Source organism: Parendozoicomonas sp. 2304DJ65-17, assembly GCF_058148445.1.
The window spans coordinates 1-922,746 of sequence record NZ_JBYVJV010000002.1; the positions used below are offsets into that span (position 1 = coordinate 1).

816 protein-coding genes, 16 tRNA genes, 2 rRNA genes, 3 other RNA genes and 1 riboswitch (1 of these 838 only partly in view) are annotated in these 922,746 nt (G+C 47.9%); of the genes, 487 read left to right on the forward strand and 350 right to left on the reverse strand.

The features are described from left to right. A 5S ribosomal RNA gene (gene rrf, locus ACY2RR_RS04980) occupies positions 1–72 on the forward strand; the annotation flags it as partial. A 47-nt stretch (positions 73–119) separates the two neighbouring features. Then, a 5S ribosomal RNA gene (gene rrf, locus ACY2RR_RS04985) occupies positions 120–235 on the forward strand. 80 nt (positions 236–315) lie between these two features. On the opposite strand, the gene ACY2RR_RS04990 is transcribed toward rrf (ACY2RR_RS04985), so the two are convergent. Then, positions 316–1,086 carry a DUF924 family protein gene (locus ACY2RR_RS04990; protein WP_490107054.1) on the reverse strand — a complete coding sequence of 257 codons (771 nt, stop codon included), beginning with the start codon at positions 1,084–1,086 and terminating at the stop codon, positions 316–318. A 62-nt stretch (positions 1,087–1,148) separates the two neighbouring features. Here ACY2RR_RS04990 and birA point away from each other — a divergent pair, with 62 nt between their 5' ends. The 16 genes from birA (at position 1,149) to rpoC (ending at position 18,128) form a co-directional block, all read left to right on the forward strand. Next, the gene (birA, locus tag ACY2RR_RS04995) at positions 1,149–2,105 is read left to right on the forward strand and encodes a bifunctional biotin--[acetyl-CoA-carboxylase] ligase/biotin operon repressor BirA (protein WP_490107055.1); all 957 of its coding nucleotides are present in this window, start codon (positions 1,149–1,151) and stop codon (positions 2,103–2,105) included. Then, a complete protein-coding gene (locus ACY2RR_RS05000) occupies positions 2,102–2,845 on the forward strand; it encodes a type III pantothenate kinase (protein ID WP_490107056.1) in 744 nt (247 codons plus the stop codon). Before birA ends, ACY2RR_RS05000 begins: the two co-directional genes overlap by 4 nt. 5 nt (positions 2,846–2,850) lie before the next feature. Beyond that, the gene (locus tag ACY2RR_RS05005) at positions 2,851–3,573 is read left to right on the forward strand and encodes an SPOR domain-containing protein (protein WP_490107057.1); all 723 of its coding nucleotides are present in this window, start codon (positions 2,851–2,853) and stop codon (positions 3,571–3,573) included. A gap of 161 nt (positions 3,574–3,734) precedes the next feature. Next, positions 3,735–3,818, forward strand: a tRNA-Tyr gene (locus ACY2RR_RS05010). 85 nt (positions 3,819–3,903) lie between these two features. Then, positions 3,904–3,977 (forward strand) — tRNA-Gly (locus ACY2RR_RS05015). A gap of 14 nt (positions 3,978–3,991) precedes the next feature. Next, positions 3,992–4,067: transfer RNA gene (locus tag ACY2RR_RS05020), tRNA-Thr, on the forward strand. Positions 4,068–4,157: 90 nt separating this feature from the next. After that, the gene (gene tuf / locus ACY2RR_RS05025; RefSeq protein ID WP_490107058.1) at positions 4,158–5,381 is read left to right on the forward strand and encodes an elongation factor Tu; all 1,224 of its coding nucleotides are present in this window, start codon (positions 4,158–4,160) and stop codon (positions 5,379–5,381) included. A 152-nt stretch (positions 5,382–5,533) separates the two neighbouring features. After that, positions 5,534–5,609: transfer RNA gene (locus tag ACY2RR_RS05030), tRNA-Trp, on the forward strand. A gap of 42 nt (positions 5,610–5,651) precedes the next feature. Continuing rightward, a complete protein-coding gene (secE, locus tag ACY2RR_RS05035) occupies positions 5,652–6,023 on the forward strand; it encodes a preprotein translocase subunit SecE (RefSeq protein ID WP_490107059.1) in 372 nt (123 codons plus the stop codon). 9 nt (positions 6,024–6,032) lie between these two features. After that, positions 6,033–6,566, forward strand: a complete 534-nt coding sequence (nusG, locus tag ACY2RR_RS05040; RefSeq protein WP_490107060.1) for a transcription termination/antitermination protein NusG — start codon at positions 6,033–6,035, stop codon at positions 6,564–6,566. A 171-nt stretch (positions 6,567–6,737) separates the two neighbouring features. Beyond that, complete coding sequence (rplK, locus tag ACY2RR_RS05045) at positions 6,738–7,169, forward strand: 50S ribosomal protein L11 (protein WP_490107061.1); 432 nt, start codon at positions 6,738–6,740, stop codon at positions 7,167–7,169. Position 7,170: 1 nt separating this feature from the next. Then, entirely contained in the window at positions 7,171–7,866 is a 696-nt protein-coding gene (gene rplA / locus ACY2RR_RS05050) for a 50S ribosomal protein L1 (RefSeq protein ID WP_490107062.1), read from the forward strand. Positions 7,867–8,158: 292 nt separating this feature from the next. Then, positions 8,159–8,689 (forward strand): 50S ribosomal protein L10, encoded by a 531-nt coding sequence (rplJ, locus tag ACY2RR_RS05055; protein WP_281648550.1) that lies wholly within the window; start codon positions 8,159–8,161, stop codon positions 8,687–8,689. 94 nt (positions 8,690–8,783) lie between these two features. Then, the gene (rplL, locus tag ACY2RR_RS05060) at positions 8,784–9,158 is read left to right on the forward strand and encodes a 50S ribosomal protein L7/L12 (protein WP_490107063.1); all 375 of its coding nucleotides are present in this window, start codon (positions 8,784–8,786) and stop codon (positions 9,156–9,158) included. Positions 9,159–9,769: 611 nt separating this feature from the next. Beyond that, the gene (gene rpoB / locus ACY2RR_RS05065; RefSeq protein ID WP_490107064.1) at positions 9,770–13,861 is read left to right on the forward strand and encodes a DNA-directed RNA polymerase subunit beta; all 4,092 of its coding nucleotides are present in this window, start codon (positions 9,770–9,772) and stop codon (positions 13,859–13,861) included. Positions 13,862–13,931: 70 nt separating this feature from the next. After that, on the forward strand, positions 13,932–18,128 hold the full coding sequence (gene rpoC / locus ACY2RR_RS05070; protein ID WP_490107065.1) for a DNA-directed RNA polymerase subunit beta': 4,197 nt from the start codon (positions 13,932–13,934) through the stop codon (positions 18,126–18,128). A gap of 76 nt (positions 18,129–18,204) precedes the next feature. Here the strand turns inward: rpoC and ACY2RR_RS05075 are convergent, their stop codons facing one another. Beyond that, entirely contained in the window at positions 18,205–18,912 is a 708-nt protein-coding gene (locus ACY2RR_RS05075) for an HAD family hydrolase (protein WP_490107876.1), read from the reverse strand. A 123-nt stretch (positions 18,913–19,035) separates the two neighbouring features. Here ACY2RR_RS05075 and ACY2RR_RS05080 point away from each other — a divergent pair, with 123 nt between their 5' ends. Next, complete coding sequence (locus tag ACY2RR_RS05080) at positions 19,036–20,307, forward strand: DUF945 family protein (RefSeq protein ID WP_490107066.1); 1,272 nt, start codon at positions 19,036–19,038, stop codon at positions 20,305–20,307. Positions 20,308–20,448: 141 nt separating this feature from the next. Here ACY2RR_RS05080 and ACY2RR_RS05085 read toward each other — a convergent pair whose 3' ends face one another. After that, positions 20,449–20,658 (reverse strand): hypothetical protein, encoded by a 210-nt coding sequence (locus ACY2RR_RS05085; RefSeq protein WP_490107067.1) that lies wholly within the window; start codon positions 20,656–20,658, stop codon positions 20,449–20,451. Positions 20,659–21,128: 470 nt separating this feature from the next. On the opposite strand from ACY2RR_RS05085, the gene rpsL reads away from it, so the two are divergent. The 35 genes from rpsL (at position 21,129) to ACY2RR_RS05260 (ending at position 44,276) form a co-directional block, all read left to right on the forward strand. Then, positions 21,129–21,503, forward strand: coding sequence for a 30S ribosomal protein S12 (gene rpsL / locus ACY2RR_RS05090; protein ID WP_281648556.1), 375 nt, complete (start codon positions 21,129–21,131; stop codon positions 21,501–21,503). 117 nt (positions 21,504–21,620) lie between these two features. Beyond that, positions 21,621–22,091 (forward strand): 30S ribosomal protein S7, encoded by a 471-nt coding sequence (rpsG, locus tag ACY2RR_RS05095; protein ID WP_490107068.1) that lies wholly within the window; start codon positions 21,621–21,623, stop codon positions 22,089–22,091. 24 nt (positions 22,092–22,115) lie between these two features. Next, positions 22,116–24,230: an elongation factor G gene (gene fusA / locus ACY2RR_RS05100; protein WP_490107069.1), complete on the forward strand. Its 2,115-nt coding sequence runs from the start codon at positions 22,116–22,118 to the stop codon at positions 24,228–24,230. A gap of 33 nt (positions 24,231–24,263) precedes the next feature. Further along, positions 24,264–25,487 carry an elongation factor Tu gene (tuf, locus tag ACY2RR_RS05105; RefSeq protein ID WP_490107058.1) on the forward strand — a complete coding sequence of 408 codons (1,224 nt, stop codon included), beginning with the start codon at positions 24,264–24,266 and terminating at the stop codon, positions 25,485–25,487. Between the two features lie 234 nt (positions 25,488–25,721). Then, positions 25,722–26,045 (forward strand): 30S ribosomal protein S10, encoded by a 324-nt coding sequence (gene rpsJ, locus ACY2RR_RS05110; protein ID WP_281647850.1) that lies wholly within the window; start codon positions 25,722–25,724, stop codon positions 26,043–26,045. 119 nt (positions 26,046–26,164) lie between these two features. Further along, positions 26,165–26,833, forward strand: coding sequence for a 50S ribosomal protein L3 (gene rplC, locus ACY2RR_RS05115; protein WP_490107070.1), 669 nt, complete (start codon positions 26,165–26,167; stop codon positions 26,831–26,833). Positions 26,834–26,847: 14 nt separating this feature from the next. Next, positions 26,848–27,450, forward strand: a complete 603-nt coding sequence (gene rplD / locus ACY2RR_RS05120) for a 50S ribosomal protein L4 (RefSeq protein ID WP_490107071.1) — start codon at positions 26,848–26,850, stop codon at positions 27,448–27,450. Further along, positions 27,447–27,743 (forward strand): 50S ribosomal protein L23, encoded by a 297-nt coding sequence (rplW, locus tag ACY2RR_RS05125; RefSeq protein WP_490107072.1) that lies wholly within the window; start codon positions 27,447–27,449, stop codon positions 27,741–27,743. Before rplD ends, rplW begins: the two co-directional genes overlap by 4 nt. Before the next feature lie 11 nt (positions 27,744–27,754). Next, positions 27,755–28,579, forward strand: coding sequence for a 50S ribosomal protein L2 (gene rplB, locus ACY2RR_RS05130; protein ID WP_281647854.1), 825 nt, complete (start codon positions 27,755–27,757; stop codon positions 28,577–28,579). An 18-nt stretch (positions 28,580–28,597) separates the two neighbouring features. Next, positions 28,598–28,876 (forward strand): 30S ribosomal protein S19, encoded by a 279-nt coding sequence (gene rpsS / locus ACY2RR_RS05135; RefSeq protein WP_281647855.1) that lies wholly within the window; start codon positions 28,598–28,600, stop codon positions 28,874–28,876. A gap of 11 nt (positions 28,877–28,887) precedes the next feature. Further along, positions 28,888–29,223, forward strand: coding sequence for a 50S ribosomal protein L22 (gene rplV / locus ACY2RR_RS05140; protein WP_281647856.1), 336 nt, complete (start codon positions 28,888–28,890; stop codon positions 29,221–29,223). A gap of 11 nt (positions 29,224–29,234) precedes the next feature. Continuing rightward, a complete protein-coding gene (gene rpsC, locus ACY2RR_RS05145) occupies positions 29,235–29,936 on the forward strand; it encodes a 30S ribosomal protein S3 (RefSeq protein ID WP_281647857.1) in 702 nt (233 codons plus the stop codon). Between the two features lie 12 nt (positions 29,937–29,948). Then, complete coding sequence (rplP, locus tag ACY2RR_RS05150) at positions 29,949–30,362, forward strand: 50S ribosomal protein L16 (protein ID WP_490107073.1); 414 nt, start codon at positions 29,949–29,951, stop codon at positions 30,360–30,362. Beyond that, on the forward strand, positions 30,362–30,553 hold the full coding sequence (gene rpmC, locus ACY2RR_RS05155) for a 50S ribosomal protein L29 (protein WP_490107074.1): 192 nt from the start codon (positions 30,362–30,364) through the stop codon (positions 30,551–30,553). The genes rplP and rpmC overlap by 1 nt, the downstream gene beginning before the upstream one ends. Before the next feature lie 2 nt (positions 30,554–30,555). Next, entirely contained in the window at positions 30,556–30,819 is a 264-nt protein-coding gene (rpsQ, locus tag ACY2RR_RS05160) for a 30S ribosomal protein S17 (RefSeq protein WP_155162186.1), read from the forward strand. 57 nt (positions 30,820–30,876) lie between these two features. Then, on the forward strand, positions 30,877–31,245 hold the full coding sequence (gene rplN, locus ACY2RR_RS05165; protein WP_155162185.1) for a 50S ribosomal protein L14: 369 nt from the start codon (positions 30,877–30,879) through the stop codon (positions 31,243–31,245). Between the two features lie 9 nt (positions 31,246–31,254). Further along, entirely contained in the window at positions 31,255–31,569 is a 315-nt protein-coding gene (rplX, locus tag ACY2RR_RS05170) for a 50S ribosomal protein L24 (protein WP_490107075.1), read from the forward strand. Positions 31,570–31,580: 11 nt separating this feature from the next. Continuing rightward, positions 31,581–32,120, forward strand: a complete 540-nt coding sequence (rplE, locus tag ACY2RR_RS05175; protein WP_490107076.1) for a 50S ribosomal protein L5 — start codon at positions 31,581–31,583, stop codon at positions 32,118–32,120. A 13-nt stretch (positions 32,121–32,133) separates the two neighbouring features. Beyond that, entirely contained in the window at positions 32,134–32,439 is a 306-nt protein-coding gene (gene rpsN / locus ACY2RR_RS05180; RefSeq protein WP_490107077.1) for a 30S ribosomal protein S14, read from the forward strand. 25 nt (positions 32,440–32,464) lie between these two features. Beyond that, the gene (rpsH, locus tag ACY2RR_RS05185; protein WP_490107078.1) at positions 32,465–32,857 is read left to right on the forward strand and encodes a 30S ribosomal protein S8; all 393 of its coding nucleotides are present in this window, start codon (positions 32,465–32,467) and stop codon (positions 32,855–32,857) included. 12 nt (positions 32,858–32,869) lie between these two features. Further along, the gene (rplF, locus tag ACY2RR_RS05190; protein WP_490107079.1) at positions 32,870–33,403 is read left to right on the forward strand and encodes a 50S ribosomal protein L6; all 534 of its coding nucleotides are present in this window, start codon (positions 32,870–32,872) and stop codon (positions 33,401–33,403) included. A 25-nt stretch (positions 33,404–33,428) separates the two neighbouring features. Next, positions 33,429–33,779: a 50S ribosomal protein L18 gene (gene rplR, locus ACY2RR_RS05195; protein ID WP_490107080.1), complete on the forward strand. Its 351-nt coding sequence runs from the start codon at positions 33,429–33,431 to the stop codon at positions 33,777–33,779. Positions 33,780–33,788: 9 nt separating this feature from the next. Further along, on the forward strand, positions 33,789–34,298 hold the full coding sequence (gene rpsE / locus ACY2RR_RS05200; RefSeq protein WP_490107081.1) for a 30S ribosomal protein S5: 510 nt from the start codon (positions 33,789–33,791) through the stop codon (positions 34,296–34,298). A gap of 7 nt (positions 34,299–34,305) precedes the next feature. Beyond that, complete coding sequence (gene rpmD, locus ACY2RR_RS05205; RefSeq protein WP_155162178.1) at positions 34,306–34,491, forward strand: 50S ribosomal protein L30; 186 nt, start codon at positions 34,306–34,308, stop codon at positions 34,489–34,491. 1 nt (position 34,492) lies between these two features. Continuing rightward, complete coding sequence (rplO, locus tag ACY2RR_RS05210) at positions 34,493–34,927, forward strand: 50S ribosomal protein L15 (RefSeq protein ID WP_281647869.1); 435 nt, start codon at positions 34,493–34,495, stop codon at positions 34,925–34,927. Next, complete coding sequence (gene secY, locus ACY2RR_RS05215; RefSeq protein WP_490107082.1) at positions 34,928–36,253, forward strand: preprotein translocase subunit SecY; 1,326 nt, start codon at positions 34,928–34,930, stop codon at positions 36,251–36,253. A gap of 45 nt (positions 36,254–36,298) precedes the next feature. Next, a complete protein-coding gene (gene rpmJ / locus ACY2RR_RS05220; RefSeq protein WP_155162175.1) occupies positions 36,299–36,415 on the forward strand; it encodes a 50S ribosomal protein L36 in 117 nt (38 codons plus the stop codon). A gap of 164 nt (positions 36,416–36,579) precedes the next feature. Then, positions 36,580–36,936, forward strand: a complete 357-nt coding sequence (gene rpsM, locus ACY2RR_RS05225; RefSeq protein ID WP_281647871.1) for a 30S ribosomal protein S13 — start codon at positions 36,580–36,582, stop codon at positions 36,934–36,936. A gap of 44 nt (positions 36,937–36,980) precedes the next feature. Next, a complete protein-coding gene (gene rpsK, locus ACY2RR_RS05230) occupies positions 36,981–37,370 on the forward strand; it encodes a 30S ribosomal protein S11 (RefSeq protein WP_087112141.1) in 390 nt (129 codons plus the stop codon). A gap of 18 nt (positions 37,371–37,388) precedes the next feature. Next, complete coding sequence (gene rpsD / locus ACY2RR_RS05235) at positions 37,389–38,009, forward strand: 30S ribosomal protein S4 (protein WP_490107083.1); 621 nt, start codon at positions 37,389–37,391, stop codon at positions 38,007–38,009. A 30-nt stretch (positions 38,010–38,039) separates the two neighbouring features. Continuing rightward, entirely contained in the window at positions 38,040–39,041 is a 1,002-nt protein-coding gene (locus ACY2RR_RS05240; RefSeq protein ID WP_490107084.1) for a DNA-directed RNA polymerase subunit alpha, read from the forward strand. 33 nt (positions 39,042–39,074) lie between these two features. Further along, complete coding sequence (rplQ, locus tag ACY2RR_RS05245; RefSeq protein WP_155162171.1) at positions 39,075–39,461, forward strand: 50S ribosomal protein L17; 387 nt, start codon at positions 39,075–39,077, stop codon at positions 39,459–39,461. Positions 39,462–39,614: 153 nt separating this feature from the next. Then, positions 39,615–40,898 (forward strand): amino acid permease, encoded by a 1,284-nt coding sequence (locus ACY2RR_RS05250; RefSeq protein WP_490107085.1) that lies wholly within the window; start codon positions 39,615–39,617, stop codon positions 40,896–40,898. Positions 40,899–40,981: 83 nt separating this feature from the next. Continuing rightward, complete coding sequence (locus ACY2RR_RS05255; protein WP_490107086.1) at positions 40,982–42,139, forward strand: pyridoxal-phosphate-dependent aminotransferase family protein; 1,158 nt, start codon at positions 40,982–40,984, stop codon at positions 42,137–42,139. Between the two features lie 301 nt (positions 42,140–42,440). After that, positions 42,441–44,276: an ankyrin repeat domain-containing protein gene (locus ACY2RR_RS05260; protein ID WP_490107087.1), complete on the forward strand. Its 1,836-nt coding sequence runs from the start codon at positions 42,441–42,443 to the stop codon at positions 44,274–44,276. Positions 44,277–44,428: 152 nt separating this feature from the next. On the opposite strand, the gene ACY2RR_RS05265 is transcribed toward ACY2RR_RS05260, so the two are convergent. From ACY2RR_RS05265 to ACY2RR_RS05275, 3 genes are all read right to left on the reverse strand, one after another. Beyond that, entirely contained in the window at positions 44,429–45,790 is a 1,362-nt protein-coding gene (locus tag ACY2RR_RS05265) for a DUF1329 domain-containing protein (RefSeq protein ID WP_490107088.1), read from the reverse strand. Between the two features lie 21 nt (positions 45,791–45,811). Then, entirely contained in the window at positions 45,812–47,659 is a 1,848-nt protein-coding gene (locus ACY2RR_RS05270; RefSeq protein WP_490107089.1) for a DUF1302 domain-containing protein, read from the reverse strand. Between the two features lie 109 nt (positions 47,660–47,768). Further along, complete coding sequence (locus tag ACY2RR_RS05275) at positions 47,769–48,929, reverse strand: alpha/beta fold hydrolase (protein ID WP_490107090.1); 1,161 nt, start codon at positions 48,927–48,929, stop codon at positions 47,769–47,771. A gap of 134 nt (positions 48,930–49,063) precedes the next feature. Here ACY2RR_RS05275 and ACY2RR_RS05280 point away from each other — a divergent pair, with 134 nt between their 5' ends. Then, complete coding sequence (locus tag ACY2RR_RS05280) at positions 49,064–50,068, forward strand: AraC family transcriptional regulator (protein ID WP_490107091.1); 1,005 nt, start codon at positions 49,064–49,066, stop codon at positions 50,066–50,068. Positions 50,069–50,121: 53 nt separating this feature from the next. Here ACY2RR_RS05280 and ACY2RR_RS05285 read toward each other — a convergent pair whose 3' ends face one another. From ACY2RR_RS05285 to ACY2RR_RS05305, 5 genes are all read right to left on the reverse strand, one after another. Continuing rightward, the gene (locus ACY2RR_RS05285) at positions 50,122–51,495 is read right to left on the reverse strand and encodes a KamA family radical SAM protein (protein ID WP_490107092.1); all 1,374 of its coding nucleotides are present in this window, start codon (positions 51,493–51,495) and stop codon (positions 50,122–50,124) included. 213 nt (positions 51,496–51,708) lie between these two features. Continuing rightward, a complete protein-coding gene (locus tag ACY2RR_RS05290) occupies positions 51,709–52,857 on the reverse strand; it encodes a class I SAM-dependent methyltransferase (protein WP_490107093.1) in 1,149 nt (382 codons plus the stop codon). 164 nt (positions 52,858–53,021) lie between these two features. Then, entirely contained in the window at positions 53,022–55,844 is a 2,823-nt protein-coding gene (uvrA, locus tag ACY2RR_RS05295; protein WP_490107094.1) for an excinuclease ABC subunit UvrA, read from the reverse strand. An 86-nt stretch (positions 55,845–55,930) separates the two neighbouring features. Further along, complete coding sequence (locus tag ACY2RR_RS05300; RefSeq protein WP_490107095.1) at positions 55,931–56,791, reverse strand: phytanoyl-CoA dioxygenase family protein; 861 nt, start codon at positions 56,789–56,791, stop codon at positions 55,931–55,933. Positions 56,792–56,895: 104 nt separating this feature from the next. Further along, positions 56,896–57,915 (reverse strand): AraC family transcriptional regulator, encoded by a 1,020-nt coding sequence (locus tag ACY2RR_RS05305; RefSeq protein WP_490107096.1) that lies wholly within the window; start codon positions 57,913–57,915, stop codon positions 56,896–56,898. 179 nt (positions 57,916–58,094) lie between these two features. Between ACY2RR_RS05305 and ACY2RR_RS05310 the strand changes: the two genes are divergently transcribed. The 4 genes from ACY2RR_RS05310 (at position 58,095) to ssb (ending at position 64,305) form a co-directional block, all read left to right on the forward strand. Continuing rightward, complete coding sequence (locus tag ACY2RR_RS05310; protein ID WP_490107097.1) at positions 58,095–60,749, forward strand: hypothetical protein; 2,655 nt, start codon at positions 58,095–58,097, stop codon at positions 60,747–60,749. Between the two features lie 86 nt (positions 60,750–60,835). Next, positions 60,836–62,023, forward strand: coding sequence for a PQQ-dependent sugar dehydrogenase (locus ACY2RR_RS05315; protein WP_490107098.1), 1,188 nt, complete (start codon positions 60,836–60,838; stop codon positions 62,021–62,023). A gap of 67 nt (positions 62,024–62,090) precedes the next feature. After that, positions 62,091–63,443, forward strand: coding sequence for an MFS transporter (locus ACY2RR_RS05320; protein WP_490107099.1), 1,353 nt, complete (start codon positions 62,091–62,093; stop codon positions 63,441–63,443). Between the two features lie 187 nt (positions 63,444–63,630). Then, the gene (gene ssb / locus ACY2RR_RS05325) at positions 63,631–64,305 is read left to right on the forward strand and encodes a single-stranded DNA-binding protein (RefSeq protein ID WP_490107100.1); all 675 of its coding nucleotides are present in this window, start codon (positions 63,631–63,633) and stop codon (positions 64,303–64,305) included. Positions 64,306–64,381: 76 nt separating this feature from the next. Here the strand turns inward: ssb and ACY2RR_RS05330 are convergent, their stop codons facing one another. After that, the gene (locus tag ACY2RR_RS05330) at positions 64,382–64,945 is read right to left on the reverse strand and encodes a rhodanese-like domain-containing protein (protein WP_490107101.1); all 564 of its coding nucleotides are present in this window, start codon (positions 64,943–64,945) and stop codon (positions 64,382–64,384) included. Between the two features lie 202 nt (positions 64,946–65,147). Here ACY2RR_RS05330 and ACY2RR_RS05335 point away from each other — a divergent pair, with 202 nt between their 5' ends. After that, complete coding sequence (locus ACY2RR_RS05335) at positions 65,148–68,411, forward strand: PAS domain S-box protein (RefSeq protein WP_490107102.1); 3,264 nt, start codon at positions 65,148–65,150, stop codon at positions 68,409–68,411. On the opposite strand, the gene ACY2RR_RS05340 is transcribed toward ACY2RR_RS05335, so the two are convergent. After that, positions 68,359–69,795 carry a hypothetical protein gene (locus ACY2RR_RS05340; protein ID WP_490107103.1) on the reverse strand — a complete coding sequence of 479 codons (1,437 nt, stop codon included), beginning with the start codon at positions 69,793–69,795 and terminating at the stop codon, positions 68,359–68,361. The two genes, ACY2RR_RS05335 and ACY2RR_RS05340, sit on opposite strands and share 53 nt — an antisense overlap. 210 nt (positions 69,796–70,005) lie before the next feature. Here ACY2RR_RS05340 and ACY2RR_RS05345 point away from each other — a divergent pair, with 210 nt between their 5' ends. The 7 genes from ACY2RR_RS05345 to ilvM all read left to right on the forward strand — a co-directional run bounded on the left by ACY2RR_RS05345 (position 70,006) and on the right by ilvM (position 80,796). Next, on the forward strand, positions 70,006–74,001 hold the full coding sequence (locus ACY2RR_RS05345) for a hypothetical protein (protein ID WP_490107104.1): 3,996 nt from the start codon (positions 70,006–70,008) through the stop codon (positions 73,999–74,001). A 47-nt stretch (positions 74,002–74,048) separates the two neighbouring features. Further along, the gene (locus tag ACY2RR_RS05350) at positions 74,049–74,492 is read left to right on the forward strand and encodes a cobalamin biosynthesis protein (protein ID WP_490107105.1); all 444 of its coding nucleotides are present in this window, start codon (positions 74,049–74,051) and stop codon (positions 74,490–74,492) included. Between the two features lie 241 nt (positions 74,493–74,733). Then, entirely contained in the window at positions 74,734–76,347 is a 1,614-nt protein-coding gene (gene pckA, locus ACY2RR_RS05355; protein ID WP_490107106.1) for a phosphoenolpyruvate carboxykinase (ATP), read from the forward strand. 166 nt (positions 76,348–76,513) lie between these two features. Beyond that, the gene (locus ACY2RR_RS05360) at positions 76,514–77,176 is read left to right on the forward strand and encodes a class I SAM-dependent methyltransferase (protein ID WP_490107877.1); all 663 of its coding nucleotides are present in this window, start codon (positions 76,514–76,516) and stop codon (positions 77,174–77,176) included. Between the two features lie 78 nt (positions 77,177–77,254). Next, positions 77,255–78,559: a branched-chain amino acid transport system II carrier protein gene (brnQ, locus tag ACY2RR_RS05365; RefSeq protein WP_490107107.1), complete on the forward strand. Its 1,305-nt coding sequence runs from the start codon at positions 77,255–77,257 to the stop codon at positions 78,557–78,559. Positions 78,560–78,814: 255 nt separating this feature from the next. Next, on the forward strand, positions 78,815–80,524 hold the full coding sequence (ilvG, locus tag ACY2RR_RS05370; protein WP_490107108.1) for an acetolactate synthase 2 catalytic subunit: 1,710 nt from the start codon (positions 78,815–78,817) through the stop codon (positions 80,522–80,524). Continuing rightward, the gene (gene ilvM / locus ACY2RR_RS05375; RefSeq protein WP_490107109.1) at positions 80,521–80,796 is read left to right on the forward strand and encodes an acetolactate synthase 2 small subunit; all 276 of its coding nucleotides are present in this window, start codon (positions 80,521–80,523) and stop codon (positions 80,794–80,796) included. The genes ilvG and ilvM overlap by 4 nt, the downstream gene beginning before the upstream one ends. A gap of 21 nt (positions 80,797–80,817) precedes the next feature. On the opposite strand, the gene ACY2RR_RS05380 is transcribed toward ilvM, so the two are convergent. The 11 genes from ACY2RR_RS05380 to ACY2RR_RS05430 form a co-directional block, all read right to left on the reverse strand. Further along, a complete protein-coding gene (locus ACY2RR_RS05380) occupies positions 80,818–81,606 on the reverse strand; it encodes an OmpA family protein (protein WP_490107110.1) in 789 nt (262 codons plus the stop codon). Then, positions 81,603–82,460, reverse strand: coding sequence for a flagellar motor stator protein MotA (motA, locus tag ACY2RR_RS05385; protein WP_490107111.1), 858 nt, complete (start codon positions 82,458–82,460; stop codon positions 81,603–81,605). The genes ACY2RR_RS05380 and motA overlap by 4 nt, the downstream gene beginning before the upstream one ends. 190 nt (positions 82,461–82,650) lie before the next feature. After that, positions 82,651–83,406 (reverse strand): sigma-70 family RNA polymerase sigma factor, encoded by a 756-nt coding sequence (locus tag ACY2RR_RS05390; RefSeq protein ID WP_490107112.1) that lies wholly within the window; start codon positions 83,404–83,406, stop codon positions 82,651–82,653. 23 nt (positions 83,407–83,429) lie between these two features. Further along, complete coding sequence (locus ACY2RR_RS05395) at positions 83,430–83,873, reverse strand: flagellar basal body-associated FliL family protein (RefSeq protein ID WP_490107113.1); 444 nt, start codon at positions 83,871–83,873, stop codon at positions 83,430–83,432. 9 nt (positions 83,874–83,882) lie between these two features. After that, the gene (locus tag ACY2RR_RS05400) at positions 83,883–85,157 is read right to left on the reverse strand and encodes a flagellar hook-length control protein FliK (RefSeq protein ID WP_490107114.1); all 1,275 of its coding nucleotides are present in this window, start codon (positions 85,155–85,157) and stop codon (positions 83,883–83,885) included. Between the two features lie 6 nt (positions 85,158–85,163). Next, positions 85,164–85,457, reverse strand: a complete 294-nt coding sequence (locus tag ACY2RR_RS05405; RefSeq protein WP_490107115.1) for a flagellar protein FliT — start codon at positions 85,455–85,457, stop codon at positions 85,164–85,166. Next, positions 85,450–85,851, reverse strand: coding sequence for a flagellar export chaperone FliS (gene fliS / locus ACY2RR_RS05410; protein WP_490107116.1), 402 nt, complete (start codon positions 85,849–85,851; stop codon positions 85,450–85,452). Before fliS ends, ACY2RR_RS05405 begins: the two co-directional genes overlap by 8 nt. Positions 85,852–85,863: 12 nt before the next feature. After that, complete coding sequence (gene fliD, locus ACY2RR_RS05415; protein ID WP_490107117.1) at positions 85,864–87,330, reverse strand: flagellar filament capping protein FliD; 1,467 nt, start codon at positions 87,328–87,330, stop codon at positions 85,864–85,866. Between the two features lie 85 nt (positions 87,331–87,415). Further along, positions 87,416–87,766 carry a hypothetical protein gene (locus ACY2RR_RS05420; RefSeq protein ID WP_490107118.1) on the reverse strand — a complete coding sequence of 117 codons (351 nt, stop codon included), beginning with the start codon at positions 87,764–87,766 and terminating at the stop codon, positions 87,416–87,418. A gap of 334 nt (positions 87,767–88,100) precedes the next feature. Then, positions 88,101–89,273, reverse strand: coding sequence for a flagellin N-terminal helical domain-containing protein (locus ACY2RR_RS05425; RefSeq protein WP_490107119.1), 1,173 nt, complete (start codon positions 89,271–89,273; stop codon positions 88,101–88,103). 72 nt (positions 89,274–89,345) lie between these two features. Beyond that, entirely contained in the window at positions 89,346–90,512 is a 1,167-nt protein-coding gene (locus ACY2RR_RS05430; protein WP_490107120.1) for a flagellin N-terminal helical domain-containing protein, read from the reverse strand. Between the two features lie 162 nt (positions 90,513–90,674). Here ACY2RR_RS05430 and ACY2RR_RS05435 point away from each other — a divergent pair, with 162 nt between their 5' ends. Next, complete coding sequence (locus tag ACY2RR_RS05435; RefSeq protein ID WP_490107121.1) at positions 90,675–91,301, forward strand: YgjV family protein; 627 nt, start codon at positions 90,675–90,677, stop codon at positions 91,299–91,301. 72 nt (positions 91,302–91,373) lie between these two features. After that, the gene (locus tag ACY2RR_RS05440) at positions 91,374–92,021 is read left to right on the forward strand and encodes a hypothetical protein (protein WP_490107122.1); all 648 of its coding nucleotides are present in this window, start codon (positions 91,374–91,376) and stop codon (positions 92,019–92,021) included. 21 nt (positions 92,022–92,042) lie between these two features. Here the strand turns inward: ACY2RR_RS05440 and flgL are convergent, their stop codons facing one another. From flgL to flgB, 12 genes are all read right to left on the reverse strand, one after another. Next, positions 92,043–93,008 (reverse strand): flagellar hook-associated protein FlgL, encoded by a 966-nt coding sequence (gene flgL / locus ACY2RR_RS05445; RefSeq protein WP_490107123.1) that lies wholly within the window; start codon positions 93,006–93,008, stop codon positions 92,043–92,045. Between the two features lie 23 nt (positions 93,009–93,031). Continuing rightward, on the reverse strand, positions 93,032–94,651 hold the full coding sequence (flgK, locus tag ACY2RR_RS05450) for a flagellar hook-associated protein FlgK (protein ID WP_490107124.1): 1,620 nt from the start codon (positions 94,649–94,651) through the stop codon (positions 93,032–93,034). 214 nt (positions 94,652–94,865) lie between these two features. Further along, positions 94,866–96,206 carry a hypothetical protein gene (locus tag ACY2RR_RS05455; RefSeq protein WP_490107125.1) on the reverse strand — a complete coding sequence of 447 codons (1,341 nt, stop codon included), beginning with the start codon at positions 96,204–96,206 and terminating at the stop codon, positions 94,866–94,868. Positions 96,207–96,274: 68 nt separating this feature from the next. Next, positions 96,275–96,604: a rod-binding protein gene (locus ACY2RR_RS05460; protein ID WP_490107126.1), complete on the reverse strand. Its 330-nt coding sequence runs from the start codon at positions 96,602–96,604 to the stop codon at positions 96,275–96,277. 14 nt (positions 96,605–96,618) lie between these two features. Beyond that, positions 96,619–97,716, reverse strand: coding sequence for a flagellar basal body P-ring protein FlgI (locus ACY2RR_RS05465; RefSeq protein ID WP_490107127.1), 1,098 nt, complete (start codon positions 97,714–97,716; stop codon positions 96,619–96,621). Positions 97,717–97,724: 8 nt separating this feature from the next. Next, positions 97,725–98,405 carry a flagellar basal body L-ring protein FlgH gene (gene flgH / locus ACY2RR_RS05470; protein ID WP_490107128.1) on the reverse strand — a complete coding sequence of 227 codons (681 nt, stop codon included), beginning with the start codon at positions 98,403–98,405 and terminating at the stop codon, positions 97,725–97,727. Further along, entirely contained in the window at positions 98,405–99,190 is a 786-nt protein-coding gene (gene flgG / locus ACY2RR_RS05475; protein ID WP_490107129.1) for a flagellar basal-body rod protein FlgG, read from the reverse strand. Before flgG ends, flgH begins: the two co-directional genes overlap by 1 nt. Before the next feature lie 3 nt (positions 99,191–99,193). Beyond that, positions 99,194–99,934 (reverse strand): flagellar basal body rod protein FlgF, encoded by a 741-nt coding sequence (locus ACY2RR_RS05480; RefSeq protein WP_490107130.1) that lies wholly within the window; start codon positions 99,932–99,934, stop codon positions 99,194–99,196. A gap of 13 nt (positions 99,935–99,947) precedes the next feature. Beyond that, positions 99,948–101,138 (reverse strand): flagellar hook protein FlgE, encoded by a 1,191-nt coding sequence (gene flgE, locus ACY2RR_RS05485; protein WP_490107131.1) that lies wholly within the window; start codon positions 101,136–101,138, stop codon positions 99,948–99,950. A 20-nt stretch (positions 101,139–101,158) separates the two neighbouring features. Next, entirely contained in the window at positions 101,159–102,031 is an 873-nt protein-coding gene (locus tag ACY2RR_RS05490) for a flagellar hook assembly protein FlgD (RefSeq protein WP_490107132.1), read from the reverse strand. A gap of 15 nt (positions 102,032–102,046) precedes the next feature. After that, entirely contained in the window at positions 102,047–102,481 is a 435-nt protein-coding gene (gene flgC / locus ACY2RR_RS05495) for a flagellar basal body rod protein FlgC (protein ID WP_490107133.1), read from the reverse strand. Positions 102,482–102,505: 24 nt separating this feature from the next. Next, positions 102,506–102,886, reverse strand: a complete 381-nt coding sequence (flgB, locus tag ACY2RR_RS05500; RefSeq protein ID WP_490107134.1) for a flagellar basal body rod protein FlgB — start codon at positions 102,884–102,886, stop codon at positions 102,506–102,508. 217 nt (positions 102,887–103,103) lie between these two features. Here flgB and flgA point away from each other — a divergent pair, with 217 nt between their 5' ends. The 4 genes from flgA (at position 103,104) to ACY2RR_RS05520 (ending at position 105,399) form a co-directional block, all read left to right on the forward strand. Then, positions 103,104–103,850 carry a flagellar basal body P-ring formation chaperone FlgA gene (gene flgA / locus ACY2RR_RS05505; RefSeq protein ID WP_490107135.1) on the forward strand — a complete coding sequence of 249 codons (747 nt, stop codon included), beginning with the start codon at positions 103,104–103,106 and terminating at the stop codon, positions 103,848–103,850. Between the two features lie 60 nt (positions 103,851–103,910). After that, a complete protein-coding gene (gene flgM, locus ACY2RR_RS05510; RefSeq protein ID WP_490107136.1) occupies positions 103,911–104,207 on the forward strand; it encodes a flagellar biosynthesis anti-sigma factor FlgM in 297 nt (98 codons plus the stop codon). An 11-nt stretch (positions 104,208–104,218) separates the two neighbouring features. Continuing rightward, complete coding sequence (locus ACY2RR_RS05515; RefSeq protein WP_490107137.1) at positions 104,219–104,680, forward strand: flagella synthesis protein FlgN; 462 nt, start codon at positions 104,219–104,221, stop codon at positions 104,678–104,680. 98 nt (positions 104,681–104,778) lie between these two features. After that, the gene (locus ACY2RR_RS05520; protein ID WP_490107138.1) at positions 104,779–105,399 is read left to right on the forward strand and encodes a YceH family protein; all 621 of its coding nucleotides are present in this window, start codon (positions 104,779–104,781) and stop codon (positions 105,397–105,399) included. Here the strand turns inward: ACY2RR_RS05520 and ACY2RR_RS05525 are convergent. The 5 genes from ACY2RR_RS05525 to ACY2RR_RS05545 form a co-directional block, all read right to left on the reverse strand. Further along, positions 105,396–105,587 carry a hypothetical protein gene (locus ACY2RR_RS05525; RefSeq protein WP_490107139.1) on the reverse strand — a complete coding sequence of 64 codons (192 nt, stop codon included), beginning with the start codon at positions 105,585–105,587 and terminating at the stop codon, positions 105,396–105,398. The genes ACY2RR_RS05520 and ACY2RR_RS05525 overlap by 4 nt on opposite strands. A gap of 20 nt (positions 105,588–105,607) precedes the next feature. Continuing rightward, positions 105,608–105,949: a HopJ type III effector protein gene (locus ACY2RR_RS05530; protein WP_490107140.1), complete on the reverse strand. Its 342-nt coding sequence runs from the start codon at positions 105,947–105,949 to the stop codon at positions 105,608–105,610. 158 nt (positions 105,950–106,107) lie between these two features. Beyond that, complete coding sequence (locus ACY2RR_RS05535) at positions 106,108–106,944, reverse strand: M48 family metallopeptidase (protein ID WP_490107141.1); 837 nt, start codon at positions 106,942–106,944, stop codon at positions 106,108–106,110. Positions 106,945–106,946: 2 nt separating this feature from the next. Then, positions 106,947–107,396 carry a YbjQ family protein gene (locus ACY2RR_RS05540; protein ID WP_490107142.1) on the reverse strand — a complete coding sequence of 150 codons (450 nt, stop codon included), beginning with the start codon at positions 107,394–107,396 and terminating at the stop codon, positions 106,947–106,949. 3 nt (positions 107,397–107,399) lie between these two features. Then, the gene (locus tag ACY2RR_RS05545) at positions 107,400–107,714 is read right to left on the reverse strand and encodes a YbjQ family protein (RefSeq protein WP_490107143.1); all 315 of its coding nucleotides are present in this window, start codon (positions 107,712–107,714) and stop codon (positions 107,400–107,402) included. A 149-nt stretch (positions 107,715–107,863) separates the two neighbouring features. On the opposite strand from ACY2RR_RS05545, the gene purT reads away from it, so the two are divergent. Beyond that, a complete protein-coding gene (purT, locus tag ACY2RR_RS05550) occupies positions 107,864–109,039 on the forward strand; it encodes a formate-dependent phosphoribosylglycinamide formyltransferase (RefSeq protein WP_490107144.1) in 1,176 nt (391 codons plus the stop codon). On the opposite strand, the gene ACY2RR_RS05555 is transcribed toward purT, so the two are convergent. Next, entirely contained in the window at positions 109,029–110,141 is a 1,113-nt protein-coding gene (locus tag ACY2RR_RS05555; RefSeq protein WP_490107145.1) for an SMP-30/gluconolactonase/LRE family protein, read from the reverse strand. The genes purT and ACY2RR_RS05555 overlap by 11 nt on opposite strands. A gap of 74 nt (positions 110,142–110,215) precedes the next feature. Between ACY2RR_RS05555 and ACY2RR_RS05560 the strand changes: the two genes are divergently transcribed. Beyond that, complete coding sequence (locus tag ACY2RR_RS05560) at positions 110,216–111,109, forward strand: pseudouridine synthase (RefSeq protein WP_490107146.1); 894 nt, start codon at positions 110,216–110,218, stop codon at positions 111,107–111,109. 4 nt (positions 111,110–111,113) lie between these two features. Here the strand turns inward: ACY2RR_RS05560 and ACY2RR_RS05565 are convergent, their stop codons facing one another. Next, positions 111,114–111,770, reverse strand: coding sequence for a transglutaminase-like domain-containing protein (locus ACY2RR_RS05565; protein WP_490107147.1), 657 nt, complete (start codon positions 111,768–111,770; stop codon positions 111,114–111,116). Between the two features lie 122 nt (positions 111,771–111,892). Here ACY2RR_RS05565 and ACY2RR_RS05570 point away from each other — a divergent pair, with 122 nt between their 5' ends. Beyond that, a complete protein-coding gene (locus ACY2RR_RS05570; protein WP_490107148.1) occupies positions 111,893–112,270 on the forward strand; it encodes a YacL family protein in 378 nt (125 codons plus the stop codon). Between the two features lie 24 nt (positions 112,271–112,294). Next, positions 112,295–112,753, forward strand: coding sequence for a DUF2062 domain-containing protein (locus ACY2RR_RS05575; protein ID WP_490107149.1), 459 nt, complete (start codon positions 112,295–112,297; stop codon positions 112,751–112,753). Here the strand turns inward: ACY2RR_RS05575 and ACY2RR_RS05580 are convergent. The 9 genes from ACY2RR_RS05580 to ACY2RR_RS05620 all read right to left on the reverse strand — a co-directional run bounded on the left by ACY2RR_RS05580 (position 112,728) and on the right by ACY2RR_RS05620 (position 121,555). Beyond that, positions 112,728–113,159 carry a flagellar export protein FliJ gene (locus tag ACY2RR_RS05580; RefSeq protein ID WP_490107150.1) on the reverse strand — a complete coding sequence of 144 codons (432 nt, stop codon included), beginning with the start codon at positions 113,157–113,159 and terminating at the stop codon, positions 112,728–112,730. The genes ACY2RR_RS05575 and ACY2RR_RS05580 overlap by 26 nt on opposite strands. Beyond that, positions 113,156–114,523, reverse strand: coding sequence for a flagellar protein export ATPase FliI (gene fliI / locus ACY2RR_RS05585; protein WP_490107151.1), 1,368 nt, complete (start codon positions 114,521–114,523; stop codon positions 113,156–113,158). Before fliI ends, ACY2RR_RS05580 begins: the two co-directional genes overlap by 4 nt. Further along, positions 114,513–115,286 (reverse strand): FliH/SctL family protein, encoded by a 774-nt coding sequence (locus ACY2RR_RS05590; RefSeq protein WP_490107152.1) that lies wholly within the window; start codon positions 115,284–115,286, stop codon positions 114,513–114,515. The genes fliI and ACY2RR_RS05590 overlap by 11 nt, the downstream gene beginning before the upstream one ends. Further along, positions 115,286–116,317: a flagellar motor switch protein FliG gene (locus ACY2RR_RS05595; protein WP_490107153.1), complete on the reverse strand. Its 1,032-nt coding sequence runs from the start codon at positions 116,315–116,317 to the stop codon at positions 115,286–115,288. The genes ACY2RR_RS05590 and ACY2RR_RS05595 overlap by 1 nt, the downstream gene beginning before the upstream one ends. Positions 116,318–116,322: 5 nt before the next feature. Continuing rightward, positions 116,323–117,900, reverse strand: coding sequence for a flagellar basal-body MS-ring/collar protein FliF (gene fliF / locus ACY2RR_RS05600; protein ID WP_490107154.1), 1,578 nt, complete (start codon positions 117,898–117,900; stop codon positions 116,323–116,325). Between the two features lie 15 nt (positions 117,901–117,915). Continuing rightward, positions 117,916–118,227: a flagellar hook-basal body complex protein FliE gene (gene fliE / locus ACY2RR_RS05605; RefSeq protein WP_490107155.1), complete on the reverse strand. Its 312-nt coding sequence runs from the start codon at positions 118,225–118,227 to the stop codon at positions 117,916–117,918. An 80-nt stretch (positions 118,228–118,307) separates the two neighbouring features. Continuing rightward, a complete protein-coding gene (locus tag ACY2RR_RS05610; RefSeq protein WP_490107156.1) occupies positions 118,308–119,642 on the reverse strand; it encodes a sigma-54-dependent transcriptional regulator in 1,335 nt (444 codons plus the stop codon). After that, positions 119,639–120,667 (reverse strand): sensor histidine kinase, encoded by a 1,029-nt coding sequence (locus ACY2RR_RS05615; RefSeq protein WP_490107157.1) that lies wholly within the window; start codon positions 120,665–120,667, stop codon positions 119,639–119,641. Before ACY2RR_RS05615 ends, ACY2RR_RS05610 begins: the two co-directional genes overlap by 4 nt. A 3-nt stretch (positions 120,668–120,670) precedes the next feature. Continuing rightward, complete coding sequence (locus tag ACY2RR_RS05620) at positions 120,671–121,555, reverse strand: OmpA family protein (protein WP_490107158.1); 885 nt, start codon at positions 121,553–121,555, stop codon at positions 120,671–120,673. Positions 121,556–121,867: 312 nt separating this feature from the next. Here ACY2RR_RS05620 and ACY2RR_RS05625 point away from each other — a divergent pair, with 312 nt between their 5' ends. From ACY2RR_RS05625 to ACY2RR_RS05675, 11 genes are read left to right on the forward strand one after another with little or no spacing between them, the layout of a single operon-like run. Beyond that, positions 121,868–122,692, forward strand: coding sequence for a FliM/FliN family flagellar motor switch protein (locus ACY2RR_RS05625; protein WP_490107159.1), 825 nt, complete (start codon positions 121,868–121,870; stop codon positions 122,690–122,692). Continuing rightward, on the forward strand, positions 122,689–123,063 hold the full coding sequence (gene fliN / locus ACY2RR_RS05630; RefSeq protein ID WP_490107160.1) for a flagellar motor switch protein FliN: 375 nt from the start codon (positions 122,689–122,691) through the stop codon (positions 123,061–123,063). The genes ACY2RR_RS05625 and fliN overlap by 4 nt, the downstream gene beginning before the upstream one ends. Beyond that, the gene (gene fliO, locus ACY2RR_RS05635; RefSeq protein ID WP_490107161.1) at positions 123,063–123,446 is read left to right on the forward strand and encodes a flagellar biosynthetic protein FliO; all 384 of its coding nucleotides are present in this window, start codon (positions 123,063–123,065) and stop codon (positions 123,444–123,446) included. The genes fliN and fliO overlap by 1 nt, the downstream gene beginning before the upstream one ends. Continuing rightward, complete coding sequence (fliP, locus tag ACY2RR_RS05640; protein WP_490107162.1) at positions 123,443–124,210, forward strand: flagellar type III secretion system pore protein FliP; 768 nt, start codon at positions 123,443–123,445, stop codon at positions 124,208–124,210. Before fliO ends, fliP begins: the two co-directional genes overlap by 4 nt. Before the next feature lie 20 nt (positions 124,211–124,230). After that, the gene (fliQ, locus tag ACY2RR_RS05645; protein ID WP_490107163.1) at positions 124,231–124,500 is read left to right on the forward strand and encodes a flagellar biosynthesis protein FliQ; all 270 of its coding nucleotides are present in this window, start codon (positions 124,231–124,233) and stop codon (positions 124,498–124,500) included. A 4-nt stretch (positions 124,501–124,504) separates the two neighbouring features. Continuing rightward, positions 124,505–125,290, forward strand: coding sequence for a flagellar biosynthetic protein FliR (fliR, locus tag ACY2RR_RS05650; RefSeq protein WP_490107164.1), 786 nt, complete (start codon positions 124,505–124,507; stop codon positions 125,288–125,290). 9 nt (positions 125,291–125,299) lie between these two features. Further along, positions 125,300–126,499: a flagellar biosynthesis protein FlhB gene (gene flhB, locus ACY2RR_RS05655; RefSeq protein WP_490107165.1), complete on the forward strand. Its 1,200-nt coding sequence runs from the start codon at positions 125,300–125,302 to the stop codon at positions 126,497–126,499. Between the two features lie 37 nt (positions 126,500–126,536). Beyond that, complete coding sequence (flhA, locus tag ACY2RR_RS05660) at positions 126,537–128,615, forward strand: flagellar biosynthesis protein FlhA (RefSeq protein ID WP_490107878.1); 2,079 nt, start codon at positions 126,537–126,539, stop codon at positions 128,613–128,615. Between the two features lie 8 nt (positions 128,616–128,623). After that, entirely contained in the window at positions 128,624–129,751 is a 1,128-nt protein-coding gene (locus ACY2RR_RS05665; RefSeq protein ID WP_490107166.1) for a paraquat-inducible protein A, read from the forward strand. Further along, positions 129,748–131,379, forward strand: a complete 1,632-nt coding sequence (gene pqiB / locus ACY2RR_RS05670; RefSeq protein WP_490107167.1) for an intermembrane transport protein PqiB — start codon at positions 129,748–129,750, stop codon at positions 131,377–131,379. The genes ACY2RR_RS05665 and pqiB overlap by 4 nt, the downstream gene beginning before the upstream one ends. Positions 131,380–131,383: 4 nt before the next feature. Next, positions 131,384–131,902: a PqiC family protein gene (locus ACY2RR_RS05675; RefSeq protein WP_490107168.1), complete on the forward strand. Its 519-nt coding sequence runs from the start codon at positions 131,384–131,386 to the stop codon at positions 131,900–131,902. Positions 131,903–131,961: 59 nt separating this feature from the next. Here the strand turns inward: ACY2RR_RS05675 and ACY2RR_RS05680 are convergent, their stop codons facing one another. Next, positions 131,962–132,405, reverse strand: coding sequence for a pilin (locus tag ACY2RR_RS05680; protein ID WP_490107169.1), 444 nt, complete (start codon positions 132,403–132,405; stop codon positions 131,962–131,964). 98 nt (positions 132,406–132,503) lie between these two features. Next, entirely contained in the window at positions 132,504–134,087 is a 1,584-nt protein-coding gene (locus ACY2RR_RS05685; RefSeq protein ID WP_490107170.1) for an aspartyl/asparaginyl beta-hydroxylase domain-containing protein, read from the reverse strand. Between the two features lie 242 nt (positions 134,088–134,329). Between ACY2RR_RS05685 and ACY2RR_RS05690 the strand changes: the two genes are divergently transcribed. Then, a complete protein-coding gene (locus tag ACY2RR_RS05690) occupies positions 134,330–134,635 on the forward strand; it encodes a DUF6916 family protein (protein WP_490107171.1) in 306 nt (101 codons plus the stop codon). A gap of 16 nt (positions 134,636–134,651) precedes the next feature. Here ACY2RR_RS05690 and ACY2RR_RS05695 read toward each other — a convergent pair whose 3' ends face one another. Next, positions 134,652–135,140 carry a GNAT family N-acetyltransferase gene (locus ACY2RR_RS05695; protein WP_490107172.1) on the reverse strand — a complete coding sequence of 163 codons (489 nt, stop codon included), beginning with the start codon at positions 135,138–135,140 and terminating at the stop codon, positions 134,652–134,654. Positions 135,141–135,237: 97 nt separating this feature from the next. On the opposite strand from ACY2RR_RS05695, the gene ACY2RR_RS05700 reads away from it, so the two are divergent. The 25 genes from ACY2RR_RS05700 to ACY2RR_RS05820 all read left to right on the forward strand — a co-directional run bounded on the left by ACY2RR_RS05700 (position 135,238) and on the right by ACY2RR_RS05820 (position 178,616). Further along, positions 135,238–135,783 (forward strand): phage tail protein, encoded by a 546-nt coding sequence (locus tag ACY2RR_RS05700; protein ID WP_490107173.1) that lies wholly within the window; start codon positions 135,238–135,240, stop codon positions 135,781–135,783. A gap of 17 nt (positions 135,784–135,800) precedes the next feature. Next, positions 135,801–136,325, forward strand: a complete 525-nt coding sequence (locus ACY2RR_RS05705) for a phage tail protein (protein WP_490107174.1) — start codon at positions 135,801–135,803, stop codon at positions 136,323–136,325. A 14-nt stretch (positions 136,326–136,339) separates the two neighbouring features. After that, positions 136,340–136,885: a phage tail protein gene (locus ACY2RR_RS05710; protein ID WP_490107175.1), complete on the forward strand. Its 546-nt coding sequence runs from the start codon at positions 136,340–136,342 to the stop codon at positions 136,883–136,885. A 302-nt stretch (positions 136,886–137,187) separates the two neighbouring features. Continuing rightward, complete coding sequence (locus ACY2RR_RS05715) at positions 137,188–142,677, forward strand: DUF4347 domain-containing protein (protein WP_490107176.1); 5,490 nt, start codon at positions 137,188–137,190, stop codon at positions 142,675–142,677. Between the two features lie 40 nt (positions 142,678–142,717). After that, complete coding sequence (locus ACY2RR_RS05720) at positions 142,718–144,205, forward strand: TolC family protein (RefSeq protein ID WP_490107177.1); 1,488 nt, start codon at positions 142,718–142,720, stop codon at positions 144,203–144,205. 3 nt (positions 144,206–144,208) lie between these two features. Further along, positions 144,209–144,961, forward strand: coding sequence for an efflux RND transporter periplasmic adaptor subunit (locus ACY2RR_RS05725; RefSeq protein WP_490107178.1), 753 nt, complete (start codon positions 144,209–144,211; stop codon positions 144,959–144,961). Continuing rightward, positions 144,906–146,333: an efflux RND transporter periplasmic adaptor subunit gene (locus ACY2RR_RS05730; protein WP_490107179.1), complete on the forward strand. Its 1,428-nt coding sequence runs from the start codon at positions 144,906–144,908 to the stop codon at positions 146,331–146,333. Before ACY2RR_RS05725 ends, ACY2RR_RS05730 begins: the two co-directional genes overlap by 56 nt. Next, complete coding sequence (locus tag ACY2RR_RS05735) at positions 146,334–148,457, forward strand: site-2 protease family protein (protein WP_490107180.1); 2,124 nt, start codon at positions 146,334–146,336, stop codon at positions 148,455–148,457. Between the two features lie 167 nt (positions 148,458–148,624). After that, positions 148,625–149,137: a sigma-70 family RNA polymerase sigma factor gene (locus ACY2RR_RS05740; RefSeq protein WP_490107181.1), complete on the forward strand. Its 513-nt coding sequence runs from the start codon at positions 148,625–148,627 to the stop codon at positions 149,135–149,137. Then, positions 149,137–150,078, forward strand: a complete 942-nt coding sequence (locus ACY2RR_RS05745) for a FecR domain-containing protein (RefSeq protein WP_490107182.1) — start codon at positions 149,137–149,139, stop codon at positions 150,076–150,078. Before ACY2RR_RS05740 ends, ACY2RR_RS05745 begins: the two co-directional genes overlap by 1 nt. Positions 150,079–150,252: 174 nt before the next feature. Then, entirely contained in the window at positions 150,253–153,465 is a 3,213-nt protein-coding gene (locus ACY2RR_RS05750; RefSeq protein ID WP_490107183.1) for a TonB-dependent receptor, read from the forward strand. 137 nt (positions 153,466–153,602) lie between these two features. Beyond that, positions 153,603–154,376: a Slam-dependent surface lipoprotein gene (locus ACY2RR_RS05755; protein ID WP_490107184.1), complete on the forward strand. Its 774-nt coding sequence runs from the start codon at positions 153,603–153,605 to the stop codon at positions 154,374–154,376. A gap of 122 nt (positions 154,377–154,498) precedes the next feature. Then, a complete protein-coding gene (locus ACY2RR_RS05760) occupies positions 154,499–156,004 on the forward strand; it encodes a surface lipoprotein assembly modifier (protein WP_490107185.1) in 1,506 nt (501 codons plus the stop codon). A gap of 419 nt (positions 156,005–156,423) precedes the next feature. Then, entirely contained in the window at positions 156,424–157,308 is an 885-nt protein-coding gene (locus tag ACY2RR_RS05765; protein ID WP_490107186.1) for an RnfABCDGE type electron transport complex subunit B, read from the forward strand. Positions 157,309–157,486: 178 nt separating this feature from the next. Continuing rightward, a complete protein-coding gene (locus ACY2RR_RS05770; RefSeq protein ID WP_490107187.1) occupies positions 157,487–162,469 on the forward strand; it encodes a 2-oxoacid:acceptor oxidoreductase family protein in 4,983 nt (1,660 codons plus the stop codon). Between the two features lie 224 nt (positions 162,470–162,693). Continuing rightward, positions 162,694–164,076: an electron transport complex subunit RsxC gene (gene rsxC, locus ACY2RR_RS05775; protein ID WP_490107188.1), complete on the forward strand. Its 1,383-nt coding sequence runs from the start codon at positions 162,694–162,696 to the stop codon at positions 164,074–164,076. A 17-nt stretch (positions 164,077–164,093) separates the two neighbouring features. Beyond that, a complete protein-coding gene (locus ACY2RR_RS05780; RefSeq protein WP_490107189.1) occupies positions 164,094–165,170 on the forward strand; it encodes an RnfABCDGE type electron transport complex subunit D in 1,077 nt (358 codons plus the stop codon). Then, positions 165,167–165,871 (forward strand): RnfABCDGE type electron transport complex subunit G, encoded by a 705-nt coding sequence (locus ACY2RR_RS05785; RefSeq protein ID WP_490107190.1) that lies wholly within the window; start codon positions 165,167–165,169, stop codon positions 165,869–165,871. The genes ACY2RR_RS05780 and ACY2RR_RS05785 overlap by 4 nt, the downstream gene beginning before the upstream one ends. Continuing rightward, the gene (gene rsxE / locus ACY2RR_RS05790; RefSeq protein WP_490107191.1) at positions 165,868–166,527 is read left to right on the forward strand and encodes an electron transport complex subunit RsxE; all 660 of its coding nucleotides are present in this window, start codon (positions 165,868–165,870) and stop codon (positions 166,525–166,527) included. The genes ACY2RR_RS05785 and rsxE overlap by 4 nt, the downstream gene beginning before the upstream one ends. Next, positions 166,527–167,102 carry an electron transport complex protein RnfA gene (locus tag ACY2RR_RS05795; RefSeq protein WP_490107192.1) on the forward strand — a complete coding sequence of 192 codons (576 nt, stop codon included), beginning with the start codon at positions 166,527–166,529 and terminating at the stop codon, positions 167,100–167,102. The genes rsxE and ACY2RR_RS05795 overlap by 1 nt, the downstream gene beginning before the upstream one ends. A gap of 346 nt (positions 167,103–167,448) precedes the next feature. Continuing rightward, positions 167,449–170,802, forward strand: coding sequence for a SidE phosphodiesterase domain-containing protein (locus tag ACY2RR_RS05800; protein WP_490107193.1), 3,354 nt, complete (start codon positions 167,449–167,451; stop codon positions 170,800–170,802). Between the two features lie 194 nt (positions 170,803–170,996). Next, positions 170,997–172,031 carry a TAXI family TRAP transporter solute-binding subunit gene (locus tag ACY2RR_RS05805; RefSeq protein ID WP_490107194.1) on the forward strand — a complete coding sequence of 345 codons (1,035 nt, stop codon included), beginning with the start codon at positions 170,997–170,999 and terminating at the stop codon, positions 172,029–172,031. Positions 172,032–172,126: 95 nt separating this feature from the next. After that, on the forward strand, positions 172,127–174,271 hold the full coding sequence (locus tag ACY2RR_RS05810; protein WP_490107195.1) for a TRAP transporter permease: 2,145 nt from the start codon (positions 172,127–172,129) through the stop codon (positions 174,269–174,271). Between the two features lie 131 nt (positions 174,272–174,402). Further along, positions 174,403–177,387, forward strand: coding sequence for a hypothetical protein (locus ACY2RR_RS05815; protein WP_490107196.1), 2,985 nt, complete (start codon positions 174,403–174,405; stop codon positions 177,385–177,387). 242 nt (positions 177,388–177,629) lie between these two features. After that, positions 177,630–178,616 (forward strand): TDT family transporter, encoded by a 987-nt coding sequence (locus ACY2RR_RS05820; RefSeq protein ID WP_490107197.1) that lies wholly within the window; start codon positions 177,630–177,632, stop codon positions 178,614–178,616. Positions 178,617–178,658: 42 nt separating this feature from the next. On the opposite strand, the gene ACY2RR_RS05825 is transcribed toward ACY2RR_RS05820, so the two are convergent. Together ACY2RR_RS05825 and ACY2RR_RS05830 are read right to left on the reverse strand one after the other, a co-directional pair. Further along, complete coding sequence (locus ACY2RR_RS05825) at positions 178,659–179,573, reverse strand: LysR substrate-binding domain-containing protein (protein ID WP_490107198.1); 915 nt, start codon at positions 179,571–179,573, stop codon at positions 178,659–178,661. A gap of 128 nt (positions 179,574–179,701) precedes the next feature. Next, positions 179,702–180,367, reverse strand: a complete 666-nt coding sequence (locus ACY2RR_RS05830) for a hypothetical protein (protein ID WP_490107199.1) — start codon at positions 180,365–180,367, stop codon at positions 179,702–179,704. Positions 180,368–180,616: 249 nt separating this feature from the next. On the opposite strand from ACY2RR_RS05830, the gene ACY2RR_RS05835 reads away from it, so the two are divergent. The 3 genes from ACY2RR_RS05835 (at position 180,617) to ACY2RR_RS05845 (ending at position 181,693) form a co-directional block, all read left to right on the forward strand. Continuing rightward, positions 180,617–180,907 (forward strand): YfcZ/YiiS family protein, encoded by a 291-nt coding sequence (locus ACY2RR_RS05835; protein WP_490107200.1) that lies wholly within the window; start codon positions 180,617–180,619, stop codon positions 180,905–180,907. A 78-nt stretch (positions 180,908–180,985) separates the two neighbouring features. Next, a complete protein-coding gene (locus tag ACY2RR_RS05840; protein ID WP_490107201.1) occupies positions 180,986–181,285 on the forward strand; it encodes a YciI family protein in 300 nt (99 codons plus the stop codon). Between the two features lie 96 nt (positions 181,286–181,381). Further along, positions 181,382–181,693 (forward strand): Dabb family protein, encoded by a 312-nt coding sequence (locus ACY2RR_RS05845; RefSeq protein WP_490107202.1) that lies wholly within the window; start codon positions 181,382–181,384, stop codon positions 181,691–181,693. Between the two features lie 14 nt (positions 181,694–181,707). Here ACY2RR_RS05845 and ACY2RR_RS05850 read toward each other — a convergent pair whose 3' ends face one another. Further along, entirely contained in the window at positions 181,708–182,268 is a 561-nt protein-coding gene (locus ACY2RR_RS05850) for a hypothetical protein (protein WP_490107203.1), read from the reverse strand. 54 nt (positions 182,269–182,322) lie between these two features. Between ACY2RR_RS05850 and ACY2RR_RS05855 the strand changes: the two genes are divergently transcribed. Further along, entirely contained in the window at positions 182,323–183,615 is a 1,293-nt protein-coding gene (locus ACY2RR_RS05855) for an MFS transporter (protein WP_490107204.1), read from the forward strand. On the opposite strand, the gene ACY2RR_RS05860 is transcribed toward ACY2RR_RS05855, so the two are convergent. From ACY2RR_RS05860 to ACY2RR_RS05875, 4 genes are all read right to left on the reverse strand, one after another. Further along, a complete protein-coding gene (locus ACY2RR_RS05860; protein WP_490107205.1) occupies positions 183,599–184,423 on the reverse strand; it encodes a formyltransferase family protein in 825 nt (274 codons plus the stop codon). The genes ACY2RR_RS05855 and ACY2RR_RS05860 overlap by 17 nt on opposite strands. A gap of 5 nt (positions 184,424–184,428) precedes the next feature. Further along, complete coding sequence (locus tag ACY2RR_RS05865) at positions 184,429–185,376, reverse strand: hypothetical protein (protein ID WP_490107206.1); 948 nt, start codon at positions 185,374–185,376, stop codon at positions 184,429–184,431. Positions 185,377–185,388: 12 nt separating this feature from the next. Next, complete coding sequence (locus ACY2RR_RS05870) at positions 185,389–185,589, reverse strand: DUF397 domain-containing protein (RefSeq protein ID WP_490107207.1); 201 nt, start codon at positions 185,587–185,589, stop codon at positions 185,389–185,391. A 232-nt stretch (positions 185,590–185,821) separates the two neighbouring features. Next, the gene (locus tag ACY2RR_RS05875) at positions 185,822–186,628 is read right to left on the reverse strand and encodes a hypothetical protein (protein WP_490107208.1); all 807 of its coding nucleotides are present in this window, start codon (positions 186,626–186,628) and stop codon (positions 185,822–185,824) included. A gap of 81 nt (positions 186,629–186,709) precedes the next feature. Here ACY2RR_RS05875 and ACY2RR_RS05880 point away from each other — a divergent pair, with 81 nt between their 5' ends. After that, complete coding sequence (locus tag ACY2RR_RS05880; protein ID WP_490107209.1) at positions 186,710–187,888, forward strand: dipeptidase; 1,179 nt, start codon at positions 186,710–186,712, stop codon at positions 187,886–187,888. Here ACY2RR_RS05880 and ACY2RR_RS05885 read toward each other — a convergent pair. From ACY2RR_RS05885 to uxaC, 5 genes are read right to left on the reverse strand one after another with little or no spacing between them, the layout of a single operon-like run. Further along, complete coding sequence (locus ACY2RR_RS05885; protein WP_490107210.1) at positions 187,881–189,182, reverse strand: TRAP transporter large permease; 1,302 nt, start codon at positions 189,180–189,182, stop codon at positions 187,881–187,883. The genes ACY2RR_RS05880 and ACY2RR_RS05885 overlap by 8 nt on opposite strands. Next, positions 189,182–189,673 (reverse strand): TRAP transporter small permease, encoded by a 492-nt coding sequence (locus ACY2RR_RS05890; RefSeq protein ID WP_490107211.1) that lies wholly within the window; start codon positions 189,671–189,673, stop codon positions 189,182–189,184. The genes ACY2RR_RS05885 and ACY2RR_RS05890 overlap by 1 nt, the downstream gene beginning before the upstream one ends. Then, a complete protein-coding gene (locus ACY2RR_RS05895) occupies positions 189,673–190,683 on the reverse strand; it encodes a TRAP transporter substrate-binding protein (protein ID WP_490107212.1) in 1,011 nt (336 codons plus the stop codon). Before ACY2RR_RS05895 ends, ACY2RR_RS05890 begins: the two co-directional genes overlap by 1 nt. A 60-nt stretch (positions 190,684–190,743) precedes the next feature. Continuing rightward, a complete protein-coding gene (locus ACY2RR_RS05900) occupies positions 190,744–192,252 on the reverse strand; it encodes a mannitol dehydrogenase family protein (protein ID WP_490107213.1) in 1,509 nt (502 codons plus the stop codon). Further along, on the reverse strand, positions 192,249–193,661 hold the full coding sequence (gene uxaC, locus ACY2RR_RS05905) for a glucuronate isomerase (RefSeq protein WP_490107214.1): 1,413 nt from the start codon (positions 193,659–193,661) through the stop codon (positions 192,249–192,251). Before uxaC ends, ACY2RR_RS05900 begins: the two co-directional genes overlap by 4 nt. A gap of 227 nt (positions 193,662–193,888) precedes the next feature. Between uxaC and ACY2RR_RS05910 the strand changes: the two genes are divergently transcribed. From ACY2RR_RS05910 to ACY2RR_RS05920, 3 genes are all read left to right on the forward strand, one after another. Beyond that, a complete protein-coding gene (locus ACY2RR_RS05910) occupies positions 193,889–194,269 on the forward strand; it encodes a group I truncated hemoglobin (protein WP_490107215.1) in 381 nt (126 codons plus the stop codon). 263 nt (positions 194,270–194,532) lie between these two features. Continuing rightward, entirely contained in the window at positions 194,533–195,726 is a 1,194-nt protein-coding gene (locus ACY2RR_RS05915) for a glycosyltransferase (RefSeq protein ID WP_490107216.1), read from the forward strand. A gap of 82 nt (positions 195,727–195,808) precedes the next feature. Next, positions 195,809–196,720 (forward strand): manganese-dependent inorganic pyrophosphatase, encoded by a 912-nt coding sequence (locus ACY2RR_RS05920; RefSeq protein ID WP_490107217.1) that lies wholly within the window; start codon positions 195,809–195,811, stop codon positions 196,718–196,720. A gap of 114 nt (positions 196,721–196,834) precedes the next feature. Here ACY2RR_RS05920 and ACY2RR_RS05925 read toward each other — a convergent pair whose 3' ends face one another. The 5 genes from ACY2RR_RS05925 to ACY2RR_RS05945 form a co-directional block, all read right to left on the reverse strand. Beyond that, positions 196,835–200,899, reverse strand: a complete 4,065-nt coding sequence (locus tag ACY2RR_RS05925; RefSeq protein WP_490107218.1) for an autotransporter domain-containing protein — start codon at positions 200,897–200,899, stop codon at positions 196,835–196,837. Between the two features lie 121 nt (positions 200,900–201,020). Further along, positions 201,021–202,244: an organoarsenical effux MFS transporter ArsJ gene (gene arsJ, locus ACY2RR_RS05930; protein WP_490107879.1), complete on the reverse strand. Its 1,224-nt coding sequence runs from the start codon at positions 202,242–202,244 to the stop codon at positions 201,021–201,023. A gap of 89 nt (positions 202,245–202,333) precedes the next feature. Next, positions 202,334–203,338, reverse strand: a complete 1,005-nt coding sequence (locus tag ACY2RR_RS05935; RefSeq protein WP_490107219.1) for an ArsJ-associated glyceraldehyde-3-phosphate dehydrogenase — start codon at positions 203,336–203,338, stop codon at positions 202,334–202,336. A 24-nt stretch (positions 203,339–203,362) separates the two neighbouring features. Beyond that, positions 203,363–203,695: a metalloregulator ArsR/SmtB family transcription factor gene (locus ACY2RR_RS05940; protein WP_490107220.1), complete on the reverse strand. Its 333-nt coding sequence runs from the start codon at positions 203,693–203,695 to the stop codon at positions 203,363–203,365. 156 nt (positions 203,696–203,851) lie between these two features. Further along, positions 203,852–203,992, reverse strand: coding sequence for a hypothetical protein (locus ACY2RR_RS05945; RefSeq protein ID WP_490107221.1), 141 nt, complete (start codon positions 203,990–203,992; stop codon positions 203,852–203,854). A 155-nt stretch (positions 203,993–204,147) separates the two neighbouring features. On the opposite strand from ACY2RR_RS05945, the gene ACY2RR_RS05950 reads away from it, so the two are divergent. Next, positions 204,148–205,269, forward strand: a complete 1,122-nt coding sequence (locus ACY2RR_RS05950) for a hypothetical protein (RefSeq protein ID WP_490107222.1) — start codon at positions 204,148–204,150, stop codon at positions 205,267–205,269. A 50-nt stretch (positions 205,270–205,319) separates the two neighbouring features. Here the strand turns inward: ACY2RR_RS05950 and ACY2RR_RS05955 are convergent, their stop codons facing one another. Then, entirely contained in the window at positions 205,320–206,234 is a 915-nt protein-coding gene (locus ACY2RR_RS05955; protein ID WP_490107223.1) for a LysR family transcriptional regulator, read from the reverse strand. A gap of 126 nt (positions 206,235–206,360) precedes the next feature. On the opposite strand from ACY2RR_RS05955, the gene ACY2RR_RS05960 reads away from it, so the two are divergent. After that, complete coding sequence (locus ACY2RR_RS05960; protein WP_490107224.1) at positions 206,361–207,569, forward strand: multidrug effflux MFS transporter; 1,209 nt, start codon at positions 206,361–206,363, stop codon at positions 207,567–207,569. A 21-nt stretch (positions 207,570–207,590) separates the two neighbouring features. Here the strand turns inward: ACY2RR_RS05960 and ACY2RR_RS05965 are convergent, their stop codons facing one another. After that, positions 207,591–208,397 carry a DUF6160 family protein gene (locus ACY2RR_RS05965; protein ID WP_490107225.1) on the reverse strand — a complete coding sequence of 269 codons (807 nt, stop codon included), beginning with the start codon at positions 208,395–208,397 and terminating at the stop codon, positions 207,591–207,593. Positions 208,398–208,400: 3 nt separating this feature from the next. Continuing rightward, positions 208,401–210,059, reverse strand: a complete 1,659-nt coding sequence (locus ACY2RR_RS05970) for a hypothetical protein (protein WP_490107226.1) — start codon at positions 210,057–210,059, stop codon at positions 208,401–208,403. 215 nt (positions 210,060–210,274) lie between these two features. Between ACY2RR_RS05970 and ACY2RR_RS05975 the strand changes: the two genes are divergently transcribed. Both ACY2RR_RS05975 and ACY2RR_RS05980 read left to right on the forward strand, forming a co-directional pair. Then, positions 210,275–210,895, forward strand: a complete 621-nt coding sequence (locus ACY2RR_RS05975) for a LysE family translocator (protein ID WP_490107227.1) — start codon at positions 210,275–210,277, stop codon at positions 210,893–210,895. Positions 210,896–210,982: 87 nt separating this feature from the next. Continuing rightward, positions 210,983–211,450, forward strand: coding sequence for a NifB/NifX family molybdenum-iron cluster-binding protein (locus tag ACY2RR_RS05980; RefSeq protein ID WP_490107228.1), 468 nt, complete (start codon positions 210,983–210,985; stop codon positions 211,448–211,450). On the opposite strand, the gene ACY2RR_RS05985 is transcribed toward ACY2RR_RS05980, so the two are convergent. Beyond that, positions 211,433–211,621: a topoisomerase DNA-binding C4 zinc finger domain-containing protein gene (locus ACY2RR_RS05985; RefSeq protein ID WP_490107229.1), complete on the reverse strand. Its 189-nt coding sequence runs from the start codon at positions 211,619–211,621 to the stop codon at positions 211,433–211,435. The genes ACY2RR_RS05980 and ACY2RR_RS05985 overlap by 18 nt on opposite strands. Before the next feature lie 22 nt (positions 211,622–211,643). On the opposite strand from ACY2RR_RS05985, the gene ACY2RR_RS05990 reads away from it, so the two are divergent. Together ACY2RR_RS05990 and ACY2RR_RS05995 are read left to right on the forward strand one after the other, a co-directional pair. After that, the gene (locus tag ACY2RR_RS05990; protein WP_490107230.1) at positions 211,644–212,057 is read left to right on the forward strand and encodes a nucleotide triphosphate diphosphatase NUDT15; all 414 of its coding nucleotides are present in this window, start codon (positions 211,644–211,646) and stop codon (positions 212,055–212,057) included. A gap of 75 nt (positions 212,058–212,132) precedes the next feature. After that, positions 212,133–212,909, forward strand: coding sequence for a class I SAM-dependent methyltransferase (locus ACY2RR_RS05995; RefSeq protein WP_490107231.1), 777 nt, complete (start codon positions 212,133–212,135; stop codon positions 212,907–212,909). On the opposite strand, the gene ACY2RR_RS06000 is transcribed toward ACY2RR_RS05995, so the two are convergent. The 3 genes from ACY2RR_RS06000 to ACY2RR_RS06010 all read right to left on the reverse strand — a co-directional run bounded on the left by ACY2RR_RS06000 (position 212,906) and on the right by ACY2RR_RS06010 (position 214,795). Further along, entirely contained in the window at positions 212,906–213,430 is a 525-nt protein-coding gene (locus tag ACY2RR_RS06000; RefSeq protein ID WP_490107232.1) for a DUF2878 domain-containing protein, read from the reverse strand. The two genes, ACY2RR_RS05995 and ACY2RR_RS06000, sit on opposite strands and share 4 nt — an antisense overlap. A gap of 71 nt (positions 213,431–213,501) precedes the next feature. Further along, positions 213,502–214,431, reverse strand: a complete 930-nt coding sequence (gene ylqF, locus ACY2RR_RS06005) for a ribosome biogenesis GTPase YlqF (protein WP_490107233.1) — start codon at positions 214,429–214,431, stop codon at positions 213,502–213,504. Positions 214,432–214,537: 106 nt separating this feature from the next. Further along, the gene (locus ACY2RR_RS06010) at positions 214,538–214,795 is read right to left on the reverse strand and encodes a hypothetical protein (RefSeq protein ID WP_490107234.1); all 258 of its coding nucleotides are present in this window, start codon (positions 214,793–214,795) and stop codon (positions 214,538–214,540) included. 264 nt (positions 214,796–215,059) lie between these two features. On the opposite strand from ACY2RR_RS06010, the gene ACY2RR_RS06015 reads away from it, so the two are divergent. Beyond that, a complete protein-coding gene (locus tag ACY2RR_RS06015; RefSeq protein WP_490107235.1) occupies positions 215,060–215,557 on the forward strand; it encodes a TDE2712 family protein in 498 nt (165 codons plus the stop codon). Positions 215,558–215,816: 259 nt separating this feature from the next. Here ACY2RR_RS06015 and ACY2RR_RS06020 read toward each other — a convergent pair whose 3' ends face one another. Beyond that, positions 215,817–217,082 (reverse strand): MFS transporter, encoded by a 1,266-nt coding sequence (locus tag ACY2RR_RS06020; protein WP_490107236.1) that lies wholly within the window; start codon positions 217,080–217,082, stop codon positions 215,817–215,819. Positions 217,083–217,379: 297 nt separating this feature from the next. Between ACY2RR_RS06020 and ACY2RR_RS06025 the strand changes: the two genes are divergently transcribed. The 4 genes from ACY2RR_RS06025 (at position 217,380) to ACY2RR_RS06040 (ending at position 223,094) form a co-directional block, all read left to right on the forward strand. Beyond that, positions 217,380–218,297, forward strand: coding sequence for a TraB/GumN family protein (locus ACY2RR_RS06025; protein ID WP_490107237.1), 918 nt, complete (start codon positions 217,380–217,382; stop codon positions 218,295–218,297). A 137-nt stretch (positions 218,298–218,434) separates the two neighbouring features. Further along, positions 218,435–220,222 (forward strand): hypothetical protein, encoded by a 1,788-nt coding sequence (locus ACY2RR_RS06030; RefSeq protein ID WP_490107238.1) that lies wholly within the window; start codon positions 218,435–218,437, stop codon positions 220,220–220,222. 60 nt (positions 220,223–220,282) lie between these two features. Then, positions 220,283–222,292, forward strand: a complete 2,010-nt coding sequence (locus tag ACY2RR_RS06035; protein ID WP_490107239.1) for a hypothetical protein — start codon at positions 220,283–220,285, stop codon at positions 222,290–222,292. Between the two features lie 253 nt (positions 222,293–222,545). Further along, positions 222,546–223,094 carry a hypothetical protein gene (locus ACY2RR_RS06040; RefSeq protein ID WP_490107240.1) on the forward strand — a complete coding sequence of 183 codons (549 nt, stop codon included), beginning with the start codon at positions 222,546–222,548 and terminating at the stop codon, positions 223,092–223,094. Between the two features lie 70 nt (positions 223,095–223,164). Here ACY2RR_RS06040 and leuS read toward each other — a convergent pair whose 3' ends face one another. Then, positions 223,165–225,732 (reverse strand): leucine--tRNA ligase, encoded by a 2,568-nt coding sequence (gene leuS, locus ACY2RR_RS06045; protein ID WP_490107880.1) that lies wholly within the window; start codon positions 225,730–225,732, stop codon positions 223,165–223,167. A 127-nt stretch (positions 225,733–225,859) separates the two neighbouring features. Then, a complete protein-coding gene (locus ACY2RR_RS06050; RefSeq protein ID WP_490107241.1) occupies positions 225,860–227,782 on the reverse strand; it encodes a PDDEXK family nuclease in 1,923 nt (640 codons plus the stop codon). A gap of 348 nt (positions 227,783–228,130) precedes the next feature. Between ACY2RR_RS06050 and ACY2RR_RS06055 the strand changes: the two genes are divergently transcribed. Beyond that, positions 228,131–229,237 carry an acyl-CoA desaturase gene (locus ACY2RR_RS06055; protein ID WP_490107242.1) on the forward strand — a complete coding sequence of 369 codons (1,107 nt, stop codon included), beginning with the start codon at positions 228,131–228,133 and terminating at the stop codon, positions 229,235–229,237. A 113-nt stretch (positions 229,238–229,350) separates the two neighbouring features. On the opposite strand, the gene ACY2RR_RS06060 is transcribed toward ACY2RR_RS06055, so the two are convergent. After that, complete coding sequence (locus ACY2RR_RS06060; RefSeq protein WP_490107243.1) at positions 229,351–230,145, reverse strand: TatD family hydrolase; 795 nt, start codon at positions 230,143–230,145, stop codon at positions 229,351–229,353. Positions 230,146–230,288: 143 nt separating this feature from the next. Beyond that, entirely contained in the window at positions 230,289–230,831 is a 543-nt protein-coding gene (msrB, locus tag ACY2RR_RS06065) for a peptide-methionine (R)-S-oxide reductase MsrB (protein WP_490107244.1), read from the reverse strand. A gap of 157 nt (positions 230,832–230,988) precedes the next feature. Here msrB and ACY2RR_RS06070 point away from each other — a divergent pair, with 157 nt between their 5' ends. The 6 genes from ACY2RR_RS06070 (at position 230,989) to ACY2RR_RS06095 (ending at position 235,687) form a co-directional block, all read left to right on the forward strand. Next, complete coding sequence (locus tag ACY2RR_RS06070) at positions 230,989–231,405, forward strand: MarR family winged helix-turn-helix transcriptional regulator (protein WP_490107245.1); 417 nt, start codon at positions 230,989–230,991, stop codon at positions 231,403–231,405. Between the two features lie 115 nt (positions 231,406–231,520). Further along, positions 231,521–232,009 carry a hotdog fold domain-containing protein gene (locus tag ACY2RR_RS06075; protein WP_490107246.1) on the forward strand — a complete coding sequence of 163 codons (489 nt, stop codon included), beginning with the start codon at positions 231,521–231,523 and terminating at the stop codon, positions 232,007–232,009. A 50-nt stretch (positions 232,010–232,059) separates the two neighbouring features. Then, positions 232,060–232,983 carry an HAD-IIA family hydrolase gene (locus tag ACY2RR_RS06080; protein ID WP_490107247.1) on the forward strand — a complete coding sequence of 308 codons (924 nt, stop codon included), beginning with the start codon at positions 232,060–232,062 and terminating at the stop codon, positions 232,981–232,983. A 105-nt stretch (positions 232,984–233,088) separates the two neighbouring features. After that, positions 233,089–234,096: a 2-hydroxyacid dehydrogenase gene (locus ACY2RR_RS06085; protein ID WP_490107248.1), complete on the forward strand. Its 1,008-nt coding sequence runs from the start codon at positions 233,089–233,091 to the stop codon at positions 234,094–234,096. 6 nt (positions 234,097–234,102) lie between these two features. Beyond that, the gene (locus ACY2RR_RS06090) at positions 234,103–234,834 is read left to right on the forward strand and encodes a YdcF family protein (protein WP_490107249.1); all 732 of its coding nucleotides are present in this window, start codon (positions 234,103–234,105) and stop codon (positions 234,832–234,834) included. 73 nt (positions 234,835–234,907) lie between these two features. Beyond that, complete coding sequence (locus ACY2RR_RS06095; RefSeq protein ID WP_490107250.1) at positions 234,908–235,687, forward strand: hypothetical protein; 780 nt, start codon at positions 234,908–234,910, stop codon at positions 235,685–235,687. Between the two features lie 51 nt (positions 235,688–235,738). Here the strand turns inward: ACY2RR_RS06095 and ACY2RR_RS06100 are convergent, their stop codons facing one another. The 7 genes from ACY2RR_RS06100 to ACY2RR_RS06130 all read right to left on the reverse strand — a co-directional run bounded on the left by ACY2RR_RS06100 (position 235,739) and on the right by ACY2RR_RS06130 (position 243,495). Then, positions 235,739–237,220 (reverse strand): OprD family outer membrane porin, encoded by a 1,482-nt coding sequence (locus tag ACY2RR_RS06100; protein WP_490107251.1) that lies wholly within the window; start codon positions 237,218–237,220, stop codon positions 235,739–235,741. A 224-nt stretch (positions 237,221–237,444) separates the two neighbouring features. Next, positions 237,445–238,443, reverse strand: a complete 999-nt coding sequence (locus tag ACY2RR_RS06105; protein WP_490107252.1) for a type II asparaginase — start codon at positions 238,441–238,443, stop codon at positions 237,445–237,447. Between the two features lie 180 nt (positions 238,444–238,623). Continuing rightward, the gene (locus tag ACY2RR_RS06110) at positions 238,624–239,547 is read right to left on the reverse strand and encodes a hypothetical protein (protein ID WP_490107253.1); all 924 of its coding nucleotides are present in this window, start codon (positions 239,545–239,547) and stop codon (positions 238,624–238,626) included. Between the two features lie 115 nt (positions 239,548–239,662). After that, the gene (gene lnt / locus ACY2RR_RS06115) at positions 239,663–241,168 is read right to left on the reverse strand and encodes an apolipoprotein N-acyltransferase (RefSeq protein WP_490107254.1); all 1,506 of its coding nucleotides are present in this window, start codon (positions 241,166–241,168) and stop codon (positions 239,663–239,665) included. Between the two features lie 23 nt (positions 241,169–241,191). Then, the gene (locus ACY2RR_RS06120; RefSeq protein ID WP_490107255.1) at positions 241,192–242,046 is read right to left on the reverse strand and encodes a CorC family transporter; all 855 of its coding nucleotides are present in this window, start codon (positions 242,044–242,046) and stop codon (positions 241,192–241,194) included. Next, positions 242,039–242,509 (reverse strand): rRNA maturation RNase YbeY, encoded by a 471-nt coding sequence (ybeY, locus tag ACY2RR_RS06125; RefSeq protein ID WP_490107256.1) that lies wholly within the window; start codon positions 242,507–242,509, stop codon positions 242,039–242,041. The genes ACY2RR_RS06120 and ybeY overlap by 8 nt, the downstream gene beginning before the upstream one ends. Further along, positions 242,509–243,495: a PhoH family protein gene (locus ACY2RR_RS06130; RefSeq protein WP_490107257.1), complete on the reverse strand. Its 987-nt coding sequence runs from the start codon at positions 243,493–243,495 to the stop codon at positions 242,509–242,511. The genes ybeY and ACY2RR_RS06130 overlap by 1 nt, the downstream gene beginning before the upstream one ends. A 428-nt stretch (positions 243,496–243,923) precedes the next feature. Between ACY2RR_RS06130 and ACY2RR_RS06135 the strand changes: the two genes are divergently transcribed. Beyond that, on the forward strand, positions 243,924–245,909 hold the full coding sequence (locus tag ACY2RR_RS06135; RefSeq protein ID WP_490107258.1) for an SDR family oxidoreductase: 1,986 nt from the start codon (positions 243,924–243,926) through the stop codon (positions 245,907–245,909). 56 nt (positions 245,910–245,965) lie between these two features. On the opposite strand, the gene ACY2RR_RS06140 is transcribed toward ACY2RR_RS06135, so the two are convergent. Further along, positions 245,966–246,604, reverse strand: a complete 639-nt coding sequence (locus ACY2RR_RS06140) for a TetR/AcrR family transcriptional regulator (protein ID WP_490107259.1) — start codon at positions 246,602–246,604, stop codon at positions 245,966–245,968. Positions 246,605–246,752: 148 nt separating this feature from the next. Here ACY2RR_RS06140 and ACY2RR_RS06145 point away from each other — a divergent pair, with 148 nt between their 5' ends. Genes ACY2RR_RS06145 through ACY2RR_RS06155 form a run of 3 tightly spaced genes read left to right on the forward strand, consistent with a single transcriptional unit; the run spans position 246,753 to position 251,721 of the window. Further along, positions 246,753–247,841, forward strand: coding sequence for an efflux RND transporter periplasmic adaptor subunit (locus ACY2RR_RS06145; RefSeq protein WP_490107260.1), 1,089 nt, complete (start codon positions 246,753–246,755; stop codon positions 247,839–247,841). Between the two features lie 5 nt (positions 247,842–247,846). After that, a complete protein-coding gene (locus ACY2RR_RS06150; protein ID WP_490107261.1) occupies positions 247,847–250,888 on the forward strand; it encodes an efflux RND transporter permease subunit in 3,042 nt (1,013 codons plus the stop codon). A 5-nt stretch (positions 250,889–250,893) separates the two neighbouring features. Continuing rightward, entirely contained in the window at positions 250,894–251,721 is an 828-nt protein-coding gene (locus ACY2RR_RS06155; protein WP_490107262.1) for an acyl-CoA thioesterase, read from the forward strand. Between the two features lie 26 nt (positions 251,722–251,747). Here the strand turns inward: ACY2RR_RS06155 and ACY2RR_RS06160 are convergent, their stop codons facing one another. Next, positions 251,748–252,470, reverse strand: coding sequence for a class I SAM-dependent methyltransferase (locus ACY2RR_RS06160; protein ID WP_490107263.1), 723 nt, complete (start codon positions 252,468–252,470; stop codon positions 251,748–251,750). Positions 252,471–252,659: 189 nt separating this feature from the next. Between ACY2RR_RS06160 and ACY2RR_RS06165 the strand changes: the two genes are divergently transcribed. Further along, entirely contained in the window at positions 252,660–254,321 is a 1,662-nt protein-coding gene (locus ACY2RR_RS06165; protein WP_490107264.1) for a putative bifunctional diguanylate cyclase/phosphodiesterase, read from the forward strand. Between the two features lie 80 nt (positions 254,322–254,401). On the opposite strand, the gene miaB is transcribed toward ACY2RR_RS06165, so the two are convergent. From miaB to ACY2RR_RS06185, 4 genes are all read right to left on the reverse strand, one after another. Next, on the reverse strand, positions 254,402–255,766 hold the full coding sequence (miaB, locus tag ACY2RR_RS06170; RefSeq protein ID WP_490107265.1) for a tRNA (N6-isopentenyl adenosine(37)-C2)-methylthiotransferase MiaB: 1,365 nt from the start codon (positions 255,764–255,766) through the stop codon (positions 254,402–254,404). Positions 255,767–256,010: 244 nt separating this feature from the next. Further along, the gene (locus ACY2RR_RS06175) at positions 256,011–256,361 is read right to left on the reverse strand and encodes a RidA family protein (RefSeq protein WP_490107266.1); all 351 of its coding nucleotides are present in this window, start codon (positions 256,359–256,361) and stop codon (positions 256,011–256,013) included. A gap of 106 nt (positions 256,362–256,467) precedes the next feature. Next, positions 256,468–256,950: a hypothetical protein gene (locus tag ACY2RR_RS06180; protein WP_490107267.1), complete on the reverse strand. Its 483-nt coding sequence runs from the start codon at positions 256,948–256,950 to the stop codon at positions 256,468–256,470. A gap of 327 nt (positions 256,951–257,277) precedes the next feature. Continuing rightward, a complete protein-coding gene (locus ACY2RR_RS06185) occupies positions 257,278–258,360 on the reverse strand; it encodes an IBR domain-containing protein (RefSeq protein ID WP_490107268.1) in 1,083 nt (360 codons plus the stop codon). 594 nt (positions 258,361–258,954) lie between these two features. Between ACY2RR_RS06185 and ACY2RR_RS06190 the strand changes: the two genes are divergently transcribed. From ACY2RR_RS06190 to ACY2RR_RS06215, 6 genes are all read left to right on the forward strand, one after another. Continuing rightward, positions 258,955–259,401, forward strand: coding sequence for a PaaI family thioesterase (locus ACY2RR_RS06190; RefSeq protein WP_490107269.1), 447 nt, complete (start codon positions 258,955–258,957; stop codon positions 259,399–259,401). Between the two features lie 304 nt (positions 259,402–259,705). Next, positions 259,706–261,325, forward strand: coding sequence for an FAD-binding oxidoreductase (locus ACY2RR_RS06195; RefSeq protein ID WP_490107270.1), 1,620 nt, complete (start codon positions 259,706–259,708; stop codon positions 261,323–261,325). Continuing rightward, complete coding sequence (locus tag ACY2RR_RS06200; RefSeq protein ID WP_490107271.1) at positions 261,318–262,916, forward strand: glycerol-3-phosphate dehydrogenase/oxidase; 1,599 nt, start codon at positions 261,318–261,320, stop codon at positions 262,914–262,916. Before ACY2RR_RS06195 ends, ACY2RR_RS06200 begins: the two co-directional genes overlap by 8 nt. 25 nt (positions 262,917–262,941) lie before the next feature. Beyond that, on the forward strand, positions 262,942–264,525 hold the full coding sequence (locus ACY2RR_RS06205; protein WP_490107272.1) for an FGGY-family carbohydrate kinase: 1,584 nt from the start codon (positions 262,942–262,944) through the stop codon (positions 264,523–264,525). A 3-nt stretch (positions 264,526–264,528) separates the two neighbouring features. Continuing rightward, a complete protein-coding gene (locus ACY2RR_RS06210) occupies positions 264,529–264,936 on the forward strand; it encodes a DUF1820 family protein (RefSeq protein WP_490107273.1) in 408 nt (135 codons plus the stop codon). A 92-nt stretch (positions 264,937–265,028) separates the two neighbouring features. Then, positions 265,029–265,997: a CAP domain-containing protein gene (locus tag ACY2RR_RS06215; protein ID WP_490107274.1), complete on the forward strand. Its 969-nt coding sequence runs from the start codon at positions 265,029–265,031 to the stop codon at positions 265,995–265,997. A gap of 64 nt (positions 265,998–266,061) precedes the next feature. Here the strand turns inward: ACY2RR_RS06215 and ACY2RR_RS06220 are convergent, their stop codons facing one another. Genes ACY2RR_RS06220 through thiE form a run of 3 tightly spaced genes read right to left on the reverse strand, consistent with a single transcriptional unit; the run spans position 266,062 to position 268,658 of the window. Beyond that, entirely contained in the window at positions 266,062–266,694 is a 633-nt protein-coding gene (locus ACY2RR_RS06220; RefSeq protein ID WP_490107275.1) for a DUF6962 family protein, read from the reverse strand. Then, a complete protein-coding gene (gene hemL, locus ACY2RR_RS06225) occupies positions 266,694–267,977 on the reverse strand; it encodes a glutamate-1-semialdehyde 2,1-aminomutase (RefSeq protein WP_490107276.1) in 1,284 nt (427 codons plus the stop codon). The genes ACY2RR_RS06220 and hemL overlap by 1 nt, the downstream gene beginning before the upstream one ends. 36 nt (positions 267,978–268,013) lie before the next feature. Then, the gene (gene thiE / locus ACY2RR_RS06230; RefSeq protein ID WP_490107277.1) at positions 268,014–268,658 is read right to left on the reverse strand and encodes a thiamine phosphate synthase; all 645 of its coding nucleotides are present in this window, start codon (positions 268,656–268,658) and stop codon (positions 268,014–268,016) included. A gap of 141 nt (positions 268,659–268,799) precedes the next feature. Here thiE and ACY2RR_RS06235 point away from each other — a divergent pair, with 141 nt between their 5' ends. Continuing rightward, the gene (locus tag ACY2RR_RS06235; RefSeq protein WP_490107278.1) at positions 268,800–270,869 is read left to right on the forward strand and encodes a protein kinase domain-containing protein; all 2,070 of its coding nucleotides are present in this window, start codon (positions 268,800–268,802) and stop codon (positions 270,867–270,869) included. Here the strand turns inward: ACY2RR_RS06235 and radA are convergent. Then, a complete protein-coding gene (radA, locus tag ACY2RR_RS06240) occupies positions 270,866–272,242 on the reverse strand; it encodes a DNA repair protein RadA (protein WP_490107279.1) in 1,377 nt (458 codons plus the stop codon). The genes ACY2RR_RS06235 and radA overlap by 4 nt on opposite strands. Positions 272,243–272,370: 128 nt before the next feature. On the opposite strand from radA, the gene ACY2RR_RS06245 reads away from it, so the two are divergent. Beyond that, complete coding sequence (locus ACY2RR_RS06245) at positions 272,371–273,552, forward strand: dicarboxylate/amino acid:cation symporter (RefSeq protein ID WP_490107280.1); 1,182 nt, start codon at positions 272,371–272,373, stop codon at positions 273,550–273,552. On the opposite strand, the gene ACY2RR_RS06250 is transcribed toward ACY2RR_RS06245, so the two are convergent. After that, positions 273,549–274,025 carry an Mpo1 family 2-hydroxy fatty acid dioxygenase gene (locus ACY2RR_RS06250; RefSeq protein WP_490107281.1) on the reverse strand — a complete coding sequence of 159 codons (477 nt, stop codon included), beginning with the start codon at positions 274,023–274,025 and terminating at the stop codon, positions 273,549–273,551. The genes ACY2RR_RS06245 and ACY2RR_RS06250 overlap by 4 nt on opposite strands. A 162-nt stretch (positions 274,026–274,187) precedes the next feature. On the opposite strand from ACY2RR_RS06250, the gene ACY2RR_RS06255 reads away from it, so the two are divergent. Further along, positions 274,188–274,844 (forward strand): dioxygenase family protein, encoded by a 657-nt coding sequence (locus ACY2RR_RS06255; RefSeq protein ID WP_490107282.1) that lies wholly within the window; start codon positions 274,188–274,190, stop codon positions 274,842–274,844. A gap of 64 nt (positions 274,845–274,908) precedes the next feature. On the opposite strand, the gene ACY2RR_RS06260 is transcribed toward ACY2RR_RS06255, so the two are convergent. Further along, complete coding sequence (locus tag ACY2RR_RS06260) at positions 274,909–275,970, reverse strand: hypothetical protein (RefSeq protein WP_490107283.1); 1,062 nt, start codon at positions 275,968–275,970, stop codon at positions 274,909–274,911. A gap of 568 nt (positions 275,971–276,538) precedes the next feature. Here ACY2RR_RS06260 and ACY2RR_RS06265 point away from each other — a divergent pair. Then, positions 276,539–277,162 carry a hypothetical protein gene (locus ACY2RR_RS06265; RefSeq protein ID WP_490107284.1) on the forward strand — a complete coding sequence of 208 codons (624 nt, stop codon included), beginning with the start codon at positions 276,539–276,541 and terminating at the stop codon, positions 277,160–277,162. A gap of 47 nt (positions 277,163–277,209) precedes the next feature. Here the strand turns inward: ACY2RR_RS06265 and ettA are convergent, their stop codons facing one another. Then, a complete protein-coding gene (ettA, locus tag ACY2RR_RS06270; RefSeq protein ID WP_490107285.1) occupies positions 277,210–278,877 on the reverse strand; it encodes an energy-dependent translational throttle protein EttA in 1,668 nt (555 codons plus the stop codon). Positions 278,878–279,291: 414 nt separating this feature from the next. Here ettA and glyA point away from each other — a divergent pair, with 414 nt between their 5' ends. From glyA to ACY2RR_RS06320, 10 genes are all read left to right on the forward strand, one after another. Further along, complete coding sequence (glyA, locus tag ACY2RR_RS06275) at positions 279,292–280,557, forward strand: serine hydroxymethyltransferase (RefSeq protein ID WP_490107286.1); 1,266 nt, start codon at positions 279,292–279,294, stop codon at positions 280,555–280,557. A 215-nt stretch (positions 280,558–280,772) separates the two neighbouring features. Next, entirely contained in the window at positions 280,773–281,252 is a 480-nt protein-coding gene (gene nrdR, locus ACY2RR_RS06280; protein WP_490107287.1) for a transcriptional regulator NrdR, read from the forward strand. Positions 281,253–281,255: 3 nt separating this feature from the next. Next, the gene (gene ribD / locus ACY2RR_RS06285; protein ID WP_490107288.1) at positions 281,256–282,404 is read left to right on the forward strand and encodes a bifunctional diaminohydroxyphosphoribosylaminopyrimidine deaminase/5-amino-6-(5-phosphoribosylamino)uracil reductase RibD; all 1,149 of its coding nucleotides are present in this window, start codon (positions 281,256–281,258) and stop codon (positions 282,402–282,404) included. 18 nt (positions 282,405–282,422) lie between these two features. Then, entirely contained in the window at positions 282,423–283,100 is a 678-nt protein-coding gene (locus ACY2RR_RS06290; RefSeq protein ID WP_490107289.1) for a riboflavin synthase, read from the forward strand. A gap of 56 nt (positions 283,101–283,156) precedes the next feature. Continuing rightward, entirely contained in the window at positions 283,157–284,266 is a 1,110-nt protein-coding gene (ribBA, locus tag ACY2RR_RS06295) for a bifunctional 3,4-dihydroxy-2-butanone-4-phosphate synthase/GTP cyclohydrolase II (RefSeq protein ID WP_490107290.1), read from the forward strand. 167 nt (positions 284,267–284,433) lie between these two features. Beyond that, positions 284,434–284,910 carry a 6,7-dimethyl-8-ribityllumazine synthase gene (ribH, locus tag ACY2RR_RS06300; RefSeq protein ID WP_281648778.1) on the forward strand — a complete coding sequence of 159 codons (477 nt, stop codon included), beginning with the start codon at positions 284,434–284,436 and terminating at the stop codon, positions 284,908–284,910. A gap of 1 nt (position 284,911) precedes the next feature. Next, complete coding sequence (gene nusB, locus ACY2RR_RS06305; RefSeq protein ID WP_490107291.1) at positions 284,912–285,418, forward strand: transcription antitermination factor NusB; 507 nt, start codon at positions 284,912–284,914, stop codon at positions 285,416–285,418. A gap of 30 nt (positions 285,419–285,448) precedes the next feature. Then, positions 285,449–286,387 (forward strand): thiamine-phosphate kinase, encoded by a 939-nt coding sequence (thiL, locus tag ACY2RR_RS06310; RefSeq protein WP_490107292.1) that lies wholly within the window; start codon positions 285,449–285,451, stop codon positions 286,385–286,387. Positions 286,388–286,443: 56 nt separating this feature from the next. Next, entirely contained in the window at positions 286,444–286,920 is a 477-nt protein-coding gene (locus tag ACY2RR_RS06315) for a phosphatidylglycerophosphatase A family protein (protein WP_490107293.1), read from the forward strand. A gap of 44 nt (positions 286,921–286,964) precedes the next feature. Then, entirely contained in the window at positions 286,965–287,597 is a 633-nt protein-coding gene (locus ACY2RR_RS06320; RefSeq protein ID WP_490107294.1) for a retropepsin-like aspartic protease family protein, read from the forward strand. A gap of 34 nt (positions 287,598–287,631) precedes the next feature. Here the strand turns inward: ACY2RR_RS06320 and ACY2RR_RS06325 are convergent, their stop codons facing one another. Together ACY2RR_RS06325 and ACY2RR_RS06330 are read right to left on the reverse strand one after the other, a co-directional pair. Then, on the reverse strand, positions 287,632–288,321 hold the full coding sequence (locus tag ACY2RR_RS06325) for a fimbrial biogenesis chaperone (RefSeq protein WP_490107295.1): 690 nt from the start codon (positions 288,319–288,321) through the stop codon (positions 287,632–287,634). Positions 288,322–288,497: 176 nt separating this feature from the next. After that, on the reverse strand, positions 288,498–288,872 hold the full coding sequence (locus ACY2RR_RS06330) for a hypothetical protein (RefSeq protein ID WP_490107296.1): 375 nt from the start codon (positions 288,870–288,872) through the stop codon (positions 288,498–288,500). A gap of 302 nt (positions 288,873–289,174) precedes the next feature. On the opposite strand from ACY2RR_RS06330, the gene ACY2RR_RS06335 reads away from it, so the two are divergent. From ACY2RR_RS06335 to ribA, 5 genes are all read left to right on the forward strand, one after another. Next, positions 289,175–289,720: a hypothetical protein gene (locus tag ACY2RR_RS06335; RefSeq protein ID WP_490107297.1), complete on the forward strand. Its 546-nt coding sequence runs from the start codon at positions 289,175–289,177 to the stop codon at positions 289,718–289,720. A gap of 52 nt (positions 289,721–289,772) precedes the next feature. After that, on the forward strand, positions 289,773–290,339 hold the full coding sequence (locus ACY2RR_RS06340; protein WP_490107298.1) for a hypothetical protein: 567 nt from the start codon (positions 289,773–289,775) through the stop codon (positions 290,337–290,339). Positions 290,340–290,441: 102 nt separating this feature from the next. After that, entirely contained in the window at positions 290,442–291,416 is a 975-nt protein-coding gene (locus tag ACY2RR_RS06345) for a hypothetical protein (protein WP_490107299.1), read from the forward strand. Continuing rightward, positions 291,413–293,863: a TcfC E-set like domain-containing protein gene (locus tag ACY2RR_RS06350; protein ID WP_490107300.1), complete on the forward strand. Its 2,451-nt coding sequence runs from the start codon at positions 291,413–291,415 to the stop codon at positions 293,861–293,863. The genes ACY2RR_RS06345 and ACY2RR_RS06350 overlap by 4 nt, the downstream gene beginning before the upstream one ends. Positions 293,864–294,320: 457 nt before the next feature. Beyond that, a complete protein-coding gene (gene ribA / locus ACY2RR_RS06355; RefSeq protein ID WP_490107301.1) occupies positions 294,321–294,914 on the forward strand; it encodes a GTP cyclohydrolase II in 594 nt (197 codons plus the stop codon). 64 nt (positions 294,915–294,978) lie between these two features. Here the strand turns inward: ribA and ACY2RR_RS06360 are convergent, their stop codons facing one another. Genes ACY2RR_RS06360 through ACY2RR_RS06370 form a run of 3 tightly spaced genes read right to left on the reverse strand, consistent with a single transcriptional unit; the run spans position 294,979 to position 297,878 of the window. Beyond that, positions 294,979–296,721, reverse strand: a complete 1,743-nt coding sequence (locus ACY2RR_RS06360) for a 1-deoxy-D-xylulose-5-phosphate synthase (protein WP_490107302.1) — start codon at positions 296,719–296,721, stop codon at positions 294,979–294,981. 6 nt (positions 296,722–296,727) lie between these two features. Next, positions 296,728–297,621, reverse strand: coding sequence for a polyprenyl synthetase family protein (locus ACY2RR_RS06365; protein WP_490107303.1), 894 nt, complete (start codon positions 297,619–297,621; stop codon positions 296,728–296,730). Continuing rightward, on the reverse strand, positions 297,621–297,878 hold the full coding sequence (locus ACY2RR_RS06370) for an exodeoxyribonuclease VII small subunit (RefSeq protein ID WP_281648229.1): 258 nt from the start codon (positions 297,876–297,878) through the stop codon (positions 297,621–297,623). The genes ACY2RR_RS06365 and ACY2RR_RS06370 overlap by 1 nt, the downstream gene beginning before the upstream one ends. 228 nt (positions 297,879–298,106) lie before the next feature. Between ACY2RR_RS06370 and ACY2RR_RS06375 the strand changes: the two genes are divergently transcribed. Beyond that, positions 298,107–298,616: a hypothetical protein gene (locus ACY2RR_RS06375; RefSeq protein WP_490107304.1), complete on the forward strand. Its 510-nt coding sequence runs from the start codon at positions 298,107–298,109 to the stop codon at positions 298,614–298,616. A gap of 96 nt (positions 298,617–298,712) precedes the next feature. Here ACY2RR_RS06375 and ACY2RR_RS06380 read toward each other — a convergent pair whose 3' ends face one another. Next, on the reverse strand, positions 298,713–300,215 hold the full coding sequence (locus tag ACY2RR_RS06380; RefSeq protein WP_490107305.1) for an alanine/glycine:cation symporter family protein: 1,503 nt from the start codon (positions 300,213–300,215) through the stop codon (positions 298,713–298,715). Between the two features lie 232 nt (positions 300,216–300,447). Then, positions 300,448–301,914, reverse strand: a complete 1,467-nt coding sequence (locus ACY2RR_RS06385; RefSeq protein WP_490107306.1) for an alanine/glycine:cation symporter family protein — start codon at positions 301,912–301,914, stop codon at positions 300,448–300,450. Between the two features lie 110 nt (positions 301,915–302,024). Between ACY2RR_RS06385 and ACY2RR_RS06390 the strand changes: the two genes are divergently transcribed. From ACY2RR_RS06390 to ACY2RR_RS06425, 8 genes are all read left to right on the forward strand, one after another. After that, complete coding sequence (locus ACY2RR_RS06390) at positions 302,025–303,008, forward strand: DUF4062 domain-containing protein (protein WP_490107307.1); 984 nt, start codon at positions 302,025–302,027, stop codon at positions 303,006–303,008. Between the two features lie 71 nt (positions 303,009–303,079). Continuing rightward, positions 303,080–303,589 carry an FKBP-type peptidyl-prolyl cis-trans isomerase gene (locus ACY2RR_RS06395; protein ID WP_490107308.1) on the forward strand — a complete coding sequence of 170 codons (510 nt, stop codon included), beginning with the start codon at positions 303,080–303,082 and terminating at the stop codon, positions 303,587–303,589. A gap of 298 nt (positions 303,590–303,887) precedes the next feature. Further along, positions 303,888–304,169, forward strand: coding sequence for a hypothetical protein (locus tag ACY2RR_RS06400; RefSeq protein ID WP_490107309.1), 282 nt, complete (start codon positions 303,888–303,890; stop codon positions 304,167–304,169). A 267-nt stretch (positions 304,170–304,436) separates the two neighbouring features. Then, positions 304,437–305,837, forward strand: a complete 1,401-nt coding sequence (locus ACY2RR_RS06405) for a YfcC family protein (RefSeq protein ID WP_490107310.1) — start codon at positions 304,437–304,439, stop codon at positions 305,835–305,837. Positions 305,838–306,142: 305 nt separating this feature from the next. After that, the gene (locus ACY2RR_RS06410) at positions 306,143–306,364 is read left to right on the forward strand and encodes a hypothetical protein (protein WP_490107311.1); all 222 of its coding nucleotides are present in this window, start codon (positions 306,143–306,145) and stop codon (positions 306,362–306,364) included. 141 nt (positions 306,365–306,505) lie between these two features. Next, entirely contained in the window at positions 306,506–307,645 is a 1,140-nt protein-coding gene (locus ACY2RR_RS06415) for an acyl-CoA dehydrogenase family protein (RefSeq protein ID WP_490107312.1), read from the forward strand. Between the two features lie 95 nt (positions 307,646–307,740). Next, positions 307,741–308,802 carry a hypothetical protein gene (locus ACY2RR_RS06420; RefSeq protein WP_490107313.1) on the forward strand — a complete coding sequence of 354 codons (1,062 nt, stop codon included), beginning with the start codon at positions 307,741–307,743 and terminating at the stop codon, positions 308,800–308,802. Between the two features lie 128 nt (positions 308,803–308,930). Beyond that, a complete protein-coding gene (locus ACY2RR_RS06425; RefSeq protein WP_490107314.1) occupies positions 308,931–311,495 on the forward strand; it encodes a prefoldin domain-containing protein in 2,565 nt (854 codons plus the stop codon). A 77-nt stretch (positions 311,496–311,572) separates the two neighbouring features. Here the strand turns inward: ACY2RR_RS06425 and ACY2RR_RS06430 are convergent, their stop codons facing one another. Then, positions 311,573–312,055, reverse strand: a complete 483-nt coding sequence (locus ACY2RR_RS06430) for a pilin (RefSeq protein ID WP_490107315.1) — start codon at positions 312,053–312,055, stop codon at positions 311,573–311,575. A gap of 64 nt (positions 312,056–312,119) precedes the next feature. Beyond that, entirely contained in the window at positions 312,120–314,321 is a 2,202-nt protein-coding gene (locus tag ACY2RR_RS06435) for a DUF748 domain-containing protein (protein WP_490107316.1), read from the reverse strand. A gap of 384 nt (positions 314,322–314,705) precedes the next feature. Between ACY2RR_RS06435 and ACY2RR_RS06440 the strand changes: the two genes are divergently transcribed. Together ACY2RR_RS06440 and ACY2RR_RS06445 are read left to right on the forward strand one after the other, a co-directional pair. Continuing rightward, positions 314,706–316,142 (forward strand): uracil-xanthine permease family protein, encoded by a 1,437-nt coding sequence (locus tag ACY2RR_RS06440; protein WP_490107317.1) that lies wholly within the window; start codon positions 314,706–314,708, stop codon positions 316,140–316,142. Positions 316,143–316,285: 143 nt separating this feature from the next. Then, a complete protein-coding gene (locus tag ACY2RR_RS06445) occupies positions 316,286–317,341 on the forward strand; it encodes a hypothetical protein (protein WP_490107318.1) in 1,056 nt (351 codons plus the stop codon). A gap of 17 nt (positions 317,342–317,358) precedes the next feature. Here the strand turns inward: ACY2RR_RS06445 and ACY2RR_RS06450 are convergent, their stop codons facing one another. The 11 genes from ACY2RR_RS06450 to ACY2RR_RS06500 form a co-directional block, all read right to left on the reverse strand. Continuing rightward, positions 317,359–317,844 carry a (2Fe-2S)-binding protein gene (locus ACY2RR_RS06450; RefSeq protein WP_490107319.1) on the reverse strand — a complete coding sequence of 162 codons (486 nt, stop codon included), beginning with the start codon at positions 317,842–317,844 and terminating at the stop codon, positions 317,359–317,361. Further along, positions 317,841–318,722 carry a xanthine dehydrogenase subunit XdhB gene (xdhB, locus tag ACY2RR_RS06455; protein ID WP_490107320.1) on the reverse strand — a complete coding sequence of 294 codons (882 nt, stop codon included), beginning with the start codon at positions 318,720–318,722 and terminating at the stop codon, positions 317,841–317,843. Before xdhB ends, ACY2RR_RS06450 begins: the two co-directional genes overlap by 4 nt. Positions 318,723–318,732: 10 nt before the next feature. Next, positions 318,733–321,093, reverse strand: a complete 2,361-nt coding sequence (gene xdhA / locus ACY2RR_RS06460; RefSeq protein ID WP_490107321.1) for a xanthine dehydrogenase subunit XdhA — start codon at positions 321,091–321,093, stop codon at positions 318,733–318,735. Positions 321,094–321,097: 4 nt separating this feature from the next. Beyond that, the gene (guaD, locus tag ACY2RR_RS06465) at positions 321,098–322,420 is read right to left on the reverse strand and encodes a guanine deaminase (protein WP_490107322.1); all 1,323 of its coding nucleotides are present in this window, start codon (positions 322,418–322,420) and stop codon (positions 321,098–321,100) included. A 193-nt stretch (positions 322,421–322,613) separates the two neighbouring features. Then, positions 322,614–325,514 carry a molybdopterin-dependent oxidoreductase Mo/Fe-S-binding subunit gene (locus tag ACY2RR_RS06470; protein WP_490107323.1) on the reverse strand — a complete coding sequence of 967 codons (2,901 nt, stop codon included), beginning with the start codon at positions 325,512–325,514 and terminating at the stop codon, positions 322,614–322,616. A 3-nt stretch (positions 325,515–325,517) separates the two neighbouring features. Further along, positions 325,518–326,297: an FAD binding domain-containing protein gene (locus tag ACY2RR_RS06475; RefSeq protein WP_490107324.1), complete on the reverse strand. Its 780-nt coding sequence runs from the start codon at positions 326,295–326,297 to the stop codon at positions 325,518–325,520. A gap of 29 nt (positions 326,298–326,326) precedes the next feature. Next, complete coding sequence (locus ACY2RR_RS06480) at positions 326,327–327,661, reverse strand: NCS2 family permease (protein WP_490107881.1); 1,335 nt, start codon at positions 327,659–327,661, stop codon at positions 326,327–326,329. 119 nt (positions 327,662–327,780) lie between these two features. Then, positions 327,781–329,106 (reverse strand): putative aminohydrolase SsnA, encoded by a 1,326-nt coding sequence (gene ssnA / locus ACY2RR_RS06485; RefSeq protein ID WP_490107325.1) that lies wholly within the window; start codon positions 329,104–329,106, stop codon positions 327,781–327,783. 87 nt (positions 329,107–329,193) lie between these two features. After that, positions 329,194–332,295, reverse strand: a complete 3,102-nt coding sequence (gene ygfK / locus ACY2RR_RS06490) for a putative selenate reductase subunit YgfK (protein ID WP_490107326.1) — start codon at positions 332,293–332,295, stop codon at positions 329,194–329,196. A gap of 448 nt (positions 332,296–332,743) precedes the next feature. Continuing rightward, positions 332,744–334,651: a sigma-54 interaction domain-containing protein gene (locus ACY2RR_RS06495; RefSeq protein WP_490107327.1), complete on the reverse strand. Its 1,908-nt coding sequence runs from the start codon at positions 334,649–334,651 to the stop codon at positions 332,744–332,746. Between the two features lie 377 nt (positions 334,652–335,028). Continuing rightward, on the reverse strand, positions 335,029–335,757 hold the full coding sequence (locus ACY2RR_RS06500; RefSeq protein WP_490107328.1) for an NTP transferase domain-containing protein: 729 nt from the start codon (positions 335,755–335,757) through the stop codon (positions 335,029–335,031). On the opposite strand from ACY2RR_RS06500, the gene yqeC reads away from it, so the two are divergent. From yqeC to ACY2RR_RS06525, 5 genes are all read left to right on the forward strand, one after another. Next, positions 335,746–336,597 (forward strand): selenium cofactor biosynthesis protein YqeC, encoded by an 852-nt coding sequence (gene yqeC, locus ACY2RR_RS06505; protein ID WP_490107329.1) that lies wholly within the window; start codon positions 335,746–335,748, stop codon positions 336,595–336,597. The genes ACY2RR_RS06500 and yqeC overlap by 12 nt on opposite strands. Positions 336,598–336,633: 36 nt before the next feature. Then, positions 336,634–338,226: a selenium-dependent molybdenum cofactor biosynthesis protein YqeB gene (yqeB, locus tag ACY2RR_RS06510; RefSeq protein WP_490107330.1), complete on the forward strand. Its 1,593-nt coding sequence runs from the start codon at positions 336,634–336,636 to the stop codon at positions 338,224–338,226. Between the two features lie 231 nt (positions 338,227–338,457). Beyond that, complete coding sequence (locus ACY2RR_RS06515; protein WP_490107331.1) at positions 338,458–339,684, forward strand: L-lactate MFS transporter; 1,227 nt, start codon at positions 338,458–338,460, stop codon at positions 339,682–339,684. Between the two features lie 212 nt (positions 339,685–339,896). Further along, positions 339,897–341,270, forward strand: coding sequence for a DEAD/DEAH box helicase (locus ACY2RR_RS06520; RefSeq protein WP_490107332.1), 1,374 nt, complete (start codon positions 339,897–339,899; stop codon positions 341,268–341,270). A gap of 311 nt (positions 341,271–341,581) precedes the next feature. Next, positions 341,582–344,002 (forward strand): hypothetical protein, encoded by a 2,421-nt coding sequence (locus ACY2RR_RS06525; RefSeq protein ID WP_490107333.1) that lies wholly within the window; start codon positions 341,582–341,584, stop codon positions 344,000–344,002. A 6-nt stretch (positions 344,003–344,008) separates the two neighbouring features. On the opposite strand, the gene ACY2RR_RS06530 is transcribed toward ACY2RR_RS06525, so the two are convergent. Then, positions 344,009–345,016 carry a hypothetical protein gene (locus ACY2RR_RS06530; RefSeq protein WP_490107334.1) on the reverse strand — a complete coding sequence of 336 codons (1,008 nt, stop codon included), beginning with the start codon at positions 345,014–345,016 and terminating at the stop codon, positions 344,009–344,011. Between the two features lie 386 nt (positions 345,017–345,402). Between ACY2RR_RS06530 and ygeW the strand changes: the two genes are divergently transcribed. The 3 genes from ygeW (at position 345,403) to hydA (ending at position 349,562) form a co-directional block, all read left to right on the forward strand. Beyond that, complete coding sequence (gene ygeW / locus ACY2RR_RS06535; RefSeq protein WP_490107335.1) at positions 345,403–346,596, forward strand: knotted carbamoyltransferase YgeW; 1,194 nt, start codon at positions 345,403–345,405, stop codon at positions 346,594–346,596. 74 nt (positions 346,597–346,670) lie between these two features. Continuing rightward, a complete protein-coding gene (locus ACY2RR_RS06540) occupies positions 346,671–347,918 on the forward strand; it encodes a YgeY family selenium metabolism-linked hydrolase (protein ID WP_490107336.1) in 1,248 nt (415 codons plus the stop codon). A 216-nt stretch (positions 347,919–348,134) separates the two neighbouring features. Beyond that, the gene (gene hydA, locus ACY2RR_RS06545) at positions 348,135–349,562 is read left to right on the forward strand and encodes a dihydropyrimidinase (protein ID WP_490107337.1); all 1,428 of its coding nucleotides are present in this window, start codon (positions 348,135–348,137) and stop codon (positions 349,560–349,562) included. Positions 349,563–349,624: 62 nt separating this feature from the next. On the opposite strand, the gene ACY2RR_RS06550 is transcribed toward hydA, so the two are convergent. Further along, positions 349,625–350,257, reverse strand: coding sequence for a hypothetical protein (locus ACY2RR_RS06550; protein WP_490107338.1), 633 nt, complete (start codon positions 350,255–350,257; stop codon positions 349,625–349,627). A 530-nt stretch (positions 350,258–350,787) separates the two neighbouring features. Between ACY2RR_RS06550 and ACY2RR_RS06555 the strand changes: the two genes are divergently transcribed. The 3 genes from ACY2RR_RS06555 to ACY2RR_RS06565 all read left to right on the forward strand — a co-directional run bounded on the left by ACY2RR_RS06555 (position 350,788) and on the right by ACY2RR_RS06565 (position 354,892). Beyond that, the gene (locus ACY2RR_RS06555; RefSeq protein WP_490107339.1) at positions 350,788–352,005 is read left to right on the forward strand and encodes a DUF819 family protein; all 1,218 of its coding nucleotides are present in this window, start codon (positions 350,788–350,790) and stop codon (positions 352,003–352,005) included. Positions 352,006–352,122: 117 nt separating this feature from the next. Then, positions 352,123–353,679, forward strand: a complete 1,557-nt coding sequence (locus ACY2RR_RS06560; RefSeq protein ID WP_490107340.1) for an AbgT family transporter — start codon at positions 352,123–352,125, stop codon at positions 353,677–353,679. Between the two features lie 25 nt (positions 353,680–353,704). Beyond that, positions 353,705–354,892, forward strand: coding sequence for a hypothetical protein (locus ACY2RR_RS06565; RefSeq protein WP_490107341.1), 1,188 nt, complete (start codon positions 353,705–353,707; stop codon positions 354,890–354,892). Between the two features lie 31 nt (positions 354,893–354,923). Here the strand turns inward: ACY2RR_RS06565 and ACY2RR_RS06570 are convergent, their stop codons facing one another. Further along, positions 354,924–355,733 (reverse strand): GntR family transcriptional regulator, encoded by an 810-nt coding sequence (locus ACY2RR_RS06570; RefSeq protein WP_490107342.1) that lies wholly within the window; start codon positions 355,731–355,733, stop codon positions 354,924–354,926. A gap of 339 nt (positions 355,734–356,072) precedes the next feature. Here ACY2RR_RS06570 and eno point away from each other — a divergent pair, with 339 nt between their 5' ends. The 20 genes from eno to ACY2RR_RS06670 all read left to right on the forward strand — a co-directional run bounded on the left by eno (position 356,073) and on the right by ACY2RR_RS06670 (position 381,661). Continuing rightward, the gene (eno, locus tag ACY2RR_RS06575; RefSeq protein WP_490107343.1) at positions 356,073–357,359 is read left to right on the forward strand and encodes a phosphopyruvate hydratase; all 1,287 of its coding nucleotides are present in this window, start codon (positions 356,073–356,075) and stop codon (positions 357,357–357,359) included. A 514-nt stretch (positions 357,360–357,873) separates the two neighbouring features. After that, positions 357,874–358,884: a type I glyceraldehyde-3-phosphate dehydrogenase gene (gap, locus tag ACY2RR_RS06580; protein ID WP_490107344.1), complete on the forward strand. Its 1,011-nt coding sequence runs from the start codon at positions 357,874–357,876 to the stop codon at positions 358,882–358,884. Between the two features lie 173 nt (positions 358,885–359,057). Further along, on the forward strand, positions 359,058–360,479 hold the full coding sequence (gene pyk / locus ACY2RR_RS06585) for a pyruvate kinase (RefSeq protein ID WP_490107345.1): 1,422 nt from the start codon (positions 359,058–359,060) through the stop codon (positions 360,477–360,479). Positions 360,480–360,962: 483 nt separating this feature from the next. Further along, a complete protein-coding gene (gene wecB / locus ACY2RR_RS06590; RefSeq protein ID WP_490107346.1) occupies positions 360,963–362,078 on the forward strand; it encodes a non-hydrolyzing UDP-N-acetylglucosamine 2-epimerase in 1,116 nt (371 codons plus the stop codon). A gap of 24 nt (positions 362,079–362,102) precedes the next feature. Further along, entirely contained in the window at positions 362,103–363,281 is a 1,179-nt protein-coding gene (locus ACY2RR_RS06595; protein WP_490107347.1) for an MATE family efflux transporter, read from the forward strand. After that, a complete protein-coding gene (locus ACY2RR_RS06600; RefSeq protein ID WP_490107348.1) occupies positions 363,253–364,476 on the forward strand; it encodes a glycosyltransferase family protein in 1,224 nt (407 codons plus the stop codon). The genes ACY2RR_RS06595 and ACY2RR_RS06600 overlap by 29 nt, the downstream gene beginning before the upstream one ends. After that, positions 364,463–365,464 carry a hypothetical protein gene (locus tag ACY2RR_RS06605; protein ID WP_490107349.1) on the forward strand — a complete coding sequence of 334 codons (1,002 nt, stop codon included), beginning with the start codon at positions 364,463–364,465 and terminating at the stop codon, positions 365,462–365,464. Before ACY2RR_RS06600 ends, ACY2RR_RS06605 begins: the two co-directional genes overlap by 14 nt. A 199-nt stretch (positions 365,465–365,663) precedes the next feature. Next, positions 365,664–366,770, forward strand: a complete 1,107-nt coding sequence (locus ACY2RR_RS06610) for a glycosyltransferase family protein (RefSeq protein WP_490107350.1) — start codon at positions 365,664–365,666, stop codon at positions 366,768–366,770. Positions 366,771–366,779: 9 nt separating this feature from the next. Next, entirely contained in the window at positions 366,780–368,072 is a 1,293-nt protein-coding gene (locus ACY2RR_RS06615; protein WP_490107351.1) for an O-antigen polymerase, read from the forward strand. 4 nt (positions 368,073–368,076) lie between these two features. Next, positions 368,077–369,219, forward strand: coding sequence for a hypothetical protein (locus ACY2RR_RS06620; RefSeq protein WP_490107352.1), 1,143 nt, complete (start codon positions 368,077–368,079; stop codon positions 369,217–369,219). 28 nt (positions 369,220–369,247) lie between these two features. Continuing rightward, positions 369,248–370,450 (forward strand): glycosyltransferase family 4 protein, encoded by a 1,203-nt coding sequence (locus ACY2RR_RS06625; RefSeq protein ID WP_490107353.1) that lies wholly within the window; start codon positions 369,248–369,250, stop codon positions 370,448–370,450. 119 nt (positions 370,451–370,569) lie between these two features. Further along, positions 370,570–371,181 (forward strand): GNAT family N-acetyltransferase, encoded by a 612-nt coding sequence (locus tag ACY2RR_RS06630; RefSeq protein ID WP_490107354.1) that lies wholly within the window; start codon positions 370,570–370,572, stop codon positions 371,179–371,181. 4 nt (positions 371,182–371,185) lie between these two features. Next, on the forward strand, positions 371,186–372,352 hold the full coding sequence (locus tag ACY2RR_RS06635) for a DegT/DnrJ/EryC1/StrS family aminotransferase (RefSeq protein ID WP_490107355.1): 1,167 nt from the start codon (positions 371,186–371,188) through the stop codon (positions 372,350–372,352). Beyond that, entirely contained in the window at positions 372,345–372,941 is a 597-nt protein-coding gene (locus ACY2RR_RS06640) for a sugar transferase (RefSeq protein WP_490107356.1), read from the forward strand. Before ACY2RR_RS06635 ends, ACY2RR_RS06640 begins: the two co-directional genes overlap by 8 nt. Positions 372,942–373,385: 444 nt before the next feature. Then, a complete protein-coding gene (locus ACY2RR_RS06645) occupies positions 373,386–374,063 on the forward strand; it encodes a class I SAM-dependent methyltransferase (protein WP_490107357.1) in 678 nt (225 codons plus the stop codon). Between the two features lie 102 nt (positions 374,064–374,165). Further along, positions 374,166–375,287 (forward strand): GDP-mannose 4,6-dehydratase, encoded by a 1,122-nt coding sequence (gene gmd, locus ACY2RR_RS06650; protein ID WP_490107358.1) that lies wholly within the window; start codon positions 374,166–374,168, stop codon positions 375,285–375,287. An 89-nt stretch (positions 375,288–375,376) separates the two neighbouring features. After that, the gene (gene fcl / locus ACY2RR_RS06655; protein ID WP_490107359.1) at positions 375,377–376,351 is read left to right on the forward strand and encodes a GDP-L-fucose synthase; all 975 of its coding nucleotides are present in this window, start codon (positions 375,377–375,379) and stop codon (positions 376,349–376,351) included. Positions 376,352–376,359: 8 nt separating this feature from the next. After that, positions 376,360–377,787, forward strand: coding sequence for a mannose-1-phosphate guanylyltransferase/mannose-6-phosphate isomerase (locus ACY2RR_RS06660; protein WP_490107360.1), 1,428 nt, complete (start codon positions 376,360–376,362; stop codon positions 377,785–377,787). A 1-nt stretch (position 377,788) separates the two neighbouring features. After that, on the forward strand, positions 377,789–379,180 hold the full coding sequence (locus ACY2RR_RS06665) for a phosphohexomutase domain-containing protein (protein WP_490107361.1): 1,392 nt from the start codon (positions 377,789–377,791) through the stop codon (positions 379,178–379,180). A gap of 384 nt (positions 379,181–379,564) precedes the next feature. After that, on the forward strand, positions 379,565–381,661 hold the full coding sequence (locus tag ACY2RR_RS06670) for a polysaccharide biosynthesis protein (RefSeq protein ID WP_490107362.1): 2,097 nt from the start codon (positions 379,565–379,567) through the stop codon (positions 381,659–381,661). Positions 381,662–382,035: 374 nt separating this feature from the next. On the opposite strand, the gene ACY2RR_RS06675 is transcribed toward ACY2RR_RS06670, so the two are convergent. Further along, positions 382,036–383,316: an O-antigen ligase family protein gene (locus ACY2RR_RS06675; RefSeq protein WP_490107363.1), complete on the reverse strand. Its 1,281-nt coding sequence runs from the start codon at positions 383,314–383,316 to the stop codon at positions 382,036–382,038. A gap of 134 nt (positions 383,317–383,450) precedes the next feature. Here ACY2RR_RS06675 and ACY2RR_RS06680 point away from each other — a divergent pair, with 134 nt between their 5' ends. Continuing rightward, positions 383,451–384,593, forward strand: coding sequence for a glycosyltransferase (locus ACY2RR_RS06680; protein ID WP_490107364.1), 1,143 nt, complete (start codon positions 383,451–383,453; stop codon positions 384,591–384,593). A 9-nt stretch (positions 384,594–384,602) separates the two neighbouring features. Next, positions 384,603–385,718, forward strand: coding sequence for a glycosyltransferase (locus ACY2RR_RS06685; protein ID WP_490107365.1), 1,116 nt, complete (start codon positions 384,603–384,605; stop codon positions 385,716–385,718). A gap of 43 nt (positions 385,719–385,761) precedes the next feature. On the opposite strand, the gene ACY2RR_RS06690 is transcribed toward ACY2RR_RS06685, so the two are convergent. Continuing rightward, on the reverse strand, positions 385,762–386,667 hold the full coding sequence (locus tag ACY2RR_RS06690) for a DUF6625 family protein (protein ID WP_490107366.1): 906 nt from the start codon (positions 386,665–386,667) through the stop codon (positions 385,762–385,764). Between the two features lie 35 nt (positions 386,668–386,702). Between ACY2RR_RS06690 and ACY2RR_RS06695 the strand changes: the two genes are divergently transcribed. Both ACY2RR_RS06695 and ACY2RR_RS06700 read left to right on the forward strand, forming a co-directional pair. Then, positions 386,703–387,572 (forward strand): glycosyltransferase family 2 protein, encoded by an 870-nt coding sequence (locus ACY2RR_RS06695; RefSeq protein WP_490107367.1) that lies wholly within the window; start codon positions 386,703–386,705, stop codon positions 387,570–387,572. Between the two features lie 15 nt (positions 387,573–387,587). Beyond that, positions 387,588–388,667 (forward strand): glycosyltransferase, encoded by a 1,080-nt coding sequence (locus tag ACY2RR_RS06700; protein ID WP_490107368.1) that lies wholly within the window; start codon positions 387,588–387,590, stop codon positions 388,665–388,667. Between the two features lie 2 nt (positions 388,668–388,669). Here the strand turns inward: ACY2RR_RS06700 and ssrA are convergent. After that, positions 388,670–389,036: a transfer-messenger RNA gene (gene ssrA / locus ACY2RR_RS06705) on the reverse strand. Between the two features lie 168 nt (positions 389,037–389,204). Then, positions 389,205–389,678 (reverse strand): SsrA-binding protein SmpB, encoded by a 474-nt coding sequence (gene smpB, locus ACY2RR_RS06710; RefSeq protein WP_490107369.1) that lies wholly within the window; start codon positions 389,676–389,678, stop codon positions 389,205–389,207. A 226-nt stretch (positions 389,679–389,904) separates the two neighbouring features. Between smpB and ACY2RR_RS06715 the strand changes: the two genes are divergently transcribed. Genes ACY2RR_RS06715 through ACY2RR_RS06725 form a run of 3 tightly spaced genes read left to right on the forward strand, consistent with a single transcriptional unit; the run spans position 389,905 to position 392,085 of the window. After that, positions 389,905–391,308, forward strand: a complete 1,404-nt coding sequence (locus ACY2RR_RS06715; RefSeq protein ID WP_490107370.1) for a sodium-dependent transporter — start codon at positions 389,905–389,907, stop codon at positions 391,306–391,308. A 29-nt stretch (positions 391,309–391,337) separates the two neighbouring features. After that, a complete protein-coding gene (locus ACY2RR_RS06720) occupies positions 391,338–391,769 on the forward strand; it encodes a type II toxin-antitoxin system RatA family toxin (RefSeq protein WP_490107371.1) in 432 nt (143 codons plus the stop codon). 4 nt (positions 391,770–391,773) lie between these two features. After that, on the forward strand, positions 391,774–392,085 hold the full coding sequence (locus tag ACY2RR_RS06725; RefSeq protein ID WP_490107372.1) for an RnfH family protein: 312 nt from the start codon (positions 391,774–391,776) through the stop codon (positions 392,083–392,085). 58 nt (positions 392,086–392,143) lie between these two features. Here the strand turns inward: ACY2RR_RS06725 and ACY2RR_RS06730 are convergent, their stop codons facing one another. Beyond that, positions 392,144–392,626: an outer membrane protein assembly factor BamE gene (locus tag ACY2RR_RS06730; protein ID WP_490107373.1), complete on the reverse strand. Its 483-nt coding sequence runs from the start codon at positions 392,624–392,626 to the stop codon at positions 392,144–392,146. An 85-nt stretch (positions 392,627–392,711) separates the two neighbouring features. Here ACY2RR_RS06730 and fur point away from each other — a divergent pair, with 85 nt between their 5' ends. Beyond that, positions 392,712–393,116 carry a ferric iron uptake transcriptional regulator gene (gene fur / locus ACY2RR_RS06735; RefSeq protein ID WP_490107374.1) on the forward strand — a complete coding sequence of 135 codons (405 nt, stop codon included), beginning with the start codon at positions 392,712–392,714 and terminating at the stop codon, positions 393,114–393,116. A gap of 75 nt (positions 393,117–393,191) precedes the next feature. Here the strand turns inward: fur and ACY2RR_RS06740 are convergent, their stop codons facing one another. The 3 genes from ACY2RR_RS06740 to recN all read right to left on the reverse strand — a co-directional run bounded on the left by ACY2RR_RS06740 (position 393,192) and on the right by recN (position 397,458). Beyond that, the gene (locus ACY2RR_RS06740) at positions 393,192–394,271 is read right to left on the reverse strand and encodes a hypothetical protein (protein ID WP_490107375.1); all 1,080 of its coding nucleotides are present in this window, start codon (positions 394,269–394,271) and stop codon (positions 393,192–393,194) included. 51 nt (positions 394,272–394,322) lie between these two features. After that, positions 394,323–395,690, reverse strand: coding sequence for a hypothetical protein (locus ACY2RR_RS06745; RefSeq protein ID WP_490107376.1), 1,368 nt, complete (start codon positions 395,688–395,690; stop codon positions 394,323–394,325). Positions 395,691–395,772: 82 nt separating this feature from the next. Continuing rightward, on the reverse strand, positions 395,773–397,458 hold the full coding sequence (gene recN / locus ACY2RR_RS06750) for a DNA repair protein RecN (protein ID WP_490107377.1): 1,686 nt from the start codon (positions 397,456–397,458) through the stop codon (positions 395,773–395,775). Between the two features lie 203 nt (positions 397,459–397,661). Here recN and grpE point away from each other — a divergent pair, with 203 nt between their 5' ends. Beyond that, entirely contained in the window at positions 397,662–398,267 is a 606-nt protein-coding gene (gene grpE / locus ACY2RR_RS06755) for a nucleotide exchange factor GrpE (RefSeq protein ID WP_490107378.1), read from the forward strand. 54 nt (positions 398,268–398,321) lie between these two features. Here the strand turns inward: grpE and ACY2RR_RS06760 are convergent, their stop codons facing one another. Then, entirely contained in the window at positions 398,322–399,467 is a 1,146-nt protein-coding gene (locus ACY2RR_RS06760; protein WP_490107379.1) for a hypothetical protein, read from the reverse strand. A gap of 2 nt (positions 399,468–399,469) precedes the next feature. Next, positions 399,470–399,970, reverse strand: a complete 501-nt coding sequence (locus tag ACY2RR_RS06765; RefSeq protein WP_490107380.1) for a tetratricopeptide repeat protein — start codon at positions 399,968–399,970, stop codon at positions 399,470–399,472. Positions 399,971–400,393: 423 nt separating this feature from the next. On the opposite strand from ACY2RR_RS06765, the gene dnaK reads away from it, so the two are divergent. Both dnaK and dnaJ read left to right on the forward strand, forming a co-directional pair. After that, positions 400,394–402,319: a molecular chaperone DnaK gene (gene dnaK, locus ACY2RR_RS06770; protein WP_490107381.1), complete on the forward strand. Its 1,926-nt coding sequence runs from the start codon at positions 400,394–400,396 to the stop codon at positions 402,317–402,319. 139 nt (positions 402,320–402,458) lie between these two features. Beyond that, the gene (gene dnaJ, locus ACY2RR_RS06775) at positions 402,459–403,613 is read left to right on the forward strand and encodes a molecular chaperone DnaJ (protein WP_490107382.1); all 1,155 of its coding nucleotides are present in this window, start codon (positions 402,459–402,461) and stop codon (positions 403,611–403,613) included. A gap of 22 nt (positions 403,614–403,635) precedes the next feature. Here the strand turns inward: dnaJ and ACY2RR_RS06780 are convergent, their stop codons facing one another. The 3 genes from ACY2RR_RS06780 to pdxY form a co-directional block, all read right to left on the reverse strand. Next, a complete protein-coding gene (locus tag ACY2RR_RS06780; protein ID WP_490107383.1) occupies positions 403,636–404,922 on the reverse strand; it encodes an oxygenase MpaB family protein in 1,287 nt (428 codons plus the stop codon). A 71-nt stretch (positions 404,923–404,993) separates the two neighbouring features. Then, entirely contained in the window at positions 404,994–406,013 is a 1,020-nt protein-coding gene (locus ACY2RR_RS06785; RefSeq protein WP_490107384.1) for an AraC family transcriptional regulator ligand-binding domain-containing protein, read from the reverse strand. A gap of 293 nt (positions 406,014–406,306) precedes the next feature. Continuing rightward, on the reverse strand, positions 406,307–407,170 hold the full coding sequence (pdxY, locus tag ACY2RR_RS06790; RefSeq protein ID WP_490107385.1) for a pyridoxal kinase PdxY: 864 nt from the start codon (positions 407,168–407,170) through the stop codon (positions 406,307–406,309). A gap of 195 nt (positions 407,171–407,365) precedes the next feature. On the opposite strand from pdxY, the gene dapB reads away from it, so the two are divergent. The 4 genes from dapB (at position 407,366) to greA (ending at position 413,369) form a co-directional block, all read left to right on the forward strand. After that, on the forward strand, positions 407,366–408,169 hold the full coding sequence (gene dapB / locus ACY2RR_RS06795; RefSeq protein ID WP_490107386.1) for a 4-hydroxy-tetrahydrodipicolinate reductase: 804 nt from the start codon (positions 407,366–407,368) through the stop codon (positions 408,167–408,169). A 243-nt stretch (positions 408,170–408,412) separates the two neighbouring features. Further along, complete coding sequence (carA, locus tag ACY2RR_RS06800) at positions 408,413–409,546, forward strand: glutamine-hydrolyzing carbamoyl-phosphate synthase small subunit (protein ID WP_490107387.1); 1,134 nt, start codon at positions 408,413–408,415, stop codon at positions 409,544–409,546. Positions 409,547–409,675: 129 nt separating this feature from the next. Continuing rightward, complete coding sequence (carB, locus tag ACY2RR_RS06805; protein ID WP_490107388.1) at positions 409,676–412,888, forward strand: carbamoyl-phosphate synthase large subunit; 3,213 nt, start codon at positions 409,676–409,678, stop codon at positions 412,886–412,888. Positions 412,889–412,892: 4 nt separating this feature from the next. Next, the gene (gene greA, locus ACY2RR_RS06810) at positions 412,893–413,369 is read left to right on the forward strand and encodes a transcription elongation factor GreA (RefSeq protein WP_490107389.1); all 477 of its coding nucleotides are present in this window, start codon (positions 412,893–412,895) and stop codon (positions 413,367–413,369) included. Positions 413,370–413,448: 79 nt separating this feature from the next. On the opposite strand, the gene ACY2RR_RS06815 is transcribed toward greA, so the two are convergent. The 3 genes from ACY2RR_RS06815 to ACY2RR_RS06825 all read right to left on the reverse strand — a co-directional run bounded on the left by ACY2RR_RS06815 (position 413,449) and on the right by ACY2RR_RS06825 (position 415,345). Beyond that, positions 413,449–414,171, reverse strand: a complete 723-nt coding sequence (locus ACY2RR_RS06815) for a glutathione S-transferase family protein (protein ID WP_490107390.1) — start codon at positions 414,169–414,171, stop codon at positions 413,449–413,451. A 19-nt stretch (positions 414,172–414,190) separates the two neighbouring features. Then, the gene (locus ACY2RR_RS06820) at positions 414,191–414,892 is read right to left on the reverse strand and encodes a 2-hydroxychromene-2-carboxylate isomerase (RefSeq protein WP_490107391.1); all 702 of its coding nucleotides are present in this window, start codon (positions 414,890–414,892) and stop codon (positions 414,191–414,193) included. A 144-nt stretch (positions 414,893–415,036) separates the two neighbouring features. Then, on the reverse strand, positions 415,037–415,345 hold the full coding sequence (locus ACY2RR_RS06825) for a YhbY family RNA-binding protein (RefSeq protein ID WP_490107392.1): 309 nt from the start codon (positions 415,343–415,345) through the stop codon (positions 415,037–415,039). Positions 415,346–415,504: 159 nt separating this feature from the next. Here ACY2RR_RS06825 and rlmE point away from each other — a divergent pair, with 159 nt between their 5' ends. The 15 genes from rlmE to pnp all read left to right on the forward strand — a co-directional run bounded on the left by rlmE (position 415,505) and on the right by pnp (position 431,957). Further along, positions 415,505–416,125: a 23S rRNA (uridine(2552)-2'-O)-methyltransferase RlmE gene (rlmE, locus tag ACY2RR_RS06830; RefSeq protein WP_490107393.1), complete on the forward strand. Its 621-nt coding sequence runs from the start codon at positions 415,505–415,507 to the stop codon at positions 416,123–416,125. A 337-nt stretch (positions 416,126–416,462) separates the two neighbouring features. After that, positions 416,463–418,436 carry an ATP-dependent zinc metalloprotease FtsH gene (gene ftsH / locus ACY2RR_RS06835; protein ID WP_490107882.1) on the forward strand — a complete coding sequence of 658 codons (1,974 nt, stop codon included), beginning with the start codon at positions 416,463–416,465 and terminating at the stop codon, positions 418,434–418,436. A 166-nt stretch (positions 418,437–418,602) separates the two neighbouring features. Then, entirely contained in the window at positions 418,603–419,445 is an 843-nt protein-coding gene (gene folP, locus ACY2RR_RS06840) for a dihydropteroate synthase (protein WP_490107394.1), read from the forward strand. A 58-nt stretch (positions 419,446–419,503) separates the two neighbouring features. Then, a complete protein-coding gene (glmM, locus tag ACY2RR_RS06845; protein ID WP_490107395.1) occupies positions 419,504–420,841 on the forward strand; it encodes a phosphoglucosamine mutase in 1,338 nt (445 codons plus the stop codon). A gap of 128 nt (positions 420,842–420,969) precedes the next feature. Continuing rightward, on the forward strand, positions 420,970–421,740 hold the full coding sequence (gene tpiA / locus ACY2RR_RS06850) for a triose-phosphate isomerase (protein ID WP_490107396.1): 771 nt from the start codon (positions 420,970–420,972) through the stop codon (positions 421,738–421,740). A 3-nt stretch (positions 421,741–421,743) separates the two neighbouring features. Beyond that, on the forward strand, positions 421,744–422,166 hold the full coding sequence (gene secG, locus ACY2RR_RS06855; RefSeq protein WP_490107397.1) for a preprotein translocase subunit SecG: 423 nt from the start codon (positions 421,744–421,746) through the stop codon (positions 422,164–422,166). A gap of 92 nt (positions 422,167–422,258) precedes the next feature. After that, positions 422,259–422,344, forward strand: a tRNA-Leu gene (locus tag ACY2RR_RS06860). A 96-nt stretch (positions 422,345–422,440) separates the two neighbouring features. Next, a tRNA-Met gene (locus ACY2RR_RS06865) sits at positions 422,441–422,517 on the forward strand. Between the two features lie 179 nt (positions 422,518–422,696). Beyond that, positions 422,697–423,311 (forward strand): ribosome maturation factor RimP, encoded by a 615-nt coding sequence (gene rimP / locus ACY2RR_RS06870; RefSeq protein ID WP_490107398.1) that lies wholly within the window; start codon positions 422,697–422,699, stop codon positions 423,309–423,311. Positions 423,312–423,387: 76 nt separating this feature from the next. Further along, a complete protein-coding gene (nusA, locus tag ACY2RR_RS06875; protein ID WP_490107399.1) occupies positions 423,388–424,881 on the forward strand; it encodes a transcription termination factor NusA in 1,494 nt (497 codons plus the stop codon). Positions 424,882–424,906: 25 nt separating this feature from the next. Then, a complete protein-coding gene (infB, locus tag ACY2RR_RS06880) occupies positions 424,907–427,474 on the forward strand; it encodes a translation initiation factor IF-2 (protein ID WP_490107400.1) in 2,568 nt (855 codons plus the stop codon). 150 nt (positions 427,475–427,624) lie between these two features. Beyond that, complete coding sequence (gene rbfA / locus ACY2RR_RS06885) at positions 427,625–428,017, forward strand: 30S ribosome-binding factor RbfA (RefSeq protein WP_490107401.1); 393 nt, start codon at positions 427,625–427,627, stop codon at positions 428,015–428,017. After that, positions 428,017–428,955, forward strand: a complete 939-nt coding sequence (truB, locus tag ACY2RR_RS06890; protein WP_490107402.1) for a tRNA pseudouridine(55) synthase TruB — start codon at positions 428,017–428,019, stop codon at positions 428,953–428,955. The genes rbfA and truB overlap by 1 nt, the downstream gene beginning before the upstream one ends. A gap of 146 nt (positions 428,956–429,101) precedes the next feature. Then, positions 429,102–429,371 (forward strand): 30S ribosomal protein S15, encoded by a 270-nt coding sequence (rpsO, locus tag ACY2RR_RS06895; protein WP_490107403.1) that lies wholly within the window; start codon positions 429,102–429,104, stop codon positions 429,369–429,371. A 483-nt stretch (positions 429,372–429,854) separates the two neighbouring features. Then, complete coding sequence (gene pnp / locus ACY2RR_RS06900) at positions 429,855–431,957, forward strand: polyribonucleotide nucleotidyltransferase (RefSeq protein WP_490107404.1); 2,103 nt, start codon at positions 429,855–429,857, stop codon at positions 431,955–431,957. Positions 431,958–432,226: 269 nt separating this feature from the next. Here pnp and rpoD read toward each other — a convergent pair whose 3' ends face one another. The 3 genes from rpoD to rpsU form a co-directional block, all read right to left on the reverse strand. Beyond that, positions 432,227–434,050 carry an RNA polymerase sigma factor RpoD gene (gene rpoD / locus ACY2RR_RS06905; protein ID WP_490107405.1) on the reverse strand — a complete coding sequence of 608 codons (1,824 nt, stop codon included), beginning with the start codon at positions 434,048–434,050 and terminating at the stop codon, positions 432,227–432,229. Positions 434,051–434,325: 275 nt separating this feature from the next. Continuing rightward, positions 434,326–436,284: a DNA primase gene (gene dnaG / locus ACY2RR_RS06910; RefSeq protein ID WP_490107406.1), complete on the reverse strand. Its 1,959-nt coding sequence runs from the start codon at positions 436,282–436,284 to the stop codon at positions 434,326–434,328. A gap of 284 nt (positions 436,285–436,568) precedes the next feature. After that, positions 436,569–436,784 carry a 30S ribosomal protein S21 gene (rpsU, locus tag ACY2RR_RS06915; protein ID WP_087105766.1) on the reverse strand — a complete coding sequence of 72 codons (216 nt, stop codon included), beginning with the start codon at positions 436,782–436,784 and terminating at the stop codon, positions 436,569–436,571. 329 nt (positions 436,785–437,113) lie between these two features. On the opposite strand from rpsU, the gene tsaD reads away from it, so the two are divergent. Genes tsaD through ACY2RR_RS06930 form a run of 3 tightly spaced genes read left to right on the forward strand, consistent with a single transcriptional unit; the run spans position 437,114 to position 439,096 of the window. Further along, entirely contained in the window at positions 437,114–438,154 is a 1,041-nt protein-coding gene (gene tsaD, locus ACY2RR_RS06920; RefSeq protein ID WP_490107407.1) for a tRNA (adenosine(37)-N6)-threonylcarbamoyltransferase complex transferase subunit TsaD, read from the forward strand. 21 nt (positions 438,155–438,175) lie between these two features. Further along, complete coding sequence (folB, locus tag ACY2RR_RS06925; RefSeq protein ID WP_490107408.1) at positions 438,176–438,550, forward strand: dihydroneopterin aldolase; 375 nt, start codon at positions 438,176–438,178, stop codon at positions 438,548–438,550. Between the two features lie 24 nt (positions 438,551–438,574). After that, entirely contained in the window at positions 438,575–439,096 is a 522-nt protein-coding gene (locus ACY2RR_RS06930; protein WP_490107409.1) for a 2-amino-4-hydroxy-6-hydroxymethyldihydropteridine diphosphokinase, read from the forward strand. Here the strand turns inward: ACY2RR_RS06930 and ACY2RR_RS06935 are convergent. From ACY2RR_RS06935 to ACY2RR_RS06945, 3 genes are all read right to left on the reverse strand, one after another. Then, positions 439,093–440,211, reverse strand: coding sequence for a multifunctional CCA addition/repair protein (locus ACY2RR_RS06935; protein WP_490107410.1), 1,119 nt, complete (start codon positions 440,209–440,211; stop codon positions 439,093–439,095). The genes ACY2RR_RS06930 and ACY2RR_RS06935 overlap by 4 nt on opposite strands. Positions 440,212–440,301: 90 nt before the next feature. Beyond that, the gene (gene pilB / locus ACY2RR_RS06940; protein ID WP_490107411.1) at positions 440,302–442,008 is read right to left on the reverse strand and encodes a type IV-A pilus assembly ATPase PilB; all 1,707 of its coding nucleotides are present in this window, start codon (positions 442,006–442,008) and stop codon (positions 440,302–440,304) included. 79 nt (positions 442,009–442,087) lie between these two features. Beyond that, complete coding sequence (locus ACY2RR_RS06945) at positions 442,088–442,522, reverse strand: hypothetical protein (RefSeq protein ID WP_490107412.1); 435 nt, start codon at positions 442,520–442,522, stop codon at positions 442,088–442,090. Between the two features lie 249 nt (positions 442,523–442,771). Here ACY2RR_RS06945 and ACY2RR_RS06950 point away from each other — a divergent pair, with 249 nt between their 5' ends. Beyond that, positions 442,772–443,191 (forward strand): pilin, encoded by a 420-nt coding sequence (locus tag ACY2RR_RS06950; RefSeq protein WP_490107413.1) that lies wholly within the window; start codon positions 442,772–442,774, stop codon positions 443,189–443,191. A 65-nt stretch (positions 443,192–443,256) separates the two neighbouring features. Here ACY2RR_RS06950 and ACY2RR_RS06955 read toward each other — a convergent pair whose 3' ends face one another. The 5 genes from ACY2RR_RS06955 to ACY2RR_RS06975 all read right to left on the reverse strand — a co-directional run bounded on the left by ACY2RR_RS06955 (position 443,257) and on the right by ACY2RR_RS06975 (position 449,963). Beyond that, the gene (locus ACY2RR_RS06955) at positions 443,257–444,927 is read right to left on the reverse strand and encodes a hypothetical protein (RefSeq protein ID WP_490107414.1); all 1,671 of its coding nucleotides are present in this window, start codon (positions 444,925–444,927) and stop codon (positions 443,257–443,259) included. Between the two features lie 77 nt (positions 444,928–445,004). Continuing rightward, entirely contained in the window at positions 445,005–446,024 is a 1,020-nt protein-coding gene (gene galE, locus ACY2RR_RS06960) for a UDP-glucose 4-epimerase GalE (RefSeq protein ID WP_490107415.1), read from the reverse strand. A 25-nt stretch (positions 446,025–446,049) separates the two neighbouring features. After that, complete coding sequence (nadC, locus tag ACY2RR_RS06965) at positions 446,050–446,904, reverse strand: carboxylating nicotinate-nucleotide diphosphorylase (RefSeq protein WP_490107416.1); 855 nt, start codon at positions 446,902–446,904, stop codon at positions 446,050–446,052. 41 nt (positions 446,905–446,945) lie between these two features. Further along, positions 446,946–448,973, reverse strand: a complete 2,028-nt coding sequence (locus ACY2RR_RS06970; protein WP_490107417.1) for an ATP-binding protein — start codon at positions 448,971–448,973, stop codon at positions 446,946–446,948. A 63-nt stretch (positions 448,974–449,036) separates the two neighbouring features. Continuing rightward, entirely contained in the window at positions 449,037–449,963 is a 927-nt protein-coding gene (locus tag ACY2RR_RS06975) for a ketopantoate reductase family protein (protein ID WP_490107418.1), read from the reverse strand. 143 nt (positions 449,964–450,106) lie between these two features. On the opposite strand from ACY2RR_RS06975, the gene ACY2RR_RS06980 reads away from it, so the two are divergent. From ACY2RR_RS06980 to ACY2RR_RS06990, 3 genes are all read left to right on the forward strand, one after another. Next, the gene (locus ACY2RR_RS06980) at positions 450,107–450,316 is read left to right on the forward strand and encodes a dodecin (protein ID WP_490107419.1); all 210 of its coding nucleotides are present in this window, start codon (positions 450,107–450,109) and stop codon (positions 450,314–450,316) included. Between the two features lie 82 nt (positions 450,317–450,398). Then, entirely contained in the window at positions 450,399–450,881 is a 483-nt protein-coding gene (locus tag ACY2RR_RS06985; RefSeq protein WP_490107420.1) for a YajQ family cyclic di-GMP-binding protein, read from the forward strand. Positions 450,882–450,966: 85 nt separating this feature from the next. Beyond that, on the forward strand, positions 450,967–452,541 hold the full coding sequence (locus ACY2RR_RS06990; RefSeq protein ID WP_490107421.1) for an AmpG family muropeptide MFS transporter: 1,575 nt from the start codon (positions 450,967–450,969) through the stop codon (positions 452,539–452,541). On the opposite strand, the gene ACY2RR_RS06995 is transcribed toward ACY2RR_RS06990, so the two are convergent. Further along, on the reverse strand, positions 452,520–452,834 hold the full coding sequence (locus tag ACY2RR_RS06995; RefSeq protein ID WP_490107422.1) for an MGMT family protein: 315 nt from the start codon (positions 452,832–452,834) through the stop codon (positions 452,520–452,522). The genes ACY2RR_RS06990 and ACY2RR_RS06995 overlap by 22 nt on opposite strands. 159 nt (positions 452,835–452,993) lie before the next feature. Here ACY2RR_RS06995 and ACY2RR_RS07000 point away from each other — a divergent pair, with 159 nt between their 5' ends. Continuing rightward, on the forward strand, positions 452,994–454,019 hold the full coding sequence (locus tag ACY2RR_RS07000) for a DUF481 domain-containing protein (RefSeq protein ID WP_490107423.1): 1,026 nt from the start codon (positions 452,994–452,996) through the stop codon (positions 454,017–454,019). A gap of 2 nt (positions 454,020–454,021) precedes the next feature. On the opposite strand, the gene ACY2RR_RS07005 is transcribed toward ACY2RR_RS07000, so the two are convergent. Next, positions 454,022–454,939 (reverse strand): Dyp-type peroxidase, encoded by a 918-nt coding sequence (locus ACY2RR_RS07005; RefSeq protein WP_490107424.1) that lies wholly within the window; start codon positions 454,937–454,939, stop codon positions 454,022–454,024. A gap of 186 nt (positions 454,940–455,125) precedes the next feature. On the opposite strand from ACY2RR_RS07005, the gene ACY2RR_RS07010 reads away from it, so the two are divergent. Together ACY2RR_RS07010 and ACY2RR_RS07015 are read left to right on the forward strand one after the other, a co-directional pair. Next, a complete protein-coding gene (locus ACY2RR_RS07010; RefSeq protein WP_490107425.1) occupies positions 455,126–455,704 on the forward strand; it encodes a hypothetical protein in 579 nt (192 codons plus the stop codon). Between the two features lie 86 nt (positions 455,705–455,790). Continuing rightward, positions 455,791–456,933, forward strand: coding sequence for an acyl-CoA dehydrogenase family protein (locus tag ACY2RR_RS07015; RefSeq protein ID WP_490107426.1), 1,143 nt, complete (start codon positions 455,791–455,793; stop codon positions 456,931–456,933). A 19-nt stretch (positions 456,934–456,952) separates the two neighbouring features. Here the strand turns inward: ACY2RR_RS07015 and ACY2RR_RS07020 are convergent, their stop codons facing one another. After that, complete coding sequence (locus ACY2RR_RS07020) at positions 456,953–457,966, reverse strand: AraC family transcriptional regulator (protein WP_490107427.1); 1,014 nt, start codon at positions 457,964–457,966, stop codon at positions 456,953–456,955. Positions 457,967–458,307: 341 nt separating this feature from the next. On the opposite strand from ACY2RR_RS07020, the gene ACY2RR_RS07025 reads away from it, so the two are divergent. Continuing rightward, the gene (locus ACY2RR_RS07025) at positions 458,308–458,619 is read left to right on the forward strand and encodes a hypothetical protein (protein ID WP_281646156.1); all 312 of its coding nucleotides are present in this window, start codon (positions 458,308–458,310) and stop codon (positions 458,617–458,619) included. 181 nt (positions 458,620–458,800) lie between these two features. On the opposite strand, the gene ACY2RR_RS07030 is transcribed toward ACY2RR_RS07025, so the two are convergent. Next, positions 458,801–459,994: a class I SAM-dependent rRNA methyltransferase gene (locus ACY2RR_RS07030; RefSeq protein WP_490107428.1), complete on the reverse strand. Its 1,194-nt coding sequence runs from the start codon at positions 459,992–459,994 to the stop codon at positions 458,801–458,803. Between the two features lie 304 nt (positions 459,995–460,298). Between ACY2RR_RS07030 and ACY2RR_RS07035 the strand changes: the two genes are divergently transcribed. Beyond that, positions 460,299–460,916 carry a hypothetical protein gene (locus ACY2RR_RS07035; protein ID WP_490107429.1) on the forward strand — a complete coding sequence of 206 codons (618 nt, stop codon included), beginning with the start codon at positions 460,299–460,301 and terminating at the stop codon, positions 460,914–460,916. Positions 460,917–461,056: 140 nt separating this feature from the next. Beyond that, the gene (locus ACY2RR_RS07040) at positions 461,057–461,572 is read left to right on the forward strand and encodes a glycine cleavage system transcriptional repressor (RefSeq protein ID WP_490107430.1); all 516 of its coding nucleotides are present in this window, start codon (positions 461,057–461,059) and stop codon (positions 461,570–461,572) included. A gap of 1 nt (position 461,573) precedes the next feature. Here ACY2RR_RS07040 and ACY2RR_RS07045 read toward each other — a convergent pair whose 3' ends face one another. Then, positions 461,574–461,900 carry a hypothetical protein gene (locus ACY2RR_RS07045; protein WP_490107431.1) on the reverse strand — a complete coding sequence of 109 codons (327 nt, stop codon included), beginning with the start codon at positions 461,898–461,900 and terminating at the stop codon, positions 461,574–461,576. Positions 461,901–462,066: 166 nt separating this feature from the next. On the opposite strand from ACY2RR_RS07045, the gene ACY2RR_RS07050 reads away from it, so the two are divergent. Then, entirely contained in the window at positions 462,067–463,773 is a 1,707-nt protein-coding gene (locus ACY2RR_RS07050; protein WP_490107432.1) for an AMP-binding protein, read from the forward strand. A 65-nt stretch (positions 463,774–463,838) separates the two neighbouring features. Here ACY2RR_RS07050 and hldE read toward each other — a convergent pair whose 3' ends face one another. Both hldE and msbA read right to left on the reverse strand, forming a co-directional pair. Further along, the gene (hldE, locus tag ACY2RR_RS07055; RefSeq protein WP_490107433.1) at positions 463,839–465,278 is read right to left on the reverse strand and encodes a bifunctional D-glycero-beta-D-manno-heptose-7-phosphate kinase/D-glycero-beta-D-manno-heptose 1-phosphate adenylyltransferase HldE; all 1,440 of its coding nucleotides are present in this window, start codon (positions 465,276–465,278) and stop codon (positions 463,839–463,841) included. After that, positions 465,275–467,113, reverse strand: a complete 1,839-nt coding sequence (gene msbA / locus ACY2RR_RS07060) for a lipid A export permease/ATP-binding protein MsbA (protein ID WP_490107434.1) — start codon at positions 467,111–467,113, stop codon at positions 465,275–465,277. The genes hldE and msbA overlap by 4 nt, the downstream gene beginning before the upstream one ends. Positions 467,114–467,338: 225 nt before the next feature. Here msbA and ACY2RR_RS07065 point away from each other — a divergent pair, with 225 nt between their 5' ends. The 4 genes from ACY2RR_RS07065 (at position 467,339) to ACY2RR_RS07080 (ending at position 471,427) form a co-directional block, all read left to right on the forward strand. Continuing rightward, a complete protein-coding gene (locus ACY2RR_RS07065; protein WP_490107435.1) occupies positions 467,339–467,992 on the forward strand; it encodes a lipopolysaccharide kinase InaA family protein in 654 nt (217 codons plus the stop codon). A 30-nt stretch (positions 467,993–468,022) separates the two neighbouring features. Continuing rightward, positions 468,023–469,837 carry a translational GTPase TypA gene (typA, locus tag ACY2RR_RS07070; protein ID WP_490107436.1) on the forward strand — a complete coding sequence of 605 codons (1,815 nt, stop codon included), beginning with the start codon at positions 468,023–468,025 and terminating at the stop codon, positions 469,835–469,837. A gap of 166 nt (positions 469,838–470,003) precedes the next feature. Beyond that, positions 470,004–470,609 (forward strand): YceI family protein, encoded by a 606-nt coding sequence (locus ACY2RR_RS07075; RefSeq protein WP_490107437.1) that lies wholly within the window; start codon positions 470,004–470,006, stop codon positions 470,607–470,609. 83 nt (positions 470,610–470,692) lie between these two features. Then, on the forward strand, positions 470,693–471,427 hold the full coding sequence (locus tag ACY2RR_RS07080; RefSeq protein ID WP_490107438.1) for a hypothetical protein: 735 nt from the start codon (positions 470,693–470,695) through the stop codon (positions 471,425–471,427). Here ACY2RR_RS07080 and ACY2RR_RS07085 read toward each other — a convergent pair. Continuing rightward, positions 471,424–471,840 (reverse strand): hypothetical protein, encoded by a 417-nt coding sequence (locus tag ACY2RR_RS07085; RefSeq protein WP_490107439.1) that lies wholly within the window; start codon positions 471,838–471,840, stop codon positions 471,424–471,426. The two genes, ACY2RR_RS07080 and ACY2RR_RS07085, sit on opposite strands and share 4 nt — an antisense overlap. A gap of 161 nt (positions 471,841–472,001) precedes the next feature. Between ACY2RR_RS07085 and pip the strand changes: the two genes are divergently transcribed. Continuing rightward, positions 472,002–472,982, forward strand: a complete 981-nt coding sequence (gene pip, locus ACY2RR_RS07090; RefSeq protein WP_490107440.1) for a prolyl aminopeptidase — start codon at positions 472,002–472,004, stop codon at positions 472,980–472,982. A gap of 29 nt (positions 472,983–473,011) precedes the next feature. On the opposite strand, the gene ACY2RR_RS07095 is transcribed toward pip, so the two are convergent. Continuing rightward, a complete protein-coding gene (locus tag ACY2RR_RS07095; RefSeq protein WP_490107441.1) occupies positions 473,012–473,386 on the reverse strand; it encodes a Cif family virulence factor in 375 nt (124 codons plus the stop codon). Between the two features lie 75 nt (positions 473,387–473,461). On the opposite strand from ACY2RR_RS07095, the gene ACY2RR_RS07100 reads away from it, so the two are divergent. From ACY2RR_RS07100 to ACY2RR_RS07120, 5 genes are all read left to right on the forward strand, one after another. Next, positions 473,462–474,139 carry an SDR family NAD(P)-dependent oxidoreductase gene (locus tag ACY2RR_RS07100; protein ID WP_490107442.1) on the forward strand — a complete coding sequence of 226 codons (678 nt, stop codon included), beginning with the start codon at positions 473,462–473,464 and terminating at the stop codon, positions 474,137–474,139. Between the two features lie 18 nt (positions 474,140–474,157). Beyond that, the gene (gene dtd, locus ACY2RR_RS07105; protein WP_490107443.1) at positions 474,158–474,595 is read left to right on the forward strand and encodes a D-aminoacyl-tRNA deacylase; all 438 of its coding nucleotides are present in this window, start codon (positions 474,158–474,160) and stop codon (positions 474,593–474,595) included. Between the two features lie 213 nt (positions 474,596–474,808). Continuing rightward, complete coding sequence (locus tag ACY2RR_RS07110) at positions 474,809–476,800, forward strand: transglycosylase SLT domain-containing protein (protein WP_490107444.1); 1,992 nt, start codon at positions 474,809–474,811, stop codon at positions 476,798–476,800. A gap of 142 nt (positions 476,801–476,942) precedes the next feature. Then, positions 476,943–477,311 (forward strand): rhodanese-like domain-containing protein, encoded by a 369-nt coding sequence (locus ACY2RR_RS07115; protein WP_490107445.1) that lies wholly within the window; start codon positions 476,943–476,945, stop codon positions 477,309–477,311. Positions 477,312–477,496: 185 nt separating this feature from the next. Then, positions 477,497–477,712, forward strand: coding sequence for a hypothetical protein (locus ACY2RR_RS07120; RefSeq protein WP_490107446.1), 216 nt, complete (start codon positions 477,497–477,499; stop codon positions 477,710–477,712). A gap of 59 nt (positions 477,713–477,771) precedes the next feature. On the opposite strand, the gene ACY2RR_RS07125 is transcribed toward ACY2RR_RS07120, so the two are convergent. Next, positions 477,772–478,986 carry a hypothetical protein gene (locus tag ACY2RR_RS07125; protein ID WP_490107447.1) on the reverse strand — a complete coding sequence of 405 codons (1,215 nt, stop codon included), beginning with the start codon at positions 478,984–478,986 and terminating at the stop codon, positions 477,772–477,774. A 164-nt stretch (positions 478,987–479,150) separates the two neighbouring features. Beyond that, positions 479,151–480,893, reverse strand: coding sequence for an arginine--tRNA ligase (gene argS, locus ACY2RR_RS07130; RefSeq protein ID WP_490107448.1), 1,743 nt, complete (start codon positions 480,891–480,893; stop codon positions 479,151–479,153). A gap of 59 nt (positions 480,894–480,952) precedes the next feature. Here argS and ACY2RR_RS07135 point away from each other — a divergent pair, with 59 nt between their 5' ends. Both ACY2RR_RS07135 and ACY2RR_RS07140 read left to right on the forward strand, forming a co-directional pair. After that, positions 480,953–481,303: a hypothetical protein gene (locus tag ACY2RR_RS07135; RefSeq protein WP_490107449.1), complete on the forward strand. Its 351-nt coding sequence runs from the start codon at positions 480,953–480,955 to the stop codon at positions 481,301–481,303. Positions 481,304–481,360: 57 nt separating this feature from the next. Beyond that, the gene (locus ACY2RR_RS07140; RefSeq protein ID WP_490107450.1) at positions 481,361–481,984 is read left to right on the forward strand and encodes an SPOR domain-containing protein; all 624 of its coding nucleotides are present in this window, start codon (positions 481,361–481,363) and stop codon (positions 481,982–481,984) included. A 10-nt stretch (positions 481,985–481,994) separates the two neighbouring features. On the opposite strand, the gene ACY2RR_RS07145 is transcribed toward ACY2RR_RS07140, so the two are convergent. Next, positions 481,995–483,728 carry a hypothetical protein gene (locus tag ACY2RR_RS07145; protein ID WP_490107451.1) on the reverse strand — a complete coding sequence of 578 codons (1,734 nt, stop codon included), beginning with the start codon at positions 483,726–483,728 and terminating at the stop codon, positions 481,995–481,997. Positions 483,729–483,975: 247 nt separating this feature from the next. On the opposite strand from ACY2RR_RS07145, the gene def reads away from it, so the two are divergent. Next, a complete protein-coding gene (gene def / locus ACY2RR_RS07150) occupies positions 483,976–484,482 on the forward strand; it encodes a peptide deformylase (RefSeq protein ID WP_490107452.1) in 507 nt (168 codons plus the stop codon). A gap of 4 nt (positions 484,483–484,486) precedes the next feature. Here the strand turns inward: def and ACY2RR_RS07155 are convergent, their stop codons facing one another. Together ACY2RR_RS07155 and ACY2RR_RS07160 are read right to left on the reverse strand one after the other, a co-directional pair. Further along, a complete protein-coding gene (locus ACY2RR_RS07155; protein WP_490107453.1) occupies positions 484,487–486,544 on the reverse strand; it encodes a prolyl oligopeptidase family serine peptidase in 2,058 nt (685 codons plus the stop codon). Positions 486,545–486,743: 199 nt separating this feature from the next. Further along, positions 486,744–487,529 carry a TatD family hydrolase gene (locus ACY2RR_RS07160; RefSeq protein WP_490107454.1) on the reverse strand — a complete coding sequence of 262 codons (786 nt, stop codon included), beginning with the start codon at positions 487,527–487,529 and terminating at the stop codon, positions 486,744–486,746. Positions 487,530–487,640: 111 nt separating this feature from the next. Here ACY2RR_RS07160 and ACY2RR_RS07165 point away from each other — a divergent pair, with 111 nt between their 5' ends. Next, positions 487,641–488,123, forward strand: coding sequence for a copper chaperone PCu(A)C (locus ACY2RR_RS07165; protein ID WP_490107455.1), 483 nt, complete (start codon positions 487,641–487,643; stop codon positions 488,121–488,123). Positions 488,124–488,169: 46 nt separating this feature from the next. Here the strand turns inward: ACY2RR_RS07165 and ACY2RR_RS07170 are convergent, their stop codons facing one another. Then, positions 488,170–489,264 (reverse strand): CAP domain-containing protein, encoded by a 1,095-nt coding sequence (locus ACY2RR_RS07170; protein WP_490107456.1) that lies wholly within the window; start codon positions 489,262–489,264, stop codon positions 488,170–488,172. 187 nt (positions 489,265–489,451) lie between these two features. Here ACY2RR_RS07170 and ACY2RR_RS07175 point away from each other — a divergent pair, with 187 nt between their 5' ends. Both ACY2RR_RS07175 and ACY2RR_RS07180 read left to right on the forward strand, forming a co-directional pair. Continuing rightward, a complete protein-coding gene (locus tag ACY2RR_RS07175) occupies positions 489,452–489,991 on the forward strand; it encodes a GNAT family N-acetyltransferase (protein WP_490107457.1) in 540 nt (179 codons plus the stop codon). A gap of 86 nt (positions 489,992–490,077) precedes the next feature. Next, positions 490,078–491,532, forward strand: coding sequence for an RING finger protein (locus ACY2RR_RS07180; RefSeq protein WP_490107458.1), 1,455 nt, complete (start codon positions 490,078–490,080; stop codon positions 491,530–491,532). 23 nt (positions 491,533–491,555) lie between these two features. Here the strand turns inward: ACY2RR_RS07180 and ACY2RR_RS07185 are convergent, their stop codons facing one another. The 3 genes from ACY2RR_RS07185 to ACY2RR_RS07195 all read right to left on the reverse strand — a co-directional run bounded on the left by ACY2RR_RS07185 (position 491,556) and on the right by ACY2RR_RS07195 (position 495,005). Continuing rightward, positions 491,556–493,136, reverse strand: coding sequence for a peptide chain release factor 3 (locus ACY2RR_RS07185; RefSeq protein WP_490107459.1), 1,581 nt, complete (start codon positions 493,134–493,136; stop codon positions 491,556–491,558). 113 nt (positions 493,137–493,249) lie between these two features. Further along, complete coding sequence (locus tag ACY2RR_RS07190; protein WP_490107460.1) at positions 493,250–494,842, reverse strand: anthrax toxin-like adenylyl cyclase domain-containing protein; 1,593 nt, start codon at positions 494,840–494,842, stop codon at positions 493,250–493,252. After that, positions 494,832–495,005: a hypothetical protein gene (locus ACY2RR_RS07195; RefSeq protein ID WP_490107461.1), complete on the reverse strand. Its 174-nt coding sequence runs from the start codon at positions 495,003–495,005 to the stop codon at positions 494,832–494,834. The genes ACY2RR_RS07190 and ACY2RR_RS07195 overlap by 11 nt, the downstream gene beginning before the upstream one ends. Between ACY2RR_RS07195 and ACY2RR_RS07200 the strand changes: the two genes are divergently transcribed. The 9 genes from ACY2RR_RS07200 (at position 495,004) to ACY2RR_RS07240 (ending at position 503,991) form a co-directional block, all read left to right on the forward strand. Continuing rightward, positions 495,004–495,672, forward strand: coding sequence for a DUF47 domain-containing protein (locus ACY2RR_RS07200; RefSeq protein WP_490107462.1), 669 nt, complete (start codon positions 495,004–495,006; stop codon positions 495,670–495,672). The genes ACY2RR_RS07195 and ACY2RR_RS07200 overlap by 2 nt on opposite strands. Next, positions 495,672–497,144 carry an inorganic phosphate transporter gene (locus ACY2RR_RS07205; RefSeq protein WP_490107463.1) on the forward strand — a complete coding sequence of 491 codons (1,473 nt, stop codon included), beginning with the start codon at positions 495,672–495,674 and terminating at the stop codon, positions 497,142–497,144. Before ACY2RR_RS07200 ends, ACY2RR_RS07205 begins: the two co-directional genes overlap by 1 nt. Before the next feature lie 202 nt (positions 497,145–497,346). Continuing rightward, a complete protein-coding gene (locus tag ACY2RR_RS07210; RefSeq protein ID WP_490107464.1) occupies positions 497,347–498,435 on the forward strand; it encodes a TRAP transporter substrate-binding protein in 1,089 nt (362 codons plus the stop codon). A 74-nt stretch (positions 498,436–498,509) separates the two neighbouring features. Continuing rightward, entirely contained in the window at positions 498,510–499,046 is a 537-nt protein-coding gene (locus tag ACY2RR_RS07215; RefSeq protein ID WP_490107465.1) for a TRAP transporter small permease subunit, read from the forward strand. An 18-nt stretch (positions 499,047–499,064) separates the two neighbouring features. After that, complete coding sequence (locus ACY2RR_RS07220) at positions 499,065–500,354, forward strand: TRAP transporter large permease (protein ID WP_490107466.1); 1,290 nt, start codon at positions 499,065–499,067, stop codon at positions 500,352–500,354. A 64-nt stretch (positions 500,355–500,418) separates the two neighbouring features. Continuing rightward, positions 500,419–501,351: a DMT family transporter gene (locus ACY2RR_RS07225; RefSeq protein WP_490107467.1), complete on the forward strand. Its 933-nt coding sequence runs from the start codon at positions 500,419–500,421 to the stop codon at positions 501,349–501,351. After that, entirely contained in the window at positions 501,345–501,866 is a 522-nt protein-coding gene (locus ACY2RR_RS07230) for a MerR family DNA-binding transcriptional regulator (protein ID WP_490107468.1), read from the forward strand. Before ACY2RR_RS07225 ends, ACY2RR_RS07230 begins: the two co-directional genes overlap by 7 nt. A gap of 84 nt (positions 501,867–501,950) precedes the next feature. Beyond that, on the forward strand, positions 501,951–503,360 hold the full coding sequence (locus ACY2RR_RS07235) for a cache domain-containing protein (RefSeq protein ID WP_490107469.1): 1,410 nt from the start codon (positions 501,951–501,953) through the stop codon (positions 503,358–503,360). Then, on the forward strand, positions 503,350–503,991 hold the full coding sequence (locus tag ACY2RR_RS07240) for a response regulator transcription factor (protein ID WP_490107470.1): 642 nt from the start codon (positions 503,350–503,352) through the stop codon (positions 503,989–503,991). The genes ACY2RR_RS07235 and ACY2RR_RS07240 overlap by 11 nt, the downstream gene beginning before the upstream one ends. Here the strand turns inward: ACY2RR_RS07240 and ACY2RR_RS07245 are convergent. Next, a complete protein-coding gene (locus ACY2RR_RS07245; protein WP_490107471.1) occupies positions 503,988–504,650 on the reverse strand; it encodes a nitroreductase in 663 nt (220 codons plus the stop codon). The genes ACY2RR_RS07240 and ACY2RR_RS07245 overlap by 4 nt on opposite strands. A 189-nt stretch (positions 504,651–504,839) precedes the next feature. On the opposite strand from ACY2RR_RS07245, the gene ACY2RR_RS07250 reads away from it, so the two are divergent. Next, on the forward strand, positions 504,840–506,018 hold the full coding sequence (locus ACY2RR_RS07250) for an MFS transporter (protein WP_490107472.1): 1,179 nt from the start codon (positions 504,840–504,842) through the stop codon (positions 506,016–506,018). Positions 506,019–506,057: 39 nt separating this feature from the next. Here the strand turns inward: ACY2RR_RS07250 and ACY2RR_RS07255 are convergent, their stop codons facing one another. From ACY2RR_RS07255 to ACY2RR_RS07320, 14 genes are all read right to left on the reverse strand, one after another. Continuing rightward, positions 506,058–507,242 (reverse strand): vWA domain-containing protein, encoded by a 1,185-nt coding sequence (locus tag ACY2RR_RS07255; protein ID WP_490107473.1) that lies wholly within the window; start codon positions 507,240–507,242, stop codon positions 506,058–506,060. Positions 507,243–507,244: 2 nt separating this feature from the next. Beyond that, positions 507,245–507,787, reverse strand: a complete 543-nt coding sequence (gene tadF / locus ACY2RR_RS07260; protein ID WP_490107474.1) for a tight adherence pilus pseudopilin TadF — start codon at positions 507,785–507,787, stop codon at positions 507,245–507,247. After that, on the reverse strand, positions 507,780–508,283 hold the full coding sequence (locus ACY2RR_RS07265; RefSeq protein WP_490107475.1) for a TadE/TadG family type IV pilus assembly protein: 504 nt from the start codon (positions 508,281–508,283) through the stop codon (positions 507,780–507,782). The genes tadF and ACY2RR_RS07265 overlap by 8 nt, the downstream gene beginning before the upstream one ends. Continuing rightward, on the reverse strand, positions 508,283–509,065 hold the full coding sequence (locus tag ACY2RR_RS07270) for a tetratricopeptide repeat protein (RefSeq protein ID WP_490107476.1): 783 nt from the start codon (positions 509,063–509,065) through the stop codon (positions 508,283–508,285). The genes ACY2RR_RS07265 and ACY2RR_RS07270 overlap by 1 nt, the downstream gene beginning before the upstream one ends. Further along, positions 509,055–509,915: a type II secretion system F family protein gene (locus ACY2RR_RS07275; RefSeq protein ID WP_490107477.1), complete on the reverse strand. Its 861-nt coding sequence runs from the start codon at positions 509,913–509,915 to the stop codon at positions 509,055–509,057. The genes ACY2RR_RS07270 and ACY2RR_RS07275 overlap by 11 nt, the downstream gene beginning before the upstream one ends. 6 nt (positions 509,916–509,921) lie before the next feature. After that, positions 509,922–510,833, reverse strand: coding sequence for a type II secretion system F family protein (locus ACY2RR_RS07280; protein ID WP_490107478.1), 912 nt, complete (start codon positions 510,831–510,833; stop codon positions 509,922–509,924). Further along, positions 510,830–512,128, reverse strand: coding sequence for a TadA family conjugal transfer-associated ATPase (locus ACY2RR_RS07285; protein WP_490107479.1), 1,299 nt, complete (start codon positions 512,126–512,128; stop codon positions 510,830–510,832). Before ACY2RR_RS07285 ends, ACY2RR_RS07280 begins: the two co-directional genes overlap by 4 nt. Further along, on the reverse strand, positions 512,125–513,351 hold the full coding sequence (locus ACY2RR_RS07290) for a CpaE/TadZ family protein (RefSeq protein WP_490107480.1): 1,227 nt from the start codon (positions 513,349–513,351) through the stop codon (positions 512,125–512,127). The genes ACY2RR_RS07285 and ACY2RR_RS07290 overlap by 4 nt, the downstream gene beginning before the upstream one ends. 3 nt (positions 513,352–513,354) lie before the next feature. Beyond that, the gene (locus ACY2RR_RS07295) at positions 513,355–513,630 is read right to left on the reverse strand and encodes a hypothetical protein (RefSeq protein ID WP_490107481.1); all 276 of its coding nucleotides are present in this window, start codon (positions 513,628–513,630) and stop codon (positions 513,355–513,357) included. Then, positions 513,627–514,997 carry a type II and III secretion system protein family protein gene (locus tag ACY2RR_RS07300; protein ID WP_490107482.1) on the reverse strand — a complete coding sequence of 457 codons (1,371 nt, stop codon included), beginning with the start codon at positions 514,995–514,997 and terminating at the stop codon, positions 513,627–513,629. Before ACY2RR_RS07300 ends, ACY2RR_RS07295 begins: the two co-directional genes overlap by 4 nt. Positions 514,998–515,016: 19 nt before the next feature. Next, positions 515,017–515,814, reverse strand: a complete 798-nt coding sequence (locus ACY2RR_RS07305) for an RcpC/CpaB family pilus assembly protein (RefSeq protein WP_490107483.1) — start codon at positions 515,812–515,814, stop codon at positions 515,017–515,019. A 4-nt stretch (positions 515,815–515,818) separates the two neighbouring features. Further along, positions 515,819–516,265, reverse strand: a complete 447-nt coding sequence (locus ACY2RR_RS07310; RefSeq protein ID WP_490107484.1) for a prepilin peptidase — start codon at positions 516,263–516,265, stop codon at positions 515,819–515,821. A gap of 14 nt (positions 516,266–516,279) precedes the next feature. Beyond that, the gene (locus tag ACY2RR_RS07315; protein ID WP_490107485.1) at positions 516,280–516,501 is read right to left on the reverse strand and encodes a Flp family type IVb pilin; all 222 of its coding nucleotides are present in this window, start codon (positions 516,499–516,501) and stop codon (positions 516,280–516,282) included. A 160-nt stretch (positions 516,502–516,661) separates the two neighbouring features. After that, on the reverse strand, positions 516,662–517,432 hold the full coding sequence (locus ACY2RR_RS07320; RefSeq protein ID WP_490107486.1) for a hypothetical protein: 771 nt from the start codon (positions 517,430–517,432) through the stop codon (positions 516,662–516,664). A 160-nt stretch (positions 517,433–517,592) separates the two neighbouring features. Here ACY2RR_RS07320 and ACY2RR_RS07325 point away from each other — a divergent pair, with 160 nt between their 5' ends. Beyond that, positions 517,593–520,022 (forward strand): inositol phosphate phosphatase SopB, encoded by a 2,430-nt coding sequence (locus ACY2RR_RS07325; RefSeq protein WP_490107487.1) that lies wholly within the window; start codon positions 517,593–517,595, stop codon positions 520,020–520,022. Positions 520,023–520,045: 23 nt separating this feature from the next. Beyond that, the gene (locus ACY2RR_RS07330; RefSeq protein ID WP_490107488.1) at positions 520,046–520,189 is read left to right on the forward strand and encodes a hypothetical protein; all 144 of its coding nucleotides are present in this window, start codon (positions 520,046–520,048) and stop codon (positions 520,187–520,189) included. Here ACY2RR_RS07330 and ACY2RR_RS07335 read toward each other — a convergent pair. Then, a complete protein-coding gene (locus ACY2RR_RS07335; RefSeq protein ID WP_490107489.1) occupies positions 520,178–521,074 on the reverse strand; it encodes a LysR family transcriptional regulator ArgP in 897 nt (298 codons plus the stop codon). The genes ACY2RR_RS07330 and ACY2RR_RS07335 overlap by 12 nt on opposite strands. 138 nt (positions 521,075–521,212) lie before the next feature. Here ACY2RR_RS07335 and ACY2RR_RS07340 point away from each other — a divergent pair, with 138 nt between their 5' ends. From ACY2RR_RS07340 to ACY2RR_RS07365, 6 genes are all read left to right on the forward strand, one after another. Further along, a complete protein-coding gene (locus ACY2RR_RS07340; RefSeq protein WP_490107490.1) occupies positions 521,213–521,827 on the forward strand; it encodes a LysE/ArgO family amino acid transporter in 615 nt (204 codons plus the stop codon). A gap of 31 nt (positions 521,828–521,858) precedes the next feature. Further along, entirely contained in the window at positions 521,859–522,926 is a 1,068-nt protein-coding gene (locus ACY2RR_RS07345) for an NAD(P)-dependent oxidoreductase (RefSeq protein WP_490107491.1), read from the forward strand. A gap of 286 nt (positions 522,927–523,212) precedes the next feature. Next, on the forward strand, positions 523,213–524,700 hold the full coding sequence (locus tag ACY2RR_RS07350) for a mannitol dehydrogenase family protein (RefSeq protein WP_490107492.1): 1,488 nt from the start codon (positions 523,213–523,215) through the stop codon (positions 524,698–524,700). A gap of 75 nt (positions 524,701–524,775) precedes the next feature. Then, complete coding sequence (gene uxuA, locus ACY2RR_RS07355; protein ID WP_490107883.1) at positions 524,776–526,014, forward strand: mannonate dehydratase; 1,239 nt, start codon at positions 524,776–524,778, stop codon at positions 526,012–526,014. Beyond that, the gene (locus tag ACY2RR_RS07360; RefSeq protein ID WP_490107493.1) at positions 526,014–526,943 is read left to right on the forward strand and encodes a sugar kinase; all 930 of its coding nucleotides are present in this window, start codon (positions 526,014–526,016) and stop codon (positions 526,941–526,943) included. The genes uxuA and ACY2RR_RS07360 overlap by 1 nt, the downstream gene beginning before the upstream one ends. A gap of 25 nt (positions 526,944–526,968) precedes the next feature. Beyond that, positions 526,969–527,604 (forward strand): bifunctional 4-hydroxy-2-oxoglutarate aldolase/2-dehydro-3-deoxy-phosphogluconate aldolase, encoded by a 636-nt coding sequence (locus ACY2RR_RS07365; RefSeq protein WP_490107494.1) that lies wholly within the window; start codon positions 526,969–526,971, stop codon positions 527,602–527,604. A 50-nt stretch (positions 527,605–527,654) separates the two neighbouring features. On the opposite strand, the gene ACY2RR_RS07370 is transcribed toward ACY2RR_RS07365, so the two are convergent. The 3 genes from ACY2RR_RS07370 to ACY2RR_RS07380 form a co-directional block, all read right to left on the reverse strand. Further along, positions 527,655–528,149, reverse strand: coding sequence for a DUF2947 domain-containing protein (locus ACY2RR_RS07370; protein ID WP_490107495.1), 495 nt, complete (start codon positions 528,147–528,149; stop codon positions 527,655–527,657). 158 nt (positions 528,150–528,307) lie between these two features. After that, positions 528,308–528,910 (reverse strand): carbonic anhydrase, encoded by a 603-nt coding sequence (locus ACY2RR_RS07375; protein WP_490107496.1) that lies wholly within the window; start codon positions 528,908–528,910, stop codon positions 528,308–528,310. Then, complete coding sequence (locus ACY2RR_RS07380; RefSeq protein WP_490107497.1) at positions 528,903–530,807, reverse strand: bifunctional metallophosphatase/5'-nucleotidase; 1,905 nt, start codon at positions 530,805–530,807, stop codon at positions 528,903–528,905. The genes ACY2RR_RS07375 and ACY2RR_RS07380 overlap by 8 nt, the downstream gene beginning before the upstream one ends. A 140-nt stretch (positions 530,808–530,947) precedes the next feature. Between ACY2RR_RS07380 and ACY2RR_RS07385 the strand changes: the two genes are divergently transcribed. Next, the gene (locus ACY2RR_RS07385) at positions 530,948–532,339 is read left to right on the forward strand and encodes a hypothetical protein (protein ID WP_490107498.1); all 1,392 of its coding nucleotides are present in this window, start codon (positions 530,948–530,950) and stop codon (positions 532,337–532,339) included. Between the two features lie 56 nt (positions 532,340–532,395). On the opposite strand, the gene rimI is transcribed toward ACY2RR_RS07385, so the two are convergent. From rimI to ACY2RR_RS07400, 3 genes are all read right to left on the reverse strand, one after another. Next, positions 532,396–532,875: a ribosomal protein S18-alanine N-acetyltransferase gene (gene rimI, locus ACY2RR_RS07390; protein WP_490107499.1), complete on the reverse strand. Its 480-nt coding sequence runs from the start codon at positions 532,873–532,875 to the stop codon at positions 532,396–532,398. Between the two features lie 61 nt (positions 532,876–532,936). Further along, the gene (locus ACY2RR_RS07395) at positions 532,937–533,803 is read right to left on the reverse strand and encodes a hypothetical protein (protein WP_490107500.1); all 867 of its coding nucleotides are present in this window, start codon (positions 533,801–533,803) and stop codon (positions 532,937–532,939) included. A gap of 64 nt (positions 533,804–533,867) precedes the next feature. After that, a complete protein-coding gene (locus ACY2RR_RS07400) occupies positions 533,868–535,406 on the reverse strand; it encodes a 2-isopropylmalate synthase (RefSeq protein WP_490107501.1) in 1,539 nt (512 codons plus the stop codon). A 205-nt stretch (positions 535,407–535,611) separates the two neighbouring features. On the opposite strand from ACY2RR_RS07400, the gene ACY2RR_RS07405 reads away from it, so the two are divergent. Next, on the forward strand, positions 535,612–536,232 hold the full coding sequence (locus ACY2RR_RS07405) for a YajG family lipoprotein (RefSeq protein ID WP_490107502.1): 621 nt from the start codon (positions 535,612–535,614) through the stop codon (positions 536,230–536,232). A gap of 28 nt (positions 536,233–536,260) precedes the next feature. Here the strand turns inward: ACY2RR_RS07405 and hemH are convergent, their stop codons facing one another. The 10 genes from hemH to hemA form a co-directional block, all read right to left on the reverse strand. Continuing rightward, positions 536,261–537,280 carry a ferrochelatase gene (hemH, locus tag ACY2RR_RS07410; RefSeq protein ID WP_490107503.1) on the reverse strand — a complete coding sequence of 340 codons (1,020 nt, stop codon included), beginning with the start codon at positions 537,278–537,280 and terminating at the stop codon, positions 536,261–536,263. A 20-nt stretch (positions 537,281–537,300) separates the two neighbouring features. Beyond that, entirely contained in the window at positions 537,301–538,491 is a 1,191-nt protein-coding gene (gene nhaA / locus ACY2RR_RS07415; protein ID WP_490107504.1) for a Na+/H+ antiporter NhaA, read from the reverse strand. A gap of 133 nt (positions 538,492–538,624) precedes the next feature. Then, complete coding sequence (locus ACY2RR_RS07420) at positions 538,625–539,500, reverse strand: GNAT family N-acetyltransferase (protein ID WP_490107505.1); 876 nt, start codon at positions 539,498–539,500, stop codon at positions 538,625–538,627. Positions 539,501–539,511: 11 nt separating this feature from the next. After that, on the reverse strand, positions 539,512–540,417 hold the full coding sequence (locus ACY2RR_RS07425) for a polysaccharide deacetylase family protein (RefSeq protein ID WP_490107506.1): 906 nt from the start codon (positions 540,415–540,417) through the stop codon (positions 539,512–539,514). 117 nt (positions 540,418–540,534) lie between these two features. Beyond that, positions 540,535–543,168: an ammonium transporter gene (amt, locus tag ACY2RR_RS07430; protein ID WP_490107507.1), complete on the reverse strand. Its 2,634-nt coding sequence runs from the start codon at positions 543,166–543,168 to the stop codon at positions 540,535–540,537. Between the two features lie 196 nt (positions 543,169–543,364). Then, positions 543,365–544,174, reverse strand: coding sequence for a HesA/MoeB/ThiF family protein (locus ACY2RR_RS07435; RefSeq protein WP_490107508.1), 810 nt, complete (start codon positions 544,172–544,174; stop codon positions 543,365–543,367). After that, positions 544,119–544,973: a peptide chain release factor N(5)-glutamine methyltransferase gene (gene prmC / locus ACY2RR_RS07440; RefSeq protein WP_490107509.1), complete on the reverse strand. Its 855-nt coding sequence runs from the start codon at positions 544,971–544,973 to the stop codon at positions 544,119–544,121. Before prmC ends, ACY2RR_RS07435 begins: the two co-directional genes overlap by 56 nt. Then, positions 544,973–546,061 (reverse strand): peptide chain release factor 1, encoded by a 1,089-nt coding sequence (prfA, locus tag ACY2RR_RS07445; protein ID WP_490107510.1) that lies wholly within the window; start codon positions 546,059–546,061, stop codon positions 544,973–544,975. The genes prmC and prfA overlap by 1 nt, the downstream gene beginning before the upstream one ends. Before the next feature lie 213 nt (positions 546,062–546,274). Next, complete coding sequence (locus tag ACY2RR_RS07450) at positions 546,275–547,990, reverse strand: F-box protein (RefSeq protein WP_490107511.1); 1,716 nt, start codon at positions 547,988–547,990, stop codon at positions 546,275–546,277. A 114-nt stretch (positions 547,991–548,104) separates the two neighbouring features. Further along, a complete protein-coding gene (gene hemA, locus ACY2RR_RS07455; protein WP_490107512.1) occupies positions 548,105–549,358 on the reverse strand; it encodes a glutamyl-tRNA reductase in 1,254 nt (417 codons plus the stop codon). A gap of 348 nt (positions 549,359–549,706) precedes the next feature. On the opposite strand from hemA, the gene ACY2RR_RS07460 reads away from it, so the two are divergent. From ACY2RR_RS07460 to pth, 7 genes are all read left to right on the forward strand, one after another. Next, positions 549,707–551,467 (forward strand): tetratricopeptide repeat protein, encoded by a 1,761-nt coding sequence (locus tag ACY2RR_RS07460; RefSeq protein WP_490107513.1) that lies wholly within the window; start codon positions 549,707–549,709, stop codon positions 551,465–551,467. Between the two features lie 25 nt (positions 551,468–551,492). Next, positions 551,493–552,158, forward strand: coding sequence for a lipoprotein insertase outer membrane protein LolB (lolB, locus tag ACY2RR_RS07465; RefSeq protein WP_490107514.1), 666 nt, complete (start codon positions 551,493–551,495; stop codon positions 552,156–552,158). Between the two features lie 253 nt (positions 552,159–552,411). Further along, positions 552,412–552,486 (forward strand) — tRNA-Gln (locus tag ACY2RR_RS07470). Positions 552,487–552,570: 84 nt separating this feature from the next. Then, entirely contained in the window at positions 552,571–553,512 is a 942-nt protein-coding gene (locus ACY2RR_RS07475) for a ribose-phosphate pyrophosphokinase (protein ID WP_490107515.1), read from the forward strand. A gap of 161 nt (positions 553,513–553,673) precedes the next feature. Continuing rightward, complete coding sequence (locus tag ACY2RR_RS07480) at positions 553,674–554,108, forward strand: acyl-CoA thioesterase (RefSeq protein WP_490107516.1); 435 nt, start codon at positions 553,674–553,676, stop codon at positions 554,106–554,108. Between the two features lie 181 nt (positions 554,109–554,289). Beyond that, positions 554,290–554,910 carry a 50S ribosomal protein L25/general stress protein Ctc gene (locus ACY2RR_RS07485; RefSeq protein WP_490107517.1) on the forward strand — a complete coding sequence of 207 codons (621 nt, stop codon included), beginning with the start codon at positions 554,290–554,292 and terminating at the stop codon, positions 554,908–554,910. A 31-nt stretch (positions 554,911–554,941) separates the two neighbouring features. Further along, on the forward strand, positions 554,942–555,541 hold the full coding sequence (pth, locus tag ACY2RR_RS07490) for an aminoacyl-tRNA hydrolase (protein ID WP_490107518.1): 600 nt from the start codon (positions 554,942–554,944) through the stop codon (positions 555,539–555,541). Positions 555,542–555,558: 17 nt separating this feature from the next. Here pth and ACY2RR_RS07495 read toward each other — a convergent pair whose 3' ends face one another. From ACY2RR_RS07495 to ACY2RR_RS07525, 7 genes are all read right to left on the reverse strand, one after another. Then, entirely contained in the window at positions 555,559–558,516 is a 2,958-nt protein-coding gene (locus tag ACY2RR_RS07495; RefSeq protein ID WP_490107519.1) for an FAD-dependent oxidoreductase, read from the reverse strand. Positions 558,517–558,633: 117 nt separating this feature from the next. After that, positions 558,634–559,863 carry a hypothetical protein gene (locus ACY2RR_RS07500; RefSeq protein WP_490107520.1) on the reverse strand — a complete coding sequence of 410 codons (1,230 nt, stop codon included), beginning with the start codon at positions 559,861–559,863 and terminating at the stop codon, positions 558,634–558,636. A gap of 112 nt (positions 559,864–559,975) precedes the next feature. Beyond that, positions 559,976–560,833 carry a formate transporter FocA gene (focA, locus tag ACY2RR_RS07505; protein WP_490107521.1) on the reverse strand — a complete coding sequence of 286 codons (858 nt, stop codon included), beginning with the start codon at positions 560,831–560,833 and terminating at the stop codon, positions 559,976–559,978. Between the two features lie 128 nt (positions 560,834–560,961). Beyond that, a complete protein-coding gene (locus ACY2RR_RS07510) occupies positions 560,962–561,582 on the reverse strand; it encodes a class GN sortase (RefSeq protein ID WP_490107522.1) in 621 nt (206 codons plus the stop codon). Further along, the gene (locus ACY2RR_RS07515; RefSeq protein WP_490107523.1) at positions 561,582–563,747 is read right to left on the reverse strand and encodes a marine proteobacterial sortase target protein; all 2,166 of its coding nucleotides are present in this window, start codon (positions 563,745–563,747) and stop codon (positions 561,582–561,584) included. The genes ACY2RR_RS07510 and ACY2RR_RS07515 overlap by 1 nt, the downstream gene beginning before the upstream one ends. A 202-nt stretch (positions 563,748–563,949) precedes the next feature. After that, positions 563,950–566,250: a hypothetical protein gene (locus ACY2RR_RS07520; protein WP_490107524.1), complete on the reverse strand. Its 2,301-nt coding sequence runs from the start codon at positions 566,248–566,250 to the stop codon at positions 563,950–563,952. A 149-nt stretch (positions 566,251–566,399) separates the two neighbouring features. Beyond that, positions 566,400–568,130 (reverse strand): hypothetical protein, encoded by a 1,731-nt coding sequence (locus ACY2RR_RS07525; RefSeq protein WP_490107525.1) that lies wholly within the window; start codon positions 568,128–568,130, stop codon positions 566,400–566,402. A 244-nt stretch (positions 568,131–568,374) separates the two neighbouring features. Here ACY2RR_RS07525 and ACY2RR_RS07530 point away from each other — a divergent pair, with 244 nt between their 5' ends. Together ACY2RR_RS07530 and ACY2RR_RS07535 are read left to right on the forward strand one after the other, a co-directional pair. Further along, positions 568,375–569,862 (forward strand): sodium-dependent transporter, encoded by a 1,488-nt coding sequence (locus ACY2RR_RS07530; RefSeq protein WP_490107526.1) that lies wholly within the window; start codon positions 568,375–568,377, stop codon positions 569,860–569,862. Continuing rightward, positions 569,862–569,954 carry a MetS family NSS transporter small subunit gene (locus tag ACY2RR_RS07535; protein ID WP_490107527.1) on the forward strand — a complete coding sequence of 31 codons (93 nt, stop codon included), beginning with the start codon at positions 569,862–569,864 and terminating at the stop codon, positions 569,952–569,954. The genes ACY2RR_RS07530 and ACY2RR_RS07535 overlap by 1 nt, the downstream gene beginning before the upstream one ends. A 51-nt stretch (positions 569,955–570,005) precedes the next feature. Here the strand turns inward: ACY2RR_RS07535 and ACY2RR_RS07540 are convergent, their stop codons facing one another. The 3 genes from ACY2RR_RS07540 to ACY2RR_RS07550 all read right to left on the reverse strand — a co-directional run bounded on the left by ACY2RR_RS07540 (position 570,006) and on the right by ACY2RR_RS07550 (position 573,078). Beyond that, on the reverse strand, positions 570,006–570,920 hold the full coding sequence (locus ACY2RR_RS07540; protein WP_490107528.1) for a hypothetical protein: 915 nt from the start codon (positions 570,918–570,920) through the stop codon (positions 570,006–570,008). Positions 570,921–571,040: 120 nt separating this feature from the next. Further along, positions 571,041–572,312 (reverse strand): inorganic phosphate transporter, encoded by a 1,272-nt coding sequence (locus ACY2RR_RS07545; protein WP_490107529.1) that lies wholly within the window; start codon positions 572,310–572,312, stop codon positions 571,041–571,043. 85 nt (positions 572,313–572,397) lie between these two features. Continuing rightward, on the reverse strand, positions 572,398–573,078 hold the full coding sequence (locus ACY2RR_RS07550) for a TIGR00153 family protein (protein WP_490107530.1): 681 nt from the start codon (positions 573,076–573,078) through the stop codon (positions 572,398–572,400). A gap of 180 nt (positions 573,079–573,258) precedes the next feature. Between ACY2RR_RS07550 and ACY2RR_RS07555 the strand changes: the two genes are divergently transcribed. Then, positions 573,259–573,861 carry a CYTH domain-containing protein gene (locus tag ACY2RR_RS07555; RefSeq protein WP_490107531.1) on the forward strand — a complete coding sequence of 201 codons (603 nt, stop codon included), beginning with the start codon at positions 573,259–573,261 and terminating at the stop codon, positions 573,859–573,861. A gap of 131 nt (positions 573,862–573,992) precedes the next feature. After that, positions 573,993–575,789: a type IV pilus assembly ATPase TfpB gene (gene tfpB / locus ACY2RR_RS07560; RefSeq protein WP_490107884.1), complete on the forward strand. Its 1,797-nt coding sequence runs from the start codon at positions 573,993–573,995 to the stop codon at positions 575,787–575,789. Positions 575,790–576,193: 404 nt separating this feature from the next. Here the strand turns inward: tfpB and ACY2RR_RS07565 are convergent, their stop codons facing one another. From ACY2RR_RS07565 to ACY2RR_RS07595, 7 genes are all read right to left on the reverse strand, one after another. Then, positions 576,194–576,895, reverse strand: a complete 702-nt coding sequence (locus ACY2RR_RS07565) for an ABC transporter ATP-binding protein (RefSeq protein WP_490107532.1) — start codon at positions 576,893–576,895, stop codon at positions 576,194–576,196. Beyond that, positions 576,895–577,680 carry a high-affinity branched-chain amino acid ABC transporter ATP-binding protein LivG gene (gene livG, locus ACY2RR_RS07570; RefSeq protein ID WP_490107533.1) on the reverse strand — a complete coding sequence of 262 codons (786 nt, stop codon included), beginning with the start codon at positions 577,678–577,680 and terminating at the stop codon, positions 576,895–576,897. The genes ACY2RR_RS07565 and livG overlap by 1 nt, the downstream gene beginning before the upstream one ends. Before the next feature lie 42 nt (positions 577,681–577,722). Beyond that, entirely contained in the window at positions 577,723–579,069 is a 1,347-nt protein-coding gene (locus ACY2RR_RS07575; RefSeq protein ID WP_490107534.1) for a high-affinity branched-chain amino acid ABC transporter permease LivM, read from the reverse strand. Then, the gene (gene livH / locus ACY2RR_RS07580) at positions 579,066–579,992 is read right to left on the reverse strand and encodes a high-affinity branched-chain amino acid ABC transporter permease LivH (RefSeq protein WP_490107535.1); all 927 of its coding nucleotides are present in this window, start codon (positions 579,990–579,992) and stop codon (positions 579,066–579,068) included. The genes ACY2RR_RS07575 and livH overlap by 4 nt, the downstream gene beginning before the upstream one ends. 132 nt (positions 579,993–580,124) lie before the next feature. After that, on the reverse strand, positions 580,125–581,240 hold the full coding sequence (locus tag ACY2RR_RS07585) for a branched-chain amino acid ABC transporter substrate-binding protein (protein WP_490107536.1): 1,116 nt from the start codon (positions 581,238–581,240) through the stop codon (positions 580,125–580,127). Between the two features lie 312 nt (positions 581,241–581,552). After that, a complete protein-coding gene (rpiA, locus tag ACY2RR_RS07590) occupies positions 581,553–582,224 on the reverse strand; it encodes a ribose-5-phosphate isomerase RpiA (protein WP_490107537.1) in 672 nt (223 codons plus the stop codon). A gap of 125 nt (positions 582,225–582,349) precedes the next feature. Then, on the reverse strand, positions 582,350–583,231 hold the full coding sequence (locus tag ACY2RR_RS07595; RefSeq protein ID WP_490107538.1) for a hypothetical protein: 882 nt from the start codon (positions 583,229–583,231) through the stop codon (positions 582,350–582,352). A 234-nt stretch (positions 583,232–583,465) separates the two neighbouring features. Between ACY2RR_RS07595 and ovoA the strand changes: the two genes are divergently transcribed. Beyond that, a complete protein-coding gene (ovoA, locus tag ACY2RR_RS07600; protein ID WP_490107539.1) occupies positions 583,466–585,607 on the forward strand; it encodes a 5-histidylcysteine sulfoxide synthase in 2,142 nt (713 codons plus the stop codon). A gap of 440 nt (positions 585,608–586,047) precedes the next feature. Beyond that, the gene (gene ilvA / locus ACY2RR_RS07605) at positions 586,048–587,562 is read left to right on the forward strand and encodes a threonine ammonia-lyase, biosynthetic (protein ID WP_490107540.1); all 1,515 of its coding nucleotides are present in this window, start codon (positions 586,048–586,050) and stop codon (positions 587,560–587,562) included. 404 nt (positions 587,563–587,966) lie between these two features. Here the strand turns inward: ilvA and ACY2RR_RS07610 are convergent, their stop codons facing one another. Then, the gene (locus ACY2RR_RS07610; protein WP_490107541.1) at positions 587,967–588,593 is read right to left on the reverse strand and encodes a 5-formyltetrahydrofolate cyclo-ligase; all 627 of its coding nucleotides are present in this window, start codon (positions 588,591–588,593) and stop codon (positions 587,967–587,969) included. A gap of 291 nt (positions 588,594–588,884) precedes the next feature. Between ACY2RR_RS07610 and ACY2RR_RS07615 the strand changes: the two genes are divergently transcribed. After that, a complete protein-coding gene (locus ACY2RR_RS07615) occupies positions 588,885–589,391 on the forward strand; it encodes a DoxX family protein (RefSeq protein ID WP_490107542.1) in 507 nt (168 codons plus the stop codon). A gap of 28 nt (positions 589,392–589,419) precedes the next feature. Then, the gene (locus ACY2RR_RS07620; protein WP_490107543.1) at positions 589,420–589,941 is read left to right on the forward strand and encodes a rhodanese-like domain-containing protein; all 522 of its coding nucleotides are present in this window, start codon (positions 589,420–589,422) and stop codon (positions 589,939–589,941) included. Between the two features lie 28 nt (positions 589,942–589,969). Here the strand turns inward: ACY2RR_RS07620 and ACY2RR_RS07625 are convergent, their stop codons facing one another. From ACY2RR_RS07625 to ACY2RR_RS07640, 4 genes are all read right to left on the reverse strand, one after another. After that, positions 589,970–591,286, reverse strand: coding sequence for a protein kinase domain-containing protein (locus ACY2RR_RS07625; RefSeq protein ID WP_490107544.1), 1,317 nt, complete (start codon positions 591,284–591,286; stop codon positions 589,970–589,972). A 113-nt stretch (positions 591,287–591,399) separates the two neighbouring features. Further along, positions 591,400–591,584, reverse strand: a non-coding RNA gene (gene ssrS, locus ACY2RR_RS07630) — 6S RNA. 103 nt (positions 591,585–591,687) lie between these two features. Next, entirely contained in the window at positions 591,688–592,002 is a 315-nt protein-coding gene (locus ACY2RR_RS07635; protein ID WP_490107545.1) for a cell division protein ZapA, read from the reverse strand. Next, positions 591,999–592,223, reverse strand: coding sequence for a TIGR02449 family protein (locus ACY2RR_RS07640; RefSeq protein ID WP_490107546.1), 225 nt, complete (start codon positions 592,221–592,223; stop codon positions 591,999–592,001). Before ACY2RR_RS07640 ends, ACY2RR_RS07635 begins: the two co-directional genes overlap by 4 nt. Before the next feature lie 162 nt (positions 592,224–592,385). Here ACY2RR_RS07640 and ACY2RR_RS07645 point away from each other — a divergent pair, with 162 nt between their 5' ends. Then, the gene (locus tag ACY2RR_RS07645; protein WP_490107547.1) at positions 592,386–592,982 is read left to right on the forward strand and encodes a UPF0149 family protein; all 597 of its coding nucleotides are present in this window, start codon (positions 592,386–592,388) and stop codon (positions 592,980–592,982) included. After that, positions 592,982–594,292, forward strand: coding sequence for a Xaa-Pro aminopeptidase (gene pepP / locus ACY2RR_RS07650; protein ID WP_490107548.1), 1,311 nt, complete (start codon positions 592,982–592,984; stop codon positions 594,290–594,292). The genes ACY2RR_RS07645 and pepP overlap by 1 nt, the downstream gene beginning before the upstream one ends. Positions 594,293–594,345: 53 nt before the next feature. On the opposite strand, the gene ACY2RR_RS07655 is transcribed toward pepP, so the two are convergent. Both ACY2RR_RS07655 and ACY2RR_RS07660 read right to left on the reverse strand, forming a co-directional pair. Further along, positions 594,346–595,062 (reverse strand): class I SAM-dependent methyltransferase, encoded by a 717-nt coding sequence (locus ACY2RR_RS07655; RefSeq protein WP_490107549.1) that lies wholly within the window; start codon positions 595,060–595,062, stop codon positions 594,346–594,348. 78 nt (positions 595,063–595,140) lie between these two features. Next, entirely contained in the window at positions 595,141–596,334 is a 1,194-nt protein-coding gene (locus ACY2RR_RS07660; protein WP_490107550.1) for a hypothetical protein, read from the reverse strand. Between the two features lie 143 nt (positions 596,335–596,477). On the opposite strand from ACY2RR_RS07660, the gene ubiH reads away from it, so the two are divergent. The 9 genes from ubiH (at position 596,478) to ACY2RR_RS07705 (ending at position 608,461) form a co-directional block, all read left to right on the forward strand. Then, on the forward strand, positions 596,478–597,686 hold the full coding sequence (gene ubiH, locus ACY2RR_RS07665) for a 2-octaprenyl-6-methoxyphenyl hydroxylase (protein ID WP_490107551.1): 1,209 nt from the start codon (positions 596,478–596,480) through the stop codon (positions 597,684–597,686). A gap of 80 nt (positions 597,687–597,766) precedes the next feature. Further along, positions 597,767–599,005, forward strand: a complete 1,239-nt coding sequence (locus ACY2RR_RS07670) for an FAD-dependent monooxygenase (protein WP_490107552.1) — start codon at positions 597,767–597,769, stop codon at positions 599,003–599,005. A gap of 139 nt (positions 599,006–599,144) precedes the next feature. Next, on the forward strand, positions 599,145–600,089 hold the full coding sequence (locus tag ACY2RR_RS07675) for a hypothetical protein (protein WP_490107553.1): 945 nt from the start codon (positions 599,145–599,147) through the stop codon (positions 600,087–600,089). Positions 600,090–600,246: 157 nt separating this feature from the next. Next, positions 600,247–601,284, forward strand: coding sequence for an extracellular solute-binding protein (locus ACY2RR_RS07680; RefSeq protein ID WP_490107554.1), 1,038 nt, complete (start codon positions 600,247–600,249; stop codon positions 601,282–601,284). Between the two features lie 31 nt (positions 601,285–601,315). Then, positions 601,316–603,013 carry an ABC transporter permease gene (locus ACY2RR_RS07685; RefSeq protein ID WP_490107555.1) on the forward strand — a complete coding sequence of 566 codons (1,698 nt, stop codon included), beginning with the start codon at positions 601,316–601,318 and terminating at the stop codon, positions 603,011–603,013. Between the two features lie 260 nt (positions 603,014–603,273). Next, positions 603,274–604,359 carry a glycine cleavage system aminomethyltransferase GcvT gene (gcvT, locus tag ACY2RR_RS07690; RefSeq protein ID WP_490107556.1) on the forward strand — a complete coding sequence of 362 codons (1,086 nt, stop codon included), beginning with the start codon at positions 603,274–603,276 and terminating at the stop codon, positions 604,357–604,359. Positions 604,360–604,548: 189 nt separating this feature from the next. Then, complete coding sequence (gene gcvH / locus ACY2RR_RS07695) at positions 604,549–604,938, forward strand: glycine cleavage system protein GcvH (protein WP_490107557.1); 390 nt, start codon at positions 604,549–604,551, stop codon at positions 604,936–604,938. A 91-nt stretch (positions 604,939–605,029) separates the two neighbouring features. Next, positions 605,030–607,915 (forward strand): aminomethyl-transferring glycine dehydrogenase, encoded by a 2,886-nt coding sequence (gene gcvP, locus ACY2RR_RS07700; protein WP_490107558.1) that lies wholly within the window; start codon positions 605,030–605,032, stop codon positions 607,913–607,915. Between the two features lie 180 nt (positions 607,916–608,095). After that, positions 608,096–608,461, forward strand: a complete 366-nt coding sequence (locus ACY2RR_RS07705; RefSeq protein WP_490107559.1) for a hypothetical protein — start codon at positions 608,096–608,098, stop codon at positions 608,459–608,461. A gap of 59 nt (positions 608,462–608,520) precedes the next feature. Here the strand turns inward: ACY2RR_RS07705 and ACY2RR_RS07710 are convergent, their stop codons facing one another. After that, entirely contained in the window at positions 608,521–609,495 is a 975-nt protein-coding gene (locus ACY2RR_RS07710; protein ID WP_490107560.1) for an NAD-dependent epimerase/dehydratase family protein, read from the reverse strand. A gap of 174 nt (positions 609,496–609,669) precedes the next feature. Here ACY2RR_RS07710 and ACY2RR_RS07715 point away from each other — a divergent pair, with 174 nt between their 5' ends. Beyond that, positions 609,670–611,754 carry a hypothetical protein gene (locus tag ACY2RR_RS07715; protein ID WP_490107561.1) on the forward strand — a complete coding sequence of 695 codons (2,085 nt, stop codon included), beginning with the start codon at positions 609,670–609,672 and terminating at the stop codon, positions 611,752–611,754. A gap of 93 nt (positions 611,755–611,847) precedes the next feature. Next, positions 611,848–612,333 carry a c-type cytochrome gene (locus tag ACY2RR_RS07720; RefSeq protein WP_490107562.1) on the forward strand — a complete coding sequence of 162 codons (486 nt, stop codon included), beginning with the start codon at positions 611,848–611,850 and terminating at the stop codon, positions 612,331–612,333. Positions 612,334–612,353: 20 nt separating this feature from the next. Here the strand turns inward: ACY2RR_RS07720 and ACY2RR_RS07725 are convergent, their stop codons facing one another. The 5 genes from ACY2RR_RS07725 to ACY2RR_RS07745 all read right to left on the reverse strand — a co-directional run bounded on the left by ACY2RR_RS07725 (position 612,354) and on the right by ACY2RR_RS07745 (position 617,245). Continuing rightward, on the reverse strand, positions 612,354–612,665 hold the full coding sequence (locus ACY2RR_RS07725; RefSeq protein WP_490107563.1) for a hypothetical protein: 312 nt from the start codon (positions 612,663–612,665) through the stop codon (positions 612,354–612,356). A gap of 89 nt (positions 612,666–612,754) precedes the next feature. Further along, complete coding sequence (locus ACY2RR_RS07730; protein ID WP_490107564.1) at positions 612,755–614,791, reverse strand: hypothetical protein; 2,037 nt, start codon at positions 614,789–614,791, stop codon at positions 612,755–612,757. A 99-nt stretch (positions 614,792–614,890) separates the two neighbouring features. After that, entirely contained in the window at positions 614,891–615,541 is a 651-nt protein-coding gene (locus ACY2RR_RS07735; protein WP_490107565.1) for a cytochrome b/b6 domain-containing protein, read from the reverse strand. Between the two features lie 46 nt (positions 615,542–615,587). After that, positions 615,588–616,580, reverse strand: coding sequence for a nucleoid-associated protein (locus ACY2RR_RS07740; protein ID WP_490107566.1), 993 nt, complete (start codon positions 616,578–616,580; stop codon positions 615,588–615,590). An 83-nt stretch (positions 616,581–616,663) separates the two neighbouring features. Next, positions 616,664–617,245: a TetR/AcrR family transcriptional regulator gene (locus ACY2RR_RS07745; RefSeq protein ID WP_490107567.1), complete on the reverse strand. Its 582-nt coding sequence runs from the start codon at positions 617,243–617,245 to the stop codon at positions 616,664–616,666. A 103-nt stretch (positions 617,246–617,348) separates the two neighbouring features. Between ACY2RR_RS07745 and ACY2RR_RS07750 the strand changes: the two genes are divergently transcribed. Beyond that, positions 617,349–617,564, forward strand: coding sequence for a hypothetical protein (locus ACY2RR_RS07750; protein ID WP_490107568.1), 216 nt, complete (start codon positions 617,349–617,351; stop codon positions 617,562–617,564). Here ACY2RR_RS07750 and ACY2RR_RS07755 read toward each other — a convergent pair. Further along, positions 617,561–618,049, reverse strand: coding sequence for a hypothetical protein (locus ACY2RR_RS07755; protein ID WP_490107569.1), 489 nt, complete (start codon positions 618,047–618,049; stop codon positions 617,561–617,563). The genes ACY2RR_RS07750 and ACY2RR_RS07755 overlap by 4 nt on opposite strands. 246 nt (positions 618,050–618,295) lie before the next feature. Between ACY2RR_RS07755 and ACY2RR_RS07760 the strand changes: the two genes are divergently transcribed. Continuing rightward, a complete protein-coding gene (locus tag ACY2RR_RS07760) occupies positions 618,296–618,940 on the forward strand; it encodes a DUF2846 domain-containing protein (protein ID WP_490107570.1) in 645 nt (214 codons plus the stop codon). A gap of 69 nt (positions 618,941–619,009) precedes the next feature. Here ACY2RR_RS07760 and ACY2RR_RS07765 read toward each other — a convergent pair whose 3' ends face one another. Then, entirely contained in the window at positions 619,010–619,774 is a 765-nt protein-coding gene (locus ACY2RR_RS07765) for an enoyl-CoA hydratase (protein WP_490107571.1), read from the reverse strand. A 92-nt stretch (positions 619,775–619,866) separates the two neighbouring features. On the opposite strand from ACY2RR_RS07765, the gene ACY2RR_RS07770 reads away from it, so the two are divergent. Further along, a complete protein-coding gene (locus ACY2RR_RS07770; RefSeq protein ID WP_490107572.1) occupies positions 619,867–621,312 on the forward strand; it encodes a PhoPQ-activated protein PqaA family protein in 1,446 nt (481 codons plus the stop codon). 9 nt (positions 621,313–621,321) lie between these two features. Here the strand turns inward: ACY2RR_RS07770 and ACY2RR_RS07775 are convergent, their stop codons facing one another. The 3 genes from ACY2RR_RS07775 to ACY2RR_RS07785 form a co-directional block, all read right to left on the reverse strand. Next, positions 621,322–622,248, reverse strand: coding sequence for a 2Fe-2S iron-sulfur cluster-binding protein (locus ACY2RR_RS07775; protein WP_490107573.1), 927 nt, complete (start codon positions 622,246–622,248; stop codon positions 621,322–621,324). A gap of 87 nt (positions 622,249–622,335) precedes the next feature. Beyond that, positions 622,336–623,352, reverse strand: coding sequence for a glycine betaine ABC transporter substrate-binding protein (locus tag ACY2RR_RS07780; protein ID WP_490107574.1), 1,017 nt, complete (start codon positions 623,350–623,352; stop codon positions 622,336–622,338). A gap of 85 nt (positions 623,353–623,437) precedes the next feature. Beyond that, positions 623,438–624,772: a substrate-binding domain-containing protein gene (locus ACY2RR_RS07785; protein WP_490107575.1), complete on the reverse strand. Its 1,335-nt coding sequence runs from the start codon at positions 624,770–624,772 to the stop codon at positions 623,438–623,440. Positions 624,773–625,041: 269 nt separating this feature from the next. Between ACY2RR_RS07785 and ACY2RR_RS07790 the strand changes: the two genes are divergently transcribed. Further along, on the forward strand, positions 625,042–626,568 hold the full coding sequence (locus ACY2RR_RS07790) for a fumarate hydratase (protein ID WP_490107576.1): 1,527 nt from the start codon (positions 625,042–625,044) through the stop codon (positions 626,566–626,568). A 71-nt stretch (positions 626,569–626,639) separates the two neighbouring features. Here ACY2RR_RS07790 and ACY2RR_RS07795 read toward each other — a convergent pair whose 3' ends face one another. Together ACY2RR_RS07795 and ACY2RR_RS07800 are read right to left on the reverse strand one after the other, a co-directional pair. Then, positions 626,640–627,584: a lysophospholipid acyltransferase family protein gene (locus ACY2RR_RS07795; protein WP_490107577.1), complete on the reverse strand. Its 945-nt coding sequence runs from the start codon at positions 627,582–627,584 to the stop codon at positions 626,640–626,642. A gap of 16 nt (positions 627,585–627,600) precedes the next feature. Continuing rightward, on the reverse strand, positions 627,601–628,365 hold the full coding sequence (locus ACY2RR_RS07800) for a GNAT family N-acetyltransferase (protein ID WP_490107578.1): 765 nt from the start codon (positions 628,363–628,365) through the stop codon (positions 627,601–627,603). A 181-nt stretch (positions 628,366–628,546) separates the two neighbouring features. Between ACY2RR_RS07800 and ACY2RR_RS07805 the strand changes: the two genes are divergently transcribed. From ACY2RR_RS07805 to ACY2RR_RS07815, 3 genes are all read left to right on the forward strand, one after another. Next, positions 628,547–629,467, forward strand: a complete 921-nt coding sequence (locus ACY2RR_RS07805; RefSeq protein ID WP_490107579.1) for an acyl-CoA dehydrogenase family protein — start codon at positions 628,547–628,549, stop codon at positions 629,465–629,467. A 96-nt stretch (positions 629,468–629,563) separates the two neighbouring features. Next, entirely contained in the window at positions 629,564–630,736 is a 1,173-nt protein-coding gene (locus ACY2RR_RS07810) for a hypothetical protein (RefSeq protein WP_490107580.1), read from the forward strand. Positions 630,737–630,822: 86 nt separating this feature from the next. Further along, the gene (locus ACY2RR_RS07815) at positions 630,823–631,491 is read left to right on the forward strand and encodes a hypothetical protein (RefSeq protein WP_490107581.1); all 669 of its coding nucleotides are present in this window, start codon (positions 630,823–630,825) and stop codon (positions 631,489–631,491) included. A gap of 3 nt (positions 631,492–631,494) precedes the next feature. On the opposite strand, the gene ACY2RR_RS07820 is transcribed toward ACY2RR_RS07815, so the two are convergent. Beyond that, positions 631,495–632,337 carry a 23S rRNA (adenine(2030)-N(6))-methyltransferase RlmJ gene (locus ACY2RR_RS07820; protein ID WP_490107582.1) on the reverse strand — a complete coding sequence of 281 codons (843 nt, stop codon included), beginning with the start codon at positions 632,335–632,337 and terminating at the stop codon, positions 631,495–631,497. A 164-nt stretch (positions 632,338–632,501) separates the two neighbouring features. On the opposite strand from ACY2RR_RS07820, the gene ACY2RR_RS07825 reads away from it, so the two are divergent. Beyond that, a complete protein-coding gene (locus ACY2RR_RS07825) occupies positions 632,502–633,596 on the forward strand; it encodes a glutathione S-transferase family protein (protein ID WP_490107583.1) in 1,095 nt (364 codons plus the stop codon). A gap of 59 nt (positions 633,597–633,655) precedes the next feature. Here ACY2RR_RS07825 and ACY2RR_RS07830 read toward each other — a convergent pair whose 3' ends face one another. Further along, on the reverse strand, positions 633,656–634,222 hold the full coding sequence (locus ACY2RR_RS07830) for a chalcone isomerase family protein (protein WP_490107584.1): 567 nt from the start codon (positions 634,220–634,222) through the stop codon (positions 633,656–633,658). Positions 634,223–634,398: 176 nt separating this feature from the next. Between ACY2RR_RS07830 and ACY2RR_RS07835 the strand changes: the two genes are divergently transcribed. From ACY2RR_RS07835 to ACY2RR_RS07855, 5 genes are all read left to right on the forward strand, one after another. Beyond that, on the forward strand, positions 634,399–636,183 hold the full coding sequence (locus ACY2RR_RS07835; protein ID WP_490107585.1) for a hypothetical protein: 1,785 nt from the start codon (positions 634,399–634,401) through the stop codon (positions 636,181–636,183). A 68-nt stretch (positions 636,184–636,251) separates the two neighbouring features. Continuing rightward, entirely contained in the window at positions 636,252–637,451 is a 1,200-nt protein-coding gene (locus ACY2RR_RS07840) for an L-type lectin family protein (protein ID WP_490107586.1), read from the forward strand. A gap of 112 nt (positions 637,452–637,563) precedes the next feature. Beyond that, positions 637,564–638,091, forward strand: coding sequence for a hypothetical protein (locus ACY2RR_RS07845; RefSeq protein ID WP_490107587.1), 528 nt, complete (start codon positions 637,564–637,566; stop codon positions 638,089–638,091). Positions 638,092–638,097: 6 nt separating this feature from the next. Next, positions 638,098–639,069 carry a dienelactone hydrolase family protein gene (locus ACY2RR_RS07850; protein WP_490107588.1) on the forward strand — a complete coding sequence of 324 codons (972 nt, stop codon included), beginning with the start codon at positions 638,098–638,100 and terminating at the stop codon, positions 639,067–639,069. A 73-nt stretch (positions 639,070–639,142) separates the two neighbouring features. Next, positions 639,143–639,643: an SRPBCC family protein gene (locus ACY2RR_RS07855; protein WP_490107589.1), complete on the forward strand. Its 501-nt coding sequence runs from the start codon at positions 639,143–639,145 to the stop codon at positions 639,641–639,643. A gap of 61 nt (positions 639,644–639,704) precedes the next feature. Here the strand turns inward: ACY2RR_RS07855 and ACY2RR_RS07860 are convergent, their stop codons facing one another. From ACY2RR_RS07860 to ACY2RR_RS07875, 4 genes are all read right to left on the reverse strand, one after another. Then, positions 639,705–642,611, reverse strand: a complete 2,907-nt coding sequence (locus tag ACY2RR_RS07860) for a valine--tRNA ligase (RefSeq protein WP_490107590.1) — start codon at positions 642,609–642,611, stop codon at positions 639,705–639,707. A gap of 114 nt (positions 642,612–642,725) precedes the next feature. Further along, on the reverse strand, positions 642,726–643,274 hold the full coding sequence (locus tag ACY2RR_RS07865) for a pilin (protein WP_490107591.1): 549 nt from the start codon (positions 643,272–643,274) through the stop codon (positions 642,726–642,728). 17 nt (positions 643,275–643,291) lie between these two features. Continuing rightward, the gene (locus tag ACY2RR_RS07870; RefSeq protein WP_490107592.1) at positions 643,292–643,831 is read right to left on the reverse strand and encodes a prepilin-type N-terminal cleavage/methylation domain-containing protein; all 540 of its coding nucleotides are present in this window, start codon (positions 643,829–643,831) and stop codon (positions 643,292–643,294) included. A gap of 93 nt (positions 643,832–643,924) precedes the next feature. After that, positions 643,925–644,473 (reverse strand): prepilin-type N-terminal cleavage/methylation domain-containing protein, encoded by a 549-nt coding sequence (locus tag ACY2RR_RS07875; RefSeq protein ID WP_490107593.1) that lies wholly within the window; start codon positions 644,471–644,473, stop codon positions 643,925–643,927. Positions 644,474–644,616: 143 nt separating this feature from the next. Between ACY2RR_RS07875 and ACY2RR_RS07880 the strand changes: the two genes are divergently transcribed. The 7 genes from ACY2RR_RS07880 to ACY2RR_RS07910 all read left to right on the forward strand — a co-directional run bounded on the left by ACY2RR_RS07880 (position 644,617) and on the right by ACY2RR_RS07910 (position 650,255). Beyond that, complete coding sequence (locus ACY2RR_RS07880; protein ID WP_490107594.1) at positions 644,617–645,420, forward strand: enoyl-CoA hydratase-related protein; 804 nt, start codon at positions 644,617–644,619, stop codon at positions 645,418–645,420. 3 nt (positions 645,421–645,423) lie between these two features. Beyond that, a complete protein-coding gene (locus ACY2RR_RS07885) occupies positions 645,424–646,347 on the forward strand; it encodes a LysR family transcriptional regulator (RefSeq protein WP_490107595.1) in 924 nt (307 codons plus the stop codon). Positions 646,348–646,355: 8 nt separating this feature from the next. Beyond that, complete coding sequence (locus tag ACY2RR_RS07890; RefSeq protein WP_490107596.1) at positions 646,356–647,201, forward strand: helix-turn-helix domain-containing protein; 846 nt, start codon at positions 646,356–646,358, stop codon at positions 647,199–647,201. Between the two features lie 12 nt (positions 647,202–647,213). Next, entirely contained in the window at positions 647,214–647,660 is a 447-nt protein-coding gene (locus ACY2RR_RS07895) for a PaaI family thioesterase (protein WP_490107597.1), read from the forward strand. A 3-nt stretch (positions 647,661–647,663) separates the two neighbouring features. Continuing rightward, complete coding sequence (locus ACY2RR_RS07900; protein ID WP_490107598.1) at positions 647,664–648,077, forward strand: nuclear transport factor 2 family protein; 414 nt, start codon at positions 647,664–647,666, stop codon at positions 648,075–648,077. 87 nt (positions 648,078–648,164) lie between these two features. Next, positions 648,165–649,046, forward strand: a complete 882-nt coding sequence (locus ACY2RR_RS07905) for a DMT family transporter (RefSeq protein ID WP_490107599.1) — start codon at positions 648,165–648,167, stop codon at positions 649,044–649,046. Between the two features lie 99 nt (positions 649,047–649,145). Continuing rightward, the gene (locus ACY2RR_RS07910) at positions 649,146–650,255 is read left to right on the forward strand and encodes a 4Fe-4S dicluster domain-containing protein (RefSeq protein ID WP_490107600.1); all 1,110 of its coding nucleotides are present in this window, start codon (positions 649,146–649,148) and stop codon (positions 650,253–650,255) included. Here ACY2RR_RS07910 and ACY2RR_RS07915 read toward each other — a convergent pair. Then, complete coding sequence (locus tag ACY2RR_RS07915; protein ID WP_490107601.1) at positions 650,230–650,883, reverse strand: hypothetical protein; 654 nt, start codon at positions 650,881–650,883, stop codon at positions 650,230–650,232. The genes ACY2RR_RS07910 and ACY2RR_RS07915 overlap by 26 nt on opposite strands. 75 nt (positions 650,884–650,958) lie before the next feature. Further along, entirely contained in the window at positions 650,959–651,873 is a 915-nt protein-coding gene (locus ACY2RR_RS07920; protein WP_490107602.1) for a cation diffusion facilitator family transporter, read from the reverse strand. A gap of 117 nt (positions 651,874–651,990) precedes the next feature. Here ACY2RR_RS07920 and ACY2RR_RS07925 point away from each other — a divergent pair, with 117 nt between their 5' ends. Further along, the gene (locus ACY2RR_RS07925; protein WP_490107603.1) at positions 651,991–652,185 is read left to right on the forward strand and encodes a CPXCG motif-containing cysteine-rich protein; all 195 of its coding nucleotides are present in this window, start codon (positions 651,991–651,993) and stop codon (positions 652,183–652,185) included. 12 nt (positions 652,186–652,197) lie between these two features. Here the strand turns inward: ACY2RR_RS07925 and ACY2RR_RS07930 are convergent, their stop codons facing one another. From ACY2RR_RS07930 to ACY2RR_RS07955, 6 genes are all read right to left on the reverse strand, one after another. Further along, positions 652,198–652,524, reverse strand: coding sequence for a hypothetical protein (locus ACY2RR_RS07930; protein ID WP_490107604.1), 327 nt, complete (start codon positions 652,522–652,524; stop codon positions 652,198–652,200). Then, positions 652,521–652,982: a DNA polymerase III subunit chi gene (locus ACY2RR_RS07935; RefSeq protein WP_490107605.1), complete on the reverse strand. Its 462-nt coding sequence runs from the start codon at positions 652,980–652,982 to the stop codon at positions 652,521–652,523. The genes ACY2RR_RS07930 and ACY2RR_RS07935 overlap by 4 nt, the downstream gene beginning before the upstream one ends. An 87-nt stretch (positions 652,983–653,069) precedes the next feature. Next, positions 653,070–653,303, reverse strand: coding sequence for a DUF2789 family protein (locus ACY2RR_RS07940; protein WP_490107606.1), 234 nt, complete (start codon positions 653,301–653,303; stop codon positions 653,070–653,072). Between the two features lie 97 nt (positions 653,304–653,400). Next, a complete protein-coding gene (locus ACY2RR_RS07945) occupies positions 653,401–654,093 on the reverse strand; it encodes an aspartate/glutamate racemase family protein (protein ID WP_490107607.1) in 693 nt (230 codons plus the stop codon). 62 nt (positions 654,094–654,155) lie between these two features. After that, positions 654,156–655,307, reverse strand: coding sequence for a hypothetical protein (locus ACY2RR_RS07950; protein WP_490107608.1), 1,152 nt, complete (start codon positions 655,305–655,307; stop codon positions 654,156–654,158). 195 nt (positions 655,308–655,502) lie between these two features. Next, positions 655,503–656,990 (reverse strand): leucyl aminopeptidase, encoded by a 1,488-nt coding sequence (locus ACY2RR_RS07955; protein ID WP_490107609.1) that lies wholly within the window; start codon positions 656,988–656,990, stop codon positions 655,503–655,505. A gap of 320 nt (positions 656,991–657,310) precedes the next feature. Here ACY2RR_RS07955 and lptF point away from each other — a divergent pair, with 320 nt between their 5' ends. Next, positions 657,311–658,438, forward strand: coding sequence for an LPS export ABC transporter permease LptF (gene lptF / locus ACY2RR_RS07960; RefSeq protein ID WP_490107610.1), 1,128 nt, complete (start codon positions 657,311–657,313; stop codon positions 658,436–658,438). Continuing rightward, the gene (lptG, locus tag ACY2RR_RS07965; protein ID WP_490107611.1) at positions 658,435–659,493 is read left to right on the forward strand and encodes an LPS export ABC transporter permease LptG; all 1,059 of its coding nucleotides are present in this window, start codon (positions 658,435–658,437) and stop codon (positions 659,491–659,493) included. Before lptF ends, lptG begins: the two co-directional genes overlap by 4 nt. An 18-nt stretch (positions 659,494–659,511) precedes the next feature. Here the strand turns inward: lptG and ACY2RR_RS07970 are convergent, their stop codons facing one another. Further along, positions 659,512–660,351, reverse strand: a complete 840-nt coding sequence (locus ACY2RR_RS07970) for a hypothetical protein (RefSeq protein ID WP_490107612.1) — start codon at positions 660,349–660,351, stop codon at positions 659,512–659,514. Positions 660,352–660,744: 393 nt separating this feature from the next. Here ACY2RR_RS07970 and ACY2RR_RS07975 point away from each other — a divergent pair, with 393 nt between their 5' ends. Beyond that, positions 660,745–661,146: a hypothetical protein gene (locus tag ACY2RR_RS07975; protein ID WP_490107613.1), complete on the forward strand. Its 402-nt coding sequence runs from the start codon at positions 660,745–660,747 to the stop codon at positions 661,144–661,146. 38 nt (positions 661,147–661,184) lie between these two features. Next, positions 661,185–661,493: a hypothetical protein gene (locus tag ACY2RR_RS07980; protein WP_490107614.1), complete on the forward strand. Its 309-nt coding sequence runs from the start codon at positions 661,185–661,187 to the stop codon at positions 661,491–661,493. 85 nt (positions 661,494–661,578) lie between these two features. Here ACY2RR_RS07980 and trpB read toward each other — a convergent pair whose 3' ends face one another. Beyond that, on the reverse strand, positions 661,579–662,790 hold the full coding sequence (trpB, locus tag ACY2RR_RS07985) for a tryptophan synthase subunit beta (RefSeq protein WP_490107615.1): 1,212 nt from the start codon (positions 662,788–662,790) through the stop codon (positions 661,579–661,581). A gap of 295 nt (positions 662,791–663,085) precedes the next feature. Between trpB and ACY2RR_RS07990 the strand changes: the two genes are divergently transcribed. The 3 genes from ACY2RR_RS07990 (at position 663,086) to ACY2RR_RS08000 (ending at position 665,685) form a co-directional block, all read left to right on the forward strand. Continuing rightward, positions 663,086–663,871, forward strand: a complete 786-nt coding sequence (locus ACY2RR_RS07990; RefSeq protein WP_490107616.1) for a transporter substrate-binding domain-containing protein — start codon at positions 663,086–663,088, stop codon at positions 663,869–663,871. A gap of 82 nt (positions 663,872–663,953) precedes the next feature. Beyond that, the gene (locus ACY2RR_RS07995; RefSeq protein WP_490107617.1) at positions 663,954–664,934 is read left to right on the forward strand and encodes an amino acid ABC transporter permease; all 981 of its coding nucleotides are present in this window, start codon (positions 663,954–663,956) and stop codon (positions 664,932–664,934) included. After that, a complete protein-coding gene (locus ACY2RR_RS08000; RefSeq protein WP_490107885.1) occupies positions 664,924–665,685 on the forward strand; it encodes an amino acid ABC transporter ATP-binding protein in 762 nt (253 codons plus the stop codon). Before ACY2RR_RS07995 ends, ACY2RR_RS08000 begins: the two co-directional genes overlap by 11 nt. Positions 665,686–665,713: 28 nt before the next feature. On the opposite strand, the gene ACY2RR_RS08005 is transcribed toward ACY2RR_RS08000, so the two are convergent. Both ACY2RR_RS08005 and ACY2RR_RS08010 read right to left on the reverse strand, forming a co-directional pair. Continuing rightward, on the reverse strand, positions 665,714–666,649 hold the full coding sequence (locus ACY2RR_RS08005) for an MBL fold metallo-hydrolase (protein WP_490107618.1): 936 nt from the start codon (positions 666,647–666,649) through the stop codon (positions 665,714–665,716). A gap of 81 nt (positions 666,650–666,730) precedes the next feature. Beyond that, positions 666,731–667,180 carry an RDD family protein gene (locus ACY2RR_RS08010; RefSeq protein ID WP_490107619.1) on the reverse strand — a complete coding sequence of 150 codons (450 nt, stop codon included), beginning with the start codon at positions 667,178–667,180 and terminating at the stop codon, positions 666,731–666,733. A 180-nt stretch (positions 667,181–667,360) separates the two neighbouring features. On the opposite strand from ACY2RR_RS08010, the gene ACY2RR_RS08015 reads away from it, so the two are divergent. The 3 genes from ACY2RR_RS08015 to ACY2RR_RS08025 are packed head-to-tail and all read left to right on the forward strand — an operon-like array spanning position 667,361 to position 669,714. After that, positions 667,361–668,290, forward strand: a complete 930-nt coding sequence (locus ACY2RR_RS08015; RefSeq protein ID WP_490107620.1) for an alpha/beta fold hydrolase — start codon at positions 667,361–667,363, stop codon at positions 668,288–668,290. Between the two features lie 60 nt (positions 668,291–668,350). Further along, positions 668,351–668,518, forward strand: coding sequence for a rubredoxin (gene rd, locus ACY2RR_RS08020; RefSeq protein WP_490107621.1), 168 nt, complete (start codon positions 668,351–668,353; stop codon positions 668,516–668,518). A gap of 53 nt (positions 668,519–668,571) precedes the next feature. Further along, positions 668,572–669,714 carry an NAD(P)/FAD-dependent oxidoreductase gene (locus tag ACY2RR_RS08025; RefSeq protein ID WP_490107622.1) on the forward strand — a complete coding sequence of 381 codons (1,143 nt, stop codon included), beginning with the start codon at positions 668,572–668,574 and terminating at the stop codon, positions 669,712–669,714. Positions 669,715–669,775: 61 nt separating this feature from the next. Here the strand turns inward: ACY2RR_RS08025 and ACY2RR_RS08030 are convergent, their stop codons facing one another. Further along, positions 669,776–669,943 (reverse strand): hypothetical protein, encoded by a 168-nt coding sequence (locus tag ACY2RR_RS08030; protein ID WP_490107623.1) that lies wholly within the window; start codon positions 669,941–669,943, stop codon positions 669,776–669,778. A gap of 391 nt (positions 669,944–670,334) precedes the next feature. Here ACY2RR_RS08030 and ACY2RR_RS08035 point away from each other — a divergent pair, with 391 nt between their 5' ends. The 4 genes from ACY2RR_RS08035 (at position 670,335) to ACY2RR_RS08050 (ending at position 679,521) form a co-directional block, all read left to right on the forward strand. Beyond that, positions 670,335–671,564 (forward strand): OprO/OprP family phosphate-selective porin, encoded by a 1,230-nt coding sequence (locus tag ACY2RR_RS08035; protein ID WP_490107624.1) that lies wholly within the window; start codon positions 670,335–670,337, stop codon positions 671,562–671,564. 268 nt (positions 671,565–671,832) lie between these two features. After that, the gene (gene pssA / locus ACY2RR_RS08040; RefSeq protein WP_490107625.1) at positions 671,833–673,179 is read left to right on the forward strand and encodes a CDP-diacylglycerol--serine O-phosphatidyltransferase; all 1,347 of its coding nucleotides are present in this window, start codon (positions 671,833–671,835) and stop codon (positions 673,177–673,179) included. A 171-nt stretch (positions 673,180–673,350) separates the two neighbouring features. Continuing rightward, the gene (locus ACY2RR_RS08045) at positions 673,351–676,092 is read left to right on the forward strand and encodes a hypothetical protein (RefSeq protein ID WP_490107626.1); all 2,742 of its coding nucleotides are present in this window, start codon (positions 673,351–673,353) and stop codon (positions 676,090–676,092) included. A gap of 129 nt (positions 676,093–676,221) precedes the next feature. Continuing rightward, the gene (locus ACY2RR_RS08050; protein WP_490107627.1) at positions 676,222–679,521 is read left to right on the forward strand and encodes a mechanosensitive ion channel domain-containing protein; all 3,300 of its coding nucleotides are present in this window, start codon (positions 676,222–676,224) and stop codon (positions 679,519–679,521) included. Here the strand turns inward: ACY2RR_RS08050 and ACY2RR_RS08055 are convergent. Further along, on the reverse strand, positions 679,508–680,896 hold the full coding sequence (locus ACY2RR_RS08055) for a class II fumarate hydratase (RefSeq protein WP_490107628.1): 1,389 nt from the start codon (positions 680,894–680,896) through the stop codon (positions 679,508–679,510). The genes ACY2RR_RS08050 and ACY2RR_RS08055 overlap by 14 nt on opposite strands. Before the next feature lie 3 nt (positions 680,897–680,899). After that, positions 680,900–681,799, reverse strand: a complete 900-nt coding sequence (locus tag ACY2RR_RS08060; protein ID WP_490107629.1) for a LysR substrate-binding domain-containing protein — start codon at positions 681,797–681,799, stop codon at positions 680,900–680,902. A gap of 129 nt (positions 681,800–681,928) precedes the next feature. Between ACY2RR_RS08060 and ACY2RR_RS08065 the strand changes: the two genes are divergently transcribed. The 3 genes from ACY2RR_RS08065 (at position 681,929) to ACY2RR_RS08075 (ending at position 685,109) form a co-directional block, all read left to right on the forward strand. Next, positions 681,929–682,702 (forward strand): ferredoxin--NADP reductase, encoded by a 774-nt coding sequence (locus tag ACY2RR_RS08065; RefSeq protein ID WP_490107630.1) that lies wholly within the window; start codon positions 681,929–681,931, stop codon positions 682,700–682,702. Positions 682,703–682,793: 91 nt separating this feature from the next. After that, positions 682,794–683,630: a helix-turn-helix domain-containing protein gene (locus ACY2RR_RS08070; protein WP_490107631.1), complete on the forward strand. Its 837-nt coding sequence runs from the start codon at positions 682,794–682,796 to the stop codon at positions 683,628–683,630. Between the two features lie 120 nt (positions 683,631–683,750). Further along, a complete protein-coding gene (locus ACY2RR_RS08075) occupies positions 683,751–685,109 on the forward strand; it encodes an MATE family efflux transporter (protein ID WP_490107632.1) in 1,359 nt (452 codons plus the stop codon). Between the two features lie 35 nt (positions 685,110–685,144). On the opposite strand, the gene ACY2RR_RS08080 is transcribed toward ACY2RR_RS08075, so the two are convergent. After that, positions 685,145–686,038, reverse strand: coding sequence for a metal-dependent hydrolase (locus ACY2RR_RS08080; RefSeq protein ID WP_490107633.1), 894 nt, complete (start codon positions 686,036–686,038; stop codon positions 685,145–685,147). 148 nt (positions 686,039–686,186) lie between these two features. On the opposite strand from ACY2RR_RS08080, the gene ACY2RR_RS08085 reads away from it, so the two are divergent. Next, positions 686,187–687,257, forward strand: a complete 1,071-nt coding sequence (locus ACY2RR_RS08085) for an AraC family transcriptional regulator (protein WP_490107634.1) — start codon at positions 686,187–686,189, stop codon at positions 687,255–687,257. On the opposite strand, the gene ACY2RR_RS08090 is transcribed toward ACY2RR_RS08085, so the two are convergent. The 6 genes from ACY2RR_RS08090 to ACY2RR_RS08115 all read right to left on the reverse strand — a co-directional run bounded on the left by ACY2RR_RS08090 (position 687,254) and on the right by ACY2RR_RS08115 (position 694,730). Continuing rightward, entirely contained in the window at positions 687,254–687,961 is a 708-nt protein-coding gene (locus ACY2RR_RS08090) for a glutamine amidotransferase-related protein (protein WP_490107635.1), read from the reverse strand. The two genes, ACY2RR_RS08085 and ACY2RR_RS08090, sit on opposite strands and share 4 nt — an antisense overlap. A 59-nt stretch (positions 687,962–688,020) precedes the next feature. Beyond that, the gene (locus tag ACY2RR_RS08095; RefSeq protein ID WP_490107636.1) at positions 688,021–689,190 is read right to left on the reverse strand and encodes an iron-containing alcohol dehydrogenase; all 1,170 of its coding nucleotides are present in this window, start codon (positions 689,188–689,190) and stop codon (positions 688,021–688,023) included. 32 nt (positions 689,191–689,222) lie between these two features. After that, the gene (locus ACY2RR_RS08100) at positions 689,223–690,611 is read right to left on the reverse strand and encodes an aldehyde dehydrogenase family protein (RefSeq protein WP_490107637.1); all 1,389 of its coding nucleotides are present in this window, start codon (positions 690,609–690,611) and stop codon (positions 689,223–689,225) included. Between the two features lie 20 nt (positions 690,612–690,631). Beyond that, complete coding sequence (locus tag ACY2RR_RS08105; RefSeq protein ID WP_490107638.1) at positions 690,632–692,005, reverse strand: glutamine synthetase family protein; 1,374 nt, start codon at positions 692,003–692,005, stop codon at positions 690,632–690,634. A 118-nt stretch (positions 692,006–692,123) separates the two neighbouring features. Beyond that, positions 692,124–693,563 carry an ethanolamine permease gene (gene eat / locus ACY2RR_RS08110; RefSeq protein WP_490107639.1) on the reverse strand — a complete coding sequence of 480 codons (1,440 nt, stop codon included), beginning with the start codon at positions 693,561–693,563 and terminating at the stop codon, positions 692,124–692,126. Positions 693,564–693,752: 189 nt separating this feature from the next. Next, positions 693,753–694,730 carry a LysR family transcriptional regulator gene (locus ACY2RR_RS08115; protein WP_490107640.1) on the reverse strand — a complete coding sequence of 326 codons (978 nt, stop codon included), beginning with the start codon at positions 694,728–694,730 and terminating at the stop codon, positions 693,753–693,755. A gap of 184 nt (positions 694,731–694,914) precedes the next feature. Here ACY2RR_RS08115 and ACY2RR_RS08120 point away from each other — a divergent pair, with 184 nt between their 5' ends. The 3 genes from ACY2RR_RS08120 (at position 694,915) to ACY2RR_RS08130 (ending at position 698,033) form a co-directional block, all read left to right on the forward strand. Continuing rightward, the gene (locus ACY2RR_RS08120) at positions 694,915–695,790 is read left to right on the forward strand and encodes an SDR family NAD(P)-dependent oxidoreductase (protein ID WP_490107641.1); all 876 of its coding nucleotides are present in this window, start codon (positions 694,915–694,917) and stop codon (positions 695,788–695,790) included. A 46-nt stretch (positions 695,791–695,836) separates the two neighbouring features. Beyond that, a complete protein-coding gene (locus ACY2RR_RS08125; protein ID WP_490107642.1) occupies positions 695,837–697,336 on the forward strand; it encodes a flavin-containing monooxygenase in 1,500 nt (499 codons plus the stop codon). 235 nt (positions 697,337–697,571) lie between these two features. Continuing rightward, on the forward strand, positions 697,572–698,033 hold the full coding sequence (locus ACY2RR_RS08130; protein ID WP_490107643.1) for a pilin: 462 nt from the start codon (positions 697,572–697,574) through the stop codon (positions 698,031–698,033). Positions 698,034–698,095: 62 nt separating this feature from the next. On the opposite strand, the gene ACY2RR_RS08135 is transcribed toward ACY2RR_RS08130, so the two are convergent. The 4 genes from ACY2RR_RS08135 to ACY2RR_RS08150 form a co-directional block, all read right to left on the reverse strand. Further along, a complete protein-coding gene (locus ACY2RR_RS08135; protein ID WP_490107644.1) occupies positions 698,096–698,494 on the reverse strand; it encodes a hypothetical protein in 399 nt (132 codons plus the stop codon). 332 nt (positions 698,495–698,826) lie between these two features. Continuing rightward, a complete protein-coding gene (locus ACY2RR_RS08140; protein ID WP_490107645.1) occupies positions 698,827–700,629 on the reverse strand; it encodes a DUF2357 domain-containing protein in 1,803 nt (600 codons plus the stop codon). A gap of 14 nt (positions 700,630–700,643) precedes the next feature. Continuing rightward, entirely contained in the window at positions 700,644–703,139 is a 2,496-nt protein-coding gene (locus tag ACY2RR_RS08145; RefSeq protein WP_490107646.1) for a DUF8727 domain-containing protein, read from the reverse strand. 1,041 nt (positions 703,140–704,180) lie between these two features. Further along, positions 704,181–704,267: transfer RNA gene (locus ACY2RR_RS08150), tRNA-Leu, on the reverse strand. A gap of 102 nt (positions 704,268–704,369) precedes the next feature. On the opposite strand from ACY2RR_RS08150, the gene ACY2RR_RS08155 reads away from it, so the two are divergent. The 7 genes from ACY2RR_RS08155 to ACY2RR_RS08185 all read left to right on the forward strand — a co-directional run bounded on the left by ACY2RR_RS08155 (position 704,370) and on the right by ACY2RR_RS08185 (position 712,388). Beyond that, positions 704,370–705,905 carry a hypothetical protein gene (locus ACY2RR_RS08155; protein ID WP_490107647.1) on the forward strand — a complete coding sequence of 512 codons (1,536 nt, stop codon included), beginning with the start codon at positions 704,370–704,372 and terminating at the stop codon, positions 705,903–705,905. Positions 705,906–706,019: 114 nt separating this feature from the next. Further along, on the forward strand, positions 706,020–707,051 hold the full coding sequence (queA, locus tag ACY2RR_RS08160; RefSeq protein WP_490107648.1) for a tRNA preQ1(34) S-adenosylmethionine ribosyltransferase-isomerase QueA: 1,032 nt from the start codon (positions 706,020–706,022) through the stop codon (positions 707,049–707,051). Positions 707,052–707,154: 103 nt separating this feature from the next. Further along, positions 707,155–708,273: a tRNA guanosine(34) transglycosylase Tgt gene (gene tgt / locus ACY2RR_RS08165; RefSeq protein ID WP_490107649.1), complete on the forward strand. Its 1,119-nt coding sequence runs from the start codon at positions 707,155–707,157 to the stop codon at positions 708,271–708,273. Positions 708,274–708,364: 91 nt separating this feature from the next. After that, the gene (gene yajC / locus ACY2RR_RS08170) at positions 708,365–708,700 is read left to right on the forward strand and encodes a preprotein translocase subunit YajC (RefSeq protein ID WP_490107650.1); all 336 of its coding nucleotides are present in this window, start codon (positions 708,365–708,367) and stop codon (positions 708,698–708,700) included. Between the two features lie 69 nt (positions 708,701–708,769). Next, a complete protein-coding gene (gene secD / locus ACY2RR_RS08175; RefSeq protein ID WP_490107651.1) occupies positions 708,770–710,647 on the forward strand; it encodes a protein translocase subunit SecD in 1,878 nt (625 codons plus the stop codon). Positions 710,648–710,665: 18 nt separating this feature from the next. Continuing rightward, positions 710,666–711,649 (forward strand): protein translocase subunit SecF, encoded by a 984-nt coding sequence (gene secF / locus ACY2RR_RS08180; protein WP_490107652.1) that lies wholly within the window; start codon positions 710,666–710,668, stop codon positions 711,647–711,649. Positions 711,650–711,794: 145 nt separating this feature from the next. Continuing rightward, complete coding sequence (locus ACY2RR_RS08185; RefSeq protein WP_490107653.1) at positions 711,795–712,388, forward strand: hypothetical protein; 594 nt, start codon at positions 711,795–711,797, stop codon at positions 712,386–712,388. Positions 712,389–712,436: 48 nt separating this feature from the next. Here the strand turns inward: ACY2RR_RS08185 and ACY2RR_RS08190 are convergent, their stop codons facing one another. Further along, entirely contained in the window at positions 712,437–712,928 is a 492-nt protein-coding gene (locus ACY2RR_RS08190) for a bacteriohemerythrin (RefSeq protein ID WP_490107654.1), read from the reverse strand. Positions 712,929–713,086: 158 nt separating this feature from the next. Beyond that, positions 713,087–713,899, reverse strand: coding sequence for an inositol monophosphatase family protein (locus ACY2RR_RS08195; RefSeq protein ID WP_490107655.1), 813 nt, complete (start codon positions 713,897–713,899; stop codon positions 713,087–713,089). 258 nt (positions 713,900–714,157) lie between these two features. On the opposite strand from ACY2RR_RS08195, the gene ACY2RR_RS08200 reads away from it, so the two are divergent. The 20 genes from ACY2RR_RS08200 (at position 714,158) to der (ending at position 732,435) form a co-directional block, all read left to right on the forward strand. Continuing rightward, positions 714,158–714,916, forward strand: coding sequence for an RNA methyltransferase (locus tag ACY2RR_RS08200; RefSeq protein WP_490107656.1), 759 nt, complete (start codon positions 714,158–714,160; stop codon positions 714,914–714,916). A gap of 111 nt (positions 714,917–715,027) precedes the next feature. Beyond that, positions 715,028–715,822: a serine O-acetyltransferase gene (gene cysE / locus ACY2RR_RS08205; protein WP_490107657.1), complete on the forward strand. Its 795-nt coding sequence runs from the start codon at positions 715,028–715,030 to the stop codon at positions 715,820–715,822. Between the two features lie 273 nt (positions 715,823–716,095). Next, positions 716,096–716,596 carry a Fe-S cluster assembly transcriptional regulator IscR gene (gene iscR / locus ACY2RR_RS08210; RefSeq protein ID WP_490107658.1) on the forward strand — a complete coding sequence of 167 codons (501 nt, stop codon included), beginning with the start codon at positions 716,096–716,098 and terminating at the stop codon, positions 716,594–716,596. Between the two features lie 86 nt (positions 716,597–716,682). After that, positions 716,683–717,897 (forward strand): IscS subfamily cysteine desulfurase, encoded by a 1,215-nt coding sequence (locus ACY2RR_RS08215; protein ID WP_490107659.1) that lies wholly within the window; start codon positions 716,683–716,685, stop codon positions 717,895–717,897. A 101-nt stretch (positions 717,898–717,998) separates the two neighbouring features. Further along, the gene (iscU, locus tag ACY2RR_RS08220; RefSeq protein ID WP_490107660.1) at positions 717,999–718,391 is read left to right on the forward strand and encodes a Fe-S cluster assembly scaffold IscU; all 393 of its coding nucleotides are present in this window, start codon (positions 717,999–718,001) and stop codon (positions 718,389–718,391) included. Between the two features lie 92 nt (positions 718,392–718,483). Beyond that, positions 718,484–718,807, forward strand: coding sequence for an iron-sulfur cluster assembly protein IscA (gene iscA / locus ACY2RR_RS08225; RefSeq protein WP_281646256.1), 324 nt, complete (start codon positions 718,484–718,486; stop codon positions 718,805–718,807). After that, on the forward strand, positions 718,800–719,378 hold the full coding sequence (gene hscB, locus ACY2RR_RS08230; protein WP_490107661.1) for a Fe-S protein assembly co-chaperone HscB: 579 nt from the start codon (positions 718,800–718,802) through the stop codon (positions 719,376–719,378). Before iscA ends, hscB begins: the two co-directional genes overlap by 8 nt. A 121-nt stretch (positions 719,379–719,499) precedes the next feature. Further along, positions 719,500–721,389, forward strand: coding sequence for a Fe-S protein assembly chaperone HscA (hscA, locus tag ACY2RR_RS08235; protein WP_490107662.1), 1,890 nt, complete (start codon positions 719,500–719,502; stop codon positions 721,387–721,389). Between the two features lie 2 nt (positions 721,390–721,391). Next, complete coding sequence (gene fdx, locus ACY2RR_RS08240) at positions 721,392–721,739, forward strand: ISC system 2Fe-2S type ferredoxin (protein WP_490107663.1); 348 nt, start codon at positions 721,392–721,394, stop codon at positions 721,737–721,739. Next, the gene (gene iscX / locus ACY2RR_RS08245; protein WP_490107664.1) at positions 721,739–721,933 is read left to right on the forward strand and encodes a Fe-S cluster assembly protein IscX; all 195 of its coding nucleotides are present in this window, start codon (positions 721,739–721,741) and stop codon (positions 721,931–721,933) included. The genes fdx and iscX overlap by 1 nt, the downstream gene beginning before the upstream one ends. Positions 721,934–722,148: 215 nt before the next feature. After that, a complete protein-coding gene (locus ACY2RR_RS08250) occupies positions 722,149–723,450 on the forward strand; it encodes an inosine/guanosine kinase (RefSeq protein ID WP_490107665.1) in 1,302 nt (433 codons plus the stop codon). Positions 723,451–723,584: 134 nt separating this feature from the next. Then, positions 723,585–724,028: a xanthine phosphoribosyltransferase gene (gene gpt, locus ACY2RR_RS08255; RefSeq protein ID WP_490107666.1), complete on the forward strand. Its 444-nt coding sequence runs from the start codon at positions 723,585–723,587 to the stop codon at positions 724,026–724,028. Between the two features lie 155 nt (positions 724,029–724,183). After that, positions 724,184–724,615, forward strand: coding sequence for a nucleoside-diphosphate kinase (gene ndk / locus ACY2RR_RS08260; RefSeq protein WP_490107667.1), 432 nt, complete (start codon positions 724,184–724,186; stop codon positions 724,613–724,615). Positions 724,616–724,669: 54 nt separating this feature from the next. Continuing rightward, complete coding sequence (gene rlmN / locus ACY2RR_RS08265) at positions 724,670–725,818, forward strand: dual-specificity RNA methyltransferase RlmN (RefSeq protein ID WP_490107668.1); 1,149 nt, start codon at positions 724,670–724,672, stop codon at positions 725,816–725,818. A gap of 7 nt (positions 725,819–725,825) precedes the next feature. Next, positions 725,826–726,608 carry a type IV pilus biogenesis/stability protein PilW gene (pilW, locus tag ACY2RR_RS08270; protein WP_490107669.1) on the forward strand — a complete coding sequence of 261 codons (783 nt, stop codon included), beginning with the start codon at positions 725,826–725,828 and terminating at the stop codon, positions 726,606–726,608. Beyond that, the gene (locus ACY2RR_RS08275; protein ID WP_490107670.1) at positions 726,601–727,560 is read left to right on the forward strand and encodes a RodZ domain-containing protein; all 960 of its coding nucleotides are present in this window, start codon (positions 726,601–726,603) and stop codon (positions 727,558–727,560) included. The genes pilW and ACY2RR_RS08275 overlap by 8 nt, the downstream gene beginning before the upstream one ends. A 47-nt stretch (positions 727,561–727,607) precedes the next feature. After that, the gene (gene hisS / locus ACY2RR_RS08280; protein WP_490107671.1) at positions 727,608–728,882 is read left to right on the forward strand and encodes a histidine--tRNA ligase; all 1,275 of its coding nucleotides are present in this window, start codon (positions 727,608–727,610) and stop codon (positions 728,880–728,882) included. Positions 728,883–728,949: 67 nt separating this feature from the next. Beyond that, positions 728,950–729,636 (forward strand): YfgM family protein, encoded by a 687-nt coding sequence (locus ACY2RR_RS08285; protein ID WP_490107672.1) that lies wholly within the window; start codon positions 728,950–728,952, stop codon positions 729,634–729,636. A gap of 6 nt (positions 729,637–729,642) precedes the next feature. Then, positions 729,643–730,809: an outer membrane protein assembly factor BamB gene (gene bamB / locus ACY2RR_RS08290; RefSeq protein ID WP_490107673.1), complete on the forward strand. Its 1,167-nt coding sequence runs from the start codon at positions 729,643–729,645 to the stop codon at positions 730,807–730,809. Between the two features lie 135 nt (positions 730,810–730,944). Continuing rightward, positions 730,945–732,435, forward strand: a complete 1,491-nt coding sequence (der, locus tag ACY2RR_RS08295) for a ribosome biogenesis GTPase Der (protein ID WP_490107674.1) — start codon at positions 730,945–730,947, stop codon at positions 732,433–732,435. 13 nt (positions 732,436–732,448) lie between these two features. Here der and ACY2RR_RS08300 read toward each other — a convergent pair whose 3' ends face one another. Continuing rightward, positions 732,449–733,321 carry a hypothetical protein gene (locus ACY2RR_RS08300; protein WP_490107675.1) on the reverse strand — a complete coding sequence of 291 codons (873 nt, stop codon included), beginning with the start codon at positions 733,319–733,321 and terminating at the stop codon, positions 732,449–732,451. A gap of 79 nt (positions 733,322–733,400) precedes the next feature. Then, complete coding sequence (xseA, locus tag ACY2RR_RS08305; RefSeq protein ID WP_490107676.1) at positions 733,401–734,777, reverse strand: exodeoxyribonuclease VII large subunit; 1,377 nt, start codon at positions 734,775–734,777, stop codon at positions 733,401–733,403. A gap of 319 nt (positions 734,778–735,096) precedes the next feature. On the opposite strand from xseA, the gene guaB reads away from it, so the two are divergent. From guaB to ACY2RR_RS08330, 5 genes are all read left to right on the forward strand, one after another. Then, the gene (gene guaB, locus ACY2RR_RS08310; RefSeq protein WP_490107677.1) at positions 735,097–736,566 is read left to right on the forward strand and encodes an IMP dehydrogenase; all 1,470 of its coding nucleotides are present in this window, start codon (positions 735,097–735,099) and stop codon (positions 736,564–736,566) included. A gap of 92 nt (positions 736,567–736,658) precedes the next feature. Beyond that, positions 736,659–738,236: a glutamine-hydrolyzing GMP synthase gene (gene guaA, locus ACY2RR_RS08315; protein ID WP_490107678.1), complete on the forward strand. Its 1,578-nt coding sequence runs from the start codon at positions 736,659–736,661 to the stop codon at positions 738,234–738,236. Positions 738,237–738,471: 235 nt separating this feature from the next. Beyond that, a riboswitch (Lysine riboswitch) is annotated at positions 738,472–738,738 on the forward strand. 145 nt (positions 738,739–738,883) lie between these two features. Further along, positions 738,884–740,467, forward strand: a complete 1,584-nt coding sequence (locus ACY2RR_RS08320; protein ID WP_490107679.1) for a Na+/H+ antiporter NhaC family protein — start codon at positions 738,884–738,886, stop codon at positions 740,465–740,467. A 109-nt stretch (positions 740,468–740,576) separates the two neighbouring features. Next, the gene (locus ACY2RR_RS08325) at positions 740,577–741,008 is read left to right on the forward strand and encodes a hypothetical protein (protein ID WP_490107680.1); all 432 of its coding nucleotides are present in this window, start codon (positions 740,577–740,579) and stop codon (positions 741,006–741,008) included. Further along, complete coding sequence (locus tag ACY2RR_RS08330) at positions 741,008–743,758, forward strand: glycosyltransferase family 4 protein (RefSeq protein ID WP_490107681.1); 2,751 nt, start codon at positions 741,008–741,010, stop codon at positions 743,756–743,758. The genes ACY2RR_RS08325 and ACY2RR_RS08330 overlap by 1 nt, the downstream gene beginning before the upstream one ends. Positions 743,759–743,761: 3 nt before the next feature. Here the strand turns inward: ACY2RR_RS08330 and ACY2RR_RS08335 are convergent, their stop codons facing one another. The 7 genes from ACY2RR_RS08335 to ACY2RR_RS08365 form a co-directional block, all read right to left on the reverse strand. Then, positions 743,762–744,169 carry a tetratricopeptide repeat protein gene (locus tag ACY2RR_RS08335; protein WP_281646234.1) on the reverse strand — a complete coding sequence of 136 codons (408 nt, stop codon included), beginning with the start codon at positions 744,167–744,169 and terminating at the stop codon, positions 743,762–743,764. A gap of 32 nt (positions 744,170–744,201) precedes the next feature. Beyond that, positions 744,202–744,459: an EscF/YscF/HrpA family type III secretion system needle major subunit gene (locus ACY2RR_RS08340; RefSeq protein ID WP_490107682.1), complete on the reverse strand. Its 258-nt coding sequence runs from the start codon at positions 744,457–744,459 to the stop codon at positions 744,202–744,204. A gap of 56 nt (positions 744,460–744,515) precedes the next feature. After that, positions 744,516–744,767 carry an EscE/YscE/SsaE family type III secretion system needle protein co-chaperone gene (locus tag ACY2RR_RS08345; RefSeq protein WP_490107683.1) on the reverse strand — a complete coding sequence of 84 codons (252 nt, stop codon included), beginning with the start codon at positions 744,765–744,767 and terminating at the stop codon, positions 744,516–744,518. Next, a complete protein-coding gene (gene sctD / locus ACY2RR_RS08350; protein WP_490107684.1) occupies positions 744,754–746,268 on the reverse strand; it encodes a type III secretion system inner membrane ring subunit SctD in 1,515 nt (504 codons plus the stop codon). Before sctD ends, ACY2RR_RS08345 begins: the two co-directional genes overlap by 14 nt. A gap of 186 nt (positions 746,269–746,454) precedes the next feature. Then, the gene (locus tag ACY2RR_RS08355) at positions 746,455–748,302 is read right to left on the reverse strand and encodes a long-chain-acyl-CoA synthetase (RefSeq protein ID WP_490107685.1); all 1,848 of its coding nucleotides are present in this window, start codon (positions 748,300–748,302) and stop codon (positions 746,455–746,457) included. A gap of 40 nt (positions 748,303–748,342) precedes the next feature. Continuing rightward, complete coding sequence (locus tag ACY2RR_RS08360; RefSeq protein ID WP_490107686.1) at positions 748,343–749,536, reverse strand: acyl-CoA dehydrogenase family protein; 1,194 nt, start codon at positions 749,534–749,536, stop codon at positions 748,343–748,345. Positions 749,537–749,561: 25 nt separating this feature from the next. Continuing rightward, entirely contained in the window at positions 749,562–750,866 is a 1,305-nt protein-coding gene (locus ACY2RR_RS08365) for an acyl-CoA dehydrogenase family protein (RefSeq protein ID WP_490107687.1), read from the reverse strand. 271 nt (positions 750,867–751,137) lie between these two features. On the opposite strand from ACY2RR_RS08365, the gene ACY2RR_RS08370 reads away from it, so the two are divergent. The 3 genes from ACY2RR_RS08370 to ACY2RR_RS08380 all read left to right on the forward strand — a co-directional run bounded on the left by ACY2RR_RS08370 (position 751,138) and on the right by ACY2RR_RS08380 (position 755,365). Further along, complete coding sequence (locus tag ACY2RR_RS08370) at positions 751,138–752,847, forward strand: AMP-binding protein (protein WP_490107886.1); 1,710 nt, start codon at positions 751,138–751,140, stop codon at positions 752,845–752,847. Between the two features lie 166 nt (positions 752,848–753,013). Beyond that, complete coding sequence (locus tag ACY2RR_RS08375) at positions 753,014–754,828, forward strand: acyl-CoA dehydrogenase C-terminal domain-containing protein (protein ID WP_490107688.1); 1,815 nt, start codon at positions 753,014–753,016, stop codon at positions 754,826–754,828. A gap of 117 nt (positions 754,829–754,945) precedes the next feature. Then, a complete protein-coding gene (locus ACY2RR_RS08380) occupies positions 754,946–755,365 on the forward strand; it encodes a hypothetical protein (RefSeq protein WP_490107689.1) in 420 nt (139 codons plus the stop codon). A gap of 50 nt (positions 755,366–755,415) precedes the next feature. On the opposite strand, the gene ACY2RR_RS08385 is transcribed toward ACY2RR_RS08380, so the two are convergent. The 4 genes from ACY2RR_RS08385 to ACY2RR_RS08400 all read right to left on the reverse strand — a co-directional run bounded on the left by ACY2RR_RS08385 (position 755,416) and on the right by ACY2RR_RS08400 (position 760,033). Next, on the reverse strand, positions 755,416–755,835 hold the full coding sequence (locus ACY2RR_RS08385) for a hypothetical protein (protein WP_490107690.1): 420 nt from the start codon (positions 755,833–755,835) through the stop codon (positions 755,416–755,418). 222 nt (positions 755,836–756,057) lie between these two features. After that, the gene (gene glpT / locus ACY2RR_RS08390; protein WP_490107691.1) at positions 756,058–757,422 is read right to left on the reverse strand and encodes a glycerol-3-phosphate transporter; all 1,365 of its coding nucleotides are present in this window, start codon (positions 757,420–757,422) and stop codon (positions 756,058–756,060) included. An 89-nt stretch (positions 757,423–757,511) separates the two neighbouring features. Continuing rightward, the gene (gene glpT / locus ACY2RR_RS08395) at positions 757,512–758,882 is read right to left on the reverse strand and encodes a glycerol-3-phosphate transporter (protein WP_490107692.1); all 1,371 of its coding nucleotides are present in this window, start codon (positions 758,880–758,882) and stop codon (positions 757,512–757,514) included. 119 nt (positions 758,883–759,001) lie between these two features. Continuing rightward, positions 759,002–760,033: an NADP(H)-dependent aldo-keto reductase gene (locus ACY2RR_RS08400; RefSeq protein ID WP_490107693.1), complete on the reverse strand. Its 1,032-nt coding sequence runs from the start codon at positions 760,031–760,033 to the stop codon at positions 759,002–759,004. 267 nt (positions 760,034–760,300) lie between these two features. Between ACY2RR_RS08400 and rplM the strand changes: the two genes are divergently transcribed. The 7 genes from rplM to ACY2RR_RS08435 all read left to right on the forward strand — a co-directional run bounded on the left by rplM (position 760,301) and on the right by ACY2RR_RS08435 (position 765,307). Beyond that, positions 760,301–760,729, forward strand: coding sequence for a 50S ribosomal protein L13 (gene rplM / locus ACY2RR_RS08405; protein WP_490107694.1), 429 nt, complete (start codon positions 760,301–760,303; stop codon positions 760,727–760,729). A gap of 11 nt (positions 760,730–760,740) precedes the next feature. Next, positions 760,741–761,133: a 30S ribosomal protein S9 gene (rpsI, locus tag ACY2RR_RS08410; protein ID WP_490107695.1), complete on the forward strand. Its 393-nt coding sequence runs from the start codon at positions 760,741–760,743 to the stop codon at positions 761,131–761,133. A 292-nt stretch (positions 761,134–761,425) separates the two neighbouring features. Then, on the forward strand, positions 761,426–762,019 hold the full coding sequence (gene petA, locus ACY2RR_RS08415; protein WP_490107696.1) for a ubiquinol-cytochrome c reductase iron-sulfur subunit: 594 nt from the start codon (positions 761,426–761,428) through the stop codon (positions 762,017–762,019). Further along, positions 762,019–763,254 carry a cytochrome b gene (locus ACY2RR_RS08420; protein ID WP_490107697.1) on the forward strand — a complete coding sequence of 412 codons (1,236 nt, stop codon included), beginning with the start codon at positions 762,019–762,021 and terminating at the stop codon, positions 763,252–763,254. Before petA ends, ACY2RR_RS08420 begins: the two co-directional genes overlap by 1 nt. Further along, positions 763,254–764,018, forward strand: a complete 765-nt coding sequence (locus ACY2RR_RS08425; protein WP_490107698.1) for a cytochrome c1 — start codon at positions 763,254–763,256, stop codon at positions 764,016–764,018. The genes ACY2RR_RS08420 and ACY2RR_RS08425 overlap by 1 nt, the downstream gene beginning before the upstream one ends. Before the next feature lie 97 nt (positions 764,019–764,115). After that, positions 764,116–764,745 carry a glutathione S-transferase N-terminal domain-containing protein gene (locus tag ACY2RR_RS08430; RefSeq protein ID WP_490107699.1) on the forward strand — a complete coding sequence of 210 codons (630 nt, stop codon included), beginning with the start codon at positions 764,116–764,118 and terminating at the stop codon, positions 764,743–764,745. Positions 764,746–764,818: 73 nt separating this feature from the next. Further along, positions 764,819–765,307, forward strand: coding sequence for a ClpXP protease specificity-enhancing factor (locus ACY2RR_RS08435; RefSeq protein WP_490107700.1), 489 nt, complete (start codon positions 764,819–764,821; stop codon positions 765,305–765,307). A gap of 84 nt (positions 765,308–765,391) precedes the next feature. Here the strand turns inward: ACY2RR_RS08435 and ACY2RR_RS08440 are convergent, their stop codons facing one another. The 4 genes from ACY2RR_RS08440 to ACY2RR_RS08455 all read right to left on the reverse strand — a co-directional run bounded on the left by ACY2RR_RS08440 (position 765,392) and on the right by ACY2RR_RS08455 (position 769,018). After that, positions 765,392–765,961, reverse strand: coding sequence for a BON domain-containing protein (locus tag ACY2RR_RS08440; RefSeq protein WP_490107701.1), 570 nt, complete (start codon positions 765,959–765,961; stop codon positions 765,392–765,394). An 84-nt stretch (positions 765,962–766,045) separates the two neighbouring features. After that, positions 766,046–766,633, reverse strand: a complete 588-nt coding sequence (locus tag ACY2RR_RS08445; protein ID WP_490107702.1) for a phosphoheptose isomerase — start codon at positions 766,631–766,633, stop codon at positions 766,046–766,048. Between the two features lie 131 nt (positions 766,634–766,764). Further along, on the reverse strand, positions 766,765–767,148 hold the full coding sequence (locus ACY2RR_RS08450; RefSeq protein ID WP_490107703.1) for a YraN family protein: 384 nt from the start codon (positions 767,146–767,148) through the stop codon (positions 766,765–766,767). Next, positions 767,126–769,018 (reverse strand): penicillin-binding protein activator, encoded by a 1,893-nt coding sequence (locus ACY2RR_RS08455; RefSeq protein ID WP_490107704.1) that lies wholly within the window; start codon positions 769,016–769,018, stop codon positions 767,126–767,128. The genes ACY2RR_RS08450 and ACY2RR_RS08455 overlap by 23 nt, the downstream gene beginning before the upstream one ends. A gap of 122 nt (positions 769,019–769,140) precedes the next feature. Here ACY2RR_RS08455 and rsmI point away from each other — a divergent pair, with 122 nt between their 5' ends. Continuing rightward, the gene (gene rsmI / locus ACY2RR_RS08460) at positions 769,141–770,001 is read left to right on the forward strand and encodes a 16S rRNA (cytidine(1402)-2'-O)-methyltransferase (protein WP_490107705.1); all 861 of its coding nucleotides are present in this window, start codon (positions 769,141–769,143) and stop codon (positions 769,999–770,001) included. Positions 770,002–770,004: 3 nt separating this feature from the next. Here rsmI and ACY2RR_RS08465 read toward each other — a convergent pair whose 3' ends face one another. Next, complete coding sequence (locus tag ACY2RR_RS08465; RefSeq protein WP_490107706.1) at positions 770,005–770,631, reverse strand: MarC family protein; 627 nt, start codon at positions 770,629–770,631, stop codon at positions 770,005–770,007. A gap of 89 nt (positions 770,632–770,720) precedes the next feature. Here ACY2RR_RS08465 and rnpB point away from each other — a divergent pair. The 21 genes from rnpB (at position 770,721) to ACY2RR_RS08570 (ending at position 795,966) form a co-directional block, all read left to right on the forward strand. Then, an RNA gene (gene rnpB, locus ACY2RR_RS08470) (RNase P RNA component class A) lies at positions 770,721–771,120 on the forward strand. A 365-nt stretch (positions 771,121–771,485) separates the two neighbouring features. Next, the gene (gene mraZ / locus ACY2RR_RS08475) at positions 771,486–771,941 is read left to right on the forward strand and encodes a division/cell wall cluster transcriptional repressor MraZ (protein WP_490107887.1); all 456 of its coding nucleotides are present in this window, start codon (positions 771,486–771,488) and stop codon (positions 771,939–771,941) included. 32 nt (positions 771,942–771,973) lie between these two features. Further along, on the forward strand, positions 771,974–772,897 hold the full coding sequence (gene rsmH, locus ACY2RR_RS08480; RefSeq protein ID WP_490107707.1) for a 16S rRNA (cytosine(1402)-N(4))-methyltransferase RsmH: 924 nt from the start codon (positions 771,974–771,976) through the stop codon (positions 772,895–772,897). Then, positions 772,894–773,208: a cell division protein FtsL gene (gene ftsL / locus ACY2RR_RS08485; RefSeq protein WP_490107708.1), complete on the forward strand. Its 315-nt coding sequence runs from the start codon at positions 772,894–772,896 to the stop codon at positions 773,206–773,208. Before rsmH ends, ftsL begins: the two co-directional genes overlap by 4 nt. Next, entirely contained in the window at positions 773,205–774,932 is a 1,728-nt protein-coding gene (locus ACY2RR_RS08490) for a peptidoglycan D,D-transpeptidase FtsI family protein (protein ID WP_490107709.1), read from the forward strand. The genes ftsL and ACY2RR_RS08490 overlap by 4 nt, the downstream gene beginning before the upstream one ends. Continuing rightward, positions 774,932–776,425 (forward strand): UDP-N-acetylmuramoyl-L-alanyl-D-glutamate--2,6-diaminopimelate ligase, encoded by a 1,494-nt coding sequence (locus tag ACY2RR_RS08495; protein ID WP_490107710.1) that lies wholly within the window; start codon positions 774,932–774,934, stop codon positions 776,423–776,425. Before ACY2RR_RS08490 ends, ACY2RR_RS08495 begins: the two co-directional genes overlap by 1 nt. Beyond that, positions 776,422–777,831: a UDP-N-acetylmuramoyl-tripeptide--D-alanyl-D-alanine ligase gene (locus tag ACY2RR_RS08500; protein ID WP_490107711.1), complete on the forward strand. Its 1,410-nt coding sequence runs from the start codon at positions 776,422–776,424 to the stop codon at positions 777,829–777,831. The genes ACY2RR_RS08495 and ACY2RR_RS08500 overlap by 4 nt, the downstream gene beginning before the upstream one ends. After that, a complete protein-coding gene (gene mraY / locus ACY2RR_RS08505) occupies positions 777,831–778,913 on the forward strand; it encodes a phospho-N-acetylmuramoyl-pentapeptide-transferase (RefSeq protein ID WP_490107712.1) in 1,083 nt (360 codons plus the stop codon). The genes ACY2RR_RS08500 and mraY overlap by 1 nt, the downstream gene beginning before the upstream one ends. Positions 778,914–778,941: 28 nt before the next feature. Then, positions 778,942–780,318, forward strand: coding sequence for a UDP-N-acetylmuramoyl-L-alanine--D-glutamate ligase (gene murD / locus ACY2RR_RS08510; RefSeq protein ID WP_490107713.1), 1,377 nt, complete (start codon positions 778,942–778,944; stop codon positions 780,316–780,318). Next, entirely contained in the window at positions 780,311–781,501 is a 1,191-nt protein-coding gene (gene ftsW, locus ACY2RR_RS08515; protein ID WP_490107714.1) for a putative lipid II flippase FtsW, read from the forward strand. Before murD ends, ftsW begins: the two co-directional genes overlap by 8 nt. Continuing rightward, a complete protein-coding gene (gene murG / locus ACY2RR_RS08520; RefSeq protein WP_490107715.1) occupies positions 781,494–782,564 on the forward strand; it encodes an undecaprenyldiphospho-muramoylpentapeptide beta-N-acetylglucosaminyltransferase in 1,071 nt (356 codons plus the stop codon). The genes ftsW and murG overlap by 8 nt, the downstream gene beginning before the upstream one ends. A 1-nt stretch (position 782,565) precedes the next feature. Beyond that, positions 782,566–784,026 (forward strand): UDP-N-acetylmuramate--L-alanine ligase, encoded by a 1,461-nt coding sequence (gene murC / locus ACY2RR_RS08525; protein WP_490107888.1) that lies wholly within the window; start codon positions 782,566–782,568, stop codon positions 784,024–784,026. 13 nt (positions 784,027–784,039) lie between these two features. Beyond that, the gene (locus tag ACY2RR_RS08530) at positions 784,040–785,062 is read left to right on the forward strand and encodes a D-alanine--D-alanine ligase (RefSeq protein ID WP_490107716.1); all 1,023 of its coding nucleotides are present in this window, start codon (positions 784,040–784,042) and stop codon (positions 785,060–785,062) included. After that, positions 785,017–785,883 carry a cell division protein FtsQ/DivIB gene (locus ACY2RR_RS08535; protein WP_490107717.1) on the forward strand — a complete coding sequence of 289 codons (867 nt, stop codon included), beginning with the start codon at positions 785,017–785,019 and terminating at the stop codon, positions 785,881–785,883. The genes ACY2RR_RS08530 and ACY2RR_RS08535 overlap by 46 nt, the downstream gene beginning before the upstream one ends. A gap of 105 nt (positions 785,884–785,988) precedes the next feature. Next, positions 785,989–787,236 carry a cell division protein FtsA gene (ftsA, locus tag ACY2RR_RS08540; protein WP_490107718.1) on the forward strand — a complete coding sequence of 416 codons (1,248 nt, stop codon included), beginning with the start codon at positions 785,989–785,991 and terminating at the stop codon, positions 787,234–787,236. A 54-nt stretch (positions 787,237–787,290) separates the two neighbouring features. After that, positions 787,291–788,460: a cell division protein FtsZ gene (gene ftsZ / locus ACY2RR_RS08545; RefSeq protein ID WP_490107719.1), complete on the forward strand. Its 1,170-nt coding sequence runs from the start codon at positions 787,291–787,293 to the stop codon at positions 788,458–788,460. Positions 788,461–788,646: 186 nt separating this feature from the next. After that, positions 788,647–789,561 carry a UDP-3-O-acyl-N-acetylglucosamine deacetylase gene (gene lpxC / locus ACY2RR_RS08550; RefSeq protein WP_490107720.1) on the forward strand — a complete coding sequence of 305 codons (915 nt, stop codon included), beginning with the start codon at positions 788,647–788,649 and terminating at the stop codon, positions 789,559–789,561. A 304-nt stretch (positions 789,562–789,865) separates the two neighbouring features. Further along, positions 789,866–790,804: a M23 family metallopeptidase gene (locus ACY2RR_RS08555; RefSeq protein ID WP_490107721.1), complete on the forward strand. Its 939-nt coding sequence runs from the start codon at positions 789,866–789,868 to the stop codon at positions 790,802–790,804. Between the two features lie 40 nt (positions 790,805–790,844). After that, positions 790,845–793,574 (forward strand): preprotein translocase subunit SecA, encoded by a 2,730-nt coding sequence (secA, locus tag ACY2RR_RS08560; RefSeq protein WP_490107722.1) that lies wholly within the window; start codon positions 790,845–790,847, stop codon positions 793,572–793,574. 208 nt (positions 793,575–793,782) lie between these two features. Beyond that, complete coding sequence (gene argJ, locus ACY2RR_RS08565; protein WP_490107723.1) at positions 793,783–795,000, forward strand: bifunctional glutamate N-acetyltransferase/amino-acid acetyltransferase ArgJ; 1,218 nt, start codon at positions 793,783–793,785, stop codon at positions 794,998–795,000. A 27-nt stretch (positions 795,001–795,027) separates the two neighbouring features. After that, on the forward strand, positions 795,028–795,966 hold the full coding sequence (locus ACY2RR_RS08570) for a Nudix family hydrolase (protein WP_490107724.1): 939 nt from the start codon (positions 795,028–795,030) through the stop codon (positions 795,964–795,966). 13 nt (positions 795,967–795,979) lie between these two features. Here ACY2RR_RS08570 and ACY2RR_RS08575 read toward each other — a convergent pair whose 3' ends face one another. From ACY2RR_RS08575 to ACY2RR_RS08585, 3 genes are all read right to left on the reverse strand, one after another. After that, on the reverse strand, positions 795,980–797,257 hold the full coding sequence (locus tag ACY2RR_RS08575; protein WP_490107725.1) for an MFS transporter: 1,278 nt from the start codon (positions 797,255–797,257) through the stop codon (positions 795,980–795,982). Between the two features lie 114 nt (positions 797,258–797,371). Next, on the reverse strand, positions 797,372–797,566 hold the full coding sequence (yacG, locus tag ACY2RR_RS08580) for a DNA gyrase inhibitor YacG (protein ID WP_490107726.1): 195 nt from the start codon (positions 797,564–797,566) through the stop codon (positions 797,372–797,374). Positions 797,567–797,628: 62 nt separating this feature from the next. Then, positions 797,629–798,594: an outer membrane protein assembly factor BamD gene (locus tag ACY2RR_RS08585; protein WP_490107727.1), complete on the reverse strand. Its 966-nt coding sequence runs from the start codon at positions 798,592–798,594 to the stop codon at positions 797,629–797,631. A 351-nt stretch (positions 798,595–798,945) separates the two neighbouring features. Between ACY2RR_RS08585 and rluD the strand changes: the two genes are divergently transcribed. The 4 genes from rluD (at position 798,946) to clpB (ending at position 804,565) form a co-directional block, all read left to right on the forward strand. Beyond that, positions 798,946–799,911: a 23S rRNA pseudouridine(1911/1915/1917) synthase RluD gene (rluD, locus tag ACY2RR_RS08590; RefSeq protein ID WP_490107728.1), complete on the forward strand. Its 966-nt coding sequence runs from the start codon at positions 798,946–798,948 to the stop codon at positions 799,909–799,911. Beyond that, positions 799,908–800,666: a peptidoglycan editing factor PgeF gene (pgeF, locus tag ACY2RR_RS08595; RefSeq protein WP_490107729.1), complete on the forward strand. Its 759-nt coding sequence runs from the start codon at positions 799,908–799,910 to the stop codon at positions 800,664–800,666. The genes rluD and pgeF overlap by 4 nt, the downstream gene beginning before the upstream one ends. Before the next feature lie 100 nt (positions 800,667–800,766). Then, complete coding sequence (locus tag ACY2RR_RS08600) at positions 800,767–801,912, forward strand: SPFH domain-containing protein (protein WP_490107730.1); 1,146 nt, start codon at positions 800,767–800,769, stop codon at positions 801,910–801,912. 82 nt (positions 801,913–801,994) lie between these two features. Beyond that, a complete protein-coding gene (gene clpB, locus ACY2RR_RS08605; RefSeq protein ID WP_490107731.1) occupies positions 801,995–804,565 on the forward strand; it encodes an ATP-dependent chaperone ClpB in 2,571 nt (856 codons plus the stop codon). Here clpB and ACY2RR_RS08610 read toward each other — a convergent pair. From ACY2RR_RS08610 to ACY2RR_RS08620, 3 genes are read right to left on the reverse strand one after another with little or no spacing between them, the layout of a single operon-like run. After that, positions 804,555–809,816, reverse strand: coding sequence for a hypothetical protein (locus tag ACY2RR_RS08610; protein WP_490107732.1), 5,262 nt, complete (start codon positions 809,814–809,816; stop codon positions 804,555–804,557). The two genes, clpB and ACY2RR_RS08610, sit on opposite strands and share 11 nt — an antisense overlap. Positions 809,817–809,870: 54 nt before the next feature. Then, positions 809,871–810,230 carry a PilZ domain-containing protein gene (locus ACY2RR_RS08615; protein WP_490107733.1) on the reverse strand — a complete coding sequence of 120 codons (360 nt, stop codon included), beginning with the start codon at positions 810,228–810,230 and terminating at the stop codon, positions 809,871–809,873. Between the two features lie 10 nt (positions 810,231–810,240). Then, complete coding sequence (locus tag ACY2RR_RS08620; RefSeq protein WP_490107734.1) at positions 810,241–812,346, reverse strand: DUF1631 family protein; 2,106 nt, start codon at positions 812,344–812,346, stop codon at positions 810,241–810,243. A 183-nt stretch (positions 812,347–812,529) separates the two neighbouring features. Between ACY2RR_RS08620 and ACY2RR_RS08625 the strand changes: the two genes are divergently transcribed. The 4 genes from ACY2RR_RS08625 to ACY2RR_RS08640 all read left to right on the forward strand — a co-directional run bounded on the left by ACY2RR_RS08625 (position 812,530) and on the right by ACY2RR_RS08640 (position 812,909). Further along, positions 812,530–812,605, forward strand: a tRNA-Asn gene (locus tag ACY2RR_RS08625). A gap of 35 nt (positions 812,606–812,640) precedes the next feature. Beyond that, positions 812,641–812,716: transfer RNA gene (locus ACY2RR_RS08630), tRNA-Lys, on the forward strand. A gap of 6 nt (positions 812,717–812,722) precedes the next feature. Continuing rightward, positions 812,723–812,798 (forward strand) — tRNA-Asn (locus ACY2RR_RS08635). Positions 812,799–812,833: 35 nt separating this feature from the next. Continuing rightward, positions 812,834–812,909, forward strand: a tRNA-Lys gene (locus ACY2RR_RS08640). 60 nt (positions 812,910–812,969) lie between these two features. Here the strand turns inward: ACY2RR_RS08640 and ACY2RR_RS08645 are convergent. Further along, entirely contained in the window at positions 812,970–814,283 is a 1,314-nt protein-coding gene (locus tag ACY2RR_RS08645) for an NAD(P)/FAD-dependent oxidoreductase (RefSeq protein WP_490107735.1), read from the reverse strand. 100 nt (positions 814,284–814,383) lie between these two features. Next, positions 814,384–814,602: a DUF3094 family protein gene (locus ACY2RR_RS08650; RefSeq protein WP_490107736.1), complete on the reverse strand. Its 219-nt coding sequence runs from the start codon at positions 814,600–814,602 to the stop codon at positions 814,384–814,386. A gap of 150 nt (positions 814,603–814,752) precedes the next feature. Here ACY2RR_RS08650 and ACY2RR_RS08655 point away from each other — a divergent pair, with 150 nt between their 5' ends. Further along, on the forward strand, positions 814,753–815,535 hold the full coding sequence (locus tag ACY2RR_RS08655) for an SAM-dependent methyltransferase (RefSeq protein WP_490107737.1): 783 nt from the start codon (positions 814,753–814,755) through the stop codon (positions 815,533–815,535). Here the strand turns inward: ACY2RR_RS08655 and ACY2RR_RS08660 are convergent. Then, complete coding sequence (locus tag ACY2RR_RS08660; RefSeq protein WP_490107738.1) at positions 815,485–816,666, reverse strand: acetyl-CoA C-acyltransferase; 1,182 nt, start codon at positions 816,664–816,666, stop codon at positions 815,485–815,487. The genes ACY2RR_RS08655 and ACY2RR_RS08660 overlap by 51 nt on opposite strands. 247 nt (positions 816,667–816,913) lie before the next feature. On the opposite strand from ACY2RR_RS08660, the gene ACY2RR_RS08665 reads away from it, so the two are divergent. From ACY2RR_RS08665 to ACY2RR_RS08690, 6 genes are all read left to right on the forward strand, one after another. Beyond that, positions 816,914–816,990, forward strand: a tRNA-Met gene (locus ACY2RR_RS08665). 16 nt (positions 816,991–817,006) lie between these two features. Next, positions 817,007–817,081 (forward strand) — tRNA-Gln (locus ACY2RR_RS08670). Between the two features lie 47 nt (positions 817,082–817,128). After that, positions 817,129–817,205 (forward strand) — tRNA-Met (locus ACY2RR_RS08675). A gap of 25 nt (positions 817,206–817,230) precedes the next feature. Beyond that, a tRNA-Gln gene (locus ACY2RR_RS08680) sits at positions 817,231–817,305 on the forward strand. Positions 817,306–817,606: 301 nt separating this feature from the next. Beyond that, complete coding sequence (locus ACY2RR_RS08685; RefSeq protein WP_490107739.1) at positions 817,607–818,944, forward strand: FAD-dependent oxidoreductase; 1,338 nt, start codon at positions 817,607–817,609, stop codon at positions 818,942–818,944. A gap of 126 nt (positions 818,945–819,070) precedes the next feature. Continuing rightward, positions 819,071–820,849, forward strand: coding sequence for an SH2 domain-containing protein (locus ACY2RR_RS08690; RefSeq protein ID WP_490107740.1), 1,779 nt, complete (start codon positions 819,071–819,073; stop codon positions 820,847–820,849). 54 nt (positions 820,850–820,903) lie between these two features. Here ACY2RR_RS08690 and ACY2RR_RS08695 read toward each other — a convergent pair whose 3' ends face one another. Next, complete coding sequence (locus ACY2RR_RS08695) at positions 820,904–821,179, reverse strand: PA4642 family protein (protein WP_490107741.1); 276 nt, start codon at positions 821,177–821,179, stop codon at positions 820,904–820,906. A 180-nt stretch (positions 821,180–821,359) separates the two neighbouring features. Here ACY2RR_RS08695 and ACY2RR_RS08700 point away from each other — a divergent pair, with 180 nt between their 5' ends. Then, positions 821,360–823,084 carry a hypothetical protein gene (locus ACY2RR_RS08700; protein ID WP_490107742.1) on the forward strand — a complete coding sequence of 575 codons (1,725 nt, stop codon included), beginning with the start codon at positions 821,360–821,362 and terminating at the stop codon, positions 823,082–823,084. A 48-nt stretch (positions 823,085–823,132) separates the two neighbouring features. Here the strand turns inward: ACY2RR_RS08700 and ACY2RR_RS08705 are convergent, their stop codons facing one another. Further along, a complete protein-coding gene (locus ACY2RR_RS08705) occupies positions 823,133–823,690 on the reverse strand; it encodes a hypoxanthine-guanine phosphoribosyltransferase (protein ID WP_490107743.1) in 558 nt (185 codons plus the stop codon). Positions 823,691–823,934: 244 nt separating this feature from the next. On the opposite strand from ACY2RR_RS08705, the gene upp reads away from it, so the two are divergent. Together upp and ACY2RR_RS08715 are read left to right on the forward strand one after the other, a co-directional pair. Further along, positions 823,935–824,561 (forward strand): uracil phosphoribosyltransferase, encoded by a 627-nt coding sequence (upp, locus tag ACY2RR_RS08710; protein ID WP_490107744.1) that lies wholly within the window; start codon positions 823,935–823,937, stop codon positions 824,559–824,561. 98 nt (positions 824,562–824,659) lie between these two features. Further along, positions 824,660–825,940 (forward strand): uracil-xanthine permease family protein, encoded by a 1,281-nt coding sequence (locus ACY2RR_RS08715; RefSeq protein ID WP_490107745.1) that lies wholly within the window; start codon positions 824,660–824,662, stop codon positions 825,938–825,940. 36 nt (positions 825,941–825,976) lie between these two features. Here ACY2RR_RS08715 and ACY2RR_RS08720 read toward each other — a convergent pair whose 3' ends face one another. The 3 genes from ACY2RR_RS08720 to ACY2RR_RS08730 form a co-directional block, all read right to left on the reverse strand. Next, positions 825,977–826,825: a hypothetical protein gene (locus tag ACY2RR_RS08720; protein ID WP_490107746.1), complete on the reverse strand. Its 849-nt coding sequence runs from the start codon at positions 826,823–826,825 to the stop codon at positions 825,977–825,979. Positions 826,826–826,850: 25 nt separating this feature from the next. After that, entirely contained in the window at positions 826,851–827,192 is a 342-nt protein-coding gene (locus tag ACY2RR_RS08725) for an STAS domain-containing protein (protein WP_490107747.1), read from the reverse strand. A 197-nt stretch (positions 827,193–827,389) separates the two neighbouring features. Continuing rightward, positions 827,390–829,144: a formate--tetrahydrofolate ligase gene (locus ACY2RR_RS08730; protein ID WP_490107748.1), complete on the reverse strand. Its 1,755-nt coding sequence runs from the start codon at positions 829,142–829,144 to the stop codon at positions 827,390–827,392. Positions 829,145–829,531: 387 nt separating this feature from the next. Between ACY2RR_RS08730 and ACY2RR_RS08735 the strand changes: the two genes are divergently transcribed. Then, positions 829,532–829,834 carry an antibiotic biosynthesis monooxygenase family protein gene (locus ACY2RR_RS08735; protein WP_490107749.1) on the forward strand — a complete coding sequence of 101 codons (303 nt, stop codon included), beginning with the start codon at positions 829,532–829,534 and terminating at the stop codon, positions 829,832–829,834. Between the two features lie 13 nt (positions 829,835–829,847). Here ACY2RR_RS08735 and ACY2RR_RS08740 read toward each other — a convergent pair whose 3' ends face one another. The 4 genes from ACY2RR_RS08740 to ACY2RR_RS08755 all read right to left on the reverse strand — a co-directional run bounded on the left by ACY2RR_RS08740 (position 829,848) and on the right by ACY2RR_RS08755 (position 836,140). Next, positions 829,848–830,513 (reverse strand): LysE family translocator, encoded by a 666-nt coding sequence (locus ACY2RR_RS08740; protein WP_490107750.1) that lies wholly within the window; start codon positions 830,511–830,513, stop codon positions 829,848–829,850. Positions 830,514–830,600: 87 nt separating this feature from the next. Next, positions 830,601–831,416 (reverse strand): AraC family transcriptional regulator, encoded by an 816-nt coding sequence (locus tag ACY2RR_RS08745; RefSeq protein ID WP_490107751.1) that lies wholly within the window; start codon positions 831,414–831,416, stop codon positions 830,601–830,603. 126 nt (positions 831,417–831,542) lie between these two features. Then, on the reverse strand, positions 831,543–832,601 hold the full coding sequence (gene rsgA, locus ACY2RR_RS08750; RefSeq protein ID WP_490107752.1) for a ribosome small subunit-dependent GTPase A: 1,059 nt from the start codon (positions 832,599–832,601) through the stop codon (positions 831,543–831,545). Positions 832,602–832,864: 263 nt separating this feature from the next. After that, positions 832,865–836,140, reverse strand: a complete 3,276-nt coding sequence (locus tag ACY2RR_RS08755; RefSeq protein WP_490107753.1) for a thioredoxin domain-containing protein — start codon at positions 836,138–836,140, stop codon at positions 832,865–832,867. 934 nt (positions 836,141–837,074) lie between these two features. On the opposite strand from ACY2RR_RS08755, the gene ACY2RR_RS08760 reads away from it, so the two are divergent. Next, positions 837,075–838,013, forward strand: coding sequence for a hypothetical protein (locus tag ACY2RR_RS08760; RefSeq protein ID WP_490107754.1), 939 nt, complete (start codon positions 837,075–837,077; stop codon positions 838,011–838,013). Here ACY2RR_RS08760 and ACY2RR_RS08765 read toward each other — a convergent pair. Continuing rightward, positions 837,985–838,890 (reverse strand): proline iminopeptidase-family hydrolase, encoded by a 906-nt coding sequence (locus ACY2RR_RS08765; RefSeq protein WP_490107755.1) that lies wholly within the window; start codon positions 838,888–838,890, stop codon positions 837,985–837,987. The two genes, ACY2RR_RS08760 and ACY2RR_RS08765, sit on opposite strands and share 29 nt — an antisense overlap. 147 nt (positions 838,891–839,037) lie before the next feature. Between ACY2RR_RS08765 and ACY2RR_RS08770 the strand changes: the two genes are divergently transcribed. From ACY2RR_RS08770 to ACY2RR_RS08780, 3 genes are all read left to right on the forward strand, one after another. Continuing rightward, entirely contained in the window at positions 839,038–839,601 is a 564-nt protein-coding gene (locus ACY2RR_RS08770; protein ID WP_490107756.1) for a TetR/AcrR family transcriptional regulator, read from the forward strand. A gap of 95 nt (positions 839,602–839,696) precedes the next feature. Then, on the forward strand, positions 839,697–840,761 hold the full coding sequence (locus ACY2RR_RS08775) for an MBL fold metallo-hydrolase (protein WP_490107757.1): 1,065 nt from the start codon (positions 839,697–839,699) through the stop codon (positions 840,759–840,761). 41 nt (positions 840,762–840,802) lie between these two features. Beyond that, the gene (locus ACY2RR_RS08780) at positions 840,803–841,717 is read left to right on the forward strand and encodes an oxidoreductase (RefSeq protein WP_490107758.1); all 915 of its coding nucleotides are present in this window, start codon (positions 840,803–840,805) and stop codon (positions 841,715–841,717) included. Positions 841,718–841,787: 70 nt separating this feature from the next. Here ACY2RR_RS08780 and gatB read toward each other — a convergent pair whose 3' ends face one another. From gatB to gatC, 3 genes are all read right to left on the reverse strand, one after another. Then, the gene (gene gatB, locus ACY2RR_RS08785; RefSeq protein ID WP_490107759.1) at positions 841,788–843,233 is read right to left on the reverse strand and encodes an Asp-tRNA(Asn)/Glu-tRNA(Gln) amidotransferase subunit GatB; all 1,446 of its coding nucleotides are present in this window, start codon (positions 843,231–843,233) and stop codon (positions 841,788–841,790) included. Between the two features lie 13 nt (positions 843,234–843,246). Next, a complete protein-coding gene (gatA, locus tag ACY2RR_RS08790; RefSeq protein WP_490107760.1) occupies positions 843,247–844,713 on the reverse strand; it encodes an Asp-tRNA(Asn)/Glu-tRNA(Gln) amidotransferase subunit GatA in 1,467 nt (488 codons plus the stop codon). A gap of 63 nt (positions 844,714–844,776) precedes the next feature. Beyond that, entirely contained in the window at positions 844,777–845,064 is a 288-nt protein-coding gene (gatC, locus tag ACY2RR_RS08795; RefSeq protein WP_490107761.1) for an Asp-tRNA(Asn)/Glu-tRNA(Gln) amidotransferase subunit GatC, read from the reverse strand. A 505-nt stretch (positions 845,065–845,569) separates the two neighbouring features. Between gatC and ACY2RR_RS08800 the strand changes: the two genes are divergently transcribed. After that, complete coding sequence (locus tag ACY2RR_RS08800) at positions 845,570–846,607, forward strand: rod shape-determining protein (RefSeq protein ID WP_281646799.1); 1,038 nt, start codon at positions 845,570–845,572, stop codon at positions 846,605–846,607. A gap of 62 nt (positions 846,608–846,669) precedes the next feature. On the opposite strand, the gene ACY2RR_RS08805 is transcribed toward ACY2RR_RS08800, so the two are convergent. Next, positions 846,670–847,665, reverse strand: a complete 996-nt coding sequence (locus ACY2RR_RS08805) for a hypothetical protein (RefSeq protein WP_490107762.1) — start codon at positions 847,663–847,665, stop codon at positions 846,670–846,672. Positions 847,666–847,932: 267 nt separating this feature from the next. Here ACY2RR_RS08805 and ACY2RR_RS08810 point away from each other — a divergent pair, with 267 nt between their 5' ends. Further along, positions 847,933–848,097, forward strand: a complete 165-nt coding sequence (locus ACY2RR_RS08810; protein WP_490107763.1) for a hypothetical protein — start codon at positions 847,933–847,935, stop codon at positions 848,095–848,097. 60 nt (positions 848,098–848,157) lie between these two features. On the opposite strand, the gene ACY2RR_RS08815 is transcribed toward ACY2RR_RS08810, so the two are convergent. The 7 genes from ACY2RR_RS08815 to ACY2RR_RS08845 are packed head-to-tail and all read right to left on the reverse strand — an operon-like array spanning position 848,158 to position 854,496. After that, positions 848,158–848,301 carry a TIGR02808 family protein gene (locus ACY2RR_RS08815; protein ID WP_490107764.1) on the reverse strand — a complete coding sequence of 48 codons (144 nt, stop codon included), beginning with the start codon at positions 848,299–848,301 and terminating at the stop codon, positions 848,158–848,160. Further along, positions 848,298–848,927, reverse strand: a complete 630-nt coding sequence (locus ACY2RR_RS08820; protein ID WP_490107765.1) for a NapC/NirT family cytochrome c — start codon at positions 848,925–848,927, stop codon at positions 848,298–848,300. Before ACY2RR_RS08820 ends, ACY2RR_RS08815 begins: the two co-directional genes overlap by 4 nt. Beyond that, entirely contained in the window at positions 848,924–849,394 is a 471-nt protein-coding gene (locus tag ACY2RR_RS08825) for a nitrate reductase cytochrome c-type subunit (RefSeq protein WP_490107766.1), read from the reverse strand. The genes ACY2RR_RS08820 and ACY2RR_RS08825 overlap by 4 nt, the downstream gene beginning before the upstream one ends. 2 nt (positions 849,395–849,396) lie before the next feature. Then, on the reverse strand, positions 849,397–851,973 hold the full coding sequence (napA, locus tag ACY2RR_RS08830; RefSeq protein WP_490107767.1) for a periplasmic nitrate reductase subunit alpha: 2,577 nt from the start codon (positions 851,971–851,973) through the stop codon (positions 849,397–849,399). Beyond that, complete coding sequence (locus ACY2RR_RS08835) at positions 851,942–852,199, reverse strand: chaperone NapD (RefSeq protein ID WP_490107768.1); 258 nt, start codon at positions 852,197–852,199, stop codon at positions 851,942–851,944. The genes napA (ACY2RR_RS08830) and ACY2RR_RS08835 overlap by 32 nt, the downstream gene beginning before the upstream one ends. Positions 852,200–852,207: 8 nt before the next feature. After that, positions 852,208–852,729, reverse strand: a complete 522-nt coding sequence (napF, locus tag ACY2RR_RS08840; RefSeq protein WP_490107769.1) for a ferredoxin-type protein NapF — start codon at positions 852,727–852,729, stop codon at positions 852,208–852,210. Positions 852,730–852,735: 6 nt separating this feature from the next. Further along, positions 852,736–854,496, reverse strand: a complete 1,761-nt coding sequence (locus ACY2RR_RS08845; protein ID WP_490107770.1) for an SGNH/GDSL hydrolase family protein — start codon at positions 854,494–854,496, stop codon at positions 852,736–852,738. A gap of 182 nt (positions 854,497–854,678) precedes the next feature. On the opposite strand from ACY2RR_RS08845, the gene ACY2RR_RS08850 reads away from it, so the two are divergent. From ACY2RR_RS08850 to ACY2RR_RS08860, 3 genes are all read left to right on the forward strand, one after another. Continuing rightward, on the forward strand, positions 854,679–857,354 hold the full coding sequence (locus ACY2RR_RS08850) for a hypothetical protein (RefSeq protein ID WP_490107771.1): 2,676 nt from the start codon (positions 854,679–854,681) through the stop codon (positions 857,352–857,354). Between the two features lie 96 nt (positions 857,355–857,450). Then, complete coding sequence (locus ACY2RR_RS08855) at positions 857,451–858,299, forward strand: hypothetical protein (protein WP_490107772.1); 849 nt, start codon at positions 857,451–857,453, stop codon at positions 858,297–858,299. Positions 858,300–859,000: 701 nt separating this feature from the next. Continuing rightward, positions 859,001–860,308 carry a BRcat and Rcat domain-containing protein gene (locus ACY2RR_RS08860; RefSeq protein ID WP_490107773.1) on the forward strand — a complete coding sequence of 436 codons (1,308 nt, stop codon included), beginning with the start codon at positions 859,001–859,003 and terminating at the stop codon, positions 860,306–860,308. A gap of 48 nt (positions 860,309–860,356) precedes the next feature. Here the strand turns inward: ACY2RR_RS08860 and ACY2RR_RS08865 are convergent, their stop codons facing one another. From ACY2RR_RS08865 to napF (ACY2RR_RS08905), 9 genes are all read right to left on the reverse strand, one after another. Then, positions 860,357–861,160, reverse strand: coding sequence for a type IV pili methyl-accepting chemotaxis transducer N-terminal domain-containing protein (locus tag ACY2RR_RS08865; RefSeq protein WP_490107774.1), 804 nt, complete (start codon positions 861,158–861,160; stop codon positions 860,357–860,359). A gap of 141 nt (positions 861,161–861,301) precedes the next feature. Continuing rightward, positions 861,302–861,433, reverse strand: a complete 132-nt coding sequence (locus ACY2RR_RS08870; protein ID WP_490107775.1) for a TIGR02808 family protein — start codon at positions 861,431–861,433, stop codon at positions 861,302–861,304. After that, the gene (locus tag ACY2RR_RS08875; RefSeq protein WP_490107776.1) at positions 861,433–862,059 is read right to left on the reverse strand and encodes a cytochrome c3 family protein; all 627 of its coding nucleotides are present in this window, start codon (positions 862,057–862,059) and stop codon (positions 861,433–861,435) included. The genes ACY2RR_RS08870 and ACY2RR_RS08875 overlap by 1 nt, the downstream gene beginning before the upstream one ends. Before the next feature lie 16 nt (positions 862,060–862,075). Further along, positions 862,076–862,537, reverse strand: a complete 462-nt coding sequence (locus tag ACY2RR_RS08880) for a nitrate reductase cytochrome c-type subunit (protein ID WP_490107777.1) — start codon at positions 862,535–862,537, stop codon at positions 862,076–862,078. Positions 862,538–862,548: 11 nt separating this feature from the next. Then, positions 862,549–863,454 (reverse strand): quinol dehydrogenase ferredoxin subunit NapH, encoded by a 906-nt coding sequence (gene napH / locus ACY2RR_RS08885; RefSeq protein WP_490107778.1) that lies wholly within the window; start codon positions 863,452–863,454, stop codon positions 862,549–862,551. Beyond that, positions 863,451–864,212: a ferredoxin-type protein NapG gene (gene napG / locus ACY2RR_RS08890; RefSeq protein WP_490107779.1), complete on the reverse strand. Its 762-nt coding sequence runs from the start codon at positions 864,210–864,212 to the stop codon at positions 863,451–863,453. The genes napH and napG overlap by 4 nt, the downstream gene beginning before the upstream one ends. A gap of 53 nt (positions 864,213–864,265) precedes the next feature. Continuing rightward, positions 864,266–866,767 carry a nitrate reductase catalytic subunit NapA gene (gene napA, locus ACY2RR_RS08895; RefSeq protein WP_490107780.1) on the reverse strand — a complete coding sequence of 834 codons (2,502 nt, stop codon included), beginning with the start codon at positions 866,765–866,767 and terminating at the stop codon, positions 864,266–864,268. Next, positions 866,764–867,024 (reverse strand): chaperone NapD, encoded by a 261-nt coding sequence (locus ACY2RR_RS08900; protein WP_490107781.1) that lies wholly within the window; start codon positions 867,022–867,024, stop codon positions 866,764–866,766. The genes napA (ACY2RR_RS08895) and ACY2RR_RS08900 overlap by 4 nt, the downstream gene beginning before the upstream one ends. Positions 867,025–867,041: 17 nt before the next feature. Further along, positions 867,042–867,545, reverse strand: coding sequence for a ferredoxin-type protein NapF (napF, locus tag ACY2RR_RS08905; RefSeq protein ID WP_490107782.1), 504 nt, complete (start codon positions 867,543–867,545; stop codon positions 867,042–867,044). Between the two features lie 385 nt (positions 867,546–867,930). Between napF (ACY2RR_RS08905) and ACY2RR_RS08910 the strand changes: the two genes are divergently transcribed. The 10 genes from ACY2RR_RS08910 (at position 867,931) to ACY2RR_RS08955 (ending at position 881,381) form a co-directional block, all read left to right on the forward strand. Then, the gene (locus tag ACY2RR_RS08910) at positions 867,931–869,676 is read left to right on the forward strand and encodes an ATP-binding protein (RefSeq protein ID WP_490107783.1); all 1,746 of its coding nucleotides are present in this window, start codon (positions 867,931–867,933) and stop codon (positions 869,674–869,676) included. Further along, positions 869,673–870,308: a two-component system response regulator NarL gene (gene narL / locus ACY2RR_RS08915; RefSeq protein WP_490107784.1), complete on the forward strand. Its 636-nt coding sequence runs from the start codon at positions 869,673–869,675 to the stop codon at positions 870,306–870,308. Before ACY2RR_RS08910 ends, narL begins: the two co-directional genes overlap by 4 nt. A gap of 154 nt (positions 870,309–870,462) precedes the next feature. After that, positions 870,463–871,155 (forward strand): hypothetical protein, encoded by a 693-nt coding sequence (locus ACY2RR_RS08920; protein ID WP_490107785.1) that lies wholly within the window; start codon positions 870,463–870,465, stop codon positions 871,153–871,155. Between the two features lie 317 nt (positions 871,156–871,472). After that, positions 871,473–872,669 carry a CD0519/CD1768 family membrane protein gene (locus ACY2RR_RS08925; RefSeq protein ID WP_490107786.1) on the forward strand — a complete coding sequence of 399 codons (1,197 nt, stop codon included), beginning with the start codon at positions 871,473–871,475 and terminating at the stop codon, positions 872,667–872,669. 208 nt (positions 872,670–872,877) lie between these two features. After that, on the forward strand, positions 872,878–873,768 hold the full coding sequence (gene mreC / locus ACY2RR_RS08930; RefSeq protein ID WP_490107889.1) for a rod shape-determining protein MreC: 891 nt from the start codon (positions 872,878–872,880) through the stop codon (positions 873,766–873,768). After that, positions 873,765–874,247, forward strand: a complete 483-nt coding sequence (gene mreD, locus ACY2RR_RS08935) for a rod shape-determining protein MreD (protein WP_490107787.1) — start codon at positions 873,765–873,767, stop codon at positions 874,245–874,247. Before mreC ends, mreD begins: the two co-directional genes overlap by 4 nt. Positions 874,248–874,301: 54 nt before the next feature. Continuing rightward, complete coding sequence (locus ACY2RR_RS08940) at positions 874,302–874,934, forward strand: Maf family protein (RefSeq protein ID WP_490107788.1); 633 nt, start codon at positions 874,302–874,304, stop codon at positions 874,932–874,934. 62 nt (positions 874,935–874,996) lie between these two features. Next, positions 874,997–876,463: a ribonuclease G gene (gene rng, locus ACY2RR_RS08945; protein WP_490107789.1), complete on the forward strand. Its 1,467-nt coding sequence runs from the start codon at positions 874,997–874,999 to the stop codon at positions 876,461–876,463. Positions 876,464–876,585: 122 nt separating this feature from the next. After that, positions 876,586–880,533, forward strand: coding sequence for a YhdP family protein (locus ACY2RR_RS08950; RefSeq protein ID WP_490107790.1), 3,948 nt, complete (start codon positions 876,586–876,588; stop codon positions 880,531–880,533). A gap of 2 nt (positions 880,534–880,535) precedes the next feature. After that, positions 880,536–881,381, forward strand: coding sequence for a carbon-nitrogen hydrolase family protein (locus tag ACY2RR_RS08955; protein WP_490107791.1), 846 nt, complete (start codon positions 880,536–880,538; stop codon positions 881,379–881,381). Here the strand turns inward: ACY2RR_RS08955 and ACY2RR_RS08960 are convergent. Further along, positions 881,376–881,984, reverse strand: coding sequence for a 2-hydroxychromene-2-carboxylate isomerase (locus ACY2RR_RS08960; protein WP_490107792.1), 609 nt, complete (start codon positions 881,982–881,984; stop codon positions 881,376–881,378). The genes ACY2RR_RS08955 and ACY2RR_RS08960 overlap by 6 nt on opposite strands. A gap of 36 nt (positions 881,985–882,020) precedes the next feature. Further along, positions 882,021–882,770 carry an SDR family oxidoreductase gene (locus tag ACY2RR_RS08965; protein ID WP_490107793.1) on the reverse strand — a complete coding sequence of 250 codons (750 nt, stop codon included), beginning with the start codon at positions 882,768–882,770 and terminating at the stop codon, positions 882,021–882,023. A 105-nt stretch (positions 882,771–882,875) separates the two neighbouring features. Here ACY2RR_RS08965 and ACY2RR_RS08970 point away from each other — a divergent pair, with 105 nt between their 5' ends. Both ACY2RR_RS08970 and tldD read left to right on the forward strand, forming a co-directional pair. Next, entirely contained in the window at positions 882,876–883,427 is a 552-nt protein-coding gene (locus ACY2RR_RS08970; protein WP_490107794.1) for a winged helix-turn-helix transcriptional regulator, read from the forward strand. A 79-nt stretch (positions 883,428–883,506) separates the two neighbouring features. After that, positions 883,507–884,949, forward strand: coding sequence for a metalloprotease TldD (tldD, locus tag ACY2RR_RS08975; RefSeq protein ID WP_490107795.1), 1,443 nt, complete (start codon positions 883,507–883,509; stop codon positions 884,947–884,949). A 64-nt stretch (positions 884,950–885,013) separates the two neighbouring features. Here the strand turns inward: tldD and yjgA are convergent, their stop codons facing one another. Then, entirely contained in the window at positions 885,014–885,541 is a 528-nt protein-coding gene (gene yjgA, locus ACY2RR_RS08980) for a ribosome biogenesis factor YjgA (RefSeq protein ID WP_490107796.1), read from the reverse strand. Between the two features lie 104 nt (positions 885,542–885,645). Here yjgA and pmbA point away from each other — a divergent pair, with 104 nt between their 5' ends. After that, positions 885,646–887,001 carry a metalloprotease PmbA gene (gene pmbA, locus ACY2RR_RS08985; protein WP_490107797.1) on the forward strand — a complete coding sequence of 452 codons (1,356 nt, stop codon included), beginning with the start codon at positions 885,646–885,648 and terminating at the stop codon, positions 886,999–887,001. 68 nt (positions 887,002–887,069) lie between these two features. Continuing rightward, positions 887,070–888,641 (forward strand): peptide ABC transporter substrate-binding protein, encoded by a 1,572-nt coding sequence (locus ACY2RR_RS08990; RefSeq protein WP_490107798.1) that lies wholly within the window; start codon positions 887,070–887,072, stop codon positions 888,639–888,641. Here the strand turns inward: ACY2RR_RS08990 and mgtE are convergent. From mgtE to ACY2RR_RS09045, 11 genes are all read right to left on the reverse strand, one after another. Next, positions 888,624–889,985, reverse strand: a complete 1,362-nt coding sequence (gene mgtE, locus ACY2RR_RS08995; RefSeq protein WP_490107799.1) for a magnesium transporter — start codon at positions 889,983–889,985, stop codon at positions 888,624–888,626. The two genes, ACY2RR_RS08990 and mgtE, sit on opposite strands and share 18 nt — an antisense overlap. 47 nt (positions 889,986–890,032) lie before the next feature. Continuing rightward, a complete protein-coding gene (locus ACY2RR_RS09000) occupies positions 890,033–890,308 on the reverse strand; it encodes an HPr family phosphocarrier protein (protein WP_490107800.1) in 276 nt (91 codons plus the stop codon). Positions 890,309–890,314: 6 nt separating this feature from the next. Continuing rightward, positions 890,315–891,223, reverse strand: coding sequence for an RNase adapter RapZ (gene rapZ, locus ACY2RR_RS09005; protein ID WP_490107801.1), 909 nt, complete (start codon positions 891,221–891,223; stop codon positions 890,315–890,317). Between the two features lie 127 nt (positions 891,224–891,350). Further along, positions 891,351–891,809: a PTS IIA-like nitrogen regulatory protein PtsN gene (gene ptsN, locus ACY2RR_RS09010; protein WP_490107802.1), complete on the reverse strand. Its 459-nt coding sequence runs from the start codon at positions 891,807–891,809 to the stop codon at positions 891,351–891,353. A gap of 18 nt (positions 891,810–891,827) precedes the next feature. After that, on the reverse strand, positions 891,828–892,133 hold the full coding sequence (gene hpf, locus ACY2RR_RS09015; protein ID WP_490107803.1) for a ribosome hibernation-promoting factor, HPF/YfiA family: 306 nt from the start codon (positions 892,131–892,133) through the stop codon (positions 891,828–891,830). A gap of 184 nt (positions 892,134–892,317) precedes the next feature. Further along, positions 892,318–893,805 carry an RNA polymerase factor sigma-54 gene (locus tag ACY2RR_RS09020; protein ID WP_490107804.1) on the reverse strand — a complete coding sequence of 496 codons (1,488 nt, stop codon included), beginning with the start codon at positions 893,803–893,805 and terminating at the stop codon, positions 892,318–892,320. 196 nt (positions 893,806–894,001) lie between these two features. Next, the gene (gene lptB / locus ACY2RR_RS09025; RefSeq protein WP_490107805.1) at positions 894,002–894,727 is read right to left on the reverse strand and encodes an LPS export ABC transporter ATP-binding protein; all 726 of its coding nucleotides are present in this window, start codon (positions 894,725–894,727) and stop codon (positions 894,002–894,004) included. Positions 894,728–894,750: 23 nt separating this feature from the next. Beyond that, positions 894,751–895,284 (reverse strand): lipopolysaccharide transport periplasmic protein LptA, encoded by a 534-nt coding sequence (gene lptA, locus ACY2RR_RS09030; RefSeq protein WP_490107806.1) that lies wholly within the window; start codon positions 895,282–895,284, stop codon positions 894,751–894,753. Continuing rightward, complete coding sequence (gene lptC / locus ACY2RR_RS09035) at positions 895,271–895,858, reverse strand: LPS export ABC transporter periplasmic protein LptC (RefSeq protein ID WP_490107807.1); 588 nt, start codon at positions 895,856–895,858, stop codon at positions 895,271–895,273. The genes lptA and lptC overlap by 14 nt, the downstream gene beginning before the upstream one ends. An 82-nt stretch (positions 895,859–895,940) precedes the next feature. Next, entirely contained in the window at positions 895,941–896,927 is a 987-nt protein-coding gene (locus tag ACY2RR_RS09040; RefSeq protein ID WP_490107808.1) for a KpsF/GutQ family sugar-phosphate isomerase, read from the reverse strand. 64 nt (positions 896,928–896,991) lie between these two features. Beyond that, complete coding sequence (locus tag ACY2RR_RS09045; protein WP_490107809.1) at positions 896,992–897,963, reverse strand: calcium/sodium antiporter; 972 nt, start codon at positions 897,961–897,963, stop codon at positions 896,992–896,994. A 160-nt stretch (positions 897,964–898,123) separates the two neighbouring features. Between ACY2RR_RS09045 and ACY2RR_RS09050 the strand changes: the two genes are divergently transcribed. The 10 genes from ACY2RR_RS09050 to hisD all read left to right on the forward strand — a co-directional run bounded on the left by ACY2RR_RS09050 (position 898,124) and on the right by hisD (position 906,935). Beyond that, positions 898,124–899,812, forward strand: coding sequence for a hypothetical protein (locus ACY2RR_RS09050; RefSeq protein WP_490107810.1), 1,689 nt, complete (start codon positions 898,124–898,126; stop codon positions 899,810–899,812). 170 nt (positions 899,813–899,982) lie between these two features. Beyond that, positions 899,983–900,795 (forward strand): ATP-binding cassette domain-containing protein, encoded by an 813-nt coding sequence (locus ACY2RR_RS09055; protein ID WP_490107811.1) that lies wholly within the window; start codon positions 899,983–899,985, stop codon positions 900,793–900,795. After that, entirely contained in the window at positions 900,792–901,586 is a 795-nt protein-coding gene (gene mlaE / locus ACY2RR_RS09060) for a lipid asymmetry maintenance ABC transporter permease subunit MlaE (RefSeq protein WP_490107812.1), read from the forward strand. Before ACY2RR_RS09055 ends, mlaE begins: the two co-directional genes overlap by 4 nt. Positions 901,587–901,594: 8 nt before the next feature. Further along, positions 901,595–902,074: an outer membrane lipid asymmetry maintenance protein MlaD gene (mlaD, locus tag ACY2RR_RS09065; RefSeq protein ID WP_490107813.1), complete on the forward strand. Its 480-nt coding sequence runs from the start codon at positions 901,595–901,597 to the stop codon at positions 902,072–902,074. After that, entirely contained in the window at positions 902,061–902,801 is a 741-nt protein-coding gene (locus tag ACY2RR_RS09070; RefSeq protein WP_490107814.1) for an MlaC/ttg2D family ABC transporter substrate-binding protein, read from the forward strand. The genes mlaD and ACY2RR_RS09070 overlap by 14 nt, the downstream gene beginning before the upstream one ends. Next, entirely contained in the window at positions 902,798–903,106 is a 309-nt protein-coding gene (locus ACY2RR_RS09075) for an STAS domain-containing protein (protein WP_490107815.1), read from the forward strand. Before ACY2RR_RS09070 ends, ACY2RR_RS09075 begins: the two co-directional genes overlap by 4 nt. Positions 903,107–903,200: 94 nt before the next feature. Then, positions 903,201–903,443, forward strand: a complete 243-nt coding sequence (locus ACY2RR_RS09080; protein WP_490107816.1) for a BolA family protein — start codon at positions 903,201–903,203, stop codon at positions 903,441–903,443. A 132-nt stretch (positions 903,444–903,575) separates the two neighbouring features. Continuing rightward, on the forward strand, positions 903,576–904,835 hold the full coding sequence (gene murA / locus ACY2RR_RS09085; protein WP_490107817.1) for a UDP-N-acetylglucosamine 1-carboxyvinyltransferase: 1,260 nt from the start codon (positions 903,576–903,578) through the stop codon (positions 904,833–904,835). Positions 904,836–904,917: 82 nt separating this feature from the next. Further along, on the forward strand, positions 904,918–905,559 hold the full coding sequence (gene hisG, locus ACY2RR_RS09090; RefSeq protein WP_490107890.1) for an ATP phosphoribosyltransferase: 642 nt from the start codon (positions 904,918–904,920) through the stop codon (positions 905,557–905,559). 62 nt (positions 905,560–905,621) lie between these two features. Further along, on the forward strand, positions 905,622–906,935 hold the full coding sequence (gene hisD / locus ACY2RR_RS09095) for a histidinol dehydrogenase (protein ID WP_490107818.1): 1,314 nt from the start codon (positions 905,622–905,624) through the stop codon (positions 906,933–906,935). A 48-nt stretch (positions 906,936–906,983) separates the two neighbouring features. Here the strand turns inward: hisD and ACY2RR_RS09100 are convergent, their stop codons facing one another. Then, positions 906,984–908,129 (reverse strand): S1C family serine protease, encoded by a 1,146-nt coding sequence (locus ACY2RR_RS09100; RefSeq protein ID WP_490107819.1) that lies wholly within the window; start codon positions 908,127–908,129, stop codon positions 906,984–906,986. A 172-nt stretch (positions 908,130–908,301) separates the two neighbouring features. Here ACY2RR_RS09100 and ACY2RR_RS09105 point away from each other — a divergent pair, with 172 nt between their 5' ends. The 7 genes from ACY2RR_RS09105 (at position 908,302) to ACY2RR_RS09135 (ending at position 918,607) form a co-directional block, all read left to right on the forward strand. Beyond that, positions 908,302–909,057: a Nif3-like dinuclear metal center hexameric protein gene (locus ACY2RR_RS09105; RefSeq protein WP_490107820.1), complete on the forward strand. Its 756-nt coding sequence runs from the start codon at positions 908,302–908,304 to the stop codon at positions 909,055–909,057. A gap of 97 nt (positions 909,058–909,154) precedes the next feature. Then, positions 909,155–910,279 (forward strand): NADAR domain-containing protein, encoded by a 1,125-nt coding sequence (locus ACY2RR_RS09110; RefSeq protein WP_490107821.1) that lies wholly within the window; start codon positions 909,155–909,157, stop codon positions 910,277–910,279. Positions 910,280–910,435: 156 nt separating this feature from the next. Continuing rightward, positions 910,436–911,347, forward strand: coding sequence for a sulfate adenylyltransferase subunit CysD (gene cysD, locus ACY2RR_RS09115; RefSeq protein ID WP_490107822.1), 912 nt, complete (start codon positions 910,436–910,438; stop codon positions 911,345–911,347). Beyond that, complete coding sequence (gene cysN / locus ACY2RR_RS09120) at positions 911,347–912,960, forward strand: sulfate adenylyltransferase subunit CysN (RefSeq protein ID WP_490107823.1); 1,614 nt, start codon at positions 911,347–911,349, stop codon at positions 912,958–912,960. The genes cysD and cysN overlap by 1 nt, the downstream gene beginning before the upstream one ends. Before the next feature lie 402 nt (positions 912,961–913,362). Beyond that, positions 913,363–914,559 carry a glycine C-acetyltransferase gene (locus ACY2RR_RS09125; RefSeq protein WP_490107824.1) on the forward strand — a complete coding sequence of 399 codons (1,197 nt, stop codon included), beginning with the start codon at positions 913,363–913,365 and terminating at the stop codon, positions 914,557–914,559. 129 nt (positions 914,560–914,688) lie between these two features. Then, positions 914,689–915,717, forward strand: a complete 1,029-nt coding sequence (gene tdh / locus ACY2RR_RS09130; RefSeq protein WP_490107891.1) for an L-threonine 3-dehydrogenase — start codon at positions 914,689–914,691, stop codon at positions 915,715–915,717. Between the two features lie 679 nt (positions 915,718–916,396). Continuing rightward, entirely contained in the window at positions 916,397–918,607 is a 2,211-nt protein-coding gene (locus tag ACY2RR_RS09135; RefSeq protein WP_490107825.1) for a hypothetical protein, read from the forward strand. Positions 918,608–918,635: 28 nt separating this feature from the next. Here ACY2RR_RS09135 and folE read toward each other — a convergent pair whose 3' ends face one another. The 3 genes from folE to ACY2RR_RS09150 form a co-directional block, all read right to left on the reverse strand. Next, positions 918,636–919,190, reverse strand: a complete 555-nt coding sequence (folE, locus tag ACY2RR_RS09140; RefSeq protein ID WP_490107826.1) for a GTP cyclohydrolase I FolE — start codon at positions 919,188–919,190, stop codon at positions 918,636–918,638. Positions 919,191–919,206: 16 nt separating this feature from the next. After that, positions 919,207–919,923 (reverse strand): dihydromonapterin reductase, encoded by a 717-nt coding sequence (gene folM / locus ACY2RR_RS09145; RefSeq protein ID WP_490107827.1) that lies wholly within the window; start codon positions 919,921–919,923, stop codon positions 919,207–919,209. Positions 919,924–920,070: 147 nt separating this feature from the next. After that, positions 920,071–921,234 carry a cation:proton antiporter gene (locus tag ACY2RR_RS09150; RefSeq protein ID WP_490107828.1) on the reverse strand — a complete coding sequence of 388 codons (1,164 nt, stop codon included), beginning with the start codon at positions 921,232–921,234 and terminating at the stop codon, positions 920,071–920,073. Positions 921,235–921,765: 531 nt separating this feature from the next. Between ACY2RR_RS09150 and ACY2RR_RS09155 the strand changes: the two genes are divergently transcribed. Together ACY2RR_RS09155 and ACY2RR_RS09160 are read left to right on the forward strand one after the other, a co-directional pair. Further along, positions 921,766–922,371: a trimeric intracellular cation channel family protein gene (locus ACY2RR_RS09155; protein ID WP_490107829.1), complete on the forward strand. Its 606-nt coding sequence runs from the start codon at positions 921,766–921,768 to the stop codon at positions 922,369–922,371. A gap of 139 nt (positions 922,372–922,510) precedes the next feature. Then, positions 922,511–922,746, forward strand: partial view of an OmpP1/FadL family transporter gene (locus ACY2RR_RS09160; RefSeq protein ID WP_490107830.1) — the 5' end (the start) only. 1,078 nt of this gene lie beyond the right edge of the window; 236 of the gene's 1,314 nt are visible here — the first part of the coding sequence; the start codon lies at positions 922,511–922,513; its stop codon lies beyond the right edge, outside the window.

A 922,746-nucleotide genomic window follows, 5' to 3' on the forward strand; every position in this document is an offset into this window, starting at 1 on the left:
CTCAGTAGTGAAACGAAGTATCGCCGATGGTAGTGTGGGGTTTCCCCATGTGAGAGTAGGTCATCGCCAGGCTTTAAATTTAGAATGTAAGACTGATTGTCTTGTATTCAACAGTTTTGCTTGACGGCAAAAGAGCTTTGGAACCACCTGATTCCATCCCGAACTCAGCAGTGAAACGAAGTATCGCCGATGGTAGTGTGGGGTTTCCCCATGTGAGAGTAGGTCACCGTCAAGCTTTAAATTAAAAAGCCCTGATTGCATAGCATTCAGGGCTTTTTTCATTGCCTAGTATTCTTTGCTCGATCGTATTCTGTTTTATTGGCCGTAAGAGTTGGCGCCCTCTTCAAGGTAGGCTTGCTCTTCTGGTGTGCTTTCTCTGCCAAGTGCCTTATTGCGGTGGGGGAAGCGACTGAAGCGAGTAATCAACTCTTTGTGGTCCTTGGCAAACCAGATAGATCGACCAGCTTCTTCTTTTCTGCTATCGGGTACTTCGCTTTGGAGTATTGTGAGCATTTCAATACACAAGTCCTGGTCTTCCAGGTTTTCAGAGTGCATGAGTGGCATATAAAGGAAGGGGCGCTCTGAAAAACTGAGCTGTTTATCCCAGCCTTTTTTAATGCTCTCATGGGTTAGCTGTAAGGCGTAGCTGTCGCCTGAAAAAGCTTGGGGCGTTTTTCTGTAAATGCTCCGGGTCATTTGATCCAAAAGAATAATAAGTGCTAGCTGTCCACGGGCTGTTTGCTCCCAGTTTGTGAGTTCTTGATTGAGGGCTTGCTCTACAAGATGGCCAAACTGCTTTTGAATTTGAGTGTCTGTTTCTCTGCCTCCCTGGAACCAGAGTGCACCTTTATCCTCTATTGGGTAACCTTCTACCTGTTCTCCAAACCAAAAAAACAAAACACCTTCGTAGGATTTAGTTGTCATGGCTGTGATATCTCCATTTGGCAGGATCAATAACAGATAGCCCATCAAATAAAGCAGGGCTTTGGAATGCTTTGTTCTGAAATTAGTTACTGCTACATCTGCCTTTATTCGATTTGGCTGGTTTTTTCTTGTTGTTTCAGAAGCCTGGCAATTCTCATTCATTGCTGTTTTCTCTGAAGTTGTCACTATATTATCTGGCATTCAATAGGTGTAGATGCCGCTGTATGGAAAATCTAATCAGACTGCTTGGGGATGGACGCTTTCACTCTGGGGAAGAGCTTGGCTCTGTGTTGGGGGTAAGTCGTGCCGCTGTATGGAAAAAACTGAAGGCTCTCTCTGATTTGGGGCTGGAGTTGGATGCGGTCAGAGGGAAGGGGTACCGTCTCCCCAGCGGTGTTGAGCTTCTTGATCGCTCAAAAATCGATAAAGAAATACCAGACAAAATTAAAGATGATGTCGCCATAGAGCTTCGCATGCTGACATCTTCAACAAATGATGATGTTCGTACTGTTGAAAGTGATGCTCGCTGGCGCGTATGTATGGCCGAGTATCAGAGTGGCGGTCGTGGCCGCAGGGGGCGTGTCTGGCAGAGCCCATTTGGAGCCTCTCTGTATTTTTCCATGTTGTGGAATGTTGAGAGTGGTCTCGCAGCAATGGAAGGGCTAAGCCTCGCGGTTGGTTTGACGGTGCTGAAAACTCTGGAGTCTTCCGGGGTCCCTGGGCTAACGCTAAAGTGGCCAAATGATGTTTTAATGAATGGACGTAAACTGGCAGGAGTGTTGCTGGAAATTAGTGGCGACCCTACCGGCTCCTGTGAGGTGGTGATAGGGGTTGGTATCAATCTGGCTCTTGGGCCGGAACAGAAGAAGAAAATAGATCAGCCTGTTACTGATGTGAAAACAGCGGCAGGAATGAATATTAGTAAAAATAAGATTGCCGGGCGCCTGATTGCCAATCTCTCCAGCATGCTTTCTACATTTCAGGGGTATGGGTTTGCGCCATATAGAGAGCAGTGGTCTCAGTATGATGCTTTTGCCGGGCAGCCCGTGGCGTTATATGTTGGGGCGAATACGATTACTGGTATAGCGGCGGGTGTTAATGACTCTGGTGCGGTTTTAATAAAAAATGATGCTGGCACTTCATCTTACGCCGGAGGAGAGATTTCTCTTCGAAAGTTATGAATGTTCTTGATATCGATGCGGGTAATACAAGGCTTAAGTGGCGCTGGCAGATGAATGCTCAGGAACCCATATATGGCGCTGTAATTAATCAGTCTGCAGAAGTTATGGTGGAGGAGCTTCAAAAGCAGATTGGTGGCAGTGCTGTCGATGTCTGTCGTTTGTCGTCTGTTCGTTCTCGGGAAGTGATTGATGAGGTTTGCCAGAAAGTATTCGAGATCTTGTCTATTCAGCCTCAACTGCCAAAACCTGCCTCTGGAGTAGGCGGGTTAACTGTTGGCGGAGTTGACCCTTTACGCTTAGGCCGTGATCGTTGGTTGGCTATGTTGGGTGCAAAGGGGTTGTATCCGAGCCGGGCTGTAATGATTGTTGATGCGGGTACAGCGTTGACGCTGGATATTGTGGATGCAGAAGGTGTTTTTCAGGGAGGTTTTATCTGCCCAGGTTTAAACACAATGCTAAGGGCTATGACGGATTCGACAGATTTGCTGGTTATGCCAGAGGTTCCGGAGTTTCGTCGTATATCTGCCTTCCCAAGTATCCAGGCAATACAGAATGGAGCCTTAAGCATGGCTGCAGCATTCATCGAAAAGGAATATGAGCGCTTTGATGGCGATATTCGTGTGATTTTATGTGGTGGTGATGCTGCCTTGCTGGCTGAAAATCTGACGATTTCGGTAGATTATCGTCCGGAACTTGTATTTGATGGGTTGGCGATTGCCTTACCCGCTAAGGACTTATAAATAGAATGAAGAAGCGTTGGTTGTTCGCTGTGCTGGTTGTATTGAATGTTGGCTACTTTGCTTACAGGCTGGTTTTTAGTGGTGATCAACCTGCACCTGCTGTTCCTGAAGGTGTAGTGGGACAGACATCTTTTGATGATGCAGAGTCAATACAGTTGCTCTCGGAAGCCATAGCAGAAGGGAGTGCAAAACGAGTTGTGCGAATGGTGGGAGGTGATGATGGTTCATCCCTCAGGGTTCAGACATCGCTTTGTACTCAGATCGGCGCATTTCGGGCTCGGGATACTGCTGGGCAAGTCCAGCAACGATTGATGGCCGCATCAATTGGTAGTGAGATTCGGCAGGTGAAAGTCCCCACTGCTCCTGATTACTGGGTTTACATTCCACCACTTCCAAATCGTAGTGCTGCCATTCGCAAATTAAAAGAATTGCAGGCTGGCAAGATTGATAGCTTCATTATTACAGAGGGTGAATTAACTAACGGAATCTCCCTTGGTTTGTTCACGCGAGAAAAATTGGCCGTTCAATTGCGTGATCGTCAGCTTGCCAATGGTTATAACGTTGAAATGAAAGAATTGGCTCGCTATCGTTTTGAATACTGGGTGGAAATAAGAAAGGCTGATCGGGAGTTGCTCAGCAACGCGCTATGGAGTTCTATTCAGGAAAGGTACGGGTTTGCCGAGAAACACGACAATTTGTGTGACACCGGTGTTGCAACCCCTGAATAGTTTCAATAGAATGCGCCTCGCGCTGATGAGGCGGTGTCGCAAACGACAGATGATTAACGAAGCTTTTAATAAAAGCGAACAAGTTGTCTAAGCGTTTGAAAAGAGAAGAAAATCTTCACTTGACATCGAAAAGCCTCAAGATAAAATGGCAGCGCAAATCAGGTGGGGTTCCCGAGCGGCCAAAGGGATCAGACTGTAAATCTGACGCGAAAGCTTCGCTGGTTCGAATCCAGCCCCCACCACCATCTTTACAAGGCTCAAATGCTGTAGTCTTGAAGAGCGGCCCAGTTTGAGCTTGCTTGTTTTCTGCTCAATTTAAAGGGTTTGTAAGCGGGTATAGTTCAACGGTAGAACCTCAGCCTTCCAAGCTGATGATGCGGGTTCGATTCCCGCTACCCGCTCCAATCGCTTAAATGCGGCTCTTATAGCTCAGTTGGTAGAGCGCATCCTTGGTAAGGATGAGGTCACCGGTTCAAATCCGGTTAAGAGCTCCATAATTTTACGGGGTAGACGTTTTGCGTCTGCCCTGTTTGCGTATGTGCGCGTGTTGCGCAGATCTTGAAAGCCTTAAAGCGGAGAGCGTAATGGCTAAGGAAAAGTTTGAACGTACGAAGCCGCACGTAAACGTCGGCACCATCGGTCACGTTGACCACGGTAAAACTACTCTGACTGCAGCCCTGACTCGCGTATGTGCCGAAGTATTCGGTGGCGAAATGAAGGCTTTCGATCAGATCGATAACGCTCCTGAAGAGCGTGAGCGTGGTATCACCATCTCTACTGCGCACGTAGAGTACGATTCCAACGATCGTCACTACGCACACGTAGACTGCCCAGGACACGCTGACTACGTTAAGAACATGATCACCGGTGCTGCTCAGATGGACGGCGCTATCCTGGTTTGTGGCGCGACTGACGGCCCTATGCCTCAGACTCGTGAGCACATCCTGCTGTCTCGTCAGGTTGGTGTACCTAAGATCGTTGTCTTCCTGAACAAGGCAGACCTGCTGGCTGAAGACTGTGGCGGCGTTGATTCTGAAGAATACGCTGAGATGCTGGAGCTGGTTGAAATGGAACTGCGTGAGCTGCTGGACACTTACGAGTTCCCAGGCGACGACACTCCAATCATCGCTGGTTCCGCTCTGATGGCCCTGAACGGCGAAGACGACAACGAACTGGGTACTTCCGCTGTTAAGAAGCTGGTTGAAACTCTGGATACTTACATCCCAGAGCCAGAGCGTGCTATCGATCAGCCATTCCTGCTGCCAATCGAAGACGTATTCTCCATCGCTGGTCGTGGTACCGTTGTTACCGGTCGTGTAGAGCGCGGTATCATCAAGGTTGGTGAAGAAGTTGAAATCATCGGCATCAAGGACACCACCAAGACTACCGTAACTGGTGTTGAAATGTTCCGTAAGCTGCTCGACGAAGGTCGTGCAGGTGAGAACGTTGGTGCCCTGCTGCGTGGTGTTAAGCGTGAAGAGATCGAGCGTGGCCAGTGTCTGGTTAAGCCTGGTTCCGTAACTCCTCACACTACCTTCGAATCCGAAGTGTACGTTCTGTCCAAGGATGAGGGTGGTCGTCACACTCCATTCTTCAAGGGCTACCGTCCTCAGTTCTACTTCCGTACTACCGACGTAACCGGTAACGTAGAGCTGCCAGAAGGCGTTGAGATGGTAATGCCGGGCGATAACATCCAGATGGTTGTTACCCTGATTGCACCAATCGCAATGGAAGACGGTCTGCGCTTCGCTATCCGTGAAGGTGGCCGTACTGTTGGCGCCGGCGTTGTGGCCAAGATCATCGCTTAATCTGACGCTTTGGTTGGCTTGCTCAAAGCCTATTTGATTGATTTGGATAGGCTTTGGGTGGTTGAATTAGCTCCGGGATCGTGTATAGTACGCCACCCGGAGCTGGCTAGAATCTGTGAAGATTATTAAGCTATAAGGCTTCTTTAAGCAGTAGGCCATTAGCTCAATTGGTAGAGCACCGGTCTCCAAAACCGGGGGTTGGGAGTTCGATTCTCTCATGGCCTGCCAGATTCCTTCCCGGATAAATTCCTGATCTGCTGAGAATTCTGGATGAGTGGTAAAACGGACGTTGAAAGCGTCAGTCGCTTTGATGGTTTTAAGTGGCTGGTAGTGGCACTTCTCGTACTTGCTGGAGCAGGCGGGAATGTATATTTTGGCGGTGAGTCTGTTCTTTACCGCGCAATAGGGCTGGTTGTTCTTGCTGTTTTAGCGATAGCTGTTGCTATGCAGACAGAGAAAGGGCAGTCGTTCTGGGGATTGCTTCGCGATGCCAAAGCTGAGGTGCGTAAGGTTGTATGGCCTACACGTCAGGAAACAGTGCAAACTACTGTTATTGTAGTTCTCGTAGTGCTGTTTATGAGTTTGGTTTTGTGGGGGCTGGATAGTCTGCTAGGCTGGATCGTTAGCAGCCTGATTAGATAAGGACAGAAGATGGCTAAACGTTGGTACGTCGTCCACGCCTATTCCGGATATGAGAAGCAGGTGATGCGCAGTTTGATTGAGCGCGTCAAGCTGTATGGCATGGAAGATAAGTTTGGCGAGATTCTTGTACCTACAGAAGAAATTGTAGAAATCAAGAACGGCCAGAAGCGTCGTAGCGAGCGCAAATTCTTTCCAGGGTACGTTCTGGTTCAGATGGAAATGGAAGAAGATTCCTGGCATCTGATTAAGGATACGCCACGTGTTCTTGGTTTTATTGGTGGTACGGCAGATAAACCAATGCCAATCACTCAAAAAGAAGCTGATGTTATTCTTCAGCGCGTTCAGGATGGTGGCGATAAGCCTCGTCCGAAGACGTTGTTCGAGCCAGGTGAAATGGTTCGTGTAATTGATGGGCCGTTTGCGGACTTCAACGGTACTGTTGAAGAAGTCAATTACGAGAAAAGCCGCCTGAAAGTTGCGGTAATGATTTTTGGTCGCTCTACCCCTGTCGAGCTTGAGTTTGGTCAGGTAGAGAAAGGCTGATCTTAAACCGATAAGGTTTAGATAAGGAATTTCGAACCTCGTCCTATTGTATTGCTGCGTTAAGTGGTGGTGCATTGTGCGAGGTTTTTGGTATCCGGGGTTCGCCCTGGTCGTGGGGAGCGGAGTCTGGCCTTGTCGGACAAAGCGTTAGAACCCTTTATGAGGTAAATCATGGCTAAAAAAGTACAGGCTTATATCAAGCTGCAGGTTGCTGCTGGTAAAGCAAACCCTTCTCCACCTGTTGGTCCAGCTCTGGGCCAGCATGGTGTTAACATTATGGAATTCTGTAAAGCTTTCAATGCTAAGACTCAAAGCATGGAAGCTGGTATGCCAATTCCAGTTATCATCACTGTTTACAGTGATCGTAGCTTCACTTTCGAAACCAAGACTCCGCCAGCATCCGTGCTGCTGAAGAAGGTTTGCAAGCTGAAGAAGGGTTCTGGCCGTCCTAACACTGAAAAGGTTGGTACTGTTACTCGTGAACAGCTGCTGGAAGTAGCCAAGATCAAAGAACCTGATCTGACTGCAGCTGACGAAGATGCTGCTATTCGCACCATCGCCGGTTCTGCCCGGTCCATGGGTCTGAACGTGGAGGGCATCTAAGATGGCAAAACTGACTAATCGTGCAAAGATGATTGCTGAGAAGGTTGAAGCTGGTAAGGCTTACTCCTTCGAAGAAGCTGCCAAGCTGCTGTCCGAGCTGTCCACCGTTAAGTTCAAGGAATCTATTGAGGTTGCCGTGAACTTGGGTGTTGATCCTCGTAAATCCGACCAGGTAGTTCGTGGCTCCGCCATCATGCCTAGCGGTACTGGTAAAGACGTTCGTGTTGCTGTATTTACTCAGGGCGCAAACGCTGAAGCTGCTAAAGAAGCTGGTGCAGACATCGTTGGTATGGATGATCTGGCTGCTCAGGTTAAAGCTGGCGAAATGAACTTCGACGTTGTTATTGCTTCTCCTGATGCAATGCGTGTTGTTGGTCAGCTGGGTCAGATTCTGGGTCCACGTGGCCTGATGCCTAACCCTAAGGTTGGCACTGTGACTCCTAACGTTGCTGCTGCTGTTAAGAATGCCAAGTCCGGTCAGGTGCGTTTCCGTACTGACAAGAACGGCATCATCCACGCAAGCGTTGGTAAGGTTGATTTCGAAGCCTCCGCTCTGCAGGCAAACGTTGAAGCTCTGATTGCTGAGCTGAAGAAGCTGAAGCCAGCTTCTGCCAAGGGCGTATACCTGAAGAAGATCTCTCTGTCTTCTACCATGGGTCCTGGCCTGACTATCGATCACGCTACTCTGAACATCTAATTTCGTTCAAGTGTGATTGAAAGAACTCGTGATTGCGCATAACTCATTTGGGTTTGCGTAATCACAAACCATCTTTGGGGTCCTCGCATTCGAGGACTGTCAAAGATCGTAGGTGCAAGACAGTCTTTTCGGTGTAAATCGATGTTGTAGGGCTGAACTGCTTAATTTCCTGCGTAGACGGTGAATCGATTGTCTGACAATTGGCCCTTCACCGTATTAAGTGTCCATTTGGATTTGCGTAGAATGCGCATCCAGGTGAACTAAGCACTTTACCAAACTGGAGTAAAGCCCCATGGCGTTAGGTCTCGAAGACAAAAAAGCGATTGTCGCTGGTGTCAATGAGGCTGCCCAAAGCGCTCTGTCGGCTGTAATCGCGGACTACCGCGGCCTGACTGTTGACCAGATGACCGCCCTGCGTAGCGAAGCTCGCAAAAATGGCGTTTACCTGAAGGTCGTACGTAACACTCTGGCCCGTAAAGCTGTTGAAGGTACTGAATATGAGTGCATTCAAGAAGCTTTGGTAGGTCCTACTATCCTGGCTTTCTCTCAGGAAGATCCGGGCGCTGCTGCCCGTGTCCTGAAAGATTTCGCTAAGGAAAATGACGCACTGGAAGTGAAAGCTCTTTCCATTGGCGGCAAACTGCTCGGCGCTGAGCAGATTGACGTCCTGGCTAAGATGCCAACACTGGATCAGTCGCGTGCGATGCTGATGAGCGTAATGATTGCACCTGTGACCAAGCTGGTACGTACTCTGAACGAGTTCCCAAGCAAGATCACCCGTGCAGTGGCAGCTGTTGCCGACGAGAAGAAGAAAGCCGCTTAATTTTTATTAGCTGCTTTTATCTAATCGTTTTTAAATTATTTTTGCCTGGAAACAGGCAACAGGTTTTACCCTGAAGAATTCTGGAGAAAGAGAAATGGCTCTGTCCAAAGAAGATATCCTGAACGCTATCGCTGAAATGAGCGTAATGGAAGTTGTTGAACTGGTTGAAGCAATGGAAGAGAAGTTCGGTGTTTCCGCTGCTGCTGCTGTTGCTGCTGCTCCTGCTGCTGCTGGCGAAGCTGCTGCTGCCGCTGAACAGACTGAGTTCGACGTAATCCTGACTGGCGCTGGCGACAAGAAAGTTAACGTAATCAAGGTAGTACGTGCTGCTACTGGCCTGGGTCTGAAAGAAGCCAAGGCTGTTGTAGACGGTGCTCCTGCTCCAGTTAAAGAAGGCGCGTCCAAGGACGAAGCTGAAGAGCTGAAGAAGCAGCTGGAAGAAGCTGGTGCTACTGTAGAAGTTAAGTAATTTCTACGTTGCATTACCTCAGACTTATTGAATAATGAGTCGAATGGCTGGTGCCTTTTGGCACCGGCCTTTTTCCGTTATAAGGATTGCAGTGTTTTGTTTTTGTAAAATGCGTGCAGTTCTGGATAGTCTTGTTAAAATGTGTTGTTTACCGCAATTTAATAAGATGTAATAGCGGAAAAGTTCCTGGTAACGGGAGCAGCCAATGAAAAATTGGTTTGAAAGTATTTGTGCTCTGGTCAACTTGGTTTGACGGTTCAGAATCCGGGGAAACGGATTACAGGGGTAGGCACTCGACTTGCTGCAATCACTACGAGTGGTTTTATGACAGAAAAAGATGACTTCATGTTCAACGGGGTACCGGTGGGCAAGAGGTCTTTTCTGCGTAATAAAAAAGTCATTGATGTGTTGTCTACATACTGTGTTTTCCCAGGTTTCGCCTGAGAGCCGGGCAAACCAAGTTTACCGGAGCACCGCTCGTGAGCATGAGAGATTTCAGGTCTTTTGTGGCTCAGGAAAATGAATGAGAGGCTACCCGCCCTCGAGACAAAGGTCGTGGCCTATGCAGGCACGCACGACAGATCCGCAGGTGACCTAGCTGGGGAACGCTGATGGCTTACTCGTATACAGAGAAAAAACGTATCCGTAAGGATTTCGGCAAATTGCCGCAAGTCATGGATGTGCCCTATTTGCTGGCAATCCAGCTGGATTCCTATCGGAAGCTCTTGCAAACCGATACGGGCCCAGAGGGACGTAACGATATAGGATTACACGCGGCTTTCAAGTCCGTGTTCCCAATTGTCAGCTATTCCGGCAATGCCGCACTGGAATACGTCGGATACCGTTTGGGTACTCCGGCTTTTGACGTAAAGGAATGCCAGCTCCGTGGGGTAACCTACGCTGTGCCTCTGCGCGTCAAAGTGCGTCTGATTATCTATGACAGAGAAAGCGCCAACAAGGCGATTAAAGATATCAAAGAGCAAGAAGTCTATATGGGTGAAATTCCACTCATGACAGACAACGGCACCTTTGTGATTAACGGTACCGAACGGGTGATTGTATCCCAGCTGCACCGTTCTCCAGGTGTGTTCTTTGATAATGACCGTGGTAAAACCCACTCTTCCGGCAAGCTGCTTTATTCCGCGCGGGTTATTCCTTACCGTGGTTCCTGGCTGGACTTTGAGTTTGATCCCAAAGATCTTCTCTTTGTGCGTATCGACCGCCGCCGTAAGCTGCCGGCAACTATCCTGCTGCGTGCCTTGGGCTACAGCAGTGAACAGATTCTTGATCTGTTCTTTGAAAGCAACGAATACAAGATTGGCAGTAACGGTGTTACTTTCGATCTGGTACCTGAGCGTCTGCGTGGTGAAGCGTCCAGCTTCGACATCCGCGACAACGATGGCAATGTCATTGTAGAACAAGGCCGTCGTGTAACTGCACGTCACATTCGTCAGCTGCAGAAAGCTAATATCAGCACTCTGGAAGCACCACCAGAATATGTTCTGGGTAAAGTGCTGGCCAAGCCGGTTATCCACTCCGCTACAGGTGAAATCCTGGTTGAGTGTAACACCGAGCTGACCATGGAAATCTATGAGAAGCTGCTGGCTGCTGGCATTAAGTCCATTGGTGTTATTTACACCAATGAACTGGACTGCGGTTCTTATGTTTCCGATACCCTGCGTTCAGATACCACCACCAACGCAATGGAAGCTCTGGTAGAAATCTACCGTATGATGCGTCCTGGCGAGCCACCTACTAAGGATGCTGCAGAACAGCTGTTCCAGAACCTGTTCTTCACTGCCGAGCGTTACGACCTGTCTGCCGTTGGTCGCATGAAGTTCAACCGTCGTCTGGGTCGTGAAAGCGATACTGGCTCCGGCATCATGGACAACCAAGACATCATCGATGTCATGAGAACTCTGGTTGATATACGCAACGGTAAAGGTGTTTGTGACGATATCGATCACCTGGGTAACCGTCGTGTTCGTTCTGTTGGTGAAATGGCAGAAAACCAGTTCCGTGTAGGTCTGGTTCGTGTAGAGCGTGCTGTTAAAGAACGTCTGTCTATGGCAGAGTCCGAAGGCCTGATGCCTCAGGATCTGATCAATGCCAAGCCTGTTGCAGCTGCTGTTAAGGAATTCTTTGGTTCCAGTCAGCTGTCCCAGTTTATGGATCAGAACAACCCGCTGTCTGAGGTTACACACAAGCGTCGTGTATCTGCCTTAGGCCCTGGTGGTCTGACCCGTGAGCGTGCCGGCTTTGAGGTTCGAGACGTACACCCGACCCACTATGGTCGCGTATGTCCTATCGAAACTCCTGAAGGTCCAAACATCGGTCTGATCAACTCTCTGGCAACTTATGCCCGCACTAACCCATATGGTTTCCTCGAGTCTCCATATCGTAAGGTTATTGACGGCAAGGTTACTGACGAGATCGATTACCTGTCTGCGATTGAAGAGGGCGAGTTCGTAATCGCTCAGGCTTCCGCGACAATGAACGAAAAGCGTGAGTTGACCGAAGAACTGGTTAACGTACGTCACCGTAACGAAGTAACCCTGACTCCTCCGGAAAATGTTCAGTACATGGACGTTTCTCCCCGTCAGGTTGTATCTGTTGCAGCATCCCTAATTCCATTCCTGGAACACGATGACGCGAACCGCGCATTGATGGGATCCAACATGCAACGTCAGGCTGTACCTACCCTGCGTGCTGACAAGCCACTGGTTGGTACCGGTATGGAGCGTAACGTAGCTCGTGACTCCGGCGTATGTGTGGTTGCACGTCGTGGCGGTATCATCGAGTCCGTAGACGCTGGCCGTATCGTTATCCGTGTACATGATGCTGAAGTTCAGCCAGGCGAAGCCGGTGTTGACCTGTACAGCATGACTAAGTACACCCGTTCTAACCAGAACACCTGCATTAACCAGCGTCCTCTGGTTAAGGCTGGCGAAGTTGTCCAGCGTGGCGACATTCTGGCTGACGGTCCTTCCGTTGATATGGGTGAACTGGCTCTGGGTCAGAATATGCGCATCGCGTTTATGCCCTGGAACGGTTACAACTTTGAGGACTCCATGCTCGTATCTGAGCGTGTGGTTCAGGAAGATCGCTTCACCACCATCCACATTCAGGAACTGACCTGTGTGGCTCGTGACACCAAACTGGGCTCTGAGGAAGTTACTTCCGATATTCCTAACGTTGGTGAATCCGCCCTGAACAAACTGGATGAAGCCGGTATTGTTTACGTGGGTGCTGAAGTAGAGGCAGGCGACATTCTGGTTGGTAAGGTAACGCCTAAGGGTGAAACCCAGCTGACTCCAGAGGAAAAGCTGCTGCGTGCGATCTTTGGTGAAAAAGCCTCTGACGTTAAAGACACCTCCCTGCGTGTACCGACTTCCGTTAAGGGTACGGTTATCGATGTTCAGGTGTTCACTCGTGACGGCGTAGAGAAAGATACTCGCGCACTGTCTATCGAGAAGAGCCAGCTGGACGAGATCCGTAAAGACCTGAACGAAGAGTTCCGTATCGTAGAAGGCGATACCTTTGCCCGTCTGATGTCTTCTATTGAAGGCCAGAAGGTTGATCGTGGTCCAGGTCTCCAGAAGGGTGACACCCTGACTGCAGATTACCTCAACAGTCTGGAACACGATCAGTGGTTCCGTCTGGTAATGTCTGAGGAAGAGCTGAACAGCCAGCTGGAAGCGGCACAGAAGCAGTTGACTGAGCTGCGTGCACAGCTGGACGAGCGCTTCGAAGACAAGAAGAAGAAACTGCAGACTGGCGATGACATGGCGCCTGGCGTACTGAAGATCGTCAAGGTTTACCTGGCTATCAAGCGTCGCATTCAGCCTGGTGACAAGATGGCGGGTCGTCACGGTAACAAGGGTGTTATCTCCATCATCATGCCGGTAGAAGATATGCCGCACGATGAGTTTGGTAATCCTGTGGATATCGTACTGAACCCTCTGGGTGTACCGTCCCGTATGAACGTTGGACAGGTTCTGGAAACTCACCTGGGTGCTGCGGCACGCGGTCTGGGCCATAAGATCAATGAAATGGTTCGGTCCCAGCAGGCGATTGCGAAGATTCGCAAGTTCCTGAACGAAATCTACAACGTTGTAGGTGCAGGTAAGAACAAAGAAGACATCGATTCCTTCTCTGATCAGGAAGTGATGGATCTTGCTCGCAACCTGTGCAAGGGCGTGCCCATGGCTACCGCCGTATTCGACGGTGCCAAAGAGGCTGAAATCAAGGCTCTGCTGCGTCTGGCAGATCTGGATGACAGTGGTCAAGTTTCTCTGTACGACGGCCGTACCGGTGATCGCTTCGAGCGTCCGGTAACTGTTGGCTACATGTACATGCTGAAGCTGAACCACCTGGTAGACGACAAGATGCACGCGCGTTCTACTGGTTCCTATTCCCTGGTAACCCAGCAGCCTCTGGGCGGTAAAGCTCAGTTTGGTGGCCAGAGATTTGGTGAGATGGAAGTGTGGGCACTGGAAGCATACGGTGCCGCTTACACACTGCAGGAAATGCTCACGGTTAAGTCCGATGACGTTGCCGGTCGTACCAAGATGTATAAGAACATCGTCGACGGTGACCATCGTATGGAACCTGGCATGCCCGAGTCCTTCAACGTATTGGTGAAGGAAATCCGTTCTCTGGGTATTGATCTTGAACTGGAATCCGAAAGTACGGGTTTCTAACGAGATTAATGGCTATAGGGTTAAATTCGGCGGGTAGTTTTCTACCCGCCGGCTTCTGCGAGGAGAAGCGATGAAAGACTTACTCAATCTGCTTAAATCCCAGGGACAGACGGAAGAATTCGATTCCATTCGCATCTCCCTGGCGAGCCCCGAGATGGTGCGCTCCTGGTCTTATGGTGAAGTTAGAAAACCAGAGACCATTAACTACCGTACGTTCAAGCCTGAGCGTGACGGTCTGTTCTGTGCCAAGATTTTTGGCCCGGTAAAAGATTACGAGTGCCTGTGCGGAAAGTACAAGCGTCTCAAGCATCGTGGTGTTATTTGTGAAAAGTGTGGCGTTGAAGTCGCACTGGCTAAAGTTCGTCGTGAGCGTATGGGGCACATCGAACTGGCAGCACCTGTTGCCCACATCTGGTTCCTGAAATCTCTGCCGTCCCGTATCGGCCTGCTGCTTGATATGACTCTGCGTGATATCGAGCGTGTTCTGTACTTCGAATCCTATGTAGTTATCGATCCAGGTATGACTACTCTGGATCGCAGTCAGCTGCTGAACGACGAAGAATACTACGAAGCTCTGGAAGAATTCGGTGATGACTTTGACGCCCGCATGGGTGCCGAAGCTGTTCAGCATCTGCTGGGCGATATCGAACTTAAAGAAGAGATCGATCAGCTGCGTGAAGAAATTCCGCAGACTAATTCCGAAACCAAGATCAAGAAGCTGACCAAGCGCCTGAAGCTGCTTGAAGCTTTCTTCCATTCCGGCAACAAGCCTGAGTGGATGATCATGACCGTTCTGCCGGTTCTGCCGCCAGATCTGCGTCCTCTGGTACCTCTGGATGGCGGCCGTTTTGCAACGTCCGACCTGAACGATCTGTACCGTCGGGTTATCAACCGTAACAACCGTCTGAAGCGTCTGCTCGAGCTGAACGCTCCTGACATCATCGTCCGCAACGAAAAGCGTATGCTGCAGGAGTCTGTTGACGCCCTGCTGGATAACGGTCGTCGTGGTCGAGCGATCACTGGTTCCAACAAGCGTCCTCTGAAGTCCCTGGCCGATATGATCAAGGGTAAGCAGGGTCGTTTCCGTCAGAACCTTCTGGGTAAGCGTGTTGACTACTCCGGTCGTTCCGTAATTACCGTAGGCCCAACCTTGCGCCTGCATCAGTGTGGTCTTCCTAAGAAGATGGCACTGGAACTGTTCAAGCCTTTCATCTTCGGCAAGCTGGAAACCCGTGGTCAGGCGACCACTATTAAAGCTGCCAAGAAGATGGTTGAGCGTGAAGAGCCAATCGTATGGGATATCCTCGACGAGGTTATCCGCGAACACCCGGTTATGCTGAACCGTGCACCTACTCTGCACCGTCTCGGTATCCAGGCGTTCGAACCAGTACTGATCGAAGGTAAAGCCATCCAACTGCACCCTCTGGTGTGTGCGGCTTACAACGCTGACTTCGACGGTGACCAGATGGCGGTACACGTACCCCTGACTCTGGAAGCCCAGCTCGAAGCCCGTGCCCTGATGATGTCTACCAACAACATCCTGGCACCTGCGAACGGCGAACCTATCATCGTTCCTTCTCAGGACGTTGTACTGGGTCTGTACTACATCACCCGTGATCGCATCAATGCAAAGGGTGAGGGGCTGGCATTCAAGGACATCAGTGAAGCCCTGCGTGCTTACCGCACCGGCGCTGCCGATCTGCATGCCCGCGTTAAGGTTCGTATCTCTGAAACCGTTAAGGATGAAGAGGGTGAGCTGCACACTCGCAAGTTCCTGGCTGAAACAACTGTAGGCCGTGTACTGCTGTGGGAAATCGTACCTGACGGCCTTCCATTTGATCTGGTTAACCAGGCAATGAAGAAGAAGGCGATCTCTCGCCTGCTGAACGCCTGTTACCGTAACGTTGGTCTGAAAGAAACTGTTATCTTCGCTGACCAAATGATGTACATGGGCTTCAGCTACGCCACCATCTCCGGTGCGTCTATCGGTGTTAACGACTTCGTTATCCCGGCTGAAAAAGGCCAGATCATCGATGAGGCTTACAACGAAGTACGCGAAATCGAAAACCAGTTTGCTTCCGGTCTGGTAACCCAGGGCGAAAAGTACAACAAGGTTATCGATATATGGTCTCGTGCCAACGAAGTGTTGGCTAAGCGCATGATGGACAACCTGAAAACTGATCTCGTTATCAACCGTGATGGCGAAGAGGAAGAGCAGGAATCCTTCAATAGCGTTTACATGATGGCCGACTCCGGTGCGCGGGGTTCCGCAGCACAGATTCGTCAGCTGGCTGGTATGCGTGGTCTGATGGCCAAGCCAGACGGCTCCATCATCGAGACGCCAATCACTGCGAACTTCCGTGAAGGTCTGAGCGTACTGCAGTACTTTAACTCGACTCACGGAGCTCGTAAGGGTCTGGCGGATACCGCACTTAAGACTGCAAACTCCGGTTACCTGACTCGTCGTCTGGTAGATGTGGCACAGGATCTGGTTGTAACCGAGCATGACTGTGGCACCACTAAGGGTCTGCTGCTGACTCCGGTTATCGAAGGTGGTGAGGTTGTACAGGATCTGGGTGAACGTATTCTGGGCCGTGTGGTTGCAGAGGATGTTTATGTACCTGGTACCGACAACATTGCTGTCAATGCAGGCACTCTGATTGACGAGAAGTGGGTTAAGCGTCTTGAAGAGCTGAACGTAGATGAAATGCTAGTTCGCTCCTCTATCTCCTGTGAAACCCGTCATGGTGTATGTGCCAGCTGTTACGGTCGTGACCTGGGTCGCGGACACATCGTTAACCCTGGTGAAGCTGTTGGTGTTATCGCTGCTCAGTCTATCGGTGAGCCTGGTACCCAGCTGACGATGCGTACCTTCCACATCGGTGGTGCTGCATCCCGTGCGGCTGCACAGGATAACATCACTGTGAAGGCCAAGGGTTCTATCCGTCTGACTAACATCAAGACTGTTGAGCGTAAGGATGGCAACCTGGTTGCTGTATCCCGTTCCGGTCAGCTGGCTCTGGCAGATGAATTCGGTCGCGAGCGTGAGCGCTACAAGCTGCCATACGGTACTGTTCTGTCTGTTAAGGATGGCGATGCTGTTCAGGCGGGTGCGATTGTTGCGAAGTGGGATCCACATACTCACCCAATCGTGACTGAAATCGCTGGTAAGGTACGCTTCATCGGAATGGAAGAAGGTATCACCATCAAGACTCAGACCGATGAGATCACTGGTCTGTCCAGCATTGAGGTGATTAACCCGACTGACCGCCCTGCGGCTGGTAAGGATATCCGTCCTGCCATCGAACTGCTGGATGAAAGCGGTAACGAGCTGATGCTGCCTAACACCAGCACACCTGCTCAGTACTTCCTGCCTGCGAACGCTCTGGTGAGCCTGAAAGACGGCGAGAATGTTGAGATCGGTGCGATTGTTGCCCGTATGCCTCAGCAGTCTTCCGGTAACAAGGATATCACCGGTGGTCTGCCACGAGTGGCCGACCTGTTTGAAGCCCGTAAGCCAAAAGAGCCTGCGATTCTTGCGGAAACCTCCGGTATCGTTTCCTTCGGTAAGGAAACCAAGGGTAAGAAGCGTCTGGTGATTACACCTACCGACGGTTCCGATCCTTATGAGGAGCTGATTCCTAAGTGGCGCCAGCTGAACGTGTTCGAAGGTGAGAACGTTGTTAAGGGTGAAGTAATCTCTGACGGTCCGTTCAACCCTCACGACATTCTGCGTCTGCTGGGTGTAACTGCACTGGCCGAGTACATCGTTAAAGAGATTCAGGAAGTTTACTTGCTGCAGGGCGTTAAGATTAACGACAAGCACATTGAAACTATCCTGCGTCAGATGCTGCGTAAGGTAGAAGTGACCGATGCCGGTGACTCCGACCTGATCCGTGGTGAGCAAATCGAGTACGTGAAAGTGCTCGAGGTTAACGATGAGATGGACGCAACCGATCGCTTCCCTGCGAAGTACGAGCGCATCCTGCTGGGTATCACCAAGGCATCTCTGGCAACAGAATCCTTCATCTCCGCGGCTTCCTTCCAGGAAACTACCCGCGTACTGACCGAAGCGGCGGTAACCGGCAAGTCCGACCACCTGCGCGGCCTGAAGGAAAACGTTGTTGTGGGTCGTCTAATTCCGGCTGGTACCGGTTTGTCCTACCACGAAGAGCGTCGCAAGCGCGATCAGGAACAGACGATGACTATCTCTGCTTCCGATGTTGAAGCGGCTCTGTCTGAAGCTCTGAGTCAGGGCGACGCGTAAGCGTTCCCTGTTATAGGCTGATAAAAAGCCGGTCAGTTATCTGACCGGCTTTTTTATTGCCTGTAGAAAAAGCAGATCAACCGATGTGCTTTTTAATAAGGGCTGGTAACTCTTTGATGCTTTGCAGTTCGTGGTAATGATGTTCTGCCGCATGATCATCGGTTACGGTTTCGTGCAGCCAGGTGGACTCAAAAGGAATGTGAACACCTGTGCCGCCAATGCGGTCGATGGGAAGTACATCAGACTTCAGGGAGTTGCCAATCATCCAGAAGTTTTCTGGTTTGATGTTGTAGCGATCTAGAAGGCGCTGGTAAGTTTCATCATTCTTTTCAGAAACAATTTCAACAGCTTGAAAGTAATCTCCCAAACCAGAGCGGGCAATCTTGCTCTCCTGATCAAACAGGTCGCCTTTGGTGATCAGCATTAGCGGGTAATCTTTTAGCTCATCAAGGGTTTCTCGCACGCCTTCAATCAGATCGATGGGGTAAGTCATTATGGATTTGCCCAGATCAATAATCTTCTGTATCTCAGCTCCGGTTACCTTACCTTCAGAGAGCTCTATAACGCTCTCAATCATGGATAGAGAAAAACCTTTGGCGCCGTAACCAAAGATATGAAGGTTCTTTATCTCCTGCTGATACAGGTGTTCGAGCAGGTTGTCTCCACGGTAGTAACGCTCAAGGAGTTTAATGATTTCTTTTTCTGCGTCGCGGAAGTAAGGCTCATTTGGCCAGAGTGTGTCGTCAGCGTCGAAAGCGATGACGGCGGGAAGGGTATTAATCATCAAGGTAAGTACAACAGGTGGAATAAAAATATCAGTATATCATCGTGGAAGATCACGTTGTTCCGCTCTGGCATCGTAGGGTAGTGTGCTCGTTTCTTCTGCCGTCATCTTTGGAGTCTAGGGATGAGTTTGAAAGCCAGGGTCGGAGCCGCTGTCGGAGCGGGTTGTTTCGGTTTGCTGCTTGCGTGGCCAGGAATTTCTGGCGTGATTGCAGAGAGTGCAATTACTGAGCGGATACACGAGCTTGCAGAACAGAATAATTACGATGTTGATGAATTTAACTATGAGCGTGGTTTCGGTGAAAGTGAACTGAGTGTTCAACTTGTTGGTCGTGGTTTGCGTGCTCTGAATAACGAATCTGTAAAAATCTTTGGAGTTATTGATCACGGCTCAATCCTGACATTGCCGGAATTGATTGGTGTTGATGGCTCTGTGCGGTTCGCACAGGGAGAGGGTGATCTGGCAATTACTTATGCCGGGGATGTCAAAGGCGTGATGGCTCTGGGTGGAGAAGTATCTGGAAGCGTTGAAATGGCTCCAGTAGTTCTTCCAGTAGATGGAGAGACCGGACTTATTGCAGCCCTTGATGGTTACACAGTCACCTACAACGGTGAGAGTTCTGAAGATGGTTTTCAATCGTTCCATCTGTCTCCTCTGGTTGTACAGGTAGAAGAAACAGGCGGTCAGTCTTTTCAGGCTGAATTTTCTCCTTCTCTTATGTTGTGGCGCCCGAGCGATAACAGCTGGAAGATTTCCGTTCCAGAGTTAAGCTTGCTGGTTGATGAGCAAGAGCTGCCGGTAGCAACGATTTCAGAACTTGAACTGAGTGGGCAAGATTCAGAAGAAGAAGGTGTTGTAGCGAGTGCCATAAACTTATCAACAGGTGAAATCAGTGTTGAGGGGCGTGAGCTTCCAGTGCTCAAGGCTGTGAGGGTGAGTTCCACCATAGAAAACATAGACATTAAAGGTGTTGGTGATCTCGTAGAGGCGATGCGGGAAGGTGATCAGGGTAGTGACGATGCGAGAGGGGCGATGTATACGCTGCTGAACGCTCAGCCAAGTTACAGTCTTAATGAGTTTTATCTTGATACTGGCAATGGTGTGATGTCGGCAAATTTCTCACTTTCTGCGAAAGATGAGGCGGGGAAGGCGTTGCGTGAAGTAGAAGAGCGGCCTGGAGATAGTCTGCTGGCGGATCAGTTGAAGCTGTTAAGCAGCTTTGAAATTGAAACCGGCTTTCAGATGGATGATGAGCTGGTGTCCTGGGGATGTCGGGAGACGGCAGCTATGCAGGTAAGTAATCCGCTTCAGGCGGATGTGGTTGCTGGTGTTTGTGGTGAGCTGATCAAGAAAGGGCACTTCATCGGAGTGGGCTGTCAGAATGCGAGTTGTTAGCTGAAAATGGCCGAGGTGCAGAAAGAATGGCAGAAGGATCTTTCTCTGAACGCTCGTTTTGATGGGCAAAACGTTACATTAAATAACGTAGAGTTCGGCCTTCTGGAATTTATACAGCTTTTGTAACGGGCTGTTAAAGAGCTATGGCCCCAGTGGCCATAGCTTTATAGGAAGTTTGTAACGGTCAATGGTTTTTTGTGCTGCATCCAGATGTGGGGCATCACTATGACTTTTTAGAATAAGAACTATGCCTGCATCCAATCCGGTCAGGGATGAGTAGTAAAGGGATTGACCTATGGCTTCGGTCCATTTATTTGCAAAGTCCATCTCAATGGCATGGGTCTTTGTCATGCAGTCCACCCTTGGCCCCTCAGGGAGTTTTACCTCCATTTCCCCTCCTACGCCATCACACCAGACTTTTTGATACCAGACCTCTTTTGTGCCTTTTGCGAGGGTTTGTGCTGAAATTGTTGCGAGTGATAGCCACAAAAACGCTGTAAAGAGGGGTGCTTGTCTCATATGTGTATATACTCTTCCGAGGCTATCTGTTGTAAGAATCCCCAGTGAAATTGACCTGAGTCCGGTTAATAACGAGCACTCTTAGAAGAGGACTCCTTGACGGGGAAATTCACACTATTTAAAATCCGGTGCCTTTTAGTGTGCCCGGCTTTCGTTCATTGTCAAAAATGGGCGGCAAAAATCGGGTTCGCTAATGGATTCGGTGTGTCATTGAATCCCCGTGGCTCTGGTACTTATTCCTCTGAGTGTCAGGGTCATCGCGTATATAGAAGCAGTAGTTTAATAATTGGAGAGTATGCCTAATGGCAACTATCAACCAGCTTGTTCGCAAGCCGCGTAAGCGTAAGGTCAAGAAGACCGACGTTCCCGCGCTGCAAGCCTGCCCACAAAAGCGTGGCGTTTGCACTCGCGTATACACTACTACCCCTAAGAAGCCGAACTCCGCACTGCGTAAAGTATGTCGTGTTCGTCTGACCAACGGGTTCGAAGTGACTTCCTACATCGGTGGTGAAGGTCACAACCTGCAAGAACACTCCGTGGTTCTGATCCGTGGCGGCCGTGTAAAGGATTTGCCAGGTGTTCGTTACCACACAGTCCGCGGTACTCTGGATACTCAGGGTGTTAACGACCGTCGTCAGGGCCGTTCCAAGTACGGTACCAAGAAGCCTAAGTCCTAATCTGGCCTTAGCTTTTAAATAATCCAGTTTTAAAACATAAAGTTTTGCATCTGGTTGAAGAGTAAGGCCGAGTCGAAGCCTGATCTCGGACTAACCTGAAAATCGAGGACATTTGTCATGCCAAGAAGAAGAGTCGTCGCCAAACGCGAAGTACTGCCAGATCCTAAGTTTCATAACAAGGTTCTGGCCAAGTTCATCAACCACGTAATGGTTCACGGTAAGAAGTCCGTAGCCGAGCGTATCGTATACGGTGCCATGGATAAGATTCAGGAGCGTTCCGGTAAGGATCCTCTGGAAGTTTTCGATCTGGCCCTCGAAACTATCTCTCCTGTGGTTGAGGTTAAGAGCCGTCGTGTTGGTGGTGCTACTTACCAGGTGCCTGTAGAAGTTCGCCCTTCCCGTCGTATGGCTCTGGCTATGCGTTGGTTGGTTGATGCTGCACGTAAGCGTGGCGAGAAGTCTATGGACCTCCGTCTTGCTGGCGAAATGCTTGACGCTGCCGAGAAGAAAGGCGCAGCTGTTAAGAAGCGCGAAGATGTGCATCGTATGGCAGAAGCTAACAAAGCATTCTCCCACTACCGTTTCTAATACGTTCTTTCAGAGGATTGAGTCGTGGCCCGTAAAACCCCGATACGCCGTTACCGCAACATCGGTATCTGTGCCCACGTCGACGCGGGTAAGACCACTACCACCGAGCGCATCCTGTTCTACACCGGTCTGTCCCACAAGATCGGTGAAGTACACGATGGCGCCGCTACCATGGACTGGATGGAGCAGGAACAGGAGCGTGGTATCACTATCACCTCCGCTGCTACCACCTGTTTCTGGCGTGGTATGGATGCCCAGTTCGACGAGCATCGAGTAAACATCATCGATACTCCCGGACACGTTGACTTTACTATCGAAGTAGAACGCTCCCTGCGTGTTCTCGATGGTGCTGTAGTTGTTCTGTGTGGTTCTTCAGGCGTACAGCCTCAGACTGAAACCGTGTGGCGTCAGGCTGACAAGTACGAAGTGCCTCGCATGGTATTCGTAAACAAGATGGACCGTACTGGTGCTGACTACATGATGGTAGTTAACCAGCTGAAGGATCGTCTGGGTGCGAACGCTGTGCCTCTGCAGATGACTATCGGTTCTGAAGACGAATTCAAAGGTGTTGTTGACCTGATCAAGATGAAGGCCATTCTGTGGAATGAGGCTGATCAGGGTATGACCTTCGAGTACGCAGATATTCCTGCTGATATCGCCGATGAGTGTGCAGAAATGCACGAGTATCTGGTTGAGTCTGCAGCTGAAGCTACTGAAGAGCTGATGGAAAAGTACCTTGAAGAAGGTGAGCTTTCCGAGGAAGAAATCAAGGCTGGTATCCGTCAGCGGACCCTGGCTAACGAAATTATTCCTGTCTTCGGTGGTTCTGCATTTAAGAACAAGGGCGTACAAGCCGTTCTGGATGCTGTAATCGAATTTATGCCTTCCCCTCTCGAGGTTAAGGCGATTGAAGGTATCGTAGACGAAGATGCTGAAGGCAACCCTGTTATGGAAGCTCGTGAAGCTGACGATAACGCGCCTTTCGCTGCTCTGGCCTTCAAGATTGCTACCGACCCGTTTGTTGGTACTCTGACGTTTGCACGTGTGTACTCCGGTATCGCAACTTCCGGCTCCACAGTAATTAACTCTGTGAAGTCCAAGAAAGAGCGTATCGGTCGTATGGTGCAGATGCACTCCAACAACCGTGAAGAGATCAAAGAAGCCCTGGCGGGTGACATTGTTGCTCTGATTGGTATGAAGGATGTAACTACAGGTGAAACCCTGTGTGATCCTGCTAAGCCAATCGTTCTGGAGCGTATGGAATTCCCAGAGCCAGTAATCTCTGTAGCTGTTGAGCCTAAGTCCAAAGCGGACCAGGAAAAGATGGGTATCGCACTGGGCAAGCTGGCTCAGGAAGATCCTTCTTTCCGTGTGAAGACTGACGAGGAAACTGGTCAGACTATCATCTCCGGTATGGGCGAGCTTCACCTGGACGTACTCGTTGACCGTATGCGTCGTGAGTTCAAGGTTGAAGCTAACATTGGTAAGCCTCAGGTTGCTTACCGTGAAAAGATCAAGCAGAGCGTTGAAGCTAACCACAAGTTTGCTAAGCAATCTGGTGGTCGTGGTCAGTACGGTCACGTTGTGGTTGAGTTCTCTCCGGCTGACGACGGTGAAGAAGGTCTGGTATTCATCAACGAAATCGTTGGTGGTGCAATCCCTAAGGAATACATTCCTGCCGTTCAGAAGGGTATCGAAGAACAGATGCAGAACGGTGTTATCGCCGGTTATCCTCTGCTGGGCCTGAAAGCCCGTCTGTTTGATGGTTCCTTCCACGAGGTTGACTCCAACGAGATGGCGTTTAAAATCGCCGCATCTCAGGCTCTGAAGAAGTACGCTCCACAGGCTAAGCCTGTGCTGATGGAACCCATGATGCAGGTTGAGGTGGTAACACCTGAAGACTACATGGGTGATGTTATGGGTGACCTGAACCGTCGCCGTGGTCTTGTTCAGGGTATGGAAGATACTCCAACTGGTAAGACTATTAACGCTCAGGTTCCTCTGGGTGAAATGTTCGGTTATGCCACCGATCTGCGCTCTGCAACTCAGGGCCGTGCTACATACACTATGGAGTTTGCAGAGTATGCAGAAGCTCCTAGCAGCATCGCTGAAGCGGTGATCAAGGCAAACCAGGGTTAATTATTTTCAGACTCGCTAGAAGGTAAGTGAAAAATGGCTAAGGAAAAGTTTGAACGTACGAAGCCGCACGTAAACGTCGGCACCATCGGTCACGTTGACCACGGTAAAACTACTCTGACTGCAGCCCTGACTCGCGTATGTGCCGAAGTATTCGGTGGCGAAATGAAGGCTTTCGATCAGATCGATAACGCTCCTGAAGAGCGTGAGCGTGGTATCACCATCTCTACTGCGCACGTAGAGTACGATTCCAACGATCGTCACTACGCACACGTAGACTGCCCAGGACACGCTGACTACGTTAAGAACATGATCACCGGTGCTGCTCAGATGGACGGCGCTATCCTGGTTTGTGGCGCGACTGACGGCCCTATGCCTCAGACTCGTGAGCACATCCTGCTGTCTCGTCAGGTTGGTGTACCTAAGATCGTTGTCTTCCTGAACAAGGCAGACCTGCTGGCTGAAGACTGTGGCGGCGTTGATTCTGAAGAATACGCTGAGATGCTGGAGCTGGTTGAAATGGAACTGCGTGAGCTGCTGGACACTTACGAGTTCCCAGGCGACGACACTCCAATCATCGCTGGTTCCGCTCTGATGGCCCTGAACGGCGAAGACGACAACGAACTGGGTACTTCCGCTGTTAAGAAGCTGGTTGAAACTCTGGATACTTACATCCCAGAGCCAGAGCGTGCTATCGATCAGCCATTCCTGCTGCCAATCGAAGACGTATTCTCCATCGCTGGTCGTGGTACCGTTGTTACCGGTCGTGTAGAGCGCGGTATCATCAAGGTTGGTGAAGAAGTTGAAATCATCGGCATCAAGGACACCACCAAGACTACCGTAACTGGTGTTGAAATGTTCCGTAAGCTGCTCGACGAAGGTCGTGCAGGTGAGAACGTTGGTGCCCTGCTGCGTGGTGTTAAGCGTGAAGAGATCGAGCGTGGCCAGTGTCTGGTTAAGCCTGGTTCCGTAACTCCTCACACTACCTTCGAATCCGAAGTGTACGTTCTGTCCAAGGATGAGGGTGGTCGTCACACTCCATTCTTCAAGGGCTACCGTCCTCAGTTCTACTTCCGTACTACCGACGTAACCGGTAACGTAGAGCTGCCAGAAGGCGTTGAGATGGTAATGCCGGGCGATAACATCCAGATGGTTGTTACCCTGATTGCACCAATCGCAATGGAAGACGGTCTGCGCTTCGCTATCCGTGAAGGTGGCCGTACTGTTGGCGCCGGCGTTGTGGCCAAGATCATCGCTTAATAATAATTTGTTCGGAAGTGGCTATTGATTTGGTCGCTAACGAGTAAAATTATCGAGTGATATCGAAACCCCCGGCCTAGGTCGGGGGTTTTTACGAGGAAGAAGAGGGTAAATGCTTTTTTCGATATTGTTGACACAAGTGTTGACGAATCTTAAAATGCCGCTCTCTTTTCTATCCGCCCACCAATTGAGTGGGCGGATTTACGTTCTTTAAACACCTACTGGGTTACTAAGATGAGTCAGCAGCCTAAAGCTCAACAAATCCGAATCCGACTCAAGGCTTTTGATCATCGCCTGATCGATCAGTCCACGCAGGAAATCGTTGATACTGCAAAGCGTACTGGTGCGCAGGTTCGTGGTCCTATCCCTCTGCCTACTCGCAAGGAAAAATTCACCGTACTGACTTCTCCGCACGTCAACAAAGACGCGCGTGACCAGTACGAGATCCGTACTCACAAGCGCCTGCTCGATATCGTCGAGCCCACCGAAAAGACAGTTGATGCTCTGATGAAGCTCGACCTGGCTGCGGGTGTGGAAGTTCAGATTAGCCTTGGCTAAAGAATTCAGGCTTGAATTGCCAATTCTCCTAAAAAAGAGTGCGGCGGTTCTTGCTTGTGTAACGCTCTGGAATGGGCGGCCATAGCGGGTAAAAGCCCCGTACACGAAAGAGGTAGACTATGTCTAGTCAAAAAAATGGCAAGCGGGCTTTGGGCCTAATCGGTAAAAAGTGTGGCATGACCCGCATCTTTACCGAAGACGGTGCATCCCTGCCTGTTACTGTTGTAGAAGTAGAGCCTAACGTCGTTACTCAGATCCGTTCTGAAGAAACTGATGGTTACTCTGCTATTCAGGTTACTACTGGTTCCAAAAAGGCCTCTCGGGTTTCTAAGCCTGAAGCTGGTCATTTCGCTAAGGCGGAAGTTGAAGCTGGTCGTGGTCTGTGGGAGTTCCGTCTGGACTCCGCCGCCGAGCTGAAAGCTGGCGACAAACTGACTGTAGAGATGTTCTCTGCTGGTCAGAAGATCGATGTTACCGGTCGTTCCAAGGGTAAGGGTTTCCAGGGTGGCGTTAAGCGCTGGAATTTCCGTATGCAGGACGCGACTCACGGTAACTCCCTGTCTCATCGTGCTCCTGGTTCTATTGGTCAGTGTCAGACTCCTGGTCGTGTCTTCAAAGGCAAGAAAATGGCCGGTCACATGGGTGACGCACAGGTGACTGTACAGTCCCTGGAAGTTGTTCGTGTAGACGCTGAGCGTAATCTGCTCCTCATTAAGGGTGCGGTACCGGGTGCTACTGGCGCTGATGTTGTTATCAAACCTGCCGTTAAGGCCGGTGCGGCAGCCTGATAGGGGGTTTGAACATGGATCTGAACGTAATTGGTGCAGACGCCCTTAAGGTTTCCGACGTAACCTTCGGCGTTGAATTCAACGAAGCCCTGGTTCACCAGGCCGTTGTTAGCTTCCTTGCTGGTGCTCGTCAGGGTACTAAAGCACAGAAGACTCGCAGCGATGTACGTGGCGGTGGTCGTAAGCCTTTCCGTCAGAAAGGTACTGGCCGTGCTCGTGCTGGTACTATCCGTAGCCCACTGTGGCGCGGGGGCGGTACTACTTTTGCCGCTCGTCCTCAGGATCACAGCAAAAAGCTCAACAAAAAGATGTACCGCGGCGCGCTGCGTTCCATCCTGTCTGAGCTGGTTCGCCAGGAGCGTCTGGTAATCGTTTCTGAATTCAAGGCAGAAACTCCTAAGACCAAAGCTATGGTTGCCAAGCTGACTGAGCTTGAAGCAACTAACGCTCTGATCGTTTCCGACGTTGTAGACGAAAATGTTTACCTGTCTGCCCGTAACATTCCTCACGTTGACGTGCGTGATGTTCAGGGTATTGATCCGGTCAGCCTGGTTGCTCACGACAAAGTCATCATGACTGTTGACGCGATCAAGAAGTTTGAGGAGATGCTGGGATGAATCAGGAACGACTGCTGAAAGTCCTCATTGGTCCCCACATTTCCGAGAAGTCTTCGGTTGTGGCTGAGGCGCATAACCAGTATGTGTTCAAAATCGCTACCGATGCGAACAAGCTGGAAGTGAAAAAGGCTGTCGAACAACTGTTCGAAGTTAAAGTGAAGGCAGTAACTACTGTCAACGTGAAGGGCAAGACCAAGCGCACTATGCGTGGTCTGGGCAAGCGTAACGACTGGAAAAAGGCGTACGTAACCCTGGATGCTGGTCAGGAAATTGACTTCGCGGACGCTGAATAAGGAGACAGACAATGGCTGTTGTTAAGTGTAAACCCACTTCTCCGGGGCGCCGCTTTGTAGTCAAGGTCGTTAACCCTGACCTGCACAAGGGCAAGCCCCACGCTCCTCTTCTGGAAAAGAAGAGCAAGAGCGGTGGTCGTAACAATGCTGGCCGTATCACTACCCGTCACGTTGGTGGTGGTCACAAGCAGCATTACCGTATCGTTGACTTCCGTCGCAACAAGGACGGCATTCCTGCCATCGTTGAGCGTCTGGAATACGATCCGAACCGTACTGCGCACATCGCACTGTTGAAGTACATTGATGGTGAGCGTCGTTACATTATTGCACCTAAAGGTGTAAAGGCTGGAGATGAGCTGGTATCTGGCGTTCACGCGCCAATCAAAGCTGGTAACACTCTGCCTCTGCGCAACATTCCTCAGGGTTCCGTTATCCACTGTGTGGAGCTGAAGCCTGGCAAGGGTGCGCAAATGATTCGTTCCGCTGGTACTTCTGCCCAGCTGGTTGCACGTGAAGGTGCCTATGTAACTCTGCGTCTGCGCTCCGGCGAAATGCGTAAAGTTCTGGCTGACTGTCGCGCAACTCTGGGTGAAGTTTCCAACGGTGAGCACGGCCTGCGCTCTTTGGGTAAGGCTGGTGCCAAACGCTGGCGTGGTGTTCGTCCTACCGTTCGCGGTGTGGCTATGAACCCGGTAGACCACCCACATGGTGGTGGTGAAGGCCGGACTTCCGGTGGCCGTCATCCTGTTACTCCGTGGGGCGTACCTACGAAGGGCAAGAAGACTCGCTCCAACAAGCGCACCGACAAGTTTATTGTCCGTCGCCGCACCAAGTAAGTTTGAGAGGATAACACTGTGCCACGTTCACTTAAGAAAGGTCCTTTTATCGACCTGCACCTGTTAAAAAAGGTGGAGGACGCGGTAGGGGCTGGTAACAAGCGCCCGATCAAAACCTGGTCTCGCCGTTCCATGATCATCCCGCAGATGGTTGGTTTAACTATCGCGGTTCACAATGGTCGTCAGCACGTACCTGTATTCGTCTCTGAAGAGATGGTAGGTCACAAGCTGGGCGAGTTTGCAGCCACCCGCACCTATCGCGGCCACGCTGCAGACAAGAAGGCCAAGAAGCGCTAAGGGGTATTGAGATGAAAGAAGTAGCTGCTACACACAACGGCGCTCGCATTTCTGCCCAGAAGGCTCGCTTGGTTGTCGACCTGATTCGCGGAAAGAATGTTGCAGAAGCTCTGGAAACCTTGACTTTCAGCACTAAAAAAGCTGCTGAGCTGGTTAAGAAAACCCTGGAGTCTGCTGTAGCTAATGCTGAGCACAACGAAGGTATGGATATTGATGAACTGAAGGTGTCTTCTGCTTTCGTTAACGAAGGTATGACACTGAAGCGCATCAAGCCTCGTGCCAAAGGCCGTGCTGATCGCATCCTGAAGCGGTCTTGCCACATTACCGTTAAGGTTGCAGAGGTTTAAGGAGCGATCAGATGGGTCAAAAAGTACATCCTACAGGCATTCGCCTGGGTATCGTTAAAGAGCATACCTCTGTTTGGTATGCCGAAGGTGCCGAATACGCTGACAAACTGAATGCGGATCTGAAAGTTCGTTCCTTTCTGGAAGAGAAACTGAAGAACGCTTCTGTTAGCCGTATTGATATTCAGCGTCCTGCGCAAAGCGCTCGCGTTACCATCCACACTGCCCGTCCCGGTATCGTGATTGGTAAGAAGGGTGAAGACGTTGAGAAGCTGCGTCAGGCTCTGAACAAGATGATGGGCGTGCCTGTTCACGTCAACATCGAAGAAGTGCGCAAGCCTGAGACAGACGCGAAACTGGTTGCCCAGAGCATTGCTGGTCAGCTGGAGCGTCGCGTAATGTTCCGTCGCGCCATGAAGCGTTCCGTACAGAACGCAATGCGCCTCGGCGCTAAAGGTATCAAGATTCAGCTGTCCGGCCGTTTGGGCGGTGCTGAAATCGCACGTACCGAATGGTACCGCGAAGGTCGTGTGCCTCTGCACACCCTGCGTGCTGATATCGATTACGCCACCTACGAAGCCCATACCACCTACGGTGTTATTGGCGTCAAGGTGTGGATCTTCAAGGGCGAAGTTATCGGCGGTGTTCGTGAGGAAGAGAAGGAGCAGAAGAAACCTGCTCGTCGTCCTCGCAAGAAGCCGGCCGCTAAGAAGTAAGGAGTTACCAAGATGCTCCAACCTAAGCGTACTAAATTCCGCAAGCAGATGAAGGGCCGTAACCGCGGTCTGGCTCAGCGCGGTTCCAAGGTCAGCTTCGGCGAATACGCCTTGAAAGCTGTTGGTCGTGGCCGTATAACTGCACGCCAAATCGAAGCTGCTCGTCGGGCAATGACTCGTCACGTAAAACGTGGCGGTAAGATCTGGATTCGGATCTTTCCTGACAAGCCTATTACCAAGAAGCCTCTCGAGGTTCGTCAAGGTAAAGGTAAAGGTAGCGTTGAGTACTGGGTAGCGCAGATCCAGCCGGGTCGCGTCCTGTACGAAATGGAAGGCGTTTCTGAAGAGCTGGCTCGTGAAGCCTTCTCTCTCGCTGCTGCCAAGCTGCCTATCAAGACAGTTTTCGTTAAGCGGGGTGTGATGTAATGAATGCGGCAGAGCTGCGTGAAAAGTCTGTCGATGAGCTGAACACTCAGCTGATCGACCTGCTGCGGGATCAGTTTAACTTCCGCATGCAAATGACTACTGGTCAGCTGAAGCAGACTCATCTGCTGAAGCAGACCCGTCGGGATATTGCCCGAGTGAAGTCGGTGCTGACTGAGAAGGCAGGTAAATAAAGATGGCAGAGACCAAGAAAGTCCGTACACTGACCGGCAAGGTCGTGAGCGACAAGATGGACAAAACCATTACTGTCCTCGTTGAGCGCCGCGTAACGCATCCGCTTTACGGCAAGATCGTAAAGCGTTCTACGAAATTGCACGCTCATGATGAGAAGAACGAGTGCAAAATGGGTGACACTGTAGTTATCCGTGAGACTCGTCCTCTTTCCAAGAACAAGTCTTTTGAACTTGTTTCCATTGAAGAGCGTGCGACTCAAATATAAGGCTATCAACCGGCCGTTAAGGCCGGCTTGAGTCTGCAGTTTGAGGAGAACTGAAAAATGATTCAGACCGAGACACAACTCGAAGTAGCAGATAACAGCGGTGCCCGCCGCGTTCAGTGCATCAAAGTACTGGGCGGCTCCCATCGCCGTTATGCTGGTATCGGTGACATCATCAAAGTCACCGTAAAGGAAGCGATTCCTCGCGGTAAAGTGAAGAAGGGCCAGGTAATGAATGCCGTGGTCGTTCGCACTCGTAAGGGTGTTCGTCGTCCTGATGGATCTCTGATCCGTTTCGATGGCAACGCAGCTGTTCTGCTGAATGCGCAGAACCAGCCTATCGGCACCCGTATCTTTGGCCCGGTGACTCGTGAACTGCGCGGTGAGCAGTTTATGAAGATCATCTCTCTTGCACCTGAAGTGCTGTAAGGAGTTACCGTGAAAAAGATTCGTCGTGACGATGAAATCGTAGTCATTGCTGGCAAAGACAAAGGCAAGCGTGGAAAGGTTCTGAGTGTAAACACCGATGGTCGTGTCCTGGTACAGGGCGTGAACATGGTGAAGAAGCACCAGAAGCCTAACCCGATGCTGGGCCAGCCTGGCGGTATCGTTGAGAAAGAAGCTCCTATTCAAGCTTCCAACGTTGCCATCTGGAACCCGGAAGCTAGTAAGGCTGACCGTGTTGGTTTCTCCATCGAAGATGGTAAGAAGCAGCGCGTGTTCAAGTCCACTGGCAAACCGGTTGACGCGTAAGGGGCTGGCAAATGGCTGAATTTAAAAGAAAGTTTCGTGAGGAACTTGTACCTGCTCTCCAAAAGGAGCTGGGTCTCAAGAACGTTAACGAAGTTCCTCGTATCACCAAGATCACCCTTAACATGGGTGTTGGTGAAGCGATTGGCGACAAAAAGGTTATCGAACACGCTCTGGGCGATCTGCAGAAGATCGCTGGTCAGAAGCCTGTTGTAACCAAAGCTCGCAAATCTGTTGCCGGCTTTAAAGTCCGTGAAGGTTGGCCAATCGGCGTTAAGGTAACTCTGCGTGATGAGCGTATGTATGAGTTCCTGGAGCGTCTGGTTGATATCGCGCTGCCACGTGTACGTGACTTCCGCGGTGTAAGTGCTAAGTCCTTTGACGGTCGCGGCAACTACAGCATGGGTGTTAAAGAACAGATCATGTTCCCAGAGATCGATTACGATAAGATCGATACTCTGCGCGGTCTGGACATCACCTTTACTACGACCGCCAAGTCTGATGACGAAGGTCGTGCGCTTCTGAAAGCGTTTAACTTCCCTTTCCGTAACTGAGGTAACGAAGTATATGGCTAAGGAATCCATGAAGCAGCGCGAACTGAAGCGACAGAAAACTGTTGCTAAGTACGCCCAGAAGCGCGCTGAACTGAAAGCTATTATCAGCAACCCTGCCAGCTCCGAAGAAGAGCAGTGGGACGCAACCGTTGCGCTGCAGAAGCAGCCACGTGATGCTTCCAAAGCTCGTCTGCGTAACCGCTGTCGTATCACTGGTCGTCCTCACGCATACCTGCGTAAGTTCGGTCTGAGCCGCATCAAGCTGCGTGAAGCTGCGATGCGCGGTGATGTTCCAGGCCTGACTAAGGCTAGCTGGTAAGGTCGTTGACTAGGAGAGTGCAACTATGAGTATGCAGGACCCGTTAGCAGATATGCTAACTCGCATCCGTAATGCCCAGATGGCAGAACATGCTTCTGTCGCTATGCCTGCTTCAAAAATTAAGGCTGCAGTTGCCGAAGTTCTGAAGAGTGAAGGCTACATCACTGACTACAAGGTAGACAGTGAAGTTAAAGCTCAGATGACTATCGAGCTGAAGTACTTTGAAGGCAAGCCTGTAATTGAAGAGATCAAGCGCGTAAGCCGTCCTGGTCTTCGTAACTACTCTGCTGCTGCTGACCTGCCTAAGGTTAACGGTGGTCTGGGTGTTGCTATTGTCTCCACCAACAAGGGCGTGATGACTGATCGCGCCGCCCGTTCTCAGGGTGTTGGTGGTGAAGTTATCTGCACTGTATTCTAAGGGAGGATCGGAATGTCTCGTATTGCGAAGACCCCGGTTGAGCTTCCTTCCGGTGTAGAAATCAAACTGTCTTCTGATCACATTGCTGTTAAAGGCAGCAAGGGTCAGCTGCAGATGGATATCCATCAGGCTGTAGAAATCAAGCAGGAAGAAAACGTCCTGACTTTCGAAGCTCGTGATGGAAGTAAAACTTCTCGTGCCATGTCTGGTACGACTCGTGCTCTGGTCAGCAACATGGTTACCGGCGTCCACGCTGGCTTCGAAAAGAAGCTTCAGCTGGTTGGTGTTGGTTATCGTGCACAGCTCAAGGGTAAGGTTCTGAACCTGTCCCTGGGTTACTCCAATCCGGTTGAGTACGCTCTTCCAGAAGGTGTGACTGCCGAAACCCCAAGTCAGACTGAAGTTCTGATCAAAGGTATCGACAAGCAATTGGTTGGCCAGGTCGCTGCCGAAATCCGCGACTTCCGTCGTCCGGAGCCTTACAAAGGTAAGGGTGTCCGTTACGCTGATGAAATGGTTCGCCGCAAGGAAGCCAAGAAGAAGTAACGGTTAGGTAAATAAGGGTAAGATTATGAGCGAAAAGAAAGTAGCCCGTCTGCGCCGTGCAAAGCGCTCACGGATGAAAATGCGTGAACTTCGCGTTGCCCGCCTGACCGTGCACCGCACTCCGCGTCACATCTATGCACAGGTGATCGACGCAGAGGGCGGCAAGGTTCTGGCAGCAGCTTCTACTGTAGAGAAGGAACTGCGCAGCGAAGCCACAGGTAACGTTGATGCGGCCACAAAGGTTGGAGCTCTGGTAGCAGAGCGCGCCAAGGCGGCAGGTATCGCCAAGGTTGCCTTTGACCGCTCCGGATTTAAGTATCACGGTCGTGTGAAGGCTCTCGCCGATGCAGCCCGTGAAAACGGACTGGAATTCTAAGGGGTCGTCATGGCTAAAGAAGATCGCAAAGATAAGGCTAACGATGAAGGCCTCATCGAGAAGCTGGTACAAGTAAACCGTGTTGCCAAGGTAGTTAAAGGTGGTCGTATTTTCGGCTTTACCGCTCTGACTGTCGTTGGTGATGGCAAAGGTAAAGTAGGCTTCGGTCGTGGTAAGGCGCGTGAAGTGCCAGTTGCCATCCAGAAGGCTATGGAATCCGCTCGTCGCAACATGATCCAGGTTGATCTGAATGGCACTACCATTCAGTACCCTGTGAAAGCTGCTCACGGCGCTTCCAAGATTTACATGCAGCCTGCATCTGAAGGTACCGGTGTTATCGCCGGCGGCGCAATGCGTGCCGTACTGGAAGTCGCTGGTGTACAGAACGTACTGGCCAAGTGCTACGGTTCTACCAATCCGGTTAACGTTGTTCGCGCTACATTCAACGGTCTGAAGGGCGTTCGCGCTCCTGAAGAAGTTGCAGCCAAGCGCGGCAAGACTGTCGAAGAGATCCTGTGAGGTTCACATGGCAGATAAGAAGATCAAAGTAACACTCGTAAAGAGTGCTAACGGTCGACTGAAAAGCCACAAGGCCTGCGTTCAGGGTCTCGGCCTCCGTCGAATCGGTCACACTGTTGAAGTGGAAGATACCCCTTCCGTTCGCGGTATGGTGAACAAGGTTAACTACCTCGTTCGCGTCGAAGGAGAGTAATATGAAACTGAATACTCTGTCTCCGGCCGAAGGTAGCCACAAAAGTGGTAAGCGCGTCGGTCGTGGTATCGGTAGCGGTATTGGTAAGACTGGTGGCCGCGGTCACAAAGGTCAGAAGTCCCGTTCCGGTGGTGGCGTTAAGCCAGGTTTTGAAGGCGGTCAGCAGCCACTGCAGCGTCGTCTTCCAAAATATGGTTTCACGTCTCGTCTGGCTCGTGTAACTGCAGAAATTCGCCTGGCTGAACTGGCTCAGGTTGAAGCTGAAGTTATCGATCTGGAAGCTCTGCGCGCAGCAGACCTGATCAACAACAGCATTAAGCGTGCGAAAGTTGTTCTGTCTGGTGAGCTGAGCAAAGCTGTCACCATCAAAGGACTGGCGGTCACTAAAGGTGCCCGCGCCGCTATCGAAGCTGCTGGTGGTAAGATCGAGGACTAAATGGCTAAGACATTACCTGTGGGAAATCAGAACGGACTGAGCGAGCTCTGGTCTCGCGTACGGTTTGTCTTTCTAGCCATCCTGGTATACCGGATCGGGGCGCATATCCCCGTTCCCGGTATCAACCCGGATAGATTGGCACAGCTGTTCAGTCAGAACGAAGGAACTATTTTAGGTCTCTTCAACATGTTCTCTGGTGGTGCACTGGAGCGTATGTCTGTATTGGCTTTGGGAATCATGCCCTACATCTCTGCATCTATTATTATGCAGCTGATGACAGTGGTAAGCCCGCAGCTTGAGCAGCTGAAGAAAGAAGGCGAAAGTGGTCGGCGCAAGATCAGCCAATACACTCGCTATGGCACAGTGATCCTGGCCCTGATTCAGGGAACCGGTATGACTGTAGGCCTGGCAAATCAGGGTGTGGCGTTTAGCACTGACTTCAGTTTTTACTTCGTGGCTGTCGCAACATTTGTGACTGGTGCCGTGTTCATGATGTGGCTCGGCGAACAAGTTACGGAGCGAGGTATCGGTAACGGTATTTCGGTTCTGATTTTCGCAGGTATTGTCGCAGGTTTGCCAGGCGCAATTGTTCAGTCTTTCGAGTCCGCTCGTCAGGGTGACGTGAATATCCTTGCTTTGCTGGTGGTAGCCGTACTGGCTGTCGCTGTCATCGCTGGTGTAGTATTTGTGGAACGCGGTCAACGTCGTATCACGGTTAACTACGCTAAGCGTCAGCAGGGTCGTAAGGTATTCGCGGCTCAAAGCAGTCATCTGCCGCTTAAGGTGAATATGGCCGGGGTTATCCCAGCGATCTTCGCCTCCAGTATTCTTTTGTTCCCAGCCTCCATTGCACAATGGTTTGGTCAGGGTGAAGGACTGGGTTGGTTGCAGGACATTGCTTTGGCTCTTGGGCCAGGCCAACCGTTGAACATTATATTGTTCACATTTGGTATTGTATTTTTCTGCTTCTTCTACACTGCTCTGGTCTTCAATCCGAAGGACGTAGCAGATAACCTGAAGAAGTCAGGAGCTTTTATTCCTGGTATCCGTCCAGGTGAGCACACAGCACGTTACATTGATAGCGTACTGACAAAGCTCACTATGGTTGGCGCTGTTTACATGACTGCAGTTTGCCTTCTGCCCCAGTTTCTGGTGGTATGGGCTAACGTACCGTTCTACTTGGGTGGTACATCACTGCTGATCGTTGTAGTGGTTGTCATGGATACCATGGCGCAGATTCAGTCTCATCTGATGTCAAATCAGTATGAGTCCCTGATGAAAAAAGCTAATCTTAAGGGTTATGGTTCCGGCGGCTTGATCCGTTGATTCCATGCTGTTGAAAACATAGCTCTGCCGATAGTGGAGAGAATCATGAAAGTTCGTGCTTCTGTAAAGAAGATCTGCCGCGATTGCAAGATCATCAAGCGTAAGGGTGCTGTTCGCGTAATCTGCAGCAAAGAACCCCGACATAAGCAACGTCAGGGCTAATCGCTCAGGTTTGACCCCGCTTCGATTGACCGCCTGGCTTGAGCCATAAGGCTCAGGTATTCAGGCGGTTGCTTTGTGGTGGAATAGCATGTACTATGCGCCACCTTTCGATTTGGGTTTAGACCTTCGCGTTGCAATTAGGCGAAACTCACGGAGACGATTGAATGGCCCGTATTGCTGGCGTCAATATTCCGGATAACAAACATACTGTTATCTCTCTGACTTACATTTTTGGTGTTGGTCAGCACACAGCTCAGAAAATTTGTGCAGCTACTGGCGTAAGCCCTTCTGCAAAGATCTCTGATCTGAATGATGATGATATCGAGAAGCTGCGTACCGCGGTTGGTGAATTCACCACCGAAGGTGACCTGCGTCGCGAAATCAGCATGAACATTAAGCGTCTGATGGACCTGGGCTGCTACCGCGGTCTGCGTCATCGTCGCAATCTTCCGGTTCGTGGACAGCGCACTAAAACTAATGCGCGCACCCGTAAGGGCCCACGTAAACCGATTCGTAAGTAAACAACTGGTTCTTCCAGTCGTCTGAATACAGGAACAATTCTGATATGGCAAAGCCAGGTATTCGTTCACGTAAAAAGGTGAAGAAGACAGTTGTGGACGGTGTTGCACACATCCACGCTTCCTTCAATAACACCATCGTGACAATTACCGACCGCCAGGGCAACACGCTTTCCTGGGCCACCGCTGGTGGTTCTGGTTTCCGTGGCTCCCGTAAGAGCACTCCATTTGCTGCCCAGGTAGCAGCGGAGCGCGCGGGAAATGCAGCCGCTGAGTACGGTCTGAAGAATCTTGACGTTTGTGTAAAAGGCCCCGGCCCCGGCCGTGAGTCTGCTGTTCGCGCACTGAACGCCTGCGGATACAAGATCACTAACATCACTGATGTTACCCCGATCCCGCATAACGGCTGTCGTCCGCCTAAAAAGCGTCGCGTGTAAACAGGAGATACGGTCAAAATGGCAAGATATATCGGTCCCAAGTGCAAACTGTCTCGTCGTGAAGGCACCGACCTCTTCCTGAAGAGTGGTGTACGTCCACACGAGTCCAAGTGCCGCGCTGAGGTAATCCCAGGACAACACGGTCAGCGTCGTGGACGTCTGTCCGACTACGGTGTCCAGCTTCGTGAGAAGCAGAAAGTACGTCGTCTGTACGGTGTACTGGAAAAGCAATTCCGTAATTACTACAAAGAAGCTGATCGTCTGAAAGGCGCAACCGGTGTAAACCTGCTGCAACTGTTGGAAGGTCGTCTGGATAATGTAGTATATCGTATGGGTTTTGGTTCCACTCGTGCTGAAGCACGTCAGCTGGTAAGCCACAAAGCCATCATTGTTAATGGTAAGACAGTCAACATCCCGTCCTACCAGGTTAAGCCTGGTGATGTTGTCGCTGTCCGCGAGAAGGCTCAGAACCAAATGCGTATTAACGCAGCTCTGGAACTGGCCGCCCAACGCGGTTTCTCCGTGTGGGTAGAGGTTGATGCCAAGAAGAAAGAAGGTACTTTCAAGGCACAGCCTGAGCGGAGTGATCTGTCAGCCGACATCAACGAAAATCTGATCGTCGAGCTGTACTCCAAGTAAGGGATAGATAACTAGGTGGGGTGTTCATCCATGCAGAACTCGGCTACAGAATTTTTGACTCCGCGTCACATCGACGTTGAGGAACACAGCGCAACACGTGCCAAGATTACACTCGAGCCTCTCGAGCGTGGTTTTGGTCACACGTTGGGTAATGCACTGCGGCGTATTCTGCTGTCCTCAATGCCAGGATGTGCTGTTGTCGAAGCCGAGATCGACGGGGTGCAGCATGAGTACAGCACAGTAGAAGGTGTTCAGGAAGATGTCATCGACATCCTTCTGAACCTGAAAGGTCTTGCGCTTCGCATGACTGGTCGTGATGAAGCGACCCTGACCCTGACCCATAAAGGGGCTGGTGTTGTTACTGCAGGTGATATTCAGCTGGATCACGATGTTGAGATCCTGAACCCTGATCATGTGATTGCTCACGTGAGCGAGAAGGGTGATCTGAACATGAAGCTTCTGGTTCGTCGTGGTCGCGGTTATGAAACTGCTGATCAGCGTCGTACTGACGAAGAAGAGAGCCGTTCTATCGGTCGTCTCCAGCTTGATGCCACCTACAGCCCTGTGCACAGAGTCTCCTATGTTGTTGAGCGTGCACGTGTAGAACAGCGTACTGACCTCGACAAACTGGTCCTGGATCTGGAAACCAATGGTACTCTTGATCCTGATGAAGCCATCCGTCGCGCTGCAACTATTCTGCAGCAGCAACTGGCTGTTTTCGTTGACCTGGAAGGTGATGCAGAGCCCGAACCGGAGCAGAAGGAAGACGAAGTCGATCCTATCCTGCTGCGTCCTGTAGATGATCTGGAGCTGACTGTTCGTAGCGCCAACTGTCTGAAGGCAGAGAACATCTACTACATCGGTGATCTGATTCAGCGCACAGAGGTTGAGCTGCTGAAAACCCCGAACCTGGGCAAAAAGTCCCTTACCGAGATCAAAGACGTTCTCGCTTCCCGTGGTCTGAGTCTTGGCATGCGCCTCGACAACTGGCCGCCGGCTAGCCTGAAGTCCGACGACAAGGTTTCAGCTTAAACCACCAGTCTTATCTGGTAAGGATGAAGAATCATGCGTCATCGTAAGAGTGGACGTAAGCTTAACCGGAACAGTTCACATCGCCAGGCGATGTTCAAGAACATGACTGCTTCCCTGGTTGAGCACGAAGTGATCAAGACCACTCTGCCTAAGGCCAAAGAATTGCGCCGTGTAGCAGAGCCTCTGATCACTCTGGCTAAGGAAGATTCCGTAGCCAACCGCCGTCTGGCATTTGACCGTCTGCGTAACAAAGCTACCGTTGGTAAGCTGTTCACAGATCTGGGCCCTCGCTACAAAGAGCGTCCAGGCGGTTACATCCGTATCCTGAAGTGTGGCTTCCGTCAAGGCGATGCTGCTCCTATGGCATACGTAGAACTGGTTGATCGTCCTGTTGCAGTTGAAGCTGCTGACGAAGAGTAAGATCACCAGATCTAAGAAAAACCGGGCTTTGCCCGGTTTTTTTATGCCTGTAAGAAACCTTTTTGCATATAACGCTGTTGTTATCCCGACCTAGCAATTTTTCCTGTGATTCCGAATCTATACTGGTACGGATATTTCCACGGGAGTTTAGGTTTGGGAAAAAAAGCTACCGTTTATTCCTCTACTGGCAAGAAAGCCCTGATTTCAAGGTATGAACTTGCTTGGGTTATGGCTCTCGCTGGAACAGGTCTTGGCGCTGGCGTCCTTTACCTTCCTTTTGCTATCGGTACAGGTGGGATCCTTCCCATACTGGTGCTTACAATTTTTTGTGTTCCTCTTGTTTTATTTAGCCACCGTAATCTTTCCCGTGTGTGTTTGAGCCCGGAAATGCCCGGGGCAGATATGCACAGTGTTATCCGGCATACATTTCCTAAACGCTATTCAGCACTTTTTATTCTGGTTTGTTTCCTATCTGTATTTCCAACGCTACTCATTTACGCGATAGGCATTACAAACATCACTGCCAGTTTCATTGGGCATCAACTGCAGCAAGTTGTTCCTGACAGTAAATACATCTCTGCCATTCTGATTATTCTTTTGGTGACTGTTTTAGCAGGCGGAGAAAAATGGTTATTAAGAGTTGCCAGTGCCATGGTTACGCCGCTGACGTTAATTATGTTGAGTATGGCTGTTTATCTCATACCTTACTGGCAATTAGATTTTCTATTTTATAAACCCGAAAGTAATGATTTCTGGAAAGTGATTCTTCTGGGGCTTCCGGTCATGACGTTCTCTTTTTATCACGCTCCTATGTGCGCAGTTATGGCGCGTGGTTACAGAGAACATAAGGGCACTTCAAAAGAACACTATCATTCAGCTGATACGGTACACCTTATCAGCACTGTTTTGCTGTTCATTGTTATCCTGTTTTTTGTCGTCTCTTGTCTGCTTTGCTTAACACCTCATCAGTTGCTGGAATCGCAGCATGGAAATCTTCCAATTCTGTCTGTGCTGGCAAACGGTTCAGGCAATCCTTGGTTCTCATTTATTGCACCAATTATTGCCTTTCTCTCTATCGCCACATCATTCTTTGGTTTTTTTCTTGGAACTGTTGAGTTGATTAATGGCATTCTGTCCCACGCTGTTAATCATATAACCAGGCGTAATACCGCAACTCCTTCATCAGTACACCGTATAAGCATTATTCTGGCCGCAGTTGGCTGTTGGGTAGCTGCAATCAGCAACTGGGATATTCTTGAAGTGATTGCTGGCCTTGTGGCACCAATGATGGCCATTGTCGTGTTTTTTATTCCTTTGTTTGCGATTTATAAATTCCCGGCGTTAGGTGAAATGAGAAGTAAGCCTCAGGATATTTATGTATTTGTGGGAGGGGCAATAGTTGTTACCGGGTTTGTTGTTTCTCTTATTGCTGGATAGCCCTGTAAGTGATTCCTGCAGAGCGTAGTGGCTGTGTTATGATTTGGCCGCTTCAAAAAAACAGAATCAAGAGCAGGGCACCGATGACTATCCAATCTTTTCACCCACCCAAGCGTACATTAATGGGACCAGGGCCTTCTGATGTTTATCCTCGCGTAACAGAAGCTCTCTCACGTCCAACTATTGGCCACCTTGATCCTGAATTCGTACGAATGATGGATGAGGTTAAAGAGCTGCTGCAATACGCCTTTCGTACTGAGAATGCGCTGACCTTGCCAGTTTCTGCTCCCGGCTCTGCGGGAATGGAAACCTGTTTCGCCAACCTCGTTGAACCAGGCGACAAAGTTATTGTCTGCATTAATGGCGTGTTTGGTATGCGGATGAAAGAGAATGTGGAGCGTTGTGGTGGTGAAGCCATTATCGTTCAGGGTGAATGGGGTCGTGCCGTTGATCCGGCTGCTGTGGAAGAAACCTTGAAGGCGAATCCAGATGCTGCAATTCTGTCTTTTGTTCATGCAGAAACTTCCACAGGTGCCCGCAGTGATGCAGAAAAGCTTTGCGCGCTTGCCCGCGAACACAACTGTCTGACGATTGTTGATGCTGTAACGTCTCTCGGTGGCAGCCAGCTGGAAGTGGATGCCTGGAGTATTGATGCTATCTACTCCGGCACGCAGAAGTGTCTCTCCTGCGTACCAGGCCTTTCCCCAGTAAGTTTTAGCCAGAAGGCTGTGGATAAGATTCAGAGTCGTAAAACCAAGGTTCAAAGCTGGTTCCTCGATCTGAATCTGGTGATGGGCTATTGGGGTAAAGGTGCCAAGCGTGCTTACCACCATACTGCGCCTGTGAATGACCTTTACGCTTTGCATGAGTCTCTGGTCATTCTTCAGGAAGAAGGCATTGAGAATGCCTGGGCGCGCCATCAGCAGCATCATAATGCGTTGGTTGCAGGTCTTGAAGCCATGGGAATGTCGATGGTTGTTCCAGCAGATGAACGCCTAGCACAGTTGAATCTGGTAACTATCCCTGAAGGTGTTGATGACGCAGCTGTTCGTTCTCAGTTGCTGAGTGATTACAATCTGGAAATCGGCGCCGGCCTCGGTGATTTTGCTGGTAAGGTTTGGCGTATTGGTTTGATGGGTTGTGCGGCTACAAAGACGAATGTCTTGTTCTGCCTGGGGGCATTGGAAGCTGTACTGGGTAAGTCTGGTGCAACCAAAGCTGCTATGCGTGTATATGGCTAGCACCTGTGGTTAGGAATACATAACCTTTTCAAAAACCAGATGCTTCTTGGCATCTGGTTTTTGATTGTCATTATTTTCATATTTACATCGATCTGCGTGAGGTATTAGCGTTTTTGTACAAGTTTGTGAAACTCGATTAATTGGAATAACAAGGCCAACTTACCCACAGACCCTCTAGGTTTTAAAAACAAAGGAATAACGACACCAAAAGCGTTTTAAGCTAGCTTTTTTCTTGGTGATTCCTGATAGATATATTATTAATTCCTATTCATAAAGTTTTCGTCCTTTAGGCCGATATTACTTGGCACTACTTCTTTCACTTGTGATAGCAATGCTAGTAAAAAGAGGCTACACCGCTCTTCTGGGTACACCCGAGCAGCGATTAAAAGAAAAATTAGAAATACTAAGAAAGGCATCTTCTCAAGGAGTTTATAAAAGTAAACCTGTTTCGAAAGTAAACCCAGAGTTTGCTCTTTCCTCTCTATCCAAGCAAAGCCACTCTGTAGAGGGGAAGCCTACAAAAGGTTGGACAGAAACAGTGCTCAGGGGGATTACAGGCTGGGTTCTTGAGAGCCGCTTTTGTCCTCAAAGTCCTTACGTTGATCAAAAACGGTCTGAGTATTATGTAACTTCTGAGCTGGATAATTATCATGCCGATGAGGCTACCGGACTGATAAAGGGATATAAGGAAAACCTGCTCAGAAATTTAGATGAATTCAAAGATGCATTTTTTCCTCATTACGATAAATCCTTTAAGGATTCTGGTGGCGTCTGCTACGGACTTGGAGCCAGCTATCTCCAAGCTGCCCTATGCGATGATTCTCAGGGTGAGCTTAAAATCTTAGCTGAACGTTTAGAGATCATGACACGGTCCCCCGAACAGGGTTGGATTTTTTTTGGTCGACAATACTATGATCTACCATCAGCTATTCAAGAGGCGAAAGAGCAATATAACGAGTTTTGCTTGCAGTGTGATCCTGCCAGAAACGGAACAAACTATGAGCAATTTATTCAGGAAAACCCTGAGGCTATGCAATTACTTGAGCTGCAACCATGGGTAGAACTTGTCGTTTTCAATCAAGAGCCTTGGACTACTTCTATTGGGAAAGATGGGCAGCAGCAGGCTGCTGCCACAAATGCGCTATTAATGCATAACCAGAAGCTAGAGAGTGTTTCCTCGGGAAAAGGCACTAGCCCCATTTGTGCTTCAAAGATGATTCCTTTCAGTACAGATAGAAAAGGGGCCCTGAAGCTATTATTGGAGCTTCCTTATGGGCATTACATGGTTAGTACCGGGAAACATGTGATGAATGTTTCTATCAGTAGATCAGAAATACAGATCTTTGACCAAGAGCAACCCCAGCTCTTTATTCGCTGTGATAGAGAAAAAGCTGAAGGTATCGTCGATGATTTTTGTAAATCAGTTTATACAGATGACGATCAAGGCGGGGTAGCATTTTCTATCCAGTTATTTGAGAAGAATACAAGGAAAGGGCAAGCGCGTTGTCAATTGGTAAGAGGTCAGCTTTCAAAACTAGCCCATGATGTTAGAGCATTTGATGCTATGGGCAGTCTGACTAGGAACAAAGATGGGTTTGATGAAATACTAATTGCAATCTCTGAAGACAACTTAGAACGGTTAGAAGAACTGCTTGAGCACTTCCACCATACAGAAACCACGCCGCCTCTCGCTGAGTATATTAATGTCTTGCTTTGGCAAAAAGGGACAGAAAATTCGATCAAGCTCTTAATAAAATATGCTATTGCCAGCGGGCAAAAATCACTCTTAGGGGAGCTGATAGTCCATGCCGCAGAAGTTCAGAATATCGCTCTACTTCAATTATTAATCAGCCAAGGCGTAACTTTTAATTATGAGCTTGATTCGGATCAGGTTCAGAATCCTATTTCCTTACTTAGAGAGCGAGGAGTAGAGGTAGAAGGAGATGAGGAAGAATACGTAGTAAACAGTCCTCTATTGCTGGCCGTTTCTGAGGGCAATCTGGAGATGTTTAAATTACTGTTGAACAGAGGCGTTGACCTTAGAGGCGCAGAAGTTAAGGAAGCAGCTGTATTGGCCATAGAAAGTGAAGAGGATGAGATGTTGGACATTCTTCTTCAAAAAGGCTGGCGACCTTAGCACATTGAAGGATAGGAATCTGAGACCTGATCTGACGATATGCGACCAAGTGCCGGTAAATGTCGGATCAGTTCCCAATATCTATAGTTATAGTGCTGAGGGCCCCGGAAACCATACCTTCTAGATTATGTAGCTTCTGGAATTAGTGAGCCCTACCGTCGTCCGAGTCGCCTGAGATTAGCAGGAGTGAAGTACCGACTGTCTAGCTCCACTGAATAGTCTCTTGCCGTATTTCCCTTCCCTGGAACGCCATCAATAAAGTACTCTCCGCTTAGAAGGTCATGATAAGTCATTGTGCCGTACAGTGTTGCCATAATGTCATAAGAAAACTTGAGATAAGTGGTATTACTTCTCCACAGCTGATTTCTACTGTCATAGATATCAGCCAGTGAAATGGTCCAGCTGTCTTCATCTACGTAGAAGATTCGGCTTTTGTAGATATGGCGGTTATTATCCTTAAGAGTGGCTTTGACTTTCCAGATCCTGTGGAGCTCCCAGCGCACTGCCTGTGGATTCGGGTGGTTTGGGGTAAGCAGCTCTTTAGCTTTGAAAGTTTCTATTTTGTAGTTGTTGTAGGGAATATATTTTTCTTCAATTCCCAGAAGCTCCCAGTTGTAACGGTCTGGTGCGCCATTGAACATGTCAATCTCATCTGTGGTCACACCGCCAGTATTTGGTGTGTCGTAGGCAATGCTTGGCCCGCGCTTTACTCTGCGTTGTCCGGGAAGGTAAACCCAGGCTTTACGCGGAGACTTTTTCGCATCAATGGATGTGTGAACCATAGTTATTTCCCCAGCCTCCCTTGCCGGCTGGGTTGTAGTGAACATGGCGTAGGACAGCTTATTATCTACGTCTTCCGGGCTTAGTTCTGGCAGATAATAATTAAACAACAGATCAACTTTTTCCTGGCCTAAAAAATATTCTCCGCTGGGGTATACGGTCGCATTGCTGGTAAACAGAGACGCTCTTAACCCTTGCCAGCGGGCGATATGGTTCAGAATAACTTCCTGACCTGTTGCTGGAATTGGAAAAGGAATACCTGCTACCGCACCGGTAAAGCCATTGCCGTCTGCACTCAATTCAGCGCGGGTTGCATTAGCGATAGTATTTTTCTGGATACGTTCGGGGGCAGTATGGGTTCTCCGGCTGGTGTAAACGTTCAGATAATAGGTGTCAGGATATTTCCGGAGTAGTGCGCTCTGCCCATCAGAAATTTTGTCTGCATATTGATCCATATTCTTGGCTGTGATGGTGAGCAGTACTTTATCATCGCTGAACGGGTCTGGTTGAGGAGAGCCTGTTCCCCGATAGTTTGAGGGAATTTGGCTCAGTTTGAGACCGCCGGTCCATGCCGGAATTGTACCCTCTTCATTGCCTTCACGGATGGCACCGAATGGAGTCAGCTCCCCCAAAAGGCGCTTATCTTGCTCTGCTGGAAGTTTTGCCTGAGTAGTATTGGCAGATGTAAGCAACATAAAGCTGCTCAGCACGACAGCTGATAAATGCAGTTTCATTGGAAATACCTGTTGTTATTTTTAGAATGAGTACGAAAGGGTCAGAGCAACGTTGTCGCGATCTTTCATAAGATTGTTTTTGCCGCCAAAGAATCGGTTGTAACCAAGATTGCCAGTCAAACCGTTTCCATATTGGGCCTCGAGACTTACATTCAGGGTTTTGCGATTTTCTATAAAGGTAATACCGTTACCTTTTACATCGTGGGCGAGAGAGAGGGTGGGTTTGAGATCCAGCCCTGGCAGAACACCTGTTTTCAGTCCGGAAATCACCAGATCGTAGCCCCAGCCCGATTGGTGAAATGCAGTAAAACCGGTTTCTTCAGTAAGATTGCCGGGCAGGTAATGGCCTGTGCCCTCAATCAGAAGGGTGAAGTCATCCAGCCCAAAACGGGGGCCAAGCGCAAAGTTGGCATTCAGAGATGAAGTGATGAACTCAGTTCTTTTATAGAGATCAACCCTCGCTGAACCTGTTCCTAATACTCCGATACCAACATTGGTGGGTACACCTGATCCACCACCACTCTGGAGAGCACTATTAGCTAATGCAGCGGGTTCTTCCAGAGTGGTTGCAACAGGCATATTTGGGCGATACGTTCCCTCAAAGGCAAGGCCAATACCGCCAATATTGCCAGTGGCGGTGATCCCAAATACCCGAATGTTTTCTGGATAAACCATATTGAGTCGAGTGGTATCCAGATAGTGCAAGCCATCTGCCAGTGGAGCCATGCTTGGATCAAGCAGGGCTAGCGTGTTACATAACTCCTGAAACTTCCCGGCATTGCCTGAGGCGCCACCTGAGGCTATGTATGTGGAACAGCCTGCATTATTACCATCCTGGAGCTGAAATAGAGGTGAGCGGCTGTGATAGTTAATAAAGAACAGGCCAAACTCGCTATAGTTCAGCTGCTCCGCTACATAGCGCAGGGATACACCAAACTGGCCACTGTCTTTCGTCTTACGACGGGTATCATGAGTTTGGTTAATTCTGACAATACCATCAACACCACTCACGCCTGGAACCTGAGGTAACAGTGCTGGGTTTGGCACCAATGCACGGATATCTGCAATCATGCCCTGGCCGCCTTCGATAACATCAACTTCGCTGAGAAAAGCATCAGAAGGCTGTAGCTTATGAGCTTCAAATTCGAACTGGTAGAAAGCCTCCAGGCTCAACTGATCCGTTAGTTCGGACTGAACCAGTAAAGAGTTAACGGGGCGGATAACCTCTTTCACCTGCGTGCCAGGTAAGCTGAGTTTCTCTACATCCAACGGGCTGATGACATTCAGTCCGTCTGGGCGGAATAACCCTTCACCCCAGTTAATTGCTTGTCTGCCGAAACGAATGGTGAGAGGGCGACTGGTAATTTCAAACTGACCGCTGAGATAAGCATCAAGAACTTCTGTGCCGGAAGCGCTGTCGATCAGTTTGCTGCTGAACTTTCGGGTATGCCCGGTATTCGAAAAAATATTTCTGTTATCGGGTTTATTATTTTTGATCGCTGAGTCATACCAGGCTGAACCACGTACAAACAGATCAAAATTGTTATAAGACAAAGCCAGGTCTGTTGAAAGTTTGTAGATACTGGAAACCAGACCCTTACCGTAAGCAAGAGAACCATCATTGGTATTATGGTTGCTACTATTCGTCAGTTTATGAGTGTCGACTTCTTTTAAGCGCCACATGGAGGTGTACGACAGAGTAGTATCCAGTGATCCGGAAACCTGATCATCTAAGGCATTGAAAGTGATACCTTGAGCCATACCTGTCATACACAAGCTGGCGATAGCGAGCGTGAGAGGTTGTAAAGGTTTTTTTCTGAAGCGATAAGCAAGCCGCTTTGACTGATCTTTTGTTGTTTTGATTTGCATTTTTTTACCACGTAACAGTCCTTACCCGCTAATAAGGCAGGTGGTTACTGTTAATGAGTTGTTATTGTTTTTATTTTTCAGGCTGTTCCAGGTAATTGGAGGCCTGTTATTAAAAAGCTGCTTTTAATAGCTGGTCACGTTTGTCCAATCCCTCCATCCATAACAGTATTTCGTTGATAGCCAGGTCAGGGTTACCAATCTGGCAGTGTTCTGCACCACACTCTTTATGAGTTGTCAGGCGGGTTGTGACAGATCTGGCACTGCTCATGGCTACGGCCTGTTTCTGCAATTGATTTCTGGGAACAAGATGGTCAGCCTCACCAGTAATAAGCAATACATCTTGCTGAATCTCGATTGCTCTTCGTTTCAAACTGAAGTCCATAGACCACTTCACAAACCCATAGGGGTCGTCTTGTCCGCTGGTGTGTATACCGTGACGGATACCCCATTGAGCTTTTGGGTCGATGGCCATCTTTTTATCCATCAGTTTGTTGATTAACCTGTGACAGCCTGCCTTCACCAGACCAAAAACCAGACTTCCTTTTACACCGCCGAGATTGTCCTTAAGACAATCGGAAAAGTCGTACATAGCTCCCCAGCACACAACACGACGAACGCGCGGTTCGCGTGCGGCAGCATAGGGTGCAAGCAATCCGCCGAGGGATATACCCATCAGGGTACAGCTGGTGACTTTGAAGTGATCGAGAACAGCCTTCACAGGAGCCTCCCAGTTAGCCGTCATAGGGAGATGGGAGTGGCGCAGGGCAGAGCCCTGCCCTTGGCCTTCGAACAGAATGACACGGTAACCAGTTTCGGAGAGGGAAAGTGAAACGGTATACAGTTCTTCAATCAGGCCATCGAATCCACTGCAAAACAGCAGAACATCTTTTTCTTCACCCTTTGCGGGAATATCAATGATACCCAGCTTACCATTGCGGAAACTGATAGAGCTGTGCTGTTCGGCAGCTTTGGGAGTGCTCTGGTAAAAATACTTGATGAATTTATTGTAGGCCTGCAGTTTTTCCGGGTGTTCCGGCTCCATGAAAAACTCAGCAGCACGATAAAAAAAGCCAGCGTCTTTAAACTGTTGCTTACTTTCAGAAGCTTCAGCTTCCTGGAGCATTACTGAGACAAAGCTTTTAATATCTGGAGTTTGTTTGCCTATGTCCTGCAACTTTCGATGATCTATTTCCCAGGCCAGTCGATTGAACATAAAGTTCAGAGTTTCGTCGGCAGTGTACTGGTGATACCCAGCTTTTTTTATATTCATCCTGCGTCTTTCCTGATTGTACGTGGCTTATTTCACCGTCACTTTACAAGCATGAACTGGAAGATTAGGATCATTTGGCGCTGAATTTTTACCTTTTCGCGTCGTGTTTCTGGTGGTCAGGAAGGAAAATAAAAATGCAGGCTGGATTTGTTCGTGCGCAGCTTCTCAGAGGTTTTGAACAGGTAGTCAGCGAACTTGGCTGTAACCCGAAAGACTTGTTCAAGGTTTATGGCATTGACCTCTTGAACTGTCAGGATGACAGGCTTATTCCCTATTCTCATGTTGAGCGGCTTATTACCGGGGCTGCTCAGTTAACAGGGTGTGAATACTTTGGCCTTCTGTGTGCGAAAGATCTGCAACTTAAGGACTATGGTGCTATCGGGCAATTGTTGAGAGTTGCGCCGACATTTGGAACTGCAATTCGGGATTCAATTCGTCATCTGAAAGTTAATGTATCATGTGTTGAGCGAACACTTCATACTGAAGGTAACATAGCCTGGATATCTCATCATAGTGCCCTTGGTATAACTGCTCCACCACCACTGATTCAGCTTTCTGTTGCTGTTAATTGGCGCTTCTATCATTTGCTCACTCGTGGACAATGGAGCCCTCGCAGCGTCTCTTTTACTTTTGATTTTCCAGATGATGCGGATTTTTTCAGCCGATTCTTTTCTCTGCCTGTGACCTTCAATGGCGACTTTGATGGGGTGACGTTTGATGTGGATGATCTGAATCTGTTACTTCCGGAGAGTGATCCTCCTATTTATAAAGCACTGGGCCAGCTGGCTTTGACTATGGAGCGGGAGCTTCCGGATAATTTTCTGGACTCGGTTAAATCCCTGATAAGTCGGGCTCTTCAGGAAGGCCATTGTTCTGTGGCTGCAGTGTCAGCTTATTTACCCTATGAAAAGCGTGCCCTGCAACGACGGTTGAAAAATCTTGGAACCAGTTATCAAGAAATTTTGGATGACGTACGTTATGACAAGGCTGTTGTCTATTTAAAGACCACGGATTTTACCGTGTCTCGTATTTCCGAATCGCTCTGCTTTAAAAACAGTAGTGCATTTACCCGATGGTTTAGAAAGCGGTTTGGTATGTCTCCAAAACAGTGGCAATCGAAACACGTCAAAATGACATAAAAAAATCCCCGTGCTCTTGCGAGTAAGGGGATTTTTTTGAATAACATCAGCTATCAGGCAGCGTCGGTATCAGCCGCTTTAAACATGTCTGCATACTCATCTTCAAAGAAGAACTTCTCTTCTCCGAAAGCCGGTTCCAGCTGATCCAGCCAGGTAGCCTTCTCGTCGTACTTAGCGAAGAACGGACGGTAGCACCACTCAGGGTTACGGCCCTGCAGGAAGCGCAGAACAAAGACTTTCTCGCCGTTAACTTCAGCAACTCCAGTCACTTCAATCTTACCTGGGCCTGCACTCATGGAAGGCCCACGAACTGTACGACCAAGGCCGGACATACGGTTAATTGCCGTACGGTAGATTTCGTAAGCTTCAGCCAGAGGAATCTCGAAGTAGTGCTTGGCACCAGTGTCGCGGGCTACGAAGAAGTAGTAAGGAACAATGCCCAGAGACAGCTGAGTCTGCCAGTTCTTCACCCAAACATCAGGATCATTGTTGATGTGACGGGTCAGAGGAGCCTGTGCGCGGATCATAGTGCCGGTGGCACGGATGCGCTTGATAGCTTCTTTGCAGACGTCAGTCTTCAGTTCCTGATAATGGTCGAAGTGAGCCATGAATGCCAGTTGCTTGCCAGATGCAGTGATTTTGCTGAACAGTTCCAGCAGTTCGGCAGCATCATCGTCGGAAACAAAACGGTATGGCCAGAAGGTCAGAGTCTTGGAACCGATACGAATGTTCTTGATGTGATCGAATTCAGGCTCCAGAAGAGGTAGCAGGTATTCTTTCAGGAGACGGGTCTTCATAACCAGTGGATCACCACCGGTGAACAGCAGGTCAGTGATTTCCGGGTGCTGCTTCAGGTATTTGTGCATGGTGGACGCTTCGGTAGCGGCCATCTTCAGCTCGTCTTCACCAATGAACTGGCTCCAGCGGAAGCAGAAAGTGCAGTAGCTGTGGCAGGTCTGACCCTGGCTTGGGAAGTACAGTGCAGTTTCACGGTACTTGTGCTGCATACCGGTTACAACTTTGCCATCTACCATTGGGCGGTTCATGGTCAGCTGGCCAGCTGGGTGTGGATTCATGGAGTACTGAATCTTACGGGCGGCTTCTTTAATGTCTTCAGCAGAAGCGCCGTTGCGGTGCAGGTCAGCCATCAGTTCGAACTGCTCAGGCTTGAGCATGCCTTTCAGAGGGAACATCAGACGGAATACGGGATCGTTCGGTACACAGCTCCAATCGATCAGTTCGTTAACCACATACTCGTTTACACGGAAAGGAAGAACGCTGGCAACAACACGTACTTCAAACTGCATTTCTTCAGGCAGAGCCATGAACTGTTCAATGCTGTTGAGGTTACGTTCGGTGTAAACCTTGTAAGGGCGGCGTTCTTCGCTGGAAGCGATCAAATGAACTGCGTCGTTGCTGTTAGGCATCGAAGCTCCTCGTAAAATTGGAATAGGCTGAACCTCGTCAATCAACGTCTGTTGTCTGAGGCATGTAGGCTGGGTGTATAAATTTTGGCGGTATTTTACGAATGCTGGTACTTGCTCACAATCAGGTACTGCCGTATGAGTGGTGGGTGGGTTTACGTGTTGTTATATCGTCTCATACATGTTTGGTTTTTCTTGTTGGTTGGTTGAAGGTGCTTATATTCCGCTGTGTGTAGGCTTTTCAGCAATCACTGCAATGTTTTCTTTTCCTACCCGTAAATGAGCTTCGCTGGCGACTCCCGCACTCTTGGTTGTGCCGATAAAACTGCTGATTTTTACTGAATAACCTGAGGTTTTGAGGTGCTGTGTAAAAGCGTTTTTATCCAGAAAGGTAAGATGAGCTGGAAGGTTATAGTCCTGCGTTGGAACTGCATCAGCAGAGCTGACCTGAATAACCCCATGAGTTGGCTGGGGAACTGATGAACCGTTCATTTTCTGAAAGCTGGGATGTTCTGTGGATAGCGACACTACATAAAGCCTGCCACCCGGTTTTAGAACTTGATGGGCTTCTCTTAAAAAGTTCAGAACAGTGCCTGATGTCATGACTGTAAATACCCGGTGAACAATAATTGCGTCCAGTGAATTTGGGGCAAAATCTCCAAAGCCTGATGGAAACAGGTCGTTATTCAGGAGCAGGCCGGATGTGTCGTGTAAACCATGCACAGCCTGGTCAAAAATAGACAGCAGTTGTGTAGTTTCCGGCTCGTTGCAAATTAGAGTGTTGCCCTTGCCGAGAAGCCGAAGGCAGGTTTCCCCAAGCCCTGCGCCAACATCCAGAATGGTTTTGTCATGAAGTGAGAAAAGCTCCTGATAAAAAGGGTGCTTTAGGTTTTCGTCTTTAATGGCAACGGTAAAACCCATTTTCCCCAGTGTCGCATGAACATGGCTTTTTCGGGTTTTTGAGTAGAGTTGGTCTACCAGATTTGGTGCTTTGGCTTCATCAACATAATCGCTGGCAGAAGAGCCATCCCGCATTTCATGGGCAAAGTTCACTGCAAGAGTTCGCACTATAAGATTTATGGTTGGAGCATGCTGTTTGAGCGCGGCAATAGCCTGAGGTTCTTCTGCAGATACGCAACAACTGCCAGTTCCTGTTTTGGGAAGTGTTTCAAACGCAGTAGCTACCTGAGCCTTTAAGGTTTGAATATCAAAGCTTGCGAGGGAGCGGTCGGTTAAAGCAGGCGACTGATGACCTGCAGGAAAATGAGGTGATTGGTTGTGTTCTCTCTCAGCGTCAGTAGTCGCTCCAAGCCTGGAATAACTACTTCCGGCTGCTGTTGTAACTGGCTGGGTCCGTAATTCCATAATCCCTTCTTTCCCATAAGAGCAACCAGATAGGTTCAGGATTATAAGGAGAAGCAGGAATTTTACCCTGACAAGGGAGTTAGCAACGCTGTAGAAACAGATTTGGGTTTTCATTATTTATTCTTGCAGGGATCATCCATTTATCCCTGCAAGAATAGACGGGATCAGGCCAGCATGGGTTTCAGGAACTGGCCAGTATGGGATATCTTCATCTCGGCGACTTCTTCTGGTGTACCGGTAGCAATAATCTGGCCGCCACCATTACCACCTTCAGGCCCCAGATCCACAATCCAGTCAGCAGTTTTGATCACATCCAGATTGTGTTCAATAACAAGCACAGTATTGCCATGATCACGCAGACGGTGCAGAACCTTGAGCAGTAACTGAATATCTTCAAAGTGAAGACCGGTGGTTGGCTCATCAAGAATGTAGAAAGTCTTGCCGGTATCCCGCTTGGAAAGTTCCTTGGCGAGTTTTACACGCTGGGCTTCACCACCAGACAAGGTTGTCGCGTTCTGACCAAGGTGAATGTAAGACAGACCAACATCCATCAGGGTTTCCAGCTTACGCCTTAGGGCAGGAATGGCATCGAAGAAAGGCAGGGCTTCTTCAACCGTCATTTCCAGCACTTCATCAATGCTTTTGCCCTTGTACTTCACTTCCAGAGTTTCACGGTTGTAACGCTTGCCTTTGCAAACATCGCAGGGCACGTAAATATCCGGCAGGAAATGCATCTCAACCTTGATAACACCATCACCCTGGCAAGCTTCACAGCGACCGCCCTTCACGTTAAAGCTGAATCGACCGGGTTTATAACCGCGGGAGCGGGCCTCTTGTGTACCGGCAAACAGTTCACGAATAGGAGTGAAAATACCGGTGTAGGTGGCAGGGTTGGAACGTGGAGTACGGCCAATAGGGCTCTGGTCAATATCGATACACTTATCAATATGTTCAAGGCCTTCAAGGTTTTTCCAGGGTGCTGATTTCAGTGTGGTGGCACCATTCAGCTTTTCTCCCAAAATGGGGTAGAGAGTGCCATTCACCAGCGTAGATTTACCGGAACCAGATACACCAGTAACACAAGTCAGCAGACCAAGAGGTACCTTAAGTGTGACATTCTTCAGGTTATTGCCAGTACAACCGGATAGTGTGAGCTGCCATTTTCTATCCACAGGGATGCGCTGTTCGGGAATTTCTATACGACGAGCGCCAGACAAGTACTGACCGGTAATGGAATCTTCATTAGCCATCACCTCTGCAGGTGTACCGCTGGCAATAATCTGCCCGCCGTGAACCCCGGCACCGGGGCCAATATCCAGAACATAATCGGCAGTGCGAATGGCATCTTCATCATGTTCCACGACGATGACTGTATTTCCCAAATCCCGTAAGCGGGTGAGAGTTTTTAGCAGGCGATCATTGTCCCGTTGGTGCAGGCCGATGGAAGGCTCATCAAGGATGTACATAACCCCGACAAGGCCAGCACCAATTTGGCTGGCCAGACGAATACGCTGGGCTTCACCACCAGAGAGAGTGTCGGCACTGCGGTCGAGAGTCAGATAGTTCAAGCCCACATTGTTGAGGAAGCTCAAACGATCCTGAATTTCTTTCAGAATCTTGGAAGCAATCTCACCTTTCTGGCCGGTCAGGTGCAGCTCTTCAAAATGTTTAAGTGCGCCTTCAACTGGTAGGCAGGTGACTTCTGGCAGTGCGGTTTCTTCAATAAAGACATTGCGAGCTTCTTCCCGCAGCCGTGTGCCCTTACATTTGGGGCAGGGCTGGGTAGCAACGTATTTGCTCAACTCTTCCCGTACAGACTGGGATTCTGTGTCTTTATAGCGGCGCTCGAAGTTAGGAATAATGCCTTCAAAGCGATGGCGCTTTTTATAAATATCCCCACGGTCATTGATGTAACTGAAATCGATCAGCTCATCGCCAGAACCATGAAGAATCATCTGCTGATGTTCGCCGGAAAGTTCTTCAAACGGAGTGTCGATAGAAAAGCCACAATGCTGTGCCAACGACTTGAGCATGTGGAAGTAATAAACACTGCGACGATCCCAACCCCGAATCGCACCTTCTGCCAGGGTGAGCTCCGGGTTGTGGATAATTCTGTCTGGATCAAAGAACTGTTTTACCCCCAAACCATCACAGCTTGGGCAGGCACCTGCTGGGTTGTTAAATGAAAACAGGCGAGGCTCAAGTTCATTGATGCTGTAACCACATTCCGGGCAGGCAAAACGAGCGGAGAAAACAATATCTTCAGCATCGTCATCCATAAAACTGACAACGGCAAGACCGTCGGCCAGTCCAAGAGCTGTTTCAAAAGACTCTGCCAAGCGAAGTTGTAAATCATCACGAACCTTTACGCGGTCCACAATCACTTCAATAGTGTGTTTCTTGTTCTTTTCCAGAGCCGGGACGCTGTCGAGATCGGTCACAATGCCGTTAATGCGAGCACGGATAAAACCCTGGCTTTTCAGTTCGCTGAACACATGAACATGCTCCCCTTTACGAGCACGTACAACGGGTGCCATCACCATCAGTTTTGAGCCTTCTGGCAGTGCGAGCACCTGATCAACCATTTGGCTGATAGTCTGCGCTTCCAGGGTATGGCTGTGTTTAGGGCAGCATGGAGTACCTACCCGGGCAAACAAAAGACGCAGGTAGTCGTAAATTTCGGTAATGGTGCCAACAGTGGAACGAGGGTTATGGCTGGTGGACTTCTGCTCTATAGATATAGCCGGAGAAAGTCCTTCAATATGATCAACATCCGGCTTTTCCATCATCGAAAGGAACTGCCGGGCGTAGGCCGACAGGGATTCTACATAACGGCGCTGACCTTCGGCATACAGCGTATCGAATGCCAGAGATGACTTACCGGAACCGGACAAACCAGTGATAACAATCAGTTTGTCGCGAGGCAGGTCAATATCAATATTCTTGAGATTATGAGTGCGCGCGCCACGTACGGTTATGGAATCCACAAAATAACTCCCACTGAGAACCGGACGATTATAAAGCAGGCGCGCCTGTGAAGCATTCGGTAAGTATTTATCTGATGTTATTTCTCTTAGTCTTCTTCGGTTTCCAGCAGCCGTTTTGGATGCATACCGTTAACCATTCCCATAAATGGCCCGAAAATGCTGTAACCCAGCATGCGGCGAATGTTTTCACTGCAATCTCGAACTCGCTCTTTGGGAATAGATAGAGAGAAGTTTTCCTGCTGCCGACACCAGGGTTCACAATACTGAGCTGTTACGGCAAGTCGCGGATTTGCTGATTTGTTTTCACCGCCGCCATGCCAGAGAGTTCCCAGAAAGAATACGACAGAGCCAGCAGGCATAACGACGGGTATCTGTTGCTTCTGTTCTTCTGCATTTGGTGTTTTGTTTCCCCATTTGTGGCTGCCGGGAATCACCATGGTAGAGCCATTCTCTTCAGTAAAATCGTCGATAGCCCAGATCGTGGCAGCGCCCAGCGCTTTTCTTGGTCGCGGTACCTGATAGAAACCATCATCGGCATGCAAAGCCTGTTGGTTTTCACCGGACAGAATGTTGATGGCCTGTAGCTGTGAAAGAAGGTAATTGGGGAGAAACAATCGGTCGAGTAGTTCTAGAATGATTGGGTGTTCAACCAGTGGGTCGCAGCAATGGGTTTTATTCAGTACGGAATACAGCCTTTGGGTTTTTAGCCCTTCAAACGGGTTGCGCCCGCAATGATCACTGAATAACTCAAGGAGTTCTGAACGAATGCGGCTGACTGTTTCTTCAGGCAGTACATTTTTAAGAATGATATAGCCGTTTTGGTCCAGCTCTTCGAGGAGAGGTCGAATGACTTCTGGATCCATCTTGTCATGTTTACCAGCAGTAGATTGGTATTTGCTGGCCCACTCTTTTGAGGTGTAGTCGGTGATATTGGAAATAGCGCTCATATTATTATTTCGCTTGCTTGAAGAACGTATTCACAATAAATGAGAAACGGGAATGATGGCGCTAAAACTCTCGGGTTTTGACCTCTGTTTGTTGGTAGATGACCTCAGGCAATTGAGCGATTGCGATATTCAGAGGGTGAGAAACCTGTCCATTGTTTGAACGCTTTGCTGAATGATCCTGTATCCATAAACCCGGTTTGGAAGGCGATAGCTTTGATTGGATCGCTGCTGTTTAACAGAAGATGGCAGGCCTGACGCCGCCGGAAATTGTTCTTTAACTCCTGATAAGTTAAACCCAAAGCCTGTAAGCGCCGGGACAGAGTTTGGGGTGACAGAGATAGCTGTTTGGCAACAATATCAAAACCAGGAAGGTTTTCTGATTGTTCTAAGAGCGAAAAAATCCTGCCCTCCAAAGAGTTGCGATGCATTCTTACCAACATCCACTCTAAAGAAGCCTTGGTATAGCTTGAGGAAATATCATCGGTATTGGTTAATGGTTTACTCAACTCACTGGCAGGAAATTCCAGCACACTGTCTTCAGACTTGGAAATATGCTCACAATCAAAAAGGTAGGACATCTCTTTTCTGAAAGCGTCTTCAGAAAAATTGAGACTGACTTTTGATAAAGCAATTGGCTGGCCACGTAACCAGCACAGAATCTTGTAAAAACCTAACAGCATCGCCTGATTGAAAAAGGGTGAACTGGCTTGCATCGAGTTTTGGTACTGCAGATGCAATCGACACTTGCCTTCAGATTCTTCCAGTTCAAAGACTGGGCTGTTATGGAAAAGAGAAAAGAACCGATTTGCGGCTTCTATCGCTGCTCGCAGGTTGGAGCACTGCTGCATAAACCAGGTTAATTGCTGCAAGCCATTGATAGGAATTGGAGTGCTGAAAAAGCCCAGCGTTTCATCTTGAAGATGAGCACGAAGAGCGAGAAGAAGGGCTGAGTACTCAGTAATACTGACCTTGTCGGGTATGGAGTTGTTTCGCCAGGATGAAAAACCGGACTGCTTCAGGAAGAACTGTAAGTCGTCACTCTTATGGTGCAGGCCTGCCATTGCTTCCTGAACAAATTGTCGAGGAATGGTTGGAAGATTTAGAAATTCCCGGGATATCTCCATAGACCTGTCACAGCTTTTTTGTCACAGCTTAACGTTATTGTGATTTTGCCACTATAGCTCTGTTTCCATGCAGCTTTAACAACATAGTCAGATGTTGTAAGCATTTCGTGTGTTTTGTGAACTGACAGAATAACAACCTCTCTAACATCGACTGTTTTTGAATGTATATGGGGTGAGGTATGGAAGTTGGACTTGGGGAGCCACGATATAACCTTCGGAGAAAGAGAGTAAGAGAACCACAAGACGATGGTAGCCAGTCGGCTTCACTCAACGGAAAAGGGGTAAAAAAAGCAAAGGTTGAAACAACAACTCTTCCTGCAAGTGAAGCCCCCATAACTATGTTCGATTTGATGGGGAGGGCTATAGCCAAACTAGGCTGGAAGGACTTGGAAAGTCCTCCCCCTGTCACCCGAAATCAAAAAAAGCCCGTATACAAGGAGTTCGAAGAATTCTGGCAGTCAAGAGATGGGTCGCCTGAGTGGGAGGTGGCTCTGGGGATGTTTCTGGGACGTTACCCGTGGTTGCTTATACTGCACCCTGAGTACCTTACTCAGCATTCAGACACTGATGAAAGCACCCTTATGCATGTCTTGTGCACCATTCCTAATCTGGCCGGGGTGTTAAGTTTGGCTGTGCAAACCCCTGAGGGACAAAAAGCCCTCACTATGAAAAATAAGAAAGGCTATACGCCTCTTCAAGTGATGGCATTTACTCAGAGGAAACAGTTGCTCGATATTGTGCGTAACAGGTCTGAGCGCAAAGAGCTTTTTATGACAACAATCGAGGGATCAGTTCCTCTTCATGCCGAGAGCATGGATGCCAACTTTGTAGTTTGTAAAAAACTGATGAAGCTGTCACCAGAAAGTATTTTTGTGAAAAACTGGCGTGGCGATACTCCCTTTGATCTTATGATGGTGAACGACAGGTTCACAGAAGAACAAAAACTGGAGTTATTAGAGCTGGCATCGGGTATTGATGGGTTTAAAAAAGCATTAGCCAGTATTAATCGATGTGCTTACTCGGTTTTGGAAGTTGAAGAAAGAATCCAGGAACTAACAAAAGATTTTGCTCCTCCATTTAAACCTGTAACGATGACTTTTGAAGCTAATCAAGAAGAAGATAGTGAGTGTGATAGGAGCTTTTCTGGGCTGGATTTAGCCCTGCCTTTGCCTCCAGCCTTGTCGCCTCCTTTTCTTGTAGAAATGACTGAACAGCATGATTTGTCATCAACTCTGGGGCATGGAAATCAACAGATTGAAAACCATGCTCGTTACCTGCTTCAGGGGATTGGAGTTGTAGGGGTTTATGGTCGGTTTACATGCTTTCCGGGAGAAACACCCACGCACTTATATTCTCTAGGGGACGAAAATGCCAGCATTCAGCTGGTAAGAAAACTTGCAGATGCTGGTGCGAAACAGATCCAGTTAAGACTTTCCCCTCCCGATGAAGTTCATGCTTCCAGAAACCGGTCAATAACAGATAAGCCTCCTGAGCTTCTGACTCAGGAAGAGAAGGAAGCACTGAGAAAAATGAGGGAAGTTGCTTTAGCTAAGATGGCTTTGCTGCTATCTGATACAAACTATTCCCCGGAAAAAGGACTTCCTCAAACAGTGCAATTAGGGGATTGTCAGTTACAGATCATTCCCTACGACCAGTTTCAGGAGAGTGAACCCCAACTGGAATTAAGTTTCCTGGATGTTTCTCATCGCCGGTTTGATTCTGCGGGAAGCTATCCGGATAACTATGTCACGGTCACCCCTTTCCGCTATGTAAACCATGTCCAAATGGCTTTTACTGATATTCATGATCAGTGCTTCAATAAGCAAGATTTAGGTTTACCACCAAACTGCATTCTCTCAGAAGGGCGTAGCGAGTGTAATTCGTTGCCAGGGGCAAGTGAGGCTTTGTGTTTAAAGCATCTGGATCAACTCATAACCCTGTGTAAATCAGGAAAGCTTCATGCAGGAGTGATCTACGGGGTTCATCACCCTGGGCTGCAAGGAGCGGAAGGTACGCTAGTTAGCAACTGGATAAGAGGGTTGCAAAGAATGGATAAACCAGTGGTTCTCTTCGTCCACTCCTCAAGATTGTCTGAGTCTGCGAGATCAGAGCTTGAAGCAGGGGGAACTTCCTTCATTAGTCTGGAGAATGCAAAAGAAAGCCTGATAGACAATCTTTCAGATTGTAAGGGGGTTGTCATTTGTACAATACCAGAACTGCCTAAACCCGCTTTCCAGTATGTGTTGGATAACTCTGATCTCCCGGCCTTAGTGGAAGGGGCTAATACAACGTCAGCAATGTTAGAAACCGGGCATACTTATATTTCTCTTTATCCCGAGGGAAAAACGCCGGTTCCCTTCGAAATGGGATATCCCTTGGAAGCGCTTAAGGCGGAAGCTTTTGCTTATAAGTTAGCGCTAATGCCTAAGGGGATCGAAATGATGCAGGAACTCAAAGAGCTGGTAGAAAAAGATCAGTATGACTTATGCCTTGCCAAGTTGAAAACTTGGAAGCGAGGCATAGATGGTCTCAAATTCCTTTTCAAATCGCCAGACTGTTCTGATGCGACAGGGCAGGATGTTGTTACTGTTCAGGGATTACTGAAAAAGGGTATGGATGGTAATTTGGGAGAACTTGGGAAACAGGCTCTTATTGCTGCTTTGGATCCGTCAGCTGAAGGCATGGAACGATATATTCGAGAATGTTTGGATGAGACATCTTTCACCAGAGATCATTTCCGAATGATGATGGAGCACGTGAAGCAACCATTTAACGACTCGGTAATGATGACATTGAAACGATTTGCCCAATTGAAACGCGTAGAGGTTGGTTGAACCATGTACGGCTATGTAAGGCAGCCTACTTTAGCTAGCGAGTTGTGATAACCTCAACGACATTCGTCAGATAATTACAGATAAAAATGACCAGAATAAAAATACTGACAAAATGGATCGCCGCAGTTGTAACAGCTTTTCTGGTAATACTGCTGACCGCTGCTTTTTTCCTTCCTGCACCTTACGCGGTGAATATTTCTTTGGGAGATATTTTTGGCGGCAAAACGCCAACCTCTCAGGTTGTGGATTCTCGATTTACTGTTCCAGAAGGTTTTTATATTCAGGTCTTTGCTGATGAACTGGAGAACCCTCGCGTTTTACGAAGCCTCCCCTCTGGAGATTTTCTGTTAAGTCAGCCTCGTAAAGGGGAAGTCACTCTGTTACTCGGCGATAAGGATGGCGATGGCAAAAGTGATGGCCAGCAGGCTTTGTTAACTGGCCTGGATAGCCCCCACGGTTTAGCTCTGTATAAAAACTGGTTGTATGTTGCGGAAACCGGAGCAGTTAGCCGTATTAGTTTTGATCGTGAAACTGGGCAAACCCAAGGAGAACTTGAACCAATCATTACCGACATTCCAAGAAATGGAAATCACTGGACCCGCACTATTCGTTTCGGGGCGGATGAGAGGTTATATCTGTCGGTAGGTTCAAGCTGCAATGTCTGCGAAGAAGAGCACAGACTGCGGGCAACGATTTCCCGTTATCAACCCGATGGCAGCAATCAGGAGATTATTGCCACCGGTTTACGCAACTCTGTAGATTTTGACTGGGATAAGCAGGGGCGACTCTTTGCTACTGAAAATGGCCGGGATCTTTTGGGAGATAACTTTCCACCCGATGAGCTGAATGAAATTAAGGTGGGAGAGTTTTATGGCTGGCCTTTTGCGCATGGCGACAAAGTGCCAGACCCGGAATATGGACAAGGGCGTGAGATGGATGTTGCAAAAAGCCTGAAGCCCGCCCATAAGTTTGCAGCCCATAATGCGCCACTGGGCATGATTTTTTATCAAGGCGGTCGAGCATCATCTCTGGAAGATTCAGCGATAGTTGCGCTTCATGGTTCCTGGAATCGTTCTGAGAAAGATGGTTATAAAGTCGTGTCTCTTCGCTGGAAGGGCGAAGCTATTGAAGAGACTGAACTGATCACTGGATTTGAAAAATATGGTGATGTGATCGGGCGCCCGGCATTTGTAGAGCAAGGTCTGGCCGGGGATATTTTCATTACCGATGACTTTAGTGACGTGATTTACCGGTTGAGTCCACCCTCTGAATAAACCATCAACATCCCTGATATGCTGATATAGTTGCGCCCTCGGCTTAATAAGAACGTTGTTGGTCATAATGAATTCACTGGAAGTAAGAGCAGCCTCTTCTCTCGCATTTGTTTTTGCTTTGCGAATGATGGGGCTGTTTATTCTGCTACCTGTGCTGGCTGTTTATTCAGATCAGATTTCAGGCAGCACCCCCGTGCTGATTGGTTTAGCTATAGGTGCCTATGGGCTGAGTCAATCGTTATTACAGATTCCTGCAGGTCTGCTTTCTGATCGTATTGGCCGTAAGCCGGTTATTATTGGCGGCCTGCTTGTTTTTGTTGCCGGTAGCATTCTGGCTGGTGCCAGTGACTCCATTTGGGGAGTTATTGCCGGACGCTTTCTTCAGGGAGCCGGCGCTATTGCCGCAGCCATTACCGCGCTGCTTGCTGATTTAACCAGAGAAGAAAACCGTACCCGTGCGATGGCAATGGTAGGAATGAGTATTGGGCTTTCATTCTGCATCGCCATGGTTCTTGGGCCTTTGCTGGCAGAAAGTGTGGGTATATCTGGATTATTTTATGTTTCTGCGGTTATGGCTCTGCTGGCTGTTGGGTTGGTGATCTTTGGGGTGCCTACACCAGTACGACAAAAGGCGAATCGTGAAACTGTTACGGCGGTCTCCCAAATCGCTGTTGTACTCAGGCATAAACAGTTATTGAGATTAAACGCAGGGGTTTTTGTACTTCACTTTGTGCTGATGGCGCTGTTTGTTCATTTGCCAGTGGCCTTGCAAAATCTGGCCGGCTTGCCTCGAGATGAGCACTGGTGGGTTTATCTGGTCTCTATGATACTTTCGTTTATCGCTATGGTGCCGTTCATTATCCTTGGCGAGAAAAAACGGTTAATTCGCCCTATTATGATTGGTGCTGTTGCCCTGTTATTTATTGCACAAATGGGCATCTGGCTGGGTAACGCGAATTTAATGGCTCTGGTCGCTGGTGTGCTGCTGTTTTTTGTCGCCTTTAATTATCTGGAAGCAACATTGCCTTCCCTTGTCAGCCGTATTGCACCTGCAGGTGCCCGCGGTACAGCTATGGGAGCATTTTCAACCAGCCAGTTTCTTGGGGCAGGTTTTGGAGGTGCTGTTTCCGGCTTGGTCTACCAACATGCTGGTGAGACGGGTATCTTTGTTCTGGTGGCAATTGCGACTGCCCTATGGTGGTTATTGTCTGTTACCATGAAGAATCCCCCTTATGTCAGCAGTATCGTACTGGACCTTTATCCGGTAGAGCCGGAAGAATCCGGACGGATGAGTGATCGTCTAGCTACGGTGGCAGGCGTCAAGGAAGTTTCCTTGATCGTTGAAGAGCAAACGGCTTATCTGAAAGTAGATAAGAACCTGCTCAACGAACAGCATTTGCGCCAGTACGGGGACTGGTAAAAACCGGCTGCAGGCAGTTGGTTCATACTTTTTATTGATAGAAGCAATACAAGCACTATTTATAAGAGTATGTTTTTAATATGAGTATATTTATTGGCACAACCAGCGGGTTGTGCGAAGCAATGTTTTGAAGAAAAGCTTTTGAAAAATAAGGCTTTCGATAAAAGTTATTGAATGGGAGATAGCAATGGCTCGCGGTGGTGTTAACAAAGTCATACTGGTGGGTAATCTCGGAGGGGATCCGGAAGTTCGTTTTACCCCAAATGGCAGTGCGGTAACCAATCTGAGCATTGCGACGAGTGAATCATGGCGTGATAAGCAAACCGGTCAGCAGCAAGAGCGTACCGAATGGCACCGTGTGGTGATTTTCGGCAAGCTGGCTGAAATTGCAGGCCAGTACCTGCGCAAGGGTTCCAAAGTGTACCTCGAAGGCAAGCTGCAAACCCGTAAGTGGCAGGATCAGCAGGGCCAGGATCGTTACTCTACAGAAGTTGTGATCGACATTAACGGCCAGATGCAGATGCTGGATGGTCGTCAGGAAGGCGGTAACATGAATGCTGGTGGTAATTCCGGTTACGGACAGCCTGCACAGCAAGCTCCGCAACAGCAGGCTCCGCAGCAGCGTCCACAGGCGCAGTCTCAGCCTGCAGGTAATGCCGGTTATGGTCAGCCTCAGCAACAGCCTGCTCAGAACCAAGGCTATGGTAACTATTCCCAGTCTCAGCAGGGCGCTCAAAAAGCACCTCAGGGTAACCAGGGTTATGGTCAGCCACAACGCCAGCAGGCACCTGCACAACAGCCTGCACCTGCCGCAGCACCAGCTGGTGGCTTTGATGATTTTGACGATGACATCCCGTTCTAATTAGAACGGAATATCGTCATCTAAATTGAAAACGCCCTGCAAGTTTGCGGGGCGTTTTGTTATCTGTCGTGATGAATTACAGGCACGGAGCTTTGCAGGTTTGTGCAGATTGTTTTCCGTCCCAGGGTTTATCCAGCCACGCATTAATTCCTCCGGCATAGCGGTACACTTCCTTGTAACCCAGCTTAATTGCCCAGGCTGCGGCACTATGGCTTCGATCGCAAATCGTGCGGCCGCAGTAAAATACTAACGGTCTTTCCAGGTTTTTTCCTAGCTGTGATTGAAACTCTTCCTGTGTTTGCCCTTCCATAATTTCAACATCCCAACTTTTTATTAGTACAGGATCCCGTGGAAACCAAAAGTGTTTTGCTCCGGGAATGTGATGCTTCTGATATCTGGTAAATGGCAGTGTGTCCATTATTAAGGGATTACGATCAGACTCTATAAGGCTTTTCAAGGATCCAGTTGTCATAAGGTGATAGCCACCAGATTCTGCCAGTTGATGGTTTCTTACGATCAGATCATTAATTTCCCGCTCAGTGGGTGGTGGTTCATTTGGTATTGGTTTTAAACAACAGCCGCCCAGAAAAGCCGTCAGTAAGACGGGCAAAAATAGGTGTGCTTGCTTTTTGTTATACATCCCAGCTCCTGATGTGTCATTGCACGGATTGTGTCCAGAGGTGCAGGCTGGGAAGGATAGACCAGTTATAAGGCTGATCTTTGCGGGTTGCTTGTCTGTCTACTAGGCTGATGCGGTTAAAAGAAAACAGTTATCGGGCGAAAGGGATTGCTGATACCGGACTTCACGGACGACAGACTTAATATTTTTCAGGTGGGGTTTCATGTGGTCGTCGATCCGCAACAAGGTCGTTCTGTTTGCCATCGTTCCGATAACCCTGCTCTATAGCGTTATTTTTATTCTCCATATTCTTGAAAATCTGCGTGTTTCACGAGTCGGTGTTGAACAGTTCATGGAGCAGCAGGCAGGGCATTTTGCCGGTTTGCTCAATAACAAGCTCAGCCATATTGAGTATCTTGGTGAAACGCTGTCGCATAATATTAATGACACGCCTACCAGTCTTGATAAATACCGTGAACTGCTTGCCAGCACGCTTCGGGATGACAGTCTTCTGCAAAGTGTCATGTTTGGCAGGCCGGGAGATGGCAGTATTTTCTATCTCTCTGATAAAGGCCTGCAGGAAAAAGAGTGGGTCGATCCTATTCCCGCTCTGGCAGAAGAAAACCAATGGGGTTGGAGTCTGCCATTTGATAGTCCTGTGACAGGTGCAAAGATTGTTACATTCCATTCCCCCAAGCTTGATAACCTTTATTTCACTGTTCGGGTCGACCGGTTTCTTCAGTTACTGCAGGAAGATAATCCACGGAATCTAAGGTTTGTCATTGTTGACCGCAACAGTCGCTTTATTCATTCAGATATGCGTTCCACTCGCCCCGATAGTTCTTTGTTGGAAACAGCTCATCGGTTGCAGTCAGACTCATTAAAACGGTTGGTGGAAGGTCCGGTTCGTAATGGTACCCGAGGTCTGGAGACTGTCTATTTCCGGGACTGGCCCACATGGTATTTTGCCAGTCCTGTCCCTGAAGCAGGTTGGGTTCTGTTAACCCATACACGGGAAACTTATGCACTGGGTGCTGCCCGTCAGTCAGCCCTCTACAGTGCTGGATTGTTATTGCTGGCACTTCTGATTGTCAGTGCCTGTGTTCTGAAAGTTTCGGGCTTCATTACCCGTCCATTGGTTCGTCTGGCTCATGCTGTGGATAACCTTGGTGATGGTCACTGGCACCTGCCTTTCAAACATAATTCCAATGATGAAACCGGACGGTTAGCCCGCAGTATTTCAGCAATGGCGCAACGTTTGTCTGAGAGGGATGAAGCTCTGCGGGATCTTCGAGCAACGAATATCAGCCATATTGCGGAAAGGCTTCGGGGGCGTTACTTCTATTACATGCTCAATGAGCGTGGGCGGGTCACTTATGTGAGTGCATCTGTCAGTGATATTTTGGGTTACGACTCTAATGAACTGATCAACGCGGTGGCTCCGGCTTTCACTGGTTCCCAGGGGCACAAGTCTTTCTGGCGGGTTATTCAGGGAGTGTTGCAGGGACAACAGCAGAATGATGCCGTTCAGATTGAACTCCCCCATAAAAACGGCGGTACTCGCACGATAGAGGTGATTAATGTCCCTGTAATTGAGCCCGGAGGCAGGGTCAGTGGTGTTGAAGGAATGGGACATGATGTTACGGAGCTGGTGGGTGATACCAGAAAGTTCCGTGGGCTTTTGGAAGCAGCTCCCGATGCCATAGTGATAACGGATACTGAAGAAATTATCACTATGGTCAACGCCCGGGTTGAGGACATGTTCGGATATAAGCGACAGGAGCTGGTCGGAAAATCGTTATCAATGTTAAGCCGCAAACGAACTGGCTATCTCCTTCCGCGGCAAAAAAATGAATATTTTGAAGACCCACTACAGCAGGGTTTTGAAACAATCTGCCGTCGCCGAAATGGCAGCAGCTTTTCTTCGGAAGTGACATCCAATCCGCTGGAAACTTCATCGGGTACCCTGATAACAATTGTTATCAGGGATATTTCCGAGCGAAAAAATACAGAACGAGATCTACGGTTGGCTCGCGACAAAGCAAGAGCAGCTGACCATGCAAAAAGTCAGTTCTTGTCCAATATGAGTCATGAGTTGAGAACACCGTTAAACGGAATACTCGGTCATGTTCAGCTGCTGCTTCGAACAGAAAAGCTGGAGTCCCGCCAGCGGGAAAGCCTGGAAACTGTAGAAGATTGTGGTCAGCATCTTCTGTTGCTGATTAATGATGTTTTGGATCTCACCAAAATAGAAACCACAGGAACTCAGGTACAGTTCCAGCCTGTGCGCCTGCGGCCAGTATTGGAAAAAGTTTGCCGGATTCTCCGCCCTCGAGCAGATCGTAAGAACCTGCAGCTGGTTCTGAGTGTGGATGAACATCTGCCTTCCGTGATTCTTATTGATGCAACAAAGCTGCGTCAGGTTCTGATTAACCTTCTGGGTAATGCCATCAAATTTACCGAACAGGGGCAGGTCCAGCTGCGGGTTGTGCAGGATGGAGAACGCATTGTTTATATTGTTAGCGACACTGGTATAGGCATTGAGGCTGAACAGCAGGAGAAAATTTTCGCGCCCTTCCATCAGGTCGATTTCCAGGATCACCCGGGAGGGACAGGGCTTGGTCTGGCTATCAGTCAGAAACTTGTTTCCGCTCAGGGGGGCGCACTGAAAGTTGCCAGCTCAATTGGGTGTGGTAGTCGATTTTATTTCTCGCTGCCATTGCGGCGCGCAGTGTTAAATGAAGACGTGGAAGCTAGTGCTGCAAGTCTCGATGCCTGCAGCCTTCATTTGCCAGAGGGTGAGACTGCCAAAGTGCTGGTGGTTGATGACAGTCGAATCAACCGAGAAATGCTGGTGCGGTTACTCGACGATGCTGGCTTTGAAACAATGGAAGCTGTTAATGGACTAGATGCCCTGAACAGTATTCAGGCAAACCAGCCTGAGCTGGTATTGATGGATATCAGAATGCCGGTCATGAGTGGTTCTGATGCTGTCAGACAATTACGTCGCAACGGTAACCCTGTGCCGGTTATTGCTGTAACAGCCAGTGTTGACCCAGTACAGCAGCAGCGATTTGAAAGCACTGGCTTTAATGGTTATGTGGGCAAACCATTCCGTATTGATGACCTGTTCCTGCAGATAGAACGGGTTATCAATATCAAATTTATCCGCAAGGATATTGAAGGGAATATTTCTGAGCCATCTCCAGACCCGCTTTCTGCGCCAGCATTAAAGCCTTTGATGAAAACAATTCTGGAAGCGGCAGAGACAGGGGATGTAGACAGAATTCGGCAGCTCACCCAGGAATTGCAGAGTGATCCAGAGTGCGTGGCATTTGCCCGTAAAGTTGATGATCTCTGCAATGCTTTTGCTTTTGAGCGGCTGGAAAATATCTGCCGGGAAATTGATTTACCTCCCGAAGAAAAAGATCACTTCACAGAGTCTGAAACAGACGACGATAAAAGAAAACCACCAAAACCAGAATAATAAAACTGAGTGGTGCGTAAGGGCCAAGGTGCATATAAGGTGTTTTGCCACTCATAGGTTGAATACTGCCTGTTACCAAATCCTGTTCTGGTAAAAAACGTGATTGGATCTGGCCAAGATGATCAATTTCTGCCGATATGCCGATGTTACTGTAGCGGAGTAAAGGTCTACCTGTTTCAAGCGCTCTGGCCCGATCAGCCCTGATCATCCACTCACGAAACACCTGCCCTTCTGCAGTGCTGTCAAAGGCAACAAGGAGTTCGGAACCTGTGGCTTCACTCGCTGCAAGAAAAGGCCGGCTATCTGACAGAGGGCTGAGAACTGTGATGCGGTAAGCATCTGCTGCCGGGTGTCTTGTAGCCGACTGGCGGGAGATTGGGAGCAAGCTGAGGTCGCAGGAACTTTTGTCGACATAGGAAGAGGCTTTCTTCGCCATCTCTGCAATACAACCTTCACCTTCACCAAAGCTGCAGAAGAAATCCGGGCAGTTAATGCCTCCGGTACTGAACTGTGCCAGATAGGCAGTTTGGCTTGTCTGGTTCAGTTTGGGGATCTGGAGAAAAAGCTCGGGCCTTTCTGTATTGCCCCTCACACCTCCGACAATAGCAAGGCGTGGCGGCGGAAGTGTCACCATTTCCAGAAGGTCCAGGGTTACATCCGCTCCTGTTCTAACCTGCATCACATAGTTAAAGGGACGCAGATCATAGGGCCAGGTCCATTCAATCCGGGAAACAACGGGTGGGATGACAAGGGTAATGCATAGAGCTGGCAATAAATAAGGAAAAGTTTCTTTTGTACGTTTATGCCATATTTTGCTGAAAATAGAAGCCAGAAGACTTGCTGTTACAGCCAGGAATAAGCTGCTGCCGAAAATTCCCATTACCGGGATCATACTGTCAGAAGGCAATCCCAGCAAAGCATATCCACTAATCAGTAAAGGTGTTGTGTGACAGAGGGAGCAATAAATAATTTCAAACAGAATCCAACAGGAACTGAACAGTAAACAGCTGGACACGGAATAGGGGGAGATATTTAGCACTCGACGTAAAACAGGATAGAGAGACAATATTGCGAGCAGTATTACGAAGGGAATAATAAAGGTTGTTACAGCGGCGGAGAGTTTGTCCACAGTAGATGTGTCTGTTAATACAACTTGGCTGCAAAAACTCCATAACTGCCCGGATACAATGTAACCAACAGAGAACCCTATGGCTCCGGTAAACTGGTACCTTCCTGGGTGCTTCTGATTATGGGAAAACAGAATTGCAAGCCCTGCCAGAGAAAGAATCCACAAACCAAGAGGAGGGAGCCCAAGAGGTATAAGTATGCCCGCAGTGAGCCCAATCGCGAGGTCAACGGTCAGGGTGTTTTGATTATTTCTCATTTATGTACAGATATTAATTAACGTGAAAGTGCCTACGAATTTTCATGCTTTAGGGTAAGCACTTAATGGTTATGGTCATTAGGAGGCAGAAAATATAGGTCTAACTTTCAGTTCTGTACAAAGTTGGAGAATCTCCTACCCTGAGAGCCCGTATTCACAGGGATGAGTCAGAGAGCGGTTTGAATTTCAACTTTATAAGCAGACGCTAGGGTGCTGAAAACTGATACGCCAGCAGTTACAAAAAAGAAGGTATTTGCTTGCTGGTTTCTCTTATCATGTTGTTTGTTTCATCAGGAGAGTCGAGCTGATGACCTCGGCGTGACTCAATGTGTAACAATCCTGGCCAGACAGAGCGACACTCTTATTTCCAAAGCTGCAGAGCGCTTTAATCGTGCAGGAGATGACTATTCTCTGGAAGAGTGGCTGCGGTTTCGTGTTTATCCATCCCGGAATGCCGATGTCATAAAAGTCGTTGATTACGATGCATCAAACCGTGTATTGGATCCTTTGGACGAGTACGAGTTTGTTCCGGATCCAGCTTACTCTATGAGCCCGGTTCCAACACCAGCCGCTCATACCCCATTACCAACTCCCAGTGCTGCTTCACCTCGCCCTCTGGGAGCACATTTAATTCCTCCATCCCCTTATTCCGCGGCTACCTCTCCCTATCCGGCTGTATCTTCGCCCTATGCTGCATACTCTCCCAAGAGAGGAACTGCTTCAGGGAGAGGGTCCCCTATAACTGTTAGGAAAAGGCGCATTAGTAGTGATGATCACAGTAGCTCTTCAAGCCCTCACTTTGGTCGACAATCATCAATAGAGTCAGCAGTTTTCAGCCCAGCCAGTAGAGCCAGGAGATTAAGACATAATGAGATTGGGGCGATTTATGTACGGGCTGTTGAACCCAGTCGAGTGCTTGATCCGTTTAAAACAATCGACAGAAGCGACCAAACTATTCTCGCTACTCTCTGCAATTTTTATCGTATAGATGGTCCGGGAGGAGAGCCTTACTATTTTCAGATTTGTTGCGGTTTTGAAGAAGTCAGTAAGGTGCCCGAATTCTCAGAAATGTTATCAGAAAGAGGGGATTGTGAAGGCTGCGACTATGATGAAAATCCCAGAGAAGCAAATGAAAAAACTGTTCAATTTTTAAAAGGTATTGAGTCGCGCGGCAAAAGGCCTAAAAAAGCCAACGAACCATTCACTTCAGATACTCAGTCTCATAAAGGTCAGATTCCTACATATAAAGTTGGCAGCACTATTGATTCCTTTAAATTTAAAAACCCATTAACAGGGGAAACGCATCCTGTTAATGCCAAAGTTATAGGTATTGGAACCAGTACGGTTGTTTTTCAGTTTAAAGAGTTTGATAACCCCACTGGGGACCCTGTTCTTGTAACTTTAAATAGAGTTCTTCCAAAATTTGCATTCAGAAGAATCTATTTTACCTCTGAGAATGACGCCATACAGTTCTTCCATCATCAAACTGCCCAGGTGAAATTTCTTAAAGAGCACGATGTTGATATTTTGCCCGTGCAATTTTGGCGCTCTGGACATAAAACTGTCTGGATAGCGCAACCTCTGCTGGAACCAGAAGAACTACTGGAAACGCATTTTGAAAAAATTGCAGACCTCTCTCCCCAGGATACTATTCCTGTTCTTGAGGAAGACATGACTGTTGAAGACTTTCTGGGGCAGGTTACGAATGAAATTGTTAAAGGTGTCAAAGCGCTCGATGATCTGAATAAAGGCTTTGAGTCCCCCGATAAGACAGTCGGATATGAAAGAATTATTGAGGGCTTTCTGGATGCAAAGTATCCGAATTACGCTCTTGAGCGAGATAAAGATGGGGACCTGGTCCTAAAATATTTTGACCTGTTCCCAGCGCATTTGCTGATGTTCGGACGTCATCCGACAGACAGTAACGGCCATACCCAGTATGAAATTTTTGATCGGTATTGCCATCGACCGGAAGGTATTGATGATCTGGTGCGAAAAGGAATGGTGGGCGGCTATAAGGAGAAGTATGCAGGATATTCACAACCTGCAACGATGCTACAGAAACTGTCTGCCAGTGCTCTTGACCTTCTCTTCCAGAAAATTCCCTTCACTGTTGCGTGCGGTATGATTGATCGCAAAGAAGGCAATCGGTACAGACTGCTTGAAACCGTGGTTGAGAAGATCAACGCCTCGGCGGCTCATAATGGTTTTCGTGGCAAAGTTTCTATAGATGAGGCGATTAGATACTGGCAGAGCAGGGTAAGAAAGAACATGCTCCTGCGCCTTGCTCTCGATTTTCTTTCCATAGCAGGAATTCTGACGCAGAAAGAAGACCAGGAAACAGAGCTGGTTATGTCGGCTACACCCGATGAAGATGAGCTGGTGGCATGGGCCAGAAGTCTCTATAAAGGGGAGCTTGAATACCTTATTACTGAGGCTCAGGATGGTTATTTAACACCCGATGAGCTTATGTCCTATCTCCGTGGAATGGTTGAACGATATGTTAATGGAGATCACGGGTCAGGAGAGCCTGTGCAACCCAGGTACCAGTTCTCTGCGAATGCTCCTCTCTTTTCCTTATCGAGACCTTTGACCAGGCCTGATATGACTCGGTCTGAGGTGGATTCACCTCTAAGATTTTCCGGGGTTGAAGTGGATAATATTCTTCAAGCTGTTGCGGGAAAGCAGAAAACAATAGATCAGGGGCTAGGAGAGTTTTACTCATTGACTCGTGGAGCCGCCAAATTTTTTGATGTTGGTTTGAGTTCACATGTTTCGCAGTCGAGCCCTCCACCAGCAGAGCAACAGCAACAAAAAGCTGAGGTGACAGTCTTAGTTGATTCTACGACTGAGCATCTTTCTGCTCCACCGGTTTCACCGGTTGTACCACCTCCACAGCAAACAAGGAGAGTGACTACCCCTTCGTCCCTGTATGTTACTGCAAAAGCAACTAAGAAGGAGGGGAGAGAGAATGAACCCAATAGAAAAAGACAGGGGGCTTCTATTGAGCCAGAGCTGCCACCCCTGAAAAAACCTGAGATTGGCCAGCCGCCACAAAGACCTGTTACAGATGTCTGTACGGATCAACCTCTGAAAAAGTTGCAGAATGAAATTTACAGGGTTCGTAATGATAGTGCCTTTCAAGGTAACCCTCAGGGTGCACTTTTGACCTTGCGGTTAACAGACGCCGGGAAGGTTTGGGTGCGACCTCCAGTGCCGGAAGGCCGTGTAAAGACAGTATCTGATTCGTTGGCTGGAAGTGTGTATTTTGAGCTCGGAGCGTCTCTTCCAAATGATAGAGAATGGTACTCGGGATCATTACGGAGAGCCTTGCAGCGTGTTGTACCTGCATTAATTAAAAAAGCAGATTTTTCCTCACAAGTTAAAGAATTAATCAAAGAAAAGGGTAGAACCGAGCCCTTAATGTGGCAAAAGAAAGCTCCTTGGATCAACTATTCGACTGATAAGCGTAAGTCGAAGACAGAACTACGTAAAACGTGCAGGTGTATGCCCAATGCTGATTCTTATACTCAAGGCAATTGGCATTCCTGGAAACTACTACAAGCTTTACAGGAAACTTTCGAGAGCCTGCCAGTAGAAGGGGATGGAATGAATCTTCTGCAGGAGGATCAATTATTACAAGCATTAGTATTGGCATTTGATTTAGATATTTATATAGAGGAGCCAGATAGTAAAGAAATCTATCTACTCCAGGCTTACAGAATGTGGGATGGTTATTGGGGGGCGTTCTATCACAAGACCTCTTTAAAAGCGGCAATAGAACAAAGAGAGGAAACAAGAGCTGACTGGTTGTGCCTGAAGCGACCAGGCACAGAAAGGGATAGCTGGGAACTGAAGGAAGCATCCTCTACTCTGTTACCCGCACAGTTACTTCAACAAGCATCAGCTCCAATGCCATCCGTCAGTACTAAAATGCGAAGTCACTCTGCAACTTCACAAACATCTGTCGATCAACAGTCGTATAATTTTTTTAGGCTACCTGGGATTCAACAGCAAATGTCTGTTGCATCCAGAAAGAGAAGTATGCCCTCTATATATACAACGGCTGACTACACAACAGTTTCGGAGTCTGTAGTTCCAGTAATGTCCACTCCTGCTACTCATCCTGGTACATATTCTCATTCTTCTCTGATAAATCTGCCTTTTCCGTTACCTAACCCTGATAGCGGCTCCAAACCTTATTAGTGTCAACTATCCTTGCCGTCATTCGTCAAACAAAAGTGAACAACTCGATGAATGTCCACGGTCGTACAAATGGTTCGGCGTTACAGCAGCACCGGGTGGTAAACAAAGCCTGTTATGTTGTTGGTCTTGGTAGTGAAAGAGGAACACCTCTGGAGGTGATTGGACAAGGAGTTATGCAGTATCTGGATACCCTGAAAATAGATGTTAAAGATGTCATGGTAGCCAGTATTGCTCTTAAACAGCATGACCCGGCCTACGATGGTTTTGCCCGGGTTCATGGAGTGCCTTTTATTACATGTGATGCGATCACGCTGCATTCTGTGGCAGTCAGTACAGATCCGGGAATTCCGCTGCTTGCCCCAGAGTCGGTTAGTGAGAGGTCCGCCTTGTTTTTCAGTGGTGCCAACCATTTGCTGGCTCCTTCGTTCCGGTTCCGGCTCTGTTTTAATGAGCGGGGGGTAGTGGTTTCCGTGTGCAGGGCACACTTGTGAAAGGGTAAATACGTATGGTGTATCTGGATTTTTGGGAGCTGATAAGGTACAAACGCACCCGGGTAAACAGAAACACACAAACAAACTGTTGCCCACCATTTTCAGGACAGGGGCTATCGTAAAAGCGTTTCTCTGGAGAACCGCAGTTTTTCAGGTAGCTTCTTAAGAAATATACGATCTGCAAAGGATTGTGGTATCGGATTCGCCCGACAATAAAACCATCCAGAGCGGGAGAACTTTAATGAGTACACCCAAGACCATGCTTGACCTGTCACCCCACGGGGTCACTAATGCAACTGAAGTCGTTCGCAATCCGTCGTATAGCCTGCTGTTTGAGGAAGAAACCAAGCCAGAGCTTGAGGGTTATGAACAGGGCAGGGTTACAGATCTTGGTGCCGTTGCAGTAAATACCGGGATTTTTACCGGTCGTTCTCCTAAAGATAAGTACATCGTTAAAGACCAGACTACAGCGGATACTATCTGGTGGTCTGATCAGGGGAAAAATGATAACAAGCCTCTTTCCGAAGAGCATTGGGCTCACCTCAAGGGGTTGGTTACAAGTCAACTTTCCGGAAAGCGCCTGTTTGTTGTTGACGCTTTTTGTGGCGCAAACCCAGACTCTCGTTTGTCAGTTCGTTTTATTACTGAAGTTGCCTGGCAGGCGCACTTTGTTACCAATATGTTTATTCGTCCTTCAGAAGAAGAGCTGGAGAGCTTTGATCCAGACTTCGTGGTGATGAACGGGGCGAAGTGTGTAAACCCTCAGTGGCAGGAAATGGGGCTGAATTCAGAGAACTTTGTTGCCTTTAACCTGACCGAGAAAGTGCAGCTGATTGGTGGCACATGGTACGGCGGTGAGATGAAGAAAGGTTTGTTCTCCGTAATGAACTACCTGCTTCCCCTTAAAGGCATGGCCTCCATGCACTGTTCCGCCAACGTTGGCAAAGACGGTGATGTGGCTATCTTCTTCGGTCTCTCCGGTACTGGTAAAACCACTCTCTCTACTGACCCCAAGCGTGAGCTGATCGGTGATGATGAGCATGGCTGGGATGATGATGGTGTGTTCAACTTTGAAGGTGGTTGCTATGCCAAGACCATCAAACTGAGCAAAGAAGCTGAGCCAGATATCTATAATGCTATTTGTCGGGATGCACTGCTGGAAAACGTGGTTGTTCGTGACGATAACAGCGTAGACTTTGATGATAACAGCTTGACCGAAAACACCCGGGTTTCCTACCCGATTCACCATATTGAAAATATTGTGAAGCCGGTTTCCAAGGCTGGCCATGCCAACCGGGTTATTTTCCTGGCGGCTGATGCCTTTGGTGTATTGCCTCCAGTTTCCAAGCTGACTCCTGAGCAAACCCAGTACCACTTCCTGTCTGGTTACACCTCAAAGCTGGCTGGTACTGAACGTGGTATTACTGAGCCAACTCCAACCTTCTCAGCAGCCTTTGGAGCAGCATTCTTGAGTCTTCACCCAACCCAGTACTCTGAGATTCTGGTGAAGCGTATGCAGGCTTCTGGTGCTACGGCTTACCTGGTGAATACCGGTTGGAATGGAACAGGCAAGCGTATTTCCATTAAAGCGACTCGTGCCATTATTGATGCCATTCTGGATGGTTCTATCGATAAGGCTGACACTATTAATCTGCCGCACTTCAATCTGGCTGTTCCTGCCAGCGTTCCTGGTGTTGAAGATACAGATCTTCTCGACCCTCGGAAGACCTGGAACTCTGAAGCCGATTGGGAAGCTCGTGCACGGGATCTGGCAGGTCGGTTTATTGTTAACTTTGAGCAATATACTGACAACGATGCTGGTAAAGCTCTGGTTGCCGCTGGCCCACAGCTGTAATTCCCAATCTTTGCGTTTAAGAAACGGCCCATTATGGGCCGTTTCTGTTTCTGGAAATGCTTTACAATCAGGCTGATTGAGAAGCTAACCTCTCGGTCATACATTCCCGTGGGCGAAGCCCTTAACCTGAGTTCCCAGTGAATATTGGCCTGGGAGCCGTAGTGTGATGATGTCTTGTAAAACTGTTATGCCAGATCTTGTCTGCCCGCTGTGTGGCGGAACCCACAATGTCCCGTTCTGGAAAGATAAATACCGTGAGTATCTGCGTTGTCAGGAATGCCAACTGGTATTTGTTCCAAAAGCCTGGCATCTCTCACCGGCCGATGAAAAAGCCTGCTATGACCTCCATGAAAATGCAGATGGCGACCCAGGTTACCGACGCTTCCTGTTCCGCATGTTTTCACCAATCACTGAGCTGGTAATGCCACCGGCAAAAGGTTTGGATTTTGGCTGTGGCCCAGGACCAGTACTGGCTGAGATGTTTGCGGAAGCAGGCTACTCCATGAATGTGTATGACCTGTATTACGCAGATAATCCCGATGTGTTGGATCGCACCTATGATTTTGTAACCAGTACCGAAGTTGTAGAGCATTTGGGCAACCCCAAAGATGTTCTGGCCAGATTGCTGGATATGGTGAAGCCCGGCGGTTTTCTGGGGTTGATGACTAAGCTGGTGAAAGATCAGGAAGCATTTCAGAACTGGCATTATATTCGGGATAAAACCCACATCAGCTTTTTCAGCCGGGAAACATTTCAGTGGTTTGCCAATCAAACAGGTTGTGAGCTGGAGTTTGTGGGCAATGATGTGATTCTTCTAAAAAAGCCATAGAACATGCCAGAAGAGAATTAACGCCTATAGTTATTCCTCAATAGAAACAGAGCAGAAACTGTCAGGAGCCGTGAGTTTATGAGAAAAAACGATATTCTCGGATTGGGACTGATGGTTTTTGCGTTTTTTCTTGGGGCGGGAAATCTGATCTTTCCTCCCTGGGCAGGGCAACTCTCCGGTGAAAATCTCTGGCTCTCGCTCACAGGCTTTTTGGCGACAGATGTTGGACTCTCCCTTCTGGCGATTATCGCCATTGCCATGGCCGGCAGTGCGGAAAACCTGACCCGTGATATTCCCGGTGTTCTGGCTCTGGTTTTCTGGATGGCGGCTTACATTATTATCGGTCCTGCTTTTGCTGTTCCCCGAACATCTGTTGTGGCTTATGAGGTTGGTATTCTTCCGTGGCTAGGTGGGGAATCGCCGCTCTATCTTGCACTTTATTCCATTGTTTTCTTTTCAATAGTGGCCTGGCTGTGTGTATTTCCAGGAAAGTTAATAACCATTGTTGGAAAAATATTAACTCCCGTTCTGGCAACAGTTCTGGGAGCGATCTGCATCGCCATGATGCTTGAACCGGAAATTACGCTTGGTCCCGGGCAAGGCGCATGGGCTGAGCATGCCATGCTTGAAGGCGCTGTACAGGGTTATCTCACTATGGATACTTTGGGAGCTCTGGCTTTTGGTATTGTAATTGCCGCATCAGTTCGACGGTTTGGGGTGACGGATCGAGGTGCCATTATCAAATACACAATCATGGCCTCCCTTATTGCCGGAATAGGGTTATCGCTGGTTTATCTGGGATTGTTCTATCTCGGAGGCATCAGCCGGGAAATAGTGCCGGAAGCCAGAAATGGCGGGCATATTTTATCGGTAATGGTGACTCACCTTTTGGGTGGTGCCGGGCAAATTGCGCTTTCCCTTGTAATCACTTTGGCTTGTTTAACCACCGCTGTTGGAGTGACAACATCTTTTGGTGATCACTTCCATCATCGCTGGCCCAAAGTTGGTTACCGGTTCTGGGTGTTGCTGGTGTCATTTCTTTCCATGATTGTGGCGAATGCTGGTTTGAACACTTTGCTGAAAGTTTCCATACCGGTGGTGGTGGCGATTTATCCTGTGGCGATCATGATTATTTTTGCTGAAATTCTCAGGCAGAAAATTGTGATAACCAGCCGTTGTATGCAGGTGGCGTTGGCTGTGGTTTTTGGGTTCAGCTGTCTGGATGGTTTAAATGCAGCAGGGTTAATGGGCGCAGAATCCTTTGTCCACGCTATTCCCTTGTTTGATAACGGTCTTGGCTGGTTGATGCCGGGGTTGGTAGTTATCCTTGTAGGGTGGTTAGTTCGGTTGCCAGAATTGTTCTCTCGCAAGAGAAGTGCGTGATTCGGCTTGCGGGTGACCGCACCCTGTGTTATTTCTTAAACAAAACATATTGCGCTTAAAGATTACAAAATGAACCTTATGTCTTCCAACAACCTGCTTCTAGTCATCGTGGTGATTATTAACTCACTGCGGGGGCTGATTATGGGCTGAAGAAAGACACAGACCAGAATTCCAGAAAACCCCCGCTCCGAAAGGACCGGGGGTTTTCTTTTGGGCGGAAATAAAAACAGCGGTAACTAGCAGAGGGGTAGGCCAATGACAACAGCAGCAGATGATTCCGGTGAGTCAAAACCCGGACAAGAGCCACACGGATGTACAAGTGGTGCAGAGTATATTGTTCAGGCACTGCTTGAACATGGGGTTTCCACAGTGTTTGGTTACCCCGGTGGTGCAATCATGCCGCTTTATGATGCGCTGTATGAAAGTTCGGTAGAACACATACTCTGCCGACATGAGCAGGGCGCAGCTATGTCAGCTATTGGTTTTGCCAGAGCAAGTGGAAAGGCAGGAGTCTGTATTGCTACTTCAGGGCCGGGAGCTACGAATATAGTCACCGGTTTGGCTGAAGCTATGCTGGATTCTGTTCCTCTTGTTGCATTAACCGGGCAGGTACCTACTTCCGCACTGGGGACAGATGCCTTTCAGGAAGTGGACATGCTTGGCCTCAGCCTTGCTGTTACCAAACATAGTTTTCTTGTGTCGTCTGTTGAAGAGCTTCCGGAAGTGATTGAACAGGCTTTTCGCATTGCCCAATCCGGCCGTCCAGGACCTGTTCTTATCGATCTGCCCAAAGACATTCTGCAGGCTGTGCCCTCTACAGTTCTTCATAGTGTCAGGGAAGAATGTTCTCTTTCTATGCCGGAACCTGATGACCTTGAGCAGGCCCGAACTCTTATAAGCAATGCCAAAAAACCAATGCTCTATGCCGGTGGTGGCGTTGGTATGGCTGGGGCTGTTGAAGGGCTGCGAAAGTTTCAGGCTGTGACGGGAATGCCCTCCGTAGCCACTCTTAAAGGTCTTGGCTCCATTGATCCCCATGCTGATGGTTACCTGGGAATGTTGGGGATGCATGGCACTCAGGCTGGCAACCTTGCAGTACAGGAGTGTGATCTTCTTGTTTGTGTAGGCGCACGGTTTGATGACCGTGTGACCGGTCGATTGGATGGTTTTGCTCCCGATGCCAAAGTTATTCATCTGGATATCGATAAAGCCGAATTTGGAAAACGTCGCCAGCCGGATGTTGCACTGAAAGGTGATCTTTGCCGAATTCTTCCAGCAATCGCTGTTCCTTCAGACTGCGAGGAGTGGCGTAAACATTGTCAGGCAATGGCTCACGAGTATCGCTGGCAATATAACGCTCCTGGGGAAACTGTTTACGCCCCTGCTTTGTTAAATGAATTGAGCAAACAGCTTCCTAAAGACACTGTTGTTACCTGTGACGTAGGGCAACATCAGATGTGGGTTGCCCAGCATATGAGTTTTTCTCGCCCGGAAAATCATTTGAGCAGTGGTGGGTTGGGAACAATGGGGTTTGGATTGCCAGCCGCCATAGGAGCTGCGTTGTCGCGCCCTGATGATACAGTTGTCTGCGTAAGTGGTGATGGTTCCATCATGATGAATATTCAGGAACTGGCAACACTGCGCCGCCTGAACCTTCCGGTAAAAATCGTACTTTTGGATAACGAAAGACTGGGCATGGTTCGCCAGTGGCAAACCCTTTTCTTTGATGGTCGCCACAGTGAAACCAACCTTTCTGATAACCCGGACTTTATCAGTTTGGCTAAAGCCTTTGGGCTTGCCGGAAAAACAATCTGGCAACGGGAACAGGTTACGGAAGCCTTAGAGGAAATGCTTGCCAGTGATGGCCCTTATTTCCTGCATGTAGCCATTAACACAGAAGAGAATGTATGGCCACTGGTTCCACCCGGTGCGGCTAATCATCAAATGCTGGAGAGTACCCAATGAACACATTATCAGATAGCAATAATAATATTCATAGTCTGTCTATTCGCACTGCAAATCAGCCTGCGATATTGGAGCGTGTTCTGAGGGTTGTACGTCACCGGGGTTATAAACTGTGCAGCTTGAATATGCCGGTGTCAGACAGCGGCGATGTAAGCATTTATATGCAGGTTCATGGCCTCAACCCCGAGCTGCTTCTGCGGCAGCTTGAGAAGCTGGTGGATATCCAGAATGTTGTTCTGTTGAATGAAGAGCAGGAAGTGCTGAGAGCATAGTCAGTGATTGGACTTCACTAACTATGCCTCACTCATATCGATAAGAATTTCTACCCGACGGTTGCTGGCACCACGAGGGTTGTCGGAGTCACGCAATCTTCTGTCTGCCATTCCCGCAACCTGAACGATACGCTCACTGGGAAACCCGCCCTGAATAAGAACTCGCCGGGCTTCCTGGGCTCGTGCTGTGGACAGATCCCAGTTATCTCGGCCGGAACCGGCAGAGAATGATGTCGCATCTGTGTGCCCAAGAATAGTCAGGCTCTGGCCTGTTGCATCAAGGCTTGAAGCCAGGGAAACAATCATTTTCTTATAAACAGGCATCAGCTTGGCGCTGCCCCGGTGAAACATCGGCTGCCCTTCCTGCTCCAGAATTTCCAGGCGGAGGCCATTAGGGGTTTTAGAAATCTCCAGAGCGTCGGCATACTCGTCAGGCAGAGCAGCTATCTGCTGGTCAATCTTCTCTTCCAGAGATTTGTAATAATGATCACGCTCCAGTTGCAGGCGTGAGGCTTTTTCCACTGCATCAAGAAGTTCATCTGAAATATCAGAAGCTTTCTCGTTTTCTTTGGCAATACGCGCAGCCTCAACGCTGGTTTTTACCTGTTCCAGATCATCAGGGTTTTTGAAGTAGCTGGAAACTGCAGCTTTCTGTTCTTCGGTGGAGTTTCCTGTCATCCAGACAAGAAGAAATAAGGCCAGCGCCAGCATAAAGAAATCCGCCAGGATATTCTTCCACTGGCTTTTTTGTTTCTTACGATGTCGGGGCGGGTGCTTTCGAATAATAACCGTTGAACCACTATCCTTCATTCATGGCTCTCCGCCAACCAGACTTCCAGTTGATTGAAGCTTGGACGAATCTCAGAATAAAGAACACGGCGACCAGCATCAGCGGCAATTGCAGATGGACGCCCGCTGACCTGAGCAAGAATGGCAGCCTTAACGCATTCAAACAACTGGATTTCATCCCCTACGGAATAGGTGACTGATTTAGCCAGTGGGCTGATCAAGCCATAGCAAAGCAGAATGCCGAGGAAGCTGCCAACCAGAGCTGCGGCAACATTCATACCCAGAAGATAAGCGGGGCCATCCATAGATTGCATAGTCAGTACAATCCCGAGAACTGCAGCCACAATACCAAACCCGGGAAGGCTGTCAGCAATATGCTGCATGGCATCGGCTGGTCGCTGAAGGTCTTCACGCATGCTGTTTAATTCATGGTCAAGCAAACCTTCCAGCTCATGGGGTAATACTTTGCCTAATGTGACCAGGCGCAGATTGTCGCAGATAAAGCTGGTCAGGCGATTGTTTTCAAGTATTCCTGCTTCTTTAAAAAGAACGCTTTCTTCAGGGAAATCAATATGAGTTTCAAGAGCGGCTACTCCAGCCGTTCTTCGAGTTTCAAACAGGCGGAACAGGAGCGTCAGAAGATTCTGATAATACTCAGCCGGGTAATGATTGCTGCCACGAATCGCTTTGCTCATGTGCTTCATGGTCATAGTAATAATATGCCATGGGTTAGCGATCAGAAATGCACCAACAGCACCACCGGAAATAATCAAAATTTGAGCGGGTTGCCACAGTGAAAGTAATTGGCCATCGGCCAGCACAAACCCTCCGAGCACACTTAAAATCAGTATGATTAACCCGGTGATTTTTAACATGATTTAGGGGATCTCTTAACTGCGTGAACCCTGAAGAGGTTTAAAGCCTACTAAGGGTAAAACTTGGAGGTATTGCTACAGGGCAAAGAAAAAGGATTACGACACAATATTTTACATTGTTGAGCAGTGAGTTGATGGCGTAATAACCACAATTTCAAATGACTGTCGCTTACCTCCCCCAAGCACTTAATTAGCTTTCCTGGCTGATATTTTTTTGCAGGGTCTGTAATGATTTCTTTCGTAGTTGGCAGATTCTTGCCTCGGTTAAATCGAGAACCTTTGCAATTTCTTTCAGGTTCATCTCTTTTTCATAGTAGAGGTGAAGAATCATTTGTTCCCGTTCTGGCAAGCGTTGTAAAGCCATACTTAGTTCTTTGCTGTCGGCGTTTTTTAATAGAGGAGCGAGTGGTGAAACACTTTCTGTTCCCAGCGTATCCCAGTTATCACCACGATCTTCAGTGAGAGTATCCAGACTCAGGCTGTTTGCTGCCTCAAGGCGCGCTTCGGCCTGTTGAATATTCTCAACGGGGAGATCAAGAAAGTCTGCAATTTCCCTGGGGCGAACAGTTCTGCCAAGCTTTTGCTCAAGAGTTATTCTGGACTGACGAATCTGCTTTCCCTGCTGGCGTAATGTTCTTGGACACCAGTCGTTTTTTCTCAGCTCATCCACCATCGCGCCACGAACACGGGTGAGAGCAAATGCGTCGAAAGGAACTCCTGTAGTTGGGTCGTAACGGTTGGCTGCTTCTAAAAGTCCAATAAAACCAGATTGAATCAAATCATCCACATCCACCATGCGATCCAGCCGATCGGCAAGATGCAGGGCTATACGGCGTACCATGGGAGCCTGAGCATTAACGAGATTTCGAACAGGGTCATCAGTTTCAGAAACCGTTCCTGTTCCCGTTAGGTATGCGTCAATTGCCGTTTTGGTCGTAAAACTCATAACAGACCTGCACGTTCAAAAAATTATTGAATAACAAACTCTGTAAACAGAAGATCATCGACAGACTGAATACCTGTCTTGGCCTGAAGAAGAGTTCTGATTCCCCGCAGAGATTCCTGTCGCAAACGTTCGTAACTGCCTTTTTCTGCCAGCGTATCAATTGTTTCACTGCGGAAATTAGCAATCAGGAAGTCACGAATGGCGGGTTTATAGAGTTTGAGCTTTTCATTGAGCTCTTTGTGGCGGGTGACAACAACGGGTCTGATTTTTAAATAGTTTCTGGGTGTTCGGCTTTCGATATTGACGATGATGGGCTTCATTTCAAAATAGAAAGGTTCCATAGCTAGAGGGCTGGTTGTACGAGCCTGGGTATACCAGACAGCAACACCGGCAAAAACAACGAACAGCACGAGCAATGGTTTGACGATATTTGATTTGCCCGCTTTTTTCTTTTCTTCAGACTTCATTTATTTCCCTCAGGCATAGGCACTCAACAGAGTTCGCCCTGCAAAGTATTCCGATGTTTGCTGGCTTTGTTCCATTGTGCTGGTACTGTCGGTTAATCCGCTCTGACCTTCATCAATGCCGCCAATTATTGTTTCTTGTCTGGAATCATGGAATTGCTGGCCGTGCTCGCCGGAAGACACATCCACATCCACAAGGTTCATCTCAGAACCATCCAGGCTGGCTCTTAAACGATCCATATGGTTCATGATCATTTCCCGGACCTGTGGAGATGTGGACTGGAACTGCACACTGAGTTTGTTGTCATCCAGGCGCAATTGAATATCCAGAGTTCCCAATGAAGGTGGATCAAGGCGCAGGCGGGCTTCACGAATACCTGTCTCGTCACTGCTCATGCGGTAAAGCCGCTGACCCAGGTCTTCCGCCCAGTCCGGATCTGTAAACATCGAGAGCGGGGTGTCCGGCGTTGTCGGTAAAGGCTGGTTTGTTTGTCCTTCTGTACGACTAGCGGCAACTGCTGAAGTTTGAACCGGTGCGTAGGTGGCGGTGTTTTGAACCGGTTGCTCGGAAGACGCGGAGACCTGTGAACTTTCCAGCCTTGCCACAAGACTTTGCAGCTGCAGAGAGTTTTGTGTTGTTTCCGCTTCAGGCTTTTGCGAGGTTTCTAACTGAGTAACTGTTTGGGTTACTGATAATGACAGTTCTTCAGTCGTGTCGGTTAGAGCGAGAGATTGCTCCGTTGCAGAAGCTGATAAGTTAGTTGTCTGTGAGTCCTTTGTTTGAGCCAGCAACTGTTCAGGTAATAATGGTTGAGCAACGGTTTGCTGAAGACTGGCTTCAGGTTTTGGTGTCTCGGCATTTGCATTGTTGAGTTTTGCCAGAGTTTCTTGCGCAGATTTAAGAGCCTCGCCCGCTGCTAAGGCAGGTATTACTTCTGTCTGCTGTATCTGTGATGACGGAAGTTGTTCAGAAGCTTCTGGCTGCCAGCTGGCCTGCTCCAAAATCTGGGCAATCAGCGTTTCCTGATCTTGAGGGGGCTCCAGTAGAGGATCACCCTGTAGTTCTTCACGAGCTTCTTCCAGCTGTGCGGCCAAAGCTTCAAGAGTATCCCGCTCTTCTGGTGAGAGCTCTTCACCACCTTTCAGCTTTTCCAACAGAGCATCAAAATCCATTCCTTCTTCAGCTGGCTGGCCGGGATCAATGGATGAAGAGTTTGAAGGCACTTGAGAAGAAAGTGCTTCAGAAGCGCTTCCCGTCAGCATTTGTAATACGGCATTCCCTGGCATGGTCGTTTACTGGCTCCCTGATACCAGACAATCTTTGTACGCCCCAAGAGCATTTCGTTCCTGGCGCATTTCATTCAACTTTTCGCTTAATTCACTGCGGCGGCTCTGGCAGTGTTCTCGCATTTTCAGGTACAGCTCTTTCAGGCGTTTCACCTGTTCTGCAGAAACCGGTTCTTTGCGCTGTTGAATGTCCCGAATCTCTTGCTGCAGAGAAGCATCAAGAGTCATTACTCGTTCAAAGTCTTTGTCCCGAAAGGCTTCTTTCAGAGCATCTTCCAGAGAGGCGAGCCGATCAGACATGGCTGACACCATCGGCATGTTCCAGCTGATCCCAGGCAGATTTGATTTCCCGAATCACCATCACTGCATGGTCAATTTTCTCTTGATCGTTATGACGGTTGGCCTGCATCAGGCAATCACTGCAGAACATATAAAGGTTGGAAAGATTTACGGCGACTTCACCGCCAACCTCCAGATCAAGAGCTCCACGCAATGCTCCAAGCAGTTCAATACATTTGCTGATGTTCTGGCCTTTGGTGGCAATGTCTTTACGCTCCATGGCACCAGAGGCAATCGCCATATGATCCATCAGCTTTTCAAACATCATCTGGACGAGGCGATAAGGGCTGGCAACAGCAACACGGTTTTCTGTCTGGTTCTGGGTGTAGGCGTTCAGGGCCTGTTCATAACTCATAGTTTGCCAGCCTTAAATTGTTGTAGTGTTCATGGAGTTCAGCACGCTCATGGAGTTGTTCATTTCCTTGACAGCAAGATCCATAGCAATCAGTTCGTTGAGATAGCGGTTGTAAATATCGTCGTAACGGTCTTCCAGCGAATCCCACTCTGCCTGGAGATCGTTCAGGTCATCATCCAACCCATCCAGACGTTCGCCAATCAAACCGCCGGTTTCACTATCGTCAGAGTCGCTTTCAGAGTCATCCTCTGAGCCATCGTCTGAAGAAGAATCTGTTTCCCCAATAAACACTTCAACGACTTCCTGAAAGCCATTGATAATGCCTTCATCACCGGTAAATAGTTTGATGATGGCGTCTGGATCGTCTTCCAGAACCTGGTCCAGTTTGTCATCATCAACTTCCAGCTTGCCGTTGGAGTCGGTGACAATGCCGATACTGGCGAGAGAACTGTAAGAGTTGTCAGCCATTGGTGTAGTAATGGCCGAGCGAAGCTGGTTTTCCAGAGAGCTGATAAGAGTATCGCCAGCCAGTGGTGGGCGTGTGGCAGTTTCGCCAGGAGCACCAGGAACTGTTGTGGTCAGGTCATCAATAACACCCATCAGGGTGTTGTAGCTGTCTACCAAATTATTGATAGACTCTTTCATGGTGTCGGTATCGGCCGAGAGGTCTACGGTGTAGGGCTCATCAGCTTTATCTGCCGGCATAGCCTTGGTCAGGTCAATGGTGACGCCGGGGATGGCTTCATCAATGGAATTATCCTGAGAGATGATTTTAATGCCATCAACAGTGATCTCGGCATTCTGAGCCGGGTTGATATTCTTGGGTGTACCAACCGCATCACCGTTAGAATCGGTGAAAGAAATACCCTGAATGGCGGCTTCTGTTCCTGTTTCCCGGCTGGTTAGTGTGAGGTAAGCCAGATCATCGCCAGATTCTGTCTGAGTATTAACGACAGTGGCGTCTATACCGGGATTATCTTCAGACTCATTGATGGCATCCATAATCCCTTGCAGAGTATTGTTGGTTTCATCAACGGTTACCGTAAACACTTCACCATCCGCCATAGTGATATTCACTTCACCGGTTGGCAGAGGTGTTTTGGCCGCGGGAATATCAGGATCACTGCTGGTAATGGAAGCCATTTCCCATTTGTCTTTAGTAGCCAGCTGCTTCACATAAATGTCGTAGCTATTGGCAATGGCATCTTCATCAGCGGATACAGAGAAGAACTCTTCGGAATCTTCCGGTGCGGTGACTTTCAGGTTGCCGAAAGTCTGTGGGTCAGAAAGATCAGAAAGCGTAGAGTTAAAAGTGCTGAGAGCACTTTCTAATTGCTCAAGAGCGGCAATTTCAGCATTGATTTCACTTTCCTGCTTGGTTAGCTGATTCCCCTTCGGGGCAATATCAGACTGAGCCATAGTCTTAGCCATGGTTTGCAGATCAAGGCCGGTTCCCATACCGGGCATGCTTATAGACATCTGTTCTTCCTGAATAGGCCGAAAGGTATCGGCTTTCTAACCGCAATATCAGCATGTCATCGCAAGTTACATGCCATGAAAGTGATCAACACTGTTCGTTAATCAATACACCAGAGCCAACAGGTTGTTTTTCCACAATGGAGTTCGCCTGAGCAGGAGTCAGCACCATAACTATATGCTGGTCGCCATCTACCAGTAAGAATCGTGCCTGCCCGGCAATACGTACCAGCTTGGCTTCCAACCCCTGAGTAGCAAAAGCTGAATTCAGTGCTGCAAGTTGTTTTCGCAGATGTTTGCGGAAGGATATTTCCGGCCAGATTTCCGCCACGGTTTCCTGATCCCTGCGCTGGCTTTTGCGAGCTGGCGCAACAGCAAGCGTTTTCTCTACACCTTGCGGGAGGGAAGGAGGAACAGTTGGCAAAGGTTCATCTGACATAGTGGAAACCTGCACTCTGGTTGTATGTCAGAAGTCGTCTTTTGGAAGGGAGTTCTTAAATGAAGGTAATCGGAGAAATACTCGCAATTCGTAGGTTGGGTTAGCCACAAAGCGGCGTAACCCAACAAGCGTCCGATCAGACAACCACCCAAGCAACATATAAAAACCGGCCATTATCAGGCAAAGCTGTTAATGGCCGGTTGTAGGGTTTTACATTGTGTTTGAAGGAGGTTGCCTATTGTTGGGTTACGCTGCGCTCATTTGTGCCCGAAGGGTGAACCCAACCTACAAATAAGCCAAAATCCAACAGTCAATCACAACATTCAGGGCATTATTAGCCCATCAGCATGGTAGCGTACTGAGGCATAGTCTTAGCCTGAGACAGTACAGTAGAGCCAGCTTGCATCATCATCTGGTTGCTGGTCATTTCAGTGGTGGCCTTGGCGAAGTCCACATCCTTGATACGGCTCTGGGAAGACGTCATGTTTTCTTCCATAGTTGCCAGATTGTCGATGGTGGAGTCCAGACGGTTTTGAACAGCACCGAGATTTGCGCGCTGGTCATCAACAGCAGCCAAAGCGTCATCCAGTACACCAATGGCCTGTTGGGCACCTTCAGCTGTACTGATATTAATATCAGAAATGCTCATGGTAGCGCCTTTAGCGACGCCAGCTGTACCAGTCTGTTCGGCAATATTTACTGCGCCGGTTGCAGTGTCATCTTTGACTTCAATTGCTGTAGCAGAAGTTGTGGAAAGTGTGATCTCACCATTGTCTTCTAAAGTTGCAGAAACGCCTGTGGTGCCAGTTTGACCATTAATGTCATCAACTAAATCTTGGGATGTAGCAGCGGCATCTTCAGTCATGGTGATAACTGTGCCATTTACATCAATAGATCCAGGAGTATCTGCGGCAGTATTTTTTGCACCTGCAACAATCGCATCAACATCTGTTTTAGAAAGTGTCACATCACCGCCAGTGGTTGTTTCTGATGCGGTACCCTTCAAATCTTCAGCTTTTGTGCTGTCGATACTGAACTCAATAGTCTGGCCTGCATCAGCACCAATCTGGAAGGTCATATTCTGCGCAGAGCCATCCAGCAGATTGATGCCTGCAAAAGTGGTGTCTTCAGCGATACGGGTCATTTCTTCCTGCAGCTGCTCAACTTCTTTCTGCATAGCAGCACGATCTTCAGCGGTGTTGGTATCGTTAGCAGACTGCAGAGCCAGATCACGCATGCGGTTCAGCATATCAGTGGTTTCAGACATTGCACCTTCAGCGGTCTGAGCCATGGAGATAGCATCGTTGGCGTTACGCTGGGCAACACCCAGACCGTTGATCTGGGTTTCCATACGGTTGGAAATCTGCATACCAGCAGCGTCGTCGGAAGCAGAGTTAATGCGCAGGCCGGTAGACAGCTGCAGCATATTGTCGTTCAGGTTGGCTTGAGTGTTGGCCAGGTTGTTCTGCGCGAACATCGCAGAAGTATTGGTGTTAATTGTGATCATGTCGTTTTCCTGTGTTTGACATCAGGCTCCTGCGAGCCACTGATTCAGGAATCGGAAGCTGATTTCAGATAATTAAATTGTTTTTGTGGTTTCTTCCAGAACATCCGCAAATTTATGCATGCCCTTAGCCTGGGATATCACCGTATCAGTAACCCTCTTTTGCATCTGTCCAGTAGTTCTCTGGGTTGTACTGTGTATCTGGGCGGAGTCGCCTATTGGCGCGTAACTCTTTGATGATATGACTGTTTTTAGTTTTCTATCCAGCTGATGCTGGGTATTTTTAAGTTGCTTCTGGTCTTGAGTGATTTCGTTAAGAGCTGAGTCCAGAACAATGACAGCTTTGCGAGCGGATGACGATGTGGTGATATCTATATCGGAAATGCTCATAGCCTTGCTGGGTTTATTCGGGCCGGTTACTTCTGGCTTCAAGCCGCTTTTAATGCTCTTGAGATGACCATCTTCATCTTTGGAAAAGTAATCCGTTGAGCCGCCAGCTATGCCAATACGCTCCAGCACTTTCTTTTGAGCTACAAGTTCCAGAGTTCGGGTTTCGCCATCGTAAACGGGGGTGGCTTTTATACGTAGTCCGAAAAATTCTTTCCTGAGCTGGATAACCGCTTCGTCTCCTGATGATCCTGCTTTTATTGGGAAGTAATAGGTACCGTGTTTATCCAGTATTGCCATCATCAGGTCGTTCAGCATGGTGTCGTTTACTCGAAATAGTGCACCTGTGTCTGCTGTTTCAATATCGTTGCCCAGGCTGCTGGCAAATAGTGAGCGGATTTTTACGGTGATAGTCTGGTCTTCATCATCACCAGCCCACACTGTCATGGCGGTGTTGGAACCATCCAGCAGCCGTTTATTGCCGAAGCGGGTTTCCCGGGCGAGATCATCCATCTCGTTGATCATTCCCTTAATCTGCTTCTGCATAGCTTTGCGTTCGTTATAGGAATAACTGCCGCTCAGGGATTTCTGGGTCAGGTTTAGCATTCGCCCAATCAGGCTGGCTCCTCTTTTCAGGGCATTCTCAGCGGTTTGGACAATGGCTATGGCATTGCTCAGGTTACGCATGGGGATATTGGGGTTTGTTGTGCTGCACTGTTCTGAAAGGTTTACGGAGTCTCCATCTTTTTTGGGCTTGACCGAACTTCTTCTTACAGAACTTTTTTTACCTACATCGGTAACGTAGGTGGCTACCGGTGTTTGTAGAGAAGACGTTTGGGTCTGTATCGCGGCCAACGTTCGTATCCTTGCTTTTGTATGCGCGCACTAACTGCAATGGGGGAAATCGGAGGAAGTTATGTAAATTTAAATATGCTTTGGCATAGATCAAAAAATAAACAGCGATTTCGGATGCGGTATATATTAGAATCCGCACCTTTTTTTCGGGAGGTTATTACCATGTCAGAGATCGACTGGCTGGAAATGCTCGGCTACTTTGCCACCTTGCTTACTGCTGTCAGCCTGAGCATGAGTTCTCTGGTACGCCTGCGCTGGTTCAATATGTTTGGCAGTTTCTGCTTTGGTACTTATGGCCTGCTGCTCGGTGCTCTGCCGGTGGTACTGCTGAACTATTACCTTGTAGCCATGAACATTTTCTACCTCTGGAAAATGTATAACGAGAAGAGCCATTTCCGTGTACTGCCAGCCTCTGTTTCTGACCAGTACCTGAATGAGTTTATTAATCTGCATAAGGCTGAAATTAAAGAATTCTTCCCTCCGTTCAGTCTGCGTGATGACCGTGAATACACTGCACTGATGATTCACCGCGATCTGTCTCTGGCGGGTGTGTTTATCTGTCATCGCAATGAAGACGGCACTATGGAAGTGGATCTGGATTTTGTTCTGCCTCCTTACCGTGACCTGAAGCCTGGTCAGTTTGTGTTCTGCGAAAACAGCAACTTCTTTACTGAGCAGGGTGTTTCCAAGATCGTTTCTGCTGAAGGTTCTGAAGCCCACGCTACTTATCTTTCCAAGATTGGTTTTACTCGCACCAATGGTCGTTTGGAAATGGCTCTTAAGGGCTGATTCCGCTTAGGAACATCCCCTCAGAACTCTGTGCACCTGCCGATAACTTATACAGTTATCGGAGTGCACTTGATGAAAGTTTTCAGCTTTATCCTTGTTTCCTGCCTTGTAGCGACGTTCGGACTCCAGATTTACAAGCTGGAGGAAGTCAATCGTCTACTCAACCTGCCTGCTACAGCGGCTGGGCAAACTGCTGAGTCTTCTTCCGATGCTGTACGCGAACCCCCATTCGATGTTGTAGCGACGCCAGAAATGGATGCGGCAGCTATTGCTGTACTGGAATCCCTGCCTTTAAACCGTACCCGTAGCATGGAAAATGTTGGTTTTCTAACTGTGAATGAAGAAACAGGAGAGGTGACAGCTTCCCAGCCAGAAGAAATGAAAACTCTGTTCCATCGTAATATTGCCCGCGCCAGCTTTTCTGTGCCGAGTGAAGGTGTAGTGGCTATTTACCATGATCACTTTCGGGGAACATTGCCGGGGCCGGGAACTGGAGATGCCGGGCCGGTTTTCAAAGGCTGGGTGAGTTATATCAAGGATGAGCGGGGCAATATCTTCAAAATTGAGTTTTCTGAGCAGTGGAAAACTCCCAGTAACCCCAGGAACGGCTGGCGTTTAAGCAGTCTGAAAGGGCGTAGCCTGCCGGGGCAGAGCATGTGGTATCCGGGCGTAACCTTTACTCGTTACGCCCGTGGTTCTTCAAAAACCTATGTGCGATAAGCGCAATTAAATCGCTTCTAATTAGATGTAGTTAAACAGGCTCATCTGGCTGACATTGGCATAGCCTTTTTGAGTTGCAGACAGAATAGTCTGCTCCACACTTAACCGGGTTACTGCCTCGGTGTAATCCAGATCTTCCAAAGAACTCTGCATAGATTTGTTGGTCAGCTGACGGTCAGCATTGGTATCTGCGGCAGCTTCTAGAGTGTTTATCTCAGCACCAATCGTTGTGAGACTTTTGTTGGCAGCATCCAGAGTGCTATCCACAACATTCAGGGTATCTTCAACAGCCTGAGTCAATGCGTCCTGATCATCTGGCATGTTTACAGTGCGAAGGGTTTCAATGAAATCATCCATCGCTGTGAAAAAGTCTGGATCATTACCAAAGAACAGATTATCGCCCGTGACACCCATAGAGGCAGTTTGGGAATCACTGATTTGCAGCTCCCGGGAATCCTCTGATCCTTCATAAGACCATTCCATAACCGGGTTGCCATCGGCGTCCAACACTGGGTCACCAGTTACTGGGTTAAGAACCGGAACTTCCTGCACTGGAGGCTTGTCACCAGCTGTACCACCAAAGATATATTCGCCGCTGGAAGACTTGGTGTTAGCGAGGCTGGCGATTGTTTCGACGGTCTGTTCCAGCTCAGTTGCCAGAGCATCCAGATCTTCATTGGTCATACTGCCATTACCGGCAGAAAGTACCAGATCCCGGGTTCGGTTCAGGTTATTCACCATATCCGAAATCACGGTTTCCTGGTTGGAAAGGGAGGTTGTGGCGGTATCGATATTACCTGCCCAGATTTCCAGCTTGTTCAGTTCATCATCCATGCCCATCAGCTGCATAGCGGCGAAAGGATCATCAGATGGTTTGAGAATACGTTTGCCGGTACTCATTTCAATAAGCGTGCGGTTAACGTCACTGGTCGCCTGCTGCATGGAGCCGGACATAGTGTTATGCATCTGCATAGTGCTTACGCGCATGGTGATTACTCCTTTAATCCGGCTTAAGCCATATTCAGTACGGCGTTAAACATTTCATCGGCCGCGGCAATCACTTTTGCGTTGGCAGAGTAAAGTTGCTGGAACATCAGCATATTGGCGGCTTCTTCATCAAGGTTTACACCGCTGTTGCTGAGAACCTTGTTGGACGCTTCCTGATACAGCATGGCGCTGGCGCTGTAATCGTTGGTGGCACGAGCGCTGGCGCTGGCAACATCGCTGACAATGCTGTTCCAGGCGCCGTTGATAGTCATGCCATCAACTAACTGTTCTTCCTGAAGGCCAATAATTTCCTGCAGGTTTTCATTGTTGCCCGGCTCATCGGGGTTGGAAGAGAAAGCCAGTTTCTCCGGATCATCCATAATCACTTCGATACCGGCACTGGCACCATTACCTGGCTCAATCAGGAAGGTATCGCCAGGTTGCATAGCTGTGAAAGAGTTGCCGCTGTCGTCTGAAATGGTGATGCCATCGAAAGAAATGGAACCATCAGAGTTGGTGGTATAACTCACCTGCTCACTGCCGGGCTGACGATAGATTTCCAGATCACCACCATCACTCATGGTGAAGGTGTAATCATCAGCAGTCAGTTCTGCGGAATCGGAAATCTCAACATTCAGGGTCACGCTGTTTGTGCCGCCAATATGAGTGGAGCGGCTCTTCATGGTTTCCGGAGCGTTAATATCATTAAATAGCGGGGAACCAGCATCGCCGTTCAGGTCGTAGCCTTTATCAAGCTGTTCATTAACGGTGTCAGCAACAACTAGGGCCAGGCGATCCAGCTCTCGCATAGCGGGATCAAGAGTTTCCTCCCGGAAATCAATTAAACCGCCAATAGCGCCGCCGGGTTCATCAACCTTTTTCACAGCATTGCCGGTATCAACGGCCAGTACAGACTGGGATTCATCCGGATATCCGGGAGTCAGTACCAGTTCATTGGTTTCTGCGCGAGTAACCAATGGTTCGCCAGAAGGCAGAGTAATTGTGGCTGTATGATCATCTTCAATCAGAACATCAATCTCTACAATTTCGGAGAGTTGCTGAATGGCCTGATCACGTTCGTCCAGAAGCTGGTTAGGAACATCGCCAGTGGCGCTGGCTTCAACAATGGCTTCGTTGACTTTGGCGATTTCATCAATTGCACCATTGGCTTCATCAACCAGAGCCTGCATCTGTTGCTCAACATCTGTCGCCTGTTGAGTCAGGGATTTAGACAGGCTGTTAAAACGTGCAGTCAGGTCTTTGGAGCTTGCCAGCACTTCCTGGCGGTAAGCAATATCCATTGGATCAGCACTGGCGGAGCTCAGAGTGCCGAAGAAATCATTCAATGCTGGAGAAAGACTGGTGTTCTGGCCGGAAACTGTAGTTTCCAACTGACCAGTGTGGCTGGCATTAGTGGTTGCATAGCCGTATTGAGAAGCGTTGTACCAGAGTTGCTGCACAGCGTATTCATCACTGACACGCTCAACATCAGAAACATAAACGCCAGATACTTCGGAAGTACTGAAATGAGTCACCTGGCGTGAGTATCCGGTGACACCAGCATTGGCAATGTTGGTACTGGTAACGTTCAGTGCTGACTGGGCAGCGGTCAGGCCTGTTGTACCGTTGTAGATCATGCTCATGGCAGTATCTGAAAGTCTCTTCAAAAGTGGCTGGCCGACCGCAAGCATCCGGGGCCATTGAATGAATCAGTAGTCGTCTTTTGCAGAGGAATCTTAAGAAACGTAAGTGGTTACGAACTTTGGGCTGAAAGCCCTGAATACTTCCCGGCGCCAACTGACATTTTTAAAATGAGATGAGCAAAAAAGGGGCCAACGTTGTCGGCCCTGGATGGGTTTATCTTTGAAGTAGTTTTTCGACCTGGGCTTCAACCATCTGCCGGTATTCCTGTTCCTCCGGGCTGGTATAAACATTAAGCCTTTGTTCTTCCTGTTGTAGAACTCCCAACAGGCGACCGCCAGCATCGGCATTTCCGGGATTTATTTCCATTAGATCAGAGAGATAATTGATTTGTTCTTCAGGTGTCAGCCTGGGAGCCAGTGAATCGTAGTTGTACCAGGTATCCTTGCTGTCGGGGGCAAACTGGATCTGATGATCAACCCAGTGTTTCATAAACAGATCGTTTTCCGGGGTATCAAAGTGCAGTGAGCGAAGACACTCTTCGGTCATCTTATAGGCTGCTTCAGAAGGATATTCTTCCTGAATGGCTTCTCTCAGCTCAGTGAAACTCTCCCATAACTCTGGATTGTCTGGATCACTGGTAAGCAGACCTTTGATTTCATTGAGCTCGTCAGGCCATTGGGATTCATCTATTGGTCCAAGCTCTCTGGAAGGTGCTGCAGATACTTTCAGTGCCCCTTTGCCGTGAGTACCGGGATGTTCTTCTTTCTCTTTTGTTGCCTGATTTTCTTTCTGTAATGCTTTTAGAAGGGAGCTGAAGGGGTGTTTGGTTGAAGGGGATAGAACCATGGCGTTATCCATGAGGGAAAGCGCTTTCTCCATCATTTTACAGTGATCGTCTTCCAACTTTACATTGCTGAAAACAGTGGATAGCTGTGATGAGAGTTCGTGAATGGCGGCTCCAGGCATAGTGTGGCGACTTTCATAAGGGAATCGCTCAAGCTTGGCAGCCATATTGCTGAGTTCTGCCAGATTCCCCAGAATCTCATCTGTTTTGGTTCTTTCTGATCCATTCTGAAGCTCAGTTGTCAATTCTCCCCGCCGGCCAGTGAGCTGCGTTTGGGATGTTAGAGATTCTGCCAACTGGCCAAACGCATGAATCTGCCAGCCTTCTACCTCATTTTTAACTTGTGGGCTGGTGTAGTTGGCTTTGAGCTTTTCTCCCTCGTTAAATGCCATGCGCCAGTGATTGTCTTTGGTACACAGAGCTGTCAGCTCTTTCATATATTTAACCGGATTGTGTAAACGCATCTTATCGAGGCGGCCCAGCTTTAAATCTATGGTGGCTTTTGGGTGTTTCAGGAAGGTTTTGAAAAGTGTAAGCCCCTTAAGCTGGAGCCTTTCCCCGAGATATTTGTCGGCAACAAGAGGCTTAGCTTCTGGTAAGGCTGTGATTTTGCCCAGAGTAGGGTGATAAACACTTTCGGTTTTTGTTGTTTCTACGGAGCCACCGGGAGGGGGGGTGACCGCCCCCGGACTTTTCAGGGGATCCATCATGGGTAAAGCATCCTTGCCAAGGTTGTCTATTAATCCTAGACAAGGATGGAAAAACAGGGGAATTAGCTTTACAGATCATCCATGGTTAACCCCTGCTGTTGCAGGGCTTGTGCCATCAACTGTTCGGCTATTCCCAATGTGCCTGTGCTGGCCAGATCAAAAGCCAGCTGGCTGTCATACATACCTTGATAGAAGCGTTCCTGGTCACGGTTGATCAGGCTATCTTCAGCCATCACATCTGTGGCATTGCGCATGCTTTTCAACACTTCTTCAATCAGCATGGATTCAAACTGTGTAGCCGCAGCCTGCAAAGCTTCCGGAGAGTTTTTATCGGACTGAAACTGCTCCATGGCTTTTGGATCAGCAGCAAGAGTAGGGGCGGAAGTGTTAATGTTCATATATTGGCTGCCGGTTAAATCACTACAAGTTCAGCTTTCAGGGAGCCGGATTCTTTCAGTGCTTGCAGCACTGCCATCAGGTCTGAAGGTGTGACTCCCACACTGTTCAGGGCGTTCACAACTTCCTGCAGAGAGGTGCTTTCAGGGAGAGTGAACAGGCGACCTTCGCCCATTTCAACCTGAATATCACTCTGTGGAGTGATAGCGGTGTCGCCCTGAGAAAATTCTCCGGGCTGGCTGACATTGGAAGATTCCTGAATAGAAACAATCAGGTTGCCGTGACTCACGGCAGCGGCAGACACTTCCACATCTTCATTCATGACCACAGTGCCGGTGCGGCTGTTGATAACAACCCTGGCTGGTGGGCGACCAGTTTCAATGTCCATATTTTCCAACATGGCCATATAAGCAACTCGCTGGTTTTCATCTGCCGGAGACGCAAGAGTGATGGAAACGCCATCATTAGCCTGTGCTGTACCGGGGCCTAGAAGTTCATTAATAGCACGGCTGATATTGCGGGAGTTGGTAAAACTGGGTTCACGCAGGTGAAGAACGACCTGACGATTATGACCAAAAGATGTGGGAACGCTCTGTTCAATAACCCCGCCGGATGGAATACGACCGACAGTGGGAACATTAATCGTAACTTTGGAACCACTCTTTCCATCAGCGGAAATGCCAGAAACAATCAGGCTGCCCTGGGCTAATGCATAGACATTGCCGTCTACACCTTTCAGTGGTGTCAGCAACAGCGTGCCGCCATTAAGACTCTTTGCATCACCAATAGATGACACTGTTACATCAATAGACTGACCAGGGCGGGAAAAGGGGGGTAGTGTTGCGGTCACAGAAACTGCGGCCACGTTTTTCAGGTTTGGATCAGCATTGTCTGGTAACTGAATACCCAACTGGCGCAGCATATTAGTGAGAGACTGGCCGGTAAATTCGGTTTGGCGGGTTTTATCACCACTGCCGTCTAAGCCAACCACAAGGCCATAACCAATCAGCTGGTTGGTTCGTACCCCCTGAATATCCACCAGATCCAACAGGCGTTCCGCTTTTACTGCTGAGCACAGTGCTAACAAAATTAGTGGCAGTAGTCGTTTAATCACGGAATGCCTTACATCGGAAAGATAGGGTTATTGAATGCACGGGTCAGCCAGCCAGGGCTGTTGGCATCATTCATGGGGCCAGCACCGGAATACATAATGCGGGCATTTGCCAGACGTTTTGAGAGAACGACGTTATCCGGGCTGATATCTTCCGGGCGCAACATGCCTTCGATACGAATGTATTCATCGCCTTGATTTAACCGCAACCATTTTTCCCCCACGACTCGCAGAGAACCATTGCTGTAAACCTCGGCAACGGTCACGGTGATATCACCAGTCAGCTGGTTGGCCTGGGTGCTGTCTGATTTGCCTTTGAAGGAACGATCAATGCCAGCGTCGGTGTTGATATCCTGAGGGTTACCAAAGAACAGAGGAATATCGACTCCCATCGAACTGCCTTTGCCAATGTTGGTTCCGGAGCTTTTTTTCGAACTGGTTTTCTCGTCGAGGCGGACGGTGAGAATATCGCCAATCCGGAAGGCCATACGGTCTTCAAATAAATTGTTGGCGTAGGCAGGGTTAAACAGGCTGCCGTTAGTGGCAGTAATGGCGCGAGGTGCGGGAACAATAGGTGCCCACTCTTCGGTGTCCGGCTTTTCATCTTTTTCCGGGATAATGCTGCAACCGGTAAGAAAACCGGTTGCAGTGATTCCCAGAGTAATCAGAGATATCTGGAAAAACTTATGCATCAGAGCACCTGGTTGGCGTACTGGAGCATCTCGTCAGCCGCGGCGAGCACCTTGGTGTTCATTTCGTAGGCACGCTGGGCCGTGACCATATTCACCATCTCTTCCACCATGTTGACGTTGGAAGATTCCAGTGAGTACTGACGGATTTCACCGACACCATCTTCACCTGCCACAGACTCCAAAGGCACGCCGCTGGCTGCGGTTTCTGCAAACAGGTTCATGCCGAGAGCATTCAGGCCGGCTGGATTTACAAAGTTGGAGAGAGTGATTTGGCCAAGGTTTTCAGGTTCAGCCTGACCGGCAATTGTTGCGGAGACAGTACCGTCCTGACCAATCGAGATGCTGGTGGCTTCCGCAGGAACTTCAATGCCTGGCTCTAGAACCATGCCCTGCATAGTGACCATTTCACCATCGGAGTTAAGCTGGAATTCACCGTTCCGGGTGTAGGCATTGGTGCCATCTGGCATTTGCACCTGGAAGAAACCCTGACCGGCAATGGACATATCCAGTTGGCCAGTTGTGGTCTGAAACGCACCCTGGGTGAAATCTTTGCTGGTTCCGGCAACGCGAACACCGGTACCCAGCTGCAGGCCGGTAGGAGTCTGGTTATCCTGAGTGTTATCGCTGCCTGGCTGTTTCTGCACCTGATAAAACAGGTCTTCAAAAACGACATTGTCAGACTTAAAACCAACAGTGTTAATGTTTGCCAGATTGTTGGAAATGGCAGACAGCTCCGCATTCTGAGCTGTAATACCTGTCTGGCTGATCCATAGTGAAGCGTGCATTTATCAGGAACCTCGAATTAAACGGTCACCGGCTTCGGCCATCTGGCGGGCGGTTTCAATTGTTTTCAGCTGCATCTCGAACTGACGGCTCAGGGACATAAACGCCATCATCTCTTCCACGGAATTCACATTGCTGCTTTCCAGTGTTCCGGAGCTCACTTCAACAGCAGGGTCAGCGGCAAGAGGTTCATTGTTGGCTGTGCGGAACAGGCCATCCGGGCCTTTCAATAAAGGCTCTTCACCATTAGCCAACTTTAATTGTCCAACAGTGATTGGCTGGGTTTTCGGGTCACCGGAACCCAGAACGCTGACTGTGCCATCGGGGCCAATTTGGATCTGTTCGTACTGGGGAACGGTCAGAGGGCCACCGCCAATAGTTGCAACAGGTTGTCCCTGACGTGTAGTGAGAATGCCGTCCTGGTTCACTTCCAGAGCACCCGCACGGGTGTAAGCCTCTTCACCATTGCCATCAAGAACTGACAACCAGCCTTCTCCCTGAATGGCAACATCCAGTTCATTACCAGTGCTGACCATATTGCCGGCACCGGTGTTAGACCATGTGCCGGTGGTTTCGGTGAACACTCGTGTTGGCAAGCCTTCGCCTTCCACGTTCTTCGCAATGATCTGGGCAAAGTCCGCCTTGAAACCATCGGTGTTTACGTTCGCCAGATTGGATGCATGCTGGCGCTGTTGAAACATCGCCCGGCTTGCACCACTCATAGCTGTGTATATGGCTTTATCCATTCGTGTTCAGCACCTAGATGGAGTTCATCAGAACTTGGGTCATCTCGCTGCTGGCGCTGATGCTCTTGGCGTTGGCCTGGTAATTACTCTGGGCAACCACCATGTTTACCAGTTCAGCGGTCTGGTCCACGTTGGACATTTCCAGAGCGCCGGACATGATAGAACCAGTGCCGCCAGAACCTGGTTCGCCAATAATGGCATCGCCACTTTCTGGAGAAGACGTCCAGCTGGTGTTGCCGGCATCAACCAATCCGTTTTCGTTGGGGAAAGTTGCCAGCGCTACAACGCCCTGAAGCTTGGTTTCACCATTGGAATATGTGGCATAAATGCTGCCATCGTCGGCTACCTGAATACCGTTGAAGCTGCCTGGTGGGTAACCGTTCTGGCTGGTAGAAGAAACACTGGAATCTGTGCCGTATTGGGAGATGCCAGATACATCCATTGTGAAGGTTATATCGCCAGCACCGCCTGCGGGGACTGTGATATCGAAGCTGGCCGGATTAGCTGGAGTAATCAGTTCACCGCTTTCGTTGAAGACCAACTGTTCCTTTTGAGAAACACCATTGGATTCGTAGGTAACGTCCCAAGTGTTATCAGCCGTTTTTACATAGTATGCGGAAACGGTTTGTGGCGTTCCCTGTGCATCATAAACAACCGTGCTGGTGGTGTAGTTGTAAGTGTCGGGATCGTCAGAGTCGAACTTGGTTGGATCTTTGATTTCTTCCCGGGAATCCAGGTTAGCATCAAGGCTGGCTTCACTGGTTTCTTTGGCGGCCTGGTCGCTCTTGTCGATTTGCAGGTCGGTCAGAGTGCCGTTAATAACATTACCTTTGTCATCAACTGCATAACCCTGCAGGTTTTGACCTTTAGGTGTAACGATATAGCCGTCTTTATCAACTTCGTAGTCACCAGCGCGGGTGTAGTACTGGTTGCCGTTGGCATCTTCGGTAATAAAGAAACCATCACCGTTGATAGCCATATCCAGACCACTGGTGGTGTACTGAATAGCGCCCTGGGCATAGTCGGTGGACACATCGGAAACGTAAACACCTCCGCCGGTTCCGGCTGCTGAATACACATCAGCAAACTGCACATCTTTGGACTTGTAACCCACAGTGCTGGAGTTGGCGATATTGTTACTGATAACGTCCAGATCACTGGAGGCAGCGTTCAGGCCGCTGATGCCGTTACTTAATGCTGACATGATGAATCCTTAAATAAGCCTTAACTGTTTCTGGCAACGGCAAGAGAAGCTGGCCCCAGAGGCATAGCCGGAATGGTGTCTGGCTGTGCACTGTTATCCACAAGCCCTGATTCTTTCAGGCCAGGGTATTTTTCCAGCAGCTCGCGGTTGAAATAGGAGTTGGGTGTCATTTGTTCGTCAGTCGACTGAACGCCCATATCTCCTTCACCGCTCTCAGATTCCGGAGCAGAAGTTCCTTCCAGTTTGGTGATGTACGACAGTGGAACCAGACCAACATTTTCCACTTCCACCAGAACTTCCTGACCGGGACCGGGAATAACAACGCTGGTCACAGTTGTGGATTGGGTAATGGCAACTTCGATATCGTTTCCATCCACTGTTGCGATAGCTTCCAGGATGTAGTCACCGGCTGGCAGTTCTTCATCCAGGTCTGCCAGGTCGAAATCAATCTTCCCACTTTCGGTCTGTTCGCCAAGAGGAAGAGTGGCGACAAGGTTTTCGCTGGAGTCGTAGATGTTGATGTTCAGGTCGTCGGCCGGTGTTGGCAGCAGAACCTTACCTTCTACAGTGCCGCCATCCTCAATATTCATCACATTGGCGAGAACCATTACGTCCTGCCCAACCAGTGTTGAGGCGTACAGAGCCTGAGAGGAATACAGCTGAGTGCTGAGATCTTCTACGGAACCCTGAAGCTCCGTCATGGCTGTTACGCTGGTCAGGTCAGCCATCTGGGAAACAATTTCACTGCTGTCCATTGGCGCAGTGGGATCCTGATACTGGAGCTGAACCAGTAACAGCTCCATAAAATCATCAGAACTCAGCGACTGATTGTTGGTAGTTGTCGTCTGGTTTTGTACGTTGGCATCATTACCGGTGGCGTTAACAGAAGTCATCAGGCAGTCCTTCCGTTATTGACCAAGAGTAAGCAGACGTTGCTGCATGGCACTGACACTGCTGAGCAGTTCGACACTGGTCTGGTAGCTGCGGGATGCTGATGTCATGTCAGTCATTTCTTCCACAACATTCACGTTCGGGTAGTACACGTAACCGTCGTCACCTGCCATTGGATGATCTGGCTGATATCGGGTTTCCAGTGATGCGTCGCTTTCCACAACGTCCTGAACCTCTACGCCAAAAGCTGTTTCCACTGCGGTAGAAGACAGCAGGTCGTCTTGGGTTTGTTCCAGTACTGCGGCAAAGATGGGTTTGCGAGCGTGATAAGTTGTTTCCGGAGAGCTTCCCGGTGTTTCGGCATTCGCCAGGTTGCTGGCAACGGTGTTCAGGCGCTGGCTCTGTGCGGCCATGGAAGAGCCGGCAATGTCGTAAATAGTGTTCAGTGACATAGCGTGTTAGATCGTCCGTAATAACTAACCGTTGATGGCCTGTTCCAGGCTTTTGAATTTCATGTTGAGGAAGGTAAAACTCGCCTCCCAGTCAGCACGGTTTTCCGCCCACGCGGCTTGTTCTTTGCCGAGTTCAACGGTGTTGCCGTCGGACGATGGCTGGGTTTGTTCCCGCTCAACCAGCTGTGCGTTTGCCTGATTTGCTGATGGTGTGTCTAAACTGCCATTCCCCAGAGACAGGGTTTCTCGTGCTTGTTGGAGTGCAGTGGTGAAATCAAGATCTACGGCTTTGTATCCCGGGGTATCCACATTGGCGAGATTGCCAGAAATAGCACCGGCCCGTTGCTCACGAAAGGCCAGAGCTTGCTGGTGAAGACCCAGGTGGTTGTCGAAACTGATTGCCATGCATTTTCCATCGGCGGGTTAAAGAACACCTACCTATGAGCAATCTATGTGCCATATGTCGTTTATTGTCTGTTGGGCACGGATATGCGATTTGTATCAGTATTTGGAGGGGGAGAACGTTGTTAAACTTTTCCCAGTGAGGAAACTGTTGTCCAACCTCGCGGAATTAAATTTCCGCTGACAGGTTCCAGCGGAACAGGTTTGTCGGAAAATTTGAATGTTGTTCAGCGAGGTTTCATTGAAATCAGTAACCAGAAAGTTATCAGTCTTTATTGTTATGCTGCTTGTTTCGGTGATGGCTCTTGCTGAAGGTAGTGGCGTACCCAGTCCATCATCTGAGATAGAACGGGTAACCATTAATTTGTTAGAAGCTCAGGCCAAAAGTCAGGCTGCCACCATTCCCAACAGTCGCTGGAGAGTTGATGTTTCCCTGCCTGCCAGTGTGAGTAAGCTCGCTCCTTGCACCGTTCCCCTTACAGTTGATGGCAGTCGAGTCTCTGGTGTCGGACGCCAGAGGGTTAAAGTGTCCTGTGAGGGTTTTCGTCCCTGGTCTTTATATGTGAACGGAGAAATCTTGATACAGGCTCCAGTGTTGGTGGTAAAACATGCGGCTGCATCGGGAACTGTTCTTGCTTCTTCAAATGTGTCGCTGGAAATGCGGAATCTGGCAAAACTCAGGCGCGGTTACTTAACAGATATTGGATACCTTGAAGGAAAAACACTGCGCCGGAGAGTAAAATCCGGTGATGTTCTGAATGACTCTTTGTTTGAGCGGACATTTGCTGTGCGCAAAGGTGACCGGGTACAGATTCGCTCCGGTACTGGCGGATTGTCTGTGACGGCCTCTGGCATGGTTATGGATGACGGCGCTATCGGAGATAGTGTGAGAGTTCGCAATAATTCCAGCGGCAAGGTACTTTATGGGAAAGTTCTGCAAAAAAGTGTGGTGGCTGTAGGGCTTTAAGTTTAATTTCCAGTGTTTTATGACGACTCCTGAAGTAAACAGAGAGTCCGGAATTTCAGTATGACTACAACTCGTATTTCCGCCTCGGTTGCAGATTTTTCTGTGGAAAAATCACGCCGTTCGGATAACCGGAAAAATAATATAAAAGCAGAAGACTCCAGCCAGGATTCTATTTCTATCAGTGCTGATGCTGCCCTTCTGCAGGAAGCTGAAGCTCTGGCTAAGTCTGCGCCGGATGTGGATATGGATAAAGTCGAAGAAGTTCGTCAGGCCATTGTTCGTGGTGAGCTGAAAATCGATTATGAGAAGCTGGCACAGAAGATGCTCGACTTTGAGGCATCACTGGAACCGAAGTAGACAAGCTTTCCATGCCCGCACGAATCTTTGCCACTCTTTCTTCCGATATAGAAAAAATGCAGTGTATGAAAACACTGCTCCAGAAACAGGCCGAGCGTCTGCGACAGCGGAATATGGATGAACTTCCGCTTTTGAACGATGAAATATCAGAACTGTCTTCTGCACTGCAAAACAGTGCTGCTGAAAGAGAGATTCTTTTAGCTGCCCTTGGGTTCCAGAGTTCCCGGCAGGGCATGCAGAAGTTTTTAACGGCCCATGCATCTGCAGAAAAGATGGAACTGTGGCTGGAGTTTTCCCGCCTTGGCCGGGAATGCCAGACAGCCAACAACCTTTCTGGCCAGCTGTTAAACATGCAGCAAGAAATCACTACAACCATGCTTGAGCGGCTTGGCCGCGGGCAGAGCCATGTAGGCTATGGGGAAGATGGTTCCGATGGCCGTTACGGGGAATCAGTCTCGCTAGGATATGCCTGAAAGCTGATATCTTATGTCAACAGAACCTAGTGAATGCGCCGCGATATTGGCGTATAAAGACTTTCATTCTGACTGCGCTTTTCAAGGGAGCAAAACGGATGGATGTCCACCTGACACTGAACGAAGCTCGCGTTATCGGTTGTTTGCTGGAGAAAGAAAGCACCACTCCTGATCAGTATCCTCTGACTCTGAATGCGCTGGTGAATGCCTGCAATCAGAAAAGCAGCCGTGACCCTGTGTTATCTCTTACCAGTGCGGAAGTGATGCAGGCGCTGAACAATCTGATAGATCAGCGTCTGGTCAGTGAAGAGAGTGGTTCCAGAGCCAGCCGCTACAAACATCGTTTTTGCAATACAGCTTTCAGCCATCTTCAGCTGTCTGATCAGGAAAGAGCCATTGTCTGCCTGATGTTGCTCCGTGGAGCACAGACTCCGGGAGAGTTGCGCAGCCGTTCCGGACGCATGGCCACATTTGGAGATGTTTCCGATGTGGAATCTGCGTTGCAGGAGATGGTTTCCAAAGAGTTAGTTGTGCAGTTGCCCAGAGAGCCAGGCCGCAGAGAGTCCCGGTTTGCCCATCTGTTTTCTGGTGAAGTGGATGTGCCACCTGCAATTAAAGCTGCACAGAGCGACAGGGAACGTATTCGCGAGCTAGAGCAGGAAGTGGAGGAGCTGAAAGCAGAGGTAGAGCGACTGCGTTATCAGCTCAAGGCAAATTAATAAGCAGGGGGACTGGTTGTTTCTCTTAAAGACAGAACACTGAGTTTGTCCTGACCTTTGCCGCTGTACAGATAATGCCTTTTACCCCAGTCAGCGGCTTTCGCCTGTTCACTGGTAAAGGCATTATCCTTGTGTAGCTGGTTATAGAGGACAGTCAGCAGTATGAGCACAACAGCTATACGTTGCATAAGAACGTTTCCCCTGAAGTTTATTTTTCCCTGAGTGGCTCCCCATCAATATAGATGCCCGCCCAACCATGTCTCATAAACTGTCGGATATTCTGGTGATCATCACCATCAGGGTTGCCTAAAACATGATCCCGGTAAAAATGACCAAAGCACGCTAGAGCCTGATCTTCAGGAAGGTTGTGCATCTGTGAGAACGCGAAAATCTTGCATGAGCCTGAGTTTTGGCCGGAGGCGTTTTTGACATCGCCGTTGCTGAAATCAGTGGGAGTGAAATCATAGTGCTGATCAATCTCTGACATGGTGTCAGCGAACTCAATGGTATGAGGTTCTTTAGCAAGACGATTCAGGAAATGACTGAGCATTATCGTTCCTGTGGCTATTTATAATTCTGGGATGAAGCTTTTTATATTAATTCAGTAGAGTTTGCACGCCATCATAATATGCCTTTTGACTTACGTGCACCTTGTATTCTTTGTGGAAAATATGCCTTGAAGGAGTGGCATTTGTTAATGCCACTCCGTTATTGAGTAGCCAGCCATTCGGGAAGTGGTGTGAGTTCGTCGCCTGTTTTATTAAGATGTTGTTTCTGGAAACTCTTAACAGCAAAAATTCGATCTTCACTTTGCGGATGAGTGCTTAAAAACTCTGGCACATCCAATCCACTTTGTTCAGCAATAAAAATATTGAAAATATCTTCTGCTGCCTTAGTGTGGCCGTAATGATTTTTCAGAGTAAACAGCGCCTCTTCATCAGCTTCCTGTTCCATATCCCGGTTAAAGCCAAGAGTTGTCAGTAAGCTGATTTGCCCGACGACTTGTTGTGCAACTGTGCTGTCTCCCGCGCCTACAAGGCTGAGCATGGCAAGGCTTACAGTTATTCCACGCCCCATAGCAACTATTGGATCCCGATGCTTTATATGGGCAATTTCATGGGCAAGCACCATCGAGAGGGCATTTTCACTCTTTATCTTTTCCAGCAAACCTTTGTAGATAAAAACGTGGCCGCCAAGCGTTGCGAAAGCGTTCACTTCATCACCATCCATATAATGCACAGTGATTGTCATACCCTCAGGCAGCTTCTGGGCTACAGATAATCGGTCAGCCAGTTCCTGCAGATACTGCTGATGTTTGCTGGTTTCTGTTGAAGCCTCAACCAGCTCAGCTTGAAAGTGATTAGCGAGTTTTTGTTCAACACTGAAAGGAATAAACCGTACTAGGTATTCCGCAGTGATTGCCAGTACCGTAATAATGGCAATCACCGTGAGCCCTATGCCGAGCAGCATATAGAAAAAATCTTTCAGAGGGTGTTCATCGGTAACATTGATGCCCTCTGGAATTTTCGGGTTGCTGTAACTCATGGTTAGGGGGCCTGAATCAGTGCTGTGCCGTAGGCGTACACTTCAACACATCCCGTCTGGTCTTTGGAACCTTTGGTGATAGATGCGGTTTCCAGCTTTACGTTAATAATCTGGCTGGCTCCCTTGTTTCGGGCATCTTCTTTCATACGAAGAATGGCTTCCCGACGGGCGCGTTCAATCAGAGTTTCATAGGCTGTTACACGACCGCCAATAATGCTGCGTAATCCTGCGGCGATACGTTTGAAGTAGTCGATAGAAATAACCACATTGCCACTAACCAACTCGCTATGTGCGGAAGAGAATCCAGGTGCAGGCAGACGCTCGCTGAACGCAAGAATATTCCGAAGTTGCTCTTCTCTCTCAATGATAGATTTAAAGTGTCGTTTTTCGGCTATGCGGCCGAATACATACCCCAGCGTCAGCAGGGTAAGAAATATAATAAGGTCATACATGGCTTACTCCAGAATCACAGCTGTTCCGTAAGCAAAAAGCTCAGCCGCTCCGGCAGTAATAGATGACGTTGAAAACCGCACATTGATAACAGCATTGGCACCGATAGATTCAGCCTGCTTTACCATACGCTCAGTAGCTTCTTCCCGGGCTTCGGTAAGCAGTTCGGTATAGCCTTTGAGCTCACCACCAACGATATTTTTCAAGCCCGCAAGAATATCTTTTCCTGCATGTTTGGCACGTACTGTGTTGCCCTGCACCATGCCGAGATGTTGGGTAATTCTTTTGCCAGGTACCACTTCGATATTAGTTATCAGCACCTTTGACTCCTGTTCTTATTGTCTCTGTTTTTACTGTTTATGATGATTTGGGCAAAAGTGTATATCCTTAGTCATCCTCAGAACATAACCAACAACACAAAATAACCATGTTCTGATCAATAAACCTTCAACTAGATGGTGGGGGAGATATGCTGGGTACTGCATTAAGCAAGAATGCAACGCGGGCGATGCTTCTGGGATCAGGAGAGCTGGGCAAAGAAGTGGCTATTGAGCTGCAGCGCTTAGGAGTCGAGGTGATTGCTGTTGATCGTTACGCCAATGCGCCAGCCATGCATATTGCTCACCGTGCTCATGTGGTGGATATGCTTGATGGTTCAGCCTTAAGAGCTGTGATTGAGCAGGAGAAACCAGATTACATCATTCCTGAAATTGAAGCCCTTGCGACCAGTGAACTAGTAAAGCTGGAGTCCGAAGGTTTTCATGTTGTTCCTACCGCCCGTGCTGCTCAGCTGACCATGGATAGAGAAGGTATTCGCCGCCTTGCATCCGAAGAGCTTGAACTGCCAACTTCCCCTTATCGTTTTGCCGACAGCGAACAGGAATATAAGGAAGCTGTTGCAGCTGTAGGTATGCCCTGCGTAGTAAAACCGGTTATGAGTTCTTCCGGCAAAGGGCAGAGTGTTGTTCGCACTGAAGCCGATATCGACAATTCCTGGCAATACGCACAGGAAGGTGGTCGTACTGGTCGTGGTCGGGTAATCGTTGAAGGTTTTATCGATTTTGATTACGAAATCACTTTGCTCACCATTAACGCTATTGATGGTATTCATTTCTGTGCTCCTATTGGACACCACCAAGAAGAGGGGGATTATCGGGAATCCTGGCAGCCACAGGTTATGACCGATGCTGCTCTGGCAGAAGCCCAGCGTGTTGCCAGAACTGTTGTGGAAAACCTGAAAGGGTTTGGGTTGTACGGTGTGGAGTTGTTTGTGAAAGGCGATAAAGTCTGGTTTTCAGAGGTTTCTCCTCGTCCACATGATACGGGAATGGTCACTCTAGCATCACAGGATCTTTCTGAATTTGCGCTGCATGTGCGTGCTTTTCTGGGATTGCCTGTTGCAGGTATTCGCCAGTACGGGCCGACCGCTTCCGCAGTTATTCTTCCCGAAGGTAACAGTGAAAATATTGGTTTTGATGAACTGGATGCGGCGCTTGTTGCTCCGGGTACAAGCCTGAGACTGTTTGCTAAACCGGCTATCAGCGGTCGGCGTCGTTTAGGTGTGGCTTTGGCAACCGGTGAAACAACAGAAGATGCTGTTTCACGGGCCAAGACAGTTGCTGCGTCTGTAGACGTTAGTTTTTAAATGTTGGTATGGGCATCCTGCCAATAAAGCGATTGGTCAGGGTGCCCAGCAACAGTTCATCTCCAACCTGTTGCACAGATGTTATTACGGAAACTGTATCTCCACTTGGATCATGCAGGCTGCCTGCAATCTCTCCTTGCTCATTCAGCGCAACTACCAATCCATAATGAGTTGGCCCAGGCCACATAAATCGTGGCAGGCTGGCAATCAGGTTTTTAAACCAAGGGTGTTCATGCCCCCAATCGATCACCTTTTTTCTTGGCGTTGCCATCGCCACCCAAAAGGTTCCGTCGCGACTTGAAGAAATACCATCGGGCAGGCCGGGAAGGTTGTCGATAAAGATATCCGAGGTGCCAGCCTTTTCGCCATTCGGGCCATCTTTCAGCCAGTAACGTGTTACCTGGTAGCGATAGGTTTCGTTCACCAATACAAAATCTTCGTTCTGTGACAGTGCTATACCATTGGCGAAGTAGAGATCTTTCAGCAGAACCTTTGTTTCACCAGTTGTTGGCGAATAGGACAGAAGTCGTCCGTAGGGACGACCTTCCAGCAGATCGAGAGCGTAATCTGGCTGGTTGTATTTGCTGCTGGCATCGGAGAAATAGATAGTTCCGTCGGAGGCAATATCCAGATCATCGGTAAAAGCGAAAGGAACACCTTCTGCTTCAGTTGTTAAAACCTTGATCTGGCCTTCTGGATTGATGGAGAGAAGCCCTTTCCATGAGTCTGCAACGATCAGGTTATCCTGCGCATCAAAGTGCAGCCCTAGCGGGCGACCTCCGGTATCGGCAAAAACTTCTCTAGTGCCATCTTTCAGAAAGCGGACAATTCTTCCATCGTCACACCCTCCATAAATACGGCCCTGACTGTCTTTATCTACATCCTCTGGGCCCACGCAATCTGTTGTATCAATGGTTGTGATACCCGACAACGTAGTGTTCGGTGATAGTTTGCCAACCATCTCCGGAGTTTTGGGAGGTGCCCAGTGAACGGAATCCAGCGCAAAAGATTTGACTGGTAAGGATAACAGTGTGGTTGCACACACTGTTGACAGTACTCGGCGGAGCTGCAAAGGGGACAGCTTCAAGAAGGGTAGCTTCATGGTTTGTACCTGATGGTTTTTATTTTTCTCCCAGTATAATCACACCTTGCCTAAGAATTGTACTGAGATCCTGAATGGGAATATCCCTCCACCCCTGTAAAGTCAACATGCCACCGGAAAGAACCGACTGTGCAACAGTTCTGGAGTTTCTTATATCCCGGTTCTCAAAAGTAGACGAGAACATCTGGCGGCAACGTATCGCGGAGGGAAAGATTCACTGGGAAGATAAAACCCCGGTAACAGAAGCTGATGCTTACGCGCCCTATAAACGCGTGTTTTATTACCGGGAAGTGGAACAGGAACCTGAGATTCCATTTCAGGAAACCATTATTTTTCAGGACAATGAAATACTTGTAGCCTGCAAGCCACACTTCCTGCCAGTAACCCCTAAGGGAATTTATGTTCAGGAATGCCTGCTGAACAGGCTGCGCAACAGTACTGAGATTGAAACCCTTGCGCCTATGCACCGGATAGACAGGGAAACTGCTGGTCTTGTTTTGTTTTCAGTTAATCCGAAAACTCGCCATCGTTATCACAAGCTGTTTTCTGGCGACAAACTGATTCATAAAACCTACCAGGCATTAGGGCGAGTTTCTGCCGGGAATAAGCCTTACATTGATCAAGAGTGGAAGATTGAAAACCGTATGATTGTTGGTGAACCCTGGTTCAGGATGACAACGGAACCTGGAGACGTTAACGCTCGTTCAATGATTAAGTGTTTGGATGTCAGTGATTATCAGGCGCTGTTTGAACTTTCCCCTCTCACAGGGAAAACCCATCAACTGCGTCTGCATATGAGCGATCTGGGTTATCCATTGGTCAATGATCGGCTTTATCCAGAGCTTCAACCGAAAGCTCCGGATAATTTTGATAAGCCATTACAGCTACTGGCTCACAAGCTGGAATTTATTGATCCCGTCACCCGCGAAAAGAGATTTTTCGAGAGTGACAGAACATTGATGATATGAAGATTCAGGCAATATCTTCTTCCAGAGAATGTCCCTTCATCTTTTCGAGATAAGCATTCACCAGATGGGGGTAAGCCTTGGCAATAGAAGACACAATAAAATCCATGGGTACATCGGCAAAGGTGCCGTGATCGGCCAGATACTCCATATGGCGTGAACCGTCGGTGCCATATTCGTGGAAAATAGAGTCTTCACGGCCATTAAATTCCAGCGGTGCTACGCCCATCTTCTCGCAAAGGTCAGCATTAAATGCTGGTGTGGCTTTTACCCATTTGCCATCAAGATACAGCTCAATAAAACCGTGCATCACAAAAACATCGCTGCGCAGATGATCAATTAGTTGTTGGCTGGAAATATGGTTTTTTACATCGGCCAACCCCAATCTTGCAGGGATACCGATAGAGCGGCAGGCTGCGCCAAGTAATATTGCTTTAGGGATGCAGTAGGATTCTCCGGATTCCAGACAGTAACTGGCACTCAGGGTTGCCGGATCAGGGCGGAAAACGTAAGGGTTATAGCGGATACCGTCCCGAGTGGCCTTGTATAATCTGATCGCCTGTTGAACAGGGTCTCGTTCCTGACCAATTGCACCGTGAGCCCATGCCTGTACGGCCGGGTGTTCGTAATCAAAGAACGCTGTTGGCGCCAGATACTCCTGCATGGGGATAATCCTTGGGGTTATTATTTTTTCCAAATGCGAGTATATCAGGCGTAAACCCGCGTTCATTGGCGCGAATACCGTACCAGGGTTGATCTTTTATTCCATCAGATAGGCGTAAGTTTTTGGAATTTGAATTCAGAAGAGACGTAACAGGCGAGCTGGCCGCCAGTTTTTCCATGGGCCATGAGGCAATAGCGGGCTGGCTGTTGGAGGAAGTGGGAAGTCGTAAAACTGTACTGCCTGATCTCTATAAAGCCATCAGCCAATTACAAAATGGTGAGCGGTGGGAATATTTGCGGGATGGTCAGGAGTATAATCTCCGCCTGACCCGCTCAGAGGCTGAAATCTGTAATGCACAGATTGATTTTGAGGCCGATGATACTGATGCAGACCAGTGTGAAGGTCTGGATTTTTATGATGACGAGGCTCGCTCCAGCTGCGGGCTGGATGATTTTCTTAATATGTTGCAGGAATGGGAGCGCTTTGTTGGCTCTCGATAGACAATAAATAGAGTGCGGAAACGTTTGAAAACACTGATTTCCAGACGGGTTGTAGAACCTCTTCAGGCATTAATGAAACAGGGGCTGAGTCGCCAGTCTCTGGCTATGACTCTGGCTATAGGCTTTGTTGTTGCCACCTTTCCCGTTTTTGGGGTGACTATGGTGTTGTGCGCCGTGATTGCCGCAAGAATGGATCTAAACCAGGTTGCTATTCAGATCGCCAACTATGCAGGTTATCCACTGCAATTCTTGTTATTTGTTCCGCTGATTCGATTAGGTGAGTCGGTTCTTGGGCTGGATCCGGTTTCCATTGACCCGTCCACAATTGGATCGATGATCTGGCAGCACCCGCTGGTTTTTCTGGAAACCTATGGTCTGGCTGTTGGCGGAGCCTGTGTGGTCTGGTTAATGCTGGCAGTTCCGGTTATCTGGGTGTTACAGAAACTGATATTGGCGTTTATCCCTGAAGGCGACGAAGCATAATCCAAGCCATTTCATCCTGCCTGCGCTGTTCGCGGCGGCCTTCCGCGAGCAGCTCTTCCTGTTGATAACGTTCAATAAGCAACTCGGTTTTTCGCACTTCAAGATTGTTATCCCGGAGTTGCTGGTTTTTGCGGCGCTGCTGGGATTGTTGAATCGCCACCTGTTGGCTTTGCAGCTCAATCATTTTGTCCACCTGCTCGTGGAACTGCTGGGTGCTGTTCAGCATTAATCCATTGCTGACTGCACCTTGCCGGAGGCTATGATTGCGGCGGAAGTTTTCAAGAGTATCCAGTTGCTGTTCGGCATCTGCCAGCTTTCTGGCACCGGTGCGAAACTGGTTTTCAACTTCTTCCTGTTTTTGTTCCTGAATCTTTAACCACTGGGAGAGAGGGCGGGTACGACTCATGGTTTACTCCGGCCAGGTTTCTTTCTTGGTGTGGCGGATTTCCATAATCCTGAAAGCTGGGTTTCACAGGCCTTCCACAAAGCTTTTTCAGTAATACCCTGCTGCAGAAGTGCTTCCATTGCTGGTTGGCTCTGGATGGCTTCATCCAGAGTTGGATTGCTGCCTTTCCGATAAGCGCCAAGAGTCAGCAAATCTTTGTTCTGCCGGAACTGAGACCAGAGCTTACGGAACTTATTAGCCTGCTGCTGGTGGGCTGGCGTTGTAATCTGCGGCATCACCCGGCTGATGGATGCTTCAATATCTATCGCTGGATAGTGGCCGGATTCGGCAAGGTTTCGTGACAGAACAATATGACCATCAAGGATTGCCCGTGAAGCATCGGCAATTGGATCCTGTTGATCGTCACCTTCAGATAATACGGTGTAAAAAGCAGTGATTGATCCGCCACCGTTTTCACCATTACCTGCACGTTCAACCAGTTGAGGAATCAGGCTGAATACTGATGGTGGATAACCTTTGGTTGCTGGTGGTTCGCCGATAGCCAGGGCAATTTCCCGCTGGGCCTGTGCATAACGGGTGAGGGAATCCATAAGCAGAAGAACATTCTTTCCCTGATCCCGGAAACCTTCTGCTACCCGGTGACATAGCAGGGAAGCGCGTAAACGAAGTACAGGAGACTCATCGGCAGGAGCGGCAATAACAACCGACCGTGCCATACCTTCTGCGCCAAGGGTATGTTCAATAAATTCCCGAACTTCCCGGCCACGCTCACCAATCAACCCGACGACAACAATGTCTGCTGTCGTGAATTTGGTCATCATTCCCAGAAGTACACTTTTACCCACGCCACTGCCAGCAAACAAACCTAAACGCTGCCCCTTACCAACACTGAGCAGACTGTTAATGGCGCGAATACCAACATCAAGAGGTTCAGAAACCGGGCGACGTTTGAGCGGGTTAATCACATCGCCGTGAAGAGGAATGGTTTGCTCAAAGTTCAGGGCTCCCTGCCCATCCAAAGGTTCACCGGCTCCGTTGATAACTCTGCCGAGAAGGCTTGTACCAACAGGAACCTGGCTGTCTTCTTCTATAGGAATAACAGGATCACCAGGACTCAAACCACGAACTCTGTTCAGAGGCATCAGGAATAGTTTGTCATGGTCAAAGCCAACAACTTCAGCTTCAACAGGTTCACCTTGTTGGGGATGAATAGCACAACGTTGCCCGGTTTGCAGACGACAACCGACAGCTTCCAGAGTCAGGCCAGTCGCTCTTAATAGACGACCGCCCAGTTGTACCGGCGCAATAGCCGGAGCCTGTTGAGCAACTTTGCTATAGAGCGAAGAAAGAGTGTCAGGATTCATCCCCGAACACCTCTCGAACAACTTTCATTGCTCCTGCAAGTCTGCGATCCAGTGTGGAATCTACATCCGACTGGTGGTTAGCAACATGACAGCCTCCAGGAGTGATGCTGTCATCTTCTACAAATATCCAGTCTGCATCGAGTTTATGCCGGAACTGTTCTGCAGTGTTTTTGTCGTTGGGGTTCAGGGTAACAGTCAGTGGTTCACTGTTTTCTGGCAGGGTATTTAAGGCTGCTTGAATGGCGCGATGGATGGTGTCTGGCTGTATTCTGACTTCTGCCATTACCACTTCTTTAGTCAGGGCACAGAGCATCTCTTTCAGCTCAACCAGTTGTTGATGATCCCGTGCACACTGCCATGCATCCAGCTGACTGGAGATGTCTTTGAGTAGCGCCAGTTGCTGCTCAATATGAGGTTTTGCTTGCTCAAGCCCCGCTTCATATCCAGCCTGTTGGCCAGCTTCAAAACCTTCCTTACTGCTGGCTTCATAAAGAGAGTCATGTATCTCTTTATGAAGTTGTTCCCGCAGTTTGCTCTGTCCCTCTATAAGCCCTTCGGCATGCCCTTGGAGCTTTGCAGCATCCAGAGCAAGCTGTCGCTGTTCAGGTGTTTCGTGAATCAAACCATCATCTTTGGCTGATGGTTCTTTTTGCCAGATTGTTGGCTCTACGTGGGAAGGTTGCTCTTCCTGCGTGAGCCATGATGGCAAATCCTGTTCCTGAGCAGGGGGCATAGTTGGGAAAACAGAGCTGTGGTTTGTCATTACATTACTAGCTCATCGTTGGCATGAAGCTCAACCTGCTCATCAGCTTCAAGGCGACGGGCAAGCTCGATAATTTCATGGCGGGCATTGCGCACTAGGCTGATCCGAACGGATCCAAGGTTTTCAATCTCTTCACGCAGGTATTTGGCCGCACGTTTACTCATGCAGTTAAGAATGCGTTCAAGGCGAACTTCCGGAATACCTTTGAGTGCTAATGCCAGAACATCCTGGGCACTGTTTTCAACAATAACAGACAGGTTGGCAATATCGAGATTGAGCAGGTGGTCGAAGTTGAGGCGCAGCTCGTTAACTTCGTTACCCAGTTCTTCATCGGTATCGCGGATATTATTGAGCAGGTTACTGCTCTCAATCTCATCCATGTGGTTGAGCATTTCTGCCAGATGGCCTGCACCGTGAACAAGCTGGGAATCACCAGAACCTTGTTCGAAGCTGGAAATCAGGTCGGCTACGGTATCCAGAGAAGTCAGCGGAATATCTTTCAGGCGTGCCAATCTGTTAGCCAGGTCAATGCGGGCAGGTTCTGGCAGCTGAGACAAAACAGCAGAACCTTTGTCTGGAGCCAGGCAGGCCAAAACAACAGCTTGCAGCTGAGGCTTTTCATTACGGATCATGGCTAGAATATCTGATGTGTCCAGCCAGAGTAGCCGCTCAAGAACAGGGTTAGTTTCGATGGAGTGGGAGAACTTCATCAAACTGCGGGCACGCTCCTGTCCCAGTGCCTGCTGCAGGGTTCGACTGATGTAGTCCGTACCGGTAAGAACATCGTTCTCATCACAGGAGTCCAGAAGTTTTTCTGAAACCCTGGCAAGATCATCCCGGCGAACGACAGAGATATTCTCCATCGCTCGACTAAGGGTCATGATCTTATCGGCAGACATCACCCGAATAACTTCGCCAGCAGCTTCTTCCCCAAGACCCAGCATTAAAATAGCTGCCTCTTCTATTGGAGAGCGAGATGGCAGCATGTCATCGGGCAGTGGCTCACCAAAGGTGGTCATTTCTTCACTCATGAGCGTCAGTGTCCTTCAAGCCATCTTTCAAGCATCAGAGCAACCTGTTCAGGTCTGCGCAGACTGAGCTGGCGAGCTCTTTCTATAACCTTGTCATCTGGGTGAACCGCGATAGTCAGGCCGGCTTCTGCCGCATTCTTGCTTTCCTGGTTACTCAGGGTCTTCACCTTCAGAGCCTGTTCACGTTGCTTGCGAACCTGCTTGCGATAGAAGTAGATACGCAAAATCAGGCCAATAAACAGCAGCAGAATGACCGCCATAGCCGTGATCAGGTACTGGCCGTATTCACCTTCCAGAAGGCTATACCAGGGAGCAGTCTCTTCCTCTACAGGCAGAGAGTTGAAAGGCAGGCTGTATAGGCTCAGGGTATCGCCACGTTCAGGAACCAGGCCAACAGCAGTAGCGACCAGTTGATCCATGGTTTGCAGGGCTTCGGGAGACCAGCCGTCTGCACCTTCCGCTGCCAGAGTATTAACAACAATACCTATGCTCACCTTTTGCAATGTGCCGGGAGCTTTGCGGTTAATAGTGACTGTACGATCCAGTTCATAACTTCTTTGTGTGCGGGAGCTGGAACGTTCAACGCTGTTCTTATCGGAAGAGGATGCTGTACGGTTACTTTCAACGCCGGGAATACCTTTAGCGACAGCTGTAGTCTGGTCGTCGCTGGCTAGATTTTCAGAGCGAACAGCGCTGGTCTCCGGGTTGTAGCTTTCTTTAGAGACTTCCTGAGCGTTGTAATCGATATCGGCTGTTACCTGAACACGAAGATTGCCAGCCCCCACAACGGGTTCAAGTAGGCTGGTTACTCGCTGTGCCAGAGCAGACTCACGTTTCTGGGTGTGCTCAAGTTGCCAGTCGGGAACACCATCAATCATAGTGGTTGAGAGCATATTTCCGTTCTGGTCGAGAACATTAATATCTTCGGGAGCAAGATCAGGAACACTGCCGGAAACAAGGTTCACTATCGCCTGAATCTGCGGATTTTTCAGACGGGCACCCGGGTAGAGATCCACAAAAACCGAAGCGGTAGGTTTAGGAATATCCCGGACAAAAGAAGATCTTTTGGGAATGGCAAGGTGAACACGGGCATTGCGAACAGCGCGTAAGCTGATAATTGTTTTGGCCAGTTCACCCTGCAGACCTTCTGTGTAGCGAGCCTGTTCCACAAACTGGCTACGACCAAGTTCACCTTCTGTGCTAAGCAGCTCCATACCAGCAGGTACATCGGGAGTGATACCACTGGCAGCTAGAGTCATGCGGGCTTGTGAGAGAATAGTTTGATCAACCAGAATCTGGCCACTATCTGGATGCAGGCTGTAAGGAATACGACTGGTGTCCAGCACTTCCAGAATGCTAGCTGTGTCGTATCGTTCCTGCCGCCCAAACAGAGGGCGCAGGTCTGTTTCATTGGTCCAGAAGGAAAGCGTAAGCACAACAGCGATAAGAGCCGCAGCGCCTGCCATCAGCAACCAGCGTTTTTGTTTTATTGCTGGTAAAAGCTTTTCCTGAAAGTTATTGCGCAGCGAAGCCATTCGATCCTGCAGAACCGGGGCAACAGCTGAAGCAGAGAGAGTCGGCATAGAGGGCTCTGGCTATCAAACGGGCATGTTAAAGACGGTTTCGTAAGCGGAAACCACTTTGTTTCGAACCTGAATCAGGCCCTGAAATGCAATACTGGATTTCTGGCTGGCGATCATCACACTAGCCAGGTCATCGGTTACACCAGTTTCATAATCTGCACGCATCTGGTCAGCGTTAAACTGCAGTTCGTTGACATTATCCAAAGCTTCTTTCAGATAAGTGCCAAACTCTTTTCCATTGTTTTTGCGCTGTTCAACGACTGTCGATTGCAGTGGCTGAATGTCTGTGAGCGACGGCGCTGTCAGATTAATGCTGTTCTGTATCACTTTTCACGATCCCGCTTCGAGAAAAACGTTTTTCTGCGAGTTCCCTGTATTCGGAGGGTGCAAAAAAAAATTAAATAAAATTAAAGTGTTATGCCAAGTTCTCGTAAGCGAACCAGCTTGTATCTCAGCATTCGGGTGGTAATGCCAAGCTCTTCTGCTGTTTCACCCCGGTGTCCATTGTGTTTTTTCAGCGTGTCGATAATGACGCTGAACTCCGCCTTCTGGCGGCTGTTAAGCTTTGAATCTTCTAAAAGAGTGCAGTGGTCTTCTGCAGCATCAGGTTTAATGGGTTCTGGTGTTCCCATAAGCAGTAAATCTGCGGCCTGAATCTGCTTTTGTATGCACACCACGCAGCTGCGCTGGATGGTGTTGTCGAGTTCGCGAATATTGCCAGGCCAGCTGTAAGCCGTAAGGTCAGCAAGAGCTGCTTCGCTGAAACTGTCAGGAAGGTTTGGATGCTCTTTTGTGTGTCGCTGAAGTAAGTGCACAGAGAGGGGGCGGATATCCTCCCTTCTCTCTCTTAACGGTGGAATATGGAGAGGAAAAACATTGAGCCGGTAAAACAGGTCCTGCCGGAAGCGACCACACTTTACTTCTTCTTCCAGGTTCCTGTTGGTTGCGGTAATCACGCGAATGTCGACAGGTATGGAGGTGTTCCCTCCCAGTCGTTCGACTTCCCGCTCCTGAAGAACCCTCAGCAGTTTTGCCTGTTGAGGCAAAGGCATTTCTGCTACTTCATCCAGAAACAGGGTTCCACCATTGGCCTGCTCAAACTTACCGGCATGCTTCTGGCTGGCACCAGTAAATGCTCCTTTTTCATGGCCAAACAGAATGGATTCCAGCATGGTGTCCGGCAGGGCCGCGCAGTTCACAGCAACAAATGGTTTGTTGCTTCGACTGGAGCAATCGTGAATAAAACGTGAGAGAACTTCTTTTCCGGTTCCGGATTCACCAGTGATCATCACGGTTGCCTCGCTGGCGGCAACACGTCTGGCCATGGTTTTAATAATGCGGCTGGAAGGAGCTTCGGCAATCCAGTCAGTGCCGCTACAGGCTGGAGTAATATTATCCAGCTGGCGCAGCAGGCGTGCTGGCGAGAAAGGCTTCACCAGATAATCTCTGGCTCCAGCCTTCATGGCATCTACAGCTTTTTGCGTATCTGCATAACCAGTCATCAAAATCACAGGCAGGTCAGGCTGTTCTGTGTGAACCCGTGACATCAGGGCGTGGCCGTCCATCCCTGGCAGGTTGATATCACTGACCATGGCGTGAAAGTTATGGCGACCGCAGATGGTTATGGCTTTCTCAGCGCTTTCTGCAACACAGGTTTTATAGCCTGCGAGATGTAGGGTGTCGGAAAGAGCTGAGCGCAGAGAGTGGTCATCTTCTACAACCAGAATATGTTGATGGCTCATGCGGCTTGTTCCTCATGATTATTGAAGGCGTGTGGTGCCGCTTGCAGAGGGAGGGTAATGTACACTTGGAGCCCTTTGTCCGGTTGTGATTTCAGCATCAGCTTTCCCCCATGGGTTTCGACAATCATCCGAACCACCGGAAGACCAAGACCTGTACCCGTTGTCTTGGTGGTATAGAAAGGATTCTGAACTTTCTGAAGTTCACCGTTATCCATTCCTTTACCGTTGTCGTGCAGTACTATTAAAAGAGCTTTATTCGATGTGCTGTAGTTGATTGTTATTTGAGATGCTCCTGCTTCCTGAGCGTTGCTTAGTAAGTTGCCAAGGGCGGAAAGCAGGGTACTACGATTGCACCGCAGGCTTTGGTTGTCTGTATCCTTTGTGTTTCCAAACCATTGAACTTTAAGGCTCTCCCAAAGAATTCCTTTGCTGTGTGTCTGCATGTCGTCAATCAGCTCATTGACTGATATCAAATCATGTAAAACGCGACCGCCCCGGGCGAACAGCAACAGATCACTGAGTTTGCGATCGATAGAATTTAATTCTTGCTGCAGAGCCAGAAGTGCTCGCGTACCGGTATCGCAGAGAGAATCCTGTAGAAGAAATTCAAGATTGCCTGCCTGCAACATTGAGGTTGTTAAAGGCGTGCGCAATTGATGAGCCAGAGCTGCAATCAAATGTCCCATGCTGTCTAATCGCTTCTGGCGACTGAGTACATCTTTCATCTCATGGGAGGCTGTTAGATCCTGAAGGATAATCAGCTGGCCTGTTTTGTCTGGCAATGGACAGGTGCTGACATGAATGCGACGGCCGTCTTTCATGGAAACTTCATGGCCATCATTATCTCTGTGTTGGAAAATCTCTCTGGCCGCCTTGCCCCAGAGCATTCCTTCAGGCAGAGCCCCTGTAATACTCTCTGCAGCAGGGTTTAACCTGGAAATCAGTCCTCTGCGATCGACCATAACCAGACCCAGAGGGAGACTCTCGAATAATTGGGGATGTATTCCTGCGGCAAGAAGATCCATAACTTAACTCCAGTTCAGCTCAGGGATGGCTGGTGGCGGAGGAATGCGCAGGAGTTCAATTTCTACCCGCCTGTTCTTTCTTCTTTGGGCGTCGGTCTTGCCCTGATTTAGCGGATAGCGGCTGCCATGCCAGCGGATTGTTTCCAGCATGGGCTTTTCAATACCAATGCTGAGAAAGTAAGCCTTAACCTGTTCCGCGCGCTGGCGTGAAATTTTCAGGTTGATAAGACTGTTTCCGGTTCTGTCACTGTGACCATCAATATTTATTAAAGTGACGGAAGGATCGTAGGTTAAATATTCAGCAATAAGATCGAGTGTGCGTTTTTCATTCTCACTAAGAGCGATGCGATTGTGCCCAAAGAAAACCTTTGATTGATTTATATCGGCAAAGCGAACTGGCGGTAGACTGTTACGACAGTTATTAAACTCTTCGAGTGGAGCTCTAAAGCCAATGGAAGAAATCTGTTCTTCCCATACATCGTTGTCATCATTGGTGAGGGTGATTTGTGCCCATTGCCCCTTGCTCATCTGATCAAGAAGCCTTTGTATTTTTTCAGGGAAAACCAACTCTTTTGATGGTGCTTTGCGTGAGCGACTAATTAAGACCGGCTGATTGCTTTTCCATGGTGGGGCAATAGCGTTGACTTCTGCCTTAATAGTTGTCCGGTTTCGAAAAGGAATCGTTAATACCATCAGGGGCTTTCGCCCTGCAGTGGCAATAAAGCTCACTGAGGATTTTTCAGACAAATCCGCACTGAGTTTGCATTCTTCTTTTACAGCGAATGCCTTCCATTCAAGTGGTTCTTTTAAAGGTTGAGACTGGCTGGGCAGAGTAAAAACAAACGCGCCAAGCAGGATAAGTACCCTTGGGAAAAATAAAAGGCGCATAAGCTCCAGACTAAAGACAGATATAAAACAGATGTCGTTAGTTATAAATGTCAGTAGCCTCGGTAATAATCCGTAGTTGTACGGATGTTTAGTGAGTCGGTAGATAATATCATCCTGTCGTATGATTTTTGTGCAGAATTGTGCGTGCTGAACCATCTAATTGTTTATGAGTTGCATGCGGGTTTTGCTTTTATACAACGGCATAACAGACCACTAACTTAAGTTTTGGTTTTTCGTTTTCGTTTTCGTTGTTTAATTATTCCCCTGACTGGCCGACTTCTCATGTTGATTCCACATGATGACAAGAGGGTTATGAGTATTAAACCCTGCAACTTATTTGAAGTCGGCGGTCGTGTTGCATCCGTCAGGCAACGAGCTGCTGAACTGGCAAAGCTCTGTGCACGATCTGTGACAGAAAGCCTGGTTAATATGACCGGTGAAGGTGTCAGAGCATTTGCAGATATTGAATACCCGGCAGCAACTCCCCGTTTTAAAGGACGACAAGTCACGGCATACAGCGTTCAGATTGAAGGTGCAGAGTCTCGGGGGATTATTCACTTAGACAATGCATTGTGCTGTGCATTACTTGAGCGGGCATGTGGTGGACAGGGCGTTATTGAAGATGATGTCGAGCTGCTGACTCTGGCTGAAAGTCGCTTTGCTGAGCGTCTGGTTAATCTGTCTTTGGATCTGATCTCCCGTTCCGTTGATGAAAACAAACCCATGCAGCTGTCGAAAGAGAAAGACTACGACAGCCCTGTATCGGGTACCAAAAGTATGTTTTTGATGAAAATCAAAATCAGCACAGATAATTTCCAAGGCAATCTTTCCGTTTGGCTTCCTGGAGAAGTAATGACTCCCATGCTGGATCATGTACCTCTGAATCGTGATGCGCTGATGGGAGCAATGGTGGATGTGCCGGTACCAATTACTGCGACTTTGAGTCGTCAGAAAACATCTCTTGGAAAAGTACTTTCCCTGAAACCAGGAGATTTTCTCCCCTTGGGCTTACCAGGTACTGCGGAAGTCAGAACGGGGAATAGAGTGCTTTTTCAGGCTCGGGTTGTTGCTCGAAATGGCCAGTTGGCGCTGGAGCTGCAGGATGCCATTAACGGAGAGAAGGAAGTACAACAGTGAAAGATGAAAGTATGACTGAGGCTTCCGCTGCTGAAGCTGTATTTGGTACCGAAACCCCTGATCTAAGTGAAAATGTTTCAGGGGATGTGGTTGCTGTTGAAGATTCTTTACAGCCAGACCTGAGTGTCATTCTCGATATTCCGGTGGTGATGTCCCTTGAAGTTGGCAGCACTGAACTGACAGTGAATGAGTTGTTGTCTATGGGCAGTGGCGCAGTGGTTGAGTTGAACCGTCATACTGGTGATCCGTTGGATGTAAAAGTTAACGGCAAGCTTATTGGCCGTGGCGAAGTTGTGGAAACCAATGGTCGTTATGGTATTCGCCTGACTGAAGTCGTTAGCCAGAATGAACGGTTGGGCCGCCTGGCCTGATGTTGCGCTGCTTCGCTCTTCTTTCCCTGCTTTTTTCTGGTTTTGCCTGCGCTGAAACAACTGGGTCTGCTGCCCAGTTGTTAAATATCGCGGGCATGCTGGCAGTTGTGCTGCTGGTTATTGTCGGCATGGCCTTGGTCGCGCGTCGTGTATTGCCTGGTGCTGTTCGTCCCGGAAGGCATATTCGTATTCTGGAAGTGATGCCTGTTGGCCGAAACGAGAAAATCTGCCTCGTTAAAGTAGGTGAGCAGACACTGCTGCTTGGTGTCAGTGCCGGCGGTATCCAGCGGCTGGAAAGTTGGGATAACTGGCCGGAAACCGAAGAGCTGCAATCGTCAGGTGAATTTCAGAAAGTACTGACAAGGCTGATGAAAACAAAATGAAGGTTACAGGGAAAGTTTCTGGCTGGATCAGACTGAGTAGATGCGCTCTGCTAAGTTTGTCGAGCATTCTCTTTTCGGTAACAGCGCAGGCTCAGGACATCCCTCTGCTCAATGTTGTGACCGATGGTGCAGGCCAGGCCTACAGTGTTCCTTTGCAGATAATGGTTCTGCTGTCGGTACTATCTTTCCTGCCCACCATGTTGATGGTGCTGACATCCTTCACCCGTATCATCGTTGTTCTTTCTTTGCTGCGGCAGGCGATGGGCTTGCAGCAGACTCCTCCCAATCAGGTTTTAATTGGCCTGGCATTGTTTCTCACAATGTTTGTGATGATGCCGGTGTACGACCAGATTAATGAACGGGCTATTCAGCCGTGGGCGAATAATGAACTGAACTTTCAGCAGGCCACTCTGGAAGCCAGTATACCGCTCAAAGAATTTATGCTGCGTCAGACCCGCGAGCAGGATATCAAGCGCATGGTTGATATCTCCGGGATTGATCTTTCTACTGTTGATTCTGAAATGCCCTTCCGGGTGCTGGCTCCCGCCTTCATTATCAGTGAACTGAAAACCGCGTTTCAGATCGGTTTTATGCTGTTTATCCCCTTTCTTGTTATCGATCTGGTTGTGGCCAGTGTTTTGATGGCGATGGGTATGATGATGCTGTCGCCACTGGTTATTTCTTTGCCATTCAAGCTGATGCTGTTTGTGCTGGTAGACGGCTGGAGCATGATAACGGGCACTCTGGCTGCCAGTTTCTGGTAGCGGACTAAAGGACGGGAAATATGACACCGGAAACAGTTGTCGACATATTTCGTGAAGCTCAGGGCCTGATTGTTCTTATGGTTCTGGTATTAATCGGCCCCGGTCTTCTTGTGGGTTTGGTTGTGGCCATCTTTCAGGCTGCGACACAGATCAATGAACAAACCATGAGTTTTCTGCCACGCCTGCTGGTGACTCTTGCCACTATGTCTTTAGCCGGCCACTGGTTACTTCAGCAGATAATGGATTTAACCCAGAATCTGTTTCTGCGTATACCGCAGTTAATAGGCTGAAGCCGTGCTTGCTCTGCCAATCAGTCTTGATAGCCATGTTATTACTGCATGGCTTGGGCAGTGGATGTGGCCGATGTTTCGGATTGCGGCTGCTGTATGGATTATGCCGATCTTTGGCGGAACAAGTATTCCGGTGAAAACGCGGCTGGCTCTGGTATTGGTTCTGACTTTTCTTGTTGCGCCCAATATCAGTTATGTACCGCAGGTCGATCCTTTCTCTCCTCAAGCCATGATCATTACCTTTCAGCAGATTGGTATTGGCCTTGCCTTTGGTTTTATTTTCAAGCTTTGGTTGGCCATTTTCACTATGGCTGGGCAAATCATGTCTATGCAGATGGGCCTGGCCATGGCGGTGATGAATGATCCGGTGAATGGTCCCGGAACAGCTTTACTGGGTAAGTGGTTTCAGACCATTGCCATGCTGGCTTTTCTGGCAATGGATGGTCATCTGGTGGTGTTCACTGTTCTTCTGGAAAGCTTTCAGATGTTACCCATCGGAACCGGGCTGAATGTCAATGTCTGGCAGGATGTTGCCCAGCTTGGCAGCTGGTTATTTGCCGGTAGTCTTCTGGTTGCCCTGCCTATGGTGATCAGCATGCTGATGGTGAACATGGCTTTCGGCGTGATGAACAGGGCGGCTCCTCAGCTGAACATTATTGCTCTTGGTTTTCCCATGACCATGATGTTTGGTATGGCCACGGTGTTTCTTGCCATGAGTTCCTTGCCCGGGATTCTGGTCAATCTGACCACGGAAATGCTCGATTATCTCCAACTGTTTATTGGTGGGTGATAAGAACAGATGGCAGATACCTCCCAGGAACGCACAGAAGAACCCACGGCGCGAAAACTTCGAAAAAGCCGTGAGCAGGGTCAGATACCTCGATCCAGAGAAGTTTTGTCTGCGGTATTGATTGTCGGTTCAGGTTCTCTGTTGCAAATGCTGGGGCCGGAGATAGGCGACACCCTGATGGGAATTCTTCGCCATAACCTTGCTCTGGAACGGGGTGAGATTTACGACCTGGCGTTTATGGGGCAGCACCTTCGGGATTCCGGTTTGGCTGCAGCTCTTGTTGTTCTCCCTATTCCAGCTTTGCTTTTGCTGGCAATTATCGGCAGTTCCGGACTGACAGGTGGTTTTCTGTTTCAGTTGGACCTTCTGCAGCCCAAGTTCAGCAGAATGAATCCGGCACAGTGGATTTCCCGGGTGTTTTCTATTCGGGGGCTGGTAGAGATTGGGAAGTCTCTGTTGAAGGTGACACTGGTTATTGGTTGTCTGCTGCTTGTGCTCTGGCAGCGTTATCCCCTTTCCCTTTCGTTAGGGCGTATGCCGATTGCTTCTGCCATTGCAGAAGGAACAGGAATACTAGGTTGGGCATTGATGGCTTTTGGTAGTGCATTGTTTTTGATTGCAGCTATCGATGCTCCTTACCAGATCTGGGACAACCGCCAGAAGCTGATGATGACCAAACAGGAAGTGCGGGACGAACATAAGGATATTGATGGTAAGCCGGAAGTAAAAAGCCGGATTCGCCAGCTTCAGCGTGAAATGGCCAATCGCCGAATGATGCAAAAAGTGCCTGAAGCCGACGTTATTATCACCAACCCAACCCATTATTCGGTGGCGCTGAAATACGATACAGGTAGAGCATCTGCTCCGTTTGTTATTGCAAAAGGTGTCGATCAGGTTGCCCTGAAAATTCGGGAAATTGCCCGGGACTCCTCCCGTCCGATTGTTGAAGCACCGGCATTAACCCGAGCCATTTATCACTCCACCAAGGTTGATCAGGAAATACCGGCTGATCTCTATCTTGCCGTGGCTCAGGTGCTGGCTTACATCCAGCAGCTGACCATGTATCGCAAAGGGCATGGAGGTGATGTTCCTCCGGTCTTGCCGGGTTTTGAAATTCCAGAAAATTACGATGCAGAAGGCAAGCGTGTTGTGGAACCGCAGGCCGGATCACAAGTCACAGCAGAGACAGACAATACCACCAATGAGTAGTACCTCTTCAACGCAAACAAATGCTGGCTGGGCACTGATGGCCAGAAAATACGCCGGTACGCCCCTGTTGCTCCTGGCCATGCTGGGAATGGTGACATTGCAGCTGCCGCCGTTCCTGCTGGATATGCTGTTCACCTTTAACATTGCTTTGTCTCTGATTGTTTTGCTGGTAGCGGTGTACACCCTGCGGCCGCTGGAGTTCCGGGTTTTTCCTACCATTCTGTTGATAGCAACGTTGATGCGTCTGGCCTTGAACGTGGCTTCTACCCGTGTGGTTTTGCTTTACGGCCATCAGGGTGGTGATGCTGCCGGTAAGGTGATTGAAGCGTTTGGTAATGTGGTTATCGGCGGTAACTATGTTGTTGGTATTGTTGTGTTTGCCATTCTGGTGATTATCAACTTTGTGGTTGTAACCAAGGGCGGTGGTCGTATATCGGAAGTAACAGCACGATTTACTCTGGATGCCATGCCCGGTAAACAGATGGCTATTGATGCGGATTTGAATGCCGGATTGATTGATCAGGACACAGCCCGCAAGCGCCGGGAAGAAGTTCGTCAGGAAGCTGACTTTTACGGTGCGATGGATGGTGCCAGTAAGTTTGTGCGAGGTGATGCTGTTGCCGGTTTGATGATTCTGGCGATCAACATTATCGGTGGTGTGATGATTGGCACCATGCAACATGGCTTGAAGTTTGGCGAAGCCTTCGAAGTTTATTCTCTGCTGACTATTGGTGATGGTCTGGTAGCTCAGATTCCTTCCCTGCTGCTCTCAACTACCGCAGCAATTATGGTTACCCGTGTTTCTGATGCTGAAGATATGGGTGCCCAGATTCACGGTCAGATGTTTGCTTCCCCCAAAGCCCTGACTGTTACTGCTGCGGTACTGATTATCATGGGTATTGTGCCCGGTATGCCCCACATGGCATTTCTGGGGTTAGGCAGTGTTGCCGGTGGTGTTGCCTGGTTGATGCATAAAGCGTCTACAGAAAAGAAAGAGAAGGAAACCCGAAAGAAGGATATGACCGAAGCTCTTCCCGGAGCGCCCAAAGAAGAACGAAAAGATCTGTCCTGGGAAGATGTTCCGGTTATTGATGTTCTTGGTTTGGAGCTGGGTTATCGGTTGATCAGTCAGGTAGATCGTAAGCGTGGTGGCGAACTGTTGGATCGGATCAAAGGTATTCGGAAGAGTCTGTCTACCAAACTCGGTTTTCTGGTGCCAACTGTTCATATTCGGGACAACCTTAAATTGTCGTCTACTGGTTACCGTATATCTCTGTTAGGTGTTGCTGTCAGTGAGGGAACAGTCTTCCCTGACAAACTTATGGCGTTAAATCCCGGTCGTGTATTTGGTGAACCTAAGGGAACCAAGGCCACTGATCCTGCTTATGGGTTGCCTGCTATCTGGATTGATAAAACCGATCGGGACAATGCTGTGGCTCTGGGTTGGACTGTTGTTGATCCGGCAACTGTTATGGCAACTCATATCAGTAAGGTGATGGACGACAATGCCCATGAGCTTCTGGGTTTTGATGAAACCCAGAAACTTGTGGATAAGTTGGCATCTCTGGCTCCCAAGCTGGCTGAAGAATTGATTCCCGGGAAAATGAACCTCACCACTTTGCGTAAGGTTCTCCAGCAGTTGTTGCTGGATGATGTACCCCTCACTGATATTCGAACTATCAGTGGTGCATTGCTGGAAGCTGCCGGAAAACAGACCCAGCCAGTTCTGTTGGCGCAGGAAGTTCGGGTGGCTCTTCGCAGAACCATTATTGATGGCATTGTGGGCATGGAAGCCATGATCCCGGTGATTACTCTGGCTCAAGGGTTGGAGCAACTACTACTTCAGGCTCACCAGAAAACATTGCAGGCCGGTGGGCAGTTTGCGCCTGATGCTATTCCTCTTGAGCCCAATATTACCCAGCAACTGCAACAGCACATGCCGGATGTGACTCGTAAGATGCAGGATCGGGGCAAGGCTCCTATTCTTCTGGTGGCTCCGCAGCTACGACCACTTATGGCTCGCTTTGCCCGGCTGTGCGCACCCGGTTTGAAAGTGCTGTCTTACAGTGAAATACCTGATGATCGTCAGGTCGATGTGGCATTGAATCTGGGGTAATTCAGGTTATGCATTTAAAGACCTGCCATGAATGCGGGCTTGAGCAGCAGGTTAACCCTGTTGCTGGCCGGTATCGCGCACTCTGTTCCCGTTGCGATGGAGTTCTTGTCAGTTATCGCCCCGGTTTCTCTGATCGAGGGCTTGGTTGTGCTCTTGCGGGACTGGTGATGCTGATACTCTCAGCAGCATTCCCTTTTCTTTCTCTGGAAATTGCCGGGCGTATTCAGAATATGTCGTTGCTTTCCGGCATGGAAACTGTCTGGGAGCAGGGCTATGAGTTTCTGGCTTTGGTTATAGGGCTGATGGTTCTGGTTTTGCCTGCCGTACTTCTGCTTCTCATTGTTTATTTTCTGCTGCTGTTTCGATGGACACATAAAGCTCCAGCTCACAGCGCGTGGGTTGGCCATGTATTGGAGTGGTTTATCAACTGGAATATGGCGGATGTGTTTCTGATCGGTGTGCTTGTGTCACTGGTGAAGCTTTCTTCTATGGCCAGTGTTTACCCGGGATTGTCGTTTATTGCTTACAGTGGTTTTTGTATCTGTCTGGTTGGTGCGCTATCCAGTCTTGATCATCATCAGTTGGAAGAGTGGCTGGATCAGGAATCGGAATATCACAGCGAACCTCTCAGTGATCCAAAAGCCATGTTGCAACGTTGCTGGGCTTTGTTATTCACAGCGGCCATCTGTTTTATTCCTGCCAACGTTCTCCCAATCACCATTACAACAAGTGTTGGGCAGACTTATCCCAGCACGATTCTGGATGGTGTGATTGTACTGTGGGGTATGGGGTCTTATCCGGTCGCCAGCGTTATTTTTATTGCCAGTATTTTTGTTCCTGTCGCCAAAATACTTGCCCTTACTTATCTGTTTTTCAGTGTGCAGTTCGGGATGGAAGGGCGACAACGGGAACGAACAACTATTTATCGTTTAACCGAGTTCTTCGGGCGCTGGTCAATGATTGATGTTTTTGTGGTTGCCATGCTGGTGTCGCTCGTTCAGTTCAACAACATTGTTGCGTTTTACGTAGGCCCAGCCGTGTACGCATTCCTTGCGGTTGTTGTGCTAACCATGTTGGCGGCTGAGTGTTTTGATCCACGTCTTATCTGGGCTGACAACCAAAGGAAAACAGTTTGAAGCAAAATGTAGGTGCTGCATCCCCTGATAATGAAACAGGTGTTGCAGAGGCAAGGATAGAGACCGGGCGCAGAGTTTCTGTATTGTGGGTTCTGCCGTTGATTGCGTTATTGATTGGAGGCTGGATGTTATGGAGTTACTACTCCAGCCTTGGGCCACAGGTCACTATTAGTTTTGAAACCGCTGATGGTATTGAAGCTGGCAAGACACAAGTGAAATACCGCAGTGTTGTTGTCGGGCAGGTGACGTCTGTTCGGCTCAATAAAGAGCTGAATGGTGTAAAAGCCACTGTGCAGATGACAGCTGAGAGTAAAGGTCTGGTGCATGATGACAGCCGGTTCTGGATTGTTCGGCCAAGAGTTTCTGCTGGTGGTGTTTCAGGGTTAAGTACACTGTTGTCTGGTACTTATATCGAAATGAGTCCGGGGAAGGAGAAACTGACCAAAGAGATATTTACGGGTGATGAAGCCCCTCCGGTTTCAGACCTTAATGCCGCCGGCCTGAGAGTCTCACTTTACAGTAAGGAAGCGGGTTCCCTGAGTGTTGGAGACCCTGTGCTTTACAGTGGCTTTCGGGTCGGGCAGTTAGAAGACATCGGCTTTGACCTGAAAACCCGACAGATTCGATACCAGCTTTTTATTAACGCTCCCTATAGTGATCTGGTTACTGACCAGACCCGTTTTTGGAACACAAGTGGTTTTGATCTAAAGGCGGGGGCTAGTGGTATTCAATTAAGAACCGGAAGTATTGAATCTCTTATCAGTGGGGGTATTGCTTTTACCACGCCAGCGGGCACACCTCCCGGCAAGGCTGTTCAGAACAACCATCTCTATCGGTTATATGCAGATTATTCCAGTATTAATGAACGAGAGTACATCGGTGGGGTTGATTTCGTTCTTCTCTTCGATGAGCCGGTAAGAGGTTTGCTGCCAGGTGCTGCCGTTGATTACCGAGGGATTCAGATTGGAGTTGTTGAGCGTATAGCTTATGACCTGATGGATGATGTCATTGGTGATGAAAACTGGGCCATTCCTGTTGTTATTACTATTCAGCCTGAACGTTTTAACAGCACCCGTCAGAAAATATCAAAAGAGGAGCTGATTGCAGATATGCAGCTCACTGCTGATAAAGGTTTACGTGCCTCTTTGGAATCCGGCAACCTGCTAACAGGTAGTCTGTATGTTGATATGGATTTTCGGGCTGATACATCCAAATCACCTGTGAAAATGAAGGAGTATCAGGGATACCCCGTAATCCCAACAGAGAAGGCTGGTTTGTCTCAGATTAGTGATCAGGTCAGTAGCCTGCTAGTCAAGCTCAACGCCTTGCCGCTGGAGAAAACCCTGAATGAACTGCAAAACACTCTGGCACGGGCAGAGGAGCTTCTTGGCTCCAGCAGCACCAAACAAGTGCCAGAAAATATAAACGACACTATGGACGCAGCCCGAAAAATGCTGGAGGGATATTCTGAAGATGGTGAAGTTTATGGAGAGCTGAGAGATACACTGGACCAGTTGAAAACACTGATCTGGCAGTTACAGCCCCTAGTGAAACAGGTAAACCAGCAACCCAATACACTGATTTTTGGCAGGACTCCAGGGCAGGACCCTGAGCCGGTTCGGGAGTAATACGATGTTGAATAAATCATGGGTGATCGCCTTATTGATTCTGGCTGGCTGTGCCTCCAAGACTCAGGCTCCTGTTTATCTGTTACTGGATCAACCTACTCATTCTGTTCATCAGGAGCAGGGTTATTTAGGAAAGCTTGATGTCAAAGTCTCTTCCTATCTGCAGCAGCCGCAGCTTGCTATTTCAACCGGAGACAACAGAGTTCAGTTCAGTGATAACTATCTCTGGGCCGAGCCACTCGACACAGCCCTGACCGCCGCATTGAGACAAGAGTTGGGGCAAGTATTGCCTGCAAGTGAAGGAAAGAGTGCAGATGTGAATGTGCTTATTCGTCGCCTGAACTTTAAGCCAGATGGGCAGGTCCAGATGGCCGGCGAATTCACGGCTGATCTATCGGGGCAGAAGAAACGGTATCCCTTTAACTTCGTGAAGAGTACTGGCACGTCAAACTATGCAGATATGGTTGGGAGTGTGTCGAATCTTGTGAAGCAGCTAGCTGAGAATATTGCAGAAAAACTGTAGATGCTTTTCCAGCAAGAAATCGAAGGCTGTTTTGATTTCTTGCTGGCTTGATTCTGCGTTTAACGGCAGTTGGCAGGAAGGTATTTCTTGTTTGTATCGAAATTTCTGTGGCCGGTGCATGTCCAGCTGATTTCTCCACCAGTATCCGAAGGAGTGAAGTGAACCTGGGCGTCCACCCCCATAGTTGAATCCTGATAGTCGATAACTACCACACCATTGTTTTGTACTTCTATATAGGCCACGGCAACACTAGCTGCTCCAAAGTCATCCCTTGGAGCTAATCCTGCCATTGCGTTAGAGCTGGGCCATGCACCTTGAGATGCATAGTATTCAACAACAGATGCCTTCGCTCCTGAGGCAAGGTTAATTCCCTCAGCTACGTAAGCTCGTTTGGTGTAATCCTGGTAGGCGGGTATGGCTACGGCCGCCAGAATACCGATGATGGCAACCACAATCATCAGCTCGATAAGTGTGAAGCCCGATGAGCGCCTTGTTGATACCATATTGTGCTGTCCTATTGGAAATCCATTTCTCTATTCCAGTTAAGGATAGGCCAGCATCTCAGGGTTTCAATTTGGCTGTTTTTGCCCTTAGCTCTTGATTAGTTGATGTTAACTATTTGAAATCCAGGGATTTTTCCAAACTGATATCTCAATTCTATTGCTTTAGCTGGCTTGGAGGAGCCGTTCTCGACTGTGACTGGAAGGTTGAGGCTGCATTGGTTTTTGGTTAGCTCTATGTCGTCATAAACCTTTATGTGAGTTTCAATAACAACAGCGTCAATAGCGTTAGTCGAGTCAAGTTCAAATGTCTGGTTAAGAGCTTCAAGGTTCCCCTCGCTGAGCTCTCTCACGCTATTGTATGAAAGATTGCATAGCTGTCCGAGCTTTCTGGGAGCAAAGGAGTTGATTGTGGCATAAGCATCTAATGACACAGATTCTGGAATCATTACCCCTTCTTTATTCAGGGAAGTGAACAGGTTTTTAAAAATACTAACCTGGCATTCCTCGGCAAGAGCCGCTTTCATGGTTTCAGAAATGATAATGTCGAAGGTTTCTTCTGGTTGCCACAGGCTGGCGTCAGCGCAAACCAGTTTGTAGTCAATGTTGTTTAAATTAAATAGAGCCAGCAGTTGCTGTAGGTTATCCAGTGACTGCTGATGGATATCCAGAAAAGTAATGGTTATCTGTTCCTGTTGGAGTAAAGGTAGCAGGGGCAGTAATAGAGTGGCGAAGGGACCTGTGCCAGCATACAGAATGGAGACACTGCTCTGATTGTTGAGTTTGTCTTTGATAGCGTTATGGATCCCAAGAATAAAGCGCGCTGTCCGCAAATACTCTTCTGCACATTTAGCTGCACTCAGAATGGAAATGGCCTTGCCAGTTTCCGTCAGACTGAAACCATCATCAATATGAACGCAAGGTTGGAGATCAATCTCCAGATATTCCGCCAACCCATGGGCCAATGCCTGTGCTGCTCTACGAATATCTCCATGAGGGAGGTATGGGTGTGCCAGCATGGTTTTGGCAATACCTTTCAACCAGAGTTGTCGTTGAGCATCGTCAAGATGAGCCAGGCTGATTGAATTGGGAAGTCCAATAAGGTTTTGCAACCAGTCATTGCTCAGGCAATCAATAACCAGATGAGTACGGCTGCTATCTCCATCATTAACTACAGCGTGTAGTTTATCGGCATTGATATACCAGAACTCACCTTCACTTATAGAAAGGGTTTCACCTCCTACGGTGAATAGCGTTTTTTCATTGCTTGTCAGGCAAAGATGCAGTCGTACCTGCCCTTTAGAAAAACACAAACCATGGTCGCAATGCTCTCCAATGGATGCCCCGGGCTCCAGAGTCATCAAACGGGCTGATAGCACACCGCAGCGTAGTTCTTCCAAAAAGGAAGCTAAAGCAGGGGTATGCTCCATAACCTTGAAATTAATGTATTGCTCTGGGTTTTCTGATGAGATTTGCATCGCCTGTAAAATAGGGTGTTCATCAGAATTACTTGCTAACCCTCTAAGCGGAAGAATCCGCCATTTCCCCAGATAGTTATTATTGTTGGCGTGATCTACCCAGTTTGCGTGTTCTTCAAGGCTGATCAGCTCCTTTTGCATGGTTACAAAATCAGTGATGGCGATATGTAGTTTTTTGAAGAGAGTATCTGGAATAAATGTATCCATGAATAGTAACTCGTCAGTTGGCATGCCCTGGTCTCGTATTTTTCGGAGTGATCGTTTTGCATTATTGCTAAGTCATCAAAAGCTGATGAATACGAGAGATAAAATATACATTTATGAACGTGCAATTTAATGCGTGTTTCGCTTTTAGTGTAACGAAATTGTTTTTTATCTATTGTAAGCTTGGCTAGTGATTATATTTAAATTACAGTTTTATACACGTCAGACGTCAGGTTTTAGCTTTTATGGAAAAATATAACTACAGCAACCTGCTAGAAATTGTCGGTGACAATATTAAAGTTTCTGATGACTCTGGTGCCCAGAGAAGTTTAACAGTTGAAAGTGTTTCCACTTCCTCTATGCATGGCAGCGAGTGGGAAGCCTTTTCAACCATCCTTCGTGGTGATAACTCTTTTCATATGCCACAGGGAACTTACCATTTTGACCACTACTCTCTTGGTAAGGCTTCATTATTTGCATCACCGAAAAGCGAAACAGAATACGAAGTAATTATTAATAGAAAAATTCATCCTGATAAGGATATTGCCTGATTTGGTGGCTTATCCCTCAGGGAGTCCACTGCATTAACAAGTAAACGTCGTCGGTCTTGTTTTTATATTCAAATCCGAGGCGTTCGTAAAGGTGGCGTGCCGGGTTCTGGAACTCGACATGAATAGTAACGGGCTTGTTGTATTGAGAAGCAGTTTTGAAGACTTCTTTTATTAAATAGCTGCCAAGGCCGTGTTTTTGAAAACTGGGCAGGATAGCGATATCCACTATCCGTATTTCGTTTTCCCAGTAATCAATAAATAGCCGACCAGCAGGCTCACCATCAACATCAACAATATTAAAGTGGTCTGTGCAGTAGTTTTCAGTGTAGTGCCTGGTTTGTGCACAAAATTGTTGGCTGATAAAAGCTGACTTTTCTGCTGGAGTAAAGTTTGTTTGGGAGAGTTCGTATTCTCTAGAGGCACCATAAAGCCGTTCCATAAATTGCAGGTCTTTATCGGTGTATTGTCTTTGAGAAACGCGATGATTCCATTCTGTCGAATGCATACTGCAGACTCACTTGATACTGAAGAAGTTGGGCGATCTTAAAATAAAGATCACATGATAATTTACACATGTCAAAATCACTGGAAGGGAACCTGTTATGGCCGAACCTTTTCTTGGCGAAATCAAAATGTTCAGTTTCAAATTTGCGCCGGTCAACTGGGCGTTTTGTGATGGAACACTTTTGCCAATCAATCAAAACCAATCCATGTACAGCCTGTTAGGTACCACTTTTGGTGGCGATGGTCGTACATCATTTGCATTACCTGATCTTCGCAGTCGAACGCCTGTGCATCCAGGTTCTGAATTCTATGGACCTAGTACCCAATCCACCATCAATCAAGGGCAAATCGGTGGCCTTGAAAGCGTGAAGCTCACTGACACCACGATGCCTATGCACAGGCACTTTATCAAAGGCACAACCGATCTTGCTGACCGGTCAAACGCTGAGGCCAACGTATTTGCAACCTCAACGTCAGGAGGGGCTGTTGGAGGCGATGTTTATACCGCGGGTGAAAACCTGCAGGCGCTTAATGATGCATCGGTATCTAATGTCGGTAGCAGTGTTGGCCATGAAAATATGCAGCCTTCTCTTGTCGTGAGCTTCTGTATCGCGATGAAAGGCCTATTTCCAACGCGTAACTAATCTCAGGGAGAGACATTATGAGTGATCAGTTTGTTGGTGAGATCCGCATGTTTGCGGGTAACTTTCCACCTAGGGGTTGGGCAATGTGTAGTGGGCAGCTTATGGCTATCAGCTCCAATGATGCCTTGTATTCTTTAATCGGAACCACCTATGGCGGCGATGGCCGTACCAGCTTTGCGTTGCCAGATATGCGTGGCCGTCTGCCGTTGCATCAAGGCCAAAGCCCGGGCAACAGCAAGCGAGTTATTGGCCAGCGTATTGGGGTCGAGAGAGTCAATCTTCAAACCCAACACATGCCATCCCATAACCACACGCTCAGTGCCAGTGTGAATCAAGGCAATGCTAATGAAAACAATGGCATGGTGATGGGGGCTCAAATCGATTCTGACAAGCTTTATGCACCACCAGGTAATGAAATGGTCTCGATCAAACATGGCAGTGTTACCTCGATCGGGCAGGGCATTTCTCACACTAATATCATGCCGTACCAATGCTTGAGCTTTATCATCGCATTGTTTGGCGTATACCCAAGCAGAAATTAAAAGGAGCTTAAAAAATGGCTGACGCATTTACTGGTGAAGTTCGTATCCTGCCTTACACTTTTGCTCCGCTTTTCTGGGCAGCCTGTGATGGGCAGACTGTTCCTATTGCGCAGAATACCACGCTGTTTTCGATTATTGGTGCAACTTACGGTGGTGATGGTCGATCAACCATGGGCCTGCCAAATCTACAGACACGTGCCCCAATGCACTGGGGGAATGCACCTGGTTATACCCCGAGAATGTATGGGGAGTTCGGTGGTGTACCTGACGTGACCTTGGTTGAAGCTCATCTGCCGCCGCACACTCACGACATCAATACAGTTGATGGATTTGGTGATGATCTGTCGCCTGCTGAAAACCTGATGATTGCTAAGGACGCCAAATCTGGCGGCAAAACTTTCTTTATGAAAGACGGCGACACTGTTTCAAGCATGGGTACGTATTTAAAAGATGGTGCGTTGAGTGCCGAGGGGCAAAGCGCTCCACACGAAAACAGACAACCATTCCAAAGTGTTCGTTTTTGTATCTGTATGGAAGGTTTGTACCCTTCGCGTAATTAACTTGTTTTTATTGTGCCCCCCTATGTGGTGAACTTTTTGATTTTTGAGAAAAATCTTGGCCGCTAAGTGACATCTTGCAGTTGGTGATATTGACTTTCTGGCCAAGGTATATGGCTTTAAACACAATTAGGATATGCTATCTAGTAGTTCTTGGTCTGATTACACATCTGTCGTGTAATTAAATCGCAGCCTCATAGAAATAGAGGCACATCTTGGCGTTGTATTACAGAACAGCGAGATGGCGATTGGCAGGAAGTAAAGCTTTTCAAATGACAAAATAGAATTATAAATTGGATAGCAGCATGGATGCCTCACTGGTTCATCGGTTAATTCGAGCTTTCAAAAAAACTGACAAAAATAGTCAGCTTTCATCATCATCTTCTTCGGCAGTCACACCGCCTCCAGGGTTTGCTCTTGAACCCCGTATAATGCTGGATGCGGCGATTGTCAGTACGGGGGAAGAGGTACTGACAGAATTAACAACTCAAGAGTTATCAAGCAATAATAACGATCTAGCTCAGGCCGAAAGCAATCAACTTGCTGAAGCGCTTGAAGCTGCATCTTTAAATACCAGTGAAACGACAGAGGTTGTTTTAATTGACCCTTCCGTTCCTGAATATGAAACTCTGATGTCAGGTGTTTCAGACCAGGCTCAGGTTTATATTCTCTCCTCTTCTGCTTCTTTATCAGAAATTGCAGATGTGCTCTCTGGTTATCAAAACCTTGATGCGGTACATATTATTTCCCACGGCAGTGCCGGCTCTTTGTCATTAAGTGGTGAAACTGTTAATGCTGATTCTCTGGATTCACAGCAGGATGTTCTTAAAACCATTGGGCAGTCATTAAATGAGGAGGGAGATATTCTTCTCTATGGCTGCGATGTGGGCAGTGATAGTGAGGGCCAGGTATTTATTGATCGAATGGCTGAACTGACTGGTGCTGATATCGCGGCTTCAGATGATATTACTGGTGCAGGCGGAGACTGGGAGCTGGAAACTGCTGCAGGAACAGTATCTGATGAATCCGCCTTGGCATTTAATGCTCCTGAGAATTATGCGTTTTCTCTCACTGATTCCGTTTTTGGTTTTGATGGCGTGGCTGAAAACCAATCAGGGGGGCAAGCACAAGTTACAGAAACGGTAGATGGGGTCACTGTTACAGTTACCAGTAACACTAGTGATATGTATCCCGTCAGTTTGGGGTATTTCGGTACAGATCCAAATAATGCTGGGTTAAGTGGGATTGTAGTAACTTCCTATGAAGCAAACACATTGACCGTCACTTTTAGTCAGGCTGTAAATGTCGTAAGCGTTGTAGTAGCTAATGCAGATGAGAGAAGCACTTCCACTCAATTAACCCTCTCGCCCTTCCTTGCCGCAGGCGGTACAGGAAGTAATTACACCACAGCAACATTGAATGCAGATGGAAGTAGTGAGAATTATGATGGGGAGCTTGCTGTACTGAATTGGACTTCTGTCAACTCGTTTACAATCACTACCAGTAACGGTGCAGAATCACCGGCGTTGGATAAGATCACTTTCAATACTGGCCCTGCTAATACTGCGCCCACTGCAAGTGGGGTTCCCTCAGATGTCACTGTGATGGAAGACACCGCCAGTAATCTGGATTTGTCGGCTGTTACCTTTGTAGATGGTGATGGAGATGCGCTTACAGTTACGTTAAGCGTGAATGCGGGAACCTTTAATGCTCCTGCCGATGGTGCCGGTGTAGGAGCCGGGGTTGTAGAAAATCTGGTAAACAGCACAACCATTACTCTGCAGGGCAGTGCGGCAGACATTAACACTTACCTGGATACGGCTTCCAATATTCAATACACCGGTGCTGCTAATGCCAGTGGAGGTGATGCCGCAACGTTAACTATCCATGCCAATGATGGCACTGAAAATCCTCAGCTGGGCACGGTTAATATTGATATCACACCTGTGAACGACAACCCTTCAGGCACAGGTGTTCCTGTTGATGTAGTGGTGACCGAGGACACTCTTAGTAATCTGGATTTGTCCGCCGTCACTCTAAGTGATGTGGATGGGGATAATATCACCCTTACACTCACTGCCAGTGCCGGAACTTTCAGTATGCCTGCTGACGGTGTTGGTGTGGGAGGTGGCGTAATAGGAACCCTGGTGAGCGCAACAACGATCACTCTGGTCGGTGCTGCTGCGGATATCAATACTTATCTGGATACGGCCTCCAATATTCGATACACCGGCGCGGCCAATGTCAGCGGTGGTGACGCTGCAACTCTGACCCTTACTGCTAACGATGGTAATGGTTCAGGAAATGTGGTTCTGGGAACGGTGAATATTGATATTACATCGGTGAATGATGACCCTGCAGTGACGGGTATTCCCACAGATGTAACCGTGACAGAAGATACGGCCAGCAATATTGATCTGTCGTCGATTGTTCTCTCCGATGTAGATAGCGCTAATCTCACCATTACGCTCACTGCCAGTGCAGGAACCTTTAGCGCACCTGCCGATGGAGCGGGTGTAGGGGGCGGAGTAACAGAAACTCTGGTGAATCCAACAACAATCACTCTGGTCGGCGCTGCTGCAGATATCAATACTTATCTGGATACAGCCTCCAATATTCGATACACCGGTGCTGCCAATGTCAGTGGTGATAACGCTGCGACTCTAACCATTACCGCTAATGATGGTGATGGCTCAGGGAATGTGACTCTGGGTACAGTGAATACTGATATAACCGGTGAAAACGATAACCCCTCAGCATCTGGTATTCCCACAGATGTGACTGTGACAGAAGATACGGTCAGTAATTTAGATTTGTCGGCTGTTTCGCTCGCTGACGTGGATGGCGATAACCTCACCGTTACACTCACTGCCAGTGCAGGAACCTTCAGCCTGCCTGCCGATGGTGCTGGTGTGGGAGGTGGCGTAACAGAAACCCTGGTGAACGCAACAACGATCACTCTGGTCGGCGCTGCTGCGGATATCAATACTTATCTGGATACAGCCTCCAATATTCGATACACCGGCGCGACCAATGTCAGCGGTGGTGACGCTGCAACTCTGACCCTTACTGCTAACGATGGTAATGGTTCAGGAAATGTGGCCCTGGGAACGGTGAATATTGATATTACATCGGTGAACGATAACCCCACCGTGACGGGTATCCCCACTGATATTACTGTGACTGAGGATACGGCCAGCAATATTGATCTGTCGTCTGTTACTTTAGCTGATGTTGATAGCAGTGCCATTACCGTAACGCTCAGTGTTACTGCGGGAAGTTTCAGCACGCCAGCTGACGGTGCTGGTGTTGGAGGAGGGGTAACAGAAACTCTGGTGAACAGCACGACTATGACTTTGGTTGGTGCTGCCGCAGATATCAATACTTACCTGGATACGGCCTCCAATATCCAATACACCGGTGTTGCCAACGTTAGTGGTGATAACGCCGTGACTCTAACCATTACCGCTAATGATGGTGATGGCTCTGGGGATATGACTCTGGGTACAGCAAACATTGATATTGCAGCTGTGAATGATGTGCCTGTTCTTAACAATGACCCGGATAACAGCTCTCTAGGTGCTTCAGGATTCCATAACCGTTTTACTGCGGGGGATGCTGGTGCCAGTGTTGTGGATTCTGATTTCACTATTACCGATGTTGACGACACACATATTGAAAGTGCCACTATTAATCTGGCAGGTGTTCTGGACGGCGCCAGTGAGAGCCTGACAATTAGTGGTACCCCCGCTGTTGTTAGCGGAATCACGATTACTTATACATCTGCCACAGAAATCAATTTGTCAGGCTCTGCGACAAAAGCGGATTACCAAAACCTGATTCAACAGATTATTTATCAGAACAGTGCGGCAACAGTGACTGCAGGAGAGCGGACAGTCACTGTTTCTGTGAATGATGGTGATGCGTCTTCAGCAGGTGAAGCCAGTAAAGTAACTGTCACTAATGCACCTCAGGTTCTGGCACAGTGGAATTTTGATAACCAGAACCTGACGCCTTCAATTAACCTGCTGGACAGCGCCAGTTTGTCTGAAGGTTCAAATCTTGGTGCAGGATCATTTGTTGCTGGTGACACTCTTGGAGATTACGGCTGGAATCACAGCAGCTGGGCATTAGGTAATTCTCCGGCAACAGGAGATCATGTTGATCTCAATGTAGATTTAACTGACTACAGTGCCTTTTCACTCAGTCTGGATGTCAAACGATCTGCAACCGGCTCCCAGAATATCCAGCTTGCCTACAGTATAAATGGCACAGACTTCACCAATCTGCCTACCACTGAAACCACAGTGACTGATTCTTTCTCAACAGTTACGTTAGATCTGGTAGGGCTGGCAGCTATTAATGACCAATCGACCGTAACACTGAGAATATTCGGTTATGACGCTTCGAGTGGGGCTGGAACGCTCAGGGTTGATAATATTGAGCTATCTGGCGTTCCTGCCAATACTGCACCTGTAGCCTTGAACGACACTGGTACTGTTGCAGAAGAGAGCACCCTTACTGTTAGTCAGACCAATGGTGTTATCAATAGCAATGATACCGACGGTGATAATAACACTCTTACAGTTACCGGAATTCGTACAGGAACCGAGATGGGCACAGGTGTGTCCGGAACTGTCGGCACCAGTCTGACTGGTGAGTATGGAGTTCTTACGCTCAATGCTGATGGTAGCTATTCCTATGCAACAAACCAGTCTTTGACAAATGCTCTGCCGGGCTCTGGTTCTGGCAGCACGGTCACGGACACTTTCACTTACACCATCAGTGATAGCAATGGTGGAACAGATACAGCAGAACTGCAGATAACAATTACAGGTCGTGATGATGCCTCTGTTATTAGTGGTACTTTATCTGGATCAGTCGAAGAGGGTGATGTTGGCGATGATCCGGTGATGGCGACAGGAACCTTGTTGATTAATGATGTTGATACAGGTGAAAGCCCATTCTTTGCTGATCAGACTGCCACTCAGGGTGATAGTGGTTACGGGTTTTTCACTCTGACTTCGGGTACCTGGCAATATGTTCTGGATCAATCTGCCGTACAACAATTAACTGCTGGGGAAACCCTGACGGATCAAATAGTCTTTACTGCCAGTGATGGCAGTACGGCGACTGCCACAGTGACCATTCTGGGGGCTGATGAACAAAGTGATATGGGTTTTGTTAATCCTGTATTACTTCAACCTGTTGCAGCTGAAATTCAGCAGTTTTCACCAGAGCCATCTGCGCCAGAGCTTGCTATTCCAGATCCTATTGATACCCCTGCTGAATTTAACTTGGATGCCAGTAGCGGGAATACACCGGAGTCTCCGTCGAGTGATATTGGAGTCGGTATTGGGAGTCAGGCTTCAGGGTTGTCGTCTGAGGGGGGGCTGATAACCCATAGTCGTACGTTTTCTAATGATTTGGCTGTTCAGGGTTTGTTTAACCAGCTACAAGCTCTTAATGCACGTTATGGATCATCGCTTTCAACCTTGGACGTGCCGGCAGAAGGCTCTGATGAGGACGGTCGGATTATTGATACTTTAGATTTAGATATTGTTCAGTCCGACCAAGTATCTGAATTAAAACTGGGTAACAGTGACCTTTCCAGCGAAGACGATTTGGGTGATGAAGGTGCTCAGGAGTCCGACTCAGAAACCAGCCAGCAGAACAATGAAGATAATGAACAAGGGCAGGGTGGTTTTCAGGAGCAGATGTCTCAGGCCCTGTTAAAAGAAAAACAGGAAATTCTGCAGTTAGAAGCTGCTTTATCCGCTTTAAAACAACAATAAATAATTATTAATTATTGCATTGGGTTAGGGAGTGAACACCATGCATTCAGGATTCAAGTTATCGGTGCTCAGCGCAACCATTTTTCTGGCAGCCTGTTCTGTCAAACCTATGGTTATTTCTGATCAGGAACAGCAAAAGCAAATCAAGGATGACCAGCTGTCATTGTACTCCGGTCAGGAGACGATCTCTGCGCCGCTGACCCTGCATCAGGCCATGGCCAGAGCTATTAAATACAACCTTGACCATCGTTTAAAACTTATGGAAGAGGCGTTGGCTTACGACATGCTGGATGTTGCCCAGCTCGATATGCTGCCTCAACTGGTTTACAACGCAGGCTACCGTGGCCGGGATAATCAGTCGGGAGCCAGTTCACGATCTCTGGTAACAGGTGAGGAAAGCCTTCAGGTTTCTACGTCTCAGGAACGTAACAGAAGAGTTGCGGATCTGGGTATTTCCTGGAACATGCTTGATTTTGGCGTTTCTTATTATCGAGCCAAACAGCAGGCGGATCGGCTGGTTATTGTTGATGAACGACGCCGCAAGGTTATTCACAACATTATTCAGGACGTTCGTGGTGCTTACTGGCGAGCTCTTACCGCTCAAAAGGTTCTAAAAAACCTCGATCCTTTGATGAACCGTATAGAGAAATCTCTGGAGACTGCCCGCAATATTGAAAACCTGGGTTTGAAGTCTCCTTTGGAGAGCCTGAAATATCAGCACAGACTCCTGAACAGCCAGAAAAAACTCTATGAAGTGAAGAGAGGTCTGATCAGCGCCAAATCTGAACTGGCTGCTCTCATGAGCCTTCCTCCCGGTACACAGTTTACGTTGGCTGATGGCGAATTAAATACACCAGAAGTGGCTCAATCGATTCAGGATCTTGAACAGCTTGCACTATTGCAGCGGCCTGAGCTTCGCGAAGAACGGTATCACGACCGCATTTCTGCCGTTGAGGTAAAGCGGGTTATGGCGAGCCTTATGCCATCGCTGAATCTCAGCACTACTTACAACTACGACAGTAACAAATACAACAAGAACAAAGACTGGTTTGATTTCAGCGCCATTATTTCCGGCAACCTGATGGACATTATTACCCTGAAACAAAGGGTAGGTCTGGCTGAGGCTCAGGCAAAAGTGGTCGACACTCGCCGTTTAGCGCTGAATATTGCTGTCTTGAGTCAGGTTCAGATTTCCCTGCTGGAATTTTCTGAGATGGAACATTTGTACAGTACAGATAAGCACCTCCGTGACGTTGAAAACCGCTTGCTGCAGCAAGTCAGGGCCTCTATGAAGAGTGATTCCGGCAGCGAGATGGAAACAGTTGAATATGAAATCAACGCACTACTCGGTGATCTGTATCAAGGGCAGAGCTATGCCGATATGCAGGAAGCCTATGGTCGTGTTTATCTTTCAGTGGGTGCCGATCCACTGCCTGAAAGAGTGCAGGATCATGATATTGAAACCCTCGCAGCGGCGCTCGCTGAAGGTGAGAGTCACTGGAATATGCTGAAGGTTGCAGAGAAGTAAGAGATGTTGCGCTTTTTACAGTCTGGCTTGTTGTTACTGTTGTTTGCAGACCTTTCTGTAGCCGAATCTTCACTGACGGTTCGGGCCATGCTTGAGCCCGTCAGTGAAGTAAAAATCAGCAGTGAGTTAAACGGCCGTATCCAAGAAGTTACAGTGAATGATGGCGAAGCCTTTAGAAAAGGTGATCTGCTGATCCAGTATGACTGCCAGCCTTATAAGGCTGAATTAAAAGCTGAACAGGCTGATTTAGGTGCTGCTCGTGTTCAGTTGACCAATAAACAACAGCTTCTGGACATGAAGTCGGTTGGTCAGCTGGAAGTCGATCTGGCGCGCTTTGATGTAAAAAAACTGGAAGCCAAAGTTGAGTCTGCTCGTTATCGGGTTGACCATTGTCGTGTCATTGCACCGTTCAGTGGTCGTGTTGTGGAAGTTCAGATTAACTCTTTCGAGCATGTGACAGTGGGCTCTGATTTGATCTGGTTGCAGGACGACAATCATTTACAGGTTAACCTGATTATCCCTTCTCGCTGGCTCCAATGGTTGGAAGCCGGACATCCTTTTTTGTTCAGAGTTGATGAAACCGGTATGGAATATCAGGGTGAAATTATGCGTCTTGGTGCCCGGGTTGATGCCGTCAGTCAGACAATCAGAGCTGTTGGGCAATTACAAACAAGTGATAAAAAGCTGGTGGCCGGTATGAGTGGATCAGCCTTATTCGATAATCCCCTGGCAAAGGATTCCCATTCTGGAAACTGAAGCAGTCAGAGTACAGGGCAAAGTCAGAGTGCCAGACAGTAAAGCAATCATTGAACCTTATCTGCGATTGCTGGAATTAGAAAAAGCTCTGAGAAAAGCAACAGATAAAGCTACTCTGGAACTGACTCTGGTGAACAGGATTATGGCAATGATTCCCTGCCATAAAGCCACTCTGTTTCGTTGTGATGATGACCAACTGAAGATCACAGCTGTCAGCGGTCTTGCAAATGTTGATCGGCTTTCGCCTGCCAGCCTGGCTATGGAACAACTAGCCAACGCGATTCATGGGCAAGGCGGACAACCCAATGCAAAATCCTTTACTCTGGATGAGTGTTTTAAAATCGTTTCTGTAAAAGATACTGATAGTAACCCCGCCATATCCGGCGATGTGTTGTGGGTTCCCATTATCCATCCTGAAGGCAAACAGCTGGGAGCACTCCTGCTGGAGGAGCGATCACCTTTCGGCAGCCATGAACAGACGTTAGCTGATCATATTGCAGAAACCATGGCCCATGCCTGGCAGGCTCTATTACCGCAGCCTGGCTTGCTGAGCAGGATGAAATCGAAACCTGTACGCTGGGTTATTCTTGTCGCATTTGCTGCGGCGATGTTTTTTCCGGTCAGGCTGTCAGTTCTTGCTCCCACAGAAATTGTTGCTGAAAAACCTTTCGCTTTTACTGCTCCTTTGAACGGAGTTATCAGGGATATTCTGGTTGAACCCAATCAATGGGTAACGGCTGGTCAGGTATTGGTTGAGTTTGAGGATACAGAACTGCAAACCCGTGTTTCAGTTGCCCGTGATGAGTTAGCTGTGGCTCAGGCAGAACTGCGTAAATCCAGACAAGGAGCATTTACTGATGTTCGTTCTGCAGCATTGGTTGCTGAACAGCAGGCTCGGGTAGAGCTGAAACAGTCTGAGTTTAGTTATTCCCAGCAGCTACTGGAAAGGAGTCGCCTGATAGCTGAGCAGGATGGCATTGTTATATTCAGGGACCAGAATGACTGGCGTGGCAAGCCGGTGCAGGTGGGGGAACATATCCTTTATCTGGCCGATCCACGACAGGTGTCGATGAGTATCGATTTGTCAGTTCGGGATGCTATTTCCCTTGAGCCAGGAACGGAAGTAGAACTGTATCTGGATACTCAGCCCTTACAGGCTTTGTTTGGCCAGCTCGACTATGCCTCCTACGAAGCTCAGCCTGATGATGACTCTATTTTATCCTATCGCTTAAAAGCTTCCTTTAATGATGGAGAGCAGCTCCCAAGAATTGGCCTGAAAGGCGTAGCTAAACTCTATGGTGAGGAGTCAACGCTGTTCTTTTATCTGTTTCGACGTCCATTGGCTTATTTAAGACAATGGTTGGGTGTGTGAGTGATCGAGTCAGCCGAGCATTTGCCCCTGCCACAGCTTAGGCCAGACCTTGAATTGGTTGATGGTGGTATAACCGCTGATCCGGATATGCGCTGGTCCATTTATGACCCCTTGAGAAATCAGTATTTTCGAATAAGCCAACAGAGCTTTCAGCTTCTATCTCACTGGGCAGCCGGTTCTGTGGTTGAACTTCAAACAACAATGGAGCAGTCCAGAGGCGCTTATATAAGTGATGAAGCTATTTCCGAGCTTGTGTACTTTCTGGCATCTAACCATCTGTTGGTAGCCGATAACTCTCAACAGCTGGAAACATTGATTCAACACCGCAAGCAGAGTAAACAATCCTGGTTTTCTCAGGTGATTCACGGCTATCTTTTCTTTCGTATTCCACTGGTCAGGCCCGATAGTTTTCTTACCTGGCTGACAAACAATCTTCAGCCACTGTTGAGTGTTCGAACCTTGGTGTTTTTTCTAGCTCTGGGGGCTGTCGGCCTGATTTTAACTCTGAGGCAATGGGACACTTTTCTACACACAGCAGGAGGTTTTCTAACATTTGAAAGCTCCCTCTGGTTTATTGCTGGGCTGGTACTGGTAAAAATCTGTCACGAACTGGGGCATGGGGTTGCGGCTAAGTACTACGGCTGCCGCGTTCCTACGATGGGTGTGGCATTTCTGGTGATGTTTCCGGTGTTGTACAGCGATACAACTGATGCCTGGCGTTTGAGCACAAGAAAACCAAGGTTGATGATAGGTTCAGCGGGCATCTTGGTTGAAATGGCAATTGCCTGTTTAGCCACCTTACTTTGGTCTTTTATGGAGGAAGGCCCTGCACGCAGTGCTTTATTTATGCTGGCGGCCGTTACCTGGTTAACTAGCTTGATGGTGAATGCAAACCCATTAATGAGATTCGATGGATATTATCTGTTGGCAGATTACTGGCAGATTGAGAATTTGCAGAATCGTTCTTTCAGACTGGCCCGGTGGCAGTTGAGACAATGGCTGTTGCGCTTTGACGAAAAAGAGCCTGAGCACTTTTCTACAGCAGATAGGCGCAAGTTATTAATTTATGCCTATTGTACGTGGGTCTACAGGTTCTTTTTGTTCTTGGCGATTGCTCTTTTGGTTTATCACTTTTTCTTCAAAGTTCTTGGCATTGCACTTTTCCTGATAGAAATCGTCTGGTTCATTGTTTTGCCAGTAGCCCGTGAATTGAAGTTCTGGTGGCAAAACCGCCAAAGAATTCAGTTACGCTCTGCTGTTGCTCGAACAAGCTTGGCTGCAGGATTTATTGCTGCGCTGTTGTTTATTCCCTTGGATTCCAGGTTAAGGCTGCCAGCTGTAGCGGTTGAGGATCAGGTCACTGAGATTTATTCACCAGGTCAAAACAACAAAATACAGGAAATCCTTGTGCGGGATGGGCAGAGTGTGAACGCCGGGGATACTCTGTTGATATTGGATAACCCTGATCTTCAGCAGGAAGCCAAAAGCATTCGGCTTCAAATTTCTTTAGTGCAGAAACTATTGTTGAGAGAGGCCTCCAGTCAAACCTACAGTCAGTCAGCTCAGGTTTTTCGAAGTCGGCTTATTACTCTAAAGGAAAAGCTCGCGGGCATTGAGGCAAGGTTACAACTGCTGAAGATTAAGGCTCCATTTCAAGGTGTGGTGACGTTTACTTCCCCGTGGATAAGGAATGGGTTGTGGGTGGACAGACGCACACCTCTCATGAGAATTGTTCAGAATAAAAACACCAGAATTGATGCTTATGTAGAAGCAAAAAATCTGGCAAGGCTAATGCCCGGGCAATCTGGGACTTTTTATCCCGATGATTTAACACTGCCGGACTTTACTGTGCGCCTCGTTCAGATCAGTCCTACTTCAGATAACAAACTTGATCAACTTTACTTGAGTTCAGATTTTGGCGGTCCGCTTGCTGTCAATATAAGTGCTGCGGGAGAAGCTGTATTGCAGCAAAGTTATTATAAGGTGGAGTTACAACCCTTTGAGCCAATATCCGTTAATAGAGTATTAACGGGAAGCCTTCATCTTAATGTTGAGGGTGAGAGCCTTGGCTACTCAATCTTGGTACGGATATGGGCTGTATTGATTCGTGAGCTGGGTTTTTAAACAGACTCTTTCTTCTGGACATTTATTGTCCCAATGAATTCCAAAACTTTAATGGCTGATAAGGAGCTGAAACTTATTTAAAAGGTTTTATTTCTTGTCGACAATGCAAATGATAATAATTATCATTTGCAAAGTTGTGACAGTCCGGGTGTAAAGGGGGAGTTACCATGTCGGCAGCCAGCACAGTTTCAATGGCGCAGGTTGGACAACTTTATTCTGAGCATAAAAACTGGTTGTCAGCGTTCTTGCAGAAGAAACTGGGGTGTCCGGAAACAACCGCCGATCTTCTGCAGGATACCTACTTACGGGTGATGACCCGCCCCTCTCTTCCACCGGCTCATGAATCACGTCAGTTCCTGACTCACATCGCCAAGGGCTTAGCGATTGATTTATACCGCCGCCGTCGTATTGAACAGGCCTACCTGGAATATCTGGAGCAGCAGCCTGAAGTTCACTTCCCATCACCGGAAGCACAAACTCAGGCGATGGAAGCGCTGGTTGAGATTGATACCTTGCTTCACAATTTGCCGACTAAAGCACGGCAGGCTTTGTTGATGCGGCAACTGGAAGGGTTGAGCTACAGGGATATTGCCAATCGCTTACAGGTATCAGTCTCTTCTGTGGAAAAGTATGTGGCCAAGGCTCTGCAGGCTTGCATGATGGCAACCATGGAGGCCTGATGAAACGGCGCATATCTGTTGAATCTGTCGAGCAGGCATCGCTATGGGCTGCTCGGATGTTAGCCGATGATGTATCCGACCATGATCGCCGCTCCTTATCTCAATGGCGTCAGGCCAATCCGGATAATGAAGATGCCTGGCAACAAGTTGAACAACTACAAAATCGTTTCAGGCAACTACCCGATAACAAACTGGGGCAGCAAATTCTAAGCACGAAGACGACGCTGACTCGTCGTCAGGCATTGATATATACCGGTCTTGCTCTTGGGGCTGGTGGCTTATACCAGCGCTATCAATGGGATATGAAACTTTCCGGAATAGAATATGCGACTGCTGCCGGTGAAATAAAAACGGTCAAGTTAAAAGATGGCACTGGCCTTATTCTTAATACTGCTACCCGAATTTTTGTTGATATCAAGAAGGCTAAGAGAGAACTACATTTGATTTCCGGTGAGGTTATGGTGACAACCGGAGATAATTACAGTTCGCCACTTCGGTTGAATAGTCGGCAGGGGGCAGTAGTTCCAATTGGTACACGTTTTTCTGTTCGGCAAGATGAGTCTCAAACTCAGGTAAAAGTGTTTGAGGGGCGTGTACAGCTGATACCTGAGAACTCTTCACGCGAGGCAGTACTCTCTGCCGGAGAAAACGCATCATTCACAAATTCAAGAGTCAGTGACAAAGGCAAAAACTCTGATACTGATGATGCCTGGCTGCGTCAACTTCTTGTGGCTACCCGTATGCCTCTGCCAGTGTTTATTGAAGAGTTGTCTCGCTACAGGGCAGGCGTCGTAAGAACTGCACCAGGGCTCAGCGGCTTGCAGGTTACAGGTATTTTTGACCTTAAGGATACTGACCAGACTCTGCAACATCTCAGCAATATATTGCCGCTGGATATAAGTTATCTCACTCGTTATCTGGTGCTGGTTTCTCGTCGTTAAAGTTTCTACGGGTCAACTTTTATCACTCTTTGTTCTTGCCTTGAACCGGTGCAGTTTTGAGTCGGTTAAAACAAAAATAAAAATTTGAAAATTCTTTTACGGGTTTTGGATTCCTGTTCGGTAAAGGAAATGAACACGCAATAACAACACATAAGAATTACAAGGCTGTACAGGATGAAGTTCCGTATTAAGCACAGTTTGAAACCGCTTTCTCTCGCGGTTTTAACTGCGACCCCCTTGTTGCTTGCACCCTCTCAGGCAACGGCAGAACAGGCTGTTGTCAGTGCGCAGCAGTTTAATATTCCCGCAGGTAACTTGGATCAGGTATTGAATTCCTTTGCGCTTAAGGCAGGAATTCGTTTCCATCTGGACTCGAGCCTCTCACAAGGTTTAACAAGCCCAGGTTTGCAAGGGGAGTACACGGCTGATCAGGGATTGCAGGAACTTCTCCGTAATACCGGAATTACTCCGTTAAGACAGGAAGACGGCTCTTATCGTCTCCATAACCCGAAGAAAGGTGTAACGATTCTCGCTCCTGTAAAAGTGTCTGCTCTGGCTATGACTGGTGCCGAGCGGGATCAGGCAGGTGAAGATGCGGTTTATGACCAGAACCGGTCAACAGTTTATCTGAGCAAGGAAGAAGTTGAGCGTTTCAAAGGCTCTAACCCTGCTGATGTATTGAAATCTATGCCTGGCGTGACAGGTGGTGATGGCCGCAACGGTGGTGCTATCGAGCCCAATATTCGTGGTGTGCAGGGGCCGGGAAAAGTGCCGGTGCGTATAGATGGTACCGAGCAGGCTGTGACAGTAAACCGAGGTTATCGTGGCACGTCCAGTCGCAGCTATCTTGACCCCAATCTGATCAGTAATATCCAGGTTCAGAAAGGCCCATCTCTGGATACCACCTCCGGTATTGGTGGTGCTGTGGTAGTGAATACTCTTTCAGCCGCTGACGTTATCAAACCAGGTCAGGATTATGGTGTTGAGTTGTTAGTTGAAGGCAGTAACAACACTACGTCGCCTAATGAACCAACGCTGTATACAGGGCAGAACTATAAAGAAACCTCTCCTTATAAAGATCGGCTAGTCAATGGCAGCTCAACACCATTACCTCATAACGCTGACCCAGCCCTGTTTGTAGAGCCGGATGATCACCCTAACAGCAATCTGCTATCCGGGGATGATTATGCCTGGCGCCTGGCTCTGGCCAAGCGCATTGATAAGCTGGAACTGCTTGGTGCCTATGCCTACCGTCGTTCAGGGAATTATTTCGCCGGTAAAAATAAAGAAGGTTATTACAGCACCCCAGGGGCTGACACGACGGCGGATATCAACCGCAGTTTCCCAACTCAGGAGATGGCCCAGATATATCGCCCGGGTGAAGAAGTGCCGAATACTTCCAGTGAAATGGAATCCTGGTTATTCAAGGGTACATACAACTTCAGTGACGACCAGGTTGTAGAACTGGGGCTTCGTCATACCGAATCGACCTTTGGCGATATTCTGGCCTCTCGCACAGGTACCCGTGAGAACAATCGGTTAGCACAATGGCCGCTCAGTACGGTCAAGTCGGAGGCGGTGAACCTCCGGCATCGGTGGAATCCTGCCAATCCACTGTTAAATATGAAGAACAATATCTGGGCTACCTTTACCCGCAGTAAAACCAACACTGGTAATGGCTACCCAAACTTTGCAGGTGCTGATAATCCCATCATTATTAATTCCACACTGGCGGATTCGAAAGAGTATCGTTTTGGTGTTGATAGCAGTAATGATATGCAGCTGAACGATACTCTGGGGTTGGCTCTGGCATCCAGTTATCAATACCACAAGCTGCGCCCCAGCGATGGACTGCCGAATGTCTCCTCTCTTGATGACTTGGAAAACCCCGGGGAATTAAGAGCCGGGCACCGTCAGGAATTTAATGGCAGCTTTAATTTCAAATGGCAGCCAATTAACCCACTGGAAATTACCGCCGGTGCCCGGTACACCTATTACCGGGCGAAAGATGACTATCTGCAGAATCGTATCGATAATGGGGATACCAATCAGAGTACTGTCTCCAAAGACAGTGGTTATCAGGTGCAATACAAAGTTCTGGAGGAGCTTTCCCAAGAGCAGAAAGGCGCACAAATTGCAGAAGCAGAAGAGCGTATTCGTGCTGCAGCTCCACCCTTAACAGGGTTAACGGCTGCTGATAAAGCCAGCCGTTTGCAATCTCAGATTGCCCAGCGTCAGGGATTAATTGATGTTCGTGACGGGCCGTTCTGGAACTTTTTCCCACCTGCTGATCAGCAACGTATTCTGGATCAAATTGCAGCCCTGAATACCGAAATCGATTTCCTGAGTGGTTCGCTGACTGATGCCGATATAGAGGCCAATATTCAGGCAGAGTTGGCAACAGAAACAGCCCGGATTAATAGCCAGCCTCCGACTGAACAGGTCAAAACCACAACCTGGGCGCGAGGGGCTGATGGCAAGTTCAGCTTTGCTGATAACCCCTGTAATACTATTAACTCCCAAACTGTGCCGAACTATGTGGAAGGCAGTTGTGTAGCCACGCGCACGGGGGTGAGCAGTACAAATGTAGCGGCAGACAACTCCACTCAGGAATCTGATGGCTGGGCACCCGCTGTTTCTGTGGCTTACCAGATTAACGACAATAATCGTGTGTACTTCCGTTATACCGAAGCCCTGCGCTTCCCCAGCCTGTTCGAAAGTACTCGGGGTTTCTCCAGCAACAGCAATCCGTACACCGATCTTAAGCCTGAACATAGCTTTAACTATGAACTGGGCTATATCTACAGCTTTGATCAAGGGGATATCAAGCTGGCCTACTTCGATAACCTGACAGAAGACGCAATTGACCGGGTAAGTATCAATGAAGGGTTCAGCAATATTGAAAAGCGCCATACCCGGGGAATGGAATTCCAGGGGCGTTACGATAATGGGCAGTTCTTCACTGATCTGGGCGCAAGTTACATCTTCGAAGATGAAGTCTGTGATGAGCACAGTGCTGTTGTAAAAGAGCTGGATAACAAGTGTGCCCGTGGCGGCTTCCCACCGTCATTGGCGGGTAGCTATCTAGGAGTAAGGGTTATTCCTGAATACTCCGCCAGCTGGCTGATTGGTGCCCGCTTCCTGAACAAAACTCTGGAAACTGGTCTGCGCACCAACTACACCGCGGCCAGCCATAATGACGAGCCCATCAAACGAGATAACGCTACCACCTTCGATGCTTACGTAAAGTACACCTTTATGGAAAACCTCAAAGCTGAGCTGGTAGGTACCAACCTGACCAATCTCTATTACGTAGAGCCAACCAGCACGTCTTTGCTGCCAGCGCCAGGTCGGACAATCAAATTAAGCCTTTCAGCCAGTTTTTAACCGCAGCTGGTTTTGATGTGGCTTGAAAAAGGTTAGTGGCTTTGCTCAGGCAAAGTGCACAACGGTGCAGGGAAGCCTGCGGGTTCAGGGACGAACCCATTGCAAAACAACGTTTATAAATAAAAGAGAGAAGACCAATGAAGAAAATTGCATTAACAGCTGTTGCTGCTGCCGCTCTTGCTGCAGGTTCTCTGGCCCACGCTGGTTTTGATGGTACCGAAACCTATGGTGGTTTCTTTAGTGGTAACGTACATGTTGGTGAATCCAATGTACCTTTCGGCCCTCATACTTCCGGTAAGGCCGGTATCGGTGTTGGTTTTATCGGTAATGCTTTCAAGGCTGACTTTGAAGGCCTGACAACCGCTTCTGCCATTATCAAAACTGGCGATGTGTACACCTTGCCAGAACTGCCAGATGACGGCGACCATGGTAATGCTGAATCCACCTTCAACTTTGCCCGTGCAGGCAGTGGTGATGTGTGGTTCGGTGAGTGGGCCGAAGATATCACCGGTGCTGGCAGCAATGATGGTAACCGCTCCGTGTACTATATCGGTGATGATACCGGTACAACTGTTCCGACCAGTGGCGTAGCAACTTACTCCGTCACAGGCCTTAATCACTTCGACCCAGCCCAGAACAATGCTCTGAGCGGTACTCTCACAGCTAACTTTGGTGCGCAGACTCTGTCTGGAGCAATCGCTAATAGCCAGCAAAATCTTCAGATCAATGCAAACATCAATAGCAGCACTGCAGCCTTTAATGGTACTGCGCTGTCTACTGGTGCAGCAGGGTTCGGTTTTGGCTCAACTGAAGGTCACTTCTTCGGTGCTGATGCTGCCGCACTGGCTGGTATCGCTGAGTTCAGCAGCAACCGCAAGCTGGATACTGCCTTCGGTGGTAGCAAAAATTAAAAGCTAAACCAAAAACAGTCCGTGTATTTAGCGGATGCCCTTATGCGTGAAAACGCATAATCCGGGCAGGGGTTCTTGTGTCTCAAGCCTTTGCCCGGCTCTATTACGGTTAACCGGGTTTTATGAATCAAGCTGTATCTTCATACGAAAAAAACATCTGCTTTTCACTTCTTATAAGAATAATTGTTGTTCTTTGTTTTGTTGTAACACCTCTATCAGCAGATGAAGACACAGACCTGCGTCTGCAGCAGAACCTGGAGATTAATGCGAATGCTCAGGAGCAAGAGGTATTAAAGGAAGAGTTGGAGAGAGAGCAGGCTCAGCAGTCGCAGTTCACCATTAATGGTGATACCTATAGTGTGAAAAATACTGTCGATGATTTAGGGCAGGCACTTTATCTGGCGATCAAACATCAAAAGTGGCAGGCAGCGGAAGAATTTCTCGGCCGTTACCAGGTGATACCTGGTCGGGATCCGATGCTGGTGCACTATGCGCAGGGTGCTTTGGCCCGTAACCAGAAAGACTTTGCTGAGGCAGAAATTCAGTACCGTAAATTACTCGCATTGCAGTCGGGCTTTTTGCCTGGCCGTCTGGAGCTGGCCAGAGTTCTGTTTGAAGACCATAAGAATTCTGAGGCACTGGAGCTGTTTCAGACCATTCAGGCAAGCTTGCCGACGAGCGACCCAAGGGCAGAAGGGGTAAAGAAGACAATTGTCAGTTTTATTCGGGCACTTGAGCTGCGGGATTCCTGGCAGGGTTCTCTGGCATTAGGGCCAGGTTACAGCGATAACATTAATCAGTCATCAGAGAGTAGTACCTGCCTGCGACGGATAGGCTCAATCTGTTTGTTTGAGCGCAGCACACCGGAAGCAATCTCTGCCAGAACTCTCGAGCTTGAAGCTTCTTTGAATAAACGCTTTTCCCTGAAAGGTCATCATGGCCTGCAGCTGCGGACACTGGCTTATGGCACCAGTTATAAAGACCACAGTCAGTACAATGAGAGCACGATTCAAACCAAACTGGGTTACAGCTATCACAATGCTGTAAACCAGTACTACATCGGCCCGTTGTACGAGTATAAAACCAAAGATAATAACAGCCTGTACGATGCCTGGGGCGTTAGTGCAGACTGGTTGCACAGCTTCACTCCTCAAACTGCTCTAAAGCTGGAAACAGATTACAAAGATATTCGTTATCGTAGCGAAGAACACCAGTTCGACAACGGCAGCCAGCACTCAGGTTATGTCACGGTTTATCATCGGCTGAATAACGGCTGGCTTTTGTTTGGTGGTGCAGATTACTCCCGCAAGAATAATGAACAGGATGCACTGGCTTACGACCTGGAAGGGCTACGGGCAGGCACGGTTGGTTCGCCAGTGAAAGGTATCAGACTGTCGTTGTTTACTTCGTTTCGCACCAGAGAATATCGTGACTTTAACGCCTTGCTTGGAGAACAGCGGAAGGACAAGGAGCAGAATTATACTTTGATTGTCAGTGCCCCCCGCTGGCAGTTTGCAGGAATTAAGCCCAGTTTAGCACTCAGGCATAGTCGCATAGTGAGTAACGTTGACTGGCTGTATAGCTATAAGAAAAACAGCATAAACTTTAAAGTCGAAAAGAATTTTTAGAGCTATTTTTAATAAGTGAAATGTGTAGAAAAGATAAGAGTTAATATGTTGCAAATGATATTGATTGTTATTTGATAATCAATATCATCAAATAAAGTTGAAGACTAAATAATTGTTTAAATAAAAATAGACATGTTGTAGGAATTTAATAAAGAAAATAATGCCTAGTTGTTCTTATTTATAGCTTTAAGTATAAAATTTATTAACTCCACGCATACGTAGTTAACACCTCAGGTCATGTTAATGACTCACGTCAATTCAACAATAAAAAAACTAATCAATAATCGTTGAGCAAAATCAAACAAGACCAATCATTAATCACCGTAATTTCGGAGGTTAACGGGTAGCTTTTGATTTTGATTTTCAACTGAATCCGATATTCCTGACATTCTCAGATGGCTTCTGGGAGGAGAATTACCTTGGATGCCAGCTTGACCACTAACTTGACGATCGTCAGCGCAACAGTATTCATGGCCGCCCTTGGGGGTATTTTGGCTATTCTGCTCGTGCTGGCTAATAAACGTCTCTACGTTTACGAAGACCCCCGCATAGAAGAAGTTGAGAACATGCTGCCCAAGGCCAACTGCGGCGCTTGCGGTCAGCCTGGCTGTCATGCCTTTGCAGAAGGCTTGGTAACCGGTGATTTTCAACCCTCCCAGTGCACCGCGAACAGTGATGATATGAACCAGCTGATCGCTGACAGCCTTGGCGTAGCCATGAGCGCACAGGAAAAGCGTTTGCCCCGTCTGGCCTGTGCCGGCGGCAATCACGTGGCCTGGCAGCGCGCACGCTACAAAGGGCTGGACAGCTGTCGTGCCGCTGACCTTGTTGCCGGTGGTGGCAAGGGTTGCAGCTGGGGCTGTCTGGGCATGGGTGACTGTTCCCATGTCTGCACTTTCGATGCAATCACTATGGATGCCAACGGCCTTCCAGTAGTTGATGAAGAAAAGTGTACAGCTTGTGGTGACTGCGTAGACGCCTGCCCACGTTTCCTTTTCTCCATTCATCCAGTCAGCCACAAACTGTGGGTTGCCTGTAAGAACCTGGAGCATGGGGAAAAGGCAGAAGCCGATTGTGATGTGGCCTGTAATGCCTGCACCCGCTGTGTTGCTGATGCTGCGGATGGCCTGATTGCCATGACCAATAATCTGGCCACGATTGATTATTCGCAAAATGATAAAGCAAGCCAAAACGCTATTCAACGTTGCCCAACAGGCGCAATTGTTTGGATGGAAAACGGCAAGGTTATTAAAGGCGATGCCGCTAAGAAAGTGATCCGTAAAGATCCTTTAAAAGCAGCCTGACCAATTGCTGACAATTCTGTGAAGTTTAATTGACTGTTTTCTTTTCTCTCAAGAAGAAAGCAGCCTGGTGATGAAACAGACATTTATCAATAGCAATCATTATTAGATTGTTATTTTAAGCCTCCCCCTCAAGTGGCTACTCAGGAAATGTCTGTTTGATTAAGTGATTACTCCTTAGATGGCGGTATTCAGATACGGCCAGTTAACTTGGGTAGACACCGTGACTAAAGAACCTGACCACAAAGTTGCTCTTAGTAAAGTAAAGTACCCCGGAAAACGCATGGCGATGGACGGCAACACTGCCGTTATCATGTGTGAACGGGAAGCTTCCGACGCCGCAGGCGCCTATCCCATCACTCCATCTACTCAGATGGGTGAATACTGGGCAATGGAATCTGCCAAGGGCCACGTAAACGTTGGCGGTAAGCCGCTGATCTTCGTTGAGCCTGAATCCGAGCATGCTGCCGCCGCGGTAACCGCCGGTATGTCCATGTCCGGTCTGCGTGCCACCAACTTCTCCTCCGCTCAGGGTATCGCGTACATGCACGAATCCCTGTACGCAGCGGTAGGTAAGCGTCTGCCTTACGTTCTGAACGTAGGCGCACGTGCCATGACCAAGTCTACCCTGAACGTTCACTGTTCCCACGATGACTATCACTGTGTAGACGACACTGGATTCTTCCAGCTGTTCGGTGCCACTGCCCAGGAAGCAGCTGACCTTAACCTGATCGGCCGTAAGATTGCCGAGATGGCTCTGACTCCAGCCATCGTTGCTCAGGACGGCTTCTTGACTACTCACCTGATCGAGCCCGTTATGGTTCCAGAGCGTGAGCTGGTTGAAGAATTCTGTGGTCGTCCAGACGACATCATTGACTGCCCAACGCCAGCCCAGAAGATGATCTACGGCCCTAAGCGCCGTCGTGTACCTGAGTTGTGGGACGTGGATAACCCCATCGTTGCTGGCCCTGTACAGAACCAGGATGCTTACATGCAGTCTGTTGCTGCACAGCGTCCTTACTTCTTCGAGCACATTCAAGACATCACTGACCAGTGCATGGAAGAGTACTACCAGCTGACTGGTCGTAAGTATGAGCGTGCTGCCTTCTACAAGATGGAAGACGCTGAATACGTAATCGTTGGCCAGGGCTCCATGCCTCTGCAGGCGAACGCTGTTGCTGATTACCTGCGTGAGAAGCGTGGCATCAAGATGGGTGTGGTTAACCTGACCATGTTCCGTCCTTTCCCAGGCGATTTGCTGGGTAAAGCACTGAAAGGCCGTAAGGGTGTTTGCGTACTGGAACGTACCGACCAGCCTCTGGCAGAAGACCTGCCAATTATTCGTGAAATGCGCGCGGTTTTGACTAAGTGCATCGAAAACGGCCTCGCCGTTACACAAGGGCAGGAAGGCAAGAAACCTTACCCAGACTACGATAGCTTCGGCGCTGCTGACGCTCCTCGCATGTACTCCGGCTGCTACGGCCTGGGTTCCCGCGACTTCCAGCCTGAAGGCGTAATCGCTGCTATCGAAAACATGCTGGATGATGGTGCACAGAAGCCATTCTTCTATCTGGGTATCGACTTCGTGCGTGACGTGGCCGCTAACCCGAAAGACGAGATCCGTCGTCAGGAAATCCTGGACGCGTATCCTCAAGTTAAGGAACTGTCCCTCAAGGGTTCCGAAAACCCCAACCTGCTGCCTGAAGGTGCGATCACTGTTCGCATGCACTCCATCGGCGGCTGGGGCATGATCACCACCGGTAAGAACCTGTCCATGACCCTGTATGATCTGCTGGGTTATGACATCCGTGCGAATCCCAAGTACGGTTCTGAAAAGAAGGGCATGCCGACCACTTACTACCTGTCTGCTGCGCCTGAGCCTATTCGCATCAACTGTGAGCATACTTACGTTGACGTGGTTATGTCTCCTGACGCGAAGGTATTCAGCCACTCCAACCCTCTGGCTGGCCTGAAAGAAGGTGGTACCTTCATTATTCAGAGCGAAGAAACTGATCAGGACAAGGTTTGGGCCAAGATTCCTCGTAAGTTTCAGCAGGAAATCGTTGACCGCAACATCCACGTATTCTTTATCGACGGCTTCAAGGTTGCTCGTGAAGAAGCGTCCAACGCGGAACTGCAGTTCCGTATGCAGGGTAACGTGTTCCAGGGCTCCTTCTTCGCCGCTTCTCCGTTGATGGAAAAAGCCGGCCTGACCGAAGAAGGCCTGTTCAAAGCGATCGAAGGTCAACTGCGTGCCAAGTTCGGCCATAAGGGCGACCGCATCGTAACTGACAACATCCGTGTTGTACGCCGTGGTTTCGACGAAGTTCAGGAAATCACCAATAAGGTTGTTGGTGTTCAGGAAGAACAGGTTCGTCGTGAAGAGAAGCTGCCAGTCATGCTGAGCCGCGCGCCTGAGTCCACTAACCCTCAGACCTCTCTGCACGATTTCTGGGACAAGGCCGGTTCCTTCTACGTGAAGGGGCAGGGTAACGACAACCCAGCCGATCCAAACATGTCCATGTCTCTGATGCCTGCGGGCACCGGTGTATACCGTGACATGACCCAGATCCGCTTCGAATACCCACAGTACATTCCTGAGAAGTGTACTGCCTGTGGCGACTGCTACACCATCTGTCCTGACAGTGCTCTGCCAGGTCTGGCCAACACTCTGGAAGAAGTGTTCAAGACTGCAGTTGACCGGGTTGAGACCAAGGGCATGCCTACCATGTACCTGCGTCGTGAAACCCGCGCTCTTGAGAAACGTGTTCGCACTCTGGTAGACCAGCAGGGCGAAGCGGCTAACGTTTCCCGTCTGATCGACCAGGCTGTTCTGGAACGCCTGGCTGATGAGAAAGACGAGAAGAAGAAGTCTTCTCTGGAAAAAGAATTCGCTCTGTTCCTGGATGTTGTTGGTGACTTTGGCTTCGCTATCACCAAGCCTTACTACACCAACATGGAGAAGAAGCAGAAGGGCTCCGGCGGTCTGTTCTCCATCACACTGAACCCAATGACCTGTAAGGGTTGCATGGAGTGTGTGAAGGTTTGTAAGGATGGCGCACTGGTTGCGACTCCTCAGACTGAAGAAGACGTTGCACGTATTCGCAAGAACTGGGAATTCTGGAACGATCTGCCTACCACTGGTGCACAGTTCAACCGTATCGACGATCTGGACGAGAAGGTTGGTGCGCTGGAAACCATGCTGATGAACAAAGACAGCTACATGGCAACCGTATCCGGTGACGGTGCGTGTCTGGGCTGTGCTGAAAAGACTGTTATCCACCTGTTCACCAGCACCATGAGCTCCCTGATGCAGCCTCGCGTCAAGAAGCACCTGGCTGAGATCGACACTCTGGTTGCCCAGCTCGAAACTCACGTTCGCATGAAGCTGGCCGGTGACGTTGATTTCTCCGACACCCAGGCTGTTGCCAAGGCGATCGAAGAGCACAAGGGCCACGACCTGACTCTGTCCGGTCTGACCGAAAGCATGGGTCAGAGCTCTGATAAGCCTATCGACGCCAAGTGGCTGCGTTGGGTGACTCAGCTGATGGAAAAACTGAAGCACCTCAAGTGGTTGTACACTGATGGTAACCACGGCACTGGTCGTGCGTTCATGGGTGCTACCAACGCAACTGGTTGTACTTCTGTTTGGGGCGCTACCTACCCATACAACCCTTATCCGTTCCCATGGGCCAACCACCTGTTCCAGGACAGCCCGTCTCTGGCAATGGGTATCTTCGAAGGCCACATGTCCAAGATGGCAGACGGCTTCAAGCTGCTGCGTCAGGCCAAGATCGAACTGACTGAAGGTTATGACTTCGCCAAGCATGATGATTTCTTCACTCACCTGAACTGGAGAGATTTCAGCGACGAAGAATTCCACCTGTGCCCACCAATCGTGGCTATCGGTGGTGACGGTGCGATGTACGACATCGGCTTCCAGAACATGTCTCGTCTGCTGGCTTCCGGCCACCCTCTGAAGGTGCTGGTTCTGGATACCCAGGTGTACTCCAACACTGGTGGTCAGGCTTGTACGTCTTCCTTCGTGGGTCAGGTTGCTGACATGAGCCCATACGGTAAGGCCAAGCCAGGCAAGATCGAAGAGAAGCGGAAAGAGATCAGCCTGATCGGTATGGCTCACCGTACTTCTTACATCCTGCAGAGCTCCATCTCTCACACCACCCACCTGCTGGAAGGTTTTGTTGATGGTCTGAACGCTCGTCGTCCTGCGCTGTTCAACATCTACTGCGTATGCCCGGCTGAGCACGGTGTACCAGATGATGTAGCCAAGACCCAGGCTAAGGTTGCGGTTGATTCCCGTGCTTACCCACTGTTCAGCTACAACCCTGACCACGGTGACAGCATCATCGAATGCTCCAGCCTGGAAGGTAACGCTGGTCTGGATAAGAAGTGGCTAGAACAAACCATTTTGTACACCGATGAAAGCGGTAAAGAACAGAAGATGGTTCTGCCTCTGACCTTCGCTGACTTCGCGATGACTGAAGCCCGCTTTGCCAAGCACTTCAAGGTTGCACCAGTTGATACCTGGAACGATGACATGGTGCCAATGCACGAGTTCGTCGAAATGTCTGAAGAAGATCGTGAAGGTCTGTTCCCGTACGTGATGGGTACTGACAAGAACAACAACCTTCAGCGTGTTCTGTGTGCTGAGCCAATGGTTAAGTCTACAGAAGAGCGTGTTCACTTCTGGAACCAGCTGCGCAGCATTACCGGTCAGGACACCGTTAACGCTATCAAGGAAGCTGAAGAGAAGGCCCGCGCTGAAACTGCTGGCGCTGCTATCGCGGCTATCCAGGGTCTGGCTAACGGCAATGTGGCTGCAGCACCTGCTGCAAACATCATCGCAACTGCTTCTTCCGATGCGGCTCCTGCACCTGCTGCGGCAGCGTCTGGTGATGCAGCATGGATTGAGTCTGGCGAATGTACGGCATGTGATGACTGTATCAACATCAACTCCAGCATCTTTGGCAAGAACGACAGCGACGGTACTGCTTTCGTACTGAACGCGGCAGCGGGTCCATTCAAGGATATCGTTAAAGCGGCTGAGAAGTGCCCAGCTGGCTGCCTGCACCCTGGAGCGCCTATGGACATGGGCGAGAAGGATGTAGAGAAGCTGATCAAGCGAGCTGAGAAGTTCCAGTAATCAGTGTTAGGAGCTGGCTTCTTGTTTATGGATAGCAAGAAGCTGGCGCCGGAACTGGGATCATGTTTTCCGCGCCGCAGGCCAGTCCCTGTCCTGAGGCTGCTCTCAGACCATCCCTGGTCTTTGAAAATATGACACCCAGCTCCGGCTCCTCTGGCATCGGAGTTGTCGGCTTTGTCCGAAGTTGTCCAACTCTTTTTACTGGTTCCTTCAGGACTGTTTCAATGAAGAAATCCCAAAAAGGTTTTCTCCAGATATTCGGTGCCAAAGGTACTTTTCGGCACGGTATTCATCCGGAAGAAAATAAAGAACTGACGGAACACAAAGCGATCCGTCGTATTCCATTCCCTCGGGAAATGATCCTGCCTCTGGCACAGCATCGTGGCGCTCCTGCCAAGCCTGTTGTGGTGAAAGATCAGGACGTTGTTCGTGGTGAACTGGTAGCTGAAGCGGGCGGTTTTGTTTCTGCGCCTATTCATGCTCCGGTAACCGGCACAGTTGTTGCCGTTGACCGGCTTGTGCCTATGCCTGACGGCTCCAAAGGCAAGGCCATCATTATTAAAACCTGGCCGTCGTCTACCCAGGAAGTGCTGTACAGCAAGTCTGTGAATACAGATGAAATGTCAGCGGATGATCTGGTAAACGCGGTACAGAATGCAGGTGTCGTAGGTCTTGGTGGTGCGGCATTCCCGACCCACGTAAAGATGAAAGCGCCCAAGGGCAAGACTATTACCACGCTTATCGGTAATGGCTGCGAATGTGAGCCTTTCCTGACCTGTGACCATCGAATCATGCTCGAGTATGCCGAGAATATGATTCGCGGTACCCGGCTGGCGATGAAAACCACCGGTGCCACCCGCGCGATTATTGGCGTGGAAGATAACAAGATGGATGCGGTTAACCATGTTAACAAGGTGATTGCATCTCTGCCTGGCGACAACAGCGATATCACCTGTGTAGCGGTGAAGACTCAGTACCCACAGGGCGCTGAGAAGATGCTGATCAAGAGCCTTCTGGATCTGGAAGTGCCTTGTGGCGGTATTCCTGCCGACATCGGCTGCGCAGTATTCAATGTGGGTACTCTCGCCCAGATTGGCGAACTGGTTCCTGAAAGCCGTGGCCTGATCGAACGCATCGTGACCGTCAGTGGCCCGGGCGTGAACAAGCCCGGAAACTATCTGGTTCCTCTGGGTACTCCACTACCTGAGCTGCTTAAGCATGCTGAAGCGATGGAAGATCCGGGTATGGTCATCCTCGGTGGACCAATGATGGGTGGCGCGATTGCCACGACTGACATTGCGACCACGAAAGGTATTACCGGCGTTCTGGTATTCCCGCCTGAAGCTCTGCCTTCCCCAGACGAGCGCGAAGAGATGCCCTGCATCGGCTGTCGTGCCTGTGTGGAAGCCTGCCCAATGATGCTGAACCCCAGCACGCTTGGTCGCCTGGCTCAGAACGATCGCTACGAAGAGATGGCCGACAAGTTCCACATGTGGGACTGCTTTGAGTGTGGTTGCTGCGCCAATGTCTGCCCCTCCAATATTCCTCTGACCCAGCTGATCCGTGTGGCTAAAGGTGCACACCGTCAGCGTAATCAGCCGGCTTAGAGTGAGGAATTAATAGTATGTCTGGACACACCGGCTCTCATAAAAGCCTCTCCATGAAAATCCGGACCTCTCCGCATCTGAAAAAGACGCTGACGGTCCGGCAGATCATGGCCAGCGTAGTGATGGCATTGTTGCCTGTCTGCCTCTGGTCGATCTGGCTGTTTGGTCTCAGTGCTTTGGTGCTGCTGATCACTACCACTCTGTCGTGTATGGCGACTGAAGCTCTGTTCAATCGTCTGGCTGGCAAGCCTGCAATGGCTCGTGAAAGCAGTGTTGTTATCACCGGTCTGCTGCTTGGCCTGACTCTGCCACCAGGTTTCGCCCTGTGGATGGCGGCCTTGGCAGGTTTCGTTGCGATTGCTCTGGGTAAGGTGCTGTTTGGTGGTCTGGGTCAGAACCCATTCAACCCTGCACTGGTTGGTCGTGCTTTTGCACAGGCGGCGTTCCCGGTTTCCATTACTACCTGGACACCAGCGTTCCTGCCTGAGCGTTTCACTTCCTTTATTCCATCGTCTCTGGCGTTCCCGTTCATGACGCCTGCCGATGCTTCTGGCTGGATTCAAAACCAGGTAGACGGCTGGAGTGGTGCAACTCCTCTGAAGATGATTGGTACTGGCAGCGATTTCGCCAGCGCAACGGATCTGATGTTCGGTACTGTCAGCGGTTCTTCCGGTGAAACGGCCGGTCTGCTGATTCTGCTGTGTGGCGCATGGCTGGTTTACAAAGGCGTAATGGGCTGGAAGATTCCTGCGGCCGTTATGCTGGGTACTGTTCTCACCAGTCTGCCTTTCTGGCTGATGGACGCCAGCGTTTATCCTTCTCCTGTCTTCATGCTGTTCTCCGGTGGCCTGATGTTGGCAGCCGTATTTATGGCAACCGATATGGTTGGCACGCCGCTGACTGAGAAGGGCGTGTGGATCTTCGGCCTGATGATTGGCTTCCTGACAGTGATTATTCGTCTGTTCGGCAGTCTGCCTGAAGGTGCTATGTACGCAGTGCTGATTGGTAATGCCTGCGCGCCACTGATCGACACCTTCACCCAGGAGAAGCCATTCGGCTATCGCAAACCTGCTAAGGATGGAGGCAAAGCATGAGCGAATCCATTCCAGTAGTGAATGTTGACGAAGAGAAGATCGACATTCCTGCACCTCCCAGCTTTGCCATGTTCCGTACTCTGGCTGTGATTGCCATGTTGTCCGGTCTGTTCGTGGTACTGGTTGTGCAGTGGGCGAACCCTTATATCGCTGCCAACAAAAAGGCTGCTACCGAAGCTGCGGTATTCAACGTAGTGCCCGGCGCAACTGCCAGCAAGACCTTCATTCTGGAAGGTGACAAGCTGGCCGTCGCTCCTGAAGGCGCGACCGGTACGCTGATCTACGGTGGTTACGATCAGGGCAAACTGGTTGGTGTTGCCATTCCCGGTGTTGCCACTGGTTACGCTGGCCCTGTGTACGTGATGTTCGGTTACAGCCCGGCAAAAGAAGCGGTTGTGAAGTACCAGATTCTCACCATGACTGAGACTCCCGGCCTGGGCGACAAGGTTGTGACTGATGAGAAATTCCTGGCCAACTTCGACAATCTGGTTGCCAAGCTGAACGACGCGGGTACTGCACTGGAGAATGCCATTGTTACCGTAATGAACGGCGACAAGCAGCACGCCTGGGAAATTGACGCCATCAGTGGCGCAACAATCACTTCCAAGGCTGTTGGTAACGCGATTAACGGTGCAGCTCAGCAGATGGTTCCTGTGATTAACAGCCAGTTGTCGTTCATTGAAGCGGAGGGCGCCAAATGAGCAAGCCCGGTGAATATGAAAACATAAGCGCGGATACTTTCCTGCGCGGTATCTGGGAAGAAAACCCGGTATTCGTCATGCTGCTGGGTATGTGTCCGGCGCTGGCGGTAACCAACTCTGCGATCAACGCGATCAGCATGGGGCTGGCCACCACCTTCGTACTGGTGATGTCCAGCTCCCTGATCTCCATCTTCCGGAATTTTATTCCCAAGCAGGTGCGGATCGTTGCTTACATTGTGATTATCGCAACCTTCGTAACCATCGTTGACTACCTGATTCAGGCAATCAGTCTTGATCTGTACAACGCGCTGGGTGCGTTTATCCAGTTGATCGTTGCTAACTGTGTAATTCTCGGTCGTGCAGAATCCTATGCTTCCCGCCAGAAGCTGGGTGCTACCGTGGTGAACAGCTTTGGTTCCGGTATCGGCTTTACCCTGGCTCTGCTGAGCATGGGTGCGGTACGTGAAATCCTGGGTGCCGGCGCACTGTTCGGTGTAAGCATTATGCCTGCCGGTTTTGAGCCATGGGTTGTGATGGTTCTGCCACCCGGTGGATTCTTCGTACTGGGTTGCTGGCTGATCTTGTTCGCGTGGAACAAGAAGCGTAAGGATCAGGCTCTGCTGAACGACGCTGCTGTTAATGGAGGTGCCGCATAATGGACGACAGTCTGTTTACAATTTTCATGAACGCGGCGGTGGTCAGTAACTTTGTACTGGCCATGTTCCTCGGTATCTGCCCGTTTCTCGGTGTATCCAACAAGGTTGATACATCCTTGAACATGGGTATGGCGACCACCTTCGTAATGTTGGTGAGCTCCGCAGCAGCCTTTGCCATTAACTGGATTCTGGGCGAACTGGGTATCGAGTTCCTGCGTTTGATCTGCTACATCGCAGTGATCGCATCCTCTGTACAGCTGGTAGAGATGGTTGTGAAGAAGTTCAGCCCGGCTCTGTTCCAGGCTCTGGGTATCTTCCTGCCGCTGATTACCACGAACTGTGCGATTCTCGGTCTAACTCTGTTCCAGACGTCCCGTGAGTACAGCTTTATTCAAAGCCTGGTATTCGCGCTGGGCGCTGGCGCTGGCTTTACCCTGGCACTGCTGCTGATGGCGGGTATCCGCGAGAAGCTGGAGCTGGCCAAGACTCCTGACATTGCTCAGGGTGCAGCCATGACTCTGATGATTGGTGGCGTACTGTCTCTGGCCTTTATGGGCTTTGCAGGCCTGGCCTAACCCTTGAGGGATTCTCGATGATTGAGAAATACCTTTTGGCTGTAACTGTGATCTTCCTGGCTTCGGCCGGGTGGATCACTGTTCAACATCTCTATCGCAGATTTGCTAACAAGAATCCCCAGTGCGGCCCGTTTAGGGACGACGGTGGAAATAGTATGTGCAAATGCTGTGAGTCAAAGCAGTATTGTGTGACTCGAATGAGTTAAAGAAAAAGCCAGCTTTAAGCTGGCTTTTTCTTTGTCAGTTATCCCCTGACTGACAGGCAAGACAGTTTCCCTAACTCTCTGTAAGCGTTCTCAGGTTTGCCCTGTCCAAGCAATTCTACTGCAACGCAGGAGTTGTATGGATGCTGGATGGTATCGGTAGCCATAACACGCTTTCTGGCAGAAGTGCAGTGGGGGGGCGCACCGATGCTGAGGTCAGACATGCTGGGCGAATTGTTCGCTGCTTTGAAAGCGGGCACTATTTTCTGCGAGCTGTGCATATGGGTTACTGGCGTAAAGATGGCCAACTGACAGAAAAAGCCCCGAGTTATCTTGTACGCATAAAAGAAGAAGGGGTTGGGCCTGATCCTAAAAAAGCTCTCTGGACTCTATCTCACCGAGTCGCAGAGCTTGATTACCAATCTGAAGAACAAAAGCCCCGACCTGTAAGAGATCTTCGAAAAGACATCCATACAGGTACAACCTTCTGTGATGCTTGGCATTACGATGTCCATCTGGGTTTGATGGATCTGGAAGTGATGTTGGCCTACAAAGGCGATGCTTCAACGCCATTTGCCAAGGGGAATGATTACACTGCGATTTACGAACATGTTTTTCTCCATAGAAAACCACTGCAGAGTTTTGAGGCTTTTTTGGAAAAAAGGCTCGAAATTTCTCGCCGATGGGGAAGTATGTACCCCTGGCGTAGTGAAGGTCACTTTAATGAGAAAGGGCGCCATACTGGTTTTCATACAAAGAGTATCGATACATCTTCGGAATTTAAAAAGGAGTTATCTGCCCATGTCGACTCCATAGATTACATAAAGTTTTATTACCTTGGTGGCGGTGAGATTGTTACCACCGGCTATCGAACAAAGGATTATTCTTCATTAATCATTGATGCTCAGGATCTTTTTCGACCGTGGCAACCACCACTCTGGAAAGACTTTGCCTCTAGATACGGTACTCCTGAGTCTCCTCTTGCTCTTGTATTTTATAGCGATGAAAAAGCAGATATTCAGGTTTGTTACCCCCGTGAACTACCCGGCCTGGAAAGTGGGGAGTATGAAGAGGCTGTTATTCAGCTGAATAAACTGTGTTCAATAGTTGGTCTGCGTCGCTCAGTTTTCGCACGATATTTCTTTTATCTGGGGCCACTTGATGCCATGAGGGCAGCCATGGCCTGCACTCAACATTGCAGAAAGATGTACGAGGCGCTCAATAACCCTGAGTGGAAGTGTTATGAAGCACTGGAAAGCGGTGACAAAAAGGGAGATGAAGTTAGAGCCTTAATTAGAAAGGTGAACCACCCCGAGTGTGAATTTTCTGGTACCGACTATTTAAACTTCATTGATCTGCTTTTTGGTGGTAGTGCTGTAAGACCAGTTCTTCTGGTGAAAAAACATAATGAATACATGTTTGATAAGTGTGGAGAAATCACTATAGAAGGGGAGTGTGATCCTGCTCTGGTGTACGGTGATTTGAAAAAAATTGAGGAAAAAATAGATCCATTAATACAGGACTGGAGCCTTTGCAGGGAGTTTCTTAAAAATGGCTTGAATCCCTCTATTTATACTATTCAGCCCAAACAAATTGTTGCTAACCCTTTGATGGCTGCTGAGTTGTATATGGCGGGAGCCGATATATCCAACCCTGGGCAATACCTGTTGCCAGTTATGACTGCACTATTTATTTCTGTGGATAGACCTATTGTTCGAGACACCTTCAATCGACTGGTTAATTTCTTACATGATACATCCCAGGTGGGCGCGTTTGATCAGGCTGTAGAAGCTTTCGAACTAATGGAATATACAGAGGGAAAGTATAGGGGAAAGGCTGAAGCTGTTGCGCTTTTCCTCATAGATAAGGCGATTGAAATTGACGTTAAGGAATCCACTAAATCCGGTAAAACCCGAGAAGAAACAATAGCGTCTCTCTGTAGGCGATGCAGTGAACTTATAGATTCCTGCCGTGGAAAAAGAATGCCGAAAGGCGTGTTTGCTATTCAAGGTAAAGTTTCAAGATCTGACCCTGGTAAAAAAGTGGCAGTCTCAAGGCTTGCAGTGGAGGATATGCTGGCAACTGAAATAGATCGGTGTCATCAGCAAAAAACTCTTGGCCTGAAAGATCTCTGGGCACTACCTGAGAATGCCCAGAAGATTCTGGATAAGTATTACCTTATGCCTTCAAAGGCGCAGATCTTTGATGGGTTGCGGTTTGGAAGGAGTTACCAACTCTATCGTGATATTCATGGTGCTGATCATGTATGTCGCACGGCAATGAATGTAGGGTGGCTGGTCGAACTGTTTAGAAAGCATGGTCTGGATAATAACTGGTTAACACCAAAGGCATGCCTGTTGTTGCAATATGCAGCGCTCTATCACGATGTAACTGCAGAAGTGGAGGATAAAAAGCTTGAAGAGCTTAATGCCTCCATAGCTATGAAGAGAGATTTGGAAGGGCTTATACCTGAAGAAGATAAGGCACTGTTTGATGATGTTGTCTCAGCCCTGAGAAGCAAAAATGTTAACGGTATGCCCACAGAAGATGTGGTTCCGCCTTATTCTCCTGATCAAGAGGGAACGCGGGAACGTCTGTTCCGGCGTATTCTCAGAATGGCAGATTCTTTGGAAATTACTCGTTGTGCCAGAGTTAACGATAGTTTTGCAGATGATCCAAAAGATAAGGAATCTTTTAACCTCCACTACTCAGATATGCCGGAAGATGTTTTCCAAAATGATGCTGAGTTCAGAAGTGAATTAATAGCTGGTATGGAAAACATGATGGATCTCGGGTTTATGACAGGTGGACGCTGTCCAGCGGATTTCCGTAATAAAGGGAGCTATGGAGAACGCTTTGCCCTGAGAGATGGTCCGTCGAGTAACCAGAAGAGGCAATATGTCATCAGTTTCGACTCGAACGTTTATCAACGAATTCAGAGAGAACAGGAATTATTAATTGGTCGTCGTATTGCTGCGGAATTGGGGTATCACGCGTACCACGAGAAGGAACTTGGAACTCCGGTTGATAAACCTGTCATTTACCATGATGACGACCTGGAAAAGTTTATGGCATTTGTGCGCCCGGCCATTTCAGGCTTAACCCCTCTTCAAAGAGTTACGTTTACCCAGTCTGCGCAGTTTGATGAACTTGTTCAGAGAGTTCGTGAAATGCTCCCTGGTGGTTTTAAGGTTCAGCGGCCGTTGGGAACTCTGTCTCAGCTGGATTTACAGTGTTCCGGTGCCTTGAGAGAAGTGTTGAAGGAACGCAATTTAAAAGTTATCCGCAAGAGCTACCCTTGGGCTGGCGAGCATGCGAGTTATCTCCGGGTGGTGGATTGCAGTGATCCAGCTGAAGAAGAGTCTCTTAAGCCTGGGGCGTTTGCCCAAAGCGAACGGAAAAGGCGTGAGGAGAGACTGAAAGTGCTGGACGAAGAATTGCGTGCCAAGTGGGAGAGGGATAAGACGTTTTTTAAAGTGTTGCCTATGAAGGTTTGAGCTGTATTTACAAAGGAAACAGTCAGCACTTTTATTCTGGCATTGCGCGTTAGGGTGTATTGCACAATTTAGCATCTGTTTTTGCACCAAAAGAAAGCCGTTTTAAAGCGGCTTTCTTTATGTATGGCGTTTAGAAAAATTATCTGACAATATGAAAATCGCCGTTATCAATAAAAATAAAAAGGTGACTTTCCATGGCTTATCCCAAAAGGACGAGGCGTAGCTTTGTAAAAGGGTTAACCGTTGCCCTGACTACACTGACTCTTGGTATTGGTTCTGCTGTTCAGGCCAAAGATAATCGCGATTATATTCTGACAACCGCTTCAACTGGTGGTACTTACTATCCAGTGGGTGTTGCGCTGGCAACTCTCAGTAAAATCAAACTTCAGCCCAAACATAAAATGTCAGTGTCGGCGATTAGCTCTGCTGGTTCTGGTGAAAACGTAAAGCTACTCCGTGAAAATGAAGCGCAGTTCGCTATTCTGCAGGGGCTTTATGGTGCCTGGGCCTGGGGTGGTGAAGGGCGTGTTGCCAGCCAGGGCAAGCAGGAAAACCTGCGAGCTGTCACCATGCTTTGGCAGAACGTTGAGCACTTTGTTATTGAAAGTGATCTGGTGGAAACCGGTACCGTTGCGGACCTCGCCAAACTTGATGGTAAGAAGTTCTCTATTGGTAAGCGTAACTCCGGTACCGAAGGTTCTGGCCGTCACATTCTTGGTGGTTTAGGAATTAACCCTGATCAGTTTGATCTGGCCTATCTCGGTTATGGCCCCAGTGCGGATGCTCTGCAGAACGGTTCTATTGAAGGGATGAACATTCCGGCTGGTGCACCAGTCAGTGCGATTACCCGCGCTTATGCGGCTCTGGGTAAAAAGATGACTGTGCTGGACTTCACGCCAGAGCAGCTGGCTAAAGCCAACAACGGTTACAAGCTTTGGACACCGTACACTATTCCTGCCAACACATATCCCGGCCAGGATAAGCCTATAAACACTATTGCTCAGCCAAACTTCCTGGCGGTTCGCGATGACCTGCCGGAAGAAGATGTTTACCTGCTGGTGAAGAGTGTTTATGAAAACCTGCCATTCCTGAATGGTATTCATAAAGCCACCAAGGCTATGGCTTTAGAGAAGGCGATTGCTGGTTTGCCTGTACCTCTGCATGCTGGTGCTGCGAAGTATTTTACGGAGCAGGGAATTACTATACCGGGTCATCTGCAGCCTCGTTAGTTCGAATGGTGCTCGTTGGGTTACGATGCTGCGCATCTAACCCAACCTACTTCTGTACGATCAATTAATAAATCGAATAAGACCGGGGACGGTGTATGTCTGGTCAGGAAAGTGCTGCTCGAAACCAAGAGCTTCAAGAGCAATTACAGGCTTTTGAACAAACCCATCGCAGCGAACAATCTTTCGCAGGGCGTTTAATCTATTGGTTCTCTATTGCTTTTGCTCTTCAGCATATCTGGTTTAACACTCTGGGTACAATGTCTGAGTTATGGGTGTCGGCCATTCATTTTGGTGGTTTTGCCCTGATCTGCGCTTTGATGGTGCCAGCCATTCCTAAAAAAGCAGACAGTAAATGGTTACTCAGTGCGGACTTCCTGCTGGGAGGACTTGCTTTAGCGTCAGCGGCTTATCTCATTCTTTTTGAAACCGCTTTGTTTGACCGTGGACAGACATTTATTACCAGCGATTGGATTTTCTCATTTATCGCTATTGCCATTGTTCTTGAATTAACCCGCCGCACCGCCGGTTGGTTTATTCCTTTTATGATTATTGTCGCGCTCACCTATGTGTTCTGGTGGGGCAAACATATTGGCGGAGTGTTTCAGTTTCCCGGATTAAGCCTGGAAACGGTTATGTTCCGTAGTTACTTCAGTACTGAAGGGATGTTTGGGCCAATTGCCCGCATCAGCTGGAGCTATGTGTTTATGTTCATTCTGTTCGGTGCCTTTCTTGTGAAGTCCGGTGCCGGGGATTTTATTATTGATCTTTCCCGAGCCGTGGCCGGACGTTTTGTTGGTGGGCCGGGTTTTGTCGCAGTGTTTGGTTCCGGGTTAATGGGATCAGTATCTGGTTCGTCTGTTGCCAACACAGTTTCAACTGGTGTGATCACTATTCCTTTGATGCGGCGGGCAGGTTTTCCTGCAAAGTTTGCCGCAGGAGTTGAAGCCGCAGCTTCAACAGGTGGGCAGCTTATGCCACCGGTAATGGGAGCGGGTGCTTTTATTATGGCGACCTTCACCCAGATTTCTTATGTGGACATTATTGCCTGGGCAGCGTTACCTGCACTGTTGTACTTCCTCTCGGTCGCTTTCTTTGTTCGTATTGAAGCCCAGCGCAGCCATGCTCATGCGGTGGAAACTGATGCAGAACCAGCGCTGTCTGTTCTGAAGAAAGGCTGGCATTACCTTCTGCCTCTTGGCGTTCTTGTCGCTTTGCTGGTTAAAGGTTTTACACCGACTTATGCCGCAGGCCTTTCTATTATTGCCGTTATCGCAGCCTCCTGGCTCGGCAAACATAAAATGGGTATTCGGGAAACTCTGGACGCGCTGGCTGATGGTTCTCGTAATATGGCCAAAACAGCCATGCTGCTGATTGGCGTGGGGCTGGTTATTAATGTGATTTCGTCGTCTGGTGTCGGCAACACTTTCTCTTTGATGGTGAGTGACTGGGCTAATGGCAGCCTGTTGATAACTATCTTGCTGGTGGCTCTGGCTTCTCTTGTTTTAGGAATGGGCTTACCTGTAACAGCGGCCTATATCGTGCTGGCAACTCTTTCAGCTCCCGCCATTTACCAGTTGATAGCGCAAACCGCTTTGATTGATATGATGGTTGATGGAACCTTGCCGGAGCAGGCCAAGGCATTCTTTATGCTGGCTGATCCGGAAAAAGCTATGCAGTTGTCGTCTGGATTAAATCGCCCGGACGCTGTGGCTTTGCTGGCTCTGGTACCCGGCGATTTTAAAGCGACTTTGCTGGAACAGGCTTTGGCTCCGGAAACTCTAACTATGATGTTGCTGGCGGCACACATGATTATTTTCTGGTTAAGTCAGGACAGCAACGTTACCCCACCCGTGTGCTTAACAGCTTTTGCTGCAGCGGCAATTGCCAAAACCCCTCCAATGATTACCGGCTTTTATTCCTGGAAGATTGCCAAAGGTTTGTACATTGTTCCTCTTCTATTTGCTTACACACCGCTGATTGGTGGAGAGTGGCAGGACGTGTTGCAGGTATTCTTCTTCTCGGTATTTGGCATTTATGCCACTGTCGCTTTTCTGGAAGGGTATCTGGAGAGTCGGTTGAATCTGCTTACCAGACTGATGTGTGGCGCGGCGGGTTTGGGAATGCTCTGGCCTCATGGTTACATCGCAGTATCGCTGGTAAGCCTTGTTATATTTATCGGAGTATTTCTTTATAGTCGCAGAAAACATAACACTGCGGTTATGGAAGTATCTTTGCCTTAACCTGCTGTGTGTCAGGCTAATACGGTTAATAGTGTTAGTCTGGCAAACATAGTGACGACTCCCCTTGAACTCATAGCCTCTCTTCCTACTCCCTAGACCTCTGATAACACTATTAATGCTTGGGAGTAAATATGAGTGCACCAATGCAACGCAAGGATCATTACGCAAGTCAGCCAGCTTTATCTTTGAAAACAACAGTTCCGGACCCTCAGCCTTTGGGTTCTGGCCCGGGTATAGCTGTTGTGCCTCCGTCCCCGAGGATGACAACAGAACACTCTCAATCCATGAGCCACTTGCCTGGTACCGATGAGCTTCGTTCTATGGACTCTCTATCGCCTCAACCTGCTGCAGGTCATCACAAACTTCCTAGTATTTCTGAAACAGATTCAGAAGAAAAACTACCTTTCGCCTTCTCTCATGATGAGGTTATGGCAGAAGTGATGGGTGTGCAGGAATCGGAGAAAAAAGAGCTTTCCTGTATTGCCGCGATGGGACTGCTGGAAACGTTTTTAACAGATCCTCATTACCGTAAAGCAAGAAAAGGTGTGTGGGACAAGCTGGGAGGAGATCGAGGTACACAAAGAAGAGCTTCCCGTGCGCTGCATGTTGCTGATACATCTCTGGGGTATGAGGGTTTATTACATAATCTTCTTAAAAAGACTGATGCTTGCCTGGATTCTCGAAAGGTTTCTGATGAGGCCATTAAAGATGATTTGTACAGGCTGGGAGAGTCTCCAGTGCAAAAACCATTCGGTGAACCTCACATGTGGATGATGGGTGAAACTGTGGAAGTCGAAGAGTCTGAGGAGCGAATAAGGCTGAAACAGGATGCTGTGGACAGATTACATAGACTGGCGTGTGGAATGTTGAAAGCATTTGCAGAAGAGATTAAGGATGGAGATATAAACGAACCCTGTGGACACTTTAAGCCAGCGCCTCCTTCTTTACCTGTTTCTGTGGTTCCAAGTGAACTTGAATGTATTACTCCGATTCATGCTCGCGTTACATTTAATGGTGAGGAAAAGCCTGTTAGTGATCATGAATTAACACATCTGGGATTGAGTCACGCACTGAAAAACAGGCAGGCTATTTTAAAAGCTGCCCAGGATCCAGATTTTTGGAAGCAGCTGAATGAAGAGTCCAAGGTGTATGTTTTATCGTGCATTCTGGAAGAAGATCAGGCTTTAAGAAAAAACGCAGCTATTCAGGATACAAGCGTTCATCTACAGGTGGGTGATCAGCTACCGTTGGCCAAGATCAGTGACAGCCGGAGGGTTTATAGTAACTGTGCGAAAGTTTTATCAGAAGAGGAAGGTCAAATAGTTTGTGCACAGCAAACCGTTGAGGCTATGCACTGGCTCGGATTGGATCAAAGTGAGAGGCTTTACCTGAAAGGTCTCATGACCCGGAAAGTCGCAGAGAATGCGTTAGAACTGTGTAATAAAAAAATCTTTCGGAAAGCCGGATTAAATATGATTCTTGTTTATACAGTCCATGAAGACAAAAGAGGAACTGTAAACCTGAACTGTTGGGGACGTGAAGGCAACCTGTTTCAAGTTACCCATGAATACCAATTTGAACGAATGCTCACAGGAACCCCTAAAAGTTATAAAAATAGCACTGATGTAAATGCAGCGATGAAACTGACCTTTTTAGTGCAAAGGGGAACGTCTGGTGAAATGCATGTTGTTGATGTTGGGCTAGATGTTGATATCACTCCAAAAGACAAGCTTGATAAAACTACCTTAAAAAGGTTAAACAGCTATCCCGATGCAGAGTTGTATAAGGGTGAAGAGCATGATTTAGGAGCTTTTGATAAAGCGCTGAACGAAAGGTGTCAATCAGTCTTCCGAATCTTGAAGGCAGATCCAACGCAGGCCAAAAGGCTAGTACTCAGAGATCTTACGGAAGAAGAAATTAGCCAGCTGCAAACATGTTCACCTGATGTTAAGACTCTGGAAGAGTTAGGCTTCACCGATATTCTGTATGTCCCTTGGCTTGGATGTAATGAACCTTTACCCAGCCACATGTGCGATATGAGTTCAGAAGGAGAGGAATTTGATATCGCTTCTTTACCTCAGGCATGTACAGTGACTCATCTTAAAGGTGCAGGTCCGGTTGCTACTTATGTCAGTGATGAAAGATTGGATGAACTTAAACGTTCCTGCGGTTTTGTCAGTCATCAACGTTCACATTCGGCTGGCGATACACTGGAAGGCGATGACTTGCCTGCGCACACCCCTATGAGACGTTTATCTGCTGATCGCTTATCAACCGTGTATAGAACTCGTTCTCAAGAGGTCCTGAAAGGAGGAGTAAAGCCCAGAACCATTCAAAAGCTTCAGAAGCACTTTGAGGCAGGAAAGGATACTCTCTGGACAATCCTGTTTAACTATCACCAAAAACGAGAGCTGGGAACTGGTATTGAACACCATGCATACTTGCTGGGTCTTGAGTGCCAGAAGGCTGGTCTCAGTAAAGGGCAATCTGAGAAGGTTATAGGGTTTTATAAAAGTCAGTTTTCTTCCATGCTGAGCAGCGGATCAGAAACATCTCTCTCTAGACCTTCCACTTTGAAGAGTTTCTTATCATTAGATGTATTACCCGGTAGTAGTGGAAAAGGTTTTGACCGATCTCTGTCTTTGCCGGCAGCTTCTACAGAGGGGCTTTTGTCTCCCGGGGATAGCCAGCTTCATAGTCTTGACCATTCAAGCGGCGGCAGTGGGCAAAGTTCTATGGGGCGCTTGGATGAGGCTGATGAAATAATCACAGATCAAGGAACGACAGAAGACCTTGAGGGCACTGATGGGCCAGCAACATCAGTGCTTGGGGCGTCAGGATCTGTAACCACAGTATTAGGCGATCTTGCATACAATATAATGATGGCTGCAAATGAAAGTGATTTGCAGGGTGTTGTGGATAGTTTTATTCAACAGCAACGATCAGATCTAGATATGTGGGAACTTTCCACTGAAGAAACGGCCTTGAAAAGACAAGAGCTTTTGCATGCACTGGAAGAATACCCTCCCATGTTTGCACCCGATCAGCAACAAGCTATTGATCAGCTAATGCAGTATTTTGATGAGCAAGTAAAGAAATACGACATTAACAGTTAGTCATTCACCAGCCGCCGCCTGTTTCCCTGTGTATCAAATTTTCTGATACATGGGGAGATCAAAAACTTATCAAGAGTTACCAATGTCTTGCTGGTAGTCATACTCCATAAATCTTTAAGAATCCTTAAGCGGAGAATGAGTTTCTCAGTATAAAGAAAATTGATTTTCAGTTTAGAAATTTCTGATTTTCCTTATTCTCAAACTGCACCTACTATAGCACCATCAGTTATATGGTGGTTGTCATGAAAACGCTCACTCCCAGCCTTGAAATTCCCAGAAGTACGAAGTTAAAAGACGCCCTTGCAGGTGTTCCTGCGCCTTTGGGTGGCTTGGCGCTGAGTATTGGGAGTCTTGGTGGAGCGTGGAGTATTCTGCTTCCTGAACAGGCTGTGTGGTTCAGCTTGTTGGCAACGCCTGTTGCAGGCGCTCTTGTGTTGCTGGTATTGCTGAAGTATCTGGTGCACCCAAACCTAGTACGGAAGGATTTGCAGCACACTGTGGTGAGTAGTGTTATGCCGACTCTGGCTATGGCGACCATGGTAATAGCTGCAAACCTTCACGCTATAGTGCCGGCTTTTGCACGCTCTCTCTGGTTAACAGCGGTTGCAGCTCATGCCACACTCTTTTTGGCTTTTCTCTGGCACCGCAGCCGTGATTTCAACATTAATCACATGGTTCCCAGCTGGTTTGTTCCGCCTGTGGGAATTATTGTGGCTTGCGTAACTGGCAGCGCTATGGGCTTTCCCCAGCTGACAAGCGCACTGTTTGTTTTCGGAGTCAGCGCTTACGCTATTAAATTGCCAATCATGCTTTACCGGTTGATATTCCATGAGCGTATCAGTGATGCAGCGGCTCCAACATTTGCGATTATGGCGGCACCTGCAAGTCTGTCTCTGGCTGGTTATCTGACAATATCTGGTGAGTCTGCCAATATGTTTCTGGTTTCTATTCTCACGCTCATTGCGATTCTGATGACGGGTGTTGTGTGGCTGGCTATGACTCGCCTGCTGCGTCTGCCTTTCTCCCCTAGCTATGCAGCGTTTACTTTCCCAATGGTTATTGGTGCAACAGCACTGTTGAAACTGGATGCGCTTTTATCCAGTCTGGGTTACGACTATCCACAGATTTTTCTCTCTGGTTTGGCGAAACTGGAACTGGTGGTGGCAACTGCAACAGTCGTTTATGTCGCTGTTCGCTACCTTAACCACTATACAAGAAACAACATCTAAACGACTCCCCCCCCTGCGCGGTGTAGCTATGTAATTGCATGGCTACACCGCGTATTCCATTACACTCTTTTCTTCCGGATCAAGGCAAAGCTTAACAAAAGCTTTCAGAGGATTATTTCTATGCCGGTTCCTGTGGGTCACGATATACATCGGACGCTTTAGGTTCAGCCCGGGGATTGGCAGGGTTACCAGCCCTTTGTTGAGTATCTGATTTCTTACGGCGAGGTTGGAAATACAGGTGACTCCCAGCCCTTCTATCACAGAATTTACGATGGCCTCTGTATGTTGAATTTCGAAAGCCTTGTACTGGTTGTCGAGCTGGGGAGCTAGATAGGTATCGAAGATATCCCGGCTTCCTGAACCATGCTCTCGCAGAATCCAGGTTTCCCCTTTCAGTTTGTCGAGAGAAAGGTTTCTGTCGTTTGCTAATGGGTGGTGTGGTGGAACAACAATCAGCATATGGTCATGGCACCAGGGCTCGGCCAGTAACTCCTGATGCTGGCAACGACCTTCAACAAGCGCTACATCAATCTGGCACTGAAGCATTCTGTCCAGAAGGTCCTGGGTATTTTTGATACAAACTTCAGGTGTAATGCCCGGGAGGTCATTACGCATCCGGCCAAGGATTGATGGCAGGATATGGTTACCGATGGTGAGGCTGCAGCCAATGCTGAGTGGGCCGGATACGGAATGATTATCGGAAGAAAACAGGGCTTCTACATCTTCGCAGCGAGTAAGAATGTCACGCACGTGGGGCAGCAGATGACGACCATTGCTATTGATAACCAGCCGGTTTCCCATTCTGTCGAACAACTTTACGTTCAATTGTCCTTCGAGATCCCGCAAAGTCATGCTGGCTGACGGCTGGGTGATATAAAGACTTTTGGCTGCCAGATTCACTTGCTGGTACTGGGCAACAGCGTAGAAAACCTGCATTTGCTTGAGAGTTATGTGCATAAGAGGCTGAGTCTGAAAGGGTGGTAAAAAGCTCGGTACTGGCCGTGGCCGGGCTTTATTATTTCATGCTTTACTGAAGCGCTTGTAGCCTCGCGCTGGGAATAATATAGAAAGCAGAGTGTGGTTTTTTAAAACTGTTTGCAGGCATTCTCCGCCGCCTCAGTTAACAGCAGTGCATTTCTCTCGATATTTTGTCTTCTCGCTACACTGATGTAGTCACCAGGGCTTACTTCATCGATTAATGCGTTCAAGTGGCCATGAAGGCTGAAAAGGTCATTAATATATTCTGCTCGTTTAGCTTCATTGTGAGTAAGACGGTGCCAGAATCTGGTCAGACAAAACCGGGGGGCTTTAGCGGATTCCATGGCATGAATTTTATCTTCAATCTTTACACACGCTTTAGCCATAGATTCACAGGCCTGTAGAAGGTAGTCGTCTTGAACCAATGACCTGGCAAGAAAATAGGAGACAGCCGCACCAAAAACAGGAGCGCCGAGATAATTGATGTAAGAATCTACACCAAAAATGGTGTAGCCGAACATTTGAGAAGTAGCCTCTGCGAGTATAGAGGTCATGACTCCCATCAGTGTTATTAAGGCTTCTGGCTCATAATACTGAACCGTTCTTCCGCAGAAAGATCCAACCGCAGCACCGATTGATCCGGCAGCAGCTGCTGAAAACTGCGTGGTAGATGGGTTGATAAGAAATCCTGCAATACCACCTGCCAGAGAACCAGTAATGGCTCCTGCAATCGTGTAGGCGGCTTCTTTCTTTGGTATTTCCGGATAATTCATAATTGCTCCCTCCAAGCGATTTAATCCAATTAGAAAGTAAGCCTTGGAGGATGTTGGAGATCAATAACGGCAGGGTTAGTTGCCCGAACTGTGAACATTCAGGTGTAAAAATAAATGGGATATAGCCCTTTAAAGTCACAATATTTTAATTTTTACACTCTGGGATTTTTTTGATCTGAGTCCGGGTTTTTATACCAGAGGAACAATAAAGTGACTTCATAATTTTCAGAGAATGTATCGGGATTTCCTATGACTGATGTATTTCGTGCGGAGAGTGAAAACCCCGTAGACCTCGGTGTTATTATTGATAACACTGACACGGCTATTGAATACTGCCATAAATTTGAAGATAAAGATGAAGCGGAGGCTCATCTGGAGTCCTGTACCATGCAGGTTCGTGCCATTGAGACAGAACCTTGCCAGATTACTTCCACCATCTCCGAACTTGATGGCAGCGTGCAGCTGCAGGCGCGCTACAAATTCTGCTGTGAAGCCGAGAAACTGATCTTTGAAATGCGTTGCAAAACCTGCTGCGTATAAATTGTTTTCCAACACAACAGCATGCTGCTTTTCAGTTAGACTACCATCGTTGAATAAATAGAACGATTGGAGCACAGCATGCTGTATGCCGTTATGACGCAGGATGTAGACAATTCCCTGCCTCTCCGCAAAACCTGCCGTACCGAACACCTTGCCCGACTTGAGCAGCTCAAGTCTGAAGGGCGCTTAGTTATGGCTGGCCCTTTCCCTGCAATCGACAGCAATGATCCCGGTGAAGCTGGTTTTACCGGTAGTTTGATTGTTGCTGAATTCGATAGTTTGGAGGCTGCACAAACCTGGGCAGATGCTGACCCTTATGTAGCGGCCGGTGTGATTGCCAGTGCTGTTGTAAAACCTTTCAAAAAGGTTCTTCCCTAAAGATTTTTAAGCAGTTTGCCTGCTCTGCACACCTTACTGGCGGCCCATAGATTTGAAACTAATATAGAGCGAAATAATCGATTCTATGGAAAATCTATGATCCGTCATATGGTTTATCTTCGCTTCCCGCAAACCTTGAGCAGTGAAGGAAAGCAACTCTTTTACAAGCGCCTTTCTGAACTGAGAGAAGTGATTGGCGGAATAAGAGATTTTCAGGTCAGAAGCAATGTAAGCGTTGAAGAACCTCTGGTTAAAGGTTTTCTCGATATGTTCTGGTTCGATTTTGAAAGCACAGATGTTCGGGATAGTTATCTGGAGCACCCTGTGCACAAAGCTATTGGGGCAGACATTATTGCCGTTCTCAAAAAAGGGGTGGAAGATGTTTTTGTTTGCGACATAGAACTCTAGATGATGAACACACCCTAAATATTCGCAATAATACGGGAGCAGGTTTCCTGGTTGCTGTAAATCAGTCGGGAGATCAGCTCCAGCATCAGATTGTCATACTCCTGCGCTTTCAGCAGGTCTGACAATGTGTTTTCCCAGTGAAAACGACTGTTGACCTGTTCAGCTTCAGCCATCTTTACAGCTTCTTCGATTCTTGCCTGATGGTATCGGTCCTGGGCCATAAACATTTCAAACAAACCATCATTGATTGTCTGGCTGGCTCGAATGCCAGATGCAGCGTATTGACTAAGGCGTCCAATGCCCGATGCCAACGCCGGTTTATTGCCTTTCTGGAAATTATCCCAGACTTTGGAAATCTCTTTGCTGACAGGCGATAACCCTGCCAGATGAGGTAAAGCTGACAGAACCGGTGAAACGTGCCTGAACTTCCAGCGAGAGTCTGGCAGAGGTTGGTTGGTAAGCTGCGGGCGCGATTTCTCCGTCAGATCATGCCAGCGACTGAGCATCTCTTCATAAGTGGCTGAACTCTGCCTGAATGCTTGTGTATGTCTGTGGCCAATAGGCATTACTGGCATGGTGTATTCCTTTATACCTGCTCGTGAATATTTAGATAGCCATTCAGCGTAAAAGTGTGCTTTTGGTTAGCACTGATAACAGAGCTGTTAAGGGACTATGCTCATCCTCCTGTAGATTTGTTTAACTGGTTGCCGGAATTGTTTCTCTCCAAACCAATGACCTCAGAGCCAATAGACAGAAGCTGGCGTTTTACCGGAGCAGCAGCCATTACCTTGCTGCTAACTGTTCTTGCCAATGATGCTTTTGTGCCGGTCACAAGTACTGTTGCCAGAAGTTTTCAGGCACCGCTGGAGCATTTCCAGCTCACCACAATTCTTCTGGTGTGTGCCCAGGGCGTATGCATGCCCCTTCTGGCCTGGTATGGGGACAGACACGGCAGAGCCTCGGTATTGCAGTCCGGGATACTTGTTTTTCTGTTGGGTAGTTTGGTGTGTGCTATCGGGCAGACGAGGTGGGAGTTTTACTCAGGGAGGCTTCTTCAGGGAATAGGTTCTTCAGCCATTCTGGTGATTATTCCAGCGCTGATTCGCGAAAGGTTTGCTGATAATCAGGCAGCGATACAGTTTTCTTTGATCGCATTTTTTCTTATGGCCTGCCGGATAGTCAGTCCGGAGTTGGGTGTGGATATCTCTGAAGCTTTTGGTTGGAGAGGGTTGTTTTTAACTTTTGCCGTTGCGGCTTTTGTAGTGCTGATCATCGCTCACATGCAGTACCGAAAGCCCACTTTGGTTATTGCAACATCCCAGGCTGACAAACAATTTTTCCATGATTTTTATCGAATCATTAAGGCTAAAGAACCACTATTATATATCACCTCCAATGCTTGCGTTTCCGTTGTAGTGTTGATTTACCTGAGCAATGCCTCCTACCTGTTTGTGGACTTTTATGGCGTGACTAACGAATCACTGGCCTTATTTCTGTCTGCGATGTTTGTTTTTCAGGGAGGGGCTGCGCTGGCAAATATTTATATGGTGAAGCGTTACGGGTTTCAGACTGTTCTGAATATTTCGTTTTATGCGGTGGTAGTGCTGGCAGTGATGAATATGGTTTTGGATTGGAGCGAAAGCCATACACTGATCAGCAACTCTGTACTCTTGGCAATGATGTTTTTCTTTTCAGGAATGGTCGGGCCAAATGCTGTGACAGGCATTATGCAGAATTATCCACATTCCGCAGCCACGGCCAGCGCTGTTCTGGATGTTGTGGCTATAGCTTTCAGTACTGCTATTTCATTGCTGGTTGTCTGGTTTGTTGATGGAACGCCAAAGGTTTTGTCTCTCGTCTCAATGGTATGCTGTCTTGTGGCTTCGGCTATTTGGTTTCGGATTGTCAGGCAAGAGAGGTAAGGGATGTTTTAGGAAAAACTGCTAAGCCATCTGACACAGCTACAGCAAGCCTTTGACTGTTATTTTGAAGAATCTGGCCCGGCTGGAAATTGTGTTGGATTGCCAAAGTTTCTCCATAAAAAGCTAGCCAGTTTTGGCTACCAGCATTCATAAAAACACCGATCACATTAAAAGCCCGAATTTGCTCGGAAAGAGTGAAGCAGTCGCTGCTCCAATCAACGGTGCGATCATCGTCAGTAATATCTTCTATATAACTTCCTTCACTGGTTTGAGGCCGACGCTGTTCATAAAGAACGGAGAAGTTACTCAATAACTCACTTAACAGGTTGGGAGCTTCCAGATAAAGCCGTGTAGCAAACATTTCCAGAGATTCACTCTCAAAGGGCGGGAAGGACTCTTGAAGAACAATATCTCCACCATCGATAGAGTTCGTCATCTGGTGAATAGTTAAGCCGGCAACTTCCGGCTGGCATTGGAGAATATGAGGGAGTGGTGAAGGGCCTCGCCCCATTGGCAATAAAGTTGTATGCATATTCAGGGCATACTTTGCTTGCTCTGGCCTTGGTACTTTCCATGAGTAAGCAGCAGAGAACAGCAGTTCAGCACCTTGATCGAGCAGTTCTTCTATTGTGTTTTCGGTAGGTTTGCCGTCAAAAACAGGCACATTGTAATGTTTTCCCCAGTTACGAATTTCATCCGTGTGCTGAACTTCTTTACCGGTAAATAACTTGATGATCTGGTGGCCGTGCTCCAGAAAAACATCGGGGCAGGCACTGAAGAAGTTATAACCAAAGTAAGCAACTTTCACACACGTTACCTGTTGTTTAATTCCGGGGTGGGTATAACACCAAAATTTTCTTTCACAGTATCGGAAAACCTTCTGCAGGCTTCGGCAATCGTGAGTGATGCCATCTCTTTATCCGCAGGTAGGAACTGAAGTAGTGCCTGCTCCTGCCACTGTTTTTCGGAAAGTTGCTCAATAATCATTATGAAAGCCGCGGAGTAACCTTGTTCATGGCCAATATGGGGAATGTTTTCTGGGATATAGAAAATATCTCCGGGCTCGATGTTCCAGGTTTCACCTTCTTTGATAAGGCTGTCATAAGTGTGATTGTTTCGTGGATTGCTTTCGAAAAATCGCTCACTTGATCCAGTCAGTTTTTGCAGCTGCGTTCTTTTCCAGAAAGTCAGATGTTTTGTTGCAGGCCCCAGATGAAAATGAATCACGCTGGTGGCTGGGCCATCCTCGTGAATACCAAGGGGTGTATGGTTGTAATTGCCAAATATCAAGCCGGGATGGAGTGCCATTCGGCTGCTGTTTTTGTATTCACAAAGGGTTGTATAGAGCCCCTGTAACCGGTGAATTACATCTGGCAAATACAAAAACAGCTTGTTGATAACAATGCAGATTTCATCGTTTGGAAACAGTGATTCAAGCCATACGCCAATCGTTGTGTTCTGGTCTGGCGGGTTTTGAAGAAGAATCTGAAGTTTATCAAGCTGTGTGCCATGGCCGGACATAACTCTGACATTTGGGCTTGTAACAGTGGCCCGGGCAGACACTGAGTGCAGAACATGTCTTATGTCATTTTCATCGAAGTGACTGGCTTGCGAATTACGAAGAACACCGGGTTTGGAAAAGTTGGAGGTTTGTTCGGCAAGGGTATGAATAAGTTGCTGGTTGTGAGTAAAAAGATGAGCCCGCCTGAACTCCTTTGGTACTGCTGAGTCAGGGTTTTGAGGGCTCATCGTGGGTTGCATGAAAAATACTCGTCAAAGCTCAAATTCGTTGTTCTTAACACCTTTGATGAAAGCTTCCCACTCCTGGTTATCGAAAAGCACCATGCCTTTTTCCGGGCAACGGTTGTTGCGCACAGCGATAGTCCCATCTTTCATAGCCACTTCCACACAGGAGATAACTCCCTGAGTGTAAGAGCTGGTTTTGAAGTCAGAGTTTTGGAATACAGTTTTCATCTTGAACTCCTCAGCAACGTGGTTGGTTGTTGCTGTTAGGAAAGATAGGGGGCACAGGGAAAAGACATAAGACAAAGTTGGAATATCTGAACCCTTGAAAAGGTATAAAAAGCTTCGCAAATTCAGTGAGTATTTGTCACTTTGTGCGAAGAGTTAGGGAATTCGTGTGGTTTTTGATGACGTATCCAGATGTTCTATGCAGTTATGAGAGCATTATGAGTAAGAGAGCGCACTAAATTCTGATCCCTCTCAGTGACTGGTGAACATTTTGCACGACTGAGGGGTGCGGTTCGAAAAACCATTGCACAAGACAGCGTTCTTCTTTCAGATTCTTACTATACCAGGGAGAGTGATACAGCGAAGCAGGGAAAATAATCAATGTATTGGCTTTGTTGGCAATACGGCAGTACTCAACAATCTGGCTTTCTTTTCCTGGCCGTCCCTGAGTTTGCCACCAGTCTGGCGGTGGTGACATATAACCTTCCTGCGCCAGTTCTTCCCAAGTATTTTCCAAAGAATTCGGGCAACTGTAGTGATCCAAAACTTTGTAAAAAGAGGTATGACTTACCTCTTCCGGAAATGTGGATCGCCAGATCTGGCATACCCAGCCACCGATAGCATCACAATGAGGCAGGAATGTATGAGATTTGGGAAAGGCTGCATGACTGTTGTAAACAGTAGCGCGGCTTTGGCAAACGTAGGGGAAGGCACCCAAGGTTCTTTGCCAGTATTCTGCTGTCCAGTTTTCAGGGTGCGTTTCGGCAAATAGCTGGATGATATTTTCCAGCTGAGACTGCATAAAACACCCCCACTCACAGGGCAGGGCAATCTCCAGAGCATTGGCCTCTGTACGGGTTATTGGAAGAGCGGGTGTTGCAGACAGTTGTTTCTCGAGGCAGGCAAAAGCTGGGAGAAAGTCTTCGGCTTTAATGAACAGTATTTCTCCTTCTGAGGTGTCTTTGGCTACAAACGGCTGAATATTATCTGCTCGACAGTGGAAAAGAGACTGGTATTCATCAAGGGAAAGAGCTGAGTGCACGAGCGTAAACTTCCTGACAAAGCCGAATAAAACTGTTTACAATCACCTTTAAAATAACACTAAAAGCAACTTTTAATAAAAATGATAAAAAGGCTTTTTAATACCGGCACACTGCTGGTGGTTTTTATTCTTGTACTGCTTGTTCTCTGGCTTGTTCCCCCTCAAGTAGAGCGCAGTATGAACCAGATTACCCCCCATGATCCTTATGACGTTTCAGAGCAGGCACAGCAGCTTCATGAGAGCCTGTTGGTCGCAGACCTGCATACTGACAGTTTGTTGTGGAGTCGGGATCTTAAAATTAAGTCAAATTATGGGCATGCAGATCTTCCCAGATTGAGGGAAGGTAATGTTGCTATTCAGGTTTTCCCGGCTGTTACTAAATCCCCTCGTGGACTGAACTACGAAAGCAATGTTGCCGAAGCGCCGGATAATATTACTCTTCTGGCTGTTGCTCAGACCTGGCCATCCAGAACCTGGGATAGCCTGAAAGAGCGAGCCCTGTATCAGGCTGAACGTTTGGCAAAACTTGAAAAGCAGGTTCCTGAACAGGTGCGCATTGTTCGCACAGCGAAAGACCTGAAAGTTGCACTGGCCACCAGAAACAGTGACAACAAAATGGTTGCCGCATTGCTGGCAACAGAAGGTTCCCACGCCCTTGATGGCAAGCTGGCCAATATCCAAAACCTTTATGATGCTGGCTATCGGATGATGGGCTTGCATCATTTCTTTGATAACAAGCTTGGCGGTTCGCTCCACGGCATTACCAATGAAGGATTAACGGATTTTGGCCGTGCGGCTGTGACGGTGATGGAGGGGCTGGATATTATTATTGATGTTGCTCACTCCTCTCCTGCCGTTGTGGAAGATGTTCTGGATTCTACGAGTCGACCCGTTGTTATTTCCCACACTGGAATGAAGGGACTGTGTGACACTCCCAGAAATATCTCTGACCGGTTGATAGAAAAGATAGCGGCTAAAGGTGGCCTTATTGGAATCGGTTACTGGGCAGATGCCGTATGTGACCACAGCCCCACAGGTATCGCCAAAATGATTGTTTACGCCATCGATATTGCTGGCGTTGATCATGTGGCTCTGGGATCTGATTTTGACGGCGCTGTAACCACAGCTATGGATGTTTCCGAAATCGCGGCATTAACTCAGGCTTTGCTGGATGAAGGGCTTTCTGAAGCCGACATTCGTAAAGTTATGGGTGAAAATGCTCGTGATTTTCTATTGAAATGGTTACCTCAGGCTAGCTAAAGCCAAATGCTCTGGGCAGTGCCAGTGATATTTCTGGAATATAAGTTACCAGCATCAGGGCAATAAACATCACCGCATAAATCGGCAGCATTGGCCTCAGGATTTCCTGAATTTTGAGGCCACTGACCGAACAGCTGACAAACAGAGCATTCCCTACCGGCGGTGTTATTAATCCGATACACAGATTAAAAATCATCATAATGCCGAAGTGGAGAGGGCTCATTCCCAGCTCTGTGACGACCGGCAAAAACACTGGTGTGAAAATCAGCACTGCCGGAGTGATATCCATAAAGGTTCCGACAATCAGCAATACAATGTTGATAATCAGCATAATCACAACGGGGTTGTCGGACACCTTCTCCAGAGTAACTGTTACCAGCTCCATAAGGTCAGCATTGGTCATCACCCAGGCCATACAGGCTGAAACTGCGATTAAGAACAGCGCAATGGACGATATAACCACAGCTTCAAGAATAACTTCCGGCAATTCTTTAAAAGATATTTCCCTGTAAACCAGCACTGAAAGAATAAAAGCATAAGCTACGGCAATCGCTGAGGCTTCGGTCGCTGTGAATATGCCCGCAATAATTCCCCCTATAACCAGAACAATAAGAAACAGGCTGGGAACTGCATCAAGAAAAGCACGAACAGCAATCCGCAGAGTTGGCCTCTCTGGTTTGGGATAGCTGTGATTCATGGCAAACAGTGCTGCAATAATCATCACGCAAAAGCCCATCAGCAGGCCCGGTAAATAACCCGCCAGAAATAACGCCGCAACAGATACACCACCACTGCTCAAAGAATAAATAATCATGGTATTGCTGGGAGGAATCAAAAGACCTGTCGGACAGGAAGAGGCATTAATTGCTGCAGAAAACTCAGGAGGATACCCAGCTTTACGTTGTTCCGGATCCATCACACTGCCTACCGCGGCGGCAGAGGCGATGGCGGAACCGGAAATGGCGCCAAACATCATATTGGCAACAATATTTACATGGGCCAGAGAACCGGGCAGGCGGCCAGCCAGAACCTGAGAAAGATTAATTAGCCGTTTAGCTATACCCCCTCTGTTCATCAAGGTGCCGGCCAGAATAAAGAATGGAATTGCCAGCAAGGCAAAGCTGCTTAAACCGCTTTGGAGTTTTAAAGCGATTACCATCACTGAAGTATCAAATGGAAAAACAGTTAATAACGAGATAAGAGACGCAACACCTATAGAGAAAGAAACCGGGATACCAAGAAAAATCAGACAGAAGAACACACCGAACAAGACTATTAGCGAGGTTGTTCCCATCAGGCGATTTCCTTCGATTTACTTGAGAGCAGCTCCACAGTAAACAGCAGACTGTAAAGCAGCATAAACACACCCGCGATAGGAAGGACCAGATAAAGGTATCCCACGGCAATGCCCATGGCCGGACTGATCTGGCCTGTATTCATAGAAAGAGTGGAAAGCCAGAAACCCCCCATAACCATCACCAGAAATGCAAAGGCACTAATGGTCAGGTGATAGAGCAGCTGTACCCGAAGCTTTGTTGGACCCGTCAAATGGTCAGTAATTAAGTCAATGGACAGGTGTCGCTTTTGCCCAACGGTGTAAGCGCCACCAAGCAAAGCGATACATACCATTTGATAACAGGCCAGCTCATCGGTAAATGTGCTGGGGTGACTGAAAACAAAGCGGCTGATAATTTGCCAGAGAACTACTAACACCAGCAAAACCATATTCAGCGAAATAATAAACGCCAGTAACTTATCCAGACATTTTTTAAGAGTGCCTGCCATCAGGTTTTACTCAGTCGTAAAGTTCTTTCGAGTAGCTCGCGGTGTTTTGGGTTTTCTCTAAATCTGTCATACAGGGGCATAACTGCTTCCTGAAACGCTTTTCTATTGACAGGGATGATTTCGGCGCCACTTTGAATCGCTCTGGTTCGCGCCAATGTAATTGCTTCTGACCACTTATCCCTTTGGTACTGTTCTGAACGGGAGGCGGCCTTCATAAGCCACCCTTGTTGCTGAATAGATAATCTGTTCCATGATTTGCTAGACACGGCCAAAAAATCCGGAAGCGCAAGATGTTTGGTTTCCGAAAACACTGGGGTAACTTCAACATGCCGTGTATCGACCCATGATGTTTCATTGTTCTCAGCGGCATTGACAACACCCTGTTGCAACGCGGTGTACACTTCGCCGAAATCCAGAGGGGTCGCTGAACCACCCATTAACCGAACCATTTCCAGATTCATGGGGCTAACCTGTACCCGTACTTTCATTCCCTTCAGATCGTCAGGAGTTCGGATAGGCTTTTTTGCATAAAAACTACGGTACCCGGCTGCATAAGAAGCTATACAGAAAAAGCCACGCTCACGGGTTGAGTTCATAATCTCTTTGCCAATATCCCCTTGAACAACAGCATTGAAGTGTTGTTCGTCTTGAAAGAGAAAAGGGAGATTAAACAGGGCATAGGAACCTTCGAATGGTTCAAGGTGGCTGCCACTGCCTTTCGTCAGATCAAGAGCACCTATTTGCAACAGTTGCAGGGTGTCTACAGCATCACCCATCTGGCTGGAGGGATAGATGCGAATCTTCATTTTCCCGCCGGATATTTCCTGCAACTGTTGCTGCATATAAACAAAGGCGAGATGAACTGGGTGAGATTGATGAAGGTTATGGGCAAGTTTCAGGGTTGTTGGTTTTTCCTTAGAAGTGTCCTTCTTATGCGAGTCAGCAAAGGCGACCTGCACAAATAGAAGAACAAGTATCAGGAAAAATAGAACTCCCCTGCGAGTGTTCATTGTGTTGGCAGAACTCTGGAGAAAACGAAGAGAGAAAAGTAGAACCCGCTAACAGGTTTGTCACTGTTGCAGCTGATGAATCATAGATTGAATGCCTTCTTTCTTCAGCTGTTCCGCCGCATTGGCAACACTTTCTGCAAACAGGTAATTCACGGAAAGGTCGTGACCAAAAATCGATTTATCTGCCAGTATCGCACGAGCCCTGTTGTTTATATCGCTGCCGTAAGCATCACAAATACCTTTGAACTTTTCTGCCAGTGGGTCTTTGACTTCTATAGTTTTTCCCTGCTCGTCGTAACCACTGATGTACTGAATCCAGGCGGCTAATCCAAGGGAAAGCACATTGTAAGAGCTGCTATTCTCAATATGCCAGCGGATAGTATTCAGCCACCGTTGTGGGATTTTCTGGGAGCCATCCATCGCAATCTGTGAGGTTTTGTGGGCAAGTACAGGATTTTTAAATCGCAGGATCAGTTCATCAGCATAAGCTTTAAGGTCAAACTCTTGGGGGAGTGAAAGAGTTGGTGCCGCATACTTAAGTATTAACGAATGGGCAGCGGAAACATAATCCGGGTTGGTCATCACTTCCCGAATGGTGGCATATCCTCCCAGATAACCAGTGTAGGCAAGGAAGGAGTGGGCGCCGTTCAGCATGCGCAGTTTCATCTCTTCCCAGGGTTTTACCTCATCAACAAAACGAACACCGGGTATAGTGTTCCAGTTTGGGCGGCCACCTTTCCCATCAATAAAGTTATCTTCAATGATCCACTGACTGAATGATTCACAGAGAACTCCGCAGTTATCCCGAAGCTTAATGTTTCGCTCAATCTTATTAAGGTCTTCTGAAGTTATTGCAGGAACAATGCGATCGACCATAGTGGAGGGGAAGCGGCAGTAAGTCTTAATCCACTCTGCCAGACTTTTATCTGTTTGTTCAGCCAGCTGAATAACCGCTGTGCGAGCCCGCTGACCATTGTCTGGAACATTGTCACAGCTCAAAACAGTAAAAGGCTTATGTCCGTTTTGCTTTCGCAGTGCCAGAGCAGCAACAATAAGTCCCGGTGCACTGTGGGGAGTTTTCGGATGTTTGATATCGTGCTGAATAATCTCTGAATCCAGCTGTAAGCTGCCGGTTGCGCTGTCCAGACAGTAACCTTTCTCCGTAACTGTTAAAGACACAATACGAATTGCCGGGCTAGCCATTCTCTTTAGAAGTTCCCGATGTTGGGAACCATCCCGATCATCCAGACCTGCATAAAGTGTTTCAGTGATTGAAGAGACAAGCCTGCTTTGAGGTTCGGTTTCTGCACTGGTTTCCATCACGGTATAGAGATTATTCTGGGCCTGCATGTCTTCTACTAACTTTCGGCCACTGCGAATATTGGCGGCAATAATTCCCCAGTTTTTATTACCACTCTTTTGCATATAGGCATCGGTAATAAGGGCCAGATGTGCACGATGAAAAGCCCCAAGACCAAGATGAATAATGCCTGGTGAGATTGTTTCTGTGTCCAAACTTTCAGGAAAAGCGGAAGCTGCACTTGTACGACTTAACAACTCAAAGCTCATAAGCGGTAGGCTTCCTTTGGCAGGCGATAGGTAAGGTCTTTGGCAATGTCTAAAGCTTCACTGCGAGACAAACGATGTTCCGCTACATAGTGAGCCAAAAAGTTTGCATCAACTCGTCGTGATACATCGTGACGGGCTGGAATGGATAGAAACGCCCGGGTGTCATCGTTAAATCCAACCGTGTTATAGAATCCCGCCGTCTCAGTCACCTGCCTGCGAAAACGCATCATTCCTTCCGGCGAATCATGAAACCACCAGGGCGGGCCAATCTTTAATACAGGGTAATGTCCCGCCAGAGGAGCCAGTTCACGACTGTAAGCTGTTTCATCCAGTGTGAAGGCAATTATTGTCAGATCTGGGTTATTGCCCACTTCATTCAACAATGGGTGCAGCCCATTCACAAAATCTGTTCGGGTAGGAATATCGCAGCCTTTATCCATGCCGAAGTCCCGGAATATCTGCTGGTTATGATCCCGGAAACTTCCCACGTGCAGTTGCATGACCAGCCCGTCTTCACAACTCATACGGGCATTTTCAACAATCATATGGCCCCGAAACTGCTCGGCTTCCTGTGGTGAACAGGTGCCGGTAATGGCTTTGGTTAGAATTCGCTGACAACACTCTTCTGGCAGAATGGTGGTGTACGCACTTGGAAAACCATGGTCAGTTGCCGTTGCTCCAACTTCCTTAAAGAACGCCCGTCGTTTACGAATAGCTTCAAGGTAACCCTTCCAGTGGTTGGTATCTTCGCCGGTTTGAACGCTCAGAGTCAGAATGTGTTTTTTGAACAGAGGGTGTTCCGGGTTGGTAATGTCATCGGGGCGAAATGTAGTGATAACCCGGCCACCCCATTCTGAATCATTAATCTTCTGGTGAGCTTTCAGCGGATCAGTTGCAAACTCGGTTGTTGCCAGTGCTTCAATCTGAAAGGTTGTGAACAGGTTGCGGGGGAGAAATTCTTTTGTGGCGAGTTTGCTCTCAATGTGATCGTAAATAGCATCTGCGGTATCTGTTTTCAGCGGCTTGTCTACACCCAAAATTTCTGTCAGAACATGTGTCACCCATAGGTGCGAAGGTGTGCCTAAAAACAGGTGCCAGTTCTCCGCAAAAAGTTGCCAGACTTTTCTTGGGTCTTGCTCAACATTGTCATCCCAAGCCGGTGGGATTCCTAAACTTTGCAACGAAACGCCCTGACTGTAGAGCATTCGGAAAATGTAGTGATCAGGCTTGATCAGAAAATCAGCCGGGTTGGCAAAGCGCTGGTTGTCTGCAAACCAGTTCGGATCGGTATGGCCGTGGGGGCTGATGATGGGCAAATCACGAATACTGGAATAAATGTCCCGGGCAATATCCCGAATTTTGTTATCGGAAGAAAAAAGGCGATCCGGGTGAAGCTTGTAGCCCGACATGTTCAGTCCTTTATCTGAGAAGAACTGAATAAAGACGATGAAGAATTATTCCGCCACTCAATTTTTGCAAAGAAACCAGACAGAAATGATGTTCTTTGGTCTCTTGCGTTTTATTTCTTTATGTAATTAAAGCGGTCGGCATATATCAAAAGGAAAGGTTCACCCCTTGTTTCAGGAGCTAGCATTAACTGGTTTTGCATGGAAACTCCATCAGGAGGATGCCAGTTATGTTCCAGAGTAGTGATCAGAAACAAACCCTTTTTCACCGTATTGGAGGTGAACCGGCGGTGCTTCTGGCGGTAAACACTTTTTATGAGCGGGTCGCTGAAGATCCGGAGGTTGGTTATTTCTTTACTGACCTGGATTTGGACAAACTGGCCAAAAAGCAGGTGGCTTTTATGTCTATGGCTTTTGATGGGCCGGTAGACGCAGGTGTACGTGGTTTGGCAGAAGCTCATGCGGATTTAAATATCACAGATCACCACTTTGATGTGGTTGCCCAGCACTTGGGAGAAACGCTGGCGGATATTGGCGTGAGCTCGGAACTGCAAACGGAAGTTATGGATATTGTGGAAGGAACTCGGGACGCTGTACTGGGAAGGGGGTGATCCTTGCTGGATAGGACGTTCGATTATGTGTTGATTACAGGACAGGGCCTGTTCACGTTCGAGCAGTTTCAGCGGCTTCCACTGCGTAAGCAGGCAAAAATTGTTCTGGATAAATCGGCACAGTTTTTTTGTAGAGGTGACCCCATTCCAAAAAGGGATGCTCTTGGGAACAAAGTAAAACCAGTGGAGATGTAATTGTACGAATCTTTTCTTTCACTCCCTGACCATGCATGATGAACCGGTAAATAAAAAGATAAAAACAAATGGCGCATATCGTTCTTGCCTGGGAACTGGGTGGCGGTTTGGGGCACCTTTCCCGTTTGCATGCTTTGGCAAAAGAGTTGCTGGTGACAGGGCACCAGATCACTCTGCTTGCCCGTGATTTGGAACAAGCCCGTAGTTTTTTCTCTTCGCTTTATGAGCAGTTCAACAGCATACGTTATGTGCAAGCCCCTTATTACAAAGGCCATTTACCCAACCATTTAGAACAAACGCCTGCCTATGTTCATGTGCTGTTTAATGTTGGCTATGGTCACCCCGATGTTCTGAACCGCCTTGTTGCTAACTGGTATCAGATACTCTGCGAACTACAGCCCGATATGATTATTGCGGACCACGCGCCAACAGCACTTATGGTCTCAAGGGATATGGGTATTCCAAGAATGAATTTTGGCGATGGCTTTACCTGCCCTGCACCGGAATATCCACTTCCTCAGCTTCATAAATCCCTTTCCAAAGAGGCCATACAATCCGATGAAGGATATGTTGTTGGGTATTGCAATAAAGCGCTGGCAGTACAGGGGATAAGCCCCATTCATCAGCTGGCAGATATTTATCAGGTGAATGAAACGTTTCTAATGACGTTTGCAGAACTGGATCATTTTGGAAGGCGCGCACAGGTTCATTACGGCGGGATTCCGGAATTAGAAAAAAATGGATTGCCCCCACAATGGCCAGATATTCATGGTCCAAGAATCTTCGGCTATTTGAAGGTTCAAAAACATTTAGGCTCACAACTCGAAAGCATTGCGCAAACTGGCTTGCCAGCAGTTGTATATATACCGGAAATTTCTCCCCAGCTTCAGCAGGAGTACAGCAACACGAATCTGGTGTTGACCAACCAACCAGTGCATATTGGTGATGCTTTAAAAAATGCCCAACTTGTTATCAGTCATGGAGGACATCAGCTAACAGCAGAATGCTTGCTGGCGGGAGTACCTCAACTTCATTTACCCCTTCACCTTGAGCAACAATTGTTATCCCATCGGTGTCAGCAGACGGGTAGTTCGCTGGCGGCATCGCCTTCTGAGTTTGCCAGTGTTCTTCCAATTGCTTTAGAAAATCTCAATTCTCTGTCTGGTGAGGCAAAACAATTGGCCGATCAGCTTCACATAACTACAGTTTCAAATCCCCTTAAACGCTGTATGGCTTTGATTGAATATTGGCAGGCTCCTTGAGCGGTTAATGCTGATTCGATGCCGCCGAGTATTGCTGTAATCTGCGCCCATCTTTTTAGCCGTGTTTATATAAGAGGACGCGATGATTCAGGTTGTAGGTCATACCAATCCCGATTCCGATAGTGTTTGTTCTGCACTGGTTGCTGCTGAATGGGTGAAAGCTGCCCGTGGTATGGAAGCTGTTGCCGTTGCTCAGGGGGAAGTGACTGGTGAAACTGCATTTATTCTGCAGCATGCGGGTGTTGAAGCTCCTGCAATCTGTGGTTCCGTGGCTGGTGAGAAAGTCTGGCTGGTGGACTTCACTGATTTGTCTCAGGCTCCTGAAGGTATTAACGAAGCTGAGATCGTTGGTATTGTTGATCATCACCGCCTGGGTGACATTACTACCGTAAACCCGCTGGAAGCCTGGATTTGGCCTGTTGGTTGTTCTTGTACCATCCTGTTCAACTTACACAAGCTGGAAAACATTGAGATTGCACGCCCACAGGCTGTACTGATGCTGGGCGCTATTGTGAGCGATACCGTGGCCTTCCGCTCTCCAACCTGCACTGAAAAAGACAAGCAGGCTGCTGAAGCTCTGGCTGAAATTGCCGGTATTAATCTGGAAGAGTTCTGCGATCAACTGATGCTTGTTAAGACCAATCTGGAAGGTTTGAGCATCGCCAGCCTGGTTGATCGCGACCTGAAGAAATACCCTTTCGAAGAAGAGTCTCTGGTTGTTGGTCAGATTGAAATCGCCAGCTTTGAACAGACTGATGACAAACTCGAAGCCCTGCAGGCTGAATTGAAGAAGCGCTGCGAAGAAGACGGCCTGAAGCTGGCTGCTCTGATGGTCACCAACATCTCTACTTCTACCACTCAGCTGCTGTTCCAGGGCGAGTGGAGCGGTCGTCTGGCTGAGCATGCTAAAGAAGAAGGTATGCTGGTTATGGAAGATACCCTGAGCCGTAAGAAGCAGGCGTGGCCTTGGCTGCAGAATGTGTTGGCTTCCTGATAAAGAAATAATGCCCTGTATCTCAGGGTGTTTAAAAGTGCTTCTGCCGCTTTTCTTGAAGACCAAACAAAAATGGCTTCCTTTATGGAAGCCATTTTTTATAGGAGCCTGAGGTTAGAAATCGTAACGAACCTTGGCCTGAACAGAGTCAGCTTTAAAGCCAGACTGCCAGATATGGTCGTAATTGAACGACAGGCTCAAATTATTATCCATCCAGTAAGCCAGCCCCAGCCCAGCCTGATAACGAGTTTTTTCAGGCTCAATACCTACAGTGCGGAAACTCAGAGGAAGGTTAAAGACCTCAGCGCTTACATCCTGAGTCACTTTGTCAGTTTTAAAGTCATGGAAAGCGAACAGAGAGAACTCTGGTAACAGTGGTCCACGGTCAGTTTCAATCAGGTGGCTAAGGCGTACACCAGCACCCAGCTCGAAAACTTCTTTATTATCTGGCGAAACCTTAACGACATCACCAGCACTGGACTTCTCTTTGTAAGAGTCGGTATCGAGCAAGCTGTAGTTCATCACCAGTTGAGGCTCTACCAGAGAATCTTTCTTGTTAAACCAGAACTGATAGCCACCAGTCAGATTCAGGCCATATTGCTTGCTGCCATAATCGGCTTCGTAACGGGTAGAACCGGCAGAACGCTTTGATTCAACATCGTTATAGCCAAAGTTCACAATACCGTTAGCAAACCAGTTATCACGCTGCCAGTCACCATAAACGCTGAGCTGGTAGCTATCCATAGTTGTGCCATTACCGGAATTCTTAACATTCACAGTCACATCAGCAAAACTTAAAGCACTACCTACCGTCCATTCAGGTGTTAGCTCTAAATCACCACCCAGCGTGAAACCTTTACTGCGGGCTTTATAACCGCTGTAGGTCATAGCACCATCACGCTGCTTGCCCTGATTGGCTTCTGTGTGGAGAGCTTTAACCCACACACCGCCACTGTAGGGAAGGTCACCGGTACCTACACCAGAACCAGAGCTACGCAGATCGGAAAGGTGAGAAAGGATATTGTTGAAAGCTCCGTCTTGAACAGCATTGGCAGCTGCCAGCAGCGCGGATTGGGTTTCGTTATCCAGGCCGGGAATAGCGTTCTCTATAACCTCTACAAACTCTTCTGAAGTTTTGATTTGGTTGAGTTGCTCAAGGGCTCCCTTAAGTTCTGTATTACTTAGAGTACTTAGAGCTTCCTGAAGAGCTTCTGCAAGATATGAAGCGTTACTGTTTCCCGTTTCTAATAGCAGTTCCTCTGCTATATCTGCAGGTGTTATTCGTGCTTCGAGAGTATTATCAATAACAGTTTGTTCCAAATTGAAAGCGAAGGAGCTACCGATATCTAAGGCATTTTCATCCACTATTAGCTCGGTGCCTGCAGATAGTATTGGATATGAAGCGGTCGCCAGACTATTGGGTGAAATGTTAATCTTGGCGCCAGTTGCCAAGGTAGCGGCCTCTGAAACCTCAATGTGAGGTATCTCAGAAGATACAAGCGAGATGTTCACTGTCCCCTGTTGTTGGTAGTCACCTTGAATGGTTACAGGTGCATCTAGAGTAAGGGTTGCGCCTTCGTTAACGCTGAAAGAGTAGGGACGTGTATCTTCACTCGGCGATGGGAAAGTGCTGCCTTTCCAGTCAACAGAACCATCAATTTGAATATTCTCAAACCCTATGATTTTTCCATCTATGCGCCCGCTAGAGGCTATAAAATAGTCTATTCCAGTTTCGCTGCCGAGTAAGTCGCCAGAAAGATTACCTGAGCGGTGTTCGAATCTTTGCCCGTTATATGTTTTAGAAAAGTCGACTGACTGTGAAGCTACGATGTTGCCCGTATTTATTATGGAGCCAGAAATACCGTCGCCAAAAACCTCAATGCCTTTGCCGTTTTTCATATTAATGTCGCCGGTGTTTATTATATTCCCATCAATTGAACCGTTGATGTCTAGACCTGAGGAATATACATGACGACTGAAATACCTCCCATTAATAAATGCTTCACCATTATCCGCATCCTCACTGTAGTAGTAATAAATACTGTCCAGTGAATCGAGCTCAGTAATACTTGCTGGCTGGTTTTCAAATTGACCGATTCCGATAACATCGAAAGGTAGACCTAGATTTTCGCCATTTCTAATAAGTGCATACCACTCAGTCCCTTCTTTCTTGAATAGTCGAACATCACTGTTGTAGTCGGATGAGTCTGTGAATGATTCGATCTCAGAGTAGTTGGATAGATCTGGGTCTACCCCATCTCGCTCAAAAATATCATAACTGTTGCCTGTGGCGGTGATGCTGCCAGTATTGACTACGTCTCCTGTGTAGTGGCCGGCTATGAATATCCCTTTACCGTTATCGTCTGGCAGATCTATAGATCCACTGTTGCCAATAGTTCCAAGTGTGGTTGGTTGGTTACTATCAACACCGTATGAAGGGATCAAAGCAATACCATATTCTATAGCAGTAATATCTCCTTGGTTCAGAATATATCCACCGGGGAGACCCTGAATATATATGCCAGATCTGGCATTCAGGGTGCCAGTATTTGTTAAGTATGAAAACGAACTATCAGATGAGTATATTGCAGTCTGTGCAGTTATTTCACCGCTGTTATCTATATAATTCAATCCTGAATTTTTAACGCTTACCCCATAAAGGTCTGATAATAGAACGCCAGAGTTTTGTAGTTCATAAATACTACTGTCTTCTATAGAAATGCTAGTATCTGTTGTTGTAATAGAACCGGTGTTGTTAACAAGTGGAGAGTAACTACCTCCATAAACCAAAATGCCATTTTCAGAAATAATATTTCCTGAGTTGGAAATAGAGGACAAATTGCTGCTCCACAGGCGAATAGCATCTTTTGATGAATTAATATCACCTAAGTTACTAATTTCTGTAGGTGTTTGAGAACCCGTTACATCTATTCCATAACCTGAAACTATATTTCCAGAGTTTATAATTCCACTTTGATCTCCCCTTGAAGAAATCCCTTTCTCCGTGGCTTCTATATAACCTGTATTGACAATACTGCCGTATACTTGACCGTACGAAGAAATACCGTTATCAGAAATAATTGAACCATTGTTTGTAATGTTATCTGTCGTACCGTCAGGTCCGAGGCTTATACCTATTCCAATAGGTGGGTAGCCAGTGGTTGTATAAGTGGTGTCTTTTATTAACCCATTGTTGACTATGGCTTGAATACTTCCGTATGCATCTATGCCTGTTTTAGCATCAATTGTAGCGTTACCATGATTTGTGATTTGAATCGGTTTATTAGTATCTCCAATGATGGTAATACCACTGTAACTATGGCTAATTAATCCGTAGTTGTTAATTGCTCCATTAATAGTTCCTCTAATATATAATCCATGATCCCCGGTATAGATTTCACCGTAGTTATCGAGGTTTCCATTTAAAGTTGCACCCCATAATAAACCTATTCCAGTATCTCCATAGGTTTTTTTGCTGGATTGATGAGGTTCTAAGAATGAAATGTCAGGTTTATGTATCCCGACTATACCTCCAATAATTCCTTCGTTGATAATGTTTCCATTTATTGTCGTATTGCTCGCTTCAATTATGAAGTGGTTAATTCCATAAATGTGACCATTAGATTTATTTTCAATGTTCCCATTTAGAGTGCTGAATGATAGATTGATTGTATTGTGACTATTAATCAGCGATCCATAGTTTTTAATGGTTCCTGTTATTTCAGAACTTTGAACTTCTATTCCAGAGTACTTAGATGATATAATTCCATTTTCTAAATTGGTGATGTCAATATTAGCTTGGCTATCATTGATGCTTATGCCGTTGTTATTGTGTATAGCGTTGTCAGATCCGTATATATGCCCATTGTTTTCAATGGATATATCTCCAAGCACATTATTTAAATCTATTCCCTTGAGATTTCCAGATACCTCGGCTCCATCACTAATGGAGATAGATGCACCGTCGAAAGCCCCTATTCCTGATATCCCATATCTTTCTCTACCATAGCTTGGAGCAGCCATAGGTGAATTGATTTTTCCATGTATAGAAATATCTTTTTTGCCGTCTATATTTATAGACTCTGAAGTAGAATCTTTGGGTATGGTGACGCTAGCTAGAAGAACTTGTGAATGTAATGCAATAGCAACTGCTAAAGCACTTTTCCGGAAAACCTGCATCCTGCAATCCCTGTTTTATTTTTATGTGTTTGTTGTCGTTTAGTGTGTGGTGTTAGTCTCCAGAAAAGATTAAAAAAAATCCATGTCATTTCTGACATGGATATTCGTCAACAAAGCGTGGTCATTTTGGTGCATGGTGCTCTTTAGGCAGCCACAAAGAAATCACAGAAGCCGCAGCAATAAACCCTGCAGAAACCCACAAACAAAGCACCAATCCAGACATTTCAAACAACCACCCGGAAAGCACTGTGCCTATCAATCGTCCCATGGCATTGGCCATGTAATAAAAGCCAACATCCATGGAAACGCCATCCTCTCTGGCGTAGGCAACAATCAGGTAGGAGTGCAGGGAAGAGTTCACCGCAAACAATCCGCCAAATATCAACAAACCAATAACTATTACCGACTGTGGATGCCAGCCAGCCTGCACACCGTAAGCAACAAAGGCTGTGACTACCGCTAATCCGGCAGCCCAAAGCATGGCGGCTCGGCCACCACTGTTCTGGCCAGTTATGCGTGGTGCTATTCCCTGAACAAATCCGTAACCAATTACCCAGAGAGCGAGGAAACCACCAACCTCTTCACTGTTCCAGCCAAAGGTGGAACCGAGGTAAATAGGCAGGGCAATAACAAACCACACGTCCCGTGCGCCAAACAGAAACATTCTGGCTGCCGAGAGAATATTAATAGGGCCACTTTTGGAAAATAACTCAGTGAATTTTGGCTTGGCTTTGGCCTTGCCAATATCGCTGTCTAACATCTTCAAGCTCAGCAGCAATACTGCGGCAAGTACAGTGGCCATAATCACCATGGCATATTTGAAGCCAACCAGTGCTAACAACAGACCGCCGATAAAGAATCCCAATCCTTTCAACGCATTTTTGGAGCCAGTGAGAATCGCAATCCATTTATAAAGTTTTCCCTGAGCACCATTTTTTACCAGCATTTTGATGGAGCTCTTGGCACTCATTTTGTTCAGGTCTTTCGCAATGCCAGAAAGAGCCTGAGCTGCCATAACCCACGGAACTGAAAGCATAGTTGCCGGTACAGTAAGCATTCCCAGGGCAACTATCTGCATACCCAGCCCGATATTCATGGTGCGGTTAAGCCCGAGTCGTGCCCCCAGCCAACCGCCAGTGAGATTGGTGACCACACCAAAGAACTCGTAAAACAGGAACAGCGCCGCAACTTCCAGAGGGGAATAACCCAGCTGATGGAAGTAGAGCACTACCAACATACGCAATGCGCCATCGGTAATAGTGAAGTTCCAGTAATTAAAAGTGATCAGCAGATACTGCTTAATGGAACGATCAATATTGGAAAGCTGAGATTTAATGCCTGTCATTTCATTGAGTTCAATCGAGGTACTGGAAACTTTACAGGCAGACTTCTGATAGAGCGGTAAAACTAACCAGAAGTCTGCCTTCACTCGGATTAACTTTTGCCAACCTTCAAAGCCAGTTCAGCTGTACGGCAGGCGTAGCCCATTTCGTTGTCGTACCAGGCGTAGATTTTCAGCATCCGCTTATCCACAACCATGGTTGAAAGAGCATCAACAATTGAGGAGCGGGTGTCGCCTTTATAATCGATAGACACCAGCGGCTTCTCTTCAAAACCAAGTACGCCTTTCAGTTCACCTTCTGCAGCCTCTTTCAAAAGTGCGTTCACTTCTTCTACAGACGTGTCCCGTGCAACATCAAATACCATGTCGGTGATAGATGCGTTGGCCAGAGGAATACGAATAGCGTGCCCATTCAGCTTGCCTGTTAACTCAGGGAAAATCTGAGTGATCGCTTTTGCGGAACCTGTGGTGGTAGGAATCAGGCTCATGCCGCAGGCTCTTGCCCGGCGCAGGTCTTTGTGAGGCGCATCCAGAATAGTCTGGGTATTAGTAATGTCATGAACTGTTGTCATGGAGCCGCGCTCAATACCCAGTTTTTCATGAATGACTTTTACTACTGGAGCCAGACAGTTTGTGGTGCAGGAAGCGGCAGTCACGATTCTGTGTTTCTCTGGGTTGTAGAGATGATCGTTCACACCAACCACAATGTTCTGAACCGTATCGTCTTTAACCGGAGCGGAAACAACAACTCGCTTCACCCCTTGAGCCAGATACTTGTCCAGATAATCGCGGGTTTTGTGCTTGCCGGTGCACTCAATAACAACATCGCAGCCAGACCAATCTACCGCATCAATCTCTTTTTCCTGGGAGCAAGTGATTGTTTTTCCAGCAACAGTCATAGCGTTTTCGGAAGCTGTAATCAGGTTGTTCTTCCAGGTTCCCTGTACGGAGTCAAACTCCAGCAGGTGCGCCAGAGTTGGTGCGTCACCAGCCACATCATTGATGTGAACGAACTCGAATTCGCTCCAGTCAAAAGCGGCCCGTATAACCAGGCGGCCAATACGGCCAAAACCATTGATACCAACTTTGATAGACATAAGAGTCTCCAAAAAACTGAAAGGTTAGTTACACACGCAGGGTTCGGACTTCAGGCGGTCAGTGTCGGCCTGATAGGTTTCCTGCAAACAATTGGACTTGGCGAGGCCGTCTATCACTTTACGGCTCCAACCGGGAATATCTTTGGCGATGTTGTAGTAAACCCACTGGCCTTTCCGGGTGTCCTGAAAGATGCCAAGAGTTCTGAGCTGAGCCAGATGCCGGGAAATCTTGGGCTGGGACTCTTCTAGTGCAGAGGTCAGGTCGCAGACTCTCAACGCACCTTCTCTGGCAATCAATAAAAGACAGCGCAGGCGTGTTTCATCGGAGAGCAGCTTAAAAAACTGGTGTGGCAGCATGAAATATCTTCACAGTCATATATGAATATATGGATGTGCGTATATTATGGTCGAAATAAAAACGTGTCAACTGAAGAAATACTTATCCGCTATCGGACGTAAGGAAAATAGTTCAGGAAATGACTGTAAGAAAGTTAGAGGCTAAAGCCGGTTGGCCTATTTGGTGTCCGGGGTGTCTTCGTCTTTGTGAAGAAAGTTATCCAGATGAGTCATGGCTATGCTCAAGGCTCCCGCGCCAAAGGCGACGCCGTAAGCAAATAGATAAGCTGCAGATTTAATGGCACGTCCTTTTAGCATTTCTCGTTTCCTTGCAAACACTGTGGCTGGCCTCTTCCTTGAGTATAAGAGGTGTTTCGGCAGCTGGCTGTTTTCCTTTGAGATGGCTTGTTGTGGATTAAACAAAGTTCTGCCACCTCTTGCCGATATGCCTCGCATAATCGCGGAGGATGGCTATGACCTTTTTCAGAACACTGATCCGGTTGGGAATGACTTTGGTGTTAACCTTTTCAGCAGGGCTTTCGGCAGATTTGCTGACTCTGGAGGAGAGCGGTACATCCCAGATCATGGCGAAAATCCGTGCCACCATGAATGCCGAAGCCGCCAGAACCGGATCGCTTATTACCTGGGAGTTCAGCTATAGAGCAGGTGGCTCAGATAAAATCGTACAGGTCATATCGCCAGTCCCTTTCACCGTGAAAATGGATGGAGAGCGCACTGATATATCTCTTTTCAATGTCAGGGTTAACGAGGTTGAGGCCATTCTTACCATGGCCGCGGGAGATGATATTGAAAATGGCGAAAGCCAGATGATGATTGGCTACTCCGCAGAAAAGGATGAGCGCGGTGTTCGTTATCAGGTGTCTTTCAACGGTAAAACAGCTGAAGAAAAGGGGATGTCAGCTGAGCGGATCGGAGGTGAGAACCAGCAAGTTGATATAGAGCTGGAAACCCCGCAGGAACTTTTGCCTACTCAGCAGGAGATCAATACAGCAACCACATCCCGTAGCAATCAGCCTGTTACGATCTTTGTCTTCAAGCATAAGGATGTTCGTGAAAATGTATCCAGCCTGACTCATGAGCATTTCAGCTGGTGGGCCAAACATATGAATGCTATCAGCCAGCGTTACCAGAGAAATGGCAACGGCCCTTTGTTCAGTGAACTGGTGGTGGACTTCCGTACTGATAACAAAATTCAGAACTTCAAATACAGAGGCAAGCCTTCAGGCAAACTCAGAGAGCTGGCCGGTGAGTTTCAGCGCTACAAGCGGGAGAACGGTATTTTAGGCTCCTATAAGCGCAACAAGTTTCTGCTGCTAACCGAGAAGATGATGGATTGGAAAACCCTCGGTATTGCCTACGTTGGTGGCCAATACGGTATGGCGGCAGACGATGATGATCAGGTAGCTGCCCATGAAATCGGCCATATGTTTAACGGCAGGCATGACAAAGCCGATGTTGTTTACAACGGCTGGTGGTGCGAATCCATTCTCTACTGGCAGCATGTATTTTTGCGAGCCAGCTGTCACTACTACACCGACGCAAATATGGATGTGATTACCGACTATTTGAAATAACGAATTACAGTCTGATCCGGGAGCCATTTGGCTCCCTTTTTTGTGCTGAATTATGTGTGGCGAATAAAGAACGACCGTAGCCACTGGTGGGCAGGGTCCTGCTGATGCCTCTGGTGCCAGTAGAGTTCATGGGTAATGGGCTCAATATCAAGTGGCACCGGCAACATAGCAACCTTGTAGCGAGACATTGCGTATTCCGCCCATTGTTGAGTGCAGACTAACAACAGATCAGTGTTCTCACACACACCAGTGGCGTTATGGAAATCATCTACGGCTACCACGATATTCCGTTTCAGCTTAAGCTGGTTCAGAGTGCGATCAACAATAGAAAACTTATCAGTAACAGAACCCATGCCGACATGCCGGAGGTTTAACCAGGCTTGCTGATTCCACTCTTGTGTGAGGCAGGGGTGATCTTTACGAACCAGGCAAACTAATTGGTTGGCGTAGAGGCTGCGGCAATAAAGGCCAGATATACGTTTCTGGCCGCAGTCGAGGTCACTGGGCAGAACCACCAGATCAAGATTACCGGCAGAGAGCTGCTGTATATCACTCAGGCTCAGGTTTTTAATCTTAATCTTTGCCAGAGGAGCCTGGCTGATAATCTCATTCAGTGATCGCTGGAACACCAGCTGGTTGGTCGTCTCTGGTAAAGCCACACGGAAATAACGCTGACATAAAGCAGGTTCAAAGCTCTGGGGCTGAACAATGTTCCACAGGCCATCCAGTATGGGGCGCAGATCATCTTTAAGAGCCAAAGCTCTTGGTGTGGGAATAAGCCCATGAGCTGTGCGGGTGAACAGAGGGTCGCCGCAAATCTCCCGTAACCGGGAAAGACTTTTGCTGACCGCTGACTGACTCAAACTTAACCGGGCTGCAGCCTGAGTCACACTGCGTTCCTCTAGTAGTGCCTGCAAGCAAACAAGGAGGTTGAGATTAATGCGGGACAGTTCGCGTAAAGACATAACCGCTAGGCTCTAAGATATTCCATAAGGGAAATTTGAGAATGAAAAGGTATCACTACCACTCATAATTAATGAAGTCACAATACACGGACAATCACCCAAAATGGAATTAAGAGTCACACCTCAATGCCTGTAACCCAAAGATCAGCCCTGCCAGTTATTTTTGCACTGGTTATTCTCAGCCCTCTGGCTATTGATATGTACCTGCCATCGCTGCCGGAAATGAGTCGTGTCTTTAGTGCGGACGACGCAGGTATGCAGCTGACAATCTCCCTGTTCATGATCTGCATGGGTGTTGGTCAGCTGTTTGCTGGCCCGGTATCTGATCATTTTGGTCGCAGAACGTCCGCTCTGTTGGGAACTGGCTTGTATGTTATTGGCAGTTTGATGGGAGCCATGTCAGAGGCTTTGTCTGTTCTCTATCTCTCCCGCATTCTGCAGGGAATTGGTGCAGCCAGTTGTGCAGTCAGCGCATTTGCCTGGGTGCGAGATCATTTTGATGCCCGGGAGTCTGGTAAGTGGATCAGCTACATGGGTGGAATGATCGGAACTATTCCTACTTTGGCTCCTACTCTCGGCGGAGTTCTGGCTGTGCAGTGGGGCTGGTCTGCCAACTTTGTTTTTATGGGGTTGTTAGGCAGTGCGGTTTTTATTTCTGCCATGATTTTGATGGAGAAAGGTCATCCCGTACACACAGCTCCGTCTAAGTCTGCAAACCATGTGGGAAATAATTTGAAAGAGATTCTGACTCATCGCCAGTTTCTCACCTACTCACTCACCGGCACCTTAACTATGGGCGGCATTCTGGCCTACGCAATCAATGCGCCTTTTGTTGCCATGAACCTTGCGGGTTTGAATGAATTTGGCTTTGCCATGATGTTTGGCATATTGGGTGTGTTACAACTGCTTTCCAGTATTGCGGCTCCTCATCTTGCAGGTCGCATTGGGCGTCGGCAAACCATTATCTTTGGTTCTGCCCTGTCACTTATCGGGGCTGCAGGCATGTTGGTGATTCCTGGCAATGAGCCTCTCTGGTATTTTGCTGTGGCAGCACTGGGATGTGTTGGTTTTAACCTGATTTACGGAACGTCTTCCGGTTTAACACTTGAACACTTCAAACATTGTTCTGGTCTTGCTGCTGCCATAGACGGCTGTGCCCGTATGGCGGGTGGTGGTTTGATTGCCTCTTTGTTGAAGTTAACCGGGTTGAGTGTGTTTGGTGTTGTTTCTCTGGCTTATGCCTTGCTGGCTATTCCTCTTCTGCTGGCCATGTGGGATCTAGCGACCAGAAAAAAAGCTGCTCCGGAAGAAGTCTCTTACCAGGAAGCAGCTTGAGAGGGATACGGCTACTAACGCTTAAGGCTTGGTTGGTGGATTGGGAAGCGAGAACATTTCTATGGCACCACCACTATGGAAGGTGCCTTTTAAACTGGCCTGCATAATAAAATTATTATGGTGATTAGGGTTCAGTAATAACGATAGAGATGCATCGTTATTACTGGAGTTCCCTTGTTGGGCAACGATATTTCCTTCCTCATCAACCACGGTCAGTTGCGCATAATCTTCGGCAAAGAAACCATCATCGGCAGACTCAAGATTAAGATTCACCTGGGTTGGATCACTGATAACCAAAGTTGCAGACGGATCGGATGTGTAATCGGATGTATTTTCATAGGATCCATTCCAGTTCTGCCCATTACCACTGAGTGATCCATCACTGACCGATGTTAACGATGAACTGCTGGTCAGGGTGAAGTCATCATAAGAATCACCATTCGTTCCTGCATAGATGGTGTAAGTTTTCGGCGTTGTTGGCGTATTGGTATTAGGTGTTGCTGAATCTGATGTGTACCAAGACTGGGAAATCTCTTCTACATAAATGGTTTCTGGCAGGCCAATACGCAGAGCCTGTTCTGTAACATCATAAGTTACGCCGGATGCCTGATAGTTCCATGTCGCATCGTTGGCAACAAGATAAGGAGCATCGTCCCTTTGTTGCCAGGCGATATTTTCCATGGAAGCATTAATATCCTGCTCGAGAGTTACCCCTGCCTGACCACTGATACCGGTCATATCATCATCGGACAAACTCTGTAGTTCTGCGTAAGACAACAATGATAGAGCAGACAAGAATGGCAGCAGGGCGATTCTAACTGTATTCATACCTTAACCCCCTGTGGTGAAACGGTTTATAGGCAGAGGATTGGATGCAGAAATACCGCCGTTGGCAAACTCCATTGCAAGACCAGGTGCTCTCAAGCCGTCCTGCAGGTTAAGCCAGAAACCTGGTTGTGCTGTACCCTGAGGGCCGTCACCAATTTTGGGGTAATTGATGGCCTGGCTCTGAAGTCCGAGATACATATTGTTGGTATTGGTGAATTCCATGCGTCCAAATTGGTCGAGATCTATCTCCAAAGGAATGCCAATTATGCTGGCCGTGATCTGATCCTCTCTAACATTATGTGCTTCAGAGTTCACATCAATACTGCCTAAAAAACCAAGATCAACTTCACCTACAGCTTCTATATCACCACTGAGTGAGCGTATGGTTCCTCCCAGCGTACCATTGGCTTCACCAAAGCCCAGGCGTACGCCAACCAATTCGTCATTTTCATTACGGGCGAACTCAACGTATGGCTGTGAAATTTCAAAAGGAACAATGGTTTCTTGCCCATTAATTTCTTCTACCGTTCCTAAAGAAAGGTCATCAATCCAGATATCGGCATCATAACCACCGTTATTCTGACCATCCGGGCGTTCACCTTCCCCAAGAATAACCTGCTCAGCATTCAGGTTTACAGCAACATCAAGGCCAAGGGTTATACGAGTAAAGGAAGTGTCTTTATCACTGCCATCGGTTCGCTGACCAGAAGTGTCTGCAGTATCAATAGGTATTTCAGTAACAGCTATGGCTCCGGTGTTAATGCTGCCATCCGGTGCGGTGATGTTTGCGGTCTCAACACTCAGGTACTGAATCTCTATACCAGTAAGAGTGCTCTGTCCGGTATCCCAACCGTTTACGCCAATGTTATCAACAGTCAGCTCAGCTTTGGGTTGTGCGTAAAACAGTTCTGCAGTGTCCGGTGTAACTGCGGCCAACTCCAAGCTTAATTCGAGATTATCGGTAATATCGAGAGTCAGTGGCTGGTAGAGCGAGCCAATCGGCAGGTAAAGGTCAACGCCTTCCAAAACCCACGTGGAATCTTTTTGTTCACCATCATCATCCAGAGGGGCATAAGTGAGGCTGCTGGCCTCAAAATCAATCAGGCCAGACATAGCCAGCCCGCCATCATCCGTGGCCCAGAGCTTGGTGTAGGAGTTATCCATATTCAGGCCGTACAGAAATAACATGCCTGATTCTTTCTTACCGCTGAGGTGGGTTAACTCCATCTCAGTGGTCATGTCATAGAGGCCAGCACTTTCATTACCGTTGCGGTAATCACCTTCTGGCCAGGCAAAAACCATTTGCTCTGCGTTAATGGTTTGACCGTTAGGCAGTGTTTGGGAGGTTTCTTCGATATTGATAAAGAAGGGATCGCTGTAAGAACCAATATCGTTACCCTTTTCACTGGAACCTGTGCCATTGTCATAATCGGCATTGGTCCAGCTCAGAGTTTTAAATGTCAGAGGCGCACCGGAATCAAAATGCAATTCAAGGCTGGCGTCGTCTTCCGTATTGACGTAGACATTGTCCATGGTAAACGCCACAGCATTACGCCCTTCAATGCTGGACATAGTCTCATCATCAAGAGGGGTTAGTTCAGCATGGTTTACGCCAGAAATTAAACTACAAATAATCGCGGCTGTGATTTTATTAACAGTCATTGTCAGCCCTTCTTTTTATTTTTATGAGCACACCTTAGCGCAGGCTTTTTCTACTATAAATTGCATCTTCCCAGTTCGTACAGGTCTTTAGAGTCAGGTTACAAAATCTCCATTTTTGTATACCCAACCCCTCTGGCATGGGGCTGCCGAGGAATTAGCGGGTTCGTGATACACTCCGATTTGATTGATGGTTCACCCACCCTCTCGGAGTTTCAATGAGCTTTGCAGTTCTGGCTGTTTTTATCCCGACGTTTATTTTTGTGTCTGTGACACCGGGTATGTGCATGACCTTGTCTATGACCCTTGGAATGACAATCGGTGTGCGTCGTACATTATGGATGATGGCCGGTGAGCTGGTTGCTGTTGGTGGAATTGCCTTTCTGGTGATGGTTGGTGGTGCTGCCGTAATGCTGGAATATCCATCACTGTTTACCGCTTTTAAAATGATTGGTGGTGCTTATTTATTATGGCTGGGTATTCAGCTCTGGCAGTCTAAAGGCAAAATGGCGATTCAGGATTTTAATGTTGATCAAAGCCATATTTTGCCGACCGAACTGGCTATGCAGGGATTTGTGACCGCTGTCGCTAACCCTAAGGGCTGGGCGTTCTTTATTTCCCTGCTTCCTCCTTTTATTAATTCCGATCAGGCGCTGGCTCCACAAATTGTGGTGATGTTGTTTCTGATTTTGTTTATTGAGTTCTCTTCTCTGGTTGCCTATGCGAGTGGTGGTCGGACATTGCGCCGTTTTCTCCAGAAAGGAAACAATGTAAAGGTCATGAATCGTATAGCTGGAACCCTGATGGTGGGTGTTGGAACCTGGCTGGCGTTGACCTGAATCTTACAAAGTACGCTCTAAGTCAGGGAAATAGCTTTTGACTCCATAGAGAATGACCGGCTTTTCAGTCTGCTGTCTCTTTGGTTTATGAAGAAGATTGTTGTTACCACCCAGAACCGCCGCACGATCACAGGCTATGCAGCCCGTTGCCGAAATCATCAGGTGTTTATTGTACAGCCAGAGCGCAAGCGCATAGTCAGCTGCGAGGTTCATGAACTGTTCAAGAATGAAACCTGGTTTGATACTGATGCTGGTCAGCCGCACCCTTTCGACGAAATGGATGTATTGATTACAGCCGGTATGGGCAGTGGCCTGAAGGCAGAACTGGCCAGCCGCAATATTGAAGGTTTGGTAACAACCGAAAAAGATCCAAAAGCTGCTGTGAAGATGTATCTGCGGGACACTCTTCCAATTGCAGAGATAGAAGAGTTTCACGACACAGACGAATACATTGAAGACCTAAGTCGTTTACCTAACGAAGTACGCAACAAATGCTGCGGTAACACAGATTTAAATGGTGGATGTTGTGGCAGAGGATTACGAGGATTGGTTTGATCCGGGAGCTTGGTAGGCTCGTATACCTTTACACATAGGAAAGCGGCTGCAGCCCCAAAATTGATTGCCTGCGTTTTTCCCTTGCTTAGCCGTTTGCAACACCATTGTTGATCCGCATCGTGGGCAGCGGGGTGGTAAGTTAGGCTTTTCCCTGTTATTCATTTTGAACATTCCATTACAGGCTTATTAATCCATGATAACTGAATATTCCCGACCTGCTGTTGGTGTAGGAGCCATTATTCTGCGGGGCGATAAAGTTCTGTACGGCTTACGCAAGGGCAAGCATGGTGATGGCTGCTGGCAGTTCCCGGGAGGTCACCTGGAATATGGTGAGTCTGTGGAAGAGTGTGCCCGCCGGGAAGTTCTGGAAGAAACTGGCCTCACTCTGGTGAATACTCGCATTGGGCCATTCACCAATGATGTATTTGAAGCTGAGGGCAAACACTACGTAACGTTATTTGTTATTGGTGAAGCGGAAGGCGAACCACAGGTTATGGAGCCGGATAAATGTTCAGAGTGGCGCTGGGTATCCTGGGACCAAATGCCTGAGCCACTGTTCTTACCCATCGTTCACCTTCTTGAACAGAACTACAGGCCCAGCCTCTAATTCGTAGAATTTTACCTGTTGGATAATCTGAACTAGAACTTCCTGCCTCTCACTGTTGAGTATCGGGAAGTTAATATGTCTGAGTATCTGCATGATAAAGACAGAATAATTGCAGCGGAGCGTTTGAAGTTACTTGAAGAACTGGAAGACCCATCTTCAACTGCGTTTATGGAATCTCTTTCTCTTCCGGATAAGGGAGAATTTTTGGAAGTTGCTGCTGGTAGAGGTTCCATAGCCCTCTGGTTTAGAGATCGGTTTGCGGAGTCGCAGGTTACAGCCACAGATATTGATGTTGACCTGCTTGAGAAGTTACCTGATCTCAGCAGGGTTACGGTCAAGAAACACGACCTGATTTGTGATCCTTTGCCATCCAATAAATATGATGTTGTTCACGTGCGCTATTTGCTGGTGCACATGGCTGAACGTGAAGAGCTTTTGCAAAGGTTGTATTCCGCTACCGCGCCCGGCGGCTGGCTTGTCATTGAGGATGTTCAACTGGCTAATGCCCAGCCTGTTATTTTTCCTGTTGGTTATGACAGTCAGCGCTATCTCGATGTCCATAAACAGTTTTTTAAAGCTTATACCTGCAAGGGAGGGCGCTGGGATTTTGGGTTTGAATTGCCATCAAAGATGAAACTGTTAGACACGATTGATTTCCGAATGTCACACCGTTTCGATGTATATGCTGGTGGTTCTGCAGGTGCTCTTTTTCTTAAAGAAAGTATTCTTCAGATTATGAGGGGAGCGGGAATAGATGAATCTTTACTTGATGTATATGACGTTATGGAAGACCCGGCATGCCTCCATGGCTCTCATACAAAGATCAGCTGTGCGATCAGAAAAGCCTTTTAGTGAGTCGAATTATTCGCTCGGTAACGCTCCAGCCATACATCAGAAAAGCTCTGCAACAGGGGAATGACAATTGCCCAGATGATAGAAAGAATCAGCAGGGTTTTCCATTCCGGCGCTCCGAGGGAAATATCTGAGAGTCTGGCTCCGGCATAATAACTCAGAGGCCCTGCGAACATGCCGCCCAAGGCTCCCAGCCATTTGTGTTCGCGGGTCCAGTCCAGAGAGTGGCGAAGTGTTGTTGCGAATAACAGCCAAAGGCAGGCGAGCCACAAGGGCAAAATGTTCCCCTCTCCGGGAAAAGTGAGCACGCCAAGGTTGCCAAGGAAGGTGTCAATGGTACTGCCTAGTAGGAAAGTGACAGCAAGTAGCTCCCGTTCTTTTTTCCAGGAACCAATCCAGAGAACATGAATAAGTACAACGCTGATTGTATAAGGGATAGCAACGCTGTTTCCTCCCAAAACACAGGCAAACCAGCCAGCCTGAAAGAGCAGAAAATTGATAATTCTTTTTTGGGTATTCATTGTTGTTATCGCCTGCTCTTTCAAACCTAAGTAGGCCTTAGCTTTTTGTACTGCCTAAACCAGAAAGTAGATCACGCTCTGGTCTTCTTCTTTTTCTTGCGATCTTCTTTTTCCTGCTTTTTGGCGGCCTGCTCTTCGTGGAGAGCTGCCAGAATGGCTTGCTCTTTGGTAATCAGCTCTGGAGTTTCCAGAGTGATTCGCCCTAAAGTGCCACTGCGATAATCATTCAGAAGAATCTCTGCAACTTTATGAGTATCTGCGAATCCACCTTTGCGCATTGCGCCACGGCGGCGGCCAATTTCATCAAACACTTCAATCGCACTGGCAGGTAGTTCGCTGAAGTTGTAACGGTTGATCAGTACATCTGGATGAGCTTCCATCAGGTACTCAACCAGGAACATGCCCACATCTTCAAATTCCAGAACTGTATTCTTTATGGCTCCAGTGATGGCAAGGCGGTAGCCACACTCTTCCGGTTCCAGCTTTGGCCACAGGAATCCAGGAGTGTCGTGCAGTACAATATTGTTTTCCAGTTTTATGCGCTGCTGGCTTTTGGTAACGGCTGGTTCGTTGCCGGTTTTGGCAATAATTCTTCCGGCAAGATTATTGATGGTTGTAGATTTTCCCACATTGGGAATGCCCAGAATCAGCGCCCGCAGCGGTGTACCTTCAAAGTTGCGGTGGGGTAGCATGGCTGGGCAGATTTTCAGAAGCTCACGCACTTTACCGGGTTCATGCTGGCTCATGGGAATAGCTTTGATTCCCTGCTCTTTTTCAAGACTTTCCTTCCAGCGCTGAGTCAGCTCCGGATCGGCAAGATCAGCTTTGTTAAGGATTTTTATACACGGAGTATCTTTGCGCAGAGCCGGAACCAGTGGATTCTCGCTGCTAAAGGGGATGCGGGCATCCAGCACTTCGATAATAAGATCAACCTGAGGCATAGCCTCACGGATCTCTTTCCGGGCTTTGTGCATATGCCCGGGATACCAGTTAATCGCCATGCCGACAGTCCCTGAAGAATTCTCTAAAAAACCTCCATTGTAACCAGATCAGGAAGAGCTGTCTTTCTAATGGCTTTCTGGAAACTCTGAAGTCAGCGCTGGAGAGCTACTTGGACTCAGGTTCGTTGGTTTCGTCGGACTGGGCTTCCGCGTTCTTCATTTGCTCTTTCTTTTCCTGCTCTTCACGGGCAAGGCGCGCTTTTTCTCCGAGGCTGATTTGGCCGCTGACACCGGAAGGTATCTGGTCAATTTCACCACCAGATTTAAGAAAGACATTAATCTGCTCTTCGATAGAACTGCTTGTTTCTTTTGCGGCTGGGCCGTCTTGCTTGAGGCTGATCGTGTATTCATTCTTCTTGGGCATATGACATATCCTGCCTGTTTATTGTGGGCAGGGAAGTATAGGTCACCCAGTTACAGTTGCTTGAAGTGGTTTGTAACGGATATCAGTTGTTTTGTGTGAAGATTTACAGCGAGTTGTTTTCATTCACCTTTTGTTGCTTTTGATCATAAATAGGTAAGTCAAATGGATTTAGGATGGCGGTCGTTTCCCCCATCTGCCTGACAGTCATGGCCTGTGATCTGATTTGCCATGAACCGGGCATCCAGTGAATCAGGAGCAAGAATTATGGCGATCAAGATGAATATGGAAGTCATGGAGTTAATGTTTTACTTCTGGCAGGCCACAACTGATCGTGAAAAGGTAGGCGAACCATTCATCATGACCATTGCTGATCATGAACAGATGAAGCCTGTTTACACCGAAGAGTTTCAGCCTGAATCTGTGCGTCGTGCTCTGAGCGCAATCAGCAATCGTGAAATTTTCAGCGCTGATCACAAATGTGAATCACGTTTCTGGAATAACAACATGTGGGCCATGGAAGACATGGGTCTGATGGAAGCCATGATGGCTCCCCTTAAGGTCATGAATTTCGACGGACTGAATATTGAAGGTGATGTGAACGTTGTTGTTCTGCCTCTGCATATGGATGAGTATATTCTGAGAGGCAACACTCTGTACGTGAACTTCTTCCGCGTTCAGGCCGATATGATGGGCGATGGCCCTCTGACTATAGCCGGTATTGAGCTAAAGCAGTGGGTTAAAGAAACAATTCAGAAGGCCTGACAGCGATACCCGTAGAGAAAATGGTTTCTCTACGGGTCATTTCTAGAGGAAAAAAAAGTGGTATACCAGAGGGGCAAGGCCTAACAGAACTGGAAAAATCCACCCCCATACCGGGGAGTCATTCTCAAACTCACACGCATTCTTTCCAAACGGAAATTTACCATCACAACAACGCCCCATACTTCAGACCTCATGAGTAGCGAATTGCCAGGCTCGCTCAGGCTTTATCCTGACCAACTGGAATGGAAAGGTTGAATGTTTACGTATTATTTTGCAATGGATGTTTGTTTGCTTTTTGCGAAAGGCTCTGGCTCGTTTTGTCCTTGATCGGCCAGATGACTACGAAACTGATAAGGCTTAATAGCAACACATACAGACCCATGACCCATGAGATCCCGCTCCACTCTACCAGATACAAGGCGACCAGAGGTGTTGTTCCGCCAAAACAGACAATTGCCAGATTGTAAGGGATATTGGTACCAGTCATGCGCAGACCTGCTGGCCAAATCTCCGAATAAAGTGGGCTGCTGCTACCCATCAACATACCTGTCGCGAATGCAGCCAGAAGTTGACCACCTGCGCAAACAACGATATCGGGCGTACTCATCATAATCACCATCGGAGCAGATGAGGCTCCAATAAAGAGAAGGCTGAGCAGGTAAGTAGCGCGGTGGCCAATTCGATCAGAAAACCATCCACCCAGTGCGCAGAAACTGATAAGAGCGATAAGGCTGACTGAATTTACCAGCATGGCTTTTTCTGGGGGCAGGCCAAGCTGTTCAATCATCCGGGTACTCTGGAATACAAAGAATAAGTGATAAAGAAGCGTGTTCATGGTCACGATCAGAAACATACGTGGGAACACGAAGCGGTGTCGGTGTAGTTGTTTTCGGGACACTGAGCTTTCTTTATGACCCGGTAGTTCAGGTAAATGAAAACGAAGATAAAACGCATTCAGGCATATAAGCCCGCCAAACCAGAAAGGAACCCGCCACCCCCAGCTTTCTATCTGCGTATCAGACAGAGAAAACACTCCTAAGGCGACCAGTGAGGCGATAAGAGTTCCGCCCATACCACTGCTGTGGGCAAGGCTGGAGAAGAAGCCTCGATGTTTTGGTGGGGAAATCTCACCGCTGATAACAAGGACTGAGCAGAACTCACTGGACATTCCCAATCCCTGCAGAAGGCGAAGAACAACCAGAAGAATGGTAGCCAGGGAGCCGATGGTTGCAGCTGTTGGCAGGCAACCAATCAGGAAAGTGGCCAGGCCGGTAACCAGCGAACAGATCATCAAAACATGACGACGGCCAATGCGATCGCCCAGCAGGCCGAAAATTACACCCCCCAAAGGACGAATCATCATGCCGGTGGCAAATACGGCAAATGTTGCGGCCAGAGATGCCAGCCTGGAATCAGCGGGGAAAAACAGCCGGGAAAGGAGAGGAGCCATTAATCCATAGAGCACGTAGTCGTAATACTCTATGACATTGCCTGACAGCAGGCCAAACCAGACTTTACGGCTCATATCACTCCCCCAGATAAATGGCGAGGGAGTGTAGCAGAGCGATGATGTTGAACGTGGCGGTGGCGGGCCAATAAAGGGATGTAACAGTTTGGTTAGTGTCTTCCAAAGAAAATCATGTGTTTATTGCATGCCGAAAAGTTAAAAAATCAGCCAGCAATGGAATTAAGGGCATCAACAGTACGGCAAAGAAGGCGATCGACATTACGACCTTCAACCCGCAAACAATCTTCAAAATTTAAGGCTGCAGTACGGCCAAAACGTTTGAGATGGAATTCTGCCTCATGGAATTATGGCTCCTTGCAATTGCTCAAAAACAAACTGCTGTGGGCCAGAAAAGATATCTTTATTAGAAAAATAAAATCATTAGCAGAAGGCCAGAAGCAGGTTGTTGGACGGGTACAAAAAGAAGCTGATGAAAAACCTCTCTGGCTGTTGGAAAAGCCGGGAAGTGACAAGAGAATATTTTGTTACGGCATTTGCCATCATACTGATCCGGAAATGTTTCCTGTTCCTGCTGCCGTTAAAGAGTGTTCGATGGGCGCAGACGTCCTGGCACTTGAAACCACTATTGAAGATCACTTTGCCGGTAAAGCAGATGCTCCAGATTATGGAGCAATTGCTGGCTATCTGTCTCCACGTAACAAAGTGCTGTTAGCGGCATTAGGAGAAGCTCTTCATATTTCCAAAACAGAATTGTTCAGCTGCAGGAGTCTGCTGGAATTTGGCAATCTTATCTGCAGAGGGTGGCTCAAAGCTGTCGGTTTGAATGTTGTTTCGAGTGAACTGTTTTTTAAAGAGCACCTTACAAGGCCTGATGTGAGAGTGATTGGATTGGAAACAAGGGAAGAGCACTCTCTCAGAGGTTGCAAAATGGAAGAGAAGGAATTTTTGTTTTGTAATGAGGATCGAACAGCTCTTTGGAATCGCCAGGTTAAGGAGTCTCACCAGCATTTATTATTTGATGAAGATTTCCACCAGACATACAAGAAAAAGATATGTCAGAAATGTACTGATACCTTGGTTGTTCATAGCGATGGCATTATGGCTATGAAACTTGATGATGCAGCGGATGACGACAGTGTAAAAACAATTTTTGTTTTGATTGGTGGCGGCCATTTGCAAGGTGGTGGAGGTGTACTCGAATTTATGCAAAACAAGGGATGGGAATTGACAGAGTTGCATCCTGTAACAGGGCTTCCAGCTCGCTCAAAATAAACTCCTATATTCTTGTTTCTTCTCGGTCGTCTTATCCCGTCATTTAAACAATTAGGTTATTCCCCCTAACAGGCTAACAACTTAATAATTACTTCGGGTCAAAGGTTATGGAGTTTAAATAATCATTGGAGTGATTCATGAACGCACCCCTTTCCCGACGCCCTTTATACCCCCAAGATGGTGGACACCCAGCAGGCCAGAAGCGATCTGTAGACCAAAGCCAGCCACCAGAGACTAGTTCATCAAACACGCCTGATTCTAAGAGAAAGAAAAATGAAGAGATGTGTTGTTTCTGTGGCCGTGTCGTTGATATCGACGAGCTGATAGCTCATAAGAAAGAGATTCTTCATCTTCCGGCTGGAGGCAGAATGACTCCTGCTCAAAAGCGACTGTGGGAGTTTCAGGCGCTTGTCAGTGCCATGCATGTAGATGCTGGAAGGGTGCATCTTGAGAAAAGTCAAAGGTTGGCAGCAGATCTTGGGCGCACTGGTGCTGAATTAGATAAGGTCGTAGCCGGAGTCAAAGCGTCTCATCAAACTATGCTGGCACAACAAGATGCTCTTGAGTCCACCACCAGTAAACAACTTAAAACAGAAGCAGATTTGAAATCCTTCAGGCAGGACTATGAGCATTTAAAAAGCCGTTTAGAGGAGTTGAAAGAGGGCCATAGAATATCCCAATCCGCACTGCTTGGGCTTAATCGGTGTCTGGAGTATTGCGAGCATCAAATCCGCTCCTGTGACAGGCAACGTGATGAGCTTTTAGCCAGAACAGTAACGGAAGTTATGGGAGATATGTCTGTTCGAGGAACAGAAGGTGGCACTCCAGAAACAATCAGTGGGATTCATTCCGGAACCTACAATGACAACGTATCGGAACTTATAGAGGTTTATATACGCAAGCCTGGGGATCCAGCGGCTTCACAGCTTTATTATATCTCTAGCAGTATTGTGCGTGAGCTGCTGCAGAAAAGCCGAACCGGTCAGTCTTCTAAAACGCCTGCTAAAACATCTGGCAGTGTGGAAGTATCCTCACCACCAGGATCACAAAAACCATCGCAGCCCGATAGTAAGGATCAACCTTCACATAGTGAGGCTCAGACTGGTACAGCAGGAATTACACAAGGCAACAGATCTCTTGGAGCGGTGCAGACTGCAAGTGCTGTGATGAAACCATGTAGACATGCTGCTCTATTGGCAAGGCGATTTCCACTTGGTTCAGAAGAGAGTTTGGGTTCCGGTGAATCTGTTGACGAGATACTCCTGAGAAGCCAGAAAGAACTGCTGTCTGCCCATGAGGATTGTCTTGGATTTTATATTACCGGGCTTAAAAATCATTCCCAACAGTTGGAACCGGTTAGAGCGGAGCTTGAGCAGTTAGTTGAGTTAGAAGAAAAACGTGAACGCAATATGGCAATTCTGCTGGAAAAAGCCGAACGTGTTCTAAAAAATCAAATGATCCTGTTAAGGAAAATGCATGAATCTCAGGGAGAGTTGCAAGACGTTGAGGCCAGTTGTGACAAGCTAAAAGAAATGCATAGGGCTACTCAAGAAGGTCTCCTTTATTTCACCGAAGCCTTACAGTCCGTGGTTTCTCTGGAGGAGTATCAAACCCTGATGTATGGCAACCTACAGCATAGATTTGTACTGCAATCAAAACTCAATGTTTTACAGGGGGAAAGCGGTAACAAGGTATCGCTGGATGAACGTCGTGGAGCAATGGAAAGCCTCCATGCTCAGGTAAATGCTCAGGAAGAGCAGCATAACCGATTATCTGGAAATATTAGTAAGGAGAAAGGCCTTTTCGATGGGTATAAAAGGAAAGGGATGGAAGTATTACAAGAAAGCCTTAAGAAAGGTCAGCCATCCTCTAGTCAGGTGAAAGGTAAATCAAGAATGTTGCCAGCCAGGGTAAATGCTAAATAAATAACAGGCTCCCATAAATGATACGTTCCTTTTTTCCTGAATTGGGAAAAAAGGAACCTGTTGCCTAAACTGCTGCGCCCCAGCATCCGAGGAGCTTTTGCGGTGTCCAACCCTTTCACCAAAAAGCATTTGGTCGTAGCTATTTACATACTGTTACTGTCTGGCACCTTTTTGGGTGCCAAAGCTTCTTATGCATTCTCTTATGAGCAATCCAGTGGCATACATTCCCGACTGCTGAATAAGGATCAGTCCCGCATGCACTGGTATGCAGAAAATGAAGCTTATGCAGCACTGGCTTTCAGCGGAATGGTGGCAGCCGGTTATGTTGTCAATAAAGTGGTTGCTTCTTCTTCGATATTCGCTTTAACGGCAGTGAGTGTTGGGCTTACTCTGGATTACGTTTTAGCACCAAACTGGAAGTTATTTGCTGGGCGGCAGTTATTGCGTCTTCCTTTGAAAGCTTATCGCTTTTTAAAACCTGGGCAGGGGTATTTGTGGTTGGATTCCCTGGCCGCAGAGAGTCCAACTGTATTGATGGGAACTTGGGAAATCTGGTTGCAGAGTCAGGAGCACCTTCCTTATGGAGTTAGAGAAGTATTGGCAGAACATAAGCAGCCTTATCAGCTCGTTTATATCAACAAGGACAAACCTAGCCTGGCCCTGCACTTTGAAAAGCAATATGCAGCGGGCAACGACCATCTTGCTAACTTGGCCCAGATAGCACTTAAAAACGAAGTTTCTAAACTGCTGATAACACCACAGGGCGATTCATCGCAAAATCTTTCAGTTTGTTTATTTAGGAAGGAAAAAAAATCCTGCTCCAAGGTTCACGTCAACTTGCCTGACTCAATGGAACTCCTATGGCTAACGGATATTTTATCCCGTACACCAGATAGCAATGGAATGGGCAGAGCACTTTACCCTCTTTCTGAATGTGCTGTAAGGCATTGGCAGCAGTTGATTGAGAGGGAAGGAACAGAAGATATGCAAATTGCCTGTTCCGATATAGAGACACCAGTGATCAATGGTCGTTATATGCAGGTTATATCTTTGGGTTCATCAAGCTACCTTCTGGCTGATCATACCAGTACTCAAGGGACAGATTTGCCCGAACTATGGCTGGGCGTTGATGGTTTACCCGAGGAGGCACAGGCCAAGAGCTCTCTTGCAGAGTTGGAGCAGCGTAGAGTTCCTGGGCCAGAACTTGGTGCATGGCGATTGGTTACAGCGGCACGCTCAATTCTTTATCACTCCTTATTAAACTGGGGGTGGGAATCATTAAAAGAGCGGAAATCTGGTGTTAAGAAAATTAAAAGAACTGACAGGGAGAAAAAGCCAGAAAAGAAATTAGAGAGCAAGCCACTGCGTGATGGCAAGCTTGACCTAGGGTTAGTTCATTATTCTGATATGGATCAGGTTCAGGAAGAAACCATCAGGGACTACGCAAAGCAGGTAGAAAGCACGGAAGGGAAAGTCATCGTTTTGGATGGACATTACTACACAGGGAAGAGTCGTCTGGCTAATTATTTGGCGGGAAGTGATGTTTTTATGGAGAACGATGAAGATAAACCCCATAACAAACTGATTGAGGTTAAGACGCTCCCGAACGGTATTCGCATGGTAGAAATGGGTGATCCCAGTTTGTATGGTGATGAGTATGAGGAGGGGAAGCCTTTACTGGACCAGAGAGCGGCAAAAGCTGATCAACTGCAAAGAATGTGGTTGCAGAAGGCGGATGACGTTTTGATTTTCCATCGGATATCCCGCGGTTTTCTACATGGCATGGGAAAAATTCACACCAGGGTTAAGGATATTGTACTGTCAAATCCTTCGCGCAAAGCGGTGGTCAGCTTCTTCGTCAATATGAAGGACTATGAGCATAAGCGTTATGAAAAGCGTAAACTGGACTACTTTGGACCAACCGAGCAAGAGTTCCGGGATGAGCTAAAGAGCCTGGGTTTCAGCGAGAGCAATTCACGAGCAGGCCATTATCTTTCTGATGAGAATGTATCGGACTGGGTTAAGGGCTTAAGGTCTGAGGTACAGGCACCAGCGAGCCAGGTTCAGTAAAAGATGCTTCAAAAATAACGCCGGCTTTTGTCGGCGTTATAGTTTTGGAATTGTTGCCATAACGACTGAATGAATTAGTGACAGTAAATTTATCACTCATTGAATGTACCTGAAGGCTATAACCGTTCTAACCGAACGGTTAGTTAAATCTATAGTTCTCCCCCTAAGTCAGGCGAACAAAACTGTTATTTTGGAACAACTTTTTAAGCGACAAGTTTTCAAAGGTTGTTCTTAATAGCCTACTGGACCCACCATGCTAAAAGCACCCCCTTCCTCTCGTCGTTGTCAGCAAACCAACCATGAGTTCAAATACAAAACACGTGGTAAGACAGCAAAGATGTCGCAATACAAAGTGAAGCTTCGGGAGACAACCAGAGAGCGGCAGCATAGGGAGCGACAAAATAAATTCATGGAGTTCAGGGAAACTTGTGCCAGAGCTTCTGAGGTGGCAATAGCTATCAGAAGGGCTGAAAATGTGGAGGGGCGTATCTTTCCTGCAACTGACCCAGACATGATGGAAATTGATAAATCTTACGTGTGTAATCTCAGTGCGTTAACCGGGGCGGACTACACAAACCTCGTCAGTCGTCTTTCCAGTGACAGAGCCTTTAAAACTGACTTGCAGGTGTTGCGTGATGCTCTTGGCTCTGGAGAGCGTTATAAAAATTTAAAAAGTCCAATGAGGTGCACTCTTCGCTCAGGAGAACAGGTTGAATACTCCTTCGATGTTTCTACAGTCCGCGCAAGACGGGATTTGATAGCAGTCATTGAGATTCTACTATCTGGCAGCCCTTTAATCTAATAAAAATCCCGGTATCTGCGCATGCAAATACCGGGATGGGTTAAAGCAATTGAACCGTTAGTCTGGCAGCTTAGTTAGCAACAATATTTACCAGCTTGCCAGGAACAACAATCACCTTGCGAATGGTCTTGCCATCGGTGAACTTCTGCACGTTCTCGTCGTTCTTAGCCAGCTCTTCCATCTGATCTTTTGAGGCATCAGCAGGAACTTCCAGCTTTGCACGAACCTTGCCGTTTACCTGAACAATCAGGGTAATGGCAGATTTCACCAGTGCTGCTTCATCCAGCTTCGGCCAGCCCGCGTCCACAACCGGACCTTCGTTACCCAGTTGGTTCCAGATCACGTGAGCAGTGTGAGGAACGATTGGGGCCAGCAGCAGGGTGCAGGCTTCCAGTGCTTCATTCACAACAGCTCGACCTTGCTCGGATGTGTCATTGAACTTACCAATAGCGTTGGTCAGCTCCATGATTGCGGCAATAGCGGTGTTGAAGGTCAGACGCTTGTCGCAGTCGTCAGAAACCTTGGCGATGGTTTCGTGAGTCTTGCGGCGCAGAGCCTTCTGGTCATCGTTCAGAGCGTTAACGTCCAGAGCAGCGGTTTCACCAGCCGCTACATGGCTGGCAGCCATCTTCCAGAAACGACGCAGGAAGCGGTTGGCACCTTCTACACCGGAATCAGACCATTCCAGAGTCTGGGTAGGTGGAGAAGCGAACATGGTGTACAGACGCACGGTATCGGCACCGTACTGATCAACCAGATCCTGTGGGTCGATACCGTTGTTCTTGGACTTGGACATCTTGCCCACGCCCGCATGAACAACTTCAGTGTTGGTATCTTTCAGGAAGTGCTGGCCATCGCGTACTTCAACATCACCCGGCGCAACATAGTGCTTCACGCCTTTCTCATCGAGGGTGTAGTTGATGTCTGCCAGTACCATGCCCTGGCACAACAGTTTCTTGAACGGCTCGTCGCTGTCTACCAGGCCACCAACATCACGCAGCAGTTTGTGGAAGAAGCGGGAGTAGAGCAGGTGCATTACCGCGTGCTCAATACCACCGATGTACTGGTCGACTGGTAGCCAGTAGTTCGCAGCTTTCGGGTCGAGCATCTGATCAGCTTTAGGAGAACAGTAGCGGGCGTAGTACCAGCTGGACTCCATAAAGGTATCGAAGGTGTCGGTTTCCTGAGTGGCAGGCTGACCGTTGTGAGTCACCTTGCACCACTCTTTGTCAGCCTTGATGGGAGACTGAACACCATCCATCTCAACATTTTCAGGCAGGCGAACCGGCAGATCTTCCAGAGGTACAGGCACTTCGGTGCCGTCTTCCAGATAACGCATAGGGATTGGAGAACCCCAGTAGCGCTGACGGGACACACCCCAGTCACGCAGACGGTAATTCACCTGCTTCTCACCTTTGCCATCAGCAATCAGCTTGTCGGCAATGGCTTCGAACGCATCTTTGAAGCTCAGTCCGTCGAACTCTCCAGAGTTCAGCAGAATGCCTTTCTCAGTAAAGGCTTCTTTCTCCAGATCACATTCTTCATCGCCAGCTGGCTTAACAACCTGCTTGATGGGCAGGCCGTAAACCTTGGCAAACTCGTAGTCGCGTTGATCGTGACCAGGAACAGACATAACCGCGCCAGTACCGAAATCCATTAGTACGAAGTTAGCTGCCCAAACGGATACTTCTTCACCGGTGATCGGGTGAATAGCCTTGATGCCAGTATCAACGCCTTTCTTCTCCATGGTGGCCATATCGGCCTCGGAGGTGGTGTTGCTCTTGCACTCTTCAATGAATGCAGCCAGAGCCGGGTTGTTTGCGGCAGCAGCTTTGCACAGAGGGTGTTCAGCAGCCAGAGCCACGTAAGTCACACCCATAACGGTGTCTGGACGGGTGGTATAGATACGAATCTCTTCGTCAGAACCGGCAACGCCAAAGGCCATTTCTACACCTTCGGAACGGCCAATCCAGTTGCGCTGCATGGCCTTAACCTGCTCAGGCCATTCATCCAGTTTGTCGAGATCTGCCAGCAGTTCATCGGCGTATGCAGTGATTTTTACGAACCACTGAGCCAGTTGCTTGCGCTCAACGATGGTGTCGCAACGCCAGCACTTGCCGTCTTCAACCTGTTCGTTGGCCAGTACGGTCTGGTCGTTCGGGCACCAGTTTACCGCACCCATCTTCTTGTAAACCAGGCCCTTCTCGTACAGCTTGGTGAAGAACCACTGTTCCCACTTGTAGTATTCAGGGGCACAGGTAGCCAGTTCGCGGCTCCAGTCGAAGCCAAAGCCCAGCTTCTTCAACTGGCCTTTCATGTAATCAATGTTCTGGTAAGTCCAGGGCGCTGGAGCAGTCTTGTTCTTGATGGCTGCGTTTTCAGCAGGCAGGCCGAAAGCGTCCCAACCCATTGGCTGTAGAACGTTCTTGCCAAGCATGCGCTGGTAGCGGGACACAACATCACCGATGGTGTAGTTGCGCACGTGACCCATGTGTAGCTTGCCGCTGGGATAAGGGAACATGGACAGGCAGTAGTATTTCTCTTTGCCTTCCTGCTCGGTGACAGCAAAGCTGTCATTTTCCGCCCAGTACTTCTGGGCTTCTTCCTCAATCTTCTGAGGATGGTAATGCTCTTCCATCATTGCTCAAGATGCCTTGAGGCCCAGCGGGTGAGGCGGGCCAGATGAGTTGCCGGTAAAACCCTGTAGGATACAACAGGGTGGGTGTTGGTAGTAGAGCAGTTATGCAGAAGAGCCGGGTTTTCTCTTAGCAAGCTGGTGCTATGACATAGGGCACCCCTGGTTTAAATACATTTGCCGTAACTCGAAGGGATGATTCGACCGGAGGGGGGGATTTAATCGGCTGCAGTACTGGTCTTTGTAACAAGAAAGGGCGAGCAGGAAGGTCAGCCCGTAAACGCAGGGTTATAATTTGCTCAACTGCTGACTGTATTGCATCAGAACTGTTCTCAGAGAGATTAATGACTGTATAGCCTGCATGTTGAAGAATACGCCTTTTCAGAATCGTTTTACCTGTTTCCCTGTCGCAATGGGCTTTGGGTGATTCCGATAGGGCAAGCTCATTTAAGTGGTGGAAGCTTTTTCCATCGACCTCAATAACTATCTTCGGTTTGCAGTAAATATCAGCGCTTAGCCCCGTATCATTCAGTGTGACCTCCTCTTGGAGGGTTACACAAGGAAGGCGCTCCTTGAGCTTTTGAAAGATGTATTGTTGGAACTCACTTACCACAGGCGGTTGGTCGGATGCATCCTGTGGATCAGGTTCAGCAATAGACATTTTTAAAACGTAATACCCATAAAGGCTAAGCCAGTGCATCATGTCGGATTCGGCGAGACTAAGCCTGTGCTTTTTCTGGAACTCTTTTGCAGACTGTATAAATGTGCAGACGCTTTTCTCCAGCCTCTTTTCCATAACGTTATCTTTTCGTTCACAGGCCAGTGCATGGGTGATCATGTACTGGCGGGCCATACGCAGAAAACGGTGAAACTGTATGGGATGTACTGGTGTGTAAGCTTGTAAATAACGTTCAGATATTATTGCAAAAACCGGATGAAAAAAGCCTGTTTCGGCAACGGATTCTATAATGTTTGCAAGAGTTTCTAAGTCATATTCTTGATAAGGCGCTTTGGTCAACCCAGCGTGTAGACGATCACAAATAGCTTTTACTGTTGCATCATTATAATGAGAGCTCGTGGTAAGAGGCCGGAGTAAGCCCGGAACCCAATCAATTGAGCTCAGAGTTTCCGGAAGAGTATTTGTCACTCTCTCATAGAATGCCCTCAGCACCTTTTCCTTGGAAAAGCTATTGGGTTTGCTTTTCCCAAGGCGGCCAAGTTGTTCGCAGGACATTTGGCTTATTTGTCTTTTAAACTCGTCATAAGGAAGCTGCCAGTAACTTTTTAAATCTCTTATTCGTATTCTTTTTGGGCTGGAATTCAGATGCTCTGGGTCTGAAGACATTGTCGGGTCTTCTTCACAGCCGGAATCGCTGAAGCTTGAGCTGCTGGAGCTTTCTAACCTTCCAGGCATCTTTTCTTGTTCCCAAAGTGGTTTCTGGGTGTTGTGAATTGGTGTCTGACTGGAAGTAAGCTGACCCCAGATTTCACTTTCATCTCTTGGTGTAAATTCAGGTAGTTGCTTCCAAGGGGATTTCTCTGGCTTTGGAGGAGGCGGCGTTACTTGTGAAGAGACAGGTGCGCACTCCCACACTGTATCTAAATCTCCATAGAACGACTGATCGGCAAGTTCTTCCCAGGTAAAAAGATCCTCTTGTGCTTGTGGTAGTGGAGAGCCAAGTGGAGAAGGTGTGCTGCTTTTGCTTTCGGTGCCAGAATCTCGTGAGTCGTGGCCTCCCTCATACCCTGACTCCTCTCCGGGAGTACTTTCTTCACTATCACTGGATGTTTCTGAAACAGTTGATGAGGAATCATCTGACTCTGTTCTCTCAGGAGTGCAGGGGGTCGACAGCTCTGGCACCTCGGACAAAACAGGAACTGTTTCTTCCTTGGATATTGTGCGCTGGGGAAGCGCCGAGATTTCTGCGGTTGAGATAACTTGACTTGAAGTTGCAGGTATCTGTGGCTCTGACGCAGTTATATGAGCCCACGGGCATACGCTCCTTTTGGGTTTGAGCTGTTTTGGTTGTTTGCTCCCTTTGGAAAGGTCCACCAGTTTCATCGGGGTGAGCCTTGTGCTGCGGTTACCTGCCTGCATTGTAATCATCCTTGATTTGGTCTGCTTAACCCGGCAAGTGTGTGATAGCTTCAACATTTTTTGACTAACGGTAGGGTTAGCCAGGCTGACCAGCTAAACCAACAAACGTTTTGAGCGCTGATGTTCTTATTGGCTCGATTAATTAATCAGAATCGGATTTATGACAGTGACACCAGTGAATTCGGTCAGCTATCTGGCTACAAGGAGCTGCTAAAATTTATCTGTGACAATTCGAAACAAAGTCTATCTTGGAAGCTGTTTACAATAATGGCAGTTATATAAAGATGATAAGAGAATAACTGAATGCAGAAACCGCCTCTGATTGCTGTTACAACACTGCTGTTCTCCCTGACGTTTCTGGCTGCGATAACCGTTGTACCTTGGTATGGGTTTACCCACGGTTTTGATGCCTTCGAGTGGGTGATGTTTGCAGTAGTGTTTATGTTTAACGGAACAGCCATAACTGCTGGTTACCACCGCCTCTGGTCCCACAGGAGCTACAAAGCTCATTGGAGTTTAAGGCTCTGGTTTGCGCTTTGGGGAGCGATGGCTATCCAGAACAGTGTTCTGCACTGGGCTTCTGGTCACCGCCGTCACCATACCAATGTGGACGATTATGATAAGGATCCATATTCCGCCAGCCGCGGTTTCTGGTTCTCTCATATTGGCTGGATGTTGCGTTCTTATGATGACAAGTCCGATGACTTTTCAGGTATCAAAGACCTTCAGAAAGACGCCATAGTTATGTGGCAGCACAAATATTACATCCCTCTGGTGCTTCTGATGAATATCGGGCTACCGGTGCTGCTGGGTTATCTCAATGGCGATGTCCTAGGCAGTTTCTTGTTGGTTGGTGTGTTGCGACTGGTAATGTCTCATCATTGTACGTTCTTTATCAATTCTCTGGCTCATATCTGGGGTCGCCGTCCGTACACGGATAAAAATACAGCCCGTGATAATGACATTCTTGCCCTGTTCACCTGGGGTGAGGGCTACCACAACTTCCACCATATTTTTGCCAGTGATTATCGGAATGGTGTGCGCTGGTGGCAGTACGACCCAACTAAGTGGATGATCTGGAGCGCTTCAAAAATGCGCCTGGCTTCAGGTTTGAAAAAGGTCAGCGACTTCCGAATCCAAAAAGCCCGCCTTGATATGGAATATAAGCGTGCAGGGCAAAGGTTGACCTGTGAAAAAGCACTGGCTCAATTGGAAGAACAATATGAGGCCATGCTCAATGCTTTGAAGGAGTGGTCTGCACTGCACCAGCAAAAGCTTGAAGCCAAAGCGGAAGAGCTAAAGAAACAGTGGGAAAACTCGGAAGCCCATACTCGCTACATTGAACTGAAAAAGGTTCTGCAGGAACAACAGGCCCGTTGGTATCTAGCTCGTAATGGACACCTGGTTTAAATACAAAGGTTGAACCAAAAAGCCGGGGCTCAGATGCCCCGGCTTTTTTATATTTTGAAAATCATTCAGGGCATTATCCAGCGTGCATAACCTGGAGATTATTCCCAGTATTGTTATGGCAGGCGGAAAAAAGACTTGGCTGTAGCTGTGGTTTCCTGAGCAACCTGTCCAACACTTTTTCCGGTTTGAGCGGCAATGGTTTTTACCACCTCTTCCAAAAACGCCGGTTCATTTCGGCGGCTTTTAGGTTTGGGCTTTAAAGTTCGTGGAAGAAGGTAAGGGCAGTCAGTTTCTACCATAAGTCTGTTAGCAGGAATGTCATTTAACAGTGGGTGCAGATGAAACCCTCTGCGCTCATCACATACCCAGCCGGTAATGCCAATATGCAGATCAAGATCGAGGTAGCGGTACAGACTTTCTTTGTCTGCGGTAAAACAGTGAACAATCAGGTCGCAGATGTCATCCCGATAGTTCTTCACAATATCTGTGAAACGTTTTGAAGCATCCCGTTCATGGCAGAACAATGGCATACCGTTTTCAACAGCCATCTCAATATGCTTCTCAAACACCTGTTCCTGAACAGGGCGAGGAGAGAAGTCACGGTTAAAGTCCAGGCCGGCTTCACCTACGGCGACTACCTTCTCCAGTTTGTACATATCCCGCAATTCGGCGAAATGCTGTTCGGTGGCATCTTTGGCGTAATGGGGGTGAATGCCTGCGGTAGTGAAGCAGTGATCCGGGTATTGCTCGGTCAGTTGAATGGTTTGCTGGGATTCTTCCAGAGTTGTTCCGGTGAGAATCATAGTGGTGACACCGGCTTCGATGGCGCGCTCTACAACGTCATCTCGATCTTTATCAAAAGCTTTATCACCAAGGTTTACACCGATATCAACCAGTTCCGGTTTCATGGAAGTTGCTCACATAAAAGATTATCTGGGCAGGATAATGTTACGCCGTGAGTTTTGGTAGAAGGGGGGGCGAATGTTTGTGAGTAAGTTGGAGCAGAGGTCATTTCTCTGCTCCTTATCTCTGTGAAGGTGGATGTAAGCAGTTACTTATTGGCAAACAGGCTTACAAACTGCCCATAACCTTCTTCTTCCAGTTTATCCACAGGGACAAAACGCAGGGCCGCTGAGTTCATGCAGTAACGCAGGCCGGTTGGTTGTGGGCCATCAGTGAACACATGGCCAAGGTGCGAATCTGCATTTTTAGAGCGGATTTCTACACGCTTCATAAAGAGAGTGTTGTCTTCTTTTTCCACAATGTTTTCTGAAATCAATGGGCGGCTGAAGCTTGGCCAGCCAGTACCAGACTTGTATTTATCCAGAGAGCTGAACAATGGTTCACCGGAAACAATATCCACATAAATGCCAGCTTCTTTGTTATCCCAGTATTCATTCGTGAACGGGCGCTCGGTACCATCCTGCTGGGTTACTTTGTACTGAATAGAAGTCAGCTTTTTCTTCAACTCTTCCTGTGTATAACCGGAAGGGTGCTGCTCGGTGTTTTTGCTTGCTGGCGCCCCAATAACAAAACTGGAAAGCAGAGCGATAGCCGAGGTTGCAACAGCTGCTGTTATCAATTTCTTCATCATCCACCCCTGAGCATCTGCCCGTTTTCTGTGTTTGTTGTTCTATACGCGCCGAACTGTTGTGCGGATGCAGTTACACCAAAAAGTCGTATTTAACCCTGATTCCAGAAAAGAGTAAAAGTGATTGACTCTGGTTCGTAGGCGAACCAAAATTCCTGCCATGGAAAAGAAATTGTATTTTTTGCTTAATCAGGCGCAGCAGAAACTTTATAAGGAAGTGGATAAAGAATCCCTTGCCGAGTTAGGGGTTACTTCTGCTCAGGCTGCTGCACTATACCATCTTCAGAAGCGTAATGGTTGTCTTCAGGCTGAACTGGGTAAAGCTCTTGGATTGGGAAAGGCTGCGACCAGTGGCATGGTTGTCAGGCTGGAAAAGCAGGGGTTGATTAAGCGGACACCATCACCAATTGATGGTCGTGGTCAGCGAGTTTTGATTACCGTTGAAGGGTTGCAGGTTCTGGTAAAAGCCCGGCCTCTGTTAAATCGTATGAACAAAGCCCTTGAAGAAGGCTTTGATGAAAAAGAGCTGGATGTAGTACGTCGTTATCTGAGCTCAATTGTTGAGCGTTTGAGCTAAGTTAACTGCAAAAAAGCATATATAGATAAGTTGTGAATAATCGGGTTTTTACCCGATTATTTTTAAAATAATGGTTCGCTATAGAACTAAATGCGAATAGGGGGAGTAACAATATATGGCCTATAAGCCTTCTAAAAGCCCGGTGTTAAAAGGGTGGAAGATTGTTGGTGGAGTTGGTGCAGGGCGCTGGTTGGTAACCAAAGCTATTTGTTTTGCTGCACCTTATTTTGGCTCTATTAAACCGCTATTAACAACTGTTCAGCCGGGTAAGGTTGAGGTTGTTATTAAAAAGCGCAGAAGAGTGTTAAATCATCTGAAAACCGTACACGCCATTGCCATGTGTAATGCTGCAGAGCTGGTAGGTGGGTTGTGCCTGGAAGTTTCTCTTCATGGCGATATGCGCTGGATACCAGTGGGTATGACAGTGAAGTACCAGAAGATGGCTAAAACAGATCTCACGGCCACCGCCATTCTTGACGATTACAGCTGGGAGAGTGAGCAGGATGTGATAGTTCCTGTGTCTGTAAAAGATACAAATGGTGTGGAGGTGTTTTCTGCAGACATTACCATGCATATCTCTCCAAAACCGGGAAAGCGAAACTGATATAATCCGGGGATATTTTTCTTCCGCTTCCTGAAGATGTGAGCAGCCCGATGATTGAGATTAATCTGTCGATCCTGAACCAGTGCTATTCCCGCCGTTTGAACTGGTACCCACCGGTGAAAAATCCAGAGGTGGCACCCAGAAAAATTTCAGGAATAGAAGAAATTCTGGATCAGTTCGATCTGATTATGCTGGATTCTTACGGAGTGCTCTGCCGGGGTGTGAAAGCCATTGATGGTGCAGTGGAAGCTATTGCCATAATGCGCCAGCGAGGCAAGGCATTCTGTGTGGTTTCCAACGACACTATGACCAATCAGTATGTGGCCGCAGAAAAGTACGCTGCAAGAGGTTTCGACTTTGCTAACGAAGAAGTTGTCACCAGCCTGGATGTTACAGAGAGCTGGCTGGCAACTATTGATAGTCCGGAACGCTGGGGCGTGATTGCTCCATTACCTCATCCAACAGATAAGCTGCTTGAGGGAATGGTTCGCCTGAACGAGTGCAGTGGTGTGATTCCTGAGCAGGTTGATAGTTTACTGTTTATGGTTGGTACTGGCTGGACCCAGGAAATGCAGGACAACCTTGTGAAATCCGCTGAAGGTCGTCAGTTCACAATGGCTGTGGGAAATCCTGATATGGGCGCACCTTACTTTATTGATGGACAGATCCATATCAATGCCACACCAGGTTTCTTTATGGACAACCTTGTGGAAGTCACCAATCAGAAAGCTGCACCCATGCTATTTGGTAAACCTGGTAAAACAATTTTTCAGACAGTTGCTGAACGCCATGGTGTTACTGATCCATCCCGGGTTTTGATGGTGGGCGATACTCTCTACACCGATATTCTGGGTGGTAACGCTATGGGTTTTAAAACTCTGCTGCTGGAATGCGGTGTTTATATGGGTACTGATGTTGATCAGGCTATCGCTGATGCCGGTATCGTTCCTGACTTTATTGCTCCTCATCTTTAATATCCCCTGCATACAGTCTTTTTAGAAAAGACTGTATGCATTGCCTCTCTCTGTATTACATTCAAAGCAATAACAATAATTGTTTCGTAGAAATGAGAGTGGGTTATGAAAACTCTGATGTTCAGTACCCAGAGTTATGAGAAGCCTGTGTTTGATCGGGTGCTCGTTAACAGTGGGGTGAACCTAATTTATCAAAAAGCACGGCTTGACCTTTCAACAGTCAGCCTGGCTGAAGGTTATGAAGCAATCTGTGTTTTTGTAAATGATGATCTTGGTAAAGATGTTCTGGAAAAGCTTTCTGAGTTAAATATCAAACTTGTTGCTTTACGCTGCGCTGGATTTAATCAGGTTGATATTGAAATGGCAGAGAAACTGGGTATCACCATAGTTCGGGTTCCTGCCTATTCTCCTGAAGCCGTGGCTGAGCATACTGTGGCTATGATCATGTCTTTAAACCGGAAAACTCATAAAGCGTGGAACCGGGTGCGTGAAGGAAACTTTCATCTTCATGGTTTACTGGGTTTTAACCTTTACGGGCGAACAGCGGGTTTGATAGGTATGGGGGCTATTGGCAAGGCTACAGCCAGAATACTGCTTGGCTTTGGTATGAATGTTTTAGCTTACGACCCTTTTCTCACTGATGAAGGTGCCAAAGAGTTGGGCGTGAAGCTTGTAGAGTTGGATCAACTCTATGAACAGAGTGATATTGTCAGCCTGCACTGCCCGCTGACAGAAGATACCCATTACCTGATCAATGGAACATCTCTGGCTCAAATGAAACCCGGAGCGATGTTGATTAATACCAGCCGTGGTGCACTGATTGATACGCCAGCAGTTATTCGTGCCCTGAAGTCGGGAGATCTTGGTTATCTCGGTATTGATGTTTATGAACAAGAAGGCGATCTGTTTTTCAGGGATTTGTCTGAAGAAGTGATTCAGGATGATGTCTTCCAGAGATTGTTAACCTTCCCAAACGTTATGGTGACCGGGCATCAGGGCTTTTTCACTCGTGAGGCTCTGGAGTCGATAGCTAAAACGACGGTAAGTAATATTAAGACTTTTGAGCACACCGGCTCCTGTGATAATGCGGTTAAGCCGCAGCTTATTGGATAGGTTTTTATGTTGAAAAGTTTACTCCAGCCCCCGGGTTTACAGCTTGTAATCTTATTGGTTGCACTGTTGTGCTGGTTTCGCTTTCGCTACCTGTCTTTTGCTTTGGTGTTGCTCTCGTTTACTTCTCTTTATCTGTTATCCACAGCCGCTGTTTCCAATGCGCTTATGAAAGGTTTGGAAACAGAAAGCATTTTCTACTCCAAGCCCGATACGCGACAGGCTGATGCCATTGTTATTCTGGGAGCCGGGGTTCTGGGTAATACTCCTGAATATGATATGACGCCTCAGCCGGGGGCACTTCTTCTGCAGCGTTTGCGTTACGGGCTGAAGCTTCATAAAGAAACTGGATTACCGCTTTTGGTCTCTGGTGGCAGTCGTTATGGAATTAACGAAGCCCATGTTATGAAAACCTTTTTAGAAGATCATGGTGCAACTGTGCAATGGTTGGAGTATTCCAGTAGAACAACCCGCGATAATGCAGAACAAAGTGCCGATATTTTGAAGAAAAATAATAAACAACGGATTTTACTGGTCAGCCATGCATGGCATTTGCCTCGCGCGAAATCAGTATTTGAACAAGAAGGTATTACGGTTATAGCAGCACCAACTGCACGGGCATCAACACGGTTATCAGTAAAGAGTGTTGAAGCCTGGCTGCCAAATATTCGTTATCTTCGTAAAAGTCAGTTGGCGTTACATGAATATGCAGGCATGTTCTGGTACCGAGTTTCCGGCTAGATACTTGATCAAAATCGTCATCAGCTTTTAAACTGGCTTTATTAATAATAAAAATCCAATGGATGGGATTACTATGAATTACCTGCAAAGAGTATTTCTCTTAACTCTATTAAGTTTCCTTTCTTCTTTTTCTTTCTCCGAAAGTTCAGTTGATGAACAGCTTCTTCAAAAGGTGTATGACCTTTCAGGTTTGGAAAAACAGTTTGCTTATATGGGGCATACCTTTACTGAAGAAGGTTTACGTATGGGCAGGAATGAATTGCCTGATAATGAAATGAGCAAACAAATGCTTTCTCGCCTTGAGGTGGGGTTGACTGCCAAGTACGCCCCTGAGCGTTTAAGAGAAACTGTACAGGATGTTCTGGCTCGGGAACTCGATAATGTCCATATAGAAGAGATTGTTAAAGTTATGGGAGGTAATATCTGGAAGAAGGCTGTCCGTCTGGAAAATAAAGCCAATAATCCAGATAACCTGAAAGACTTGGAAAATTATGTATCGGTTCAGCTACAGAAAAAACTGCCTCGCCAGGTACGTCTTGATCTTATACGGGATCTTGTTAAGAAAACCGGTGCCGTAGATACAACTATGAACATGATGGTGAGCGGTGCTCTTTCTGCTGCTGAAATCATGATGGGAAGTGATACAATTCCTACTCATTTTGAAACCAGTATGCGCAACCAGATGTCTTCAATGCGGGCAGAGTACGAGGAGATGGTTACCCGACAGTTTTTGTTCACCTATCGCTTTATGTCTGATGAACAGCTGAAAGAATATGTAGAGTATTACGATACACCAGCTATTCAGTCTTTGAACAAAGCCATAACAACTTCACTGGTAGAAGCCTTTAAGTAAAAAAAGCCCAGCATTGTTGCTAGGCTTTTTCAGATAGGTAAAAGGTTTGTTTTAGAAAAGTTTTACTCGATAATCGAGGTAGACGCGGTAGTCGTCTCTTCCTCTGTCAAAGTCAGCACCTAAGCCATTATTGGCAGAATTAGCTTTACGACCATCTGGGCGGTAGATACCGTAACGGAAGCGGAAAGACAATCCATCAAGTGCAGGGGTTTGGAATTTGTATTTAATGTCTAAATCGGTTTCATATTCTTCCAGGTTTTCGCTATGCTTTCCATCCTTGAAGTTATCACCCTTGGTGTAGAAAATTTCAGCTGTCAGGCCAGGAACAATATCCTTGAAGTTATATCCTGCACCAACGATCCATGCTTTTTCGTCATCGTAAAAGAAGTCGCCAATAAGCATTGATGTTGGAATATCAAATCCACCGTGGGTATTTGGGCCAAAGTCGTAGTAATAAACGCCCAAGCGCTTGTTACCGTTTGAATCTTTATAAGAGGCTTTGGTTTTACTGTAACCAGCAATTAACATCAGGTTGCCAATATCAGCGGTCACATTGAAATGGGTTAAATCTGCATCATTGTTAAATGCAGGTGATCCCCATACAAAGCTGGTCCACAATTTGCCGTCTTCTTTTTCCTTGTAGTATTTGGCATTAAATGTCAGTGACAGATCAGGGCTGATATCGAACTTGTAGCTTGCATCAAGGTTATAGGTGTACAGGAAATCTTTGGCGTGACTATCTCTGTATTTTAGAGACAGTCCCATTATGTCGTAGTCGAGTTCTACACCCCATGCATAATCAATCTTTTCTGCTTGAGAGGTATCCGTTGTGGCATTTGCTCCATCAAGGTTCTTACCCTCTGGAGTACCTTTCTTCTTGAAAGACTTCAGATCCTCAAAGTTTGAGGAATTACGGAGGGAAATCTGATCAACCCAGGCAAAGCCGTATGACAGCCCTTCGTACCCACCTTTTATATCAATGCCTTGCCATGCTGAAGGAATGGCACGAGAGCCTGATCCGGCAATCAGGCCTGTATAGATACGCTCACGGCCGCCTCTAAATGAAATCAGCGGGTCTTTTCCATCTTCAAGGCTGTATTTGGCTTTCACATAAGCCTGTGCAACCTTACTGAAACCAGTTCTGTTATCGCTGTCTGTGACCAGCAGAAGATCGCGGGTTCTTGAGTATGGTGAATTCAGGTTACCAACAGTAAAGAGTGAGGCATCAAACCCTACTGCATCAGCATACCAGCCAGATTGAAAATTAAGTTGAACACCTAAAGCGGTGGCGCCCTCGTCTTCCCGCTTTACTTTGACGCCAGAAGAGTTGAGTGATTTCTTGTTTTCACGATGAAACTCCACCAATCTGACACGTGCCTCCAGATTGTTGGCATTCATGAAGTCCGACATCTGTTCTTCAAGAAAGCTGGTATCCGGACGCCTGTCGTCTTTGATACCACCAATAATAGTGTCGGCAATTGTTGGCGTGGCAAGTGTTGCCAGGCCGGGAATAATAAGAGAACGCAGGTTCATAGATCAAAACCCATTGGCTCTGAGTGAAGACCTGATACAAGATAGATGGTGATTAGGGACTTTGCGCAATGGAGTTTGGGGTTTTGTTGTTATTGTTGCGGATTAACTCCCAAAGTGAATCAGTTGAAGCAAAATAAGCGGTAGTAATAGGGTTCTCTTATTGGAAGGGGAAATGATGGATAACCGGTACAGGTGTTGCACCGGCTATGTTGCTGTGAGGGCTACTAATAAGCTTTAAAAAACTCTCGTATACGTTGACGGTCACGGGTTTGGGTTAAAGCCAGTTGCAGAAGAATGCGTGCCTTTTGAGGGTTCAGCAAACCAGAGGCCACAAAACCATAACTGTCATCATTCACTTCACCTGCTTCAGTTACAGCTCCACTGAGAGCGCGAGATGCCCGAATAATAGTGGCACCTTTTTGAACAGCTTTCTTCAGAGCATCGCCCACTTCATGGTTGAAGTTACCGTTACCAAAACCGGCGTGAATAATGCCATCGTAGTTATGCTTGATAAAAGCATTCACCGCGATAGCGCTGTCGCCACCTGCATGAGCGAAGGCAATACCAACTTTGGGTAGCTCAGTCAGGTCATCAACATTGAATTCAGACTCTGTCGTGTGCTTACGCTGCGGTTTGCGCTGGAATTCAACATGCTGGGCATGGATATGGCCGAGGGGACCAAAGTTGGGAGCCTGGAATGTATGAATAGCTGTAGTGCAGGATTTGGTGACGTCACGGGCACCAAATACAGTGTCGTTTGTAACAACCATAACACCGCGGCCGTGTGATTCTGGAGCCACTGCGGTAGCAACAGCTTCGAACAGGTTCATCGGGCCATCTGCGCTATGGGCATTGGCGGGGCGCATGGCTCCCGTAACAACAACAGGTTTATCAGAGCGTACAGTCAGGTGCAGGAAGAAGGCGGTTTCTTCCATAGTGTCTGTGCCATGCGTAATAACAAGACCATCAACATCGTCACGGGCAAGCAGCTCATTGCAGCGCTTGGCCATGGGCAGCCAGATAGTTTCATCCATATCCTGAGAGCCGATACTGGCAATCTGTTCACCAGAAATATTTGCCAGATTACGTATTTCAGGAATAACGGATAACAGGTCGTCTACACCAATTTTGCCAGAGGTGTATGCGCCACCGGTTTCTGTTGCAGCAGAGCCGGCAATCGTGCCGCCGGTAGCGAGAATTACAATGTGTGGTTTCCTGGACACGAGGAGTCCTTGCAGAAAACAGATATAGAAAAGAATAGCGGGAAATCAGCGCCTGCTGCCCCACCAGCTGAGAAGACGGCACAGCCTAATGGCAGGCTGTATATGAGGCAAGATTAATGTTAATGAAATAAGCCTGATTTCAGCAGATTCCACTACCTGCTTAATTGAGAGTTTTCTTGTTCAAGCATGAAGCCTGGCCTGCCTTAAGAAGGTGTAAGCTTGTCTTTGGGCTCTATTACGTTTGGACTTGGCCATAAGCTTAAGATCATCTTCCATTAGAGTGCCAAGCATGATCAGTTTGATGAAGTTATCAATATTTCTGCTGCTTCCAACACGAGTACTTTTGAACTTCTTCCAGCTCTTGCAAACCAGCTGACAATAATCTCTGGTAGTACTAAACAAACCAAGATCATTATGGAAACGTCGCAGCACTTCCGCAGATATCTGTTCGCTTTCTGCCTCGGAACGAAGACTTGTATAGTCAGAGCTTCGTCTTAATGAGCTTTTTGGACAAACAGTGGCTTTACATAGCCGGCAGAAGCCGTTGAGTGACCAGGCACCCAATTCTTTTGCCTTACAACACCAGTCTTTGGACTGGTTTTGAAGAGCCGTCATTTTCTCATCAATAACGGAAGTCAGGCTCTGGGCATGAGCCTCAATAGCATCTGCTTGTATAAACTCTCTACAAACACGCATTTGGGCGGCTTCTGAATAGAGAACCCCCTGGAGGGTATACAGTTGCTTGATCGCATCTTGTAAAGGCATGGAATCCATAGCTCTTTTCAGGTGCTGTACTGAACCTTTAGCAAGTTCGAATGCCTTTTCTTTTGGATAACCCTGAACGACATAGTTTCCCAGGTGGTGGAGAAACACGGCATGCATTTCCTGTACTTTTTCAGATAGGCGACGGGCATTGGCCCGGGTTTGTACATCAAGTTTAAACGGTGCCATAAATGGAGCCTGATCATGACGGCGGGTACGGTGACCTGCCCACTTACAGTTTTTATGACCATGATCACGAGAATAATCCTGATAGTCACACCGCCAGGAACTAAAACCTTTATCAGGGACGCGTCTATAGAGTGCTATTGAAGGGAGTGCCATGTCTATATGCCTAAGCTCTGCTCTGTGGTACGCATAAAGACAGGGGGTGATAACAGGGGTTCCAGAAGCGTTAGTTACGCTAACGCTTCCGTCAGGAATATTGGCAACGGAACGGTTACAAAGAGTTTTTTCTCTGTCGTATCAGTAGCAGCGAGGCAAAAGCCAGAATCAATACCGGCCAGGAACCAAAGCGCATAAATGGCGTTAACCCTTCCATTCCCGGAATTTCACCTTCAAGCACGCCAACCTGATAACGGGGAATTGTGCTGAGCGTGTTACCAAACGGATCTATAAGCGCGGTAATACCGTCGTTGGTGACTCGTAACTGGTAACGACCAGTTTCCAGAGAGCGCATTCGTACCATCTGGAAATGTTGTTCGGGGCCAATAGATGTACCAAACCAAGTGTCATTAGAAACCGTTAGCAGGATATTTTTGTCGATGGCCTGTCGGGCGGCAAAATCGGGGTAAACACTTTCGTAACAGATGTATGTAGCGACTGGCTTTTGTTGCAGAGAAATACCTGCTTGTTCATCGGTACCGGCTGAGAAGGATGACATGGGCAGATCAAAGAAACTGATCACTCCACGTATCAAACCTTCAAAGGGCACAAACTCGCCAAAGGGAACCAGCTTTTGTTTGAAGTATTTGCCGTCAGCTTTACCAAGGCCTACCAGACTGTTGTAGTAAATACTCCGGTTATCTTCCCGTCCCTCATACCAGGGTAAACCCAGCACCAGAGCGGTATTGGATTCTTCGGCCACTTGATCCAGCTGTTCCATCACATCAGGAACATTCTGGTAAAAAGTTGGGATCGCGTTTTCCGGCCAGAAGACCAGATCTTTCTGCCATTGTGGCGCAGTGAGGGACCAATAGGTTTGAATGGTTTTATCCAGATGGCCAGGTACCCATTTCAAATCCTGAGAGATATTTCCCTGCACGGCACTAAATGAGAGTGATTTGTCGTTTGAAGGTGTTGTCCACTCATAATCTTTCAGGGCATAGCTGACAGTAGCCAGCGTAACGATGGATGCTGCAATAGCAAAAAGAGGTCTTACTCGCTCGTAAGAAAAGATGAGAGCTCCAAGAGTTGCTCCAGTAAGTGCAACCAGCGTGGATAACCCATAAACACCAGTTACAGGAGCTAGCCCTGAGAACGGTGTGTCCAGCAATGTGTAGCCTGCCATCAGCCAAGGAAAGCCAGTAAATAACCAACTACGCAGCCATTCCCCAATAACCCAAAGCCCGGAGAAAATGAGTACCTTACGCCATATTGATAAAGAGCCTGTGAATCTACCGAAAAGATAACCAACGGGAACAAAGAAAAGGGCGGAAAGCAGAAGAATAAAAAGCCCGGTTAGTAAACCGGCCAACAATATTGAAGCGCCACCAAACTGGGAAATGCTGACATAAACCCAGGACGCACCTGTTCCATACAAACCAATGCCATAAAGCAGGCTGCGTAATACGGCTGTTTTCAGAGATTTGTTATTGATAAGGGTAAACAGCGTTGCAACACTGGCAATCATCACTGGCCAGTAATTGAAGGGGCTGAAGGCCAGAGTTGCAACTGCACCGGCCAGTCCGGCCAGTAGATGGCCGGGCCAGTCTTTTTTCATCATGCTTTAAATGTGTGCTCTTTTTATCAGAGGCCAGCTGGAGCTCTGGTCACTCTGAGCAGTCTTATACGACGATTGTCAGCATTAAGAATCTGGAAGCAGAACTCATCCATCGATATGGTTTCATTACGCTTGGGCAGATGTCCGAACTGCTGCATAACAATACCGCCAATGGTATCAAACTCATCGTCGCTGAACTGGGTCTGAAAATGTTCATTAAAGTCCTCAATAGGGGTGAGTGCTTTAACTACAAATTCATCGTTGCTCAGAGACTTGATGTAACTGTCTTCTTCTACATCGTATTCGTCTTCGATATCCCCAACGATCTGTTCAAGAACATCTTCGATGGTGACAAGACCTGCCACACCGCCATATTCATCGATGACAATAGCCATGTGGTTACGGTTGGTGCGGAAGTCGTTAAGAAGAACATTGAGGCGCTTGCTCTCGGGAACAACCGTCGCCGGGCGCAGGTGATCCTTGATCACAAACTTTTTGCGATTCTCTTCCAGAATCAAAGGCAAAAGGTCTTTTGCCAGAAGAATACCCAGAACTTCATCCTTGTTATCCCCGATAACCGGGAAACGGGAGTGGGCAGCTTCTATAACATCAGGAAGGAACTCTTCAGGCTTTTGGTCTGAATTTACACAAACCATCTGGGAGCGGGGAACCATTATCTCCCGTACCTGCATTTCAGAAACCTGGAGTGCACCTTCAATAATGCGGAGGGCTTCACTGTCGAGCAGATCGCTGTGCTGCTCTGTATCACGGAGCTGATCCAGCAGCTCATCACGGGTCTGTGGGTCGCCAGAGAAAACCTGTTTAAGTTTCTCCAGCCAGGTTCGGTTGGGGTTACCGTTGCCCGAGTGATCGTCAGCCATTGTCTTCTGTTTTGTCCTCGTATGGATCGTTATAACCGAGAGCTTTCATAATGCTGGTTTCCAAAGCTTCCATTGCCTCAGCCTCATCGTCCTCGATATGGTCATAACCCAGCAGATGAAGTGTGCCATGGATTACCATATGCGCCCAGTGTGAGGTAAGGGTTTTCTGCTGTTCTTTTGCTTCCCGTGCTACTACCGGGGCGCAGATAACCAAATCTCCGAGAAGGGGCAGCTCAAGTTCGGCAGGAAGATCAGAAGGAAATGACAGAACATTGGTGGCGTAGTCTTTGTTACGCCACTGGTTGTTCAGTGCCTGACCTTCCTCGGCATCAACAATGCGAATGCTGATTTCCGCTTCATCCCGCTCGTCTCGTACGGCAGCGCTGGCCCAGCTGGTCAGCTGTTCTTCAGAAGGCAGGTCGCCGCTTTCGCTGGCAACCTGCAGATCAATAAAGGCAGACATCAGTTGCGTGTTTCCTGATCAGTCCGGTTTTCATGGCGATCATAGGCTTCAACAATACGTTGTACCAGTGGATGGCGCACAACATCGCGGGAGCTGAACTGAGTTACACCAATGCCGTCCACACCTTCCAGTACTTCCTTGGCGTGGCGCAGGCCTGAGCGGGTATTACGGGGCAGGTCGACCTGGGTAATGTCACCGGTAATTACAGCTGTTGATCCAAAACCTATACGGGTCAGGAACATCTTCATCTGCTCGGTGGTGGTGTTCTGGGATTCATCCAGAATAATAAAGGCGTTGTTCAGGGTGCGGCCACGCATATAAGCCAGTGGGGCAACCTCAATCACATTCTTTTCAATCAGGCGGGTCACCCGGTCGAAGCCCAGCATTTCATACAGGGCGTCGTAGAGCGGGCGCAGGTATGGGTCAATCTTCTGGGCCAGATCACCGGGAAGGAAGCCAAGCTTTTCGCCAGCTTCTACCGCCGGGCGCACCAGAAGAATGCGCTGAATCTCTTCCAGTTCCAAAGCCTGCACCGCACAAGCCACAGCAAGATAGGTTTTGCCGGTTCCTGCAGGGCCGATACCGAAGTTGATATCGTTCTTCATGATGGTGCGAACGTAATCCTGCTGATTCTTGCCCCGTGGGCGAATCAGACCTTTGCGGGTGCGGATCACAACATCCTGTTCGCTGGACGCTGTTTCTGCCTGCTCCATACCGGTTTCCTGAATATACAGGTGCACCATATCTGGGGTCAGGCTGTCGTTCTGGGCCGTAGCTTCATAGAGTTTCTGGATAACCTGGCTGCCAGCCCGCACCGGATCATCTTCGCCGGCAAGCTCAAAACGCTGCCCACGGCTGCTGATACGGATGCCGAGACGGTTTTCGATCTGTTTCAGGTGTTCATTAAACTGGCCGCAGAGTTCCGCATAGCGGCGGGCGTCGAAGGGTTCGATATCGAACTGCAGAGTATCTGGATGTGCGTTCAAAATGTGGTATTCAGCCTTTCTGGCAATGAGTTTCTATGTTTAAGCATATATCGGGGCTGGAGGCTTTAAAAGCAAGGCGGGATTGAGGAAGTTTTTTCAGGGAGATAGCCCGTAACTGTTTTCATCGTGAGCGTCTTTTGTCATATTTGTCAGCAGCTGGCGTGTGCCCGGAAATAATCAAAACAATAATAGCCTTCCGGAGCATAAATTCTGTTTTCATCACAACTTTCAGGTTCGGCATGAAAGGTGCTTTATCTCTATCACAAGTTCTGGCTTGATCGAGATAAGCAAAGAAGCTGCCAGTTAGGGAAAACACAATAAAAATAACCCTCACGGTTGCTGTCGCACAGGCAGGAGCCGGGAATACTGTCTCTGATCAGCTATAAGTAGCGACTTGGTGTGGCGGTGTTTCTAGATAAGGAGTTCCAATGAATTATTTCGTTACCGGTGGCACAGGCTTTATTGGCCGTTTTCTGGTTGAAAAACTGCTGGCTCGTGGTGGCACTGTTCATGTGCTGGTTCGGGAAAGCTCTCTGGATAAACTGGAAACCCTGAAAGAACGGGTGATAAGTGGTGCAGAGCGTATTCGTCCTGTGGTCGGTGATCTCACACAAACAGCTCTTGGCCTGAATGCTGAAGACCGGGAAGCGCTGGCCGGTAACATTGATCATTTCTTCCACCTTGCTGCTATTTACGATCTTCAGGCTGATGCTGAGTCACAGGAACTGGCCAATATTGAAGGAACCCGTGCTGCTGTTGATTGTGCCAAAGCCCTGAAAGCCGGCTGCTTCCACCACGTAAGTTCTATTGCTGCGGCAGGTTTGTATAAGGGAACCTTCCGGGAAGATATGTTCGAAGAAGCCGAGCATCTGGATAACCCTTACCTGCGCACCAAGCATCTTGCAGAAAAGGTTGTGCGGGACGAATGCAAGAAAATGCCCTGGAAAGTGTACCGCCCAGGCATGGTTGTTGGTCATTCAGAAACTGGTGAAATTGATAAGATCGACGGCCCTTATTACTTCTTCAAACTGCTTCAAAAGTTACGTCAGACCCTGCCACCCTGGATGCCGACAGTAGGTATTGAAGGCGGTCGCATGAACATTGTGCCTGTGGATTACGTGGTGAATGCCATGGATCACATTGCTCACAACCCGAAAGTTGATACCAATTGCTTCCATCTGACCGACCCAGAACCAGCAAAAGTTGGTGAAGTGATGAATATCTTCGCTGAAGCCGGTCATGCGCCGAAAATGGCTATGCGTATCGACTCCCGTATGTTTGGTTTTGTGCCCAAGATGATTCGGGATGGAATCACCAAACTGCCACCGGTACAGCGCATCCGAAATGCCATTCTTCAGGATATGGGCATTCCTCCGGAAACTCTGAAGTTCCTTAATTACCCCACCAAGTTTGATAACCGTGATACAGAGCGAGCCCTGAAAGGTTCAGATATTTCCTGCCCGGAATTGAAAACTTATGCAGCGAAAGTATGGGATTACTGGGAGCGTAATCTTGATCCTGAACTGTCTATCGATCGGACTTTGAAAGGCCGGGTTGAAGGCAAAACGGTTATGGTGACTGGCGCGACGTCAGGTATTGGTAAAGCGACAGCCATGAAACTGGGTGAAACCAGTGCCAAGATTATTCTTGTTGCAAGAACACCGGAAAAGTTAGAAGAAACCAAGTACGAAATTGAACGGATGGGTGGTGAAGCCCATATTTACCGTTGTGATATTGCTGACGTAAACGACTGTGACCGGTTGGTGCAGGAAGTTCTGCAGGATCATGGTTATATTGATATTCTGGTAAACAATGCTGGTCGTTCTATTCGTCGTTCTCTGGCGTTGTCGTTTGATCGTTTCCACGACTTCGAACGTACCATGCAGCTGAACTACTTTGGTGCGTTGAAGCTGATAATGGGCTTCTCTCCCGCCATGCTGGAGCGTAAGAGTGGACACATTATTAATATCTCCTCTATCGGCGTATTAACTAATGCACCTCGCTTTTCGGCTTATGTCGCGTCTAAAGCAGCACTGGATGCGTTCTCTCGTTGCGCGGCTGCTGAGTTTTCTGACCGCAATGTGAAGTTCACAACTATCAATATGCCACTGGTGCGTACGCCGATGATTGGGCCGACCAAAATCTATGACTCGGTTCCAACCCTGACACCGGATGAAGCCGCAGATATGGTGTGTGAAGCCATCATCAACAGGCCTAAGCGTATTGCGACTCGCCTGGGTGTATTCGCGCAGGTAATGAATGCTGTTGCGCCTCAGGTGAGCGAGATTGTGATGAACACCGGATTCAAGATGTTCCCGGATTCAACCGCAGCTCAGGGAGCTGGAAAGAAACCTGCGCCAATCTCTTCTGAGCAGGTGGCATTTGCTGCATTGATGCGGGGAATTTATTGGTAAGGTTACATCGCTGGGTTACGCCGCAGTTTGTTGTTGAAGCAGGCGGCTAACCCAGCCTACTTCCTCGGGCGCTTACCTTCGAGTGTAAGCCTTAAAGATAACTTGAGGTCAAACTCCATTCCTTCCGGCGCACCTTTATCCAGCATTCCATCAATAGCCATCATGGCGTGGCCATGAATCTGGGCCCAGCAGTTTTTTGCTAAGAACCAGGCTGGATATTCATCGGTAATACTTCCCTGAGAAACAGCTTTCTCCATAACTTCCACCAGTGCGGCAAAAGCAGCAGGCGGCGCTCCGTGCATAAACTCTGGCTTGCGCCATTCATTCAGTGCTGGGCCAAACATCAAGCGGTATAGAGCCGGGTTTTCCTGTGCAAAAGCTATGTAATGCTCTGCGCCCAGAAGCAGTGCTTCATAGGCATCGTCGTGAGCCTGTGATGTTTCCCTGATTCTCTGCTCCAGCTTCTTAAAGCCTTCAACCGCCATGGCTACAAACAGCAGATTTTTGTTTGGGAAGTGCCGATAGGGAGCTGTTTGGGAAACGCCGATTTCTCTTGCCAAAGCACGGAGACTAAGTTTCTCAGGGCTTGTCTTTTTAAGGTGCTCAAAAGCAACAGCCAACAAAGCCTGGCGAAGATTGCCATGGTGATAGGGTTGTCCAAGACAGCTTTTAGTGGACTCAGTGGCTTCGATCATTCGTATTAAAAGTCATTGTTTTTTGTCAATTCTGTGAATAGAAGTTGACGATGTCAATATTGTTGACAGTGATTACATTAAAAACTAGAGTCCGTTTTATAAGCACAAATAAGAATTACTTTTAATAAAAACGGATAAGAATCAGCGCATGCGCAACCTTCATTCTCTGAGAGTGGCTCTGGGCTATACGTTATTGGGCGGTTTTCTTGCCCTGACTTCCCAACTGGTTTCTGCGGTATCTCCTGAACAGTCTATACGCCCTGTTGAAGTTGCCACGGTTCATTATCAACAGGCTGCTCGTCCCATTAGCATCAGTGCTCTTCTGGCCTATAAATCCACACAAAAGCTGGCCTTCAAAGTTGGTGGTCCGGTTGCCAATATCCTTGTTGAAGAAGGAGATGCTGTAGAGAAAGGTCAGGTTCTGGCCGTACTGGATACAGAAGAAGTTCAGGCCAGAGTTGGAGAAGCTGAAGCCCGCTTTGATAATGCACAGCGCAATGTTGAGCGATTGAAAAAACTCTACAAGAAGAATGTTGTCTCACTCGACCAGCTTCAGGATGCGGAAACGGAACTGGATGTTGTGGAGTCTCAGCTTCGCGTGGCTCGGTTTAATTTACGCTACTCCTCTATCAAAGCCCCAGCGGCTGGACGTATCGTTCGCCGAATGGTTGAAGCTGGCGAACTGATTGCGCCAAACCAGATTGCTTTCACTCTTGCGGATGAATCCCGTGGCTGGATTATGCGTACCGCACTTTCAGACCGGAAGGTTGTTCTGGTACGTCACAATGACCCGGTTTCAGTCCGTTTTGACCCCTGGCCTCTTCAGGCTTTCACCGGCAAGGTCAGTGAAATATCAGAAGCTGCAGAAGAGCGTTCAGGTCTGTTTGAAGTCGAGATTGCCCTTGACCCTGTGACTGATGTCCGGCTTCGTGACGGTTATGTTGGTCGCATTCGTATAGAACCCAGCCAGAAAGAAAGAGTTGTAAAACTGCCATCACTGGCACTGGTTTCTGCGATGAGCCCTATGGGTGTCGTTTATGTTCTGAATGATGACGACACGGTGTCTGCCAGGCAGATACGTACTCACTATCTCGAAGGTAGCTTTGTTGCTGTATCCGGTGATGTGGAAGAGGGCGAGCTCGTAGTCACAACCGGTGCAGCCTTCCTGCATGATGGCGATAAAGTGCGTGTCGTTGGCAGAAAAACAAAATCAGAACTGGCCGATAAAGAGGGGTAATTAATATGCAGTTGCCCCGTATAGCGATTAATAACTTTCAGTTCACGCTGGTTATTATTCTTCTGCTGATTTCTTTAGGTATTGTCTCTTTAAATACAATGCCGCGTTCTGAAGACCCCCAGTTTGATTTCTCTGCAGCTATGGTGCGGGTGGTTTATCCCGGAACCAATCCGGTAGATATGGAAAAGCTGGTTCTTGATCCACTGGAAGAAGCCATCAAAGAACTGGACGACATCAAAGAGCTGAAAGGCGATGTGGAAGATGGTCTGGCGGTTATTCGGGTTGAATTCCTGTTCGGTACAGACCCAGAAGAAAAATATGACGATGTTGTTTCAGAAGTGTCCCGTGTTCGTGACCAATTGCCTGAAGGGATTCAATTCCTGTCTGTAGACAAAATTTCTCCTGCGGATGTGAACATCTTACAGGTGGCTTTGATGTCTGAAACCGCCAGTTATTGGGAATTGAAAACCCAGGCAGAAATGCTGGAGAAAAAGCTGGAAAGGGTCTCCGGTGTTAAGCGTGCTGATGTGGATGCTTTCCCGGAGCAGCAGGTTCATATTCGCGCTGACCTTCTGAAAATGCAGGCGCTCAATATTGGTATTGAAGACCTTCTGAATGCCGTAAGAGCATCTAGCGTGAATCTGCCAGGCGGTCATGCTCTGGCGGGTGAGCGCCGAATGACAGTGCGCACCAGTGGTGATTTCCGGGATCTTGATCAGATACGTCGCACCGCTGTTGTCTCTTCACCGGCTCGGGTGATTTATGTTGAAGATATCGCTTCAGTATCACAGGGCGATGCTCTTCCTTCCTATGAAGCTCGCTACAACGGGCAGCGCAGTGTGTTTATTTCCGTTGTTCAGCGTAAGGGCAGCAACATCCTATCTGTGCTGGATGGTTTGGATGAGGTTGTTGATAAATTTGCCCTGAACCTGCCTGCTGGCATGAGTGTGGCCTATGTCCATGATCAGGGTATCAGTGTTGAAAAACGACTGAACAGTTTTATGAACAGCCTGCTGCTTGGTCTGGCGCTGGTGGCGGGTATTACCCTCATTGCTCTTGGTTTCCGGTCCGCATTCGTTATCGTGATTGTTATTCCCATGTCGGTGGTTATTGCACTGGGGTGGGTTGATCTCAGTGGTTTTGGTTTGCAGCAAATGTCGATTGTAGGCTTGGTTATTGCCCTTGGCTTGCTGGTGGATAATGCCATTGTTGTTACTGAGAACGTAGGGCGTTTTCTGCGGGGTGGATACGATCGTCAGACAGCTGCCGTAGAAGGCGCAAGCCAGGTTGGCTGGGCTGTGGCCAGTGGTACCGTCACCACAATGCTGGCCTTTTTACCCATGCTTCTGCTTCAAACAGGTGCTGGAACATTTATTCGTTCCATGCCGGTCACTGTTGTTCTGACTCTTCTTGCATCTCTTCTTATAGCTCTGAGCCTGACGCCGCTAATGGCGAGCCGGCTGTTCCCAGCCAAAGTCGAAAAGGAACCAAAGGTTCTGCAGGCTATAGAAGTGCTGGCACAGGGGCCTTATGCCCGAGCTTTGAAATCTGCGCTGAATCGCCCCTGGCTGGTGTTGGCTGTTTCGGTAGGTTTGTTTGTTGGAAGTCTGACCTTGCTGCCAATGGTTGGCGTCAGTATGTTCCCGAAAGCCGATAAACCAATGGTACTGGTTAATATTGACGCGCCCGAAAGTGCCAGCTTTGACCGTACCCGTCTGTTAGCCCTTGAAGTGGAAGATATTGTTAACCGTTATCCGGAAGTGACGTCAGTTACCACCAATATCGGTAAAGGTAACCCTCGTATCTTCTATAACGAAATTCCAAAACGACAAGTGCCTTCTTATGCTCAGTTGCTTGTTCAGCTGGAGGCGGGGGATGACATATCCCGTGGCAAGTTTGTTACAGAGGTTCGCAAAGACTTTGCCCGTTTCTCTGGTGCCAAAGTCACAGTAAAAGAGTTGCTACAGGGCCCTCCTTATGAAGCCCCAGTTTCTATTCGAGTGTTGAGTGATGACTTAAACCTGTTGCGTAAGCAGGCTGCCAAAGTTGCGGCAGCAATGGAGTCTGTTGAAGGAATAGTGAGTGTTGATAACCCGCTGGCCCATCGAAAGATTGATATGCAGGTGAATATCAATCGGGAGAAGGCCGCTATGTTTGGGGTTCCTATCAACGCGATTGACCAGGCTATTCGAGCCAGCCTTGTTGGCTTAAATGTTGGGCAGTACCGGGGGGATGATGGTGAGGATTACCCGATCCTGGTGAAGTCTCTGGGGCAGGATCGCCCGCAGGTTGATGACTTTGAAAACATGATGGTGCGTTCCACCAATGGCTCTCTGGTACCGCTGCCACAGTTAGCAAGCTTTGAAATGCAGGATGCTTTGGCCCGCCTTCAGCACAATATGACTGAGCGTATGTCTCGGGTAACGGCTGATGTTGAGCCTGGTTATCAGGCTGAAGCGGTTACCAATATTGTTATCGCCAAGTTGGATGAATTGCACTGGCCGGAAGGTGTTAGCTATCAGGTTGGCGGGGAACAGGAGAAACGTAAGGAATCCTTCGGTGGTATGGGGCAGGTTGGCCTTGTTGCTTTAATGGGTATCTTTGCGGTTCTGGTTTTGCAGTTCCGTTCATTTAGCCAGCCGGTGATTATCTTTGCCGCTATTCCGTTTGCGATGACAGGCTCGATTCTGGCGCTGCTGTTTACCGGCAATACCTTCTCGTTCACCGCACTTGTTGGCTTGACCTCTCTGGTGGGAATTGTGGTGAACAATTCGATCATTCTTGTGGATTATGCCAACCAGCTCCGGCACAACGGGCGAAGTCTGAAAGCGTCAGTGATCGAATCTTCGATTACACGACTGCTTCCAATCATTCTGACAACTCTGACAACTATTGGCGGGCTACTGCCCCTGACGCTTGGAAACTCTTCCATGTGGGCGCCGATGGGGTGGAGCATTATTGGCGGCCTTATGGTTTCCACTCTTCTGACTCTCTTTGTCGTACCGGTGTTGTATCTACTGTTCACACCAAAGACAGCTAAAGGATAAAAATAATGAGTGAAAAGTCTTACAGTGAGCTGGCCGATCAGATAACCCCTGTTTCGGATCATGATCCGGCAACAGGAACCCACCGTTTTCTTGCGGAAATCACTGAGAACTGGGCTCAGGGGCGAGCCTGTTTTGGTGGCATTCAGGCCGCACTTTCCCTGCGTGCCATGGGAATGGTCTTGGAGGAAGACACGCCCCTGCGCAGTATCCTGGTGAGTTTTGTTGCTCCTATTGCTGTGGGAGAGATTGAGATTCAGGTGCGTAAGCTTCGGCAGGGTAAAAATGTTACCCAGATGCATGCGGAAATCGTTCAAGGTGGTGGCGTCTGTTGCTCAATGAATGCCTGCTTTGGTTTATCCAGGGAATCATCTGTTGAACTGGAAGCGAAATCTTTCCCGGAAGGTGTTAAAGGTCCGGAAGAGGTGATGGCGTTTCCTTACATCAAAGGAATAACACCGGAGTTTACCCGCCAGTACGAAATGCACTGGGGTATTGGTGGAATGCCTTTCTCCGCCCAGAAAGGAAATACCACAGGCATCTGGATTAAGGGCAAAGAAGAAGGCCTGAGTGATATGGAACATTTGGTTATGGTGGCAGATATTCCTCCCACACCAGCGCTTTCCAAAATGAAAAAACCTGCCCCCGCCAGCTCACTGACCTGGATGCTGGAAATCCTTCAGGATGACTTTGTTGCCCGCAAAGATGACTGGTGGTTTGTAGAAACCACACTGGAGCATTTCAACCACGGTTACGGTCAGCAGCAGTACACCATTTATGCTCCTGACAAAACTGCTGTCGCATTGGGAAGACAAGTCGTGACTGTGTTTGGTTAATTGTCATAGTCTTGTTGGTCAAAGGGTTACTTCACCGCTTTGATCAACAGGCGTTTTTGAACGGTATGAATGCCTTTGTCAGTTATTTGCTCATCCACTAACTGGCCAAAGGCGATTCTATCCTTTTCTATATCGAATCCTCTGACAAACCCTTTTACTTCTGTCAGCAATTTCTCCAGCCCTTCCGTGCAGTACCAGGTGTCCCACTCACCCTGTATCACTTCTGATGAAGAGTAATCTTCAAGACCTTTATTTATATCCTTGATGAGCTGTCCTCGGTCATAGTGAAGGTTTAAACCTCGCCAGCCATGCTCATCTTTTCCAAAGGGAGTTTTAATATTTTCCTGGTCCCGGTCATCGGTGCGTTCCGCCAGAAGTTTTCCGTCGGGTTTGAGCAGGTGAAATACCTCATCAGGGTTCAGGGTGGCCATAATCCCCAGAATAAGGTCAAAACTTTCATTACGAAAAGGTAATGAAGTTCTGTCACCCTGAGTCAAATGAATATTTTTGATGCTGTGATTTTGGGCGTGGGTATTGGCTTGCTGGAGCATCGGCATACTGATATCGAGAGCAAACACTTCGTCTGCAACCTGCGCTACTGGGAGGGTTTTGAACATTGTCCCACAGCAGAGATCCAGTACACGCATACCCGGTTGCACTGCCTGCATGATTTCCTTTTCGATATCCCAGGGGCGTGGAGACTGCGTACCCCTGAGAATATTATGCTCGTAACCGGGCCTGTAGATCACAGTATTTATCCTTTTGATTTAATTAAAGAAACCTGAAACCGATTAAAAAACTATTGAGCTGGGTCGTGAATCGAATGTTCAGATTGTTGTACGGTGTCTCAGTTTCACTATCGATTATGGTACAAAATGTTCGCTGTCTGATTCAGTGTCAGCTATTCACGTTTTGTTGTCGGGATATTTGGGGCTTTGATGAGCTGGTTACGTAAAATTCTGAGTAGCGATATTTGCGTATTGGGAGTGCTGTCCGTTGTGACCTTCATAGTTGCGACGGAATATGATTTGTTTGAGCGTATCCACACATACGCAGACCAGAACCCAGAGTTACGGCTTGGCGAGCTGATGACTCTTACCTTCGTGCTTTCCTGGGCTTTTATTCTCTTTGGAGCGTACCGGTGGAATGATGCCCGCAATGCCTATAGCCAGCTGGGTGAAGCCCTTGAAGAAAAAGAAGATGCCTTGCAGCGCGCCCGTGAAGTTGCCCGACGTGATGCCCTGACTGATCTTCTGAACAGAAAAGGTGGACAGGAAGCTCTTGCCGACAGTTTGTCCCATGCCAATCGTAGTGGTCGAAAGGTTGCGGTTCTTCTTATCGACCTGGATCGATTCAAAGATATTAATGATGAACTTGGTCATACAGAAGGAGATAACCTTCTTCAGCAGGTTGGTGACCGATTCAAAAAACTTATCCGGGTTACCGACTATATCTCTCGATTGGGTGGTGATGAGTTTGCCGTGATTCTCACCCACCTGAATGATTATTCCGGTGCAGGCAAAGTTGCCAAGAAGTTGCTTGATAGTCTTGATGAACCGTTTACCACTATTTCTGGTGAATCTCTCAAAATCTCTTGCAGTATCGGTATTGCTGTTGCTCCTCAAGATAGTAACGATGCACTGCAACTGATGCATGATGCTGACCTGGCGATGTATCAGGCCAAAGCTAGTGGCCGGGGCTGTTATCAGTTTTATACCAGCATTTTGCAGGAAGAAGTTATCGGTAAACTCAGCTTGGAGCGCGAATTAAGGCTGGCTGTGGATTCCGATGAACTTGAGCCTTGGTATCAACCCCAGTATTCGCTGAATGATATGGAGCTTATTGGCTTCGAGGCTCTGGTTCGCTGGCGTCATCCTATCCGTGGACTGTTGGCGCCGGCTGCGTTTATAGATATGGCCGAAGAAACCGGCTTAATAGTTGCTATCGGAGAGATTGTTTTTGATAAGGCCTGTGCCCGGCTGAAGGCCATGCAGCAGCTTTCGAGAAAGCCCATGCGGATGTCTGTGAATATCTCTCCTAAACAGCTCGAAAGCCTGTCGTTGGTATCAACTATTCGCCGCAGTATTTATCACCACCAGGTTAACCCACGCCATATTATTCTGGAGATAACAGAAAATATTCTCCTGAATAATACCGTTGATGTGCTGGACACCCTGGCAGAGATCAAGCGTCTTGGTATACAGGTTGCCCTCGATGACTTCGGTACAGGCTATTCCGCAATTGCTTACCTTCAGCAGTTCCAGTTTGACCAGATCAAAATCGACCGAAGCTTTATCAGCGGTTCCCATAAGAATGGCAAAGATATCCGGTTGGTTAATTTGATTCTTGGTATTGCCAACCATCTCGGCATGGATACGGTGGCAGAAGGTATTGAAAATGCTGAGCAGCTGGAAGCGTTGCAACAGCTGGATTGCCCACTGGGGCAGGGTTACCTGTTCAGTAAACCAGTAGAAAGCAGTGATGCTGATGAACTAGTAAGGAAGTATGCCGAAAGTTGGGATGATCGTCGTGCCATGCAACAACAGGTTGGCCTTATGAGCAGTGAAAGTCATATGCCGTTTATGACATCGTCACCCTAAATTTATCCAAGCTCTTCGAAGTTAAAAAAAACCCACTCTTATGTGGGTTTTTTTGTCTGTGGAGCAACGAAAAATTTCAATCAGGCAACAGAAGACCAGTTGTCTTCAAGTTCTGAGCAAATCATCTCTCCCCGCAGGCTGTGAGGCAGTGCTTCACCAATCTCCACATCAGCAAAGTGGCCAATCAGGCGAGGATTGTCACAGCGGAAGTTCACCACACGGTTGCACTCAGTTCTGCCTTGGAGCTGGCCTGGATCCTTCTTGGAATAACCGGTCACCAGAATACGCTGGGTAGAACCAACCAAACGACGGCTGATCTGCATAACCTGCTGGTCAATACGGTTCTGCAAAATCTTCAGGCGCTGCTTTTTGGTTTCTTCGGTTACGTCATCCGGGAAGTCCACAGCAGGAGTGCCTGGGCGCTTGCTGTAGATAAAGCTGAATGATGCATCGAAGCCAACTTCAGCAATCAGGTTCATAGTGTCTTCAAAGTCCTGGTCAGTTTCGCCTGGGAAGCCAACAATAAAGTCGGAAGACATTTTTAACTCAGGGCGAATCGCTTTCAGGCGGTTGATCTTGTCGAGATAAACATCGGTCGTGTGGTCACGTTTCATCGCTGCCAGAATATTGTTGGAACCGCTCTGAACCGGCAGATGCAGGTGGTTTACCAGTTCAGGGACTTCACCATAAACGTTTATCAGACTATCTGAGAACTCCAGTGGGTGTGAGGTCGTGAAACGGATACGATCAATGCCATCTATTGCTGCGACAACGGAAATCAGCTCCGCCAGATCTGCAGTATCTCCGTCGTGACGGTCACCACGGTAAGCATTTACGTTTTGCCCCAGAAGATTGATTTCTCGAACGCCCTGCTCGGCCAGGCCAACGCATTCGGCAATTACATCATCAAATGGACGGCTCACTTCTGCACCTCGTGTAAAGGGCACAATGCAGAAAGTACAGTATTTACTGCAGCCTTCCATGATAGAAACAAAAGCAGTTGGGCCATCAACACTAGGCTCAGGTAATTTGTCGAACTTCTCAATTTCCGGAAAAGTGACATCAACAACAGGAATGCCGTTAGTCTGAGTGGCATCGATCATTTCCGGAACACGGTGCAGAGTCTGAGGGCCGAAGACCATATCAACATGACCAGCACGTTTACGGATGGCTTCCCCTTCCTGGCTGGCAACGCAGCCGCCAACACCGATCACAAGATCAGGGTTCTGCTCTTTCAGTTTCTTCCAGCGACCTAGCTGGTGGAACAGTTTTTCCTGTGCCTTTTCCCGAACGGAGCAGGTGTTTACCAGCAGGACATCGGCTTCTTCAGGGTTGTCCGTCAGCTCCAGTTCATGGGTTTCACCGAGTAGGTCTGCCATACGGGCAGAGTCGTACTCGTTCATCTGGCAGCCGTGGGTCTTGATAAAAAGCTTCTTTGTAGCCATGCGCTATTGATGTCACCGTGTTTTTCAAGGCAAGCACAAAGTCTGTCAGTGTTTACTTACTGGATTCTATTGTGCGAAATCGGGGCATTATAATAGCCATCCATGCGGGTGCATAGCTGAGGTTAGGCTGACAGCTTAGAGTTATTTCCTATAAAAACTGAGCGTATGTGCGGATAAAAGGTAGGGGCAGTGCTGATAGGATTTCTGGCAGAAAGGTCACCTTTCCGCCAGAAAGGCAGAATTATTACTTCTCAGCAGCAACAACAGAGATTTCAACCAGCAGTTCCTGACGGGCCATACGGGCTTCAACGCAGGCACGGGCTGGAGCGTGGCCTTCTGGTACCCATGCATCCCATACTTCGTTCATGGCAGTGAAGTCTTTCATATCGCGGATGTAAATAGTGGCGGAAAGGATGTGTTCACGATCGCTACCAGCCTGCTCCAGCAGAGCGTCAACTTTAGCCAGCATGGTGCGGGTTTGTTCCTGAATGCCTGCAGACGCATCTTCAGCAACCTGGCCACACAGGTAAATAGTGCCGTTGTTTTTTACAATGCGGCTCATGCGCTGTTTGGTTTCCATGCGAGTAATGGACATAGGAATTATCCGAGAGGTGATGAAAAGAGCGCGGAATGTAACACAGCTTGGGAAAATGAATATTGATATAAGCAGGCATCCAAAGGGATGCCTGTAAGCAGAGGTGTTAGTAAGGTGCTAGTTCTGTTGAGCCATCCCATTCTCCAGAGCCATCAGACTGGTTATCTGCTGCGCCGCTGGCCGAGTAGCCAGAGCTATGAAGGGTGACAGATTTATCATCAATCTTTATACCTTCACCATCCAGAAGAACTTCTCCGGATAAAGCACCATTTTGCAGCTGGAACGATATTCGTCCTCCGAGAGTGCCGGGAATGGACATGTTTTTCTCCCAGGCAAAATTGAGGGTGTTTTCTTTACAGCTGCGCTGAGCAAACAAGTCAGGTCTGGGCTTTCTGTGGGGAGGGTGGTGGTGTTCAGGATTTCCACGTTTTCCCCTGCAGTGGCCGTGTTCACCTTTGGGATGCTGGTCATGGGTTCCGCATCGTCCATGGCGGGGAAATGGCCCATGTGGACGTCTGGAGACTGTGGCCAAATATTCTTTCTGTTGGTTTCCATCTTTAATGATTACGATAGGAACCCCCCGTTTCATCCACAGCACCATGGATATCTTCTTATCCTGCTCAAATACTCCAGATAGATGATATCTATCGTTCTTGATATTGCATTTGGGTGGAGGAGGTCTGCAGTGGTCGCCTCCTGGCCCGTGTGGTGGGTGATGATTGTGAGCCTGGACGGAGAGTGTCAAAAACAGGCCTCCAAGAAGTGGCACTGTTGCGGTTTTTAATAAAAGTAACGAACTTCTGACAATTTTCATGGAACATCCCTGTTACGGTGGTAACAGGGATAATTATAGGTAGTAGGGAGTTAATAGCCCCTGACGGTGCCGTTGCCTTGGGTGCTCATGTGCTTGCATCATCTACTGCTGACGCTCCATGGCTCTACGTTGGCGCTCCCTAAGCCTGTTTTCACGACGCTCCGCTTGTTCCCTTATCTGCTGGAGTCTAAGCATTTGTTGTCGGTCCTGCCCCTGACGTCTCCGCTCTCTTCTTCTCTCCTCAGCTATCAGGCGCTGGCTGTGATTATAAGAAGCGTTCGGGCCTCGTCGACATATGTGCTCTTGATCCGGTGTCATGGTCCCGCGACAGTCATAACAAAATAAGGTGTTGCATTTTGGTGACTGACATTGAGTCAGGTGCTGCGGCCACTCTATTCTTTTGGCCTTGAAGCTGCACACAGGGCATGAGGTGGTCATAAAGCACCAGCAAGAGTTCGGGTGCTTTTGTTCAAAATCCACGAACATGGGGTTGAGTTCGTTTCCATACTGCCAGGCAACCCCACACATAAAGCAGAATTCCTGGTTACAGACGCACCTCATGTAGTTACAGCCTGCGGTTCTTTCTACAGAGTGGGGGCACCTGGGCGAGATACACTTCATCTGCGTACCGTCTTCCAGCTCTTGCTTAATAAGCCCATCTGTCTTTCTTAGGCCTTTCGCTTCTTCGATCTTTCTCTTTCTTGCAAACTCCCTATCTTCCCGCTTCCGGGTTTCATATTTTTCACGACCAAGTACCTGACGCTGATCAGAATCTGTAATGCCTTTCCTGCACGTGGGCTCTGGACAGCGAGGGTCATTTTTTTCGACAGCTGTAGAAAGGCAGCCTGCACAGTAAATATGTCCACACGCCAACTTAAAACACTCTTCCGCATCAGGAGAAAAGAAATAACTGCTATGTAGCTTCTTTGAATCAAAGCAAACACCGCATTCAACCTTTTCATCGGGGGCCGTAAAAAGAGTACAAAGGTATCTGCCAGCACCGGCTAGGGTTGATGTAAGCCCTGACGATGAACTGCCTGATGGTAAATTACTTGCAGTTGTCTGGGGAAGAGAAGTGATTTCGGTCACAGGTGTATTAGTTTCCTGAGGCTCATATTCAGCCTCAATTTCCATTCCTATGTCTGGAACTGGCGGGTGAATTTCACTCCCCAAAGTTTCAGCCATTCTTGAGGTTGATGCTCTGTCACCAGACAACAGGGAGGGGCGCACACTGACTCCTTGCAGCCGGTCATAAGGTGTTCCGCGAGTATTATGTATGGAGCTCTGTCCCCTCATTCTGCGCCGGCGCGGAAACCTGCGCTGTGGTTCAGGTTCCGGTTGAGATGATGACTGTGGAAGTGTTTGCCTGAGATAGGAATCACTTGTTGAAGCTGGACTTGGATTTCGGGTTGTAAACGGGTTCACGCTTCTTGAAAAAACGGGAGCCACAACAAACTGTTCATCTTCGGTATCCGATGAATCAGAGTCTGAATATTGTGTAACCAGTACTGGAGGTGCAGTTGTTCCTGTACAAAATCTGGCATCCATCTAGTTTTCTCCACAGGATCTTAAAATGTAAACGTATTCCCGATACATTAATAAGACCTGTTCGTATAGCGACAGTTCCTGCATTTCTCAGTCAATAACAAACCTGTTATTCGCAGCTAAGGATGGTTTTTCCTGTCAGTCGTTATGGGCTCTCTGGTAAATGTCTGCCGTAAAAACTTCATTTAGACTTTGGCAAATACTGGAATTGTCAGATGTGCTAACGGAGCCGTTATGAAATTAACAGAAGACATGCTCAAACATTTTGCGGAAGAAAAAATAGAGTTCGTTAAGCGCTCTGGCCTGAAGGTTCTGGAAGCCAAGGCTGGTTATGTGAAGTGTTTCATGCCTGCAGAAGGTAATGGTAACCACTTTGGAACCATGTACGCTGGGGCAATGTTCACGCTGGCAGAAATTCCTGGAGGGGTAATGGCTCTGGCTTGCTTTGAGCCTGGGAAATATATTCCTCTTCTTAAAAATATGTCTATCAAGTATCTGAAGCCAGCTAAGGGTGATATCACCTTTGAAACCTTTTTGGCGGACGATGAAATCACCCGTATTGCCTCTGATGCACAGGAAAACGGAAAAGCTGATTTTGTACTGACTGGTGAACTGAAGGACTCTGACGATAATGTTGTCGCTGTAACGGAAGGGCTTTACCAGGTTCGATCCAGCATCTAAACGCCTGTCGGCTTCTCCGTAAAATGTAAGATTGTCTTGAAATAGCACCGCATTTGGCGGTGTTGTTTTTTTGGAAATATTTCTCACGAATTCTTTTTGTGTTTGCCCTTGGCTCCATAGTGGGAGTCTGACAGCTATACACATTCATGTATGGCCTTAAATGACAGACACTATCTTTAGCCTGTCAGTGACAGCTGAATTGTCTCCGCTAGAATGCAAAGGCCAATAAAAACAATAGTCCGGTATTCGGGCCTGAAATGCAGGTTTCGTGTTCATCCGGGTCACAAATATGCGGGAGTCAAGCATGCGCTACTGGAACAGCTGGGGTCACGACGGTACAGAGAAGCCACCACTTACGGATACAGCTCTGGCCTTCGTCAAAGAAACATTAGGCGACAGCTCCCCTCTTCCAGAAGCAACCTTGGAAGATGTTTGCAGTCAGGTACCTGCTTCCCGTCTGCCTGACCACCCTCTTATCGATAAAAATGTTGAAGTCCGTGTACGTCACTCCCGTGGTCAGTCTTTACCAGATTGGATTGCCATGAAGAGTGGTGACTTTGGCTGTTTCCCTGATGGTGTATCGTTCCCGGAAACTCCTGAACAGATTCGCGAATTGATGGATCTGGCTCGTGCCGAAGATTTTACTGTTATTCCTTATGGTGGTGGCACTAGCGTGGTTGGTCATATCAATCCACAGAAGCAAGAGCGTGCTGTTCTGACAGTCAGCCTTGAGAGAATGACCCGGCTGCTGGACCTGAATGAAGAAAGTCAGATCGCAACCTTTGGCCCGGGAACTCCCGGCCCAATGGTTGAAGCACAGCTGGCCAGCAAAGGTTATGTTCTTGGCCACTTCCCTCAGTCTTATGAACTTTCCACTATTGGTGGTTGGGTAGCCAGCCGTTCCAGCGGTCAGCAATCTCTGCGTTATGGCCGTATTGAGCAGATGTTTGCCGGTGGTCGTTTGGAAACATTCGATGGCACCATGGATATTCCTACAATTCCAGCGTCGTCTGCTGGACCTGATATCCGTGAGATGATCATGGGTTCAGAAGGACGTTTCGGTATTATTTCTGAGGTTAAAGTACGGGTTACCCGTTTGCCTGAGAAAGAAGAGTTTCTGGTTGTTTACTTCCCGGACTGGGCCAGCGCTTACTCTTTCTGCCGTGAAGCTACCCAGAAGAAGCTTCAACTTTCCATGTTACGTGCTTCCAATGCTGTTGAAACCTGGAGTCAGTTAAAGCTGGCAGGCCATGATGATCTTGTCGCCTGGCTTGAGCGTTATCTCCGTTTGCGTGGTGTAGATGAAGGCAAATGTATGGTGACCTTTGGTATTACTGGTTCCTGCGCTCAGGTGCGTGCCGCGAAGAAGCAGGCCCACAAAATGATTCGCCATTACAACGGTGTTGGTATGACCGGTCTCGCTCCCCGTGTTGGTAAATTGTGGGAGAAAGGGCGGTTCCGTTATCCCTATCTGCGCGAGAACCTCTGGCAGCACGGTTATGCAGTAGACACTCTGGAAACCAGCGTGAACTGGGACAAGACCAATGTCACTATCGATGCCATTGAAGGTGGCTTACGTACTGCCCTGGAAGATGAAGGTGAGGTTGTTCACACATTCACACACCTTTCTCATGTGTATACCCAGGGTTCCAGTATCTACACGACGTATCTGTTCCGTTTTGGCAAAACCCATGAAGAAACACTGGCTCGTTGGCAGAAACTGAAGCGTGCTGGCTCTATGGCAATTGTTGAAAATGGCGGAACCATAAGCCACCAGCATGGCGTTGGTCGCGACCATGCTCCTTACCTGCAAGCAGAAAAAGGCCCATTGGGTATGGCTGCTCTGTACAAGTTAAGTGATCACTTTGACCCCCAGCAGCGTCTGGTACCCGGGGTTCTTCTTGAGGAGAAGAGCAATGACTAATCCTGCCGATACCAGCCGTATTGGTGACCTGCAGGAGCAAAACTGGGATCTTATTGTTGTTGGTGGCGGAATTACCGGAGCCGGGATTCTCCGAGAGGCCGCACGCTGTGGTTTAAAGGCTCTTCTGGTTGAGCAGCGGGATTATGCCTGGGGAACTTCAAGTCGTTCCTCAAAGATGGTGCATGGTGGACTGCGTTATATTGCCCAGGGGCAGATTCGAGTAACCAAGGAATCTGTTCAGGAAAGAGAGCGTTTAATGAAGGAAGCCCCTGGCCTTGTAAACCTGGGAGGATTCACCATGCCTCACTATGAAGGCAAGTTCCCAGGTCCTATGGCTTTTGGCGCGCTACTGACAGTTTATGATTTTCTGGCAGGCAAAAAAGCCCACAGCTTCTCTGATAAAACAGCTGTTGATCACCAATTGATTCCAGGCCTTCGTCAAGAAGGCCTGAAAGGTGCAACAACATTCCGTGATGCGTTTGTTGACGACGCTCGTCTTGTATTGAGAACTCTTGATGAGGCGCGTCTTGATGGTGGTATCGCGGCTAATTACTGCAAAGTCGTTGAGCTGCTGAAAGATGGGCAGCAGGTTTGTGGTGTGCGGGTAGAAGATTCTTTGACGGACACCAGTGCTGACCTGAAAACAAAAGTTGTTATCAGTGCAACCGGTGCATGGAGTGATACTCTCCGTGGTCAGGTTGGCCAGAAATCCGTTGTTCGTCCTTTGCGTGGAAGTCATCTGGTATTGCCTGGCTGGCGTGTGCCTGTTGCGCAGGCCTGTTGCTTCATGCACCCGGATGATGGGCGCCCTGTGTTTGTCTTCCCATGGGAGGGTAGCACGGTGATTGGTACAACAGATCTTGATCATAGTACGTCTCTTGATGATGATCCGGCTATTAGCGAGCAGGAAATTGAATACCTGCTGAAAGCTGCCAACAGTGAGTTCCCTAGCGCGGATATTCAACGTAAGGATGTGACATCAACCTGGTCTGGTGTACGCCCGGTAATCAGTAGCGGTAAAAATATCGATCCTTCCAAAGAGAACCGTGAACACGCTATCTGGGATGATAATGGTCTGGTTTCTGTCTGCGGTGGCAAGCTGACAACCTTCCGGTTAATTGCCCGGGATGCGTTGAAGAAGGCTTCTAAATATCTTCCCGACGTGACTGTGCCTGCTCCAGAGTCACAAGCCATGTTGTTCCGCAATTTTGAGGAAACGGTAAACGACAACCGTTTTAACATTCTGGAAGTCGGACAGCAGAAACGTTTACGCGGTCGGTTTGGAACCCGCTTGCCGAATGTTCTGGCTTTGGCCAAAGATAATGAGTTCACGCGAATTGGTTCTACCGACTATCTTTGGCTCGAATTGCGCTGGGCTGCTGCCAATGAACAGGTTCGTCACTTGGATGATTTGCTTTTGAGGCGAACACGGATTGGTAACTTGTTACCCGAAGGGGCACGAGAACACCTTGATCGTGTCGGCAGGATTATGGCCGAAGAAGCTGGATGGTCTGAGAATCACTGGCAGAGTGAAAAATCACGATATAAAGCCCTTTGGGAAAAATCATACAGCCTGAACCAAATAGCCTGATAGTGGTGAATTAAGGTCGGAATTTATGGCGGAAGATAAAAAGAATAACAACACTGAAGCATCCGCTGATCTGATCCTTGCAATCGACAACGGCACCCAGAGTGTGCGGGCGCTGTTGTTTGATTTGCAGGGTAATGTAGTCAGCAAAAGCAAGGTTGAACTTGACCCTTATTTTACCCGTCAGCCCGGTTGGGCTGAGCAGGAACCAGTGTACTACTGGCAGTCCCTTTGTGAAGCATGCCAGCGGTTATGGGAAAAAACGGATATTGATAAAAACCGGATCAAGGGTGTAACCCTGACGTGTCAGCGTGGCACTTATGTGTGTGTTGACGACAAAGGTCAGGCACTGCGCCCGGCGATAGTCTGGCTTGATCAACGCCGGGCCAATACCGATGACTCTATCGGCGGACTATGGGGCCCCTTGGCTTCTGTTGTCGGCTTGAAAGGGCTGATGAATTACTTCCGCAGCAAATGTTATTCCCGTTGGATTTCTCAGAATGAGCCTGAAATCTGGGAAAAAACAAAACATTACCTGCTGTTGTCTGGGTGGCATACTCTGAAACTGACCGGTGAATACAAAGATTCCGTTGGTGGCTCGGTTGGTTATCTGCCGTTTAATTATCGCAAGCTGGACTGGGCACCTGATTGGGACTGGAGCTGGAAAGCGACCTGTCTGAAACGTGAACAACTTCCTGAGCTGATAAAGCCAGGTGAAACCCTCGGCAAAATCACTGCAGAAGCTGCTGAGAAAACAGGTATTCCAGAAGGTTTACCATTGATAGCGGCGGGTGCTGATAAAGCCTGCGAAGTTATCGGTTCTGGTTGTTACGACAAAGACACCGGCTGCCTCAGTTATGGCACCACAGCAACGATCAATGTTGTTCACAATAAGTTTCGTGAACCTCAGCTTCTGGTTCCACCCTGGCCTGCAGCTATTCCTGATACCTGGAACAGTGAGTTTATGGTGTACCGGGGTTACTGGATGGTGAGCTGGTTTAAACAACAGTTTGGTCATCATGAGTGCTCAGTAGCGGAACGCAGTGGTGTTCTCCCGGAAGAACTGTTTGAAGATCTTATTGATGAAGCGCCTGCTGGTTCTATGGGGTTAATGCTTCAGCCTTACTGGTCGCCAGGGTTGAAAAATCAGGAAGCCAAAGGTGGCATTATTGGTTTTGGTGATGTTCATCATCGAGCCCATGTATATCGAGCCATTGTTGAAGGTCTAGCCTATGCACTCCGGGAAGGAAAAGAGAAGCTGGAGAAAAAGGGAAGGTTAAAGCTTCGTCGGCTGGTGGTGTCCGGTGGTGGTTCCCAGAGTGATGGGGCATTGCAGCTGACCGCAGATATTTTTAATCTGCCGGTTGTTCGCCCACACACTTATGAAACCTCGGGACTTGGCGCGGCCATTAATGCCGCCGTTGGGCTTGGTTATTATCCAGATTATCCATCCGCGATTGACTCAATGACTCGCGCTGAGCGAGTGTTTGAACCCAATAAGGAAAACGTGAAGCTTTACCATCGTTTGTACTCTGAGGTTTATCTGAAAATGTACAAACAACTACAGCCGCTCTATCGGAAAATTCGAGAGATTACCGGGTATCCGGAATAGTGCTTGCTCTGTGGCACTTCAAAGCGGGACGCTCAGTGGTATGATGCGTCCCGTTTTTGTTTTCAACCCCATGAGTCTTTTTCACCAAACATGGCAACCAATAAAACCTTCAAGGTTATTTTCCAGAATCAGGGCGAAGTTTACGAAGTCTTTGTTCGTAACGTCTATCAAAGCGATATGTACGGTTTTATTGAGGTGGAAGAGTACCTGTTTGGGGAGCGCAGCAGCTTGCTGGTGGACCCTTCTGAAGAAAAACTGAAAACAGCCTTTTCTGGTGTAAAACGCAGCTTTATTCCCATGCATGCCATTATTCGAATTGATGAAGTGGAAAAGGAAGGGCAGGGGAAAATCTCTACAGCCAGTGGAGAGAAAGTTACACCTTTCCCAATGCCGCTGGGCCCTGCCAAGTAACCGACTGTAATTGCTGAGGTTAGTTTCGGAACTTCAGTGAACTCTTCGGTCTAAGCTCCCAGATTCTTCCTTACTTGTGTTGTACGGGGTTTATGGGGGCTGCTCGTTCTTTCGTTGTTTTGATCCTGTTTACGGCTTTTTCAGCTTTATCTTTTGCGGATCATGGCTCTCAGGCAGCGCTGGAGTTCATTAATAAAGCTCGTACAGGCCTTCGGCCGTTAAAATCTCACCCTCTTTTGATGGAAGCTGCTAGAAACCATAGTGATTACATGGCTCTGAATAATGATCGTGGGCATCATGAGAATGAACGTTGTCCGGGATTCACCGGAGAGAAGTGCAGTGATCGAATGACTTTTTCTGGTTATCCATCTCGACTTTATTTCGAAAACCTGTCTTCCGGGCAGAACTCCTGGGAAAGTTCGGCTCGGGAATTAATGAGTGCGATTTATCACCGGCTCGGGTTTCTCAGTTTCTATCTTGATGAGATCGGGCTTGCAACATCTATCAGTTCAAATGGTATGAAACCATTCTATAGCTACGTGATGGGCTATTCCGGTTATCGTAATTTATGTGAGCGAGGCATAACCGGAACTCTCGCTGGTATGTGCAGCAATGCAAATATCACGATTGATGAGCATGAGTTTTACAACACTGGGGATGAAGCAGCCTTAGGTAGTGCCGACTATGTGATTTATCCTTGGCAGGGGCAGAGAAATGTTCCAGCCAGCTTTCTGAATAACGAACAACCGGCACCTTTTCCAAGTTTAAAAGACGTAACAGGCCACCCCATATCCGTGCATTTCAACCCGGTAACAATGGGTGGAAAAAACATCACTATTACTCGTTTTGTTTTAACGGATAATCAGGGGCGAGAAGTTATCTTGTTACCAAGGCTGGATAAAACATCAGACATTAATCGTGTATTTACGGCTTACGATTTTGCTTGGTTTCCCAAACAACCATTAAAAACCAATACCTATTACACGGCGCAACTCAAGGTAGTGATTGATCGTCACCCTGTTGCTGTGAAGTGGTCTTTTTATACAGCGGCAAAGATGTAGGCAGTAAAAAAGAACCCCGAAGATGTGCAAACACCTTCGGGGTTCTTTTTGAGCAGCCTCTGGATCAGGTTTTAAATATCTGTTTCAGCATTATAAAAATGCCACTGGCTGCAAACAGGTTGCCCAATGCAAGCAGGTATCGGTAAAGATCCAGGCGCAGATAGCCTGCCAGCGATCCCTCTGTTCCTATCACCAAAGCTGCCAGTGCATAAGCAATAACAGCCACGACTATAAACAGCGAGAAAATCCGTTCCTGTTTTATCAGTGATAAAGCGGCCGCTGTAGTGATAAACAAAGACAGGGACGCAGTAATATCGAGAAACAGTTCTCCGTAACCTGTCTGGCGGGAAAGTTCATATCCTGCCATCAAACCAATCAGCAACCGCCACCAGGCTGGGCGACTCCACTGTAACTTCCAGCAGAACACGGCCATGGCCGCTGCCATTAATGGTGGTGCCAGAGTTTTCGCAGCAGACATCATCATCTGGTAAGGCTCCTCCCAGGCAGGAGAAAAGCCATATCGCAATGTGCCAAGGGCTGCTCCCATTCCCACTAACAGGAAAGACAGCAACATGCCTGTGACTGGCATTCGATTGGATGTCAGCCGGTAACTCTGGCTCATAAGAAAGACACCAAAGAAACTGGAGAAAGCCAGTATGGCGTCTGAGATTGCCAGTGAGGTCCAGGTATACGGCATCAGGCGATCCGGGCGAAGGCTCTTTCAGCCGCGTCCAAAGTTGCTTGAATATCTTCTTCACTGTGAGCACTGGAGATAAAGCCAGCCTCAAAGGAGGCCGGAGCCAGGTAAACACCTTCTTCCAGCATGGCGTGGAAGAAACGGTTAAAGCGAGCACCGTCGCAGGCCATAACCTGACTGAAGTTGGTCACTTCTTCCTGCTCGGTGAAGAACAGGCCAAACATTGCTCCCACCTGGTTGGTGCGCAGAGAAATACCTGCAGCCTTGGCGCGTTCTTTCAGACCATCCAGCAAGCGAGTTAGGCGTTCAGTCATAGCTTTATGGAAACCAGGCTCAGAAATCAGGTTCAGAGCAGTCAGACCTGCGGTCATAGCAACAGGATTGCCGGACAGAGTGCCAGCCTGATAAACCGGGCCAAGAGGCGCGATCTGTTCCATGATTTCACGTTTACCGCCGAAGGCGCCAACAGGCATACCTCCACCGATAACCTTACCCAGAGTCACCAGATCAGCTTTAACGTTGTACTGTTCCTGAGCACCACCCAGTGCCACACGGAAACCAGTCATAACTTCGTCAAAAATCAGAACGGTACCGTACTCATCACAGATGCTGCGCAGACCTTCCAGGAAACCGGGAACAGGAGGAACACAGTTCATATTGCCGGCCACAGGCTCAACAATAATACAGGCGATCTCAGAGCCAGATTCTTCAAAGGCGGCTCGTACACTGTCCAGATCGTTGTAAGTCACAGTGATGGTGTGCTGGGCCAGATCAGCAGGGACACCCGGAGAGTTAGGAATACCAAGAGTCAGTGCGCCAGAACCGGCTTTAACCAGCAGGGAGTCGGAGTGGCCGTGGTAGCATCCTTCAAACTTCATGATTTTGTCGCGACCAGTGTAACCACGGGCCAGACGAATAGCAGACATAGTGGCTTCGGTACCGGAGTTCACCATGCGCACCATTTCCATATTGGGCACGATTTCACAAACCCGGTCAGCCATGGAAATTTCTATAGCGGTTGGCGCACCAAAGCTCAGGCCAAGATCAACCTGCTTGTGAACAGCGGCAATAATGTCCGGGTGGTTGTGACCCAGAATCATCGGCCCCCAGGAGCCAACGTAGTCGATATAGGTTTTGCCATCTTCATCAATAACTTTTGAGCCACTGGCTTCACGGAAGAAGACAGGGGTTCCACCAACACCTTTAAAGGCGCGAACCGGGGAGTTTACTCCACCCGGAATATGCTGCCGGGCCTGTTCAAACAGAATTTCGGAACGACTCATATCTGTGGTCCTGTTAATCTCGGAGATGCTGAAATGTCAGCAGTCTTTAAAGAGGTTGAGATAGTCCTGAGCGCGATGGGTTATCGTAGCCGGTTCATCGGGGGAGAACAGGTCGTTGATAACGGCGAGCATATCGGCGCCGGCTTCTACTAATTGGGCTGCATTATCTCTGGTAATACCACCGATGGCTACTACGGGGAGCTGGAATTCGGCCCGCGCTTCTCGAAGCAGAGAAACCGGAGCAGGTTTGGCATCGGGTTTGGTCAGTGACGGGAAAAAGCGGCCAAAGGCAATATAGTCTGCTCCCTGGCTGGTGGCGGTGCGGGCCAGATTCAGGGAATTCTCACAGGTGATGCCGATAACAGCCTTCTCTCCCAGACGCTTGCGAGCACTGATTAAGCCTTCATCGCTCTGGCCAAGGTGAACACCATGAGCTTTGCTGGCGACCGCCAGATCAACATCGTCATTAATCAGAAACAGAACACCAGCTTGATCGCACAATTCCCGGAGCATGGTGGCCTGACGCAGCCGACGCTCCTGATCTCCGCTTTTATCCCGATATTGAAGAATGGTCATGCCACCTTCTATGGCAGCGGTAACCCGCTCACACAGAGTTTTGTCATCGGGCATGAGTTTTGAGTCGGTAACGCCGTACAGACCATGAAGCACAGGGGTGGACATAGAAAACCTGAAACTCGAATCAATAATTGGTGGGTATTGTTGGGGGGAGGTGTCAGGAAAACAAGTACTGAATTTGTAACAGCCCGCTATCTATAAAAGCGATCATAAAAACATCTGCTAGGCTTGCCGCTCTCAATAATAATGAGCAAGAAGAAACAGTTGAGCAGTGCTGCCCGAATAATGGCTTTTGTTTGCCTTATTTCATTTCCGGTATTTGCAGAGACCTCATTTCAGGAATCTGATCATTTTTCTTCATCACCTATTTATGTAACAGCGGCTGGAACTTTTCTCCGCTACGGTGAATACACTGTTTACCTGCCCGATATTTACCTGCCTTCACAAATCGTGAGCACGTTGTTACAGGCCAGCGCTTCGGTTGCTTATCGAAAACTGATGCACCATTTGATAACTGCGGGAATCGCTATTTCACAGAAATTGCTTTCCCCTGAATCTTATAAACAATTGAGAAGATGGTTTAGAGATGGAACTCTATTAATGCCTTTAAAGGTTTGGTATGCCTTCAATCTTTTTATTGGGGGCTGTCGGGGCGCTGTTGCTCTTTATCACGAATCCTATAACCGGTTTATGAATATCAGCGGTCGGCAGCGTACAGGCCGAATGCCTTTGTATCCGGGAAAATATTTGGATCAGGCGGTGAACATCAATTTTCTGCTTGGAGTTTCATCCGGGTTTGGCTATGGATCCCGAATTGAAATCACGCCACTGAAAACAGTGTCTATCTCACCTGCGCAAACACACTGGGAAAAATCTTTTGTCAGCTTGATAAACACGCTTATGGAAAACAAGGTCGAGCTGCTTTGGTTGGCGGAGGATGAAAATGACGCTCTTCAACTGAAATGGCTTTGGCAAACAGAGGAAGGGAAAAGCTGGCAGGAAAGAAACCTGCACAACCTTAGACAGGGTGAGCACAAAAGCATGATGTCCTGGTTGCTTGATTCCTATTCTGACAACTCAGCACATGAAGAACTGTCGTCTTCTATTTCTCCAGCATCCCTGCACTGCATAGAAACGGTTATTAAAGATCCGGAAGCTGAGTGTGACGCTCGAGATTCCCTTGTTGAATTTGAGAATGTTGTACATGACAACTCGCAGGAAGGCAGGCTGCTCTCACCTTCGGGGAAGGGCGGTGGAAGCGGTTTTCTTAAAGTTGTTAACAATCGTTCCTGGTCGCCGGGGCTACCGGGAACAATGTACTTGGCAGACAGTGCTTATACATCTTCCCAAAAACTGGAATCAGGTCAGATACATTTCCCATACTGGGCGGCATTAGCGGCTGAAGCCTTGTTGCATGAAGTTGCTGTCGCTTTGGCGGATACCGCGTTGGAGTCAATCAACCACTGGTACCATAACTCCAGCGGTTACAGATACGATGAAACTCTGAAGAATCAAGAAAGCGATCAGGGGTATATCTCCGTTGTAGAAAGAGTTAAGAGCAAGTCAGGCAAGTTCTGGGTGAGAAAGTCAGCTCCCTGGAAACCCATAAATGATAAAGATAAAAACGCCTATTTTGAGTTAGCCGAAGAGGTCAGAACCCTTTCTCAACTGGACGATGAACACATAATAAAAGTACACGACAGTTGGATAGAAAATGCCGGCAGTGATAAAGCGCGCATGGTAATGATTGAGGAATATGGGGGAGATGATACATCCTCAAGAAGGCCGTTGGATTTTGAAGAGTATCGGGAATATATGACAGGAGCCCTGAAAGGTATTGAGGCTATCCATCAATCAAACCGAGGGCACTTTGATATCACTGCATCCAATATTCTCAGAGGCGTAGATGGCACTATAAGGATTGCTGATCTGGGTTCCGCTAAACACATGGATGAAAACGGCATGGCCTTTTCTATGAAAAGCAATCCGCTTTATCGGGCTCCCGAAAGAGAGCCGCGTGCTCCTGTTACTCAGGCTGTTGATATCTGGGGGCTTGGTACGGCAGGTGTTTATTGGCTTAAGCACCTTGATGTGGAAGGAAGCGAAACTGCCTGGAAAATGCTGAGTAATGCGAACGAGCAGCAACACAATTTTGTACTGAGAAGTTATTTAGATCCTGAGAATATCCCTAAAAGCGAGCGTGGACTATTTGATCTTCTGAATCAAATGCTGACCAGTGATAAAAATAAGCGACCTTCTGTCAGCCAGCTGCTCTTACATCCTTTTTTACAGCAGCCGGCTGAGGCGGTTAATTAAATAGCTTCCAGCGCTTCGGAGAGTTTATTCACACCAATAATCTCAACCCCTTCCATTGGCTTTCTGGGCTTGTTGGCTATGGGAACGATTACCTTCTTAAATCCGTGTTTCACAGCTTCAACAATTCGTTCCTGACCGTTAGCCACAGGGCGGATTTCTCCAGCCAGGCCCACTTCACCAAAGGCGATCAGGTTCTGAGGCAAAGGCACATCCCGGAAGCTGGAAACAATAGCCAGCAGGCTGGCAAGGTCGGCACTGGTTTCAGTAATGCGCACACCGCCAACAACGTTAAGGAATACATCTTGATCGCTGGTAAATATTCCACCATGACGGGTAAGTACCGCCAGCAACATTGCTAATCGATTCTGATCCATACCCACAGTTACACGGCGAGGGTTACCCAATTGAGACTCCACCACCAGAGCCTGAATCTCCACCAGTAATGGGCGGGTGCCTTCCCAGAGCACATTAATAATGCTGCCAGATGTGGCTTCATCCCCCCGGGAAAGGAATATGGCTGAAGGGTTTTTCACTTCTTTCAAACCCTTTTCGGTCATAGCAAAAATACCCAGCTCATTCACCTGACCGAAGCGGTTCTTGGTGGCACGCATAATGCGGAAGCGGGAGTCGTCAGTATTCCCCAGCATGACTTGGGTATCGATGATATGGCTGAGAGTCATGGGTCCAGCCAGAGAATTATCTTTGGTCACATGGCCAACAATCAGCAAAACAGTGCCGGTCTGTTTGGCAAAACGGGTCAGGAAGGCCGCAGTTTCACGAACTTGTGAAACCCCGCCGGGAGCGGAATCGACGCCTTCCATAAACATCACCTGGATGGAGTCGACTACGATAATGCCGGGCTTTTCTTCCTCGGCCACCTGAACAATCTTTTCGGCAGAGGTTTCTGCCAACATCTTCAGCTGATCAGTAGGTAATTCTAAGCGCTTGGCTCGGGCGGCAATCTGCTGCAGGGATTCTTCCCCGGATACATACAGTGCCTTCATATTGGAAGCTACATGACACAAGGTCTGTAACAAAACGGTACTTTTACCGGCTCCCGGATGACCACCAATAAGAACAGCACTGCCGGGTACAAAACCGCCCCCCAGAACCCTGTCGAACTCCTGAGAGCCAGTGCTGAAGCGAGGGGCTTCTTCCACGCTGACTTCTGAAAGGCTTTGAACGGCAGTCAAAGCACCTGCAAAACCGGCCCTGCTGCCAGAAGCGTTGGCAAGATGGGGGCGCGAAGAGCCAAGAGTCACTTCTTTAAATGTGTTCCAGGCGTGGCAGTCAGGGCATTGTCCCTGCCATTTCGAAGAGTCGCTGCCGCATTCTGTGCAAACAAAGGCCTTACGGGTTTTTGCTTTTGCCATTCGTATGAAGTTCTGAAGTCATGAATTACGGGTTCTATTTTTGTGTTACTTGGCTGGATGGGTCAACAGTAGAAACCCATTTAGCCGTCTATGCTTTCCCAATATCGATAAGAAAGGTTATTTCAAACGTGAAGCTAATAATCAGATTGGTATTGGGGATTTTTGTCGGGGTGTTTATTGGGTTGTTTGCGCCTGAAGTTGTTACAAAAGTATTGGTCACTTTCAAAGGTATTTTTGGCGAATTTCTGAACTTTACCGTCCCATTGCTGATTTTGTTTTACGTTATGTCCGGTATTGGCAGTATGCAGAAAGGTTCCGGACGCTTGCTTGGGGTTACACTGTTTTTCTCTTATGCCTCAACCATTGTTGCCGGTGTTCTCGCCTATCTGGTTGCCGTAGAGATTCTTCCTGTTCTGGTGGGTTCTTCTGCGAACAATGTCACTCAGGGAGAAATAATCACTCCATGGGTTTCAATTGATCTGCCGCCTCTTATGGGAGTTGCCACCGCGCTGGTAACAGCCTTTATGTTCGGCATGGGGGTTTCCGTAACCCGCAGTAAGGAACTATTAAAGCTTGTTGATCAGGCACGGGATATTGTTGAGCTGGTATTGCTGCGTCTGATTATTCCGGGGCTGCCTTTTTATATCTGTGCGGTTTTTGCGGAAATGGGTGCGTCCGGCACCGTTTTTGCGACCATTGAAACATTTGCCTGGGTTCTTGGGTTGGCCATTATCCTGCACTGGGTGTGGTTATTAATTCTGTTCACAATGGTTGGTGCGGGAACGGGTAGAAATCCTCTCAGCATGATGCGAACGATGTTACCCAGTTACATTACTGCGGTTGGAACACTCTCCAGTGCTGCGGCTATTCCCGTGACCGTCGATTGCGCCAGAAAGCTACGGCTTAATGCTCATGTTGTGGACTTTGCAATTCCTCTCTGCGCCACGATTCACCTTTCCGGAAGCGCCATTACCCTTACCGTGTGTGCTTCTGCCGTTATGATGATGTCTGCTTCTGGGATTGTCGGATTTGGGGTGTTTCTACCTTTTCTGATGACGCTGGGAGTTGCGCTGGTTGCTGCACCAGGCATTCCCGGTGGTGCCGTTATGGCGTCTATTGGATTGCTGGTCAGTATGCTGGGCTTTGATGATTCAGCGGTGGCACTGATGATTGCTCTTTATCTTGCGCAGGACAGTTTCGGCACAGCCTGTAATGTAACGGGAGATGGCGCGATCGCTACGATTGTGGATCACATCGGCGCTGACAGGTGGGGTTCTGCCGGAGCTGAGCCCCGGCAGATTGAAGATTAGTAACTGATGCCAACTTTGCGGTAGAGGAAGCCCAGACACCAGGCTGGGCCAATCATCAGGTATTGCAGGTCTGCAAGGAATGAAGGTTTTTTGCCTTCCACATGGTGGCCAATAAACTGGAAAGTCCACAGCACAACAAAGGCGATAGCGGCAGTCATCCACAGGGGAGCAATTCCCATAGATTCAAATCCGGCAATCAGGGTATATGACAGCAGGGTGAGAGCCACCATTCCTAAGGTCAAAGTGAAAGAAAGACGAATATAAAAGCCCAGGATAAAGATAGAAGAGAGTGTGGCCCAGTTCAGGTAAGGATGAATTTCCGCAAAAGCCGCAGGAACTGGAATGGACCAGAGCAGCGCCATAATATCGAGGAAAATCAACGGAACACAAACCCAGTGAATCATTTTGTTGAGTTTGTTCTGGTGGCTTTCGCCATATTCTTCAAACCATTGATCGGCCGTTTTCGCAGACATAATTCACTCCGTTTTTATTATTTTGATTTTGGTGACTACATTTTAGTCACATTGAGAAAAGTAGCGGTAGTGCATTTTTTTCACTAACCAGTGAGTGGGGTTGTTGAAACTAACCTGTCCTTTTCAGGGGCTAGCCATTAAATACAACTTTGTGGGGTTTCTATGAAAAGACGAGATTTTCTGGGCAATCTGGCCGCTGCTAGTGCTCTTGCCGGGGCTTCAAGTGTTTATGGCGGTCAATGTATTAAAGCCCCGGCTTCTGGCGCGGGGCCAATGCGTCCGATTCAGAAACCTTTGCTGGAAAATGACCTAACCCGAGTACATCCTGAAGGGCCAGAAGCAGCCGGACGCAGAATTACGTTATCCGGGCAAATCATGAATGAAGGTTGTGAACCTTATGCCGGAGCCGAAATAGTCATCTGGCAGGCGTGTGTAAATGGTATGTACAACCATCCAAATGAAAAACGTTCAGAGTGGCGTGATCCGAACTTTCGGCATGAAGGGCGTACTGTTACCGATGAAAATGGGCACTATGTATTTCATACGATCTTTCCCGGTTCTTACCCTGTACCTGCCCGCGCTGATGGAAGTACAGGAATGGTTGCCTTTCGAGCGCCCCATATCCACTTCACGATTACAATTCCCGGGCAGGAGTCTTTTACCTCCCAGATGTTTTTTGATCTTTTTGATATGGCCAATAAATACGATTTGGTTCTTTACAAAAAAACTGAGCAGGAACGAGATCTATTGACTGCGAAAGTTGAACAGGCTGAGAAATCCGATGCACCGCTGAATTGTCAGTTTGATATTGTTGTTTGATGTTTTTGCTCAGCCCGGCGTACTGAGCAAAAACGATCCCCAAGCAAATAACCTGAGGAATTCCTTAACAAGGATACCTGTAGGAGCTTCTCAGAGCGGCAGATACCTGTTTCGAGTAAGCACAGTACATCCGGTAAAACCAAGATGGTTGTGGTTTGTTTTTGTCGTCTAGCTGAGTTTGCAGTTCATCAGCCTTCTCAGACAATGCCTTGTTTTTATGTTCTAATTCCTTGTTTTTCTGTAGAGCCTTTTCATTGGCGGAAACCAAATCACTGTATTTGTTTTCCAACTCCAGAACTCTTTCGCGCAGGTTCTCCGCTTCTTGTGCTTCGGTGCTCATGGCTTTTTGAGAGAGTAATAGCTGTTGCTGCAGCTTTTCCTTCTCATCAGACAGTGTCGTCACTTTATCTTCGAGCCCCCGAGTTTTTTTCTGTTCATCTGCGAGAGCTTTTTGAGCCTGGTTTAGCTCCTCTTTATGCTCTTTGACGGCTTTCTCTAACGTTAGATTTGTTTTGTTAAGGCGTTCCTGTCTTTGGTGCTCAGCCAGTTTTCCAAAAGGCATAGCCGCCTGACAGTTAAGGCATCTGACGGGTTTGAACTTGCAAGTCTGCAAGTGCGTGCCTTCGTTCTTGGTAGTGAATAGTGGCGATATTTTTTTCCCTTCGTTCATGTCCAGGTCACCATAATTTACGGTCTCCTGGCATTCGTCAGAATAGGGACAGCGAACTTTAATATTCCCAATAAGCTCCTGATAAGGATGAGCCACCAGTGGGTGCAAGCTGGTGGAACCAGTTTGAGAAGATGTTCTAGCCTTTCTTATTGTTTCCGTTGTTAGTTTGCATCCGAGCGGGCATGTCCTTTTTTTATTGATGGAGCCATCAACCTTGAGAACCTGCTGGAAGCAGGGGCGGCAGAAATAGTGGTTTTCGTTACAGATGCGATAAGTGCGAGGTTTATTATCAAAGCAAATTCCACACTTGGATTCCTGAATTAATTTGTTCGCCAGTTCGCTCAGATCAACAGGGTCAACGGCATATCCATAGCAGGTGTGGGAGCTCGTTGTTCGGAAAGTAAACTTGTCTGACGAGAACCTGGGCTCGTCAGTTGGGAGAATCGCGGAGGCCATAACAGAAATCCTTTTCTGGTTGCTACCCGCCATTAGTCTTGTTTGAAGGTAATAAGTTTCAGAGACACTGGCAAAAAAACAAAATGATGCTCTATTTTTAACTTTTTTTAACCGTGGTTAATTTGAGTTGTTTTTCTGCGCTGCATTTACCGGCGAACAAAGGGGTAAATCAAAATAACAAAGCCAATAGAGTAGAGAAGAGGTCTCTGCGATCTTTTTTTCTTTGCTGTCTCAGTTACGGCGTATAGAACAGGAGGGAGTAGAAATGAATACAGTATCGATTCTCAGATCCGCGTCGCAGAATGATTTATGTCGGCGTCCACTGGATACATTTGCTAATGATTGCGCTGCACAGAAGGGGCATTCTGTGGAGGCACTTTGGGGCTCATCAATTCTTGGAGCTTGTTTGAATAAGGTTCTTTTTCGACAGGTTAAAATTGGCGACCGAAAGGTTCAATTAATGCGCCACCTTCCTTTTATGGGGGTACTGGGATTTTTGGAGTGGGGGTGCTTACAGCATATCTTTCCAAAACCAATAACGTGTCGGCATTTGAACCGTGAGGACCTAATGCTACACATCAATCGTGGAACAAAAGCCGTACTTTATGCCAAACCAGATGAGGAGCCTTCATGCGTCGCAGAGGCGCATGTTAAAAACACGTTGGTGGGTGACCCTTACGTTATAGGCTTTTCGTTTAGCCATTACGATAGCAAGAAATCCCGTTTAGGCGAGCTATTTGAACAGGGTACATTACCATTGCTAAAGTTTTGCGCTTCTCTGGTGGGTTGTGGAGCTTTGGCGTATGTACTGCCATTTCCTGCTGGCCTTGTTGCTGCACCTGTTGCCGCAATACTGGTTTATGCAAACTACCCGGCTTTTGCAGGGATATCCTGTGTGGCAGGTTACGACAAAATTAAAGGGGCAGTGATTTCTGGTGGGCACACTAATAAGTTTGATAAAGAGCTTGAACGCCTGCATCGAGATTGTAAATCCAAAGCCGTGCGCTATCGGTTTTTCAGCAATAACTGTTCCGCGAATGCGTCCAGAATTCTTAAACAGGGAATGCCAATAGAAGTGCAAAAGTATCTCGGGCAGCCTTTGTGTTTCTCAACCCCCTTAGACACTCTGATTGATGCCCTGAATATTAATATAGTGAGAGCTGCATTGATCGAGCAGGGGATGCTGGAGTAGTTGAATAAGCCCCAATGTAAAAATGAGGCTTATTCAGTAGAAATGTATTAAGCGTCGATGCGTTTATACTTCACACGGTGTGGGCCAGCAGCCTCTTCACCCAGGCGTTCTTTACGATCGGCTTCGTATTCGGTGTAATTACCTTCAAAGAAAGTCACCTTGGAATCACCTTCGTAAGCCAGGATGTGAGTGGCTACACGATCCAGGAACCAGCGGTCGTGGGAAATCACCATCGCGCAACCAGGGAAGGCTAGCATGGCTTCTTCCAGGGCACGGAGTGTTTCCACGTCCAGGTCGTTGGAGGGTTCGTCTAACAGTAGTACGTTACCGCCGTGCTTCAGGGTTGCGGCCAGTTGCAGACGACCACGCTCACCACCGGACAGTTCGCCAACACGCTTCTGTTGATCGCCGCCCTTAAAGTTGAATCGACCAATGTAGTTACGGGATGGAACTTCGTAGTTGTTGATACGTAGGATGTCCTGACCGTCGGAAATGGCTTCCCATACAGTCTTGGAGTCGTCCAGTTCATCACGCAGCTGTTGCACGTTGGAAATCTTAACGGTGTCACCCAGTTCGATAGAACCGGAATCAGGCTGTTCCTGACCGGTAATCATCTTGAACAAAGTGGACTTACCCGCGCCGTTACCGCCAATGATGCCAACGATAGCGCCTTTAGGAACGCTGAAGCTGAGGTCATCAATCAACAGACGACCATCGAAGCCTTTGGAAATACCGCTAACTTCAATAACCTTGTCACCCAGGCGTGGGCCGGGTGGAATGTAAATTTCGTTAGTCTCATTACGTTCCTGGAAGCTTTGGGATTGCATCTCTTCAAAGCGAGCCAGACGGGCCTTGGACTTGGATTGACGACCTTTGGCATTGGAACGTGCCCATTCCAGTTCGTGTGCCATAGCCTTACGGTGAGCGTCTTGCTGCTTCTGTTCAGTTTCCAGACGGGCTTCTTTCTGCTCCAGCCAGTTACTGTAGTTACCTTCCCATGGAATACCGTGGCCACGGTCCAGTTCCAGAATCCAGTTAGCGGCGTTGTCTAGGAAGTAGCGGTCGTGGGTGATCGCCACAACAGTGCCGGGGTATTCGCACAGGAAACGTTCTAGCCAGCCAACAGACTCTGCGTCCAGGTGGTTGGTTGGTTCGTCCAGCAGCAGCATGTCTGGGTTAGACAGTAATAGACGACACAGGGCTACACGACGACGTTCACCACCAGACAGGTTGGCAACATTGGCGTCCCATTCAGGAAGGCGCAGGGCGTCGGCGGCAACATCCAGCTTACGCTCAATGTTGTGAGCATCAGCTGCCTGAATGATGTTTTCCCACTTGGCCTGTTCTTTGGCCAGTTTGTCGAAGTCTGCATCAGGTTCTGCGTAGGCTGCGTAAACAGCATCCAATTTGGCCTGTGCTTCGGTTAGTTCGCTCAGTGCTTCTTCAACAACTTCACGAACAGTTTTGTTTGGATCCAGCTCAGGTTCCTGAGGCAGATAACCTACATTCAGATCTGGCTGAGGGCGGGCTTCGCCATCAAACTCTTGGTCTACCCCCGCCATAATGCGAAGGAGTGTGGATTTACCCGCGCCATTAAGGCCAAGCACACCAATTTTTGCACCGGGGAAGAAAGACAGAGAAATGTCTTTCAGGATCGTGCGCTTTGGAGGCACGGTCTTGCTGACCCGGTTCATGGTGTAAACGTATTGAGCCATCAGGAAATGTCTCTTGGAAAGGAATTAGATTAATCCGCTAAACATACTGAATGAATAAGATTCGGGCAATCAATTGCAGCCTTATTTTGCGGAATTATTGTGATCTCCCTCTAGCCTGCGCGCGTATAAATTTGAATAGAGTACACAGAAATGAATTGATGTATTGCTTTGTGGACAGCGCAAGTGAGATCTGGTTGCTATGTTCTTTTGTAGCCGTTTGCCAAGGTGGAGTTTTGATTTTCTGTGCTATGGAGTTGTAGAGCACTATCGCCGACATTTCGCATCAGGTCCCTTAATTACTGACCAGGTAGCCGCTTCACCAATGAGTTAGCGGACTATCTATTTGTGCACGCTGTATTAGAATGGCGCCAGCAGATGGATAACAAAAGATTAATTCCACGGGGGAACTCACCGATGTTCAAAAATTACTCAACCATTTCTGACTATGATCCTGAGCTGCATGCAGCTATGTCTGCTGAGGCTAAGCGTCAGGAAGAGCATATTGAGTTGATCGCCTCTGAGAACTACACCAGTCCGCGGGTGATGGAAGCTCAGGGCAGCGTTCTGACTAACAAATATGCAGAAGGTTATCCTGGCAAGCGCTACTATGGTGGTTGCGAGCATGTTGACGTTGTAGAGCAGCTGGCTATTGATCGTGCTAAAGAGCTGTTTGATGCAACCTATGCCAACGTTCAGCCTCACTCTGGTTCGCAGGCTAACGCAGCTGTCTATATGGCACTCTGTAAGCCAGGCGACACCATTCTTGGCATGAGTCTGGCTCATGGTGGTCACCTGACTCACGGTGCCAAGGTGAGTTTCTCTGGCCGAATTTACAATGCCGTTCAGTATGGTTTGAATGCTGAAACTGGCGAAATTGATTACGAAGAAGTTGAGCGTCTGGCTGAAGAGCACAAGCCTAAGATGATCGTTGCTGGCTTCTCTGCTTATTCCCGTATTGCTGACTGGGCACGTTTCCGTACGATTGCCGACAAGGTTGGCGCATACCTGTTTGTAGATATGGCGCACATTGCTGGCTTGGTTGCTGCTGGCGTTTACCCAAGCCCGGTACCTCATGCTCACGTTTGTACAACTACTACACACAAAACTCTTGGTGGTCCTCGTGGTGGTCTGATTGTGTCCGCTCATGGTGATGAGGAACTGGAAAAGCGTCTGAACTTTGCTGTATTCCCAGAAAGTCAGGGTGGCCCTCTATGCCACATCATTGCAGCAAAGGCGGTTTGCTTTAAAGAGTGTCTGGAAGGCGACTACAAGGATTACCAGAAGCAGGTAGCAGTGAATGCTCAGGCTCTGGCTTCTTCCCTGCTGGAACGCAACATCAACATCGTTTCTGGCGGTACCGACGATCACCTGTTCCTGGTTGATTTGATTGGTAAAGAGTACTCCGGTAAAGATGCAGAAGCGGCTCTGGGCAGCGCCAACATTACCGTGAACAAGAACTCTGTACCTAACGATCCACGTTCCCCATTTGTGACCAGTGGTCTGCGTATCGGTTCTCCTGCAGTAACCCGTCGTGGCTTTGGTGAAGATGATTGCCGCAATCTGGGTAACTGGATTGCCGACGTTCTGGACAGCATCGGTGCTGATAACCATGAACAGGTTGTTGCTGAAGTAAAAGGTAAGGTTCTGGAAATCTGCCAGCGTCTGCCTGTATACAGCTAATAGCTGTTAATTGGTTGAACCCAAACGCCGCAGATTTTTCTGCGGCGTTTTTGTTTGAGGTGCTTTTGCTGAAAGGAGTTTGGCCAGTCTCACGTATCGCTGCTGAATTTTAGTGCTATTCCCCTTAAAGGGCGCATGGTTACTGATGTAAGGCTTGTTTTTCGTGCCTTTCGGGGTACTATCACCTTTCCTGAGAAAGAACTGTCCCGGCTATCATGCATTGCCCCTTTTGTAACGCGGAAGATACCAAGGTTATAGACTCCCGGCTGGTTGCTGACGGATGTCAGGTTCGTCGTCGTCGAGAGTGCATCACCTGCAGCGAACGTTTTACCACCTATGAAGGTGCTGAGCTGGTAATGCCGCGTTTAATTAAGCGGGATGGCTCAAGGGAGCCTTTTGACGAAGAAAAGCTTCGTGCAGGTTTGCAGCGGGCTTTGGAAAAGCGCCCTGTAAGCACCGAGCAAATTGAAGAAGCTGTTAACCGGATTAAGCAGCGTTTGCGCTCCACCGGAGAAAGAGAAGTGAAATCTCTGACTCTCGGCGAAGAAGTTATGAGCGCGCTGAAAGACCTGGATGAAGTGGCTTATATTCGTTTCGCTTCTGTTTACCGCCAGTTTCAGGATCTTGATCAGTTCCGCGAAGAGATTGAGCGGCTGGAGAAAGTTCCACACGGGTCTCTGACCAGAGACAAGTGATTTATGCCTGATTCCCCTTCTTTTACCCCAGCGGACCATTCCTTTATGGCCCGGGCGTTACACCTTGCCCGGAAAGGCATCTATTCCACCATGCCCAATCCTTCTGTCGGCTGTGTGCTGGTGCGGGATGGAAAGATTATTGGGGAAGGTTTTACCAGCCCTGCTGGTGGCCCTCATGGTGAGATTAATGCCCTGCGCTCTGTTCAGGGGGATGCCAAGGGGGCAACCGCTTATGTAACCCTTGAGCCCTGCGCTCATTTCGGCAGAACACCACCCTGCGCCAAAACTCTTGCAGAAGCTGGTGTTGTCAAAGTTATCGCTGCCATGACTGACCCTAACCCTAGAGTCTGTGGTGGTGGATTTAAAATTCTTGAAGACGCGGGTGTTGAAACCGCATCCGGTTTGCTGGAATCAGAAGCGGCAGCTTTAAATGTCGGCTTTTTTAAACGCATGAAAACTGGCAAACCATTTGTGCGTTGCAAACTGGCCATGAGCGTTGATGGTCGTACTGCAATGGCTTCCGGTGAATCCCAATGGATTACCGGCCCCGATTCCCGGGCAGACGTTCAGCAGTGGCGAGCCCGTTCCTGCGCTGTTGTAACCGGCGTTGATTCCATTATTTTTGATAACTCTTCCCTGAATGTTCGCCCCCACGAGTTACGAATTGAAAACCCGGAGCTGGCAGCAGAAAAGCAGCCTCTGAGAGTGGTTGTGGATTCTTCTCTGCGTATTCCGCTGGGTGCAAAGATTCTTACCCTGTCGGGAAAAACAGTCATTGCCTCCGTAAGCCCAGACAAAAACAAGGCTCATGCCCTTGCCGAACTGGGTGTTGAGGTTATGGTTCTTCCGCCAGATAACTCCGGGCGGGTTGACCTCGAAGCCTTGATGGAAGAGCTGGCTCGCAGGGAATGTAACGAAGTACTCCTGGAAACCGGCGCTAAACTGGCCGGTGCTGCGGTTGATGCTGGTGTTGTGGATGAGCTGCTGGTTTATATGGCTCCCATTCTGATGGGTTCTGATGCAAGACCTTTGCTTCAGTTGCCATTCACCCAAATGGCAGAAAAGAAGCCGTTAGAGATTAAAGATATTCGTGCTTTTGGTAATGACTGGCGAATAACTGCAAAGCTGGTGCAGGAAAGCACAACCAACTGAAGTTGATGAGGAATTTGAGTGTTCACAGGCATTATTGAAGCTGTAGGCTCAATCAAGCGTTTGGAGCAACGTGGTGGGGATGTTCGCCTGCACGTAGCGACCGGCGACCTGGATTTGAGCGATGTAAAGCTGGGTGACAGTATTGCCACAAATGGTGTCTGCCTCACGGCTGTTACATTGCCGGGAGATGGTTTCACTGCGGATGTTTCCCGGGAATCTCTCAAGCGTACAGCGTTGGGCGAATTGTCTACCGGAAACCCTGTGAATCTGGAAAAGGCGATGCAGCCTACTTCCCGTTTTGGTGGCCATATCGTGAGTGGTCATGTGGATGGCGTTGGTCGGGTTGTTGAGATCAGCCCGTCCGGTCGTTCTCTGATTTATAAAGTTGAAACGCCAGCGGAGCTGTCTCGTTATATTGCCGAGAAAGGCTCCATAACTGTGGATGGTGTCAGCCTGACTGTAAACGCCATAGAAGGAAACGTATTCCACCTGAATATTGTTCCTCATACAGCCCAGGAAACTGTAATCACCCATTATCACCCGGGTAGCCGGGTTAACCTTGAAGTCGATATTATTGCCCGTTATCTTGAGCGCCTTCTTACCGGGGCCGGGCAAAGCGAGAAGAGTGAATCGCAACCAGAAAGCCGGTTAACAGAGAGCTTTCTGGCAGAGAATGGTTTTTTCAGAAAGCGCTGATTGCATCTGAACTGACCCGCTACAGGTATCGTAACTTCGCTATAAAGAGAAAGATCATGCAGCTGAACACCGCGGAAGAGCTGATTGAAGATATTCGCCAGGGGCGAATGATCATCCTGATGGATGATGAAGACCGGGAAAATGAAGGTGATCTGATTATTGCTGCGGAGAAGATTACTCCGGAAATCATTAACTTCATGTGTACCCACGCCCGTGGACTGATCTGTATGCCCATGACAGCCGAACGCTGTGATTACCTTGGGTTACACCAGATGACGGCTAACAATCAGGAAGCCCAGAGCACAGCTTTCACCGTTTCTATTGAAGCGGCGACAGGTGTAACAACCGGAATCTCTGCTGGTGACCGTGCCCGTACTGTTCAGGTGGCTATCAGCCCTATGTCCCGTGCTGAAGATATTGTTCAGCCTGGCCATATCTTCCCGCTGCGTGCGATGGATGGTGGTGTACTCCAGAGAGCCGGTCATACCGAGGCTGGTGTAGACCTTGCCCGCATGGCCGGACTCGAACCCGGTGCCGTGATTGTTGAAATCATGAACGAAGACGGTACTATGGCTCGCCGTCCTGATCTTGAGCGTTTCGCGGAAACGCACGGTTTGAAGATTGGTACTATCGCTGATCTGATCCATTACCGGATTCTCAACGAAAAGACGGTTATCCGTGAGAGTGAACGTGTTCTGTCTACGGTTTATGGGGATTTCCGAATGACCGAGTACAAGGACACAATGTCTGGCCGTACCCATCTGGCACTGGCAATGGGGCAGCCAAAAGCGGATCAGCCTACACTTGTGCGGGTTCATCAGGCAGAAACTTTCAGGGACCTTTTGGGCGCTCGGAAAGAAGGCAGCACAAGCTGGCCACTGCCAGCGGCTATGGCGCGCATTGCCAAAGAAGGTGAGGGTGTTCTCGTACTGCTGGATTCTGATCAATACGATGATCTGGGTACGAGCCTGAAGAGCTTTTCCGGCCAGGAAAAACCTCATCACAGTACCGGAGCCCATGCTGGTGTGTATATGACCATTGGTACAGGTTCCCAGATTTTGCGTGATCAGGGTGTTGGCAAGATGCGCTTACTGAGTTCACCGCTGCGCTTCAGTGCCATTTCCGGTTTTGATCTGGAAGTGACAGAAAATATTCCCTGTGAATAACCTGTCTCACAGGTAACTGTTTCACCATGAAAACGCCCGCGCATTATTATGTGTGGGCGGGCATTTTCCGCTCATGGCTGTTTAGAGAAAAAGGAGGCCTGAAGATTATTGTGCTGCAAGGTGCATTACTTCGGGCCGAAGCTGCTTGAGAAAAATGAGGAATCGCCATGACTGGCATCAGAACAATTGAAGGAATGATGACCCCTAACGATGGGCGTTATGCCATTGTGGTAACACGTTGGAACGCCTACGTGGTTGACAGCCTGGTAGAAGGCGCAGTGGATTCTCTCAAGCGTCACGGTGTGAGCGAAGAGCAGATTACAGTTGTCCGCTGCCCAGGCGCTTTCGAGCTGCCACTGGTGGTTAAGAAGGTTGCCGCTTCCGGTCGTTATGATGCCGTTATTGCGCTGGGCGCAGTTATTCGCGGTGGAACACCGCACTTCGAATATGTTGCAGGAGAGTGCACCAAGGGTATGGCCAATGTCATGCTGGATCAGGAAGTTCCTGTCTCCTTTGGTGTGCTGACAGTTGATACGATCGAGCAGGCCATCGAACGGGCCGGTACCAAAATGGGTAATAAGGGCGAGGAAGCTGCCCTGGCCGCGTTTGAAATGGTGAGCCTGCTCAAAAATCTGGAGTCATGATTTGAGCGCTCAGAACACAACCGCCAGTCAGAAGCAAACTGATAACAAAAAAGGCCGCACCCAGACTCGCCGCAAGGCGCGTGAACTGGCTCTGCAGGCTTTGTATCAGTGGCAGATGGCTGGTGCCTCCATCGTTGATATCGAAGCCCAGTTCCGGGCTCGTAACGACATGACCCGTGTTGATGGGGGCTTTTTCCATGAGTTGCTGTCGGGTATTGCCCATCAGCTCAGCGACCTGGATAACACCATCAAACCTTTGCTGGATCGCGGCTTTGATCAGCTTGACCCAGTAGAGCGTGCAGCCCTGCGTCTGGGGTGCTACGAAATGATGAAGCGCACTGATGTACCTTATCGTGTGGTGATTAACGAAGGCATTGAACTGGCTAAGAAGTACGGTGCCCAGGATTCTCACAAGTACATCAACGGTATTCTCGACAAACTGGCGCTGGAACTGCGTCCGGTAGAAGTGAAGGAATATCGTAGCAAAAACCGCCGTAAATCCAGTTAATTACGGGATGTTGTTGAAAGGAGCAGTACCATGGATGAATTTGCTCTGATCCGAACGATATTTCACCGTTCGGAATTAACGACGGCCGGCGGCCATCTCGATATGGGCATAGGCGATGACTGTGCCCTTATCTCTCCACCCGCAGAACAACAGCTGGTGCAGAGTATTGATAGTCTGGTAGCGGATGTTCATTTTCCTGCTGGTGGTGATCCTTTCCTGATTGGTTATCGTTCCCTTGCTGTAAGTGTCAGCGACCTTGCTGCCATGGGGGCAACGCCTCACAGTTTCTTTCTTGCGATTTCTATCCCTGAATCTAACAGCCAATGGTTAAGCAGTTTCAGCCGTGGCCTTGCAGTTATGGCGCAGGAGTGTGGAATCTCTCTTGCTGGTGGTGATACCACCTGTGGCCCGTTGACGATCACTATGCATGTTCAGGGTTTTGTTCCTAAAGGGCAGGCACTGATGCGCAGTGGTGCAAAACCGGGCGACCATATATACGTCAGCGGCACACCAGGTGAAGCGTGCGCTGCCTTGCCTTATATTCTTGATCAGAAAACGGCACAGACAGACGCTGAGAAAAGGTTTGTAGACCGTTACTGGCAGCCAACTCCCAGAGTTGAGTTAGGAGAATGGTTATCAGAACAAGGTGCTACAGCAGCTCTAGATGTATCTGATGGTTTAGCAGGCGACCTTGGTCATATTCTTAAGGCTTCAGGTTGTGGTGCTGAACTGGTAAGCGCAGATATTCCTTTGTCTGAAGAATTACTGGAAGTGTGTAGTGATCAGGCTCTGAGAAAAGCGCTTTCTGGTGGCGATGATTACGAACTCTGTTTCTGCTGGCCTGCTGACAAGGTTATGCCAGACGATGTTCCGGTACCCGTTTCACGAATTGGTACTGTTACGTCAGAAGAAGGTGTTCTCAGACTCGATGGGAAAGAATTTGTACCCGGCAGTTATCGCCACTTCTAGCGGCTCCCAGATACTGTATCATGCAGTAGCTTTAAAGATTTGATTAAGGATTTCCTTTGTCCCAGTCTCTACCCCGGCCTCAACTTTCCAACCCCTGGCATCTGCTGGCTTTCGGCTTTGGCAGCGGTCTGGCACCTAAAGCGCCGGGCACATTCGGTACGCTCGCAGCTATTCCTTTCTACCTGCTGCTGATGAACTTGTCTGTACCGGTCTATCTTGCGGTTTTGGTTGTGGCTTCTGTTGTTGGCATAACTATTTGCGGCAAGACTTCCGAAGACCTTGGTGTGCATGACCATGGTGGAATTGTCTGGGATGAATTTTGCGGTTTCTGGTTGACCATGATTGCAGCTCCGGCGGGATGGCAGTGGATTGCTATTGGCTTTGTGCTGTTTCGTATATTTGATATCTGGAAGCCCTGGCCAATCAGTGTGGCTGATAAAAAGGTGCAAGGCGGATTCGGTATAATGCTGGATGATCTGATTGCAGGTGTTTATGCTCTTATCTGTATGCAAATACTTGCGCGCGTCTTTTAAATAGCCTTGTTCCCCGAAAACAATAAACAACGGGAATACCAAGAATGATAAAACCCTTTGCCTTTCTTTCTTTTCTACTGGTACTGAGTGGCAGTGTGATGGCTGCCAATGTCAGCGTGGTAGGTCTGTTCCCTAATGCTGCTGTGATACTGGTAGATGGACAACGTCATTTTTTGAAAACAGGTCAGAGTAAAGGTGGCGTCCGGCTTATTTCGACCAGCAGCGGGAATGCAGTTGTTCAGGTAAATGGAAAGCAGGTAACTCTGAATCTCAGCAGAGAAAATACTAACGGTTTTGTTGAGGCTCCAAAAAAGAAAGAAGCGTTGCTGATAAGAAGTAATGATGGGCACTACTGGACGACCGGAAAAATCAACGGCCGTGCCGCACGTATGGTCGTAGATACTGGTGCATCGGATGTCAGTATCAGTGAAGCCACAGCCAAACAATTAGGTATCTCTTACCGACATGGCAATCAGGCCACCTACCAAACAGCTAATGGTTCTGTTGTTGGTTATCAGATTACGTTGAACTCAGTGACGGTAAAGAACATTACCCTGAATAATGTGAAGGCTTCTGTAGTACCCAGCAATCATCCTATCCTGCTGGGTATGAGCTTCCTGCGCGAGGTGAACATGCGGGAAGAGGGGAATAAACTTTATCTGGTGCCGCGCTACTGAACTCTCAACAGCTTCCAAACTTCAAACTGTAAATCTAAAACTGTAAAGCTTTAGACTCTGAACCGTTGAATGCGTTAAAAGCTACAGGCCCTTCTTCAGTTAGTTCCAGCTCCCAAGTGTTGCCAGGGTACAATCTGTTTTCCACCAGAGGAGTACACTCTTCAAGCTTTTTGGTCTTGCACTGGCGAACTGTGTCCAGATAAACGTTGGTGTTGCCTTTATTGGTAAGAGTGAGCAGATTGCCTTTTCGTGAACCTGTCAGGTCAAAGCTGGGTTTGTCTGGTCTGACAATAACCAAAGCCTGGTAACCAACCATCAATCGAACAGATGTTTCGTCAGCGTCGCGCTCTCCGGCTACCGGAGTAAAGTTAACGCGATAGATGCGCTCCTGCTTTTCGGTAGGAAGCAGGCTAACCAATCTAACCAGCTTTTTACTTCTTGGCGGAATAATAAGTTTTGTTGGGGATGCTATCAGGCCAATCTTAAACGGGTCGTCAGTAACAACTCTTTTTTCTTCGGGCAATCCTGGCGCTGCAACCTCAAGAACTTCAACTTTCACATAGAGGGTTTCTACTTCGCTGGTGTTAACAAGCTGAACATCGTTGGTATTGGATGATTGAGGTGTGAAATCAATAATGATGCGATCAACAGCCAACTGCGCTAAAGCACTTTGAGATGCAAGAAAGATTAAAAGAGTAAAAAATTTGGCAAGATATGAATTCATTGCATGATACCTTCCGGGAATGGAATAACCAGATGGCTCATGAACAATTAACTTTTGTTATTAATTGACCACGACCGACAAAAGTTTATAACTGTCGGTCGTCCAAAAACAGGAAGTTAATTTATTTTTAGTGAAAGTGCCTAGGTAACGACTTTATGTAGCTATTGATGATGCGTTTACTCTGCAGCAATAAGTAAATTTGCTGAGTTGTTGAATTTGTTACGAGAAGTTACTATGCGCGCCCCGTTGCAGCTGCTTTGGGACGTAGGTGATGTGGCATAGGTGTTTGTGTAGTTATTCGCGACAAGGCCGGCATCTGCATTTGTCTGGTTGTTGGATAAGCGATAGCCAGCAACTCCGCGCCCAGAAACGCATACGGAGTAATCAATAAAATCATCTTTTACTGATACTTGATCTATTTGGGCAGTCAGTTTTGGTGGGATAACCAGCTTAACCTGAACACGAGCTGAATCTGTTGATGCTGCAAAGGATAGTTGAGAAAACAGAACAGAAACTACACACACACTAATTTTTTTAATGAAGGGATTCATGATTCATAGCGTCCTGTAACGTTTTATTTCAACTTAATTGCCTATTGAAAATAGCGAGCAATTGATTTGAATCAATATTTTCTTAATAGGTGAAGAGCACCCTACTCATCATGTTGTTTAGTTAGCAGATGATAATAATAAACTGGTTATGTGAGTTGATTAACTCTTGGTTTCCAAGATAAACGACAAAGGTTTTGTTTTCAGAAAAATAAATCGGATTTATGACGCAGTTGGCAAAAATAAATGAAATGTGTTCATAAGTTGTAGCTGTTGGATCTCTAGTGTTCATGGGGAGAATGATAGTGATTCGCACCAAAAAATATTTTTTAACCCTATCAAAAATTGTTGCTTTGTTATGCAACACAGTTAATGCAGAAACTCCATCTTCCACAGCTACTGAGGAAGTTGATGTTCTAGTTAATGTTCTTGATTTAATAAGAATAGAAGACATTGATGAACAGATAACCATTACCGGAACAGAGTTAGCTGACTGGGTGAGCACAATTGATTTTAAGGTAAAAAGAAGTGGTGCTAATTATAACACCCGAACAAAGCTTCCCTATCAGCTTCAGATAGAGAGTTCTGCCGGTGGTAGCGGAGATGACTTCTATCTGAGGGATGGTGAAAAGGTGCTGGGTATCAAGATTGATTACAGCACTGATGATGAGCAGGGCAGACTTGCTTATCGAAGCTGGTCAGAAAATCTACAAACCGAACTGGGTTTTTCAGATGATCAGCCAGATATAAGAAATATAAGTCTTACTTTTTTAGTTCCTGAAAGTGTTGTGAGTAATGCCAGATCAGGAACTTATGAAGCAACGATGACATTAGTCGTAACAGCCCGATAAGCATTTAGGGCATTAGTTAACAGGCAGGCCAGCCTCGTTGAAGGAGCATGAGATGAAAAAGTTAGCATTCGCTGCAGTAGCTATGGCAGTTGCAACCTCTGGCGTATTTGCCGAGTCAAACTTACCAGGCAACTATGACAGCAGTTTGGGTAATTCTGCCAGTGTTGATAATCTTCAAATCCAATTGGATGTTCCAAACCTTATTACCTTGTCAGGTTTGCCAACAGAAGTTGAACTGACAACGGTTAATGGCAATGACACTTATGCGGAGTTTGATTTTACTATTGGCCGGAATGGACCTTTGGCCACAGGCCGTCCTTACAACCTTATGGTAACTGGAACAGCTGGTGGAAGTGGCCGAGAGTTCAACCTGAAGCATGAATCAAAAGATGCAACTCTTCCTATGACTATTGATTTCATGCCAAACCTTGGTAATGACGATCGCGTTTATGTGAAGCATGGTGAAACCATGAAAGCAGACAACATGGTCAGCTATCAGGGGCTGAATAGCACTACAGACAACGCTGGCTTTATGATGGTTGTTGATAACGACAAGATCCAGCAAGCTCTTGACGGTGCTTATAAAACAACACTTACCGTTACTGTTTCTGCAATCTAAAAAAAATCGACCATGCGAACCACTGTTCGCATGGTCTGCTCTGGCTATGTAAAAACTTACCCGCTCATTTATGTGAGGCTGTAGGCAGTGTGTATAAGAATAATGTATAAGTTTGCTTTAGGTATGTTATTGATGCCTGCTTTAGCTTTTTCCTACACGCTGGATATTGATCAAACTGTTGTAAAACTCACAGATAAAAACATAAAGAATCAACTTTCTTTAAGTATTGAATCCCTACCAAAAGAAAAGCATTCATTATCTATTTCTTATTCAAATGTAAAAGCATCTTCCGCAAGAGATAAAGATTCTGTTTATTTATTGTCAGCACAGGCTGGAGAAAGAGGAAAAGGCTATGTGCAAATTTCTCTAACACTGCCTTTTGAAAAACAGACAGCAGGTGGGCTTTATAGTCGCTCATTAGATAACAGAGTTATTCCGGGTGAATTCCGTTCAATAACTGATGATTATTCATTGTGCCCTAATACCAGTGGCAACTCTGAATTGAAGAAATTGTGTAAGCCTCTCGGCTTCACTGTACTTGATGATGAAACAGCTATTCCTGGTGTCACTTATCAGGCAAGCATTCTTGTAGAAATAAAATCAGAAAGTGGAAAAGTAGCTCGTGAGCGCGTTCAGGTTTCTTACGTTAAACACGCTTCTCCTCTAAGGATCCATGGCTACAGAGATAAGCTGACTCTTAACCAGAAAAATGGTTTCTCTGATAAGGGACGTTTCTGTGTTTATAGTCCGTTCCGTTTTGTTTTCCCGGAATTTGATGTCCGCCTGGAAGGCGAGCGGAAAAATGGCGCATTTATTCTTCGTGGGAAAGGCGGGGCTACGGTTCCCTATTACACAAAAGTATTTCTCAAGGGTAGAGGACGAGGAAGTTGGAGCGAAAAAGATGCTTCCCCCTATGAGTGGGTTGATGGCGGCAAGGTCATTCGTTCAACCCGATTCACAAAATGCAGTGGTAAAAGCAATCTGAAGGTTCAGGCCTACGCTCAATTTGATGACGTGATGAGTGTTATTCCTGGGCGCTATACCGGTAACCTTGTTGTAAGGGTAAGAGCGCTATGAAACGGACATGGACGTTTATTCTTGTTTACTACGTTATAGCTCTGGCCGGAAGTGTTGCTGCAGAAGAGTCCAGTGCTCCGCTTGAAGTTAACAGTGTACCTGCAGAGTTTCTGGATCTTGCAGAACCTCAGGTTACGTTTGCCGACTTTTATTATGGAGGCCGTTATATTGGTTCTGGCTCCGTTCGTTATACGCCGGACACAATAACTATTGCCGACCCTGTCAGCCTTATAAGAAGAATCAAAACCATTACCCGACCAGAAGCCATACAGGCGGCTTTAACTGGGGAAGTTTTCTCTAACCCCGGGCAGGTGTGCTTAAATGCTGCAGATAAAGATTGTGGATCAATCTCCCCGGAAGTGGCTGGGGTGATTTTCGATGCGGGCCGGTTCCGGGCCGATATATTTATTGCAGAATCCCATCTGGAAACCAAAAAGGTTTTTCAGAGCAAATATCTTCCTGATTCAAACACTCCGTTTGGCCTGGTCCAAGGGTTTTCATTTACTACCAGTGGTGTAACCGGGCTTGATAATAGCCAGGATAACTACTCGTTGTTTGGAGATACGCTTGTTGGCTGGAAAGAAAACCACCTGATATCCAGCTGGGATTTGACCCGTGAGCAGGATTTTTCTGTCGATACTCTTTATTTTGAAAGAGATGCTAAAGGTCTTCAGTACGGTGGTGGTTATCTGGATACCGCAGGTGTTATGAACTCTGAGTTTTCCAGCAGCCAAAAGCTGTTGGGCTTGAAAGCTGGTACGTCAATGAATTCACGCCTTGATTCGGCTGAAGTGAATGCCAGTCCGCTGAGGATTTTTACCAGTGGTCCCCGCAGGGTTGAAGTTATCAGAGATGGCCGACTGATTTATGCAACGACTGTTGATGCAGGAAGCCAGGAAATTGATACCCGTTCTTTTCCTGATGGTGCCTATAACGTCACGATCCGCATTTATGATGGCTCTTCTCTTGAGCGTGAGTTTACCCGTTTCTATGTGAAATCTTTACAGCTGCCACCATCTGATGAAATGTTGTGGTTTATTGAGGGTGGTGAAGTTACTAACAGAAGCTCCGGCTCAACAATGCCTGAAACTCAGAGTGCCTGGTTAACTCGGGGAGGCTTAGGTTTCAGGGTCGGAGAAAATACCGGCTTATATCTCAAGAGCACAGTTGCTGAAGATGAACAAACTGCAGAGGCTGAAATCTTCCATCAGGGTAATGAGTGGAATGTCACTGCAACAGGAATGGCTGGGAATAACAGCGTAAAAGGTAGTGCACTGGATACAAGCGTGACTTTTGGGCCGCTGTATCTGAGTTACTACTACCGTCGTCTTTGGAATGATGATTACCAGGCTAAACCAAGCGATGAATTTGAACTGATCGGGCAGGGGTTTGAGTCAAACAGTCTTTCCGTATCAACCCAGTTTTTGGATGGAAGCCTGTCGGGTAACTATAACTCCACGGAAAATGATGGTAGTGCCAAGCAGACTATAAAATCCCTTAGCTGGTTTAAAACGCTGCTCCGTTTCAGTGACCACGATCTGGACTTGAACCTTGATTATTCCAAAGGTGAAGATGACAAGATCATCACGGTTGGGTTAACGATCAGAATAACGACCAGCACCTGGAACTATCGGGTGAAAGGGGAAGCCCGCCGTGAAACCAATAGTGCTGGCAAAACCCAAAATGAAAACCAGTACACCGCGGATTCCCGCTGGTTCGATGACGACATTATGGGGGGTAAGGGTGAGTTTGGCCTGAAGCATGAGAGCCTGATCGACAGGAATGTCACAGGTGGCGATCTGATTTTCGAATCCTCACGTTTGCGTGCTGATATTTCCGCAGACTATAACGCTCCCGATGTTGGTGATAGCTATACCAGTTATACCGCTCAGTTCGACACTTCATTTGCCATGAATACGGATCATTCCGGTATTGGTGGAGGCAGAACTGCAGACAGTGCTGTTCTGATTGATATAGCTGGTAGTGAAGATGCCAAATTCTCTGTGCTGGTGAATGGCGCCAAATCGGGGATTGCGTCTGGCAACAGCACAACGGTTATTCCACTTTCTCCGTACGAGACTTATAACGTTTCGATCCGTCCAAGAGGGGATAACTTCTACAACTATGATCAGGTAGAAAAGAGCGTCACTCTCTACCCCGGCAATGTGGAAACATTGAGTTTCAAGTCAGAAGATGAGCTGGTGCTGCTTGGCAAGCTGGTCAACAGCGAAGGTGATGATCTGAAGTCTGTGTATATAAAAGCTGGTAAGAGCAGTGCAGTCACTGATGATAACGGCATCTTCCAGGTTCGTATCTCCGCAAACCTCACATCTTTTAATGTAGAGTTTGAGGAGGGTGAAACCTGCCAGGTTGATATTCCGGAGACATACCAGAAACGAGCCGGTGTCGGTCTTGTAGGTATTCTGGAGTGTCATACACCGCAATAAAAGATTTCTCTAATTCAGGGTGTAGGGGTTAACGCTCTTGTGCCCTTTTTTATCGCCGCAAATAATAAGAACAAGAAAATCCTGAGTCAGGGAAACTCAATTTGGAAAGGAGAGTCTGGGAAGGAAAAATACTCAGGGTGCGTATCGCACATGATTCACAGGCAGGCCAGTGACCGGAATTTGGAGCATGAAGATGAGTATCTTCACACCCTGAGTTCAAAATCATGGTAACAATGCAGGGTTTGTAAAGATGAGAACTGGTTCACCCTTTTTTCGTCTTGAACCCCTAAGGTGGTGGAGAGTTGATACAAATCAACAGGTTAGCAATGAAGCCTTTCATTTATGTAACAGAGTCTTTTGTGCACAGCTTGCTAAGCTTCTTAGCCCGTTCAGGCTCGCCTGATTGTTCTACCACTGATACAATGCCTGCCCGCGACCAGTTGTTGAGGAGTGTCGAGTGTCAACCGTCTTCGTGGCAGCATCTAAACTGCCCACCCCCCATGGCACTTTCACCATGCATGGATTCCAGGATGAAGCTACCGGCAAGGAGCACCTGGCACTGACTATGGGTGATGTTGAGAACGGCGAGCCAGTTTTAGGCCGAATTCATTCTGAGTGTCTGACCGGTGACGCTCTGTTCAGTATGCGCTGTGATTGTGGTGCCCAGCTGGAAGCCGCAATGGCTGCTATTGCCCGGGAAGGTCGAGGAGTGATTCTTTATCTGCGTCAGGAAGGTCGGGGAATTGGCCTTTTGAACAAAGTTCGTGCTTACGAACTGCAGGATCAGGGGGCTGATACCGTAGAAGCCAATGAAAAGCTTGGCTTTGCTCCCGATATGCGCAAGTACGATATGTGCGAAGTTATGCTGCGCCATCTGAATATTACCAAGATGCGCCTGATGACCAACAACCCTCGTAAGGTTGATGCGCTGAAGAATCTGGATATCGATATTGTAGAGCGTGTTCCTCTGCAGACAGGCCAGAACCCCCATAACGAACGTTACATTGCCACCAAGGTTGGCAAGTTGGGGCATCTGTACAATAACGCCTGAACTGAGAAGACCAAGGCTGCGTGTTAGCCTTAGCCTCGCCAGAATGCGGATAGCGAACTCTCGACTATCCGCAGGAATGGATTAAATCTGTTAACTTCTCTTCTGTAATACCACACTGATCCAGCTGATTATCTCTGTGCCCGTGAGCAATAAATGCATCTGGGATGCCCAAATTCATCACTTGGATTTTGTAATTCTGTAACAAAGCTGCGACTTCTTCCCCAACGCCGCCTTTTATCGCCCCTTCTTCCAGAGTGATTAATAACTCATGGCTGTCTGCCAGTTGTTGTACTAACTCTTTATCCAGAGGTTTGATAAAGCGCATATCGGCAACTGTGGCGTCAGTGTTTTCAGCGACTTTAAGAGCCAGACTTGTCAGGGTGCCGAAGCTAAGAATCGCAACTTTCCTACCCTTGTGAAGCAGCCTTCCTTTACCGAGTTCCAAAGCAAAATCATGGCCGGAAAGTAAAACTTCCTGTGCCGTTCCTCGTGGGTAACGAACAGCTGCTGGCCCCTGATATTCATAACCAAAAGTCAGCATCTGCTGAAGTTCCAGTTCATCGGAAGGTGCCATTAACACCATATTGGGAATTGCACGCAGAGCAGGAATATCGAATAGTCCATGATGGGTTGGTCCATCCTCACCAACTAAACCCGCGCGATCTATGGCAAAAAGAACATCCAGCTTTTGCAAAGCAACATCATGGATCAGCTGGTCATAGCCCCGTTGTAAGAACGTGGAATAGATTGCGACAACAGGTTTCATGCCTTCACAAGCCATGCCACCGGCAAGAGTGACAGCATGTTGTTCGGCAATGGCGACATCGCAATAACGTTCTGGGTATAGCTCGGAAAACTGCACAAGATCGGAACCTTCGCGCATAGCCGGGGTGATCCCAAACAGTCGTTTATCTCTGGCAGCTGTGGCACACAACCAATGGCCGAAACGATTGGACCAACTCGGTCTCTTTTCCTTTTTAGGTTCGTTTTCCGCTGCAACTTTGGCAACAGCATGGTATTTCACTGGGTCAGCTTCAGCTTCAGGCAAGCCTTTACCTTTGCGGGTCACAATATGAAGCAGCCTTGGGCCAGGCTGATCTTTTAACCTTTGCAGGGTTTCTATCAACTGAGGTAGGTTGTGGCCGGAAATAGGACCAGCCATAGTCATGCTGTGATCTTCAAAATGCACAACAGGATCTTGCGTTGAAGCTTCACTATAAGAGGTTGCCTGAATGCCTCTCAGGTATCGGGCCAGCATGCCAACGCTGGGTGAGATAGACATGTCATTATCATTGAGGATGACCAGCAGGTTCGCTTTTACACAGGCTGCATGATTAAGGGCTTCGAAGGCTTGCCCGGCAGTCATGGCTCCATCACCAATCACCGCTATGGCCTGTCGATGATCTCCTTTGGCTTTTGCTGCCATCGCCATTCCCAGAGCCGCACTTATAGATGTACTGGAATGACCCGTGCCAAAAGCATCATAAGGGCTTTCTTCTCGCGCTGGGAAGCCGCAAAGGCCATCCTTTTGTCGCAGCGATGGCATATCATCTTTGCGGCCGGTAAGAATCTTGTGGGGATAACATTGATGGCCCACATCCCATATCAGCCGGTCTTCAGGAGTGTTGAAAACGTAGTGGAGAGCGATGGTAAGTTCAACAACCCCAAGACCAGCACCAAGGTGGCCGCCGGTCTGGTAAACAGAGGAAATGAGAAACTCCCGCAATTCTCCGGCTAGGTCGGGAAGCTGTTCCGGGGCTAGTTTTCGCAGATCTTCAGGTAAGGAGATTTTATCCAGCAGAGCCATATTCGCTCAGTGATCCCTCTCAACAATGTATTTCGCCAGATCCTGCAGGTATCTGGTGGCATCGGGGTTATCCAGGTTCAGGGATTTCAGCTCATCCAGGGCTGTTTCCTTCAGTGCTTTAGCCTTGGTCCGGGCCCCTTCAAGGCCTAATAGGGATACATAAGTATTCTTGCCTTGGGCAATATCCGCACCCTGGGTTTTTCCCAGAACCTCAGTGCTGGCAGTGACATCAAGAATGTCATCCTGAACCTGAAACGCCAGACCAATGGCATCAGCATAACTTTCCAGAGCTTGGACCTGCTGGCTGTCAGCATCAGCTGCTAAAGCGCCCAGTGTGCAAGCTACTCGAATCAGTGCTCCGGTTTTGCAGGCATGAAGCTGTTTCAGTTCTTCTAGAGAGAGAACCTTTCCGGTAGCCTGCATATCCTGCGCCTGACCTTCAATCATGCCATGGCAGCCGGCAGCTTTTGCCAGAGCTAGGCTCTGCTGAAGGCGAATCTCAGCAGAAAGATCAGAATTGTTGGCAATAACCTCAAAAGCCAGAGTCAGCAGGGCATCGCCGGCAAGAATAGCAGTCGCTTCATCAAATGCTTTATGGCAAGTGGGGCGGCCGCGGCGAAGATCATCATCATCCATGGCCGGCAGGTCGTCATGGATCAGGGAGTAGGTATGTATCAGCTCAATAGCGCAGGCTGCGGGAAGAGCATTGCTTATATCCCCACCCAAAGCTTCACAGGCTGCCCTGACCAGCATGGGGCGAACTCTTTTTCCTCCGGCCATGGTTGAGTAAATCATGGCCTCACGAATCAGGTCGTTCTTTATTTGTGCATTATTCAGAACTGCCCGTAAGGCATCATTTGTCCACGTCTGACAGCAGGACAGATACTCGGAAAAATTCATTAATTGGCGTCGGTCTGGTCAAAAGGCTGAGTTTCTAGTTTTCCGTCTTTTTCGAGAAGGATGCGAACCTTCTGCTCGGCTTCTTCCAGGGCTTTCTGGCAATCCCTGGTCAGGCCAACTCCCTTCTCAAAAGCCGCCAGAGCCTGCTCCAGTGGCAAATCACCGGATTCCAGCTCACGAACTGTTTTTTCCAGTTCACTGAGGGATGTTTCGAAGGCGAAACCTTCTTTTTCAGTGTCAGGCTTTTTGCTTGCCATACCGGGCCTTCGTGTGGGTAGTGGAGGATATCAATTAGACTGGAGAACAGTACCCGAGAGGGCAAAAACCGTCAAACCGACTGAATCTCCCGGCAGAGGCTCCGGAAGCTAACTATAGTGGGAAGGTCGGACAGGGAAGATCCGGCCGTTTTCATCCTGAAAATTGGCGTATTGCATTGATTTAAAGGGTAAAAGCGACAGAAGTGGATAGTACAGGATGTAGCAGTTATGAAAACCGGAAGAAGTAGTGCCGGAATCCTGACGCAGGCTCTTCATCGTAGTCTTGATCGCCGGAAGTTATTTCCCCTGACGTTTCTCCTGATAAGTGCTTTTGCACTGGCCATTGGGTCTGCGAATGCAGAGCTGAGACCACTGGATGATATACAGATGGCGGCAATATCTGGTCAGGGTGTTGATGATGATCAGAAAGAGATTCAGGCACAGAATGCCAGCCTTAATGGGCTAACCCAGGTTGTACAGTCAGCTTTCCCGGTGTTGGGACTTATTGATGCGGATACTTCGGTCAGCGGAGTGCGTTATGCGGAAGGCGTAAGTCCTCTGGAAATCAATCTGGCAGATGGATCAATAACGATTAATCTTCCTGAGTACATTGAAAATGTCAGCCTTGGTAATTTGAGGCCTCTTGGAGCAAGCAGTAACGGACCTTCCTTTGGTTCCGTGCAGATTCAGGGGCTGAGTTTTAAAGACAGCTCTATCACTATCAGGATGAAACCCTGATAGCGACAAAGCAATACAAGCAGTTCGTCGTTGGCAAGGGCCGGTCACTCCCAAGGGAGGCTGGCCCTTTCCATTTGTAGAACTGTTATCTGTCGTTTATAGCGCCTGGTGATTTGGTAAAGGGTTACAGTTGCTGCAGATGCAGTTGTATCCCTGATCCATTGCACGACACAGTTCTTCTTCCTCGGCATCCCAGACATCTTTGTCCATAGTCGTATCCAGGAACGGGAATTTCTTGCGGTTGAACTCTGGTTCCTTACCGGCATCCAGCTGCTCATCAAAATCTTTGAGAACCGGGAATACATGGCGAGCCAGCACAAGAATAACGCCAAGGTTAATCAGTGCCATGATGCCCATAGACATATCTGCGAAAGACCACACCAGAGGCAGTTCACCGACCGCGCCCCATACAACCATGCCCAGAACCAGAACACGATAAGTCATGATGACGGGTTTCTTGTTGCAGATAAAACGCAGGTTGGATTCACCGTAGTAATAGTTGGCAATCAAGGATGTGAAGGCAAACATCAAAATGGCGACAGCAATAAAGTGCTTTCCTGCTGAGCCAATCTGGCTGGCCAATGCCGCCTGAGTCAGGTTAATACCGGTTACACCGCTACCAGGTTCCATCTGGCCGGAAATCAAAATGATTGCTGCTGTGGCAGTACAGATAACGATGGTATCTACAAAAACACCAAACATTCCCAGCAGCCCCTGAGTGGCAGGGTGATGAGGGATTGGTGTTGCAGTTGCGGCAGCATTCGGGCCGCTACCCATACCCGCTTCGTTGGAGAACAGACCACGGGTAACACCTTGACGGATAGCTTGGCTCACCAGATAGCCGGCACCACCGCCAACAGCAGTTTCCAGGCCCAGAGCACTTTTTACGATGACTGTGAATACGGCAGGTAGTTCGCCAATATTCATTATCACAACGACCAGAGCTACTGCGAGATACAGTAATGCCATAAATGGCACAACCATTTCAGCAAAGCGGGAAATCGCACGAATACCGCCGAAGATGATAATCCCGGAAGCAGCAGCCAGAGCAATACCAACACCCAGAGGTGGCAGGTTATAGGTGGTCATGGCAGCAGCAATGGAGTTGGACTGCACGCTGTTGAATGCGAAGCCGAATGCGATGATCAGGGAAACAGAAAAGGCAATACCCAGCCAGCGCAGGCCAAGAGCTTTCTGAATGTAATACGCAGGGCCACCACGATAAGTTCCATCGTGGTTACTGGATTTGTAAATCTGCGCCAGAGTGTTTTCAACAAAACTGGTAGACATACCCAGCAGGGCGATCAGCCACATCCAGAACACTGCGCCAGGCCCACCGGTATAAATTGCAACAGCAACACCGGCCAGGTTGCCTGTACCCACACGAGCCGCAAGACTGGTACAAAACGCCTGAAAAGAGGATATGTGGTGATCTTCACTGGTTGCCCGACTGCCCAGCATGGTCTTGACAGAAAAACCAAAACGACGGAATTGGACAAAACGGCTGGCGAGGGTGAAATAAAGGCCAGCACCGATTAGCAGGTAGATGAGGATATTTCCCCAGATCACGCCATTGATGGCGGAAATAACTTCACTCATGCAGTTACTCTTTGTAGTTTGGGGGATTGGTAAATGAGAGTCACGGCGATAGTACTGGCAGGATGAAATATGAATATTAGTGAATCGCCGTGACAAGGATTATAGAAATCCGTAACAGTATTGCCACTTATACTGCTTTGTTGGTGGTATGGCCGAGGTGTGAGTTGGCGATTTCCTCTAGTTGGTTTGTGTTGTCTATTACTCTGAAAATCACATAAAAATTGGTGTTTTTCTACAAAAATTGCCTCTGTTTGGAGGGATCTTCTGCCTTCTTTTCATGCCACACGTTTTTATCCATTGTACTGTCAAGCTTTGGAAAGTTTTTCCGGTCAAAGACTGGATTTTTTCCGGACCGGTACTGGTGTTCAAAATCTTCCAGAAGCAGGAATGCCTGCTTGGAAAGGATAAGAATGGCGGTGAGATTAACCAAAGTCATAAAGCCCATGGTGACATCGGCTAAAGCCCATACCAGAGGAAGGCTTCCTACTGCTCCCCAGAACACCATAACCAAAACCAGAAGACGATAAATGGAAACCCACTGATCCCGGTTGTGAATAAAACGCAAACTGGACTCACCATAGTAGGTATTGGCGACAATGGACGTAAATCCAAACAAAAGCGTTGTCAGTGCAATAAACGGCTTACCGAAGCTTCCCATGGTGGCATGAACCGCTGACTGGGTAAGAACGATGCCGGTTTCACCTTCCTGACCATAAGGCACGCCGGAGAGAAGGATAATGGCTGCTGTGGATGAACAGATTATGATGGTGTCAAAGAACACACTGAACATGGACACCAGACCCTGAGTTACCGGATGATCTGGATAAGGTGTTGCTATGGCATGAAGATTTGGCCCGCTACCCATTCCCGCTTCGTTGGAAAACAGTCCCCGGCGAATACCATGAGCAATAGCTTGTGAAACCAGATAACCTGTTCCGCCGGCCACAGCATGATCAAGACCAAAAGCACTGCGAAATATCAGGTTGAGAATGGCTGGTAGCTGATCAATTTCCATCACTGTGACCGTTAAGGCAATGGAAATATAAGCTAGAGCCATAAAGGGCACAAACTTCTCAGCGAAAGAAGCAATACCCTGTATGCCTCTGTAAATAATCAAGGCAGAGAAAACAACCAGAATAATAGCGATTGCTTCCTGAGGAATATGGAATGCATCCTCCATAGCTGCGGCTACAGAGTTGGCCTGCACAGCATTAAACGAGAAGCCAAAGGCGCTGATCAGGCTTAGCGAGAAAAGGATACCCAGCCAGCGCTGCCCCAAAGCTTTTTCTATGTAGTAGGCAGGCCCACCCCGAAATGAACCATCCGGATTTTTGGTTTTGTAAATCTGGGCCATGGTGTTTTCGACAAATGCCGTTGCCATTCCCAGAAGCGCCATTACCCACATCCAGAAAATAGCGCCGGGTCCACCAAGGCTGATAGCAATAGCAACACCGGCAAGGTTACTGGTTCCTACATGGGAGGCCAGGCTGGTGCACAGAGCCTGAAATGTAGATATTCCTTTGCTTTGGTCCTGTTTTGTTGCTCGGGAGTGAAGCAGAAGCCGGGTAGCCAGAGGCAACAGGCGAAACTGGATAAACCGGCTGCGTAAAGTAAACCAGATACTGGCCCCCAGTAGGAAATACACCAGTCCGTAATCCCACATTGCTGCATTAACAGTTGAAATCGCATCAGCATTCATCAGGTTTTTCCTGCGTTAAGCCGGCCTTTTTTATGTTCTAACCGGTTCTCTTTTAGAGAAATTCGTTATAATCCATTTCACAATTATAAGCCTGCCTACAGGATTTGATGGTGACAGACAGGTTATATCGCGTTTATATCAGTGTGGCTCCTGCTCCAGGTGAGCCCCGAGTCGAGACTTTGTTACCCGCTTTGCTGAAGCTGGGGATTGTCCCTGTCTGGCCTGAACGTCGTTTGGGATGGGATGAGCGCAAGAGTCTTATCGACGGCTGTGACTATCTGATGATGCTCAGTGGCCACACTTATATTGCCCGTCCTCCTTCGGGTGTCAGCTGGCAACACCGAGAGCTGAACCATGCCGTTATACGCCGTGTTCCGGTGTTTTCCGGGTTGTTGGCAGAAGAAAAGCTGGATACCTCTGTTCAGGATGAGGTTTTGGCCCGGCTTCAATCTTTCCGTTCTCAATTTGAGGGCCGTGCTTCGATGGTCTGGTCTGAACGAAAAGATATCCCATCATTGCTGAAATCTACCTGGCCTTCCTTTATTAATAGTCACCCTGCTCCTGGCTGGGTTCGGGCAGGTTCTGTCCCTGCAGTTCCTGTTTTTGAAGAAAAAGCACCGGAAACACCAGTGCCAACTGTTCAACCAGAGGTGAAACAGGAAGACGAAATTGCTGTTGATATGGATCTGGATGGCTGGCTCTATACTCAGGAGTTATTCTCGTTCCGTTGCCACATCTATATTGGTGGTAACTGTCAGGTTGTGGAGCAGAATTTGCCTCTCACATGGGCTGATGTGTGCGAAGCTTTCCTGTCACAGATTTCACCCAAAGCCAGTGAAGATCGCATTATGCGGGAGCTGTCAGAATTTCTTGAAGAGCACTTCTCCAAGAGCACACTGGCAAACTATACTCAGGCTCATGCTGCGGCTGATTTTGCTTTCACCGAAACATCTATGCGCAAAATTCGCCTGAAACTCAGGCGCTCAGGCTTGATTCGCAAAGATACACATGCTTCAACCAGGCATTCACAGGTATGGGTAATCACCCCGGCAGGCAAGCGACTGTCTTCTCTGAGCGAGAATCTGGCGGACTGATTATTTTCCATGCTTATCACTGCGTAGGCTGTTATTCTGGTGGCTCACTCTATTTTTGGAAATTCCCTTTCATGACTGTCGTTGCTGATCCAAGCGCACTTGAAAAGAAAGTTGTGGATAACAAAGTTGTCCTGATTCACTACACCCTGAAAGATGAAGAAGGGGAAGTTGTTGATAGCTCCGAAGGTCATGAGCCACTGGCTTATATTCATGGTCTTGGAAGCATTGTTGCTGGTCTGGAAGAAGTTCTGGCCGGTAAGAGTGTTGGCGACAAGCTGTCCGTCTTTGTTGAAGCTGCCGAAGGCTACGGTGAGTTTGATGAGAGCTTGGTACAGCCAGTTCCCCGTGAACAGTTCGGTGACCACGAAGTCACCGTTGGTCAGCAGTTCCATGCGGATACTGCCGTTGGACCGCGCATTGTCACTGTAATGGCTATTGAAGGTAATGATGTCATTATCAATGCCAACCATGAGCTGGCTGGTATGGATCTGCACTTTGATGTTGAAGTTGTTGATGTGCGGGATGCGACAAAAGATGAACTTGAGCATGGCCATGTTCACGGACCGAGCTGCAATCACTGATTGTGCTCAAAGAGACTTATAAAAAGCCGGCCATCATGCGCCGGCTTTTTTTATTAAAAAATGCTTATAAGAGATAAATAATCTGATTTTTTGTAATAGTCAGGTAAAGGTTATCATTTAGTGGTTTTCCAAATCTGGAAAGGGCGGTTAAGATGTAGGTGTTTTCCGCAGTTTTTTGTGCGGATTAAAGTCGAGTATGCAATGCTGTGGCTCGGTGTTTGGGAAGGGATTCACAATGAGGTTGTTATGCTGAGTGCGGCAGGCTGAAAGCATCTTCTACTGAGAGAAGGAGATAATAATGAAACCTGTTGACCTTCAAACGATGATATCTCTGGCTCAGTCTCCCCATGCTCCGGCAATGATTTGTCAGGCAGGATATGTTTTTGTGAATACAGAAGCACTTGCCAGGCATCCAGATCTTGTTGAACAGCTGCACCAGCGTGTGCAGAAAAAACTTCTTCAGAAGCTAGCTCCCTGCTCAGACAAGAGTGTTGAAGTCTATTCAATGACTAATCCACCTGAACCACCTTCCAGAGAAAGAAAACGCCAACTGGCTAGCATGTTTCAACTGAACAGATAAATTTTTATCTTTTTAGTTTGTAATGATTTGGTTGTGGTTTTGTAGTGATTTAAATCGCAAACTGTAAGTAATAACACTAATTCAATTGGTGTATTTTCTTAGGTCTCGCTGATTTTATGATCATAATGGTCATAAATTATGATCTGCGTCATTAATGGCCCATTCGAAATCCTTATGATTGCCCACGCCTGATATTAGCGACCGGAAGAGGGTGCCTGTTAATAGCCCTTCCAGCGCTATCCCCCTATCTACTGGACAGAGTAAATTATGGGCAAGTTTAAATTCCCCTCAGCTTATACGGTCTTAATCGCGATAATTATTTTTGTCGCCTCTCTCACTTTTATCGTTCCTGCTGGTCAATATGACCGTGTGATGAATGAAGCTCTTGGTAAGGAAGTTCCTGTTGCCGGAACGTATCAGGTAGTTGAATCAACTCCACAGGGATTTCTTGATGTTGTAATGGCTCCCATTGCTGGTTTCTACGACCCATCCAGCTATGAAGCCGGCGCAATTGATGTAGCACTGTTCGTACTGATTATTGGTGGCTTTCTGGGTGTAGTTACCAAGACTGGCGCGATTGATGCTGGTATTGCTCAGGTAACAAAAGCCCTGGAAGGCCGTGAAAAGTGGATGATCCCCATCCTGATGGCTCTGTTTGCTGCCGGTGGTACCTCTTACGGTATGGCGGAAGAAACATTGCCGTTTTATATGTTGCTTATTCCAGTCGTTATAGCCGCAGGCTACGATGCACTGACCGCTGTTGCCATCGTAATGCTGGGCGCAGGTATCGGTGTTCTGGGTTCTACTGTTAACCCATTCGCGACAGTTATTGCTTCTGACGCAGCCAGCATCTCCTTCACGGATGGCATGAATCTGCGTCTGGCGATTCTTGGTCTGGGATTCGCTATTACCTGTGCATACGTTATGCGTTATGCGGAGAAAGTGCGCAAGAACCCTAAAGATTCTCTGGTTGCTGACCAGAAAGAATCCAACGAAGAGTTCTTCCTGAAGAACGGTTCTGAAGTTTTGGAATTCACTGCTTCCCGTAAGCTGATCCTGGTTCTGTTCGCAGTAACCTTCGGCATCATGATCTGGGGCGTATCTTCCGGTGGCTGGTGGATGGCAGAAATGTCTGCACTGTTCCTGGTTGCTTCTATCGTTATCGGTCTGCTGGGTCGCCTGTCTGAAGAAGAACTGACTGGCACTTTCGTAGATGGCGCCCGTGACCTGCTGGGTGTAGCTTTCGTTATCGCGATTGCCCGTGGCATCGTGGTAATCATGAACGCTGGTAACATCACCGACACTATTCTGTTCTGGTGTGAAAATGCTGTAACCGGTCTGTCCGAGATGGTATTCATCAACGTGATGTACTGGATCCAGGTCGTTCTGTCCTTCTTCATTCCTTCCACTTCTGGTCTGGCTGTTCTGTCCATGCCTGTTATGGCTCCTCTGGCAGACTTCGCTAACGTTAGCCGTGACCTGGTTGTTACTGCTTACCAGTCTGCATCTGGTGTCGTAAACCTGATCACTCCTACTTCCGGTGTGGTAATGGGTGGTCTGGCAATTGGCCGCGTTTCCTACGCCAAGTGGGTGAAGTTTGTAATGCCTCTGGTGGGTATTCTGACTGTATTCGTTATGGTTATGCTGAGTGTGGCTACCATGATCTGATAGTCTTTTGTGCGGGAAAAGTTAATCTCGCATCATAAGATTAGAAAACGGCTTCCGAGCAATCGGAAGCCGTTTTTTATGTAGATAAACGACGAAAATGTTCTTGTTTGTTTGACTTTTTACACGTTCAAAATACTGTACAAAAAACAAACAGTTTTTCCCGCCTCAGTTTTCCCAATACCTCTTTGCACAAGTTAAGAAGAAAACCACAGGGTTATCCACAGGTGTTGTGGAGAACTTTTCCTGTATGATTTTCAGAGAACGAACAGGCTTCAAACGGATGTCTGCAATCAGAGGAAAGATAGATGAGTGAAACAAACCGACAACGCTTTGGTGGGATGGCGGGCTACGATATTTTTCGGGTAGAAAAACTCAATAAAGATGGAGCAGTGTCGTCTGTTGGCTTTGAAGTGCTTACGCCGGAAGGGGAGTTTCTGGATCGCTTTCGCTCAGTGGACCAAGCTATGCGTTTGGTGAAGTCTTTAGCTGGTGTTCCGCTCGAACAGGATGACTTTGAAGAATATTAATTTTTGAAGACTGTGGATTAATACGCCAGCCTATGTGGCGGGAAAGGTCACAGACAGTCACGCCTTCTCTCTGGCACAGTGAGCTCCGTTCACTACTTTAAATAAGATCAATTTTAATAAAAGAGTAAAGGGGAGCAGGTAATGATTCCAAGAACAGTATACGAATCCGAGCATGAGATGTTCCGGGAAAGTGTTCGTCGCTTTCTTGAGGACGAAGCAGCTCCCCATCATGAAGCCTGGGAAAAAGAAGGCCAGATCGCCAGAGACCTTTGGAACAAGGCTGGTGAGCTTGGCTTCCTGTGCCCGACTGTGTCTGAACAATATGGCGGCGTAGGTGTAGATTTCCGTTATAACGCCATTGTTGATGAAGAAGTTGCACGCCTTGGCCTGAGTGGTATTGGTTTTGGTCTTCACTCCGATATCGTAGCGCCTTACATCGAGCACTATGGTTCTGAAGAGCTCAAGCAAAAGTACCTGCCAAAAATGGTTACCGGTGAAATGGTAACGGCTATTGCCATGACCGAACCAGGCGCTGGTTCCGACCTGCAGGGCGTTCGCACAACAGCTGTCGTAGATGGCGATGATTATATTCTTAATGGCTCTAAAACCTTTATCACCAATGGCCAGCAGGCTGATCTGGTTATTGTTGTTGCAAAAACAGATCCTAGCGCAGGCGCTAAAGGCACCAGCCTGATTCTGGTTGAAGCGGGTTCTCCCGGATTTAGCAAAGGCCGTAACCTGAACAAGATTGGTATGAAGGCTCAGGATACTTCCGAACTGTTCTTCGAAGACGTGCGTGTTCCCAGAAGCAATCTGCTGGGTAACGAAGGCATGGGCTTTATCTATCTGATGCAGGAACTGCCGCAAGAGCGTTTGTCTGTAGCTCTGAACGCTGTTGCCAATATGGAAGCTGCCCTGGAATGGACTAAAGAATATGTTCAGGAGCGTCAGGCGTTTGGTAAGGCTATCTCCAAGTTCCAGAATACCCGCTTCAAGCTGGCAGAGATGGATACGGAAATCAGCATTGCCCGTACCTTTATCGATCGCTGTCTGGAACTTCATGTTCAGGGCAAGTTGGATGTTCCAACAGCTGCCAAGGCCAAGTACTGGACCACTGACCTGCAGTGCAAGGTTCTGGATGAGTGCCTGCAGTTGCACGGTGGTTACGGCTACATGCTGGAATACCCAATCGCCCGCGCCTGGGCTGATGCACGGGTTCAGCGCATCTATGCCGGTACCAATGAAATAATGAAAGAAATCATTGCCCGCGCACTTGTATAAGTAACAGTCTTTTACAACGTCTCTTCAGGCTCCGTCTGCGATTGCAGCCGGAGCCTGCTACTTTTCATGGCTGCCATTTATTTCCTTTGGGAGCTATGTCCGTGGGGTTTGGTCGTTTTTATTTCGCACTCTTTTGTTGTTTCTCTCTGAGTCTGGCAAGAGCCTCGGAAGAGCAGTGTGATGCTGAGACCTCGGCCCCTAAGTTTTACTCCTGCCAGATTGGGGTTCCTGTTGTTAAAGGGCGTTACAGCCTGTCTGACTCAAGTGAAGCTTCCCAGGCTTCTTTTCTCCCTGCAGATGTTCATAAACAAATGGTCATTTTTAACCGGCCTCCCTGGAGTTTTCTTTTACAGCGCAGTGAACAGTGGCAGTTCTGGACAGATGGTGAGTGCCGCAGACTCATGCTGACCGGCATGAACGATGAGTGTTACGGCGTCATCTCTGTCTGTGAAGGGGAAAGTCCGATATTTCTTCCGGGTGTCGATGCCTTTCCTGAACCTGTAGATATCCACAAACTTCAGGTGTTACACCCTTCTTATGAATTTCTGGGAACCTTTACCTTTTCCCCTGCTTCTGCGGTAACGGAAACTATTGAAGGTGGCTGGGATTTTCCTGATGGTGACCTTGTTGAAAGGGATAGCCCCGCGCCACCTGCTGCTGTGCCTCCTCATACTTTTTTCCCGGATGGTATCCATCGCAGTCTGGTAATGGGCTTTTTCATCGGTATGGGGGTTGAGAGCCTGTATCGCTCGTATTGCCTGCTTCAAAAGTACCGAGCCGGTGAAGAAATCAATTCTGATGATGCCTGGAAAACTGTTGACCGTTTAATCAAGGCGGGTGTGGTATCTGCCATGATGTCTGGAGCAACTCATACCCTTGTGCATAACTCCGGGCTCTGGAAGCCGGTATCCTCATTCGTCGTTGGGGCGACGGTTCGTACCACCCGGTTTGGCCTGAATTACTGGAGTATCAGTGCCGAGGATTTGAGCTGGATTCTGGTGAAGTCCGGAGCGATCAGCGGGGGGAGTTATCTGTTTTCTCTGGGCAGCTCCAAATTGCACAAATCTATAGTTACGCCGGGAAGTGTAACTGGAGGGATACTGGGCGATACGATTATCAACCGAATTCGGAGCTTTCTCAGCACTTCAAAGGATTAAGTAACTTATTGATTTTTAGTTGGTTATTTTTCGGACACATACTGAATAACTTTTTAACTTGAAGAACGGGCGTTCTGGTCAAGACTTAGCCGCGATAAAAAAGACGAATAAACTTGCGGAGTAAGATCATGCGGAGTCGGACCACAGTTGCACAGCGGAATAATTTTGCTGCCAGCACTTTTCTGGTGAGTACACTGGCTTTGGCAGTGGCAGGTATTTCAAACCCTTGCTTATCATCGGTTCCTGAAGAAGGAATGTCACCTGAAGAGGCTCATTGGTCGAACCTTGAAAACAAATATCGGGGGGCAATGACGGCCCGTGATGAAACTCCTGAAGAATTAAAATTCAGCTCCGGTCATTTGATGAATACCTTTGAGGGCGTTCAACTGGTGCTGGATGTTCCTGGCGGTACCCCTTCCGAAGTAGTTGGGTTGTTACAAACTATTGACGATGAAGGGGTAACCTCTCTGACGTTTGAAGAAGATCATGGTGAAGGTTCTATTCAGGCTTACAACAGCGAGGGGACTTACGCCAAGCTGAAACTACGCAGATTGCGAGTCACCCTTGAAGAGTTTGAGCAGGGGCCAACGAATGGTGGTATCCAGAACCCTGTTTTTGAAGACAACATCTACAAAGCTTATCGCTGGTTGCTCACTGTTCTCAGTATCCGCAAGGATTATGCTGTGAGGGACATGCTTCTGCAGGCCAATGCTTCGCTGATTATCCTGCGTGCAAATGGTGATATGGATATCAAACTTTATCGCCGCCTCCAGGATGGAACCGTTGAGCACTTAGGAGAGGTGCTTGTTGATAGTCATACGCGCTATGAAATGACAGAAACATCGCAGGAAGCTCTCACGTTTATAGAGAGTCAGAATGAGATACAAAGGGAATTGATCGAGCTCGATAAGAATATAAAAGAGATGCAAAAAGCAATCGCTCAGATGGTACGTACCGGTGAGCATGAGGGGTTGCAGCAGAAGAAGGATGAGATTGACGCCATGACAGAGCGCTTTCAAACCCTGTATGAGCAAATGCAACTTCCTACTGACTTTGAGTTCTTTGCCGTTAGCGAACATTTTGATTATGAAGCCAGCCATATCGTGAAATGGACCAGCGACAGTGGTGTGGAGATAGGCTCACAGGTTGCGGCTAATCAGGTACTGTCGGGCTTGGCATCTATGGCCACCAGCAAAGCAATTGCCACTGCCGATACTCAGCGGATACTCCGTGATGTTGGGTTTCAGATGGATATGCTCAAGGTGAAGGAAGGTATGCATGCCGATGAAACTCTGCTGGCATATATCACCCGTATGCTGGCGAAATCCTGGTCAACTCTTAAAGGCGAGTACCCTGAACCAAGCTTTAATAACAGCAATAACCTTGTGACTCCGGTTATGGAGGTTCAGGGAGTTAATAATCAGATTGTTAAAGGAAGCACTATTGGAGAAACAATGGACAGTTTGATTAATGCTCATACCGATACCTCCGCTAATCTGAAGCCCGATTACTCTCTGGTTCATCCTGATCATCTTAAGAAGATGCAAGATGCTCTGGATAACGCCAGCTGGACAGCCTGGTTTAAGAGTTTCTTCGGTAGAGGAAATTATCAGCAATCCGAGATGGCCCGGAACCTGAAAGCCTTGTTAAAAGAGCGTGGCAAGCGGCATCTTGATGAGTTGGTTGGTTCAAACCGGATTCCATCCGACGCCCTGACGGGGAATGAAACGGCGGATAACGCATTCTTGAGTAAGGTTGCTGGAGATCAGCAGGCTGAAATTACCACAGAGGCCACTAAGCAAGCTCAGGGATACAGAATCGTGAATGCAGGTAATGCGGTGCTTGGAACTGTGGGTGCCGGTTTAACCGCTGGTTTCTCTGCTTATGCTCTGCAATATGGTTTGGATGCAGGTGCGAAGTACTATAACGAAGGTGTGCTGCCCTGGGATTACACAGCAAAAGACAGCGAAGAGGTTTATAACCGGGCGGTACATACCGGCACATTAGGCTTTATGAGTGGTGCCATGAGCTACTGGGTTTTGCCAGAAGTTGTGAAACATCAGCAGTATTTCACTAACGTCACCCCGGAAGTACTTAAGAACACTGGTATAGCGGGCCACTACGCCGGAACCGTTGCTGGTGGTGTGACTGGTTTTGCCGCCAGGGCACTGTCTTCCGGTTATAGCTACTACCGGGGGGATCTCAGCGGCAAAGACTTTGCCTATGATCTGGCAGATGCTGGAGCCAGAACTCTGCCAACAATGGCAGGAAGCGCTCTGGGGCATTACCTGCTCCCTTATTCATTTAACACATTCGGGTTGGCTCAGCTGCCACTTATCGGCATACCGTTTGCTGCCGTGGCCAATGCTGTAGGGCCAACTATGGGTTCAATAGTTGGTGGTGTGGGAGCCAACGTACTCTACGATACTGGTAAGCACCATTTATTTAACGGACTTAAGCAAGCCAGTGATTATATTTATGGTGTAGATACAACAGCCCCTGCCTCTACTCCATCACCAAGAAAAGCTGCAGCCGAAGCGCAGGTTGATGACCATTATCATTATGATCATGTGACTCATGAAGAACTGCCAGCCATGGAAGATGATGAAGATCTGATAGCTGTTGATACAACGGATTTAAGCCTGAACGATTCGGAGCCGCTTAGAAGTGATGAGGTGACGATAGAGCTTTAACGCAACAACTGACTTTACTTATTCCGCTTTGCCCATCGGTTTTGCCTGACCGGTGGGCATTTTTTTATGCCCGCTGATCAGTCATAGTTCGCGCATGTGTTACGGCATTCCCGGGGTACAACATCTTCAGGGATATTTGCGCTTTGCACAGGGTGTTGGCAGCACACCCAGGTCACGTTGCCATTCTCAAATGTGCCCGTGAATATAAGAGCCTGCCCTGCAGCCCAGCCATCATAAAAATTCTGTGGATAAACGTGGATCTGCTCCCTGCCTGCATTATCGATCCAGAACTCAATTTCCCGAACGTAGGTAGAGTTTATAGTGTCTTTTCTGTTGGGGGGAGGAGTATTATTGACTGCATAATACTCTGTAGCTTCTGTCTGATAATCTTCAGCAAAAGCAAAGACTTCCGCAAACTTGGAGCGGTTGGCATTATTCTGATATGCAGGAATAGCAATAGCCGCCATGATTCCGATGATAGCGACAACTATCATCAGCTCCAGTAGAGTAAAGCCGCTTTGCAGTTTGTATTTGATCATCATGATCAGGTGCCCATTCATCCCTGAATTTAACCTGTTCAACTATAGCAAATAGCCCTGTGGGCAGAGGAACTGCTGGTTTTTATCAGCTCCCCTCCAGATGCAGGGCAACATTCTCTTTTAAAGCCTCGGCTTTAAGCTCCACACCCAGTATGTAAATACGACTGTTTTCCAGCCCCTGCTGTAGTAACTCGTCTTTTACTGCTCGGGCCCTTTGAATGGCCAGCGCACGGAGCGCCTGATCTGATACTGCCCAGTTATCGACAAGAGACGTGGTCAGCTCCGCAACAGACTTGCCATTTGATTCAAGAGACTTCTCCTGGGCCAGAGCCTTAAGTAATTCAAACCTGATGTCTTCAGGAATAATGATACTCTCGTTTGCCTCAGGTTTTGTTCCCTGTTCAGCCAGCAATTGTTGATAACGTTTCAGCAATTCTTGCTGAAGTTGCTGCTGCGCAATAACAGGCGTATCGCTGATTTTGCTGGCCGTTGCTTCAATTTCCAGATTCAGTTGAGGGCGTTCCTGCAGAGCAGTAACAAGGTTGCCGACCGTAGATTTTTGTTTGCTGGTCAGGGCGCTGTTTCCCGGAGTAAAGGTAAAGGCGGACATGTCTTCAGCGTCCCCGGACACCAGCGATGCCAGCATATTAAAGGGCGCAGTCACAATATTGGTAATGAAGTTCACCACCGCCATGCGGATTACTGGCCCAAGTTCAAATTGTGGGTTATCCAGATCACCAGAAATGGGCAGGTCTACCGCTATACGCCCATCCCTGTCTTTTAACAGTGCGATAGCCAGCTTCAGCGGTAGGCTGGTGGTGTTTTCGCCGGGAACCTTTTCACCTAAGGTCAGGTCATGAAGAAGGATATTATTACTGGCATTCAGCTGACTGTTTTGAATGCCATAATCCAGATCAAGATCCATCCGACCCTTACGGATTCTGTAACCAGCAAAGCGGCCGGAATATGGGGTCAGAGTTGTCAGCTCAATATCTTTAAACGAGAGTCTTACCTGTGTCTTTTTCAGCGGTGAATCCGGTATCAGAGAGGCGTTGATTTGTACTGGTGAGTATTTGTCCACTTCTCCTTTTAAAGTCATTGTCGTGCTTTGTGGTGAGAGGCTGTTAAAGTCTGTGATCTCGCCATTCAGCTCAGTAATTGGTGCGGCAAAGCCGGGTTTGAAAGATTTATCTGCAAAATCCAGGGCACCGTTTTCGATAGCAAACTTTTGAATAGCAATTCCCATAGCCGGTGCTGCTTCGTCAAGCTGGCTTTCTGGTTGTTGAGAGGGTTTTATCAGTTGAGCTAGATTGGTATTCAGCTGGCTATCTAAAATCACTCTGGTTGCAGGAGCAGAGAGGTGCAGATCAGCAATGCTTAACCAGTTATCTTTCTGTAGGAACTGCAGGTCTTTTGCTGCGAGCTTGTCCCAGCTAAGTACCAGAGCACCACTCCGACTGTCGGTTATATTAAGATTATCTATCGACATATTGCTGTTCACGGCTAACTGATTATCTGTACTCCATTTAAGGTCGACATCTCCAGATACAAAGCCTTCACTAATAACACCATAAATATAAGGCGTTAGATAAGGCTGAATGTCGGCAAGGGGAATGTTCTTCAATGCCAGAGTGGAAGTGACTTGAGGGCCGTTTATTGATGAGTCGGAAGATAAATGTCCGCTTTCGTTAATCACTACCTGCACGGAAAGAGTGCCTTTCTGCTCTGGCCAAGAGATGTTGTGAGCCTGTATGGCTAAAGGTGAAAGAGTCAGGCGGAAAGGCTCATCTTTAGCGGTATTAGCCCAGTCGGTAAGTTTGAATGATCCTCCGGAAACCGATAGCTTATTAATAAATACATGAACAGGTTCTCCGGCTTTTTCAGAAGTAGGTGTGTTGGTTTCTTTTCCTTGATCGGTACTTTTCACAAGCCCTGCGAGATTAACATTTCCATCTTCAAAAAGCCGAACATCTGCAACAGGCTCTTTAAGTTCTATGCTGTCAAAAACTAAAGCCTTGCGGGTGAGTGATGACCATGAAAGGTCAATAGATAAACTGCTAAAACCCACGACGGGATCAGAGTAGTCGTTACCAAGTTTGACAGATTGCAACTCCATACGAAGAGTGAACGGGTTAAAAGTGAATGCGCCAGTATGGAAAGGAACAGCCAGATATCGTGGAGCCAGCCAGTAAGCAGAAAGGTGCACGATCGCTGGCAGCAGTACAAAACCAGCCAGACAGTAAACCAGAAGGGCCTTGCTCAGGATTGATAATAATCGGCGCATCATTTTGATAGTTATCCTGACATTACTTCGTAAGAAGATGATAATACGACAACAGATTAATAAATGTTGGCTTAATGTGATTAAAAATTTATAGAAATTACATAGGTTGTTTAATTGTTTTTGTTAAAAATAAAATAGATTGAATGTCAAAAGGCAATCGCTTCATTGAAAAAATAGCGCCACCGCGCCCTGTGAAATAACAATTGAAAATCAAATAATTGTTAAGCCTTTACTTAAAACCGTTAATAAGAACTGCAGTCGTCGAATGCAAGTTTGGTGACAGCTTTCAAACTTTATAAGTGATAGTTTCTGGTCAGTTTCTGCATGATTTTTAGCGGGAACAACCGTAACTATTGCCTATAGCGCATAAAACACTGGGGGCTAAGTATGACGAAGTCTAGTGAGATGCATATTGGCAAATCGCAAATTACTGAAAACCAGTTTGCGACAGACCTGATCTATGAACTTGAAGATCGACCACCTCCCATCCACGCTTTCTTCGCCGCCCTGCAACACGTTCTCTCTATTTTCCTGAGTATTATTGCTCCGCCACTGATTATCTGTGGTGCGATGGGTGTAGATATCAAAAACACCAGCTATGTCGTGAGTATGTCGCTGTTTATCTCTGGTATAGCCACATTTATACAGGCCAAGCGCTTTGGTCCAGTCGGCTCTGGCTTGCTGAGTATTCAGGGCACCAGTTTCTCATTTCTGGGGCCAATTATTGGTGCAGGTATGGGGGCTATAAAAGGTGGTGCAACACCTGAGCAGGCGTTGGGAATTGTCTTTGGCGTGTGTATTGCTGGTTCATTTATTGAGATGACCATCAGCCGCTTCTTCCATATAGCTCGCAAGCTCTTCACTCCACTTGTCACCGGTACAGTGGTTACCTTGATTGGTATGACCCTGATTAAAGTGGGTATGACCAGTATTGGCGGTGGCTTTGGTGCCATGAAAGATGGCAGTTTTGGTTCACTGGAAAACCTGATGATAGCCTTTATAACCATGGCAACCATTATCATTTTCAATAACTCTAAAAATAAGTTCCTGAGAATGGGATCTATTTTTATCGGTATTGTTGTTGGTTATTTTGTTTGCATTGTTTTGGGACGCGTAGATTTCAGTGAGCTTTCTCAGCTAGATGCTTTGGCAATTCCAACCCCATTCAAGTTTGGTCTTGGCTTTACTCTGGAAGCCTTTATTCCTATCGCTTTTGTTTATATGGTAACTGCCGTTGAATCCATTGGTGATATGACCGCAACCTGTGCCGTATCAAAGCAACCTGTGAAAGGTCCTGCTTATATTGACCGTATTAAAGCTGGTGTACTTGGTGATGGTGTTAACTCATTCATCGCTGCAGTATTTAATACTTTCCCAAACACCACTTTCTCCCAGAATAATGGTGTGATTCAGCTGACTGGTGTTGCTTCCCGTTATATCGGCTACTACGTGGCAGGTATTCTGGTTGTTATCGGTATGTTCCCCATCGTTGGTGGCGTGTTCAAACTGTTGCCTCAACCAGTACTTGGTGGTGCCACCATTATTATGTTCGGTACTATTGCTACCAGTGGTATCCGTATCATCGCTTCCGAGAAGATTGACAAGCGGGGAATCCTGATTCTGGCAGCATCATTTGGTTTGGGCCTTGGCGTGTCTTATGTGCCAGATATCTTCAATTACCTGCCACCTATCATTAAGAGCATCTTCTCCTCCGGTTTCACTACTGGTGGTATTACTGCGATGATTCTTAACCTGGCTATTCCTAACAAGAAATATGAACTGGATGAAAGTCCTGCTGATCATCCTGAAAATCAGGCTGCATAATTGACAGTTTTGATGGAAAAACCCCGGCACACGCTGGGTTTTTTTTATGGTTAGTAATAATAACAAACTGATATTTTAATAAACCAAAACTACCTTTTGCTTGTCCTAGCTATTCCAGTTTTCAATTGATACGAGAGTAAGCTATGGATGCGCGCCTTTCACATACTCAAAGTTCACAGGTTTTGAGTAGACACCAGCCGCTAACTAATGGTGTTAGCAAAGAGAATAGTATTGCTCCAACAGAAAAGCGGTTCATACCAGATTCTGATCAATCTCCAGTGGGTAAAAATGCTTCTTTCAGTGTGAAACCTGAAAAGATTTGCACCTGTCCGGCGAAGGTACAAGTTCAACCATTACCGCAAACAACGCAAAAACTCATAGATAAAGTCATTAGCTCGGAGCATTTTGCCAAGCTGTGTATGGGGATTGGTAAAATGGCCGGTATATCGTTTACGAATATGCCTAACCTTAAGGAATGCCTGAGTAGTGCGGCAAGAAAGGTTGGTGCAGCGCGCTTTAACACTTGTGTTGCCTGGGCTATTGCTCATGGGGGAGTGTTCGCTAAGTCTGGTACTGCGCTTTTCGATGGAGTTTCACAGAAAGGTGACAATGGGTGGTTAGCCTTAAATGCGCCCTATTGCCGAGCATTTTTGAGTCATCTTGTAGCGGCATCCATAGAGTATGATTATGACTGGAAATCTACAAACTGGAGACATTTTCAGCCTTATGAAGAACTCTTAAAAGAGATTGACGAGTATGTAGAAAAGCACGGCATATGCCCTGCACGAGAGCATTATCACGAAATATTAAAGACAGCTGTCGACTTTCAAATAATTAAAGAAGGGCTTGATAAGTTAGAGAAAGAATTTATGGGAACTTACCCAAGTGCGTGGAAGTATTGTAGAAAGTATTTGTTAGAAAGTTGCCATGTAGGTGCCAATGAATTTTGTTATTCAGATGATGGTGCTGAAGATATGGCTGCTCTTTATGGGTGGGTATTTGATGTTATGTCGTCGGAAGACTCCCTGCTTGAACTGGAAACATTTATAGAAGAACAGTCCAGCCTTGAAAAAGATGTCTTTGAGAAACTGGACGAAATGGTAGACAGGGTTGTTGATAATTGTCCGCAAGGAGATGATTTAGAGGAAGGCGAGCCGGTGACAAAGAAAGCGAAATATTCCTCACCGGCCCTATCTTGATTCCAATGACAGAAAGTCTATTTACTTAAGCAAGCATCCACAGCATCAACAATCGATCCATAACCAGTACACCGGCAAAGGTTGCCAGCATGCTGGTGGCGGATCTCTTCACGGCTGCACTCTTTACCGCCATTCTCTTCAACAAAAGCTGTAGTGCGCATCACCAATCCTGGGGTGCAGAACCCGCATTGAATAGCGCCGCTATCCACATAAGCCTGTTGCACAGTGGAAAGCTCGCCATCCTGAACTTCACCTTCAATGGTGCGAACAGATTTACCTTCTACCCAGGTTCCCAAAGTCAGGCAGCTGTTAATGGGCGTGCCATCAATCAGCACGGTACAGGCTCCACATTCGCCAACACCACAACCTTCTTTGGCACCAGTCATGCCGTAGTCCCGCAGGGTTTCCAGCAGTGACTTTCGGATATCAACCTGCAGCTCAACATCTTTACCGTTGAGGTTAAAAGCAACTGTTTTCAGCAGTGTGTTTTCTGCGGCACTCATAGTACGGCACCTCCGGCACGAAGAATGGCGCTGGCAGTGACCCGTTCTGCCAGAGTGGAAATAATATGTTTGCGGAAGTCTTTGCTGGCCCGCCAGGAATCTCTGGGTTTCAGATTTTCATGAACAACTGCCGCCAAGTCCTTGAGCATGGCTTTGGTGGGCACCTGACCTTTAAACATGGCTTCCGCTGTACGACAACGAGTTGGCACTGGCGCGGCTACGGTAAAGGCGATACGCAGATCATCAATCACATCGTCATCACCCATACGGCACACCACGGAGCAACCAATGGTGGCTATATCCATGGATTTGCGCATGGCATATTTACAGAACTCACCGCCGGTATTGAGATGGCCTTCTGGTGGAATCACAAAGCTGGTAACAATCTCATTGCGTTCCAGGTCAACCTTGCCCGGCCCTTGGTAGAACTGTTCTACCGGAACGGTGCGGGTTCCTTCCGGCCCAACAATATTTACCTGGGCATCCAACACCAGCAAAGGTGAAGCATTCTCGGCACTGGGGGCACCGTTACAGATATTACCGCCCAGAGTCGCGGCGTTGCGTACCTGTGGGCCGCCAAGCTGATCGGCTGCATGTGCCAATACCGGAATATGGGCCTGAACAACTTCAGAGAAAATCAGGTCAGAGCATGTAATCCCGGCACCCAGCACAATACTTTCATCGTCCAGCACTTCAATCTTTTTCAATTCATCCAGATGATGAATATCAATCAGCTGGGAAAACTGTGCATGACCTTCCCGCAGTTTCACCAGAACATCGGTGCCGCCAGCGAGCAGGCGGGCATCGGGATTATCGCAAAGCAGACGAACGGCATCTTCTATTGAGTCAGCCTGCTGGTAGTTCTCTATGGCAAACATCTCTTTACTCCTAAACCAGCCCGGCTTCCCGGAAGTGAACAAACAGCTCTTTTGGCCCCATAGGCAAGCGATCAATCTTCACGCCGGTGGCATTCCAGATAGCATTTCGAATGGCGGGAGCAGGGCTGATAATGGGCGGTTCACCCAAAGACTTATGGCCGCAGGCAGAATTAGGTTCCTGGGTTTCGACGAACATCCCTTCAATCTCTGGCACATCCGGGCAGGTAGGCATTTTGTAATCCAGCAGGTTGTTGTTGCGAACCTTGCCGGTGGCTGGATCGATCAGCAGCTCTTCACTCATGGCGCCGGCAATACCCATGGCTGCGCCGCCCTGCACCTGTCCCATAGCCAGTTGCGGATTGAGAATCTTGCCGGAATCGTGAACATTGAGAATGCGCTTGATGGTGACCGAGCACATAGGGATATCCACTTCCACCTCAACAAAGGTACAGCCATAGGAGTAGGCGTTGTGGGTCACTTTGTGAGAAACCTCAGAGACCAGCTGCTCGCCACGAACTTTGTGATAGTAAGCATCGTAAGCCAGTTCCTGCAGGGATAAACGAAGGCCGTTTTCTCCGGTAACTTCTGTGCCATCAATATGCAGAGTGGCTTCTGGTTGTTCGGTCATCTCAGCAGCATGAGCGAGAATCTTTGCGCGTAACTCTTCCGCAGCCTTGGTCACGGCATAGGCAAACACGTGGGTCTGGCGGGAAGCAAATGCACCAGGATCGTAAGGTGTGGAATCGGTATCAACGGATGGCAACACCTTAACCTGTTTAAGGTTGATGCCGAGAGTATCTGCGGTTAACTGGGCAATAATGGTATCGGAACCCTGACCAATCTCGGATGCGCCGCACTGCACATTAACCGAACCATCCTGATTTAAAATCATCCGGCAGCCGGAGATTTCAACAGATACTGGCCAGGTATTACTGCCATAAGAGAAACAGGCTACGCCGATGCCTCTGCGAACATCGCCAGACTGTTCCGCGAACTGTTCACGCTTTTCATTCCAGCCAAATTCTTCACGGCCACGGCTCAAACATTCCACCAAACCAGTACTGGCAATTTGCTTGCCGGATATAGGGTGAATATCACCGGTAATAGCAGCGTTCTTCAGGCGGAAATCCACCGGGTCCATGCCCAGCTTCTGGGCGGTTTCTTCCATAGCACAGTCAATGCCATAGCTGGCCTGTGGTGCGCCATAACCTCGCATGGCACCTGCGGCAGGAATATTGGAGTAGTGGGTTTTGGCGTGATAGTGGATGGCAGCCCGGGGGTACATCGGTGCCATCTTTGAACCCGCGGCCGTTGCAATCGAGTGGCCGTGGGACGCATAAGCGCCAGTGTTGGAGATAACATCCACATCTAGAGCTTTCAGGGTGCCGTCTTTATCTACGCCAACTTTGGTTTTAACTTTGAACGGGTGTCGTATACGGGTGCCAACCAGACACTCCTCCCGGGTCAGTTCGAGCTTAACCGGCAGGCCACCAAGTTTGCTGGCCAGGAAGCCCAGCATCGGTTCAATCACCACATCCTGTTTATTACCAAAGCCGCCACCAATAGGTGGCTTAACAACGCGCACTCTACCCATAGGCATATCCAGAGCCTGGGCGACGATGCGGCGGCAGATATGAGGAATCTGGGTGGAGGAGTGAATGATAATATGATCAGTGTCGTCCATATAAGCCCAGCCCACCATGGTTTCCATATGGCAGTGTTGAACCATTTGAGTGGATACCGAAGATTCCAGAGTGATATCAGCATTAGCAAAGGCTGAGTCGATATCCTTGGAACTCCACTCATGTTCGCCCACTTTATTGCCCTGTGGATGAAGCTTAAAAGCATCTGATGCCAGAGCATCCTGCTCACTCAACAGCGGTGGAAGCTCTTCGTATTCCACATCAATGAGAGAAAGCGCCTGCTTGGCGATCAGGTCATTCTCCGCCACCACGATGGCAACTTCATCACCGTGGTAGCGAACATGGTTAGTCAGAATCAGCCGGTCTTCCTTATCTCGCTTTGCTGGGTCGAGATTGTAGGCATGGCCGGCAGTCGCGAAGGGTATATCGGGAACATCCTCAAAGGTGAAAACCGCGTCCACACCAATCAGAGCTTTCGCCTTGCTGGTATCAATGCGTTTTACCAACCCGTGAGCAATTGGGCTGCGCAAGTAGTGCGCCACCCGTGCACCCTGTAGAGTTGTATCTGCTGCAAATCGGGTGCGACCAGTGACTTTGGCTTTAGCATCAACACGACTGACAGACTTTCCAATAACCATACATCCTCCGGATGTGCTGGAACTTTCATACTTGTTGTTATCAAGCTCGTTGTAATAAAAAGCTGGTGTCACCGCGATGACGCCAGTCATATCGCTAGTACTTTTCTGGAGTGGTGGGTTTGCCGTTTACCCAGGTTTTGAAGATGTTGCGATCGTCGCCCAAGGTCATCAGTACAAACAACCGCTCTTCCAGAGTTGTGGTTGTGCTCTTTCGTATCTTCTCAAGCGGTGTGGCTGCTTCTTCAACCACGATAAAGTCGGCCTCTTTACCTTCGTCAAAGTTGCCTAAACGATCTTCCAGATTGAGGCTGTGGGCACTGCCCATCGTCGCCATATAGAAACCTTCAAACGGTGGTAGGCGGTCACCCTGCAGCTGCATCACCTTGTAGGCTTCGTTAAGTGTCTGCAGCATGCTGAAGCTGGTACCCGCACCAACATCAGTTGCCAGACCAACGCGAATGTTATGTTCCTGTGCTTTACGCAGACGGAATAAACCGCTTCCAAGGAACATGTTGGAGGTTGGGCAGAAGGAGATACCGGAGTTGGTTTCCCGCATCACATGGAAATCCTGCTCATCCAGATAAATGGAGTGAGCAAAGGTGCTGTACGGGCCAGTCAGCTTGTAGTGGTCGTAGACATCCAGATAGCTGCGGCGTTCAGGGAACAGCTCCTTAACCCAGGCACATTCATTCAGGTTTTCCGCCAGGTGGGTTTGCAGGTAAACGTCAGGATATTCTTCCCGCAGACGCATCACCTGTTCCAACTGTTCTGGAGTGGAAGTGGGCGCAAAGCGAGGTAGCAGGGAGTAAAGCTGGCGACCTTTGCCATGCCACTTCTCAATCAGCTCCTTGGTTTGGGAGTAACAGCTTTCCGGGGTATCCAGCAGGTTGTCTGGCGCGTTTCGGTCCATCATCACCTTACCGGCGATCAGACGCATATTGCGCTTCTCGGCTTCTTCAAACAGCGCGTCGGCGGACTGTGGATGCACAGTGCAGAATACCAGTGCGGTGGTGGTGCCGTTATCGAGCAGGGTTTGCAGGAAAACACTGGCCATATCCCGGGCATAAGCAGGATCAGCGTATTTGGCTTCGGTCGGGAAGGTATAGGTGTTCAGCCATTCCAACAGCTGTTCGCCGTAAGAACCGATAATTTCGAGTTGGGGGAAGTGAATGTGAGTATCAATAAAACCAGGCATGATTAATCGATTCTGATAATCATAAACCCGGGTATTGGGCGTTAACCGTTGTTGGCCTTCTTCCCAGGTTCCCCGCCAGAGAATACGACCGTTGCCCATTATCATCAGACCATCCGGGGTATAGCGCACATGTTTGGCTATCTCTTCCGGATTGGTGACCACACCATCAAAGTCCAGCAGGTTACCGCGAACTGCAACTAGCTCACCGGTTACATCAACCATGAACAGACTCCTTGAACTGGTTGTTGTGCTTGTTTTGGTTAGCCCGTAATGCAACGTAATGAATGGATCGTCGGGTAATGCCGCTGCGCGGTTGTCGGTCTTCACTGCGTTCAGCACCGACCTACGCATGAGTTGTAGGTCGGTGCTGAGCAACGCGAAGCCCGACAATCTGATGGGCTATTAATGTTTTTGCTTAAGCTACAGCTTTTTCATCCAGGGCTTTCAGGACTTTTTCAGGAGTGATGTTCCACTCACGAATCCATACGCCCACAGCGTCGTGAATCGCGCTGGCAATCGCAGGAGCGGCTGCATTAACGCCAATCTCAGACACAGACTTACCACCGTAAGGGCCAATCTTGTCATCACTGGCGACCAGCTCAGCACGGAAGTCCTTAGGAATATCACCAATGCCCGGCGTACCGTAATCAGCAAAGTTGGCATTCACCACCTGGCCTTCATCGTTGTACAGCACACACTCAGACAGAGAGTGGCCAATCGCACGAATGCTGGCACCGTAAACCTGACCAAGAGCCAGCTCAGGGTTGATTGGCGTACCGCAGTCCAGCAGAGCGTGGAACTTACGCAGTTCAATCTCACCGGTTTCAGTGTCCACAGCCACTTCCACGAAGTTCGCGCCGTATGGGAAGGCAAACTTGTCAGTGATAAAGCTGCCCTTGCCCTGCAGCATGCCGCAACCGGCACCGCTTTCCGCAAAGTGAGCGACTTCAGCAAAGCTGATAGAACCGGTTTTACCTTTAACGACACCGGGGTAAACCAGTTCTACATCTTCAACGGCTTCGCCCAAACGCTCAGCACCAACTTTCAGAACCTGATCACGCAAGTCTTCAGCGGCCAGCTTGGCAGCATTACCGGAGAAGCAGGTACCACTGGACGCGTAAGCACCCTTGTCGAACAGGCAATGGTCTGTGTCACCGGAGATAACGTGGATATCGTCCAGGTCAGTGCACATCACTTCGCCAACCAGCTTTGTAACTACTGTATCCAGACCAGTACCCAGATCAGCGCCACCGGAGTGGGCAATCAAGGTTCCGTCGGAAGTCAGTTTTACAGTGGCGTTGGCCTGGTCGATATCAGCGATACCAGACTTCTGCATCATGGTGGCAACACCACGGCCAATCTTGATATGAGGCTTGGTTGGGTCTTCGGCTTTAGGCTCATTCCAGCCCAGAGACTTTTCACCACGTTCCAGAATCTCACCCAGTGCACAGCTCTCTGCAGAAGGAATACGGCTTGGCATCTTGCCTTCGCCAACCTTGCCCAGCAGAGTCAGTTCGTCACCTTCGTGAACACGGTTCTTCTTCACCATTTCCAGATGATCGATACCCAGCTCAGCAGCAGCTTCGGCAATAATCATCTGCAGGGCAAAGTTGCCTTTAGGCGCACCGTAACCCTGGTATGCGCCAGTAGGCACAATGTTGGAGTAGTAGGTGGTCACCTCGAACTTGATGTTCGGGCAGCGGAACAGCGGCAGGGAAAGTGCTGGCGCGTTGCTGGGAACAGTCAGGGAGTGGTTACCGTAAGGTCCGGTGTTGAAGCGGTAATCCACTTCAGCGGCAGTGATGGTGCCGTCTTTCTTCACACCCAACTTGATGTCGATCTTGGCAACGTGACGGGTAGAAGTCGCGATGAACTCTTCTTCACGGGTGTGACGGAAGTAAACAGGGCGACCAGTCAGGTAAGTGGCGAAGGAGCAAACGTCTTCAACCAGAATATCCTGCTTGGAACCAAAGCCACCACCCACACGTTCCTTGATAACGTGAACCTTGTTCTGCTTGATACCAAGGATACGGGCAACCTGACGGCGAACGTGCCATGGCACCTGGGTGGCGGCACGAACTACCAGACGATCGCCTTCCATATAAGTCAGGCACAGGTGAGGTTCGGGTGGACACTGCTGAGCCTGCTTGGACTCATAAGTACGCTCGATAACCAGATCGGCTTCTTCAAAGCCCTGGGTGATATCACCGATAGCGCCATGGCCACGGGCAGCAATGTTCTTGCGAGGCTCGCCACCGAATGGGAAGTTGAAGTGGATACGGCCGTCACGTTCGTCGGTATCAGCGTTCTGTTCATCCAGATCGGCAGGAGCGCCAGCACCGTAGCTGATCAGACCTTTGTGAACGATAGGCGCCTCTTCAGCCATGGCTTCGTCAACAGACATCACCGGCTTCAGCACTTCAAACTCAACCTCGATCAGCTTCAGTGCTTCTTCAGCAATTTCAACACTTTCGGCAACAACAGCAGCAACACGGTCACCGTAGTGACGCATCTTCTGACCGAACAGGCGACGATCCAGTGGAGAAGGCTCCGGGGCAGTCTGGCCACCAGGGGTGAAGTACACATCTGGGCAGTTCTTGTAAGTGATTACACTCACTACGCCAGGCAGAGCTTCGGCAGCGGCTGTATCAATGTTCTTGATGTAAGCGTGAGCGTGAGGGCTGCGCAGCATCTTCATATGGCAGGCGTTGGCAGGAACGAAGTCCTCTACGAACGCAGCTTCTGCTTTCAGAGTGCGGGCAGCATCAACCTTGCGGGTGACTTTACCAACGTGACGCAGTTCACGGTTGAAAGTGTTGTTGAACTCTTCTGCCACCTGAGTGGTGTACTCAGGGTTAGTCAGACGTTCCTTGGCAATCTCAACCGCAGTGAACACCTGTTCGTAGGCGCTTTCACGGAGGAAGATACCGGACAGCACATCGGTCACTTCTTCACGGCTGGCACCAGGGTTGCGCTTGAGCAGATCGGTCAGAACCAGAGTAACGGCTGGATCGTTATAACCGGATTGCACCGCACCAGCATCAATCATGGCGGACTGAACGGCAGACAGTTCACCGTAGACGTTTAAAGACTCTGCAGTGACAACTTCACGATCTTCCAGCTGAGCGGCAATCAGCATGGTGGCGTTTACGGCCTTACCATCCAGAAGAATGGTATCGGAACCAGCAAAGCCGTAGCCGTCATCACTGTTACGAACAGAGTTCAGGCCTTGCTCACGCAGCAACAGTTGGGCAGACATGCCAGCGTCAGACTGAACCGTGACAGGCTTGCCGTTAAGAGTAAAACTGATAGCCATTACTTATTCTCCCTGACCAGCAAGTGCTTCATTTACGAGACGGGCGATAATCACACCGCTTACACGACGACGGTAGTCTGCACTGGCACGGAAATCTGATTCCGGGAAGATGGCACCGGCCACAGTCTTGGCCAGTACATCGCTTTCGCTCTCGCCACTCAGCAGAGCTTCTGCGTCACGCAGGCGTACAGGTTTTTCAGCAACGCCAGACAGCGCCAGCCCCCAGCTGCCATCTGCCTGATGACAAACAGCGGCGGTCAGTACAGGATCAGCGGCAGCGGTGTGAGCAACCTTGTGAACCTTGAGGGCTTTCAAGTTGCAGGGCACGGACACCTTGAGAATCAGGTCTTTACTGGTTTCCTGCAGGTACTGCTCAACGGACATGACCCGTTCGTCAACCAGAGTGATGCTGGCACAGGCTGCCAGCAGAGCTGCCAGAACTGGGCTGCGGGAACAGCCGTTGGCAATTTCACCACCCAGAGTACGCTGGTTGCGGATGTTGCGGTTAAACACCAGCTTCATGGATTGTTGCAGATCGTTATGAACAGCAGGGCTGTCGATCATTTCCTGCAAAGTCACCATGGCACCAATCACGCAGTCGCTGTCGTTTACGACGATGGTGTTCAGGTCCAGATTTTCCAGGCTGATCAGCTTGGTCGGTTTGCTCTTGTTGTAGCCGGCGTTGATATGAGAACCACCGGCCAGCCAGCAGGCGGTGTCGCCGTGCTGTTGCTTGAGAGCCAGCGCGTCAGCCAGCGTCTCGGGTTTAAAGAAATCAGTCATGTTTCTCTCCTGAAATCACAAAAAACGGGTCACACCCCAAAGAACACAAACTTCATGGCGAACAGTGCAGCGAGAATCCAGATGCTGATGCTGCACTCTTGATGACGGCCGGAAAGAAGTTTGATCAGGGGGTAGGAGATGAAGCCGAGAGCGATGCCGTTTGCGATAGAGAAACTCAGAGGCATCATCAGGGCGGTAATTACTACGGGGCCGGCTTCGGTGAGGTCATCCCATTTCACTTTGGCCATGCAGCCCATCATCAGAATGGCGACATAAATCAAGGCGCCAGCTGTCGCATAACCGGGCACCATGCCGGCCAGAGGCGAGAGGAACAGGGTCAGCAGGAACAGTCCGCCGATAACAACAGCGGTGAGGCCGGTACGGCCACCTGCGGCTACGCCGGAAGCACTCTCAACATAAGTGGTTACTGTTGGAGCACCAAAAACAGCACCAATCCAGGATGCGGTTCCGTCGGTGATCATGGCGCGGCTCATGTTCTTCATTTTGCCGTTTTTGTCAGCAAGGCCTGCGCGGTCACCTACAGCAATCAGAGTGCCGGTAGTGTCGAACAGGTTTACGAACATAAAGGCAACGATGACGCCGATCATATCTGGGGAAAGGGAACCCATGATGTCCAGCTTACCGAGAACCGGTTCCATGCTGGGAGGCATGGAAACAAGGCCGGTGTATTCCACATCACCAGCGGCCAGGGCAATCAGGGAAACAATAACAATGGCCATAAGCACAGCCGCTTGTTTGCCGCGTTGTGCCAGACCAAGAATCAGGAACAGGCTGAGGCTGGCCATCACTGGTGCAAAGGCGGTGATATCACCCAGGCCAACCAGCGTGCCCTGGTTGGCAATTACAATGCCGGAGCCTTTCAGGCCGATCAGAGCCAGGAACATACCAATGCCGCAAGTGATACCGATGCGTAGGCTGTTGGGTATGCTGTTGATAATCCACTCCCGAACCTTGAACAGGCTCAGCAGCATAAATCCGATACCGCCCCAGAAGACTGCGCCCATGGCAGATTCCCAGGAGTGTCCCATGCCGAGGACGACGGCGTATGCGAAGAAGGCATTCAAACCCATGCCCGGTGCCAGGCCAACAGGCCAGTTGGCAAATAAGCCCATTATGATGCAGCTGATGGCAGATATCAGACAGGTGGCAACAAAGACCGCCCCGTAATCCATTCCTGCTGCGGAGAGCATGCCGGGTATAACAAAAACCACGTAGCACATGGTTACGAACGTGGTGAAGCCGGCAATCACCTCGGTTTTAACGGTGGTGCCGTGAGCCTTGAGTTGAAACAGCGTCTCAAGAAGGGATTCTCCGCCTTTGGATGTCAGCTCTTGGCTGTCCATGGCGGGAACATCAGACTGAAGAGTGTCAGCTTTACCCATGTTGTCCCCCTGAGATAGTTAGTGAAATTGGTCTTGGAAGTTGATGCCCCCGTTAACCGGGGGCTCCTTGGTTTTGCCGGTTAGGGCAGAGCGTCCATGTTTTTCCACAGGCGCTCAGCGGCGACCCGTGCTTTGGCGTAGATGTCGGAGACATCAAATGGGAATTCAAAGTCTTCGTAGCTGACCTTGCCGTTCACGATTACAGTGCGTACACCGGTGCTGTTCATGCCGAAGGCGAAGTGGCCTGGCAGGTTGTCTGCACACAGAGGCGTTGGGCTGTTGTAGTCATAAACAACGATGTCAGCTTTGTAGCCGGCTTCCAGGCGGCCGAACTGAGCGCCAAAATTACGGGCCAGCAGCTCGTTACCGTTGTTCAGGAACTTGAGGAAACTGTCAGGCCACATGGGACCGCCATCGTCACGGTGCTTGAAGAAGGCAAACTTCAGTTCTTCAAACATATCGGCGCCGATACCGTCGGTACCCAGTGCCACGTTCTTGTACTTGGGCAGATTGCTATTGTACTTCACGTGGTTGTTCATGTTGGAGCGGGCGTTGTGCAGCAAAAAGGCATCACGCTCGTTCAACAGGTCGATATCGGAATCCAGTAAGCCGGCACCGTGACCGATCACGCTCTTGCTGTTCAGCAGACCGAAGCTGTCCAGGCGTGCCAGCAGTTCCTGACCGTAGTGATGACGGCTGTGGGAGCAGTCATAAATATCTTCTGCAACGTGGATATGCAGACCGCGGTTGGTTTCCTTGCAGGCTTCAGCCAGAAGGCCTAGGCCATCGTTAGGAATGGTAAACGGCGCGTGTCCACCGATATGGGATTCCACCAGATAAGAAGAAGGATCTTCTTTCTTGGTCTTGTCGATGAAGTTGGCGAAGTCGATGTTCTCCTGAACACCTGCTTCCACTTCCTTCATGCCTTCGTTGCGGTCAGTAGTTTCGTAGCAGGTCATACCACGGAGGTTGGCCAGCAGGAAGCCTTCGCGCAGAGTCTTGAGGGAACCTTTGATGTAGCTTGGAGAGGCGTGGTGATCGATAACGGAAGTACAGCCGGACATGATGGCTTCGAGGGAACAGATAGCGCTGCTGTAGTAGGCGATCTCTTCATCAAAGCCCCGGTCCATGCGCCACCACAGGTTTTTCAGGGTGGAGATAAAGTCCGGGCAAGGGTCAATATTCGCCATTACACCGCGGGACAGGCCGGAGTAGTAATGGTGGTGGCCACAAACAATGCCGGGGAAAACCAGCTTGCCAGTGGCATCGATAGTTTTCAGCACACCTTCAGTGCTGAGGTTGGTGCCAACCTCTTTGATCTGGTCGTTCTCAACCAGAATATCCACGCCTTCGGTCACCTTGGCGGGATGAAACTCGACAGCTGTCGCGTTTTTAATCAGAAGCATTGCGCTTCCTCCTAGAATTCTTTTGCTTTGTCGCTGCGTAGGTTGGGTTAGACGCGAAACGCCGTAACCCAACAGGTTTCTTTCGCTTTAGGGAATCACATGTCCGAGCAGGTGACGGTACTCACGGTGAACGTGGGTCAGCACCTTGCACATGTCTTCCGCACCTTCAGGGATAATGCCGTCCAGCTGGCTATCTGCATTGATAGACAGACGGAACTCTTCACCCTTGAAGCGCACCTGAACATCGCCTTCCTTCACAAGGAAACCCGTGTTAGTGCTGCTATCAAAATCTTCCTGCAGGCTGAAGATGGTCAGCTTGGACTTGTAAGGCAGGCTCTTGTAGCTACAGAACGCGCCACAGTTGCCACACTCGTTGCAGTAAGCGTCAAGGTGAACAACCTGGAAGGCATCCTTAAAGCCAGGAACAGGGATGGATACGTTGGCACGGTTAGGGCAAACATCTACGCACTTGGTGCAGATGTGCTCGCATTCCAGGCAACGAGTCGCTTCGCGGGCCGCCAGTTGACGATGATCTTTTTCATCAATCTCAGTCAGCGGAATCACACCCTTCTTGCTGTAGATAGCGTCGGCGTGGTTGCTTTCCGGGATGGTGAACTCAGGCAGGGTGATACCTTCGCGAGCCATAATCTCATCGGCTGCTTTACGGCCACCGCTGATAGCGCTCACGATAGTGGCTGGGCCAGTGGCTGCGTCACCAGTGAGGAATACACCTTCAACAGCAGTTTCCATGCTGTCGGACAGCGTTGGCCAGCCATCTTCACCCATGGGGATGCCCATGGCGGTGAGCATGTCACGGTCAGCCTGCTCGCCGATGGCGGAGATTAGGGTGTCGATCTTGTGAGAAGTTGTAGCGCTGGTTGCAACAGGGCTGCGACGACCACGGGCATCTGGCTCACCAAGAACCATGGTGCGGCAAGTCAGTTCGCCCTGCGCCATTGCTTCAGGGTTGCTCAGGAAGCGGAATTCCGCGCCATCCTTGCAGGCGTTTTCGTACTCTTCCCGGTCAGCAGGCATTTCGTTTTCGGTACGGCGATAGAAGACAGTGACCTTCTCAACACCTTCAACCTGCAGAGCAGCACGGGCGCTATCCATAGCGGTGTTACCACCACCAACAACGGCAACGTGGGAACCGATGTTCAGGCTGGCGCGGTCTTTATTAAAGGTGCGCAGGAAGTCCAGAGACTTGATGACGTTAACGCCTTCACCTTCCAGACGAATTGGGTTGCCTTTCTCAGCGCCAACACCCAGAACAACGTAGTCAAAGCCACTTTCTTTCAGGGAGTTTACGTTGATGTCTGGAGAGCAGTTGAACTCAAACTGTACGCCGTGCTCAGCAACAAAATCGATATCCTGCTGGATAGCGCTTTCTGGCAGACGGAACTGAGGAATAACGTTCTTAACAATACCGCCAGCGTTAGGCTCTTTCTCAAACACAGTCACTGGAATACCAGCGCGAGACAGGAACAGGGCAGAAGCCAGACCAGCAGGGCCAGCACCGATAACGGCAGCACGCTTGTCGCTGTTCAGGTCAGGCTTGGTCCAGCCAGCTTTGTATTCTTCCCAGCCATTTTCCAGAGCGATGCGCTTCAATTCGCGAATCTTCACCGCGCCTTCATAGTTCTGACGGGTGCAGCTGTACTGACACTGGTGATCACAAATGTGACCAGTGATACCTGGCAGAGCGTTCTTGGAATAGATAACAGCCAGAGCGTCACGGTAGCGACCTTCGGCAACCAGCTGAATGTACTCAGGAACATCCTGGCTGATAGGGCAGGCTTCTTTACAGGGAGCAATAAAGCAGTCTGTTAGTGGAGACTCGCCATCCTTACGGTTTGGCGTATCGTGCCAGTCTTTACGGGTGTAAGGGTCTTCACCGCTGGTGGCGCGAGCAGCCAGTTTTTCAACAGCTTCCACGTCGATGCAGTCCATGCCCCAGGACGTAGTCTTTTCCAGAGCTTCTGCACAATCCTTCAAACGCAGGTAACCGCCGGGCTTGAGCAGGTCGGTTGCCATGGTGATAGGACGGATACCAGTATTGAAGATGTCAGCAATGTTGCCTTTCCATGCACCACCGGAGTAGGACATTGGTAGCTGGCCCTGGAATACGCGAGCCAGAGTCGCTGCAACAGTGATAGTCAGTGGGTACAGCGCACGACCAGACATGTACATCTCTGCGTCTGGCAGGAATTCCTTCTTATTAACGGAACCCAGAGTGTTGGTAAGCTTTACACCAAATCCACGACCATGGTCTTTTGCAGCCTTGAGCAGGCGCTCCAGCATAGGCAGAGCATCGTTCAGCTGCAGGTCGTGAGTGAAAGATTCTTCTTTCAGGTGAATGTTGGTGAAGCCCAGATGGTCGAGAATGCCACGAACCTTTTCGAAGCCCAGCAGTGTTGGGTTCAGTTTTACAAAGGTGTTGATCCCCTTTTCTGTCAGCATGTAGTGACAAATTTTTTCGATTTCATCAGGTGGGCAGCCGTGCATGGTAGACAGGGTCACGGACTTGCACATCTGTGACGGAACACGGGCAGGAACCTTACGCAGCTCTTCCAGACGGTCTGCACAGTTAAAGGTGGACAGGAACTCAGGGCTTTCCAGCCACTCAGTCAGTTCCTGACGGTATTGTTCCAGCAGAGGATGGCTGGACGCATCAAGCATGTTATCAATGAAGAACTGCATTGGCGCAGTCTTGATGCCTTCCAGATCGTAACCAACACTCATGTTGAAGATGAAGGTCTTTTCGCCACCCATCTGAGGGTCGAACAGTTCCTCCAGAGCGTGCAGGATAAACCAGGCTTTAATGTACTCGTCGTAAGCCTTGATCAGAGTGAATTCAGTAGACCACTCACAGTTGTAGGCTTCGTCTTCGGAATCAATACAGGGCTTGGACACTTCCAGCTCGTCCAGTTTCTGTACTGTTTTCAATTCGATGAAACGGGCACCAGTGCACCAGGACGTAATAATGTTCTGGGTCAGCTGGGTATGAGGGCCAGCAGCCGGGCCGACTGGAGTTGCACAGGCTTCGCCGAAAACACGGATCTTGCCAGTGTTATTCTTGCGGAAGAACTGTCGTGCAGGGATGCCAAACAGAGTTTGAGTTTTACGGAATTCCCCGGTAATTCGTTTCAGCAGCTCGCTGAACGGAACCGGGCGCATGATATCACCCATGATTAAACGCTCCTGTCATCTGGTCTGGGAAAGGAGCTGCGGAACCATACTCGGGTGTACCGCTTGCCCCTGCTGGTTTTAAACCAGGCCCCCTGGGTTGTTGTTCATTACCTGCCGTTTATTTATCAAGCAGGATGGAAATCTATGGCGTTAACTTTATTTGATACTTGCACGTCACTTGCCAAAATTATTAATCAGGCAGATGTCTGATGGTGTAAGTTCTATTCAAATGATCTGAAGCAATAAATACATGGGTTGTTTTCAGATTTTTTAATGGTTTCACGGTTTTACGCTCTGATTATTAACCTGTTTATATCGCTATTAATCAGGTTTTTAATATTTCTATTGGCTTGTTGATAATGAATTTCATTAACGGGTTTTTCATATCGAACTGATAATTGTTAAAGGCGACAGTTTTCATATTGATATTCAATTAATATTGATAAAGTTAAATTGTTTTATCCTCTAGATCATATTTTTTGATTTTTCTGTAAAGAGTTGCGATGCCTATGCCAAGAGCTTTGGCTGCTTTTTGTTTGGTATCGTGATGATTGGCAAAACGATCCAGAGCTTGGTTGATAAGGTTCTTTTCCAGAGCTTCGAGATTTAGCTGGTCGTCACTTGCTGCCATATAAGGGTTTGGTAAATCGCTTTCCTGCAGACTTGCGCGATGCTCAAGACTGGCTGAGCCATCGGTTTTTGTCTGAACAAAATGTTCCCGCATGCGAGCTGGCAACAGGTTTGTGGTTACCGGAAGGGTTGGGTCGGCAACGTTCACAAGATATTCGATCATATTGGACAGTTCTCGAATATTTCCTGGCCACCGCCAGTTGCGCAAACAGGCCATGGTTCTGGGTTCAAGAGCCGGGCGATGCCGTGCCAGAGCTTTTGAGTGATAAGCAAGAAAGTGCTCAATCAACAGATCTATATCTTCTCCCCGCTCCCGCAGTGGCGGCAGATCAAGGGGGACAACGTTCAGTCGGTAAAACAAATCTTCCCGGAATTCGCCCCTTTCAATCAGGTCTTCAAGGTCGCGGTGAGTCGCGGAAAGTATACGAATGTCTACCGGATAGACCTGTGAAGAACCTACGGGAGTAACTTCCCGGCGATCAAGAACCCGCAAAAGTTTGGCTTGAAGGTGAAGAGACATATCGCCGACCTCATCCAGGAACAGAGTGCCTCCGTTTGCCTGACGGATAAGGCCTTCGCTGCCTTTTTGATTAGCTCCGGTGAATGCGCCTTTGGCATAGCCAAACAGTTCACTCTCCAGCAGTTGTTCAGGAATAGCCGCGCAGTTGATAGCAATAAAAGGTTTATCCGCACGGCGGCTGGCACTGTGAACTGCACGGGCAAACACTTCTTTACCAGTGCCGGATTCACCACGAATCATAACGCTGGAAGGACTGTCTGCTACCCGGCGAACCTGCTTGAGCAGCTTTTGAATTTGTTCGCAGTTGCCCACTACTCGAGTGTGGTCGGGAGTCTCAGTGGTGGACTGCTGATTCTGCGCTAGTCCTAGAGAGAGTAGGCGGTAATCGCCCAGCGACGTTTGCTGGCCGGGGATGATGCGATCCTGGCCATCGTAGGTGACAACATAATGGGTTTCCGCACGGCCTGTGCTGTTGCACAGGCCAAAAGGCCGGGTGCTGATATCTGGTAGAGCGCCCTCGCTTTCGGGAAGTTTTAGTTGCTGGCGGGCGGCAGTGTTAATGTATTCCAGTTTGCCCTGAGAGCTGAAAAGCATGAGTCCCTGCTGCAGAGTGTTGGCAATCAGGGGCAGGGTTTCAGCCCACGGGGTGTCATTTTGGAATCTGCTGGTTGCCTGCAGGTTGTTCTGTGACTCTTTGCAGGCTTGGTTCAAATATAGGCGTGTAGTGGTTTTGCAGTAAGCCTGCAGTGTGCCGGAATTCTTCAGTAACTGGCTGCGCTGTTCCTCTGTATGACAGGAGAGTCTGGTGACACCAATGCAGCGGCTTTCGGATTTTGTGATATCAAGAGTACTTGGGCTTTGTGATACACCGCTGTCATCTGGATCACCAATCGTCAGCGGCATGACCATCATGGCCAGGGATTTTCTGTGGGTTTTGCAATCCACAAAACGACGACACTGGTGACATAAAGGGTCGGATACCGTATTGCGGACAGTCAGCGGCTGCCGTGTATTCAGTACTTTCTTCAATATCAGACAGTCGGAAGGTTTCTGCCCAGACGCATTACCACCGGTGTCGGCGACCTTGATGATACGTTCATCATAGAGTTCAACATCCAGCTTCATAATACGAGACAGCACCTGAGCACATCGGGTTGCTGTCGATTGAACCGTCATCAGTACAGATGATGAGGGATTGTGAGGCAAGCAAGGCTCCTGACCACAGACTGCGACACTCATCGACTAAACGGTGACGGGGACGTGAAGTGACTGTGGGATAACATTAAATGTAATTAGTAATGAAAATTGAACTATGACTTATGGCAATGTGTCGTTTTTTTAATGATGACATGCCTAGTTTTTTGAAAGATAAGAAAGTCTATTTGATTTAAATCATGCTGGAATCATTTTGATGTTGACGCTTATGGTTGGCTCTAATATTTATTAATTGTTCTCAAATGATCCCGAGCGCTGGTCTTCAGGTAATAGGTCTGGTCGTTGTTCTTATGGAGTTTGTGAATGTATTTATTTTTCTCACGAAAAATTCATAAGAATAGCTAATGCCTTTTAAGATCTATGTTGAATCATTGTTGTACGCCCAGCGATATTCCTGTTTCGGCAAGGTAAGCCTCAGGTGTATCGATATCCCGGTATATTTCGGGGGAGGATACCGGGATATGAATACAATCATCTTTTAAGAGTTGTTTCATCGGGTTGTTGTGATCGGCATTTAGCAGCGCCGGGATCATTGAGTTCGTTATTAAAACAGGATGGCCTGACTGACCATTACAAACCGGAAAAACTGCACACTTTTTACGAGCCGCTTCGGCTCTCGCTGACCAGAGGTCGCTAAAGTTTTGCCGGTTCAGAAAGGGCAGGTCTCCATGAGTGATAAAGACAAAGTCAGAAGAGACATGAGCGAGGCCGGTGAGAACCGAGCTGGTTAGCCCCTGCCGGTAATCAGGATTAAAGACCAGATGAATATTGTCCTGGTTCTGGTACCGCTCAAAAAGTTCATCACTGCGGTGACCGGTTACAAGAATCACCCTGTGGCAGAACGAGAGGGCATTGGCAAGGGAGCAATCCAGAATCGTGTGTTGCTCCTCAGATTTGTCGCCAAGAGATTGAGATTTATTGACGAGAGGAAGCTGTAGCTTCCACTCCCCCATACGGGATGAGAGCCCGGCCGCAAGAACAACGCAGTCCACCGGTTGTGGATATTCAGATGTCGGCCCCTCGAAATCCTGTTTTCCAAAAGCCTGTTGCTCAGCAGCACAGGTCGCATTCTGGGAGGTTTTGGAATGTCTGTTCACCGCACAGCCCCTGTGCTCAACTCTCAAGAAGAGCCTCAAATAGATCATCGAAAGCATCCCCTTTCTGACAAAAATCAAAGAAATATCAGTGGGGCATTTGCGCTGCCTTCATTCTTTGAAAAAGGCGCTGAACGCATTATCGCGATCACAGGAGCCGGAGGAAAGAGCACGCTGATGTATGGGCTGGCCGATGAGCTGGCCGAGCAAGGTCTGCGGGTTATTGTCACAACCACTACAAAAGTTTATCGCCCCAGCCACTATCCCATCTCTACCCCTGATTCTGTTCAGACTCTTTCTAAGGGGGAGATCCGCATTGTTGGTAACCCCTGTGCGGAAGAACCAGCCAAATTGTCGGCAGTGGATACCCATCATCCATTTAGCTGGGTAACAAACGATATCTGTGATGTGGTTCTGGTCGAAGCCGACGGTGCCCGAGCAAAACCCTTAAAAGCTCCCAAACCTGGTGAACCAGTTCTGCCAATTGGTTGTGATCTGGTTATTGGCGTAACCGGCTGGGATGGATTGGCTGCACCTGCAGGCCCGGAAGTGATTCACCGCTGGCCATTGTTCCAGAAACTGACCGGCCAGATTGAAGGGGAGCCGGTTAATGACTTTGCCCTTATTCGTTTACTGAACAGCACAAAAGGTTTGTTTGGAGAGGTTCCCGCTTCAGCCAGAGTGTGCTGGCTGATTAATAAAGTTGAAGATGAGTACGACTGGGCTGAGGCGCGGGTGATGTGCCAGACAGCTCTTCTGTACAGTCACCGTATTGATACTGCTGTGATAGGGGCTCTGCAATCCACCGACAGAGCTCTGGAAAGTGTTTTTAACCGGCACTGAAAACAAGTATCAAATTGGAAAGATGTCAGGATTACTATGAATCTGTTTGCCGAAGCTGCCCGCTTAACTGAAAGTAATACTCCTTTTGCTCTTGCTACTATTGTTTCCACAAAAGGTTCTGCGCCCAGGCACTCTGCCCAGATGCTTGTTCGTCGTGATGGCACTGCCATTGGTACTGTTGGTGGAGGATTGGTCGAACGTTATGTGACCGACCAGGCGGTAGAAGCTATTCAGGCACGTAAACCAAGAACGGTTGAGGGTAGCCTGACCCGCAAAGGCAAAAACTCTCTGGATATGGATTGCGCAGGTGCCATGACCGTTCATATAGACGTGCATGGTCTCAAACCCCGCCTGATTCTTGCTGGTGGCGGTCATGTGAATCGGGCCGTAGCAAAACTTGCTGGTGATATGGGTTTTGATATCACGGTTGTAGACAGCTACCAGCCAAGTCTGGATGCTTTGCATTTTCCTCAGGGAACCCATCTTGTATATGGCGAGACCATGGCTGAAGGTTTGGCAACTCTTGAAATCGACAGCAGTTGCTATGTACTGGTTGCTACCAACCATGAAGACACCGATGGCCTGGGCGCAGTTATTGAATCTTCCGCTGCATACATTGCTCTGCTGGGAAGCCGTACCAAGGTAAAAACCCTGAAGCAGCGTATGTTGGAACGGGGCGTCAGTGAGGAAGTTGTTGCCAACCTCAGAGCGCCTGTTGGACTGGATATTGGTGCCGAGACGCCTATGGAAATTGCGGTCAGTATACTGGCTGAAATTTTGATGGAGCGAAATGATCGCAGCGGTCAGGCGATGCGCAAAGGTATCCGCAATGGCGGCGGTAATCTGGTTGTTGTGCGGGGGGCGGGTGATATCGCTACCGGTACAGCTGTGCGTTTATTCAACAGCGGCTTCCAGGTTGCCATGCTGGATATTGCCAAGCCCACGGTGATTCGTACGACAGTGTCTTTTGCTCAGGCTCTTTATCAGGACAGTATTGAGGTTGAAGGTATAACTGCTGTTAAGGCGTCGTCTGTTTCTGAGGCCTGGCGTTTGATCGAAGCTGGCAAAATTCCAGTGTTTGTCGATCCGGAGGGCAGCACTCTTCGTCAGTTGAAACCTGCTGTGCTGGTGGATGCCATTCTGGCTAAGCGTAATACTGGAACAAACCGGGATATGGCACCTCTGACGGTAGCTCTCGGCCCAGGCTTCAGTGCAGGGGAAGATGTTGACGTTGTGGTAGAAACCAAACGTGGGCATAACCTTGGACGAGCGATTACTAACGGTCCGGCTGCTGAAAACACAGGTATACCAGGTGTTATTGGTGGCTATGGGGAAGAACGGGTTATTCGAGCGCCAAGTAATGGAGTTATGGAACCTGTCGTTAAGATCGGGGATATCGTTTCTGAGGGTGACCTGCTTGCAAGAGTGAACGGTGAAGATGTTATTGCGCGTATCGCTGGCAAAGTTCGGGGTATGTTGAATGGCGGATTAGAAGTAACGTCTGGTTTCAAGGTGGGAGATATTGACCCTCGTGGAGAGGATGCAGACCACCTTACGGTTTCGGATAAAGCCCGTGCTGTTGCCGGTGGAGTACTGGAAGCTGTAATGACATTTCGCCGCACGAACTAAACAGTAGTTGAAGAATATTTCTATTTTTTAATGGGTCTGCATAGGCAAAACCTGTGCGGATCATTGATGCTAGGTGAAATCACTAATAGCTTTGTGAAAAAACCTTACATTCATCACTCAGAAGGCTCTATATAGTCCCACGCTTCGTGTGCCTATTCTCATGGCACACATTAAACGCTGCCAAAAGCCTCTACCTGGCAGGTTTCGATTTACCACCACTTAGAGATAATAATGAACCGCGCTTTTAAGATTCTTCTTGCCGGAGTCGGCATAAACCTGTGCATGGGTGTTCTGTACGCCTGGAGTGTATTCAGCAAAGCTCTCGTAAGCATGATGGGCTGGTCCAATGCTGATGCAGGTATGCCTTACACAATCGGCATCGTAACTTTCGCAGCTGGCGTACTGATCGCCGGTAACCTGCAGGACCGTATGGGTCCTCGTAACCTGGTAATCTCCGGTGCCACCATGGTTGGCCTGGGCATGATTGCTTCCAGCTTCGCGACTACTCCTCTGGCTCTGCTGTTGACCTTCGGTGTCCTGGTTGGTACCGGTATCGGTTTTGCTTACGCCTGTCTGAGCCCTTCTGCCATGAAGTGGTTCCACCCATCCAAGAAAGGCATGGTTAACGGCCTGATCGCTGGTGGTTTCGGTATGGCTCCTCTGTACCTGGCCCCAACGACTAACGCTCTGATTGCTAATGTTGGTATCAACAGTGCCTTCCTGTACCTGGGTATTGGCGTTCTGATTGTTGCCGTACCTCTGGCCTGCACCATCGTTAACCCACCAAAAGACTACAAAGCTGAAGTACCTGCTGGCTACAAAGCTCCAGCCGGTAAGACTGACACCCATAACTTCACCTGGCGTGAAATGGTTAAGACCCGTCAGTTCTACATGATGTGGATCATGTTCTCCTTCGCTTCCTCCGCAGGCCTGATGCTGATTGGTAACATCACCAGCATCGCTGCTGTACAGGGTGGCATCACCGAAGCGGCTTACCTGGTATCCCTGTTGGCAGTATTCAACACCTGTGGCCGTGTCGTTATGGGTATGCTGTCTGACAAGATCGGCCGTGTTAAGACCCTGATGCTGGTTATCGCTCTGCAGCTGGGCAACATGGTTCTGTTCCCGAACCTGACTACTGAAATGGGCTTCGTACTGGGCGCTGCTCTGGCTGGCGTTGGCTACGGCGCGCTGCTGAGCATCTTCCCATCCATGACTGCCGACTACTTCGGCATGAAGAACTACGGCTCCAACTTCGGTGTGGTTTACACCGCCTGGGGTATCAGTGGCTTCATGGGTCCTGTTATGGCTGGTATGGTTGTTGACGCAACTGGCTCCTACGCTATCGCTTACACTGTATCCGCGGTAATGCTGGGTATTGCAGGTGCCATGGCGTTCCTGACCAAGCCAGTTAACGTTGAAGAGCTGAAGCAGAAAGGTGTTCTGGCTGCTGCCTGATCACTGATTTAGCTCAGCTTCTCCAGAGAAAGCCCCCGATACTTCGGTATCGGGGGCTTTCTTATGGATAGTTGTTTCAGCAGGAATATATCTGGCTGAAATGGCTATTTGTTCTGCTGATGCCACAATAGTACAGGCCTTGAAACTCCTGTAAGCTGCACCGCCGCCAAAAGGCGGGGTATTGATTTTCTTTTACTGACACAGGCGACTCTATGAGCTTTGCTTCCCTGGGCTTATCCCTCCCTATTCTCAAAGCGGTTGAAGATAAGGGTTATAAAACCCCTTCACCCATACAGGCCCAGGCGATTCCTGCTGTGCTGCAGGGTAAAGATGTAATGGCTGCCGCACAGACTGGTACCGGTAAAACCGCCGGATTTACCCTGCCACTGTTGGAACTTCTATCCAAAGGATCAAAGGTAAAAGGCAATCAGGCCCGGGCTTTGGTTCTCACACCAACCCGTGAGCTAGCCGCTCAGGTGAGCGACAGTGTTAAGGCATATAGTGAACACCTGCCTCTTACATCCACTGTTGTTTATGGTGGCGTGAAGATTAATCCGCAGATGATGCGTTTGCGCCGTGGAGTTGATGTTCTGGTAGCTACCCCTGGTCGCTTGTTGGATCTGTATAATCAGAACGCGGTGAAGTTCAATAATCTGGAAGTGCTGATTCTGGATGAAGCCGACCGTATGCTGGATATGGGCTTTATTCACGATATTCGCAAGATTATGGCGCTGCTGCCCAAGAAACGTCAGAACCTGATGTTCTCAGCCACTTTTTCCGATGACATTCGTGAGCTGGCCAAAACCATTGTTCATAACCCTGTTGAGATTTCTGTTACCCCACGCAATGCCACCGCGAAAACTGTAAAGCAGTGGATCCATCCAGTAGATAAAAAGAAGAAACCGGCTCTGTTGCTGAAGCTGATTACCAGCAACCGTTGGGAACAGGTACTGGTATTCAGTAAAACCAAGCATGGTGCCAACAGGCTTGTAAAATACCTTGATGGTTATGGCCTGAATACTGCGGCGATTCATGGCAACAAGAGTCAAGGCGCACGCACAAAAGCACTGGCCGATTTCAAAAGCGGAGAACTCCGGGTGCTGGTGGCAACAGACATTGCTGCCCGAGGCTTGGATATTGATCAGTTACCTCAGGTGGTGAACTTTGACCTGCCCCAGGTTGCTGAAGACTATGTGCACAGAATTGGTCGTACAGGCCGTGCTGGAGCAACAGGTTCGGCAATCTCTCTAGTATGCGCAGATGAGTTCAAATTGTTGTCTGACATTGAACGACTGACAAAGAAACTGCTGGAACGCAGAGATATTGAGGGTTTTGAGCCTGTTCATAACTTGCCGGAATCCAAGCTGGATCTCCGCCCGATAAAACCGAAAAAGCCTAAAAAACCAAAAACTGAACACAGTGACGGTCAGCGTTCAGGTGAAAATTCCAGAGGGCACAAACCAGCCGGGAAAAATAAAAAGCATACCGGCAATCGTGGTGGAAAGAGTGAACAGCCAGGGCTGAAACCTCGTCAGGGAAATCGCAGACGCCGCCCTGCCGCTAACCGCAGCAAGACCCCAGCCTGACCTTTCCCCAACACCTCTTTGCAAAACTTGTGCTGCTGCCAGAACGTCTGGCAGCAGCTTTTCACTCTGAATGCAGAAAAATAAAATTCTCGTTTGGAAAAAAACGCTTTTAGCAACTATACCTGTCTCGCTTTCCCCCCGGCACAGCCATTAATGGTTGTACGAAGTAAAGATCCTAGAGGGGGCTCCTTTCTGAACTTCCCGTAGAACAGGTCGAAGTTATGCGTCGTTTACTGCTGTTGTTTGCAGCCGTCCTCCTTCCTTTATCTCTTGTTACGAACCTCTCTTATGCAACGGAAGAGGGGATGAGCATGAGCACTCGGTCCAAGACTCAGTATGGAGGCTCAACTTCGGCAGGTTCGGTGCATACATCTGAGATGGAGGGGGAGAGTAGTTCGAGCTTGCCATCCCTTGAGGTTCCTGTCTCAGTGCCTGTGGGGTTGGTTAAGAAGATTCAAACTGGTATGTACTGGACAGCACAAAAAGATCTTGATGCTACAAAACAACAGACTGAAGAAAGAATTGAGAGTATTGAGGGAGAATTGGACCGAGGGAGGCAGATGGTTCATAAACTCCAGGGGAATTTAGAGTCTTTGGACGAAGAAGAGCAGGAGGCAATGAAGTTAGTAAAGGATGAGTATGCTCGAAGGAGAGGGGTTGCTCAGGGACTGGTTGATGATAAAAATGCTGAAGTGAAACAGCTTCAGGATCAATGGGAAAAGTGGGGGCTAACGTTAGAGCAATATCTGCAGTTGCTTAAGCAACTCGAAACACTACAGCAAACTGACCAACGCTTAACGGAGGCACAGAGAGAGAGGGATCAAAAGAATCAAAGCAAAACCAATGCAGAAGGAAAGCTAACCGAGGCACAAGGTAAAGTCACGGCGAATGAAGAAAGTATCAAGGATGTTGACACTAAAACTCAGGCGCTGCAGGAAGAGAGAAAAGGGCTGGAAACTGAAGCTACAGCTTTGTTAGATGCTAGCAAAAAAGCTGATACTCTGGTTAAAACTACAGATAAGGAGCTTCAGGAAGCGATACAGACTTGCGAGGGAATAGAATGTACACGCCAGAAGCTGATGGAAGCTCTTCAGACTAAGGTGAAGGAAGACCCTGAGCTTCTAAGCAAGTTGCAAGTCGAGGCAGAGCAAGCCCTCCTCAGAGCATCAGCATCTCCAACACCTTCCAGAGAGTCAGAATCACCGTCGCCTACTTTACAGGTGGTTCACGAGCCAACGCCTCCAGAAGTTGTTTCTCCACCGCTGGCGACTTCATCATCGTTAGAGAAAGACACTTCACCAACGCTCCCCAGAGAAGTTGATAAAGATGGGCCAAGGGTCACTTTTGCTGAGGGCGAACAGCTTGTTCGTTCTGATTTCATCCCTCCGAGTACGGAAAGTGAGGAGGTTGTAACAGCGACAGAAGAGGATTCTCTTTTGAAGGGCTCAGAGGGTGACTTAGAGTCAGATTCTACTGCAGCAGGCTCTTCCAGAGGCAAGGAGCATGCGAGCGGCAAAAAAACTCCGCTGAAGAAAGGGGGGAGACCTTTAGATTCCACCCCCTACACAACCACTTTCGAATCTAAAACTACAGTGGAAACTCCAGTTCATTCTGGTAGCCCCTCCAAAACAAAAGGCGGGGATGTTGTTGACTCTTTGGGACAACCTGATCAGAAAGCACGTACTGGCGAAGTACGAAGGGAAAAAGACACGATAAGAGGTGTAGCCCGAGGTAAAAAGATTGCTGATATCAAAGATTTAAGTCAGCTCCAGGCAAAGAAAATATGTGGACGGGCATTATGCCAGTGGTTTGCCATCAAGGTAGGTTGGTATACGAACCCTCTTCATACTCATGTGCTGACTCTGGGGGATGGAGAGCAAATTACCTACGAACACTTGGTGGCAAAGCACGAAAAAGATGATGGCTTTCTGAGCTTTTCCAAAAGAGTGGTTGTTGAGGCTTCAAGTACTGGCAGGCCGTTTAATGTGCATGTACAACAGGAATATGATCGAGAACCAGACAGCCCACGGGAGTTGTTGAAGGTAACGTGGAGTATCTTCGGCGTTCCCCAGTCGCGAGAATATCAGGAAGAAGTGTTTGAAGGAGACCGTCTGGCTATTATCGAGGTTGATCTTGCACCTGAGAACAATATAGAACGCAAAGATATCCGTCAGATGAAAGTGAAGATAGCTTTGGAAGGCAGGCAGGGGGGAGGCAGGAAAGTCAAAACCTACACAATGCCTTTGGATTTGAGCTTAACAGACTCGCTTGCTAAATCTGACGCACATAGAGCTGAGGAAATCATGCGGGTCGTTAGAGACAGGTTGTATGCTTATAGATCAGGGTTGCCTGAGGAAGGAAACGCTCTTCCCGGAATCTATCTGGTGCCTGATATTCAAGTTATGGGAGATATGATGGCAGATAGTGTTGGTGCTCTTAGCGGGGGTGGACCTGCTGATCAATTAAGCCGTTGGGCAGCGAGTGGTGCTAAGCCTCCTCGTTTGAAGGTAAAGACTACGGCTGCAGAGGCTGCAGGATTGAATGAAGTCCCACCCTTTCGGTTAATAGAAGTTACCGAGACTGGAGAGATCTATCTGATTGACAGTGATGGTGGCAGTCCTACAAGGCTCGTGCATGCCGCGACCAAGAAAAATTCGAATGTTATTCTTTTGGAAAATGAAGGTGAAGTGGAAGACGAACAAAGGCATATACCCGTCTTCCCTGATCCATAGATATTATTAATGCGGGCAAGTCGCATAGTACTGCTTGCCGCGATAAGGACGGCGGTACTCTTCGGCGTAGTCGAAGGGGCCGCACTTTCCGCAGCGCAGTTTGCCATTGCAGTTATTAATGTTCTGCTGACAATAACGGGCAGCTTTCAGAGTTGTTTTTCTGTCTCGCCGACCATCGGCAATATCTTCTTTACTCCACTGACATGGTGTTCTTGGGCAGATACAGTTCAGAGTATTCCCGACAATCTGGCACTCTTTGCATTGTCCATGTCTCAAAACCTTAGGTAATACAGACTCACAAATCAGCGAGCCCTTGGCGTAGGTCACTGTTTCCCCTTTGCACTGATCAAGAGCGATAGACGTTTTCACTTCACCGCTCTTTACCCGGCAGTTGCAGTTCATGCGACCTGCTTCCAGCCAGCAGGAAGAGCAATACTTCTTATAGTCCCCAATAGGCATGCCATTAACATCCAGCATGGGTTTAGGCTCTTCAGGTTCTGGTTTTAATAAATCGTCACCCGAACCTGAACCGTCTGCGGATCCAGAGCCGTCAGCAGAGCCAGAGCCCTCTGTAGATTCTGAATCATTAGTCGAACCCGATCCGGAGTTTTCCTTTTCCTCAGGCTTTGGTTCATCAGGTTCAGGGAGAGGTAGTAGAGGTTCTTCCTGATCAGGCTTTACTGGTGCAGTTGGCTTGGGTTTTGGCTTAGGCGTTGGAACTGGTTTCTGGCTGCCAGATGGCGCTTCACCGGGAACACTGTTATTACAGAATAAAAATCCGCTCTTAAATTGAACCCTACCATCTTCACAGACAGTTAAGTCCACAGTCTGTTCAAACACCTGCCCGGAATCATCCTTACAGTTACAGGTCATTTCCTGAGTGTTTGAGTCGATAGAGCAGTCGCTGCAGTATTTCAGATAATCCCCTTTAGGAAGAGGGGCAGCTGAGATGCTTGTGGAAAGTAATAATGGGGCAAGGCAAATAGCCAGAAGAGTGGCGATCGTCCTGATCATAATATATTCCTGCAACTTTTCATCTTGTCAGCATAGCCACACTATTCCGTTGTAGAAAATTCCCATTCTGATTTTCTCTCGCAGCTGGTCATATCATTCTGATAGATGAAGTGAGAGGCACGTATTCAACTCTTTGACTGAGATCATATTTCCTCAAGGCTCCCCTTTATGCTTGATTGGTTGTAACTGCATGAAAAATAAGGATTTATAAAATTAATTTGGTGTATGGGAATCTCTGGCACGCTATTTGTTATGTATAGGTCAGAAGGCGGTTCCCGGTTGCTGTTCTCTTTTCCCGGGTGCCACGCCCACTCCTCACTCTTTCCGCTGATGCGCTTTGGGTTCAGCAGGCAAAGAGTTAAACCAGAAGAATTGGAAAAGAAGTAATGAGCAATCTGAACAACCTGCTGGCCGAAATTCGCGATCTGGAATCCAAGCTTGACGAAAAAGATTTTCTGCTGACCTGGGAACAAACTCCTGAAGAACTTGAGCGCGTACTGCTGGTGGCCGAAGCTCTGAAGAACCTGCGTGACAACAACGTTTCCACCAAGGTTTTTGACAGCGGTCTGGGCGTATCACTGTTCCGTGATAACTCCACCCGTACCCGTTTCTCTTACGCTTCTGCCTGTAACATGCTGGGTCTGGCTGTTCAGGATCTGGATGAAGGCAAGTCTCAGATTGCTCACGGTGAAACTACCCGTGAAACTGCCAACATGATCTCCTTCTGCGCAGACGTTGTTGGTATCCGTGATGACATGTACCTGGGCCACGGCAACAAGTACATGCGTGAAGTGGCTGACTCCCTGGACTTCGGTAAGGAAAACGAAGTACTGCCTTCCCGTCCTGCCATGGTTAACCTGCAGTGCGATATCGACCACCCAACTCAGTCTATGGCTGACCTGGCATGGCTCAAAGAGAAGTTCGGTTCTCTGGAAAACCTGAAGGGCAAGAAGATCGCTATGACCTGGGCTTACTCTCCAAGCTACGGCAAGCCTCTGTCTGTACCTCAGGGCATCATCGGCCTGATGACCCGTTTCGGCATGGATGTAACTCTGGCTCATCCAGAAGGTTACGACCTGATTCCTGAAGTTGTTGAAACTGCCAAGAAAAATGCTGAAGCCAGCGGTGGTTCCTTCACTCAGGTTGCGACTATGGAAGAAGCTTTCGAAGGCGCTGACATTGTATATCCAAAGTCCTGGGCTCCTTATCAGGTAATGGGCGAGCGTACTGAACTGCTGTACGCCAACGATCAGGAAGGCCTGAAGGCTCTGGAGAAGAAGTGCCTGGAGCAGAACGCTCAGCACAAAGACTGGCACTGCACCGAAGACATGATGAGCAAGACCAAAGATGGCGAAGCTCTGTACATGCACTGCCTGCCTGCGGACATCACCGGCGTTTCCTGTGAAGAAGGCGAAGTGACCGAAGGCGTATTCAATAAGTACCTGGTAGACACCTACAAGGAAGCTGGCTGGAAGCCATTCATCATCGCTTCCATGATCTTCAACCGTAAGTTCAAAGACCCAGCCGCTGCTTTGGAAGCTCTGCAGAAGAAGCATCAGGATCGCAAGCTGGACGCTTAATCCTCCAGACCCTCACAAAAAGGCTTCGGGTGTATGCCCGAAGCCAATTCAAAAAGAATGACGGAATAAAGACAATGACCAAACTGGCAAATGTTTCCAAAGATTTTATGGAGAAGGTTCCTTTCTCTGAGGTAATGAAAAAAGCAGAAGGCTACAAAGCCGATATGACCAAATTCCTGCGGGACATGATCGCTATCCCAAGCGAATCCTGCGATGAGGAAAAGGTTGTTCTGCGCATCAAGGAAGAGATGGAAAAGGTTGGTTTCGACAAGGTTGAAATCGATCCTCAGGGTAACATCCTCGGCTACATCGGCCACGGTAAGCGCGTTATTGCTATGGACGCACACATCGACACCGTTGGTGTGGGCAACATGGACAACTGGACCTTCGATCCATACGAAGGCATGGAAGATGATGAAGTGATCGGTGGTCGTGGTGCTTCCGACCAGGAAGGCGGTATGGCTTCCATGGTTTACGCTGGCAAGATTATCAAAGATCTGGGTCTGGAAGACGACTACACCCTGGTTGTAACCGGTACCGTTCAGGAAGAAGATTGCGATGGCCTGTGCTGGCAGTACATCATTGAAGAAGATGGCCTGAAGCCTGAGTTTGTTGTTTCCACCGAACCTACCGATGGCGGCATCTACCGTGGTCAGCGTGGCCGTATGGAAATCCGCATCGATGTAGCTGGTGTTTCCTGCCACGGTTCTGCTCCAGAGCGTGGTGACAACGCTATTTTCAAGATGGGCCCAATCCTGAATGACCTGCAGGTTCTGCACGAATGCCTGCACGTTGATGAGTTCCTGGGCAAGGGTACCCTGACTGTATCCGAAGTATTCTTCACTTCCCCAAGCCGTTGTGCAGTTGCTGACAGCTGCGCAGTATCCATCGACCGTCGTCTGACTTGGGGTGAAACCTGGGAAGGTGCTCTGGAAGAAATCCGTCGTCTGCCTTCTGTTAAGGCTGCCGGTGCAGAAGTTTCCATGTATAACTACGATCGTCCTGCCTACACCGGTCTGGTTTACCCAACTGAGTGCTACTTCCCAGCATGGAAGATCGATTCCGAGCACGTTGTGACTGAATCCCTGGAAGACAGCTATCGTCTGCTGTTCGACAAGGAGCCACGTACCGACAAGTGGACCTTCTCTACTAACGGCGTATCCATCATGGGTCGTTACGGTATTCCTTGCATCGGTTTTGGCCCAGGTAAAGAAGCAGAAGCTCACTTCCCGAATGAGAAGACCTGGAAGCAGGATCTGGTTGATTGTGCCGCTATGTACGCAGTGATTCCGCTGATGTACCTGCACAAAACTGCCAAGTAATTAGATAAGTAACGTATACCCCGGTCGAAGAGTAATGTTGTGACTGCATCAATGGCCCTGGTCAGAAGTGATGTTACTGTTCGGCGGTAGGGGTAGATCTTTTCTTGTACGCACAGCCTGAATTGGAATGGATATTTCCGTTTCGTAATGCCTATTCCAATTCAGACCACAGGCATCGCTTCATGCCTGACAGCAGTATGAGTGTGGGGGATGGGTATGTCGGTTCTGATCAGAAATGCCACTCTGGTAAATGCAGAAGAGTCACGACAGAGTGATCTTCTGGTACGCAATGGTGTGATCGAGCAGATTGCGCCAGTCATCAGCCAGCCTGCAGACAAGGTCATTGATGCAACCGGGCAGTATGTGATTCCCGGGGGCATTGATGTTCACACTCATATGAATATTGATGTAGGTATCTGTCGTAGCTGCGATGATTTTTACTCAGGTACGGTAGCTGCCGCCTGGGGTGGAACAACGACAATTGTCGACCACATGGGGTTTGGCCCGTCGGGATGTGATCTTCATCACCAACTGAATGTTTATAAAAGCTGGGCTGCGGAGCAGTCGGTTATCGACTACAGCTTCCATGGAACAATTCAGTATGTGGACGATGCTATTCTTGATGAAATGGCTTCCATGGTGGATGAGGAAGGCATTTCCAGTTTTAAGCTTTATCTGACTTATAACTACAAACTCTCTGATCGTGAAGTGTTGAAAGCTCTGCTGCGTTTGAACGAGCTGAATGCGCTGACCTGTGTGCATCCGGAAAACGACAGTGCTGTACAGTTCCTGCGGGAACGTATGCTGGCATCCGGCCAGACAGACCCAATATTCCATGCCCTGAGTCGCCCTGCAGAATGTGAAGCAGAAGCTATAGCCCGGATGATTAATCTTTCTGCGATGGCTGATGCTGCGCCTCTTTATATTGTTCACCTTTCTAATGCGCCCGGGCTTGAATATATCCGCTTGGCTCAGCAGCAGGGACAACCTGTTTATGCGGAAACATGCCCACAGTATTTGATGCTGGATATGCAGCGCTACCATGAGCAAATGCCTGGACGTAACCCTAAGCTGGGTGGTTTGAAGTATGTGCTGAGTCCACCTCTGCGGGAAAGCTGGCATCAGGAAAAACTCTGGGCTGGTTTGAATGACGGTACTATAGATACCATTGCTACAGACCACTGTTCGTTTACCCTTGAGCAAAAACGTATGGGGCTTGGGAACTTCACCAAGTGTCCTAATGGTATGCCCGGCGTTGAAACCCGCATGCCATTGATGTTCTCGGAAGGGGTTATGAAGGGGCGGATGTCTATCAACCGCTTTGTGGAAATTTCCAGCACTATGCCAGCTCGCTTGTTTGGCTTATATCCCCGGAAAGGTGTGATTCGCGAAGGGGCCGATGCAGATCTGGTGATTTTTGATCCGTCTCATCATGCAACTATTAATATGAGTATGCAGCATGGCAATTGTGACTATTCGCCGTATGAAGGTTTCCATCTTCAGGGGTACCCGGTATTGACGATGCAGAGGGGTAATATCCTGGTTGAGGATGGACAGTTCAAAGGCGCTCCCGGGCAGGGGCAGTTTATACACCGGAAGCCTTTGGATGAATCATTTCGGTTGCATCACTCGCCAGTGTTTTGATGTTTGCTTGTCAGGGAACGTGATCAGAGAGCTTTATTAATATGGCTCTCTGACTTATGCGTTTAGTTGCGCAGGTGTTCCTCATAAAACTCTTCTGCAAGCTGTTTGCTTATTGCAGATATGAGAATCTCTACAGCTCTGTTTGCCAATAAGTTTAACTTTTTCTTAGCGGTTTCTTCATCTTCGTAAGGGGCTTCAGTAGGCAGGCTTATCTGACAGTATTGTTCCCCCTCTTCTGAAAACTGATTGCAGTCATTTCCTTGTTGAGCGTATTTATCGACTAGCGTTAAAACAGATTTTTTGAGTTTTGAGTGTATGAAAACATCTACCTTTCCAGAGAAGTAATGCTTGGCTCTTGATTTCGCACGTTGCTCACTCACTCCGTCTAAGGGTTTATAGACTTTCACCAGGTTTTTGATGTCTGCTTTTAGTATGCACTGCATTGCCAGAATCCAGCCATCAAGACCCGCCTTGATTATTTTGCCAGCAAAAAAATTGGCTTGTTCTTCATATGCAAATCTACACTCCTCAGTATATGGGGCTCCACAGAAGACAAGCTCAGTTGTATTTTCCTCTTGGCCAGCTTGAGCATGATTCCATAAAAATAGCCCCATAAGTGGCGCCAAAACCAACAAAGTCCGCATTATCTTTCTCATTCCTGTTTCCCCAAATTGAATGGTTTCAGGAATAGACACCGCATGAAGCATAAAGCTGTTAACGAGGCGGTTAGTTATCTTCACGCAAATACAATGAATGTTTATTTGAGCGTTTTCTATGGGAAGGGGTAGCTAATACTTTGAAACTACCCTTTCTCTTAAGGGTAATATCTTGTCTGTATGGGAAATTAAGTCATATTTTCTGCTGTTGCAGTTTTTGGTAGTGGTTAGGTTTGTGTTGATACTTGAGTTGTGGCTTTAAAGTCTGACTTTGTTTTTTTTAGTAGTAAGTAACTCTATGGTTTTTAAGGAAAAATGCCCGTTAAAGGATGTGCTGGCAAGATAAATTCCTGTGAAGTTGATCTGTGTCAGGGTTATTCCGAGCCTGGCTCATTAGTGTGTTAACGCTTTCTGACCCCGCAGCTGTCAGTTGATGTGTTTTGTGTTCGCTTATGTTCGTCTGCTGACACATCGCTCCCGCCATAAATAATTACTAAAGCGGTTTTCTGATCTGATTGATTTCAGTCTCTGCGGAGTATTGTTTTGTTTTTAAGGGACAGTAGGATTTTATGATAACAAGCGTATACAGTTTCTTTTCTCTCCTGATGCTATTTATTACAGCTGTTCTGTATTGTGAAAAAACTCTGCAGCTGAAGCTTTTCAAAGTAGTGCCCGCACTCACCTTTATTTACTTTGGTGGGATGATCGGTGCTTCTCTGAAAGTCTGGCAGCTGACTCCAGAAGTAAGCAGTTTTATCGGCAGCCTGAAGTACTACCTGCTGCCAATGATGTTGTTCCTGCTTCTGTTGAAAAACGACATTCGCGACGTATTCAAGCTGGGGCCAAAACTGGTTGGATCTTTCCTGGCGGTAACGGCCAGTATTCTTATTGGCTTTATCATCGTTTATGTTGCTTTCCAAAGCCGCTTTGAAGCTGATGCATGGCAGACCTTCTCCATCCTGTCTTCTTCCTGGGTGGGTGGTTCTACCAATATGGCTGCTGCCCAACAGGGTCTCGGTGTTGCTGATGGTTCTCAGGCGCTGACTTATGCCTTCCTGATGGACAACATCTGTGCATCTATCTGGCTGGTGCTGATGATCTCCTTCGCTCCTATGCGTCAGGCGTTCAATAAGTTCTCCGGTGCAGACAGCAAAGAAGTTGATTCCATTATCAGCAAGATTCACCTGAATGCGGCTGAGAAAGAAGACAAGCGTGAATACAACTTCATGGACTTCATGCTGACTCTGGGGCTTGGTCTGGGTGTTGCCGGTATCGTTCTGGTACTGGGCAAGCAGGTTGTAAACCCAGGTGGTTTGACTGACGAACACTTCCTGTCTGGTCTTCGTGGCTTCTTCAGTGGCAGTGGCTGGGTTGTTATTCTGGCAACTCTTGCAGGTATTCTGGCGAGCACCACGCCTTTGAACAAAATCAAAGGCCCAGACCATGTTGGTAGCGTTCTGCTGTACGTTGTTGTTGGCCTGATTGCCAGCTCCACTGACTTCTCTACTATCGATCTGAGTCAGGCTGCGTTCTACATTATTGCCGGATTCCTGATTTTGTTGTTCCACCTGGTTGTTCTGCTGATTCTGGCCAAGGTTTTCAAACTTGACCTGTTTATCTGCGGTATTGCTTCTCAGGCAAACATTGGTGGTTCTGTATCTGCTCCTATTCTTGCCGGTACTTACGACAAAGCTCTGGTACCTGCTGGTCTGATCATGGGTATCTTCGGCTCCGCGATCGGTACTGTATCGGCCCTGATGCTGGCCAAGATTCTGATGACCTTCTGATGTTCAAAGCTTGAAAGAGTTCTGATATCAAAAAGCCCTGCAGTGTTAACGCTGCAGGGCTTTTGTCGTTTATGGCCCTCTATACTGCAGTGTTTAGCTGAAAGACTGGAGAAAGGCATGCCTGTGGATATTCCGGTTGCAACGGCCGGGCAGTCACGAAAGTCCTTTATGGAGAGGGTAGGTCGGGCGATACCTGACCCCGTGATTATCTTTATTGTCCTCTTTGTTGTCTGTGTGCTCGCATCAAACTCTCTTTCGGGAGTGACTTTTACGACTCCCGGTGTTGGTGATGAACCTGTAGAACACAGTATCCGCAATATGCTCTCTTTCGATGGTATTCGCTGGATGTTTGAAAATGCCCTGCTGCAGAACTGGCTAGCTTTTGGGCATGGTGTGTTGGGCGTGATTCTGGTTGTTATGCTTGGTGTTGGTATTGCTGAGCAAAGTGGCTTGCTTACAGCCTTGATTAAAAGTGTTGGGCTTCGACTGAGTGAACGGTGGTTGCCTGTCTTGCTAGTGTTTCTTGGCATTATGAGCAGCCTTGCCAGTGATGCCGGCTATCTGATTCTTGTTCCTCTGGCGGGCTTGCTTTATGCCGGAATAAACAAAAACCCGATTGTGGGAATGGCTGCAGCGTTTGCCGGTGTTTCTGCGGGGTTCAGTGCCAACCTTCTACCAGCAACACCAATTGATGTCGTGATTGGTATGAATGCAAGGTTGTTCGCGGAAAGTCAGGGAGTGCCGTTTGCCCGCTTTAATGGTGATGATCTGATGCCAGCCACCATGCATTACTGGTTTATCTGTCTTTCGACTTTTGTTCTGACCATTGCCGGTGGGTTGGTGACTGCATTTGTAGTTGGGCCACGCTGGAAAGATAAAGGCTGGAAGCAGACGGATCAGAGTGCTTCTGAAAGTTTTTCCTTATCTGAGCGAGATCGGTTTGGTTTGCGTTGGGCGTTGGTTGGGTTGGTAATCGCTTTGGCCATAGTGACCTGGCTAATTTTTGGGCCGCTGGCCGCTTACTACGAACCTTCCGGTAAACGCGTTGTTCCATGGTTGAACAATATTATTTTGCTCATAACTCTGGTTTTCGCCCTGAGTGGGATTTTTTATGGTGCAGGAACAGGAAGGTTTGCATCAGCGGATGAGGTTGTAAAAGCCATGGCAAGGCAAATGGATACCATGGGCTACATCCTTGTATTGACCTTCTTCTGTTACAACTTTCTCTCATTGCTCTCTTACAGTGGAATTGGCACCTGGTTAACCTGGCTGGGAGCGAGTGGTTTGCAGGCCATGGGGTTACAGGACTGGCCGGTGTTACTCCTGTTAGGTTTTATTTTAACGACGGCAGTTATTAATCTGTTTGTGGGTGGATTAACTTCAAAATGGATGTTACTGGGACCTATTTTTGTACCGATGCTGTATCAGGTTAACAGCAGTATGACGCCAGATATTGTTGCTGCTGCCTTTCGGGTAGCGGACTCTTCCACCAATATTGTGACACCGATGATGACGTACGCAGGGGTTGTGTTGTCGTTTATGCGGCGCTACCGCCCAGACCTTTCTCCGGGGGATCTGATCGGCATTATGTGGCCATATACTCTGGCCTTTATCATCCTCTGGAGTGTGTTGTTGATAGCTTTCTTTATGTTCCAGCTTCCCCTAGGCTTTTGAGAGAGTGGAATAGAGTTGCTCATGGATGAGAGACGTTTCCGGGAAATTCGCAAACAAAAAAGTTGATACTGCGGTTACCTCTTCTGAGGCTGTTGGCATAGGGATTCGGGGTGCTAAGTCAGAAAGTGCTCAGAAACAGGAAAGTTTATCTCGCTGGCAGCAGTTCAAGGTAGAAGTCAGAAAAGGTGGGCAGTGGTTGTATCAACACCTCCTGCCCAAACCTATTCAGCGTGCGCTCTCATCTTATAAAGTTTCTGCGGCAAAACCTCAGGATGTGCAAACATTCATCACTCCCAGTGGTTCTTCTGGTAGCTCTGTAATTGACTCGATAAAGAACCCGTTGCATAGAAGTGTTGCGGAACAGGTCTGGCTAAGTGGTAATAAAATGCTGCCTGAGAAGCAGGCGTGTGATGTGGCCGGGGCTTTTCTGGTTATGCATGGATTAGCTTCCTATAAAACACCATACACAGCAGGCAAGAGAACTGACTTCACATTAAAAATTCCCAAGAAGCAGCCATCAGCTAAACAGCTTCAGCACATGGAGAAGATGATTCGTGGTATGCCCTGGTTTGATATGCAGCAGTTTTACACCAATGACGGCATTGTTGTTCCACGAAAAGACTCAAGCCTGAAAGGTGTGAGAAGAATGTTGTCGGGAACTATTACCCAACACTTTCATGGCAAGACTGGTCGTGCAGAGAAGGCCAAAATCCCTGAGCAGACCCGGCAGTTATTGAATGGGCGGGTTAACCCAGGTTCCGTGTATGTGATGGTTTATAAGGATCAGAAAGAAGGTGCTGCAGGCCATGTTGCTCTTATGCTGGGAGATAAGCCTCAGGGCAGTTATGTGAGTTATCTGGGGCTTACGAGGAAAGATAGCGACTCCGTTCGTATGGTTGTACCCAAAGTGAGTGTGGAATCAGTTCAGGGTGACTTAAAAAGTGACTGTGGAACTTTCGGCATGCCGGATTTTGTTGTGGAGCTGAAAGGTTTGAACCTTGAGAGGATAAAGGAAAGGTTTGCCGCTAAAAAAGATAAGGGATACGATCTGGCAACACATAACTGCTCCACCTTTGCCAGCGACTTATTGCTAGCCGGCGCGGATGAGCAAACTCAGAAAGGAGTGAAAAAACCATCAGGTTTTTGGACTCCTTATAACGTCACAACGCTGGCGCAGGAATTGTGGCGGCGGGAACAGGTTGCTAAGAGTTAGTTCTCATTTCTCTGTTCCCTGTAGTTAACTCTCAGACTTCCGCTACAAACTCGAAAGTATCGCCAAGAAAGTGTGAACGGCTATATTCAACAGGTGTGTTGTCGGCCAGTAACCCTCTGCGTTCCATAACTATCACTGGAATACCTGCTTCGATATTCAGGTAATCGGCATGACTTTCTTCTAATGCAACTGCCCGTAGTTTCTGGATGGCCTTTACCGGGCGAGAGCCTGCACGACCCAGTGCTTCGTACAGAGAGCCGGTGACATCGAATGGTGTATCCAGATATTTTCTTGGAACAACAGCATATTCCAGAGCGACAGGTGTATCGTCTGCCATACGGACCCGGAACATTCTTACCACCTCAGCTCCGGAAGGAAGTTGTAGGCGTGCCTGCTCATCTTTATTGGCTAAACCTATGCCCCGCTCAATCCAGAGAGAGTCCGGATGTTTGTCCACTGACTCGATAACTTCAGAAAAACTGTTGAGGCGATCGAGTTTATGGACCATCCTTTCAGCCACAAATGTACCCGCGCCCTGGCGCTGGACTAGCAGGCCCTCTGTAACGAGTTCACTGATAGCTCGCTTAACAGTGACTCTGGAGACCTTCATATATTGAGCGATTTCACGTTCGGCAGGCAGCGCTGAACCCCGTTCCAGGGTGCCATTGTCTATGGCTTGCTGAATCAGGCTTTGCAACTGGAGATAAAGAGGAGTTGCGTTATCTTTCAGGGAGTCAGGTTCACCAAAAATGCGCTCAGTCTGGCCTTGTGGGAAATTGCCGACGGGAGGTGCTTTTGAAGCTGTCTGAACAGTGACGTTAGTCATGGTGTTACGGCTCATGATCTATCGGATCCAGAGTCTGACGGAAAACCGCTGGTAGAATTCTGGCTCTGTTGGTCGGTAGGCTGTGCTTGGATTTGAACCTTGATCATAGTCGCTACCGAAGAACAGATGTAATACCAGAAAAAATGAAATTGGATAATACCAATTTTGAGGTAGATGTAAGGTTTCTGTCTGCAAAAGTGGGCTGAAATCAATGTAAATGTTGATTCTCGTCAATTGGACAGGTCGGAATGACATGGTTGGGGTGCACGGGAGGAAGAGAATAGGTATTATCCTGCGCACAATTTCCTATCAACCGGTTCCACTGCCCACGCAGTAAACGACTGGAGACTATTAATGACCAAGATCGCAGAAATCCGTGGTCGCGAGGTTCTCGACTCTCGTGGCAACCCCACCGTTGAAGCTGATGTGAAACTGGAAAGCGGCCATTGGGGGCGTGCCTGCGCACCTTCCGGGGCTTCTACAGGTTCCCGCGAAGCGCTGGAACTGCGTGACGGCGATAAGTCCCGTTACCTGGGTAAGGGCGTTCTCAAGGCTGTTGGCTTCATTAATGGTCCTATTCGCGAAGCCCTGATTGGTTTTGATGCTGCAGACCAGCGTGGACTGGACGACAAGATGATTGCTCTGGACGGAACTGACAACAAGAGTCAGTTTGGTGCCAACGCAATTCTGGCTGTATCTCTGGCTGCTGCCAAAGCGGCTGCGAATGCCAAGAACATTCCTCTGTATGAACACATCGCTAACCTGAACGGTACCTCTGGCCAGTTCACCATGCCTGTGCCAATGATGAATATCCTCAACGGTGGCGAGCACGCTGACAACAACGTTGATATTCAAGAGTTCATGGTTCAGCCTGTTGGTGCCAAGAGCTTCCGTGAAGCTCTGCAGGTTGGCGCTGAAATCTTCCACAACCTGAAGAAGGTCCTGTCTTCTAAAGGCCTGAACACTGCGGTTGGTGATGAAGGTGGCTTTGCACCTAACCTGGCTTCCAACGCTGACGCTCTGGCTGTTATTAAAGAAGCTGTAGAAAAGGCTGGTTACAAGCTGGGCACTGATGTGACTCTGGCTCTGGACTGTGCAGCGTCCGAATTCTACGTAAATGGTGAGTACAACCTGAAGGGTGAAGGCAAAGTCTTCAACTCCAACGCTTTCTCCGACTACCTGGCCAAGCTGACCGAAGAATACCCAATCATCTCTATTGAAGATGGTCTGGATGAATCTGACTGGGATGGTTTCGCTTACCAGACCAAGATTCTAGGCGACAAGATCCAGATTGTTGGTGATGACCTGTTTGTAACCAATACCAAGATTTTGAAAGAAGGTATTGATAAGGGGATTGCCAACTCCATCCTGATCAAACTGAACCAGATTGGTACGCTGTCCGAGACTCTGGACGCAATCAAGATGGCTAAGGATGCTGGTTACACTGCAGTGATTTCTCACCGTTCCGGTGAAACTGAAGATGCAACCATTGCGGACCTGGCTGTTGGTACTGCAGCTGGTCAGATCAAGACTGGTTCCCTGTGCCGTTCCGACCGTGTAGCTAAGTACAACCAGCTGCTGCGCATCGAAGAAGAGCTGGGTTCTAAGGCTGCTTACCGTGGCATGGCTGAGTTCAAGTAATACTTACTGACTCGCACTCAATCAAAAAGCCGCTTTTCATTTAAGAAAGCGGCTTTTTTTGTGCCTCCTAGTTATAACTTTTGATTGGAGAAGATTGGATTCTTGGCTGATCCTTAGCTTTCTGCACCGGTCGACTTATGTGGGCGTCAGTATCCAGAGGTTCGGGTGTTCACACCTTGTTCATAGGAGCTAGGTATAAAAGGTTATGTAACCTATTGTGTAAATGGTATTGCGATTGATGTGTGTCAATTGTCCTTGTGTACCAATGTAATACCATTCGCGCAGTAAGTTACCCGTCTAAATTATTGAGATACAGGATTTTGGGTAGGTTTCAGAGCGACAGACTACAATGATGGCTCTTGAAATTAGGGTTGCGCAGTCGGTGATTGCTGCTGACAAGCTTACTGATGAAATTTCAAAAAGTGCCGAAGTGTATTTGTTGAATAGGCATTTTTTTAATCCCGGGCCCGTAGAGCGGACCCGCGTTGAACAAACTGGATAGTGAGAGTTCAAGATGATCCGTATTGCTATTAACGGTTATGGCCGTATCGGTCGAAATGTTCTGCGTGCCCTGTATGAGAATGGCCGCACTAACGAGTTTAAGATTGTTGCCATCAACGATCTGGGCGATGCCAAGATCAACACTCACCTGACTAAGTACGATACTGTTCACGGTACTTTCAACGCTCAGGTTGAAGGTGGCGAGGGCTCTATGTTCGTTAATGGTGACGAGATCAAGGTTCTCTCCGAGCGTAACCCTGGTGCGCTGCCCTGGGCAGACCTGAAGGTTGATGTGGTATTTGAATGCACTGGTATCTTCCGTTCCAAGGCTAAGTGTCAGCCACACCTGGACGCTGGTGCGAAGAAAGTCATCATCTCTGCTCCTGGCGACAAGGATATCGACGGCACTGTTGTTTACGGTGTGAACGAAGAGACCCTGTCTGCAAACATGAGCGTTATCTCCAACGCTTCCTGCACCACCAACTGTCTGGCTCCTGTTGCCAAGCCGTTGAACGAAGCTCTGGGTATTGAGTCTGGCGTGATGACAACTATTCACGCTTACACTAATGACCAGGTTCTGACAGACGTTTACCACACTGACCTGTATCGTGCCCGTGCTGCTGCACTGAACATGATTCCTACCAAGACTGGCGCAGCTGCAGCGGTAGGCTTGGTTGTACCTGAACTGAAAGGCAAGGTTGATGGTATGGCTGTACGTGTGCCTACTGCCAACGTATCTCTGGTTGACCTGAGCTTTATTGCCAAGCGTGATACCACTGTTGAAGAAGTTAATGAGATTGTTGCTGCGGCTGCAGTTTCCAATCCTGCCATGAAGCGGGTTCTGGCTATTAATACCCAGCCTCTGGTTTCCATGGACTTCAACCACAGCCCATTCTCTTCCAACTTCGATGCCACTCAGACTCGCGTACAGGGTCGTCTGGTTAAGGTGATGAGCTGGTACGACAACGAGTGGGGCTTCTCCAACCGTATGCTGGATACCGCTAAGGCACTGATGAACGCCTGATATCGCTAGTGTAAAGGTTTAAACCGAACAGTGATGTGATGAGGGGAAATAGATGGACTTCCATTCTTTTCCCCTCTTTTTTATTCCCCCATAAAGACACTGATGGCTTGCCATTGGTGTCTTTGTGTTTGTTAATAAACATTCTTTATTGAGTGCCCTTCTGGAGCAGTATCATGCTGAGACGTACAAAAATTGTTGCCACCCTGGGGCCTGCCAGTGAAACTCGCGAAGCGCTGGAAAAGCTCGTAGCTGCAGGTGTAGATGTTGTTCGCATGAACTTTTCCCACGGTGAGCCTGAAGAGCACATGGCTCGTGCCGAACTGGTTCGTTCTATTTCTGCTGAGCAAGGCCGTAACGTAGCCATTCTAGGTGACCTTCAAGGGCCTAAAATTCGCATTGCTCGTTTTAAGGAAGGGAAAGTAAATCTGGTTCCTGGTGAAAACTTCACTTTGGACGCGGATCTGGAGCGTGATGAAGGTACCAGCCAAAGTGTTGGTATTGCCTATAAGAGCCTGCCAAATGACTGTAAACCAAGCGATGTTCTGTTGTTGGACGATGGTCGCCTGAGCCTGGAAGTTGTGAGTATTGATGGACCACAGATTCGCTGCAAGGTGCTGACTGGCGGAATTCTTTCCAACAATAAAGGTATTAACCTGCAGGGTGGTGGTCTTTCTGCACCAGCTCTTACCGACAAAGACAAGGAAGATATCAAGACTGCGGCCAAAATGGGCGTGGATTACCTGGCGGTATCGTTTGTTCGTTGCAAAGAGGATCTGGAAGAAGCTCGTAAACTGCTGGTAGCTGCTGGTGGACATGCTGCCATTCTTTCCAAGATTGAGCGTGCGGAAGTTGTTAACAACACTGATAAACTTGAAGAAGTTATTGCTGCTTCCGACGCTATTATGGTTGCTCGTGGCGACCTGGGTGTAGAAATTGGAGATGCGGAGCTGGTTGGTGTTCAGAAAGAAATGATCACCATGGCCCGACGCCTGAATCGCCCAGTAATTACTGCCACCCAGATGATGGAATCCATGATCGAAAACTCTCTGCCAACTCGTGCAGAAGTATTCGACGTGGCAAACGCTGTATTGGACGGCACTGATGCGGTAATGCTCTCAGCAGAAACTGCAACTGGCCATTCTCCGCATGGTGTTGTGGAAGCTATGGGACGTATTGCTTGTGCTGCAGAAAAGCAGCCATCTGTGACTGTTTCACAGCATCGCATGGATATGACCTTCGAGCGTACAGATGAGACCATTGCTATGGCTGCAATGTATGCAGCAAACCATCAGGAAGGTGTCAAAGCTATTATCTGCCTGAGTAAGTCTGGTCAGACCGCTCTGTGGATGTCCCGCATTAACTCTGCTCTGCCTATTTTTGCGTTGAGTCGCCGTGAAGAAACTGGTCGCCGCTTGGCTCTGTACCGCGGTGTTCAGTCACTGCCGTTTGATGTGAGCAGTGATAGCCCTGATGTGGAGGAAAAGGCTATGGAGTTAGTAGTCGCTACTGGTGGCTTCCAGAAGGGCGACAAGGTTCTACTGACTCGGGGTAGTAGTCAGGGGAATACTAATGTGCTTAAGATTTTGAGTGTTTGATTTACTTATCTTGGCAGGTGTGGTGTTTGCTACGCCTGCTAAGCACGTATGCAAATTCATAAATTTTCATAATTCTCCCCTCACCAATAAGCATGGATACACCTAGCTCCGATCAGCAAGAATCTGTAAAATGCTCCGCCTGTTAAAAACTTTAATTAGATAAAAGCACAAACTAGATAAGATATTTTCCGGCAAATACAGTGGCTGGAGGGCGGTAGCGTGGCAAAAATTTAGTGTATTCCTTTGAATCCTCATGAAGGGAAGTGATCATTCTCCACGTTTAATGGGACGAAGAGAGCCCTAGCTGGACAACAGGTACCCAAAGTCTTTTCGATACGACTGGGAAGAGCTCGATATCTAGATTTTGTAAGCAATAACGCATTGGAAAACGTACATAGTTAATATGTGTGGATAAACAATACGGGATTATTTTCCAATTATAAAAACTAATTGGAAACGATGAAAAACCAAAAAGGGTAAAATGTGAAAGTACTCGTTGTGTTCGGTACGAGACCTGAGGCCATTAAAATGGCTCCAGTTGTAAAAAAATTTTATAATCATCAACAGGTTGATGTAAAGGTATGTGTTACTGCACAGCACAGGGAAATGTTAGATCAAGTCTTAAAGCTTTTTGAGATAAAGCCAGATTTCGATTTGAATATAATGTCGCCTGGTCAAAGTTTGACTGATGTAACAATTAATATCCTGAAAAAGATGGAATCAGTACTAAGTCAGTGTAAACCAGATATGGTTTTGGTGCATGGAGATACAACAACCACATTATCGGTTTCGCTGGCAGCCTTCTATAAGCAAATTCCTGTTGGTCATGTCGAAGCTGGTTTAAGGACTGGAAACCTTTACTCTCCTTGGCCTGAAGAGGCAAATCGTAAAATTACAGGGGCGCTAACCAAATGGCACTTTGCGCCAACAGAAAAAGCTAAAGAAAACTTAATAAAAGAAAATGTAGATCCCAACAATATATATGTAACAGGTAATACTGTAGTTGATGCACTCATTGATGCAAAAAAAATAATTCGAGACGACCAAGAAATTCGAAATAAAATGAAAGAAAAATTCTCTTTTTTAGGAGAGGGAAAAATTATCTTGGTAACTGGGCATAGGCGTGAAAGTTTTGGTTGCGGCTTCGAAAGAATATGTGAGTCGCTAGCTGATATAGCAAAGCGTTATCCGTTGGTTAATATTGTCTACCCTGTTCATTTGAATCCTAATGTTAGAGAGCCTGTAAATAGAATTCTAAAAGGTATGAGCAATGTGCACCTTATCGAACCATTGGACTACCTTCCCTTTGTTTTTCTTATGGATAAATCATATTTGATTCTAACAGACTCAGGTGGAATTCAAGAAGAGGCACCTTCATTGGGTAAACCAGTGTTAGTAATGAGGGAAACAACGGAAAGGCCTGAAGCAGTTGTAGCTGGTACAGTAAAGCTAGTTGGAACCGATAAGAAAGGAATTATTCAAGCTATTTGCAAGCTTCTAGATGATAGAGAAGAGTATGAAATAATGAGCAAAGCACACAACCCGTATGGAGATGGAAAAGCAAGCGAGCGTATAATAAGGGAAATTAGCAAAAAATGAGGAGTAGAAGTATAGAGAAAATAGATGAAGTATAGAAATATATTTAATAGTGAAGTGTTCAAACATTGGTTGGTGGTGGCAACTGCTTCACTGGGCCGATTGGCTTCTATGCTATCTTTCATATACATATCGCAAAACGCATCGCCTGAAAGATTTTCCAGTCTAACATCTGCTTATAACTTATCAATGATGATGTCTGGTTTAATATGTGGAGGAATAATTCAATCTAAACTGAAATATAAGGATTCATACAATAATAAGACTATGTATGGCCTTGTAGCATTTATGGTTGCTGGATTAGTAACCTATTACTTATCAGTTAATATTCTATTTCAAGAATATAGAGTATCTTTTTTATCACTGGTATTAGCACTGTATGTTTCAGTAACTCAAATAGTTACTAACAGATTGATTTCAAATGGGAAGGAAGTACAGTCGGCATTTTTCGGAGGATTGGGGGCAATTACTTTATGGCTTCCTATCATTTTTTTATATGGGGTAAATAGCCAAGCGGTAAACATCTTCTTCCTGGTTTGCGCAGCATTAATGATAATTTATTATCGTCGTCTAATAAATAATAGACCCACTCCTGTGGGTAGGGGTGTTAAGCAGGATGTTGTAGGTTTTTATATACCCACTTATATGAGCTCAATTATAACTTTTCCTGTTCTTATATATTGTTATAGTATTTTCATAAAACATGCACCAACTGATGATGTAAAATACTTTAATATATCTTTCCAGTGGTTTCAGGTTTTAATATTTTTCATAACAGCACTGACGCCTAAGATTGTTACAAGACTGCAAAAGGATAGTGGTAATAATTATCTGATTCTTTTGTCATTAACATTGATAACAATATTTATTGTGTTAAACGCGGGTGTGGATATTATCCTTGGTCTGTACGGTGAGAGTAGATTGGAGAATATACGTGATATATGGAGGATGATGATTGCAGCATCACTTTTCTCATCTATATCAACTCTAATAGGAGTTTATATCCTCTCTAGGAAAAGTATGTGGCATGGATTGTTCCTTAATGGCCTATGGGTTTGTGTATTTTTAATGATTTTCGAAAATATAAATGACTATAGTGCAGAATCATATGTCTTTACATTTTTCTTTTCGTATCTTCTGCATATGATCGTTTGTTTAATTTATGTAAGGGTTGTCCATGAAAAAAATAAAAGTTCTATATTTTAGTAGTTCATTACCTCCAAATTATGATTCACAGACAATTAGAAACCTGTATTTTATAAAAGGGCTTGAGGATAATTCACGCATTGATTTAACACTCTTAATACCTCACACAAGTGGGGTGGGGGAGAATAAAAAAATATATGTGAACGAGACAAATTTGATGCGGCTGGATAAAAAAATAACTAACAGTATGCTTCCAAGCCTTGTCAAATATCTATGGTCAAACATGCTGCTATACTTCCTTGTTCCAGACAAGTATCTAGGCATTTCTAAAAAAGCATATAAAGAACATAAAAAAGATCTTCGTAATTTCGACGTTTTGATTACGGCATCAGGAGCTTATAGCGCTCATTTTCTTGGGCGATATTTGTCTCAGAGTAGTGGAACAATGCATGTCTGTGAAATGGGAGATCCCTGGTCAGACAACCCAATTTACCCAGAGAATTTAATTTATAGAAAACTAATTAATAGATATTTAGAAAAAAAGTATTTATCTTTCGCCAAATTGATAACGACAACAAATGAAAAAACAACAAATGTTCTAAGGGCAAGGCATGGTTGTAAAATAGTTTCCATTCCTATGGGGTATGTAAGTAGTGAAAAATATTTAAATAATGTTCCGTCCACTTTACTAGAGCTAAAAGAAGCAGGAAGTATTTTGAAGTTTGCCCATGTGGGCGTAACATATAGGAAGTCAAGAAATGCATTTCCACTAATTAAAGCAATCCAAAAAAATAAATCAAAGCTTTATATAATAGGTCCACATAGTAAAGTCTACGAAGATTATGTTTCAGATAATAAAATAGAAAATATAATTTTTCACGAAAGTATTAAATATGAGGACTCCATTGGCATTTTAAACTATATAGATGTTAATGTGGTCATTGGGAATGAAGGAAGCTTACAGATACCTGGTAAACTTTATCAGCTGTTAAGCCAGAAGGCACCATTACTATATTTGTATCAGACGGACGATGACCCCTGCATTTCTATCTTAAAAGATATACCTGGTGTTTTACTCATTCGCAATGAATACACTTCACTTTGCAGTGCTGTTGGAGAAATTGTAGATAACTATACCATTTTAAAGAAAGAGTGTGAGGACAGAGTGGCTAGTAAATATGTCAAGGGCTTAAGTTGGGATTCCCTTGGAAAGCTTTTTGCTAAGGAAGTTGAGGCTGCCTATGAAGAAAGGTAGCGAATACCTTTTGTTTGTCGACTATGTAAGCCCGACAGGTCATAAGCGTTTAAATAATTTCATAGTTGACAAGCAATCTAGAATTAGTAATGTAAAAATAATATGTAAAAGTAATTATAGTTTTAATCGTAAGGTTGAACGGGTTGATTATCCAAGTTTTTTTGGTTTTGATGTTCAAGGCTTAAAACATTACTTAGAACATTTGATTTTTGTGCCAATTAATTTTTGTTTGAATTTTAAATTGTATAAAGAATCAAAAGATGTAGTTTTTCTATCTTATGATTCTTTATGTAGTGTGTTTTTGTTCTCTATGATCTTTTTGATTAAAAGAAAGAAAGTATATGCTTTCGAACATAACACAATTGATAATATATCTAGACGTAAATTAATTAATGTCGCTAAATTGTGTATTCGAAAAATAAATAGAATTTTTATAATACCCATTGTCTTTGAAGATTATATTGCATTACATCTCCAAAAAAAATATAAAATGAAGTCTGTTGTTATAAATCACCCAATATTGATTGAAGCAAACAATGATGCAGTAAATGAAGTATATGTGTTTTCCCCAAGTGGGAGTGGTAACGAAGCTGATAACAGAACTCTCATTGATGTATGTGTAAGTAATAAGACAAAGCTTTATTTGAAGGGGGGTGAAGAAGCGTTTGAAGAATATGTTTGTGTTAGAAACTATTTTGATGATTATGCCGAACTTATTTTGGGAGCACATATAATATTTATCCCTGTGGATTTTAATAATAGGGTATCAGGTGTTTTTTATGAAGCATTAGCATCAAAAGCCTATATAGTAATGAAGGATTGCAATTACTCCAGATTTATGGAAAAAAAATATGGGGAAAAGGTACATGTTTATAAAACTAATGACGAGTTGAATAGAGTAGTTAGTGATTTGTTGGTTCGAAAAAAATCACTAGAGATAGATACATCTTTGCATAATAAAAAATCCGATATTTCTGCTTTTTTGTGATTTGGTTTTTCGAAGACTGAACTTTTTAACTTGATAAGCTCTATAAAATTCGAGCCCTTAATAACTATAAATGTATAGTGAAATTATATTTTCATATATAGTATGGTTACAGGTATCAAAATCAGCGCTTAAGGTAAGCACCTATTAATAGGTTGTAAGGGTTATTAATTCTCATTCGCCATTTTATGGTTTTAGCTTCATGAAGTTGACATATATATATTCTGAATTACCCACATATATTAGAATTAAGAAAAATGTGAAGCATTTTTCTTCTAGAGCATCTGAAGTGAATTATATTGGATGTAATCGTTCAAATCGGGATTATAATGTTAATGACTTTCCCTCGAATGTAAGGCTCCACATCTATGAGAAGTCAATAGCGCATGGTGGACTTAGGTCATTAATAGATTCAGTTGGATTCTTACAATATGTTGTTAATAAGCTTAATGAAATAGACTCCGATGTTGTAGTATTCTGTAATGAAGAGTATTACTTCCCATTCATGTTTAAGTTAGTGAAAAGGAAACCAAATATACTAGTATGTGAGGTTTTAGACAGCTTGCGTATTAGGCTTATGGGGTGGATGAGAATATTAAACCCCTTGTTAAAAGCTTATTCAATTTTAGTCTATAAAAATGTAGATTTTGTTGTTGAAGTTAATGAGACTAGATTGAGTCACTATCCTGTTAAACCTAAAAGAAGCATCGTTATCCACAATTCAAGTCATTATACAAAGCAAGATAATAAAGAATACGATGATATTGAATCTCTAAATTACAAATACATCTTTGTGTCTGGATCTATAACAGAAAACATTAATGGAATTGAAAGTTTAGTTGAAGCTGTAAGTAATATTGAAGATGTATATATAGTGTACGCTGGAAGAAAAACTGGAGAATGGTCGGAAGGAATTTGTAGAAATAATAAAGTTAATTATTTGGGCGAGGTTTCACCTGAGCAATCTTTAGAAATAGCAAAAAAATCGCTAGCTATGTTTGCACATTATGCCCCTGTCAATATGAACTATATAAATGCAGCACCCAATAAAATGTATGATGCAATGGTTTTAGGAGTGCCAATATTAATGAACGAGGAATGTAGAGCATCAGAAATTCCAGTAGCTTCTGGGATAGGGTATATATCGAAATATGATGATGTTGCTGGTTTAACGAAAAAGATTAATGAAATTAGAGAGCTAACAAATGAAGAAAGATTTGGAATTGAGCAGGAGTGTAAAAAAATATACGAGGAGAAGTATTCCTGGAAAAATATGGTTAAGAAATGGAATGAAATACTGATACAATGAGCCGTATAAATGAATGATTTAAATCTTTTTGACATAAACTATCTCGTGGCTGTCATTGCCTGCTTTGTAAGTATATACAAAACTGGATCAAAGCAACTCTCTCTATCTCCACATCTTGTTTTCTGGGTGGTTTACATATATGTAATATACATATCAGGTAACAGTGATGTTGTTTCACATAAAGATGAAATAAGTTTTAATCTCATTTTTACATGTGCGAATATTGGTGGGATTTTGGCTTTCTTTTTGGTCAAAATGCCAAAGTACAATGCTTCATCTTTAGATCTGAACACCTTCAAATCATACCGTATACTGAATTTTCTTGCGTTAAGCTACTTAGTGTTTATTTCTTCGAAAATAGCCAGTGTTATTATTAGCGCGGGTGGAATCAGAGAGGTGTTCTTAGTATCGCGATTAGATGCTTATTTGGAAAAAGGGATTCTAGAAGGGCATGGTATAGAGCTTCTAATGATTTTACCTCAGATCTGTTATTACATTGTTATTGGTCGTTTGATGGAGTCAAATAAGATATTGTTCTCATTAGGCTTGGTTTTTTGTTTAATGATATATTATTTGTTCACAGCCAATACTCGATTGCCGCTAGTGATGCCATTGATGGCGTTTGGCCTTGTATTTTTAAATCAAAAAAGATTTATGGATATGAGAATTCAACTTCCGATTGTTCTCGTTTCAGGGATTGTATTTGTTTTAGTTTTTTCAGTTTTCGCTTCTACTTTCAGGAATGGTCAAATCAATGGTTTAAGCGATATAGCAGAAAACTTTAGTACAGTTTATAAAAAAGAAAATAGTAAACAATTAGGCTATTATGAGTGGAATTATGATCTGTATAAGAAGATTGATAATGGGGATATTGATTATGATCTTGGTGCAGCTTGGTTCATATATTCACCATTATCTTTTATCCCAAGGAAAATTTGGACATCAAAGCCGATAACTTCAAGCTCTAATCGACTTACTGAAGCAGTGTATGATAGAAAAATTGGATCGGGTACGCTGGTATATACATTTACAGTAATAGGTGAAGGTTATTGGCAGTTTTCCTATTTAGGGGCTCTAATTGCACCTATTTTAGTTATATTTCTTTACGCATCACTGGTAAAGCAAGTATACCGATTTAGGTATTTTCAGTATTGGGGAGCAATATTTCTAATAGAGATGATACCCTTTGTTCGAGGTGAAATGCCAGTTTTCCAGTATTTACTTAACATGGCTATTCTTTGTTTTATTTATGCCTGCTTTAGTTTTAAAAAAGAAAAATACCCAGAGGCTATGAAGTGCTGATTGTATGAAATATATTTCATTGATTAATTTAGGTTATTGTAATGGGATATTGTTAAAAATATTGGCACTTTTAAGTAAGGCTATTTTTTTTCTATATTTATCTCAACAACTCCCTGAAGGGGTATTTTTCAACTTTTTTTATATTTTGTCTATCGGTGCGATTGCTGCAAGAGTAGTTGCTTTAGGGGCAGAGGAACAAATACCCATAGAGGTGGGCCTTAATAATGATAAAATAAAATTGTTTTTCAGTATTTATCAAATATATTTTCTGGGGTTTGTTTTATCTTATTTTTTGTATTTGGTTTTTGAAAATAAGTACACATCTACTGCCTTAAGTATTTGTGCCTTTAGTGCAACTTTTTTTTTGCTGGGGATTTTACGAGCAGTAAACCCCAAATACAGCGAAATTCTCAGTGACTTAATTTGGCCTTTATTTGTAACCTCCGTATATTTTTTTGAAATTGCTAATGGTCATAACCTATTGGTAGCGTTCTTCTCAATTTATCTACTTTTAAATATTACTACAGCCCTCTTATCTAAGAATATTGTTGTCACAAGCTATGAAATTAATGCTCAATATGTAAAGCAATATCTTGGAAGTTGCTATAAGAAAATATTCTCTAATTTGTTTTTGGTATTAGCAATGAGGGGAGTTGTGATATGGAGTGCAATTCTAGGAGGGGGGAACGATTTTATTGCTCTGTCTGTGGCTATTGGTGAAGCAATATGGCAACTATGTATGGTTGTTGTTTACAGAAATTATCATTATCACTGCAATCAAAAGAAAGAGTTTGTAAGGATATATATAACAATGCTTCTGTGTGCTCTTGGGTGGGGCATTCTATTAAGTGGGTATTTTGTTTTTCGTGATTATTTCATAGATGACTTTGTGTTTAAGTTTGAGTATTTGGTTGCAATTCTATTTTATATCTTCATAGCTCTTATTTTAGATCTTAGGTATTTTGATTGGGCAAAAAATGCAAATACAATAAATTTTATATTTATTTTGTTTTCTCTATGCGCCATGGTATTCATTATCGTGGCTTTTTCACCTAAAACACTATGGTTCTACTTAATGGCTGTTTCAAGTGCTATTTTATTTATGGTTCCATTCATTAAAATACGTAAAAATTTGGTTTTTCGATAATATAATATTTAATAATTTTGGTAATTGCGTGAAAATTTTAATAGCTACTTGCGTTTTTCCTCCAGAAGCAGTTGTTAGCTCAAGGACCAGTAGAGACATTGCCAGAGAGTGTGAAAGAAAAGGCCATACTGTAGAAGTAATATGCCCTAAACCTTCACGGAGTGTAGATGAGGGTTTTGTTTTGTCTAAAAATGAAAGTTACAATGTTCATAGATGTTTTGTTGCTAGAATTGGTAATAAAAGCTTTATATGTAAGTTTTTAGAAAACATGAGTTTTGGCTTATCACTTTTCTTTCATGTAATAAGAAATAGATATGATGTTGTATATGCGAATGTTTGGCCAATTTTTTCACTTAGTTTTCTATTGCTAGCCTGCAAACTTCGTGGAATTAGAGTTATAAACTCTGTTCAAGATGTATACCCAGAAACTCTAGCCACTCAAGGTGCTATATCGGAAAAAGGAGTTGTTTATAAAGTATTGTTGTTTCTTGATAAAATTAATGCTAAAGGCTGTTCTAAAATTTTAGTAATTACTGAAGAGTTTAGAGATAAGTATATTAATTCGAGAAAGGTCGATAAAAGTAAGATTTCTATCGTTAATAATTGGTTAGATATTGATGACTTCAATCCTATTTCTAATGTTTTGGCAAAGAAAAAGGTTTCAGATCTGATAGGACAAGATTTGTCTAATGAGATTCTAACAGTCTATGGGGGGAACATTGGTGTAGCGTCTGGTATTTATGGTTATGTTCGCAAATGGCATGAAAGCAGCTCCCCAGGAAATCTACTTATTGCTGGAAGCGGGGATGAACTTGATGTCATTACATCTTACATTGATGAACAAAAGATAAAGGATAAAGTCCATATATTTTCACCATGGCCTGTTGATTGTACTGCTGTAGTTTTCTCAGCAGCTGACGTACTCGCATTGCCGATATTAGAAGGTCAGGAATCTTCCTCATTACCATCGAAGATGATTTCATATATGTTGGCAGGAAAAATAATTAAGCTTATCGCTAATAAAGAATGCATTCCTGCGAAAATATTACAAGAATCAAAAGCTGGATTTGTCGTTGATAGTAAAGATCAGTTTCAGGTTTTTTATAACCATGTATTGGCCCTCTCAGGCATAGAGAAAGAAAATATAGGGCTAAATGGAAGACGTTATGCTTTAGAGCACAACTCTTTCTCAAGTAATTTTCAAATTATATATGAGTCCCTTTTGGATTGATAATTTACTCTTTGGTCTAAAGTGCAGTTTTGGTATTTTAAATTTTGAAGTGTAAAACGATATTTTTAATATTTGGTACTACATATCTATATCATGATGAATTACATTAGAGTTGAAATATGATCGTTAGGGATGCTAGAAGTGAAGATATTCCACTCATCATTGAAGTTCACAAGTCTGCTTTTAAAGGTTTTTTCTTAACATCATTAGGGGATAACTTTTTGAGTTTGTTATATTCTTCCTTTTTATTAAGAGGTGGAGGGGTTTTAAGAGTTGCTTCTATCGATAATGCTATTGTTGGGTTCTGTGCTGGTGCGATTGATCCTCATAGATTCTTTGTCAGATTACGAAAAGAGAAGTGGTTTTATTTTGTTTTGGCTTCGATACCAACATTGATAAGAAACCCCTCTCTAGTACTTAAAAAATTATATAATGCCATGTTTTACAAAGGTGACGAAGTATCATCTTTAGAGAAATATGCACTACTAAGTAGTATTGCTGTATTGCCAGAATTTTATGGAAAAAATGTTGGTGGTTTTTTGTTGAATGACTACGAGTCTCAAATTCTTGAACGTAGTAATATAAGAAACGTTTATTTGACAACAGATAAAAAATCAAATGAATCTGTTATACGATTTTACAAAAAACATGGATATGAAATTGAATCTGAATTTGTTCAGTCTGGAGGAAGGATTATGTTAAGATTTGTCAAGTCTCTAGCAGGTTTTTAAGTTTATGGAAAGAAATTTTTTGCCATTTGCATTGCCTGATATTGGAGAAGAAGAGATCAGAGAAGTTGTTGATTCTCTTCGTTCTGGGTGGATAACAACTGGGCCTAAAACTAAAACCTTTGAAAATTTATTTCAAAGGTTTATTTCTGAAGATGAGCAACTTGAGACGATAGCCGTAAATTCTGCCACTTCTGGGCTTCACTTAGCACTTGAAGCTGTTGGCGTTGGCTTTGGTGATGAAGTTATTATTCCCACCTATACATTTACCGCTACAGCAGAAGTTATTCGTTATTTAGGCGCTATTCCTATATTTATAGATGTAGACCCAGATACATTTAATATCACAGCTGAAAGTATTGAAAAAGTTATAAATAAAAAAACGAAAGCAATTATTCCTGTTCACTTTGCAGGTTTGTCTTGTGATATGGATCCAATAATTGTTTTAGCCAAAAAGTATGGTCTAAAAATTATTGAAGATGCAGCTCATGCACTACCAACGATGTACAACCATAAAATGATTGGATCGTTGGAAACTGATGCAACTGTATTTAGTTTTTATGCAAATAAAACTATGACTACCGGAGAGGGAGGTATGATTGTTACTCGTGATAGTAGCATAGCTTCTCGCTGTAGAGTCATGAGGCTACATGGTATCAGTAGGGATGCATTCAATCGATATACATCAAAAAAGCCATCTTGGTCATATGAGGTTGTCGCACCTGGCTATAAATATAATATGCCTGATATTGCTGCTTCTATTGGGATTCACCAGCTGAAGAAACTTTCTGGATTCCAAAAGAAGCGTACCAAAATGGCTGACTTCTATAATGAGGCCTTGAAAAACTTACCAATAAAGTTGCCTGCTTTACCCTCTAGTGAATCTACACACGCATGGCACTTGTATCCAATACAGCTCTTACCAGAGTCTAATGTCTCTAGGGATTGTTTCATAAACCAGATGTCAGACCTCGGTATAGGGTGCTCTGTTCACTTTATCCCTTTACATCTACAACCCTATTGGCGCGATACTTATAATTTGCAACGTGAAGATTTTCATATTGCTCAAAATATTTATCAAAATGAAGTTTCCATTCCTTTATATACAAGGATGAAAGATTCTGATCTAGAATTGGTGGTTTCTAGTATTAATAAGGTTCTCAAAATTGGCTAAACGTGCTTTTGACTTTATTATTTCAATGATTGGTTTGGCTGTTCTTAGCCCGATTTTTTTACTTGTTTCTTTATTGATTCGATTTGATTCGCCTGGGCCTGTGTTTTTTAGGCAAGTTAGGGTTGGACAGTATGGAGTTCCGTTCAGAATTCATAAATTTAGAACAATGACTGTTGATGCAGAAAAATCAAGTCGGCTGACAGTGGGGCGTGATGCTCGAATAACTAAAATTGGGTTTATACTCAGGAAGGCCAAAATTGATGAATTACCTCAACTAATAGATGTTCTTTTAGGACGTATGAGCTTGGTTGGGCCACGTCCAGAAGTACAGGAGTTTATAGACTGTTATCCAGAACATATTAGAAGAAAAGTTCTTTCAGTTAAACCTGGTATTACTGATAGAGCGTCAATTGAAATGGTTAATGAAAACGAAATCCTCTCAGGATTTGAAAATCCTAAAAAAGCATATGTAGATGTAATATTGCCACAAAAACAAAGTTATTATATTGACTATGTAGATAATAATAATATTTTTTTGGATGTTAAGATAATTGTTGAAACAATCTTTAAAATCTTAAAAAACTTTTAATCTGTTTGTAGCTTTTGAGGGTTTTTATTGGTGACTTTTTGGGTTTGAAACAAAATTAATTGATTCTGTATGTTATTTGATTAATCTATGGTTGGACTAGTGCTAAAGTTCAATTTTTGTTTTTTGTGGTTAACCAATGTTGGAATTATTTCTTTGAGCTGGTGTTTCAGGTTGTAAGTTTCTAACTTTTGCTTCAATTGATACGTTACCGCTGCCATAACAGTGACTCTTGAATACAGGCTTTTACTAACTTACACCTAGAATTTGATCAGGAAAAGAATGAAGCTGTCCCACTGAACCTGCAATGGTTTTGCTCTTGCACGGTATTTGAGTTTTTAATGAATCTATTTTTAAGATCATTAGGGTCGTAATACAATATAAGACTCTTAATGCTTAGGAGTATAGGCTTTACTCAACAAAGGAATTAATTAGTAGGTTTTAACTATGAAAATTGGCCGTTATACGATAAATAAGAACACCATTCTAAATAAAATCAACGAAAAGCTATACTCAGTTAACAGCCAGAAATACTGGGAAGGGCGATTTAGTCGAGATTGGGTTTCCTCTGGAGGGCGCGTCCAAACACTTTTATTTGCAAGTGGACTCTTTATGAGGCTAGCAGAAAAAGGTGTTAAAGTAGGAGAATTAGATAGCGTTCTTGATTTTGGTTGTGGCACAGGGGATAGTGCACCTATTCTAAAAATGCATATGCCAGAATCGAAGGTGTTTCTTTGGGACTTTTCAGAGCAAGCTAGAAGAAAAGCTGAACAAGAGTACTCATCAATAGCTACAGTTCTAGTTAAAGAACCGAGTGAAAAGTATGATTTAGTGTATTGTTCTAATGTAATTGAACATATAAAAGAACTTAAACCATTTTTAAATAATATAGTTAAATCGTCCAAGAAATACGTTATCTTCCAAGCACCATGTAATGAGAGGCATACCGATGGAGAATTAATCTCTCCTGGAAATCCATTAGGTGAGCATGTGCAGACGATAAATGAGGATATGATTATTGATTTAATAGATGGTGCTGAGTTTGAATGGTGTACAGTTGAGTTTTCAGTCCCGTACGCATGGGACAGAGGAAAGCAATTAGCTGTAATTGGTAGAAGAATATAATTAATTATTCCGAATGATGGCAATGAATGTACTCTCGGTCAGAGAGTTATTATATTTAATTTGTCATCGGATGTTTTTGTTTACTTGTTCACGAATTAAATTATGTCAAATAAAATTGCCCTTATTACTGGTGTGACTGGTCAAGATGGTTCTTACCTTGCTGAATTTTTGTTAAATAAAGGATACGAGGTTCACGGTATTAAACGTCGAGCTTCATCCTTTAATACAGAGCGTGTCGATCATATCTATGAAGATCCACACACTCAAAATCAGCACTTTAAACTACACTATGGTGACTTAAGTGATAGCTCAAACCTGACTCGTATTCTCAGTGAAGTACAACCTGATGAGGTTTATAATTTAGCAGCGCAATCCCATGTTGCAGTATCTTTTGAATCTCCAGAATACACAGCTGATGTAGATGCATTAGGAACACTTCGCCTCTTAGAAGCTATTCGTTTTCTAGGGCTTGAGGGAAAGACACGCTTCTATCAGGCTTCTACCTCTGAATTGTATGGCTTGGTACAGGAAACTCCGCAAAAAGAAACAACTCCATTTTACCCCCGTTCTCCATATGCAGTAGCAAAAATGTATGCTTACTGGATAACTGTTAATTATCGAGAATCCTATGGTATGTACGCTTGTAATGGCATTCTGTTCAACCATGAATCCCCACGTCGTGGTGAAACATTTGTTACACGCAAGATCACTAGAGGTCTTAGTAATATTGCTCAAGGTATAGATCAATGCCTATTTCTCGGTAACATGGATGCGTTAAGAGATTGGGGGCATGCTCGTGACTATGTGGAAATGCAGTGGTTAATGCTGCAACAGGATAAGCCCGAGGATTTTGTTATAGCCACCGGTGAACAGTATTCTGTGCGACAATTTGTTGATTTAACAGCAAAGGCTTTAGGTATTCAACTGCGGTGGGAAGGTTCAGGTATAAATGAGTCTGCCTATGTAGAGAAAATAGCTGGTGATAGCGCGCCTGCTTTGAGTGTAGGGCAATTAATAATTGCAGTTGATCCTCGATATTTTCGTCCCGCTGAAGTAGAAACTTTGTTGGGAGATCCTACAAAAGCAAAAAATAAACTTGGTTGGGAACCTGTCATTACGTTAGAAGAAATGGTTTCAGAGATGGTTGAGTTCGATTTAGCTAAGGCTAAACAACATGCGCTGTTAAAAAAGCATGGCTATGATGTGAAGGTTTCTCGAGAGTAGTCTTGTAAATTTGTGCTAGCAGTAGGAAGTAAGAGTGTTTCGATGGAGTTTTTCTCTATCATTGGTAGCAATGAATTTTTAAGGTTTGTATGAAAAAAGTTTTTGTGGCGGGTCATCGTGGAATGGTCGGATCTGCGATAGTTCGTCAGCTAGATGCCGAGCCTAGTATCAGACTTATTACTCGAGATCGAGAAAGCCTGGACCTTACTAATCAGAATGCCGTTGCTGACTTCTTTAGATCTGAAAAAATTGATCAGGTATATTTGGCTGCGGCGAAGGTGGGAGGAATACATGCTAACCACAGTTATCCAGCAGAATTTATTTATGAAAATTTGATGATTGAATGCAACATCATTCATCAGGCTTATACGGCTGGAGTAAAGCGGCTATTGTTCCTTGGTTCAAGTTGCATTTATCCTAGAGGTGCAAATCAACCTATGGCAGAGTCGGAGCTTCTTAATGGGCATTTAGAATCAACTAATGAGCCTTATGCGATAGCGAAAATTGCAGGAATTAAACTGTGCGAATCTTACAATCGACAGCATGGAAAGGAGAGTGGAGTAGATTATCGCTCGGTTATGCCGACTAACTTGTACGGGGAAAACGATAATTTCCATCCAGAAAACAGTCATGTAATACCAGCAATGATGCGTCGTTTTCATGAAGCTAAGTGCAAGGGTGAGAAGGAAGTAGTAGTTTGGGGGTCGGGTACTCCAATGAGAGAATTTCTTTATGTTGATGATATGGCATCAGCCTGTGTTCATGTTATGAATTTAGAGAGGTCGTCTTATGAGGCGAATACGCAACCTATGATGTCACATATAAATGTAGGAACAGGTATAGACTGCTCTATTTGTGAGTTAGCTCAGACAATGAAACAGGTTGTTGGTTTTGAGGGAGAAATTGTGTTCGATTCAACAAAACCTGATGGAACCCCTCGTAAATTAATGGATGTTTCTCGACTTGAACATTTGGGCTGGAAGGCGTCAGTCTCTTTAGTTGGTGGGTTGGAAATGACTTATCAGTGGTTTTTGGAAAATGCGGCTAACCTACGCTCTGTCTGAGGATCATCATGAATTTAGTTCCTGTTATAATGTCTGGTGGCTCAGGTAGTCGTTTATGGCCCCAATCGCGGTCACTTTATCCCAAGCAATTTTTATCTTTGGTTGGTAACCAGACTATGTTGCAAAACACAGTCTCACGTCTAGAAGGGTTAGGTTCTGTTTCACCTCCGCTTGTTATAGCCAATGAAGAACACCGCTTTTTAGTCGCAGAGCAACTACGCCAAATAGGACGAGAAGCGTCCTCTATTATCTTGGAGCCAGTAGGTAGAAATACAGCACCCGCCGTCGCACTTGCAGCATTAAGAGCTCAGGCCGAGTCAAAAAATAGAGATGTACTTTTATTAGTTTTAGCAGCAGATCACGCTATACAAGATGTTAAAACTTTTCATCAGGCTATTAATGTCGCTAAGCCTGCCGCACGTGATGACCAACTTGTTACATTTGGAATTGTACCAACTCAGCCCGAAACCGGTTATGGGTATATTAAAGCTAATAGATGTACTAAGGTGAATGCTAATCAGGTGTTCCCTGTAGATCAATTTATAGAAAAGCCTGATTTTCAAACTGCCAAGAAATATTTAGCTTCTGGTGACTATTACTGGAATTCTGGAATGTTTCTGTTTAAGGCCTCCCGATACCTAGAAGAGCTAAGAACATTTCGTCCTGATATCTTAAAAGCTTGTGAAAAAGCTATGCAGGGTCAGAGTATAGATTTAGATTTTGTACGTTTAAATGAAGAGGCTTTTAAGTCTTGCCCAGATGAATCCATTGATTATGCTGTTATGGAAAAAACAACGGATTCCGTTGTTGTTCCCTTAGATGCTGGTTGGTCTGATGTTGGGTCGTGGACATCTCTTGCAGACATTTCTGAAAAAGATATTATGGGTAATTCGCTTTTGGGGGATGTGCTATTACATGATGTCCATAACACTTATGTGCGCAGTGAAAAAAAACTTATTGCAGCTGTGGGTGTTGAAAATCTTGTTATTACCGAGAGTGATGACTCAATTTTGGTTGTCCATAAGGATAAAGTGCAAGATGTCAAAAAAATTGTAGAGAAACTAAAGGAAAAAGAACGACCGGAAGTGTCTGTACACCGTAAGGTTTATCGCCCATGGGGGGCATACGACTCAATTGATAGTGGAGATCGCTTTCAGGTTAAGCACATCACCGTAAAACCAGGAGCTAAGCTCTCACTTCAGAAGCACTATCATCGAGCCGAGCACTGGATAGTTGTTAAGGGAACTGCTCTTGTTGTTAATGGAGATAAAGAAATTCTTCTGACGGAAAATCAGTCAACTTATATACCTATTGGACATGTACATCGTCTTGAAAATCCAGGCAAGTTTGACCTTGAACTGATTGAAGTACAAAGCGGAAGCTATTTGGGTGAAGATGATATTGTCCGTTTACAAGATACGTACGGGCGCAATTAATATGAAAAATCTTTCCTGTTTTAAAGCTTATGATATTCGTGGTCGTCTCCCTGATGAACTAAATGCTGAAGTAGCTTTTTCCATAGGGTGTGCCTGTTCTTTATACCTTAAACCTAAAACGATAGTTGTTGGAGGGGATGCTCGTTTATCAACTCCTGAATTAAAGATGGCATTAGTTGATGGGCTTTGTAGTCATGGTGTTGATGTAATTGATATTGGACTTTGTGGTACTGAGGAGGTGTACTTTGCAACTTCTTACTTCAAAGCCGATGGCGGTATTATGGTAACAGCTAGCCATAATCCTATGAATTATAATGGGATGAAGCTTGTTCGAGAGGAAAGTAAACCTATCTCTGGTGATACAGGTTTACGTGAAATTGAGGATTTGTCCCATAAACTCCTTATTTCTCGGAGTTTAAAGCCTAAAGAAGAAAAAAATAAAACCGGAGCTTATCAAAAGGTAAGCAATGTTATGCCGTATGTTAATCATATTCTTGGTTATATTAAACCCGAAAATCTAAACCCTCTTAAGCTGGTTGTTAATGCTGGCAATGGTACTGCAGGGCATGTAATAGATGCTATTGAAGAAAAATTTTCACTCTTGGATGTTCCTGTTGAATTTATAAAAATTCATCATGAGCCAGATGGAAATTTCCCCTATGGCATTCCCAATCCACTTTTACCAGAGTGCCGAGAAGTGACTGGTAAAGCTGTTCTTGAACACAAGGCCGATATGGGAATTGCTTGGGATGGAGACTTTGATCGTTGCTTTCTTTTTGATGAAAAGGGGAGGTTTATTGAAGGCTATTATATTGTAGGTCTACTAGGTGAAGCTTTCCTTTCTCATGAACCGGGAGCGAGAATAATACATGACCCCCGATTAACCTGGAATACTATTAATCAGGTGACTGCTGCAGGTGGAAATCCCATTCTTTGCAAGACAGGGCATGCATTTATAAAAGAGCGGATGAGAAAAGAAGATGCTGTATATGGCGGAGAGATGAGTGCACATCATTATTTTCGAGATTTTTCTTATTGTGATTCCGGTATGATTCCATGGTTACTGGTGGCAGAATTAATGTCACATAAGGATAAATTTCTTTCTGAACTTGTGGCTGAGCGTATAGATCTTTTTCCTTCGTCTGGTGAAATCAATAGTGAGTTGAAAAATCCTCAGAAAGCTATTGAACGTGTTTTAGATGCTTATCAGGGTGATGCCTTGCACCTTGATCATACTGATGGTATTTCACTTGATATGGGAGATTGGCGCTTCAATCTTCGCCTTTCTAATACTGAGCCGGTTATTCGTTTGAATGTTGAAAGCCGGGCAGATCGTTTCTTAATGGAACAGAGGACATCAGAACTCCTTGATATTATTCGTGCAGATTGTTAAAAAGCCGATGCGCACTTTATTTATTGAAAATATAAGTTTATTTGACAAAAAATAGTAAATAAAGTGTGCTGCGGTGATTTAATAATTATCATTCAGTATATAAAATCATAACCTTGTCTAGGGCATCTTCTCACCGATTTTATTAATTGGTAGATGTCAGGTTTTTCAGTGCAATCAGGGTGGGGTGGTTTTTATTATAAGGATTGATTTTTGGTTGTTATATTGTCCAACTGGAGTTGGTTGATTAATTTTCGAGAGTGAAAACAGGGTTTTCCTTTTCTTGATTTTTTTGATTGTTCGTTTTATGAGTTTTAAGTTTGTAGTAAGTGCTTTGATTCTTTTAAGGTTGAATCAATATTTGCATGAAGCGAGCTTCAAGGTCTTGTGAGTATAAAGGAATGTTTTTGTTGGTCTTCCTTTGTATTAAAAGTTATGTCTTATATAAATAGTGATGGTTTTTTAATGCGGACGAAACTGTTGTCTCTTCCCCGTTCACAAAAAAGACTTGTAGGGTTGTTGTTTGATACGGCATCTATAGGTATTTGTTTATGGCTGGCTTTTTATATTCGTTTAGATATTACTGACTCATTTTTAAAATACCCCACTACATACTTTATAGCTGTAGTTGTTACTCTTCCGTTTTTAATTAGAATGGGGCTTTACCGTGCAGTTTTACGTTATATGGGAACAGATTCAATTATTAGTATAATTAAGTCATGTTCTTATGCTACTCTGTGTTTGATGCTTGCTGGATTTGTATCAGGCCAAAATATTATTCCGCGTTCAATACCGTTTATTTATTGGTTGCTGCTGCTACCATCCATGACTATATCGAGATATATCATGCGTGCATGGCTATTAGGAGATGCTCTAGCTGATATTTTTCCTGAATTCTTTCCGAAAGGGAAAGGTCACTCTGATCATGGTATACCAGTGGCGATCTATGGAGCTGGATCGGCTGGTGTGCAACTTATGTCTGCTTTGGATAAAGGGATAGAATATCAGCCTGTTGCCTTCCTTGACGATAAAAGGGATAACGCAGGACGTTCAATTCAAGGAAGAAGTATTTATAGTCCAAAACACTTTGAACAGATGAAACTAGAGTCGGGTGCTCAAGAAATACTTTTAGCTATTCCTTCTTCAACTCGTTCGAGACGAAGAGAGATTGTTCAAAGCCTTGAATCATTTGGCCTCCCAATTCGTACAGTTCCTGCGATGGCAGATCTTGCTAGTGGTAGGATGCGAATGCAGGAGATACAACAAGTTGATATTGGTGATGTGCTAGGACGGGAAGAAGTTGCACCAAGAGAGAATTTTTTAGAGCAGTGCATTACTGGCAAAGTTGTTATGGTTACTGGGGCAGGTGGGTCTATTGGGTCTGAGTTATGTAGACAAATTCTTAGACTGAAACCATGTTTTTTAGTTCTTTACGAGCATTCCGAATTTAACCTGTATCAAGTAGAACAAGATATACTCAAGATGCAAAGTAGATATGATGAGTATAACGAAATAAAGGTTGCTGCAGTTCTTGGATCTGTGAACAATCCTGTTAGATTGATTGAAACTATGCGGCAGTTTTCGATTAAAACTGTATATCATGCCGCTGCTTATAAACATGTACCTATTGTTGAGCATAATATACAGGAAGGTATTCGAAATAATACGTTTGGAACTCTTTATGCTGCACAGGCTGCCATTTTGACGAATGTTGAACGCTTTGTATTAATATCAACAGATAAGGCTGTACGGCCAACCAATGTCATGGGGGCGACAAAACGTTTGGCTGAAATGGTATTGCAAGCTGCTGCAAATGAAAAACAAATGTCTTTCTATGATGCAGATAAATTTGGAAAAAATGATTCAGAACCAGTAACTGTAAATACTTGTTTTACTATGGTCCGTTTTGGGAATGTGCTTGGTTCTAGTGGATCAGTTATTCCACTGTTCAGAGAACAAATTCGTTTAGGTGGACCAATAACAGTGACGCATCCTGATATTAATCGTTATTTCATGACTATACCTGAGGCTGCTTTGTTGGTTATACAGGCTGGGGCTATGGCTAGGGGAGGAGAAGTATTTGTCCTTGATATGGGTGAGCCAGTTAAAATTGTCAACTTGGCAAAACGAATGATTAGTCTTTCAGGATTAACTATTAAGGATGACAGTAATCCAGATGGTGATATTGAAATTATTTTTACAGGGTTGCGGCCTGGAGAGAAATTATATGAGGAGTTGCTGATAGGGGATAACGTAGCTGGTACCAGTCATCCCAAAATCAGTATGGCTATGGAAGGAATGATATCTTGGGAAGAGCTACGTCCTCTACTACTTAAGATATCCACAGCTGCTTCAGAAAAGCAATTTTCAAGTGTTCATGTATTGCTGAAAGATATAGTGAGTGGTTTTAAGGGGAGTGGCGAAATTGTTGATTGGATGAATTTATCTACCGAAAACCTTAATCCTGTTGAATCAATTTACTAAGGTTTGGTGTTTTTTGCGTTTTTTCTATTTAAGTTCATCTTTCTTTTGAGGTTTTTTCTACCTATTGCCCGTTATATCAAGATAGTGAAATTTCGCTCCCAGTATGTAGTTGTGCTCTATTTATGACTTACTTGGGGAGGCACTCAATGTGCGAGTGCATAATGCCAACCCTCTTTGTTGGAGTGATTTTCTCACTTTAGGTTTAGTATGATGGCCTTCCATGTCTGCAAGGCCAAACTCCTTATAAGAAGAACTTTTTACCTGTTGTCTTCGGCGTATGTGGTGAGTGGTTTAGATTATAGCTTCAAGTATATTCCGTTTTCTATTTGGAGGGTTGTTTTTCCAGGGGTGCCTTTTCCTCTTCCCCTGATAGTTCATAGAGCTACATTCTCATGCTTTTTCTTAAAAGCGGCACATAAGCCGATAGGAAAGAAAAGCATTAACCATTGAAGATCGGGTCTTATTAAAAAGCTATATGTGTCGCTTATCATCCCAATTTGGCCATATATAAGACTGCAACCTGCTATAGCCATGACGACTTTTTTTCTATAGCGAAATGTTACACATACCCCCCACATGGATGTAGCTATGAATAATAGTCCTGCTGGAATTCCCCAGTAGTAAGTAACATTTAAGAGCATATTGTGAGGGTGGTTTAAAGTGGTACCGTGCCATCTGGCTCCGATATATTCGGCAAAGGCTCCGTGTCCCAGTGGACGATCTTTAATGTAATCAACAGCCATTTCCCAATTAGCCACTCTACCATTTAGGCCACTTTCTAATATTTGGCTGAGCTGCTTAAAAATGCTTTCGTGAAAAATGCCTAACAACGTACAAATAACGATACTTAGGCTGAATATTAAAGACTTTTTCCAAGGTGATTGTGATAGTAGCAATGCTATAAATGCCATAGTTAAAAGTGCAATTAATGGCCCCCTAGATCCGGTAAGTAGAATGAAGACTGAAAAAATAACTAATGAAAATATTACAATAACTCTTTTTTTCCAGAAAAAAGGTTTGCAAGTTAAATAGCCACAGAGGATTGAGGCAAAACTTCCATAATAGAGCCCTGCTAGTATTGGATTAGCTAGATCGGCCGCGAAACCACCGATACCCAGCTCACTTACTCTGTAGCTATAAGCACCAAAAGCACGAATCCCCATGCTATGGCCAACTATGCCAAACTGGTAAATCAGCGTAAAAGCCGCAAAAAGTGCAGCAATGCTGGAGGATAAAAGCAGTAGCTTTTCTGGCTTTTCATTGTGCAGTACTACGGTGCGAACCACATAAAGATAGACTGCAATCTTTATCGTTCGGTTAAAGACTGTGCCTATAACCTCAATGTTTTGGATGATTATGGGGTGCAGTTGTATCCATAAAAGCATTAAAGCAAGTAGCTTCTCACCTCCAGTCATACAATGAATTGAATGACGTAGTCCATTTCTATACAGGTCAATGCATAAAGAAACAAGTCCGGGAAACAAGCACCAAATATAGGTTTGGGTGAGGTAGCCTCCACTCGAGCCAACCCAAAGCAACCCAGTCAACTGGATAAAAAGTCCAAGAGGGAGGATTCGAGTTTTTAAGAAGCTATCCACACCTTCCAGCCAAGGGGGAAGATAACGTTTATTTGATATGTAAAGCTGTGTTTGCATATTTAGATTGATTGGGAATAGCAAAAAAAGTGCCTATCTTACAGCATAATTCAAGGTACAAGCATGGTAGAATACACTGTAATCATCTAGTTTCATCACTATCGGTTGTGTAGTACAGCAGGTTTTTAGAATTCATGGCGCAAGATTCTCTTACATACTCAAATCAAGGGAAGAAATATATTCTTCAACTGTGTCATGGCTACGACATGCCCTTCCATGATGTTGCCAGACAATATGCAGCCTTGTTCAAAGGAACAGAGTTTGAAGTGGTAACAGTATTTCTTACGGGTAAAAAGAATGAGAATGCTGCTCGAATGGTACAATCATCAGAAGTACTGTTTCTCGAAAATACATCAAAAGAGATTAGGGGACTAAAGCTCAAGCAGATCCGTCAAGTTAAGGCTTTGCACCAAAAGTATAACTTCGCGTTCTGTGTTGCCCATCGCTTCAAGTCAATATATATAGCTTGCCATATTCCAGACCTATTTGTTTTTGGGGTTCACCATGCTTTTGGTGGTTACAAGCGATGGGGGCGTCGGGCATTTGTACGCTTAAAGCAAAATCAGCTCGCATTGATCGGTGTCTCGAATTCTGTCCGAGACGATATACGAAAATGCTTGCCAGGGTTCCCGTCGAATCGTATTCAAACCCTTTACAACAGAATTGATTGTCAGCAGCAAGGTAAACTTTTCTCTAGAGACGAAGCAAGAGTAAAGCTTGGGTTGCCTCTTGAGAGCTATGTTTTTGGTAACGTTGGTCGTTTGCACCCTGATAAAGATCAAGAGACCCTTATTAAAGCATTTTCTCTGGTTTGCAAGTCAAATCCGGAAGCGCTCCTTGTCCTAATGGGTAAAGGCCGGCTGGAAGCTCACTTGAAAGGTAAAGCCGAAGAGTTGGGAGTTAGTGAAAATGTGGTCTTCACAGGTTCTGTAAAAGATGGAGCTCGATATTTTAATGCCTTCGATTCCTTTGTTCTAAGTTCTAACCATGAGCCATTTGGGATGGTTCTTTTAGAGGCTATGGTCGCTGGGCTTCCTATGGTTGTTTGTGATAGTGGGGGAGCGCCTGAGGTTTGTGGGGACTTAGGTGAAACCTTCCCCTTAAAAGATCATCATGCTCTGGCAAAGTCGATGTGCAAACTTCTCTCTTTAACAGAAGAAGAAAAAAGGAGTAACTCTAAGGCCATGGCCCAGCGAATAGAGTTACAGTTTAGCGATTCAGCTGTGCGCAAGGTGTTTTGGGATTTTGACTTTGTTAAGCGCTTTAAAAAAGATTGAAGAAAGAAGATGGGTAGAAAGCTAAAAGTACTCCAGTTGCAGCCTAAGTACTATATAAGAGAGACGGATCTGCATGAGGAGATTGTAAAGGGGCTTCCTGCACAAGACTTCGATGTTGTATCGGCTTATATGCGTGAAAGGCCAAAGAGCAGTACCGATATGATCAGTGTTGCTCAGAGAAGTAAATACTTTGGTTTTTCCAAAAATGAAATGAAAGGGCTTCGTTTAAAAGGAATGAAGTCACTTTATAATTTTTGTGAAGAAGAGAAATTTGATGCTGTTATCACTCACAGGTTCAAGCCGTGTGATATGTTATTGACCTTGAATAAGGCTCTGAAAATTCCACGTTGTATTGGTGTTTTTCATGGTCTCGGTGATTTCGATAGAGTATTCAGAAGACTATCTTTTAAAGCGAGAGTTGATGATCGTTGGAAGTTTGTTACTGTTTCTGATCCGGTTAAAAGATATCTTCTTGAACAAAGATGTGGGTTTGACGAGAAAAATGTTCTAACAATCAATAATGCAATTGATGTCGATCGTATTACTTCTGGCTTTTTAGATCGTAATAACTTGAGGGGCTCTTTGGGCTTATCTGATAGTGACTTTGTTATAGGAACTATCGGAAGAATGGTTGATGTTAAGGGCCATAAATATCTTTTGGAAGCGTTCAAGAGGCTTATTGATAAGGGGCTGAACGCTAAGCTGGTTATCATTGGTGATGGTAAAAACAGAGCTTCGGTTGAAGAGTATTTGTCACAGAATAACCTGAGAGGTCATGTTCGTCTAATGGGGCATGTTGAATCAGGTTATAGATATTTGCCAGCATTTGATCTGTTCACATTACCCTCTCTTTCTGAAGGGCTTCCCCTTTCTATTCTTGAGGCTATGGCTTGTGAGTTGCCTATTGTTGCAACATCGGTGGGTGGTGTTCCTGATGTTATACGCGATATTGGTAGATTAGTTCCTCCAGAGAGCGAAGAGGATTTATCTAAAGCCTTCATGGATGTTATACAGTCCGCTACCATTAAAGAGGAAGGGCAAGCGTTAAGGCAGCGCTTAATTGATAACTATTCCATTGATGCTTATCGCAAAAGATATAGAGATTTAGTTACGGCTAGATTTTAATGTTTGTGAGAAAGGGGAGTATATCCTTTCTCACAAAAGATATTTAGCTTTCAAGTTTTTTGAAGCCTGACCTTGATATAGTAAATCCTAGTCCTTCCTCTCCTGGAGGGACTTGATTTAATAAGTCTAGATTTTCCCACGCGGCAGTATCTCCCCGAAAGGGAGGGAGCCATGCACTTGATTTCCAATTCATAAAGTGCAGATACATGAACTCACGGTCTTTGTCGTTTGTATTTGTGAGTTTTCCGTTCTGCCATATCCATGACTCAGGGTGCTCCATGCCTCCGTTGAACCAGGGTTTTGGGGACAGGATCGTGCTATATTGTTCCTGAAAATATGCGGATTTTTGGTACTTGTCTTTAAAACCATAGATTTTCCTAAGCCATCCTGGATATTTTTTATGGCGTAAAAAGATCTTCGAGAACTTTGACTCATCAATTCCATGATGTTTTTCATCTTCTAATATTTCTTTCCAGTCTTTTATTCTCATAAAGGATTCATTCAGGAAGTACTTATTCCGCACTAAAAAGAAATGCCCCGAGACTCGGTCCCAGTGGGTTGAGAGCGTGTTGTATTTGTTAAGTATATCTGTCGTATAAAAATTTCTAATATTTCCATAGATGACATCAATATCACCAAAGCCCCAAAAATCATAGTCTTTAATGATGTCTGTGTGTATGTATCCGTACGCTGGTTTTAGGTCGCATAGTTTATAAGGTGAGGATGGGGTAAAATTGATATTTAATCTCTTGCTGACCAGCTTCTTATAATCACTAAAGCAAAAATTCACAAAGTGCGTATTTTGTGGTGCGTTAGATGGCTTGGGGCAGTCGGTGAGAAAGTACCAGTCAATACTAGGGTTATGTCTACATGACTCTAGATATAGGCTAAACCACTCTGGCCATTTTCCAAAGTATGGTGTGATGACTGCTATAGAAGGTAGTGACATGGCTGGCTTTAAGTTCGAAAAATTGGGTATGCAGTGTGAGTCAAAGAAGTAGTGAACCTTTAGTTTCCGTGATCATTACGTGCTTTAACCATGAGAATTATATAACTAATTCTGTACGTAGTGTACTTGCACAGAACTATGAAAATATTGAGCTTGTGGTCGTAAATGATGGGTCGACTGACAACTCTGCTGCTATTTTGGATGCCTTGGCTGATGAGCATGATTTTAAGGTGATACATCAGCAGAATGCGGGTGTTTCAGCTGCTATGGAAACAGGGTTGGGCCACTGTAAAGGCAAGTATGTAGCAACATTGGATTCTGATGATGCCTTTCTGGCAGATAAGATATCTAAGCAGGTTGGTTTTATGGAAAAACACCCTGAATTTGCAATTTGCGGTGGTGGGATGCTCATCATAGATGATAAAGGGCAGCTGTCACCGCCAAGGCGTTTTCCACCCTACAGAGTTATAGGGTTTGACGATGTTTTTGAAGAAAAAGCCGATATCATTCCTTCGTCATCAGCATTGATTCGAAAAGAAGTGTTTGAGTTAGTTGGTGGATATTCTCCTGATTATCGTATTCAAGATTTGTATTTTTGGCTGAAGGCTACCGCTGCAGGGTTAAAAATTGTGGCTCTTCATGATGTGCTTATTTACTATAGAAAGCATGCATCTAATAGCCACTCTAATTATGAGAAAGTATTCTGGGATACTTTGAAAATTTATGACCTTTATATGGAACGTGAAAATTATACAAATGTGAAGATGAAATTTTTGAAAAGTATGTTCGTAAAATTTGCGAAAAAAGATAAGAGATTTTCTCTATTGGTTTTGAAGATGATTCCATTTTCCAGGTTTGATCTTAAGGTTGTGAAGGGGATTTTTAGGTTAGCTAAGCCTTTTTAACCTGGGTGGATGTTTATGAAAAATGTAGTTGTTTTAACTGGTACCTTAAAGCTATCTGGCGTTACAACTTGGGTTTTAAGCCTTTCCAAGGCTCTATCTAATAGCGGATGTCGAGTAACGTTATTAAATATGGGAGTCTCTACAGGCATTGTTATGCCAGAGGGAGTGTCTGCTAAATACTTGGGGCGCCCTCGTAGTAATGTGTTCCTTAAGCTCTTTCGTTTGATTTTACTTAATAAAATAGCTCCTGGGTTTTATAAAAAATTAGAATGGTTTGTGCGATGTGGTCGTGTTAAGAGAGCATTGTCTTCACTTAAAAGTAAAGACGGTGTTGATTTTATCATTAAGGATTTTACTACTGAGTCACCACCTGTAATTTTTGATTATCAAACAATTGGTGTTGTTCATCAGGTTTTAAGCGAGTGCTGGCATATGGAGTCAGTGCGATCACACTTTAATGACCCTTATAGCGTAGTGGTCGCAGTTTCTAATGCTGTGAAAAAAGATGCAGAAAAGCTAGGCATTCCTGTTGAAAAGGTCGTCTATAACCCTTTACCTCTAGACATCAAGAAAAATATACCGAGTGACAGGCTTGGAATTATTTATGTTGGAAATATTAGTAAGGAAAAAGGTGTTTATCGTTTACTTCATGCATACCGCCAGTCTGGATTGACAGTACCTCTTAACTTCGTAGGTGAGGGTAGTGCATCACCAATTCTTAGAAAAATGATAGATGAGATGTCGCTTACTGATCGAGTAACGCTACATGGTTTCTTAGAATCATCAAGAGCTAGGGATATGATCGAAAAATCTCAACTTTTAGTTTTGCCTTCTTATCACGAAGCTATGGGGTATTCAGCAATAGAGGCTTTATGTCTAAATACACCGGTTCTAACTACGCCCTATGAAGCAGCTTCTGAATTTATCGATAGTCAATATATAGCTTCGGGTAAAACGGATGAAGAAATTGTTAGAAGCCTTGCGAAGAAAATGAGTGAAATCATTTGTGAGGATTATGATTTCGAGTTCAGTCATGATCAGCTGAACAAGATGAGTTATGAAGAAACTGCTAAACGCTATACCGAGTTATTGTAAAGTGGTGGAGGCGGGGGGATTTGAACCCCCGTCCGCCGGCACTCTGCCCTTGGCTCTACATGCTTAGAACTGCCTTTGTTTTAACTTTGAACGATCCGGCAGGCGGGATTAACAAAGCGATCCTGGTAGGTTTTAGCTGTTCCACGTCAGGCCCGCAGAAGGCAGCGATTCTGTTTAAAGTTGCGATCAGTACCAACCAACAGAAAAGTCAGAGTGATCGGGAGCAGACCGGTTTTAAGCGGCCAGCGCTCCTTGGTAGTTGTCGTCGTTGGCAACTAAATAAAGTGTAACAATTTTTTTAACGAGAACTGTTACGCACTCGACATGCACCTCGGGTTTCGTCACCGTCGTCGAATCCTAATCGCCCCCGGCAGGTCGAAACCTGAAACTTGTCGCATATTCTAAATGACTCTTATGGGGTTGGGTCAATAGAAATTTTTGCTATAGATACGTAATGTGTTGCGGATGAGGGTGTTTTACACGACAAAGGGAGCCGGTTGGCTCCCTTTGCTCGTTTTGGGCGAAGGTTGTGAGGTGTTAGCCACGTCCCATAATGCGCTGCTTTTCAATATTCCATTCACGCTCTTTGGTTGTCGCACGCTTGTCATATTCTTTCTTACCACGAGCCAAACAAACCTGAGCTTTAATCAGGTGCTGTTTCCAGTAAAGTTTGGTACATACGCAGGTTTTGCCAGCCTGCTGGGTTTCTGCGAACAGTTTGGCTAGTTCTCGCTTATGTAAAAGCAGTTTTCTGTCACGGCGAGGATCTGCAATAACGTGGGTTGATGCAGTTGGGAGTGGGGTGATCTGGGCGCCAATCAGCCAGGCTTCACCGTCTTTTAGCAGCACATAGCTGTCTACCAGCTGGATTTTACCCTGCCGGAGGCTTTTTACTTCCCAGCCACTCAGTGCTAAACCAGCCTCAAACGTCTCTTCAAGGTGATAGTCGTGGCGAGCCTTTTTGTTAACAACGATGCTGGAATCACCAGCCTTTTTAGATTTCTTTGCCATAATGCCCGAATTATACGTGCCTGCAGCCCAAATGCTATGGTAGAACTTTCCGTAAAGTTTCCTTTTACCTTATTTAAAAACAGAGCCTTACGGCAGGTTGCAAAGTGTTAGTGGTTGTACCTTATAAGTAAATAGATAGAATGGCAGTTTAGCGCGAGCTCTGTTTGTTTTTGCGTATATTTTTATAAATTTTCCCTGAACTAATAATATTTCCCCGAGGATTTTCATGGCCGATCAAGAAGCGGCACCCTCTGCTCAAACCTGGACGCATCGCTGGACGTTTGTTCTGGCCGCAGCTGGCTCTGCTATCGGTCTGGGTAATCTGTGGAAGTTCCCTTATATCACCGGCGTAAATGGCGGTGGAGCGTTTGTCCTTGTTTATCTGGTATGTATAGCTCTTGTCGGCATACCTATCATGATGGCTGAAACAGCCCTTGGTCGGCATGGTCGCCACAGCCCTATTAATAGTATGCGGGAACTTGCCCGTGAGTCCGGTGCCAGCCGTTGGTGGGGAATGGTTGGTTGGATGGGGGCTTTTACCGGCTTCCTGATTCTTTCTTTCTATAGTGTTGTTGCCGGTTGGGCAATTGCTTATACCCTTGAAATGTTTGCCGGTGTTTTCCAGGGAATGACGCCGGCAGAGGTTGGCGGTAATTTTGAAAGCCTTCTGGGTGATCCAGTTAAACTCACAATCTGGCATACCGTGTTCATGATTATGACCGGGTTTGTAATAGCTCGCGGTATTCATAAAGGGCTGGAAAGCAGCGTTCGCGTTATGATGCCGGCGTTGTTTGCCCTGCTGCTGGCAGTGTTGGGTTACAGTGTGGTTGAGTCCGGGCACTTTATGGAAGGTGTTAACTTTATGTTTGCCTTCAACCCAGAAGACTTGAGCTGGGACGCTGTTCTTGCTGCCATGGGCCATGCTTTCTTCACCCTGAGCCTGGGTATGTGCACCATCATGGCATACGGCGCCTACATGCCTAAGAAGGCTTCTATCAGCCGCACTGTGGGTTCGGTTGTTGTTCTTGATACTCTTATTGCCTTGGTTGCTGGTCTGGCTATTTTCCCACTGGTATTCGCCAATAATATGGAGCCAGGTGGTGGCCCAGGACTGTTGTTTGTTACTCTGACTTCAGCTTTTGCAAGCCTGCCTGGTGGTCAAATCTTCGGTGGTATCTTCTTCCTGCTGGTTGTTCTGGCAGCTTTGAGTTCTTCTATATCTTTGGTTGAACCAACTGTAGCCTGGGTTATAGAGCGCTTCCCTGTCAGTCGTGCCGCTGCAACATCTGTTTATTGTGCGCTGGTATGGTTGTTCGGCCTTGGGACTGTGCTGTCGTTTAATGAATGGTCTGGCGAAAGTGCACAGATTTTCGGCATGACCTTCTTTGAGTTTATCGATTATCTGACTGCCAATATCACACTACCTCTGGGTGGATTGCTGATAGCTATCTTTGCTGGTTGGACGATGAAGCGTTCCTACATTTACAAAGAACTGAACCTTCCTCTGGGGGCTTTCAATCTTTGGCGTGCTATGTGCCGGGTTATCGCACCGATTTGTGTTATGGTGATTTTCTACTTCTCCACAATCGAAGAGCCGCTGATGGAGCTGCTTGGAATGGCTGGTCAGTAAGGAAACACGAGTAAGGAAGCAATAGCTCTGTGAAAAAAGTACAACGCTCTGCATTGGTTATGCATTCTGCAGAGAATATGTATCGGCTGGTTAATGACGTAGAGTCCTACCCCGGTTTTCTGCCCTGGTGTGCCGGGGCGGAATTGCTCGAGAGTTCTGATACTGCACTAGAAGCTCGCGTTGATGTAAGTCGTGGTGGTGTTTCAGGCAGCTTTGTTACCCGCAATGTTATGAGGCCTGGTGAGTATATTGAAATTACCCTGAAAGATGGGCCTTTCACTGCACTTACTGGTGTCTGGACATTCAAACCACTTATGGAGGGAGCGTGCAAGGTCTCTCTCGATCTGGCCTTTGAAATGGACAGTAGTCTTTTAAAGTCTGCCGTTGGCAAAGTGTTCGAACAGGTTGCGTCCACTATGGTCGATGCATTCTGTACCCGAGCAGATGAGGTGTATGGGTAGTTCGATGAGCGGTAAAGAAATAACGGTTGAAGTTGCCTTTGCATTGCCAGACCGGCAGAAAATTATCAGCCTTCATGTGCCGGAAGGTACAACGCTGTTTGAAACGGCTGAGCTGTCGGGTATTTGTGATTACTTTCCAGAGATTGATCTGTCTACTTCCAAGATGGGGATATTTGGGAAAGCGGTTGCGAAACCTGCAGAGCAGGTTATTAAATCGGGTGAGAGGGTTGAGATTTATAGAGGCTTGATTGCCGACCCTAAAGAAGTTCGTCGAAAGCGGGCAGAAAAAGCAAAGGCTGCTAAAACTGCAGAATAGTTTTGGAAGTGAATAAAAAACCGGACACTATGTCCGGTTTTTTATGTCTGGCAAATGGTTAGAACATCCAGTCGAGCCAGGAACCTTCTTCGTCTTTAGCGGTTTTTTCTGCCTTGTTTTTTGCGTCTTTTGCATCGGCGCTGGCAGCTTTACGAACCTGGTCATCTACCCGGTTATCATTTCCACCTGGGCGCACATCACCTTCGAAGTAAGCAAGAGCGTCGTTTGCGAAGAATACACTCAGGGTTTGCTGGGTGCGCTCTTGGCCACCAGGCTGGAAGCTGTATATATAATCCCAGCGAGAAGCATTGTAAGTGTCGGGCAGCAGGGGCTCGCCCATAACAAACTTCACCTGCTCGCGGGTCATGCCCGGGCGCAGCTGGTTAACCATATCCTGGGTGATAACATTGCCTTGCTGAATATCTATTTTATAAGCGCCCGGAAAGCTCAGCAGCTTGGCGTTATTATCTGAAAACCAGGAACACCCACCCATAAGGGTTGCTGAAAGAACCAGGGCGAACGTTGCCTTTTGCTTTTGCATCGTCTACTGACTTCCACTATCTTGGACGGAAATGAGATAATCCCCAGCTTATTACATCTCCAGGGGTTTAGAAAGGGATACTTGGGTGGAAAATCAAGAGCTTCGTAAGGTTGGATTAAAGGTTACATTGCCCCGGGTCAAGATTCTGCAGATTCTGGAGAATTCTGCAGATCGGCATATGAGCGCGGAAGATGTTTATAAGGCGCTGATTGAGGCTGAGGAAGACGTTGGCCTGGCTACGGTATATCGCGTACTGACTCAGTTCGAAAGTGCCGGGCTGGTAATTCGCCATAACTTTGATGGTGGGCATTCGGTATTTGAGCTGGCCAGTGGTGAGCACCACGACCACATGGTGTGTATGGATACCGGGCAGATCATTGAGTTTCGTAATCAGGAAATTGAAAAAATTCAGCATATGATTGCTGAAGAGCATGGCTATGATCTGGTGGATCACAACCTGGTTTTGTATGTAAAAACCAAATCGGAATAGTCTCTTTCTAACCAGCCTGGTGAAAAGAGGATGCAGAGGGTTCGCCCTCTGCACGTTTGGTAGCGGCTTACCTTATTACCTTAATATTCCAGTAAGGTCGTCAAGTAGCTGTGTTTGTTGTCTGGTGGCTTCTGCCACGGTATCGGACATAACGTTGAGTGAAAATTCAAGTTGAGCACCAGTCAATCCAGGTTTTGCTAGCAGGTGCCTGTATTTCAGGTAGAACTGCTTGGTGTACTCAAATGCGTTGTGGGCTGCGTAGGGTGCCATCAAACGAGCCATAACGGGATTCTTGAAACCTGTTATATAGTCAAACTTTTCAAATGTATGGAAGTCCTTCTTCCACATTCCTTTAACCATGACCTGATAGCGGCTCTGAGCGGTTCTCACAGTGTCGTCGCTTTGTAGTTTTTTTAATGCCCTGAAGAGCGAGTCGTTAGACTTGTGCTTTGTAAGATCCGGGGCTATGGCCTGTTTATAAAAGACAATACCGTTAAAGGCTTCTGCATGACTGATGTACATGTTTTCTGCAATAGGCATCAGTGCACGTTTATGGTCTTCGTGTAAAACTCCATAGCTGTCTAGAGAGTGAACAATGGCAGACCAGAACACTGGGATGTAAAAGATTTCCCGAACATCATGGTCGCTTCGTTTAAAGCACTCATAGCTGTACAGCCTCTGCCCCATATAGCGATCCATTTCTGCAAGTCGGCTTACAATATTGTTAACCATTTCATCAGAAAGGGAAAAACCGAGTTGACTTTTATCGGTTGGAGCCTGCAGTGAATCCAGCTGGGTTGCGTTTCCTGGATTAAGAGCCATGTAGATAAAGCCCAGCATACGAACCTGTAAGTCCTGGATATAGAGCCCTCTCAGCATTTCCACAATAGGGTTGGGATTTCTGGCTGAGGGAGAGTTATAAAAATCCGGAAACAAGCGGGGGTTATTAAAGTATGTTGTTAAATATTTCAGTTGCAGCAACATACCCTCTATCAGCTCTTTATCTACTCCAGCTGTCTGGAGGCGGGCATAACGCAGTGTTTGCGTATGGTCGTAGGTTTGCATGTCATAAATGATCTGATATACACGCCCCTTCTTTAATTCTGGGCTCATAGTGTTTTGATTATTGGCCACAGTCAGACCGGAAAATAGCATTAGAAATGCCGTAATAATCAGATTTTGGCAGGTGTATTTCATAGTAACCTCTTAAAATTGCTTCCAGTTGATTGCTGGCTTACCTGCCATAATTCTCAGAGCCTGTGCTGCATACCCAATTTGGAGCTCAATAACCCGGCCTGGAATTGAATGTTTTCTCCTGTTAATTATCTGGGTGCTAATAACATCTCCCAGAGTCTCAGGTGAGGCGCTGTCCTCACCGTTGTATGCGAGTGCTTCACACATGCTTTTATTTCCACGTAGCTCACGCATTTCGAGGTGGTGGAGGCATGTTCTTACAGTCCAGAGTTTTGATACATCTATTAGCTTTTGAGCTTCTGGTTTTACTAGTTCTCGTAACTCTTCATATTGGTAGAGGTCGTTGAATACGGCTGTTATGGCAGTTGATAGCTGAACTTCTGAGTTGTCATTGTTAACTGTGAGTAATGTGGAACTGTGTGCTGACAGAATTTCATGAAATGCCGCCATGAGCTGATTAAGGGCACCATGTTCGAGAAGAACCTGTTCAAGGCTACCCTTATGGGCCTCGGCGCTGCTGGCTTCTGAACCTGTAATAATATTGCTCATGCCGCTATGAGTGCTTGTATTGATGAAAGACTTTTCTTTTGGCAAACCCAGAGAAATATCTCCTAAGCCACGCTCAGGGTTCAGGTAGATGTGCAGCATAATTACCTCGGCGTATATCTTTGAAAAATCCCCTACGCTCTCTTTGTGTTTTGAGGCTTCAGAAAGACGCTTTGCAAAAGTATTAATGACATCCTTTGGCACGTTGTCGACATTGATAATTTCTCGAACAAACTGTTTATCAAAATCTAGTCTTGAGCGTGCTTTTCGAACTCTCCAATATTCCTCATTGTGATCAAGTTCGAGCAATTCTTCAGAAAGAAGGTCCAGCCTTTGATCAAGACTCTGGCCGCCAGTTGCTCCTGTGTTAGTTTCACCTGAAGAGCCTGTGCCAGTTGAAATAGACGATGACTGTTCCTGTGAGGTCTGCTTTGTTCTCATTTTCTTGTTATAGGCAAGAGCTTTTTTAGCGCTTGTTGGCTCTCTCGCACTGATTGCTTTATTGATACCCTTCTTCCAGTCCTCTTGAGCGACCACTTCATTGACTATGGCTTTGGCACCATCAAAGATTTCAAACTGCTCTTGGTCCAGCTTATTGAAATGGCCAGCTAAAGCCTTGTCTGTGTCTTTATGAGAATCTTGCAGACGTCTTAATTTCAGAAATTCGGTTGAATCTGTCGGGCCATTGCCAGGGATGATTTCTGCCCATCGGGCAACTTCTTGGGATAAGGCCTCTTTAGCGGTTTCGAAATCGCCATTGGCGTAGGCAAGTAGCGATGCAGTCGCACAGGCTGCAAAGAAAGTGAGTGCTTTCTTGAGGTGTTTGTTTCCCATGGTCTCCCTCTTGTCTATCAAGTCGTGAACTGAGCTTGTTAGACAGAGGAGGGAAGGAAATTATGCTAACCAGAGTGTTAGTTCAGGCAACAGATTCTGCAGGAGTGGAGCGGGTAATCATCTCCTGGGCATGTGCAAGGGTCTGGTCTGTGATCTCTAGCCCTCCCAGCATGCGGGCTACTTCTTGAGTGCGGCTGTCATCTTTAAGAGTTGATATTCTGGTACTGGTGCTGTTTTTTCCCAGTTTCTTGCTGACATGCAGGTGAGTGTGGCCCTGTGATGCCACCTGTGGCTGGTGGGTCACACACATAACCTGGCCTTGTCCGCCAAGCTCTCGCAGCAAACGGCCGACAATTTCTGCTGTACCGCCGCCAATACCCACATCGACCTCATCGAATACCAGAGTAGAAATGCCGGAAGTGCGGGCGGTAATTACCTGTATAGCCAGGCTGACCCGGGACAGTTCACCACCAGAAGCAACTTTATCCAAAGGTTTTGGAGCTGAACCGGGGTTGGTGGTGACGAGAAAGCGAATATCTTCCATTCCCTGACTGCGAGGAGTTGTCTCTTGGGTATTGAGCTCGACTTCAAATTTACCCTTCGGCATACCCAGTTCGTGAATATGTTTGCTAACAGCTTTGTTGAGCTTTCCAGCGCCTTTGGTTCGTTTGTCCGTCAGTTTCTTCGCTGCAATGAAGTAATCCTGCTCCAGAGTTGAAAGTGTCTGTTCCATCTCTTCCAGCTTTTCATCGCTGCACTGCAGGCCTTCAAGCTCCTGTTGCAGTTCCGTATGGAAACTGTGCAGGGTATCGGGCTGCACATGATGTTTGCGCGCCAGGGTATAAGTCGCTGACAGTTGTTCAGTAATATCGGCCAGACGAGCAGGATCTGCCTCAAAGTTATCTACAAACCGATTCATCTCACCAATAGCTTCTTCCACCTGTATCTGTGCGGTGGAAAGCATTTCTATGGTGTCCTGTAGCGCCGGAATATCCAGCCCAAGATCAACCAGTAATTGCTGGCATAGAGTTAGGCTGTGAAGAACGTTACCACTGTCGTTTTCTGAGCACAGGTTTAAAACCTGCTGGCAGGTATGCAAACTGGTTTCAGCATTGGAGAGTTGCTTCTGCTCGCTTTCAAGTTCTTCAACTTCCCCTTCAGAAATAGAAAGGCGATCCAGCTCTTCAACCTGATATTGAAGTAGTTGAAGACGAGCGTTCTGCTCCTGCCCTCTGTTTTTCAATTCTTCGAGTAGGTTTTTCTGGTGTTTCCACTCTTGCCAGAGCTGAGAAGTCTTCGTGGCAAGTTCTGCACAGCCAGCGTATTCATCCAGAAGTTTTTGATGGGTAGCTGGGCGAAGCAAGGATTGCTGTTCATGCTGGGCGTGAATATCAACCAGCATTTCTCCAATCTGGCGTAAATCGGAAAGTGGGGAGGGTGTGCCGTTAATATAGCCTCGGCTACGACCTTCTTTGGTGATCACCCGTCGTAGAATGCATTCGTCATCAATATCCAGTTCTTTCTTTTGCAACCACTTGCTGGCTTCAGGAAGGTTGGATATATCAAAAGTTGCCCGAATATCTGCCCGCTCACAGCCTGGGCGAACGCAGTCATTACCTGCTCTGACTCCAATGGTTAGAGAAAGAGCATCCAGCATAATGGATTTGCCAGCGCCGGTTTCACCGGTAATAACGGTCATACCTTTGGGGATCTCAAGGTCGAGTTGATCCACAATGGCGTAATGGCTGATAGACAGATGGGTGAGCATGGGAGGAGTCCCGACTATGTACCTGTTTATTTATACAGTAATCGGCAAGGGCGGTGAGTTCAATCCCTTAATCTGAAAAATCCTTACAAATCCCCTTGAATGTTCCGGGGGAGTCCCCAATATATGCGCCATAGTTTTTTATGAACCGTTGCGCGATGCTGTTCCTTCACTAAGGAGCCCAGCTGCAGGATGGGAGTTGCAGGATGACTGAAGATCAAAATAAAGCCGGTGAGCAGGTTGAAGAAACCGTAGCTCCTGAAGCAGCAGAAGCAGTTGCAGAGGATGTAACTGTTGAAGAAGGCACTACTAGCGAAAATGCTGCCGCGGAAGAAGATTCCCTTGCTGCGCTGCAGAACGAGCTTGTTCGTGCTCAGGATGACCTGACCAAGGCTCAAGAGCAGGCTCTACGAGCTGTTGCCGAAGCCCAGAATGTTAAGCGTCGTGCCCAGCAGGATGTTGAGAAGGCTCACAAGTTTGCTCTGGATAAGTTTGTTGAATCCCTGCTTCCAGTCGTGGACAGCTTGGAAAATGGTCTGAAAAGTGTTGAGTCCAGCGATGGTTCCCATGATGCCATGCGTGAAGGTATGGAGCTCACTTTGAAGCTGTTTGTGGATACTCTGTCTAAGCATCAGGTTGAGCAATTAAACCCAGTTGGTGAGCCTCTGGACCCTAACTTCCATCAGGCAATTACCATGGTTCCAAACCCGGATATGGAGCCAAGCACTGTTATGGATGTTATTCAGAAGGGTTACACCCTGAACGGGCGTGTTGTTCGTCCGGCAATGGTTGTAGTTGCTAAAGCACCCTGATTGATTGCCTTTGAAGTTTGAAGAGCGGGAGTTTCGTACAGAAACTCCCGTTTTTTATCCGCTGGTGAAGCGGAAAGATGCAACATCGTAGGCGTCTTGTGCAGCCTGCGTTGTTGAGTTTTGCCCGTCTTCAAGTTGGGCGATAATCTCGTTCATCTCTTTTTCCTGCTCACGCATCAGGGCTTCAAATTCAGCCAGCCAGCGTGCGTCATCTTCTGCCGTAGACTCTGCTGGAATAGAGGCAGTATTTTGTGTGGCTTCCGTGGTGCCTTCGGTTGGAGAGTTTTCAGTAATATCTGTTGCCGGTACACCTTCATCTGTTGAGGGTGGAACTTCAGGCAGGGTGCCTGCTGAAGCTTCTTCACCGGCATCAATTTGTGCCTGAAGAAGCACAACATCTTTGAAGAATGCAATCTCCCCGTTTTTTTGCCAGACATTGCCCTCGTTGGAACTGTGCTTGGAAACGAGTTCTGTCATGGCCTGATAGGTGCTTTCATCAATACGGTCTTCGGCACGCATTTTGTGAAGAAGGTTTATTGTGTCTTTTTTTGGCTTGTCAGAAATCCGTTCAAAAGGGGAGTATTTACTGAACTCGTCAACGACTTCTCGCAATTCAGGAGATAGTGTTGGTGGTGGTGTGTCCACAAGGCCGTTGAGCTGAAGGTCGATAATGGCGACTTTCTGCATAGCTTTGTCGTATTCGGCGTTCATCTTCTTACCGTAACCAGCCGCACCGGCTATACCGAAACTGAAAACGTTAGCAAAGGCTAGTTTTACTTTGGCGCACTTACCCTGGTTTTGTGCTTCCTGCCGTTCTTTTCTCAGCTCTTCCAGCTCGGTTTTTCTTTCGTCCTGAATCTTTTTTACGTCAGCCTTTTTGGCTTCAGCGTTAGAGATTGCCAGCTCATCATTGGTCTGGCTGACTTCGGCATTAAGGCCGGCTAGAAGTGCTGATAATTCTGAAGGGTTAAGGGAGGACAGGTAAGCCGCGGCTTCAGGGTTTGGCTCAGGTATCCCAGCTGTTGGACTGGATTTTCTGGCGGCATCAGTCCCTTGCGTATGGCTGACAGAAAGATTATCCGATCCGGCCCGGTTAGTTCCGTCCGATCGTTGAACTTCATCTGTCTGTTGGACTGATCCCGGGCTTCCCGGTTGTATGCGTGGCTGGCCGCCTACGCCTCCATCAATGCCGCCTGCCATACTCAGCCCTCACTGCCTTTCTGCTTTTTCTTGCCGGAACCTTCCAGAATTCTGCTGGCCAAGCGCCACTCACGGGAAAATTCGTTCTTATCTGACGCCATTTTTTCTGCCACCTGCATGTAGATCTTGGCGTCTTTTTTGTTTTTGTTCTTAATCATGCACAGAGCCAGATTGAGTACAGGGCGTGGGTCGGTCATATCCATTTCCACGGCTTGTTCCAAGATCATCTGTGCCGCCTGATAGTTTTCGAGGCGATACTCACAGGCTCCCAAAGCCGCGAAATATTCAGGGTTGGTATGATCCTGAACGCAGAGGTAGCGCATTATGTTGCGCGCTTTCTCAAACTTCTCGCTCTCGTAGTTCTGGTGGCCCAAGCCATAAATGGCGTCCAGCAGCTTTGGATCCATTTTTTTCAGGCTGGCAATAGTGTGCCCCTGGAAAAGAATGCCTACGCCTTCTTTGGGAATGCCACTGGCTTTTAATACTTGCTTAAGAACACCCATATTGTGCTGCCTCAGCAGAAACCGGTCTCTGTGTGTGGGGTAACGGCATGTGTGGTGGAAGAGTTTAGGAAGGGAGGTGCTTAGGGGGGGGGGGGGCTGCAATTTCCTGTCGTTGCGCAGCGTTGGAGCTGCTGGCTGGAAGCCTGAAGATTTGTTTTCTGACACTCAGAAAAGACAGGATTTACCCATGATTGAAAAAAAATGAAAAAAAGTCACAGGCTTCCCCTTGAAAAGGTTTTAGGCCGTTCCCATATATCGAGCCAAGCAGTCAGTAAGGCGGATGGAAGGCAAAGCTACATTAGGGCTAAGCCTCACCCGAGCCGCTGCAAGGCTGACAAGGGCAATTTCTTTCTGAATTAGGGTTTATCCCGTTTTTTATGTTCAAGCCTTCGCCCGGGGCGAAGTGAACGGAGAGGGTTTTCGATGAGCAACAGCAAAATTATCGGTATCGACCTGGGTACCACCAACTCTTGCGTATCCGTACTGGATGGCGACAGTGTAAAGGTTATTGAGAACGCTGAAGGCGCTCGTACTACACCTTCCATCATTGCTTACACCGACGATGGTGAAATTCTGGTAGGTATGCCTGCTAAGCGTCAGGCGGTAACCAACCCAGACAGCACTTTGTTTGCTATCAAGCGTCTGATCGGCCGTCGCTTCGAAGATAAAGAAGTTCAGAAAGATATCGAAATGGTGCCTTACAAAATTGCTAAGGCAGATAACGGTGACGCATGGGTTGAAGTAAAAGGCGACACCATGGCTCCTCCTCAGATCTCCGCTGAGATTCTGAAGAAGATGAAGAAGACCGCTGAAGATTATCTGGGTCACGGTGTTACCGAAGCTGTTGTCACTGTACCTGCTTACTTCAACGACGCTCAGCGTCAGGCTACCAAAGACGCTGGCCGCATCGCGGGTCTGGACGTTAAGCGTATTATCAACGAGCCAACTGCTGCTGCTCTGGCTTACGGTCTGGACAAGGCCAAGGGCGACCAGACTATCGCTGTATACGACCTGGGTGGTGGTACTTTCGATATCTCCGTTATCGAAATTGCTGACGTTGACGGCGAGCACCAGTTTGAAGTGCTGTCCACCAACGGCGACACCTTCCTGGGTGGTGAAGATTTCGACATGCGTCTGATCAACTTCCTGGCTGATGAGTTCAAGAAGGATCAGGGCATTGATCTGAAGGGTGACCCTCTGGCCATGCAGCGTCTGAAAGAAGCTGCTGAAAAGGCCAAGATCGAACTGTCCTCTGCGACTCAGACTGACGTAAACCTGCCTTACGTGACTGCAGACGCGACTGGTCCTAAGCACCTGAACGTTAAAGTAACCCGCGCCAAGCTGGAGTCTCTGGTAGAAGAGCTGGTTGCCCGTTCTCTGGAACCTGTACGTCAGGCTGTTAAAGACGCTGACCTGAGCGTTTCCGACATCGACGAAGTTATCCTGGTTGGTGGTCAGACCCGTATGCCTCTGGTTCAGCAGAAGGTTGCTGAATTCTTCGGTAAAGAAGCTCGTAAGGACGTTAACCCTGACGAAGCTGTAGCCATGGGTGCTGCTCTGCAGGGTGGCGTACTGTCCGGTGACCGTACCGACGTTCTGCTGCTGGATGTAACTCCGCTGACTCTGGGTATTGAAACCATGGGTGGCGTGATGACTCCTTTGATTGAGAAGAACACCACTATCCCAACCAAGAAGTCTCAGGTTTTCTCCACCGCGGAAGACAACCAGTCTGCAGTAACTATTCATGTACTGCAGGGTGAGCGTAAGCAGGCGCATGGCAACAAGTCTCTGGGCCAGTTCAATCTGGAAGGTATTCCTGCTGCTCAGCGTGGCATGCCACAGATCGAAGTTTCCTTCGACCTGGATGCTAACGGTATTCTGAACGTGTCTGCTAAAGACAAGAACACCGGTAAAGAGCAGTCCATCGTGATCAAGGCTTCTTCCGGTCTGTCCGATGAAGAAATCGATCAAATGGTTCGCGACGCCGAAGCTAACGCTGAGGAAGACAAGAAGTTTGAAGAGCTGGCTGGTGCCCGTAACCAGGCAGACGCCATGATTCACGCGACTCGCAAGACTCTGGAAGAAGCTGGTGACAAGGCTTCCGAAGAAGAGAAGAACGCAGTTGAAGCCGCTATTAAAGAGCTGGAAGAAGCTGTAAAGGCTGACGACAAAGAAGCTATCGACACCAAGACTCAGGCTCTGGTTCAGGCTTCCGGTCCTCTGGCTCAGAAGATGGCCGACGAAGCTGGACAGGCTCAGCCTGGCGCAGACGCTCAGGCTGACGCTGGTGCCAAGGACGATGACGTTGTTGACGCTGAGTTCGAAGAAGTGAAAGACGACAAGAAGTAAGTCGATCTTTCATATCGCTCTCTAGAGAGTGAGTTGCATGCGCGGGAGTTAGCTCCCGCGTTTGCGTAGATGGTTTATGTAAAAAGCTGTGTAAAAAGCAGCCAAGAATTTTCAGGTTGGCACCAGGTTTAAAACGGTTATGTCGAAAAGAGATTATTACGAGGTACTCGGGATTGCCCGGGATGCCAGCGACAAAGAGATGAAGAAGGCTTATCGCCGCATGGCGATGAAGTTTCATCCAGACCGAAATCCTGGCGACAAGGACGCAGAAGAAAGCTTTAAGGAAGTGAATGAAGCTTTCGAAATGCTTTCTGACCCCCAAAAGCGCGCAGCCTACGATCAATATGGTCACGCCGGTGTAGACCCAAGCATGGGTGGCGGTGCTGGTGGATTCGGTGGCGGCTTTGGTGGCGGTGCCGGCAACTTCGGCGATATTTTCGGTGATGTTTTTGGCGACATCTTTGGTGGCGGCGCAGGTGGTGGCGGTGGTCGTTCCAGCGTTCAGCGTGGTGCCGACCTGCGTTACTCCCTTGAGCTTGATCTTGAAGATGCGGTTCGTGGCGTAGAAAAGAAAATCCGTATTCCAACTCTGGTGGAATGTGGAACCTGTGATGGTTCTGGTGCCAAGAAAGGCTCTTCGGCTGCAACCTGTGGAACCTGTCAGGGGCACGGTCAGGTTCGTATGCAACAGGGTTTCTTTGCTGTTCAGCAGACCTGCCCGGAATGTCGCGGTTCTGGCAAGGTGATAAAAGACCCTTGTCGTGATTGTCACGGCGAAGGCCGGATTCAGGAATACAAGACACTGTCAGTCAAAGTGCCTAAGGGTGTGGATACTGGCGACCGTATTCGCCTATCTGGTGAAGGTGAAGCCGGAGCCAATGGTGGCCCAGCTGGCGATCTGTATGTACAGATTGATGTGCGTGAGCATGAAATCTTCCAGCGGGATGGCAAACATCTTTACTGTGAAGTTCCAGTGACTTTCACTGATGCTGCTTTGGGGGGCGAGCTGGAAGTGCCAACCTTGGATGGCAAGGTTAAGCTGAAGATTCCACCTGAGACTCAAACTGGCAAGATGTTCCGCTTGCGTGGTAAGGGCGTTGTTCCTGTTCGCGGTGGCAGCCAGGGCGATCTTATCTGTAAGGTTGTTGTGGAAACTCCGGTGAAACTGACTTCTCGCCAGAAAGAACTGCTGGCAGAGTTGCAGCAGACTTTCGAAGGTGATCACAAGCACTCCCCACAGAAGCGCAGCTTCTTTGACGGCGTGAAGAAATTCTTTGACGGAATGACTTCCTGATGATGCTGGCTGCCTGAGCCCTTCAGGCAGCCTCTTCCGCTTTTTCTTTTGCTCTTTTCCTAACCTTTTCCAGTTTTGATGCTGGCTGGTAATCTGCCCGATGATTGCCGGAAACCCGCCTGAGATATTTTTCTCTCTGACGCTGTCCCATTCTATTTGCCAGCTGTGTTGCTCCCGGAATAACAGCTCTGAGTAGTTCTGCAGGTTTTTTGATTAAAGCAATAAGCGGAATGAAAAACTTGCTGTAGCGGCCCGGAATTTCTAATTGCTCTCCCAAAGTGTTTCCAATAAACAATCGAGTGATTCCAGCGCCAAGGTGCATTTTTATCGGAGCTATAAACCTTTGTAGTGGCGTATTAGCAAGGTGATAAGGCACCTTGTAGAGAGACTTGGTGAGTGTAGCGCTGCCTTCATCCGGATCATCCTGAATACTGGTTACCAGATAAAGAATACGGGCCGCCTCTCTTTCTGTTGCTGGCAGGCGATTCTCATCAATGCCCATCAGGTAACCGACATAACGCCACAGGTGCATAATGGCCTGGCTTTCTTTCTCGGTGTAATGGCAACCCAGCGCTTTGCTGCAGGTGAGGTAGTTAAACGAGAACAGCAGGTTAGTGCCCAGCATATCGGTCTGATTAATAGGAATTCCCAGATCTTCTGTTTGCCAGCCATTGGTGTCCTGATTATCCAAAATCATTTGACGAACCATGGCATGCATCACGCGCACTCTAACCACAGCCTTAAAGCCTTCTCCTGATCGTTGCATACTGCCAGGGCGGGTAACATCGGTTACGAACTGCGTTGTTTCAATAACACGCTTGTCGGCTTTATAGCTAAGCCTTCCGGTCATTAGCAGCGGTTTAATAACGCTGGCTGCTGCGTAACCTCCCATCAGGCTGACATAAGTGAGAATGTAGCGGCCAATATAAGGGTTGCGCTGGTAAGCTTGCGCGCCAAGCTGTAGCTGTGCCCAGTCGAGCCAGACTGGTGTTCTATCCAGCTGCTTAAAAAGATTAACAAGCTCTTCCGGCGGGTTGGGTTGGCTGCCAATGCCATTGGTGAGTGCGGCATCAAGAAGTTTTCGCCCTTCGCCAGGAGGAAGTTTCTTACTGGCTTGTACCCATTTGTCGGCTAAAAGATCACCGCGCATCCAGCCGTCAATGCCTTGTTGCAGCTGGCTGTTGTCGGGCATTGGATTCGCTCTGATGACAAAGCGTTCCAGAATGCGCAAAGGGTATTTGTGGCGGTTGCTTTCAGGAGTGCGATAGCGGCTGGGGGCGTTTGGAAAAAGTGTTTGTGCTGGAGCCATAAGAATGTGTTTATGTCGTGTTTTCTTAAACTCTATTCTTTTGGCGAAATTCAGGCTGTAAGAATTGGCGTCTAGAGTGTGTGATTTTCGGTCATCTGGTTGCGATGTTGCTGTGGTGACAGGCCACTCATGCGTTTGAAGGCGTGCACAAAATTACTGCGATCGCTGTAACCCAGCTCTCGGGCAATCTGTTCCGTGGAGAGAGAAGTTTCTTCCAGAAGGTGTATTGCCTGCCTTTTTATCACCTGTTCTCTCAGTTGGGAAAAACTTGTTGATGATGAGTTGAGTTTTCTCTGTAAAGTTCTGGGGCTCATATTCAGGAACTTGGCAGCCTTTTGAGCGGTGAAATCTTGCTCATGAATATGGTTATGAATCAGTTTTGATACTTCTCTAACTGTACTGTCTGGCTGCTCCTGGAGAGTACTGCTGGCCTTTTGCCTCAACTGTTGATTGCGGGAGAAGTTGGCACTGAGCATGGGGGCATCAAGTAGCTTTCCGGAAACTACAAAAATGTCCTGCTGACAGTTGAAGGATACAGGGCATCCAAAAATTTCTTGGTATTTATCAAGATAGTTTGTTCTATCGTGGCGAAACTCAATGCGAGATGGCTGAACGGGTTCGCCCAGAAAAATCCCTCCCAAGGTTGTGAGAGCACTGAAAAGTGTGTCGGCGTAGAAGGCCTTGCTACCTATAAGGCGTTTGTCGTGTGAGGCGTAAATAAGATGTACTTCGGAGTCGTACTCTTTCAGTTGTAAATCAAAGGATGGATGCAGCAGTTCTTTGAACCTGGAAAAGTTCTGAATAGCAACTCTGGGGGTTGGGCAGCTGGCTATTAAAGGGCCAAATGTTCCGAGAGTTTCGGCTTGTATGTGCTGGCCAAGAAGTAACCCTGCGTGAGGGACGTTTGCGCTTTCTATTAAAAGCTCGATGATTGACTCAAGCTGGGCTGCAGAAATGCTGGTGGCTCTGTTCTCTGCCTGATTCAGATCGATATCGGCGCTGGCAAATAGCTGTTCAGGGTTTTTCCTGCAATGTAATGCGAGGCTTCTTATTGCTGGGAGCAGTGAAGAAAGGTTCGGTGTATCGACCATTATCAGCTTTATTGTTGTGTGCAGTGTCTGATTTTATATCGTGCTTTGGGTTTTTCCTGCAATGTAACTTTCACAGAAACTTCATACTCTTACACCCTGTTCGTGAACTATGTTGAAAGGATGGGGTTAAAGAGAGCGTGTAGTGTGAAGGGTTTTATTCGAAAGTTGTTTGGTAAAAAAATAAATACAAACAGTGCTGATTTGGCAGAAGACATAAAAACAAAGAGGACGAAACAATCGCCCTCCAGTTCATCAACAAAGCGTTTAACGAAACACTTTCTCCGTGGGCTGGATTAATCGATTTTCACGCTGGCCGCCTGAAATTGCTGTGGGGGTGTTACATAAGCATCCTGCGCAGCAATAAGTTGCAGCTCGCGGCTCTTGGTTGCCCAGGTTTTTTCAAACAGGGCAAAGATTGCGCCTGCCGTATGTTCCAAAGTTTTCTTCAGGTTGCGGGTGCGCAGATATTTTGCCAGGAATACCGCAGCGGTTGCATCGCCGGAGCCATTAACGGGATAAGGGAACTCAAGGCGTGGGGTGGCGACAATCCATGCTTCGTTCTTATCCACAGCCAGCATTTCAATCACGCCGGGCTGAGCGTCAGTGCGAGTCAGGCTGGTAACCAATACTTTTGATGGGCCGATCTTCTGCAGTTCTTTAACGGCTTTCAGGGCGTCTTCCAGGGTATTCACTTTGTGGCCGGTAAGAAGCTCCAGCTCAAAGTGGTTTGGTGTGAGGATGTCAGCACGCTGCAAAACCTTGTCCCGGAAAAACTCAGGAATACCGGTTCGCACAAAAATGCCCCGGTCGGTATCACCAATAACCGGGTCGCAGCAGTAAAGAGCTTCAGGGTTTTCGGATTTTACTTTGTCTACGGCATCAAGAATGGCTGAACCCAACTCGGGTGCTCCCATATAGCCAGACAGTACGGCTGTACATTCTTTCAAAACACCACGGTCTTCTATTCCCGCGATCACTTCACTGACTGTGCCGGGTTCAAAAACAGGCCCGCGCCAGGAGCCATGTCCTGTGTGGTTGGAAAACATAACCGTGTGAACCGGCCAAACCTCAAAACCCATGCGTTGAAGAGGGAAAACGGCGGATGCGTTACCTGCATGGCCGTATGCGACATGGGATTGAATAGACAGAATATTCATGCCAGCAAAGCGCTCATTATAAAGAGAGGAGTTGAAGGACAAGGTTAGCGCTATGGTTCAGGAATTAATATGCATCTGAATCATGATTTCACTGCTTTTGTGGTTGTGGTATTTGCCTTGTGGCTTTGCGCTGCGATAATTGCCTGCGAAATAGGCACTTAGAAGACACTGTAAACAGGGCAACAGGATAAAAAGATGACAAGAATAGCTGTAGTCGGCGCTGCCGGTCGTATGGGAAAGGCCCTGATTCAGGCTGTTGTACAGGATGAGGCAACAACACTAACTGCGGCGACTGATCGTCCTGGCAGCTCGTTGATTGGTGCGGATGTTGGTGAACTGGCGGGCGTTGGTAAGCTTGGCGTTGAATTGAAAGAAGACCTGTCATCCGTAGTTGATGATTTTGATGTGCTGATTGATTTCACTACACCTGAAAGCACCATGAATCATGTTGCTATCTGTCGTGCGAATGGCAAAGGTATTGTTATCGGCACAACCGGGTTGGATGAATCTCAAAAAAATACATTGAAAGAAGCTGGCAGCTCTATCCCTGTTATCTTTGCACCCAATATGAGCGTGGGTGTAAACCTGATTTTCAAATTGCTCGAAACCGCAGCCCGGGTTATGGGCGATGAAAGCGATATCGAGATTGTAGAAGCTCACCATCGTCATAAAGTTGATGCTCCATCCGGTACCGCTCTGCATATGGGCGAAATTATCGCTGATACTCTGGGGCGGGACTTAAGCAAGTGTGCGGTATATGGTCGCGAAGGTCATACCGGAGCCCGTGATAAAGACACTATCGGCTTCGCCACAATTCGCGGTGGCGACATTGTTGGCGAGCACAATGCCATGTTTATTGCTGAGGGTGAGCGGGTTGAGATTGGCATTCGTTCAGCCAGCCGGGCGACTTATGCTAATGGCGCTGTTCGCGGGGCTAAGTGGTTGCAGGGGAAAGGTGCAGGCCTGTTCGATATGCAGGATGTCCTTGATCTCCGTTGATTGCTTATAAGGTATTAACCGAATTAATGTAGGTATAAATGGATAAGTTCGCACATCTTTGTTAGGATGCGTGAAATTTGCCTTGAGTATGGCAGGACGCCAGATCTGATGAGCAGTTTGAGGTGAGAATTCACCTCGGCAAGAAGAAAACAAATAAATCAGAGGCGAGATGGAACTTGGTTGCATCTCGCCTTTTTGCGGACTGAATATGACAACAGCAGCGTTGTGCAGCAGGAGGACGCTTTGAGCAGGACGGCCATACTTGCTCTTGAGGACGGCAGCATCTTCCACGGTATCGCCATCGGTAGTGATGGGGAAACCAGTGGTGAAGTAGTCTTCAATACCGCAATGACCGGGTACCAGGAAATTCTTACCGATCCCTCCTATGCCCGGCAAATTGTGACTCTCACTTATCCTCATATCGGTAATACCGGAACCACTCCGGAAGACGAAGAAGCCAGTCAGCTCTGGTCTGCCGGTCTTGTTATTCGTGATCTCCCCCTTCTTGCCAGTAACTGGCGTAATTCCCAGCCCCTTGATGAATACCTCGAAAGTAACAATATCGTTGCTATCGCAGATATTGATACCCGGCGTTTAACTCGCATCCTCCGAGAGAAAGGCTCTCAGAATGGTGCGATTGTTGCCGGGGCAGGCGCGACAGAAGAAAGAGCGCTGGAGCTGGCCAAGGCATTCCCTGGCCTTAAAGGCATGGATCTGGCGAAGGAAGTCACGGCTCAGGAAAATTATTCCTGGACGGAAGGTGTCTGGGAGCTTGAGTCCGACAGTCATATCGATCGGGCAGACTCTTCCCGCTTCCATGTCGTGGCTTACGATTTCGGTGTAAAACGTAACATTTTGCGAATGCTGGCTGAGCGCGGCTGCCGGTTAACGGTTGTTCCTGCAACAACTCCAGCGAAAGATGTTCTGGCACTGAACCCTGATGGTGTTTTTCTGTCCAACGGCCCCGGTGATCCGGAACCTTGTGATTACGCGATCACTGCCATACGCGAAATTCTTGAAACAGGTCTGCCGGTGTTTGGTATCTGCCTTGGGCATCAGCTTCTGGCTCTGGCCTCTGGCGCCAAGACTGAGAAGATGAAGTTTGGCCATCATGGTGCGAACCACCCTGTGCAGGATCTGGATTCCGGTGTGGTAATGATTACCAGCCAGAACCATGGCTTCGCTGTTTCAGAAGACAACCTGCCTGAAAACCTGCGTGCAACCCACAAATCTTTGTTTGATGGTTCTTTGCAGGGAATTGAGCGTACAGATGTGCCTGCATTCAGCTTCCAAGGGCACCCAGAAGCCAGCCCGGGGCCTCATGACGTGGCACCATTGTTTGACAGGTTTGTGAGCGAGCTGGAAAAGCGACGATAGTCGGTAAAAGTGTCAGCCTGGCGGCTGGCACGACTACGACTGGGAATAACGTTGCGGCCAAAGGCTTTTTGACCCGGACCGCGTGAATAGAGCTCAACGAAACAAATACAGAGCGCAGAAGAAGATATCATGGCGAAACGGACAGACATCAAAAGTATTCTGATTCTTGGCGCTGGCCCCATTGTTATTGGGCAGGCCTGCGAATTTGACTATTCCGGCGCTCAAGCCTGTAAGGCTCTGCGGGAAGAAGGGTATCGGGTTATTCTGGTGAACTCCAACCCGGCCACCATTATGACCGACCCGGTGATGGCAGATGCCACCTACATCGAACCAATTCGCTGGGAAACTGTAGAAAAAATCATTGAAAAAGAGCGTCCTGACGCTGTGTTGCCCACGATGGGGGGGCAAACGGCGCTGAACTGCGCTCTCGATCTTGAAAGTCATGGTGTGTTGGAAAAGTACGGCGTTGAAATGATTGGCGCCAACGCTGAAACCATTGATAAGGCTGAAGACCGCAGCAAATTCGATGTGGCCATGAAAAATATAGGTCTTGAGTGTCCGCGCGCTGGCATCGCTCATAATATGGAGGAAGCCTATGGTGTTCTCGATATGGTTGGCTTCCCCTGTATTATTCGTCCGTCGTTTACCATGGGTGGTACCGGTGGCGGTATTGCTTATAACAAGGACGAGTTCGAAGAAATCTGTACCCGCGGTCTTGATCTTTCCCCAACCAATGAACTGTTGATTGATGAATCCCTGATTGGTTGGAAAGAGTACGAGATGGAGGTTGTTCGGGATAAAAACGACAACTGTATCATTGTTTGCTCCATTGAAAACTTTGACCCAATGGGTGTTCACACCGGTGACTCCATCACTGTTGCTCCAGCCCAGACTCTGACCGATAAGGAATACCAGATCATGCGTAACGCCTCTCTGGCGGTACTGCGTGAAATTGGTGTGGAAACTGGCGGCTCCAACGTTCAGTTCGGTATTAATCCAGATGATGGCCGTATGGTTATTATCGAAATGAATCCACGGGTATCCCGTTCTTCTGCTCTGGCTTCCAAGGCGACAGGTTTCCCCATTGCGAAAGTCGCAGCCAAGCTGGCTGTAGGTTATACGCTGGACGAACTGCAGAATGATATTACTGGCGGCGTAACACCAGCTTCGTTTGAGCCTGCCATTGATTACGTTGTCACCAAGATTCCTCGTTTCGCTTTTGAGAAGTTCCCGCAAGCTGATGCGCGCCTGACTACCCAGATGAAATCTGTGGGTGAGGTGATGGCGATTGGCCGTACTTTCCAGGAGTCCATGCACAAAGCTCTGCGTGGTTTGGAAGTTGGCGTAGCGGGCTTTGATCCTATTGTTGATCTTGATGATCCGGGCGCAGAAAACCGTATCCGTGAGGAGTTGATTACTCCCGGAGCTGAACGCATCTGGTATCTGGCTGATGCTTTCCGTGTTGGCTTGACTCTTGTGGATATCTTTAAGCTGACCAAGATTGACCCTTGGTTCCTGGTTCAGATTGAAGATCTTCTGAATGATGAAGCGGATATTGCTGCAAGCAAGCTGGAAGATCTGACTTATGCTGTTCTGCGCAAGCTTAAGCGCAAAGGCTTCAGTGATGCTCGTTTGGCTGAACTGCTCGGTGTTAAAGAGGCTAAGGTTCGTGAGCACCGTTTAGGGCTGGGGCTGCGCCCGGTATTTAAGCGGGTTGATACCTGTGCTGCGGAATTTGCTTCTGATACTGCTTATATGTATTCCACTTACGAGGAAGAGTGCGAAGCCGCAGCTTCTGATCGTAAGAAAATTATGGTTATTGGCGGTGGTCCTAACCGTATCGGTCAGGGGATTGAGTTTGATTACTGCTGTGTTCACGCGGCTCTGGCTATGCGGGAAGACGGTTATGAGACCATTATGGTCAACTGTAATCCAGAAACGGTTTCAACTGATTACGACACTTCAGACCGTCTCTACTTTGAACCGGTAACTCTGGAAGATGTTCTGGCAATTGTTGATGTTGAACAGCCTGATGGTGTGATTGTTCAATATGGCGGCCAGACTCCGTTGAAGCTGGCTTTGGCGCTTGAAGCGGCAGGTGCCAAGATTATCGGTACCAGCCCTGAAGCCATCGATATGGCGGAAGATCGTGAGCGCTTCCAGCAGATGATCCAGAAGCTGGGCCTCAAGCAGCCTGCTAACGCAACAGTGAGAAGTCTCGAAGAAGCTGTTGAGGAAGCGAAAAATATCGGTTATCCGCTGGTAGTTCGCCCATCATACGTGCTTGGTGGCCGGGCAATGGAAATTGTCAGCACCGAGGCTGATCTGAACCGTTACATGAATGAAGCTGTACAGGTGTCTAATGACAGCCCTGTACTGCTGGACTTCTACCTCACTCACGCTGTTGAAGTAGATGTTGATGCGATCTGTGATGGCAAGGATGTCGTGATCGGCGCCATCATGCAGCACATCGAGCAGGCGGGCATCCACTCAGGTGACTCTGGTTGCTCACTGCCGCCTTACGATATCCCTGCAGATATTCAGGATGTAATCCGCGATCAGGTTCGGGCTATGGCTCTGGAGCTTGGTGTGGTTGGCCTGATGAATGTGCAGATGGCAATTCAGGATGGTGAGATTTATGTGATCGAGGTTAACCCTCGTGCATCCAGAACGGTACCGTTCGTCTCCAAGTGTATTGGCGTATCTCTTGCTAAAATTGCGGCCCGGGTTATGGCTGGTGCAACCCTGCAGGATCTTGGCTTTACCAAGGAGATTGTTCCTGAACAGGTTTACGTGAAGGAAGCGGTATTCCCGTTCAACAAATTCCCTGGTGTGGACCCGATTCTTGGGCCTGAGATGAAGTCTACCGGTGAGGTAATGGGTGTTGGTGATACCTTCCCTGAGGCTTACGCAAAAGCGCAGCTCGCAGTGAAAATGCAGCTGCCGGAAAGTGGTACGGCTATCCTTAGTGTTCGTAATCGCGACAAACCGAAAGTTGCTGAGCTGGCTAAGCTGTTGCAGAAAATCGGGTTTAAGATTGTTGCGACCAGCGGTACTGCTCAGGCATTGCTGGAAGCCGGGATTGAAGTTCCGGTTGTTAACAAGGTGAAAGAGGGGCGTCCTCACCTTGTGGATAAGATTGTGAATGGCGAAATTGCGTTAGTGGTTAATACTACAGAGGGTCGTCAGGCGATAGCTGATTCCTTTACAATTCGTCGATCAGCGCTGACGAACAAAGTTCTCTATACCACGACCATGCCGTGTGCCATTGCAATTGCTCAGGCAATTGAATTTGGGCCGGAGAAGAGCGTCAGACGACTACAGGATCTACACGAAGGATAATTGCATGCAACGCTACCCTATGACAGTGGAGGGAGAGAACGCTCTCCGCGAGGAGTTGCAGACTCGTAAAACTAAGGATCGTCCCCGTATTGCGGCTGCAATCGCAGAAGCGCGGGAACTTGGAGATCTGAAGGAAAACGCTGAATACCATGCCGCTCGTGAGCAGCAGGGTTTTAATGAGGGGCGGGTTCAGGAGTTGGAAGGCAAGCTTTCCAATGCTCAGGTGATTGACGTTAAAGAGATCGAAAATACCGGTAAGGTTATTTTTGGTGTGACCGTTACACTGCTGAACTCTGATGATGAGTCTCAGGTGACTTACAAGATTGTTGGTGAAGACGAAGCCTCCATTAAGGAAGGCAAGCTCTCTGTAACATCTCCTATTGCCCGCGCCCTGATCGGCAAGGAAGAAGGTGATGTTGTGGTGGTAACAACACCAAGCGGTCAGATTGAGTACGAAATCGAAGAAGTTCAGCATATCTGATTTTCTTGATTTCAAAGAAAACGGCGACATAGAAATATGTTGCCGTTTTTGTTTGTAGTTGGATGGTGGGTTCAGAAGCTTAGGATAATTTTGTCAGGCTTTGTCCGCCTTTTACATACCGCGCTTTAGTTTTTGCATTCCACTGATCAACTTCAGTTTGCTCCACTCCATAACGAAGGCCCCGATCCACTCCCGGTCTTGCCCTGATTATCTTAAGCCAGTCTTGAATGAAAGGCTTATCACTTATATCAACCTTGCTCCATTTCCAGCCTCGAATCCATGGATATGTGGCGATATCTGCAATCGTAAAATCATCGCCACAGATGTAGGTATGTTGAGCCAGTTGCTGCTCCAGAATATTCGCTTGTCGAAGGGCTTCTCTGCCAAAGCGCTCTAACGGATGGTTTTTTTGTTCTGGGGCTATGTCATCCATATAGCGGGTGTAGCTCAGCTTATTACCAAAGGCGGGGCCAAGTGTTGCAGCCTGCCAATATAGCCAGGGCAAAATTTGCCAGCGCTTCTGGCTGGGGAGTAAGGAACTTTGAAATGTTTCCGCCAAGTATTGAAGAATGGCGCAGCTTTCCATAATGACCTGCTCGCCGTGAATCAGAACCGGTATTTTTTGATTAGGGTTGTAGCGTGTGAACTCTGGTTCAAACTGTTCACCAGCAATAAGGTCGGTTTGGATAACTTTTATATCTGGAAGTTGTATTCCAGCCTCACGAAGCTCTTCCAGCATAATGCTGACCTTCCAGCCATTAGGTGTTGGAGCGGTGAGTAATGTTATGGGAGGTAATGTCACAGATGGCTCCATCCTGATGTCAGGCTGTTGTCGTTTTCTTATTGGTTGTTACTTCTTTTCTCTGTGAGGATGCTGTCCAGGTTGCGTTCAGCCAGTGCTGTGCAGTTGGAGAGCTATTTATTGGATCGCTGTCTTGTAGGGCAAGCTCAAGATAGGGGAAATCATCATAACCAAAAAACAATTGATCATTGATAACCATTGATGGAATACCAAATACGCCAAGTGAGATAGCTTTATTGGTTTGTTGTTTTAAAGCTTGTACGGCTTCCGGGCTTTGTGCTTTTTCCAAAAGAGAGTTGGTGTCGAGCTGTAAAGGGGTTAGCAGGTTTCTGACATCACTTTCTTCGCTGAGGTGTTTGCGCTGTTCCCAGGCTCCAAGCATCAGCGCGTTAATAATGTCCCACCTCTGCGGCTCCGGCATAGGTAAAGATGATAGCCGCAGGGCAAGTAACGGATTGAAAGGGTGATAAAGAGGTGGCTGTATAGGAAGGTTAAGCTGAGCTGCTTTGCGGGCAATATTGGTAAACATCCACCGTTGCTTGGCTGGATACTCAGCAGGGCCAAGTTGACCGCTTTCTTTGAGTAAGCCGGCAAAAAGAATCGGGATGGGAGTGATCTTGAGGTTATGGCGTTCCGCCAGTTGTGGCAGCTGACTCCATGCTATGTAAGCATTCGGTGAGATGAAATCAAAATAAAAGAACAGTTCTCTCTTGGCAGGCATGGCGGGCAAGCCTCAAGGTATGTTGTTTTGGTTGGAACGATTATTACACCTAAATAATTATTCTGCCAAGGCGTGTAATTTTTGTTTGTTCTTATAGCGGGGAAATAACCCCGGCGTACGATTGGTGCGCCGAGGTCGGGCTGTTTAAGCCATGCGCAGAAGGTTGGAGAGCTTGGGATTTGGCTCTTTTGCAGGTTTCAGAATCAGTGCGATTTTGCCGATTGTCTGGATGATTTCGGCTCCGCAGGCTTCGCACAGTTCGTCCATCAGTTGCTTCTTGGCTTCACGATCCAGAACTGCGAACTTCACCTTAATCAGTTCATGGTCGCCCAGCGCACGCAGGGTTTCCTCAACAACGCCTTCTGTGATGCCGTTTTCGGAAACGATAACAACGGGCTTCAGCTTGTGCCCGATGGCACGCAGTTCCCGTTTTTTTTCGGCCTTCAGCGCCATGGTGGATTCTCCTGAGATTTAGGAATGAGGGTAAGTAAAACAGGGGGCGCATTCTATAGGGAAGCGCAGGGGATGCAAGGGTATGCGGATTGGGATAAACCCTGCAATTCGCTAGAATGCAGCGTAATTTGTCAGTGATAGATTTGAGGACGTAGTTTAGTGGCGAGATCAAAAAGCAGTGCGGGCTGGTTGAAAGAACATTTTGATGACCAATATGTTCAGCAGTCCCAGCAGGACGGATACCGGTCCCGTGCCAGTTACAAACTGCGTGAAATTGCTGAGAAGGATAAATTGTTCCGCCCGGGCATGACCGTTGTGGACCTTGGGGCTGCACCGGGTGGGTGGACTCAGGTTGCCGGTGAAATGGTTGGTGGTAATGGGCGGGTTGTAGCCTCTGATATTTTGCCCATGGACCCTATCGCTGATGTGGCTTTTGTACAGGGCGACTTTACCGATGATACTGTTCTGACAGAAATTCTGGAAGCTATCGGCGCGGATCAGGTGGATCTGGTGATCTCTGATATGGCCCCTAACATGAGTGGTGTTAAAGCTGCGGATCAGCCACGCGCTATGTATCTGGTTGAGTTGGCGCTGGATCTTGCGCGGCAGGTGCTCAAGCCGGGCGGCTCTTTCCTGGTGAAGATTTTTCACGGGGAAGGTTTTGATGAGTACCTGAAAGATATGCGAACCAGTTTTGGTTCGGTTGTAACCCGTAAGCCTGGTGCTTCCAGAGCCCGTTCAAGAGAGACTTACCTGTTAGGAAGGCAATTCAAGGGCTAAGGTCAAATGATGGGCTTGGATATGTAAGTTTTTGTGTTTTTTTATTGGGTAGGGTTGTAAACGTAAATACAGCCCCCAAAAAGTAACCAAGTCTTTGTGTAGGGTATTTGTCTCTGTGCAGGGTTCATAGGTTTAGGTAATAGGTTGGATAGAAATAGTCTGTCTTTGAGAGCTGTTTCTGCTTTCCAATCTGTAGTAATGTTGGAAGTGTGACACTGCAGGTTTTCTGTGATGTTCACCTCCTCAGCTAAGGACGCTCTGGCATTTTCGCCTGATACAGAGCCAAAAGTTATCAGCCGTACCGAATGCGCTCGGTGAGGGTACACATTTGAATGACATGGCAAAAAATCTGATTCTCTGGGTGATAATAGCCCTCGTGTTGTTGACGGTTTTCAAAAACTTCGACGGCATGCAGTCTTCTACCCAGAAGGTCAACTACTCCGACTTTGTGACGCAGGTAGATAATAGTCAGGTCAGCCGTGTGCTGATTGACGGTTATACCCTGACCGGCACCTATACCAATAATGAACGCTTTGAGGTCAACCTGCCCCCGACAGTTCGGGATGATAAGCTGATGGACGAAATGCTCCGCAGCGGTGTTCAGGTTGAAGCCAAGCCTATCGAGAAGCAGAGCATCTGGTCCCAGTTGCTGGTAGCCAGCTTCCCGATTCTGGTCATCATCGCAGTGTTTATGTTCTTCATGCGCCAGATGCAGGGCGGTGGTGGCGGCAAGGGCGGCCCTATGAGCTTTGGCAAGAGCAAGGCTCGTCTGCTGTCTGAAGACCAGATCAAAACAACTTTTGCTGACGTTGCCGGTGTTGATGAAGCCAAGGAAGACGTGCAGGAGCTGGTGGACTTCCTGAAGGATCCCAGCAAATTCCAGCGTCTGGGTGGCCGTATTCCTCGCGGCGTACTGATGTGCGGTTCTCCGGGCACTGGTAAAACCCTGCTGGCAAAAGCCATTGCCGGTGAAGCCAAGGTTCCGTTCTTTACGATTTCCGGTTCCGACTTTGTTGAAATGTTCGTGGGTGTGGGTGCGTCCCGTGTCCGTGACATGTTTGAGCAGGCCAAGAAGCAGGCTCCCTGCATAATCTTTATCGATGAAATTGATGCGGTAGGTCGTCACCGTGGCGCTGGCATGGGTGGTGGTCACGATGAGCGTGAGCAGACCCTGAACCAGTTGCTGGTTGAAATGGATGGCTTTGAAGCAAACGACGGCATTATTGTAATTGCTGCAACTAACCGTCCAGATGTACTTGACCCTGCGCTGCTGCGTCCTGGTCGTTTTGACCGTCAGGTGGTTGTGCCTCTGCCAGACATTCGTGGTCGTGAACAGATTCTGAAAGTTCACATGCGCAAAGTGCCTTGTGGTGATGATGTTGTAGCCAGCGTGATCGCCCGTGGTACGCCAGGTTTCTCTGGCGCCGATCTGGCCAACCTTGTTAATGAAGCCGCACTGTTTGCAGCCCGTGCTAACAAGCGTACTGTCGGCAAGCTGGAGTTCGATCAGGCTAAAGACAAGATCATGATGGGCGCTGAGCGTAAGTCCATGGTGATGAGCGAGAAAGACAAAGAGATGACTGCTTATCATGAAGCTGGTCACGCTATTGTCGGTCGCCTGATGCCTGAGCATGATCCTGTTTATAAGGTTTCCATAATTCCTCGTGGTCGTGCACTTGGTGTCACCATGTACCTGCCTGAGGAAGACAAGATCAGCTACAGCCGTCGCTATCTGATTGGCCGTGTGGCATCTATGTACGGTGGTCGTATTGCTGAAGAGATGTATTACGGCAAGGATGGTGTCTCTACCGGTGCCTCCAACGATATTCAGCAGGCTACCCAGATGGTGCGCAATATGGTCACCAAGTGGGGCTTGTCCGATAAGTTGGGTCCCCTTCTTTATGGAGAAGAGGAAGGTGAAGTATTCCTGGGTAAGAGTCAGGCGTCCCATCATCAGGGCGTAAGTGGTGAAACTGCCAAGCTGATTGATCAGGAAGTGAAGTCCATTATCGACAGCTGCTACGCAACTGCAGAAAAGCTGCTGGACGAGAACCGGGACAAGATGGAGTTGATGAAGGATGCACTCATGGAATATGAGACCATCGATACTCCTCAGATTGACGACATTATGGAAGGCAGGAGGCCTCGTCCTCCCAAAGATTGGGATAAGGATGACAACGCTTCTGGTGGTGCTCAGGTTAAGGCAGAAGAGTCTGAGCCTAAGAGTGATGTGCCGCCTGCAGATGATGCTGATGACAGTGCTCCCGATGAAGGCGATAAACCGGTTGGTGGTCCTGCAGGCCAGCATTAAGTAACGGTAGATAAACAAAAAAGGAGCTTCGGCTCCTTTTTTGTTTTCGGGGGATCAATGATTCTCGTCTGTATTTTGTGTTCTTTTGCGCGGGAGCTATTCGTGGTTCCGGGTTTTGTGCGTATACTTCCCGTCTATTTCACCTATGGACCAGTAGTTTCGAGCTATGCAGACATCTCTCGATTGTGCAGGGCGAATTCTTGATCTGACCCGCCCCAGTGTTATGGGGGTTCTTAATGTAACACCTGACTCATTTTCGGATGGTGGGCGCTATACAACCCTGGAGTTGGCGCTTAAGCATGCCAGAGAGATGCTCTCGAAAGGGGCGGATATTATTGATATTGGTGGTGAGTCTACCCGCCCTAATGCCCAGCTTGTTTCTGAAAGTGAAGAAATTGATCGTGTTGTTCCGGTTATTGAGGCTCTGACGGCAGAGTCTGATGTAATTGTTTCTATTGATACCAGCTCCGCCCGGGTTATGAGGGCGGCAGTGAAAGCTGGTGCTGGCATTGTTAATGATGTTCGGGCACTGAGTCGACCGGGTGCGCTGGAGGCTGTGGCTGAGTGTGATGTTCCGGTTATTTTGATGCACTCACTGATCGAGCAGCCTGTGCCGGGGTTTGTGCCTGAATACAGCGATATTGTTGAATCGGTTGTTGAGTACTTGGTTGAACGGGTTAAGGTCTGCGAGCAGGCTGGTATAGCGAAAGAAAGAATTATCCTTGATCCCGGTTTTGGTGGTGGGATGTTTGGCAAAACGCCGGCGTATGATTTGGCGCTGGTGAAGAGATTTGCGGAGTTTCATGATTTGAGAATGCCTGTACTGGCAGGTGTTTCGAGAAAATCTTTTATTGGCTCTGTATTAGGTAATACGGCAGATGAGCGCCTGGCAGGAAGTCTTGCTGTTGCTTTGATGCTGGCACAGGCCGGCGCGCAGATTATCCGTGTTCATGATGTAAAAGAGACGGTTGATATGCTAGCCATATTGCAGGCTGTGGCTGCAGCCTAAATGTATTTATACGGCGGCTCTCGAGTAGGGAGTGGCTGGTGGCAAGGAAAGGAAAGTTATGAGTCGCAAGTATTTCGGAACGGATGGTGTGCGAGGCCGAGTTGGTCAGTTCCCTATTACGCCGGAATTTGTCCTGAAGCTTGGCTGGGCGGCCGGTAAGGTTTTTGCTGGTCATGGTGCGAACCGAGTATTGATCGGTAAAGATACGCGCTTGTCTGGTTATATGTTTGAGTCTGCGCTGGAGGCTGGCCTTTCTGCGGCGGGTGTTGATGCCTGGTTGCTTGGCCCTATGCCAACACCTGCCATCGCATATCTGACCCGTACCTTTAATGCCAATGCCGGTATTGTGATCAGTGCTTCTCATAACCCTTACTATGATAACGGCATTAAGTTCTTCTCTTCTCAAGGTACTAAGTTGCCAGATGCTGTAGAGCTGGCGATTGAGGAGATGCTTGATCAGGAAATGGAAGTTGCTGATCCAGCAGATTTTGGTCGTGCCAAGCGTGTTGATGATGCGGCTGGTCGTTACATTGAGTACTGCAAGGCGACTGTTCGTCCTCATCTCGATCTTTCCGGTCTGCACATTGTTGTTGATGCTGCTCATGGTGCAACCTACCACGTTGGTCCTGATGTGTTCCGCGAGATGGGTGCCAAGGTTGATGCTATTGGTGTTAGTCCAGACGGGCTGAATATCAACAAAGGTGTCGGCTCTACTCATCTGGATGCTCTGAAAGAAGCTGTTGCTGAAAAGCATGCCCATCTCGGTATTGCCTTTGATGGTGATGGGGATCGGGTTTTGATGGTGGATCACACTGGTCGTGAAATCGATGGTGATGAGCTGTTGTGCATTATTGCCCGGTACCGCCATTCTCAGGGTGAGCTTGCCGGTGGTGTTGTTGGAACGGTGATGTCTAACCTGGGTCTGGAAAAGGCTATGGAGGGTGCGGGTATTCCATTTGTGCGCGCAAAAGTGGGCGATCGCTACGTTAATGAGCAGTTGCTGGCCAAAGGCTGGCAGTTGGGTGGAGAATCTTCCGGTCACTTGATCTGTCGCCATGTTTCCACCACTGGAGATGGTATTGTTGCAGCCCTGCAGGTGTTGCGGGTAATGGTGGGAACTGGTCGCAGTCTGGCTGATCTCTGTGGTGATATGGTGAAGTATCCTCAGACCATGATTAATGTTCGCATGGCTGAGCGCATGAACCCGGAAGCCAATGAAACGATTACAGATGCCATTGCCCAAACTGAAAATGAAATGGCTGGTCGTGGCCGGGTGCTGCTACGTACCTCCGGTACCGAGCCAGTTATTCGGGTTATGATTGAGGGTGATGATGCAGATGAGGTCTCCCAGCGCTGCCGTGCTCTTGCAAATGTTGTAGAGGCTGAGTTGGGCTAACCAACCTCCTTTTCTCCAAATTCTTCTGTGCGATCGCGGGCTTGATCGCACAATTTGGTTGTATGCCCCATTGTCAGGGGTGTTGACCATACGCTAACATTCCGTCCCTTCTCATAATGAGGTTCTGTATGCGTAAGCCGCTTGTTGCCGGTAACTGGAAAATGAACGGATCCCGTGAATCAGTGTCGGCGCTGTTGGGTGGGTTGAATTCCGGAATTGCCCAGACTGGTCAAGAAAAGCTGACAGATAAGGTTGATGTCGCTGTATTTCCTCCTTCTATCTATGTTCAGCAGGTGGCAGATGTGCTGACCTCGTCCACCATCTCCTGGGGGTTGCAGAATATCTGCACCGAGGAAAAAGGTGCTTTTACCGGTGAGATTTCTGTAGCTATGGCGCAGGATTTTTCCTGTACTATGGTTCTTGCTGGTCACTCTGAGCGTCGTTCCCTGTATGGGGAAACTGATGCTGATGTTGCTGCCAAGGTTGAACGTGCAGGTAAGGCTGGCCTTATTCCTGTATTGTGTGTTGGTGAAACGCTGGAAGAGCGTGAAGCTGATAAAACCATGGAAGTCGTATCCCGGCAAGTAAAAGCTGTTCTCGATCACGTTGATGCGGCGGCTCTGGAAAAGCTGGTTATTGCCTATGAGCCTGTATGGGCGATTGGTACTGGCCTGACAGCTACTCCTGAGCAGGCTCAGGAGGTGCATGCTGCTATCCGTCAATTGTTGGTTGAGCACGATGCAGATATGGCAACTCGTACCCGGATTCTATATGGTGGCAGCGTAAAAGGTTCAAATGCGGCAGAAATTTTTGCCGGGCCGGACGTTGATGGTGGCCTTGTGGGTGGTGCGTCTCTGAGCGTACAGGACTTTCTCTCTATCTGTCGTGCTGCGGATTAAAGAATGGAAACAGTAATTCTAATTGTTCATGTTTTAGTGGCTTTGGGCCTGATTGGCCTGGTTATGTTGCAACAGGGTAAGGGGGCGGACACTGGTGCGTCTTTTGGCTCCGGTGCATCTCAGACTGTCTTTGGCAGCTCTGGTTCCGGTAACTTCCTGTCTCGCACCACAGCTATTCTGGCAACTGTGTTCTTTGTAACCAGTATTGCCCTGGCTATAGTAGCTAAAGATAAGGCTGAAGTGCTGACTGGTAGTGGTGTTCTGGGATTGCCAGAAGCTACTCAGGAAGTTTCTGCACCTGTTGATCAGGAGGTTCCGGCTGCTTCTTCTGATGTTCCGGAAGTTGGTGATTTTACAGTAGATTCTTCTGAAACTCCTGTGATAGACTCTGCCGCGTCTTCTGAGGGAGATGCTCCAAAAGAGTAGATGCTGACGATGATGACAGGACTCGAAAGCCTGGCATTATGAAATGGTTAGTGGAAGCTGGTGAGTAGTTCAAAGCAGAAGCAGTATTTGAAGCCGAAGTGGTGGAATTGGTAGACACGCCATCTTGAGGGGGTGGTGTCCTATGGACGTGCGGGTTCAAGTCCCGCCTTCGGCACCAGTTTTCAGTAGAGTTCAGTGTATGAACTCTAAGTTACTGAAGTGTGAATGAGTTATTTGATTTACAGGTTTTGGTAACAGGATTTTAGAGTTTTGGTGCGGGGTGGAGCAGCCTGGTAGCTCGTCGGGCTCATAACCCGAAGGTCGTCAGTTCAAATCTGGCCCCCGCTACCAATTTTAAGAAAAGCCCCTCGATGTAGGGGCTTTTTGCTATGATGCGAAAAGCCAAAAGTGGCTGCTCGATCTTATAGCAAGCCAGAATAACTGGTAAGTTAGTAATTTGATCGGAGATTGATCGGATTTCAGGTTATCCTGAATGGAATATCTGAACATGTATTGATAAACCGGCAGACTTGGCAAAGCCGAGTGATGTTGGTTTTACATGGGTACCACCGGCTGGCGCAGGTCATCTGGGGTGTCAGTCGAGGATGGGCTTTTTAGCCCATTTTTTATTGCTGTTACGTGAGAAGCGTCGTGTAGCAGCTTTTGTCGTGAGTGCGAGGGCGTGTTTAGTGGCAGGCAAGCTGGAAGTACTGAACGAGCTTGTTGAACCCATAGTGAAGTCGCTGGGATGCGTGCTCTGGGGTATTGAGTTCGTTTCACAGGGCAGGCAAACACAGTTGCGGGTGTTTATAGACAAGGAGAGTGGTATAGGGCTGGAAGACTGCGAAGCCGTAAGTCGTCAGTTCAGTGCTGTTCTTGATGTCGAAGACCCAATAGCTGGTGAATATACTCTTGAAGTGTCATCACCGGGTCTTGATCGTCCGCTGTTCACACTGGAGCAGTATGTAGACCTGGCAGGTAATCAGGTCAATATGCGCTTGCGGGTTCCTTTCGAGGGGCGACGTAAGTACCGGGGAGTGATTCAGGGTGTGGAAAACGATGAGGTGGTTGTTGTTTGTGATGATCACGAATACCTTTTCCCCTTTGACTCCATCGAAAAAGCGAATGTGATACCGCAGTTCTGATGCCTGCCTGAGAGGGGATACCTTCAGGAGCGGGTCCGAAAGGGAAGAACCGGTTTAACGATACGCGAGGCAGAGCATGAGCAAAGAAATTCTGTTGGTCGTTGAATCCGTCTCCAACGAAAAGGGAGTACCGCCCGATGTAATATTCGAGGCGATTGAGACTGCCCTGGCGACGGCAACGAAAAAACGTTACGAAACCGAAGTGGATATCCGCGTCGCGATTGATCGGGCAACCGGTGATTATGACACGTTCCGCCGCTGGACTATCGTAGCTGACGAAGATTTTGAAATTCCAGGTGCACACTTCACCCTTGATGAGGGTAAAGAGAAAGATGAAAGCCTGGAAATTGGTGACGTTTGGGAAGAGCCGGTAGAGTCTATCGCTTTTGGACGTATCGCCGCCCAGACTGCAAAGCAGGTTATTGTTCAGAAAGTTCGCGAAGCAGAGCGTCGCCAGATGGTGGACTCTTACCGCGATAAGCTGGGCGATCTGGTTAACGGCACCATTAAAAAGGTGAACCGTGACACCCTGATTGTTGATCTTGGAAACAACGCGGAAGCTGTTCTGCGCAAAGATCAGACTATTCCCCGCGAAACTTTCCGCATGAGCACCCACGTGCGTGCGTTGCTGCAATCCGTTTCTGAAGAGAATCGCGGCCCACAGCTGATGATGAGCCGGACTTGTCCGGAAATGCTGATCGAGCTGTTCCGCCTTGAAGTGCCAGAAATTGCGGAAGAAGTTATTGAGATCAGAGCGGCTGCCCGTGATCCGGGTTCACGCGCCAAGATTGCAGTGAAAACCAACGATGGTCGTATCGACCCGGTTGGTGCCTGTGTTGGTATGCGTGGTTCTCGTGTGCAGGCCGTTTCCAACGAGCTGGGTAATGAGCGTGTTGATATCGTTCTTTGGGATGACAACCCTGTTCAGTTCGTAATTAATGCAATGCAGCCTGCTGAAGTGGCATCCATCATTGTGGATGAAGACAGCCACAGCATGGATTTGGCCGTTGCGGAAGATAACCTGGCCCAGGCTATTGGTCGTGGTGGACAAAACGTTCGCCTGGCAAGTGAGCTGACTGGCTGGAACCTGAACGTTATGACTGAAGAAGATGCTGAAGCCAAACAGCTTCAGGAATCTGATCGTCAGGCGCAGGTGTTTGTCGAACATCTGGATGTTGATATTGATCTGGCCCGAACTCTGGTTGGTGAAGGTTTCACAACTCTGGAAGAGGTTGCCTACGTTCCAGTTGAGGAAATGATTGGAATCGACGGTTTTGATGATGAAGTGGTCAACGAGCTGCGCCAGCGTGCCAAGGATCGTCTGCTGACTCAGGCAATTGCCAAAGAAGAGCGACTGGAAGGTGCACAGCCTGCTGAAGATCTGCTGGGTCTGGAAGGATTGAGTGAAGAGCTGGCTTACGAGCTGGCTGCCAAGGGAGTGAAAACCTTGGAAGATCTGGCAGAGCAGGCTACTGACGAGCTGGAAGGTATTGAAGGCCTGAACTCTGAGCAAGCTGCAGAGTTGATTATGAAGGCGCGGAATATCTGCTGGTTCGGAGAAGAGAACTGAGCTGGCCACTGAGAGGAGAAGTTTTATGGCAGATGTAACGGTATCACAACTTGCCGAGGTGGTCGGAGCTCCGGTTGAGCGCTTGCTCAAGCAGATGAGTGATGCAGGCTTGCCCCACAAAAAGGGTGATCAGCCTGTGTCTGATGCAGAGAAGTCAGCGCTGCTGGCCCACCTGCGTCGTTCTAATGGCGGTAACAGCAGCGATGCTAAAGTTTCTGTTCCGGCAGATCCTGAGCCAAAGCAGGTTACCCTGAAGCGTAAGACCGTTAGCCAGATGAAAGTCGCAGGCGGCGGCAAGAACAAGATTGTAAACGTAGAAGTTCGCAAAAAGCGTACCTACGTGAAAGAAGACGCAAAGGCTGAACTCGAAGCTGAAGCGAAGAAGCGTCGCGAAGGCGATCGCACCAAGAAAGACGACAAGGTGTCTGCAGATCGTCGTCGCGACAAAGTGCGTCGTGATGAAGATGACTCTCGTCGTAAAGAAGGCTCCCGCCGTAAGTCCGATGACAATCGAGGCTCTCGTACCGGTGGTCGCGGTGATGATCGTCGTTCAGCGCCACGTTCCGACGATCGTCGTCCGGCTCCACAGGCTGCGGCTGCTCCTGGTGCTGACGCGCCTCCACCACCTCCAAGTGATGATGACCGTCGTCGTCGTCGTGCTCCTGCCAAGAAGAAAGGCGGTGAGCCTGTCGATCGTAAGAGCGAAGATGGTCGTCGTCGTGGTAAGGGGCGTGGTGGTCGTGATGATCGCAACTCCCGTAACAAGCCGCTGTCCCGTAAGCCGTTCAAGTCTAAAGAGCTGGAGCAGCATGGCTTTACCAAGCCAACAGCCGCAGTAGTTCGTGAAGTTGCAATTCCCGAAACCATTACTGTTGGTGAGCTTGCTAACAAGATGGCTGTTAAAGCCGCCGAAGTTATCAAGTACATGTTCAAGCTGGGCACCATGGTGACCATTAACCAGGTAATCGACCAGGATACTGCTGCCATCGTGGTAGAAGAGATGGGTCACAAGGTTAAGCTGGTTAACGCAGACGCTCTGGAAGACTCTCTGGAAGATGCAGTAGCTGTAGGTACTGGTGACGAAGTTTCCCGTGCGCCGGTTGTTACCGTAATGGGTCACGTTGACCACGGTAAAACTTCCCTGCTGGACTACATCCGTAAGGCTAAGGTTCAGTCTGGCGAAGCGGGCGGTATTACTCAGCATATTGGTGCTTACCACGTAACCACCAAGCGCGGCATGATCACCTTCCTGGATACTCCAGGACACGCGGCGTTTACCGCGATGCGTGCACGTGGTGCAAAGGCGACCGATATCGTAATTCTGGTTGTTGCTGCGGATGATGGTGTAATGCCTCAGACTGAGGAAGCTGTTCAGCACGCGAAAGACGCTGGCGTGCCTCTGGTTGTTGCAGTGAACAAGTGCGATAAGGAATCTGCGGATCCAGATCGCGTTAAGAATGAACTGTCTGCCCGTGAAGTTATTCCGGAAGACTGGGGTGGTGATACCCAGTTCGTCAATGTTTCTGCCCACTCTGGTCAGGGTATCGACGAACTGCTGGAATCCGTTCTGCTGCAAGCTGAACTGCTTGAGCTGAAGGCTGTAGCTGAAGGTCCTGCGAAGGGTGTGGTTATCGAATCACGTCTGGACAAAGGTCGTGGCCCTGTTGCCTCTGTATTGGTTCAGTCCGGTACCCTGAATAAAGGCGACAACGTTCTGGTTGGTCAGCAGTACGGTCGTATCCGTGCGATGCTGGACGAAAACGGTAAGCCGACTGATACTGCTGGCCCTTCTATTCCGGTTGAGATCCTCGGTCTGGACGGTACTCCTGATGCTGGTGACGAAATGCTGGCCGTACAGGATGAGCGTAAGGCTCGTGAAATTGCCATGTTCCGTCAGGGCAAGTTCCGTGAGGTTAAGCTGGCTCGTCAGCAGGCTGCCAAGCTGGAGAACATGTTCAAGGACATGGGTTCCGAAGAAAAGCGTACTCTGAAGGTTGTACTGAAGACCGACGTACGTGGTTCCTTGGAAGCTATTACCGCTGCGCTGCATGAGCAGGGTAACGACGAAGTGGATGTTAAGGTTATCTTTGGCGGCGTAGGGGGTATCACCGAAACCGACGCTAACCTGGCCCTGGCTTCTAACGCTATCGTTGTTGGCTTTAACGTTCGTGCCGATGCTGCTGCTCGTCGCATCGTTGAGGGTGAAGGTCTGGACCTGCGCTACTACAGCGTAATCTACGACATCATCGACGACGTGAAACAGGCTCTGACCGGTATGCTTAAGGCTGAGTTCCGTGAGCAGATCGTGGGTACTGCGGAAGTGCGTGATGTATTCCGTGCACCTAAGATCGGTGCGGTTGCCGGCTGTATGGTTATCGAAGGTACCATGTTCCGTAGTGAGCGCATCCGCGTGCTGCGTGAAGATGTTGTTATCTATGAAGGTGAGCTCGAGTCTCTGCGTCGCTTCAAGGATGATGTGAATGAAGTTCGCACCGGCTACGAATGTGGTATCGGTGTTAAGAACTACAATGACGTCAAAGTTGGCGACAAGATCGAGGTGTACAAGTCTGTTGAGGTTCAGCGGACTCTGTAATCACCCCGTGTTCTTTTCATAGAACAGGAAGGCGTGCGGGACATGGCGGTTAAACGTCACCGCGCGCCTTTTTTGTTGTGCCCCAAGGTGCAAGCTCTTTTGTAGAAGATCCAAGTTCTTCTGGAAGAGCTTTTCTAAAAGAATGAAGCTATGCCAAAAGAATTCAGTAGAACCCAGCGTGTAGGTGATCAGATTCAGCGTGAGCTGGCGACTATTCTGCAGCTGGAAATGAAGGATCCCCGTCTCGGTATGGTTACTGTGAGCGGGGTTGATGTGAGTCGGGATATGTCTTTTGCTACCGCTCACGTGACGTTTCTGGGTATTGAAGGTCCGGAAGCTATTAACGAAGCTGTTGAAGTATTGACTGAAGCGGCGGGCTTTCTCAGAACTGAGCTGGCTCACCGTATGCGCATGCGTTTCACGCCTCAGCTGCGCTTTCGTTATGACGAAAGCCTGGTTCGTGGTCGCCGTTTGTCCTCTCTTATTGATGAGGCACGCACGGAAGATGAAAGCAATGTGAAGGATGATGAGGAGAGTCGTTAATGTCACGACGCAGACGTTTCCGCGGCCGTCTGGTCAGCGGTATTGTGGTTGTTGATAAGCCAATTGGTGCCTCATCCAACGAAGTTCTTCAGCAGGTTAAAAGACTCTATGGTGCAGCCAAGGCTGGCCATACAGGTAGTCTTGACCCTCTGGCAACAGGTGTTCTGCCAGTGTGTCTGGGTGAGGCAACGAAGTTGTCTCAATACCTGCTGGACTCTGATAAGAGCTACCGGACAACGGCCAAACTTGGTATTCGCACCAACACTGGTGATGCAGAAGGTGAGATTGTTTCTGAGCGTCCTGTGGCCGTAACCGAATCCGACCTGGAGCCGGTGCTTGCCAAGTTTCGAGGGCCTATTGAGCAGGTTCCTTCTATGTTCTCGGCGATTAAGCACAATGGTAAGCCGTTGTACCAATACGCCCGTGAAGGTATTGAGATTGAGCGTAAGTCCCGCAAGGTGAATATTTACCGGCTGACTCTCCTCGAGTTCCGTGGTGATGAAATGGTTCTGGAAGTTGATTGCAGCAAGGGTACGTACATTCGTAGCCTGGTTGAAGATATCGGTGAAATGCTGGGCTGTGGTGCTCATGTTGCAGAACTTCGCCGTTTGAAGGCAGGCCCTTATGAAGAGGTTCAGTCCCATACCATTGAATCTCTGGAAGAGGTTCGTGAAGGTGGTGGCCATGCAGCGCTGGATAATCTGCTGTTGGAACAGGATTCTGCTGTAAGTCACTGGCCAGCCGTTATGCTGGGTGAATCCAGTAGTTTTTACCTAACTCAAGGGCAGTCTGTGCAGGTGTCGCGGGCACCAACTTCCGGTTTTGTGCGTATCTACCGTCAGGTAGAGGGTGCTCCCAATATTTTCCTGGGTATCGGTGAGATTCAGGATGATGGTCTGGTTGCGCCACGCCGTTTAGTGGCTAACCGCGACAACTGATCGCAATTCCGGGGTGAATAATCCGGAATATGGGTTTAGAATACCGCTTTTGCCGTGAGAGATATTCTCTCCGGTGTGCTCAGGGTGGCTGTTAATATGCGCGGCTATCCCCATGTTCAATGCATATTATTGATTGGAGTTACAAAATGTCTCTGACTGTAGAGCAAAAAGCTGAGATCGTTGCTAAGTACGGCCGTGGCGAGAACGACACTGGTTCCCCTGAGGTTCAGGTTGCTCTGCTGACCGCTAACATTGAAGGTCTGCAGTCTCACTTCAAGGCTCACATCCACGATCACCACTCCCGTCGTGGTCTGATCCGCATGGTAAACCAGCGTCGTAGCCAACTGGACTACCTGAAGAAGAAAGACGTTGAGCGCTACCGCGCTATCATCAAGAGCCTGGGCCTGCGTCGCTAAGACTCTTGGTATCGTTTCTTTTCGCCGGCGTTGTTCGGTGAGTTGGGCGATTCAATGCCGAAGGCTGCATGGTCTTCGGCTTGTTTGTATCAACTGCTTTCAAAAGTGGGAGATATGAACGGCTTAACACCGCTTCCGGAAACCTTTTGGGTTAATGGCAGCGGTGTTTTGTTATAACAGTTTTATGTTATTCATGCTGTTTGTTGGATGAGTAACAAGTTAAGAGCCGCGATGGATAGCATGCTCTCTGTCCGGTGCGAAGGGAATGATAGCCATGGGGGCTGTTTTCTCTTATTTGACTGACTGATCACGGACTTGTAAATCAGGGTGCAATCCAGAGGGTGGTGGGAACGGCTTAAAGTTACGAAGGCCGCTCTGTGGATTGCATCCCAATCAATGCGGAGATTTTTTTTGTTGTGAAAATATCCGTTATGAAAGTTGCGTAGTCGGTCAGGTACGATGAAATGTTGAAAGGAAATAATCGTGAAACCTGTAACTAAGACTTTTGAAATTGGTAACCAGCGGGTTACTTTGGAAACTGGCCGGGTTGCCCGTCAGGCTGATGGTGCTGTACTGGCAACCATGGGTGAGGTGGTTGTTCTGGCCACTGTTGTTGGTGCGCATTCTGCTAGAGAAGGACAGGACTTCTTCCCTCTGTCTGTTCATTATCAGGAAAAGGCATACGCGGCTGGTAAAATTCCTGGTGGCTTCCTGAAGCGTGAAGGTCGTCCAAGTGAAAAAGAAACTCTGACTTCACGTTTGATCGACCGTCCTATTCGTCCTCTGTTCCCTAAGGGTTACATGAATGAAGTTCAGGTCATCATTACTGTTCTGTCTACTGACAAGAAGAATGATCCAGACATTCTGGCTATGATCGCTACTTCCGCGGCTCTGGCTATCTCCGGCATTCCTTTTGCTGGCCCTATCGGTGCAGCCCGTGTTGGTTTCAATGAAGAGAAAGGCGGCTACCTGCTGAACCCAAGCTATGAAGAGCTGCAGGAATCTGAGCTGGACATGGTTGTAGCCGGTACTGCTAACGCTGTACTGATGGTTGAGTCTGAAGCCAAAGAGCTAACTGAAGACGAAATGCTGGGTGCAGTACTGTTTGCTCAGGAGGGTTACAGCGCCGCTGTTACCGCTATCGGCGAATTTGCTGCTGAAGCTGGTAAGCCTCAGCGTGAGTGGAACCCAGTTCAGGAAAATACTGAGCTGCGTGATGCTGTTCAGGCTGCTTTCGGCGGCAAGATTGCTGACGCTTACGCTGTCCGTGAAAAGCAGGTGCGTAACACCACTCTGGGCGAAATCCGTGACGAAGCTGTTGCGCTGCTGGCTACCGAAGATGGTTTTGCAGCTGGTGATGTTGCCGGCATGTTCGGCAAGCTGGAAAAAGCTCACGTTCGTAGCAATATTCTGGATGGCAACCCTCGTATCGATGGTCGTGACACTAAGACTGTTCGTCCTCTGCATATCGAAGTGGGTGTTCTGCCAAAGACTCACGGTTCTGCCCTGTTCACCCGTGGTGAAACTCAGGCCATGGTAACCACCACTCTGGGGACAACCCGTGATGCACAGCTGATCGATGCGCTGGAAGGTGAAAGCCGCGATGCATTTATGCTGCACTACAACTTCCCTCCTTACTCCGTAGGTGAGTGTGGTCGTATGGGTGGGGTTGGTCGCCGTGAAATCGGTCATGGTCGTCTGGCTCGCCGCAGTGTTGCAGCTCTTCTGCCTAATGAAGAAGAGTTCCCATACACTCTGCGTGTTGTGTCTGAGATTACTGAGTCCAACGGCTCCAGCTCTATGGCTTCCGTATGTGGTACTTCTCTGGCTCTGATGGATGCTGGCGTGCCTCTGAAGGCTCCTGTTGCTGGTATCGCCATGGGTCTGATCAAGGATGAAGATGGTCGCTTCGCTGTTCTGACTGATATTCTGGGTGATGAAGATCATCTGGGCGACATGGACTTTAAGGTTGCCGGTACTTCTGAAGGTGTTACTGCCCTGCAGATGGATATCAAGATTCAGGGTATCACCGAAGAAATCATGGAAATCGCGCTGGAGCAGGCAATGCAGGCTCGTCTGACCATTCTGGAGCAGATGAACCAGGTTATCGCGACTCCTCGCACCGAGCTGAATGAAAATGCACCAATGACTATGACTCTGAAGATTCATCCGGACAAGATTCGTGATGTTATCGGTAAGGGTGGTGCAACCATTCGCGGTCTGTGTGAAGAAACCGGAGCTTCTATCGATATCGCTGATGACGGTGTTGTTAAGATCTACGGCGAAAACAAAGATGTTTGTCAGGCGGCTTACGACAAGGTTCACGGTATTACCGCTGAAGCTGAAGTTGGCAAGATTTACGAGGGTACTGTTGCCCGTATCGTTGAGTTCGGTGCATTCGTAAACATTCTGCCTGGTCGTGATGGTCTGGTTCACATCTCTCAGATTGCTGAAGAGCGTGTGAATAATGTCAGCGACTACCTGACTGAAGGTCAGAAGGTGAAGGTTGTGGTTATGGATGTAGATAACCGTGGCCGCATCAAGCTGAGCATTAAAGAGCTGGCTAACATGCAGGATCAGGAATAATTATTTCTGATAGCTTGAATCTTCTTTAAACCCACAAAGGCGACTTCGGTCGCCTTTGTTGTATCTGGATTGTGGATAAAGTGGTAGTGCGCAGGTTGGGTTAGACGCGAAGTGACGTAACCCAACAAGGATGAAAGCCGCAATGATTGCGTGAAAACGAGAGTGTTGCGTTGGGTTACGCTGCGCTAACCCAATCTAGGGTGGTTGGTTGAATGTCATGCATAAAAAAAGCACCAGGAGGTGCTTTTTTTATGGGCTGGACTTGCAGATTACTGCTCGTCCAGGAAGCTCCGCAGGTGGTCGGAGCGGGTTGGGTGGCGAAGCTTGCGCAGAGCCTTCGCCTCAATCTGACGAATACGCTCACGGGTAACGTCGAACTGCTTACCAACCTCTTCAAGGGTGTGGTCAGTGTTCATGTCGATACCAAAACGCATGCGCAGAACCTTGGCTTCCCGTGCGGTCAGGCCACCCAGTACGCTGCGGGTTGCTTCACGCAGGCCTTCAGAGGTTGCAGAGTCCACTGGGGAGTGGATTGTGGTATCTTCAATGAAGTCGCCCAGATGGGAGTCTTCGTCATCACCAATTGGCGTCTCCATAGAGATAGGCTCTTTGGCGATTTTGAGTACCTTGCGAATCTTGTCTTCAGGCATTTCCATGCGCTCTGCCAGTTCTTCAGGTGTGGGTTCGCGACCCATTTCCTGCAGCATCTGGCGAGAGATACGGTTCAGTTTGTTGATCGTTTCGATCATGTGCACCGGAATGCGAATGGTGCGAGCCTGGTCGGCAATAGAGCGGGTAATTGCCTGACGAATCCACCATGTTGCGTAGGTGGAGAACTTGTAACCACGACGGTATTCAAACTTGTCCACAGCCTTCATCAGGCCGATGTTGCCTTCCTGGATCAGGTCGAGGAACTGGAGGCCGCGGTTGGTGTACTTCTTGGCGATGGAGATAACCAGACGGAGGTTGGCCTCAACCATTTCCTTCTTGGCGCGACGTGCACGAGCTTCACCGATAGACATCTGACGGTTAATGTCTTTGATGTCAGACAGTGGCAGGCCAATGTCGTCCTCTACGGCTTTCAGCTTGCGCTGGGCTCTCAGGATTTCAACTCGCTGTACCTTCAGGCCTGTAGCGTTATCCGGGAAGTCGGCGCACAGTTGATCCAGCCACTCGAGGTTGCTTTCGTTGCCAGGGAAGCGGCTCAGGAATGATTTCCGAGGTAGCTTGGCGCGACGAATGCAGAGCTGCATGATGGTTTTTTCGTTGGTGCGAATCTGGTCGAGTGCGTTGCGAACCCGGAAGATCATCAGGTCAGTTACGCGAGGTATCAGCTTGATGGCAACGAACAGTTCCGCGGCAGCTGCCAGAGCGGCTTTGGCTTCAGGGCTCTTGCGGCCATGGGTTTCGATAGCTGCAGCAGCAGCCTCGTGGGCTTCAAAGAGTTCGCCGAAGCGGATACGAGCTTCTTCGGGATCTGGGCCGGTGTTTTCTTCTTCCTCGTCATCATCGTCATCATCTTCCAGAGCATCCTCTGGGATGGCATCGGTGGCCTCGGCTTCAACGGGCTCAGGCTCCGGATCGATGTAACCGGTGAAGAGGTCGCTCAGGCGACCTTCTTCTTCAACAATTCGATAATAATCGTTGAGGATAAGCTGAATAGTGCCCGGGAAGTGGGCAAGGGCTGTGAAGACCTCTTTTTGGCCTTCTTCAATGCGCTTGGCGATTTTAATTTCGCCTTCACGTGTCAGCAGCTCTACGGTGCCCATTTCGCGCATGTACATGCGGACAGGGTCGGTGGTGCGGCCTGCTTCCTGCTCTACAGCGGCAAGGGCTGCAGCAGCTTCTTCGGCGGCATCTTCGTCGGTAGAGTTTTCGTCGTCACCGATAAGGAGCGCATCGCTGTCGGGAGCGGTTTCGAAGACCTGAATGCCCATGTCATTGATCATGCGGATGATATCTTCGACCTGTTCTGGATCGGAAATATCATCTGGCAGGTGATCGTTGACCTCCGCATAGGTCAGGTAACCCTGCTCCTTACCGCGGCTGATGAGTTCTTTCAGTCGGGATTGTTGTTGAGAATTTGCGGACATATCAACCCTTTAACAGCGAGACTCATTCGAAACGAAATGTTCTCGGCGCTTTGACAGTAAGCGGTCAATTATAGCGTACAGAGCTTGCTATATGCTATATGCCGAGTGTGCAGTTCGGCAGATAAACCAGATAAGAATTGCATTGGCTTCCCTATGCCAGTGCTGCCTTGCTAATAAGGCTGTTTGAGTAGCGCTGAAACGAGCGGCGCCACTGGGACTGATTTTGTTTATTGGGGTTGGATATTTGCTTTTCAAGCCCCGGATTTGAAATTTTATCAGTGTTTGGTTTTATTTTCCTCTGAATTTTTCTTTTCCTGTTGACTTGTCTGTCTTCTCACTAGCCATCCTTGCTTGCTTTGACTGGCTGCAAGCTTTAAACGTTCACGGTCGCTTAAAGTTGTGCTCTGAACTTCAGTTGTCAGATTTTCCAAGCACTGTTCCAGAATATGTTCGGCATTCGCAACGGGCATATCTGTTGCCATAAGCTGTATGAGGCGTTCGCCAAGCCTTGTTCCGAACCAGCTGCCAAGCACACCATAGGCGCTCTCTGCTTTGTTTCTGTGTAGGGATTCAGTTAATGCCGCAAGAAACCGGATGTCTTCATTTTCATCATTACTGTTCAGTGATTCTGGTTTGATCAGCGTTGCCAGATCAGGTCTGTCTAAAAGAAGTCTGAGGGCGCGCTGTGCTGGTTTTAATAAGATAGTGGGAACAGCTATCGGTTGTTTGTTGTTTTTAAAATCTTTCTGAAACTTGTTGCGACCTTTCTTTTTGAAAGTCTGTTGTTGACCACTCTGATCGTATTGTTCCTGAAAATCACCATGGTAAGGCTCGGCACTTTCCTGGTGGTAGGCTACTTGGTAGTGGTCAGGTGTAGTCTGTGCAGAAGCGCTCTGTGGTGCTGGAGCGTAGGCGGCACTAGTCTGCTGGCTTGATTGGACAATGGACGACACGGCATCGGTGCCAAGATCACTCAGCTCACCAAGCTTTTTTAGCATCAGACTTTTGAAGGAGCCTTCAGGCAGCTTGTGGATAAAAGGCGTGACCTTGTGAACAAGCCGAGCCTTACCATCCAAAGTTGTGGTGTCTATTTCCTGTTCGAAGTGACGGAAAAAATAATCATCAAACGGAAGTGCCTGCTGTTTGTCGTTCAGTCGTGCGCGAAATGCATCAGGTCCTTCGGTGCGTACAATGGAATCAGGGTCTTCTCCCTGAGGCAAAAACAGGAAGCGTATCTGCTTGCCGTCATCCATAACCGGAATGGCATTTTCCAGTGCCCGCCACGCAGCTTGCCTGCCAGCGTTGTCACCATCAAAACAGAAGGTCACCTGACTGGTGTGCTTGAACAGGTAAGTCAGGTGGTCAGAGCTTGTTGCAGTACCTAGAGTCGCGACGGCGTTGGTTATTCCCTGTTGGGCCAGGGCGATAACGTCCATGTATCCTTCAACAACCAGAATCTGAGTAAGATCACGGTTTGCCTGTCTGGCTTCATAAAGGCCGTAAAGTTCTTTGCCTTTATGGAAGACCGGAGTTTCCGGGGAGTTGAGGTATTTGGGTTTGTCATCACCCAGTACTCGCCCGCCAAAGGCTATAACTCGGCCTCGTTGATCCCGAATAGGGAAAATTATACGGCTGCGGAAACGATCATAAGTTGATTTGCGTTCTTCGTTCTCGACAACAAGTCCGGCGTCTTGAAGAACTCGGAGGCGCTCAGGTGTGTTACCCAGCTCTTTTATCAGGTTGTCCCATCCGGGCGGTGCATAGCCCAAGTGGAACTTAGCAATGGTTGTTTGATCAAGGCCGCGACGCTGAAGATAGCTTGCTGCTTCGTCAGACTGGTTATGGCTTTTCAGCTGGGTCGTATACCAATCTGCAGCTTTGGTGAGCAGCTTGTAGAGCGTGTCGTACTTTTCCCGCTTTTGTACGGAACCGCTTTCCCGGGGAACTTGCATGCCCGCTCTTCGAGCCAATATTTCAACGGCCTCTGGAAAATCCACATGGTCGAAATCCATCACAAAGCCCATGGCATTTCCACTGGCGCCGCAACCAAAGCAGTAGTAGAACTGTTTTTCCTGGTTGGCAGAGAAGGATGGGGATTTTTCTTTGTGGAACGGGCAAAGAGCCTGATGGTTGCGGCCGGACTTTTTCAGAGTAATACGTTCACTGATGATATCGACAATATCGGTGCGCGCCAGAAGGTCATCAATAAAGTTCTGTGGAATTAATCCGGCCATAAACTGGAATAAATGCTCGAATTGGGAATGTGGTTTTACTGCCCCAAGGTATCACGGAAGTGATAGGTGAGGGAAAGTGCTAAAAAGGTTTGGAGATTATCTTTCAGGCAGGAGGAGGGAAAATGAACCTGAGAGTTTGGCAACCCTTACAGAGGGAAGAGTGTTACTGACATCCTGCCAGCTTCACAGCTATCCCTCTGCAAGGATTTGTTGGTCTAATCTGCCGAGGTATTTTCAGACATCCTGCCCGAAAATAGAATTTGGCGGCTTAAACCGGCGCTGAATTAATACAGGCGCTCGCGACGACGCTGCTCACGCTGTAATTTCTTCAGATGGCGCTTGACTGCTGCAGCTGCCTGACGCTTGCGAACTGTAGTTGGCTTCTCGTAATGTTCACGACGGCGAACTTCAGAGAGAATACCAGCTTTCTCACAGCTGCGCTTAAAGCGACGCAGGGCAATATCAAAGGGTTCGTTTTCTTTAACTTTGACAGCAGGCATGCGGGCCTCACCTTCCTTATATATCAGTAGTTTAAAAGTAGTCGATGATCGACTCGCAAAGTACCCGACAGGATAGAAGGGCATCCGCAAAGGCGCGAATTTTAGAGGTCGCGGAGGGGCGGGTCAATAGCCATCTGTCAAGTGGTTCTGACATCGCTGTTAGCGGGATGCGCACCTAAGGCTGATCTGGCGAGTAAATGACGCTCTTCACTAAGCAGGATAGCCTGTGTTTCAGGTACTTTCTTTGGTTGGGGTAGAGTTTTGTGTACTCCTCGTGCCCGCCGCTATATTATTTCCCGCCCATCTGACACCAGAGATAGTTCCACCCCATGAAGGTTCTCGGCATAGAAACATCCTGCGATGAGACCGGTATTGCCCTTTACGACAGTGAACAGGGCCTGCTGGCTGACGCCCTCTACAGCCAGATAGATATGCATAATGATTACGGTGGCGTGGTGCCAGAGCTGGCTTCCCGGGATCACGTTCGCAGAGTTTTGCCTCTGGTTGATCAGGTTATGGAAAAAGCTGGATGCTCCCGCGAGGATGTGGATGCCATTGCTTATACCCGTGGCCCTGGGTTAATTGGCGCTCTTATGGTTGGGTCTTCTATCGCCAAGTCTATTGCATGGGCCTGGGGTATTCCCGTGATGGGCGTTCACCATATGGAAGGCCATCTGCTGGCTCCCATGCTGGAAGATACTCCCCCCTCTTTCCCATTTGTCGCTCTTCTGGTTTCTGGCGGCCATACCCAGCTTGTAGAAGTGGACGGAATCGGTGAGTACAAACTTCTGGGCGAATCTGTTGATGACGCTGCTGGTGAGGCTTTTGATAAAGCGGCCATGATGCTGGGTGAAGATTACCCCGGCGGCCCTCGTATTGCGGCTCTTGCAGAAAAAGGTGTCAGCGGACGCTTCAAATTCCCGCGCCCTATGACCGATCGCCCTGGTTTGGATTTCAGTTTCAGTGGCTTGAAAACATTTACTCTGAACACTGTGACCAAAAACGGTGGAGATCAGTGCGATGATCAGACCCGTGCTGATATTGCCCGTGCTTTTGAAGAAGCGGTTGTAGAAACTCTTGCTATAAAATGCCGGCGAGCTCTTCGTCAGACCGGTATGAAACAGTTAGTTATTGCTGGCGGTGTAAGCGCCAATAAGCGTTTACGTGAGCGTTTGGATGCCATGGTTTCCGGTGAAGGGGCTTCGTTATACTATGCCCGCCCCGCATTTTGTACAGATAACGGTGCCATGATCGCCTATGCCGGATGCCAGAGACTGGTGGCCGGGCAGGTTGATATGCCTGGTATTCGTCCGCTACCACGTTGGGCATTGTCTGAGTTACCTGCATTGTCTGAGCAGGGCACTGTTTAATCTGTCTCGATAGAGGTTTTTATGGATAAGGTTCTTATCAATGATCTGTATGTAGAAACGGTTATTGGTTTCTATCACTGGGAGCATGAAGAACCACAGCCTTTGATTATTGATTTGGAACTGGGAACGGACTTTACCGACGCCTTTACCAGCGATGATCTGGGTGATGCTCTCAACTATGCCGAGATTCGCAAGCAGATCAAAACGTTGTGTCAGGAAAGTCGCTTCCATCTTCTGGAGCGTTTAGCTGGCGCGGTAGTGACACATGTATTTCAAAGTTTTCCGGTGACTGATGTGCGCCTGAAAATTCGCAAACCCCATGCGTTACGTGACGCTGTTGCAGGCATTGAAACCTATCGTACCCGTGAACAAATGGGGATAGCCTTGCCTCAATAGGTTTCAGAAAAGGTTGTTCAAGATATGGATGTCTGTGTTACCGAAGAAGCAACCGCTCCTAAGTACCGCTATATGCTTGGTCTTGGTAGCAATGAAAAGGCAGAGGAGCGTATGCCAGCGATGGTTGATGCGCTACTTCGTAAATGCGGGGCTCTTTATCTGAGCCCTGTATGCAGAACTGCTCCTTCCCATGGTAAAGGGCCGGATTATCTGAATGCGATAGTCAGCCTTGAAAGTGTTTTGCCTCCCTGCAGTTTTCGTACTCTTTGCAAAGCTATTGAAGCCTGCCTTGGGCGTATAAGGCCTTCTGATGTCTGTGCTGCGGATATTGATATTCTTGCAGCTTGGGATCAGCCCAAAAAAATCTGCTCTGCAGCGTTTATTGATGAAGTTTATCTGCGACCAATGGCAGATGAGGTTCTTGAAAGCCTTGAGCTATATAATGGCGAGCCACTCAAGACTTCCACAGAGTTTCTTTGTGTTCCTGTGACGTTGGCTGATCAGCGTGTTGTAGGACTACGAACCATGAAACTTTCGAATTCCTAACTGTTTTCGATAGCTTCCAAACGTGCCTGTTGAATTGCAGTAGCCAATTCTTTCCCTTTTAAGCCTGTTTTAACCAGCTCCTGAATATTGACTGCTTTGCAGGTTTGCAGGTTTTCTTCCAGTTCTGCTGAGATAGTTTGGTTTCCTTTCTCTATTTCACTGAATATTTGGCATGTAACCAGAATTTGCTGAAAACGTTCTGGGCGACGAAAGCCGTCTGTTTTTTGGAGAAGGTTGAGCCGAGCTTGAGCATCAGGCTGCTGGTCAGTAAACCACTGCGGCAGAATTTTAGAAACAATCTCTGCAACTTCACGATACTGAGAAGGAATCTTCATTCTCTTGCAGAGGTTTTGCACATTTTTAAGGTTGTCTTCTTCAGTTGTGCAGATGGCACAGGCAAAACGTACTGTTGCAGGGCGATTTTCGATAGCGGCTTGCGTAAGTGCTTTAGCCGATAGGGTTTCTTTATCTTTAAACTGGTTGGCTAACTCCGGCATAACAACGCTTAAAGCATTGCACTGATGAAGTTCCTGAAAATATACAGCCGGTGTTTTGCCTTCTATTGCCCGGATTGTTTCCTGCCATACCCGCTCTGCAACAAGCCAGCTTGCTTCTCCTTCCGCAACCATCTCTTTCATTAATGCTCTGGTTTCTTCCGCAACTGAAAAATTCAGTTCATGGAAACGCGCCGCAAAACGGGCAACTCGCAGAATACGTAAAGGGTCTTCCCGAAAGGCAGGAGAAACATGGCGGAGAGTTTGTTGCTTAAGATCTTTCTGGCCATCGAAAGGATCAATTAGGCTCCCTTGGTGATCTTTGGCAATGGCATTAATGGTCAGGTCTCTGCGGAGCAAATCTTCTTCAAGAGTAATTTCTGGTGAGGTATGAAAAACAAAGCCAGCATAGCCATGGCCTGATTTTCTCTCTGTTCTGGCAAGGGCGTATTCTTCCTGGGTTTTAGGATGAAGAAATACCGGAAAATCCTGGCCAACGGGGCGAAATCCCGCTTGCAGCATATCTTCTGGCGTTGCGCCGGTAACTACCCAGTCTCTGTCTTTCACGGGTAGTCCAAGAAGTTCGTCACGTACAGCACCGCCTACCAGGTAGGTTTTCATCCACAGCTCTCAAAAAGGTTTAATGTTCTTATCTTATCATGGGGGGGAGGCTTGCCCGCAGAATAGCGGGCAAGATTGAGAGGAGAAAAATCAGTCGAGAGTTACCCGGTTCACTTCTTCCAGACTGGTAACACCCTGCAGAGCTTTCAATAGACCAGACTGGCGAAGGTTTTTAAAACCTTCTTTCTGGGCCTGATCGGAAATCTGAATGGAGTTGCCTTCTTCCATAATAATGCGCTGCATTCCCGGACTAATTTGCACTACTTCGTAGATACCTACCCGGCCTTTGTAACCTTTGTTGCACTTGTCGCAGCCGCGAGCTTCTGGGCCATAGATAACAGCTGTAGATGCCTGTTCTTCGGTAAAACCCTGTTCCAGCAAAGCTTCTGTGGGGATGGAGAGTTTTTTCTTACAGTTGCTACAGAGCCGTCGAGCCAGACGCTGGGCGATAATCAGGTTGATAGATGTGGCAAGGTTAAAGGAGGCAACACCCATATTCATCATACGAGTCAGGGTTTCCGCTGCACTGTTGGTGTGCAGGGTCGACATAACCATGTGACCGGTCTGAGCCGCTTTAATGGCAATGTTGGCCGTTTCCAAATCCCGGATCTCACCCACCATGATGATATCGGGATCCTGACGAAGGAAGGCCCGCAGTGCCTGGGAAAAGTCCATGCCCTGCTTGGGGTTTACGTTAACCTGGTTGATACCTTCCAGATTAATTTCCACGGGGTCTTCCGCTGTGGATATGTTTCTTTCAATGGTGTTGAGAATATTCAGACCGGTATAAAGGGATACCGTTTTACCAGAACCCGTAGGACCGGTTACCAGAATCATGCCCTGAGGTTGTTCCAGCGCTTCCATGTACATTTGTTTCTGGTCATCTTCATAACCAAGGGCGTCGATACCCATCTTGGCACTTGAAGGGTCAAGAATACGCAGTACGATCTTTTCACCCCACAGTGTTGGTAGGGTGTTTACACGGAAGTCGATAGCTTTGGTTTTGGAAAGCTTCATCTTAATCCGGCCATCCTGAGGCTTTCTCCGTTCGGAGATATCCATGGATGACATGATCTTGAGACGGGACGAGATCTTGGGTGACAGCCCTATAGGTGGCTGAGCCGCAATCTGCATAACGCCATCCACCCGGAAGCGGATGCGATAGGTTTTTTCGTAGGGCTCAAAGTGTAAATCTGAAGCCCCCAGCTTGATAGCGGAGAGAAGCATCTTGTTAACGAACTTCACAACCGGAGCATCTTCCATATCTCCGGCTTGTGGGTCGTCATCGATGTCGTCATCGACAGACTCAACGTCCAGACCTTCGAGCTCTTCATCATCAAGGTCACCCAGATCGTTGCCGGATGTATCTAGAAGCTTTTCTATGGCAGCGGTCAGCTTGCCTTCTTCAACCAGGATACTTTCAACATTCAGGCCGCTGTTGAAGCGAATTTCATCAATGGACTTTTCATTGGTAGGGTCAGAAACCCCCACAAACAGACGGTTACCGCGCTTAAATAGGGGGAAACAGCGGTGCTGGCGAATCAGCTTCTCACTGATAGCCGTGGTGGGCACCATCTCAAAATCGAGGGTATCTATATCAAAAAGAGGTATACCGAACAGCTCAGAGTTGATTTTGGCAATGTCATAACTGCCCACCAACCCTTTCTGAACGATGTAGGAAATAAAAGGTTCTTTCTCTTTTTTAGCGCCCTTGACCGCATCCTCGGCTGACTGCTGATCAAGTAGACCATCAGCGATTAGCTTACGGGCAAGTCCGGGAAGAGGGATATCTGCCATAACTCGTTTTTATTAGATGAATCTATTAATAAAGATGATACATACACCCGCTGGTTATAGCTATGTCCTGACCAGAGCTTTACTCAATCAGAATGCTCTGGGATATCAGTTTTGGGAGCAAAGCACCTTCAACTCGCATATTTTGCATGGTGATGCCATTTTCGTAGTTGGTTTGGTAGTACAGCTCAATAGGTAATGAGCCGCTGGTGAGGAAATGCTTTATATCCACGGTCCAGTTAACCAGGGTGTGAGTTTGATAATTTCCTAGCTGATCAGCCGCCAGCTCCCGGTAATAGTCCGCATCTGCGCCGAAACGTATGACGGCTATATAAGGTGTTTTCAGGGCGAACAGAGCGTTATTGCTGTTCTCTATATGCTGTAACGCCGATATAGCCATTTCTTCATGGGTGTCTTTGATTTTTCCAAGGCTGAAGAGTGTCAGCAATACAGCAATCAACCCATAACTGCATATACGAGTCGCTATTTTCGCCAGTTGATTTCTGATTATCAGCATAGGAAGCACTCTTATTGAAGGTTTAAGTGCTTCTCGGCAGTACTTCTGATAGCTGAAATAACCGCTGGGAATCGTAACGTTTTTAACTATCTCATTTTAATAGGTTGCCCTTCTGAATAGCTTCCTAAAGTAAAACGGAGCCAAGGCGAAAGATGATTTAGATATTAAGAAGTTTGTTGGTCTAGCGACAGCTGAACCCAATTAACTAATTAATGCTAAGTGAGAAAAAATGTATTCAAGGAGAGTACTATGAAAGGAAGCATCCAAAAGGGTTTCACCCTGATCGAACTGATGATCGTTGTAGCTATCATCGGTATTCTGGCCGCTGTCGCTATTCCTGCTTATCAGGACTACACCAAGCGTGCTCACGTAACTGAAGGTATTAACCTGGCTGCAGGCGCTAAAGCGGCTGTAACTGAGTACTACGCTTCTCAGGCTGCATGGCCTACTACTAACGCTATGGCTGGTCTTCCTGCCACTATCTCTGGTAACGCTGTAACTACTGTTGAAGTAGGTACTGACGGTGTTATCACTGTAACTTACGACGGTAAGGTTGATGCTACTAACAATACTCTGACTTTCACCCCTACTGATAGTAACGGTGGAATTCAGTGGAGTTGTACTGGCGGTCTTCTGGATGACAAGTTCAGGCCTGCTAACTGCCGTTAATGATTACTTTGTAATCTGACGCGAAACGGGAGCATAGATTGCTCCCGTTTTTTATTATCTGCGCTTTATTTTCCTTTAAATAAATACTTGCCAGTTGTCTTTATTTCTCTGCTATTCAAATAAGCTTTCATTGTTTTTGCTTCTTGCTCTGATGTTTTTAACCATGCTTGAAGATCATTAACCGATGCCTTTTGAATGGCTTCCCAGTTTTTCCCATGCTTTGCCAACCATTCCGATTTTTTTCTTCCCACTTCAGGTATGCCTAAAACCCTTAGAGCCTGATCAAGGGAAAGAGTGTGATTATGAAGCGAACGGTAAGTCTCTTGCCCTATTGCGGTGGGAGTTAGTCTGAAGAGATCTGATAAGCGCTGAAGTTTCTTATCGTCGATTAATTGCTCAATGAACCGATGATCAAACTGAGGGATAGCAAATCCATTCCGCCCGGTCAGCCACTTTATTCTGGCAATAAACTGTTCTTTGCAGGAGACAGATACTTCAAGGCAACTTAAGCTGTTATAGAGTGAAAAGTCCGGTAAGGCTACCGGTTGCCTATTCGATGGGCGGAGAACAGTGTGACCAAGAACTGGTGTAGCAGCTCCTTTCAGGTAAATCTCTACGCTGTCAGATACTGCAATATCTCGTTTTGCAAAATAAGCCAGTGGCCCTGCATTAACATTTGAGATAGTGATTCCCTGTAATTCGATAGGTGAGATATCCAGAATGATTGTGACCTGACCGGTTCGTCCAACAGTCCAGTTAATCCCTTCTATCTGGCTTACGGCACTTTGTGGGGGAAACTTCCACGCCAGAGCCCAATAAGGTGTTCCATCCAGATGACCAAGGCGCTCCTGAACGGCAAGGTTATTCATTTTCAGAACAATGCCATCCATGGGGAAAGTAATATTTGAATCTGCATTCCCGTAGGAGGTCCTCAATTTTAAAACACTGTCGATATCTGTGGCCTTATGGCTGAATGGCTCAGTATTCATAAAACCCCACTCCGCGAACTGGCGGGTATTTTTCAGAAGGGAACCATGAGCATTGTTCTTCCACTGCCATGGAAAAAATTTCAATTGAGAAAGCTCTTCTACCGATGGTTCTAAGCGGTTAATAAGCCCGGCAACATAGTGCCTTGGAGATGAGGATTCTTTTGCATGGGGATTATTGGTATCGGAATACAGCTCTCCGCGGATAACAATTTCATTTTTATTGTTGATGAGTGATTGAGGGATTGCTGGAATATGTTTGATGGCAGGTAGTAAATTAATTCCCTGCCCTGTTCGCCACTGACCGCGAGTGAGCGCCTGAATCAGTCGTCCATTACGATAAACAAGCTCTATGGCAACACCATCGATTTTAGGTTGAACAATAACCAGGCTTCCCACCCGCTGAGCATTTTCTAGAAAGTCTTCAACCTGCTCTCTGTCTTCAGCTTTATTAAGGCTGCCCATTGGGTAACGGTGACGGTTATCAACGGGTGTTGCGGCAGCTGGTTTTGTTAGTCCAAGACATCGGCTAATAAGTCGCTGTCGTGCAGTTAGGGAGTCATAAACTTCGTCACTGATTTCCGGCTTTCCTGCATCGTAGAGTTCGTTGTGTTTTTGAATTTGCTCAAGAAGAGTTTGGTGTTCCTGCTGCAGAAGGTCTCGTGAAATATCTGGGCACTCCAAAGCCTTAAGAGATTGCAAAGGGAGCAAAAAAATAAGAAAGAAAAATACAGAGGTGAATTTGTACATGGCTGCTTCCTGCCAAAAATGAAAAAGCGGCAGGAAACAGCGAATTGGCTACCGGAACTAGTTAAGAGTAGTCCTTATTAACCCCGGTATCCTTTGGGGTTAGTTGACTGCCAGCGCCACGCATCGGTCATGATTTCTTTCAGACCTTTCTCTGCAACCCAGTTTAAATCTTCTTTCGCTAGAGCTGGATCTGCCCAGCAGGCTGCGATATCGCCGGGGCGGCGATCAACCAGCTGATAAGGAACAGGTTTACCAGATGCCTGTTCAAATGCCGCAACCATTTGCAAAACACTGTGACCATTTCCAACACCAAGGTTCCAGGCTTTCAGGCCGCAACCTGTGCGCAGCTTTTCGATTGCGCAGACATGACCTTTTGCCAGATCAACCACATGAATGTAATCGCGAACTCCGGTGCCATCTTCTGTTGGGTAATCACTGCCAAAAACAGAGAGCTTTTCCCGTAAACCGATTGCTACTTGGCTGATGTAAGGCATCAGGTTGTTGGGAATATCGTTAGGATCTTCTCCAATCAGACCGGATTCATGGGCACCGGCTGGGTTGAAATAACGCAGCAGGGCAACATTCCAACGATTATCTGACTTGTACAGGTCACCCAGAATCTCTTCAATAATGAGCTTGGAGCGGCCATAAGGATTGGTTGCGGAAAGAGGAAAATCTTCCCGAATTGGCAAGCTGGCCGGGTCGCCATACACAGTGGCTGATGAACTGAACACCAGATTGAAAACACCGTGAGCAGCCATTTCCTGAGCCAGAATCACTGTACCGCTGACATTGTTGTCGTAGTACTCCAGAGGAATCTGGCAGGATTCGCCAACAGCTTTCAGACCAGCGAAATGAATAACGGAATCAAATGTATAGCGACCGAATAGTTCTCGGAGAATATTTCGATCACGAATATCGCCTTCAACAAAAGTGACACTTTTGCCGGTGATTTTTTCTACACGGCGCAGAGCTTCTGGGGAGCTGTTGCTCAGATTATCGAGAACAACAACATCGTAATCTTTTTGCAGCAGCTCTACACAGGTGTGGCTGCCAATGTAACCAGCACCACCTGTTACAAGAATTGTGGCTGTCATATCTTTTCCTTTGCCTGCTGTGGCATTACATCTTGGTTATGCGCATGGAAAGATCAATTGCCTTGCAGTCTTTAGTCAGCGCACCAATAGAGATGAAGTCTACGCCTGTCTGGGCAATGGGCAACAGTGTCTGATCTGTGATTCCGCCAGAGGCTTCCAGTTTGGCCCGGCCTTTGTTCATAGCCACCGCCTGATTCATATCGTCCAGAGAGAAATTGTCGATCATGATGGTGTCGGCACCGCATTCAAGAGCGATTTCCAGCTCAGAAAGGGACTCCACCTCAACTTCCACTGGCTTGCCCGGAGCGATTTCTCTGGCCGTTACAACGGCTTCTTTGATACCACCACAGGCGGCAATATGGTTTTCCTTGATCAGAAAGGCATCGTACAGGCCAATCCGGTGGTTGTGGCAACCTCCGGTGCGTACAGCGTATTTCTGAGCCTGACGCAGACCGGGAATAGTTTTGCGGGTATCCAGAAGTTTTACGCTGGTACTTGCTACTGACTGGGCGTAGTTGTGGCACAGGGTTGCGGTGCCAGATAGCATTTGCAGAAAGTTAAGTGCTGCCCGCTCACCGGTCAGGAGGCTGCGTGCTGGGCCTTTCAGGGTGAACAGAATAGTATCGGCTTCAACCTTGGCACCTTCTTCCACATGCCATTCAACCTGAACATTCTGGTCAATCTGGCGGAAAACCTCATCAACCCATGGGCGACCGCAGATAACAGCCGTTTCTCGGGTCAGAACCCTGGCTTCACCAGTTCTGTCTGCAGGAATCAGGCTGGCGGTAATATCTCCGCTGCCAATATCTTCTGTCAGCGCCTGCCGGACATTATCAGTAACAGACTGTTCAAAAAGCGGCTGCTGCCAGGTTGCGGTCATGCTGAAATCCATGCACATCAATAATCGGGCAGGGGATTATATCAGCGTGAATCCAATTCGGGAGTACCTGAATGTGTAGTACCACCAAGATCCAGGTTAAGAGTGATGATAAACGCGGTTCCAATACCGGGGGTTGAGTTAACACTGATGGTGCCGTGATGGTTATTGGTAATAATAAAGTAGGAAACAGAAAGCCCCAGCCCTGTGCCGGAACCAATATCTTTGGTGGTGTAGAATGGCTCAAAAATACGCCGACGAATATCTTCCGGCATACCGGTACCATTATCTTCCACGGTAATAACGGCTTTGTCTTTCTCCCGCTGGGTGCTGATAGAAATCTGCCCCTGCCAGTTAGGTTCTTCCCGGTTGCTGATAGCCTGAGCTGCGTTTTTCAGCAGGTTGAGCAAAACCTGTTGAATTTCGTTGGCGATACAGGGCACTGGTGGAAGTTCGGGGTCAATGCTCTGTTTGATGGCGATCCGTTTAAAATCGAAGCCCTGCTTCAGGTTGAAGTCTGACGCTGCAATTTCCAGTGTTTGAGATATCAGCGCTCCCATGGGCATTGGCGTCAGATCCCGGCTTTCCCGGCGACTGAACTGCAGCATATTGGAAACTATCTGGGATGCCCGCACCCCGGCATTGTGAATATTATCCAGGAACTTTGTGATTTCCCGCTGTGCAAGATAAGCATCTATAGCTTCCAGTTTTACTCCCAGCTCTTCTGCAGTTTCCAGATTTGCTTTCAAGTCTGGTGACACCCGTCGTTTAATATTCTGAATGCTCTGCAGAATAGCTCCCAGTGGATTGTTGATTTCGTGCGCCATGCCGGCAGCCAGCCCACCTACAGACATCATTTTTTCTGTCTGCACCATCATCTCTTCCAGCTGCATCCGGCGGCTGATGTCATCAAGGCGGATAACGGCGCCATGTTGATCTACTTCAGTAAGTGGATAGATCATCATATCCATATGTTTCTCACCACCGGGAAGAGCCAGTAACAGCTTTTCCAACTGGACGGCAGTTTCGCTGTCGAGGGCTTCCTGAACCTGACCAAGAGTGTCTGCCAAGAAGGGCATTACTTCACCAAGGTATGTTCCCATGGCGTGGTCATGATCTATTCCGGTTAAAACAGAAGCTTCACGGTTCCACTGGGCAACAGCCAGCTCTTCATCCACAGCGACCAATGCGGAGGGCATGGAATCAACAATACTGTTCAAGTGATGCTGCAAGCGGGTTAGCTGACGTTCTGTTTGTTTTCTGCTGCGAACTTCCTGCTCCAGCTGCTTGTTACTCATATGAGTTTCTATAGCCAGTGCCTGCGCTTTCAGGCTGGCTTGCTCAGCTTTGTCTCTGGCAGTTGTTAGCAGCTGGTCCCGGGCTTCTATACGACTCAGCATGGTGTTGAATGTCTGAGCCAGAATGCCAATTTCGTCGTGATAGAATTTCTGAGCCCGTACACCATAGTTTTCTTCAATAGAAACCGTGTTAGCAATGCGGATAAGGTGTAGTACCGGTAACGTTATAATTCGCCGGATCATGCCTGCGGCAAGACTGCCAAACAGAAGAATAAACACCAGGATAATGACCACGGCTATGGTCATGCCCGCATAAAAATCTATGGGAAGGGATGGATCAGCCTGAATATAAAGGGTAATAACCCGCCCGGGGCCAGCACTGATTTTTTTTAGGTAATCCGTTTCCGTCATCGCCTCATCGGGAGCGAGTTCAGGCAGAGGTAAACTACCTCCCGGGCAAAACTTTGCATAAAGCTTTCCGTCGGGACTGTAAATAGCGATGGCGCTGATCTGGGAATATTCGCTGGCAACATGAAGAATATTTTCTGCTTCCAGCTTATTGGTGAGTAAAGTGTTGAGAACAGTCGGTTCAGACAGTATGCGTGAAACCGCCTGAACATTAGCGGGAACAAAGTTGTTTCTGGATACCAGATAAGCGGAAACAATCAGAACGGCACAGGAAACCAGTGCAACACCCAGTACAACACTGAGCATAACAAGCACCAGCTTTCGGCTGATAGAAAGGCGGGACAGATAATCCTGAAATCCGTTCATTGAGCTCATTCAGAGTCTGATCTGGTATCAGAGTACATCGACTGTAGCGGATGGAAAAGCCTGTCAGTGAATATCTTTATCCGCCAGTGCCAGCATAAGCTGCTTGTGGGCTGGTGCAGCGATACCAATCATTTCAGCTCTTGTCAGCAAATAACCATTGATCCAGTTTAACTCTGTAGTGCGATTGTTGCGGACATCCTGAAGACTTGAATTGATATTCTCGGCAGTCACCTTAAGTACATGGTTGACTGTTTCTAGCAATTGTTCTGGAGTTGTGGCGTAGCCATCGGCAGAAAGAATCTGTGCAGTTTCCATGCAAAGACTTTGGACTTGTTTTTGGAGTTCTGTTTCAAGAAGGTCGCCATTTGGACAGTTGTGCAGAGCAGTCAAGCCGTTAATCGCAGAATTTATGGCTAACTTTTCCTGTAACTTTTCCGTTATGTTATCCACAACCGTCACATCCATATCGGCGACTTTTGTCAGGCTGCTGATGACTGAATGATGTCCGAGTTCCTTTGCTCTTGGGTTTAGAGGCCCCAGCCAGGTTTTTCCTCTTCCTGCCCTGTGAATATTTAAAAAGTTTTCCTGCCAGGCACCGTCGGTTGTCGAGCCAGCATAAACCGAATACTCCGAGAACAGCTCGGCGATCTGCTGCTGGCTTCCCATCCCGTTTTGTAAAAGCAGAATAGTTGCGCCAGAAGCCAGTCTGCCTTCAATCGATTTTAGCGCCGTCAAAGCATCCCCAGCTTTAGTTGTGATAATAAGATTCTGAATAGCCGTTTCAGCTTCAGTGCTCTGAATGTCGATGGCGAGTTCTACTTTCTGCTGGTTTTCAGTTATGCAAAGTGCGGAGTTTTGAGTGTTGTTCCGCCGTTCAGAACGTACTAATAAGGTGCATGGGATTTCGCTTCGAAAGAGTTGCCCGCTCCAGAGGCAGCCGATGGCCCCGGCTCCAAGAATATGCCAATGAGGGTGTACGGCAACTGTCATTCACTTTATCCCGTTAAATAGAAATGCGGAAAAAGAATAATCGTACCGAGCTATTTAAAGAAGCAGTAAAACCGGTATGTGAATAATTCCCTGCTATCTATACTGACTTTGGCAATCTGTCATATTCACTGGGGAGAGAATAAATGAGTGCGCATACTTATAAAAAAATTGAGCTGGTGGGCAGTTCTACAACAAGCAGCGATGATGCTATCCGTAACGCTCTTGCCAAAGCTTCACAAACAATCAAAAACATGGACTGGTATGAAGTTGTTGAGCATCGGGGTCATATCGTGAATGGCGAAATCGCCCATTTTCAGGTTACTGTAAAGATCGGGTTCCGGCTGGAAGACTAAGGCTTGCTGGCGACCTGTAAGCCATTCGGGCTAAAATCCTGATCATTAAACGGATCTTGATGAACATACAGGAGAAGGGCGAATGCCTTCATTTGATATTGTATCTGAAGTGGATATGCACGAACTGACCAACGCTGTTGATCAGGCGAGTCGCGAACTGACTACCCGTTACGATTTTCGTGGCGTTGATGCCAGCTTTGAGCACAAGGAAGAAACCATTGTTATGACTTCTGATGCTGATTTTCAGCTGCGTCAGATGGTGGAAATGCTGCAGGGTAAAATGGTTAAGCGCGGCATTGATATCAAGTGCATGGAAGTTAAAGATCACTATGGTTCCGGTAAGCAGGTGAAGCAGGAAGCTGTGGTTAAGCAGGGTATTGATAAAGACCAGAGCAAGAAAATTGTTAAGCTAATTAAAGAGAGCAAGCTTAAAGTTCAGGCTGCTATTCAGGGTGAAAAGGTGCGCGTTACCGGTAAGAAGCGTGACGACCTGCAAGCCGCGATGGCAACCCTGCGTGAAGCGGAGCTGGATGTTCCTCTACAGTTTGATAACTTCCGGGATTAATCTGTATCTCCTCCAGTCATAATAAGGCTGGAGGTGCTAACCTCTGTGCCACCACAAAATTTCAAACTCAGGCAGGGATCGGCGAGTGGCGGATCAGCAAAAGGATTTAACTGAAAATACACTGTCCCCTCAAAGAAGCTGGAGCGAAGCCATTGCCGCCTGTTTTCAGGGGCGAGTGGTTGCCATGCTTTTTCTGGGCTTTTCGGCAGGTCTTCCCATTCTTCTGATTTTCAGCAGCCTTTCCTTGTGGCTTCGTGAAGCTGGTGTTGCCCGATCTACAGTCACTTTCTTCAGCTGGGCGGCTTTGGGTTATTCCTTTAAGTTTGTCTGGGCTCCTTTGGTTGATCGCCTTCCTCTGCCACTTCTTACCTCATGGCTTGGTCGAAGACGTTCCTGGTTGTTACTTGCTCAGCTGGCCATTATTGGAGCGTTGGTCTTTATGGCATCCAATGATCCGCAAAACAGTTTAACTCTTGTAGCTGTTGGCGCGGTGCTGCTTGGTTTTTCATCGGCCACTCAGGATATTGTGATTGATGCCTATCGGATAGAAGCGGCTGATGAAAGTCTTCAGGCATTAATGTCATCTTCGTATATAGCTGGTTATCGAATAGGCATGCTGGCTGCCGGTGCAGGTGCACTGTGGCTTGCCAGCTGGTTTGGTTCTGGTGATGGCGCTGGATACAGTTACACAGCCTGGTCCCAAGCTTATCTGTGTATGGCTGTGGCCATGATGATTGGAGTTGTTACAACGCTCTGTATTAGTGAGCCGAATGTACAAGCTTCTGTGCATAAATATGGGACACAAGATTATCTGCGTTTTCTTGGCCTGTTCCTTGTTGCGACTGTCGTATTTGCTTTGACTTTTGTTTACTTCAAACAGTGGGTTACTCCGCTCACAGAAGTATTAAATGTTGCTGTGGATAAACTGGTTGCTTCGTTTATCGCTGAAATATCCCGATTGTTAACCAGTCTTGCGGCTGCGCTGGTTGCAGCAAGGCTTATGGTTAAGCTGCATATTGTTTCACCCGCTATGGTAGACGAGACCTATGTTGCGCCATTTCGTGACTTCTTTTCCCGCTATGGCAAGTTGGCACTGTTTATTCTTTTGCTCGTGGGCACATATCGAATTTCCGATATTGTTATGGGGGCTGTTGCCAACGTTTTCTATGACGATATGGGTTACACCAAAGACCAGATTGCCGGCATAACCAAAACCTTTGGTTTGCTTATGACCATTGCTGGTGGTTTTCTCGGTGGCCTATTGGCAATTCGTTATGGTGTGTTGAAGAGTTTGTGGCTGGGAGCGTTTCTGGCAGCCGCCAGTAACCTGCTGTTTGCTGTATTGGCGGTTTCCAAACCAGAGGTCTGGATGCTGGCTGGTGTGATTGCAGCTGACAACCTGAGTGGCGGGCTGGCATCAGCTGCGTTTGTGGCTTATTTGTCCGGTCTTACCAATCGTGCGTTTACTGCCATGCAGTATGCGGTGTTTAGTTCTTTGATGACTTTGTTACCGAAGCTTCTGGCAGGGTACAGTGGTTCAATGGTGGATGCTGTAGGTTATCCGTCATTCTTTATTGGAAGTGCGTTGATTGGTTTCCCTGTGTTGCTGCTTGTGACTTACGTGGGCCGAAAAGTGCCTCACTCACCGTCCCAGCGATAAGTTTTAAGATTGATTCTCTGGCTGATAAAGACCACGCCCTCGGCTTCCAGTCGCTCTTTCTGAGTCTCGTAGCGTGCGGAGCCGTGCGGAAATGAAAGCTCTCCTTTGCTATTAATTACTCTGTGCCAGGGCAAATGACTGCCGGGAGGTAGTTGCGACAGAACGTTTCCGACAACCCTTGCTCCAGCCGGCATATCTGCCATTTCTGCAACCTGTCCATAGGTAGCAACTTTCCCCGCTGGAATTTCGCTGACAACCAGCCAGATCTTCTGGTTTCTGTTGAGTTCGGACACTCGTGTGTATTCCTGTCGTATATCGCTAAAGCATGAGGATAACATTGAGTGTAAAGTTCGTCTCTCCGGTTCTGCACGACCTTTCAAAACCTCTAGACCGCTGCCACAATGCACGGCTTCTGCATGATTTTGTTGTTAACTCCTGTTTTGTAGTCGTGGATGTTTGGTCGTAGTTGCAGCCTTTTTGGTTTTGTTTACCTGTTCTTATCTCTTGCCGCTCCTGCTTTGTTGGCGGATACACTCACTCTGCAAAATGGCAATCTTCTCAGCGGAAAAATTCGGGAGCTCTCCGAAGGTAAGGTTCACTTGGAAACAGAGTGGGCTGGTGTGATTAAAGTCGATCTTCGCTATGTCCAATCCATGGAAACCGAGAAGCTGCTCTGGGTGCGGATGAAAGGGCAAGATACTTTTCGCTTGGTTCGCCTTTATCAGAAAGACGATGAGACATGGTTGATGGATGACCAGGGCAACAGTTCTCCTCTGGACAGTAAACAGCGGCTTGCGGCTTTGAAAGAAGATCGCCCGGATAAAGATCAATGGTTAGTCAGCGGTAAAGCGAATGTGAATTTTGCGCTGAAGCGTGGAGTTGATCGTGAAGGGGAGTTTAAAACATACGGTGCTGTCAACGTTATGGACAGGGTAAACCGGAATATTATCGGTTGGGAAACCGACTACTCCCGTGAGAATGGGGTTATGGATGACAAAGAGGTCAAGCTCACCTATGACTATAACCGTTTCCTCGACCGTTCATGGTATGTACTGGGGAGTTCTCTGTGGCAGTACGATGTGGATGAAAGTCCCTACATGCGTTACTCCATTGGTGCTGGTATTGGTTATCAGTTTTGGGATCGCGGCGATGGGAGTTTGAAATCGGATATTGGTCTTAGTCATTTGTGGGAAGATTATCGCAGCGATGATAATCGTAGCCGGTGGGCCATACGCTGGGGCCTGAACGCGACCAAAAGAATAGATGGCAATCTTTACGGTACAGCAGACTCCACTGTTTATTACCGGGTGGGGGATGAGGATCAGTTGCTTTGGGATCTGGACTTAGGCTTGAAGTATCAAGTTACAGAAAGGCTTTGGTTTAATATGCGTTACAGTCTGGATTTGGATTCGACCCCGCCATCAGACGGGGTACGCAGTAAAACTAGTGTGACGTTTGGACTGGGTTTCGGTTGGTAGAATTACAGGTTTTGCAGGAAATCCTTGCTCGGAGCAAAGAAAGCATTACCAGTTATAGCCTGAGTAAAGTCCAGTAAATGATCGTAGTGTCCATGTTCATCAGCATGAATCATCTGTTCCAGCATCAGGTCAAAGTGCCTTGGCGTTTTTGCGTAAGCGATAAAGAACAATCCATGCTCGGTTGAGTCGCCGTAAGGCATGCTGTGGCGCAGGATTTCAAGAGACTTGCCGTCTTCTTTCAGGTTTACTCGTTTCACATGAGCTGTAGGAGCTTTCTCTTCGCTTGAGAATTCCACATCGTCTTTCTTTGTCCGCCCGATAACCTGTTCCTGCTGATGGACAGGGCAGGCATTCCACAATGGCAGGTTGTGAATATAACGCTGGGACTGGATATAGCTGCCACCGGCCAGAGGCTGTCCTTCGGGAATCAGCGCTACAGCGGCCCGGTTATCGCCTTCCGGGTTTTCAGTTCCATCAACAAAACCAGTCATATCCCGGGATTCAAGATAACGGAAGCCGGACACTTCTTCTTCAATCAAAACGCTGTTCCCCAGCTCTTCCATAATCAAGCGGCTGAGTTCGAAGTTAATGTCTTTCCTGTCTGAACGGATGTGGATCAGGATATCGCCAGGAGTGCAGGGGGCCTGACGATCGTCATGGCGCAGTGCTTTAAATGGAGCCAGCTCTTCAGGGTAAGGCTGATCACGAAACAATACTTTCCATGCCCGGCTGCTGAAAGAGATAGTTGAAGACAGCTTGCTGTCTGGGTAACGGGTCAGTAACTGTTCGGTTATAAGTGGTAACTGGTTGGCTGCTTTACGAGCCGTAGCAACACTTTCAGAATCATTTTGCAGAAGAAGAACAAGAAAGGTAGCGTCGGTATTGGCTTCAGGCAGAATCCCGGATTGTGGTGCTGACATTTTTTATTCCTGATTTTGTCTTAGAACATGCTTTTAATATGCTACACCTTGATGCTTGTACAGATCATAACGCAAACATTTTTACATAACTCCCCTGTTTCCAGTTGTTAGCCTGGCTTGCCTTCTTGCCAGAGACATTCTTAATAACTTTGGCAAGATGCCCGATTATTCAACTGATAATTGGGAGTGATTATGGAGAGTCTTTATAATTTTGCTACAAAGGTCGCAAATGTTGTTGGCCTTACAGAAGACGCTGGCAATGATTCCAGTAGGAGCCCTTCTCCGCCAGCACGAGAAGAGCAGGTTTCAACAATGGGGCACACCGTTTCAAGTTCTCAACCTGAAGATGAAGTTAGTGTAAAAAAGGCAAAGCTTGATAGAACTGAACGTGCAAGGTGCGACCTGGATGAACCCCCTACGGCCATAGAGATGGCATCGACTGTGATTAAGGCAATCACACCTGAACAGAGTTTCATGCTGAAAGATGTTGAACAGCAGGAAGATGTTGATATGGAAAGCTCTTCCAGTGAGCCAAATTCACCGGCTCCGATGGAAGTTGAAGAGACTGACAAATGGAAAAAGCTGGATCCGAATGGCTATCTTAACGGTATCGAATTCAGGTACCCCCTTTTTGTAAACCAGGCTCAACTTGACAAGCATAAAATGGATTTATCCTCTCTCATGACAGAAGAAGAGGTCAAAAAGAAGTTCTCATACTCTTTTGATCTTGAAAAGCAGGTTATTGGGGAGCAAGGGGAGAGCTAGAATTAACTAGTAGTTAAAAACTTGCCAACCAAGCAAGCGCTTGGTTAATCTTGTGGGCGAGCGAAAACAATAACAAAGGTATCTCAATGTTCACCGCCCACCATTTTGATGACAGTCATCGTCTGCTGCGTGAGTCCGTTCGCCGATTTGTAGAGCAGGAAATCCTTCCCTTTATTGATCAGTGGGAAGAAGCGGAAGAGTTTCCCCGTGATCTTTACCGTAAAGCTGGAGAGGTTGGTTTTCTGGGGATTGGTTACCCGGAAGAGTTAGGTGGCTTTGGCGGTGATGTATTCCACAAGGTTGTGTTCACAGAAGAACTTATGCGGGCAGGTTCCGGTGGCCTTGCAGCTGGGCTCGGTTCTCACGATATTGGTATTCCACCCATCAACCGTTTAGGTTCTGACGCCCTGAAAGAAAAAGTTATTCCTCCAGTACTGCGCGGGGAAAAAATTGCGGCACTGGCGATTACTGAACCGGGTGGTGGCTCTGATGTAGCGAACCTGAAAACTCGGGCTGTGCGTGAAGGTGATTACTACCGGGTTAATGGTTCCAAAACCTTTATTACCAGTGGCAGCCGGGCAGATTTTTATACCGTTGGCGTGCGTACTGGTGGAGAAGGATTTGGTGGTGTCAGTCTGCTGATGATCGAGAAGGGAGCTCCCGGCTTTTCTGTCAGCAAAAAATTCAAAAAGATGGGCTGGCGTTGTTCCGATACGGCAGAGTTGTTCTTCGAAGACTGTATGGTTCCGGTAGAAAACCTGATTGGCGCAGAAAACCAAGGCTTTGCCGCCATTATGGGAAATTTCCAGAGCGAACGTTTGATGCTGTCTTTGATGGCTAATATGACTGCCCGTATGGCTCTTGAACAATCACTGGTTTATGTGCGCGAGCGTGAAGCGTTTGGTCGCCCCATCGCTAAATTCCAAGTGACTAAACATAAGCTGGCCGATATGGCGACTATGCTGCAGGCCAGTGAAGCTCTGACTTATCAGGTGGCGGATGCCATGAATCAGGGCAAGAGCGTTATCAAAGAAGTCTCTATGGCCAAGAACTTTGCCACGGACTGCAGCGATAAGCTGACTTATGATGCAGTGCAATTGTTTGGTGGTATGGGCTTTATGCAGGAATGCATGGTTGAGCGTTTGTACCGGGATAACCGTATTCTTTCTCTTGGTGGTGGCACCAGAGAGATAATGAATGAAATTATCTCCAAGCAGATGGGTCTTTAAGATATTTCGAAGGGGCTGGTTACCAGCCTCCTCCAAGAGAAAGATCCAGCTCCAGGTTCTGACTTTCCACTTCTTTCTGGGTTATATCCTGGCGGCGAAAGTCGCTGGGAGATACTCCAGTCTCTTTTTGAAAACTGCGGCTGAAGTGACTATGGCTGTTAAAGCCAAGACGCCAGGCAATATCAGAAACCGGCAAGTGCGTAAGATTAGGATCTTTTAACAGGTTCTTGGCTTTGTTCAGTCTACGGTGCAAAACTTCCTGACGGAAACTGGTGTCATGGCGTTTCAGCAGCTTAAACAAATAAGCTCTGGATATGCATGCAGCTTTGGCAACAGAGTCCGTGCTGATATCCGGATTTTCCAGCTGTTGATCAATGGCAGTGAGTATGGAAGCCAATCGCTTTTGTTCAGGAGACTTTTTTCCATGCACTGACTGTGTGTGATGCATGGTAATCGTCAGTAGATTAATGAGTTGTTCTCCCAGAGCATGGCACACCTTTTCACAGGTAATATCGCTCAGCCCGTTCACCATGCCCATTATCTGGTTGCGCAGAATCATTCCCATACCCCTGTGACAATCCAGAGGGGAAGGGGTGTTATCAGGCAGTAGCTTTTGCAGGTGTCGGAGTCTTGCTTCTGGAATCATTATTTGCAGGCAGCAAGCCGGAGAGAGATAAACTGTTTCAACCGGGTAGCTGATATTAATTAGTAACAACTGGTTTTTCCCCAGGGGCATGTCAGTTCTGCCCTGGCGAACAACAATCGTGCCGCTGATCGGCATTATTAATACATATTCTTTTCGGGGTTTTCCGGAAATAACAGGTGGCTGGTTCCGGAGGCAGTGTTCCGTTGCATTGAGAATACTGATACGAAGGTCGCCAAGGTGTGCAAGGCGCAAACGGCCATGGAAGCTTTCAGGGTCTTTATTGGGTAAATGCTCAAGAGCAACAGGTTGAAGGTGGCTGAGAAACTGCGCCCAGACGGTGAGGGAGTTCCTGGTCGGATGGCTTTCCGTATCCATGATTTTGAACATCAGCTTGCTCCAGTTCCCTTGGGGCTGCAGGTATTCCAGTAAATGACATACTGTCTGGTCGATGAACTTACCCGACCATATCCTGTCCTATACAACTGATGACGATTGACGGCATTATAATGCTTAGATTGCATTAATAAGCTGTTACGTTCAATCGCTTTCGTTATTTGACCAGTCAGTAGACTTATCGTCAAGTCACTGTCCACTTACAGACAAGCAATAAAAAAAACTTGTCGGTATAAATAATTACACAGGCCAAACAAACGTTAAAAAACGATAAGGTCTGTTTCACAAGCGTTATAAGTTCATTATTTATTGAGTGGTTTCAGGAGGTAAGCTTCATGGTTGCGGGTGATTCATCTGTAATAAATGCAATGGAAGAGCGTGTTGAAGATATTCTGACCATGTACGCCGCTGGTGTTATGTCTCGTATGGAAGATGACTACATCAAAAGCCTTGGTTGGGCACAGCGCGCAGAAGAGGCAGCATTCCAGTTAGGAATTGATGCCAGAAAAGCAAACAGGCATGTCAGCTTTGGTGTTCCGAAACTTGATCGCGCTTATATACAAGGGCGGGCACAGGTTTCTTCATGCAAGGTATACGACATGACTGGTGCAGAAGTAAGTGTTGATGATCTGCCCAAGACAGCCTGACAGACGGCAGTAGAAATAGAAGTGAGAAGTTTCCATTAATCTTGAGTTATACGGCCCTGGCCTGATTTGAGTTCCAATCAGAAGCTTTCACAGAGTAAAGCCCCGCAAATTGCGGGGCTTTTTTTATAATTAAAAAATGTCGTTAATAATGTCAGTCTTTGTCGGTATTTATCGGTTTTCGTCAGACTCTTAATACACGACCAAATAGGGCTTTAATATAAGCTGTTTCAGGAATGGCTGGGTGAATAGGATGATCCGCACCCTGATGACATTCACCAAACAACTGAATCTCTCTATCAATATGGCGGGCGGAAGCTCGCAGAATATCAACCAGGGAGTCACGTTGCAGATGCATGGAGCAGGAACCACTTACCAAAACACCATCGTTGTTTAACAAACGCATCGCCATTTCATTTACACGACGGTAAGCCTGTTCGCCATTACGGATATCCTTTTTGCGTTTAATAAACGCTGGTGGATCCATAATCACAACATCAAATTTTTCTTGAGCTGTGTGCAACTCTTTCAGCGCAGAGAATGCATCACCTTCAAGAGTGGCAACCTTATCACCCACACCATTGAGCTCGGCGTTTTTGTGAACATACTCAAGAGCAAGAGCAGAGCTGTCGACACAGAATACTTCGCTGGCACCATGATTAGCTGCCTGAACACCCCAGCCACCGATATAGCTGAATACATCAAGAACCCGCTGGCCTTTTACCATTGTGTTCAAGTAAGCGCGGGCTGGGCGGTGATCGTAAAACCAGCCAGTCTTCTGGCCTTCCATAACCGGTGCCAGGAATTTCGTATCATTTTCAATCAGCGGAAGTTCATCAGGAACTTCGCCGTAAACGGTTTCAATATATTCCGGCAGGCTTTCCAGTTTGCGGGCGCCACCACTGTTGCGGAACAGAATGCCGGCAGGTTTCAGGACTTTAACCAGAGCTTCAACAATTTCTTCCCGTATAACTTCCATACCGACACTTCCGGTTTGAACCACCAGATAATCGTGGAAGCGGTCAACAATGAGGCCTGGTAGATTATCGCTGTCACCGTAAACCAGACGGTAGCAAGGCTGGTCAAACAAGCGCTCCCGAAGGCTGAGAGCAATCTTCAGGCGATGAACAATCAGGGATGTGGTCAGTGCGTGCTTGGTGTTCCGGCTGACCAGTCGGCCGCAAATCAGGGTATTCGGGTTGATATAGGCAATGCCCAGAGCTTTGCCGGTAGATGACTCAATAACCGCCTGCTGTCCGGGTTGAATGCCGCTGAGCGGTGTGGCCGCGGTATCAATTTCATTACTATAAATCCACAGATGGCCAGCCTTCAGGCGTCTGTCGGCATTTTTTTTCAGGCGTAAGGTTGTTAAAGTCATGGTTTAATCCGCACGAAATCTTGCACCACAGTATTCTGCACCAGAAAAGTTGTGAAGCTTTTTGGCGTTTATGCCGCTGTGATGTGGCATAAAAGCAAGGAGAATAGAGGTAAGGGAGCGGTATTATAAGGAGTCGAAGGTAAATGTCTTGGCATTTTCCTGACGCTGTTTCTAAAAGTGTAGGCGCTGCTGTGGCACTTTTAAGGTTTTGGTCTCAGTCTGTGGTAAGTCTGACGCCTGATCCGACATATAGAAAGCTATTATAAAAACTACAGATTTCGTCATATAAGGACAGGACGCCGCCATGAAGCATTTCCCCAAATACCTTTCTGCAGCTGTGCTCGGGCTGGCAGTGTCCCCATTGCTCCACGCAGAGGTTCAGCCTCTGGAAGGGGAACAGATGGAAGATGTTTATATAATGAGTACGGTGACGGTTCGTCCTACAGACGATAGCAGTACTACTCCTTATTACGATGGCGGTCTGGAAAATAAAGAAGGGGACAAACCTTCTATTGGCGATATTCAACGCCAGACTTCCAGTGCCGCGGTTTCCAGAGATTTGGAAGAAAGCCTTGATGGACGCTTTTACTTACCGCCCGCAGTTAAGCCCAATTTCGAACAAAGACTGGTGAGTGGTTTACAGCAACATGGGCTGATCTCTGGAGATGATGCTCAGCTAATACTGAACCAGCTTCCAAATGGTGATCCGCTGCCACCGGGCGCAAGTGCAACAGGTTCTAACGGCAATTACACGATTGATACCGCACAGGGTATTGGTTTCCAGACTTCACCAACCGGATTAACAATCGTGCTACCAAATACCGGTAGTTTCCCAAATGAGCTTCAGGGTGGTCCGAACAGTCCGATTAGTCTAGAGGTCAAAGATAACCAGATTATTCTGCAGCTGAATGATTTGAAGTAGAACTTTCTTCATCTACTAACACCGCAAATTTTTCAAGGATTTGCGGTGTTCTTCTTTTGTCACGTTGATCCTTGAAAAAATAATCCCCCCAAACAGATCACAGTCCATACTGTTATGAAATTTTTTCAGGGGCAGAGAGGATGACCAACCACCTTGTTCTTACAGTGACTGGGCCAGATTTGCCAGGAATGGAGCAGGAATTAACCCGGATAGTTTCAAGGCATCAGGCTCGATGGGTTGCCAGTCGCATGGCGCACATGGCTGGGCGTTTCGCCAGTATTCTTTTTGTTTCCGTAGCCACGGACGTTCTTGAAACCCTGACATCAGCATTGCAACGGCTGGAATCAGATGGAATCACTGTGAGAATTGATAAGGTTGATTCCTCAATGGTTCCCCCAAAAGAACGACACTTGTTGTTGAACTTGATTGCAGACGACGCCCCAGAACTGGTGACTGATATCTCCCGCCTTCTTGCAGAGCAGCATATTCGCATTAGTGAGCTGCATACTGATACGTTGCCGGCTCCTGATACAGGTGTGAGTTTACAGTCCATGCAGGCACACCTGCGGGCACCAGCAGGTGTGGATATAGAAACTGTGAGAAACCGTCTTGAAGCTCTTTCTCCAGAGCTGATGCTGGACATCAGCCTTGAATAGCCTAGGCCAGAGCGGCTTCCGGCTTCAGATCATAGAGTTCAGATACCAGAGTATTTAACAGGCAGCGTGACTCTTCCTGTTCGCTGTCGAGATCTTCAACAACAGAAAGTAAATCAAGATTGCTGGTGATAAAGGAAACTGCGTCAGAACGTGCCTGAATACCGTTGCTGGAAGCTGTTAAGCGCAACCGGTTAAAATCTTCGACCAGCTGCTGAATGTTTATCCGGTGGGAGACCTGTCGAAAACGATCCTGACAGGCTATCAAGCGGTAATCTATGTCCAACTTCGTTGATGCCAATACTAATGAGACATTGTCAGATTGCCCCATGAATGCTTTTCTGTAAAGACCAGATAGAAAGTATTTTTACTGCTATGTTTTTGCCGTTTTAGAACTATTGAGCAGTTGTCTGCAGATGACTTTCATTGCCTATACCGTGGAGGCTTGGTAATAATGGTATGTATAACAAAAACAACTCATATCACAGGATAGGGAAATGGAATCTGGATTCTGGGATGACAAGCGCCCCGCAGGAGTGCCCGGTGAGGCCGCTCCTCTTCCGTTTAATTCTTTGACGGAATTGATTGAAGACTCATTCTCACGCTACGTAGATAAACCTGCCTTTACAGGAATTGGGCATACTCTAACGTACAGGGATATTGATCTCCTCAGCGGCTATTTTGCTGCCTGGTTGCAAAACCACACTGATCTTAAGCCTGGTGATCGTATTGCTATCCAGCTTCCAAATCTTCTCCAGTATCCTGTTGTTGCTTACGGTGCTTTACGAGCCGGCCTGGTTGTCGTAAATACTAACCCTCTTTATACGGCTCGAGAGTTGCGTCACCAACTGAATGACTCTGGCGCAAAAGCACTTTTGTTTCTGGAAAATTTTGGCCACACAGTAGAAGAGGTTGTCAGCGATACACCAGTTAAATATTTAATTCGAACAGCCTTTGCTGATCTGGTACCAGCTCCAAAACGCTGGATTGTGAATGCACTTGTGCGGCACGTAAAAAAGATGGTGCCTCATTTTGATTTGCCCAGAGCGCTTTCATTCCGGGATATTATAGCCAAAGGGCAGAGTAGTTCTGCTTTTTCTCCTCGCTCTAGAACTACAGATGATATTGCTGTGCTGCAATATACCGGGGGAACAACCGGTGTTGCCAAGGGGGCGATGCTGACTCACGGCAACCTGATGGCAAACATCGCTCAGGTTAACTCTTCACTTGGGCAGAAGCAGGAAGACGGCAGTGACTGGCTAACTTCCGGGCAGGAAACAGCTATTGCTCCTCTTCCGCTTTATCATATTTACGCATTTATTGTGAACTTGATGTATTTCCCTCATACCGGTCAGCACAATGTTCTGGTGGCAAATCCGCGGGATATAGATTTGTTTTTGAAGGCTATCAAACCTTGGAAGTTCACAGTTTTCTCAGGCTTAAATACTCTTTTTGTTGGCCTGATGAACCACCCCGAATTTAAAAAACTGGATTTCAGTGGACTCAAGGTCACCATGTCTGGAGGAACGGCACTTCAGGAAGATACTGCAAGACGCTGGGAAGCTTTGACCGAGTGTCGTATATCTGAAGGTTATGGCCTTACCGAGTGTTCACCGGTTGTTAGTGTAAACCCACTCGGGCAAGCTGCTCAGCCAGGTACAGCAGGTTTGCCGCTACCATCGACAGAAGTTCGGTTCATTGATAAAGAAGGCAATGATGTAGAGTTTGGTGAGCCAGGGGAGCTGTGCGTTCGTGGTCCTCAGGTTATGAAAGGCTATTGGCGCAGAGCGGATGCAACGGAAGAAGTTCTCGATTCTGACGGGTGGCTGAAAACAGGCGATATTGCCAAGGTTGAGGAAGACGGCTTTATTCGTATCGTTGACCGGATAAAAGATATGATTCTTGTTTCCGGGTTCAATGTTTATCCCAATGAAATCGAGAATGTTGTTTCCACCCATCCAGGAGTGGCTAACTGTGCTTGCATCGGTATACCAGATCAGAAGACGGGTGAAGCACCTCTGCTTTATGTGATTGCTTCTAATACGACTCTGACAGAGGAAGAACTCCTTGGCTGGTGTCGGGACAAGCTAACAGCTTACAAGATTCCAAGGCAGGTTGTTTTCCGTAAAGAACTTCCGGTGACACCTGTGGGCAAGGTTCTCAGGAAAGAACTAAGAGAAGAGTATAAGAAGAACCAAGAGTGATAGTTCGTAACGAAGCTCTGCCGAATCAAAGCTTGCTTCGGCAGAGTTTTGTAGCCTGAAAGAGATCAGGCTACAGTATCTTCCTCACGGCGAATCTTACGCACGATAGCCGTTGTTGAGCAGTTATCCAGAAACTCAAGAACAGCCACTTCACCACCATACCCGTGAACAATAGGTGCGCCAACAACCTGTTCTACAGAGTAATCACCACCTTTTACCAGAACATCTGGCTTGAGCAATTTCAGTAGCTCTTCCGGAGTATCCTCGTGGAAAGGCAATACCCAGTCCACGGCTTCCAGACCAGCCAAAACCGCCATGCGACGTTCAACCGGGTTGATAGGGCGGCCTTCACCTTTCAGACGATGAACAGACGCATCATCATTAATCGCCAGAATCAGGCGGTCACCCTGTTTGCGTGCCTGTTCCAGATAGCCCACGTGGCCAGCATGGAGAATATCGAAGCAGCCATTGGTGAAGACAATGCGCTCGCCCTGAGCTTTGGCATCTTCTACAACATTGGCTAGTTGCTCGCGGGTCATCACCCCACGTTCCACACCATGAACACGGCTAACTGCACGACGCAGTTCTGGCATGCTGACAGTCGCGGTTCCCAGTTTTCCAACCACAATACCAGCGGCAATATTGGCCAAGGCAGTCGCTTCTGGCAGAGACATGCCACTGGCTAAACCTGCAGCCAATACACCGATAACAGTGTCGCCAGCACCAGTTACATCGAAAACTTCCCGAGCGCGGGCAGGGAAGTGCAGCTCATTTTCATCTTCTCGCAGCAGAGTCATTCCATGTTCGCTACGGGTGATAAGCAGGGCATCAAGTTCCAGATCACGGCGCAGCTTCTGGCCTTTCTCAACGAGGGTTTTCTCGTCAGGGCAGAGGCCAACAATGGCTTCGAACTCACTCAGGTTTGGCGTGATTACTGTAGCGCCGCGATACTTTTCAAAATCAGAGCCTTTGGGATCAGCAAGTACTGGAATATTCCTGGCACGAGCCATTTTTACCAGACTCTGCAAATCTGACAGCGTACCTTTGCCGTAATCAGAAAGAACCAGAGCATCAGCATTTTCCAGAGACTTTTCGAGATGTTCGGGAATCTGTTCCTGGAAACATTCGGAGAAAGACTCTTCAAAATCCAAACGCATGAGCTGTTGATGCTGGCTGATAACCCGCAGTTTAGTGATCGTTGGCGCATCTTCATGACGGATAAAGTCACAGCTGACACCTGCAGCTTCCAATGTATTACTGAGGCTATCAGCAGCTTCGTCATCACCGGTTGCGCCCAACAGCCAAACAGGAGTACCCAGAGAGGTAATGTTAAGGGCAACGTTTCCTGCACCACCGGGGCGATCTTCCGTGCCAGTTACTCGCACGACAGGAACCGGAGCTTCGGGGGAAATACGCCGGGTCGGACCATGCCAGTAGCGGTCTAGCATTACATCGCCAGTTACAACTACGCGGGCTTTGTCAAAACGGGGCAGGGTAAGCTTCATGCAATAATCTCTGTCACGGTTTCAGCCTGTTCTTCAAACTGCAAGTGATGCAGTCTGGCATAGGCGCCTTCTCTGGCCAGCAGTTCGCTATGGGTGCCGGATTCAATAATACGCCCTTTATCCATCACCAGAATGCGGTCGGCATTTTCAATGGTGGATAAGCGGTGAGCGATAACCAGAGTGGTTCGGTTTTTCATAATGTTATCCAGCGCGGACTGGATATGACGTTCGGATTCGGTATCCAAAGCTGATGTGGCTTCGTCCAGAATCAGCAGTGGAGCATCCTTGAGAATGGCACGGGCAATAGCCAGACGTTGTCGCTGACCGCCAGACAGCAGTATGCCATTTTCACCTACCAGAGTGTTCAACCCTTCAGGCATATTTTCAATAAATTCCATGGCATAAGCTGAGCGGGCTGCCAGACGAATGTCGTCTTCTTCCGTATCGCGCAGATCACCATAGGCAATATTGTTGGCCACAGTATCGTTAAACAGAGATACCTGCTGGTTTACCAGTGCCATCTGCTTACGCAGATTTTTGAGCTGGTAATTCTCAATGGGGTGACCATCAAGCAGGATTTCACCTTGCTCATAGTTATAGAAGCGCGGCAGGAGGCTGGCGAGAGTCGTTTTACCGCTGCCTGAGCGCCCAACCAGAGCGATGGTTTCACCGGGTTTAACTGTGAAGTTGATATCCTTTAATGCTGGAGATTCGGCATTGGGATAGGTGAAAGTCAGATTTTTGATTTCCAGCTCACCATCAACCCTTTCAACTTCAAAGGTGCCTTCATCCTTTTCTGTTTCTTCATCAACCAGTTCGAAAACAGAGTGCGCCGCCACAATACCTTTTTGGATATTGGGGATAACTTCGCTGAGCTGACGAAGAGGCTTAGGAAGAAGACCCGCAGCTGTCAGGAAACCAACCAGTTGCCCCGGAGTGTTGGCAGTGGCACCAGAGCTCTGCAGGTAAAGTACTGCATACATCAGAGCAGCCATGGCGCAGAGAATAATCAGCTGCAGAGTTGGTGTCATAATGGCACCAACTTTTACCATCTTCAGGCCTTTCTTGGTGTTGTCGGTGCTGGCAGCCAGAAAACGGTTCTTTTCATAGGTTTCACCACCAAAGCTACGCACAACACGGTGGCTGGTAATGGTTTCAGAGGCAATATGGGTCACATCGCCCATGGTGTTCTGGATTTTCTTACTGAGTTTTTTGAACCGCTTGCTGGTAAAGGCAACAACACCGGCAATTATTGGCATGATGGCAATAAACAGCAGAGTCAGCTTCCAGTTGGTGTAGAGAAGGTATCCCAGAACTGCGATGACCGTGAGGCCTTCCCGAACAACCACTTTAATAGCATCTGTAGCTGCTGTGGTTACGCCGCCTACGTTGTAAGTAATGCGGGAAATCAGGTGGCCGGAGTTGTTGTCATCAAAGAACTTATTGGGCAGCACCAGCATACTGTTAAAAAGGTGCACTCGAAGGTCGTGGACAACACCAAGAGAAACCCGGGCCAGATAATAGTTACCTAGAAATGAGCCGAAACCCCGAAACACGGCAATAAAGACCATGCCCAAAGGGACAACCAAAACCAGCTTCTCTGGAGTAACTTCTCCCAGGCCCCAGATAGTCACCGGGTCTTGTGCATCGCCGATCAGGGCCGTTGTAAAGTAATCAACCAGCTTTGGAAACATGGGCTGGCTGGCAGCAAAAAAGACATAGCCCAGAATACTCAGGGCAAAATAGGGCCAGTAAGGGCGTACATACCCCAGAAGGCGCAGGTAAATCGCCAGCCCACTGCTTTCAGTTTCAGCGGTGCGGGATTGTTGGGTCATACATCAAAACCTGCTGATAGGAATAAAAGGGAACGATCGTGCAAATCAAGTGAAGCCGATAATCATAACATATCATCAGTAACCGGCTGCAATCCGGGCGTCTTTTAGGGCGGAATTTCCCTATTTTACACGGTTACAAAGCAGACTTTCCTTTTCCTCAGCCTTCGCCACAGGTAGAATGCCCGCCTTTGCCAACCAGCACACACGAAAAGCTGAAGACTTTCAATGCAGATTCTTACTGCTACGGACTATAACAGACTGCGGGACGGCGGCAGTGTTATTGAGGCTGACGGCTTTGGCGATAAGGTGATCAGGCTGAAAGACGGGACGTTTTTGAAGCTGTTTCGTCGCAAACGCCTGCTAACCTCAGAGTTGATATGGCCTTATGCCGTGCGCTTTGCCAAAAATGCTCAAGCCTTGGTTGAGCGTGGCATTCCCACAGTTGAAATAAAGTCTGTTTATAAAATTCCATCTGTTGAGCGTATGGCGGTTCACTACCACCCGCTGGCAGGTGAGACCCTGCGCCAGTGGCTGGCGAAGTGCAATGAGCCTGAAAAGCAGCAGCTGGCACGTGATCTCGGTCGCTTTATTGCCTGGCTGCACCGCTCTGGCGTGTACTTTCGTTCGCTGCATCTGGGGAATATTCTCCGAATGCCAGATGAACGCCTTGGGTTGATAGATATTTCTGATATGCGTTGCCGCCGGTACAGCCTCAGTGAAGGCAGCCGGTTGCGTAATTTCAGACATATGGCCCGTTATCGGGAAGACATGGAGCTGCTGGGTGATTCAGCGGCTATTCTGGCAGAAAGCTATCACGATATGGCTGGTTCCCAAGAAGGGTTCCGGAAGAAATTAGATAATATTCTGGCTGGTCTGTAATCAGCCCAGATGAAAAGAGGCATTTTCCCTGTGATCGAGAAACTCCGGAACGTAGCGATAATCGCTCACGTTGACCACGGCAAAACAACACTGGTCGATAAGCTGCTGCAGCAGTCCGGTACCCTTGGCCGCAAGGATCAGGGTACTGAGCGCATCATGGACTCCAATGACCAGGAGAAAGAGCGCGGTATTACCATTCTGGCCAAGAACACGGCCATTAACTGGAACGACTACCACATTAATATTGTGGACACTCCAGGACATGCTGACTTCGGTGGTGAAGTAGAGCGTGTTCTCTCTATGGTAGACTCCGTACTGCTGCTGGTAGATGCGGTAGACGGCCCTATGCCTCAAACCCGCTTTGTAACCTCCAAGGCTTTCGAACAGGGCCTGCGCCCGATTGTTGTTATCAACAAGGTTGACCGTCCTGGCGCTCGCCCTGACTGGGTTATGGATCAGGTATTTGACCTGTTTGACAACCTGGGTGCTACCGATGAACAGCTGGACTTCCCGGTTATCTACGCATCTGCCCTGAATGGCGTTGCCGGCATGGAACCAGATCAGCTGGCTGAGGATATGACTCCTCTGTTTGAAATGATCACTGAAAACGTTCCTGCACCAGACGTTGATGTTGATGGTCCTTTCCAGATGCAGGTTTCTGCCCTGGACTACAACAGCTACGTAGGTGTTATCGGTGTTGGCCGGGTTAAGCGTGGCCACATCAAGCCAGGTACTCCTGTACGTCTGGTTGATATGCACGGTGAAGAGCGTAACGCCAAAATCCAAAAGGTTATGGGCCACCTTGGCCTTGAACGGGTTGAAACTGAAGATGCCCGCGCTGGTGACATTATCTGCATCACTGGTATTGAAGGTCTGAACATTTCCGACACTCTCTGTGATCCGAGTAGTGTTGAAGCGCTACCTGCACTAACTGTTGATGAACCAACAGTATCCATGACCTTCCAGGTAAACGACTCTCCGTTCTGTGGACAGGATGGCAAGTTCGTAACCTCTCGAAACATCAAGGATCGTCTGGATCGTGAACTTATCCACAACGTAGCACTACGTGTTGAGCAGGGCGACGATGCTGACAAGTTCAAGGTTGCCGGTCGTGGTGAACTGCATCTGTCTGTACTCATCGAAACCATGCGTCGTGAAGGTTTCGAACTGGCTGTTTCCCGTCCTGAAGTTGTTATCCGTGACAACAACGGCGTAAAGGAAGAGCCTTACGAGCAGGTTGTTGTTGATGTTGAAGAAGAGCATCAGGGCGCCATCATGGAAGAGATGGGGCTACGTAAAGCTGAGCTGAAGGACATGGTTCCTGACGGCAAAGGTCGTGTACGTCTCGACTTTATCATGCCTTCCCGTGGTCTGATTGGTTTCCGCTCCCTGTTCCTGACCCTGACCTCCGGTTCCGGCATCCTGACTTCTATCTTCGATCACTATGGTCCTGTGAAAGAAGGTGAAGTTGGCAGCCGTAACAACGGTGTTCTGGTTTCCATGGTTAAAGGCAAGGTTCTGGGATACTCCCTGTTCAACCTGCAGAGCCGCGGCCGGATGTTTATTGATCCGAACGTTGAAGTGTATGAAGGCCAGATTATTGGTCTGCATATTCGTGACAACGACCTGATGGTTAACCCAACCAAGGGTAAGCAGCTGACCAACGTGCGGGCTGCCGGTACCGATGAAAACATTATTCTGACTCCGCCCATTCGTCACACTCTGGAACAGGCTCTGGAGTTTATTGACGATGACGAGCTGGTTGAGATTACTCCTAACCACATTCGTCTGCGTAAGAAGTACCTCACAGAGGTTGAACGTAAGCGCATGAGTAAGAAGAAGTAATTTCTACTCTTCTTTCAAAAGCCCCGCTGCAGCGATGTAGCGGGGCTTTTTATTATCCTGAGTTTGTAGTTTTTCTTTGTAGTGAATGGCAGGGTCGGGCACAATTTCCGAACTATAAAAAACACCAAATATAAAAACGTCAAATATAAAAACATCAAAGGGCTGAATGATGCGACTTCTGAAGTTATGTGTTTTGTGTATAAGCCTGGTTGTGTCAGCAGTTACCCATGCTTCCTGGGTTCTGGATAAAGAGTCTTCACAGCTTTATTTTACCTTTACCAAAAATACCCATTTGGTAACCACTGCAACTTTTACCAGTATGTCTGGCGCAATCGATGCTGAGCGCAATGCTTCCCTGACAATTGGTCTTGCCAGTTTGGACAGTGGTCTTGAAAAACGGGACAGCAGATTAAGAGATCTATTTTTTGAAGTCGCTAAATTGCCGACCGCTGAAGTCAGCTTGAAAATCTATAACCGGGTACAAAAGCAGGTAGAAGAAAGAGGCGAAGTTTCTCTGGAGTTGGGCTTCTACCTGACCATGAACAATGTGCGTAAGCGCATGAAAGCAGATGTTCTGGTTAGACAGAATGATGCTGGTGAAATTGAACTCATTACCCTGAAGCCAATTATTGTGATGGCCGATGAGTTTGGCTTTCAGGACAAAGTGAAGCTGCTTGTGGATATAGCGGGAGTTAATAATATTTCCTACGCCGTACCTGTAACCTTTCGGCTGAAGTTTGTGCCCGTTAAGGCATCTGAAAAAGCCAGCTAGCCAGGGTCTGTAGTTACATGGATACCTGAAGATTTCCGATCTAGTCTTTTCTGAACAGGGAACGTTCAGAGTGTTTGGCTGTTATGAAAATATTGGGACGACATTTCAGGCATTCGAAAAGTCCATTACAGCCTTCTGCGGCTGAAAAAGCTTACCGGGCTTTTAAGCGCAAAATTTCAGCACTTAAGCGAACAATTAAACAGCTCTTCAATCGCTCAAGAAGACATTTTCCACCTCCTCGGGATATCCATACCCGGAATATTTCCAAATCTCATGCTCCTTCAGTTCTGTATGGCTTAAACCCAAGAAATGAGCCAGATGTCATCTACATAGAAAAACAGGTATGGGGTCAGCAAACCTGTGGCACTCACGCCGCTAATGCATTCTTTGGAAAGCATGCGCTGGAGCCTTATGACATCTACAAACAGAAGGATGTTGAAGTACTTCTGAGTCGGATGCAGGAACGTTGCCTGAGAGCAGCGCCGGAAGAGAAGCTACCACCGGCTTCTCAGCTTACCCTTCATAACGCGGTCTATGATGAATCGTTGATTGAAGCTCTGGAGAACCTGAAGGGAGACAGGGTTATTCTGGTATCAGGCTTAAGTCATCATTTCGTGACGTGCGTAAGAGGAGAGAGTGGGCAGTGGTATGTAGTAGACAGCCTTAACCACGGAAAAAAAATAAAAGTGGACAGCCCTGCCTCTTATCTCAAACTCCTCTACCACGGCCGTAACCCTGAACGGATGAAACTGAAGAAAAAGATAGTTTCAGTTATACATATGAAAGGCGAGGATATGCCCGGTTTTGAACAGAACTAATTCCACTCCAGCTTGCGCAGAAACCACTCGCCTTCGGTTTTTTCCCAATGCCCGGTATAACTGACTAAACGACCATTTTCTGGAATAAAGGAACTCTGGCCAGAAAGAATAGCTGTGCCTTTGGTGACAGCGTTATCACCGTTAACTGTCGTATCGCGGCGAGTAGAAATCACATTAATGTCCTTATGACGCATAAAGTGAAAAGCCATCATGCGCATGGCTGACCTTTTGTCCAATTCATGGCTGCCGGTAAACTCAGGACTCAGGTTATCCAGAACCTGATCCATCTCTTTGTTGCTCAGCCCTGCAAAAGCCTTATCAATGTTTTGGTTGATCGCTTCTTCATCGGGAAGTTCGCTGCAGCCGGTAAGTAACAGGGTGGAGAGAATGACGCTGGAAAACAGTCTGTTCATAGGCTTCTTCTTGGTTTATTGTCGGAATCGTCTTTACTGATTCCTATCACGGCTGATTTGATCAGAGCCGGTATAATTGCCTTTAAGATGGTGCTCCATAGGAGTAGTGTTGTAAATGTTGCGGTGGCACCAACACGTCAGGAACTCACAGGGATTTTTCAATGCTGACCCTCTACCCGCCCATTAAGCCCTATGCCCGTCATAATCTGCCAGTCTCCGGTGGACATAAAATCTATATTGATGAGAGCGGCAATCCGGAAGGCATACCTGTTATCTTCCTCCACGGCGGCCCTGGTGTCGCGTGTGACAAACACAGTCGTCGATTCTTTGATCCACAGATGTACCGGATCATTATCTGGGATCAGCGTGGCTGCGGTCGTTCAACACCTCACTCAGAGCTTCAGGATAACACCACCGATGACCTGATCTCTGATATGGAAGCAATCCGTACAGAGCTGAAAATTGATAAGTGGCTTGTTCTGGGTGGCTCATGGGGTTCCACTCTTGGCCTGCTCTATGCTGCTCGGCATGCTGACAAGGTTCTGGGGCTGATATTGCGCGGTGTTTTCCTGGGCAGAAAGAGCGATACCCGTTGGCTGTTTGATAAAGAGGGAGCTGGGCGAATTTTTCCGGATTACTGGCAGACATTTGCGTCTCACTTTCCTGAAAATGAAAGAGATGACCTGTTAAAAGCCTGCTATCAACGCCTGACTGGTGATGATGAACTGGCCAGAATGGGAGCGGCGAAAGCCTTCTGTACTTGGGATGCGCACTGTTCAACATTGCGCCCAAGTCAGGAAGTACTGGACAGTTTCTCTGACCCTCACAAAGCCATCGCTCTGGCGCGCATCTGTATGCACTATCTGATGAATGATGTGTTTTTGAAAACTGACGGTGTTCTGCTGGAGCTTTCTGCAATAGAAGATATTCCCGGCATTATTGTTCATGGTCGCTACGATCTGATCTGTCCTCTGGAAAATGCCCTGACTCTTCAGGCAGCATGGCCAAATAGCGAGCTGCATATTGTGAGGGATGCAGGGCATTCAGCTTTTGAGCCAGGGATTCGTGATGCAATGGTTCGTGCTACGGATGAAATGGCGCGTCGGTTTAAGGCAGAATTTAATCTCGACAGAAGCTCGTAACACAGAGGCTTGTTTTAAGGAGCAGTTTTCTAGTGAAACTGCTCCTGTATCTCGAAGTTGTCGACGGCCAGTTTCCAGGTGCCGGACTCTGTTTTTATCCATTCTTCCAGAGTGATAATTCCCCGGCCAACATTCATGCGCCAGTTGGCTCCAAGATGTACTTTGCTCTCGCTAATCTCCTGTAGCCAGATATCGGTATAAACCAGATCGGTGGCTCCGGATTGGATAAAAGGGCGCCAGAAGTTGTCGATATTTTCCCGGCCACTGTATTCTCCCATGGGTTTGGCTTCCATCTCCGCTTTCGGTGTGTAAGCCGAGATACAGTAATCGGTATCTCCCTTGTTAAAGTGTTTAATCCAGTTTTTACTGGCGTTCAGCGTTGCTGTGAGACTGTCATGATGCATGGTGAATGATCTCACGGAAAATGAACGGGAAAGTTTAGTTCGAACACTCAGTCTCTGATTGGAAGAGTGGTGATTATGAAGTACACCCTTATAACTGGTGCAACAGGCGGGCTTGGCAAAGCTCTGGCAGTCAGGCTGGCACAGAAGCAGGAAACTCTTCTGCTCGTTGGCAGAAACAGACATAAGTTGCAGGCTCTTTCTGAAGAGTTAACTGGAGAACACCTTATATTTAGCTGTGATCTGAGTGATGCTGAAGCCGTAACAAATTTGAAAAACTGGGTGCATGAAAATCTGGGATTACCTTCAAAGATTATCAACTGCGCCGGCGCCGGATTGTTTGGCTCACTGGAATCGTTGGATGACAAAGACATTCAGCAATCATTAATGGATAACCTTCTCCCCATTATTTATCCGTGTAAGGCTTTTGTTCCGGACATGAAACAGGCTGGCGGTGTGATTGTGAATGTTATGTCGACTGCAGCATTGAAAGGAAAAGCAGGAGAATCTGTCTATTGCGCCGCTAAATGGGGTGTGCGTGGATTTACCGAATCCTTGCGGGAAGAAGTAAAAGGTTCTCCATTAAGAGTTGTGGCTGTTTATCCTGCAGGTATGGCAACAGGTTTCTGGGAAGACACTGGTGTGAACTACCCGGTTGAAAGTTTTATGTCTGCTGAGCAGGCGGCAGAGATGATTGCCAATGCTTTAGGTCTGGCAGACAAAGGTTTTGTGTCTGATATAACTTTAAGTCGTTAATCGTTTTAGGAGTTGTGAGTGAAAGGACTGATTCAGCGAGTCAGCCATGCCCGTGTGGTGGTAGATGGTGAGACTATTGGCGAAATTGATAATGGGGTTCTTCTGCTGTTAGGTGTAGAAAAAGATGACACACCAGAGAAGGCCAGTAAGTTGCTGGATAAAGTTCTTAAGTACCGCATCTTTTCCGATGACGCAGGCAAGATGAATCTCAGTCTTGCTGATACTGGCGGTGGTTTGCTGGTGGTTTCTCAGTTCACTCTGGTTGCCGATACCCGTAAAGGGCTGCGCCCAAGTTTCAGTTCTGGAGCATCACCGGCGCTTGGCGAAGAGCTTTATGACCAGTTTGTAGGGATGGCAAAGGAGAGGCACTCTAAAATTGCCACCGGCAGCTTTGGTGCAGATATGAAAGTCAGTCTGCTCAACGATGGGCCGGTGACATTCTTGTTGGAAGCCTGATGCTCTGAAGCGGCAAGTCTGCCTGTATGGGGGCTTGCTACAGCAAACAGTATTCAATTTTGAAATTTTGATGAAGGATGTGTAGCAGAGGCAAAATTGACTTGAGCAAATGAGGCACCATGACATAGGCTTTCAGTATGGCTGGAAAAATATCCTGAAAAGCCGATGCACGAGTAAATATAACGCAGTTTATCTGCCGATGATGCCAGAGAAATGATGCCCAGCCGTTCTATCCCAAAACTCCCCAGAAAACTTGTCTGGGGAATTGTTTTTATCCTGCTGCTGCCAGGCTCTGGCTTTGCCAAACGAGCTTCCCTGCAGGAACTGTTTCTTGATGCCGAAAAATCTCTGGAACAGGGTAATAACAGTTTTTACCTTGAGCACCAGAACACCCTTGCCAGTTATCCATTAGTTGGTTATCTGGAATACCTGTATCTGGTTAAGCGTTTTGATCAGTTGTCACAGCAGGATATTGATCAGTTTGTGGATAGCCATTCTGATCAGCCAGAAGCATCCAGGCTCCAATACAAGTGGTTAGACTGGGTTGCCCGCAAACAACGCTGGAATGACTATCTCACGGCGTATAAGCGTGTAAAAGTGAGTGGTGGACGCTATCAGTGTCTGAAAGGTCGGGCTTTGCTTAACACGGGCAAAACTGAGGCAGCCTGGAAAGAAACTGAAAATCTTTGGTTGGTGGGTAAATCTCAGGATAAAGCCTGTGATCCGCTATTCAAACGCTGGAAGAATGAGGGACTGCTGACACAGAAGCTGGCAGTTGAACGTTTCTGGCTGGCGGTGGCCAACAATAAGATTTCGTTAGCGCGGTATATTGATCGAAGTATTTCCGCTGAAAATTATAAACAATCAACCAGACTGTTCTGGAAAATTCGTAATAATCCTTCCCTGTTAAAAACATTGTCGTTTCTTGATGGGCGACAGGCTCACCACCGTCAGATCATGCTTTATGGGGTCAAGCGCCTTGCTTCCCGTAACCGGAATCAAGCTGTTGATATCTGGCTGGCGTTAAGGAAAAAACATCCTTTCGAGCCTTCTCAAATTGCGCGAATCGATAAACGGCTGGCTATCAGGCTTGCCAAGAGTTTTACGGGAAATGCTGCTCAGCAGATTGCTCGTATTGATGCCGATTACAAATATCCAGAAGTGACTCGCTGGCGGGTGCGTTTGGCTCTGGCTGATCAGGATTGGTCGCAAGTCGTTAAAACCATCGATAAGCTGCCAAAGCACGAACAGAAAAGCCAAACCTGGAGCTACTGGCGTGCAGTGTCTCATCTCAAACTTAATAGTCATCCTGAAGCGAAAAACAGTGATTTGGAACGGCTTCGGCAAGAACGAAGTTTCTACGGATTCTTAGTTGCTGACCTTACCGATAAGCCTTTTATATTGAATCATAAACCAGCTACACCCCAACGCAGTGAACTGGATCAGCTGATTGCCCGGTATAAAGGTTTGGCCAGACTTCAGGAATGGTTGAAATTAAAACGCATCACTAAAGCCCAGTCTGAATTGAATGTGTTAAAGCCAAGGTTGACCAGTCAGGAGCGGAAATTGCTGCCTTATGTGGCACGCCATATGGGCTGGCACCACCAGGCAATCATGTCGGCAGCACAGCAGGCAATGTGGAATGATCTGGATTTACGGTTTCCATCACCGCAAAAGAGTTTGTTTACTCGTTATGCCAAGAAACGAAGTATTGAAACATACTGGGCGATATCCATTGCCCGTCAGGAAAGCGCATTCAACCCTACCGCACGCTCCCATGCCGGAGCCAGAGGGTTAATGCAATTAATGCCTGCGACAGCCAAACAGGCTGCGAAGCAAAGTCGGCTGTCTTATCGGAACGCCTCAGATCTCTATCAGCCAGAGAAAAATATCGCTATAGGAACGGCGCATCTGGCATGGTTATCTGAGCGGTTTGAAGGTAATAAAATATTCGCCACGGCAGCCTATAACGCTGGAGGTTCAGCCGTACGCCGCTGGTTAAAAGCCCGTGGGCATTTGCCGCTGGATGTCTGGATTGAAACCATCCCTTATGATGAAACCCGCCAGTATGTGCAAAATGTGCTGGCATTTCGGGTGATTTACAGCCTTAGAAGCAATGGTAAGGCAGAAATGTTCACTCCCAGTGAAGCTGCCCGGCTGGCTTTAACACCGGCAGAACAGTTACTGATTGCTTCCTATCCATAAAGCATTAAAGCGTCTGTTTAACACTGTCCCGAGCCTCAGAGCTCGGGTGGTGGACTCAAACGAGAGTGCCATTTTGTTTGAGAAATCTGTACCCTGCTGTATTTGAGTGCGCCTATATAAGATCAAAGCAGGGAGCCGAATAATGTTTCATTGGTCGCATACCGCCAAGACCATGTTTTTTGCCAGTATCTTGTTTCTGAGTTCAGGATTAAGTGCTGAAACGCTATTACTTGATGTTCGCACACCTCAGGAATTCTCTTCTGCTAATTATCCGAATGCCGTAAATCTGGATTTTCGTTTGGTGTCTTCACATATAGCCAAACTGGCAGACAATAAAAACGACACAATTCTTTTATATTGCCGCAGCGGGAATCGTGCCTCCATCGCCGAAAAAGAGCTGGAAATGATGGGTTATACCGATGTGCGCAATCTTGGTGGCCTGAACGACGTTGTTCAGCTATGCCCGGATGAAAGCTGCAGTGCAGAGCAACTGGCTGAATTGAGCAGGTAGATCATTCCACACCCTTGGCTAAACTGTTGGGCGGTTCTCACTGGTCAGCCTACAGGTGTTGGTAAATGAACGCTTTCAGCTTTGTCAGATTTTGCAGAAGCTCAGTTTTCACTGTATTGGCAGGAGGGTTCTTCTCAGGAGTTTGTTTTGGATATGGTAACGCCAACTGCGGTGAAGCTTCTGATATGAGTTCACATTTTCTGTGTTGTGCTGAGCCAAACCATACTGAAAACAGTATCTGGGCACCTGCTCCCAATCATGACTACAGCTGTGATGATGGCTGGAGAGATAACTGTGGCTCAGGCACACATCTTTGGAGTGATGAGCATGACAAACTAACGGGGGATACCATGGCTGAATATTGCAGAGAACACCATAAGCCCGGCCCTGTGTTCCAGTAATCTAAGTGTTACCTGCAGGTGGCCCCATCAATATTTGGGCTGCCTGACAGGTTGTTGGCTCAGAGCCCAACCGCACTTTTAAATTTACCCCAGTAATACGCGACTTTAGCTGAGAATGAAGCTCCCTGTGTTGTAGGGGAGGCATCACCTGATGAATTGTCGTCATGATCTGTGTGGCGGCGTTTAGTTTCTGGCGGCGTGAAAGCTGTTTCATCATCACTGTCGCTTTCGGAGCTGCTTTCATCCAAATCAGACTCTGGCGAGTGGCTTCGTGCACGCTTTCTATTTTCCGCTTCAAATGGAGGATGTGAACAACCTGCTTCATCTTCAGGATGGTCTACAGGTTCTGGTGGTTGAACCTCTTCTGGTTGAGGAACAGGTATTACCGGATAGGTAATAGAGTCTGGCTCAACTTTTTTCTGGAGTTCAGCATATTCTTTCCGAAGAGCCTGATGTAATTTGATCAGCCCCATTTTAACGATGTCGTCATAGGCTTCGTTGCCTGGATTTTCTTTTTCCCAAGCTGCAATAGCTGTCAGTGAAGTTGCCTTATATGTTCTTTCGAGCCATGACTCATATATTGGATATCTCGATTCAGAAGGTTTGAGATCATAGTGAAATTTTTCCCGGAAGTTATCCATTAACCATTTACTGTTATCCAGATTTTCTTTGAGTGGATTTCGCTGATTGGAGGTCTTGTTCAGGGAGCTAAACCAGGTGATAAGCCTGTCTGTTCTCTCTACGCATTCCTCAGATTGCAGTTGCTCTGCATTGTATGAATTACCTGAAACCTGGAAGGGCATTTCTGCTGCGCATCGATTAACTCTTGTTAGACAGGTGTGCACAAGCATTTCTGAGTATTTTGCCTGTTGGAAGCAGTTGTTACAGCTGAAGGTGGCCTTTTTCAGGCGTTTGAGTAGTTCTTCGTCCTGCTTTCTGAGGCCATCCAGTGTGGTGCCGTCATGACGCTTTTTACAGAGGCGGCAGAAGTCTTCATAAAAACGCCGGTCGATAGTTTCTGGAGCACAGACATTACAGAGTCTATGCCCTACTGGACAGCTAGTTCTCAGTGCGGGAACCCACGTTCCTCGGCAAACAACCTGTGTTCCATACTCAAGGTCTTCACCGTAATGGAAAGGGGATGAGCAAATACGAAATGTTCGCCCAAATCTGTTGACCATGCCATCAACTGCGCGCTGTGGTTGTTGATTACAAGGTAGGGAATCATCATGAGGGATTTGCGAAGTACTGCATGCACCAGCTTTCGAAAACATAGTTCTGTCCTGAATGAAAACGTTGAGTTCATTAGGACGCTGGGAAGATACAGATGTTACAGAAAAGCGCGGATAATGTCGGGCTGGCTGACTGTTTTGTAAGTATTGCCAGAATCAAAAACGCCAGCTCTGGGAGCTGGCGTTTTTAAAGCAGAGGGATTGTCTTACATCTGCTCAACAGTCTCGATAGTCAGGCATCCCAGGCCCAGCTTCAGAACGCGGGCAGTCAGTGCGCACAGCTGCAGACGGCTGTTCTTCACGTCAGCGGCTACGTCGTCCTTGTTCACAGGGCAGAATTCGTAGAACTTCATAAAGGCACCAGCCAGTTCGAACAGGTAGGAACACAGGATATGTGGCATACCTTCACGGGCTACGCCGTCAACGGCCTCACTGAACTGCATCAGCTTCATAGCCAACTCACGTTCAGCCTGTTCGGTGATCTTGATATCGCCGGCCAGGGAAGCTGCTTCAACGCCAGCCTTACGGAAGATACTCTGTACACGAGTGTAGGCGTACATCATGTAAGGCGCGGTGTTACCTTCGAAGGAGAGCATGTTGTCCCAGTCGAACACATAATCACTGGTACGGTTCTTGGACAGGTCAGAGTACTTCACGGAACCCATAGCCACAGCGTTAACAACCTGAGCTTTCTGCTCGGCAGTCATATCTGCGCCTTTTTCGTCGATCAGCTTTTCAGCACGAGAGGTGGCTTCGTCCAGCAGGGTAGCCAGCTTCACAACGCCACCGGCACGGGTTTTGAACGGCTTGTTGTCTTTACCCAGCATCATGCCGAAGTAGTGGTGTTCCAGAGTCACATTCTCAGGAACAAAGCCAGCCTTGCGAACGATGGTCCAGGCCTGCTGCAGGTGTTGAGCCTGACGGGCATCGATGTAGTACAGGATACGGTCAGCGCCGAAGGTTTCGTAACGATACTTGGCACAGGCCAGGTCGGTGGTGGTGTACAGATAACCGCCGTCACGCTTCTGGATGATAACGCCCATTGGGTCACCATCCTTGTTCTTGAACTCGTCCAGGTAAACGACCATGGCACCATCGTCTTCATTAGCCAGACCTTTTTCTTTCAGGTCAGCAACGATTTCGGGCAGCATGTCGTTGTACATGCTCTCGCCCATGGTGTCTTCGGCAGTGATCTTCACACCCAGACGCTTGTAGGTGTTCAGGTTCTGCTCCATGGTCACGTCAACCAGTTTCTGCCACTGCTCACGGCACCACTCGTCGCCGCCCTGCAGTTTCACCACGTAGTTACGGGCACGCTTGGCAAACTCTTCATCTTCGTCGTAATGTTTCTTGGACTGACGGTAGAACTCTTCCAGGTCACCCAGCTCAGAGTTCATAACTTCAGGGTTAGTCTTCTGCAGCTCTTCCAGATGAGCGATCAGCATACCGAACTGGGTACCCCAGTCGCCGATATGGTTAGCACGCACAACCTTGTTGCCGAGGAATTCCAGAGTCTGGGATACCGCGTCACCAATAACGGTGGAACGCAGGTGAGCCACGTGCATCTCTTTCGCTACGTTTGGAGCAGAAAGGTCAACAACGATAGTCTGAGGCTTTTCAGACTTGGCTACGCCTGCACGCTCATCCTTGCTGTAGCCGGTCAGGGTTGCAGCCATCCACTCAGGCTTCAGGAAAATGTTGATGAAGCCTGGGCCTGCGATCTCGATTTTGTCGGCAGCTTCAGACAGATCCAGATTATCGATAACCTTCTGAGCCAGTTCGCGAGGATTCATGCCCAGTTTCTTGGCCACTGGCATTACGCCGTTGGACTGATAATCGCCGAACTGAGCGCGGGCGCTTTGGCGAATCATTGCCGGGCTGTCGGCAGGTGCGCCAGCGGCCACGAGGGCGGCGGATATCTTTTGGTCAAGGAACTTGAGCACGTTCATGGAGCAATCCTTAATTCAGGCGGTGCAGATTTGAGTAATTTTACAAGGGTTTAGCCGAAATGGCGGTGGCAGTTAAGAAAACTGCGCCAACGTCGAATCAGTTATTTCGTCGTCGGATTGAATTCTGGCGGGAGCGAATATCAGAAAAAAATACAGCCATAGCAATTCCGGCAAAAGAAATACCGGTGCTTTTTAGTAGAAAGTGGTCATTTTTACTGGCTGTCATCATGCATTGCATGCTATCGGAATTCCATATCTCTCACAAGACGGCTAACCCTGATATTACCCGCTATTGTATTGATGACCGATTAGTCTTGCTTAGAAAGATAAACTCGTGGCGCTACTGCCATGCAGCGAACAATTCTTTGTGGCAGGATGGGAATAATATTTTAGGTTTCAGTTCTGCATAAACAGGCAGGCTGTTAAGCAGGGTATAACCTGCATTTCTTTTTGTCCTTGAGGGAATTATGGCGGGCGCTAACAGAGGGACTGGCAGGCGGACTGGCAGAAATGGAAATAAACGTAAGAAGGCCGGGGCAAAAACAAAAGTACCCGGCTGGCTTTGGTTGATGGCCGGTATTGCCATTGGCGGTTTTGGCATGATGCTGACCGAATTGGCACCAAATGTTGGTATGACCCCAGATGCGAAGCCAGACACGGCGAAGAAAGGCAGTGAGGCTGAAACGAAGGGGCCGGTTTTTGATTTTTATACGCTTCTGCCTGAGTCAGAGGTTTTGGTGCCTTCGGAGAAAAAGGCCGATCCACAGAAGCCTTCAGCTAAGCAAACAGTCACCAAATCAGAACCAGCCAAATCAAAGGCCAAAGCGCCTTATTCTGAAGAACCGGCAAAGACCGGTCGCAGATATCTTTTACAGGCAGGCTCCTTTCGAAGTGAACAGGATGCAGATCGTCTTCGTGCCCAGCTGATCCTTACCGGTTTTGAGGCTCGTATTGAGAAAGTGAAAGTACGTGGCGGAGAACAGTGGCACCGAGTTCAGCTCGGCCCATTTAACAGTGAGCCGGAGGTGAGAGCAGTGCGGCAGCAGCTGGCTTCACAAGGTTTGGAAACTATGCTGCTGCAACAAAGATAAACCAGCTGTTCTATTTATCCTGCCAGCTGCAGTCGAAACCAATTAACGATGTTCCAGAACAACGTATGGTTCCACTCTGGTTGGCAGTGATTTCTGTACTGCGCCCTGCAACGGCTCCCAGCTTAAGTTTGGCTCCCGGAGCTAACTGAAGATTCGTGTAATCCCCTTTATTCATTGAGGCATCCACTTTACCGCCACAGGTCTGGGGATTGTCTTCGGTCTCATAAGTCAGGATATAGGCTCCGTCGTGTTTCAGGATAACGTCATAACAAAAGACGGTATCTGTATCGAGAAAGATCGGGTTATCAACTCGCGTGTAGGTGTACTGGTTTTGCTGATTATTCACCGTCAGCTTACCGGAGTAGTAATCCCGGCTGACTCTGTCCAAAACACCAGAAATAGAAAACTCTCTGTTGCTGCCAGACACTTTCAGGGTTTCACCTTCTTCTCTGATTGAAGCGGTATTAATCAGAGACGGCATATCGTTGTACGGGTAGTAATACACATAAACACTGTCGCCAATAGGCAGAGCATAACCAGGGTTATTAGCCATATTGCGGAAAGTAAAGGCCTGCTCAAAGGATGCGATCACCGTTTGGTCGACCGGAGACAGAGTTGTCATGATTTTAGCTTCTGTCTCCAAACAGCCTTTGGGGTTGTCATAACAGCGAATCACACCATGATTTGGACTGCTTAGTAATCGGATATTAGCTTTCAAAGCATCATGGGCATCATCCAGTTGCCCCCGGGAAGTTAAAGTAAGAAAGGGGCTAACCTGGGAAAACAATAATTGCCGAATAAACTCCTCCTGTTCCTTGGCTTCGGCAAACATTTCACCCAAACGACGCCGAGCCGCTATAACCTCTGTGGAAACAACGCTGGCTCCTACTTCCAGTCCAAGCTGGTCATAGGGTTTGAAATCCCGTTTCACTACGTAGGCGTGACCACTGATTGCTCCGTCTTTAAACAACAGCTGATTGCTGAAATCCTGGCTGGCGTAATCAATAATTCCTGAAAGAATATTGTTGCATGCCTCAGTGTTATCCAGGCTGCAGGAGGTGATGTGATAGCCATCTTCTCCTTTGCTGAATACATTGGATAACCGCCGTGGTTCCCCTCCTCGCTGGTAGGCAACAACTTCAATACTGCCGTTGATATGTTTGTCTTTGGCTTCTGCCTCTACAGAACTGAGGATGCTGAAAATGCTGGCGACTTTTAAGTTGGCGCTGGCATCAAAAGCTGTGCGATCAAAAATGCTGCTGAAGTTAATTTTAATAGCGACAAACAAACCAGCTCCGTAGCGTAGCTCTCTGGTAAAACTGTCACCACAGGTATGGCGGAAAGCATCTGGCCCTTCGGTATAGGCCTGAGTGCCTACGGTGTTCAGGGCATCAACACTGTAACCGGAGGGGGTGTAAACCAATGTTGGCAAGAGCACCTGCTGAACAAAGTAATAAGACTCTGACAGGCGGGACTCTCTCACAGCACGGGCAAAACCAACCGCTGCACTGCCGGTGAAAATATCGTAACTGGCACTGGCTGAGAGGTTGATATTCAGAGCCCGCTCTACATCGTCATAACTTCTCTGACTGCCAAAGTTGATGGTGGTGGCCGCTGCTCCTTCAAAGTGTTGTTCACCAGTATTCAGACAGGAAAATCCGGTTGTTTGTAATCGGTCACTGGCAAAACCTTCACCAAGAAATGTTGATGTTGGCAGGCTGCCGGATTCAGCTGTTTCATGCACTGTCGCGGAGGCCAGAAGAAGGGAGCTAAATAACGAAGCGAAAACTGCGCAGAGGCTATGCCCGAAGCTATGCCCAAAAGAACGCCTGGAACTATGTCTGAACATGACGGCGTGACTCAGCAGGTTGAAAGCCAGTGGGGCAGTATAGGTGCCTACTAGAGCCTGTAGAGGTTTTATTGTAACCGGATGTTTATGTGCTCAGTCTGGCTATTCTTGGTACATCAGATTCAAATTGTGAAGGACAGGTATGGCAATCAGGCCCATGGTGTACGAACCAGATCCCGTACTGCGCAACCGTGCTCAGGAAGTTGAGGATTTTGGGGGTGAGTTTCAGGTGCTGGTGGATGATATGTTTGAAACCATGTACGCCAACAAAGGGTGTGGCCTGGCAGCGCCGCAGATTGGTATTTCCCTAAGAGTATCTGTTATCGATCTTTCGGAACAGCCCCAGAACCCTTTTGTGATTGTTAACCCGCAAATTGTTGAACGCAGAGGTGAACATAAAATGGATGCAGGTTGCCTGTCTGTACCCGGAGCTTATGCAGCTGTTTCCCGTTCACAGTGGGTCAAAGTGCAGGCTTTGGATCGTCACGGTAAACCTTTTGAGGTGGAAGGCGGTGGCTTGCTGGCCGAATGTCTGCAACATGAAATCGATCACCTGGATGGCCTGCTGTTTATTGATCACCTACAACCATTAAAGAGAAAAATGGTGCAGGGCAAATCCCGAAAATTCCGAAAGAAAAATAAACTTTGAAGGTCTACCCCTGCAGGTGTTTTTGCAGAAATGCCTGAGCCCTGCAGCCAGTTTTTAACCAGGATTCGTGGAGCAGGAACTGGTGTCCTTCATCCGGGAGAGCCAGTGTTTCCACTTCAACAGACTGGCAGTTCAGGGCATGTGCCAGATGCTGGCTCTCTGCGAAGCTAACGGTTCTGTCGTCATCCCCATGGACCAGAAGTACCGGACTCATCCAATGTTCCAGCCAGCCCCAGGGAGATGACTCTTCTGCAATCTTGGCTCTGGCTATCGATTCGGTAGCCGTTTCACCCTGATCACTGTTGAACAGTTGGGAACCCCAATGGGCTTTGCGAAGCTCCCGTGGGAAGTTGTGGCAACCGTTAATAACAACACCAGCCCTGAACAAGCCACTGTTACGAGCCAGCGCCATAGCACTGAGATAACCGCCCCAAGACTCTCCCAGAACACCGATACGGGTACGATCTACTTTTGGATGGCGGGTTAGCCAGTGGCCGGCAGCCTGAATATCCTGATAATCACTGGCTCCATCCCAGCCCCGTTCCGGAGCCTGCCGGAATAGTTTTCCATAGCCGCTGGTACCACGGTAATTAATATCCAGAACAATAAAGCCGCAGTGAGCGAGCAGCTGGCAAAACGCATACTGGTAGCTCATCCCCAGTTGTGGGTGAAAACCTGGAAGACTTTGTACCCAGGGGCCGCCGTGAATATTCAGAACAGCCGGGAATGGACCTTCTCCTTTGGGGACGAAGAGCTGGCCATAAAAAATATTATGATCTCTGGAGCGAATAATCTCGCTTTGGGAGGGGGTAAAATCTTTCGAAATGGTGGCCGGATAATCGTCGGCAGGTGATAACGCGCTACATTCATCGGTTTCCATATCCAGCACCCCAATATGGCAGGCGTGCTGCTGATTACCGGTTAAGTAGACGATATAGCGTCCGTCATAGCTGGGGGTCGGCTGCCAATACTGCATATTGTCCTGCAGCTGAAGCTTCTTATGTTCACCTGTCTGGATATTGAGAACATCGAGGGAATAGTTGTGGCGACGTTTCCGGTTATGGCTCAAGGTCAGTAATTCGCCATTCATGCTGGTGGCGTAATCCTGCACCAGCCAGGAACCTTCGGTTACGGGAGAACAGTGACTGTCAGACAGATTGAACTGGTAGATATGATCCCAGCCGGTGCTGTCGTGGGAGAACATTAAGCGTTGTGTGCCAAGCCAGGACAGAGGTCTCTGGCCATATTGCAGGGACATTCCTGCATGCTCTTCAAGACTGCTTCTCCAGACAGGCTTTACATGCCTGGTTTCAACATTCATCAGCATGACAGAAAAGCTTTCAGCCTGTTCGGAGAACAGGCGTTCTGCCACATCCATTTCCGGCCCGAGGAAACGCAGGAAGGCCAGGTGTCTGGAGTCCGGAGACCAGGACGGATTAAGGTCTCGATCAAACCCTGGAGACACCCATTGAATCTTACTTTCACCAACCGTGTAAATTCCCAGAAGAGTGTGTTCTTCTCTTTGGCAGACAAAAGCCAGGTGTCTGCTGTTGGGAGACCAACTCAGATGAAGGATTTGACCACGTACAGAGAACAGCTCAGAAGCGACTCGTCTCTTGGAATTGTTCTCCTGAATCGGCTGGGTAAAAACTGTGCCTTCACGAGCCCAGGTTATAGCAGAGTCGTCGGGAACAATTGTTGCCCTTACAACAGTGGCGAGATCAACAGGATCATTGCCTGTTTCCAGATCAAGCAGCTGAAGCTGGCCGATGGGAGGAACAGTTTTCTGTCTTGGATTAGGGCAGGGCATTCCATCATCTGAAAATGCACCACGGGTCAAAAGCAGGTAACGACCGGAAGGAGACAGGTCAACCAGACGAACAGGTTGTCCATCATCTCCGTCACTGCACAATACCCTGCGGCGGTCGCCATCAGGGAGGTCTTGTACGAACAGCTCATGTTGACCTTTGTGGTAGTCAATCCAGGCAATCCGGTTGCGTAATGGTGCCACACGATATTCCAGAGTGTGGCGGAAAGAAAAGTACGCCTTGAGTTCCGGCATGCCTGTACCCGCCTGTCACATTAATAATAATTATCCGGATATGCCCTGTTAGGAATCTCAGGGTTGCAACCGGTGTTTTCAGTGTCGGATGTTGGAGCAGGGTGGTGTGAATAAAGTTTCCCCAGTGTCAGAAAAGCAGGCAGGGTCGTTGGTAGTGTTTGTTCTGATAACGTTTGTAACGTGGAAGCAAGAAGCGCTTTTAGGTCGGTATTTTCAGTACTTTGCGGGTGTTATTAAGTAACTGTGAGGCTAGTGCAGCTTCAGGAGTTTGTCTCAGTTCAGACATGAGATTCAAAACTGACACCGCTGTTAAAGGAGTATTACGTTGCCCTGAAACGAAACCAACCGGTGGAATATCCGGGGCATCAGTCTCCAAAACAAAAGCTTCAACGGGTAATTCTGTCACTTGCCTGCGCAAGCGTTTGGCGCGTTCATAAGTGAGGCTGCCACCAATGCCCAGTTTAAATCCGAGGTTAAGAAAAGCCTGAGCCTGCTGGTCACTTCCGGACCACGCATGAACAATCCCGCCTTCACTGAACTTCAGTTTTCTCAAAAGACTTGCGGTTTGGTCGTGAGCTTTACGCACATGCAGAATCAGCGGTAAACCATGGTGTGCGGCGATAAGAATCTGGGCTGCGAGAAGTTCTTCCTGCCGTTCTATATCAGGATTTTCAATCATCAGATCAAGGCCTGTTTCGCCAACGGCAACAATATTTTCAGGCTTTTGTGAAAGTATCTGATCAAGTTCTTCGAGGTATTCATCTTTATGGGATCGAAGAAAGTAAGGGTGCAGGCCCAGAGCTCCCCAGATATGAACACCACTGTTATGCCTGCCAAGCATTGATTGCAATCTTGGCCAGTAACACTGCTCTGTAGCTGGTAGGCAGATATGCTCTATTCCTGCTTGATGGCACTGTTCAAGCAGCTGGTCTCTGTCTGAATCGAAAACAGGAAAGTCGAGATGGCAGTGGCTGTCGAATAACATAAGTGAGCCTGTTTATTTTCTCCCAACACTAGGTATAGTTTTTCTAACAGCTCCGGAACGGGCTGCCTACAATAAATACCGGTATTGAGCCGGGCTAACAGGGGTGTGTCAATGATCAGGAAGTGGTTGTCAGGAGTCTATCTGCCAGTAATGGCATTTGCCTATGTTATTTTTCTTGCCGCTGGCGCCAATGCGGCACCTGTGGAAAATATTCAGATAACGGAGCCAAGGGTTCGGGCAATGCCTCCCGGAAGCCCTAATACAGCGGCTTACCTGACAATCAAGAATCTTGGGAAAACAGATATCGCTTTGGTGAAGGCAGAATCACCAGTGGCCGAAAACGTGATGCTCCACGATAACGTGAAGAAGAACGGCAAGATGAGCATGGTGCATCAGGATTCTGTTACTATTCCTGCGGGTAAGAGAGTGAAGTTCAAACCCGGTGGCTTGCATATCATGATTATGGGGCTGAATAAGAATCTGACTATTGGTGAAATGGTGCCTCTGGAGCTGCATTTCAGCAATGGCAAGGTGTTAAACGTGAAAGCTCCGGTGAAGAAACAGGTTTCTGAGAAAGGCAACTTATCCGGCTAAACGCAATTAACAGCGCTGTTATTGCTAATAACAGCGCTGATTCCTTTTACAAATCTATCTTTTCTTTATTCCTGTGTGTACTTAACTTCTTCGTTGTAAACGACCATTGTCTTTCCTTGTGTATGCCATTCATGCTGTAAGTGAGTTTGAATGTGTAGGTTGTACCCCAGTTCAGCGAGTTATAGGGAATCCAGGCAAACTGCAACTCATTCAATACGTTATTCGGGTCGTTGTATTTGTTGAAAGGCTTAACCTGAATATCACCCTCTACAGCCGATGACAGCTCATAAGAAACGACCTCAATTCGATCACCCATATGCTTTACAGGGTTGAAATGAAGTGTAATCGGCTGACCTGCAGCGATAATTTCTGAGTGCTCTTTGAATGGATTCGGGAATTCTTGTTTAGGGCTGAATGTTGGATGGATGTCTGTTTGCCCATCAAAGGGGTAAACAACGCTGTCTGCAATGCCCTCTTCACTGGCTGGTGTATGTTCCGCATTTACAATCAGAATGAGAGGGACGTTTTGAATTGTCTCGTCACTGCATGATGGTGTCATTGTTACGTAATCAGGGAATCTCAAAGGCTGGTTATGGTAATGAGAATCCAGGTCGTCAGGTTTTTTACAAAGATTTCTGTAGTGCGAGTTACTGAATACGATAGTTGTATATTTTGTTCCTGAATCTGTATCAGGTTCTGTATGAAAACCGGCTTCATCATAAAGGAAAGACAGCATGGTATAGCGGTGATAAACATTTTTCAGTTTATCGAGAAAGAAATTTGAGAATGTGAAGTTTCCAAAAAAGACATTTTCGTCGCAATACGTAGTAGGGCTGCCAGTGGCTTTTAGACGGTCTTCGCAGCTGCCGCCTGTATACCCCGGTTTAGAACTGTTCTCGCAATGGAAACAGGTGAAGTATTTGTTTTGGGCAAGATATTTTGAATGTGCTTCAGCCGCACGTTGTACATATGGATTTGGTTTCAGGAAAGGTAAGCCAAGCTTTGTTCTGAAAGTATTCAGTTCTTCGGCAATTTGCTCATTTGTTACTTTGGCCGGTTGAGCAGAAGTCTGGGGGCAGATCATTGCCAGACTGATAGTGATCATCAGGGCAAAAGAGAGAGTTAATTTCTGGTGATACATTTTTGCTTTGCCTGAATTATTTTTGGTGATGCTTGGATGTTGTGTGGGAGTTAAAGTTCCTATAGCAAAAGTCACTTAAATTGCTTTTGAAAAGATGGATTATGTAAAAATGTTGTCAGTTTTTTCTTCTTTTTGATTTGCGTTAGAAAAAGTTACAACCTGTTTCTTTAGCCTGTTCCATTTGCTTATGAATATTGAATACGTAACAGAACAGGATCTGCCAGCACTGCATATTTACCTCAGCAGGCATATGCAGGAAAACGGTCAAAATGGTATTTATTTTCAACCATCTCCTGTCGGGAATATCGCTCCCGCTGAATCTTCAGTCGAAAAAGTAAAGGCCAGCTTGTGCAAAAGGTTTGATGAAAACGGTTGGATTCAAATGTGGCTGGCAAAGAATGAAAGGAACGAAATCCTTGGCCATGTGGATGTTCGCCATTATCCCATAAGCTGCTCACGCCATAGGGTGCAATTAGGGCTGGGAGTAGATTCCGGTGCCAGAAAGCAGGGAGTTGCAAGACAGCTGATGAAACAGGTTATGGCTTTCTGTCATGAGCACCCAGAAATCGAGTGGCTGGATCTTCGGGTTTTGTCTGGCAATACACCTGCCATTAACCTTTATAAATCTCTGGGTTTTGCGGTAGTTGGCTCTGTTGAGGATATGTTCCGATTAGATGGGCAATCTCAGGGAGATATATTTATGACCTGTAAAACAACTTGTCAGTAAATACAGTGCCACTTCTTTTGTTAGCGTTATTGGCAGGCTAGTTACACCAGAGGTTAAGAAAGTAGTCAAAAATATCCAGATGTGTAATGGATATGGAAAACTCTATGTTTGGCTTAGCTCTCTACCAATCTAGTAAGAAATATTATGAAGAGAACTATCATGCTCGTGATATCGAACTTTGTGAGGGCTCTTCATCCGATAATGAAGGTGAGGTAAGACCTTATAAAGTCTTCACAAATATTCCCAAGGAAAGGGTTAGTGAATGCCAGGTGTGCCTAGGTGTTATCAAGGATCCCGTTACAAATTGTGAGGACGATCCTAAGCACATTCTATGTCGGGCTTGTTATGAAAATGATGGCTTTGATAAGAATACCTGCTTTATTTGTCGCACTGAAAACGTCCTGGAATCTGCAACAGATGATATCGATCCAGAACTCAAAAAATTATTCAGATGTGAAGAGCTACTGTGCCCTGGTGGTTGCAATAAAAGGTTTACTCTAAAAAGGTTAAAAGAGCACTTTCCTTCATGCGCTCCATTTACTTGTGGAATCTGTAATTTATCTTTTAACGAGAAACAGTTAGAAGAGCATCTGAAGGAATGCAAACTTCCTGATGTCGATTGTGTGCATTGCAACGAAAAAGTTAAGGAAACAGAGCTACCAGACCACCTGAAAGAATGCAGGAAATTCCCGGTGCTAACAGAGTTTGCTGGAGGTGAGGTTTCAAGAGTCCTTAGAGAAAATGTTGCTGCGGTTCAGCTCGTTACAGATCTTCATAATAGAAAAAGACCCAGTTTGGGAGAAGTAAACCATAAAAGAAAAAAACAAAAGCTAACTTCTTCTGATTATGAGCTTCTTGAAAAAGGGTTAGAGCTGACAGTTGGTCATTATAAAAAGTTAGCTTACCAAACTCAGGAGCCCCGGTTGAAAGTGGAAGAGTCGGTCAAGCAAGCATTACCTCATGTTAGGCTGGATTACTGGATGTCCAAAATTTTCAATAATCAGGGTGAGCTTATGGCAGATTCTGTGAAGGTATTGGCTCATGAATTCCAAGGTGAAGTTAAGTTTAATTCTCCGAAGGTGTTACACCATAAAAAGATTGCAGTATTTGCTCCTGATTTTAGAAGTGATGCCCAATATCCTTACACTGCGAAACATCTTGATATGGCCTTGGCTATAAAAGCAGGGAGCGTGTCTTGGGTACCCAATGAGTTTGAGCTTGGAGTTGCAGGCTTAAATGGCCTGACTGATGAAGAAAAATCTGAAATAAATATAGAAATTAAGTTGGTGTGGGAAGATTCAAGTGGGAATGATCATGATTATTCAACTGTTGTATGTCTTCATGATATTAAATGTAAATTGCAATCAGCAGATGATTTTCAAGATGAATTGCCTGAGGCCCAATTTGGCTGGGTTAAAGTTCGTCATCTATGCAAGTGCTATAACAGTGGATTTGAGGATGCTATGAAAACTCACTACAGTACGGCCAAAATTATTATTACACAGATTCTAAAAGAAGCAGGTGATGAGAGGCTTGCCTGAAAAACCAGGCAAGCCTGATTGGATTAGTGTTCGCGGGTATTGCGGAACCTTACATCCGGCCAGCGTTCTTCTGCCAGAGACAGATTTACGCGGGTTGGAGCCAGATAGGTCAGATGACCACCGCCATCAATTGCAAGGTTTTCATTGTTCTTGCGCTTGAAGTCGTCCAGCATTTTCGGATCATCACACTCCACCCAGCGGGCGGTGTTCACGTTGACACCTTCATAAATAGCATCAACCTTATACTCATCCTTCAAACGCTGCAGAACCACATCAAACTGCAGTACACCCACCGCGCCAAGAATCAGGTCGTTGTTCTTCTGAGGCATAAACAGCTGAGTAGCGCCTTCTTCAGATAACTGCTTCAGACCTTTCTGTAGCTGCTTCAGCTTCAGAGGGTCTTTCAGGCGTACACGCTTGAACAGTTCTGGTGCGAAGTGGGGAATACCAGTGAACTTCAGGCTTTCACCCTGAGTGAAGGTATCGCCAATCTGGATAGTACCGTGGTTGTGCAAACCAATAATATCTCCAGAAACAGCCTCTTCTACCTGTGAACGATCACCGGCGAGGAAGGTTACCGCGTCGGCAACTTTCACATCTTTGCCAAGGCGCACATGTTTCATCTTCATATTACGGGTGTATTTGCCGGAGCATACCCGCATAAAGGCCACACGGTCCCGGTGTTTCGGATCCATATTTGCCTGAATCTTGAAGATAAAGCCGGAGAATTTCTCTTCAGTTGGTGGCACTTCCCGAGCGTCAGTCACACGAGGCAGAGGTTTGGGTGCCCACTCGGTGAAGTAGTAGAGCATTTCCCGAACACCGAAGTTAGCCAGTGCGGTACCGAAGAATACCGGAGTCTGCTGACCGGCCATAAATTCTTCCATATCGAACTCGTGGCTGGCTCCGCGCACCAGTTCGATTTCATCCACAAACTCTTCGTGGATATCGCCGAGAAGTTCTTTGGCTTCATCGGATTCCAGACCTTTGATTTGCACATCATCAGGAATGGTGTGGCCCATGCCTGGCTGGAATACGTGAATAGTGTCGGTGTAAAGGTTGTAGATACCTTTGAAGTTCTTACCCATGCTGATAGGCCAGGTAATGGGAGCGCAGTCGATTTTCAGGATGGATTCGATTTCATCCATTACTTCGATCTGGTCACGCACTTCACGATCCATCTTGTTTACAAAGGTAAAGATGGGCGTTTCCCGCATACGGCAGACATTCATCAGCTTGATGGTCCGGTCTTCGACACCTTTGGCGCCGTCGATCACCATCAGGCAGCTGTCTACTGCGGTCAGGGTACGGTAAGTATCCTCAGAGAAATCTTCGTGTCCCGGAGTATCCAGCAGGTTGACCATTCTGTCGTTGTAAGGGAACTGCATCACGGAGGTGGTGATGGAGATACCACGATCCTGTTCCATGGTCATCCAGTCAGAGGTGGCCATCCGCCCGGACTTTTTACCCTTAACTGTTCCCGCCATCTGGATAGCGTTTCCGAACAGCAGCAGCTTCTCGGTAATGGTGGTTTTACCGGCATCAGGGTGGGAAATAATGGCGAAAGTGCGGCGTTTGTTCACTTCCTGAATAAAGTCTGACATGGCTCCTCGCGGGATGGGCAGCTTGTTTTCAAGCTGGATATAAAAAATAGTTGCCGGATTATACTCTGCTGATCAGGAAGGGGAATGGTGTTGTGTGTCTATTCAGAAACGGGTTAACCCCGTGAACGTATGGTTTGTGTGGGTGGTGGGCGAGAAGAGAATCTTTCGAAGAATGCTTTCTTGGCATTAAACGGTTCTTTAACGACTTCTTTCATCCCTTCCCACAGGGGATTGGATTCCACTTTTATTCCGGCGTCCCGCATGGTTCGGAACAGCCTGACCAGCTCATCATAGGTTTTCACCAGAAGTGGAGACTCGGTATACATGCCCATATTCGAGAGCATATCTTCCGGGATAAATATTGTAGCTGGAAGGTTAGCTCCCATATCAGTCACCGGGTTTTTTGTATCATCTCCGTGGTGAACCATATTCTTTCCTGGCCCTCGGTCAAACTCTGCATTCAGGGCATTTATCAGCATCTCATCCCTTTTTGAGATGATCCCCAGTACTGGATCAAAGCCCCTTAGCCTATCAGAACCACCCAGTTCAACCTTGTCGTAAGGAATGAAAGAAAAGAGCATATCAAAGTCGGCGGTCTTCGGAATAATCATCAATTTTTCACGGTTATCGCCAGAACCGGAAAAGATGTCCCATTTGCCTTCAGCATTTAAGTGAGCTTCGAATGTTTGGTCTTCCATGCTTTTTGGATGAGACTGAAAGCTAACAGCTTTGGTATATCCGTCGGCGGGGGTAATATCTTGAAAACTGTGCAGAATGCCCATATCCGTTAGTTCGTCCATACGGCGCTGAGACAGGGCCAGATGCTCAACGGTAGCATGTCCTTCCTTCACAGAAATTTCATTCTTGGCATTATATTTTTCTATAGCTGCCGCTCTCTCTGTCGGATCTTTAATGCTGGCGAGTTTGCTGAACTTTTGATCAAAAGGAATAAAACCAGCCATAGGCCCCCAGTTGGAACTCTTGCCTTTAATATTCATCCCCTTGGATTCGGCGCCTTCTTCGATTGGCGTCCTACAGATCAGTTCAACCGGGCGGTAAGCAACGATTGAACCGGTTTTATTGGCTACATTTTGGGTTTTTTCAAGATTCTCCCTGGGAATACCCTGGTTCTCATATCCGGCAACCTTATCCATACCCATAACCACATGATCAGAAAGGCGAACTCCCTTTGGGTTAGCACTGAGCAGGGCAGCAGCATTCTTGAGGGTTTTGGCTATATCCCCAAAGCTGCGCTTACGCCTTGAAGGCGGAGGTGACTCCAGAGAACTTCCTCGCAGTTTGGGTAGTTTGCCATCTGAGGTCAGAAATGGGTTCTCACCCCTTCGCAGGCTGCTGTGGTCTACGTCGGAGTCCTCAATCTTTATTTGTAACGGTGGCAGTTGTGGAGAGAGGTGAATAGGTTGCTGATATTGAGTTGGTGTAGAAAAGGGAATGCTCGACTTTCCAACCTGTACTTCTGGAGCCAGGACCGCCTCTATCTTTCTTTGCGCGAGAAGAGCTATTGGCATTTCTGTCAGCAATAACTCCCGTGAAGACTGCAATGAAAGTGATTCTGAGGGAGGAAGCTCCTGAACGGTTCTGCCAAATTCTTGACCTATTGGGGACTTTTCTTCAGGCGGAGAGCTGTGAAAGGGAGCTTGTATGCCCCCTGCGCCCCCAATATGTACTCCGCCTTCACCACTCATTCCCAATTCCTGAGCTTATCGCTGCTGCGTAAATATAAAGTGTAGGGGAGTCGGGGCGTGCAGAACTGCTGGATTCACCAATGAAAAACACTATGAGGTGCCCTTCAATTGAAAGCTCTTCGGGAGTTGTATGGACTTCTGCAAAGTAAAGAAGTGCCAGCATGATTCAGTCCAGAAAGAACCTCTCCCTGTTTGGCAACAGCCGTAAGATTAAACACAAAATCGATGATTTTTTTGACCATGTCAGCGATGCCTCAGATCTGTTTACAAAGCTGCTGAATGTCTACCTCCGGGCTGGTAAGCCAACGGATGAATTTCAGAATTACCTTGAGCAGTTGTGCCTGTTAGAAACCCAGGCGGATGATTTACGTCGGAGTATTAAATCTTACCTCTATGAAAAAACACTGATCCCTGATTTTCGTAGTGATGTGCTGACCATGCTGGAAGGTATTGATGACCTGATCAGTGTGCAGCAATCGCTGGCGTTTGCGATGGATACGGAAACACCAGAGTTTCTGGAGAACCTCCATGAAGGGCTGGGAGATTTGCAGAATATTGTGACCAAATGCATTGAGCATTTGCTGTTGGCGGCACGGGCTTTCTTCCGGGATATTCTCTCTGTAAGGGATCACTGTCATAAAGTGATTTTTTATGAAAGTGAGGCGGACATTGAATCAACCCGGTTAAAGCGGCTGGCGTTTCAATCGGATTTGGAACTGGCCAAGAAAGTTCATATTCGTTACTTCATTGATCGCATTGATGGCGTGGCAAACCTTGCTGAAGATATTGCGGACTCTCTGACGATTTATGCGATCAAGAGAGCCATGTAATGACATTCCTGTTCTTCTTATCTTCAGGGTTGTTTCTGGGCTGGTCTCTGGGAGCGAACGACGCAGCCAATGTATTTGGTTCGGCTGTTGGCAGCCGTATGATTCGGTTTCCGGTTGCGGCTGCTATCTGTGCAGTTTTCATTCTTTTAGGTGCTGTTATCAGTGGTGCCGGTGCCGCGCACACTCTTGGACGATTAGGAGCGATTAATGCCATTGGTGGCGCTTTTGCTACGGCCTTGTCGGCGGCAGTTACTGTTTATGTTATGAGTCACTTTCGTCTTCCTGTTTCAACCAGCCAGGCTATTGTAGGTGCCATTATTGGCTGGAATACTTTTGCCGGAGCGCGAACTGGCTTTGGAGAGCTCCAGAAAATTGTTCTGACCTGGGTACTCTGTCCAATTCTGTCTGCAATTACTGCAGTTGTGCTGTACAAATTGCTGGACTGGATTCTCCAGAAAACCAATCCTCATCTTTTAACATTGGATGCCTCCGTAAGACTGGCATTGATTGCTGCCGGAGCGTTTGGTTCTTACAGTTTGGGTGCAAACAATATCGGTAATGTGATGGGTGTGTTTATTCACTCCGCTCCCTTTACCGATTCGGTTGTTGGCCCTTTCACTTTTTCCGCTATACAAAAATTGTTTTTGCTCGGCGGGCTGGCGATTGCTCTGGGAGTGTTTACTTATTCCAAAAGAGTCATGCTCACTGTTGGCAGCGGTTTAATGCCGCTGACTCCCGTTGCTGCCTTTGTTGTGGTTATGGCGCATTCCGTTGTGTTGTTTTTATTTGCTTCAGAAGGACTGGAGTTGTTTCTGGCAACGAATGGTTTGCCAACCATCCCTCTCGTACCTCTATCCAGTTCACAGGCCGTTGTAGGAGCCATTATTGGTATTGGGTTGATGAAAGGTGGGCAGCAACTGAAGTGGGGAGAACTTGGTCGTATAGCCTGTGGTTGGATCACTACACCGGCTATGGCGATGGGGCTGGCTATGTTGATTTTTGCGCTTTCCCAAAACCTGTTCATGATCAAGGTTTATGACCCCATTACCTACAGAGTTTCAGGTGCCGTGATTGAGAAACTCGATGATATGGGAATACAAGACCGTGGTTTTCCTGCATTGCAGGGTGAAGTTTTCACCAAGGCGAAATTGGCTACCGAATCCCTTCGTGAAAAAACATCCCTCAATGAACCCATGATTGCTGCTGTTATTGATATTGCCAGAACAACTTCCCTCAAAGTAACGACAGACACGCTGGACAGGCATGAAGCGCAGCTATCTGAAACACAGTGGCAGGCCTTGATACAACTTGAAGGAAAAGTTTTCGAGTACTCATGGCAATTAGCCGATTCACTTTGCTGGCTATCAGACAGCTGGGCTTACCGGGAAGAAACGGTTTTGAATAAACTTCATAACCAGACGCTGGATTCCCAGCTGAAATTGTTGTTCAGGGTCTTTTCTAATATTGAGTAATTTAACAGGCACTTCACTTTCAGGCTTTGATGATCCGAAGGTGAAGTGTTTTACGTAGTTCTACCTAGTCCGCCCTAAGTAGTATTTCATCCTGTTTCCGAAAAGCTGCGAATATTGTTAGTTGTTTTCTCCCGCCATCATTTGCTCCATCAGAAAAGTTACACACAACATCTCGAAAGAGAATGGGGAGAAAACAAAAACAATGAAATCCTTACTGAAGAATTCATTTACCAAAAAGCTGCTAACGGCAGCTGTTTGTGTGGCAGCCTTCGCAGGTTCTGCTCAGGCCGCTGAGAAAGTTTATCGTCTAAAAATGGCGGAAACTTGGCCTTCCAACTTTCCAATCTTTGGTGATGCTCCCCGCAACATGGCGGCGATGGCTGAGAAGATGTCCAATGGCCGTCTGAAAATCACCATCGATTCCAAAAACAAGCATAAAGCCCCTCTCGGTATTTTCGATATGGTGCGCTCTGGTCAGTACGATATGGGCCACTCTGCTTCCTATTACTGGAAGGGCAAGGTACCCAATACTTTGTATTTCACCACCATGCCCTTTGGTATGACTGCACCTGAACAGTATGCCTGGTTCTACCAGGGTGGTGGTCAGGAGCTGATGGACAAGGTGTATGGCAAGTACAACCTGATGAGTTTCCCTGGTGGTAACACTGGTAACCAGATGGGTGGCTGGTTCCAGAAAGAAATTAACTCTCTGGAAGACCTGCAGGGCCTGAAGATGCGTATTCCAGGTTTCGCCGGTGAAGTTCTGGCTAAGCTGGGTGCCAAGCCTACCAATATTCCAGCAGGCGAGCTGTACACTGCACTGGAACGTCGCACTATCGATGCATTGGAGTGGGTTGGTCCTTCTCTTGACCTGCGTATGGGCTTCCACAAGATTGCACCTTATTACTACACCGGTTGGCATGAGCCTGGTACCGAACTGCAGTTCCTGGTGAACAAGCGTACCTGGAACAAGCTGCCTGAAGACCTGCAGGAAATCCTGCGTGTCGCCATGCGTACTGCTGCCTATGACATGTACATCCAATCTTACGATGCATCGGCTGTAAACCTTGAGAAGATGTTGACCGAATACCCCAACATCAAGATCAAGACTTTCCCAGAGTCTGTGACCAACGCAATGCGTAAGGCCAACGATGAACTGCTGGCCGAGAAAGCGGCTGAAGATGAGCTGGCGAAAGAGATCCTGGATTCTCAAGCCTCTTACCTGAAGAAAGTACGTCGCTGGACTGATATCTCTGATCAGGCCTACCTGAACAGCCTTTCTGCTGAATAACTCGTCTTTCCTTCACAACAGAAGCCAGACATATCTGGCTTCTGTTCCTCTCATCAACATTTGTGGGGTAAGTGATGATGCTGGTGCAGCTGGAAAACCTGGTGAACCGCTTCTCCGATCTGCTGGGAAAAATAGCTGCGCTGCTGTTTATCCTGCTTCTGTTTAATGTTTTTTACGACGTTGTTGCCCGTTATGTTTTCAACGACGTTTCTATTGGTATGCAGGAGCTGGAATGGCACCTGTTTGCCGCCATGTTTATGCTCGGCGTGCCTTACACCCTGCGTGCTGGTGGTCATGTTCGTGTTGACCTTATTTACGAACGCCTGTCTCTGCGCAGCAAGGCTTACATTGATCTCTTCGGTTCACTGTTCCTGCTGATGCCCTTTGCCCTGCTTGTGGGATATTACGGCGTTGGATTTGCTCAAGAGGCATGGGAACTGGGTGAAACCTCTGGTGATCCCGGAGGTCTCCCCCATCGGTGGATTATTAAAGCGGTAATTCCGTTTACCTTTTTCTCCATCGCTATCAGCGGCTTCGGAATGATGCTGCGCAGCCTGAATATTCTTACCGGTAACAGGACTGATACCGGCTATGTCCCTCCACAACATTAATAATCGGGAGCAAAGCAAATGATTGGTATCGTCATGTTTTTTGTGGCGCTGGTGATGCTGCTGTTCGGCTTCCCGGTTGCCTTTACCTTCGGCGGTGTGGCACTGATTTTTGGTGTCTGGGCTGAAGGCGTGGATATGTTTGCGTTCATGCCATTCCGCATTCAAAGCATTATGGAAAATGTGGTGCTGATGGCCGTACCACTGTTTATCTTCATGGGTATCGTGCTGCAGAAAACCAAACTGGCAGAGCAGCTGCTGGAATCCATGGGTAAGCTGTTTGGTGGCGTTCGTGGTGGTCTGGCGATTTCTACTGTACTGGTAGGAGCGTTGCTTGCAGCTTCAACTGGTGTTGTTGGTGCTTCTGTTGTCGCAATGGGTTTGATTTCCCTGCCAGTGATGCTCAAGTACAACTACGACAAGTCTCTTGCCTGCGGCACTATCTGTGCTTCCGGTACTCTTGGGCAGATTATTCCACCTTCCATCATTCTGATTATTCTGGGTGATGTGCTGGGTATTCCTGTTGGAGACTTGTTCCAGGCTGCAGTTGGGCCCGGTTTTATTCTTATCGGTGTGTATGTGCTGTATATCCTGGCCTATGCCTGGTTGAAACCGGAAGCTGCCCCAGCCCTGCCAATGGATGAAGATGTTGCCAACAAGCGTGAGCAGTATGTGAAAGCGCTCAAGGCAATTATTCCACCACTGGCTCTTATTCTCATTGTTCTGGGTTCAATCTTTGCGGGTATTGCTACACCAACAGAGTCGTCTGCTTTAGGTGGTATCGGAGCCCTGGTACTGGCAGCTCTCTACAAACAGTTCAGCTGGAAAATGGTGTATGAATCTTCACTGGAAACAGTGAAAGTCACTGCAATGGTATTTGCCATTCTTCTGGGAGCAACAGCTTTCTCCATGGCCTTTACCTATACAGGTGGCGACTACATTGTTGAAGAAATCCTGTCTCAGTTACCAGGTGGTGCTACAGGCTTCCTGCTGCTCTCCATGCTGGCAATCTTGATTCTGGGCTTTTTTATCGACTTCGTAGAAATCAGCTTTATTATCGTACCGATTCTGGCACCTGTTGCTGAAGCGTTGGGTATTGCACCAGTATGGTTTGCAATTCTGATTGCCATGAACCTGCAGACGTCATTCTTGACTCCTCCGTTCGGTTTCAGCCTGTTCTACTTAAAAGGTGTAGCGCCACCTTCGGTGCGAACAGTTGATATCTATAAAGGTGTCGTGCCGTTTATTCTTATGCAGGTAGCGGTTGTGCTTTCTATCCTGCTGTTTCCAGAGTTCTATGGATTGGTATAAAGACTGTTGACCTGTCTACAGGTGTAGGGTTGATCATCTCGCCTCAAGATAATTGAGGCGAGATATGTCTTCTGATTTCCTTTCTAAAAAACATTCCTGTTTATCTCATACCTGGCTAGGTATCTTTGATTCTGCACCGCCAATACTGAAAGGTATTTCCCTCGCTTTGATATCCACAGCGCTATTTACCTGTGTTGGTATTCTTGTGCGAATCTTGAGCGAAAGAATTGATATTTTTCAGATTCTTCTGTTTCGGCAGTTAGTGTTCTTCATTGTATTGCTGCCAGCGATTAAATCTAATATCAAACTTCTGCTTAAGCCGACTCGTGTTCATTTACATGTATTCAGGATTCTGGGCGCATTTGTTGCTCTTTCCTGTGGATTTACTGCAGTCAGCAATCTCCCCCTTGCTGATGCAACTGCTTTGGGCTTCTCACAAGTATTGTTTGTGGCTGTCATTTCCCGGTTATTTCTGTCTGAGACAATCAGCGCCTCACGTCTGTTTACTATTGTTGTTGGTTTCCTTGGGGTAATGCTGGTGGTTCAGCCAGCTTTTGAAAATGCATCAATAACTTACACTGCTATTGGACTGGTAAGCTCTCTCGGGGCCGCTGTTGCGGTAATCTGCGTCAGGAAAGTGGCTCAGTGTGAACCAAGGATTACATTACTGGCTTATCAGGCCGTTTTCGTTGGGTTAGCAGCGTTGATTCCCAGTATTCTGTCCTGGACCTGGCCGACTCTGAATGAGTTAGTTTTGCTATTGATGGTGGGTGGTATCTCCTCTGTCGCCCAGTGGATAGGCGTTTCTGCATACAAGTATGGGGAAGCCAATGTCATAGCGAATGTTGAATATGTGAAGATGATCTACTCCATTGCGCTGGGGTATTGGCTTTTCTCTGAAATTCCTAATGCTCTGGCTGTGGCAGGAGCACTCACTATAATCGCCAGTGTAGTTGTACCGTTTGTGTTCAAGTGGATGAAAGGGAACTCATGCTGACAGTTACGCAATTTGCTAAAGCCTGTGATGTATCTCGCACGACGGTTCTCTACTATGAGCGCGCTGGTCTGCTTGAGCCTGCCAGTCGCTCAAGCAATGGTTATCGCTGGTACGGTGATAAAGAAGTCAGGCGGTTACAGGCCATACTCTCTTATCGTTCTTTTGGAGTACCTGTAAACAACCTTGCGCCTTTGTTGGAGGATCATGATAACTCGTCTCAGGAAAGGGTGTTGCGGGGGCAGTTCAATGCTCTGGAGCAGGAAATTCAAAACCTGCGTCAGCAGCAAAAAGCCATTGTGAAGTTGTTGGAACAACCGGAACTGCTGGAGCGAAACATGATGACCAAAGAGCGCTGGACGTTAATCATGCGAGAGTCCGGATTTAATGAAGAAGATATGAAAAACTGGCATCGGCAGTTCGAAGAAATGGAACCTGACGGACACCAGAAGTTTCTCGAGTCATTGAATATCAGTGCAGGGGAGGTTGCTGATATTCGTTGCAGGTCCAGAGAGTAACAGTTTTGAACTGTAACCTGTTTGCTTTAGCGATGTGTTGTCGTTAGGCTCCCGCCAAAGTCTGGGCGATAAACGAAAACTCCAGTGACCCTGAAAATAAAGATCTTGCTGCTGGCGCTGTTACCGCTGATCATTATGTCAGTGGCAATTACAACAGTGAACCAGCGACAGGCCCGTGATCTCTCCGAGCAGGAGATAGCTACCTTTGAGCGTAACCTGCTGGCTTCTAAACGAGAGCAGTTGCAACACTATGTTGATCTCGCTCTTGCATCAATTAATCACACACTCTCTCTGTTAGAACACGGTGCTTCCCGTGGCTATGTTGAGTCAGAAGTTAAGCGCCAGCTGAATGAACTGGCCTATGGCGATGATGGCTACTTCTTTGCCTATACCCTTGACGGTGTGAATCTCGTTCACCCCGTACAGCCCGAACTTGTTGGCGATAACCTGATGGATATTCAGGACAGTGATGGCAAATACCTGATTCAGGAACTGTTATGGCAGGCAACCCATGGCGGTGGTTTTGAGCGTTATAAATGGCGTAAACCTTCTGAAGATGGTCAGGAAGATAAACTCAGCTATGTGGTTGTGATTCCAGAATTGAACTGGATGATGGGTACTGGCCTGTACGTAGACGACATTGCTGAAGAAGTTGCGGCTATCCGGCGGGATGTGAATAAGAATATTCAGGACACCTTTTTTACTGTGCTGGTGATTATCTCAGGAACAGTCGTTTTGATTGTGCTTCTGGGGGTCGCCATCAATATCCATGAATCCCAGCTGGCCGATAAACGGTTACAGGAATTGGCTCACCGATCTTTAAAACTGCAGGTTAGCCAGCGTCGTAACTTTGCCCGCGAGCTGCATGATGGCATTAATCAGCTGCTGGTATCTGCCAAACTCCGTGTGAACCTTGTGGATAAAAAGTGGGAACAGGATGTTGCCCGGGAACACCTGAAGAAAGCGTCCTGCATGTTGGATATGGCGATGCAGGAAGTCCGGCGGGTATCTCATGATCTTCGTCCCATTGTTCTGGATGATCTTGGCCTGGAAGCGGCCTTGAGAAATATGCTGGATGATCTTGCTGAACGAACGGATCTGCAGGTTCACAGTTCGATTCATCTGCCTGAACAACGTTTACCGGATGTTATTGAAATCACTTTATATAGAGTGGTGCAGGAAGCTCTGACAAACATTGAAAAGCATGCGGGAGCCAGTGAAGTAAAACTAACTGTGCAATTTAAGGACGACTCTGTTTGCATGAAGCTTGAGGATGACGGCTGTGGTTTCTATGAGCATGACCAGAGTGGAATTGGTTTGATTAATATGCGGGAACGAACAGAGCTGCTTGGGGGCAAATTTACCATCAACAGTTACCCGCAACCTTCTTCGGCACTGGATAGCAACTTAACGACCGGCACGATTATTAAAGCTACTTTTTATCTGGCCGCTGTGTACGAGACTAATGAGCGGGAACTGATCCATGAGTCATGAAATTCGAGTGCTACTGGCAGATGATCACCCTATGGTACGAGAAGGGCTGAAGGTAAGTCTGGATGGTGAAGGTGGCATCTCTGTTATAGCCGATGCCTGTAATGGCCGGGAAGCACTGGAGCTCGCTTCATCAGTCAAACCGGATGTGGTGTTGATGGATATTTCCATGCCAGTTATGGGAGGGCTGGAGGCAGCTGTAGAGTTCAAAAAGAGTTATCCCGATATTAAAGTGCTGATTCTTTCTATGCACGAAGACCGGGAATACATCCTTAAGATGGTTCAGTCTGGTGTAGCCGGGTATGTGCTCAAAGATGTGGCAGCAGAAGAGATTGTTTTAGCCATTCAGACCGTTTCCAAGGGGGGAACTTACTTCAGTTCCGGAGCCTCTCAACAACTATTCAGTCAATTTGACCCTGAAGAAATGAAGCCGCAGGCAAAGCTGACTCCGCGGGAAGAAACTGTGCTCAGGTTGCTTGCAGATGGAAAGGGGAATAAAGAAGTTGCTCGTGAGTTGAATATTTCTGTTAGAACGGCAGAGGCGCACCGGCAGAATATAAAGCAAAAGCTTAAAATAAAAACATCTGCCGGTTTGATTCGTTATGCCATTGAACAGAACCTTATGAATGCTTAGCTGGCAAACAACACTGATTTTTCAAGCTCTTCTCGTGTTGTTTTGGCGTTATTGGCATCTGCATTTTCATCGGCATAACCGAAAGACATACCAAACAACACACCGCGACTTTCAGGCAGATCAAACATTTCCCGAATTGGTCCTGGGAACTGACCAAGGGCACCTTGCATACAGTTAGAGATGCCATGTTCCTGAAGTAACAAAGCCAGCGTCTGGGAGTAGATACCCATATCGACTGCGCCCATAATATTCAGATACTTGTCCATGGTGAAAATCGCCACATGGGGAGCATCGAAGAATTGCCAGTTACGCAGCATGGCCATGTTGCGCTTCATCTTGTCTTCACGAGCTATGCCCATAGCGGAATATAAAGTATTGGCAGAACCGAACTGACGCTCACGGTGTGTACCTTCGTAAGCGACTTCCCAGTTGAAATCCGGGTAAGGCTTTTGCTTTTGCATCACATCCTGCAGGAGCTTGTTTTTCAGCTGGTCCTTTTTTTCACCGGAAACAACAATAACCTGCCATGGCTGAACGTTGCAGTTGGAAGGGGCACGTTGGGCAGTGGTGAAAATATCCCGTAAGAGAGACTCTTCAACCGGATCTTTTTTGAACCCGCGGCAGGAAGATCGAGACTGCAATGCTTGGCTGATGTTCATGAAATGATCCTGATTATTCGTTCTTATTTTAAGGATTGATCATCATAGCTGAACGAATTGGAGTCAGGTAGCCCAGATGAAGAGTTAAGAATAACTGGGCAGATTAGGAAGTATTCCGAATGGTTTAACAGTGTCTGTTACTGCAACATCTTCCGGCAAACGATAATCATCTGAATCAGGGATGCTGTATTGAACACAAAAACAAACTGGAGAACACCAGAAAACCTTCTTTTGGCTATGGCATTTGTAATGCCACTCACATTTTCTGTATGGCAGGCGTTGTTAAATAACTTTGCTGTGGAAATGGCATCTTTCTATGGCAGGGAAATTGGCATTCTACAGAGTATTCGTGAAGTGCCCGGTTTTCTCGCCTTTACCGTTGTTTTTGTTCTGCTGATTTTTACTGAGCAGACTCTGGCTTTGCTATCTCTGGCGCTTATGAGTATTGGCGTTGCCATAACCGGATTTTGGCCTTCGGCAATTCCTCTTTATATCACCACCATAATTATGTCGACGGGATTTCACTATCTGGAAACCGTAAACCAGTCACTGACTCTGCAGTGGCTTGATAAAACCAAAAGTGCCGATTTTATGGGCAAGGTCATATCGGTAAAAGCTATTGCCGCACTGATTGCCTATGGCTCTATCTGGTTATTAATGGAGCAATTTAATCTTCAGTATCATCAGATGTACTTTCTGGCTGGTGGAGTAGGTCTGTTGGCAACAATTATTATGTGGATAACTTTCCCGAAGTTTAAACAGGGAGAGCCACAGCATAAAAAGATTGTTCTGCGTTCGCGGTACTGGCTGTATTACGCTTTAACCTTCTGCAGTGGAGCCCGTCGGCAGATTTTTATGGTGTTCGCCGGCTTTATGATGGTGGAACGGTTTGGATATTCCGTTGGCGATATCAGCCTACTGTTCTTGCTGAACTATGCCGTAAATATGTTGCTGGGCTCCGTCATTGGCCGTTTTATCAGTAAGGTTGGCGAGCGCAATGCACTTACGCTGGAATATATAGGTCTTATTCTGGTGTTCAGCGGATATGCTGTAGTGGAAAGCGCGACACTGGCGGCAGTGCTTTATGTTATTGATCACCTTCTGTTTGCGATGGCGATAGCCACTAAAACTTACTTCCAGAAAATTGCAGACCCTAAGGATTTAGCCGCCAGCTCAGGAGTGAGCTTTACCATCAGCCATATTGCTGCGATCTTTATTCCTGCTTTGCTCGGGTTGATCTGGCTGGAATCGCCATTTGCAGTGTTTATGGTGGGAACTGGTTTTGCCGCTTGTTCTTTGATTCTGGCACGGTTGATTCCGGTGCATCCGGAACCTGGAATGGAAACAACTTTGAGTCAGACCGCGTGATTGAAAGGGGAGTTGTGAAACTTCCCTTTATCTTTGTTTTCAACGGGCAAAAATATGGCCTATTTCCTCGGCGATCAAAGAGGAAATAATTGAGTAAATAGCATCTGGATCTTGCGCCGAGAAGACCTTGTCTTTCCCCGCACAACTCGTCAGTGCCTTATTGGAAGTTACATCGTAGCTGAAACTGATGACGGCAATTTCTGCATGAATTCTTTCACCGGATGGTGTTCTTCCTTCTTCAATTTTGTCGGTAATGGTTTTGCAGTAATCCAAGTCAATCAGTTTATTGTGTAGAACAGAGTCACTGTCTACGCCATCGGTTAAAACAATGATTAAGCGCTTGGCGTTTTTAGTCTTTCTGGCTAATTGAGCAGCCCTGATAATTCCTTCGTGAGATGCTGTTCCACCGTTTGGCTCTATTTTCGAGAGCTCATCTTCAATTGTCTTTGCCTGTGTAGTTGGGTGGATGGTGTAGAACTTTCCATGCTCCAGAAAGAAGCGGGACTGTTTTTCAACAAACATGTTTTTCACGGACTCTTCAACCCGGAAAAAATCAATATTACTAACGCTATCGGCTATTCCTGTTACCGGGTCACGCTCAAAAGTGTGTAACGCAAAAGGTATAAGGGAGATTGTATTTTTTTTGTCCTGATTCGTTTCAATACGGGTAAAGTCCTCAAGCTTGTATGATATTTTTTTGAGGATATCCTTCAGCATGTCGATTTTGATAACCCCGGTCCATGGCCCGCCCATTGACGAAGAAAAGTCGGCGACAAAGAACACATCAATAGCCTGCCCATGGTTCTTCCTGGCGATGGATTTATTGCCAAGTGGGATTGACTGGTCAAAGCCAATAAATTGTTTGCCACCAAGCCAGTTTACATATTGCCCTGAGACTTTTAACTGATATTCCGTGAATTTTTTTGATGACTCTGTTTCATCACAATCGCTGTTGTCTGAACAGGGAATAGTATCCAGATTCACCTGAAGGTTCTTTGTTTCCTTCATCATCGAAAGAATAAAGTCTTTCGCCAGCTGGTCGTTTACGTCTGGCGTGTCCGATGGTCGAGCACTCATGGCCAGTACGGCAACTTCGGCGGCGTTACCCAGTCTTGCGCTGTCCCTGAGTCTTTTTCCACCCTCTATTGCGAGAGTCATTAGCCCAGCCACTACCGGAAGCAGGAGAAGAAACAATAGAATGGCAATACCCTTCTGCGCTCTCATGGTTATCGCCCGATCATAATTGAGCTGCTGCTGATATGCCTTTTACCCGCGAACTCTTTAGTCAGCGGTTGTCCATCATCCTTGTAGCAAAGGGTTACTCGGTAAAGAGGGGCAGGGTTTGCCCGTTCAGTTAAGAAAAACAGTTGCTCCTCCCGAATAAGAAGTCTTCCTTTTGGACAGCTGAGCCCTTTTTTAAAAATAGCGAGGCTGGGTTTCTGTATGTTTTTCTCTTCAAATAAAACCTGCTCAAGAGTCATTCCAAAAGCGGAACTGTTAAAGCCTGCGAATGAGCGAGACATGGATTTAGATAGGAGAACGAATAGTTGCTCAGCCTGGTCATGGGAAATTTTGGTACTGCTGTCGTAAAGTTGGGTGCGCTCTTTGATAATGCTTACTCCGGAAAAACTGAGGTTCTGGAGAGCGCCGTGAATGGCCTGCCGAGTAACAATCTCACTGGTAAATGAGATAAACGAAAAAATAACCAGCAGCACCAAGGCCAGCTCAACAATGAATACACCGTTTTGCCGTTGGACATTCTTAACCATTGAAACTGCTCCGTTCATATTCCTGAATGGAGATCACTTCCCGGCTGATAACAGGCACCTGTATGTTATTGATAAATAGCGAGGTGAAAATCGGTTTGTAGGGGTAGGTCACCCGGTAAATGGCAATGGAAGCATCTTTGGGTTTGGCTTTTTCCTTGCAGAACTGTTTGCTTTTCTTAGGACAATATTCAGACGCCAGATCAAGGACACTTCCGTAGTAGTGAGTGCTTACTGAAAGTTTGTTGGTGTCAATGATTGAGGCCCAAAGCTTAGAACTGTTTTTTAGAATATTTTTGAAATTAGTCTGGTAATCTTTCGCGGGTTTTGTGCGGGCCGTGCGGCTGGCTTCAGCCACGGCATAATCCAGAGCGGCAGAAACAAAACCCATGTAACTGATTTCACACCAGTAGAAAATCACCAGCAGGAAGAAGAACATCCCCAGGGCTGTTTCTATGGTTACAGTGCCCCTTTGGTTTGATCTTTCTTTGGTAGTCATCAGTGTGACCCGGATAACTGAGGCTGGTATTTAGCAGAAGAGATGGCAATAAAGAGCGACATTCTCTCCTGTTCCGATTTTCCTCCGGTGTAAACAGTTTTAAATTCGTTGTAGAGCCCAGCCCGGACAAGGGCAATAATCAAATTGGCCTTAATCTTTTCATCCGCCTGCCCACTTGTATAAAGCGGCATCAGCCTTTGAATAGCGGCATCATACTTCTGTTCCAGAATATCCAGCATGGCCAGGTTATTTTTGATGATCAGGTCATCAAACATGGTTTCGCGGGCTTTATTAATAGATTTTCTTGCGGATTTATATTTTCCCAGTGCCGCATATGCCAGCCCCTGCTGGTTGAGTATTGTGGGGTTATTGGCTGAATAGAGCAGGGCTGTGTTCGCGTCTTTCAATGATTCTTCGGCCTTACCCATAGAGAGCAGAGCCCGGGATTTTAATAGCCAGACTTCCGCATCTTTCTGCTGATCGCCCAACAGAGGTTCGAGTATAAACAGGGTGGAATCCGGGTCATTGGTATTGAGATAAGCATTACCCAGAAGTAGACGATATTTCTTGTTGTCCTCTTCTGTTTTGGCCTTCTGTAAATTGGTTTTGTATAACTGGATAAGCCCAGCGTGATTATCAGCAGCTTTTAAAAGAGCTTCGTTTGCTGGGGCTTCAGGCTCTTTAGCTGGAGATTTCATGCGAGTGGTGGCACAGCCGGTCAGCCATAAAGCCATTAAAACAACGAGAAGTGGCTGCCAGAAACTGTTCTTACTATGCACCATTCATTAACCTCATAATACCTGGCGCAATCATCAAAACCACAATCGGTAGCATGATGAAGGAAATCATGGGCAGCGCCATTTTGGCTGATAACTTACCAATCTGCTCTTCCATGGAGAGCATGGTTATCTGACGTATATGAGCCGCCTGAGTTCCCAGAACATCGGCAATTGAGCTGCCGTATTGCAAACTCTGACTGAGGGTATACACAAAGCTAATCATTTGCTGGGAAGGAATCTGTTCAGATAATTCCTGTAACGCCTGTCTCATATTGTAAATTTTGGATACAGACTCCAGGCGCTTCATTATGTAGGAGAGGTCTCGGTCGAAGTTTTTCAATTCTTCACCAAGATAAGCGGTTGAAGCCTCAATGGTCATTCCCGACTGCATACACACAGCCAGCAGATCAAGAATATAGGGCAGTTGCGCGGAAACCTTTTCGACACGCTTTTTCTGCAGGGATCTCAGAATCATTTCAGGAATCACAAGAATGGCAGAAAACACAATCGCAGCCGTTGTGGCCTTGTCAGAGAGCTCTACCAAATTGAAATGTTGGCCAAAAAGAAAGATGACAATTGTTAACCCGGAAGCCAGAAGCAGTTTTAAAGATGTATAGATTTTGGGAAGTGTGCGGTTATAAATACCCGCACTGATAAAGACCTGCTCAATATCTCGCTGGGCAATGGAATAAAAGCGTTTCAACCATTTCTGCAGATTATTACGGATGGATGTTGAGCCGTAGCTTAACCCTAACCAGCGGCGCTGAACCTGACGGGCAAGGTAATTATCAATAAAAGTAAAGGCCGCTATCGCAACCCCGCAGTAAAGCATCAGGGCAAACTGGATAGACATAAAACGTTACCCCCTGACCTGACGCATTAACCACCAGATCACCAGCATTCCCAGAGCTTCGCTGCCAATCATATACATAAGAATGATCTGACCGGAGGGGTGATGTAAGACAAAGTCAAAATTCTCCGGGCTCACGTATTTCATAAACAGAAAAAAGCCGGGAGGAAGGGCTCCAACGATTTTTGCAGACATGCGCACTTCAGACGTCAGTGCCTTCATTTTTTTCTGCAAGGTTTGGTTGTTGAGCATGACCTCTTCAAGGTTTTTGAAAATAGTTTTCAGCTGCCCGCCACGGCTGGTATTGGCCCGCAAAGTAAGAACGAAAAATACAAAAACCGGATAAGGGAACCGCTGGCAGGAGCTCATAAGAACATCTTCCATGGTATGGCCGAGAGCGAGTTTCTGGCCCATATTGCGAAACTCCCTGCCCACCAGATTGTTCAGGGAATTGCCAACAAAGACTATGGACTGATGCAGGCTTTCACCGGAACTGACTGCCCCGGTCAGGGTTCTCAGGGCATCGGGGAACGCATCTTCAAAGCTCTTGCGCCGAAACTGTTTAATCGTCATCAGCAATATGCAGGCGGTGGTGCCGGACAGCAGGCAAAGCAGTGCATATAAGGGAAAACGGGGGATGAAATCGTGCAGCCATAAAGAAGCTGCAATATTCACAACGACATAAGCTGCCAGCGTGATATAGAAATACTTTCCCAGAGTGTCTTTCAGATTGCTGTAATTGTTTTTTATTCGAGTGAGTAGTGGCTGCTCTGTGAGTGCTTTGATATCCAGAGCCTGTTTAGCGATCACAGTTTTCTGACTGCTGGTCTCAGTCAGAAAATGCATTGGGTTCTTACGAGGCCATAGAGCAGTGGCCAGAAGCGCGAAAACAGACACAAACAGAAAAGCCAGTTCGATCATGGATTCAGAGTTTCCTTGAATGTTTTTCTCAGAAGCTCCTCCAAACCAAAGAAGCGTGCTTTCACTGAAAGAACGGATCGATCCAGCAGTCCGGCACAATTGAACGTGCCAATAATCTTTTCACCGTGGGGCTGTTCCAGAATCGAATAATGGAAGATTTCTTCCAGGGTGATTTTGTCCCCTTCCACTCCCATCACTTCACTGATACTCATGATTTTTCGGCTGCCATCATGGAGGCGGGAAACCTGAATAATGAGATCCACTGCGCTGGTTATATTTCTACGAATCGACTCCAGCGGCATATTGGGTACCGCCATCATCACCATGCTTTCCATTCTCGCCAATGCATCCCTTGGCGTATTGGCGTGAAGTGTGGACATCGAGCCATCGTGGCCGGTGTTCATGGCCTGTAACATTTCGAATGCTTCAGCACCTCGGCACTCACCAATAACAATTCTGTCTGGCCGCATCCGCAAGGAATTAATAACAAGGTCACGCTGGCTGATAGCGCCAGTGTTCTCTATACCGGCCGGGCGGGTTTCCATACGCACAACATGGGGTTGTTGAAGACAAAGCTCGGCAGCGTCCTCAATAGTGACGATACGCTCTGATTCAGATACATGATTGGAAAGGGCATTCAGCAAAGTTGTTTTACCTGAGCCTGTTCCGCCGGATATCAAAATATTCAAACGACACCGGGCAGCAATGGCCAGAGAACGAGCCATATCCTGTGATAAAGCACCAAATTCAACCAATTGCTCCAAACCTATTTTCTTATTGCTGAACTTTCGAATCGATAACGAAGTTCCATCCAAGGCAATAGGAGGGATAGCGATATTGACCCGGCTGCCCTCTGGCAGACGGGCGTCGCATAAAGGGTTGGCTTCATCAACTCTTCTGCCTGCAAAGGCGGCAATACGACGGGCAATATTCTGCAGCTGGGTGTCGTTTATAAAGGTGACATTGGTTCTGGTCAGCTGGCCACCCTGTTCGATATAAACGGCATCGGGGCCGTTCACCATAATGTCTGAAATAGTTGGATCATCGATCAAAGGCTGGAGCGGCCCCAGGCCTTTGATTTCGTTCACCATCTGAACAGTAAACACGCTGCGCAGTGACACCGGCAGCTGAATATTGTCTTTCTCCACCAGAGTATCAATGGCGTCCCGCATCAAATCCTTCAGCTCTTCTGCGGATGTGGTTTCTACCGCGTCAGCATCAAGAGCGTCCATGATTCTGGTGCGCAGAGTCAGGTAAGTGTCCTGAAATCCAGTGGGAATATCCTGCTCAATCATGACAGACACCATGAGCGGATTTGCTGCCAGATATTTTCGGTTGCGGAAGGTTTACCAATAATCAGGTTGGTCAGGTTTTTCAGTGCCAACCCTAATTTATGTTTGTCTGGCTGCAGACCATTACCTTCGGTCAGAATGGTTTCGCAATCTTTTTGCCACAACAGTTCAGCGGCAATGGGTTGTTCCAGATATTCCTCTATGTCTGTTTTGCTGACAGGGCTTTCTGGCTGGGAATGATTCACTACCAACAGTGTTCGAAGATCATTGTTTTGCCCGTCTTTCAGGCTGCTTAAAAAAGCTTTTGCAGCTTGCAGCCCCGAAAGCGTTGGAGTGATCACAATAACCAGACAATCAGCCGCTGCCTGTAGAGACTGGTTTGAAAGAATATATTTTGTTGAAGATGGGTGATCTTCAACAATGAAAGCATGTTCTTTGGCCAGACATCCAAGAATGCTGTTGCTGTATTGCCAGAGCTTTTCCGTCTGCGAGCTTGTGCTGTCTATTCCCAGATAGCTCCAGAGTTGTTGTATTTGTACCAGCTGACTTTGGGCAAAAATGGGGTCAACGGTTTGTACGTCTGCATATTCAGCCAGAACCTGATCACACACTCTTTTTCTCGCAAGGCTCTGCTGGCCCAGCATGATATTGAGATTGCTGCCCTGATAGCTGTGGTCGGCGAGAATTACAGGTTGAGAGGTTTCCTTAATCAGGTTTCTGGCAAGTTCTGCCGCAACCAGTGAACTGCCACAGCCACCTTTTGTTCCCACAACGGCAATGCGCATGGCAGAACGGGCGTTTTGTGGTCTGCGCTTTAACAATCTGTCGTTTTGCAGTGCCCGAATTAATTCAACAATATCCTGCCGTGATGCAGGCCAGAGAAGGTAGTAAAAGCCCAGCCCTGCGAGCTTGCGAACAACACCAATACTGTCGTTTTTCCCGATAAGAACAATATCGCTGTTTCTGGAAACAATATGGCATAGAGACAGCGCCAGCTTTTCAACATCGTCGTCAGCTTCAATAAAAATCAGCGATGCTTTCGAATCTTGAAGTTGTTTATGGGAGTTATCGTTCTCGAAAGCAGTATCGGAGGGTGCCCCTAAGCCTTCTGACTGACAGGATTCCTGAAGCTGCTGCAAACATTCTGGCGTTTGATAAAACACTTGAATGTTATTGGTGCTCGCAGATTCCGGCTCGTTTTTTGTGGCCTTATTGAAATCAAGCATGGTTCACTCCTGTTTGTTCAAAACCCTGTGGGCTTTTTCCGGGTGAACCAGAGATTGCTGGCGCGCGCTTTCTACATAGCAATCCAGTTGTACTGGTTGCTGTGGGTTCAGGTCGTAAGGTGTGCAGGTTGGTCCTTGTACTGTGTAGCTGGTGCCAGCAGAAGTTGTTTTCTGCTGCACAATGAATACTGAAGCTTCGGGCTTATCAAAGCGTGCAGTGCAGCCGACTGAAAGCAGAACAGCCATGCAGAGCGTGGTAAAAGAGAGATTAACTTTCACTGTTTAAACCCTCCGGATGCCAGTATTGTCCGTGCCTGATCGTGAACTGCGGCACCGCCTTTTGCTTTCTCAAGATTGAAATAACGCAGTAACGTGTTGGTGTGATTCATCTGGGGTATCTGGATTGTTGTACCCGGAGAAACGGGTTTGACCAGGTTCACCGTGGCAACAATGATGAGCTCTGTTTTTTTACGCTGGTTATCGTTATGGCGAAAGGCAGCGCCAAACAATGGGATATCCCCCACAAAAGGGACTTTTGATAAGGCTTCTCTGTCTTCTGTGCTTAATAACCCACCCAAAACAAAACTTTCACCGTCCGCCAATTGAATGGTGGTGCGGGTACGCCGGGTTTTAAACGCAGGAATATTGAGTTTGTTATTACTGTTACTGGGGTCAATGGAGCTGACTTCTGGTTCCAGAGAAAGGTTAATGGTGTCGTCAGATTGTGCTTTGGCCGCGAGAGTCAGGCGAATGCCGAACTCTTTGTAATTGATGTTCTGGGAGCCATCAACATAGGTGATAACGGGCATTTCGCCGCCAGCCAGGAATGACGCTGTTTCTCCCGAAAGCACAGAGAGGTTTGGCTGGGCCAGTATCTGCCCCATGGTATCGTCGTCGGCTGCCGATATGTAATTGGCAATCATATTGGAGCTGATATGACCGACTTTGTTATAAAACTGGCCGTTACCAAGAAATGCAGCGTTTTTACCACTGCCCATCTCGCTGCCCCATTTCACACCGAGCTGACGGATAAAGGAGTGGGAAACTTCGGCAATGGTTAGTTTTACATTGATCTGCTTAACGGTATTCACCTGCAGATTATTCACCAGCCCCTCGTAGGACTTCTGGGTCATAAAGCGAATGTTATTTCCCGGGGAACCACTTTCTTTCCAGCTGATCTTATCTTCGGTAACTTTGCTGCCCAATAACTCGCCTGTCAGGTTATAAATCTCCTGACGACTATCTTCTGATGGCACTTCACCGCTGAGTACGGTTTGGTTGCCGGTACTGGTCAGCTCAATATTGGCATCCGGGTAGCGAATACTAATTTGATCTTTTATTGAGGAAAGATTTCTGGAAACGGTTAATAGTTTGGTGTCTATGGGAACACCTTTGTTGCCAAGAACAATCAGCGAAGACTGACCAACAGACTTGCCATAGATAATCAGGCGGTTACCTTCAACCACTTGGTAATCAGCAATTTCGGCATCAGCAATAAAAACAGTATCAATCTGTGTTTGATAATGAAGAGATGTGGCTTCGCTGATATTTAACTGAATGGTTTCAGTGTTTTTCTCTGGTGTTACAGCAAAGCACTGTGAAGCAGAGAGAAGCAAATAAACAAAATATTTTCGGGAGAAATTCATTTTAGTTGTATTGATAATCTCAGTTAGGCCTTTGTTCGACTCGTTTATTGCCTCTTAGTTCTTTGATAATGGAAAAATCAGGAACAATTTCACTGATATCAATTTCCGGGTGCGCTTTATCTGTTGATTTGTGGATATCCAGAATGCCGATGCGTTTTGCGATCATTATCTTTGCGGCGTTCTCAGGTGTCATAGCCAGAATAATGGTCTGTTTCTTTTCTTTTTTATTTGAATAATCGTCATCATCTTTCAGGTCTGGCACCTGCAGAACCATCTGCTTTCTTAACAGCGGGATAACACTTAAACCCTGGTAGCCGGTCAGTTCTTCCCGGTAGGCCATACTCTGACTGGGCGTGGCAATGAGCATCACATCAATAAGGTCGCCGGGCTTTAGCTGGTGATAAGAGTCCGAGCCGCCTTTGATGACCAGAGGGTAGGGTGCTTTGTCCGGTGCCATAATCAGTTTTTGGCAGGATTCTGAATGGAACGAACACAGATTTCTGGCGCTGATAATGTCCCCGGACTGTATATCCGAAGTCGCTATATGATTGTCAGCCTCAGACATTGATACCTGCTGGGTGCTGTCAGTTCGGCTAGCTTCAGCAGCGGATATTTTTGCAGACCTGACCTTTTCAAGAGTCACCGGCTCGCCCTTTTCAATAGCGGAATAAGCAATCCACACCGAAACATCATCATTTGAAACATCTTGATGCAGGGGAGGTTCTTCTGGCTTATCTTCGTCGTTAGAGGTTAACAATCCCCAAAAACCTACGACAGTGAGCAGAAAGGTCAGCAGAAGTAATAAGCGGCGTTTCATCTTGTTATATGTACCCCAAATCTATGGCTGTCAGGCAAACGCCAAATAACCCGGTAAGGGCAATGGGTACGCCATAGGGAATGCCATCTGTTTTCAGCCTGCCCAAATCTTTTTGCAGTGCTCGCAGGGCAATGTAAATGAGAGCAAGAACGCCTCCACCCATGGCAACAGCGAAAATCACCATGCTCCACCAGGTTGTGTGGATACCAAGAAGGAAGGCCAGAACAAGTTTTATGTCACCACCAGAAAGAGCTTTTATCGCAAATAATAAACAACCCGCAAGACAGGCCAGTGGCCAGCATGACCAGGAAATAGCGGAACCGGCAGTGGATAATAATGACGCAGCAGCGGTGCAGAGTACGGCCTGATTACTGATTTCACGGCTCTGTACATCCCTGTAACAGATATATAAGGCCGTTATTACCAGAGCAATTATGCAAGCGCCTGTCATTGATAAAGGGTCGCTTACTTGGTTCCTTTCAACTGATCTGAAATCTTCTGGAATGAGGAATCCATCGCACCTTTCAGGGAGTCTGCTCCATCACCGGCAAGTACGGCGGTAATAATTCCCACCATGGTTGTGGCCAGCAGAGCGTATTCAATGGTGGCCAAGCCTCTTTGATCCTTTCGCAGTGCGTCCAGGAAAAGAGAAGTTTTCACATACGCTTTGGTAATTAACTGGGTCATAGGTAACAGCCTCTTTGTATTCAATTAACAAGCAGCTGTTTTGAGGGGAATGAAATAATTAAGTTCAGGTAAGAATGATACGGATTGTTATCAATACGTGCACAGATTGTAAAAGTTCATTGGTTTTGAGCATCATTGTTCCACTGCCTACAGGCCGCAGTTATTCTGCGGCCTTGGATTGTTCAAACATCAGGTTGCTGATTTGCCAGCTTTTTCTGTGAACAATAAATGGTGCCAGTTCTAGCTCATAGTTAGAGAATCTAGGCTCAATAAATTTCCAGGCGCGTTTGGCTTTCACTGCATCAGGTGAATCATCGAGGTGGTTTTCCAAAACCAGAGACAGCTCTTTTGAAAGCTCTCCCAGATCATGTTCAAAATAGCCGCCTTCTGCCTCTGTATGAAGTTCGCCAGTGTAAGAGCGGGCAAGGTAGCGCAAGGTCATGTATTCAAGTCTTACGGCGTGCTCCATAAGTTGGTGATTTGGTGATCCGCTGTCAGAGGCATTTTTTTCCAGCTTAATGATTTTGTTATCAAGATCACGAAGGAGAGTGCTGAGGTTCAGATTGAACTCCCATGGGTAATCTTCTTCGAGTGGATCGTAGGCCAGTCCTTCCTCAAGAAATACCACATAATTATCAAGAGCCTGTGCAAGCCCGTCATTGTTGATTGACTGGGTAAGAGACTCTCTTAAAGAGTCAATTTGGCTGCTGGCAGCGCCCCTTAATTCCTGATCAATGCGCTCTCCCCGGTGTGAAATCACTGATGCAGCAGCACGAAACATGGAAATCCGTGCGAGTTTCAATTCTTCAAGGGTTGAGCTGGCAGACGAATAGGAAGGTATAGCCAGAGACAGTATCAGGCTGGCAAACAGCGATAATCGTAAAAACATGGATTCTTTCTGATCCTTTGTTGTATTAAGAGCGCCCTCCATTGTCTGATGAACCTGAAAATCCTTATCAGGCTACAAAAGTGTATAGTTTTCAAAAGGTGTTGTCTTTCACAGTTTTATGACAACAGCCCGTCGAAACTGTGAAAAAAAACTGATTTGCCGATACCCCAACCAATCGTTCCCTTTTTATCAGGAGTAGCGCATGAACGCGCTCAGATTGGCATTAGAGGCAGGCAGAGCCCAGGGCTACGAACATACCGGTTTTATTGAAAGCAAAGGCCGCGGAGGCCCTTTTGGTCGCTGGCTGGTCAAGCTTTTTGGTTCTGGAGATAAAGGGCTGACTTACAGTCGAAGCTCTGTTTCGGCCAACCTTGATAGTGATTATGGGAAATCTGTCAGCCAAGAGGTTATGAGGAGCGTGGGTGCCAAACCTCTGACGGCTCGCAGGATTGTGAAACTTCACAGTAAGGCTGCCAAGCTCAAAAAATCTATCGACAAGCATAATAACCAGCATTCCCACAGCTGGATGAATCTTGGCAAGAGGGACAGTATTGCCAGCCAGCTGTTTACCCGTGTCACCGGTTATTCGCCTCAGCAACTACCTGATTATGAGAGAAATCGCCTGCAACAGCACCTTGAGGCGGCGTTTTACCATAATGGTGACCATGAGTTATCCCGGCAGGAAGCTGCTGAGCTGGTGGACAGTGTATTGGCTCACCACAATACCGCACTGGCTGGTGCAGCTCCGGAAATGGCGAGGGTTCTGGGCTATGAACAAGGTGCATTCTATCCGGAAGATCTGAATCAATGGCTGGAAGCCCAGCCATTGAACTATTACGACCGGAATCTGGTTCGTGCCTTTCAGTACAACAGTTCCCAGAGTGCACGGCTGACCAGTCGCTCTCCATTAAGCTTGATTCATAAAAAACAGTGGTCAGACCAGATAGATGATACCCGGGAACACCTTGGGAAGCTTAACCAGTCTCTGAATGCAATTCATCGTGGTGCTCTGACAGGGCTTCCTGAACCTGTTCGCCAGGCCATGGCTTATGACATTTATCACCAGATTAACCAGGGGCAGCAGCATATCTCTTATCTGGAAGGGCTGGAACGCGCAGACTTCCGTGGGCAGGAGCAACTGCGAAAAGCCGAAGAGCACATGTTAAACACTGGCTTACTGGTTTTGCACGAAAGCCTGGAGAAGGCTCAGACCAAAGGGCAGTTCCAGAAAGCCGAATCCCTGATGCACCAGATTGAAGATGTGAAGTACAGAAAAGCACGATTGCCTGGAAAACAGTTTACGCCTGTTGTGCACATGAAAAAATCTGTGAAGGCCGATACCGAAGCTCTTAAAAAAGAGTTAATTGAAGCCGGTGTCAGTTCACGAGGAATGAAGAAGCTTTGGTCCAAGGCTTCTGCAGCGGTGGCAAACAGCAGTGAATGGAAAACCATTGAAAAAGTTATTCCCATCAGGGCTGATGGACAGATTCATAACTACACATCAAAACTCGTACCAGCCGGGCAGATGCGCTTCACCCCTCCCGGACAAGCTGTCGGCAACCGTGATCCGTTTCCTTCCAGTTATAGCGGGCGTGGCAGAAGTTCAGCTGATTCTACGGAACGTATTCACGCCATTAATCTTTTTGAAACGGAAGTGACCTCCAGTGATGGGCGAACACTCTATAAAGGGTTACGCAGTGGCACATTGTTTTCCCATAAAACAAAAGACAAAGAGAAGCAGAGATCAACACTGGAAAACCGGACGATGGAAGTTCTGCGTGCCGCGTTTGTTCAAAAGTATGCGGCTCTTTCGGAGGCGCAGCAGCAGGCGATTATCAATGGCGCGCCTCTACCGTTTGATATGGTGGCAACATCTCTGCTTTCTCCCGACCAAATTCGTCACATGACAGGTATTCACGACGATGAGCTGATTTTCCAGAAAGCTCAGAACGACATGATGCAGAAACTTTGTGAAGAACCGGTGACCATGCAGGTTTTTGACAGCAATGGCCATGCACACACTGTAACTGCGGACATCCGTCTGACCACTTTGAATATTCCGGTGAATAACCTTGGCCTGAATCCTGCGTTGTCAAAGGTTGGCAGAACCTGGGAACAGGCTGATATGTATAACCAGATGGGATTGGATAAATTGCTGGGAAACAGCCATCCGGACAGCGATATTGGTGGAGTTGTGAGTGAATGGTTGAGAGGCCCCGGGCAGAACTCTCCAGACCGTGACAAGGTTCAGCAGCTGGTGTACCAGATTCGTACTTTGTACAGCCAGGGGCTGCACCACATGGAAGGCAACGATGCTTATGATCTGGTGGAACGGGTTCAGCTGTTGGCCTTTAAAATTGGAGCCGTGCCTCACATTAACTGCAAGAGTGGCAAAGACAGAACCGGTGAAGCCGATGCCAGAATCAAGCAGTTTGCCGCGGAAGTGGACCGCCTCGGCTATGTGCCAGATCCCGGAGCACCATTGACGCAGGAACATCGAGAAGCGGTGCAGGCCTTTATGTATGGCTCCGGTAACCTTGAGGTTCAGCAACAGAATATAGGTGTGCCACACTTTAAAACAGCGTTAGGAAAAGAAGAAATTGGTGAAGAGTTTTTTGAACTCACCCACTGACAGGTAATCAGGACGATTAATTTATGGACTCAGACAATAAAAATAAGCCGGAAAGCATCCTGCTCGAAGAGCAGGAGCTTGAACAGGCCTGGGCTGACATGAGAGAAGATGAACAGTTTCAGGCTTGCAATGATCCGGTGTTCGACCCTCAGGAGTCAGGGCAGTAACTGTTTACGAGCATAATCAATCAAGCTGGCGCTGACTTGTTTCATGGCACCTGACTCCAGGGCCCAGCGATGCCAGAACAGTACCCGGTTATGGCGTATATTTGGAATAATTTCTATCAGCTCCCCTGATGCCAGCTCATCACGAATCATCAGGTCCGGAATCATGCCGTAAGCCACGCCTTCTTTGGCCAGTGTGACAAAAGCTTCAGAGGTTCCCACGATATGACAGGGAACTTCACCTGGCGGCAGGTCAAAGTGCATTTCCAGGTAGCGCTGATGCATATCGTCAAAATGGTCAAAGGCAGTTGCCGGCGCATGCATCAGACTTTCCCGATCTACCCCATTGGGGAAATATCTCTCGATAAACTCAGGAGAAGCCGCGCATACATATTCGATGCGGCCAAGGCGATCGGCAATACAACCGGTGACAGGAGAAGGTTCCGTGCTGACTGCGCCTAGAACTTCCCCTTTACGAAGCAGATCCAGGGTTCTTGATTCATCGGTAATACGGAAATCCAGCTCTATCAGCTGTTCCTTAAGAACTGGTGCCAGAGCTGGAATCAGCCAGGTCGCCAGGGTATCAGCATTAACAGCCAGAGCCAGTGGCAGGAAATGAGCCTTGGAATCAGGCTGCAATTCGGGCAGGGCTTCCTTTTCCAGTAGCTGGACTCGTCGGAACAGTGCCAGAAGGCGCTGACCTGTGCTGGTGGGCTGGGGAGGCTGACTACGAACCAGAAGAGGCTGGCCCAGTTGCTTTTCCAGCTGGCGAATACGTTGAGAGACTGCAGATTGAGTAATGCAGAGTTGTTCAGCGGCCCGCTCAAAGCTGCGCTTGGTGATAACAGCGTCAAGGGCGGCGATAAGGCGGTAATCCAGATTATTCATTAGCGAAAACGATGGGGGGTTAAAATTCTGAGATTAACGTTCACAAGGTTTCCCGTTACCCTCAGTCGTAGGAGAACTGTCCCATGGCTCCATTCTAAATAACAATTCACAAAAACGGCACACGAGATACAGAAAACAATGACTTTTTTACCGGCTATCCAGGGTTTTTTTCTTGGAGCTTCGATGATTATTGCCATCGGAGCCCAAAATGCCTGGGTTTTGAAACAGGGAATTTCCAGAAATCATCATTTAATGGTCGCCAGTATCTGTGCTGTCTGCGATATCGCGCTGATCCTGCTAGGGGTTTATGGAGCCGGAACCCTGATTTCTGAGTCGCCAGTTCTTCTTGCGGTTATCACTATTGCCGGGGTTCTGTTTCTGGGCTGGTATGGGGCTCTGTCTCTGAAAAGTGCACGGTCACCTGAGGCGAGCCTGGAAATTTCCGGTGCTGGATCTTCAGGGCTGGTGAAGGTTGCAGGAGGAACGCTGGCTCTGACCCTTCTCAATCCCCATGTTTATCTTGATACAGTCGTTGTTCTTGGAAGTGTTGGCGGGCAGTTCGAAGACGCAGACAGAATGGCCTTTGCTATGGGAACAATACTGGCTTCCATTATCTGGTTTTACTCTCTTGCCATTGGGGCTGCGAAACTTGCTCCTATCCTTTCCAGACCAAAAGTTCGCCAGGGTATTGATCTGGTGATTTGCATCATTATGTGGACAATCGCCGCATCATTGATTGTGCGCTGGCTATAGTTGTTAGCCTGATTGTTTCGGGAGAATTGCTGTGATCAAACTGGATCGGCTCATTGAAGTACTGGGGAAGAGTTATAAGCCGGAAGACTATCCCTGTATACAAGGCGTCGATCGTTACTTTGTGGATAACCCAGCTATAGCAGGCAAGCGTCTTCTGTTTGCAGCCCCTTTGTTTATCAATACTCTGCCAGCACTCTTGCCCTGGTTAAAAGCTGGAGCTGATGTCATGGTGAGCTGGCCTGATGAAATTTCTCCTGATGAGCAAACTGTTCAATTGTTGGAAAGTTGTGGAATTAGGTGCTTAGAAAATATTCCTCGAAGTGAACAGTTTGATGTTGTATTGGACTGTACGGCGCATCATTGGAATATCCCTTCCCGTTGTGGGTATGTGGAGCTGACCCGCAGCGGTGCAACCAAGTATGAGCAACACAAAGACTTAGTGTGTATTGATGTTGACTCTTCCCCCGTAAAAGAAGTGGAGACCTTCCTGGGAACCGCTGATGGTTTGTTCAGGGCAATGGATCAGTTGGATATCGACTCAGTAGAAGGAAAAAACTGTCTGGTTTTTGGTTTTGGTAAAGTTGGTCGGGGAATTTCAAAAGGGCTGCTGGAGCGGGGGGCTCAGGTTTTAGTTGCCGAAATGCCTGAACATTTCGTAGATATCTCATCACTTACCTTTATTGATTGTGAAGATCAGATCGAGATTGCTTCGGCATTAGAAGACAGTTCTCTGGTTGTTACGGCAACAGGCATAGAAAACCTGATAACAGACAACCACGACGCCAACTTGTTTACTCAAAGTGATGCCATTCTGGTGAATATGGGCGCAGAAGACGAGTATGGTGCAGGTGTGCCTGAAGGGCGGGTCTTGAATAAACATATGCCAGTAAACTTTGTTCTCGATGAACCCACCCGCATGAAATTCCTTGATCCGATAATGGCGCTATACACACTCTGTGGCGCATTGCTGGTTGATTCGAAATTGTCAGGTTCCTTTGCTCCGGGTAAACATTTGCCACCTGAAAACCTGACGACTGAAATTCTTGCGTGTTTCTACAAAAGTAATCAGTTATCACCGTCTGTTTTTGAGTTCGAATAAAACGTTGATTGCTTAGACTTTCCACTATTATTTTTTATGAATTAAGCATGCTGCGTTGCATAGCAAACCTCACTGGCTGAAAACAAAACACAACTTGCACAAACAAGTAGTAAAGATTGACTCAAAACAAAAAGGAGTTGCCCCGTTTAAATAGAATGCTCTTAAGCATAAGAGTCTTGGCAGCAAGGGCCTTGTTGCCAATCGCACCCAGTCCCTGTCATTTGCCCTGGCGCTACATTTTTCATGCGCAGATGAGTCCTTTATTGGGACAGGAGTGGATGTATACATGCTCAATAATAAAACTGCTGGTTCACTGAATTTATCCCACCGTCTTAGCCTCCGGGATGCAATTACTCCCGGCATTGTCCACATTGGTTTAGGTGCGTTTCACAGAGGCCACCAGGCCCGGATCACTGATGAATTTATGGCTATTTCCGGCCAGCGTAACTGGGGGATCATCTCAGCCAACATCTACGGTGGGGAGCAGCTTGTCGCTGACCTTCAGGCTCAGGATAACCTGTATACAGTTGCTGAAATTCATTCGGATAACCGTCGAACCTATAAACTGGTCAGCTCTATAGTAGACACTCTTTACGCTGAGCGTGACCGGCATTCTTTGCTGAAAGCGATGCGTTCAGAGGACACTCGCATTGTTTCTTTAACGGTTACAGAGAAAGGTTACTGCACAAATCCTGCGACAGGAGAGCTGGATCTTAATAACCCTCTTATAGCCAATGACATCAAGTATCCTGAACACCCTCGCTCTGTTATTGGTTTGATTGTTACTGCACTTGCTGCTCGTCGTACTGCCAGACTCAAACCCTTCACTGTATTAAGTTGTGACAATATGCCAGATAACGGCAAGCGTGCTCGCAGTGCGGTATTGCAGATGGCTGCACAGTTTGATCCGGAGCTGGCTCGATGGATTGCCGACGAATGCTCTTTCCCCAGCACTATGGTTGATTGCGTTGTTCCTGCAGTGACTGCTGAAGACTTAGCAATAGTGAAAGACGAGCTGGGAGTTGAAGATAAAGGCGCAATTGTTTGTGAAGCTTTCCACCAGTGGATTATTGAAGACAATTTTGTAATGGGTCGCCCGGATTGGGACGATGTGGCCGGCGTAAGATTTGTTAAGGATGTTAAGCCTTACGAAGAGATGAAACTTCGCATGCAAAACGGTAGCCACTCCTTTATGGCCTACCTTGGCTACCTTGGTAATTATCCGACTATCAATGAAGTTGCGGCAGATCCTGATTTTTACGCAGCAATCAGCCACTTTATGAAAAACATTGCAGCAGCATCTCTGGATATGCCTGAAGATGCAGACCCGAACATTTATGCAGAAGAATTAATGCAGCGTTTCTGTAATCCAAGGTTGACCCACCGAATTTGTCAGATTGCCATGGATGGTTCCCAGAAAATTCCCGTGCGCTGGCTGAATACTGTTCGCTGGCATCTGGAGCAGGGCTCTGATTTCGCACCTTTGGCACTTGGCTTGGCAGGGTGGATGAAATATGTCAGTGCTGTAGATATAAATGGTGAATCTATAGATGTTCGTGATCCTATGTCTGCGGAACTGAAACTTATTGCAGACAGTCATCCGGGAAATCGGGTAGACAATATTGTCGCCAGGGTTAAAGCCTTTTTGTCTGTGAAAGCTATTTTTGGCGATGATCTTCCAAAGAATGATCGGTTTGTCAGTGAAGTGGTTGCAGCAAGTTGCCTGCTGGCAGAAAAGGGGGCTCGAGCCGCAGCCGCTAGCCTGAATAAATAACAATCCTTCGGAAAAGCTCTGGCGAATCATCTATAAACAGAAGCTGATTCGCCAGAGCAGGTTCGGAAGATGAGTATGGAGCAAACTTGGCGCTGGTATGGTCCAAATGACCCCGTCACACTTAGAGACATTAAACAGACAGGCGCCACTGGAATTGTTACTGCGCTTCATCATATCCCCAATGGTGAAGTCTGGTCGGTTGAAGAGATACAAAAGCGTAAGCAGATAATTGAGTGGGATCAGGAACGTAATCAACGTTCTGGTCTGACCTGGTCAGTTGTAGAAAGTGTTCCCGTTACTGAAGATATAAAAAAACGTTCGGGTGATTTCACTCAGCATATAGCGAATTACCAGCAGACTATTCGCAACCTTGCAGCCTGTGGGATGGATACTGTCTGCTACAACTTTATGCCAGTACTCGACTGGACCCGCACAGACCTTGCCTGGGAATTCCATGATGGTTCAAAAGCACTGCGCTATGACCATACGGCATTTGCTGCATTTGAACTCTTCTTACTTAAGCGCCCCGGCGCAGAAGAGGATTATGATGAAGGGACACGGTCTCAAGCTCGTGATTACTTCAACCAAATGTCTAATGAAGATAAAAAAACACTAACTTCCAATATTATTGCTGGCCTGCCCGGTGCCGAGGAGGGTTACACCCTTGCCCAGTTGCAGGAAAATATCGATTCCTATGACGGAATAGATCCGGAAACTCTGCGCAGCAATCTTTTCCAGTTTTTACAGGCTGTCGTTCCAGTCGCGGAAGCGTGTGGTGTACGCATGGCTATACACCCGGATGATCCGCCACGTCCTATCCTCGGCTTGCCCCGCATTGCCAGCAATGAACAGGACTATCGTCGTATAGTGGAAGCTGTAGACAGTCCATCAAACGGCATCACTTTCTGTACTGGTTCTCTGGGAGCACAGCGCAGTATCGACCTGCCCGGTATGGTTAAGCGTCTGGGTTCTCGTATTCATTTTATTCATCTCCGTAGCACCCATATGGAAAAAGACGGTTGGAGTTTCCACGAGGCCGACCATCTTGATGGTGATGTGGATATGTACAATACCATTCGAGCGCTATTGGAAGAACAGCGTCAGAGAGTGCACGAAGGCCGAAGAGATTTGCGTATGCCGGTTCGCCCGGACCATGGTCACCAAATGCTGGATGATCTGAATAAAACAACAAATCCCGGTTATTCCTGTCTGGGGCGCATGCGTGGGCTGGCAGAGCTTCGCGGTATGATGCTGGCTATTAATGCCCAGTTGGATTTACAGGAACAAGCCTGCCTAGAGCAGAGCCAGACATAATGACAGGAAAGCGCATAGCATCGATTGGCGAATGCATGGTGGAGCTGTCTGATATTGGCAATAACTGTTATCAGCGATCCTTTGCTGGCGACACGTTGAATACAGCGGTTTATCTGTCTCGCGGACTTCGGTCAACTGATCATCGGGTAAGTTATGTCACTGTACTGGGGGACGATCCTCTTAGTGACATGATGCTGGAAGGTTGGAAATCAGAAGGTATTGTTTGTGACCATATTGGCCGTATTCCGGATCGGTACCCGGGGCTCTATTCCATACAGTTAGACGGTAATGGTGAGCGTAGCTTCTGTTACTGGCGTAATGACTCTGCAGCAAAGCAGCTTTTTAAAGGTGGTTTGAGTGAGCAGCAGGCGAACAGTCTTTGCCATGATTTCGATGTGCTTTATCTTTCAGGTATAACCTTGGGTATTCTTGATGAAGAGAGCCAGAGTCTGCTGCTTTCCTATCTTGAAAAGGCAAGAAATAACGGCGCTGAGATTGTTTTTGATAACAATTACCGCTCCCGTTTGTGGTCTTCTATTGGCGAAGCCCGGAGTGCTGTGAATAAGGTGCTATCTCTGGCAACTATGGCCTTGGTAACATTTGATGATGAACGTGCCCTGTTTGGAGATCGCTCACCGGAAGATACTTTAAAGCGTCTGGACAACATACCAGAAGTTGTTGTCAAAAATGGTGCAGGTGGCTGCCTGGTTCGGTATCAGGAGGAAACTATTCAGGTATCGGCAATGGCTGTTTCTGAGGTGATAGATACAACCGCAGCAGGTGATTCTTTTAATGGTGGTTATCTGGCGGCAAGGATTCAGGGGGAGTCTGCCGTTCAGGCTGCAAAAGCTGGCCATACATTGGCCGCAATGGTGATTCAATACAAAGGGGCGATTCTTCCCGAAGAAGCTACAGCATCACTGTTTTAACAGATATAACAAGTCAGGGAACGTAATGTACGAAAAGCTGAAGAGAGTTATAGATCAGGCTGCGCCGGTTATGCCTGTGATGGTTGTCGATAACATTGAACAGGTCGTACCTATGGCTGCGGCGCTTCGTGAAGGTGGCATTACCGTTTTTGAGGTAACTCTGCGCTCTGAGTGCGCTATTGATGCCATTCATCTACTGAAGAAAGAATTTACTGATTGCTTTGTTGGCGCGGGAACCGTGATTAATTGTGATCAGTTTCGAAAGGTTACTGATGCTGGCGCTGATTTTGTTGTGTCACCGGGATTATCTGACGATCTTCTGGAAGCCGCGAGGGATACAGGCCTTTCCTTCCTGCCCGGTGTTTCTACTGCCAGCGAAGTGATGCAGGCACTGGCGGCTGGCTTTGATATGTTGAAGTTTTTTCCGGCGGAGCAGGCGGGTGGCGTTGCCATGTTGAAGGCATTGTCTGGGCCATTCGGGCAGGTCAGTTTTTGCCCAACGGGTGGAATAGGTCAGCACAATGTTGCAGATTACTTAAGCCTGCCCAATGTCGCCTGTGTTGGCGGTTCCTGGCTCCTGCCGAAAGATGCAGTGGCTGCTGGTGACTGGAGTATGGTGACTGCGTTGGCGAAGGAAGCTTCGTCTTTATTGCAACTCTGAAACTAAGGCGAGGTTTGTATGGCCTCGCCTTTCTAATCGTTGAATTTTTCTTAGCCTTTACTGGCCGCAACAATGCCCTTTTTTCCTACAGAAACGGTTCCGTCCTGATGGAACTGAGCGGCTTGCTTTCGCTTGCGGCCAATAAGAATGCACTCGTCGTCGAAGAACAAAAAGTTTTTCCAGTTCCGGCTGAAAACATCCCAGGTTGTTTCCAGAACGGCTTCACTGTCGATGCAATAAAAGACAGTAGTTTCTGGTGTCCATTGAAGGTGTTCTGCAACAACAGCCGGTAATTCTGGTGCATCGGATTCCCACTCTTCCTGCCAGCTGCCCGACTCTTCCCAGGTTTCTTCCTGTGCTGGCCAGTCATCATCACCAAAATCTTCAGGAGTTAAACACTGTTTGCTGATGTTGTTACGCCAGATATCAATTGCAGCTACGGAAACCAGCGGTTTGATCTGTTCCAGATCTTTTGCAGGAACCGGCATTTCTGCATGGCGAAAGATCCAGGTGTTTTTGTAATCGGACAGGGGAATGTATTTCATTTGTGAAGCATCTTGGATGGAAAACCTTGAATGGAGAACCGTAATGGCAGATTGGGCAGGTCAGCTGTGGAGGGAACTTTATCAGATAGAGTCTGATTTTGCTTGGAAATCAGAGCCTGTTCACAGGTTCTAAGAAGGTAGTGAACAGGCTTCAGATATTAGTTTGAGTTACTGACCCGAATGCCCAGAGAGCGCAATTCACCGGTAGCAACATCATACACGCAGCCATGAATAGAGAGCTGTTGCCCGTTTTTCCAGGCTTTTTGCACAACAGGATTATCTGCAACGTTTAGTACTTGTTGCTCAATGCTGAGTTCACAGAGTCGTTCAGCCTGTTCGGATTCATTGGGCAGGCTTTCCAACTGTTCACTGTGATGGTCACAGAGTTCGTGAAGAGGTGTCAGCCACTCTTCAAGAGTTCCGTCTGCCTCTTTCTTCAGTGCTGCTGCCACACCACCACAGTTAGTGTGGCCGGTGACAATAATGTTTTTCACCTTGAGAACTTCCACCGCAAACTGAATGGCTGACATACAGCTCTTATCAGCGGGGTTCACAAGGTTTGCGATATTCCGGTAAACCAGCATCTGGCCAGGTTCCAGACCGGTCAGTTGTTCTGCAGGCATGCGGCTGTCGATACAGCCAATCCATAGGTATTCCGGAGATTGACCTTTTGCCAGCCGGGCAAAGCCACCAGGCTCTTTCTCTTCCCGCTCATCAGCCCATGCGCGGTTTTGTTTCAGGAGTGCGTTTATCTCATCCATTCTTTTTAGTGCGCCCGATAGTCCGAAAACCAATAACGAATATTATAAGCAGGATCGTAAACAGGAGGCCTGTAACCGTCCATAATATCCACGTTGCATTGCGTAACAGGTCGTCAGGTTTAAAACTGCTGATGGCCTGCATACGGGGTTCTGTTACGTTCTTGTTTAGCACAATATTGGCAATACCATCCCCGTCTGTGTCGGGAAGGTTGGCAAAGAAGTCCAGCTGAGCCTGCCAATTCTTATATTCCTGCAACCCTTCTTCGGCAGGAAGCCTGTCTACAATGCTCAGTTTCAGATCTGGCAAGGGGTTACCGTCTTTATCTTTAGGGGTAATGTTTACCAGCCCATAGCTGAGATCTTTCATCACCCAGGCAAAACTGCCGACATAACTGGACGCAGAAAAACTATAGAGGCGGGTTGTGTCTGTCAGATCCAATGGAGTGAACCCGGTTTCATGGGAGCCAAGCTCAATAGAGGTGATGCGATCAAGAGGTGGGCGCATTTTATTATAGGTAAAACGCAGGCCAGAGAAGCGTGGGAAATAGTCATCACCCTTGATGAGATAGGCAAAGGACATGATTTCCATAAGCCCGCGTAGTTCCTGAGCATTCATCCAAACCTTCATTAGCGGGTAACCAGGCTGGTTATCGTTGCCAACGCCGAGAGGTTGCAGGCGGAAGATATCGGAAACTGACTGGATGCCGCTATCGCCCATCAGCATATCAGCACGGATCAGGCTTTTGGTAGTCATTGCTACATCGCTGTCAGTGGCTTTTCGAATGCCGTCAGCGACAAGGTTACCGAGAGCATGATCTTCATAGGCTCGTGTCAGGGTTTTCGGGGTTTTGACCAAAGGCTGGTTGAAGCTGTACGGGCTGCCCGCCATCACTTCCTGGTCAATCAGCGCTTTAAAAGCGTTCACCTTTTCAGTGACAGCGTTTTTACCAATAATCTGGTCATCAATGGTGTGCAGTTTGTAGCCTTTGACGGTAACTTTGCCATTGTCTTTCAGCTCAAGGGAGATTTCCCCAAGGTAGCGGGTATCGGAGCCAGCCTGCAGTACAGGAGTTCCATTAATCATGATGGGCTCGTGGAGAGCTGTATGGCTATGGCCGCCAACAATGGCATCGATTCCGGGCACCTGACGGGCATATTCAACTTCTTCGCCGCCCCAGCTGCCGTCTTCATTTTTAACCACACCGCTGTGGGACATAAGAATCACCACATCAGCCTTTTGCTCTTCTTTCAGCAACCTGACCATAAACTTGGCGGTGGCAATCTGCTCCGCGAAAACTGCTGGTTTGGCATTGGGGGACACTTCGTCGGCTTCTTTTCCAATCAGGCCGAACAGGCCAAAGCGGATGCCGTTTTTCTCAATAATCTTCCACTTTTGAATGGTGCCGTTGTCCTGCAGGTATTTCTGGGCAGGGGGAAGTTCCAGATTGGAGGTGATAATGGCGGGTATCTCGTCCAGATGATTTCTGGCTGCATCCAGCATCTGTGAGAGGCCATCCGGGCGGAAGTCGAATTCATGGTTGCCCAGAGTCAGGGCATCGTAGCCCAGCAGCTTCATCAGTCTCAGTTCCGGAGCATGTTTCCGGTAGAGAGTATGGAATAACGTTCCCTGGCTGATATCACCGCCATCCAGTAACAACACGGGTTGGCCACCAAGCTCACTGCGGCGCTGGTCTATCAGGGTTGCCAGCCGTGCCACGCCACCAATGGTTTTATCATCGTTTATGGTTTGTGGGGTGTATTCGGTGTTGGGGCCAAACCCCAGCAGGCGGGACTGCCAGTCATTGGTGTGCAGAACTGTAAAAGGTTGTCCTGCCGCCATAAGCAAGGAGGAGAAACTCAGGCTTACGACCAGAAAAAAGCGCTGAAGTAGAGTCATTTTTATAATCTTTATTAGTAACTGCGACAAATTGGTGACACTGGAAGAAGTGTACTGGGCATATGCCCTCCGGGTAAATACCTACTGGCTATAGTGAGGAGAGTCGGGAGTTAAAAAGAATCATCAGGGAAGGTATATCCATGAACAGGTTAACCGGTTGTCTTTGGCTTGCAATATCCTTTGTAGCCTCATCGATGACTCAGGCTGCTCCAACGGATTCAGACACCATAAGCGCTTTTCAGATACGTGCGACGGATAGTCCGACCAGCTGCCTGGTTTTAAAACCAGATGCGGGAGAGGATCGCAGCGAAGTTATTGAAGTGATTGATGGTGTCTGTACTTACGAAGGAGCCTTGTTCTGGACTCTGGGGAAGAATCATCAGCTTATCGGTGTGACCAAGGATGTTGAGAAAAATGAGTCTCCCTGGTGCCTGACCCGTGAAAGCTCTTTCTACAGTGGCGAAACCCTGTCAGTCAGAGAATGTTATGACTCTGTCAATGAAGCCCAAAGCTGGGACTTTGATAACAAAGGCTTGCTGTACCGCTATAAGGAAGGGACTGGTCGTATTAGTACCGTTTCTGTTGTGGGACACTTTTCTGAGTTGGAAATGGGTGTCTGGAAAGGAAGCTTCCAGTGGGTGCATGAGAACCCCAGAGATACTAACTGGTGTTACACCATTCCCTGGGCGGAAAAATGTAATCAGGTCTGCGCTTCAACTGTAGAGCAGCCAAACTGTGAAGCTGGCGGGTCTTCGAAGCCAACGCCTCCGCCTACGGGACCGACTCCTACCCCAACACCGACAGGCCCTACACCGACGCCAACGCCCACTAAACCCGGAGATCTAGGTCCTACACCAACAGGTCCAACGCCTACACCTACTCCAACAACTCCGGAAAACAAACCTGAGACGAAGCCAGAAGGTGAGAAACCCAGTCCAACTCCAACGCAGCCGACCCCTCAGCCAGCACCACAACCGCAGCCTGAACCGGAAACCCCGGCGATCAGTAAGAAAGCGGCCTGGTTTGCGCTGAAGCAGGCTCGTACAGATGATAATTTTTGTCTGGAAGCCAAGACCACTCAGGTTCCTGACAAGAGCGGTAGTGGCTATGTCACGGTCAAGCTTGTCAGCCTGCAGTACTGTACTCCCGGTAAGAGCAGCCAGCAGTGGGCCCATGATCTGGTTACCAAGCAAATTTTCAATAAAGGTTTTGAAGAGAGCAATGAAGATGTCTGCTTAACCAAAGGCAACACAGATATAAGAATGACGCCTTGCTTGAGCCGTGGTCAGGAGAATCGCAGCCAGATGTGGTACTTCAGCCGTGGCTGGACCTCAGGCATTTCTTACGCCGCTCTGCTTTCATACACCGATGGCAGGGATAGCTGGAAGTACTTGTTAAATAATCCGCAGAAGACTCGCCTTAACCACTGGGTGCTGCCCAAATACAATGAAGATTGTGAAAGAGTTGAGCGGAAATGCTACGACCTGCCAGATGGGCAGTTGCAGGACTACGTACCGTTTTACATTAATTGAGAACGCCCCCTAGATTGAATGAGGGCGGCAAGAATTCATTCTTTCCGCCCTTGTTCTTACATTTGGAACGATAAGTCCTTCACCATAACCAAAGCATCTTCACGGCCATTCTTGGGACAGGGATAATAATTATTCCGGCGGCCAACTTCGGTAAAATTATTTTTCAGATAAAGCTCAATCGCCGAGGAATTGGAAGCCCGTACTTCCAGAAATAGAATTTCTGCTTTTTGTTCCGCCAAATCCTGAATAAGAAAATCCAGCAATCGCTGGCCTAAGCCCTGCCTTTGGAAGGCTGGAGTAATGGCAATATTCAGAATGTGCCCTTCACCTACAGCCACCATGGTGACGGTATAGCCGACGAGTACGTCATCTTTTTCGAGAAGCCAGCAGCGATCTCCTGTTGTCAGGCAATTTCGGATAATGCCTGGCGTCCACGGGTGAGGGCTGGTGGTGGATTCGAGGGTGTGAACAGAATCAATATCGGCTTCTGTCATTGGGCGAAGGCTGTAGCCATCGGCCCAGTTATGAATGGTCATGGAAGGTTATTAAATGTCTGTAATTCAAAATCATGAAAAAGATAAACTCATACCAGAAGTATTATTTGTCATCAGGTGCTGGCGATGATGTTTTACGCAGGCCTTTGATATTAGTCCAGGCTTCAGCCTTGAGTTCCGGGATACCCATCATCTCTCCCAGGCTGCAGGTGATTGCATAATTGACACCATCTTTGGTGTGTACGCCTCGGCATTCCTCAAAGCTTTCGGAATAACTCCAAAGATTTGCACTGCTGCTGCGGCCAAACAGAAGAATGGTTTTTCTGCGTTGTAAACCAAACTGGTTAGTCAAAAAGCAACGGACTGCTTCTTTGGCATATTTCCGATCGACAGGCGTTGTGTCTGGAATAATGGGCCATGCAAAAACTCCAGCCTGCAACTCCTGGTCAGCGGGAATGTTTACAGCCCTGAGAATATTACGCAGCAGACGTTCGTGGTACCCGGTGAACTGGTTCAGGCCAGACCATGGCAAATCAGTCACTGCAAGGCAGGAATCACTGATATCAATAACGGCCAGTCGGAAAGGCTCTGCGGGAATGATTTCTCTATCAACAGATTGCTGTTCTGTCTCGGCAGTATCTTGTTCCTGTGGATCGGATTCTTGGGCAAAACCCAGTTCTCCCAGAATATCTGAAGACTCTTTCATAACTCCGGCCGCCGGCGTGACCGGAGCATTGGGAGCTGGAGCCTGTGTATAGGGGGAGTGTGGAGCGTGAAGCTGTGGCGATGCAGTTTGAGCCGCTGCTTCTACTACCTGAGGTGCTGGCTGAGATTGTTGTGGCTCAACAGGATAGTCGTCAAAGTCCCAGTCACAGGTGTGTGAAGGTTTTGCGGCGGGCAGCACAAAACGGGGAAACCATGTTTGTATACCCATGGCTTCCAGATAGTCCTGTCGCTGCCTTTCGTTCATGTTGTTCCGTCAATCGCTGAAGTAAACCTCCATTGTAATGCAACTGACGGAAACTTGTCTCAACTTAGATCGGGCCGGTTTGTGGATTGCGTTTCTCACCGGCTTCCAGAAGATTAAGCGCATGCACGTAAGCTTTGGCAGACGCAATAAGCACATCGGTATCTGCACCGTTACCGTTCACGATCCGGCCTTTGCGGGCCAGTCTGACAGTAACCTCACCCTGGGAATCTGTACCACTGGTAATGGCGTTAACGCTGTAAAGTTCCAACTGTGCACCGGAGCAGGCGATGGCTTCAATCGCCTTAAATGTTGCATCAACAGCACCATCTCCAGTGCTGATGATTTCATTCTGTTCATCATTGACTGAGAGAATGATTTTGGCTTCTGGTGTGCCACCCATCTCTGAACTGATAGACAAAGCATCCAGCTTGAAGATTTCATCAATTTCCAGAGAGTCGGCAACCAGTGACTGAAGGTCAGCGTCGTATATATCGCGCTTTTTGTCAGCCAGATTTTTAAACCGCTTGAAGGTTTCGTTAAGATCTTCTTTGGTTTCAAAGTTGATTCCCAACTCTTCCATACGGGTTTTGAAAGCGTTACGGCCGGAAAGTTTTCCTAAAACCATTTTGTTGGTGTTCCAGCCAACATCTTCGGCTTTCATAATTTCATAGGTTTCCCTGTGTTTGAGGACACCGTCTTGATGAATACCGGATTCATGGGCAAAAGCGTTCGCACCCACAATGGCTTTGTTTGGCTGAACCGGGAAGCCAGTAATGCTGGAAACAAGGCGGGAAGCTGGAACGATATGCTCTGTAGCAATGCGGGTATCGAGTTGCAGAGAGTCATTACGTGTACGTAATCCCATCACCAGTTCTTCCAGAGAAGCGTTGCCTGCGCGCTCTCCCAAACCATTAATTGTGCACTCAACCTGTCTAGCTCCGTTTACGACGGCAGACAAAGAGTTGGCAACCGCCAGCCCAAGGTCGTTGTGGCAGTGCACTGAGAAGATAGCTTTATCGGAATTGGGTATGCGGGTAAGCAGTTGGTGGATGGTTTCACCAAACTCATGGGGCAGGGCGTAGCCGACAGTATCTGGGATATTGATTGTCCGGGCACCGGCATCAATAGCCTGCTCAATAATACGGCACAGGAAATCCAGCTCAGAGCGGCCGGCGTCTTCGCAGGAAAACTCAACATCGGCGCATTGATTGCGTGCTCGTTTTACCGCATGAACAGCCTGCTCGATAACCTTGTCAGGTTCCATCTGCAGCTTGTACTTCATGTGTATGGGAGACGTGGCGATAAAAGTATGGATACGGCCACTTTCGGCTGGTTTCAGCGCTTCAGCAGCGCGATCAATATCACCATCCAGTGCTCGCGAAAGGCTACACACTGTGCTGTTTTTAATCGTAGTGGCGATGGCTTTAACCGATTCAAAGTCCCCCACACTCGCCATGGCAAAACCAGCTTCAATAACATCAACCTGCAGGCGTTCCAGCATTTTGGCGATACGTAGCTTTTCATCCCTGGTCATGGATGCGCCAGGGCTTTGTTCCCCATCTCTCAGGGTTGTATCGAAAATAACCACGCGATTACTGGTCATAAAATTGTCCTGCAGTTTATTGTTCTGCTTATGGCTCTTTCATTGGGTGATGAATAGCCAAGCCATACAGCTTTATTGTCATCTCAGACTTTTGGTCTGGGCTGCCCTGAACTATATCTTCAGGCCTTGGGTTTGCCAAACTGTGAAAGTGCAGAGGGGCAAGGCATTGCGAAGAGGTGATGGAGAAGAGACAATCCACTTACGAATGATGAACACAGAAACAGCAGGTGTGACAGGTATGGTCAGACGATTGTTTTCCCTGAAGGGGCTTGCGAGCCTTCTGCTTGTTGGTGTATTGAGTGGGTGCGCACTGAGTCCCCAGAATGTGATTCTGGCACCTGATGTGAAGCCAGCGGCAAGCAGTGTGAAGTTGAGTGGACCGATTACGGTTACCGTTTATGATGAACGTCTGACACCGTGGCTGGGAACCCGCGGTGGTGTTTATAACGACAGTAACCGGATTGGTGTTGCTAATAATCTCCAGAATGCGGTGCGTACTTCTGTTGAGAAGGCTTTGCAGGAGCTTGGCATGCAAACGGTCAGTTCTTCCGAATCACCTCAGTTTCAGGTTTATATCGATACGCTTTCCTACAGAGTGCCTGCCAGCAGTTATGTTTCAAAAGTTGATTTGAAAGCATCTGTTCGGGTAATTGCCCGTGAAGGAAGTGAGTTCTATCAGGGCGTGTACTCCGCTGAAGATAATCGCAGAGTGCTGAAAGCTCCCTCGGATGAAGAGAATGCTGAAATGATTAACGACATTCTCAGCAAAGCGATTGGCCGGGCTTTTGAAGATCCGGGATTAATGCGTTTTATGGCAAGGCTGTAAGATGTTTGCGAAGGCCTGAGCGCAATGCTCAGGCTTCACTCCAGCGAGCCAGGGTTTCTGCCCAGTCATCATTATCATTCAGGCAGGGGATAAGTTTCAGTTCTTCGCCGCCGTGAGCCGCAAAGTCTTCTTTGGCCTGCATGCCGATTTCTTCCAGAGTTTCCAGACAATCCACCGTAAAGGCCGGGCAGATCACCAGAAGTTTTTTAACACCTTTCGCAGCCAGATCCCTGATTGATTGATCTGCCGCAGGCTCCAGCCACTTGGCTCTGCCCAGACGGGATTGGAAGGCGAGACTCCATTTGTTCTCTTCAATACCTGTTGCTTCTACGAACTTCTCAGTGGTTTTGAAAACCTGATGGCGATAACAGGTTTCATGAGCTTTTGAAGGACGATTGCAGCAGTCAGGGCTCAGACAATGGCTGCCGGTAGGGTCATCTTTTTTTATGTGTCTTTCGGGAACACCGTGATAGCTGAACAGTATGTGATCCCACTGCCCGGCATTCAGTTCCTCAACCAAAGGGTGGGCGCTGCGGACCAGGCTCTCGATATAATCCGGGTGCTGGTAAAACACCGGATGAATAGTCAGTTTCTGGGACAGGTTGTGCTCCTGCATAACCCTTTCAGCCTCAATAAGACAGGTTTTCACCGACGACATTGCGTAGTGAGGATAAAGAGGCAGTAGCAGGATTTCTTCAATATCTTCCAGCGCAGAAAGTTTTAACAGCTCCTGTTCCATAGAAGGATTGCCATAACGCATAGCCAGTGAAACAGGAAGACTAGTTTTTGAAGAAACCTTATCCGTCAGCTTTTGGCTGATAACTTTCAGAGGCGAACCCTCATCCAGCCAGACGCTTTCGTAAGCTTCAGCAGACTTGGCAGGACGAGTGGGCAGAACAAAAGCACTGACAATGAATCGCCTGAGCGGCCAGGGCAAGTCGATAACGCAGGGATCCATCAGAAACTGATTCAGATACCTGCGTACATCGGCAACGGACGTTGAGTCTGGCGATCCAAGGTTGACCAGAAGTACAGCTCTGCCCTTCATTTTTCTTTCCATGAACTTGCTTAACGGTTTATTCCCGGTTGTGTTTTGTCTTCTGGTATGGACTTCAAAACCAGGAAGCCAAGTATCGCAGACAGGAACGAACCAACAAGAATACCAGCACGGTCAGCAATCAGGTATTCGGCTCCGGTTGTTTCGAAGGCCAGCGAGCCAATAAACAGACTCATGGTGAAACCAATACCGCACAGAAGTGACATGCCGTAAATATGCATCCACTTTGTCTCTGTCGGCAGGCGGGCAAAACCAAACTTGATGGTGACTGCGGTAAACAGGAATACACCAATTTGTTTGCCCAGGAACAGGCCGGTAATAACCCCCAGAGGGCTTGGGTCCATAAGCCCCTGAACCTGTGCCCAGCTCATAGCAACACCAGCGTTGGCAAAGGCAAACAGCGGAAGGATGAAAAAGTTAACCCAGCTGTGGAGCTTATGTTCAAGTTCTACCAGAGGGGAGCGACCATCTTCATTCAACGCTCTCAGAGGAATGGTAAAGGCAAGAGCGACACCTGCAAGAGTCGCGTGAACGCCAGACTTCAGCACACAGGTCCACATAATCACCCCAACGAACATATAGGGGCCTAGCCGTGTGATTCCCGCGCGGTTGAAGAAAATAAGAACTACCAGACAGATCGAGGCCAGCACAATGGAAATAGTGGATAGCTCAGAGGTATAGAACAGAGCAATGATAATGATAGCGCCAAGGTCATCAATAATAGCCAGAGCCATCAGGAAAATCTTAAGAGCTGGGGGAACTCGGGAACCGAGCAGAGCCAGAACCCCGAGAGAAAATGCAATGTCTGTTGCTGTTGGGATAGCCCAACCCTTGATAGCAATCGGGTTGTCGTAGTTAAGAGCAATATAAAACAGTGCCGGTACAACCATACCGCCGACAGCAGCAACAGCCGGAAGTACAATTTGACTTCGAGAAGATAGCTCTCCGGAAATAAATTCCCGCTTAACCTCAAGGCCAATCAAAAGGAAGAACAACGCCATCAAACCATCGTTGATCCACAACAGCATGGGCTTGGATATTTCCAGTGCCCCAATCGCTACCGTAATAGGTACAGACAGAAGCATGTTGTAGAACGTATCGAGTGGAGTATTAGCAGCCAGCATCGCCAGTATGGCTGCACCAACCAGCAATATGCCGACGGATGTATCCTTGTGAAGAAAGCGTTGGATTGCTGTAACCATAAGGTTGTTATTAGCCTTTGTTGCGAGTAGTGCTGCTTGTGTACGTATAAAATGAAGTGCAGCTTCGTCGGATGGTAGAGAGTATCAATAGATTTTTAATTATTGAAGAGAATTTGCTCTTGATTGCTTTCGATCAGCCCATCTCCAGAGTTGTTACCCCGTAGACTCCGTAAAGGTTAAACGGTGGTGGAGTACCAATATGCATACGCACCGTCTCACTGATAACCGATATGTGTGGTTTTTGTAGTATTTTCATTGCATTTTTGTTCGCCTCTGGTGCGTCAATGTAAAGTGGCCATCTTTTGGTGCGAAATGCAGCACAGGCAAATAAAGTCTCAGCAACATAATAATTTAGGGCGAAAAGGGGGCCTATTTTACTGCCCGTCTGGCAAGGGCGGATAACGATATAGCCCTGCAATGAACCATTATGTAACGCTGCCACAGCAATGCAGTCAGGTTGTGAACACCAGATATCTAAAAATTCTCGCCGGTAGGCTGGAAAAAATAGTCGATCAAAAGAGTCTAAAATCTCAGCAGGAATACTGGTGAGAGGAGCTATAGATATTTCTTCACTCGGCGGATTGAGTGCAGAAAGATCTTGTTTCTCAATAGAAAAACGCAGGTTGCGGAAGGTTGGCTGAAAACCAATGCGGGAATAAATTTCTACATTTTCCGGAACACCATCAAGACCTATACAGCGATTACCGGCAAGCTCCAATCTCTTGCGAGTCATGGTCATGCCATAACCCTTGCTACGAAAAGCTTTTTTGACGATATACAACCCAAAGAACGCGTAGTTCTCGTCGTAACGCATAACGGAAGAGAATCCGGCGGGTTCATCGTTTACATGTATGCACAGCAGACCATCTGGGTTTATGGTGTGAAAGGTTTTGGCGTCATGCAATCCAAGGTTCCAGCCTTCTTTGTTAGCTTCCGTAATCATCATGTCAGCTTCATTTTGTGACATGGCTTTGATGGAGATATTTTCGGCAGCTTGATGTGTAGTCATGGTGATGACTGTTATTTGGAATGTAGTGTTTGCTGCAGCCAGTGCTGAGCGATGTCGTTCCTGCGACAGAACCACACGCCATTATGCTGGTGTGCATATTCAAGAAAACGCCGCACAGCATCAGCTCTGCCCGGATGGCCTGATAAACGGCTGTGCAGAGCAACAGTCATCATACGAGGGGTTGATGCACCTTCGCGATAAAGAGTGTCGAACGTTGATTTAAGTGTCAGCCAGGCATCTTCGGGAGTATTCCAGCCTGGAGACATGCAGTAACGGCAGTCATTGCTGATCAGTGTATAGGGAATAACCAGATGATCATGACCTTCGATATGAACGGTGTAGGGAATATCATCGTCATAGGCATCAGAATCCCATAGCAGGCCATGATGCAGGGCGAGTGCTCTTGTGTAAGGGCTTTTGCGCCCGGTGTACCAGCCAGAAGGTTTTTGGCCGGTAAACCTTTCAATAACCTCCAGAGTTCGCCGCATATGGCGACACTCTTCTTCCTCTGAAAAATGGCTGTAATCCAGCCAGCGCCAGCCGTGACCTGCGAGTTCCCAGCCTGCATTATGGAACGCTCTGGCAATATCTGGATTACGCTCAAGAGCCAGTCCGCAGGCAAACACTGTTGCTGGTATTTCAAACTCCTGAAGTGTTCTGATTAACCGCCAGGCGCCTGCTCTGGCACCATAGTTAAATACAGATTCACAGGACATGTGGCGGTGAGGATGTGCCTTTAAACCGGGAATATCTGTCAGCCATGATTCCGATACTTCATCCCCATCCTGTGGGCAGGACTCGGAGCCTTCTTCGTAGTTAACAACGACATTCAGGGCCAACTGATGATTGTCTGGCCAGCTTACATCTGGCTGGTTAGCACCGTAACCGCAAAAGTCACGTGGAAAGTATTCAGGCATTGACGTTCAATGGTGTTCTTGTCCGGTAGCGCACAAGATATAGGTGACAAAGCCTGCTCTGGCAAAGGTTGCTTTGGCGAAGGTGCTCTTACAAAGATGCTCTTACAAAGATTGTACTCAGGAGGTTTGCTGCTGTTCAGAGTCAGGACGGAAATGCTTTGTTAAACAATCCTGAAGCTGCTCAAGGGTGAGGGGTTTGGTGAGGTAGTCATCCATACCGGCAGCAAAGGCGCTGTCGATATGTTCTTTCATGGCATGGGCGCTTAAGCCAATAATCATTGTTGATGAGTCAGGGCGGGATTGCTGTTGTTCGCGAATAGCTTTGGTTGCAGTCAGGCCATCCATTTCTGGCATTTCACAGTCCATCAGGATCAGGTCTATATCGTTATCTTTCCACCATTCCAGCGCCAGCTTGCCGTTTTCTACCAGCTTGGGAGTGATGCCCAGCTTTTGCAGATACTTGCGAATCACCAGTTGATTCACTTTGTTATCTTCAGCAACCAGTACTTTCAAACTCTCAAGATTTGAACAGGTTGTGTGAACTTTTCGGGATGGTGTGAGTTGGGTCTGGTGTGCAGCTTTGTAGGCTTCTTTAGTATCAGTTGTGTTCTTTACTGAACTCTCAACAGTTTCCATAGGAATGGTGAACAGGAACTCTGCGCCTTCACCGTAAACACTTTTTACAGAAAGCTCTCCACCCATCAAAGTGGTTAGACGACGAGATATGCTTAACCCAAGCCCGGTGCCGCCATACTTTCTGGTTGTGGAGTTATCAGCTTGTCGGAAAGCCTGAAAGATGTGTTGTTGCTGAGTTTCTGTGAGGCCTATTCCGGAATCCTTAACACTGAATGTCAGCAGGCTGGAATTCTCTTTTTCTGTATCACCAGCAATCTTCACAGAAAGAACGATGCTGCCCTTCTCTGTGAATTTAAATGCATTGCCAAGCATGTTAACGATAACCTGCCTGAGTCGGGTTGGATCACCTTTTTGCAGGCCTGTAATTCCTTCATCGACTTCTAACCGGAAATCCAGCCCTTTTTGTTCTGCCCGCAAAGCAAAAATATTCTCACACTGGTGCATCAAATCGTTAAGGCTGAAATTGGTTTCTTCCAGTGTCAGCTGTCCGGCCTCTATTTTTGAGTAATCCAGAATATCGTTGATGATATCTATCAGGCTGGTGGCGGAAGAGTGAATAATGTCCAGATAGTGATGACGGGTTTTGGATTGCTCTTCCTGTAGAAGAAGCTCAGACATGCCAATGATGCCGTTTATAGGCGTGCGGATTTCATGGCTCATATTGGCCAGGAATTCGCTCTTATGGCGGTTGGCGGTTTCTGCTTTTTTACGAGCGGAGTCCAGGCGTTTCTGGGTATCTTCCAGATTATTAATGGTTTCTTTCAGGGCACTTTGTGATGAGTTGAACTGTTCGGCTACCTGATTGTACTGGGTAGCGACCTGACCAATATCGGTAAATGGCTCAACCCTTACCAGTTTGGTGAAGTCTTTGCTGACTTCCTGTTGTTTCATATCAACCAGCAAATCATACAGCTCGGTTCTGGCTCCATGCTCGGCGATATTCAGGCCACGCTGTTCATCTTCCGGAGTCACCCGAAGTGACCAGAAACGGTTGATCGTCCAGAGGCAGACAAAGCCAACCCCAAAGGCCCAGGCCATTGTTGCCATGGCTCCATAGAACTGAACTTCCAAAAGCTCCATGCGGGAGAAGTTTCTGGGGAACATCATGGTTTCGCCGAACAGGGCTACGGCGAGTGTTCCCCAGATTCCAGCCAAAAGATGAACAGGTACAGCGCTCACTGCGTCATCAATTCTGAACCAGTCCAGAGTTGCTCTGCCCAGTGAGGCAATGATTCCCCCGGTTAAACCAACAATAACCGTGTCTGCGGGCGCATAAATATTACAGCCTGCTGTAATACTGACCAGCCCTGCCAGAACACCATTACTGAGCAGGAGAATGTCGATATTCCGGCGGAAAGTCAGGCTGTAAACCATGGCGCCGAAACTGCCTGCGGCTCCACCTATGGCAGTATTGAAGAGAATGGTGGGAAGCTGCTCTTTGGCAAACAGGCTACTGCCGCCGTTAAAGCCCATCCAACCGCACCAGAGCAGCAGAATACCGACAACGGAAATCATCAGGTTTTGCCCCTGGAAGGCATTTTCATGGCCGGGAGCGTAACGACCGTTACGTGCTCCTATCACCAGCACAGCGGCCAGAGCGATACTGCCACCGGTAATATGAACAATGGTGGAGCCGGCAAAGTCGATAAAGCCCATGTTTTCCAGCCAACCGCTGGAAAAGCCTGTGTAACTTCCGCCCCAGGACCAGTGACCCGCAATGGGGTAAATCAGCCCGCAGGTGAGAACAACTATCAAAACATAGGCAAAAAGCTTGCAGCGTTCAGCGATTGCCCCAGAGACAATACTTCCTGCAGTGGCTGCGAACATGGCCTGAAACATAAAGAAAAGCGGGTGGAAGGTATCTTCGGGGTCAAAATTAAAGGATGAAAACTCGCCGACAAAAGAGTTTTCAGACTCCCCAAACATCATGTTGTAGCCAATCAGCCAGAACAGCAGGATGGCCAGCACCATATCCATCAGGTTTTTCGCGGCAACGTTGATGTTGTTTTTCGAGCGAACCAGACCACTTTCCAGGCACAGGAACCCAGCCTGCATAAGCATCAGCAGGCCAAGAGAAACAAAGAGAATCAGGTAGTCCCAAGTGTCTGGAGCCATAGGGGTTCCATGCCTAAAGCGTTTTAAGAATTCCTTCTATAAACCTTAGCAATGCAGCCCTGTTGTCAGTTTGAGCTTTTGGTGATTTTTCTGGAGATTGAGAGGAGGGGTGCCAAATATGAGTAACGAGTTTTTGACGCTTGGTCTGAGCTTCGGTTGAAGAGTGGAGAAGAGGAATCCCTTCTCCGGCAAAACATTATGCAGAGCAGGTTTTACACTCAGGATCTTTGGTCAACCCCATGGTGCGAATATCCATAGACAAACCATCAAAGATCATCAGTTTCCCAGTGAGAGGCTTACCGATACCTGCAATTATCTTTATAGCTTCAGTCGCTTGAAGAGAGCCAATCACACCGGTAATCGGGGAAAGAATGCCTGTCTCGCTGCAGGACAACTGCTGTTCATCAACATCACTGTACAGGCAGTTATAACAGGGACATTCAGGCGAATTATTGAAAACAGCAACCTGCCCGTTAAAGCCAGTTGCGGCACCAGACACCAAAGGTTTTTGATTTTGAACACAAAGGCTGTTTAGCAAAAAACGAGACGGGAAGTTATCAGTGCACTCAATAACAATTGTTGCCTGGGCGACCTGTTCAGCCAGTTCTTCACCTTCCAGGTGTTTGGTAATGGCATTTACGTGAGTGTCGGGATTCAGGGCATGAATGCTTTCGGTAAGAGAAACCACTTTGTCTTTGCCCAGGTCACGGGTTGTATGAGCAATTTGGCGTTGCAGGTTACTGAGGTCAACCTGATCGTAATCACAAATGGTCAGTGACCCAACGCCTGCGGCCGCAAGGTAAAGTGCAACAGGGCACCCCAGCCCGCCAGCGCCAATGATCAGTACCTTGGCGGCTAAAAGCTTTTCCTGCCCGGCAATATCAAACTCCGGCAGCATGATCTGGCGGCTGTAACGTAACAGCTGGTCGTCATTCATCATGGTGTTACTGTCATTCTCCAGAGGGTTTGCTGATCTGGCCTGTGGTAATGCGGTCGTGACCAGCAAGATCCTGCATTGTTCTGATGTTGGTAAAACCGTTGTCCGACAAAATATTTCTGACCTGCTCACCCTGGTGGTAACCGTGTTCCATCATCAGCCATCCGTTGTTGTTCAACCATTTGGGGGACTGATTGCTGATATGTCGGATATCATCCAGCCCGTCAGTGCCAGAGGTGAGTGCGCTGAGAGGCTCGAAGCGCACATCACCCTGCTGAAGGTGAGGGTCGTTATCAACAATGTAGGGAGGGTTGCTGACTATCAGATCAAAAGTCTGTTCTGGCAGATGAGTAAACCAGTTACTCTCAAAAAACTGCACCTTTTCCAGCTTGTTGTGCACGGCATTTCTGCGTGCCAGTGCAACAGCTTCTGGTACGCGGTCGCAGCCGTATACTGTCCAGCCTGGTCTTTCTTTTGCCAGAGCCAGCGCGATGGCTCCGGTTCCGGTGCCAAGATCCAGTGCCTTCAGAGGTTTGTGACCAAACAGTTCCAGAGCGTGCTCAATAAGACACTCTGTATCTGGCCGTGGAATCAGCGTGCTGGGCTCAACCTGTAATTCCAGACTCCAGAACTCTCTGGTTCCGGTAAGGTGAGCAATTGGGTGGCCTTGCAGGCGTTTCTCGAACAATTGTTCAAACTGCAAAGTCTGTGTAGACGTCAGTTCGTATTCAGGATACGAAAACAAAAAACTGCGGGACTTGCCCAGTACATGGCAAATCAGCAGTTCAAGGTCGAGTCGGGCGGTATCGCTGACCAGGGATAGTTCACTGGCTCTGGTCAGCAGGTCATCTATACGACTGGATGGCATCAGGAATCCTGGGAAAGAGCAGATAGCTGCTCCGCCTGATGTTCTGTCATAAGAGGTTCGATAACCGGTGCAAGATCGCCTTCCATAATGTCCGGCAACTTGTAGAGAGTCAGGTTAATGCGGTGATCGGTCACCCGGCCCTGAGGATAGTTATAGGTACGGATACGTTCGGAACGGTCGCCACTGCCAACAAGGCTCTTACGTGCATCAGAAATCTCTTTCGCCGCGGCATCCTGTTGAGCTGTTTTCAGGCGGGCAGACAGTAATGCCATGGCCTTGGCTTTGTTCTTATGCTGGGAACGTTCGTCCTGACATTCAACTACCAAACCTGTCGGCAGGTGAGTGATTCGAATAGCGGAATCCGTGGTGTTTACGTGCTGACCACCGGCACCGGAAGAGCGATAGGTGTCGATACGCAAATCTTCTTTGCGGATATTAATCTCTTCCTGCTCGTTTGGCTCAGGCATGATCGCAACTGTGCAGGCAGAGGTATGAATGCGGCCCTGGGATTCGGTGGTAGGAACACGCTGCACCCGGTGAGCACCGGATTCAAACTTCAGGCGAGCATACACATCTTCACCCACAACCCGGGTAATGATTTCCCGGTAACCGCCGTGCTCACCATCGCTGGCGCTGATCACTTCAATCTTCCAGCGGCAGGTTTCTGCGTAGCGGGAGTACATGCGGAACAGGTCGCCAGCAAAGATCGCCGCTTCGTCACCACCGGTACCGGCACGGATTTCAAGGAAAACGTTGTTGGCGTCGTCAGGGTCTTTTGGCAGGAGGAGAATCTGCAGTTCCTGTTCCTGGATTTCCAGGCGGGCGCTGGCATCTTTAATCTCTTCTTCAGCCAGCTCTTTCATCTCAGCGTCGCCATCACTGAGCATGCTTTTGGCTTCTGCCAGATCATCTTTGGTCTGGCGGTAACTCTGGTAGCACTGAGTTACGCCTTCAAGCTCGGAGTACTCTTTGGAGAATTTGCGGAACTTGTCCTGATCTCCAATCACATCCGGATCGCTGAGCAGGGCGCCCAGTTCTTCAAAACGGTCAACCAGGCTGTCGAGCCGGGCCAGCAATGATTCTTTCATATAGGTTTGGGTGGAGTTTTACACAACTGTGTGAACAACAACCTGAACAGCTCGAGAGTAACAAAGTAAGGCTGCGAGCTTTACAGGGCCTAAGGCCCGGCTATCAAGTCAAATGATATTCTGCTATCAGATGGCAATATATCACATTGCTGGTGCAGTGTGGGGTAGGCAGAGTTGAACCATGGTTTTCAACCGCTACCCCGATACACATCTTTATTCTTGGTCTGGCTGATTTATCTGTTCGAGCTTAGCAATCACTTGCCACATAGCATTTTGGGTTGAGTCTTCTAAAACTGTGTTATCTATCAAATCTTTCAAGCTGGCAACTAAGTCCTGCTGATAACTGGATGGCTCGCCTGAGGTTACTAGTTCGTGACCTTCAAGCTCTCTACAGAATTTCCGGATGATCGGGTTTATATCAAAGCCCTGGCGTTGAAACCCCTCCAGTAGAGCAGGCATGACAACTGCAGTGTCGTGGTAATTGCTATTCCGTATCAAGAAACTTTTTGGGTGTGTGAGCAACTCATAAAAACACTTGAGGGTTGCTTGAGCCGCTGGGGTATCAATACCGAAGCAAGGGTGACACGTGCCGAAGTTGCCTACACAGGAGTAATCTTTACGCTGCGGCTGTTGGAGGAATATCTCGACAAACCGACAGTAAGTATCTCTTATCCTATCAACGGCGGGGCCGCTTTTGTCCCTCATCTGTTTGATGAGTGACTGCAATGCACCTGTATAGAAGAAAGAATAGGAACCAGATTTTCCTTTAGGTACGACAGTTCTTCCAGACAACGTGGGTTCAATCATGTCCAGAAGAATTTCAAATATTTCATTTTCTCTGGCAGTTAAATTATCAGCGGTTGCCAATAGGTGGATAACAGCCACTAGCAAATATTGGTTACTTGATGAAATACCTGATATGAAGTTTGGCAGAAGGATTTCAAGGATTTCTGTGCGTTGTTCTTTATCAAATATTCCATGCAGCAAAAATAAACACAGCTCTTTAAGCTGGTTATCGGTGCACTCGTCACAAGCCCATTTTTTAACAATGTCAGTAAAATATGTCTGAGCCTTTGGGTCGGCAGCATGCAAATGTTTGGCTTGTGCAGGCATTGCTGATGCGTTGGCGAGACCTATTAGAGCAACCTGGCCAACCAGAGTTCTGCGAATAGCGGAATATTGATGAGGGTGGAGGTGATTTCTTGCATAAAAATTTATGCAGAACATCAAGAGCTCCATATTATCTGCGCGGCCCTGCGCCCCTGTAATTTGTATCAACATGGCCAGAGATTTCGTACGCTCAGGTGTAGCGGAACAGCATAAGCTTTTTGCGGCTTTACAAAGTTCTTCGCTTGACCAGTTTTCTTTTATAAAGCCATAACAAATATTATCCAGCAACTCTAAGCATTGTTGGCCACTCAGGGTGTGTGGGATGCTATCAGGGACTTTAAGTACCCTTTCTACAGCTGCTGAATACTGATCGCTTGATGGGGGAACCACCTGTTGATCAATATTTTTATAAAACGTATAGCAAGCGTTTCTGGCTCGGTGTAAATCTACAGGACTAAGGTATCGAAAAATTATCACCTGTACCTCGGTAGGCAGTTTCTCAAACTGCGACTTTTTCGTGTCTTCAGTTTTTACTCTCTTCGATGATGAAGTGTGTTCGCTGAGACTACCTTGGAGCTTGCGTTTTCCAGCTATTGAATGGCTCGTATCACATTGTCCGACCCTAACTCTTTTGGCTTGGCAAACCTCTGCATCCTGAGATTCGGCTTTACGTTTGCGAGGGAGCGATGCACTCCCTTCTTCGGCTTCCACAGCAAAACCCATCCAGGAGCGAACGGTATTAAGGCCGCGAGTAGCAAGACTGCTTGCGGCAGTCATAGGTGCCTGCAGGCATCGTTTAACGCTTTCCATTCTTGGCATGGGGAAACCTCCATGTTGAGAGTCATGGAGGTTGGATTACTCTTTGCTAAACCAGTTCGCAGTTGGTTTTAACAAAGGTGTCAGGAAAAGTTGCAAGGGGTTGTGAGGCGGAAGCTATTCCTGTGGCAGTTCCAGCAGTTCCCGTGCCCAGTCAAGGCGCTCGGTTTTGCCTTCGCTGCCTGCTTTACGCATCTGTACACAAGGAGAGTGAATCAATTTGTTGGTCAGGCCTCTGGCCAGCTGTTGTAGAACCTGCTCTGGTGGCCGGCCATTTTCCAGAAGCCGCATGGCTTTTGCCAGCTCCTGAGTTTGAATGGTTTCTGCCTGAGAACGATAAGAACGTACAACTTCCACGGAATCCAGCGAGCGCATATGAGCCAGAAACTCATCGGCCCCGGATATCACCAGCTTTTCAGCTTCAATAGCTGCTTCCTGGCGACTGCGAACATTGTCTTCAATGACTTCTCGCAGGTCGTCCACTGTGTACAGGTAGATATCTGCAAGCCTGCCAACTTCCGGCTCAATATCACGGGGAACAGCAATATCCACCATAAACATGGGATTATGGCGGCGCTTTTTCAGGGCGCGTTCAACAGCGCCTTTTCCCAGTATCGGAAGCTGACTGGCTGTAGAAGCAATCACAATATCTGCCTGATGCAGGTATTCGGGAATATCTGCCAGCAGAATTGCTTCACCGGAAAATTTGTCTGCCAGCTTTAAAGCTCGCTCAAGGGTTCGGTTGGCAATAATAATCTTACCTACGCCTTGCTCTTTCAGATGTTGCGCTACCAAATCAATGGTTTCACCGGCGCCTATCAGAAGTGCGGTGTTCTCTTGCAGATTTGAAAATATTTGCCGGGCCAGGCTGACCGCTGCAAAAGCAACGGAAACCGGGTTTTCACCAATAGTGGTATGGGTGCGAACACGTTTGGCTGTGGTGAACACATTCTGGAACATGCGGCCGAGAGGGCCGTGGATGCTGCCTGCTTCCAGGGCAACAGCGTGGGCAGATTTCATCTGCCCCAGAATTTGAGGCTCACCAAGAACCAGGGAGTCGAGACCAGAGGCAACGCGCATAATATGGCGAATCGCTTCGACTTCCTGATGACTGTATGCATGCTCGGAAATATCAGAGGAGCTGGTGTGATGAAACTCTCCAAGCCACTGCAATACGGAGCTGGCGTTTGCGGTGCCCTGAATATAAATCTCAGTACGGTTGCAGGTAGAAATAATCGCTGCTTCCTGTACACCAGAAAGCTGCCGGATATCCTGCAGTGCTGGAATTAACTGTTCTGGAGTGAACGATACTGTTTCTCTCAGGCTGACCGGAGCCGTCCGGTGGTTAATGCCGACTGCGAGAAATCCCATAATCTACCATTGTGAGTGCTATATCAAAGATCCTGATAACGCCATCGGGAACAGAACCTAATATAAATAGGAACACAAAGATTATGGTTCCCACTCTGTTATGCCTTCCCTATTGTTGTTGAGGTATGGCTCATACAGGCCTGTTGCACCTATGTCAGGCATTCAGGTGCACGGGATTGTCCTATGGATATTGGATGACTGCAAATCTGTTCGGTGTTTTCCCGTGAGTCTTATGTCATTATGAGGCCATCTCTTCACATGAATGTGAGAAAAATTCATTACAACATGACTGCTTTCAAACAAGGTTCGTTCCGGCTGCCATTTCACAACATATGGGGTCGTAACCTTTTGGGTCGTAAACTTTTCCAGCTGTCAGGTGTAGCTGCTGCGGTATTGCTCACCGGTTGTGCTGGCATGAATCTTCCTGACAGCTTCCAGGGTTTCACAGGTAGCCAGCCTGAAAAATCCCCGAAGGCCGTTGAGCATAGAGTAGAGAGGGAAGAACTTCCTCCCGCTTCTTTTGAGCCTGACACTTTTTATGATCTGCTGGTTGCCGAGATGGCTGCTTACGAGCAGCGTTATGACCTGACCCTTGGCAATTATTTGCAACAGGCTCACAAAACGGAAGATCCAGGTTTAGCCGAGCGAGCCTATCAAGTAGCAACTTTCCTGAATGCCAGACAGGCAGCAAGAGACGCCTCCCAGCTATGGGTAAGAATTGATCCGGAAAACCCTGCTGCGATTCGGGCGCAGGCCGTTGAACAGATTTGGGAAGGTAAACTCATTCTTGCCCTCGGCCAGATGGAAAAAGTTCAGGCTGCGGGCCTCGATGCACCATTTATGTTTCTTGCCATTCAGGCAGGTGGAGCCGATGACGAAATCCGCAGTCAGCTTCTTGGGGAATATGACCGCCTGTTGAAACAATACCCTGGCGAGCAGACTCTGGAAATCGGGCGAGCCATGTTGTTGCATCAGTTAGGAAAACTAAATCAGGCTCTGACCCAGATAAACAAAACTATCCGGGAGCACGGTGAAGAACCCCCATCACTGCTTTTAAAGGGGCGTCTGTTGGCGGAGCTGGATCGCTTGGATGAAGCCGTTGCCATGTTGTCGGTGGCTGTTAAAAAATTCCCTGAAGCTCCACGGCTGAGACTTCTTTATGGCCGCCAGCTGGTAAAGCAAGGTGATCTGACTGGGGCTCAGAGACAGTTTGAAATGCTGGTTGAACAACAGCCCAGAAACCCAGAGCTTCTTCTATCAGTAGCTCTGGTTGCTATGGAAAATGGAATGCCAGGAGAAGCTGGCTTGTATTTCCATCGGCTAAGCAAAATCCCTGGGCGCAGTAACGTTGCGAACTTCTACCTGGGGCGTTTGGCTGAACAGATGGAAGATTGGCGGGAAGGGCGCAAAAGCTATTTAAAGGTAAAACCTGGCAAGCAGTTTATCCCCGCCTACTCCTCTTTGGTGCGCATGTTGTCTGACCATGATCAGTGGGAAATGGCACAGCAGGATCTTCAGCAGGCTCGAGAACAGTATCCCGATTTCGCCCCCCAGTTTTATATGATGGAAGGTGAGGTTTTGCTGGAACAGCGTGGTTACGATGAAGCTGCCAGAGTTTATGACAAGGCACTGGAAGAGTTTCCCGATAATGTAAACCTGCTTTACTCCCGGGCTATGTTGGCAGAAAAGTTAGATGATCTTGTCCGTCTTGAAGTTGAACTGAATCGCATACTAAAGAAAGACCCTGACAATGCTGCAGCACTGAATGCTTTGGGTTATACCCTTGCAGACAGGACCGACCGGATTCAGGAAGCGAAAAAACTTGTTTACCGGGCTTATGAACTGAAGCCGGATGATCCATCCATTATCGACAGTATGGGGTGGGTTGAGTACCGACTGGGTAACTACAAAGAGTCTCTTCGTTACCTCAGAAAGGCTTACGAGTTGTTTGACGATGCAGAAGTCGCAGCACATTTAGGTGAAGTGTTGTGGGTCAGCGGTGATCGTGAGGAAGCGATACAAGTATGGGATGCAGCTGTAGAGCGACAGCCAGACAGTGAAGTTCTTAAATCGACTATTGAGCGTTTGAAAACAGCCGAAAAGGAATAGCACGTTTCTTTAGTGGCTAATTTTTATGAGTAAAAAATTGTTTCCCCGGTTTTCAATATCCAGCGCAAGTGCGCTGGTTTCTTTTCTGGCAGTACTGTTTCTTGCCGGGTGTGCAGGTGGGCCACCTGAAAAGCCTGAAGTAGTACTTTCTGATGAAGCTCTGCAGCAAGCCTGGCAAAACAACCATGCAAGAGCCAAAGCTATAACTCAGTGGGAAGTTCGCGGACGGGCTGGAGTTGTTACCAAAGAACAGTCCGGTGCTGTGACTATTCGCTGGGATCGTTCCCCCGCAGCATTTTCTATTTATATGTCTGGCCCTCTTGGGCAGACACTTGCCCGGCTTGAAGGGCAGGGGGAAGTTGGCAGCTCCCGAAAAATTACTCTCGATGTGCCGGGGCAGGATCCGGTAAGTGCCACTTCTGCAGAAGAACTTCTGTACCGCCAGACCGGGTGGATTCTACCTTTCTCTTCACTGGACTACTGGCTTCGTGGCATTCCGGCACCCGGAGAAGATTATGTACGGGTTCTGAATGCTCAGGGCTATCTTGCCGAGTTGCAGCAAAATGGTTGGCGAGTGGTGTATGGTAGTTACCGTAATGTGAAGGGTGTGCGATTGCCCGAAAAGATCAAGGCTGAGCGGGATGGTGTCAGGGTGATTTTTTCTATCCGTGAGTGGTCTTTGAACAGCTAACTTTGCGTTTGACCATAGAGTGATTTCGGTCTTTTGGTGGTCTTTTGGATTTGACAGAAGAGCATGTGAACAGTAGAGTAGCGCCGCCTTCGGGAGACGGACTCTTCCGAATCGCTGCAAGATCGTCTTCCTAGTATTGCAAGTTGCTTTGGAGATTTCAGAGCAGGTTGCAGTTGTCTCGGGTGTCGGTGTAATCTTCCAGCATTCGGGTGCGAAATAATAATATTAAAGACGCTACTTTGTGAAAGATAGATGGGGTGTCGCCAAGCGGTAAGGCAACGGGTTTTGATCCCGTCATGCGCAGGTTCGAATCCTGCCACCCCAGCCATACTTATCTGTATCATGCCGTCATGTAAGCAATACTCCCGGAGCTTGGCCTATTTCACCCATGCAATGATCCAAGGTATTTGTCGTGTCTAAAATGATGGTGTTCGCCGGGAATTCTAACCCGGAACTTGTTCAGAAAGTTGTTGACCATCTGCATATTCCTCTCGGCAAGGCCTCGGTCGGCCGTTTTAGTGATGGTGAAATCGCTGTAGAGATTCAGGAAAACGTTCGTGGTAAAGACGTTTTCATCATTCAGTCTACCTGCTCCCCAACTAACGATAACCTGATGGAACTGCTGGTAATGGCAGACGCCATGCGTCGCTCTTCTGCCCAGCGTGTTACTGCCGTTATGCCTTATTTCGGTTATGCCCGTCAGGATCGCCGTCCACGTTCTTCCCGTGTGCCTATCAGCGCCAAAGTTGTTGCCGACATGATCGCCAGCGTTGGTGTTGACCGTGTTCTGACTGTAGACCTGCACGCGGACCAGATTCAGGGCTTCTTCGATATTCCTGTAGATAACATCTACGGCTCCCCTGTTCTGCTGGACGATATTGAGCGTCGCGGTTTTGAAAACACTATGGTTGTTTCTCCTGACCACGGTGGCGTTGTACGTGCCCGTGCTTTCGCCAAGCATCTGAACACTGATCTGGCCATCATCGACAAGCGTCGCCCAGAAGCGAACCGTGCGGAAGTTATGAACATCATCGGTGATGTGAATGGCCGCACCTGTATCCTGGTTGATGACATGGTCGATACCGCCGGAACCCTGTGCATGGCTGCGAAAGCCCTGAAGGCCAAAGGTGCTATCAAGGTTGTTGCTTATGCCAGCCACCCGGTTCTGTCTGGTCGCGCACTGGAAAATGTAACCAATGCTGAGCTGGATGAGCTGGTTATTACCAATACTATTCCTTTGAGCCCTGCTGCTCAGGCGATCGACAAGATTCGTGCTCTGGATATGTCTCCTCTGATTGCTGAATCCGTGCGTCGTATCAGCAATGCTGAATCTATCAGTGCCATGTTCCGTTAATGTGAACGCTGATAATTGATTCTGAAAGCCCGGCTATAAGTCGGGCTTTTTTGTGGGTGCAATTTTTTATGTTGATGGAATTGTCATTCCCGGCAAATGCTGTCTGAGAATGAAGGCTATAGAGTGGGGCACAAGAATTATAAGCTAGGGAGAGAGTCGTTATGCATCCACTGTTACGAGACCATATCTGCATCTATAGCCATAAAGTCACCTGGGGAGAGATGGATGCCTTTGACCATGTGAATAACACGGTTTATTTCCGTTACTTTGAGAATACCCGGATCACGCACTTCGAAGAATTGAAGTTTATGGATTACATGAAGCGTGACCAGGTTGGCCCCATCCTTGCCGAAACCAGCTGCCGCTTCAAAGCGCCTCTTACATATCCTGATACGGTCTATATTGGCATTCAGATTGAGGAATTAACGGAAGACAGCTTTGTTCACAAATACACTGTGGTCAGTGAGAAAATGAATCGGGTTGTGGCTGAAGGGCGCGGAAAAATAGTCTGTTTCAATTACGGTCAGGGTAAAAGAGCGAATATGCCAGAGGCTGTTTTTCAGGCACTGGAGAGTGCGGAAACTGTAACAGCGTAAGGTGTTAAGGGGGAAACCCTAGCCCGCGCCGATTGTTGTTACGGAGAACCACCAAAAATCAGGGTAATAATTCCTCAGGATCGTTTGGCAAACATGCTGCGAGCCGTTATCATACGCCGCTTGTTTTTCGGGTGGATCTGGTCGCGGTTCTGCCCATGCTTAAATCCAATTGGAGACTATCATGTCCGAATTTACTCTGAACGCTGTAGCGCGTAAGGACGTAGGGAAAGGTGCGAGCCGCCGCCTGCGCCACGCTGACCTGGTTCCTGCCATCATCTACGGTGGTGAATCTACTCCTGTACAGGTTACCCTGGAAGGCAAAGCTGTACGTAAAGCTCTGGAGTCCGAAGCTTTCTACTCTTCTATCGTGACTCTGTCTGTAGATGGCAAGAGCCAGCAAGCTCTGCTGAAGGACGTTCAGCGTCACCCTGCTCGTGGCGATGCTATGCACATGGACTTCCTGCGTGTTGACGCTGCTCACGAAGTAACTACTTCTGTACCTCTGCACTTCATCAACGAAGAAACTTCTGTTGGTGTTAAAGCTGGCGGTGCTGTATCCCACAACCTGCAGGAAGTAGAAGTACGCTGCCTGCCTGCTGATCTGCCTGAGTTCATCGAAGTAGACATGGCTGCTGTTGAACTGGGTGCTTCCCTGCACCTGTCCGACCTGTCCGTACCTGCTGGCGTAACTCTGACTCAGCTGGCTCACGGCGAAGATCACGACCTGCCAGTAGTGAGCATCAACGCTCCTCGCGGTGGCGAAGAAGAAGCTGAAGGCGAAGAAGCCGAAGGCGAAGAATAAGTTAGACAACTGGCATTGAGGCAGGATACTCGTGGCTAAGGCAGCTGATGCTTCCATAGAATTGATTGTTGGCCTGGGTAACCCGGGCCGCGAATACGATGATACACGCCACAATGCCGGCGTCTGGTTTATTGAAGAGTTGGCCCGCTCTGCCGGTGTCACTCTTCAGCCCGAGAAGAAATTTCACGGGCTGACAGCTCGGATATCTCTGCAAGGCAGGGGTGTCCGTCTGCTCTTTCCGACCACGTTTATGAATCGCAGTGGTCAGGCGGTTGCCGCAATGGCAAATTTTTACCGCATCTCTCCTGAACAAATTCTTGTTGCTCACGATGAACTGGATATTCCTGTTGGAACTGCACGCCTGAAGCAGGGCGGAGGCCATGGTGGCCATAACGGTTTGCGGGATATTATCAGCAGCCTTGGCAACAATAAGAACTTTCACCGTCTACGGCTTGGGATTGGTCATCCTGGTGATAGCAGCAAAGTTGTTGGCTATGTGCTGAATAAGCCTTCCCGGGAAGAAGATCGTAAGATTCGTGAAGCAATTGATGAGTCTGCGCGAATTATGCCAGAAGCCATGGGTGGCTCCTGGGCGAAGGCTGTTCAGCAGCTTCATACATTCTCAGCCTGAAGCTGCCATAAAGAGCTTTAATTAAGGCATTGAAGCTCGAAGTGCCTGAATGTGGAAAACTCTCCCATATCCTTAATTTCCCCTGTAGCAGTGTTGAATTTCTTAGCCTGAATTCTTCCGTTTTCGTCAATGGTCATAGTGAATGTGCTTGCACCTTTATTTAGAACGTAGGAATCACCACGGTTTTTGACAACTTGATAGCCGGTGCTTGTTGTGTCGCCTAGGGCAACTATTTCTTTTCTGGCATTTTCTTTCAGAGACTCTTTCACACCGTTTTCATCCCTCTCTGTAAGGAAGTTACTTCCTTTGTAGAGAATAAATTTAGATGTCCGGTCGTAATCTTCTTTCAGTTTATGGTCTACGTCTTCACGAGGTGTCGTGCCACTGGCAACCTTATCTGTGAAGGAACAAAGCGCATCAATGGTTTCCCGACCACCAGTCAGGCCACTATATGTCATAAAGTGGGGGCTGGTAGCTGCATCCCCTGATGCTGCAACTGTCAGGGATGGGCCGCCATGCTGTCCTTTAACAACGGTGAAGTCATCGAGAGGCTTTTCCTGTGCAACGGGGAACGTTGTGGCGAACTGTTTATTCATTTGTGCGTGAGTTACACCGAGCTTTTTAGCAAAGCCTTGTTTCTCTCCAGCTGTCTGGAACCATAGCTGGCGTAACAACTTTTGAATTTGTTTCTTTTCATCAGCATCTTTAAGGTTCGAACCAACAGTTTCCATCCAGTCATGTACTGGGCCTGGAATCTCCATACCGAGGTAGATGAGGTTGCGGTTCTCGAAGGTTCGCAGTTGGCAAACCTCATCATTGATTGCAGTGAGCATGTCATTCAGGTCAGGTGTATCTCTATCGATGCGCCCTGCTTTAAGGTCATCGATAACTTCGTTCAATAAAGCTTTGTCATCTTCTGGAACTGTGTCGAGTAGAGGGCGGAGATCACCTTCAGTTAAACCCAGAGCGCGAACAAGGTCTTTCCGGGCATTGCTCGATAAAAGGATTCCCAGATTACCCGTGAACGGATGCAGAGCTTCATGAATCTGAGCGCGATAGTTATCCTGGAATTCCGCATCGGTGGCCAGCACATCCTGAAATGCTGGAAAGGTTTCCAGACGATCATTGTTGATAGATCCTTCCCATGACGCCACGCCATACTGTTTAGGGTGGGTGACCGGGCAGTGATTCAGGAACTTGTTTCTGGTTGGGCTTTCTTTACCGCCAGCACAAATCAACAGGTCGGCTTCAAACACTTCCTCAAGCTGCTGTTTAGGATTTTTGGCGGCTCCTGGATCATACTTGCTTTTGTATTCTGCTTTGATCCGGTATTTCCCCCCTGGTTGCTCCGGTGGCTCAACACCGGAGAGTTCGTGAGCAGCCAGTCTCTGGATACGTGGTGGGTCATGAGGGTCAGAGGCAACCAGTTCAGAAAGTCGTTTATGCAGGGCTTCTTCAAGAGCTTTGGTCACTATATGGGTTGAACCATCTGGCTGAAGTTTGGTTTTCCCGGATTCTGGGGCAAATAATTCATCAAACTGTTCACCCAGATAATAACGAAGGTCTTTAATCCATTGGTTATCCAGACGAACAATCTGTGGGCGGTTGTAGAGAGTGTCCCGCTGCTCAAGAACAACAACATCGCCACCTTTCTCGTACTGGCGCATGGCTGAGATCAAGCCGACTGGCCCGCCGCCCTCGATAACAACTTTAGGGTGGTTCGGTTTGCTGTTGTGAGAGTCGTGCATAAATTGAAGTTGAGCATCGTACATCACTTGTCCGGCTAGTTTTTCAACCTCTTCAAGCTGCTTATAGGTTTGGTTAACGCCTGGACCACATAATGATGAGCTTCTTAGAACATCTGGCGCCCATTTTCGGCCAATAGTCGAATTGATAGTATGCAGATGTGCACGAGCTTCTGCTGCTCTAGCCAGACTGGGTTGTAATTTCTTGAGCAGTCGATTTCTCTGATCTCTCAAGGCCTGCCTTTGTGGTTCGGGAAGATCTGGTTTGGCCATTTCGAGCCAAAGCTTCTGAGCTTTATCGATATTTTTCTTCAGTTTTGGGGTATTTAAATGACGTAGCAGATTTTGGGAGTCAGAAAATTCATTTCTGATTTCTTCAGACTGTAATGCATCTCCAAGAGCGACTGTTACCTTGTTGTATACAGGAGATTGTGGAGCAAGTTTCTTCAGAGCGTCAACATCGTGTTTGGTGAAGTGATCAGGCCTGTCACCGGTTGCTGAGTGCTTTTGGTCCGCTTTATTTTTCAGATCCTTAACATAGGCTTTCAGGTGTGGGTAATCTTGATCATAAGCTTGAAATCCTGTCACGATTTGCTGGAACGATTCGGGAGCGTGGGTTTCGAAGTCCTCGAGAAGTTTGCTGGTTATATCTATAGAAGTCTGGTCATACAGGCGTCTCTGCAGAGTGTCTTCAAAATGCTGCTCCAGGGTAGCGCTAAATGCAGTAAAGTCTTTTGCTACTTCAGGGTTTTGCAGAGCACAACTTTGGACTGCTCTCATAAAGTGCCTGGTATCAGCAACACTGACAGAAGGTAACTTGGCTTGTAAGCGAGCCATTTCCTGTTTGGCTGTTTTCTCTGCTGTACCTAAGGGGAGCAGAAGATAAGTTTCAGCGAACGCCCCTACACTGGCCTGTTCATTTCTATTCATAAACGGGAAAGTGCCACTACGTATATCGGTTACCAGGCGCTCTTTTAGCGGGGTGGTAGCAGGAGTTTCTGAAGCTTGCAAAGCCAGCAAGGCCTGATCGTGCAAAGCCTGTTTGGCTTTCTGATTCCCGAGAGTATTTTTCAACCAGCGTACCAGAGACCAGTTTGGAGCCATTTTAACAACGACTCGACCCTGAGAGTCTGTACCTATATCGAGACGCCCCTTGGAGCCTTTGGCAAGCTCTATCTGATCAAGGTTATGGGCAAAAGTGACCGGTTGGTGGCTTGAGGCTCTGAACATTATTTCTTCCCTGAATTAAGCTCCTTCTAGGGAAGTGTATACGGTCAGAAATAAAACCTGAGAAAGTGTCAGTTGTTTGGCATTTAAGGGCTTAAAGGCAGTTAATACAAAGCCTGATTACCCGTCTGTAAGCAGCCCCTGCCTGATAGCCATGGCTTGAATATCTTCGAGCTTTCGGTAGTAGGTTGCAAAACCTCTTGCGAATAGTCCTTCAGTGCGCAGGGTTTCAGGCTGCCATTTTCCGCTCAATTGCCTATTAATCTGCTGTAGATTTTCTACAGCAGATTTCACCTGTTCAGTATTCCAATCGATTCGGGGCTTGAGACCGTCAAGGTATAGCTGGTGGTGATCTCTATCCAGTTTATGGTGCTTTGGATTGGCTATATATTCCTGCTCAACTCTCACCTGCTCCATAAGTGTTTCACACTTATCAATGTCAAAATTGATAACTGCCTGAGCCCCTGATTTAAGCTTTAAATCCGTATAAGTTTTTTGCACGTCACCCTGTAGTTCTTTGAACACGCCAAAGGTGTGGGAATCAACTCGGTCTTCCCATCTCTGAAGTTGTATTAACTCCTGATGGTCAACTTGCCCTGATGGGTTAAGTTTCGCTCGTTTTAATGGCATCTGCAGGTGTTGGCGGATAGCTGCACCAGCCTGTGAGTTTGGCGTATTGAGTGCTGTTTCCATTTGTTGGTCGAAGTCACTGTCGCTCAAGAGTTCTGCCAGATACTGCAACCGGTTTTCGGTCGCTATGCTGCAGCAGTTGTTATAAGCAAGAGCGTATCCGGTAAAGGAAGGGTGATCAGCCAGCTGCTGGTATAGATCGACAGCCTCAGGCGAAACCATGCCAGGTTGTAGAAAGGAAACCGTGAAATAGTGCTGTATAAAGGAATCCATATCTGCTGGCAGCATTTGATCGGGCTGGTTCTTGAATTGCCTAACCTGCTGCAGAAGTTCATGCTGAGCGTACTTGAACTCTTGCTCCTTAGAGCGCATTGAGACTGCTGATTCGGAGTACTTGGTTCTTTCCTGAGCATTTACTCGTGGGATAACGCCACTGCTGATATCTTTGGCAACCCTGAGAGCCAAAGGTGTTGGCTGGGAAGCGTACTCAATAGCCTGAAGATGAAGAGTATTAAGAATATCCCGCCGGTTGCCTGAGAATGTGTTTTTCAGCCATCGAATAATGGAGCGTTCAGGGTAAACGGTGACAACAACGTGTCCCATTTTATCTCTGCTGAGTTCCATTTTTGATTTGGAACCGCCACAGCTTTCCAGCTTACCGAGGTTATCAGCAAACTCTTGCTGAGTTGACCCAGGCATTTTTCCCAAAGAATGAAACATTGGCCTTCCCTGCCAGAGTATGTCGTTTCAGAACAGTATAGAGATAATGACAGAGAAGCTGAGTGAGGGGGGAGTAGAGCAGGCGCTGAGGCCTGCTCCAAAAGGCAGTAGATCAGTCTTTTTTGAGGAATACACCCCAGTTGAACAGGCCAATCATAATGCCACCACCGATGATGTTGCCGATGGTTACCGGGATAAGGTTCTTCCAGATCATATTGTCGAAAGTGATGTTCGAGAAGCTGGAAGCGGTTTTACCAATCTCGCTCCAGAACTCAGGAGCGGCAACAGCTTTGATAGCCAGGCCGATAGGCAGTAGGTACATATTGGCGATAGAGTGCTCAAAACCGGAAGCGATAAACATGGCAACAGGAAGAATCATGGCCATCATTTTGCCACTTGCAGTACGGGCGCTGTAGCTCATCCATACAGCCAGACACACCATCAGGTTGCAGAGGATGCCCAGAACCAGTGCCTGACCAAAAGAGTGGCCCATTTTTGCGTTAGCAATATAAAGGGCCGATGAACCGATAGCGCCGTGACCACCTTCCCACTGGCCGGTGTAGATGATCATTGCAACCATCAGCAGAGAACCAATCAGGTTACCTGCGTAAACAACGCCCCAGTTCTTGAGCATGGTTGCGACTTTAACTTTGCGACTGGCAACAGGAATAGTAATCAGAGTACTGCTGGTAAACAGGTCTGCCCCACACAGAACAACAGCCATCAGACCCATGCTGAAAGAAATGCCGCCGATAAACTTGGCCAGCCCGTAGGGAAGGGCAGAAGAGCCAGCAGAAACCGTGGTGTAGAAAACACCGGCAAGAGCAATCATCACTCCAGCCATAATAGCCAGAGCAAAGGTTTTCGCAGGAGCTTTAGATGCCTTGCCCAGGGCAACCTGTTCGCCTAGCTCGGCCATTGCATAAGGGGAGCGCACTCCGATTTCTAAAGCGTTTGAAGTCATAGGCATGTCTTATCTGGGGGAGAGATTACGGCCGTTTCGTCAAGGTAACGGTAGCGACCAGCCATTATTTGTTCATTTAATGCGCAAACAATAAGCTGGATGTGGATTCAACAAAATACGTAAAAAAACTATTATTAAGTTAAGCCTGTGGATGATGTTGGAATTTTGTGAAGGCTCACGACGTAACGAAGCGATCCACCGGCCTGTAGTGCGTTAAATGGGTAACAGGTAATCAGTATCAGCCCTTCTGTATTGGCAACTCGTAGTGGCTGCTGAGTAATATTTATTACCTGTATGTGAGTTACCCGATACCTCTGCCATACACCGCTTGCTCCTTGCAGGTGGAGTTGATCGTCCAGCTGAAGATCTTTGAGAAATTTAAAGTGGGTGTCTCTGTGACCACTGATAATTTTGGTTTCAGTATTATGAGTACGGGGTAACATACCCGGCCCGAAAGCCAGTGCCTGCCCGCTGGCATCGGCAAGCACATATTGATCAACACCCAAGCGGGGAACAGACAATCTGGCCACAGGCCAAGTATCAGCCCATTGCCAGGGTGGAACGAATGTTTCTGGTTGCTCAAGAGACTGTTGCCATGCTGCAGCAATAAGGTACTGAGCCAGTTGTGCTTTGGTATGAATGTACCCTGCACGTCCCAATTGCCATGTAGCTACTGCCAGCAGTGTAGCAATAAGCACCAGTGAGAGCAGTTTTCGTGTTGTCATGTTTATGGCCGGGGTTCTGATATTATCCATTAGGCCTGCACACCCTGTTTCCGGTGGGAGTGATAGCTGAGCATCAATGCAGCTAAGATAGCCAGTAATCCTGCAATCAGATCGAGGCCCGTACCATTGGCTGTTTGCGGCCAGGCATGGCTTTTCATAGCCTGCAATTGAGGTGTCTGGCCTTCAGGGGCTGTGTTTGGGATTATGGTTTTCTTTTGTAATGCTTCTGCTGTGCGTGATGGTGTTTGGTCAACAGCAACAAAACTTGTGTATTTGGTGACCAATTGATTTTTAAGAGCCAGGGGCAGAACTTTGTCGCGCACTTTTTCTGGATCTTCGCCACGAGTTTTCCCATCTTCCAGTTGTTCGATTTTTGTTCTGGCCCATAGCCTGGCTACACCTGTGCTTTGAGCTGCATTGCTCTGGGATAGCTGTTGTTGCCAGTCACGAGACCCGTTTCTTCCGGTTATTGTGAACTTATTTTCTGCAGCTTGTCCTTTAATACGAGCACTGACGATTATTGGTTCGCCAGCATAAAGATCTGGAATACGCGAAGGCAACATTTCTACCTGCAACCCTTCAGGCCAATGCAGAGTTATATTTGTTGTCAGAGGGGATTCCAGTTTCTGAAACAATGCTGACATTTTCTCTGCTACTTCATTGGCATTATTTATCCATGTATGGGTACCTCGACCGGCTTCCGCAGATTTACGCATAAACCAGCTGTTGGGCGCAGAACCGATGCCTACCGTAAACAGGCGACTGCTGCCCAATTGTTGCTGGATTTGCTGAAATAACGCCTCTTCATTACCTACAGCACCATCGGTAATAAACACAACTTGCCGGATGTAGTCCTTGGGTGTTTCACCTTGTTCGGTAAGTGCGGCCTGCAGGGCTGGAGCCATCTCAGTGCCGCCGTTGGCTTTCAAGGAACGAATGAACGACAGAGCCCGGCGGGTATTATTGTGATCAGCCATGACAGGCTGTGGGTAAAGTAAGCTGAAGCTGGAGTTGAATTCGATAATGTTGAACCGGTCCTGAGGAGAAAGGCGTTTGATTGCGGTTTCCAATGCTTGCTTTGCCTGACGAATGGATACTCCTCCCATGGAGCCTGAAGTATCAATAATAAAGACCATCTCTCTGGCAATGCGTTGTGTTTGTAAGGAGTTTTGAGGAGGCATTAGCATTAAGAGCACGTGCTGCTCATTTTCCAATAGCGGGTTCGAGGGAGTCAGGTTTTTTTCTACAAATAGAGCTGCTTCAGGTGTGGTTTCCGGTGTGGGTTGCCAGCTCAAGATAAAATCTTTGTCCATTGGCACAATCATGTTGGCAGGTGTTATCTGGTAAGCATTGTCGGCATGCGTGGTTTTTAAAGTATGAGAAGGACTGGTAATTCTGGCCAAAGTCATTCCAGCTTCCAACATAACGTTAAGGCGCATAGGGTTTTGTATGTGTTCTGGCGATAAGCTTGGAAGGTGAACTTGTGGAGTAATGCGGTCAGCATCTGGCACCTGATGGGTTGGAAATCCCCAGCCGGAGCCTGGATTAACAATGATCTCTTCCGTGGGGACAGGTGCTATTGGTTGCCCTGGTATATAGCGAGGGGTAATGGTCATCGGAAAGCGTAAATTAAATTGCCCCCGATCATATTGAACAGTTTGCTGGTAGCTGAGAGTGACAGATATTGTGTCCTTAGGAGCAATATTCGCAACACTTGTGGTGAACATATTTGGCCGCTCCTGTTCCACCAGAGCCACTCGCTTGCCGCTGTTAACCGCTTGCTGGTAGATTTTTTTGGCCTGCTGTTTTTCCTTAATCTGCCCCTCAATAATTCGTTCGCCAATGGTCATGCGCATTTGGTAAACAGCCGCATCGTCAGGTAGGGGGAATACATAAATTCCTTCTTGCCAATTGTCGGTAGTATTAGTGAACGTTTGGGTGAGTTTGACCTGAGCAATCATACCGGTGATAGAAATATCAGCTTCACTCGCCTGTAAAATGGCCATGTGGTATTGACCACTGTCGCCGGTTTTATACAGCAGTTGACCGGATTCAACTTCAGCCAAAGTGATGTATTGCTCGATATTATCGCTGGCTTCAAGGTTGATGACCTGAAAGCCTAAAAGCAGAGCAAGTGCTATAGCAAAGAATGATAGTGAATCAGTTTGTTGTGTTTTGAGAGTTGTAGATGACACGTAGTTTCGGCTCCTTCCCCAGATAAATAATCTGGATCTATTGAACCGAATTTTTCTGGCACTCTTCAGGATGAAAAGTGATCAATGAAGAATCAATTGTGGCGAATTATGCACAGGGCTACTGAATGTTCTGGATGATTTGTAGATGCACGTAAAGAAAAAGCCTCCAGATGGAGGCTTTTCTCGGGATTACGAGCAGTTTTTATAATGTCAGCAGATAGCTCACCAGATCATCAATTTGTTCAGAATTCTCTGTACACCATGGATGAGGTGTCGCTGGCAGACCAATAGGTTCTGGTGCACCTAACTCATCTTTACCCCACTCTCTGCGCATCTTCTGGAAGTCCCAGTAAAAGTTCTGGTCATCAAAGTCCGGACGAACAAAATACCTGTGACGTTTTATAAACCGCTTACGCTGCTGGTTAATGTCGTCTTTCTTTTCTATGATCGGAACAGGTACCCGGAATACATCGCCGCGGCGGTTAATGGATGGATAAGGATCAATTTCATCCGGGAAGGATTTGCTGGTGTCGCTATACGCCGGGTGCAGTGTGTAATAGCGGTTATAGAGGGGAGATCCTTCCTGGCACCGTTGTGGGTTAACCAGGTCTTCAATATTACGGACGTGCCCATCGGACAGAAGGCCGCGTTGTTGGGTCCAGTAAATATCCCGCAGGAATGTTACCCGAATGGATTGCTGGTTTTTCTGGTAAATGGTTGGAGCAAAGAAGCGGCCTACTTCAGACAGTGGCAGCATTTGCTCATTAGTGTGCAGGCCAACCTTATCGCTATGGCAGCTGCCGCAGGCTTTGTCATAAGTTTGCTTACCACGGCTCACTGCTGCATTAACCGAGGGAATGTTTTGCCAGCCAGCCTGTACAAATGCCCCCTCAGACCAGGGAACATCATCCTGAGCCAACCCCTTATGTTTTAGCCAGCGATAAAGACCAACATTACGAAGTTCATCATCATACTGATCCAGAGTAGTCATATAGGCTGTCAGGGCTTTTAAAGGATCAGCGTACATCGAACCCATAGCGCCGTCGGGTTCTTCGGAGTGAATGTAGGAGCCTTCAAAACCCACATAACTTTCCGTATGTGACAACGAACGACGTATACCGGTGTAATGGGTTACGTTAGGAATAGCGATTGGAGAGAACTGGTAGTCGTTATCAGTTTCTGATCCTTCACCAACAATTCGAATCAGATTGTGTTCACCTGCTCCCTGAGGCATATGGTAAACCAATAGATCTTTAGCAATTTTCTTTTTGCCAGGCATCCAGATCGGACCATCTTCGTCAGCATAAATACCTTCAAAGGTCTTAGTGGTTAGTCCTTGTTTGTGCTGAAGAATCGACCACTTCATTGACCATTTGGGATTTGGAAGTCCGGGAACGACTTTTGTGACTGTTTGTCCGGGAGCTGTCTCCCAGGTGATTCGGTTGCCATGGCAGGACGCACAGTTAAAACCAATCCAGGATCCAGGGCCATCAAACGGGTCTACGGCTTCGGCGTAACGGTATCCAGCCCAACCAGAGTTTCTTGTTTCACCGCTGAATTTCTGCGGCCCTGTTCCTAATAAACCTGGAATGGGGGTAGGCATGGGGTAACGGTCGAAGTAAACCGGTTTTATGGCCTCCTCTGGTACTTCACCGGTATTCGTTGGAAAAGCACCAAACAGGTTTTCAAGATCGTAAGCGGTTCCACCTTTGACCGGGTCGATAGACCGATACTGGAAAATGGCATCCCAGCTCAAATCCCGAAACTGATGAGCCAGGCCAAGGTTGTAATCATAGGACCAGAAAACTTCCCGTCCTTTACGAACCAGCTCATCAAAGTCCGGGTTGCTTACCTGAACCTTGAAGCTTGTGCCGTATGGTGTATCGGAAAGCTTTGAGACAACATCGCAGTTGTGCTCGAAGTCGTCACTGATAATACGGCGGGTTATAGCATCAATAATATTATGTGGTTCACCGGGGCGAATATAAGACTCGTTATAACCATCCCGTTTCTGAATCTGCAGAGTTAGTTCAGTTTCACCATTGGCTACATGAACGGGAACGGTGAAGCTCACCTCATGGTCTTGCCAGGAAAGGATATCCTTGTCCCAGTTATCAACAACCTTTGTTGTTTCGTAATTCACCTCATCACTGATAGCCAGCTTTTGTTCGTACATCGTCAGGTCGGTTTCCAGAACCCGGCTTTTATCAATCATGATTTTGGTAAAGTCGATATCAGGGCCTGATCCCAGTCCAGAACCTCGTAAGGTGACAGTATCCCCGGGAGAGAGAGCAGGAATCTGTCCGGCCATTAAGTTATAAATGACGCCGTTCACTTCCACAGTATTGATAACTGGACTGGGAGTGCTGGCTGCGGAGGCGCTTCGGAGTTGTTCACGTTCATTGTCGAATGAGCAGAGAGCTTCCTGCTCAGGAAAGTCACCAGGCAGCTTACAGCCAACAAGTAAGATGGCTGTGCTTGCCCAGAGCGTCGCACGGTACATGGCAATTCCTTTTTGTTTTTATTGTTAAGTTCAAGCTGTTTGGTGGGACGCTGTAATGCGGGTCAGCAGGCATGGCCACCGTCTGAAACTGCATGTTGGAAAACCATTCAGAAACTACAAGATGCCTAATCGTGTACGCCGGTGCAAGTTTACATGGTGGGTGATCGCTTATTGCCGTTTACTACAACCTGGTACTCATAAATACCTTCGTAACGGGTTCCCGGTTCATGGGCGCTGAAAGTAAGGGTGATTTCTTTTCCTGCCATGTTTGCAGGCAGGCGGATAGAGGAGCGGTAGTCTTCAGTTCGGCTGTCAAAGTTGAGAGGAAACTCTTTTAACCAAGGCTCCTCAGCGTCGGGAAGAGTAATAGACAACGTGACCCGAATATTCCGGTGTGGGCGCCCATCTCGCTTTACTTCAACAACGGGTTCCAGCGGAGCTCTTGTAGTAACAGTTTTTCCCATATAACCCAGAGACAGAGCCATACCGTTAAGGAATACTGGTTTTTTCAACCATGTAGGCTGCCCTTCGTCCATCATGTTCTGCATGCCACCGGCAAGAGTCACTTCTGGCATCATTGATGGTGCTGCTTCATTCTGTGCAGTTTCTTTCAGCATCATGGGTGCAGACATCATGTCTGAATTCGGCTGAGGCATGGGCATTGAGGTTCTCATACCTTGCCACTGGGAAAGAGAATTCAGTCCGCTGCTGTTGAAGGCAATGAACACGCCATTGGCAGGCAGTCCAGAAAACCCTTCGGCGGGTTTATTCCCTGTAATTAAAACCTGCCAGAGACCCATTTCATCACTGAGGTTGAGCAGGAGGCTTTGGGGATTTTGTTCTTCAGTGGAGGGCAGATCTCCCGCCCAGGAAAACATCAGATTCTTGCTTTGACTGACAGTACCACCGAGATGGCTCTTCAATACCATCATCAGGTTTTGCAGCAGATAACGCCCTTTGGCATTGATATTGACGACGGAAACCATAGCTTCCATATCGAGAGTTTGAATATCTGTGATAGTGCACTGAGCTTCTGTTGAGGCTTCTCCTGCACAGGCATTCTTGCGGGCCATATCAGGCAGAGCATTCAACGCTTGAATAACCAATGGCACCGTTTGACCAAGAACATTCTCTCCTGTGGATTCGTGCCAGCGTATGTAGGGGTAATGGATATCTGGTGAGCTGAGGTCTGGCTGCGGAGCTGGTGGGATCTGGCTTGGCCACTGGGCGATGCCCAGGCTGTTGATCTGCCAGTTATCATCCATGCCCATCATCTCAAGGGAGACGGTTGGCCCCTGGATCATCAAACTTCTGCTGTTTTCATCCTGTTGCAGTATAAGTCTGCTGGGCATTGAACTGCCAGAACCCTTCATTTCCCCCTGAACTTTTTGCAGTCTGATCAGGCTGCTGAGCCGCAAGTATCCGAGAGGGCTCAGGGCTGAGGATAAAAAGTCATGGATAGCAACGGTTTGCCGGGGGTGGAGTTTGTCCAGAGGCAAACCTGACTGCTCGGTATTCATCTGATTGAGTTCCCGGGGAGAGAACCAGCCTGCAAATTGATCGAATTGCCTGGTCAGATGCTTCTGGCGCATCTGCATGTTTTGGCGCTCCAGCTCCATCATCAGGTCGTCCTGACGGTCATCCATGGCCGTTGCTGTGGTTATTTCAACCATGGCCAGAAGAACGATCAGATAACTCAGACCCTGCATGTACTTTTTGATGCCAGACATAATCACCCCCATTGCTTCTGGGTTATCGACCAGAGAGGAATAGGTGCGAGTCAAGAGGATGACTGGAACAGCAGCGGGTGAAAGGCTGTGCTCTCTGGGAATGGCGGGAAAAGAAGGAATAAGCCCTGAGCAGGAGTTGAAAAAAAACATAATTTTTTATGCTAAGAGGTTCTTTTAGGTATTGTTTTTATTCATGTTTTTTTGGACTATGCACCATATTGGTTCCCTCTACCCGATGGGACCGCCGTCTTATGCTTCTGACGCCACCCCTGTTGGAAGATAAGCGCTCGTTACCACGACATCGCGGCTCGAAAATTTTCTCGTTTGCTCTCTCGCAGATGAGATTTAGTTATTTGCCTTTGTAGTTGCCTTTGGGCATAAGGAAGTAGTTGCGATGAAACGGGAACAGTGGGGTTCACGCGCAGGATTTATTTTAGCGGCAGTTGGTTCCGCAATCGGCTTGGGAAATATCTGGCGTTTCCCTTATATGGCCTATGAGAATGGCGGTGGTGCTTTTCTCGTCCCTTACCTGATCGCCATGCTGGCGGCGGGTATTCCTTTCATGATTCTTGATTTCTCTCTGGGTCATAAATATCGCGAGGCAGCCCCTGGCACCTTGGGTAAACTGATGCCCCGTCTTGAAATTCTGGGTTGGTTCCAGGTTCTTATTGCTGCCGTGATTGCTGTTTACTACGTGGCAGTTATTGGCTGGGCGATTTCTTATTTTGGCTTCTCCTTCACCCAGAGCTGGGGGGCAGATGCCAACACTTATTTCTTCTCTGAATACCTGAAGCTTGGTGACAACTCTCCTCTGTCATTAGGCTCTCTACAGATGCACATTGTTCTGCCGCTGATGCTGGCCTGGGGGATTACCTATGCTGCACTGGTGACTGGTGTTAAGGGCGGTATTGAGCGTTTCGGCAAGATCATGATGCCGATTCTGTTCCTGATGGTTATTGGCCTGACTTTACGTGTACTGATGTTGCCAGGTGCTGTAGATGGCGTGAATTGGTTGTTCCAGCCTGATTTCAGTGCTCTGGCTAATCCTAAGGTTTGGTCTGCTGCCTTTGGTCAGATCTTCTTCACCCTGAGTGTTGGTTTCGCGATCATGATCGCTTACTCCAGCTACCTGCCTGAGAAGTCTGATATCAACAATAACGCCTTTATGACTGTACTGATTAACTGTGGTTTCTCAATGCTGGCGGGTGTGATGATCTTTGCAGTACTGGGTTACATGGCGGCACAGCAGGGTGTACCTCTGAATGAAGTGGTTAGCTCTGGTGTTGGTCTGGCCTTTATCACCATTCCTACTGCTATTAACCTGTTGCCTGCTCCATGGTTGTTGGGCCCTCTGTTCTTTGGTGCTTTGGTTGTTGCGGGTGTCAGCTCGCATATTTCTATCATGGAGGCCATCACTTCAGCCTTTATTGATAAAACAGGCTGGAGCCGTAAGAAAACAGCAACAGTTATTTGCGGCGCTGGTGCAATCATTTCTTTACTGTTTGCAACTAATGGTGGTTTGTTGCTGCTGGATGTTGTGGATTACTTTATCAATAACATCGCTATTCTGAGCAGTTGCCTGATTCAGTTGTTGGTTGTTGGCTGGATTCTGAAGCCTTCTACCTTCCGGGAATACACTAACGAGCGTTCTGATTTTGCGATTGGTCGCTGGTGGGATATTTGCATTCGCTTCGTGAGCAGCGCTTTTCTGGTTGCGATTGTAGGTACCAACCTTATGACTGCTGCCACTGAGAACTATGGTGGTTACAGCGATGCAGCCATTCTGGTTTGTGGCTGGGGTGTGCTGGCGGTGATGCTTGTGATTGCTGTTGTTCTGTCTCGTCGCTCTAACAATTCTGCTCTGGCAATGGAGGCTCAGTAATGACTGTTTCTGCAATTATTATGATGGTGTTTGGTTTGGGTGTGACTTGGGGCGGCGCGGCGTTCTGTATTCGTAAGGCGATGAATCGTTAACAAGATCATTGTTGAAACAATCAAGCCCAGATTTTCTCTGGGCTTGATTGTTTATGGGGTTGCAGAGTCGCTGAGATTCGCTCTTAGTTGAATTATGAAGCTGGTTTGTGACAGATAGCGGCCTAAGGTGCCTGGGTTAATACCAAAACCGAGAGCCTTCTGAACTTCCTCAGGAAAATGATCTTCAAGAAACGCATGTAAGCCTGAGTGGGCGGTATCATCGAGCATTTCTAAAATTATGTCTTGCTCGTCACCTTCCTCCATTGTGCGGTATTTTTCGCCAAGAATATTGGCTAATGCTTTAGCCGAAATATCCCTTAATTGATATCTCAGTTCCTGATTTATGCTATCAGTCGCTTCTGGTATACCAGCCTCAACGCGATACTGGAGGAGAAGGGCAAAAATAATTGGTTGTGTATTGTGGGTTAACAGTGGGCCAATGTAATTTTCAATTCCTGCAATCAGGTCATCCGCATCAACCTCTGATAAAAGATCGCAAGCAATTGTATGTTGAGTTGCGAGAATTCCTTGCAACGCTTCGTACACGTGTTCAATGGTGATATGTGGATTTAGTCGTATAGCCAAAGTCCGGATAAGTTTTTCTCTGGCTTCAACAGCTTCATGTGTACAGAGAGCGGTTCTTCCTAAAGGAGACTTTCTGGCAATCTTGTCAAGATACTTTGTCGCTATAACTGTGGCGCATTTTAGCTCCATCGTTTCTTTTAGTTGCTGCAGCCCGCTTGGAGATTTTTCTCGTTTTATAAACCCGTTATAGAGACTGGTAAGTTCTTCTGGATCTGAGCAGACCATAAGCTTACGGTTGGCAAGATCCCTATTAAATTGATGCTTTAGGCAATGTCCACACTCTATCTTTGGTATGTGTTGCTCTTTCTTTGTTGTTTGCTGGGGACGCAAAGCATAAGAAACTGCTTGAGGAGTTTGTCCTGATCCCTGAACTGATTGCATAGTTCTATCCCTGGAAGTAGTTACAACAGTGACTTTGGATTACTTCCCGTACTATTAAGTTGCTTCTACTTCTCAATAGGTCAGGTTAACTGTTTGCCCTTGTTATGATTACTGACGAACTCAGCCAAAAATAACCCGAAACAGATAAAAGAATGCAATCGCCAAAAAAGCACCTGCGGGTAATGTCACCAGCCAAGATAAGAAGATTGTGCTGATTACCTGTAGATTCAGGGCCCCAATGCCTCTTGCCAGTCCAACCCCTAATACAGAACCCACAAGAATATGAGTTGTGGAAACCGGCAGGCCGGTCGCTGAGGAGAGAACAACTGTTGATGCTGCAGAGAGCTCAGCCGCAAAGCCACGGCTTGGAGTAAGTTCGGTGATGTGTTTACCGATGGTGGCCATAACCTTGTAGCCGTAAGTTGTCAGACCACAAATAATTCCTGCCCCTCCCAGCATTAAAACCCAGCTTGGCATAGGAGTGTGTGTGGCGATATTACCGCCACTCTCAACAACATGAACCACCGCAGCCAGCGGGCCGACAGCATTGGCAACATCGTTAGAGCCGTGGGCAAAGGCCATGGCGCAAGCTGTGAAAATCATCATCGTGCCAAATATTCTTTCAACACTGGAATAATGAAAATCACGGTCGGCTTTTTTGTCTTTATGGATACGGGTAAGAGCCAGCATGCCGAGTGCGGTGAGAATCAAACCGATCAAAACAGAGAATAGAGTGGCTTCGACATGGTTCAGATCAAGCCCTAGGTGTTTAAGACCATTTTTCAGCGTAACCATAGCGATCATAAATCCGACCAGAAATGTGTAAATCGGGATAAATCGTTTTGCGCTATAGAAAGGATCCCGGGTATTCAGTATTAACTTCTGGATTGAAGTAAAGACAAGTAGTGACAACATCCCCGAGAAAAGCGGTGAAACAATCCAGCAACCAACAATCGATAGCACGCTACTCCATTTCACAGCGTCAGTTCCGATTCCTGCGACGGCAAATCCTACAATAGCTCCAACAATGGAGTGAGTTGTTGAAACCGGCCAACCATAGTGAGTCGCAATCAGCAGCCAGGTTCCGGCAGCGAGAAGCGCTGCCAGCATTCCGTAAATAAGGAGTTCCGGATTCGCCAGTAACTCTGGCATTGTGGGGTCAATAATGCCTTTGCGAATTGTGGCTGTCACAGAGCCACCTGCCAGAAAGGCACCTGCAAATTCAAGCAGGATAGCAATAATAATGGCCTGTTTGATTGTTAGCGCTTTTGAACCAACAGATGTTCCCATGGCATTGGCAACATCATTAGCGCCCACACCCCAGGCCATAAAGAAACCAAAGAAGCATGCAAGGCTTAACAGGGCTACGCCATATTCCGCGATGATCGACATCAGAACCACACCTTAAGGGCCGCAACTCCAGAGCTCTGTCTTTAGAACTCCGATTACTGTTTCAATTCACTAACCAATGGGTTTATTAATGAGCCAGAAGCATGTGCAGATATCCGCCTACTCGGGAGGCTCTGTCTGCCAGATCGCCAACCCATTCAATAACCTGATAGAGGAACATTACGTCCACAGGAGGCAATTCTTTCTCTCGGGCAAATAAGAGGCGGCGAACATCGATTTGGAGTTTGTCAGTGCTGGCTTCCAAAGCGTTCAGTTCTTCAATCATGGTTTCAACGATGTCAGCTTCCCGGCCACGAAACCCTGTTTCCAGAAGATCATCAAGTTCATTGATAGCCCTCAGCGCCTGAGCAGAGGCTTCTACAGAGCGTCTGACAAAGTGCATGAAATCCTGCTGCAGTTCGGCGGGAAATACCATTTGCCGACCCAGTACGATTCCGGCGATATCCTTGGCCCGATTGGCCACCTTGTCCTGAACGGTAACGAGATCCAGAAGATCTGTTCTGGGAACAGGGAGAAACAGGCTTTTTGGCAGAGAGAGACGAACCTGTTTTTTGATTTCGTCAGCTTCTTCTTCGAGTTCGACGATGCGTTTTTGATAAGATTCAACCTCCTGCCAGTCCTCTTTCATTACCGCTTGAAAGAATGGTTCCAAAAGCGCGGCCGCTCCGTGGGCGCTGGCTATATGTTGTTTAATTGGTCCTATGGGGGAGCGTCCGAACACGCTGGACAGCAAGTATCTTGTTGTCATCGGCAAAGGCAGTAGTTGTTATTGAACCGAGATTATAGGAAGCGTTTTCACGGAGGGCTGAAAAATTGTGTAAAAGGATGTGATGGGGAGCGAGTATTATGGCTAATGATCTGATAATTCCTTGATAAATCACTACATTCTGTGACGTAGTCATTTTTAAACTTTAAGAGTTATTTGTTTATGGGCCATGAAGTTGAGCTGAAATTGAGTCTGGCGGCCAGCGATCATCAGAAAGTGCTGAAAGCGGCATGTCTGGCAGACCAGCCTGTTGTTACCCTTCATCTGAAGAATACTTATTTCGATACTCCCGATGAAAGGTTGAACCAACACCGGGTCGCTTTGCGCATCAGGGAGAAAAATGGGGTTTATATTCAGACCCTGAAAACCAAAGGTGTCAGCGTAAATGGGTTAAGCCGACGCGGAGAGTGGGAGTGGCAGCTTGAAGGCAATAAACTGGATGGTGATCGATTGGCCAATGTATGGCCAGAGTCTCTTCAGGGGGTTGATATAACGAACCTGAAGCCTGTTTTTACCACAGACTTTGAGCGAAAAGTTATTGATTTCCAGTGGCAGGGAGCTCTTATTGAGCTGGCTCTGGACCGGGGAGAAATCAGGGCTGGAGGGAAGTCCCAACCCATTTCCGAACTGGAACTGGAACTTAAGGAAGGCGATGAATCCGCTTTAACATCTTTGGCAGATGAACTGGGCAAGCTGGTGGAGCTTAAAGCGGAAAATATCAGCAAGGCCGAGCGGGGATATCAGCTTGCCGAGGCTGGAGGCTGAGGGTAGGCTCCTACAATTAATAAAAAGTACTTTAGAAAGTAAATAATATCCGCCGTATCCATTGGAATCAGGCTGTGGAAAGAAGACAAAATCATAAGAATACCGAACAGAACAGGCAGTCCGGCCACAGGATGGCCGGAAGTTCGAAGATCAGCAGTCATGAGTCTGGCAGCCACTTGCTTGATTTATCCCAGATAGTTCAGGGGCTGGTTCAGGATGGCTGGCTTAACAGCGGCCAGAGCCAGGATATTCTGTCTCGCCGGCGTAATGCCAGCCAGGCCAAGCTTCACCCTCTGGAATATCTGGCTGAATTGGATCTGGCTAACCAGAAAAGCCCCGGTAGAACTCTGGATCTGGATACGCTGACTCGCTGGCTGGCGGATAGCTCCAACCAGCCTTATTACCATATCGACCCTCTGAAGATTGACGCAGCCTCAGTCACTCCCCTGATGTCATTGGCTTATGCCGAGCGACACCAGATTCTGGCTGTGGAAGTGAATGAGAAAGAAATTCTCGTGGCCAGTGCGCAGCCGTGGCACAAGGGCTGGGAAGATAATCTTAAACATATCAACCGCCGGGAAATTAAGCGGGTCGTCAGTAACCCTGCTGAGATTCGCCGTTATACCGGTGAGTTTTACAAACTGGCTAAATCTATCACCGGTGCCAGCCGTGAAGGCGGTATTAATGCCATCAATACCGGAAACCTGGAGCAGCTACTGCAACTGGGTGATGCCCAGACTCCCGATGCCAATGACCAGCACATTATCAATATTGTGGACTGGCTTTTGCAGTACGCCTTTGACCAGCGGGCCAGTGATATTCATATAGAGCCTCGACGAGATAAGGGGCATATCCGTTTCCGCATAGATGGCGTTCTCCACACTGTTTACGATATGCCAGCCCAGGTTCTGGCAGCTGTTAACAGCCGTTTGAAAATACTCGGTCGTATGAATGTTGCGGAAAAGCGCAAGCCTCAGGATGGCCGCCTGAAAACACGTTCGGCAGAAGGTAATGAGGTCGAACTTCGTCTTTCAACCCTGCCAACTGCTTTTGGTGAGAAGATGGTTATGCGTATCTTCGACCCGGATGTTTTGCTGAAAGGTTTTCGGGATCTTGGTTTTTCGAAAGAAGACGACAAACGTTGGCATCAGATGGTGGGCAGACCTAATGGCATTGTTCTGGTGACCGGGCCAACAGGTTCAGGAAAAACAACCACGCTTTATTCCACTCTGAAAGAGTTGGCAACGTCTAAGGTGAATGTCTGCACCATCGAAGACCCGATTGAAATGGTTGAACCGTCTTTCAACCAGATGCAGGTTCATCACAATATTGATCTGACCTTTGCCAGTGGTGTTCGGGCACTGTTAAGGCAAGACCCGGACATTATTATGGTGGGTGAGATTCGGGACCTTGAAACCGCTGAAATGGCGATTCAGGCAGCATTAACGGGTCACCTTGTTCTATCAACCCTTCACACCAATGATGCACCTTCGGCAATTACCCGATTGCTGGAACTAGGGGTTCCTGATTATTTGATTCGGGCAACAGTGTTGGGTGTTATGGCTCAGCGTCTGGTAAGAACATTGTGTCCTGACTGCAAAGAGCCGGTAGAAATGGATGAGCAGGGGTGGAAAGAACTCACTAAACCCTGGGTGGCAGAACCGCCAGCAATGGGCATGAAACCCGTTGGCTGTTTGAACTGCCGGAATACAGGTTACCGTGGTCGTGCAGGTGTTTACGAAATCATGCCATTGGAAGGTGCAGTAAGAGATCAATTAGGTGAGAAAACCGATGTTGATAAGATGCGTGCGGCAGCCATTCGAAACGGCATGCACACACTGCGCATAAGTGGAGCTCAAAAAGTTGCGCAGGGATTAACGACCATTGATGAAGTTCTGCGGGTAACTCCAGTGACGACTCTTAATTGAGTTCGTCACTGTTCACTGATTTACACGCCGTGAATTAACGCCACAAACGACAGAGTCATTACTGCAAGGGATGTGAACAGTAAGGCCAGTTCCGGTCTGGTTAACCGATCATTATTAGGGTTATTCATAGTACTGCTCCGTGTACAACAAACTACTCACGTTCCTTTCAGTATAGAAGCCAGCCTCATGCTACCGATTCTGGGGTGAAAAAAAGGTGAAAGCGGCAAAAATGCTGTTTGTTTCGTGGTCGTTTACGGCAGGTTTGCCGGTTCATGGGCGGGAGAGCGGAAATAAGTCAACTTTCTATCACTTTTGGTAATAGATAGCCGACTTATTAAGATGGTATGTCAATAATTGAAAGGCTATCTGGAACCACTGAACCTTATCAGTGGTTCCAAGGATTATCAGGCTCCCAAGTAGGCTTTACGAACGTCGTCATTCACCAGCAGGTTCTGGCCACTATCAGCCATCACGATCCGGCCATTTTCCAATACATAACCACGGTCGGCTAACTTCAGAGCCTGGTTGGCGTTCTGCTCAACCAGGAAAATAGTCATGCCTTCTTCGCGGAGCATTTCGATTATGTCGAAAATCTGTTGAATAATAATCGGCGCAAGACCAAGAGATGGTTCGTCAAGTAGGAGAAGTTTTGGGCGGCTCATCATTGCACGACCAATTGCCAGCATCTGTTGTTCACCACCAGACATGGTACCGCTGCGTTGATCAAAACGTTCTTTCAGACGAGGGAAAAGTTGCAGGACATGCTCCAGCATTTCTTCCTTACGCTCTTTAGTTTCAAAGAAACCGCCCATATCCAGGTTTTCTTCTACAGTCAGCCGTGAAAACACACGGCGACCTTCTGGAACGATGGCAATACCAGAACGCATAATTTCTGGCGTTTCAAAACCGGTAATATCCTGGCCTTCAAAAATAATTTGGCCAGTGCTGGGATGAGGATCACCACATAGAGTCATCAGCAGGGTACTCTTACCTGCACCATTGGCTCCAATAAGGGTAACAATCTCACCCTTATTCACTTCCAGAGAAATGTTCTCGAGAGCCTGTATTTTTCCGTAATGAGCAGAAACGTTTTTAATCGACAGCATTACGCTTCTCCCAGATAAGCTTTTATTACATCAGGGTTGTTTTTAATTTGATCCGGCGAGCCATTTGCCAGAGGGGTGCCCTGATTAATCACGTAAATATGATCAGAGATTTCCATCACCAGTTTCATATCGTGCTCAATCAGCATGACAGATACGTTGTGGTGATCACGAAGTTCACAGATCAATTCGTCGAGTTCTTTCGTTTCTCTTGGGTTCAAGCCAGCTGCGGGTTCATCCAGCATTAACATATCTGGTTGCGTAACCATGCAGCGGGCAATTTCCAGACGACGTTGCTGGCCGTAGGAGAGGTTGCCTGCATCTCTGTTAGCCATATCTTTCAGATTGACTTTATCCAGCCAGAAAGCGGCACGGTCCAGAGCTGCCTGCTCACTGCGGCGATAAGCCGGAGTTTTAAACAGTCCGGAAAGCAGGTTGGTATTGAGATGGCGATGTTGGGCAACCAGCAGGTTTTCCAGCACGGTCATGCTTTTAAATAGGCGTACATGCTGGAACGTTCGCACAATCCCTTTGCGGGAGATTTCGTGGTTTTTGCTACCAGTGATATTCTCACCGCGATAGCTGATACGCCCATCTGAAGGTTTGTAAAAGCCGGTCAGGCAGTTAAAGACTGTAGTTTTCCCTGCGCCGTTGGGGCCAATGATGGAAACAATCTGCCCACTTTTAACATTGAGTTTGACCTTGTTAACGGCAACCAGACCGCCAAAGCGCATGGTCAGGTCCTCAACTTCCAGTAAGGTCTTTTGGTTGTTTTGTTGACTGCTCATATCTTTATGCTCACCAATTCTTGAGTCTGCTCGTTATGAGCATCAGGCCGCCTGAGCGGGCTGTTGTGAAATGGAAGAAGAGTTCTCTTCTTTACCCTCATTCAGGGCAATGTGAGGACGCTTCATGGGCATAAGACCGGCAGGACGCCAGATCATCATAAATACCATCAGCAAGCCGAACATCAGCATGCGGTATTCATTAAACTCCCGGGCCAGCTCAGGCAGGATGGTCATAATGATTGCCGCGAGAACAACACCTACCTGTGAGCCCATTCCGCCAAGAACAACGATGGCGAGGATGATGGCTGACTCAATAAAGGTGAACGACTCTGGGCTGATAAAGCCCTGACGCGCTGCGAAGAAGGTTCCGGCAAAACCGGCAAAGGCAGCGCCAATGGTAAAGGCTGAAAGTTTGATAGCCGTTTTGTTCATGCCCAGAGACTGACAGGCAATATCATCTTCCCGAAGTGCTTCCCAGGCACGGCCAATTGGCATGCGCAGCAGACGGTTAATCACCCAAAGAGTTGCAACAACAAGCAGCAAAGCCAGCAGGTAAAGGAAAATCACCTTATAACCACTGGAGTAATCAATACCAATGAATTCGTGGAAAGGAATATTACCTTCCTCTTTGGCTCTGCGGGAGAACTCCAGCCCAAACAGGGTTGGTTTGGGAATCTGGCTGATACCGTTAGGTCCACCAGTAATAGAGGTCCAGTTCAGCAGCAGGATTCGAATAATTTCACCAAAGCCAAGAGTCACAATGGCAAGGTAGTCACCCCGAAGCCTGAGAACCGGGAAGCCAAGAATAAAGCCAAAGAAAGCGGCGATCAGGCCACCTAGGAGCAGGCAGCTCCAGAAATCCAATCCGAAATATTGGTTCAGCAAAGCGTAGCTGTAGGCGCCCACGGCATAGAAACCGACGTAACCAAGGTCAAGAAGCCCTGCCAGACCGACCACAATATTCAGGCCAAGGCCAAGCATTACGTAGATCAAGGCCAAGGTAGCCAGATCCACTGAGCCACGAGAGGCATAGAATGGCCAGATAATCAGACCTGCCAGAAGAAATGCTATACCCAGTTGTTTCAGTTGAGGATGCTTTTCACCCTGATTTTGCAGAGCCTCTGCAAAGCCGTGTTCCGGAAGAGGCAGAGCGCTTTTTGTTTTCTGCCATCCACGAGTTATGGGTTCACGGAATAACTGGAACGCAAACAATAGAGCGAGAAATATGCCCAGCGCCTCAATACGAGTTGGGTCTGCGAAAGTCAGTGCAATGCCGGTACCGTCGGGGACCAGCTGCACACCCATCATAAAACTGGCCAGTAAGATAAATACCGCAGAGGTGATGAGTGCGTTTTTGATACTGGTTTTTGAAATTGGAGAAGTGCTCATACTTTCTCTACCTCCGGCTTACCGAGAATGCCTGATGGCCGGAACAGAAGAATCAGGATTAACAGGCTAAAGGCGACAACGTCTTTGTATTCAGAGCTGAAATAACCAGAGGTCATAGATTCAGTCAGACCAAGCAACAGCCCACCAAGAACCGCGCCAGGAATACTGCCAATGCCACCCAGTACCGCTGCAGTAAAGGCTTTCAAGCCAGCAAGGAAGCCAATGTATGGATTGATTACGCCGTAATGAAGACTGAGAAGAACACCGGCAACAGCTGCCAGAGCAGCACCAATTACAAATGTAAGAGCAATAACATTGTTAGTGTTGATACCCAGTAGGCGGGTCATGCCCATATCTTCGGCACAGGAACGGCAGGCTCTGCCCAAGCGAGATTTAGAGATAAACAGGGTCAGGACTGTCATGCTGATAAAGGTGATAATAAAAATAATCAGCTGCATATAAGAGAGAGAGGCCTGAAATCCACTTTCCGGTCCGAAGGTAAATCCACCTTCAATCAGGCTGGGCATAGCTATGTCTCGGGAGCCCTGTGCAAGGCGCACATAGTTCTGCAGGAAGATGGACATACCGATTGCGGAAATCAGAGGAATCAAACGATTCCCGCCGCGTAATGGCCTATAGGCAACCCGTTCTATCGAATAGCCATAGGTACTGGTAATAATGATACTGATAATAAAGGCGGCGACGAGCATCAGGGTTACGCTGTCTATGCCAAGCATGGCCAGACCGGCCAGTACGATGAACGACACATAACTGCCGATCATATAAACCTCGCCGTGGGCGAAGTTAATCATTCCAATAATTCCGTACACCATCGTATAGCCGATAGCGATAAGGGCGTAAGTACTGCCCAGCGTAAGGCCGTTCAGCAGTTGCTGGATAAAATATAAAACGGCGTCTGACATATAACTGCTTTCTTGTCTGTAGCTTTTGGCTTTTAGTGCAGAGTTTCCTGCCTGGCAGATTAACCAGGCAGGAAGCGAATGGAACGACTACCAGGAAAAGCAGACGTTCAGGCTTTGATCAGCTCAAAGCGATTAGTTCAGAGGAGTTTTGGTGCCGTCCTGGTGCCACTCGTAAACTACAAAGCTGAAGTCCTTCAGGTCACCTTTCGCGTCAAAGGCTAGGTCTCCTGTTGGAGTCTTGAAGCTCTTGCTGCGCAGAGTTTTGGCAACGTCTTCAGGATCATCGCCAGTCATCTTGATAGCGTCAGCCATAACCTGAACGGCAGAGTATGCTGGGAATACGAATGGGCCAGTAGCGTCTTCGCCTTTACCGGAGATGTAATCAACCAGCTTCTTGTTAGCAGGATCCTGATCGAAGCTCTTAGGCAGGGTTACCAGCAGACCTTCAGAAGCTGCACCAGCGATAGCGGAGATATCTTTGTTACCTACGCCCTCTGGGCCCATGAACTTAGCCTTGAGACCTTTCTCAGCGCTCTGACGCAGAATCAGGCCCAGTTCTGGGTGGTAACCGCCGTAGTATACAAAGTCGATGTTTTCTTTCTGCAGCTTGGCAATCAGGGCAGAGAAGTCCTTGTCGCCGGCAGTTACACCTTCAAACAGAGCAATGTCAGTGCCAGCAGCTTTCAGCTCATCACGAACGGAAGTGGCAAGACCTTCACCGTACTGTTGCTTGTCGTGAATAACGGCAACGCGCTCAGGCTTGATTGAACCGAGGATGTAGCGTGCAGCAGTAGGGCCCTGCATGCTGTCCAGACCAATTGTACGGAAGATAAGGCTATAACCACGGGTGGTGATGTCTGGGCTGGTGGAAGCCGCAGTAATCATCAGAATTCCTTCATCTTCGTAGATATCTGAAGCAGGCTGGGTGCTGGAAGAGCAGAGGTGACCAACAACATACTTGATGCCATCGTTAACAATTTTGTTGGCAACAGCTACGGCCTGCTTTGGATCACAGGCATCATCGTATACGACACCTTCCAGTTTCTTGCCGTCAACACCGCCAGCCAGGTTGATCTGCTCAATAGCAGCTTTGGCACCAATAAACTGCATATCGCCATACTGGGCAACCGGGCCAGTTACTGGGCCAGCCAAACCAATCTTGATGGTATCTTCTGCCTGAACGCCCCCGGTCATCATTGCAAAAGCAACAGAGGCACTGGCCAGTGCAGTGCGAAGTGTGTGTTTCATTGTTTCTGCTCTCTTGGTTCTATTTTTGGTTTTTATCGTTGTTTTGGTGGCAGCTTGAAAACTTTTTTTCTGCTTCGGTCACGTTATACAGGATTTTTTCTGACAGGAATAGATGGCAACTGCCGCCATTGACACCCTTTGAATGCGGGAGTTTTTGTTGTTTATTGCTCTAAGGTGGTGCGTTTGTGGGGATTAATTCTGCAAAATACTACATATATAGTGTTTGATGTTTTTGCGGCGGGGTGCAGTAGGAAAAAATCTGCAACTACGGAAGCAAAAGAAATCTGCATCCGTAGTTTGCGATAAGGAATATCAAGCAGTAATAGTTTTTACACCATCTTTGGTGCCCAGCAGAAGGACATTGGCCGCACGATTGGCAAACAAGCCGTTAGTCACAACACCGGTGATCTGGTTGATAGATTGTTCAACGTCAACCGGGTCGGTAATAGACATGTTCCAGACATCCAGAATGATATTGCCATTATCGGTTACAACACCTTCACGATAAGCCGGGTCGCCACCCAGACGAACCAGCTCACGAGCGACATGACTGCGAGCCATCGGAATAACTTCTACTGGCAGGGGGAATGTTCCCAGCACATCTACCATTTTGGATTCGTCTGCAATACAGATGAACTCTTCAGCGACAGCAGCAACAATCTTTTCCCGGGTCAGGGCCGCACCACCGCCTTTGATCAGCTGGAGGTGGTCGTTACTCTCGTCTGCACCATCTATATAGAAGCGCAGTTCAGAGATGCTGTTCAGGTCATAGACAGGGATTCCATGGTTTTTCAGGCGCTCTGCGCTGGCTTCAGAGCTGGCAACGGCTCCGTCGAAACGGTCTTTAACCTCGGCCAGAGCATCAATAAAGAAGTTGGCTGTAGAACCGGTTCCGATACCAATGATCATATCGGATTCAAGGTGAGGGAGAATGTAATCCAAAGCAGCCTGGGCTACGGCTTGTTTGAGTTCATCCTGAGTCATGGATTGAAATCCTGGTATGTGAGCGAAAGCAGGATTATAAGGGAAGAGTTGGCAGGAGTGTTATTAGAACAGGGGAAATTACTGGCTCACTATCCCTAAATGATAGTAAGCCAGCAATGTAATAGTTACAGGTTGGATATATAGCAGAGGAATTTAGTCCATCCCTCAGGAAGAGCTGCGCAGAAAATTGTACCCGTCAGGCTCGTTTGGGGCGTTGTGCCGGAAGTAACATGCTGCCCGTTTCCAAGAGTTATGATGGGTGTGGCAGGGCTGATGTCTCTGGCTCCATAGGTTGAGCCGTCACCGTTAATCCCCTGAGCTTGCTGACCGCTGAGAACATAAAGCGTATTGCCCAGAAGAGCGTTCTCCTGTTTAAGAGATTTCTGAGCAAACTGGTGAAACTCTTTGGCATTGACATCCATAGGCTGTATGTGGAAATCGACAATGACTTCTTTGAGGTCTGTGTCCTCATTTTCCAGCAGCCAGGGACCAAGCTGATGATGGACATGACTAGGAATGTCACTGAAGTCAGCGGTAGAGCGACGGAATATATGAAGATAGATACTGTGGCGTGCTGAGAAGGTGATTTGTTGCCCTGGCGTTATCGGAGCTGCTGCGGATGGGTACGGTGCAACATGTTTCTCTATGCCATTTTCGCTTAAATCAAAGCCTGTGACTGTCTGCTCTGATTTATTAAAACCAGTAATCAGTATGCGGTTGGTATCAATGGTAACCCAGCCTGGCTTGTCGTTAAGCTTGGATCGGTACAGAGTGGCTTCAAGGTTACTACCCTCTATTCGAATTTTTAAGGGCAGCTTGGTTTGCACATCAGCAACGAAGGTTTCATCTTCATGCTCGAAAGTGAACATACCTCCATCACCGTCAAGAATATGGCTTATGGTATGCTCGACCCCAGATTCCTCAAAGGAAATCACATCTTTTGCTGCCAGGTTCAAAGATAGTATTGATCCAACAAATAACAGAATACTCAGGGCGAGATGTTTCATAAGTAGCTCCTTAATTGTTATTAGATGGGTCGGCTTGATAGTAAAAACTGTGAGTTAATAGATCACTTGTAAGCCCTGGGTTTTGTCATACAAGTGTGGGTGGGAAAAGTCAGGCGAGTTATGTAACTTAGAGCGTAAGCTCAGCAGTTTTATTATGTTGAGTCCGGTTTTGCGCTTACAAAAAACTTCGCTGATTGAGGCAGTACAGCCATAACACAATGAGGATTGGCCAAAGTGCTCAATCACACATCGGATAGTGTCTCGCCTCACCGTGTTCCCAGCCGCACGCTAATCTTGAATCAAGGCTCTCAAGAAGAGAAACGTCAGGAATTGCTGGATTATTTCTGTGAAACTTTTGATCAGTATGACGGGCTTTTCGAAACCCTGAAAGGTGATCAGGTTTACTACCAGAAAGCCATTTCTTTACGGCATCCATTAATTTTTTATTATGGCCACACAGCCGCTTTTTTTATTAACAAACTGATTGCAGCCAGACTTGTTGATGCACGAGTTGATGCAAAGATAGAAGCGACAGTTGCTATTGGTGTTGATGAAATGTCCTGGGATGACCTGGACGAAAAAAATTATGACTGGCCTTCCGTTTCCGCCATGAAAGAGTACCGCCAGAAGGTACGTCAGGTTGTGGTGAATTTCATTAAGACTATGCCTTTGGATATTCCTATCGTATGGGATAGCCCTGCCTGGTTGATCTTGATGGGCATAGAGCATGAACGGATACACCTCGAAACTTCTTCGGTGTTGATTAGGCAGCTGCCGTTGTCTTGTGTTCAACCTCACCCAGACTGGCAACACTGCCCGGATATTGGTGAAGCTCCTGTTAATACATTGATTGAACATCCCGGAGGGGAGCTGGAGCTGGGCAAGCCTTACGATGATCCTTTGTATGGCTGGGATAATGAGTACGGCCAACAGCCTGCGTCAGTGAAACCTTTTAAGGCCAGTGAGTATCTGGTGAGTAATCAGGAGTACCTGGAGTTTGTAGAAGACAAGGGCTATCAGACTGAGCGTTACTGGACTGATGAAGGCTGGGCCTGGGCAACATTCGCTGAAGTGAATTACCCAGAGTTCTGGGTGAAAGAGCAGGGTACCTATCGCTATAGATGTATGCTCGAAGAAATTGATATGCCATGGAACTGGCCTGTTGATGTTAATTGTCACGAAGCCCAGGCTTTTTGTCGCTGGAAGTCTGAACAAACCGGGCTTTCTATTCAGTTACCTTCGGAGGCAGAATGGTATTGCCTGCGCAATTTGATTGAAACAGATCAGCCTTATTGGCAGCAGGCGCCCGGTAATATCAACCTTGAATACTGGTCGTCTTCTTGTCCGGTGGATCAATTCCGAACCGGTGATTTCTGCGACATTATCGGTAATGTCTGGCAGTGGACAACCACTGCTATTGATGGTTTCAATGGCTTCAGAGTGCACCCCTACTACGACGATTTCTCCACACCAACGTTTGATGGCAAGCACAACTTGATTAAAGGTGGGTCATGGATATCCACAGGGAACTATGCCATTCGAGACTCCCGTTATGCCTTCCGTCGCCACTTTTTCCAACATGCGGGATTCCGTTATGTCCAGTCATCAGATCAGGGTAAGAATATGACGAATCCTTATGAAACCGACACGTTGGTTGCTCAGTACTTGGAGTTTCACTATGGCCAGAAATATTTCGACGTAGAGAATTATCCTGTTGCCTGTGCTCGTCTGTGTCATAAGCTGATGCAGGGAAAAAATATGACCCGGGCTCTGGATCTTGGCTGCTCGGTAGGTCGTAGTAGCTTTGAGCTGGCGCGCTGGTTTCAGCATGTGGACGGTATAGATTTTTCTGCACGTTTTATCTCTGCCGCAACGGAATTACAGAAGAGTGGCTCTATTAAGTTCTTTGTTCCCACAGAAGGAGAGTTGGGAGATTACAAAAAAGCCAACCTTGATGGCTTTGCTGACGATATTGAGCCTGAACGCATCCTGTTTACACAGGGGGATGCCTGTAACCTGAAAGAGAAATACGATAACTATGATCTGGTGTTCGCTGGCAATTTGATTGATCGGTTAACTGAGCCCATGCAGTTTCTCGGCACCATCCATGAGCGTATTCGAGATAATGGTTTGTTAGTCCTGACTTCGCCCTACACATGGCTTGAAGAATATACCAAGAAAGAGAAGTGGCTGGGGGGAGTGCGAGAAAACGGTGAAGCACTGACGACCCATGCTGGTTTGCAAAGAGCTCTTAGTGAGCACTTTGAAGAAGTTCAGGAGCCTGTGGATATTCCTTTTGTGATCAGAGAAACCGCGCGCAAATACCAGCATACCGTTGCTCAGTGCACCGTCTGGAGAAAGAAAACGCTTAGCTAGGGGGCGTTCTCAATTAAGCATACGACTCAGTGGCTCTGAATGCCGTCAGGCGTTAGAAAGGCTTGCGACAATCGTAGTTATTCTACATTGAGCAAGCCTGACGCAGCGGATGACGGCATTTAGAGCCACCCGAAGGGCATTCCCGAGAGTCCCTATGGCTGCGTTGCAGCGTTTTGAAAGGCAGCCAGCATTCCAGCAACGCTGCGCCTTGCCCTAGAAACTCTCGGGGGTGCTGAGTTCGATGCTTAATTGAGAACGCCCCCTAGTGTTCTATATTCTTCCTTGCCTTATGAGCAAGGTCACTTTTGTGGTGGCCTTGTGAGTAAATTGAAAACCCTGAAATGGAATTAGGCACAAAGACAGTGGTTACGTACAATGTCCTGACACCAAGAAGATCAAAATACAAAAGTCAGAATAGATAACAGTTACTGCGGACGATTATGCCTACTCAGTACATCAGGAAAATCCTCGAAGCTCGCGTGTACGATGTGGCGGTAGAAACCCCACTGCATCCCGCGCCCTTTCTCAGTGAAAGGCTGAATAACAATGTTCTTGTTAAGCGAGAAGATTTGCAGCCAGTGTTCTCATTTAAAATCCGCGGTGCTTATAACAATATTATTCAGCTCTCCGAAGAAGCGCGGAGTCGGGGAGTTGTGTGTGCCTCAGCGGGAAATCACGCTCAAGGCGTTGCGCTGTCAGCGAAACAGCTGGGTATTCGGGCTGTAATTGTTATGCCAACCACTACACCGGATATCAAAGTGAAAGGTGTACGTTCCCGTGGCGGAGAAGTGGTTCTCCATGGAGATAGTTTTGACCAGTCTCTGGCTTATGCCCTGAGTCTTGTAGAGACTGAAGGCCTCAGTTTTATCCATCCTTATGATGATAAGGACACCATTGCCGGCCAGGGAACCATCGGCATGGAAATCCTGCGCCAACACACGGGTGATTTGGACGCTGTCTTTGTCCCGGTTGGTGGTGGTGGCCTGATTGCCGGTATTGCCGCTTATGTGAAATACCTTCGTCCGGATACTTTGGTGATTGGCGTTGAATACGAAGAATCTGCTTGCCTGAAAGCAGCCATGGATGCAGGTGAGCGTGTGGTATTACCACAGGTTGGTTTGTTTGCAGATGGCGTTGCTGTTGCCCAGATTGGTGAAGAAACCTTCCGTGTGTGCCGGGAATGTGTTGATGAGGTGATTACTGTAAATGCGGATGAAATCTGTGCCGCAGTAAAAGATCTGTTTGATGATACCCGTTCTGTCACCGAACCTGCCGGTGCTTTGGCTACTGCAGGTTTGAAAAAGTATGTGGAGCGTGAACAGGTTACAGGTAAAAGCTTCGTAACTCTCGCCAGCGGTGCGAATGTGAACTTTGACCGGTTGCGCTATGTCTCTGAGCGTGCAGAGTTGGGTGAAGGGCGAGAGGCAATTCTTGCGGTCACCATTCCAGAAAAGCCCGGCAGTTTCCGTCGTTTCTGTGAAACTATTGGTCGCCGCAATATTACCGAATTTAATTACCGTTATTTTGATAACCGTGATGCGTGCATTTTCGTAGGCGTGCAGATGCATCCGGAAACAGAAACCCGCGAGCGTTTGATCGGTGAATTGACCGATGCGGGTTACGCGGTTGAGGACTTAACAGATAACGAAGTGGCAAAGCTTCATGTTCGGCATATGGTGGGTGGTCACGCTCCTGATGTTGATAATGAAGTGGTTTATCGCTTTGAGTTCCCAGAGCGCCCGGGGGCATTACTTAATTTCCTGAAACGCGTTGGCACTCAATGGAATATTTCCATGTTCCATTATCGAAACCATGGTGCAGCTTACGGGCGAGTCATTGTTGGCATTCAGGTTCCAGAAGCCGAGCGTAGCCAGATTCCAGAGTTTTTGGATGATATCGGTTACCATTTCTGGGAAGAGAGTGATAACAGTGCATACAAGCTTTTTCTTGGGTAAGAAATAGGCGTCGTGTAGTTTGAGCTGCCACTCGATACAGTGGCTTGTTGTTTATAAAATCACCCGAAAAAGGTGTTTTTTTGCATCAAGTCACAATTTCTTCACTATTTTCTCTTTATAATTTAAGAAATGTTACATAACTTATATTGGCAATGTTTTTGCTTTAGGTAGTTATATTTTAGAGTGTTCATAGAGCACACAGGGAAGAAAGTACGCGCAGGACGCCAGGACCGTTTTACCTGGAGATAGTATGTTTAAGGTTGATCCGCTTCATATCATGATGACTGTTTTTGCTCTTGGCGTTGTAACTACAGCTACAGCCCAGATGCTTGGATAACTAACACCCGGTAATTTCCGAGTGTTATAAGAAGAATAAAAATAGGGTTCGTTCAGAGCTAGTTTGTTCAGGGATAGCAGCGTAAGTCTGTCGCAATACCCATTAAAGGAATGTCCCAGCTTTCAGAAGGAATGGTATCTACCTTCTGGCATTCGTGCGCCACACCAATAAGCAGTGGCTGACTCGATTGTGTGCCTTCGTTAATGAACGCGAAGGTGCGGTCATAGAAACCACCTCCCATACCTATCCTTTTCCCGGAAGGGTCAAAGCCTGTTAAAGGCAGAAGTACAAGATCAAGATCCCAGGCTGGATGAGCTTCATAAAGGTTGCTGTCTGGTTCCGGAATACCAAATGACTTTTGGTTTTTCACCATAACTGTGTCTTCTTCCCATGGAAGAAAAGTCAGGGTGCCATTGCCTTGTGAATCAACAACAGGCAGGTAAACTTTCTTACCCTTCTTTCGGGCGTCTTCAATCACCAGTTCCAGATCAATCTCGCCGTCGCGAGCAAGATAAACAGCAATGTGCTGGCTGTGTATATAGGCAGGGTGAGTCAGTAAATTCTCAAGAAGGTTTTGAGCCGCAGTTAGTTGCTGGGATGGACTCAGGCTTCGTCGTTTTTCTCTCAGCTGTTTTCTAAGATCGTTTTTTTGTTGCTTTACGTGCTCAGGCGGTTGGTTGTTATTTTGATTCATGTGCGGCTTGGCTATAGCTTGTGTCGTAATATCGAATGATCTAGCAACATAAGCCGCTAAAGTGCAATAAGCTATAGCAACTTTGTTAGTTTTCTTTATTTTTCTCAGGAGTTGCTTTTGGTTGAATTATCTTGTTACCGGAAGTTGATTGAAGTCAAAAGCAGTTTTTCTATATCTCGTTAAAGTAACGCTCATATTCCCCAGTCTGGATTTCTGCCCGGTGTGAATGTTCACCACTCCGGCTTCGCTGCAGCAGATTGGTGTCCGATTTCAGATTGTTCGGAGAGCACCGTGAGCGCTATTACAAATGCACTTCCTCACAACAAAAGGGGAAGTACGGTTAATCAGTATTTTTCTCTTCTTTATAGTCTTGCCAGGTTGGTGATTGGAGGTGTTTTTCTTTATGCCGCCAGCCAAAAGGTGACTGATCTTAACGGTTTTGCTGAAACAATCTTCGCATTTGGTTTCGTTCCTGAAGGCCTTGCCCCATTTGCCGCTATTGCCGTTCTTGGTATTGAGTTCGTTGCGGCACCTCTTCTGATATTTGATCGCAAAGGCGGCTTGCTGTTGTTGTCTGGCCTGACACTGTTCTTCATTGTCATTCTCAGTTATGCCATCTGGGTGGGACTGGATATTGATTGCGGCTGCTTTGGTTCTGACTCCGCGGCAGGGAATGCTTTGGCTGGTCTTCGTGTCGCCTTATGGCGGGATATTGTCCTGTTAGCGGTTATGGCATTTATTCAGTGGGTGCGCGGCTACCTGCAGATAACCCCCAAATCATTTTTCCTTTTTCGTTAATTTTATTCACGTTAAGCAAGGAGATACCATGAAACATCTGGCCTGCCTGTTTGCGGCATTACTGTCTGTATCCAGTTTTAGTAACGCTGGTTTTTTGGGTAACAACAAGTACGAAAAAGAGGTTGAAACTGAAGCCAGTGCGGTGAAGCTCGCCAGAGAGGTTGTCAGAGGTGACTATAAACTGATTACAACAGTTGAGTTGAAAGCATGGCGAGATAAAGGGGAATCAATGGTGTTGATTGATGCTATGCCTCTTGAAGCCAGCTACAACAAAGCGCATATTCCCGGCGCTGAGCAATTTCTGTTTCCTATCAAAGATATGAATGTTTGGGATAGCACCCAGACCGAAGATCGTTCTAAAGATGAATACCGTGCTCTGTTGGGTGCTGATAACGCTAAGCCGATTGTTGTCTATTGCGGGTTTGTAAAATGCACTCGCAGCCATAATGCGGCTATTTGGGCGAAGAAGCTTGGTTACAGCAATGTGTATCGTTACTCCGGCGGTATCTATGCCTGGCAAGGCGCAGGTTTCTCTGTTGAAGGAAAGTAATCGAAGCCTGTTGTAAGAGTCTAAAACTCTACAATAAAGCCTTGAGCTTTCTTTGTGCTGCATCAGGGAGTAGTCGTTTTTTAGGATCAGGCTCTAACATACCTGCCAGCAACTCAGCCATGGGTTCGGCTTGATCTGATCTGACTTTGGCGGCTCCCTGAGTTATCCGTTCTTTTAGCCAATCTTTCAAATTGGGTCGGCGTGCCTCCCTGTAGATTTTTTCTAATGAGGCAGTGGAGTCATCTTCAGGCGTTTGGTAACGACTTCCCGTAAGCATTTCATAAAAAATACAGCCTGCGGCAAACATATCGGTTTCTGGTTTGAACCGCTGGTTTTTGTGATCCTTGGTTATATAGCGCTGGGCAAGCTCCGGTGCCATATAGGTTGGGGTTTCCATAGGTTCCAGCGGACTTGCGATCTCAGACGTTTGTCTGGCCAGACCGAAGTCTGCGATCCGTAAATGACGGTTCCCTGGGGTGATCAGAATGTTGTCGGGTTTTAAATCCCGGTGAACGATATTTTTTCTGCGCATGTGGGCGAGAGCGCCAAGCATCTGATCCATAAACAGGTGAAGATCCTGCTGTGTACTGGTTCTATCATCTTCTGATATATCAAAAGCCTCTAGAGCTTCTGAACCTGTTTGTGAGGTGTGCTCGCCAAAAAGGTAGTTATGAAGAGTGATTCCAGAGTTTTCCATACGAAAAGTTGGCCGGAAAAAGCCGCTGAGTTCTGAGGTTGTTTTAACAATATTGGGATGGTTGAGATTGTTAATAATGCGGCGCTCTCTCTCAAAATCTAAATAGGTAACTGGTTGTCCTGTGAAGTGGGCTTTTTTTTGGATCTCTACGGGGCCGGCATACCCGGAAACCGTGCTATCGACTCTTGCGTAACTGCCTTCTCCAAGTTTTTTTAGTCTTCTTGTGTGAGTATTTGGCTTCAACTCCTGACTTGAGTGAGAAGGCGATGATTCATCGTCTCTTTCATCTGTTTCAGGAATAGCTTGTGGTGTGGTGTCTGCTTTGGGGAATTTGTCTGGGTAAAGCGTCTGTAATTGAGAGTCGCGCTCTTCTTGCTGTTGTAATAAATGTGTTGCTTTGTCTGGATCAGTAATGTGTTCGATGTTCCTTTCATAAAAGGATTTGGAGCCAGCTCCCTTTTGCTCAAGAGCCTGGCGCATAATTGTTCCACCCCTGTTAGAGAATTTATGTCTCAGGTGGTTGATTGTTCTGACAATGCGTAACTTCCAGAAGCGGGGAGAGTACCACTTTTGGGAAGGTGCTCTCGATACAGTCGTTGTCGACTGATCGCTGGCTGGTGCTTTTCTGCCTGCTGGTTGAACGGCCACTAAGAATCCCTTCCCTGAGAACTATACGTAAAATATAGATGCTGGGCAGGTAGGCAGAATGTGGCTGGCTGCGAAGGAGCTGAGATGGGACAAGCGAAAGGAAATAAAAAGTAAGGTTCCCCAAACTGCCGCTGTCTGGTGTGGCCCTTGAAGCATTGCTTCAAGGTGGTAGCTGCTGGAATAACATGGGCTTTCCGCTACGAGGCGGACATGCACGCTCGCTACTCTCGAGGAGCCACCGGGGTATGTATTCAAAGCCTCAGGGACGTTACGAGACTGGCGTACAGACCAGGGAACCTTAACGGGATTATATCGGCAGCTGAGGGGCCGCGACCAGCCCCTTTTTATGCTTTATCGTTATGAGAAACGCGAATTGTCAGGCGGGTTTTACTTACTGAGTTCTACAACTCAAGTTCGTGGTTTTTCTGCAGAGCACCGTCCAGTTTTTTCAGCATGGAATCAATCTGCTCCTGGGTTTCGCTGCTTTGAAGCTGGTTTTTCTGCCCACTGCGGAGCATTTCGTGGGCGATATTAAGGGCTGCCATAACGGCAATACGCTCAACACCAATCACTTTGCCGGTGCTGCGAATTTCGCGCATCTTACTGTCGAGATGACGTGCGGACTCCAACAGGCTGGCTTCCTCTTCCGGAGGACAGGTGATGCGGTAATCTTTGTCCAGAATATTAACTGTGGCTGTGAGACGTTCAGTGCTCATGCTTCGTGCTCCAGGGCCTTGAGGCGTCCGATCATGGCTTCGACCCGGGTGCGTGCGATCTCATTTTTTTCGATGAGTTGGGCGCGTTCCTGTTTCCATTGCTGTTCTCCAGAACGCAGAGCCTGGTTTTCATGCCGGAGGTTCTGGCAGAGAGTGATCAGTTCTTCGATCTTTCGGCCAAGCTCGTTTATGTTGTGATCGTTCAGTTCGCTGGAATCCATGAATCGTGGCAGTTTGTTGATCCTTTAAAGAGTAAATATATCCCCACTTCCGGCAGACGGACAATATAAGTTTGCACAAGAGTCTGAATTTGTGAAAAAAGATCGACTTACATCATGGGTTGATACGTTAATATATCGCTAATTATGAAAGAGATTCCCACCATGAGTGAAACGACAACCCAACTGGAGACTTTTAGTTTCGATAAGCTGGCAGACCTGTTTGTGGAGGTGCGCTCCATGACGCCACCTTCTCAACTGCACGGTTTACTGTGCGGGCAGCTCTGTGCTGGGTTGCGCCCTGATCATAAAAGCTGGCTGGACGCCGCAGCCGAACAGATGGCTGTTTCTGATGAAATGAGCGTTCGGGTTCGCTCCGGCCTTGTGGATTTTTATGATGTGGTTCTGGGAGATCTTTCTTCCAGCGATTTTTCCTTCAGCCTGTTGCTGCCAGAAAGCGATGAAACGGTTGGCCAGAGAACAGAAGCTTTGGGGCAGTGGTGTTCCGGCTTTTTATCAGGATTTGGTGCTGCGGGTGTTATCGGCTCTCAATTATCTGAAGAAGCAACCGGTGTTCTGAATGATCTGGCGCAGATCGCCCAGGTGCAGGCCGATGATCTGGAAGAGTCTGAAGATTCAGAGAAAGACTTTTTTGAGGTGTGTGAATACGTGCGTATGGCTACCCTGATGTTATTCAGTGAAAGTCAGGAAAGAAAAGCCGTGCAGGAAACTCAGGCAAATAAGGGCGACGTAATTCACTAATGAAACTTAATCAAGATATTTATAAAGAACGACGCCAGCAGCTACTGGCCTCCCTGAAAGCAGGGAGTGTTCTGGTACTGCCTTCCGCTACAGAAAAGGTGCGCAACCGGGATTGTGAGTACCATTTTCGGCAGGATAGTGACTTCTGGTATCTCACGGGTTTTGGTGAACCAGAAGCTGTCCTGGTATTGATTCCCGGTCGAGAAGAGGGTGAATCTGTACTGTTTTGCCGCAAGCGTGATCGTGAAATGGAAATCTGGAATGGTCGCCGTGCGGGGCAAGATGGTGCTATCGAAGAGTATGGTTTCGATCAGGCTTTTGCTATCAGTGAACTGGGTGAGCAAATGCCCGGCCTGCTGGATCAGCGTACTTCTATTTATCATACGCCCGGTGCAAATAAAGAGTTTGATCAGCAGCTCTGGAGCTGGATGGATAAGGTCCGTGCCAAAGAGCGTAAAGGTAGTGTCGCTCCTGAGCAGATTGAAGATCGGGATAAATTGCTTCACACCCTGCGCATGATCAAGTCACCAGCAGAGCAGGCGCTTATGCGTAAAGCTGGTGAGATCAGTGCCAGAGCGCACACCCGTGCGATGCAGGAATGCAAACCCGGTGTGACGGAATATCAGCTGGAAGCTTCTATTCACCATGAATTTGCCATGAGTGGTGCCCGACACCCTGCGTACACAACAATTGTTGGTGGCGGTGAAAACGCCTGCATTCTTCATTACACCGAGAATGAATGTGAGCTGAAGGATGGCGATCTGGTTCTGATTGATGCGGGTTGTGAGCTGGATCATTATGCGGCAGATATTACCCGCACCTTCCCGGTTAATGGCAAGTTCTCTCCCGAACAGAAAGCTTTATACAACGTTGTGCTGGATGCCCAGCTGGCGGCAATTAATGAGGTCGCCCCCGGCAAACCGTTTGATGGCTTCCACAAGGCGGCAGTCAGCAAGCTTGTTGATGGGTTGTTGGATCTGGGGCTGTTAGCTGGAAACAAAGACAAGCTGATTGAAGAGGAAGCGTACCGGGTTTTCTATATGCATGGCACCGGTCATTGGTTGGGCATGGATGTGCATGATGTTGGTCATCATAAGGACGATGGAAAGTCTGTTCTGTTCAAACCTGGTATGGCAGTAACCGTTGAGCCAGGTCTTTATGTTTCTCCAGATAACCAGGATGTCGAAGAGCGCTGGCGTGGTATTGGTATCCGTATAGAAGATGATGTTCTGGTGACAGAAGCCGGCAACGAGGTTCTTACGGCAGATGTTGTGAAAACTGTTGATGCTATTGAAGCATTGATGAGTTAAACCAGTTTGGGGTTGAGCAGTAATTTTGATTTGATTCAGCCCCAGACTTGCCATTACTTGTCAGCAGTGACTGCTAAGAATACAGGGTGATTAATCAACTCTTTCAGGTCTTCCGGGCTCAGTGGCGAAGGTTCCTGATACATGGGCGCATGCCATTTTACGTTTTTAAATCCCACCGACTCTAATGCTTTCTGATAGCTTTCTTTGCTCCAGTTATAGTTCCTGATGTTTTCGTCCTGCCCTCTGAAAAAGATTTCATACTCTTCACCTTCTGCAGGAAGCTTTTCAAACGCAGTATAAAATTCACAGCATTTCACTGCGTTTCCCGGTGCTCTACCCAGCATGCAAATAATACCGACCATGCGCCCACTTTGGGTAAGGTTGGTGTGCATGGTTTCACACATTCTTTCTAAACAATCGGTGTTGTTTGCATAGTTTAAAAAGTAGGAATGAAAAATAAGATCAAACTCCTGAGGGCTTCGAAATGTTTCTCCATTGTCATGTAGGTAAGTAATGGGAAAGCTCGGAGGAGTGCTGGATTTGGCGCTTTCAATCATGCGGATGGCATAATCGACTCCAACTACTTCTTTAGCTCCGAGTTCACAAAACAGACGGCTGTAATTTCCAGAGCCGCAGGCTAAGTCCAGTATGCTGAGATTCTCTATATTTCTGATGAGTTCAAGGATTGTGTACTTTTCCATGTAAAGGCGGAAAGGGTGGCTATCTTTTTCGGCCGCATAAGCACTAACGAATTGGCTGGTTTTGTACATAAGCAGTCTCTGAAAAACTAAAGCTGCTTAGCATAGATTGGTTTGGGCGAAGTATTTGCTGGCTGCTTACGTCTGATATTAAGGATTGTCGAGGAATGCCCGAACTTCTGGAATTTCACAAGCAGCTCGGTATAACCGCGGGTAAGAGTTGTCGAGTGTGGCCAGCAAGCCACCCTCCAGTGTGAGCTCACCACCCTCAGGTGGGAATACCTCAATCGGACGATCAATATGAGGGATGAGTCTTAACAATATTTCAAGGGACTCATTAACAGCTGAGACCTTATTCATATTCTGTGGAGATTGTGGAGATCTCTCAGCAGCGCGCAGCTCTTTTTCCCAAGAATCTAATACTGTAATTAAATCTGCATGGATCTCATTGCTTGGCAGAAGACGATTCTGGTCACGGAGTACTCTTCCACAAGCTCTCAAGTTTCCGTCAATATGCCATTGGTGAATATCACGTATTAAAGGATGAACGGGAGAGCTTTCATCGGAATATTCCGCCCCCTGAGCCAACATGTTTCTCAGAGCTAAGTATTGCTTCTGGTTAACAGCAGCCCAAAGCAGAGTGGGGTATCGATCACTCACATGAGGCGGAGTATTACCTTCTCCTAGCAAAGTAAGTTCAGGGTCAATTTCTATCAACTTGCGAAGAAGTTTTGGGCATTTTGCAATACGAGGGAGGAGGCTGACCGCTGGAAAATCTTCAGGTTTTGTTGGTGAGTTGGCCACCAAAGGGGAGGCTCCGGCATTGATCATCTCTTCAGCGATCACGACCCCGGTGGGATGAAGCTCCAAAGTTGTGCTGGCCTTGCTGGTCATGGACAGTTCATGCCAGGGGGTTCGAAAGTCTGCATTAGGCTGCACGCTCAACCTTTCCATCTGTTCCTGTGAATAATACTGGAACAATGATTTGGCGATATCTCTGACTTCGTAAGGGCTGAAGCTTTGTGTTCTTCCTATTGCAAGCAGGTGCGGGATTGTATTTTGTTTGCCATCAACATAATCGAGACTCCCCCCATGGGTTACCCAATGGTTTATATCACTCAGTGATCCGGATTGGATCAGGCATGAGGGATCCGTTGGCCACACCTTATTTACAAAGCCCCCCCAAATTCCCGGTTTATAATCGGTGCGGGGAATATGGGGAGTGATGCGTTTAACTTTGACTTTTCTTGAAGAGAACTCACCGTCCTGTGGGTCGGGTGAAGGACCAAGTGTTCGAGTCCTCTTTCGAGAATTGCCGGGCGCTCCAAGTAACGGTGTAGCCATGCCGAATCTGCCAAATCGTTTGGGTATAACGGTTTGACTCTGTATGGCGCAGGAGTTTTCTTTCTGCCTGTTTTACTGACCGTTTTGTCAGATTGCCCCAGAAGAGTACACTGAGCCCAGATATCGGGGAGCTAAGAACAGATATGCAGAATGACCACTACGATATAGCCATTATTGGCGGTGGAATGGTAGGCGCAACTCTGGCCGTCGGCCTGAGAAGGGCGTTGCCGGCCAATGTGTCGCTTGTGGTGATAGAGGCGGTGGCGATGCCTGATGAGTCACTGTCAGTCGATGCCTGGCAGCCAAGTTATGATGGCCGCTCTACAGCTCTTGCGGAAGGAGCCAGAGAAATATTTGAAGAGATTGGCCTGTGGCAGGGGATTGCAGCCAATGTTGAGCCAATTTCCAGTATTCATGTCTCGGATCGTGGCCATTTTGGTATGACCAGAATGCATGCCGAAGAACACAATGTGCCAGCTCTTGGTTATGTTGTGGATAACAGTTGGCTGGGGCGGGTTCTAATCTCTGAAGTTCAGCAGACACAGGGTATTGAGTGGTTGTGCCCGGTTAAGGTGAAAAGCCTGATTCCAGATGCCGAAATGATGGCTCTGGAGTTAGAGCAGGGCAAAACGCTGACGGCCGGGTTAGTGATTCTTGCTGATGGGGGACGTTCAGGTTTAACAGAAACCCTTGGTGTAGATGTTGATGTGAGCGATTACGGCCAGAAAGCTATTGTGGCCAATGTATCTCCTACCCGTCATCACCAGAATGTAGCTTACGAACGTTTCACCGATGAGGGCCCTATGGCTTTATTACCTCGAGCGGGTGGTGACTGTGCTCTAGTGTGGACAATGCCTGAAACAGTTGCCGATGAACGTATGCAGCTGGTAGAGGATGATTTTCTCACTGAGCTTCAGGATCGTTTTGGTTATCGGTTAGGACGATTTAATAAGGTTGGCGAGCGTTTCAGCTATCCTCTGTCGTTGCGGCAATCTCGGGAGCAGGTAAGGCCGGGATTAGTTGTCCTTGGGAATGCAGCTCATAGCTTGCATCCGGTTGCAGGCCAGGGGTTCAACCTGTCTCTACGGGATGTGCAGATCCTGATTCAGGTACTGGCTGATGCCAGTGAGGCTGGAAAACACTTGGGTAGTCTGAATACATTGCTGTCTTATGTAGAGAGCAGGAAACTGGATCAGCAACAGACTATTGGTTTCAGTGATCAGGTGGTCAGCCTGTTTTCCAATAGTTCAGCGGCTCTGGCTGGTATTCGGAATGCAGGGTTGTTAGGGATGGAATTACTGTTCCCGGTACGGGACTGGTTTGCCCGGCAGGCAATGGGACTTGGCCGGTAATTTTCTAAAAAGAAAAAGATACAGCGGCTCACTCTAGTCAAGTGTGGCTGCATATCCGTGATGATGGGTGCTGAGGCAGTATGACGCGGGACTACGATATTATTATTCTGGGTGGTGGCATTGTTGGTGCCGCCATGGCTCTGGCTCTTGAAAATACAGCCCTCAATGTAGCTCTGATTGATGCGGGCTCACTGGAGGTTTCCAGCGGAGTTCTGAGTGACGACAAGTTTGATCCGCGGGTTTGCGCCTTAACAGAAGCGTCTGTCAACCTGTTGAAACATCTTGGCGTTTGGGAGCATATACAAAGCCAGCGTGCCTGCCCTTATACAGGTATGCACGTGTGGGATGCCGCGGGTACCGGTTCTATATCTTTTTCGGCATCCGAGCTGGGTGTCCCTCATCTTGGGCACATTGTTGAAAACAGCATTATTCGTAATGCTTTGCTTTCTCGATTACTGAAATCAGATATCCAGTTGTTAAGTGGTATTGAGATTCAGGGGCTGCGGCAGGAAAAGAATGATGGTGTCAGTCTCAGGCTTTGGGATAACAGTCAGCTGCATACACGATTGTTAATCGCTGCAGACGGTGCTGGTTCCAGAGCCCGGTACTGGGCGGGAATTCCTATGCGAGAGTGGGATTATCTGCATCATGCTGTTGTCACAACAGTAGAGATAGAGAAACCTCATGAGGGAACGGCCTGGCAGATCTTTCTTGATACTGGCCCTCTGGCATTTCTACCATTGCCATCGTCTTCTGATGGCCGGCATTTCTGTTCCATTGTCTGGTCTCTCGTGCCGGATGAAGCCCGAAGAATAATGAAACTGTCTGATCAGCAGTTTCTGACAACTCTGGGGAGCACCATAGAGGGGCGATTCGGGAAAATAATTGCTGCAGATGAACGGATATGTCATCCACTCCGGCAGCGTCATGCCCGCCAGTATCATCGGGGTCAGGTGGTATTAATTGGTGATGCCGCTCATACCATTCATCCTCTGGCCGGGCAGGGGGCAAATCTGGGATTGCTGGATGTTGCCAGCCTGACCGAAGAGATTCTGCGGGCACAATCTCGCGATGAAGACTTTGCCGCTTCGCATATTCTGGATCGCTATCAAAGAGCCCGTGAAGGTCATAACCTGGCTATGGCTGGAATTATGGAAGGCCTGCAGAGACTCTTTCACAGCGATCACATGTTGTTTCGCTGGCTTCGTAACACTGGGTTAAATATGGCAAACCGGATTCCCCTGTTGAAACAGGAAATTGTCAGCCGGGCTATGGGGTTGCGGGGAGAGCTGCCTGACATATCCAGAAACAGTAAGTAACAGAAGCCAGTATTTCTGAAATCTAGTACCTCTGTACTTTGAACTATATTTCCCTTCGCGCATCAAAGAGCCTGCCCGGATAACGGGGAGCGAGGGGGCCGGAGTAAATACTCCGGGTTCAGAAAGAAGAGGTACTGATATGACCCGATGTTCCAGTGCAGTGAAGTCACTGCCAGCGGTTATGGCTGTTGTCATGGCTGCGTTTGTAACAATTATGCTGCAGGGATGTGGAAAGAAGGATGATAAAGAACAGCAGGATGTGACTGAGACCGTAACACCTATTGAGCAGGATGTTGAACGGGTAACTATTGAAGATATTCGCCCCAGTGAAGCTGTGGGTTTTGACTGTGATGACTCTTCGGGTATGACCCCAGATAAACGTTTCTGGTGTCGTGGTCTGAAAGACTGGAAAGAAAGCAATAGTTTTCAGGCAGACAATACCGGCGCACGGGACGAATTTATCGAAGCCTGGAAGCTGGGTAGCCTTGATGCCATGCAGGGTCGAACTCCCGCCATTGATAACCTTCAGAGCCGACCCATTGCCGCTAATGGTTATGAGAGTGGCTATATAAGCGTGCTTGATGCCCAGGGCGTTGTTGAATACGAATGCACTGAAGGCGAAGAAACTGATAATGAATACCGTGATCGCTGGTGTGAAGCTGCAGCTGCTTATAACGCAAGCCGTCAGGGTGACCCCAGCAATGCCATTATGCGAAACAGCTACATCAACGGTTATATGTCTGGCCGTGCAATAGCTCTGACATTACCTACTTCCATGGAATCTTTGTTTGGTGGTGATGGGCCAAAAGATGCCGGAAAGTCTGCTATTGATGAGCCTGAATCAGGTTCTCCTAAATCGATTCTGGTTTTCCACAGAGGGTTCACTGATGGCTTCCAGGCCATGATTGATACAGTTCGTGAATCCGTAAATCAGGTCATGGAGCAGATGCAGAACATGCCAGGAATGGACGGTATGCCGCCGGGTATGGATGGCATGGGCATGCCTCCCGGTATGGGAGATATGCCACCGGGTATGGAACATATGATGCCGCCAATGCCGGAGCCGAATGATTCAGGCGAGTAGATGAATTAATTCTTACTGATAAAGCGGGCAGCTTCGGCTGCCCGTTTTATTTAGGGATGTATTGATCTGCGACAAAGTAATTGATGTTGCAAACCCAAATGAGAATAATTAGTATTTGCGCAATTATTCTATAGCGTTATTCCAAAGGGGGCTATCCATGAAAGCCAAAATGGCCGCGTGGGTATCAGGTATTGTTGCAGCAACCGTTGCAGCAGTTGTTGTTGCATCAGAGCCAGTCAGTGCGCAGGAAACTGCCAAGAACAAAGAACTGGTTATCTACAGTGCCCGTAAGGAACATCTGGTTAAGCCCCTGTTTGATCTGTATACCGAGAAAACTGGTACTCAGATTCGCTACATCACCGATAAGGCCGGTCCTCTGCTTGCCCGTCTGGAAACAGAAGGTGAAAACTCTCCTGCTGATCTGTTGATCACTGTTGATGCTGGTAACCTCTGGCAAGCCAGTAAGCAGGGTGTTCTTCAGTCTGTGAAATCTGAAACACTGGAAAAGAATATTCCATCCCATCTCCGTGCTGATAATGGCGACTGGTTTGGTCTGTCTGTTCGTGCAAGAACTCTGGTTTACGCAGCAGATCGTCTGAAGGCTGATGAACTGAAAGGCTACGAAGACCTGGCTGATGCCCGTTGGAAAGGTCGTCTCTGCCTGCGTACTTCCAAGAAGGTTTATAACCAGTCTCTGGTTGCCACCATGGTTGAACGACTGGGTGAAGATAAGACCGAACAGGTTCTGCAGGGTTGGGTGAATAACCTGGCCGCTCCCGTATTCAGCAATGACACCAAAGCAATGGAAGCTGTAGCTGCTGGTATCTGTGATGTGACAGTTGTAAATACTTACTACTTTGGTCGTCTGCAGAAGAAGAAGCCTGACAATGGTCTGAAACTGTTCTGGGCGAATCAGGATAGCTCTGGTGTACACGTGAATGTTTCTGGTGCTGGTGTGACCCGTTATGCCAAAAACAAAGCTGCCGCCATTGATTTCCTGGAATGGATGAGTACTGAAGAAGCTCAGCGCATTATTGCAGACAGCAATATGGAATACCCTGCCAATGCTTCTATCGCTCCATCTGAGCTGGTAGCTGAATGGGGTGCTTTCGAAGCAGACCAGCTGAATGTTGCTATTGCTGGCGAGAAACAGACCAAGGCAATTCAGCTGATGGATAAGGTTCATTACAAGTAAAACCGTTTACGAAAAGCAGTTTTAAAAACGGATGTCCTACTCTCAAACACCAAGCCCGGTATCTGTACCGGGCTCTTCTCTTACAGGCCGACGGATGTTAATAAAACAACACCTGTCGGCTTTTGCATTTCTCAGACAGCCTCTGTCTCTTCTCACTCTTGCTATTGTCGCACTTGTACTTTTGCCTCTTGGCAGTCTTGTTTTCAGTTGGAGTGATATCCAGGTTGATGTTTGGCAGCACCTTGCTGAAACACAACTGTCCGGATTAATTTGGAATACGGTTGTACTGGTGTTTGGTGTAGCCATAGGGGTTACGATTCTTGGAACAGCTTTGGCTGCTTTGGTCGCACTTTGTGATTTCCCAGGCAGGCGTTGGCTGGAATGGGCGTTGATGCTGCCGTTCGCTATTCCTGCATATGTTTTGGCTTTTGTGTATTTGGGTGTTTTTGATTTCAGTGGTCCGTTGCAAGGCTGGATGCGGCAAAATATAGATGGCTTTACCTGGGTAGATATCCGTTCTCCTTTAGGTGTAATTGCCGTGCTAGTTCTGGTTTTTTATCCCTATGTTTACATGCTCGCCCGTGGTGCCTTTCAAGGTCAGGGACGTTCATTGTATGAAGCTTCGAGACTGCTGGGGATGTCAGCACTGCGAACCTTCTGGCGGGTGACTTTACCTGTAGCCCGCCCAGCGATTATTGGCGGAACTGTTCTCGCAGTTATGGAAACACTGGCTGATTTCGGAACAGTGTCTGTTTTTAATTACGACACATTTACCACCGCAATTTATAAATCTTGGTTCGGATTCTTTAACCTGAAAGCAGCAGCACAATTAGCTTCGGTTTTGCTGGTATTTATCGTGATGCTGCTGATTGTTGAAAAACAGCTGAAAGGGCGACACAGTATCGCCCAGAACGAACGCCAACGTGTTATGCCCCGCCACCGCTTAAAAGGAATTCAGGCTTGGCTTGCCAGTGGTTTTTGCGGAACAGTTTTTGTACTGGCTTTCCTACTGCCTGTCATTCAGTTGTGCTGGTGGGTGTATACCCATGCATGGCATGACTTTAATGCCCGCTATGCGGCTCTTGTTTTGAATACTTTATCTCTGGCGGGGTTTGCTGCCGTAGCAACAGTTTCAGCGGCTTCTGTTTTGGTTTTAGGCGGGCGCTTCCAGCCGGGTGTGCTATCCAGTTTTGCTGAACGTGTTAGTGGTTTGGGTTATGCAATGCCTGGTGCCTTGCTTGCTGTAGCTGTGATGATGTTGTTTGGATTTCTGGATAACCAATTCATTGCTCCTCTTCAAAAGTGGTTAGGTCTACCAGTAGAACAATTATTGTTAGGCAGTGTTATTGCATTGATTCTGGCTTATTTGATTCGTTTTCTTGCTGTGGCTTTAAAACCAGTCACTCACGCCTTTGAGCGTGTGAAGCCTTCCATGCATGAAGCCGCACGTATTCTCGGACATTCGCCGCTTTCAGTTTCCTTAAAAGTCTATTTCCCATTGGTCATGCCTGGTCTGCTTACCGCCATGCTTTTGGTTTTTATAGATGTGCTGAAAGAAATGCCGGCTACTCTTCTGATGCGTCCATTCGGCTGGGATACACTGGCTGTTCGAATTCATGAAATGACAGCTGAGGGTGAGTGGGAGCGTGCGGCCCTTCCGGCAATCAGTTTGATTGTGGCCGGAATGATTCCGGTGATTTTTCTGATTCGTCGCTCGAGAGTTGGTTAATCGTTCTGCTTTTTTCTCACTGCGTAGAATACTCTTCTGTCGTGGTTATACGGCGTGTCAGTGTAAACCTATCAAGTACATTTGTTTATATCTGTTTGAATAAGAAAAAAACAAAGTAAAAATGCTCTTTGAGTAAACGAATGTGTGCCTTTAGAATGCGCTAACTAATTATGCAGAAGCAGTGATTATGAGCTGCTATTTGCCTGTTTTATGACCTTTCACAGGTTCAAAACAATTTCATTCTGAGGGTAGAACACTCTATGGGTAGCCGGACGTCTCTTTTCGCTGTTCATGAAGCAGCAGGCGGAAAAATAGTCGATTTCGGTGGCTGGGAGATGCCGCTGCACTATGGATCCCAAATAGAAGAACATCATGCTGTTCGCCAAAAGGCTGGTATGTTTGATGTTTCTCATATGACCGCCCTGGATGTTACTGGTCCTCAGTGTCGTGAATTTCTCCGTTATCTCCTTGCAAACGATGTTGATCGCCTCACCTTTGATGGCAAAGCCCTCTACAGCGGCATGCTGAATTCGGAAGGTGGTGTGATTGATGACTTGATTGTTTACCGCATGTCCTGGGGTTATCGGGTGGTTGTAAACTGTGCAACCCGTGAGAAAGATCTGGCCTGGATGAACAAACAGTCAGAAGCTTTTGACGTTACCCTCACCGAGCAACCTGATGTTGCCATGATTGCTGTGCAGGGGCCTGAAGCCCGTGAGTTGGCTGCCCAGGTTTCCTCTCCCGCCAAAGCAGAAGTTATTCGTGATCTGAAAGTATTCGAAGGTCGTGAGTGTGAAGGCTGGCTGATCGCCCGAACCGGTTACACCGGGGAAGATGGTCTGGAAATTACATTGCCCTCAGAAGAGGCGGCGGAATTCTGGAAGCTCCTTGATGGTGCAGGTGTGCGCCCTTGTGGTCTGGGTTGCCGGGATACTCTGCGTCTTGAAGCAGGTATGAACCTGTACGGCCAGGATATGGATGAGTCCATTACACCACTTTCTGCCAACATGGGCTGGTGTGTGGCATGGGAATCTGCAGATCGGGACTTTATTGGCCGCGAACAGCTGGCTGCCATTCGGGAGAAGAAAGGCTGGGATCGTCTGGTTGGCCTGGTTCTGGAAGGGCGTGGAGTTCTCCGCCATGGTCAGAAGGTTGTAGTGGAAGGTGTTGGTGAAGGAGTGATTACCAGTGGGACATTCTCTCCTACACTGGGACACTCTATTGCCATGGCCCGGGTTCCGGCTGGCACAGCTGACAATGCACAGGTAGAAATGCGCGGTAAACTTGTCGCCGTTCGTGTTATCAAACCTTCTTTCGTCCGGAACGGTAAAAAAGTGTTTGAGTAACTGGATTACCGTTTGCGAGGCAATTGCAGACAACTTTTTCAGTAGCTGGCACTAATGTTGATTAGAGTCAGCTGTTTTAAACCCTATATAGGGTAAAACGAAAAGAAATGAAGTGCGGCTGCGTATTCTCGATAGTTTGTTACGTAGTTGCATTGATGAATAGTTGATTACATTTCAGAGGATCAGGCCATGAGCAATATTCCTGCAGAGCTGAGTTATGTGAAATCTCACGAGTGGATTCGTCGGGAAGAGGACGGCACTGTAACCATCGGTATTACCGATCACGCACAGGAAGCGCTGGGCGATGTTGTGTTTGTTGAGCTTCCAGAAGTTGGTGCGGAGCTCGGTGCAGATGATGAAGCTGGCGTTGTTGAGTCTGTGAAGGCTGCCTCCGATATTTACGCGCCAATTTCCGGTGAGATTGTTGCTATCAATGATGCTCTGGAAGAAACCCCTGAACTGGCTAACAGCGATCCTTATGCAGAAGGCTGGTTCTTCCGTATGAAGCCTTCTGATGAAGCAGAACTGGGCGAACTTCTCAACGCAGAAGCTTATGCAGCAGTATGTGAAGACGAATAACTGAGCCAGGTTTCAGAACTGACAATCTGAAAGCCCCGGGCTCATCGCGAGTGCCGGGGCTTTTTACTATATAAGAACGGTAAAAGAAGTTATGACCACATCATCTCTTTATCAGCTGGAGAACAGCGAAGATTTTATTCGCCGTCATATTGGCCCTGGTGAGGCAGATATTAAAGCTATGCTTGGTCTTTTGGGGGAGGATTCACTGGAATCCCTGCTGGCCAATACCGTACCGGGCAGTATTCTGCAAAAGCATTCACCGCTTGACTGGCCGAGTCATACAGAGCAGGGAACTCTATCTTATCTGAAAGGCTTAATGGGCAAGAACAAGCCTGCCCGTAGCTTTATCGGTATGGGATACCACAACACAATTGTTCCCCCGGTTATTCAGCGAAATGTTCTGGAAAACCCAGGTTGGTACACCGCTTATACACCTTATCAGCCAGAAATTGCCCAAGGGCGTCTGGAAGCGATTTTGAACTTCCAGCAACTGACCCTTGATCTTACTGGCCTGGATCTGGCCAGTGCCTCACTTCTTGATGAAGGTACAGCCGCTGGTGAGGCAATGTCTCTTGCCCGTCGTGTATCCAAAAATAAGAAGTCACACATCTTCTATGTTGATGAAGACTGCCATCCACAAACCATTGATGTTGTGAAAACACGGGCAGAAGGTTTCGATGTTGAGGTTGTTGTTGGCCCTGCTGCAAAAGCCGTAGAACAGGATGTTTTTGGTGCACTGCTGGCATACACCGGAACTTGGGGTGATGTGCGTGATCATCAGGAGTTGATTGCCAGTCTTCAGTCCAACAAAGCTGTTGTTAGCATTGTGGCCGATATCATGAGCCTGATGCTGCTGGAAGCTCCCGGTAAGCTGGGAGCTGATGTTGTACTGGGAAGTGCCCAGCGCTTTGGTGTGCCTATGGGGTATGGTGGCCCACACGCAGCATTCTTTGCTACTAGCGATAAACACAAGCGTTCAATGCCAGGACGTTTGATTGGTGTTTCTGTGGATACCCGGGGCAAGAAAGCCCTGCGTATGGCTATGCAAACCCGTGAACAGCATATCCGTCGTGAAAAGGCGACCAGTAACATCTGTACCGCGCAGGTACTGCTGGCCAATATGGCAAGTTTCTATGCTGTTTATCATGGCCCAGCCGGTTTGAAGCAGATAGCCCAGCGTATTCATCGCTTAACCGACATTTTGGCTCTTGGCCTGAAGAGCAAAGGCATTGAGCTGGTTAACGACACTTGGTTTGATACTGTCACTCTTAAGGTGAGCGATAAAGACGCCATTGTTAGACGTTCCCGCGAAGCTGGCATTTGCCTGCGTGAAACTGACGATGACCTGATCGGTATTTCTCTCGATGAAGCAACTAGTCGTGATGATATCGTGCTTCTGTGGGATGTTGTTCTTGGTGAAGGTCATGGCCTGAATGTAAATACTCTTGATACAGACCTACAGGAAAAGGCTTCCTCCTCTATTCCTGCACAGCTGTTCAGACGTGAGCCTGTACTGACTCATGCGGTATTTAACAGCTATCACTCTGAAACAGAGATGATGCGTTACCTCAAACGCCTGGAAAACCGCGATCTGGCTCTGAATCAATCCATGATTCCTCTGGGTTCATGCACTATGAAACTCAATGCTGCCAGCGAAATGATGCCTGTTTCCTGGCCAGAAATTGGAAATCTGCATCCATTTACTCCAACTGAACTGACGGCCGGTATTCGGGAAATGATTTCCGAACTGGATGAGTATCTGAAAGCAGTAACAGGTTTTGATGCTATCTGTATGCAGCCAAACTCAGGTGCACAGGGTGAATACGCTGGTTTGATGGCGATCCGCAAGTATCACGAAAGCCGTGGTGACCATGATCGTAATGTCTGCCTGATTCCTTCTTCTGCTCACGGAACCAACCCTGCTTCAGCCATGCTGGCAGGAATGAAGATTGTGATTACCGGTTGTGATGATAACGGTAACGTGGATGTTGCAGAGTTGAAGCAGCGTGCAGAAGAGATTGGTGAGCAGCTGTCCTGCCTGATGATTACTTACCCTTCCACCCACGGTGTGTACGAAGAAGAGATTCGTGAAATCTGCGATATCGTGCACGATAATGGTGGCCAGGTTTATATGGATGGTGCCAACATGAATGCACAGGTTGGCATTAGCCAGCCCGGTGAAATTGGCGCAGATGTTTCTCACCTGAACCTGCATAAAACCTTCAGCATTCCTCATGGCGGCGGTGGCCCAGGTATGGGACCTATCGGCATTAAAGCTCACCTGGAACCATTTGTTGCCAATCACTCTGTGATTAAGCTGGATGGGCCGAACGATGAAAATACTGCTGTGAGTGCAGCGCCCTGGGGATCTGTCTCCATTCTGCCAATTTCCTGGACTTACCTGCGTAACATGGGTGGCGAAGGTTTAAGAAAGGCGACAGCTGTAGCCATTCTTGGTGCAAACTATCTGGCTAATCGCCTGGGTGAGCATTATCCAGTGCTTTACACCGGCCGTAATGATCGTGTCGCTCACGAGTGCATTATTGATATTCGTCCAATCAAGGCTGCCTCAGGTATCAGCGAAGAAGATATCGCCAAGCGCTTGATGGATTATGGTTTCCACGCTCCAACCATGAGCTTCCCGGTTCCTGGGACCTTGATGATTGAACCGACGGAGAGTGAAAGCAAAGCGGAGCTGGATCGATTTGTGGATGCCATGATTTCCATTCGTTTGGAAATTGATCGGGTTGAGAAGGGTGAACTGCCAGAAGGCGATAACCCTCTGGTAAATGCGCCCCATACTCAGGACGATATTCTTGGTGAGTGGGATCGAACTTACAGCCGTAAAGAAGCTGTCTACCCAGCCCAGTTTGGCGGAGGTGAGAAGTTCTGGCCGACCGTAAACCGTATCGACAATGTTTATGGTGACCGGCACCTGTTCTGCGCCTGTGTTCCTGTTGAGGAGTATCAGGACTAACAGTCGCGTATAGAACACTGACCAACAATCATACGGCCTGCGAAAGCAGGCCGTTTTGGTTTTAGCCAGAAGAAAGACAATGTCTGACACACTTGTCAGCCAAACTTTTCTCTTTCTGGAACATTTGTTATTAAATCCGTTCCAAGAAGGCACTTCAGTTAAATAAAGGTCTTCTCTACTATGCAAGCATGTCTATCCAAAGCAAAAGCCTGGATTACTTCGCACGAACAAACTAAGAATCAAGGTATAAGAAGCAGCAGCCTTAAGCCAGAATCAACCTGTGAATGGTTAACTCGTAAAGTTACCCCTTATGCCCCGGTAAAAATTTTCGGGGCTCTTTGTGCTGTAGCTTTTGCTACAGGAGAGTGGAATACCCAAAACCCGGTTGGCCGTGTGCTGAGCACTGTGACGGCGACTTCCGTATTAAAATATACAGGTTTAGCGGTAGCTGGTGCTGCGGGGCTTTTTGCTTTGGGAGTTGTTGGCGCTGCAACATTGGGATGGATTGAATACAAAAGGACAAGAAACAGCGGGCAGCAGGACTAAGCCATTAAAAGCATTTGATACCGGCCAAGAAAAACCAAATAACTTGGCCGCTATCCTATTTAAGCTTCCTGTAACTCTATTGTTTTCTGCAAACCTTCCTGCAAACCAACATAGTTAATGCCAAGCTCTGTTGTAGCCTTCTGGCCATTGGGAATCGCCTGCCACTGCAAAAAGGTCAGTTCACCTTTAGCAATCAATGGCTTTTTATTAATAATGCCTGCAACCCATTCTCCGGCAGTTGCAATAGCAGAACCCACCCAAACTGGCATAACGTGTGGTACGTTTCTCTTGATGCTTAATTGCTCATGAATGAGCCCAACAAGTTCAGTAAGAGTAACGTACTGATCACTGAGAATGTAACGGCTGCCAGCAGACATATTCTCAGCTGAAACATGAGCTTCACCTACATTCTCGCTATAGACGACAGGAAAGCCCCCGGGCAGCAATACTGGAATATCATTGTTTCTGACTTTGGTAATGACTTCATTAACACCTACTGAATGATGGATATCTGGCCCAGGCCCATACACTGCTGATGGGTGAATAAAAACAATGTCCATGCCATCGTTCATAGCTTCAACTGCTAACTTGTCAGCGGCTTGTTTGCTGCGCTCGTAAAATGTTCCCTTGGGTTTGGAATCCAGAATCGATTCATCATAGAGCTGGTGAGCATGTCCTTCGAATACATCTATGGTGCTGGTGAAAATGAATTTCTTAACCCCCAGCTTTTTGGCTGCGGCCAGCATGTTCTGTGTTCCGGTGACATTTACGTGGGTAAAAATATCCGGGTTTTTAAACCACTGTTCGGGAAGTCCCGCAGCATGGTGAACCACATCACAGCCTGCCATGGCTTGTTCAATACTTTGAATATCAGTCACATCACCCTGTGAAAACTCACATTCGGCAGGTAACAGTTCTTTGGCTTTCTTAATATCTCTTACCAGTACCCTTACTGCACGACTCTTTTTCAGGAGATATTTCACGATATTGAAGCCGACAGTGCCTGTGGCTCCGGTAACAAGGGTGACTGACATGATATGAGCTCTTGGTTTTATTTTCATCGAGCCTAACAGGCGAAAGGGTTCTTATCTACAGGGTGGCGTTTTGAGAAGAGCTTCATGTTACGTGGCCTTGTATTGAAAAAGCTGGCTTACCATCGTCAGGTTGTAGTGCTACCTTAGTACCAAAAATAACAATGTAGGTAATATATGGACATATTTCGCACAATCAAAGCTACTGCTTTTCTTTCCAGTCTCTTATTTCTTCAGGGATGTTATGAAGATAAACAAATGATTCTGGATGTGAGCGGAAAGAAGGGATTCTTTGATTCCGGGTTCCCATCTGATATTCGAAGAAATGATGATAACTCTATTAACTTTAATCGTTTCCCCCAACCCCTGAATGCAACTATCGGTAATTATGTGAGATGGGCAGAGCAGGATCATTTTGGCTTTGCTCCTAATTTACCTCTCTACATGCGTTTTGGCGGTGGTATTTCATCTTCATATCTTTCATTTGAAGAAAACCCGCAGGATTATGCGTCCAGCAACGCAGCTATACAGCTGATTGATATTGACCCCGCATCTTCTGAACGTGGTAAGCGGTTTCCTGTCAGAGTTTCTTATCGTGAAAAAGGTGATGAATATCGTCCTGATGGGTTATTGCAGGTGTTACCTGCTGGCAAACCATTAAAAGAAAACAATAAATATGCGCTTGTTGTTACCAGACAGATTTCTCCAGAGCATGCCCAGAACCTGATTCCTAATCCGGTTCTTACTGCGCTTTTGGAAGGTGTAAACCCTCGTCACGTCAATAAGAAGATTGATTCTGACGATGCTGAGCGGGCCTTAACTATCTATCAACCCCTTGAAGATCAGTTAAGGCTTGATGGAATAGCTGCAGACAACATTGTGGGAGCAACCGTATGGACGACAGGTAACCCATCATCTTCGTTGCAGAATCTGGCTCGCTGGGCAGATGAGCAGACACCTGCACAACCTGTATTTGGTTTCGAACTGTTGGAGATGACTCCGGAATACTGTGTTCTGGGTTCGCAATGGCAAGTACCAGGCTTGCAGTCGGGACTGTTTCCCTACGCTCTCATTGGGGGACGTATTAAATACGACGGTGTGAATAACCCGCAGGTGAAGTATTACCGGGAAACTCCGCTGGTTGTGACAGTGCCAAGAACTCCGATGCCTGCTTCTGGTTATCCAATGATGTTTTATAACCATGGAACGGCGGGTTATGCGACACAAGCCCATGATCGTGGCGTCACGCTTTCTGATGGCACTCTTACAACAGAAGGTAGCCCAGCCCAGGTTGCAGCCCAACGAAATTGGGCAACTGCAGGTATGGGCGGGCATATGGGAGCCGACCATGAAGACAGCACCGGTTTTCTCAATGCGATTGCAGATTTAATTCCCGGCCTCTCCCTGAATATTGGAACCTATAACTTTATGAACCTGCCAGCTATGAGGGGTAATTTTGAGCAGTCGGTTATTGAGAGAGTTCTGTTTCGAAGACTGGTGAATAATCTTGATGTGGATGCTTCTTTATGCCCTGGTGCGCTGAGTGATGACGGCCAAATAAGGTTTGATGCTGAGACGCAGGTTGTCATGGGGCAGTCTCTCGGTGCGATGACGGGAATCGCCCAGGCTGCTATTGACCCTGTGCCATTTCAGGGAGTGATTGGCAGTGGCGCTGGTAGTTATAACCTTGGCCTTGTTATGCACCTCTCGGTTCTTGGAGAAGATCCTCTGGGAAATATTCTGGAGCCTCTGTTCTTCTTCACTGGTAAAAATGATGTGGTGAATGATCCTTTTCACCCTTTGTGGCTACTCTCCCAGCAGGCATTGGCACCGGTTGATTTCTCCATTAATGCCGCACGCTGGACTAGAGAACCTGCTGCACAGGCAAGTGCTCCACATACTCTGATTGTGGAAGGTTACTTTGACGACTGGGTTGGTTTGTTTAACCAAAAGCCGCTTCTGGTGAGTCTGGGAGCAGATCTTTTTGGCCCTGAATTGAATGTTTCAGAAGATGAGCAATTATTACCGGATTTGAAAGCAGCCGGATATCAACAGTGGCTTTCTCCCGTTGCCGGTAATAGAGATGGACGCACGGTGGCTGTGGTTCGTTATCCGGAAGATGGTATTAAGTCTGGCCACCATGTGGTGTTTCAGCAGGAAGCCGCAAGGCATCAATACGGATGCTTTCTGGAAAATATTGCTGAAGGTCGGGCACCTGTTATTCCTTTGCCCGGAGGTAGCCAGCAGGATAACTGTTTCTAATGGCTATCAGCCTTTGAATCACTGGAGTAACAGGACTATGCTGATGTGGCCGTGAAAAACAAAATCAAATAACACCGCCAGATGAGGCACACCATGATGTTAAACAAAGCTGTTGTAAGACAAGTGCTTGCAAAAGGACTGGTTCCGTTTGCAGTTATGACAATGGTCGCAGGTGTATCAGCCCATGCCCTGGACTTTGCAAAGGATGACGATGCAGTCTATCTGCGTAAAGCCCACATGGCACTGGTTGGCACTTACTTTGGTGATATGGGGGCGATGATTAAAGGGAAGAAACCTTTTGATGCTGCCCAATTCCAGAGTGATGCTGACCGCCTTGCTGTTGTGACTCAATGGTCTGGCGAAGGTTTTGAGAAAAAACATCTCACATCTGATTCAAAGGCAAAGCCTGAGATTTGGGAAGATAAGGCAGAATTCGATAAGCTGATGAGAGAACTGGTTGACCATGCTGACAAACTCAAGATTGCAGCAGCCAGTGGCAATATGAAAGACAGTGTTCCGGCTTTCAAAGCTATGGCAGACAACTGTGGTTCCTGCCATAAAAAGTTCAAGAATAAATAAGATCAGCTAAAGGGTCAGAATCAAAACTTTTTGGTTCTGACTCGCTTTCCTTTCTTGCTTGCTGATTTTGGTGCTTTGGCTTTAACAGCCTGAATGGCCGAAAAAAGTACATCCAAATCTTTTTTATAGTTAATCAGAGCTGCGCTGAGCTCCGGACTTTTTGATTGAAGCTGGCTTGGATCTATTTTATTGAGTGCATCAACATTAGCTGTGTACTGTTTGAGTTGTTCAAGGCTTTGATCTGCTTTTTGCTGCAAGGCAATAAGGTCATCTGGTAGTTCATTGCTAACGGCTGGCGCTGATGGTAACGGCAGCTTGGAAAGCTCAAACAAGGTGGTTATATCGCTGTAATGCTTTTTATAATGTTTGAAAACCCGTTGGGCTGATCGTCCGATATCTGGGCTAGCCATAGCTTAATCCTTTATCTGAGCCTTTCGAGGCTTGCTTCCAGAGTTCTAATTTGATTTTTTACAACATTAATCGCAGGCTGATGGAGTACGGCTGTAAATGGGTTTCGTTTTGCCAAGTCTTCCATTTTGGCAAGCCTTTCCTTCATCACTTCAATTTTATCCATCAGCTTGATTTCCTGTGCTCTTTTAGCTGAAGGTGTGTGACCAGCTCTCTGGATCTTCTCCAGTTCTGTTTTGATATTACGTTCATGGTTTTGCAATCCTCGCAATTTGCCACGTATATGGGGATTGCCGATTAGGAAGAATGGGTTTCTTGCTGCCTTTTTTACTTTGTTGATTTCCAGACGCACATGTTGAAGTTCGTCGGAGAGCTTTACAAATCGAACTTCATTCTGGGCTCTTACAGTTGCAGCCGCTTTTGCTGCTTTATCTGCAGCCCTTTTGACCTCAGCCTGAACTGAATTGCTGACTCTTCTGAAAGCATCGAAAAAACTACGACCGGGTGGTTTGAAAGGAGTAGGCCTTGATGTTGTTGGCCAGTCGACGGGTTTTGCCTGAAGGCCGAGTTCTCGGGCAAGAACTCGTTGTTCGACAATGCTTGATACATTGTTAGTGGCAAGGCTCAGGGCGTTATCGCCTTGCTGTCTCTGGATATCCTGCAGCTTGTTAAGTAACGTGAGGTCATTACCCTTCAGGCCGTACTCTTGCGCCAGATCGGTGTATCCGGAAAGACCCTTATCAACAAATGTGGCAGCCAGCTTGATGCTTTGAGGTTGGGAGAGACCAACTGCCTTACCTGCTGCATAAATTTGGTTCTGTACAGAAGCATCTTTCGTGAAGCGGATAAGTTTCTCGCCTGTGATAACAGGGTTCTTACCAATAGCTGCAAGAGCTTTCGTGACTCTTGGGAGAATATCTCTGACCTGGTCTCTACTTAGTCCAGCCCGTTGGCCGATGTCTGCGAACTTTCTGCTGTCTTTGAGGAGTGCAGCATTAGCCAGATCGTTAAATACTTCGGGCGATAACCTCAGGGATTTTGCTGCTTTCTGCATTTCTGTAGAAATAGCAGTGTTTACAGTTCGGGAGGCATCCCCAAGGATGGAATCCAGTTCTGCAGGCGTCAGGTCGAACTGTTGCCCCAATGCAGCAAACCCTTTGACCAGGGTTTCTGCTTTTGGCTGAGGTACACCAACAGCCTTAGCGAGAGCAACAAATCGATCAGCTTCGTTGTTTGTTAAAGCACCAAGATCAACGACCAGGCTGGGAGGCAGGTTTATTGCTTTGGAGCTGGCAAGCTTGTTAACGTCATCCAGAACAATGGTTGTTTTCACTTCTTCGGCAATAGGTTGCCCTGCGCTGTTAACGGCACTGAATAGCTTATCCAGCCCTGTTTTCAGCTGCTCTGCTTTTGCACTGCCTGGGGGAATTTCCAGTTTTCCCAGCTGATAGAAATAAAGAGCGTCGTTTGATGTGGCTTTGGCATGGGTCAGTCTTGCTAAATCCGCTTTGCCTATATCCAGTTTTTCTCCAAGCTTCTCAAGCCCCTTGTTCAGCAGGGCTTTTTGTTTGGTAGTCAAAGGAGGCGGAGGAGGTGGTTCCGCAGGTTCCTCTGGAGGTGGCTTTGGAGTTTCCGTTGGTGTTTCTGTCGGCTTCTCTGTTGGTGTTGGATTGGGAGCCGCAGGTGTTTCTCCAATTGGTGTCGATGGAGGCTCTGAAGATTCAGGCGTAGGTGGCTGTGGTACTGCCGCTGTTTGGCTATTCTGCTGGGCTTGTTGCAGATTTGAGCCTTGTGGTGAAACAGCTGCTTGTTGAGCTGGCGGTTGGTTGCCACCTTTCAGTCTGTTCAGCCATTGCTGAAGCTGTTCCATATCATTGCTGACTGGCTGGCTGTTGAAGCTGTTAATGTTATGCAGGGTCTGGCCAGCCCCTCCCGGTGCCGACTGGGGAGCTTGCGTATCTGTTTTGGATGCAGGCTGCTGTACCTGCGGTTGCTGTATAGGAGGGCCTAAGGGGCGTACACCGCCTCCACCTCCAACCTGCATGGACATTCCGAATCTCCCTAAACCCTGAAACTGCCGTTACATCAGGGGGTTACTGCAGGTCATATCGGCACTGAAGGGAGATCCTGAAACATCCTTATTGTGGGGTTATGCTAAATCTGAAAGCCATGTGATGACCATGGTTGCAAACAATACAAGCACGGTAAAAAGCTCCCAGGAGCTGGAAGAGGGCTCAAGGTAGCGGCTGTGGATATTTCGTCGACCGGTAATCATACCGGGTAGGATGTCTTCTTTGTGGATAAAGGTATGAAACAGGACTGCAGCAACATGTAGACTGATTACCCACAGTAAAATATCGAAGTTCAGGGAGTGAATGGTTGTCATCCAGTCGCTGGTGTCACCACTGACAAACTGAGCCAGAGGCCCTTCCGTCAGAATACTGTCGTTGGCAAACAGCCCGGTACCAACCTGAATAAACATTCCTGTGAGAATCACCACTACACCCCAACTCCCCAAAGGGTTGTGCCCGGGGTAATCGGTTTTCATTCCTTTGCGAAGATAATTAAGGGCTACAGAGGGAGAAAGCTGTAAAGCTTTGAACCGGCTGAAGTGGCCACCACCAAGACCCCAGCCAATACGGAACAGTAGTAAACCCAGAACGGTATAGCCCAGCAGAACATGCCGATCCATATCGCCTTCTGTTCCCGTGTACCAGAGTCCGGCGAAGCAGAGTACAAGCAGCCAGTGAAACAGACGGGTTGGTAGATCCCATACACGAATGCGGCGGTGTGTGCTCATACTTTGCCTCCGGTTATTGTTCTGGCAATAGTTTTCTCAGTGGGGATTAACTTTCTTCCAGCTGTTTTTTCAATGAATCCGGAACTCCAACAATTGTGATGCTGTCCCGCTCGCTGTCGTAACGTACACGGGTTCCGTAAACATCAGAATCAAAGGCAATATTAATTCCCTTGTCCCGACCAGCATAGCGAACCAGTTTCTTCAGCTGGCTGCGGCTTGGTTGCATATCAGGAGTGACATCATAGTCCCGGGTATTTACAAAACGCTCGAAGCCTTCTGGTGCATCTTCGTTCAGGTGGGCTGACAGTTCGTCCACAGAGATCGTTTTGTACTCTTGCAGCTGGCCGTCGCAGTATTCAAAAACCTTTTTCTTCACGTCGTTGCGCTCGGTGTCGGATTCAATGGTTTTGCAGTAATCCGATACAGCACTCATTAACTTGGTTGTATCTTTCTTGGTGTCGCCGGTTTCTTCGCAGCCAATAAATGTGGTTAGGCAGTCACTGAGTCTGCGGCCAGCTTTTGGTTTGATCCAGGAAATATAGCGTGAGCTGGTCTGATTGCCTTGCCATTCACTCAGGTTAATACGAGCCGCCAGGCTCAAACGTGCAAGATCAAGGTGAGTTGTGTCAGACAACTCCAGCTGTTCGGTAATCGTCGTGCTGGTAGCTGGTGGCAGTGTGGCAACAATCAGGTATTTAGTCAGCCCACTAACATAGTGTGCCACCAGAATAAAACCACCGGGGAACATGCCCGCTTCATCCAGTTTTTCTTTTAAACCTTCCGCAACAGTCAAGCTGAACTCGGTGAAAGAGAGGCGCTCTTCCAGGTAATCTTCAAGCTGGGTGCGGAACACAGTGGCTTCACCACCAAAGGCTCCATGACCTTTGTCGCCTTTCTTGTTGTAGGACGCGATCAGGTCTTCCAGAAAGCTTTCGCAGATATTATTACTGGCAAGAGGTGTTGCCCGGGTGCGCAGCTCAGAATTCTCAGCATCGGGGCGGCGTTCAATCCGGTGAACAATCAGGTTGGTAATGCTCATAACTGAAATAGGCTCATTATTCGCTGTGGCTGACAGCAGGCAAAGAGCACAATTATACAGCTATGACAGCAACCTGTGAGTGGTTAATCCGCCAGTAATTGTTTTTCTAATTGCTGACTTGGCAAAAACTCAAAGATACCCCGAACATAGCTGTCGAGTGTTTTCTGGTTTCCGAGCAAGTGACCAGAGAGCTGAAGCGCCAGATAATTATCAAGAAGTATGCGGCCACAGGCTGCAGGTTTTCCAGCGGCAAGCAAGGTGTCGGCAAAACCTGCTTCCAGGCGATTAAGAGCATCTTTGAGTAGTGGTGATAAACTCTTTTTCTGACCTTCCATCATTGCCAGTACCAGCAAACACCCGCAGCGATATTCCTTAATATATTCCTGACGATAACTGGTGGTGAAAAACAGTTTCAGGCTTTTCATTGGAGGGTGGTGGGTCAGATAGTGGGCGAGACGGGAAAGAAGGTGATTTTCTATGTAATGAACCAAAACTTCCCGGAACAGTTCCTCCTTACTGTGAAAGTGATGATAGAGACTGCCTGGGTTCAGGTAGGTCGCTTCTTCCAGCTGTCGAAGGGATGTACCTTCGTAGCCATTACGCCAGAACGGATCCATAGCCCGTTCCAGAATTTCTTTTCGCTCAAAACCTGCTGGGCGTGTCATGTCAGAACCTTCCTTGATTCTAAGACTGCATATCTCAACAACCGAGAGCTTGCGTCGATAACCTGATGATCAGAGAAGTGCCACACGACTTCGGAGAATGGGCATGTATCAGTGTCAACAGATTCTCAATGGGCCGGCCCTGGCCATGATTGAATTTATCCGCAACAACAATATTGGTATTGATATCCAGCGACTGACAGCTCTGGATAACCATATTCGTATCAGGCGAGAAGCGGTTAGTCCAGAGTTTGTTATCGAATCAAAGAAAGTCAGGAGAGCTTTGAAGGAATGGTTTGAGAGCCATCCTGACCAGTTTTAATTTCGTGTGGTGACGACCGCATCAAGCTGAACATTCACGTTAGCTGTGCCGCCAGCATTATAGGTCTGGTTATTAATGGTAACGGTTGATGTGTTGTTCACAGTGGCATTTGCAGTTGGCAGATTTGTATCAAACCCTATGCCGGTGTTCTCCAGCTCTTCAATAGTGATAGCACCATCACTCTGGGTGATTTCAGATTCCTGCTGACTCAATGCTTCACCTGCAGCAGTAGCCTGTAAGGCTCCTGGTACCTGAGCTTCTGCAAGCTCTTCCTGTTCAAGTGCCTGTAGTGGGAAAGATTTGGAAGTTGTACGGCCATAACGGACCGGAGCTTCAGGATCTGGCTCACGGTAATCTGGCGGATACTGGTGGAAGTTGTCGCCTATATCATAGAGAGGAATATCTGGATTATCTTCCTCTGCCATAGCGACAGGTGCCGAAAGACTGACAGCCAGTGAGAATAAGAGAATGTGGAGTTTGTCCATTATTAGTTCAATTCTTATTATTGTTTTCTGACAGCTCGGGAACCCTTCATCAAGCAACAGATTCATACAAAGAATATCAGTTTGCCAGTATTTGGACTTCCACACCAGACACTCTACAGGTTACAGTTTCTGTGCAATTGGCTTTGAGTAACAGTTCAATGAACGAATTGGTCAACCAATCCGTATCGGAGGCTGGTATTATCTGAACTTAATTATAAAACCGCTCCTGACGGGAGAATAATAAGAATGATCAGGAAGTTTGTTGTATTAAGCTTGTTACTTGCCGGACTCTCTGGCTGCACGTCAATTGATTATGATCGCTCCTTCGGCGCGTTCCTTAAACCTGTTGATGGTCCCAAATTTAAACCTGTACCGGAATCACCGGAAAACAGGTCTTACCTCATTGTTTATCGCCCTTATAGCGAGTGGGCAGAAGAAGAGCTGGAAGCACCTTCCGTATATATGAATGGTGAAGTAGCCGTTAATGTTCGCAGCAATGGTTATGCACTGTTCAGTATGGAGCCCGGGCAATATCAGGTTGTTGTTAAGCGCCCAGCTTTTGGTCAGGATTTGTTTTTTATGGAAGACACTTTCCTTGAAAACCAGCCGGTAAACTTTAACCGTATTGGTGGCTTTGTTCTTGATGCTAAAGGTGGAGAGACTTACTACCTGCGTTATTCGGAGTTGACATCGCCTCCTTATGATCCCAATGCCGGAGAAAGCCTGCTGGGCGATGGTCCCATGCAGTTTATTTCCTGGAAAGCAGCAAAAAGTGAGTTAATGCAGTCCCGCCGTTTGCAACCATTGAAACTATTTTCTGCTCCTGATATTGATGTCGCTCAGGAGCAGCTGGATAAAACCGCTGAAACCAGCAGCTGGTGGTGGTTCTGATGCAGTAAAAAAGGAATAGGGCGAAGCTGTTTCGCCCTATTTATAGTTCAACTCAAACTTATTACAGCTTTATTCAAACCTGCTGAAGTCTGGCTGGCGCTTCTGCATAAAGGCTGTGAAAGCTTCTTTGGCTTCATCGGAAGTCAGACGCTCTCCAAAAGCAGCCATTTCAACTTTGATCTGTTTAATAAGCTGTTCCCGGTTTTCGGAATGCATCAGCTTCTTACCAAGACGGACTGAGGCTGGTGGCAGAGCAGCAACCTGTTCAGCACGCTTCAGTGCCAGTTCCAGGAAATCTTCGCTGACTTCATTTACCAAACCATAAGCCAAAGCCTGCTCGGCATTAATGGTTTCACCAAGAATCAGCATTGCAAAAGCTCTTCGGTGGCCAACTATCTGGGGAAGGATAAGACTGGAGCCATACTCCGGGCACAGGCCAAGGCGGGTAAATGGGGTCTGAAGCTTGGCGTCAGGGCCGGCATAAGCCAGATCGCAGTGCAGAAGCAATGTTGTGCCAATACCAACAGCTACACCGTTTAAGGCAGCAATTACAGGCTTTGGAGATTCCAGAAGAGCAAGCATAAAGCGAAGAACTGGAGAGTCGTCCCCCGTGGGAGGTGTTTCCAGAAAGTCTCCCAGATCATTGCCAGCGGTAAAGCAATCCTGCGTGCCGGTCAGGACGATTGCCTTTATGGAGCCATCTGTTGCCGCCTGCTCAATAGGCTCAGCCAGACTGGTATACATGGCGTGGCTCAGGGCATTTTTTCGCTCCGGCCGGTTGATGGAGAGAAGAAGAACATTCCCCCGGCGCTCGGTTTTTATCAGGTCGGTCATAGGTAGCCTCTGTTTCTTATTTGGCGCGGCGCCAGTATCGCACCATGTGGACTAAACTTCCCGCTAAAATACAGATATGGCTAAAAATGAGAATGATCAGGACACCACTGAAACAGATCTTGTTTTACTGTTTTTCAACCAGTTTATTGGCGCTGCTGGCCGCTTTTTCTATGGCTGCTGAGCGGGCCGTCGCAACCAGCGGAGCACTGGTTGAATATATCAAGAAACCCGATAGCCACTTTCAGTGGAGCGTTCTGGGTACCCGGCAAGTTAATGGTTTGAATATTGTTGATCTCACCATGACTTCCCAAAGCTGGAGTCCTGATTCCCTGAAAAGTAACCATCCCCTCTGGCAGCACCGCATCACTGTTTATATTCCCACAGATGTGAAGCGCCAGCCTGCTGTGCTGCATGTGAATGGGGGAGTGCGTTATGGGCGGGATAACAATGCCGCGTCCGATATTTCTGATGAATTGCGTTTTGAAGACTTAGCGATATCAACACGCTCAGTTGTTATCAATCTTCGTGATGTGCCGCAGCAGTATTTGTCATTGAATGGTGAAACGCCCCGAAAAGAAGATGACCTTGTTGCCCGGAGCTGGGTTGCCAGTTTGAATTATTCGGGGTGTAGTGACTGCCCAATTCAGTTCCCAATGGTGAAATCTGTTGTTAAAACTATGGATGCTGTGCAGACGCTATTAAATGAACGGTTAGGAAATCGTGCTCCCGAGAGTTTTATTCTTACCGGTGCTTCTAAAAGGGGCTGGGCAGCATGGCTGACTTCTGCCGTTGATCAACGGGTTCAGGCTGTTATTCCGATGGTGATTGATGTTCTAAATGTGCAGGAGTGCCTGGATCATCTTCACCGGGTTTATAAGGGCTGGATTCCACCTCTTCAACCTTATCTGTCAGAAAAACAAAGTGTTTTGCCAAGGCTTCATACGCCTGAAATGAATCAACTGATGGGCAAGGTTGATCCCTGGTTTTACCGCGATTATTTAACTTTGCCGAAATATGTTATCACTGCTTCTGGTGATGATTTCTTTCCGCCGGATAGCAGTAGGGTTTACTGGTCAGGACTTGTGGGTCCGAAATGGATGAGGGCGTATCCCAATTCCAGACATTATATTTCCCGGGAAAACATCCAGCGGGTCACAGATACTATTGTCAGCTATGTAAATTACTTGGTTTCCGGACAGCAGCCCCCAGCAATTTTGAATCAGAAAGTTGATGGGCAGCAGATATTGGTGACAGTGAGTGATAAACCCGATGAGGTAAAACTCTGGCAGGTTGTTAACCCTGAAACCCGTGATTTTCGGATGACAACATTAAAGCCTGCAGGTTTGAAGTATCAGGCTGTGCCGGTAAAAGTTGAGTGTGAAAGTTCAGGTCAGGCTTGTGTCGTTCAGACTCAGGTTGAAGAGCCGGTTAAGGGCTGGAAATCCTGGTTTTTGGAATTCACTTATAAGCAGCCGTCTCAACCGGACTTCATAATCACAACACCGGTTTCCGTGATGCCGAATACTTACCTCGAATAAATGAAATGCTTAGGGAGAAAGAGCATTCCCTGTTCGGTAAGCCAAAGGGAGAATATTCTGTGGAGGTACTTCCTGCTCACCCAGCCAGGAGGTCAACCTGAGTACAGGCTTGGCTTTACCAAGAAGTATCCAGCGAGCATTTCGATTGGCTGGTGTATTCATTAAAGCTTCTGCAGTGACTTCCAGATTGCTGCTTTTCACTTTCAGTACCGAGTCTTCAGGAAGTTTATGGGAGTGATCTTCGATATCACCTTTAAGCATGACCTGAACAGGAGCTTTATGCTGGTGCCACTTTGCATCCTCAGCAATAGCTAAAGCGGCGCTGATGCCCACTTCAGCACCAAAAATAATTAATGGCTGATTATTGTCCGGCTGATAGCAGCACTCTCCACCCAGCCCTCTTGCCCAGATAGTCTGCCCCGCTCTGGCTTCATCAAATAACCATGAGGAAAACCCACCACCGACTTTGCGTGTTACATGAATACGTAAATCAGCCTCAGCCCATGGACGGGAAACCAAGGTATACCGACTCCCGGGGGCATTTTTTTCCAGAGATAAAGAGAGAAACTGGCCAGGGTGATATTCAATTGGTAGGCGAGGTGAGAATGTAAGTTCCAACAGGGTTGGGTTAATAAGTCGGGTGCTGGTGATAATGGCCTGCATGGGCTGCAAAGCCCGGCGTAGTGGCTGCAATGCCAAAGCTGTTTCAGGAATACACTGGCAGGCGAGTAAAAGGTTATCGGAGCGCTGTTCTTCGGTCAGCCCACGTTGAGCGGCAAGAGGAATATCACCAGAGGTAGCTTGAACAAGGCAGGAATGACAAAGCCCGGCTCGACAAGACCAGGGAATTTGCATGTGATTTTTTAGAAGGGTATCCAGCGCAGTTTCACCGGGAGAACAAGAAAATGTTTGTTCTCCGAATTGAATCTCAGCCATGGATGCAACCTTTTTATAATAAGGCGTCGGCTCTAGTGTATTCAGCCTAAGGAGATTCGTAAACAGCTCCTGGGGGATCTATGAACATCAGAGTTCGTCAAGAGCCTCCCGCACAGATCTCACGGCTTTACCATCAACCCACTTTACCCAAGTGGATTGATAGTTTTTCAGGAAGTGTTCCATGGCCGCTTCACCATCCGCTTGATTGGCTTCCATCCAGGCCAGAATTTCGTTCATTTGGCTGTCTGACCATCCCCTGCGGGAAAGGTATTGGGAGGCTTCTGGCGCACGTTTGGCAAATCCTTCGGTAATAATTGTTTGTACCATAGGCGAGGGGTACATGGTTACCTTTGGATTTTTACAGTCGGACTGAGAGGTACATTGCTTGAACTCAGCGAGATCAACACCTGTTTGAAAGTCCACCATCACCATTTTGTACCGCCCAAGTACAGCGGTGGGTGACCAGTAATAGCCAAACCAGGGAGCTTTGTTGTCGTAAGCTTCCTGAAGAGATATATCGAGGTCAGCCCCTGTGGGCGGAGACACAAACTTAAAATTCACGCTTTCCAGGTTTAATGCCTTGAATAAGTGCGAGGATGATATGTGGCAGTTCCATCCTTCGGGGCATCCATAAAAGGAAGCTTTTTGGGCACCATCCTTTGGCATAAACAGGTGAGCATTTTCCATAACACCTTTTATTGTGGCCAACTCCGGATTGGCTTTCACCATGTAGTCTGGAACCCAGAAACCCTCGATAGCACCATCAGCAAAGGGAGTACCAACGTAGCGAATCTTTTTTGCCTCAACCTCTTTGTCCAGCTCTTCCTTCATAGCGTTACTCCAAAACTCTGGAATAACTTCCGGTTTCCCGCTTTTGATTAGGGATTCACCAGTGGGCTGCGTATTGGCTGGTACAAGAGAGGCTTCGCAACCATAGGCATTTTCGAGAATAAACTGGTCAACATGAGCAATAAAAGTGGCTGATCCCCAGTCCATATCTGCAATATCAACTGCCCCACATTCCGCCTGGGCTGAGCTATAAAAAGAGATGCTTGTAAGAACTGAGAATAAACTCGTTCTAAAGAGTTTTGTTAAGCTGTTCATAAAGCTTCCATGCCTCCAGCATAATTTCCCAAGCGCAGGTGCAGTGCCCTTATCGCTGTTTTCAGTATAAGCCAATCTTTAGTATTCACTTCCCTGAAAACCAGGGTTTAAACCAGACTTCTATACGGATGTTTTTCCGGTTGTCTGTGTCTTTTAAACCAGAGGTCAAAAGACGTTCATCACCCAACCCCCGAATTATAATTTTACTTTTGCGGACTCCGGCTTCGATCAGCGCCTCGCTGACCTTTCGAGCCTTTTCTGCGGAAAATCTTTTGTCATTCTTTCCCTCAGACAGCCCGTAAAAGCCCAATAGTAAAAGGTTGCCCCTGTTCTCTTCCATAAATCGAGCAAGCCGGGTAACGCTTTCGTGCCCGAAGTTGTCAATGGAAGTGCCGCCCTTCGAGAAACGAATATTAATGCTAAGTCTTTGATAGCCTCTTATTGCTCTTGCGTAACGCCCGGTGGCATTAGTATCCCTGTTATCCAGCATTTTTATACTGACGGGTATGAAACCACTCTGCCCAACAACCTCTTGTGCTGAATCTGTTTTTATGAATTGGAGGAAGTCTCTGGCGTCAGGGTTTTCGATTCCTTCAGGCATATAAAAATACAACCTTCGGGAGAGAGGGTAATCCTCTGTAGATATATTCATGTTGTCTGGGTAGATAGCGGCTCCGCCTGTCATCGCCACGGATATAGCTTTACTTTCCCCAACCGAGCTGTAACTGCAGAACCCTATAGCATTTCTATTAGTACTGACTTCTTCCGAAAGAGCTTCGTTGGAGGAAAAAGGCATGTGCCGGTTATAGATTTGGATTCCCCTTCCTAAAACCAGACTATCAAAGATGTCCCGGGTGCCCGATGCTTCATCCCGTGCCAGTATCCGAATTGGTCCGCTTCCTTTGCCCACCCGTGACCAGTTGCCATATTGGCCTTTAAAAATTCTGGCAATTTCATTGATAGACAGGTTATTTACGGGGTTGTTTGGGTTCACAATGATGGATACAGCATCCAGGCCGACAACTGTCTCGGCGCCTGCTGCCGTTATATCACCAAAGCTGGAGAGTAATTTAATTTCTTTTGATTTCACGACTCTCGAGGAGGCCACTATATCGGCATCTCCCTTGTTCATAGCTTTAAAGCCAGTACTGGAGCCTTTGGAGGCAATTCTTACAGCGAGTTGCTTGCCTTCATCCAGGCACTTCAGGGCTTGATCGTAGTTCCCGAGTGGCTCAGTGGAAACACGATTACAGCCTCGTTTGACAAGGTAAGCTTTCACCAGAGCTGGCCCCAGCTCTGCGCCGATAGTATTGGAACCATGAATCTGGAAGAGATAAGAGTGGGCATCTGTGCCTGAGGACTCTGCAGAGACCCAGGGACTCAATAATGCTATTGCCAAGCCTAAAGCCACTTTCTTCATAGCTGCATCCATGCTTTTTCAGCCCAACCGAGTAACTATAGACGATTATTGAGCCTGTCAAAGTGGGATATTTGAGGTCTACATCGGCGCTTTAGTGGTTTTTTCAAGCCGTCTGGCAGACAGCATAAATCCCGGTGATATAATGGCCGCGCCAAAATACTGCGAAGGCATGCCACCAACTCGAATTATGAAAAATGTGGTTGTTTTTAGCAGTGCCAGTCATCGCCTGAAAATAGTGCAAAGTATTGCCTGATAGTGGGGTTGCCAGCATGACCGTTATTCGTGAAGACGACGTTGTCCAGAGTGTTGCGAACGCTCTGCAGTTTATTTCTTATTATCATCCCGTTGATTTTATTCAGAGTATCCATGAAGCCTGGAAGCGGGAGAAATCCCCGGCCGCCAAGGATGCCATGGCTCAGATTCTGATTAACTCCCGTATGTGTGCCATGGGTAAACGTCCTCTTTGTCAGGACACAGGGATTGTGACCATCTTTGTGAAAGTGGGTATGAATGTTCGCTTTGAAACAGAGAAAGGTTTGGAAGATCTGATCAACGAAGGCGTGCGTCAGGCTTATACCCATCCGGACAACGTTCTGCGGGCTTCTATTCTGGCAGACCCTGCCGGTAAGCGTCAGAATACTAAAGACAATACGCCAGCGGTAATTCACGTTCAGCTGGTGCCCGGTGATACTGTTGATTTTCAGGTTGCTGCCAAGGGCGGTGGTTCTGAAAACAAATCCAAGATGGTGATGTTGAATCCTTCTGACAGCATTGTGGACTGGGTTGTTAAAACTGTTCCAACCATGGGTGCTGGTTGGTGTCCTCCCGGCATGCTGGGTATTGGTATTGGCGGTACTGCTGAGAAAGCCGCGGTTATGGCCAAAGAATCCCTGATGGACCCCATTGATATTCATGAGCTGCAGGAACGTGGTCCTCAGAATCGTGCTGAAGAGCTGCGTCTGGAAATCTTTGACGCGGTAAACAAACTGGGTATTGGTGCACAGGGGCTGGGTGGTATGACCACGGTTCTGGATATCAAGATTAAGGATTACCCAACCCATGCGGCTTCTTTGCCTGTGGCCATGATTCCAAACTGTGCGGCTACTCGTCATGCTCACTTTGTGCTGGATGGCAGTGGCGCAGCCGAGCTGACACCTCCAAGCCTGGATGAATACCCGGATATCAGCTGGGAAGTGGGCGAGAACGTTCATCGTGTGAATCTCGACACCATTACCAAAGAAGATATGGAAGCCTGGCAGCCGGGTGATACCGTTCTTCTCAGCGGCAAGATGCTTACTGGCCGTGATGCCGCCCATAAGAAGATGGTCGATATGATGGCAAAAGGTGAGAAGCTACCAGTTGATCTGACCAACCGCTTTATTTACTACGTTGGCCCGGTTGATCCTGTGCGTGATGAAGTTGTTGGTCCTGCTGGCCCTACCACTTCAACCCGTATGGATAAGTTCACCCGCACCATGCTGGAAGACACTGGCCTGATTGGCATGATCGGTAAAGCTGAGCGTGGCCCTGTTGCCATTGAAGCGATCAAAGATAATAAGGCCTCTTATCTTATGGCTGTTGGTGGTGCTGCTTATCTCGTGGCTCAGGCGGTTAAGAAAGCTGAAGTTGTTGCTTTCCCAGAGTTGGGAATGGAAGCTATCTACGAGTTTGATGTTGAAGATATGCCAGTTACAGTGGCTGTGGACACTCGTGGCAGCTCTGTTCACCAGACTGGCCCTGAAGAGTGGAAAGCCAAGATTGCCGAGTTTGACCCAGTGACAATGGTCGAAAGTTAAATTCGATAATTAATATTAAAAACGCCGCGATTCTGAAAAGAGTCACGGCGTTTTTATTTAGGCACAATAAGTTATGAGTGAGACGGTGTTATCACGGTATCACTATCTACATAACGGATAACTGTTCTCTTGGCCGTCTGCTCTATCTGGTTATCTGTATAGGATGACAGTGGAAAGATAGCTTCCAAACCCTGAGAGATCGTTTCCTGAGTGTTCAGGGCCAGCTCTTTTGCTTTCATATCTCTGGCTTTCATCGGAGGGTGATATTGCAGATGCACATGAATCTGCTTCTCCCCAAGGATTCGCCAGATATGGGGTACAAGACTGTCATCTCCAATAAAAGGCGCTGTTGAGTGGGGAAGCCCTGCCTCACAGTAAGCCAGAGTGATTGGCTGAATCACTACATCGCTGGTTATCGCACTTTCAAACAAACGGCTGTGAAAGGGGAGGACCTTGCTGCCATCGGAGGTAGTTCCTTCCGGAAAAAACAGGATGCTGTTTCCCTGGCTCAGGTAATTAGACAGTTGCCGGGTAATACTCCGGCTGTCGCCTGAACCTCTGTGAATGAACAAAGTTCCCGCTACAGCTGCCAGCCAGCCGATAATCGGCCACTTCCGAATTTCTGACTTAGCCAGAAAGTGAAACGGTACACTTGTGGCAAGGATTGGAATATCCATCCAGGAAATATGGTTGCAGGCCATCAATACCGGGCCAGTCCATGGGCCACCTTTTCGATGGATTTTTAATCCGAGAATGCGACACAACTGCCCCAGCCACCATTGTTTCAGAGACAAACGGACCGCGTTTGTTCTGGCAGATACCGGACGGGTTTTGTCCGCCCAGATCAGCAACTGAAGCCAGCAGGCCAGAACCATTCCCAGCAGAATAACTAAGACAATTGCGAGGCTGCGATACAGCCTGCGCATAAATGTTATTGTTTTCTCAAGTACAGAATCTGGCACATCAGAAGACACCGTCTGACTACTTGCGGTTATATCTCTCAGTGCAGTCGCCATGGGCTGACCTCCGAAGTCAGGATTTCCAGTTTTCAAGATGAAAGCGGCGGGCATAGCGTGGGCAGAGTTCGTGCATATCCAGCAGGATAAAAACGTCTGCACAGCCAAACTCCTGATCCCAGCAGGGTTCACCACACACCCTGGCACCAAGGCGCAGGTAGGTTTTCAACAGCGCTGGTGGGCGAGCTACAACATTTTCAGGAAGTGTGAGCTGAGGAACCGGCATCTTGGGAACCGCTTTGATGCGAGAAGTATCAAGATATTTTTCCCGAATATCCTTCATGATGGCTTCGGTCTGAATGCCACCGTCATCCATGCTGATGCTGGCGCAGCCGATCAGGAAACGGTATTTGTTGTCAGCCAGAAAACGGGCCAATGTCTGCCACAGGGTGAAGATTGCGGCACCATCCCGGTACTGCTCTTTAATGCAGGTACGCCCAAGCTCAAGAATTTTGCCGGGAAGTTCAGTCATGCCAGGCAGGAAGAACTCGTTCTGGCTGTAGAAGTGGCCAATTAATCCAGCATCTTCATCTCCCAGCAGACGGGTTGTAGCAACGGCATCTCCAGTGCTGGCATCCCGCACAATCAGGTGCTTGCAGTGGGCGTCATACAGGTCAGTGTCCAAACACTGGCTGGATTGACTGTCAAAGTCTCCGTTGAACGTACTGGAAAACACTTCGAAGCGCAGGCGGAAAACATCTTCCATATCCTGCGCGGTGGTTGCGAAACCGGCGATAAGGCCAGATTCCGATGGGGCCACTGAGCGCTTTGCTGATTCCATACGATTTACCTGATGATGAAGTTTTCAGGGACAGGCTATGAATCTGCGATGACGGCTGTATGACGAAGATATTACGGATATGTGACCTTACACTTGTCCCGGTGTAAGTTTTGGTTCTTACCCATTCCCTGAGGGATTGATATGCTTCCGGGCACTGTGGCCAGAGGTGGGAGTAAAAATAATGAAAGCCCTTGCGGATATCCTTCAAAAAGAAGTGCGGCCATGCGAAAGCTTTGCTGACTGGAAAGCCCTCTGGCAGAAGGAAGAACGTCAGATACCATTATCATCTCCTGGAAGGGGGACGCTGGAACAGGCCTTCTATGATGGCTGCCGCGCTGATCGGGTCGCCTGGGCTTTTGCCGGCGGTTACCAATGGGCGATTCGCAGCCTTCTTCCCACATATATAGATAATTCTTCGATTCTTGCACTCTGTATTACCGAATCTGGCGGTGGGCACCCAAAAAAAATTCACTCTGAACTGAAACAGTCCGGAAACAATTGGGAACTCTCTGGAAAGAAACAGTTTGTCTCCGGTGGCACGGGAGCTGATGTTCTGGTTATTGCCGCACGGGAAGGTGAACAGCCTGATGGTCTGCCTCAGTTGAGGATGTTAACTCTGGAGGCTGATACGACAGGATTAACCCTTCAGGAAATGCCCGCACTATCCATCGTTCCCGAAGTTCCACATGCTTCAGTGGTTATGGATGATGTTCAGGTATCTTCTGAAAATGTGCTGCCGGGAGATGGTTACCTGAATTACATTCGCCCGTTCCGGATGTGTGAAGATCTCCACGTGCAGGCTGCTTTGCTTGGAATGGTTGCCAGAAAAGCCCATAGCCAGAAGATGGTTGAGATGGTGGAAGAAGCGCTGGCTTATTTCCATTTGTTAAAAGGTTGTCAGTTGCAGGGCGAACCTTCTGCTGCCGGGCTGGCTATGGCGGGCCTGGAACCCCGTTTGATGAGCCTTCTGGATGATGTGATGGCCATTATTACCGATGAAGATGAACTGCATGCCTGGAAAAGGGATAAACAGTTGATTTCTATCGCTGGCAAAGCCCGGGCAATACGCAAAGAAAAGGCAAGGCACTGGTTGGGGTTTTAAGCCTCAGACAGTAACAAAATCCCTACAGCCTGAAATGGCGCTGCTTTACAGCTCCAACTACTCTTCCCCGGTTTGTAAGGATTCAGGGGTGATGAAATGCGAGCTTTGGCCATTCTTTCTTCCCTGCTAAGGGGATTGGTGCTTTGTGGAGTCGGGGTTCTTGGTTTGGGAGCTGCGGTTTCACAGGCTGGCTGGTTTTCCAGCGAAACTCCCTGCTCAGTACCCGCCGGACTCTATAATGTTCAGCAGCTTGGTGCCGGCTATGACAGCCTGAACCTGACCGTTACTTCAACTGGGGATGTTAGAGGGACCTACCGGCTTCTGGCGGGGATGGGTGCACATAATTATCCCGCTTCCTACGAAGTTTGGCTCGATAGCAACTCATCAAATGTTAAATGTTATGGCGATACTATCGAACTCTCTGCCAGTAGCGTTCATCACTCTTTAACCTTGGCTCTGGTTTGGAATCGTGCACTTTCAACGTTGGATGTCAGTGGGCAGTACATTGGTGATCCAACCTGGGCTCGTTCCATTGTTCGAACTGGATTATTAACAGGCTTCTTAGCTGTGGCTGCTTATTCTGCATACTACGGGTATAACCACTACGGCGACTTTCAAGAGGCTCAGAATGTCTGGGATTTTGCACATGGTCGATTCTCAGAGGATCTCCTTCCAAATTTGACCAATGGGTGGAGACTTGTTCGGGCTGGGTTAGATCCTGATAAAGTGTTTTGGAATTACCAGAAAGATTACTTCTTAAAGTGGCATTTTTATGACTTAACCCTACCGGTTATTGGAGGGATGAGCTCATTAATTACATGGGGAGTTTCGTCATCATCCAGCGTATACCCTCTTCGGGGAATAGGAGGACAGGTTACTGCAGGAAAGGGAGGGAACTGCGAGATTCCAGAAGGGCTATATAGAGCAGCTTTACGTGATCCAGCCCAGGGAACACTGGAGATTACGGTTCCCGTGGGCTTGAATAACTCAGCGACCCCGCCTAAGGCTTTAGTTTCGTCAGTCAGTAATATTTCTGCTTATAACATTACCCCTTCAACTCTTACCTGCCGGGGGAATCAATTAATTCTGGAGTGGAGCTCTTCTTCTCCTTCTTCAAAAGGCTATCTGGCAGCGTTTTACAGCAAAGAAAAAGGTTTAATGGGAACAGGCTTTTTAGCGACTTCAGGATTGTGGAGTTATGGCAAGCCGATTCTTATGCCTGCCATCCAATTGGAGATACATGAGTCAAACCAGGTATTAATTCATTAAAAGGGAGGAGTTTTATCTTACTGCTATATTGTTTACTTGTTCACTGAGTGAAGCGGTGAATTATATAAACAGTAATAGGAATGTTGATGGCGGCTATAAAAAAATACCTGTTATGGCTGGTGCTTTTTTCAATTGCTTCAGTGGCTGCTCAATATGGCTCTGCCATACCTTTTCCTTTGGGAAACTGGTTTGGCATTGATATATGGGTACCATTTTCAGCGTTCACTGTAATTCCGCTTCTTGATGTGTCCCGCTCTTTCGTTCAGCACTACTCGGAACAGGCTGGGGTTGAGTTTCGCAAATCTCTCTGGCACATGTTGATTATTCCAACTGTTGTAGCATTTATCTGCTCAATTATCGCAGGGTTGCCCTTTACAATATTCTTGGGGGCATTGGTTGCTGTGAATGTAGGTGGATACATCGATATTCGAGTTTTCCGCTGGGCTGCGGTTATCAGTCATAAACCCCATGTTCGCATGAGATTCTCAAATGCTGCAGCAACCACCTGTGGCACCACTGCATTTTTTATGATTTCGTTTACCAGCTGGCCAGACGCTTTGGGGTTGTTTTCAAATGAGTTGGCAAAACCTTGGGATGTTCTTGTTATTGGTGGGATTTCTCAGTCAATCGTGATCTGGACTACAGGAATCATAATGGCCCATGTGATGGCTTATATAATCAACTGGCTTGAAGGGAAAGAATCAGAAAAAGAGGGGCAGGAAGCGTCTCCTGCCTCTTCTCAGGAATCGGACTAAAGATCAGTCCAGTCCTTTTGTTTTGATTGTGAATCCGGCATCTGGGTTCTGAGCCAGGGCTTTCACTATTGTTGGCAGTGATTCCTTCAATTGCTTTTCAAGCAGCCAGGGCGGGTTGATCACAAACATGCCGCTGCCAAACATCCCTTCAGTATTATTTCCCCGAACCTGCATGGTGACATGTAACCAGCGGTCAGCGCCGCAACGTTCCAGCTTGTGGGGGAACATGCGGGAGTGTTCACTGTTGATTTCCGGATACCACACTGCATAAACACCTGTAGCGAAACGCTGTAGGGCTCCTTTCAGAGCTTTAATAACGGCGTTGTAGTCATCTTTCACTTCGTAAGGCGGGTCAATCAGCACCAATGCTCTTCGCTCTACCGGGGGCAGCAAAGCCTTAAGGCCTGCAAAACCATCTCCGTGAGTCACTTTAACTCTGCGGTCACCTTTGAAATTGCGGGCAAGTTCACGACTGTCGGCCGGGTGCAGTTCAAAGAGCTGAATCTTGTCATAAGGGCGGAAAAGCTCGGCAGCCAGAGCAGGCGAGCCAGGGTAGAGTTTCAGGTTTTCTTCATTATTGTTAAATGCTGAAACAGCATTGAGGTAGCCAGACAGGTGCTCCGGCAGATTGTCTTTTCCCCACAGCTGGCCAATACCTTCTTCCCACTCGCAGGTTTTCTGGGCGAAGCTGTCACTCAGGGAATATCCGCCGGTAGCGGAGTGAGTATCGATATAGCGGATTGGTTTGTCTTTGCGGATTAAATGTTCAATCACCAGAGACTGAACCAGATGTTTGAGTACGTCGGCATGATTGCCGGCGTGAAAACCGTGTCGGTAGCTAAGCATGAGCCGGTTGTTCTACAGAAAAATATTGGTGGGGAATATAACCTATGGCGAATGGGAAAGTCTGGTTAGTTGTCCTGTTTGGATAACTTTTCGATTGAAATGGCAATAGTCCGGCTGGGCGTATTCTGGCAGTGTTGGTGTAAAAACAGGATAAAGAGGCAGGTATGTCGGACAACTATATTCTATACGGCTGGAAGGTTTCTCCTTATACCCAGAAAACAGCGGCTTACCTGCGCTACAAAGGTATTCCTTTTACCGAAGAGGCGCCGTGGATTTATAAGCTGAGCAAGCAGATCCCTAAGCGTGTCGGGAAAATGGTGATGCCGGTTGTCGAATCTCCGGATGGTCAGTGGTGGCAGGATTCCAGTGAAATTATTGATCTGTTCGAACAACGTTATCCTGAAAACCCTATCTTGCCTGAAACGCCAAAGCAGAAGCTGGTGGCCAATCTTCTGGAACTTCACGGCGATGAATGGTTGTGTATGTCTGCCCTTCATTACCGTTGGACCACGCCAGAAAATTATAAATTTGCGATCAGTGAATTTGGTAAAAACAGTCTGCCTTATGCACCTGATTTTTTGCGGAAAAAGGTTGGAGAAACCATTGGCCGTAAAATGAGAAGTTATATGCCTAAGCTGGGCATTGAAGGTGCTGCGGCAAAAGGCCTGGAAAAGTACACAACTCGCTTTCTGCAGCTGCTTGAAGAGCACTTAAAACAATATCCTTTTGTGCTGGGGGCAAAACCCTGTCTTGGTGATTTTGCGTTGTTCGGGCCTTTATGGGCGCACTTGTACAGAGATCCTGGCACAACTTCTTTATTTGATGATCATCCTTCGGTGCGAACATGGTTTGATCGGTTACTGGATCCGGAAGTAGGTGTTGGTGAATACCTGCCGAATGATGAAATCCCTGAAACACTGGAGCCGATTATTCAGGGCATTCTTTCAGAGCAGTTTGAGTTCTGCCGCACAGTGATTGATGGAGTGGATCGCTATGTTGAATCACATACTGATGCGAAAAGAGTTTCCAGAGTTGTGGGAGAAGGTTCATTTACTGTGGGAGGGGAGAAAGGCCACAGGGTTCAACTCTCTTACCTTCAATGGATGGTGCAAAGAACTTTGCAGGCGCGTGATGATGTATCAGAGTCTGCCAGAGTCGACATGGATGAATGGTTGAAAGGTTTGGGTGGAGAAAACTTTATTAATACAAAGATCAGTCATCCAATTAAGCGTGAGAACTATAAGGAAGTTCTGGCTTAAGTTTATTATCTGGGCTTGCCGTTAATGAAAAAGTAACGGTAAGCCCAGAGTATTAATTGTTAGCTGCCCAGCATAGCTTTCTTAAGTTTCTTGTCTGCTGGCTTATCGCCAAGCCAGATACCGAACAGGGCCTTTCGGAAATCATCCCCCTTCACCTGCGCTGCTTTTTCACCATTGCGGTAAGCGGTCACACCAACATCTGGCTCACCAACAATTGTGAATACTTCGCCCTTTTTAATTTCTGACTGGGTAAATACGTTAAGGAATTCATCAATGCGTTTCTTCAGGGGCGCTACATTGCCATTTGTCGCTTCCTTAAAACCTTCTTCAACAGTAGAAACCATTTTGTCGGAAGTGATGAGGCCAGAGATGATATTAAGGCGTACTGCAGCCAGCTCTTTACCATCAAGAATCATCTGTGGATTTTTCTCAGGCTTTGGTGTGTAAAGAGAACCGACATAAAGATCGATAAAAAACTTGGAGCGAATGCCTGCCCCATTTAATTGCAGAGTCTGGCCGCCTTCCTGAATAGAGGGAGTCAGTTTAACTCCGGAAATTTCAGTATCAGCTGCCTGAATTGAGAAGGAAAATAACAGGGAAAAAAGCAAAGTCGCGATACGCTTCATGGAAAACTCCGGGTGAGTGCCTGTAACTGGCGCCAATAGTAGCACCGTTGTATCACTGAGAAACTTTCTCCTTTGCCGAGTTGTGACGTTTTTTGGGCACAATAGCAGGATGCAAAGATACTTCAGAGGTGAGGGGAATCTATACTCAGTGAAATTAAGCACTTAGTGGTTAAGCCATGGATGGCCCAGCAGTACCGCCCCGTAATGTTTCTCTTCGTGATGTCTCTAGTGCGCCATCATCTCCTGTTCTTGAACGCAAAAAGCCCTCAATTACACAGGCTTTGCGGAGTCGATTTGGGCGAAAAATCGGCAAGCTGAGTAATTCAGCAAAGCTTCTGCCTGGCAATCTGGAAACAAAGCGCTCTTCAAGTCTGAATGACCTTACCTCAATAGGTAAAGAAGTTTCCGGGAGAGGAGTTAAGAAGGCACACGTAGAGCCCCAGCTATCCCGGGCTATATCAATGCCGGCAATTCACGATAATCCCCACACGGCTTCTGATGTCTCGACCAATATTAAAGCTGGTTTCTATGATGGTGGCGCTGGTGATTCTGCTCTTTACAGCCTGCTGTTAAAACCCGATTTCCCTTACTCGGAGCTACGCCAACTGGCCTGGACTGGCGGGGGCAAATTATCAGGTAACTCCCTACATACAGTTCGTTTGGCCTGGTCGGCTCGAAAAGCAGGGGATTTCCTTAGTAAGCACAGAGGAATTCCTCCAGATCTGGCTAAGTTCGAGCTGGCAAATGAATTAAGTAAAAGAAAGGTGCCCGCACGATATGTTCTAGAGGCGGTTACCGCGACAGATATGTTGAGCCGAAGCCCTACGGCAAATGTGAAACCTGAAATCAGACAGGTCTTTTATTTTCTTAATTCCAGCAAGCCCGAAGTTATGGCTGACTCTCAAAAACTGGGGGCGTTTTCCAGGAATGTTGAACAAATGGTTGCCAAAGGGGAGATTTCCGAGCGACGTTTAGATGCAATGGCTCAGGATATTCAAAGAACTTCGAAGCTTGATGATATGCCTGTCGATCTTTCTCTGCTTCAGTCTTTAACTCATGGACCTTCGGAGCGGCCAGTCCCCAGAAGACCAGGGCCGGGAAGATCGCAGAGGCCGGAACAGTCTCGCCCTATGCCGAAACCAAGAGGGCGTGCTCCAGATCCGACCCCAGTTCGCTCCGCTAAAATTGCCAGAGCGATAACTCCCGGTGATGCGAGAATTGAGCAGGCCAGAATTAATAATGGCAAAGACAGTAAGTTGAGGCTCAACCACACTCCCAGCCTTGATGCTGCAGAACGTGTGCGACTTGAGTCAGAGTTTGGAGTGAAAACAATCCCTATAAAAATCAAAGGGAAAGAAGTCGCTTATATATTCACCACCTCACCGGATGGAAAACCTAAAGATCGGGTCTTTCTTTCAAGTCATGGTCAGGGCTGGCATGAACGACCTAAATTCCAGAAAAACCCGGCAACAACCATGCTGTTTGCGGGGGTTAGAGATAATATCCTGACTTCGAAAACAGTTACGTTTGCTGATGCACTGGCATCAGGGCGAGCTCGCTTTGAAGATGACTCACAAATTTATGGACGTATTCAACGAGAAGTTACTGATTATGGGCTCTCTGGCACTATTGGTACCAGGCCTGCCATGGCCGCTGAGCAGTTAGCAAAATTTCGTGATCAGGGGGCGGTGAATGACTTTGACTACTTGTTGATAGACCGCAACGTAAAAGGTTTGCATATGAGTGATTTGATGCAAGCTTTGCAGGATGCTGGGATTTCTCACAAGCAAATGATTAACCATATCTGTCGCCCGCAGACGGATCATGCTGGCAAATTTGCTGTATTCAAGACTTTTGAAGACGATGCAGTATTGAATTTGTCTACAGTTGACCCGGATCTGAATGATCTTCCACCTTCAACTCCGCCACCACCACCTCCCAGAAGACGAACCCCTCGGTAAATCTCACGTTGGCTGCAGGGCTGCCGACAATTTCCATATCTGCTCAAGCTTCTTTGAAGGTATGGATTATGCTCTGGAAAAAGGGTCTGGCGGCTAGTCTGCTGGTGTTAGGATGTCAGGTTTTTGCCGCACCGCTGCTGCCTGTTGAACAAACGAACGAGGCTGTGCAAAGCACTCAGACCTGTTTTAATTTTAAAGAAAAGAATTGGTTGTTCTACAGAAACAAACCAGCAATTGGCTGGCCAAAAGCTAAGGGCGGAGTTTTAACTCTCCTGCCGGACAATCTTTTCAGTGGCGGTGTAGCTGCAATGCTCAGAAGTTCGATTCGCCCTCCATTTGAAGCAACTTTTGAGTTTCGAACCTTTGATGATGATGGTGGTCCCCAGCATGTCTGGAACTCTGCTGATGGCATCTCCTTTTTCTTCTTTAAGGATGGCAGCCGTTATGGAACCCCTCCCAATGGTAATTTCATGGGTTTTTCCGCCTCTGGTGGTGGTTATGCTGTGCAGATGCCAACCTATGGCCAGCGCCGGATACGTCTCAGGGAAGCTTCAGGGTTAACATTCCAGACCAGTCCTTTTCGCAAGGCCTACACACACGGTGCCTGGGTACCCTTAAAGGTTCATGTACTGCCCAACCGGGTTTTAGTCTGGAGTGGTGAGCGAAAGCTTGTGGATGTTGCTTTGAACTTTGATACCGAGTTTTCTGATCTTGGTTTCAGTGCTGCAACGGGAGCGGCAGACAGTGAACACCAGATCAAAAACTTCTGTCTCAGCCCTATCCAATCTCCAACTCCTGAAAAGAAACAACAAAAAGAAGAGAAGGATGTTGGACTAAAGCCTGAGCCACCAGTGGCAGCCCCTGTTGAGCAGTCTGTTACAGAACCAGAAGAGCAGCGAGCAATACTTCCTCAGCCAGTGCCGGAGAAATCTGTAGAACAAACACCTGTTGTTCAGCCTGAAGTAAAACCTGAACCGGAAGTTTATCTGCCGAAAGGTCCTATCGAGCCTTATAATTCAGCTGGCTCTGAATCCAATAATAAACCTGTCAGAGAAGAGCAAGCCCTTGCGCCTGTTGTTGAAGATGTAGCTGATGAAACAGTTCAGGAGCCAGATTCATCTGCCGAAGCTCTACCTGTTGAAAATGTACCCGCTGACATTGGGTTGGAAGACACTGAGCAGGAGCGACAGGAAGAAGAAACGCCTCTTTCTGATGATGAGAGTGAGCAACCAGAATTTTTGGATGGCACTGCAGAGATAGAACGATAATCAAGTTGCTCACTGTTTATATCTGAAAGCCAGTTCGCCTGCATCTAACAGGCAGTTTGAGAGAAATCAGCTATCTTCTGGCGCAGGTTTCCTCAATCAGATGCAGGTTGATATGAAAAAACTTGGTTTTACTGGTTTCCTTGCTGCAGGAATCACCTTGGGACTGTTCTGTTCTCCACTCGTTTCTGCCGGAGATAATGATACCTACAAAGCAACAATTTCACTGGTTGATCATACCGGGATGCCTCTGACTGTTCCTGGCTGCAGCGCCGTTAAGAAAGACAGTAATCGTTGTATCGTTTTTAATAGTCCAGTTACCGTTGAGCCTGGTGATACGGTAAAGGTTGGTGAAGCTACTAATAATGCCCATTCCGCTGAAGGTGACTTTACCCTTCAGGCTGGCAGTATTTCTGACCTTTATAAGTTGACTTACAAGTTTGATAAACACTTCAGCGAATCATCTCTCGAAATCACAGGTGGCAGCAGTGATATTTTGCTGACTGTTGATCCATCAACCTGCACCCGAAGCCCTAATGCAGAGGGAGCTTTGAAATGCTGTACTTACGACAAAGAGCATAAGCACAAGCTTTACTGGGAATACACCTACGATTGCGAATTGCCTGTTTCCGCAGCGAATTAACTCGTAATGTCTCCGCTGGAGTACATCCAGTACTTGTTGCTTGTTGCGATGAGTTGGGTGACTCCATCGGGGGATTTGTACGACGCTGCCTGTTTGGGCACCAATATTATCTTCACCGGTTATCACGATGCTTTGTGCCCGGAACGGCGCAGTTGGCGCGATATCAAAGAATCCACTCGTTATACCTTCTATTACCCGGAACACAATCTGAAAGAACAGGTTGAAAAGTACCCGTTGGTGATTCTGTTTCATGGTGTGTCGTCGGCGAGTACTGCGACTATGGCAAAGCGCAGGGAGTTCTTTCTTAGCCATGGTTACGCAGTGATGGTGGTTGACAGCTTTTCGCAAGAGAGAGTTTTTGCAGGGTTGCCCCAAGACGTTCGTAGTAAAATACCCAAGTATGGTCCGCACTATTCAGCTGAAGAAAAACACCGGGCTATGCACTTGTTTCAGGAGCGTGTAACACAAGGTTATGCCCTGACTCCCTCCGTAAGAGCTGTTGATGTTTATGTGGCTCTGGATGCGGTTTACAAAGAGCCAAAGATTGATTCAACCAATATTTCCCTCGTGGGCTATTCCCATGGTGCCTCTACGGTTTTGGAGGCACTTACATTGGCTTATTTCCGCAAAAGCCCGCCGGGAGCGAAAGGCATTCCCGTTAATCTATTGGGTGGTGTACGTTCAGTTGTTCTTTATTATCCAAGCTGCAGACCAGGCATTTATTTTCACTGGTTTAAGAAGTGGCCAGCCATTCCAACACTTATGATTTTGGGCCAGCAGGATACGCTGTGCAGAATGCAGAACTGCTTGAATATCAACAATGTGATTAATAAAAGGGCTGGCTACAGAGTTATTCGGGAAGAAATTTACGAGGCTCCTCATAATTTTGATATGGAAGAGTTTCCTGAGGATTATGATCCAAGGCTAGAGGATCTAGCCAAAGAAAGGACTATTCATTTCCTTGAAAATCACAACTGACTCGCTCTAGACATCAGGCAGTGAAGCTGTGAATATTTCAGGCTTATAACAAGAATAAAAACAGAGAACCTCCATGGCTATTATCAAGCACACAGTTGAAATTGCCTGTACTCCACAGGAACTGTTTGAGTATCTGACTCAGCCATGGCTCTGGCATGAATGGCATCCCAATTCTGTTTCTGCGACAGAACAAAGTACACCTCTTAAAGTGGGCGACAAGTATTCTGAGATTTACAAAATACGTTTGTTTAAAAGCCTGCCAATTATGCTCACCAAACACCTTCACTATGAAGTGCTTGAGGTAGAACCTTTTTCGTCATGGAAGGTGAGAGCATATACCGTAGGTGCAGTGATCAATTTCCATTACCAGTTTGAACCCTGTGAAAAGGGTGTGCGCTATACCCGCAACCTGGATTATCAGGTGAAGGGCTTGTTTCGTATTGGCGCGCCTTTGCTGGAAAAGAGAAATCGTGAAATGTCAGACATCGCTGTGGAGAATATTGTTCGCATTATGGAACAGCGCAGTGTTCTGGCAGCGAAGAATAAGCAGCCTGCAATTGAAGAATCAGAATAATAAAGGCGCTGTAAAAACAGCGCCTTTTGGGGTTTAAGAAAGCAGTTTCAAAAGAACAAACTTACAGTGCTTTAATGGCTGCCAGTTGTTCTTCCATCTTGCCAAGAGCAACACGTGCGTCTTCCAGCTTGGCTTTCTCTTTTTCGATAACCGCAGCTGGCGCCTTGCCAACAAACTTCTCGTTAGAGAGTTTGCCTTCAAAGCGGGCAACTTCTTTGTTCAGTTTCTCAACTTCACGATTGAGTCGGGCAATTTCCTTGTCCTTATCAATCAGGCCAGCCATCGGTACCAGCACTTCCATCTCGCCAACCAGTTGGGTGGCAGACATAGGAGCTTCTTCGCCTTCTTTCAGTGCGGTCAGATTTTCCAGCTTGGCCAGAGAAGTCAGGAAGGTGCTGTTGTCTTCCAGACGACGCAGGTCTTCTTCAGACGTGTTGCGCAGAATCACATCCAGAGGTTTGCTCGGGCCGATGTTCATTTCGGCACGAATATTACGGATTCCGGAGATAAAGCCTTTCAGCCATTCGATATCGTCTTCAGCCTGCACATCAATCTTGCTTTCATCCGCAACAGGATAAGCAGCCGTCATAATGGTTTCGCCTTCAACGCCAGCCAGAGGTTTGATCTGCTGCCAGATTTCCTCAGTGATATAAGGCATAAACGGATGGGCAATACGCATGATGGCTTCCAGAACACGAACCAGAGTCTGGCGTGTGCCACGCTTGCGGGCTTCCGGAGCATTGTCATCCCACAAAACAGGCTTGGAAAGTTCCAGATACCAGGCGCAGTATTCGTTCCAGATAAAGTCATACAGGTTCTGGGAGGCATGATCGAGACGGAAGTCGTCAATGTTCTTGGCAACCTGCGCTTCAACACGCTGCAGCTTGGAAATAATCCACTTGTCAGCCAGAGTCAGCTCAACTTCCGCCGCTCCCGACATCCTGTCTCCCGCGGCATTAGTACTTCCCTGTACGTCACCACCGTTCTGACCGCAGTCGTGACCTTCAGCATTCATCAGAACGTAGTTAGCTGCGTTCCAGATCTTGTTGCAGAAGTTCCGGTAGCCTTCCAGACGCTTCATATCCCAGTTGATATCACGACCTGTAGAGGCCAGTGAATACAGGGTGTAACGCAGAGCATCGGTACCGTGAGGCGCAATACCTTCAGCGAAGGCTTTGCGGGTACGTTTCTCAATCTTCTGAGCCAATTGAGGCTGCATCATGTTGCCAGTACGTTTGGTAACCAGATCTTCCAGATCGATACCGTCGATCATATCCAGCGGGTCAAGAACGTTACCCTTGGACTTGGACATCTTGTCGCCATTTTCGTCACGGATCAGACCAGTCACGTAAACATGCTTGAACGGAACCTGAGGCTTGCCTTCGTCGTCCTTCATAAAGTGCATGGTCATCATAATCATCCGGGCAACCCAGAAGAAGATGATGTCGAAACCGGTCACCAGCACATCAGATGGGTGGAACGTGTTCAGGCGGTCAGTGTTTTCTGGCCAGCCCTGAGTACCAAAGGTCCACAGGCCGGAGGAGAACCAGGTATCCAGAACATCATCGTCCTGACGCAGTTCAACATCAGCACCCAGACCATGCTTTTCACGGGCTTCTGCTTCGTTGCGGGCAACGTAAACATTACCTTCGTTGTCGTACCAGGCTGGGATGCGGTGGCCCCACCACAGCTGACGGGAAATACACCAGTCCTGGATATCGCGCATCCAGGAGAAGTACATGTTCTCGTACTGCTTAGGCACAAACTGGATGTCGCCGTTCTCTACAGCTTTGATGGCAGGCTCAGCTAGAGGCGCGGTTTTAACAAACCACTGGTCAGTCAGCAGAGGTTCGATAACAACACCGGAACGGTCACCGTAAGGCACCATCAGAGTGTGGTCATCAATCTTTTCCAGCAGGCCGGCTTCTTCGAACGCGGCAACAATCGCTTTACGAGCGTCGAAACGCTCCATGCCACGGAACTGCTCTGGGATGTTGGTATCAACATCGTTATTTACAGAACCGTCCATGTTGAAGGCTTCGGCTTGATCGCGGATGTCGCCGTTCAGGGTCATGATGTTGACCATCGGCAGGCCGCAACGCTTACCAACTTCGTTATCGTTGAAGTCGTGAGCTGGAGTGATTTTCACACAGCCGGTGCCTTTTTCCATATCAGCGTGTTCGTCGCCAACAATAGGAATACGGCGGTTAACCAATGGCAGAATGATCTTTTTGCCAATCAGCGCTTTGTAACGTGGATCTTCCGGATTAACAGCTACGCCGGTATCGCCGAGCATGGTTTCCGGGCGGGTTGTAGCAACAACAATGTAGTCTTTGCCTTCACCAGTCTTTTCGCCATCCGCCAGCGGATAGCGCAGGTGCCACATATTACCCTGCTTTTCTTTGTTCTCTACTTCCAGATCAGAGATGGCAGTGTGCAGCTTTGGATCCCAGTTAACCAGGCGCTTACCACGGTAGATCAGATCATCTTCGTACAGGCGAACAAACACTTCCTGAACGGCTTTGTAGAAGCCATCATCCATGGTGAAACGTTCGGTGTCCCAGTCTACGGAAGCTCCCAGACGGCGCAGCTGGCTGGTGATAGTGCCACCGGACTCAGCTTTCCATTCCCAGATCTTGTCGGTGAAAGCATCCCGGCCATAGTCGTGGCGAGTCTTGCCTTCTTCGGCCATGATCTTGCGCTCAACAACCATTTGCGTGGCGATACCTGCGTGGTCGGTACCCACCTGCCACAGGGTGTTGTTGCCTTTCATACGCTTGTAGCGGGTCAGGGCATCCATAATGGAGTCCTGGAATGCGTGACCCATATGCAGGCTGCCGGTGACGTTGGGCGGCGGAATCATGATGCTGTAGGGGGTGCCTGAGCCGGACGGCGCGAAATAGCCGTTCTCTTCCCAGGTTTTGTACCAGGTGCTCTCAATAGCACTCGGATTGTAAGTCTTTTCCATAATGCAGCTTCAGTCTGGAGGCGGGAAATCTAAACGAGCAAGTATACCTGCCTCTGGGCTGAGTACGAATAGCTGAATGCCGGTTTGGAAGGGAATCTTTGGAATAATGAATAACTATTCTGATGCTGAGATACCGTTGCTGGAGACATTTACGCCGTTAACATGGAGATCCCAGCCAACTGTGTAGTTCTCTCTGCAAGTTGTTGGCAAGAACTGTTCAGGTATCCGGAATAAGGAGTCTGAGTGATAAGCACAATGCCAATTGATTGAGCCATCGCTCATGGTTGGAAAAAACAGTATCCGGGGATCATCTGGAAAAGAGCCAGGCATGCTGTCCGATTTCAGATGGGCAACAAAGCGCACTGCATGGGTCCCTGAGTCAGGATTGCATTCAAGACTGGCAATGTACTGTGTTTCTATATCAATATCTGTTTCATAGGTGCTGCAGTAGCTATTAATTGTTCCATTTGAAACATAGTATTCTGTTAAATCATTACCAGCTTTCTTTAAAACTGGTAGAACTTCACCAGCTATAACAGATCGGGCTCTGTAGGCTTGATAAGCCGGTAGAGCCATAGCTACTATGATTCCAATAATTGCCACAACAATCATCAACTCTATAAGAGTGAATCCCTGCTTTCTGTTTTTTTTGTATTGTTCCATGGTCTTTACCCGAGTCCTTAACTGCCAAATAAAGCGTCTGCAGTCCTATCTGTTCCATTCACATTAATTGCATTATCTGAGTAGTAATTATTGCGGCAGGCCGTTGGAAGGAACTCTTCAGGAACCTTATGAGAAGCCTGTGTGTGGTAACCGCAATACCAGGTGAGAGAGCCGTCGGTCACCGTGGCAAAGAACATCAGACGACCGCTGGAAGGTATATTGTCTGTCATCTTGCTTAAATCAAGCTCAGCAATAAATCGTACAGGTCTGCCGTTATCATCCCGGCAGCGCAGGGTGGTTATGTACTCTGTGGTGACATCAATATCACTTGCGAAAGTGCTGCAATAACCAACAATCGAAGCATTGGTTGCATAATATTCGGTCATATCATTGGCGGCTTTTTTCATTAGCGGGACGATTTCCCCTCCGATAATCGCCCGCAGCCGATAGCTTTGATACGCAGGGATAGCAATAGCTGCAATGATGCCAATAATTGCAACTACGATCATAAGTTCGATAAGAGTAAAGCCTTGTTTTTTATGGTTTTTGATAATCATCAGTGTGCTATCCCTGACACTTTTTAGGCCACCTATTCAGTAAAGCACTATTTCCTGAAATCTAAAGAAAGGGAGTAGCCGAGGGGGAGTGGTCTAATTGGCAAAAAGACCGTCGCTGGTGACTTCTACGCCATCAACGTAAAGTCTCCAGCTGCCATTGGTATAACTATCACGGCATGGGGTTGGAAGGAACTCTTCTGGTACTTTGTACGAAGCACCGGAGTGGTATCCGCAGTGCCAGTTTAAAGCACCATCTCCAAGAGTGGGGAATAGAACCAGACGTCCACCGGAAGGAATATCATCAGTCATGGCGCTTAAATTCAATTTCGCCACAATTCTTACAGGTTGACCATTGTCGCTTTTAGGGCCACATCCCAATTCACTGACATAAGGAGTGGTAACATTCATATCAGCTTCTTGTGAATCGCAGTAACCAGATATGGTTCCCATAGAGGAATAGTATTCGGTTATATCATTGGCAGCTTTCTTCAATAGAGGTAGAACTTCACCGGCAAGAATCGAGCGCAAGCGGTAAGTCTGGTAAGCGGGAATCGCGATGGCGGCAATAATTCCGATAATTGCCACTGCAATCATCAGTTCGATCAGCGTAAAGCCTTGTTTGTTCTGGTTTTGAATAATCATTACAAACGCCGTTCCTGGCATTTATCAATTTCACTTAATTCAGTAAAGCACTGTTTTTTGAAATCTAAAGCCGCTGAAAACCGTGAACTTCTGCCAAGGTTTGGTATGGTTTGTGACTTGGATAAGAAGCGAAAGCCAGAATAATGAATACCTTCCCCAAGTTAACTGATGCTCTTCTCACCGTTGAAAGCCGGGTTGCTCTGTTGACCCTGAACCGGCATGACATTCGCAACGCTCTTACTGGCTCCAGTCTGGTGGACGATATTATTGCTGTGGCCGAATGGGTGAATACTGCCGAAGATGTTTCTGTTCTGGTGATTACCGGAGCCGGTTCGGCTTTCTGTGCAGGCGGTAATATCCATGATATGGCTGAGCGAAAGAGCGACTTTGCTGGTGATGTTGCGGAATGTGAAGAGCGCTATCGCCGGGGTATTCAGCGTATGCCTTTAGCAATGCAGGATATTGAGATTCCTGTTATTGCCGTAATTAATGGCGCGGCCGTTGGCGCCGGATTTGATTTATGCAATATGTGCGATATTCGCATTGCTTCTGAAAAAGCCAAAATGGGCGAGACCTTTTTGAATCTGGGAATAATTCCCGGTGATGGCGGAGCCTGGCTTTTGCAACGATTGATCGGCTATCAACGGGCGTTTGAACTGACCATGACCGGTCGTCTTGTAACTGCTCAGGAAGCTAAAGAACTGGGCATAGTTATGGATGTTGTTGAACACGATCAACTACTGCCGAAAGCCCTTAAACTTGCGGGTTCTATGGCCTCTCAGCCACCGAAAGCCACTCGTCTGACCAAACGTCTACTAAAGATGGCTCAGAAGATGGAGATGAAAGAGTTTCTGGATGTTTGCGCCTGCTTTCAGGGCATGTGTCATAACGAACCAGAGCATCTTGAAGCGGTCAATAAAATGCTGGTGGCGATGGGGAAGGGTTAATGGATGAATGCCGGTCATGATTTGAATGCGCTGCGAACACTGTTCCTTCTTTATAAAGAACGCAGTGTGACTGCTGCTGCTCGTGCAGCGGGAGTTACTCAACCCTCCATGAGCCGTACTCTGGCTCGTTTACGGGAGAAGTGGAACGACCGGCTTTTTGTTCGCCAGAAGGATGAACTGGTGCCCACGGCGTTCACCGAGCAATTAATTTATCGCCTGCGACCTCTGTTCGAGCAGATAGATTTGATTGTTGATGAAGTAACACCTCTTGAGCCGGGAACGGCGATAGGGCATTTTCATTTTGTTGCGCCGGACTTTATCAGCAAATTCGCTATGGCGAATTTGCCATCCAGCATTTTGACCATCACGCCACAGGTTGCTTTTCGTTATAGCTACTGGTCAGAAGACCTTGCTCAGAAACTGCAGAATGGTGAGGTAGACCTGGCATTTGGTTATCTGCCCGAATGTCCAAACCATGTTCGTCACCAGGAAATCGGAGCGGATAATTACAGAGTCATACACCGGATAAATCATCCTCTAGCTGAAATCCTTAATGAACAGAACTGGCTGAACTATCCGCACATCTCAGTAGAAAATGGCGGTGTGGGTGATGACTTTGTTGATCGCGCTCTGGCTTCCCGTGGTAAGCGCAGGCAGGTTGTGGTGAATACTCCAGATATTGCTGCAGCGTTAATGTTGCTGGAGAAAACGGATTACTTGCTTGTTGCACCGGAAGAACTTTGCAGTTTGTTGAATCCAAGACTGGCAGCCTCTGATTACCCTTTTGAAATCGCAGAAATCGATTATTGCCTGTATTGGGGTGCGGTTAAGGATAAAGACCCGCTGCACAAATATATTCGCTCTGTAGTACAGCGCACATTCGAACTCTATTGGAATAAAAATATTAATCTGCAGATGCAGGTTTAGCGGTAAGAATGAAAGAGCAGCATGTGGTAACGGTTGATGACAGTATATTGCTGTCTGCCGGGCAAAACTTTTATCTTGAATTTTCTGTTGAAGAGCAATATTCGTCGCTGATCGAAAGTATCTTTTGCCTGAGAGATCATGGGTGTTTAACTCAGGTAGGGAAAACCAGGTTTGCCGATAGCCGATCCTGTTTGCGGATAACTATTCCCGACTGCCCTGAAAGCGATAGAACTTTTGTGCAATACAGTGGCCCCAATGTTCAGGCAACCTCAAGAGAGCAGATCGTTTATGGTTGGGTATTTGGTTTTCGTTTTCATCGCCAGTTTCAAAACACTGAACAGCACTTTTCTAAAACTGATTTAAACATGATTTGTGACTCTGTTAAGCCGTTGGAGTCTGCTTCTTTTACTTCCAACGATGTTAACAAATTGATATCAGGTTTGATCCCGGGTCTATGGAATCAATGGCAATCTGGGTTTAGTCAGGAAGATAAGGAATTACTTGAGAGTGCAGGTACTGTAAAAAATGTTCAGGAGTGGGCCGAAATGGTTCAACTTTCCCCCAGAACATTGCAGCGAAAAGTCTCTCAATTGACGGGTTTAACACCAAAGCAATGGATTCAGATTCGTCAGCAGGAAGAGCTGTTAGCAGATACAGCGTTTTCTGAAAAAACACTGGCTGAATGCAGTGTTGATAATAATTTCTCCGACCAGGCCCACCTTACCCGCAGCTTTAAAAAATACTCCGGAGCAAGCCCCGGCCAGTTCCGTGATGTCTGGAAAACAACACCTGTCCGATTTATTCAAGACTGCCCTGAGGATAAAAACTTACGCTTCGCCATAGTGATGGACTGAAACTATGAAGCTATGGCAGAAATCAGTGAAAGTGTAAGGCAGAGAGTAACAGGTAGTTTTCAGCGGCAGCAGGCCATGCGGACTTTGGGAATCCAGATTCACTCTCTGGACTCCGGAAGCATTGAGCTGCACATGCCGTTCTCTGAATTGTATACCCAGCAGCATGGCTTTATTCATGCGGGGATTATTACTACAGCTCTGGACAGTGCCTGTGGTTATGCAGCGTTTTCATTAATGCCGGAAGATGCTGCGGTGTTAACTGTTGAATTTAAAACAAATCTCCTCGCACCTGCCAAAGGTTCCCTATTTCTTTTTTGTGCTGAAACTGTGAAATCTGGCCGTACCCTGAGCTTTAGCGAAGCCAAGGCTTATGCAGTTGATAACGGGCAAGAGATATTAATTGCAACTATGAGCGCCGCTCTTATGGCTGTTACTGGCCGCAATAATATTAAGGATTAAATCATGGCTTTTTACACAAAAGAGCAGGCCCGTGAATTTGCCGAAAAATGGCTACCAGCCTGGAGTGGTAATAACCCGGAAGCACTGCTGGAGTTTTACACTGACGATGTATTTTACTCTGATCCGGGCATCCCCAAAGGAGTTACCGGTAAACCTGCCCTGCGTGATTATTTTCGGGTTTTATTAGCCCATAATCCGGAATGGATTTGGACTCATACCCGTGCTGTGCCAATGGAGAATGGCTTTGTGAATCACTGGCAGGCAGTGATTCCTGTTGGAGGCACGCCTTTAATAATTGATGGTGTTTGCCTTGTTCACATACGGGATGGCCTTATTTTCAGAAATGAAGTGTTCTTCGACAGAAGTCGTCTGATAGCTGCAATCGCAGAGCATCGCGAAGCTGGCAAGAAGGCTTGATCTAAAAGATTTAGAGAAAATCGGGTGGATTCATAGTGCAGCTCAGGCATAGTGGCGATCTATTCATCGTAAAAATGCTTTGCCGGAATGAATCCATCAAGTGTCTTGAGACTGTTATCGCTGGCTGCCATTTGGGGCGGCTCTTTCCTGTTTATGCGAATATGTGCAACAGCCTTGAGTCCGGCAGTGATGATTGAGGCTAGAGTGGGACTGGCAGCAGTATTTCTGTTTTTTGTCTCACTCTGGTTGAAGAAAAATACAAATTTAATCAATCACTGGAAACATTTTCTGATAATTGGTTTATTGAATACAGCCTTGCCCTTTTTGTTATTTGCCTGGTCAGCTCAGGTTTTGACAGCGTCTATGTTATCCATCCTGAATGCCACTGCTCCAATATGGGGAGTACTGATCAGTGTGCTGCTTAAACAAAACACGTTGTCTATAAAGTCATCTATTGGGCTGATATGTGGCACTGCCGGAGTTATAATGCTGGTTGGCTTGGATCAGGTTTCGCTTCAGCAAGGAGCACCTCTGGCAATTATGGCTGCTCTGGGAGCAGCACTGAGCTATGGTGTTGCCAGCATTTATGCCCGCTCAGTAACAAACGTATCTCCTTTCGATAATGCTCATGGCAGTATGTGGGCTGCGACTTTGCTGGTTATTCCTTTAATTCCTTTTTCCCCAACCCATAATCTGCCAGATGTTGAGATCATAGCGGCAGTGGTGTTGCTTGGGGTTTTGTGTACCGGTGTCGCTTATTTGTTGTACTTCAGGCTTATTGCTGACATTGGTGCCCCCTCTGCCCTGACAGTGACTTTCTTAATACCAGTTTTTGGTATTTTATGGGGGCATTTCATACTAGATGAAATAGTTGGCTGGCATACCGTCATCGGTACATTACTGGTCATTGTGGGGACTGCCTTGGTTACGGGTTTTTCATTAGTAAATCTTGCAAGAACCTGGAGATAACCCAAGCGTTATAAATGCTATAGCCAGAGGGTATTCGTCTCTCGATAAGCTCCCGATTAATCTGTACCTCAAAATAATAACAATAAGTGAGAGTGTAGAATGGGGTTCTGGAAAGGCGAGTTAACCGATAATGGTTATCAGATTCCAAAAATCTACCGCTGGTTAAAACCGGCAATCTCTGGGAATACCATCAATGGTTTGGGAGAAAGTGAATTTCGCCAGCCTACTCCTATTCTTTGGCACCGCCTGAAATATATTCGCTATAAGTTTATCCAGCTATTGTTTCAGTCCCGCTTCCGGCCTCGCATTGCTGTTCAGCATACCCGCATGGGGCTGGAGTTTGTGCGTTTGAAGAAGCGTAAGAAGGCGCTCCGCAAAACAGAGCCCAATCCGCAGGTTCTGGATTTGGGGAAGCATGTTACCAAAACAGTGAAAGACCATGCCATTGCTCTTGGTGCAGATAATGTGGGTATCACAACCCTGCGCCCGGAATGGATTTTTGAAGGTTATCAGCTGGAGCCCTGGGCTCAGAAGGCAATGGACAACAATGAGCTCTATCTGATTCTTATGACGGTGCAGCACGACAAAGAATGTTTTGAAGCCGCACCGGCCTGGGAATTCTCCCGTGAGATCGCCAACCAATACAATCACGGTTCAGATATCGCCGTACAAATGGCCCACTGGATTCTGGATAAAGGCTACAGGGCTTACGGCCATGGTGGGCCTGAGGCGGGTGAATTTACCTTAACACCAGCCGCTATCGAAGCAGGCCTTGGCGAACTGGGTAAACATGGTTCTTTAATTAATCCCAAGCTGGGAGGCAACTTCCGTATAGCCTGTGTATATACGACGCTGCCTTTAGATACTGATGCCCCCCGGGATTTTGGCATTGATGATTTCTGCATGCGCTGCCAGATCTGCACAAAAGCCTGCCCGCCCCTGGCGATTTCCGATGGTAAGAAAATGGTGCGGGGTACAGAGAAGTTCTATGTAGATTTTGATAAGTGCATGCCATATATGACCGACAACTACGGCTGTGGCATTTGTCTGAAAGAGTGTCCCTGGAGCCAGGAAAAAATCGTTGAGAAAGTCTATCGAAAACAACAGAAGCGTTTGTTTAAGACAGAGTTTCCCAGCGATATTCAGGCCGTTGATGCAACTGTGTATCAGACGGGACGGCAGATTAATCTTGTTGATCTGGTGTCTTAGTCAGCTGTTGCGAACGACTTTGCATATGAGCGGACAGATAGCCTAGCGTACCGGTAGCTATTGCATTGATCAGAGTAAAACCTAAATAGCTGCTGGTTACGGAAGGAGTGCTGGCCAGAGTCAGTCCGGCTATGGCTAAAACACTGACGCCAGTGGATATCATTTCCCAGAAACGTGTGTTTAAAGCACCTTCTGGTTGAGGCTCACCGTTTAATGTTCTTCTGTGAGCAAGCAACTGGTCGATGGGTCTACCTAACTGACAACCAATACAAATACCGCTAAAGGTGGCTCCAAACAGAGCTAAACCGCAAATCACCAGATTTTCCGGTGCAACACCAGAAGAATTCATGAATTCGTTGCCCCACCAGAAAAAGCATGAACAGGCGGCTCCAACACCTGCAGAGATAACGCCCTGGGTTTTTCTGTTGGCAATAGGGGTATTGACTCTCTCGCACGAAGAAAAATTGGAACAAGGTTGCCTGTAGATAGACATGGCCTTTTCGGGAGCATTTTTGATTGGGGCAACTAATAAATAATTAAGCGTACCCCAAAGGCTTTTATCAGATTCCGGTGCAGTTATTTGTGTATTACGATTTCCGCCAGCTGCGGCTGCCTGTGATGCGTGCATAGTTCCAGATCCTTTGATGAAAACTCATCAGACAAATCTAGTGAGGCAAGCCCCTTTAGATCACTAACGGTATGGTTAACACTCCTGACAAAGAGAACATGACTGGGACTCTTCAACCCAGGGGTCGATATGGATTAGAACTTCAGCAATATTAGGGCCTTCTTGTTTGAGGAGCGCCTCAACAGCATCGGCAATTTCATGGCCTTGATAAACTGTGAGGTGGCAGTCTACATAGAGATGCATATCAACAAACAGTCCGCCGTGATGACGGGTTCTCAGGCGGTGAATCCCTCTGACTCCTTCAACACCAGAGGCCAGCTTGTAAAGCTGCTCGGTAATATCTTTTGAAGCGCCCTTGTCTACCAGTGAACCTAATGCTGGTGCGCAGATATTGAAGGCTGAGTAGAGAATAAACAGCGAGATAAGAACCGCACCTGCCAGATCAATCCAAACCATTCCCGGCAGAAACATAGAGCCGACAACCGCCAATGCCGCAGGCATGGAGCTGAAGGCATCACTGCGATGATGCCAGGCGTTAGCTATCAACGCGGAAGACTGGATTTGTTTGCCTCTATACAGAGTCCAGCGAAATAACATTTCCTTAACAATAATGGAGCTAAGAGCGGCAACCAAAGCCAGCATGCTGGCCTGTCGAGCTTGCCCACTGTGCCAAGCGTTGAAAGCATCCCAGCCGATGCCAACACCGGTAGCAATCATCATTACCCCGATCAAAAGTGTAACTACAGTTTCAAATCGCTGGTGGCCGTATGGGTGGTTGTCATCGGCAGGCGCGGACCAGAGTCGGACGCCGACAAGTACGGCTATATCACTGACAAGGTCGGACAAACTGTGTAGACCATCGGCAACAACGGCCCGGCTGTTACCCAGTGTGCCAGCAATAATCTTCAGGATGGAAAGGGCTGCGTTTACCCACAGGCCAACCCATGTTACCCGTGAAATATCGGAAACAGTGTCTGAATGCTTTGTCATACTTTACAGGTCTAGTTTTTGTGGATGGCGAAGGGTTAGGAGCAGACTCCCATAAGGAAATTATAAAGAGATGGAGTAATACTTCGATTAGCACTCATGCTTACAGGTTGTAGAAGAATGAACGAAATGCAGCAAACGAGAATCACCTGTCCTTACTGTGGCGAACCTATCGACATACTGATGGACAGTGAAGAAGTTGATACCCCTTACATTGAGGATTGTCAGGTCTGTTGCCGGCCGATACATATTTCTCTTTATGAAGATGAGGGCGGCAACCTCAATGTTCAGGCTCGTCATGAAAACGACGCCTGACCTTGAGCATGATCAGAGTTTAAAGCTCAGCGCTTCCAACAGGCGCTCACGCAGCTTTTGTTCAATAACGGGCAGGTGTTCTGCAACCAGCTCGTCGACAATGCTGTTGATCTGATCATTGCTCAAGGGGGCGTCGAGATCTGATTCGGAAAGATGTACAACAGGTTCCTCCTGAGAGTCCAGAGGTTGTACCCTGTCGTCCAGGATTGGGATCTCTTCTTCCATATCCAGCTCGCCTTCCAGCATGGGGATATCATGGGTAAAAGGTTTGTCTAAAAGCTGGCGCAGGTCTTCCAGCTCGTCAAGTAACAGCTCTGCCTGATCGGCCTGTTCGGTCATGATGTTCTTCCGACCTTCTGGTGTTTGGGAGCCAACCCTCGCTCTTTGTACTGGCGAAACCGGTTGCGTGCCAGTTCGAGGATGCTCTGTTCCTGAACAACAACTTCGGCCACTCTCTCAAAGTTGTCGATTGTTGTGGGGATCGTTTCTCCGAGGTTGATTAGCAGCCCACTTCGGCCAGGCAGTTGTTCCTGATTCGATCCCAGGGTGACAGGTTCCTGAATGTCTTCTTTGTCTGCAGCGTTTTTATGGGAATTGAGATTGGTATGGGGAAGAAAACTATCTTCCCGATACGACCAGAGCATGGAGTCGAGAGCAACAACGTCCTGCGCAGTAGTCATGTGGATATGTGTGGGTACACCATTGCGCCAGGCTTTTTCTGCCAGTCGGCAGGCAAACCAGACGCGGGCTTCGAGAGTATCTTCCTGAAGGATGTAGAAGCTGACCTGAGGAGACATAAAACCCTGTGTTCAGATGATTAATGGCTTCTAGCATATTCAGGAGAAGGCAATGTTATCAAGCACTATCCCGGCTTTTGTTGATCTTCAGGTTCTGAGCCAGGTGTCCAGGCTATCAATGGTGTGACACCACTCCGAGTCATCCTGCCAGCTCTCCTTAATAAAGCCCGACTGGGATGTACTCCAGAAACTGGCTTTGTGCAGAGGCGTTGTTTGCCCCGTTAGCTTATGGGTTTGCACAAAGGTCTGAATATCCTGATCTTCACTGGGCAGGCCAAGCTGCAGGAAAAGTTCATTAAGAGTATGGGAGTGGGCGTTCACAACAACGTCCTCCTTTCGGTGGAGGGAAAGCCCTTAAGTATGGTCTTTATGAAAAATTTTGCCGACTTTTTAGTCAGCAGAATTTCTATCAGGACTATCATGATAAAGCGAGTTCAACCGCTCTCTGGGCATGGATGGCGGTGGTGTCGTACAGAGGAATGTCCGTCAGAGTCTGGTTAACCAGCAATGCAATTTCGGTACAGCCAAGAATAACGGCCTGAGCACCTTCTGCGTGCAGCTGCTCGATAATTCTCAGGTACTGAGCCTGAGACTCCTGTTGGATTTTTCCCAGGCACAGTTCGTTATAAATAACATTGTGCACAATGGTGCGATCTTCTTCGCTGGGAACAACCACATTTATTCCAAACTGTTCTGTTAGCCGGTCTTTGTAAAACTCTTGTTCCATTGTGAAGCGGGTGCCCAGCAAGCCGACCTTAGTAACATCATTGGCCTTCAGTGTTTCCGCAGTAGCATCAGCAATATGTACCAGTGGAATATTGATGGCTTCCTGTACCTGACCTGCCACCTTGTGCATGGTGTTGGTACAGATCAGTAGAAAGTCAGCACCGCCTTGCTCTACCTTTTGGGCGGCATCCCGAAGAATTCTGGCGGTACCGTCCCAGTCTCCAGAGTGCTGCATTTTCTCGATTTCATCGAAATTGACGCTGTGAAGTGTGACTTTGGCCGAATGTAAACCGCCAAGCTGGTTTTTTACGCCCTGGTTGATTGCTTGATAGTAACTAACGGTAGATTCCCAGCTCATCCCGCCGAGCAGGCCAATTGTTTTCATAGCACCCTTGGGTTAACAGTGGCTTTATTTTCTAAAGCCAAACGTGAAGATGTTCTGACATCTTACGGTGAATTGAATAGCTCTCCCAGTAAGTAGAGTTCGTAGTTTTCTGAATCAGACATATCGATCAATTCTAATAAAAAACCAATAAGGCTTTCTCTGTCTGGAAAAGCTATATCGTGACCAGGGGTTTGTTGATTAATCTGGCTGCGCAAATAGATATACCCATCAGCTTCCAGCAACCAGAATTTTGTTGTGTTTATTAATACTGACTCACCATCCTGGAGAGTTATGGTTGCTAAAAGATCAGATCCAGACGTTATAGATTGGAAGTTTTTTTTGAAAGAGTAAGTCTTTCCCAGCCATTTTCGGTTTTCATCCAGCTCTGTCTGGTTATCTATCAGTTCACTCAAGGTGGTTACTTGCTTATCAAGCAGCTGGCCACCATGAGTTAATGCGATGTTTTCATAAAGAGCCTGCATGCCATTGCCAAGGTTTCGTGAGATGTTCTGTAGCAGCTTTTGTTTTAGCGACAATGCTTCAATAACTTTGTGTGAGTGATTCTCTCGCTCCTCGTCTTTTTTTTGTGACTCCTGATAGTAGAGGATGCCTCCAATGCCCATAGGAATGGTAAAGGTTAACCCTGTGACCAGACTTGTTGGGAGTAGCAAGGGAACGGTATGAACATAGGCGTAGTAGGATGAGGCAAGGGTTAGCATCCCGGCTGTAACGCTGAATGCGAAAAAGGTTTTGGTATCAAACCAGGCCCGTTCACTGTCGAGTCTGGCAAAGACCATTTTCATGATGTTCTGAGTTGTTATGTGTTCAGGGACACTGAAACCTGGAGTCAGCTGTTCAACCAGCACTCTGATTGTTGTTTGGTTTTTCTGGAACTGCTTTTTTTTCTCGTCAGTATCCAGTTTGGCCTGAACAGTGTAGAACTCCGTTTCTGTCAGCCAGGTTTTTAGAATGTCATAATCGTTATGGTACTTTTCCCCTTCAGCGAAGTCCTTCATGGCTTTTTCTCGCAGGGGCTCATTTTGAAAACTATTCGAATAGAGGTCTATGTAATATTCAACCCGCCCTTTTATGTGCCCATCAGGAAGTGGCCAAGGGTCATCGTTAGGCCAGGCATGAAGGGTGCCTGCAAAACAGATAAAGAGAAGAATTGCTACAGTCTTCTGCAGCGAAAGAGAAAGGTTTACAGATAACATAAAGAGCCTCGGGCACTCAGAAATGCTTTTCTAAAAATGAGAGGCCACGAAAGATAGACCCTAATATTTCATCAGGTCAGTTCACTGACATTTATTCACATTTGATTACACGGCGTGAAGGGGAATCGGGGAAGTTTTCAAAGATTTGATTGTTAACACTCCGGCAGAGAACTCACTGCCGGAGTGTTTGCTGCTTTAGCTTACTTGATCCAGAATATACTGAACCAGCAGAGGAACCGGGCGACCAGTTGCGCCTTTTTCGCCGCCGCTCTTCCATGCAGTACCGGCTATATCCAGGTGAGCCCATGGAAACTCTTTGGCATAGCGGGACAGGAAACACCCAGCAGTAATTGTTCCTGCAGGGCGGCCACCAATATTGGCCATATCGGCAAAGTTACTGTCCAGCTGCTTCTGGTAGCTGTCATCCAGAGGTAAACGCCAGGCTTTGTCGCCACTCACATTACCGGCTACAGACAGGGCTTCAGCCAGATCATCATTATTACTCATCAAACCGCTGATGGTATGACCCAGCGCCATAATGCAGGCACCGGTCAAGGTTGCGATATCAACCACGGCTTTAGGCTTGAAACGCTCGGCATAGGTGAGGGCGTCACACAGAACCAAACGGCCTTCTGCATCGGTGTTAAGGATCTCGATAGTCTGGCCAGACATGGAGGTGACAATGTCACCGGGCTTGCTGGCATGACCGGCAGGCATATTTTCTGCGGCAGCAATCAAACCAATAACATTAATAGGCAGCTGCAGTTCGACAATGGCTTTCATGGCACCGAATACAGAGGCTGCACCACACATGTCGTATTTCATTTCATCCATAGCAGCGCCAGGCTTGAGGCTGATGCCGCCGGTGTCGAAGGTAATACCTTTGCCCAGCAGAACAATGGGCTGGTCACCTTTCTTGCCACCTTTGTAATCCATCTGGATCAGCTGGCCTTCTTCCACAGAACCTTTGGCTACAGAGAGGAAAGAGTGCATGCCCAGTTTTTCCATCTCCTTTTCGCCCAAAGCTTTCACGGAAAGTTTTGCGACACCGCGAGCCAGCTTCTTGGCTTCTCCGGTGAGGTGCAGAGGCGTGCAGACGTTGCCGGGGCGGTTGCCCAGATCGCGGGCCAGAGCCATACCGTTGGCGATGGCGCAACCTTCAGCGGCGGCTTGTTTGTGGTTTTCAAGAGCTTTGCGGCCAGATTGCAGAAGAGCGATTTTTCCAAGAACAACAGCGTTCTTGTCGTCTTTCTTGCTCTTGTACTCGTCGAATTTGTAGCCGGCGCTGACAATGTTGCGAGCCAGCAGCCTCAGTAGCCAGCTGCTATCTCTGTCTGCCAGCGGCAGATCATCAAATGTGATAACGGCATCTTTAACCCGTGCGCCGTTGAGGGCTCGGGCAACAGCGATACAGATTTTTTCCGCTGCGGCGGCTTTAGGCTGATCTTTGCCAGTGGCAACCAGAAGTACACGCTCAGCTTTAATGCCGGTAACGGTTGGTACCATCAAAACCTGCCCGGCAGCCTGCTTCAGATCACCACGTTCAACCAGAGAGCTGAGTAAACCACCGGCTTCCTTATCAACACTACTGAAAGCAGGAAACTCGCCGCTGGCCCCCGTGAAAAGCACAAGACACTGGGTCTGTTGCTTGGCGGCACCACCACTCTTAACTGTAATTTCCATTTTCTCTCCTGTTCAGAGGCAAAAACCGGTGCGTTATCTATAAGTTTGGTAGATAATTCCCGGCTTTATAGCAATATGCAGGCAGTTTATGACCAGCCTGCATTATGGTTATTGCCGTTGCTTTCAGCACATAACCACAGTTGTTTGGCATGCTTTTGTCGCTGGGGTCTTCGGAAAACCCTTGTAAGGGTTTCGAAGCTTTGCGGCGGCAGCTGTATACTCTCCGAGTTTACGACAGGTTTGTACGGATTTTCAGCCTTTCTGTCAGTGTTTTTGTACGTATTGATGGCTGGGCACAGGTGTAGACGGGATTTTCAGTTTTGATCGTTCTTCGATATTTATCCAGAGAATTGGTTCAGGGGTGGCTGGCTATCAGTGGCGTGTTGCTGCTGATTATTGTCAGTGGTCGCTTTATCAAATATCTCCAGCAGGCAGCCACCGGTGAACTAAAGCCTGAATTCCTGTTTGCCATTATGGGTTACCGGTTACCGGGCTTTTTAGAAATTATTCTTCCCCTTGGCCTTTTCCTCTCCATTTTGCTGGCTTATGGCCGCATGTATGTAGACAGTGAAATGGTTGTTCTCGAAGCCTGTGGCATGAGCCGTAATCGGCTGTTGGGTTATACCCTGGTTCCCGGACTGCTGATTATGTTGATTGTTGGTTTCACCAGCTTCGTGCTCAGTCCCTGGGGCGCAGGAAATGTAGAACGCATTCTCAATCAGCAGGATGCCATGACCGAGTTTGATACCCTTACCCCTGGTCGTTTTCAGTCTATGGCCGGTGGTGGGCGAGTGACCTATGCGGAAGAACTGAATTCTGATAAATCCCGCATGCAGAATGTTTTTATTGCCCAGCAGGGACAGAGCAAAGGGGAAGGTTCAAAAGGTCAGCTGACAGTTCTTTTGGCTGATGGTGGTCGCATCTATTTTGATGAAGAAAGTAACAAGCGTTATCTGCTGCTCAATGATGGCTACCGGTATGATGTTGCCGCTGGTCAGCCAGAAGGGCGGCTGACTCAGTATGATACCTATGGCATCCAGATGCAGGATAAGGAAGCTCGTCCGGTTACCAAGGAAAATACGATTCCTACATCAGAAATTATTGGTCGCAGTGAGCTCCGACTGCAGGCTGAACTTCAGTGGCGTATTTCTCTTCCGCTACTGATACCGATCATTATTCTTATGGCACTTCCGCTTGCCCGGGTGAATCCACGGCAAGGGCGCTTCTTAAAACTGCTTCCGGGCGTTTTGTTGTATCTCTTTTATCTGGCGCTGTTAATTTCCGGCAGAGGTGCCATTGAAGATGGCAACCTGCCGCCACAGATAGGGCTTTGGGGAATTCACACGTTCTTTGGAACCCTGGCTGTTGTTATGTTTTTTGGTCCGCAGGTTCTGATGAAAATGAAGGCTTCCGGTTCTGCCAAGAACCTTGAGGGGGCACAGGGATGAGAAAGTTAGATCGTCATATCGGCCTGACAGTTCTGACCGCAATGCTGGTGGTTATGATCATCATCGTTTTTCTGGATACGCTGTTTGGGTTTATGACCCAGCTGGATGCCATGCGCGCCAACTATCAGGTGCCAGAAGTTATTCGCTTCATGCTGCTGACAACGCCCCAACGTGTTTATGATGTGATTCCTGTCGCGGCCCTGATTGGTTGTTTGGCAGGACTGGGCTCTCTGGCAAATCACAGTGAGCTGGTGGTTATGCGTGCGGCTGGTGTTTCCCTGATGCGTATCGGTTGGTCGGTCATGAAACCCGCCATTGTATTGATGTTGATGGGGCTGGTACTCAGTGAATATGTTTCCCCTGTGACTGAGCAGATGGCGCAGACAGAGCGAAAAATTGCCCGTTCTGCAGACGGACAATATACCGATGAAGGCCTGTGGCACCGGGAAGGCAACGAGTACATGTACTTCAATGCCGTTGAGCCTAATGGTGTTCTTTACGGCATTAATATCTTCAAATTTGATGATGAGCGTCGCTTGCAGGAAAGCATTTATGCGGATCGTGCATTAAGCCAAGGCAGTCATTGGCTATTGGAAGGGGTTGAAGCCAGCACTTATGGTGAAGACTCAGTAATCTCCCGTGTTGCGGGTACGGAAATCTGGGAAACAGGTTTGACTACCACACTGTTGAAAGTGGTTGTGGTGAAACCGGATGATCTTTCTATCTCTGGTTTGATCACTTACGTGAATTACCTGCAGGAACAGGAGCTGGAAACCGGCGAATACAAACTGGCGATGTACAAGAAGATGTTGCAGCCAGCGGCAATTTTCGCGCTGGTGCTGATTGGTATGTCGTTTGTGTTTGGCCCGTTAAGAACGGTTTCTATGGGCTTGCGACTGTTTACCGGTGTGATTACCGGTGTCACCTTCATGATTTTGCAAAACCTGATGGGGCCAGCGAGTCTGGTGTTTGGTTTCTCACCATTAATTGCTGTACTGGTGCCAATACTAGTTTGTTTTGGTATTGGGATAATGTTGTTGAGAAGGGCTGGTTAACCAGCCCTTTTTCTTAGGTTAATTGACTGACAGTGCTGAAAGATCTTTGCTGAACTGCTCTTTCATTGTCGTGTACCGTTCACTTTTATCTGCCAGCATCTGCGTTAGCCGCTCGCAGTTTCTTTGGTATCTACCTTCATTATCTTTATAAGCTTTGACGGCGTGATATATGTTCCTTCGTGCGGTCTGCGTTATGCCCCTGCTTCTGCTCTGCCTTTGGCAGTATTCGAAGAGTCGGCCTGGCTCGACGTATTGTTGATATACATCATTAATATATTTATCTGCGTCGTGCTTTGTTTCTTTTAAAATAGACTTTTGAGCAACCATGCTCTCTTCACATGTAAAGGTTGAGCGTAGTATCTTTGTGAATTCGTCAATCTCTTGCTCAGTGAAACCACACTGGTCAATTAGGTATAAGAGGTCGCTAACCTTTTGCAGGTCTCCTTTGCTCAAAGCCTGTTGAAATTTGTTGAGATTAATCAACCGATCATCTAGGCGTGCCAACTTCCTTTGTAGAGAGGAGGAGATTTCACTGCAGCGGTGATCATTGTATTTACCCCTCAGATCAACAAGCATGAGAGTTGCTCCAACTGCCAGCGGTAATCCTATAGTCCAGATTTTTCCTGGCACAGCTCTTACAACTCTGGCTACGGCCTTCACACCTATTACGGTCAGGCCACCTGTAATCAAGCCAACGCCTGCTGATCCTCTTATTTCTGAAAAATCCGGAATACATCGCAAAACATTCACACGGTAGCTGTTCATAACTGCTAGTTTGTTTTCGTGTTGGCGAAATCCTTCTGCAAAGTTTCGTGGAGTAGTGTGTTGAGACCCTGTGCGATCCATTGATGTTGCCATGAGAGTACCTTCCTTGGTCAAAATTTGGTGGAAGGTTAAAACAGAGATATAGACCAAAGTAATAAGACATTGGTCTAATAGATAAAGCCTGCTGGAGTTGGCAGGCTTTGGCAGCAGGGCGAACTATAAGTGAATTTTATAGACTTGCCTTATCTGCAAAGTTTTCAGCATCTTTGTCATCGCGTTCACCTGGATCTGCAACGATGACCTTCTCAAACTTCTTCTCTAATCACCTGACTGGAAGTCACGAGCCATCATTGGGAATTGGATTAGGCAGTATTGCAACCAAAGTTTAATAGTTTCTCAGAGGGAACAAAGACGATAGTTGCATAGAGCACTTATCAATCCTGCCATAAGTTTCAGGCATAAATATTGATATACAGGAAGCTTGCCATGAACAGAATCGGAAATGGATTTCAGGTTCCATCAGCTCTGAGAGGAGCAATGGAAGATTTAAGTAGATGTTTAAAGACAGGATGGAGTCACGTAACAAGTGCAGTATCGTATCTGGCGGATAAAATCAGCGATAGCTGCCCGGCTTTCAGAAATATTCTATCCAGGTTGTGTTGCAAAAAAGAGCCAGAAAGCTCTTATATGTATTTGGTTAACCCTCTCATACATGCGTGCGTTCATGTAAGAAATATTAAAAAAAGCATGGCTGAGACTCACTCAAAATTTCTTGAAGACAAAAATAAGCTGGATCGTTCATTACTGAATATAAAAAGCCAAATTCAAGCGGCTGATACAGGAGATGCCTCACTTATTGAAAGTTTGAATGAGGAAAGAAGTCAATAGAAGCCAAGCAGGCGGAATACAGGCGTTTGGAAGAAGAGATGAAAACTGTTGAAGCTCTGTTAGAAAAGATGGCTAAAGATGTAGCTGAATCTGAAAAGGATGATGCTCCGCTGATGAATAAGGTTGCAATACTAAGGAAGGCAGAGGTAGATCTGGCTAGTCGTTGCCAAGACTTTCACTTTAAAGTCAGTTCTCCGCAAGCCAGGGTAAATGTGACTTTTCATAAAAAGCCAAAATATTCACATATAGATGCCTTAGTTAAGGAGCGTATTTTGATGGAACATTTTGGTCGTACTGATATTCCTGATGAGTATCTTGAAGTATTGACTAAATACAAAGGTCATTAACGATCATCTGAAGAATTTGGTCGCATGTCAGAAGCCTGCTGCTAACAGCAGGCTTCTGACATGAAGTGACAGTGACAAAAAACGACTATAACCCAAGTTTGTCAGCTACATACTCAGCATCCTTATCACCTCGTCCACTCAGGTTTACGACAATGACTTTCTCAGGCCCGAGTTCTTTCGCCAGACGCATTGCACCAGCCAGAGCATGGGAACTTTCCAGTGCAGGAATAATGCCTTCCTTGCGGGACAGGGTCATAAAGGCATCCAAACATTCATCATCCGTCGCGCTCACATATTCCACACGGCCAACATCTTTCAGGTAAGAATGCTGAGGGCCAACGCCTGGGTAATCCAGTCCGGAAGCAATGGAGTGAACTGGCAGAGGCTCGCCTTGTTCATCTTGCAGCACATAGCATTTAAAACCATGAACAGCGCCTGGCTTACCAAGGGTAAGAGTGGCGGCATGATCCGGTGTATCCAAACCTTTTCCGGCCGGTTCTACGCCATAAATGCTGACATCAGAATCATTCAGAAAGGCTGTAAACAAACCCATGGCATTACTGCCGCCGCCAACACAGGCTACCAGTGCATCTGGCAAACGGCCTTCCAGTTCCTGAATCTGATCGCGGGCTTCTTCTCCAATCACCTGTTGGAAGTCACGAACCATCATTGGGAAGGGGTGCGGGCCAACCACAGAGCCAATGGCGTAAAGGGTACTTTCGGTATCTTTCATATATTCTTCGAAAGCACTGTCTACCGCGTCTTTCAGGGTCTTGGTGCCACGGGTTACAGAGACGACCTTGGCGCCAAGAATTTTCATCTTCACAACATTAGGCGCTTCTTTGGCAATGTCGATTTCACCCATATGAATTTCACAATCAATTCCCACCAGTGAACAGGCTGTTGCCATGGCAACACCGTGTTGGCCAGCGCCGGTTTCTGCGATCACACGAGTTTTACCCATGTGTTTTGCCAGCAACGCTTCACCCAGGCTGTGATTAATTTTATGGGCACCTGTGTGATTCAGGTCTTCACGCTTCAGATAGATTTTTGCGCCACCGCAATGTTCGGTAAGACGTTTGGCGAAATAAAGTGGGCTAGGGCGGCCAACATAGTATTTGTGAAGCTCCTGAAGTTCTTTTTTGAATTCAGGTGTTTGTCGAATGTCCTGATATGCCTTGTCGATCTCTTGCATCACTTCGAGAAGCTGCTCTGGTATCAGGCTTCCGCCGTATTCACCAAAGTAGCCTTCTGCATTGGGCATGGGCGCAAATTCTGTAAATTTTTTGTCTGCCATTTTGTCCCCCTGACATTGTCTGGCTTTCTGTTCATGTCCTATGAATATGAAATGGACATATTGTCGTGTTTGTTATTCCCGATAGTTGGATCATGCCACGATGTACGAATGTGCAAAAGTGGTGCATTTCCCATGCGTGCCCTTTGCTGGTGTGCGGCTTTTCGGTATATTGCCACTGTCTTATAAGGATTTTCGAAGAATTTTTCTGTTTAAAGGCCGATTGGCGTTTGATATTTCGAAAAATAATATTCTTATATTTAAAAACATATAACTACAGCAGTAGAGTCTTTTAAAAATGAAAAAGTTTTTTGTTGCCCTTCTGGCATCGTTCGCTTTTATAAGCACGGCATTTGCCGGAACTCTCGATAATATTCTTGATCGCGGCACTCTCCGTGTAGGCTTTGATGCTGGCTACCAGCCTTTCGAAATGGTCAATAAGAAAGGTGAGTACATCGGCTTTGACGTTGACTTTGCCAAGCAGATGGCAAAGGCCATGGGCGTGAAAGTTGAATTTGTGAACACCGCCTGGGATGGAATTATTCCCGCACTGCTGACTGATAAGTTCGATATCATCATGGGCGGTATGACTGTTACTCCACAGCGTAACCTGCGTGTGAACTTTGCTGATCCATATATCGTGATTGGCCAGAGTGTTGTTATGCGTAAAGAACTGGCCGATGCGGTTAACAAGCCTCGCGACTTGAATGATGACACTTATAAACTGGCTGTTAAGCTGGGTACTACTGGCCACGAAGCTGCCAAGCGTTTCTTCCCGAAAGCAGAAATCTTTGAGTTTGAAACCCAGGACGATGCCAAGCTGGAAGTTCTGAACGGTAAGCTGGACGCATTTGTTTACGACCTGCCATACAACTCCATCTTTGCTTCCCAGAACGAAGACAAAGTGGCCTTTATTAAAGAGCCATTCACCTATGAGCCACTGGCCTGGGCTGTACGTAAGGGCGATGCCGATTTTGTTAACTGGCTGAACAACTTCCTGCGCCAGACCAAAGGTGACGGTACTTACGATCGCATCTATGCCAAGTGGTTTGAATCCGATCGCTGGTTGTCCACTCTGAAGTAATTCCTGCGCGAGTCATTTCAGATTCATGCTCCGGGTGTGATCCATCCGGAGTATCGAACCAATTCAACGCGGGAAGTTATGCGTGTCGAAAAGAATTGAAAACCATGTCAAACAGATGGAGCGCCAACCCAATGCGCTGCTGTGGCATGGCCTGTTTGTCCTGATTGTTCTGGCGATCTCCGTCGGATTTTATAAAGCATCACAGTCCATTGATTACACATGGCGCTGGGAACGGCTGCCGCAGTATTTTGTTTATGACGCTGAGAATCACCTGAATGCTCCCTTTGATGGAGAAGTGGTTGCAGAAGGTGCAAAACTAAAGTTAGAAAATGAACTGGATCGTGATCAGTTCATCGTTATAGAAAATCTTGAAGTTATCTCCGTATCAGATGGTGATCTGGTTTTTGAAGGAGACTCCCTCGGTTACAGTTCAGAATGGACTATTGGACCGATTCTTAAAGGGGTTGTCGTCACAGTAGAGTTGTCACTCTATGCCGGTGTTCTGGCAATTATTCTTGGCACTCTGGCTGGGCTGGCGAAAATTTCTCCAAATCCTATGTTGCGGGATTTTGCCACGCTGTATGTTGAATTGATTCGTGGTACGCCCCTGCTGGTTCAGATCTTTATTGTTTATTTCTTTATTGGCACTGTGCTTGATCTGGATCGTTTTACCGCTGGTGTTATTGCTCTTGCTGTTTTTACCGGCGCTTATGTTGCGGAAATTGTTCGTTCCGGCATTGAATCTATTCACAGTGGGCAGATGGAAGCTGGCCGCAGCCTTGGCATGACTTACGGCCAAACCATGCGGGATATTATTTTACCTCAAGCGTTTAAGCGGGTTCTTCCTCCCTTAGCTGGGCAGTTTATTAACTTGATTAAAGACTCTTCTCTGGTATCTGTAATTTCTATTACTGACCTTACTAAAGCCGGGCGAGAAGTGGTCAGCTCAACCTTTAGCCCCTTCGAAGTCTGGTTCAGCGTTGCTTTGCTGTATCTGGTTCTTACCGGTGTTCTTTCTTTTGTAGTGCGTAAGCTGGAGCGGAAATATGCAAATGCAAGATGAGGCTTTTGTTGCCGCTTCCAAAGACACCATTATCGAAGCGAGCAATGTTGAGAAAATCTATCCCGGTGGTGTGCATGCGTTAAAAAACGTCAGTGCCAGTGTAAAAGCCGGAGAGGTTGTGGTGATTGTCGGCCCGAGTGGTTCCGGGAAATCCACTTTTCTCAGAACCCTGAACCAGCTGGAAACCATAAACGACGGTGAAATTGTTGTTGATGGTATTTCGCTGACCACTCCCGGAGATGTGAACAAGCTGCGGGAAGAGATTGGCATGGTGTTCCAGTCGTTTAACCTTTTCTCGCATCTGACTGTGCTGGATAACTTATGCCTGGCACCGATGAAGGTGCGGGGCTTAAAACGTCAGGAAGCAGAAGACCGTGCGAAAGAGTTGCTTTTGAGAGTGGGGCTATCAGACAAAGCTGGCAGCTATCCATCACAGCTTTCTGGAGGGCAACAGCAACGTGTTGCTATTGCCCGTGCTCTGGCGATGCGACCAAAGATTATGCTGTTTGACGAGCCAACCAGTGCTCTTGATCCGGAAATGGTGGGTGAAGTTCTGGATGTTATGAAATCTCTGGCTCACCACGGAATGACCATGGTTGTGGTGACCCATGAAATGGGCTTTGCTCGGGAAGTAGCAGATCGGGTGATGTTTATGGAAAGTGGCGAGTTGGTTGTAGAAGATACGCCTGAAGCTTTCTTCTCCCAACCTAAATCGGAACGTTTGCAGCAGTTTTTGAGTCAGGTTCTTTAAATGTTATTAAAAACCACTGGATGATTATTCATCTAGTGGTTTGTTCTTCTATATCAAAAATATCCAGATCCTCTCCTAACACTACTTTTCCTGAATAATATCTCTGAACTTCATGCAAGGCACTTTCAACAGGAGCTTTATAGTGAAGGACGTGAGTAAGAACTAAAAGCTTCGGTTGGGCGTTGTTTGCCAGTTTGGCCAACTGGCTGGTAGTTGTATGGCTGGCTCCCAGATACTCCTGCCACTGTTCACTCAATCCTGCTAACCCTTCTTCACTGATCACTTCGTGAATCAGTATGTCTGCACCTTTGGCCATTTGCTCAACAATCGGGCTGTAGGTTGTATCTCCGCTGATAACAATTACTTTGTCCGGTGTTGTCACTCTGTAGCCGAAGGCGGGCTGGATATCTCCGTGGAGTACATCGAAGGCTTCAATAAGTACTTCTTTATCCTGAATTCGCCACCCTCCAGAAGAGTGTTCCTGCACATTCATACGGTAATAATCCGGATGTATTATCGGCTGAAACCCTTGTGTGCGAAGAGATATATCTGCGGACAGCATCATGTAATAACCTTCAGCAAGAGTCTTGGAACCTGTTGGTCCGTAAAGATTGATAGGTTCAGATCGTCGCCACCAGTAAGTTGCTGCAAGTTCTGGAACATCCAAAACATGATCGCTGTGAAGATGGGTAAGAAACAGATGCTTTATCCGGGTTGGGTAAAGTGCAGCAATATCTTTTCTTTGAGAGGCTTCAATAGCTTTCTGAACCATCCCTCCACCGGCATCAAAAACATAAGCCTCATTGTTATAAATAACCGCCACAGATGGCCCAGAACGTGTGTAGTCAGGAACCGGGGTGCCTGTGCCCAGAATAACAACCTGTGTTCTGGCCTGAACAATTTCAAAAAAGAAAAGTGAAAGTAGCGCGCAGAGGTGCACGAAAAGCTGACGTCTTTTACCCATAAAGTTTGTATGTTCTGGTAAAAGCTGGGGAGTTTAGGTATTGAGAGTGTTTGCCGCCATGTTGGCGGCAAACAAGGATAATTACTTGGGAAGAAGAATAACTTCAGTCATGGAATAGCGGTCGTGCCAGGTCTTTTTATCCTGATCAATCAGCATCCAGAACATTCCCAGGCCCGCCAGCCCCAGTGCGGGAATAGCCACCATGAACCGCAGCAGGCTTTGAGTCAGAGTAGGATTTCTGCCTGTTTCACAGCTGCGTACTTTTAATCTCCAGGCCTGCATACCCAGAGTCTGGCCATTCTTCCCCCAGAAGTGGGCAAAAAAGAAAAAGATTACAAAGGTCAGAATGGAACCCAGAAAAGGGTTGAAGCCCATAGGCGCGTCTTCCCGCCCCAGCAGCCAGTTATTCACAATGGCGTGGTACAGCCCGGAAATCACCATCACCATGGCCATCACCAGAAATGTGTCGTAAACCATGGCTGCCAGTCTGCGCCACAGAGGAGCTGATTGCTCTGTTGTATCCCGAGACATTGTTGATTTCTACGTATTATTACCTGTCTGGCAGTTTACGCATTCGCCTTTTGTTAGCAAGAGGGAAGCGGTGTCTTTTGCCGTAATGATGAGCCGGGAGGTTACACCAGACAATCGGCGCGCTAAAACCCCGTGCTATAAACATTGGTCATGTGAACAGAATTCTACGGTAAAAGCCGGATGCCAAAGCTGAGCATAAATGACATAGAAATAGCCTACGAAGACCATGGCCCGGCTGACGGAAAGGTTTTTCTGCTGATCCATGGTCTGGGCACCCCTTTAACGGGTTGGCCCCGGAGCTACTGGCAACCCATGATAGATGCTGGCTGGCGTGTTCTTTTGATTGATAATCGGGATGTTGGTGAATCCTCGCCGATGAAAGGCTTCCCGTTACCATCCCTGAAAGATCTTGCCCTGGCTTCCCTGTTGAAAAAACGTATTTCTGCAGGCTATACCCTCAACGATATGGCTATGGATGCCATCGGCGTGCTGGATGCCCTTAATATTTCTAAGGCCCATGTGGTTGGAGCCTCTATGGGAGGAATGATTGGGCAGATTCTGGCGGCGCAATACCCTGAGCGGATCACTTCACTGTCCGCCATTATGACCAGTACCGGCGCAAGACATCTGCCCGGGCCGCCACTCTCTGTGCAGTGGCGACTGATTCAAAAGCCAAAGGACAGAAGTCCGGAAGGTTTGGTACGTCATGGCATGAAAACCTGGAAGGTTATCGGAAGCCCTGATTACCCGACTGCAGATCAGCCACTGTATGAATATGTTTATGGAATCCATAAGCGTGGTGTGTCTGCGTCTGGCTATATGCGCCATATGGCCGCAATTATGGCTTCAGGGGACAGAACCAGAATGGTGCAGGGGGTTCAGGTTCCTTCACTGGTTATTCATGGCGGTGCTGATCGTCTTGTGCCAGTGGAGTGTGGGCGGCATCTGGCAGAACAGATTCCCGGAGCGACTTATCACGAAGTGCCTGGGATGGGGCATGACTTCCCTGAACAGTTGGCGCCTTCTCTAACGTCTATGATTCTTGACCATGCGGGGCAGTCAGAAAAAGCTTTTCAGGGTGAGGCTTTTCAGGAAGAAAAAATAAGGTAGACTGGCTTCGCCTGAGATAACAAGAACCAAAAATTTCTCGCAGTATTGGAGCTGTGTAGTATGAAAAAGTGGCAATGTATTGTTTGCGGTTTTATTTACGATGAAGCTGAAGGTTGGCCGGAAGATGGCATAGAGCCTGGAACCGCTTGGGAAGATGTACCTGAAGACTGGCTCTGCCCCGACTGCGGTGTTGGTAAAGACGATTTTGAAATGGTTGAAGTTGGCTGATTGCCCTTACACCTGAATCTCCCACAACAATAATAAATACTGGATAGGCTCTCATGGACCCGATAGTCATTGTTGGCACTGGGCTGGCGGGTTATACCCTTGCCCGGGAATTCCGCAAGCTGGATAGTCAGACTCCTCTTGTACTCATCACATCCGATGATGGGCGTAATTACTCTAAGCCCATGCTCTCTACTGGCTTTGCCAAAAATAAAGATGCTGATGGTCTGGCTATGCAGTCGCCTGAAGTTATGGCTGAGCAGCTGAATGCACGTATTCTCACCTCTACACTGATTGATTCCATAGACCGTGCCGGTAAGCGTCTTTTGCTTAATAATGGTTTGGAAGAGTCTTACAGCAAGCTGGTTCTGGCGATGGGAGCCGAAACTATAGATCCGCCTGTAAGTGGAGATGCTCTCGACAAAGTCTTTTCTGTGAATGATCTGCAGGACTACGACAAGTTCAGAAAAGCTCTGCCAGAATCTGGCAAGGTTGCCATTCTGGGTGCTGGACTGATTGGCTGTGAATTTGCCAATGACCTGCGCACTGGTGGCTATGAAGTGACTGTTATTGCACCGTCATCATTAGTCATGCCCGGACTTTTACCATCCGCTGCGGCTGATGCTGTAAAGGCTGGACTGGTTGAAACAGGTGTAGAGTTTTGTCTGGAGCAATATGCGACAGAGGTGAATCAGGCGGACGATGGCATCAATCTGACTTTGGATAATGGCAATGTCCTTGAAGCGGATATTGTACTTTCCGCTATTGGCTTACGCCCTCGTACTGCCCTGGCTGAAGAAGCGGGTCTGCAGGTTAACAAAGGTATTTGCGTGAATCGTACGTTGGTAACTGATGACTCAGATATCTTCGCCCTTGGAGATTGCGCAGAAGTTGATGGTTTAAACCTTCTGTACGTTATGCCGCTCATGGCTTGTGCCAGAGCTCTGGCTAAAACCCTGACTGGCGATGAAACAGAAGTCGTTTATGGTGCCATGCCTGTTACTGTGAAAACCCCTGCCTGCCCGGTTATTGTTTCACCTCCGGCAGACGATAGTGGGGAATGGCATGTTGAGAATGCCGAAGGCGGTTTACGTATTCTGAATAAGAAAGACGGTGAACTGCTGGGTTATGCTTTAACTGGCAGCGCTGTATCTGAACGTATGAAATTGAATAAGCTGTTGCCTGCCATCATGGCTTGATTAACAGAGTCATCATTAGAAAAGCCGTGTAGAAATATGAATTTCTGCACGGCTTTTTTATTTACACCAGCTGGTATCGGTAAATCAGCAGATGTTTGTCTTTTACGTTTTTCACGCCGCCTTTCAGAAAATGGACTTTAAGATTGTCAAAAAGAAGGTCACTGTCTTCTGACTGGCTGATAAATGCTTTTACTGCTTCGGCATGATCCGGAGCAATTGTCTCCTTCACTCCCCACGGGAGCCCCAGTACATGATCGCGGTCTCAGGTGTCGCAAATCTTTTCTTCGCGTTCATGCAGCGATTGAGCAATGCTTGCCTCAAACGCCTTCAGAACGTTTCCGTCTTCAGCAAATAACATGGGACTACACTCTCTTTTTGTTGGGTTAGGTTTGAAAATGTGAGCTTTAGTATAATTATTTTTACTGTGCGGAATATGGCATGCATTCTCAAAATTAAACGACGCAGAATGCTTTTAATTTCAATAAAAGTGTCACTTCTCGTACATATAACCTTCAAAAAACAATAACCCGCCTGAAATATTTGCCGTCCAAACTCTCTCCTCGCAGTGATAACCAAACACAACACACAAAAAGAACGACAGTTCACTAAGGAGTGGGTTAATGAAGCGTACAGCTATCTCTCTGGCGATTGCCGCTGGTCTGGCAATGAATGCTCAGGCTGGAACAGTAAAAACTGAAGGTGAAGACATCATCATCAGCACCAAGAACGGTGGTTTCAGCGCCAAGACTGAGAGTGGTGATTTCTCTTTCAAGATCGGTGGTAAGCTGCAGTGGGATTATGCCTCTATGGATGATCTCTATAATCGTGGAAATGATGGCAAGAGTAAGACTACCGGCTATATCCGTCGTGGTGAGATCAAGTTCAGCGGTAAGGCTTACAAAGACTACAAGTATGCCCTGAAGCTGGCTTATGACGATGGCGATGACAAAATGGAGCTGTCTAACGCCTATATTGATTTCCTTCAGCTGGATCCAGTTGAAATTCGTGTAGGCCGCTTTGGTCAGACTTTTGGCCTTGAGAACTCTGTCAGCTCTTCCTGGATTACAGGAATTGAGCGTTCTTCTATTTATGATGTGCTGAATGGTGACTCTGATAACAAGTACGGTATTCAGGCGTCTGTTGAAGAAAAACAATACACTGTTGTTGCTGGTATCCATCACTTGGATAAGTTCGATAAGAACAATACTGATGATGATTCCTGGGGGTACACCATTCGAGCCACAGTCGCCCCTATTATGACTGATGATATGCTCGTACATTTAGGTGCGAACTATCACAACAGCAACATCGACAACGGCGGTAGCATTGGTAAAAACACCACAACAGTAGGTGTTAAAAAGACCAACAATAAAGTGACCCTGTTCAATAAGTTTACATCTGACAGCGATACTGAGTGGGTGTTGGAAGGTGCTGCCCAGTTCGGTCCAGCGCTTCTTCAGGGTGAGTACTTCAGTCGTGAAGTTAGCGTGAAGGATAGTGTTCAGGCTAACGCGGATGTTGATCTGAACGGTTACTACGTTCAGGCTTCATTTATGGTTGATGGCGGTAAGCGTTCTTACAAAAATGGTGCCTTTGGTAAGCCAAAAGGCGGTCAATGGGAAGTGTTTGCACGCTACACCAACATTGAAGCTGATGCGGAAGCAAATGCCTCTGTTATTGGTGATAAGGATGCAGAAGCTTCCAGTTATACAGTTGGTGTTAACTACTTCGCTACTAAAAACATTCGTGCAAGCCTGAACTACGTTGCTGGCGAAACCAATGTTTATGGCAGTGGCGCAAAGAATGACGATGGTACAGCCGTTGTTGGTCGTATCCAGTACGTATTCTAAGATCTCTTAGAACGTAGCTCCAAAAGCCGTTCCCTCCCCGGAGCGGCTTTTTATTATGTAACAAACTGGAATCAGGTATTAACGTCCTATCTTGTGTGTCACACCAACAAAATCTGCAACTCTGAATATTTTTTGGTACAGTGCGCTGTTTCGATTTGCCGGAGCTTTTCTCTGGTAGCTTTTTGCGTTTGTTACACCATCTTTTTAAAGGTGTACGGTTGTTCTGTTACAGAAAACCGGTAGCGCGGAACCTTTTTCAGGCAGAAGTATGTTTGCACCTGCGTATTATCGGGAAAGACTAAATAATTTGCCTCAGGTTGCAGTTGATGCCACCGACTACCGCATTATCACGTCAACCCGGGGCTTTAAAGAACGCCTTCTGGAACTGATCAGAACGGCGACTCAGCGTATTTATCTGACTGCGCTGTATCTTGAAGCCGATGATGCCGGAGAAGAGATTCTTCGGGCACTGTTCGAAGCTCGCCAGGCCAAGCCTGCTCTCGATATCCAGATTTTTGTTGATTTTCACCGTGCCCAGAGAGGGCGAATTGGTGAAGAGGCTGCTCAAACTAACCGGGATTTCTATAAACGAATCACGGCCGAATACGAGTACCCGATTGGTATTCACGGAGTTCCAGTAAAAAACCGCGAAGTTTTTGGTGTTCTCCACCTGAAAGGATTTGTATTCGATGACACGATTCTTTACTCCGGTGCCAGCATTAATGATGTGTACCTGCATCAGGATGACAAATACCGCTACGATCGTTACCACGAAATTCACAGCCCCGCACTGAGTGACAGTTTTGTAGGGTTTATTGATACCTACTTCTGCAAACACCCTGCTGTGCAGAGACTGAACTTTGATGGTCAGTTCCTTCGACGCCAGTTAAAACTAAGCGTGCGCCGATTTCGTAAAACCATGCGCAGTGCAGTGTATAACTTTACTCCGGCAGCTGGAGAGGGGCCGGTTGGCCTGACACCTGTGTGTGGTATTGGCCCGCGGGGCAATCGGCTGAACAGAATGATTCGTGACCTGATTCGTTCTGCAGAGAAAGAAGTATTTATCTGTACGCCGTATTTCAATCTTCCCCGTGCTGTGGCCAAGGATGTTAACCAGCTGCTGAAACGTGGCGTTAAGGTCACAATTGTTGTTGGCGATAAAACAGCCAACGACTTTTATATTCCACCGGAAGAGTCTTTCTCTACTATTGGCGGGCTGCCTTATCTGTATGAAGACAGTTTGCGTTCTTTTGCCCGTAAGCATCAGTCTGATATCTCTTCAGGGTTACTGAACCTGATGTTGTGGAAAGATGACAATAATAGTTACCACCTGAAGGGGCTGTACGTGGACGATGAGCTGGCGATGATTACCGGCAGCAATTTGAATCCACGGGCCTGGGGGCTGGATCTTGAGAACGGAATTCTTGTTCAGGATCGTGAGCACAAGCTTCGTGATGCTTTTCAGAACGAGCAAAACCTGATTCTTGCTAATGCGACCCGCATAGATAATTACCGCCAGATTCAAAAAGTGAGTGATTATCCTGATGAGGTGCAAAGGCTTATTGGCCGGCTCCGTAAGCTGAAAGCCCATGTCCTGATCCGCAAGATTATCTGAAGATCACTTCCTTATACCTGCGTTGATTCCAAACCCTGAGGAGCCTTCTTTGGGGTTTGTAACTATCTAATTAATAAAGACTTTATTCTTATTTCTATGTTTTTGTGAACTGTCGCCGGGCGTTTCTGTCTCAATTAACAGTCTATGGATTGGATGTCAGGGAGATAGAAAATGGATTTTTTACGCGTAATAAACCCCGCCGGATATTTTGCTGGAAACGGTTCCTATACGGGAAAACTGCTCACGTATGTACCTTATCTGGGATATAAAGCAGTTGCTTCAATGCTTTCCGGCTTTAAAACCTATGTTCAGGGTAACTCAAAAGCCACCACATCTCCTGCAACACAAGACGTACATGAGAGAACCGCTAAAGTTCATAAAAGCGAAGAAACTCCAACTTCAGGATCATTTACAACATTTTTATCTGAGCCCGCATCTCTATCTTCCGCCGTTGATAGTTTAAGAAGTTTGGTCAGCAGCGCCTCGTTTTCCTGTATCAATAATCACTCAACAAGTGTGAGTCAGTTATCAGAGGAGCAGGAATCTCTACCTCTCCCTACACAGCCAGATACCCTCAGTCATATAAATCCGGAAGAAAAACTCAGATTGACTGATATACCCAATGCAGAACCTGGTTATAACAGACAGTTTTCTGAGTCAGATATGGAAGAGTCGTCTGATGAATCGGACTCTGATGATCATTTTGATGTAAGGCAATCTACGCCTTCTTTTCCTGATCCAGATATGCCAAAGAACTCTCTGACACTGGCGATGCGGCAGATTCATAATCGCAGAAGTACTGTTCGTGGGCGTCCTGTTTCCATGATTGAAATGGATCAGCCAACGAGTATGGCCAGTATTCGACAGGCTAATGTGATGGCTTCCTTGCCAACCGCAATGGGCGGAACAAAAGTGTCTCCGGAGATGTCGTTGTCTCTGGCGCAGAAGGGGTTAGCTGATCAGGCAGAACCTCTCACTGTTTCTCAGGAAGTGACAACTGCTCTTGAGAACGGTTTGGCTGTTGAAGATTATGCTGATATGCCTGCTGCTCTGGGTGATTATTTCGTAGCCGTTGGCCGTTTTGTCAGAGCGTGTGATGGGAAAGTATCACCTGTTCAGCAGCGGATTCTGAGAAATGGTCTTGTGGATTTGCTGGCGCGCTACGGCATGCTGGAAAATGATCAGGAAGGTATCGAGAAAGCTCTTATTGGTATTAAGGGTGGTAAGCGGGCGATGGCGTTGAAGGTAAACAAACTTCAGCAGGTTCGTGAAGCCCTGCGCAAGCACAACTGGCAGTCTGCTACCCAGATCAGCGGAATAATGAATATTGCCGCACTGAATGCTTTCAGTAAGGATCTTGTTGGCTGCAGCAGTCAGAAAGAACTGACAGAACTGGTTTTGGGTGCAGGAATGAATGCAGATATGTTCTCTGTACTGGGCAAGAAAAACGATATTGCTGAAGTTCAGAAGAAGCTCGATGAAAAGAAAGCTGAGCTGGAACTCAAAGAAGGATTGTCTGACCCGGCTGAAGATCTGAGTGACCTGAAGGCGTCGATAGAGAAAAAACAAAAGCTTGTTGATCGCCTGACTCAGGAGCTGGAAGAGAAGCAGGAGCAGATGAAGCAGGGTGATGTTTGTCATCTGGATATGTTCTACCTGATGTCGTTCTCTGAACAAGAACGTATGAGAAGGGAAGCTTTACCAGCAGCGTTTGAAACACTCGTTGCAGAAACTCGTGGTACCAAAAACAAGCGTAAGTATTACAACCCTGAAGTCGTTGTCGATAAGGCTCGTCCACTCTTGAGAGAGGCTGCTGAGAGCAAAGTGATTGGTCATCAGACAATCGAAGGCGTGGTCTTTTCTGCGGAAGAAAAAAAGCGTCGTGTAGATTTGGAAACCGATAAGAAAGCAAATGAAGTTGCTCGTGGCTACAACGAAATGCTTTTGAACATGCTCGGTGCTGAGGAGTTCTGCAAGCTGGATCATGTTAAGAAAATGAGCGATGAAGAGCGGGGAGAGTTGCGGGATCACATGATGCGTAACAGCCCGGTAAACATTCCTTTGGAGCATAAAGAGATTATGTTCCAGGTGGCTCAAAATAATGGCCTTATCGGTGAAGGGCCATGCCCGATGGAAGAGTTTGTTAAGGACGTAGCACTGGTGACTTCTCCTTATAAAGAAACAATGATGTCTGCTTTGGCTTTGAAAGCGCCGGAAACGTTTGTTCGGGTTTTGAATGCTGTTAAGCCAGAGGATCTCACTGCTGAGGAAATGCATGCTAACTACAGAGGTTGTCAGGCGCTGCTGTTGAATCCTGCTATTGATAGCATTCTTAAAGAGGGCATTTTGGGAGAATTTGGCGCTGCGGATGAAACTATCTTCCCAGAGCTTCCTCTTTCCATGTGTCAGGCTGCCGGAGAGCACCTGCAAGCTCAGCTGAAGAATATGCGCAGGGATGACGTCACCGAGAGTGATCAGACACCTCCTCATGTACAGAAAATACCTTTTTCAAAGTACAAGGAGTTTGATTTCAGTGATCCGAAAATGCAGCTGCTGATGGCCCTGAGTTATGGTTACTACACTATGGCCGGCGCAGAGCTGGGGTTAATCAATATGGACCCTGAGGATCTTCCTGATGATGCGACTGCCCAAAGGAATATTCGCTTCCGTGCCAAGAATGTCATAACCGGTATCGGCCAAGAGATTCTTATAGATACTCAGCCAGAGATGCAGGGCGGAAAGTGCTTCCAGAACCTTCTGTTCTCCGAGCGTGCGGTTCCTGGTCTTTGTGTAGTCAGCGGGGACAATTTCCAGCTGAGAGGCAATGACTGGTTTATTCGTGGTGAGCTTGCCAAGCGAAAAGTTGAGCCCACCCCTTCCAGATTGTCCTGGTTGCTGTCCTTCCTGAACTGATCTGGTTGTACAATAAGTCGTAGAGTCTGAATAAAGAATTCAGGCTCTACGATTATTCACATCAGCATTGCCTTCAACACACTCTAAACTGTCTGCGCATTTGATCTGTGCTGATCAGGAGATCAATTCGTGTTGTGGTATCGGTCGGTACGCTGCTTTTTCCTATCTGTTGTTCTTTGTTTTACTTGTGAAAGCGCTTTTGCGGAAGGGCGTGACAGCGCATCAAATTTATCCTCCCAAGAACTCTTACGCCAAAGACTGGATGCCTTGCAGGACAAAGAGTTACTGCCCGATGAAAAGGAACTACAGACAGAATTAAACCAGGCGTTGTATTTTATTCAGCAAACGGAAGAGTCGAATAGACGTCTCGCGGATTATAACAAAGAGCTGAAAGGTGCAACGCCAGAGCAGAAGGCACTTCAACATCAGCTGGATGCTGCAGTGGATATAGACGACGTCGCTATCCTTAAAAAATACCATCGTAAAAACCTTAAGGAGCTCACCTCTGTTCGGGATGATCTGCAAACCCGACAGACAGATTTACAGAATGAACTGAGCCGAGTGAGCAATCGACTTGCCATTGAGCAGTCTCGTCCGGGAGCGAATCAGGAAGAGTTAGCCGCAAACCGAAATCGCTTGAAGAGTTTGCAGGAAGAAATCAAGAAAACGGCCAAAGGATCCGGGAGTGATCTTTTGAGGGATGCGCACCAGGATAGTCTTAATGCTGAAATCGGATTTTTAACGGCAACAAATGCTCTGTTACAGCAGGAAATTCGAGGTAGCAGTACTTTTACTTCCATGCTGTTGGTGCGCAGGGATCTGATTCAGAGAAGGCTTGGACTCTGCACTCAAGAGTTGGAAATTGTACAGGACCTGGTGAACAGCAAACGTAAAGAAGCCAGCGAAGCGGCTCTTGCTTCGGCTTCACAAGAATCCAGTAAAGTGCAGGACTCAGTAGTTCTGGAAGCAGCGCAGAAAAACCTGAAGCTCAGTGAAGACTTACTGCAGGTGACAGATCATCTGACAGAGGTGAATGCCCAGCTGAACAGTGTCGCCAGCCAGTTAGGTATTATTCAGGGAATTCAGCAAACCCTGACTCTGGATGTGAGCAGGTTGCGAAATATGCCAGATCTTGCTGCCATGCTTCAGGATCAGAAAGCTGCACTGCCAGATATAAAAATCGATAGCAGCATTGTTGATCTGATCAGTCAGTATCAGCTTAAACAGTTCACGTATTCCAGAGAACTTCAGAAAATTGGTTCCCGTGAATATCGGGAAAAATGGCTGGAAGAGCGCACGTCATCATCGGAGCTGACAAAAGATGAGCTGGCTCGCCTGGATCGATTATTTACGGCGAGAAAGAAAGTCCTGAATGAACTGGTAACAAGTATTGGCACATTGCTAAGTCAGGCCACTGCACTGAAGGTTCGCCAGGAGCAGCTGGTTGATAACAGTGAATCTCTCGCGTCTGTTTTGAACCAGCGCCTGTTCTGGCTGGCGAGTAATGACCCTATATCTCTGGATTATCTCAGAAGTGTTCCCGAGCGGATTGGTGAGCGATTTCGTCTATTTGATCAGGCTTTTAAACCTCCAGAAATAGCAAAACGTTTATCCAAAAACTGGAAGATATTATTGGCTGTGGGTTTGCTTGCAGGTTATTTATTTCTTAGAAAACGGCAGTGGCTGGCAATAGAGAGGCGTTTAAGTGTCAGGGTTGGTCATGTCATTCGAGATAATTATTTTGTGACTCCCTATGCTTTGGTGATCGCATTTCTCTCGGTGTTATCCCTGCCCTTGGTGCTTTATGCCTTGGGGCGAATATTGACCATGTCTGCCGATGGGGTCCTGTTAATTAATCGTCTTGGCTTTGGATTAACAGGCATTGGGGTTATCTGGCTGATCTGTCGGTTTGGGCGACATCTCTTAGATGACGGTGGTATTGCCCGGCGACACTTTCAATGGTCGCCGGAAGACTGCTCTACTTTACAGCGAAATGGTTTGTACCTTCAGGTTGTACTTGTTGTGGTGGTGTTCCTTATTCAATGGACTCGTGAATGGCAAACAGCAGGAGGCCAGCCTCTGGGAATGATTCTGTTGATCCTGATGGTGCTTATTCAGAGTTTTGTTCTAGGCCGAATTCTACAGCTGCCTTCTCTGAAAAAATTCTCCCAGTTCTCTCTGTTTTCTGCCCATCTGTTGCTGGTCGTTATGCCGTTAGCTTTGGTGCCGCTTATTGCTTTGGGGTACTACTACACGGCCATTAAGCTGGAAAATCAGTTTGTTGGAACATTGTCGTTGTTAGCCAGTTGGGTACTGGCTCGTGCAGTGGCTCTGCGGATATTGCATGTGGCAGCAGAGCGGCTGGCTTTAAAGCGTTATCAGGAGAGGTTGGCGGCGGCAAGGGAAGATATAAGCGAACCTGTTCTGGTTGAAAGAATGGGGATGACTCAGGTTGAAGAACAATCTGTCAGATTAATGAATGTCACTTTGTTTGTGCTTTTCTGCTTATTGATTTACTGGCATTGGCAGGAGTTGCTCACTCAGTTTTCTTATCTCAATCGCTTTGTTGTTTGGCAGTACCAATCCGGTTTGGGGGGAGAGTTGGTCAGTGTCGATATTCTCACGCTGGTTTCGACCTTACTGATAATAATTGCGACAGTTTTGCTGGTGCGGAATATTCCCGGTCTTCTGGAGGTAACTCTTTTAAACAGATTGTCTCTAAGTCCGGGAAGTGGCTTTGCATTTACCAGAATTTCCACATATCTCATTGCAGGAATTGGATCAGCCCTGGCTCTATCAAAACTTGGGGTGAGCTGGGACAAATTGCAGTGGCTGGTGGCAGCTATGGGGCTGGGGATAAGTTTTGGCTTGCAGGAAGTGTTTGCCAACTTTTTCTCAGGATTAGTCATTCTGTTCGAACGACCTGTTCGGTTGGGAGACACAATTACCGTGGCAGGCATGAGTGGTTCGGTAAAGCTGATTAGAATGCGTGCTACAACCATTCAGGACTGGGATCGCAAGGAAATCATTATTCCCAATAAACTGTTGATGACAGAGACCTTGGTAAATTGGTCTCTCAGTAGCCAGATTCTTCGGGTAGTTGTGCCTGTTTCAGTTCCCCACGAAGTTGATCCGGAAAAGGTTCGGGAAGCGCTATTCAGTATTGTGAGAAATCAAACTGGCGTACTCGAAGAACCTAAAGCTGATGTGTTGTTGATGGAACAGAATGTAAATGCGCAGATGTTTGAGTTAAGGGTTTTCGTTGCCCAAACCTCTGATCAGCTGGCTGTACGTGATGCTTTAAACCGAAAAATATACAAAACATTTTCAGAGCAGGGCATCCCGCTGGCCAGACCTGTTCAGGATATAAGAGTTGAGTTAAACCCTTTTCAAAAAGCAGCCTTTAAAGAGGAAACTATTCAGAGCTGATGCCGCCTTCGGTGAGGTGGGCAGGCTCCAACAGTTTCTCCAGCTCGGCTCTTGGGATATCTGTATTTTCTTCGGCAACATCAATAACTGGCCGACCCTGTTTATAAGCCTGCTTGGCAATTTCAGCGGCCTTGCGATAACCAATCACCGGATTCAAGGCTGTTACAAGAATAGGGTTTCTGGCCAAAGCTTCTTTCAGATTGTTTTCATTCACAGAAAAAGTTGCAATGGCCTTATCCGCTAATAAGCGGCAGGTGTTGCTCAGCAGATGAATGCTGGTAAGCAGGTTATCGGCAATCATGGGAAGCATCACATTCAGCTCAAAGTTTCCGGATTGACCGCCCATGGTAATGGTCGTGTCGTTGCCAATCACCTGAGCCGCAACCATGGCGGCCGACTCTGGAATCACCGGATTCACTTTGCCGGGCATAATAGACGATCCTGGTTGTAAAGCTTCCAGCTCAATCTCCCCAAGCCCGGCCAGTGGGCCTGAGTTCATCCAGCGCAGGTCGTTGGCGATTTTCATAATGGTGACGGCTAGTGTTTTCAGCTGTCCGGAAAGGGCAACTGCGGTGTCCTGGGAACCAATATGGGAAAAGAAATTATCAGCCGCGCGAAAATCAATACCGGTGATATTGCTGAGCTTGCGATTAAATACTCTTGCAAACTCCGGGTGAGCATTAATGCCAGTGCCTACAGCTGTTCCTCCCTGGGCGAGTGTCTGGATAGCAGGCTGCATTTTCTTTAACAGGCTTTGGCAGGTTTCCAGCTGAGCAACCCAGCTTTCCAGGCTCTGGCTCAAACGAACAGGCATGGCATCCATTAGATGTGTTCGGCCAGTCTTTACATGCTGCTCAACGGATTTCGCTTTATTGCGCGTTGTTGTTATCAAATGGTTGAGGGCGGGAAGCAGTTGATCGTTCAGCTCAATAGCAGCACTGGCATGAATAGTTGTGGGAATCACATCATTGCTGCTCTGGCCGTAGTTTACGTGATCATTTGGGCTGACCGTTTCCTGTAAACGTTCGCTGGCAAGGTGGGCAATCACTTCATTGGCATTCATGTTGGAACTGGTGCCAGAACCTGTTTGAAAAATATCGACAGGAAAATGATCCATTAATGTGCTGGATGCCAGAAGTTCATGGCAGCTCTGGGTAATGGCATCGGCCATTGGTTCCTTGATTAATTGCAGCTCCATATTAGCTTGGGCGGCTGCGGCTTTTACCTGGATCAGGGCACGAATAAATGCGATTGGCAGTGGTTGCCCGCTGACCGGGAAGTTGTTGATAGCCCGCTGGGTCTGGGCACCGTAAAGAGCTGATGCTGGCACTTCAAGCTCACCCATGCTGTCGGATTCGATACGAATATCACTCATGCTTTATTCCTTCCCAAGTCCTTTAAGCAGTTTAAGCCAGCTCTGGATATATCGGGTGCGATGTTTCTGTTTATGAATCACCACATAAAAATGCCGATGAAGGTCACGGTGCTGAACAGGCAGGCGTACCAGCCTTTGTTCATTGAATTCACGGGTCAGGCTGATACGACTCAGGCAGCCAATTCCCAGCCCGGCACTCACTGCTCGCTTGATGGCTTCAGGCTGTTGCAGCTCCAGAGCAATCTGCAGGTTTGGCAGAAGGTCGTGCATGGCGCGATCAAATGTTTGGCGAGTGCCTGAGCCGGATTCCCGGAGAATCCAGCGATTGTTTGCCAAGTCTTGATCGGAAAGCTCTGTTTTTGAGGCCAAAGGGTGTTCAGGAGAACAGAACACAACCAGCTCATCATTATGCCAGGGAGTGATGTCTAGCTTTGGATGATGCAGCTCACCTTCGATCAGACCGAGGTCAATTTCGAAGTTGCTGACGCCCCGGACAATGGCTTCTGTATTAGCAATATCCAGAGAAATGGTTCCCTGATCCGCAGCCTGAGGGTGCAGTTCGAGGAACTTCACCATCATCTCCGTAGCCAGATAGTTTCCTATTGTTAAAGTGACACCCACGCGCAGGCTGCCTACACTGCTTTGATTATGAAGGGCGGATTCCAGCTCGGTGGCCTGAGCCAAAAGAGCCTCAGCCTTTGGACGTATCCAATGCCCCATTTCACTGAGTTTCAGGCGCTTGCCAACCCGTTCAAACAGTTCAATAGAAAACTGTTTCTCCAGTTCTTTTAGGGCACCACTGGCTGCTGACTGAGACATGGACAACTGCTCTGCCGCCCGGGAGATGTTTTCTGTGTGGGCAGCGGCAAGGAAGATTTCAAGCTGGCGGAGCGTATAGCGCATTATTGAATAAATCGATTAATTATATTTATAAAAACAGATTAACCGATATGTTAAAACCAAGTAATCTAGTCAACAACTATTTGTCATAAATTATTAGAAAAATAAAACGTACGCAGGGTATGAATTGAAATGAGCTCCATAAGAACAGAAACAGTGACAGGGGTGCATCACTGGAACGACACCCTGTTCAGCTTTACTACAACCAGGGATACCGGCTTCCGTTTCAAGAATGGTCACTTCGTGATGATTGGCCTGAAGGTAGACGGCAAGCCGCTTATGCGAGCTTACAGTGTTGCCAGCGCTAACTATGAAGAAGAGCTGGAATTCTTCAGCATCAAAGTACCTGATGGTCCGCTGACATCGCGTCTTCAGCACCTTCAGGAAGGGGATGAGATTCTTGTCAGCAGCAAGCCTACAGGAACCCTGATTCTGGATAACCTGCTGCCAGGGCGTAATCTCTGGTTGATCAGTACTGGTACTGGTCTGGCGCCATTTATCAGCATTATCAAAGATCCGGAAACTTATGAGCAGTATGACAAAGTGATTCTGACTCACGGTGTGCGTTATGTGTCTGAATTGGCCTATCAGGAAATGATTAAGGATGAGCTGCCGGCAAATGAATTCTTCGGTGATTTAGTACGGGATAAGCTGGTTTATTATCCCACGGTCACCAGAGAGGACTTTCCTACCCAGGGGCGTCTCACTGACTTAATGGATAATGGAAAAATTACTGAGGATCTGGGGCTGCCAGAATTCAGCCTTGAACATGATCGCTTTATGATCTGTGGAAGCCCGGCAATGCTCAAAGATACCTGTGCAATTCTGGATGCTCGCGGCTTTGAGGAAGCCCGACATGGGAATGCCGGGCATTATGTTATTGAGCGGGCGTTTGTAGAGAAATAACCCTTTCCTGTTGAAAAGTCGCTGGGATGTTGTTTTGCCTGATGTGTTGGGAATACACTCCCGGTGACAGAGCTGCAGGAATGGACAGGTTGTGGATGACTCTATTGATGTAAAGGTTCTTCCAAAAGGCCAACCGCTGAATGTCACCCCATTATTTGATGGTGATGATGGCAGCATCATGATTCCCCATCGCCATGATTATTATGAAATTGTCTGGAGCCTTGGTGGAACGGGGGCTCACAGCATTGATTTTGTCGAATACCCGCTGCAGCCTTTCCGCCTGTTTATGATTACACCGGGTCAGGTTCATGACTCTCATAATTTAGGTGACCAAGTAAGGTTAATTACTTTTAGCCCCAGCTTTATTGAAGGCGGATATCGTCACAAGCTGGTTATGGGCAAAGTGTTTTATCAGAATCGCGCCTTCCGGCCATATATTGATCTGGATACGAAAGGGCAGGAAGAGCTGACAGCTTTGTATACCATCATGTCGCAAGAACTGCGCTTAGATGAGCCTGACTGGAATTTTCTTGATGCTTTACTCAGTAGCTTTTTGCGCTATCTCGTTCGGTATCACGAGGCTAAAGGTGATCATGGTGACCTTCAGGAAGAGCGGGTTATTCGTCTTCTTGAGTTGATTGATCAGTACTATCACTGCCAGCGTAAAACCGAGTTCTATGCTGAGCAGCTGGCACTGACGGGAAAACGTGTGAATGAGCTGACCCGTAAGCATATGGGAAAGACCGTCACTGGTTTAATACACGACAGAATTATTCTTGAAGCCCATCGAGAGCTGGCTTTTACAACCAAAACGATTACAACAATTGCGCTGGAATTGGGATTTCAGGATCCAGCCTACTTTTGCCGGTTCTTTCGTAAGCAGACACAGGAGTCTGCTGTTGCGTTTCGTGCCAGAGTGTTCAAATAACACCATAAAAGAGTGGTTTTCTCCATTTCTGCACACTGAATTAAGCCTGATAATACCCCTCGTCTTGTTATTGAACGTTTGAAAGCCTGCCCCTCTTTTTATTGGGTGGGCGGGGTATCTATGTCTCAAAAAACTATAAACTTACAAAGCGATCCGGTGCGGTCGTCATTTTTTCAGTATTTGTTTCCAGCCTTATCAGGAATGTTAATTAAATCGATCTTTATCATGGGTGATGCCATGTTTATTGGTCGAGGGGTTGGCTCCGAAGGATTGGGCGCTATTTCACTGATTATTCCGTTTTTCTCATTTTTTACAGCTGTTGCCATGATGATTGGTATTGGTGGCGCGGCTTTGATGTCTATTGAGTTTGGTAAGAACAACCTGCTTGCCGGTCAGGCTCTGTTTACTCAGTCCCTGTTATTTACAACTGTTGTCTCAATCGTGTTGGTATCCGGTGGGCTTTACTGGTTAGACGACATCATTTTCCTGATTGGTGCCAAAGGTTACATGGCAGAACTGGCTAGTGATTACCTTGGAATGATGCTCAAATTTTTCGTGATTTATGCGTTGGCCTGGGTCGCGTCCTGTTTTGTTCGTAACGACACCAACCCAAAGCTGGCAATGTATGCAATGTCTGCCGGTGCAGTCGCCAACCTGGTTCTGGATTATGTATTCATTATCGAGTTCGGTTGGGGCATGAAAGGCGGAGCTTTGGCGACAGGCCTTTCCCAAGTTTTGATTGCCGTTATTTTGTTAAGCCATTTTATTGGGAAAAAAGGAAACCTGCGGCTGAGCCTGGAAGGGCTTGGTTTTACGAAGGTCAAAAATATTCTGAATATAGGTATGCCGATCTTCTTTATCGAAGTGACTGCAGCAATGACTATCCTTCTGTTTAATTACGTTTTGCTGAGCAGTTTCGGTGAGACGTATGTCATGGCTTACGGCCTGACAGCAAATGTTGGAGTATTTTCACTCTTTACCATGGTAGGAATAGGTCAGGCATGTCAGCCGATCATCAGTTTTAATCACGGTGCCGGTCGCCATGATCAAGTACGCGAGATCGTTATGCTGGGCTTGCGTTATGCTCTTGGAGCCGGTTTTGTTTTTCTGGGTTGTGTGATGATTGGTGCAGAAGCGATTGTTTCTGTGTATGTCGCTGACAATGCCGAGCTTATCGATTTAGCAACAATGTCCCTGCGCTTTTATTTTATTGCGTCCCCTTTGATTGGGCTGAATATGGTGGTGGCAAACCTGTTTCAAGCAACGGCTAACCCCAGTCGTGCAACGCTACTGTCGCTCAGCCGAGGATTTGTTTTTGTGTTGCTGGGAATAATTATCTTGCCGTTATTTTTCCCGGAGAACGGTATCTGGGCCAGTATTTTATTTGCAGAAACAATTACAGCAGTTTTCAGCATATTTCTGTTGGTCCGCTTCTTTCAGCAGTCTCAAGTGAAAGAAACGGTGCCTGCTATCGCTTAGCCGGTAATACCCCGGGTAATCCCGGGGTTTTCAAGTCACGCAGGGTTTGCCTGAATCTTTGGCTCGGAATTATCTGGTTCTATGTACTGCTCACTGCCCCGATCAAACTCCGGCTGGTAATAATTGTTCTTCCACTTTTCAATCAGATGCTGATTGGCATGATCCCAGGGATGAAAGCCGGGTTTGAAGTAATCCCTGAAAGGTTGTTTCAGGCTGGTAATCACCCCGTCTTTGCCCCATAGAAATGAACCAAACTCCTTGATCTCACGCCAGCTGGGAAATTTTCTGGCCCACCAGTGCATGGCAATCATATAAGCACTGATTCTGAGAGTGAACAGAATACGCCCGATCTTCAGAACTTTGCGCAGGTATTTCTGATCGCCATCACAGGTCATAAACACATCAAAAGCAACAGCCTTGTGTTCAATTTCTTCTACTGCGTGCCAGTAAAGCAGGTTTCTTGCTTCCGGTTCCATAGATGCCAGCTTGTCTGGATTTTCCAGAACATATTCGGCGAGAATTGCAGTCAGGTGTTCCATACCTGCGGTCATGGCCAGACGAAATCTATTGCTGAACTTATGGATACGTTTGTCCAGTTCTTTCTGGAAAGAGTGCTCAAGCCTTGCTGCATCCCAACCTAAATCACTGAGCGCTTCATTCACCTGTTTATGCTGGTGGCTATGATGACCTTCCTGCCCAATAAAGCCACGAATCTGTTCCTGCAGCTTTGGATCTTTGATCTGATCACGGTAGTTTCTTACAGAGGCGATAAATTCTGCTTCGCCGGGAGGAAATGTTGCAGAGAGAGCCGCAATAAATGATGACTTCAATGAGTTGTTGTCAAAATAAAGATTGGCCTTCATCCGTTTGAACGGGAAAGACATTCTTCTTGGCTTTATATCTGGCTGGTTGTTCGCTTGATCAGTCAAAGTCTGGACCTCGTGTTTTTTATTATTGATCACAGATATCCTTCGAAAATGAAGGTTAATAAATCATCAGATGTTGAAATTATGGTCAGTTGCTCGAAATTCGGACAGGTGATACGGTCTCAATCTGATGGTGCTGAGAGGTCAACTCATGGCTATTGCCGTAGCCCCTATGAAAATATTTGGTGACAGTGAGTTCTCTTTATCCGGTGACTATCTGGTCTACTGGAGGGATTTTGCTTTCTCAAAGGGGATCAGTGCATCAACGCTTCTGGAAGGAAGTGGTATACCGGTTAATGTGTTGTTGAACCCCCCTGACCGCATTGCTCATGCCAACATGTATCCAGTAAGCGTGAATTTGTTGAATTCACTGGGAGACTGTTATCAAACGGCAGTAGAGCTCGGACAATTTCTTGAAGAACGCAAACATGGGTTATTAGGACTGGCTGTTCAGGGAGCTAATAATCTTCTGGATGCCAGCAAGCTTTTGGTTCAGTACATTCTGACCAGAACCAGTGTACAGAATGTTGAAGTGATTCCTGGCGAGCAGTATTACCGGTTGAGGTTCCAGAATAACGCTGAACATAAGTTTGAAGCGGCTCCGGCAGTCACGGTCCTTTATGAGTTGTCCACACTGGTCAGTATCGAAGCCATTCTTCGCCGTATGCTTGAAGGTAATGCTCTGAGTGGCGTCAGCAAAATGAATTTTACTGTTCCTGCACCTGAATCGGTGCCGGGCTATCTGTCACATTCTAATTCTATCATTACATTTGAACAGCCATTTATGGAATTGTGTATACCTGTCTCATGGATGGAATTACCGTTTCAGGCAACGGATGAAGAGTTAGGGCAAGCAGCCACAGAACTTTGCGAAAGCGAACTTCGTAATTTACAACCTAAAGATATTGTTGCCCGCCTGTTAGAAAAAATTAAACAAATCGAAGGTGCCAAGCCATCCCTGGAAGAAATGGCATCAGAGATGTTTATGTCTACCAGTACACTGCAGCGGCGCTTAAAAGAACAGGGGATGACTTATCAGCAAATCAAATCTGAGGCTCGCCTACAGCAGGCACAGGATCTGTTGATTAACAGTTCCATGCCTTTGGATGATATTGCTTCCAGTCTTGGGTTTAGCGATGCCTCGAACTTTTCTAAATCCTTTAAAACCTGGACAGGTTTGACTCCTATAGCGTTTCGAAATCAGAAAAGCGAAACCGCTTAATTTTCACTGCTCATAAAATTAAGCAGCCACTGTGTGGATAACTTCACGTCAGGGGCGGACGACAATGACTCTACCCCTTTTTTGAGGCGTTCATCCGGAATACGCCCCTGGCGGCTAAGCATCAGGTCTTTTGAATAATTGCTGGTGAACTCAGGATGCCCTTGAATACTCAGGAAGTGATCACCGTACTGCACCATGTAATAAGGGCAGAAATCACTGGCGGCCAGAACCTCTGCATTCTCTGGCAAGGTTGTAACCTGGTCTTGATGACTGACTAATAGGTTCAGATTGTTGCTGAAAGGCTGCATCCAGGATTTCTGCTCTACCACAGTGTTAAATGACATGCCGACGCCCCAGCCTTTATCTGAAAGCGTAACTTTTCCGCCAAGAGCCTCTGCCATAATCTGATGGCCAAAACAGATACCAACCAGTTTACGCTTTTCTGTATTCAGTAATCGAACAAAGTCCAGAAGTGGAGGAATCCATTCAAGTTTGTCATAGGCGCTATAACGACTCCCTGTAATTAACCAGGCATCGCATTCATCTGTACTTTGTGGCAGAACACCATCAAGCACTCTGTAGTTCGTAAAACTGCAGGTTGGGTCTTCTTTCAGGAATAATTCCCGGAACATTTCCGGGTAATTCGTGTGTTCAGGCTGCAGTTGTTCCTGAACATCATCGCACTGCAGAATTCCAATTTTCATAGAGGAACAGAAACTCAAAGTAGACGTTGGGTTATGAAAGTCATAACCCAACTATAGAATTAAAGGTCGCCATTAACGGCTTTGGTGAAAATGCTTGCATATTGATCGGCGGTAAACGCTATTGGGTTTCCACCTGAAGATGGATCTTCCGTTGCCATCACACCAACTTTTTCAGCTTGCGCAGTATCAATGCCAATTTCACTCAAGCTGTGGGGAATACTGACAGTTTGGCGCAGTTCCAAAACCCAGTTCATGAATCCATCAAAGGAACCATCCTCAAGCTGCAGATAACTGGCAAGGCGGGTGATGCTCTCTTCAATAGCTTCACGATTCGCTTTCAAGACGTAGGGCATGAGTACTGCATTCAACAAACCGTGATGAGCATCGTAAAGAGCACCTAATGGATGGGCCAGAGCATGCATGCCACCAAGACCTTTCTGGAAAGCCGTTGCGCCCATGCTTGAAGCCACAATCATCTGGCTGCGAGCTTCCAGATCTGAACCATCGGCTACAGCCTGGGGCAGGAAATCTTTCACCAGCCGAATACCTTCTATGGCGATGCCTTGGGCCATGGGGTGGTAAAAAGGTGAGCAGTAAGCTTCCAGATTATGGGAGAGAGCATCCATACCTGTTGCAGCGGTGATTTTACCGGGTAGCCCAGCAGTTAGCTCTGCATCGAGAATAACGATTTCCGGTAGCATCTTTGGATGGAAGATAATCTTCTTAACGTGATTTTCTTCATCGGTAATCACGGATGCCCGGCCAACTTCGGAACCGGTTCCTGCTGTTGTGGGCACGGCAACGATAGGTGCAATGCCTTCAGCATTAACCCGCAACCAGTTGTCACCAACATCTTCAAAATCCCAGATAGGACGCTTTTGCCCAACCATCAGAGCAATAGCTTTTGCAGCATCAAGAGCAGAGCCTCCACCTAAAGCAATAACCCCGTCGTGATGACCTTTTTTGAATGCGGCAACACCATCGACAACATTTTGCCCGTTTGGGTTTCCTTTAATGTCTGTAAACAACTTGCAGTTCAGATCTGCATTCATACAGATCTGGAAAGCCTTTTTGACTGGAGGCAGGGCAGCTAGCCCCGGGTCTGTGACCATCAGGGGAGATTTCATGCCCAGCTCTTTGCAGGCATCAGCCAGTTCATAGATACGGCCAATACCTGAGCGAACCGAGGTTGGGTAATTCCAGTTAGCGGTAAACTGATCCAGATTCATTCTCTAATACCTTCGCTTTTCACTTCAGCCGCTCAGGCCGTTTTAATATGAAAGGATTTTGGGCGGGTGAGCGACTCATAACCCAGCTTCGATAAGGTGCAGCCACGGCCGGAATTTTTAACACCTGTCCAGGCCAGTGCCGGATCGAGGTAATCACATCGGTTCAGGAAGAATGTTCCCGTCTCAACCTGTTCACCAATGGAGATACCTTTATCAATATCTTTTGTGAACACAGAAGCTGTTAAACCGAACTCGCTGTCGTTCATCAGGGCAATAGCTTCCGCATCGGACGACACTTTTTGTATGCCTACCACTGGGCCAAAAGATTCTTCGCTCATCACTCGCATGGAGTGGTCAACATTCGTGAGAATCTGTGGAGCAAGATATGGCGTGCCCGGTTCATCAAGCGGGAACTCTTTGGCATTAATCTGGGGAACGGCTCCTTGGGTAATCGCTTCCGCAATTTGCCCACGAACAAAATCAGCAGCAGAGGTGCGAACAACAGGGCCAAGAGTGGTTTCAGGATCGTCAGAACGGCCAAGTTTATGTTGCTTCACTAAGGCAACAGACTTTTCAACAAAGCTGTCATAAATACTTTCGTGAACATAAATTCGTTCAATGCCGCAACAGGACTGACCGGAATTGAAGAATGCACCATCCATTGTTGTTTCTACAGCATGGTCGAGATCTGCATCCGCACGAACATAAGCCGGGTCTTTGCCACCCAGCTCCAGCCCTGCGCCAATAAAGCGACCAGCGATAGCTTTTTCCACCATTTCACCGCCAGAAACGGAGCCGGTAAAGGCTACATAGTCGATAGCATCGCTCCGCATCAGCTCTTCAGTGGCCTGATGGGAAAGGTGCAGATATTGGAAAACACCTTCAGGAAGGCCTGCGGCTGAAAATGCTTCAGCAAGGCGTTCGGCGCAGAGTGGAGTCTGGGCAGAGTGTTTTAGAATGACAGTATTGCCAGCCATGATAGCCGGCATAATAGCGTTTATTGCCGTAAGGAAAGGATAGTTCCAGGGCGCAACAACAAAAACTGTTCCTACAGCTTCACGTTTGATCCAGCGCTGAAAACCTTGTTTTTCCTGAATCTGAACAGGAGCTAAAGCTTCTTCGGCTACATCAATCATGTAATTGGCGCGTTCCTGCAAGCCGGCAACTTCTCCTGCACCATAACGAATCGGGCGACCCATCTGCCAGCATAACTCTTGGGCAATGTCGTCTTTCTTGGTAACAAAAGCTTCAACCGCTTTACGACATAAAATTGCCCGTTGCTGAAGGTTCGTAGCTTTCCAGCTACTTTGAACTTTTTTGGCAAGAGTGACTGCCTGCTCAATTTGTGTGGAGTCAGCCAGTTCCCGCTCAACATACACAGAGCCGTCGATAGGTGAGATGGTTTGTAGCATAGTGCTCATATTGCTTTTAACAGCCTCAATCAAATGATTTCGAAGTAACGATCCATTTCCCAATCGGTAATATGTTTGCGGAATTCCCTTTCTTCCCATTCACGGGAAGCCGCATAGTGGTCTACAAATTCGGAACCAAACATTTCTCTCGCAGCATTGGATGCTTTAAATCGCTGGGCGGATTCCCACAGGGTTCTGGGTAGCGCCAGTTCTGGCGAATGTTGCTGCTCATAAGCATTGCCCTTCACCTGTGCTTCCGGCTCCCACTTGTTCATAACCCCGTAAAGACCAGAGGCCAAAGCGGCAGCCAGCGCCAGATAAGGGTTAGCATCAGCAGAACCCAGACGATATTCCACACGCTGGGATTTAGCAGAACCGGGAATCACACGTAAGGCCGTGGTGCGGTTTTCTACGCCCCATGTGGCATCTGTGGGAGCCCAGAAGCCGGGAATCAATCTTGTATAGCTGTTAACAGTGGGCGATAGCATGGCTAAGAATTCAGGCATCAATCGTTGTTGCCCGGCAATAAAGTGCCGTTGTATCGCGCTGATATTGTGCTCTTTAGAGTTGTCGTAAAAAGCAGAACCGCTGCCGTCTGTATTTTGTAGAGAGATATGAATATGTCCGCTCTGGCCAGGATAGTCAGCGGACCATTTCGCCATAAAGGTGGCCATCATTTCATTTCTCTGGGCGAGCACTTTCATAAAGGTTTTAAACAGGGCAGCTTTGTCTGCTGCGTTATCAGCCTTATCAACAGCAATTGCAGCTTCAATCACGCCGGGGCCGGTTTCGGTGTGAATACCTTCAATGGGGAAGTCCATGGTTTCTCCCATTTCCAGAATCTGGTGATACAGCTCCGAGTGCACAGAGTTACGAATGATGGAATAACCAAACCAGTCAGGAGTAATCGGTTCTAGATTGCGAAAGCCTTTTTCCCGTGCAGACTTGGGCGTTTCGTTAAACAGAAAGAACTCATATTCCAGAGCTGCGTAGGGATCAAAGCCCACTTCTTTGCACTTCTCTATAACCCTTCGAAGAGTTCCGCGGGGGCAGATGGCTTCAGCCTGTTTATCAAACTCAGCCATAAACAGCAGCATGTCGGGTTCGGTGTGAATATCCCGGCAGGACTCCGGCAGAATGCGAACTGGGGCATCGGGGTAGCCAGTGTGCCAGCCAGTGTATTTAACATTGTCGTACAACTGATCTTTTGAATCCCAGCCCAGAATGACATCACAGAAAGCAAAGCCGTTCTCCAGCGAGGAAAAAAACTTGGACTTGCTCATGTATTTACCAAGCATCACACCATCATTGTCGAACAGTCCGACCTTCACATGGGTGAGGCCTCGCTCTTCAACAATACGCTTGGCGTCTTCTACCGTGCGTACATCTCTTGGATTTATCATTTGGGTTCCCTGGGTATCTTTCTATTGTTTTCAGGCGTTATGTTTCGGGTATGGCACCTGCCAGAACTCAGAACTGACAGGTGCCCGTGAGCACAGGGCCAGTGCTCTTACATCTCTATCAGTTCAGTTCGGCTTCAGCTTTCGCGATGGCTTCAAACTCTTCTTCCGGAGCTTTGGCAACCAAGTGGTGACGACTGTAAATTGCGAAGTAAGCCACCATGACTCCGTAGAAAATAGCAGACCAGAATGCAGCTTCCTTATTAACCAGGAAGGTTGAGATAAAGGCGATCACAGCCAGAACCAGAGCGATACCTGAAGTCAGTACACCGCCGGGGGTTTTGTAAGGGCGATCAAGCTTTGGCTCTTTGGCGCGCAGAATAATGTGAGACAGCATCATCAGTGCATAAGATATAGTGGCACCGAATACGGCCATAGTGATCATCAGGTCACCTTCACCAGTCAGTGACAGCAGGAAGCCAATAACGCCAGGAATGATCAGAGCCATAGCCGGAACTTTGCGCTTGTTAGTCACTGACAGGAAGCGTGGCAGATAACCCGCACGTGACAGAGCAAAGATCTGGCGGGAGTAAGCAAAGATAATGGAGAAGAAGGATGCAATCAGGCCGGCCAAACCTACGGCATTCACGAATGTTGCCATTGTTGAATTCTCACCATAGATCGCCTGCAGAGCACCAACCAATGGAGCTGCATGATCTTTCATCGCATCAGCTCCGGCAGCACCAGGAGCAAGGAACAGTACCAGAGCACCAAATACCAGAAGGATAATCATGGCTGTGATGATGCCTTTAGGCATATCACGAGCAGGGTCGGTGGATTCTTCTGCTGCTAGAGGAACACCCTCTACAGCAAGGAACAACCACATGGCGAAAGGCAGAGCTGCCCAGATGCCAAAGTATCCCTGAGGTAGGAATGATGATGCACCGGTTGCTTCACTGTTCACCGCAATATCAAACAGGTTTTTGCTGTCGAAGTGAGGAATAAGGCCTAACGCAAAAACAACAATTGCCAGAGCGGCAACGGCTGTAATCGCCATCATGATTTTCAAGGCTTCACCAGCCCCCCAAAGGTGCAGGCCTACAAACATTGCGTAGAAAGCCGCGTAAACCATTGGGCCGTCAAAGCCAAACAGTTCGTTAACATAACCACCGATAAATACTGCGATAGCAGCAGGAGCAATGGCATATTCAAGAAGGATTGCTGTGCCGGTAAGGTAGCCACCCCATGGCCCCATAGCCCGGCGTGCATAAGAATAACCACCGCCAGCAGTTGGCAGAGAGGCAGAAAGTTCTGCTAGGGAAAGCACCATAAACAGGTACATAATGCCCATCGCCAGAGTTGCCAGCAGCATACCGCCAAAGCCACCATGCTCGAGGCCAAAGTTCCACCCGGCAAAGTCACCGGAGATTACATAGGAAACCCCAAGCCCTGCCAGAAGAATCCAGCCAGCGGCACCTTTTTTCAGCTGTCGCTGGTTAAGGTAGTCATCCGATACAGACTCGTACTCGACGCCACCTGTTCCCGTATTGGTATTCAGCATATTTTTGCCTCTTTTTATCTGAGAGCCGCTTTTGTTTGTTGGATTTTGCGGTACTCATTTTTGTTGTTATTCGACCAAGTACCTGATTGGGTACTGAGCAAACTGCATGCCGGTTAACCTGAATGTACGGCTCCAACTGAAAAAAAGGCAAACACCATAATTTGTACTTACAGGGAAAAATAAGTTTTTTTAATAGTGTTGGATGTCCTGCCCAATAAGTACGTGATTTTGTAGCCAGCGTAACTGAGAGGTTATGGTGGGATAAAAACTGGTGGTCAGTATCTGGCGGGCGTCGTGTGCGATAATTTGGGGCAAATCATCCAACTCTCCCTCTCTGGCGATCAAAGTCAGTTCACGATAACAACATTCACCGGGTATTAATCCGACGCTGATCTGCTGCTGTTTTTCGAGATTTAGCTGGTATAAACACAGTGGTGTGGTAATGGTCCAGCCGCAGCCTGTCGCCACTGCGTTAAGAATGGCTGATGTGTTGTCGAGATAAAGTCTCGGTGGAGGGGTAATGCTGCGCTGGCGTAATATCCGTTCTACATGCTGACCAATCAGAGAGTGATCGGTATAACGAACCATTTGCAACTCTCTGGATAGATCTTCGAGGCTATCCAGCAGATGTGCGTGAGAGTTTGGTGTAATAACGAGCAAGGGTTCTTTTAGGATTCTGTGACGCACAAGCCCGTTGTAATCCTCCAGTGCATCATCAGAAATAATAATATCTGTGTTGCGTGACGTGATGGCATTGGCGTGAACATGAGATTGTCCAGTTTGAACTGTCCACTCCTCGGTTCTCTTTTGAACGACATCAAGAAGTGGTTTGCCAATGGCGTTCATCAATGAATCTACAAGCGCTATGCGTACATGATGAAGCCGTTTGAAATTGCCGGAGCGTATGTCATGCCCGGTTTTTTTTGCCTGCTCAAGAAGTGGTATTCCTTTGTCGTATAAAAAACGACCGGCTGTGGTCAGTTCGATAGGACGAATAGAGCGGTCAAAAAGCTGAGTGTCGAGAGACTTCTCCAATGCAGAAAGGGTTTGGGATACGGAGGACTGGGTCATATCCATGCGCTGGGCAACAGTGGTCATGTTGCCGGTTTCGGCCAGCTGGATAAAAACATCCAGCGATCGGAGGTCAAAGCCAAAAAGGTTTTTCATTATTTTTCGTTCTTTATTCTATTTATCTGGATAGTTATGCAAGAAACAGGCATACCTTTCCAGTTTGCCTCTCTGACCTGTGATCACTGTTGGGATGACATAGGATCACCTGTACCTCTGGCTTAATCTGATCCACAGTACATTAACAATAATAAGAACGCCTTACTCGACAGGTTTTATCTCCATGCCAAAAAGTTTAAAGAATGCTGTTGTTGCCATTACAGGTGCGGGGTCCGGTATTGGACGGGCGTTGGCACTTCAATGTGCCAAAGAAGGCGCGATTGTTGCGATTTCCGATGTGTGTGAAGAACCTCTGCAGGAAACTGCACAACTTTGTCTTGCTCATACAAAGGATGTTGCCTGTGATGTTGTTGATGTCAGCCAGCGTGATGTCATTTATGAGTGGGCAGAGAAGACGGCTCAGCGTTTCAACAGAATTAATGTGATTATCAATAATGCTGGTGTAAACCTGAATGGCAGTGTTGAAGCGATGACTGATCGTGATTTCGAATGGCAAATGGATATTAACTTCTGGGGTGTAACCCATGGTACCCGTGCTTTTCTTCCGCACCTGAAACAAGCGGAATGGGGGCATGTGATTAATATTTCCAGCCTGTTTGGGCTGGTCAGTATGCCGAACCAGTCTGCGTATAACGCATCAAAGTATGCTGTGCGTGGATTCAGTGAAAGCCTGCGCATGGAGCTGGCTCTAGAAGGTAGCAGTGTCAGTATCAGTTGCGTACACCCCGGCGGTATTAAAACCAATATCGTAAACAGCTCCCGTATTCTTGATCAGGTTGGCCCCCAGTTAACTGAAGAGCAGCAAAAGCGTGAGTTTAATAGCAAACTGGCAAAAACGACCCCAGAGCAGGCTGCCAATATTATTCTGACCGGAATGAAGAAAAACAAAAGCCGGATCCTGGTTGGAAGCGATGCAAAGGCTGTTGATCTGCTTCAAAGATTCTTGCCAGCCAAGTATCAGGCAATTGTCGTTAAAGCGCTGGGGTTAAGAAAGTACCAGCTACAAAAACAGCAGCAGGCTGAAGAATCTCGGGGATAACCCCATTTTCCACTTTAATACCATTAATAATAATTACAGGTGATTTATGGCTGCGGAGCCACTTGATGTCGTTATTATTGGAGCAGGCCTATCCGGTATCGGTGCAGCCTGTCATCTGAAAAAGCATTGCCCGAATAAACGGTTTGCGATTCTGGAAGGGCGAGACAGTTTAGGGGGAACCTGGGATCTGTTTCGCTATCCGGGCATCCGCTCAGATTCCGATATGTACACCCTCGGTTATAACTTCAAACCATGGACAAAAGCCAATGGTATTGCCGATGGTGAAGATATTCGAACCTATGTCACCGAAGCCGCCAAAGAGGCCGGGATCGATAGCAAAATTCGCTACGGGCATAAAGTGATTGCTGCAGACTGGGATTCAGAAACTGCTCAATGGCAGCTTACGGTGGAAGAAAAAGGCAAGACCAAAGCCATAGCTTGCCGATTCCTTCTTTGCGGTACTGGTTACTACAACTACGAAGAAGGTTACCGTCCGCAGTTTGCCGGAGAAGAGAATTTTTCCGGTGAGATTGTTCATCCTCAAAAGTGGCCGGAGAATTACGATTACAGCGGTAAGAAGGTTGTTGTTATTGGTTCAGGCGCTACAGCTGTCACTCTTGTACCAGCTATGACCGACAAGGCTGAGCATGTCACCATGCTGCAGCGTTCACCAACTTACGTGATGACTTTGCCGCAGGATGATCCGATGGTAAACGGCCTGCGGAAAATCTTGCCGGAAACTTGGGTGTACAGAATTACCCGAACCCGGAATATTGGTATCTCCTGGCTTATCTATAAATACTGTCGTGCATTTCCTAATGCCTCTCGCAAGATGATCCTCAAGCTGACGAAAAAGCAGTTGCCTGAAGGTTATGACATGAAGCATTTCTCCCCCAGCTATGCGCCGTGGGATGAGCGTTTATGTGCAGTACCTGATGGAGACCTGTTCAAAGCAATAACCGATGGCAAAGCTTCTGTAGAAACAGATCATATTGATTGTTTTACAGATAAAGGAATTAAGCTGAAGTCTGGTAAAGAGCTTGATGCAGATATTATTGTTACGGCTACAGGTTTGAAAATTCAGCTGTTCGGTAATATGAAACTGAGCATGGACGGTGAACCGGTCGATATGTCAGAAAAGATGTATTACCGGGGGGTTATGTTCGAAGGGGTTCCCAACTTAGGTATGGTGTTTGGTTATACCAATGCTTCCTGGACCCTGAAAGCTGACCTGATTCTGGAACATATCTGTCGTCTGCTGAATTACATGGAGGACAGTGGTTATAAGCAGTGTGTACCCAGAAATGTAAATGGTGCAGTTCACGAGCCATTTGTAGATATGCAGTCTGGATACATACAGCGTGCTCAGGGAACGATTCCTCACCAAGGCTCCAAAAAACCCTGGAAGCTATATCAGAACTATGTGATGGATATGATCAGCTTGCGCTTTGGCAAGGTAAATGATTCTTCTCTTGAGTTTTCCTCTCCTAAATACAAAGCAAAAGCTGAAACACAGGCTGAAGCCCGGGAAGAGGTTGTAGGCTAACGTGTGTTTTGTTGAAGGCTACCGGGTTTCTTTAAAGGGAATCCGGCAGCCTTCGATTTAAATATGTGGCTACAAAAGATCCGCGTAATAGTCAGAGAGTTGTCGCCCGCCTGCCAAATATTTGAGAAGCTGGAAATCCTGTCAGAAATGCCCTTTTGAGTACCTCTAATCTGGCATTCCCTACACCAATCCCCTTCACTGAAATGGATAAGTTTTTGGGGTATTGGAGAACAGTATGGCTGTCAGGGAACGCAGAGATGCCAAGGGTTTCACCCTTATTGAGTTAATGATCGTAGTGGCGATTATCGGAATTCTGGCCGCTGTTGCTATTCCGGCCTATCAGGATTACACCAAAAGAGCGAAAGTGGCTGAGGGGTTGCAGCTGGCTTCAGCGGCTAAAACAGAAGTTGTAGAGTTCTTTGCTGCTACAGGGGCTTATCCTGCTGCTGATGTGGAATATATGCAGAATTTTGCTAACCCATCAGGTTTTAATCCAACGCGGGTTGTCTGGTCGGCCTATCACGATAAAGTGGAAATCTGGTTTGGCGCTACGAGTGGTGATGCAAATACAGCGGAAGGGATTCTCTGGCTCACCCCTTCAATAGTGAATGGCTCTATAGAATGGACCTGTGAAAACCACACGGATTCCCGTTATACGATAGATTCTGAGACTTATTTGCCTGCGAACTGTCGGTAAATTCTATTTTTAGTCACTTAGTGTCAAAGAGCCCCAGTAAATACTGAGGCTCTGTTTAGTGGTTATGAGCTAACTGACTTTACTTTGACTTCTGCCCAGTTTTCGCACCCAGGCAAATTCTGATCAATGATCAGGTTCCCTTCCGCTTCATAGGTCATGGTTCCAAAAATATAGGGAATCCACCACCACTTGTAATCCATGGCCATGTCCGAAAGGCCTACAGCACAGCGATCCTGCTCAATAGCTTTATCTACAGCTTCTTTAACGCTTGGGCGTCCAGTAGGGATAAAGGAGATGATGTATTTTGTATCTTCGGCTTTAACTCTCTGGCCACTGATAAACTGGTCAGAGTTCACGTTCATATTTTTGGTGCTGGCTACAGTCAGGTCAGCAACTCGGTTTGCACAACCTGAGGACAGCAGAGCACCAGCCGTAAGGGCGGCAATAGCAATTTTTTTCATGAGAGGTTTTTTAAAGGTTTTATACGAAATAGCTCATTGCGAGCTTAAAAGAGAGGCACAAAAAAGCCGAAACACTTTTTAGAAAGAGTTTCGGCTTCTAAGTATGGTACCAGTGGTCGGACTCGAACCGACATGCCCTTAAAGTAAAGGCAACGGATTTTGAGTTAGTCATTTGATAATAAATTATGCATATATTTGTGGTAGCTTTACGAAATATATAAATTAAGTTGCAAGACCTAGGTACGCCTTTCTATGAGAGGAGTAATGGGGGGGGGCGGTATGCCAAAGGGGCTTGGCATACCGCATATTTTATTAATTAAAGTTATTTGTGCTTATTGCAGTGTATTTATCTTAATAAGGCGGTCCAGTAGCTCCTCTAGACCAGTCCCTTCTGTGGATGCTAGTGAGGATAGGGATAGTGCTTGAGCACCTAAAGTAGGAAATTGATAATTTGTGCCATATATATTGAACGGGGCTACTCGGTAGTCCATAAGTTTATCATCATTATCTGGATAAAGAATGATCATAGAATAAACTGCCGCTCTACTTTCGTAATGAGCTAATCCATGAACATACTTCATAGTACAATCAGCCAAGTATTCACTAAAGGCTTTTTTTCTATCAGTATATTTAGCATCAAAAACTAGTAGTCTTTTCGGATAACCTTCATTTTGAATATCCAAAACAATGTCTGGAGTTCTCCGGGAATACTTGTAATTTCTTTGTTTTCCTAGATAGTCGCTACGGGCTCCTCCGGGGGATCTAGATTCAGTATTAACAATATTGCTAGCTTTTGAATGTCCAACCATCCAGTAGTCAGGTTCATAGTGTAGGGAGCAATTAAAGCCATCTATTACTCCGCACCACATAGATTTATTTTGTTGTCCTGATGATAGCCCGACATTCAAACACCAACGTCTAACACGAAGGACAGTGTAGTATTCAAATAATATGGGTATTGCATTTATTGCAAGTAATATTTGTTGGGATCTCCAATCGATTTTTTTATTACCAAACCATTTGGTAATGGTGCGAAAAAGCATTAAGTAATGACGATTGCTCCTAACCTTTGGTGTTACATGAGGCATTGAATCATAATGTTTGGTAACGGGCATGTAACGACTGAAAATAGTTTTAATTGATAGCAACCGTTTTTGACATTCATTTATAACAGATACATGGTGACCATTTATTTTTTTTACCCAATTATTCATGCAAGTGAAGAAACTCAAGTAATCAGAATGTGCATTAACAGTATTGCTAGTACTAGATTTTGAGTAGCCTTCGATAAGCTCCTGAGTAAAACAAAGTAAGTGCTCTATATATCCGTGTAAAACCCTGTTTTCGTAAATGTCAGTGTGCTCCTGCATAACAGGTGCTTGAACTTCCATGGCTTTATAATAACAACCGTCATGCATGATGTGTGAACTTTCATTGTCATCTGTTTGCTGAAGAACAGATAAATTTTCCATTAACCATGCGATACCTTGCTCTTGTAAAGCATCAAAATGAGAGCCATCTTTCACTTCTAGACGCGAAGTTAGTGCTGTTAGTGGTTTATGAATAATATATGGAGTTACCTCCTCAAGAAGGAGTATGTCTTTCTGGAGTTGTTCTATCAGGCGGTTCGGTTTATCACCTCCTTCGATTGGTGCTGCACCATATCTAGTTGCACCAAATGCAGAATGTAAATCGCCATCTGTTTCATCTATTATAAAATCAATCATTTTTTCTGCTTGTTCAGCAGAAACTTTACGTGCTAAGACTTCAAGAGGAGCTACTTCATAAAATATTTCATCATTGTGTTCATATTTTACATGTAATGTTAAATATGCCAATCCGAAATAGTTTAAGAATAATGATTCATATCCTCCATTGTTCCGTCTTGCCGGTTTTAGGACATATTCATTATCATTTACACCAGATTTCTTGGAGAAAGGTAAGCTGACCTCTCCAATTAATAGTGAGATACCATCACATGGTTTCTCCACTATAATTGAGAAGGCTAGTGCTTCTGTTTCCAGCACGTAGGGATACGTAGCAACATCCTTGTTGATTGTAAGCCGTTCGTCGACATGAAGAACTATTTCTGTCCCCCGTCGTGTGCTGTTTAATATTTCAATCTGTAGTTGCATGCCGATTCTACCTCTCAGAAAAAGGTATAGCTGCCGACATAAGCATCACCATTGGAAATGATATTGTCCAGTAAATCGGTAGTACGATTGAAGTTGTTTTTTGATGCGTGATCACGCAATTGTTCTAGGCGAGATTTGAATGGTTTACCATAGCCGTTAATTAATGGTAGTGCGAATTGTGATAATGCAAAGTCAATAGCATATTTTTTATCCATATAATTTACAGCAACTTCATAGTAAGACTGCATGGCATATCTTTTACGTTTGCTAACTGTAACTGGAGTTCCAAGAGCTCTATCTCTTTTCTCTAATATGTCGCAGAAGCTAGATAAGGCAAGTGCCTCATCACCTAAAAGTTCAGCTGGTCGGCCAAAATGTTTTTCCAATGTTTCATAGGGGAGAGCACCATCCATAAAGCTAGCGCTTGCCTGTGTGGCAATTTCTACCTGTGGTAAATCCATTGAAATAACAGGCACCCTATCGCATAAGCGAGGAGATAAAGGTTCTGTTGTATTATCATTATTTATTGTTGCTAAGAAGCGGATGTTTTTAGCAACAGATATGAAGCGGTCATCGCCTGACATTCCAGTATCAATGGCTCTGAAGCGACCTTCACCATCGCACATAGCAAGGAAGTCAGACCAGTAGTGTTCAATTGGGCTTAAGTTTGCCTCGTCAAGAAGAACTAAGCGTAAGGCTTTGTCAGCATCGTTAGCATTATGCTTTAGGAATTGATACATACCAGTCTTCGATGCCTGATATACGCCTTTCATACTATTGTAAAACCCAAGGAAATCTCTTCCAGATACCCAACCACGACTCACAGGAACATTTAGAAAAGAGTCACTGTTTCCATTGTCTTGGAGCAGTTTATGGGCCTTTGCAAGCCTGATTGCAGTTGATGTCTTTCCTGATCCAGGTAATCCTTTAAAAACAGTCATAAAGGATTGTTGGATGGAGATGAGAATGTTCGCCATTTCTTCAAATGAAAACTCTCTTCCACTATCATCAAAACCACTAGATATATCTTCAATTATTTTTGAAGCACTATCAGGTACTCTTGTAATGATTTGGGGTGGAGTGAACTCCATTCTCTTTGTATCACGGTTGTAAGAGTGTCCCTGCAGTAAGTCTAATAGTGTGCGAAGCTCTGTTACCTCTTTTGAAAGTTCGGGACTTTTGAGTTTTGCTTCTTGTGCTCGGACTGCGATTTCCAGATCTTCCTTGCGCCGGTCAAGGTACTTTACTTCTTCTTTGATCGAATCGACATCGCTCAGCATGCCAACCTTATCTTGAAGGCCTTTCTCTTCACTGTTTAAGGAAGCTAAAGCTTCTCGTTTCTCTTCGATTTCCTGTTCTATTTCGTTAGCAACCTTTAAACGTTCTTTCTGTGCTTCTTCTTTTGTTTGGGCTTTTATTCTTTCTATTTCCTGTTCGGCAGCACTTCTTGCCTCTTTGACTAACTCAAGTACTCTTTGCTCTTCTTTTTGTTTTTTTGTATTTAATTCAACTATTTCTGACTCGAGCTTATCCTTTTTTTCGTTGAGTTCTGGAATGTATTCGCCAGCTAAAGACGGGTTTTTTGCCATATAGCTGGCAAGGAATTCTTTTCCAGAATCTCCAGATAAAAAACCATCAATGATCTCTGTGCCTATATCGCTGTGGCTTAAATATTTATCAACAATTCGTTTTAGTCGGTCGACTCTTTCATCATTTGCAGATTGTCTTTCTTTTTTAAGAACTTCTGTAATTCCTTTTTTTAGAACATCTGCTGCTTTTCTATTGATAAGCTGAACGCTACCATACTTATTTCTTCCAAAGTAGGTAATTAGTTGAGTGTCATTTATATAGTCAACCTTTGTAATAGATGTCTTCAGCTGTTGTCCTAGATCTTTTAATGAACCGATAAACCATTCTGCATCAAGAGTTTCTTCTGGTAGTTCGTGTCTATAAATAAGTCCTGAGCTATCCAAGCGTTTCAAAGAAATTTTTGCTATATGGTATGTCGGTAGGCTAAGAGCAATACTTGGTTGCGGAGTTGCGATAATTTCATCATCAACCATGTCAGCGGTGAAGGGGCCGAAGCAAAACCCCTTATTGGTAATGAAAAATGCCCCGCGAGGAAGAGTACCAGAAAGACTTATATAGCCTGTACTTTTGTTGGGCAAGTTTGAAGAAATTACAGGAATCATCTGGTTGTTTTCAAGTGGCTTTGCAGAATAGCCAGTTGCCCAGTGATGGTGGTGATCACGGGAATACTCAGAGATTTCTCTATCTTGCTCTTTGTAATTCTCGAGAATAAATAACTCTCCATCTTGATATTTCTGTTCTATTTCCTCGTATCCTTTACTGATCCAAACACCTCCTGTTGGAAACTCCTTTGGATCAGGGATTGTAATTTCTCCATTGCTGATATTTTTTGTAAAAACTATGCTGACTGTACCTTTGTCAGAGTCCCCAAGCGCGCTGTTTTTAACAACGATTAGTTCAACCTTATTTAGATCGTACATACTTTAACCTAATCATATATACAAGTGAGTTGCCCGATATCCTTTCTGGACATCACAAGCTTGGCGATTCTACTCTTGTGCAACAGAAATCTGTAGGGATAGGCAAGGCATTTCTATTGTGAGCATATGTGAAAACTGGGGTTAATAGGCGGTTGACCTGATGTGTTATCTGTCAGAATTGTCATATCTGAAAAATAGTAGGCCAATGATGAATAGTTCTGATCTACCGTTCGCAATTTTTAGTTTAAGAAATGTCGAAAAATAACTTACAAACTGCCGCCCGGTAAAATAGAGGGTACTCAGTAGCTGTTACATTGAGGTAGCCATGATCACATGCCCCTCATTGGTCAAAATGTGGATAAGATCCCTTTTTTGAATTCTTAATGGGAAAGAGCGTTGGTTCTACGTTGCTATCGAAATTTAGAATCTTGGATATGGCAGTATTGGTTATGCGCCGCAGGTACTGAGTGGTGATCACTGATCCGTAACGAAAAGTGCGTGAAATATCAGGAAACGTAGCAACGGCTTCTATGTGAGTTGAGCTTCAAAAACTGAAAATATCGTAATTGGGTCAACCAAATGGTCGGCTTTCTAATAAGGCTGGGAGTTAAGCCCTCTCTATAGGAATAAAATCAAGCCTACGTTCCAAGAGAGTGGGCTGCTTACTTCTAGACTGGTATACGCATTGCCTGCACAGACTGACGGGAGATGCATAGGAGAAGAAATGACTAGAGCGTTGAGGAGGGCTCTATGGCTGGGGTAATTTGGTCACCCAAATCATCACTTTTGTCTTAGATAAAAAAAGCAGAAGTGGTTACTAATCTCTCCGGCCTTTCTATATATGGTACCAATGGTCGGACTCGAACTGACACGCCATTGCTGGCAACGGATTTTGAAATAGTTGCATTTAAATAAGCAACATGTGGTAGGCATACCTTGATAAAGAATACGGAAATGACGTTATGTCACTTACATGTCATCTGGATGTTCAAGGAAAATATAGATGTGAGTGTCTACTTACTCGGAAGGCCTTGAGTCATATGGTACCAGTGGTCGGACTCGAACCGACACGCCCGTAAAGGCAACGGATTTTGAATCCGTCATGTCTACCAATTCCATCACACTGGCGACTCAAGCGGGTCGCAGTATAACATTTGCGAATAAGCATGCAAGATCATTCCTCTATAGCCGATAAAAAATACAATTGTTATTGATTTCAGCGAGTTGGCTATGGATCAGTCACACAGTTCACAGGGCAGCGGAAGATCAATCAAGCCGCCGCCAGCCCCACCACCTCCCCCTCCACCTTTGACTGAAGAGGAGAGGCAAAGTGGGATTACAAATATCTTTGATAAAAAACGGTCCTGCTTTTCTAAGCCAACACCTTCTCCTACCGTTTCCCACTCCTCTGGTCGTGATATTTCCATGGAGGATAGTGTTGACTCCCATCTCACTCCTCCACCTGAGTCAGAGTCTGGAGACCATTCGCTGTCAGGCTCACACTCTTATCGTCGCAGTCATTCAGATAGTGGAAGCTCAGTGACTTCTGGGTATTCCACTGATCACGATAGTTTGGAGTTTGAGCCTCCGACTCTTGATGAGCGCACCATAGAAGCTGTGGATGATTTTGATCCCACTGTTACAAAAATGACTGACGAAGGTGTCAATCTGGGTCAAAGGCAAAAAGCCTTACAGGTACGTGAGAAAATCATACAGGACATCCGTAAAGACAAAGCTGAGCTGTGGATGCACGAAAACGTTAATAAGATGCTTCGCTGGATTGGGGATGAAGGGTTTGCTGAAGAAGAAGAGGTGAAGGTTATTCTGGTAGTCGGGGGGAAGTCTGTCCAGATAGCACCACCACTAGCAGGGCAAGGAGTGTCTGACGAAAAAATTAAGCTCTATACCGATTACGTTTATTCCTCTGTCGCAAACGCTCGAAAAGATTTGACGCCAGTGAAAGAGCTGAAAAAAAGAGTCAAAGCATCTAAAGGCAAACTGGGAAAAGCTAACAAAAAGCTCACTAAAGAATATGGCATGGCTATTAACAGCAAGGCCGAAAAAAAGTGGATACAAAATACCCGTATTCTTCTGGTTCTTGAAAATGGCACCGGCAGGGTCGAAGGTGGGCGGCAACGTTCTTCTTATATTCCTGAGGAAGCTACACGTCAAAAGCAACCACACCATCTCAAACCGGATGCGCTGGTTGTTCAAACGGACGATGACTCTTTTGGAGAGCTGCCTAATCTTTCAGGGCAACGGAAACCACGTTATTCCGATAAGTTTTTGCGGCGTGATGATAATGAACCTGGTTTTGAGGATGAGGGTGATAGTGTTTATCCTGATTCCTTGAGTAGTCTTTCCGAGACTGAGGGCAAGGAGTACATGCTCAGGCGTTTTCAGGCATCAAACCCTTTGACCTCATCGGGAGAGGGAAGTAACTGGAATGACGATGACGAACCGCCTTTTCATCTGGAGTTTCCTCCTCACTCTTCCCGTGCAACCCCCTTGAATTCATCGGGAGGGGGAAGTGACTGGGATAACGATAATGAGTCACCTTTTCATCTTGAACTTCCTCGCCGCCCTTCTCGTGCTCCCAGTATGGATGAGTCGCTAGCTTCTTCAACAGACACTACTAATACCGTTGTACCAAACCCAAATTATCGAGACGAAGATAGTTTGAGTTCCACATCGACCATAAGGCCCCGCTCTGATTTGGATGCAGACTCGGAAAAGGGGGAAGATGATGAGGATATGACGGATTAGTAAAAGATAAAACCTCTCAGGTTGTTCTGTTTCCCCTGTGAACAACCTGACATTTCTCCCATCTTTCGGTATCCTTCCCGCCCATTTTCATGCTGTGTGAGGCTGTAGCGGCAAATGCGCGTCAGCGATTTTCATTTTGACCTTCCCGATGAACTGATTGCCCGTTATCCCATGCCGGAGCGGAGCGCCAGCCGTTTGCTGGTGGTGAATGGTGAAGGTGGCAAGCCTGAACACAAAACCTTTCGGGATATTGTCGACTATCTGGAACCTGGAGATCTTCTGGTTCTGAATAATACCCAGGTTATTCCTGCGCGGGTTTTCGGGCAGAAAGAAACAGGCGGCAAGGTTGAGGTTCTGGTAGAGCGCGTTCTTGATGAGCGCATGGTTCTGGCTCAGGTTCGGGCCAGTAAATCTCCCAAGCCGGGTGCCCGACTGTTACTGGAAGGCGGCATGGAAGCGGAAATGGTTGAGCGTCAGGACTCAATGTTCCTGCTGCGTTTTGCCGGCGAAGAGCCTGTAGTACAAATGCTGGAAAAGCATGGCCATATGCCACTGCCGCCCTATATTACCCGTGAGGATGAGCTGGAAGACCGTGAACGTTATCAAACTGTTTATGGTTCCAGAAAGGGTGCTGTTGCTGCACCAACCGCAGGCTTGCACTTTGATGATGAACTGTTTGCGGCGATTGACGCCAAAGGCATTGAAAAGGTATTCGTAACCCTGCATGTAGGCGCTGGTACTTATCAGCCTGTTCGGGTTGATCGTATTGAAGATCACCACATGCACTCTGAGTACCTTGAAGTTCCTCAGGACGTTGTGGATGCGGTGAATCGTACCCGTGCCCGTGGTGGGAGAATTGTTGCGGTAGGTACAACATCTGTTCGCAGTCTGGAAACCGCTGCCCGGAATGGTGAGCTCAAACCATTTGCCGGTGAAACAGATATCTTTATCTTCCCCGGCTTTAAATATCAGGTTGTGGATGTACTGATCACCAACTTCCATCTGCCGGAATCAACCCTGTTGATGATGGTCTCTGCCTTTGCCGGCTTTGAAAAAGTGATGAATGCTTACCGGGAAGCGATTGACGAACGCTATCGTTTTTTTAGTTACGGCGACTCTATGCTGCTGACCCGGAAAGACCCTTAAAGCTCTTATATAAAAGAGCCAGAACAATATTGATTACTACTTTGGGCAGCCATCAGGCTGCCCAAGCTATTCAGGAGACTGCGCCATGCGTCAGGAATGTTTCATGTCATTCGACAAGTTGGGCGAAGATGGTTTGGCTCGCCGTGGTCGGGTGACCTTCCCTCGTGGCACCATCGAAACCCCATGCTTTATGCCTGTGGGAACCTACGGCACGGTAAAAGGTATGTTGCCGCGGGATATTCACGAAATCGGTGCCGAGATTATTCTGGGGAATACATTCCACCTGATGTTGCGTCCGGGTACTGAAGTCATCAAAGAGCATGGCACTTTGCACGATTTCAATGGCTGGAATAAGCCGATCCTGACTGACTCCGGCGGCTTCCAGGTATTCAGCCTGGGTGAGATGCGCAAGATTACCGAAGAAGGCGTGGCCTTCCGCTCCCCAGTGGATGGCTCCAAGGTTTTTATGAGTCCGGAATCTTCCATGCAGGTTCAGCGTGATCTGGGTTCTGACATTGTCATGATCTTCGATGAGTGCACTCCTGGTGACGCAGATGAAGAGCGTGCCCGTACTTCCATGGAAATGTCCCTGCGCTGGGCCAAGCGCAGCCGTGAAGCTCATGCCGACAGCCCATCCTCCCTGTTCGGTATTATTCAGGGCGGTATGTTTGAAGATCAGCGTGCCCGCTCTCTGGATGGTCTGCTTGAAATTGGTTTTGATGGTTATGCCATCGGTGGCCTTTCCGTGGGTGAGTCCAAGGAAGATATGTACCGGATTCTGTCCCACACGCCTCGTCGCATTCCTGAAGAGTACCCTCGTTATCTAATGGGTGTTGGTACTCCGGAAGATATTGTTGAAGCGGTTCGCCGTGGTGTGGACATGTTCGACTGCGTGATGCCAACCCGTAATGCGCGGAACGGACACCTGTTTACATCTGCAGGCACTGTGAAGATTCGTAATGCCAAGCATCGTCATGCGGAAGAGCCCCTTGAGCCGGGCTGTGACTGCTACACTTGCCGCAATTTCACACGAGCGTACCTGCATCATCTGGATAAATGTAACGAGATGCTGGGCTCAATGTTGAATACGATTCATAACCTTCGTTATTACCAGCGTTTGATGGCTGGATTGCGGCAGGCTATTGAACAGGGTAAATTGAGCGACTTTGTTGAAGAGTTCTACGCAGCTCGTGGTCAGGTTGCCACTCCATTGAGCACCTGATCAACGGTTGTTACAGAAACCGGGCACAGGCCCGGCTTTTGTATGTAGTGAATATTCTGGATTTTTTTACTCATTTATAGGGAGTATGGATATGAGCTTGATCAGTCAGGCTTTCGCGGCTGGTGAAACAGCGGGTGCGGCTGGCCCAAGCATGGTAGGCCAGCTGGTAATGCTGGGCGGTTTTGTTCTGATCTTCTGGCTGCTGATCTGGCGCCCACAAAGCAAGCGTGCCAAAGAGCACAAGAACCTGCTGGAAAGCATCACCAAAGGTGATGAAGTAGTAACCACCGGCGGTATTGTCGGTAAGGTTGTTGGTGTTGCTGACGACTTTGTTACTCTTCAGGTAAGTAATAATGTCGAGTTGAAATTCCAGAAAAGCTCAGTTGCAGCCACTCTGCCCAAGGGCACGATGAAGGCAATTAACTGAACGGGATTACAAATGGCCTGTCTCTCTAAGATACAGGCCATTTTTATTTAAAAGGAACCTGAGGGTCCCATGAATCGATACCCTTTGTGGAAGTATTTTTCAATCTTTCTGTTTGTGGCGATAGGCGCATTTTACGCCCTGCCTAATCTCTACCCGGATGATCCGGCTATTCAGATCTCTGGTGCCAGCACGTCTACCCGTGTGGGTGAGCCTCTTCTCAAGAAGGCGGTCGCTGCACTGAAAACTGCAGGGATTGAGGTGAAGGCCTCGGAAGTCAGTGAAAAAGGCGACTCCGCACTGATCCGACTGACAGATAATGAAAACCAGTTGCCGGCTAAGGCTGTCATCAAGGAATTGCTTGGCTACGACTATGTGGTGGCACTGAACCTTGCGCCTACAACTCCGGAATGGCTGACTTCCATGGGGGCAACACCCATGAAGCTTGGTCTTGATTTGTCTGGTGGTGTTCACTTCCTGCTTGAAGTAGACAGCTTGAAGGCTGTTGAGACGCGCATGGATGTTTATGCGGGCGAAATGCGAACAGCTCTGCGTAAAGAGCGTCTGCGTTATCGTACCGTTCAGAGCGGCAATCCTATTGTTCGTGAGCTTGCCTTTGTGGATGAAGCTACACGTGACAAGGCTCGCAGCCTGATTATTAAAGAATTCCCAGATTTAACAGTGACAGACCGTGAAGTGAATGGCCGCTTTATTGTGTCTACCACGCTCGGTGAACAGCAGATTCGTGATCTGGAAGATTACGCAATCAAGCAGAACCTCACCACAGTCCGCAATCGTGTTAACGAACTGGGTGTATCCGAACCTCTGGTTCAGCGTCAGGGCAGAAAACATATTGTTGTAGAGCTACCAGGTGTTCAGGACACTGCAGAAGCCAAGCGTATTCTTGGTAAAACTGCCAATCTGGAATTCCGTCTGGCCTCTGGTTTTGATGCAGCCCCCGGCACTTACGAAACTTTCGAATTCCGCTCCAGTCCTGGCCGTACTGCAAACCTGCAGCGTGACATCATCATGACTGGCGACCAGGTTGCTAACGCCCGTTCCAATGTTGATACCCAGACTGGCAGCCCAGAAGTAAATATCAGCCTTGATAACCGTGGCGGCGAGCTGATGAAGCGCGCAACCCGGAACAATGTTGGTCAGGGCATGGCGGTTCTGTTTATCGAGCAGAAGTTCATGGGTAACCGCACTGAAACCCGCACAGTTGATGGTGAGCAGGTAGAAGTCAGTGTTCCGGTTTACCGTGAAGAAAAGCGCATTATCAGTCTGGCAACTATTCAGGCGGTACTCGGCAGCAACTTCCGTATTACCGGTCTGGATTCCCGTGCGGAATCTTCTGAACTGGCACTGCTGCTGCGCGCAGGTTCTCTGGCTGCACCTATGCACTTCGTGGAAGAGCGAACTGTTGGCCCAAGCCTGGGTAAAGAAAATATCCGCATGGGTATTAACTCCACTCTGGTTGGTCTGGCTCTGATTGTTCTGTTTATGCTGGTGGTTTACCGGTTCTTTGGTCTGGTAGCAAATGTTGCCCTGGCCCTGAATCTGTTGCTGCTACTGGGCATGATGTCCATTCTGGGCGCGACCCTGACCATGCCAGGTATTGCCGGTATTGTACTGACGCTGGGTATGGCGGTGGACGCTAACGTTCTTATTTTCTCTCGTATTCGTGAAGAGATTAAGAATGGCAAGCCACCTCACAAGGCTATTTCTGAAGGCTTTGACCGGGCGTTTGTATCGATTTTCGATGCCAACATTACCACGCTGATCGTGGGTGTGATTCTGTACGCCATTGGTACCGGGCCGGTGAAAGGTTTTGCCGTAACACTGTCTCTGGGTATTCTGACGTCCATGTTTACTGCGGTACTTGTGAGCCGGGCGATTGTTAATTTGACGTACGGCCGCCGTCGTCAACTCAAGAAGCTTTCTATCTAAGCCGAGGAGGATTGAGCTATGTCTAATGATGGTTCAAAACCAGAAGCGGCTTCCAGTGTGAATGCTTCTGGCAAAAAGATGTTTGGCCCTACCCGGGTCATAGATTTTATGAAGCTCCGGACCATGGCAACAGTGTTGTCTGTACTGTTGCTGTTGGGTTCTGTGGGTACATTGGCTGTTAATGGTATTAACTTTGGCCTCGACTTTACCGGCGGTACGCTGGTTGAGCTGTCTTACGATCGCCCTGCCAATGTTGCAGAGGTGCGTAGCCAGCTGGACGAGATGGGTTACGGTGACGCTGTTGCTCAGGAATATGGTTCAGCTAATGATGTGCTGGTACGTATACCTGGTGGCGAGACTGATGTAACTCTTGGGGATCGCGTTGCTCGCCAGCTGAGTGCTGCTCACGAAGGTGAGATAAAAGTTAAGCGGGTTGAGTTTGTTGGGCCGCAGGTTGGTGAGCAGCTTCGTGACCAGGGTGGCCTGGGAATGATGCTGGCACTGGCTCTGGTTATGCTCTACATCGCTTTCCGGTTCCAGTACAAGTTCTCACTGGGGGCGGTTATTGCTCTGGCGCACGACAGTTTGATTGTTCTGGGTGTGTTCTCTCTGTTTAATCTGCAGTTTGACCTTACCGTACTGGCAGCGATTCTGGCTGTTGTCGGTTACTCCCTGAACGACACGATCATTGTGTATGACCGGGTGCGGGAAAACTTCCGCAAGGTGCGTCGTGGTACTCCTGCCGAGATTATCAATATCTCCCTGAGTCAGACCCTTGGTCGTACTTTGGCCACGTCGGGTACCACCATCATGGTTCTGCTGTCTCTGTTTTTCCTGGGTGGCGACATGATTCATGGTTTTGCAACAGCGCTGCTGGTAGGTGTGGGTGTGGGTACATACTCCTCCATCTACATCGCTTCTAATATGTTGTTGTACATGAATATTAACCGTGAGGATCTGATTGTTCCTGTACGGGAAGATGAAGTTGATGATATGCCTTAAGAGCTAGTCGTAAACTTAATAAAAAGCCCGGGCTCATTGTGAGTTCGGGTTTTTTTCTTTAAAGCCTTCTGCTCCATGAGAGGAAGGCTTTTGTATAGGGGCTACTTTTAGGTGCTTATATAAAAGCAGGTCTTGAAGGTGTTTTGTGGATATACGGACAGCTGAGCAGTCAGATGTGCCAGAGTTGGTGGAAACTCTGACTCAATCTTTTGTTTCGGAACCCTTCTTTCGTTGGATGTATCCCGATGAAGATCGTTATTTTCGGGTGATTCCTGATATGTTCCGGATGGCAGTTAAAGCACCGTTAGAGCAGGGGACGATTTATGTGTCACCGAATTGTGAGGTTGTATCCGTTTGGATAGCTGATTTTGACCCATCTGTTGAAACTGGCTTGATGTCGGATGAGAAACTGCAGCTACACAAAGAAAATATTGCACCAGAAAGGTTTGAGGTTCTGGTTAAGGCTCTTGAGCAAATTAAATCTTCTTTTCCCAAAGAGATATTCTGGTATGGAATGTATCTTGGTGCGCTTCCAGGTAGTCAGGGAAAGGGATTGTCGAGAGCTCACCTCAACCACGCCTGTCAGGTATTGGATGGGCTCGGAAGAAAAGGCTTTTGTGGTGCCAGTGAAAAGCGTAACAGAGACTATTACACACGCTACGGGTTTCAAACTGTTAGCAGCGTAAGCATTGAGGGCGCACCCAGCTTTTCTACCATGTTGCGTGAGCCAAAGAATTAGGCAGGGCGTTGCTGTTTGGCGCTGCCTAATCTGACGACTGGGATAGGGCTACTTGCGGTGAAACAGGCGATCCATCCAGGAGCGTTTGTCGTAGCGAGCTTTTACACCTTTTTTCAGCATATGCGGTGCATACAGCATATCTTCTTCAAGAATGTGGCGGGTCAGCCAGTTCTTCAGGAAATGCAGCAGTTCAAAGCCTACATGTTTTCCAGCCGCAACTTTATCTCGAAGCTCGTTAATCTGTTCAATCAGAAGCTCGTGGTGATGTTTGTGTTCTTCGTAATCGGGGTAATCCAGAACTCGCATCAGGCTCTCTTCAACGGCGAAGTGAATGCGAGTGTAATCGGCAAGATCATTGAGGGTGGAGACGGTGGCTTCGTTGCCATGGTGCTCTCGGATTGCTCGATAAAGATTGTTAAGTAAGTCCACAAGGACTTTATGCTGTTCATCGATTTCCTGGATCCCAACACTGAGTTCATCGGTCCAGGTGATCAGCTCTCTGTTATTATTTGAAAGCACTTGTGCTGCCACATCTGACATTGATACCTCCCTCTTATTGCATATTTATAATTGTTTGCAGAGTGTGGCAAATACGTAGAGGGGTGTATTGATGTGGATCAATAACCAATAAAAGTGGCAGAGGTGTTGTACAGAAAAGCCGCGCCCGATAAGGCCGGGCGCGATTTTGAAGGTGAAGATTACTTCATGTCTTCAGTCAGGAAAGGCTGAATTCTGGTCAGTACTTCCTTGAATACTCGTGGTGCACCACAAACAATCTGACCTTTTTCCAGATGCTTGTTGCCGCCGCGGAAGTCGGCAACCAGGCCGCCAGCTTCGGTAACCAGCAGGCTGCCAGCAGCCATATCCCATTCGTTCAGGCCGAATTCCCAGAAACCGTCGTAACGGCCAGCAGCAACGTAGGCCAGGTCCAGTGCGGCAGAACCAGGACGACGAATGCCAGCTGTTTCGCCAACCAGGCTGCGGAACATGCTCATGTAGTTATCCATGTGGGTCAGCTGACCTTCACGGAATGGGAAGCCTGTTCCCAGCAGTGCGCCCTGCAGGCTGGTACGGCTGGTTACACGGATGCGTCGGCCGTTCAGGGCTGCACCCTGGCCACGGCTGGCAGTGAATTCTTCAAGACGCATGGGGTCGAATACAACGGCGTGCTCAATACGGCCGCGGTATTGGCAGGCAATAGATACGGAGAACTGTGGCAGGCCGTGGATGAAGTTGGTGGTGCCGTCCAGAGGGTCAATGATCCACAAGTAGTCTTCGCCTTCACCTGTGCCGGGTTGGTGACCGGTTTCTTCACCGAGGAAACCGTGGTCAGGGTAAGCCTTTTTCAGGGTGGAGATAATGGCACGCTCAGAAGCCTTGTCGATCTCTGTTACGTAATCATTGGCTTCTTTCTTCTGAACCTTGATAACGTCCAGTTGTTCGTAGCCCTGAGTAATAATCTCGCCAGCCTTACGCGCAGCGCGCAGGGCAATAGTAACCATCGGTTGCATATCGGGATGTGTATTCTGTGAGGTAAAAGAACATTGTTAACCGGCGGATTATATCAGCTGTTTATGGTTTGCGCAGGATGTTCGGTGTGAAATAAGTGTATTGACTGCTGTTCGGGGGGGCAGGATAGGTGGCATTACTTGGCTGGCTCTGGACGAGAGATGGATTTAGGCAGAATTTTCACTCACATGTTCTGATAGAATGCGTACATCTTTTTACTTAATGGGCCTTTCTTTCGAGAGGGTGACTGGTTGTTATTGATGTCTTCTGAACAAAACCCCTGCAAAAACATTCGGGTCGTGCTTGTTAATACCACCCACCCCGGCAATATCGGGTCGGCAGCCAGAGCTATGAAAACCATGGGGTTGTCCTCTCTGTATCTCGTTGATCCGGTGGACTTTCCTTCTGGTGAGGCCAGAGCTCTGTCATCCGGTGCTACAGATCTGCTCGAGAGTGCAGTCGTTACCAGCACACTTGAGGAAGCTATTGCGGATTGTGAGCTGGTGGTTGGTGCCAGTGCCAGGGTGCGAGGGATTTCCCTTTCTCTGACTGATCCACGAGATACTGCCAAGGACGTTGTGGCAGAAGCGAAAGATGGGGCAAAGGTGGCATTGGTATTTGGCCGTGAAGATCGCGGATTAACCAATGAAGAGTTGCGTTTATGCCACCGTCAGGTGCATATTCCGTCTGTTGCAGAATTCAGTTCCCTGAATCTTGCAGCATCTGTTCAGGTTTTGAGTTATGAGCTGCGTATGGCTTCTCTGGCTCAGGAAGGTGCCAGTAAGGTGCCAGAGGTCAGAGAAAATGCGCCAGCATCCTCTGAGCAGATGGAAGGTTATTACAAGCATCTAAGAGAAACCCTGGAAGATGTGGGTTTCTTTAAAAGCTGTAACCCAGACAAGATTATGGCGAAACTGCGTCGTCTTTATGCCCGCAGCCGCCCGGATCGGGTTGAGTACAATATCCTTCGAGGTATTCTCTCTGAAACGCAGGTTGCTCTTCGTAATTTGCGAAAATAAGTAGTACAGAATGAGTTGTGCGGGAGTGGATCCAGCGCAACTCATCTGATTTAGAAAAGCATCGCTCCGGAAAGAGAGTCTGGTGCCATACAACAACAGGAATGCGTAGCCATGTTAGAAAGAATTCGTGAAGATGTTCGCAGTGTGCTGGATAGAGATCCCGCAGCGCGTAACACTTTTGAAGTTCTGACCAACTATCCGGGGCTGCATGCACTGCTATTACATCGTCTTGCGCATCCTCTCTGGTGTCGAGACTGGAAGTGGCTGGCGAGGATGATATCTACATTTTCCCGCTGGCTGACCGGTATTGAGATTCACCCGGGCGCAGTTATTGGGCGACGTTTTTTTATTGACCACGGTATGGGTGTGGTTATCGGTGAAACTTCTGAGATTGGTGATGATGTCACGCTCTATCAAGGTGTGACCCTTGGTGGTACCAGTCTTGATGGTGGTAAGCGTCACCCCACTCTTGAAGATGGTGTCGTTGTGGGTGCCGGCGCGAAAGTGCTTGGGCCATTCACTGTGGGTAAAGAAGCCAAGATTGGTTCTAATGCTGTTGCGGTAAAGGCTGTTCCGGCCGGTGCGACGGTTGTTGGTGTTCCTGGACGGATTGTTAGGCGCCAGTCTCCGGTTGGAGAGGAGCATCAGGCTATGGCTGAGAAGATGGGTTTTGATGCTTACGCTATTACCAAGGAAATGCCTGACCCAACGGTTCATGCCATTAATGCCATGCTTGAGCATATTCAGGCAGTAGACTCTCGCTTCGAGGCTCTCTGTGCCACCTTGAAAGAAAAAGGGGTGGATTGTGGCGATGTTTCTCTACCAGAGTTGCGCCAAGAGGACTTTGAGGGGATGTCTGAAGATCTGGAGGCAGGAGTTAAAGAGACGGATAACGAGAAGGTTTGAGTCTTTTTGGGGGGAGTAGGAGCAACAAGTTGAAGTGGTGTTGAAAAATCCCTAGTAATTTTCGGCTATTTCATACTTGTTTGTTATACTCCCCGGCGCTAAGCGCAAGGCTATACCGAGCGACTCTATTAGTTGACTAAAATAGTCGGTTATTGGATAATTCATCACATACCCTCAAATACCATCTTTCACCAGTTAAACGGTGTTTCGAATCGGTGATTTGAGGCTTCTTTATTTTGTGCTGAGTAAGCGCTTCCGGGTAGGTTAAGCGGTATGCGTCTGACTACTAAAGGCCGTTATGCGGTCACTGCCATGCTTGATCTGGTACTGCACTCCAGCAGTGGTCCTGTGGCGTTGGCCGACATTTCTGAACGTCAGGGGATTTCCCTGTCCTACCTTGAGCAGCTGTTTGCCAAGCTGCGCCGTAAAAATCTTGTAACCAGTGTTCGTGGTCCCGGTGGTGGTTACCGTCTTGGTGATGCCGGTGAGAACGTTGGTGTTGCAGAAGTTATCGATGCAGTGGATGAATCTGTTGATGCAACCCGCTGCCATGGAACTGAAGGCTGTCAGCAGGGTGATGTGTGCCTGACCCATCATCTCTGGTGTGACCTTAGCCAGCAGATTCATGAGTTTTTGAGTGGTATCACTCTTGCTGATCTGGTGAAGCGAAAGGAAGTCCGCTCCGTTGCCGAACGACAAGATCGGGAGCAGGAAGAATCCCGATTGCTGGAAGCTGAGGAAAAAGGGCGTCGCATAGTTGTTGAGTCGCTCTGACCTGTTGTCCCCGTGTTTGAAATAGAGCTGCTACAAACCAAGGCACTTTAAACGACGGGCTGAAAATACTTGGGAGAAAACAGAACATGAAACTGCCGATTTATCTCGATTACGCCGCGACAGCGCCGGTTGATCCACGAGTGGCAGAAAAAATGGTGCAGTGTCTGACTACTGAAGGTAACTTCGGTAACCCTGCATCACGCTCCCATGTGTTCGGCTGGAAAGCAGAAGAGGCTGCAGAGAATGCCCGTCTGCAGGTGGCTGAACTGATTAATGCCGATTCTCGTGAGATTGTCTGGACTTCTGGCGCAACAGAATCTGACAACCTGGCTATTAAAGGTGTTGCCCACTTCTACAAAAAGAATGGCAAGCACATCATTACCTCCAAGCTGGAGCACAAAGCTGTTCTTGACACCTGTCGTCAGCTGGAACGTGAAGGCTACGAAGTCACTTATCTTGAACCAAGCGCTGATGGAATTATTACTCCAGAGCTGGTTGAAAGTGCGATCCGCGAAGACACCATTCTTGTATCACTGATGCACGTGAACAACGAAATTGGCACAGTGACAGACATCGCTGCCATCGGTGAACTGACCCGTTCTCGCAAGATTATTTTCCACGTTGATGCCGCCCAGAGCCTGGCACGCCTGCCAATCGACATGCAGGAAATGAAAGTGGATCTGATGTCCATGTCCGGACACAAAATCTACGGCCCTAAAGGTATTGGCGCGCTGTTTGTACGTCGTAAGCCACGTATTCGTCTGGAGGCTCAGATGCATGGTGGTGGTCATGAGCGTGGCATGCGTTCCGGTACTCTTGCTACTCACCAGATTGTGGGTATGGGCGAAGCCTGCGCAATCATCAAGAATGAACTACAGGCCAACACTGATCATTCTGAAAAGCTGAAGCAGCGTTTCATGGCTCACTTCTCCGGTATGGAAGAAGTGCATGTGAATGGTTCCGCTACCCAGCGTGTACCTGGTGTTCTGAATGTCAGCTTCGCCTTTGTGGAAGGTGAATCTCTGATTATGTCTCTGAGGGATATTGCTGTTTCCTCAGGTTCTGCCTGCACATCTGCCAGTCTTGAGCCTTCTTACGTTCTGCGTGCTCTGGGCTTGAATGATGAACTGGCTCATAGCTCCCTGCGTTTCAGCTTTGGTCGCTTCACCACTGAGGAAGAAGTTGATCATGCCGCTGAGCAGGTTAAAGCAGCGGTTGAAAAGCTGCGTGAACTCTCACCGCTTTGGGATATGTACAAAGACGGAGTGGATCTCAACAAGGTTGAGTGGGTTGCCCACTGATCTGTTGAGTCGGGCAAATACGTACACGTTCTCTCAAGAGTAGAGACGCTGCTGAATAGAGAATGCCTGTTGCTTGGGGCAACAGGCAGGAGGAAAGAGTCATGGCTTACAGCGAAAAAGTAATCGACCACTACGAGAACCCTCGTAACGTTGGCAAGATGGACGACAAGGATCCATCTGTTGGCACCGGTATGGTGGGTGCGCCTGCCTGTGGTGATGTTATGCGTTTGCAGATTAAGGTTGATGACGAAGGTGTTATTGAAGACGCCAAGTTTAAAACCTACGGCTGTGGCTCTGCGATTGCCTCCAGCTCTCTGGCCACAGAGTGGATGAAAGGTCGTACTCTTGATGAAGCGGCTGAAATCCGTAATACCGAAATTGCACAGGAACTGGCCCTGCCTCCGGTAAAAATCCACTGCTCAGTTCTGGCAGAGGATGCTATCAAGGCAGCTATCGAAGACTATCGCACCAAACAGGACGATAGCGCAGCCTGAGTGTAATAACTCAAGGCAGTTAACGTTTAATATTTACGGCAGGTGTTTACTGGAATGACGATGCCTGCCGAGACATGTCATCAGGATTATTCATGGCAGTAACAATGACTGAAGCCGCTGCAGGCCATATTCGCCGGCAGCTAAATGGACGGGGCAAGGGCTTGGGTATTCGTCTTGGTGTGAAAACCAGCGGCTGCTCCGGTATGGCGTATGTTCTGGAGTTTGTGGATGAAGCAAATCCTGAAGATCAGGAGTTTGAATTCCACGGCGAGAAAGTTTTTGTTGACCCCAAAAGCCTTGTTTACCTCGATGGCACTGAGTTGGACTTTGTAAAAGAAGGCCTGAATGAAGGCTTCCAGTTCAACAATCCAAATATTTCCAGTGAATGTGGTTGCGGCGAAAGTTTTAATGTCTGATCACGCCTCTTTGCAGGGTCTTCCCGAAGGTATTGATTTACGGGCCAGTTACTTCGAACTGTTTGGTATCGAGGCTGGCTACGAGATCGACAAAAATGCAATTCAGGGGCGTTACCTCGACCTCCAGCGAATTGTTCATCCGGATCGGTTTGCCGGTTTGGGAGAGCGGGGGCAGCGGATGGCTGTTCAGTATGCGGCTTTCGTTAATGAAGCCTATGATACCCTGCGTTCTCCGCTGAAACTTGCTCTCTATCTGCTCGAATATTCCGGTCATCCTGTGGATATTGAAACCAATACTGTGATGGATGCTGGCTTTTTGATGGAGCAGATGTCTCTGAGAGAAGATCTTGGCGATGTGCGCGAAAGCAGCGATCCGGAAAGCGCTGTAACTGAAGTTATTGAGCGTGCAGAAGCGCTGATGGGCAACATGCAGCAGGGTTTTGTTTCTGCATGGCAGGAACAGACCGATGGTGGCTATAAAAATGCTGCCGATTTTGCCCGAAAAATGCATTTTGTTGAAAAGCTGATATCCGAAGCTGAACAGCTGGAAGAAGAACTTCTCGACGATTGACTTTCATTTTCAGGATAAGTCAGCCCTTAATATCAGCATCAAGCAGCCATGAGCCGACAGAGCGAACGATAGGCTGATAGAATGCGGATGATGCAGATTAACCGGCTGTTTAGGACAAATCATGTTACTGCAGATATCCGAGCCTGGGCAGAGCCCTGACCCTCATCAGCGAAAGCTGGCTGTTGGTATTGATCTTGGAACAACCAACTCTTTAGTCGCTACTGTACGCAGTGGTAGCGCAGAAACTCTCCCCGATGCCGGCGGAGAGCATATCCTTCCTTCCGTTGTTCATTATGGCGCTGAATGCACCATGACTGGTGTTGAGGCTCGTCGCCTTGCCGCCGAAGATCCCCTGAATACCATTATTTCCGTAAAACGTTTTATGGGGCGTGGCGTTGACGATATTCAAGCACTGGGTGATGTACTGCCTTACCGTTTTACCCGCACAGATCAGGGTATGCCGTTTATTGAAACTGTTCAGGGTGAGAAAAGCCCTGTACAGGTTTCCGCAGAAATTCTGAAATCCCTGCGTCGCCGTGCAGAAGAAACTCTGGGTGGTGACCTTCTCGGCGCTGTTATTACCGTACCTGCTTACTTTGATGATGCTCAGCGTCAGGCTACAAAAGATGCTGCCCGTCTGGCGGGGCTGGAAGTTCTTCGCCTCCTGAATGAGCCAACGGCGGCAGCTGTCGCTTATGGTCTGGATCAGCAGGGCGAAGGAATTATTGCTGTTTATGATCTGGGCGGCGGTACTTTTGATATTTCTATCCTTCGCCTCCATCGTGGTGTTTTCGAGGTTTTGGCTACCGGTGGTGATACTGCGTTGGGTGGCGATGATTTTGACCAAACTGTTGCTGGTTGGATTCTAGAACAAGCTGGTTTAGAAATGACTGCTTTGACACCAGAGCAGCAGCGAAAGCTTCTTGATGCGGCCTGCGCTGCTAAAGAGTCTCTCACCAGTGCAGATTCTGTAGACATCAGTTTTGAAGGCTGGTCTGGAACAATTAGTCGTGAAACCTTCGATACTCTGGTCGACCCGCTGATTGACCGCACCCTCAAGAGTGTTAAGAAGTCCCTGCGAGATGCCAAGCTGAAAGCTGCAGATGTTCAGGAAGTGGTCATGGTAGGTGGTTCCACTCGTGTGCCTCGCGTGCGTGAGCGCGTTGCAGAACTGATTGGTAAACAACCAATGACGGGTATCGATCCGGACCGCGTTGTGGCTGTTGGTGCTGCATTGCAGGCGGACGTACTGGCAGGAAACAAGTCTTCTGATGACCTGCTGCTTCTGGATGTAATTCCTTTGTCTCTTGGTTTGGAAACCATGGGCGGATTGATGGAAAAGGTTATTCACCGGAACACGACTATCCCAGTGGCCAGAGCTCAGGAGTTTACCACCTTTAAAGATGGTCAAACGGCAATGGCTATTCATGTTCTTCAAGGTGAGCGGGAAGTGATTGATTCCAACCGTTCACTGGCACGCTTTGTCCTGAATGGTATTCCGCCAATGCCAGCTGGTATGGCTCGGATTCGGGTAACATTCCAGGTAGATGCTGATGGTTTGCTGAGTGTTGGCGCTACCGAGCAGTCTACTGGTGTGGCTGCCAGCATAGAGATTAAGCCTTCCTATGGTCTGTCTGAAGGGCAGATTACCGATATGTTGCAGTCTTCCTATACCCATGCGCAGGAAGATCGTGAGGCACGCAAGCTGTTAGAAGCCCGTGTTGAGGCTGAACGGATTTTTGAAGCGCTGGAAAGCGCACTGCGCAAGGATGGTGATATTCTTCTCAGTGCTGATGAGCGTACTCATCTGGAAGGCGAAGCTCGCCGACTGGCTGAGTCTACCAAAAGTACTGATGCTTCTTTTGTTGTAAAAGTAACGGAAGAGGTTGCAAAAGCCTCTGAAGGGTTTGCCGCCCGCCGTATGAATGAAGGTATACGTCGCTCACTGTCTGGACAGGCTGTAGAATATTTTGAGCCTGACGCCAGCGCTAACGACAGGCCGGAGGAGTAAAAATGTCTGAGAAAACCCGGGTTGTCTTTCTGCCCAATGAAGAACTTTGCCCAGAAGGGGCCGTGGTTGAAGTAGAACCCGGTACCACTATTCTGGATGCAGCTCTGTCCGAAGGGATAGTGATTGAGCACGCCTGTGAAAAGTCCTGTGCCTGCACGACCTGTCATGTCATTGTCCGCGAAGGGTTTGACTCGCTGGGCGAGTCTGACGAGTTGGAAGATGACATGCTGGATAAGGCCTGGGGTCTTGAGCCTGAATCCCGCCTTGGATGTCAGGCGGTAGTGGGTAGTGAAGAGCTGGTTGTAGAAGTTCCTCGTTATACCATTAACCAGGTGTCGGAGAAGCACTAATGAAATGGGCTGATATTCAGGATATTGCCATAGAGCTGACTGACGGAAAGCCGGATGTTGATCCCCGTTATGTGAATTTCGTCGATTTGCGCAACTGGGTCATGGAACTGGATGGTTTTGATGATGAGCCAGATCGCTGTGGCGAAAAGGTTCTGGAAGCCATTCAGGCAGCCTGGATAGAAGAAGCAGATTAAAGCCTTTCTAGTTGTCCATATTCAAACTCCAAAATCCGGACAAGTGTCCGGATTTTTGTTTTTGCGTTCTTAATCTACAGTTTTACCCATAAATATGGCCTATTTTCGTGATCGGGCGTACAATGCGCGCCCTTTCACAATGCTGGTCAGCGCACCTGTTTGCTGGTCGGCTTATGCCAGTCCCCCATGTAGTAGCCCTGTGCGGCAGGTGGTCCATGAAGTTTCCCGGCCAGCGGAAAATTAAACACTATTTTCCTGTAAATGCAGATAACCGCTTTGATCGCGAAAGTGTGACTTTCGGACATGTGAATACCTATGTCACAGGTATCGATCAGAATATTGTGGATGTCACTGCCCGGATAGATGACAGTGTGTTGCATGACTTCGGCCTGAAGAAAGGTGCTTCGCAGCTACTGTCTGATGATGCAGCTGCTCAAAGGCTGTATGCCTACCTGCTTGAAAATGAGCTGATAGAAGAGGAATTTGCCGGCGGTACCATCGGCAATACTCTGCACAATTACTCGGTTCTGGCAGACGATAGTTCTATTCAGTTCGGGGTGATGAGTGAAAATATTGTTATTGGTACCTCTGCTTATCGCTATCTCTGTAATACCAGCAGCAAAGTTGACCTGACTTACCTGCAACCTGTTCCCGGAGCGATTGGCCGGGCCTTTGCCCTGATTACTCCAGACGGTGAGCGCACATTTGGCATCAGTTCCGGTGCTATGAACCAGTTAAGTGCTGATTTTATTCCGGAAGAAAAGGTGGCTGGAAGTTCTGCTCTGTTGCTGTGTGCTTACACTTTGGCTAATCCGGATCTGCCTATCTACGGTGCCACGATAAAAGCGGCTCAGGTTGCCAAAGAAAATGGTGTACCCGTTATCCTGACTCTGGGCTCCCATCTTCTGGTAGAAGCACGTAAGAAAGAATTCAGAGAATTTATCACAGAGTACGTGAATGTAGCGGCTATGAATGAAGAAGAGGCTGCGGCTCTGACCGGATATGATGATCCCTTACTGGCCAACCAGGAGCTTCTGGATATGACCGATATGATTCTTCTGACCGCTGGTCCGGAAGGTTTGTATCTGAGTGGTTATGCAGATGAAGAAGTTCTGCGCCAAACCAGCAATCCGATTCGTTCTGGCTCGATCAGCGACTTTAATCGTTTTGAATTCAGTCGCCCTATGCTGCGCAAAGCCTGCCAGCATCCGGTAAAAGTTTACGCTCAGATTGATCCTTATATGGGCGGGCCAAAGCGAATCAGTAACACCAATGGCGCAGGTGATGGCGCATTGGCTGCCGTTGTTCACGACTTGGCTGCAAATGCGTTTCATGCCAAGGTGCTTCCTACCTCTGGCAAGCATACCCGTTCTTATCTGACTTATTCATCGTTTGCGCAGGTTTGCAAATACGCCAATCGGGTGAGTTATCAGGTTCTTGCCCAGAGTTCTCCACGTTTATCTCGTGGTTTGCCTGAGCGAGAGGACAGTCTTGAAGAGGCGTATTGGAGCCGTTAATTCAACGTTTGACGGTAAATCCGCATAGAGCTGAAAGAACTCAGTTCCTAGAATGTTGCAAATTTTTTATCACCCTGCCGTTTCGCTCCGGCAGGGTTTTTATCATCCAGACCATAAAATATCAGGAAACCGCCATGGCTGAAGGCGCATATCATCAGGAACTCCATATTTCCTGGGAAGAGTTTCACCGCGATACCCGTGAGTTGGCTGAGAAATTAAAAGATCGGGAATGGAAGGGCATGCTGGCCATCACCCGTGGTGGTCTTGGTCCTGCGACTGTTTTGTCCCGTGAGCTGGATATTACTCACGTGGATACAGTGTGCATTGCCAGCTATGACGATCAGGATCAGGGAGAGCTGCAACTGCTCAAGAGTATCTCTCTGGAAGATGGTGGTGACGGTTGGCTGGTTGTTGATGATCTGGTTGATACCGGAAAAACCATTCAATTGGTACGTGAAATGCTGCCACAGGCTCATGTAACCACCATTTATGCCAAGCCTGCTGGTTTGGATATGGCCGATACCTGGCTAAAGAAAGTGGATCAGGACTGCTGGGTATTCTTCCCCTGGGAGGAGTAGGTGGTAATCGGCTCTAGATAGGTGTTTGTCCTGATGTTTGCTCGCTAATGGGAGGGGCTTCGGTTAGAATCGCCCCGAATAAAAAATCAGCGGGTTCTGAGTTCCGTTACGATATTCAGAGCTTGCTGTAACAAGCAAATGTCAGGAGAAAGCAAATGGCCGTAGAGCGCACGTTATCCATTATCAAGCCGGATGCAGTTGCCAAGAACGTTATTGGTAAAATTTACAGCCGTTTTGAAAAAGCCGATCTTAAGATCGTTGCGGGTAAGATGCTGCACCTCTCTCAGGAGAAGGCTGAAGGTTTTTACGCAGAACATAAAGAACGTCCCTTCTTTGGTGATCTGGTGGCATTCATGACTTCTGGTCCAGTCGTTGTTTCTGTGCTGGAAGGTGAAAATGCCGTAGCTCTCCATCGTGAACTGATGGGTGCAACCAATCCTAAAGAAGCAGCAGAAGGTACTATCCGTGCCGATTTTGCTGAAACTATTGATGAAAATGCTGTTCACGGGTCTGATGCCCCTGAATCCGCAGCCCGGGAAGTGGCTTACTTCTTCGAGGACAGCGAAATCTGTCCACGTACTCGCTAATTCTTTGTGAAAACAAAGTAGCGAGTGCGGTTTGATACCGAGGTGATGAGATCGATGAGTGTTGAAAAAGTTAATCTACTGGGGCTGACGAAGGACAAGCTCGCCGCTTTCTTCAAGGAAATTGGTGAGAAGCCTTTTCGTGCCCAGCAGGTTATGAAGTGGATCCATCACTTCGGCGTCGAGGACTTCGACGCTATGACCAATGTCAGCAAGGCCCTGCGTGCCAAGCTGAAAGAAACGGCCGAAATCCGTGCCCCGGAAGTTGTTTCCTATAACATTTCCGAAGATGGTACCCGCAAGTGGGTAGTACGGGTTGCCAGTGGCAGCTGCGTAGAAACTGTTTATATTCCAGAGGGTAAGCGCGGAACACTGTGCGTGTCTTCCCAGGCCGGTTGTGCCCTGGATTGCAGTTTTTGTTCTACCGGAAAGCAGGGTTTTAACTCTGATCTGACTGTTGCAGAGATAATCGGTCAGGTATGGATGGCGGTGAAATCCTTTGGATTTCCTTCCTCCAGTGAGGAGCGTTCCGTTACTAATGTTGTGATGATGGGTATGGGTGAGCCCCTGCTCAACTTCGAAAATGTGATGGACTCCATGGAGCTGATGATGGATGACTTTGGTTATGGTCTGTCCAAGCGCCGGGTAACTTTGAGTACCTCTGGTGTGGTTCCAAATTTACGTAAAATGATTGGCCGTACCGATGTGTCTCTGGCTGTATCTCTGCATGCGCCTAACGACGAACTGCGAAATGTTCTGGTACCAATCAACAAGAAATACAACCTGAAAGAGTTGCTGGCCGCCATTCATGAATATATGGCCAGTCTTCCGGATACATCCCGGGTTGTAACCATTGAATACACCTTGATGGCTGGTGTGAATGACCAGCCTGAGCATGCTAAGCAGATGATCCGCCTGCTGAAGGATGTACCCTGCAAGATTAACCTGATACCCTTCAATCCATTCCCCCATTCGGGATATGAGCGTCCCAGCAATAATGCGATTCGACGTTTCCAGGTTGCGTTGATGGATGCCGGCTTTAACACTACAGTTCGTAAGACACGTGGTGATGACATAGATGCAGCTTGTGGACAACTGGTTGGATCGGTCATGGATAAAACCCGTCGCAGCGCCCGTTATGAGGCTATGCGTCAGGAAGCCGCCCAGCAACCGGAAGCTGTGAGAGTCATAGACAGAGCTTCCTGAAAATAGCATGGATAGACCCATACATTACTTGTTGAAGGTTCTTGCTTTTGGCGCAGTGCTGGCTGTATCCGGGTGCGTGAGCACTTTGCCGGATGAGAAGCCCGCGCGTGATCCTGTGGTGTATGAGCAGAAAAACCTGGAGATTGCCTTTGGCTTTCTCCAGCAGGGCTATCCTGCCCGTGCTATTGGGCGACTTGAAGAAATTCTGAAAGTTAACAGCAACTCCTCACGGGCTTACGGCATGTTGGGTGTCGTTTATCAGGCTCAAGGCGAATATGACTTGGCTGCCAAGAATTTCTCACGCTCCCTCAGTATTGATTCTTCAGCCTCGGATGTGCGGAATAACTATGGGGTACTGCTTTATGAAACAGGCAAGTACACCCAGGCTCGCACTCAGTTTGAAAAAGTTACAGAAGACGTTTATTACCAGCAGCGAAGCCGGGCTTTTGAAAACTTGGGCTTTGTTGCACTGAAAATGAGTGATTCGGAGCAGGCGAAAAAGCAGTTTGAGCGAGCTTTGCGCCTTGACCGAAATCTTCCGAAAGCCAGCCTTGAAATGACTGATCTTCTCATTGAAAGCGGCAACTATGTAGAAGCAGAGCGCTTTTTTGAAAACTATCAGCGGTTGAGTGGTAGTCGACCTGAAGCGCGTGGTTTATGGCTGGGAATTAAGCTGGCCCGGGTTTTCAAAAATTATGAACAGTTGGATGAATACGCGGACCAGCTGACTCGTTTCTACCCGGGATCACAGGAATATCGCAATTATCAGGCTTCATTGCGGAATGACTGAAGAAAATCTATCACAATCAGAAGGCTCTGAAGATAACTTTCAGAGAGCAGGGCAAGTGCTGGCTGAGGCCAGAAAAGACAAAGGGCTGAGTCTGGAAGACGTTTCAGCTCGTTTGAAAATTTCCCTTCCTTACCTCCGTGCTCTGGAAAGCTGTGAATATGACCAGCTGCCAGGCACAGCATTTATTCGGGGTTATCTGCGCAGTTACGCCCGCCTGATGGAGCTGGACGAAGCTCATATATTGGGGCTTTATGGCGAAACAGTGCAGGCTGATGAACAGGTTGCCCGATTGCTTCAGGAAAAACCTCTCGACAATCATGGCTTCCCCGGCGGCAGGTGGCTGGCCATCGTTTCACTGCTGTTGTTGATCGCTTTTGTTGCGGGCAGTGTGTTCTGGTGGAACAAGCAGGCAGAACTTGATGTAACGGAGCCTGCCAGCACCCTTACAGCTCCTGTGCAGGAGATTACAGAAGCAGAGGAGTCAGTTGAAACTGTGTCTCCAGCAGTTTTGGAAACCAGTGTTCAGGAAAAAGATACCTTGGAGCCAGAACCTCAGGTCGTTGAAGAGCCAGAGGTTCTGGCTGTTGTAGATATAGAGCCTGCAGTTATTGACGAGCCTGCCTTAGAAGTACTTCCTGTTGAGCCTCCAGAACCAGTAGTGATTGCCGAGAAAAATCAGCCTGTAGAAGAGCCTCTGGTTGCCACTGGGGAAAATGTACTGTTGGTTCGCTTTAGTGATGAATGCTGGGTCGAAGTTCGTGATGCTGATGGCAATGTTCTTTTTTCTGACCTGAAACCCGCTAACAGTGAACTAACATTGACTGCTGATGGTCCCCTGAATATCAAATTTGGCAATGTTGACTCTGTAGCCGAGGTTGTCTTTAAGGGGAAGCCTGTTACACAGGATATACCGGCTTCCAGTCGTGGCATTGGTCGTCTGACGCTTGGCTAAAGCATCCGACCCTAAAATTTTTTTGAGTAACAAATAAGGACAGTACGTTGGCGAAACAGCTGCAAGCCATTCGCGGCATGAATGACATTCTCCCTGAGCAAACCCCAACCTGGGGCTGGCTGGAAGAGCGTGTTCGCCATACCCTGGCTCAATACGGCTACCGTGAAATGCGAGTGCCGATTGTTGAATTTACCAGCCTTTTTGCCCGTGGCATTGGTGAGAACACCGATGTTGTGGAAAAAGAGATGTATACCTTTGAGGATCGTGGCGGCGATAGCCTGACACTGCGCCCTGAAGCGACTGCCTGCTGTGTACGTGCAGGTATTCAGAATGGCCTGTTCCACAATCAGCAGCAGCGGATCTGGACTTCAGGCCCAATGTTCCGTTACGAGCGCCCACAGAAAGGTCGCTATCGCCAGTTTCATCAGGTGAGTGTCGAAACTTTCGGTATGGATGGTCCGGACATTGATGCTGAGCTGATTCTGCTGACCTGGTCTCTGTGGAAAAAACTGGGTCTGAATAAGCACGTGACTCTGGAGCTGAATACTCTGGGTGATCTTGAGTCCCGCAAGAAGTACCGTGAAGCCCTGATTGCTTATCTGGAGCAGCACAAAGACAGTCTGGATGAAGACAGCAAGCGCCGCATGTATGCTAATCCTCTGCGGGTTCTGGACAGCAAGGACAGAGGCACACAGTCTGTTCTCGGCGATGCTCCCAAGCTGCATGATTACATGGACGATGAGTCACGTGAGCACTTTGAAAAGTTGTGCGCCATCCTTGATGATGCCGGGGTAAAGTATATTGTTAACCAGCGCCTGGTTCGGGGGCTGGATTACTACAACCGAACCGTGTTTGAATGGATCACTTCCGCTCTGGGTTCCCAGGGAACTGTTTGTGGTGGTGGCCGCTACGACGGTCTGGTTGAACAGTTAGGCGGAAAGCCGGTCAAAGCCTGTGGATTTGCCATGGGAATTGAGCGCCTGATCCTGCTTCTGGAAACCTGTAACCTGGTGCCGGAAGAGGTGAACAAAACAGTTGATGCTGCGCTGGTTACATTTGGCGATGTGGGCACTTATGGCATGGTACTGGCGGAGCGTCTCCGTGAAGCCTGCCCAAATCTGCGTCTTCAGGTGAGCTGTGGCGGCGGCAGTGTGAAAAGCCAGATGAAGCGTGCCGACAAATCCGGCGCAGCTATCGCTCTGGTGATTGGTGAAGATGAAAAACAAAATGGTACAGTGACAGTGAAATTCCTGCGGGAAGACAAACCTCAGCTGACCTGTACCTTTGACGAACTGGTCGCCCGCGAGGAGCTGGCGGGTTAAGAAGTCCGAAGATAGTGTCTGCGGATTTCAGTAACGGATACTGATAGAAAGAACTCGGGAGTTTAGAGTGGATAGTTTGCGTACCGAAGAGGAACAGGTCGCGGCCCTCAAGCAGTTCTGGAAGGATTATGGTTCTGCCATCCTTTTGGGCGTTCTGTTGTCTCTGGGGGCAGTGTACGGCTGGAAAGCCTGGAAGACGAATCAGCTGGAAAAAGCACAGCTGTCTTCCGGTATTTATCAGGAAATTCTGGATTTGTCCCTGCGTCAGGCCGGTCAGTCACTGACCGACGATCAGCAGGCCTCTTTCGATAACCTGATGGATACTCTTCAGGCGGATTACGGCGATACTGTTTACATGCAGCTGTCTGCTCTGCTTAAAGCTGGTAAAGCTGTTCAGGCTGATGATTTGAACACAGCTCGCGATCAGCTGGAGTGGGTGCTGTTACAAAACCCTGGCCCTGAAATTGCGATTATTTCCCGCATGCGCCTGGCCCGGGTTCTGCTGTCTCAGTCTGGCGGCGATATTAAAGCCAATGCTGAGGAAGCTCTGGTGCTGTTAAACCAGATTGACCAGCCGGGTTCTTTCAAAGCATCCTATGAAGATGTTAGAGGTGATGTGCTGCTGGCGCTGGGGCGCCGCGATGAAGCTCGTGAGGCTTATCAGCGATCGATCGATGTAGCTACTGAATTTGGCGAACAACGTCCACTGGTCTCACTCAAGCTGGATGACCTGACCAAAGCTAAGGGAATATAACTAGTCATGCTGAACCCTGTCGCCCGGAACAAAAAAACTTTCGTATCAGCTGTTATCGGAATGGCTCTGCTGGGGCTCGCCGGTTGTAGCAGTGATGGTGAAGAGGCTGTAGAGCCTAACCCACTTCCTGACTTTAAGCAGGAGGTGAAGGTTAATACAGTCTGGGACAAAGGTGTTGGTAGTGGTCAGAAAGATTCCTGGCTGCATCTGACTCCTGTTGTTTCCGGAGACAGGATTTTTGCTGCCAGTGCATCTGGCCAGATAACAGCTCTGGACCGTGCAACAGGCAAAGAGAAGTGGGAAGTTGATCTTGATACCCGCATTACCGGTGGTGTTGGTGCTGGTGAAGGTCTGGTTCTGGCTGGTACTCGTGACGGGCAGGTTATTGCTCTGAGCGAAAGCGATGGCAAGCAGCTTTGGAAGGCACCAGTTACCAGTGAAGTTCTTTCCGCTCCTCAGGTCGAGCGTGGTGTGGTTGTTGTTCAGGCTATTGATGCCAAGCTGATTGGTCTTGACGCCAAAGACGGCAAGAAATTATGGCAGCAGGAAGTTCTGCAGCCGGTTCTGACTTTGCGTGGCACTTCAACTCCTCGAATCAGTGACGGTGTTGTTTACGCTGGTTTCTCTAATGGTGAAGCCAGAGCTTATCGCCTTGATACTGGTATCCAATTGTGGGATGCCAAGGTATCCGTACCTCGCGGTTCTTCCGAGCTCGAAAGAATGGTTGATGTTGATGCCGAACCACTGATCAGTGGTGATCGTCTCTACATGGTTAGCTACCAGGGTAATGTTGTTGGGTTGGATCGCGACGGTGGTCGTGTACTCTGGGCCCGTGAAGCTTCCAGCTATGAAAGCATGACTGAAGGCTTTGGTAATCTTTATCTGAGCGATGCGGGCAGTGTGGTTTCTGCTGTTGACCAGCGTACCGGTTCTATTGTCTGGAGTCAGAAAGATTTTGCCAATCGCAGCCTTTCAGGCCCTGCCGCACTGGGTAGTTATGTTGTAGCTGGTGACTTTGAAGGTTACCTGCACGTGATTTCTCAGGTGGATGGTCGTATTGTTGGCCGCACCAAAGTAGATTCTTCTGGTATTCGTTCCCGTCCAGTGGTTGTTGATGACATGATTTATGTCTACACCAATGACGGCGATCTGGCGGCTTTGACTATCAAATAAGTCGCCAACAAACAGTTTGTACGCAGGCTTGCCTGCGAAGTTTAAGTCAAGGACGGCTGCCGTAAGGCGGCCGTTTCCTGTTTTCTGCCCGCGGGCTTGGTTTGTCCTGCGGCCTGATTTTTGGATAGATATAGAATGCTTCCCGTCATTGCCCTGGTAGGGCGACCCAACGTTGGCAAGTCAACGCTTTTTAATCAGCTGACCCGCAGTCGGGATGCGCTGGTGGCCGACTACTCTGGCTTGACCCGTGACCGTAAATACGGTGAAGGTCGTCTGGGTGAGCGTGAATACATTGTTATTGATACCGGTGGTATCAGTGGTGATGAAGAGGGTATTGATTCTCATATGGCGGAACAGTCCCTGGCCGCTATCGAAGAAGCTGATATGGTTCTGTTCCTGGTAGATGCTCGTGCCGGGATGACAGCGGCTGATGAGATGATTGCTGACCATTTGCGCCGCAGCCAGAAAAAGGCCTGGCTGGTTCTGAACAAAACTGATGGTATTGATGCTGACAGCGCAGCCGCTGAATTTTACAGCATGGGTATGGGGCAACCTCTTCCTATTGCCGCCGCTCACAGTAAAGGCGTACGCCAACTTGTTGATCTGCTTATGGAAGAATTTCCTGAAGTAGAAGAGGAGTTCGACCAAGAACCTGAAGAGGCCGGCATCAAGATGGCTATCGTCGGCCGTCCCAATGTTGGTAAGTCTACGCTTGTTAACCGGATGCTGGGTGAAGACCGGGTTGTTGTTTATGATCAGGCCGGTACAACCCGGGACAGTATTTACATTCCCTACGAGCGTCTGGAGCAGCGTTACACTCTGATTGATACAGCAGGTGTACGTCGTCGTGGCAAGGTTCACGAAACAGTAGAAAAGTTCTCTGTTATTAAAACCCTGCAGGCCATGGAAGACTCCAATGTGGTAATTCTGGTTCTGGATGCCCGTGAAGGCATTGTTGAACAGGATCTTCATCTGCTGGGTTTTGTGCTCGACAGCGGTCGTTCACTGGTTATTGCTGTAAACAAGTGGGATGGCATGAGCAGCGATGAACGTGAAGATGTTAAGCGAGAGCTGGAGCGTCGTCTTGGCTTTGTGAATTTTGCCAATATTCACTTTATCTCTGCAATGCACGGTACCAATGTCGGTCACCTGTATGAGTCTGTGGAAGAGGCCTACGAATCAGCAATGGGGCGTTGGTCGTCTAACCAGCTGACCCGCATTCTGGAAGATGCTGTTGCTAGTCACCAGCCGCCAATGGTTCGTGGGCATCGTATCAAACTGCGTTATTGCCATATGGGCGGGAACAACCCTCCTGTTCTTGTTGTGCACGGTAATCAGGTGGATTCTGTTCCAGCCTCTTATGCTCGTTACTTGGAAAACACTTTCCGTACAGTATTGAAGCTGATGGGCACCCCTCTGAAGATCGAATTTAAGGGCAGCGATAACCCTTATGCTGATCGCCAGAAGCCTGTGAAAGCGCAAAACGCCAAGCGTCGCCAGCTGGATAAGCGTGAGCAGAAAATGAAGCGTCGTGGTGACGAGATGCAGGCAAGAAACCCAAAGAAAAAGATTAAGCAGGCTGGTCCAAATAAAAACAAATTGAAAAACAAAGCTCGTACTATTTAATAGTTTTTATCACTTATGGCCTGTTGGAGTTTTGCTTCAACAGGCTTTTTACTTCCTCAAACTCAAATTTCTTTTTAAGTTTCAGTTCCTCCATGACAGCCATTTTTTTTCGGCTATCTCTTTGTAATCGATCCCGTGCCAGAGTTAATGTTTGCCTTAAATCCTCAATGGAAGACTTGTTCTGGAAACGCTCTAAAAAGCCCCAGCTGATTAAGGCGACTACCGCTGCAGCCTGAAGGAGGCGCTTGCCCATATCTAAGTGGTCAGCTGCGGTCAGGTAATACTGGTGAGCAGGTGCAATTCCCTTTAGCATCTTTTGGGTGCTTGAGAAGAATGGAGTAACGACCTGTTTACGCCATACAAGTGTTTTCACTCTTAAGGCAAGAACCCCGTATAGAACGGCGACTCCGGTAGCTATTGATGCTATTTGAGTCATTGAATCAGAAACAGGTAGAGCTGGCAGGGATAGGCTATTCCCACTAAAAAAAGCGACAGCTCCCATGGCTAATGCAGGTGCATGGCCGTGTGCGAACGTGTAACTCAGGTAGTGTTTAATAATGCTATCAACATCGTTTTTATGATTGAGGGCTCGGCCATAGATATGGCTTGGGCTGTAATAGGCAATCATTCCAGAGTGAATGAGTTCCAGGGCAATATCCAGAACGGCAGCTGTTCCAAAAATGAGAAATTTTTCGTTGAAAGAGTTTCCCTTTTCGAGTTTTTGTATTCGGAAACTGAATTTATCGTAATCCCGCTGAAGAGCACTTATTGGCCCGATATCGCCATAAGGTTCTTCCTGGGCTAATCCGCAGGAGGTGGAGATGGATGCAATTACGAATGAAAAAAAGAGAAAAAGAAACCGGATTTGGTGTTTTACATGACCCACTGATGCCCGGCTCCCAAGGCTTGTCGTTGTTAGAAAGCGACAAGCCTAGTGGAATTGAACAAAAGTGCCAGCGAGTGGATTACCCCTCTGCAACAACCTGATCCACAGTGCATTCAAGATGACCTTTGGAGAGGCGAGCCTTGAACTTATCTCCTGGAAAAACCTGAGATGCATCAGTGATAACTTTCTTATCCGCAGTCTGAATAATTGCGTAACCACGCAGAAGGGTCGAAAGGGGGCTGTAGGCATCCAGCTCTGCAATACATGAGGCCAGCTTTTGCTTATGTTTGCTCAGGTTGGCAGAGATTGCCTGTGTTAGGCGCTGATCCAGCTGTCTTTGTAGTGTGCTGAATCTTGCCACGGTGTTGAGTGGTGTGTGCTGGTGAAGCCTTTCCCTGTTGTTCTCCAGGCATGCGGTAACCTTATGCAGGTGAAGCTCCATAGCTTTGCGCAGGCGGATGTCCAGATCATCCAACCTCTGGCTCTGCTCTCGGAGACGTTCTCCGGGGTGGCGAAGGCGGTTGCGTAGATGTGAAAGTTGCTGCTGGTTACTCTGTAAGCGATGACTGATCAGGCGGGTCAACATTTGTTGATAGCCCAATAATGTATTACGCAGTTCTACCTGATCCGGGCTCAATAGTTCCGCGGCGGCTGAGGGCGTTGGTGCCCGATGGTCAGCAGTAAAATCAGCAATGGTGAAATCGACTTCGTGGCCCACAGCGCTGACTACTGGGATTGAGCATTGGGCAATGGCTCGAGCCACTACTTCTTCGTTAAATGGCCATAAATCTTCCATTGAGCCGCCACCACGCCCGGCAATAATGGCATCTACTCCCGGAATCCTCTCAGCAAGTGATAATGCATGCACAATCTGCGGAGCTGCTTCGTTACCTTGAACAGCTGTGGGGATAACCGTGACTTTCAAGGCTGGAAAGCGCCGCTGGAAAACGGTCAGGATGTCCCGGATCGCTGCGCCTGTAGGAGAAGTCACAACGGCCACATGCCTGGGCATAGCCGGCAGAGGCTTTTTGTTTTCAGCATCGAAAAGCCCTTCTCGTGCCAGCCGGTTTTTCAGCTCTTCAAAGGCTCGCTGTAGGGCTCCAGCGCCCGCTTCCTCCATATGTTCAGCAATCAGCTGGTAGTCGCCCCGGCCTTCATAAAGGCTGACTTTGGCGCGAATCAGAACCTGCTGGCCTTCTGCAGGCTGGAAGCGAACTCCCATATTGGCACCACGAAACATGGCGCAGCGCACCTGTGCCCCGGCATCTTTGAGGGTGAAATACCAGTGGCCAGAACGTGGTCGGGCGATATTGGAAAGCTCACCTTCGACCCAGATAGAAGGAAAGGACACCTCAAGCAGCCGTTTGGCCTGACGGTTTAGGTCGCTGACCGAGAGGATTTTTCTCTCGCCGGGTGTTTGAGGAGAATAAGCTAGCGGATCGAAATGATTGTGCATGAGGCACCTGAATAGATTCGGTTCTTGCTCATCCAGGCATTTGCCTGAGGACCCGAGGTGAAGCAATTAAAAGCTTTTACACAGGCAAACCGCGTTATTATCCCTGAAAAAAACAGAAAATATAAGAATTGTCGAGTGGTTTCAGGGGTTTTATAATTGAACGAATTTACCTCGCTCAGCTGTTCTTTTGGTGTTTTCCCAGCGCGATGAGAGCAGTTCTGGTGTATGTTTTATGGTTATCTGTCGGGATGACAGGTGATAAATAGAATGAACACTGGTTTTTACACCCAGCTTTTCCTTAACCGGACGGCAAACAAAAATGTTACGTATCGCTCAAGAAGCCCTCACATTTGATGATGTCCTTCTCGTACCCGGCTACTCGGAAGTTTTGCCCAAGTCGGTGTCCTTGAAAACCCGCCTCACCCGCGGAATTGAATTAAACATTCCTCTGCTGTCTGCTGCAATGGATACTGTTACCGAAGCCCGCCTGGCTATTGCCATGGCTCAGGAAGGTGGCATCGGTATCATCCATAAGAATATGACTCCTGAAGAGCAGGCTGCTGAAGTACGCAAAGTTAAAAAGCATGAAAGCGGTATAGTTCGCGATCCAATCACTATTGAAGCGAACGCGACCATTCGTGAACTGATGGCTTTGCGTCAGCAATATAATATTTCCGGTGTCCCTGTTATTGAACAAGGCAACCTTGTCGGCATTATTACCAGCCGCGATGTGCGCTTTGAAACGGATCTGGATAAGACCGTAACCGCTTTGATGACGCCTTTAGATCGTTTGGTCACTGTTCTGGAAGGAACCAGCCAGACAGAAGTTCAAAGCCTGCTGCAGAAACACCGTATTGAAAAAGTATTGGTGGTTGATAAAAACGGCTCTTTGAAAGGCATGATGACCGTTAAGGATATCCAGAAGAATCAGGACTATCCAAATGCCTGTAAAGACGAAAGCGGAAGCCTTCGTGTTGGTGCCGCTGTAGGTACTGGCCCAGAAACCCCTGATCGTGTTGCTGCTCTGGTTGATGCCGGTGTGGATGTGATTATTGTTGATACTGCCCATGGTCATTCCAAAGGCGTTATTGATCGCGTTGCCTGGGTGAAGAAACACTACCCGAATGTTCAGGTTATTGGTGGTAACATTGCTACTGCCGCTGCTGCCAAGGCGCTGGCCGAAGCTGGCGCAGATGGCGTGAAAGTGGGTATTGGCCCTGGCTCCATCTGCACAACCCGTATTGTAACCGGTATTGGTGTTCCCCAGATTTCCGCTGTTTCGAACGTTGCAGAAGCTCTTAAGGGCACAGGTATCCCTGTAATCGCTGATGGCGGTATCCGTTATTCTGGCGACCTTGCTAAAGCGGTTGTTGCCGGAGCTAACGTGGTGATGATTGGCAGCATGCTGGCGGGCACAGATGAAGCTCCCGGTGAAATCATTCTGTATCAGGGCCGTAGCTACAAGAGCTACCGTGGTATGGGCTCTCTCGGCGCTATGGCGCAGAGTCAGGGTTCCAGTGACCGTTACTTCCAGGATGCTAATGCTGGCGCTGACAAGCTGGTTCCAGAGGGTATTGAAGGTCGTGTACCCTACAAAGGCCCAATTAATGCCATCGTTCATCAGATGATGGGTGGTTTGCGTGCTTCCATGGGCTACACCGGTTCTGCTGATATTGAAACCATGCGTACCCGCCCTGAGTTTGTTCGAGTAACAAATGCCGGTATGCGTGAGTCCCATGTTCACGATGTAACAATTACCAAGGAAGCACCAAATTACAGAGCTGGCTGATAGCTTTGTTTTTGGATGTTAATAAATAGCTGATAAATAACCGACTGCTGTCTTTCACCCGGGCAGCAGTCCTTGCAGGTGTCAGGACGCTCATGAGCCAGGATATTCATTCCCAGCGTATTCTTATTCTCGACTTCGGTTCCCAGTACACCCAGCTGATTGCCCGGCGTGTGCGTGAAATCGGGGTTTATTGTGAAATTCGTGCTTTCGATATGGATGAAGAGTCCATTCGCGAATTTGCCCCCAAAGCTGTGATTCTTTCCGGCGGACCTGAGTCTGTGACCGGAGATGATACACCCCGAGCTCCAGAAGTTGTTTTCAATCTGGGGATTCCTGTACTGGGTATCTGCTATGGCATGCAGACTATGGCCGAACAGCTGGGCGGCAGTGTCAGCACTTCTGACCTGCGTGAGTTTGGCTATGCCAGTGTAAATGTTGGTGAAAATTCAGCCCTTCTGCACGACATTCAGGATCATGTGGCTGATGGTGGCCAGACCAGCCTTGATGTGTGGATGAGCCACGGTGATAAGGTTTCTTCTCTGCCTGAAGGCTTTGCCCGCATGGCCTGGACGGACAGCTGCCCATTCGCTGGTATGGCGGATGAAGAGCGTCGTTTTTACGGTGTTCAGTTCCATCCGGAAGTGACCCACACCAAGCAGGGCGGTCGTATTCTTGAGCGTTTCATCTGTGAAATTGCCGGATGTGAACAGCTCTGGACACCAGCGGGAATTATCGACGATGCCGTTGCCCGTGTGCGTGAACAGGTTGGTAATAAAACAGTTCTGCTTGGGCTCTCCGGAGGCGTGGATTCCAGCGTGGTTGCCGCGTTGCTGCATAAAGCCATTGGCGATCAGCTGGTGTGTGTATTTGTGGATAACGGCCTGCTTCGCAAGAATGAAGGTGATCAGGTTATGGCCATGTTCGCGGAAAACATGGGCGTAAAAGTTATCCGTGCCGATGCGGAAGAGAAATTTCTTTCCCGCCTGCATGGTGTGGAAGATCCAGAGCAGAAGCGCAAGATTATCGGTAATACCTTTATCGAAGTATTTGATGAAGAGTCAAACCGTCTCAATGGTGTGAGCTTCCTCGCTCAGGGTACAATTTATCCTGATGTGATTGAGTCTGCAGCCAGCAAAACCGGTAAGGCTCATGTTATTAAGTCCCACCATAATGTGGGTGGTCTGCCTGATGATATGGCGATGGAACTGGTTGAACCACTGCGTGAGCTGTTTAAGGATGAAGTGCGCAAGATTGGTCTGGAACTGGGGCTGCCTTACGATATGGTTTATCGTCACCCTTTCCCTGGTCCGGGTTTGGGCGTACGGATTCTTGGTGAAGTAAAACGAGAGTACGCAGATATCCTTCGGGAAGCGGATGCAATCTTTATTGAAGAGCTGCATAACGCTGATCTGTACCACAAAACCAGCCAGGCTTTTGCTGTGTTCCTGCCAGTGAAGTCTGTAGGTGTTGTGGGGGATGGTCGTCGCTATGAGTATGTGATTGCTCTGCGGGCTGTTGAAACTATCGACTTTATGACCGCTCGCTGGGCACACCTGCCTTACGAATTCCTGGAAAAGGTTTCCAGTCGGATTATTAATGAGATCGCCCGTATTTCCCGGGTGACTTACGATATTTCCAGTAAGCCTCCTGCCACGATCGAATGGGAATAAACTCCTAACCCTTTCTTGTTATTAAGAAAATGCCGCCAGCAGGAAACTCTGGCGGTTTTTTCTATCTGTATGTATTGCAGGCAGCTTTCTGAATTGTTGCTACATTTCTACCAATGGTTAGTGGGTGTGACAAATTGGTCATTGTGGTAATGACTTATTAGGGTGTGGAATGTGCGTGTTTTGTTGTGTGTCGCATTGTGGGTGTGATTTTTCGTGGGCATAATGCGAGCAGGTTTCGAATGGTAGAGGCGCGAAATTCATCAGTACTCGTTTCTGGAGTGACGTCTAAGAGAATCGAGGAAAGGGGATTTCGCCGAAGCTGGCAGAGAGTCAAAACTGCCGGCTGGGGTGCCACCGAATAGGTGTCACACTGTCACGGTGTTGTTTGGTAGCAGTTGTCAGAAATAACGTGTTATCAGCAGTACATTTGCCATCTGGGCTTGCCTGGGATGTTGTTGTGAAAGCAGCGCACTCGGGGCAACCGTGGAGTGCTACCGAATCTTGAAAGAAACCCTACAGCCGCGTGGTGCGGATGGCCTATGCAGGTTTCTTTCATTTTCGCGCTCCTGATCGTCTAATGTCAGGACGTTACCAGATGAGTGTTTTCTCTGGTTCTGATCCTGCTCTGATAAATAGAGATCAGCAGTATGGAATTAACGAGCTTTTCTTTTTCTCCTCTTTCGCTTCTGGCGCCGGCAGTGGCCATTGGTCTTGCAGTGCTCACCCGCAAAACCCTTCTTTCTCTTGGCGCAGGTATTATTGTTGGCGCCTTACTGCTGACCGGCTTTTCGCCTCTGAATACTGTTCAGTATTTGGTAGATGCCCTGGTTTCCGTGTTCTGGGATGACGGCATCAATACCGGCAGTGTCTTTATTCTTCTGTTCTTGGTCAGCCTTGGCATCATGACCAGCTTTATTTCTCTGGCTGGTGGAACCCGAGCCTTTGGTGACTGGGCAAGAAGAAGAATCAAAACTGCCAAGGGTTCCCAGCTGCTTACAGTGCTTCTTGGTGTCATTATTTTTATCGATGACTACTTCAATGCTCTAGCCGTAGGTAATATTTGTCGCCCCCTGACAGACCGTAACCGGGTTTCCCGAGCCAAGCTGGCTTACCTGATTGATTCAACCGCTGCGCCTGTTTGTGTGATTACACCGGTTTCCAGCTGGGGCGCTTATATCATTGCTCTGATTGGTACGATCTTGGCGACTCATGAAGTGACAGATATTACCGCTTTCTCTGCGTTTGTTTCCATGATTCCCATGAATCTGTACGCCATTTTTGCACTGGCAATGGTGATTGCGGCAGCGGCCATGGATTTGAATGTAGGCCCTATGCGCACCCATGCCGACCGGGCCATACAGGGAGAACTGTTTGATAGTAGCCGTGGTCAGCCTATGGGAGCTACCGAGATTGAAGATACTGGCAAAGGCTCAGTAGCTGATCTGGTTGTACCTGTCGTTGTTCTGGTGCTGTCCACTGTGGTTGCATTGATTGGTACTGGTGCAGAAGCTCTGGCGGCTTCCGGCCAGCCTTTCTCTGTACTGGGCGCCTTTGAGAATACCAATGTTGCTAACTCTCTGTTGTTTGGTGGTTTGGTAGGCTTGATTGTCAGCTTCATTATGCTGGCCCGTCAGCGAGTCGCTGGCAGCCGGGTCATGGATGCCCTGACTGCGGGTGTGAAGTCCATGATGGGAGCTATCTACATTCTGGTCTTCGCCTGGGTGCTGGTGGATGTTATTGGTAATCTGGAAACCGGTAAGTATCTGGCCAGCCTGGTGGGTGATACTATCAGCACGTCCTGGCTTCCTGCGCTGGTGTTCCTGATTGCTGGTGCTATGGCTTTCGCAACCGGAACCAGCTGGGGAACTTTTGGCATTATGCTGCCAATCGCTGGTGATATGGCTGCAGCCACTGACCTGATGCTGATTATGCCAATGATGGGGGCAGTTCTGGCTGGCGCGGTGTTTGGCGATCATTGTTCACCAATCTCAGATACCACAATTCTTTCCTCGACTGGAGCGTCTTGCCACCACATTGACCACGTGATGACACAGCTGCCTTACTGCACCACTGTGGCTGCTATCTGCTTTGTGGGTTATCTGGTCATTGGTACAACTTCTTCTGTTGCTCTTGGCGTTCTAACCAGTGCGGCCCTGTTTGTTCTGGCTCTGTTGGCTTTCCGAAAGCTTTCGCTGATGGGTAAGAAAGTACAGACGCAAACCTTTGCCTGATCAGTTAATCTGACCCAACAATAAAAGCCCGCAATTTTGCGGGCTTTTTGCTTTGCAGTCCTGACGATTTCGGCCGACATTTAAGAAGAGCCAGGCAGGGATGCAGCAGATGAATCTTGATGAGTTAATGACCAAATTCTCAAGAAATAATGGTATTGATAAACCCGAAAATAATAATGGCCGTTACCTTATAGAAATGGAGGGTGTAGATGTTTCCTGCTATGAGGATGGCGGGAAGTATTATCTGTTATCTGATCTTGGGCCTTTGTCCAAGGCAACCGGGCAAAGGCAGAGTGATACCCGCCTGCTGTTGGACAAAAGTCTTGGCCTGATTCGTGACCAGCGCAGCAGTTTGACCTTGGATGAGGCTGAAGGTGTTTATCAGCTTTATCAGCGTCTGCCAACGGATGTGGCTATTGAAGATTTTCAGGAAGCTATAGAAAGCTTTGGTGGCTGCTGCCTTTATTATCAAGGACTCCTTGGGCAAGACTCAATGAGTGGCGGTGCAGTTCCCCCCGCTGGCGGTATGATGATGCCCTGATGGCTCTTTTCGGAACGGTTCTCCCGGCGGATAAAGATGTTCTGGATGGCTATATCAATGGCCTGCGTGAAGCTAACAGCAGTTTTTTGATTTCACTGATTCGTTATTCTGAGTTCTTTGATCAATTTCACCTCTTTGCCGTAGAGGGCGATGTTGAAGCCCGGCAGATATTTTGGGATCAGTGGCTGGAAGCGGAGCAACTGGAGAAAACAGTTCAGGTATTCCCCATCGAACTCCTGCCAGCCAGTTTCTCATCTTCAAATTACGACCTGTTTTACTCGGGTGATCCTTACCTGAGTTACCTTCTGGAATTAAGGGGTGCGTTTGCTTCGCAGCCTTTTTCCATTGTCGGACGTACCCATGCGTTGAGTCAGGATATTACTCTTAGTGCTTGGAAAAGCCTGCTTCTCTCCCCTTCAAAACCTTACGACTCCATTCTATGCAGTAGTCAGGCGTCTCTTGGTGTTGTTGAAAACTTGCTTGAAGAAGCTGGTAATAGGGCTGGAAAAGCATTTCACGGCAGCTTGAAAAAAATTCCTCTGGGTGTGGAGGGTATTGATTCTTCAATAAGCCAAAGCAAGGCACGAGAAGCTCTTGGTTTGCCTGAAGATGGAGTCGTTATTCTGTGCCTGGGAAGACTGTCTCCTGTAGATAAGTCTGACCTTCATCCTCTTCTCAAGGCGTTTGCTGATCTTTATGACCGCTATGATCAGAAAAACTGCTATCTGTATATTTGTGGGCAGGCCAGTGCAGATGATGATTATGTTGTTTCTCTGGTGCACCTTGCAGGTCAGTTAGCGATTGACTCCCGGGTGCTGTTTAACTTTGATTTGGCTCCGGAAGATAAACACCTTGCTTTTAGTGCTGCAGATATATTTGCTTCACTGGCGGACTCTGTGCAGGAGAGTTTTGGTATTGCTCCAGTTGAAGCTATGTCTGCAGGTGTTCCAGTCGTCTTGTCTGATTGGAATGGCTATCGAGAGTTGATTACTCACAATCAGGAAGGTTTGCTAGTACCAACCGTGTGGGGGAATGTCGATGGGCTGATTGCCCCCGGAGCTTATTTTGATCCTGGAAAATCCCAGCTAGCTCAAGCCCAGTCAGTAGCAGTGGATGTTGGTTCACTTTCGGCAAGTCTTAACACACTAGCGAGTGATGCCTCTCTTAGGGCGGAAGTGGGAGCCTGTGGGCAAGAGCGATATAAACAGAAATACGCCTGTGAAAATGTTATTCGCGAGTTTGATTCTATTAGTCGCGAATTGGTTTCACAGGCTCATAAAGATACTGTTCAACCAAGTGGAAAGTTAAAGTCCCTGCATTACGGACGGATTTTCAAAGGCTATGAATCCGTTGAACTTAGCAATGATCAATTATTGAAAACCTCGTTGAATGGTCGTCAGATACTTTCAGGAGTTGTTGCTCCTGTTTGTCTGGATGCTTTGGCAATGATTCTGCCTGTGCAGCACTTGCCCTTTTTATTACAGGTTTTTTTGACCGGTTGTTCTGTTAAAACCGTACGAAGCTCCACAGGTATAGCGCGTGCCCAGGCAGATATGTTGATTCTGTGGGCGCTCAAACACGACCTGTTGGTAAGGCTGAGTTCTCTTGAACCTCCCAGAGATGTATTACAGATCAGGTATCAAAAGAATAGAAATATTAAGGCGGCCCGTGCGTTGAATAATATTTTTCAGCGTGTTCTGGGGAGCCGAGCAGAACTCTCTTTGCTGTTCGGTATTCAGGGAATGCTCAGCACAATAAAACCTTTATCGGAAAAAGGTTATGGGGGAGTGTGTCGTATCTCCTTTAGTTGTGGTGGCAATCTCGTTTACAAATCAGTAGATATGCGATTGGAAGAAGCTCTCGCCAAGAAATCAGGGTTGATTGAGCTTTTCAATGATGGAATAAGCGGTCAGGTTTTTGCGGAGGGCGGCGAGATTCTTACTGGTCAGGATCGAAGGGGGCGATATGGATTTCGCCGCTACCTGACTGGAGATAAGGTTTCACCTTCGACCGATATGCAAATACTGGGTTACTTATCAGCTTTCGTATTGTTAACGGGTATGTCCGATGCGCATCTGGATAATTTTCTGGTTTGTGGAGACAAGATCCATTTTCTTGATACAGAAATGGTGTGTTATCCGGAAGTTCTGGAGCGTTTATGTACTGAGTTAACTGGTGATACTCTTCCGGAAAACTGGTCACAGTCCAGCCTTGCCCTGACTCGCATTGAAATACTCTGGGATGACATTCTGGCTCAAGGATGGATGTCGGAAGATTCTGATGTGGAAGCTGTGACCTCAGGCTTCCAGCAAGGGCTCAGGATATTCCAGAAGAAGGCTGATCAATGGTGTGAAGGTATGCTCCAGCTGGCAGAGTTACCTTGCCGTATTGACCCTGTACCTTTCAACACCGCAGCTCCAATCATTGAACAAGTGAAAACACTGGACTTGAAAGCTCTGAACTCATTGTCAGAGTTAAAATCTGATATTCGTGTTCAGGCCCGCAGAACGCTGCGCCAATTAGGTGATAGGGCAGAGAAGCAAACTGTTGAGCATTTGGTGCAAAGCTGGATGAAAGGGCAGCATCTGGTCGATTATCTTGTGCCTGACCCCAAAGTGAAGGAGCAAATCTGTAACATCTCTGCAGCGATGTCTGACGAGAATACACCTGATTCAAACTTTGATATTGGAGCGTCTTGGTTAGCGGCGCTCTACCGGGAATGGCTTTTGGAAAGGTGTGGCCTTGACTGAATATCAGTGAAGGCCGGGAGCTGCAGGTTTCTTATTGGCGTGCTGGCGAAGTTCAGAAAGAAGGTTTGATGCCAGTGATGCGGCCAGTGTGTCATCGCTATCGGTAATTCCATTCAAACAGCGTTCGCTTTCACTGCTTCTGCCAAGAAGCATCAGCGCCATCCCCATAAATGCCTGAACGGTGGCATTGTCTGGTTCCAGCTTCAGAGCTTTTTTCTCAAGCGTATCGAGAGCTTCCTGATGCATATTCAGGTTCATATAATTCAGGGCAGACCCAATATGAGGTAGAACGCTATCTGGTCTGGCAAGCTCAATGGCATCGAACAGGGCTCTTGCCTGCTTGGAAAAGCCGCCGCTTGTTGCCATAAACCCGATATCGGCCAGGAGTCTGAGTGTTTCTGCGCTTACCATTTTGGGCTTCCCTGCTCAGATGCTTTTAGTCGTTAGTTGATTTTCTGGATGATGCTTTGTCCGGTGTCCTTAATGGACTTGATCACACCACTCTCAAGACTGTACATCATGGTCAGTTTGTTAATTTCCTGCTGGAACTGAATCAAATCCGCCATGTTACTGGGGTCCAGGTTTTCCATTCGAGCTTCAACCTGACTTTCAAAATCTTTCAGCTTGGTATTAAGGCGTGCCGTTGTCTCACTAAAGCTGAGATTCGCACCACCTGCCGCGCCATAGTCTTGTCCTGACATATCCTTCTCCCTTCAGGGTCATAAACCAGTTTAGCTGCTTTAGTCTGGTGAATGATTTAATGCTGTTTTTCTGGCATATGGTGTTTAAACCAGGTCAGTTCTATAACCTTGATTGCATGTTCCATGGCGCCGATCAGGGCTTCGGTGCTGGCAAATTGATCGGGAGAAAGCCCGGAATTCTTCTTGTTCTTCAGTGTTTCTGTATCAGCGTTCAACTGGTCGATCAGCTGACTCTTGTAGGTGCCATCCGCATCAGTTGCCAAGCGGTCTTCCGTGACTGACAGAGAAATAAAATCATTGTCCGCCATTGCCCCCTCCTATGAAGTACTTAATTCGTTCCTGACCTAACTTGAGGGTCAGATATTCCAGATTGATATTTTCAAGTATATATCCGTTTTTCAGCTTCGCCCCCCGCAGATACTTCTCCCCGTTATCAAGGATGACGTAAGGAATCCGCCCTAAGCTGACACTCTTGATTTTCAGCAGAGGCTGCATGGTGGCGAGATCCGTAGCCGGAAGGGTGACATCAATCACCAACTGAGGGCGGTTGCTGTACTTTTCACGGAAATCCTGAACAATTTCCTTCAGGTAATAGCCCTGGGAGGCGTCGCCGAGGCGCCCTTTTAAAATGACTTTTCCAGGAGTTTCCAGCAAACGGATTTTCTGGGAAAGGCCTCTTTCCTTGAGCATGGTACGAAGAGCTTTCAGGCGGGTGACCTGATATTCCACCTGATCGACGATCGAAACCAGACCATGCACTTCCTGCTGTAGAACTTCACGAATGCGAGCCACTTCCTTCGTGTTGGCTGCATAGCCACTGAGAACAAGTGAACCGGGAGTTGTATCCAGCTCAATGCTCATCTGCTTAAAGTCGTACTGTTCCAGAACAGCTGCGGCACTTGCTCGCATTTCATTCATAACAACGGCCTGGAAGGTATAGGGAACCTGTGCATCGTTAAGAGCTTTCTGCAAGCCATCTTTTACGTTGTTGTCTGCGACATAGCCTGAAATGATGACCGAACCATCAGGTAACTTCTTTAGCGACACATCAGGGATATTCATCTGGGTAATGATGGATTCTGCGGTTTGTGCCGGAGTGATGTTTTCAAGGGCTGTCTTCTCGGGATCGGTCATCATCCACAGCCAGAAGAAGCCACCAATCAAAATGGAGAAGAAACCACCTAATGCCATACCACCCAGAACAAAGGGGTGTCGTTTGCACCAGCCAAAGAAATCAAAGCTTACCGAGGTGCTGTTCATGGAGCTGAACAGAGATGAAAGTATTCCCGGTTTACTGCTGGATGTTTTTTCTTTAAGGCCTCTCTCTTCTTCAAGAGCTGAGAGCTCATCTTCATCAACTTGATCGTCAATGACAGGGATATTGTCTTCGAGCACGATCTCTTCAGAAGCGCCGGCAGATTGTGGAGCTGCAGCAGGTTCTGGAGATTGTTGAGGTTGTGGTGTTGAAGTCGCAGGTGGACCTGAAAGACTCAGCTCTGGCCATGGTTGACCAATAGCGCCCACGGCAAAGTAGAGACTGCCAGCCATAACCACAGTATGAGGCTGCAGGGCAAAGCTATCGGGCTGAGGCTCCCCGGAAAGGTAAATGCTCTGCCCTTGAGCCAGATTAGTTACCTGAACTCCTTCAGGGCTGATATTCAGCTCAATATGGCGCTCGGCAAGAGTGTCATCAGTTAAAACGAGGTCGCACTCTTCATGCCGGCCAAGTGTCCAGGTGCCGGAATCAAGGGGTATCTCAGCCCCTACATGGGGGCCGGAAAGAATTTTCAGAGCCCAGACTTCTGCCATTTCCGTTATCCGTAACGCGCTGACGTGGCAAACTATTCCTTAGTTATCGGCTGGGTCATGCTCCTGCTGATAGACCACTCCCGATTAAAAAAGGTTATGTGAGGGAAGTGGATATTTCCACTGGGAATAAAAATTGGTGTTCACAAAGGGAAAGAAGGCTCGCAGAAGCGAGCCTTGGAGAGGAAATTAGAACCGCACCTGCTTGCTGCTGATCTGCTGATACATATCGCCAGTCAGGGGTTGGTAACGCTTTTCTTCCGGAAGCAGGGCCAACACTGGCTCATTGATAGCTTCAATATCAAAAGCTTCTTTTTTCAGGTCGCCTTTCTGGGCTTTGAAGGTTGAGGTGATTTGTTGCTGCTCTCTGATACGCAGGAACAGTGGAATGGCATAGCCTGGCAGTTCGTTGCGAACATAACTGGTGAGGTCGCTCAGGCACAGTTCGGCAATTGTGCAGTCCAGAGTCAGGGCTGCCATTCCTGCGCGGCCATCGGTTCCGGGAACAGTAACCCCGTAAACCACAGCATGTTCAACGCCTGGGAACTTATTCAATACACCTTCAACTTCTGCAGTCGCCACATTCTCCCCCTTCCAGCGGAAGGTATCCCCAAGACGGTCGGCAAAGTCGATATGCATCCAGCCTTGTTTCACAACCAGGTCACCGGTGTTGATAAAGGAGTCGCCCTTCTTGAAAACATTGCGGAACAACTTGTTCTCTGTGGCATCGTCAGATGTGTAACCGTCGAATGGGCTTTTATCCGTCACCTTGGCAAGCAGCAGGCCTTTTTCACCGGTCTTAACCTTGATCATGTGACCTTTCTTGTTAAGAAACGGCTTATCGTTTTCCACATCCCATTTGATGATGGCGTGTGGGAGTGGGCAACAGCCGGTTGTGCAGTCCAGATTCATAGCGTTGGTAAACAGCAGGTTCACCTCGCTGGCACCATAAAACTCATTAATATGTTTGATGCCAAAGCGTTGCTTGAACTCCATCCAGATATCGGGTCTCAGACCATTACCGAGAATAACTCTGACGTTGTTTACGCTGTCATCAGGCTGCTCTGGCTGGTTGTAGAGATAGCGGCACAGTTCACCGATATAGCAGAAGGCTGTGGCCTGGTATTTTCGAACATCCTGCCAGAATCTGGAAACACTGAACTTTCTGGCAATGGCCAGACATGCTCCATTTCCCAGAACCGCTGAAAGGGTCAGGGTCAGGGCATTGTTGTGGTAGAGAGGCAATGAGCAATAGAAAACATCATCTTCACGGATACGCATGGATGCCATACCGATACCTGCCATTGCCTTGAACCAGCGATAGTGGCTCATGATGGAGGCTTTGGGCATGCCGGTGGTTCCAGAGGTGAAAACGTAGAAGGCTCTTTGGTGCAGCTGAATGTTTTCAGTTGTGCCCGGGTTTTCGTCAGATTCCTTCTTCGCTTCCTGAACCAGATCCTTGTAATGCCCTGGAGCAGGAGTATTGCTGTTATCAGCAACAAACCAAAGATTTATGGCCACTTCTTCAGGAAGCTTTTCATGTACTTCATCAATGGCGTGAGTCAGCTCTTCACCCACAACAATGGCGCTGGGGGAAGTGATGCGCACACTATGCAGTAATATTTCCTGACGCTGGCTGGTATTCATCATGGTGGCTATGCCACCCAGCTTGAGTGTGGCAAGAGCGGTAAGAAGCAGCTCTGTTCTGTTCTCCAGTAACAGGCCAACAACATCCCCTGTGCCGATCCCGTTTTTCTGAAGAGTGTGAGCTATACGGTTTATTTCCCGGTTAGCTTCATCGTACGTCAGGGTGCGGGTTTCATCCCTCAGGAATGGCCGGTTCGGGAAGCGCTGCGCCTGTTGCTCCATAATTAAGCCAACAGACTTCTTTTGTGTTGGCTTCAGAGTAGCGAGATGGAAGAGACCCTTCGCGATTTTGGGAATATCTCCAATCAACCCAAACTGGGATCTGAAAATATTAAATAGGCTGACATGTCTCGGGGCCATTTTGGCGGCCGTTGTTTTTATTGTTGTCATGAGCGTTAACCTGTTACATCGTGAGTGAATAAATAGTTACTTACTTCAATTCAGCCGACGTTTTGTCCAGCACTCGCCTGGCAATTATCAGCTTTTGTATCTGTTGTGTCCCCTCAAAAATGTCAAGAATCTTGGAGTCTCTTGCCCATTTTTCCAGTAATTCGTCTTCCAGATAGCCACTGGTGCCACATAGAGCTGCACAATCAAGTGTGATCTTATTGGCTACGCGACCAGCTTTGGCTTTCGCCATAGAGGCTTCTTTGGAGTTTGGCTGGCCGTTATCTGCCATCCATGCAGCTTTCAGGGTCAGTAATCTTGCCGATTCGAGATTGGCTTCCATATCCAATAGTGCTGCTTCGATTGCACTTTGATCCTGACTGGGCTTGGTATAAGAAAGCTTATTGTTAAGCAGAAGTTCACGACTTCGCTCCAGTGATGCTCTGGCAACACCCACGGCCATGGCAGCAACAACGGGGCGAGTATTGTCGAAAGTTTGCATCACTCCGCCAAAACCTTTCTGGGTGTCGATTTCTGGATTTCCCAAAAGGTTAGATTTCGGGATGCGGCAGTCGGTGAAGTTAATGGCTGCTGTGTCCGAAGCTTTGATGCCAAGCTTTTTCTCAAGGCGGACAACTTCCATACCGGGGGTGCCTTTTTCAACAACGAAGGATTTTATTGCCGCACGGCCAAGAGAGAGATCAAGGCTGGCCCATACAACTACGGCTTCCGCGCGTTCACCGCTGGTGACATAAATTTTTTCACCGTTGAGAATATATTCATCGCCATCCTCAATCGCAGTGGTTCGAATGGCAGCAGAGTCGGAACCTGCTGAAGGCTCGGTGATCGCCATGGCTGACCACTTGTGACCAAAGCGGGCCATTTGTTCATCGTTGGCGACTGCGGCAATTGCTGCATTACCCAAACCTTGGCGGGGAAGACTGAGAGCTAACCCGGTATCGCCCCAGCACAACTCTGTCAGGCCAAGAACGGTAGACATATTTGTACCGTTACGAACACCTTCGCCGTGTTGTTGCTGGCTGAGTTTGCCTGCTCCGGCAGCGCCACCAGTGGCATCGTTCATGGCATCGAGAAGTGATGCCAGCATATCCAGCTCTACCGGGTAGGTATGTTCAGCCCGGTCATATTTGCGGGAAATAGGGCGGAAGACTGCCTGGGCAACCTGGTTGGCCTGATTAATCAGGCCTTTGAATTTTTTGGGAACTTCCAGATACATTGTATTTATTCTCTACCTTTCCGTTCTAAACAATCAGACTGCCAGCAAGCAGAGGAATAGCACGTAAATCCCGATACCAGCGCTCAACAGGATGTTCCTGAATAAAGCCGTGACCACCAAGAAGCTGAACACCATCGGTGCCTATCTCCATACCTTTCGTACAGCACAGATGATGAGCCAGACGTGCTTCCCGAGTGCAGATGTCGCCACGTTCAGCCCGGCTTGCTGCCCGGGTTGTGAGCAGGCGCATGCCTTCCAGCTCTGTGGCGATATCAGCAATCATAAAGGCAACAGACTGGCGGTGACTGATTGGCTCGCCAAAGGCTTCACGCTCATTGCAATATGGGACTGTGTAATCAAGAACAGCCTGAGATGTTCCGCAAGCTAGTGCTGACGCAGCTATCTGGCTGAGGGAGAGCCACTGCTGGAAACTAAATCCGTTGGCATTCAATCGGTGATCTTTGGGAATGTCGACATTCTTAAGAGTTAGTGTGCCAGTGTCTGCACTGTGCAAACCCATTGCCGGAGTCGGAGATGCTGTTAGTCCTCTGCTGTTTCTGGGAACAAGGAATAAACCATTCTCTTTTGTTGAAAGGGCAGCAGTTACCAAGAAGAACTCAGCAGTGGTACTCAGTGCAACAAGGGTTTTGGTTCCATTAAGTCGGTAGCCGGATGATTTTGTTTTGGCTTTACAGTTCAGAGTGGATTGCGCTTGAGCTGCGCCTGGTTCCTGATGAGCCAGAGTTCCTTGAATGCGCCCGCTTTCTGCCAGTTTGTCCAACCACACTTTTTTCAGGGATGGTTGCCCCCAACGGGTAATACACAGTGCTGCGGAAACTGGGGAGAGTAAAGCTAATGCCTGCCCCATATCACCGCGGGCAAGCTCTTCGGTGAGCAGCTGCCAGGTTTCCGAAGCGTGAGCCATATCCATGCCTTCATAGGATTCTGGCAACACGAAATATCCCATTCCCAGCTCATCACTTTCCTGCCAAATCTGTTCGCTAGGCTGGCGAGACTCAGCTGCAGCTTCTGCGTTCTCACGCAGACTTTCTGCCAATCTTGCAGCGTTATCCCGAATCATAAGCTGTTCGTCTGAAAGGTTCAGATCAAACAGAAGTGAACGTGATTGTTTATTTTTTTGTGGAATAGAACCTGAGTTACTTTTGCGTTTTTCCTTGAGGGTTTCCTGTCCTTTGATAAGAGCAGTAAAACCCTGCTTTGTTACTGTATAAGCCAACTTCTCTGCAGGTTTTCTCAGCCCCAGACGACTGACTACAGGGGAGCCTGCAAACCGGTTTGTAAGAGACAGGGCAAAGCCAATAGCATTCATAAGTAGGCGTGTTTCTGTTTTTTATTGGTAAAAATACGAACAATCTTAGAATTAATGCTTAATTGTCGCTATCATACGCACGTCGTTTGTCAGCCCATTAGGCTGGCAGACAGTCAGGGGGCAACCAATGACTGCCGGGCAGGGGGATGTTGGCGCTGGTGTCAATCACTTAATCAGTGATGTCAGGGCTGGCATAGATCTCGTTTGGGGTCGCTACCGGTGGGTGTAAGGTTGCCGCGAAATGATAAATAACAAAAAAAGTGATTCGCTTATGGATGCTCAGTTCTGGAATGGCAAGCGTGCTCCGGGCGTTCAGGATGCCATAAACCCTGATGAGTACTCTTCAATACTTGAGGTGTTTGAAGAGTCGGTAAAGAAAAACTCTGCCAAGCCAGCGTTTACTGGTATTGGCCATACTCTGACTTATCGTGATATCGACGAGTTAAGTACTCAGTTTGCAAGTTATTTGCAGAACTACACTGATCTCAAACCCGGAGATCGAATTGCTATTCAGATGCCAAACCTGCTGCAATTTCCTATTGCGGTTTATGGTGCGTTAAAAGCCGGCCTTGTTATCGTGAATACCAATCCGCTCTACACAGCCCGGGAAATGCATCACCAGTTCAATGATTCCGGTGCAAGGGCTCTGGTATTCATGGATGTGTTTGGGCACATGGTGGAAGAGATCATTGCTGATACGCCGGTTGAACACCTTATCGTTACCAGTATTGCGGATTGTCTGCCTGCGCCAAAACGGCCGCTGATTAATTTCGCAGCCAAGCATGTGAAGAAAATGGTTCAGCCATTCAATCTTCCTGTTGCTGTAAGGTTCCGCAAGGCGTTGGGTTTGGGTGGCAAGAAAACTTATGCTCGTCCAGCTTCTGCGCAACCCGGTGATATTGCAGTGTTGCAGTACACGGGTGGTACGACCGGTGTGGCTAAAGGTGCGATGCTGACCCATCGTAATATTATTGCCAATATGCAGCAGTCAAAGGCCCATCTGTCTCAGTTGGATCATGATGGCAATCGTATTAATCAGCCAGGTGAAGAGATCATTGTCGCGCCACTGCCTCTTTATCATATCTATGCCTTTACTGTGCATTTGATGGCGATGGTGGAGGAAGGTAATCACAGTATCTTGATTGCCAACCCTCGTGACACCGGCATGTTTATCAAGATGATTAAGCCGTGGCAGTTCACAGCCTTTATCGGTTTGAACACTCTGTTTGTCAGCCTTATGAACCATCCGGAATTTAAGAAGCTGGACTTCAGTAAGCTGAAGCTCACTCTTTCTGGTGGTACAGCTTTGCAGGGAGACACGGGTGATCGCTGGAAAGAAGCAACCGGGACTGTGGTTTCTGAAGCTTATGGTCTGACGGAATGTTCTCCTGCTGTAACCATTAACCCGGTTCTCGATCTGGCTCAGCCTGGTACGGTTGGCCTGCCTGTTCCCAGCACGGCGCTGAAAACCGTTGATGCTGACGGCAATGAAACACCTGTTGGTGAGCGCGGTGAACTGTGCGTGAAAGGCCCTCAGGTGATGAAGGGTTACTGGAAACGTCCGGATGCCACGGCTGAAATCTTCGATGAAGATGGCTGGCTGAAAACGGGTGATGTGGCCGTTATTGCTGAAGATGGTTTCGTGAAGATTGTAGATCGGATCAAGGATATGGTTCTTGTTTCTGGCTTCAACGTTTATCCAAACGAAATTGAAGATATTGTTGTTGCACATCAGGGCGTTGAGAACTGTGCAGTTATCGGCATTCCTGATGACAAGACCGGTGAAGCTGTAAAGCTCTTCGTTATACCTTCTGACAAGTCTCTTACCGAAGCAGCGGTGAAAGAGTACTGTAAGATGAATCTGACTGCGTACAAGGTACCCAAGCAGATTGAGTTCCGCGATGAGCTGCCCATGACTCCTGTTGGCAAGATTCTGCGTAAAGATCTCCGCGCAGAAGAATTGGCTAAGCAGGCTGGCTGATAGTTATCAGTGGGTGCCGGCTGAAGCTGGCACCCACTGGTCGATAGCCCAAATACCTTCCCTCTTTGGCTCCCTAGCCAATACAAGTTGTTCCCCCCTTTTTCACAATGCTTGCGTCTTATTTGGCCCTTTGTTCTGGGCTGTCCATTTTTGAGGAGATGCAGGCATGCCTGAGTACAAAGCGCCCCTGAGGGATATGAAGTTCCTGATGGATGATGTTCTGAATATGGAATCCCATTATCAGACTCTTCCTTCGGCTGATGAAATGAGCCCGGATTTGATTGAGGCGATCCTTAATGAGGGTGCTAAATTTTCCGAGAATGTACTTTCGCCACTGAATCAATCTGGCGATGAGGAAGGCTGTCACTGGGAAAATACTGAAGTTCGCACTCCCAAAGGTTTTAAAGAAGCCTACCAGCAGTATGTTGATGGCGGTTGGCAGTCGCTGGCTCACCCTCCTGAGTATGGTGGTCAGGGTTTGCCGCTGTCTTTGGGAATGATGGTTTCTGAGATGGTAGGTACCGCCAACTGGTCCTGGGGTATGTACCCAGGCTTGACCCTTGGTGCGATGAATACTGTGTACCTCCATGGTTCAGAGGAGCAGAAGCAGGCTTACCTCACCAAAATGACCACTGGTGAGTGGGCTGGCACCATGTGTCTGACCGAGCCTCAGTGTGGAACTGACCTTGGGCAGGTGAAAACCAAGGCCGAGCCTCAGGAAGATGGTTCCTATCTGGTTACCGGAACCAAAATCTTTATTTCTGCTGGTGAGCATGACCTGACAGATAATATCGTTCATATTGTTCTTGCCCGATTGCCCGGTGCGCCTAAAGGAACCCGTGGTATTTCCCTGTTTATTGTTCCTAAATTTAATGTCACTGATGCTGGCGAAGTTGGCGAGCGTAACGGTGTTAGCTGTGGTTCTCTCGAAAAGAAGATGGGGATCAAGGCTTCTGCGACCTGTGTGATGAACTTTGACGCAGCCAAAGGTTTCCTGATCGGGCCCGAGAATAAAGGCCTGGAATGCATGTTCACCTTTATGAATACGGCTCGTATCGGAACGGCTATGCAGGGTCTTGCGGCTGCCGAGTTGTCTTATCAGGGTGCTTTGACCTATGCCAAAGAGCGTCTCTCCATGCGTTCCCTTTCCGGAACCAAATGTCCTGATAAAGTTGCTGACCCTCTGATTGTTCATCCTGATGTACGTCGGATGCTGCTGACCCAGAAAGCTTTCGCCGAAGGTGGTCGAGCGATGCTTTACGATGCGGCCAAGATTGCTGACCGTATGCTGGCAGCAGAAACTGATGATGAGCGTGACAGAATTGATGATGAGTTGGGAATGCTGACTCCTATTCTCAAGGGTTTCCTGACAGAGGCTGGTTTGGAAGCTGCTAATATCGGTGTTCAGGTGTTTGGTGGTCACGGCTATATTCGTGAGCATGGCATGGAGCAGATTGTTCGTGATACTCGTATCGCAACTTTGTATGAAGGGACAACCGGCATTCAGTCTCTGGATTTGTTGGGGCGTAAAGTTTTGCTCTCCAAGGGTAAGGCTCTAAATGCCTTGGCGAAGACTATTTATAAGGACTGCAAAGATATCCTTGTAAATAATCCTTCTACCCGAATGAAGCTTTTGCCTTTTACCGCAAAAATCATGGCCTTAACAGCCCAGTGGCAGTTTATGACTTATCGCATAGCTTTCCGCGCGGCTAAGAATCGTGATGCTGTGGGTGCGGCTTCCATGGATTACCTGATGTTTTCCGGTTACGTAATGATGGGCTTCTATTGGTTGAAGATGGTGGCAGCCGCTCACAAGAAGTTGGAAGAAGGCGTGTCTGATCCTGATTTTTATAAGGCCAAGATTCAGACTGCGGAGTTCTACTTCAACCGTATTCTGCCAAGAACTAAAACTCATGCGAAAGGGATGGCTGCCTGTCCGAAGAGTCTGACTTCTTTGCAGGAAGAGCATTTTGCCTTTTAAGTGATTTTTTGAAGGTAAATGAAAAGGTCGCCATGCGGCCTTTTTTCTTGTCCGCCTAAAACATCCATGGGCTAGTCTGTTTACATGGAATTGAATCGCAAGGATGCGGGGGATGATATGAAGCGATACCGTGGAGTCAGAAATAAGCTGATAGCAGTGTTTGTGGGGGTGATGGTCAGTAGTCAGGTGTACTCCGAGGGAATAACTAAACCAGTCATGGTGAAGGCAATCCTGCCTGGGTTTGGTGGTGTCAATAATGGACTACCAACTTATTTTGCAATAGAAACGGAACCATCGATTAAGCGTGAATGTCGAAAGGTCAGGCTCCTTTGGCGGGCTAGGCCTGATGCTCGGGTGGCAGTTGCAGATGAGTTGCCAATCTCGGTTAAATTAAATTCGGCTCAGTGTGTTCCCGTTCATAACGGAGAGTCATACTTGGATGGTACAGATATTATTCTTCGTGCTCGGGGCTCTATTCAGAAAAATGATTCGAACGCAGTAAGAATTGGTAAGCCTGTAAAGGCTAAAAAGAGATAGAAAAGTAGTGGGGGAGTAAACTCCCCTGTATTAGAGTTTAAAGCGCATGGTTATGCGCTTTTTTTGTGATCTATAACTTCTTCGTGGGCTGTAGGTTCAGGAAAGAATTGCTGTAGTTTTTCAGGCTCATCCTTCAATTCTTCTTTGGCTTCTTCGGGAGTTAAAGCCTCGACTTTGGTTTTATCAATTTTCATAAATTGAATGGAACAATAGAACCAGAACCAGTGCCCGCAATCCGTCAGGCACAAAACCTTCAGGTCGTGATTGATAGATGGAAGTAAAGGTACAGCAACATGGCTTACGTGCTGCTTGCTGATTGGGCGGGCGGATTGTCCGTAATAGCTGACACTGCCGATAACTTCGTGAACTTGCTCAAATGCATTACCTGCCATCTGGTCAGCCATATAATCTACATACTTATCAGCTATGTATAATGCGCCACCCAGAATGGCCAACAGTATAAGTTCCATGTTGTCCTCTTATATTTCTGTCTATCTTCGACTGTTTTCGCTTTAAATGACGGAAGCTTTAGCAGAGGCTCTAAATTTTTATTATGTAATGAGTCTTTTGTGTCCCGGCTTTTGGCGACTTCAGTATCGACTTCGTTATCTGTTATAGAGAGGGGCATGCATCCTGCTGCCCTGTTTGAAGTGTAAGCGCATTCCGCAAATGGGGAAGGGTTTTTACATAATCTAAAGGTTGTGGGAAGCTTCTTTTGACCAGGTTGTGGCCATACAGGCAATAGCGAGGAAACAGGCGGCAATAAGTAGATAGAATCCACCGTCCCAGCCCATACGGTCAACAATAAAGCCCATGGATATGTTGGCCATCATTGCGCCCCCCAGATAACCAAATAAGCCCGTTAATCCAGCAGCAGTACCAGCTGCCTTTTTCGGAACGAGATCCAAAGCCTGAACGCCAATCAGCATTACGGGGCCATAAATCAGAAAGCCAATGGCGATTAAAGCCATATTATCAATCAGAGGGTTGCCCGGAGGGTTAAGCCAGTAAACCAGAACAGACAGAAGGACCAAAACCATAAACAGGATGTTGGCGGGGGCTCTTCGCCCGGAAAATACCCTGTCACTCATCCAGCCACAGAACAGAGTTCCGGGTATTGCCGCAAATTCATAGGCAAACCAGGCCCAGCCGGATTGTTGAATCTGAAACCCTTTCACTTCACTGAGAAATGTCGGTGCCCAGTCCAGTACTCCATAACGAACCAGATATACAAATGCATTGGCAAAGGCAATGCACCACAGGGTTTTGTTGGGTAGAACATATTTAAACAGAATTTCCCTGGTGGAGAGTTCCTGCTCATGGCTCTGATCATATTGGGAAGGGAAATCATTTCTGTGGTGTTCAATAGAGGGGAGGCCACAGGACTGCGGCGTATCTCTGACCAGAAGGAAGGTGACTAGAGCCAAAGCAAGGGCGACAAAGCCGGGAAGATAAAAAGCACTCTGCCATGCGCCGGTTATAGTAATGCCCAGAATTGCCAGAGGTCCAATCAGGCCGCCACCAACATTATGGGCAACATTCCAGATGGCCATGCGTGAGCCGCGTTCGGAGGCGGAAAACCAGTGAACCATCACCCGACCACTGGCTGGCCAGCCCATCCCCTGAAACCATCCGTTAATAAATAACAGAGTGAACATGATGGGAATGCTGGATAGAGCCCAAGAGGAGGTGCCCATAAAAATCATTGTCAGGGCGGTAAGGGCTAAGCCAAGTGAGAGGAAACGCTGGGCATTGCTTCTGTCTGAAACAGTTCCCATCAGAAATTTGCTCAGCCCATAAGAGATCGCCACCCCGGACATGGCAAAGCCCAATTCGGTCTTGGTGTAACCCAATGCGATAAGGTCAGGCACGGCGAGGCTGAAATTTTTACGAACAAGGTAGTAACCGGCGTAACCTATAAAAATGCCGAGAAAAACCTTGAATCTTAACAGTCGGTAGGTGTGATCAACCTGATCTGCGGCCAGCTGCGGCCTTGCTGGTGCTGGCGATAGGAAACTGAAAAATCCATTTGCTGTATTTTGGTTGTTCTGGCTCATAAGCTCACGGCAGTCGTGTCCGGGGATTGAAAACTAGACACTGGTTCCAAATGGAGCCAGTGCCGCTGTGTAAACAACTGCAAGCGGGTTTATGGGTCTGTAATGTCGTGACTGTAGAGGTCTGATTTTTCTCGCTTTTCTTCCTTCCAGGTTAGTCCAACCAAAAGCGCAGCCAAAATGCAGGAGGCAATAAGAACGAGGAAACCGCCCTGCCAGTCGAAGTGATCAACAATGGCGCCTATGGCGATGTTGGCAAACATGGCGCCTCCTAGATAGCCAAATAGGCCTGTGAGACCCGTTGCTGTTCCGGCCGCTTTCTTAGGGGCCATATCAAGAGCCTGAACTCCAATAAGAACCACAGGGCCATAAATCAAGAAGCCAATGGCGATCAGGCAGGCGATATCTATTGCAGGATTACCTGCAGGGTTTTGCCAGTAAACAAATACCGCAACTCCGACAAGCAACATAAATAGAATGTTTACCGGTGCCCGGCGGCCATAAAAGATTTTATCGCTTAACCAGCCGGTAATTAAAATTCCCGGTATGCCTGCAAATTCATAAGCGAAGTAAGCCCAGCCTGTTTGGCTCATGGAGAAATTTTTTACTTCTTCAAGATAAGTTGGAGCCCAATCGAGCACCCCATAACGCACCAGATAAACAAAAATATTGGCAAAGGCGAGATACCACAGCAGTTTGTTGTTAAATACGTGTTCAAAGAAAATTTCTTTGGCTGAGAATTCCCGTTCGTGATCATCGGAATAGGATTTGTGGTAATCCCCTGTCCATTGTTCAATGCTGGGTAGCCCACAGGATTGTGGTGTGTCCCGAACCAGAAGCCAGGTAATAAAGGCGAAGACCAGCGCGAAATAACCGTGCAGATAAATCTTGCTGTGCCAGTCGTTAAAAAGAAACATGGCAAGAATTGCCAGTGGCCCAACTAAACCAGCCCCCACGTTGTGGGCGGTGTTCCAGATGGCCATCTTTACGCCCCGTTCCCGAATGGTAAACCAATGAGCCATAACCCGGACGCAGCTGGGGTAACCGATTCCCTGAAACCACCCACTGAGGCAGAGAAGAATAAACATGTTGGTGATACTGGCAGTCGCCAGAGGCACGGAGCCCATAAAAATAGTGATTAAGGCGCTGATGCTTAGACCAATAACTACAAACTTTCTGGCATCACTTCTATCGGACACATTGCCCATTAAAAACTTGCTAAGGCCATAAGCCAGAGAAACACCAGAAAGGGCAAAGCCCAGTTCGGTTTTTGTGTAACCAAGAGCAATAAGGTCTGGCATGGCCAGTGAGAAGTTTTTTCGAATCAGGTAATAGCCTGCGTAACCTACAAAGATGCCAATCATCATTTGTAGGCGCATGCGTTTATATGTGGGGTCAATATGATCTGCGGGCAGTTGCTTGGTATGGGCTGGAGGTCTGAGAAAATCCCGCAGAAATGCCATATCTGCCTCTTTTTAGTGCTTAAATTTGGTGCGAATAGTCCAGACCATGATTGGGGATGTGGCAAGTTTGAATGTAAAGGGGAAGGTGACCGCCCATTAATGGGCGGTTGGGCTGGAAATTAACAGGACGGGTCGGGGATGCGCTTATGTATGGATTCGATTTCTTCGAGCACCTGATCAGAGAGGCTGAGTCCAATGGAATCAATATCTGCCGTTAGCTGCTCCAGAGTTGTTGCGCCAATAATATTGCTAGTCATAAAACTTCGGGTATTTACGTAGGCTAAAGCCATTTGGGCGGGATCAAGATCATGATCACGAGCCAGTTCAACATACTCTTTGATTGCCGCTTCACACTGTGGCGTGTTGTAACGCTGGAAACGGGTAAACAGCGCCAGGCGAGATCCTTCAGGTAAAGCGCCATTCAGGTATTTTCCACTCAGGGTGCCCATGGCCAGAGGAGAGTAAGCAAGCAGGCCGATATCTTCCCGATGGGCTATCTCCGCAAGGCCCACTTCAAAAGTTCTGTTCAGCAGGTTATAGGGATTCTGGATGGAAACGGCTCTTGGCCAGCCTCTCTCCTCTGCCAGCCTCAGAAACTCCATAGTTCCCCATGGGGTTTCATTGGAAAGTCCTATATGACGAATCTTTCCAGCCTTAATAAGATCATCAAGAATTTCGAGAGTTTCTTCTATAGAGGTGGCCTGTTCCTGGTCTTGATAAACAAAGCCGCGCCGACCAAAGTTGTTGGTGTTGCGGTCTGGCCAGTGAAGCTGGTAAAGGTCGATGTAATCCGTTTGCAAGCGCTTAAGGCTGCCATCCAGAGCGCTTTCTATATGTTTGCGATTGAATCTTCGGCCCCCATCCATGTACGCATAGCCAGTGCCGGATACTTTTGACGCAATCACCAGATCGTCACGCTGGCCGCGTTTTTTCAGCCAGTTGCCTATGATTGTTTCTGTCTGGGTGTAAGTTTCGGCTTTTGGAGGAACAGGGTAGAGCTCAGCCGTGTCGAGAAAGTTGATTCCCCGCTCCGTGGCGTAGTCGAGCTGGGCAAAAGCTTCCTGTTCGGTGTTCTGCTCACCCCAGGTCATAGTACCCAGGCAGATAAGGCTGACACGGGTGTCGGTACGGCCAAGATTGCGGTATTGCATTATTTTTTGTTCCGTCTGGCAGTGGGTGTTGCCTTATTATGAACATTAACTGTGACAGGGCACAGTCTGATTGCGGAGATTCCACTGCTTTCTAGGCTGGGCAGGGGTTCCCATATTGATTTGACCCGTTATAATACCCCGCTTTCGTTTCCCGCGAATTGAGTGCCCAATGTTTGCACGCCGAATCCGATAGGCTGTCTCCTTATAGCCGAGGTAACGGGTCGACAGGGTAGGCGAATCAAGAATCATTGAGGCGATAGGAATTAAATGAAAACCTTTAGCGCTAAAGCAGAAACCGCACGGCGTGACTGGTACGTCGTAGATGCGGAAGGCAAAACTCTGGGTCGTCTGGCCACTGAGATTGCAACCCGTCTGCGCGGCAAGCACAAGCCTGAATACACTCCTCACGTTGACACCGGCGACTACATCGTTGTTGTAAACGCGGAGAAAGTACGTGTGACCGGTAACAAGTCTTCTGACAAGATGTACTACCGTCACTCTGAGTTCCCTGGTGGTCTGAAGTCCATGAGCTTCGACAAGTTGATTGCCCACAAGCCTGAGCGTGTACTCGAACTGGCTGTTAAAGGCATGATGCCTCGTAATCCTCTGGGTCGCGCGATGCAACGTAAGCTGAAAGTTTACGCTGGTACTGAACATCCGCACGCTGCTCAGCAGCCTCAGAAACTGGATATCTAACGGGGGATACTATGTCTGTTACTCAGAACTACGGCACTGGCCGCCGCAAGAACTCTACCGCTCGCGTATTCCTGCGTGCCGGTACTGGCAACATCAGCATCAACGGTCGTTCCCTGAACGAATACTTTGGTCGTGAAACTTCTCGCATGGTTGTTATGCAGCCGCTCGAGCTGGTTGAGATGACTGAAAAGTTTGATCTGAAAATCACCGTAAAAGGCGGTGGTGCTTCTGGTCAAGCTGGCGCTATCCGTCACGGTATCACTCGTGCACTGATGGATTACGACGAGACCCTGCGTGGTGCTCTGCGTAAGGCTGGCTACGTAACTCGTGACGCTCGTATGGTTGAACGTAAGAAAGTGGGTCTGCACAAGGCGCGTAAGCGTCCTCAGTACTCCAAGCGTTAATACCTGCTTGCACATACCTTCGGGTGTGGCGATCGAAAAATGCCCAACCACTGGTTGGGCATTTTTTTATGTCTGGAAAAAGAAAAACCATAAAAAATGCACGGTTATGGAAATTTTGATGAGCTTTCTCCATTAACATTTCGGCATAAACCCTATATTATCTCGGTCTGCGCGTAGGGCGATAGGGTGAAGCCTGTTGCTTGTTTATAAAAACGAAATCAACTGCCATGCCCTTCGTCAAAAATCGGCAGGCATGCCGTACAAGCAATAACCCTGATGGGGAGAAAGCCGAATGAGTCAAGACGGCGTAAATGTGGGTCGGCGCCGCTTCCTTATAGGAGCTACATCGGTCGTCGGCGCGGCGGGAGCCGTGGGGGTCGCGACACCGTTTGTTAAGTCCTGGAATCCAAGTGCGAAAGCAAAAGCTGCCGGTGCACCAGTAGAACTTAACATCGCCAAGTTAGAAGAAGGCCAGCAGATAGTTGCAGAATGGCGGGGTAAGCCCGTTTTCGTTGTGCGGCGAACAAAAGATATGCTGGAAAATATTCGTAAGGACGACAAAAAAGTTGCCGACCCTGCGTCTAATAGTTCCGAGCAGCCGGAATATGCCAAGAATGAATATCGTTCCAGAAAACCAGAAATTCTGGTTCTGATCGGTATCTGCACGCACCTTGGGTGTTCTCCAAAGTATCTCCCGGAAGTCGTTCCTATGGACTTCGATCCGACGTGGAGAGGTGGGTATCACTGCCCCTGTCATGGTTCTAAATTTGACCTTGCCGGGCGCGTCTATAAAGGGGTTCCTGCGCCAACCAATCTGGTGGTTCCTCCTTACTCCTACAAGAGCGATGACGTGATGGTGATCGGTGTTGATGAGGAGAATGCCTGATGGGACCAAAACTGCTTGCATGGATTGATGAGCGTTTTCCGCTCACGTCTACCTGGGAGGCGCATCTCTCAAAGTATTACGCGCCGAAAAATTTCAACTTCTGGTACTTCTTTGGTTCGCTGGCTCTGCTGGTTCTTGTAAACCAGATTCTTACTGGTATCTGGCTCACTATGAGTTACGTGCCAAGTGCTGAAGCGGCCTTTGCTTCTGTTGAATACATCATGCGTGATGTGGAATACGGTTGGTTGTTGCGTTACATGCACTCCACCGGCGCTTCCGCATTCTTCGTTGTTGTCTATCTGCACATGTTCAGAGCGCTGCTCTACGGTTCTTATCAGAAACCCCGTGAGCTGATCTGGATCTTTGGTATGGCTATTTACCTAGCTCTGATGGCGGAAGGCTTTATGGGCTATCTGCTGCCTTGGGGGCAAATGTCTTACTGGGGGGCGCAGGTAATTATCTCACTATTTGGTGCTATTCCTGTGATTGGTGCCGACCTGCAGCAGTGGGTACGTGGTGATTTCCTGATTTCCGGAATTACTCTGAACCGTTTCTTTGCCCTGCATGTTATTGCTTTGCCAATTGTTATTCTTGGTCTGGTGGTTATGCATCTGGTGGCTCTGCATGAGGTGGGTTCCAACAACCCTGACGGTGTAGAGATTAAGAAACACAAAGACGAAAACGGCAAGCCGCTGGATGGTATTGGTTTCCACCCTTACTACACAGTGAAAGATATTGTTGGCGTTATCGTGTTCCTGTTCGTGTTCTGTGCGGTGATCTTCTTCTTCCCTGAGATGAATGGTTACTTCCTTGAGCACGCTAACTTCGAACCGGCTAACGGACTGAAGACGCCTGAGCATATTGCACCTGTATGGTACTTCGGGGCGTTCTACTCCATTCTGCGGGCCATTACCTTCAGTATCGGGCCGGTTGATGCCAAGCTGCTGGGTGTAATCTTTATGGGGGCAGCCATTGCAATCTTGTTTGTGCTTCCATGGCTGGATCGCAGTCCTGTGAAGTCCTGGAGATACAAAGGGCCGATCTTCCGCACCCTGATTATCTTGTTTGCTATCGACTTTATTCTGTTGATCTGGTTGGGAACCAAGCCTGCTACAGAAACCTATACCCTGATGGCTCAGCTTGGCACGGTGTTCTATTTCGGCTTCTTCCTGTTGATGCCGTTCTACTCTGCCATGGAAAAAACGAAGCCAGTACCTGAGAGGGTGACCGGATAATGAAAAGAATAAATATTTTCAGCAAAGTTATTGCTGCTCTTGTTCTTGTTCTGCCGATGGGGGCGTTTGCTGCAGGTTCTGGTTATCCGTTGGATAAGATGGATGTCAATGTGGCTGATAAGTCATCCCTGCAGCGCGGTGCAAAGCTGTACATGAACTACTGCTATGCCTGTCATGCAACTAGTTTTCAGCGCTATGAGCGTGTAGCTGATGATCTGGGTATTCCTCATGATCTGATGATGGAGAACCTGATGCCTGCCGGTGGCAAGATTGGCGACCTGATGAAGAATGGGATGGAGCCAAAGGAGTCTAAGGCCTGGTTTGGTGCTACTCCTCCGGATCTGACTCTGGTTTCAAGGGTTCGGGGTACCGATTGGTTGTATACATACCTTCGGACTTTCTACCTTGATCCCAAGCGCCCTTGGGGTGTAAACAACAAAGTCTTCCCGGATGTGGGTATGCCTCACGTATTGCTGGAACTTCAGGGTGCGCAGGTGGATACCTGTGGTGGTGAAGTTGCACAGCGTGACACTCTGACCGGTGAAAAGCTCTGTGGTCTGGAACCTGATCCTTCAATTAAAGGGAGTATGACTCCTGAAGAGTATGATCAGGCTATGTATGATTTGGTGAACTTTCTGGCATACAGTGCTGAGCCAATGCAGCTGGAACGTCAGCGTATCGGCTGGTATGTGCTGTTATTCCTGATTATTTTCCTTATTCCTGCCTATTTGCTGAAGCGGGAATATTGGAAGGACGTTCACTAACTCCTATAATCTGGTAGAATTTCAGATTGGCGCGTAATCACAGGTTGATTGCGCGCGTTTTTGTTTCACGATATTACCTTCAGGTGGGGCTAAATAGATGGGCGTAGTCGCCAAGCGATCCTCAATGACTTTCTACTCCGATCCGGCGGACCATTACTGCCATCGGGTTCGTATTGTTCTGGCGGAGAAGGGGGTGGCTGTCGATATTCAGGACGTTGACACCGACGCCCTGCCTCAGGAACTGGCGGATATTAATCCATATAACACTGTTCCGACTCTGGTTGACCGTGATCTGGTTCTGTATGAGTCCGGTGTGATGATGGAGTATCTGGATGAGCGTTTTCCACATCCTCCACTGCTGCCTGTATACCCGGTTACCCGTGCGCAAAGCCGTCTGATGATGCATCGCATCCAGAAAGACTGGTGCAACCTGGCAGATATTATTCTGAATCCTGCCAGCAAAGACGCTGCTGTAACCAAAGCACGTAAAGAGCTGCGTGAAGGTTTAACCGGCATTTCTCCAATCTTTGCTGAAAAGCCTTTCTTCCTGAGCGATGAATTCACTCTGGTTGATTGCTGTGTTGCTCCTGTGCTCTGGCGTCTTCCTGTTCTTGGTGTTGAACTGCCTAAGCAGGCGAAAGACCTTCAGGCTTACGCTGATCGTTTGTTTGAGCGTGAGTCTTTCCTGGAAAGCCTCTCTGAGGTAGAAAAGGAAATGCGAGTCTAAGTGACTTTCTTGTTTTACACTGAAGGGAGTGTACTTGCGACACTCCCTTTTTTATTGGTTTCGGAGTTGCTCCATGAGTATGACAAGCAGTCGCCCCTACATCATTCGGGCACTGTACGACTGGATTGTTGATAACGAGTGTACGCCCTATCTACTGGTGGATGCGCTGTGGCCAGGTGTATTTGTTCCACCGGGCTTTGCTGAAGATGACCAGATTGTTCTCAATGTCTCTCCTATGGCTGTGCGTGAATTGGGTCTTGAGAATGATGCGGTTTCCTTCTCTGCGCGCTTTAACGGTAAATCCTGTGATGTTTATGTACCTGTTGCAGGTGTTATGGCCATTTATGCTCGAGAAAATGGCCAGGGTATGGTTTTTGAAATGGAGCCTCGCCCGGAAGAGAGTGCAGTGGTGGAAGAGGTGAAACCATCAGTATCAGAAGCGCCATCTCCAGAGTCTCTCAGACCTGTTGCCTCAGCTTCCAAGAGTGATAGTGAGAGTTCTTCGGATGATAAAGAGAAAGGTAAAGGGAAAGGTCGCCCATCTCTGAAGGTTGTGAAGTGAGCTTGTTTGGGTGAGTTCTTTCACGACAAAAAAAGTCCGCATTTGCGGACTTTTTTATTGTTTGTAGAAAGCGGGCTTTGGGCGTTAGCGAATGTATTCAAAAACCTTGACGATTTTTTGTACGCCATAGGATTCGCGGGCAAGGTTTACTGCTTGCTGTGCTTCTTCGGGGGTCACCAGTCCCATAAGGTAAACGGCACCATTTTCGGTGATAACTTTTATCCGGGAAGATGGAAAGCCGGATGTGCCAATCATGCGACCCTTAATTTTTGATGTTATCCAGCTATCGCTGGAGCGGGTTGGTGCTGTTGTTGGTCCGGTGATTTCCAGCTCGTTGTAAACTTTTCGTACTTTCAGAGTCTGGTTGGCGACTCTTTCGGCTTCAGCCTTGAGCTCGGGTGTGGCGACCTGCCCGGCGAGTAAAACGTAACCATTGAAGCTGACCACAACTATGTGGTTGCTTTTGAAGGCCGGATTTGATTTTTCAATATTAACCGTTGTTACTGTTTCTATGCTTTGGTCGTCAATCCAGGCTCCAAGGCTTCTGCTGCCAGGATTTTCCTGGATTGGCCCTTCATTCACGGCTGAAACGGTCGCAGCACATCCGGTTATCAGGGATAAGCTGATGGCAAGTATGGGAAGCAGGGCTTTCACAGATGTGTATTCCTTTCGTAATGGTGGAAATACCGTTTCTAACTCTAATGTTAGAACTGCGTTTCCTGTCTGTGGTTGTTCTGTTTACTCGTCACTGCCGAACAGGTAACCATCAATCAGATCACACAGGCAGTGAAGAACTAGTAGTTGAACTTCCTGTGTTCTGGGTACTGAATTGCTTGGGATGCGAATCTCTACGTCTTCAGAGTGAAGAAGGCGAGCGCAGTTGCCGCCATCCATGCCTGTCAGTGCGACTACAGTCATTTCTCGGTCGTGTGCAGCCTGAATGGATTGAACCAGGTTTGGAGAGCGGCCACTGGCCGAGATAACCAAAAGAATGTCGCCGGGCTGGCCAAGTGCGCGTATCTGTTTGGAGAAAATCTCGTTATAGCTGTAATCGCAGGCTATAGACGTTAGCGTTGATGTGTCTGTCGTCAGTGCAATGGCAGGCAGACTTGGGCGCTCCCGTTCAAACCGGTTTAGCAGTTCGGATGAGAAGTGTTGGGCGACGGCTGCAGAACCGCCATTGCCGCAAATAAGAATTTTGCCTTCGTTCACAAGGGAGTGAACCATTAGCTCGGCAGCCTGGGCGATAAAAGGTGGCAGCTCTTCAGCTGCACGTATCTGGGCGTCAATGCTATCGGAGAAGTGGCTGGTTATATGGTCAAGCATGTCACTGGGTCCTGGTGATCCACTTTCGTCCGGGAATGGCTCTTCTCTCAGACAGATAAAACTATGTTAATAAGAGTCAGGTAAATAAAAACCAGATTAATAAAGGCTGGTTTCAGTTGATGTTACAGGAGTCAGAGGCCAAAGGCATTCCTGATCCAGTCAACCTGATGGTTGCGGCCACGAGTCGCATCCGGCTGGATCGAGATTATATCAAAGCGACATGGCTGTTTGTCAGTGAGATTAAAGGTCTGCAAATAGTGTTCGGCAGTGTGGTTTAGTCGTAGCTGCTTCCGGTAATCCACAGATTCTGCCGCAGAACCGAAGTCTTGTGACTTTCTGAATCTCACTTCCACAAAGACAAGAGTGTCCCCGTCCTTCATGATCAAATCAAGTTCGCCTGCCTTACAGGCGTAATTTCTTTGGCAAAGTTTCAGTCCGTTGTTTTGCAAATGAGCAAGGGCAAAATCTTCAGCGGCCTTGCCGGTCTGGTTGTTAACTTTCGTTTTCCAGAACATTTTGGCTGCGCTCTGGGTGTAGGCTCATTTCTCTGCTTAATGGTGCTGGGCGACCATTGCGGAAGTATTGCCAGCTAAGTTCGCGTTTGACTTCTTTGCTGGGTGGAATGGTGAGTATCCCGGTGGCACCAAAAAGTTGGGCACCTTCGGATTTTGACATTTGTTCAAGTCGTGGATAAATGCGCCAAGCGTCTGAACCCAGTGCGTAAAGTGGGGTGAGGGAGCCTTTGCTTTCCTGCCAGGTGTTTTGGATTGATTTCTTGAGTATTGAGCTTCTGCCTGCAAGCCAGGGCATTAACGGGATGCGCACATCGTTTAGGTCCCGGTTTTGAACTGGATCAACCTGTCCGTTGTACATGGTTGAAATGGTGTAAACCGGCAGGTTGTAAGCAAAGTAAAAATCCAGTGCTGGTTTGAGTTGTCTTCCCTGAGTGGGGGAACCAGCAATGAAGATCATGTCTACATCTTCTCTTCGGCGAGGGGTGTAATCCAGTCGTTCTCCGAGAAGGCGGGTCAGGCCATTGGCTCTTTTAAAACTGCCGTTTACCAGTAAAGCTTCACTGGCAGCGGTGTTGTAATCGCCTTTGTTGTTAAATGTGTATTGGCTGAGAACTTTTCCGCCCAGCTCTTCCCAGGTTTGGCTGAAGCTTTCACTGATTCTGTTGCCCCAGTTGGAGTCTGGGGTCATAACGACCGGATTGCGATAGCCGTCTTGCCAGGCACGTTCGGCAGCTTGAGAGGCTTCCAGCTCGGAAGCCAGTCCGAACTGGTAAACAGAGGGTTGATTTACAGGTTCGGAAACCTGATTCAGTATCAGCCAGGGTATGTCGACTGTGTAACTGGTCAGGCTTTGGCTGGCAATGCTGCGGCGCAGCGGGCCAATAAGCATTTCTGCCCCTTCATCCTGGGCTCTGCGAGCCAGTTCTGCGGGGTTTTGAGTGTTTTCCGTGTCATAGAGAACAATCTCCGGTAGCAGGCGGCTGCTTTCCGGGTTTTGCCTGTAGTTCCTGAGAGCCTGATAGTAACCGGCCATAAATCCATCACGTACAGCTTGGCCTGCGCTGGCCTGTGGTCCGGTTAGCGGCAAAAGCAGGGCTATGCGTTTTGGCTGGTAAGGTGGTGTTTCCTGCAGGTTGATAATGGCGGCTGGTGTATTTCTCTGTGCAGCGGTGCCATTCCAGCGTGTTTGCCACTGTTTGAGGTCAGCTAGTTGCAGGGCTAGCTCGTTAGGGCTGCGATAAATTTGCGCAAGTTCCAGCCAGGGTTGCAGGCTTGTTTCCTGATTTGTTGCAAGAAGAAGGCTGAGTTCTTCGCTGTCTTCCTGCAGAATGCTCGCCCACAGCTGTTTGTATAGTTCAGGGGTGGCTGGAACTACAGGGTTGTTGGTGGCCAGGTTCCAGTTCAGGATGGCATCTCCGTAGCGGCCTTCCAGATCTGCCAGGCGAGCATTCAGGGTGTCAAATTCATGCTGGTGGGTGGCTGACAGTGTGTTTCTGTTTATTGCGTTTAGCCACTGATGTGCAGTTTCTGCTGTATTATTCTCCAGCTGTACCCAGACCTGGGTTAGCAGATATTTATTACTTTCCTGGTTGCTCAGGCTTGTCTGATCAATCAGGTCTAGCAGGTCGGCGGCCCGGGATATATTACTGCTTTTGAAATAATCTGCCGCTTGCAGGTAGAGCTGGCTGCGCTCAGGTTCTCGGGCTCGGGTTGCTCTGATCAGGAGAATGTTAATATCCACTGCCTGTGTAGAGTTTTTTGTTACAGGCTGTCTGGATGTGCTGTCGACCCTAGGGGTGGATGTGCAGGCTGTCAGAATTGTCAGGGGCAGCGCCAGCAGTAATATCCTGGCCCAGGAGTGTGGATTCACGATGTTTGGAGCCCTTTCTGGCGAACAAGGTTTTGAAGTAAGGATTCTAACCGAGACATGGGGATGGCTCCAGATGCCCGGGTTGAATGTTTTGTAATTTGGTTTTTTGTTGAGCGAATGATATGAGTGAAAGTTCAGGTGCTGGCACCCTTTATATAGTGGCCACTCCAATTGGGAATCTTGGTGATCTCTCCCCCCGGGCAAAAGATGTTCTGATGTCTGTGGATGTTATTGCTGCAGAAGATACCCGTCATACCAATCGCTTGCTGAGTCATTTCGGGATTAAGCGCCCGCTTCTGGCCTGCCATGACCATAATGAGCGCGGAAGAAGTGAGCAGATTGTTCGTCGCTTGCAGGATGGAGAATCAATTGCGTTGGTTTCAGATGCGGGTACGCCCCTGATCTCTGATCCTGGTTACCATCTTGTTAATGCTGTGCGTGAGGCTGACTTAAAGGTTGTGCCTGTTCCTGGCGCCTGTGCCATGGTGGCTGCTTTAAGTGTTTCAGGATTGCCTTCTGATCGCTTCTTTTTTGAAGGTTTTCTGGCCGCCAAGGGGGCTGGGCGCCGTAAGCGTATGGCTGAGTTGGCTGACTTTCCTCATACCTGGATTGTGTATGAGTCGCCTCACCGTATTGTCGATATGCTTGATGATATGGCTCAGGAGTTAGGTGGTGATCGCCATCTGGTTCTTGCGAGGGAGTTGACCAAAACCTTTGAAACTGTGCTTTCTGGTACGGTTTCAGAACTTCAGGCCACTCTTGCGGAGGATGAAAACCAACGTCGGGGTGAATTTGTTGTTCTGGTTCATGGTGCTAAAAAGCCTGAGATTCTGGATGATGGTCTTTCAGAAGATGCTCTGCGTACTTTGGCAGTACTTGTGGAAGAGCTTCCCATGAAGCAGGCCAGCCAGATTGCTTCCAAATTAACTGGAGTAAAGTCCAAGCTTCTTTATAAAGCTGGTTTGGCAATGAAGGGCGATTGACGTTTACTCGGGAGGCAGGGGAAGCCACTGCAGGCTTGCCAGGCCTTCAATGCAGATTTCAACGGCCAACGCAGTCACGATTAGTCCCATGATTCTGACAAGAACCGCTGTGCCGTTTTCCCCAAGCAGCTTATATATATGTGGAGCGAGCCTGAAAATCATATAGGTCAGAATAAGCACGGTGCACATTAGCAGGGCTGTTATGCCCTGCTCCTGAAATGTGTGGGTGCGGTTATCTGTAAGGATTATGATTGCAGTCAGTGCGCCGGGGCTGGCCAGCGAGGGTACAGCCAAAGGAAATACTGCAACATCATGGCCGGGTTCCTGATATCCGGAATCCTGCTCTTCCAATTCCGGGTGAAAGATCATTTTCAGCCCGTATAAAAACAGAACCAACCCTCCTGCAATTTGAAAGGCGCCAAGTCGAATGCCGATAGTGTGCAGAAGTGCCTGCCCGGCCAGAAGAAAAGCAAAGATAATCAGCGCGCTGTAGGTGACGGCTTTCAGTGCTGTTGATGCTTTCTTCTCGTGGGTAAATTTGCGGGTGACCGTCAGGAATATAGGCAGGCTGCCAATGGGGTCGATCACGGCAAATAACAGAATAAAGTCGTGTAACAGCTCTGAAGGCATTCCGGGTGCTTATTGTTTAGGTGAGAAACGAGATTAGTCGAAATACGGGCTTGAGGTGGGGTAAGCCTTCCGGTATTGTTCGCCGTCCGCAAGATGGCCGGGCAGTCGCTGGTTGTTTGTTGTCTCTGATAACAAATGGCTGGAGGAAAGTCCGGGCTCCAAAGGACAGGGTGCCAGGTAACGCCTGGGGGGCGAAAGCCTACGGAAAGTGCCGCAGAGAGCAGACCGCCTAAGTTGGCCGCAGGGTTAACCGGTAAGGGTGAAAGGGTGCGGTAAGAGCGCACCGCATGGCTGGCAACAGTTCATGGCAGGGTAAACCCCACTCGGAGCAAGACCAAATAGGAATTCATTGGCGTGGTCCGCGCTGAATTCGGGTAGGTCGCTTGAGGTGTGTGGCGACATGCATCCCAGATGAATGGCTGTCAGGGCTTCTTTTGTGCTTGTCATGAAAGGGCTTTACAGAACCCGGCTTATAGGCCATCTTGCGGACACTTCTTCTTTAGAGTCTGTTCATATATGTGTGGCGATTGTTCAGCATGTTATCGTCATTTGAATGGCTTATTTCCCAATTCTTTTCAAATTTGTTCCCACGGCTGGCGGTGTTCGGTTCTGATGAGATGGTTATTTGTTGATTAACCAAAATCTCACTATGTTCTGGCAGGTTTTTCTTTTTGTTGGCTTTTCCATTTTTACCCACGTCTGATGCCTATTTTTAAGGCCTTGATTTTATAAGATTTTATTCGAAAACGATGATTTTGGTCAGGGTTTTGCGTATTTCTATAGTGTGATACAGTGGGTGAAAGTGGATAAATGTGGAACAATTTGGGGTGGTGACTCCAAAAGGTGGAGGTTTTGTGTTTCGCGGTGTAAATGCTCTCAACATGGATGCCAAGGGGCGGTTGGCTGTGCCAACGCGCTACCGGTCTGTGCTGTCTGAGCGTTGCAGCGGACACTTGGTTGCCACCATTGATACGGAAGAGAAGTGTCTTCTTATTTATCCGGTCGATGAGTGGGATGCCATTCAGGCCAAGATAGAAGCCCTTCCCAGTTTTCACCCCACAACCCGCAGAATTCAACGTTTGCTGATTGGCCATGCTACGGATCTTGACATGGATGGCAATGGTCGTGTGCTGATTCCGCCCCTGCTGAGAGAGTATGCAGGTTTGCAGAAAAAAACTGTTCTGCTTGGGCAGGGGAAGAAGTTCGAGCTCTGGGATGAAGAGTGTTGGAATGAGAGGCGTGATGCTTATCTTCGGGAGTCCGGAGAAGATGATGCCACACCTGATGAGTTACAGACGCTTTCGTTGTAAATGCGCCGTTACAGAACGACGTTGAAGAGTTTATGAGCAAGAAATTTCAGCACAAAACTGTACTCCTTGATGAGGCAGTTGATTGTTTGGTGACGGATGGTAACGGTCACTACATAGATGGAACATTTGGTCGAGGTGGGCACAGTCGTTTAATTCTGTCCCAGCTTGATAATCAAGGGCAGTTGACGGGGGTTGATAAAGATCCGGTAGCTGTCGGTGTGGCACAGGAGCTTGAGCAGGAGGACGGACGTTTTCGCATCTGTCATGGCTCCTTTGCCCAGATTAAAGAATTTGCTGGCGGCGAAAAGGTTGATGGCATTCTGCTGGATTTAGGGGTTTCTTCCCCGCAGTTGGATGACGCTGGCCGCGGTTTCAGTTTCCAGAATGATGGTCCTCTGGATATGCGTATGGACACCAGTCGAGGCATGAGTGCCGCAGACTGGTTGGCAGTCGCCAGTGAAGATGAAATCACCGATGTCATTAAGCGGTTTGGTGAAGAAAAGTTTGGTCGGCGTATGGCGAAGGGCATTCTTGAAGCCCGTGAGCAGGCGCCAATAACAAGGACGGCGCAACTGGCAAAAATTATTGCTGATGCGAATCCGGTCTGGCCAAAGAAGATTCATCCGGCCACCAAGGCGTTTCAGGGGATCCGGATTTTTATCAACAGTGAGCTTGATGATCTGGAGCGGGTGATGGAAGACAGCCTTGAACTGCTCAAGCCAGGAGGGCGACTGGTGATTATCAGTTTCCACTCGCTGGAAGATCGAATGGTGAAGCGTTTTATCCGGCGCCACGAAAAAGGGGATGACGTCCCCAGCTGGGTTCCGCTGACAGAAGAGCAGCTGAATCGGCGCCTGAAAAGTGTAGGTAAGGCTAGAAAAGCCGGGCCTGAAGAAGTTGATGGTAACCCTCGTGCACGCAGTGCTGTGATGCGAGTGGCGGAACGTCTGGCGTGACAGGCGGGCAGTGGCTGGACTTCAGCCCTCTGCTGATTGTGTGGAGGCGCATTGCCTGGCTGCCAGCTGTTTTTTCTGTAGTGGTTGTTGTTTCGGCATTTGGGGTGACGTACGTATCCCATTTGAACCGACAGACTTTTAACCAGTTACAGACAGAGCTGATGAGAAAGAATACGTTGCAGGAGCGTTGGGGACAGCTGCTCCTGCAGCATAGTACTGAGACTGCTCACAGTCGTGTAGAAGAGCGGGCAAGAAGGGAACTCAACATGGTGATGCCCGATAAGAAACGGGTCATCCTGGTGAAACCGTGAACAAAAGCAAAACGGCAGTGCCCTATATGGGACGCTATCGCAGTGTTCAGGTCCTGATGCTTCTGGCCGTGATCGCTATTGCTGGTCGCGTTGCTTTTTTACACGTATGGAATCGCCCCTTCTTACAGAGTGAAGGGGATAAGCGGACGTTGCGGGAAGAGAGGATACCTGCCCATCGGGGCATTATTCTCGACCGGAATGGTAGCCCGCTGGCTGTCAGTACCGCAGTTGTTTCTATCGTGGGTAATCCCCGTGTATTGATGGGAGAAAAGTCCAAACCCCGTTGGAAAGAGTTAAGTGCTGCGCTGGAGATACCGTTTTCTGAGCTGGAAAAGCGTATAGAGCGTGACAAACACAAAGGCTTTATCTATCTGAAGCGACAGATGGAACCTGATGAAGCGCAAAAGGTGCTTGATCTGAAAATTTCCGGTGTGGATGACCAACCGGAATATCAGCGTTTCTACCCGGCGGGTGAGGTGACTGCGCAGCTGGTGGGTTTGACAGATATTGATGACAAAGGTCAGGAAGGTGTTGAGCTGGCACTGGATGACTGGCTGGCCGGGATGCCTGGGTTGATGCAGGTGACCAAAGACCTCAAAGGGCACGCTATCCGTGAATCGGATGTGGTGAAAAGCGCGGAGCCCGGCAAAGAGGTCAAATTGAGTATCGATCTGCGTCTGCAGTATGTGGCTTACCGTGAACTGTTGAAGACCGTTCAGGAAAACAAAGCCACTGGCGGCTCTCTGGTTATGCTGGACGTAAAAACCGGAGAAGTGCTGGCCATGGTTAACCAGCCAGCGTTTAACCCGAACAAGCGTGATGAGATGAATATCTCAGGCATGCGTAATCGAGCCATCACCGACCAGTTTGAACCTGGCTCGGTGATTAAGCCATTTGCGGTGGCCGCGGCTCTGGAGTCCGGGCGCTATACCAGTGACAGTCGGGTGAGAGTGGCTCCAGGGCGGCTGCGGGTTGGCAAGGATGTTGTGAAAGATGCCCGTGATTACGGGACTCTGGATTTGGCGGGAATATTGGCCAAATCCAGCAACGTCGGCATGACCAAGATGGCCCTGGATATTGGCCCGAATGCGGTCATTTCCCTGTTTCAGAGAGTTGGTTTTGGGCAGTCAACCGGGGTTGTGTTCCCGGGAGAGAGAACAGGTTTGCTGCCGGTAAGAAATAAGTGGCGGCCTATTGAAACGGCCACTCTCTCTTATGGATACGGAATAACAGTAACAGCATTGCAGCTGGCTCAGGCCTATATGGTGTTGGCCAATGATGGCAAGGCAATACCTGTCAGTATTTTGAAGCGGGATATCCCGGCTGAAAGCCAACAGGTGATTTCACCTGATGTGGCCAGAGATGTGATGGATATGATGGAGACCGTTGCCAGCAAGAAGGGAACGGCTCGCAGAGCCCGGATTGACGGATATGAGGTGGCGGGGAAAACCGGTACCGTGAAAAAGCTGGAAGAGGGTGAGTATTCCAGCGACAGCTATATTTCCCTGTTTGCCGGTATTGCGCCGGCAGACGACCCTCGCATAGTTATGGTCATCATGGTTGATGGGGCCCGTGCGGGGAAATATTACGGTGGTGTGGTAGCTGCTCCCGTTTTTTCCCGGGTAGCTGGTGAAACAATGCGGGTTCTGGGGGTTCCTCCGGAAACTGTGGATGAGCGTCAGACGGTTGCAGACGCCACCAGGAAAATCAGGAATGAAGGTTAATGACAGACACTATGAAGGAAGATTGTCTGACCCTGAATCGTTTGCTGGCATGGCTTGGTGTTGAGCTGTGGGCCGACGATATTGCGCTTTCGGCCATTGTGACCGACAGCCGCAGGGTTAGTCGTGGCGATCTTTTCCTTGCATTGCCCGGATATGCTGTTGACGGGCGGGACTATATCAAAACTGCTGTGGATGCAGGTGCCGCAGCTGTTCTTATGGAAGCAGGAAAGAATACTCCGGACGTTAATGTGCCGGTTATTGCTGTTGCCGGGCTTAAGGAAAAAGCTGGTGATCTGGTGGGCTTTAGCCTTGGGCATCCATCCAGACAGGTGAAAGTTATCGGCGTAACCGGAACCAATGGCAAATCGTCAACAGTTCATTTTCTTGGTTCGCTGCTGGATCGCCTCAGTAATGGCTGTGGAATTATGGGAACTCTGGGCAAGGGGCGTGTTGGACGGCTCATTGAAACCGGTAACACTACTGCTGATATGTTGAGCAGTCATTGCTTTGCTGCTGACATGCGCGATGAAAATGTTGGCTGGATGGCTATGGAAGTTTCTTCCCATGGTCTTGATCAGGGGCGCGTAAGCGGCCTGCATATTGATGCCGCGATTTTCACCAACCTGACCCGTGAGCATCTTGATTACCACGGTTCCATGGAGTCCTACGCTGATGCCAAGGGACGGTTGTTTACTCATTCAGGTCTGAAATACGCCATCTGCAATGCCGATGATTCCTGGGCTGATTACCTGTTAAAGAAAGTTCCGGAGTCCGTTAAGGCTTTGAAGTTTTCGCTGTCCGATGATTCCGCCGATGTGTATCTGAATAACATTCAACTTCTTCCAGATGGAATGAAGGCGCAGGTTTTTTCTCCCTGGGGGGAGGGTGAGCTGCAAACCCCACTTCTGGGTCGCTTCAACCTCAGTAACCTGCTTGGTGTAATTTGTGTGCTGGGTTGCCATGGGTTTGCATTGAAAGATGTTCTGGCAGCCATTCCTTTTATTGAAAGTGTGCCCGGACGCCTGGAGCGCTACGGCAATGATCAACAGCCAAGCGTCATTATTGACTATGCCCATACCTCGGATGCCTTGAGCAGTGTTTTAGGTGCTTTGAGGGAACACGGTAATGGCAATGTGACCTGTGTGTTTGGCTGCGGTGGTGATCGTGATCGCGGCAAGCGCGCTCTTATGGCCCAGGCTGCATGTGCCGGTGCGGATCAGGTTTTTCTGACCAGTGATAACCCACGCTCTGAAGATCCCGCCAGCATTATTGAAGATGCGCTGGCAGGTTTGGATGACGAACAGAAAAAGCGTGTGACAGTTGTCGTTGAGCGCAGAGATGCTATTGCTCAGGCTATTCACTCTTCGGGTCCAAATGATGTTGTGCTCGTTGCTGGTAAAGGTCACGAGTGTTATCAGGAAATTAAAGGGGTTCGTTATCCGTTCAGTGATCTTGAGCAGGTAACCTTGGCTCTGTCCGGGAGGGTGGCATGATTGCAGCACAATATCTCAGCGATTTAGCTACCGGCCTTTCGGGAAAACTGGTTGGTGACGACGCGCCAGTCAGTTCCATCAGTATTGATACCCGTACTCTCCAGCCGGGCCAGTTGTTTGTTGCCATCAAAGGGCCAAATTTTGATGGTCATAACTATGTACAAGCAGCTTTGGAAAAAGGCGCTGCCGGCGTTCTGGTTAGTCAGCCGGTTGAAGGGCTGCCTTATATTCTGGTTGATGATACGGAAAAAACGCTGGCCCAAATCGGTCATCTGAATCGGGATGCTTTTGGCGGCACCGTTCTGGGAGTTACTGGAAGCAGCGGGAAGACTTCTGTTAAAGAGATGTTGGCCGCAATTTTCGGGCAGGTGGCTCCTACATTATCAACAATCGGTAATTTAAATAATGCCTACGGCGTGCCTGTAACTCTTGGGCGTTTAACCGAAGAGCATAAGTACGCTGTCGTTGAAATGGGTACCAATAGTCCCGGCGAAATTGCTCACCTTACTCACATTGTTCGCCCCCATGTTGCTTTGGTGAATAACGCCAGCTCTTCCCATGTAGCTGGTCTTGGCAGCGTTCTGGGGGTTGTTGAAGAGAAGGGCGCGATTTTTGATCTCCTGACTGAAGATGGCTGCGCCGTTATCAATTTGGATGATGAGCATCACCAGATGTGGATGGATCGGGTCGCTCGTACATCAGGTTGTCAGATCAAGACTTTCAGTTTGTGTCGTCAGGACGCGAACAGTTGGCCAAGTGATGTGGTGACCGAAGAAAATGGCATGCACTTCATTCTTCACCTTGATGGCAAAGAAACTCCTGTTCATTTGCAATTCTGGGGGCGTCATCAGGTTGCCAACGCCTGCGCGGCGGCGGCCATAGCAAAAGCGGCAGGTTTGGATATTGAAACTATTGCTGCCGGTCTGGGGCTTGCACGTCCTTATGCCCGCCGTGGTCAGCGTTTCCGCACTGACAGCGGGGCAATGATCATTGATCAGAGCTACAACGCTAATCCCGCTTCAACCCGTGCAGCGATTGATGAACTGGCAGACTGCGATGGTTATCGCATTCTGGTTATGGGGGATCTCTCTGTTGAGCATTATACCTGTGAAAGTGAAGGTGTTCAGATGCACAGAGAGCTGGGTGAGTATGCGCTCACAGCTGGAATCGACAGAGTTCTTACCAGCGGTACGGTGTCCGCAAATGTTCACGCAGGCTTTACCCAGGACAGTGAACACTTCACTGATAAAAAAGAACTTATCGCATGGCTGACACCTCACCTGAAACCAGGTGTTGTTGTGTTGGTAAAAGGTTCACTGGTGACTGGAATGAATGAAGTCGTCAGTGCATGCCTTTCTGAGAAAACTGAAGCGCCCGCCAGGGCGGCCACCAAGGAGGGATTCTGATGCTGCACTGGCTGGCTGATTTCCTGAGTACATATTACAGCGGCTTTGGCGTATTTAAGTATCTGACCCTCCGGGCGATTCTCAGTGTTCTTACGGCGCTGGCTTTTTCCCTATGGTTTGGCCCGGTGATGATTCGGAAGTTGAGTTTTCATCAGATTGGCCAGGCTGTACGCGACGATGGTCCTCAATCTCATTTAAGTAAGGCCGGAACACCAACAATGGGTGGAGCCCTGATTCTGGCGGCCATCACAATCAGCACTCTGCTGTGGGCCAACCTGAGTAACCCTTATGTCTGGATTGTTCTGGGTGTAACTCTGGCTTTCGGTGCTGTGGGCTGGGTTGATGATTACCGGAAGGTTGTAGAAAAGAACTCCCGTGGTTTGCCTGCGCGCTGGAAGTATCTCTGGCAGTCGGTGTTTGGTCTTGGTGCGGCGATTGCACTTTATATGATGGCTAAAACGCCTATGGAAACAGCGCTTATTGTTCCGTTTTTCAAGAGCGTTGCTATTCCACTGGGCATCTTCTTTGTTGTGCTGACTTACTTTGTAATTGTTGGCACCAGTAATGCCGTCAACCTCACAGATGGTCTGGATGGCTTGGCCATCATGCCTACGGTTATGGTGGCTGCGGCTTTAGGGGTGTTTGCTTATCTGAGTGGTCACTTCGAGTTTGCCAAATATCTGAATATTCCGTTTATCCGGGGCTCTGGTGAGCTGGTAGTGTTCACTGCAGCGCTGGTAGGTGCGGGTCTTGGATTCCTCTGGTTTAACACCTATCCCGCACAGGTATTTATGGGCGACGTAGGTGCGCTGGCTCTTGGTGCTGCGCTGGGTGTGATTGCCGTAATCGTAAGGCAGGAGATTGTTCTGTTCATTATGGGCGGCGTGTTCGTAATGGAAACGGTCTCGGTTATTTTGCAGGTTGGCTCTTATAAGTTGACCGGGCGTCGTATTTTCCGGATGGCACCAATACACCATCACTTTGAACTGAAAGGTTGGCCAGAGCCTCGGGTGATTGTGCGTTTCTGGATCATCAGTCTGATCCTGGTTCTGATCGGGCTGGCAACGCTGAAGCTGCGTTGACCAATATGTAAGTGGCGAGGAAGAAATAGTGAGTGAGCAGCTGATTGGCAGCGACAGACAAAGGATAGTCATCGGTCTCGGTAAGACCGGGCTTGCCTGCGCTCGCTGGTTGTATCGCTCCGGCTCACCTTTCCGGATTTTTGATAGCCGTGACAACCCGCCCGGGCTGGATGAACTCCACAGAGATTGCCCGGGTGTACAAGTTGCTTGTGGTGAACTTGATGCTGCTCAGCTCTGTGCTGCTGATGAGTTGATAGTTAGTCCAGGTCTGTCGTTGAAGGAACCTGCCATTGCCGCTGCTATTGCCAGCGGCGTTGCTGTATCTGGTGATATTGAATTGTTCTGCCGTGCTCTTCAGGAGAGGCAGTCCCGCGCTCAGGTTATTGCAATTACCGGCTCTAACGGAAAAAGCACTGTAACAACTTTGCTGGGACAAATGGCAGAAAAAGCCGGAGTTCAGGTTGGTGTTGGTGGCAATATCGGCACACCGGTTCTCGAACTCCTGGAGCAAAAGCCCAAAGATCTCTATGTGCTTGAACTCTCCAGCTTTCAGCTTGAAACCACGCATTCCTTGCGTGCGGCGGCAGCGACTGTTCTGAATGTAACACCGGATCATATGGATCGTTATGAGTCAGTGGCTGATTATCATCAGGCTAAACATCGCATTTATCGTGGTTGCTATGGTGCAGTTAAAAATCGCGATGATGCTCTGACAGCACCGCTTGTTTCTGAAAATGTAAATCAGCTGTCGTTTGGCTTTGGAGCTCCTCCCGGATTAAATGATTTTGGCACTGTAGCTGAGGATGGTGAGACCTGGTTGGTACAGGGCGTGACTCGTTTGATTCGTGCATCGGAATTGAAAGTTAGAGGGCTACACAATCAGGCGAATGCACTAGCTGCTCTGTCACTTGGTTTTCTGGTTGATCTTCCGATGGAAGCCATGCTTTCAGCTCTGCGTGAGTTCACCGGTTTGGCTCATCGCTGTGAATGGCTGACTGACCATAATGGTGTCAGCTGGTTCAATGATTCAAAAGCAACCAATACTGGTGCGGCAGTGGCCGCAATTGAGGGTCTTGGTGCAGACTTGCAGGGCGATATTGTTCTGATTGCTGGCGGTGATGGCAAAGGGGCTGACTTTGCTGATCTGAATAATGCCGTTAGCAGCTATGTTCGGGACTTGATTGTACTGGGCGCAGATGGTGAAAAAATTGCTGAGACTGTACGAGGCCTGACAAATACCCATCGGGTAGATGATCTGGAGCAAGCCGTCGTGCTGGCTGGAGAGCTGGCTAAGGCGGGAGATGCAGTTCTTTTAGCACCGGCCTGTGCCAGTTTTGATATGTTCCGCAGTTACGAGCATCGGGGCGATGAATTCCGCAAACAGGTAGAGGTGCGTTATGGCTAGCACATCTGTATCTGATATCTATGTAAGACTGCAAAACAGCAACAACCCGGTTGATCTGAAACTGATGGCTGTTGTCGCCTGTTGTATGGCGATGGGGCTGATTATGGTTGGTTCGGCTTCAAGCGGTATTGCCAGTGCCGGTTACGGTGGTCCTTTCTATTTTATGATTCGCCAGAGCCTGTTTATGGCGGTTGGAGTTGGTGTGATGGCAGCGATGATGGTGCTGCCAATGTCCTTCTGGCAGCGCACTGGCTTCGTCCCTTTGATTATTTCCATCGCTCTTCTGACTCTTGTTGTGATTGTTGGCCGTGAAGTGAACGGCAGTAAACGCTGGTTGCCGTTGGGTATTTTTAATCTCCAGCCTTCGGAAGTCGCCAAAGTGATGATGATTATCTTTACGGCGTTTTACCTATCCCGTTGGCGCGAAGCCGTTTGTGGACCTAGCTGGAAAGAATTTTTTAAGCCTCTTGTTATTCTTGCGATTGTTCTGGGGTTGTTGTTGCTGGAACCGGATTTCGGCTCTGCTGTGGTTTTATCTGCCTCAATTATGGGCATGATTTTCCTGGCGGGTGCTCGTATAGGAAAGTTTCTTGTTCTGGTTCTTATTGGTGTGGCTGGTGGCGCATACCTGATTATTTTTGAGCCTTACCGGATGGCACGCCTTAGTAGCTTTCAGGATCCTTGGGCTGACCAGTTTGGTGCAGGTTATCAGCTTACTCAGTCTTTGATTGGCTTTGGTCGGGGAAGCTGGGCCGGGGAAGGTTTAGGTAATGGTATTCAGAAACTGTTCTTTCTCCCTGAAGCCCATACAGACTTTATCTTCTCTGTGGTGGCTGAAGAGTTTGGCTTGATTGGCGGAATTGTGTTGATTGCCATGCTGTTTTTTATTTCCTGGCGGGCAATGCGAATTGGACTTTTAGCTGAACGGGCCGGACAGCAGTTTTCAGCTTACCTGGCTTACGGGCTTGGCCTGTTGTTTGGCAGTCAGGTGTTTATAAATATCGGTGTCAGCAGCGGTTTGTTGCCCACCAAAGGTTTGGCTCTGCCATTGATGAGTTATGGCGGCAGTAGCTTGATTATGAACTGTATGGCCATTGGGCTGTTGATGCGAATTGATTTTGAGCGCCGTACCCAGGGTGCGGTCAAAGCAGTAAAAAAGAAACGGGAGGGCGCTAATGTCTGAAGCTCCTCTCTTTATCGTAATGGCGGGCGGTACTGGCGGACATATATTCCCGGCTCTGGCTGTTGCGGATGAACTACGAGACAAAGGTTTCCAGATTCACTGGCTGGGAACTCGTGATGGTATGGAAGCGGATCTGGTTCCAAAGCATGGCTATGACATTACCTTTATGCCGGTCAAAGGTGTTCGTGGTAATGGGGTGAAGGCTTTGTTGCAGGCACCGTTCCGTGTTGCTCTGTCTTTATGGCATGCGCTGCGTGTTATGCGTTCCAAGAAAGCTGTTGCGGTATTAGGTATGGGCGGTTTTGTTTCTGGCCCTGGCAGTGTGGCCGCCTGGTTGCTGCGTAAGCCTTTGGTTCTTCATGAGCAGAATGCGATTCTTGGCTTAACCAATCGTATTGCCAGTATGTTTGCCTCTCGCAGACTGGAAGCTTTTCCGAGAGCCTTTCCTGCTGATGCTAATGCAGAGTGCACCGGTAACCCTGTGCGGCCAATGATTGTTCCAGTAGCGGATGAAAACAAAGCTGATCGTAAACTGCGTTTGCTGGTACTTGGTGGTAGTCGTGGCGCTGTTGCAGTGAATGAATGTGTACCCAAGGCTCTGGCTGTAATGGGCGAGAGTGCTCCGGAAGTCTGGCATCAAACTGGTGCTATCAATCTGGACGACACCCGTGCGCTTTATAAAAGCATTGGTGTTGAAGGTCGGGTTGATCCCTTTATTGATGATATGGCTGCCGCCTATGGCTGGGCTGATCTGGTGCTGTGTCGCTCCGGGGCTCTTACCGTGGCGGAACTGGCTAATGCGGGTAAGCCCGCCATTCTGGTGCCTTATCCATGGCACAAGGATCAGCAACAACTGCGCAATGGTCGTTATCTGGTGGATAACGACGCCGCTGTTTTGCTGGAACAAAAACATATGACTGAACATACACTGGCGGAAAAATTATCAGAGTTCTCCGCGCACCCTGAGAAGGTGCAGGCGATGTCTGAAAATGCCAGAGCTTGTGCTCACCCTGACGCAACCACCCGGGTTGCAACTATCTGTCAGGAGGTTGCCCGTGTCTGAAATGAAAAAACAGGTTAACAATACAATGTCTGAACAGCAGGTTCCGGTTTTCGCTGTTCCTGAAATGCGCCGCATAAGCAGGATCCACTTTATTGGTATTGGTGGCTCCGGTATGTGCGGTATCGCAGAAGTTCTTTGTAATCAGGGCTATAAAATTTCCGGCTCTGATATTCGCGCTTCAAAAGTGACTGAGCGTCTGGCGTCGTTTGGTGCTGAAATTCATATCGGCCACGACAGTGGAAATATCGCTGGAGCTGATGTGGTGGTGGTTTCCACCGCAGTTAAAGCGGATAACCCCGAACTGATGGCAGCCCGTGAAAATCGTATTCCGGTTGTGCCTCGTGCGGAAATGCTGGCGGAACTGATGCGTTACCGTCACGGTATTGCTGTTGCTGGTACTCACGGTAAGACGACAACAACCAGCCTTCTTGCCTCTGTACTTGGGCAGGGCGGTCTTGATCCCACATTTATTATTGGTGGTCGACTGAACTCCGCGGGTACCAATGCACGCCTGGGTGGCAGTCGTTATCTGGTCGCCGAAGCTGACGAGAGTGATGCATCATTTCTTCATCTTCAGCCAATGGTTTCCATCGTTACCAATATTGATGCCGACCATATGTCTACCTATGAAGGTGATTTTGGCAAGCTGAAGCAGACCTTCCTGGATTTTCTGCACAATCTGCCTTTTTATGGTTTGGCTGTCGTTTGTATTGATGATCCAGTCGTCCGTGAACTGTTGCCGCAGATTAAGCGTCAGGTGATCACTTATGGTTTCTCTGAAGATGCTGATTACCGAGCCATCAATGCTCAGCAGGAAGCGATGCAGAACAACTTCACATTGGTGCGCAAAGGTCGTGACAATGTTGATGTGAATCTCAATATTCCCGGAGAGCACAATATCCTGAATGCCCTGGCAACTTATGTGGTTGCGTCAGAGGAAGGGATGTCTGATGAAGATATCTGTGCAGGGCTTTCCGGTTTCCAGGGGGTTGGTCGTCGCTTCCAGGTTTATGGCAATTACCAGACAGGTGTCGGCGAAGTTATGTTTGTCGATGACTACGGTCACCACCCCCGTGAGGTTTCTGCAACTGTCGCCGCTATTCGTAAGGGCTGGCCAGAAAAGCGTCTGGTGATGATCTACCAGCCTCACCGTTATTCCCGTACCCGTGATTTGTACGAAGACTTTGTGGATGTGCTGTCACAGGTCGATGTTTTGCTGTTGATGGACGTTTATCCTGCAGGGGAAACAGCAGTCCCAGGAGCTGACAGTCGCAGCCTGTGTCGCAGCATTAGGCAGCGTGGACGTTTAGATCCGATTTTTGTTCAGCGCGGCGAGCCAGTTGATAAGGTTCTGGCAGATGTGCTGACAGATGGCGACCTGTTGATTACCCAGGGCGCTGGAGATATTGGTGGTTTGGCCGGTGAGCTGGCAGAGAAAGAGCTGGTTCTGAAAAGTGAGTGAGTTGGGCAAGGATATGACTGAGAAGTCAAAGGCAGAGCAAGCTGTTAATAAGCAGGATGCGAAAGGTGTTGCCGTTGACGCTAAGGCTTTTGGCCGGGTAGCGGTGCTTTGTGGTGGCCTTTCACCTGAACGTCAGGTGTCGCTGAAGTCAGGCAACAGGATTTTTACGGCGCTGAAAGACCGTGGTGTCGATGCGGTTCTGGTAGATGCGGGTGACGATCTTGTTGATCAGCTGCGCACTGTAAAACCAGAACGTGTTTTTCTGGCCCTTCATGGTGGTGATGGCGAAGATGGAACAGTTCAGGGGTTGCTTGATTTTCTGCACATTCCTTACACGGGAAGTGGTGTAAAAGGCTCTGCATTGGCTATGGATAAATGCCGCAGCAAGCTGATCTGGAAAAGTATGGATCTGCCGACGCCTGAGTTTGTCATGGTAGGCAAAACAACAGATCTGGAAACAGCTGATCTGCCAATGCCATGTTTTGTGAAGCCAAATGGCGAGGGTTCCAGTATTTGCACTTTTCCGGTGTATACCCGGGAAGAACTGGCTTCAGCTATTGCCAAGGTTCTGGAACACACTGATCAGGCTATGATTGAGCAATTGATTGCCGGACCTGAATACACAGTGGCCATTCTTGATGGTCGTGCGCTACCAGTTATACGTCTTGAGACGGATAACACATTTTATGACTATGAGGCCAAGTATCTTTCTGATGATACCCGTTACCATTTACCCAGTGGCTTAACGGAAGAGAAAGAGCAGGAACTGCAGGCTCTGGCTGTAAAGGCTTTTGATGGGCTTGGTTGCAGTGGCTGGGGGCGTGTAGATGTTATGCAGGATGACCAGGGGCGCTTTTGGCTTCTGGAAGTGAATACTATTCCTGGAATGACTGACCACAGTCTTGTACCTATGGCAGCGCAGGCCGTTGGCTATCAGTTTGCGGATCTGGTTCTTGAGTTGTTGCGCATTAGTGGCGAAGAGGAGAGGTCATGGATGCCCGACGATATCTCCGGCATGACAACAGAGATGAGTTAAGAAAGAGTTTAAGGGCAGATAAGAACGCTGCCCCAAAGAAACGGAACAGCCGCCGTGAGCAGGAAGAGCGAAAGCAAAGATTTCTGCTCTGGGGGCGCCGGGTAGCAGCAGCCCTGAAGTTTCTTGTAGCGGGAGCTGTGCTTGGCGGATTGATGTTGTCGCTACCCGTTTTGCGGGAGTGGCTGGACAGGCCGGTGGCAAAGGTTGAGGTAAGTGGCAACTTTCGTTATCTCAGCCAGGAAGCGTTGCAGGCAGAGTTGGAACCTTATTTGCGGGAACGCTTTTTCAGTGTGGACCTGCGAGGCATTAAGCAGGTTCTGGAAAAAGACTCCTGGATTGCCAATGTACGGGTAAAGAAGATTTGGCCAGATCGGGTAGAGGTTGTTCTTGAGGAAGAAGTACCGGTTGCCCGCTGGCAGGAAAAAGAGTTAATCAGCGCAGACGGAAAGGTTCTGCGCTCCCGGCAGGGGAGGTCATTCAGTGAACTTCCTCTGTTAGGAGGCCCGGAAGGGCGGGAGCAGGAGATCATGCAGCAGTACATGACTCTGAGTCAGCAGCTCCGTCTTTTGGGTTTGCGTGTTGAAGCAGTGAGCCTGACACCTTCAGGAAACTGGAGCTTCAGGGTGAAAGGTGTTGCGGTACAGCTGGGTGGTGATGAGTTAATTGAGCGCATGCAGCGCTTTACCCAGCTCTACTATAACCGCCTGCAAACACGCTGGGCTGAAGTGGGAAGTATTGATTTGCGGTATCGGGATGGTGTCGCAGTCGCCTGGATTCAGAGGCCTGCTCAAGGAAGCGGCCAAGAGAAAACGGGCGGATAGATTTTAACAAAATGCAGGTATGACGATGACTGCATGCAGCAGTGGCCGGGAGACCGGTCGTAAACAGATCAGCGTCGGGTAACAGGACAACAGGTAGGTTAGCGAATGACTGGCTCTGGGAATGGAAAAATGGTTGTCGGCCTGGATATCGGCACATCCAAGGTTGTCGCTCTGGTCGGTGAAATTACCGATCGCGGCACTATTGAGGTGGTTGGTATCGGTTCACACCCTTCCCGTGGATTGCGTAAAGGTGTGGTCGTCAATATTGAGTCGACAGTGCAATCTATTCAGCGGGCTGTAGAAGAAGCTGAGCTGATGGCGGGTTGTCAGATTGACTCTGTTTATGTGGGTATTGCGGGTAATCATATCCGCAGCCTGAACTCTCACGGCATTGTTGCCATCCGTGAGAGGGAAGTAACAACAGCTGATATGGAAAGGGTTATTGATGCTGCCCAGGCTGTTGCGATTCCTGCTGACCAGAAAATTCTGCATATTCTCCCTCAGGAGTATGTGATTGATACCCAGGAAGGTGTGAAAGAACCGTTGGGAATGTCCGGCGTTCGTTTGGAAGCCAAGGTGCATCTGGTCACTTGTGCCGTGAACGCTGTTCAGAATATTGAAAAATGTATTCGTCGCTGCAACCTTGATGTGGATGATGTCATTCTCGAGCAGCTGGCTTCCAGCTACTCAGTTTTGACTGACGATGAAAAAGAACTGGGTGTGTGCATGGTGGATATCGGTGGTGGAACCACAGATATAGCTATCTTTACAGAAGGGGCAATTCGTCACACGGCCGTTATTCCTATTGCTGGCGATCAGGTCACCAATGATATCGCCATGGCACTGCGTACGCCGTACCAGCACGCAGAAGATATTAAAATTAAATATGCATGCGCTCTAACTCAACTGGCAGGCGTGGATGAAACGATCAAAGTGCCCAGTGTAGGAGATCGTCCTCCCCGGGATCTTTCCCGTCAGGCTCTGGCGGAAGTTGTTGAGCCCCGTTACGACGAGTTGTTCACCCTGATACAGGCCGAATTGCGACGTAGTGGTTTTGAAGAGTTGGTTGCAGCCGGGATTGTTCTGACCGGCGGCACATCGAAGATGGAAGGTGTTATCGAGCTGGCAGAAGAGATTTTCCATATGCCTGTTCGATTAGGACTGCCCCAGAATATTGAGGGTCTGGCTGATGTTGTTCGTAACCCGATTTACGCAACCAGTGTCGGCCTTTTGCAGTACGCGCAACACAATATGGAGGAAGGTGTCCGCAGTGCGCCATCTTCCCAGGGAAGACCACAGAAGCAGGAAAGTTTCCTTAGTCGCCTGAAACAATGGGTTCAAGGAAACTTTTGATTGTTAACCAGGAATTAATACAAGAAGATGGACATTGAGAGAAAGGAGAGTTTCATGTTCGAGCTGGAAGACAGTATTCCGCAAAATGCGGTAATAAAGGTAATTGGTGTTGGCGGTGGTGGCGGTAACGCTGTAAACCACATGCTGAACAGTCAGGTTGAAGGTGTTGACTTCATCGTGGCAAACACCGATGCGCAGGCACTCAAAAACCTGAATGCCCGTACCCTGTTGCAGCTGGGTACTGGTATCACCAAGGGATTGGGAGCTGGTGCAAACCCTGAGATTGGTCGTCAGGCTGCTCTTGAAGATCGCGAGCGTATTGCGGAAGTGCTCAGCGGCGCGGATATGGTGTTTATCACTGCTGGCATGGGTGGCGGTACAGGTACCGGTGCGGCTCCTGTGGTTGCTCAGGTGGCTAAAGAGCTGGATATCCTGACAGTTGCTGTTGTGACCCGCCCGTTCCCGTTTGAAGGGCGTAAGCGTACTAACGTAGCCACTGAAGGTTTGAAAGAACTCTCTGAACATGTTGACTCTCTGATCACTATCCCAAATGAAAAGCTTCTTGAAGCTCTGGGTAAAAAGGCGAGTTTGTTGTCTGCTTTCAGTGCGGCGAACGACGTGCTTCTGGGGGCTGTTCAGGGCATTGCTGACCTGATTATCCGTCCAGGTATGATCAACGTTGACTTTGCTGACGTGCGTACTGTTATGTCCGAAATGGGCATGGCGATGATGGGTACTGGCTGCGCGACTGGCGAGACCCGTGCCGCTGAAGCTGCTGAGTCTGCGATTCGCAGCCCGCTGCTGGAAGATATCGATCTGCAGGGTGCTCGCGGTATTCTGGTCAATATTACTGCGGGTCTGGACTTTGCTATCGGTGAATTCCAGGAAGTTGGTGATACTGTGAACCAGTATGCTTCCGAGAATGCCACTGTGGTTATCGGTACCGTTATTGATCCTGAAATGACTGATGAGTTGCGTGTAACAGTTGTTGCAACAGGTCTGGGTCATAACGAAGAGCCTAAGGTGGTTGTTGATAACACCAATAACGCTCCCAAACCTAAGGCAACCACTGGCGAAATTGATTACCGTGAGCTGGAACGCCCAACGGTAAACCGTCGTCAACCTGTTGCAGTAGGTAGTGATACGGCTCCAATTGAACCTCAGGTGTCGGATTCTCCAGATTATCTGGACATTCCAGCATTTCTGAGACGTCAGGCGGATTGATTTCCGTCTGGTGGTTTACCGATAAACGTGAAGTGGTACGGTATGTAACACTATGTTCATGGGCGTTACTTTGCTAGACTGCACGTTTATTGCAAGATTTCAGGCTGGGCAGGATGTCTTGCAGCTTGGCTGGGATTCCAGTATTGCTGGTATAAAGCAAGATATATAAGGCTCTACGGCTGCATTATGATCAGACAGCGCACACTCAAAAATATCATTCGGGCAACCGGTGTAGGTTTGCACTCAGGTGAAAAGGTTTATCTCACCCTGAGGCCTGCTCCTGTTGATACCGGCATCGTTTTCTGCAGAACGGATCTTGATCCTGTCGTTCAGATACCAGCGCGGGCTGTAAATGTTGGTCAGACGACTCTTTGCACTTCCCTTGAAAAGGACGGTGTACGGGTTGATACCGTAGAACATCTGCTTTCTGCCATGGCTGGTCTGGGCATTGATAATGCCTATGTTGATGTGACCGCTCATGAAGTACCTATTATGGATGGCAGTGCAGGTCCTTTTGTATTCCTGCTGCAATCCGCTGGTATTGAAGAACAGTCTGCTGCCAAGCGCTTTATTCGCATCAAAAAGAAGGTCACCGTTAAGGAAGAAGGCAAATCAGCCACTTTCGTACCTTTTGATGGTTTTAAGGTCAGCTTCTCTATTGAGTTTGATCACCCTGTATTCCATGGGCTGACTCAACAAGCCAGCATTGATTTCTCCAGTACTTCCTTTGTTAAAGAAGTTAGCCGTGCCCGTACCTTCGGCTTTATGAAGGATATTGAATTTCTGCGCTCCCAAAACCTGGCTCTGGGCGGCAGCGTAGAGAACGCTATTGTTGTTGATGATTACCGTATTCTGAATGAAGACGGTCTTCGTTACGAAGATGAGTTTGTTAAGCATAAGATGCTGGACGCTATTGGTGACCTGTATCTGCTGGGTAACAGCCTGATTGGTGAATTTATCGGTGAGAAGTCCGGTCACTCCACCAATAACAAACTGCTTCGTGCTTTGATTGCTGATGAGTCAGCATGGGAAGTTGTGACGTTTGATGATGCTGCCACAGCTCCTATTTCTTATGCGCGTCCGACAGCTGTTGTTGCCTGATCGCATAAAAAATACTCTCTCCTTATTTAAAGGCCATCATATTTGATGGCCTTTTTTTTGGGAGTTTATTTTTACAAAATGTGGGTGTTTTCAAGTGGTACGGCACCCCTTGTTGCGAGAGTGTTCTTGGCAATGCTAGAGTGTGCCGCATTCTGGCGATTTTCTGGTACTATCAACCACTTAAATTTCGAGCTTGTGAAACATGACGTGTGAGCTTGAATGAGAATTGAGTAGTTCGTTTCGCTAAAACATGGATTGGCTGTCCCATAATGGCAGCAATCCCAGAGGTAATTTCAGGCTGACAATGAAAGTAATCGTTGTTCGACATCCCCATGGTAAAAGTCGCACTTTCTGGATGGATGGTGCACGACTGTTCTGGGGGATTGGTTTGTCAGCCGCGGCTCTTATTCTGGCCGGTTTTCTTCTGGCCTGGTATTTCCTGAATCTGAATGCATCCGGTGCATTAACCAGTAGTGATCTTCAGGAATGGAAAACCGCCCTTAATGTTCAGCGGAAAGATGTTGAGAAACTAAAAGGTGCATCCAGTGTCGAACTGGATGCCATGGCTGTGCAACTGGCCCAGCTTCAAGGGCGCTTAATGAGACTTGATGCTCTGGGAGATAGACTGGTAACCATGGCCGACCTGGCTCAAGATGAGTTTGATTTTGGTACAGCTCCGGCTTTGGGTGGGCCAGATGAAGCCATTGATGCCGGCCAGACTTATCTCCCTCCCAGTTTCTCTGATCAGATTGAAGAACTCGCTTCCCGTATTGATAACCGTGCAGAACAATTGGAAGTTCTGGAGTCTCTGCTATTGGGAAGAAATCTTCAGGATGATGTTTATATTGCCGGCCGCCCTGTTAGAAAAGGATGGGTTTCTTCTAACTTTGGCCGCAGAACAGATCCATTCACCGGCAGGCCTGCCTGGCATAAAGGCGTAGATATTGCCGGTAAAGAAGGTTCTGAAGTTATTGCCGTTGGTTCCGGAATTGTTACCTGGTCCGGAAAACGCAGTGGTTTTGGTTTGCTGGTAGAAATTAATCATGGCAATGGTTATGTCACCCGATATGCTCATAATAAAGAAGCATTAGTGAAGGTCGGGGATATTGTCACTAAGGGGCAGGCAATCAGCCTGATGGGGAGTTCGGGGCGATCCACTGGCCCCCATGTGCATTTTGAAGTGCTGGTAAATAACAGGCAGGTGAATCCCGCCCGCTATATGTACAGAGCCAGTCGCGGATAGTTAATAAAGAATTTGGAAATTTCGGGCACTTGATCAAATTATGTTGTCATCTCTCGTAAAAAAAATTGTAGGCAGTAAGAACGACCGCCAGCTCAAGAAAATGGGTAAGCGGGTTAAGCAGATTGGTGAGCTGGAAAATGAACTGCAGGCACTGAGTGATGATGACCTGAAAGCCCGCAGCCTGAAACTGAAAGAGCGCGCCCAAGGCGGTGAATCTCTGGATGACCTTCTCGTTGAAGCCTTCGCTGTTTGTCGTGAGGCCAGTCAGCGGGTTATGGGAATGCGTCACTTTGATGTGCAGATGATTGGTGGTATGACTCTTCACGAGGGTCGTATTGCTGAAATGCGCACCGGTGAAGGTAAAACCCTGATGGCCACCTTGGCTGTTTATCTGAACGGTTTATCTGGCAAAGGTGTTCACGTTGTTACCGTTAACGAATACCTTGCTCGTCGTGACGCTCGCTGGATGCAACCGCTGTATGAATTCCTTGGACTGAGTGTCGGCGTCATCGTTCCTCAGCAGGATCCTGAAGAAAAGCGTGCGGCTTATCAATCAGATATCACCTACGGCACCAACAATGAGTTCGGTTTTGACTACCTTCGAGACAACATGGCGTTCCGTAAGGAAGATAAGTTCCAGCGTGAGCTGAACTTCTCTGTTGTCGATGAAGTTGACTCCATTCTTATCGATGAGGCTCGTACTCCTCTGATTATTTCCGGCCCGGCTGAAGACAGTTCCGAACTCTATCGGACTATGAATAAGCTGGCTCCTCGCCTGGAGCGTCAACACGAAGAAAGCGAAGAAGGTGTTGAGGATACCGGTCATTACATCATCGATGAAAAGACCCGTCAGGTAGAGCTCACTGAAATCGGTCACCAGTTTATTGAAGATACTCTGGTGAAAGAAGGCCACCTTCCAGAGGGTGAAAGCCTTTACGCTTCCCAGAACCTGAATCTTCTGCACCATGCTCAGGCAGCCCTGAAAGCTCACACCCTGTTCCAGAAAAACGTGGAATATATTGTCAGCGGCCAGGAAATTATGCTGGTTGATGAACACACCGGTCGTACAATGCCAGGTCGTCGTTTGTCTGAAGGTCTGCACCAAGCACTGGAAGCCAAAGAAGGTCTGCCTATTCAGGCGGAAAGCCAGACTCTGGCATCTACAACTTTCCAGAACTATTTCCGTCTGTACGACAACCTGTCTGGCATGACTGGTACCGCTGATACAGAAGCCTTCGAATTCCGTCAGATCTACGGCCTGGATGTGGTGGTTATTCCTACCCACAAACCGATGATCCGTAAGGATATGAATGACCTCGTTTATCTCACCATCGAAGAGAAATACGAGGCAATTATTCAGGATATCCGTGAAACAGTTGCTGCGGCACGACCTGTGCTGGTTGGTACTGCTTCAATCGAATCTTCCGAGCTGCTTTCCAATGCTCTTAAAAAGGCGGGTATTGAGCACCAGGTTCTGAATGCCAAGTTCCACGAGAAAGAAGCCGATATTATTGCTCAGGCTGGTCGTCCCGGCGCAATCACCATTGCGACAAACATGGCTGGTCGTGGTACGGATATCAGCCTTGGTGGTAACTGGGAAGCTGAAGCCGCCACTCTGGACAACCCTTCCGAAGAACAATTGGAAAACCTGCGCTCCGAATGGCAGCAGCGCCATGATGCAGTACTGGCCGCTGGTGGCTTGCATATCATTGGTACTGAGCGTCACGAATCTCGCCGTATTGATAACCAGCTGCGTGGTCGTGCCGGCCGTCAGGGTGATGCGGGTTCCTCCCGTTTCTATCTGTCTCTGGAAGATAACCTGATGCGTATCTTCGCCTCTGACCGGGTGAAGAACTTTATGAAAGCTCTGGGTATGGAAAAGGGCGAAGCGATTGAGCACCGTATGGTGACCAACGCTATTGAAAAAGCCCAGCGTAAGGTTGAAGGTCGTAACTTTGATATTCGTAAGAACCTTCTTGAATACGATGATGTAGCCAACGATCAGCGTAAGGTCGTTTACTCTCAGCGTGATGATTTGTTAGCCGCTGAAGATGTGAGTGAAAGTGTTAACAACATTCGTGCGGAAGTTATTAATAGCCTGATTGACGAATTTATTCCTCCTCAGAGTCTTGAAGAACAGTGGGATATTCTTGGGCTTGAAAAGCGTATTGCGGCGGAATTAAATGAGCAGCTGCCTGTTAAGCAATGGCTCGATACAGAAGATGCTCTGGATGAAGACGGCCTGCGTGACCGTATTCTAGAGAAAGTGGCTGAGTCCTACGAGAGCAAGAAGACTCTGGCTGGAGCAGAAGCTCTACAGGCGTTCGAAAAGCATATTCTGCTGCGTATTCTGGATGATAAGTGGAAAGAGCATCTGGCCACTATGGATCATCTTCGTCAGGGTATTCACCTGCGCGGCTACGCTGCCAAGAATCCGAAACAGGAATACAAGCGGGAAGCTTTTGAACTGTTCTCCCAGATGCTGACTGACATCAAGCACGAAGTTGTTCGCGTGTTGTCCCACGTTCAGGTTCAGCAGGATGACCAGACTGAAGAAATTGAACGCCAGCGCCGTGAAGAGTTAGCTCGTCGCATGCAGTTTGAACACCAGCAGGCACAGGGTATATCCGATGATGGTGATGAAGCGGAAGCTCCTGCACCAGAACCTCAGGCACCTGTTGTGCGAGACGGTCGTAAGGTTGGTCGAAATGAGCCGTGTCCTTGTGGCTCGGGCAAGAAGTACAAGCAGTGTCACGGTAAGATTGTTTAAGGCAGTCATTGTCTGAAGCAATAGCTGTGTAAGACATAGCTTCACTTTTTAAGAGCCTTTCATCCCTCCGGGGTGAGAGGTTTTTTTACTTAACCAGAAATGAAGAATTTAAAATATCAGACAGCCATGAGAGGTAAGTGTCTGCCTAACACATGAAAATAAGCGGGCATAATCATGGTAAAAATGTCGCCACCTACTTGGGGGAAGTATGGCAACGGGAAAAGCTCCATCGGGCACATTGCATCCAGTTAAAGGTTTTCAACTTGGTACGGTAAAAGCCGGTATTCGTTATCAGGATCGCCGGGATCTGGTGGTTATGCGCTGGCCGGAGGAGGCCAGTGTTGCAGGTGTATTTACCCAGAATGCATTTTGCGCGGCGCCAGTGCTCTTGTGTCGTGATCGTATAAATAATTCACCCTGCGCGCTTCTGGTGAATACTGGTTATGCCAATGCCGGTACCGGTGAACAGGGCATGTCTGATGCTAAGCGAACTACAGCTGTTGTCGCTGAAGCTTTGGAGGTTCAGTCTGAGCAAGTGTTGTCTTTTTCTACCGGAGTGATTGGTGAGCTTATGCCAGTCGAACGGCTGGAGGCTGGTATTCCCGGATGTGTCGATAGCCTGTCTGAAGAAGGTTGGTGGCATGCTGCTGAAGGTATTATGACCACCGATACTCGCCCTAAAGGTTATTCCCGCCAGTTTGAGTTTGAAGGTCAAACCTACACTGTAACCGGGATTGCCAAAGGCTCCGGCATGATTCACCCGAATATGGCGACCATGCTGACCTATATCGCCACTGATGCAGCTGTTGAACGTACGCTTTTGCAAGAGTTGTTGGCAGAAGTTGCTGATGATTCCTTCAATCGCATCACGGTTGATGGTGATACTTCAACCAATGATTCCTGCATTCTGATCGCAACCGGTAAAGCCGGTAATCCAATGATTACCGATCGCGATAATGCATTGTTTGCCAAGCTTTCCAAGGTTATCGCCGATGTGTGTCAGGATCTGGCCAAAGCTCTGGTTATGGATGGTGAAGGGGCAACCCGGTTCGTGACGGTTGCAGTGCGGGGGGCTGAGTCTGTTGAGCAAGCTCATACAGTTGCCAATACCGTAGCTTTATCGCCACTCGTGAAGACTGCACTGTTTGCCTGTGATCCAAACTGGGGTCGGATTCTGGCTGCTGTAGGCCGCGCACCTGTGGATAACCTGGATGTCGATAAGATTCAGATTTATCTTGATGAGATTCTGATCGCAGAGGAAGGTGGTGTTGCCGCCAGTTATCAGGAGGCGGATGGGCAGGCGGTTATGGATAAAGAAGCCTATACCATCAATATCGATCTGGGGCTGGGTTCAGAATCTACACAGGTCTGGACGTCTGATCTTTCCCACGACTATGTCACCATTAATGCTGAATACCGCACCTGATTGGGGGCGGTTTTATAAGTAGGTTGTATGAAGCAAATCCACGTTGCTGCCGCAGTTATTCTTGATCAGAACAATAATATTTTGATCGCTCGTCGCCCTCTCGATAAACATATGGGAGGGTTGTGGGAATTCCCCGGCGGCAAGGTGGAGCCCGATGAAAAGGTAGCGGATGCTTTATGCCGGGAGTTGGATGAAGAGCTGGGCATTCAGCCCTCAGAGTTTCATCCGCTGATTCGTATTCATCATAAATACCCTGATAAGTCTGTGCTGCTCGATGTCTGGACGGTGACTTCTTTTGCGGGTGAGCCTCACGGTCGTGAAGGCCAGCCGGTAAAGTGGGTGGCACCTGCAGAGCTGTCATCCCATGAGTTTCCTGCCGCAAATCGTCCGATTGTGGCTGCAGCACAATTGCCCCAGAAATATTTAATCACCGGAGCTTTTGCCGAAACTTCGGAACTGGTGAGCAGAGTCTCTGCTGCTATTGAGCGACAATTGCCAATGATTCAGTTCCGGGCTCCATGGCTGAGTGATTCTGAATATAACGCCTGTACTGAAGCTCTCTTGCCTTTATTCTCCTCTGGCGTAAGCCAACTGATTGTGAAAGGTGATTTAAGCTGGCTGGATAAGGACGGTGTGGCTGGCCTACATCTGACTTCAGAGCAGCTTCAGAAATTGCATGAGCAAGGCTGGCGCTATTCAGGCGAGAAATTGCTGATCGCCTCCTGCCATGATAAGCAGCAACTGGATATGGCCGTTGAAGTCGGTGCCAGCTGCGCCACGTTATCACCAGTGCAAAACACTATAAGTCATCCAGATGCAGAACCTCTCGGTTGGGAGAAGGCGAAAACATTGATTGAGCAGGCAACGTTACCTGTTTATTGTCTGGGCGGAATGAGAGAAGAAAGTTTGCCACAGGCTATTGATGCGGGTGCGCAAGGAATCGCAGCGATCAGTAACTGGTGGTAGTAATCCCGTTTCATCAGGTATTGATATGAATAAGGTAATGGTTGGGGTGGGGCATATTGCAGCTCGCCATAGTCGTTAATATTGCGCAGATCCCGACAAGGTAAAGTGGTGCCAGAATCACTCCATGCCCGATAAGTGTTTCCATAATCAGGGGCGATAACCCTCCACATAACGCAAAGCTTACATTGTGACTGAGGCCAAGACCGGTAAACCGCACATCTGTCGGAAAGAGCTCTGCCAGAGATGTTTCGTAACAGGCTTGAACCATTGCAGCTGGCAGTGTGATGAGCAGTATCACGGTAAGGAGTGCACTGCCTGATGTACCGGCTGATAGAGCTACTTCAGAGAAAATTGTGGCAAGGGTTAATAGGAGGGCGCCTCCTGCCATCAGGGGTTTGCGGCCAATGCGGTCACTGAGCCAGCCATAGAAAGGTACCTGAGCGCAGATAATAAGAAACGCCAGCGTTGAGCAGGAAAAGGATGACAGCAGTGGCAGTTTCAAATGCTGGTTGAACCAGACTGGCAGATAGAGGCAAAACGAAACAATGATTGCCGGTACAGCAGCAATGCCTATTCCCTGAATTAGTTGTGTTCGATGACTTTGAAAGAGAGTCGTAAGAGGGATGCGCTGTACAGCCTCTTCGGTCATCAGCTTCAAAAAGGCTGGTGTTTCCGTCATTCTGCGGCGGGCAATTAAAGTCACCATGCCTAAAACAAACCCAAGGGCAAATGGAATTCTCCAACCCCATAGTTGCATATGTTCCTGAGTAATATTTGACGTTAACAAATAGCCCGTTACTGATCCCATAAGGTTGCCAGCTGTTATTGCGGTAATAATTATGCTTATCGCCCGGCCACGCCTGTTCCAGGGCAGCCATTCGGCCATGTAAGTGACGGAGCCAGGAATCTCTCCCCCCAGGGAGGCCCCCTGAAGGATTCTCAGGGCGAGAAGGCCGATTAGTGATAAGTCGCCAAGAACCTCTCTGGTTGGCAGTAGAGCAATGCCCAGAGTGCAGAAAGACATAATGCCAAGGGTGATGGTGAACTGGGAGCTGCGGCCAAAGCGATCGCCAAAGTGGCTGAAAATAATGCCCCCCAAAGGTCTGGCAATATAACCGGCAAAGAAAAATCCCATTACGCCAATCATACCGGTCAAGGTATCTGTCTCAGGGAAGAAGGCTGTTTTTATAAATGGGGCAAAAAGAATAAAGAGAGTGAAGTCATAGAACTCCAGAGCCCCGCCCGACGCAGTTATTAATAATATTTTCTTCGGGCTGAGGGTTGTGCTCATCTTTTATCTCTCTGTGATATTCAGGGAGAGAAGAGAGTAGGCGCGATATTGAAAAGGTGTAATAACAAATGGAGTTGAGCTACCTGACGGGGGTATCAGGCAGCTATAGATCGTTCAGGATTTGAATTCATCCAGATTGTCAGACATAAGGTCATCATATTGAGGTGTGCCCGGAATTTTATGTTCTTCCGCAGCCCAGGCTCCCAGATCGATTAACCGACAGCGCTCGCAGCAGAAAGGGCGATATTTATTCTCGGGTTTCCACTCCACTGGCTTCTGGCACTGTGGGCATTTTACGGTGGTGGTCATGGTTGTTCTCAAAATAGAAAAGGCCTGAAACTCAGGCCTTTTGGTGATCGGGTAACTGGTGGTTACTGTGCTGGTGGTTCCGGAGCGGTAGGAGCGCCGTCGTCACCCAGCCAACCAAAGGTCAGAGTGTTCAGGAGTGAAGGGCCGTTTTCTTCTTCCTCTTCCTCAACAATCTTCTCTTTCTTTGGTGTATTGTCACCAAAGAAACCAAAGGTCAGTGTGCTGAGCAGGGTTGGATCAACATCACTGTAAACACGGTGGCCAATAAACTCTCCGTTAGCATTCAGCAGCTTGCTTTCCGGGAAGTTGGTTTTCAGAACCAGAAGTGCCTCATCGGCAGGCTTGTTCAGGCCGAGGTGCTGGTAACCTTCCACCATAATGCCCAATGCTTCTTCAACAACTGGCGTGCCCTGCAGGTGATCAACAATGTAGCGGCCACGGTTAATAGCTGCCACATAAGCTTTACGCTTCATGTAGTAATCAGCGGCATGCAGTTCGTAGCGAGACAGTCTGTTACGCAGATAAACCATACGCTGACGGGCATCCGGTGCGTAGCGGCTGTCTGGGAAGCGACGCAGCAGTTCGGCAAATTCATTGAAGGACTGGCGAGCCTGACCGGGGTCACGGCGTGACATATCAACAGGCACGTAGCGTTCGATCAAGCCCAGGTCGGCCGTGTTGGATGCCAGACCTCGCATGTAGTAGGCGTAATCAACATTAGGATTCTGAGGGTGCAGACGAATAAAACGTTCTGCAGAAGCTCGTGACGCTTCCGGTTCCATGCTCTTGTAATAAGCAAAGATCAGGTCCAGCTGTGCCTGCTCGGCAAAGGGGCCGAATGGGTAGCGGGATTCCAGCGCGCGCAGAGTGTCTACGGCTCCTGAATAGTTTTTGTTATCCAGCTGTTCGCTGGACTGCTGGTATAGCTCGGCTTCGGTCAGGTTCTCTGGAACCTTGACTTCGTTGCTGGAACAGGCCGCCAGCAATACGGTAAAAGCCAGTACAAATAAATGTTTTGCTGCTCGCATTGGTTATCCCTGAAGTGCCTTTCCGGTGTTTTCCGTCCGCTCCGGAGCCAGACATGCTGTGGTACACTACGTAATCAGTCTATTTAATCACAGCATGGGGGAGAATCCCAAGCTATCCGGCAACGAACTTTCTTAGTGTGGTCGATAATAGCTTGAGTTATCCACTCTGTTGTTTGCAATGTCAGCGTGATGTATACGCTGTTGACGTAAGATAGAGCGGCAGTTTCAGCGGGATTCCGGTTTTTCGGAACGGCTGTGTCGCCATGTTGTAATATCTCAAATTTTGGATTTGCAGGGATTTGCCCTGCGAACATTCCTAAGAATTAATGACGGGAATAGTAGCTCCACTCTATGGCCGAACAGATTACCCTTGAAGCGTTTGTCCCCGAAGAACTGGGTGGTAAACGTCTGGATCAGATCGCTTCAAAAGTTTTTTCTGATTACTCACGCTCCTGCCTGCAGGACTGGATACGTTCCGGGGCTCTGTTGGTAGATGGCAAAACCCTGCGCCCTAAAGACAAACTGTTCGGTGGTGAACAGTTGTCTCTGAACGCAGAGATTGAAGATGACGGTCGCTGGGAGCCGGAAGATATTCCGCTGGATGTTGTCTACGAAGACGACGACATCGTAGTTATCAACAAACCTCGGGACCTGGTTGTTCACCCTGGTGCGGGAAACTGGACAGGTACTCTGTTGAACGGACTTTTGTTCCGTTACCCGGAACTGGCCTCTGTTCCCCGGGCAGGTATTGTTCACCGTCTGGACAAAGACACCACCGGTTTGATGGTGGTAGCCAAAACCCTGCAGGCTCAGACCGACCTAGTTGAGCAGTTACAGGAACGTTCTGTCAGCCGTGAATACGAAGCTGTGGTTTTTGGTGTAATGAGCGCAGGTGGGCTGGTTGATGAACCGATTGGTCGTCATCCAACTAACCGCTTGAAAATGAGTGTTGTGATTGGTGGCAAACCGTCTGTGACTCATTATCGGGTTCTGGAGCGTTACCATGGTCACACTCATATCCGCCTTCAGCTGGAAACCGGTCGTACCCACCAGATTCGTGTGCACATGAGCCATCTGCGTTATCCGTTGGTGGGCGATTCTCTGTATGCCGGGCCACCCCGTTTTCCGAAAGGCGCCACGCCAGAACTGGTCACCGCACTGAAAGATTTTGATCGTCAGGCTCTTCATGCCCGCCGACTTGGGCTTGTTCATCCTGTTTCTGGCGAATATATGGAGTGGGAAACGGATCTTCCTGAAGATTTTCTTACCCTGCTTGATGTTCTTGAACAGGATGCACAGGTTGCGATCGACTTATGATTTCCTCCCAGAATGACAGCGCTCTGGTTGATTACATTCAGCCAGAATGGAATGCCCCGGCGAATGTCAGGGCGTTTGTATCAACTCGCCGGGTAAGCCCGGTTGGGCCGCCAATGAGTGATCAGCATCAGTCTGATTTTCTCCAGAGGCGCAAAGAGTGGCTGACATCCTGGGGAAATGATCTGGTGAAACAGTGGGGTTGGTCTTCCCAGCCCTGCTGGGCCAAGCAGGTTCATGGTGTTGATATTATTCCTGCCGATTCGCCTTTTGGTGTTGAAGCGGATGCTGTGTGGACAGAGGAACACAATCGCCCCTGCACAGTCTTAACAGCAGATTGCTTGCCAGTGTTGTTCTGTAATCGTTCCGGAACAAGAGTTGCGGCAGCCCATGCTGGTTGGCGTGGACTTGAAGCTGGTGTGCTGGAAAGTACGGTCAAAACCTTTGACGACCCGGGTGAAGAGTTGATCGCTTGGTTTGGGCCAGCGATCAGTCAAAAGTGCTTTGAGGTCGGTGCAGAAGTTCGCGATGCTTTTTCTCAGGTTGTGCCCGAAGCTGTGGATGCTTTTGTTTCGGGTGATGATGAGCGCTGGCATGGCGACCTTTACCTTCTTGCCCGCCAACGCCTTGCTCGGTTGGGAGTAACAGAAATTTCTGGTGGTGATCGTTGCACCGGTAGTGAAGATCAGGTTTTCTATTCCTATCGTCGTGAAGGTGCAGCCAGTGGACGTATGTTATCTGCTGTGTGGTTAGTTTGATTTAGCTTTCAAAACGTAACAATTCCTTTCTGTTGACGTAAAACTCCGTACCTATACTCCTCGCCGATTTCTCATTCGCAACCGGGTACGGAGCCTTCTCATGAGTGGCCTGCGGCAGAGTTTCCTCATACTTATTCTTCTTTCTGTGAGTTACAAACTTGTGGCTTCATCTGTCTCTGAATCTGATGTGATTCGGCATGATAGCTGGTGGTTTATTTACACAATTCCGGAAGGGCGAGTGGGCATCTTCCAGGGGTTTGGTGGTAAGTTCTGGGATGAAGTTTATCAGCCAGAGTGGGGGTGGATGTCTCCTCTTACCAAATTACTACAGGTAAATATTCGCCCACAGTTAGACATCATTCGTAATATTCCCTGCGGTACCTCCGATGGATTAACCATAAATTTTCCAGAGGTTTCTGTTTATAACCAGCTGCGGTCTGAAGATGCCCTGAATGTTATTCGAAAATTTGGGGAAAATTATGAAAGTTTTCTTATCTCCGAGCCCATCAGGCAGGAGCTTGCTGAGTTCTGTGTTTCAAAAACAGCCAAGCAATTGTATATCGATGAATTTGATACATTGGATGATGAATTACAGCGCAGATTGAAAAAAGTGCAGGAGGAATATAAATCCAACCTCCAAATACAGCGGGTTATTGTTGCAAAGCCTGAACTGCCCGCTCAAATTCATAAAAACTATGCGGATCTGGTCTACGAGAAGAGCCTTAAGGGTGTTATTGAAGAAAGACAGAAGAGGATCATGAAGGAAATTCAGGCTAACAAGGAGCAAAAAGAAAAAGAAGCTGAAACTCAGAGGGTTCTGGCAGCAATAGTGAACCAAAAGCTGTTAGCAGATCAGGAGAGTCTGGCTGAGCAGAAGAAGATAAAAATCAGTGTACGTATTCACGAGCTGAAAGAAGAGGCGGATGCGGCTGCTTATACCGCCCAGAAAGAAGCTGAAGCCAATGCCTACCATCTGCAAAAAGAAGGCGAAGCCCGTGCAGAAATTGCCCGCAAAGAAGCAGAGATAAATGCTATTCTGCTAACGCCTGAATATATAGAAAAGATCAGGGCGGAATCTTTCTGGAGCAGCCCTAATACCAAATACTTCTTTGGAAATCAGATCCCAACTTTTATGCATCCTGAGGCTGGTGCTGATGGAGCTATAGGGCCTTCTACTACAGCATCTCGCAGGTTACTTCAGGCAAACGAAACTGAGGCCGGGGAGCAAGCGGCGAACAGTAAGTGACTTGAATTCCCCCTCACCAGCCATATATAGAAATTATCAGTAGTGTATTTTTCTATCGGTAATAAGGTGAGGGGTATTTGCAATGCGAGCCGACCGGTTAACCAGCAAACTGCAGTCCGCCCTGGCCGATGCCCAGTCGTTGGCCATAGGTAAGGATCATACCAGTATTGAATCTGCTCATTTGCTGCAGGTGATGTTGAATCAGCAGGGTGGTGCAGTAAAACCACTGCTTGCTCAGGTTGGATTTGATATTGCCACAGTCTCTCAGGGGCTGGATGGTATTATCGATAAACTGGCCGTGACCAAAACTCCAACAGGTGATATCCAGCCTTCTCAAAGCCTGCTTCGCTTACTGAATCTGGCGGATAAAAAATCCCAGCAGGATAACGACCAGTTCATCAGCAGTGAAACTGTGCTGTTGGTGATGATGGAAGATGGTGGCCCGGTTGGTCAGCTGTTGCGTGATCAGGGTGTCAGCAAAAAGGCGCTGGAAACTGCCATCAAAAACCTGCGTGGTGGCGAATCCGTTAACGATCCCAATGCCGAAGACAGCCGCAACGCTCTTGCCAAATACACCATTGATCTCACTGAGCGTGCCGAGCAGGGCAAGCTTGACCCTGTCATTGGTCGTGATGATGAAATTCGCAGAACCGTTCAGGTGCTTCAGCGCAGAACCAAAAATAATCCGGTACTGATTGGTGAGCCGGGTGTGGGTAAAACCGCCATTATTGAAGGTTTGGCGCTACGAATTATTAATGGTGAAGTCCCTGAAGGCATCCGCAACAAACGAATTCTTTCCCTCGATCTGGGCGCGCTGCTTGCCGGCGCAAAATACCGTGGTGATTTTGAAGAGCGCCTGAAAGCGGTATTAAGTGATCTTGCCAAGCAGGAAGGGCAGGTCATCCTGTTTATTGATGAGCTGCATACTATGGTGGGCGCAGGTAAAGCCGAAGGGGCAATGGATGCCGGCAATATGCTTAAGCCTGCACTTGCTCGCGGTGAGCTGCATTGCGTAGGCGCCACAACTCTTGATGAGTACCGCCAGTACATCGAGAAGGACGCTGCGCTGGAGCGTCGTTTCCAGAAAGTGCTGGTGGAGGAACCTTCTGTGGAAGACACCATCGCCATTCTTCGTGGTTTGAAAGAACGTTACGAAGTTCACCATCATGTGGATATCACCGATCCGGCCATTATTGCTGCAGCCAAACTTTCTCACCGTTATATCACTGATCGGCAGCTTCCTGATAAGGCTATTGATCTTGTGGATGAGGCGGGCAGCCGTATTCGTATGGAGATGGATTCCAAGCCGGAGTCTATGGATAAGCTGGAACGTCGCCTGATTCAATTGAAGATTGAAAAGGAGGCGATGAAAAAGGAAACAGATGCCGCTTCCCAGAAGCGTCTCTCTGCACTTGATGGGGAAATTTCCGAGCTGGAGAAACAGTTTTCCGATCTGGAAGAAATCTGGGTGGCAGAAAAGTCTGTTTTGCAGGGCGCTCACAAGTTAAAAGAAGAGAAAGAAAAACTCTTGTTGGAGTTGGAAGCTGCAAACCGTTCCGGTGACTTGGGAAGAATGTCAGAAATCCAGTACGGCAAACTGCCTGATATTGAGAAACGTATTGAGCAGGCCCAGGACGCAGAAACTACCGGCATGCAGTTGTTGCGCAACAAAGTGACAGATGAAGAAATTGCCGAAGTCGTCAGCCGCTGGACGGGTATTCCTGTTAACAAAATGCTGGAAGGTGAGCGGGATAAACTTCTGCGTATGGAAGACGCTCTCCATGATCGGGTGATTGGTCAGCATGAAGCGGTAAAAGCTGTTTCCGATGCTGTGCGGCGGAGCCGGGCTGGGCTGGCTGATCCGAATCGCCCTAATGGCTCCTTTATGTTCCTCGGCCCAACCGGTGTTGGTAAAACAGAACTGTGTAAAGCTCTGGCGGAGTTTCTGTTCGATACAGAAGATGCCGTGGTTCGGATTGATATGTCCGAGTTTATGGAGAAACACTCTGTTGCCCGACTGTTGGGCGCGCCTCCAGGGTATGTCGGCTATGAAGAAGGTGGTTACCTGACCGAAGCGGTACGTCGACGCCCATACAGTGTGGTGCTGTTGGATGAAGTCGAAAAAGCCCATGCCGATGTTTTCAATATTCTGTTGCAGGTGCTGGACGATGGTCGTTTAACCGATGGGCAAGGTCGTACAGTCGATTTCCGCAACACTGTGGTGGTGATGACCTCAAACCTTGGTTCAGATCTGATTCAAACCCTTAAGGATGATGAGTTTGAAACGGTGAAGAGCACTTTGATGGATGTTGTTGGTCAGCATTTCCGTCCAGAGTTTGTGAACCGTATTGATGAGCTGGTGGTCTTCCACCCTCTTGCGAAAGAGCAGATTAAAGGGATTGCCAATATTCAGCTTGATCTGTTGCGCTCGCGGTTGGCAGAAAATGATCTGTCTCTGGAGGTGTCTGACGAAGCTATGGGTATGCTGGTGGAAGCTGGTTTTGATCCTGTCTATGGGGCACGACCACTTAAACGTGCGATTCAGCGGGAAATAGAAAACCCACTGGCGCAGGCTATTCTTGGTGGAAAGTTTGCGGCCGGGGCGACTGTTAAGGTGGGAGTCGAAGACCAGCGAATGGTTTTTAATTGTTAATCAGTGGTAGAACTTGCGAAGGCTGATCCAGCCGCACTTTGTGTGCGGCTGGATGTTTGTTGGGTGTACCAAACTGCACAACAGAACTGTAAGTGAGAGATTTTTCCTCAGTGGAGGAGCTATCAAAGACTTCCTCTTGATCATCTAGAAGATTGGCAGAGCTATTGCTTGCTGTGCTGATGCCACTATCGCTACTTTTATCGCTGTCGCCGCTTAAGCTGCGCCTTACCGGAGGTGGTGGTTCTTGAGGAAGGCTCTGTGGCAGATCGTCATCTGGGTTTATGCCAGTAATAAGCTTTAGAATTTTGAAGGCATTATCCAGGGCTTTCTGTTGCTCAACATTCTCAGGGCGAATCCCTTCCTGTTTAAGCTGGAGGAGAATCTCTCTCCACCCAGCCTTTCCTGTTCGCAGGTTATCTTTAACCTCTTCAAAAATATGGAGAAGGGCTTCACGTGCAACATCGTTGGGAAAAGATTTTATGAGGAGTTGTTGTGCAGCATCCAAATCAGCCAAGGATGAATTCATCATGTCAGACAGGTTTTGAAGCAATGTTTTTTGTCTGATAATCTGTTTCCTTAACCTTTCCTTTTCTTCTCTAAGCTCGTCGATTGTGATTTCTGCTGAGGCTTCCGCTTCTTTTAACGCCTGATCTTTTGCTGCGGTTAGGTCTGTCAGTGTTACCTCATGCTGTTTCTCAAGTAATTCGAATTTCTCTTTCATCATGGCAACAGCTGCCCAGAATTCTTGTTTTGGAACGACATCTTCGGGAGTGCGAGAACTTTCATTCTCAAGCCTTGCTACTGTGAGTTCGAGCTTTTTAATTTCTGCTGCTTGTAATTCATTCCTGAACTGTCGGGTTCGTATAGCTGTTCCCTGCTCTTCAAGTTGCTTTCTAAAAGCATCCAGCTTTTTCTTATACAGTTTTTTGACTGCGATAGCTTTCTCTTGGCCGCGAACCGCAGTGTCCAGGTCTCGTTGCATGGCTTCTGACTTATCAACTTCTTGGTCTAGCAGGTTGTTGAGTGCGCTGACTTCTTCGCTAAGGGTATTGTTTTTTGCAGCGAGCTCATCCTGATATGTCTGGCGTCTATGCCACTGTCGGGCTAAATCATGCAAGTTTTTTGCGACGAACGGGAGTTGGGAATGCAAGCCTCCTTTGATAGACATGTGCTGGAAACTTTCTGGTAAGGACTGCTCAAGATCCTCAATATTTTGAGGCATGGTAACATTATCGATTTGTTTGATAATCTCCGCCTCAATATTACGCATTTGCAACTGAGTATCTACGTAGAGATCATTTAGCTCTTCATAAGCATCATTTTTTTCTTTTAAGGCTTTCTCGAGAGCTTTTAATTCACCTTCGGCATGTTCAGCACGATGCTGCCACATAAGAGAAGCACTTTTCACAAGCTCATTCTCAGACTTTAAAGAGTCAAGCTGCGTTTTTAGGATCAGAATTTCGTTTTCCAACTCACGCTTTTTGTTCTCTAAAGGAAGCAGTTGTCCATTAAGTTCGTGCTTCTCCTGAACCCAAGCCTCTTTCTCCAGAAAGTGATCGTCGATTTTTCTTTTACAGTCATTAAGAACCAGGCATAGTTGTCGTTTCTCTTCTTCCCATTGAAACTTGTGCTTGTGAGACTCCCATACTGTACGCTCAAGTTCTGTCGTAACTACGCGTAGTTGTTCTGATATGTTTGTGGTTTGGAGAGCTTGGCTTTCGGCGGTCCTTAACGCTTTTTTCAAGTCGCCCAACAATTTGCTATTGCTATCCTGAAGTTCTTTTTCTTGCAGACTTGCTGCGTCGAGCTGTTCAACCAGTTGTTCATTTCTACTGTTCAGGTCGGTATTGCGTGCCTGTGCTTCCGTTAACTCCGTTTGCTTGTCGGTAACTTTCCTGCTCTGAGCCTCAACTGATTCTAAGGCGTCTTCAAGTTGCTTCTGCAGATTTGTTATACGAGCATCTTTTTCTTTTAATAGCGCCCTTACTCTGTCGTTCGGTTTGGTACCCGGTGGGAGTTGGCGGGGAGGTGCCTTACTCGGCTCAGGGGCTTCCTGAATGACAATCATGATTTGCTCAAGTTCATGCTGAAGTGGTTTTAATTGAGCAGTTAGAGCCTTTTCACGCTTTTTGGCCTCAATAAGCTCTTTGTCTCTTCTGGAAACCTTACCTTGATATTGAGCGATCATGTCCTGATGGCTTTCATTCAGGTTGTGCAAATCCTTTTCCAGTCTTTCGATCTTATCGTCCCGCTGTCTTTCGAGTTCCTGTATGCGGTTTTGTGCGATATCCAGTTCCCCCAGTAGGTCCTGAACTCTTTGGTTAAGGGTGGAAACTTCACTCGTCAAACTCTGGCGGGAGCCGCTGACTTCTTTAAGCTCTTCTTGCAGAGCGCCCTTTGTGGCTTCTGCTGTTGATAATTCTTCAGTAAGCCTGCGGTTTGCTTCACTCAATTCATGGTTCTTTTCAACAAATTCTTGCAGGCGAATGATTTCTTCATCTTTATCCCCAAGCAGTTTTTGCTTTTGGCGAACCGTACTGTTTAACAGGCGGATTTCCTGGTCTGCGGAGTGCAGAGCTTGTTGCTGTGTTTCCAGTTTTATAGCTGTCAGAACTTCATGGTCGTGGCAGGCAGTGAGCCGTTCTCTTAATTTTATAATATCTCTTTGAACTTCAAGGTTGTCACGGGCAGCTGTATCCAGCCGCTGTTGCATGGCTTCTATAGTTGACAGGTGTTGCTGGTTCTGGCGTTTTTCCTGCCACAGTTCTTTATTCAGTCTGGCGTGATCTTTTGCGATCTCGGTATTGTTCTGTTTCAGGCCGCTGACCTGATGTTCCAGTTGAGCAATCCTTCGCTCTTTTTCACTTTCAGAGTTTTCCAGTTCTTTCACTCTTGCCAAGAGCCTTTCGTTTTCACTCGTTAGTGTTGAGTTTGTCTGATTTTGTCGTTCCGCTTCTTTCAGGGTTTCTTCAACAAGTCGTGTGGCCAGTTCAACTTCCAGCCTGCGTTGTTGTAACTCTTCTTTTGTCTGTACCAGATCCTCTGTGTTTGCACTCAGTAAGCTCTGTTGCTCGTGCAGAACTTCTGATTGTTTTTCCACTTGGTGTACCAGCTGTTGTTGTAGAAAAACAGCCTGACTGTACTGGGTATTGGTATCTGTCACCTGCTGGTTAAGTGAGGCATTGCGTTCAAGTAGCCAGGTAACCGCCTGTTCGAGGTTCTCGGGTGGTTTCTGGGGAATAGGGGTGTCGGTATGAGCTTCCCTGATTGTTTCAATCAGCGAGTGGTCTCTAAGCTGAAGCTGCTCGAGTTCTGATTTGGCTCCATCCAGTTGACCTTGTAAAACCTGGTTGGCGCTTTCCAGAGAAGTTATGCGCTCATCCTGATTGAATTGAGCTTGGGCAAGAGTGGCGTTTTTTAATTTTAGTTGTGTTACTTCTTGCTGAATTTGTTCCAGTTCACTGCGGTTCCTTCTCAGTAGCTCCTGATGTTCTTTCAGGCTCTGTTCTGAAATTGCACTCTTTTCTGCCGAGAGGTGACACTTTCTTACTAGTAGCTCTTGTTCAAAGGCGATCCTTGCCAGCTGTTTTTCTTTCTCTGCCAGCGCTAGACTGAGCTGATCTCGTTCGGATTTCCACTTCTGCTTGTCCAACTTGTGCAGACTCGCTGCTTCTCTTAGCTGTTGGTTATCACCTTGAGCTTTGCCAAGTTCTTTCTGAAGATGAGACGTTTCCCTATCTTTGCTCTCCAGTCTTTCTCTGAATCTGCGAAGTTGTTTGAGGGAGGATTCCAGCCTCCGGCTGGTCTGTTCAAGAGTGGTTTCTGCAGCTTTATTTTTTTCAAGGGATGCGGTGAGTTGGTGTTGTATTTCACTGATCGTTCTGGAAGCCGTAGCATTCGCCTGGCCCAGTTCGTTCAAGTCTTTGCGAAGACCAAGAACCTCAGACTGAAAATTTTTATTGGCTTCTTGGGCGTTTTTAAGAAACTCACGAACTTGTGCGAGCTCTACACCCCGTGCCTGAAGTTCTGCTTCTTTTTTGCTGATTCTGTGGGCGAGGCTTTCGTTCTCCCTTTTAAGGCGATCTATCTCTGAACGGTTAGCTCTTCCCTTATCCGTTAACGCTGTACAGGCTTTTTCAGCGTCATCTTTTTGTTTTCGCAGCTGTTCAAGTTCAATGCTCAGTTGTGATGCATCGTCGATTTTGGTTTCTAGCTCTGATTGGAGCTCTATCTGAGCTTCAGTGAGATTTCGATTAGCAAGTTGAGAGGCTTCCAATTCGCGTTCAAACTCAGATAATTGCTTAAGAAGGTCTTGATACTCTTTCGTATCAGTTTCGGGAATTGTTAGGGTTTCGTGCTCAACCCTTGCAGCGTGAGTTATGGGTTGGCTGGATCTGGTGGAGTTATCTTTAACCTGTCGCCTTAATTGGGAAACTCTATCGGTTAGCTTCTGTGTTGCCAGTTTCAGTTTTTCACTTTCATCTTTAATCTGTTCAAAGTGTTCTCCCTGAAGTTGGACCAGCTCCTTAACCTCAAGTAATTCATCATCAGGCAGTCCAAAAGAATCACCAGATTCCAAAGCCTTGCTCAGAAGTGCCCCCTCTGTGGGAAGCAAGCTTTCATCCAGAGAAAGTGATGACATTGATGATGTAACTGATGAGGTTGATGACAGGCGTCGTTGCAGCCAGCTGTGGGGAGGAAGGATATCCTCCCCACCTTCTTCGAAATGTTCCAGCAAAGTCTGTTCACCATAGCTCTGGCAATTTGCAGCTATTGGCTGGTCCAGGCGTAGCGTACTGGAGTGCACTTTATAGCCAAGGTGGGTTACGTGATATCCAGGCGCCAGCTTGTAGCCGTGGGGGACGTAGATGTAACCCTGGGTGGGAGTTTCGATAACTGTGGAGGGAGTGTAAATCTCCAGAGCTTCTGTGCCATAAACGCCAGTGGCCAGTACTTTTTCTTTGCCCTTTTCAAAATCCCGGGCACGATCATTAACCGGAATAACAGTGGCCGCTGGGACGTAAACAGGTTCAGAAAAGGCCCGAAATGCCAGAAGCTCTGCCCGCAACTTCTCGTCTCTGGGGATTCCTCGGGTTTTACGGCGTGATAAAGGGGTGTGAGGTACGCTGTCACCGGTTGGTAAATGCTTTTTAGTATTTTTGGTGGATGAGTCAGAAAGTGACGAGCTACTGTCACTCACTGAACTGGAAGAGCGAGAACGGCTGCCTCCAATGCCTCTAAAGTCATCCACTACCTGTCCCTGTCCTTTTACTCCCTACTGATACAGTTAAGCAGATACCGCCTGTTATGGGGCTTCCAGAAGTTCTTGAATTAACAGTAAATCCTGGTTGCTGATATCCAGAATTCGGAACCCACTCCAGTGCTGTTGGCTGCTGTGTCCTTCCCTCTTCCAGAGGGATTCGGCACCAATGTCTACGGAATGCCCCTGACCGTTCTCTTTTACTATATCGACCCGGCACTGGAGAATGATTCCTTCGGGTATGGATGTTGGGCTGCTGAGCATAAAACCGCTCTGGGAAAGATTAACCAATTGACCAATGGGTTCATTGGTCAGGCTGTTGAAAATATCAAAGGGTTTGGATAGCTGTTTCCTTACTTCACGCCTTTTTTCATGGTGCTCGTTATTCTTTTCATTTGTACTCATGGTTGGTTCGCTATTTCTTTGTTGTTTTTATTTTTTTTGCGACTTCATTCATTGCTCGAGCTAGAAGAGGTGGAGCCTCTTTCGGCTGAAATATCAGCCTCCCCTGCATCAGCCAGTTTGCCAGAGTACTGCGGTCAACCATGGCTGTTTTCTGACCTGCACCATCGACAAACAGGAACAGGCTTCCTTTCTGACTGTGCCAGGCCAGTTTCCAGCGCCTTGGCTCCCCTCTGCCATTCATGGATTGACACCAGATGCCGGGGCGAAGCCTGGTAATAATCTTATCTGTGGCAGGAGGAATAAAGCTGTCGCTTTGTTCGGGGGCATTGGTAGGGTGATGCAATTGTTGGTTAAACTGGGTCAGTAGCTCTAAGTCTGCATCTTCATCATAAGCATCTCTGGCCAGTTCCTGTAGAAGACGGTCTACGGTTGCTTCAGGGAAACTTCCCTGCTGCTTCAAAAAGGCCGCCACCTTATCTGCGACAGGAGTGAAATCCTCAGGTGTGCAATCTGGTTTGGTCAGTGTATCTACCAGCCTGTCTGTCAGCTCTTTGCAGTGTTCAAGATTCTCCTGGCTTCGAAGGCAGAGAAAGTGAAAGACCAGGGCATCTATCCAGGTTGTGTGCAGAAAACGATCACTGAATTTTTTCAGCGGTATGGCTCGAGTGCTTTCTTTAACCAGTGTTTCTGCCCAAGCTCTGGCGTTAAGCAGGGCTTCCTGCCCTTTGCCCGCTTCAATATTGCGCTGCTCGACCATTTCCGCCTTTTGTTGCAACAGAGAGAGGTGTTTCTGGAAACTGTCCAGCAGTTCACTCAGTCGATATTTCCGGATTCGGGTTTCCCGGCACAGAGCGTCGATGATGCTCTGACATTGCTGGTAAACATCGCGGGCAAACATATTTGTGTCCTGGAATTGCTCAGCGGCAGTTGCCATTTCATCAAGCAGTTGTTTGGCCGGATGTTGATCGTCTTCCAGAAATTTCTGGCTATCGAATGCTATGCGTGCCCAGGGAAGTGACATTTTGGTAAACAGAGTGCTGTATTGGCCAGGAAGCTGAGTATCCTGGGAAACCTGTTCAAAGATATGGCCGATCATGCTCAGGTCGCTTTCGTCATCTTCGTTCAGGGTTGCTGCTTTGTTCCCCTCGCTTTTCATGGCCGAAAGAATGGAGGTTTTAAAATCTTCAGCCCCTTTGGCTCCTGTAAACGGGCGATAGTCTCCCTGCAGAGCCTGTTCCTGAAGCTGTGACAGTGCAGATATCAAATCATTTCTGGAGTACGCCGCCTTTTTCGGAGAGGAGGAGCGTTCGTGGAACTGGAAAAGCAGGCTGGCGGCGGTTGTTGCCGGTGCCGCTTTTTTCGCCGCTTTTTTTACCATTGCAACAGGTTTGCTACTTTCCTGTTTGATAATTGCGCTGGGGCGAAGGTTTGGCAAAATGCCAGCCTCAATGAAGCGAGTATTTATTTGTTCATAAAGTGCTTTCAGGCACCCCATAACCTGCTGTTCAAACAGGCTGTAAATATCTGGCTTAATCTGGTTGTGGATACTGCTGTGATCTATGGCCAGGGCAAAGCTCTCAGCAATCAGCTTTGGGTGTAAAGGGTTGTCCTGATCTTTTACCGGGTGCCCCTGATTAAGAACGGCTAGACGTTTTTCTATGCCAAACAGAGCTTCGTGGCATTGCCCCTGAACTGCGTTGCTAAGATTGGTGACCTGCAGGGTATCTTCGTAGGCATCCGTATGCAGAAGGGTCATAGAGTCTTCATCAAACTCTATTCCCGTTCCCTTAGGGTTGGGAGTTTGCTGCGTATCTGGTGAGAAGTTTCTGAAATGTTCTGAGATTTTGCTGTGAAACGCCCGGGTGATCTGGGAACGGTTACGGCGAATGTCCCGCATGGTATCGAAGTAAAGGGTTTGCTCTATATTGCTTGATGCTTTTTCAGCCTGTGTGAAAAGCATATCGTCCGTCAGAGTCAGGGTCTGGTCGAGTCCTTCTGAGAGGGACTCCAGCGTCAACCTGCGTATGCCGTCCATCAGCTTTAATGCCGGATTATCAGCAGCTGAGGCTCTGGAGCTGTTAATGGGAGTTATTTTTCCGGGGTCATCCTGTGCCATGGATGCATTCTTTTTCTTCTGTCCAAGGGTACGAGTATACACCTGTAATGACAGGTAGGTACCGCAAACATGTGACCACTGTTGTAAAAAGGGGTTGACGAAAATCTCAGAGTCATTATCATTCGCCGCCGTTGAGTGATGACAACGACGCAGCCAAACGCTGCTGAGACATCACGAGATAGTTCCCCGATAGCTCAGTTGGTAGAGCAAATGACTGTTAATCATTGGGTCACTGGTTCGAGTCCAGTTCGGGGAGCCACTTTAAACATCCAGCTTGCGTAGCTGTTTGTTTGTGGGTCGTTAGCTCAGTTGGTAGAGCAGTTGGCTTTTAACCAATTGGTCGTAGGTTCGAATCCTACACGACCCACCATTCAATTCCCCGATAGCTCAGTTGGTAGAGCAAATGACTGTTAATCATTGGGTCACTGGTTCGAGTCCAGTTCGGGGAGCCACTTTAAACATCCAGCTTGCGTAGCTGTTTGTTTGTGGGTCGTTAGCTCAGTTGGTAGAGCAGTTGGCTTTTAACCAATTGGTCGTAGGTTCGAATCCTACACGACCCACCATTCTTGCAAAAAGCCCGCTTCAATGAAGCGGGCTTTTTCGTATGTGAAAAAAATAACTGATCAGTGAAGCTTCAGCTTTGGCGTTGTGCTGCGTTCCAACAGATCCTTCGCCATCAGCATGCCAGTACGCCAGAAACCATAGAGGGTCATCTGGTGGAGGCGATAGAGCGACAAATAGAACAACCTTGCCATCCGGCCTTCCAGCATCACATCTCCAGTTAAATTGCCCATCAGGTTTCCTACCGCAGAATGGCTGCTCAGGGAAATCAGTGAGCCATGGTCTCTATATTTGAAGTCCAGCAAATCTTGATTATTTAACTTGCGGGTTAAGTTTTTGGCCAGAAGGCTGGCTTGCTGGTGGGCGCTCTGGGCTCTTGGTGGAATAGTGAAATCACCGTCTTTGCCGGGAATAGTGCAACTGGCGCAATCACCGAGGGCAAATATGTTTTCATCCTGAGCAGTTTGCAGAGTTGGTTTTACTATCAACTGATTAATGCGATTGCTTTCAAGGCCGTCAAGATTTTGAAGAAATTCAGGGCCTTTAATTCCGGCTGCCCAGATTGTCAGGTCGGTTCTTATCATTTCACCGCTGCGGGTTTTAATTCCTTCTGCAGTGATTTCGCTTACCAGAGTACCTGTCAGTGTATTAATGCCGAGTTTATCCAGCTGGGTTTGTACACCCTTGCTGATACGCTCAGGCAATGCTGGAAGAACCCGGTTGCTGCCTTCAACAAGTGTCAGCTGCATTTCTCCTGGGTTTTGTTCCAGTCCGTAGCGAGCCATTAGATTGGCAGCATTATGGAGTTCGGCTGTTAGTTCAACTCCCGTAGCACCCGCGCCAATTACGGCAATATTTGTGCGTTGTGGGCCTTCTTCCCCAGATACGTAGTGAAGAGAGCGACTGATGAGATGATGGTGAATACGTTCGGCCTGTTCGCGGCTGTCGAGGAATAAACAATGTTCCTGGGCCCCGGGAGTGCCGAAGTCATTGGTGTGGCTGCCTACAGCGATAACCAGGGAATCATAACTTAGAGTGCGTTCTGGCAGCAGCTCTGCACCGGTATTATCAAAAGCGGGGGCAAGAGTAATGATTTGCTTATCTCTGTTCAGGCCAGACATGGTGCCGGGCTGGAAGCGGAAATGATTCCAGTTGGCTTGGGCAAGGTAATTTAATTCATCGCTGTAAGAGTTCAGGGAGCCCGCAGCCACTTCGTGCAGCAGAGGCTTCCAGATGTGAGTCATACGGGCGTCTACAAGAAGAATCTCTGCCTTCTTCTTTTTGCCCAAGGTTCGCCCTAGCCGGGTGGCCAGTTCCAGTCCGCCGGCCCCACCACCGACAATAACGATACGATGCAACCCCTGATGTTTATGCATTAGTGTTTTCAGGCTCTGTTAATGCGAGGGCGGCGCCACTTTTTCATTCTTGTTTTTGGGTCGGCAACTTCGCTTGTTGATATTGGTTGTTAGATAAAGCTCAGTATGGCTGGACGAATATTCCTATCACACGGGCAGCAACTCCCAACGCAATAATGCTCAGGGATAGCCAGAGCATCATGGTCCAGGGGCGGAACGGTTTGCGCTCCTCTCTGTTTACGCCAGAACTTACGAAGTCGTCGACAAGTTGCTGGTCACTGTGGTTCAGGCGGGTTGTTTGCCCGCTGTCACTCTTGTTGCTCTGATTTTGCTGATTCATAGGCGTGCCCGCTGCTTAACAAACTGCCATACATCATTACTTCCATGCAGTTATCTATGATTATTTTTATTAGAAGGGGAAACCCCTGAATCCATTCTGTAAGGATTATGGTTGATTGTTCCTCGGTGTGACAAGCGCAGGAGCGACAGAGTGAACTGGAAGAATGCCACTGAAAACCCACTGCTGGGATGGTTTCGGGCTCTGGGAACGGAATTCATGCTTTCCCTTGTTGGGTTGCGCTATTGTTTTTCTCTTCAGTTTTTGAATTTCGAATTGCGACGGAGAATGTTTTTCTTTTTCTGTTCTCCCTGGGCGGTTAGCAGGCGCTTTCTTGATCAGCGAGGTGAGTTTGATGCCCAGGGGTATGGAGAAACGCCCCTGATGACGCTGGAGGCTGTTGCCCGTCGTCTAGATATTTCTTCTGATGATGCAGTGCTTGAACTGGGTTCGGGAACTGGGAGAAATTGCGTGTGGCTTTCTGATCGTTATGGCTGCAGAACCCTTGGCATTGAGCAGATTCCACTGTTTGTTCAGTTAGGAAAAAAACTGGCTAGAGAATGTATGCCTGTTGGTCAGGTTTCTTTTATCTGCGGGGATATGTTTGATCTGGATATGTCACGCTGGAAGCTGGTGTATGTTGACTGCACGGCGATGAGTGAGCCCTGTATCCGCCAGGTTGCCATGTTGTGTGCCGGTTTGCCGAATGGGGCAAAAGTTGTATCGGTAAATGCTTCGTTTGCTCAATTGATGCCTGAACGCTTTCAGCTTGAGACGGCTTTTCCAGGATTATTTATCTGGGGGTGGTCGGATATGAGGATTCAGCGGGTAGGGCCGCCAGAGGATGCTCCTGAAGGTCAGGACGACCTTCAGGATGATGAACTGTTAAACCAGTTCGAGGGCCATGGCAGTCGCTTCACCGCCACCGATGCATAGCGCTGCTACACCTTTCTTACCACCAGTGCGGCGCAGGGCGTAAATCAGGGACAGAATGATTCTGGAGCCTGTAGAACCAATAGGGTGACCTTGAGCGCAGGCGCCGCCATGAATATTCACTTTGGCATGATCCAGTTCGTGATCCTGGATTGCAGCCATAGTCACCATGGCGAAGGCTTCATTGATTTCAAACAGGTCCACGTCATCTTTGTTCCAGCCTGTTTTTTCAAACAGATTGCTCATGGCACCAACTGGAGCAATGGTGAACTCGGAAGGGTGGCGTGAGTTGGTTGCATGGCCAGCAATACGCGCCAGAGGCTTCAGACCACGCTTTTTGGCTTCACCAGCGGCCATCAGAATCAGTGCGGAAGCACCATCTGAAATGGAACTGGCATTTGCGGCAGTAATGGTGCCGTCTTTGGCGAAAGCTGGACGTAGCTGGGGAATTTTGTCGATGCGGGCATTGCCGGGCTGTTCGTCGTCAGCAACAACGGTTTCGCCTTTGCGGGATTTAATGGTGACCGGAACAATTTCTTCTTTCAGGTATCCATTTTCAATCGCTGAGTTGGCGCGGGAAAGAGATTCGATAGCGAAGTTGTCCATCGCTTCCCGAGTCATTTTGTACTCGTCAGCCATATCCTGAGCGAAAGAACCCATCAGGCGGCCAGTCTCAGCGTCTTCCAGACCGTCCAGGAACATGTGGTCAGCAACCTTTCCGTGACCCATGCGGTAACCGCTGCGAGCCTTGTCGAGAACATAAGGGGCGTTGCTCATGCTTTCCATGCCGCCAGCAACCATGATGGTGTTGGTTCCGGCCTTGATCAGGTCGTGGGCCAGCATGGTCGCTTTCATGCCAGAGCCACAGAGCTTGTTGATAGTGGTGCAGCCGGTTTCATCGGGCAGGCCAGCCTGACGGGATGCCTGACGGGCAGGGCCTTGCTTCAAGCCTGCTGGCAGAACGCAGCCCATAATCACTTCTTCAACATCAGCGGAAGCAATGCCGGCTCTTTCTACTGCGGCTTTGATTGCGGTGGCGCCAAGTTCGGGAGCTGTGAGGCCGCTGAGTGAGCCCTGAAGGCCGCCCATGGGAGTGCGGGCGCCGCTGACAATTACGATGTCATCCTGATTCATGCTTGATACCACGTCTTCTGTTTTATGATTCTGATTATGGTCGCCGGGGCATTGTATATCGCAGTTGTGATTGCGTCATGTTTACTCCTGCTCAAAGTGATTTACCAAAACTGACTGCCTCATGTGCTGAATCGTGTGCCTGAATAGAAAGTAAATGTTCTGTATGTGGAATGCCGTAATGAGGTTTCGCAATGTAAGGTGTTGACAGTTGGGGGGTTAATCATGAAAATGCGCACCAAGTTTTCGGGGCTAGGTAGCTCAGTTGGTTAGAGCACAGCACTCATAATGCTGGGGTCGGCAGTTCGAATCTGCCCCTAGCTACCAAAGATGTTTCCGAGATTGGGGTGTCGCCAAGCGGTAAGGCAACGGGTTTTGATCCCGTCATGCGCAGGTTCGAATCCTGCCACCCCAGCCATCTTTGCCGAAAACAGTCCTTTCTGGACGCAAGCAAAATGATAGCGTGGCTAGGTAGCTCAGTTGGTTAGAGCACAGCACTCATAATGCTGGGGTCGGCAGTTCGAATCTGCCCCTAGCTACCATTTTGTCATTAAGCTTATTAATGTTTGGGGTGTCGCCAAGCGGTAAGGCAACGGGTTTTGATCCCGTCATGCGCAGGTTCGAATCCTGCCACCCCAGCCATTTTCCCAATTCAAATATTTTCTCTTCTCTCCGTAACCTTTCTGGTTGGCGGATTTTGTCGTTTCTGGCTTTTATTTTTCCTGTTTTTATCCGATACAAAATTTCGTAAAGATATTTTTACGTATCTTGGTAGGTGAAAGTCGCGCAACTTCCTATATAATGCGCCGCGAGTGGTAAAGGGACGGCCAATAACAAACCAGCAGGGATTGCGTTTGGGCAGGAAAATAGCCGTGATTTGCCACCGTGCCAAAAGCACACGCAGGTCAGCCGGGCTGAGGTCAGCAAGCAGAGAGCAGAAATAATGACGGCAAAGACCTATGACGTACTGATTGTGGGAGGGGGCGTATCCGGAACAGCGCTGCTGTATGAGCTGGCGCGGTATACGGATCTGGATCGTATAGGCCTGATCGAAAAGTACAATGACTTTGCCACAGTCAACTCTAAGAGCAGTAACAACAGTCAGACTATCCACTGTGGCGATATAGAAACCAACTACACCCTTGAGAAGGCGCTGAAAGTAAAGCGCACTGCTGGGATGTTGGTAAATTATGCCCAGTCACTTCCCGATGAAGAGCGGGATCAGATCATTTTCAAATATCCGAAAATGGTTCTGGGGGTTGGCCGTGATGAATGTGATTTCCTCAGAAAGCGTTTCGAGGTTTTCAAAGAGCACTACTCAGGCATGACTCTGCTGGAAAAAGAGCAGGTCGCTGAAGTGGAGCCACAGGTTGTTAATACTGAATCTGGCCCACGCAAAGAAGAAATTGTTGCTCTTGCTATTACCGATGACTACACAGCCGTTGATTACAAAGCAACTTCCGAGTCTTTTGTAAAACAGGCTCAGAAAACTGACAAAGATATCGACTTGATGCTGGAAACCGGTGTTCACGGCATTGAGAAAGAAGGGGATATCTTTAAGGTTCAAACCAATAAGGGTGAGTATCAGGCTCGCTTTGTTGTTGTTTGTGCTGGTGGCCACAGTCTCTTGCTTGCCCAGCAGATGGGTTATGGACTGAATTTCTCCTGCCTGCCTGTAGCTGGTAGTTTCTACTTCACTCCACAGGTTCTGAACGGCAAGGTATATACTGTCCAGAATGACAAGCTTCCCTTTGCTGCTATTCATGGTGACCCAGATGTACGGGTGCCGGGTAAGACCCGCTTCGGGCCAACCGCTCTTCTGCTGCCTATGCTTGAGCGTTATAACAGCAAAACCATTCCTGAGTTCTTTAAAGTACTCAAACTGGATGGCTCTGTCTTCAAGGTGTTCTGGGATCTGTTCAAGGTTTCTGATATCCGTAACTACATCTTTAAGAACTTCCTGTTTGAAATCCCCTGGGTACGCCGTCGTCTGTTCCTGAAAGATGCCCGTAAGATTGTTCCGGGCCTGAAGCTGAGTGATGTGACCTTTGCCAAGAAGTTTGGTGGTATTCGCCCTCAGTTGATTGATAAAGACAATAAAGAGCTGATGCTGGGCGAAGCTCGTATTAACCCTGGTACTGGCATTATCTTTAACATGACTCCTTCACCAGGTGGCACCAGCTGTCTGGGTAACGGCGAGAATGACCTTCGTGAAATCGTGAAGTTCCTTGGCTGTGGCTTTGATGAAGAAGCCTTTAATCGGGAACTGATTGGCGAATAATATTTTTTGCCCTCTATCTCATGGGGCGTAAGCCCTGCAAAAACAAAAAACGACTATGTGACCATAGTCGTTTTTTTTAGGGCTATACCTTTCTGCGTGTAATTTTCCTCACGAATAGGAGGAAGCATGCGAAAGATTAACCTGATTTATGCAACATCCGTCTTATTTTTACTGTTCACTTGCAGAGTTCCGGCCAGTGAAGAGGCTGGCCCTCCAGCTAAGTCCGGTACCAATATAAATGGTGCTGTAGCATTGGAAGAGGAGGCCGGGCTTTCAGATAGTTCGGGAGGCTCTCATTTGCCGATAGTTGGTGAAGACGCACCTGACAAAACTAAAAAGCGTGTAAGAAAACAGAGGAAAGGGAGTTTCAAGGGAGGGGTTGAAGGGCCTATGACTCCTCCAGCTTCAGGAGGAGTGAAAACACGAGCGCAAAGAAAACTAGAGCAAGGCAACGTCGTTCCTGTTGTTGTGGCAGCAGCTCTACCTCCACCTCCTGTCGAACCCACAGACTCTATGCGGCTGTCCTTAAAAGAGGAGGAATTGATCCTTGCTGCAATAGAAGAGTCTAAGAAAGAACAAGAATCCTGGTCTGATGACGAGCTTGTTAAATTAAAGCAAGAGGCAGCACTGAAAGTTCTAGGTGACAGGCTTCGGGCAGTATTTGGCGCTGATGATACAGAGCAAACCGATAGTGAGAATGGAAAGTTTCTTATTAAGCTGGCCGCTGTTAAAGCTGAAGGACTGGATCTTACTATCGATGTTTCGGATTTTCTCTCTCAGAAGCAAACTGAGGCCAGCGTAGAAACCAAGCAAGCTGATGAGACAGATGTTCAGCCAGAACCTAAGCAGGTCAGTCAATCAGAAACCCCACAGGTCAGCAAGCCAGAAGAGGAGTCAGAACTAAAGTCTGCTCCATCTGTAACTAACATATCCGAGCCGACAGAAGAACCAAAATCGCTAGGGCCAGAACAGAAAGCTCCTGAGCAAACTGTGCCAGCGCAAAAGACTGTAGCTGTTGACCTAAGACCTTTAAGAGCCAAAAGGCCAACCCTTATTTATGGTTGGCTAAGGGGTCCGTTAAGCTGGGTTGGTTTGCACTACCTTCTGGATCCATTGCTAACCTATTCGCCGAACTTTAACCAAGCCCTGGTTGATGCAAAAAATAAGACAGTTTGGATGGCGAGATATACATCTTCCCCCGATGACAGTTATTTTATTGCAGCTCTGGGAGATATTGGGAAAAGGAAAGGTAGGCAGGTTTTTGCTTATGCCAAGGTGATTCCGAAGGGGAGTGATATGCAACAGCTATCTACCCTGCATGTGGAGCTATTTACCAGCCTTGAATCGGCCAAGGTTGTATCGGCTCTGTATGAAGAGGACAGCATTGCAAATATTACTCTGACTTTTCCACCTATTGGGCCTCAGTCAGTTCACGGGTGGATTATTAAATATTCTGCTGAAAAGCGCACTCAGACCAGTAGTAAGGAGGGTAGTACAACGATTGTAGAGACTGACAGGAGGTCAGTAACCAGTAGTTTCACCATTCCTGGAGCTCTTGAAGATGATCTTCAGCCAGGGCATCTCGCCCGGCATCGTTTACCTGAAACTTTTCAGGAAAAATTTGAACTTCAAAACATGTTCGTGCGGGGATACCGGGCAGGGTTATTTCCCTTATTAAATCTAGACTCATTAGGTTTTCTGGCTTCTAAAGTTTGGGAAACTGGTGAGCTGCTAGCCCTAAGGAGCTATGGCTCTGTAGATGCTGTGTATCTTGATTCAGAAGAAACAGGAAAATTTTTACCCCTGGTATCATGGTTGGCGAGAACCAATAAAGGAGATTTTCTCTATAAACCAAATGATATGGTCAGAGGACTGGCTACCGTTCATGACGTTATGTTGCGCTGAAGTTCATAAAAGGAGCGCCGCATCTCGGACATAGGCGCTCCTGATGTTGAGGTGTTAAGCCATAGCCCGCAAATAGGGTTCAGCCTGAGCGTGACCTTTCATTTCTTCCTGAAGGCTTAAACCATCAGGGCCTTTGGCATTCACATCAAAGCCAGCTTCTTTAAAAAAGGTGATAAAGCGGGCGAAATCATGGCTGCGAAGCGCCCTGTATGCGCGCATCAGGATGAAGTAATCCTTGCTAACCCCTTCTTCACTTTCAAGGGTAAGCAGTTTTTTGATTCGGTCATCAGACAAGTCTTCGCCAATAACCTTTTGCTTATCTTTTTTCATACTTCTGCACTCCGGATGAGACTTCTCAATAATTATTATTCGGGCTGTGGCATTTTTCTGACGCTCATTGTATCCAGAGGCTGGGGTAAGGCAAAGGTATTCAAGAAAGTGTAAGCCCCGCATTCATCACCCGAATCTGCCGATACACGATGGATAGAACTTTAATGGCTGCTTTTATTCATGGATTCACTTGGGCGCTCGAGTGGTGTTGAGTCTCTCCAGAATCTGGGGACTCCAGAAAAAACGGGGCTGGGCGAGTCAGTCAAGGCTCCCTTCTCCAGTGGTAGTCGCTCGGTGTCCCTGTCTGATGTTACGGTTTCTCTGAAAGAGCAGCAGGATGTTGATACGGACAGCTCTGTCAGCGATACCGAGCTGTCTGAGCGTTCCACGGAAGATGTGACCGATAAAGAACCTGGCCGAATGAAGCAGGCTTTATCGTGGTTGGGTGGTAAAGCCAAATCAAAAGGCATTTCCCTGAAAGATGGAGCGTTAAACAAGCTCCGCTCTGGTCGCGATGCTGGTAAAGCTCTGGCCAAAGGTACAGCTCATTTTGCCCAGCATCCTATGCAGTCAACAAAAAGTGCTGCGAAAAGTGCAGGGCAGTACGCCAGTGGCAAGTATCAGGCCGCAAAAGAAGCAGGCTCAGCCGCTAAGGAAATCACCGGAGCTGGACTTTCCGCTCTGAAAGAGAACCCGAAAGAGGCTCTAAAGGCTGGAGCCGTTTATGTGGGAACAGGTATTAAAGACCGAGTAGTTTCGCTACCTGGGAAAGTAAAGAAAATTGTTCCATCTCGCCCTAAGAGTCTTACTTTTGCCAATGTTAAGAAGTTGTTCAGTCGTTCTGCAAAGCAGGTTCCACCATCACCGTCTGCTTCGGTTAAGAAAGCGGTCAGTACGGCAGGTCAAAAGCTGGAAGCCTTAAGAACGCAAAGTACTGAACGAAGCGATACTCTTCAGCAGGCTAAAGGTGCGAGTAATAACACCCAGTTATTGAACAAATTATTGGATGATCCTGCAGCCTTTAATCGCAGTAGTAAAGACTTTACCGTGCGTTTCCCCGGTGGAGAGGTTGTTCAGATTTCAGGTTCTGGTGTGGAGCGAGCTCAGAGCGTAAGGGATGCAGTTGATTTTGCTAATGAATATCGGGCAGATATTCGCGGCAACAAAGGAGATTTTGAACAGCTTGTAAAAGACTTGAAGAAGGAAAATAAGAAGGTTGATGCAGAAGATAAGAAAGCCATTTCCAAAGAAAGGAAAAGCGTGTCAGAAGCAGAGAAAACTTCTTATAAGAAAACCGCAGGAAAACTAAAAAGAAAGCGAGAGCAGATACGAGATCTTATCGGCCGATTGAAAAGCGCTATAAAGACAGAGAAGCAGGGTGAGAAGGAAAATATTAAGACTCAGAAGGATACTTTGAAAACAACTCTCACCGCAGATAAAGAGTTGCTAAAGGCATTGGAAAAGAGTGTTGAAAAGGATGAGAAGGCTCTAGAGGGTGAGCTTAAAGAGTTGAGAAGCCAGGTTAAGAAAGCACAAAAAGATGTGGCCAAATTTGATGGTCGACTTGATCGTGACCTTACTCACTATCAGCATGCTTCTACCGAAAGTCGCAGAGGTGTTGCGAAAGCAGAGATTGAGAGATTGAACGCGCTGATAGAAGAAAAACAACAGGCGTTTAATGAAAGCCACGAAGAAGTGTTAGGGCAGATCAGTGAGCTGACTGGGACAGTAGGCCAAGAGAAAGTGGATTTAAAAGGGGCGTTTTCAGCACCGGATAGCCAGCTCCCCGGTTTGAGACAGCAGTTGGAAGAGGCAGAAGAACGGCTTAAAGAGAATTCTCGCCAGATTAAGCGTTTACAGCGAGAGCATCAGGCTTCGCAGAAAGAAATCAAAAAACTCAGATAATCAGATACGGCGCAGACTTTTTATTCTGCACCGCACTTCACTCTGTTATCAGTGGCCTTTCAGAGCATAGATGCCAGGCGCGTTACGCCAGTAACCCTGATAATCCATTCCGTAACCAAAGATATAGCGGTCTTCACATTCCAGACCTGTGAAATCACTCTTTTGCCCGGGGCGGGCTTTGCGGTCGTGGGTTTTGTCTACCAGCACACCGGAGAGAACTTCTTTGGCGCCAGCCTGTTCGCAGTGCTCAATAATAGCTGCCAGTGTGTGACCTTCATCGAGAATGTCATCAATCACCAGAACAGTACGGCCAGCCAATTCCTGCAGGGGAGGAACTTTCCAGTCCAGCTCACCACCGCTGGTGGTGTTGCGATAGCGGGTGGCGTGCATGTAGGAAGATTCCAGAGGGAACTTCAGGTGAGTCAACAGCTTGCCGCAGAACACCAGGCCGCCATTCATAACGGCAAAAATGAGAGGGTTTTTATCGGCCAGCTTCTCTGTGATCTCTTCTGCCATACGACGTATGGCGTCTTCTACCTGTTCTTGAGTATAAAGACAGTCAGCTTCATCAAAAACTTTCTGGATATGGTCCAGATCAGTGGACATGTGGAGAGCCTCTCCTCAAAGGGGTTATGTTTGTGTCAGCGAAAAGTCTGATACGTCAGGTGCGAAAACATACAGGGGATACCTATATGAATCAATGTCACAGGCTTTGTGGTTTTTCCTAGATTTGAATGTGGTGAACACGCAATTGTGTCAGATGATGTTGGAGTAACAGAGGGATGGGCATTAGAATACCGGGCTGGCCATTGCCTACATAATTTACGGCATATTAATACTGAGGCATTAAATGAGCGTTCGCGAAATTACTCACCCTCTGATTCAGCACAAACTGGGTCTGATGCGTGAAAAAGATATCAGCACTAAAGGGTTTCGTACTCTGGCCAGTGAGGTCGGAACCCTGCTGACTTATGAAGCCACCAAAGATCTGGGGCTTGAAGATACCGTTATTGAAGGCTGGAACGGTGACATAACTGTTCAGCGCCTGAAAGGTAAAAAGATTACTGTTGTACCTATCCTGCGTGCTGGCCTGGGTATGCTGGACGGTGTTGTAGAGCTGATCCCAAGCGCCCGTATCAGCGTAATTGGCCTGTACCGGGATGAAGAAACCCTGGAACCTGTACCTTACTTTGAAAAACTGTGTAAGCAGATTGACGAGCGTATGGCTCTGGTTGTAGATCCTATGCTGGCAACCGGCGGTACTATGGTCGCTTCTATCGACATGCTGAAAAAAGCAGGCTGCCAGAATATTCGTGTACTGGTTCTTGTTGCTGCACCAGAAGGCATTAAGAAGGTTCAGGACGCCCATCCTGATGTAGAAATCTTCACCGCCTCTGTTGATGATTGCCTGAACGAAGATGGTTACATCCTTCCAGGCCTTGGCGATGCTGGTGACAAGATTTTTGGCACCAAGTAAACCTTTGTTGCCGGTTGCAGCCCTGTAACCGGCATCTCCGAATTCTGTTGCTAGACTGGTGCCCCCGGGCAATGAGCCCAGATTGCGGATTTCATCCGATGGCGTCAGAAACGGACAGCCCTTACCAACATAATCTCTATCAAAAAAGTCGCCTTAAAACAGCATTGGCCGGTGGACAAATGTTCTTTGTGGCATTCGGCGCTTTGGTACTGGTTCCTGTTCTTACTGGCATTGATCCTAACGTTGCAATATTCACAGCGGGAGTTGGAACACTCATCTTCCAGATCGTTACCTGCTGGCAGGTTCCTATCTTCCTTGGCTCTTCCTTTGCCTTTATTGCCCCAATTCTTTACAGCGTGGAAAACTGGGGTATGCCTGCAACTCTTGGTGCTTCTGCTGTTGCCGGTGTTTTTTACCTGTTTCTGAGCGTTATGGTCAGGCGAAAGGGGAGTGGTTTTCTCTATCGTATTTTTCCGCCGGTTGTTGTCGGCCCGGTTATTATTGTGATTGGCCTTAGCCTCGCAGATGTAGCCATAAACATGTCTATGGGAAAGGCGGGAGACGGAGCTGTTCAGGTTTACGACTCAACAAAATCCATTCTTGTTGCTGCAGTATCACTGGGAGCCACAATGCTCTTTGCCATTCTGGGTAATGGTTGGATGCGACTGATAACAGTGCTTGGGGGCGTCTTGAGTGGTTTATGTATGGCGGCCTTGATGGGTATTACTGACTTCGCCAGTGTCAGTATTGCACCCTGGTTTTCAGTTCCAGCGTTTGTTCTACCGGAATGGAATATTAATGCCATCTTATTTATGGTGCCGGTGGCAGTAGCTCCAGCTATTGAACATCTTGGTGACGTTTTGGCAATCAGCTCGGTTGTTGGTGAAGATTATGTAGAAAAGCCAGGTTTGCACAGAACATTTATTGGCCATGGTCTGGCGACCTCATTTGCCACCCTGGTGGGAGGGCCTCCTAATACTACCTATTCGGAAGTGACCGGCGCCATCATGTTAACCAGGGTAATGAACCCTCTGGCCATGACATGGGCTGCCTGCATGGCAATTGCACTGGCGTTTCTGGGTAAACTGGGAGCTTTGTTTGGTGCGATTCCGGGGCCGGTAATGGGAGGGATTATGGTTCTTCTCTTTGGTTCAATTGCTGCTGTTGGGCTCAATATCATTGTTAAGGCGCGGGTTAATATTTCGGCCCCTCGTAATCTTGTGATTATCGCACTGGCACTTGTATTCGGGTTGGGAGAGTTAAAATTAGGAACTGAAGTGTTTGCACTTCAGGGGGTAAGCCTTGCTGCCATAGCGGCAGCACTGCTTAATTTCATCCTGCCGGAAGATTGCAATCAAGACGAAGACTATTCCCCTTGAAACGCGTCACCTGAGAGGGCTCTTTCCCATACAGGCTTATTGTCCAGAGGTTCCGCCAGGTGTTGCAGCTTCAAAGCCCAGAGCAGCAGATGTTGGTAACTGCAGGCGTCTCCAGTAGTTAGTCATACCCATCATATCTGACCAGTGTCTCTTTGCTGGCAGCAATGATTCGCCACTATTAGCAGCACCTAAACCGATGCAGCCACCAACCAGCAATCCTCCACCTATAACTGCTGCAATAATCAGAGGTGGTATCGCAAATGGCAGGATCGAGCCAAAGGTTGCCAGGGCACAGCTGGCCAGTACGGCAGTTGCTCCTGCATAAATACTGATACTGGCAACATAGTAACCAAAGGTTTTCGTTGCATTCCAAATCTTTGTAACTTTACCCCATCTTCCTTCCGGTGCGGGGGCGGCTGTTAAGCTGATATCTCTACCATCTCTGATATGTGTGTCAGGGCTTTCAGATCTGGATACTGAAGTTTTGTGAGCTTCAAAGCGCTCCCTGAGGGCTGTTGCCAGCCACCTGTTCGCTTCATGCATGCCTTCTTCAGTACTTCGTGCAGACTCCAGTTGTGGCTTCATCAATTCATAGGGGTGACCATTCTTATGGTAAACCGGCTTGGAACGGCTTCTGCGACGAGATGCTCTTCGTTCACGAATGAGCGAGTCCCCAGAGTTGTATCCTGCTTCGCTACCAGAAGAACTGTACAACTCACCAGTTGTAAAATTTCTTCTCTTCGTCTTACGCCCCGAGCCACTGAGGCTTGGGGATCGGCTTCTTCGCCCTTTCGAGCGAGAGCGGCGCTTTTCCTGATACCCTTGACCAGTTGCAGAGTCGGTAGACTGTTGACGCGTATAGTTGTCAGTTTTAGTCATCATCATGCCTGCCTCCTTATTACTCTGTTGGTTAGTGGAGTATCCGACGAATCGCTTCGTTCTTGCCGGATGTTGTTTCGATAAATAAATCCAGACCACTGATATGCAGCAGATCCAGAATTGGCTGGCTTACGTGGCAAAGTACAAGTCTTCCTCTGCCTCTCATATATCTGACAAGGTCAGATAGTATGGCCAGGCCATCGCTGTTCATTGAGATAAGCCCCCGGCAATCAAGAATTATGCGGGAATGCCCATCTTCTACCAGAGTGTCGATGGTGTTCTGCAGGAAGTCGGCATTAGTGGCTCGAATGTTTCCATCCAGAGCAACGATTGCCAGCTCCTGATACTCTTCGAGTGTTAATTCTAATGCCATAGGAACCTCCTGTTCCGGTACATCTATTTCCAGTCACGAGCTCAAGGTACCGATTTAGTTCCCGGCAGTCTGTTAGACAAAAGGCTGTTAAACGGAGGGAGTAAGACTTTGGTATTAAGGGGAAGGTGTTTGTTGCAGGGGATAAAAATGAAGGAGCCTGATGGCTCCTTCATTGGGTGGTTAGTGGTGATACCTGATTAGCTCAGGTTCACAATGTCGCCATTCTCATCAATATCAATCTTCATGTAGCCAGGCTTGGAACCCAGACCAGGCATGGTCATGATGGTGCCGCACAGGGCGTATACGAAGCCAGCACCCGCCGAAAGTCTTACTTCACGGATAGGTACTTCAAAGCCAGTAGGCTCGCCTTTCAGGCTTGGATCGTGGGAAACGGAGAGCTGGGTTTTGGCCATACATACGGGCAGCTTGCCGTAACCTTTCTCTTCCAGAACCGCGATCTGCTCTTTAGCTAGATCACTGATCACAGCCTTGTCACCGCCGTAGCCCTTAACAACCAGATCATTCAGCTTGGTAGCGATATCATCTTCGAAGTTGTACAGGTAGTTGAAGTAAGGCTTCTTCTCGTTGCACACACGGTCGATTTCGTTGGCAACGGCCATACCGCCTTCGCCACCGTGAATAAAGGCTTCACTGATAGCCGCGCCGTCAGCGCCCATGTCCTGAGCTTTAGCCAGCAGCCAGTCCAGTTCTTCCTGAGTATCCTGTGGGAAGCGGTTGATGCAGATAACGCAAGGCAGACCATACTTCTTCACGTTATTAATGTGGAAGCGCAGGTTGCTGATACCTTTTTCCAGAGCAGGTAGGTTAGGATCAACCATGCCAGGGTCCAGATCACGACCAGCAACAACCTGGAAGTCACCGGAATGGGACTTCAGACCACGCAATGAGCAAACCAGAGCCACAATGTCTGGAGATTTACCGCCAGCGTTCACTTTAATGTTGCAGTACTTTTCAAAGCCCATATCGGAACCGAAGCCAGCTTCAGTCACAACATAGTCAGCCAGTTTCAGAGCAATCTTGTCGGAAACAATGGAAGAGTTGCCGTGGGCGATGTTAGCGAATGGGCCGGCGTGTACAAAGCTTGCGCCGCCTTCCAGGTTTTGCATCAGAGTTGGCTTAATGGCTTCTTTCATGATGGCAGTCATGGAGCCGGCCACTTGCAGATCGTCTGCAGTCACAGGCTCGCCATCGTGGTTGTAAGCCATGATCACCTTGCCGAAACGCTCACGCATATCCTGCAGGCTGGTAGCCAGGGCCAGAATTGCCATCAGCTCAGAGCCAACAGTGATATCAAAACCTTCAGAACGAGGTACACCATTCATGTTCTTTGGTGCGCCTGGAGTCTGCTCGCCTACAGTGATCTGACGCAGTGCACGGTCGTTGTGATCAACAACACGACGCCAGGTGATACGAGCAGGGTCGATACGCAGAGCTTTCATGCCAGTACGCTTTTCAAAAGCTTCGTAGCCTTCGCGCTCTTCGTGGAATACGCGGGTATCCAGAGCAGCAGAGCCCAGATTGTGGGCGCTGGAGATAGCGTGAATATCACCGGTCAGGTGCAGGTTAAAGTCTTCCATAGGAACAACTTGGGAGTAACCACCACCGGCCGCACCACCTTTAATACCAAATACCGGACCCATGCTGGGCTGGCGAATACAGCTGATTGCATTCTTGCCAATGGTATTCAGGCCCATGGTGATACCAATGGTATTCACAGTTTTACCTTCACCAAAAGGTGTTGGAGTGGTTGCGGTTACCAGAACCATACGACCGTCTGGACGATCTTTTAGTTCTTCAAAGGAATCAAGGCTGACTTTGGCTTTGTAATGGCCATAAGGTTCAACATGTTCTTGTTTTAGACCGAGCTTGTCTGCCAGCTCGGTAATACGCATTAGGTTCGCGTCCCTGGAAATTTCAATATCCGACTTCACGTAGCGGTCCCCCTGTTGCAATACATCAGGTAGTTAATGTTTATGGCCCTGGGTTGCTGGCAGAATGCCTGAGTTACAGGTAATAAAACTTGATCTGAATCAATTTTGTTGGAAAGGCGGTGAGTGATGCCTAGAACCTGTTTCTAATGAAACTTGTATTTTTGGCATCTGGTGTGTTGATAAGTATTGATAAGCCAGCAATTAATGAAATTCGTGTTGCTCTCAGTCTGAAATGGAGTTGTCTGTAAAGAATTGTTATTTACCCCGATGATTGCCATGTCTGAAATATGCCAGTTTTATTATGAATTCATTGTCATCATAAGCTGATGACTACAAGGCGATCCCTCTGTAGCTTTTTAGCGTGAACAGATAAGGACTGAGATAACGATGTACGCAGTTATTTTTGAAGTGGAAATCAAGGAAGGTTGCACCGAAGAGTACCTGCGCCTTGGCGCAAAAATGAAAGAAAAGGTTGGTCAGTTTGAAGGCTTCATTTCTGCTGAACGCTTCACCAGCGTGACTACCGAAGGCAAGGTGTGCAGCCTTTCGTTCTGGGAAAGCGAGCAGGCTATCGCACACTGGAAGAAGGATATGGAACACATGATGTGTCAGGCTGCCGGAAAGGAATCCTTGTTTAAGGATTACCGTATCCGGATTGCTAAGGTGGAGCGTGATTACACCATGTCCTGAAAATTGGTCTGAATCAGGCAAAGAGTTTGAAAATGGCTGGCAGGCTGTTAATAAGAATGGCGCCGCCAGCCAGGGTGAAAACCGCACCTGTAAAGTAAAGAATGCCGGTGCGGGCTTTCTGCAGTTTTTTCTGCATAGTTGGTGTAGCCAGAGCCAAGGCCAGAAATCCAAACCAAATCAGAGAGATAATAAATATCTCCCCCATCAGAAAACCCTTCAGCAAAAAAGTGGTTGATGGCGTAACAACAGTGGCGAGAATACTGGCGAAATAAACCACGGCCTTTGGATTTAACAGGTTGGTTGTAAACCCCTTGTTCCAGGTTTGCCAGATGGATTCTTCCTTAACTATGTTGGCGGTTATATTGTTTTCGCTATTGGCTTTATGTGCGGCCCCTTCCTTGATTGATTGGTATCCAAGCCACAGCAAGTAGCTCCCTCCAAGCAGATGAACCAGACCTTTAGCCCATGGAAACTCTTCCAGTAACAGGCTGACACCGGTCAGTGCAAAGATTGAATGAATGAGGATACCGCAGCTTAATCCCAGGGCTCCCCATAGAGCCTGCTGGCGCGATAAACATGTACTGTTGCGAATAACCAGCGCTGCATCCGGCCCTGGAGAAACCACTGCCATCAAGTGGGTGATACCAATAAAGATCAGAGGATATTCCATCATCGTCATAGTCTTTACTCCTGCTGTTGTTACTTCTTAGTGCAGGAGTATGCTGGAAGGAAATTTGGCTGGCTTGTACAAAATTGCAGCAATTGACTAGCAGGTATAAGACGAAGGTGGCAGGCCAAAAGCCTTTTTAAAGGTTTTGCTGAAGTGGCTTTGGTCGACAAAACCTGAGGCATGAGCCGCATCACAGATGGAATGCATACCACTTCTCAGTAATTGTCGGGCGAAATTCAGGCGCAACTGTATCAGCCAGGCATGGGGTGTGAAGTGGGTGGTTTTCTTAAACTGACGCAGAAACTGGTATTCGCTGAGGTTGCACATAGCAGCAAGCTGATCGAGGGTGATTTTGTTATCCAGATGGCTTAAACAATAATCCCGAATCTTATCTATTGCTTGATGGGACAGGCCATATTCCGGGAAAGTAGATTGTGTACCGCCACAGCGAGTTATCAGGCTGTGCATAACCGTCAGCCAGAGAGACTGTGCCAGCAGAGGTTCGGTATCAGGGGCGCTGAGAATGGAGAACAGTTCAACCTTTTGCTGCCAGAGTTCATGATCCTGAAAAACCGGCTGCTGGAAATAAATCTGTGAGGAAGACAGCTCAAATTGCTCCTGAAGATCAAGGAGCAGTGATTCGGGAATATCAAAGACCTTCAGCTCGAACCCAACCTGCTCGAAATCCTGCCCGTAGTGCAGTTCATCAGGGTTGGTAATAGCCATCATGCCTTGGCCAATATGGTGTGTTTCTCCACGATGAAACTGACTAAGACCACCATTAAGAATAAGTCCAATGTGGTAATCCCCGTGGCAGTGTTTACCAAAGGCAAAGGCCTGAGCCTTGAGGTGCCCAAGCTCAAGCCCTGGTATCAGCAATGGCTGGTGGTAACTGGCTTGATGCTCGGCCATAAATGAAGAACCCCTCCCAAAAGGTATTCTGCCATTCTAGGCTGATTTGGCTGGGGACTGTTATTTAACTTTAGTCTTAGGGCAGGCTACCTGATCCTGACAATCAAGGTCGGTAGCCTGCACGCCTTACAGACCTTTCTTCATACCACGGCTACCAGCTTGAATGGTTTTATGCATTCGGGTTGTAGCTTTGGCGGATGAACGCTTTTCCGCAAGAGTTTGACCATTCAGAGCCTGCTCCCGCATAAGCTTTAAAAAGCTGTTGAAACGGCGGTTATCCAGTTCTCCAGATTCAATAGCCTTTTTAACCGCACATTCGGGTTCACTTTGGTGGCTGCAGTCTGAGAAGTGGCACTGTTCAGCTAATGCTTCTATGTCTGCAAATGTTTCAGAAACACCTTCAGCGCAATCGGCAATTTGCAGTTCGCGCATTCCCGGTGTGTCCATCAACAGGCCACTATCTGGAAGCAGGTGAAGTGAGCGAGATCGGGTGGTATGCCGCCCTTTGCTGTCATCCTCACGAATTCCCCCTGTTTCCAGAAGTTGTGTGCCATTCAAAGTGTTTACCAGTGTGGATTTGCCAACACCGGAGGAACCAAGAAATGCAACGGTTTGCCCTGTGCGGCACCAGTCACCCAGTTGGTTCTTGGTAGCACTGTCCAGACTGTTTACTGAAACCACATTGAGCATGGAGTCCAAAGTTCGAATCTGATCAATATAAACGTTAGGTGTTTCACACAGGTCGGCCTTAGTCAGCACAATCACCGGCTCTATATTCGCCTGATGAACCAAACTCAGATAACGCTCAAGTCGGCTAAGGTTAAAGTCTTTGTTCATCGACATCACTAGAAAGGCCGTGTCGATATTGGATGCAATCAGTTGTTCCTCACGTCCACTGCCTGGTGCTTTGCGAGAAAGAACACTAGTGCGTTCCAGTAGGCGCAGGAATTGGTTTTGTTCATCTATAAGCAACCAATCCCCAACAGTTATAGCTGGAAAGTCATGACGAGCATCCAGTCGAAGAGTTCCTTCCTCAGTTAACAGCTCAAACTGGGAGCGGTGCTGGGCCACGACTCTGGCTGGCTTTGCGATCTCATAATCTTCAAGGGTTAACTGCTGCTGAAAAAATGGTTTCCAGCCCAGTTGAGCCAGTGTCATGGTTTCAGATTGTTTTTGAAATGTCATAAATACCCCGTGCGCTTCCTGAAACTCAGGGCGCTACAAATTTTCTGTATTGGAGGGGCTGATGCTTGGTGAGCACAGGTTGGCCCCGGTGAATACCGGGCCGGGAATCAGTGCATAAAAACGTATGCCTGACTTAGTATCCGCTGGCCCGGTTATGGCTTTTTACAATCATGTTTTGTTCTCCATCGTTGATGAGTCGTGGTGGAATAGTATGCCACGATGTCCTTACTTGCTACTGACTCGAATCAATATCCCGTACCTTGTTACATAGCGCTATCGAGTAACGGGAGTACTTTAAAAAACACCAGCATTTTTTTTGTTTTTTTGTCTTTTAAAAGTTTGCTTTCAACAAGGCCTGGTAAGTCACTAATAAAATCTATCCCAGAATCACTGTCTTCATCTTCGCTATCTGAATCATTGGCATCATATTTAAGAAAGTGGATACCTTGACCTGGCTCGAATAGAAAGGTGTGGTGAGTGTCCTCCGTTTTGCCTCTTCTGCGAACAATCGCCAAGGTTTGTTCACCATTGCAAACCAGAATTTCTCCATGTTTATCCAGCTGCTCAGAGAGTTTTATATAGAGTTCGATTGCCCCCGGGTCGTCTAATACAAGAGACTTCTTGCAGTACCGGCCAGAATTACTTTGGTAATGTCTGATCCTGTAGGAAAAATCAGTGTCAACTTCTTCGGCTTTGCCGCTGCTATCAGATTCTCGACTGCTCAGATATTCATTTGGCCAGCTTTGTGGGAAAGCACATTGTCTGCAGAACTCGATAAAATCCAGTGCATAACCGGTATTACAGATTTTCTTAAACTTCGTAGATATGGAGGCCGGTTTAGGAAGAGGGCTTCCATCACAAAAATGCAGGCCTGTTTGTGCTGGTGCTCTTTTTATTTTCGGTGGGCGGGCGCACTGGCTTGTTGTTATAAAAGGAAGGTCACAAGTTAACTGTAAACGACGTACTTCATCGGCATGGTGGGGGGAACATTGAGCAACGAGATTCCAATCGATGGGAGCATGGAACTCAGCCTTACTTATGGAAGCGATTAATTCCGGGTGTTCATTCATTAACGTAACAAGCTGCTCGTTGTTGAGATTAGAGTAACAATGAACCGTCTCTGAATCTGGATTTAACAGCTCTCTGATAAATATTGGGTGCTTTAATCCAATCTTTAAAAGTTGCTCACCACTGAGCGACTCAAGCTCGTCATACTCAATAAGTGTCAGTGCAAAGCTCTTGTGGTGAACGGCCAGTGTTGTCCAGTCTTCAGGTTTCATAGCCAGCGCACAATGTGAGTCAAGCAACTTTGAAACAATATTGTGATGGCTTGGTTGTTTTAAAATGCTGACCAATGCCGTATTTGTGTTCGGAGGAAGTTCGTCAACATCGGCGTAGGTTTTTGTATGTTCAAGCAGTTCGCTCATAACATCCACATGGATTGTGGCTAAGTGGATTAATCCCTCGAAACTGAGACGTTTTTTCTTAGCCAGCATTACCGCCAGGTCAGAATGTTGTCTGGCCAGGTTATGCCATTGACCATAATTGAACGCATCCGGTGCATCTTCGCATAGCTTACAGGCAACTTTGCTGTAGAACTCGCAAGCCTGTAGGGCTCGTTCAGTATTGGCTTCATATTGAAAGGCAACTCTTTCAGCCGTATCTATAGGCATCTGGTACGGTTTTGGAGCGTATCTGGTATTAGGAACAGAGTCATCGTCATCGACAGTTCTAAACAGCGATAAATCTGGTTCCGGTTCTCTATGTTTCAGAGCGTACTCCCGGTGTGCTAAACGCAATGTTTTTTTCATCTCAGCAGAGCACTGGCTAAGGAATAGCTTACCAAAATATTCCATCAACTCAGGGTGTTGCCATGTAGCTTGAGCAAGGTGGTCTGCGTCTATGCTATGGATATTCCTCTGGATGATTTCAATCCATGGGCGGGGAATTTGTGGCAGGCCTGCAAGCGCATCGGCGATAATCGCACCGCCTTCATAAGTGCATAGAAAATCCTGCTGTTGAGGCTGCATTGCTAACAGAGCTGTGGGGTTGTTTATCAAAGCTGTACTGGCTGGTGTAGAGTTCCCAAGTCTTTCAACTACTTGGGGGGTTAATAATTGCAAGGTCAGTGATGGTGCTCTGGCAAGGTATGTTAGAGCATAGGCCCACTGTCGTTTCCATTCGTTACTCTGATCTGGTGGGCAGGAAGACTGGATAAACTCCTGTATCATTCTTTCTGCTTCTACTGGACGATCTGCAGCCACAAAGAGCGCAGCACGGCAGCTGGGTGTTTTCGGAACAATACTCAATTCCAGCAATGCTCTGGCAAATGCGGGGATAGCGTAAATTTTATCGAGAAGATCTGAGGGGAGAGCCAGAAAACGCTCAGCATCCTCGGCTGTAATAACAATGCTGGGTCTTCGCAATAACAACTCGGCTAAAGCTGCAGCAGGTAGTTGCTGCTTCATAGTTAGTAGAGAATTTACTTGTTCATCTGTTGCGTGCCTGGCTATAGCTCTCCAACTCGCCTGAGTTAAAACAGGGGCAATTCGCCAGAGAGTATCGTGAAATGTGTCCAGTCCCTTAATCAGTGGTAGCAGGCGATGAATAGCGTAGGAGGATTGGGAATTGGCAATGATTAATCTTTGCAGCCAGAAATCAAAAGACTCTGGGTTCCCATCGTCACTGCATTCTTCCGGAGGCTCCAGGTTTGCATCGCAAAATATGCCTCTAAACTTTACCAGTTCACAACTAGCAGCGGCGTAGGCGCTCTCTTGCGGGAGGAGCTTTTCATACTTACCTGGATTGGCTTCGCATTCTTTTGTCCATTGTTCGAGCCACCGGCTGACAGTGTTATAAAAGTACACCTGACTTTCGGGGGCATAAGTGACATCAAAAAGTTTGCACCCCAAGGCTTGATGGTGATGAAGCCAACGTAGGAAGCAAACCTTGTTCAGCTGCATGCACGACAGAATGTCTTTGAAATTCAGCATCTGCCAAAGCTGTTCTGGTGGAACTGTTGTTAAATAAGTGAAAATAAATTCGCTAACCTGCCTTTTATCCACAATGCCTTCAGGTGGGTTAGGGTCGTTAAAGCAAATGGAATTATCCAGAAAGCCCGCACTGGACAGTAACCATGATAGTGAACACTGGCTGTTTCCATTAATGCGATGAAAGAGGGTGATGTACGTGCCCGGGTTTCTAAGCAGCTGTGGAAAACGTTGCAGCACAGCTTTCAACATGCAGGATGCATTGTTGGCGTATATACCGTTTTTCGTATTTTGATTGAGTTTTTCGAGTAACTGTCGGGCTTTTTCTTCATTGAAAGAGGGGGATGTTATGAGTTCTAAAATAATTCTTTCAAAAACTATTTTCATAGCTTCAATAGAGCATGAATCATCATACAAGGGGAGTTGGCCAACATCTTTCATGATTTCTTCGAATGTATCGGTACGGCAAGAAGCTTCTGCAATAACTCGTTTTTGCACAGGAGTGACTGAGTCGAGTGATGAAGAGCAGGCCGCCTCCTTTACATCCATTGGGGCAAACTCTTTAGACTCAGGAGGTGCTGAGTAGCAATCACGAGCTCCAAAGGAGCAGTGCCTCTTCTCTCCGTTTATCTCGGGAGGTAAAGAATTTCTTCGTTTTCTTGTGGATGTGCTTTCTGTAAATGAAATGCGGCTACCTGCTCCAGTTACCTTGTTCTGATCCATGAAACTGCCCATTCGATAATTAAAATTAAATTAATGATTTGGACGTGTAGTTAACGAAATAATTCTCTTCTGGGAGCAGCCTTGTTAGTTGTGCAATTTTTTTAAGAGTGGAGGTGTTTATGCAGTATTCACGTCAGTATGTCTGACAAAACAGTTATCAGGCTGAAGGTATGTGGGAGTTATGTTGTCTCTAGTATTCACCGAGGAGTATCAACTAAGGGTAGTAACAGGTATGGATAGGCTTCAGGTACCTACATTAGGTCAATATCATACTGGGGATGTTTCCCAGGTCAGTCATGCTGAGCTTCAAGAGTTGCGTGAGGCTAAGGCATTCAGTCATGTTGTTTCCGGGCTTGATTTAGCTATGGACGCTGAAAAGGAAAAACAGCTCTTACCCCGAAAGAGCGCCCATAGTTTTTCTACACCTCCGGAAGAAAGGCCATCCAGATCCCGGCTTCGCAGCGGTGCTGTGAGCATTAGTAAGTCAGGTGTCCGGTCAGCTGTTTATTTGCCTGCTCTGGGGAAAAGTGCTCAGGGAAATGAGCAAGGTTCTGAAGCAAGCATAAAAATGCCGTTTTTAAAGCATCGCCCTTTGTATGTATTTGAAAAAGACAGCACTGGAATTATGGGCGCTGTTAGCGACGGACCTGTCTGTGGAACAGGTTTCTTAACAGAGTTTTTACCGCAGATTTTCCGGATATTGGTGTGCGAGTGCCAGCTATGTGAAAGAGGAGAGCAAACTCCCAAGGAACTCCAAAATATGATCAATCAATTCCAGCTGGCGATAGCTAAATACATTCCCCATAAGGAGTCCAAGAGCAAGTATATGCCAAGTGAGCCAGACCCAAAGACCGATGGGCACAGGCTTATGGTTGAAATGAAAAAAGGGCTGGTTACGCGAATGTATCTTTTGAATTCTGTTCTTGAGCCAGATTATGCGGGAGACCCTGCAAATGAAATCGCAGAAATTCCAGGCGCTATGTTTTCCCTTTGGGTGTCTGCGGTATCAAGTGCGGTTGTGAAGAAGGTGAGAGCACTGGTTGGTGAAGAAGAAAAGAAAAAGCTTAAAGTTCTCGCTGATTGTGCAGAGCGGCTCGGCAAGGTGCCAGCGATAGTGAAAGGGCGACCTGATGGCTTACCTATCTGCGTTGAGCTTTGTAAAAAATATTTGGCAATAGTTGATAGGCTGGAAATGTTTGCTCCTAAAGGGAGTCGTGATATAGCTGGATATGTTGTGGCAATAGATAAAGGGGAGGTTGCTCACACGCCGCCAGTCGTTGACTCTGGAGCATTCCAGACTCTTGTTAACATGAGTGGGGGACTTGAACGGATTTTGAAAATACTTGAGTCATGTCCACACAGAAAACCAGGCAACCCCTGTGGCCAGCAAATACTTGGGATAGCTAATTTGTTACTTGAGCCCGGAGCATGGAGCGAAGAGTGTGTATCAACGTTCGAGAAACTTGTTGGGGAAACTAGAGATCTCCCTCCTAACACTGGAGCCCCCCTGCCAGTGGCAAGTGCCAGCAAATTTGACTCGGCCGCGTATATTGCACAGGCATCAAAATTCGCACGGATCAAACCGTGTTTGGAAAATTTTGCAGCTCTTGAGGCTGAGATCAAAAAGAACATAGAAGTCAGCAAGAGAACTCCGGTTCCGCTAATAACCGTTAATAACGACCCGCTTCCAGAAAGCTGATTAAAGCTTTGAAGTAAGCGTCTTGGTCATCATACATACAGCAGTGACTGCCATTTTCGCAGATAGAGACTTCGCTGTTTGGAATCAAGACTCCCATTCGCTCCTGATCAGCAGGAGCCATAGTGTCGTACCGGCCACCGACAATCAGCGTGGGAACAGTAATTTTGTGCAGGTCATCCCAGCGATTCCAGTCTTTCAGGTTGCCGGTAAACACAAACTCATTATTACCCTGCATGGTGTTGTAAACCTGCTCGTTCATATGATCAAAAGCTCGCTGCAGGGCATCCGGCCATTGGGGCAAACGACAGATATGTTTACGGTAGAGTTCTTCCATCAATAACTGCTGGTAGCGTTCATCGTCGTAGCGTTCTTCAGCTTCAATGCCTTTCATATAGGCAACAACGTCCGCTGGCAGCTGGTCCCGCAGTTTATTGATATGGGTGATGTAGGAGGCAACGCTGCCGGTGATATTGCTGAGAATCAAACCATCGAGTGAGTTCTGGTTGCGGGTGAGAGCATACTCAATGGCCCATAAACCACCACAAGATTGTCCATACAGGTAGCACTGCTCCAGCCCCAACGCGGCACGAACCTGATCAATTTCATCCATAAAACGGTCAATCGTCCACAGACTGGGATCATCTGGCTGGTCTGAATGCAGGGAACCAAGCTGATCGTACAGATGCACTTCAATACCGTGGGGAGGGAGTTTTTCTGCCAGGCACTCCAGATACTCATGGGTACAACCTGGGCCACCGTGCAGAGTAAGAACTTTTATCGGGCCTTCACCAACCTTTTGTGTCCAGACTTTGTATCCGTTATCAAGAGTCACATAACGAACGCCTGGTAGGTCTGCTTTAGGTTTGTTGTTTGCCATTATTCTTTGCCCCTCTTTGCTGGTAACTAGCTTAGATGGTGAGCGAATAACGGTTGTAAAAGTTGTTGTGGGTAAAAATACAGGTTGCAGATGTTTTGTTTTTCCATAAATATAGACTGATCAGTCGGTTTGTTTGGGCGAGCAGTTATGTCAAAGCGAGATCAGATTCTAGAAGCGTCTCTGAAGTTGTTTATGGAGAACGGTTTTGAGAAAACACCTACATCAGCCATCTCCAAGGCTGCCGGGGTGGCTACGGGAACCTTGTTTCACCATTTCAAAACCAAAGAAGACCTGATCAGTGCTCTCTATTTTGAGATTAAAATGGAAATGCGCGACCTTCTCATGGCCAACCTGAAACAAGGGAGCCCACTGAAAGAACGGATTGTATCCATGTTTTCAGTGATGATTGACTGGGCTATGGAAAGTCAGGACAAGTTTCTCTTCCTTGCTCAGTTTGGAGAGTCTGCGTTTATTACTTCCAGTACCCGGGAGCGCATTGATGAAGCCTTTGGTGGTGAGCTGAATATCCTTGAAGAAGGTGTTGCCTCCGGTGTTTTCCATCAGCTGCCCGTAGAGTTACTGAGCCGACAGTTGGCTGCTCATCTGTTCACCAGTGCCGGGTATGTCCTGGATAACCCTGATCTTTGGCAAGACCAGAATTTCAAGAGTGCTCTGTTGGAATCTTTCTGGAACAGCATCGCAAAAGAATAAAAATTTTTAATAACTTATAGACTGATTAGTCGGTCATTGTGCTGGTAACCATGAATAAAAAGAAAATCTCGATTTATCTGTTAGCAGGAGTTTTTATGATCGGATGTGCAAAGTTTGCGGGTTTCTCTGGCAGAGAGAGTGACCGCCTGGAACAGTCACCTCAGTTTTCACTGGAAGCTGGTAAGTTTCGTAATGCGGCACCGACAAACCAGTTCAGTTTCAGAAAACTATGGGCAGCCACAAAAGAGGTTCTCTTTAACAAACACCCAGAAACTGTTCCTGCAGATGGTGTAACCACTCAACCTTTAGATATTTCTGCATTTGAGGTTGGAGAAAATCAAAATCTTCGTTTTTCCAGATTAGGGCACTCAACTCTTCTTATTCAGTTGGGAGGTAAGAACTGGCTGACAGATCCTGTGTTCAGTAAGCGTGCTTCTCCAGTGCAGTGGGCCGGGCCGAAACGTTTTCATGAAGTGCCAGTTGATGTTGGGCAGCTGCCGGATATTGAGGGCGTAATTATTTCCCATAACCACTATGACCATCTCGATTTTGGTAGCATTCAATCCCTGAAAAACACGGTAAATCACTTCGTCGTTCCTCTGGGTATTGGAAATACGTTAAAAGAGTGGGGTGTTGATGAGAACAAAATTATTGAACTCGATTGGTGGCAGAAAAAGCAGTTCGGTGATGTTGAGTTAATATCCACTCCCGCACAGCACTTCTCCGGCCGAGGCGTGCTGGATTCAGATAAAACCCTCTGGAGCTCCTGGGTTCTCAAAACTAAAGACCACTCAATCTATTTCAGTGGTGACACCGGCTATTTCTCCGGTTTTAAAGAAATTGGTGAACGGTTTGGACCCTTTGATTACGCATTTATGGAGTGTGGTGCGTACAACCATCTGTGGCGCGATATCCACATGATGCCCGAAGACACTTTGCAGGCTTTCAAAGATGTACAGGGCGAGGTGCTGGTTCCCATTCATAACGGTACATTCGACCTGGCAAGCCATGCTTGGTTTGACCCCATGGAAAGAATTACCGCTCTGGCGCAGAAGGAAAATCTTCAAACTTTGCTGCCGGTTATTGGGGAGACCGTTTCTTATTCCCAAGAGTTGAATAGATCAGCGGAAAGCTGGTGGAAGAAAAACTCAGTCCAGTAATAAAAATCATTATTTCCAATAATTTTTCAGGAGATATTTCCATGACTCATTCCGTTTGCCCAAACAACTGGACCAGCGACCGCATCCAGGATTTAACAAGCAGAGTTGTTATCGTTACCGGTTCCAGCAGTGGTATCGGTTTAGAAACCGCGCGTGTTCTTGCTGAAAAAAATGCTGAAGTGATTATTGCTGTCCGTAATCCAGATAAAGGGGCGGCAGCAGTCAAGCGAATTAAAGATGAAAACCCCAAAGCTAAGGTTAAGTTGCTGCTTCTTGATCTAGCGGATTTGTCTTCGGTGCGTATGTTCGCTGAAGAGTTTAAGTCACTGTACCAACGGCTGGATATTCTTGTTAATAATGCCGGCGTAATGACACCCCCGTACAGCAAAACTGTTGATGGTTTCGAATTGCAGATGGGTACAAACCATTTGGGGCATTTCGCTTTGTCTGGGCTGTTAATGGATCTGCTGATAAAAACCGAAAACAGTCGCTTAATTGTGGTGAGCAGTACCGCCCATAACTTTGGCAATATTGATTTTGATGATTTGACCTGGGAAAAACGTTCCTACAAGCCGATGAGTTCTTATGGCGACAGTAAGATCGCCAACCTTTATTTTATGAGTGAACTTGTTCGGCGGCTGAAAGATCGCCCAGGTGCTCCCTTGGTTGCTGGTGCTCATCCCGGCTGGACAGAAACTGAGTTACAGCGAACCAGCGCATCTAGATATTTCAACAAGCTGTTTGCCATGAAGCCCTGGAAAGGTGCCCTGCCAACATTGCGAGCGGCCTGTGATACAGATGTACACAATGACGATTTTTATGGGCCTAAAGGTCTTACTCAACTAAATGGTTTTCCTGTAAAAGTAAAACGCAACAAGCTGGCTCAGGATCAAAGTATTGCTGCAAAAGTGTGGGAGGTTTCGGAAGGTTTAACAGGAGTGAAGTTTTTCGACTGAACCTTTCAAGCCTACAAGAGAAGAATGTTTGGAGAACCAAAAGCTGGCTCTCCAAACATTGAATGCATAGTTATCCCAACTTTTTCTTCAAAAGCTGGTTAACCATGCCAGGGTTGGCTTTACCCTTGGATGCTTTCATAGTCTGACCCACAAAGAATCCAACCATCTTGCCACGCTTGGCTTCGTCAGCAGCTTTGTACTGCTCAACTTGCGCAGGGTTATTGGCCAGAACTTCATCGATAATAGCTTCAATAGCGCCGGTGTCGGTTACCTGCTTAAGGCCTTTCTTTTCGATAACCTCGTCAGCCGTCGAACCTTCGCCTTTCCACAGGGCTTCAAACACCTGCTTGGCAATCTTGCCGGAAATGGTGTTGTCCTTGATCCGGGCAACCAAACCACCAAGAACTTCTGCAGATACTGGGGAATCTGTGATTTCCAGATCATTCTGGTTCAGGGTTTTAGCCAGTTCACCCATCACCCAGTTAGCAGCCAGCTTGGCGTCACCACCAGCTTTCGCCGCAGCTTCAAAGTAATCAGCTGTTGCTACTTCACCAGAGAGAACTTCTGCGTCGTAATCGCCGAGGCCAAGATCGTTGATAAAACGTGCTTTGCGGGCTTCTGGCATTTCTGGCATGTCTGCCTGCAGCTTCTCCAGACGACTGTCTTCTATTACAACGGGCAGAAGGTCAGGGCAGGGGAAGTAACGGTAATCGTTGGCTTCTTCTTTGCTGCGCATAGAGCGGGCAACATCAGTGTCACCGTTATAGAGGCGGGTTTCCTGAATAACAGTACCGCCGTCTTCTATGAGTTCGATCTGACGTTCGATTTCTTTATTGATCGCCCGTTCCATAAACTTGAACGAGTTCAGGTTTTTGGTTTCGGTACGGGTGCCAAGCTCTTCCTGCCCTTTTGGGCGAACAGAAACGTTAACGTCGAAACGCATCGAACCCTGAGCCATTTCTCCATCACAGATACCGAGAGTGGTCACGATAGAGTGCAGCTTGCGAGCAAAGGCAACAGCCTGTTTGGCGTTGCGCATATCGGGTTCGGTAACGATCTCGATCAGCGGCGTGCCAGCACGGTTCAGGTCGATACCACTCATGCCATGAAAGTCTTCGTGCAGGCTTTTACCCGCATCTTCTTCCAGGTGAGCATGGTGAATACGAACCCGGTGCAGAGTGCCGTCTTCCTGAGCGATATCTACATGGCCCGCGCCAACAATTGGCTTTTCCAGCTGTGTGGTCTGGTAGCCTTTGGGCAGGTCTGGGTAGAAGTAGTTCTTACGCTCAAATACGTTAACTTTGTTGATCTCAGCATCAATGCCCAGACCAAACTTGATAGCCATATTAATAGCTTCATCGTTTACCACGGGCAGAGTGCCGGGTAAGCCAAGGTCAACGGCACAGGCCTGTGTGTTGGCTTCAGCGCCAAAGGCTGTTGAGGCACCGGAGAAAATCTTGGTTTTGGTTGCGAGCTGTACGTGAATTTCCAGCCCGATCACTGCTTCCCATTGCATGGTTATGCTCCCCTTAAATCGCTTCAGGCTTTTGTTGGTGCCAGTCAGTCACCTGCTGGAACTGGTGACCGGCATTCAGCAGACGCGCTTCTTCAAAGTGAGGAGCAATAATCTGCAGACCTACGGGAAGGCCATCCACCATACCTGCAGGAACGCTCATACCGGGCAGGCCAGCGAGGTTGGTGGAGATGGTGAAGATATCACCCAGATACATGGCAACCGGATCATCAGCTTTGGAGCCGATTGGGAAGGCGGGAGTCGGAGCGGTTGGCCCCATAATTACATCCACATCTTCAAAGGCTTTCAGGAAGTCATCCCGAATCATGCGACGCAGTTTCTGTGCCTTGGCATAGTAGGCATCGTAGTAACCGGCAGACAGAGCATAAGCGCCCACCATAATCCGGTTCTTCACTTCGCTGCCAAAACCTTCGCCACGGCTGCGCTTGTACAGATCTTCCAGATCGGTTGGATCTTCACAACGGTAGCCAAAACGTACACCGTCAAAACGGGACAGGTTGGCGGAAGCTTCAGCAGGTGCAATCACATAGTAAGCCGCCACACAGTGGTGAGTTTGCGGCAGACTGATTTCTTTAACGGTTGCACCCAGCTTTTCGTATTCTGCAATCGCGTCACGAACAACCTGTTCAACCCGGCTGTCCAGACCTTCGGCAAAGTATTCCTTAGGCAGGCCAATACGCAGACCTTTCAATGGCTCGTTCAGTGTGGCGGTGTAATCCGGTACTGCACGATCCATGCAGGTGGAATCTTTGGGGTCAAAGCCGGCCATCACATTCAGCATCATGGCAGCATCTTCGGCGCTGCGAGCCATTGGGCCGGCCTGGTCCAGGCTGGAAGCAAAGGCAATCATGCCCCAGCGGGATACACGACCATAAGTTGGCTTTAGGCCGGTAATGCCACACATGCTGGCAGGCTGGCGGATGGAACCACCGGTGTCGGTGCCGGTAGCGGCAGCCGCTAAACGAGCGGCAACAGCCGCGGCAGAACCGCCGGAAGAACCGCCAGGAATCATGTCGCGGTTCCAGGGGTTCTTAACCGCACCGTAAAAGCTGTTTTCGTTAGAGCCGCCCATGGCGAACTCGTCCATGTTCAGCTTGCCCAGAGTGACAGTGCCAGCAGCTTTAAAGTTGGCCGTTACTGTGGATTCGTAAGGGGCAATAAAGTTATCCAGCATTTTAGAGCCACAGCTGGTTTTGATGCCTTCTGTGCAGAAGATATCTTTATGAGCCAGAGGGATACCGGTTAGCGGAGTCGCCTGACCTGCGGCTATTCTTTCATCCGCTGCTTTGGCCTGTTCCAGTGCCAGCTCGGGGCACACGGTAATAAAGGCATTCAGGTCATTGTCGAGATTATTGATGCGATCGAGGTAACTCTGTGTCAGTTCTACACTGGACACTTCACCGGCTTTCAGCGACCGGGAAAGCTCTGCAAGGCTTTTTTCGTACACGCTTGTGTTTGGCATAGTGCGTAATCTGTGATGTCAGTATGGCGGCAGGGCGGATATGGGTAGAGCCGATAAAAGCTGTTACTCAATCACTTTAGGAACGAGGAACAGGCCATCTTCCGTGGCTGGCGCATTGTCCTGCAGCTTTTCACGCTGATTGGGTTCGGTAACTTCGTCTGCTCTTAGCCGTTGTACCGCATCAAGGGGATGGGCAAGTGGCTCGATGCCATTGGTGTCGACAGCCTGCATTTCATCAATCAGGCCCATAATGGCCGTGATTTGTTCGGTTGTCTGTCTGACCTCATCCTCGCTGATAGACAGCCGGGCAAGGTGAGCGACGCTCTCTACGGTGGAGCGGTCGATCGCCATGAAATGTTCTCCGCTGGTATGAACGCAATAACACTCTTTCTGTGATGAGTGTCGGGTTATGCACAGCTTGCGCTGCAATTTTTTAGTGAATCGGCCTAATTTAGGGGGTTGTCCCCATAATCTCAAGGTTCTTTTGCTAGGGTATGCAGAGAGGTTAAGCAAATAGAATGTCCAGATGACGGAGATGTGCGTCTTGCCGGGGCTGCAGTCGATTGTTAGAGTTGGCAGATTATGCCGAAAATCTACGATATGTTTCCTTTTTGCTTATTTACTGAGCATGTTTTACAGGAACACGGCAAAACAATTTGCGTGACTGTGTAAAAAGACTTTACGCAGTTGCAGTACAGAAGCAGGCAGTCTTTTTTGCATGTGGTTGTTTACTGTACACAGTTAAAATGGGCGCAAACCTTTTGTTTGCACAAGCCATCCCGGCCGCAGGTGTCATAAAATACCTACAACGGGACCCACTTATTGAGAATGCCCTCCGCAGGGGCCACAGGACACTATGTTAAAGAGATTGCGCGGACTGTTCTCAACAGATTTATCCATTGACTTGGGAACAGCTAACACCCTCGTCTATGTGCGTGATAAAGGAATCGTGCTGGATGAACCTTCTGTGGTTGCTATCCGGAACTTGGGAACCCAGAAGAGCGTAGTAGCTGTCGGTATGGACGCGAAGCGCATGCTGGGCCGTACCCCTGGCAGCATCACCGCCATTCGTCCTATGAAGGATGGTGTGATCGCAGACTTCGACGTTTGCGAGAAAATGCTGCAGCACTTCATTAACAAGGTGCACGAAAACAGCTTTATCCAGCCAAGCCCTCGGGTTCTGGTTTGTGTACCCTGCAAGTCTACGAAAGTTGAGCGGCGCGCAATCCGGGAATCTGTACTGGGTGCTGGCGCTCGTGAGGTTTACTTGATTGAAGAGCCAATGGCTGCGGCTATTGGTGCAGGCCTGCCTGTTGAAGAAGCCAGCGGCTCCATGGTTGTTGACGTGGGTGGTGGTACGACTGAAATCGCCATTATCTCTCTGAGCGGTGTTGTTTACTCTGAGTCAGTTCGTATCGGTGGTGACCGCTTTGATGAGGCCATCGTGACTTATGTTCGTCGTAACTATGGCAGTCTGATCGGTGAATCTACCGCTGAGCGCATCAAGCAGGAAATCGCTATTGCTTACCCAATGGGTGAAGTTCGCGAGATTGATGTTCGTGGCCGTAATCTGGCAGAAGGTGTGCCCCGCAGCTTTACCCTGAACAGCAATGAAGTTCTGGAAGCCCTGCAGGACAGCCTGAACTCCATCGTTCAGTCTGTGAAGAGTGCTCTGGAACAGTCTCCACCAGAACTGGCTTCCGATATCGCCGAGCGTGGCGTGGTTCTGACCGGTGGTGGCGCGCTGATGCGTGGTCTGGATACTCTGATCAGTGAAGAAACCGGTCTGCCAGTTATTGTTGCTGAAGAACCTCTCACCTGTGTGGCCCGTGGTGGTGGCCGTGCGCTGGAGATGATGGATCGTCATCGCATGGATCTACTGTCCACAGAATAAATTTCTTCTCCCTCAGGCCAGTGACTTCTTCACTGGCCTGAACGCTTTATCTTCCACAACCTTCACGTATCACTTCTGGGAACATTCAGAAATTCCTTGAGGGTATCTAGTGCCAGCTCCCTATCTCCCATAACCGGCTGCAGCATGTCCAGGTATGAGTCGTGACTGCTAGTGGCCGCGATATAGTGATTTTTACAGGAAAATGATAACCCCGCCCTAGTCCATGAAGGGCTGTAACCGAAATTGCGTAAGCCCAGAATTTCCCGTGTAAGTATGGATGGAAAAGGGCTCCCTTCCGGCCAGAACAGGTCTGGATTATTGACAACCAGATCAGCCGCACTTTTATAACCCGAATTCTCCAGTTGAGGCATGGCCAAGCCAAACTGGTTTTCGCCGTGTACGCCTCCCAGTATAAAAGCGTCGTTTAACATCGGACTCCAGCCCTTGTCACAGAGAATGCTGCCTGATCCTAACGCCGAAACCCGTTCGGTACCGCTTTGGTGTTTGTCTTCGACTCTTGACCTTGTTGCTTGTCTGATTAATCTTGATGGCAGACCTTCTTCTGCTCCATGCACAGAGGTGTAACCAAAGTTTTTGGTAAGGTCACTGTCATTGCGAATATCTCCCTTACCCAGAAGCAGTAAACCCAGAGAGTTATCCCGGGCGGCCCGGTACATCGACCATGCTTTGGTCATCTCTTCAGCGGGGGAGTCAAACAGGTATCCGCTGAGGGAATGTTTCTCTTTGTATTCCTCCAGAGAGTGTTTCAGCTCATCACAGTATTGTTGCTGGCTTTTTTTAACGAGTACTTTGCGTGAAGGTCTTGAAGCATTGGCTCTTACACCCAGACGGGTTGCAAGAGCCAGGCGTCGCCACTGCTTCATGGACTGTACGTTTGGAGATATTTTACGCTGAGATATTGGGGTGTCAGTGCCAGGTGCTCTGTGCTCATTCTGGGTTATATGACCTTTTCCCGAACTCTTCTCTGAAGAACTCTTTTCAGGAGTTAGTGAACCGGGTGCCGGTGGACTGGAGCTTGAAGGTGGCCTGACTGGCATAGCACATTCCCTGTGATCTACAGCTGAGTATAGTTCTCTGTCCATAAGATGTGATGGACGCCTTTTTCACAGAAACTAATAGAAACTATAAGAGCTTGGTCATAAGTAAAGGCTCACTTGTGGCTGGACGGTTGCTCAGCCACACAAAGCCAGCATTCTGTTACAAAACACTGCTACAACCGTGGAGCAATAGTTATTACATTGAACTGGCAGATCAGCACAGTGTTTCAATAAAGCTGACTGCCCGTAGAGAGAAAGGGGATTACGATGGAATCACTGAAAACGTTACAGGAAATTGCCGGCACCGCCGATCCAATGTTTGGTGCCGCCATCATTACCGAAGATGGTCTGGAGCTGCCAATCACAGCTGAAATGATTGATGAATGTATCAATCGAATGGTCTGCAGCGACGACTCAAACTTGTATCACTGATACAGCTTAAAAGTTTCTAACTGGCAGGAGTGCGAAATGTCCCAGCCTCCTGCCAGTGCTTTATTCTTCACTTATGGACTTTATCTTGAACAGATCCATAAGAATGCAGGCCACAAGTGCTGTGCCTGCAAAGCCCGCCAGAAATATAACCGGCATGGTTGCATAGCCGAGAATATTCCAGATTAACCATTCCAGAGTACTCATTGTGTCACCTTGTTGTCCTGAGGTGTCCAGAACTCAACATCGCTCATATCCGGCAGCCTGTGGGCAATGCCTTTGTGGCAGTCGATACACGTCGCCTGACCGCTGGCTAGTGCTGTACTGTGCATATAGGCGGCACGTTTGGACTGCACGGAGTAATCCATATATTTAAAGTTATGGCAGTTTCGGCACTCCCGTGAGTCATTGTCTTTCATCCTTGCCCACTCTCGTTCAGCCATGTACTGGCGATGTTCAAGAAACTTCTCCCGAGTAGCAATCTTTCCTGTAATTTTACCCCAGACTTCTTTGCTGGCCTGCACTTTACGGATGATCTTGTAAGTCCATTCATGGGGAACATGGCAGTCAGGGCAGGTTGCTCTCACACCAGAGCGGTTGCTGTAGTGAATGGTTGGCTTAATCTCCTGGAACACGTTATCCCGCATCTCATGACAACTGGTGCAAAAAGCTTCGGTGTTAGTTGCTTCCATCAGTGTATTAAAACCACCCCAGAAAATAACACCCGCCATAAAACCAAAAGCCAGGACAACCCACAGTGCCAGTGCCACTGGATACGTTAATTTGTTCCAGTAGCGCAGGCACCAAGCCGGTATAAGATTTTTAATCTTCATGGCTTCAGGCTCTCAACAGGATCAAACAGGTTTTTGATCAGTGGAGGCGCATTTTTCTGGGGGACGTGGCACTGGGTGCAGTTATAGCGACTGGGTGAAACATCAGATAAGAGGCTTCCGTCCCGGTCCCGGAAATGGGAAAAGCCGATAGGTGTTGCTTTAAACTTATGGGCATTATCAAGGCTATGGCAGGCCAGGCAGGCATTATTGTTTGCTGATATCTCATAGCCTCTTATGGCATGGGGAATCAACGGTGGCTGCCCAATATAATTGGGCAGAAACTTTTCTGCTTCCTTTGGAAAGTCTTTCAGTCGTGGCGGTGTTTTATCATCCAGCAGTGGTGTTTCTCCACGCAAAGACTCAGGGCCATCTGATAAGGAGTAATCCGTGGCGATAACAAAAGTTATTGCTACAGATGAACAAAGAGCAATTGCAAGAATCGTTCTGGCTATGAGTTGGCTGAACATAACTACGCCCTCTCAACTTTAACCGGACACTTTTTGAAATCCGTCTGTTTGGATAACGGATCAGTAGCATCCAGAATCAGTTTGTTGGCCAGTTCGGAAGCATCAAAGAAAGGTATGAAGGTAATACCCCGAGGCATACGGTTACGTCCGCGGGTTTCTACCCGGGTAAGAATGTCACCCCGTGGCGAGCTGACTTTAACCTCACTTCCCCTCCGTAAGCCCCGTTCGCGGGCATCATCTGGATTCATAAACAACACCGCATCAGGGAAGGCTTTAAACAGTTCTGGAACCCGTTGGGTCATGCTGCCTGAATGCCAGTGTTCAAGAACCCGGCCTGTGCAGAGCCACAGATCATATTCCTGGTCAGGAACTTCTGGTGGTGGCTCATAGGGCAACGCAAACAACCAGGCTTTGCCATCTTTCTTGCCATAGAAGCTGACTTTTTGCCCAGCTTTCACATAAGGGTCGTAACCTTCCCGATAACGCCACTGGGTTTCTTTGCCGTTAACAACAGGCCAGCGCAACCCGCGCACTTTGTGGTACATATCGAAAGGCGCTAGATCATGGCCATGACCTCTGCCAAAGGTTGCGTATTCTTCAAACAAACCCTTCTGGACATAGAAACCAAAATGTTTGGACTCCATATTCTCTTTATCCGGATTGGTTTCACTCAAAGGAAATTTGTTTACCTGCCCGTTAGCGTAAAGAACATCAAACAGGGTTTTACCTTTGTATTCCGGATTGCGCAGTAGAAGCTCTGAAGGCCAGACTTCATCGGTTTTAAAACGCTTGGAAAATTCCATCAGCTGCCAGAGATCGCTGCGGGATTCGCCGGGGGGATTCACCTGCTGATACCAGAACTGGGTACGTCGTTCGGCATTGCCATAAGCGCCTTCTTTCTCAATCCACATGGCTGTAGGAAGGATTAAGTCCGCTGCAGTGGTTGTTACTGTGGGATATGGGTCTGAAACCACAATAAAGTTTTTCGGGTTTCGATAGCCGGGGAAGGTTTCCTTTTCCAGATTGGGAGCCGTCTGCATATTGTTGTTACACATCACCCAGTACGCATTGATTTTGCTGTCTTTCAGCATGCGATCCTGCAGTACTGCGTGATAACCGGGTTTGCCGGGAATCGTGCCGGCTGGAAGTTTCCAGATCTTCTCTGCCGTTCTTCGGTGTTCAGGGTTGGCCACGACCAGATCTGCTGGAAGACGGTGTGAAAATGTTCCAACTTCTCGGGCTGTTCCACAGGCTGAAGGCTGACCGGTTAACGAGAAAGGACCACAACCAGGCTTGGAAATTTTTCCGGTCAGCAGGTGGATGTTGTAGATAATATTATTCATCCACACACCACGGGTGTGCTGGTTCACACCCATAGTCCAGAGGGACATAACTTTTGCATCTGGGTCAGAGTAATATTCCGCCAGCTCCAGTAACGCTCGGGGGCTGACTCCAGACATCTTTGAAACTTTGTCCAACGTGTAATCACTGACAAACTTGGCAAACTGGTCGAAGGTAATAGGTTTGGAAGCGCCGCTATCCGGGTTTTTAGCTTTCTTTTGCAGAGGGTTTTCCGGCCGCAGGCCGTAGCCAATATCGGGGGTGCCCATGCGGAAATGGGTGTGTTTATCGATAAAGGTTTTGTTGACTCGCCCGGTGGTAATAATGTGATTACAGATAAAATTACCGATGGCTAAATCAGACTGAGGTTCAAAGATCAGTGTGTGATGAGCAAGGTCACAGGAACGGTGCTCATAAGTAGAAAGAACAGCTATACGGACATGGTCGTGAGCCAGTGTGCGCGCTGCTACCCGGCTCCAGAGAACCGGATGCATTTCCGCCATATTGGAACCCCAGAGCACGAAAACATCTGCGTTCTCAAAATCGTCATAGCAACCCATAGGCTCATCCATGCCAAAGGTGCGCATAAAGCCGCCTACCGCAGAAGCCATACAGTGTCGTGCATTGGGGTCGATATTGTTGGAGCGAAAGCCGGCTTTCATTAGTTTGGATGCAGCGTAGCCTTCCCATACTGTCCACTGGCCAGAACCAAACATGCCGATGCCAGTTGGGCCGATGTTTTTGAGTGCCTTTCGGAATTGCTTTTCCATTTCATCAAAAGCCTGTTCCCAGGTTACCGGAGTAAACTCTCCATCTTTGTGGTAGCGGCCGTCTTTCATCCGTAGCAAGGGAGTTTGCAGGCGGTCTTCGCCGTACATGATTTTGGGCAGGAAATAACCTTTAATGCAGTTCAAACCACGATTGACTGGAGATTCCGGGTCAGCCTGGGAAGCCACCATTTTGTCATCCTGAATTCCCACCAGAACACTACAGCCGGTGCCACAGAAACGACATGGGGCTTTATCCCAGCGGAGTTGTCCGTCGCTTTGATCTGAGGCAATCAGTTGTTCTGTGGCAGATGCAGGCAGTGACAGCCCTGCGGCACTTGCTGCTGCGACAGCAGCGGAATTACGAATAAACTCACGGCGACTTTGCATGGTGAACGCTCTGGTTGAACTGTTAATAACCTTGAGTGCAATAAAGAAATTATTCGCAGTGGGAGTACGCCAGTGATACATCCACAACACCACCAATGGCGCGAATAGAGTCCATGTGGTGATGCACAGGTACTGTTGAATCTGCCTGGTTTTCGATCGTGACAGCCATGCGACCACGGGCATCACTGGCGTGGATCAACAACCCGGGAATGGTATTGAGTTGCTGGCAGACATCAGTGGTTTGTTCCGGCTTTGAAAGAACCACAAGTCCGCAGATATCTATTGGCTGTTCTGCAGTTGTCTTCATCACTGTGCTCAGGCTATTTCATTTTTCTTAGGCTGCATGGTAATTGCCTTAACCGGGCAAACACTGATGCAGGCTCCACATCCGGTACAGCTTTCACTGTTGACTATCGGCGTGGAAATACCATGAGCAGAGTAGTTCAAATTTATCGAGCGTGACTCACATTCGTCAGCACATCGGCTGCAGGTGATGTCTTGCAGTGATAGACAGTTGTCTTGTATTTGTGCTGTGAGCAACCAGGGTGGTTGTTCTAACGTGTTTTTCTTAAGTGCGCCGGTACCACATTCGGCAATACATTCTTCGCAAAACGTACATTCCCCGTTTTGAAAGTTGATTTCAGGAAAGCCTCCATCGCCCGAAACAATAATATGCTCCGGGCAGCGGTTAATACATTTGTTACAACGGGTGCATAACTCCAGAAACGTTTGTTCAGGTTGTGCCCAGGGAGGGTAAACAGGTGTTTGTGTCTTCTTATCAGAGTCAGCGGAACGCAACCTGCCGAAAAGCAGGCTGCGTTTGTTTCGGTCAATCATCAGAACTTAGCCAGCAGGCTTTGCACCCTTGTCTGCTTTTGCCTGTTCTGGTGGATAGTTGCTGGTGCTGCAGGGAACATTAAAGTCTTTGCTCATCATCTGGCAGGCTTTCTCAGCAATAGCGTAGTGAGCTTCAGCACTGGGGTGAACGCTGTCGGCAAAGAAAGGAACCTTTTCATCCGGGTCGTGAATGCTGACTCCCAGAATATTCCAGTTATCATCAAAGGCTCGGTTCTGTTTCAGTTCCTGCGCGATAAAGTTTTCTGGCTCTTTGCTGGTGGTTTGAGTAGTGGCCAGATCTGTTCCTGGAACCGCTATATCAAGAATTGGATTAGTAATATCCCACTTCTCTTCAGCTTGAAGCTCCTTGAACATTCTGTCGCCATCAATGGTCATCACCTGATAGCTGTTGCTGCCACCGAACTCTTCCCGTAACAGGTTGAGACGCATGCGAAGACTGGTGTTATAGCGCTCCACCAAGTTGGATATCAGCAGAGCCTCCTTGTTCTTGGGTTCGGAGCGATTGGGGTGGAAGCGGGGCGTGTCAGAAATATCTGGCAGAAGAACAACGGCAACCCGCTGCGCTCCGGCAGAAAGAATATGCCACACATCCCGGGCATGCTCCTGAGCGACATCATCAGGATCTGACCACTTATTAAGGAAGTCGTTGGCACTGTTAAAGAATACCACAAGGGTATCTGGTTCGATAATGGCATCCCCCGGGTTAGGTGTGTGGCCATTGTCTTTTTCAAAGATATTTCTGCGTTCGTTCAGGTAAGACTGTACGACCAGAGATTCACACGGTGGAATCAGGCTGCCCTGAAACAGCATGGTAGCTCCTGAAACCAGACCTTCCGTCAGGTCATCCAAAACACGCAGGGCTTCTACCTTATCGGCTGCGCAGAGCGTCCAGCTGCCCGCCATGGCCCGGTTATCCAGTTTCACCTGATGATCTTTGTCAGACATCATCTTGTAGAGATATTCCACCCACACCTGATCCATCTCTTCACCGACGGTCCATTTCCCGGTTTCGTAATATTCAGGATCGGGAACCAGAGGAATGGCATCGGCGAACTTGCTGGTGATATTGATCAGCTGATCATTGCCAAAATCCAGAACTACTCCAGCCATATCTTTTTCTATTAAGTTGGTCAGGTAGAGGAGTTGCCGGTTGAGGGAATCAAAAGCTTTGTAAGAAAGTGAACTCGGGTCGAGATCCTTCTGGCGTTTCTGTACCCACTCGCTAATGCGCTCCACCCGTTTCAACATGCTTTCATCAAAGTGATCTTCAACTTTGTCCAGGTATTTCAGCGTCATGTTCAATGCAGTGCCCAGAGATTTCACCACACTGGCTTGTACATTATTTAGTAAACGACCAACAAAACCTTTTTCCTGACCTTCTTTGCGAATCTCTTTGGCCACAAGGTCAAAATTGGCCTTGATATTATCAATTGTGGAGCGGCGCCCGATGATCTGGTCGAGATTCATAGGGCGTGTAGTTGTGCCATCCGGCAGGGTAACAGTTTCTCCTCGTAAGGTACGGAGAAGGTTATAGGTAGAGTGGGCAGTTTCCGGAGGACGAAAAGAATCTCCGTTGCTGTCACTCAGACTATCCCCGAAAACTACCAGTTTTGCTGGCTGCCAAGGATCCGGTTTGGCAGCAACCGGTGTGCCGATATCCTGACTGAAGGCAAAGGATGACAGAGCTAGCAGTGCTGTCGTCAGAACAGGTTTCGCGAAAGTCTGGATTAATGTGTTTCGGTGCATTGCTGCAGAACCTCCCGGAATGGTCAGGAAGGTTTAGCACAAGGTTTGGCTTTATGTTGGCCAACTCCGGATACTTTGAATAACCAACATTTGTTAGAGCTTCTAACAGGTTTGCAGGAAGAATTCTCCTGCCCCTCCTTGTCTGTATGCAATCTGGTGTACGCTTTTCAAGGAGTGACAATATGATCCGTTCCAAATCTGAAAGTTGCCTTGGCAGTTATGGCGGAGATGAAAGCGCTCAACTGGGTCTCTCCACGAAGACGTCCCAAAGCACATCTTGTCTCAGTTCTGGCAGAAATTCTGCTTTATCTGATGAGCTGGCAAAGGCTGGTGCTACTCCTATCCAAAGTCGAAAGGTAGAAACGCCTGAGTCTGTGAGGGGAGTAGAAAGTGATTCTGAGGCTTGTGAAGTCAAGTCAAAAGAACCCGTTCGAATAGAGCCTCTCTATCCACCAACAACACCTCTGGAAGAAAAACTGGATGCGCTTATTGGCGATCTTGTTCACCGAACTCCAAACCTTTGGCTTTGTTTAGCCGCGCCAGATTCTTCTCTTTTACCAATTCCAGAACCGGCAAAGAGGCAGAAGAAAGGAACTAAACAAAGAGTTGAGCCCGCAGCTCCAGCCGTTTCGGGATCAAAAGGAGACGAGTTGGATCAGATGTTAAAAATGGTGGCGTCACATTCACCATCAACAAAGTACACAGCAGACACTTGCATGCTGCGAATTTCCAAAGAGTCAAATGATCCCGAGTACTCCAAAAAGCTGGCTCTTTGTGTGAGAGAACATATAGATGTGCTTCCGGAATTTGTTGAGTCTCTGGAGTGGTGCAGGGTTCTGGATTTGTGCGTTTCAACTCCGGGTGCTGAAGATAATATTGACTATGAAAGAGCTATTGAACTTGCATACAAACTGAAATTTCTACCTTTAATCTGGCGGTTGGTAAAAAGAGCGCTGGTTCCCGGTCAGAGTCATATCACTCCTGCCAGCCTTATTCCTTTGCTTTTGAGTTGTAGTGAAATTCGTGGGTTTAGCCCTTATGTATTGTCGTTTTCCATTGTTGATCTCCATGATCTGGATTTCCTGAAAGGTACGCCCGGTAAACACTGTCAGGAAGACATGAGCCAGGAGTGTCGGGCGGCTTATTCATTTATGCACCCCTTCCTCTGGAAAGACGATGCAGTCTTAAAAGAAGCATTTTGTTTTCTTTCTCCTGAGCAGCAGCAATCTCTACGGAATACTTTGGTCTATATAAGTGCATTGGACCAGGTTCCAGAAGGCATGAAGGGAATGCATAAGAGTGTTTCCAACGTACTACAAAGGGAAATGCAGAAAGAGCAGGAAGGCATTGTTCTTGAGATGTTGAAAGAACAGTTTGGGCACAAGCTCTCACCAGACCAGTGGAGGAAAATGCAACAACAGTTACAACCCAGGCTGACTTCAGCGGTAAAGGCGGGTCTTGGAGCGCAACTGTCGCCAAAAGCGGTTGAAGGCATAATGAATAAGGAGCTGGCAAGGGAGCTCAGAGACTATATTAAATCGCCGGGTCTTAACCCTTATCAAAAGAGCGTAATCAGAGTTTTGCTGGCTTGGTTATGTAACTCTGATATGAAAAAGGTAGGGGACCAATCCTTTCTTGCAGCTATGTTGATGAAACAGGCCGCTGATGACTGTTTTCCACTTTTGTACCAGGATGCAGCAGCACTTTTTGCCAGCCATGGACATTACCCCCAAGCGGTTGAGTGCATGGAGCTGTTGCTAAAGCGCGTCTCTTTACCGGAGTTGTCGGAAGATATTGCCCGCAACCGTCTCGCTCTTTATCAGGGGCGAATGCAGGATGCCAAGGAGTTGGAGCAAATCAAGGATGAGGAGCCTTCTGGTCCGAGCTCTCCCGCTCCGGTTGTCAAACGACCTGCAAAAAAGAAGAAACGTCATAGTGCTTCAGGGCTTGGTGTTACCAAGACAAGCCGTAAAGGGTCTAAGGGCAAAAAAGCTGCTACAGGCGCTTCTCCAGATATTACGCCTGTATCCGAAGCCAGCTCATCTGACGTCGCCGAGTCCCCTGTGTTACAGCATAAGGTTCGTCCAGAACAGATTGATGAAATGTCTGACAAAGACATGGAAGACAAGCAGACACAGACAGCCGTTGCTGTTGCTGTTGCTAGTGATCATGTCGGAAGCGCTGAAAAAACAGAACAAAAGAAAACAGAAAGTAAGCCTTCCATACAGTGGTTACCGGATTATGCCCCTATGATTTTGCGGTTTAGAAAAGAGCTGAACAGGTCGCAGGGGCCAAGAGCGACAGAAACACAACAGGAGTGTCTGGATCGCTGGCTAAAAAAATCAGCCGCAACACCGGCTATGGGGAGAGTCTGCGAAGAGGTGTGCTGGTTCTACTTGTATCAGGGGCAGATCGCTTTTACGCCAAACTCTTATCTGAAAACCAGGAAGCAGGTTGATGAACAGGCTAAAGAAAAAATAGCCATGATCAAACAGGCCAGTAGCTGGCTGGCTGAGGCAGAGACTTTAGCGATGGGGGTTCGTTCCGAGCCGGCTTTGTCCTATGAGAAGTTTGTTGAGAGAACAGAGCGCCTTATTGAAAACCCGCCACCGGTCGAGGATCTCGATGAATACTACAAGCGGCTGCGGGCTCTTTGTTCCAGTCGCGGGCATATTCATGGTGCTTTAGCGGATCAGTATCATTTGGGCAGGCGGATGTATCATGGTGATATTGCCCATAAGTTCTTCACCTATGCAGATCGAATACAGTACAGAGCCCCTAAGCTTTCCTCGGCACCGGAACCTAAGATCGGTTTAATTTCCCAGAAAGAGGCCGATTTTCGCAGGGCTAATATGTAAGTCTTAGGCGCTATTGTAGCTGTGCAGGGAACCTTAAGGGCTGAAGCTTGTCCAACCTGTTATCAGATCTAACGGATGAGTTTTGAGGAGCCGAACATGCGAATAGCTTATAAATCCAGAGATGGTGTTGGTACAGATGGCTTTGCAAAATTAGGTATCCGAAAAAGCCCTCGCACTCCCCCCACAAAACCTGCCACCTTTAAAGGTCATGCGTGCGCCCCTGAGAAAGCTGTATACCAGTACACTGGAGAAGCCCACACTTTTGAAGAGTTTCGTGATCATGTATTGTCTCAGGATGGAGAAAATCCCAAGGTGTTCCTTGGAAGTAAGGGCTATTACAAAAACCACAAAGACCGTTTTGTTTTATCTCAGCGGGCCAATGGTCATCAGTATGTTTGTGCAGTTCCAAGAGCCGTTTTCCTGGCTCCCAGAAATGCTTATCTGCGCCGGCAGGGTAAGTTGCTGGTAGAACAAATGGCAGGGCAGGACAGGAAGTTCAGTTTTCCATCTCGCAAGAAAAAGAAGCAAATACTCTCCAAACGAATGATTCGAAAAGAAGCAACCCGCAAACAGGGTGATGTGCTTCGGACCAAGCCTGCACTGGGAGAAATGAGTTCTCCTACCCGTGAAGAGTTTAAGGGTTTCTGTAAGCTCAGGCAGGAAGTCTTTACAAGAGATATCTGGTTGAATGGCAGAAGCTACAGGGTTTTGGTAAACCGGAGAATGAAGCCGTTTGTTCCAATGCAAGGCGGTACAGTTAAGTGCTTTGATCCTGTAATGCTCTATAAGGACAATTACCTCACTGCTGCAACCAATCTTTATGAGCAAATGCGTGGAGAAAAACTTGCTCCCTGGTCACCGGATGAGAGAGCAAAAGTAAATGCCCGCGAAAATTTATTCAAAAGGAAAATTGAATACTTTGAGAGACTGTTGAGTAAAGATTGATTGCTCAATAGACAAATTCTTCCATAGCACTATGCTGCATACCCTCGATTGGGGCTGTAGCAATGTGCTTTTGCATCAGACGTTTGGCTTTCAGGGTTCTTGCTACCTGTATCACAGTAGCTGGTGGGTTCCCTTTTGACACTGAAGCTATGTTTGATATCCCTGTAAAGCGCCCTCAAATGAATGGATTACCGGAAGCGCGTGAATTTCTGACAGAGGGTGAAAGCTCCGCCGCTCAACCAGTTCAAATAATAGCTTCGCATCGCCCCCTTAAAAGAAAGGCAATTGGAAACCTGGCTCTATGGGGCGCAACGTTCACGTATCAAAATAACTTTCTGGAAAGAGCTCCCCCTGAATCTCCATCATTCGAACATCTTTCACAGAGTGTTTTGGGCAGTGCTTCAGCTACACGCACGCAATACGGAGTACAACGCTTCCCTCATCAGGAAACCCAGACATGGAGTACGTCAAGAGATACTCATATACCGGCATTTAACGCAGTCATTCCTGTTCAGGTGAGTGAGAGCCGTTCTCCTGCTTTAAAAACAAACCCCTCTTATTTTTTGAATGTATCTGAAGGGCTTGTGGATGAGAACTATGACACTTCCCTCTCTGAAATACATGTTGATGAGCAGGCAGATATTTATGAAACAAGAGAAGAAAGCCTGTTTGATGAATCAATCATTATCTTTATGCGAGATATGACCATTCGTGAATATGACGAGAGTGGTGAAACGGTATTGCTTGATGACGACCCAGAGGAGTCAGGTAATCCCTATGAGGCAGAAGAGGAAGATGTTGTTGCAATCCCGATAGATGATGAAATTCAGACTGCTTTAGATGAGTTGGCTATTCAAAGCGTTGATGTTGAAGCGCTAGAGGAGGCTCATATTGATAGTGCAAATGAAATATGGCCAAAGGAGCCATATCTTGTTGTTGAACAAGGCGACGAAGCATTCGTTAAATCCAAAACAGGTTATACCCCGCAGGAAACGTTGGCATGCCGTTGTAGTTATGAAATTACAATGGATACCTTCTCGGGTTTGGCTATATCCCGATTTAGTAAGGTAAAAAAACGTTGCCCGATATGCCGCCTCACTCTTAAAGCCTGGATTGGTAAGCGAGGAGTGGCAGTCAAAGGGAAAGGTAGAAGGTTTGGGAATGCGTTCATTGGTTACCTGAACCGACCAGCAGACCCAAAATCTCGCGAGTGTGGCATCTGTTTTGAAAGTTTGAGTGAGATGGATGGGATTATTAATGATTCCCTGCCTTGTACAAAGCACCCTGCCTGTCACTTTTGTTTAATGCATAGTTTGCAGGCAGATTACAAAGCTCGAAGACAGCCCGAATGTACAGGGTCTGATTGCGGGGTTCGCTGGAGAGATGAGGATATTCATTGCATCTCAAAAGATATTTTTCTTGTTCAGAAGTTTCACCGGCTTGAAGTTGAAAGGTTATGCAGTCAAGACCCATCAATGTTCTTCTGCCCTACGCCGGACTGTGAGCATATGGGCGTGAGACCAAGTTTAACGCGGCAGGATAAGCAAGAATTTGAGTGTCCGGATTGTGGTAAACAGCTGTTGTTTTATCAGAATAAAGGTGATGAACGTGCTCAGCTCTTAGAGGGAGATGCAGCACAACAGTACAGTAATTATATGCTGATCAAGAGCAAGGTGGAGAGTGGTGAGTGGAAGTTATGTCCTCGCTGTAAAAACCCAATGGAAAAAACATTTGGCTGTCAGCACATGGCGTGTAAAAAGTGCGGTCACCATTTTTGCTGGGTGTGTCTGGGTATGTGGGGTGGTGAGACACAAGGTTATAGAACTCATGCTCACTGCAATATGAAAGATGGCGGTACAACTGATCGCCCTGTTCAGGTTGTACCACTCCCAAGATTCCAGGTGAAACTTCCAAAGCCTGAGGCGGAAAAAACAACTCATTACGTTGAATACCGTGCGGAAATGGAAAAGAAAAAAAAGAAGAGAAAACGTAAGAAACAACGTTGGTAGGTAAGAGGTTGTGGCCAGGTATTATGAATGCCTGACCACGAAAAGATATTATCGGCTAGCGACCTGCTGAACCATCGCTTCGGCATATTCGCCAGTCAGCTTATCCATCTTCTTGAGAATAGACTCGGTCGTTACTGAAATAACAGTGGGGACATGGGTTCCGCTCTCTTCCATTTTGAATCCCGCTTTAGAGAAGCGCCACTGGCCATCAACCTTCTTGAGCTGCTTATTGATAGAAGCTGTATTCATTGAAGATTTTCGAAGAGTGTCCAGAGCCTGTTCAAATTCACCGACTGCTGTTCCCATCTCTTTATCCAGCGTCGTACGCTGAATTCCCCAAGCCTGAGCCATATAAAGCTTGGCAATACGCTGGCTGAGCATCCGCTGGCGACCAGACAGGTTGACCAGCTTGGCAGCATGAATGTTGGTATGGGCTTCGATCTCTTTTACCAGTTTTTCACTGGCTTCCAGCAGACGATTGCTTTCTTCAATAACCTGGGCTGCCTGATCCTTGCTGGGTTTACTCATGACGTGCATGCGGTACTGTTGCCAGACCTTGGATACATCCATCAGGGCTTTTTCGACTTTTGGCGTTGAAGCAAAGTCCTGCAAATCCAGAAAGTTTTTCTCGAATCTGGCGACGCTGGCATCCAGTTCTTTGGTAGCTTCTACTGTATTTACGTCCATGCCCAGCATCAGCCAGGCTTTGGCCATACGCTGGCTCAGCATACGCTGACGACCGGCTTCGTTAATGGCTTCTGCATCATTAAGCTCGGCCACTACGGAAAATGACAGGGTTGCAGTGAGTATTGCCATGCATCCTGCAATAGCTTTCCATAGACGTCTGTTCATAGACTTGTGTATCCCATTCCAATTGTTGGTTATTTTTATGGATGTTCGTATATGGCCAGCTTGTGGCTGACCATATAGGCGCTATCAGTGCGCGCGGGTATTGTATGGATTCTGTACAATATCTCCAGAAAAACTGTCTGATTAGTCAGCTTTTCCTGTTACTTCCAGCAAGAAGCAAGCGACTACAGCTGTAGCAAGAAACCCGCCAATAAAGATCATTGGCATGGCAGAATAACCCAGTACATTCCAGATTAATGATTCCATTGCACTCATTATGAGTCTCCTCCTTTACCATGAGCTGGTGGAATTGAACCCCACCCTTCAACATTGCTCATATCGGGCAATTCGTGGGCAATACCTTTATGGCAGTCAATACAGGTGTTGCCATCCTTGATGGCCTGACCGTGGATGTTCATTGCCCGACCGCCCTGTTCAGAGAAATCCATAAACTCAAAGTTGTGGCAGTTTCTGCACTCTTGTGAGTCGTTAGCTTTCATTCGTGCCCATTCCCGGGTCGCCATCGCTAAGCGGTGATCCAGAAACTTCTCGCGGGTGTCGATAGTGCCGGCAATTTTTCCGTACAGTTCTTTACTGGCCTGGATCTTACGAACAATCTTTGGCCCCCACTCTTTGGGAACGTGGCAGTCAGAACAAACCGCCCGAACGCCGGAGCGGTTACTGTAGTGAATGGTTGTCTTGTATTCTTCGTACACGTTGTCGCGCATTTCGTGACAGCCGATGCAGAATTCTTCCTGGTTGGTCATCTCCATACCGGTGTTAAAACCACCCCAGAAGATAATGCCAGCAGCAAAACCAAACAGAAGAACAAACCCCAACGCTATGGATGCTGGTCGACTCAGCATTTTCCAGTAACGTTTAATAATAAATTCCTTAGCCATAGTTTTCTTCTCCGGCTTATTTGCTCAAAGCGTCAACAGGCTTGAACTCGTTATCGATCAGCGGCTTGGCATCCGCCTGTGGTACGTGGCACTGCTGGCAGAAGTAACGGCCAGGAGCAACGTCGGCCAGCTGATTGCCATCACGGTCGTAGAAGTGAGTTACGCTGATGCGGGTAGCGCCCCATTTCTTAGCGTTCTTCCAGCTGTGACAGGCCAGACATTTGTTCACGTTTTTGTCTACCTGATAACCACGGATGTCGTGGGGAATCAGAGGTGGCTGCTGAACAAACTCACGATCCAGCACGCCATCTTCATCAATGTTCTTTTTCAGCGGCTCAGCAGGCGCTTCAACATCAAGATCGTTGTTACGAATGGCAGTGTTGCCAGCTGGCGCTGCACTGGTCAGAGAGACGACACAGCTCAGGCAGAGGGCAAAAGCGGAGGCTAGGTATTTCACGGTTCTTTTTTGTGTGCTCATGGCTGTTTCACTCACTTGGCCAATGATCGTTGTGTGTCTGGCTGATCCTTCACGGTGCCAGGCATGTTGATTTGGTATTCGAAGACCTGCTGGGCGCAGACATCAATGCAGCGACCGCAGCGGGTACAATCCAGTGGTTTTAAAACCGGTCCTTTGCCTTTTGAAGGCTTGAGAGCCGGTGGAAGAATTTGTGGTTCGGGACAAACGGCGTAACAGTCCATGCAGTCATTACACTGTTCCCGTCGTGCAGCGCTTACCTGTACCGGGCTGACCTTTCCGGTAATGCCGTAAAAGGCACCGAGCGGACAAAGGTGACCGCACCAGCCTCTCTGGCTGACAAACAAGTCAAACAGGAAAATGGCAAGAATCAGAATCCAGCCAGTGCCCATACCGAAGAGAATGCCTCGGTAGGCCAGAGCGATAGGGTTGATAAATTCCCAAACCAGAACGCCGGTCACGGCAGGCAGAATCAGCACGAGGGCAAGAAGCCAATATCTGGCTGACCGTGACAGGCGATAACTACTGCGAATCTCAAAACGGCGACGCAGACTTCCCGCAAGATCAGTCACCGGATTTACCGGGCAAACCCAGCTGCAGAACACTCGGCCACCCAGAAGCAGGTAGAAGCCTCCTACCAGCAGGGCTCCCAGTACAGCTGTCAGTTCCAGAGGGTAAAACGCTGCCAGACTTTGTAATGCCAGCAGCGGATCAGTCATAGGAACTGTGTTCAGCAGACGACTGGACGACAGGTTACCGTCAAGGATTCGGATACCTGCCAGGGGTGTCAGCAGGAACAAGCCAAGAGCAGTGATCTGAGACATACGACGCAGGATCAGGAACCTGTGCGCTGTCCACCAACCCAGGGTTTCGGCGGCTTCTTGGCCGGGAATACGCTTGGCTTTCACTGATGAAGTCATAGCTTGGTTCCCTCCGGCAGCCGGTCTGGCAGATTAAGAAGATCGGGTACCAGCGCTTTGCCAGCTTTTTCCTCTTCCTCCCAGCCCAGTCGGTAATGTTTACCCAGTTGGCCAACAGCCAGTTCATGGGGCAGAACCCTGATCGCTGTCTCTTCCAGTACACAGGCTTCTTCACACTTGCCGCAGCCGGTGCAGATGTCCGGATTTACGTAAGGTTCAAAAGCTGTATGCACCTGAGTGCGTTCATTACGGGTGCGCTTTAGAACGATGGCTTCATCAATCAGCGGGCAGACCCGGTAGCAGACTTCACAACGCAATCCCTGCAGGCTCAGGCAGTTCTCCCGATCGGTCAGCACAGCAACGCCCATACGGGCGTCGTTTATTTCTGTCAGTGCAGGATCAAGGGCACCACTTGGGCAGGCTTTGACGCAGGGAATGTCTTCGCACATTTCGCAGGGTACGCTGCGAGCCTCAAAATAGGGTGTACCGGAAGCCACTGGGTCTTCCGGTTTCGCTAATTTGAGGGTATCCCAGGGGCAATCCCTGACACACAAACCACAACGCAGACATGCGGCAAGGAAATCCTGTTCAGGCAAAGCACCGGGAGGACGCAAGGCCAAGGCAGCATGAACTTTCGACTTTTCGGCAATAAACGTCAGCCCCAGGCCGAGAAGACCTGTAGCACATGCAGCCTGGGCGGTATCGGTGAGAAACCGCCGGCGGGTTATCGCTTTGCCTTTGTCGTTTGTTTTGTTCATGTCCCTTGTCCTGTGTATGGCCGGGATACAAATCCCGGCCTACTACCCGGCACTTAAGCTGGCATTACCTTCACTGCACACTTCTTGTAATCCGTCTCTTTGGAGAGCGGGTCAGTGGCATCCAGGGTGAGTTTGTTCACCAGCTGGCCTGCATCGAAGAAGGGCATGAACACCAGACCTTTTGGTGGACGGTTACGGCCACGGGTCTCGATACGGCTGCGGACTTCACCACGGCGGGACACGATCTTCGCTTCCATTCCGCGACGTAGACCACGGGCTTTGGCATCGTCTGGATGCATAAAGATCACCGCATCAGGGAAGGCGCGGTACAGCTCTGGTACACGACGAGTCATGGTGCCGGTGTGCCAGTGCTCCAGTACCCGGCCGGTGGACAGCCATAAGTCGTATTCATCATCGGGCTCTTCAGCAGCGGGCTCGTAAGGCAGAGCGAACAGCCAGGCTTTGCCGTCGGGCTTGCCATAGAAATTCATTTCTTCGCCTTCTTTCACATAAGGGTCATAACCCTCACGGAAGCGCCACAGGGTTTCTTTGCCATCCACTACCGGCCAGCGCAGACCGCGGGACTGGTGGTACATATCGAATGGGGCAAGGTCGTGGGCTTTGCCGCGACCAAACTTGGCGTACTCTTCGAACAGACCTTTCTGGACATAGAAACCGAAGTCATCGTTTTCCAGGTTCATGCGGCCTTTGAAGTCTTCAGTTGGGTACTTGTCTACCTGACCGTTTTTGAACAGTACGTCGAACAGGGTTTTGCCCTGATATTCTGGAGCTTTGGCCAGCAGCTCGTCGGACCATACTTCTTCAACCTTGAAGCGCTTGGAGAATTCCATCAGCTGCCACAGGTCGGAACGGGCTTCACCCTGAGGTTCAACCTGCTGGTACCAGAACTGGGTACGACGTTCAGCGTTACCGTAGGCACCTTCTTTTTCCACCCACATGGCGGTAGGCAGGATCAGGTCAGCAGCCTGGCCAGTTACGGTTGGGTAAGGGTCGGAAACAACAATAAAGTTTTTCGGGTTACGGTAACCAGGCAGGCCTTCCTCGTTCATGTTAGGAGCGGCCTGCATGTTGTTGTTGCACATCACCCAGTAGGCATTGAGCTTGCCGTCTTTGAGCATGCGGTTCTGCAGAACTGCGTGGTAACCAACCTTCGCAGGGATAGTACCTTCTGGCAGCTTCCAGATTTTCTCGGCGTAATCACGGTGAGGCTTCTTCTTCACCACCATGTCTGCAGGCAGGCGGTGAGAGAAAGTACCGACTTCACGGGCAGTACCACAGGCAGAAGGCTGGCCAGTCAGAGAGAATGGGCCATTGCCTGGCTCAGAAATCTTGCCGGTGAGCAGGTGGATGTTATAAACAATGTTATTCATCCACACACCACGGGTGTGCTGGTTCATACCCATAGTCCACAGGGACATCACCTTACGTTTAGGGTCAGCGTACAGCTTGGCCAGCTCTTCCAGATTCTTGGTTGGAACACCGGAAATTTCGGAGGCTTTCTCTACGGTGTATTCGCTAACGAACTGAGCGAACTCTTCAAAACCAATTTCCTTGGAGCCACCATTACCAGGGTTGGCTGCTTCCTGTTCCAGTTTGTGTTCAGGGCGCAGGCCGTAACCGATATCGGTTACACCTAGGCGGAAGTGGGTGTGCTTTTTAATAAAGTCTTTATTAACAGCATCGTTCTGGATCAGGTAGTTACATACGTAGTTACCAATGGCCAGGTCAGATTGTGGCGTGAAAATCATGCCGTTATCAGCCAGCTCAAAAGAGCGGTGCTTAAAGGTGGACAGCACAGCCACTTTCACATGGTCGTTAGACAGTACGCGATCAGTGATACGAGACCACAGGATCGGGTGCATTTCCGCCATGTTGGAACCCCAGAGTACGAAAGCATCTGAGTGTTCGAAGTCGTTGTAGCAACCCATTGGCTCGTCGATACCGAAGGTACGCATAAAGCCACCTACAGCAGAAGCCATACAGTGTCGTGCGTTAGGGTCGATATGGTTGGTGCGGAAACCGGCTTTCATCAACTTGGAAGCAGCATAACCTTCCCAGACAGTCCACTGGCCGGAACCGAACATACCAACTGGAGGCATTTCGTCAGAGTTGCGGGAGTCCTTGATCGCGTCCTTCCACTTCTCGGCCATAATGTCAAAGGCCTGATCCCAGGTGATGGGAGTGAATTCACCGTTCTTGTCGAACTGGCCGTTTTTCATCCGCAGCAGAGGCTGAGTCAGACGGTCTTCGCCGTACATGATCTTGCCAAGGAAGTAACCCTTGATGCAGTTCAGGCCTTTGTTAACCGGTGCTTCAGGGTCGCCCTGAGTCGCTACAACACGACCATTTTTGGTACCTACCAGTACGGAACAGCCGGTACCACAAAAGCGGCAAGGGGCCTTATCCCAGTGGATTTCAGTTTCTTTACTGCTGGTAATCAGGTTGGTTGCAGACGACGGCATGCTCATACCGGCTGCAGCTGCGGTGGCGGCGACCGCGCTGGACTTTATAAAGTCCCGGCGATTCTGTTTCATGCTTCACTCCAGGCATCATTGTGCGTGTACACCAGCGCGGTGGAAATGACCCCCTCCACGTGGCTGATTTGTGTGATGGTGTCGACCATCGTTTTTTGTCCGGGGAGTTCTTCTACAGTCACTACCAGCTTTCCTTCTGGAGCAGCTGCGTGAACTTCAACGCCGGTTAAGGTGTTCAGATTGGCTTTTACATTTGCCAGTTTTTCAGGATTGGTATGCACCACCAGGCCGGATACTGAAACGGCTTCCTGATCCATGATGTTTGCTGATGGAGTCATAACGTTTTCTCACTGGCAGAGCGCATGGCTATGGCAGACACTGGGCAGCTTGCTACGCAGGCACCGCAGCCATTGCAAAGTTCGTTGTCGAGGGTTGGCAGGGCAATGCCGCCAGGGGCTAGAAGAAACTGAATGGCTTCCTGTTCGCACTGTTCTCCGCAGGTGCGACAGTGCACTTTGTTCTGAGCCAGACAGTTGTTTTGAATGTGAGCTGTAACCTGCCAGGGCTGCTCTGAGTTCTTGTTGATTGCACCGTGATTACAGGCGTTTACACAGGCTTCGCAGAAAGTGCATTCTGTGTTGGAAAAGTCAGCCTCGGGAAAACCACCGTCTCCACGTTTCAGCAGATTGGTTTCGCAGGCGATAATGCAGTCATTGCAACGTTCACAGCTATTAAGGAACTGATCTTCTGGCAAGCTCCATGGAGGACGCACGACATTGCACGGGTTGATGTTGGCCCGAAATAATCGTCTGCGAGAGTGGTTGATGGCCTGCTGCATATTTTGTTTTTAAGGCTGTTTGAGAGAACGTAATTACACGACGCAAGGCCATGGTAATACTGTGAAAAATGAGGGAAAGGGGGGCAGAGAAGGCGAAATGAGAGGGGATACCTACTATCTACCTCTTTGGTGGTAGAGCAAAAAAGCAAAGAATCCTGACAATAGCGTTACTGTATATAGAAATAACAACAAGCCACTGTGATTTGTGAATCATTGGTGGTAGAAAGCAAAAAATAATCAGCGATTGATCTGTATCAATTTTTCCTGATAGCACCCAATTGGCATTTTTAAGATGACGTTAAGGCGTAAGCTACTCCTTATTCTATTTTCAATTATTTTACTTTCCGCAGCCGCGATCAGTATTTCTCTGTGGTATGCGAAAGTCATGGAGACTGACGCCGCAGCTATCAATGAGGCTGGGTCTTTGCGCATGCAGTCTTGGCGACTGGCTGAGCATGTGGTGGTACCAGAGGTTATTACCGAAGATATCCTTGCGCCTCTGGTTTTGGTTTACGACAAAAGTCTTGAGCAGGATGCATTAGCTGTTCTTGGTACATGGGATAACCAGATAGGTGTTCAGTATCTGCAGATCGTTCATGAGTGGCAACAGATTATGCGCCCCATGCTGCAGCGTCAGGAGTTTAATAGTTACATTCAGGCGGTTCCTGATTTTGTTGATCGTATTGATGTTCTGGTTGATGCCCTTCAGGAAAATACCGAGAGCAAACTGAAGTGGCTCTACACAACGATGGTGGTTGCCCTGGCGGCGCTGCTTATTATTTCTGTTCTGGTGGTTCGCGATATCCAGCGCAGTCTTCTCGATCCGGTGGGAGAGTTGGTTGGGGCAGCTAACCGTGTTCGAAAAGGAAACTTTTCTGTTGAGCTTTCTTACACCGGAACCAGTGAACTTGGCCAGCTAACCCAGACCTTTAATGGTATGGCTGGAGAGTTGCAGAGGCTTTATCAGAGCCTTGAGCAGCAGGTTGAAAGCCAGACGCTGGCGTTAAGCCGCTCGAATGCTGCGCTGGAACTTTTGTACGACTCTTCGCGGACCCTTGGACATAACCCTTTTGATCGCACCAATATGACAACCCTGCTCGCTCGCTGGCAAAAACTGCTGGGATTGAAAGGGTGTTATCTGTGCCTGACAGGAATTTCTGGCCATGAATGGTTGCAGCGAGTAGAGCACGCTTCCAGCCAGACGTCAGGGTGCGAGGGCGATCGTTGCCTGAGCTGTTTGGATGGCTGTGGTAATAGTGGGGAACTGGAAACAACGCAGGTTCCGGATCGTAATACCTTTCCTGTAGCTGTGGTTAATGATGAACACAGTTATGGCTTTCTTCGAGTGGTACCTGATTCAGAAGGCACATTAAATGAAGAAGAGCGTCAGTTGTTACAGGTTTTTGTGGATATTCTTGCTACTGCCCTGAGTCAGAGCCGACAGCATGAACATGAACGCAGAATTTTGCTGATGGAGGAGCGTGCGGTTATTGCCAGGGAACTTCATGATTCTCTTGCCCAGTCCCTGTCCTATCAAAAAATCCAGATAGCCCGTATCAGACGGCTTCTGCCGGAAGTTGAAAATGCTTCCAAGGCGCAGGCTGTGGTGAATGAATTACAGGATGGTGTGAACAGTGCTTATCGTCAGTTGCGGGAACTGCTGGTCACATTCCGTTTGACCATGGCAGAAGGGTCTCTGAAGGAAAATATAGAAAGTACTCTGGAAGGTTTTATCAAGCGAGCGGATGATATCCATTTTGAGCTTGATTACCGCATACGTTTCCAGCAAGTAGATGCCCATAAAGAAGTCCATGTCCTGCAAATTATTCGGGAAGCTCTGAGTAATGTTGTGCAACACGCCCGGGCCAGCGTGTGCCGGGTCAGCTGTTACCTGAGTGATGATCAGCAGATTATTGTGACTGTAGACGATAATGGTCGTGGCATTGGGGATAACCCTGAGCGTCATGGGCACTATGGATTGAGCATTATTCGTGAAAGAGCCAGTAGCTTAGGTGGCACAGTGCAACTTTTACCTTCTCCTCAAGGTGGTACAAGAGTGCAGCTTAGTTTCAGCGCAGATTCGGTTGAAGCAGATGCGATTGAGGCAAAGAGTCTGGAGTTGGAATCATGAGTTCAACAGTATTGCTGATAGATGACCACCCTCTGTTACGCAGGGGGTTGAAACAGTTGATTAACGATTATCCGGATCTGGAAGTGATTGGTGAGGCCGGTGATGGCCAGCAGGGTCTGGAAAAAGCAGCGGAGCTTGACCCTGACCTGATTCTTCTCGATCTGAATATGAAAGGTATGGATGGTCTGGAAACTTTGCGTGCCATCCGACGACAGGGGATAACGACACGAGTCGTTATGTTAACAGTATCGGATCATCGTGATGATGTGGCTGCATTGTTCCGGGCCGGGGCTGATGGTTATCTATTAAAAGATATGGAACCCGATGAACTGATGGAAAGAGTGCGGGAAGCTGTTAACGGGCAATTGGTTGTAGATGACCGTTTAGCAGGCGTGCTGGCTTCAGTGCTTCGGCCGGATCGTGAAGAAGATGATCCACTGGAGAGTTTAACGGGCAGGGAGCTTGGTATTCTCCACCTTATTGCCGATGGAATGTCGAATAAGCTGATTGCCAGAGAATTGAGTATCAGTGAAGGTACAGTGAAGGTGCATGTAAAGCATCTACTGAAAAAGCTGGGAATGCGTTCCCGAGTGGAGGCGGCTGTTTGGATGGTGAATCAACAGAAGCGCTGATTATTAATTCTGTAAACCTAAGCGCATGCACTTAGAAAGTGACTTAGGGGTAGTGCTACCAACGTCTTAATACCAAAGGTCCATTTCGAATCTGGTGAATAAAACCATACTTGAGTTAACAAAAGTTAAAGCACACGCAAATGGAGACTCAATTATGGAAAGAATGACAACTATGGTTCAGGCCGCCCCCAGCAATCTGCCAGAGATATTTACAATTGGTGAAGATACGGTGTCAATGAAGGCCAATGTTTTTGGTCACGATATCGAAGTTGTTACTCCTAAGCCGACCGAAGCATCTGTAGAGGCTCAGGTAACTAAAGCTCAGAAAAAGTACCTGCCTGATTATAAAATCTCCGTTGTTCGCAGGGCTTTAAAGTTTTTATCAGTTGTTTTTTCACGTCCTTCACGAATTAAAGCGGCATTTGCAGAGGCTCGTCAGTCAACGAACTGGCTGAAAATGGAGCTGCGAAAGTCTGAAGCGGACAGCCAGTTGTTAACTGCTGGTTTGAAAGTACGTGATTGCGTCGAAGAAATTGTAAAGTTTGCAAATGCTCAGGGCGCTGTTTTGCCTGCACCTCTTAATGTCGATATGTGTGAAGCCACTCTTGCCAAATTACAAGAAGCGGTAAAAGAGACTGATGGTGATCTTTTTGAAGGGGAAATGGCTCATAAGCAGTTGGAGGAATTTACTCAGTTGGTAGAAAAGTTATCAAAGGCTTTGGCAACGGCAGAAGAGTTGGCTATTGAAACTATGGCTCTTGATAAGGGGCTGCAGGATAAACCCGGCATCAAGGTAAGAGTCCTTGATCAACCCATTGCTTACGAAGCTGCTGATATTACTGAGTAAGAGTTTCTTTTAGACGGTAAGCCAAACCGGAGATACAAAGTGTCTCCGGTTTTTTCTATCTGGCAACGTGTGCTTCCATCGTTTGATACGTTGTCAATAATTCTCTTTCGTGTTTTATGCGTAGTGAAATCACTTTTAGGCATAGGTGTCTGTCTCTTTTTCATGGACACATGCACTGCTGTTGCCTGAACCCATCTGATAATTTTCCCAAAGATAAACTGGTATTTCTTTGCATTATTTTCAGGCAAAGATTTTTTATGTAGATGTTGTGCGTTTTTAGCTCGCAGGTTTCTGCCTGAGCTTCGGAGAAAGAGTTTATGGAAAAGGCTCACACTGCGGATGGCTCCATTAATGACCGTTCCGCATCGAGTCGCAGTAACCTGGAGCCCCTTTATTTGTTGGGCGGCCTGGCTCTGTTTTTTGGATATATTGGCAGCACCATGGGAGTGACCAATATGTTCAATACGATTTTTGCTACAGCACATGACCTGTTGTTAAACACCGTCTTTTACATAATGGGAATAACGGTTATTGCTGGAGCTTTCAGTCGTCTGCTGGTTGAGTTTGGCTTGATAGCGGTTTTAGAAAAAGTTTTAGCTCCGTTAATGCGCCCTGTGTTCAATTTGCCTGGTCGTGGGTCCCTGGCTGGTTTGATGACGTTCTTCTCAGATAACCCTGCAATTATCAGTCTGGCTCACGATACCCGTTTCAGTGGCAGCTTTAAACGTTCTGAGCTGGTTTCACTCACTAACTTCGGCACAGCATTTGGCATGGGGCTGGTGGTTATCACTTTTATGGCGACCCTCGACACCGGGACCGGTGAAAGCAGCTTTATGCCGGCGATGGTTGGCTTTGCGGGTGCTGTTGTTGGTTCCATTATTTCTACTCGCCTGATGCAGCGCTTTGTTCGGCCCTTCTTTGAAGAGATTGGTGAAGAGATCGAAGTCAGTTCTTCAGATAATCGTGAAGAGAGTGCTGAAGATGCAGATCAGCCTCAACAAACAGCCTGGTTGCGTGTTTTGAACTCGTTGCTTGATGGTGGCAAATCCGGCGTTGAACTGGGGCTGGCAATTATTCCCGGCGTGCTGATTATCAGCTCTATTGTGATGATCATGACTTTCGGTGCTCCTGAAGGCGGTTACACGGGAGCAGCTTATGAAGGTGTTGCTCTGCTGCCATGGTTGGCTGGCCATGTGTCCTGGTTGTTCTTTGGTTTGTTTGGTTTTCAGGCTCCGGAACTGGTGGCATTCCCAATGACGTCTCTAGGTGCCGTAGGCGCTGCGATGTCTACCGTTCATCCATTTATTGCCAAAGGTATTATCGGTGGTAATGAGATCGCTGTGTTCACAGCGATGGGAATGTGCTGGAGTGGTTATCTGAGTACTCATACCGCAATGCTGGATACGCTGGGTTATCGCAGCCTGACCTCCAAGGCCCTGCTTGCTCATACCGTTGGTGGTATTGCCGCAGGTGTTGTGGCTCGGTATCTCTACCTGCTGGTGACAATGCTCTGATCGCAAGTGGGTTCGAAGTAAAACACAAGAGGCCTGAGCAATGTTTGCTCAGGCCTCTTGTGTTTTATAGTTGTAATTCTTGGTTCAAATAATCCGGGTAAGGTTTCTTTTGCGGATCGGTGTAAAACAGCACTTCCCGCAAAGGGCATAACCCATTTAAAATAAGTAGTTTTAATCTGGAGCTTGCAGGAGCACTCCCATTAATCCCATATTTCGAAAGGGACAGTCTTTAGGTGCCAGCTTTACCTTCTTGCTGGCGCTGTCCCTGGCTTTGATATTTGTTGATCATCGCTTTGATTACCTTACCCAGGTGCGTAAAGCCCTGTCTGTTGTGGTTGCTCCTATTCAGTGGCTGGCCGATACCCCTGCTCGTTTAACCGATGATGTTCGAACTGTTGTTATCTCCCGTACGGAACTGACTCAGGAAAATGCTCGTCTCAAAGCCCGCACACTGATTCTTGAACAGAAAGTCCAGAAACTGGCCTCCCTGAATGCTCAGAACGTTCGTTTGCGGGAGCTGCTCAACTCATCCCGACTGGTTGATGAAAAAGTTGTTGTTGCAGAATTGATTGGCATTGATCCTGACCCCACGATTAAACAAGTTCTGATTAACAAAGGTGATCAGGACGGTGTTTATGTTGGTCAGCCTTTGCTGGATGCTACTGGTGTTATGGGGCAGGTAATTCAGATCAGCCCATTCAATAGCCGGGTTATTTTGATTACTGACAGCAGCAATCGCATTCCGGTACAGGTGAACAGGAACGGCTATCGTGCAATTGCCGCTGGTACTGAATCTGGTACTGAGCTTGAGTTGCTACATGTGCCAGCTACGGCAGATATAAAAGAAGGTGACCTGCTGGTGACTTCGGGTATGGGGCAGCGTTTCCCGGTGGGATACCCTGTAGCTGAAGTAAAAGATGTTCATAAGAATGCCGGTCAGCCGTTTCTTACTATTCATGCTCAGCCTTTGGCAAGATTGAATCGTAGCCGCCTGGTGATGCTGGTGTTTATTTCTGAGCGGGAAATTTACGGGCAGGCAACTCCGATTGCTCCTGACGGTACGGATACTGAAACAGCTGGAGAGGGAACATCTCAATGAGACAGAGACATGCCCACTGGCTGGTTTGGTTAACTATGCTTCTGGCGGCAGTGCTCAGTTTGCTGCCCATGCCTGATTTAATTTCCTATGCCCGTCCGGCTTGGGTGCCTCTGGTCGTGGTGTTCTGGATGCTCGCATTGCCGCAGTATTACGGGTTGTTTTTCGCCTGGTGCTCCGGGCTGATTATGGATGTGCTGTTTGGCACTGTATTCGGGCAAAGTGCCATGGCTATGTTGTTTATGGCCCTTGCTGTCAACCAGTTACATCGGCGATTAAAGATGTACCCCTGGTGGCAGCAATGTTTTATGGTGCTGATAATTGTTGGGTTATACCAGTTAACAGTTCTCTGGATTGGTAACGCAACCGGTCGAGTTAGCCCGTCGCTACTTTATCTATTGCCATCGGTAACCAGTGCTTTGTTATGGCCGTGGCTGGCTGCTTTACTGCATAGTCTGCGCAGACGTTTTGTTGTTATCTGACCTGTTTTTCCCAAATATCGTTTGGGGCGTTTCTGTTTTAGGTAAATGTATACGATGACGGCTTCACCCTTTCTTTATCTGGCTTCTCGCTCCCCTCGACGCAGGGAACTGCTAAAGCAGGCAGGTATTCCTTTTCGCTTGCTGGACGTAGAGGTGGATGAGTCAGTTCTTTCTGGTGAGATTGCTACAGGCTATGTTGAGCGACTTGCCCGAAAGAAAGCTGTTGCAGCCTGGCAAACACTTTCTGCTGTCAGTGGAAATGAGCTGGCACCGGTGCTTGCCGCTGATACAACTGTCGCGTTGGGAGCACAAATACTATGCAAGCCGGAAACTGAACAACAGGCTGTGCAAATGCTGATGCAATTGCAGAAGCAGGTTCATACTGTACATACCGGTGTTGCTCTTTGTTATGGTGAGAGAATTGAAACACGAGTGGTAACAACCATTGTACGTTTTGGCGAATTTTCACAGGATACTGCCGAACAGTATGTGAAAACCGGAGAGCCAATGGATAAGGCTGGTTCCTACGGCATCCAGGGCTTTGGCGGTGTGCTGGTGGCAGGAATTGAAGGCAGTTACTCAAATGTTGTTGGGTTGCCTGTTTATGAAGTTGTCGAGCTGGCTCGACAGTTCAATGTACCGTACTGGCAGAAGATTGCTGATGAGGGGGATGGTCAGCAACTTTAGCAAATGATTTCTGAGCGAGTCTTCCAATCTGATTCGCTCAAGACAAGGGCTGGGGGTTAGGGATGAGTGAAGAAATACTGATGAATATCACGCCCATGGAGTCTCGTGTGGCGTTGGTGGAAAATGGCGTTCTGCAGGAAGTTTATGTGGAACGCTATCGAAGCCGGGGTATTGTCGGGAATATATACAAAGGGAAAGTTGTTCGGGTCCTGCCTGGTATGCAGGCGGCATTTGTGGATATAGGCCTGGAGCGTGCGGCTTTTATCCACGCCAGTGAAATTTATGACCGGGCTGATAAAACCGATGGACAGGAACCTGGAATTGTTGAGCTGGTTCATGAAGGCCAGGCTCTGGTCGTTCAGGTTACCAAAGATCCTATTGGCTCCAAGGGCGCTCGCCTGACCACTCATATTTCTATCCCAGCCCGTTATCTGGTGTTTATGCCCCACAATACTCATGTGGGTATTTCCCTGCGTATTGAAGATACTGAAGAGCGTGATCGTTTGCGGCTGATTGTTGAGCAGATGATGGAGAAGGAAGAACTCAAGGATAAAGGCGGCTTTATCCTGAGAACTGCAGCTGAAGGAATCAGCGAAAAAGAGGTTCTGGCTGATATTCTTTTCCTCCACCGCCTCTGGGAAACCGTTGAGGAGCAGCGTAAGTGCAGCAAAGCGCCGTCCTGCATTTATGAAGACCTTCCGCTGCACCTGCGCACCATGCGGGATCTGGTTGAGCCAGATATCGAAAAGATCCGCATTGATTCAGAAGAAACCTTTAATAAGGTAAAGAAGTTTGTTCGCAAGCTGGTTCCCCATCTGGATGGCCGGGTTGAGTTCTATACGGGGGAACGCCCGATCTTTGATCTGTTCAGTGTGGAAGATGAAATTAACCGGGCTATGTCCCGTCGGGTAGAGCTGAAATCCGGTGGTTACCTGATTCTTGACCAGACTGAAGCTATGACCACCATTGATGTAAATACCGGTGGTTTTGTTGGTCACAGAAATCTTGAAGAGACTATCTTCAAAACTAACCTGGAAGCTGCCCACGCTATTGCCCGCCAGCTGCGTTTACGCAACTTGGGGGGCATTATCATTATCGACTTTATCGATATGGAAGATGTGGAGCACCAACGGCAGGTGCTGCGGACTCTGGAGAAAATGCTGGAGCGGGATCACGCCAAAACTAATATAACGGGCGTTTCCGAACTGGGGCTGGTTGAAATGACCAGAAAGCGCACCCGGGAGTCTCTGGAAAATACTTTGTGTGAACCATGCCCCACCTGTCAGGGGCGAGGTACACTGAAAACAGCAGAGACTGTCTGTTATGAAATATTCAGGGAAATAATGCGGGAAGCCCGTGTTTATGAGAGCGACAGCTATCTTGTGCTGGCCTCTGAACAGGTAGTGGACCAGCTTTTGGATGAAGAGTCCGACAATGTTGCGGAGCTGGAATCGGCCATGAAGAAAACCATACGTTTTCAGGTTGAGCCCCGTTACAGTCAGGAACAGTTTGATGTGGTTCTGGTTTAACCAGAGCGGAAAGCCTCTACAGACCCTCAAAATGGAAGTGAAGATTTGAGTCTGGATGTGTTCAATAGCCGGTGCCTCTGCACCGGTTCTGTGTATCTGAGAATGGGCGAAGTAAACGACCTATGAGACGTATCGCCCTGCATATTTCCCGTGCAACAAAAATTACCCTGGTTTTTTCGGTGGTGCTGCTGGCACTATTGCTTTCGGCTGCCCGTTTCCTGCTGCCCATGGTGGATGACTTACGTGGGCAACTGCGTAATCAAATCAGCAATGCGGTGAATTCTGAGGTTTATCTTGGTGAGCTGTCTGGCGCGGTTGTTAATTTTAACCCTGCCGTTGGTATTAGCGAGCTGATTATTTACCAGCCGGATAATCCTGATGTACCCAGCCTGACGTTAACGGATATCGTGCTGGAACTGGATACCATCAATACCCTGACAACCATGAAACCCGTTTTCCGGCGAGCTATTTTTGGGGGCGGTGAATTGCGCCTTGATGGGCGACAAGGAGCTATTGAGCTTACTGGTTATCCTCGCAAACCGCCGAAAAATAAAACTGAAGCCGCGAGAAGAACAGATGTCCGAGGGTTTATTGATCTTTTAAGCCAGCAACAGCAAATTGATTTCCGCAATTTTCGCTTGGTTTTTGCTATGCCTGCCGGAGAGCAGAATGAAATTACTGTTCAGCGCATAGCTTTGTCTGGCCCACCAGATTCCCGCAAACTGGCTGCCATTATTGAAACGGAAAACAATGAGCAAATAAGCCTGACCTTGAATATTGCCGGTCGGGCTTATAACTGGCCGGATGTGATGATTAACGGATATGTTTCATTACCGTCCGTAAACCTGAAAAGATGGCTGCCGCTGCTGCCAAAGGCGTTGCGCGATGAAGGCGGCATTCAGGTAAATCAATTACGGGCGGGAAGTGAGTTGTGGTTTTCTTACTCACCTGTAGGGTGGGATTTCCGTGGCCAGCTCCGTGCGGATATGTTGGATGTGGACTGGAAAGATCAAGCTGTTCCTCCTTTGACCGCACTGAAAACTGATGTTGCGCTGAAGTTTGCCCGTGAAAAACCTGCGCAACTCTGGTTAAGTGATTTGTCATTCCTGTTTTCCGGCTTTCCTTATCCTGAAAGTAATGTGTTTATGGAGTGGAAGAGAAAGGGCGATCGTAGTTTTACCTTTGCTGCTGACAAGGTACATCTCCAGCCGCTGGCCCTTTCTGTGAATGCATCCAATCAGCTGCCGGAACTGGTTGATAAGGTTGTTTCTACACTGGCTCCCCGGGGAAAACTGAAGAACCTGGTTCTGCGAGCTTATCCTGACCGAAAACCATTTGATTTTGATTTGGCTGCGGATATGCAGGGTATTGGTGTTGATCACTGGTATGGTGCGCCTTCCGGAGAGCGTATAACCGGCAGCTTCCGAATGAATGCTGATTCGGGAGTCATTGACGTAAACAGTGCTGGTTTCACTTTGGGGCTGGATAATGTTTTTGAAGATGTCTGGGTTTACGACCGGGTTGCAGGCCGCTTGTACTGGCGCATTGTGGATGATGTTTATGTACTGCGCTCTGATGGTCTCTCTTTGACAGGTGGTGAAGGAGATATCAGAACACGACTGCGCCTTGATATTCCTTTTGATGGTGACCAGAGTATCTGGATGGCACTGGAAGCCGGTATTACCGATGGCGATATCGCCTATACCGGTAAATATCTTCCTGTAAAAGGCGCTATGTCTGATGATCTTGGCAGCTGGCTTAATGGTGCTATTAAAAGTGGAGATATCAGTCAGGGAGCGTTTATCTGGAATGGCCCTCTCGACGGTCCGGATATTGAAAATAGTCTGAGCTGGGGACTTTTCTTTGATATTGCCAATACCAGCCTGGCCTTTGATGCGGATTGGCCTGAGTTAACAGGTATTAATGGGCTGGTGTCGGTAGATCAGGATGAAGTTCTGGTAAAAGCTGACAAAGCCAAGATCTACAACAGCCGCTTAAGTGTTGTGACTGCCAGAGTGCCTGAGCTTCTGTCTGATAAGCCTTTGATGCTTAATGTAAAAGGGCACGCAGCCAGTGATGGTAAAGATGGTTTGCGGATTCTTCAGGAAACTCCCATTGCTACAGCCATGGAGCATGCGGCAGATAACTGGGATATGTCCGGTAAGCTGGGCGTAAACCTTGATCTGGATATTCCGTTAACCAGTGGCCCTGAAGGTGATTATAAGGTTGCCATCAAACTTAATGACAACAGGTTGGTTATTCCTGAAGCCAGGATTGAAGCTTCTCATCTCAATGGCGATTTATTCTATTCCTCTGCGAAAGGACTTTATGGCAAGGGGCTGACGGGTGAAGTATTTGGAAAACCTGCATCGTTTAGTCTGTTAACGAAGACATCAGGAAAGTCCCAGACCACACTTCTGGATCTCAGAAGCAAAATCACTATGGATGCTCTCTCTTCCTGGTTGGGGCAAAACTTCCATGGTCTGGTAACAGGGGAAACAGATTATCGAGCAAGGGTGAGTATTGGTCGTACAGCTACAGTTGATGTCACCTCTGACCTAGCCGGTGTGACTACCACACTGCCAGCTCCACTGGATAAAACCGCTAAAAGCAAAGAGCCCCTGAATGTCAGCGTGAATGTTGTTAAGGATAAACCTCTGAATATAACTGCTAGCCTGAAGCGTGATATTTTCGTAGCGATGGATATCGGTGAGAAAGATCAACTTCTCCGCTTAGGGGCAAACTTTGGCTCAGGGAAACCGAAAATGCCTGAAAAAGGTGTTTTGGTGACCGGGCAACTTGAAGAACTGAAACTGCAACCCTGGGTAAGCTGGTGGGAAGGTTTTTCAAGCAAGAGTCAAAATCAAACGGGTGTAAGTGGGAACTCGCTTTCTACTGGGAAAGCGGCAGCCGGTGTTTTTTCATCAATAGAGGTCGAAAATTTAGATATTAAGCACCTCTATTGGCAGGAAGAAATCTTCACTGATTCTATGGTGAATGTATCTCGTCAGGATGCCGCTTGGGAGCTATGGCTAAAAGCTCCTCAGGTTGAAGGTACCGCAGTTATTCCAGATAACAATGGCCCCTTGTCATTGGATATCGCCTACCTTGATCTTGCATCATCATTTCTGCCGAGTCATGAAGTCTCAACAGATGAGCAGGGCAATGCCGTTGTGGAAGAGGCCGAGGATGATATTGATCCTCTGCTTGATGTGCGGCCAGACTCTCTGCCGGATATGAATGTATCCATTAAAAAGATTCGGTTGAGTGGGGAAGATTTCGGGTATCTGTCTTTTAACAGTCGTACAGTTAAAAACGGCCTGAAAGCCAGCAATGTGAAAGGTGTTCTGGGCGGTGGCAATATAGATGGGTCGCTGCAGTGGATGCTGAAAAATAAGGAGCATCACACCTCTATCAATGCAGTGTTCAACAGCTCTGATGTTGAAAAAATGTTGACCCAGTGGGGATATCCCGAGTTAATGACCGGAAAAAAACTGGAGGGCAGCGCAAGCCTGAATTGGCGTGGGTCACCAGCTGATTTTGATATTGATGATGTTGTTGGCGATCTGAGTGTTGATATCCGGGAGGGACGTTTTCTTTCAGTTAACACGGCCTCTACAACTGGAGCATTGAGACTCTTCGGGGTGTTGAACCTAGATGCCATAACCCGTCGGTTGAGGTTGGACTTTTCTGACCTTTTCAGTAGTGGTATGAGTTACGACAAGGTTGAGGGCAAGCTGGATTTCAATAATGGACTTATTGTTTTCAGTGAGCCGGTGACAGTGAAAGGCCCTTCATCAGACTTTCGATTGGGAGGCCAGCTCTATGTTCCTGATCGTACGTTGGATATGGAGTTGGTGGTTACTCTTCCTGTTACCCAGAATATATCAGTGGTCAGTCTGTTATTAGGGCAGCCTTATATTGCCGGTGCCGCTTATCTGTTTGATAAACTTCTTGGCAGTACAGTGGAGCAGTTCGCCAGTTTGCGATATGAAATCAAGGGCAGCTTCTCTGAACCGGAAGTGAAACTGGATCGCTTATTCTCCAATAAAGTTAAAGAGAACAAATAAAGGTGAGTGGGCCGGAAGTGATTCGTGCAGCAGTTGTTCAGATGAACTCCGGCTCCGATGTGCCAAGTAACCTTATTACTGCCGCTGAACTTATCGCCGAAGCAAAAGCTCAAAAAGCTGAACTGGTTGTTCTGCCCGAATGTTTTTCCTGCATGTGTGGCGACCTCAAAGGTCTTGGGCAAAAGGAAGCAGAAACAGGTGATGTTCAAAAGTTTCTCTCCGAACAGGCCAGCCTTCACCAATTAATACTGGTTGGCGGTACGACACCAACTACCCAGAGTTTTGAGGGCAAGGATGGCCAGGGTAAGAACTGGGCAACCTGCTTTACCTATGGCCCTGACGGTGAGCTACTTGCCCGTTATGACAAGATCCATCTCTTTGATGTCGATGTGGCAGACAGCTATGGCGCTTATCGAGAATCCGATGACTATCATCATGGGAAGCGAATAGTTACGGCTCAAATGCAGAAAACGACATTGGGCTTCAGTATCTGTTACGACCTTCGGTTCCCGGAACTTTATCGTGAGCTTGTAAGCCAAGGAGCTGAAATCATTACTGTCCCTTCAGCATTTACTCATGTCACTGGTAAAGCGCATTGGGAAGTTCTGGTGCGCGCCCGGGCGATTGAGAGTCAGGTATTTATATTGGCGGCTAACCAATGTGGCAGTCATCGCTCTGAGGGAAAGGCCACTAGACAAACATGGGGGCACTCCATGATTGTTTCTCCTGCGGGAGAGATATTAGTGGGGGCGGGTAATGAACCCGGAGTGTTTGTGGCTGACCTTGATTTATCGCAGCAGGGTACAGTTCGCAAAACTATGCCCTGCTTGAAGCATCGTCGCTTATAAGGTGCTGTTACATTTTTCCAGATGTTCTTCCACCATAAACAAACGATCCTGCCCAAAGTAATGCTCGTTGCCAATAAACATGGATGGCGCGCCAAACACTCCTCGGGAAACTGCTGCTGATGTATCGTTCATCAGCTGTTCCTTAACCTTTGGATCAGCTGTCAGAGTAAGCAGTTTGTCAGAGTCAAACTGTGCAGATTTTAACAACTCGGCAACAACCTCACTGTTGCCCATATCCAGTCCATCTACCCATAGCCCCTTAAATAGCAGCTCAACAACTTCTGTAAGCCGCTCTGGCTCTGTCATTTGAATACCGGTTGCAATACGCATCAAAGTGACCGTATTGATAGGGAAGTTCTTGTTAAAGGTAAATGGAATCTGGTAACGCTCGGTATAACGAGCAAGATCCCTCAACATGTACTGTCCTTTAGCTGGAACAGCAATAGGGGGGCGGTTGCCAGTTGTTTTGAAAACACCACCGAGCAAAATGGGTTTTATGTTGAGCTCAGCGTTGTTCTTCTCACATATCTTGGGCAGCTGAGTCCATGCCAGATAAGAAGCCGGGCTGCCAAAGTCAAAATAGAAATCTACAGCTTTTGTCATGATTATTCTCCGGTAGATAAGTTTGGTTTTCAGGTATTACCAGCGTTCTGACCAGGGGCGCAGATCCAGTTCAAATGTCCATGCGTCCCTGGGTTGGGTATGAAGGTGCCAGTAGTTTTCGGCGATATGATCAGGATTCAAAATCCCATCATTGTCTTTACGGGCGTAAATCTGTGGGAAAGTGGTTTTGATAAAGTCGGTATCTATTGCCCCATCAACCACAACATGGGCGACATGAATGTTTTTTGGCCCAAGCTCTCTGGCCATACTTTGAGATAAAGCCCGGAGTGCATGTTTAGCACCGGCAAAAGCAGCAAAGTTTGCGGAACCTCTGATTCCCGCGGTCGCACCTGTGTAGATAATCGTTCCACGCTTGCGAGTGACCATACGACGAGCGACTTCTCTCCCGGTAAGAAAACCGGCAAAGCAGGCCATTTCCCAAATCTTGAAGTATTTACGGGCTGTTTCATCCAGAATGCTGCAGGGAACATTGGCGCCAATATTGAAAACCATCACTTCAATCGGACCGATAGTGGATTCAATATGTTCGACCAGTTCTTCTACCTGCTCTTCTTTTCGGGCATCCGAGCCAAACCCATAGGCGTCTACCCCCAGTTCCTTTAGTTCATGGATCAGAGGTTCCAGTTTTTCCTGGTTTCTGCGGGTTACGCAAAGAGTGTATCCCTCTCTGGCAAAACGTTTTGCTATGGCTCCTCCGGTGGCATCACCGGCTCCAATCACAAGCACGACCTTTTGGGATGGTGTGTCTTGAGGGCTGCTACTCATGAAGACCTCTGTTTTTATTATAAGTATCAAATTGAAACCCAATGGTAAGTTTCAATTTGATACTGGTCAATATAAAATCCGGGAATAAATATTTCGGAGAGAGAAATGCGCTGGACAGAGTTAGGCGACGAAGTGTGCTCAGTTGCCAGAACACTATCAGTGATTGGCGATAGCTGGACGCTGCTTATTGTCCGGGATTGCTTTCTGGGAACCCGACGATTCAACGACTTTCAACAGCGTCTTGGTATCGCCCGTCCGCGATTAAGTGATCGCTTGAATCTGCTGGTGGAAAATAATGTGCTGGTTAAAAAGGCCTATCAGGAATCGCCAGTGCGTTATGAATACCGGCTGACTAAAAAAGGGGAGGATCTTTACCCGATTATTATGGCGATGGTCAGCTGGGGAGATCGGTGGATGGATGATGGCCGTGGGCAGCCCATGATTTATTTCCACAAAGCTTGTGGACAGCAAACAGAGCCCGGAACCGTTTGTTCTCACTGTGGAGAAGCGTTGGAACCCCGGCAGATATCACCGCAACCTGGCCCGGCTATGCTGGCAGAGATGCAGGATAAAATGAATGCGGGCGTGTCTGTAGAAGATATTCAGAAATCAGCCCCGGCCATGTTTCGGAACACAAAAGCAAAAATAGCCGGTTAATATTCTTTCCCTTGATATTGCCTCATTCATTCCCCTCCCATACCATGAAGAATGACGTAATTCAGGGAACACCTGTCAGATGAGCGATATCCTGGCCCAGGCTAAACAGCAGTTGCTTGCTCCTTCCGCCCTCGATGAAGGCCATTTGGAGAAAGTTATTCACGGTATGCTGGGGCATCAGATTGATGCTGCAGATCTTTATTTCCAGAGTCAGCGCCACGAAGGTTGGGTGCTGGAAGATGGTATTGTCAAAGAAGGCAGTTACAACGCCGACAGGGGTGTTGGTGTGCGTGCTGTAAGTGGTGAGAAAACTGGCTTTGCCTACGCCAATGATATTGCCCTGACTTCTCTTGAAGCTGCTGCTGGAGCTTCCCGTAGTATTGCCCGCGCTGGTCAGAATGGTCAGGTGCAAGCCTGGAACCGAACTCAACCTCTGGCTTTGTACAACGACGCCAATCCTCTTGATTCCATGTCTCGTGATGACAAGGTCAAACTGCTGAAAGATATGGATGCGGAAGCACGCCGTATCGACGATCGCGTAAAGCAGGTGAGTGTCAGCCTGGCTGGTGTCCATGAGTATGTGCTGGTTGCTGCTGCAGATGGAACCTTATCTGCAGATATTCGCCCCCTCGTTCGTTTGAATATTTCCGTGATTGTTGAAGAGAATGGCAAACGTGAGCGTGGTTCTTACGGTGGTGGTGGTCGTGGTGACTACAGCATGTTTTTCCAGAATAACTTGTGGAAAAAGTATGCGGCTGAAGCGGTGCGTCAGGCACTGGTGAATCTGGAAGCGGTGGCTGCGCCAGCTGGTGCTATGGAAGTTGTTCTGGGTGCTGGCTGGAATGGTGTACTTCTCCACGAAGCTGTAGGTCATGGTCTGGAAGGTGACTTTAACCGTAAGGGCAGCTCCATGTACTCCGGCCGTATTGGTGAGCGTGTGGCTTCACCTCTGTGTACCATTGTTGATGATGGCACTATTGCTGGACGTCGTGGATCTCTGAATATTGATGATGAAGGTGTGCCTTCCTCCAATACCGTGTTGATTGAGAATGGTATTTTGAAAGGCTATATGCAGGATAAAATGAATGCCCGTTTGATGGGTGTTCAATCCACAGGCAACGGTCGTCGTGAATCCTATGCACACCTGCCTCTTCCTCGTATGACCAACACTTATATGCTGGCCGGCCAGCATGATAAAGATGAAATCGTTGCCTCTGTAAATAAAGGCATTTATGTCGCAAATATGGGCGGCGGTCAGGTGGACATCACCTCTGGCAAGTTTGTGTTCTCAACCAGTGAAGCCTATCTAATTGAAGGCGGTAAAATTACAACTCCCGTGAAAGGTGCCACCCTGATTGGTAATGGCCCGGATGTGATGAATAAAGTGTCCATGGTGGGTAATGACCTTGAGCTGGATACCGGTGTTGGGGTGTGCGGTAAAGAAGGTCAGTCTGTTCCTGTTGGCGTTGGTCAGCCAACGTTGAAGATTGATGAAATTACTGTGGGTGGCACTAGCGCCTGATTTTTCTTCTCAATTGAAAAGGCCCATTGCTGAATCAGCGATGGGCCTTTTTTTAATGTTCGAATTACTCTTCGCTCACTTCACGCAGGTAGCGGAACAGTTTCTTGCTCTGTGCTGCTTTCTTTTCTTCAGTTTTTTCTTTGTTGGTATTACGGATGAGCTGGCGAAGCTTCTGGGCATCAGCTGCCGGGTGGTTATCAAGAAACTCAGTCACAACCGCATTGCTGTTTTCACCTAACAGGCGATCACGCCAACGTTCCAGCAAATGGAAGTGGCGGTTGTATTCATCACTGCTGGTGTCCAGTAGAGCCAGCTGGCGGCGAATACCTTCAATGTCCTGATCCAGCATCAGTTTGCCGATAAAGCCGAAGTGGCGCTTACGGGCATTGTGGCTGGTGATGCGCTTGGCTTCTTCCAGGGCATCAATAATGCGCCCTTCGAGAGGAAACTTCTCCAGCTGGCCTGGTTTCAGGTTGGAAAGCTTTTCTCCCAGCTCACGAAGTTCGTGGGCATCCCGTTTCAGCTCGGATTTGCTGACCAGGATAATTTCTTCGTCGTCCTTCTCGTAGAGATCGCTTCTGTCTTTGCGCATTCTGCTGCCAATATATGAAATATGAGCGCTATTGTAGGCTGCGGTTTACTCTCGGAAAAGCCCAGTTGTAGAATGGATGAAAACCTACAGGATAGGGAGTTGTAATGAACAGTCAGGTGCAACCGGTTATTGATCCGGTACTTGAGGAGCAGCGTCTGACCACGCTGGTATCCGATATTATTGATGAAGCTCGCAAACAGGGGGCAACTGCCTGCGAAGTGGGTGCCAGTTCGGATGCCGGTTTGTCCACCACTGTGCGCATGGGCGAGGTGGAAACTGTTGAATTCAATAAGGATCAGGGATTCGGCATAACGGTTTACTTTGGCCAGCGCAAAGGTTCTGCCAGCACCAGTGATGATACGCCGGAGGCGATTCGTGACACGGTACGTGCGGCCTGTGATATTGCCCGTTACACCAGTGAAGATCCCTGTGCTGGCCTTGCTGATGCGGATCAGATGGCCACCAATTTCCCAGACCTGGATCTTTATCACCCTTGGGGAATCAGTGCAGAAGACGCTATTGAACGGGCCAAAGAGTGTGAAGATGCTGCCCGTGGCCACAGCAACCTGATTATTAACTCTGATGGTGCGACTGTGAATTCCCATCAGGGTTGCCGGGTATACGGTAACAGTCATGGATTTATTGGCCCCCATCGTTCCAGCCGCCAGAGTGTCAGCTGTGTAGTGATTGGCCAGCAGGGTGAAGAGATGCAGCGGGATTACTGGTACACAGTGGCCCGTGATGGCAATAAGCTTGAAGGTATGGCCGATGTTGGCCGTAAGGCCGCTGAGCGTACCCTGGGACGTTTGGGAAGCCGTAAGTTGGCTACCGCCAATGTACCAGTCATTCTCAGTGCAGAGCTGGCAGGAGGCTTTGTCGGCCACCTAATGAGCGCTATCAGCGGTGGCGCTCTCTACCGGGAATCTACCTTCCTGCTAGATCATCTGGGTAAAAAGATATTTCCGGAGTGGGTTAATATCTATGAACGTCCACATATGAAAGGCGGAATGGGCTCAGTTGCCTTTGATGGCGATGGCCTGCAAACCCGTGACCAGTCATTTATTGTTGACGGTATGCTGGAAAGCTATCTGCTAAGCACATATTCCGCCCGTAAACTCGGTATGACCAGTACCGCCAATGCGGGTGGTGCTCATAACCTGTTCCTGGACAGCAATGCCGGTGATCTGAAGTCTCTGTTGAAAGAGATGGGAACTGGCTTCCTGGTCACCAACCTTATCGGTCAAGCAGTGAATATGGTGACGGGTGATTACTCCCGTGGTGCTGGCGGCTTCTGGGTCGAGAATGGCGAAATTCAATACCCTGTATCTGAGGTGACTGTTGCCGGTAACCTTAAAGATATGTTTATGAATTTGCGCTGCGTGGGTAACGATGTTGACCGCCGTGGCAATATTCAGAGTGGTTCCCTGCTGATTGATGGAATGACCGTAGCTGGGGAGTAACAAACTTCCACAATTGTTGTTTTTCTATCATCTAAACTTCCCGGCTGTATCTGGCCGGGAAGTTGTTTATGAGACCACTGTTTTTTCTTCGCACTCTCTGTTTTTCCTGTCTTTTATCATCCGGACTCCTCTGGGCTGACACCCTTGTTCGGGGATTGCCAACCAAGCCGGTCTCTCTTGACCCTCACCGCTTTCTGGGAACGCCAGAAGCAGCGGTTCTTAAAGATATGCATGAAGGGCTTACTATTCAGGACGAGTTTGGTAAGCCTGCTCCGGGTGCTGCTGAAAGCTGGAATGTGTCGGAAGATGGCAAGGTCTGGACATTTCATATTCGCCAAGGGTTAACCTGGTCTGATGGTTACCCCCTGACCTCCGACGACTTTCTCTATAGTTTTCGTCGTTTGGCTGACCCTGTAACACGGGCGCAATATCGCTGGTATCTGGATCTGGCGGGTGTAGTAAATAGTCGCAAAGTTGCTGCTGGTGAATTAGCAGCAGAACATTTAGGGGTGAGTGCTCCTGATCCGCACACACTGGAAATTGAACTTGAAGCATCACGGAGCTGGTTGCCAAATTTGATGACCTTCCCGGCATTTCTTCCTGTTTCGCAGCGGGCAATAAAGCACTGTGGGCCCCTTTGGGCTGAACAGGATGGCTGTGCCGTCAGCAATGGACCTTATCGCTTTCTTTACTGGAAAGAAGGGCGGATACAGCTGGGGAAAAACTCTTTCTATCGTGAACCTTTGAAATCATCTCCTGAGAAGGTGGCTTGGGAAGTATTTGGCAGCATATTGGATGAGTTGGTTGCTTTTCGGGAAAAGAGGCTAGATATTTCGTCTCCCATTCCTGCTGAATTGGGTTTGCTTCAGGGGAAAAAACAATTACTTGATCGACAGATGCGGCAGCTCAATACAACTTACCTTGTATTGAATACCAGAGATCCGCAACTGTCTTTACCTGTGCGTAAAGCTCTTGCGGGAATTCTTGATCGTCAGGCTCTTTTTCCTGGTGGTAATAAATCAGATCAGGCCTGGACGCTGATCCCACCCTGGACTCAGGGTTACCTTTTTCAGCAGTCATCAGAAGCAGCTCTGTCACAGGGACGGCGTGATGATGCTGCCAGAAGTATTCTGCAACAGGTTGGTGTTGATGAAGCTAATCCTGTTCGACTTCAACTGTTAACAACGCACTCTAATTACAGCTGGCCGGTAAATTCTATTGTTGTGCAGTGGCGAAGATTGCCAGGCGTTGAAGTGGAAGTGGTAAGTGTGGGTTGGGAGGAATATATCGATCGGTTAAATCGCGGTGATTACCAGATTCTCCTGAGCCATTGGTTGGCAGCTTATAACGATCCTTCAGCTTTCCTATTATTGGGCAGCAGGAGCTTTACCTTCTTTCCTCCAGGGTTGATGGATGAAAGTTATGAAAAGGAATTTATGTCTGCCATGAGCCAGGTTGATCCTGCTGAGAAATATCGCCAGCTTGAGCAGAAGTTTTTGGATAACTATTCACTGATTCCTCTATCACATATTCGGGTGTCCCAGTGGGTGCAACCAGAAGTGAAAGGATTTGATATGAAAAACCCGGAAGGCTGGCTACCCAGCTACAGATTGCAGCTGGAATCAGGCGTAAAAAATTGAAGCAAGGCCAAGGAAGGCAAAGAAACCAACAACATCAGTAATTGTTGTGAGAATTACGGAACCAGCCAGAGCGGGGTCAATATCCACTGACTTCAAGAACAGCGGTAGCATTGCACCGGCGAGAACGGCAACAAGAAGGTTAATAATCATCGCCAACCCGATGATCAAAGCAATGGTTGGATCGTTAAACCAGAGCATGGAAGCTCCGGCAACAACTGCCGCCCAGATGCCGCCATTTAACAGTCCCACCATAAACTCGCGGCTTAACAGCCATGAGGTATTGGATTTACCTATCTGCCCTAAAGCCATAGCACGGATTATCAGGGTTAAAGTCTGGCTTCCTGCAATGCCGCCCATGCTGGCAACAATGGGCATCAAAACGGCCAGAGCGACAACCTTATCAATCGTGTCCTGAAATAACCCGATTACACCGGAAGCGATAAAGGCCGTAATTAAATTAATTCCCAGCCACAAAGCACGGCGGCGTGAGGTTTTGATAACAGGAGCAAAGGTGTCTTCGTCTTCATCCAGGCCGGCCATACTCATAATCGAGTGCTCGGCTTCTTCCCGAATAACATCAACAACGTCGTCTACGGTAATTCGTCCCAGTAATCGACCATTCTCATCGACAACTGGCGCGGAGATTAAATCTTCCCGTTCGAACAGTTGGGCAACGTGGGTTTCTTCCATATCCACGGGAATAGCCTGATCAGATTCGTCCATAAGAGATGACAGCAGATCATCGGGATCGGCGGTGAGCAAATTAGCAATGGATACAGAACCCAGCAGGAAGTCCTGACGATCAACAATCAAAACTTTGTCTAATGGTTCTGGCAATGACTCATGGCGGCGCAGGTAGCGCAGAGCAACATCCACATCAATATCACCACGCATGGTGACAGTGTCTGTGTTCATCAGGCCACCGGCGGTATCTTCCGGGTAGGCCAGAACTTCTTCAACCCGATGGCGGTTCTGCTGATCCATTGAGTTCAGAACCTGACGGGTAATACGTGTAGGGAGTTGCTGCAGGATGTCGGCCATGTCGTCGACATCCTGGTCTTCCAGGATATCAATCAGTTCGGCGACATTCATTTGATCGATAAAGAACTGGCGAACTTCTTCACCCAGCTCATTCAGAACATCACCTTCGTCTTCAACTGGAATGAGTTTCCAGAGAATACTCCTCTGGCGTGGGGGCGAAGACTCTAGAAGGTGAGCTATATCTGCAGCAGACAGGCTCCCCAGCATTTGCCGGGTATGATCGGGCATATTACCAGAGAGGACTTTATCCAATGCCTCAAGTTGGTCTTCCGAAAGTGCCAGTGATTGTTGTTGCTGCAACATAAGAAATCACGCGGTTGAAATTATTGTGTTCCGTTGTAATGGAACGATTATTCACTCTCGTCAAAACGATTAGCCACAAGAGCTGTGATGGCCTCAAGAGCCTTGTCGGCATCGTCACCTTCGACTTCCAGCTGCAAAGATGTGCCCTTGCTTGCTGCAAGCATCATGACCGACATAATACTTTTTCCATCGACCATTTTTCCGGGTCGGCCAACGCGTACATCGCAGGTGAAAGAGGCTGCCACGCCTACAAACTTGGCTGCGGCTCGAGCATGAAGCCCGAGCTTATTTATTATTTCGATTTGTTCCTGAATTGCAGCCATACAATATTATTGCCCTTGTTCTGCTAATTGAGGTTCTGGTTTCCGTTCCAGTTCCCGGTGTCTTACCTGTACCGATGCCATTATACCTTCAAAGGCTTTGGCTAAGAGCTCACTAATATAGACAGAGCGGTGCTGGCCGCCGGTACAGCCTATACCAATGGTTAGATAACTTCTGTTGCCAGATTCAAATGCGGGCAGCCAATTATGGACGAACTGAAAAATATCATCCCGCATACGTGTGACAGATTCATGAGCCGCCAGAAAGTCCTGTACTGGCTGTTGCTGCCCGGTCATCCCCCTAAGTTCTTCACGCCAGTAAGGGTTGGGAAGGCAACGAACATCGAAAACAAAATCCGCGTCAATAGGGACGCCCTTTTTAAAGCCGAATGACTGAAACTGTAAGGAAAGCTCGTGGCGCTCTTTTCCTGCCACGCGCTGGCGAATAACGCTGCGCAGATCATGTAGGGAAAGGCGGCTGGTATCGACGCGCATATCAGCCGCATCGGCAATAAACCCCAGAACTTCTGCTTCTTTTCTTATAGCTTCGTCGAGAGATGACTCTCCATCGCTTAAAGGGTGGCGGCGGCGGGTTGCGCTGAATCGTTTCAGTAATGTTTCGTGATCAGCGTCCAGATAAATAATATCCCCGGCCAGGTGTTCCTGTTCCCGAAGCTGCTGATGGATGATGGGGAACTCTGCAAGTTCTCCGGGAGTGTTGCGGGCATCAATGCTGACCGCCAGCGCGTTGCCCGCACCAGCGGGTTTATTTCTAAAGCGTTTTACAAGACTGATCAGCAAGCTGGCAGGAAGATTATCTACGCAGTAGAAACCCTGGTCTTCGAGAGCTGCAAGAGCGGAACTTTTTCCGGAGCCTGATCGCCCGCTGATAATTACGAGTCTGATGGTCTTTGGCATATGTCAACGTATCCCCCGCCGATGGATCTCTGTGTGTTCGGATCCTTGGTCAAGCATAGGAAAAAAAACGGGTAAAAAAAATAGAGCCTGCGGTTGCAGGCTCTATTATCGGTAAATTAATTGGAATTCAGGCGCTTACTTTTGCTGTAAGCAAACGATAGAGGGTTTCACTGCTATCTGCTGACCTCAGTTGTTCACAGAGTGAATCGTCACTGAACTGCTCAGCAATCTGTCGCAGGAAATCCAGATGCTTCTCAGTTTCATGTTCTGGAACAACCAATGCAAAAACCAGGTCGACAGGTTTTTTGTCGATAGCATCGAAGTCAATTGGTTTAGCGAGCCTAAGAAATACTGCCTGTGGCTCTTCGCAGTTTGCTACCCGGCAATGGGGTAGCGCAAAACCATTACCAAGACCTGTGCTTCCAAGTTTTTCCCGGGTCACAAGCTGGTTGAACAACTCCTTGGTATCAAGACCGGGCTGTCTTTGGCTGATTATGCTGGCGATGTATTCCAGAGTGCGCTTCTTGCTGGCTCCCTGCACGCCGTATAAGGCGTGACCGGGAGCAAGAATATTCCGTAGGCTCATTGGATTTTGGACCGGGGATCAGTGAGAGGCCCCCTGAAGGCGATCAATATTTTTTTCCTTGTACTTCAAAAGCTGACGATCAAGTTTGTCCGTCAACAGGTCAATAGCAGCATACATGTCTTCATGTTCAGCCGATGCAGCGATATCAGCATTACGTACGTGCAGGGTCGCTTCGGCACATTGCCTTTGCTTTTCAATACTCAGGGTAACCTGAACACTTGTTATTCCATCGTAATGGCTGGCTAGCTTGTCAAGTTTTTTTGAAACGTACTCGTTCAGAGCTTCTGTTACGTCGAACTGATGACCACTGATCTTAACTTGCATGCGTTACTCTCCTGGTGTCAGGTTGAGCAGCCCCGACAATTCCATACCGGGCCGACACTTTAGATTCTACCACCAGTCCCGTGCCTCGTCTCGGATTTTGCGTATCTGGAATCTATTTCCATGAGCCAAGGCATGCTTCAGACTGATCTGGCGCTGTGGTAGCGCATTTTCTATAAATTGGTAGCTATACCAGACGTTTTCGCTCATTGGAGGGAGGAATCATCAGAGCTTCCCTGTATTTGGCGATGGTGCGTCTGGCGACTTTTATTCCCTGCTCTCCCAGAAGGGTGGCGATTTTGCTGTCACTGAGAGGCTTTTTCGGATTCTCCTGGGCAATCAGTTTTTTGATCAGTGCCCGGATAGCTGTTGAAGAGCATTCTCCGCCGGATGTGGTGCTAACGTGGCTAGAGAAAAAGTATTTCAGCTCGAAAATTCCGCGGGGTGTATGCATGAACTTCTGGGTGGTCACCCGTGAAATTGTTGATTCATGCATATCAACCGCTTCGGCGATATCGTGCAGAACCAGAGGTTTCATAGCCTCTTCACCGTAATCCAGAAAGCCGCGTTGGTATTCAACAATGCGGGTGGCTACTTTCAGAAGTGTTTCGTTTCGGCTTTGCAGGCTTTTGATAAACCAACGTGCTTCCTGAAGGTGGTTTTTCAGGTAAGTATTGTCATCGCTGGAATCCGCTCGTCGAATCAGGGATGCGTAGCCATCGTTAATGCGTAAACGTGGAGCTGTGTCAGGGTTCAGATCAACAACCCAGCGCCCTTTGCGTTTGCGAACCAGAACATCCGGAATAACATACTCTGCTTCTGATTCCTGAAGCTCTGCTCCGGGATGAGGGTTCAGACTCTGGATGATGGCCAGCGCGTCTTTGATCTGAGGTTCTTTCAGCCGGGTGCGGCGCATTAATGTTGCGTAATCACGGGTGCCGAGAAGATCGATGTAACGATCAACAATGCGGTGAGCATTGATAACATCATCGGTTGCTTCAGGAAGTTGACGAAGTTGAATCAGCAGGCATTCCCGTAAATCCCGACAGCCAACACCAACCGGTTCGAAATGTTGTATACGGTTGAGAACCATCTCAACCTCGTCCATTTCAATTTCCCGCTCAGGATCCTGGCTTTCCAGAATATCTTCCAAGGACACGGTGAGATAGCCGTTGTCATCGATGCCTTCAATAATCGCCATAGCAATCATACGATCAGTGTCGGACATCGGCGCCAGGTTCAGCTGCCACTCCAAGTGGTCCTGCAGGGTTTCACTGGAACTGGTACGAGTTGTGAAATCATCAACTGGGCCATCGGATTGACTGCCAGAGCTTGACGGTGCAGCCTGATAAACATCATCCCAGCCGCTGTCTACAGGCAGATCAGAAGGAATGGATTCGCTCCAGTCTTCCTGAGTTTCTTTAGTTTCGTCGGTCTTTTCGGTTTTGGTGGATGCGTTCAGGTCAGTGAGGCCAGCATCAGAAATGGCGTCCTGCACTTCCGGGTCTGCAGCAGGTTGGAGCTCCTCTTGCTCCAGCATTGGGTTGCTTTCCAAGGCTTGCTGAATCTCCTGCTGGAGATCCAGTGTAGAAAGCTGCAGCAAGCGAATGGCCTGTTGCAGCTGGGGTGTCATTGTCAGCTGCTGGCCAATTTTAAGTTCAAGAGATGGCTTCATGGGATCGTATTATCCAGCCTTAACTGCACTGTCCTGCAAAATTATTTTCAACATCCCTGCCCGTTGGCTTAACACATGATAACGCTTCCGTATAAACCACTATATTACACTGCCGTATGCTCCAACGTGAAGCTCAGCCTGTGAAATACAGTCGTCAGGAAGAGCTGCGACCAGTAGCGGTGCAGCTCCGCAGGCGTTAGATCCGGAAATGCTCTCCGAGGTAAACGTCGCGCACTTTCTGGTTGCTCAGAACGGTGTCGCTGTTGCCTGACGCGATGATCTGACCTTCGCTGACAATGTAAGCGTGCTCACAGATATCCAGAGTTTCCCGAACGTTGTGGTCGGTAATGAGTACGCCGATACCTCTGTTCTTCAGGTGGGTGACGATTTCCTTAATATCCGTTACGGAAATAGGGTCAACACCGGCAAAGGGTTCATCGAGCAGTATGAATGAAGGTTCTGTAGCCAGGGCTCGGGCAATCTCAACCCGGCGTCGTTCGCCACCAGACAGGCTCATGCCCAGGCTGTCACGGATGTGCTGAATATTGAACTCATTCAGCAGCTCTTCCATTTTTTCCAGACGCTGAGCTTTGCTTAAACCTTTTCTGGTTTCAAGAATGGCCATGATGTTATCGGCCACAGTCAGCTTTCGAAAAATGGATGCTTCCTGAGGCAGGTAGCCGATACCGGCACGGGCTCGGCCGTGCATGGGTAAAGCGGTCAGGTTCTGGTCGTCAATGGAAATCTGGCCGCCTTCCGCTTGAACCAGACCGACGATCATATAGAAGCATGTGGTTTTGCCCGCCCCGTTGGGGCCAAGTAGCCCAACAATCTGGCCACTTTCTATAGATACAGAAACATCACGAACGACCTGCCGACCGCTGTAACTTTTCTTCAGGTGTTTTGCTTGCAGTTGTGCCATGTGGCCTGTGTCTTTCTCTGCGTCTACTTGGATGAACCGGGAGTCTGATTGGGTTGGATAACCATCTGTACCCGGCCACCTGATTTCTTGGTTGTTCCGCCAGTAGCGTTAACGAGCTGTTTGAGCTGGTCGTAATCAATCTGGTCGCCGGTAAAAGTATCACCCTTTTGAATCAGGCGAGCTTTTTCGATCAGTTTGATCTTGTCGGTGCCCATGTTGTAGTCGATAGTGACACCCCAGGCCTTTAATAAGCCTTTGTCGCCTTCCTGCTCTTCTTCGTAGTAGGCAAGGTCTTTATCACCTTCAGATACTACCCGTTTAATTTCACGGTTCTGGGAATAGATGGTGATGATATCACCGGTCAGTTTTGTGGAGCCTTGGGTCATTACAACATCGCCGCGATAGATGGCGATGCCTTTGGCGTCGTCTATGTCCGCATTATCAGAAGTAATGTGGATTGGCTTATCTCGGTCACTGTTAAGAGCCCAGGATGGTGTGGTGGTTATCACCGCAGCCAGAGCCAGACCCAGATAAAAAGGGAGTTTAGCGACTTTCATGTATGCTTCTTACCCTGGATTTAAGCTGAATAAAGTCCCGTTTATAAAATGCGCGCATTCCTACAGCGTTAACGACACTGGTTGGATTTGTTAAGCGAACAGGTAAATCGGTCTCTGCGAAATCCTGTCCAGAGTAAACGGTCATAAAATCCGTGTCTATACGCTGCTCGGGGTTTCCCTGAACATCAGGCTGGATCATCACTACATTGCCCATCAGTTCGACGGTTTCGCCATCCGGGAGTATGCGACCGTTGTCGGAAGTGGTATGCCACGGCTGTTTGCCTGTTTTCTCAGGATCACCGTTGTAGCTCCACATATCCGGGCGGGTGAGCAGGGTTATATCGTTATGGGGGTAATGGCTGATCTCATCGGAAACCAGAGTTGATTCCAGCTCACCTGCCGGACCGAACTCCTTGATACGGGCATTACGAACAAAAAAGTCCGGTGCCTTGCTTTCCTTTGTAGTCTGGCTTTTCACCATGGCGTGGGGGTTGTCGGCAGTATAGGACCAGTATCCAACAAGGCCGATAAAACCCAGTGCAAGAGCGATAAATAATAACTGACGCAGAGACATCAGGCCTCCCACGGTATCAGGCCGAAGGCCATGGAAGGTTGCTGGAGTGCAGTTGTTTTAAGGGTTGCTTTCATATTACCTGTCAGACAACGCCGGCTTTCAGTAGATCATGCATATTAATTGCACCAACCGGGTGTTTTTCATCATCAACGCAGATCAGTCCGCTGATTTTATGGTCTTCCATAATTTTCAGGGCTTCTGCTGCCAGGATGTCGGAAGTGATAGTGACACAGTTTTCTGTCATCACTTCTTCCACTTTGGTGGCGCGTGGATCGATACCATTATCCAGAGTTCGGCGCAGATCTCCGTCGGTAAATATTCCCCGCAGGCGGCGCTGACCATCGGTAATAGCGGTCATGCCCATGCCTTTGCCAGTCACTTCCAGCAAGGCATTGCGCAGATCAGTACCTTCTTCAACAACAGGAAGGCGATTGCCGGTATGCATGATATCGCTGACTTTCAGCAGCAAGCGGCGACCAAGACTGCCCCCTGGATGAGAGAAAGCAAAATCTTCTGCGGTAAACCCACGGGCTTCCAGAAGTGCGATAGCCAGAGCATCACCCATAACCAGTGTTGAAGTCGTGCTGGATGTAGGAGCTAAATCCAGAGGGCAGGCTTCCTGATCTACCCCTGTGTTCAGATGAACATCTGCACTGGTGGCCAGAGCAGATTTTGGATTGCCGGTCATGGCAATCATGGGAATACCAAGGCGTTTGAACAGAGGAATAAGGGTAACAACTTCAGAACTATTGCCTGAGTTGGAAAGAGCAATGACAACGTCATCAGCCGTAATCATTCCCATGTCACCATGCTGGGCTTCACCGGGATGAACGAAGAATGATGGGGTGCCGGTACTGGCAAGAGTTGCGGCTATTTTATTGCCAATATGGCCGGATTTGCCCATTCCTGTTACGACAACCCTGCCACGGCAGGTCAGTAATATTTCACAGGCTTTGGCGAAGGTCTGGTCAATGCGATCCTGCAGTGCCTCTACAGCCCGGCGCTCTATATCCACTGTGCGTCGGCCGGAGGCAATAAAGTCTTCAGCACTCTTCATCGGTGTTGCCATAAGAGAAACGTTTATACATCCAAAAAACGATTGATGGGATTGTAACGAAACAACTGGCTGTCGGCTATCTGCTTCCTGTGGTCAGAATCAGGAGACTATAGGCTATATAGCAGCTCAGAAGTAGGACTCCGGAGGCTCGCCCTATGACCTTTGGGCGTTTTCCAACAAGGGTGAGAGCTACCAGTAACAATGTTAATCCGGTCATTATCGGGTAGTCCCGGGCGAAAGCCGAGGGGTCAATAGCCATGGGAGAGACCAGACCAGGTACTGCCATAACAGCCAGCAGGTTAAAAATGTTGGAGCCAATGATATTGCCAATGGCCATATCGTGGTGCTTTTTCAGGGCACTGGCGATGCAGGCTGCGAGTTCTGGGAGGCTGGTGCCTATAGCAACAACTGTCAGGCCTATGGTTAGCTCACTCATGCCCAACTCAAGGGCTATTTCTGTGGCTGCCCATACCAGCATTCTGGAGCTTGCTAACAGTACAGCAAGACCTGTGACCAGAACCAGAAATGCTTTCCCCTCAGCCATGTCTGGAATTTCTTCATCACTCTCTTCTCCTACAGAGGTGATTTCGTCGGCATTAGGTTGTTTCTGCCAGTGATTGAAAATCAGCAGAGTGATGATAAGTGCGCACACCATAACTACACCTTCAAAGAAACCGATGAAATTGTCATACATCAGAAATCCGGAGGTTATGGTGATCATAGCCAGCAGGGGCAGCTCTTTTTTCATCAGGCGGTCGTTAACCGGAATCGGCGCAACCAGCAGTGTCACCCCAAGAACCAGAGCAATGTTGGCGATGTTGGAACCCAGGGCATTACCGATTGCCAAGTCCCCATGACCGGAGGTGGCAGCCATTAAAGAAACCAGGATTTCAGGGGCTGATGTTCCGATGGAGATAATTGTCAGGCCTATCAGCATGGGCGACATGCCAAGGTTTCGGGCAGTGGCGGCTGCACCATTTACAAAATGATCAGCGCTCCACATCAAGGCGATGAAACCGAGAATCAGGGCTCCTGTGGCTAGTAGCATGTATCCGGGACCGTTTGTTTCTTTTGGAGAGGTAAATAAGGCAAGACAACTATTCTACGGATTTTGGTGGGGGATTACATCCAGCTTAACTGTTCGCCACGCAATGCAATTGCTGACTATTCTGTATACATAATTGCAAGGATGCAGGGGTTTATTATCTATGGATAAATCCAGAGCGAGTTCGGGAACGTCTGGTTATGCCGGGCAGGGTGTTCACAGTCTTTCAAAACCATCGCATCATCAACCAGAAAAAGAGTCTGGGGTTAAACCGGTTCCTGTCTCTCTGCGTATGGAACTTGAGGCTGCCAGCAAGGTTAATAAAAAAGACCTTCAAAACTACAAGGTTGAGCAAGAGCATAATGTTTCCTCTCGCTTGAAAACTGCTGGCAAAGTCGCGGGTGTGGCTGTTCTCGGTACAGCTGTAGGAGCTGCGGCAACAGCACTTCTGGGGCCTGCTGTTGTGGTGGGAACGGCGGTTGGAGGCAGCGGTTTTTATCTCTTGAATAAAGGGTGGGAGTGGTGGACGAAAAAATCTGAGGTTGACGATGCCGACTCTGGGTATCTGGAAGATGATATTGAGGTCGAGCTGGAGTCTGCTATTGGTCAGATAAGGAAACAGGAAAAAGAAATTGTTGATCTTACCGAGCAGCTTGAAAAAGCGCAGATGACTCTTGATGAAGTGCGCTCTTCCTCCACTGAAAGTGAGCCTGTTTATACCGAAGTCGATGAACATGAGGGTTTGGGGGAGGTTTTCCGTGCAGGAAAAGAGAGTGATACCTATAGCGGTGAGGGGCTCACTTCTCACACCTTATCGGATATTCAGCTCTTACACGAGACCATGCAGAGCAATGTTGCAACAGCCAGACGTTTGGACAGTGAATCTGATACCGACAGTGTGTTAGATGGAACTCTCTCGTATCAACGTCAACTTAGTAACTCCAGTGTGCTCAGCTCACTGAGTCATTACTCCAATGACAGTGGGTTAGGTGGGCCCGTGCCTAATGATCAATATGATGATACGCCGCTTCGTGGGAACAGCTCCCTACCAAAGCCAATAAGAAAGTCAGCAGAGGATCTTCTGGATATTAAGGAAGGGCGTATACGGGAGCTGGAGGCTGAAGTCGAAAAGATTAAGGGGCAGCTTAACGAGGGTGTCAAAAATCGGGATGAGTTGTGGGAGAAAAAAGATGGGGTTATTCGTAGTCGGGATTCTGGGATTGCCGACCTTGAAAATAAGTTGAAGAAAAAAGAAGACGAGTTGAGCACATACAAAGATGATCTGGAGCTGGAGCAAAAGCAGACTGCAGATTTAAAAATTGTGAATAGCCAGTTAAAAGACGGGCTTGTAACCCTGAGAGAGTCCATGGGGTTGTTGCTGGAAGATAATGAATCTCTGCATCTGGAACTTGCCGCACGGATGCAGTCCTATACCGGCCGACAAGAAAAGGTGTTTTGGTCCAAAGATTCGTCAGAACAGGTTTTTGAGGGTGGCTTGCCACGTCTTGAGGCTGGTATGAAAGAGCTGGCAGTTCTTGTTGATGTTATAGGTGAAAGGCTAAAGGCTGCTGAACTTGATGGAGAAGATATGGGTAGCCTCAAAAGTGAGTTGGATAAGCAGTCACAGTTTGCAAAGTTTGGCAGACAACTGATTGCAGAATTTGACCCTGGTGTGAACCCTGATGACCTTCTGGATGGAGCAATGGTTCCTACCTTGCAGTTGATGGCCGAAACCCTTCAGGATGGGAAAATGTTCCAGGAAGGGTACGAAAATATGTCTGCCAACGGTTTTGCCGGAAGTAAAAAAGACCTTATAAAAGCCATGATGGGGGCGAGGCCGCAGAAAGGATAGGTACTATTAGGTCTCTGTCTCTCGATTTCGGTTGAGATGTACTGCTAATGTGTTGAAGTGAATGGTACACTTTATTCCATACGGATGATCAATTCTATTTGTCGTACTTAAAGGTAAGCGGATACGGCGGTTGGCTATAGTCTGGCCTCTGCAGTGGAAACCTGTTGCTGATGAATCAAGAGAATGAAAGTTTTATCGAAATCCGTGGGCTTACGTTTATGCGTGGCGACCGAGTGATTTTCGATAACATTGATATGGACATACCCCGCGGCAAGGTCACCGGAATAATGGGACCTAGCGGAACGGGGAAAACAACTTTACTGCGTCTTATCGGTGCTCAGTTGAAACCTGATGCCGGTAAGGTTTTTGTGGATGGGCGTTGTGTTTCCACAATGGGACGCGATGAGCTGTTTCGCGTACGTTCCCGTATGGGAATGTTGTTCCAGAGTGGAGCGCTGTTCACCGACAGTACCGTTTTTGAAAACGTAGCCTTTCCGCTCCGGGTTCATACCCGCCTTTCTGAGCAGATGATTCACGACATTGTTCTGATGAAACTACAGGCCGTTGGTCTTCGTGGTGCCAGTCAGTTGATGCCTTCTGAACTGTCCGGTGGTATGGCAAGACGTGTAGCTCTGGCCCGTGCTATCTCCCTGGACCCTGACTTTATTATGTACGACGAGCCTTTCGTCGGTCAGGATCCAATCGCCATGGGCGTTCTGGTGAATCTGGTTAGGAAACTGAATAACGCATTGAATCTTACCAGTGTGATTGTTTCCCACGATTTGAGTGAGACTGCGAGTATTGCGGACTACCTCTACCTGCTGGCGGACGGGCATGTAATTGCCGGTGGTACACCAGAAGAGTTGCAGTCTTCACAGGATCCTAAGGTGCGCCAGTTTATGAATGGTATTCCCGATGGCCCGGTTCCCTTTCACTACCCTGCTGCTGATTACGGCAAGGAATTACTGGGAGAGCGTTCATGAGTCGTTTGGTAGATCATGTCGCGACTTTAGGGCGCAGCGGTCTTGAAATCCTCCAGGCTGTAGGTCGGGCAACACTCATGCTGGGTATGGCCTTGTTTGGCCGCAGCAGTAGCCATGGCTTTATGCCTTCCCTGGTTGTGAAACAGATTTATGCAGTTGGTGTTCTTTCGCTGATCATTATTACTGTGTCCGGTGTTTTTATCGGGATGGTGCTGGGGCTTCAGGGTTATAACATTCTTGTGCGGTACGGTACTGAACAGTCTGTTGGTCAGATGGTTGCCCTGAGTCTTGTACGTGAGCTGGGGCCGGTGGTAACAGCTCTGCTGTTTGCCGGGCGAGCTGGTTCGGCCCTGACTGCAGAAATTGGCTTGATGAAAGCCACTGAGCAGTTATCCAGTCTGGAAATGATTGGTGTCGACCCACTCAAACGCATTATTGCCCCCCGTTTCTGGGCCGGTTTTATCAGTATGCCTCTGTTGGCCTGTATCTTCTCAATGGTCGGTATCTTCGGCGGCTCTATGGTCGGCGTTGACTGGCTGGGAATTTATGAAGGTTCTTTCTGGGGCAATATGCAACAGTCTGTCGATTTCTGGAATGATGTGGTCGATGGCCTGATTAAAAGTGTGATGTTTGGTTTTGTAGTGACCTGGATTGCGGTGTTCCAGGGATATGATGCTGTGCCGACATCTGAAGGTATCAGCCGGGCAACAACCCGGACAGTTGTCTACGCCTCCCTGGCTGTGCTGGGGCTGGACTTTATCCTCACAGCCGTGATGTTTGGAGATCTCTGAAAATGCGGATGCGAACCGTTGAAATCAGCGTTGGCGCCTTTCTTCTGGCCGGTTTGTTTGCCTTGATTTTGCTCGCTCTGAGAGTGAGCGGCTTGTCTGTAAATGCCGACAACACAACCTATCGTCTTTATGCAGAATTTGACAATGTAGGTTCACTCACCAAACGGGCAAAAGTGGCTATGGGTGGTGTAACTATTGGCCGGGTTGTGGATATCGAGCTCGACAAGAAAACCTACATGGCCCGTGTGATCATGGATATTGAAACCAATGTCGATAATATTCCCGTAGACAGTTCGGCCGCTATCCTTACGGCAGGTCTTCTGGGCGAAAAGTTTATCGGGATAAGTATTGGTGGCTCCCGGGACTTTTTTAAGGATGGGGAAACCATTGATGACACCCAGTCAGCTATTGTCTTGGAAGACCTGATTGGTAAGTTCTTGCTCGGCTCTGTCGGTAAGGACGATGAAGAAAGTAATGACAGTTTCTGATTTGCTGGAAAGGAATATGGGTATGGTTGGTTTCAAAAAGAGCAGTGTTTCAGGCGTATTCTTTACAGCCCTGATCTGGTGCCTGTCCTTTGGCGTTTCTGCCGCCAATGCTGCTGAAACCCCTGATAAAGTCTCTGGTAATGCAACCGCCAGAGTGATCAAGCTGCTTCAGGATAATCGTAATACTTACGAGAAAAATCCGGATCAGTTCTACAAGGATGTTGAGCAGGTTATTGATCCTGTTATTGCCTTCGATGAAATGGCGCGTGGGGTCATGGGCAAGTATGCACACCGGGCGTCTGATGCTGAGGTGAAAGAGTTTACTGATGTTTTCCGCAGCAGCCTTATCCACTTTTACAGCAAGGCGGTATTAACGTTTGATACCAGCCAGCTGTCACTGGGTAAGGTTGACCCTGTTTCCCCTGAAATCCTGAAAGAATACGACAGTGGAAAAAGCCGTTCTGTTCCTGTGAATCTGAAGATCAAGGCGAAAGATGCGGAATACTCCATGTCTTACTCCATGATGAAGAAAGGTGGGGAGTGGAAGGTTCGCAATATCATTGTTGAAGGCATCAATATTGGTATTCAGTTCCGCAACCAGTTCGGTGAAGCCATGAACCGCTACAAGAAGGTAGAGGTAGCTATCGAGAAGTGGCCGGAGCTAATGCAGCAAACCGAAAAGAACCAGGAAAAAGAATTGCGTGAGAAGGAAAAAGACAAGTCATGAGTGAGTTGTCTGTCATCTCCCCGGGGCGCTTTTCCCTGACCGGTGAAATCAATAAGGAATCTGTTCCAGATCTGGTAGACAGGGGCTGGGCGACTTTGGCAGATCATGAGGGCAAAGACCTGCTTGTTGATTTATCTGGTGTGAGTCATGCCGATAGTGCCGCTCTGGCGATGCTTTTGTCCTGGGTGAGACGTTCTCGTAACGATGGTAAGAGTCTGTCTTACCATCAATTTCCCGAAGATCTGATGGCTCTGGCTGGGGTGTGTGGCGTCGATACGCTGCTGCCTGTGGCAGAGTCTGCCTGACAATTCAGTGCATCAGAGCCCTTCTGGCTCTGGTGTCCTGCCTCGCACTTCCCTATCATAGGCCTCTTTGCGTTCCGGTTCCGGGAAGAGTCCTATGCATGCCAGTGAAGTTAAAGAGCTGCTTGAAGCGAAAATAGACGGTGCTCAGATTATGGTTGAAGGGGAAGGCTGCGACTTCACCCTGACCGTGGTTTCTGAAGTTTTTGCCGGTTGTCTGCCGGTCAAACGCCAACAGATGGTCTATACACATCTCAACGAGATGATTGCTGCCGGCACTATTCACGCTGTTACCATGCAGACTTTTACACCTGAGGAGTGGGCGGCTCGACAGGGATAATTCCCTTCAGAAAGCTGTTAGGGCAGGCATCTTAGGAGCTGCCTGTAACAATTGTATTTATGACTGATGCAGATTCATGGAAGAAGGCTCTTCCGGAATCTGCATCTTTCTGTTTCAGCCTGCGGGTATTCGATGGATAAACTGATAATTACTGGTGGCAACCGTCTGGATGGAGAGATTCGTATCTCCGGTGCCAAGAACTCTGCGCTGCCTATTCTTGCAGCAACCCTGCTGGCTGATGAGCCGGTGACGGTTTGTAACCTGCCCCACCTTCACGACATTACCACCATGATTGAGCTGTTTGGCTGCATGGGCGTGGAGTTGATGATTGATGAAAAGATGAATGTTGAGGTTCATGCCAGCACCATCAAGCATCTGACTGCACCTTATGATCTGGTGAAGACCATGCGTGCTTCCATCCTGGTTCTGGGGCCTCTGGTAGCCCGTAATGGTTATGCGGAAGTTGCTCTGCCTGGCGGTTGTGGCATTGGCAGTCGACCCGTTGACCTGCACCTTCGTGGTCTGGAAGCCATGGGTGCTGAGGTTTCCGTGGAAGACGGTTACATTAAAGCGAAAGCTGAGCGCCTGAAAGGTGCCCATATTTTCCTCGATACCGTGACTGTAACCGGTACTGAGAACCTGCTGATGGCCGCGACTCTGGCCGAAGGCGAAACAATCATTGAAAATGCTGCCCGTGAGCCAGAGGTTGTTGATTTGGCCGAATGCCTGATTCGCATGGGCGCGGAGATTGAAGGTCACGGTACCGACACTATTCGTATTCAAGGCAAGAAGAGCCTGCACGGTTGTGTTTACTCTGTATTGCCAGACCGTATCGAAACCAGCACTTACCTGATTGCTGCTGCCGCTACCCGTGGTCGTGTTCGGGTGAAAGATACTGATCCAACCATTCTTGATCCGGTTCTGGTGAAGCTTCGTGAAGCTGGCGCCAAAGTAGAAGCCGGGGATGATTGGATTGAGCTAGATATGGAAGGTCGTCAGCCAAAAGCTGTCAGCCTGAAAACTGCTCCTTACCCAGGTATGGCTACTGACGTTCAGGCGCAGTTTACCGCGCTGAATGCTGTAGCTGAGGGTACTGGCACCATCACCGAAACCATTTTCGAGAACCGCTTTATGCATGTTCTGGAAATGAAGCGTATGGGCGCGGATATTGATGTAGAAGGTAACACTGCGATTGTTAAAGGTGTTGATAACCTGAAATCCGCTCCGGTTATGGCTACCGATCTGCGTGCCTCAGCCAGTCTGGTGATTGCCGGCCTTGTGGCAGAAGGTGAGACTGTGGTTGATCGCATCTATCACATTGACCGTGGCTACGAATGTATTGAAGAGAAGCTGCAACAGTTAGGCGCTACGATTCGTCGAATTCCTCGCTGATAGCTTTGTTTTTTTGCCGGAGTGCGGGGAGCATTCCGGCAGAAAACTGTATTGAAAGAATCTGAGTGTTTATAAAACAATGATATCAACACCTCTGACTATCGCCCTTTCTAAAGGCCGCATTCTGCAAGAAACCCGTCCATTGCTGGAAAAGGCGGGTATAACACCGGCAGAAGATGTTGCGAAAACCCGCAAGCTTATTATTCCCACCAACCATGAAAATGTTCGTCTGCTGATTGTTCGGGCCAGTGATGTGCCAACTTATGTTGAGCATGGTGCTGCTGATCTGGGAGTTGCCGGGAAAGACGTTTTGATGGAGCACAACTCTCCAGAGCTGTATGAACCTCTGGACCTTCAAATATCAAAATGTCGTTTAATGACGGCGACTGCCGTTGATTATCAGGAAGAACCAGGCCGCCGCATTCGGGTCGCAACCAAGTTTGTCAATGTCGCCAAGCGTTTTTATGCCAGCCAGGGAAAGCAGGTCGATATTATTAAACTCTATGGCTCTATGGAGCTGGCACCGCTGATTGATTTGGCAGATCAGATTGTTGATATCGTTGATACCGGAAATACCCTGAAAGCCAATGGTCTTGAACCAAGAGAGCATATTGCAGATATCAGTTCACGACTGGTGGTAAACCGTGCCGCAATGAAAGTGAAGCATGAAACCATCAGCGAAATAATTAGTCACATGAAAGCTGCAGTGGAAGCAGCTGGTTAAGCGCGACAATTTCTGAACCTGTTTTATAAATACAAATTCATCGACACTGTCAGAGGTCCTCTATGAGCGAAGTTGCGGTTCAGCCCCGCAGGCTGGTTTATGGCGATAAAACATTTGCCGAAAGCCTGGATCACCTTCTGGCCTGGGATACAGTCTCAGATACAGGTGTTCAGCAGGTTGTTACTGATATTGTTGAGCAGGTGAAAAGTCGTGGTGATGAAGCTCTTCTGGAATATTCCAATCGCTTCGACAAGCTGACAGCCAAATCCCTTGCTGATCTTACCCTCAATAAAAACCAACTCCTCAGTGCTCTTGAAAATTTACCAGCGGAACAGCGTGCTGCGCTGGAAACTGCTGCAAAACGCATTCGTGATTATCATGAAAAGCAGGTACAGGATGACTGGAGCTTTACTGAAGCTGATGGCACAAAGCTTGGTCAGCGAGTTACGCCACTTGATCGGGTAGGGCTTTATGTTCCCGGTGGTCAGGCGGCTTATCCTTCCTCGGTGTTGATGAATGCAATTCCTGCCAGAGTGGCCAGTGTGGGTGAAGTAGTTATGGTTGTGCCTACACCCGCCGGTGAAGTGAATGAGCTGGTTCTTGCTGCTGCGGCACTTGGTGGTGTTGATAGAGTGTTCACCATTGGCGGCGCTCAGGCGGTTGCTGCTCTCGCTTATGGAACAGAAACTGTTCCGGCTGTGGATAAGATAGTTGGGCCAGGAAATATTTACGTGGCTACGGCCAAGCGTATGGTCTTTGGGCAGGTTGGCATTGATATGATTGCCGGGCCTTCAGAAATTCTTGTGATCAGTGATGGCAAGACTGATCCGGACTGGATTGCGATGGATCTGTTCTCTCAGGCAGAACATGATGAAGATGCTCAAGCGATCCTGATAAGCCCTGATGCTGCCTTTCTTGATGCCGTGCAAGTGAGTATGAATAAGCTTCTGCCAACCATGGAACGCAAAGCCATTATTAAGGCTTCGTTGAATGGTCGTGGTGCCATGATTCATGTGCCGGATTTAAGTAAGGCCGCAGAAGTGTGTAACCGCATTGCACCGGAGCATCTGGAGTTGTCAGTAGAAAGCCCTGAAGCTGTTCTTCCTGAGATTCGTCATGCGGGAGCCATCTTTATGGGGCGTTATACTGCAGAAGCTCTGGGGGATTACTGTGCAGGGCCAAACCATGTCTTGCCAACTTCTGGAACTGCTCGATTCTCATCACCGTTGGGTGTTTATGATTTTCAGAAGCGAACTTCACTGATTAACTTCTCGGCACAAGGGGCTTCAGAGGCTGGTAAGGTTGCTTCTGTTCTGGCTCGTGGGGAAGGTCTGACCGCTCATGCCAGATCGGCAGAATATCGCATTAAGAAGTGAATAAAATAAGAGCCAGTTTAACTGGCTCTTATTTTATTAGAATCTTGTTTATCCGCGGGTGGGATCTTCCGGGCGTTCGCCAACTTCTGTGACAAATGGTATTTCCTTGCCATCCCGTAAAACCATTATGGTGACTTTTGAGCCGGGTTTAAGCTTGGCGACGCTGTTCATTACCTTGCGGGCATCGTAGGTAACAAGTTCATTAATACGAAGAATAATATCGCCTCGTTGAAGGCCAGCAGCTTTGGCTGGACCATTCTCGTAAACTCCAGAAATCAAGATACCGCTGCCCAGTGGCAGGTTAAAAGCTTCAGCAAGTTCGGTGCTGAGAGCTGTCGATTCAATGCCCAGCCAGCCCCGTACAACCCGGCCTTTATCAATAATGGAAGTCATTACAAACTTGGCGAGGTTTGAGGGAATGGCAAAGCCCAAACCTTCACTGCCGCCGTCACTGGAGATCAGGGCAGTAGAAATGCCCACAAGTTCACCTTTGGCATTAATAAGTGCACCACCGGAGTTACCGATATTAATGGCAGCATCAGTTTGTAGGAAACCTTCGTAAGTGCTGAGTCGCAGGTCTCGACGGGTTGCGCTGATGATTCCCTGACTGACAGTTTGACCGAGCCCGAATGGATTACCAATGGCGAGAACAACATCGCCAATTTTTACTGATTTGGAATCTGCCCAATCTGCGCTGGGAAGGTTTTCCATCTCAATTTTTAGAACAGCCAGATCAGTTTCCGGATCAAAGCCAATAACCTTGGCCCGGGTTTCCCGGAAATCAGGCAGGGCGACGATAATATCGTCAGCCCCTTTAATTACGTGGTTGTTGGTCAGTACATACCCGGCCGGGCTAACTATAACCCCGGAACCCAGGCTGGACTGAACCTGCTGCCTGCGGGGAATTCGACTTTTACTGAAAGGCTCGGATATCAGGTTGTTGTCCCGGTTCCCCGGGCGGCGCAGAGTTCGCTGGGTGAATATGCTGACAACTGAAGGTGCAGCTTTCACCACGGCAGAATTAAAAGAAGGAACAAAGCTTTGGGGTGGTTGCTGCTCAACAACAGGTTGAGGTTTGGGCTCTTCAACTTCACCCGTTAAAGAAGGGTATTGCTGAAGAATAAGCAGAGCAACGAGAAGACCACAGAGTGCAGGCCAGCCAAACCAGCTAAGTGTTTGTGAAAACCGGTTCATGAAAAGTATCCAGCCATCCTGTTTAAGATTGTGCTCGAGTCTGACTTTCTACCGCACCAAAACAGATGCACATAGAATGCCAGTACCAGTTAGTATAAAGGTATGCACTGCTCGGTGATATATGCAAACTCCGGCATAAATGTGAAACACCTAGTGAAAGGTTAAATTTATTATGAAGTTACAGGAATTAGTAAGTGTTCTTGATGCAGAGCTTCAGCCCTGGATGTTCAAGGATTACTGCCCAAATGGTTTGCAGGTAGAGGGCCGGGAAAATGTTTTACGACTGGCAACAGGTGTCACAGCCTGTGAAGCGCTTATTGATCAAGCAATAGCATGGAAAGGTGATGCCATATTGGTGCATCACGGTTATTTCTGGAAGAACGAACAGGCGCAGGTCACAGGAATGAAAAAACGCCGGCTGCAGAAGCTTCTGGCCAACGATATCAGTTTGCTCGGTTATCATCTTCCTTTGGATGGGCACCCTACTATGGGAAACAATGCCACATTGGCAAAACTGCTGGGAATAACGGAAACCGGGCCTCTGGATCCCTTTGAATCCCGGCCAGTTGGTAATATCGGTGAGGTGACTGCTCCTGTTTCTCTTGATGATTTTGGTGCAGCTATCGAAAAGGCGTTAGGCCGCAAGCCTTTAGTGATAAGCGGTGGTGACCACGCTGTTAAAACAGTGGCGTGGTGTACTGGCGGTGCCCAAAGTCTTATTGGTAAAGCTATTGAGGCTGATGTTGACGCTTATATCAGTGGTGAAATTTCAGAGTCCACTGTGCATACAGCCAGAGAAGAAGGCATTCACTACATCTCAGCCGGGCATCATGCCACTGAGCGTGGAGGTGTCCAGGCATTAGGTGAATGGTTGGCAAACAATCATGGTATCGAACATCAGTTCTTTGATATTGGTAACCCTGTTTAACAGTCCTTAGAACAATTGCGTTAGCCCTGAAAACAATTAACGGATAATTAGCTTTGCCATTACCTCTAAGTTTTTTTCTCAATGGGCAGGAATGGCAATGTTTTTACGGGCTAAAGGTATCTATAGGTGTGTGAGTGGGGCTGGCTATCAGGAACCGCCACAATCAGTCTCTGGTAATAATGGATCTTCTGACAGGGGCTCTTCAAGCCCCAGTCCTTCGTTTAGTACCCCTCCTACCCAGAGCTCCTCTGGTGTTAGCTCTTCAGGAGCTGGCTCTTCAAGGACTACCCCTTCGGGTATTTCGGTTGCTGTAGCCCCAGCTGTTCCTGTTATTCCGAAGCTTGCAGCCTCCAGGCTTCCCGTAGAACCGCTGCCCCCTGAGCATCGCCTGGTCAATAGGAAACTAACGGAGAGTAAATTACGAGAAGATGCAACTCCTGGCGTAGTGGTTGAGCTGCCTTTGAAAGACGGTTCAACCGAGTCGCGGCTTGTTGATATGGATAACTGGGCTGGTTGTATAAGAGATTGTCGCTGGAATGAATTGCGCTTTTTTCGAAGGGAAGAACCTTACTTTTTATTTGCTAATACTGCGGAGTTTAGTGTCAATCTTGATGATGAAACCTTTATTTCTACAGAGCATTATTTTCAGTATGAAGGGTTGAAGACGACTCGCTATGGAGCGGCATTGCTAGAGAGTTCTCCGAACTTTATTGGTTATTTAGGAAAACAGCATTATGGAGATGCAGCCGCTTCATATGGCCAGGGACATAGTGACAAGAAGCCTTTGAACTGGCGTCGCGAATCCACCAAGGTTATGCGTAAAGCTATCAGGGCTAAGTTTAATTTTGTTGATTATCCGGCTGAAGCCATGTTGCTGATGGAAACATACCGGTTTGCCAGAGTTCTTGTTGAAAATAATAAGAAAGATAAATGGTGGGGAGCGTGGGAGAGTGATCAAGGCAAAAACAAGTTGGGGCTGATCTTGATGGAGCGCCGGGCTGAACTGAGAGATTTGTGGAAACAGTTAACCGCAGAAGAACAAAAGGCGGTTTATGATTGTTACTGCGAAAAATACCCTGAGGTCGTTCAGCTCTATCCGTCTCAGAGAGGTGCTTACGAACAACGCCCTGCACCGGGCCCTGAAAAGGCAAAAACTACAGCTTCTTACAGCCATCCATCCCAACCCTACTCCACAGATCGTAAAGGAAAACATAAAAAGTAGAGAAACAGATTCTGCCGTACCGTTGTTGTCATATACATAGTACAAACAATTCTAAATATGCTCGCTCATATTCTTTAGAATTATTGATATAGTGTGCCTCCCGCTAATAACTACAGATGAAATGGCGGGTCAGAATGACAACAACGGGGTTGCCCCATGAGTGCGGATTATAACCTGAACCACCTTCGGCAACTTGAAGCCGAAAGCATACATATTATTAGAGAAGTCGCGGCAGAGTTTGATAACCCGGTGATGCTTTATTCCATCGGGAAAGACTCTGCGGTGATGTTGCACCTTGCTCGTAAGGCCTTTTTCCCCGGGCGCATTCCATTTCCTCTGCTGCATGTAGACACTGACTGGAAGTTCCGGGAAATGATCGAATTCCGGGATCGTATGGCCAAAGAATACGATCTGGATCTTCTGGTTCATAAGAATCAGGAAGGCCTGGATATGGGCGTCGGCCCATTTACCCATGGCAGCTCCAAGCATACCGATATTATGAAAACCCAAGGGCTGCGTCAGGCTTTGGACAAGTACGGCTTTGATGCCGCCTTCGGTGGTGCCCGCCGGGATGAAGAAAAATCCCGTGCCAAAGAGCGTGTTTATTCCTTCCGTGACAGTAACCACCGCTGGGACCCAAAGAATCAGCGTCCGGAGCTGTGGAACGTCTATAACGGCAAGCACGAGAAAGGCGAAAGCATTCGTGTGTTCCCACTCTCGAACTGGACTGAGCTGGATATCTGGCAGTATATCTGGATGGAGAACATCGAGATTGTTCCCCTCTATCTGGCCGAAAAGCGTCCTGTCGTTGAGCGCGACGGTATGCTGATTATGGTGGATGACGACCGTATGCCGCTGGAAGAAGGTGAAGTGCCAGAGATGAAGTCTGTACGCTTCCGTACTCTGGGCTGCTATCCGCTCACCGGTGCTGTGGAGTCTGAAGCAGATACTTTGCCAGAAATTATTCAGGAGATGCTGCTGACCACAACGTCTGAGCGTCAGGGTCGGGCTATCGATCATGACTCCTCCGGTTCCATGGAGAAGAAAAAGCAGGAGGGCTACTTCTGATGAGCCATCATTCCGATTTGATTGAGTCAGATATCATTGCCTACCTTAAGCAGCACGAAAACAAAGAGCTGCTGCGTTTTCTTACCTGTGGCAGTGTTGATGACGGCAAGAGCACTCTGATTGGTCGCCTGCTGCACGATAGCAAAATGATCTTTGAAGATCAGCTGGCAGCGATTGAGAACGATAGTAAGAAAGTTGGTACTCAGGGCGACAAGATTGATCTGGCCTTGCTGGTGGATGGCCTGCAGGCTGAACGTGAGCAGGGCATAACCATCGACGTAGCTTACCGTTATTTCTCCACAGAAAAACGTAAGTTCATTATTGCTGATACTCCAGGTCATGAGCAGTACACCCGCAATATGGCAACCGGTGCTTCAACCTGTGACTTGGCGGTTATTCTGATTGATGCCCGTTATGGTGTGCAGACTCAGACTCGTCGTCATTCATTTATTGCCAGCCTGTTGGGTATCAAGCATATCGTTGTGGCTGTAAACAAAATGGATCTGGTGGATTACAGTCAGGATACCTTTGAAAAGATCCGCAATGACTATCTGGACTTTGCTGAGCCTCTGACTGCAGATGGTGCAATGGGTGATATTCGCTTTGTACCCATGTCAGCGCTTGATGGCGATAACGTTGTGAATGCCAGTGACAATATGTCCTGGTATGAAGGCAAGACACTGATGCAGATTCTGGAAACGGTTGAAATTTCCAGCGACCGCAATCTGGATGATTTCCGCTTGCCTGTGCAGTACGTCAATCGTCCAAATCTTGATTTTCGTGGTTTTGCCGGAACCATTGCCTCTGGTGTGGTGAATGTTGGTGATGAACTCAAAGCATTGCCTTCTGGAAAAACCAGCAAGGTTGCTGAGATTGTGACCTTTGATGGCAATCTTGAGCAGGCGTTTGCTGGTCAGGCTGTCACTCTGACTCTGGAAGATGAAATTGATATCAGCCGTGGCGATATGCTGGTTAAGCCTGAGCGTCAGCCAGAGAGCAGCAGTGAACTGGATGCCATGATCGTGTGGATGGCTGAACAGCCTCTGCAGCCGGGTCGCCAATATGATCTGAAAGTTGGTGCATTTACCTCAACCGGTCAGGTGAGTGCTATTCACCATCGGGTTGATGTGAATACTCTTGAACAACAGTCCACACAGCAACTGGCTCTGAATGAAATTGGCCACTGCCATCTGACACTGACCAAGCCAGTAGCCTTTGATAAGTATCGCGATAACCGGGCAACCGGAGCTTTTATCATTGTTGATCGCTTAACCAACGCCACAGTTGGCGCAGGTATGATCAGCGGGCAGGCTGACTCTGGTTCTCAGGGTAAGGTTTCTGCCAATGAAAGGGCGGCTCGCCTTGGCCAGAAGGCTGCGGTTATTGAGGTGTCTGGAGCTTCCGCTGAGCAGTTACTGACTCTGGAAAGAGGGCTGTTTAACAAAGGGCTGTTCCCGGCCATTTGTGAGCCAGGACTTTCTGAACAGGAGAGCATTCTTCTGGCTCAGGGAATTGTTGTATTAACAGATGATGCTGCTTCAGATGAAGCTGTGCTGTTGAATGCCCAGGATGCTGATTTGCTGGATAAAATCTCCCAGATCGTATCTCTATAACTTGTTCACCCGGGGGTAACCCTGCTCCCGGGTGAATTATATTTATCTTTTGGATAAACAGCTTTTTCTTTCTTTACTCTCTGTATTAATGCGTATGCGTTAGTAAAAAATCTTGTAAAAACTTCTCCTTTCAAACTATTTTTCTAATCTTATAAAGAACACAAAAATGGACAGGAATTGACCACCTGTTCTGTGGCAATGTGCGCACTTTCGATTGAACCTGAACGGCATGTTTGTGATTCAACAGGGCATGTGGCTGCAATTTATTGATAGTTGAATATGCTATCGCCGCATACTGCAAAAAATCGTACTATGCCAAGAGTTTGTAATGTTTCCTTACACTTCTATGTTCTATAGAAGTACTTGTTCAATCATCTACCCTGGACCCTTTTCGGAGCCAAGATGAAATCCGCATTTTACGATCAGCTCTCCGCTCAGCTGGAAGAGCTCAAGCAGCAAGGCCTGTACAAGGACGAGCGTGTTATTACCTCCCAGCAGTCTTCCGACATTACTGTAACGGGTGGTGAACAGGTTATTAACTTCTGTGCCAACAACTATCTGGGCCTGGCTAATGCGCCAGAGTTGATTGAAGCTGGTCAGAAAGCTCTGGATAAGTATGGCTACGGTATGGCGTCTGTACGCTTTATCTGTGGTACTCAGGACGTTCATAAAGAGCTGGAAGCTCGTATGTCCGAGTTCCTGGGTATGGAAGACACCATTCTTTACTCTTCCTGCTTCGACGCCAACGCTGGCCTGTTCGAAACTGTTCTGACCGCTGAAGACGCAATCATCAGTGACTCCCTGAACCACGCCTCCATCATCGATGGCGTGCGTCTGTGTAAGGCCAAGCGTTTCCGCTACGCCAACAATGACATGGCGTCTCTGGAAGAGCAGCTGAAAGCCGCTGATGAAGCTGGCTGCCGCCACAAGATGATCGCTACCGATGGCGTATTCTCCATGGACGGTATTATCGCCAACCTGAAGGGTATCTGCGATCTGGCTGACAAGTACAACGCGCTGGTTATGGTTGATGACTCCCACGCTGTTGGCTTTGTTGGCGACAAGGGTCGTGGTACTCACGAATACTGCGAAGTGATGAGCCGTGTGGACATCATCACAGGTACTCTGGGCAAGGCCATGGGTGGCGCTTCCGGTGGTTACACTTCCGGTAAGAAAGAGGTTATCGCCTGGCTGCGTAACCGTTCCCGTCCTTACCTGTTCTCCAACACTCTGTGCCCAACCATCGCGTCCGCAACCCTGAAGGTCCTGGATTTGCTGGCTGCTGGCGACGATCTGCGTGCCCGTCTGCGTGACAATGCTTCCTACTTCCGTGCTGAAATGGAAAAGCATGGTTTCACTCTGGCTGGCAAAGACCACCCAATCATTCCAGTTATGCTGGGTGACGCGGCTCTGGCTAAAGAATTTGCTGACCGCATGCTGAAAGAAGGCATCTACGTTATTGCCTTCAGCTTCCCGGTTGTACCAAACGGTAAAGCCCGTATCCGTACTCAGATGTCTGCCGCTCACACTAAAGAGCAGATTGACCGTGCGGTAGCCGCCTTCGCCAAGATTGGCCGTGAACTCAAGGTAATCGCCTGAGTCTGACCGGCTGGTCTAAGGTCAATAGATACACACTGAAATGGATTTAAGCTGCCTCAGGTTCCATCCCTTATGGGATAGGAGGCAGTTTCCGCTTTCTGGAAAGTAGAGTACGCCCCCATGGTAACAATGAAAACTCTGGCCAAGCTGCATGCCGAAAAAGGCATCTGGATGGACGAGAAGGAAATTCCGACTCCTGGCCATAACGATGTTCTGATCAAGATCCACAAGACCGCTATCTGCGGTACTGACATCCATATCTACAACTGGGATGAGTGGTCTCAGAAGACCATTCCTCTGGGTATGACCGTAGGTCACGAATTCGCGGGTGAAATCGTAGAAATCGGTCAGGAAGTTGCTGGATTCAAGATTGGTGATCGTGTTTCCGGTGAAGGTCACCTGGTATGCGGCCACTGCCGTAACTGCCGCGCTGGCCGTCGTCACCTGTGCCGCAACACTCAGGGTGTTGGTGTAAACCGTCCTGGCTGCTTTGCTGAATACCTGTGCATTCCTGCCGCTAACGTATTCCCTCTGCCAGATGACATCTCTGATGATATGGCTTCCATCTTTGACCCATACGGCAACGCTGTTCACACAGCTCTGCAGTACGACATGGTTGGCGAAGACGTTCTGGTAACCGGCGCCGGTCCAATCGGCATCATGGGTGCTGCTGTTGCCAAGCACGCTGGTGCTCGCCACGTTGTGATCACCGACGTTAATGAATACCGCCTGTCTCTGGCTCGCGAAATGGGTGTAACCCGTGCCGTGAACGTAGCCGAAGAGAAGCTGGAAGACGTTATGAAAGACCTCGGTATGACCGAAGGTTTTGACGTTGGTCTGGAAATGTCCGGCAATGGTCGTGCATTCGAACAGATGCTGGAACTGATGAACAACGGCGGTAAGGTATCCCTGCTGGGTATTCCTGCGGCTGACACCGTGATCGACTGGAACCAGGTGATCTTCAAGATGCTGACCCTGAAAGGCATCTATGGTCGTGAAATGTTCGAGACCTGGTACAAGATGGGCAGCATGCTGCAGTCTGGCCTGGATCTGGATCCAATCATCACTCACCGCTTCCCTGTGTCCCAGTTCGAAGAAGCTTTCGAAATCATGGCCAGCGGTAAGTCCGGCAAGATTGTTCTGGACTGGACTGAGTAATACGTTTGATTTAATCATCAAACTGTTTAACCCAAAGGGAGCGATTTATCGCTCCCTTTTTTATGTACCACATAAGCAACCTCGATGTTATCTGCTACTTTCAAACAGGCTGTCAGGGAGTAAGTAGCGGTGTGACAGGTTTTTTCTTCTGTCTAAAATAAAAAGCCGAAAAGAAAAATATGCTTCCTCAAAGAGAGCTGTCTTTACTTAAGGGGGCATTGTGTTGAGGTTGTTTTGTTGTTGGGTTGTTAGTGTTTTAAGTTTGTTTGTTTCCTTTCTCGTTTCTGGGGCTGAAGAAGTTATTGTAAGAAAGCCCAGATTTTCGCTACCTATAGGTGCGCCTGGATCTTTAATCCCTGAAGGGGCAACTCTTCCAATTATTACAACGGATGATTTTTCTACGCAGCGAAGTGTGAAAAGGGATTCAAGCTATTCTTCCGGCTCTGAGGGTGGGTCTCCAATATCATCGTCGAGTTTCGATGTTTACCTTTTAACTACAAAGGTTTCAAGGTCATTATCTCTTAATACTGAGGAACCACCGTTTAAGGTGCCACCTAGTTCAAATAAGCATAGGCGGAATGTCTCCGATGGAGGAGGGCGTTTTTTACGTCCACCTAGAAGAGAAGATTCTGGGCTTAGCGGTATAAGTGGCTTCAGTAGCTCCTCCACCCAGCTCTACATGGAATCTGACTCCGGTTCATCTTTGGCAACGACACCAACAACAGAGCAACATCCTGGAATGAAAGGAGCTACGTCTCTTTTATCGATAATTCCTCGAGTTTCTACAGCTCCAAAATATGGGGAGATTCAGGAAGTATTTATGGACGATGATGATGATGATGGTGGTGAAGAGGAAGCATATTGGAAGAATAAAAGAAAAGAGCACAGGAGAGCACTGGGAAAGTCGTCCCACAGGGATAGTAAGAGGGTTAAGTCGCGAGCGCCAACAACAGATAAGACTATAGCAACCAAGAAAAAATTAGGACGATACTCTCAAAGTTCCGGCAATTTGCTTAGCATGTTTGGAACCAGTATGGGGGCTCATTCTGGCAGTTCAAAACAAAAAAAAGATGGTTTTGTTGAGCTTTACGAAAAAGAAAAACCATGGAAACTAAAACATGACTCGGAATTGCAGGATATTATTTCTGAATTTCGGAGGATCAATGCAAGGGCGAGTGATACCAATGAATTCTGGAACAAAATTGTTTATAGATTAACTTGTTGGGTTATCACAAGAGCCTGGATTGGAACTGGCCCTGTAAGCATGCACAGAATCAGTTTTCCTTACCCTTTCTATTATGGTGAAGCCGGAGTTTTTCAACTGAATAAAGTTTTCAGTGTCCCATGGTTGCCAGCTAAACCACCAAAAGCTAAAAACTTTTCCCCCCAGTTAATGAAAGCCTGGAAAACTCTCGAAGTTGAGTTTGGATTTCTTGAACAAGATGATGGCAGGTGGTCTATTCCTCTGCGCAGAGTATTGCAAGAAATGGAGTCGAGAATAAAGGCTATGTTTGGAGAATCTCCATCAGCCAGAAGTATTCGGCGACAGGGTGATACCCAGAAAACTCTGGATTACACTCTGAAAATTATGGATGCCATCGTTGAGTCTTATGTTTCGTATTTAAAAGAAGTAGCTTCTTCAACAAACTCTCACATGCAGGAGTCAGAAAGCAGTGATGTTGAGTCGAGAGAGTTTGATGAAGCTTTCCTTGCAGAAACCAAAGCTCTTAGGAAGGCTCTGGAATCATTATCTGCAATCCTGAAATCGAGCAGTATCCGGCATTTGGAATATGGAATTGGGTTGTTGGGCTCTGTTTCTAAAATAATGGATACCAGAGCACCAGATGCAAGCACTTATCATACATACCATCGAAGGCTTGAATCTCTGCATGTTTTAGGATTGATGTGGAGGAAAAAGCTTGATTTAGGCCTTACTATTCCTGTGCCTGCCTCTAAAAAGAAAACTAAAGGGGAGGTCAGGGCACCTCTTCCCGGAGTTTTTTCCCAGCTTGATATTAATGACTATAGCGAGCTTATAGCGTTCTTTGATGACTTACTTCATGGCTTTCAGGATGGCTTTATCTTGTTGCCTGAACCAAATAAAGTCCTTGAGACGGATGCAGGATCTACAGAAGTATGGGGATATAGCTGGGAATTTGATGAGAGTAAGGTGGTTGTTCTGGAAGATGGTAGTGGAGTAGTGCCATCAATGGTTTTGTTTAATGAAGCATATGATAAAAACAACCCCAAGATAGGGAAAGCCTGCCCGGCCTTTAAAAGACTTTACCACCATATGTTTATGTTAAGCGCCTCGGCTCCTGGTGCTGTAAACGCAACGTTTTATCTGTCATCAATCTATAGAGTCATATCTGACTTGTATTCAGCAGTTGTAGAGGAAAGCTTTGCGGAAGGCCTGACTGAGGCTGACTTATCTTTTGAACTTATGCACCACGTTCCTTTATTACGGCTTGTAGGAAAAGCTATAGGTGAGAAAGTGAAAGACTTTACAGATGAGGAGCGTGCTCAAGACCTTCAGCGGCTAAAAGAAAAATATAAAAAAGTATCTGCTATTGATGCCTTTGCTGAAGGGGATAATTTCTATGGAGTTATGGATCAATTAGGAAGCAGTTTGGCAGAAGCTGCGCGGTGTATTCGCACGGGTGATGCAAGCTTTAGTGGCTGGGTGAGGGACACTCTTGTCCAGTTCGAGCGTTTAGATGAGATGATGTCGAGGATATTTCGTGGGCGCTACAGTGAAATTATGAACTCCTTATACCTGGAGATAGAGAGTCTTCTCTATGAGATTCATCGCCTTTATGGAACACCTTCGCCTTTGGCGGTGGATCTTGACGATACAGATGAAGATATGCCTGAAGGAGAGCAGCTATAACCGAAGAGTTACAGCTGCAATGAAGACATTAACGGGCAATATATCGCAGGAACTCTTCCCTGGTAGGCAGGTTTGTGCGGAAATCACCACGCATAACCGATGTGGTCATTGAGGAGTTCTGTTTCTCAACACCACGCATCATCATGCACATGTGCTTGGCTTCAATAACAACAGCAACACCACGGGCACCTGTCACTTCTTCAATCGCTTCGGCAATCTGCAGGGTCATGTTTTCCTGAATCTGCAGGCGTCGGGCATACATATCCACGATGCGGGCGAATTTAGAAAGTCCCAGAACCTTTCCTTTAGGAAGGTAGGCGACATGAGCCTTGCCAATAAAAGGCAGCATGTGGTGTTCACACATGGAGTACAGTTCAATATCCCGTACCACAACCATTTCGTCGTTGTCGGACTCGAACACAGCACCGTTCACGATTTCTTCGAGGCTTTGGTGATAACCCCGGGTCAGAAAATTCATAGCCTTTGAAGCACGCGCAGGCGTGTCTTTCAGGCCGTCTCTCTGAGGGTTTTCTCCCAGCCCTTCCAGTATTGCTTTGTAGTATTCGCTGAGGTCTCTGCTCATGGATCTCTGGTCCGTTTCAGCTCAATGACATGCCACCATCCACAGGGATGGAAGTGCCTGTTATATAAGGGTTATTCAGTACGTACTCAAGTGTTTTCCAGATCACGCTCTCTCCGGGTTCTAACCCCATGGGAGGAATACGCAGCGTGTCGTCGGCAGCCATCTTCCGGTCACCCTCGTTCATGATGATCAGGTAGGGCGCGATTGCGTTGACCTTGATATCGGGTGCATACAAGCGGGCAAAAGATCGGGTCAGGCTCTCAAGTCCGGCCTTGGTGGCGGCATAGGCAGCATGATGCTCACTGCCTCGGAGAGCATTGTAATCGGTCATGTGGATGATGTCCGCAGTTTCCTCACAGTTACATAGTAACTGCCGCAAACCTCGGTTAATCAGCCAAGGGGCTTCCATGTGAACATGGAACAAAGATTCCATGGGTTCTGCATCCAGTGGATGGTGACTGTCAGCCATCCAGCCGGAAGCATTGTGGATAATCGCCCTCAGGCTGGAGGTGTACTGCTGTACTTCTTCGATCAGGCGGTAGGTATTCTCTTTAATTTCCAGGTCACACTGTAATGTCAGCGCGCCAGCGGCCTCCAGTTCTTCTATCCCTGGAGTAAATGTGCGGTAGGTTGCTATCACCTGGTAGCTCTGCTCCAGAAGCTTATGGGCGTTGTACAGCCCCAGACGACGTGACGCCCCGGTGATAAGAACTGTTTGTTTCTGGCTGCTCATAGCGACTCCCCCTGCGATGAGCCCATTTGTTATAGGCGGGCATTTAAGCAAATAAGGTGCGCAGGAGTCTAGAGCGCTGAATGAGCATAAAGATAAAGAAAGGACGCTTTCCTGCTGAGAAGCGCCCTTGTCAGTAGCAAAGGAGGGTTAACCAGCCATTTGAACTGTACGGGCAGTGCGGGTGGCTTGTGGTTGAGCGGCTTTTTGCTCTTGCTGATTTTTTGACAGCAGAGCACGAACACCCATGATAAAGAACCCAGTAAGAAACAGGTTAAGAGTCAGGGACAGCAGGGCGATGGTCAGTACCTGGCCGCCAATGCCATAACCCAGGCTGATCATCAGTACACCTGCACCCACTTCGCCTCGGGGGAACATACCAACACTGAGTGCAAGACGTTCACGCACAGAGGCTTCCTGACGGTAGCAGAACAATGGGAACATTTTGCCCACGTTGGAGATGACAGTGACCATCAGTACGTGGCCAATGATTGCCCAGGTACCCATAGCTTCAGCACCAACAGTTGTCGTGAAGTCCATCAGAGGCATGCTCAGGCCAACCAGAACCATGAATAGGGCGGCAATCACAGTATTTGCCTTCATACGCTCCGGGTCATGAGGATTCGCATTTGGAGAAGGCTTGATCATGCAGCCAAGCAGGAAGGCTGGCAGCAGAACTTCTATATGAACCGGGGTCTTGGCATCAATAGCCATACTGCCCAACAGAATCAGTTTGCTGGCAGTCGCAATCAGGAAGGCATAGCCCAACATGGATTTCCATGTGCAGGGAATCTCCAGGGAACGCAGCTTCTTGTAACCAACAACCAGCATAATGGCCAGTGAAAGCAGAACAAAGGCCAGCTGCCAGTTCAGGCCAACCATCATAATGGTCAGCGGTACCATCAGCAGTACAGTGTCCAGATCATCAAAGATTGCCAGTACTCGGGCCTTCTTGAACATCCAGGTAGAGCTCAGTCCTGCTGCAGCCAGCATGGCAAACAAAACGCCTGCAGATGTTGGAGCGGCAAAACGGCCAAGCAACAACATCTCTTTCCAGGTGTCGACTTCAAACCATACGCCCTGGGGAGATAAGACAAATACGAAGTACAGAACGACAAACAACCAGGGGAATGTGGCTGCAGTCATGGCAACCAGGTAGTCAACCCCGTAGCCAGAGAGATTGGATTTATCGATATCAAATTCGCTGCCTACATCAATCATTATGTAGGATAGTGCCACCATGGTCAGATACATGATGAACGCTTGGAAACTGGTATAAGAATCTCCGAAAGAATAAGGGAGTGTTTGCGACATAAATATGCCGAGTAAAAGGAGCAGGGAAAAAATAATAACTTTTTTCAAAGTAATACCCTAAATAGCAATCCTAAGTTAAAAAGGTTGATACATAACATTCAAAAATCGTAACTGGTGTTTATTTTGTTTTGCGGAAGTGTATGGGCTTTTATTGGCGCCAAAAAGCGACATGGATCAATGAAATTTCCGATTTGAAAATGAACTGAAAATTAAGTTGATTCTTTCTTCTTATTATATGGGTTTCTAAAAAACGCCTGTTTTCTCAAAGGTCGCAATAAATTTAATGAACAATATTAATTTATAGTTTTAGATGTTTGTTAATTAAAAAAAATAGAATTCATTAAACAAATGGCTATTTTTAGAAATAGGTAAGCCCAGTGGAATCACCTGTTTCTAGGTATATTTCACCTCACGATTTTTCTGGTAAGACCTTCCGTTGCCATGCGATCTTTCTTTACAATTCACATACGATAAACATGATCAGATGGCGGGATTTTTCCCACGATCTGCTGGCTGGAATTTTTTCTTTACATGCTTCTTTACATTCTCGACCTGTTGGGGACTGGCGTTTTTGCGGCTACAGGGGCAATGGTTGCTGCACGACGGAACCTGGACGTTTTTGGGGCTCTAGTCCTGGCGTTTGTGACTGCCGTAGGAGGCGGAACCATAAGGGATGCCATACTGGGAAGTACACCGGTTTTCTGGGTAAACGACACGGCATATATAACAGTTATTTGCCTGGCTACGGCACTGACTCTGGTTGGTCGTAACTGGTGGCATAAAACCCGTTATATTATTTTGCTCTCTGATGCTCTGGGCCTTGGTGTTTTCACTGTGATCGGAGTTGAAAAAGCCCTTTCCTATGGTGCTGCACCCATGGTTGCTGTGATTATGGGAGTTCTCACTGGAGCTGGTGGGGGCATGTTCCGTGATGTGCTGGCGGGTCGGGTTCCTATGGTGTTGCGTCATGAGATTTATGCGACAGCAGCCATTGCGGGCGGCCTTCTCTACGTGGCATTGGAAAGCTCTGGAGTTTCCAGAGGCTTGATTGCTATTGCCTGTGCTTCGGTTGTATTTGTCCTTCGGTTACTGGCGATTTACTGCAACCTCTCCCTTCCTCGCGTTAAGTTAGGGTAAATATACCTATAATAAAAATGGTGTTTTTCGGACGCCTGCTACACTTTTTCGGTTTTTGGGTTCGCCTGCTCTTTCAACTTGAGCAGGCCTTTGGATTTTTCATCCTAACCAGCCGAACAGTGTTGTACAGGAGTCCGTTATGTCGTCGTTCCGTCCCTGTGTTCCGCTTCTCTCCAAGTTATTTACTCAGCGAGTCGTTCTGGCCGGAGCGTGTGTGCTTTCCGGGCAGGCGACAGCAGCCGGCTTTGCTATTAATGAGTCTTCAGCCGCCGCTGCGGGCACAGCTTATGCCGGGCGGGCAGCAGCTGCACAGGATGCATCAGCCATTGCGGCAAACCCTGCAGCTATGTCTTCACTACAAAGTTGCCAGTGGAC

Excerpts from the sequence above, each read along its gene's own strand:
- ACY2RR_RS04990 (WP_490107054.1), bottom strand. The coding sequence starts at position 1,086 with ATGAATGAGAATTGCCAGGCTTCTGAAACAACAAGAAAAAACCAGCCA.
- birA (WP_490107055.1), top strand. The coding sequence starts at position 1,149 with ATGGAAAATCTAATCAGACTGCTTGGGGATGGACGCTTTCACTCTGGG.
- ACY2RR_RS05000 (WP_490107056.1), top strand. The coding sequence starts at position 2,102 with ATGAATGTTCTTGATATCGATGCGGGTAATACAAGGCTTAAGTGGCGC.
- ACY2RR_RS05005 (WP_490107057.1), top strand. The coding sequence starts at position 2,851 with ATGAAGAAGCGTTGGTTGTTCGCTGTGCTGGTTGTATTGAATGTTGGC.
- tuf (WP_490107058.1), top strand. The coding sequence starts at position 4,158 with ATGGCTAAGGAAAAGTTTGAACGTACGAAGCCGCACGTAAACGTCGGC.
- secE (WP_490107059.1), top strand. The coding sequence starts at position 5,652 with ATGAGTGGTAAAACGGACGTTGAAAGCGTCAGTCGCTTTGATGGTTTT.
- nusG (WP_490107060.1), top strand. The coding sequence starts at position 6,033 with ATGGCTAAACGTTGGTACGTCGTCCACGCCTATTCCGGATATGAGAAG.
- rplK (WP_490107061.1), top strand. The coding sequence starts at position 6,738 with ATGGCTAAAAAAGTACAGGCTTATATCAAGCTGCAGGTTGCTGCTGGT.
- rplA (WP_490107062.1), top strand. The coding sequence starts at position 7,171 with ATGGCAAAACTGACTAATCGTGCAAAGATGATTGCTGAGAAGGTTGAA.
- rplJ (WP_281648550.1), top strand. The coding sequence starts at position 8,159 with ATGGCGTTAGGTCTCGAAGACAAAAAAGCGATTGTCGCTGGTGTCAAT.
- rplL (WP_490107063.1), top strand. The coding sequence starts at position 8,784 with ATGGCTCTGTCCAAAGAAGATATCCTGAACGCTATCGCTGAAATGAGC.
- rpoB (WP_490107064.1), top strand. The coding sequence starts at position 9,770 with ATGGCTTACTCGTATACAGAGAAAAAACGTATCCGTAAGGATTTCGGC.
- rpoC (WP_490107065.1), top strand. The coding sequence starts at position 13,932 with ATGAAAGACTTACTCAATCTGCTTAAATCCCAGGGACAGACGGAAGAA.
- ACY2RR_RS05075 (WP_490107876.1), bottom strand. The coding sequence starts at position 18,912 with ATGATTAATACCCTTCCCGCCGTCATCGCTTTCGACGCTGACGACACA.
- ACY2RR_RS05080 (WP_490107066.1), top strand. The coding sequence starts at position 19,036 with ATGAGTTTGAAAGCCAGGGTCGGAGCCGCTGTCGGAGCGGGTTGTTTC.
- ACY2RR_RS05085 (WP_490107067.1), bottom strand. The coding sequence starts at position 20,658 with ATGACAAAGACCCATGCCATTGAGATGGACTTTGCAAATAAATGGACC.
- rpsL (WP_281648556.1), top strand. The coding sequence starts at position 21,129 with ATGGCAACTATCAACCAGCTTGTTCGCAAGCCGCGTAAGCGTAAGGTC.
- rpsG (WP_490107068.1), top strand. The coding sequence starts at position 21,621 with ATGCCAAGAAGAAGAGTCGTCGCCAAACGCGAAGTACTGCCAGATCCT.
- tuf (WP_490107058.1), top strand. The coding sequence starts at position 24,264 with ATGGCTAAGGAAAAGTTTGAACGTACGAAGCCGCACGTAAACGTCGGC.
- rpsJ (WP_281647850.1), top strand. The coding sequence starts at position 25,722 with ATGAGTCAGCAGCCTAAAGCTCAACAAATCCGAATCCGACTCAAGGCT.
- rplC (WP_490107070.1), top strand. The coding sequence starts at position 26,165 with ATGTCTAGTCAAAAAAATGGCAAGCGGGCTTTGGGCCTAATCGGTAAA.
- rplD (WP_490107071.1), top strand. The coding sequence starts at position 26,848 with ATGGATCTGAACGTAATTGGTGCAGACGCCCTTAAGGTTTCCGACGTA.
- rplW (WP_490107072.1), top strand. The coding sequence starts at position 27,447 with ATGAATCAGGAACGACTGCTGAAAGTCCTCATTGGTCCCCACATTTCC.
- rplB (WP_281647854.1), top strand. The coding sequence starts at position 27,755 with ATGGCTGTTGTTAAGTGTAAACCCACTTCTCCGGGGCGCCGCTTTGTA.
- rplV (WP_281647856.1), top strand. The coding sequence starts at position 28,888 with ATGAAAGAAGTAGCTGCTACACACAACGGCGCTCGCATTTCTGCCCAG.
- rpsC (WP_281647857.1), top strand. The coding sequence starts at position 29,235 with ATGGGTCAAAAAGTACATCCTACAGGCATTCGCCTGGGTATCGTTAAA.
- rplP (WP_490107073.1), top strand. The coding sequence starts at position 29,949 with ATGCTCCAACCTAAGCGTACTAAATTCCGCAAGCAGATGAAGGGCCGT.
- rpmC (WP_490107074.1), top strand. The coding sequence starts at position 30,362 with ATGAATGCGGCAGAGCTGCGTGAAAAGTCTGTCGATGAGCTGAACACT.
- rpsQ (WP_155162186.1), top strand. The coding sequence starts at position 30,556 with ATGGCAGAGACCAAGAAAGTCCGTACACTGACCGGCAAGGTCGTGAGC.
- rplN (WP_155162185.1), top strand. The coding sequence starts at position 30,877 with ATGATTCAGACCGAGACACAACTCGAAGTAGCAGATAACAGCGGTGCC.
- rplE (WP_490107076.1), top strand. The coding sequence starts at position 31,581 with ATGGCTGAATTTAAAAGAAAGTTTCGTGAGGAACTTGTACCTGCTCTC.
- rpsN (WP_490107077.1), top strand. The coding sequence starts at position 32,134 with ATGGCTAAGGAATCCATGAAGCAGCGCGAACTGAAGCGACAGAAAACT.
- rpsH (WP_490107078.1), top strand. The coding sequence starts at position 32,465 with ATGAGTATGCAGGACCCGTTAGCAGATATGCTAACTCGCATCCGTAAT.
- rplF (WP_490107079.1), top strand. The coding sequence starts at position 32,870 with ATGTCTCGTATTGCGAAGACCCCGGTTGAGCTTCCTTCCGGTGTAGAA.
- rplR (WP_490107080.1), top strand. The coding sequence starts at position 33,429 with ATGAGCGAAAAGAAAGTAGCCCGTCTGCGCCGTGCAAAGCGCTCACGG.
- rpsE (WP_490107081.1), top strand. The coding sequence starts at position 33,789 with ATGGCTAAAGAAGATCGCAAAGATAAGGCTAACGATGAAGGCCTCATC.
- rpmD (WP_155162178.1), top strand. The coding sequence starts at position 34,306 with ATGGCAGATAAGAAGATCAAAGTAACACTCGTAAAGAGTGCTAACGGT.
- rplO (WP_281647869.1), top strand. The coding sequence starts at position 34,493 with ATGAAACTGAATACTCTGTCTCCGGCCGAAGGTAGCCACAAAAGTGGT.
- secY (WP_490107082.1), top strand. The coding sequence starts at position 34,928 with ATGGCTAAGACATTACCTGTGGGAAATCAGAACGGACTGAGCGAGCTC.
- rpmJ (WP_155162175.1), top strand. The coding sequence starts at position 36,299 with ATGAAAGTTCGTGCTTCTGTAAAGAAGATCTGCCGCGATTGCAAGATC.
- rpsM (WP_281647871.1), top strand. The coding sequence starts at position 36,580 with ATGGCCCGTATTGCTGGCGTCAATATTCCGGATAACAAACATACTGTT.
- rpsK (WP_087112141.1), top strand. The coding sequence starts at position 36,981 with ATGGCAAAGCCAGGTATTCGTTCACGTAAAAAGGTGAAGAAGACAGTT.
- rpsD (WP_490107083.1), top strand. The coding sequence starts at position 37,389 with ATGGCAAGATATATCGGTCCCAAGTGCAAACTGTCTCGTCGTGAAGGC.
- ACY2RR_RS05240 (WP_490107084.1), top strand. The coding sequence starts at position 38,040 with ATGCAGAACTCGGCTACAGAATTTTTGACTCCGCGTCACATCGACGTT.
- rplQ (WP_155162171.1), top strand. The coding sequence starts at position 39,075 with ATGCGTCATCGTAAGAGTGGACGTAAGCTTAACCGGAACAGTTCACAT.
- ACY2RR_RS05255 (WP_490107086.1), top strand. The coding sequence starts at position 40,982 with ATGACTATCCAATCTTTTCACCCACCCAAGCGTACATTAATGGGACCA.
- ACY2RR_RS05265 (WP_490107088.1), bottom strand. The coding sequence starts at position 45,790 with ATGAAACTGCATTTATCAGCTGTCGTGCTGAGCAGCTTTATGTTGCTT.
- ACY2RR_RS05270 (WP_490107089.1), bottom strand. The coding sequence starts at position 47,659 with ATGCAAATCAAAACAACAAAAGATCAGTCAAAGCGGCTTGCTTATCGC.
- ACY2RR_RS05275 (WP_490107090.1), bottom strand. The coding sequence starts at position 48,929 with ATGAATATAAAAAAAGCTGGGTATCACCAGTACACTGCCGACGAAACT.
- ACY2RR_RS05280 (WP_490107091.1), top strand. The coding sequence starts at position 49,064 with ATGCAGGCTGGATTTGTTCGTGCGCAGCTTCTCAGAGGTTTTGAACAG.
- ACY2RR_RS05285 (WP_490107092.1), bottom strand. The coding sequence starts at position 51,495 with ATGCCTAACAGCAACGACGCAGTTCATTTGATCGCTTCCAGCGAAGAA.
- ACY2RR_RS05290 (WP_490107093.1), bottom strand. The coding sequence starts at position 52,857 with ATGGAATTACGGACCCAGCCAGTTACAACAGCAGCCGGAAGTAGTTAT.
- ACY2RR_RS05300 (WP_490107095.1), bottom strand. The coding sequence starts at position 56,791 with ATGAGCGCTATTTCCAATATCACCGACTACACCTCAAAAGAGTGGGCC.
- ACY2RR_RS05305 (WP_490107096.1), bottom strand. The coding sequence starts at position 57,915 with ATGGAGATATCCCGGGAATTTCTAAATCTTCCAACCATTCCTCGACAA.
- ACY2RR_RS05310 (WP_490107097.1), top strand. The coding sequence starts at position 58,095 with ATGGAAGTTGGACTTGGGGAGCCACGATATAACCTTCGGAGAAAGAGA.
- ACY2RR_RS05315 (WP_490107098.1), top strand. The coding sequence starts at position 60,836 with ATGACCAGAATAAAAATACTGACAAAATGGATCGCCGCAGTTGTAACA.
- ACY2RR_RS05320 (WP_490107099.1), top strand. The coding sequence starts at position 62,091 with ATGAATTCACTGGAAGTAAGAGCAGCCTCTTCTCTCGCATTTGTTTTT.
- ssb (WP_490107100.1), top strand. The coding sequence starts at position 63,631 with ATGGCTCGCGGTGGTGTTAACAAAGTCATACTGGTGGGTAATCTCGGA.
- ACY2RR_RS05330 (WP_490107101.1), bottom strand. The coding sequence starts at position 64,945 with ATGTATAACAAAAAGCAAGCACACCTATTTTTGCCCGTCTTACTGACG.
- ACY2RR_RS05335 (WP_490107102.1), top strand. The coding sequence starts at position 65,148 with ATGTGGTCGTCGATCCGCAACAAGGTCGTTCTGTTTGCCATCGTTCCG.
- ACY2RR_RS05340 (WP_490107103.1), bottom strand. The coding sequence starts at position 69,795 with ATGAGAAATAATCAAAACACCCTGACCGTTGACCTCGCGATTGGGCTC.
- ACY2RR_RS05350 (WP_490107105.1), top strand. The coding sequence starts at position 74,049 with ATGAATGTCCACGGTCGTACAAATGGTTCGGCGTTACAGCAGCACCGG.
- pckA (WP_490107106.1), top strand. The coding sequence starts at position 74,734 with ATGAGTACACCCAAGACCATGCTTGACCTGTCACCCCACGGGGTCACT.
- ACY2RR_RS05360 (WP_490107877.1), top strand. The coding sequence starts at position 76,514 with ATGATGTCTTGTAAAACTGTTATGCCAGATCTTGTCTGCCCGCTGTGT.
- brnQ (WP_490107107.1), top strand. The coding sequence starts at position 77,255 with ATGAGAAAAAACGATATTCTCGGATTGGGACTGATGGTTTTTGCGTTT.
- ilvG (WP_490107108.1), top strand. The coding sequence starts at position 78,815 with ATGACAACAGCAGCAGATGATTCCGGTGAGTCAAAACCCGGACAAGAG.
- ilvM (WP_490107109.1), top strand. The coding sequence starts at position 80,521 with ATGAACACATTATCAGATAGCAATAATAATATTCATAGTCTGTCTATT.
- ACY2RR_RS05380 (WP_490107110.1), bottom strand. The coding sequence starts at position 81,606 with ATGAAGGATAGTGGTTCAACGGTTATTATTCGAAAGCACCCGCCCCGA.
- motA (WP_490107111.1), bottom strand. The coding sequence starts at position 82,460 with ATGTTAAAAATCACCGGGTTAATCATACTGATTTTAAGTGTGCTCGGA.
- ACY2RR_RS05390 (WP_490107112.1), bottom strand. The coding sequence starts at position 83,406 with ATGAGTTTTACGACCAAAACGGCAATTGACGCATACCTAACGGGAACA.
- ACY2RR_RS05395 (WP_490107113.1), bottom strand. The coding sequence starts at position 83,873 with ATGAAGTCTGAAGAAAAGAAAAAAGCGGGCAAATCAAATATCGTCAAA.
- ACY2RR_RS05400 (WP_490107114.1), bottom strand. The coding sequence starts at position 85,157 with ATGCCAGGGAATGCCGTATTACAAATGCTGACGGGAAGCGCTTCTGAA.
- ACY2RR_RS05405 (WP_490107115.1), bottom strand. The coding sequence starts at position 85,457 with ATGTCTGATCGGCTCGCCTCTCTGGAAGATGCTCTGAAAGAAGCCTTT.
- fliS (WP_490107116.1), bottom strand. The coding sequence starts at position 85,851 with ATGAGTTATGAACAGGCCCTGAACGCCTACACCCAGAACCAGACAGAA.
- fliD (WP_490107117.1), bottom strand. The coding sequence starts at position 87,330 with ATGTCTATAAGCATGCCCGGTATGGGAACCGGCCTTGATCTGCAAACC.
- ACY2RR_RS05420 (WP_490107118.1), bottom strand. The coding sequence starts at position 87,766 with ATGTCAGATGAACCTTTGCCAACTGTTCCTCCTTCCCTCCCGCAAGGT.
- ACY2RR_RS05425 (WP_490107119.1), bottom strand. The coding sequence starts at position 89,273 with ATGATCACAATTAACACCAATACTTCTGCGATGTTCGCGCAGAACAAC.
- ACY2RR_RS05435 (WP_490107121.1), top strand. The coding sequence starts at position 90,675 with ATGTCAGAGATCGACTGGCTGGAAATGCTCGGCTACTTTGCCACCTTG.
- ACY2RR_RS05440 (WP_490107122.1), top strand. The coding sequence starts at position 91,374 with ATGAAAGTTTTCAGCTTTATCCTTGTTTCCTGCCTTGTAGCGACGTTC.
- flgL (WP_490107123.1), bottom strand. The coding sequence starts at position 93,008 with ATGCGCGTAAGCACTATGCAGATGCATAACACTATGTCCGGCTCCATG.
- flgK (WP_490107124.1), bottom strand. The coding sequence starts at position 94,651 with ATGAGCATGATCTACAACGGTACAACAGGCCTGACCGCTGCCCAGTCA.
- ACY2RR_RS05455 (WP_490107125.1), bottom strand. The coding sequence starts at position 96,206 with ATGATGGATCCCCTGAAAAGTCCGGGGGCGGTCACCCCCCCTCCCGGT.
- ACY2RR_RS05460 (WP_490107126.1), bottom strand. The coding sequence starts at position 96,604 with ATGAACATTAACACTTCCGCCCCTACTCTTGCTGCTGATCCAAAAGCC.
- flgH (WP_490107128.1), bottom strand. The coding sequence starts at position 98,405 with ATGCATAAGTTTTTCCAGATATCTCTGATTACTCTGGGAATCACTGCA.
- flgG (WP_490107129.1), bottom strand. The coding sequence starts at position 99,190 with ATGCACGCTTCACTATGGATCAGCCAGACAGGTATTACAGCTCAGAAT.
- ACY2RR_RS05480 (WP_490107130.1), bottom strand. The coding sequence starts at position 99,934 with ATGGATAAAGCCATATACACAGCTATGAGTGGTGCAAGCCGGGCGATG.
- flgE (WP_490107131.1), bottom strand. The coding sequence starts at position 101,138 with ATGTCAGCATTAAGTAACGGCATCAGCGGCCTGAACGCTGCCTCCAGT.
- ACY2RR_RS05490 (WP_490107132.1), bottom strand. The coding sequence starts at position 102,031 with ATGACTTCTGTTAACGCCACCGGTAATGATGCCAACGTACAAAACCAG.
- flgC (WP_490107133.1), bottom strand. The coding sequence starts at position 102,481 with ATGTCACTGAACACTATTTACGACATTGCCGGCTCTTCCATGGCCGCA.
- flgB (WP_490107134.1), bottom strand. The coding sequence starts at position 102,886 with ATGGCAATCAGTTTCGACAACCACCTGGGTCTTCACCAGCAAGCTCTG.
- flgA (WP_490107135.1), top strand. The coding sequence starts at position 103,104 with ATGTTGTTCAGCGAGGTTTCATTGAAATCAGTAACCAGAAAGTTATCA.
- flgM (WP_490107136.1), top strand. The coding sequence starts at position 103,911 with ATGACTACAACTCGTATTTCCGCCTCGGTTGCAGATTTTTCTGTGGAA.
- ACY2RR_RS05515 (WP_490107137.1), top strand. The coding sequence starts at position 104,219 with ATGCCCGCACGAATCTTTGCCACTCTTTCTTCCGATATAGAAAAAATG.
- ACY2RR_RS05520 (WP_490107138.1), top strand. The coding sequence starts at position 104,779 with ATGGATGTCCACCTGACACTGAACGAAGCTCGCGTTATCGGTTGTTTG.
- ACY2RR_RS05525 (WP_490107139.1), bottom strand. The coding sequence starts at position 105,587 with ATGCAACGTATAGCTGTTGTGCTCATACTGCTGACTGTCCTCTATAAC.
- ACY2RR_RS05530 (WP_490107140.1), bottom strand. The coding sequence starts at position 105,949 with ATGCTCAGTCATTTCCTGAATCGTCTTGCTAAAGAACCTCATACCATT.
- ACY2RR_RS05535 (WP_490107141.1), bottom strand. The coding sequence starts at position 106,944 with ATGAGTTACAGCAACCCGAAAATTCCAGAGGGCATCAATGTTACCGAT.
- ACY2RR_RS05540 (WP_490107142.1), bottom strand. The coding sequence starts at position 107,396 with ATGTATGACCTTATTATATTTCTTACCCTGCTGACGCTGGGGTATGTA.
- purT (WP_490107144.1), top strand. The coding sequence starts at position 107,864 with ATGCTGGGTACTGCATTAAGCAAGAATGCAACGCGGGCGATGCTTCTG.
- ACY2RR_RS05555 (WP_490107145.1), bottom strand. The coding sequence starts at position 110,141 with ATGAAGCTACCCTTCTTGAAGCTGTCCCCTTTGCAGCTCCGCCGAGTA.
- ACY2RR_RS05560 (WP_490107146.1), top strand. The coding sequence starts at position 110,216 with ATGGGAATATCCCTCCACCCCTGTAAAGTCAACATGCCACCGGAAAGA.
- ACY2RR_RS05565 (WP_490107147.1), bottom strand. The coding sequence starts at position 111,770 with ATGCAGGAGTATCTGGCGCCAACAGCGTTCTTTGATTACGAACACCCG.
- ACY2RR_RS05580 (WP_490107150.1), bottom strand. The coding sequence starts at position 113,159 with ATGAGTCGTACCCGCCCTCTCTCCCAGTGGTTAAAGATTCAGGAACAA.
- fliI (WP_490107151.1), bottom strand. The coding sequence starts at position 114,523 with ATGAATCCTGACACTCTTTCTTCGCTCTATAGCAAAGTTGCTCAACAG.
- ACY2RR_RS05590 (WP_490107152.1), bottom strand. The coding sequence starts at position 115,286 with ATGACAAACCACAGCTCTGTTTTCCCAACTATGCCCCCTGCTCAGGAA.
- ACY2RR_RS05595 (WP_490107153.1), bottom strand. The coding sequence starts at position 116,317 with ATGAGTGAAGAAATGACCACCTTTGGTGAGCCACTGCCCGATGACATG.
- fliF (WP_490107154.1), bottom strand. The coding sequence starts at position 117,900 with ATGCCGACTCTCTCTGCTTCAGCTGTTGCCCCGGTTCTGCAGGATCGA.
- ACY2RR_RS05610 (WP_490107156.1), bottom strand. The coding sequence starts at position 119,642 with ATGAGCCATCAACATATTCTGGTTGTAGAAGATGACCACTCTCTGCGC.
- ACY2RR_RS05615 (WP_490107157.1), bottom strand. The coding sequence starts at position 120,667 with ATGGATCTTCTTGCCGCAGGAATACATCCCCAATTATTCGAGAGTCTC.
- ACY2RR_RS05620 (WP_490107158.1), bottom strand. The coding sequence starts at position 121,555 with ATGCGCCTTTTATTTTTCCCAAGGGTACTTATCCTGCTTGGCGCGTTT.
- ACY2RR_RS05625 (WP_490107159.1), top strand. The coding sequence starts at position 121,868 with ATGAGTATTAAACCCTGCAACTTATTTGAAGTCGGCGGTCGTGTTGCA.
- fliO (WP_490107161.1), top strand. The coding sequence starts at position 123,063 with ATGTTGCGCTGCTTCGCTCTTCTTTCCCTGCTTTTTTCTGGTTTTGCC.
- fliP (WP_490107162.1), top strand. The coding sequence starts at position 123,443 with ATGAAGGTTACAGGGAAAGTTTCTGGCTGGATCAGACTGAGTAGATGC.
- fliQ (WP_490107163.1), top strand. The coding sequence starts at position 124,231 with ATGACACCGGAAACAGTTGTCGACATATTTCGTGAAGCTCAGGGCCTG.
- flhB (WP_490107165.1), top strand. The coding sequence starts at position 125,300 with ATGGCAGATACCTCCCAGGAACGCACAGAAGAACCCACGGCGCGAAAA.
- flhA (WP_490107878.1), top strand. The coding sequence starts at position 126,537 with ATGGCCAGAAAATACGCCGGTACGCCCCTGTTGCTCCTGGCCATGCTG.
- ACY2RR_RS05665 (WP_490107166.1), top strand. The coding sequence starts at position 128,624 with ATGCATTTAAAGACCTGCCATGAATGCGGGCTTGAGCAGCAGGTTAAC.
- ACY2RR_RS05675 (WP_490107168.1), top strand. The coding sequence starts at position 131,384 with ATGTTGAATAAATCATGGGTGATCGCCTTATTGATTCTGGCTGGCTGT.
- ACY2RR_RS05680 (WP_490107169.1), bottom strand. The coding sequence starts at position 132,405 with ATGGTATCAACAAGGCGCTCATCGGGCTTCACACTTATCGAGCTGATG.
- ACY2RR_RS05685 (WP_490107170.1), bottom strand. The coding sequence starts at position 134,087 with ATGGATACATTTATTCCAGATACTCTCTTCAAAAAACTACATATCGCC.
- ACY2RR_RS05690 (WP_490107171.1), top strand. The coding sequence starts at position 134,330 with ATGGAAAAATATAACTACAGCAACCTGCTAGAAATTGTCGGTGACAAT.
- ACY2RR_RS05695 (WP_490107172.1), bottom strand. The coding sequence starts at position 135,140 with ATGCATTCGACAGAATGGAATCATCGCGTTTCTCAAAGACAATACACC.
- ACY2RR_RS05700 (WP_490107173.1), top strand. The coding sequence starts at position 135,238 with ATGGCCGAACCTTTTCTTGGCGAAATCAAAATGTTCAGTTTCAAATTT.
- ACY2RR_RS05705 (WP_490107174.1), top strand. The coding sequence starts at position 135,801 with ATGAGTGATCAGTTTGTTGGTGAGATCCGCATGTTTGCGGGTAACTTT.
- ACY2RR_RS05710 (WP_490107175.1), top strand. The coding sequence starts at position 136,340 with ATGGCTGACGCATTTACTGGTGAAGTTCGTATCCTGCCTTACACTTTT.
- ACY2RR_RS05715 (WP_490107176.1), top strand. The coding sequence starts at position 137,188 with ATGGATGCCTCACTGGTTCATCGGTTAATTCGAGCTTTCAAAAAAACT.
- ACY2RR_RS05720 (WP_490107177.1), top strand. The coding sequence starts at position 142,718 with ATGCATTCAGGATTCAAGTTATCGGTGCTCAGCGCAACCATTTTTCTG.
- ACY2RR_RS05725 (WP_490107178.1), top strand. The coding sequence starts at position 144,209 with ATGTTGCGCTTTTTACAGTCTGGCTTGTTGTTACTGTTGTTTGCAGAC.
- ACY2RR_RS05740 (WP_490107181.1), top strand. The coding sequence starts at position 148,625 with ATGTCGGCAGCCAGCACAGTTTCAATGGCGCAGGTTGGACAACTTTAT.
- ACY2RR_RS05745 (WP_490107182.1), top strand. The coding sequence starts at position 149,137 with ATGAAACGGCGCATATCTGTTGAATCTGTCGAGCAGGCATCGCTATGG.
- ACY2RR_RS05750 (WP_490107183.1), top strand. The coding sequence starts at position 150,253 with ATGAAGTTCCGTATTAAGCACAGTTTGAAACCGCTTTCTCTCGCGGTT.
- ACY2RR_RS05755 (WP_490107184.1), top strand. The coding sequence starts at position 153,603 with ATGAAGAAAATTGCATTAACAGCTGTTGCTGCTGCCGCTCTTGCTGCA.
- ACY2RR_RS05760 (WP_490107185.1), top strand. The coding sequence starts at position 154,499 with ATGAATCAAGCTGTATCTTCATACGAAAAAAACATCTGCTTTTCACTT.
- ACY2RR_RS05770 (WP_490107187.1), top strand. The coding sequence starts at position 157,487 with ATGGCGGTATTCAGATACGGCCAGTTAACTTGGGTAGACACCGTGACT.
- rsxC (WP_490107188.1), top strand. The coding sequence starts at position 162,694 with ATGAAGAAATCCCAAAAAGGTTTTCTCCAGATATTCGGTGCCAAAGGT.
- ACY2RR_RS05780 (WP_490107189.1), top strand. The coding sequence starts at position 164,094 with ATGTCTGGACACACCGGCTCTCATAAAAGCCTCTCCATGAAAATCCGG.
- ACY2RR_RS05785 (WP_490107190.1), top strand. The coding sequence starts at position 165,167 with ATGAGCGAATCCATTCCAGTAGTGAATGTTGACGAAGAGAAGATCGAC.
- rsxE (WP_490107191.1), top strand. The coding sequence starts at position 165,868 with ATGAGCAAGCCCGGTGAATATGAAAACATAAGCGCGGATACTTTCCTG.
- ACY2RR_RS05795 (WP_490107192.1), top strand. The coding sequence starts at position 166,527 with ATGGACGACAGTCTGTTTACAATTTTCATGAACGCGGCGGTGGTCAGT.
- ACY2RR_RS05800 (WP_490107193.1), top strand. The coding sequence starts at position 167,449 with ATGCTGGATGGTATCGGTAGCCATAACACGCTTTCTGGCAGAAGTGCA.
- ACY2RR_RS05805 (WP_490107194.1), top strand. The coding sequence starts at position 170,997 with ATGGCTTATCCCAAAAGGACGAGGCGTAGCTTTGTAAAAGGGTTAACC.
- ACY2RR_RS05810 (WP_490107195.1), top strand. The coding sequence starts at position 172,127 with ATGTCTGGTCAGGAAAGTGCTGCTCGAAACCAAGAGCTTCAAGAGCAA.
- ACY2RR_RS05815 (WP_490107196.1), top strand. The coding sequence starts at position 174,403 with ATGAGTGCACCAATGCAACGCAAGGATCATTACGCAAGTCAGCCAGCT.
- ACY2RR_RS05820 (WP_490107197.1), top strand. The coding sequence starts at position 177,630 with ATGAAAACGCTCACTCCCAGCCTTGAAATTCCCAGAAGTACGAAGTTA.
- ACY2RR_RS05825 (WP_490107198.1), bottom strand. The coding sequence starts at position 179,573 with ATGCACATAACTCTCAAGCAAATGCAGGTTTTCTACGCTGTTGCCCAG.
- ACY2RR_RS05830 (WP_490107199.1), bottom strand. The coding sequence starts at position 180,367 with ATGAATTATCCGGAAATACCAAAGAAAGAAGCCGCCTACACGATTGCA.
- ACY2RR_RS05835 (WP_490107200.1), top strand. The coding sequence starts at position 180,617 with ATGACTGATGTATTTCGTGCGGAGAGTGAAAACCCCGTAGACCTCGGT.
- ACY2RR_RS05840 (WP_490107201.1), top strand. The coding sequence starts at position 180,986 with ATGCTGTATGCCGTTATGACGCAGGATGTAGACAATTCCCTGCCTCTC.
- ACY2RR_RS05845 (WP_490107202.1), top strand. The coding sequence starts at position 181,382 with ATGATCCGTCATATGGTTTATCTTCGCTTCCCGCAAACCTTGAGCAGT.
- ACY2RR_RS05850 (WP_490107203.1), bottom strand. The coding sequence starts at position 182,268 with ATGCCAGTAATGCCTATTGGCCACAGACATACACAAGCATTCAGGCAG.
- ACY2RR_RS05865 (WP_490107206.1), bottom strand. The coding sequence starts at position 185,376 with ATGCAACCCACGATGAGCCCTCAAAACCCTGACTCAGCAGTACCAAAG.
- ACY2RR_RS05870 (WP_490107207.1), bottom strand. The coding sequence starts at position 185,589 with ATGAAAACTGTATTCCAAAACTCTGACTTCAAAACCAGCTCTTACACT.
- ACY2RR_RS05880 (WP_490107209.1), top strand. The coding sequence starts at position 186,710 with ATGATAAAAAGGCTTTTTAATACCGGCACACTGCTGGTGGTTTTTATT.
- ACY2RR_RS05885 (WP_490107210.1), bottom strand. The coding sequence starts at position 189,182 with ATGGGAACAACCTCGCTAATAGTCTTGTTCGGTGTGTTCTTCTGTCTG.
- ACY2RR_RS05890 (WP_490107211.1), bottom strand. The coding sequence starts at position 189,673 with ATGGCAGGCACTCTTAAAAAATGTCTGGATAAGTTACTGGCGTTTATT.
- ACY2RR_RS05895 (WP_490107212.1), bottom strand. The coding sequence starts at position 190,683 with ATGAACACTCGCAGGGGAGTTCTATTTTTCCTGATACTTGTTCTTCTA.
- ACY2RR_RS05900 (WP_490107213.1), bottom strand. The coding sequence starts at position 192,252 with ATGAGCTTTGAGTTGTTAAGTCGTACAAGTGCAGCTTCCGCTTTTCCT.
- uxaC (WP_490107214.1), bottom strand. The coding sequence starts at position 193,661 with ATGTCGGGCTACAAGCTTCACCCGGATCGCCTTTTTTCTTCCGATAAC.
- ACY2RR_RS05910 (WP_490107215.1), top strand. The coding sequence starts at position 193,889 with ATGTTCCAGAGTAGTGATCAGAAACAAACCCTTTTTCACCGTATTGGA.
- ACY2RR_RS05915 (WP_490107216.1), top strand. The coding sequence starts at position 194,533 with ATGGCGCATATCGTTCTTGCCTGGGAACTGGGTGGCGGTTTGGGGCAC.
- ACY2RR_RS05920 (WP_490107217.1), top strand. The coding sequence starts at position 195,809 with ATGATTCAGGTTGTAGGTCATACCAATCCCGATTCCGATAGTGTTTGT.
- ACY2RR_RS05925 (WP_490107218.1), bottom strand. The coding sequence starts at position 200,899 with ATGCAGGTTTTCCGGAAAAGTGCTTTAGCAGTTGCTATTGCATTACAT.
- arsJ (WP_490107879.1), bottom strand. The coding sequence starts at position 202,244 with ATGACAGGCATTAAATCTCAGCTTTCCAATATTGATCGTTCCATTAAG.
- ACY2RR_RS05935 (WP_490107219.1), bottom strand. The coding sequence starts at position 203,338 with ATGTCTATCAAAGTTGGTATCAATGGTTTTGGCCGTATTGGCCGCCTG.
- ACY2RR_RS05940 (WP_490107220.1), bottom strand. The coding sequence starts at position 203,695 with ATGCTGCCACACCAGTTTTTTAAGCTGCTCTCCGATGAAACACGCCTG.
- ACY2RR_RS05945 (WP_490107221.1), bottom strand. The coding sequence starts at position 203,992 with ATGCTAAAAGGACGTGCCATTAAATCTGCAGCTTATCTATTTGCTTAC.
- ACY2RR_RS05950 (WP_490107222.1), top strand. The coding sequence starts at position 204,148 with ATGACCTTTTTCAGAACACTGATCCGGTTGGGAATGACTTTGGTGTTA.
- ACY2RR_RS05955 (WP_490107223.1), bottom strand. The coding sequence starts at position 206,234 with ATGTCTTTACGCGAACTGTCCCGCATTAATCTCAACCTCCTTGTTTGC.
- ACY2RR_RS05960 (WP_490107224.1), top strand. The coding sequence starts at position 206,361 with ATGCCTGTAACCCAAAGATCAGCCCTGCCAGTTATTTTTGCACTGGTT.
- ACY2RR_RS05965 (WP_490107225.1), bottom strand. The coding sequence starts at position 208,397 with ATGAATACAGTTAGAATCGCCCTGCTGCCATTCTTGTCTGCTCTATCA.
- ACY2RR_RS05970 (WP_490107226.1), bottom strand. The coding sequence starts at position 210,059 with ATGACTGTTAATAAAATCACAGCCGCGATTATTTGTAGTTTAATTTCT.
- ACY2RR_RS05975 (WP_490107227.1), top strand. The coding sequence starts at position 210,275 with ATGAGCTTTGCAGTTCTGGCTGTTTTTATCCCGACGTTTATTTTTGTG.
- ACY2RR_RS05980 (WP_490107228.1), top strand. The coding sequence starts at position 210,983 with ATGAAGAAGATTGTTGTTACCACCCAGAACCGCCGCACGATCACAGGC.
- ACY2RR_RS05985 (WP_490107229.1), bottom strand. The coding sequence starts at position 211,621 with ATGTTCAAAATGAATAACAGGGAAAAGCCTAACTTACCACCCCGCTGC.
- ACY2RR_RS05990 (WP_490107230.1), top strand. The coding sequence starts at position 211,644 with ATGATAACTGAATATTCCCGACCTGCTGTTGGTGTAGGAGCCATTATT.
- ACY2RR_RS05995 (WP_490107231.1), top strand. The coding sequence starts at position 212,133 with ATGTCTGAGTATCTGCATGATAAAGACAGAATAATTGCAGCGGAGCGT.
- ACY2RR_RS06000 (WP_490107232.1), bottom strand. The coding sequence starts at position 213,430 with ATGAATACCCAAAAAAGAATTATCAATTTTCTGCTCTTTCAGGCTGGC.
- ylqF (WP_490107233.1), bottom strand. The coding sequence starts at position 214,431 with ATGGCGATTAACTGGTATCCCGGGCATATGCACAAAGCCCGGAAAGAG.
- ACY2RR_RS06010 (WP_490107234.1), bottom strand. The coding sequence starts at position 214,795 with ATGCCCAAGAAGAATGAATACACGATCAGCCTCAAGCAAGACGGCCCA.
- ACY2RR_RS06015 (WP_490107235.1), top strand. The coding sequence starts at position 215,060 with ATGGCGATCAAGATGAATATGGAAGTCATGGAGTTAATGTTTTACTTC.
- ACY2RR_RS06020 (WP_490107236.1), bottom strand. The coding sequence starts at position 217,082 with ATGAGCCGTAAAGTCTGGTTTGGCCTGCTGTCAGGCAATGTCATAGAG.
- ACY2RR_RS06030 (WP_490107238.1), top strand. The coding sequence starts at position 218,435 with ATGAACGCACCCCTTTCCCGACGCCCTTTATACCCCCAAGATGGTGGA.
- ACY2RR_RS06040 (WP_490107240.1), top strand. The coding sequence starts at position 222,546 with ATGCTAAAAGCACCCCCTTCCTCTCGTCGTTGTCAGCAAACCAACCAT.
- leuS (WP_490107880.1), bottom strand. The coding sequence starts at position 225,732 with ATGGAAGAGCATTACCATCCTCAGAAGATTGAGGAAGAAGCCCAGAAG.
- ACY2RR_RS06055 (WP_490107242.1), top strand. The coding sequence starts at position 228,131 with ATGCAGAAACCGCCTCTGATTGCTGTTACAACACTGCTGTTCTCCCTG.
- ACY2RR_RS06060 (WP_490107243.1), bottom strand. The coding sequence starts at position 230,145 with ATGAAACCGGAACTGGTTGATATCGGTGTAAACCTTGGTGATAAAGCT.
- msrB (WP_490107244.1), bottom strand. The coding sequence starts at position 230,831 with ATGATGAAGAAATTGATAACAGCAGCTGTTGCAACCTCGGCTATCGCT.
- ACY2RR_RS06070 (WP_490107245.1), top strand. The coding sequence starts at position 230,989 with ATGGAAAAGAAATTGTATTTTTTGCTTAATCAGGCGCAGCAGAAACTT.
- ACY2RR_RS06075 (WP_490107246.1), top strand. The coding sequence starts at position 231,521 with ATGGCCTATAAGCCTTCTAAAAGCCCGGTGTTAAAAGGGTGGAAGATT.
- ACY2RR_RS06080 (WP_490107247.1), top strand. The coding sequence starts at position 232,060 with ATGATTGAGATTAATCTGTCGATCCTGAACCAGTGCTATTCCCGCCGT.
- ACY2RR_RS06085 (WP_490107248.1), top strand. The coding sequence starts at position 233,089 with ATGAAAACTCTGATGTTCAGTACCCAGAGTTATGAGAAGCCTGTGTTT.
- ACY2RR_RS06090 (WP_490107249.1), top strand. The coding sequence starts at position 234,103 with ATGTTGAAAAGTTTACTCCAGCCCCCGGGTTTACAGCTTGTAATCTTA.
- ACY2RR_RS06095 (WP_490107250.1), top strand. The coding sequence starts at position 234,908 with ATGAATTACCTGCAAAGAGTATTTCTCTTAACTCTATTAAGTTTCCTT.
- ACY2RR_RS06100 (WP_490107251.1), bottom strand. The coding sequence starts at position 237,220 with ATGAACCTGCGTTCTCTTATTATTCCCGGCCTGGCAACACTTGCCACG.
- ACY2RR_RS06110 (WP_490107253.1), bottom strand. The coding sequence starts at position 239,547 with ATGGCACTCCCTTCAATAGCACTCTATAGACGCGTCCCTGATAAAGGT.
- lnt (WP_490107254.1), bottom strand. The coding sequence starts at position 241,168 with ATGATGAAAAAAGACTGGCCCGGCCATCTACTGGCCGGACTGGCCGGT.
- ACY2RR_RS06120 (WP_490107255.1), bottom strand. The coding sequence starts at position 242,046 with ATGGCTGACGATCACTCGGGCAACGGTAACCCCAACCGAACCTGGCTG.
- ybeY (WP_490107256.1), bottom strand. The coding sequence starts at position 242,509 with ATGTCTGCCTTTATTGATCTGCAGGTTGCCAGCGAAAGCGGCGACCTG.
- ACY2RR_RS06135 (WP_490107258.1), top strand. The coding sequence starts at position 243,924 with ATGAATTATTTCGTTACCGGTGGCACAGGCTTTATTGGCCGTTTTCTG.
- ACY2RR_RS06140 (WP_490107259.1), bottom strand. The coding sequence starts at position 246,604 with ATGATCGAAGCCACTGAGTCCACTAAAAGCTGTCTTGGACAACCCTAT.
- ACY2RR_RS06145 (WP_490107260.1), top strand. The coding sequence starts at position 246,753 with ATGCGCAACCTTCATTCTCTGAGAGTGGCTCTGGGCTATACGTTATTG.
- ACY2RR_RS06150 (WP_490107261.1), top strand. The coding sequence starts at position 247,847 with ATGCAGTTGCCCCGTATAGCGATTAATAACTTTCAGTTCACGCTGGTT.
- ACY2RR_RS06155 (WP_490107262.1), top strand. The coding sequence starts at position 250,894 with ATGAGTGAAAAGTCTTACAGTGAGCTGGCCGATCAGATAACCCCTGTT.
- ACY2RR_RS06165 (WP_490107264.1), top strand. The coding sequence starts at position 252,660 with ATGAGCTGGTTACGTAAAATTCTGAGTAGCGATATTTGCGTATTGGGA.
- miaB (WP_490107265.1), bottom strand. The coding sequence starts at position 255,766 with ATGGCTACAAAGAAGCTTTTTATCAAGACCCACGGCTGCCAGATGAAC.
- ACY2RR_RS06175 (WP_490107266.1), bottom strand. The coding sequence starts at position 256,361 with ATGTCCATTACTCGCATGGAAACCAAACAGCGCATGAGCCGCATTGTA.
- ACY2RR_RS06180 (WP_490107267.1), bottom strand. The coding sequence starts at position 256,950 with ATGAAACGGGGGGTTCCTATCGTAATCATTAAAGATGGAAACCAACAG.
- ACY2RR_RS06185 (WP_490107268.1), bottom strand. The coding sequence starts at position 258,360 with ATGGCTGAAACTTTGGGGAGTGAAATTCACCCGCCAGTTCCAGACATA.
- ACY2RR_RS06190 (WP_490107269.1), top strand. The coding sequence starts at position 258,955 with ATGAAATTAACAGAAGACATGCTCAAACATTTTGCGGAAGAAAAAATA.
- ACY2RR_RS06195 (WP_490107270.1), top strand. The coding sequence starts at position 259,706 with ATGCGCTACTGGAACAGCTGGGGTCACGACGGTACAGAGAAGCCACCA.
- ACY2RR_RS06200 (WP_490107271.1), top strand. The coding sequence starts at position 261,318 with ATGACTAATCCTGCCGATACCAGCCGTATTGGTGACCTGCAGGAGCAA.
- ACY2RR_RS06205 (WP_490107272.1), top strand. The coding sequence starts at position 262,942 with ATGGCGGAAGATAAAAAGAATAACAACACTGAAGCATCCGCTGATCTG.
- ACY2RR_RS06215 (WP_490107274.1), top strand. The coding sequence starts at position 265,029 with ATGGGGGCTGCTCGTTCTTTCGTTGTTTTGATCCTGTTTACGGCTTTT.
- ACY2RR_RS06220 (WP_490107275.1), bottom strand. The coding sequence starts at position 266,694 with ATGCCGTATACCTGGACCTCACTGGCAATCTCAGACGCCATACTGGCT.
- hemL (WP_490107276.1), bottom strand. The coding sequence starts at position 267,977 with ATGAGTCGTTCCGAAATTCTGTTTGAACAGGCCCGGCAGCATATTCCG.
- thiE (WP_490107277.1), bottom strand. The coding sequence starts at position 268,658 with ATGTCCACCCCTGTGCTTCATGGTCTGTACGGCGTTACCGACTCAAAA.
- ACY2RR_RS06235 (WP_490107278.1), top strand. The coding sequence starts at position 268,800 with ATGAGCAAGAAGAAACAGTTGAGCAGTGCTGCCCGAATAATGGCTTTT.
- radA (WP_490107279.1), bottom strand. The coding sequence starts at position 272,242 with ATGGCAAAAGCAAAAACCCGTAAGGCCTTTGTTTGCACAGAATGCGGC.
- ACY2RR_RS06250 (WP_490107281.1), bottom strand. The coding sequence starts at position 274,025 with ATGTCTGCGAAAACGGCCGATCAATGGTTTGAAGAATATGGCGAAAGC.
- ACY2RR_RS06255 (WP_490107282.1), top strand. The coding sequence starts at position 274,188 with ATGAAAAGACGAGATTTTCTGGGCAATCTGGCCGCTGCTAGTGCTCTT.
- ACY2RR_RS06260 (WP_490107283.1), bottom strand. The coding sequence starts at position 275,970 with ATGGCCTCCGCGATTCTCCCAACTGACGAGCCCAGGTTCTCGTCAGAC.
- ACY2RR_RS06265 (WP_490107284.1), top strand. The coding sequence starts at position 276,539 with ATGCTACACATCAATCGTGGAACAAAAGCCGTACTTTATGCCAAACCA.
- ettA (WP_490107285.1), bottom strand. The coding sequence starts at position 278,877 with ATGGCTCAATACGTTTACACCATGAACCGGGTCAGCAAGACCGTGCCT.
- glyA (WP_490107286.1), top strand. The coding sequence starts at position 279,292 with ATGTTCAAAAATTACTCAACCATTTCTGACTATGATCCTGAGCTGCAT.
- nrdR (WP_490107287.1), top strand. The coding sequence starts at position 280,773 with ATGCATTGCCCCTTTTGTAACGCGGAAGATACCAAGGTTATAGACTCC.
- ribD (WP_490107288.1), top strand. The coding sequence starts at position 281,256 with ATGCCTGATTCCCCTTCTTTTACCCCAGCGGACCATTCCTTTATGGCC.
- ribBA (WP_490107290.1), top strand. The coding sequence starts at position 283,157 with ATGCAGCTGAACACCGCGGAAGAGCTGATTGAAGATATTCGCCAGGGG.
- ribH (WP_281648778.1), top strand. The coding sequence starts at position 284,434 with ATGACTGGCATCAGAACAATTGAAGGAATGATGACCCCTAACGATGGG.
- thiL (WP_490107292.1), top strand. The coding sequence starts at position 285,449 with ATGGATGAATTTGCTCTGATCCGAACGATATTTCACCGTTCGGAATTA.
- ACY2RR_RS06320 (WP_490107294.1), top strand. The coding sequence starts at position 286,965 with ATGATAAAACCCTTTGCCTTTCTTTCTTTTCTACTGGTACTGAGTGGC.
- ACY2RR_RS06325 (WP_490107295.1), bottom strand. The coding sequence starts at position 288,321 with ATGAATTCATATCTTGCCAAATTTTTTACTCTTTTAATCTTTCTTGCA.
- ACY2RR_RS06330 (WP_490107296.1), bottom strand. The coding sequence starts at position 288,872 with ATGAATCCCTTCATTAAAAAAATTAGTGTGTGTGTAGTTTCTGTTCTG.
- ACY2RR_RS06340 (WP_490107298.1), top strand. The coding sequence starts at position 289,773 with ATGAAAAAGTTAGCATTCGCTGCAGTAGCTATGGCAGTTGCAACCTCT.
- ACY2RR_RS06345 (WP_490107299.1), top strand. The coding sequence starts at position 290,442 with ATGTATAAGTTTGCTTTAGGTATGTTATTGATGCCTGCTTTAGCTTTT.
- ACY2RR_RS06350 (WP_490107300.1), top strand. The coding sequence starts at position 291,413 with ATGAAACGGACATGGACGTTTATTCTTGTTTACTACGTTATAGCTCTG.
- ACY2RR_RS06360 (WP_490107302.1), bottom strand. The coding sequence starts at position 296,721 with ATGGCTCTGCTGGATAAAATCTCCTTACCTGAAGATCTGCGAAAACTA.
- ACY2RR_RS06365 (WP_490107303.1), bottom strand. The coding sequence starts at position 297,621 with ATGAATTTTTCCGAGTATCTGTCCTGCTGTCAGACGTGGACAAATGAT.
- ACY2RR_RS06370 (WP_281648229.1), bottom strand. The coding sequence starts at position 297,878 with ATGGCAAGCAAAAAGCCTGACACTGAAAAAGAAGGTTTCGCCTTCGAA.
- ACY2RR_RS06375 (WP_490107304.1), top strand. The coding sequence starts at position 298,107 with ATGAAAACCGGAAGAAGTAGTGCCGGAATCCTGACGCAGGCTCTTCAT.
- ACY2RR_RS06380 (WP_490107305.1), bottom strand. The coding sequence starts at position 300,215 with ATGAGTGAAGTTATTTCCGCCATCAATGGCGTGATCTGGGGAAATATC.
- ACY2RR_RS06385 (WP_490107306.1), bottom strand. The coding sequence starts at position 301,914 with ATGAATGCTGATGCGATTTCAACTGTTAATGCAGCAATGTGGGATTAC.
- ACY2RR_RS06395 (WP_490107308.1), top strand. The coding sequence starts at position 303,080 with ATGACTGTCGTTGCTGATCCAAGCGCACTTGAAAAGAAAGTTGTGGAT.
- ACY2RR_RS06400 (WP_490107309.1), top strand. The coding sequence starts at position 303,888 with ATGAAACCTGTTGACCTTCAAACGATGATATCTCTGGCTCAGTCTCCC.
- ACY2RR_RS06405 (WP_490107310.1), top strand. The coding sequence starts at position 304,437 with ATGGGCAAGTTTAAATTCCCCTCAGCTTATACGGTCTTAATCGCGATA.
- ACY2RR_RS06410 (WP_490107311.1), top strand. The coding sequence starts at position 306,143 with ATGAGTGAAACAAACCGACAACGCTTTGGTGGGATGGCGGGCTACGAT.
- ACY2RR_RS06415 (WP_490107312.1), top strand. The coding sequence starts at position 306,506 with ATGATTCCAAGAACAGTATACGAATCCGAGCATGAGATGTTCCGGGAA.
- ACY2RR_RS06420 (WP_490107313.1), top strand. The coding sequence starts at position 307,741 with ATGTCCGTGGGGTTTGGTCGTTTTTATTTCGCACTCTTTTGTTGTTTC.
- ACY2RR_RS06425 (WP_490107314.1), top strand. The coding sequence starts at position 308,931 with ATGCGGAGTCGGACCACAGTTGCACAGCGGAATAATTTTGCTGCCAGC.
- ACY2RR_RS06430 (WP_490107315.1), bottom strand. The coding sequence starts at position 312,055 with ATGAATGGGCACCTGATCATGATGATCAAATACAAACTGCAAAGCGGC.
- ACY2RR_RS06435 (WP_490107316.1), bottom strand. The coding sequence starts at position 314,321 with ATGATGCGCCGATTATTATCAATCCTGAGCAAGGCCCTTCTGGTTTAC.
- ACY2RR_RS06440 (WP_490107317.1), top strand. The coding sequence starts at position 314,706 with ATGACGAAGTCTAGTGAGATGCATATTGGCAAATCGCAAATTACTGAA.
- ACY2RR_RS06445 (WP_490107318.1), top strand. The coding sequence starts at position 316,286 with ATGGATGCGCGCCTTTCACATACTCAAAGTTCACAGGTTTTGAGTAGA.
- ACY2RR_RS06450 (WP_490107319.1), bottom strand. The coding sequence starts at position 317,844 with ATGAGTGCCGCAGAAAACACACTGCTGAAAACAGTTGCTTTTAACCTC.
- xdhB (WP_490107320.1), bottom strand. The coding sequence starts at position 318,722 with ATGTTTGCCATAGAGAACTACCAGCAGGCTGACTCAATAGAAGATGCC.
- xdhA (WP_490107321.1), bottom strand. The coding sequence starts at position 321,093 with ATGACTGGCGTCATCGCGGTGACACCAGCTTTTTATTACAACGAGCTT.
- guaD (WP_490107322.1), bottom strand. The coding sequence starts at position 322,420 with ATGGTTGATGTAACCGGTGAGCTAGTTGCAGTTCGCGGTAACCTGCTG.
- ACY2RR_RS06470 (WP_490107323.1), bottom strand. The coding sequence starts at position 325,514 with ATGGCTATCAGTTTTACTCTTAACGGCAAGCCTGTCACGGTTCAGTCT.
- ACY2RR_RS06475 (WP_490107324.1), bottom strand. The coding sequence starts at position 326,297 with ATGACTGATTTCTTTAAACCCGAGACGCTGGCTGACGCGCTGGCTCTC.
- ACY2RR_RS06480 (WP_490107881.1), bottom strand. The coding sequence starts at position 327,661 with ATGGACAGCCAAGAGCTGACATCCAAAGGCGGAGAATCCCTTCTTGAG.
- ssnA (WP_490107325.1), bottom strand. The coding sequence starts at position 329,106 with ATGCTTCTGATTAAAAACGCGACAGCTGTCGAGTTTCATCCCGCCAAG.
- ygfK (WP_490107326.1), bottom strand. The coding sequence starts at position 332,295 with ATGGGTGATATCATGCGCCCGGTTCCGTTCAGCGAGCTGCTGAAACGA.
- yqeC (WP_490107329.1), top strand. The coding sequence starts at position 335,746 with ATGTCTGTTCACCGCACAGCCCCTGTGCTCAACTCTCAAGAAGAGCCT.
- yqeB (WP_490107330.1), top strand. The coding sequence starts at position 336,634 with ATGAATCTGTTTGCCGAAGCTGCCCGCTTAACTGAAAGTAATACTCCT.
- ACY2RR_RS06515 (WP_490107331.1), top strand. The coding sequence starts at position 338,458 with ATGAACCGCGCTTTTAAGATTCTTCTTGCCGGAGTCGGCATAAACCTG.
- ACY2RR_RS06520 (WP_490107332.1), top strand. The coding sequence starts at position 339,897 with ATGAGCTTTGCTTCCCTGGGCTTATCCCTCCCTATTCTCAAAGCGGTT.
- ACY2RR_RS06525 (WP_490107333.1), top strand. The coding sequence starts at position 341,582 with ATGAGCACTCGGTCCAAGACTCAGTATGGAGGCTCAACTTCGGCAGGT.
- ACY2RR_RS06530 (WP_490107334.1), bottom strand. The coding sequence starts at position 345,016 with ATGATCAGGACGATCGCCACTCTTCTGGCTATTTGCCTTGCCCCATTA.
- ygeW (WP_490107335.1), top strand. The coding sequence starts at position 345,403 with ATGAGCAATCTGAACAACCTGCTGGCCGAAATTCGCGATCTGGAATCC.
- ACY2RR_RS06540 (WP_490107336.1), top strand. The coding sequence starts at position 346,671 with ATGACCAAACTGGCAAATGTTTCCAAAGATTTTATGGAGAAGGTTCCT.
- hydA (WP_490107337.1), top strand. The coding sequence starts at position 348,135 with ATGTCGGTTCTGATCAGAAATGCCACTCTGGTAAATGCAGAAGAGTCA.
- ACY2RR_RS06555 (WP_490107339.1), top strand. The coding sequence starts at position 350,788 with ATGATAACAAGCGTATACAGTTTCTTTTCTCTCCTGATGCTATTTATT.
- ACY2RR_RS06560 (WP_490107340.1), top strand. The coding sequence starts at position 352,123 with ATGCCTGTGGATATTCCGGTTGCAACGGCCGGGCAGTCACGAAAGTCC.
- ACY2RR_RS06565 (WP_490107341.1), top strand. The coding sequence starts at position 353,705 with ATGAGAGACGTTTCCGGGAAATTCGCAAACAAAAAAGTTGATACTGCG.
- ACY2RR_RS06570 (WP_490107342.1), bottom strand. The coding sequence starts at position 355,733 with ATGAGCCGTAACACCATGACTAACGTCACTGTTCAGACAGCTTCAAAA.
- eno (WP_490107343.1), top strand. The coding sequence starts at position 356,073 with ATGACCAAGATCGCAGAAATCCGTGGTCGCGAGGTTCTCGACTCTCGT.
- gap (WP_490107344.1), top strand. The coding sequence starts at position 357,874 with ATGATCCGTATTGCTATTAACGGTTATGGCCGTATCGGTCGAAATGTT.
- pyk (WP_490107345.1), top strand. The coding sequence starts at position 359,058 with ATGCTGAGACGTACAAAAATTGTTGCCACCCTGGGGCCTGCCAGTGAA.
- ACY2RR_RS06595 (WP_490107347.1), top strand. The coding sequence starts at position 362,103 with ATGAAGTATAGAAATATATTTAATAGTGAAGTGTTCAAACATTGGTTG.
- ACY2RR_RS06600 (WP_490107348.1), top strand. The coding sequence starts at position 363,253 with ATGAAAAAAATAAAAGTTCTATATTTTAGTAGTTCATTACCTCCAAAT.
- ACY2RR_RS06605 (WP_490107349.1), top strand. The coding sequence starts at position 364,463 with ATGAAGAAAGGTAGCGAATACCTTTTGTTTGTCGACTATGTAAGCCCG.
- ACY2RR_RS06610 (WP_490107350.1), top strand. The coding sequence starts at position 365,664 with ATGAAGTTGACATATATATATTCTGAATTACCCACATATATTAGAATT.
- ACY2RR_RS06615 (WP_490107351.1), top strand. The coding sequence starts at position 366,780 with ATGAATGATTTAAATCTTTTTGACATAAACTATCTCGTGGCTGTCATT.
- ACY2RR_RS06620 (WP_490107352.1), top strand. The coding sequence starts at position 368,077 with ATGAAATATATTTCATTGATTAATTTAGGTTATTGTAATGGGATATTG.
- ACY2RR_RS06630 (WP_490107354.1), top strand. The coding sequence starts at position 370,570 with ATGATCGTTAGGGATGCTAGAAGTGAAGATATTCCACTCATCATTGAA.
- ACY2RR_RS06635 (WP_490107355.1), top strand. The coding sequence starts at position 371,186 with ATGGAAAGAAATTTTTTGCCATTTGCATTGCCTGATATTGGAGAAGAA.
- ACY2RR_RS06645 (WP_490107357.1), top strand. The coding sequence starts at position 373,386 with ATGAAAATTGGCCGTTATACGATAAATAAGAACACCATTCTAAATAAA.
- gmd (WP_490107358.1), top strand. The coding sequence starts at position 374,166 with ATGTCAAATAAAATTGCCCTTATTACTGGTGTGACTGGTCAAGATGGT.
- fcl (WP_490107359.1), top strand. The coding sequence starts at position 375,377 with ATGAAAAAAGTTTTTGTGGCGGGTCATCGTGGAATGGTCGGATCTGCG.
- ACY2RR_RS06660 (WP_490107360.1), top strand. The coding sequence starts at position 376,360 with ATGAATTTAGTTCCTGTTATAATGTCTGGTGGCTCAGGTAGTCGTTTA.
- ACY2RR_RS06665 (WP_490107361.1), top strand. The coding sequence starts at position 377,789 with ATGAAAAATCTTTCCTGTTTTAAAGCTTATGATATTCGTGGTCGTCTC.
- ACY2RR_RS06675 (WP_490107363.1), bottom strand. The coding sequence starts at position 383,316 with ATGCAAACACAGCTTTACATATCAAATAAACGTTATCTTCCCCCTTGG.
- ACY2RR_RS06680 (WP_490107364.1), top strand. The coding sequence starts at position 383,451 with ATGGCGCAAGATTCTCTTACATACTCAAATCAAGGGAAGAAATATATT.
- ACY2RR_RS06685 (WP_490107365.1), top strand. The coding sequence starts at position 384,603 with ATGGGTAGAAAGCTAAAAGTACTCCAGTTGCAGCCTAAGTACTATATA.
- ACY2RR_RS06690 (WP_490107366.1), bottom strand. The coding sequence starts at position 386,667 with ATGTCACTACCTTCTATAGCAGTCATCACACCATACTTTGGAAAATGG.
- ACY2RR_RS06700 (WP_490107368.1), top strand. The coding sequence starts at position 387,588 with ATGAAAAATGTAGTTGTTTTAACTGGTACCTTAAAGCTATCTGGCGTT.
- smpB (WP_490107369.1), bottom strand. The coding sequence starts at position 389,678 with ATGGCAAAGAAATCTAAAAAGGCTGGTGATTCCAGCATCGTTGTTAAC.
- ACY2RR_RS06715 (WP_490107370.1), top strand. The coding sequence starts at position 389,905 with ATGGCCGATCAAGAAGCGGCACCCTCTGCTCAAACCTGGACGCATCGC.
- ACY2RR_RS06725 (WP_490107372.1), top strand. The coding sequence starts at position 391,774 with ATGAGCGGTAAAGAAATAACGGTTGAAGTTGCCTTTGCATTGCCAGAC.
- ACY2RR_RS06730 (WP_490107373.1), bottom strand. The coding sequence starts at position 392,626 with ATGCAAAAGCAAAAGGCAACGTTCGCCCTGGTTCTTTCAGCAACCCTT.
- ACY2RR_RS06740 (WP_490107375.1), bottom strand. The coding sequence starts at position 394,271 with ATGCTATTTTCCGGTCTGACTGTGGCCAATAATCAAAACACTATGAGC.
- ACY2RR_RS06745 (WP_490107376.1), bottom strand. The coding sequence starts at position 395,690 with ATGGGAAACAAACACCTCAAGAAAGCACTCACTTTCTTTGCAGCCTGT.
- recN (WP_490107377.1), bottom strand. The coding sequence starts at position 397,458 with ATGCTCACCCATCTGTCTATCAGCCATTACGCCATTGTGGATCAACTC.
- grpE (WP_490107378.1), top strand. The coding sequence starts at position 397,662 with ATGACTGAAGATCAAAATAAAGCCGGTGAGCAGGTTGAAGAAACCGTA.
- ACY2RR_RS06760 (WP_490107379.1), bottom strand. The coding sequence starts at position 399,467 with ATGGCAGGCGGCATTGATGGAGGCGTAGGCGGCCAGCCACGCATACAA.
- ACY2RR_RS06765 (WP_490107380.1), bottom strand. The coding sequence starts at position 399,970 with ATGGGTGTTCTTAAGCAAGTATTAAAAGCCAGTGGCATTCCCAAAGAA.
- dnaK (WP_490107381.1), top strand. The coding sequence starts at position 400,394 with ATGAGCAACAGCAAAATTATCGGTATCGACCTGGGTACCACCAACTCT.
- dnaJ (WP_490107382.1), top strand. The coding sequence starts at position 402,459 with ATGTCGAAAAGAGATTATTACGAGGTACTCGGGATTGCCCGGGATGCC.
- ACY2RR_RS06780 (WP_490107383.1), bottom strand. The coding sequence starts at position 404,922 with ATGGCTCCAGCACAAACACTTTTTCCAAACGCCCCCAGCCGCTATCGC.
- ACY2RR_RS06785 (WP_490107384.1), bottom strand. The coding sequence starts at position 406,013 with ATGGTCGATACACCGAACCTTTCTTCACTGCTCCCAGCAATAAGAAGC.
- pdxY (WP_490107385.1), bottom strand. The coding sequence starts at position 407,170 with ATGAATATTCTGTCTATTCAATCCCATGTCGCATACGGCCATGCAGGT.
- dapB (WP_490107386.1), top strand. The coding sequence starts at position 407,366 with ATGACAAGAATAGCTGTAGTCGGCGCTGCCGGTCGTATGGGAAAGGCC.
- carB (WP_490107388.1), top strand. The coding sequence starts at position 409,676 with ATGGCGAAACGGACAGACATCAAAAGTATTCTGATTCTTGGCGCTGGC.
- greA (WP_490107389.1), top strand. The coding sequence starts at position 412,893 with ATGCAACGCTACCCTATGACAGTGGAGGGAGAGAACGCTCTCCGCGAG.
- ACY2RR_RS06820 (WP_490107391.1), bottom strand. The coding sequence starts at position 414,892 with ATGCCTGCCAAGAGAGAACTGTTCTTTTATTTTGATTTCATCTCACCG.
- ACY2RR_RS06825 (WP_490107392.1), bottom strand. The coding sequence starts at position 415,345 with ATGGCGCTGAAGGCCGAAAAAAAACGGGAACTGCGTGCCATCGGGCAC.
- ftsH (WP_490107882.1), top strand. The coding sequence starts at position 416,463 with ATGGCAAAAAATCTGATTCTCTGGGTGATAATAGCCCTCGTGTTGTTG.
- folP (WP_490107394.1), top strand. The coding sequence starts at position 418,603 with ATGCAGACATCTCTCGATTGTGCAGGGCGAATTCTTGATCTGACCCGC.
- glmM (WP_490107395.1), top strand. The coding sequence starts at position 419,504 with ATGAGTCGCAAGTATTTCGGAACGGATGGTGTGCGAGGCCGAGTTGGT.
- tpiA (WP_490107396.1), top strand. The coding sequence starts at position 420,970 with ATGCGTAAGCCGCTTGTTGCCGGTAACTGGAAAATGAACGGATCCCGT.
- secG (WP_490107397.1), top strand. The coding sequence starts at position 421,744 with ATGGAAACAGTAATTCTAATTGTTCATGTTTTAGTGGCTTTGGGCCTG.
- nusA (WP_490107399.1), top strand. The coding sequence starts at position 423,388 with ATGAGCAAAGAAATTCTGTTGGTCGTTGAATCCGTCTCCAACGAAAAG.
- infB (WP_490107400.1), top strand. The coding sequence starts at position 424,907 with ATGGCAGATGTAACGGTATCACAACTTGCCGAGGTGGTCGGAGCTCCG.
- rbfA (WP_490107401.1), top strand. The coding sequence starts at position 427,625 with ATGCCAAAAGAATTCAGTAGAACCCAGCGTGTAGGTGATCAGATTCAG.
- truB (WP_490107402.1), top strand. The coding sequence starts at position 428,017 with ATGTCACGACGCAGACGTTTCCGCGGCCGTCTGGTCAGCGGTATTGTG.
- rpsO (WP_490107403.1), top strand. The coding sequence starts at position 429,102 with ATGTCTCTGACTGTAGAGCAAAAAGCTGAGATCGTTGCTAAGTACGGC.
- rpoD (WP_490107405.1), bottom strand. The coding sequence starts at position 434,050 with ATGTCCGCAAATTCTCAACAACAATCCCGACTGAAAGAACTCATCAGC.
- dnaG (WP_490107406.1), bottom strand. The coding sequence starts at position 436,284 with ATGGCCGGATTAATTCCACAGAACTTTATTGATGACCTTCTGGCGCGC.
- rpsU (WP_087105766.1), bottom strand. The coding sequence starts at position 436,784 with ATGCCTGCTGTCAAAGTTAAAGAAAACGAACCCTTTGATATTGCCCTG.
- tsaD (WP_490107407.1), top strand. The coding sequence starts at position 437,114 with ATGAAGGTTCTCGGCATAGAAACATCCTGCGATGAGACCGGTATTGCC.
- folB (WP_490107408.1), top strand. The coding sequence starts at position 438,176 with ATGGATAAGGTTCTTATCAATGATCTGTATGTAGAAACGGTTATTGGT.
- ACY2RR_RS06930 (WP_490107409.1), top strand. The coding sequence starts at position 438,575 with ATGGATGTCTGTGTTACCGAAGAAGCAACCGCTCCTAAGTACCGCTAT.
- ACY2RR_RS06935 (WP_490107410.1), bottom strand. The coding sequence starts at position 440,211 with ATGAAAACCTACCTGGTAGGCGGTGCTGTACGTGACGAACTTCTTGGA.
- pilB (WP_490107411.1), bottom strand. The coding sequence starts at position 442,008 with ATGGCAGATATCCCTCTTCCCGGACTTGCCCGTAAGCTAATCGCTGAT.
- ACY2RR_RS06945 (WP_490107412.1), bottom strand. The coding sequence starts at position 442,522 with ATGCTGATAATCAGAAATCAACTGGCGAAAATAGCGACTCGTATATGC.
- ACY2RR_RS06950 (WP_490107413.1), top strand. The coding sequence starts at position 442,772 with ATGAAAGGAAGCATCCAAAAGGGTTTCACCCTGATCGAACTGATGATC.
- ACY2RR_RS06955 (WP_490107414.1), bottom strand. The coding sequence starts at position 444,927 with ATGTACAAATTCACCTCTGTATTTTTCTTTCTTATTTTTTTGCTCCCT.
- galE (WP_490107415.1), bottom strand. The coding sequence starts at position 446,024 with ATGACAGCCACAATTCTTGTAACAGGTGGTGCTGGTTACATTGGCAGC.
- nadC (WP_490107416.1), bottom strand. The coding sequence starts at position 446,904 with ATGACCGCAACCTGGCAGCAGCCGCTTTTTGAACAGTCTGTTACTGAT.
- ACY2RR_RS06970 (WP_490107417.1), bottom strand. The coding sequence starts at position 448,973 with ATGAACGGATTTCAGGATTATCTGTCCCGCCTTTCTATCAGCCGAAAG.
- ACY2RR_RS06975 (WP_490107418.1), bottom strand. The coding sequence starts at position 449,963 with ATGACAGTTGCCGTACACCCTCATTGGCATATTCTTGGAGCCGGGGCC.
- ACY2RR_RS06980 (WP_490107419.1), top strand. The coding sequence starts at position 450,107 with ATGAGTGCGCATACTTATAAAAAAATTGAGCTGGTGGGCAGTTCTACA.
- ACY2RR_RS06985 (WP_490107420.1), top strand. The coding sequence starts at position 450,399 with ATGCCTTCATTTGATATTGTATCTGAAGTGGATATGCACGAACTGACC.
- ACY2RR_RS07000 (WP_490107423.1), top strand. The coding sequence starts at position 452,994 with ATGTTTGGTCGTAGTTGCAGCCTTTTTGGTTTTGTTTACCTGTTCTTA.
- ACY2RR_RS07005 (WP_490107424.1), bottom strand. The coding sequence starts at position 454,939 with ATGTCAGCACCACAATCCGGGATTCTGCCTGAAGCCAATACCGACGCT.
- ACY2RR_RS07015 (WP_490107426.1), top strand. The coding sequence starts at position 455,791 with ATGTTCACCGCCCACCATTTTGATGACAGTCATCGTCTGCTGCGTGAG.
- ACY2RR_RS07020 (WP_490107427.1), bottom strand. The coding sequence starts at position 457,966 with ATGTTCAAAATCATGGATACGGAAAGCCATCCGACCAGGAACTCCCTC.
- ACY2RR_RS07025 (WP_281646156.1), top strand. The coding sequence starts at position 458,308 with ATGGTTGCGGGTGATTCATCTGTAATAAATGCAATGGAAGAGCGTGTT.
- ACY2RR_RS07030 (WP_490107428.1), bottom strand. The coding sequence starts at position 459,994 with ATGACTTTAACAACCTTACGCCTGAAAAAAAATGCCGACAGACGCCTG.
- ACY2RR_RS07035 (WP_490107429.1), top strand. The coding sequence starts at position 460,299 with ATGAAGCATTTCCCCAAATACCTTTCTGCAGCTGTGCTCGGGCTGGCA.
- ACY2RR_RS07040 (WP_490107430.1), top strand. The coding sequence starts at position 461,057 with ATGACCAACCACCTTGTTCTTACAGTGACTGGGCCAGATTTGCCAGGA.
- ACY2RR_RS07045 (WP_490107431.1), bottom strand. The coding sequence starts at position 461,900 with ATGGGGCAATCTGACAATGTCTCATTAGTATTGGCATCAACGAAGTTG.
- ACY2RR_RS07050 (WP_490107432.1), top strand. The coding sequence starts at position 462,067 with ATGGAATCTGGATTCTGGGATGACAAGCGCCCCGCAGGAGTGCCCGGT.
- hldE (WP_490107433.1), bottom strand. The coding sequence starts at position 465,278 with ATGAAGCTTACCCTGCCCCGTTTTGACAAAGCCCGCGTAGTTGTAACT.
- msbA (WP_490107434.1), bottom strand. The coding sequence starts at position 467,113 with ATGACCCAACAATCCCGCACCGCTGAAACTGAAAGCAGTGGGCTGGCG.
- ACY2RR_RS07065 (WP_490107435.1), top strand. The coding sequence starts at position 467,339 with ATGCAGATTCTTACTGCTACGGACTATAACAGACTGCGGGACGGCGGC.
- ACY2RR_RS07075 (WP_490107437.1), top strand. The coding sequence starts at position 470,004 with ATGATGCGACTTCTGAAGTTATGTGTTTTGTGTATAAGCCTGGTTGTG.
- ACY2RR_RS07080 (WP_490107438.1), top strand. The coding sequence starts at position 470,693 with ATGAAAATATTGGGACGACATTTCAGGCATTCGAAAAGTCCATTACAG.
- ACY2RR_RS07085 (WP_490107439.1), bottom strand. The coding sequence starts at position 471,840 with ATGAACAGACTGTTTTCCAGCGTCATTCTCTCCACCCTGTTACTTACC.
- pip (WP_490107440.1), top strand. The coding sequence starts at position 472,002 with ATGCTGACCCTCTACCCGCCCATTAAGCCCTATGCCCGTCATAATCTG.
- ACY2RR_RS07095 (WP_490107441.1), bottom strand. The coding sequence starts at position 473,386 with ATGCATCATGACAGTCTCACAGCAACGCTGAACGCCAGTAAAAACTGG.
- ACY2RR_RS07100 (WP_490107442.1), top strand. The coding sequence starts at position 473,462 with ATGAAGTACACCCTTATAACTGGTGCAACAGGCGGGCTTGGCAAAGCT.
- ACY2RR_RS07110 (WP_490107444.1), top strand. The coding sequence starts at position 474,809 with ATGATGCCCAGCCGTTCTATCCCAAAACTCCCCAGAAAACTTGTCTGG.
- ACY2RR_RS07115 (WP_490107445.1), top strand. The coding sequence starts at position 476,943 with ATGTTTCATTGGTCGCATACCGCCAAGACCATGTTTTTTGCCAGTATC.
- ACY2RR_RS07120 (WP_490107446.1), top strand. The coding sequence starts at position 477,497 with ATGAGTTCACATTTTCTGTGTTGTGCTGAGCCAAACCATACTGAAAAC.
- ACY2RR_RS07125 (WP_490107447.1), bottom strand. The coding sequence starts at position 478,986 with ATGTTTTCGAAAGCTGGTGCATGCAGTACTTCGCAAATCCCTCATGAT.
- argS (WP_490107448.1), bottom strand. The coding sequence starts at position 480,893 with ATGAACGTGCTCAAGTTCCTTGACCAAAAGATATCCGCCGCCCTCGTG.
- ACY2RR_RS07135 (WP_490107449.1), top strand. The coding sequence starts at position 480,953 with ATGGCGGTGGCAGTTAAGAAAACTGCGCCAACGTCGAATCAGTTATTT.
- ACY2RR_RS07140 (WP_490107450.1), top strand. The coding sequence starts at position 481,361 with ATGGCGGGCGCTAACAGAGGGACTGGCAGGCGGACTGGCAGAAATGGA.
- def (WP_490107452.1), top strand. The coding sequence starts at position 483,976 with ATGGCAATCAGGCCCATGGTGTACGAACCAGATCCCGTACTGCGCAAC.
- ACY2RR_RS07155 (WP_490107453.1), bottom strand. The coding sequence starts at position 486,544 with ATGCCGGAACTCAAGGCGTACTTTTCTTTCCGCCACACTCTGGAATAT.
- ACY2RR_RS07160 (WP_490107454.1), bottom strand. The coding sequence starts at position 487,529 with ATGTTATTCGACAGCCACTGCCATCTCGACTTTCCTGTTTTCGATTCA.
- ACY2RR_RS07165 (WP_490107455.1), top strand. The coding sequence starts at position 487,641 with ATGATCAGGAAGTGGTTGTCAGGAGTCTATCTGCCAGTAATGGCATTT.
- ACY2RR_RS07170 (WP_490107456.1), bottom strand. The coding sequence starts at position 489,264 with ATGTATCACCAGAAATTAACTCTCTCTTTTGCCCTGATGATCACTATC.
- ACY2RR_RS07175 (WP_490107457.1), top strand. The coding sequence starts at position 489,452 with ATGAATATTGAATACGTAACAGAACAGGATCTGCCAGCACTGCATATT.
- ACY2RR_RS07180 (WP_490107458.1), top strand. The coding sequence starts at position 490,078 with ATGGATATGGAAAACTCTATGTTTGGCTTAGCTCTCTACCAATCTAGT.
- ACY2RR_RS07185 (WP_490107459.1), bottom strand. The coding sequence starts at position 493,136 with ATGTCAGACTTTATTCAGGAAGTGAACAAACGCCGCACTTTCGCCATT.
- ACY2RR_RS07190 (WP_490107460.1), bottom strand. The coding sequence starts at position 494,842 with ATGAGTGGTGAAGGCGGAGTACATATTGGGGGCGCAGGGGGCATACAA.
- ACY2RR_RS07200 (WP_490107462.1), top strand. The coding sequence starts at position 495,004 with ATGATTCAGTCCAGAAAGAACCTCTCCCTGTTTGGCAACAGCCGTAAG.
- ACY2RR_RS07195 (WP_490107461.1), bottom strand. The coding sequence starts at position 495,005 with ATGCTGGCACTTCTTTACTTTGCAGAAGTCCATACAACTCCCGAAGAG.
- ACY2RR_RS07205 (WP_490107463.1), top strand. The coding sequence starts at position 495,672 with ATGACATTCCTGTTCTTCTTATCTTCAGGGTTGTTTCTGGGCTGGTCT.
- ACY2RR_RS07210 (WP_490107464.1), top strand. The coding sequence starts at position 497,347 with ATGAAATCCTTACTGAAGAATTCATTTACCAAAAAGCTGCTAACGGCA.
- ACY2RR_RS07215 (WP_490107465.1), top strand. The coding sequence starts at position 498,510 with ATGATGCTGGTGCAGCTGGAAAACCTGGTGAACCGCTTCTCCGATCTG.
- ACY2RR_RS07220 (WP_490107466.1), top strand. The coding sequence starts at position 499,065 with ATGATTGGTATCGTCATGTTTTTTGTGGCGCTGGTGATGCTGCTGTTC.
- ACY2RR_RS07225 (WP_490107467.1), top strand. The coding sequence starts at position 500,419 with ATGTCTTCTGATTTCCTTTCTAAAAAACATTCCTGTTTATCTCATACC.
- ACY2RR_RS07230 (WP_490107468.1), top strand. The coding sequence starts at position 501,345 with ATGCTGACAGTTACGCAATTTGCTAAAGCCTGTGATGTATCTCGCACG.
- ACY2RR_RS07240 (WP_490107470.1), top strand. The coding sequence starts at position 503,350 with ATGAGTCATGAAATTCGAGTGCTACTGGCAGATGATCACCCTATGGTA.
- ACY2RR_RS07245 (WP_490107471.1), bottom strand. The coding sequence starts at position 504,650 with ATGAACATCAGCCAAGCATTGCAGTCTCGATCTTCCTGCCGCGGGTTC.
- ACY2RR_RS07255 (WP_490107473.1), bottom strand. The coding sequence starts at position 507,242 with ATGAGAGCGCAGAAGGGTATTGCCATTCTATTGTTTCTTCTCCTGCTT.
- tadF (WP_490107474.1), bottom strand. The coding sequence starts at position 507,787 with ATGGTTAAGAATGTCCAACGGCAAAACGGTGTATTCATTGTTGAGCTG.
- ACY2RR_RS07265 (WP_490107475.1), bottom strand. The coding sequence starts at position 508,283 with ATGACTACCAAAGAAAGATCAAACCAAAGGGGCACTGTAACCATAGAA.
- ACY2RR_RS07270 (WP_490107476.1), bottom strand. The coding sequence starts at position 509,065 with ATGGTGCATAGTAAGAACAGTTTCTGGCAGCCACTTCTCGTTGTTTTA.
- ACY2RR_RS07275 (WP_490107477.1), bottom strand. The coding sequence starts at position 509,915 with ATGTCTATCCAGTTTGCCCTGATGCTTTACTGCGGGGTTGCGATAGCG.
- ACY2RR_RS07280 (WP_490107478.1), bottom strand. The coding sequence starts at position 510,833 with ATGATCGAACTGGCTTTTCTGTTTGTGTCTGTTTTCGCGCTTCTGGCC.
- ACY2RR_RS07285 (WP_490107479.1), bottom strand. The coding sequence starts at position 512,128 with ATGATTGAGCAGGATATTCCCACTGGATTTCAGGACACTTACCTGACT.
- ACY2RR_RS07290 (WP_490107480.1), bottom strand. The coding sequence starts at position 513,351 with ATGCTTGATTTCAATAAGGCCACAAAAAACGAGCCGGAATCTGCGAGC.
- ACY2RR_RS07300 (WP_490107482.1), bottom strand. The coding sequence starts at position 514,997 with ATGAATTTCTCCCGAAAATATTTTGTTTATTTGCTTCTCTCTGCTTCA.
- ACY2RR_RS07305 (WP_490107483.1), bottom strand. The coding sequence starts at position 515,814 with ATGAAACGCCGCTTATTACTTCTGCTGACCTTTCTGCTCACTGTCGTA.
- ACY2RR_RS07310 (WP_490107484.1), bottom strand. The coding sequence starts at position 516,265 with ATGACAGGCGCTTGCATAATTGCTCTGGTAATAACGGCCTTATATATC.
- ACY2RR_RS07315 (WP_490107485.1), bottom strand. The coding sequence starts at position 516,501 with ATGACCCAGTTAATTACCAAAGCGTATGTGAAAACTTCTCTTTTCCTG.
- ACY2RR_RS07320 (WP_490107486.1), bottom strand. The coding sequence starts at position 517,432 with ATGGAGGGCGCTCTTAATACAACAAAGGATCAGAAAGAATCCATGTTT.
- ACY2RR_RS07325 (WP_490107487.1), top strand. The coding sequence starts at position 517,593 with ATGAACGCGCTCAGATTGGCATTAGAGGCAGGCAGAGCCCAGGGCTAC.
- ACY2RR_RS07330 (WP_490107488.1), top strand. The coding sequence starts at position 520,046 with ATGGACTCAGACAATAAAAATAAGCCGGAAAGCATCCTGCTCGAAGAG.
- ACY2RR_RS07335 (WP_490107489.1), bottom strand. The coding sequence starts at position 521,074 with ATGAATAATCTGGATTACCGCCTTATCGCCGCCCTTGACGCTGTTATC.
- ACY2RR_RS07340 (WP_490107490.1), top strand. The coding sequence starts at position 521,213 with ATGACTTTTTTACCGGCTATCCAGGGTTTTTTTCTTGGAGCTTCGATG.
- ACY2RR_RS07350 (WP_490107492.1), top strand. The coding sequence starts at position 523,213 with ATGCTCAATAATAAAACTGCTGGTTCACTGAATTTATCCCACCGTCTT.
- uxuA (WP_490107883.1), top strand. The coding sequence starts at position 524,776 with ATGGAGCAAACTTGGCGCTGGTATGGTCCAAATGACCCCGTCACACTT.
- ACY2RR_RS07360 (WP_490107493.1), top strand. The coding sequence starts at position 526,014 with ATGACAGGAAAGCGCATAGCATCGATTGGCGAATGCATGGTGGAGCTG.
- ACY2RR_RS07365 (WP_490107494.1), top strand. The coding sequence starts at position 526,969 with ATGTACGAAAAGCTGAAGAGAGTTATAGATCAGGCTGCGCCGGTTATG.
- ACY2RR_RS07370 (WP_490107495.1), bottom strand. The coding sequence starts at position 528,149 with ATGAAATACATTCCCCTGTCCGATTACAAAAACACCTGGATCTTTCGC.
- ACY2RR_RS07375 (WP_490107496.1), bottom strand. The coding sequence starts at position 528,910 with ATGGATGAGATAAACGCACTCCTGAAACAAAACCGCGCATGGGCTGAT.
- ACY2RR_RS07380 (WP_490107497.1), bottom strand. The coding sequence starts at position 530,807 with ATGACTCTACTTCAGCGCTTTTTTCTGGTCGTAAGCCTGAGTTTCTCC.
- ACY2RR_RS07385 (WP_490107498.1), top strand. The coding sequence starts at position 530,948 with ATGAACAGGTTAACCGGTTGTCTTTGGCTTGCAATATCCTTTGTAGCC.
- rimI (WP_490107499.1), bottom strand. The coding sequence starts at position 532,875 with ATGACCATTCATAACTGGGCCGATGGCTACAGCCTTCGCCCAATGACA.
- ACY2RR_RS07395 (WP_490107500.1), bottom strand. The coding sequence starts at position 533,803 with ATGAACGAAAGGCAGCGACAGGACTATCTGGAAGCCATGGGTATACAA.
- ACY2RR_RS07400 (WP_490107501.1), bottom strand. The coding sequence starts at position 535,406 with ATGACCAGTAATCGCGTGGTTATTTTCGATACAACCCTGAGAGATGGG.
- ACY2RR_RS07405 (WP_490107502.1), top strand. The coding sequence starts at position 535,612 with ATGATGAACACAGAAACAGCAGGTGTGACAGGTATGGTCAGACGATTG.
- hemH (WP_490107503.1), bottom strand. The coding sequence starts at position 537,280 with ATGAAGGGCAGAGCTGTACTTCTGGTCAACCTTGGATCGCCAGACTCA.
- nhaA (WP_490107504.1), bottom strand. The coding sequence starts at position 538,491 with ATGGTTACAGCAATCCAACGCTTTCTTCACAAGGATACATCCGTCGGC.
- ACY2RR_RS07420 (WP_490107505.1), bottom strand. The coding sequence starts at position 539,500 with ATGACTACACATCAAGCTGCCGAAAATATCTCCATCAAAGCCATGTCA.
- ACY2RR_RS07425 (WP_490107506.1), bottom strand. The coding sequence starts at position 540,417 with ATGCCTGAATACTTTCCACGTGACTTTTGCGGTTACGGTGCTAACCAG.
- amt (WP_490107507.1), bottom strand. The coding sequence starts at position 543,168 with ATGGCTCCAGACACTTGGGACTACCTGATTCTCTTTGTTTCTCTTGGC.
- prmC (WP_490107509.1), bottom strand. The coding sequence starts at position 544,973 with ATGCCATCCAGTCGTATAGATGACCTGCTGACCAGAGCCAGTGAACTA.
- prfA (WP_490107510.1), bottom strand. The coding sequence starts at position 546,061 with ATGAAAGAATCATTGCTGGCCCGGCTCGACAGCCTGGTTGACCGTTTT.
- ACY2RR_RS07450 (WP_490107511.1), bottom strand. The coding sequence starts at position 547,990 with ATGCCAAGAATGGAAAGCGTTAAACGATGCCTGCAGGCACCTATGACT.
- hemA (WP_490107512.1), bottom strand. The coding sequence starts at position 549,358 with ATGGGATTTCTCGCAGTCGGCATTAACCACCGGACGGCTCCGGTCAGC.
- lolB (WP_490107514.1), top strand. The coding sequence starts at position 551,493 with ATGAGTAAAAAATTGTTTCCCCGGTTTTCAATATCCAGCGCAAGTGCG.
- ACY2RR_RS07480 (WP_490107516.1), top strand. The coding sequence starts at position 553,674 with ATGCATCCACTGTTACGAGACCATATCTGCATCTATAGCCATAAAGTC.
- ACY2RR_RS07485 (WP_490107517.1), top strand. The coding sequence starts at position 554,290 with ATGTCCGAATTTACTCTGAACGCTGTAGCGCGTAAGGACGTAGGGAAA.
- ACY2RR_RS07495 (WP_490107519.1), bottom strand. The coding sequence starts at position 558,516 with ATGTTCAGAGCCTCAAGCCACCAACCGGTCACTTTTGCCCATAACCTT.
- ACY2RR_RS07500 (WP_490107520.1), bottom strand. The coding sequence starts at position 559,863 with ATGTTTCATTCTTTGGGAAAAATGCCTGGGTCAACTCAGCAAGAGTTT.
- focA (WP_490107521.1), bottom strand. The coding sequence starts at position 560,833 with ATGCCTATGACTTCAAACGCTTTAGAAATCGGAGTGCGCTCCCCTTAT.
- ACY2RR_RS07510 (WP_490107522.1), bottom strand. The coding sequence starts at position 561,582 with ATGGATAATATCAGAACCCCGGCCATAAACATGACAACACGAAAACTG.
- ACY2RR_RS07520 (WP_490107524.1), bottom strand. The coding sequence starts at position 566,250 with ATGTACCGTGCGACGCTCTGGGCAAGCACAGCCATCTTACTTGTTGGC.
- ACY2RR_RS07525 (WP_490107525.1), bottom strand. The coding sequence starts at position 568,130 with ATGTTTTTTTTCAACTCCTGCTCAGGGCTTATTCCTTCTTTTCCCGCC.
- ACY2RR_RS07530 (WP_490107526.1), top strand. The coding sequence starts at position 568,375 with ATGAAACGGGAACAGTGGGGTTCACGCGCAGGATTTATTTTAGCGGCA.
- ACY2RR_RS07535 (WP_490107527.1), top strand. The coding sequence starts at position 569,862 with ATGACTGTTTCTGCAATTATTATGATGGTGTTTGGTTTGGGTGTGACT.
- ACY2RR_RS07540 (WP_490107528.1), bottom strand. The coding sequence starts at position 570,920 with ATGCAATCAGTTCAGGGATCAGGACAAACTCCTCAAGCAGTTTCTTAT.
- ACY2RR_RS07545 (WP_490107529.1), bottom strand. The coding sequence starts at position 572,312 with ATGTCGATCATCGCGGAATATGGCGTAGCCCTGTTAAGCCTTGCATGC.
- ACY2RR_RS07550 (WP_490107530.1), bottom strand. The coding sequence starts at position 573,078 with ATGACAACAAGATACTTGCTGTCCAGCGTGTTCGGACGCTCCCCCATA.
- ACY2RR_RS07555 (WP_490107531.1), top strand. The coding sequence starts at position 573,259 with ATGGGCCATGAAGTTGAGCTGAAATTGAGTCTGGCGGCCAGCGATCAT.
- tfpB (WP_490107884.1), top strand. The coding sequence starts at position 573,993 with ATGGCCGGAAGTTCGAAGATCAGCAGTCATGAGTCTGGCAGCCACTTG.
- ACY2RR_RS07565 (WP_490107532.1), bottom strand. The coding sequence starts at position 576,895 with ATGCTGTCGATTAAAAACGTTTCTGCTCATTACGGAAAAATACAGGCT.
- livG (WP_490107533.1), bottom strand. The coding sequence starts at position 577,680 with ATGAGCAGTCAACAAAACAACCAAAAGACCTTACTGGAAGTTGAGGAC.
- ACY2RR_RS07575 (WP_490107534.1), bottom strand. The coding sequence starts at position 579,069 with ATGAGCACTTCTCCAATTTCAAAAACCAGTATCAAAAACGCACTCATC.
- livH (WP_490107535.1), bottom strand. The coding sequence starts at position 579,992 with ATGTCAGACGCCGTTTTATATTTTATCCAGCAACTGCTGAACGGCCTT.
- ACY2RR_RS07585 (WP_490107536.1), bottom strand. The coding sequence starts at position 581,240 with ATGAAACACACACTTCGCACTGCACTGGCCAGTGCCTCTGTTGCTTTT.
- rpiA (WP_490107537.1), bottom strand. The coding sequence starts at position 582,224 with ATGACTCAGGATGAACTCAAACAAGCCGTAGCCCAGGCTGCTTTGGAT.
- ACY2RR_RS07595 (WP_490107538.1), bottom strand. The coding sequence starts at position 583,231 with ATGAAACATCTCGCCCTGAGTATTCTGTTATTTGTTGGATCAATACTA.
- ilvA (WP_490107540.1), top strand. The coding sequence starts at position 586,048 with ATGCCTACTCAGTACATCAGGAAAATCCTCGAAGCTCGCGTGTACGAT.
- ACY2RR_RS07610 (WP_490107541.1), bottom strand. The coding sequence starts at position 588,593 with ATGAATCAAAATAACAACCAACCGCCTGAGCACGTAAAGCAACAAAAA.
- ACY2RR_RS07620 (WP_490107543.1), top strand. The coding sequence starts at position 589,420 with ATGAAACATCTGGCCTGCCTGTTTGCGGCATTACTGTCTGTATCCAGT.
- ACY2RR_RS07635 (WP_490107545.1), bottom strand. The coding sequence starts at position 592,002 with ATGAGCACTGAACGTCTCACAGCCACAGTTAATATTCTGGACAAAGAT.
- ACY2RR_RS07640 (WP_490107546.1), bottom strand. The coding sequence starts at position 592,223 with ATGGATTCCAGCGAACTGAACGATCACAACATAAACGAGCTTGGCCGA.
- ACY2RR_RS07645 (WP_490107547.1), top strand. The coding sequence starts at position 592,386 with ATGAGTGAAACGACAACCCAACTGGAGACTTTTAGTTTCGATAAGCTG.
- pepP (WP_490107548.1), top strand. The coding sequence starts at position 592,982 with ATGAAACTTAATCAAGATATTTATAAAGAACGACGCCAGCAGCTACTG.
- ACY2RR_RS07655 (WP_490107549.1), bottom strand. The coding sequence starts at position 595,062 with ATGTACAAAACCAGCCAATTCGTTAGTGCTTATGCGGCCGAAAAAGAT.
- ACY2RR_RS07660 (WP_490107550.1), bottom strand. The coding sequence starts at position 596,334 with ATGGCTACACCGTTACTTGGAGCGCCCGGCAATTCTCGAAAGAGGACT.
- ubiH (WP_490107551.1), top strand. The coding sequence starts at position 596,478 with ATGCAGAATGACCACTACGATATAGCCATTATTGGCGGTGGAATGGTA.
- ACY2RR_RS07670 (WP_490107552.1), top strand. The coding sequence starts at position 597,767 with ATGACGCGGGACTACGATATTATTATTCTGGGTGGTGGCATTGTTGGT.
- ACY2RR_RS07675 (WP_490107553.1), top strand. The coding sequence starts at position 599,145 with ATGACCCGATGTTCCAGTGCAGTGAAGTCACTGCCAGCGGTTATGGCT.
- ACY2RR_RS07680 (WP_490107554.1), top strand. The coding sequence starts at position 600,247 with ATGAAAGCCAAAATGGCCGCGTGGGTATCAGGTATTGTTGCAGCAACC.
- ACY2RR_RS07685 (WP_490107555.1), top strand. The coding sequence starts at position 601,316 with ATGTCCTACTCTCAAACACCAAGCCCGGTATCTGTACCGGGCTCTTCT.
- gcvT (WP_490107556.1), top strand. The coding sequence starts at position 603,274 with ATGGGTAGCCGGACGTCTCTTTTCGCTGTTCATGAAGCAGCAGGCGGA.
- gcvH (WP_490107557.1), top strand. The coding sequence starts at position 604,549 with ATGAGCAATATTCCTGCAGAGCTGAGTTATGTGAAATCTCACGAGTGG.
- gcvP (WP_490107558.1), top strand. The coding sequence starts at position 605,030 with ATGACCACATCATCTCTTTATCAGCTGGAGAACAGCGAAGATTTTATT.
- ACY2RR_RS07705 (WP_490107559.1), top strand. The coding sequence starts at position 608,096 with ATGCAAGCATGTCTATCCAAAGCAAAAGCCTGGATTACTTCGCACGAA.
- ACY2RR_RS07710 (WP_490107560.1), bottom strand. The coding sequence starts at position 609,495 with ATGTCAGTCACCCTTGTTACCGGAGCCACAGGCACTGTCGGCTTCAAT.
- ACY2RR_RS07715 (WP_490107561.1), top strand. The coding sequence starts at position 609,670 with ATGGACATATTTCGCACAATCAAAGCTACTGCTTTTCTTTCCAGTCTC.
- ACY2RR_RS07720 (WP_490107562.1), top strand. The coding sequence starts at position 611,848 with ATGATGTTAAACAAAGCTGTTGTAAGACAAGTGCTTGCAAAAGGACTG.
- ACY2RR_RS07730 (WP_490107564.1), bottom strand. The coding sequence starts at position 614,791 with ATGTCCATGCAGGTTGGAGGTGGAGGCGGTGTACGCCCCTTAGGCCCT.
- ACY2RR_RS07735 (WP_490107565.1), bottom strand. The coding sequence starts at position 615,541 with ATGAGCACACACCGCCGCATTCGTGTATGGGATCTACCAACCCGTCTG.
- ACY2RR_RS07740 (WP_490107566.1), bottom strand. The coding sequence starts at position 616,580 with ATGAGCATTACCAACCTGATTGTTCACCGGATTGAACGCCGCCCCGAT.
- ACY2RR_RS07745 (WP_490107567.1), bottom strand. The coding sequence starts at position 617,245 with ATGACACGCCCAGCAGGTTTTGAGCGAAAAGAAATTCTGGAACGGGCT.
- ACY2RR_RS07750 (WP_490107568.1), top strand. The coding sequence starts at position 617,349 with ATGTATCAGTGTCAACAGATTCTCAATGGGCCGGCCCTGGCCATGATT.
- ACY2RR_RS07755 (WP_490107569.1), bottom strand. The coding sequence starts at position 618,049 with ATGGACAAACTCCACATTCTCTTATTCTCACTGGCTGTCAGTCTTTCG.
- ACY2RR_RS07760 (WP_490107570.1), top strand. The coding sequence starts at position 618,296 with ATGATCAGGAAGTTTGTTGTATTAAGCTTGTTACTTGCCGGACTCTCT.
- ACY2RR_RS07765 (WP_490107571.1), bottom strand. The coding sequence starts at position 619,774 with ATGACCGACCTGATAAAAACCGAGCGCCGGGGGAATGTTCTTCTTCTC.
- ACY2RR_RS07770 (WP_490107572.1), top strand. The coding sequence starts at position 619,867 with ATGATCAGGACACCACTGAAACAGATCTTGTTTTACTGTTTTTCAACC.
- ACY2RR_RS07775 (WP_490107573.1), bottom strand. The coding sequence starts at position 622,248 with ATGGCTGAGATTCAATTCGGAGAACAAACATTTTCTTGTTCTCCCGGT.
- ACY2RR_RS07780 (WP_490107574.1), bottom strand. The coding sequence starts at position 623,352 with ATGAACAGCTTAACAAAACTCTTTAGAACGAGTTTATTCTCAGTTCTT.
- ACY2RR_RS07785 (WP_490107575.1), bottom strand. The coding sequence starts at position 624,772 with ATGAAGAAAGTGGCTTTAGGCTTGGCAATAGCATTATTGAGTCCCTGG.
- ACY2RR_RS07790 (WP_490107576.1), top strand. The coding sequence starts at position 625,042 with ATGACCGTTATTCGTGAAGACGACGTTGTCCAGAGTGTTGCGAACGCT.
- ACY2RR_RS07795 (WP_490107577.1), bottom strand. The coding sequence starts at position 627,584 with ATGGCGACTGCACTGAGAGATATAACCGCAAGTAGTCAGACGGTGTCT.
- ACY2RR_RS07800 (WP_490107578.1), bottom strand. The coding sequence starts at position 628,365 with ATGGAATCAGCAAAGCGCTCAGTGGCCCCATCGGAATCTGGCCTTATC.
- ACY2RR_RS07805 (WP_490107579.1), top strand. The coding sequence starts at position 628,547 with ATGAAAGCCCTTGCGGATATCCTTCAAAAAGAAGTGCGGCCATGCGAA.
- ACY2RR_RS07810 (WP_490107580.1), top strand. The coding sequence starts at position 629,564 with ATGCGAGCTTTGGCCATTCTTTCTTCCCTGCTAAGGGGATTGGTGCTT.
- ACY2RR_RS07815 (WP_490107581.1), top strand. The coding sequence starts at position 630,823 with ATGGCGGCTATAAAAAAATACCTGTTATGGCTGGTGCTTTTTTCAATT.
- ACY2RR_RS07820 (WP_490107582.1), bottom strand. The coding sequence starts at position 632,337 with ATGCTTAGCTACCGACACGGTTTTCACGCCGGCAATCATGCCGACGTA.
- ACY2RR_RS07825 (WP_490107583.1), top strand. The coding sequence starts at position 632,502 with ATGTCGGACAACTATATTCTATACGGCTGGAAGGTTTCTCCTTATACC.
- ACY2RR_RS07830 (WP_490107584.1), bottom strand. The coding sequence starts at position 634,222 with ATGAAGCGTATCGCGACTTTGCTTTTTTCCCTGTTATTTTCCTTCTCA.
- ACY2RR_RS07835 (WP_490107585.1), top strand. The coding sequence starts at position 634,399 with ATGGATGGCCCAGCAGTACCGCCCCGTAATGTTTCTCTTCGTGATGTC.
- ACY2RR_RS07840 (WP_490107586.1), top strand. The coding sequence starts at position 636,252 with ATGCTCTGGAAAAAGGGTCTGGCGGCTAGTCTGCTGGTGTTAGGATGT.
- ACY2RR_RS07845 (WP_490107587.1), top strand. The coding sequence starts at position 637,564 with ATGAAAAAACTTGGTTTTACTGGTTTCCTTGCTGCAGGAATCACCTTG.
- ACY2RR_RS07850 (WP_490107588.1), top strand. The coding sequence starts at position 638,098 with ATGTCTCCGCTGGAGTACATCCAGTACTTGTTGCTTGTTGCGATGAGT.
- ACY2RR_RS07855 (WP_490107589.1), top strand. The coding sequence starts at position 639,143 with ATGGCTATTATCAAGCACACAGTTGAAATTGCCTGTACTCCACAGGAA.
- ACY2RR_RS07860 (WP_490107590.1), bottom strand. The coding sequence starts at position 642,611 with ATGGAAAAGACTTACAATCCGAGTGCTATTGAGAGCACCTGGTACAAA.
- ACY2RR_RS07865 (WP_490107591.1), bottom strand. The coding sequence starts at position 643,274 with ATGGAACAATACAAAAAAAACAGAAAGCAGGGATTCACTCTTATAGAG.
- ACY2RR_RS07870 (WP_490107592.1), bottom strand. The coding sequence starts at position 643,831 with ATGATTATCAAAAACCATAAAAAACAAGGCTTTACTCTTATCGAACTT.
- ACY2RR_RS07875 (WP_490107593.1), bottom strand. The coding sequence starts at position 644,473 with ATGATTATTCAAAACCAGAACAAACAAGGCTTTACGCTGATCGAACTG.
- ACY2RR_RS07880 (WP_490107594.1), top strand. The coding sequence starts at position 644,617 with ATGAATACCTTCCCCAAGTTAACTGATGCTCTTCTCACCGTTGAAAGC.
- ACY2RR_RS07885 (WP_490107595.1), top strand. The coding sequence starts at position 645,424 with ATGAATGCCGGTCATGATTTGAATGCGCTGCGAACACTGTTCCTTCTT.
- ACY2RR_RS07890 (WP_490107596.1), top strand. The coding sequence starts at position 646,356 with ATGAAAGAGCAGCATGTGGTAACGGTTGATGACAGTATATTGCTGTCT.
- ACY2RR_RS07895 (WP_490107597.1), top strand. The coding sequence starts at position 647,214 with ATGGCAGAAATCAGTGAAAGTGTAAGGCAGAGAGTAACAGGTAGTTTT.
- ACY2RR_RS07900 (WP_490107598.1), top strand. The coding sequence starts at position 647,664 with ATGGCTTTTTACACAAAAGAGCAGGCCCGTGAATTTGCCGAAAAATGG.
- ACY2RR_RS07905 (WP_490107599.1), top strand. The coding sequence starts at position 648,165 with ATGAATCCATCAAGTGTCTTGAGACTGTTATCGCTGGCTGCCATTTGG.
- ACY2RR_RS07910 (WP_490107600.1), top strand. The coding sequence starts at position 649,146 with ATGGGGTTCTGGAAAGGCGAGTTAACCGATAATGGTTATCAGATTCCA.
- ACY2RR_RS07915 (WP_490107601.1), bottom strand. The coding sequence starts at position 650,883 with ATGCACGCATCACAGGCAGCCGCAGCTGGCGGAAATCGTAATACACAA.
- ACY2RR_RS07920 (WP_490107602.1), bottom strand. The coding sequence starts at position 651,873 with ATGACAAAGCATTCAGACACTGTTTCCGATATTTCACGGGTAACATGG.
- ACY2RR_RS07925 (WP_490107603.1), top strand. The coding sequence starts at position 651,991 with ATGAACGAAATGCAGCAAACGAGAATCACCTGTCCTTACTGTGGCGAA.
- ACY2RR_RS07930 (WP_490107604.1), bottom strand. The coding sequence starts at position 652,524 with ATGACCGAACAGGCCGATCAGGCAGAGCTGTTACTTGACGAGCTGGAA.
- ACY2RR_RS07935 (WP_490107605.1), bottom strand. The coding sequence starts at position 652,982 with ATGTCTCCTCAGGTCAGCTTCTACATCCTTCAGGAAGATACTCTCGAA.
- ACY2RR_RS07945 (WP_490107607.1), bottom strand. The coding sequence starts at position 654,093 with ATGAAAACAATTGGCCTGCTCGGCGGGATGAGCTGGGAATCTACCGTT.
- ACY2RR_RS07950 (WP_490107608.1), bottom strand. The coding sequence starts at position 655,307 with ATGTTATCTGTAAACCTTTCTCTTTCGCTGCAGAAGACTGTAGCAATT.
- ACY2RR_RS07955 (WP_490107609.1), bottom strand. The coding sequence starts at position 656,990 with ATGGAAATTACAGTTAAGAGTGGTGGTGCCGCCAAGCAACAGACCCAG.
- lptG (WP_490107611.1), top strand. The coding sequence starts at position 658,435 with ATGAGAAAGTTAGATCGTCATATCGGCCTGACAGTTCTGACCGCAATG.
- ACY2RR_RS07970 (WP_490107612.1), bottom strand. The coding sequence starts at position 660,351 with ATGGCAACATCAATGGATCGCACAGGGTCTCAACACACTACTCCACGA.
- ACY2RR_RS07975 (WP_490107613.1), top strand. The coding sequence starts at position 660,745 with ATGAACAGAATCGGAAATGGATTTCAGGTTCCATCAGCTCTGAGAGGA.
- ACY2RR_RS07980 (WP_490107614.1), top strand. The coding sequence starts at position 661,185 with ATGAAAACTGTTGAAGCTCTGTTAGAAAAGATGGCTAAAGATGTAGCT.
- trpB (WP_490107615.1), bottom strand. The coding sequence starts at position 662,790 with ATGGCAGACAAAAAATTTACAGAATTTGCGCCCATGCCCAATGCAGAA.
- ACY2RR_RS07990 (WP_490107616.1), top strand. The coding sequence starts at position 663,086 with ATGAAAAAGTTTTTTGTTGCCCTTCTGGCATCGTTCGCTTTTATAAGC.
- ACY2RR_RS08000 (WP_490107885.1), top strand. The coding sequence starts at position 664,924 with ATGCAAGATGAGGCTTTTGTTGCCGCTTCCAAAGACACCATTATCGAA.
- ACY2RR_RS08005 (WP_490107618.1), bottom strand. The coding sequence starts at position 666,649 with ATGGGTAAAAGACGTCAGCTTTTCGTGCACCTCTGCGCGCTACTTTCA.
- ACY2RR_RS08010 (WP_490107619.1), bottom strand. The coding sequence starts at position 667,180 with ATGTCTCGGGATACAACAGAGCAATCAGCTCCTCTGTGGCGCAGACTG.
- ACY2RR_RS08015 (WP_490107620.1), top strand. The coding sequence starts at position 667,361 with ATGCCAAAGCTGAGCATAAATGACATAGAAATAGCCTACGAAGACCAT.
- rd (WP_490107621.1), top strand. The coding sequence starts at position 668,351 with ATGAAAAAGTGGCAATGTATTGTTTGCGGTTTTATTTACGATGAAGCT.
- ACY2RR_RS08025 (WP_490107622.1), top strand. The coding sequence starts at position 668,572 with ATGGACCCGATAGTCATTGTTGGCACTGGGCTGGCGGGTTATACCCTT.
- ACY2RR_RS08035 (WP_490107624.1), top strand. The coding sequence starts at position 670,335 with ATGAAGCGTACAGCTATCTCTCTGGCGATTGCCGCTGGTCTGGCAATG.
- pssA (WP_490107625.1), top strand. The coding sequence starts at position 671,833 with ATGTTTGCACCTGCGTATTATCGGGAAAGACTAAATAATTTGCCTCAG.
- ACY2RR_RS08045 (WP_490107626.1), top strand. The coding sequence starts at position 673,351 with ATGGATTTTTTACGCGTAATAAACCCCGCCGGATATTTTGCTGGAAAC.
- ACY2RR_RS08055 (WP_490107628.1), bottom strand. The coding sequence starts at position 680,896 with ATGAGTGATATTCGTATCGAATCCGACAGCATGGGTGAGCTTGAAGTG.
- ACY2RR_RS08060 (WP_490107629.1), bottom strand. The coding sequence starts at position 681,799 with ATGCGCTATACGCTCCGCCAGCTTGAAATCTTCCTTGCCGCTGCCCAC.
- ACY2RR_RS08065 (WP_490107630.1), top strand. The coding sequence starts at position 681,929 with ATGAGCTCCATAAGAACAGAAACAGTGACAGGGGTGCATCACTGGAAC.
- ACY2RR_RS08075 (WP_490107632.1), top strand. The coding sequence starts at position 683,751 with ATGTCTCAAAAAACTATAAACTTACAAAGCGATCCGGTGCGGTCGTCA.
- ACY2RR_RS08085 (WP_490107634.1), top strand. The coding sequence starts at position 686,187 with ATGGCTATTGCCGTAGCCCCTATGAAAATATTTGGTGACAGTGAGTTC.
- ACY2RR_RS08090 (WP_490107635.1), bottom strand. The coding sequence starts at position 687,961 with ATGAAAATTGGAATTCTGCAGTGCGATGATGTTCAGGAACAACTGCAG.
- ACY2RR_RS08095 (WP_490107636.1), bottom strand. The coding sequence starts at position 689,190 with ATGAATCTGGATCAGTTTACCGCTAACTGGAATTACCCAACCTCGGTT.
- ACY2RR_RS08100 (WP_490107637.1), bottom strand. The coding sequence starts at position 690,611 with ATGAGCACTATGCTACAAACCATCTCACCTATCGACGGCTCTGTGTAT.
- ACY2RR_RS08105 (WP_490107638.1), bottom strand. The coding sequence starts at position 692,005 with ATGATAAATCCAAGAGATGTACGCACGGTAGAAGACGCCAAGCGTATT.
- eat (WP_490107639.1), bottom strand. The coding sequence starts at position 693,563 with ATGCTGAATACCAATACGGGAACAGGTGGCGTCGAGTACGAGTCTGTA.
- ACY2RR_RS08115 (WP_490107640.1), bottom strand. The coding sequence starts at position 694,730 with ATGAAAAACCTTTTTGGCTTTGACCTCCGATCGCTGGATGTTTTTATC.
- ACY2RR_RS08120 (WP_490107641.1), top strand. The coding sequence starts at position 694,915 with ATGCCAAAAAGTTTAAAGAATGCTGTTGTTGCCATTACAGGTGCGGGG.
- ACY2RR_RS08125 (WP_490107642.1), top strand. The coding sequence starts at position 695,837 with ATGGCTGCGGAGCCACTTGATGTCGTTATTATTGGAGCAGGCCTATCC.
- ACY2RR_RS08130 (WP_490107643.1), top strand. The coding sequence starts at position 697,572 with ATGGCTGTCAGGGAACGCAGAGATGCCAAGGGTTTCACCCTTATTGAG.
- ACY2RR_RS08135 (WP_490107644.1), bottom strand. The coding sequence starts at position 698,494 with ATGAAAAAAATTGCTATTGCCGCCCTTACGGCTGGTGCTCTGCTGTCC.
- ACY2RR_RS08140 (WP_490107645.1), bottom strand. The coding sequence starts at position 700,629 with ATGCAACTACAGATTGAAATATTAAACAGCACACGACGGGGGACAGAA.
- ACY2RR_RS08145 (WP_490107646.1), bottom strand. The coding sequence starts at position 703,139 with ATGTACGATCTAAATAAGGTTGAACTAATCGTTGTTAAAAACAGCGCG.
- ACY2RR_RS08155 (WP_490107647.1), top strand. The coding sequence starts at position 704,370 with ATGGATCAGTCACACAGTTCACAGGGCAGCGGAAGATCAATCAAGCCG.
- queA (WP_490107648.1), top strand. The coding sequence starts at position 706,020 with ATGCGCGTCAGCGATTTTCATTTTGACCTTCCCGATGAACTGATTGCC.
- tgt (WP_490107649.1), top strand. The coding sequence starts at position 707,155 with ATGTCATTCGACAAGTTGGGCGAAGATGGTTTGGCTCGCCGTGGTCGG.
- yajC (WP_490107650.1), top strand. The coding sequence starts at position 708,365 with ATGAGCTTGATCAGTCAGGCTTTCGCGGCTGGTGAAACAGCGGGTGCG.
- secD (WP_490107651.1), top strand. The coding sequence starts at position 708,770 with ATGAATCGATACCCTTTGTGGAAGTATTTTTCAATCTTTCTGTTTGTG.
- secF (WP_490107652.1), top strand. The coding sequence starts at position 710,666 with ATGTCTAATGATGGTTCAAAACCAGAAGCGGCTTCCAGTGTGAATGCT.
- ACY2RR_RS08190 (WP_490107654.1), bottom strand. The coding sequence starts at position 712,928 with ATGTCAGATGTGGCAGCACAAGTGCTTTCAAATAATAACAGAGAGCTG.
- ACY2RR_RS08195 (WP_490107655.1), bottom strand. The coding sequence starts at position 713,899 with ATGCAACCGATGGTTACTATTGCCCTGCGCGCTGCGCGTAAGGCTGGC.
- ACY2RR_RS08200 (WP_490107656.1), top strand. The coding sequence starts at position 714,158 with ATGTCTTCTGAACAAAACCCCTGCAAAAACATTCGGGTCGTGCTTGTT.
- cysE (WP_490107657.1), top strand. The coding sequence starts at position 715,028 with ATGTTAGAAAGAATTCGTGAAGATGTTCGCAGTGTGCTGGATAGAGAT.
- iscR (WP_490107658.1), top strand. The coding sequence starts at position 716,096 with ATGCGTCTGACTACTAAAGGCCGTTATGCGGTCACTGCCATGCTTGAT.
- ACY2RR_RS08215 (WP_490107659.1), top strand. The coding sequence starts at position 716,683 with ATGAAACTGCCGATTTATCTCGATTACGCCGCGACAGCGCCGGTTGAT.
- iscU (WP_490107660.1), top strand. The coding sequence starts at position 717,999 with ATGGCTTACAGCGAAAAAGTAATCGACCACTACGAGAACCCTCGTAAC.
- iscA (WP_281646256.1), top strand. The coding sequence starts at position 718,484 with ATGGCAGTAACAATGACTGAAGCCGCTGCAGGCCATATTCGCCGGCAG.
- hscB (WP_490107661.1), top strand. The coding sequence starts at position 718,800 with ATGTCTGATCACGCCTCTTTGCAGGGTCTTCCCGAAGGTATTGATTTA.
- hscA (WP_490107662.1), top strand. The coding sequence starts at position 719,500 with ATGTTACTGCAGATATCCGAGCCTGGGCAGAGCCCTGACCCTCATCAG.
- fdx (WP_490107663.1), top strand. The coding sequence starts at position 721,392 with ATGTCTGAGAAAACCCGGGTTGTCTTTCTGCCCAATGAAGAACTTTGC.
- iscX (WP_490107664.1), top strand. The coding sequence starts at position 721,739 with ATGAAATGGGCTGATATTCAGGATATTGCCATAGAGCTGACTGACGGA.
- ACY2RR_RS08250 (WP_490107665.1), top strand. The coding sequence starts at position 722,149 with ATGAAGTTTCCCGGCCAGCGGAAAATTAAACACTATTTTCCTGTAAAT.
- gpt (WP_490107666.1), top strand. The coding sequence starts at position 723,585 with ATGGCTGAAGGCGCATATCATCAGGAACTCCATATTTCCTGGGAAGAG.
- ndk (WP_490107667.1), top strand. The coding sequence starts at position 724,184 with ATGGCCGTAGAGCGCACGTTATCCATTATCAAGCCGGATGCAGTTGCC.
- rlmN (WP_490107668.1), top strand. The coding sequence starts at position 724,670 with ATGAGTGTTGAAAAAGTTAATCTACTGGGGCTGACGAAGGACAAGCTC.
- pilW (WP_490107669.1), top strand. The coding sequence starts at position 725,826 with ATGGATAGACCCATACATTACTTGTTGAAGGTTCTTGCTTTTGGCGCA.
- ACY2RR_RS08275 (WP_490107670.1), top strand. The coding sequence starts at position 726,601 with ATGACTGAAGAAAATCTATCACAATCAGAAGGCTCTGAAGATAACTTT.
- bamB (WP_490107673.1), top strand. The coding sequence starts at position 729,643 with ATGCTGAACCCTGTCGCCCGGAACAAAAAAACTTTCGTATCAGCTGTT.
- der (WP_490107674.1), top strand. The coding sequence starts at position 730,945 with ATGCTTCCCGTCATTGCCCTGGTAGGGCGACCCAACGTTGGCAAGTCA.
- xseA (WP_490107676.1), bottom strand. The coding sequence starts at position 734,777 with ATGCACAATCATTTCGATCCGCTAGCTTATTCTCCTCAAACACCCGGC.
- guaB (WP_490107677.1), top strand. The coding sequence starts at position 735,097 with ATGTTACGTATCGCTCAAGAAGCCCTCACATTTGATGATGTCCTTCTC.
- guaA (WP_490107678.1), top strand. The coding sequence starts at position 736,659 with ATGAGCCAGGATATTCATTCCCAGCGTATTCTTATTCTCGACTTCGGT.
- ACY2RR_RS08320 (WP_490107679.1), top strand. The coding sequence starts at position 738,884 with ATGGAATTAACGAGCTTTTCTTTTTCTCCTCTTTCGCTTCTGGCGCCG.
- ACY2RR_RS08325 (WP_490107680.1), top strand. The coding sequence starts at position 740,577 with ATGAATCTTGATGAGTTAATGACCAAATTCTCAAGAAATAATGGTATT.
- ACY2RR_RS08330 (WP_490107681.1), top strand. The coding sequence starts at position 741,008 with ATGGCTCTTTTCGGAACGGTTCTCCCGGCGGATAAAGATGTTCTGGAT.
- ACY2RR_RS08335 (WP_281646234.1), bottom strand. The coding sequence starts at position 744,169 with ATGGTAAGCGCAGAAACACTCAGACTCCTGGCCGATATCGGGTTTATG.
- ACY2RR_RS08340 (WP_490107682.1), bottom strand. The coding sequence starts at position 744,459 with ATGTCAGGACAAGACTATGGCGCGGCAGGTGGTGCGAATCTCAGCTTT.
- ACY2RR_RS08345 (WP_490107683.1), bottom strand. The coding sequence starts at position 744,767 with ATGGCGGACAATGATTTTATTTCTCTGTCAGTCACGGAAGACCGCTTG.
- sctD (WP_490107684.1), bottom strand. The coding sequence starts at position 746,268 with ATGGCAGAAGTCTGGGCTCTGAAAATTCTTTCCGGCCCCCATGTAGGG.
- ACY2RR_RS08355 (WP_490107685.1), bottom strand. The coding sequence starts at position 748,302 with ATGACAACAATAAAAACAACGGCCGCCAAAATGGCCCCGAGACATGTC.
- ACY2RR_RS08360 (WP_490107686.1), bottom strand. The coding sequence starts at position 749,536 with ATGTATCTGGAAGTTCCCAAAAAATTCAAAGGCCTGATTAATCAGGCC.
- ACY2RR_RS08365 (WP_490107687.1), bottom strand. The coding sequence starts at position 750,866 with ATGAATGCTATTGGCTTTGCCCTGTCTCTTACAAACCGGTTTGCAGGC.
- ACY2RR_RS08370 (WP_490107886.1), top strand. The coding sequence starts at position 751,138 with ATGGATGCTCAGTTCTGGAATGGCAAGCGTGCTCCGGGCGTTCAGGAT.
- ACY2RR_RS08375 (WP_490107688.1), top strand. The coding sequence starts at position 753,014 with ATGCCTGAGTACAAAGCGCCCCTGAGGGATATGAAGTTCCTGATGGAT.
- ACY2RR_RS08380 (WP_490107689.1), top strand. The coding sequence starts at position 754,946 with ATGAAGCGATACCGTGGAGTCAGAAATAAGCTGATAGCAGTGTTTGTG.
- ACY2RR_RS08385 (WP_490107690.1), bottom strand. The coding sequence starts at position 755,835 with ATGGAACTTATACTGTTGGCCATTCTGGGTGGCGCATTATACATAGCT.
- glpT (WP_490107691.1), bottom strand. The coding sequence starts at position 757,422 with ATGAGCCAGAACAACCAAAATACAGCAAATGGATTTTTCAGTTTCCTA.
- glpT (WP_490107692.1), bottom strand. The coding sequence starts at position 758,882 with ATGGCATTTCTGCGGGATTTTCTCAGACCTCCAGCCCATACCAAGCAA.
- ACY2RR_RS08400 (WP_490107693.1), bottom strand. The coding sequence starts at position 760,033 with ATGCAATACCGCAATCTTGGCCGTACCGACACCCGTGTCAGCCTTATC.
- rplM (WP_490107694.1), top strand. The coding sequence starts at position 760,301 with ATGAAAACCTTTAGCGCTAAAGCAGAAACCGCACGGCGTGACTGGTAC.
- rpsI (WP_490107695.1), top strand. The coding sequence starts at position 760,741 with ATGTCTGTTACTCAGAACTACGGCACTGGCCGCCGCAAGAACTCTACC.
- petA (WP_490107696.1), top strand. The coding sequence starts at position 761,426 with ATGAGTCAAGACGGCGTAAATGTGGGTCGGCGCCGCTTCCTTATAGGA.
- ACY2RR_RS08420 (WP_490107697.1), top strand. The coding sequence starts at position 762,019 with ATGGGACCAAAACTGCTTGCATGGATTGATGAGCGTTTTCCGCTCACG.
- ACY2RR_RS08425 (WP_490107698.1), top strand. The coding sequence starts at position 763,254 with ATGAAAAGAATAAATATTTTCAGCAAAGTTATTGCTGCTCTTGTTCTT.
- ACY2RR_RS08430 (WP_490107699.1), top strand. The coding sequence starts at position 764,116 with ATGGGCGTAGTCGCCAAGCGATCCTCAATGACTTTCTACTCCGATCCG.
- ACY2RR_RS08435 (WP_490107700.1), top strand. The coding sequence starts at position 764,819 with ATGAGTATGACAAGCAGTCGCCCCTACATCATTCGGGCACTGTACGAC.
- ACY2RR_RS08445 (WP_490107702.1), bottom strand. The coding sequence starts at position 766,633 with ATGCTTGACCATATAACCAGCCACTTCTCCGATAGCATTGACGCCCAG.
- ACY2RR_RS08450 (WP_490107703.1), bottom strand. The coding sequence starts at position 767,148 with ATGTTCTGGAAAACGAAAGTTAACAACCAGACCGGCAAGGCCGCTGAA.
- rsmI (WP_490107705.1), top strand. The coding sequence starts at position 769,141 with ATGAGTGAAAGTTCAGGTGCTGGCACCCTTTATATAGTGGCCACTCCA.
- ACY2RR_RS08465 (WP_490107706.1), bottom strand. The coding sequence starts at position 770,631 with ATGCCTTCAGAGCTGTTACACGACTTTATTCTGTTATTTGCCGTGATC.
- rsmH (WP_490107707.1), top strand. The coding sequence starts at position 771,974 with ATGAGCAAGAAATTTCAGCACAAAACTGTACTCCTTGATGAGGCAGTT.
- ACY2RR_RS08495 (WP_490107710.1), top strand. The coding sequence starts at position 774,932 with ATGACAGACACTATGAAGGAAGATTGTCTGACCCTGAATCGTTTGCTG.
- ACY2RR_RS08500 (WP_490107711.1), top strand. The coding sequence starts at position 776,422 with ATGATTGCAGCACAATATCTCAGCGATTTAGCTACCGGCCTTTCGGGA.
- mraY (WP_490107712.1), top strand. The coding sequence starts at position 777,831 with ATGCTGCACTGGCTGGCTGATTTCCTGAGTACATATTACAGCGGCTTT.
- ftsW (WP_490107714.1), top strand. The coding sequence starts at position 780,311 with ATGGCTAGCACATCTGTATCTGATATCTATGTAAGACTGCAAAACAGC.
- murG (WP_490107715.1), top strand. The coding sequence starts at position 781,494 with ATGTCTGAAGCTCCTCTCTTTATCGTAATGGCGGGCGGTACTGGCGGA.
- murC (WP_490107888.1), top strand. The coding sequence starts at position 782,566 with ATGAAAAAACAGGTTAACAATACAATGTCTGAACAGCAGGTTCCGGTT.
- ACY2RR_RS08530 (WP_490107716.1), top strand. The coding sequence starts at position 784,040 with ATGACTGAGAAGTCAAAGGCAGAGCAAGCTGTTAATAAGCAGGATGCG.
- ACY2RR_RS08535 (WP_490107717.1), top strand. The coding sequence starts at position 785,017 with ATGGATGCCCGACGATATCTCCGGCATGACAACAGAGATGAGTTAAGA.
- ftsA (WP_490107718.1), top strand. The coding sequence starts at position 785,989 with ATGACTGGCTCTGGGAATGGAAAAATGGTTGTCGGCCTGGATATCGGC.
- ftsZ (WP_490107719.1), top strand. The coding sequence starts at position 787,291 with ATGTTCGAGCTGGAAGACAGTATTCCGCAAAATGCGGTAATAAAGGTA.
- lpxC (WP_490107720.1), top strand. The coding sequence starts at position 788,647 with ATGATCAGACAGCGCACACTCAAAAATATCATTCGGGCAACCGGTGTA.
- ACY2RR_RS08555 (WP_490107721.1), top strand. The coding sequence starts at position 789,866 with ATGAAAGTAATCGTTGTTCGACATCCCCATGGTAAAAGTCGCACTTTC.
- secA (WP_490107722.1), top strand. The coding sequence starts at position 790,845 with ATGTTGTCATCTCTCGTAAAAAAAATTGTAGGCAGTAAGAACGACCGC.
- argJ (WP_490107723.1), top strand. The coding sequence starts at position 793,783 with ATGGCAACGGGAAAAGCTCCATCGGGCACATTGCATCCAGTTAAAGGT.
- ACY2RR_RS08570 (WP_490107724.1), top strand. The coding sequence starts at position 795,028 with ATGAAGCAAATCCACGTTGCTGCCGCAGTTATTCTTGATCAGAACAAT.
- ACY2RR_RS08575 (WP_490107725.1), bottom strand. The coding sequence starts at position 797,257 with ATGAGCACAACCCTCAGCCCGAAGAAAATATTATTAATAACTGCGTCG.
- yacG (WP_490107726.1), bottom strand. The coding sequence starts at position 797,566 with ATGACCACCACCGTAAAATGCCCACAGTGCCAGAAGCCAGTGGAGTGG.
- ACY2RR_RS08585 (WP_490107727.1), bottom strand. The coding sequence starts at position 798,594 with ATGCGAGCAGCAAAACATTTATTTGTACTGGCTTTTACCGTATTGCTG.
- rluD (WP_490107728.1), top strand. The coding sequence starts at position 798,946 with ATGGCCGAACAGATTACCCTTGAAGCGTTTGTCCCCGAAGAACTGGGT.
- pgeF (WP_490107729.1), top strand. The coding sequence starts at position 799,908 with ATGATTTCCTCCCAGAATGACAGCGCTCTGGTTGATTACATTCAGCCA.
- ACY2RR_RS08600 (WP_490107730.1), top strand. The coding sequence starts at position 800,767 with ATGAGTGGCCTGCGGCAGAGTTTCCTCATACTTATTCTTCTTTCTGTG.
- clpB (WP_490107731.1), top strand. The coding sequence starts at position 801,995 with ATGCGAGCCGACCGGTTAACCAGCAAACTGCAGTCCGCCCTGGCCGAT.
- ACY2RR_RS08615 (WP_490107733.1), bottom strand. The coding sequence starts at position 810,230 with ATGAGTACAAATGAAAAGAATAACGAGCACCATGAAAAAAGGCGTGAA.
- ACY2RR_RS08620 (WP_490107734.1), bottom strand. The coding sequence starts at position 812,346 with ATGGCACAGGATGACCCCGGAAAAATAACTCCCATTAACAGCTCCAGA.
- ACY2RR_RS08645 (WP_490107735.1), bottom strand. The coding sequence starts at position 814,283 with ATGCATAAACATCAGGGGTTGCATCGTATCGTTATTGTCGGTGGTGGG.
- ACY2RR_RS08650 (WP_490107736.1), bottom strand. The coding sequence starts at position 814,602 with ATGAATCAGCAAAATCAGAGCAACAAGAGTGACAGCGGGCAAACAACC.
- ACY2RR_RS08660 (WP_490107738.1), bottom strand. The coding sequence starts at position 816,666 with ATGAATCAGGATGACATCGTAATTGTCAGCGGCGCCCGCACTCCCATG.
- ACY2RR_RS08685 (WP_490107739.1), top strand. The coding sequence starts at position 817,607 with ATGACGGCAAAGACCTATGACGTACTGATTGTGGGAGGGGGCGTATCC.
- ACY2RR_RS08690 (WP_490107740.1), top strand. The coding sequence starts at position 819,071 with ATGCGAAAGATTAACCTGATTTATGCAACATCCGTCTTATTTTTACTG.
- ACY2RR_RS08695 (WP_490107741.1), bottom strand. The coding sequence starts at position 821,179 with ATGAAAAAAGATAAGCAAAAGGTTATTGGCGAAGACTTGTCTGATGAC.
- ACY2RR_RS08700 (WP_490107742.1), top strand. The coding sequence starts at position 821,360 with ATGGATTCACTTGGGCGCTCGAGTGGTGTTGAGTCTCTCCAGAATCTG.
- ACY2RR_RS08705 (WP_490107743.1), bottom strand. The coding sequence starts at position 823,690 with ATGTCCACTGATCTGGACCATATCCAGAAAGTTTTTGATGAAGCTGAC.
- upp (WP_490107744.1), top strand. The coding sequence starts at position 823,935 with ATGAGCGTTCGCGAAATTACTCACCCTCTGATTCAGCACAAACTGGGT.
- ACY2RR_RS08715 (WP_490107745.1), top strand. The coding sequence starts at position 824,660 with ATGGCGTCAGAAACGGACAGCCCTTACCAACATAATCTCTATCAAAAA.
- ACY2RR_RS08720 (WP_490107746.1), bottom strand. The coding sequence starts at position 826,825 with ATGATGATGACTAAAACTGACAACTATACGCGTCAACAGTCTACCGAC.
- ACY2RR_RS08725 (WP_490107747.1), bottom strand. The coding sequence starts at position 827,192 with ATGGCATTAGAATTAACACTCGAAGAGTATCAGGAGCTGGCAATCGTT.
- ACY2RR_RS08735 (WP_490107749.1), top strand. The coding sequence starts at position 829,532 with ATGTACGCAGTTATTTTTGAAGTGGAAATCAAGGAAGGTTGCACCGAA.
- ACY2RR_RS08740 (WP_490107750.1), bottom strand. The coding sequence starts at position 830,513 with ATGACGATGATGGAATATCCTCTGATCTTTATTGGTATCACCCACTTG.
- ACY2RR_RS08745 (WP_490107751.1), bottom strand. The coding sequence starts at position 831,416 with ATGGCCGAGCATCAAGCCAGTTACCACCAGCCATTGCTGATACCAGGG.
- rsgA (WP_490107752.1), bottom strand. The coding sequence starts at position 832,601 with ATGACATTTCAAAAACAATCTGAAACCATGACACTGGCTCAACTGGGC.
- ACY2RR_RS08755 (WP_490107753.1), bottom strand. The coding sequence starts at position 836,140 with ATGGATGTAAAGGAGGCGGCCTGCTCTTCATCACTCGACTCAGTCACT.
- ACY2RR_RS08760 (WP_490107754.1), top strand. The coding sequence starts at position 837,075 with ATGATCAATCAATTCCAGCTGGCGATAGCTAAATACATTCCCCATAAG.
- ACY2RR_RS08765 (WP_490107755.1), bottom strand. The coding sequence starts at position 838,890 with ATGGCAAACAACAAACCTAAAGCAGACCTACCAGGCGTTCGTTATGTG.
- ACY2RR_RS08770 (WP_490107756.1), top strand. The coding sequence starts at position 839,038 with ATGTCAAAGCGAGATCAGATTCTAGAAGCGTCTCTGAAGTTGTTTATG.
- ACY2RR_RS08775 (WP_490107757.1), top strand. The coding sequence starts at position 839,697 with ATGATCGGATGTGCAAAGTTTGCGGGTTTCTCTGGCAGAGAGAGTGAC.
- ACY2RR_RS08780 (WP_490107758.1), top strand. The coding sequence starts at position 840,803 with ATGACTCATTCCGTTTGCCCAAACAACTGGACCAGCGACCGCATCCAG.
- gatB (WP_490107759.1), bottom strand. The coding sequence starts at position 843,233 with ATGCAATGGGAAGCAGTGATCGGGCTGGAAATTCACGTACAGCTCGCA.
- gatA (WP_490107760.1), bottom strand. The coding sequence starts at position 844,713 with ATGCCAAACACAAGCGTGTACGAAAAAAGCCTTGCAGAGCTTTCCCGG.
- gatC (WP_490107761.1), bottom strand. The coding sequence starts at position 845,064 with ATGGCGATCGACCGCTCCACCGTAGAGAGCGTCGCTCACCTTGCCCGG.
- ACY2RR_RS08800 (WP_281646799.1), top strand. The coding sequence starts at position 845,570 with ATGTTAAAGAGATTGCGCGGACTGTTCTCAACAGATTTATCCATTGAC.
- ACY2RR_RS08805 (WP_490107762.1), bottom strand. The coding sequence starts at position 847,665 with ATGCCAGTCAGGCCACCTTCAAGCTCCAGTCCACCGGCACCCGGTTCA.
- ACY2RR_RS08810 (WP_490107763.1), top strand. The coding sequence starts at position 847,933 with ATGGAATCACTGAAAACGTTACAGGAAATTGCCGGCACCGCCGATCCA.
- ACY2RR_RS08815 (WP_490107764.1), bottom strand. The coding sequence starts at position 848,301 with ATGAGTACTCTGGAATGGTTAATCTGGAATATTCTCGGCTATGCAACC.
- ACY2RR_RS08820 (WP_490107765.1), bottom strand. The coding sequence starts at position 848,927 with ATGAAGATTAAAAATCTTATACCGGCTTGGTGCCTGCGCTACTGGAAC.
- ACY2RR_RS08825 (WP_490107766.1), bottom strand. The coding sequence starts at position 849,394 with ATGTTCAGCCAACTCATAGCCAGAACGATTCTTGCAATTGCTCTTTGT.
- napA (WP_490107767.1), bottom strand. The coding sequence starts at position 851,973 with ATGTATCACTGGCGTACTCCCACTGCGAATAATTTCTTTATTGCACTC.
- ACY2RR_RS08835 (WP_490107768.1), bottom strand. The coding sequence starts at position 852,199 with ATGAAGACAACTGCAGAACAGCCAATAGATATCTGCGGACTTGTGGTT.
- napF (WP_490107769.1), bottom strand. The coding sequence starts at position 852,729 with ATGATTGACCGAAACAAACGCAGCCTGCTTTTCGGCAGGTTGCGTTCC.
- ACY2RR_RS08845 (WP_490107770.1), bottom strand. The coding sequence starts at position 854,496 with ATGCACCGAAACACATTAATCCAGACTTTCGCGAAACCTGTTCTGACG.
- ACY2RR_RS08850 (WP_490107771.1), top strand. The coding sequence starts at position 854,679 with ATGATCCGTTCCAAATCTGAAAGTTGCCTTGGCAGTTATGGCGGAGAT.
- ACY2RR_RS08855 (WP_490107772.1), top strand. The coding sequence starts at position 857,451 with ATGCGAATAGCTTATAAATCCAGAGATGGTGTTGGTACAGATGGCTTT.
- ACY2RR_RS08860 (WP_490107773.1), top strand. The coding sequence starts at position 859,001 with ATGACCATTCGTGAATATGACGAGAGTGGTGAAACGGTATTGCTTGAT.
- ACY2RR_RS08865 (WP_490107774.1), bottom strand. The coding sequence starts at position 861,160 with ATGAACAGACGTCTATGGAAAGCTATTGCAGGATGCATGGCAATACTC.
- ACY2RR_RS08870 (WP_490107775.1), bottom strand. The coding sequence starts at position 861,433 with ATGAGTGCAATGGAATCATTAATCTGGAATGTACTGGGTTATTCTGCC.
- ACY2RR_RS08875 (WP_490107776.1), bottom strand. The coding sequence starts at position 862,059 with ATGGCTAAGGAATTTATTATTAAACGTTACTGGAAAATGCTGAGTCGA.
- ACY2RR_RS08880 (WP_490107777.1), bottom strand. The coding sequence starts at position 862,537 with ATGAGCACACAAAAAAGAACCGTGAAATACCTAGCCTCCGCTTTTGCC.
- napH (WP_490107778.1), bottom strand. The coding sequence starts at position 863,454 with ATGACTTCATCAGTGAAAGCCAAGCGTATTCCCGGCCAAGAAGCCGCC.
- napG (WP_490107779.1), bottom strand. The coding sequence starts at position 864,212 with ATGAACAAAACAAACGACAAAGGCAAAGCGATAACCCGCCGGCGGTTT.
- napA (WP_490107780.1), bottom strand. The coding sequence starts at position 866,767 with ATGAAACAGAATCGCCGGGACTTTATAAAGTCCAGCGCGGTCGCCGCC.
- ACY2RR_RS08900 (WP_490107781.1), bottom strand. The coding sequence starts at position 867,024 with ATGGATCAGGAAGCCGTTTCAGTATCCGGCCTGGTGGTGCATACCAAT.
- napF (WP_490107782.1), bottom strand. The coding sequence starts at position 867,545 with ATGCAGCAGGCCATCAACCACTCTCGCAGACGATTATTTCGGGCCAAC.
- ACY2RR_RS08910 (WP_490107783.1), top strand. The coding sequence starts at position 867,931 with ATGGAGACTGACGCCGCAGCTATCAATGAGGCTGGGTCTTTGCGCATG.
- narL (WP_490107784.1), top strand. The coding sequence starts at position 869,673 with ATGAGTTCAACAGTATTGCTGATAGATGACCACCCTCTGTTACGCAGG.
- ACY2RR_RS08920 (WP_490107785.1), top strand. The coding sequence starts at position 870,463 with ATGGAAAGAATGACAACTATGGTTCAGGCCGCCCCCAGCAATCTGCCA.
- ACY2RR_RS08925 (WP_490107786.1), top strand. The coding sequence starts at position 871,473 with ATGGAAAAGGCTCACACTGCGGATGGCTCCATTAATGACCGTTCCGCA.
- mreD (WP_490107787.1), top strand. The coding sequence starts at position 873,765 with ATGAGACAGAGACATGCCCACTGGCTGGTTTGGTTAACTATGCTTCTG.
- ACY2RR_RS08940 (WP_490107788.1), top strand. The coding sequence starts at position 874,302 with ATGACGGCTTCACCCTTTCTTTATCTGGCTTCTCGCTCCCCTCGACGC.
- rng (WP_490107789.1), top strand. The coding sequence starts at position 874,997 with ATGAGTGAAGAAATACTGATGAATATCACGCCCATGGAGTCTCGTGTG.
- ACY2RR_RS08950 (WP_490107790.1), top strand. The coding sequence starts at position 876,586 with ATGAGACGTATCGCCCTGCATATTTCCCGTGCAACAAAAATTACCCTG.
- ACY2RR_RS08960 (WP_490107792.1), bottom strand. The coding sequence starts at position 881,984 with ATGACAAAAGCTGTAGATTTCTATTTTGACTTTGGCAGCCCGGCTTCT.
- ACY2RR_RS08965 (WP_490107793.1), bottom strand. The coding sequence starts at position 882,770 with ATGAGTAGCAGCCCTCAAGACACACCATCCCAAAAGGTCGTGCTTGTG.
- ACY2RR_RS08970 (WP_490107794.1), top strand. The coding sequence starts at position 882,876 with ATGCGCTGGACAGAGTTAGGCGACGAAGTGTGCTCAGTTGCCAGAACA.
- tldD (WP_490107795.1), top strand. The coding sequence starts at position 883,507 with ATGAGCGATATCCTGGCCCAGGCTAAACAGCAGTTGCTTGCTCCTTCC.
- yjgA (WP_490107796.1), bottom strand. The coding sequence starts at position 885,541 with ATGCGCAAAGACAGAAGCGATCTCTACGAGAAGGACGACGAAGAAATT.
- pmbA (WP_490107797.1), top strand. The coding sequence starts at position 885,646 with ATGAACAGTCAGGTGCAACCGGTTATTGATCCGGTACTTGAGGAGCAG.
- ACY2RR_RS08990 (WP_490107798.1), top strand. The coding sequence starts at position 887,070 with ATGAGACCACTGTTTTTTCTTCGCACTCTCTGTTTTTCCTGTCTTTTA.
- mgtE (WP_490107799.1), bottom strand. The coding sequence starts at position 889,985 with ATGTTGCAGCAACAACAATCACTGGCACTTTCGGAAGACCAACTTGAG.
- ACY2RR_RS09000 (WP_490107800.1), bottom strand. The coding sequence starts at position 890,308 with ATGGCTGCAATTCAGGAACAAATCGAAATAATAAATAAGCTCGGGCTT.
- rapZ (WP_490107801.1), bottom strand. The coding sequence starts at position 891,223 with ATGCCAAAGACCATCAGACTCGTAATTATCAGCGGGCGATCAGGCTCC.
- ptsN (WP_490107802.1), bottom strand. The coding sequence starts at position 891,809 with ATGAGCCTACGGAATATTCTTGCTCCCGGTCACGCCTTATACGGCGTG.
- hpf (WP_490107803.1), bottom strand. The coding sequence starts at position 892,133 with ATGCAAGTTAAGATCAGTGGTCATCAGTTCGACGTAACAGAAGCTCTG.
- ACY2RR_RS09020 (WP_490107804.1), bottom strand. The coding sequence starts at position 893,805 with ATGAAGCCATCTCTTGAACTTAAAATTGGCCAGCAGCTGACAATGACA.
- lptB (WP_490107805.1), bottom strand. The coding sequence starts at position 894,727 with ATGGCACAACTGCAAGCAAAACACCTGAAGAAAAGTTACAGCGGTCGG.
- lptA (WP_490107806.1), bottom strand. The coding sequence starts at position 895,284 with ATGAAAGTCGCTAAACTCCCTTTTTATCTGGGTCTGGCTCTGGCTGCG.
- lptC (WP_490107807.1), bottom strand. The coding sequence starts at position 895,858 with ATGTCTCTGCGTCAGTTATTATTTATCGCTCTTGCACTGGGTTTTATC.
- ACY2RR_RS09040 (WP_490107808.1), bottom strand. The coding sequence starts at position 896,927 with ATGGCAACACCGATGAAGAGTGCTGAAGACTTTATTGCCTCCGGCCGA.
- ACY2RR_RS09045 (WP_490107809.1), bottom strand. The coding sequence starts at position 897,963 with ATGCTACTAGCCACAGGAGCCCTGATTCTCGGTTTCATCGCCTTGATG.
- ACY2RR_RS09050 (WP_490107810.1), top strand. The coding sequence starts at position 898,124 with ATGGATAAATCCAGAGCGAGTTCGGGAACGTCTGGTTATGCCGGGCAG.
- ACY2RR_RS09055 (WP_490107811.1), top strand. The coding sequence starts at position 899,983 with ATGAATCAAGAGAATGAAAGTTTTATCGAAATCCGTGGGCTTACGTTT.
- mlaE (WP_490107812.1), top strand. The coding sequence starts at position 900,792 with ATGAGTCGTTTGGTAGATCATGTCGCGACTTTAGGGCGCAGCGGTCTT.
- mlaD (WP_490107813.1), top strand. The coding sequence starts at position 901,595 with ATGCGAACCGTTGAAATCAGCGTTGGCGCCTTTCTTCTGGCCGGTTTG.
- ACY2RR_RS09070 (WP_490107814.1), top strand. The coding sequence starts at position 902,061 with ATGACAGTTTCTGATTTGCTGGAAAGGAATATGGGTATGGTTGGTTTC.
- ACY2RR_RS09075 (WP_490107815.1), top strand. The coding sequence starts at position 902,798 with ATGAGTGAGTTGTCTGTCATCTCCCCGGGGCGCTTTTCCCTGACCGGT.
- ACY2RR_RS09080 (WP_490107816.1), top strand. The coding sequence starts at position 903,201 with ATGCATGCCAGTGAAGTTAAAGAGCTGCTTGAAGCGAAAATAGACGGT.
- murA (WP_490107817.1), top strand. The coding sequence starts at position 903,576 with ATGGATAAACTGATAATTACTGGTGGCAACCGTCTGGATGGAGAGATT.
- hisD (WP_490107818.1), top strand. The coding sequence starts at position 905,622 with ATGAGCGAAGTTGCGGTTCAGCCCCGCAGGCTGGTTTATGGCGATAAA.
- ACY2RR_RS09100 (WP_490107819.1), bottom strand. The coding sequence starts at position 908,129 with ATGAACCGGTTTTCACAAACACTTAGCTGGTTTGGCTGGCCTGCACTC.
- ACY2RR_RS09105 (WP_490107820.1), top strand. The coding sequence starts at position 908,302 with ATGAAGTTACAGGAATTAGTAAGTGTTCTTGATGCAGAGCTTCAGCCC.
- ACY2RR_RS09110 (WP_490107821.1), top strand. The coding sequence starts at position 909,155 with ATGTTTTTACGGGCTAAAGGTATCTATAGGTGTGTGAGTGGGGCTGGC.
- cysD (WP_490107822.1), top strand. The coding sequence starts at position 910,436 with ATGAGTGCGGATTATAACCTGAACCACCTTCGGCAACTTGAAGCCGAA.
- cysN (WP_490107823.1), top strand. The coding sequence starts at position 911,347 with ATGAGCCATCATTCCGATTTGATTGAGTCAGATATCATTGCCTACCTT.
- ACY2RR_RS09125 (WP_490107824.1), top strand. The coding sequence starts at position 913,363 with ATGAAATCCGCATTTTACGATCAGCTCTCCGCTCAGCTGGAAGAGCTC.
- tdh (WP_490107891.1), top strand. The coding sequence starts at position 914,689 with ATGAAAACTCTGGCCAAGCTGCATGCCGAAAAAGGCATCTGGATGGAC.
- ACY2RR_RS09135 (WP_490107825.1), top strand. The coding sequence starts at position 916,397 with ATGGAATCTGACTCCGGTTCATCTTTGGCAACGACACCAACAACAGAG.
- folE (WP_490107826.1), bottom strand. The coding sequence starts at position 919,190 with ATGAGCAGAGACCTCAGCGAATACTACAAAGCAATACTGGAAGGGCTG.
- folM (WP_490107827.1), bottom strand. The coding sequence starts at position 919,923 with ATGAGCAGCCAGAAACAAACAGTTCTTATCACCGGGGCGTCACGTCGT.
- ACY2RR_RS09150 (WP_490107828.1), bottom strand. The coding sequence starts at position 921,234 with ATGTCGCAAACACTCCCTTATTCTTTCGGAGATTCTTATACCAGTTTC.
- ACY2RR_RS09155 (WP_490107829.1), top strand. The coding sequence starts at position 921,766 with ATGCTTCTTTACATTCTCGACCTGTTGGGGACTGGCGTTTTTGCGGCT.